At 61.6% G+C, this 903,763-nt stretch carries 875 protein-coding genes, 9 tRNA genes, 19 pseudogenes and 2 riboswitches (2 of these 905 running past the window's edge); of the genes and pseudogenes, 464 read left to right on the forward strand and 439 right to left on the reverse strand.

Annotation, left to right across the window (positions count from 1 at the left end; genetic code table 11):
- Positions 1-378, reverse strand: partial view of a glutathione S-transferase family protein gene (locus NE851_RS11430; protein ID WP_063474833.1) — the 5' portion only. 306 nt of this gene lie to the left of the window's left edge; the window shows 378 of its 684 coding nt (coding positions 1-378); its start codon is at positions 376-378; the stop codon falls past the left edge of the window.
- Positions 379-460: 82 nt separating this feature from the next.
- Here NE851_RS11430 and NE851_RS11435 point away from each other — a divergent pair, with 82 nt between their 5' ends.
- Positions 461-904, forward strand: a complete 444-nt coding sequence (locus tag NE851_RS11435) for a MarR family winged helix-turn-helix transcriptional regulator (protein WP_063474832.1) — start codon at positions 461-463, stop codon at positions 902-904.
- Positions 905-938: 34 nt separating this feature from the next.
- On the opposite strand, the gene ybaK is transcribed toward NE851_RS11435, so the two are convergent.
- The 4 genes from ybaK to NE851_RS11455 form a co-directional block, all read right to left on the reverse strand.
- Entirely contained in the window at positions 939-1,412 is a 474-nt protein-coding gene (gene ybaK / locus NE851_RS11440; protein WP_063474831.1) for a Cys-tRNA(Pro) deacylase, read from the reverse strand.
- 29 nt (positions 1,413-1,441) lie between these two features.
- Positions 1,442-1,792, reverse strand: a complete 351-nt coding sequence (locus NE851_RS11445) for an ArsC family reductase (protein ID WP_063474830.1) — start codon at positions 1,790-1,792, stop codon at positions 1,442-1,444.
- A gap of 113 nt (positions 1,793-1,905) precedes the next feature.
- The gene (locus NE851_RS11450; protein ID WP_063474829.1) at positions 1,906-2,967 is read right to left on the reverse strand and encodes a succinylglutamate desuccinylase/aspartoacylase family protein; all 1,062 of its coding nucleotides are present in this window, start codon (positions 2,965-2,967) and stop codon (positions 1,906-1,908) included.
- 87 nt (positions 2,968-3,054) lie between these two features.
- Complete coding sequence (locus tag NE851_RS11455) at positions 3,055-3,672, reverse strand: 2'-5' RNA ligase family protein (protein ID WP_063474828.1); 618 nt, start codon at positions 3,670-3,672, stop codon at positions 3,055-3,057.
- 249 nt (positions 3,673-3,921) lie between these two features.
- Between NE851_RS11455 and NE851_RS11460 the strand changes: the two genes are divergently transcribed.
- Positions 3,922-4,485 (forward strand): methylated-DNA--[protein]-cysteine S-methyltransferase, encoded by a 564-nt coding sequence (locus tag NE851_RS11460; RefSeq protein WP_063474863.1) that lies wholly within the window; start codon positions 3,922-3,924, stop codon positions 4,483-4,485.
- An 87-nt stretch (positions 4,486-4,572) separates the two neighbouring features.
- Here the strand turns inward: NE851_RS11460 and NE851_RS11465 are convergent, their stop codons facing one another.
- The 3 genes and pseudogenes from NE851_RS11465 to NE851_RS11475 all read right to left on the reverse strand — a co-directional run bounded on the left by NE851_RS11465 (position 4,573) and on the right by NE851_RS11475 (position 6,628).
- The gene (locus NE851_RS11465) at positions 4,573-5,307 is read right to left on the reverse strand and encodes an SDR family oxidoreductase (protein ID WP_047617653.1); all 735 of its coding nucleotides are present in this window, start codon (positions 5,305-5,307) and stop codon (positions 4,573-4,575) included.
- Between the two features lie 36 nt (positions 5,308-5,343).
- Positions 5,344-6,194, reverse strand: a pseudogene (locus NE851_RS11470) (oxidoreductase).
- Positions 6,195-6,253: 59 nt separating this feature from the next.
- The gene (locus NE851_RS11475; protein WP_080759945.1) at positions 6,254-6,628 is read right to left on the reverse strand and encodes an Atu4866 domain-containing protein; all 375 of its coding nucleotides are present in this window, start codon (positions 6,626-6,628) and stop codon (positions 6,254-6,256) included.
- Between the two features lie 106 nt (positions 6,629-6,734).
- Between NE851_RS11475 and NE851_RS11480 the strand changes: the two genes are divergently transcribed.
- Positions 6,735-7,637, forward strand: coding sequence for a LysR family transcriptional regulator (locus NE851_RS11480; RefSeq protein ID WP_168332485.1), 903 nt, complete (start codon positions 6,735-6,737; stop codon positions 7,635-7,637).
- Positions 7,638-7,729: 92 nt separating this feature from the next.
- On the opposite strand, the gene NE851_RS11485 is transcribed toward NE851_RS11480, so the two are convergent.
- Positions 7,730-8,236, reverse strand: coding sequence for a DUF8737 domain-containing protein (locus NE851_RS11485; protein WP_168332484.1), 507 nt, complete (start codon positions 8,234-8,236; stop codon positions 7,730-7,732).
- Between the two features lie 78 nt (positions 8,237-8,314).
- On the opposite strand from NE851_RS11485, the gene NE851_RS11490 reads away from it, so the two are divergent.
- The 3 genes from NE851_RS11490 to NE851_RS11500 all read left to right on the forward strand — a co-directional run bounded on the left by NE851_RS11490 (position 8,315) and on the right by NE851_RS11500 (position 10,945).
- Positions 8,315-9,286, forward strand: coding sequence for a LysR family transcriptional regulator (locus NE851_RS11490; RefSeq protein WP_047617560.1), 972 nt, complete (start codon positions 8,315-8,317; stop codon positions 9,284-9,286).
- Positions 9,287-9,506: 220 nt separating this feature from the next.
- On the forward strand, positions 9,507-10,361 hold the full coding sequence (locus NE851_RS11495; RefSeq protein ID WP_168332505.1) for a helix-turn-helix domain-containing protein: 855 nt from the start codon (positions 9,507-9,509) through the stop codon (positions 10,359-10,361).
- Positions 10,362-10,399: 38 nt separating this feature from the next.
- Complete coding sequence (locus NE851_RS11500) at positions 10,400-10,945, forward strand: YbhB/YbcL family Raf kinase inhibitor-like protein (RefSeq protein WP_168332483.1); 546 nt, start codon at positions 10,400-10,402, stop codon at positions 10,943-10,945.
- Between the two features lie 73 nt (positions 10,946-11,018).
- Here NE851_RS11500 and NE851_RS11505 read toward each other — a convergent pair whose 3' ends face one another.
- On the reverse strand, positions 11,019-11,510 hold the full coding sequence (locus tag NE851_RS11505; protein WP_168332482.1) for a GNAT family N-acetyltransferase: 492 nt from the start codon (positions 11,508-11,510) through the stop codon (positions 11,019-11,021).
- Positions 11,511-11,948: 438 nt separating this feature from the next.
- Here NE851_RS11505 and NE851_RS11510 point away from each other — a divergent pair, with 438 nt between their 5' ends.
- Positions 11,949-12,830 (forward strand): AraC family transcriptional regulator, encoded by an 882-nt coding sequence (locus tag NE851_RS11510; protein WP_168332481.1) that lies wholly within the window; start codon positions 11,949-11,951, stop codon positions 12,828-12,830.
- 53 nt (positions 12,831-12,883) lie between these two features.
- Here the strand turns inward: NE851_RS11510 and rpiB are convergent, their stop codons facing one another.
- From rpiB to NE851_RS11530, 4 genes are all read right to left on the reverse strand, one after another.
- A complete protein-coding gene (gene rpiB / locus NE851_RS11515) occupies positions 12,884-13,333 on the reverse strand; it encodes a ribose 5-phosphate isomerase B (protein WP_168332480.1) in 450 nt (149 codons plus the stop codon).
- Between the two features lie 55 nt (positions 13,334-13,388).
- The gene (gene guaA / locus NE851_RS11520; protein ID WP_183906085.1) at positions 13,389-14,951 is read right to left on the reverse strand and encodes a glutamine-hydrolyzing GMP synthase; all 1,563 of its coding nucleotides are present in this window, start codon (positions 14,949-14,951) and stop codon (positions 13,389-13,391) included.
- A 91-nt stretch (positions 14,952-15,042) separates the two neighbouring features.
- Complete coding sequence (locus NE851_RS11525; protein WP_047617570.1) at positions 15,043-15,681, reverse strand: 5'-methylthioadenosine/S-adenosylhomocysteine nucleosidase; 639 nt, start codon at positions 15,679-15,681, stop codon at positions 15,043-15,045.
- Positions 15,678-16,127, reverse strand: coding sequence for a PaaI family thioesterase (locus NE851_RS11530; protein WP_003544704.1), 450 nt, complete (start codon positions 16,125-16,127; stop codon positions 15,678-15,680). The genes NE851_RS11525 and NE851_RS11530 overlap by 4 nt, the downstream gene beginning before the upstream one ends.
- A 267-nt stretch (positions 16,128-16,394) precedes the next feature.
- Here NE851_RS11530 and NE851_RS11535 point away from each other — a divergent pair, with 267 nt between their 5' ends.
- Positions 16,395-17,471, forward strand: coding sequence for a DUF2252 family protein (locus NE851_RS11535; protein ID WP_097543181.1), 1,077 nt, complete (start codon positions 16,395-16,397; stop codon positions 17,469-17,471).
- A gap of 54 nt (positions 17,472-17,525) precedes the next feature.
- On the opposite strand, the gene NE851_RS11540 is transcribed toward NE851_RS11535, so the two are convergent.
- From NE851_RS11540 to NE851_RS11565, 6 genes are all read right to left on the reverse strand, one after another.
- A complete protein-coding gene (locus NE851_RS11540; protein WP_254960492.1) occupies positions 17,526-18,605 on the reverse strand; it encodes a DUF1513 domain-containing protein in 1,080 nt (359 codons plus the stop codon).
- Positions 18,606-18,609: 4 nt separating this feature from the next.
- Positions 18,610-19,710 carry an imelysin family protein gene (locus NE851_RS11545; RefSeq protein ID WP_183906087.1) on the reverse strand — a complete coding sequence of 367 codons (1,101 nt, stop codon included), beginning with the start codon at positions 19,708-19,710 and terminating at the stop codon, positions 18,610-18,612.
- Positions 19,710-21,248 (reverse strand): di-heme oxidoreductase family protein, encoded by a 1,539-nt coding sequence (locus NE851_RS11550; RefSeq protein WP_097543183.1) that lies wholly within the window; start codon positions 21,246-21,248, stop codon positions 19,710-19,712. Before NE851_RS11550 ends, NE851_RS11545 begins: the two co-directional genes overlap by 1 nt.
- Positions 21,249-21,294: 46 nt before the next feature.
- Entirely contained in the window at positions 21,295-22,572 is a 1,278-nt protein-coding gene (locus NE851_RS11555; protein ID WP_183906088.1) for an imelysin family protein, read from the reverse strand.
- A gap of 239 nt (positions 22,573-22,811) precedes the next feature.
- On the reverse strand, positions 22,812-24,101 hold the full coding sequence (locus tag NE851_RS11560) for an RsmB/NOP family class I SAM-dependent RNA methyltransferase (RefSeq protein ID WP_063474814.1): 1,290 nt from the start codon (positions 24,099-24,101) through the stop codon (positions 22,812-22,814).
- Positions 24,102-24,223: 122 nt separating this feature from the next.
- Positions 24,224-24,529 (reverse strand): septal ring lytic transglycosylase RlpA family protein, encoded by a 306-nt coding sequence (locus tag NE851_RS11565; protein WP_244604868.1) that lies wholly within the window; start codon positions 24,527-24,529, stop codon positions 24,224-24,226.
- On the opposite strand from NE851_RS11565, the gene NE851_RS11570 reads away from it, so the two are divergent.
- On the forward strand, positions 24,429-24,728 hold the full coding sequence (locus NE851_RS11570) for a hypothetical protein (RefSeq protein WP_244604869.1): 300 nt from the start codon (positions 24,429-24,431) through the stop codon (positions 24,726-24,728). The genes NE851_RS11565 and NE851_RS11570 overlap by 101 nt on opposite strands.
- A gap of 536 nt (positions 24,729-25,264) precedes the next feature.
- Here NE851_RS11570 and NE851_RS11575 read toward each other — a convergent pair.
- Genes NE851_RS11575 through NE851_RS11585 form a run of 3 tightly spaced genes read right to left on the reverse strand, consistent with a single transcriptional unit; the run spans position 25,265 to position 27,996 of the window.
- Positions 25,265-26,134 carry an SDR family oxidoreductase gene (locus tag NE851_RS11575; protein ID WP_063474813.1) on the reverse strand — a complete coding sequence of 290 codons (870 nt, stop codon included), beginning with the start codon at positions 26,132-26,134 and terminating at the stop codon, positions 25,265-25,267.
- Positions 26,134-27,291 carry a tRNA epoxyqueuosine(34) reductase QueG gene (gene queG / locus NE851_RS11580; protein ID WP_063474812.1) on the reverse strand — a complete coding sequence of 386 codons (1,158 nt, stop codon included), beginning with the start codon at positions 27,289-27,291 and terminating at the stop codon, positions 26,134-26,136. The genes NE851_RS11575 and queG overlap by 1 nt, the downstream gene beginning before the upstream one ends.
- Before the next feature lie 12 nt (positions 27,292-27,303).
- Entirely contained in the window at positions 27,304-27,996 is a 693-nt protein-coding gene (locus tag NE851_RS11585) for a glutathione S-transferase family protein (protein WP_028758378.1), read from the reverse strand.
- A 230-nt stretch (positions 27,997-28,226) separates the two neighbouring features.
- Here NE851_RS11585 and NE851_RS11590 point away from each other — a divergent pair, with 230 nt between their 5' ends.
- Positions 28,227-29,024: an undecaprenyl-diphosphate phosphatase gene (locus tag NE851_RS11590; protein WP_097543185.1), complete on the forward strand. Its 798-nt coding sequence runs from the start codon at positions 28,227-28,229 to the stop codon at positions 29,022-29,024.
- Between the two features lie 675 nt (positions 29,025-29,699).
- Here the strand turns inward: NE851_RS11590 and NE851_RS11595 are convergent.
- From NE851_RS11595 to dnaN, 7 genes are all read right to left on the reverse strand, one after another.
- A complete protein-coding gene (locus NE851_RS11595) occupies positions 29,700-30,680 on the reverse strand; it encodes a complex I NDUFA9 subunit family protein (protein ID WP_028758381.1) in 981 nt (326 codons plus the stop codon).
- Between the two features lie 113 nt (positions 30,681-30,793).
- Positions 30,794-31,081 carry a DUF1330 domain-containing protein gene (locus NE851_RS11600; RefSeq protein WP_028758382.1) on the reverse strand — a complete coding sequence of 96 codons (288 nt, stop codon included), beginning with the start codon at positions 31,079-31,081 and terminating at the stop codon, positions 30,794-30,796.
- Positions 31,082-31,109: 28 nt separating this feature from the next.
- The gene (pyrF, locus tag NE851_RS11605) at positions 31,110-31,817 is read right to left on the reverse strand and encodes an orotidine-5'-phosphate decarboxylase (protein ID WP_028758383.1); all 708 of its coding nucleotides are present in this window, start codon (positions 31,815-31,817) and stop codon (positions 31,110-31,112) included.
- A 6-nt stretch (positions 31,818-31,823) separates the two neighbouring features.
- Positions 31,824-32,405, reverse strand: a complete 582-nt coding sequence (locus tag NE851_RS11610) for a histidine phosphatase family protein (protein ID WP_183906089.1) — start codon at positions 32,403-32,405, stop codon at positions 31,824-31,826.
- Position 32,406: 1 nt separating this feature from the next.
- Positions 32,407-33,006: a phospholipid N-methyltransferase PmtA gene (pmtA, locus tag NE851_RS11615; protein WP_028758385.1), complete on the reverse strand. Its 600-nt coding sequence runs from the start codon at positions 33,004-33,006 to the stop codon at positions 32,407-32,409.
- Positions 33,007-33,102: 96 nt separating this feature from the next.
- Complete coding sequence (locus NE851_RS11620) at positions 33,103-34,014, reverse strand: DUF72 domain-containing protein (protein WP_097543186.1); 912 nt, start codon at positions 34,012-34,014, stop codon at positions 33,103-33,105.
- A gap of 54 nt (positions 34,015-34,068) precedes the next feature.
- On the reverse strand, positions 34,069-35,187 hold the full coding sequence (gene dnaN / locus NE851_RS11625) for a DNA polymerase III subunit beta (protein ID WP_028757665.1): 1,119 nt from the start codon (positions 35,185-35,187) through the stop codon (positions 34,069-34,071).
- Positions 35,188-35,280: 93 nt separating this feature from the next.
- On the opposite strand from dnaN, the gene NE851_RS11630 reads away from it, so the two are divergent.
- The 4 genes from NE851_RS11630 (at position 35,281) to NE851_RS11645 (ending at position 37,332) form a co-directional block, all read left to right on the forward strand.
- On the forward strand, positions 35,281-35,439 hold the full coding sequence (locus NE851_RS11630; RefSeq protein WP_164735984.1) for a hypothetical protein: 159 nt from the start codon (positions 35,281-35,283) through the stop codon (positions 35,437-35,439).
- Positions 35,436-36,353 (forward strand): 16S rRNA (cytidine(1402)-2'-O)-methyltransferase, encoded by a 918-nt coding sequence (gene rsmI / locus NE851_RS11635; RefSeq protein WP_097543188.1) that lies wholly within the window; start codon positions 35,436-35,438, stop codon positions 36,351-36,353. The genes NE851_RS11630 and rsmI overlap by 4 nt, the downstream gene beginning before the upstream one ends.
- Positions 36,343-36,711, forward strand: coding sequence for a YraN family protein (locus NE851_RS11640; protein WP_097543189.1), 369 nt, complete (start codon positions 36,343-36,345; stop codon positions 36,709-36,711). The genes rsmI and NE851_RS11640 overlap by 11 nt, the downstream gene beginning before the upstream one ends.
- Before the next feature lie 117 nt (positions 36,712-36,828).
- Positions 36,829-37,332: a cupin domain-containing protein gene (locus tag NE851_RS11645; protein WP_254960496.1), complete on the forward strand. Its 504-nt coding sequence runs from the start codon at positions 36,829-36,831 to the stop codon at positions 37,330-37,332.
- 22 nt (positions 37,333-37,354) lie between these two features.
- On the opposite strand, the gene NE851_RS11650 is transcribed toward NE851_RS11645, so the two are convergent.
- Positions 37,355-38,395, reverse strand: coding sequence for a LacI family DNA-binding transcriptional regulator (locus NE851_RS11650; protein WP_097543191.1), 1,041 nt, complete (start codon positions 38,393-38,395; stop codon positions 37,355-37,357).
- A gap of 333 nt (positions 38,396-38,728) precedes the next feature.
- Between NE851_RS11650 and NE851_RS11655 the strand changes: the two genes are divergently transcribed.
- The 5 genes from NE851_RS11655 (at position 38,729) to NE851_RS11675 (ending at position 45,148) form a co-directional block, all read left to right on the forward strand.
- Positions 38,729-39,715, forward strand: a complete 987-nt coding sequence (locus NE851_RS11655) for a sugar ABC transporter substrate-binding protein (RefSeq protein WP_028757440.1) — start codon at positions 38,729-38,731, stop codon at positions 39,713-39,715.
- Between the two features lie 140 nt (positions 39,716-39,855).
- Positions 39,856-41,391: a sugar ABC transporter ATP-binding protein gene (locus NE851_RS11660; RefSeq protein ID WP_183906090.1), complete on the forward strand. Its 1,536-nt coding sequence runs from the start codon at positions 39,856-39,858 to the stop codon at positions 41,389-41,391.
- Positions 41,375-42,409 (forward strand): ABC transporter permease, encoded by a 1,035-nt coding sequence (locus NE851_RS11665; protein WP_028757442.1) that lies wholly within the window; start codon positions 41,375-41,377, stop codon positions 42,407-42,409. Before NE851_RS11660 ends, NE851_RS11665 begins: the two co-directional genes overlap by 17 nt.
- Before the next feature lie 86 nt (positions 42,410-42,495).
- Complete coding sequence (gene gshB / locus NE851_RS11670) at positions 42,496-43,443, forward strand: glutathione synthase (protein WP_183906091.1); 948 nt, start codon at positions 42,496-42,498, stop codon at positions 43,441-43,443.
- 172 nt (positions 43,444-43,615) lie between these two features.
- The gene (locus tag NE851_RS11675) at positions 43,616-45,148 is read left to right on the forward strand and encodes a YifB family Mg chelatase-like AAA ATPase (RefSeq protein WP_183906092.1); all 1,533 of its coding nucleotides are present in this window, start codon (positions 43,616-43,618) and stop codon (positions 45,146-45,148) included.
- A gap of 288 nt (positions 45,149-45,436) precedes the next feature.
- Here the strand turns inward: NE851_RS11675 and NE851_RS11680 are convergent, their stop codons facing one another.
- The 3 genes from NE851_RS11680 to NE851_RS11690 all read right to left on the reverse strand — a co-directional run bounded on the left by NE851_RS11680 (position 45,437) and on the right by NE851_RS11690 (position 48,437).
- Positions 45,437-46,324, reverse strand: coding sequence for a DUF4037 domain-containing protein (locus NE851_RS11680; protein WP_246780757.1), 888 nt, complete (start codon positions 46,322-46,324; stop codon positions 45,437-45,439).
- 388 nt (positions 46,325-46,712) lie between these two features.
- Complete coding sequence (gene cysK / locus NE851_RS11685) at positions 46,713-47,675, reverse strand: cysteine synthase A (RefSeq protein WP_125841891.1); 963 nt, start codon at positions 47,673-47,675, stop codon at positions 46,713-46,715.
- A gap of 144 nt (positions 47,676-47,819) precedes the next feature.
- Positions 47,820-48,437 carry a LysE family translocator gene (locus tag NE851_RS11690; RefSeq protein ID WP_183906093.1) on the reverse strand — a complete coding sequence of 206 codons (618 nt, stop codon included), beginning with the start codon at positions 48,435-48,437 and terminating at the stop codon, positions 47,820-47,822.
- A 234-nt stretch (positions 48,438-48,671) separates the two neighbouring features.
- On the opposite strand from NE851_RS11690, the gene NE851_RS11695 reads away from it, so the two are divergent.
- Positions 48,672-49,190: a Dps family protein gene (locus NE851_RS11695; RefSeq protein ID WP_028757396.1), complete on the forward strand. Its 519-nt coding sequence runs from the start codon at positions 48,672-48,674 to the stop codon at positions 49,188-49,190.
- A 47-nt stretch (positions 49,191-49,237) separates the two neighbouring features.
- Here the strand turns inward: NE851_RS11695 and NE851_RS11700 are convergent, their stop codons facing one another.
- Positions 49,238-50,140: a DMT family transporter gene (locus NE851_RS11700; RefSeq protein WP_254960500.1), complete on the reverse strand. Its 903-nt coding sequence runs from the start codon at positions 50,138-50,140 to the stop codon at positions 49,238-49,240.
- Between the two features lie 112 nt (positions 50,141-50,252).
- Here NE851_RS11700 and NE851_RS11705 point away from each other — a divergent pair, with 112 nt between their 5' ends.
- Positions 50,253-50,717, forward strand: a complete 465-nt coding sequence (locus tag NE851_RS11705; protein ID WP_028757687.1) for an Lrp/AsnC family transcriptional regulator — start codon at positions 50,253-50,255, stop codon at positions 50,715-50,717.
- A gap of 116 nt (positions 50,718-50,833) precedes the next feature.
- Here the strand turns inward: NE851_RS11705 and NE851_RS11710 are convergent, their stop codons facing one another.
- Complete coding sequence (locus NE851_RS11710; RefSeq protein WP_254960502.1) at positions 50,834-51,733, reverse strand: GNAT family N-acetyltransferase; 900 nt, start codon at positions 51,731-51,733, stop codon at positions 50,834-50,836.
- Positions 51,733-52,203 (reverse strand): dUTP diphosphatase, encoded by a 471-nt coding sequence (gene dut, locus NE851_RS11715; protein WP_184390073.1) that lies wholly within the window; start codon positions 52,201-52,203, stop codon positions 51,733-51,735. The genes NE851_RS11710 and dut overlap by 1 nt, the downstream gene beginning before the upstream one ends.
- 91 nt (positions 52,204-52,294) lie before the next feature.
- Between dut and NE851_RS11720 the strand changes: the two genes are divergently transcribed.
- Entirely contained in the window at positions 52,295-53,878 is a 1,584-nt protein-coding gene (locus NE851_RS11720) for a peptide chain release factor 3 (protein ID WP_132573759.1), read from the forward strand.
- Positions 53,879-53,965: 87 nt separating this feature from the next.
- On the opposite strand, the gene NE851_RS11725 is transcribed toward NE851_RS11720, so the two are convergent.
- Positions 53,966-54,352, reverse strand: coding sequence for a RidA family protein (locus NE851_RS11725; RefSeq protein WP_097594971.1), 387 nt, complete (start codon positions 54,350-54,352; stop codon positions 53,966-53,968).
- 25 nt (positions 54,353-54,377) lie between these two features.
- Between NE851_RS11725 and NE851_RS11730 the strand changes: the two genes are divergently transcribed.
- On the forward strand, positions 54,378-54,959 hold the full coding sequence (locus tag NE851_RS11730) for an Lrp/AsnC family transcriptional regulator (RefSeq protein ID WP_097543263.1): 582 nt from the start codon (positions 54,378-54,380) through the stop codon (positions 54,957-54,959).
- A 38-nt stretch (positions 54,960-54,997) separates the two neighbouring features.
- Here NE851_RS11730 and NE851_RS11735 read toward each other — a convergent pair whose 3' ends face one another.
- From NE851_RS11735 to NE851_RS11750, 4 genes are all read right to left on the reverse strand, one after another.
- The gene (locus NE851_RS11735; RefSeq protein ID WP_132573757.1) at positions 54,998-55,399 is read right to left on the reverse strand and encodes a GFA family protein; all 402 of its coding nucleotides are present in this window, start codon (positions 55,397-55,399) and stop codon (positions 54,998-55,000) included.
- A 114-nt stretch (positions 55,400-55,513) separates the two neighbouring features.
- Positions 55,514-57,046 carry a S10 family peptidase gene (locus tag NE851_RS11740; protein ID WP_132573755.1) on the reverse strand — a complete coding sequence of 511 codons (1,533 nt, stop codon included), beginning with the start codon at positions 57,044-57,046 and terminating at the stop codon, positions 55,514-55,516.
- A 125-nt stretch (positions 57,047-57,171) separates the two neighbouring features.
- Entirely contained in the window at positions 57,172-58,464 is a 1,293-nt protein-coding gene (locus NE851_RS11745; protein WP_132573753.1) for a CynX/NimT family MFS transporter, read from the reverse strand.
- Positions 58,461-59,138: a FadR/GntR family transcriptional regulator gene (locus NE851_RS11750; RefSeq protein ID WP_254962428.1), complete on the reverse strand. Its 678-nt coding sequence runs from the start codon at positions 59,136-59,138 to the stop codon at positions 58,461-58,463. The genes NE851_RS11745 and NE851_RS11750 overlap by 4 nt, the downstream gene beginning before the upstream one ends.
- 508 nt (positions 59,139-59,646) lie before the next feature.
- Here NE851_RS11750 and NE851_RS11755 point away from each other — a divergent pair.
- Complete coding sequence (locus NE851_RS11755; RefSeq protein ID WP_132573751.1) at positions 59,647-60,459, forward strand: class II glutamine amidotransferase; 813 nt, start codon at positions 59,647-59,649, stop codon at positions 60,457-60,459.
- A gap of 30 nt (positions 60,460-60,489) precedes the next feature.
- Here NE851_RS11755 and coaBC read toward each other — a convergent pair whose 3' ends face one another.
- The 3 genes from coaBC to NE851_RS11770 all read right to left on the reverse strand — a co-directional run bounded on the left by coaBC (position 60,490) and on the right by NE851_RS11770 (position 63,460).
- Positions 60,490-61,695, reverse strand: a complete 1,206-nt coding sequence (coaBC, locus tag NE851_RS11760) for a bifunctional phosphopantothenoylcysteine decarboxylase/phosphopantothenate--cysteine ligase CoaBC (RefSeq protein WP_132573749.1) — start codon at positions 61,693-61,695, stop codon at positions 60,490-60,492.
- 142 nt (positions 61,696-61,837) lie between these two features.
- Positions 61,838-62,587, reverse strand: coding sequence for an SDR family oxidoreductase (locus NE851_RS11765; RefSeq protein ID WP_025570543.1), 750 nt, complete (start codon positions 62,585-62,587; stop codon positions 61,838-61,840).
- 108 nt (positions 62,588-62,695) lie between these two features.
- On the reverse strand, positions 62,696-63,460 hold the full coding sequence (locus NE851_RS11770; RefSeq protein ID WP_025570545.1) for an SDR family oxidoreductase: 765 nt from the start codon (positions 63,458-63,460) through the stop codon (positions 62,696-62,698).
- 126 nt (positions 63,461-63,586) lie between these two features.
- Between NE851_RS11770 and NE851_RS11775 the strand changes: the two genes are divergently transcribed.
- On the forward strand, positions 63,587-64,492 hold the full coding sequence (locus NE851_RS11775) for a LysR family transcriptional regulator (RefSeq protein ID WP_047617239.1): 906 nt from the start codon (positions 63,587-63,589) through the stop codon (positions 64,490-64,492).
- A 369-nt stretch (positions 64,493-64,861) separates the two neighbouring features.
- Here the strand turns inward: NE851_RS11775 and NE851_RS11780 are convergent, their stop codons facing one another.
- On the reverse strand, positions 64,862-65,737 hold the full coding sequence (locus NE851_RS11780; protein WP_047617293.1) for a LysR family transcriptional regulator: 876 nt from the start codon (positions 65,735-65,737) through the stop codon (positions 64,862-64,864).
- Between the two features lie 91 nt (positions 65,738-65,828).
- Between NE851_RS11780 and NE851_RS11785 the strand changes: the two genes are divergently transcribed.
- Positions 65,829-67,079, forward strand: a complete 1,251-nt coding sequence (locus tag NE851_RS11785; protein ID WP_047617237.1) for an MFS transporter — start codon at positions 65,829-65,831, stop codon at positions 67,077-67,079.
- Positions 67,076-67,462, forward strand: coding sequence for a VOC family protein (locus NE851_RS11790; protein WP_025570552.1), 387 nt, complete (start codon positions 67,076-67,078; stop codon positions 67,460-67,462). Before NE851_RS11785 ends, NE851_RS11790 begins: the two co-directional genes overlap by 4 nt.
- A 44-nt stretch (positions 67,463-67,506) precedes the next feature.
- On the opposite strand, the gene ertB is transcribed toward NE851_RS11790, so the two are convergent.
- The 8 genes from ertB to ubiE all read right to left on the reverse strand — a co-directional run bounded on the left by ertB (position 67,507) and on the right by ubiE (position 77,382).
- Positions 67,507-69,168 carry a thiourocanate hydratase gene (gene ertB / locus NE851_RS11795; RefSeq protein WP_132573747.1) on the reverse strand — a complete coding sequence of 554 codons (1,662 nt, stop codon included), beginning with the start codon at positions 69,166-69,168 and terminating at the stop codon, positions 67,507-67,509.
- Positions 69,169-69,201: 33 nt separating this feature from the next.
- Positions 69,202-69,531: a TfoX/Sxy family protein gene (locus tag NE851_RS11800; protein WP_047617233.1), complete on the reverse strand. Its 330-nt coding sequence runs from the start codon at positions 69,529-69,531 to the stop codon at positions 69,202-69,204.
- Positions 69,532-69,534: 3 nt separating this feature from the next.
- Positions 69,535-70,632 carry a thiohydantoin desulfurase gene (ertC, locus tag NE851_RS11805; protein WP_132573745.1) on the reverse strand — a complete coding sequence of 366 codons (1,098 nt, stop codon included), beginning with the start codon at positions 70,630-70,632 and terminating at the stop codon, positions 69,535-69,537.
- The gene (locus NE851_RS11810; protein WP_183844894.1) at positions 70,613-71,893 is read right to left on the reverse strand and encodes a Zn-dependent hydrolase; all 1,281 of its coding nucleotides are present in this window, start codon (positions 71,891-71,893) and stop codon (positions 70,613-70,615) included. The genes ertC and NE851_RS11810 overlap by 20 nt, the downstream gene beginning before the upstream one ends.
- Positions 71,890-73,269: a hydantoin-5-propionate amidohydrolase gene (ertD, locus tag NE851_RS11815; protein WP_132573741.1), complete on the reverse strand. Its 1,380-nt coding sequence runs from the start codon at positions 73,267-73,269 to the stop codon at positions 71,890-71,892. The genes NE851_RS11810 and ertD overlap by 4 nt, the downstream gene beginning before the upstream one ends.
- Positions 73,270-73,292: 23 nt before the next feature.
- Positions 73,293-74,879 (reverse strand): aromatic amino acid lyase, encoded by a 1,587-nt coding sequence (locus NE851_RS11820; RefSeq protein WP_097543222.1) that lies wholly within the window; start codon positions 74,877-74,879, stop codon positions 73,293-73,295.
- A gap of 89 nt (positions 74,880-74,968) precedes the next feature.
- Positions 74,969-76,543 (reverse strand): 2-polyprenylphenol 6-hydroxylase, encoded by a 1,575-nt coding sequence (ubiB, locus tag NE851_RS11825; RefSeq protein WP_063474781.1) that lies wholly within the window; start codon positions 76,541-76,543, stop codon positions 74,969-74,971.
- A 62-nt stretch (positions 76,544-76,605) separates the two neighbouring features.
- Complete coding sequence (ubiE, locus tag NE851_RS11830; protein WP_063474780.1) at positions 76,606-77,382, reverse strand: bifunctional demethylmenaquinone methyltransferase/2-methoxy-6-polyprenyl-1,4-benzoquinol methylase UbiE; 777 nt, start codon at positions 77,380-77,382, stop codon at positions 76,606-76,608.
- 149 nt (positions 77,383-77,531) lie between these two features.
- Here ubiE and mutM point away from each other — a divergent pair, with 149 nt between their 5' ends.
- The 5 genes from mutM (at position 77,532) to NE851_RS11855 (ending at position 83,335) form a co-directional block, all read left to right on the forward strand.
- On the forward strand, positions 77,532-78,437 hold the full coding sequence (gene mutM, locus NE851_RS11835) for a bifunctional DNA-formamidopyrimidine glycosylase/DNA-(apurinic or apyrimidinic site) lyase (RefSeq protein ID WP_132573739.1): 906 nt from the start codon (positions 77,532-77,534) through the stop codon (positions 78,435-78,437).
- Positions 78,438-78,461: 24 nt separating this feature from the next.
- Positions 78,462-79,235: an enoyl-CoA hydratase gene (locus NE851_RS11840; RefSeq protein ID WP_132573737.1), complete on the forward strand. Its 774-nt coding sequence runs from the start codon at positions 78,462-78,464 to the stop codon at positions 79,233-79,235.
- Positions 79,236-79,427: 192 nt separating this feature from the next.
- A complete protein-coding gene (gene rpsT, locus NE851_RS11845) occupies positions 79,428-79,706 on the forward strand; it encodes a 30S ribosomal protein S20 (RefSeq protein ID WP_003544819.1) in 279 nt (92 codons plus the stop codon).
- 858 nt (positions 79,707-80,564) lie between these two features.
- Positions 80,565-82,115: a chromosomal replication initiator protein DnaA gene (dnaA, locus tag NE851_RS11850; protein ID WP_047617290.1), complete on the forward strand. Its 1,551-nt coding sequence runs from the start codon at positions 80,565-80,567 to the stop codon at positions 82,113-82,115.
- Positions 82,116-82,252: 137 nt separating this feature from the next.
- A complete protein-coding gene (locus tag NE851_RS11855) occupies positions 82,253-83,335 on the forward strand; it encodes a saccharopine dehydrogenase family protein (RefSeq protein ID WP_047617221.1) in 1,083 nt (360 codons plus the stop codon).
- A 67-nt stretch (positions 83,336-83,402) separates the two neighbouring features.
- Here the strand turns inward: NE851_RS11855 and hemW are convergent, their stop codons facing one another.
- The 4 genes from hemW to rph are packed head-to-tail and all read right to left on the reverse strand — an operon-like array spanning position 83,403 to position 86,401.
- Positions 83,403-84,605 (reverse strand): radical SAM family heme chaperone HemW, encoded by a 1,203-nt coding sequence (gene hemW / locus NE851_RS11860; RefSeq protein WP_047617219.1) that lies wholly within the window; start codon positions 84,603-84,605, stop codon positions 83,403-83,405.
- 9 nt (positions 84,606-84,614) lie between these two features.
- Positions 84,615-85,259, reverse strand: coding sequence for an RdgB/HAM1 family non-canonical purine NTP pyrophosphatase (gene rdgB / locus NE851_RS11865; protein WP_254960535.1), 645 nt, complete (start codon positions 85,257-85,259; stop codon positions 84,615-84,617).
- Positions 85,260-85,685, reverse strand: coding sequence for a VOC family protein (locus tag NE851_RS11870; protein ID WP_254960538.1), 426 nt, complete (start codon positions 85,683-85,685; stop codon positions 85,260-85,262).
- Positions 85,682-86,401 (reverse strand): ribonuclease PH, encoded by a 720-nt coding sequence (gene rph, locus NE851_RS11875; RefSeq protein ID WP_011650181.1) that lies wholly within the window; start codon positions 86,399-86,401, stop codon positions 85,682-85,684. Before rph ends, NE851_RS11870 begins: the two co-directional genes overlap by 4 nt.
- 127 nt (positions 86,402-86,528) lie before the next feature.
- On the opposite strand from rph, the gene hrcA reads away from it, so the two are divergent.
- Entirely contained in the window at positions 86,529-87,617 is a 1,089-nt protein-coding gene (gene hrcA / locus NE851_RS11880) for a heat-inducible transcriptional repressor HrcA (RefSeq protein ID WP_047617213.1), read from the forward strand.
- A gap of 111 nt (positions 87,618-87,728) precedes the next feature.
- Positions 87,729-88,361 (forward strand): nucleotide exchange factor GrpE, encoded by a 633-nt coding sequence (grpE, locus tag NE851_RS11885; protein ID WP_047617212.1) that lies wholly within the window; start codon positions 87,729-87,731, stop codon positions 88,359-88,361.
- 38 nt (positions 88,362-88,399) lie between these two features.
- Here the strand turns inward: grpE and NE851_RS11890 are convergent, their stop codons facing one another.
- Positions 88,400-89,344, reverse strand: coding sequence for a nucleoside hydrolase (locus NE851_RS11890; RefSeq protein ID WP_063474859.1), 945 nt, complete (start codon positions 89,342-89,344; stop codon positions 88,400-88,402).
- Between the two features lie 278 nt (positions 89,345-89,622).
- Here NE851_RS11890 and NE851_RS11895 point away from each other — a divergent pair, with 278 nt between their 5' ends.
- Together NE851_RS11895 and NE851_RS11900 are read left to right on the forward strand one after the other, a co-directional pair.
- Complete coding sequence (locus NE851_RS11895; RefSeq protein WP_047617210.1) at positions 89,623-90,048, forward strand: Hsp20 family protein; 426 nt, start codon at positions 89,623-89,625, stop codon at positions 90,046-90,048.
- Between the two features lie 47 nt (positions 90,049-90,095).
- Positions 90,096-90,353: a BQ00720 family protein gene (locus tag NE851_RS11900; protein WP_008524631.1), complete on the forward strand. Its 258-nt coding sequence runs from the start codon at positions 90,096-90,098 to the stop codon at positions 90,351-90,353.
- A 723-nt stretch (positions 90,354-91,076) separates the two neighbouring features.
- Here NE851_RS11900 and NE851_RS11905 read toward each other — a convergent pair.
- Entirely contained in the window at positions 91,077-92,000 is a 924-nt protein-coding gene (locus tag NE851_RS11905) for a LysR family transcriptional regulator (protein WP_368411037.1), read from the reverse strand.
- A 260-nt stretch (positions 92,001-92,260) separates the two neighbouring features.
- On the opposite strand from NE851_RS11905, the gene NE851_RS11910 reads away from it, so the two are divergent.
- Positions 92,261-93,079, forward strand: a complete 819-nt coding sequence (locus NE851_RS11910; protein ID WP_047617206.1) for an alpha/beta fold hydrolase — start codon at positions 92,261-92,263, stop codon at positions 93,077-93,079.
- 532 nt (positions 93,080-93,611) lie between these two features.
- Here NE851_RS11910 and trmB read toward each other — a convergent pair.
- The 16 genes from trmB to NE851_RS11990 form a co-directional block, all read right to left on the reverse strand.
- The gene (gene trmB, locus NE851_RS11915) at positions 93,612-94,313 is read right to left on the reverse strand and encodes a tRNA (guanine(46)-N(7))-methyltransferase TrmB (RefSeq protein WP_047617202.1); all 702 of its coding nucleotides are present in this window, start codon (positions 94,311-94,313) and stop codon (positions 93,612-93,614) included.
- Between the two features lie 8 nt (positions 94,314-94,321).
- Positions 94,322-95,560 (reverse strand): methionine adenosyltransferase, encoded by a 1,239-nt coding sequence (metK, locus tag NE851_RS11920; protein WP_018485328.1) that lies wholly within the window; start codon positions 95,558-95,560, stop codon positions 94,322-94,324.
- Positions 95,561-95,738: 178 nt separating this feature from the next.
- On the reverse strand, positions 95,739-96,158 hold the full coding sequence (locus NE851_RS11925; RefSeq protein ID WP_028757650.1) for a helix-turn-helix domain-containing protein: 420 nt from the start codon (positions 96,156-96,158) through the stop codon (positions 95,739-95,741).
- A gap of 150 nt (positions 96,159-96,308) precedes the next feature.
- Entirely contained in the window at positions 96,309-97,913 is a 1,605-nt protein-coding gene (gene lnt / locus NE851_RS11930; protein WP_254960583.1) for an apolipoprotein N-acyltransferase, read from the reverse strand.
- A 234-nt stretch (positions 97,914-98,147) separates the two neighbouring features.
- Positions 98,148-99,293, reverse strand: a complete 1,146-nt coding sequence (locus NE851_RS11935; RefSeq protein WP_047617198.1) for a hemolysin family protein — start codon at positions 99,291-99,293, stop codon at positions 98,148-98,150.
- A complete protein-coding gene (ybeY, locus tag NE851_RS11940; RefSeq protein WP_028757285.1) occupies positions 99,290-99,805 on the reverse strand; it encodes an rRNA maturation RNase YbeY in 516 nt (171 codons plus the stop codon). The genes NE851_RS11935 and ybeY overlap by 4 nt, the downstream gene beginning before the upstream one ends.
- The gene (locus tag NE851_RS11945; RefSeq protein WP_028757284.1) at positions 99,805-100,857 is read right to left on the reverse strand and encodes a PhoH family protein; all 1,053 of its coding nucleotides are present in this window, start codon (positions 100,855-100,857) and stop codon (positions 99,805-99,807) included. The genes ybeY and NE851_RS11945 overlap by 1 nt, the downstream gene beginning before the upstream one ends.
- Positions 100,858-100,875: 18 nt before the next feature.
- The gene (miaB, locus tag NE851_RS11950) at positions 100,876-102,282 is read right to left on the reverse strand and encodes a tRNA (N6-isopentenyl adenosine(37)-C2)-methylthiotransferase MiaB (protein WP_047617196.1); all 1,407 of its coding nucleotides are present in this window, start codon (positions 102,280-102,282) and stop codon (positions 100,876-100,878) included.
- 49 nt (positions 102,283-102,331) lie between these two features.
- Positions 102,332-103,129 carry a lyso-ornithine lipid O-acyltransferase gene (gene olsA / locus NE851_RS11955; RefSeq protein ID WP_047617195.1) on the reverse strand — a complete coding sequence of 266 codons (798 nt, stop codon included), beginning with the start codon at positions 103,127-103,129 and terminating at the stop codon, positions 102,332-102,334.
- A gap of 27 nt (positions 103,130-103,156) precedes the next feature.
- Positions 103,157-103,585: a Fur family transcriptional regulator gene (locus tag NE851_RS11960; protein ID WP_007633774.1), complete on the reverse strand. Its 429-nt coding sequence runs from the start codon at positions 103,583-103,585 to the stop codon at positions 103,157-103,159.
- 82 nt (positions 103,586-103,667) lie between these two features.
- Positions 103,668-104,168: a GNAT family N-acetyltransferase gene (locus NE851_RS11965; RefSeq protein ID WP_174824480.1), complete on the reverse strand. Its 501-nt coding sequence runs from the start codon at positions 104,166-104,168 to the stop codon at positions 103,668-103,670.
- On the reverse strand, positions 104,165-104,827 hold the full coding sequence (tsaB, locus tag NE851_RS11970; protein WP_063474773.1) for a tRNA (adenosine(37)-N6)-threonylcarbamoyltransferase complex dimerization subunit type 1 TsaB: 663 nt from the start codon (positions 104,825-104,827) through the stop codon (positions 104,165-104,167). Before tsaB ends, NE851_RS11965 begins: the two co-directional genes overlap by 4 nt.
- A gap of 89 nt (positions 104,828-104,916) precedes the next feature.
- On the reverse strand, positions 104,917-105,483 hold the full coding sequence (locus tag NE851_RS11975) for a NifU family protein (protein ID WP_028755485.1): 567 nt from the start codon (positions 105,481-105,483) through the stop codon (positions 104,917-104,919).
- Between the two features lie 106 nt (positions 105,484-105,589).
- Positions 105,590-106,081, reverse strand: a complete 492-nt coding sequence (locus NE851_RS11980; RefSeq protein ID WP_028755484.1) for a universal stress protein — start codon at positions 106,079-106,081, stop codon at positions 105,590-105,592.
- Between the two features lie 108 nt (positions 106,082-106,189).
- Positions 106,190-107,254 carry a tryptophan--tRNA ligase gene (gene trpS, locus NE851_RS11985; protein ID WP_028755483.1) on the reverse strand — a complete coding sequence of 355 codons (1,065 nt, stop codon included), beginning with the start codon at positions 107,252-107,254 and terminating at the stop codon, positions 106,190-106,192.
- A 162-nt stretch (positions 107,255-107,416) separates the two neighbouring features.
- Entirely contained in the window at positions 107,417-107,815 is a 399-nt protein-coding gene (locus NE851_RS11990; protein ID WP_028755482.1) for a VOC family protein, read from the reverse strand.
- A 186-nt stretch (positions 107,816-108,001) separates the two neighbouring features.
- Between NE851_RS11990 and NE851_RS11995 the strand changes: the two genes are divergently transcribed.
- Entirely contained in the window at positions 108,002-108,430 is a 429-nt protein-coding gene (locus tag NE851_RS11995; protein WP_047617189.1) for a YcbK family protein, read from the forward strand.
- A 110-nt stretch (positions 108,431-108,540) separates the two neighbouring features.
- Here the strand turns inward: NE851_RS11995 and murJ are convergent, their stop codons facing one another.
- The 4 genes from murJ to mutS form a co-directional block, all read right to left on the reverse strand.
- Positions 108,541-110,121, reverse strand: a complete 1,581-nt coding sequence (murJ, locus tag NE851_RS12000; protein WP_254960598.1) for a murein biosynthesis integral membrane protein MurJ — start codon at positions 110,119-110,121, stop codon at positions 108,541-108,543.
- Positions 110,122-110,137: 16 nt separating this feature from the next.
- Positions 110,138-113,044 carry a [protein-PII] uridylyltransferase gene (locus tag NE851_RS12005; protein ID WP_254960600.1) on the reverse strand — a complete coding sequence of 969 codons (2,907 nt, stop codon included), beginning with the start codon at positions 113,042-113,044 and terminating at the stop codon, positions 110,138-110,140.
- Positions 113,045-113,179: 135 nt separating this feature from the next.
- Entirely contained in the window at positions 113,180-113,455 is a 276-nt protein-coding gene (locus NE851_RS12010; RefSeq protein WP_047617185.1) for a hypothetical protein, read from the reverse strand.
- A 12-nt stretch (positions 113,456-113,467) separates the two neighbouring features.
- Entirely contained in the window at positions 113,468-116,194 is a 2,727-nt protein-coding gene (mutS, locus tag NE851_RS12015) for a DNA mismatch repair protein MutS (RefSeq protein ID WP_254960603.1), read from the reverse strand.
- Positions 116,195-116,307: 113 nt separating this feature from the next.
- Between mutS and NE851_RS12020 the strand changes: the two genes are divergently transcribed.
- Together NE851_RS12020 and NE851_RS12025 are read left to right on the forward strand one after the other, a co-directional pair.
- Positions 116,308-118,593: an NADP-dependent malic enzyme gene (locus NE851_RS12020; RefSeq protein ID WP_028755476.1), complete on the forward strand. Its 2,286-nt coding sequence runs from the start codon at positions 116,308-116,310 to the stop codon at positions 118,591-118,593.
- A 229-nt stretch (positions 118,594-118,822) separates the two neighbouring features.
- The gene (locus NE851_RS12025; RefSeq protein ID WP_254960605.1) at positions 118,823-119,812 is read left to right on the forward strand and encodes a helix-turn-helix transcriptional regulator; all 990 of its coding nucleotides are present in this window, start codon (positions 118,823-118,825) and stop codon (positions 119,810-119,812) included.
- A 29-nt stretch (positions 119,813-119,841) separates the two neighbouring features.
- Here NE851_RS12025 and olsB read toward each other — a convergent pair whose 3' ends face one another.
- The 6 genes from olsB to NE851_RS12055 all read right to left on the reverse strand — a co-directional run bounded on the left by olsB (position 119,842) and on the right by NE851_RS12055 (position 126,334).
- On the reverse strand, positions 119,842-120,720 hold the full coding sequence (gene olsB / locus NE851_RS12030) for a l-ornithine N(alpha)-acyltransferase (RefSeq protein ID WP_097543230.1): 879 nt from the start codon (positions 120,718-120,720) through the stop codon (positions 119,842-119,844).
- Positions 120,721-120,829: 109 nt separating this feature from the next.
- Positions 120,830-123,112 (reverse strand): PAS domain-containing hybrid sensor histidine kinase/response regulator, encoded by a 2,283-nt coding sequence (locus NE851_RS12035; protein WP_254960606.1) that lies wholly within the window; start codon positions 123,110-123,112, stop codon positions 120,830-120,832.
- A 55-nt stretch (positions 123,113-123,167) separates the two neighbouring features.
- Positions 123,168-123,671, reverse strand: a complete 504-nt coding sequence (gene lspA, locus NE851_RS12040; RefSeq protein ID WP_028755472.1) for a signal peptidase II — start codon at positions 123,669-123,671, stop codon at positions 123,168-123,170.
- Entirely contained in the window at positions 123,668-124,528 is an 861-nt protein-coding gene (locus NE851_RS12045) for a TrmH family RNA methyltransferase (protein WP_254960607.1), read from the reverse strand. The genes lspA and NE851_RS12045 overlap by 4 nt, the downstream gene beginning before the upstream one ends.
- Positions 124,525-125,610 (reverse strand): class I SAM-dependent methyltransferase, encoded by a 1,086-nt coding sequence (locus tag NE851_RS12050; RefSeq protein WP_254960608.1) that lies wholly within the window; start codon positions 125,608-125,610, stop codon positions 124,525-124,527. Before NE851_RS12050 ends, NE851_RS12045 begins: the two co-directional genes overlap by 4 nt.
- 121 nt (positions 125,611-125,731) lie before the next feature.
- On the reverse strand, positions 125,732-126,334 hold the full coding sequence (locus tag NE851_RS12055; RefSeq protein WP_254960610.1) for an NUDIX hydrolase: 603 nt from the start codon (positions 126,332-126,334) through the stop codon (positions 125,732-125,734).
- A 106-nt stretch (positions 126,335-126,440) separates the two neighbouring features.
- On the opposite strand from NE851_RS12055, the gene NE851_RS12060 reads away from it, so the two are divergent.
- Both NE851_RS12060 and NE851_RS12065 read left to right on the forward strand, forming a co-directional pair.
- Positions 126,441-126,896: an SRPBCC family protein gene (locus tag NE851_RS12060; protein ID WP_127431040.1), complete on the forward strand. Its 456-nt coding sequence runs from the start codon at positions 126,441-126,443 to the stop codon at positions 126,894-126,896.
- A 37-nt stretch (positions 126,897-126,933) separates the two neighbouring features.
- Positions 126,934-127,368, forward strand: a complete 435-nt coding sequence (locus tag NE851_RS12065; RefSeq protein ID WP_028755467.1) for a GNAT family N-acetyltransferase — start codon at positions 126,934-126,936, stop codon at positions 127,366-127,368.
- Positions 127,369-127,400: 32 nt separating this feature from the next.
- Here the strand turns inward: NE851_RS12065 and NE851_RS12070 are convergent, their stop codons facing one another.
- From NE851_RS12070 to sppA, 3 genes are all read right to left on the reverse strand, one after another.
- Positions 127,401-127,733, reverse strand: coding sequence for a LapA family protein (locus NE851_RS12070; protein WP_028755466.1), 333 nt, complete (start codon positions 127,731-127,733; stop codon positions 127,401-127,403).
- A gap of 119 nt (positions 127,734-127,852) precedes the next feature.
- Complete coding sequence (locus tag NE851_RS12075) at positions 127,853-128,152, reverse strand: integration host factor subunit beta (protein ID WP_003544934.1); 300 nt, start codon at positions 128,150-128,152, stop codon at positions 127,853-127,855.
- 29 nt (positions 128,153-128,181) lie between these two features.
- A complete protein-coding gene (gene sppA / locus NE851_RS12080; RefSeq protein WP_028755465.1) occupies positions 128,182-129,132 on the reverse strand; it encodes a signal peptide peptidase SppA in 951 nt (316 codons plus the stop codon).
- 224 nt (positions 129,133-129,356) lie between these two features.
- Here sppA and lptC point away from each other — a divergent pair, with 224 nt between their 5' ends.
- From lptC to ptsN, 7 genes are all read left to right on the forward strand, one after another.
- Positions 129,357-130,022 carry an LPS export ABC transporter periplasmic protein LptC gene (gene lptC, locus NE851_RS12085; RefSeq protein WP_025554407.1) on the forward strand — a complete coding sequence of 222 codons (666 nt, stop codon included), beginning with the start codon at positions 129,357-129,359 and terminating at the stop codon, positions 130,020-130,022.
- A gap of 14 nt (positions 130,023-130,036) precedes the next feature.
- Complete coding sequence (locus NE851_RS12090; protein WP_047617172.1) at positions 130,037-130,672, forward strand: LptA/OstA family protein; 636 nt, start codon at positions 130,037-130,039, stop codon at positions 130,670-130,672.
- A 40-nt stretch (positions 130,673-130,712) separates the two neighbouring features.
- Entirely contained in the window at positions 130,713-131,489 is a 777-nt protein-coding gene (lptB, locus tag NE851_RS12095; protein ID WP_003556077.1) for an LPS export ABC transporter ATP-binding protein, read from the forward strand.
- Between the two features lie 315 nt (positions 131,490-131,804).
- The gene (gene rpoN, locus NE851_RS12100) at positions 131,805-133,364 is read left to right on the forward strand and encodes an RNA polymerase factor sigma-54 (protein WP_047617170.1); all 1,560 of its coding nucleotides are present in this window, start codon (positions 131,805-131,807) and stop codon (positions 133,362-133,364) included.
- Between the two features lie 78 nt (positions 133,365-133,442).
- The gene (locus tag NE851_RS12105) at positions 133,443-134,366 is read left to right on the forward strand and encodes a DMT family transporter (RefSeq protein ID WP_254960648.1); all 924 of its coding nucleotides are present in this window, start codon (positions 133,443-133,445) and stop codon (positions 134,364-134,366) included.
- Between the two features lie 291 nt (positions 134,367-134,657).
- Complete coding sequence (hpf, locus tag NE851_RS12110) at positions 134,658-135,233, forward strand: ribosome hibernation-promoting factor, HPF/YfiA family (RefSeq protein WP_025554397.1); 576 nt, start codon at positions 134,658-134,660, stop codon at positions 135,231-135,233.
- A 73-nt stretch (positions 135,234-135,306) separates the two neighbouring features.
- Entirely contained in the window at positions 135,307-135,771 is a 465-nt protein-coding gene (gene ptsN / locus NE851_RS12115) for a PTS IIA-like nitrogen regulatory protein PtsN (protein ID WP_003570770.1), read from the forward strand.
- Between the two features lie 79 nt (positions 135,772-135,850).
- On the opposite strand, the gene NE851_RS12120 is transcribed toward ptsN, so the two are convergent.
- The 3 genes from NE851_RS12120 to NE851_RS12130 form a co-directional block, all read right to left on the reverse strand.
- Positions 135,851-138,187 carry a methyl-accepting chemotaxis protein gene (locus tag NE851_RS12120; protein WP_183906109.1) on the reverse strand — a complete coding sequence of 779 codons (2,337 nt, stop codon included), beginning with the start codon at positions 138,185-138,187 and terminating at the stop codon, positions 135,851-135,853.
- A 242-nt stretch (positions 138,188-138,429) separates the two neighbouring features.
- Complete coding sequence (locus NE851_RS12125) at positions 138,430-139,329, reverse strand: ribokinase (protein ID WP_025554389.1); 900 nt, start codon at positions 139,327-139,329, stop codon at positions 138,430-138,432.
- Between the two features lie 115 nt (positions 139,330-139,444).
- Positions 139,445-140,671, reverse strand: a complete 1,227-nt coding sequence (locus tag NE851_RS12130) for a DNA recombination protein RmuC (RefSeq protein ID WP_183906110.1) — start codon at positions 140,669-140,671, stop codon at positions 139,445-139,447.
- A 205-nt stretch (positions 140,672-140,876) separates the two neighbouring features.
- On the opposite strand from NE851_RS12130, the gene NE851_RS12135 reads away from it, so the two are divergent.
- From NE851_RS12135 to truA, 6 genes are all read left to right on the forward strand, one after another.
- On the forward strand, positions 140,877-142,373 hold the full coding sequence (locus tag NE851_RS12135) for a globin-coupled sensor protein (protein ID WP_127431034.1): 1,497 nt from the start codon (positions 140,877-140,879) through the stop codon (positions 142,371-142,373).
- A 97-nt stretch (positions 142,374-142,470) separates the two neighbouring features.
- Positions 142,471-142,986, forward strand: a complete 516-nt coding sequence (gene def / locus NE851_RS12140; protein WP_025554647.1) for a peptide deformylase — start codon at positions 142,471-142,473, stop codon at positions 142,984-142,986.
- 65 nt (positions 142,987-143,051) lie between these two features.
- Positions 143,052-143,336 (forward strand): FitA-like ribbon-helix-helix domain-containing protein, encoded by a 285-nt coding sequence (locus NE851_RS12145; RefSeq protein WP_025554648.1) that lies wholly within the window; start codon positions 143,052-143,054, stop codon positions 143,334-143,336.
- The gene (locus NE851_RS12150; RefSeq protein ID WP_254960659.1) at positions 143,333-143,755 is read left to right on the forward strand and encodes a type II toxin-antitoxin system VapC family toxin; all 423 of its coding nucleotides are present in this window, start codon (positions 143,333-143,335) and stop codon (positions 143,753-143,755) included. The genes NE851_RS12145 and NE851_RS12150 overlap by 4 nt, the downstream gene beginning before the upstream one ends.
- A gap of 20 nt (positions 143,756-143,775) precedes the next feature.
- Positions 143,776-144,711 (forward strand): methionyl-tRNA formyltransferase, encoded by a 936-nt coding sequence (gene fmt / locus NE851_RS12155; RefSeq protein WP_254960661.1) that lies wholly within the window; start codon positions 143,776-143,778, stop codon positions 144,709-144,711.
- The gene (truA, locus tag NE851_RS12160) at positions 144,711-145,517 is read left to right on the forward strand and encodes a tRNA pseudouridine(38-40) synthase TruA (protein WP_254960663.1); all 807 of its coding nucleotides are present in this window, start codon (positions 144,711-144,713) and stop codon (positions 145,515-145,517) included. Before fmt ends, truA begins: the two co-directional genes overlap by 1 nt.
- Before the next feature lie 6 nt (positions 145,518-145,523).
- Here truA and NE851_RS12165 read toward each other — a convergent pair whose 3' ends face one another.
- From NE851_RS12165 to dapD, 3 genes are all read right to left on the reverse strand, one after another.
- The gene (locus NE851_RS12165; protein WP_025554655.1) at positions 145,524-146,120 is read right to left on the reverse strand and encodes a hypothetical protein; all 597 of its coding nucleotides are present in this window, start codon (positions 146,118-146,120) and stop codon (positions 145,524-145,526) included.
- Entirely contained in the window at positions 146,107-147,300 is a 1,194-nt protein-coding gene (gene dapE, locus NE851_RS12170; RefSeq protein ID WP_254960666.1) for a succinyl-diaminopimelate desuccinylase, read from the reverse strand. The genes NE851_RS12165 and dapE overlap by 14 nt, the downstream gene beginning before the upstream one ends.
- Before the next feature lie 101 nt (positions 147,301-147,401).
- The gene (gene dapD / locus NE851_RS12175) at positions 147,402-148,262 is read right to left on the reverse strand and encodes a 2,3,4,5-tetrahydropyridine-2,6-dicarboxylate N-succinyltransferase (RefSeq protein ID WP_254960668.1); all 861 of its coding nucleotides are present in this window, start codon (positions 148,260-148,262) and stop codon (positions 147,402-147,404) included.
- Positions 148,263-148,456: 194 nt separating this feature from the next.
- On the opposite strand from dapD, the gene NE851_RS12180 reads away from it, so the two are divergent.
- On the forward strand, positions 148,457-149,323 hold the full coding sequence (locus NE851_RS12180) for an LOG family protein (protein ID WP_025603433.1): 867 nt from the start codon (positions 148,457-148,459) through the stop codon (positions 149,321-149,323).
- A gap of 78 nt (positions 149,324-149,401) precedes the next feature.
- Here the strand turns inward: NE851_RS12180 and NE851_RS12185 are convergent, their stop codons facing one another.
- Positions 149,402-150,040, reverse strand: coding sequence for an EF-hand domain-containing protein (locus NE851_RS12185; protein WP_025554967.1), 639 nt, complete (start codon positions 150,038-150,040; stop codon positions 149,402-149,404).
- A 169-nt stretch (positions 150,041-150,209) separates the two neighbouring features.
- Positions 150,210-150,917, reverse strand: coding sequence for a pyrimidine 5'-nucleotidase (locus tag NE851_RS12190; protein ID WP_047617147.1), 708 nt, complete (start codon positions 150,915-150,917; stop codon positions 150,210-150,212).
- 102 nt (positions 150,918-151,019) lie between these two features.
- Between NE851_RS12190 and NE851_RS12195 the strand changes: the two genes are divergently transcribed.
- On the forward strand, positions 151,020-152,069 hold the full coding sequence (locus NE851_RS12195; protein ID WP_254960673.1) for a bifunctional transcriptional activator/DNA repair enzyme AdaA: 1,050 nt from the start codon (positions 151,020-151,022) through the stop codon (positions 152,067-152,069).
- Between the two features lie 21 nt (positions 152,070-152,090).
- Positions 152,091-152,861 (forward strand): isocitrate lyase/PEP mutase family protein, encoded by a 771-nt coding sequence (locus tag NE851_RS12200; protein ID WP_047617144.1) that lies wholly within the window; start codon positions 152,091-152,093, stop codon positions 152,859-152,861.
- A 71-nt stretch (positions 152,862-152,932) separates the two neighbouring features.
- Here NE851_RS12200 and argB read toward each other — a convergent pair whose 3' ends face one another.
- Positions 152,933-153,820 (reverse strand): acetylglutamate kinase, encoded by an 888-nt coding sequence (gene argB / locus NE851_RS12205; protein ID WP_025554810.1) that lies wholly within the window; start codon positions 153,818-153,820, stop codon positions 152,933-152,935.
- A 143-nt stretch (positions 153,821-153,963) separates the two neighbouring features.
- Here argB and NE851_RS12210 point away from each other — a divergent pair, with 143 nt between their 5' ends.
- The 3 genes from NE851_RS12210 (at position 153,964) to NE851_RS12220 (ending at position 155,901) form a co-directional block, all read left to right on the forward strand.
- The gene (locus NE851_RS12210; RefSeq protein ID WP_183906162.1) at positions 153,964-154,503 is read left to right on the forward strand and encodes a sigma-70 family RNA polymerase sigma factor; all 540 of its coding nucleotides are present in this window, start codon (positions 153,964-153,966) and stop codon (positions 154,501-154,503) included.
- Positions 154,500-155,219, forward strand: coding sequence for an anti-sigma factor (locus tag NE851_RS12215; protein ID WP_028755462.1), 720 nt, complete (start codon positions 154,500-154,502; stop codon positions 155,217-155,219). Before NE851_RS12210 ends, NE851_RS12215 begins: the two co-directional genes overlap by 4 nt.
- A 127-nt stretch (positions 155,220-155,346) precedes the next feature.
- Positions 155,347-155,901, forward strand: coding sequence for a fasciclin domain-containing protein (locus NE851_RS12220; protein WP_254960677.1), 555 nt, complete (start codon positions 155,347-155,349; stop codon positions 155,899-155,901).
- 63 nt (positions 155,902-155,964) lie between these two features.
- Here NE851_RS12220 and NE851_RS12225 read toward each other — a convergent pair whose 3' ends face one another.
- The 8 genes from NE851_RS12225 to rpmH form a co-directional block, all read right to left on the reverse strand.
- Positions 155,965-157,041 carry a sensor histidine kinase gene (locus tag NE851_RS12225; protein ID WP_254960679.1) on the reverse strand — a complete coding sequence of 359 codons (1,077 nt, stop codon included), beginning with the start codon at positions 157,039-157,041 and terminating at the stop codon, positions 155,965-155,967.
- A gap of 121 nt (positions 157,042-157,162) precedes the next feature.
- Entirely contained in the window at positions 157,163-157,438 is a 276-nt protein-coding gene (locus tag NE851_RS12230; RefSeq protein ID WP_024323874.1) for a hypothetical protein, read from the reverse strand.
- A 115-nt stretch (positions 157,439-157,553) separates the two neighbouring features.
- Complete coding sequence (locus NE851_RS12235; protein WP_003556111.1) at positions 157,554-157,778, reverse strand: hypothetical protein; 225 nt, start codon at positions 157,776-157,778, stop codon at positions 157,554-157,556.
- A gap of 133 nt (positions 157,779-157,911) precedes the next feature.
- Positions 157,912-158,121 carry a cold-shock protein gene (locus NE851_RS12240; protein ID WP_003545000.1) on the reverse strand — a complete coding sequence of 70 codons (210 nt, stop codon included), beginning with the start codon at positions 158,119-158,121 and terminating at the stop codon, positions 157,912-157,914.
- 267 nt (positions 158,122-158,388) lie between these two features.
- Positions 158,389-159,042, reverse strand: coding sequence for a ribosome biogenesis GTP-binding protein YihA/YsxC (yihA, locus tag NE851_RS12245; protein WP_028755459.1), 654 nt, complete (start codon positions 159,040-159,042; stop codon positions 158,389-158,391).
- Positions 159,043-159,196: 154 nt separating this feature from the next.
- Positions 159,197-160,990 (reverse strand): membrane protein insertase YidC, encoded by a 1,794-nt coding sequence (gene yidC / locus NE851_RS12250; RefSeq protein WP_132573679.1) that lies wholly within the window; start codon positions 160,988-160,990, stop codon positions 159,197-159,199.
- Positions 160,990-161,391 carry a ribonuclease P protein component gene (gene rnpA, locus NE851_RS12255; RefSeq protein WP_028755457.1) on the reverse strand — a complete coding sequence of 134 codons (402 nt, stop codon included), beginning with the start codon at positions 161,389-161,391 and terminating at the stop codon, positions 160,990-160,992. Before rnpA ends, yidC begins: the two co-directional genes overlap by 1 nt.
- A 21-nt stretch (positions 161,392-161,412) precedes the next feature.
- The gene (gene rpmH / locus NE851_RS12260) at positions 161,413-161,547 is read right to left on the reverse strand and encodes a 50S ribosomal protein L34 (protein WP_008524438.1); all 135 of its coding nucleotides are present in this window, start codon (positions 161,545-161,547) and stop codon (positions 161,413-161,415) included.
- Between the two features lie 417 nt (positions 161,548-161,964).
- Between rpmH and NE851_RS12265 the strand changes: the two genes are divergently transcribed.
- The 3 genes from NE851_RS12265 to NE851_RS12275 all read left to right on the forward strand — a co-directional run bounded on the left by NE851_RS12265 (position 161,965) and on the right by NE851_RS12275 (position 166,030).
- Positions 161,965-163,962, forward strand: coding sequence for a methyl-accepting chemotaxis protein (locus tag NE851_RS12265; RefSeq protein WP_254960689.1), 1,998 nt, complete (start codon positions 161,965-161,967; stop codon positions 163,960-163,962).
- Between the two features lie 348 nt (positions 163,963-164,310).
- On the forward strand, positions 164,311-165,831 hold the full coding sequence (locus NE851_RS12270) for an ATP-binding protein (protein WP_028755455.1): 1,521 nt from the start codon (positions 164,311-164,313) through the stop codon (positions 165,829-165,831).
- 122 nt (positions 165,832-165,953) lie between these two features.
- Positions 165,954-166,030 (forward strand) — tRNA-Arg (locus tag NE851_RS12275).
- A gap of 331 nt (positions 166,031-166,361) precedes the next feature.
- Here the strand turns inward: NE851_RS12275 and NE851_RS12285 are convergent.
- Positions 166,362-166,883, reverse strand: a complete 522-nt coding sequence (locus NE851_RS12285; RefSeq protein ID WP_047617132.1) for a hypothetical protein — start codon at positions 166,881-166,883, stop codon at positions 166,362-166,364.
- Positions 166,884-167,084: 201 nt separating this feature from the next.
- Between NE851_RS12285 and NE851_RS12290 the strand changes: the two genes are divergently transcribed.
- Both NE851_RS12290 and NE851_RS12295 read left to right on the forward strand, forming a co-directional pair.
- A complete protein-coding gene (locus tag NE851_RS12290) occupies positions 167,085-167,267 on the forward strand; it encodes a hypothetical protein (protein ID WP_047617130.1) in 183 nt (60 codons plus the stop codon).
- A gap of 11 nt (positions 167,268-167,278) precedes the next feature.
- On the forward strand, positions 167,279-167,575 hold the full coding sequence (locus tag NE851_RS12295) for a hypothetical protein (RefSeq protein WP_132573673.1): 297 nt from the start codon (positions 167,279-167,281) through the stop codon (positions 167,573-167,575).
- A gap of 124 nt (positions 167,576-167,699) precedes the next feature.
- Here NE851_RS12295 and NE851_RS12300 read toward each other — a convergent pair whose 3' ends face one another.
- Positions 167,700-169,184, reverse strand: coding sequence for a SecDF P1 head subdomain-containing protein (locus tag NE851_RS12300; RefSeq protein WP_254960693.1), 1,485 nt, complete (start codon positions 169,182-169,184; stop codon positions 167,700-167,702).
- Positions 169,185-169,415: 231 nt separating this feature from the next.
- Positions 169,416-169,800 (reverse strand): annotated as a pseudogene (locus NE851_RS12305) (hypothetical protein).
- 341 nt (positions 169,801-170,141) lie between these two features.
- On the opposite strand from NE851_RS12305, the pseudogene NE851_RS35345 reads away from it, so the two are divergent.
- Positions 170,142-170,335, forward strand: a pseudogene (locus NE851_RS35345) (hypothetical protein); the annotation flags it as partial.
- Between the two features lie 85 nt (positions 170,336-170,420).
- On the opposite strand, the gene NE851_RS12315 reads toward NE851_RS35345, so the two are convergent.
- Positions 170,421-171,122, reverse strand: coding sequence for a class I SAM-dependent methyltransferase (locus NE851_RS12315; protein WP_183903714.1), 702 nt, complete (start codon positions 171,120-171,122; stop codon positions 170,421-170,423).
- A 218-nt stretch (positions 171,123-171,340) separates the two neighbouring features.
- Here NE851_RS12315 and NE851_RS12320 point away from each other — a divergent pair, with 218 nt between their 5' ends.
- The 6 genes and pseudogenes from NE851_RS12320 to NE851_RS12345 all read left to right on the forward strand — a co-directional run bounded on the left by NE851_RS12320 (position 171,341) and on the right by NE851_RS12345 (position 175,566).
- Complete coding sequence (locus NE851_RS12320; protein WP_028755442.1) at positions 171,341-171,661, forward strand: hypothetical protein; 321 nt, start codon at positions 171,341-171,343, stop codon at positions 171,659-171,661.
- Between the two features lie 190 nt (positions 171,662-171,851).
- Positions 171,852-172,223: a cell surface protein gene (locus tag NE851_RS12325; protein WP_254960697.1), complete on the forward strand. Its 372-nt coding sequence runs from the start codon at positions 171,852-171,854 to the stop codon at positions 172,221-172,223.
- A gap of 154 nt (positions 172,224-172,377) precedes the next feature.
- A pseudogene (locus tag NE851_RS12330) lies at positions 172,378-172,660 on the forward strand (hypothetical protein).
- A 425-nt stretch (positions 172,661-173,085) separates the two neighbouring features.
- Positions 173,086-173,757 carry a class I SAM-dependent methyltransferase gene (locus tag NE851_RS12335; protein WP_254960698.1) on the forward strand — a complete coding sequence of 224 codons (672 nt, stop codon included), beginning with the start codon at positions 173,086-173,088 and terminating at the stop codon, positions 173,755-173,757.
- A gap of 19 nt (positions 173,758-173,776) precedes the next feature.
- Positions 173,777-174,412, forward strand: a complete 636-nt coding sequence (locus NE851_RS12340) for a TetR family transcriptional regulator (RefSeq protein WP_127431016.1) — start codon at positions 173,777-173,779, stop codon at positions 174,410-174,412.
- A gap of 272 nt (positions 174,413-174,684) precedes the next feature.
- Positions 174,685-175,566 (forward strand): aldo/keto reductase, encoded by an 882-nt coding sequence (locus NE851_RS12345; RefSeq protein ID WP_048338230.1) that lies wholly within the window; start codon positions 174,685-174,687, stop codon positions 175,564-175,566.
- Between the two features lie 504 nt (positions 175,567-176,070).
- Here NE851_RS12345 and NE851_RS12350 read toward each other — a convergent pair.
- Positions 176,071-176,454: a hypothetical protein gene (locus tag NE851_RS12350; protein WP_254962430.1), complete on the reverse strand. Its 384-nt coding sequence runs from the start codon at positions 176,452-176,454 to the stop codon at positions 176,071-176,073.
- Here NE851_RS12350 and NE851_RS12355 point away from each other — a divergent pair.
- The 4 genes from NE851_RS12355 (at position 176,435) to NE851_RS12370 (ending at position 180,368) form a co-directional block, all read left to right on the forward strand.
- Positions 176,435-176,644: a hypothetical protein gene (locus tag NE851_RS12355; protein ID WP_168332448.1), complete on the forward strand. Its 210-nt coding sequence runs from the start codon at positions 176,435-176,437 to the stop codon at positions 176,642-176,644. The two genes, NE851_RS12350 and NE851_RS12355, sit on opposite strands and share 20 nt — an antisense overlap.
- An 18-nt stretch (positions 176,645-176,662) precedes the next feature.
- Positions 176,663-177,940, forward strand: coding sequence for an alpha/beta hydrolase (locus tag NE851_RS12360; RefSeq protein ID WP_028755436.1), 1,278 nt, complete (start codon positions 176,663-176,665; stop codon positions 177,938-177,940).
- 79 nt (positions 177,941-178,019) lie between these two features.
- Positions 178,020-179,270 carry an NAD(P)/FAD-dependent oxidoreductase gene (locus NE851_RS12365; RefSeq protein ID WP_127431014.1) on the forward strand — a complete coding sequence of 417 codons (1,251 nt, stop codon included), beginning with the start codon at positions 178,020-178,022 and terminating at the stop codon, positions 179,268-179,270.
- 60 nt (positions 179,271-179,330) lie between these two features.
- The gene (locus tag NE851_RS12370) at positions 179,331-180,368 is read left to right on the forward strand and encodes a 4-hydroxyproline epimerase (RefSeq protein ID WP_254960703.1); all 1,038 of its coding nucleotides are present in this window, start codon (positions 179,331-179,333) and stop codon (positions 180,366-180,368) included.
- A gap of 42 nt (positions 180,369-180,410) precedes the next feature.
- Here the strand turns inward: NE851_RS12370 and NE851_RS12375 are convergent, their stop codons facing one another.
- The 4 genes from NE851_RS12375 to NE851_RS12390 form a co-directional block, all read right to left on the reverse strand.
- Entirely contained in the window at positions 180,411-180,791 is a 381-nt protein-coding gene (locus tag NE851_RS12375; protein ID WP_254960705.1) for a TfoX/Sxy family protein, read from the reverse strand.
- Positions 180,784-181,146: a nuclear transport factor 2 family protein gene (locus tag NE851_RS12380; RefSeq protein ID WP_254960707.1), complete on the reverse strand. Its 363-nt coding sequence runs from the start codon at positions 181,144-181,146 to the stop codon at positions 180,784-180,786. The genes NE851_RS12375 and NE851_RS12380 overlap by 8 nt, the downstream gene beginning before the upstream one ends.
- Complete coding sequence (locus tag NE851_RS12385; protein WP_132573651.1) at positions 181,143-181,724, reverse strand: TetR/AcrR family transcriptional regulator; 582 nt, start codon at positions 181,722-181,724, stop codon at positions 181,143-181,145. The genes NE851_RS12380 and NE851_RS12385 overlap by 4 nt, the downstream gene beginning before the upstream one ends.
- Positions 181,725-182,113: 389 nt before the next feature.
- On the reverse strand, positions 182,114-182,782 hold the full coding sequence (locus NE851_RS12390; RefSeq protein WP_254960709.1) for a TetR/AcrR family transcriptional regulator: 669 nt from the start codon (positions 182,780-182,782) through the stop codon (positions 182,114-182,116).
- An 81-nt stretch (positions 182,783-182,863) separates the two neighbouring features.
- On the opposite strand from NE851_RS12390, the gene NE851_RS12395 reads away from it, so the two are divergent.
- Positions 182,864-183,604 (forward strand): SDR family NAD(P)-dependent oxidoreductase, encoded by a 741-nt coding sequence (locus tag NE851_RS12395; RefSeq protein WP_028756132.1) that lies wholly within the window; start codon positions 182,864-182,866, stop codon positions 183,602-183,604.
- 290 nt (positions 183,605-183,894) lie between these two features.
- Positions 183,895-184,311 (forward strand): GFA family protein, encoded by a 417-nt coding sequence (locus NE851_RS12400; protein WP_254960711.1) that lies wholly within the window; start codon positions 183,895-183,897, stop codon positions 184,309-184,311.
- A gap of 14 nt (positions 184,312-184,325) precedes the next feature.
- Here the strand turns inward: NE851_RS12400 and NE851_RS12405 are convergent, their stop codons facing one another.
- The 3 genes from NE851_RS12405 to NE851_RS12415 form a co-directional block, all read right to left on the reverse strand.
- Complete coding sequence (locus tag NE851_RS12405) at positions 184,326-185,873, reverse strand: putative bifunctional diguanylate cyclase/phosphodiesterase (protein WP_254960713.1); 1,548 nt, start codon at positions 185,871-185,873, stop codon at positions 184,326-184,328.
- Positions 185,874-186,334: 461 nt separating this feature from the next.
- Entirely contained in the window at positions 186,335-187,768 is a 1,434-nt protein-coding gene (locus NE851_RS12410; protein ID WP_254960715.1) for a hypothetical protein, read from the reverse strand.
- Between the two features lie 348 nt (positions 187,769-188,116).
- Positions 188,117-189,649, reverse strand: coding sequence for a winged helix-turn-helix domain-containing protein (locus NE851_RS12415; RefSeq protein WP_028756135.1), 1,533 nt, complete (start codon positions 189,647-189,649; stop codon positions 188,117-188,119).
- A 117-nt stretch (positions 189,650-189,766) separates the two neighbouring features.
- Between NE851_RS12415 and NE851_RS12420 the strand changes: the two genes are divergently transcribed.
- Both NE851_RS12420 and NE851_RS12425 read left to right on the forward strand, forming a co-directional pair.
- Positions 189,767-190,201 (forward strand): cupin domain-containing protein, encoded by a 435-nt coding sequence (locus tag NE851_RS12420; RefSeq protein WP_254960718.1) that lies wholly within the window; start codon positions 189,767-189,769, stop codon positions 190,199-190,201.
- Positions 190,202-190,220: 19 nt separating this feature from the next.
- On the forward strand, positions 190,221-190,703 hold the full coding sequence (locus tag NE851_RS12425) for a RidA family protein (protein WP_254960720.1): 483 nt from the start codon (positions 190,221-190,223) through the stop codon (positions 190,701-190,703).
- A 3-nt stretch (positions 190,704-190,706) separates the two neighbouring features.
- On the opposite strand, the gene NE851_RS12430 is transcribed toward NE851_RS12425, so the two are convergent.
- A complete protein-coding gene (locus tag NE851_RS12430; protein ID WP_028756138.1) occupies positions 190,707-191,183 on the reverse strand; it encodes an RbsD/FucU family protein in 477 nt (158 codons plus the stop codon).
- Positions 191,167-192,414, reverse strand: coding sequence for an ROK family transcriptional regulator (locus NE851_RS12435; RefSeq protein WP_063474768.1), 1,248 nt, complete (start codon positions 192,412-192,414; stop codon positions 191,167-191,169). The genes NE851_RS12430 and NE851_RS12435 overlap by 17 nt, the downstream gene beginning before the upstream one ends.
- A gap of 228 nt (positions 192,415-192,642) precedes the next feature.
- Here NE851_RS12435 and NE851_RS12440 point away from each other — a divergent pair, with 228 nt between their 5' ends.
- The 7 genes from NE851_RS12440 (at position 192,643) to NE851_RS12470 (ending at position 199,639) form a co-directional block, all read left to right on the forward strand.
- Positions 192,643-193,662 (forward strand): sugar ABC transporter substrate-binding protein, encoded by a 1,020-nt coding sequence (locus tag NE851_RS12440; protein ID WP_028756641.1) that lies wholly within the window; start codon positions 192,643-192,645, stop codon positions 193,660-193,662.
- Between the two features lie 155 nt (positions 193,663-193,817).
- Positions 193,818-194,882: an ABC transporter permease gene (locus NE851_RS12445; RefSeq protein ID WP_028756640.1), complete on the forward strand. Its 1,065-nt coding sequence runs from the start codon at positions 193,818-193,820 to the stop codon at positions 194,880-194,882.
- A 2-nt stretch (positions 194,883-194,884) separates the two neighbouring features.
- Positions 194,885-195,667, forward strand: coding sequence for an ATP-binding cassette domain-containing protein (locus tag NE851_RS12450; protein WP_254960725.1), 783 nt, complete (start codon positions 194,885-194,887; stop codon positions 195,665-195,667).
- Positions 195,664-196,296, forward strand: a complete 633-nt coding sequence (locus NE851_RS12455) for a nucleoside triphosphate hydrolase (RefSeq protein WP_028756638.1) — start codon at positions 195,664-195,666, stop codon at positions 196,294-196,296. The genes NE851_RS12450 and NE851_RS12455 overlap by 4 nt, the downstream gene beginning before the upstream one ends.
- A gap of 212 nt (positions 196,297-196,508) precedes the next feature.
- Positions 196,509-197,546, forward strand: a complete 1,038-nt coding sequence (gene pyrC / locus NE851_RS12460; RefSeq protein WP_254960727.1) for a dihydroorotase — start codon at positions 196,509-196,511, stop codon at positions 197,544-197,546.
- Between the two features lie 185 nt (positions 197,547-197,731).
- Entirely contained in the window at positions 197,732-198,901 is a 1,170-nt protein-coding gene (locus NE851_RS12465) for a GGDEF domain-containing protein (RefSeq protein WP_028756636.1), read from the forward strand.
- A gap of 204 nt (positions 198,902-199,105) precedes the next feature.
- Positions 199,106-199,639 carry a glyoxalase superfamily protein gene (locus NE851_RS12470; RefSeq protein WP_028756635.1) on the forward strand — a complete coding sequence of 178 codons (534 nt, stop codon included), beginning with the start codon at positions 199,106-199,108 and terminating at the stop codon, positions 199,637-199,639.
- A gap of 235 nt (positions 199,640-199,874) precedes the next feature.
- Here the strand turns inward: NE851_RS12470 and NE851_RS12475 are convergent, their stop codons facing one another.
- Complete coding sequence (locus tag NE851_RS12475) at positions 199,875-200,357, reverse strand: anthrone oxygenase family protein (RefSeq protein ID WP_028756633.1); 483 nt, start codon at positions 200,355-200,357, stop codon at positions 199,875-199,877.
- Between the two features lie 2 nt (positions 200,358-200,359).
- Positions 200,360-201,184 (reverse strand): NmrA family NAD(P)-binding protein, encoded by an 825-nt coding sequence (locus tag NE851_RS12480; RefSeq protein ID WP_254960730.1) that lies wholly within the window; start codon positions 201,182-201,184, stop codon positions 200,360-200,362.
- A gap of 100 nt (positions 201,185-201,284) precedes the next feature.
- Between NE851_RS12480 and NE851_RS12485 the strand changes: the two genes are divergently transcribed.
- From NE851_RS12485 to NE851_RS12495, 3 genes are all read left to right on the forward strand, one after another.
- Entirely contained in the window at positions 201,285-201,938 is a 654-nt protein-coding gene (locus tag NE851_RS12485) for a TetR/AcrR family transcriptional regulator (RefSeq protein WP_028756631.1), read from the forward strand.
- A gap of 75 nt (positions 201,939-202,013) precedes the next feature.
- Positions 202,014-202,703, forward strand: coding sequence for an orotate phosphoribosyltransferase (locus NE851_RS12490; RefSeq protein ID WP_254960733.1), 690 nt, complete (start codon positions 202,014-202,016; stop codon positions 202,701-202,703).
- 62 nt (positions 202,704-202,765) lie between these two features.
- Positions 202,766-203,692: a carbohydrate kinase family protein gene (locus NE851_RS12495; RefSeq protein ID WP_254960735.1), complete on the forward strand. Its 927-nt coding sequence runs from the start codon at positions 202,766-202,768 to the stop codon at positions 203,690-203,692.
- A gap of 56 nt (positions 203,693-203,748) precedes the next feature.
- On the opposite strand, the gene otsA is transcribed toward NE851_RS12495, so the two are convergent.
- The 3 genes from otsA to NE851_RS12510 all read right to left on the reverse strand — a co-directional run bounded on the left by otsA (position 203,749) and on the right by NE851_RS12510 (position 209,180).
- Entirely contained in the window at positions 203,749-205,149 is a 1,401-nt protein-coding gene (otsA, locus tag NE851_RS12500) for an alpha,alpha-trehalose-phosphate synthase (UDP-forming) (protein ID WP_254960737.1), read from the reverse strand.
- 517 nt (positions 205,150-205,666) lie between these two features.
- Complete coding sequence (gene pgi, locus NE851_RS12505) at positions 205,667-207,292, reverse strand: glucose-6-phosphate isomerase (RefSeq protein ID WP_028756627.1); 1,626 nt, start codon at positions 207,290-207,292, stop codon at positions 205,667-205,669.
- A 187-nt stretch (positions 207,293-207,479) separates the two neighbouring features.
- Positions 207,480-209,180: a long-chain fatty acid--CoA ligase gene (locus tag NE851_RS12510; protein ID WP_254960740.1), complete on the reverse strand. Its 1,701-nt coding sequence runs from the start codon at positions 209,178-209,180 to the stop codon at positions 207,480-207,482.
- Positions 209,181-209,436: 256 nt separating this feature from the next.
- On the opposite strand from NE851_RS12510, the gene NE851_RS12515 reads away from it, so the two are divergent.
- Complete coding sequence (locus tag NE851_RS12515) at positions 209,437-209,829, forward strand: PRC-barrel domain-containing protein (RefSeq protein WP_028756625.1); 393 nt, start codon at positions 209,437-209,439, stop codon at positions 209,827-209,829.
- A gap of 200 nt (positions 209,830-210,029) precedes the next feature.
- Here the strand turns inward: NE851_RS12515 and NE851_RS12520 are convergent, their stop codons facing one another.
- From NE851_RS12520 to osmF, 6 genes are all read right to left on the reverse strand, one after another.
- Entirely contained in the window at positions 210,030-212,486 is a 2,457-nt protein-coding gene (locus NE851_RS12520) for a glycoside hydrolase family 2 protein (RefSeq protein WP_254960743.1), read from the reverse strand.
- Positions 212,487-212,561: 75 nt separating this feature from the next.
- Complete coding sequence (locus NE851_RS12525; protein ID WP_063474759.1) at positions 212,562-212,957, reverse strand: VOC family protein; 396 nt, start codon at positions 212,955-212,957, stop codon at positions 212,562-212,564.
- Between the two features lie 79 nt (positions 212,958-213,036).
- Complete coding sequence (locus NE851_RS12530; RefSeq protein ID WP_028756622.1) at positions 213,037-213,786, reverse strand: ABC transporter permease; 750 nt, start codon at positions 213,784-213,786, stop codon at positions 213,037-213,039.
- Entirely contained in the window at positions 213,783-214,727 is a 945-nt protein-coding gene (locus NE851_RS12535; RefSeq protein WP_168332436.1) for an ABC transporter ATP-binding protein, read from the reverse strand. Before NE851_RS12535 ends, NE851_RS12530 begins: the two co-directional genes overlap by 4 nt.
- The gene (locus NE851_RS12540) at positions 214,724-215,890 is read right to left on the reverse strand and encodes an ABC transporter permease (RefSeq protein ID WP_063474757.1); all 1,167 of its coding nucleotides are present in this window, start codon (positions 215,888-215,890) and stop codon (positions 214,724-214,726) included. Before NE851_RS12540 ends, NE851_RS12535 begins: the two co-directional genes overlap by 4 nt.
- A gap of 86 nt (positions 215,891-215,976) precedes the next feature.
- On the reverse strand, positions 215,977-216,885 hold the full coding sequence (osmF, locus tag NE851_RS12545) for a glycine betaine ABC transporter substrate-binding protein OsmF (protein ID WP_028756619.1): 909 nt from the start codon (positions 216,883-216,885) through the stop codon (positions 215,977-215,979).
- Positions 216,886-217,305: 420 nt separating this feature from the next.
- Between osmF and NE851_RS12550 the strand changes: the two genes are divergently transcribed.
- Both NE851_RS12550 and NE851_RS12555 read left to right on the forward strand, forming a co-directional pair.
- Positions 217,306-218,550 (forward strand): LysR family transcriptional regulator, encoded by a 1,245-nt coding sequence (locus NE851_RS12550; protein ID WP_047617085.1) that lies wholly within the window; start codon positions 217,306-217,308, stop codon positions 218,548-218,550.
- Positions 218,547-219,272 (forward strand): copper homeostasis protein CutC, encoded by a 726-nt coding sequence (locus tag NE851_RS12555; protein ID WP_127430995.1) that lies wholly within the window; start codon positions 218,547-218,549, stop codon positions 219,270-219,272. The genes NE851_RS12550 and NE851_RS12555 overlap by 4 nt, the downstream gene beginning before the upstream one ends.
- Before the next feature lie 71 nt (positions 219,273-219,343).
- Here NE851_RS12555 and NE851_RS12560 read toward each other — a convergent pair whose 3' ends face one another.
- Positions 219,344-219,721 (reverse strand): hypothetical protein, encoded by a 378-nt coding sequence (locus NE851_RS12560; RefSeq protein ID WP_047617082.1) that lies wholly within the window; start codon positions 219,719-219,721, stop codon positions 219,344-219,346.
- Between the two features lie 126 nt (positions 219,722-219,847).
- Here NE851_RS12560 and NE851_RS35350 point away from each other — a divergent pair.
- A pseudogene (locus NE851_RS35350) lies at positions 219,848-219,931 on the forward strand (copper homeostasis protein CutC); the annotation flags it as partial.
- Between the two features lie 159 nt (positions 219,932-220,090).
- Here NE851_RS35350 and NE851_RS12565 read toward each other — a convergent pair.
- The 7 genes from NE851_RS12565 to NE851_RS12595 all read right to left on the reverse strand — a co-directional run bounded on the left by NE851_RS12565 (position 220,091) and on the right by NE851_RS12595 (position 228,104).
- The gene (locus tag NE851_RS12565; RefSeq protein WP_183903734.1) at positions 220,091-221,110 is read right to left on the reverse strand and encodes a zinc-binding alcohol dehydrogenase family protein; all 1,020 of its coding nucleotides are present in this window, start codon (positions 221,108-221,110) and stop codon (positions 220,091-220,093) included.
- A gap of 63 nt (positions 221,111-221,173) precedes the next feature.
- Complete coding sequence (locus NE851_RS12570) at positions 221,174-222,148, reverse strand: ABC transporter permease (protein ID WP_028757718.1); 975 nt, start codon at positions 222,146-222,148, stop codon at positions 221,174-221,176.
- 27 nt (positions 222,149-222,175) lie between these two features.
- The gene (locus tag NE851_RS12575) at positions 222,176-223,729 is read right to left on the reverse strand and encodes a sugar ABC transporter ATP-binding protein (protein WP_254960751.1); all 1,554 of its coding nucleotides are present in this window, start codon (positions 223,727-223,729) and stop codon (positions 222,176-222,178) included.
- Between the two features lie 104 nt (positions 223,730-223,833).
- Positions 223,834-224,823: an ABC transporter substrate-binding protein gene (locus NE851_RS12580; RefSeq protein WP_048338243.1), complete on the reverse strand. Its 990-nt coding sequence runs from the start codon at positions 224,821-224,823 to the stop codon at positions 223,834-223,836.
- Between the two features lie 208 nt (positions 224,824-225,031).
- Positions 225,032-225,478, reverse strand: a complete 447-nt coding sequence (locus NE851_RS12585) for an RbsD/FucU family protein (RefSeq protein WP_048338244.1) — start codon at positions 225,476-225,478, stop codon at positions 225,032-225,034.
- Between the two features lie 9 nt (positions 225,479-225,487).
- Positions 225,488-226,507 (reverse strand): aldo/keto reductase, encoded by a 1,020-nt coding sequence (locus tag NE851_RS12590; protein ID WP_063474858.1) that lies wholly within the window; start codon positions 226,505-226,507, stop codon positions 225,488-225,490.
- A gap of 94 nt (positions 226,508-226,601) precedes the next feature.
- Entirely contained in the window at positions 226,602-228,104 is a 1,503-nt protein-coding gene (locus tag NE851_RS12595; protein ID WP_048338246.1) for a UxaA family hydrolase, read from the reverse strand.
- 340 nt (positions 228,105-228,444) lie between these two features.
- Between NE851_RS12595 and NE851_RS12600 the strand changes: the two genes are divergently transcribed.
- Positions 228,445-229,344: a GntR family transcriptional regulator gene (locus tag NE851_RS12600; protein ID WP_047617273.1), complete on the forward strand. Its 900-nt coding sequence runs from the start codon at positions 228,445-228,447 to the stop codon at positions 229,342-229,344.
- An 82-nt stretch (positions 229,345-229,426) separates the two neighbouring features.
- Here the strand turns inward: NE851_RS12600 and NE851_RS12605 are convergent, their stop codons facing one another.
- Positions 229,427-230,104: a DJ-1/PfpI family protein gene (locus NE851_RS12605; protein ID WP_254960756.1), complete on the reverse strand. Its 678-nt coding sequence runs from the start codon at positions 230,102-230,104 to the stop codon at positions 229,427-229,429.
- A 74-nt stretch (positions 230,105-230,178) separates the two neighbouring features.
- Here NE851_RS12605 and NE851_RS12610 point away from each other — a divergent pair, with 74 nt between their 5' ends.
- Together NE851_RS12610 and NE851_RS12615 are read left to right on the forward strand one after the other, a co-directional pair.
- Positions 230,179-231,144: a GlxA family transcriptional regulator gene (locus NE851_RS12610; protein WP_097543248.1), complete on the forward strand. Its 966-nt coding sequence runs from the start codon at positions 230,179-230,181 to the stop codon at positions 231,142-231,144.
- Positions 231,145-231,210: 66 nt separating this feature from the next.
- The gene (locus NE851_RS12615; RefSeq protein WP_254960758.1) at positions 231,211-233,208 is read left to right on the forward strand and encodes an ABC transporter ATP-binding protein/permease; all 1,998 of its coding nucleotides are present in this window, start codon (positions 231,211-231,213) and stop codon (positions 233,206-233,208) included.
- Positions 233,209-233,230: 22 nt separating this feature from the next.
- Here the strand turns inward: NE851_RS12615 and NE851_RS12620 are convergent, their stop codons facing one another.
- Entirely contained in the window at positions 233,231-233,692 is a 462-nt protein-coding gene (locus NE851_RS12620) for a MarR family winged helix-turn-helix transcriptional regulator (RefSeq protein ID WP_254960760.1), read from the reverse strand.
- Positions 233,693-233,819: 127 nt separating this feature from the next.
- Here NE851_RS12620 and NE851_RS12625 point away from each other — a divergent pair, with 127 nt between their 5' ends.
- Entirely contained in the window at positions 233,820-234,197 is a 378-nt protein-coding gene (locus tag NE851_RS12625) for a nuclear transport factor 2 family protein (RefSeq protein ID WP_097543251.1), read from the forward strand.
- 153 nt (positions 234,198-234,350) lie between these two features.
- On the opposite strand, the gene NE851_RS12630 is transcribed toward NE851_RS12625, so the two are convergent.
- From NE851_RS12630 to NE851_RS12645, 4 genes are all read right to left on the reverse strand, one after another.
- Positions 234,351-235,841, reverse strand: coding sequence for an MDR family MFS transporter (locus NE851_RS12630; protein ID WP_254960762.1), 1,491 nt, complete (start codon positions 235,839-235,841; stop codon positions 234,351-234,353).
- Positions 235,842-236,229: 388 nt separating this feature from the next.
- Positions 236,230-236,703, reverse strand: a complete 474-nt coding sequence (locus NE851_RS12635; protein WP_028757466.1) for a hypothetical protein — start codon at positions 236,701-236,703, stop codon at positions 236,230-236,232.
- A gap of 176 nt (positions 236,704-236,879) precedes the next feature.
- Positions 236,880-236,955: transfer RNA gene (locus NE851_RS12640), tRNA-Thr, on the reverse strand.
- Between the two features lie 121 nt (positions 236,956-237,076).
- Positions 237,077-238,036 carry an NAD(P)H-dependent flavin oxidoreductase gene (locus NE851_RS12645; RefSeq protein ID WP_028757465.1) on the reverse strand — a complete coding sequence of 320 codons (960 nt, stop codon included), beginning with the start codon at positions 238,034-238,036 and terminating at the stop codon, positions 237,077-237,079.
- A 287-nt stretch (positions 238,037-238,323) separates the two neighbouring features.
- Between NE851_RS12645 and NE851_RS12650 the strand changes: the two genes are divergently transcribed.
- The gene (locus NE851_RS12650) at positions 238,324-239,511 is read left to right on the forward strand and encodes a regulator (protein ID WP_183906135.1); all 1,188 of its coding nucleotides are present in this window, start codon (positions 238,324-238,326) and stop codon (positions 239,509-239,511) included.
- A 19-nt stretch (positions 239,512-239,530) separates the two neighbouring features.
- Here NE851_RS12650 and ppk2 read toward each other — a convergent pair whose 3' ends face one another.
- Positions 239,531-240,412, reverse strand: a complete 882-nt coding sequence (ppk2, locus tag NE851_RS12655) for a polyphosphate kinase 2 (protein WP_028756992.1) — start codon at positions 240,410-240,412, stop codon at positions 239,531-239,533.
- A 242-nt stretch (positions 240,413-240,654) separates the two neighbouring features.
- Here ppk2 and phoR point away from each other — a divergent pair, with 242 nt between their 5' ends.
- The 7 genes from phoR to phoB all read left to right on the forward strand — a co-directional run bounded on the left by phoR (position 240,655) and on the right by phoB (position 248,654).
- Positions 240,655-241,878 (forward strand): phosphate regulon sensor histidine kinase PhoR, encoded by a 1,224-nt coding sequence (gene phoR / locus NE851_RS12660; protein ID WP_254960765.1) that lies wholly within the window; start codon positions 240,655-240,657, stop codon positions 241,876-241,878.
- Positions 241,879-242,239: 361 nt separating this feature from the next.
- Positions 242,240-243,274 (forward strand): substrate-binding domain-containing protein, encoded by a 1,035-nt coding sequence (locus tag NE851_RS12665; RefSeq protein WP_097544945.1) that lies wholly within the window; start codon positions 242,240-242,242, stop codon positions 243,272-243,274.
- A 162-nt stretch (positions 243,275-243,436) separates the two neighbouring features.
- Positions 243,437-244,918, forward strand: a complete 1,482-nt coding sequence (gene pstC, locus NE851_RS12670; RefSeq protein ID WP_097544946.1) for a phosphate ABC transporter permease subunit PstC — start codon at positions 243,437-243,439, stop codon at positions 244,916-244,918.
- The gene (gene pstA, locus NE851_RS12675) at positions 244,915-246,234 is read left to right on the forward strand and encodes a phosphate ABC transporter permease PstA (protein WP_028756988.1); all 1,320 of its coding nucleotides are present in this window, start codon (positions 244,915-244,917) and stop codon (positions 246,232-246,234) included. Before pstC ends, pstA begins: the two co-directional genes overlap by 4 nt.
- A 15-nt stretch (positions 246,235-246,249) precedes the next feature.
- Complete coding sequence (pstB, locus tag NE851_RS12680) at positions 246,250-247,065, forward strand: phosphate ABC transporter ATP-binding protein PstB (RefSeq protein ID WP_003556197.1); 816 nt, start codon at positions 246,250-246,252, stop codon at positions 247,063-247,065.
- 44 nt (positions 247,066-247,109) lie between these two features.
- Positions 247,110-247,823, forward strand: a complete 714-nt coding sequence (gene phoU, locus NE851_RS12685; protein WP_028756987.1) for a phosphate signaling complex protein PhoU — start codon at positions 247,110-247,112, stop codon at positions 247,821-247,823.
- A 147-nt stretch (positions 247,824-247,970) separates the two neighbouring features.
- Positions 247,971-248,654 (forward strand): phosphate regulon transcriptional regulator PhoB, encoded by a 684-nt coding sequence (phoB, locus tag NE851_RS12690; protein WP_003545181.1) that lies wholly within the window; start codon positions 247,971-247,973, stop codon positions 248,652-248,654.
- Between the two features lie 260 nt (positions 248,655-248,914).
- Here the strand turns inward: phoB and NE851_RS12695 are convergent, their stop codons facing one another.
- Complete coding sequence (locus NE851_RS12695; protein WP_028756986.1) at positions 248,915-249,448, reverse strand: GcrA family cell cycle regulator; 534 nt, start codon at positions 249,446-249,448, stop codon at positions 248,915-248,917.
- Positions 249,449-249,871: 423 nt separating this feature from the next.
- Between NE851_RS12695 and NE851_RS12700 the strand changes: the two genes are divergently transcribed.
- The 3 genes from NE851_RS12700 to NE851_RS12710 all read left to right on the forward strand — a co-directional run bounded on the left by NE851_RS12700 (position 249,872) and on the right by NE851_RS12710 (position 253,108).
- Positions 249,872-251,071 (forward strand): aspartate aminotransferase family protein, encoded by a 1,200-nt coding sequence (locus NE851_RS12700; RefSeq protein WP_048338255.1) that lies wholly within the window; start codon positions 249,872-249,874, stop codon positions 251,069-251,071.
- 40 nt (positions 251,072-251,111) lie between these two features.
- On the forward strand, positions 251,112-252,026 hold the full coding sequence (argF, locus tag NE851_RS12705; protein ID WP_028756221.1) for an ornithine carbamoyltransferase: 915 nt from the start codon (positions 251,112-251,114) through the stop codon (positions 252,024-252,026).
- Between the two features lie 89 nt (positions 252,027-252,115).
- Positions 252,116-253,108, forward strand: a complete 993-nt coding sequence (locus NE851_RS12710) for an Hsp33 family molecular chaperone (RefSeq protein WP_028756984.1) — start codon at positions 252,116-252,118, stop codon at positions 253,106-253,108.
- A 155-nt stretch (positions 253,109-253,263) separates the two neighbouring features.
- Here NE851_RS12710 and apaG read toward each other — a convergent pair whose 3' ends face one another.
- On the reverse strand, positions 253,264-253,656 hold the full coding sequence (gene apaG / locus NE851_RS12715) for a Co2+/Mg2+ efflux facilitator ApaG/CorD (protein WP_028756223.1): 393 nt from the start codon (positions 253,654-253,656) through the stop codon (positions 253,264-253,266).
- A gap of 240 nt (positions 253,657-253,896) precedes the next feature.
- Positions 253,897-255,081, reverse strand: a complete 1,185-nt coding sequence (locus tag NE851_RS12720; protein ID WP_097544949.1) for an O-succinylhomoserine sulfhydrylase — start codon at positions 255,079-255,081, stop codon at positions 253,897-253,899.
- A 42-nt stretch (positions 255,082-255,123) separates the two neighbouring features.
- A riboswitch (SAM riboswitch) is annotated at positions 255,124-255,202 on the reverse strand.
- 73 nt (positions 255,203-255,275) lie between these two features.
- Here NE851_RS12720 and NE851_RS12725 point away from each other — a divergent pair.
- Together NE851_RS12725 and NE851_RS12730 are read left to right on the forward strand one after the other, a co-directional pair.
- Positions 255,276-256,370, forward strand: coding sequence for a 2'-deoxycytidine 5'-triphosphate deaminase (locus NE851_RS12725; RefSeq protein ID WP_179874680.1), 1,095 nt, complete (start codon positions 255,276-255,278; stop codon positions 256,368-256,370).
- A gap of 59 nt (positions 256,371-256,429) precedes the next feature.
- Positions 256,430-256,503: transfer RNA gene (locus NE851_RS12730), tRNA-Gly, on the forward strand.
- Between the two features lie 52 nt (positions 256,504-256,555).
- Here the strand turns inward: NE851_RS12730 and NE851_RS12735 are convergent.
- Together NE851_RS12735 and NE851_RS12740 are read right to left on the reverse strand one after the other, a co-directional pair.
- Entirely contained in the window at positions 256,556-257,584 is a 1,029-nt protein-coding gene (locus NE851_RS12735; protein ID WP_028757371.1) for a helix-turn-helix domain-containing protein, read from the reverse strand.
- A gap of 165 nt (positions 257,585-257,749) precedes the next feature.
- The gene (locus tag NE851_RS12740; protein ID WP_254960805.1) at positions 257,750-258,337 is read right to left on the reverse strand and encodes a TetR/AcrR family transcriptional regulator; all 588 of its coding nucleotides are present in this window, start codon (positions 258,335-258,337) and stop codon (positions 257,750-257,752) included.
- Positions 258,338-258,435: 98 nt separating this feature from the next.
- On the opposite strand from NE851_RS12740, the gene NE851_RS12745 reads away from it, so the two are divergent.
- From NE851_RS12745 to NE851_RS12770, 6 genes are all read left to right on the forward strand, one after another.
- Complete coding sequence (locus NE851_RS12745) at positions 258,436-259,551, forward strand: efflux RND transporter periplasmic adaptor subunit (RefSeq protein ID WP_097594936.1); 1,116 nt, start codon at positions 258,436-258,438, stop codon at positions 259,549-259,551.
- Positions 259,551-262,679: an efflux RND transporter permease subunit gene (locus NE851_RS12750; RefSeq protein ID WP_254960808.1), complete on the forward strand. Its 3,129-nt coding sequence runs from the start codon at positions 259,551-259,553 to the stop codon at positions 262,677-262,679. The genes NE851_RS12745 and NE851_RS12750 overlap by 1 nt, the downstream gene beginning before the upstream one ends.
- Positions 262,679-263,338: a TetR/AcrR family transcriptional regulator gene (locus tag NE851_RS12755; RefSeq protein ID WP_097594935.1), complete on the forward strand. Its 660-nt coding sequence runs from the start codon at positions 262,679-262,681 to the stop codon at positions 263,336-263,338. The genes NE851_RS12750 and NE851_RS12755 overlap by 1 nt, the downstream gene beginning before the upstream one ends.
- Before the next feature lie 76 nt (positions 263,339-263,414).
- The gene (locus tag NE851_RS12760; protein WP_254960811.1) at positions 263,415-263,858 is read left to right on the forward strand and encodes a MarR family winged helix-turn-helix transcriptional regulator; all 444 of its coding nucleotides are present in this window, start codon (positions 263,415-263,417) and stop codon (positions 263,856-263,858) included.
- Between the two features lie 36 nt (positions 263,859-263,894).
- Positions 263,895-264,641 (forward strand): NADPH-dependent F420 reductase, encoded by a 747-nt coding sequence (locus NE851_RS12765; RefSeq protein ID WP_254960812.1) that lies wholly within the window; start codon positions 263,895-263,897, stop codon positions 264,639-264,641.
- A 257-nt stretch (positions 264,642-264,898) separates the two neighbouring features.
- Positions 264,899-265,720, forward strand: coding sequence for an oxidoreductase (locus NE851_RS12770; RefSeq protein ID WP_097594932.1), 822 nt, complete (start codon positions 264,899-264,901; stop codon positions 265,718-265,720).
- Between the two features lie 232 nt (positions 265,721-265,952).
- On the opposite strand, the gene NE851_RS12775 is transcribed toward NE851_RS12770, so the two are convergent.
- Genes NE851_RS12775 through NE851_RS12795 form a run of 5 tightly spaced genes read right to left on the reverse strand, consistent with a single transcriptional unit; the run spans position 265,953 to position 271,374 of the window.
- Entirely contained in the window at positions 265,953-266,462 is a 510-nt protein-coding gene (locus NE851_RS12775) for a DUF995 domain-containing protein (RefSeq protein ID WP_254960813.1), read from the reverse strand.
- Between the two features lie 17 nt (positions 266,463-266,479).
- The gene (locus NE851_RS12780) at positions 266,480-267,418 is read right to left on the reverse strand and encodes a glycoside hydrolase family 26 protein (RefSeq protein WP_254962431.1); all 939 of its coding nucleotides are present in this window, start codon (positions 267,416-267,418) and stop codon (positions 266,480-266,482) included.
- Between the two features lie 19 nt (positions 267,419-267,437).
- A complete protein-coding gene (locus tag NE851_RS12785) occupies positions 267,438-269,345 on the reverse strand; it encodes a glycosyltransferase family 2 protein (protein WP_254960814.1) in 1,908 nt (635 codons plus the stop codon).
- A complete protein-coding gene (gene galE, locus NE851_RS12790) occupies positions 269,342-270,328 on the reverse strand; it encodes a UDP-glucose 4-epimerase GalE (RefSeq protein WP_047617040.1) in 987 nt (328 codons plus the stop codon). Before galE (NE851_RS12790) ends, NE851_RS12785 begins: the two co-directional genes overlap by 4 nt.
- On the reverse strand, positions 270,328-271,374 hold the full coding sequence (locus tag NE851_RS12795) for a UDP-glucuronic acid decarboxylase family protein (RefSeq protein ID WP_028756300.1): 1,047 nt from the start codon (positions 271,372-271,374) through the stop codon (positions 270,328-270,330). The genes galE (NE851_RS12790) and NE851_RS12795 overlap by 1 nt, the downstream gene beginning before the upstream one ends.
- Positions 271,375-271,728: 354 nt before the next feature.
- Between NE851_RS12795 and NE851_RS12800 the strand changes: the two genes are divergently transcribed.
- Positions 271,729-272,877: a helix-turn-helix domain-containing protein gene (locus NE851_RS12800; RefSeq protein ID WP_097544952.1), complete on the forward strand. Its 1,149-nt coding sequence runs from the start codon at positions 271,729-271,731 to the stop codon at positions 272,875-272,877.
- Between the two features lie 137 nt (positions 272,878-273,014).
- On the opposite strand, the gene NE851_RS12805 is transcribed toward NE851_RS12800, so the two are convergent.
- A complete protein-coding gene (locus NE851_RS12805; protein WP_130792351.1) occupies positions 273,015-273,293 on the reverse strand; it encodes a hypothetical protein in 279 nt (92 codons plus the stop codon).
- Between the two features lie 419 nt (positions 273,294-273,712).
- Here NE851_RS12805 and NE851_RS12810 point away from each other — a divergent pair, with 419 nt between their 5' ends.
- The gene (locus NE851_RS12810; RefSeq protein ID WP_097594929.1) at positions 273,713-274,093 is read left to right on the forward strand and encodes a VOC family protein; all 381 of its coding nucleotides are present in this window, start codon (positions 273,713-273,715) and stop codon (positions 274,091-274,093) included.
- Between the two features lie 60 nt (positions 274,094-274,153).
- Here the strand turns inward: NE851_RS12810 and NE851_RS12815 are convergent, their stop codons facing one another.
- Positions 274,154-276,151 (reverse strand): methyl-accepting chemotaxis protein, encoded by a 1,998-nt coding sequence (locus NE851_RS12815; protein WP_097594928.1) that lies wholly within the window; start codon positions 276,149-276,151, stop codon positions 274,154-274,156.
- Between the two features lie 437 nt (positions 276,152-276,588).
- Between NE851_RS12815 and NE851_RS12820 the strand changes: the two genes are divergently transcribed.
- Positions 276,589-277,464: a transporter substrate-binding domain-containing protein gene (locus NE851_RS12820; RefSeq protein ID WP_254960816.1), complete on the forward strand. Its 876-nt coding sequence runs from the start codon at positions 276,589-276,591 to the stop codon at positions 277,462-277,464.
- 24 nt (positions 277,465-277,488) lie between these two features.
- On the opposite strand, the gene NE851_RS12825 is transcribed toward NE851_RS12820, so the two are convergent.
- The 5 genes from NE851_RS12825 to NE851_RS12845 form a co-directional block, all read right to left on the reverse strand.
- Positions 277,489-277,902: a tellurite resistance TerB family protein gene (locus NE851_RS12825; RefSeq protein ID WP_025570278.1), complete on the reverse strand. Its 414-nt coding sequence runs from the start codon at positions 277,900-277,902 to the stop codon at positions 277,489-277,491.
- 100 nt (positions 277,903-278,002) lie between these two features.
- Entirely contained in the window at positions 278,003-278,710 is a 708-nt protein-coding gene (locus tag NE851_RS12830) for a thermonuclease family protein (protein WP_254960820.1), read from the reverse strand.
- A gap of 11 nt (positions 278,711-278,721) precedes the next feature.
- Positions 278,722-279,396 (reverse strand): LexA family transcriptional regulator, encoded by a 675-nt coding sequence (locus NE851_RS12835; protein WP_183844911.1) that lies wholly within the window; start codon positions 279,394-279,396, stop codon positions 278,722-278,724.
- A 123-nt stretch (positions 279,397-279,519) separates the two neighbouring features.
- The gene (locus NE851_RS12840; protein WP_028756106.1) at positions 279,520-280,167 is read right to left on the reverse strand and encodes a response regulator; all 648 of its coding nucleotides are present in this window, start codon (positions 280,165-280,167) and stop codon (positions 279,520-279,522) included.
- A 91-nt stretch (positions 280,168-280,258) separates the two neighbouring features.
- Positions 280,259-280,657, reverse strand: coding sequence for a hypothetical protein (locus NE851_RS12845; protein WP_025570286.1), 399 nt, complete (start codon positions 280,655-280,657; stop codon positions 280,259-280,261).
- Between the two features lie 177 nt (positions 280,658-280,834).
- On the opposite strand from NE851_RS12845, the gene NE851_RS12850 reads away from it, so the two are divergent.
- Positions 280,835-281,188, forward strand: a complete 354-nt coding sequence (locus tag NE851_RS12850) for a DUF952 domain-containing protein (protein WP_025570287.1) — start codon at positions 280,835-280,837, stop codon at positions 281,186-281,188.
- On the forward strand, positions 281,185-282,273 hold the full coding sequence (locus NE851_RS12855; RefSeq protein WP_028756105.1) for a quinone-dependent dihydroorotate dehydrogenase: 1,089 nt from the start codon (positions 281,185-281,187) through the stop codon (positions 282,271-282,273). Before NE851_RS12850 ends, NE851_RS12855 begins: the two co-directional genes overlap by 4 nt.
- On the opposite strand, the gene NE851_RS12860 is transcribed toward NE851_RS12855, so the two are convergent.
- From NE851_RS12860 to NE851_RS12870, 3 genes are all read right to left on the reverse strand, one after another.
- Positions 282,249-283,595: an MATE family efflux transporter gene (locus tag NE851_RS12860; protein WP_183908489.1), complete on the reverse strand. Its 1,347-nt coding sequence runs from the start codon at positions 283,593-283,595 to the stop codon at positions 282,249-282,251. The genes NE851_RS12855 and NE851_RS12860 overlap by 25 nt on opposite strands.
- Before the next feature lie 87 nt (positions 283,596-283,682).
- On the reverse strand, positions 283,683-284,180 hold the full coding sequence (locus tag NE851_RS12865) for a CAP domain-containing protein (RefSeq protein WP_097594923.1): 498 nt from the start codon (positions 284,178-284,180) through the stop codon (positions 283,683-283,685).
- A 1-nt stretch (position 284,181) separates the two neighbouring features.
- Entirely contained in the window at positions 284,182-284,448 is a 267-nt protein-coding gene (locus NE851_RS12870) for a DUF6460 domain-containing protein (protein ID WP_028756102.1), read from the reverse strand.
- A 140-nt stretch (positions 284,449-284,588) separates the two neighbouring features.
- Between NE851_RS12870 and NE851_RS12875 the strand changes: the two genes are divergently transcribed.
- The 3 genes from NE851_RS12875 (at position 284,589) to NE851_RS12885 (ending at position 286,634) form a co-directional block, all read left to right on the forward strand.
- Positions 284,589-285,521, forward strand: coding sequence for a class I SAM-dependent DNA methyltransferase (locus tag NE851_RS12875; RefSeq protein ID WP_183908491.1), 933 nt, complete (start codon positions 284,589-284,591; stop codon positions 285,519-285,521).
- A 212-nt stretch (positions 285,522-285,733) separates the two neighbouring features.
- Complete coding sequence (locus NE851_RS12880; RefSeq protein ID WP_047617264.1) at positions 285,734-286,369, forward strand: YitT family protein; 636 nt, start codon at positions 285,734-285,736, stop codon at positions 286,367-286,369.
- A gap of 97 nt (positions 286,370-286,466) precedes the next feature.
- Positions 286,467-286,634, forward strand: coding sequence for a hypothetical protein (locus NE851_RS12885; RefSeq protein WP_155295742.1), 168 nt, complete (start codon positions 286,467-286,469; stop codon positions 286,632-286,634).
- Between the two features lie 67 nt (positions 286,635-286,701).
- On the opposite strand, the gene NE851_RS12890 is transcribed toward NE851_RS12885, so the two are convergent.
- Both NE851_RS12890 and NE851_RS12895 read right to left on the reverse strand, forming a co-directional pair.
- Positions 286,702-287,163: a carboxymuconolactone decarboxylase family protein gene (locus NE851_RS12890; RefSeq protein WP_025570298.1), complete on the reverse strand. Its 462-nt coding sequence runs from the start codon at positions 287,161-287,163 to the stop codon at positions 286,702-286,704.
- Positions 287,164-287,186: 23 nt separating this feature from the next.
- Positions 287,187-287,687: an RrF2 family transcriptional regulator gene (locus NE851_RS12895; RefSeq protein ID WP_025570300.1), complete on the reverse strand. Its 501-nt coding sequence runs from the start codon at positions 287,685-287,687 to the stop codon at positions 287,187-287,189.
- Between the two features lie 133 nt (positions 287,688-287,820).
- On the opposite strand from NE851_RS12895, the gene NE851_RS12900 reads away from it, so the two are divergent.
- The 3 genes from NE851_RS12900 to pdeM are packed head-to-tail and all read left to right on the forward strand — an operon-like array spanning position 287,821 to position 291,780.
- On the forward strand, positions 287,821-288,453 hold the full coding sequence (locus tag NE851_RS12900; protein WP_025570301.1) for a YitT family protein: 633 nt from the start codon (positions 287,821-287,823) through the stop codon (positions 288,451-288,453).
- A gap of 47 nt (positions 288,454-288,500) precedes the next feature.
- Positions 288,501-291,011 carry a ligase-associated DNA damage response DEXH box helicase gene (locus NE851_RS12905; RefSeq protein ID WP_183908493.1) on the forward strand — a complete coding sequence of 837 codons (2,511 nt, stop codon included), beginning with the start codon at positions 288,501-288,503 and terminating at the stop codon, positions 291,009-291,011.
- 43 nt (positions 291,012-291,054) lie between these two features.
- On the forward strand, positions 291,055-291,780 hold the full coding sequence (pdeM, locus tag NE851_RS12910; RefSeq protein ID WP_047617017.1) for a ligase-associated DNA damage response endonuclease PdeM: 726 nt from the start codon (positions 291,055-291,057) through the stop codon (positions 291,778-291,780).
- Between the two features lie 44 nt (positions 291,781-291,824).
- Here pdeM and NE851_RS12915 read toward each other — a convergent pair whose 3' ends face one another.
- The 8 genes from NE851_RS12915 to NE851_RS12950 all read right to left on the reverse strand — a co-directional run bounded on the left by NE851_RS12915 (position 291,825) and on the right by NE851_RS12950 (position 301,345).
- A complete protein-coding gene (locus NE851_RS12915) occupies positions 291,825-292,406 on the reverse strand; it encodes a transglycosylase SLT domain-containing protein (protein WP_047617016.1) in 582 nt (193 codons plus the stop codon).
- Positions 292,407-292,551: 145 nt separating this feature from the next.
- Complete coding sequence (locus NE851_RS12920; RefSeq protein ID WP_097544961.1) at positions 292,552-293,109, reverse strand: dihydrofolate reductase family protein; 558 nt, start codon at positions 293,107-293,109, stop codon at positions 292,552-292,554.
- Between the two features lie 193 nt (positions 293,110-293,302).
- Positions 293,303-294,103 (reverse strand): TIGR02186 family protein, encoded by an 801-nt coding sequence (locus NE851_RS12925; protein ID WP_047617015.1) that lies wholly within the window; start codon positions 294,101-294,103, stop codon positions 293,303-293,305.
- Complete coding sequence (locus tag NE851_RS12930) at positions 294,103-295,026, reverse strand: sulfite exporter TauE/SafE family protein (protein ID WP_047617014.1); 924 nt, start codon at positions 295,024-295,026, stop codon at positions 294,103-294,105. The genes NE851_RS12925 and NE851_RS12930 overlap by 1 nt, the downstream gene beginning before the upstream one ends.
- A gap of 297 nt (positions 295,027-295,323) precedes the next feature.
- A complete protein-coding gene (locus tag NE851_RS12935) occupies positions 295,324-299,097 on the reverse strand; it encodes a peptidoglycan-binding protein (protein ID WP_097594920.1) in 3,774 nt (1,257 codons plus the stop codon).
- A gap of 330 nt (positions 299,098-299,427) precedes the next feature.
- Positions 299,428-299,793, reverse strand: coding sequence for a VOC family protein (locus NE851_RS12940; protein ID WP_063473923.1), 366 nt, complete (start codon positions 299,791-299,793; stop codon positions 299,428-299,430).
- Between the two features lie 93 nt (positions 299,794-299,886).
- Positions 299,887-300,588, reverse strand: a complete 702-nt coding sequence (locus tag NE851_RS12945) for an SDR family NAD(P)-dependent oxidoreductase (RefSeq protein ID WP_097594919.1) — start codon at positions 300,586-300,588, stop codon at positions 299,887-299,889.
- A gap of 73 nt (positions 300,589-300,661) precedes the next feature.
- Positions 300,662-301,345, reverse strand: coding sequence for a DNA-3-methyladenine glycosylase I (locus NE851_RS12950; protein ID WP_097544981.1), 684 nt, complete (start codon positions 301,343-301,345; stop codon positions 300,662-300,664).
- Positions 301,346-301,597: 252 nt separating this feature from the next.
- Between NE851_RS12950 and NE851_RS12955 the strand changes: the two genes are divergently transcribed.
- The 4 genes from NE851_RS12955 (at position 301,598) to NE851_RS12970 (ending at position 307,583) form a co-directional block, all read left to right on the forward strand.
- A complete protein-coding gene (locus tag NE851_RS12955) occupies positions 301,598-303,394 on the forward strand; it encodes an acyl-CoA dehydrogenase C-terminal domain-containing protein (protein WP_028756808.1) in 1,797 nt (598 codons plus the stop codon).
- Between the two features lie 212 nt (positions 303,395-303,606).
- Entirely contained in the window at positions 303,607-304,815 is a 1,209-nt protein-coding gene (locus tag NE851_RS12960; protein ID WP_028756809.1) for an acetyl-CoA C-acetyltransferase, read from the forward strand.
- Positions 304,816-304,883: 68 nt separating this feature from the next.
- Positions 304,884-307,100 (forward strand): 3-hydroxyacyl-CoA dehydrogenase NAD-binding domain-containing protein, encoded by a 2,217-nt coding sequence (locus tag NE851_RS12965; RefSeq protein WP_028756810.1) that lies wholly within the window; start codon positions 304,884-304,886, stop codon positions 307,098-307,100.
- A gap of 273 nt (positions 307,101-307,373) precedes the next feature.
- On the forward strand, positions 307,374-307,583 hold the full coding sequence (locus tag NE851_RS12970) for a cold-shock protein (protein ID WP_003545273.1): 210 nt from the start codon (positions 307,374-307,376) through the stop codon (positions 307,581-307,583).
- 249 nt (positions 307,584-307,832) lie between these two features.
- Here NE851_RS12970 and NE851_RS12975 read toward each other — a convergent pair whose 3' ends face one another.
- On the reverse strand, positions 307,833-308,333 hold the full coding sequence (locus NE851_RS12975; RefSeq protein ID WP_028756811.1) for a MarR family winged helix-turn-helix transcriptional regulator: 501 nt from the start codon (positions 308,331-308,333) through the stop codon (positions 307,833-307,835).
- Between the two features lie 58 nt (positions 308,334-308,391).
- Between NE851_RS12975 and NE851_RS12980 the strand changes: the two genes are divergently transcribed.
- Both NE851_RS12980 and NE851_RS12985 read left to right on the forward strand, forming a co-directional pair.
- A complete protein-coding gene (locus NE851_RS12980; protein ID WP_028756812.1) occupies positions 308,392-308,796 on the forward strand; it encodes a GFA family protein in 405 nt (134 codons plus the stop codon).
- 118 nt (positions 308,797-308,914) lie between these two features.
- Positions 308,915-309,358, forward strand: coding sequence for a nuclear transport factor 2 family protein (locus NE851_RS12985; RefSeq protein WP_028756813.1), 444 nt, complete (start codon positions 308,915-308,917; stop codon positions 309,356-309,358).
- Between the two features lie 9 nt (positions 309,359-309,367).
- Here the strand turns inward: NE851_RS12985 and NE851_RS12990 are convergent, their stop codons facing one another.
- On the reverse strand, positions 309,368-310,570 hold the full coding sequence (locus NE851_RS12990) for an MFS transporter (protein ID WP_183908496.1): 1,203 nt from the start codon (positions 310,568-310,570) through the stop codon (positions 309,368-309,370).
- 132 nt (positions 310,571-310,702) lie between these two features.
- Between NE851_RS12990 and NE851_RS12995 the strand changes: the two genes are divergently transcribed.
- The gene (locus NE851_RS12995) at positions 310,703-311,260 is read left to right on the forward strand and encodes a TetR/AcrR family transcriptional regulator (protein WP_097594915.1); all 558 of its coding nucleotides are present in this window, start codon (positions 310,703-310,705) and stop codon (positions 311,258-311,260) included.
- An 8-nt stretch (positions 311,261-311,268) separates the two neighbouring features.
- On the opposite strand, the gene NE851_RS13000 is transcribed toward NE851_RS12995, so the two are convergent.
- A complete protein-coding gene (locus NE851_RS13000) occupies positions 311,269-314,787 on the reverse strand; it encodes a PAS domain-containing hybrid sensor histidine kinase/response regulator (protein WP_028756816.1) in 3,519 nt (1,172 codons plus the stop codon).
- Between the two features lie 319 nt (positions 314,788-315,106).
- Between NE851_RS13000 and mscL the strand changes: the two genes are divergently transcribed.
- The 5 genes from mscL (at position 315,107) to NE851_RS13025 (ending at position 321,394) form a co-directional block, all read left to right on the forward strand.
- Positions 315,107-315,544 (forward strand): large conductance mechanosensitive channel protein MscL, encoded by a 438-nt coding sequence (gene mscL / locus NE851_RS13005; RefSeq protein ID WP_028756817.1) that lies wholly within the window; start codon positions 315,107-315,109, stop codon positions 315,542-315,544.
- A gap of 120 nt (positions 315,545-315,664) precedes the next feature.
- Positions 315,665-316,831, forward strand: a complete 1,167-nt coding sequence (locus tag NE851_RS13010; RefSeq protein ID WP_028756818.1) for a pyridoxal phosphate-dependent aminotransferase — start codon at positions 315,665-315,667, stop codon at positions 316,829-316,831.
- Positions 316,832-317,052: 221 nt separating this feature from the next.
- Positions 317,053-318,087: a UDP-glucose 4-epimerase GalE gene (galE, locus tag NE851_RS13015; RefSeq protein WP_183908498.1), complete on the forward strand. Its 1,035-nt coding sequence runs from the start codon at positions 317,053-317,055 to the stop codon at positions 318,085-318,087.
- A gap of 207 nt (positions 318,088-318,294) precedes the next feature.
- Entirely contained in the window at positions 318,295-320,256 is a 1,962-nt protein-coding gene (locus NE851_RS13020; protein WP_047616995.1) for a putative bifunctional diguanylate cyclase/phosphodiesterase, read from the forward strand.
- Between the two features lie 85 nt (positions 320,257-320,341).
- The gene (locus tag NE851_RS13025) at positions 320,342-321,394 is read left to right on the forward strand and encodes an enoyl-CoA hydratase/isomerase family protein (RefSeq protein ID WP_097594913.1); all 1,053 of its coding nucleotides are present in this window, start codon (positions 320,342-320,344) and stop codon (positions 321,392-321,394) included.
- A gap of 12 nt (positions 321,395-321,406) precedes the next feature.
- On the opposite strand, the gene NE851_RS13030 is transcribed toward NE851_RS13025, so the two are convergent.
- Both NE851_RS13030 and NE851_RS13035 read right to left on the reverse strand, forming a co-directional pair.
- A complete protein-coding gene (locus NE851_RS13030; RefSeq protein WP_097594912.1) occupies positions 321,407-323,467 on the reverse strand; it encodes an ATP-dependent helicase in 2,061 nt (686 codons plus the stop codon).
- Positions 323,468-323,572: 105 nt separating this feature from the next.
- Positions 323,573-323,839 carry a hypothetical protein gene (locus NE851_RS13035; RefSeq protein ID WP_409527192.1) on the reverse strand — a complete coding sequence of 89 codons (267 nt, stop codon included), beginning with the start codon at positions 323,837-323,839 and terminating at the stop codon, positions 323,573-323,575.
- Between the two features lie 135 nt (positions 323,840-323,974).
- Between NE851_RS13035 and NE851_RS13040 the strand changes: the two genes are divergently transcribed.
- Both NE851_RS13040 and NE851_RS13045 read left to right on the forward strand, forming a co-directional pair.
- On the forward strand, positions 323,975-324,235 hold the full coding sequence (locus NE851_RS13040; RefSeq protein WP_183908502.1) for a BON domain-containing protein: 261 nt from the start codon (positions 323,975-323,977) through the stop codon (positions 324,233-324,235).
- Between the two features lie 94 nt (positions 324,236-324,329).
- Positions 324,330-324,590 (forward strand): hypothetical protein, encoded by a 261-nt coding sequence (locus NE851_RS13045; protein ID WP_028756825.1) that lies wholly within the window; start codon positions 324,330-324,332, stop codon positions 324,588-324,590.
- Between the two features lie 293 nt (positions 324,591-324,883).
- Here the strand turns inward: NE851_RS13045 and NE851_RS13050 are convergent, their stop codons facing one another.
- The gene (locus NE851_RS13050) at positions 324,884-325,126 is read right to left on the reverse strand and encodes a DUF982 domain-containing protein (RefSeq protein WP_011650393.1); all 243 of its coding nucleotides are present in this window, start codon (positions 325,124-325,126) and stop codon (positions 324,884-324,886) included.
- 314 nt (positions 325,127-325,440) lie between these two features.
- A tRNA-Thr gene (locus NE851_RS13055) sits at positions 325,441-325,515 on the reverse strand.
- Between the two features lie 156 nt (positions 325,516-325,671).
- Between NE851_RS13055 and NE851_RS13060 the strand changes: the two genes are divergently transcribed.
- The 12 genes from NE851_RS13060 to NE851_RS13115 all read left to right on the forward strand — a co-directional run bounded on the left by NE851_RS13060 (position 325,672) and on the right by NE851_RS13115 (position 334,887).
- Positions 325,672-325,866 (forward strand): hypothetical protein, encoded by a 195-nt coding sequence (locus NE851_RS13060; RefSeq protein WP_097544972.1) that lies wholly within the window; start codon positions 325,672-325,674, stop codon positions 325,864-325,866.
- A 107-nt stretch (positions 325,867-325,973) separates the two neighbouring features.
- Positions 325,974-327,266, forward strand: a complete 1,293-nt coding sequence (gene murA / locus NE851_RS13065; RefSeq protein ID WP_028757476.1) for a UDP-N-acetylglucosamine 1-carboxyvinyltransferase — start codon at positions 325,974-325,976, stop codon at positions 327,264-327,266.
- 95 nt (positions 327,267-327,361) lie between these two features.
- Positions 327,362-327,793, forward strand: a complete 432-nt coding sequence (locus NE851_RS13070) for a DUF2948 family protein (RefSeq protein WP_028757475.1) — start codon at positions 327,362-327,364, stop codon at positions 327,791-327,793.
- A 118-nt stretch (positions 327,794-327,911) separates the two neighbouring features.
- Positions 327,912-329,210, forward strand: a complete 1,299-nt coding sequence (gene hisD / locus NE851_RS13075) for a histidinol dehydrogenase (protein ID WP_097544976.1) — start codon at positions 327,912-327,914, stop codon at positions 329,208-329,210.
- A gap of 4 nt (positions 329,211-329,214) precedes the next feature.
- Entirely contained in the window at positions 329,215-329,688 is a 474-nt protein-coding gene (locus NE851_RS13080; protein ID WP_097544977.1) for a UPF0262 family protein, read from the forward strand.
- Complete coding sequence (locus NE851_RS13085; protein ID WP_028757472.1) at positions 329,685-330,170, forward strand: arsenate-mycothiol transferase ArsC; 486 nt, start codon at positions 329,685-329,687, stop codon at positions 330,168-330,170. Before NE851_RS13080 ends, NE851_RS13085 begins: the two co-directional genes overlap by 4 nt.
- A 123-nt stretch (positions 330,171-330,293) precedes the next feature.
- Positions 330,294-330,512: a translation initiation factor IF-1 gene (infA, locus tag NE851_RS13090; protein ID WP_003545338.1), complete on the forward strand. Its 219-nt coding sequence runs from the start codon at positions 330,294-330,296 to the stop codon at positions 330,510-330,512.
- A 55-nt stretch (positions 330,513-330,567) separates the two neighbouring features.
- Positions 330,568-331,188, forward strand: a complete 621-nt coding sequence (locus tag NE851_RS13095; protein ID WP_028757471.1) for a Maf-like protein — start codon at positions 330,568-330,570, stop codon at positions 331,186-331,188.
- A gap of 32 nt (positions 331,189-331,220) precedes the next feature.
- A complete protein-coding gene (gene yacG / locus NE851_RS13100) occupies positions 331,221-331,433 on the forward strand; it encodes a DNA gyrase inhibitor YacG (RefSeq protein WP_028757470.1) in 213 nt (70 codons plus the stop codon).
- A 281-nt stretch (positions 331,434-331,714) separates the two neighbouring features.
- A tRNA-Phe gene (locus NE851_RS13105) sits at positions 331,715-331,790 on the forward strand.
- A gap of 760 nt (positions 331,791-332,550) precedes the next feature.
- Positions 332,551-333,480 (forward strand): sugar ABC transporter substrate-binding protein, encoded by a 930-nt coding sequence (locus tag NE851_RS13110; protein WP_028756155.1) that lies wholly within the window; start codon positions 332,551-332,553, stop codon positions 333,478-333,480.
- A gap of 564 nt (positions 333,481-334,044) precedes the next feature.
- Positions 334,045-334,887: a DUF6030 family protein gene (locus NE851_RS13115; protein WP_183908874.1), complete on the forward strand. Its 843-nt coding sequence runs from the start codon at positions 334,045-334,047 to the stop codon at positions 334,885-334,887.
- A gap of 44 nt (positions 334,888-334,931) precedes the next feature.
- On the opposite strand, the pseudogene NE851_RS13120 reads toward NE851_RS13115, so the two are convergent.
- The 4 genes and pseudogenes from NE851_RS13120 to NE851_RS13135 form a co-directional block, all read right to left on the reverse strand.
- Positions 334,932-335,189 (reverse strand): annotated as a pseudogene (locus NE851_RS13120) (transposase); the annotation flags it as partial.
- A gap of 7 nt (positions 335,190-335,196) precedes the next feature.
- Complete coding sequence (locus NE851_RS13125; protein WP_097544505.1) at positions 335,197-336,642, reverse strand: HlyD family type I secretion periplasmic adaptor subunit; 1,446 nt, start codon at positions 336,640-336,642, stop codon at positions 335,197-335,199.
- Between the two features lie 12 nt (positions 336,643-336,654).
- Positions 336,655-338,370: a type I secretion system permease/ATPase gene (locus NE851_RS13130; protein ID WP_183908743.1), complete on the reverse strand. Its 1,716-nt coding sequence runs from the start codon at positions 338,368-338,370 to the stop codon at positions 336,655-336,657.
- A gap of 103 nt (positions 338,371-338,473) precedes the next feature.
- A complete protein-coding gene (locus NE851_RS13135; protein WP_028756841.1) occupies positions 338,474-339,049 on the reverse strand; it encodes a hypothetical protein in 576 nt (191 codons plus the stop codon).
- Positions 339,050-339,644: 595 nt separating this feature from the next.
- Here NE851_RS13135 and NE851_RS13140 point away from each other — a divergent pair.
- The 6 genes from NE851_RS13140 (at position 339,645) to NE851_RS13165 (ending at position 352,571) form a co-directional block, all read left to right on the forward strand.
- Positions 339,645-340,733 (forward strand): hypothetical protein, encoded by a 1,089-nt coding sequence (locus tag NE851_RS13140; RefSeq protein ID WP_183908745.1) that lies wholly within the window; start codon positions 339,645-339,647, stop codon positions 340,731-340,733.
- A gap of 712 nt (positions 340,734-341,445) precedes the next feature.
- Positions 341,446-342,153: a helix-turn-helix transcriptional regulator gene (locus NE851_RS13145; RefSeq protein WP_183908876.1), complete on the forward strand. Its 708-nt coding sequence runs from the start codon at positions 341,446-341,448 to the stop codon at positions 342,151-342,153.
- Positions 342,154-342,460: 307 nt separating this feature from the next.
- The gene (locus NE851_RS13150) at positions 342,461-344,608 is read left to right on the forward strand and encodes a type I secretion system permease/ATPase (RefSeq protein ID WP_183908747.1); all 2,148 of its coding nucleotides are present in this window, start codon (positions 342,461-342,463) and stop codon (positions 344,606-344,608) included.
- Entirely contained in the window at positions 344,605-346,062 is a 1,458-nt protein-coding gene (locus NE851_RS13155) for an HlyD family type I secretion periplasmic adaptor subunit (protein ID WP_097596432.1), read from the forward strand. Before NE851_RS13150 ends, NE851_RS13155 begins: the two co-directional genes overlap by 4 nt.
- A 119-nt stretch (positions 346,063-346,181) precedes the next feature.
- Positions 346,182-351,974: a M10 family metallopeptidase gene (locus NE851_RS13160; RefSeq protein WP_254960926.1), complete on the forward strand. Its 5,793-nt coding sequence runs from the start codon at positions 346,182-346,184 to the stop codon at positions 351,972-351,974.
- Positions 351,975-352,319: 345 nt separating this feature from the next.
- Entirely contained in the window at positions 352,320-352,571 is a 252-nt protein-coding gene (locus NE851_RS13165) for a hypothetical protein (protein ID WP_097544580.1), read from the forward strand.
- Between the two features lie 3 nt (positions 352,572-352,574).
- On the opposite strand, the gene NE851_RS13170 is transcribed toward NE851_RS13165, so the two are convergent.
- The 6 genes from NE851_RS13170 to NE851_RS13195 all read right to left on the reverse strand — a co-directional run bounded on the left by NE851_RS13170 (position 352,575) and on the right by NE851_RS13195 (position 357,942).
- A complete protein-coding gene (locus NE851_RS13170; RefSeq protein WP_097596017.1) occupies positions 352,575-353,300 on the reverse strand; it encodes an SDR family oxidoreductase in 726 nt (241 codons plus the stop codon).
- A gap of 12 nt (positions 353,301-353,312) precedes the next feature.
- Positions 353,313-354,374: an ABC transporter ATP-binding protein gene (locus NE851_RS13175; RefSeq protein ID WP_028756846.1), complete on the reverse strand. Its 1,062-nt coding sequence runs from the start codon at positions 354,372-354,374 to the stop codon at positions 353,313-353,315.
- A gap of 109 nt (positions 354,375-354,483) precedes the next feature.
- Positions 354,484-354,690 (reverse strand): DUF2160 family membrane protein, encoded by a 207-nt coding sequence (locus NE851_RS13180; RefSeq protein WP_028756847.1) that lies wholly within the window; start codon positions 354,688-354,690, stop codon positions 354,484-354,486.
- A 4-nt stretch (positions 354,691-354,694) separates the two neighbouring features.
- Positions 354,695-355,531: a carbohydrate ABC transporter permease gene (locus tag NE851_RS13185; protein WP_028756848.1), complete on the reverse strand. Its 837-nt coding sequence runs from the start codon at positions 355,529-355,531 to the stop codon at positions 354,695-354,697.
- Positions 355,532-355,535: 4 nt separating this feature from the next.
- Positions 355,536-356,411 carry a carbohydrate ABC transporter permease gene (locus NE851_RS13190; protein WP_047613532.1) on the reverse strand — a complete coding sequence of 292 codons (876 nt, stop codon included), beginning with the start codon at positions 356,409-356,411 and terminating at the stop codon, positions 355,536-355,538.
- Positions 356,412-356,508: 97 nt separating this feature from the next.
- Entirely contained in the window at positions 356,509-357,942 is a 1,434-nt protein-coding gene (locus NE851_RS13195) for an extracellular solute-binding protein (protein WP_028756850.1), read from the reverse strand.
- 297 nt (positions 357,943-358,239) lie between these two features.
- Here NE851_RS13195 and NE851_RS13200 point away from each other — a divergent pair, with 297 nt between their 5' ends.
- From NE851_RS13200 to NE851_RS13255, 12 genes are all read left to right on the forward strand, one after another.
- Positions 358,240-359,124: a sugar phosphate isomerase/epimerase family protein gene (locus NE851_RS13200; RefSeq protein WP_183908752.1), complete on the forward strand. Its 885-nt coding sequence runs from the start codon at positions 358,240-358,242 to the stop codon at positions 359,122-359,124.
- 62 nt (positions 359,125-359,186) lie between these two features.
- A complete protein-coding gene (locus NE851_RS13205; protein WP_183908753.1) occupies positions 359,187-360,413 on the forward strand; it encodes an ROK family transcriptional regulator in 1,227 nt (408 codons plus the stop codon).
- A gap of 30 nt (positions 360,414-360,443) precedes the next feature.
- Positions 360,444-361,421 (forward strand): tagatose kinase, encoded by a 978-nt coding sequence (locus NE851_RS13210; protein ID WP_183908755.1) that lies wholly within the window; start codon positions 360,444-360,446, stop codon positions 361,419-361,421.
- Positions 361,421-362,716: a D-tagatose-bisphosphate aldolase, class II, non-catalytic subunit gene (locus NE851_RS13215; RefSeq protein ID WP_183908878.1), complete on the forward strand. Its 1,296-nt coding sequence runs from the start codon at positions 361,421-361,423 to the stop codon at positions 362,714-362,716. The genes NE851_RS13210 and NE851_RS13215 overlap by 1 nt, the downstream gene beginning before the upstream one ends.
- Before the next feature lie 12 nt (positions 362,717-362,728).
- Complete coding sequence (locus NE851_RS13220; RefSeq protein ID WP_097544512.1) at positions 362,729-363,454, forward strand: SDR family oxidoreductase; 726 nt, start codon at positions 362,729-362,731, stop codon at positions 363,452-363,454.
- Positions 363,455-363,465: 11 nt separating this feature from the next.
- The gene (locus NE851_RS13225) at positions 363,466-364,239 is read left to right on the forward strand and encodes an SDR family NAD(P)-dependent oxidoreductase (RefSeq protein ID WP_047613545.1); all 774 of its coding nucleotides are present in this window, start codon (positions 363,466-363,468) and stop codon (positions 364,237-364,239) included.
- Between the two features lie 155 nt (positions 364,240-364,394).
- Positions 364,395-365,219: a class I fructose-bisphosphate aldolase gene (locus NE851_RS13230; protein WP_097596011.1), complete on the forward strand. Its 825-nt coding sequence runs from the start codon at positions 364,395-364,397 to the stop codon at positions 365,217-365,219.
- Between the two features lie 22 nt (positions 365,220-365,241).
- Entirely contained in the window at positions 365,242-366,396 is a 1,155-nt protein-coding gene (locus NE851_RS13235) for a Gfo/Idh/MocA family protein (RefSeq protein ID WP_183908757.1), read from the forward strand.
- On the forward strand, positions 366,396-367,067 hold the full coding sequence (locus NE851_RS13240; protein ID WP_183908759.1) for a D-lyxose/D-mannose family sugar isomerase: 672 nt from the start codon (positions 366,396-366,398) through the stop codon (positions 367,065-367,067). Before NE851_RS13235 ends, NE851_RS13240 begins: the two co-directional genes overlap by 1 nt.
- On the forward strand, positions 367,067-368,125 hold the full coding sequence (locus NE851_RS13245; RefSeq protein ID WP_183908761.1) for a carbohydrate kinase family protein: 1,059 nt from the start codon (positions 367,067-367,069) through the stop codon (positions 368,123-368,125). Before NE851_RS13240 ends, NE851_RS13245 begins: the two co-directional genes overlap by 1 nt.
- Positions 368,126-368,261: 136 nt before the next feature.
- Positions 368,262-369,050, forward strand: a complete 789-nt coding sequence (locus tag NE851_RS13250) for an L-iditol 2-dehydrogenase (RefSeq protein ID WP_183908763.1) — start codon at positions 368,262-368,264, stop codon at positions 369,048-369,050.
- A 56-nt stretch (positions 369,051-369,106) separates the two neighbouring features.
- The gene (locus tag NE851_RS13255) at positions 369,107-370,117 is read left to right on the forward strand and encodes a zinc-dependent alcohol dehydrogenase family protein (protein ID WP_063476326.1); all 1,011 of its coding nucleotides are present in this window, start codon (positions 369,107-369,109) and stop codon (positions 370,115-370,117) included.
- Positions 370,118-370,139: 22 nt separating this feature from the next.
- Here NE851_RS13255 and NE851_RS13260 read toward each other — a convergent pair whose 3' ends face one another.
- From NE851_RS13260 to NE851_RS13305, 10 genes are all read right to left on the reverse strand, one after another.
- Complete coding sequence (locus tag NE851_RS13260; RefSeq protein ID WP_183908765.1) at positions 370,140-371,159, reverse strand: LacI family DNA-binding transcriptional regulator; 1,020 nt, start codon at positions 371,157-371,159, stop codon at positions 370,140-370,142.
- Between the two features lie 170 nt (positions 371,160-371,329).
- Positions 371,330-372,190, reverse strand: a complete 861-nt coding sequence (locus tag NE851_RS13265; protein WP_183908880.1) for a Pnap_2097 family protein — start codon at positions 372,188-372,190, stop codon at positions 371,330-371,332.
- Positions 372,191-372,192: 2 nt separating this feature from the next.
- Positions 372,193-373,467 carry an MSMEG_0569 family flavin-dependent oxidoreductase gene (locus NE851_RS13270; RefSeq protein WP_183908766.1) on the reverse strand — a complete coding sequence of 425 codons (1,275 nt, stop codon included), beginning with the start codon at positions 373,465-373,467 and terminating at the stop codon, positions 372,193-372,195.
- A gap of 11 nt (positions 373,468-373,478) precedes the next feature.
- Positions 373,479-373,766, reverse strand: coding sequence for an MSMEG_0570 family nitrogen starvation response protein (locus NE851_RS13275; RefSeq protein ID WP_028757314.1), 288 nt, complete (start codon positions 373,764-373,766; stop codon positions 373,479-373,481).
- On the reverse strand, positions 373,759-374,928 hold the full coding sequence (locus NE851_RS13280; RefSeq protein WP_028757315.1) for an MSMEG_0565 family glycosyltransferase: 1,170 nt from the start codon (positions 374,926-374,928) through the stop codon (positions 373,759-373,761). Before NE851_RS13280 ends, NE851_RS13275 begins: the two co-directional genes overlap by 8 nt.
- Positions 374,925-375,899 (reverse strand): sll0787 family AIR synthase-like protein, encoded by a 975-nt coding sequence (locus NE851_RS13285; protein ID WP_183908882.1) that lies wholly within the window; start codon positions 375,897-375,899, stop codon positions 374,925-374,927. The genes NE851_RS13280 and NE851_RS13285 overlap by 4 nt, the downstream gene beginning before the upstream one ends.
- A 2-nt stretch (positions 375,900-375,901) precedes the next feature.
- Positions 375,902-376,444 carry an MSMEG_0567/Sll0786 family nitrogen starvation N-acetyltransferase gene (locus NE851_RS13290; protein ID WP_097596001.1) on the reverse strand — a complete coding sequence of 181 codons (543 nt, stop codon included), beginning with the start codon at positions 376,442-376,444 and terminating at the stop codon, positions 375,902-375,904.
- A complete protein-coding gene (locus NE851_RS13295) occupies positions 376,441-377,559 on the reverse strand; it encodes an MSMEG_0568 family radical SAM protein (protein WP_097544525.1) in 1,119 nt (372 codons plus the stop codon). Before NE851_RS13295 ends, NE851_RS13290 begins: the two co-directional genes overlap by 4 nt.
- Positions 377,486-378,532 carry a Nit6803 family nitrilase gene (locus tag NE851_RS13300; RefSeq protein WP_097544526.1) on the reverse strand — a complete coding sequence of 349 codons (1,047 nt, stop codon included), beginning with the start codon at positions 378,530-378,532 and terminating at the stop codon, positions 377,486-377,488. Before NE851_RS13300 ends, NE851_RS13295 begins: the two co-directional genes overlap by 74 nt.
- A 74-nt stretch (positions 378,533-378,606) precedes the next feature.
- Complete coding sequence (locus tag NE851_RS13305; RefSeq protein WP_003521909.1) at positions 378,607-379,089, reverse strand: MSMEG_0572/Sll0783 family nitrogen starvation response protein; 483 nt, start codon at positions 379,087-379,089, stop codon at positions 378,607-378,609.
- A gap of 584 nt (positions 379,090-379,673) precedes the next feature.
- Here NE851_RS13305 and NE851_RS13310 point away from each other — a divergent pair.
- Both NE851_RS13310 and NE851_RS13315 read left to right on the forward strand, forming a co-directional pair.
- Complete coding sequence (locus tag NE851_RS13310) at positions 379,674-380,369, forward strand: alpha/beta hydrolase (RefSeq protein WP_183908768.1); 696 nt, start codon at positions 379,674-379,676, stop codon at positions 380,367-380,369.
- 196 nt (positions 380,370-380,565) lie between these two features.
- On the forward strand, positions 380,566-381,216 hold the full coding sequence (locus tag NE851_RS13315) for an esterase/lipase family protein (protein ID WP_183904552.1): 651 nt from the start codon (positions 380,566-380,568) through the stop codon (positions 381,214-381,216).
- Between the two features lie 101 nt (positions 381,217-381,317).
- Here the strand turns inward: NE851_RS13315 and NE851_RS13320 are convergent, their stop codons facing one another.
- Positions 381,318-383,162, reverse strand: a complete 1,845-nt coding sequence (locus NE851_RS13320; RefSeq protein WP_028755595.1) for an acyltransferase family protein — start codon at positions 383,160-383,162, stop codon at positions 381,318-381,320.
- A gap of 596 nt (positions 383,163-383,758) precedes the next feature.
- Here NE851_RS13320 and NE851_RS13325 point away from each other — a divergent pair.
- Positions 383,759-384,904 carry a right-handed parallel beta-helix repeat-containing protein gene (locus NE851_RS13325; protein WP_183908884.1) on the forward strand — a complete coding sequence of 382 codons (1,146 nt, stop codon included), beginning with the start codon at positions 383,759-383,761 and terminating at the stop codon, positions 384,902-384,904.
- 50 nt (positions 384,905-384,954) lie between these two features.
- Here NE851_RS13325 and NE851_RS13330 read toward each other — a convergent pair whose 3' ends face one another.
- The gene (locus tag NE851_RS13330; RefSeq protein ID WP_047613565.1) at positions 384,955-386,289 is read right to left on the reverse strand and encodes an O-antigen ligase family protein; all 1,335 of its coding nucleotides are present in this window, start codon (positions 386,287-386,289) and stop codon (positions 384,955-384,957) included.
- Between the two features lie 481 nt (positions 386,290-386,770).
- Between NE851_RS13330 and ku (NE851_RS13335) the strand changes: the two genes are divergently transcribed.
- Entirely contained in the window at positions 386,771-387,574 is an 804-nt protein-coding gene (gene ku / locus NE851_RS13335; RefSeq protein ID WP_028757623.1) for a non-homologous end joining protein Ku, read from the forward strand.
- A 22-nt stretch (positions 387,575-387,596) separates the two neighbouring features.
- On the opposite strand, the gene ligD is transcribed toward ku (NE851_RS13335), so the two are convergent.
- Genes ligD through NE851_RS13355 form a run of 4 tightly spaced genes read right to left on the reverse strand, consistent with a single transcriptional unit; the run spans position 387,597 to position 391,531 of the window.
- On the reverse strand, positions 387,597-390,107 hold the full coding sequence (gene ligD, locus NE851_RS13340; RefSeq protein WP_183908770.1) for a DNA ligase D: 2,511 nt from the start codon (positions 390,105-390,107) through the stop codon (positions 387,597-387,599).
- A 1-nt stretch (position 390,108) separates the two neighbouring features.
- Positions 390,109-390,963, reverse strand: a complete 855-nt coding sequence (gene ku, locus NE851_RS13345; RefSeq protein ID WP_047613568.1) for a non-homologous end joining protein Ku — start codon at positions 390,961-390,963, stop codon at positions 390,109-390,111.
- Between the two features lie 18 nt (positions 390,964-390,981).
- Positions 390,982-391,215 carry a DUF2188 domain-containing protein gene (locus NE851_RS13350; RefSeq protein ID WP_028755588.1) on the reverse strand — a complete coding sequence of 78 codons (234 nt, stop codon included), beginning with the start codon at positions 391,213-391,215 and terminating at the stop codon, positions 390,982-390,984.
- Positions 391,216-391,270: 55 nt separating this feature from the next.
- A complete protein-coding gene (locus NE851_RS13355; protein WP_028757520.1) occupies positions 391,271-391,531 on the reverse strand; it encodes a hypothetical protein in 261 nt (86 codons plus the stop codon).
- A gap of 143 nt (positions 391,532-391,674) precedes the next feature.
- On the opposite strand from NE851_RS13355, the gene NE851_RS13360 reads away from it, so the two are divergent.
- From NE851_RS13360 to NE851_RS13370, 3 genes are all read left to right on the forward strand, one after another.
- Complete coding sequence (locus tag NE851_RS13360) at positions 391,675-392,103, forward strand: OsmC family protein (RefSeq protein ID WP_183906335.1); 429 nt, start codon at positions 391,675-391,677, stop codon at positions 392,101-392,103.
- Positions 392,104-392,196: 93 nt separating this feature from the next.
- On the forward strand, positions 392,197-393,633 hold the full coding sequence (locus NE851_RS13365; protein ID WP_183904534.1) for an FAD/NAD(P)-binding protein: 1,437 nt from the start codon (positions 392,197-392,199) through the stop codon (positions 393,631-393,633).
- An 89-nt stretch (positions 393,634-393,722) separates the two neighbouring features.
- Positions 393,723-394,616, forward strand: a complete 894-nt coding sequence (locus tag NE851_RS13370) for a DMT family transporter (RefSeq protein ID WP_097596020.1) — start codon at positions 393,723-393,725, stop codon at positions 394,614-394,616.
- Positions 394,617-394,619: 3 nt separating this feature from the next.
- Here NE851_RS13370 and NE851_RS13375 read toward each other — a convergent pair whose 3' ends face one another.
- Genes NE851_RS13375 through NE851_RS13390 form a run of 4 tightly spaced genes read right to left on the reverse strand, consistent with a single transcriptional unit; the run spans position 394,620 to position 400,411 of the window.
- Positions 394,620-396,239, reverse strand: a complete 1,620-nt coding sequence (locus NE851_RS13375) for a VOC family protein (RefSeq protein ID WP_183906336.1) — start codon at positions 396,237-396,239, stop codon at positions 394,620-394,622.
- A 21-nt stretch (positions 396,240-396,260) separates the two neighbouring features.
- Positions 396,261-397,856 (reverse strand): response regulator, encoded by a 1,596-nt coding sequence (locus tag NE851_RS13380; RefSeq protein WP_028755582.1) that lies wholly within the window; start codon positions 397,854-397,856, stop codon positions 396,261-396,263.
- 4 nt (positions 397,857-397,860) lie between these two features.
- Complete coding sequence (locus tag NE851_RS13385) at positions 397,861-398,286, reverse strand: response regulator (protein WP_028755581.1); 426 nt, start codon at positions 398,284-398,286, stop codon at positions 397,861-397,863.
- Entirely contained in the window at positions 398,273-400,411 is a 2,139-nt protein-coding gene (locus NE851_RS13390; RefSeq protein WP_028755580.1) for a sensor histidine kinase, read from the reverse strand. Before NE851_RS13390 ends, NE851_RS13385 begins: the two co-directional genes overlap by 14 nt.
- A 192-nt stretch (positions 400,412-400,603) precedes the next feature.
- Here NE851_RS13390 and NE851_RS13395 point away from each other — a divergent pair, with 192 nt between their 5' ends.
- From NE851_RS13395 to NE851_RS13405, 3 genes are all read left to right on the forward strand, one after another.
- A complete protein-coding gene (locus tag NE851_RS13395; protein ID WP_047615205.1) occupies positions 400,604-400,981 on the forward strand; it encodes a response regulator in 378 nt (125 codons plus the stop codon).
- A 482-nt stretch (positions 400,982-401,463) separates the two neighbouring features.
- Positions 401,464-402,168, forward strand: coding sequence for a helix-turn-helix transcriptional regulator (locus tag NE851_RS13400; protein WP_028755578.1), 705 nt, complete (start codon positions 401,464-401,466; stop codon positions 402,166-402,168).
- Positions 402,169-402,198: 30 nt separating this feature from the next.
- Positions 402,199-402,636 (forward strand): response regulator, encoded by a 438-nt coding sequence (locus NE851_RS13405; RefSeq protein WP_028755577.1) that lies wholly within the window; start codon positions 402,199-402,201, stop codon positions 402,634-402,636.
- A gap of 148 nt (positions 402,637-402,784) precedes the next feature.
- Here the strand turns inward: NE851_RS13405 and NE851_RS13410 are convergent, their stop codons facing one another.
- The 4 genes from NE851_RS13410 to ybaL all read right to left on the reverse strand — a co-directional run bounded on the left by NE851_RS13410 (position 402,785) and on the right by ybaL (position 408,555).
- The gene (locus NE851_RS13410) at positions 402,785-403,501 is read right to left on the reverse strand and encodes a sensor histidine kinase (RefSeq protein ID WP_168332640.1); all 717 of its coding nucleotides are present in this window, start codon (positions 403,499-403,501) and stop codon (positions 402,785-402,787) included.
- A 162-nt stretch (positions 403,502-403,663) separates the two neighbouring features.
- On the reverse strand, positions 403,664-406,213 hold the full coding sequence (secD, locus tag NE851_RS13415) for a protein translocase subunit SecD (RefSeq protein ID WP_047613572.1): 2,550 nt from the start codon (positions 406,211-406,213) through the stop codon (positions 403,664-403,666).
- A gap of 86 nt (positions 406,214-406,299) precedes the next feature.
- Complete coding sequence (locus NE851_RS13420; RefSeq protein WP_047613573.1) at positions 406,300-406,680, reverse strand: hypothetical protein; 381 nt, start codon at positions 406,678-406,680, stop codon at positions 406,300-406,302.
- Between the two features lie 54 nt (positions 406,681-406,734).
- Positions 406,735-408,555: a YbaL family putative K(+) efflux transporter gene (gene ybaL / locus NE851_RS13425; protein WP_183908772.1), complete on the reverse strand. Its 1,821-nt coding sequence runs from the start codon at positions 408,553-408,555 to the stop codon at positions 406,735-406,737.
- Between the two features lie 34 nt (positions 408,556-408,589).
- Here ybaL and NE851_RS13430 point away from each other — a divergent pair, with 34 nt between their 5' ends.
- A complete protein-coding gene (locus tag NE851_RS13430; RefSeq protein WP_028755572.1) occupies positions 408,590-408,895 on the forward strand; it encodes a helix-turn-helix transcriptional regulator in 306 nt (101 codons plus the stop codon).
- Between the two features lie 6 nt (positions 408,896-408,901).
- Here the strand turns inward: NE851_RS13430 and NE851_RS13435 are convergent, their stop codons facing one another.
- Positions 408,902-410,323 carry an ArnT family glycosyltransferase gene (locus NE851_RS13435; protein ID WP_183908774.1) on the reverse strand — a complete coding sequence of 474 codons (1,422 nt, stop codon included), beginning with the start codon at positions 410,321-410,323 and terminating at the stop codon, positions 408,902-408,904.
- A 726-nt stretch (positions 410,324-411,049) separates the two neighbouring features.
- On the opposite strand from NE851_RS13435, the gene NE851_RS13440 reads away from it, so the two are divergent.
- The 13 genes from NE851_RS13440 to visR all read left to right on the forward strand — a co-directional run bounded on the left by NE851_RS13440 (position 411,050) and on the right by visR (position 423,299).
- The gene (locus tag NE851_RS13440) at positions 411,050-412,678 is read left to right on the forward strand and encodes a globin-coupled sensor protein (RefSeq protein ID WP_183904529.1); all 1,629 of its coding nucleotides are present in this window, start codon (positions 411,050-411,052) and stop codon (positions 412,676-412,678) included.
- A gap of 63 nt (positions 412,679-412,741) precedes the next feature.
- A complete protein-coding gene (locus NE851_RS13445; RefSeq protein ID WP_003545491.1) occupies positions 412,742-413,038 on the forward strand; it encodes an STAS domain-containing protein in 297 nt (98 codons plus the stop codon).
- The gene (gene cheY1 / locus NE851_RS13450) at positions 413,035-413,400 is read left to right on the forward strand and encodes a chemotaxis response regulator CheY1 (RefSeq protein WP_003570362.1); all 366 of its coding nucleotides are present in this window, start codon (positions 413,035-413,037) and stop codon (positions 413,398-413,400) included. The genes NE851_RS13445 and cheY1 overlap by 4 nt, the downstream gene beginning before the upstream one ends.
- Positions 413,401-413,417: 17 nt before the next feature.
- The gene (locus NE851_RS13455; RefSeq protein WP_047615218.1) at positions 413,418-415,712 is read left to right on the forward strand and encodes a chemotaxis protein CheA; all 2,295 of its coding nucleotides are present in this window, start codon (positions 413,418-413,420) and stop codon (positions 415,710-415,712) included.
- Between the two features lie 4 nt (positions 415,713-415,716).
- Positions 415,717-416,184: a chemotaxis protein CheW gene (locus NE851_RS13460; protein WP_028755568.1), complete on the forward strand. Its 468-nt coding sequence runs from the start codon at positions 415,717-415,719 to the stop codon at positions 416,182-416,184.
- A complete protein-coding gene (gene cheR / locus NE851_RS13465) occupies positions 416,181-417,089 on the forward strand; it encodes a protein-glutamate O-methyltransferase CheR (protein WP_028755567.1) in 909 nt (302 codons plus the stop codon). The genes NE851_RS13460 and cheR overlap by 4 nt, the downstream gene beginning before the upstream one ends.
- Positions 417,086-418,129, forward strand: a complete 1,044-nt coding sequence (cheB, locus tag NE851_RS13470) for a protein-glutamate O-methylesterase CheB (protein ID WP_047613585.1) — start codon at positions 417,086-417,088, stop codon at positions 418,127-418,129. The genes cheR and cheB overlap by 4 nt, the downstream gene beginning before the upstream one ends.
- Positions 418,130-418,519, forward strand: coding sequence for a response regulator (locus tag NE851_RS13475; protein ID WP_003556488.1), 390 nt, complete (start codon positions 418,130-418,132; stop codon positions 418,517-418,519).
- The gene (gene cheD, locus NE851_RS13480; protein ID WP_028755565.1) at positions 418,516-419,070 is read left to right on the forward strand and encodes a chemoreceptor glutamine deamidase CheD; all 555 of its coding nucleotides are present in this window, start codon (positions 418,516-418,518) and stop codon (positions 419,068-419,070) included. The genes NE851_RS13475 and cheD overlap by 4 nt, the downstream gene beginning before the upstream one ends.
- A gap of 16 nt (positions 419,071-419,086) precedes the next feature.
- Positions 419,087-419,476: a chemotaxis protein CheT gene (gene cheT / locus NE851_RS13485; protein ID WP_028755564.1), complete on the forward strand. Its 390-nt coding sequence runs from the start codon at positions 419,087-419,089 to the stop codon at positions 419,474-419,476.
- A gap of 198 nt (positions 419,477-419,674) precedes the next feature.
- Positions 419,675-421,366 carry a flagellar basal-body MS-ring/collar protein FliF gene (gene fliF / locus NE851_RS13490; protein ID WP_028755563.1) on the forward strand — a complete coding sequence of 564 codons (1,692 nt, stop codon included), beginning with the start codon at positions 419,675-419,677 and terminating at the stop codon, positions 421,364-421,366.
- A gap of 430 nt (positions 421,367-421,796) precedes the next feature.
- Positions 421,797-422,543, forward strand: coding sequence for a transcriptional regulator VisN (gene visN / locus NE851_RS13495; RefSeq protein WP_028755562.1), 747 nt, complete (start codon positions 421,797-421,799; stop codon positions 422,541-422,543).
- A gap of 9 nt (positions 422,544-422,552) precedes the next feature.
- The gene (gene visR, locus NE851_RS13500; protein WP_097595985.1) at positions 422,553-423,299 is read left to right on the forward strand and encodes a transcriptional regulator VisR; all 747 of its coding nucleotides are present in this window, start codon (positions 422,553-422,555) and stop codon (positions 423,297-423,299) included.
- 56 nt (positions 423,300-423,355) lie between these two features.
- Here the strand turns inward: visR and NE851_RS13505 are convergent, their stop codons facing one another.
- The 6 genes from NE851_RS13505 to motA form a co-directional block, all read right to left on the reverse strand.
- Entirely contained in the window at positions 423,356-423,799 is a 444-nt protein-coding gene (locus NE851_RS13505; RefSeq protein WP_028755560.1) for a BspJ family T4SS effector nucleomodulin, read from the reverse strand.
- Positions 423,800-423,804: 5 nt separating this feature from the next.
- Positions 423,805-424,884, reverse strand: coding sequence for a flagellar biosynthesis protein FlhB (gene flhB, locus NE851_RS13510; RefSeq protein WP_097544543.1), 1,080 nt, complete (start codon positions 424,882-424,884; stop codon positions 423,805-423,807).
- A 314-nt stretch (positions 424,885-425,198) separates the two neighbouring features.
- Positions 425,199-426,239 (reverse strand): flagellar motor switch protein FliG, encoded by a 1,041-nt coding sequence (gene fliG, locus NE851_RS13515; protein ID WP_097595984.1) that lies wholly within the window; start codon positions 426,237-426,239, stop codon positions 425,199-425,201.
- A 28-nt stretch (positions 426,240-426,267) separates the two neighbouring features.
- Complete coding sequence (gene fliN, locus NE851_RS13520) at positions 426,268-426,855, reverse strand: flagellar motor switch protein FliN (protein WP_028755557.1); 588 nt, start codon at positions 426,853-426,855, stop codon at positions 426,268-426,270.
- 65 nt (positions 426,856-426,920) lie between these two features.
- Positions 426,921-427,871, reverse strand: a complete 951-nt coding sequence (locus NE851_RS13525; RefSeq protein ID WP_097544544.1) for a FliM/FliN family flagellar motor switch protein — start codon at positions 427,869-427,871, stop codon at positions 426,921-426,923.
- On the reverse strand, positions 427,872-428,744 hold the full coding sequence (gene motA, locus NE851_RS13530) for a flagellar motor stator protein MotA (protein ID WP_097544545.1): 873 nt from the start codon (positions 428,742-428,744) through the stop codon (positions 427,872-427,874).
- Positions 428,745-428,999: 255 nt separating this feature from the next.
- Here motA and flgF point away from each other — a divergent pair, with 255 nt between their 5' ends.
- From flgF to fliP, 13 genes are all read left to right on the forward strand, one after another.
- A complete protein-coding gene (flgF, locus tag NE851_RS13535) occupies positions 429,000-429,734 on the forward strand; it encodes a flagellar basal-body rod protein FlgF (protein WP_028755554.1) in 735 nt (244 codons plus the stop codon).
- 118 nt (positions 429,735-429,852) lie between these two features.
- Positions 429,853-431,250, forward strand: a complete 1,398-nt coding sequence (gene fliI / locus NE851_RS13540; RefSeq protein WP_047615224.1) for a flagellar protein export ATPase FliI — start codon at positions 429,853-429,855, stop codon at positions 431,248-431,250.
- 2 nt (positions 431,251-431,252) lie between these two features.
- Positions 431,253-431,795 (forward strand): flagellar protein, encoded by a 543-nt coding sequence (locus tag NE851_RS13545; protein WP_097544546.1) that lies wholly within the window; start codon positions 431,253-431,255, stop codon positions 431,793-431,795.
- A gap of 185 nt (positions 431,796-431,980) precedes the next feature.
- Positions 431,981-432,373, forward strand: a complete 393-nt coding sequence (gene flgB / locus NE851_RS13550) for a flagellar basal body rod protein FlgB (RefSeq protein WP_097544547.1) — start codon at positions 431,981-431,983, stop codon at positions 432,371-432,373.
- Between the two features lie 4 nt (positions 432,374-432,377).
- Entirely contained in the window at positions 432,378-432,794 is a 417-nt protein-coding gene (gene flgC, locus NE851_RS13555; protein ID WP_028755550.1) for a flagellar basal body rod protein FlgC, read from the forward strand.
- 2 nt (positions 432,795-432,796) lie between these two features.
- On the forward strand, positions 432,797-433,141 hold the full coding sequence (gene fliE / locus NE851_RS13560) for a flagellar hook-basal body complex protein FliE (protein WP_168332635.1): 345 nt from the start codon (positions 432,797-432,799) through the stop codon (positions 433,139-433,141).
- A gap of 19 nt (positions 433,142-433,160) precedes the next feature.
- Entirely contained in the window at positions 433,161-433,949 is a 789-nt protein-coding gene (gene flgG / locus NE851_RS13565; RefSeq protein WP_028755548.1) for a flagellar basal-body rod protein FlgG, read from the forward strand.
- Positions 433,950-433,965: 16 nt separating this feature from the next.
- Positions 433,966-434,448: a flagellar basal body P-ring formation chaperone FlgA gene (flgA, locus tag NE851_RS13570; protein WP_183908776.1), complete on the forward strand. Its 483-nt coding sequence runs from the start codon at positions 433,966-433,968 to the stop codon at positions 434,446-434,448.
- Positions 434,445-435,566, forward strand: a complete 1,122-nt coding sequence (locus tag NE851_RS13575; RefSeq protein ID WP_183908778.1) for a flagellar basal body P-ring protein FlgI — start codon at positions 434,445-434,447, stop codon at positions 435,564-435,566. Before flgA ends, NE851_RS13575 begins: the two co-directional genes overlap by 4 nt.
- Complete coding sequence (locus NE851_RS13580; protein ID WP_028755545.1) at positions 435,563-436,105, forward strand: MotE family protein; 543 nt, start codon at positions 435,563-435,565, stop codon at positions 436,103-436,105. The genes NE851_RS13575 and NE851_RS13580 overlap by 4 nt, the downstream gene beginning before the upstream one ends.
- Positions 436,102-436,818, forward strand: coding sequence for a flagellar basal body L-ring protein FlgH (gene flgH / locus NE851_RS13585; RefSeq protein WP_028755544.1), 717 nt, complete (start codon positions 436,102-436,104; stop codon positions 436,816-436,818). Before NE851_RS13580 ends, flgH begins: the two co-directional genes overlap by 4 nt.
- Before the next feature lie 12 nt (positions 436,819-436,830).
- Positions 436,831-437,337: a flagellar basal body-associated FliL family protein gene (locus tag NE851_RS13590; protein WP_028755543.1), complete on the forward strand. Its 507-nt coding sequence runs from the start codon at positions 436,831-436,833 to the stop codon at positions 437,335-437,337.
- Positions 437,334-438,071: a flagellar type III secretion system pore protein FliP gene (fliP, locus tag NE851_RS13595; protein ID WP_003556541.1), complete on the forward strand. Its 738-nt coding sequence runs from the start codon at positions 437,334-437,336 to the stop codon at positions 438,069-438,071. Before NE851_RS13590 ends, fliP begins: the two co-directional genes overlap by 4 nt.
- Positions 438,072-438,253: 182 nt before the next feature.
- Here the strand turns inward: fliP and NE851_RS13600 are convergent, their stop codons facing one another.
- The gene (locus tag NE851_RS13600; RefSeq protein ID WP_183908780.1) at positions 438,254-440,170 is read right to left on the reverse strand and encodes an O-linked N-acetylglucosamine transferase, SPINDLY family protein; all 1,917 of its coding nucleotides are present in this window, start codon (positions 440,168-440,170) and stop codon (positions 438,254-438,256) included.
- Positions 440,171-440,615: 445 nt separating this feature from the next.
- Here NE851_RS13600 and NE851_RS13605 point away from each other — a divergent pair, with 445 nt between their 5' ends.
- The 26 genes from NE851_RS13605 to folD all read left to right on the forward strand — a co-directional run bounded on the left by NE851_RS13605 (position 440,616) and on the right by folD (position 466,176).
- Complete coding sequence (locus tag NE851_RS13605; protein ID WP_183908782.1) at positions 440,616-441,521, forward strand: flagellin N-terminal helical domain-containing protein; 906 nt, start codon at positions 440,616-440,618, stop codon at positions 441,519-441,521.
- Between the two features lie 282 nt (positions 441,522-441,803).
- Complete coding sequence (locus NE851_RS13610) at positions 441,804-442,712, forward strand: flagellin N-terminal helical domain-containing protein (RefSeq protein ID WP_183908784.1); 909 nt, start codon at positions 441,804-441,806, stop codon at positions 442,710-442,712.
- A 245-nt stretch (positions 442,713-442,957) separates the two neighbouring features.
- Entirely contained in the window at positions 442,958-443,869 is a 912-nt protein-coding gene (locus tag NE851_RS13615; RefSeq protein ID WP_047613597.1) for a flagellin N-terminal helical domain-containing protein, read from the forward strand.
- A gap of 299 nt (positions 443,870-444,168) precedes the next feature.
- Positions 444,169-445,131 carry a flagellin N-terminal helical domain-containing protein gene (locus NE851_RS13620; protein ID WP_063476331.1) on the forward strand — a complete coding sequence of 321 codons (963 nt, stop codon included), beginning with the start codon at positions 444,169-444,171 and terminating at the stop codon, positions 445,129-445,131.
- Positions 445,132-445,335: 204 nt separating this feature from the next.
- Positions 445,336-445,965, forward strand: coding sequence for a hypothetical protein (locus NE851_RS13625; RefSeq protein WP_097596019.1), 630 nt, complete (start codon positions 445,336-445,338; stop codon positions 445,963-445,965).
- Positions 445,962-447,302, forward strand: a complete 1,341-nt coding sequence (locus NE851_RS13630; RefSeq protein ID WP_183908786.1) for a MotB family protein — start codon at positions 445,962-445,964, stop codon at positions 447,300-447,302. Before NE851_RS13625 ends, NE851_RS13630 begins: the two co-directional genes overlap by 4 nt.
- Positions 447,303-447,306: 4 nt before the next feature.
- Positions 447,307-448,596, forward strand: coding sequence for a chemotaxis protein MotC (motC, locus tag NE851_RS13635; protein ID WP_183908788.1), 1,290 nt, complete (start codon positions 447,307-447,309; stop codon positions 448,594-448,596).
- A gap of 2 nt (positions 448,597-448,598) precedes the next feature.
- Positions 448,599-450,038 carry a flagellar hook-length control protein FliK gene (gene fliK, locus NE851_RS13640; protein WP_168332628.1) on the forward strand — a complete coding sequence of 480 codons (1,440 nt, stop codon included), beginning with the start codon at positions 448,599-448,601 and terminating at the stop codon, positions 450,036-450,038.
- Positions 449,986-450,543 carry a lytic transglycosylase domain-containing protein gene (locus NE851_RS13645; protein WP_029868224.1) on the forward strand — a complete coding sequence of 186 codons (558 nt, stop codon included), beginning with the start codon at positions 449,986-449,988 and terminating at the stop codon, positions 450,541-450,543. The genes fliK and NE851_RS13645 overlap by 53 nt, the downstream gene beginning before the upstream one ends.
- 280 nt (positions 450,544-450,823) lie before the next feature.
- On the forward strand, positions 450,824-451,495 hold the full coding sequence (rem, locus tag NE851_RS13650) for a transcriptional activator Rem (protein WP_029868223.1): 672 nt from the start codon (positions 450,824-450,826) through the stop codon (positions 451,493-451,495).
- A gap of 126 nt (positions 451,496-451,621) precedes the next feature.
- Positions 451,622-452,923: a flagellar hook protein FlgE gene (locus NE851_RS13655; protein WP_047613606.1), complete on the forward strand. Its 1,302-nt coding sequence runs from the start codon at positions 451,622-451,624 to the stop codon at positions 452,921-452,923.
- 36 nt (positions 452,924-452,959) lie between these two features.
- Entirely contained in the window at positions 452,960-454,447 is a 1,488-nt protein-coding gene (gene flgK, locus NE851_RS13660) for a flagellar hook-associated protein FlgK (protein ID WP_047613609.1), read from the forward strand.
- Positions 454,448-454,450: 3 nt separating this feature from the next.
- Complete coding sequence (locus tag NE851_RS13665) at positions 454,451-455,497, forward strand: flagellar hook-associated family protein (protein ID WP_097622994.1); 1,047 nt, start codon at positions 454,451-454,453, stop codon at positions 455,495-455,497.
- A gap of 31 nt (positions 455,498-455,528) precedes the next feature.
- Positions 455,529-455,876, forward strand: coding sequence for a flagellar biosynthesis regulator FlaF (gene flaF, locus NE851_RS13670; RefSeq protein ID WP_029868219.1), 348 nt, complete (start codon positions 455,529-455,531; stop codon positions 455,874-455,876).
- Positions 455,873-456,322 (forward strand): flagellar biosynthesis repressor FlbT, encoded by a 450-nt coding sequence (flbT, locus tag NE851_RS13675; protein ID WP_029868218.1) that lies wholly within the window; start codon positions 455,873-455,875, stop codon positions 456,320-456,322. Before flaF ends, flbT begins: the two co-directional genes overlap by 4 nt.
- Positions 456,313-456,744, forward strand: a complete 432-nt coding sequence (flgD, locus tag NE851_RS13680; protein ID WP_047613610.1) for a flagellar hook assembly protein FlgD — start codon at positions 456,313-456,315, stop codon at positions 456,742-456,744. Before flbT ends, flgD begins: the two co-directional genes overlap by 10 nt.
- Before the next feature lie 91 nt (positions 456,745-456,835).
- Entirely contained in the window at positions 456,836-457,102 is a 267-nt protein-coding gene (gene fliQ / locus NE851_RS13685) for a flagellar biosynthesis protein FliQ (RefSeq protein WP_009992823.1), read from the forward strand.
- An 89-nt stretch (positions 457,103-457,191) separates the two neighbouring features.
- Positions 457,192-459,279, forward strand: coding sequence for a flagellar biosynthesis protein FlhA (gene flhA / locus NE851_RS13690; RefSeq protein WP_047613614.1), 2,088 nt, complete (start codon positions 457,192-457,194; stop codon positions 459,277-459,279).
- On the forward strand, positions 459,276-460,028 hold the full coding sequence (gene fliR, locus NE851_RS13695; RefSeq protein WP_047613616.1) for a flagellar biosynthetic protein FliR: 753 nt from the start codon (positions 459,276-459,278) through the stop codon (positions 460,026-460,028). Before flhA ends, fliR begins: the two co-directional genes overlap by 4 nt.
- 4 nt (positions 460,029-460,032) lie before the next feature.
- Positions 460,033-460,446: a hypothetical protein gene (locus NE851_RS13700; protein ID WP_047613619.1), complete on the forward strand. Its 414-nt coding sequence runs from the start codon at positions 460,033-460,035 to the stop codon at positions 460,444-460,446.
- A 31-nt stretch (positions 460,447-460,477) separates the two neighbouring features.
- Positions 460,478-461,041: a rod-binding protein gene (locus NE851_RS13705; RefSeq protein ID WP_047613620.1), complete on the forward strand. Its 564-nt coding sequence runs from the start codon at positions 460,478-460,480 to the stop codon at positions 461,039-461,041.
- A 122-nt stretch (positions 461,042-461,163) separates the two neighbouring features.
- Positions 461,164-461,529: a hypothetical protein gene (locus NE851_RS13710; RefSeq protein WP_047613621.1), complete on the forward strand. Its 366-nt coding sequence runs from the start codon at positions 461,164-461,166 to the stop codon at positions 461,527-461,529.
- On the forward strand, positions 461,529-462,068 hold the full coding sequence (locus NE851_RS13715; protein WP_047613623.1) for a membrane protein: 540 nt from the start codon (positions 461,529-461,531) through the stop codon (positions 462,066-462,068). Before NE851_RS13710 ends, NE851_RS13715 begins: the two co-directional genes overlap by 1 nt.
- A gap of 290 nt (positions 462,069-462,358) precedes the next feature.
- Positions 462,359-463,198: a WecB/TagA/CpsF family glycosyltransferase gene (locus NE851_RS13720; RefSeq protein ID WP_097595979.1), complete on the forward strand. Its 840-nt coding sequence runs from the start codon at positions 462,359-462,361 to the stop codon at positions 463,196-463,198.
- 186 nt (positions 463,199-463,384) lie between these two features.
- Complete coding sequence (locus NE851_RS13725) at positions 463,385-465,157, forward strand: GumC domain-containing protein (protein ID WP_183908790.1); 1,773 nt, start codon at positions 463,385-463,387, stop codon at positions 465,155-465,157.
- A gap of 119 nt (positions 465,158-465,276) precedes the next feature.
- Positions 465,277-466,176: a bifunctional methylenetetrahydrofolate dehydrogenase/methenyltetrahydrofolate cyclohydrolase FolD gene (folD, locus tag NE851_RS13730; RefSeq protein ID WP_029868027.1), complete on the forward strand. Its 900-nt coding sequence runs from the start codon at positions 465,277-465,279 to the stop codon at positions 466,174-466,176.
- Positions 466,177-466,189: 13 nt separating this feature from the next.
- On the opposite strand, the gene NE851_RS13735 is transcribed toward folD, so the two are convergent.
- Positions 466,190-467,215: a LacI family DNA-binding transcriptional regulator gene (locus NE851_RS13735; protein WP_063476339.1), complete on the reverse strand. Its 1,026-nt coding sequence runs from the start codon at positions 467,213-467,215 to the stop codon at positions 466,190-466,192.
- A 297-nt stretch (positions 467,216-467,512) separates the two neighbouring features.
- On the opposite strand from NE851_RS13735, the gene NE851_RS13740 reads away from it, so the two are divergent.
- The 6 genes from NE851_RS13740 (at position 467,513) to NE851_RS13765 (ending at position 474,569) form a co-directional block, all read left to right on the forward strand.
- Positions 467,513-468,874, forward strand: a complete 1,362-nt coding sequence (locus NE851_RS13740) for an ABC transporter substrate-binding protein (protein WP_029868024.1) — start codon at positions 467,513-467,515, stop codon at positions 468,872-468,874.
- Between the two features lie 185 nt (positions 468,875-469,059).
- A complete protein-coding gene (locus NE851_RS13745; protein ID WP_183908792.1) occupies positions 469,060-470,073 on the forward strand; it encodes a carbohydrate ABC transporter permease in 1,014 nt (337 codons plus the stop codon).
- A 1-nt stretch (position 470,074) separates the two neighbouring features.
- On the forward strand, positions 470,075-471,238 hold the full coding sequence (locus NE851_RS13750; RefSeq protein ID WP_047613627.1) for a carbohydrate ABC transporter permease: 1,164 nt from the start codon (positions 470,075-470,077) through the stop codon (positions 471,236-471,238).
- Between the two features lie 34 nt (positions 471,239-471,272).
- Positions 471,273-472,925: a beta-galactosidase BglA gene (gene bglA / locus NE851_RS13755; RefSeq protein WP_183908794.1), complete on the forward strand. Its 1,653-nt coding sequence runs from the start codon at positions 471,273-471,275 to the stop codon at positions 472,923-472,925.
- A gap of 25 nt (positions 472,926-472,950) precedes the next feature.
- Positions 472,951-474,039 (forward strand): ABC transporter ATP-binding protein, encoded by a 1,089-nt coding sequence (locus NE851_RS13760; RefSeq protein WP_029868020.1) that lies wholly within the window; start codon positions 472,951-472,953, stop codon positions 474,037-474,039.
- A 176-nt stretch (positions 474,040-474,215) separates the two neighbouring features.
- Complete coding sequence (locus NE851_RS13765; protein WP_047613630.1) at positions 474,216-474,569, forward strand: hypothetical protein; 354 nt, start codon at positions 474,216-474,218, stop codon at positions 474,567-474,569.
- An 82-nt stretch (positions 474,570-474,651) separates the two neighbouring features.
- Here NE851_RS13765 and edd read toward each other — a convergent pair whose 3' ends face one another.
- The 5 genes from edd to NE851_RS13790 form a co-directional block, all read right to left on the reverse strand.
- Positions 474,652-476,475, reverse strand: coding sequence for a phosphogluconate dehydratase (gene edd / locus NE851_RS13770; protein WP_097595976.1), 1,824 nt, complete (start codon positions 476,473-476,475; stop codon positions 474,652-474,654).
- 78 nt (positions 476,476-476,553) lie between these two features.
- Positions 476,554-477,252: a 6-phosphogluconolactonase gene (gene pgl / locus NE851_RS13775; protein ID WP_183908796.1), complete on the reverse strand. Its 699-nt coding sequence runs from the start codon at positions 477,250-477,252 to the stop codon at positions 476,554-476,556.
- A gap of 10 nt (positions 477,253-477,262) precedes the next feature.
- A complete protein-coding gene (zwf, locus tag NE851_RS13780) occupies positions 477,263-478,738 on the reverse strand; it encodes a glucose-6-phosphate dehydrogenase (protein ID WP_029868016.1) in 1,476 nt (491 codons plus the stop codon).
- Positions 478,739-478,872: 134 nt separating this feature from the next.
- Positions 478,873-480,171, reverse strand: coding sequence for an NAD(P)/FAD-dependent oxidoreductase (locus NE851_RS13785; RefSeq protein WP_097595974.1), 1,299 nt, complete (start codon positions 480,169-480,171; stop codon positions 478,873-478,875).
- A gap of 12 nt (positions 480,172-480,183) precedes the next feature.
- Complete coding sequence (locus NE851_RS13790) at positions 480,184-481,620, reverse strand: glutamine synthetase family protein (protein ID WP_047613636.1); 1,437 nt, start codon at positions 481,618-481,620, stop codon at positions 480,184-480,186.
- A gap of 108 nt (positions 481,621-481,728) precedes the next feature.
- Between NE851_RS13790 and NE851_RS13795 the strand changes: the two genes are divergently transcribed.
- The 4 genes from NE851_RS13795 to NE851_RS13810 all read left to right on the forward strand — a co-directional run bounded on the left by NE851_RS13795 (position 481,729) and on the right by NE851_RS13810 (position 488,221).
- The gene (locus NE851_RS13795) at positions 481,729-482,928 is read left to right on the forward strand and encodes a BaiN/RdsA family NAD(P)/FAD-dependent oxidoreductase (protein WP_183908798.1); all 1,200 of its coding nucleotides are present in this window, start codon (positions 481,729-481,731) and stop codon (positions 482,926-482,928) included.
- A gap of 197 nt (positions 482,929-483,125) precedes the next feature.
- On the forward strand, positions 483,126-483,269 hold the full coding sequence (locus NE851_RS13800) for a hypothetical protein (RefSeq protein ID WP_168332621.1): 144 nt from the start codon (positions 483,126-483,128) through the stop codon (positions 483,267-483,269).
- Positions 483,270-483,582: 313 nt separating this feature from the next.
- The gene (locus tag NE851_RS13805; RefSeq protein ID WP_047613639.1) at positions 483,583-486,114 is read left to right on the forward strand and encodes a methyl-accepting chemotaxis protein; all 2,532 of its coding nucleotides are present in this window, start codon (positions 483,583-483,585) and stop codon (positions 486,112-486,114) included.
- Between the two features lie 259 nt (positions 486,115-486,373).
- Positions 486,374-488,221: a methyl-accepting chemotaxis protein gene (locus tag NE851_RS13810; protein WP_183908800.1), complete on the forward strand. Its 1,848-nt coding sequence runs from the start codon at positions 486,374-486,376 to the stop codon at positions 488,219-488,221.
- Here the strand turns inward: NE851_RS13810 and NE851_RS13815 are convergent.
- The gene (locus NE851_RS13815) at positions 488,194-488,430 is read right to left on the reverse strand and encodes a hypothetical protein (protein ID WP_127431276.1); all 237 of its coding nucleotides are present in this window, start codon (positions 488,428-488,430) and stop codon (positions 488,194-488,196) included. The two genes, NE851_RS13810 and NE851_RS13815, sit on opposite strands and share 28 nt — an antisense overlap.
- Before the next feature lie 90 nt (positions 488,431-488,520).
- Between NE851_RS13815 and NE851_RS13820 the strand changes: the two genes are divergently transcribed.
- On the forward strand, positions 488,521-489,390 hold the full coding sequence (locus tag NE851_RS13820; RefSeq protein WP_183908802.1) for a LysR family transcriptional regulator: 870 nt from the start codon (positions 488,521-488,523) through the stop codon (positions 489,388-489,390).
- A 111-nt stretch (positions 489,391-489,501) separates the two neighbouring features.
- On the opposite strand, the gene NE851_RS13825 is transcribed toward NE851_RS13820, so the two are convergent.
- From NE851_RS13825 to aceA, 3 genes are all read right to left on the reverse strand, one after another.
- Positions 489,502-490,608, reverse strand: coding sequence for a helix-turn-helix transcriptional regulator (locus tag NE851_RS13825; RefSeq protein WP_183908804.1), 1,107 nt, complete (start codon positions 490,606-490,608; stop codon positions 489,502-489,504).
- A gap of 222 nt (positions 490,609-490,830) precedes the next feature.
- The gene (locus NE851_RS13830; RefSeq protein WP_029868006.1) at positions 490,831-491,067 is read right to left on the reverse strand and encodes an SMc00767 family acetate metabolism repressor; all 237 of its coding nucleotides are present in this window, start codon (positions 491,065-491,067) and stop codon (positions 490,831-490,833) included.
- Positions 491,068-491,088: 21 nt separating this feature from the next.
- Positions 491,089-492,378, reverse strand: coding sequence for an isocitrate lyase (gene aceA / locus NE851_RS13835; protein WP_168332618.1), 1,290 nt, complete (start codon positions 492,376-492,378; stop codon positions 491,089-491,091).
- 188 nt (positions 492,379-492,566) lie between these two features.
- On the opposite strand from aceA, the gene NE851_RS13840 reads away from it, so the two are divergent.
- The 5 genes from NE851_RS13840 (at position 492,567) to NE851_RS13860 (ending at position 498,193) form a co-directional block, all read left to right on the forward strand.
- Positions 492,567-493,976 carry a helix-turn-helix domain-containing protein gene (locus tag NE851_RS13840; RefSeq protein WP_097544572.1) on the forward strand — a complete coding sequence of 470 codons (1,410 nt, stop codon included), beginning with the start codon at positions 492,567-492,569 and terminating at the stop codon, positions 493,974-493,976.
- Positions 493,977-494,101: 125 nt separating this feature from the next.
- Positions 494,102-495,199, forward strand: a complete 1,098-nt coding sequence (locus NE851_RS13845; RefSeq protein ID WP_029868003.1) for a polyamine ABC transporter substrate-binding protein — start codon at positions 494,102-494,104, stop codon at positions 495,197-495,199.
- 113 nt (positions 495,200-495,312) lie between these two features.
- Positions 495,313-496,455: an ABC transporter ATP-binding protein gene (locus tag NE851_RS13850; protein ID WP_029868002.1), complete on the forward strand. Its 1,143-nt coding sequence runs from the start codon at positions 495,313-495,315 to the stop codon at positions 496,453-496,455.
- 4 nt (positions 496,456-496,459) lie between these two features.
- Entirely contained in the window at positions 496,460-497,371 is a 912-nt protein-coding gene (locus tag NE851_RS13855) for an ABC transporter permease subunit (protein WP_029868001.1), read from the forward strand.
- A gap of 3 nt (positions 497,372-497,374) precedes the next feature.
- Positions 497,375-498,193, forward strand: coding sequence for an ABC transporter permease (locus NE851_RS13860; protein ID WP_018244860.1), 819 nt, complete (start codon positions 497,375-497,377; stop codon positions 498,191-498,193).
- A gap of 61 nt (positions 498,194-498,254) precedes the next feature.
- Here the strand turns inward: NE851_RS13860 and NE851_RS13865 are convergent, their stop codons facing one another.
- Complete coding sequence (locus NE851_RS13865; RefSeq protein ID WP_127431248.1) at positions 498,255-500,147, reverse strand: AsmA family protein; 1,893 nt, start codon at positions 500,145-500,147, stop codon at positions 498,255-498,257.
- A 208-nt stretch (positions 500,148-500,355) separates the two neighbouring features.
- Between NE851_RS13865 and NE851_RS13870 the strand changes: the two genes are divergently transcribed.
- Positions 500,356-502,308 (forward strand): acetoacetate--CoA ligase, encoded by a 1,953-nt coding sequence (locus tag NE851_RS13870; protein WP_183904516.1) that lies wholly within the window; start codon positions 500,356-500,358, stop codon positions 502,306-502,308.
- A gap of 242 nt (positions 502,309-502,550) precedes the next feature.
- Here NE851_RS13870 and NE851_RS13875 read toward each other — a convergent pair whose 3' ends face one another.
- Positions 502,551-506,435, reverse strand: a complete 3,885-nt coding sequence (locus NE851_RS13875) for an ATP-binding protein (RefSeq protein ID WP_254961037.1) — start codon at positions 506,433-506,435, stop codon at positions 502,551-502,553.
- 214 nt (positions 506,436-506,649) lie between these two features.
- On the opposite strand from NE851_RS13875, the gene NE851_RS13880 reads away from it, so the two are divergent.
- A complete protein-coding gene (locus NE851_RS13880; protein WP_127431251.1) occupies positions 506,650-507,099 on the forward strand; it encodes a phasin in 450 nt (149 codons plus the stop codon).
- Positions 507,100-507,229: 130 nt separating this feature from the next.
- Positions 507,230-507,306, forward strand: a tRNA-His gene (locus tag NE851_RS13885).
- A 331-nt stretch (positions 507,307-507,637) separates the two neighbouring features.
- Here the strand turns inward: NE851_RS13885 and NE851_RS13890 are convergent.
- Positions 507,638-508,582: a nucleotidyltransferase and HEPN domain-containing protein gene (locus NE851_RS13890; protein WP_254961040.1), complete on the reverse strand. Its 945-nt coding sequence runs from the start codon at positions 508,580-508,582 to the stop codon at positions 507,638-507,640.
- Positions 508,583-508,958: 376 nt separating this feature from the next.
- Here NE851_RS13890 and traA point away from each other — a divergent pair, with 376 nt between their 5' ends.
- The 3 genes from traA to NE851_RS13905 all read left to right on the forward strand — a co-directional run bounded on the left by traA (position 508,959) and on the right by NE851_RS13905 (position 514,713).
- Positions 508,959-513,581 (forward strand): Ti-type conjugative transfer relaxase TraA, encoded by a 4,623-nt coding sequence (traA, locus tag NE851_RS13895; protein WP_254961042.1) that lies wholly within the window; start codon positions 508,959-508,961, stop codon positions 513,579-513,581.
- A 483-nt stretch (positions 513,582-514,064) separates the two neighbouring features.
- Complete coding sequence (locus NE851_RS13900) at positions 514,065-514,502, forward strand: DUF4174 domain-containing protein (protein WP_254961044.1); 438 nt, start codon at positions 514,065-514,067, stop codon at positions 514,500-514,502.
- A gap of 43 nt (positions 514,503-514,545) precedes the next feature.
- Complete coding sequence (locus tag NE851_RS13905; protein ID WP_097631730.1) at positions 514,546-514,713, forward strand: hypothetical protein; 168 nt, start codon at positions 514,546-514,548, stop codon at positions 514,711-514,713.
- On the opposite strand, the gene NE851_RS13910 is transcribed toward NE851_RS13905, so the two are convergent.
- On the reverse strand, positions 514,710-515,591 hold the full coding sequence (locus NE851_RS13910; protein ID WP_127431253.1) for a LysR family transcriptional regulator: 882 nt from the start codon (positions 515,589-515,591) through the stop codon (positions 514,710-514,712). The genes NE851_RS13905 and NE851_RS13910 overlap by 4 nt on opposite strands.
- A complete protein-coding gene (locus NE851_RS13915) occupies positions 515,588-515,902 on the reverse strand; it encodes a putative quinol monooxygenase (protein ID WP_254961047.1) in 315 nt (104 codons plus the stop codon). Before NE851_RS13915 ends, NE851_RS13910 begins: the two co-directional genes overlap by 4 nt.
- A 175-nt stretch (positions 515,903-516,077) precedes the next feature.
- Here NE851_RS13915 and NE851_RS13920 point away from each other — a divergent pair, with 175 nt between their 5' ends.
- The 8 genes from NE851_RS13920 to NE851_RS13955 all read left to right on the forward strand — a co-directional run bounded on the left by NE851_RS13920 (position 516,078) and on the right by NE851_RS13955 (position 524,796).
- Complete coding sequence (locus NE851_RS13920; RefSeq protein ID WP_028758281.1) at positions 516,078-517,574, forward strand: CoA-acylating methylmalonate-semialdehyde dehydrogenase; 1,497 nt, start codon at positions 516,078-516,080, stop codon at positions 517,572-517,574.
- Between the two features lie 252 nt (positions 517,575-517,826).
- A complete protein-coding gene (gene rirA / locus NE851_RS13925; protein ID WP_028758280.1) occupies positions 517,827-518,309 on the forward strand; it encodes an iron-responsive transcriptional regulator RirA in 483 nt (160 codons plus the stop codon).
- A 370-nt stretch (positions 518,310-518,679) separates the two neighbouring features.
- Positions 518,680-520,275, forward strand: coding sequence for an ABC transporter substrate-binding protein (locus tag NE851_RS13930; RefSeq protein WP_097595578.1), 1,596 nt, complete (start codon positions 518,680-518,682; stop codon positions 520,273-520,275).
- Positions 520,276-520,362: 87 nt separating this feature from the next.
- A complete protein-coding gene (locus NE851_RS13935; protein WP_018244875.1) occupies positions 520,363-521,367 on the forward strand; it encodes an ABC transporter permease subunit in 1,005 nt (334 codons plus the stop codon).
- 9 nt (positions 521,368-521,376) lie between these two features.
- Complete coding sequence (locus NE851_RS13940) at positions 521,377-522,267, forward strand: ABC transporter permease subunit (protein ID WP_183904509.1); 891 nt, start codon at positions 521,377-521,379, stop codon at positions 522,265-522,267.
- On the forward strand, positions 522,267-523,283 hold the full coding sequence (locus tag NE851_RS13945) for an ABC transporter ATP-binding protein (protein WP_063476361.1): 1,017 nt from the start codon (positions 522,267-522,269) through the stop codon (positions 523,281-523,283). The genes NE851_RS13940 and NE851_RS13945 overlap by 1 nt, the downstream gene beginning before the upstream one ends.
- Positions 523,280-524,233: a peptide ABC transporter ATP-binding protein gene (locus tag NE851_RS13950; protein WP_063476362.1), complete on the forward strand. Its 954-nt coding sequence runs from the start codon at positions 523,280-523,282 to the stop codon at positions 524,231-524,233. Before NE851_RS13945 ends, NE851_RS13950 begins: the two co-directional genes overlap by 4 nt.
- 26 nt (positions 524,234-524,259) lie before the next feature.
- Complete coding sequence (locus NE851_RS13955; protein WP_425350915.1) at positions 524,260-524,796, forward strand: gluconokinase; 537 nt, start codon at positions 524,260-524,262, stop codon at positions 524,794-524,796.
- Here NE851_RS13955 and NE851_RS13960 read toward each other — a convergent pair.
- From NE851_RS13960 to NE851_RS13970, 3 genes are all read right to left on the reverse strand, one after another.
- A complete protein-coding gene (locus NE851_RS13960) occupies positions 524,786-526,033 on the reverse strand; it encodes an NAD(P)/FAD-dependent oxidoreductase (RefSeq protein WP_254961053.1) in 1,248 nt (415 codons plus the stop codon). The two genes, NE851_RS13955 and NE851_RS13960, sit on opposite strands and share 11 nt — an antisense overlap.
- 75 nt (positions 526,034-526,108) lie before the next feature.
- Positions 526,109-526,612 carry an isoprenylcysteine carboxyl methyltransferase family protein gene (locus tag NE851_RS13965; RefSeq protein WP_097595582.1) on the reverse strand — a complete coding sequence of 168 codons (504 nt, stop codon included), beginning with the start codon at positions 526,610-526,612 and terminating at the stop codon, positions 526,109-526,111.
- Positions 526,609-527,661, reverse strand: coding sequence for a type III polyketide synthase (locus NE851_RS13970; protein WP_097595584.1), 1,053 nt, complete (start codon positions 527,659-527,661; stop codon positions 526,609-526,611). Before NE851_RS13970 ends, NE851_RS13965 begins: the two co-directional genes overlap by 4 nt.
- 168 nt (positions 527,662-527,829) lie before the next feature.
- Between NE851_RS13970 and NE851_RS13975 the strand changes: the two genes are divergently transcribed.
- From NE851_RS13975 to NE851_RS13985, 3 genes are read left to right on the forward strand one after another with little or no spacing between them, the layout of a single operon-like run.
- Complete coding sequence (locus NE851_RS13975; RefSeq protein ID WP_097595586.1) at positions 527,830-528,366, forward strand: tetratricopeptide repeat protein; 537 nt, start codon at positions 527,830-527,832, stop codon at positions 528,364-528,366.
- A 47-nt stretch (positions 528,367-528,413) separates the two neighbouring features.
- The gene (locus NE851_RS13980; RefSeq protein WP_097595587.1) at positions 528,414-529,019 is read left to right on the forward strand and encodes an RNA polymerase sigma factor; all 606 of its coding nucleotides are present in this window, start codon (positions 528,414-528,416) and stop codon (positions 529,017-529,019) included.
- Complete coding sequence (locus NE851_RS13985) at positions 529,016-529,819, forward strand: anti-sigma factor family protein (protein ID WP_254961056.1); 804 nt, start codon at positions 529,016-529,018, stop codon at positions 529,817-529,819. The genes NE851_RS13980 and NE851_RS13985 overlap by 4 nt, the downstream gene beginning before the upstream one ends.
- Before the next feature lie 112 nt (positions 529,820-529,931).
- On the opposite strand, the gene NE851_RS13990 is transcribed toward NE851_RS13985, so the two are convergent.
- The 6 genes from NE851_RS13990 to rfbC form a co-directional block, all read right to left on the reverse strand.
- Positions 529,932-531,359, reverse strand: a complete 1,428-nt coding sequence (locus tag NE851_RS13990; RefSeq protein WP_047611554.1) for a mannose-1-phosphate guanylyltransferase/mannose-6-phosphate isomerase — start codon at positions 531,357-531,359, stop codon at positions 529,932-529,934.
- A 39-nt stretch (positions 531,360-531,398) separates the two neighbouring features.
- The gene (locus tag NE851_RS13995; RefSeq protein ID WP_254961058.1) at positions 531,399-532,823 is read right to left on the reverse strand and encodes a phosphomannomutase; all 1,425 of its coding nucleotides are present in this window, start codon (positions 532,821-532,823) and stop codon (positions 531,399-531,401) included.
- A 205-nt stretch (positions 532,824-533,028) separates the two neighbouring features.
- Positions 533,029-533,892, reverse strand: coding sequence for a glucose-1-phosphate thymidylyltransferase RfbA (gene rfbA, locus NE851_RS14000; protein ID WP_097595346.1), 864 nt, complete (start codon positions 533,890-533,892; stop codon positions 533,029-533,031).
- Entirely contained in the window at positions 533,889-534,782 is an 894-nt protein-coding gene (rfbD, locus tag NE851_RS14005) for a dTDP-4-dehydrorhamnose reductase (protein ID WP_097595344.1), read from the reverse strand. The genes rfbA and rfbD overlap by 4 nt, the downstream gene beginning before the upstream one ends.
- Before the next feature lies 1 nt (position 534,783).
- Positions 534,784-535,839 carry a dTDP-glucose 4,6-dehydratase gene (rfbB, locus tag NE851_RS14010; RefSeq protein WP_254961060.1) on the reverse strand — a complete coding sequence of 352 codons (1,056 nt, stop codon included), beginning with the start codon at positions 535,837-535,839 and terminating at the stop codon, positions 534,784-534,786.
- Positions 535,840-535,852: 13 nt separating this feature from the next.
- Positions 535,853-536,419, reverse strand: coding sequence for a dTDP-4-dehydrorhamnose 3,5-epimerase (gene rfbC, locus NE851_RS14015; protein WP_097595342.1), 567 nt, complete (start codon positions 536,417-536,419; stop codon positions 535,853-535,855).
- Between the two features lie 381 nt (positions 536,420-536,800).
- On the opposite strand from rfbC, the gene NE851_RS14020 reads away from it, so the two are divergent.
- Positions 536,801-537,712, forward strand: coding sequence for a glycosyltransferase family 2 protein (locus NE851_RS14020; RefSeq protein WP_097595369.1), 912 nt, complete (start codon positions 536,801-536,803; stop codon positions 537,710-537,712).
- A 145-nt stretch (positions 537,713-537,857) separates the two neighbouring features.
- Here the strand turns inward: NE851_RS14020 and NE851_RS14025 are convergent, their stop codons facing one another.
- Both NE851_RS14025 and NE851_RS14030 read right to left on the reverse strand, forming a co-directional pair.
- Positions 537,858-539,156, reverse strand: coding sequence for an O-antigen ligase family protein (locus NE851_RS14025; RefSeq protein ID WP_254961063.1), 1,299 nt, complete (start codon positions 539,154-539,156; stop codon positions 537,858-537,860).
- Between the two features lie 459 nt (positions 539,157-539,615).
- Positions 539,616-540,509, reverse strand: a complete 894-nt coding sequence (locus tag NE851_RS14030; protein ID WP_245434937.1) for a glycosyltransferase family 2 protein — start codon at positions 540,507-540,509, stop codon at positions 539,616-539,618.
- A 246-nt stretch (positions 540,510-540,755) separates the two neighbouring features.
- Here NE851_RS14030 and NE851_RS14035 point away from each other — a divergent pair, with 246 nt between their 5' ends.
- The 13 genes from NE851_RS14035 (at position 540,756) to rffA (ending at position 554,076) form a co-directional block, all read left to right on the forward strand.
- On the forward strand, positions 540,756-542,084 hold the full coding sequence (locus tag NE851_RS14035; protein ID WP_245450282.1) for a glycosyltransferase family 4 protein: 1,329 nt from the start codon (positions 540,756-540,758) through the stop codon (positions 542,082-542,084).
- Positions 542,084-543,016: an NAD-dependent epimerase/dehydratase family protein gene (locus NE851_RS14040; protein ID WP_097595340.1), complete on the forward strand. Its 933-nt coding sequence runs from the start codon at positions 542,084-542,086 to the stop codon at positions 543,014-543,016. The genes NE851_RS14035 and NE851_RS14040 overlap by 1 nt, the downstream gene beginning before the upstream one ends.
- Complete coding sequence (locus NE851_RS14045; protein ID WP_097595339.1) at positions 543,013-545,709, forward strand: rhamnan synthesis F family protein; 2,697 nt, start codon at positions 543,013-543,015, stop codon at positions 545,707-545,709. The genes NE851_RS14040 and NE851_RS14045 overlap by 4 nt, the downstream gene beginning before the upstream one ends.
- A gap of 220 nt (positions 545,710-545,929) precedes the next feature.
- Positions 545,930-546,640, forward strand: a complete 711-nt coding sequence (locus NE851_RS14050; protein WP_097595338.1) for a WbqC family protein — start codon at positions 545,930-545,932, stop codon at positions 546,638-546,640.
- A 2-nt stretch (positions 546,641-546,642) separates the two neighbouring features.
- A complete protein-coding gene (locus NE851_RS14055; RefSeq protein WP_097595337.1) occupies positions 546,643-547,464 on the forward strand; it encodes a phytanoyl-CoA dioxygenase family protein in 822 nt (273 codons plus the stop codon).
- A complete protein-coding gene (locus NE851_RS14060) occupies positions 547,461-548,417 on the forward strand; it encodes a glycosyltransferase family 2 protein (RefSeq protein WP_097595336.1) in 957 nt (318 codons plus the stop codon). The genes NE851_RS14055 and NE851_RS14060 overlap by 4 nt, the downstream gene beginning before the upstream one ends.
- The gene (locus NE851_RS14065) at positions 548,414-549,187 is read left to right on the forward strand and encodes a class I SAM-dependent methyltransferase (protein WP_254961069.1); all 774 of its coding nucleotides are present in this window, start codon (positions 548,414-548,416) and stop codon (positions 549,185-549,187) included. Before NE851_RS14060 ends, NE851_RS14065 begins: the two co-directional genes overlap by 4 nt.
- 26 nt (positions 549,188-549,213) lie before the next feature.
- Positions 549,214-549,849 (forward strand): class I SAM-dependent methyltransferase, encoded by a 636-nt coding sequence (locus NE851_RS14070; RefSeq protein WP_097595334.1) that lies wholly within the window; start codon positions 549,214-549,216, stop codon positions 549,847-549,849.
- Positions 549,846-550,511 (forward strand): acetyltransferase, encoded by a 666-nt coding sequence (locus NE851_RS14075; protein ID WP_097595333.1) that lies wholly within the window; start codon positions 549,846-549,848, stop codon positions 550,509-550,511. The genes NE851_RS14070 and NE851_RS14075 overlap by 4 nt, the downstream gene beginning before the upstream one ends.
- Before the next feature lie 5 nt (positions 550,512-550,516).
- Positions 550,517-551,422: a glycoside hydrolase family protein gene (locus tag NE851_RS14080; protein WP_245434933.1), complete on the forward strand. Its 906-nt coding sequence runs from the start codon at positions 550,517-550,519 to the stop codon at positions 551,420-551,422.
- Between the two features lie 10 nt (positions 551,423-551,432).
- On the forward strand, positions 551,433-551,852 hold the full coding sequence (locus NE851_RS14085; RefSeq protein ID WP_245434931.1) for a GtrA family protein: 420 nt from the start codon (positions 551,433-551,435) through the stop codon (positions 551,850-551,852).
- Positions 551,849-552,736: a class I SAM-dependent methyltransferase gene (locus NE851_RS14090; RefSeq protein ID WP_245434930.1), complete on the forward strand. Its 888-nt coding sequence runs from the start codon at positions 551,849-551,851 to the stop codon at positions 552,734-552,736. Before NE851_RS14085 ends, NE851_RS14090 begins: the two co-directional genes overlap by 4 nt.
- A gap of 197 nt (positions 552,737-552,933) precedes the next feature.
- Positions 552,934-554,076 carry a dTDP-4-amino-4,6-dideoxygalactose transaminase gene (rffA, locus tag NE851_RS14095; protein ID WP_254961070.1) on the forward strand — a complete coding sequence of 381 codons (1,143 nt, stop codon included), beginning with the start codon at positions 552,934-552,936 and terminating at the stop codon, positions 554,074-554,076.
- Positions 554,077-554,121: 45 nt separating this feature from the next.
- Here the strand turns inward: rffA and NE851_RS14100 are convergent, their stop codons facing one another.
- From NE851_RS14100 to NE851_RS14145, 11 genes and pseudogenes are all read right to left on the reverse strand, one after another.
- Positions 554,122-556,089, reverse strand: coding sequence for a hypothetical protein (locus NE851_RS14100; RefSeq protein ID WP_245450284.1), 1,968 nt, complete (start codon positions 556,087-556,089; stop codon positions 554,122-554,124).
- Positions 556,090-556,230: 141 nt separating this feature from the next.
- Positions 556,231-556,685, reverse strand: a pseudogene (locus tag NE851_RS14105) (IS66 family transposase zinc-finger binding domain-containing protein); the annotation flags it as partial.
- A 15-nt stretch (positions 556,686-556,700) separates the two neighbouring features.
- Positions 556,701-556,853 (reverse strand): annotated as a pseudogene (locus tag NE851_RS14110) (IS21 family transposase); the annotation flags it as partial.
- 360 nt (positions 556,854-557,213) lie between these two features.
- Positions 557,214-557,288, reverse strand: coding sequence for a hypothetical protein (locus NE851_RS35355; protein ID WP_097595362.1), 75 nt, complete (start codon positions 557,286-557,288; stop codon positions 557,214-557,216).
- A gap of 237 nt (positions 557,289-557,525) precedes the next feature.
- Positions 557,526-559,580, reverse strand: a complete 2,055-nt coding sequence (locus tag NE851_RS14115; RefSeq protein WP_097595329.1) for a DCC1-like thiol-disulfide oxidoreductase family protein — start codon at positions 559,578-559,580, stop codon at positions 557,526-557,528.
- A gap of 534 nt (positions 559,581-560,114) precedes the next feature.
- A complete protein-coding gene (locus NE851_RS14120; RefSeq protein WP_097595328.1) occupies positions 560,115-561,314 on the reverse strand; it encodes a class I SAM-dependent methyltransferase in 1,200 nt (399 codons plus the stop codon).
- Between the two features lie 53 nt (positions 561,315-561,367).
- Entirely contained in the window at positions 561,368-562,057 is a 690-nt protein-coding gene (locus tag NE851_RS14125; protein WP_097595327.1) for a class I SAM-dependent methyltransferase, read from the reverse strand.
- 3 nt (positions 562,058-562,060) lie between these two features.
- Positions 562,061-563,380 carry an ABC transporter ATP-binding protein gene (locus NE851_RS14130; RefSeq protein ID WP_245434924.1) on the reverse strand — a complete coding sequence of 440 codons (1,320 nt, stop codon included), beginning with the start codon at positions 563,378-563,380 and terminating at the stop codon, positions 562,061-562,063.
- Complete coding sequence (locus NE851_RS14135; protein ID WP_097595325.1) at positions 563,370-564,176, reverse strand: ABC transporter permease; 807 nt, start codon at positions 564,174-564,176, stop codon at positions 563,370-563,372. Before NE851_RS14135 ends, NE851_RS14130 begins: the two co-directional genes overlap by 11 nt.
- A gap of 226 nt (positions 564,177-564,402) precedes the next feature.
- Positions 564,403-565,545 carry a glycosyltransferase gene (locus NE851_RS14140; protein ID WP_254961076.1) on the reverse strand — a complete coding sequence of 381 codons (1,143 nt, stop codon included), beginning with the start codon at positions 565,543-565,545 and terminating at the stop codon, positions 564,403-564,405.
- A gap of 263 nt (positions 565,546-565,808) precedes the next feature.
- Positions 565,809-567,524 (reverse strand): ArnT family glycosyltransferase, encoded by a 1,716-nt coding sequence (locus NE851_RS14145; RefSeq protein WP_254961078.1) that lies wholly within the window; start codon positions 567,522-567,524, stop codon positions 565,809-565,811.
- 982 nt (positions 567,525-568,506) lie between these two features.
- Between NE851_RS14145 and NE851_RS35360 the strand changes: the two are divergent.
- Positions 568,507-568,644, forward strand: a pseudogene (locus NE851_RS35360) (transposase); the annotation flags it as partial.
- A 194-nt stretch (positions 568,645-568,838) separates the two neighbouring features.
- Here NE851_RS35360 and NE851_RS14155 read toward each other — a convergent pair.
- Positions 568,839-568,912, reverse strand: a tRNA-Gln gene (locus NE851_RS14155).
- Positions 568,913-569,156: 244 nt separating this feature from the next.
- On the opposite strand from NE851_RS14155, the gene NE851_RS14160 reads away from it, so the two are divergent.
- The 3 genes from NE851_RS14160 to NE851_RS14170 are packed head-to-tail and all read left to right on the forward strand — an operon-like array spanning position 569,157 to position 571,890.
- Positions 569,157-570,722, forward strand: coding sequence for a Ppx/GppA phosphatase family protein (locus tag NE851_RS14160; protein WP_254961080.1), 1,566 nt, complete (start codon positions 569,157-569,159; stop codon positions 570,720-570,722).
- 8 nt (positions 570,723-570,730) lie between these two features.
- Positions 570,731-571,450 carry an RlmE family RNA methyltransferase gene (locus tag NE851_RS14165; RefSeq protein ID WP_132574215.1) on the forward strand — a complete coding sequence of 240 codons (720 nt, stop codon included), beginning with the start codon at positions 570,731-570,733 and terminating at the stop codon, positions 571,448-571,450.
- A gap of 56 nt (positions 571,451-571,506) precedes the next feature.
- Positions 571,507-571,890 carry a VOC family protein gene (locus NE851_RS14170; RefSeq protein WP_028759083.1) on the forward strand — a complete coding sequence of 128 codons (384 nt, stop codon included), beginning with the start codon at positions 571,507-571,509 and terminating at the stop codon, positions 571,888-571,890.
- A gap of 110 nt (positions 571,891-572,000) precedes the next feature.
- Here NE851_RS14170 and NE851_RS14175 read toward each other — a convergent pair whose 3' ends face one another.
- Positions 572,001-573,425 carry a DHA2 family efflux MFS transporter permease subunit gene (locus NE851_RS14175; protein WP_254961082.1) on the reverse strand — a complete coding sequence of 475 codons (1,425 nt, stop codon included), beginning with the start codon at positions 573,423-573,425 and terminating at the stop codon, positions 572,001-572,003.
- Between the two features lie 251 nt (positions 573,426-573,676).
- On the opposite strand from NE851_RS14175, the gene NE851_RS14180 reads away from it, so the two are divergent.
- The 3 genes from NE851_RS14180 to NE851_RS14190 all read left to right on the forward strand — a co-directional run bounded on the left by NE851_RS14180 (position 573,677) and on the right by NE851_RS14190 (position 576,989).
- Positions 573,677-574,669 carry an MBL fold metallo-hydrolase gene (locus NE851_RS14180; RefSeq protein ID WP_254961083.1) on the forward strand — a complete coding sequence of 331 codons (993 nt, stop codon included), beginning with the start codon at positions 573,677-573,679 and terminating at the stop codon, positions 574,667-574,669.
- 278 nt (positions 574,670-574,947) lie between these two features.
- The gene (guaB, locus tag NE851_RS14185; protein WP_047613763.1) at positions 574,948-576,432 is read left to right on the forward strand and encodes an IMP dehydrogenase; all 1,485 of its coding nucleotides are present in this window, start codon (positions 574,948-574,950) and stop codon (positions 576,430-576,432) included.
- 2 nt (positions 576,433-576,434) lie between these two features.
- Positions 576,435-576,989: a hypothetical protein gene (locus tag NE851_RS14190; RefSeq protein WP_254961084.1), complete on the forward strand. Its 555-nt coding sequence runs from the start codon at positions 576,435-576,437 to the stop codon at positions 576,987-576,989.
- A gap of 8 nt (positions 576,990-576,997) precedes the next feature.
- Here NE851_RS14190 and NE851_RS14195 read toward each other — a convergent pair whose 3' ends face one another.
- The gene (locus NE851_RS14195; protein ID WP_097630492.1) at positions 576,998-577,915 is read right to left on the reverse strand and encodes a LysR family transcriptional regulator; all 918 of its coding nucleotides are present in this window, start codon (positions 577,913-577,915) and stop codon (positions 576,998-577,000) included.
- Between the two features lie 92 nt (positions 577,916-578,007).
- Here NE851_RS14195 and NE851_RS14200 point away from each other — a divergent pair, with 92 nt between their 5' ends.
- The 4 genes from NE851_RS14200 (at position 578,008) to NE851_RS14215 (ending at position 583,587) form a co-directional block, all read left to right on the forward strand.
- Entirely contained in the window at positions 578,008-578,763 is a 756-nt protein-coding gene (locus NE851_RS14200; RefSeq protein WP_254961087.1) for an SDR family oxidoreductase, read from the forward strand.
- Between the two features lie 118 nt (positions 578,764-578,881).
- Complete coding sequence (locus NE851_RS14205; RefSeq protein WP_097542894.1) at positions 578,882-579,298, forward strand: MAPEG family protein; 417 nt, start codon at positions 578,882-578,884, stop codon at positions 579,296-579,298.
- A 336-nt stretch (positions 579,299-579,634) separates the two neighbouring features.
- Positions 579,635-582,730: an autotransporter outer membrane beta-barrel domain-containing protein gene (locus NE851_RS14210; RefSeq protein ID WP_254961091.1), complete on the forward strand. Its 3,096-nt coding sequence runs from the start codon at positions 579,635-579,637 to the stop codon at positions 582,728-582,730.
- Between the two features lie 215 nt (positions 582,731-582,945).
- Complete coding sequence (locus NE851_RS14215; protein ID WP_168332583.1) at positions 582,946-583,587, forward strand: TetR/AcrR family transcriptional regulator; 642 nt, start codon at positions 582,946-582,948, stop codon at positions 583,585-583,587.
- Positions 583,588-583,593: 6 nt separating this feature from the next.
- Here the strand turns inward: NE851_RS14215 and NE851_RS14220 are convergent, their stop codons facing one another.
- On the reverse strand, positions 583,594-584,550 hold the full coding sequence (locus NE851_RS14220; RefSeq protein ID WP_003588350.1) for a LysR substrate-binding domain-containing protein: 957 nt from the start codon (positions 584,548-584,550) through the stop codon (positions 583,594-583,596).
- Positions 584,551-584,806: 256 nt separating this feature from the next.
- Between NE851_RS14220 and NE851_RS14225 the strand changes: the two genes are divergently transcribed.
- A complete protein-coding gene (locus NE851_RS14225) occupies positions 584,807-585,106 on the forward strand; it encodes a YjiS-like domain-containing protein (RefSeq protein ID WP_254961098.1) in 300 nt (99 codons plus the stop codon).
- Between the two features lie 90 nt (positions 585,107-585,196).
- On the opposite strand, the gene NE851_RS14230 is transcribed toward NE851_RS14225, so the two are convergent.
- Positions 585,197-586,048, reverse strand: a complete 852-nt coding sequence (locus NE851_RS14230) for a DUF937 domain-containing protein (protein ID WP_254961099.1) — start codon at positions 586,046-586,048, stop codon at positions 585,197-585,199.
- Between the two features lie 243 nt (positions 586,049-586,291).
- Between NE851_RS14230 and NE851_RS14235 the strand changes: the two genes are divergently transcribed.
- Positions 586,292-587,176 (forward strand): hypothetical protein, encoded by an 885-nt coding sequence (locus NE851_RS14235; protein ID WP_254961100.1) that lies wholly within the window; start codon positions 586,292-586,294, stop codon positions 587,174-587,176.
- A gap of 31 nt (positions 587,177-587,207) precedes the next feature.
- Here NE851_RS14235 and NE851_RS14240 read toward each other — a convergent pair whose 3' ends face one another.
- From NE851_RS14240 to NE851_RS14255, 4 genes are all read right to left on the reverse strand, one after another.
- The gene (locus NE851_RS14240) at positions 587,208-588,581 is read right to left on the reverse strand and encodes a glutamate--cysteine ligase (RefSeq protein WP_028757086.1); all 1,374 of its coding nucleotides are present in this window, start codon (positions 588,579-588,581) and stop codon (positions 587,208-587,210) included.
- 146 nt (positions 588,582-588,727) lie between these two features.
- Positions 588,728-589,465 carry a 16S rRNA (uracil(1498)-N(3))-methyltransferase gene (locus NE851_RS14245; protein WP_097542889.1) on the reverse strand — a complete coding sequence of 246 codons (738 nt, stop codon included), beginning with the start codon at positions 589,463-589,465 and terminating at the stop codon, positions 588,728-588,730.
- A gap of 16 nt (positions 589,466-589,481) precedes the next feature.
- The gene (locus NE851_RS14250; protein ID WP_254961101.1) at positions 589,482-590,975 is read right to left on the reverse strand and encodes an inorganic phosphate transporter; all 1,494 of its coding nucleotides are present in this window, start codon (positions 590,973-590,975) and stop codon (positions 589,482-589,484) included.
- Between the two features lie 62 nt (positions 590,976-591,037).
- Complete coding sequence (locus NE851_RS14255; RefSeq protein ID WP_047613768.1) at positions 591,038-591,586, reverse strand: NUDIX hydrolase; 549 nt, start codon at positions 591,584-591,586, stop codon at positions 591,038-591,040.
- Between the two features lie 264 nt (positions 591,587-591,850).
- Here NE851_RS14255 and NE851_RS14260 point away from each other — a divergent pair, with 264 nt between their 5' ends.
- Both NE851_RS14260 and NE851_RS14265 read left to right on the forward strand, forming a co-directional pair.
- Positions 591,851-592,729, forward strand: a complete 879-nt coding sequence (locus NE851_RS14260) for a LysR substrate-binding domain-containing protein (protein WP_254961103.1) — start codon at positions 591,851-591,853, stop codon at positions 592,727-592,729.
- Positions 592,730-592,826: 97 nt separating this feature from the next.
- Entirely contained in the window at positions 592,827-593,984 is a 1,158-nt protein-coding gene (locus NE851_RS14265) for an adenosylhomocysteinase (RefSeq protein WP_183905870.1), read from the forward strand.
- A 14-nt stretch (positions 593,985-593,998) separates the two neighbouring features.
- Here the strand turns inward: NE851_RS14265 and NE851_RS14270 are convergent, their stop codons facing one another.
- A complete protein-coding gene (locus NE851_RS14270; protein WP_254961105.1) occupies positions 593,999-594,994 on the reverse strand; it encodes a zinc-dependent alcohol dehydrogenase family protein in 996 nt (331 codons plus the stop codon).
- 142 nt (positions 594,995-595,136) lie between these two features.
- Here NE851_RS14270 and NE851_RS14275 point away from each other — a divergent pair, with 142 nt between their 5' ends.
- On the forward strand, positions 595,137-595,988 hold the full coding sequence (locus NE851_RS14275; RefSeq protein WP_254961107.1) for a LysR family transcriptional regulator: 852 nt from the start codon (positions 595,137-595,139) through the stop codon (positions 595,986-595,988).
- A gap of 13 nt (positions 595,989-596,001) precedes the next feature.
- On the opposite strand, the gene NE851_RS14280 is transcribed toward NE851_RS14275, so the two are convergent.
- Entirely contained in the window at positions 596,002-596,898 is an 897-nt protein-coding gene (locus NE851_RS14280) for a LysR family transcriptional regulator (RefSeq protein ID WP_132574197.1), read from the reverse strand.
- Positions 596,899-597,059: 161 nt separating this feature from the next.
- Between NE851_RS14280 and NE851_RS14285 the strand changes: the two genes are divergently transcribed.
- From NE851_RS14285 to NE851_RS14300, 4 genes are all read left to right on the forward strand, one after another.
- A complete protein-coding gene (locus tag NE851_RS14285) occupies positions 597,060-598,499 on the forward strand; it encodes an FAD-linked oxidase C-terminal domain-containing protein (protein WP_097595311.1) in 1,440 nt (479 codons plus the stop codon).
- Positions 598,496-599,695, forward strand: coding sequence for a glycolate oxidase subunit GlcE (gene glcE / locus NE851_RS14290; RefSeq protein ID WP_254961111.1), 1,200 nt, complete (start codon positions 598,496-598,498; stop codon positions 599,693-599,695). The genes NE851_RS14285 and glcE overlap by 4 nt, the downstream gene beginning before the upstream one ends.
- Positions 599,696-599,748: 53 nt before the next feature.
- Complete coding sequence (gene glcF, locus NE851_RS14295; RefSeq protein ID WP_254961113.1) at positions 599,749-601,059, forward strand: glycolate oxidase subunit GlcF; 1,311 nt, start codon at positions 599,749-599,751, stop codon at positions 601,057-601,059.
- Positions 601,060-601,166: 107 nt separating this feature from the next.
- Entirely contained in the window at positions 601,167-601,607 is a 441-nt protein-coding gene (locus NE851_RS14300; protein ID WP_047613775.1) for a hypothetical protein, read from the forward strand.
- 142 nt (positions 601,608-601,749) lie between these two features.
- Here the strand turns inward: NE851_RS14300 and NE851_RS14305 are convergent, their stop codons facing one another.
- The 3 genes from NE851_RS14305 to NE851_RS14315 form a co-directional block, all read right to left on the reverse strand.
- Entirely contained in the window at positions 601,750-602,424 is a 675-nt protein-coding gene (locus NE851_RS14305; protein ID WP_047613776.1) for an outer membrane protein, read from the reverse strand.
- A gap of 123 nt (positions 602,425-602,547) precedes the next feature.
- Positions 602,548-603,240, reverse strand: coding sequence for a L,D-transpeptidase (locus NE851_RS14310; protein WP_254961116.1), 693 nt, complete (start codon positions 603,238-603,240; stop codon positions 602,548-602,550).
- A gap of 136 nt (positions 603,241-603,376) precedes the next feature.
- On the reverse strand, positions 603,377-604,126 hold the full coding sequence (locus NE851_RS14315; protein WP_183904219.1) for a L,D-transpeptidase: 750 nt from the start codon (positions 604,124-604,126) through the stop codon (positions 603,377-603,379).
- A 249-nt stretch (positions 604,127-604,375) separates the two neighbouring features.
- On the opposite strand from NE851_RS14315, the gene NE851_RS14320 reads away from it, so the two are divergent.
- Both NE851_RS14320 and NE851_RS14325 read left to right on the forward strand, forming a co-directional pair.
- Positions 604,376-605,005, forward strand: coding sequence for a DNA-3-methyladenine glycosylase I (locus NE851_RS14320; protein WP_047615316.1), 630 nt, complete (start codon positions 604,376-604,378; stop codon positions 605,003-605,005).
- The gene (locus NE851_RS14325) at positions 605,002-605,505 is read left to right on the forward strand and encodes a hypothetical protein (protein ID WP_047615319.1); all 504 of its coding nucleotides are present in this window, start codon (positions 605,002-605,004) and stop codon (positions 605,503-605,505) included. The genes NE851_RS14320 and NE851_RS14325 overlap by 4 nt, the downstream gene beginning before the upstream one ends.
- Before the next feature lie 4 nt (positions 605,506-605,509).
- On the opposite strand, the gene NE851_RS14330 is transcribed toward NE851_RS14325, so the two are convergent.
- Complete coding sequence (locus NE851_RS14330; RefSeq protein WP_047613781.1) at positions 605,510-606,214, reverse strand: HAD family hydrolase; 705 nt, start codon at positions 606,212-606,214, stop codon at positions 605,510-605,512.
- A 236-nt stretch (positions 606,215-606,450) separates the two neighbouring features.
- Here NE851_RS14330 and NE851_RS14335 point away from each other — a divergent pair, with 236 nt between their 5' ends.
- The gene (locus NE851_RS14335; protein WP_097542932.1) at positions 606,451-607,500 is read left to right on the forward strand and encodes an aldo/keto reductase; all 1,050 of its coding nucleotides are present in this window, start codon (positions 606,451-606,453) and stop codon (positions 607,498-607,500) included.
- Between the two features lie 65 nt (positions 607,501-607,565).
- Here NE851_RS14335 and copM read toward each other — a convergent pair whose 3' ends face one another.
- From copM to NE851_RS14350, 3 genes and pseudogenes are all read right to left on the reverse strand, one after another.
- A complete protein-coding gene (gene copM / locus NE851_RS14340; RefSeq protein WP_047613783.1) occupies positions 607,566-607,925 on the reverse strand; it encodes a CopM family metallochaperone in 360 nt (119 codons plus the stop codon).
- Between the two features lie 75 nt (positions 607,926-608,000).
- Positions 608,001-608,366, reverse strand: a complete 366-nt coding sequence (locus tag NE851_RS14345) for a hypothetical protein (protein ID WP_254961123.1) — start codon at positions 608,364-608,366, stop codon at positions 608,001-608,003.
- A 57-nt stretch (positions 608,367-608,423) separates the two neighbouring features.
- A pseudogene (locus NE851_RS14350) lies at positions 608,424-609,185 on the reverse strand (hypothetical protein).
- Between the two features lie 129 nt (positions 609,186-609,314).
- Between NE851_RS14350 and hisS the strand changes: the two are divergent.
- Genes hisS through hisG form a run of 3 tightly spaced genes read left to right on the forward strand, consistent with a single transcriptional unit; the run spans position 609,315 to position 612,697 of the window.
- A complete protein-coding gene (gene hisS / locus NE851_RS14355; RefSeq protein ID WP_047613785.1) occupies positions 609,315-610,838 on the forward strand; it encodes a histidine--tRNA ligase in 1,524 nt (507 codons plus the stop codon).
- Positions 610,839-610,883: 45 nt separating this feature from the next.
- Complete coding sequence (locus NE851_RS14360; RefSeq protein WP_047613786.1) at positions 610,884-612,005, forward strand: ATP phosphoribosyltransferase regulatory subunit; 1,122 nt, start codon at positions 610,884-610,886, stop codon at positions 612,003-612,005.
- Positions 612,002-612,697, forward strand: coding sequence for an ATP phosphoribosyltransferase (hisG, locus tag NE851_RS14365; protein ID WP_047613787.1), 696 nt, complete (start codon positions 612,002-612,004; stop codon positions 612,695-612,697). Before NE851_RS14360 ends, hisG begins: the two co-directional genes overlap by 4 nt.
- 81 nt (positions 612,698-612,778) lie before the next feature.
- Here the strand turns inward: hisG and NE851_RS14370 are convergent, their stop codons facing one another.
- Entirely contained in the window at positions 612,779-613,216 is a 438-nt protein-coding gene (locus NE851_RS14370) for a DoxX family protein (protein ID WP_047613788.1), read from the reverse strand.
- 211 nt (positions 613,217-613,427) lie between these two features.
- Here NE851_RS14370 and NE851_RS14375 point away from each other — a divergent pair, with 211 nt between their 5' ends.
- Positions 613,428-614,138 (forward strand): glutathione binding-like protein, encoded by a 711-nt coding sequence (locus NE851_RS14375; protein ID WP_254961126.1) that lies wholly within the window; start codon positions 613,428-613,430, stop codon positions 614,136-614,138.
- A 67-nt stretch (positions 614,139-614,205) separates the two neighbouring features.
- On the opposite strand, the gene NE851_RS14380 is transcribed toward NE851_RS14375, so the two are convergent.
- The 4 genes from NE851_RS14380 to NE851_RS14395 form a co-directional block, all read right to left on the reverse strand.
- Positions 614,206-614,652, reverse strand: a complete 447-nt coding sequence (locus NE851_RS14380) for a hypothetical protein (protein WP_183905868.1) — start codon at positions 614,650-614,652, stop codon at positions 614,206-614,208.
- A 680-nt stretch (positions 614,653-615,332) separates the two neighbouring features.
- Complete coding sequence (gene groL / locus NE851_RS14385) at positions 615,333-616,970, reverse strand: chaperonin GroEL (protein ID WP_008529514.1); 1,638 nt, start codon at positions 616,968-616,970, stop codon at positions 615,333-615,335.
- Positions 616,971-617,042: 72 nt separating this feature from the next.
- On the reverse strand, positions 617,043-617,339 hold the full coding sequence (groES, locus tag NE851_RS14390) for a co-chaperone GroES (protein ID WP_004675403.1): 297 nt from the start codon (positions 617,337-617,339) through the stop codon (positions 617,043-617,045).
- Between the two features lie 95 nt (positions 617,340-617,434).
- Complete coding sequence (locus NE851_RS14395) at positions 617,435-617,743, reverse strand: hypothetical protein (RefSeq protein WP_254961158.1); 309 nt, start codon at positions 617,741-617,743, stop codon at positions 617,435-617,437.
- Here NE851_RS14395 and NE851_RS14400 point away from each other — a divergent pair.
- Together NE851_RS14400 and NE851_RS14405 are read left to right on the forward strand one after the other, a co-directional pair.
- Complete coding sequence (locus tag NE851_RS14400; protein ID WP_047615329.1) at positions 617,736-618,584, forward strand: TIGR01459 family HAD-type hydrolase; 849 nt, start codon at positions 617,736-617,738, stop codon at positions 618,582-618,584. The genes NE851_RS14395 and NE851_RS14400 overlap by 8 nt on opposite strands.
- 14 nt (positions 618,585-618,598) lie before the next feature.
- Positions 618,599-619,591 carry a bifunctional riboflavin kinase/FAD synthetase gene (locus NE851_RS14405; protein ID WP_047615543.1) on the forward strand — a complete coding sequence of 331 codons (993 nt, stop codon included), beginning with the start codon at positions 618,599-618,601 and terminating at the stop codon, positions 619,589-619,591.
- Here the strand turns inward: NE851_RS14405 and NE851_RS14410 are convergent.
- Both NE851_RS14410 and NE851_RS14415 read right to left on the reverse strand, forming a co-directional pair.
- Positions 619,580-620,014, reverse strand: a complete 435-nt coding sequence (locus NE851_RS14410) for an RES family NAD+ phosphorylase (protein ID WP_047615331.1) — start codon at positions 620,012-620,014, stop codon at positions 619,580-619,582. The genes NE851_RS14405 and NE851_RS14410 overlap by 12 nt on opposite strands.
- Positions 620,015-620,017: 3 nt before the next feature.
- Positions 620,018-620,398, reverse strand: coding sequence for an Xre family toxin-antitoxin system antitoxin (locus NE851_RS14415; protein WP_245445258.1), 381 nt, complete (start codon positions 620,396-620,398; stop codon positions 620,018-620,020).
- Between the two features lie 324 nt (positions 620,399-620,722).
- Between NE851_RS14415 and ileS the strand changes: the two genes are divergently transcribed.
- Both ileS and NE851_RS14425 read left to right on the forward strand, forming a co-directional pair.
- On the forward strand, positions 620,723-623,614 hold the full coding sequence (gene ileS / locus NE851_RS14420) for an isoleucine--tRNA ligase (RefSeq protein ID WP_097595302.1): 2,892 nt from the start codon (positions 620,723-620,725) through the stop codon (positions 623,612-623,614).
- A 129-nt stretch (positions 623,615-623,743) separates the two neighbouring features.
- Positions 623,744-624,373: a hypothetical protein gene (locus tag NE851_RS14425; protein WP_047613796.1), complete on the forward strand. Its 630-nt coding sequence runs from the start codon at positions 623,744-623,746 to the stop codon at positions 624,371-624,373.
- A 49-nt stretch (positions 624,374-624,422) separates the two neighbouring features.
- Here the strand turns inward: NE851_RS14425 and NE851_RS14430 are convergent, their stop codons facing one another.
- Positions 624,423-624,860, reverse strand: coding sequence for a nucleoside deaminase (locus NE851_RS14430; protein ID WP_254962432.1), 438 nt, complete (start codon positions 624,858-624,860; stop codon positions 624,423-624,425).
- Between the two features lie 90 nt (positions 624,861-624,950).
- Between NE851_RS14430 and NE851_RS14435 the strand changes: the two genes are divergently transcribed.
- The 3 genes from NE851_RS14435 to NE851_RS14445 are packed head-to-tail and all read left to right on the forward strand — an operon-like array spanning position 624,951 to position 628,426.
- On the forward strand, positions 624,951-626,990 hold the full coding sequence (locus NE851_RS14435) for a pseudouridine synthase (protein ID WP_097595300.1): 2,040 nt from the start codon (positions 624,951-624,953) through the stop codon (positions 626,988-626,990).
- Positions 626,971-627,531 carry a 16S rRNA (guanine(966)-N(2))-methyltransferase RsmD gene (gene rsmD / locus NE851_RS14440; protein ID WP_047613800.1) on the forward strand — a complete coding sequence of 187 codons (561 nt, stop codon included), beginning with the start codon at positions 626,971-626,973 and terminating at the stop codon, positions 627,529-627,531. The genes NE851_RS14435 and rsmD overlap by 20 nt, the downstream gene beginning before the upstream one ends.
- A gap of 13 nt (positions 627,532-627,544) precedes the next feature.
- A complete protein-coding gene (locus NE851_RS14445) occupies positions 627,545-628,426 on the forward strand; it encodes a patatin-like phospholipase family protein (RefSeq protein ID WP_047613802.1) in 882 nt (293 codons plus the stop codon).
- Here NE851_RS14445 and NE851_RS14450 read toward each other — a convergent pair.
- The 3 genes from NE851_RS14450 to NE851_RS14460 form a co-directional block, all read right to left on the reverse strand.
- Positions 628,415-628,894, reverse strand: a complete 480-nt coding sequence (locus tag NE851_RS14450) for an EVE domain-containing protein (RefSeq protein ID WP_254961165.1) — start codon at positions 628,892-628,894, stop codon at positions 628,415-628,417. The two genes, NE851_RS14445 and NE851_RS14450, sit on opposite strands and share 12 nt — an antisense overlap.
- A 3-nt stretch (positions 628,895-628,897) precedes the next feature.
- Complete coding sequence (locus NE851_RS14455) at positions 628,898-629,269, reverse strand: VOC family protein (RefSeq protein ID WP_097595298.1); 372 nt, start codon at positions 629,267-629,269, stop codon at positions 628,898-628,900.
- 120 nt (positions 629,270-629,389) lie between these two features.
- A complete protein-coding gene (locus tag NE851_RS14460) occupies positions 629,390-631,204 on the reverse strand; it encodes a monovalent cation:proton antiporter-2 (CPA2) family protein (RefSeq protein ID WP_254961167.1) in 1,815 nt (604 codons plus the stop codon).
- Between the two features lie 119 nt (positions 631,205-631,323).
- On the opposite strand from NE851_RS14460, the gene NE851_RS14465 reads away from it, so the two are divergent.
- The 6 genes from NE851_RS14465 to lpxK all read left to right on the forward strand — a co-directional run bounded on the left by NE851_RS14465 (position 631,324) and on the right by lpxK (position 637,399).
- Positions 631,324-632,670: a TldD/PmbA family protein gene (locus tag NE851_RS14465; RefSeq protein ID WP_254961170.1), complete on the forward strand. Its 1,347-nt coding sequence runs from the start codon at positions 631,324-631,326 to the stop codon at positions 632,668-632,670.
- Positions 632,671-632,746: 76 nt separating this feature from the next.
- Positions 632,747-633,556, forward strand: a complete 810-nt coding sequence (locus NE851_RS14470; protein ID WP_254961171.1) for a 3'(2'),5'-bisphosphate nucleotidase CysQ — start codon at positions 632,747-632,749, stop codon at positions 633,554-633,556.
- Positions 633,557-633,618: 62 nt separating this feature from the next.
- On the forward strand, positions 633,619-633,867 hold the full coding sequence (locus NE851_RS14475) for a DUF4170 domain-containing protein (RefSeq protein WP_047613812.1): 249 nt from the start codon (positions 633,619-633,621) through the stop codon (positions 633,865-633,867).
- Positions 633,868-634,089: 222 nt separating this feature from the next.
- Positions 634,090-635,409, forward strand: a complete 1,320-nt coding sequence (gene waaA / locus NE851_RS14480) for a lipid IV(A) 3-deoxy-D-manno-octulosonic acid transferase (protein WP_047613814.1) — start codon at positions 634,090-634,092, stop codon at positions 635,407-635,409.
- Positions 635,410-635,418: 9 nt separating this feature from the next.
- Positions 635,419-636,141 (forward strand): HAD family hydrolase, encoded by a 723-nt coding sequence (locus NE851_RS14485; protein ID WP_063476418.1) that lies wholly within the window; start codon positions 635,419-635,421, stop codon positions 636,139-636,141.
- 181 nt (positions 636,142-636,322) lie between these two features.
- The gene (gene lpxK / locus NE851_RS14490; RefSeq protein ID WP_097542868.1) at positions 636,323-637,399 is read left to right on the forward strand and encodes a tetraacyldisaccharide 4'-kinase; all 1,077 of its coding nucleotides are present in this window, start codon (positions 636,323-636,325) and stop codon (positions 637,397-637,399) included.
- Positions 637,400-637,412: 13 nt separating this feature from the next.
- Here lpxK and NE851_RS14495 read toward each other — a convergent pair whose 3' ends face one another.
- Together NE851_RS14495 and mutL are read right to left on the reverse strand one after the other, a co-directional pair.
- Positions 637,413-637,643, reverse strand: coding sequence for a DUF2093 domain-containing protein (locus NE851_RS14495; protein WP_003545832.1), 231 nt, complete (start codon positions 637,641-637,643; stop codon positions 637,413-637,415).
- Between the two features lie 172 nt (positions 637,644-637,815).
- Positions 637,816-639,618, reverse strand: a complete 1,803-nt coding sequence (gene mutL / locus NE851_RS14500) for a DNA mismatch repair endonuclease MutL (protein ID WP_097630524.1) — start codon at positions 639,616-639,618, stop codon at positions 637,816-637,818.
- A 290-nt stretch (positions 639,619-639,908) separates the two neighbouring features.
- On the opposite strand from mutL, the gene NE851_RS14505 reads away from it, so the two are divergent.
- On the forward strand, positions 639,909-641,630 hold the full coding sequence (locus tag NE851_RS14505) for a response regulator (protein ID WP_047613824.1): 1,722 nt from the start codon (positions 639,909-639,911) through the stop codon (positions 641,628-641,630).
- Positions 641,631-641,757: 127 nt separating this feature from the next.
- Positions 641,758-643,122 carry a putative bifunctional diguanylate cyclase/phosphodiesterase gene (locus tag NE851_RS14510; protein WP_097595294.1) on the forward strand — a complete coding sequence of 455 codons (1,365 nt, stop codon included), beginning with the start codon at positions 641,758-641,760 and terminating at the stop codon, positions 643,120-643,122.
- Between the two features lie 68 nt (positions 643,123-643,190).
- Here the strand turns inward: NE851_RS14510 and NE851_RS14515 are convergent, their stop codons facing one another.
- From NE851_RS14515 to NE851_RS14535, 5 genes are all read right to left on the reverse strand, one after another.
- The gene (locus NE851_RS14515; RefSeq protein ID WP_097595293.1) at positions 643,191-643,808 is read right to left on the reverse strand and encodes a PRC-barrel domain-containing protein; all 618 of its coding nucleotides are present in this window, start codon (positions 643,806-643,808) and stop codon (positions 643,191-643,193) included.
- 223 nt (positions 643,809-644,031) lie between these two features.
- Complete coding sequence (locus NE851_RS14520; protein WP_097542864.1) at positions 644,032-644,919, reverse strand: SMP-30/gluconolactonase/LRE family protein; 888 nt, start codon at positions 644,917-644,919, stop codon at positions 644,032-644,034.
- Entirely contained in the window at positions 644,916-645,557 is a 642-nt protein-coding gene (locus NE851_RS14525) for a 2-dehydro-3-deoxy-6-phosphogalactonate aldolase (RefSeq protein WP_028757735.1), read from the reverse strand. The genes NE851_RS14520 and NE851_RS14525 overlap by 4 nt, the downstream gene beginning before the upstream one ends.
- A gap of 13 nt (positions 645,558-645,570) precedes the next feature.
- The gene (locus tag NE851_RS14530; RefSeq protein WP_097542863.1) at positions 645,571-646,485 is read right to left on the reverse strand and encodes a 2-dehydro-3-deoxygalactonokinase; all 915 of its coding nucleotides are present in this window, start codon (positions 646,483-646,485) and stop codon (positions 645,571-645,573) included.
- Entirely contained in the window at positions 646,485-647,252 is a 768-nt protein-coding gene (locus NE851_RS14535) for an SDR family NAD(P)-dependent oxidoreductase (protein WP_179867802.1), read from the reverse strand. Before NE851_RS14535 ends, NE851_RS14530 begins: the two co-directional genes overlap by 1 nt.
- A 120-nt stretch (positions 647,253-647,372) precedes the next feature.
- On the opposite strand from NE851_RS14535, the gene NE851_RS14540 reads away from it, so the two are divergent.
- The 11 genes from NE851_RS14540 to NE851_RS14590 all read left to right on the forward strand — a co-directional run bounded on the left by NE851_RS14540 (position 647,373) and on the right by NE851_RS14590 (position 658,680).
- Positions 647,373-648,170: an IclR family transcriptional regulator gene (locus NE851_RS14540; RefSeq protein ID WP_097595290.1), complete on the forward strand. Its 798-nt coding sequence runs from the start codon at positions 647,373-647,375 to the stop codon at positions 648,168-648,170.
- Between the two features lie 261 nt (positions 648,171-648,431).
- Complete coding sequence (locus tag NE851_RS14545; RefSeq protein ID WP_047613834.1) at positions 648,432-649,166, forward strand: LuxR family transcriptional regulator; 735 nt, start codon at positions 648,432-648,434, stop codon at positions 649,164-649,166.
- Between the two features lie 639 nt (positions 649,167-649,805).
- A complete protein-coding gene (locus NE851_RS14550) occupies positions 649,806-650,966 on the forward strand; it encodes an Mrp/NBP35 family ATP-binding protein (RefSeq protein WP_028756719.1) in 1,161 nt (386 codons plus the stop codon).
- Positions 650,967-651,420: 454 nt separating this feature from the next.
- Complete coding sequence (locus tag NE851_RS14555) at positions 651,421-652,398, forward strand: magnesium transporter CorA family protein (RefSeq protein WP_028756718.1); 978 nt, start codon at positions 651,421-651,423, stop codon at positions 652,396-652,398.
- Positions 652,399-652,416: 18 nt separating this feature from the next.
- Positions 652,417-654,315, forward strand: coding sequence for a potassium transporter Kup (locus NE851_RS14560; protein ID WP_047613836.1), 1,899 nt, complete (start codon positions 652,417-652,419; stop codon positions 654,313-654,315).
- A gap of 237 nt (positions 654,316-654,552) precedes the next feature.
- Positions 654,553-655,764, forward strand: coding sequence for a cell wall hydrolase (locus NE851_RS14565; protein ID WP_183905863.1), 1,212 nt, complete (start codon positions 654,553-654,555; stop codon positions 655,762-655,764).
- 271 nt (positions 655,765-656,035) lie between these two features.
- Positions 656,036-656,374: an AtpZ/AtpI family protein gene (locus NE851_RS14570; protein ID WP_028756715.1), complete on the forward strand. Its 339-nt coding sequence runs from the start codon at positions 656,036-656,038 to the stop codon at positions 656,372-656,374.
- Positions 656,375-656,436: 62 nt separating this feature from the next.
- Positions 656,437-657,189, forward strand: a complete 753-nt coding sequence (locus NE851_RS14575) for a F0F1 ATP synthase subunit A (protein WP_018245007.1) — start codon at positions 656,437-656,439, stop codon at positions 657,187-657,189.
- Between the two features lie 67 nt (positions 657,190-657,256).
- Positions 657,257-657,484 (forward strand): F0F1 ATP synthase subunit C, encoded by a 228-nt coding sequence (locus NE851_RS14580; RefSeq protein ID WP_003545854.1) that lies wholly within the window; start codon positions 657,257-657,259, stop codon positions 657,482-657,484.
- Between the two features lie 77 nt (positions 657,485-657,561).
- The gene (locus NE851_RS14585; RefSeq protein ID WP_028756714.1) at positions 657,562-658,185 is read left to right on the forward strand and encodes a F0F1 ATP synthase subunit B; all 624 of its coding nucleotides are present in this window, start codon (positions 657,562-657,564) and stop codon (positions 658,183-658,185) included.
- 3 nt (positions 658,186-658,188) lie between these two features.
- Positions 658,189-658,680, forward strand: a complete 492-nt coding sequence (locus tag NE851_RS14590; RefSeq protein WP_028756713.1) for a F0F1 ATP synthase subunit B — start codon at positions 658,189-658,191, stop codon at positions 658,678-658,680.
- A gap of 156 nt (positions 658,681-658,836) precedes the next feature.
- Here the strand turns inward: NE851_RS14590 and rnhB are convergent, their stop codons facing one another.
- Both rnhB and NE851_RS14600 read right to left on the reverse strand, forming a co-directional pair.
- On the reverse strand, positions 658,837-659,526 hold the full coding sequence (gene rnhB, locus NE851_RS14595) for a ribonuclease HII (protein WP_028756712.1): 690 nt from the start codon (positions 659,524-659,526) through the stop codon (positions 658,837-658,839).
- A gap of 276 nt (positions 659,527-659,802) precedes the next feature.
- Positions 659,803-660,960: a PA0069 family radical SAM protein gene (locus tag NE851_RS14600; protein WP_028756711.1), complete on the reverse strand. Its 1,158-nt coding sequence runs from the start codon at positions 660,958-660,960 to the stop codon at positions 659,803-659,805.
- A gap of 139 nt (positions 660,961-661,099) precedes the next feature.
- Here NE851_RS14600 and NE851_RS14605 point away from each other — a divergent pair, with 139 nt between their 5' ends.
- On the forward strand, positions 661,100-661,618 hold the full coding sequence (locus tag NE851_RS14605; RefSeq protein WP_254961209.1) for a glycosyltransferase family A protein: 519 nt from the start codon (positions 661,100-661,102) through the stop codon (positions 661,616-661,618).
- A 188-nt stretch (positions 661,619-661,806) separates the two neighbouring features.
- Positions 661,807-662,121, forward strand: a complete 315-nt coding sequence (locus NE851_RS14610) for a hypothetical protein (protein ID WP_028756709.1) — start codon at positions 661,807-661,809, stop codon at positions 662,119-662,121.
- 22 nt (positions 662,122-662,143) lie between these two features.
- On the opposite strand, the gene moaB is transcribed toward NE851_RS14610, so the two are convergent.
- The 4 genes from moaB to NE851_RS14630 all read right to left on the reverse strand — a co-directional run bounded on the left by moaB (position 662,144) and on the right by NE851_RS14630 (position 666,589).
- Positions 662,144-662,695 carry a molybdenum cofactor biosynthesis protein B gene (gene moaB / locus NE851_RS14615; protein WP_028756708.1) on the reverse strand — a complete coding sequence of 184 codons (552 nt, stop codon included), beginning with the start codon at positions 662,693-662,695 and terminating at the stop codon, positions 662,144-662,146.
- Positions 662,695-663,591 carry a 4-(cytidine 5'-diphospho)-2-C-methyl-D-erythritol kinase gene (locus NE851_RS14620; RefSeq protein WP_254961210.1) on the reverse strand — a complete coding sequence of 299 codons (897 nt, stop codon included), beginning with the start codon at positions 663,589-663,591 and terminating at the stop codon, positions 662,695-662,697. The genes moaB and NE851_RS14620 overlap by 1 nt, the downstream gene beginning before the upstream one ends.
- A 12-nt stretch (positions 663,592-663,603) precedes the next feature.
- Positions 663,604-665,439, reverse strand: coding sequence for a tetratricopeptide repeat protein (locus tag NE851_RS14625; RefSeq protein WP_028756706.1), 1,836 nt, complete (start codon positions 665,437-665,439; stop codon positions 663,604-663,606).
- A gap of 133 nt (positions 665,440-665,572) precedes the next feature.
- Positions 665,573-666,589, reverse strand: coding sequence for a polyprenyl synthetase family protein (locus tag NE851_RS14630; RefSeq protein ID WP_028756705.1), 1,017 nt, complete (start codon positions 666,587-666,589; stop codon positions 665,573-665,575).
- A 108-nt stretch (positions 666,590-666,697) separates the two neighbouring features.
- Here NE851_RS14630 and NE851_RS14635 point away from each other — a divergent pair, with 108 nt between their 5' ends.
- Positions 666,698-666,925: a putative signal transducing protein gene (locus NE851_RS14635; protein ID WP_024321294.1), complete on the forward strand. Its 228-nt coding sequence runs from the start codon at positions 666,698-666,700 to the stop codon at positions 666,923-666,925.
- 6 nt (positions 666,926-666,931) lie between these two features.
- Positions 666,932-667,708, forward strand: coding sequence for a tRNA1(Val) (adenine(37)-N6)-methyltransferase (locus NE851_RS14640; protein ID WP_028756704.1), 777 nt, complete (start codon positions 666,932-666,934; stop codon positions 667,706-667,708).
- Here the strand turns inward: NE851_RS14640 and NE851_RS14645 are convergent.
- Positions 667,705-669,045 carry an Nramp family divalent metal transporter gene (locus NE851_RS14645; protein WP_063476432.1) on the reverse strand — a complete coding sequence of 447 codons (1,341 nt, stop codon included), beginning with the start codon at positions 669,043-669,045 and terminating at the stop codon, positions 667,705-667,707. The genes NE851_RS14640 and NE851_RS14645 overlap by 4 nt on opposite strands.
- A gap of 196 nt (positions 669,046-669,241) precedes the next feature.
- Here NE851_RS14645 and NE851_RS14650 point away from each other — a divergent pair, with 196 nt between their 5' ends.
- From NE851_RS14650 to NE851_RS14695, 10 genes are all read left to right on the forward strand, one after another.
- Positions 669,242-670,102 (forward strand): S49 family peptidase, encoded by an 861-nt coding sequence (locus NE851_RS14650; RefSeq protein ID WP_047614425.1) that lies wholly within the window; start codon positions 669,242-669,244, stop codon positions 670,100-670,102.
- An 18-nt stretch (positions 670,103-670,120) separates the two neighbouring features.
- Positions 670,121-670,312, forward strand: a complete 192-nt coding sequence (locus tag NE851_RS14655) for a membrane protein (protein ID WP_047613848.1) — start codon at positions 670,121-670,123, stop codon at positions 670,310-670,312.
- 292 nt (positions 670,313-670,604) lie between these two features.
- Positions 670,605-671,561 (forward strand): glycine--tRNA ligase subunit alpha, encoded by a 957-nt coding sequence (locus NE851_RS14660; protein WP_254961213.1) that lies wholly within the window; start codon positions 670,605-670,607, stop codon positions 671,559-671,561.
- The gene (locus NE851_RS14665; protein WP_047613850.1) at positions 671,558-672,109 is read left to right on the forward strand and encodes an adenylate kinase family protein; all 552 of its coding nucleotides are present in this window, start codon (positions 671,558-671,560) and stop codon (positions 672,107-672,109) included. The genes NE851_RS14660 and NE851_RS14665 overlap by 4 nt, the downstream gene beginning before the upstream one ends.
- A gap of 62 nt (positions 672,110-672,171) precedes the next feature.
- Positions 672,172-672,723 (forward strand): LemA family protein, encoded by a 552-nt coding sequence (locus tag NE851_RS14670; protein ID WP_047613851.1) that lies wholly within the window; start codon positions 672,172-672,174, stop codon positions 672,721-672,723.
- 161 nt (positions 672,724-672,884) lie between these two features.
- On the forward strand, positions 672,885-674,147 hold the full coding sequence (locus NE851_RS14675; RefSeq protein ID WP_254961217.1) for a 3-phosphoshikimate 1-carboxyvinyltransferase: 1,263 nt from the start codon (positions 672,885-672,887) through the stop codon (positions 674,145-674,147).
- Between the two features lie 37 nt (positions 674,148-674,184).
- Positions 674,185-676,119 carry a DUF2207 domain-containing protein gene (locus NE851_RS14680; protein WP_254961219.1) on the forward strand — a complete coding sequence of 645 codons (1,935 nt, stop codon included), beginning with the start codon at positions 674,185-674,187 and terminating at the stop codon, positions 676,117-676,119.
- Between the two features lie 64 nt (positions 676,120-676,183).
- On the forward strand, positions 676,184-677,455 hold the full coding sequence (gene purD / locus NE851_RS14685; RefSeq protein WP_254961221.1) for a phosphoribosylamine--glycine ligase: 1,272 nt from the start codon (positions 676,184-676,186) through the stop codon (positions 677,453-677,455).
- A 105-nt stretch (positions 677,456-677,560) separates the two neighbouring features.
- Positions 677,561-678,022, forward strand: a complete 462-nt coding sequence (locus tag NE851_RS14690; protein WP_254961222.1) for a plant virulence effector HPE1-like domain-containing protein — start codon at positions 677,561-677,563, stop codon at positions 678,020-678,022.
- A 432-nt stretch (positions 678,023-678,454) separates the two neighbouring features.
- Complete coding sequence (locus NE851_RS14695; protein WP_028756690.1) at positions 678,455-680,278, forward strand: methyl-accepting chemotaxis protein; 1,824 nt, start codon at positions 678,455-678,457, stop codon at positions 680,276-680,278.
- 79 nt (positions 680,279-680,357) lie between these two features.
- Here NE851_RS14695 and NE851_RS14700 read toward each other — a convergent pair whose 3' ends face one another.
- Positions 680,358-680,846 carry a 2-thiouracil desulfurase family protein gene (locus tag NE851_RS14700; protein ID WP_254961224.1) on the reverse strand — a complete coding sequence of 163 codons (489 nt, stop codon included), beginning with the start codon at positions 680,844-680,846 and terminating at the stop codon, positions 680,358-680,360.
- Between the two features lie 54 nt (positions 680,847-680,900).
- Positions 680,901-683,015 carry a glycine--tRNA ligase subunit beta gene (glyS, locus tag NE851_RS14705; RefSeq protein WP_254961225.1) on the reverse strand — a complete coding sequence of 705 codons (2,115 nt, stop codon included), beginning with the start codon at positions 683,013-683,015 and terminating at the stop codon, positions 680,901-680,903.
- Positions 683,016-683,243: 228 nt separating this feature from the next.
- On the opposite strand from glyS, the gene NE851_RS14710 reads away from it, so the two are divergent.
- The 5 genes from NE851_RS14710 (at position 683,244) to ubiA (ending at position 689,635) form a co-directional block, all read left to right on the forward strand.
- Entirely contained in the window at positions 683,244-685,553 is a 2,310-nt protein-coding gene (locus NE851_RS14710) for a Tex family protein (RefSeq protein ID WP_254961226.1), read from the forward strand.
- 133 nt (positions 685,554-685,686) lie between these two features.
- A complete protein-coding gene (locus NE851_RS14715; RefSeq protein WP_028756694.1) occupies positions 685,687-686,946 on the forward strand; it encodes a cyclopropane fatty acid synthase in 1,260 nt (419 codons plus the stop codon).
- Positions 686,947-687,010: 64 nt separating this feature from the next.
- Positions 687,011-687,592 carry a histidine phosphatase family protein gene (locus NE851_RS14720; RefSeq protein WP_028756695.1) on the forward strand — a complete coding sequence of 194 codons (582 nt, stop codon included), beginning with the start codon at positions 687,011-687,013 and terminating at the stop codon, positions 687,590-687,592.
- 111 nt (positions 687,593-687,703) lie between these two features.
- Positions 687,704-688,516: a MipA/OmpV family protein gene (locus tag NE851_RS14725; protein WP_254961227.1), complete on the forward strand. Its 813-nt coding sequence runs from the start codon at positions 687,704-687,706 to the stop codon at positions 688,514-688,516.
- Positions 688,517-688,675: 159 nt separating this feature from the next.
- Complete coding sequence (gene ubiA / locus NE851_RS14730; RefSeq protein WP_028756697.1) at positions 688,676-689,635, forward strand: 4-hydroxybenzoate octaprenyltransferase; 960 nt, start codon at positions 688,676-688,678, stop codon at positions 689,633-689,635.
- 95 nt (positions 689,636-689,730) lie between these two features.
- Here ubiA and NE851_RS14735 read toward each other — a convergent pair whose 3' ends face one another.
- Complete coding sequence (locus NE851_RS14735; protein ID WP_028756683.1) at positions 689,731-690,297, reverse strand: DUF6101 family protein; 567 nt, start codon at positions 690,295-690,297, stop codon at positions 689,731-689,733.
- A gap of 301 nt (positions 690,298-690,598) precedes the next feature.
- Here NE851_RS14735 and NE851_RS14740 point away from each other — a divergent pair, with 301 nt between their 5' ends.
- Entirely contained in the window at positions 690,599-693,928 is a 3,330-nt protein-coding gene (locus tag NE851_RS14740) for a DUF1217 domain-containing protein (RefSeq protein ID WP_047613871.1), read from the forward strand.
- A gap of 117 nt (positions 693,929-694,045) precedes the next feature.
- Here NE851_RS14740 and NE851_RS14745 read toward each other — a convergent pair whose 3' ends face one another.
- The 3 genes from NE851_RS14745 to NE851_RS14755 form a co-directional block, all read right to left on the reverse strand.
- Positions 694,046-695,482, reverse strand: a complete 1,437-nt coding sequence (locus NE851_RS14745) for an FAD-binding oxidoreductase (RefSeq protein WP_097595276.1) — start codon at positions 695,480-695,482, stop codon at positions 694,046-694,048.
- 62 nt (positions 695,483-695,544) lie between these two features.
- The gene (locus NE851_RS14750; RefSeq protein WP_097595275.1) at positions 695,545-696,519 is read right to left on the reverse strand and encodes an L-threonylcarbamoyladenylate synthase; all 975 of its coding nucleotides are present in this window, start codon (positions 696,517-696,519) and stop codon (positions 695,545-695,547) included.
- 62 nt (positions 696,520-696,581) lie between these two features.
- Complete coding sequence (locus tag NE851_RS14755) at positions 696,582-697,190, reverse strand: DUF6656 family protein (RefSeq protein WP_028756679.1); 609 nt, start codon at positions 697,188-697,190, stop codon at positions 696,582-696,584.
- A 440-nt stretch (positions 697,191-697,630) separates the two neighbouring features.
- Between NE851_RS14755 and NE851_RS14760 the strand changes: the two genes are divergently transcribed.
- The gene (locus tag NE851_RS14760) at positions 697,631-698,875 is read left to right on the forward strand and encodes an aromatic ring-hydroxylating oxygenase subunit alpha (protein WP_028756678.1); all 1,245 of its coding nucleotides are present in this window, start codon (positions 697,631-697,633) and stop codon (positions 698,873-698,875) included.
- Positions 698,876-699,021: 146 nt separating this feature from the next.
- On the forward strand, positions 699,022-699,492 hold the full coding sequence (locus NE851_RS14765; RefSeq protein WP_028757704.1) for a BA14K family protein: 471 nt from the start codon (positions 699,022-699,024) through the stop codon (positions 699,490-699,492).
- A 295-nt stretch (positions 699,493-699,787) separates the two neighbouring features.
- Here NE851_RS14765 and NE851_RS14770 read toward each other — a convergent pair whose 3' ends face one another.
- Positions 699,788-700,783: a transporter gene (locus NE851_RS14770; RefSeq protein WP_047613877.1), complete on the reverse strand. Its 996-nt coding sequence runs from the start codon at positions 700,781-700,783 to the stop codon at positions 699,788-699,790.
- 211 nt (positions 700,784-700,994) lie between these two features.
- Here NE851_RS14770 and NE851_RS14775 point away from each other — a divergent pair, with 211 nt between their 5' ends.
- Positions 700,995-702,773: an acyl-CoA dehydrogenase family protein gene (locus NE851_RS14775; RefSeq protein ID WP_097595274.1), complete on the forward strand. Its 1,779-nt coding sequence runs from the start codon at positions 700,995-700,997 to the stop codon at positions 702,771-702,773.
- 9 nt (positions 702,774-702,782) lie between these two features.
- Positions 702,783-703,538, forward strand: a complete 756-nt coding sequence (locus tag NE851_RS14780; protein WP_097595273.1) for a crotonase/enoyl-CoA hydratase family protein — start codon at positions 702,783-702,785, stop codon at positions 703,536-703,538.
- 20 nt (positions 703,539-703,558) lie between these two features.
- Here NE851_RS14780 and NE851_RS14785 read toward each other — a convergent pair whose 3' ends face one another.
- From NE851_RS14785 to NE851_RS14795, 3 genes are read right to left on the reverse strand one after another with little or no spacing between them, the layout of a single operon-like run.
- Positions 703,559-704,569, reverse strand: coding sequence for an MBL fold metallo-hydrolase (locus tag NE851_RS14785; protein ID WP_097595272.1), 1,011 nt, complete (start codon positions 704,567-704,569; stop codon positions 703,559-703,561).
- Between the two features lie 2 nt (positions 704,570-704,571).
- Positions 704,572-705,822, reverse strand: coding sequence for a class I SAM-dependent RNA methyltransferase (locus NE851_RS14790; RefSeq protein ID WP_254961237.1), 1,251 nt, complete (start codon positions 705,820-705,822; stop codon positions 704,572-704,574).
- Positions 705,819-706,604: a TlyA family RNA methyltransferase gene (locus tag NE851_RS14795; RefSeq protein ID WP_244604797.1), complete on the reverse strand. Its 786-nt coding sequence runs from the start codon at positions 706,602-706,604 to the stop codon at positions 705,819-705,821. Before NE851_RS14795 ends, NE851_RS14790 begins: the two co-directional genes overlap by 4 nt.
- Before the next feature lie 93 nt (positions 706,605-706,697).
- Here NE851_RS14795 and NE851_RS14800 point away from each other — a divergent pair, with 93 nt between their 5' ends.
- A complete protein-coding gene (locus NE851_RS14800) occupies positions 706,698-707,735 on the forward strand; it encodes a DUF4424 domain-containing protein (RefSeq protein ID WP_254961240.1) in 1,038 nt (345 codons plus the stop codon).
- 218 nt (positions 707,736-707,953) lie between these two features.
- A complete protein-coding gene (locus NE851_RS14805) occupies positions 707,954-709,891 on the forward strand; it encodes a methyl-accepting chemotaxis protein (protein WP_254961242.1) in 1,938 nt (645 codons plus the stop codon).
- Positions 709,892-710,121: 230 nt separating this feature from the next.
- Here the strand turns inward: NE851_RS14805 and dxs are convergent, their stop codons facing one another.
- A complete protein-coding gene (dxs, locus tag NE851_RS14810) occupies positions 710,122-712,038 on the reverse strand; it encodes a 1-deoxy-D-xylulose-5-phosphate synthase (RefSeq protein WP_063476447.1) in 1,917 nt (638 codons plus the stop codon).
- Between the two features lie 317 nt (positions 712,039-712,355).
- Here dxs and NE851_RS14815 point away from each other — a divergent pair, with 317 nt between their 5' ends.
- Positions 712,356-714,344, forward strand: a complete 1,989-nt coding sequence (locus NE851_RS14815) for a phospholipase D-like domain-containing protein (RefSeq protein WP_254961245.1) — start codon at positions 712,356-712,358, stop codon at positions 714,342-714,344.
- Between the two features lie 39 nt (positions 714,345-714,383).
- Here NE851_RS14815 and NE851_RS14820 read toward each other — a convergent pair whose 3' ends face one another.
- The 4 genes from NE851_RS14820 to NE851_RS14835 form a co-directional block, all read right to left on the reverse strand.
- Positions 714,384-715,307, reverse strand: coding sequence for a pirin family protein (locus NE851_RS14820; RefSeq protein ID WP_047613896.1), 924 nt, complete (start codon positions 715,305-715,307; stop codon positions 714,384-714,386).
- Between the two features lie 176 nt (positions 715,308-715,483).
- Entirely contained in the window at positions 715,484-716,251 is a 768-nt protein-coding gene (locus NE851_RS14825; protein ID WP_097595268.1) for an SDR family NAD(P)-dependent oxidoreductase, read from the reverse strand.
- Between the two features lie 86 nt (positions 716,252-716,337).
- Positions 716,338-716,589 (reverse strand): exodeoxyribonuclease VII small subunit, encoded by a 252-nt coding sequence (locus NE851_RS14830; protein WP_047613900.1) that lies wholly within the window; start codon positions 716,587-716,589, stop codon positions 716,338-716,340.
- A 2-nt stretch (positions 716,590-716,591) separates the two neighbouring features.
- Positions 716,592-717,527 (reverse strand): histone deacetylase family protein, encoded by a 936-nt coding sequence (locus NE851_RS14835; RefSeq protein ID WP_047613902.1) that lies wholly within the window; start codon positions 717,525-717,527, stop codon positions 716,592-716,594.
- A gap of 243 nt (positions 717,528-717,770) precedes the next feature.
- On the opposite strand from NE851_RS14835, the gene NE851_RS14840 reads away from it, so the two are divergent.
- Positions 717,771-718,172 carry an acyl-CoA thioesterase gene (locus NE851_RS14840; RefSeq protein ID WP_047615391.1) on the forward strand — a complete coding sequence of 134 codons (402 nt, stop codon included), beginning with the start codon at positions 717,771-717,773 and terminating at the stop codon, positions 718,170-718,172.
- Positions 718,173-718,222: 50 nt separating this feature from the next.
- On the opposite strand, the gene NE851_RS14845 is transcribed toward NE851_RS14840, so the two are convergent.
- Positions 718,223-718,873: a GntR family transcriptional regulator gene (locus NE851_RS14845; protein ID WP_047614433.1), complete on the reverse strand. Its 651-nt coding sequence runs from the start codon at positions 718,871-718,873 to the stop codon at positions 718,223-718,225.
- A 175-nt stretch (positions 718,874-719,048) separates the two neighbouring features.
- On the opposite strand from NE851_RS14845, the gene NE851_RS14850 reads away from it, so the two are divergent.
- From NE851_RS14850 to NE851_RS14860, 3 genes are all read left to right on the forward strand, one after another.
- The gene (locus NE851_RS14850) at positions 719,049-720,437 is read left to right on the forward strand and encodes a malonyl-CoA decarboxylase (protein WP_254961250.1); all 1,389 of its coding nucleotides are present in this window, start codon (positions 719,049-719,051) and stop codon (positions 720,435-720,437) included.
- A complete protein-coding gene (locus tag NE851_RS14855; RefSeq protein WP_097595266.1) occupies positions 720,434-721,948 on the forward strand; it encodes a malonate--CoA ligase in 1,515 nt (504 codons plus the stop codon). The genes NE851_RS14850 and NE851_RS14855 overlap by 4 nt, the downstream gene beginning before the upstream one ends.
- Before the next feature lie 198 nt (positions 721,949-722,146).
- Positions 722,147-723,493: an SLC13 family permease gene (locus tag NE851_RS14860; RefSeq protein ID WP_097542837.1), complete on the forward strand. Its 1,347-nt coding sequence runs from the start codon at positions 722,147-722,149 to the stop codon at positions 723,491-723,493.
- A gap of 66 nt (positions 723,494-723,559) precedes the next feature.
- On the opposite strand, the gene NE851_RS14865 is transcribed toward NE851_RS14860, so the two are convergent.
- The 3 genes from NE851_RS14865 to NE851_RS14875 are packed head-to-tail and all read right to left on the reverse strand — an operon-like array spanning position 723,560 to position 727,255.
- Positions 723,560-724,843: a glycerate kinase type-2 family protein gene (locus NE851_RS14865; protein WP_097542836.1), complete on the reverse strand. Its 1,284-nt coding sequence runs from the start codon at positions 724,841-724,843 to the stop codon at positions 723,560-723,562.
- Between the two features lie 11 nt (positions 724,844-724,854).
- Positions 724,855-725,928 (reverse strand): tartrate dehydrogenase, encoded by a 1,074-nt coding sequence (locus tag NE851_RS14870; protein ID WP_047613913.1) that lies wholly within the window; start codon positions 725,926-725,928, stop codon positions 724,855-724,857.
- A 28-nt stretch (positions 725,929-725,956) separates the two neighbouring features.
- The gene (locus NE851_RS14875) at positions 725,957-727,255 is read right to left on the reverse strand and encodes an MFS transporter (RefSeq protein ID WP_174824451.1); all 1,299 of its coding nucleotides are present in this window, start codon (positions 727,253-727,255) and stop codon (positions 725,957-725,959) included.
- A gap of 139 nt (positions 727,256-727,394) precedes the next feature.
- Between NE851_RS14875 and NE851_RS14880 the strand changes: the two genes are divergently transcribed.
- From NE851_RS14880 to NE851_RS14890, 3 genes and pseudogenes are all read left to right on the forward strand, one after another.
- On the forward strand, positions 727,395-728,309 hold the full coding sequence (locus NE851_RS14880) for a LysR family transcriptional regulator (protein ID WP_028757527.1): 915 nt from the start codon (positions 727,395-727,397) through the stop codon (positions 728,307-728,309).
- A 248-nt stretch (positions 728,310-728,557) separates the two neighbouring features.
- Positions 728,558-730,244 (forward strand): annotated as a pseudogene (locus tag NE851_RS14885) (methionine--tRNA ligase).
- A 149-nt stretch (positions 730,245-730,393) separates the two neighbouring features.
- Positions 730,394-730,759 carry a hypothetical protein gene (locus NE851_RS14890; RefSeq protein WP_097595263.1) on the forward strand — a complete coding sequence of 122 codons (366 nt, stop codon included), beginning with the start codon at positions 730,394-730,396 and terminating at the stop codon, positions 730,757-730,759.
- A 665-nt stretch (positions 730,760-731,424) separates the two neighbouring features.
- Here the strand turns inward: NE851_RS14890 and NE851_RS14895 are convergent.
- The 6 genes from NE851_RS14895 to NE851_RS14920 form a co-directional block, all read right to left on the reverse strand.
- Positions 731,425-732,564 (reverse strand): PAS domain-containing sensor histidine kinase, encoded by a 1,140-nt coding sequence (locus NE851_RS14895; RefSeq protein ID WP_097595261.1) that lies wholly within the window; start codon positions 732,562-732,564, stop codon positions 731,425-731,427.
- Positions 732,564-733,352, reverse strand: a complete 789-nt coding sequence (locus NE851_RS14900) for an alpha/beta fold hydrolase (RefSeq protein WP_028757524.1) — start codon at positions 733,350-733,352, stop codon at positions 732,564-732,566. The genes NE851_RS14895 and NE851_RS14900 overlap by 1 nt, the downstream gene beginning before the upstream one ends.
- Before the next feature lie 87 nt (positions 733,353-733,439).
- Positions 733,440-733,976, reverse strand: coding sequence for a GXWXG domain-containing protein (locus NE851_RS14905; protein WP_097595260.1), 537 nt, complete (start codon positions 733,974-733,976; stop codon positions 733,440-733,442).
- Between the two features lie 153 nt (positions 733,977-734,129).
- On the reverse strand, positions 734,130-734,693 hold the full coding sequence (locus tag NE851_RS14910) for a biotin transporter BioY (protein ID WP_047614436.1): 564 nt from the start codon (positions 734,691-734,693) through the stop codon (positions 734,130-734,132).
- 24 nt (positions 734,694-734,717) lie between these two features.
- Entirely contained in the window at positions 734,718-735,326 is a 609-nt protein-coding gene (locus NE851_RS14915) for an energy-coupling factor transporter transmembrane component T family protein (protein WP_097542830.1), read from the reverse strand.
- On the reverse strand, positions 735,326-736,000 hold the full coding sequence (locus NE851_RS14920) for an energy-coupling factor ABC transporter ATP-binding protein (RefSeq protein WP_127430512.1): 675 nt from the start codon (positions 735,998-736,000) through the stop codon (positions 735,326-735,328). Before NE851_RS14920 ends, NE851_RS14915 begins: the two co-directional genes overlap by 1 nt.
- A gap of 451 nt (positions 736,001-736,451) precedes the next feature.
- Between NE851_RS14920 and NE851_RS14925 the strand changes: the two genes are divergently transcribed.
- Positions 736,452-737,642: a winged helix-turn-helix domain-containing protein gene (locus NE851_RS14925; RefSeq protein ID WP_047615408.1), complete on the forward strand. Its 1,191-nt coding sequence runs from the start codon at positions 736,452-736,454 to the stop codon at positions 737,640-737,642.
- Between the two features lie 198 nt (positions 737,643-737,840).
- Here NE851_RS14925 and ribB read toward each other — a convergent pair whose 3' ends face one another.
- The 3 genes from ribB to NE851_RS14940 form a co-directional block, all read right to left on the reverse strand.
- Positions 737,841-738,944: a 3,4-dihydroxy-2-butanone-4-phosphate synthase gene (gene ribB, locus NE851_RS14930; RefSeq protein WP_029867871.1), complete on the reverse strand. Its 1,104-nt coding sequence runs from the start codon at positions 738,942-738,944 to the stop codon at positions 737,841-737,843.
- A 12-nt stretch (positions 738,945-738,956) separates the two neighbouring features.
- Entirely contained in the window at positions 738,957-740,054 is a 1,098-nt protein-coding gene (aroC, locus tag NE851_RS14935) for a chorismate synthase (protein ID WP_097595257.1), read from the reverse strand.
- 201 nt (positions 740,055-740,255) lie between these two features.
- On the reverse strand, positions 740,256-743,429 hold the full coding sequence (locus NE851_RS14940) for a bifunctional diguanylate cyclase/phosphodiesterase (protein ID WP_097595256.1): 3,174 nt from the start codon (positions 743,427-743,429) through the stop codon (positions 740,256-740,258).
- A 255-nt stretch (positions 743,430-743,684) separates the two neighbouring features.
- On the opposite strand from NE851_RS14940, the gene NE851_RS14945 reads away from it, so the two are divergent.
- Positions 743,685-743,945 (forward strand): DUF1344 domain-containing protein, encoded by a 261-nt coding sequence (locus tag NE851_RS14945; protein ID WP_003569889.1) that lies wholly within the window; start codon positions 743,685-743,687, stop codon positions 743,943-743,945.
- Between the two features lie 289 nt (positions 743,946-744,234).
- Here NE851_RS14945 and NE851_RS14950 read toward each other — a convergent pair whose 3' ends face one another.
- The 4 genes from NE851_RS14950 to NE851_RS14965 all read right to left on the reverse strand — a co-directional run bounded on the left by NE851_RS14950 (position 744,235) and on the right by NE851_RS14965 (position 747,691).
- Positions 744,235-744,825 carry a histidine phosphatase family protein gene (locus tag NE851_RS14950; protein WP_097595254.1) on the reverse strand — a complete coding sequence of 197 codons (591 nt, stop codon included), beginning with the start codon at positions 744,823-744,825 and terminating at the stop codon, positions 744,235-744,237.
- Between the two features lie 24 nt (positions 744,826-744,849).
- Positions 744,850-745,668 carry an enoyl-ACP reductase FabI gene (gene fabI / locus NE851_RS14955; protein ID WP_003588115.1) on the reverse strand — a complete coding sequence of 273 codons (819 nt, stop codon included), beginning with the start codon at positions 745,666-745,668 and terminating at the stop codon, positions 744,850-744,852.
- Positions 745,669-745,790: 122 nt separating this feature from the next.
- The gene (locus NE851_RS14960) at positions 745,791-746,966 is read right to left on the reverse strand and encodes a DnaJ C-terminal domain-containing protein (protein ID WP_097595253.1); all 1,176 of its coding nucleotides are present in this window, start codon (positions 746,964-746,966) and stop codon (positions 745,791-745,793) included.
- 266 nt (positions 746,967-747,232) lie between these two features.
- Complete coding sequence (locus NE851_RS14965; protein ID WP_029867866.1) at positions 747,233-747,691, reverse strand: RT0821/Lpp0805 family surface protein; 459 nt, start codon at positions 747,689-747,691, stop codon at positions 747,233-747,235.
- 65 nt (positions 747,692-747,756) lie between these two features.
- On the opposite strand from NE851_RS14965, the gene pdxH reads away from it, so the two are divergent.
- Positions 747,757-748,377, forward strand: a complete 621-nt coding sequence (gene pdxH, locus NE851_RS14970) for a pyridoxamine 5'-phosphate oxidase (RefSeq protein WP_017963103.1) — start codon at positions 747,757-747,759, stop codon at positions 748,375-748,377.
- A 5-nt stretch (positions 748,378-748,382) separates the two neighbouring features.
- Here the strand turns inward: pdxH and NE851_RS14975 are convergent, their stop codons facing one another.
- A complete protein-coding gene (locus tag NE851_RS14975) occupies positions 748,383-749,420 on the reverse strand; it encodes a polysaccharide deacetylase family protein (RefSeq protein WP_028756243.1) in 1,038 nt (345 codons plus the stop codon).
- A 262-nt stretch (positions 749,421-749,682) separates the two neighbouring features.
- Here NE851_RS14975 and NE851_RS14980 point away from each other — a divergent pair, with 262 nt between their 5' ends.
- Both NE851_RS14980 and NE851_RS14985 read left to right on the forward strand, forming a co-directional pair.
- Positions 749,683-750,966 carry a D-alanyl-D-alanine carboxypeptidase family protein gene (locus NE851_RS14980; protein WP_028756244.1) on the forward strand — a complete coding sequence of 428 codons (1,284 nt, stop codon included), beginning with the start codon at positions 749,683-749,685 and terminating at the stop codon, positions 750,964-750,966.
- An 82-nt stretch (positions 750,967-751,048) separates the two neighbouring features.
- Positions 751,049-751,360 (forward strand): nucleoside triphosphate pyrophosphohydrolase family protein, encoded by a 312-nt coding sequence (locus NE851_RS14985; protein WP_028756245.1) that lies wholly within the window; start codon positions 751,049-751,051, stop codon positions 751,358-751,360.
- Here the strand turns inward: NE851_RS14985 and maiA are convergent.
- The 4 genes from maiA to NE851_RS15005 form a co-directional block, all read right to left on the reverse strand.
- Positions 751,357-752,004: a maleylacetoacetate isomerase gene (gene maiA, locus NE851_RS14990; protein ID WP_028756246.1), complete on the reverse strand. Its 648-nt coding sequence runs from the start codon at positions 752,002-752,004 to the stop codon at positions 751,357-751,359. The two genes, NE851_RS14985 and maiA, sit on opposite strands and share 4 nt — an antisense overlap.
- 22 nt (positions 752,005-752,026) lie before the next feature.
- Positions 752,027-752,518 (reverse strand): GNAT family N-acetyltransferase, encoded by a 492-nt coding sequence (locus NE851_RS14995; protein ID WP_028756247.1) that lies wholly within the window; start codon positions 752,516-752,518, stop codon positions 752,027-752,029.
- Positions 752,519-752,535: 17 nt separating this feature from the next.
- Positions 752,536-753,951: a metalloprotease TldD gene (tldD, locus tag NE851_RS15000; protein ID WP_028756248.1), complete on the reverse strand. Its 1,416-nt coding sequence runs from the start codon at positions 753,949-753,951 to the stop codon at positions 752,536-752,538.
- Between the two features lie 76 nt (positions 753,952-754,027).
- Positions 754,028-754,687: an invasion associated locus B family protein gene (locus NE851_RS15005; RefSeq protein WP_028756249.1), complete on the reverse strand. Its 660-nt coding sequence runs from the start codon at positions 754,685-754,687 to the stop codon at positions 754,028-754,030.
- A 316-nt stretch (positions 754,688-755,003) separates the two neighbouring features.
- Here NE851_RS15005 and coxB point away from each other — a divergent pair, with 316 nt between their 5' ends.
- The 6 genes from coxB to NE851_RS15035 all read left to right on the forward strand — a co-directional run bounded on the left by coxB (position 755,004) and on the right by NE851_RS15035 (position 760,313).
- Positions 755,004-755,888 carry a cytochrome c oxidase subunit II gene (coxB, locus tag NE851_RS15010; RefSeq protein WP_029867860.1) on the forward strand — a complete coding sequence of 295 codons (885 nt, stop codon included), beginning with the start codon at positions 755,004-755,006 and terminating at the stop codon, positions 755,886-755,888.
- A gap of 18 nt (positions 755,889-755,906) precedes the next feature.
- The gene (gene ctaD, locus NE851_RS15015) at positions 755,907-757,613 is read left to right on the forward strand and encodes a cytochrome c oxidase subunit I (protein WP_028755767.1); all 1,707 of its coding nucleotides are present in this window, start codon (positions 755,907-755,909) and stop codon (positions 757,611-757,613) included.
- 67 nt (positions 757,614-757,680) lie between these two features.
- Positions 757,681-758,631 carry a heme o synthase gene (locus tag NE851_RS15020; protein ID WP_028755766.1) on the forward strand — a complete coding sequence of 317 codons (951 nt, stop codon included), beginning with the start codon at positions 757,681-757,683 and terminating at the stop codon, positions 758,629-758,631.
- Positions 758,631-758,771: a cytochrome c oxidase system small membrane protein gene (locus tag NE851_RS15025; RefSeq protein WP_028755765.1), complete on the forward strand. Its 141-nt coding sequence runs from the start codon at positions 758,631-758,633 to the stop codon at positions 758,769-758,771. Before NE851_RS15020 ends, NE851_RS15025 begins: the two co-directional genes overlap by 1 nt.
- On the forward strand, positions 758,768-759,376 hold the full coding sequence (locus tag NE851_RS15030) for a cytochrome c oxidase assembly protein (RefSeq protein WP_028755764.1): 609 nt from the start codon (positions 758,768-758,770) through the stop codon (positions 759,374-759,376). Before NE851_RS15025 ends, NE851_RS15030 begins: the two co-directional genes overlap by 4 nt.
- Before the next feature lie 61 nt (positions 759,377-759,437).
- The gene (locus tag NE851_RS15035) at positions 759,438-760,313 is read left to right on the forward strand and encodes a cytochrome c oxidase subunit 3 (protein WP_254961277.1); all 876 of its coding nucleotides are present in this window, start codon (positions 759,438-759,440) and stop codon (positions 760,311-760,313) included.
- Positions 760,314-760,609: 296 nt separating this feature from the next.
- Here the strand turns inward: NE851_RS15035 and NE851_RS15040 are convergent, their stop codons facing one another.
- A complete protein-coding gene (locus NE851_RS15040) occupies positions 760,610-761,251 on the reverse strand; it encodes a chloramphenicol phosphotransferase CPT family protein (RefSeq protein ID WP_028755762.1) in 642 nt (213 codons plus the stop codon).
- A 134-nt stretch (positions 761,252-761,385) separates the two neighbouring features.
- Here NE851_RS15040 and NE851_RS15045 point away from each other — a divergent pair, with 134 nt between their 5' ends.
- The 5 genes from NE851_RS15045 to rnhA all read left to right on the forward strand — a co-directional run bounded on the left by NE851_RS15045 (position 761,386) and on the right by rnhA (position 765,082).
- Positions 761,386-761,766: a DUF983 domain-containing protein gene (locus NE851_RS15045; protein WP_028755761.1), complete on the forward strand. Its 381-nt coding sequence runs from the start codon at positions 761,386-761,388 to the stop codon at positions 761,764-761,766.
- Positions 761,759-762,514 (forward strand): SURF1 family protein, encoded by a 756-nt coding sequence (locus NE851_RS15050; RefSeq protein WP_028755760.1) that lies wholly within the window; start codon positions 761,759-761,761, stop codon positions 762,512-762,514. Before NE851_RS15045 ends, NE851_RS15050 begins: the two co-directional genes overlap by 8 nt.
- 77 nt (positions 762,515-762,591) lie before the next feature.
- On the forward strand, positions 762,592-763,593 hold the full coding sequence (gene ispH, locus NE851_RS15055) for a 4-hydroxy-3-methylbut-2-enyl diphosphate reductase (RefSeq protein WP_028755759.1): 1,002 nt from the start codon (positions 762,592-762,594) through the stop codon (positions 763,591-763,593).
- Positions 763,594-763,664: 71 nt separating this feature from the next.
- Positions 763,665-764,630 (forward strand): homoserine kinase, encoded by a 966-nt coding sequence (locus tag NE851_RS15060; RefSeq protein ID WP_028755758.1) that lies wholly within the window; start codon positions 763,665-763,667, stop codon positions 764,628-764,630.
- Complete coding sequence (gene rnhA, locus NE851_RS15065) at positions 764,627-765,082, forward strand: ribonuclease HI (RefSeq protein ID WP_028755757.1); 456 nt, start codon at positions 764,627-764,629, stop codon at positions 765,080-765,082. Before NE851_RS15060 ends, rnhA begins: the two co-directional genes overlap by 4 nt.
- A 248-nt stretch (positions 765,083-765,330) precedes the next feature.
- Here rnhA and NE851_RS15070 read toward each other — a convergent pair whose 3' ends face one another.
- The 3 genes from NE851_RS15070 to NE851_RS15080 all read right to left on the reverse strand — a co-directional run bounded on the left by NE851_RS15070 (position 765,331) and on the right by NE851_RS15080 (position 767,475).
- On the reverse strand, positions 765,331-766,401 hold the full coding sequence (locus tag NE851_RS15070; RefSeq protein WP_254961282.1) for a zinc-binding metallopeptidase family protein: 1,071 nt from the start codon (positions 766,399-766,401) through the stop codon (positions 765,331-765,333).
- Positions 766,402-766,495: 94 nt separating this feature from the next.
- A complete protein-coding gene (locus NE851_RS15075; RefSeq protein WP_003546001.1) occupies positions 766,496-766,687 on the reverse strand; it encodes a CsbD family protein in 192 nt (63 codons plus the stop codon).
- Between the two features lie 182 nt (positions 766,688-766,869).
- Positions 766,870-767,475, reverse strand: coding sequence for a YqgE/AlgH family protein (locus NE851_RS15080; protein ID WP_028755755.1), 606 nt, complete (start codon positions 767,473-767,475; stop codon positions 766,870-766,872).
- 141 nt (positions 767,476-767,616) lie between these two features.
- Here NE851_RS15080 and NE851_RS15085 point away from each other — a divergent pair, with 141 nt between their 5' ends.
- Positions 767,617-768,468: a protein-disulfide reductase DsbD domain-containing protein gene (locus NE851_RS15085; RefSeq protein ID WP_254961305.1), complete on the forward strand. Its 852-nt coding sequence runs from the start codon at positions 767,617-767,619 to the stop codon at positions 768,466-768,468.
- Between the two features lie 105 nt (positions 768,469-768,573).
- Positions 768,574-769,059 (forward strand): peroxiredoxin, encoded by a 486-nt coding sequence (locus NE851_RS15090; protein ID WP_011650769.1) that lies wholly within the window; start codon positions 768,574-768,576, stop codon positions 769,057-769,059.
- Between the two features lie 247 nt (positions 769,060-769,306).
- On the opposite strand, the gene NE851_RS15095 is transcribed toward NE851_RS15090, so the two are convergent.
- The 4 genes from NE851_RS15095 to NE851_RS15110 all read right to left on the reverse strand — a co-directional run bounded on the left by NE851_RS15095 (position 769,307) and on the right by NE851_RS15110 (position 771,645).
- Positions 769,307-769,672, reverse strand: a complete 366-nt coding sequence (locus tag NE851_RS15095) for a DoxX family protein (protein WP_254961307.1) — start codon at positions 769,670-769,672, stop codon at positions 769,307-769,309.
- A gap of 10 nt (positions 769,673-769,682) precedes the next feature.
- Positions 769,683-770,069, reverse strand: coding sequence for a nuclear transport factor 2 family protein (locus NE851_RS15100; RefSeq protein WP_254961309.1), 387 nt, complete (start codon positions 770,067-770,069; stop codon positions 769,683-769,685).
- Between the two features lie 143 nt (positions 770,070-770,212).
- Positions 770,213-770,947 (reverse strand): SDR family oxidoreductase, encoded by a 735-nt coding sequence (locus NE851_RS15105; protein WP_254961310.1) that lies wholly within the window; start codon positions 770,945-770,947, stop codon positions 770,213-770,215.
- A 122-nt stretch (positions 770,948-771,069) separates the two neighbouring features.
- Positions 771,070-771,645, reverse strand: a complete 576-nt coding sequence (locus NE851_RS15110; protein WP_254961311.1) for a TetR/AcrR family transcriptional regulator — start codon at positions 771,643-771,645, stop codon at positions 771,070-771,072.
- 281 nt (positions 771,646-771,926) lie between these two features.
- On the opposite strand from NE851_RS15110, the gene NE851_RS15115 reads away from it, so the two are divergent.
- From NE851_RS15115 to NE851_RS15130, 4 genes are read left to right on the forward strand one after another with little or no spacing between them, the layout of a single operon-like run.
- Complete coding sequence (locus NE851_RS15115; protein ID WP_254961312.1) at positions 771,927-772,055, forward strand: hypothetical protein; 129 nt, start codon at positions 771,927-771,929, stop codon at positions 772,053-772,055.
- Complete coding sequence (locus tag NE851_RS15120) at positions 772,052-772,801, forward strand: metal ABC transporter ATP-binding protein (protein ID WP_254961313.1); 750 nt, start codon at positions 772,052-772,054, stop codon at positions 772,799-772,801. The genes NE851_RS15115 and NE851_RS15120 overlap by 4 nt, the downstream gene beginning before the upstream one ends.
- A complete protein-coding gene (locus NE851_RS15125; protein WP_047613966.1) occupies positions 772,798-773,670 on the forward strand; it encodes a metal ABC transporter permease in 873 nt (290 codons plus the stop codon). Before NE851_RS15120 ends, NE851_RS15125 begins: the two co-directional genes overlap by 4 nt.
- A 16-nt stretch (positions 773,671-773,686) precedes the next feature.
- A complete protein-coding gene (locus NE851_RS15130; protein WP_254961314.1) occupies positions 773,687-774,586 on the forward strand; it encodes a metal ABC transporter solute-binding protein, Zn/Mn family in 900 nt (299 codons plus the stop codon).
- Positions 774,587-774,622: 36 nt separating this feature from the next.
- Here the strand turns inward: NE851_RS15130 and NE851_RS15135 are convergent, their stop codons facing one another.
- Positions 774,623-774,931 carry a Dabb family protein gene (locus NE851_RS15135; RefSeq protein ID WP_028755746.1) on the reverse strand — a complete coding sequence of 103 codons (309 nt, stop codon included), beginning with the start codon at positions 774,929-774,931 and terminating at the stop codon, positions 774,623-774,625.
- A gap of 107 nt (positions 774,932-775,038) precedes the next feature.
- Positions 775,039-775,464 (reverse strand): hypothetical protein, encoded by a 426-nt coding sequence (locus NE851_RS15140; RefSeq protein WP_254961316.1) that lies wholly within the window; start codon positions 775,462-775,464, stop codon positions 775,039-775,041.
- Positions 775,465-775,543: 79 nt separating this feature from the next.
- Here NE851_RS15140 and NE851_RS15145 point away from each other — a divergent pair.
- Positions 775,544-775,672: pseudogene (locus tag NE851_RS15145) on the forward strand (TetR family transcriptional regulator); the annotation flags it as partial.
- Positions 775,673-775,759: 87 nt separating this feature from the next.
- On the opposite strand, the gene NE851_RS15150 reads toward NE851_RS15145, so the two are convergent.
- Positions 775,760-776,110 carry a DUF2200 domain-containing protein gene (locus NE851_RS15150; RefSeq protein ID WP_254961317.1) on the reverse strand — a complete coding sequence of 117 codons (351 nt, stop codon included), beginning with the start codon at positions 776,108-776,110 and terminating at the stop codon, positions 775,760-775,762.
- Positions 776,111-776,499: 389 nt separating this feature from the next.
- Here NE851_RS15150 and NE851_RS15155 point away from each other — a divergent pair, with 389 nt between their 5' ends.
- Positions 776,500-777,126: a class I SAM-dependent methyltransferase gene (locus tag NE851_RS15155; RefSeq protein WP_254961318.1), complete on the forward strand. Its 627-nt coding sequence runs from the start codon at positions 776,500-776,502 to the stop codon at positions 777,124-777,126.
- Between the two features lie 33 nt (positions 777,127-777,159).
- Here NE851_RS15155 and NE851_RS15160 read toward each other — a convergent pair whose 3' ends face one another.
- The 4 genes from NE851_RS15160 to thrC are packed head-to-tail and all read right to left on the reverse strand — an operon-like array spanning position 777,160 to position 783,435.
- Positions 777,160-780,072 carry a sensor domain-containing phosphodiesterase gene (locus NE851_RS15160; protein ID WP_028755742.1) on the reverse strand — a complete coding sequence of 971 codons (2,913 nt, stop codon included), beginning with the start codon at positions 780,070-780,072 and terminating at the stop codon, positions 777,160-777,162.
- Positions 780,069-780,683, reverse strand: coding sequence for a GNAT family N-acetyltransferase (locus tag NE851_RS15165; protein WP_028755741.1), 615 nt, complete (start codon positions 780,681-780,683; stop codon positions 780,069-780,071). Before NE851_RS15165 ends, NE851_RS15160 begins: the two co-directional genes overlap by 4 nt.
- Positions 780,684-780,711: 28 nt before the next feature.
- A complete protein-coding gene (locus tag NE851_RS15170) occupies positions 780,712-782,007 on the reverse strand; it encodes a M16 family metallopeptidase (protein ID WP_028755740.1) in 1,296 nt (431 codons plus the stop codon).
- 3 nt (positions 782,008-782,010) lie between these two features.
- The gene (gene thrC, locus NE851_RS15175) at positions 782,011-783,435 is read right to left on the reverse strand and encodes a threonine synthase (RefSeq protein WP_047613972.1); all 1,425 of its coding nucleotides are present in this window, start codon (positions 783,433-783,435) and stop codon (positions 782,011-782,013) included.
- Between the two features lie 263 nt (positions 783,436-783,698).
- Here thrC and NE851_RS15180 point away from each other — a divergent pair, with 263 nt between their 5' ends.
- Positions 783,699-784,346: a hypothetical protein gene (locus NE851_RS15180; RefSeq protein ID WP_097542827.1), complete on the forward strand. Its 648-nt coding sequence runs from the start codon at positions 783,699-783,701 to the stop codon at positions 784,344-784,346.
- A gap of 135 nt (positions 784,347-784,481) precedes the next feature.
- Here NE851_RS15180 and NE851_RS15185 read toward each other — a convergent pair whose 3' ends face one another.
- From NE851_RS15185 to NE851_RS15205, 5 genes and pseudogenes are all read right to left on the reverse strand, one after another.
- Complete coding sequence (locus NE851_RS15185; protein WP_028755737.1) at positions 784,482-785,171, reverse strand: HAD family hydrolase; 690 nt, start codon at positions 785,169-785,171, stop codon at positions 784,482-784,484.
- A gap of 4 nt (positions 785,172-785,175) precedes the next feature.
- Complete coding sequence (locus NE851_RS15190; protein ID WP_179867798.1) at positions 785,176-785,340, reverse strand: hypothetical protein; 165 nt, start codon at positions 785,338-785,340, stop codon at positions 785,176-785,178.
- A 176-nt stretch (positions 785,341-785,516) separates the two neighbouring features.
- Positions 785,517-786,926, reverse strand: a complete 1,410-nt coding sequence (locus NE851_RS15195; protein ID WP_254961327.1) for a Dyp-type peroxidase — start codon at positions 786,924-786,926, stop codon at positions 785,517-785,519.
- A gap of 203 nt (positions 786,927-787,129) precedes the next feature.
- Positions 787,130-787,334 (reverse strand): annotated as a pseudogene (locus NE851_RS15200) (hypothetical protein); the annotation flags it as partial.
- A gap of 55 nt (positions 787,335-787,389) precedes the next feature.
- Positions 787,390-789,222 carry a methyl-accepting chemotaxis protein gene (locus NE851_RS15205; protein WP_254961328.1) on the reverse strand — a complete coding sequence of 611 codons (1,833 nt, stop codon included), beginning with the start codon at positions 789,220-789,222 and terminating at the stop codon, positions 787,390-787,392.
- 201 nt (positions 789,223-789,423) lie between these two features.
- Between NE851_RS15205 and NE851_RS15210 the strand changes: the two genes are divergently transcribed.
- Both NE851_RS15210 and NE851_RS15215 read left to right on the forward strand, forming a co-directional pair.
- Positions 789,424-789,639 (forward strand): hypothetical protein, encoded by a 216-nt coding sequence (locus tag NE851_RS15210; RefSeq protein WP_047613975.1) that lies wholly within the window; start codon positions 789,424-789,426, stop codon positions 789,637-789,639.
- Between the two features lie 251 nt (positions 789,640-789,890).
- Entirely contained in the window at positions 789,891-790,322 is a 432-nt protein-coding gene (locus NE851_RS15215) for a hypothetical protein (protein ID WP_028755732.1), read from the forward strand.
- 45 nt (positions 790,323-790,367) lie between these two features.
- On the opposite strand, the gene NE851_RS15220 is transcribed toward NE851_RS15215, so the two are convergent.
- Positions 790,368-791,054 (reverse strand): ArsR/SmtB family transcription factor, encoded by a 687-nt coding sequence (locus tag NE851_RS15220; RefSeq protein WP_254961330.1) that lies wholly within the window; start codon positions 791,052-791,054, stop codon positions 790,368-790,370.
- 84 nt (positions 791,055-791,138) lie between these two features.
- Between NE851_RS15220 and NE851_RS15225 the strand changes: the two genes are divergently transcribed.
- The 3 genes from NE851_RS15225 to NE851_RS15235 all read left to right on the forward strand — a co-directional run bounded on the left by NE851_RS15225 (position 791,139) and on the right by NE851_RS15235 (position 793,112).
- On the forward strand, positions 791,139-791,468 hold the full coding sequence (locus tag NE851_RS15225; RefSeq protein ID WP_028755730.1) for an NIPSNAP family protein: 330 nt from the start codon (positions 791,139-791,141) through the stop codon (positions 791,466-791,468).
- A complete protein-coding gene (locus tag NE851_RS15230) occupies positions 791,465-791,815 on the forward strand; it encodes an antibiotic biosynthesis monooxygenase family protein (RefSeq protein WP_028755729.1) in 351 nt (116 codons plus the stop codon). Before NE851_RS15225 ends, NE851_RS15230 begins: the two co-directional genes overlap by 4 nt.
- A 142-nt stretch (positions 791,816-791,957) precedes the next feature.
- On the forward strand, positions 791,958-793,112 hold the full coding sequence (locus NE851_RS15235) for a site-specific DNA-methyltransferase (RefSeq protein ID WP_047613981.1): 1,155 nt from the start codon (positions 791,958-791,960) through the stop codon (positions 793,110-793,112).
- Positions 793,113-793,259: 147 nt separating this feature from the next.
- Here NE851_RS15235 and NE851_RS15240 read toward each other — a convergent pair whose 3' ends face one another.
- Genes NE851_RS15240 through mutY form a run of 3 tightly spaced genes read right to left on the reverse strand, consistent with a single transcriptional unit; the run spans position 793,260 to position 795,339 of the window.
- Positions 793,260-793,625, reverse strand: coding sequence for a nuclear transport factor 2 family protein (locus NE851_RS15240; protein ID WP_047613982.1), 366 nt, complete (start codon positions 793,623-793,625; stop codon positions 793,260-793,262).
- Between the two features lie 5 nt (positions 793,626-793,630).
- Positions 793,631-794,245, reverse strand: a complete 615-nt coding sequence (locus tag NE851_RS15245) for an HAD family hydrolase (RefSeq protein WP_097542822.1) — start codon at positions 794,243-794,245, stop codon at positions 793,631-793,633.
- A 2-nt stretch (positions 794,246-794,247) separates the two neighbouring features.
- Complete coding sequence (mutY, locus tag NE851_RS15250; RefSeq protein ID WP_254961336.1) at positions 794,248-795,339, reverse strand: A/G-specific adenine glycosylase; 1,092 nt, start codon at positions 795,337-795,339, stop codon at positions 794,248-794,250.
- A gap of 108 nt (positions 795,340-795,447) precedes the next feature.
- On the opposite strand from mutY, the gene NE851_RS15255 reads away from it, so the two are divergent.
- Positions 795,448-795,945 (forward strand): DUF721 domain-containing protein, encoded by a 498-nt coding sequence (locus tag NE851_RS15255; protein WP_254961338.1) that lies wholly within the window; start codon positions 795,448-795,450, stop codon positions 795,943-795,945.
- Between the two features lie 15 nt (positions 795,946-795,960).
- Here NE851_RS15255 and NE851_RS15260 read toward each other — a convergent pair whose 3' ends face one another.
- A complete protein-coding gene (locus NE851_RS15260; RefSeq protein ID WP_254961342.1) occupies positions 795,961-796,332 on the reverse strand; it encodes an RbsD/FucU domain-containing protein in 372 nt (123 codons plus the stop codon).
- A gap of 331 nt (positions 796,333-796,663) precedes the next feature.
- Here NE851_RS15260 and NE851_RS15265 point away from each other — a divergent pair, with 331 nt between their 5' ends.
- The 3 genes from NE851_RS15265 to ppdK all read left to right on the forward strand — a co-directional run bounded on the left by NE851_RS15265 (position 796,664) and on the right by ppdK (position 804,678).
- A complete protein-coding gene (locus NE851_RS15265; protein ID WP_373289073.1) occupies positions 796,664-797,434 on the forward strand; it encodes a DsbA family protein in 771 nt (256 codons plus the stop codon).
- Between the two features lie 96 nt (positions 797,435-797,530).
- A complete protein-coding gene (gene smc, locus NE851_RS15270) occupies positions 797,531-800,992 on the forward strand; it encodes a chromosome segregation protein SMC (RefSeq protein ID WP_183908660.1) in 3,462 nt (1,153 codons plus the stop codon).
- Between the two features lie 977 nt (positions 800,993-801,969).
- Positions 801,970-804,678: a pyruvate, phosphate dikinase gene (gene ppdK, locus NE851_RS15275; protein WP_168333470.1), complete on the forward strand. Its 2,709-nt coding sequence runs from the start codon at positions 801,970-801,972 to the stop codon at positions 804,676-804,678.
- An 85-nt stretch (positions 804,679-804,763) separates the two neighbouring features.
- On the opposite strand, the gene NE851_RS15280 is transcribed toward ppdK, so the two are convergent.
- Positions 804,764-805,042 carry a hypothetical protein gene (locus NE851_RS15280; RefSeq protein WP_028757165.1) on the reverse strand — a complete coding sequence of 93 codons (279 nt, stop codon included), beginning with the start codon at positions 805,040-805,042 and terminating at the stop codon, positions 804,764-804,766.
- 117 nt (positions 805,043-805,159) lie between these two features.
- Positions 805,160-805,357: a hypothetical protein gene (locus NE851_RS15285; RefSeq protein WP_012756389.1), complete on the reverse strand. Its 198-nt coding sequence runs from the start codon at positions 805,355-805,357 to the stop codon at positions 805,160-805,162.
- A gap of 104 nt (positions 805,358-805,461) precedes the next feature.
- Between NE851_RS15285 and NE851_RS15290 the strand changes: the two genes are divergently transcribed.
- Positions 805,462-805,707 (forward strand): hypothetical protein, encoded by a 246-nt coding sequence (locus tag NE851_RS15290; protein WP_028757164.1) that lies wholly within the window; start codon positions 805,462-805,464, stop codon positions 805,705-805,707.
- 16 nt (positions 805,708-805,723) lie between these two features.
- Here the strand turns inward: NE851_RS15290 and NE851_RS15295 are convergent, their stop codons facing one another.
- The gene (locus NE851_RS15295; protein ID WP_028757163.1) at positions 805,724-806,116 is read right to left on the reverse strand and encodes a hypothetical protein; all 393 of its coding nucleotides are present in this window, start codon (positions 806,114-806,116) and stop codon (positions 805,724-805,726) included.
- A 342-nt stretch (positions 806,117-806,458) separates the two neighbouring features.
- On the opposite strand from NE851_RS15295, the gene NE851_RS15300 reads away from it, so the two are divergent.
- Positions 806,459-807,370 carry a DUF1499 domain-containing protein gene (locus tag NE851_RS15300; RefSeq protein WP_168333510.1) on the forward strand — a complete coding sequence of 304 codons (912 nt, stop codon included), beginning with the start codon at positions 806,459-806,461 and terminating at the stop codon, positions 807,368-807,370.
- 260 nt (positions 807,371-807,630) lie between these two features.
- On the opposite strand, the gene NE851_RS15305 is transcribed toward NE851_RS15300, so the two are convergent.
- Genes NE851_RS15305 through NE851_RS15315 form a run of 3 tightly spaced genes read right to left on the reverse strand, consistent with a single transcriptional unit; the run spans position 807,631 to position 810,724 of the window.
- Positions 807,631-809,355, reverse strand: coding sequence for a saccharopine dehydrogenase family protein (locus tag NE851_RS15305; RefSeq protein ID WP_168333469.1), 1,725 nt, complete (start codon positions 809,353-809,355; stop codon positions 807,631-807,633).
- On the reverse strand, positions 809,352-809,804 hold the full coding sequence (locus NE851_RS15310; protein ID WP_168333468.1) for a thiol-disulfide oxidoreductase DCC family protein: 453 nt from the start codon (positions 809,802-809,804) through the stop codon (positions 809,352-809,354). Before NE851_RS15310 ends, NE851_RS15305 begins: the two co-directional genes overlap by 4 nt.
- A 2-nt stretch (positions 809,805-809,806) precedes the next feature.
- On the reverse strand, positions 809,807-810,724 hold the full coding sequence (locus tag NE851_RS15315; RefSeq protein WP_168333467.1) for an MBL fold metallo-hydrolase: 918 nt from the start codon (positions 810,722-810,724) through the stop codon (positions 809,807-809,809).
- Positions 810,725-810,886: 162 nt separating this feature from the next.
- Here NE851_RS15315 and NE851_RS15320 point away from each other — a divergent pair.
- Positions 810,887-810,960 (forward strand) — tRNA-Gln (locus tag NE851_RS15320).
- A gap of 93 nt (positions 810,961-811,053) precedes the next feature.
- On the opposite strand, the gene NE851_RS15325 is transcribed toward NE851_RS15320, so the two are convergent.
- From NE851_RS15325 to NE851_RS15355, 7 genes are all read right to left on the reverse strand, one after another.
- Positions 811,054-811,302, reverse strand: a complete 249-nt coding sequence (locus tag NE851_RS15325) for a hypothetical protein (RefSeq protein ID WP_343227621.1) — start codon at positions 811,300-811,302, stop codon at positions 811,054-811,056.
- Between the two features lie 220 nt (positions 811,303-811,522).
- The gene (locus NE851_RS15330; RefSeq protein ID WP_184390546.1) at positions 811,523-811,759 is read right to left on the reverse strand and encodes a hypothetical protein; all 237 of its coding nucleotides are present in this window, start codon (positions 811,757-811,759) and stop codon (positions 811,523-811,525) included.
- Between the two features lie 522 nt (positions 811,760-812,281).
- A complete protein-coding gene (locus tag NE851_RS15335; protein ID WP_168334174.1) occupies positions 812,282-812,593 on the reverse strand; it encodes a hypothetical protein in 312 nt (103 codons plus the stop codon).
- Entirely contained in the window at positions 812,590-813,228 is a 639-nt protein-coding gene (locus tag NE851_RS15340) for a hypothetical protein (RefSeq protein WP_168334173.1), read from the reverse strand. Before NE851_RS15340 ends, NE851_RS15335 begins: the two co-directional genes overlap by 4 nt.
- A 106-nt stretch (positions 813,229-813,334) precedes the next feature.
- The gene (locus NE851_RS15345) at positions 813,335-814,000 is read right to left on the reverse strand and encodes a hypothetical protein (RefSeq protein WP_184390549.1); all 666 of its coding nucleotides are present in this window, start codon (positions 813,998-814,000) and stop codon (positions 813,335-813,337) included.
- 220 nt (positions 814,001-814,220) lie between these two features.
- Positions 814,221-815,000 carry an SDR family NAD(P)-dependent oxidoreductase gene (locus NE851_RS15350; protein ID WP_028757105.1) on the reverse strand — a complete coding sequence of 260 codons (780 nt, stop codon included), beginning with the start codon at positions 814,998-815,000 and terminating at the stop codon, positions 814,221-814,223.
- 408 nt (positions 815,001-815,408) lie between these two features.
- Positions 815,409-816,023 carry a TetR/AcrR family transcriptional regulator gene (locus tag NE851_RS15355; RefSeq protein ID WP_028757104.1) on the reverse strand — a complete coding sequence of 205 codons (615 nt, stop codon included), beginning with the start codon at positions 816,021-816,023 and terminating at the stop codon, positions 815,409-815,411.
- Positions 816,024-816,134: 111 nt separating this feature from the next.
- Between NE851_RS15355 and NE851_RS15360 the strand changes: the two genes are divergently transcribed.
- From NE851_RS15360 to NE851_RS15370, 3 genes are all read left to right on the forward strand, one after another.
- A complete protein-coding gene (locus NE851_RS15360) occupies positions 816,135-816,821 on the forward strand; it encodes a PspA/IM30 family protein (RefSeq protein WP_028757103.1) in 687 nt (228 codons plus the stop codon).
- 49 nt (positions 816,822-816,870) lie between these two features.
- Complete coding sequence (locus tag NE851_RS15365; RefSeq protein WP_003546080.1) at positions 816,871-817,152, forward strand: YiaA/YiaB family inner membrane protein; 282 nt, start codon at positions 816,871-816,873, stop codon at positions 817,150-817,152.
- 92 nt (positions 817,153-817,244) lie between these two features.
- Positions 817,245-820,640 carry an acyl-[ACP]--phospholipid O-acyltransferase gene (locus tag NE851_RS15370; protein ID WP_028757102.1) on the forward strand — a complete coding sequence of 1,132 codons (3,396 nt, stop codon included), beginning with the start codon at positions 817,245-817,247 and terminating at the stop codon, positions 820,638-820,640.
- Positions 820,641-821,083: 443 nt separating this feature from the next.
- Here the strand turns inward: NE851_RS15370 and NE851_RS15375 are convergent, their stop codons facing one another.
- The 3 genes from NE851_RS15375 to NE851_RS15385 form a co-directional block, all read right to left on the reverse strand.
- Positions 821,084-821,368: a GIY-YIG nuclease family protein gene (locus tag NE851_RS15375; RefSeq protein WP_028757101.1), complete on the reverse strand. Its 285-nt coding sequence runs from the start codon at positions 821,366-821,368 to the stop codon at positions 821,084-821,086.
- 253 nt (positions 821,369-821,621) lie between these two features.
- Positions 821,622-822,827 (reverse strand): TCR/Tet family MFS transporter, encoded by a 1,206-nt coding sequence (locus tag NE851_RS15380; RefSeq protein WP_028757100.1) that lies wholly within the window; start codon positions 822,825-822,827, stop codon positions 821,622-821,624.
- Positions 822,828-823,273: 446 nt separating this feature from the next.
- The gene (locus NE851_RS15385) at positions 823,274-823,681 is read right to left on the reverse strand and encodes a hypothetical protein (protein ID WP_028757099.1); all 408 of its coding nucleotides are present in this window, start codon (positions 823,679-823,681) and stop codon (positions 823,274-823,276) included.
- A gap of 262 nt (positions 823,682-823,943) precedes the next feature.
- Between NE851_RS15385 and NE851_RS15390 the strand changes: the two genes are divergently transcribed.
- Positions 823,944-824,020, forward strand: a tRNA-Pro gene (locus tag NE851_RS15390).
- 294 nt (positions 824,021-824,314) lie between these two features.
- Positions 824,315-824,392: riboswitch (ZMP/ZTP riboswitch) on the forward strand.
- 21 nt (positions 824,393-824,413) lie between these two features.
- Positions 824,414-825,706, forward strand: coding sequence for a bifunctional folylpolyglutamate synthase/dihydrofolate synthase (locus NE851_RS15395; protein WP_254961378.1), 1,293 nt, complete (start codon positions 824,414-824,416; stop codon positions 825,704-825,706).
- Between the two features lie 85 nt (positions 825,707-825,791).
- Here NE851_RS15395 and NE851_RS15400 read toward each other — a convergent pair whose 3' ends face one another.
- The 3 genes from NE851_RS15400 to NE851_RS15410 form a co-directional block, all read right to left on the reverse strand.
- A complete protein-coding gene (locus NE851_RS15400; RefSeq protein ID WP_028757097.1) occupies positions 825,792-827,378 on the reverse strand; it encodes a hypothetical protein in 1,587 nt (528 codons plus the stop codon).
- A 224-nt stretch (positions 827,379-827,602) separates the two neighbouring features.
- Positions 827,603-828,622, reverse strand: a complete 1,020-nt coding sequence (locus NE851_RS15405; RefSeq protein ID WP_047614024.1) for a LuxR family transcriptional regulator — start codon at positions 828,620-828,622, stop codon at positions 827,603-827,605.
- Between the two features lie 9 nt (positions 828,623-828,631).
- Positions 828,632-828,820 (reverse strand): hypothetical protein, encoded by a 189-nt coding sequence (locus NE851_RS15410; protein WP_184390552.1) that lies wholly within the window; start codon positions 828,818-828,820, stop codon positions 828,632-828,634.
- 182 nt (positions 828,821-829,002) lie between these two features.
- On the opposite strand from NE851_RS15410, the gene NE851_RS15415 reads away from it, so the two are divergent.
- Complete coding sequence (locus NE851_RS15415) at positions 829,003-829,242, forward strand: DUF982 domain-containing protein (RefSeq protein WP_184390555.1); 240 nt, start codon at positions 829,003-829,005, stop codon at positions 829,240-829,242.
- Positions 829,243-829,268: 26 nt separating this feature from the next.
- On the opposite strand, the gene NE851_RS15420 is transcribed toward NE851_RS15415, so the two are convergent.
- The 3 genes from NE851_RS15420 to NE851_RS15430 are packed head-to-tail and all read right to left on the reverse strand — an operon-like array spanning position 829,269 to position 830,004.
- Positions 829,269-829,493, reverse strand: coding sequence for a hypothetical protein (locus tag NE851_RS15420; RefSeq protein WP_184390557.1), 225 nt, complete (start codon positions 829,491-829,493; stop codon positions 829,269-829,271).
- A complete protein-coding gene (locus NE851_RS15425; RefSeq protein WP_184390559.1) occupies positions 829,490-829,729 on the reverse strand; it encodes a hypothetical protein in 240 nt (79 codons plus the stop codon). The genes NE851_RS15420 and NE851_RS15425 overlap by 4 nt, the downstream gene beginning before the upstream one ends.
- Before the next feature lie 11 nt (positions 829,730-829,740).
- A complete protein-coding gene (locus tag NE851_RS15430; protein ID WP_184390562.1) occupies positions 829,741-830,004 on the reverse strand; it encodes a hypothetical protein in 264 nt (87 codons plus the stop codon).
- A gap of 416 nt (positions 830,005-830,420) precedes the next feature.
- On the opposite strand from NE851_RS15430, the gene NE851_RS15435 reads away from it, so the two are divergent.
- Positions 830,421-830,672: a hypothetical protein gene (locus NE851_RS15435; RefSeq protein WP_246781259.1), complete on the forward strand. Its 252-nt coding sequence runs from the start codon at positions 830,421-830,423 to the stop codon at positions 830,670-830,672.
- Positions 830,673-830,876: 204 nt separating this feature from the next.
- On the opposite strand, the gene NE851_RS15440 is transcribed toward NE851_RS15435, so the two are convergent.
- On the reverse strand, positions 830,877-831,524 hold the full coding sequence (locus NE851_RS15440; RefSeq protein ID WP_007627142.1) for a S24 family peptidase: 648 nt from the start codon (positions 831,522-831,524) through the stop codon (positions 830,877-830,879).
- A gap of 140 nt (positions 831,525-831,664) precedes the next feature.
- On the opposite strand from NE851_RS15440, the gene NE851_RS15445 reads away from it, so the two are divergent.
- The 9 genes and pseudogenes from NE851_RS15445 to NE851_RS15485 all read left to right on the forward strand — a co-directional run.
- Positions 831,665-831,856 (forward strand): hypothetical protein, encoded by a 192-nt coding sequence (locus NE851_RS15445; protein WP_047614454.1) that lies wholly within the window; start codon positions 831,665-831,667, stop codon positions 831,854-831,856.
- A complete protein-coding gene (locus NE851_RS15450) occupies positions 831,853-832,038 on the forward strand; it encodes a hypothetical protein (protein WP_047614037.1) in 186 nt (61 codons plus the stop codon). The genes NE851_RS15445 and NE851_RS15450 overlap by 4 nt, the downstream gene beginning before the upstream one ends.
- Positions 832,039-832,274: 236 nt before the next feature.
- Positions 832,275-832,553, forward strand: coding sequence for a sigma-70 family RNA polymerase sigma factor (locus tag NE851_RS15455; RefSeq protein WP_184390564.1), 279 nt, complete (start codon positions 832,275-832,277; stop codon positions 832,551-832,553).
- A 33-nt stretch (positions 832,554-832,586) separates the two neighbouring features.
- On the forward strand, positions 832,587-832,952 hold the full coding sequence (locus NE851_RS15460; RefSeq protein WP_184390567.1) for a hypothetical protein: 366 nt from the start codon (positions 832,587-832,589) through the stop codon (positions 832,950-832,952).
- On the forward strand, positions 832,918-833,313 hold the full coding sequence (locus NE851_RS15465) for a hypothetical protein (protein WP_063476534.1): 396 nt from the start codon (positions 832,918-832,920) through the stop codon (positions 833,311-833,313). Before NE851_RS15460 ends, NE851_RS15465 begins: the two co-directional genes overlap by 35 nt.
- Complete coding sequence (locus NE851_RS15470) at positions 833,310-833,609, forward strand: GcrA cell cycle regulator (protein ID WP_127430456.1); 300 nt, start codon at positions 833,310-833,312, stop codon at positions 833,607-833,609. The genes NE851_RS15465 and NE851_RS15470 overlap by 4 nt, the downstream gene beginning before the upstream one ends.
- Complete coding sequence (locus NE851_RS15475; protein ID WP_047614045.1) at positions 833,606-833,803, forward strand: response regulator transcription factor; 198 nt, start codon at positions 833,606-833,608, stop codon at positions 833,801-833,803. The genes NE851_RS15470 and NE851_RS15475 overlap by 4 nt, the downstream gene beginning before the upstream one ends.
- Before the next feature lie 13 nt (positions 833,804-833,816).
- Entirely contained in the window at positions 833,817-834,410 is a 594-nt protein-coding gene (locus NE851_RS15480) for a hypothetical protein (RefSeq protein ID WP_184390570.1), read from the forward strand.
- A 147-nt stretch (positions 834,411-834,557) separates the two neighbouring features.
- A pseudogene (locus NE851_RS15485) lies at positions 834,558-834,845 on the forward strand (IS66 family transposase); the annotation flags it as partial.
- Positions 834,846-835,033: 188 nt separating this feature from the next.
- Here the strand turns inward: NE851_RS15485 and NE851_RS15490 are convergent.
- The gene (locus NE851_RS15490; RefSeq protein WP_125850297.1) at positions 835,034-835,420 is read right to left on the reverse strand and encodes a limonene-1,2-epoxide hydrolase; all 387 of its coding nucleotides are present in this window, start codon (positions 835,418-835,420) and stop codon (positions 835,034-835,036) included.
- A 157-nt stretch (positions 835,421-835,577) separates the two neighbouring features.
- Here NE851_RS15490 and NE851_RS15495 point away from each other — a divergent pair, with 157 nt between their 5' ends.
- The 3 genes from NE851_RS15495 to NE851_RS15505 all read left to right on the forward strand — a co-directional run bounded on the left by NE851_RS15495 (position 835,578) and on the right by NE851_RS15505 (position 837,412).
- Positions 835,578-836,498 carry an AraC family transcriptional regulator gene (locus NE851_RS15495; protein WP_184390573.1) on the forward strand — a complete coding sequence of 307 codons (921 nt, stop codon included), beginning with the start codon at positions 835,578-835,580 and terminating at the stop codon, positions 836,496-836,498.
- Between the two features lie 149 nt (positions 836,499-836,647).
- Positions 836,648-837,088: a class I SAM-dependent methyltransferase gene (locus tag NE851_RS15500; protein WP_184390576.1), complete on the forward strand. Its 441-nt coding sequence runs from the start codon at positions 836,648-836,650 to the stop codon at positions 837,086-837,088.
- Between the two features lie 60 nt (positions 837,089-837,148).
- Positions 837,149-837,412 carry a hypothetical protein gene (locus NE851_RS15505; RefSeq protein WP_184390579.1) on the forward strand — a complete coding sequence of 88 codons (264 nt, stop codon included), beginning with the start codon at positions 837,149-837,151 and terminating at the stop codon, positions 837,410-837,412.
- Positions 837,413-837,826: 414 nt separating this feature from the next.
- On the opposite strand, the gene NE851_RS15510 is transcribed toward NE851_RS15505, so the two are convergent.
- The 7 genes from NE851_RS15510 to NE851_RS15540 all read right to left on the reverse strand — a co-directional run bounded on the left by NE851_RS15510 (position 837,827) and on the right by NE851_RS15540 (position 842,765).
- Complete coding sequence (locus tag NE851_RS15510) at positions 837,827-838,063, reverse strand: hypothetical protein (protein WP_127430454.1); 237 nt, start codon at positions 838,061-838,063, stop codon at positions 837,827-837,829.
- A 193-nt stretch (positions 838,064-838,256) separates the two neighbouring features.
- Positions 838,257-839,366 carry a sulfite oxidase gene (locus tag NE851_RS15515; protein WP_254961403.1) on the reverse strand — a complete coding sequence of 370 codons (1,110 nt, stop codon included), beginning with the start codon at positions 839,364-839,366 and terminating at the stop codon, positions 838,257-838,259.
- Positions 839,367-839,650: 284 nt separating this feature from the next.
- Positions 839,651-840,346, reverse strand: coding sequence for a class I SAM-dependent methyltransferase (locus tag NE851_RS15520; RefSeq protein ID WP_168333923.1), 696 nt, complete (start codon positions 840,344-840,346; stop codon positions 839,651-839,653).
- Between the two features lie 122 nt (positions 840,347-840,468).
- Positions 840,469-840,819 (reverse strand): hypothetical protein, encoded by a 351-nt coding sequence (locus tag NE851_RS15525; protein WP_168333922.1) that lies wholly within the window; start codon positions 840,817-840,819, stop codon positions 840,469-840,471.
- Entirely contained in the window at positions 840,806-841,444 is a 639-nt protein-coding gene (gene nthB, locus NE851_RS15530; protein WP_097542789.1) for a nitrile hydratase subunit beta, read from the reverse strand. The genes NE851_RS15525 and nthB overlap by 14 nt, the downstream gene beginning before the upstream one ends.
- Positions 841,444-842,085, reverse strand: coding sequence for a nitrile hydratase subunit alpha (gene nthA, locus NE851_RS15535; protein ID WP_097542788.1), 642 nt, complete (start codon positions 842,083-842,085; stop codon positions 841,444-841,446). The genes nthB and nthA overlap by 1 nt, the downstream gene beginning before the upstream one ends.
- A gap of 242 nt (positions 842,086-842,327) precedes the next feature.
- Positions 842,328-842,765 (reverse strand): copper resistance protein, encoded by a 438-nt coding sequence (locus NE851_RS15540; RefSeq protein ID WP_047614059.1) that lies wholly within the window; start codon positions 842,763-842,765, stop codon positions 842,328-842,330.
- Between the two features lie 329 nt (positions 842,766-843,094).
- On the opposite strand from NE851_RS15540, the gene NE851_RS15545 reads away from it, so the two are divergent.
- Positions 843,095-843,898 carry a glycosyltransferase family 25 protein gene (locus NE851_RS15545; RefSeq protein WP_168333921.1) on the forward strand — a complete coding sequence of 268 codons (804 nt, stop codon included), beginning with the start codon at positions 843,095-843,097 and terminating at the stop codon, positions 843,896-843,898.
- Between the two features lie 108 nt (positions 843,899-844,006).
- On the opposite strand, the gene NE851_RS15550 is transcribed toward NE851_RS15545, so the two are convergent.
- Together NE851_RS15550 and NE851_RS15555 are read right to left on the reverse strand one after the other, a co-directional pair.
- Positions 844,007-845,407, reverse strand: coding sequence for a HAMP domain-containing sensor histidine kinase (locus NE851_RS15550; RefSeq protein ID WP_168333920.1), 1,401 nt, complete (start codon positions 845,405-845,407; stop codon positions 844,007-844,009).
- Positions 845,408-845,446: 39 nt separating this feature from the next.
- Positions 845,447-846,130, reverse strand: coding sequence for a winged helix-turn-helix domain-containing protein (locus NE851_RS15555; RefSeq protein ID WP_047614064.1), 684 nt, complete (start codon positions 846,128-846,130; stop codon positions 845,447-845,449).
- Positions 846,131-846,455: 325 nt separating this feature from the next.
- On the opposite strand from NE851_RS15555, the gene NE851_RS15560 reads away from it, so the two are divergent.
- Together NE851_RS15560 and NE851_RS15565 are read left to right on the forward strand one after the other, a co-directional pair.
- Positions 846,456-846,668, forward strand: coding sequence for a hypothetical protein (locus tag NE851_RS15560; RefSeq protein WP_168333919.1), 213 nt, complete (start codon positions 846,456-846,458; stop codon positions 846,666-846,668).
- Between the two features lie 154 nt (positions 846,669-846,822).
- Positions 846,823-847,080 (forward strand): GlsB/YeaQ/YmgE family stress response membrane protein, encoded by a 258-nt coding sequence (locus NE851_RS15565; RefSeq protein WP_047614066.1) that lies wholly within the window; start codon positions 846,823-846,825, stop codon positions 847,078-847,080.
- 132 nt (positions 847,081-847,212) lie between these two features.
- Here the strand turns inward: NE851_RS15565 and NE851_RS15570 are convergent, their stop codons facing one another.
- Positions 847,213-848,196 (reverse strand): phosphotransferase enzyme family protein, encoded by a 984-nt coding sequence (locus NE851_RS15570; protein WP_168333918.1) that lies wholly within the window; start codon positions 848,194-848,196, stop codon positions 847,213-847,215.
- 163 nt (positions 848,197-848,359) lie between these two features.
- Between NE851_RS15570 and NE851_RS15575 the strand changes: the two genes are divergently transcribed.
- Entirely contained in the window at positions 848,360-848,809 is a 450-nt protein-coding gene (locus NE851_RS15575; RefSeq protein ID WP_373289072.1) for a hypothetical protein, read from the forward strand.
- A gap of 218 nt (positions 848,810-849,027) precedes the next feature.
- Here the strand turns inward: NE851_RS15575 and NE851_RS15580 are convergent, their stop codons facing one another.
- The 3 genes and pseudogenes from NE851_RS15580 to NE851_RS15590 form a co-directional block, all read right to left on the reverse strand.
- Complete coding sequence (locus tag NE851_RS15580; protein WP_168333917.1) at positions 849,028-849,417, reverse strand: response regulator; 390 nt, start codon at positions 849,415-849,417, stop codon at positions 849,028-849,030.
- Positions 849,418-849,491: 74 nt separating this feature from the next.
- Positions 849,492-849,723, reverse strand: a pseudogene (locus NE851_RS15585) (histidine kinase); the annotation flags it as partial.
- Between the two features lie 17 nt (positions 849,724-849,740).
- Positions 849,741-850,439, reverse strand: a complete 699-nt coding sequence (locus NE851_RS15590; protein ID WP_168333916.1) for a TetR/AcrR family transcriptional regulator — start codon at positions 850,437-850,439, stop codon at positions 849,741-849,743.
- Positions 850,440-850,613: 174 nt separating this feature from the next.
- Between NE851_RS15590 and NE851_RS15595 the strand changes: the two genes are divergently transcribed.
- Positions 850,614-851,102 (forward strand): RidA family protein, encoded by a 489-nt coding sequence (locus tag NE851_RS15595; RefSeq protein WP_168333915.1) that lies wholly within the window; start codon positions 850,614-850,616, stop codon positions 851,100-851,102.
- A 107-nt stretch (positions 851,103-851,209) separates the two neighbouring features.
- On the opposite strand, the gene NE851_RS15600 is transcribed toward NE851_RS15595, so the two are convergent.
- On the reverse strand, positions 851,210-851,803 hold the full coding sequence (locus NE851_RS15600; protein WP_097542783.1) for a DUF308 domain-containing protein: 594 nt from the start codon (positions 851,801-851,803) through the stop codon (positions 851,210-851,212).
- Positions 851,804-851,872: 69 nt separating this feature from the next.
- A complete protein-coding gene (locus tag NE851_RS15605) occupies positions 851,873-852,463 on the reverse strand; it encodes a TetR/AcrR family transcriptional regulator (protein ID WP_047614076.1) in 591 nt (196 codons plus the stop codon).
- Positions 852,464-852,661: 198 nt separating this feature from the next.
- On the opposite strand from NE851_RS15605, the gene NE851_RS15610 reads away from it, so the two are divergent.
- The 3 genes from NE851_RS15610 to NE851_RS15620 all read left to right on the forward strand — a co-directional run bounded on the left by NE851_RS15610 (position 852,662) and on the right by NE851_RS15620 (position 854,007).
- Positions 852,662-853,381: an SOS response-associated peptidase gene (locus NE851_RS15610; protein ID WP_063476549.1), complete on the forward strand. Its 720-nt coding sequence runs from the start codon at positions 852,662-852,664 to the stop codon at positions 853,379-853,381.
- A 75-nt stretch (positions 853,382-853,456) separates the two neighbouring features.
- A complete protein-coding gene (locus NE851_RS15615; RefSeq protein WP_097542782.1) occupies positions 853,457-853,777 on the forward strand; it encodes a hypothetical protein in 321 nt (106 codons plus the stop codon).
- Positions 853,774-854,007 (forward strand): hypothetical protein, encoded by a 234-nt coding sequence (locus tag NE851_RS15620; protein ID WP_097542781.1) that lies wholly within the window; start codon positions 853,774-853,776, stop codon positions 854,005-854,007. Before NE851_RS15615 ends, NE851_RS15620 begins: the two co-directional genes overlap by 4 nt.
- 47 nt (positions 854,008-854,054) lie before the next feature.
- On the opposite strand, the gene NE851_RS15625 is transcribed toward NE851_RS15620, so the two are convergent.
- Positions 854,055-854,882, reverse strand: coding sequence for an oxidoreductase (locus tag NE851_RS15625; RefSeq protein ID WP_047614081.1), 828 nt, complete (start codon positions 854,880-854,882; stop codon positions 854,055-854,057).
- A gap of 80 nt (positions 854,883-854,962) precedes the next feature.
- Here NE851_RS15625 and NE851_RS15630 point away from each other — a divergent pair, with 80 nt between their 5' ends.
- Entirely contained in the window at positions 854,963-855,901 is a 939-nt protein-coding gene (locus tag NE851_RS15630; RefSeq protein ID WP_168333913.1) for an AraC family transcriptional regulator, read from the forward strand.
- Positions 855,902-855,979: 78 nt separating this feature from the next.
- Here the strand turns inward: NE851_RS15630 and NE851_RS15635 are convergent, their stop codons facing one another.
- A complete protein-coding gene (locus NE851_RS15635) occupies positions 855,980-856,582 on the reverse strand; it encodes a TetR/AcrR family transcriptional regulator (protein ID WP_168333912.1) in 603 nt (200 codons plus the stop codon).
- Positions 856,583-856,633: 51 nt separating this feature from the next.
- Between NE851_RS15635 and NE851_RS15640 the strand changes: the two genes are divergently transcribed.
- The 3 genes from NE851_RS15640 to NE851_RS15650 all read left to right on the forward strand — a co-directional run bounded on the left by NE851_RS15640 (position 856,634) and on the right by NE851_RS15650 (position 858,044).
- Positions 856,634-857,083, forward strand: coding sequence for a VOC family protein (locus tag NE851_RS15640; RefSeq protein ID WP_047614085.1), 450 nt, complete (start codon positions 856,634-856,636; stop codon positions 857,081-857,083).
- 131 nt (positions 857,084-857,214) lie between these two features.
- The gene (locus NE851_RS15645) at positions 857,215-857,688 is read left to right on the forward strand and encodes a nucleoside deaminase (RefSeq protein WP_047614464.1); all 474 of its coding nucleotides are present in this window, start codon (positions 857,215-857,217) and stop codon (positions 857,686-857,688) included.
- Positions 857,689-857,840: 152 nt separating this feature from the next.
- Positions 857,841-858,044 carry a cold-shock protein gene (locus tag NE851_RS15650; protein ID WP_047614086.1) on the forward strand — a complete coding sequence of 68 codons (204 nt, stop codon included), beginning with the start codon at positions 857,841-857,843 and terminating at the stop codon, positions 858,042-858,044.
- A gap of 17 nt (positions 858,045-858,061) precedes the next feature.
- Here NE851_RS15650 and NE851_RS15655 read toward each other — a convergent pair whose 3' ends face one another.
- Entirely contained in the window at positions 858,062-858,418 is a 357-nt protein-coding gene (locus tag NE851_RS15655; RefSeq protein ID WP_047614087.1) for an ArsR/SmtB family transcription factor, read from the reverse strand.
- Between the two features lie 107 nt (positions 858,419-858,525).
- Between NE851_RS15655 and NE851_RS15660 the strand changes: the two genes are divergently transcribed.
- Entirely contained in the window at positions 858,526-859,272 is a 747-nt protein-coding gene (locus NE851_RS15660) for a glucose 1-dehydrogenase (protein ID WP_168333911.1), read from the forward strand.
- Between the two features lie 86 nt (positions 859,273-859,358).
- Here NE851_RS15660 and NE851_RS15665 read toward each other — a convergent pair whose 3' ends face one another.
- Positions 859,359-861,149, reverse strand: a complete 1,791-nt coding sequence (locus NE851_RS15665) for an ABC transporter ATP-binding protein (protein ID WP_168333910.1) — start codon at positions 861,147-861,149, stop codon at positions 859,359-859,361.
- A 362-nt stretch (positions 861,150-861,511) separates the two neighbouring features.
- Positions 861,512-862,222 (reverse strand): helix-turn-helix transcriptional regulator, encoded by a 711-nt coding sequence (locus NE851_RS15670; RefSeq protein WP_168333909.1) that lies wholly within the window; start codon positions 862,220-862,222, stop codon positions 861,512-861,514.
- Positions 862,223-862,311: 89 nt separating this feature from the next.
- Here NE851_RS15670 and NE851_RS15675 point away from each other — a divergent pair.
- Positions 862,312-862,710: pseudogene (locus NE851_RS15675) on the forward strand (VOC family protein).
- Positions 862,711-862,951: 241 nt separating this feature from the next.
- On the opposite strand, the gene aac(6') reads toward NE851_RS15675, so the two are convergent.
- Positions 862,952-863,404: an aminoglycoside 6'-N-acetyltransferase gene (gene aac(6') / locus NE851_RS15680; protein ID WP_097623303.1), complete on the reverse strand. Its 453-nt coding sequence runs from the start codon at positions 863,402-863,404 to the stop codon at positions 862,952-862,954.
- A gap of 299 nt (positions 863,405-863,703) precedes the next feature.
- Between aac(6') and NE851_RS15685 the strand changes: the two genes are divergently transcribed.
- The 3 genes from NE851_RS15685 (at position 863,704) to NE851_RS15695 (ending at position 865,675) form a co-directional block, all read left to right on the forward strand.
- Positions 863,704-864,084, forward strand: a complete 381-nt coding sequence (locus NE851_RS15685) for a hypothetical protein (protein ID WP_047614095.1) — start codon at positions 863,704-863,706, stop codon at positions 864,082-864,084.
- Between the two features lie 280 nt (positions 864,085-864,364).
- A complete protein-coding gene (locus NE851_RS15690; RefSeq protein ID WP_097623269.1) occupies positions 864,365-864,742 on the forward strand; it encodes a hypothetical protein in 378 nt (125 codons plus the stop codon).
- Between the two features lie 402 nt (positions 864,743-865,144).
- Positions 865,145-865,675 (forward strand): dihydrofolate reductase family protein, encoded by a 531-nt coding sequence (locus tag NE851_RS15695; RefSeq protein WP_063476557.1) that lies wholly within the window; start codon positions 865,145-865,147, stop codon positions 865,673-865,675.
- A 33-nt stretch (positions 865,676-865,708) separates the two neighbouring features.
- Here NE851_RS15695 and NE851_RS15700 read toward each other — a convergent pair whose 3' ends face one another.
- Positions 865,709-866,278 (reverse strand): pyridoxamine 5'-phosphate oxidase family protein, encoded by a 570-nt coding sequence (locus NE851_RS15700; RefSeq protein ID WP_168333907.1) that lies wholly within the window; start codon positions 866,276-866,278, stop codon positions 865,709-865,711.
- 93 nt (positions 866,279-866,371) lie between these two features.
- Positions 866,372-867,076, reverse strand: a complete 705-nt coding sequence (locus NE851_RS15705; protein ID WP_063476699.1) for an SDR family oxidoreductase — start codon at positions 867,074-867,076, stop codon at positions 866,372-866,374.
- 117 nt (positions 867,077-867,193) lie between these two features.
- Here NE851_RS15705 and NE851_RS15710 point away from each other — a divergent pair, with 117 nt between their 5' ends.
- Entirely contained in the window at positions 867,194-868,075 is an 882-nt protein-coding gene (locus NE851_RS15710) for a LysR substrate-binding domain-containing protein (protein WP_168333906.1), read from the forward strand.
- An 88-nt stretch (positions 868,076-868,163) separates the two neighbouring features.
- On the opposite strand, the gene NE851_RS15715 is transcribed toward NE851_RS15710, so the two are convergent.
- From NE851_RS15715 to NE851_RS15730, 4 genes are all read right to left on the reverse strand, one after another.
- Positions 868,164-869,738: a carboxylesterase/lipase family protein gene (locus NE851_RS15715; RefSeq protein ID WP_168333905.1), complete on the reverse strand. Its 1,575-nt coding sequence runs from the start codon at positions 869,736-869,738 to the stop codon at positions 868,164-868,166.
- A gap of 139 nt (positions 869,739-869,877) precedes the next feature.
- Positions 869,878-871,791, reverse strand: a complete 1,914-nt coding sequence (locus tag NE851_RS15720; protein ID WP_028757031.1) for an adenylate/guanylate cyclase domain-containing protein — start codon at positions 871,789-871,791, stop codon at positions 869,878-869,880.
- 146 nt (positions 871,792-871,937) lie between these two features.
- Positions 871,938-872,729 (reverse strand): aldolase, encoded by a 792-nt coding sequence (locus NE851_RS15725; protein ID WP_028757030.1) that lies wholly within the window; start codon positions 872,727-872,729, stop codon positions 871,938-871,940.
- A 129-nt stretch (positions 872,730-872,858) separates the two neighbouring features.
- Positions 872,859-874,022, reverse strand: coding sequence for a mandelate racemase/muconate lactonizing enzyme family protein (locus tag NE851_RS15730; protein WP_028757029.1), 1,164 nt, complete (start codon positions 874,020-874,022; stop codon positions 872,859-872,861).
- Positions 874,023-874,244: 222 nt separating this feature from the next.
- On the opposite strand from NE851_RS15730, the gene NE851_RS15735 reads away from it, so the two are divergent.
- From NE851_RS15735 to NE851_RS15745, 3 genes are all read left to right on the forward strand, one after another.
- On the forward strand, positions 874,245-875,141 hold the full coding sequence (locus NE851_RS15735) for a LysR family transcriptional regulator (protein ID WP_028757028.1): 897 nt from the start codon (positions 874,245-874,247) through the stop codon (positions 875,139-875,141).
- A 52-nt stretch (positions 875,142-875,193) separates the two neighbouring features.
- Entirely contained in the window at positions 875,194-875,538 is a 345-nt protein-coding gene (locus NE851_RS15740) for an antibiotic biosynthesis monooxygenase family protein (protein WP_028757027.1), read from the forward strand.
- 364 nt (positions 875,539-875,902) lie between these two features.
- Positions 875,903-876,163, forward strand: coding sequence for a hypothetical protein (locus NE851_RS15745; protein ID WP_245433270.1), 261 nt, complete (start codon positions 875,903-875,905; stop codon positions 876,161-876,163).
- Positions 876,164-876,269: 106 nt separating this feature from the next.
- Here NE851_RS15745 and NE851_RS15750 read toward each other — a convergent pair whose 3' ends face one another.
- Complete coding sequence (locus NE851_RS15750) at positions 876,270-876,716, reverse strand: hypothetical protein (protein ID WP_245433268.1); 447 nt, start codon at positions 876,714-876,716, stop codon at positions 876,270-876,272.
- Positions 876,717-876,817: 101 nt separating this feature from the next.
- Positions 876,818-877,414, reverse strand: a complete 597-nt coding sequence (locus NE851_RS15755) for a P-loop NTPase family protein (protein ID WP_028757026.1) — start codon at positions 877,412-877,414, stop codon at positions 876,818-876,820.
- Between the two features lie 354 nt (positions 877,415-877,768).
- Here NE851_RS15755 and NE851_RS15760 point away from each other — a divergent pair, with 354 nt between their 5' ends.
- Entirely contained in the window at positions 877,769-878,224 is a 456-nt protein-coding gene (locus NE851_RS15760; protein WP_028757025.1) for a hypothetical protein, read from the forward strand.
- A 74-nt stretch (positions 878,225-878,298) separates the two neighbouring features.
- Here the strand turns inward: NE851_RS15760 and NE851_RS15765 are convergent, their stop codons facing one another.
- The 3 genes from NE851_RS15765 to NE851_RS35365 all read right to left on the reverse strand — a co-directional run bounded on the left by NE851_RS15765 (position 878,299) and on the right by NE851_RS35365 (position 879,878).
- Positions 878,299-879,144, reverse strand: coding sequence for a dienelactone hydrolase family protein (locus NE851_RS15765; protein WP_028757024.1), 846 nt, complete (start codon positions 879,142-879,144; stop codon positions 878,299-878,301).
- Between the two features lie 264 nt (positions 879,145-879,408).
- Positions 879,409-879,732, reverse strand: coding sequence for a BrnA antitoxin family protein (locus NE851_RS15770; protein ID WP_028757023.1), 324 nt, complete (start codon positions 879,730-879,732; stop codon positions 879,409-879,411).
- Positions 879,729-879,878, reverse strand: coding sequence for a hypothetical protein (locus tag NE851_RS35365; protein ID WP_245433267.1), 150 nt, complete (start codon positions 879,876-879,878; stop codon positions 879,729-879,731). Before NE851_RS35365 ends, NE851_RS15770 begins: the two co-directional genes overlap by 4 nt.
- A 124-nt stretch (positions 879,879-880,002) precedes the next feature.
- Between NE851_RS35365 and NE851_RS15780 the strand changes: the two genes are divergently transcribed.
- From NE851_RS15780 to NE851_RS15800, 5 genes and pseudogenes are all read left to right on the forward strand, one after another.
- Positions 880,003-880,140 carry a hypothetical protein gene (locus tag NE851_RS15780; protein ID WP_254962474.1) on the forward strand — a complete coding sequence of 46 codons (138 nt, stop codon included), beginning with the start codon at positions 880,003-880,005 and terminating at the stop codon, positions 880,138-880,140.
- Positions 880,141-880,199: 59 nt separating this feature from the next.
- Positions 880,200-880,671, forward strand: a pseudogene (locus NE851_RS15785) (terminase small subunit-like protein).
- Between the two features lie 323 nt (positions 880,672-880,994).
- A pseudogene (locus NE851_RS15790) lies at positions 880,995-881,791 on the forward strand (hypothetical protein); the annotation flags it as partial.
- 16 nt (positions 881,792-881,807) lie between these two features.
- Positions 881,808-882,236, forward strand: a complete 429-nt coding sequence (locus NE851_RS15795; RefSeq protein ID WP_028757021.1) for a hypothetical protein — start codon at positions 881,808-881,810, stop codon at positions 882,234-882,236.
- Between the two features lie 180 nt (positions 882,237-882,416).
- On the forward strand, positions 882,417-882,602 hold the full coding sequence (locus tag NE851_RS15800; RefSeq protein WP_018241117.1) for a hypothetical protein: 186 nt from the start codon (positions 882,417-882,419) through the stop codon (positions 882,600-882,602).
- A 712-nt stretch (positions 882,603-883,314) separates the two neighbouring features.
- Here the strand turns inward: NE851_RS15800 and NE851_RS15805 are convergent.
- The 7 genes from NE851_RS15805 to NE851_RS15835 form a co-directional block, all read right to left on the reverse strand.
- A complete protein-coding gene (locus tag NE851_RS15805) occupies positions 883,315-883,515 on the reverse strand; it encodes a hypothetical protein (RefSeq protein WP_047614138.1) in 201 nt (66 codons plus the stop codon).
- A 270-nt stretch (positions 883,516-883,785) separates the two neighbouring features.
- Positions 883,786-883,968, reverse strand: coding sequence for a hypothetical protein (locus tag NE851_RS15810; protein ID WP_047614140.1), 183 nt, complete (start codon positions 883,966-883,968; stop codon positions 883,786-883,788).
- 137 nt (positions 883,969-884,105) lie between these two features.
- Positions 884,106-884,342 carry a hypothetical protein gene (locus NE851_RS15815; RefSeq protein WP_018241121.1) on the reverse strand — a complete coding sequence of 79 codons (237 nt, stop codon included), beginning with the start codon at positions 884,340-884,342 and terminating at the stop codon, positions 884,106-884,108.
- 324 nt (positions 884,343-884,666) lie between these two features.
- On the reverse strand, positions 884,667-884,813 hold the full coding sequence (locus NE851_RS15820; RefSeq protein WP_168333904.1) for a hypothetical protein: 147 nt from the start codon (positions 884,811-884,813) through the stop codon (positions 884,667-884,669).
- A 102-nt stretch (positions 884,814-884,915) separates the two neighbouring features.
- Positions 884,916-885,245, reverse strand: coding sequence for a hypothetical protein (locus tag NE851_RS15825; RefSeq protein ID WP_244604793.1), 330 nt, complete (start codon positions 885,243-885,245; stop codon positions 884,916-884,918).
- Between the two features lie 78 nt (positions 885,246-885,323).
- Complete coding sequence (locus NE851_RS15830; protein WP_047614145.1) at positions 885,324-885,587, reverse strand: DUF1488 family protein; 264 nt, start codon at positions 885,585-885,587, stop codon at positions 885,324-885,326.
- 112 nt (positions 885,588-885,699) lie between these two features.
- On the reverse strand, positions 885,700-885,999 hold the full coding sequence (locus NE851_RS15835; RefSeq protein ID WP_028757657.1) for a hypothetical protein: 300 nt from the start codon (positions 885,997-885,999) through the stop codon (positions 885,700-885,702).
- 203 nt (positions 886,000-886,202) lie between these two features.
- Here NE851_RS15835 and NE851_RS15840 point away from each other — a divergent pair, with 203 nt between their 5' ends.
- Together NE851_RS15840 and NE851_RS15845 are read left to right on the forward strand one after the other, a co-directional pair.
- On the forward strand, positions 886,203-886,607 hold the full coding sequence (locus NE851_RS15840) for a hypothetical protein (RefSeq protein WP_028757658.1): 405 nt from the start codon (positions 886,203-886,205) through the stop codon (positions 886,605-886,607).
- A gap of 52 nt (positions 886,608-886,659) precedes the next feature.
- Positions 886,660-887,052 carry a hypothetical protein gene (locus tag NE851_RS15845; protein WP_097630590.1) on the forward strand — a complete coding sequence of 131 codons (393 nt, stop codon included), beginning with the start codon at positions 886,660-886,662 and terminating at the stop codon, positions 887,050-887,052.
- 140 nt (positions 887,053-887,192) lie between these two features.
- On the opposite strand, the gene NE851_RS15850 is transcribed toward NE851_RS15845, so the two are convergent.
- Entirely contained in the window at positions 887,193-888,698 is a 1,506-nt protein-coding gene (locus NE851_RS15850; protein WP_168333903.1) for a DegQ family serine endoprotease, read from the reverse strand.
- Positions 888,699-889,259: 561 nt separating this feature from the next.
- Here NE851_RS15850 and NE851_RS15855 point away from each other — a divergent pair.
- Both NE851_RS15855 and NE851_RS15860 read left to right on the forward strand, forming a co-directional pair.
- Entirely contained in the window at positions 889,260-890,297 is a 1,038-nt protein-coding gene (locus NE851_RS15855; RefSeq protein ID WP_048338313.1) for a LacI family DNA-binding transcriptional regulator, read from the forward strand.
- 108 nt (positions 890,298-890,405) lie between these two features.
- Positions 890,406-891,326 carry a LysR family transcriptional regulator gene (locus tag NE851_RS15860; protein WP_097595776.1) on the forward strand — a complete coding sequence of 307 codons (921 nt, stop codon included), beginning with the start codon at positions 890,406-890,408 and terminating at the stop codon, positions 891,324-891,326.
- Between the two features lie 60 nt (positions 891,327-891,386).
- Here the strand turns inward: NE851_RS15860 and NE851_RS15865 are convergent, their stop codons facing one another.
- Both NE851_RS15865 and NE851_RS15870 read right to left on the reverse strand, forming a co-directional pair.
- The gene (locus NE851_RS15865; RefSeq protein WP_168333902.1) at positions 891,387-892,340 is read right to left on the reverse strand and encodes an NmrA/HSCARG family protein; all 954 of its coding nucleotides are present in this window, start codon (positions 892,338-892,340) and stop codon (positions 891,387-891,389) included.
- Positions 892,341-892,605: 265 nt separating this feature from the next.
- Positions 892,606-893,577 carry a quinone oxidoreductase family protein gene (locus tag NE851_RS15870; RefSeq protein WP_168333926.1) on the reverse strand — a complete coding sequence of 324 codons (972 nt, stop codon included), beginning with the start codon at positions 893,575-893,577 and terminating at the stop codon, positions 892,606-892,608.
- A gap of 67 nt (positions 893,578-893,644) precedes the next feature.
- Between NE851_RS15870 and NE851_RS15875 the strand changes: the two genes are divergently transcribed.
- Both NE851_RS15875 and NE851_RS15880 read left to right on the forward strand, forming a co-directional pair.
- Positions 893,645-894,511, forward strand: a complete 867-nt coding sequence (locus tag NE851_RS15875) for a LysR family transcriptional regulator (RefSeq protein ID WP_063476600.1) — start codon at positions 893,645-893,647, stop codon at positions 894,509-894,511.
- A gap of 358 nt (positions 894,512-894,869) precedes the next feature.
- The gene (locus tag NE851_RS15880) at positions 894,870-895,337 is read left to right on the forward strand and encodes a HEPN domain-containing protein (RefSeq protein ID WP_168333900.1); all 468 of its coding nucleotides are present in this window, start codon (positions 894,870-894,872) and stop codon (positions 895,335-895,337) included.
- 111 nt (positions 895,338-895,448) lie between these two features.
- Here the strand turns inward: NE851_RS15880 and NE851_RS15885 are convergent.
- The 5 genes and pseudogenes from NE851_RS15885 to NE851_RS15905 all read right to left on the reverse strand — a co-directional run.
- Positions 895,449-895,604: pseudogene (locus NE851_RS15885) on the reverse strand (elongation factor 1-alpha C-terminal domain-related protein); the annotation flags it as partial.
- A 7-nt stretch (positions 895,605-895,611) separates the two neighbouring features.
- Positions 895,612-896,253: a peroxiredoxin-like family protein gene (locus tag NE851_RS15890; RefSeq protein WP_063476602.1), complete on the reverse strand. Its 642-nt coding sequence runs from the start codon at positions 896,251-896,253 to the stop codon at positions 895,612-895,614.
- Positions 896,254-896,621: 368 nt separating this feature from the next.
- On the reverse strand, positions 896,622-898,118 hold the full coding sequence (gene cysN / locus NE851_RS15895) for a sulfate adenylyltransferase subunit CysN (protein ID WP_168333899.1): 1,497 nt from the start codon (positions 898,116-898,118) through the stop codon (positions 896,622-896,624).
- A 1-nt stretch (position 898,119) separates the two neighbouring features.
- On the reverse strand, positions 898,120-899,073 hold the full coding sequence (cysD, locus tag NE851_RS15900) for a sulfate adenylyltransferase subunit CysD (RefSeq protein WP_047614166.1): 954 nt from the start codon (positions 899,071-899,073) through the stop codon (positions 898,120-898,122).
- Positions 899,074-899,228: 155 nt separating this feature from the next.
- Positions 899,229-899,987 (reverse strand): phosphoadenylyl-sulfate reductase, encoded by a 759-nt coding sequence (locus NE851_RS15905; protein WP_047614167.1) that lies wholly within the window; start codon positions 899,985-899,987, stop codon positions 899,229-899,231.
- A gap of 420 nt (positions 899,988-900,407) precedes the next feature.
- Between NE851_RS15905 and NE851_RS15910 the strand changes: the two genes are divergently transcribed.
- From NE851_RS15910 to NE851_RS15930, 5 genes are all read left to right on the forward strand, one after another.
- Entirely contained in the window at positions 900,408-900,854 is a 447-nt protein-coding gene (locus NE851_RS15910; RefSeq protein WP_047614168.1) for an RrF2 family transcriptional regulator, read from the forward strand.
- Between the two features lie 91 nt (positions 900,855-900,945).
- Entirely contained in the window at positions 900,946-901,332 is a 387-nt protein-coding gene (locus tag NE851_RS15915) for a DUF6152 family protein (RefSeq protein WP_168333897.1), read from the forward strand.
- A 17-nt stretch (positions 901,333-901,349) separates the two neighbouring features.
- The gene (locus NE851_RS15920; protein ID WP_047614170.1) at positions 901,350-901,823 is read left to right on the forward strand and encodes a DUF6644 family protein; all 474 of its coding nucleotides are present in this window, start codon (positions 901,350-901,352) and stop codon (positions 901,821-901,823) included.
- A gap of 118 nt (positions 901,824-901,941) precedes the next feature.
- On the forward strand, positions 901,942-902,223 hold the full coding sequence (locus NE851_RS15925) for a YlcI/YnfO family protein (protein WP_168333925.1): 282 nt from the start codon (positions 901,942-901,944) through the stop codon (positions 902,221-902,223).
- Positions 902,220-902,519, forward strand: a complete 300-nt coding sequence (locus tag NE851_RS15930; protein WP_168333896.1) for a type II toxin-antitoxin system RelE/ParE family toxin — start codon at positions 902,220-902,222, stop codon at positions 902,517-902,519. The genes NE851_RS15925 and NE851_RS15930 overlap by 4 nt, the downstream gene beginning before the upstream one ends.
- On the opposite strand, the gene betA is transcribed toward NE851_RS15930, so the two are convergent.
- Positions 902,520-903,763: the 3' portion of a choline dehydrogenase gene (betA, locus tag NE851_RS15935; RefSeq protein ID WP_168333895.1), read on the reverse strand. 409 nt of this gene lie beyond the right edge of the window; the window shows 1,244 of its 1,653 coding nt (coding positions 410-1,653); its start codon lies off the right edge, out of view; the stop codon is at positions 902,520-902,522.

A 903,763-nucleotide genomic window follows, 5' to 3' on the forward strand; every position in this document is an offset into this window, starting at 1 on the left:
TTTGATTTCCAGCTGCGAGGCATCCTCGGCCGTTTCATAGCCCCAGAGATCGGAAAGCACGGACGAGCCGAATTCCATCCAGCCGCGATGGCGGGCACGCGTCAGCGCGTCTTTGGGATGCAAGGCGACGCCAATCTGCGTTTCCTCGAGATATTCGCAGATGACGCTGCTTTCGAACAGCACGGCCTCGCTGCCGTCCTCCTCTTCGATCCTGAGCAGCGGTACCTTTCCGAGCGGAGAGATCTTCAGGAACCAGTCCGGCTTGTCGGCAAGATCGATGTTGATGCGTTCGAAGGGCACGCCCTTTTCGAGAAGCGCGATCGCGGAACGCTGCACATAGGGGCAGAGGTGATGGCTGACGAGAGTAAGCTTGCTCATGGCGGTCTCCACGGGATGATAATAGATGTAATTGCATGTAATATCACTTGCGGCTGAATTCAAGGTAGATGTAATTGCATTTATGTCCGAAAAAACGCCGAATCCGAGCGAAGCTGTCACTTCTGCCTGGACGAGCATCATGCGCGCCCGCGAGCGCTTGCTTGGCGCGATTGAAGCCGACCTGAAAGCGGCAGGCCTCCCGCCGCTTGCTTGGTACGACGTGCTGTGGGAATTGGCGCGCTCGGAAGACGGCAGGCTGCGCCCCTACGAGATCGAGGAGCGGACCTTGCTGGCGCAGTATAATCTTTCCCGGCTGATCGACCGGCTGGAAAGCGAGGGCCTGGTCCGGCGCGAAACCTTCGCCAGCGATGGCCGCGGCCGCTGGGTGGTGATGACGGATGCCGGCCGAAAGCTTCGCGAGCGCATGTGGGCCGTCTATGCCAGATCGATCGAGACCCATATCGGCTGCAGGCTTGCCGAAAGCGAGGCGAAGACGATCGCCGGCCTGCTCGACCGCTTCTTATAGTTTCAATCGCCAGAGCATCGGCATCCTGTTCTGATCAGGCAATCAGCGGCGCGGCGACGGCCTTGAGCACCGTCAACGCATCCTTCGGATCGATCCGCACCTGCAGCCCGCGCTGCCCGCCATTGATGAAGACCAGCGGCTCGGCAAGGGCGGCTTCCTCGATCGCCGTCGGCACCGTCTTCTTCTGGCCGAACGGGCTGATGCCGCCGACATGATAACCTGTCAACCGCTCGGCATCGGCGGGCTTCATCATGTTGGCCGATTTGCCGTGAAAGGCGTTGGCGAGCTTCTTCATGCTGACCTCGCGGTCCGACGGTACGACGACGCAGACCGGTTTGCCGTCCACCTCCGCCATCAGCGTCTTCAGCACCCGGTGCGGCGCCTCGCCGAGCGCTTCGGCCGCCTGCAGCCCGACGCGCTCGGCATTGGGATCGTAATCATAGGCATGGACCGTGAAGGCGATACCTGCCTGCGAAAGAAGCTGTGTCGCGCGCGTGGTCTTGGACATCTCTCCCCCTGAGCTCAGCGAGCCGTCTGTCAGCCGCCGAACGTACCGGCGTAAATCTCCGGCTTGAAGCCGACCAGCAGCTTGCCTCTAGCCTCCAGCACCGGCCGCTTGATCATCGACGGCTGGTCGAGCATCAGGGCGATCGCCTTTTCCCGGGTCAGGTTCTCACGCTCGGCATCGGGCAGTTTGCGGAAGGTGGTGCCGGCGCGGTTGAGCACGGTATCGAGGCCGGCCTTGTCGATCCAGGCTTCGAGATGGGCACGGTCGATACCGAGCGCCTTATAATCGTGAAACTCATAGGCGACGCTATGTTCTTCCAGCCAGCTGCGGGCCTTCTTCATCGTGTCGCAATTCTTGATGCCATAGATGGTGACGGCCATGCCCGATCGATCTCCCTGTGATGACAGCGAGATAACATGCAGGCCGGCCGGCGCAAACGCCGTGCGACGTTTTATCCCCTGCGCGCCGATGGTCACCGCAGGCAAAACCCCGCTCAATTTTCCAGCGTCCCGGCCTTGCGCGACGCCTGGCTTGGGTTCTCGCAGGCGATCTTCATCAGGTCGCCGCGCCGCCGCACCAGCCGGTCGGAGGTTCGGGTCAGGATCAGCCCGTCCTGCGGCGCGGTGAGCTCGATGCTGCCGCCCGGCTGCCCCGGCCGGGTGAGGATCGTCGCAAGACGATCGCCTTCCGCAACCCTCTCGCCGATATTGCGATGGAAGAGCACGGCGCCACCTTCTCCAGCGCGAATGATCTCGACATTGTCGAGCGGCACGGCCGGCCCGTAAAACGTCGTTGACGCTTGCTTCCTGTCGCCGACGATCCCCCGTGCCTCCAGGAAGCGCCAGAGCCCGTCCGCATCCTTTTTCGCCAGCACCGGATCGACGTCGCGCTTGCCGCGCAGTTCGACGGTGACGGAGAGTTTGCCGGGCAATCGGGAGCGGCGCTCGCCGGGGACTTCATATTTCCATGCAAAGCCGACGGCCTCCTCGAAGGCCGAGCTTTCGCCATCCGAAAGCAGCACGGCCTCCATGTCGAGCGCGCTGGCGAGATCGGCCGCCTCAGGCCAGAAGGCCTCGTCGATGTAGGCATATTGCAGGGATTCGTCGTCGCAATGCAGGTCGAGCACGAGGTCGGCACCGAGCGCCATATGCAGCAGTTGCCGCTTCAATCTGTCGGTAGCCGGGGTGTCATCGAGGTCCTCGATCAGTGAGGCCCGATCGACAAGGGAGATCAGCGGGAAATCCCGGTTGAAATTGGTGCGCGAGCCCAGGTCGAAACGGCCCTGCAATTCGCCGAAATGCGACTGCGCCGCACCGATCGGATTGGCCTGCGGCACGATGGTGACATCGCCGGCGATCCCGCCCTGGCTTTCCGCCTGCCGCAGCCGCTCGCAGAGGAAATGCAGCAACACCGTTCCAGGCAGCTCGCCGGCATGCAGGGCCGCCTGGATATAGGTCTTGGGCGCCTCCGGATCGTGGCCCGTAAAGCGCAGCACCGGCAGCCGCCACTCCGTTCCCGGCGTATCGCCCGGGATGATGATCTCTGAAATGTCCATGCCGCTTTCGCTCCCGTTTGCGTCAATGCCGGAACAGGCCTTCAGAGCTTTATGCGCGGAAATCAGGCAAGCGCAAGCCGCGATCCATCATTGCCCGCAGCCGAGCAGCGGCCAGCGATCGATGACCCGATGTTCGGTCTTTCCGAGAACACTGTGGACGAGCAGGAATTCGGCGGCCGTCCATGAAACCGGTCTGTCGAGGCTTGTCGGCGGCACGGCCTTGCGGTCGTAGAGCAGCGTCATATGTGGCGTGAAATGCCGGCTTATATTGTGCCGCAATCCGGCATTGTGCATGCCGACACCGAGTTGGACATGCAGCCGTGTGAGCGGCTTTCGTCCGCCTTCACCGCAAAGCACGAGTGGCCGCGCCTTGCCCTCCCGCTTGAAACTCATGATCCTGTCGAAGGTGATCGTGATCGGTGCGCTCTCCACCGTCGCGCCGGCCTGGCGCGCCGCAAAGACCGCGTCCTCCGGTAATTCTTCATAGTCATCGATGCCGATGATCGTCACGTGCAGCGTCGTCAGGCGTGGTCTTGCGGAAAGAGAGAAAGCTTTGCCATGGTCATCGGCGATCGCGGCCGCCTGCCGTTCGACGGCATCGGGAGGGCAGAGAGCGAAGAAAAGCCGGTGTCTGCCGGTGTAACTTTCGTTCGGCCGCTCGCGACGATTCTTGTCACACTCGAAATCGAGGGAAATCTGGTTCATAGGCCCTCACGGTCGTCATGACCTGACGCGTCGTTTCCAAAACGCGACGGAGGATATTCTCAACAGGACCGCACCTCAAGAACAAAAAGAGAACATAATGTCCCGATATGCTTGGCGTTAAATTCATCCGAACCCTTGCCCGGCGCCGGATGAAGTGGACTTTCGAAAAGCCCGGTACGCGCAAGAAACGGGTTGAAACAGCGGCCGTCTCATACGATTTTGAAGGCAATCGAACATGCGGAGGCTGTCATGGCTGAGACAACGCACCACTATCTCATCTTCGAAACCGCGGGCGGTTTCTGCGGCATCGCCTGGAGCGATGCCGGCATCACCCGTTTCCAACTGCCGACCAAATCAGCGGAAGCGACCGAACGGCTGCTGCTGCGCCGCCTACCGGATGCCGAACCCGGCGCGCCGACGCCAGCTGTGCTAGAGACGGTTGCCGCCGTGAAGCGCTATTTCCAGGGCGAGGAGACGGATTTTTCCGGAGTCGAACTCGATCTTGCCGGCCAGGATGCCTTCTTCCGGGATATTTATGCGGCGGCACGGCGTGTCGGCTGGGGCCGCACGACCACTTACGGCGCGCTGGCGAAGGAGCTTGGCGCCGGGCCCGAGGCCGCCCGCGACGTCGGCCAGGCGATGGCGAAAAACCCGGTCGCTCTGATCATCCCCTGTCACCGGGTGCTTGCGGCCGGCGGCAAGATCGGCGGCTTCTCCGCGCCCGGCGGTTCGACATCGAAGGCCCGCATGCTGGAACTCGAAGGCGTCAATCTCGCACCGCCGCCGCCCGCCCAGCAGTCCCTGGGTTTTTAGGCGGCGGAGGCTTTTCGTTTCCGCAATTCCGGACGCGAAACCGCGCTACACTTTTGCGGGAATTGCTTTGGCAGCAATCTCAGCCGCTCAATGCGGGCTGGCTGTCGGCCGGATGATGATCTCGCTGACATCGACGTCATCAGGCTGGCTGACGGCGTAGAGGATCGAATTGGCGATCGCCTCGGGGCTGATCGTGATCGCCCTGAAAGCCTTCATCGCATCCCGCGCGGTCGGATCGGTGATCGTCTCGGCCAGTTCCGATGTCGTTGTGCCGGGAGAGATGACGGTCACCCGGATGCGGTCGGTCTCCTGTCGCAATCCGTCCGAGATCGCCCGCACCGCGAATTTCGTCGCGCAATAGACGGCAGCCGTCGGAGAGACGCTGTGGCCCCCGATCGAAGACAGGTTGATGATCTGCCCCGACCCCTGCGCTTTCATGATCGGAAGCGCTGCGGCAATGCCGTAGAGAACGCCCTTGATGTTGACGTCGACCATCCGGTCCCATTCGTCGACCTTGAGGGCATCGAGCGGCGAGAGCGGCATGACGCCGGCATTGTTGACGATCACGTCCAGCCGTCCGAATTCGGATCTGGCAAAGCCTGCGAAGGCTTCCACCTGCGAGCGGTCGGTGACGTCAAGCTGTCGCAGGCGCACCGTCCCGCCCTTTGCGGCGATGTCGTCGGCAAGTTCCTTCAGCCGATCGGTGCGACGTGCGCCGATCACGATATGCGCGCCGGCCGCAGCCAGCACCCTGGCCGTAGCCTCTCCGATGCCGCTGCTGGCCCCGGTGATGGCAATGACTTTTCCTTTGATATCAGACATTTCAAGCTCCATTGCAGGTTGAGGTTTTCGTGGCGGTCAGCTTGGGAAATCGGCGCTGAGCGTCGTCTCCGCCCAGGTGTCGAAATTTGCGCGCAGCGCATCGAGCCGTTCGCGGGCGATTTTCAGGGCGGGTGCACCGAGCAGGAGGCGAAGCGGCGGCTCGTCCGCCTCGAATGCCGATAGGATTGCCGTTGCGGCTCGGGTGGGATCACCCGGCTGCTTGCCGGAGACCGAACGGGTGGCCTGGCGCCGCTTGCCTGCGGTCTCGGCGTAATCGTCGATGATCGTGGCGGATTCGACCATCGACCGGCCGGCCCAATCCGTTCGGAAGGCGCCGGGTTCGAGGATCGTCACATCGATGCCAAGCGGTTTGACCTCATGCGAAAGCGATTCCGACAGGGCTTCGACCGCAAACTTGGTGGCGTGGTAGTAGCCGGTCGCCGCAAACGCGACGAGCCCGCCAAGCGAGGAGACATTGAAGATATGCCCTTGCCGGCGTGCACGCATGCCCGGCAGAACCTGCTTGGTGACATCGATCAATCCGAAGACATTGGTTTCGAACTGGGCGCGTATTTCGGCATCCTCGCCCTCTTCGATCGCCGAGAGGTAGCCGTAGCCGGCATTGTTGACCAGGACGTCGATCGCCCCGAAATGCGTTTCGGCGTTACGAACCGCGCCGGCGACGGAGTTGCTGTCCGTCACATCGAGGGCAAGGGCAAGCGCACGGTCCCGTATTCTGTCGTGAGATCTGCCAGGGTCTCGGGTCTGCGCGCCGTCATGGCGGCGCGCCAGCCTCGGGCGAGGACGGCTTCGGCGAGTGCCCGGCCGAGGCCGGACGATGCGCCTGTTATGAACCAGATGGGTGTTGGGGAAGACATGATCGTCATCCTTTCCGGCCTGTAAATGCGGCCTTACTCCTTGTGATGTTTCCTTGTCAGACGGCGCGTCATTTGCGGCGAAGCACCATGCCGGCGTGATGGAGGGTATTGCCGTCCACGAAATCGCCGTCGGCCGTAAAGCCCGTGTCATCCCAGTATTCGATGTGCCTTCCGGTGACTTCGTAACGTCCTCGGTAGGCGCTTTCACGGTTTCCGCGGGCTTCGTCGTAACGGCCATTGGGCAGAAGTTCGTGGCGGATACGGCCGTCATCCGTCACCCACATGCCGACATAGGGATGCTGCTGCATTCTGTTCTCGCTTGTTTGTTGCTGCTGAGGGGCTCGGTCATTCACGGCATCGGCGGCAGACGAACCGATCGCCGTGCCGGCTAAGGTGGTTGCGGCGAAAAAATGCAGAACAGGACTGTTGGAAATGTTGCGCATCGATTTTCCTCTCGAAACCTCCGTTGACCTCGACTTGAAAGATAGCGTGGCCATCCGCGGTGATTAAGTTGCCAATCCAGGATGCCTTGGTTAGATATGCTAACCAATGGCCGATGATCTCGAAGGCATTTCAGTCTTTCTTGCGGTGGCGGAGGCGCGGAACTTCCGGCTCGCCGGCGAGCGGCTTGGCGTCACCCGCTCCGCCGTCAGCCAGGCCCTGCAGCGCCTGGAGGATCGGGTCGGCGTTGCCCTGGTCCAGCGCACGACGCGCAGCGTCAGCCTGACGGAGGCCGGCGAGGTGTTTTTCGACGCGGTTCGTCCATCGGTCCGCCAGGTCAGGGATGCGATGCAAACGGTCAGGGAAATGCAGGCGCGCCCGAGCGGCTTGCTGAGGATCACCGTTTCCTCGATCGCCGAGAACTTCCTGTCCGGCACGTTGCTGGCCGGCTTCATGGAAGCCTGCCCCGACATCAAACTCGATATCACCATCACCGATGACGAATTCGATATCGTCGAGGCCGGCTTCGACGCCGGCGTCCGGCTCGGCGAAGTGATCGAACAGGATATGATCGCAATCTCCGTCTCCGAAGAGCAGCGACAATGTGCGGCCGCATCCCCCAGCTATCTCGAGCGCCGCGGCCATCCCCGCCATCCCCGCGAACTGCAGGACCACGCCTGCATCGGCTGGCGGCCACGCCCGGATACCGCACCCTATCGCTGGGAGTTCACCGAGAATGATCGCGACTTCGACGTCTCCGTCGATCCCACAGTCACCACCAACGACATGGGAATGATGATCCGCATGGCCTGCGCCGGAACCGGCATCACCTTCGGCATGGTGGAAACCTTCCAGCCCTATGTGGAACGCGGCGAACTCCTGCCGCTGCTGGAAGATTTCAGTCCGCCCTTCCCGGGCTTCTATCTCTACTATCCCAGGCGTCAGAGGCAGCCGCTGAAGCTGCGCGCATTGGTCGATTATGTGCGCAGATTTGACGGGCGCCAGATTTGATCCGTGCCCCGGGAAGCGTCGGAGAACTAGTTCAAGCTTTTTGCCGGGTGCGAGACACCTGATATAGGGGAATTTAAGACACCGCCGCCATCTCAGGCGAGGGCCTGAGCCGCCTTAAGCTGAGGACGCATCAGCAAATAGAATGCGAAGACGTGGGTGATCATCAACAAGGGCACATAGATGATCGGGATCGCGTATGCGGCGCCCAATTCCCCCGCCCGCGCCGGCAGACCGGCCCGGATCGCGTGATAGTAGTCGAGGACGAGGTCGCCCATTCCCACGAGATTGAAGGCGACGACGAACAGCCAGAAGACCTGGCGTATTCTGATTGTGACGAGCGCCAGCATGGCGAGCAGCCCGGCCGCGAGGTCGCCATAGGCAGCGAAGGTAGCGAAGCTGGCGGGCAGGTTGGGACCGACGACGTCGCTCAGAATGAAGACGAGCCCGAAGAAGCGGAAGCTGTGTAGAGTGGCGATGGCGCGGTGCGCCTTGATCCTTTCCATCGATTTGAGCCAGGGCAGAATATATGCGCCGAAGCAAAGCAGCCAGGCGACATAGCCGAGCACGAGATGAGTTTGAAAGATGGATTCGGTCGACATCGGGGCACTCCTGCTTTGTGGGGTCCAGATGTACCGCCGCTTCCCGTGATCGACTATTGGCGATAATATCGATGCGGTATGAAGCAGAACTTCACAGTCAGGCAAGGCGCGCTCGACGGCGTTGAGGCGTTTCTGAGCGTTGCCCGGCACCGCAGTTTTCGCAGGGCAGCCGCGGAACTCGGGGTGACCCCATCGGCGATCAGCCAGGCCGTACGCGCTCTTGAGGAGCGTGTCGGCGCGGTACTCTTCATCCGCACGACGCGCAGTGTCGGCCTGACAGAAGCCGGCGAGCGGTTCGTTACGCGCGCAAAGCCTGCTTTCGAGGAACTGATCGCCGCAAGCGAACTTGCGCGTGAGCTCGGGCAAAGACCGGCTGGACTGTTGCGTCTCACGGTGCCGCCTGCCGTGGTGCCGATCCTGCTGGAGCCACTGATCGCATCCTTCTGCCGGGCCTTTCCCGAGATCGAGGTGGAGGTCGCCGTGAATGAGGAACTGGTCGACATCGCGGCCGAGGGATTTGATGCCGGTATCCGGCTCGGCCAGTTCATCGCAGCCGACATGGTCGCCATCCGGCTGACGCCGTCCTTCCCGCTGGTGGTCGTCGGCAGCCCCGACTATCTGCATCGGAGAGGGCGGCCCGAGCGTATCGACGATCTGCGTCAACATGCCTGCATCCGCATGCGTCGCTCGAACGGCTCAATCGCGCCGTGGTCGTTTGTCAGCGGCAAAAAACCGATCGAGGCTGTTGTCTCCGGGCCGCTGATCGCCCGCGACTTTCCCACCATGCTGGGGGCCGCCGTCGAAGACATGGGGCTTGCTCAGGTGCCGGAGCCAATCGCCGCCGGACCGGTGAAGGCGGGAAAACTCATCCGCGTCCTGGAGGCGTTCGCGCCGATGGCGCCGGGTGTGTTCCTCTACTATCCGAGCCGTCATCAAGTGATGCCGAAGCTGCGGGCCTTCATCGATCACGTGACAAGCCGGGCGGACACTGCCGACAAAAGCCGAATTCACATCGGTGGTGAGCAAACACCGGCCACGAAAATACGCTGAGGCGGCAAGCGCGGACTGGATGGATCCAAGCCACTTTGTGATGTCGAACATCTAAATGACGCTCAAGATTGCCCAGGACACGCGGTTTTGCTATTCCCGACCCCAAGGGATCGGTGGTGGCGAGGCGGGCGCCTTCATATCGGTTCTACCGGTCATGGCACCAGTCTCCCGACATGGCAGCCCAGACTTCACGATCATCCATCCTGTTGTCGGAGAACATATGTTGGACGCGGTCTTTCCCATTCCGACCAGGGCCCTGATCCGCCAGGGTGGGCGGGCCTGCTTTTTTCGCCTCGTCAATACCAGCCCCTTGTTGATACAGGTGCAATCGGGAACGAAGATCGTCATGGCCGATGATAAGGCTCTGCGCCTCGAGGCGGGCGCCTATGGCTTGCTGCCCGACTATCGTCCCCTGACGATGGAGAACATTCCCAAGGCGCCGCAGAAGTATCAGACCCTGGCGCTGCCCGTTCCGCGCCAGCTCTTCGAGGAAGCCTATAGCAGGATGGGATCGATCGCCGTTCCATCGAGGCCTGTACCGGCAGGCACCTCGAAGCTGCCGGAGGAAGCCGCGGCATTGTTTGACTATTGCTGTCAGCCCGGCAATCTGACGAGGCTTCCCGGCGCGATTGCCAAGGCTCGTTTGATGGAGCTGATCACCTGGTTTGCGCTCTGTGGAGCGGTGCTCGGCCAGAACCAAAGTCCTCGGATCGAGGATCGGCTGCGGCAGATGATCGAAAGCGATACCGCCTTTGCTTGGACGCTGGGGCAGGCGGCGCGCTCGTTCAACATGAGCGAAGCGACGCTGAGGCGCAAACTGGCCGCCGAGAACACCGGCTTCAGTGAGATCCTGAGCGATACAAGGATGAACCGCGCCTTGGGCCTCATTCAAACCACAACCCTGCCGATGGCGCAGATTGCCTTTGAGGTCGGTTACGATTCGCCGTCTCAATTCGCGGCGCGGTTCAAGGAGCGGTTTGGCGTCAATCCACGCCATGTGCGCGGCGGCTCCGAGCGTTTTGAGCGGATTGGGGCAGAAGTTGAGCATACCGGGGCAGATATGGTCGCACGCTGACGGTAATTCTCCTGCATCATCAACCGCAGGAAAACAGCATGCGTTTCATCACAGCAGCACTTCTCGCCGCGTCCGTCTTCGGCGCGACGGCCGCACAGGCCGAAATGAAGCTCACCTCGAAGGACTTGACCCCCGGCAAGGCGATGGCCGATGCACAGGTCTTCAACAGCTTCGGCTGCTCGGGCAAAAACGTCTCGCCGGAACTGACCTGGTCGGGCGCTCCTCAGGGAACCAAGAGCTTCGCCATCATGGCTTACGATCCGGATGCGCCGACCGGCTCGGGCTGGTGGCATTGGTCGGTGTTCAACATTCCCGCAAATGCGTCCGAGATCGCCACCGGCGCCAGCGGTGACAAAAAGCTTCCCGTCGGCACTATCGAAGGTCACACCGACTTTGGGACATCAGGCTATGGCGGCGCATGCCCGCCGGCCGGCGACAAGCCGCACCACTACCAGTTCACCGTCTACGCGCTCTCGGTCGACAAGCTCCCGCTTCCCGATACTGCGCCGGCCGCCATGGTTGGCTTCTATGTCCGGGCAAACACGCTCGACAAGGCTTCCGTCGAGGTCACCTACGGCCGCTGAGGCCGGCTCAGGATCGCCGGCCGAGGTAACTGAACCTCGGCCGGTCGTTCCTATGCGGGCTTATTCTGCAAACCTAGGCCGTCACTGCTTCCCAACAAATCAACGGACCGTCTTCGGCATCGATACGCTCGCCGGTGCGGATGAATCCATTGCGTTGGAGGACACGCTGTGAGGCGATATTCTCCAACCCGGTCTCTGCAGAGATCAGCGCCACGCGAGGGTCGTTCCACGCCCACTCCAGCAATTGCGCAATGGCCCGCGTGGTGGATCCAAGACCCTGGCGGGACGGCGCAACCCCATAGCCGATATGGATGTTTCCATCTTGCGGAACCCGAACGATGGAGCAGAGGCCGACGATCTCGCCATCCTCGACGATCATCCAGGCCGACGGCGAAAATTCAGCGTTTATCTCCGTCGCGAGGCGGTTCAACATCCCCAGTATCTCCGGAGGCGCAATCGCACTGTCCGGGACAAGGCGCAGATGACGGGGCGCAATGCCCTTCAGCAGCGCTTCGAAGTCATGAGTGGTTAGTTCGATGATCATGGTCTTCTCGACATTAGACATGCGCCAGCATTGGGCGCGCTAAGGCCGAGCGGTAGAGTGAGGATCAGCTCTCGGTCACGATGCCGAGCGCCTTCATCCCTGCCGCCACAGCCGGTGAGTTCTGGATCGTTGCGACGGCAAACAAAGGCATTCTCCTCTAAGACTTAAATGCGAATAGCAGTCCGATGCGAGGACCGCAAGATATTCGGCGACCTCTCAAGCCGGCCGATAGATCTGTGCCACCGTGCCACCTGGAAAGGCCTTCGTGGCCGCGCTCGCACAAGAACGCGCCAGATCGACAAGGTCCGACAGCTCATGATCATTATTGCCGTCTGCCCTAGATAAGACTTGCGTGTAAGCGGTCGTTGGAAGTTTTCGCTAGTCCATGCCAAACCGCAAGATCGGTCGAGCACCTCCTGGCCGTCAGCGGCTAGATGGAGCCGCCACGGAGGAGGGACGATGAAGGCGACGCTTCAAACCTATCAGGCCCGGATGCGGCGGGTGCTGGACTATATCGACCGGCATCTCGACTGTGATCTGGACCTGGAAACGGTGAGCCGTGTTGCGGCCTTTTCGAAGTTTCATTTCCACCGGCAGTTTGCGGCGACCTTCGGATTGTCAGTGCATCGCTATGTCCAGCTTGCCCGGCTGAAGCGCGCTTCGCACCGGCTGGCCTACAGGGACGCCCAAAGCGTCACCGAGATAGCGATGGATGCCGGTTACAACGCACCGGATGCCTTCGCCCGCGCCTTTCGGCAACGGTTCGGGCAATCGCCTTCATCGTTCCGGAAGTCTCCCGACTGGGAGCCGTGGCTTGCGGCCTTCGGGCCTCTCGACAACGCAAGGAGCAAGCTCATGCAGAAGACTTTTACTACAGACGATGTGAAAATTCGCGATGTGCCTCCCACGCCGGTGGCGATCATGGAGCACCGGGGCGACCCGGCGACGCTCGGCGCCACCATCCAGCGGTTCATCGCCTGGCGCACGGCCGCTGGCCTGCATCCCAGAACAAGTCCAACGTTCAATGTCTGGCGTTCCGAGCGGCGCCCTGCGTCGCCTGCCGATTACAGCGTGGATCTTTGTGTCGGGACCGGCCAACCGATCGAGGCGGACGGCGGAGAGGTCAAAGCCGGCGTGATTCCTGGCGGACGCTGCGCGGTGCTGCGTGTCGTCGGCAACACCGACAATCTGGAGCCTGCCGCGCTCTATCTTTATCGCAACTGGCTTCCGGCCAGCGGCGAAGAAGCACGCGACTTCCCGATCTATTGCCAGCGGCTGAGCTTCTTCCCCGAAGTGTCGGAGCATGAGGCGGTGGCGGACCTGTTTCTGCCGCTGAAATAGCACCGGGGGTGGGTCCTGAAAGCATCTTCTTCCAAGGAAGAAGCAAAAAAGCGCTACCCTTCCAGTGCCCCGATCATCTCCACCCGCGTCGCATGCCGGCCGCCCTCGAACTGGGCGGTCAGGAACGCATCGACGATATCGAGCGCCAGCCCTTCGCCCACTACGCGCACGCCGATCGACAGCATGTTGGCATCGTTGTGCTGGCGGATCATGCGGGCTGAGAATGTGTCGGCGCAGACGCCGCAACGGATGCCCTTTACCTTGTTCGCCGCCATCATGATGCCCTGGCCGGTGCCGCATAGGATGACGCCAAACCGGCAATCGCCGGAGGCGACGAGCCGCGCCGCTGCCTCGCCGTGCTCAGGATAGTGTGTGCTCTCCGGCGTCGTCGGTCCGATGTCGACCACCACCCAGCCCTGCGCCGCGATATGAGCGGCAATGGCCTGTCGGAGCTGAATGGCGGCGTGATCGCTGGAAAGCACGATGCGATTGCCGGCTGTCATGGAGAAGTCGTTCCGTTTCCTGAGGCAATTGGGCGGCGGTCGGATCGGCTCGGCATCACTCCCACTCGATCGTACCGGGCGGCTTCGACGTGACGTCGTAGACCACGCGGTTGATGCCGCGCACCTCGTTGATGATGCGGGTGGCGGCGCGGCCGAGGAATTCCATGTCGTAGTGGTAGAAATCCGCCGTCATGCCGTCGACCGAGGTGACGGCGCGCAGCGCGCAGACGAATTCATAGGTGCGGCCGTCACCCATGACACCGACCGTCTGGACCGGCAGCAGCACGGCGAAGGCCTGCCAGATGGCGTCGTAGAGGCCGGCCTTGTGGATTTCGTCGAGGTAGATCGCATCAGCTTCGCGCAGGATCTCCAGCTTTTCGCGGGTGATGCCGCCGGGGCAGCGGATCGCCAGGCCGGGGCCCGGGAAAGGGTGGCGGCCGATGAAGCTGTCGGGCAGGCCGAGCTCGCGGCCGAGCGCGCGCACCTCGTCCTTGAAGAGCTCGCGCAACGGCTCCACGAGCTGCATCTTCATGCGCTCCGGCAGGCCGCCGACATTGTGGTGCGATTTGATCGTCACCGACGGGCCGCCGGTGAAGGAGACGCTCTCGATCACGTCGGGATAAAGCGTGCCCTGGCCGAGGAAATCGGCGCCGCCGAGCTTCTTGGCCTCTTCCTCGAAGGTCTCGATGAACAGCCGGCCGATGATCTTGCGCTTGGTTTCCGGGTCGCTGACGCCTTCGAGCTCGCCGATGAAGCGGTCGGAAGCATCGACGTGCAGCAGATGCAGATTGTAGTGCTCGCGGAACATGGCGACGACGTTGGCCGCCTCGTCCTTGCGCATCAGCCCGTGGTCGACGAGGATGCAGGTCAATTGGTCGCCGACGGCCTCATGGATCAACAGGGCTGCGACCGAACTGTCGACGCCGCCCGAAAGCGCGCAGATGACGCGCTTGTCGCCCACCTGCTCGCGGATCTGCTCGACCGCTTTCTGGCGATAGGCCGACATCGACCAGTCACCCCTAATGCCGGCAATGTTGTGAATGAAGTTGCCGATCAGCTTGGCCCCATCGGGCGTATGCACAACCTCGGGATGGAACTGCACGCCGTAATATTTGCGCTTCTCGTCGGCGATGAAGGCGTAGGGCGCGTTGGAGGAGGTGGCGACCACCTCGAAACCATCCGGCAGCGCCGTGACGCGGTCGCCATGGCTCATCCAGACCTGATGACGAGACCCGGAGGACCAGAGGCCCTCGAACAGCTGGCAATCCTTGTCGACATCGAGGAAGGCGCGGCCGAATTCGCGGTGATGGCCGCTCTCGACCTTGCCGCCGAGCTGCATGCACATCGTCTGCTGGCCGTAGCAGATGCCGAAGACCGGCAAGCCGCTGTCGAAGATGATGTCAGGCGCTCGCGGCGATCCCTCGTCCACCGTCGAAGCCGGGCTGCCGGACAGGATCACGGCCTTGGGCTGCAGGCGCTGGAAGCCCTCTTCGGCCGATTGAAAGGGAACGATCTCGCAATAGACGCCAGCCTCGCGCACACGCCGTGCGATGAGCTGGGTCACCTGGCTGCCGAAATCGACGATGAGAACGGAGTCGGGATGTGCTGTCTGGGTCATGGCGAGGCTTTAATGAAAAGCGCTTCGCCTTGCAATGCGGGAAATCGGCGGCATCGGGTTTTTATTGTTCCGATTGTCCCAGAATTTAAGCCTAGAACCAGAAAACGCCGTCCTCCAGCGCCGTGAACAGGCTGTCGACGCCGTAGGAGAGCTTGCGGTCGACGATATGCAGATATTCGGTCCAGCCGGAAATATGCTGCAGTTCGACTGCGCCGTCGGAAATGCCGCGAAGGCCGATCAGCGGCAGCTTGTAGCCCTGGCAGGCGCGCAGCACCGCAAACGTCTCCATGTCGACCATGTCGGCGTCGATATTGGTATAGGCGGCGCCCGAGATGACGTTGCCGCCGGTGGAAAGGCTTGCTTCCGGAATGCCGGGAATGCGCAACGGCAGCTCGAGCACCGCGGGCAGGTCGAGAAAGGGGGTCTTGCCCTTTTCGAAGCCGAGCGGCGAGGCGTCCATATCGCGGTAGGAAACCGAGGTCACCTGATAGATTTCGGTCTGCTCCAGTTTCGCCGAGCCGGCTGAGCCGAGCGAAACGACGAGATCGGGCAGGTCGTCGGCGGCATCCAGCCGCCCCAGCGCCTTGGTCAGCGCCACCGCCGCCTCGACCGGGCCGACGCCGGTCATCAAAGGTTCGATGCGCGAACGCAGGAAGGGACCGTATTCGGCCTCGGCCGCCATGACGAACAGGATGGATTTCCCCGCGACCGATTTCAGTTCGAACTTCATCCCGTTATTCCTTCCCTACCGCGGATCACCATCATCGTTCCGGTCATGGAGGCGATGAGTTTGGCCGGCCCGTCGCTGATTGCGTAGCCTCGCCCGTCGGCGACGATGATGGTGGAGCCGGGTTTGGTGATTTCCCCGCGAAACAGGAAACGATCGCCACGCCCCGGCGACATGAGATTGACCTTGAACTCGATCGTCAGGATCGAGGCTTCGGGGTCGATGACGCTGTAGGCCGCAAAGCCGCAGGCCGAATCGAGCGCCGCGGAAATGATGCCCGCATGCAGGATGCCGTGCTGCTGTGTCAGTTTGACGTCGAAGGGAAGCTCGATCTCGACGACGCCGTGCTCGACGCGCGTCAACTCCGCGCCGATCGTCTCCATCGCCGCCTGCCGCGCAAAATTGCGGCGAATTCGCGCGCGGAAATCGCCCCTGTCAGTCTCGCTCATGTCTGCCCCTCTTGCAGCCGCGAAAGTGGCATGGTGCGCCGGATTCGACAAGCTGGACATTGCTGAAATCGGTCCGGGCGGCGATGGAAAGCTGCGTCCGTGTCGCCGGGGCAACCTTTCACCTTTCCCTTGCCGTGCAAGTCGGTACGGCTGGCCAGTACCGCTGGCCAGTACCGCTGGATTGTGGCGATCCGATGCGAAGACGATTGCAGCTTCGCGCGGTGCGCGTATTCTCCGCATCGGATCGCGAAATGATGGAGCGCCGGCATGACGACGATATCGCAATCGGTCCGGAATTTCGAGACCTGGCTGGCCGGCGAACTCGGCGACGATCTCGTCAAGGACGATCTGCGCGAGAAGCACGAGAAGATGCGAAGCGGGGATTTCGTCTTCCTGCGCGCCACCTATTGGCGCTGGTGCGAGATCATCCTCGATATCTGCCCGGAACTGTCAGGCGCGCCTGAGGTGCTGGCGATCGGCGATACGCATCTGGAGAATTTCGGCACCTGGCGAGATGTCGAAGGCCGGCTCGTCTGGGGCGTCAATGATTTCGACGACGCGGCGGTGATGCCCTATGCATTTGATCTCGTTCGTCTTGCGGCAAGCGCCATCCTGGCCCGCGGCGACGACGGTCCCTCGGCTCGCATGATCGGCGAATTGATCTTGAGCGGCTATCGCAGGGGCCTTGAAAATCCATTGCCCGTCATCCTCGAGCGCGACCACAAATGGCTGCGCAAGGCGCTGATGCTGCCGAATTCCGAACGCCGGGAATTCTGGGAGAAATATGAAATGTTGCGTCCCGGCAGCAAGCCGCCGCCATCAGCCTATGTCATGGCGCTCACCGGCGCGCTGCCGTCCGGGACAGGGCCCTTCGTGCCGAAGCCGCGCAGCGGCGGCACCGGCAGTCTCGGCCGGCCGCGTTTCGTCGCTTATGCCGAGTGGCAGGGTGGGCCGGTGCTGCGCGAGGCAAAGGCGCTGCTGCCGTCCGTCTGGTCGCTTCGCCACAGGAAGCAGGACGTGGCGATCCATGCGGACGAGATCGCCAATGGACGGGCGCGCTCAGCCGATCCTCACTACCGGGTCTCCGGCCGCATCCTCGTGCGCAGGCTCTCGCCGAACAGCTGCAAAATCGAAATCGACCGGCATCCCGAGATCCTGCTGTCGCCGACGATGCTGGAACTGATGGGCTTCGAGATCGCCAATTGCCATTCCAACGATGCGGCGGCGGTTGCGGCGATCCTGAAGGACTTGGCGGTGCGGGGAAACGAATGGCTGCACGAGGCGGCCAGGGCCGCGGCATCGAGCGTCAGCGCCGAGCAGAAAGCCTATTCCCGCGCCGGCTAGCAATTCCTGCAAAAGTGTGCAGCGGTTTCGCGTCCGGAATTGCGCTTCTCTGATTTAGATCCGCACGATGTGCTGATCCCAGGCGACGTCGCTGCGGGTCGACAGGAAATCGCCATCATAGGAAGAAACGGCAAAGCCGCTTCTTGCCGGGGCGATGCCCGCCGCATCGGGAACGACGGTCTCGGCCAGCACCTTGCCCGACTTTGCGTCAAGGGTCACCGAGGCGCCGCCCTTCGGCGAGGTGATGCCGACGAGGCCCTCGCTGCGATTGACGGCGATCGCCCCGACGTAGTTGGCAAGCCGGCGCGTCGTCTCCTCCGGCAGATCGATGAAGGAGAGATCTTCGCCTTTGGCGAAATGGCCGACAAGCGGCGGCAAATCCTTGCGGTGGCCTTCATACTGGCAGGCGAACCAGATGCGGCCGTCGCCGTCGAGATCGACGTGGCGGGTGGAGAGTTCGGCCCATTCCGCCGGCAGCACATGTTTTTCGACCAAGGCCCCGGTCGCCGCATCGATCAGTGTCAGCGACGGCTGCATCTCGCCGAGATTGAGCTTGGTGCGGCCGAAATCCGGGTGTGTCTCGATGCCGCCATTGGCGACGATCAGAAGGCGTCCGTCGTCGGACACGGTCATGTCGTGCGGACCGATGCCGTAGCTCTCGAATTCGCCGATGCGGGTGAAGCGGTCGGTGGCGTCGTAGAGGCCGATCATGCCGCGATTGCCGTCGAAGTCGTTCTCGCTGGCATAGAGCAGGCGGCCATCGGGCGAGAAGGCGCCGTGGCCGTAGAAATGCCGGCCTTCCCTGGAGGTGATGACAACAGGCTCGCCTTTGTTCCACGGATCGAAAACCATCGCAAAGGTGCCGGGCCGGCGCGCGAAGGCGACGGTCTTGCCGGTGGCAGCGCTGAAGGCCATGCCGTGGGCGCGGGCGGGAAGCGCCACCTGATCGACGATCTCGCCGCGCTCGGTCACGGTCGCAACGGCAAAGGCGCCGTCGGCTGTACGAATGCCCGATGCATAGACCGCGTCAGTCCGCTCCAGCGCCATCAGCGCCCTTGGCGTCAAGGCCGCAAGGAAGCCGAGGCCGGCTGCCTTGACGAAACTGCGTCGGTTGATCGCGGCACTTCGTATCATCGTCTCAATCTCCGTCCGAAAAGGAAAAGCCGGCCGAAAGGCCGATCGCTGCGCCATATTCGTCGCTGATCCGGGTGATCAGGTCACGGCTCTCGGCAAGCAGCGTATCGAGCTTGGCTTTCTCCGCATCGCTTGTCGCGACGTCGATGTCGGGATTGAGCTTAGGCACGCTGTCGAGCAGCGATTTGAAGTCCTCGTCGATCGCGGCGGCGATCGGCTGTTTGTCCGGCGGCAGAAGCTCGGCCATGCCGGCCTTCTGCCAGAGCGTGCGCAGGCCCTCCAGATTGGCGGCCATCGATTTCCAGGTATTTTTGGAACGCCAGTAGATTGCCATGCGCGGGCGCGGCGCAGTGTCCTTGCCCTTGTAGAACTGCTCCAGCCGCTGGTCGCGGACATTCTCGGCGCCATGGACGAGAATGCCGAGCAGCGCCGTCACCGCTTCCTTGTTGTCCATGAAATCGTCGCTCTGCGGTCCGGGATGTTTCCAGCTCGCCTGCACGCCGTCGGGCTTTTCCCAGGCGGCGACGACTTCGCCGGCCTCACGCTGGATATTGCCGGCAACCGCCTGGCCGTAAAGGCAGCGGAATCCATTTTTCTGGCCGACGAGATCGTTGGAGCCGTTGCCGTAGAGCACATATTCCAGCGCCGTCAGGCCCTGCAAAGCGACGCTCTTGCCGGCGATCGCATCGACTGTCGCATCCTTCGGATCGGCCTTGGCGATCAGCGCCTGCACCTGCTTGAGGCCGACACCCTTGCGGTCGGGATAAAACAGGATGTGCTCGAAGAGATTGTCCTGGATGACGGGTCCCGTCTGGACGATCTCGACGATCGACCAGTAGCGGATCGTATCGTCGAAGGCGGATTTCGCCTTGTCGAGCGTCTGTTGCGTGCCGTCGGCGCAAAGATCCTTCATCGCCGTCGTCAGCCGGGCGGCAGATTGCTGCATGTTGCGATAGCCCGGGCGGATCACCTCGTCGACGGCGCGCTGCATGACGGCGGGAACGGCATCCTCGTTCAGCCCCGCCGGGGGAGCCGCGGTCTGGGCGGCCGCCGATGTGGCGAGGCCGATCAGAGTGAGGCAGAGCAGGGGGTGCCAAAGGCGCATCAAAGTGACTCCAGGAATGTAATCAGGGCCACCCTGTCGTCTTTAGACAGGGAGGAGAAAGCGTTGCGGGCCTTTTCAGCTTCGCCGCCATGCCAGAGGATCGCTTCGGTGAGGCTCCGCGCACGGCCGTCATGCAGGAAAAAGCTGTGTCCGCTGACAGTCCGGGTCAGTCCTATACCCCATAGCGGCGGCGTGCGCCATTCACGTCCGCTTGCAAGACCGACCTGCTGTCCGTCGGCAAGGCCGTCGCCCATATCGTGCAGAAGGAAGTCGGAATAGGGCCAGATCAGCTGGAAGGATTGGGCCTTTTCGGGCGTATCGCGGCGGGTGACGAACTTCGGCACATGGCAGGAAATGCAGCCGCTTTCGTAGAAGATCCGCTTGCCCTGCAGCGTCTCGGGAAAGCTCGCCTTGCGGCGCGCCGGGACGGCGAGATTTTCGGAATAGAAGGTCACGAGGTCGAGAATGGAACCCGGCGCCTCTTCTTTGCCCAGACGTTTCTGCACACCGGTCGGCATAGCAAGGCATTTTTCTTCCGCCTTGGTGCAGTCGCCCTGCGCATTCGGCTGATCGGGTGTCGAGATGCCGATATCGTTGGCGAAGGCATCCGCACTCTGGTCGCGCACCGTGGCGTTCTGCGCCTTCCAGCCGAACCGGCCGAGCGCAATCTTGCCGCTGCGATGATCGCGCACGATCGCCGCCTTTCCCGAAATGCCGTCGCCGTCGGCATCGTCGGGATCGGCATGGGTCAGGATGTCAGCCTCCGGAATGGCCTCGATCAGCCCGAGGCCGATCATCGCCGAGGCGACACGCGGCGAAATCGTCGTCGCCGGATCAAGCGGCCCGTAGGCGGGATTGACGACCGCATAGCTCGGCCGGCGCAGCGACACGATCTCGCCGTCGCTCAGCGTCACCGGTTCTTCCTGGTAGCTGATCGCCATCTTTCCTTCGGCGGCTAGGCCGGGAACAGCGAGGTCCTGCAGCTGGTGGCCGTAGACCGGATCGGGGAAATTGACGACATCAGATTGGACAATCGCCTTTTCTTCCGCCGGCGTCCTGGCCGCGCGGGAAAGCCGCAGCAGCATCGAAGTGGCGCTCGGGCCTCCTTCCGGCGGTTTGCCGCGGCCATCATTGACATGGCAGCTCATGCAGGAGCGGGCATTGAACAGCGGCCCGAGACCATCGGAGGCTTGCGTCGAGGAGGGAGCGGAAACCCAGAGCTTGCGGAAGAGCGCGTTGCCGAGCTTGAAATTCTGCTCTTCCTCGAAAGGGATGTTGGCCGAAATATGCGAGAAGCTGTCCTCGGTGACAGGGTCGATCGAGGTGGTCGCACCCGCCTGCATCGCTTCGTATTGTTCTGCCTTGGAAAAATCCGTCGTCGGTCGGGTCACGTCGGCGACACGTTTCAGATCGGTTTCGGAAAGATCGGTGCGTTGCGCCGGCAGATCGAAACCGGCGGCGATGGCTGCGGAAAAACCGGCAAGCGTGGCGCAGAGGGCTGCGCTGGCGATCAATCGGCGGGCCGGGGCATGCGACATTTCAGGGTCCGGGCCGCTCCGGCTTCGAAGCGGCCCGCCTTTTTGCTTATTTGAAGACGGCGTTAGGATTATCCAAGCTGTCGGAACCTTCAAGCTGAACCGTACCGAGATCGAGTGCGGCAATAACGCGCTGCACCGATTTCGTCTGGTCGATCAGCCCGTCGATGGCAGCCTGGACGACGGCGTTGCCTTCCTTGTTGCCTTCACCGATCATCTGGTCGTACTTCTCGACCGTCTCGCCGCGCTTAGCCATGGCGTTCATCGCGTCGAGCGTCTTGTTGAGCTTGCCTTCCACTTCGGCATCGAGCGCCTTGTCCTTGGCGGCCACCAGATCGTGCAGCGACGGGCCGCTGAGCTTGGTGCCGTCGACGCGGGTATAGTTGCCGGTATAGGCGGCGGCGATGCCGATCGCGTCATTGAGATGCGAGTTGTAGGTATTGTCGGAGAAGCAATCATGTTCTTCTTCCGGATCGTGCAGCAGCAGGCCGAGCTTCATGCGCTCGCCGGCAAGCTCGCCGTAGGACAGCGAACCCATGCCCGTCAGGATCGCCACCAGGCCGGCCTTCGGATCGGCTTCGACGTTCTTCGTCGCAGCGCCGTCCGGCTTCCAATTGTCGGTCATTTCCTGCAGGTCGGAGACGAGCAGGGTGGAGGCGGATTTCAGATATTCGGCGCGGCGGTCGCAATTGCCGTGCGTGCAGTTCTTGAGATCGTAATCCGTTGCCGGGCGGTCGCCGGCGCCGGGGCCTGTGCCGTTCAGATCCTGGCCCCAGAGCAGGAATTCGATGGCGTGATAGCCGGTCGCGACATTGGCTTCGATGCCGCCGGCCTCGGCCAGCGTGCCGGAGAGGAATTCCGGCGTCAGCTTGGAAGCGTCGACATCCTTGCCGTCGATCTTGATCGTCTTGTTGGCGATGACATTGGCCACATAGAGAGAATTTTCGTCGCTCTCGCTGCCGTAGGAGGCAGCGACATAGTCGATCAGGCCTTCATCGAGGGGCCATGCGTTGACCTTGCCTTCCCAGTCGTCGACGATCGGATTGCCGAAGCGATAGACTTCGGTCTGCTGATAGGGAACGCGCGCCTTGATCCAGGCGTCCCTGGCGGCTTTCAGCGTCGCGTCATCAGGCGCCTTCAGGAAGGCGTCGATGGCGGCGTCGAGCGTCTTAGCCGTCGTCAGCGAATCCTCGTATTTCGCATGCGCCACGTCGGCATAGTGTTTCACCACGGCGGCAGCATCGGTCTCGGCATGTGCGGGAAGGGCGAGCAGGGCGGCGGGGGCAATCGCCAGTACGGCTGCGCGGAATGTGCGGTTGAGCTTCATGATCCTCTCCTGTGACGGGATCTTCCGTCTAATCGGGCTTCGTCTCTTCGCGCAAAAGTAAACTGGTGTCAAACGCTCTAGTTTGGAATGGTTTTAAGGATGGGCAGGTGTTGGCAAAGCTGCCCGTCTTGAACGGCATCTGTTTGAAAAGTCGGCAGCATCTGCGCCGTCTCGCCGTGCTGGGCAGCGTCATTCCGCCGCGGGCGTCACGATCCGCTATTGGCCTTGGCCGAGCCGCCTCAGCCCTTGCGCTGCATGCGGCAGAAGAAGAAGCCGTCCGTATCGGTGGAGGCCGGCGTCAGCGTCACTGTCAGGCCGTCGGAAGAATGCGGACGCTGGGCGTCTTTTCCAAAGAGCTGATCCCAGGCGGGCAGGGCGCTGACGATCTGAAAATCGGGATTGTCGGCCGTGAAGCGGCGCACCTGTTCCTCGTTCTCCTGCGGCAGGACCGAGCAGGTGACGTAGATCAGCTCGCCGCCCGATTTGACGAAGCCGCTCGCCTGCGTCAGCGCATCCTGCTGCTGGGCAGTGCGCTCGTCGAGGTTCTTTGCCGTCAGCCGCCATTTCGTATCGGGACGGCGGCGCCACGTGCCGGTGCCGGTGCAGGGCGCGTCGACCAGCACCTTGTCGCAGCGCCCGGCAAGGCCGGAAAGCGCCCTGGCGTCGTCATGCACCTGGACATTGCGCGTGCCCGCCCGCTTCAGCCGTTCGATGATCGGCGCCAGCCGTTTGCGGTCGGCGTCATAGGCGTGAACCTGTCCCTTGTTCTGCATGGCCGCCGCCATGGCGAGCGTCTTGCCGCCGCCGCCGGCGCAATAGTCGAGAACCTGTTCGCCGTCGCTGGCCAGCACCAGATCGGCGACGATTTGCGATCCCTCGTCCTGCACTTCGAACCAGCCTTTCTGGAACGAAAGCTCGGCTGTGACGTTAGGAAGACGCGAGGCGCCTTCGCCGGCGGCAATCCGGATGCCGTAGCGGGCGATCCTGGCTGCATGCGCGCCGGCCCTGTCGAGCGCCTTGACGACCTTGTCGCGGGACGCCTTGAGGCTGTTGGCGCGCAGATCGAGCGTCGGGCGGGCGGCAAGCGCCTGTGCCTCGGCCAGCCAGTCGGCGCCGAAGGCCTGTTCGAAGGAGGATTGGACCCATTCGGGAATATCGCCGCGGATATGCGGCGGCGCATCGCTAAGCGAGCGGCTTTCAAAGGCCGAGACGGCCTCGGCCGAAAGCGGCGGCGGCGCAAATTTGTCATCCGCCAGCTCGGTGGCAAGACTGTCGGGGGTAAAACCCCATTGGCGGAACATGACGGCATGGGCAATGGCCTGAGCACTGTCGTCGTCCATCAGCCAGGCATGGGAAAGCCGCATGCGCAGGGCGTCATAGACGATGTTGCCGATCGCAGCACGATCGCCGGAGCCGGCGAAGCGGTGCGCAAGGCCCCAGTCCTTCAGCGCGTCGGCGACAGGGCGCTTGCGGGCATCGATGTCCGCGAGCACAGAAATCGCCCCTTCGAGGCGGCCGCCCAAACGCATTCACATGTCTCCTGTTGCCGTGGCGTGCGATGATCCGCAACAGGCGCGACAGTCGCGGGCGGATTGTTCACAAGTCTCAACCGCGTGGTAGCCGCGATTGACGGCAAGAGCAAGGGTTGGGCTCAGCTGATGACCTGGTAGCAGACTTTCGCAGTGCCGGAGCTCACCATGCCGATATTCTGGGCGGCGGCGCGCGACAGATCGAGCACGCGGCCGCGGATGAACGGACCGCGATCGTTGATGCGAACGACGACGGTGCGGCCATTGTTGCGGTTGGTGACTTTCACCTTGGTGCCGAAGGCAAGCGAACGATGTGCGGCAGTCAAGATGGCAGGATTCATACGTTCCCCGGAAGCAGTTTTGGAGCGAAGTGCGTACCATGAAGCACCGCCGCAACCATTGCCAGCAAAACCTTCCGCCGGAAGCATGGAAGAACAGGCTGCAATAGTTGCCGCGGCGATAATAGAACGACGTATTTTCTTCAAAACAGAGTATCCCTCAACTATTGAACTCACGCCCTTGCAGGCGGCGGGGCTTAAATCTGTTAAAAAGTGGCGAAAAAGTGCCGCCATCGTTCACGGAATATTACAATCTGTAACATTCGTGAGTGTTTCGGCGAAATTTTAGAAATCGACGGCAATCGTCAATGTGGAAAAAACATAATGAAATCAGTTAAAATACGAACGAATTTTCCGAAGAAGTAGTTAACGCCCTGGCGTTCACGAAAATCGCAAAAATATTTTTCCGATTTCGCCATATTTGTTGCCACATTTGGGCAAATTCAAAGGCCGTTAACCATAGTATGCGGCGAAAATTGTCCCACCAAAGCGCGAAAGTAGGAATTTCCTACTCATTTTGGGTGAGTAACCCCTGTTTGCAAACAGCAGCCTGATCTAGAGCCTTTCCGGATTAGATTGAAGCATTCTGCCGGAGCAGGTTTTCGTCAGGACAGAGGCGATTGGCGAAGGGCATACCTCTTGGTACGGTCGAGCCGATCGCCTTTGTCCTGGCGCAAAGATGCCCGGCCCTTCGGGTTGGCTGAAACGGGCCGGCTGATCGACCGGCCGGCTTGGCCGTAGAGCTGGGCTACGACGCGCGCCGGCCGGTCGACCATCCGACTCCGTTTGAGCCAACAGAATGCTGCAATCTAACCCGGAAAGGCTCTAGCCGCGCCAGCGTCCGTCCTGCCACAATTGCGCAAGCGACATGGGATAGTTCGGGAAGGAGAATTGGAAGCCGGTGGCCTTGAGTTTCGCATTCGAGATGCGTTTGTTCTCGCCGTAGAAGGAGCGTGCCATCGGTGATAGTTCGGCGGTCTCAAAAGCCTGCTCCGGTGGCGGTTCGACACCCATCAGGCGGGCTGCCTCGACGATCACGTCTTGCGGCGGGGCGGGCCGGTCGTCGGTGACATTATATATACCGCCGAGCCCGCGCTCCGACAGGAAGCGGGTCGCCGCGCCGATATCTTCGACGCGGATGCGGTTGAATACCTGGTCCTTCTTGATCAGCCGGCGCGCCGTGCCCTTTTCCAGATTGCAGAAGGCGTTGCGGCCCGGCCCATAAATGCCGGAAAGGCGCAGCACGGCCGCCGGCACACCGCGCTCCCGGCCCATCGCCAGCCAGCCCTCTTCCGCCTCGAGCCGCTCCTTCGAGCGCCCGGAAACGGGCAGGCAGGGCGTTTCCTCGTTCACCCAGGCGCCCTTATGATCGCCATAGACGCCGACGGTGGAGAGATAACCGATCCATTTGAGACGAGGCAGCAGGCTTGCGCCATCTTTGCCAAGCAGCCGCAGCAGCGGGTCGGCCTGCCCGGGCGAGATCGACTGCACGAGGTGCGTGACATCGGCCAAAGCCCGGCGCAGCCCTTCTTCCATGGTCTCGCCGTCGAAAAGGAATGCGTCGATGCCGTTCTGGCGGAGCACGTCCATCTTGTCTGGCGAACGCGTCGTGCCGGAAATACGCACGCCGTCGCCTGATAAGGCCTTGGCGATCGCCGTGCCGGAATAACCGCAGCCAAAAATCATCACATGCATCAGCCCACTCCCGCCAATCGCCATTCGTTCAAGACGTCGTCATCTCTCTCGTGAGCCCTTTGTGCGGCAAAGGCAGAGAATTCGCCAGCCTCCATCAGCCGTGAAAGCGCCCAGACCGCCATGCCGCGCACGACAGGCGAGGGATCGCTCGCGAGCATGCGACATTGCCCGATCAGCGCCGTCTCGCCGGAATTGCCGGCGGCGATCAGCACGTTGCGGACGAAGCGGTCGCGGCCGATCCGCTTCACCGGCGAGCCGCTGAAGAAGGTGCGGAAGGCGGCATCGTCAAGCGTCAGCAGAAAGGCGATCGACGGTTCCTTCAGCTCTTCCCGCGCCTGCAGCTTCATCTCGGAGGCGGAGCTTGCGAACTTGTTCCAGGGACAGGCGGCAAGACAGTCGTCGCAGCCATAGATGCGATTGCCGATCAGCACGCGCAGATCGGCGTCGATCGGTCCCTTGTGCTCGATGGTGAGATAGGAGATGCAGCGCCGCGCGTCGATCTGGTAAGGCGCCGGGAAGGCAGCCGTCGGACAGATGTCGAGGCAGGCGCGGCAGGAGCCGCAATGATCGTTCTCCGCCGCGTCGACGGCAAGATCGGCAGTGGTGAACATCGTGCCGAGGAACAGCCAGGAACCGTGCGTGCGGCTGACGAGATTGGTATGTTTGCCCTGCCAGCCGAGCCCGGCGGCCGCCGCCAGCGGTTTCTCCATGACAGGCGCCGTATCGACGAAGACTTTCACATCGGCGCCGGCGCGCGCCGCAAAGCGCGTGGCGATCTCCTTCAGCCGGCCCTTGATGACGTCGTGATAATCGCGGTTGCGGGCATAGACTGAGATAGCTGCCTTATCAGACTTGTCGAGGATACCGCGCGGATCTTCCTCCGGAGCGTAATTCAGGCCGAAGACGACGACGGAGCGCACCTCGCTCCACAGTGTGCGCGGATCGCCGCGCCGGTCGCGCGTCTCCGCCATCCAGTCCATCGTCCCGTGGCGCCCGGCATCGATGAACTGGCCGAGCCGTTCCTTGGCTTCGGGGATCGCGTCCGGGCGCGTGATGCGGCAGAGATCGAAGCCCTTGGCGGCAGATTCCGCCCGAACGAACTCGGTCAAATTGTCGCGGCGGCGGCGCTCTTTGTCGTCATTCTTCGGTTCGGGCATGAAGAGCCCTCGTCAGAAATCCAGATCGGCATAGTGTGAAACCGGTGTCAGGCCGCGCACGCGCTCGGTCAGCATCGGCCGGAAAGAGGGACGCGACTTCAGCCGCTGGTACCAGTCCTTGACGACGGGCGCGTCCGCCCACTCGATTTCGCCGAGATAGTCGAGGATTGAGATCGACGCCGCAGCGGCAAGATCGGCATAACTCATCCGCTCGCCCGCCAGCCACTGACGCGAGCCGGCAAGCCAGGTGAGATAACGCATATGCTGGCGGATATTCGCGCGGGCCGTGCGCAAAATCTTCGAATCCGGGGCTCCGCCGCCCTGATCGGCGGTCATCTGCAACTTGTAGACACGCTCGCGGGCGAGCGGCTTGGTCACGTCGTTTTCCATCTTCTGCATGAACCATTCGGTCAGCCGGCGGATTTCCGCCCGCTGAAAGGGGTCTTCGGCGAGCAGCCGCCGGTCGCGTTTCAACACGCCGTGGGTCTCGTCCAGATATTCGGAAATAACGCTCGCGCCGCAGAGCGCGCGCATGCTGTCGTCGACATAGACCGGCAGCGTGCCGGCCGGATTGAGCGCCAGGAAATCCCGGCGCTTCTCCCATGTCTGCTCCTCGATCAGATCCGCCTGATAGCCGTATTCCGCCAGGATCAGCCGGACGAAGCGAGATGCGGATGACATGGGATGATGATAAAGCGTGGGCATCGATACTCGGGCTTTGTGATTGTTGTTACAGGACTGTGTGGCAGCTCAATTATAGCGCCCTAGTCATGACTCATTGGTTGAAGCTATAGGAGCTTGGCCCCGCCAATACAAGCGAATCGGATTTTACCCCATCTGACGATGGCGAAACACGGTCTAACGAACGAATGGAAGCGGCAGCCTGATCGACCCAAGCGCTCAGGCCCGGCCGAACTTTAAACCGGAGACGATGTATGGATTATATAAATGCTGCAATTCTCGGTATCATAGAGGGGATCACCGAATTTCTGCCGATCTCGAGCACCGGCCACCTGATCATCGCCGAGCAATGGCTCGGACACCGGTCGGACATGTTCAATATCGTCATTCAGGCGGGCGCCATCCTCGCCGTCACCATCATCTATTGGCGTCGTCTGCTGGATCTGGTGCTCGGCTGGCGCGAGCCTGAGAATCGCGATTATGCCGCCAAGCTGATCGTCGCATTTCTCATCACCGCAATTCTCGGCCTTGTGGTCAAGAAGCTCGGCTTCGAACTTCCCGAGACTGCAACGCCGATCGCCTGGGCGCTGATCATCGGCGGTATCTGGATGATCTTTGCCGAATGGGCGGCCGCACGCAGGCCACCGCACAAGGAGATCACCTGGCTTGTCGCCATCCTGGTCGGCATCGCCCAGATCGTTGCGGGCGTGTTCCCGGGAACGTCGCGCTCCGGCGCCACCATCTTCGTCGCCATGCTGGCCGGCACGGGCAATCGTGCTGCGGCAACCGAATTCGCCTTTCTCGTCGGCATCCCCACAATGTATGCCGCAAGCGGCTATGAATTGCTGAAGACGTTCAAGGATGGCGGCGCGGCTGGCGAAGACTGGACGGCGCTCGGCATCGCCTTCGTCGTTTCCACCATCGTCGCCTTCGTCGCGGTCAAATGGCTGCTTGCCTATATCAGAAGCAACCGGTTCACGCTGTTTGCCGTCTACCGCATCATTCTCGGTGTCTTGCTGCTCGGCATGGCTGCGACCGGCTTGATCGGTTGAGGCTTCCTTACGAGTCTGCATTCGCGCAAGTCCCGGCGCGAATGCAGTGCCTGTCGGAAGGTGGCGAACGAATACCCGCGCCCCGCCAAGCGTCGATTTTTCAGATAGCTATATTGAGAATAGGCGTCTGCCGCTGCTTTTGAAGCAGGCAATACCGAGCGTTCATTGTGGAGCGCCCTTGTTCGGCGTTCCCGACGGCTTGTCGTTATGAGATGCCGGCGCAGAGGGCCGACCTTTTCGTCAATGGCTGATCGAAGCCGTCGAGCAAGGATCGACGCCATAGGCCGGCGAGCAGTCACCCTTTACCGCCGCGACCGAACCGGGCGCAACGAAGGAGCCTGCCAGGATAATTAGCGCCGCACACGCAAAAAGGAGCGCGATTGACTTGCCCATCGAGAAATGCCTTTCACAGTGATTGCCGCACGCTATCGCAGGCGTTGAAACCGTCCGAAGACGCGCGGGTTTGGTAGTCAGTGGAATGACAAATAGCAATAAACGTTCCTGCTAAATTTGGCGTTAATTCCACAAAATTTCCGATGCGTCTTTTATGCAACGCCGCGTAATATGACCGGCAAACAATCATTTCAAACTTGCGCCAGCTTTGCGTGAAGCCACGACGGCAAAACGCCGTCCGCATTGTCTGCGAACGGCGTTGTCAGAAGGCTGTAAAATTGGTCAGGCGGCCTTGCCGGTGCCGGTGTACTGGCCGTGCGGGCGATAGTGGACGAGGTAGGAGCCGAGCACCGATGCCACCATGGTGGGCGTAATACCGAGGCCCTTCAGAGTGCGGCCTTGCGCCTCGGCTTCCCCGGAGACGACATTGTCGCGCTTCAGCATGCGCACCTGATCCGGCGTGATCGGTGGCGTCACAAAGGGGACCAGCGAGGCGATGCTGCCGATCATTGAAGCGATGCCGAAAGGCAGGGATACCAGTGGGTTCTTGCGGCACGTCACCTTCAGCATCGTCTCGAGACATTCGCGGAAGCTCAGCACCTCGGGCCCGCCAAGCTCATAGATCTTGCCGCCGGCGACCTTGCCGTCGACGGCGCGGGCGACGGCCTCGGCGACATCCTCGACATAGACAGGCTGGAATTTCGTCTTGCCGCCGCCGACCAGCGGCAGGATCGGCGACATGCGCGCCATCTCGGCGAATTTGTTGAAGAAGCTGTCCTCCGGTCCGAAGACGATCGACGGACGGAAGATCACTGCATCGGGCTTGACCGAGAGGATGGCCGTTTCGGCGCGACCCTTGGTGCGGCCATAGTCCGAATCGGATTTCGCGTCGGCGCCGATCGCCGAAATATGGGTCAGCGTCGCGCCTGCCCCGCGCGCAGCTTCGGCGACCGCACGGCCGCCGAATTCCTGCACGGCGTCGAAAGTGTTGCGGCCGGCCTCGTGCAGAATGCCGACGCAGTTGACGACATGGCTCGCACCGTCGACGGCGCGGTCGATCGAGTTGCGATAGCGCAGGTTCGCCTGCACGAAGGAGATCTGGCCGACATTGCCGAGCGGCTGCAGGAAGCCGGCGAGATCGGGACGGCGCACGGCGACGCGGATGTTGTAGCCGCGCTTGGCCAGCGCCCGGACCACGTGCCTGCCCACGAAGCCGGACCCTCCGAACACGGTGACGAGCGGCGGCAGGTTGGCAAGGGTCATGGCAGGCTCCTCGAGAGGCTTGGCGGGATGCTTAATTGGCTCTCGTCTTAGCCCAATCCCGACGCGACGGGAAGGCCCATCGTACCGTCAGTTTTGCGGGATGCGAAGCTGCTCTAGACGCCTTCGACGACGACCATTTCCGCATCGGCCACTTCCTGGCGGATTTTCGCGGCGATCTGGTATTCCGGCGAATTATAGCAGTCGACCGCATGCTGCAGCGAGGGAAATTCGATCACCACGTTGCGCACGCGCGCCTTTCCCTCGAGTTCGGTGAAGGCGCCGCCCCGCGCCAAGAAATTCGCCCCATATTTTTCGAAGGCCGGCTTGGCGGCCGCCACATAATCCTTGTAGCGCTCGGCATCGCGAACGTCGACGCGGGCGATCCAGTATCCCTTGGCCATGGTCTTCTCCCTTTTGTCGTTGAAACGATTAGCGGTTTGCCGGCCAGAGCGCACTCACCATCTCGCTGAGGATGGCGCGGGCGGCCTCTTTCGGATCGGGCGCCTTGACGATCGGCCGGCTGACGACGAGATGCGTCGCCCCCGCCTTCAGTGCGTCGAAAGGCGTCATCACCCGCTTCTGGTCGCCCTTGTCGCTGCCGGCCGGGCGAATGCCGGGGGTGACGATCGCCATGTCGGGGCCGACGATCTCGCGCACCTCGGCCGCTTCCGCCGCCGAACAGACGATACCGCCCATGCCGGCTGCGCGCGCCTGTTCGGCGCGGCGCAGCACCAGGCTGTGCGGATCTTGGCTGTAGCCGGCCTCGGCAAGGTCGTCGGCGTCCATCGAGGTCAGCACGGTGACGCCAAGCAGGCAGAGGCCGGAGCCGGCGGCCGCCTCGACCGCCGCCCTCATCGCTTTCGGATAGGCATGCAGCGTCAGCATCGACATGCCCATCTTGGCGATGTTCTCGACGCCGGAGGCAACCGTGTTGTCGATGTCGAGCAGCTTCATGTCGAGGAAGATCTTCTTGCCGCTTGCGGCAAGATCGCGGGCGAATTCCAGGCCGCCGGCAAAGACCAGCTGATAGCCGATCTTGTAGAAGAGAATGTCGTCGCCGAGCGTCGAAACCAGTCTTTCCGCCTCGCCGATCGTTGGAACATCCAGGCCGACGATCAATCGCTCGCGTGCGTCCATGTGAAGTCACCCCCGCCAGTCTTCGATGGGCGTCCAGTCGCATGTTAGGCCGAGATCCGCAAGGCCGAAAGCATAGAGATTGCCGCCGCCGCCCGGCTGGTCGCGGTCGCGCGAAATCGGTCGGCCGGCCAGATGGCATTTGAGCAGCGTGCCAACGCCGCCATGGCCGACAAAGGCGATGGGTGCAGCCGCATCATGCGTGGCAAGAACGGCGTCGAATGCCTCGACGATGCGGGCCTGCGCATCGACGGCGCGCTCCCAGCCCTTGAAGCTCTGTTCCGGATGGGCGAAGAACCAGTCGGCCGCCTCTTCGAATTGCGGCGGCGGCAGGAAGCCGGTGGCCGAGCGGTCGTTCTCGTGCATGGCGGGCACGACCTCGATGCTTAGACCGGAGGCGACTGCCAGGATCTCAGCCGTCTCGATCGCCTTCGTCTCGTCGCTGGAAATGATGCGGGTCAGCCGCTTGGCCCAATCGCTCGACGCAGCCTTACGAGTGCGTTCGACGCCGACATCGGAAAGCCCCCATTTCGGCACAGGCACGTTCGCGTCGATCTTGACCTGCGGATGGGTGACATAGATCCCGAACATCTCAGCCTCGCTTGTAGATCCACAGCTGCGCCGGCGGAATGTTGCGGACGACGAAGTCGAAATGCTGAATGTGATAGCGGTCGGGATTGGCGGCGATTGGCGAGATCGCGCCGTAGGAGATTTGCACCACCGGCCGTCCGGCCGGTAGGCGGTCGAGCAGGCTTTCGAGCAGCGACACCCGCATCGCCATCGGGAAGTTCAGCAGCGGAATGCAGGAGATGACGCAATCGAAGGTCCGGTCGCCGTAGTCGCCGAGCGTGGCCTGAAGATCGAAGGCATCGCCATTGATGAAGTGCACGCCGGGATAGGTCCGCAGCAGATGTTTGTGGAAATCCGTCGAATATTCGATTGCGACGAGATTTTCCGGCCGGACGCCGCGGCCGAGGATGGCCTTGGTGATGGCGCCTGTGCCCGGTCCGAGTTCGAGCACCGGCAGCCCGGAATGGATGTCGACAACGCTTGCCATGCGCTTGGCGGTGATCGAGGAGGTCGGCACGATCGAGCCCACCGTTTTCGGCCCCTGCATCATGCCCCGGAAGAAGCGGATTTCGTCATCGAACTTCTTGCCCAGCCGTTCCTTCACCTTGACCCGTAAGCTCATTCTCCACCCATCCGCATGTTGATCGAATGCCCTTAATATGCCGCTTGTCGCTGAAGGGACAAGGATTTTCGCAACAAGGACATCGGCATCAACAACTCATGCCGCTTTTGGGTGGGAGCGAGGCATGAGATCGGCGAGCCTCTGGCTTAAGTGATCGGCGTCGACGGGCGCGCGCAGTTTCTTGTCGGTATTGTCGAAATAGAGATAGACGTCGCGGCCCTTGCTGCGCGCCGCAAGCGGCGCCAGCACCCGCGTCGCATTCTCCGGTTCTCCGCCGGTTGCCCAGGCGCGGATGCGTTGCGCCCAGATGTCGAGGGCTTCGTCCTCATAGCCGCTGACATAGAGCTGTTCGGAACCATGCAGGCGGCAATAGATGAAATCGGCGGTGATATCCATCAGCAGCGGCCATTTCACCGTATCGGCGCAGACGAGGGCGATCTGTTGGCGCCTCAGCATGTCGATGAAGGCGGGTGATCGGAAGCTCTCGTGGCGAATCTCCAGGGCATGGCGGATCGGCTGTCGTCCGTCGATTTCAAGCCAGGCTCGCCCCTTGACGTGTCCGTCGTGCCGCCGGGCCAGGTTTGCCGCCGCTTCGCCGTTATGCGGCAGCAACGCCAGGAAATTTTCGAAAAGATCGGGATCGAAAGCCATGTTCGGCGGGAATTGCCAGAGGATCGGCCCGAGCTTGGGGCCAAGCCGCAGCAGACCCGAGGCGAGGAAATTGGCGAGCGCCGTCTCGATATTCTGCAGCCGCAGCATATGGGTGATGAAGCGCGGTCCCTTGACCGCAAAGACGAAATCATCCGGCGTTTCGTCGCGCCAGCGGCCGAAGCTTTCAGGCCGCTGCAAGCTGTAGAATGTGCCGTTGATCTCGATCGAACGGAAATGCCGGGCGGCGTAGGAAAGCTCCTGCTTCTGCGGCAGGTCTTCCGGGTAGAATTGGCCGCGCCAGGGCGCATAGGTCCAGCCGGATATGCCGATACGCACCGTTCCCGTCTTTTTCGTCATCGGATCCTCCGCTTTGACAGGAGGAAAAACGGAGGCGGGCGGCCTTCGTTCCGGTCAGACGCGCATCGGCATCAGCACGTAGAGCGCATCGTCGCCTGCCGTGTCGCGGATCAGCGTCGGCGAGCCGGCATCGGCCAGCAGGAAGATCGCTTCTTCGCCGGAAAGCTGCGCGGTGATGTCGAGCAGGTATTTGGCGTTGAAACCGATTTCCATCGCATCGGTGTCGTAACCGACGGCGACTTCCTCGGTCGCACTGCCGGAATCGGGATTGTTGACGGTCAGCATCAACTGGCCCTCGGAAAGCGCCAGCTTCACGGCGCGGCCGCGTTCGGAGGAGATGGTGGAGACGCGGTCGACGGCCTGGGCGAAGCTCGTGCAATCGACGCGCATTTCCTTGTCGTTGCCTGTGGGGATGACGCGCTGGTAATCCGGGAAAGTGCCGTCGATCAGTTTCGAGGTCATGACGATCGAGCCGATCGTCAGCCGGATCTTGGCGTCGGAGACCTCGACCGTCACGACAGCCTCGGGATTGTCGACCAGCTTCTGCAATTCGCCGACCGTCTTGCGCGGAATGATGATGCCGGGCATGCCTTCGGAGCCGGAGGGCGCGTCGACATCGGCGCGCGCCAGCCGGTGGCCGTCGGTGGCGACCGCCCGAAGTTTCAGCTCGCCCTTGCTCTCGATCGTGTGGAAGAAGATGCCGTTGAGATAGTAGCGCGTCTCTTCCGTCGAGATCGCGAACTGGGTGCGGTCGATCAGCATCTTCAGGTCGGCCGCCTTCAGCTTGAAGCTATGCGTGAAGGTGCCGGCGGTGAGATCAGGGAAGTCCGATTCCGGCAGGCACTGCAGCGAGAATTTCGAGCGGCCGGACTGCACGGTCATTGCGCCGCCATCGGTGCTGGTGGCAAGCAGCACTTCCGAACCGTCGGGAAGCTTGCGGACGATGTCGTAGAGCAGGTGGGCCGGAACGGTGGTGGCGCCGGGCTGCTCGACGCTTGCCGGCGTCGCCTCGGTGATTTCGAGGTCGAGGTCGGTCGCCTTCATGTCGAGGTTCTGGCCATCGGCCTTGAGCAATACGTTGGACAGGATCGGGATCGTGTTGCGACGTTCGACCACGCGGTGGACGTGGTTCAGCGATTTCAACAGGTTTGACCGCTCAATAGTAATACGCATGGGATGCTACCGCTTTCGACCGTGACTGTCCGGGCGCATCGAGCACCCGAAGAATGCTGTCCCGACTTGAGGTCGGGGGAGTGGACGGGCAAAATGGCAGACTTCAGCATGGCTTTGCAAGAGGCATGCACGGTCGGGCGCCTGCATTTGCGGTTTTCCAGAGCAATGCTCACAGAAATCCGAACCCTTGCCGAAGTGGTGCCGCTCGCCCATAAGGGTTCGATGACGGCGGGACGAAAGCAAATGGCATGAATGAGGAAACCACAGCGGATGCCGCCACCCGGCGAAGCTTCCGCCTGCACAATGCGACGGTGCCGGCGCGGCCGCTGGAGCCGGCGCTCTATCTCGTCGCCACCCCGATCGGCAACCTCGGCGACATCACGCTGCGTGCGCTGGAAACGCTGGCCGGCGCCGATGTGCTCGCCTGCGAGGATACGCGCGTCACCCGCGTGCTGCTCGACCGCTACGGCATCCAGAACCGCCCTTTCGCCTATCATGAGCACAATGCCGACGAGGCCGGCCCGCGGCTGCTGCAGGCGCTCGAAGCCGGCCGGTCGGTGGCGCTGGTGTCCGATGCCGGCACGCCGCTGGTGTCCGATCCCGGTTACCGACTGGCGCAGCAGGCGATAGCGGCAGGTTACCGCGTCATTCCCATTCCTGGCGCCTCCGCGCCGCTCGCAGCCCTTGTCGGCTCCGGCCTGCCGAACGATGCGTTTCTTTTCGCCGGTTTCCTGCCGGCAAAGGACAAGGCCCGCCGCGATCGTCTGGGTGAGCTTGCCGCAGCCCCCGCGACGCTGATCTTCTTTGAATCGCCGCATCGCATCGGCGCTACGCTTGTCGCCGCTGCAGACGTGCTCGGAGCCACGCGATCCGCCTCCGTCTGCCGCGAACTGACCAAGACCTATGAGGAGTTCCGCCGCGGCACGCTTGCCGACCTTGCCGCCCATTATCAGCAGGTGGAAAACGTCAAGGGCGAGATCGTTCTCGTCATCGGTCCGCCGGAGCCGGTCGAGACGGATGAGGCCGACGTCGACGCCGTGCTCGCCGACCTGTCGAAATCAATGCCGACGGCAGGCGCCGCGACCGAGGCGGCCCGCCTCACCGGCTTGCCGCGCAAGGTGCTCTATCAGCGCCTGCTGGAGATCAAGAACGCCGATGGCCGATAGCGACCTCACCGCCATCAGGAGGAAGGCGCTGCGCCGGGGCCGCATGTCAGAATATGTCGCGGCCGCCTTCCTGATGCTGAAGGGTTACCGCATCCTGGCGCTGCGCCACCGCACCCGGCTCGGCGAGATCGACATCATTGCCCGCAAGGGCGATCTCGCCGTCTTCGTCGAGGTCAAGGCCCGGCGGGGCGAAGCTGCGGCGGTCGACGCCGTCTCCATCGCCGCGCAGAAGCGGATAAGGGCGGCAAGCGATCTCTGGCTCGCCCGCCAGGCGGATCAGGCCCGCCTTTCCCTGCGCTACGATATCGTGGCGATCATGCCGGGCCGGCTGCCGCGGCACTTCATTGACGCCTTCTGACCTCTTTCGACCCATCGGATTTCCGGATCGTTAAACTTTTAGTTCCCGCGTGAACCAGCTTCTTACGACTCTCTGCTACCCCAAATCTCGGTAGGGATAACAATTGGGGATTGTTTCATGGCCTGGAAGCTGATGCTTGCGAGTGCGGTCGCCATGGCCGCGCGCTCGGTGCCTTATGCCGTGGCGAAGCCGGCCGGGAAATCCTTCGTTGCCCATGCGAGCGGCCTGCTGCCGCTGAAGTCCACGCCGATCAACCCGGACTGGATCGTCAGCGGCAACCCGCAGGCCCGCACCGCCGAACATTCCCGCGGTCATGACGAGGCGTCGCTGACGGCGATCTGGGATTGCACGGCGGGCGAATTCCGTTGGTATTTCGGCTGGGACGAGACGGTAATGATCCTCGAGGGCGAGGTCCATATCACCGCCGAGGACGGCACCGAACGAACCCTCAGCACCGGCGACGTCGCCTTTTTCGCCGGTGGAACCTGGGCGAGCTGGCGGGTCGACGACTACGTCCGCAAAGTCGCCTTCCTGCGCAAGCCTTTCCCAAAGCCCTTGGCGATCGCCTACCGCCTCCGCAACATGCTGCGCAATGGCGGCAACCAGGGCATCGCCGCCTGAAGATCGATTTCGATTTTCGAGGTTAGTGCTTATCGGGCTGGGGCGGGGCGGTCGTCTCCCCCTTGAGAATCTCGCACGCAAACAGGATCGGATTGTCGAGATCAGGCGCAGTCTGCTTGTTCAACAGAACGGCGACCGCCGCTGCAGCCATGTCTTGAATCGGCTGCTTCACGGTCGTCAGGCGCGGCGTGGTCATGCTGGCGAGCGGGATGCCGTCGAAGCCCATGACGGAAAGGGCTGCCGGTATCGGGATTCCCAGATCATGCGCCGCCCGCATGCAGCCGATCGCCTGCTGGTCGGAACTTGCAAAAATCGCCGTCGGCCGCTCGTTGCGCGCCCGCGCCAGAAGATAATTTCCTGCCGAACGGCCGCTCTCATAGTCGAAAGCCGCCTCGGCAATCAGCGGTGATCCCGCCATTGCCGCGCGGCCGTCCGCCTGCTCGCCAGCCTGCTCGCCAGTCCGCTCGATCGCATCGAGGTAGCCTCTGAGGCGATCATTGGCGGGGACGGAGTGGCTGGGCCCGGAAATGAAGCCGATGCGGCGATGGCCGAGCTGCAGAAGGTGCTCGACGCCAAGGCGAACGCCATTGCGGTGATCGGCGGCAATGCCGGAATATCCTGGCATGAGACGGTCGATGACGACGATCGGCAATCCTTTCGGCAGCTTGATCGTATGGAAATCGATGCTCGGAACCAGAATGATCCCGTCGACCTTTCGGCTTGTCAGCTGCTTGATGCGATCAGCCTCTTTGGCCGCATGATCGAGCGACGTCATGACGATGATATTATAGCCGTGATTGGCCGCTGCCTGTTCCACGGATTGGACAAGTTCCGAGAAGAACGGATTGGTCAGATCCGGAATGATGATGCCGATGAGGCGGCTGACCTTGCTGCGCATGCTTCGCGCCGACGGGTCCGGCATATAGCCGAGCTCTTTGATGATCCCGGTAACGCGCGCCCGCAATTCCTTCGTCACCGAGGGATGATCGTTCAAAACCCTGGAAACGGTCCCGGTGGAAACGCCCGCAAGCTTGGCAACGTCTCTAATTCCGACCTTTGACATAACGGAAACAGTGGCCCTTCATCTTCGCCTTCACAACACGCCCGGGGCGTCTGATCGAGGCTTCCAGCTAATGGTCTTTGCGGCTCTCGTCAAAGGGCCGAATTTCATTGGGACGGCCCATCATCCATAGCATGAGCACCGCCACGCGCAATGGAAACGGTTCATCATTCACGCTTTTAGATGTTTTCGACGGGGTCATCTTTGAGGTCATCCGGCCCGAATTCGGCAGCTTGACAATTTTTTGGAGCGTGTTACCCAGATGGCGTTGGAAACGGTTCATTGCCGCGGGCAACTCAGATGGAGCTGAGCCCAGAACCGTTCGGGAGGAGAAAAATGTCCCATTCTATGAAGCGTGAATCCGTCTTGATCAGTGCGCCGCGCCGTACGGCGTTGAAGGTCGGACTTGCCGGCGCCCTGGCGCTGGCGCTGTCCTGCGGCGTGTCGCCCGCCTTTGCCGCCGGCAAGCCGAAGGTCGGCCTGATCATGAAGTCCTTGTCCAATGAGTTCTTCAAGCAGATGAAGGCCGGCGCCGACAAATATGCGGCCGAGAACAAGGACAAGTTCGACTTCAAGGCCGTCGGCATGAAGGACGAGCGCGATTTCGCCTCGCAGGTCGATGCCGTCGAAAACTTCGTCACGCAGAAATACGATATCATCGTCGTGGCGCCCGCCGATTCCAAGGCGATGGCGACCCCGCTGGCAAAGGCTGTGAAGGCCGGCGTCAAGGTCATCAACATCGACGTGCCGCTCGATGCCGATGCCAAGAAGAAGGCGGGGATCGATCTCGCTTTCTTCGGCCCCGACAATCAGGAAGGGGCAAAGCTTGCTGGCGATGCACTGGCCAAGGATCTGGGGCCGGGCGCCAAGGTCGTCATCCTCGAGGGCAATCCCGAGGCCGACAATGCCAAGGAGCGCAAGGAAGGCTTCATGGATTCCGTCAAGTCGGGAAAGCTTGAGCTTCTCGACAGCAAGACGGCCCATTGGGAGACCGAGGAAGCCAATACCGTCATGACGAATTTCCTGACGAAATATAAGGATATTCAGGGCGTGATGGCGGCCAATGACTCCATGGCCCTCGGCGTCGTCAAGGCGCTCGATGCGGCCGGCCAGGCCGGCAAGATCAAGGTTGTCGGCTTCGACAACATCCCGCCGGTTCAGCCGCTGATCAAGGACGGCAAGATGCTTGCCACCGTCGAGCAGTATGGCGCGCAGATGGCGGTCATGGGCATCGACTATGGCATGCGGGAACTGGCCGGCGAAAAATTCACCGGCTGGGTCAAGACCGACGTCAAGCTGGTCACGGCAGCCGATCTGAAATAGTCGGATTGCCGGCCCCAAAAGCGAATGTGGCGCCGGCTGCGGCCGACGCCATTTCCACCAATCGATTGACGCGTTGATCGCTCCGGGTGAGGCTCGTTCGGGCCTCTCCGATGCGCGTTGCGCCGAGGTTTGAAGAGACCATGCATGAGGTCGACGTGTCAGACACAGCAGATGACGACATTCTGAGGCTGGAGGGCATCGGCAAGCGCTTCCCCGGCGTTGTGGCGCTCAAGGATGTCTCCATGCGGATCGGCCGCGGCAAGGGGCACGTTCTTCTGGGCGAGAACGGGGCTGGAAAGTCGACCCTGATCAATCTGCTCGGCGGCGTCTTCAGGCCGGATGACGGCCACATCCTGTTTGACGGCAAGCCATACCATCCTGCCTCGCCGTTGGAGGCGTTCAAGGCGGGCATCCGGGTCATTCACCAGGAGCTGCATCCGCTTTCCAACCTGACGGTTGCCGAAAACCTGCTCTTCGAGCATCTGCCGCGCCGCTACGGCCTGGTGAACTACAAGGAAATGAATAAGAGGGCAGCCGAACTCCTGGAGGAGGTCGGCCTCGATGTGGCCCCGACCACGCTGGCGAGCCGCCTCAGCGTCGCGCAGCTTCAGCTGGTCGAGATCGCCAAGGCGCTTTGTTACGAAAGCAAGCTTCTCGTTCTCGATGAACCGACGGCAACCCTGACCTCCAAGGAGGTCGATCGCCTCTTTGAAATTCTGAAACGCCTGAAGCAGCGAGGCGTCACCACGCTCTATATCTCGCACCGGCTGGAGGAGATCTTCGAAGTCGGTGACGATGTGACGGTGCTGCGCGACGGCCAACACGTGATCACCCGGCCGCTGGCAGGGCTGGCTATTCCCGACATCGTCGAGCTCATGGTCGGGCGCAAGCTTTCGGATCACGGCATTTTCCGCGGCGACAGCGTGGTCTCAGGCGAGGCGCTCGGCGTCTCCGGCCTGAAGGTGACGCGCCATAGCCCGGAACTGTCATTTTCCGTGGCAAAGGGCGAGATTGTCGGTATTGCCGGTCTCGTCGGCAGCGGCCGGACGGAGGCGGTTCGCGCCATATTCGGCGCCGACGCCAAGGCGGCCGGCGAAATTCGCCTGAATGGCGAGCCGGTCGAGATCCACTCGCCGCAGGATGCCGTTGCGGCCGGGCTCTGCCTGGCGACCGAAGATCGCAAGATGCAGGGCTTGATGCTCGATATGAGCTGCGCCGAAAATACCACCATCACCGATCTCGCCAAGATCTCCCGCAACGGCCTGATCAGGCGAAGGGCCGAGGAGGATCACGCGCAGCGCCTCGTGCGTGAGCTGCGGATCAAGACCCCGTCCATCCGTCAGGCCGTCAGGACCTTTTCCGGCGGCAATCAGCAAAAGGTCGTCATTGCCAAATGGCTGTTCCGCGGTCCCAAGGTGCTGATTTTCGATGAGCCGACCCGCGGGATCGACGTCGGTGCCAAGGCCGAGATTTATGAGCTCCTGTGGAAGTTTGCGGCCGAGCAAAAAGGTGTCCTGGTCGTGTCTTCCGATCTGCCGGAACTGATCGGCATCTGCCATCGCATCATCGTCTTTTCCGACGGCAAGATCGCAGGGGAAATAGCCCGGGACCAATTCGACGAGAGCAGGATCCTTTCGCTCGCCTACAAGGAGTACAGCCGTGTCCGCCAACATTGAAGAACAGACCGAGGCGAAAACTGGGGCGAAAGAGGTGAGCGTCTGGGACAAGCTGATCCGGATCTCGATGAAGGAAGCGGGCGTCGCCATCGCCCTCATCCTGATCCTGGCGTTTTTCTCGGCGACGGCGCCCTATTTCGCGACGCCGGAGAATTTTCTGAAGATCTTCGTGCAGATCGCCATCAACACCGTGCTGGCCGCGGGCATGACCTTCGTCATCCTCGTCGGTGGCATCGATCTCTCCGTCGGCTCGCTGCTTGCCCTTTGCACGGTCATCGGTGCGACGATCATGATCAATCCGGCGTTTTCGCCATGGCAGGCGATTGTTCTCGCCTGTCTGGCGTCGATGGGCACCGGCGCCATCCTTGGCGCGGTCAATGGCTGGATCTGCGAGAAGTGGAAGCTTCCGTCCTTCATCGTCACCCTCGGCATGCTGAACGTCGCCAGCGGCCTGGCCCGCGTGGTCAGCGACAACTCCACGATAACAGGCCTGCCGCAGCCTTTCGTCGATTTCGGCAACCTGATCTTCTGGGGCATCTTTCCGTCGATCTTCCTGATTGCGATCGTCGTCGTCCTGATCGGCTGGTTCGTGCTGCGCTATACCGTCTTCGGGCGCTTCGTCTTTGCCATCGGCACCAATGAAGAGGCTGTGCGGCTGTCGGGGCATCAGCCGAAAAGATACAAGATCGCGGTCTTCACGATCTCCGGGCTGACCGCCGGCATTGCCGCCATGGTCTATCTGCTCCGCCTCAATGTCGGCAGCCCGGTTGCCGGCATCGGCTATGAGTTGAACGCCATCGCCGCCGTCATCATCGGCGGCACCAGCCTCTCCGGCGGCAAAGGCTCGATCATCGGCACGCTGGTCGGCGCCTGCATTCTGCAGGTGCTGTCGACGGGATTGCAGCTGCTCGGCGCCGACGACAATATCAAGCCGATCGTCATCGGCGCCGTCATCGTGCTCGCCGTTATTCTCGACAGCTATCGCGGCCGGCTGATGCGGATCCTTGAGACGCGATGATCAGGGTGCCCCGGAAGGCCTTGATTGGCCGTTGCGTTTGAAATCTGGCCGACCTACATCTGTCCGGCAGTCAGGAAGGGACGGAAATGGCCAAGATCACCAATGTAGCGGTCCAGATGGATCATGTCGCCGGCATCAATATCGCAGGTGATTCCACCTTCGCCATGAGCCTGGAAGCCCAGGCGCGCGGCTACCGGCTCTTCCATTATACGCCCGACCGCCTGAGCTTCCGCGACGGCAAGCTCTTTGCCAGCGTCGAGCCGATGCTGCTGCGCGACGTCAAGGGCGATCACGTCGAGCTTGGTGCGCCGGAGCGCGTCGATCTCGCCACCATGGATGTCGTGCTGCTGCGCCAGGACCCGCCCTTCGACATGGCCTATATCACCTCGACGCATCTGCTCGAGCGCATTCACCCGAAGACGCTGGTCGTCAACGATCCGGCCTGGGTGCGCAATTCGCCGGAGAAGATCTTCGTCACCGAATTTTCCGACCTGATGCCGAAGACGCTGATCACCAAGGACCCGGCCGAGATCCGCCGTTTCCGCGACGAGATGGGCGATATCATCCTGAAGCCGCTCTACGGCAATGGCGGCGCCGGCGTCTTTCATTCAACCCGCGACGACCGCAACCTCTCCTCGCTGCTGGAGATGTTCGGCCAGCTGTTCCGCGAACCCTTCATCGCCCAGCAATATCTGCCCGATGTGCGCAAGGGCGACAAACGCATCATCCTGGTCGACGGTGAATTTGCCGGCGCCATCAACCGCGTCCCGGCCGAGCACGACAGCCGCTCCAATATGCATGTCGGCGGCCGCGCCGAGGCGACCGAACTAACGTCGCGCGAGCAGGAAATCTGCGCCCGCATCGGCCCGGCGCTGAGAGAACGCGGCTTCCTGCTCGTCGGCATCGACGTGATCGGCGATTACATGACCGAGATCAACGTCACCTCGCCCACGGGCATCCGCGAGGTCAAGAAGTTCGGCGGCGCCGATATATCAAGCCTGCTCTGGGATGCGATCGAACGCAAACGCGGCTGACCGGCAAATCATGCCCGTTTTGATCCCGCGGCCGGGTACAACCCGGTCGCCGCGGATATCCAGATACGTTCCTTGATTGTTCTTGTTTTATTCCCGATTCCATGCCAGATTGCAACCGCTGGCTTTCAAGGGCCGGGGGCGGTATAAGAGTTTGCGGCAAGGGGATGGGTTTATGGTCGCGCGTGTCAGCACGGTGGCATTCCAGGGCATCGAAGGCGTGCCGGTCGAGGTTCAGGTCATGGTCGCGCCCGGCAAGGTCGGCATGCAGATCGTCGGCCTGCCCGACAAGGCGGTTGCCGAAAGCCGCGAGCGGGTGCAGGCCGCCCTCCATGCCTCCGGCCTGGCGCTGCCGGCCAGGCGGGTAACCGTCAATCTGGCGCCCGCCGATTTGCCGAAGGAAGGCTCGCATTTCGATCTGCCGATCGCCCTTGCGCTGATGGCCGCCCTCGGCGCTATTCCCGCCGATGCGCTGTCGGATTTTGTCGTTGTCGGCGAGCTCAACCTCGATGGCACGATCGCCGCCATCGCAGGTGCGCTGCCGGCCGCGATCGGCGCCAATGCGCTCGGCAAGGGGCTGATCTGCCCGGCCGAAAGCGGCGCCGAAGCTGCCTGGGCGGGCGCCGATGTCGATATCCTCGCGCCCCGGAGCCTGATCGCTCTTGCCAATCATTTCCGCGGCACGCAGGTCCTCTCCAGGCCGGAGGCATCGATCCGCGCCAATGCCGCCAACCTGCCGGACCTTGCCGAGATCAAGGGCCAGGAAAGCGCCAAGCGGGCGCTGGAGGTCGCAGCCGCCGGCGGCCATAATCTCCTGATGGTCGGGCCTCCAGGCTCCGGCAAGTCGATGCTGGCGGCCAGGCTGCCGTCGATCCTGCCGCCGCTTTCGGCCGCCGAACTGCTGGAGGTGTCGATGGTCCACTCGATCGCCGGCCAGCTCTCCGGCGGCAAGCTTTCCGACCGCCGGCCCTTCCGCACCCCGCATCATTCCGCCACCATGGCCGCCCTCGTCGGCGGCGGCCTGCGCGCCCGTCCGGGCGAAGCCTCGCTTGCCCATCACGGCGTGCTGTTTCTCGACGAATTTCCAGAGTTCACGCCGCAGGCGCTCGATGCGCTGCGCCAGCCGCTCGAAGGCGGCGAGTGCGTCATCGCGCGTGCCAATCACCGCGTTTCCTATCCGGCGAAATTCCAGCTGATCGCGGCAATGAACCCCTGCCGCTGCGGCATGGCCGGCGAGCCCGGTCATAGCTGCGCCCGCGGCCCGCGCTGCATGAGCGACTACCAGGCCCGCATCTCCGGCCCGCTGATGGACCGCATCGATATCCGCATCGACGTGCCGGCCGTCTCCGCCGCCGATCTCATCCGGCCGATGGCGGCCGAAAGCAGCGCCGACGTCGCCCGCCGCGTCGCCCGCGCCCGCGAGATCCAGCAGGAGCGCTTCGAAAGCGCCGGCGCAAAAGGCATCGGTACCAATGCCCGCTGCTCCACCGCCATGATCGAGAAACTGGCCGAGCCCGATGCTGGCGGCCTGCAGCTGCTGCGCGACGCCGCCGAGAAAATGAAATTCTCCGCCCGCGGCTACCACCGCGTCCTCAAGGTCGCCCGCACCCTGGCCGATCTCGACGGCAAACCGACGGTCGGCCGCATCCATCTCGCCGAAGCGATCTCCTACAGGATCGCCGGGGAGAGGCTGACGGCGGCGGCGTAGGAAAAGGGGCGCCGAAGCACTCAAATACTCTGTAAAATGAATTTCAATTCGTCATGCGCAGGATAGTAACACACGCTGTGCAACGGCCCGCTTTCGGAATGACAGAGCGATCAACTGCGTAACTGGCTCATCATCCTTTGAGAGAGCTTGGCGTCTTCAAGCAAGGGCGTAAGGTCGCTGACCTGATCCAAAGAGCCGACAATCGGCAACTGTCTGATCGACGCGTCCGCTATCGCTGAACACGTGGTCTCTACCGCATCGTCAGCGTTGATGGTCGTAAATGGCCGGTCATGGTATGGACCCACGATTGGCTCGAAGGAGGCGATGCCGATCGCATTTTGCCTGTGCGCCAATTCCAGGTAAGCCCAAGCGAGCGCGTCCTCTCGCTGTCCATGCATTCGAATGTAAGGCCCGCTTCAGGTGGGGTGAGAGCGCCTCTGCGATCGGGAGCCTGGCAAAGCCGCTGCCGAGCCATTTCGAATAGGGGGCGTACCGGCGCTCGAGCAGGAACCCCATTCTCATCACGTCCCGCACCAGCCGCGCGGCGATGACCCGCGAACCCAGGTCGTCTCCGACTTGCCCCGCGCGACCGACAAATGCCTGCTCTTCAGAGATGCGCCGCCACTGACACGCAATCTTGTAGAGCCACACGTCTTCTGGGAAATATCCCAGGCGATCACGGGCCTGGCTCAAGCGGCTGTCGTCATCATGAAAGACGGCGCCTGATGTGAAGGCGAGAAGCTTTTGCTCTGCGAAGCCCAGCCATTGAAGAGCGTTGAGGTTTCCCACCGACCGAACGGCGAAGTGGCCTTCCAGTAGCGCTTCGAGCGTATGAAATTCCAGTCCGTGTTCAAGCGCTCCGGCTGCCTCGACGCTATTTGACGCCGGATGTGGTCGGCTGCGCCAGCCGATAGGTTCTCCAAGATAGTCAGCCGGCGCAAATTTGGAAAATTCATCGACCAATCGCCGTGCACAATTGCCGAAATCATCTCGGCTCAGGAGGATGTGGACGCGTGGCCCCCAATTGTGGTCCTTGGAAACCTCGTCGTCAAAACCGATGAGCTCCGAACCATAGCCGATCAGTGCGGCGGAATAGCGGAGCTCTGGCGCAGCCTCGCTCAACCAGGGCCGAACGATATCAGTATAGAAACCGCGTGATAATTCGATCCCTTGCATGACTTCTCGCCGTGGTCTTGATGCCATTACGATTGGAACGCAGCCGCCTCAGAGGGCCAACCGAAAATGATCGGTGTGGTCATCTTCGACACCTCGGTCAAGGAGATTGCCGAGGCCAGCCCCTCATCCGGTTGCCGCCACCTTCTCCCCGCTCGCGGGGCGAAGGGGGATAGCCGTAACCTCTCCGTTCCTCTCCCGCCTCTCAGGGCACGTCCCCTCGCCCCGTTTACGGGGAGAGGGTTAGGGTGAGGGGCAGTCATTCGGCGCAAACCGGACTGCCGTAGCCTGATGCGAGGATCCGCTGGATATCAACCGGCTGCAGAACAAGCCCGAGCATGACCGAAGCGCCGCGCCACGTACGAAGATGAATGCCCGGCCAAGCTCTGCCTCAGCTCCCCAGCCCCTCAAACAGCGCCGTCGAGAGATAACGCTCTGCGAAGGAGGGGATGATGATGACGATGTTCTTGCCGGCGTTTTCGGGACGGCTGCCGACCTTGATGGCGGCGGTCAGCGCTGCCCCCGAGGAGATGCCGACCGGTACGCCTTCGAGCCGGGCGACGAGGCGCGCCTGTTCGAAGGCTTCGTCATTGGTGACGGTGACGACCTCGTCATAGATGCCGGTATCGAGGATCTTCGGCGCAAAGCCGGCGCCGATGCCCTGGATCTTGTGCGGGCCTGGGTTGCCGCCCGACAGGATCGGCGAATCCGCGGGTTCGACGGCGATGATCTTGATCTCGGGCTTGCGGCTCTTCAGCACCTGGCCGACGCCGGTGATCGTGCCGCCGGTGCCGATGCCGGAGACGACGATATCGACCGTGCCGTCGGTATCGTTCCAGATTTCCTCGGCCGTCGTCTTGCGGTGGATCTCCGGATTGGCCGGGTTTTCGAACTGCTGTGGAATGACGGCATCGGGCAGCGACGACGCCAGTTCCTCGGCCTTGGCGATGGCGCCCTTCATGCCCTTCGGGCCCTCGGTCAGCACCAGCTCGGCGCCGAGCAGCGCCAGCATCTTGCGGCGCTCGACCGACATCGTTTCCGGCATGGTGAGGATCAGCCGGTAGCCCTTGGCGGCGGCGGCAAAGGCAAGCGCGATGCCTGTGTTGCCGGAGGTCGGCTCGATCAGCACCGTCTTGCCGGGAGTAATCTTGCCCTGCGCTTCGAGGCTCTCGATCATCGCGACGCCGATGCGGTCCTTGACCGAGGCGATCGGGTTGAAGAATTCGAGCTTGCCGATCAGGTTCGCCACGACGCCCTTTTCCCGCGCCAGCTTGTCGAAGCGCACGAGCGGCGTATCGCCGATGGTTTCGGTGATCGAGGAATAGATGCGGCCGCGGCCGGGTTTGTGCGACATGGGTGCTCTCCCTTTGAAATCCTGCCCCTGGAATCGAGGGGAGAATAGGGTCAAAGGCCGGTCTAGGCCAGAGCGCGTTCGGCCCGGAGATGCGGTCCGCGGAGAAAAAAACCTTTGAAAACCGTTTCTTGTCGAATGTTTATTTCAGGCAGCCCGCGTGGCGATGAAGGCCGCCGTGCCCGCCAGGATACCGGCCGCAACCCGGTTCAGCGCCTGCAAGGCCCGCGGCTCTCTCAGCATCGTCCGGGCTCGCGAGGCAAGCAGCATATAGGGCACCAGCACGACGATCAGCACCACGAAGGTAACAGTGAGCAGGAGCGCATAGTCTGACAAGCCGATATGGCCGATATCGATCAGCGTCGGCACCAGGGCGACATAGAACAGCATCGTCTTCGGATTGCCGAGCGTCACCAGCAGGCCGGAGAGGAAGGACAGGCCGATATTGCTCGATTTGCGCGCCGCGATATCCTGCGGCAGCAATCCCGCCGTCCAGAGCTTCCAGGCGATGTAGCCGAGATAGAGGGCGCCGGCGATCTTGATGGCGATGAACACCTCGGTGAAGCTCTGCGCCACGAAGGCGAGGCCGAGAATGACCGCGGTGAGATAGGTCATGTCGCCGAGCACCAGGCCGAGGCCCATGAAGAAGGTCTCGCGGAAATTCGAGCCGAGCGCCCGTGCGACGATCGCGGTGATCCCAGGTCCGGGAATGGCCGCGGCGATCAACAGCGCTCCGGCATAGGTGATCAGGACGGTGAGGCTCATCTTCTTAACCCACAGGGCTTCTGCCGCCCTCTATAGGCAAGCCTTGCTGCCGCATCAATGCTTTGGCGCTGATCCGTCCATAACCATAAAGAATAGGTCTGCTGAACCATGATCTACTTGGAAAGCGACCCCGCCTTGCTATCTCTCCCTCTGCAAATGCGCGATCAGCGTCCTCCGCGTCTCCCGAAAGGGAGCGCAACGCCGCGGAGATTTTCATCACCAAGGAGAAAATGAATGTCCCCCAGCTCAGCCGAAACCCGCAGGCTTTCGCCGCTCAAGACGCCGTCCAGCCTGTCGACCAACGCCATTACCGATATCTCGGCGGCGCTGACCGCCCTGCTTGCCGATGTCTTCACGCTTTATCTGAAGACCAAGAATTTCCACTGGCACATGTCCGGCCCGCATTTTCGCGACTATCATCTGCTGCTCGACGAACAGGCCGAGCAGATCTTCGCCATGACCGACGACATTGCCGAACGTGCCCGCAAGATCGGCGGCACGACGCTGCGCTCCATTGGCCAGATCGCCCGCCAGCAGCGCCTTTCGGACAATGACGCCGATTTCGTTACGCCCGAAGACATGTTGTCGGAATTGCGCGAGGACAATGCGCAGCTCGTTTCGCTGCTGCGCGAGGTGCATGGCCTTTGCGACGAGCATAATGACGTCGCGACCGCCAGCCTGATCGAGAACTGGATCGACGAGGGCGAGCGCCGCACCTGGTTCCTGTTCGAAACGACACGCCCGCAGAGGTAACATCGGCAACCGGACGTCTCAGCCGTCGCTGTCGGGACGCCCAGCTCTCAGCCCTCGAGCGCCCGCGGCCGCAGCCAGCGCGGCGTCCAGCCGAGATTCATGCCGGCGGCGGCAAGCAGGATGATCGCCGCACCGGCGATCTGCATCGGCTGCAGCGCGTGGCCGAAAGCCAGCCGGTCGACGAGGATTGCGGCGATCGGATAGATGAAGGACAGCGCGCCGGTGAGATGCGTCGGCAGCCTCTGGATCGCGCCGTAGAGCAGCACATACATCAGCCCGGTATGGACGACGCCGACGGTGACGAGGATCGCCCAGCCGCCGACATCCTGCGGCGGATTTGAAAAGTCGGTCACCGGCGCCAGCATCAGCATGCCGGTGGCGACCTGGATAAGCGCGATCAGATGCGGCGGCGTGCCTTTGAGCCATTTCGCGGCCAGCGCTGCCAGCGCGTAGAAGAAGGCGGCGCCGAGCGCCATCAGGATGCCGAGGCCGTAGCCCTCCGATATCGCTCCGCCCGCCTCCGGTTTTGCCTCGACGATGGCAATCATGCCGGCGAAGGCGAGCGTCAGCCAGAACAGCTTGGTGGCGGTGATCTTCTCGCCGAGGAAGAGCGCACCGAGCACCAGCAGCATGAAAGGCTGGGTGTTATAAACAGTCGTCGCGATCGAGATCGTCGCATGCGAATAGGAGGCAAACAGCAACAGCCAATTCAAAACGATGGCGACGCCGCCGAAAATGGCGATGCCGAAGGCGCGCAGCGTGATGATACCGGGCCGCAGCAGCCCGAGAGCGCCGCAGATGACAAGCAAGGTGAGCGCGCCGAACAGGCAGCGCCAGAAGACCACGCCGCTGACGGGCTGTCCCGACATGACGACGAACCAGCCGATCGTCCCCGAGATCAGCATCGCTGCCGTCATTTCCACCGTGCCCCGTCTGATGTCGCTACCCATGATAACCTCCGCCTTTGATGGCATGATAATATTGCGGCCGGAGGCGATTTTATATAAGAATAAAAAGGAAGATGATCGATATCGCCTAATCATCATAGGAAAGTGGATCGCCATGGCTAATGATGTGCAATCGCTCGACGAGGTCGATCAGGCCATCCTCGAAGCGCTGGCCGGCAATGCTCGAATCTCGCTGAAGGAGCTGGCGCAGCAGGTCGGCCTGTCCTCGCCGAGTGCCGCCGAGCGCCTGCGCCGGCTGGAGGAGCGCGGCGTCATCAAGGCTTTCACCATCGATCTCGATCCCGCCGCCGTCGGTTATCCCCTGCAGGCGATCGTGCGCGTGCGTCCGTTGCCGGGGCAGCTGCACATCGTCGAGCGCATCATCCAGGACATTCCGGAAATCGTCGAATGCGACAAGGTGACCGGTGAGGATTGCTTCATCGCCCGCCTGGTCATCCGCTCGATGGCGGAGCTCGACGGCCTGCTCGACCGGGTTGCCGAAAGGGCAGAAACCAACACCTCGATGATCAAGGCCTCACCGGTCAAACGCCGCCTGCCGCCGCTTTCCCGGAAAAAGTAAAGTCGACGAAACGGGCTAGAGCAATTCCAGGAAAAGTGCGAAGCGGTTTTCCGTCCGGAATTGCGTAAAACAAAAGGATAGAGCGGTTCTGCGCTTCAGTTAAAAGCTGAACCGCTCTAGAAATCCGCCATCGGCGACAGCATCGCCGGGAAATTCGGGATAGTATCGCCAAGCCCGCGCAGCATCAGCCTCGTGCCGCTTTCCAACGGTTGCGGGACGCCTGCCCAGCCGAGCCTGTCGGGACAGAAAAGCACCTCGACGGCGGCAGGCGCGATCTCCAGCCCGCCGAGGATTGCTGCAAGCGAGGGCATCTCCGCCGCCACCACGTCGAGAAGACGGAAGCGGCCCGTCTCGTCGATCTTCCAGGCGATGGCCGCCTGCCGGTCTTCCAGGAAGCTGAGGCGGATATCGGGATCGAGCTGGGTATTGATCAGAAACATCGCCGCATTGACAGTGACACCAAGCGATGTCGAAACCGGGCTTCGTCTTTTCAGCAGCGATTGCAGCACTTCAAGATCATCCGCATGCATCGGCGCAAGCAGCCGGGCGGGTGCGGCTGATGCCAAAGGGGCGGGCGCCGCTCCCTCGTATCGGTGCAGCGGTATCGCGCGGAAACCATAAGGTTCGTAGAGAGACGGCTTGTCGGTATAGAGGATGACGGCTTCAAAGCCCTGCCGCTCGCACCAGTCGAGCGCCTTTACCGTCACGTCGCGATAGAGCCCGCGGCCACGCCATCGTGGCCGCACGGCGCCCGATTGCAGCCCGGCGGCATGGACGATCCTGCCATTGATGACGAAGGGCAGCGCAAAGGCTGAGATATTCGCCGCAAGTTCGCCATCGCCGTCAAACCAGCCGAAAGGCATGCTGGAGGGATCGGGTCCGCCGAGCTGTTGCAGCGGCCCGATATCGATGCCGAAAATATCCTGAAGCAGGTTGACCAGCGCCGCCCAGCCGGCGGGATCGCCGAAATAATCCTGCCGGAAGGTCAGGCCAGCGCTGTCGAAGCGCCTGGTCATCACACCCCGGTGGAGCCGAAGCCGCCTGCGCCGCGCAACGTTTCGCTGGCCTCGGTGATCTCCACCACCCGCGCCTGCGTCACCGGCGCGATCACCATCTGGGCGATGCGCATACCGCGCTCGATAACGAAGGGCTCTTCGCCGAGATTGGCGAGCAGCACTTTCACCTCGCCGCGATAATCGCTGTCGACGGTACCCGGCGAATTCAGGCAGGTGATGCCGTTTTTGAAGGCGAGGCCGGAGCGCGGCCGCACCTGTCCCTCGAAATGCTCGGGGATTTCGAAGATGAAGCCGGTCGGCACCAGCGCCCGTTTGCCCGGCAGAAGCGTCAGTGGTGTCGCCTCGTCGATGGCGGCGCGCAGGTCCATGCCGGCCGCCCCCTTGCTTTCATAGGCGGGCAGGTCGAGGCCTTCGCCATTCGGCAGGCGGATGAGGTTCAGCGTCGGGCTGAGATCGTGATGAATGGTCATGGGCCATTACTTTGCGCGTGGAAGGGCAAGGTCAATTGCATTGCCGGGCTTTAATCGCTAGATACGCGGCAATTCCACAGGATTCACAAGTATGGCCGAAAGTCTCGCCGAGGCGGTCTCCCGCCGCCGCACATTCGCTATTATCGCCCACCCGGACGCGGGTAAGACGACGCTCACCGAAAAGCTGCTGCTGTTCGGCGGCGCCATTCAGCTTGCCGGCGAAGTCAAGGCGAAGAAGGATCGCATGCAGACGCGCTCCGACTGGATGAAGATCGAGCGCGAACGCGGCATCTCGGTCGTCACCTCGGTGATGACCTTCGAATATAACGATAATGTCTTCAACATCCTCGACACGCCGGGTCACGAGGATTTCGCCGACGACACCTATCGCACGCTGACGGCCGTGGATGCCGCCGTCATGGTCATCGACGCCGCCAAGGGCATCGAGCCGCGCACGCTGAAGCTCTTCGAAGTCTGCCGCATGCGCGATATTCCGATCATCACCTTCATCAACAAGATGGACCGCGAAAGCCGCGATCCCTTCGAGATCCTCGACGAGGTGGAAGAGAAGCTGGCGCTGGATACGGCGCCGATCACCTGGCCGGTCGGCCGCTCGAAGACCTTCTGCGGTTCCTACAATATTGCCGCCAACACGGTGCGCGGGTCGGATACCGAAATCGAGGGAACGCCGGTCAACGGCCCGCAGAGCGTTGCCGGCCGGTTGCCGGAAAACGAGCGCCAGGCATTCGTCGAGGAGACGGAGCTCGCGATCGAGGCCTGCCGTCCCTTCGACCGCCAGGCCTTCCTGGAAGGCCATATGACGCCGGTTTTCTTCGGTTCGGCGTTGCGCAATTACGGCGTTCGTGACCTCATCAACGCGCTCGGCGATTTCGCGCCGCCGCCGCGTGACCAGGTCGCTGATACCAGGACCGTGCATGCGACCGACGACAAGATGACGGCGTTCGTCTTCAAGATCCAGGCCAACATGGACCCCAACCATCGCGACCGCATCGCCTTTGCCCGCATCTGCTCCGGCAAGCTCGAGCGCGGCATGAAGGCCAGGCTCGCCCGCACCGGCAAGCAGCTCGGCTTGACGGCGCCGCAATTCTTCTTCGCCTCGCAGCGCCAGCTCGCCGACACCGCCTATGCCGGCGACGTCGTCGGCATTCCCAACCACGGCACGCTCCGGATCGGCGATACGCTGACCGAAGGCGAATCCCTGGTCTTCCAGGGCGTGCCGAACTTCTCGCCGGAAATCCTGCGCCGCGTGCGCCTGGAAGACGCGATGAAGGCAAAGAAGCTCAAGGAAGCCCTGCAGCAGATGGCCGAGGAAGGCGTCGTCCAGCTGTTTTCGCCGGAAGACGGCTCGCCGGCGATCGTCGGCGTCGTCGGCGCCCTGCAGCTCGACGTGCTGAAGGAGCGGCTGATGGCCGAATACGGCCTGCCGGTCTCCTTTGAAATGTCGCGTTTCTCCGTCTGCCGCTGGATCTCGGCCGAGCAGCCGGCCGATCTCGACAAGTTCCTCACCGTCAAGCGCGGCGACATCGCCCGCGATCTCGACGGCGACCCGGTCTTCCTCGCCCAGGACGGTTTCTCGCTGCGTTATGAGTCCGAGCGTTATCCCGCGATCAAGATGGTCGCCATCAAGGAATATCACGCCGCCAAGGCGGCGTGAGACCGGGCAATCGTCCGCCAAGCGATTGGGCAAAAACGGCTTGAACGCATGGCTGTCGCACCCCCGTGCTGCGATGGCCATTTGCCGTCAGCCGGCGGCGACGATCTCGATTTCGACCAGCCAGTCGTCGCTGAGCGTTTCGACGATGATGGCTGTGGTCGGTACGGCGCGGCCGCCAAGTGCCCGAAGGCGGGCATCCTGGTTCGCCTCCACAAAGGCACCGTCGCGCAGATAGCTCGTCAGCCGCACGATATTGTCGACGGTCATATCAGCCGAGGCGAGGATGGTGCGCAGATTGGACCAGATGAGCTCCAATTGCCCGTCCAGGTCGACGCCCGCCATTCCCTCTTGATCGAGACCCATCGTGCCGCTGACGAAGAGCAGCCGCGTGGGATGCCTGACCTCCAGCGCATGGATATAGTCGGGGCTCGCCGGATAGATCCCGCTTGCCGGATTGCGTTCGATCATCTCCATGCGATTTGCCTCCCCGAATATTCTGTTGAAGAATGCCAGTATCGGCGATTATTTTTCGGCAAGAAGGGGATTTTACCGAATGACGAAAAATACAGAGGATCTTCGGCAAAGACGTGCGCAGCAGCCGGCCATCGATGTCTTCGACCGAAAAATATTAGCCGCACTCGCCGCCGACAGCAGCCAGAGTTATGCCAGGCTTGGCGAAGCGGTCGGCCTGTCGGCGCCGGCCGTGCATGAGCGCGTGCGCCGTCTCCGGCAATCCGGCGCGATAAAAGGCGTGCATGCCGCGCTGGATGGCGCCGCGCTTGGCAAACCGTTGCTTGCTTTCGTGCATGTGGAGGCGGCCGGCTGGGGCAAGAGCGAGCGGCTGATGCAGGTCCTGCGGTTTCCCGAGGTCGAGGAGATGCATTCGGTCGCCGGCGATGCCAGCGTTCTCTTCAAGGTCCGCACGGCGAGCCCGCAGGACTTGGAGGCTTTTCTGGCGCAGATCCATGCCGTTCCCGGTGTCACCGGCACCCGCAGCTATATCGCCCTTTCCACCTATCTGGAGCGTCCGGTCCAGGCCGGCGTCACCGATAGCTGGCCTGATATGCCGCGGCCGGAATAGACAGGCGCTCTGGTTTCCCGGCTAAGCGTCCTGCCGCTTTAATCCTCGCCCTCGAAGCGCGGCAGGTGCTCGATATTCTCCACCCCTGCCAGGGCCGAGCGGCACCATATCTGTTTCTTGGGCGTCAGGTCCCGCCGCTGGTCGATGCTGCCGACGCGGATGCCGATCGCGCCGCCTTCGCCGTCGGTGCGGTAAAGCGGCGATCCGCAATTCGGGCAGAAGAATTGCCGGCTGAGACCGCCGCTGTCGCCATATTTTGCGTAGCCTCTCGGCTCGCCCGACAGGAGCGTCAAACTGTCCGGCCGCGCCGGTGCGGTGACGCGATAGGCCGAGCCGGTCAGCCGCTGGCAATCGGTGCAATGGCAGATCGAAATCCGCTCTGGATCGATCTCCGCCTGATAGCGGATTGCGCCGCAATGGCATCCCCCGGTGATATGCATCGGTTACTTCCTCAAAGCATGTCGCGCAAAAATGTACTGCGGTGTTGCGATCATGAGATGCGATAAACAAAGAACCAAAGCGTGGCAGGCGAACCTGAAAGATCGCCCCACGCCTCAGTCCGCCGGCTGCGCGCCTGGCCGTGTGGCGTAGAAGGCCTTGGCATCGGCCGTGAAGGCGGCCCGCTGATCGGCTTTGGTATAGAACATATGGCCGCCGCGATAAAGTTTCAGCCCGACGCGGCCGCCGGCGAGCGACGGCGGCAGATGATCGACGACATAGCGGCTGACGCTATAGGGCGTCACCAGATCGCTGTAGCCATGCGCGATCAGCAGATGGAATGCCGGGTTCGAGGCGAGCAGCTGCCGGATGTCGTCGGTGGCGCTGGCCTGGAGGCGGGATCCGCCGCCGCGTCCTCCGCCCCATTCCCAGCGCCGGCTGATATCGCCTTCGAGCAGCGTATAGGTCATCTCCGTCCTGAAGCCGAGTTGGTTGCGGGCGTAATCGGCAAAGGCGCCGCCATAGGCGCGGGTGAAGCCATCGAGGATGGCGTCGTCGCCGCGATCGTAGTCCGATTCCGGGTAGGGATCGGGGGCTGCAAAGGAGGCGTCGTAGGCGCTCATCACCTCGCCGCTGCCCGCGTCGGAATGTTTGACGAAGGAATTGCCGAGGAAGCCGCGGTTGCGGGTGACGATATCCTCGGGAATGCCTGTCAGCTTGGCGACCCTGCCATAGAAGGCGGCGGCCTCGGCACCCGTCGGCGGCGGTCCGGCCAGCGTCGTCAGATAGTCGCCGAGCGCGAAGGTCTCGGCCTGCTTCTGCGTCTCTTCGTCGAAAGCCTTATGCCGGTCGAGTTCGGCGGCCGCCAAAGACGGCAGTTCGAGGGCTGCGCCGAGCGCGAACTGGTCGGCATTGAACATCAGCTGGCCTTCGAGCAAGGGAGAAAGCATCACCGCGCCGGCGACGATGATGCCCTGGCTTTCCTGCAGCGCCGAGGCGACCTTGGCGGCGCGGAAGCCGCCATAGCTTTCACCGAGAAGATATTTCGGCGAGTTGGAGCGGTTGTTGTGCGCGACATAGAGCGCGATCGCCTTGGCGATGCTCTCAGCATCGGCATTGACGTTGTAATAGTTGGAGGCGTCGTCCGCCTTGACCGTCCGGCTCCAGCCCGTGCCGATCGGATCGATCAGCACGAGATCGGTGAAATCGAGCCAGCTCTGCTTGTTGTCGACGAGTTTCGCATTGGCGCCGTCGCGTCCATCCGGCCCGAAATCGAGCACCTCAGGCCCGACCAACCCAAGATGCAGGAAGGCGGAAGCCGCACCCGGGCCGCCGTTGAAGGCAAAGGTCAGAGGCCGGTTCGCCCCGCCATCCCCAGCGACATAGGCAGTGTAGAAGATCGCGCCGGTCTGCGCGCCGTCCTGGCCGAAGAGTTCAAGCGTGCCGGCGGTGGCGGTGTAGGCGAGTTTCCGGCCGCCGATCGTCAGCTCGTGCTCGGTGACGGAATCGGCCGGCAGCAGCTTCAGCACGCCCTCGCGCGCGCCGCTCTGAATATTGGCCCTCGGCTGACCGCTTTCCTGCGCATGAGACAGGGCAGGGGCCAGCATTGCCGCAAGCGCGGCAAGCAGAAACAGGGTTCGGATGCGCAAGATGTCTCCTCCGGCGATGGGAATGAGAGGCTGAGATAGCGTAGCATCCGCGGCCGGCGACGGGCATCAAGAGATGGTGATGGGCCAGTGAATGAACCAGTGAACGAGTGAGCTGAGCGTGCGGCTCAGCCTGTCTTCTCGACCGCATGGACGTTCACTTCGATTGCCCGGCCGGCCTTCCAGCCGTTGATCGCCGCGCCGAGCCCAAGCGCGACGAAGAGGGCGGCGCACCAGGAAAAACTTCCGGTCCAGCCGCGGATGAGACCGACGATGAGTGGGCCGATGGCGGCAAGCAGGTAACCGACGCATTGCGCCATGCCGGAAAGATGGGCGGCGACATCGGGATCGCGCGAGCGCAGCACGATCGTCGTCATGGCCGCGGCGATCAGCCCGCCCTGACCGATGCCCTGCAGCACCGCCCACAGCCAGACTGTCGACAGCGGCGCAAAGAGCAGGCCGAGCAGGGCGGTGACGGCGACGCCGCAGAGGCTCGCATTGATCAGCCGCTGATCGCGGCCGCGCACCGCGATATGCGGCACGATCAGGCAGGAGGCGGCCTGCACCATCACCGACAGGGAAACGATCGCCCCGGCGGTGACGCCGTCGAGCCCACGTTCGCGCAAGATAGGAACCAGCCAGCCGAAGACGCAATAGGCAAGTGCCGATTGCAGCCCCATGAACAGCGTGACCTGCCAGGCGAGCCGGTCGCGCCAGAGGCCTTTGACGTGGAAGCCATTTCGTCTTGCCTGCCGGCCGCTGCGAAGAACCTCAGGCAGCCAGAGCAGGCTGACGATCAGGGCGGGCAGCGCCCAGATGGCGAGCGCGCCCGCGAGAGACCCGCCCAATCCATGCTCGATCGGCAGCGTCAGCCCGGCCGCACTTGCCGCACCGGCGCAAAGCGCCATCGTGTAGAAACCGGTCATCAGCGCGGCGCGCCCGGCGAAATCCCGCTTCACCAGCCCCGGCAGCAGCACGTTGCCGACAGCGATAGAGGCGCCCGCAAGGGCCGTGCCGATGAAGAGCAGCGGCACGGAGGAAAGCCCGCGCAATGCAGTGCCGAGCGCGAGAAGCAGCAGAACGCCGAGCAGCGTGCGCTCAGTCCCGAGGCGCTGGGCAAGACGAGGCGCAAGCGGCGAAAAGGCGCCGAGGCAGACGACCGGAAGCGTCGTCAGCAGGCTTGCGCCCAGCGCGCTGAGGCCGAGCTCCGAGCGGATTTCCGGCAGCAGCGCCGAGGCGCTCGAAAAGACCGGGCGCAGGTTGAAGGCGATCAGCACCAGGCATGCGCCGAGCAGGAAACGACCCGCAGCTCCCCGCTTCGACGTTGCCTGCGGCGGCGGAAGGCTGCCGGTCTCGGCGTCGATCAGCAGTTCGTCGGCCGCCTCGAGCGTGCTGGCAGCGTGATTGAAAGGCGTGTTCATGACAGGATCATCCGGTCGAGTGCGGCAAGAACCGGCGCCATGAAACGGCGCACCGCCGCGTCCGCCTTGTCGGCATCGCCGGTCTCGATGGCGTCGACGATATCGGCATGCGCCTGCATATCGGGTTCCGGAATATCCTTGCCGAGCGTTGCGGCGATGGTGTCGGCGATCGAGGCCGAGAAGAAATCATAGATCTCGATCATCGCCCGGTTGCCGGGAGCGGCGATGACGGCCTTGTGGAAGGCGAGATCGCGTTCGATGAAGGCGGCCTGGTTGCCGCCATCGTAATTGCCGCGTTCGGCAAGCAGCCTGCGCAACTCGGCCACCGTCTCCGGGGTCTTGCGGATAGCCGTCAGACGCGCTGCCTCGACGTCGAGTGCGCATCGCGCCTCGAACTGGTCACGCAAGCTGGCGCGCCGCGCCATCGTCAGCGGCCGGCCGGCATCGCGGGTCGAACGGACATAAGTTCCCGAACCCTGGCGGGTTTCGAGATAACCCTGCGAGACGAGAACGCGCACTGCCTCGCGCACCGTGCCGCGGCTGACGGACAGCATGGCTGACAGCGAGGCTTCATTCGGCAGTTTCTCGCCGACCGCCCAGCGTTTGCCGAGAATGTCGCCGCGAATCGCCTCGATCGCCTCATCGGCGAGATTGGTCTTGCTGAGTGCCCGCATTCCATTACTCATAAAGTCATCCGATGACTTTATGAGTAATGGAATTTCGAAATTCCGTCAATTTGAAATCCGGGCATTAAAAAAGGGTCGCCTCAGCGACCCTTTCCATGAGTTTGGCCTCGAACTGGCCTGGACTGTCTATGCAGCCCCAGGAAGGCGGGGATTAGAGCGAGGGCTGCCTCGCCTTCTTCACCTCTTCCATGCCCATTACGAGGTCCGAAATCTCATTAGACATTGGATCACCTTCCTTTCGTTCTGTTGCTGATGACTTAAAGTTAGGCTGATTCTTCACAGATGCAAGAAGAAATTCCACAGAGGACGCAACCCTGGGCAATGCGGATGTTCACGAGAGAACACAGTGTTTCGCAGAATTTGAAGATGCCGGACGCCACGAAACTGTCATCTTGCGCTTGCAAACCGGCGGCGCGTTAAGCTGTTATTAGCCGCGAGATCAGACAATTTAGAGTATTCCCGTCGGTGCGGCGGCGGGTTCCGGAGCAAGAAAGCCATGTGTCGCTGGGCAGCCTATCGTGGAGACCCTCTCTATCTCGAGGAACTGGTATCCTCGCCTGCCCATTCCCTGATCGAGCAGTCCCATTGCGCCACCCGCGCCAAGACGGCGACCAATGGCGATGGCTTCGGCATCGCCTGGTATGGTGACCGGCCCGAGCCCGGCCGTTACCGTGATATCCTGCCGGCCTGGTCGGATTGCAATCTGAAGAGCCTGGCGCGGCAGATCCGTTCGCCGCTCTTCCTCGCCCATGTCCGCGCTGCGACCGGCGGCGGCACGCGGCGTGACAATTGCCACCCCTTCACCCATGACACCTGGTCCTTCATGCATAACGGCCAGATCTCCGGCTTCGAGCGCCTGCGCCGGCCGATGGAGGCGATGCTCGATGATGAGCTGTTCAATGCCCGCGGCGGCACGACCGATTCCGAGCTGATGTTCCTGCTGGCGCTGCAGTTCGGTCTGCGCGAGGCGCCGATCGCCGCGATGGCTCACATGATCGGTGTCGTCGAGGATCTGGCCGAAAGTGTCATCGGCTCGATCCTGCTGCGCTTTACCGCTGCCTTCTCCGATGGCAGCACGCTCTATGCGATCCGTTATGCCACCGATCGCAAGGCGCCGACGCTCTATGCCTCACCCGTCAGCGCCGGTTATTGCCTCGTCTCCGAGCCGTTGAACGATGATGTCGACGCTTGGGCGGAAATTCCGGACGGTAGCGCCGTCACCATCGGCAAAGACGGCATCGACGTCGCCGACTTCCGGCCGGAGAAGCGCAATGCGGTCAAGCCGCAGCGCCTGGCTATTCCTGCCTGAGCCGCTCTCGGCTAGCTGAGCCGCTCGCGATCAGCGGAGCCGCTGGGCGATCAGCGCTGCGAGCCTTTCGGCAACCTCTTCCTTCGCCAGGTCGGGCCATTGCTCGACGCCGTCGCGGCGGACGAGTTTGACGCTGTTGCGGCTGCCGCCCATGATCCCGGTGGCGGGAGAGACGTCATTGGCGACGATCATGTCGGCGCCCTTCCTCTCGAGCTTCGCCTTGGCATTGCTTTCCACGTCCTGCGTCTCGGCGGCAAAGCCGATGACCAGCTTCGGCCGCATCGTATGATGGCCGACGGTTTTCAGGATGTCCGGATTTTCGGTCAACGCCAGCGTCGGAATGGATTCGCCGGGATGTTTCTTCAGCTTCTGGTCGGCCGCCGAGGCGACGCGCCAGTCCGCTACCGCCGCCACCATCACGGCGACGTCGGCCGGCAGTGCTGCAAGCACCGCATCACGCATTTCCTCGGCCCGTTCCACGTGGATGACGTTGACGCCGACCGGATCGGCGATCGTCACCGGTCCCGATACCAGCGTCACCTCCGCCCCGAGCTTTGCAAGGGCTGCGGCGATCGCATGTCCCTGCCGGCCGGAGGAGCGGTTGGCGATGTAACGCACCGGATCGATCGGCTCATGCGTCGGTCCTGAGGTGACGATTGCCTTGCGCCCCTTGAGCGGCTTTTCTCCGTCGTCGAGCAGGGTTTCGGCGGCCGCCACGATCTCCAGCGGCTCCGCCATCCGGCCGAGCCCTGTCTCCCGGCTTTCCGCCATCTCGCCGGCCATCGGCCCGACGAAGCGGATGCCGTCGGCCCTGAGCATCGCGGCATTCCGCCGGGTCGCCGGATGCGCCCACATGGACGGATTCATTGCCGGTGCGGCAAGCACCGGCCTGTTGGTTGCCAGCAGCACGGTCGAGGCAAGATCGTCGGCAAGCCCGTTCGCCATCTTCGCCATCAGATCGGCCGTGGCAGGGGCGATCAGCACGAGATCGCAGTCGCGCGCCAGCCTGATATGGCCGATATCCTGTTCGTCCTGCCGCGAAAACAGATCGAGGAACACATGGTCCGCCGCCAGAGCACCGACGGCCAGCGGCGTGACGAATTCCTGCGCCCCGCGGGTCATCACCGGGCGCACGCTGGCGCCGCGCTCGCGCAGCCGGCGGATCAGATCCAGGCTCTTATAGGCGGCGATGCCGCCCGAGATGATGATGAGGATGCGTTTTCCGCTGAGAGCCATGGCTTTTTCTACCCGTCGCCTTTTCTGACCGGCCCCGACCCTAAGCCTTTGGCGGAGAACATGCAATCGCGCGGCGAAAGGCATCGGCCGCAGTCGGCGGATGCCGCCCCGTTCATGGACGTCAGCCGCCATTTTCGTGGGGTCAGAGGTTGCTCATCCCGCCGTCGATGACGAGTTCGCTGCCGACGATATAGGCGGCCTCATCGGAGGCGAGAAAGATGATCGTCTTCGCGACTTCGCTGGGGCTCCCGAAGCGGCCGACAGGGATTTGGGACTGGATCTGCGCGGTCATCGCCTTGGAATCGGCTTCCGACGCCCCGAGCTTGCTGTAGAGCGGCGTGGCGATCGGCCCCGGGCTGACGGCGTTGACCCGGATGCCGCGGCCGATCAGTTCGCCCGACAGGGTCTTGGCAAGCGTCAGCAATGCCCCCTTCGTCAGTGAATAGACGCTGGAGTTCGGCATGCCGATATGGGCGTTGATCGAGGTATTGAGCACGATCGCGGCCTGTTTCGAAAAGATCGGCAGTAGCGACTGGATCAGGAAGAACGGCCCCTTGACATTGATCGCTACCGACCTGTCGAAGGCGGCTTCGCTCCACTGTTCCAGCGGCCCGAATTCGGCGACACCGGCATTGACGAAGAGGATGTCGAGCGTGCCGAAAGCCTCTTTCACGGTATCGGCGACGGCCTTTTGGCCGGCCGCATCGCCGGCATCGGCCTGGATGACGATCGCTTTGTCGCCGAGTTCGCGACGGGCGGCTTCGACGCTTGCGGCACTGCTGCCGGTAACGACGACACGGGCGCCTTCGGCAATGAATTGACGGGCGGTTTCGATGCCGATGCCGCTGGTGCCGCCGGTGATGAGGGCTGTCTTGTTCTGCAGACGTGACATGATGCGTTCCTTCAATCGGATGTGGGGCCGCGGCCCCGGGGTCAGTGGGAGAATGTTCCGGAAAAGGCGGCGCGACAATCCGGAGCGGGTCATCGCGCTTGGCTTTCGTCAGGTGCGGGTGATCGAGGCGCCGCCGTCGACCAGCGAAGCCGTGCCGGTGACGAAGCTCGCATCGTCGGAGGCGAGGTAGAGAACCGAGCGGGCAAGTTCTTCGGGAGTTGCGACGCGCTTCAGCGCATGCAGGTTGGTGACGAAGGCCTGTTTGTCGGGCGTATCGTTCATGTCCCGATACATGTCGGTATCGACAGCACCCGGCAGGATGGCATTGACCCGCACGCCCTGCTGGCCGAACTCGGCGGCAAGCGCCTGCGTCAGCCCGATCAGGCCGGATTTGCTGGCGGCATAGGCGGCAACGCCCGGGAAGGCGAAGCTGTAGCCGACGAAGGTCGAGGTGAAGATCACCGAGCCGCCGCCATTTTCCACCATCGCGCCGATCTGGTGTTTGGCGGCGAGGAAGGAGGCCGTCAGGTTGATCGCCAGCGCCTCGCTGAAGCCTGCTTCGGAAACGGCGGTGCTCGGGCCGGCTTCGCCGAGCGTGCCGGCATTGTTGAAGGCGATGTCGAGCTTGCCGTAATGCGTCACGGCGGCCGCGACCAGCGCCTTGTGATAATCTTCCGAGCGCACGTCGCCGGCAATGGCGATGGCCTCGCCGCCCTCTGCCTTGATCTCCGCGACCAGGCTGTCGAGTTCACGCTCGCGGCGGGCGCCGACGACGATCCTGGCGCCTTCGGCGGCGAAGAGCTTTGCCGTGGCGCGGCCGATGCCGGAGCTTGCGCCGGTGACGATCGCGACCTTGTTGTTCAAGCGGTTCATGGTTCCATCTCCTGATCTTGAGGTGAGGCGGCCCCTGCCGTCCCTTTCGATGAAGGGAAGATGGCATTTTCCTTTCGTTCGGATTAGTCTCCAGATTGGGGAACTCGAATTCGGAAAAGCCGAACGATGATCAGGATCGAAGGTATTACGGCTTTCGTCGCCGTCGTCGAGGCGGGCTCGGTCAGCGAGGCGGCTCGGCGCCTGCGGCTGTCAAAATCCGTCGTCAGCGAAAGGCTGGCCGAGCTGGAGAAGTCGCTCGGCGGCATGCTGCTGCACCGAACGACGCGCAAGCTGAGTTTGACGGAGGATGGCGCGGTCTTCCTGGAGCGTGCCGCGCGCATCGTGCGCGAGATCGAGGCGGCTGCGGCCGATATGGCGGAGCGGCGCGGAAGCCTGTCCGGCCCGATCCGCATCGCCGCTCCGGTCACCTTCGGCCGCATGCATCTCGGCCCGGCGCTCTATCCCTTCCTTGCCGAACATCCCGAGATCGAACTCACCCTCGATATTGACGACCGACGCGTCGATGCCGCTTCGGACGGCTATGACGCCATCATCCGCAACGGTCCGATCGCCGATAACAGGCTGGTCGCCTGGAAGCTCGCGCGCAGCCGCCGTCTTGTCTGCGCCTCGCCGGATTATCTCGCGCGCCAGGGAGTGCCGTCGTCGCTTGATGATCTCAACAGCCATCGCGGAATCTTCTATACCAATCGCGGCGTTGCCGACTGGCGCTTCCAAACGCCGGAGGGCGCGGTCGTCGTCCGTGCGAAAATGGCGCTCGGCATCAACAATGGCGACATGCTCCGCGACGCCGCCATTGCCGGTCTCGGCATCGCGCTGCTGCCCGCCTTCATCGCCGGCCCCGCCATTCGCGAAGGCCGGCTTGCCGAAATCGATGTCGGTCACAAGCCGGAGGCCGAATTCATCTACATGGCCCATCCCGAGGGCCGAAACCCCTCCGCCAAGCTCCGCGCCATCGCCGATCACCTGAAGAAGAGTTTTGGCGATCCGCCCTATTGGGATCCGGCGGGCTAGAGCATGTCGCGCAAAGGTGTGCAGCGCTTTTGCAAAACGACATGAGCAAGAACAAAGACCAGAGCCTTTCCGGGTTAGATTGCAGCATTCCTGTTGGCTCAAATGGAGTCGGATGGTCGACCGGCCGGCGCGCGTCGTAGCCCAGCTCTACGGCCAAGCCGGCCGGTCGATCAGCCGGCCCGTTTCAGCCAACCCGAAGGGCCGGGCATCTTTCCGCCAGGGCAAAGGCGATCGGCTCGACCGTACCAAGAGGTATGCCCTTCGCCAATCGCCTCTGCCCTGACGAAAACCTGCTCCGGCAGAATGCTGCAATCTAACCCGGAAAGGCTCTAAAGCGCGAAGAGCGAATCTGAAGGATCGCGACGCGCTTTAGCTCAGCAGGCTCATCAGGTTCTCGGTGACCGGCGAGCGACGTGTCTTCAACATTGCCAGCGCCAGGCGCGCCACAGCCGGCGGCCCCTCGATCGGCCGGTAGGCGACGCCTTCGAGCCTGATCTGCGAAATCGAGGCCGGCACGATCGAGACGCCGAGCTCTGCCGCCACCAGATTGACGACGGAGGAAATCTGCGGCGCCTCCTGGGCCACGGTCAGCTCGAATCCCGCCTTGCGGCAGGCCAGCACGACATCGTCGTAGAGGCTCAAGCCGACGAGCCGGGGAAAGAGGATGAAAGGTTCGTCCGCCAGTGCCGCAAGCGGCAGTTTGCTGCGCCGTGCCAGAGGATGGCTGGCGGGCAGGGCGATCACCATCGGCTCATCCGGCAATCGCCGCAGCCGGACGCCGGCGGGGTCGTCGAGGCTGGGGCGCATGAAGGCGGCGTCGAGCTCGCCGCCTTCCAGCTTCTGCATCAGCGCCAGCGTATTCATTTCCGTCAGCGCCAGCCGGACATCGGGCCAGCGGGCACGAAATCGTCGGATCGTCGCGCTGACCACGGGGTTGAAGGCGGAGGATGCGGTGAAGCCGAGCGACAGCCGGCCGGTCTCGCCGCGATTGGCGCTTTGCGCCGCAAGCTTTGCCTTTTCCGCAGCCGCCAGCGACGCCTTTGCCTCGCCGAGGAAGGCAGCGCCCGCCGCCGTCAATTCGGCGCCGTGCGGCACGCGGTGAAATAGCGCCGCACCCACTTCCCTCTCCAGATCGCGGATCTGCTGGCTGAGCGGCGGCTGCCCGATGCCGAGCTTGGCGGCCGCACGGGTGAAATTGCCTTCCTCCGCCACCGCCAGGAAATATCGCAAGTGCCGCAACTCCATCGTCATCTCCAAAACCTATCGAAATCGCCAGTTTCATATATTGGACAAATGGAGCGGCGTTGACTAGATCGGAGACCGGAAGGATGAAGAGATGCCGACGTCAGCGCATGTATTAAAGACCTCCGAGATATCAGCGACCCCAGGGCAGAAGCACTATCTCGCGCGTGGAACCGGCGCCTATCGCCGCGCCAGCCTGGCGCTCTTCCTTTCCGGTTTCTCCACCTTCTCGCTGCTCTATTGCGTCCAGCCGCTGCTGCCGATCTTCTCGCAGGAGTTCTCCGTCAGCCCGGCCGAAAGCTCGCTGTCCCTCTCGCTCTCCACCGGTTTCCTGGCACTTGCCATCGTCTGTGCTGCCGCCGTCTCGGAAGGCCTTGGCCGCCGCAGCCTGATGTCGATATCGCTGGTCGGCGCGGCATTGCTGACCATTGCCACCGCTTTTGCCCCGAACTGGCACCTGCTGCTTGTCATCCGCGCCTTGCAGGGCCTCGTTCTCGGCGGCGTGCCGGCCGTCGCCATGGCCTATCTCGCCGAGGAAATCGATCCGCGCGGCCTCGGCACCACCATGGGCCTCTATGTCGCCGGCACGGCCTTCGGCGGCATGTCCGGCCGCGTGCTGACAGGTATCTTCGCCGAATATTTCAGCTGGCGTCCGGCGCTCTTTCTGATCGGCGCCATCGGCCTTGCCGCTGCGATCGGCTTCATCGCCCTGCTGCCGCCGTCACGCAATTTCGTCCGCCGGCCGGGCTTCGATCCGCGCTTTCATCTCAACGCGTGGCGCGGCCATCTCAGCAGTCCGGCGCTGCCCTTCCTCTTCGCCATCGCCTTCCTGGCGATGGGCTCCTTCGTTACGATCTATAATTATGCCGGCTTCCGCCTCGTGGCGCCGCCTTACGGCCTCAACCAGACCGAACTCGGCCTGATCTTCACCGTCTATCTCTTCGGCATCGGCGCCTCCTCGATCGGCGGCCTCCTCGGAGACCGGATCGGCCATTTTTCCGTGCTTCTCTTCGGTCTGGCACTCACCGCCGCCGGCAGCGCGCTGACGCTCTTTGCCTCGCTCCCGGTCATCATCCTCGGCATCATCGTGCTCACCACCGGCTTCTTCATGAGCCATTCCATCGCCAGCGGCCTTGTCGGCAGGCTGGCGCATGGCACCAAAGGCCACGCCTCATCGCTCTATATGCTTGCCTATTATGTCGGCTCCAGCTTGATGGGTTCGGCGGGCGGCTGGTTCTTCGCGGTTGAAGGCTGGACCGCCGTCGTTATCTTCACGCTTGCCATGCTGGCGCTGGCCTTTGTCTCCGCCTGTCTTGCAAAGCACCTCGCGAGGAGAACAGCATGATCCGCATAGACCGCCTCGACCATCTGGTGCTGACCGTCGCCGATATTGCCATCACCTGCGATTTCTATGCCCGCATCCTCGGCATGTCGGTCGAAACCTTCGCGGAAGGCCGCAAGGCGCTGAAATTCGGCCGGCAGAAGATCAACCTGCACCAGGCCGGCCGCGAATTCGATCCCAAGGCGAGTCATCCCACAGCCGGCTCCGGCGACCTCTGCTTCATCGCCGAGACGACGCTCGCCGATGTCATCACGCATCTGCAGGCCTCAGGCGTTGCGATCGAAGAGGGTCCGGTCGAACGCACCGGCGCGACCGGACGTCTGCGCTCGGTCTATTTCCGGGACCCCGACGGCAATCTCCTCGAGGTCTCCAATCTGATTGCCTGATGCCTGATAATTCTGGAAAGGGTCTGGATGTCTGCTCCCGCACATCAGCCAAGCCGGAGATAGGGCACGTCTTTCTTCGCCACTTCATCCAGCGCCTCCTCGTAACCGGCATCGGCATACCGCATGACGCCGAGTGCGGTATCGTTGGTCAGCGCATGGTCGAGCCGTTCGTCGGCGGCATCCGTGCCATCGGCGATGACGGTGGCGCCGCAGCTCGTCATATAGCCGGCATAGCCGCCGCCGCCGGAATGAATGACGACGAGATCGGCCATCGACGAGCAGAGCATCATCGCATCGATCAGCGGCCAGTCGGCGATCGCGTCGGAGCCGTCCTTCATCCGCTCGGTCATGATGTTCGGGTGCGCCATGGCGCCGGCATCGAGATGGTCGCGGGAGAAGGCGACCGGGCCTCTCAGTTCGCCGCTCGCAACCAGCGTGTTGACGCGCCTCGCGAGTGCCGTGCGTTCGCCGTGGCCGAGCCAGGCGATGCGGGCCGGCAGCCCTTCGAAGGGAACATGCTCGCGCGCCAGCCGGATCCAGTTGGTGATGATCTTGTTGTCGGGGAACATCTCGAGCAGCAGGTCATCGATCCGGGCGATATCGCTCTCCTCACCCGATAGCGCCATCCAGCGGAAGGGGCCGATCGCCCGGGCAAACAGCGGCCTGAGATAGGCTTCGGTGAAGATCGGAATGTCGAAGGCATTGGCAACGCCGCCCTCCTTGGCCTGCGTGCGGATCAGGTTGCCGTTGTCGAAGACTTCAGAACCCTTCTTCTGGAATTCCAGCATCGCCGTCACATGTTCGACGATCGAGGCGCGGCTTGCCGCCATCAATTGCCCCTGGCCATCGTCGCGCAGGCCCTTGACCTGATCGAGGCTCATGCCTTTCGGCACGTAGCCATAGACGAGGTCATGCGCCGAGGTCTGGTCGGTGACGATGTCGGGCACGATGCCGCGCCGGGCGATTTCGGGATAGACCTCCGCCGCATTGCCGACCAGCCCGACGGACAGCGCCCGTTTCTCCCTCACTGCCGCATCGATCATCTGCAGGGCGGTATCGAGATCGGGTGCGATTTCCTGGAGATAACCGATCTGCTGGCGTTTGCGGGCGCGCTCCGGATCGATGTCGACGCAGAGGATTGCCGCCCCCGCCATGCGGCCGGCCAGCGGCTGCGCCCCGCCCATGCCGCCGAGGCCGGCGGTCAGCACGAAGCGGCCGAGGAGATCGCCGCCGAAGCGCCGCTCGGCAATGCGCATGAAGATCTCGTAGGTGCCCTGGATGACCCCCTGGCTGCCGATATATTGCCAGGCGCCGGCCGTCAGCCCGCCCCAGCAGATCAGCCCCTTGCGCTGCAGCTCGTAGAACACCTCGGCCTTTGCCCATTGCCCGACGATATTGCAGTTCGCCATGATGACGAGCGGCGCCTTGGCATGCGTCCGAACGAGCCCGATCGGCTTGCCGGACTGGATGAGCAGCGTCTGGTCCTCGTCCATTTCGGTCAGCGCCTTGACGATGCCTTTGTGGGCCGCCCAGTTGCGGGCCGCCTTGCCGAGCGCGGCATAGACGATGAGGTTGTCGGGATCCTCGCCGACGGAGAGCACGTTTTCGAGCAGCCGCAGCAGCGCCTCCTGCCGCCAGCCCTTGGCGCGCAGCTCCGGCCCGCCGGGAATCGGAAATTTCGGATGACGTGGATTGGCCTTCGGCATCGTGGGTTCCTCGTTTTGCTCTGCCTTCGATCGTCACTTACTCGGCAGCGATTCCACATAGGCAAGTGCCGCATCGAGCAAACGCCGTCTCAGGGCATCGTCGCCGTAAACCTCGGCACCACCGCGCACCCAGCCATGCATCACCCGCTCGCCCGACAGCATCTGGATCACGCCTGGCAATGCCAGCGCCCAGCCGTCATTGCCCTTGCCGAGACGGATCAGCATGCCGTCATGGCGCGCGCAGCAGAGGAGATTGCCGTTCAGGATGAAGGCCCAGCCGCCGAACATGGATTTTTCGGTAAGGCCCGGCCGATCGCCGAGTTCCTCGCGCATCAGTTCTTCGAGACCGGGATCGCGCGCCATGGCTCAGGCTTTCGTTGCCAGCGCATAACGTGCGATCTCGATCCCCATCGCCTTTTCGACGACGGGATAGACGGTTGGATCGAGCACGCTTGCCGAGAGCGGAATGATGTCCATCGGCACATGCAGGATGAAGACGTGCATGCCGTCCTGAAGCTGGCCGACGCTGAGCGGTTCGCCCTCCGGCGAAAGCGTGGTGATGACGGCCGGGAAAGTGGCAAGCCGCCCGCCATCCGCATCGTCCACGGCCATATATTCGTTCATCACATGCAGCGTCACCGATTTTTCGCCCGTGCCGACGGTGATCGTGCCGATGTCGAAGGCTTCCTTGGTGTAGACGACGTCCTTGCGAGTGATGATCCCCTCGGCAAGGATATGTCCGCCCGTCGTCTTGCAGATCGCGTCGATGACAGCTGATCCGCCGCGTTTCTCCGCCGCGATGATCGCCTCGCCGAGCGCCAGCGCCATCGAGATGCCGCCGAGTGCAGCATGGCTCCTGACATAGGAAGCCCTCAGCGGATTGCGGCAGCTGGCGATGAAGCCGCCGGATTGATCGGCGGCGGCGCGCAGCACCGGCGAGATCTTCGCCGTCGCGCCCTTCACCACCAATTCGATATAGCGATTCTCCGCCCGATTGCCGCCGACGGCGGTCTGGATCATCTGCTCGGGCGAACCGGCCATGCCGATCGAGCCCATGTCGCCCGTGGGATGCGCCCGGATGTCGCCGACCGCATCGACCACCTTGGTGCCGAGGATGGCCGACGGCAGCCAGCCGTTCAGCGTCGAGGATTTGCCGTTCTGGCCGATGATCAGCCCGGAAAGCTTTTCCCCAAGCGCCTCCTGCAGCAACTGCACTGCTTTCACATAGTCGATGCCCTGCATTTCCCAGGGGGTGGTGGAGGCCGGCGCGCCGATTGCGGCCGCGGTGGCGATCCAGTCCTCATCCTGCAACTCGTCGATCGAGACCAGCTCCGGCTTGCCGACATTGACGGCGGCAAGCCCAAGCATCCGTCCATGATCGGCCCAGCCGCCGCCGCCGGCGGCATAGACGGAGCCGCCCTTGACGGCTGCTTCCACGTCCTTCTCAACGAGTATGCGTCCCATCGGTCCTCTCCTGCCTCAAGCTCGTGTCCATCTCGCGCACCGCTTCGAACAGCACGGCGGCGCCAAGCGCGATATCGTCATTCTCGGCCCATTCGTCGGCCGAATGGCTGCGGCCTTCCCGGCAGGGCACGAAGATCATCGCCGCCGGCGCCACCTTGGCGATCCAGGCCGTATCGTGTCCCGCGCCTGAGGCGATGCGCCGGCTTTTTGCGCCGACCCGCTCGCAGGCCGCCTCCAGTGTCGACAGCAGCCCGGCATCGCCTGGCGTCGGCAGATTGTCGGAAACCCGGTTCGGCGTCTTGATCGTCACGCCGTAGGCTCCTGCCAGCTTTTCGACATGGCCGTCGAGCCAGCGGCAGAAAGCCTCCATGTCGGCGCGGATCTCCGCGCGCCCATCGATCAGCAGCGTGACCTTCGACGGCACGACATTGGCGGCATTTGGCTCGATGCGGAATTCCCCGACCGTCGCTGCAAAATGCCCCGGCGTTTTGGCAAGCTCTGCGGCGGCATTGCGGATGTCGAGCACCAGCTGCGATGCCGCCACCAGCGCATCCGCCCGTCGGTCCATCGGCGTCGTGCCGGCATGGTCGGCCCGCCCTTCGACGGTAATCTCGATCCGGGTGATGCCCGAGATCGCGGTGACGATGCCGATATCCTGCCTCTCGGCTTCGAGCACCGGACCCTGCTCGATATGGAGCTCGAGAAAGCCTGCTATATCGGGCCTGTTCTGCTGCATCAGCACATCGGGCCTGCCGCCGACCTCAGCGATGCCCTCGGCCAGGTCGCGCCCGTCGCTGACGCGCGAAAGCCAGGCCTCCGGCAGTTGGCCGGTCATGCCGCGGCTGCCGATGCAGGACACGCCGAAGATGCTGACCTCCTCGGCCAGGAAATCGACGATTTCGAGATCGTGATCGAGCTTGATATCCTGCTCAGCAAGCGCCCGCGCCACCTCCAGCGCCGAGATCACCCCGGCGATGCCGTCGAAGCGGCCGCCGTCCGGCACGGTGTCGGAATGCGAGCCGATCATGATCGTGCCGAGCCATGGTTTCTGGCCTGTCCGCCGGCCGACCAGATTGCCTGCGGCATCGATCCGCGTTTCCAGTCCCGCCGCCTTCATCCGCGCTTCGATATAGGCCCGGCCATCGAGGAAGAGCGGCGAGAAGGCCCGCCGCGTCCAGGGACGCCCCGGCTCGGTCATTGCGGCCAGCGCCTCGATATCGCCAGCGATCCGGCCGGCATTGACGGGAAGATTGCGGCTCATGCGGCAGTTCCTGCCATGACCTGGCGCGGCAGCGGCCGCACGAACCGGCCGGTGCCGGGCTCGGCCAGCACCTTTCCGCCCTCGGCGATCTTTTCGCCGCGCAGATAGGTGGCCGAGACGGTCCAGGGCAGGCGGATGCCGTTATAGGGGCTCCAGCCGACGACGTTGTTGCCGCTCGCGGCGGCATCATAGACGCTGTCGTGCGGCTCCAGCACGGTGATATCGGCGTCCTTGCCCGGTGCCAGCGCGCCCTTGATATGCTCGAGCCGGAAATGCTTCGCCGGGTTCTCCGCCATCAGCTTGGCCGCCCATGTCAGGGGAATGCCGCGCTCGGTGGCGCCTTTGACGAACAGCGGCACCATCACCTCCAGGCCGGGAACGCCGGATGCGTTGGCGAGCATGTCGGGATTGATCTTGCGGTTTTCCGACCAGCTGACGTGATCGGTCGAGACCAGCCAGACATTGCCCTCGGCCACCTTCCGCCAGAGCGTCTCCACCTCGGCGCGCGCCCGTAGCGGCGGATTGATCTTCGCCTTGCCGCCCAAGCGCTTCACGTCGTTTTCCTCGTCGAGCGTCAGGTAGTGGATGCAGCATTCGACCGTTGCCGCAAATCCGTCGCGGCGATAGGCGCGGGCGATATCGTAGCCGCGCCCGAGCGAGCAGTGCACCACATGCGCCGGGCAGCCGGTGGCCGCACCCGTCTCGAAGATCGTGTGCATCGCCAACAGCTCGGTAATCGCAGGCCGCGACAGGCCGTGCGCCCGCCAGTCGGTGATGCCGCTCGCCTTCACCTGCTCCATATAGGTTCGCACCGCCTCGTCGTCTTCATTGTGCACGCCCGCCGTCAGCCCTGTCGGCGCGATCGCCGCAAAGCAGGCGTCGAGCAGGGCCGGCGGAATGCGCGGAAAGCGCTTGGGATCGGTGCCGAAGGTCGAAAACTTGAAGGCGGCAACGCCTGCCTCCACCATCTCGCGGATCCGAGCCGGGCCTTCTTCCGGATCGATGGTGCCGTAAAGCGCGAAGTCGACGCGCGCCTGCGGGCCGGCATGGTCGATCTTCCGCTGTAGCGCCGCAGCCGAGCAGACGAGATTGCCCTCGTCATAGGGCATGTCGACGATTGTTGTCACGCCGCCGGCCGCCGCCGAGCGCGTCGACCAGATGAAATCCTCCTGGTCTTTCTGCGAGAGTGAATGCACCTGCGCGTCGATCGCGCCGGGCAGGATCAGCGCTTTTCCGAGCAAATGCCGTTCGCGGCCCGCCGGCGGCACGCCGAGGCCGACCTCGGCGATCTTGCCGTCGCGCACGGCGACATAGCCCTGTTCAAGAATGCGGTCCGGCAGCACCACCGTGCCCTGCAGAACGAGATCGAAGTCCATGCCGCTTCCTCCCTAAACTGAAATCAGAGTGCTGCCGGCTCGTGATGGGTCAGCCGCTCTTCGACACGCTCCAGCGAGCCGAGGGCGAAGAAGTCGTCGAAGGAGGCGATCGGAACCTGCTCGGTCAGCTTCGAGACGAAGTCGTCCGAACCGAGCTCCTCCTCGATCGCCTCCACTTCCGCCGAAAGCGGCCGGTCGACAACATAGAAATCCGCATGTTTGCGCACGACCTCGTAGAGCATGGCGGCAACACCCTTCGGTTCATCGCCGAGTATGTCGATCGCCTGAGCCGACAGCAGCGCCTCGAGGGCTGCGAGGCGTTTCAGCGCCCGCATCTGCCGGTCGAAGCGCTCGATGACGAGCGGCAGGAAGGCCGCCTCGTCCTCCAACCCGGCTGCGACGACCAGCGACTGGGCCGAAACAGGATTGGACATCGACAGCACGCGCGAGAAGATCTCGCCGGCAAGCTTGATGATCGGCCCGAAACCTGTGGCGATCCGCCCCGGCGGCACGAGATTGACCGGCAGGTCGCGCCGCTGGCCGTTGCCAAGAATGACGCAGCGATTGAAGGCGTTGCGCGCCGCATGCGCCATGCAGAGCGCGGCCGATTCGAGCAGGATCGTTACATCGAGCGGCAGCGAACCGCCCGACGTCATCACCCGGCCCTCGACGACGACGGGATTGTCGTCCGAGCGGCCGGTGGCGGCAAGGATCTTGTGGCCGGTCGACAAAAGGTTTTCGATCACCGCGCCGAACACCTGGGCGATCATGCGCAGGCTGAGCGGATCCTGCACATGGGTTGCGACCGGCCAGTTCCATTCCTCGGAGGCATTGCAGAGCCAGGCGCCGATCAGCGCTTCGCGCGCCGTGCCGACATGGCGGACCGCCTTCCAGGGATCGCGGGAAGCGCCGAGCGCGCCGGCCGCCATCATCGCCGTCGCCAGCAGGATGCGGATCGAGGCCGCGGCATTGCGCGTTGTTTCCGCCGCCGAGGCAAAGCTCACTGCATTGATGCTGAGCGAGGCGAGGCTGTCGCGCGGCGCCATCCGCATCGGTTCCAGCCCGGCCGCCCGGAAGGCCTCGGCCGCCTGCATCCGGTTGCCGCGGTAGATCGCTTCGCCGACGCCGGTCAGCACCGCGCCGATCTGTCCCATCAGCCCGATATCCGCACAGCCGATGGAGCCGGTGCGGCGCACGACCGGGATGAGATCGGCCTCGAGCATCCGGATATAGGCCTCGATCAGCTCCGGCGTGCAGCCGACCTGGCCGGTCAGCGCCGTATTGATGCGGATCGCCATGGCATTGCGCACGATGTTGCAGGAAAAGGGTGTGCCGGTGCCGAAATGATGGGCCCGCACCAGGCCGAGATTGAAAGTGTCGAGTTCGTCGGCCGACCACTCCACATCCTTCATGGCGCCGACGCCTGTCGTCGAGCCGTAGACGGGCATGCCGGAGGCAATCGCATCCTCGACGATCTCGCGGGCGATCGCGATGCGGGCCATGCCTGTCGCCGAAGCCGAAATCGCAGCCTTGCCCGCACCAATCGTCACCATCTCGGCAAAACCGAGCGGTCGTCCGGAAAGTTCGATGCCAAGGCGTTCGTGCTTCATGTGCCTATCTCCTTGAAAATGAGACTAAGCGAGCCCTCCGTCACATGGGATATCCCAAATGCCGAACACAGCATGTTTTTGGCAGACGGTCAGCTCAGCATCCAGGCAATATAGAGAAGCGTCAATGCGATGATCCACAGCGCGATCCTGGCCGAGCGATTGTGGCGCGCCTCGGCCTTGCCGATCGCATCCGCCGTCTGCGCATCGAAACGCAGCCCGTGCTCGCTCATATGCAGAAGCTGGTGGTGGAATTTTTCGGTCTTCGCCGCAATTTCCGGCACGGCTTCGGCGAGCTTGACCGCCGCCTTCAGCCCGTCCTTGATATCGGTGGCGATCCGCTTCGGCCCGAGATTGGTGCGGATCCAGTCGCCGACGACGGGCTCGGAGGCCTTCCACATGTTGAAGCGCGGATTGAGCATGCGCGACACGCCCTCGACCACGACCATGGTCTTCTGCAGCATCACCAGTTCCGGCCGCGTCGCCATGTCGAACAGTTCGGTCACTTCGAACAGCAGCGTCAGCAGCTTGCCCATCGAGATCGTCTCGGCCGGCTGCCCGTGGATCGGCTCGCCGATCGCCCGGATCGCCTGGGCAAAGCTCTCGACATTGTGATGGCCGGGCACATAGCCCGCCTCGAAATGCACCTCGGCGACGCGGATATAGTCGCGGGTGATGAAGCCGTAGAGGATTTCGGCGAGGAACCGCCGCTCCTTCTTGCCCAGCCGCCCGACGATGCCCATGTCGACGGCGACGATCATGCCGTCGGCATCGACGAAGAGATTGCCCGGATGCATGTCGGCATGGAAGAAGCCGTCGCGCAGCGTGTGGCGCAGGAACGACTGGATCAGTGTATCGGCAAGCAGGTTGAGATCGTGGCCGGCCGCCCGCAGGCCCTCGACGTCGGACATTCTCGTGCCGTCGATCCACTCCATGGTGATGACGTCGCGCCCGGTGCGCTCCCAGTCGACCTTCGGCACCCGGAAGCCCGGGTCTTTTTCGGTATTCTCGGCGATCTCGGAAAGGGCGGCCGCCTCCAGGCGAAGATCCATCTCCACCTTGGTCGTCTGCTCCAGCGTCTTCGTCACCTCGACCGGCCGCAGCCGTCGGCTGAACGGCAGGAAACGCTCCTGCATATGGGCGACGAGATACATCGCCTCGATGTCATGGGCGAAGCGCTGGCGCACGCCCGGCCGCACGATCTTGACGGCTACCTTCTTGCGGCCCGCCGATGTCTCGACCTCGGCCGGATGCACCTGGGCGATCGAGGCGGCGGCGATCGGCTCGCCGAAGCTCGCATAGAGCTCGCCGATCGGCCGTCCAAGCGAGCCTTCGATATTGGCCTTGGCGGCGGCCGAGGGAAAGAAGGCCATCCGGTCCTGAAGCTGCGACAGGTCGTTGGCAAATTCGACGCCAACGACATCCGGCCGCGTCGCCAGGAACTGCCCGATCTTCACATAGGAGGGGCCGAGCCGCTCGACCGCCTGCGCCAGCCGGTCGCTGCGGGCAATCGCCTTGGCGCGGTTGCGCGCAAACACGCCGACGAAGGATTTGGCAAGGCTGATCGGGGGCGGTAGGCCCTCCGACGGCAGCGCCGAGATCACGCCTTCGCGCACAAGAATCCAGCCGACCCGAATGAGCCTGAAATATGCCCCGAAAGTGCTCATGTCCTGTGTGATTCTCGCGCGACGCTATCCGAAAACCGCTCTACATTTTTCGCCGTCATGCGTCAGAGCTTCCAGCCGGAATGGAGAGCGGCGATGCCGCCGGTATAATTGGTGTAGGTGACGCGCGAAAAGCCGGCCTGGCGGATCATGGCCGCAAAATTCTCCTGGTTCGGGAACTTGCGGATCGATTCCACCAGATATTGGTAGGGTTCGGCATCGCCGGTAATCGCCTTGCCGAATTGCGGAATGGCATTGAACGACCAGGCGTCGTAGATCTTGTCGAGAAGCGGCATATCGACTTCGGAAAATTCCAGCACCAGCAGCCGTCCGCCGCGTTTCAAGACGCGATAGGCTTCCGACAGCGCGACGTCGATCCTCGGCACGTTGCGGATGCCGAAGGCGATCGTATAAGCATCGAAGCTGCCGGCCTCGAAAGGCAGTTCCTCGGCATTCGCCTCGACGAAGGTGAGATTGCCGGAAAGCTTCTTCTTTTCCGCCCGCTCGGCACCGACGCCGAGCATCGAGCCGTTGATGTCGAGCACGGTGGCATGCGCCTGCCGGCCCGAAGCCTCGACGATGCGGAAGGCGATATCACCCGTGCCGCCGGCGACGTCGAGCACCTTGTAACCCGGCTCCTTGCGCGGGTTCAGCGCCGAAATCATCGCATCCTTCCAGGCGCGGTGCATGCCCATCGACATGACGTCGTTCATGATGTCGTAGCGCTTGGCGACCTTGTGGAACACCTGGTTGACCAGGCCCTGCTTCTCGCCGTCAGGCACCTCGCGGAAGCCGTAGGAGGTCTCCATGCCGCCATCGGCGGAAGTGCGGCTTTCTGACATCAGACTGCTCCATTCCTGAAGATTCAGGCGCGGCGGCCATAGCGAAAGACCGTGCGCGACGTTATCTATGGACCGCGTTCTCCGCGGCACACTGGCGCTATAGCGCACATCGTCGTCGGTTGAAACACGTTAGATATAGATGGGTTAAGATGCCGGAATTGCCAGAAGTCGAAACGGTGAAACGCGGCCTGACGCCGGCGATGGAAGGCACGCGCATCACCAGGCTGGAACTGCGGCGCGGCGATCTGCGCTTCCCCTTTCCCGACGCTTTCGCCGACAGGGTTTCCGGCCGCACTATTGTCGGCCTTGGCCGCCGCGCCAAATATCTGCTGGTCGACCTCGACGACGGCAACACGCTGATTTCCCACCTCGGCATGTCCGGTTCCTTTCGCATCGAGGAGGGCCGCATCGAGGAGGGGGTTGCCTCCGCTGCGCCAGGCGAATTCCATCATGCCCGCTCGAAGGACGAGAAGCACGATCACGTCGTCTTCCATTTGCAGGGTGCAAGCGGCCCGCGCCGCGTCGTCTATAACGATCCGCGCCGGTTCGGCTTCATGGATATGGTGGGGCGGGCCGATCTTGCCGCCCATCCCTTCTTCCGCGAACTTGGCCCGGAGCCGACGGGAAACGAACTCGGCGCCGCCTATCTCGCCGACCGCTTCCGCGACAAGGCGCAGCCGCTGAAGAGCGCGCTGCTCGACCAGAAGAACATTGCCGGTCTCGGCAATATATATGTCTGCGAGGCGCTGTGGCGCTCGCATCTTTCGCCGGTCCGCGCGGCCGGCTCGCTGGTGACGGCGGCCGGCCGGCCGAAGGCGCAGCTCGACCTGCTTGTCGCCTCGATCCGCGACGTCATCGCCGATGCGATCGCGGCCGGCGGATCGTCGCTGCGTGACCATATCCAGACCGACGGATCGCTCGGCTATTTCCAGCATTCCTTCTCCGTCTACGATCGCGAAGGTCAGGCTTGCCGCATGCCCGGCTGCGGCGGTACGGTCGCCCGCATCGTCCAGGCGGGTCGCTCCACCTTCTATTGCGCCACCTGCCAGAAGTAAGAGTGAGAAAACCGGGAGAACAGCATGACCTACGAGACCCTGATCGTCGAAACCCGAGGCAATGTCGGCCTCGTCACGCTGAACCGTCCGCAGGCGCTGAATGCCCTGAACTCCACCGTGCTGAAGGAGCTGAAGGTGGCCTATGCCGGCTTCCACGCCGATGAGACGGTCGGCGCGATCGTGCTCACCGGTTCCGAGCGCGCCTTTGCCGCCGGCGCCGATATCAAGGAAATGCAGGCGCTTCAGTTTGCCGACATCTATAAGAGTGATTTCATCAGCGGCTGGGATGATGTCGCCAAGGCGCGCAAGCCTGTCATCGCTGCCGTCAGCGGTTTTGCGCTCGGCGGCGGCTGCGAGCTCGCCATGATGTGCGATTTCATCATCGCCTCGGAGACCGCGAAGTTCGGCCAGCCGGAAATCACCCTCGGCGTCATTCCCGGCATGGGCGGCTCGCAGCGGCTGACGCGCGCCGTCGGCAAGGCGAAGGCGATGGATCTGATCCTGACCGGCCGGATGATGGATGCGGCGGAAGCCGAACGATCGGGACTCGTTTCGCGTGTGGTGGCGCCCGAGCGTCTGCTCGACGAGGCTCTTGCCGCGGCCGAAAAGATCGCCTCGCTGTCGCGTCCCTCGGTCCTGATGGCCAAGGAGGCAGTCAACCGCGCATTCGAGACGACGCTGGAGGAGGGCTTGCGTTTCGAGCGCCGGCTGTTTCACAGTCTCTTTGCCACCGACGACCAGAAAGAAGGCATGGCGGCCTTCGTCGAGAAGCGCAAACCGGCTTTTACGCACCGTTGAATGTTTTTCGGCGCTTGCCGGTGGTAAAGCTTGAAAATCCGCGTTGACGTGGGCCGGCTTTAGAGTTATATGCCCGCCCACGGTTCGGAAAGCCGGTTTGGTTTTCCGCGATTGCTCCCGCATTGCTGGATTTTGTGGCCGCAGGGCCCGCGGTAATGGCGGAGTTTGTTCGAATTCTTGAGAGAGGCATCCATGGCCAATACAACTTCGGCGAAAAAAGCGACCCGCAAGATCGCCCGCCGTACCGACGTCAATAAGGCTCGTCGCTCGCGCGTTCGTACTTTCGTTCGCCAGGTCGAAGAGGCCATCGCATCCGGTGACGCCGCCAAGGCGAAGGAAGCTTTCCTGGCGGCTCAGCCCGAGCTTGCCCGCGCCGCCAGCAAGGGTGTGCTGCACTCCAATACGGCATCGCGCAAGGTCTCGCGCCTGGCTGCTCGTGTGAAGGCTCTTTCGGTCACCACGACCGCATAATCTTCCTTTAACGACTTCCTCTTTATGATTAGCCCGGTAATTTTACCGGGCTTTTTCGATTCCGCCAATCAGCCCCTGCATGGTTAATCTCACGACTGTTTCGTGTCAGTGCCATGACAGGAAAAATTGTTTAAAAACAATGGCTTGCGCTAGGATGCTTTCACGCCGCGCGACTCTACCCCACGCTTTCGGGGTCAGGGGTGAGTCAAGAAGATTTTTATTTTTTTTCTTTCCATGCGTGTCAAAATAGCCCGAACGGGGAATCTCCTTGATTCAAAAGCGATTCTTTTTTGACGCTGGTGTGACGCCCGAAAAGGGCAGGCGGAGTCAATGGCCGCTTCTTAATTTTGCGTAAAATTCATCGTTGATATTGCCTTTTGATCCTGCCTAAATGGCTTTCAACAAAGGGCGCGGACATCACCTGCAGAGGCTCGGTCTTAACTGCCACGTCGGCAGGGCGATAAGTTTGTGCCCCTTGTTACGGAGCATTGCGTTTCCGTTTTTTCAAGCACTTGACGGATTTGGGCCGTAACGTGGCTGTTACGGAGCGGGGATGTTTTGTGCCTTCAGCGGCCACACGTTTAAGGCGAGGCCGCCGGAGAGGGTTAAAGTGATATTGCGTTCGGGCTGGTCGGCCGAAAACGAGGATCGACCGCCAGCCTGGCACGGAAAGCCGCTGAAGGTTCCGCATGAATGCGGTCCCTGCAACGTAATTCTGTTGCCGGTCCCTTCGGGGGCAGTGTTTGAGTGAACCGGCAGGTGAGCGGCTTCATGAGGATGCCGTCAGCCCGCCAAAGCGGGGAATGATCGGGCGGCTATTTTAGCGGAAGCCGCCCGGTGGAATTGAAAGGCGGCATTATGCACATGAATACGATGACGACGGGCGGGCTCGACAATGGGGATGCGGCACCGCAGACGTTCGGCACCATTCGCCTGGAAGTGGGGGAAGCAAAGGCGGACATGAAGCACAGCATCTTGTTTGAGCGCGTCAGCGCGCGCTTGAAGGCCCAGGTCGGTCCTGACGTCTATGCCAGCTGGTTCGCCAGGCTGAAGCTGCATTCGGTATCGAAGAGCGTCGTTCGTCTCTCGGTTCCCACGACCTTCCTGAAGTCGTGGATCAACAATCGTTATCTCGATCTCATCACCGGTCTGTTCCAGGCCGAGGACCCGGAAATTCTCAAGATCGAAGTCCTGGTGCGCACGGCAACGCGCAGCGGCACCAAGGCGCTCGACGAGGCGGTTCAGCCCGAGCCGGTCGTTGCCCCCCAGATGCGCCGCCCGACGAGCGCCCAGCCGGCCGGTCAGGCCGTCCAGCAGGCGGTGTCGGCTGTTGCTGCGGCAAGGCCCGCAAGCTTCGGTTCGCCGCTCTTTGGCTCGCCGCTCGATAGCCGCTTCACCTTCGATACCTTCGTGGAAGGCAGCTCGAACCGGGTCGCGCTTGCGGCTGCCAAGACGATCGCGGAAGCCGGTTCCGGCGCCGTGCGCTTCAATCCGCTCTTCATCCATTCGACGGTCGGCCTCGGCAAGACCCATCTGCTGCAGGCGGTCGCCAATGCGGCGGTTCAGAACCCGAGGGCGCTGCGCGTCGTCTATCTGACGGCCGAATATTTCATGTGGCGCTTCGCCACCGCAATCCGCGACAATGATGCGCTGACGTTGAAGGATTCGCTGCGCAACATCGATCTCCTGATCATCGACGACATGCAGTTCCTGCAGGGCAAGATGATCCAGCATGAATTCTGTCATCTCCTCAACATGCTGCTCGACAGCGCCAAGCAGGTCGTCGTTGCTGCCGATCGTGCGCCCTGGGAGTTGGAGTCGCTCGATCCCCGCGTCCGTTCGCGCCTGCAAGGCGGTGTCGCGATCGAATTCGACGCGCCGGATTACGAGATGCGTCTCGAAATCCTCAGGCGTCGCCTTGCTGCAGCCCGGCTCGAAGATCCATCACTCGAAATTCCGGCCGAACTGCTCCAGCATGTCGCCCGCAACGTCACGGCCAGCGGCCGCGAACTCGAAGGCGCCTTCAACCAGCTGGTCTTCCGCCGCTCCTTCGAGCCGAACCTGTCGATCGAGCGCGTGGACGAACTGCTCGCCCATCTGGTCGGCTCCGGCGAGCCCCGCCGGGTGCGCATCGAGGATATCCAGCGCATCGTCGCCAGGCACTACAACGTCTCGCGCCAGGAACTGGTCTCGAACCGCCGCACCCGCGTCATCGTCAAGCCGCGCCAGATCGCCATGTATCTGTCGAAGACGCTGACGCCGCGCTCCTTCCCGGAGATCGGCCGCCGTTTCGGCGGTCGTGATCACACGACCGTGCTGCATGCCGTACGCAAGATCGAGGAACTGATTTCGGGAGACACCAAGCTTTCGCACGAAGTCGAGCTTCTGAAGCGGTTGATCAACGAATAATCGACGATTCTCTTCTGAATTCGACGGCCGGAAGCGATTCCGGCCGTTTTCCTTTATAAGTTTTTTATTCTATACCTCCGGCGCATCCAGTGCATGTCAAAGACTGAAGCGCTGAAATGAGCGCGTGGGAGGAATGAATGAGTTTCGAAAAGATCGCCGTTCTCGGCCTGGGCAAGGTCGGACGGCTGGCGGCGACGCTGTTGCATGAAGGCGGCTTCGAGGTGATCGGCGTCGATGCGCAGCTGCCGCTGAGCGACGTCCCCTTCAAGTGCCGCACCGGCGATATTTCAGATCCCGCGGTGATCGGCGAACTGCTCTCCAGTGTCGAGGCGGTGCTCTCCTGCCTGCCTTATCATTTGAACATCGAGTTGGCGCGCGCCGCCCATCTTGCCGGCATTCATTATTTCGATCTGACCGAAGATGTTCCCACGACCAATTTCATCATCGAACTGTCGAAGACCGCCCGCGGCCTGATGGCGCCGCAATGCGGCCTGGCGCCGGGTTTCGTCGGTATCGTCGGCGCGAGCCTGGCCGACGGCTTCGATCGCTGCCGTTCGATCCGCATGCGCGTCGGCGCCCTGCCGCAGCATCCGACCGGGCTGCTCGGCTACGCCTTCAACTGGTCGCCCGAGGGCGTCGTCAACGAATATCTGAACGACTGCGAGGTGATCGAGGGCGGTGTCCGCAAGCTGGTCTCGCCGATGGAATGGCACGAGACCGTCTATGTCGGCGGCGTCAAGCTCGAAGCCTTCACCACCTCGGGCGGTCTTGGCACCATGTGCGACACCATGCTCGGCAAGATCGACAATCTCGATTACAAGACGATGCGTTATCCCGGCCATATGGAGCTGATGAACTTCTTCTTCCACGAACTGCTGATGCGCGACAAGCGCAAGCTCGCCGGCGAGATCCTGACCAACGCCAAGCCGCCGGTTGAAGACGATGTCGTCTATGTCCATGTCGCCGCCGAAGGGACGGAGAATGGCAGCCTGCGCCGCAAGGAATTCGTGCGCGCCTATTACCCGATCGAGATTGCCGGTGCCCGCCGCACCGCAATTGCCTGGACGACCTCGGCCTCGGTCGTGGCCGTCATCGAAATGGTCCGCGACGGCCTGCTGCCGGCGACCGGCTTCCTGCACCAGGAGCATATTCCGCTGGAGATGTTCTTGAAGACGCCGACCGGCAGCCTGTTCAAATCAGGCGCGACCAGCCACGGCTGATAAATGCGCTCCAGCGCGGCGGCGATATCGATGCCGCCGCGTTGTAAATTCGCACGTCGTATTGATGTCAGCAGGCGAGATCGGCGACGACGGAGTCGAGGATCAGCATGCCGGACGGCGTGCAGCGCAGGCGTGAATTGCCGATCCGCTCGATGAATTTGTGTTCCAGCAGGAATTCCTCGCGTTTCGGGTCGAGGTCGCGGCCCGAAAGCTGCTGCCAGCGGGCAAGATCGACACCTTCCCGGAGCCGCAGCCCCATCAGCAAGAGCTCGTCGGACTGTTCCTCGAAGCCGAGCCGCTCCTCGTCGAGAATGCCGTGGCCGTCGCGCTCGACCATGTCGAGCCAGGCTTCCGGCTTGCGCTCGGTCGCCGTGGCGATCTTCTCCGGGCCGCGTGTCAGCCGGCCATGGGCGCCGGGGCCGATGCCGGCATAATCGCCGTAACGCCAGTAGGTCAGGTTATGCCGGCTTTCGGCACCCGGCCGGGCGTGATTGGAAACCTCATAGGCCGGCATGCCCTCGCGCGCGGTGATCTCCTGCGTCGCCTCGTAGAGCAATGCCGATTGCTCGCCGTCCGGCACGACCAGCTTGCCCGCCTTGTGCAGGCCGTAGAAGGGCGTGCCTTCCTCGATGGTCAGCTGATAGAGGGAGAGATGGTCGACCGCATAGGAGATAGCCTCCTTCAGCTCTTTCTCCCATTCCTCGACCGTCTGCTGCGGCCGGGCATAGATCAGATCGAAGGACATGCGGGGAAAAATGTCGCGCGCCAGCCGGATTGCTTTCAGCGCGTCGGCGACATCATGCAGACGGCCGAGGAATTTCAGGTCCCGATCATTCAGCGCTTGCACGCCGAGCGAGACACGATTGACGCCGGCGGCCCGATAGCCGCGGAAGCGGTCGGCCTCGACGCTCGAAGGGTTGGCCTCCATGGTGATTTCGATGCCGGCAGGCACGTGCCAGTGCCGGGCAATGCCGTCGAGAATGGCCGAGACCGTTTCCGGCTTCATCAGCGAGGGCGTGCCGCCGCCGAGGAAGATGCTGGTCACCGTCTTCGGCCCGCTCATCGCCCGAACGGTTGCCATCTCCTTCAAGAAGGCAGCGGTGAAGCGCTCCTGATCCACCGGCTGGTGGCGCACATGGCTGTTGAAATCGCAATAGGGACACTTCGCCGCACAGAAGGGCCAATGCACATAGACGCCGAAGCCCGGCTCACCGGTATCGGGCAAAAGTGCTGCATCGCGCGAGCTGCTTGGCGTGTCTGATGTGCCCACGTACCGACCTTATGCCTCCAGGCAGGTTTCGACGAAGAGTTTGAAGGCGCGGGCCCGGTGCGACAGCGCTTGCGGCTTGCCGACGTTCCAGCCGTGTTTTTCCTCGCCGCTCATTTCGCCGAAGGTGATGTCGTAACCCTCAGGCTGGAAGACCGGATCGTAGCCGAAGCCCTGGGTGCCGCGCGGCGGCCAGACGACGCTGCCTTCCACCTCGCCACGGAACAGCTCCGTGTGCCCGTCCGGCCAGGCGAGGCAGAGCACGCTGATGAAACGTGCGGTGCGCTGTTCCGGCTTCGTCGCGCCGGCATCCTGCAGCGCCTTTTCCACCTTGGCCATCGCCATGTCGAAATCACGCGTGCCGTCGGCCCTCTCCGCCCAGTTGGCGGTGTAGACGCCGGGATCGCCGCCGAGCGCGTCGACCATCAGTCCGGAATCGTCCGAAAGCGCCGGCATGCCTGCGGCATTGGCCGAGGCGACCGCCTTGATCGTCGCATTCTCCTCGAAACTCGTGCCGGTCTCGTCAGGCTCGACGAAATTCAGCTCCGCCGCCGATTTGGCGGTGAAGCCGAGCGGCCCGATCAATTCCTGGATCTCGCGGATCTTGCCGGCATTGTGGCTGGCGACGACGATGGTCTTCGTTTCAAGCTTGCGCATTCAGATATCCTGTTCGATGCCCCAGATTTTAGCCTCTGCGCATTCCAGGCTGTTGCCGGCCGGATCGCGGAAATAGATCGAGCGGCCGCCGTTCGGCCAGCGCACCTCGGATTCGATCGCCACGCCCGCCGCCGTCAGCTTCTCGGCCATGGCGTCGATATTGCGGCCGGATACCCGGAAACAGGCATGGCCCTGGCCGGTCGTGCCGTGCGGCGGCACCTGCAGGGCATCAGGCGCCGGCGGCTTCACCGTTTCCTCGGGGTTGAAGATCAACAGAACGCCGGGCCCGCAGCGGAAGAAGACATGCCGGTTGGCGGCGCGGGCGATCTTCTCCAGTCCGAGGACGTCTTCGTAAAACGCCTCGGCCTGATCGAGATCCCGCGCATAGAGCGCCGTCTCCAACATGCCTTCCAGCATGGGCTTCATCCTTCGACGGCTTGCTTCTGCAGCGCCACCAGTTCGCCGATGCCGTTTCTGGCAAGCTGCATCAGCGAGGTGAATTCGCCCTCGCTGAACGGCGTGCCCTCGGCCGTGCCCTGGATCTCGACGATCCCGCCGGTGCCGGTCATGACGAAGTTCGCATCGGTCTCGGCCGAGGAATCCTCGAGGTAATCGAGATCGATCACCGGCTGGCTGGCGAAGATACCGCAGGAGATGGCGGCGACATGATCCTTCAGGACCCGGTCAACCTTGATCATGTTGCGGCTTTCCATCCATTTCAGGCAATCGTAAAGCGCAATCCAGCCGCCGGTGATCGAGGCGGTCCGCGTGCCGCCATCGGCCTGGATGACGTCGCAGTCGAGCGTGATCTGCCGTTCGCCGAGCGCCTGCAGGTCGACGACGGCGCGCAACGACCGGCCGATCAGCCGCTGAATTTCCTGGGTGCGGCCGCCCTGCTTGCCGGCGGCGGCCTCGCGCTTCATCCGTTCGCCGGTCGCCCGCGGCAGCATGCCGTATTCGGCGGTGACCCAGCCCTTGCCGGTATTGCGCAGCCAGGGCGGCGTCTTTTCTTCAAGGCTGGCCGTGCAGAGCACATGCGTATCGCCGAACTTGACCAGGCAGGAGCCTTCCGCATGCTTGGAAAAATTGCGCTCGAACGAGACCTTGCGCATCTGGTCGATTTTTCTGCCTGAAGGCCGCATTCTTATCTCCTGGGGTTTGTTGACCGCTTCTACGATTGGCGGCGCCTATTTGCAAATTCCCTTTTGCCACGGGTGCGAGTTTGACTTACTTTTCGGGAAGTATCATCAGCGCGGGTTCTTAAGCTTCATGGGCATCAGGTCGACGTCGGTTTCGGATGCTGTTGCCGCACTGGACGAGCGCTCCAGGGAAATTTTTCGGCGCATCGTCGAAGGCTATCTGGAAAGTGGCGAGCCGCTCGGTTCGCGCAACCTGTCCCGTCTTCTGCCGATGTCGCTGTCGCCGGCCTCGGTGCGCAACGTCATGAGCGATCTCGAAGAACTCGGCCTGATCTATTCGCCGCACGTCAGCGCCGGACGGCTGCCGACCCAGATCGGCCTGCGTTTCTTCGTCGATGCCTTCATGCAGGTCGGCGACCTCTCTGCCGAGGAGCGCGCCAACATCGACCGGCAGGTGCGGGCCGAAAGCGGCGGCAATCCGGTGGAATCGATGATGAACGAGGCAAGCCGCATGCTGTCCGGCATTTCGCGCGGCGCCGGCCTCGTCATCACCTCGAAAAGCGATCCGGTGCTGAAACATGTCGAGTTCATCCGGCTCGAACCGACCAAGGCGCTGGCCGTGCTCGTCGGCGATCACGATCAGGTGGAAAACCGCATCATCGAGCTGCCGGCGGGCGTCACCTCCTCGCAACTGACCGAGGCGGCGAATTTTCTCAATGCCCATATGTCCGGCCAGACGCTGCCGGAACTCCGCAAGCAGTTGAGCCGGCTGAAGGATGACGTCCGCCACGAGCTCGATGCCCTGTCGCGCGATCTCGTCGAGCGCGGCATCGCTGTCTGGGCCGGCAGCCCGGACGAGGGCAAGCCCGCGCAACTGATCATCCGCGGCCGCGCCAACTTGCTCGAGGGGCTGGCCGGCGCCGAGGATCTCGACCGGCTGCGCTTGCTGTTCGACGATCTCGAGAAGAAGGACAGCCTGATCGAGATTCTCAATCTCGCCGAAACCGGTTCCGGCGTGCGCATCTTCATCGGTTCGGAAAACAAGCTCTTCTCGCTGTCCGGCTCGTCGCTGATCGTCGCGCCCTATCGTGACGATGACGATCGCATCGTCGGTGCCGTCGGCGTCATCGGCCCGACGCGGCTCAATTATTCCCGCATCGTGCCGATGGTGGATTACACCGCCCAGCTCGTCTCCCGCCTTTCGCGCAATCAGCTTTGACGCCGCAACTGGCGAACGTGCGGAATTTTCGCTTCTTTGTCACGCAGACTTGATTTTTTTCGGTCAAACCTCGATATCGGGCGCATCTGAAGACACCAACCGGAGACCGTCATGACCGATGACACGACGAAAAACGGACCTGACGCAACTGCGGCCGATGCCGCAGCCGACGCTGCCGCCTACGTCGAGAACGATATTGCGCAGGAAGAGGCTGCCCAGCCGGACCCGCTCGAGCTTCTGAAAGCCGAAAACGGTGAGCTGCGCGACCGCTATCTGCGCCTTGCCGCCGAGATGGACAATCTGCGCCGGCGCACCGAGCGCGAAGTGAAGGACGCCAAGTCCTATTCCGTCGCGGGTTTTGCGCGCGACATGCTCGCCGTCTCGGACAATCTGCGCCGCGCGCTTGATGCCATCTCTCCGGAGACCAAGGCCGCGGCCGATGCCGGCCTCAGCACCCTGATCGAAGGTGTCGAGATGACCGAGCGCGCCATGCTGTCGGCTCTTGAGCGCCACGGCGTTCGCAAGCTGGAGCCGGTCGGCCAGAAGTTCGATCCGAATTTCCATCAGGCGATGTTCGAGGTGCCCAACCCCGACGTGCCGAACAATACGGTCGTCCAGGTCGTGCAGGCAGGCTTCACCATCGGCGAACGCGTGCTGCGCCCGGCCATGGTCGGCGTCGCCAAGGGCGGCCCCAAGCCGGCCGAAGCCGAAACCAATTCCGTCTTCGACGAGAAGGACGCTTAAGGACGTTTCCCTTCCGCTCAGGAAGGGAAACCAAAGCTTCAGATGCGGGCGAAACGTTCGATCAGCAGATCGAAGAAGCCGTCCGCATCGACATGGCGCATGACCTTGGCATTGCGCTTGCGCTCGGTCACATGCCACCAGTCGACGACGGTCATGCCGACGGTGAGTTCGGACCGGACCTCGATCTCGACATTGCAGTCCCGACCCCTGAAGAGCTCCGGCTTCAGCAGATAGGCGATCACGGTCGGGTCGTGCAGCGGCCCGCCGTCGGAGCCGTATTTCTCGATATCGAACCGCTCGAAGAATTCCAGCATCTCGACCATGGCCTTAACAGGCGCCGTGCCGATTTCGGCCATGCGCTTCACCCGGTCCTTGCGGGTCAGCAATTGGTGAGTGACGTCAAGCGGCATCATCACGATCGGCACGCCTGAGCGAAAGACGATATCGGCGGCCTCGGGATCGACATAGATGTTGAATTCGGCGGCCGGCGTGATGTTGCCGCCCTCGAAGAAGCCGCCGCCCATCATCACCAGTTCGCGGATGCGGGGAACGATGTCGGGCGCCTTCTGGAAGGCCAGGCCGATATTGGTGAGCGGCCCGAGCGTGCAGAGCGTCACCGTGCCTGTCGGCTCGCGGCGCAGCGTCTCGATGATGAAATCGACCGAATGGTCGGGCTGCAGCGCCATCGTCGGCTCGCTGAGGTCGGGCCCGTCGAGGCCGGTCTTGCCGTGCACATGTTCGGCCGTCACCAGATTGCGGGCGATCGGCGCGTCGGCGCCGGCGAAAACCTTTGTCTCCCGCCGGCCGCAGAGCTCGCAGACGATGCGCGCATTGCGGCTGGTGAAGGAAAGCGGCACGTTGCCGGCGACCGTCGTGATCCCCAGCACCTCCAGCTCCTCGGGACTGCCGAAGGCCAGCATGATGGCGGCCGCATCGTCCTGGCCGGGATCCGTGTCGATGATGATCTTTCTTGCGCTTGCCATTCCGATCGTTCCATCCTCGCGGGTGCGCTTTGCCTCGGCATGCACCGATTTGTTCATTTCCCGTCACAAATCAGCACAGTCCGTGCGGGCATGTTTTGATGCGAGGCAGCCGCCGCTTTGTCAAGCAAGCAGCCGGCGGCACCGCTTTAAAATTGTGAGGTGGCGCCGGCACGTCGCACCGTGCCTTGCAGCACTGGACTGCTCTCCCCATATTAGCGGCATCCGGACGCTGCGTTTAAGGTCCGGGATGGTCGCTTGCATCAAGGACTTGAAAAGAGATGAGCCGCATTACCCCTTTCGCCAGCCCGCTGCTTCTGGGCTTCGATGCCATGGAAAAGACGCTGGAGCGCATTTCCAAGGCGAGCGACGGATATCCGCCCTACAATATCGAGCGCATCGCCGCCGACAACGGCGCCCCGGAACGTCTGCGCATCACCCTTGCCGTCGCCGGTTTCAGCGAGGAGGAACTCGATGTCTCCATTGAGGAGAACCAGCTTCTGATCCGCGGCCGCCAAGTGGAACAGGGCGAACGGGACTATCTCTACCGCGGCATCGCCGCCCGCCAGTTCCAGCGCACCTTCGTTCTTGCCGACGGCATGCAGGTGCTCGGCGCCGGCCTGAAGAACGGTCTGCTCTCCGTCGATCTAATTCGTCCGGAACCCGCGCGCATGGTCAAGAAAATTAACATTTCGGTTTCACAGTAGCACAACGGTTTGTCGAACCGTTGGTCCCTTCTTCCGGAGGAACAGGAATGTTGATGAAAGAAGCCACGTCTCACTTGACCAAATCCGAGCTTGCCCACATCGGCAACGGCGAGGTCGCCTACATCAGAAAAATGCGCACCGAAGAGGTCGCCAAGTGCTTTCCCGAGGCGCCGGATATCGATCCGAACGTCGATCTCTGGGCACTCTTCGGCGCCGACGGCACGCCGATCCTCTTGACGGACAACCGCTCCAGCACCTTTTTCAAGGCTGCCGAGGACGAACTGAAGACGGTCAGCCTGCACTGACCGTCAGATGGTGTCCGTCGCGTTTCACCGCTCTTGCAGTGCGCGGTCGCTTATCCGATTTTGCTGCGGTCGGGGCTGATGTCACGATATATGCGCGTAGCCTGCTTTCGACGTTTTCCGTGCGATGATGTTGGAAGCTCCAGGATTCGGTATCAAATCCCACCAGACTGACAGGGTTATGGCAACTGTGCGCCAGTAGGAGAGATTGGCGTCGGGTTGGATTAGTGACCGCATTGGGGCCGTAAGCCGACCGGCAGCTTTTTGGCGCTCACACGCGATAACAGACATCCAGCGAGGAAAGATCAGCGCCATCCCTGACCGATGCGGACGCTTGATCACTATGAGCGTTTCTTCCGCTTTGCGGCCAAAAGCGGTGAGCAAGCGGTAACTATGCGACCAAACACCAACTGTTCGAGTAAGATCTTCAGCTTCGACGGATTTGGGTCTAGAGAGCATTTCCCCGACATCTGAGTTAGTATTGCGACTGAGGAACCGAATTCAGCCACAGGAGAGCTGGTGTGGACGTTGCCGCTTGGTTGCGAGGAATCGGTGTCACAGCCCTTGAATAGCGTCGACCTCTGATAGTGGTGAAGCCTGCCGTCCACTTTTGCCTCGCGCTCCTTGATCGGAAAAGTCGAGATGGGTCGATACCCGAAATTCGAGAATGCTGAACAAGATTCGGGAGCACGCCAACAAGCAGAAATCGCATGAGCTTGATCTCTGCTATGGAATTTCAGCATAGCGGATGATGCTCTGATTTTGGACGTTGGCGACTAATTCATCAGAGCGAGACAAAAATCGGCGGAGCAAAGGTGAGGAATTTGAATCGTTGTATCCTAAGGTGAGATCAATTGTCGGAGGCACACCCTCAAGTGCTCTAGCAACGACATTTGGCGTCAGCATATTTTGCGCATAAAGCGGAATAAGCGTTATTCCACCTGTAGACACGACGAGCGACATTGCTGACGGCAGGCCTTCGCCTTCGTACTCTGCCTTGAGGGTGATCTCAACGTTCGACGCGTAATCTTGGATCACGGATTGCAATACGGGAGAAATTCTAGCCGAACTGACGTAAGTTTCGCGGGCAAGGTCCTGCGGCCGGATCTTTTTGCGCGACGTCAAGCGATGGTCCGCCGGCAGTACGGCGATCAGTGGCTCCTTGGCTAAAAACTTGAAGGACACACCAACACTCTGCGTCTCGGGGCGAAGGAACGCGACGTCCAGCTTGCCTCGCATCAGTGCCAGAGCAAGGTCCGGGGAAGACTGACTGGACAATATGATTTCAACCTCCGGCGCTTCCTCACGAATAATGCGCAATGCATGGGGTAGCCACACGACCTCTTGCCCTGCGAGAAAACCGATAGTGAACGACTGCTTTTCTGGCCGTTCTGCCCGCCGGGCCCCTTCCGCAGCCGCCTCGACTTGCAATAACGCCAGCCGCGCGTGATCAAGAAACACTTTACCGGCGGCGGTGAGCGTCACGCCGCGCGACTGCCGTTCCAGCAGCTTTACACCGACTTCGGTTTCCAGATCGCGAATTTGCCTGCTGAGTGAGGGCTGGGACGTGTGAAGCCGCCGCTCTGCTGCGGTCAGTAAGCTTCCCTCCTCCGCAACAGCAACAAAATAGCGCAAATGCCTCAGCTCCATCGGATCCTCGCTATACCTTTAAGGCATAGCTCGAACGTACAAGGTATTTGTCTTCGATAGAAGGGGGATTTAATTAACGTCGCAATTTCGGGATACAATCGAACGCGCCTCACCGGAGTATTTCGCCTGCGCTTCGAAAAGAAAGATGAGGCATGCGTGGCAATATTGCGTTGATTATTGCAGTGGCGCGTGGATGAATGGCTCTAATTGATTATTTTGACCTTCAAAGGAATGTTTAACAGCGCAGAGGGAGAGACTCGATGCCTACAATCACTACCACGGACGGCGTAAACATCTTCTACAAGGACTGGGGCTCAGGCCAGCCGATCGTTTTCAGCCACGGCTGGCCGCTGTCGGCGGACGATTGGGACGCCCAGATGACCTTCTTCCTTCGCCAGGGCTACCGGGTGATCGCCCACGACCGGCGCGGCCACGGCCGATCCGACCAGCCCGGCACCGGCAACGACATGGACCACTGGGTTGCCGACCTCGCGGCCCTGACCGAGCACCTCAACCTGCGCGACGCGATCCACATCGGCCACTCCACAGGTGGCGGTGAGGTGGCTCGCTATGTCGCTCGCCACCCGGAGCGCGTCTCGAAGGCGGTACTGGTCGCTTCCCTGACGCCGAACATGTACCGGAGCGAGGAAAACCCGTCCGGTCAGCCGCCGGAGTGGTTCGATGCGATCCGAGCGGGCGTGCTGGGCAACCGGTCGCAGTTCTTCCGGTTCGTCCCTGAGAACCCGTTCTACGGTTACAACCTCGACGGGGCCGAGCCTTCGGAGGCGATCATTGCGAACTGGTGGCGCCAGGGCATGGCCGGTGGTGCCCTGGCTCACTACGCGACTGTCGACTCTTGGCTGGAAGATTATACCGAAGACCTCAAGAAGATCACCGTGCCGGTGCTGGTGATGCATGGCGAGGCCGATCAAGTCGTCCCCTTCGCAAGTTCCGTGCCGCGTGCGGTCGACCTGCTCAAGAACGGGTCGCTGAAGACCTACCCGGGCTACCCCCATGGCATGCTGACCACACATGCAGATGTCCTCAACCCCGACCTGCTCTCGTTCATCAGGTCTTGACGACATCGACCGGACCGCGGCCTTCATCCAACGTCGGCCGGACGATCTGTCACCCGGCAGTGCCGGGTGACACCTGTTGGTGCTGGTACGTGGAGCGTCCCCGGAGGGTGCTTCCGACAGTGGCAATTTGCTTGGCGCGTAGTGAAAGATGCAACTTGTCGCGCTTAAATTTTTCGTTGCGGTGGCCGATTACTCCACCGGCCGAAATGGCTCGGCGTCTCGGCTTCGACATCTGGGAATTAAGAGCGGGGGGATGTCCGTCGATTTAATGTCGGAAGTACCACCGGCTTCCGAAGTGCTCATTATAGGCGCTCAGCTCGATGGCAGCTTTTGGAACACTGACCATAGTGTCTGAACGGCTGAAATGAGGCGCAAAGCGGTCATGAATGCAGAGAGCGCCAACGGCAGCTGAGAGCCATCAGCAGTCATTGGTGCCACTTGTGACGTGACGGAATACCAGAAAGTTCCAGCAGCCCCGGGCAATCCTTCGCGCCGCCGAACATTGCGTCTGTCCGCCGACTTTCCTTGAGCCTCAGATCTTCCTGAACGTCAGATAGGCCGAAGAGCGGCCCTCGCGCCGGGCCTTGGTCTCGTAGCGCGTGCTCGGCCAGCCCGCATAGGGGGTGAGCCAATCCGCTGCATTCTCGGCCACCCAGTCGAAGCCGCCATGGTCGCGGCATTTGAGCAGCGTCCAGTTCACATAGGTGTCGATGTCGGAGGCGAAGCAGAACAGGCCGCCGGGCTTCAGCACGCGATGAAAGCGGTCGAGATTGGTCTTCGAGACGAAGCGCCGCTTCCAGTGCTTCCGCTTCGGCCAGGGATCGGGATAGAGCAGATCGATCTGATCGAGCGAGGCGTCCGGCAGCCAGTCGAGCAGCTGTGTCGCGTCGTCATTATAAACGCGGATATTGGACGTGCCGGTCTCGCCGATGCGCGACAGCAGCTTCTGCATGGAATTGACGAAGGGCTCGACGCCGATGAAGCCGGTCGACGGCGTCTCCAGGGCGCGGTGGATCAGATGTTCGCCGCCGCCGAAACCGATTTCCAGCCGCAAGCGCTCGACCGGAACCGGGAAGAGGGACGTCAGCGGCGCCGGGGGCGCCGCCGAGAGATCGATCAGGAATGCCGGCAGCAGGCTGTTCAGCGTCTCGGCCTGCTGTTCGCGCAGAGCCTTGCCTTTGCGGCGACCGAAAAAGGCTTCGGTCGCCCGGCCGCGACGTTCCATATCCGTCATGCTTTATCTCAGGCCTTTACGCTTTCCTTGAGCGCCTTCACGAGGTCGGTGCGCTCCCAGGAGAACGAGCCGTCGCGGCCGGCCTTGCGGCCGAAATGGCCGTAAGCGGAGGTCTTGGCGTAGATCGGCTTGTTGAGGTCGAGATGGCGGCGGATACCGGTCGGCGAAAGGTCCATGTTCTTGCGGATCGCTGCCTCGATCTGATCCTCGGTAACCTTGCCGGTGCCGTGCAGGTCGACATAGATCGACAGCGGCTGGGCGACGCCGATCGCGTAGGAGATCTGGATCGTGCAGCGGTCGGCAAGGCCGGCGGCGACGACGTTCTTGGCAAGGTAACGGGCGGCATAGGCGGCCGAACGGTCGACCTTCGTCGTGTCCTTGCCGGAGAATGCGCCGCCGCCATGCGGAGCGGCACCGCCGTAGGTGTCGACGATGATCTTGCGGCCGGTGAGGCCCGCATCGCCGTCCGGTCCGCCGATGACGAACTTGCCGGTCGGATTGATGTACCACTTGCAATCGTCAGCGATCTTCAGCTCGCCCAGCGCTTCGCGGATATAGGGCTCGACGACGGCGCGAACCTTGTTCGAATCCCAGCTCTCGTCAAGATGCTGGGTCGACAGCACGATCGAGGTTGCTTCCGACGGCTTGCCGTCGACGTAGCGCACGGTCACCTGGCTCTTGGCGTCGGGGCCGAGCTTGGCGACTTCGCCGTCGCCCTTCTTGCGGGCGACTGCCAGCAGCTGCAGGATCTTGTGGGAATAATAGATCGGGGCCGGCATCAGGTCCGGCGTTTCGCGGCAGGCGTAACCGAACATGATGCCCTGGTCGCCGGCGCCCTCGTCGCCCTGCTGGTCGGCGGCGCTGTCGACGCCCTGCGCGATGTCGGCCGACTGCGAATGCAGCAGCACGTCGATCTTGGCCTTCTTCCAATGGAAGCCGTCCTGCTCGTAGCCGATATCCTTGATGGCGCGGCGCGCGGCGGCCTTGAACTTCGACGGGTTGATGACGTCCTTGCCGTCCTTGTCCTTCTTCATCAGGCTCGGCGGCAGGCGGACTTCGCCGGCGATGACGACGCGGTTGGTCGTCGCCAGCGTTTCGCAGGCAATGCGCACGCCCCACGGATTGACGCCGGTCTTGGCCGCTTCGCGGTAGACCAGATCGACGATCTCGTCGGAGATGCGGTCACAGACTTTGTCCGGATGACCCTCGGCAACAGATTCGCTGGTAAAGAGATAATTCGCGCGCATTTCGGGATTCCCCTCAAAGAATAAAAGCCAGCTAGTAGGTACTCAGTTCGAGGCTTGATGACAAGCGCAGAAGGACATAAATATATCTTTATATCTGCGGCAAAGTGACAAATTTTGCCCCAAAAACGCAGAAAAGGCGGCCTTTCGACCGCCTTTCGAATTCCACGCCTGATGTGGTTCAGTCGGCGTCGGCTTCAGCCGCAAGCGCCTTCACCAGCTCCACGACCTTGCGGCGAACCTTGGGATCGGAAATCTTGACGAAGGCGCGGTTGAGCTGCAGGCCTTCCGAGGAAGACAGGAAATCGACGACGTAATTCGAGCTGGAGGCCTCGGCCATGCCGCCCATGGAGCCGGTATGTTCGCCGGGCGCGTCCTCGAAGAAAAAGGAAACCGGAACATTGAGAATGTTCGAGATGTTCTGCAGGCGGCTTGCGCCGACGCGGTTGGTTCCCTTCTCGTATTTCTGGATCTGCTGGAATGTAATGCCGAGACTTTCGCCCAGTTTCTCCTGGCTCATGCCAAGCATCGTTCGGCGGAGACGAATACGGCTGCCAACGTGGATGTCGATGGGATTTGGCTTCTTCTTGTTTTCAATCATGGTCGTGCCCTAGCTAAGAATTTCAACTGTTTCTAACCGGCATGCCCCTGATCCATCCCAAAACGCCACGTTGCAGGCGGTAAGAACCCACCTTCAAACATACGCTAAGAACGCCGATTGTCATCACTATGCAATTTTAGGGGTTTTTGGTCAATTCAACCCGGAAATAAAACCTCTACGAGAAATTAGCGCAATCAAAATGAGCAGCGACTCGGTCAACCAGAAGTATGTTTGCCGGGGGATTGGCGTTCCGTCCCCTTCGCCGAGCCTATCAAGAGTTGCATCGATAAAGCCGGTTTGCTCGAGATCGAGACCGGCGATAATTTCCCCATGTGCGTTCACCAGCGCCGAAATGCCGCTATTGGCATCACGAATCAACGGCAGGCCGGTTTCGACAGCCCGGACCCGCGCCTGCTGGAAATGCTGATAGGGTCCGGGTGTCGCGCCGAACCAGGCATCATTGGTGATATTGAGGATCGCATTGGCGTCTTTGATGTCGCCGGTCATTTCATCGGGGAAAATAATCTCGTAGCAGATCAGCGGATAGAGATTGAGCCCGCCGGGCAGCGCCAGCAGGTGCCGGCTTGCCGCGGCCGAAAATCCTCCCGGTATCTCGACGACATTCTGGATGCCGAATTCGGTGAGCACGTCCTCGAACGGCAGATATTCGCCGAAGGGCACCAGATGCACCTTGTCGGAGGCGGCGATGATCTGGCCGCGGCCGTCGATCACGTAGATGGAATTATAGTAGCGCGCAGGCGTGCCCGGTCCCATCTCCTCGGCGCGGACGGCGCCGGCGATCAGGATCTGGTTGTCGTCGAGCGTATCGGCGATCCGCGTCAGCGCATCCTGATTGTCTGTCAGGATGAAGGGGATCGAGGTTTCCGGCCAGACGATGATGTCGGGCTTGCGTCCGCCATTCCTCGGCGCTTCGGCCGACAGCTTCAGATGCGTCTCGAAGATCGCATTGCGGTCGGCGTCGTTGTCCATCTTCGCCGCCTGATCGATATCAGGCTGCACCAGCCGCACCACCGGCCGCTTGTCCTCGGGCAAGGCTTCCGGCCGCGGCGCGAGATGGAGGGCATAGGCCCCGTAACCGAGATGGGCGGCAAACAGCGCCACGGCGAGCGCGATGCCGCCGCGTGCATCTTGGCGTGTCCCGGCAAGCGCCGGGGCGGAAAAGATGAAGACGGCAAGCGCCGTCACCCCCATCGCCCCGATCACATGCGCCGACTGCATCATCAGCGGAACGGGCATCATGCCGTAGCCGATGGCGTTCCAGGGAAAGCCGGTGAGGATCACGCTTCGCAGCCATTCCATCAGCCCGAAGCCGGCCGCCAGCGCGGCGATCCGCCCCATGCCATCCGACCAGAAGATGCGGGCAAGGGCGGTCGCCAGCCCGTAGAAGATCGCCAGACAGGCCGGCAGCCCGAGGATGGCTAAGGGCAGCGCCCAGGCGAATTCCTCCTGATCGACCAGCAGCGCATGGCCGAGCCACCACAGGCCCGCGACGAAATAGCCGAAGCCGAACAGCCAGCCGGTTGCAAATGCCGGCCACAGCCTGCCGACCAAGCCGCTTTCAGGCGAAGCCGCCACCCCGTCGATCAGCCAGACGAGCAGCGTGAAGGAGATGAACATTGCCGCGAAAAAGCCGATGGGCGGCAGCGCCAGAACCGCAAATGCTCCGGCGGCGATGGCCAGCAGCGACCGTTTGAAACCCCAGACGAGGATAACCCTGTCCGCAAGCCGCTCCATGCGCACTCCCATCAAACCGCGAATCAACCCGTTCGCAGTCTTTCAAAAAAGCGGCTCTTTGTCCTGTTAATGGATGTTAATGCATGTCGCCCGGAGATGTGCGGCGGTGCCGGGACAACGACAGGCACAAAAACCAACAACTGAAGGGCATCGCATCAATCAAATGGAATGCGACGCTCCAACCTTCACGCATCGTGCTTTCCGAAAATCGATTCCAATTTTCGGGCCGAAGCGCTAGTTGGCAGCCGATTCCGCCGGCCGGTCGTCGCCGGTCTCGGAGCCGGGAGTGGAGTCGCCATCCGCCTTGGCGCGGCGGCGCATCGCATGGCGCTTGCGGGTGATACGCAGCCGCTTGATGCGGCGCGGATCGGCGTCGAGAATATGGAATTCGAAGCCGGGCAATGCCTGGACGACCTCGCCGCGCACCGGGATGCGGCCGAGCGCCGAGAAGATCAGCCCGCCCAGCGTATCGACCTCGTCGACCTGCTCGCTGATGTCGAAATCCGGCCCGATCGCTTCGGCGATCTCTTCCAGTTCGACACGAGCATCGGCGATGAAGACGTCTTCGGCGACGCGCTTGAACATCACCTCTTCGTCGTCATGTTCGTCGTCGATGTCGCCGACCACCATTTCGACGATGTCCTCGTGCGAGGCGAGCCCGTCGGTGCCGCCATATTCGTCGATGACCAGCGCCATCTGGGTGCGGTTCACCTGCATGCGGCGCAACAGGTCGGACGCCAGCATCGACGGCGGCACGAACAGGATCTTGCGGATGATGCCGGCCTCGGCCAGCGTCTTCTGCAGGTCGACGCGGGCGAGATCGAAATTTGGCTTGGCCGAACGCGTGGGCTTCTGGATGTTCTCAGGCGCAACCTCGATCGCCGGTACGCCAGCGGCCGGTTTCGCCGGGCCGCGGCGCTTGTTGCGCGCCTGCTTGGCGACATAGGAGAGCAGGTCGCGGATATGCACCATGCCGCGCGGATCGTCGAGCGTATCGGCATAGACGGGCATGCGCGAGCGGCCGGATTCCTCGAACAGGATCATCAATTCGCCGATGGTGATGTTCTGGTCGACCGCCTCGATATCGGCGCGCGGCACCATCACGTCGGCGACGCGCACCTCGCGGAAGCGCAGGATATTGTGCAGCATCGCCCGTTCGTCGGGCGAAAAGGCGTCGTCGCCGGCCGCATCGGTCATCAGCGCGTCGGCGAGATCCTCGCGCAGTCGCGAGCCCTGCTGCGGGCGGAGGATGCGCGCGGCGCGCGACCAGAAGGATTGGGATCGGCCGGATGGCCGACTACTACTGCCCGCCTCGTCCGAAGAGGAGGATGGCTCGGAGTCCTTGGCGTCTGCCGCCGGCTTCGTCGTAAAGTCGCTCATGGTTCCATTTTAAGGTCTTGACCCTCGTAGGGATCAGATAGGCCGAGCTGCGCCAAAATGCGAGTCTCCAGCCCCTCCATAATTTCGGCTTCAGCACTATTCATATGGTCGTAGCCGAGAAGATGCAAGAAACCGTGCACCAGAAGATGGGTCAGGTGGTCGTCGAAACTCTTTTCGAGCTCGTGGGCTTCCCGCTCCACCGTCTCCCGGGCGATGATGATGTCGCCGAGCATCGGACCGGGCATTTTGCCGGGCTGCACCGGAAAGGCCGGAAACGACAGCACATTGGTCGCCTTGTCCTTGCCGCGCCATTCGGCGTTGATGTCCTGGATCGAGGCATCGTCGGTAAAGACGAGCGAAACCTCGGGCGGCATCTTGGGGAAGGGCTGCTTCTCGCTGTCGCGGAGATAGATTGCCGCGGCGCTGAGCACGCGTTCGCAAAACGACAGCAGCGTCTCCTCGCCCGGCCAGCCGATATCCTCGACGCTGATCTGGATGTCGAGTTCGGCCATCAGTCCTGCCGGCTGACGTCTTCGGCTTCGACGGCATAGGTGGAATCATAGGCCCTGACGATGCGCCCGACCAGCGGATGGCGCACGACATCGGTATCCTTGAAGCGCACGATCGAGATGCCCTCGACGCCGTTCAGAAGCTGCAGCGCCTCGACGAGGCCGGATTTGACACCGCGCGGCAGGTCGATCTGGCTCGGGTCGCCGGTGACGATCATGCGCGCATTTTCGCCGAGACGCGTCAGGAACATCTTCATCTGCATCGATGTCGTGTTCTGCGCTTCGTCGAGGATGATGGCGGCGTTGGCCAGCGTCCGGCCGCGCATGAAAGCGAGCGGCGCGATTTCGATGACGCCGGCGGTGATCGCCCGATCGACCTTGTCGGCCGGGATCATGTCATAGAGCGCATCATAGAGCGGGCGAAGATAGGGATCGACCTTTTCCTTCATGTCGCCGGGCAGGAAGCCGAGGCGCTCGCCGGCTTCGACCGCCGGACGCGACAGGATGATCTTTTCGACCGCCCCGCGCTCCAGGAGCTGGGCGGCATGGGCGACGGCGAGATAGGTCTTGCCGGTGCCGGCCGGGCCGACGCCGAAGACCAGCTCGGCACGCTCCAGCGCCCTGATATAGGCGTCCTGGGTCGGGGTGCGGGCGATGATCGTTTTCTTGCGGGTGGAAACCTGTGCCATCGTCAGCTTTGCCTTGCGCTCCATTGTGGGCAGGCTGAGCTGATCGTCGGCGGCGACCGCCATGCGGATTGCGCCCTCGACGTCGGATCTTTCCACGCTGCCCCCTTTCTGAAGCTTTTCATAGAGATAGTCGAGCGTGCGCCGCGCCTGGTTGGTGGTCACGATATCGCCTGTGATGACGACCGAATTGCCCCGCGCCCGCGCATCGATATTGAGCCGTTCCTCGAGCAGCTTGAGGTTCTGGTCGAATTGACCGAAGAGCTCGCTAGCGAAGCGGTTGTTCTCGAACGTCAGGACGAAGTGATTGGTATCGCTCGGCGTGCGGGGGTGGCGCGGTGAAGAAGAAACCAATTCTTGTCCGTTCAAGCGGTCGGGCTCCTTGGGTTAAACCGCAGCCTCTGCGCGTTCGGCAAACAGGCTGTTCGTTCCGGTTCCGGTGATTCGCACTTTAATAATGTCACCGATTTGCGATGCTTTTGCATCAACATTCACGGATTGAAGCCAGGGAGAACGTCCGATCAGTTGTTCCGGCATGCGACCGGGCTTTTCGAGCAACAGGTCGATCTCTTTGCCGATGCAGGATTCGGCAAATTCCTGCTGCTGCTTCAGGAGAAGCGTTTGCAGGCGTTCCAGCCGTTCTGCCTTGATCTCTTCCGGCACCTGGTCCTTCAGTTCCGCGCCGGGAGTGCCCGGCCGTGTCGAGTATTTGAACGAGAAGGCCTGTGCATAACGAACCTCCTCCACAAGCCTGAGTGTATCCTCAAAATCCTTGTCTGTCTCCCCCGGAAAGCCGGTGATGAAATCGCCAGACAGCGCGATGTCGGGCCGCACCGTGCGGATGCGCTCGATCAGCGTCAGATATTCGGCCGCCGTGTGGCGTCGGTTCATCGCTTTCAGGATGCGATCCGAGCCCGATTGCACCGGCAGGTGCAGATAGGGCATCAGCGCTCTCAAGTCGCGATGGGCGTCGATCAGCCGGTCGTCCATGTCGCGCGGATGGCTGGTGGTATAGCGCAGCCGCGCCAGGCCGGGGATCTCGGCAAGGCGGTAGAGCAGGTCGCCGAGGCTCCACGCCTCGCCACGCGGCCCGGCGCCGTGCCAGGCATTGACGTTCTGCCCGAGCAGGGTGATCTCGCGCACCCCGCCCTCAACGAGCTTTTCGGCTTCCTCGACGATCTGGGAAACCGGCCGCGATACTTCCGAGCCGCGCGTATAGGGCACGACGCAGAACGTGCAGAACTTGTCGCAGCCCTCCTGCACCGTCAGGAAAGCGGTGACGCCGCGGGCGCGGATCTTTCGGCTCTCGGGGATCGGCAGATGCTCGAACTTGTCCTCGATCGCATATTCCGTATCGACGACGCGTTGACCCTGCTTGGCCCGGCGCAGCGCCTCCGGCAGGCGGTGATAGGTCTGCGGGCCGATGACGACGTCGACGGCAGGCGCCCGGCGCAGGATCTCCTCGCCTTCGGCCTGGGCGACGCAGCCGGCAACGCCGATCATCATCTCCCGGCCATCCGCCGCCTTCTTCTTTTTCATCTCGCGCAGCCGCCCGAGCGCCGAATAGACCTTCTCGGCCGCCTTCTCTCTGATGTGACAGGTGTTGAGCAGAACGAGGTCCGCCTCTTCCATGTCTTCGGTCGGCTCATAGCCGTCGCGGGCGAGCGCATCGCTCATGCGCGTCGAATCGTAGACGTTCATCTGGCAGCCATAGGTCTTGATGAAGACCTTGCGGCTGTTGCTGCCGTCGGGGATTGCCTCCGGGGCCTGGAGAAGGGCGCTGTCCTGTGTCATGGCGCGCTATTTAGTGGTTTTTGCCGCCCGAGAAAATCGAAATCTTGTTTCAGGAGATTTCCCTCCCGCGCAGGCGGCTGTTCAGGAGGTTGCGGATGCGCAAGGCGATCGTCGCGCTCACCTCCTTGCGATTGGTCTCGGTGCGGTAATCCACCGCCTCGCCGAAGGAAACCTCGGCGTCGATGGCGCCGCATCGGACGATATCGAGGAGATGCGGCAGGAGTTCGATATCACCCGGCCAGGCGGCGAGCGGCCTGTGATAGCGGCCCATGGCGATACCGTGCACGCGGGTATAGGCAACCGCCACCGGCTGCACCACGACGGTTCCCGTTGGCGAATAGGGCACGGCCATCGCGGCGGCGCCGAACAGCGAAGACTTGACCTCCAGCAGCCGGTTGCCGTCCGAGGTCGTGCCCTCGGGGAAGAGCACGACGATCTCGCCGTCGGCCATGCGCCCGGCGATCTCGTTTGCCTGGTGACCGGTCTTGCGCCTCTCCTCGCGCACGACGAAGACGCTCTTCTGCAGCTTGGCGAGCGTGCCGAAGATCGGCCAGTCGCGCACCTCGATCTTGGCGATGAAGGCGACGTCGGCAACGGCCGACATCACCATGATATCCATCCAGGACGAATGGTTGGAACAGAGCATCAGCGGCCGGCGGTCTTCCAGCCTGCCGGTCACGCGGACGCGGATGCCGAGGCAATAGCAGACGATGCGGTGCCAGATGCGCGGGAGCCTGCGGCGCAGCCGCCAGTCGAAATAGAGCGCCAGCAGCTGCAGCGGCATCAGCACGATGCTGGCCGCGAGAATGACGACAGCGGCCAAGGCGATGCGCAGCCAGGCGATCAAATGCTGGTCTCCCGGGCTGCCATTGCTTCAGAGGTCTTCCTTCTTCAACGGAACGCCGTAGAGCTCCAGACGATGGTCGACCAGCCGGAACCCATGCTCGCGGGCAATACGCTCCTGCAGCGCCTCGATCTCGGGCGAACGGAATTCGATCACCGTGCCGGTCTTCAGGTCGATCAGGTGGTCGTGATGTTCTTCCGGCACCGTTTCGTAGCGCGAGCGCCCGTCGCGGAAATCGTGGCGGGCGATGATGCCCGCGTCCTCGAACAGTTTCACGGTGCGGTAGACGGTCGAGATCGAGATCTTCGCATCGACCTTCACCGAGCGGCGGTAGAGCTCTTCGACGTCGGGATGGTCTTCCGAGTCTTCCAGGATGCGCGCGATCACGCGGCGCTGCTCGGTCATGCGCATGCCGCGTTCGGTGCAAAGCTCCTCAAGGGTCTTGGCTACATCAGACATGGCCCGCCTTTAAAGAAATTCGTGTTTCGACAACGCCGCACGGCGTTCGCGCCGGCCTGCATGTCATCTCGCTGACAGGGAACTACCGAAGAACGCGCTTCATGACAAGCGCCGTGGAGAGGGCGCCGTTTTCCTGCTTGTAGTAACCCTGGCGCTCGCCGACTTTTTCGAAGCCGAGCTTGCGGTAGAGGCCAAGCGCTGCGGTATTGCCGTTGTCGACCTCGAGAAACATGCTCTCGCCGCCGCGGGCGCGCGCCTCGCGCATCGCCGCCTGCATCAGCCGCCAGCCAAGCCCGGCGCGGGCGACCTTCGCCTGCACGGCGATCGTCAGGATCTCCGCCTCGCCGGCGACATGGCGGGCAAGAATGAACCCCGGAAGCGGCTTTTTCAGGATGGCGTTGGTCTGGCGCGCGACGAAGCCGAACACGGTGTCCTGCATCAGCAGGCCGTGAAATTCACCGTCGCCCCAGGGCCGGGCGAAGCGCTCGCCGTGCAGGATGGCGACATCGCGGCAATCCTCGCGCTCCATGGCGATGATTTCGAATTCCGGTTTCAGCGTCAGATAGGCTTCCAGCATCGTCATACTCGTCGGGCAATCGCATACCCGGCCTGCGGCTTGGCATCGGGTCCGCGCAGATAAAGGGGCTTCGGCTTTCCGGAATCGGGGGAGGCGGCAGCACCGAGGCGCGCCACCACGGAGATCGGGAATCGGTTGGCGTGATCGCCGCCGGCATCCGCCTTCAGCAGCGGTGTTGCCGAACCGGTGATCTCGCCGTCGAAGCCGGCGGCAAAAGCCTGGGCCTCCCCAATGCTGACCGCCCGGGGGGCGTCGAGCGGAGAACCGTCGGCTGCAAAGGATTGGAGATAGATTTCGTCCCGCTTGGCGTCCATTGCCGCGAGCACCGCGCGATCAGGCGTCTTGTCGCGCTGGGCAGCGGCCATGACTTCGAGCGTGGTAACGCCGACGGCCGGCACATTGAGGGAAAGCGCAAAACCGCGGGCTGCGGCAACACCGACGCGGATACCGGTAAAGGAGCCGGGACCGATGGTGACGGCAAGCCGGTCGATATCAGAAAGGGCAAGTCCCGCCTGATCCAGCGCGCGATCGACGATACCAATCAGATGTTCAGCATGCCCCTTGCCGATCATGTCCGATGCCTCCCCCAGCATCGTATTCCTGCCGCTGTCGTAGACGCCGGCAGCGCAATCTACACCTGCCGTGTCGAGCGCCAGAATGATCATGCCATCAATTTCCGAATAAACCAGTGTCGCCTATCGATAAATTCGCCTGGCCGAACCTGAGATGAACGACAGGGACGAATTCAAGATTTTTAAGCGGCAATCACTTCCTGCACTTCCGGAACGAAATGGCGCAGCAGGTTCTGCACGCCGTGCTTCAGCGTTGCCGTCGAGGATGGGCAGCCGGCGCAAGAACCCTTCATGTTCAAATAGACCTTGCCGTCCTTGAAGCCGCGGAAGGTGATGTCGCCGCCGTCCTGGGCAACGGCCGGGCGCACGCGGGTCTCCAGAAGCTCCTTGATGGTCAGCACGATCGATTCATCGCCTTCGTCGAAGAATTCGTCGCCGGCATCGGCGTCTTCGGAGAGGATGGAGGCATCGCCCATAACCGGCTTGCCGGACATGAAGTGCTCCATGATCGAGCCCAATATAGCCGGCTTAAGATGCTGCCATTCGGCATTGTCCTTGGAGACGGATATGAAATCATAGCCGAAATAGACGCCGGTGACGCCGGGGATTTCGAACAGGCGGGCGGCGAGCGGCGACGCTTCAGCTTCTTGCGCGCTGCGGAACTCGGCCGTGCCGTTTTCCATCACCACCTTGCCCGGCAGGAACTTCTGCGTGGCGGGGTTCGGCGTGGCTTCGGTCTGAATGAACATCTGGTTCTCCATGCGGACGGCCCGTCGGCTCCGCCGTCTTTAGAATTCTTCAAAAGAAGATAAGCCCATTGCCTGAGCTAATCAAGAGACTTGTACTCAAGAAAAGCTAGCAGAGGGCGTCGATTTCCTCGTTGGTCAGCGTATCCGGCAGCACGGTGACCGGGATCGGAAAGGCGGCGGCGCGGCCGGCGACCGACGAGACCAGCGGCCCCGGGCCTTCCTTGGCCGAACCGGCGGCCAGGACCAGGATCGCCACGTCGCGGTCTTCCTCGATCACGGTATTGATCTGTTCGGCCGCACTGCCCTCACGGATGACGATCTCGGGCTCGATACCGATCGTTTCGCGCACGATCTGGGCGATCTTGGCAACGACCGCCTCGGCCTCCTCGCGCGCTTCCGCCCGCATGATCTCCTCGACTCCAAGCCATTGCTGGAAATCCCCGTCGGGGATGACGTAGAGCAGCACCAGCCCGCCATTGGAATTCTTCGCGCGCCGGCCGGCATAATGAACGGCGCGTTGGCATTCGGGTGTACCGTCGATCACCGCCATGAATTTGCGGCGATGACCTTCGAGCCGTGAGAGTCGTTTCGATACCATGGCGCGGACTCTGACACCCGAAGCGGGAAATTTGCAAGCCCAGTTTTTGCCCTGATGTCCGAGAAGAAAATCCTCTTCTCCCGCGGCGGGGAGAAGAGGAGATCTATCTCAGTAGAGGAAGCCGATGACGTCGCGCACCTGGCGCATCGTCACCTCGGCGCGTGCCCTGGCGCGCTCGCCGCCCTGGCGCAGGATCGCGTCGATATGGCTGGTGTCGTCCATCAGCCGGCGCATTTCGCCGGTGATCGGCGCCAGCACCTGGATGGCGAGGTCGACCAGCGCCGGCTTGAAGACGGAGAATTGCTGGCCGCCGAATTCGGCGAGCACATCCGCCTTCGACTTGTCGGCAAGTGCTGCATAGATCGCCACCAGATTGTCGGCTTCCGGACGGCCCTGCAGCCCGTCGACCTCGCTCGGCAAACCGTCCGGATCGGTCTTTGCCTTGCGGATCTTCTTCGAGATCGCGTCCTCGTCGTCCATCAGGTTGATGCGCGACAGGTCGGAAGGATCGGATTTCGACATTTTCTTGGTGCCGTCGCGCAGCGACATGACCCGCGGCGCCGGTCCGCCGATCAGCGGCTCGACCATCGGGAAATAGGCGTGCACCGGCTCGTTGCCGACGGTGATGTCGATGCCGTAGTCGGTCCTGCCGATATGCTCGGCATAATCGAGGTTGAACTTCATCGCGATGTCGCGGGCAAGCTCCAGATGCTGCTTCTGGTCCTCACCGACTGGCACATGGGTGGCGCGATAGACGAGAATGTCGGCCGCCATCAGGCTCGGATAGGCGTAAAGCCCGAGCGAGGCCTGCTCGCGGTCCTTGCCGGCCTTATCCTTGAACTGCGTCATGCGGTTCATCCAGCCGATGCGGGCGACGCAGTTGAAGATCCAGGCGAGTTCGGCATGCTGCGGCACGGCCGACTGGTTGAAGACGATATGTTTTTCCGGATCGATGCCGGCGGCGATGAAGGCGGCGGCGATCGAGCGCGTCTGGCTCGGCATGTCCTCATGCACGAGCTGGGCGGTGAGCGCATGCATGTCGACGACGCAATAGATGCAGTCATTGCCTTCCTGCAGCGCCACGAACCGGCGGATCGCGCCGAGATAATTGCCGAGATGCAGATTGCCGGTCGGCTGCACGCCGGAGAATACGAGTTTCTTGAATTCGCTCATGTCGTCCTCAATAGGCTGGTGGAGGGCCCACAGCGCCGCGCGTCTTTTCAGGCGCGCAAAGGACGCTGTAACAGTTCAAATTGCTGCGTTATGCGGCAGGGTTTTCACCCATGTTGCTAACGCCGCGGCTTATGCACGGCCGCCCGGTCGCAATCAAGGGGTTCAGGCCGCGTGATGCTGGATCAGATCGAAGGTGTTGCCGTAGGGATCCGCAAAGACCGCGACCGTGCCGTAGAGCTCATGGCGCGGCGCCTCCAGAAAACGCACGCCGGCGGCCAGCATCGCGGCATGGTCGCGCATGAAATCGTCGGTCTTCAGAAAGAAGCCGACACGCCCGCCCGTTTGATTGCCGATTGCCGCCCGCTGCGCCGCATTTGCCGCCTGCGCCAGCAGAAACGCCGCTCCGTCTTCGCCCTTGGGCTTCACCACCACCCAACGTTTGCCCTCTGGCTGTCGCTCATCCTGCAGGCAGTCGAAGCCGAGGGCATCGCAATAAAAGGTCTTGGCGCGGTCGTAGTCGTCGACCACGAGGGTGACGAGGAAAAGCGACTGGATCGTCATGTCTATCTCCCGATTGAGACGTTTATTCCATTTTGGATCGGAAATATCCGTTATTTTAAGCCGAATTGATCAAGCTATTTACTCACAATTGAGTATAAAATTTCACAGAAAAGCTTTTTTTGAACTGAAAATCCTCCGCCTGATGCCGGTGCCGTTGGGGTCGCCGGATAGCCGATCGGAGCGACCATGCAGAACGCAACTTTGCTCGCCATGGCAGGCCTTTTCGCCCTACAATCAGCAACGGGTGCTGTCGGTCAAGAGATCAAAAGGCACGCCGTCCATCTTCCCAAACATGAGGCGCGCACCGCCTACACAGTGCAGACCGTCAGCGTCCGGGCCGGCTGCTTTCCCGAACGGCTGCGGGCGATCTTGTCGCATATTGCCGCAAAGACCGGGCGACGCCCGGTAATAACCTCTGGCCACAGACCGCATCCCCGCCGCCATGGCTCCCTACATGGGAAATGCCTGGCGGCCGATATCAGGATGCCCGGTCTCTCGGAACGCACCATCATCGCGGCGGCAAGAAGTGCGCCCGGCATCGGCGGCATCGGCACCTATTGCAATGGCATCGTCCATGTCGACGTCGGACCGCAAAGGCGCTGGGTCGACTGCTAGAGCGCCGTGCGTCCTTTCGGACGCACAAAGGACGCTCTAACACTTTCAATCTTCGCATCGCGCTTTCCGAAAATCGATTCCGATTTTCGGGCCGATGCGCTACAGCGCGATTACGCGTCTTCTGCCGGGGCCGGCTTGCGGTTCAGATTGCGCCTTATCATGCCGAGATCCGCCCCGCCGATCAGGAAGGCGGCGGCGAAATAGACCAGCATGGCGATCGCAATCAGCAGTCCGAGGGCGCCGATCTTGGTGAGAAGCGGCGCGCCGGAGGCGAGCCACGGCGCCCAATATTGCTTGAGGAAGACGATGGCCGCCCCCATGACGGCTGCGGCGACGACCAACAGGGCGGCGCGTTTTGCCAGCGCCCATTCCCATGTCAGATGGCCGCGGCGCAACAGCGTGGTGAACAGCAGCACGGTGCTGATCCAGCCGGCGGTGGCTTCGGCAACGGCGATGCCGGGCGCGCCCATATAGGGGAAGAGGGTCAGCGCCGTGGCGCAGTTGGTGGCGACTGCGATGGCCGAAAAGCGCATCGGCGTCTTGGTGTCCTCGCGGGCATAAAACCCCGGCTGCAGCGCCTTGATCAGCACGAAGGCCGGCAGGCCGATGCCGTAAATCGCCAGGATCGCGCCGACGACGGCGGTGTTTTCCCGATGGAAGGCGCCGCGCTCATAGAGCACGCGGATGATCTCGTCGGAGAGGATCCAGAGCGCGAAGGCGGCGGGAATCGTCAGGAACAGCACGAATTCGATCGAGCGGTTCTGCAGGTTTCCAGCCTCGCGCAAATTGCCGCCCTTCAGCGCCCGGGCAAGCTCCGGCAGAAGCACGACGCCGACGGCCACACCGACGACGCCGAGCGGCAGCTGGTAGATGCGGTCGGCATATTGCAGCGCTGCGATGGCGCCGTCGCGCGAGGAGGCGATCGCCTGGCCGATCAGCTGGTTGATCTGGGTGATGCCGCCGGTCACCGCGGCCGGCACCGCCAGGATCAGCAGCCGCTTGACGTTGGGCGTCATCTTCGGGAAGCGGAAGCCGATGCTCATGCCGGCCGCAAGCACGCCGACATAGACGACGGCGAGCTGCAGCACGCCGGCGGCAAGAACGCCCCAGGAGAGATACCAGGCCGTCGCCAGCGGATCGGCGCCGGTATAGAGCGCATAAAACAGCGCCCCGATCATCACCACGTTGAGGAAAACCGGCGCGATGGCGGCGGCGAAGAAATGATGCAGCGAATTCAGCATGCCGCTCATCATCGCCGTCAGCGACATGCACATCAGATAGGGAAACATCACCGCAGCCATGCGGATGGTGATCGAGAATTTGTCGGGATCGTCGGCAAAACCCGGCGCGATGACGAAGCGCACCAAGAGCGGCATGGCAAGCTCCATCACGATGGTGATGAGCAGCAGCACCGAAAACAACACGCCGAAGACTTCTTCCGAAAAGCGCTTGGCGCCCTCCGTGCCGTTCGCCTCGATCTCCTTGGCAAAGAGCGGCACGAAGGCGGCGTTGAAAGCGCCCTCGGCAAACAGCCGGCGGAAGAGGTTCGGAAAGCGGAAGGCGGCGTAGAAGACGTCGGCCATCGGTCCGGTGCCCAGCGCCGCCGCCATCAGCGTTTCACGGGCGAAGCCGAAGATGCGGCTGCCGAGGGTGGCGCCGCCGACGGTCGCGAATTTCTTGACGAGGCTCATGCGTTGGGGCTCATGCTCATATGGGGGAACCGGCTTTCTTTTCGGCGGAAGTCGGGGTCCGGGCGGTGGCGGCCGGCGCGATGATGCCGGAAGGCATGCGCTCGCGCAGCTCGTCTTCCTCCTCGGCCATGACCGCCTTCATCCGGGCGGTGATGTTGGCGCGCTTGCTGTCGCCGGAGATTTTCTGGCCGACCAGATCGGTGACGTAGAAGGTGTCGATCACCTTCTCGCCGAAGGTGGTGATGCGGGCCGACTGGATGTCGAGCGACAGATCGGAGAGCACGGCGGTGATTTCCGACAGCAATCCCGGCCGGTCGAGGCATTCGACCTCGATGACCGTGAACTTGTTCGACAGGCTGTTGGTGATGTTGACCGACGGCGGAATGACGAAGGCCTTGCTTTTCTTGCGGTTGCGCGTGCGCGTGGCGATGACCTCGGGCAGCCGCTTGCGGCCGGAAAGCACATCCTCGATCATCCGGCCGATCGTCGCGGCCCGGCGCAGCTCGTCGGCATCGTCGGGAAATTCGCGGCTGACATGGATGGTGTCGAGCGCCCGCCCGTCCGATGTCGTGAAGATCTGCGCGTCGACGATGTTGGCGCCGGCCGCGGCACAGGCGCCCGCGATGACGGCGAGCAGCCGCGGATGGTCGGGCGACAGCACGGTGATCTCGGTGATCGCATGGAAACTGTCGGTCCGCACCGTGGTGGCGAGCGCCTGGCCCGCTTTGTCGGCCTGACGGATGAAATTCGCGTGGCGAATCTGGTCTTCCAGCGGCACGGAGAGCAGATAGGGCTGGTAGTGCAGCTTCGTATAGGTGTTGCGGTCCTTCTGGCTCCAGTCGGCAAGGGCCGCATGCAGCGCCTCGGCGGCGGCATTGGCCCGCTCCTTGCGGGAAACCTCGGAAAAGCCGCCGGCGAGCAGCAATTCAGTTTCATAATAGAGGGTGCGCAGCAGCTGGCCCTTCCAGCCGTTCCAGACGCCCGGACCGACGGCGCGGATATCGCAGATCGTCAGGATCAACAGCATCTTCAGCCGCTCGAGCGACTGCACCCGGTCGGCGAAATCGGTGATCGTCTTGCGGTCGGTGAGGTCGCGGGTCTGCGCCACCATCGACATCGTCAGATGTTCCTCGATCAGCCAGACGACGATTTCGGTCTGCTTCTGCGACAGGGCGAAGCGGGCGCAGAGTTTGCGGGCGACGCGGGCGCCGGCGATCGAATGATCCTCCTGGCGGCCCTTGGCGATGTCGTGGAGAAGAACGGCGAGATAAAGCGCCTCGCGGTCCTCGATGCCCGAGATCAGCTTGTTGGCAAGCGGATGCAGCTCCTCGGCGCGCCCCTTGTCGATCTCGGAGAGAATGTCGACGGTGCGGATCAGATGTTCGTCGACCGTATAGTGGTGATACATGTTGAACTGCATCATCGCGACGATCTTGCCGAATTCGGGGATGAAGCGGCCGAGCACGCCGGCCTCGTTCATGCGGCGCAGGATGAGCGCCGGATCGCGCTTCGACGTCAGGATCGACATGAACAGGCGGTTCGCCTCGTCGTTTTCCCGCAGGCTGTTGTCGATCAGGGCAAGCGAACGGGTGACGCGTTTCAGCGCGTCCGGATGGAATTCCAGCCCGTTGATGTCGGCGACGTGGAAGAGCCGGATGATGTTGACCGGATCGCGCTTGAAGACTTCCGGCTCGGCGAGCGTAATGCGGCCGCGGTCTTCGACGAATTCGACGCTGCCGGCGATCTTGCGGTTGCGATGGGTGAAGCGGCTGATGACGCCGGTCAGGCCGGGGATCGTCTTCGCCTGCTGGTCTTCGAGCGCGGCGCAGAGGATGCGCGTGAGATCGCCGACATCCTTGGCGACCAGGAAATAGTGCTTCATGAAGCGCTCGACGGCCGAAAGGCCCGGGCGGGTGTGGTAGCCGAAGGCTTCGGCGATCTCGCGCTGGATGTCGAAGGACAGGCGTTCCTCGGCCTTGCCGGTCAGGAAGTGCATATGGCAACGCACCGCCCAGAGAAAATCGTCGGCTTTCTCGAGCAGGCGGTATTCGTGTTTGGACAGCACGCCGAGCTTGACCAACTCCGCCTGGTCGCGCACGTGATAATAATATTTCGAGATCCAGAACAGCGTGTGCAGGTCGCGAAGCCCGCCCTTGCCTTCCTTGACATTCGGTTCGACGAGATAACGTGTGTCGCCGGCCTTGCGGTGGCGCTCGTCGCGCTCGGCAAGCTTGGCGGCGATGAATTCCGGGCCGGTGCCGGTGACGATCTCCTTGTCGAAGCGGGTCTCGAGCTCGGTTTCCAGCCGCTGCAGGCCGCAGATGTAGCGCATCTCGAGGATGGCGGTGCGGATCGTCATGTCGGATTTGGAAAGCGCGATGCATTCCTCCACCGTGCGGGTGGCGTGGCCGACCTTGAAGCCCATGTCCCAGAGCACGTAGAGCATGAACTCGACCGCCTTGTGCGTCTCTTCGGCCGGTCTCGGCAGGAAGAGGAAGAGCAGGTCGATATCCGAACCCGGCGCCAGCGTGTCGCGGCCATAGCCGCCAACGGCGGTGACCGCGAATTTGTCCTTCTGCCGCGGAAAGATATGGGCGGTGGCAAAATTGTAGAGGACGGTGATGATCTGGTCCTGCAGCCAGGAAATCCGGTAGGCGCAATTGAGCCCGCCGCCGTCGGCCAAGAGGGCGGCGCGCGCCTTCTGCCGGCCTTCCGCGCTCGCCTTTTTCAGCACCGCCAGAAGATCGGCGCGCAGGAGGTCGGGCCGGTTGCTGTTGGCCTCGGCAACGGCGTCGCACTGCTTCTGCAGCAATTCGACATCGAGGATATTGGAGAAATCGAGGTCGCGCATCGCTGTCGCCGGGGCGGTTTCCTGTTCATGCCGGACTGCCGGTTCACGGCCTGCCGCTTGTTTCGTCTGCATGCGCTATAGCCCCTTTGCCCGGCGATTGACACGGGCTTTCATACTGCAAGAACCTTTAAATTTGGCGAAATGGTGTTGGCTCGCGGCAAGAGGCGAGGGCGCTTTGACGCAAGGCGCGGGCTTTTTGCGAAAACTTCAGCCGGCGGCCCGCGCATTCAGCAAATGCAGCACCTGGCGCGTCTCGCCCATGATCTCCTCGATCGTCTGCCTGTCGCATTCGCGATAACCCGCCTTGGCGATCGCGGAGCCGAGCTCGCAGATCACGGCGCAGCAGCGGGTGATTTTCAGCATGCCGATCGGTGAGGTCCAGCCACGCGCATTGCGGTCCTTATCGGCGCGCCGCATCGTGTCGAGCATGGAGCAGATGAGCGAGAGGCGCTCGGTTTCGCGAACCAGTTTTTCCATGAACATGGCGCGCCGCTCCTATTTCAGCTTCTTCTTGAGGTCGTAAAGTGCGTCCATTGCCTCGCGCGGCGTCATATCGTCAAGGCTCATCGCCTTCAGCGCCTCCTCGACCTTGGACGAGCCGCGGGCCGTGTCCTCGCGGCGCACCGCCACCTGGAAGAGCGGCAGGTCGTCGATCAGCTGGCTCGCCGGGTTCTTGCGGTCGGCATCTTCCAGACGGGTAAGCACGTCGCGGGCCCGCGCCACGACCGAGGCCGGCAGCCCGGCAAGGCGCGCGACCTGGATGCCATAGGAGCGGTCCGCCGCCCCCGGTCCGACCTCGTGCAGGAAGATGACGTCGCCGTCCCATTCCTTGACGCGCATCGTGGCGTTCGACAGCCGGCCAAGCTTTTCCGAAAGCACGGTCAGCTCATGGAAATGCGTGGCGAAGAGGCCGCGGCAGCGATTGGCCTCATGCAGGTGTTCGACGGCCGCCCAGGCGATCGACAGGCCGTCAAAGGTGGCGGTGCCGCGGCCGATCTCGTCGAGGATGACGAGCGAACGGTCGCTCGCCTGGTTGAGGATCGCAGCCGTTTCCACCATCTCGACCATGAAGGTGGAGCGCCCGCGCGCCAGATCGTCGGAGGCGCCGACACGGGAGAAAAGCCGGTCGACGATGCCGATATGGGCTGATGTCGCCGGCACGAAGGAGCCCATCTGCGCCAGGATAGCGATCAGCGCGTTCTGGCGCAGAAAGGTCGACTTGCCGCCCATATTCGGGCCGGTCAAGAGCCAGATCGCCCCGTCCCGGTCGCCGGTCTTCGGCGACAGATCGCAATGATTGGCGACGAAGGGGCCGCCCGCCTGCCGCCGCAGCGCCTGCTCGACGACCGGATGGCGCCCGCCCTCGATGGCAAACATCTTCGAGCCGTCGACCTGCGGGCGGCAATAGGCCTGCTCCTCGGCAAGAAGCGCCAGGCCGGCGGCGACATCGATGACGGCCAGCGCCCTTGCGCCCGATTTGATCGCCTCGGCTTCCGCAACCACGGCCGCCGTCATCCTGTCGAAGGCTGCAAGTTCGATCGAAAGCGCCCGGTCGGCGGCATTGGCGATGCGGCTTTCGAGATCGGCAAGCTCGGTGGTGGTGAAGCGCATCGCGCTCGCCATTGTCTGGCGGTGGATGAAGCGCGCCTTGGCCTCCGCCGTATCGGTCATCGGCGCAGCATTGCCGGCGGTGACCTCGATGAAATAGCCGAGGATATTGTTGTGCTTGATCTTCAGCGACCGGATGCCGGTTTCCTCGGCATATTGCAATTGCAGGCCGGCGATGACCCGGCGCGACTGGTCGCGCAGCGCCCGGACCTCGTCGAGTTCGGCGCTGGCGCCGTCGCGCAGAAAACCGCCGTCGCGTTTCAACAGCGGCAATTCATCGGCAAGCGTTTCGGCAAGCAGCTTTTCCAAGGCTGCGGGAAGCGCCTGCAGCCCGGACAATGCCTGGCCGAGCTCTTCGGGCAGCATCGCCTTGTCGAGCAGGCCTGCAAGTCCCGCCGCCGCTTCCAGGCCCTGGCGGATCGCCCAGAGATCGCGCGGGCCGCCGCGGTCGAGTGCGAGGCGCGACAGCGCACGCGGCATGTCGGGCACATGTTTCAGCGTGTCGCGCAGATTGCCGCAGAACAGGGGTTCGTCGATCAGGAAACCGATCGAATCGAGCCGCGCATTGATACGGGCAGGGTCGGTCAGCGGCGACATTAGCCGCTCGGCGAGAAGCCTGGCGCCGCCGCCGGTGACGGTGCGGTCGATCGCTTTCAAGAGCGAACCATTGCGATCACCCGAAAGCGTGCGGGCAAGTTCCAGATTGGCGCGCGTGGCGGGGTCGATGAACAGCGTCGAAGCCGCACTTTCCCGCTCCGGTTTTCCAAGCGGCGGGCGCTCGGCGATCTGCGTCTTCTCGACATAGGCGACGGCAGCTGCCGCTGCCGCGAGTTCGGCGCGCGAGAAGGTGCCGAAGCCGTCGAGCGTCGCGACGCCGAAATAACGGGCAATCCGGCCCTCGGCGCTGGCGCTGTCGAAGAGCACGGAGGGCTGCGGTACGGCTGTCCGGCCGAGCACGTCGAAGACCGGCTTGAGCTCTGGATCGTGGAAGATCGTGTCGGGCAGGATGAGTTCGCGCGGATCGATGCGCAGGATATCGGCCAGCAGCCGAGAGGCTTCGGTTTCGGCAAGCCGGAAGACGCCCGTGGAAATATCGATCCAGGCAAGCGCCAGCAAGGGCTCGGCCCCGCCGCGAATGCGGGTCAGCGCCATCAGATAGTTGGACTCCGAGGGCGAAAGCAGCTTTTCCTCGGTGATCGTGCCGGGGGTGACGAGGCGGATGACGTCGCGCTTGACGACGGATTTCGCGCCGCGTTTTTTCGCTTCGGCCGGATCCTCGATCTGCTCGCAGACGGCGACGCGGAAGCCGAGCGAGATCAGCTTCTGCAGATAATCGTCGGCCGCATGCACCGGAACGCCGCACATCGGGATATCCTGGCCCATGTGCTGGCCGCGCTTCGTCAGCGTGATGCCGAGCGCGCGCGACGCTTCCAGCGCGTCCTCGAAGAACAGCTCGTAGAAATCGCCCATCCGGTAGAAGAGCAGCGAACCCGGATTGTTCGCCTTGATCTCGATATATTGCTCCATCATCGGCGTCGCCGAGGCACGGCTTTCCGCCGTGGCGAGCTCGGCAGCCGAAAAGGCTTCATTCCCTGTGTCTATTCGTGCGTTCACGGAGGTGGAGTTTTTCCCAAAAAAACAGGTGCCAACCCTATCCGCCCGCCGCTATAGATGACAACAGCATTTGAGGAAGAGCAAAGCGTCGCCCACAGGACGTTGGAGGATTTATGCCCGATATCGATAAGAAGGACCGGCCGGTGACCTCTGTTACCGACCAGGAGGCGCTCGAATTTCACGCCATGGGCCGGCCCGGCAAGCTGGAGATCAACCCGACCAAGCCGATGGCGACGCAACGCGATCTCTCGCTGGCCTATTCGCCGGGTGTTGCCGTGCCGGTGAAGGCGATCGCCGCCGATCCGCAGACGGCCTATGATTACACGGCGCGCGGCAATATGGTCGCCGTCATATCCAACGGCACGGCAATCCTCGGTCTCGGCAATCTCGGCGCGCTGGCTTCCAAGCCCGTCATGGAAGGCAAGGCGGTGCTCTTCAAGCGCTTCGCCGACGTCGATTCCATCGACCTCGAGATCGATACGGAAAATGTCGACGAGTTCATCAACTGCGTGCGCTTCCTCGGTCCTTCCTTCGGCGGCATCAACCTCGAGGATATCAAGGCACCGGATTGTTTCGTCATCGAAAGCCGGCTGCGCGAGCTGATGGACATTCCCGTCTTCCATGACGACCAGCATGGAACGGCCATCATCGCCGCTGCCGGCCTGATCAACGCGCTGGAGCTGACCGGCCGCGACCTGAAGACGACAAAGCTCGTCTGCAATGGTGCCGGTGCTGCGGCGATCGCCTGCGTCGAACTCATCAAGGCGATGGGGTTTGCCCCTGACAATGTCATCCTCTGCGACACCAAGGGCGTCATCTACCAGGGTCGCACCGAGGGTATGAACCAGTGGAAATCGGCGCATGCGGCAAAGACCGACGCACGCACGCTGGAAGAGGCGATGCAGGGCGCGGACGTCGTTTTCGGCCTGTCGCAGAAAGGTGCGTTTTCGGCCGAGATGATCCGCTCGATGGCCGAGCGGCCGATCATCTTCGCCATGGCCAATCCCGATCCCGAGATCACGCCGGAAGAGGTCGCCCGCATCCGCGACGACGCCATCATGGCGACGGGCCGGTCGGACTATCCGAACCAGGTCAACAACGTCCTCGGCTTTCCCTATATCTTCCGCGGCGCTCTCGATGTCCGTGCCTCGACAATCAACGATGCGATGAAGATCGCCGCTGTCAATGCGCTGGCAAACCTGGCCCGCGAGGACGTGCCCGATGACGTTGTCGCCGCCTATCAGGGCAACCGGCCGCGTTTCGGGTCGCAATACATCATTCCCGTTCCCTTCGATCCCCGCCTGATCTCGGCGATCCCGGTGGCAGTCGCGCAGGCTGCGATCGAAAGCGGCGTCGCCCGCAAGGTCATCACCGACATGGCGGGTTATGCCCGCGAGCTGTCGGCACGCCGCGATCCGATCGCCTCGACGCTCGCCAGCCTCTACGAGCGTGTCCGCCGCCGCCCGAAGCGGATCGTCTTTGCCGAGGCCGAGGAAGAACAGGTCCTGCGCGCAGCTCTTTCCTATGCCAACCAGCAGCTCGGCACCGCCATCCTGCTCGGCCGTGAGGATCTGATCCGGGCGACGGCGGAACGCGCCGGCATCGATCTCAACCGGCCCGGCCTCGAGATCGTCAATGCCCGTATCTCCACCCGCATTGAGGCCTATGTCGATTATCTCTATGCGAGGCTGCAGCGGCACGGTTATCTCTATCGCGATGCCCAGCGGTTGATCCACAACGACCGCAACCACTTCGCCGCCACCATGGTGGCGCTCGGCGACGCCGACGGCATGGTGACGGGCATCACCCGCAATTATTCGACGGCGCTCGAGGATGTACGCCGCTGCATCGACGAGAAGCCCGGCCACCGCATCATCGGCGTGTCGCTGGCGCTCTGCCGCGGCCGCACGGTCTTCGTGGCCGATACGGCGGTGCACGACATGCCGACGGCCGAGCAGCTTGCCGATATTGCCGAGGAGGCCGCGGGTCTGGCGCGGCGCATGGGTTATTCGCCACGCGTCGCCCTGCTTGCCTATTCCACCTTCGGCCATCCCTCGGGCGAACGCTCCGAGCGGGTGCGCGAGGCTGTGAAGATCCTCGACAAGCGTCGCGTCGATTTCGAATATGACGGCGAGATGGCGGCCGACGTCGCTCTGAACCGCAAGGTGATGGAGCAATATCCTTTCTGCCGCCTGTCCGGCCCGGCCAACGTGCTCGTCATGCCGGCTTTCCACTCGGCCTCGATCTCGACCAAGATGCTGCAAGAACTTGGCGGCTCCACGGTGATCGGTCCGATCCTCGTCGGCGTCGACAAGCCGGTGCAGATCACCGCGATGGGCGCCAAGGATTCCGACATCGTCAACATGGCGGCGATCGCCGCCTATGGGGCGGGTTCGTAAACGCGCCTCTTGCGACATATGAGACGGCATTCCGTGCCCGGCCGACTGCCCGTCGGCCGGGCACAAGTTTTCGTGGCAGCTGATGAAGTCTGCTCTTCCGATAAGTCATACTTTTGATACAATAGGCCTGTAGGGGGCGGCATAATTTGCCCGCAGGGACATTGAAAGACCGCGGGCAATCGATGCGGTTTTGCAGCTCAGTTGTTTGATATCAGCCGGTTGGTGTCCCATGCCAGAAAACGCATCCGCCAATTTCATCGCCCGATTTCAGGGGGCAACCTTCGACGATATGGTCGAGGCTCTGACCAGGGGGTTCGGTTCGTTCGATGCATGGCGCAATGGTCGGGAGAAACCGCTCGACTGGAAGGTTGGCTTCTGGGGTGATGAAAGATTGTCGCTGGTCAGCAACCAGGATTCCGGCGGCTGGGGTGCAAGAACGGCCCATGGAACGCCGGAAACGCTGGCAATCATCATGCCGCGGAGGGGCGCTCTGGATGTAACGCTGGGTCGGAACGTGATCCAAGGGACACCTGGGCGGCTCTTGTTGATGAACAATCTCGAGCCGGAACGGGTTTCCGTACGGGCAGCGCCTCACCGGTCGGATACACTGAGCCTGAACTGGACGATCATCGCTCAAACCGTCGCCTCCATACTGGAGACACCCCTGACCGGGCCAATGGACCTGGCGCCGCTCGTCGATCTTTCCACCGCAGCCGGACAGTTGATCGGCAGCCTCGCCCAAACGATCATCATCGGCATGCGCAACAATGGGCCGCTCCTTCACTCGCCAATCGCCATGTTGAACCTGACCCAGGGGTTTGCCGATCTGTTGGTGCGCTCGGTTCCTCATCGGCTCTCGCACCTTCTCGACAGGAAAATCCACCTGATCGCACCCCGGCATGTCCGTCGGGCAGTTGAATTCATGCATGGGAACATCGCACAGCCGTTGACGATGCAGAGCGTCGCGGAGGCGGCCGGCATTTCTATTCGCGCGCTTGAAAGCGGTTTTCGTGCCTTCAAGGGAACCACACCGGCTGCCTACCTCAGGACGATCCGCTTGCAGGCGGTGCGAGAGGATCTGCGCGATCCTTCAAACCGGCAGCCATTGCGGGACATCTGCTTGAAGTGGGGATTCTTTCACTTTGGCCGCTTTGCGGCAACCTATCGGGCGGCCTATGGAGAGAACCCGTCGGACACCAGAAGGCGAGCCGATCTGTGACGGACGATCGTCACTCGAAGTAGACCAAGTTAGCTCGCGAAGCGGCCGGCGTCGGCGCCGTAATAATTCAGGTAGCGGTCGGAAATGCTGGCGATCGGCAGCACGATCAGCACGTCGGTCGTGTTGAAGGCATGGTCGATGACCGCGCTGGAGCCGACCATGGCGCCGAGGCGCAGATAGCCCTTGATCAGCGGCGGCAGGGCCATCAGCGCCCGCTTCGGGTTGATGGCTTCGACCGGCATCAGGTCCATGTTGCGGGCGAGGTCCGGTAGGGCGCCGACGGCCCATTCGTTCTTCGCCAGCACATTGTGGTAGAGGAAGGACAGTGCCAGCGCATGGCTTTCCAGATAGACGCCGGGGAAGGAAGCGCAGCCGAACATGGCGCTCACGCCGTGCTTCAGCGCATAGGCCCAGTTGCCCTGCCACAGAAGTTCGACGGTGCGCTTGGTGCGGTATTCCGGCAGCACGCAGGAACGGCCGAGTTCCATGAAGCGCTTATCCGGATGTTTGGCAATGAGGCCCTCGATCTCGAATTCGGAAGCCGAGTAAAAACCGCCATTGGCGATGGCGACATCCTGGCGCAACAGCCGGTAGGTGCCGACGATCTGGTCTTCCGGGTCGCCCTCGATTGCACGGTCGAGAACGAGAAGATGGTCGCAGAAAGCGTCATAGGCGTCGACGTCGCGCTGGCGGCGCATGGCCTCCAGCGGCAGCTGCGCCTTCATTTCGTCGACGAAGACGCGGTAGCGCACAGCCTGGGCGGCATCGATCTCGCGTGCCGTGCGGGCCAGGCGGGTTTCCAGATTGCCGATGCGGCCGAGAATGTCGCCGTCCTTCTGCACAGCAGCCGTCGAAGGCCGCGCAGCCTCCGCCGTGGTGTCACGATTCAGGATGTCGATGGCGGACATGGCGATTCTCCCGTTGCCGGCTTATCGACGCCATAAAACACTTCTATACGACAGGAAAGTGACATTTTGAATTTCCCAAACGCAAGGAGCGTACCGGTTTCGACGCGCCTTACCGCGCCTCAGCGCGGCGGGCGGAAAGTGCGGCGACCGCCTGAACTTCGGTCAGCAGCCGCACCGGGTCGACCGGCTTAACCATGACGCGGTTGGCGCCGTTGAGCAAGACCTGCCGGCGTGATTCGTCGCTCTTGTCGGCGGTGAGAACGATCACCGGCACCGGGGCAAGATCGAGCCGTCTTTCATGGCCGCGCAGGCGCCCCAGCATGTCGATGCCGTTCCCGCCCGGCATCGACAGGTCGCTGATGATGATGTCGGGCCGGGCATTCGCTTCGCAGAGCGCATAGTCGAGCAGCGACTCGAAATCCTCGACATGGCGCACCTTGTGCCCGCCCTTTTCCAGGACGACGCGCACCAGCATGGCATTGATCGGATCATCCTCGCCGAGCAGGATGCTGAGCCCGCTCGCCGCAACCAGCGTCTCCGTCACCGAAAGGCCGAAGCCCGGCTGGTTGTCGTTCAGCGCGTCGCGTTTCTCCATGCCGCGCATGCGCCCGCGCAGCACGTCGATCAGCGACTGCTCGCGCAGCGGCCGGATCAGCCAGGCGTCGAAGAGGTCGAGCGGATGGGCGCTGCGCTCTTCCGGATTGACGAGCAGGACCTTGCGCAGGCCAAGAGCGGCGATGTCGGCGCGGTCGGCAAGATGGGCGGAAAATTCCGCCGACATCCGGTGGTCGATGATGATATCCGTCGGCCGCTTTCCGCTCTTTGCCAAGCCGAGCAGCGTTGCCCGCGCCGTTTCGCCGTCGCCGACGAGATGGCAGAAGCCACCGAGTGTGCTGATCGTCTCGGCAATGGCGGTGCGGGCCGCACCTGCCGGCGCCAGCAGCACGACGCTGTTGCCGGCAAGCAGCGTGTTTCGCCGGTCGGGGCGCTCGCTGCCGATGTCGACGGGGAAGCGGATGGTGAATTCGCTGCCTCTGCCCTTTTCGCTGGCAACCGTCAGCGCGCCGTTGAATTCGCGCATGATGCGAGCGGAGATGGCAAGGCCGAGCCCGGTGCCGCTGCTCTTGTCGGCAAAGGTCCCGCCCTGCTCGAATTCGCCGAAGACGCGCGCCTGTTCCTCGGCCGTCATGCCGGGACCGCTGTCGGTCACGGTGATCAGCAGATCGCCGGCGTCGAGCGACACGCGGATGAAAACGCCGCCGAGCTGGGTGAATTTCACGGCATTGCCGATGACGTTGAAGAGAACCTGGCGCAGCCGCGCCGGATCGAAGCTCATATTCTCCGGCACGTCGGACGATACGGTGGCGCCGATCTCGATACCCTTTTCATGCGCCCGGTGGGCGAGCATCTCGACGACGCTTTCCAGAAGCTTGCGCAGCGATTCCGAGCGCGGGTGCAGCGCGAAGCGGCCGACTTCGATGGTGGAGAAATCGAGCAGGTCCTCGACCAGCTGGGTCAGCGCGTGGCCAGACTGGCGGATGTTCGCCAGATAGTCCTGCTGCTCCTGCGTCAGCCGCGTCTCGGCGATCAGATGCGTCATGCCGAGAATGCCGGAAAGCGGGGTGCGCACCTCATGGCTGACGGTGGCAAGCAGCCTGGATTTGGCGGCGCTGTTATATTCGGCCTTCTGCCGCGCCTCCTCGCGGCCCTGCGCGATCAGCCGCTCATCGGTGACGTCGCGGGCAACGCTCTGCAGCAGCAGGCGACCGTTTGCCGGGTCGCGGGTGACGACGTCGCGCCACAGGAAGATGCGCTGGCCCTCCGGCGTCGAGATCTCGACGTCGTAGCAGTGCGGTATCGGGCCGGGGCGGAAGGCAAGCCCGATCTCCTCGCAGGTTTTGCCCTCCGGACGCAGCCGCCCGGTCAGGCGCCGAAACGTGTCGTTGGCGGAGATGATGCGCCGGTCCATGGTGCGGCCGAGGGTGATGTCGCCGAGCACGTCGTGGACGTCGGCAAACAGCTTTGCGCCATCGTTCGAATCCGGCGTGGATTTGCCGTTGCGCTGCCCGGCCGTGCGCGACCGTACCATCAGCAGGGCGTAACTGGCGATGACGGCAAGGCCAAGAACGACGAGACCGCCCGAAAGCAGCAGCGGATCGCCGGCATGGGCAAGCAGCATCAGGATCGTTGCGGCAAGCAGGCCGGCGCCGCCCAGCCAGTAGAACAGCAGGCGCCGCGTCGCGGCAGGCCCGTTCTGGCGGTCTTCGGTTCCCCGGGGTGCCGATGCTTTCGGTCGTGAAAAGATGGCCCCGATCCGCTCTTCATGCGGCTTGGCGGCGGGTCCACCGAAGGCGGCGGACAATCTTTCGTGCAACTGTCCCAGGTTGTGCATGGTACCTGGATAACATGAGGCCTCTTCCGAATGCCTTCAGGAATTCGATAAGATTTTAGCGGCCGGTCTTTTTCGGCAGCAGCAACTCGTCGAGAATGACACAACCGGCGCCGATGGTGATGAAACTGTCGGCGAGATTGAACACCGCGAAGGACCAGCTTTCGGTGTAAAAAAGAATGTAATCGATCACATGCCCATAGGCGAAGCGGTCGACGAGATTGCCGATTGCCCCGGCGATGATCAGCGCATAACCGAGATGGGCGAGCCAGCGGTCCTTCGCCGTGCGGTACCACAGCCAGATGACGAAGGCGACGATGACGAGCCGCATGCCGACGATGAACCAGCCGTCCATGCCCGACAGCATCGAAAAGGCGACGCCGAGATTGTAGGTGCGGTAGAGCGCCAGCATCGGAACGACCGGCACGACCTCCTGCAGCGGCAGGTAGTGATCGACGGCGATCTTGACGATCTGGTCGATAAGAACGGCGACGACGATGAAGAAAAGAATCGGCGCCGGGCGTGAAAACAGCGCGGGGCGTGCAAGCGTCTGTTCGGTCATTTGCCCTCGGCAAGTGAGAGGAGATGGCGGCGCGCCTCGAAAAGCATGACGGCGGTGGCGACGGCGAGGTTCAGGGAATCGGCGCGGCCCTGCTGCGGAATGCGGGCAAGCGCATCGGCTTCGCTCGCCAGCTGGTCCGGCAGGCCGGATTGTTCATTGCCCATCAGGAGCACGACGGGCTTTTTCCGGTAGTCGATCGTGCGGTAATCGACCGCGCCGGCCAGATGCGTCGCGACGATGGAAACGCCGGCCGATTTCCGCCAGGCGATGAATTCCTCGGGGGTCGCCCGCGCAACCGGAACGGCAAAGACCGAGCCCATGGTGGCCCGCACCGTTTCGAGCGAGAAGGGATCGGTCGTTTCTCCCAGCAGAATGATGCCGGAAGCACCGGCCGCATCCGCTGTCCGGATGATCGTGCCGAGATTGCCGGGGTCGCGCACCCGGTCGAGCGCCACCCAGGTCTCGCCATCCCTTGGCCGAATATCCCGCAGCGGCTTCCAGCGCTGCTCGAAAATGCCGACGACCATTTGCGGATTGTCGCGGCGGGTGATCGAGGCGATCACCTTTTCGCTGACTTCGAGCACCAGCCCGCCCGAGGCGACGGTCCTGGCCGCCATCTGCTCGACCAGCGGCTTGCCCTTGGCGGCCTTGGCATAGACCAGCGTGCGGATCGTCCAGCCGAGTTCGATCGCATCGATGACGAGCTTCAGTCCTTCGGCGAGGAAAGTACCGCTTTCCTCGCGCGACTTCTTGTTCGTCAGCGCCTTGATGTCCTTGATGATCGGATTGGCGAGCGAGGTGACTTCCTTCACTTGTCCGACCCTGCGCGGTCCCTGATCGTGGAAGTCCTTGCTCATTTCGGCACCCAGCGGGAAAAGAGGGAAGTGGAAAGGGCGCGGCCCTCAGTCTTGCCGTCAGTGCCGGCTTCGCGAATCACCAGCTCGCCGGATTCGACCACGCCGCCGGCGCCGCGCATCGTCTCGCGCATCAGCTCGTGGATCGAATAGAAGCTGGCGCGGATCGAATAGGCCGTCAGCACCAGGCCCACCGCCTTCGGCGACAGGATTTCGCGGCAGATGTCGAGCATCAATGGCAGATGCTCGAACAGATGCCAGACCTCGCCATTCGGGCCGCGGCCGAATTTCGGCGGATCGGTGAGGATGATGTCGTATTGGCTGCCGCGGCGTTCCTCGCGCAGGATGAATTTCATCGCATCCTCGCAGATCCAGCGGATCGGCAGCTTCTCCATCCGCCCGAGCGCCTGGTTTTCGCGCGCCCAGCCGATCGCCTTCTTCGAGGCGTCGACATGGGTGACCTCGGCGCCGGCGGCGGCGGCAACCAGCGAGGCGACGCCGGTATAACCGAAGAGATTCAGCACCTTCAACGGCCGGCCCGCCTTTTCGACCTGCTCCTTCATCCAGCTCCAGTGCACGATCTGCTCGGGGAAGACGCCGACATGACGGAAGGAGGTGAAGCGGCCGAGAAAATCGACGCCGAGCAGATTGAGCGGCCAGGTCTCGCCGAGCGCTTCTTTCGGAAAGCGCCAGCGGCCGGTGCCTTCCTCGTCGGTATCGCCGGTGAAGACGGCATCGACCTTTTCCCAGACATGGGCCGGCAACGATGGCCGCCACAGCGCTTGGGCCTCGGGACGGATGATGCGGTAAGGGCCGTATTGCTCCAGCTTTTCGCCATTGCCGCTGTCGATCAGGTGAAAGTCGCCGGCGCCGAGCGATTCGAGGATGACAGGCACGCGCTCAGCCGGACGCTCGCCGCTGCGCGTCATCAGGGGGCGCATGACGGCAGCCTGCGCGGCAGCCTCGCGGGTCGCCGGTGGCCGCGCGACCGGCTTTGCCGGCCGGCCGGCCCGATCGTCCCTGCGGCTTTCACCGGAGGGACCGGATGTCTTCTTCTGGCCCGGCCGGCGTTCTCTTTGTTTCAACGTGCTCTTCCGCGTCTCTGTCGGGGTGTCTTATAGGCTATGCAGTAGCCCAGAAGACCGTGCCGGATCAACTGCGCGCTGGCCGGCCCCCGCGAGAGGGCGGGTTCTGCGGGCACAGCGCCTATTTCAAGCCCTCGGACGCCTCTCTTCGAAGCCAGCTTTCCGCCGCATAAAGTGCAGCGACATGCATCGACTGCATGATGACGGCGCCGGATTGCAGGTCGCTGAGGATGGCGGCAAGATCGGCAAACAGCAGCTCGACCTTCTCGCCAGGGTCGAAACGCGGTTCGCCGGCCCGGCTCAGACCGAGCGCCAGCCAGCTCGTCACCGCGTTGCTGTGGCTGGCCGCATTCGGATAGGAGGTGAGCAGCTTGACGAAGGTCGAGGCTTCATAGCCGGTCTCTTCCCGCAGTTCGCGCTGTGCCGCCGCCAACGCCGCGTCGCCGGTCTCGCCGTGGCCAGTCTTGCCATCGTCTGGTTCGACGCCGCCGGCGACGAGGCCGAGCACGATCTCGCCGCGGCCGTGCCGGTATTCCCGCGTCAGCAGCACCCGCCCGTCGGGCATGACAGGGATGACGTTGATCCAGTCGGGATAATCGAGCACATGGAATGGCGCGATGACGTTTCCGTCGGCGGTGACACAATCGTCGCTCCGCACCCGGATCCAGCGGTCCTCATAGGTGATGCGGCTTGCCGTCACGCTCCAGGGCTTCAGTTCGTTCATCGGCCAATTCCTCGCTCGGTATGGTCACGCAGATAACATTCCCCTCCGCCTTGGCAAAGCGCTTTCCCGCTGGATAAGTTGAGCGAATCGAAGATGGGGCTGCCGAATGGATTTCACCGGCGAAGAACGCATCGCCGCACCGCGGGACGTCGTCTGGGCAGCGCTCAACGATCCCGAGATCATGCGCGGCTGCATTCCAGGCTGCCAGGGCATCGAGCGGCTGTCGCCTGATGTCTTCGAGGCGACGATCAAGGTCAAGTTCAGCCTGCTGTCGGCCACCTTCCACGGCTTGCTGACGCTTTCCAATGTCGATGCGCCGAGGAGCTATACGCTGTCGGCCGAAGGCAAGGGCGGTCTTGCCGGTTTCGCCAGGGGCAGCGCCGATGTCGTACTCGAGCAAAGCGGCGTCGAGACCATCCTGCACTATCGGGCGAGGGCCGAGCTCGGCGGAAGGCTTGCCCAGTTCGGTGCCCGCCTGCTCGATTCGACCTCGCAGAAGCTCGCCGAAGGGTTCTTTTCGGATTTCAACGCCGCTGTCGTCGCGAAGATGACGGCGGGGTAGGCTTGGCGCGAGCACAGGGTTTGTTTAAATCGACGTCATGACGTGGACCATCAGGCCGCCGCGGGCGGAAGACCAGGAAATGCTCGCGGAGATCTATCTTTCCGTGCGCCGCGAAACATTTGTCTGGGTCGATCCCGGCAAGTTCCATCGCGAGGATTTCGCCGCCCATACCAACGGCGAGACGGTCTTGGTCTGCGAGCATGCGGATGGCAGTGTCGCCGGCTTCCTGTCGCTCTGGCCGGAGGACGATTTCATCCACATGCTCTACCTGAGACCGGAATTCCAAGGGAAGGGCGCCGGCACGGCGCTGCTGCAGGCGCTGCCGGAATGGCCGCAGCACCGGTACCGGCTGAAATGCCTGGTGAAGAACCGGCGGGCGAAGGCGTTCTACCTCTCCCACGGCTTCCAGGTGACCGGCAATGGCGCCTCGCCGGAAGGCGACTATGAGGAACTGAGTTTTTTTCCGGTTTGACGGCGCCCAAAGCCGTTGAAATCGAGCCGATCTTACCGCGACGGCAGCTGCCCGGCGATTTCTTCGGCGCGGTTCTTGTGACGATCGGCCTCACCCTGCCAGCGGATGGCTTCCTTGGCCTCGGTGCGGGCGCGCTTGCGGTGTTTGCCCTGGCTGAACCAGGTGGCGGCCGAGCCGATCAGCATGCCTGATATCAGCGCGATGAACAGGAAGACGAAGAAGGGCGCGGAAACCGCAAGCACCTGGTCCTCCGGCCGGAACGGATTGAAGGCGAGCGTGACGCTCTGCCGGTTGGCGACGCAGAAGACGATGAGGATGACGCCGAGCGGCAGCAGAATCAGCAGGTTGACGATCTTCTTGGCCATTTGAGGTCTCCACGCGGCATATTGCGCCGGTTTTTTTGAAGGGCGCGTTTGATGCTTGGCAGGATAGGAAAACGGCTCTCGAATTCAAGTGCGGTTTCGCCGCAGGCGGCAGCCGCTGCTCAATCCTCTTCGTCGGCCTGGCCGGGATTGAGCCGCTCACGCAGCTCCTTGCCGGTCTTGAAGAAGGGAACCCACTTCTCCTCGACGAACACCGTATCACCGGTCCGCGGATTGCGGCCGGAGCGGGAAGGGCGATTCTTGACCGAAAAGGCCCCAAAGCCGCGCAATTCGACTCGGTTACCCGCAGCCAGTGCATCCGTGATCTCGTCGAGAACCGCGTTGACGATATTTTCGACGTCGCGATGATAGAGATGCGGGTTGCGTGCCGCAACTATCTGCACCAATTCGGACTTGATCACAGTCGCCCCCTTAAATTATTGATTTCTTATCAATCGCGGCCAACCTGCCAAACTGAAAGCAGCCCGTCAAGAAGCAACTTTGGGGGCAGGATTCCATTAATATCCTGGGTTTTCATGAGATCATCATAACCGAAGATCGTAATCAACCGCGAAACAGCCCCAGCGAGCAGAAAGGGCGTATTGCTCTTCTTGTCCCAGTCGACCATCGGCAGGTCGGCATCGACGCCGCGCGATTTGAGATAGGCGCGGATTTCGGGCTCGCCGCCGATCGTATCGACGAGTTTCACCTTCAGCGCCTGGCGGCCGGTATAGATTGTGCCGTCGGCGAGTTTCAGCACCTCGTCGCGCGGCAGCTTGCGCCGGTCGGCGACCAGGTCGACGAACCAGTTATAGCTGTCGACCACCATGTTGCGGATCATCGCCTTGGCCTCTTCGCTCGCCTCATGGAAGGGCGAGGGCTCGGCCTTCAGCGGCGAGGACTTGATCTCCTGCAGCGAGACGCCGATCTTGTCGAGCAGCGGCTGGATCTGCGGATACTGGAAGATGACGCCGATCGAGCCGGTGATCGAGCTGTCGCCGGCAATGATCGTATCGCCGGCGGTGGCGATCATGTAGCCGGCGGAGGCGGCAAGCGTGCGCACGTCGGAGACCACAGGCTTCTTGGCTGATATTGCCCGGATGGCGTTGAAGATTTTTTCGCCGCCATAGGTCGTGCCGCCGGGCGAGGAGATCGAAATCACCGCCGCCTTCACCTGGTCGCTGGTCTCGACCTTCTTCAGCCGCTCCAGAAGCTCGTCGTCGTCGACGATCAGTCCCGATATCGTCACATGGGCAATATGTGGGCGCTGCGTCCCGGCATCGCCGACGGCGAAGTGGTAGAAGGCGAAACCAAGCGCCACGATGAGGGCAACGGCAATGAGGCGCCAGAAGCCGAGCTTGCGGCGCAACCGCCGGCGATCCGCGATGATCGAACTGTCCATAGAAACCTCCAGCGCTGGCCCGGCTTCGGCATGCCGCCGAGAGGTCCGGTAAAATAAGGCGGCCGCGGCGCGTACGAATGCCACTTTTTGATGTTTTTCCGTTTTGTTGCTTGTTGCAGAAAAAATTCCATATTGGCAAGCCAATGTAATAATGCGAAACGAACTGTGATTGGCGGCCGGCTTTGTTAGAGAGGCGCGGCGATCACCGCACATGGACGAGGCCTATGCTCGACACCCTGAAGAACAACGGAAATGCCGCCTTTACAGGGTCCGGCAGAAGCGCCTATGGCGACGCGTTGTTCCATTCTGCCCGCGTGCGCCGGCTGAAGATATTGCTGCCGGTGGCCGCCCTCATCGTCGCCGCAGGCCTCACCGCGGTGGCGTTGATCAGCATCTATCTGCCCGAGAACATCAAGATGGAAGGCGCCAAGATCGAAAACGGCAAGGTCGTGATGGAGAAGCCGGCGATATCAGGACGCAATTCAGACGGCATCAACTATTCGATGTTGGCCGAAAGGGCGCTGCAGGATATCCGCAATCCCGATCTAATCACGCTCGAGACCATCAAGGCCGCCGTGCCGATGAATGACGGGCTGATCGCGCGCGTCGTCGCCTCGACCGCCGATTACAATCGCGCCACCGACAATCTGCATATGACGGCCCCCTTCACCCTCGTGCTGAGCAGTGGCCTCAATGCGCAGTTCCAGTCCGCCCGGCTCGACATCAAGGGCGGAAACATGCGGAGCGACGATCCCGTCACCATCACCAAGGACAATGCCTCCATTGTTGCGCGGACGATGGAGATAACCGATAAGGGGCGGGTGATCACATTCGAGGGGAATGTTCGCATGAATGTCGATCCATCCACCATCCATAAACAGGGCACTTAACCAGCCGGGTCACCATGACAAAAGATTGTCGCATATCCACTTGCAAGACTGGCATGGCATTCATTGCCGGCGCATTTGCCCTTATCCTGACGGCTTCGGGCGCGCCCGCGCAGCAGGCGGCCACGATGTCGGGCATGAAGCTTTCCAACGACCAGCCGATCCAGATCGAAAGCGACAAGCTGGAGATCCACGACCAGGAGCACACCGCGCTCTTCACCGGCAAGGTCAAGGTCGTCCAGGGCACGACGACGATGCAGTCCGGCAAGATGACCGTCTATTACAAGGACAAGGCGGCAAAGCCGGCCGCTGACGGGGCGCAACCTGCGGCCCAGCCGCAGCAGTCGGGCTCGCTTGCATCGGGAAGTGCTGATATCGACAAGATCCTGGTGACCGACAAGGTCCTCCTGACCTCGGGCACGCAGACGGCGACTGCCGATGACGGCAATTTCGACATGGCCTCGCAGACCTTCATCCTCACCGCGGATGAGGGGAATAAGGTCATTCTGTCGGATGGACCGAACGTCTTTACCGGCTGCAAACTGACGGTTCACATGCAAACCGGCCAGGCGGAGCTTGAAAGCTGCGGCGGGCGTGTCCAGATTCAGCTCGATCCGAAGTCGCAGCCGAGTACGCAGCAGAAGCAGAACTGAGAAGCCGGCCTCCCACGTGAAATTATCATCGCTATCCACCATGTTCGGCAAGCCCGGGCCACAAGCTGCGGGTGCCGCCGACAAGAGCCGCTATCAGGGAACGCTGATCGCGCGCGGTCTGACGAAGACCTATGCGACGCGACGCGTCGTCAACGGCGTCTCGCTGGTGGTGCGCCGCGGCGAGGCCGTCGGCCTGCTCGGCCCGAACGGCGCCGGCAAGACCACCTGTTTTTACATGATCACCGGCCTAGTGCCGGTGGATGAAGGCACGATCGAGATCGACGGCAACGATGTCACGACCATGCCGATGTATCGCCGCTCGCGCCTCGGCGTCGGTTACTTGCCGCAGGAAGCCTCGATCTTCCGCGGCCTGACGGTGGAGGAGAATATCCGCGCCGTCCTCGAAGTGCATGTGAAGGACAAGGCCGAGCGCGAGCAGAAGCTGAACGAGCTTCTGGAGGAATTCCATATCCAGAAGCTGCGCAAGAGTGCCGCCGTCGCCCTGTCGGGCGGTGAGCGCCGCCGCCTTGAAATCGCGCGTGCGCTTGCGACCGATCCGACCTTCATGCTGCTCGACGAACCTTTCGCCGGCGTCGACCCGATCTCTGTCGCCGACATCCAGAACCTCGTTCACCACCTGACGGCGCGCGGCATCGGCGTTCTCATCACCGACCACAATGTGCGCGAGACGCTGGGCCTCATCGACCGGGCGTATATCATCCATGCCGGTGAGGTGCTGACCCATGGCCGGGCCAACGACATCGTCAACAATCCGGAAGTGCGCCGGCTTTACCTCGGCGACAATTTCAGCCTCTGACGCCAGATCCGGATGATTTTGGCCCGGATCGGCCTGAAATCTGGATCTGGATCGAAATCCAGGAATGAGAGTATGATGTCGTTCGAAAACGGCTCACACGCCCCGGCCGCTCGCCCATGCGACTCGGTTTGAGCCAACAGATTGCTTCAATCTGACCAGGAAAGTCTCCAGCCGCAGAAATTCACCTTGTTGGCATAGTTCCGCTTGACCAAATAGAATAAAAAAGCAATTTTTGGGCCAACTTGGATTTCCGTGGCCTGAGGCCTTGATCAGACGCGGTTTCCCGGAGGAATTGAGGGGAGTTTCGCGTCCGTCATGGCGCTGTCCGCCAATCTTTTCCTGCGCCAGACCCAGTCCCTGGTGATGACACCGCAACTGATGCAATCCATCCAGTTGCTGCAGATGACGCATTTTGAACTCAACCAGTTCATTGCCCAGGAAGTGGAGAAGAATCCGCTGCTCGAATTCCCGTCGAATGACGGCGAGGCGGGCGGCGAACGCGGCGAAAGCGAAGATGAGCAGTATGCTCATCAGCCGGAGGATGCCGGTTCCGACGACGGCTACGACAACCGCACCGACGCGCTCTCCAGCGACTGGTACGACAATGGCGGCAGCGCCAGCACCAGCCGGCTGAACGACGAACTCGACGCCAACTACACCAATGTCTTTCCCGATGACGGTGCCCCGCAGCGCCTCGATGCGCCGGAGCTCGTCAGCCAGTGGAAATCGATGCCGGGCAGCGGCGAGGGCGCCGATTACGATCTCGACGATTTCGTCGCCGGCCAGGTGTCGCTGCGCGATCATCTCGGCCAGCAGATCCCCTTCGTCCTGCCTGACATGGCCGACCGGCTGATCGCGCAGAATTTCGTCGACCAGCTCGACGACGCCGGTTACCTGCACGCCGATATCGTCGAGGCGGGCGAGAGGCTGGGCACCAGCGTCACGCAGGCCGAGCGCGTGCTTGCCGCCCTGCAGACACTCGATCCGCCGGGTGTTTTCGCCCGCAGCCTTGCCGAATGCCTGGCGATCCAGCTCAGACAGAAGGACCGGTACGATCCCGCCATGCAGGCGCTGGTCGAAAACCTCGAACTTCTGGCGCGGCGCGATTTCGCCACGCTGAAGCGGATATGCGGCGTCGACGAGGAAGATCTTCTCGACATGCTCGGCGAGATCCGCCAGCTCAATCCCAAGCCCGGCAGCGGTTTCGAGGCGGGTGTTTCCGAAGCGATCATGCCGGATGTGGTCGTCAGGTCCTCCTCGGAGGGCGGCTGGCTGGTCGAGCTCAATCCGGATACGCTGCCGCGCGTTCTGGTCAACCAGTCCTATTTTTCCCGCGTGACAAAGAACGGCGAGGATCACGCCTTTCTCGCCGATTGCCTGCAGAGCGCCAATTGGCTGACGCGCAGCCTCGACCAGCGGGCAAAAACCATCATGAAGGTGGCAAGCGAAATCGTTCGCCAGCAGGACGCCTTCCTGCTGCACGGCGTCGACCACCTGCGGCCGCTGAACCTGAAGACGGTCGCCGAGGCGATCAAGATGCATGAATCCACCGTCAGCCGCGTCACATCGAACAAATATATGCTGACGCCGCGCGGCCTCTTCGAACTCAAATATTTCTTCACCGTCTCGATCAGCGCCGTCGAGGGCGGCGACAGCCATTCGGCCGAGGCCGTCCGCCACAAGATCCGCGCGCTGATCATGCAGGAGAGCCCGGACGCGGTGCTTTCCGACGACGATATCGTCGACATGCTGAAGAAGGGCGGCGTCGATCTCGCCCGCCGCACGGTTGCCAAATACCGGGAAGCGATGAACATCGCCTCCTCGGTCCAGCGTCGCCGCGAGAAGCGGGCGCTTGCCAAGGTCGCTGGCTTCTGAGGCGGCATACTTCGAGCTTGATCGAAGCATCCATCTCCAAATCCCCGCTATTACGCTGATGTCTTGAACCAACATCGAATGCCGACCATGCAGCCGCAAAATGCCAGCTTTGCCAGAGAGCTTGTCCTGCTGCTGGTGCTGGCGACCCTCTGGGGTTCCTCCTATACCTTCATCAAGATCGGCGTCGAGACGATCCCGCCCGTGACGTTGATCGCCGCACGCACGCTGATTGCCGGCGGTCTTCTGCTGGCCGTCCTCCGCTACCGGCGTGTCCGCCTGCCGCGCGATCACGCGACATGGCGCCGGTTCCTGCTTCAGGCCTGCCTGAACAGCGTCGTCCCCTTCACGCTGATCGCCTGGGCGGAACAATCCGTCGATGCCGGATTGGCGGTGATCCTGAATTCGGCAACGCCGATCTTCACCTTCCTGTTGACCGTGCTGATTACCCGCCATGAGCAGGTGACGTCGCGAAAACTTTGCGGGGTCATGGCCGGGCTCGCCGGCATCTGCCTGGTCATCGGCATCGAAGCGCTCGGCGGTCTCGGCGAAAACCTGATGGCGCAGCTTGCCATCATCCTGGCGACCATTTGTTATGCAGGTGCCGCGATATTCGGCAGAAACTTCAAGGGGCTCGATCCCGCCGTGCCGGCCGCCGGCTCGTTGATCTCAGGCGCGGTCATCCTCTTGGCCGTCAGCCTCGTCGTCGACCGGCCGTGGGAACTCGATCCGTCGGCGGCATCGATGCTGGCGCTGCTTGGCCTCTCCGCCTTTTCGACGGCGCTGGCTTTTGTGATCTATTTCCGCCTCGTCCAGACGCTGGGTTCGGTCGGCACCACCGCGCAAGCCTATCTCAGAGTGCCGATCGGCGTTGCGATCGGCCTGGTCTTCCTCGGCGAAAGCCTCAGCCCGACAGCCTGGATCGGCCTCGTCTGCGTCATGTCCGGTGTGGCCGCCATGACGGTCCCCGCAAAGGCGGGCACAACGAAAGCGCGAAGTGCTTAAAGCCGATCAGATGGCGATTCGCGATGGACCTGCCTCACCGCGCCTTCCATGCACGTTTATCGAGCATCACTTATCGGGAATTTCCACGCTATTGACTTTTTGGTAACCTCTGGCTAGAAGCGCGCCGCAATCGATGCCGTGAACGGCGTCTGGAGTTATCCCCATCATCCCCAAGGCACCAAGGACCCGCAGGCCTAAGCCGATCTTGCTTGAGATTGCGCGAAGTGCTTGGATGAACCTGAGGCTTGGCGTAAACTGATACCCGCAAACGACCATAAGAAGGGAAACTCCATGAGTGTGCGTGTATCCGGGAAACATATGGAAATTGGTGAATCCTTCCGTCAAAAGATCGAGGACCAAATTGGTATGGCCATCACGAAATACTTCGACGGGGGGTATTCCGGCCAAGTGACCGTGGAAAAAGCGAGTTCTCGTTTCTCCGCAGACTGCAAGCTTCATCTCGACAGCGGGGTGGTGCTGCATGCAGCCGGCGAGGCGACCGATCCGCAGCTTGCTTTCGACGCCGCTTCGGAGCGCATCGAAAAGCGCCTGCGCCGCTACAAGCGCAAACTGAAGGACCATCACGCCGGAAACCACCTGAATGGTTTTGCAGAAGTCGCCTACACGGTCATGGATTCTGTTCCTGATCACGAAGATGAAATTGCCGACGATTTCGCTCCGGCGATCGTCGCCGAAAGCACGAAGCAGCTGAAGACCATGTCGGTCGCCACCGCCGTAATGGCGCTCGACATGACCGATGAGCCGCTTCTCCTGTTCCGCAGCCCCGGCAAGGAACATCTGAACATCGTTTACCGTCGGCACGACGGAAATATTGGCTGGATCGATTCAGCCAATATCAAAGGCTGAGATCAGGGTGATGAGCGGCGGTGTTGCCGCCGCTCCTTGCATCATCTGATCCCGGCGACAGAAGGAAAAAGAAATGGCATTGGCAGATTTGCTCCATCAGGATGCGATCATTCCCGCCCTCAGAGTAAATTCCAAGAAACAGTTGCTTCAGGAATTGGCTGCAAGAGCCGCCAGGATCACCGGGCTTTCCGAGCGGGAGATCTTCGACGTCATCCTGCAGCGCGAACGCCTGGGCTCCACCGGCGTCGGCAACGGTATCGCCATTCCCCACGGCAAGCTGGTCAACATCCATTCGATCGTCGGCATCTTCGCCCGGCTGGAGCAGCCGGTCGATTTCGAGGCGCTGGATGACCAGCCTGTCGATCTCGTATTCCTGCTGCTGGCGCCGGAGGGCGCGGGCGCCGACCATCTCAAGGCTCTGTCGCGTATCGCCCGCGTCCTGCGCGATCACGATCTGGTCGCCAAGCTCCGCGCAACCGATTCCGCCTCGGCGATCTATGCCTTCCTCAACGAAGAGCAGACGTCGAACGCCGCTTAACGCCGTATCGATGAACGCTGACATGTGAAAAGGCGCCGGGTTCCCCAGGCGCCTTTTTCAGGATGAGCGGCTGAAACGATCAGAATTCTTCCCAGCTGTCCTGGGCAACGGCCGCCGAACCGCGCGACGGGGCGGCTGCGTGGCGAACCGCAGGCGCGGCCACCCGATGCGAAGAGACCGCGGCAACAGGGGCACGCATCCTTTGCGCGACGGAGGCGAGTGCGGCGGAGTTACCCCCCGAGACGCTGAAGCGGGTGGCGAGCGTCTTCAGCGTCTGCGCTTCGTCATTGAGGACCATGCTGGCGGCGGTCGCTTCCTCCACCATGGCCGCATTCTGCTGCGTCACCTGGTCCATCTGGTTCATGGCCTGGTTGATTTCCTTCAGGCCGACAGCCTGTTCGCTGGCCGATGCCGAGATTTGCCGGATGAGGTCGTTGATGCCCATCACCTGTTCGGCGATCTTGTGCAGCGTGCCGCCGGCGCGCCCGACGAGATCGACGCCTTCCTTGACCTGGACAGCCGAGGTGTTGATCAGCGTCTTGATTTCCTTGGCGGCATTGGCCGACCGTTGCGCGAGTTCGCGCACCTCCTGGGCGACGACGGCAAAACCCTTGCCGGCCTCTCCGGCACGCGCGGCCTCGACGCCGGCGTTGAGTGCCAGGAGGTTGGTCTGGAAGGCGATCTCGTCGATGACGCCGATGATCCGCGAAACCTCCGTCGAAGACTGTTCGATCCCTTGCATCGAGGCAATCGCCTTCTGCACCACTTCGCCGGATTTTTCCGCATCCTGGCAGGCGAGGTTGACGTTGTCGGCAGCCGTGCGCGCATTCTCGGCGCTGGAATCGACCTGCGCGGTGAGCTCGTTGAGCGCGGCCGCCGTCTCTTCCAGGCTTGCCGCCTGCTGTTCGGTGCGCTTGGCGAGGTCGGAAGCGCTGCTGCTGATCTCACCGGTGCCGGAGCCGATATTGGCGACGCTGAGGTTCATCGTGTTGATGGTCTCTTCCAGGCTCGCCAGGGCGGCGTTGAAATCCTGTTTCAGCTTGCCGTATTCGCCGGGGAAGTCGTCGGTGATGCGGTGAGCGAGATTGCCCTGCGACAGCTCGGAAAGGCCGGCGCCGACGATCGAAACGATATGGCGCTGCAGCGATAACGATTCCTGGCGTTCCGATTCCGAGCGGCCGCGCTCGGCTTCCGCAGCCTGACGCTCTCGGGCCGCCTCGTCCTCAAGGCGCCGGCTGTCGGCGAGCTTGAAGCGGAAACCTTCGAGCGCCTTGGCGACCGAGCCGATTTCGTCGCTGCGCTCCTGGGCGGCGACCGGTTCGGCATATTGGCCGTCGCTGAGCGCCTTGACGCTGGCGACGAGACCGCCGAGCGGCCGCTGCACGAAAGAGCGGACGGCGAAATAGAGCGCCAGCATGACCGCGCCGAGCACGATCAGGCCATTGACGATCATCATGTAGGTCTGGTCCTGCACCGGGGCGTTGATCGCCGTGTGCGGGACGTCGACGAGCACGACCCAGGTGGCGTTGACGCCGGGAACCGCGAAGGGATAGACGACGCGGTCGAAGGGAGCGAGGCCGTCATAGGTGAGGTTGCTGACGAGGCCGGGCTGCTTGCTCGACAGCGCCGTCTTGACGATGTCGGCGCCTTCGCCGCTATATTCCTTGGTCATCAGGTCGGGGATCGGCGCGACGATCCAGTTGCCGGCCTGCGACAGCAGCGTGACGCGGCCCGAGCCGAAAGGATGCAGCGCCTGCAGCTTGTCGGTGAGCGACTTCAGCGAAATGTCGACGCCGGCGACGCCGATCATCTTGCCACCCGACATGACCGGATAGGCGATCGAGGTCAGCAGCGTCGGAACATCCGTTCCTTCGGCCATATAGGGCGTCGTGATCGCGCCCTTGCCGCTGTCGGCGGCGAGCTTCCACCATTCGGCGGTATAGTCATTGTCGAAGGTCGAATACTGGATGCCGCCATCCTTGGTCTTCGACCAGTAGGGCGTGAAGGCGCCGTTCTTGCTCGTGCCTTCGTCATTATTGTTGGCGATCTCGGTGGTCTTGCCATCCAGCGCGCCGAGCTGCTCGCAGAACCAGCTGCCGAAGGCGAAGGCGTTCTGTTCGAGATTGGCCTTCAGCACGTTGATCATGCCCTTGCGATCGAGCGACTTGCCTTCATGGCCGCGGCCGACGACGCCCGACATGGTGCGCGCGGCGCTGGCGAGTTCGCCGACATTGGCGGCGATTTCATTGGCGATCGATTTTGCCTCGAGGTTGGCCTGATCCATCGTCAGGATCTGGACCCGATCCCGGGTCTGACCGATGAGGAAAAAATTCGAAACGATGAGAACAAGCGCGATGGCGATGCCGGTGATGACGATGAGTTTCGCCGCAAGCGATTTCATTCGAAAAATGAACATGAGGTCCTCGGACAAGGATGCGCCGAACGGGCATTCTCCGGCGCAGGAGCGAAGGCATCGCCCCGTCATGGAGCCGCCGCGTGGTTGCCGATTCCTGAAAGCGCGAGGAACCTGCGACCGCGGGCAACATCGCCAGAGATCTCTTAAATTTGAATGAAACTTGCTTGATCAAGGCAAGGAAAACCGCCGGAACACCCTGAATTACCGGGGGTTTTGCCGGCGGCTTCGCAAAGGGACGCTTCCTATATTCTGTCTGCGACTTCCTCGCTCCAGGGGATCGAAGGTTGCGCGCCGGCCTTCAGGCAGGCGAGCGAACCGGCGACGGCCGCACGGCGCAGCGCCGAGGCAAAATCGAGGCCGTCGTCGAGGCTGGCAGTGAAATAGCCGCAGAAGGTATCTCCCGCGCCGACCGTATCGACGGGTTCGATCTTGAGGCCCTGTGCCCGTGAAATTGCCCCGTCGCGAATGGCGATGACGCCATCGCCGCCGAGCGTCACGATCAGCGTCTGGCCCGTCTCCGCATGCAGGCGGGTAAGGGCGGCCTCGCGCGCTTCAGCGTCCATGCCCTCCTGGCCGGCCAGCCGCTCGAACTCGGTCTCGTTGGCAATGACGATATCGGCGAGCCGGCCGAGTTGGGCCGCATCGGGGATGAGCGGCGCAAGGTTGAGGATGCTGGTGACGCCCTTGGCGCGGGCTGCCGACAGCGCGCGTTCGACGGCGGCCGCCGGCACTTCGAGCTGCAGCATCAGGAGATCGCCTTCGTTCATGCGGCCGACCGCTTTCTCGGCATCGGCAGGCGTGACCAGGCCGTTGGCGCCGGGAACGACGGCAATCATGTTTTCGCCGTCGCCGCCGACAAGGATCAGCGCCGTGCCCGTGGGGCCGTCGACATGCTTGACGAGAGAAAGGTCGGTGCCGGCATCATCGAGCAGGGCCAGCGCATCCGCGGCGAAGCCATCCTTGCCGACGGCGCCGGCCATATGCACATAGCGGCCGGCGCGGCGCGCTGCCAGCGCCTGGTTGGCGCCCTTGCCGCCGGCGGCCGTGGCAAAGCCGTTGCCGGCCACCGTCTCGCCGGGCTTCGGCAGGCGCTCGGTCGTGGCGATGAGATCCATGTTGATGGACCCGAAAACTGTGATCATCAGGGTGTCCCGTCTTTTGGAGCCTGCAAGCGACGTCATGGCGAAAACTAGGCGCGGTTTTCGGACGGCGTCATGCTCCTGCTGTTTCATGCGGGCGAGACACTGCCCGAAGCGGTCACTCCTCGTCAACCACCCGGAGCTTCAGAAGACCGGTGCGGCTTTCCATCGATTTGGCCGCGGCTTCGCTGTCGCGGGCAGGCTTTGCCTCGCCGCCGCCCGCCTCGAATTCCAGCGCTTCGATCCTGGCGCCGCGCTTGGTGAGCTTGTCGGCTGACGTGACCACCATGTCGATATCCTTCTGCGCCATGGCGAAATGGCCCTGCAGCTTGCGCACCCGCTCGTCGAGCCGGCCGAGATCGTCCATCAGTATTGCCACCTCGCCCTGGATCAGATGCGCCTGCGCCCGCATGCGCTGGTCCTTGAGCACGGCCTGGATGACCTGGATCGACAGCATCAGCAGCGACGGCGAGACAATGACGATGCGCGCCCGGTGCGCCTTCTGCACCACGGCCTCGAAGTGCTCGTGGATCTCGGCGAAGATCGATTCCGAGGGCACGAAGAGAAAGGCCGTATCCTGGGTTTCGCCCTGGATCAGATATTTCTCGGAAATGTCCCGGATATGGATCTCCATGTCGCGGCGGAACTGCTGGCCGGCGATCTTGCCGGCCTCGGGGCTGCCGGCGTCGCGGATCGCGTTCCAGGCTTCGAGCGGAAATTTCGCGTCGATGACAAGCGGCGGCGCGTCGTTCGGCATGCGGATCGTGCAGTCCGGCCGTGAGCCGTTGGAGAGCGTCTGCTGGAAGGTGTAGGCGCCCATAGGCAGGCCGTCGGCGACGATCGTTTCCATCCTCGACTGCCCGAAGGCGCCGCGCGTCTGCTTGTTGGACAGAATGGCCTGCAGCCCGACGACATCCTTGGCGAGGCTCTGGATATTGTTCTGCGCCGCATCGATGACCGCCAGCCGCTCCTGCAGCCGCCGCAGGTTCTCATGCGTCGATTTCGTCTGTTCGGTGATCGTCGAGCTGACGCGCTGCGACATGCCGTCGAGGCGTTGGCTGATCGTCTGGTTGAGTTCGCTCTGCCGCGCGCCGAAGACCTCGGTCATCGCCGCGATGCGGCCCTGCATCTCCGCCTGGATCTTCAAAAGCTCGGCCATGCGCGCTTCGGTTTCCCCGGCGCGGAAGCTCGCCTCCTCGGCCTGTTCGCGGCGAAGGCTGGCGCCGCGCAGCAGAAGCACGATCACCAGCAGGACGAGGGCGGCGAGAACCCCGCCGCCAAGCGCCAGCATGGCCGGACTGATCGAGGCAAGGGAAAGGGCGAGCGATTCGGAATGGACGGTCATACCGCGAGCATAACAGAAGACACGGCAATATATAGATCAAAACGTGAACAGAATTGCCGGCCCTTACGATCTTCACAGGCTGCTGCTCTTCCCAGCTGATGAAGAAGAAATCGCCGGCCGATTTAACGATTGCTCAACCATATTCGCCAAAACCTGTGGCGCAGAAATTCCTTCCCGCGCCTTGCGCCAAGTACAGAGACCCTCCATGACATCCCAGCAGACCGACAGTGCCCTCAGGCAGCGCCTCGATTTCATCGAACTGGATGAGGCGGCGCGCAGGTCGATGCGGGATCTGCGCCCCGTCATATCGGAACTGATCGGCGGCGCCCTCGATAAATTCTACGCCAAGATCGCCAGGACCCCTGCGGTCGCAGGCTTTTTCGCCGATAAGAACCACGTCGGCCATGCCAAGAAGCGCCAGCAGGATCATTGGGCCAATCTTGCCGGCGGTGCATTCGACGAGAGCTATGTCGACGGGGTCACGGCGGTCGGCCGGACGCATGCCCGCATCGGGCTGGAGCCGCGCTGGTATATTGGCGGTTACGCCATCGTCATGTCCGAACTCGTCAAGGGCATCATGGAGAAACAGTGGCCGTCGGTCTTCGCGCGCCGGCAAGGCAAGCAGCTGGCCGAGAAGCTGTCGGCCGTCATCAAGGCCGGCATGCTCGACATGGATTATTCCATCTCGGTCTATCTCGAGACGCTCGAAGCCAAGCGCCGGGCCCTGGAAGAGGAGCGCACCCGGGCCGAATCCGACCAGGCAGTCGCGCTGGAACAGCTGCGCCGCGGCTTGGAAGCGCTGTCGCGCGGCGATCTCGAAGCCACCCTGCCGTCCGACCTGCCGGGCAATTTCAGGCAGATGGCCGAGGATTACAACCGCGCCGTCAGGGCGCTAAGCCAGTCCTTCGCCTCCGTGCGCGAGACCTCGGGTCATATCATGAGCGGCGCCGACGTCATTGCCAATGCGACCAACGATCTGGCGCTGCGCACCGCCCAGCAGGCGGCCGGTGTCGAGGAGAGCTCGGCGGCGCTGCAGCAGCTTTCCGTCAGCGTCGGCCAGACGGCCGCCAATGCCGAGAAGGCTTCGGCCGCCGTACGCGAGACGCAAGAGAAGGCGAAGAATTCCGGTGAGCTCGTCACCAGCGCCGTTTCGGCGATGGCCGGCATCGAGAAATCCTCGACCGGGATCTCCAAGATCATCGGCGTCATCGACGAGATCGCCTTCCAGACCAACCTCTTGGCGCTGAACGCCGGTGTCGAGGCAGCCCGTGCCGGTGATGCCGGCAAGGGTTTTGCCGTCGTCGCCCAGGAGGTCCGCCAGCTCGCCCAGCGCACGGCGGATGCGGCCAAGGAGGTCAAGAACCTGATCTCGCAGAGCTCGACCCAGGTCAATCAGGGCGTCGGCATCGTCTCCAGCACCGGCGAGGCGCTGAACGACATGATCAGTCGTATCGACATCATCAACCGTTTCGTCGCCGATATCGCCGCCGCCGCCCGCGATCAGGCGACCGGCGTCAACGAGGTCAGCGTGGCGGTCCGCAACATGGGGGCGATCACCCAGCAGAATTCGGACATGGTCGAGCACTCCTCAGCCGAAACCCGCCGCCTCAAGGACGAGGTGGAGAAGCTGATCGAGCTGCTGCGGCGCTTCCGCGCCCGGCCGGAGGGGCATTCCGCCCTCGCTGCCCGCCGGGCGGCCTGAGGAGAATATGGCAAAATTCCAGGCGGGGATGGAAAAAAGCGTATTCCCCGCCTGCCGGATAATTCCATAGTCGGAAAAGATGGGTTATGGGAACGCCATGACCATCAAGCCACTCATCATTCTTCCCGATCCTATTCTCCGCCAGCTGTCCAAGCCGATCGAGCGGGTGGATGCCGACCTGCAGCGTCTCGCCGACGACATGCTGGAAACCATGTATGACGCACCGGGCATCGGCCTTGCCGCAGTCCAGATCGGCGTGCCGCGCCGCATGCTCGTCATCGACGTCTCGCGCGAGGGCGAGGAAAAGCAGCCGCAGGTCTTCATCAATCCGGAGATCGTCACATCGTCCGACGAGCGCTCCGTCTATGAGGAAGGCTGCCTGTCGATTCCGGATTATTATGCCGAGGTCGAGCGCCCGGCCGTGGTCTCGGTCAAATATCTCGACCGCAACGGCAAGGAACAGACGGTCGAAGCCGATGGCCTGCTCGCCACCTGCCTGCAGCACGAGATCGACCACCTGAACGGCGTGCTCTTCATCGATCACATCTCACGTCTGAAGCGGGAGATGGTCATCAAGAAGTTCACCAAGGCGGCGAAGTCCAAGGCGCTCTGAGCAGCACGTTGAAAACTTATCGGCAAAGCGCTATGATATCAGTGATATCATGATGGAGGCGCCGCATGGGTGATTTTCTGATCAGGAATATTTCCGAGGCGATGAAGCGAGACATTGCGGAATCGGCGCAGCGGAGCGGAAACAGCCTTTCTGACGAGGCCAAGGAACTTTTGCGGGAAGCGCTGAAAAGGAAAAACGAAGCAAAGCCCGAGACTTTGTCGGCCTATGAAGCAATACGCGCCGCTTTTGTCAGCGAAAACGCAGTGGACGATGAATTTGCTGCAATCATGGACGAAATCGAGGCCGCGCGGAAAAAGGATTTCGGCCGGCCGTTCGAGGATTTCGAATGATCGTTCTCGATACCAATGTGGTTTCCGAGTTCGCCAGGCCATATCCAAGTGAAAAGGTGAAGGCTTGGATATTGCGGCAGGATACCTCGCGAATCTGGTTTTGCACGGTCGGCTTGATGGAGCAGATTTATGGAGCCGAAAGGGTTTTCTTGAAGACCGGATCGGACCGCTTCTTCCGGGCTATCCAGAATTTGGTAAAAGGCCAATTTCGTGACCGCATCGTTGGCTGGGATTTGGAAACGGCTATAGTGACTGGTCGCTTGCGGGCGAAACGCGAAAGCATCGGGCGGCCGATTTCGGTCCAGGACGCCATGATCGCCGCTATCTGCCTTGCCAACGGTGCGACGCTCGCCACCCGCAATGTCAAAGATTTCGAGGGGCTTGATCTCAAGCTCGTAAACCCGTTTGAAGACGGCTGATCCTCAATTGGCGAGATAGAATGTCTCTTCGCATCATCTTCATGGGAACCCCCGAGTTCTCGGTTCCGACCCTGCGCCTGCTCGTCGATGCCGGCCACCGGATCGTTGCGGTCTATACCCAGCCGCCGCGGCCGGGCGGGCGGCGCGGGCTCGATCTGCAGAAATCGCCGGTGCATCAGGCAGCCGAATTGCTCGGTCTGCCGGTTTTCACCCCGGTCAATTTCAAGGACCCAGAGGAGCGCGAGAGGTTTCGCGCCCTCAATGCCGATGTCGGCGTCGTCGTTGCCTACGGATTGTTGCTGCCGGAGGCGATTCTGAACGGCACGAGGGATGGCTGCTACAACGGCCATGCCTCGCTGCTGCCGCGCTGGCGGGGTGCCGCACCCATCCAGCGGGCGATCATGGCGGGCGATGCAAAGACCGGCATGATGGTGATGAAGATGGACAAGGGTCTCGATACCGGCGCCGTGGCGCTGACCCGCGAAGTCGAGATCGGCCCGAACATGACGGCTGGCGAGCTGCACGACCGGCTGATGCTCGTAGGCGCCAAGGCGATGGCGGAAGCCATGGTGAAGTTGGAGATGAACGATCTGCCGCTGACGCCGCAGCCGGAAGAGGGCGTGCTCTATGCCGCCAAGATCGACAAGGCCGAGACCCGCATCGATTTCGCCAAAAACGCCAGGGACGTGCACAATCACATCCGCGGCCTGGCGCCGTTTCCGGGCGCCTGGTTCGAGCTCGCGATCGGCGGCAAGCCGGAGCGGGTGAAGGTGCTGGCCTCCGAGCTGGCCGAAGGGCAAGGCGCATCGGGCGAATTGCTGACGGACGATCTCGTCGTCGCCTGCGGTTCGGGCGCGGTGCGGCTGACCAGGCTGCAGAAGGCCGGCGGCAAGCCGCTGGCCGCGGCCGATTTCTTGAGAGGCACGCCGCTTGCGGCCGGCACGAGGCTTAGCTGATGCCGCGTTTCCGCATGACCGTCGAATATGACGGCGGCCCCTATGTCGGCTGGCAGCGCCAGGAAAATGGTCCCTCGGTGCAGGGCGCGATCGAGGCGGCGGTGCTGTCGCTGACCGGCGAGACGGTGTCGGTGCGCGGCGCCGGCCGCACCGATTCCGGCGTCCATGCCATGGGCCAGGTCATCCATGCCGATCTTTCGAAGGACTGGTCGCCCTACAAGCTGCAGAATGCCTTGAACGCGCATCTGCGGCTGGCCGGCGAGCGCGTCTCCATTCTCGACGTCGAGGCGGTTCCCGAATTCTTCGATGCTCGGTTCTCGGCGCTGCGGCGCCATTATCTCTACCGCATCGTCAGCCGCCGGGCGCCGCTGGCGCTCGAAGCCGGCAAGGCCTGGTGGGTGCCGAAGGGGCTCGACCACGAGGTCATGCACGCCGCCGCTCAGAGGCTGGTCGGCCGGCACGATTTCTCCACCTTCCGCTCGGCCCATTGCCAGGCAAACAGCCCGGTGCGCACGCTCGACCGGCTGGATGTGACCCGCAATGGCGAATGGATCGAGATCCGCGCCACGGCGCAGAGTTTCCTCCACAACCAGATCCGTTCCTTCGCCGGCACGCTGAAGCTTGCCGGCGAAGGCAAATGGACGCCCGACGATGTCGAGGCGGCGCTTCAGGCGCGCGACCGCAAGGCCTGCGGTCCGGTGGCGCCGCCCGACGGGCTCTATTTCATGCAGGTGGATTATCCCGGCGTCATCATCGACCGCCGCCGGCCGCTCAGCGATACCGATGATGATGCCGATCTTTCGTAGGCCTGATCAGGCGGGATAGATGCCGAGGAAGTGCTGCAGATATTCCGAAAGGATCATCGATGGCACCAGCAGCACCAGCGTCATCGCCCCGACCATCAGCGCGTGACCGTGGCAGATCATCCGCAGAATGCGCGCCAGTGCGAAGACCTGCGCCAGCATGAAGGCCAGCAGCAGCAGCGAGACGAGGCCGACGGAGCCGGGCAGGAAGACCACCATCGCCAGCAGCAGCCCGTTGATGTAGGAGAGCGGCACGCCGAGCCAGTTGACGCTGACGACGACGGGGGCAAAACGCTCGCCCATGCGGAAAGCAAGCAAGAGCAGCCCGGCAAAGACCAGCGGCACGAACCAGTTGGCGATCTCGACGAGGCCGAGCCTGAGATAGAAGGCAACATCGACATCGGCTTCCGGCGGCATCGACCGCAGGAAGGCCTGCCGCCACCAGAGCCAGGAAATCCCCATCGGCGGCAGGCACCAGGCCATTGCCCAGAACGAGCGGTTGACGCCGCGCTCGGACATGTCGAGGTAGCGGAAGCCGCGCGGATCCAGCCGGATCAGCAGCCAGAGGCCGGCCAGATAATATTGAACTTCCCTAAAGCCCGGCATTGGCGAACCAGCGGGCGATGAAGGTCTCGTAGATCGCCGTCAGCATCTCCAGATCGGCGACCGCGACGCGCTCGTCGACCATGTGCATCGTCTGGCCGACAAGGCCGAATTCGACGACCGGGCAATAATCCTTGATGAAGCGCGCATCCGATGTGCCGCCGGTGGTCGAAAGCTTCGGCGACTGACCGGCAACACTTTCGACGGCCGAGGACAGCGAGGCGATCAGCGCATTGTTGCGCGTCAGGAAGACATGGCTCGGCCGGTCGGCCCAGACGATGTCGTATTTCACCGGTTGGCGGCCCGGTCGCAGCGCCCCGTCCCCGGCGGCGGCTTCCAGCCGGCGCAGGATTTCGGCCCGCAGCGTCTCGACCGTCCAGCCGTCGTTGAAGCGGATATTGAAGCTCGCCGACGCCTTGGCGGGAATGACGTTGGTCGCCGGATTGCCGACATCGACCGTGGTCACCTCGAGGTTCGACGGCTGGAAGTCGTCGGTGCCGCCATCGAAGGCCGGATCCATCAGCGCCTGCGTCAGCTGCAGCATGCCGCGCACCGGATTGTCGGCAAGATGCGGATAGGCGGCATGGCCCTGGACGCCATGCACGGTGATCTTGCCCGACAGCGAGCCGCGCCGGCCGATCTTGATCATGTCGCCGAGCCTGTCCGGATTGGTCGGCTCGCCGACCAGGCAGGCATCCCAGCGCTCGCCGCGTTCGGCCGCCCATTGCAGCAGCTTGATCGTGCCGTTGATCGCCGGACCTTCTTCGTCGCCGGTGATCAGGAAGGAGATCGAGCCGGCCGGCGGCCCGTTTTTCTCGATATGTCGGGCGACGGCGGCGACGAAACAGGCGATGCCGCCCTTCATGTCGACGGCGCCGCGGCCGAAAAGCTCGCCTTTCGAAATCTCGGCGGCAAAGGGCGGATGCGTCCAGGCGGCTTCGTCGCCGACCGGCACGACATCGGTATGGCCGGCAAACATCAGATGCGGGCCGTCCTTGCCGAGGCGGGCATAGAGGTTTTCGATATCGGCTGTTCCCTCTTCGCTCGCCTTCACCTTGTCGACGGCAAAGCCGAGCGGCGCAAGCATAGCCTCCAGCGCCGTGAGCGCGCCGCCTTCGGCGGGCGTCACGGAAGGGCAGCGAATCAGCGTCTGGAGATTGGCGACGGGATCGGTAGCGGTCATGGCGGTCGAACTATCCGGCGGGAATGGCAAAGACATGGCAAGGCAGGGCTGCCTCGCGTAAAAAGACGCCGACTGTTTACCGGATCAATGTCCCGGTGTCATCAATCTCTGAGCAGCTCGTTGATGCCGGTCTTCGAGCGGGTCTGTTCATCGACGCGCTTGACGATGACGGCGCAGTAGAGATGCGGCGCCGGCTTGCCGTTGCCCATCGTCGCATTGCCTGACGGCATCGAGCCGGCGACGACGACGGAATAGGGCGGCACTTCGCCGTAGGTCACCTCGCCGGTGGCGCGATCGACGATCTTGGTCGACTTGCCGATATAGACACCCATGCCGAGCACCGAGCCTTCGCGGATGATGCAGCCTTCGACCACTTCCGAACGGGCGCCGATGAAGCAATTGTCCTCGATGATCGTCGGGCCGGCCTGCATCGGTTCCAGGACGCCGCCGATGCCGACGCCGCCGGAGAGATGCACATGCTTGCCGATCTGCGCGCAGGAACCGACCGTCGCCCAGGTGTCGACCATCGTGCCTTCGCCGACATAGGCGCCGAGATTGACGAAGGAGGGCATCAGGATCGCATTCGGGGCGATATAGGCCGAGCGGCGCACGACGCAGTTCGGCACGGCGCGGAAGCCGGCGGCGCGGAAATGGTTCTCGCCCCAGCCTTCGAATTTCGAAGGAACCTTGTCCCACCAGGTGGAATTGCCCGAGCCGCCATTGACCACTTCCATGTCGTTGAGGCGGAAGGACAAGAGCACGGCCTTCTTCAGCCACTGATTGACCGTCCAGGCGCCGTCGGCACCGCGCGTCGCGACACGGACCGTGCCGGCATCGAGCAGATTGAGTGCTGTCTCGACCGCATCGCGAACCTCGCCCTTCGTCGACATGTTCACATTGTCGCGATTGTCGAAGGCGGCTTCGATGGTCTTTTCGAGGGATGCGAGGTCGGTGGCGCTCATGAGAATTCCTTAAACTTCGATCTTTATCGTGGAGACGGCGAAGTCTCCGGAATTGCGGTTGGCGGGGGTCAATCCTGCTCTACAGCATGAACCCGTAGAACGGAATGATTTTTCCGACAAGATCATATCTGGATTCAAGGCGTTATAGCGACATATCCGGCTTCTTGGCCGGCAATACTGAAAGGCATTACGATATGGCGAAGGGACGAAACGGCGGTTCGCGGCGCAAGGATGGCGTATGGGACCCGCTGAAGAGCAGCTCGACCGACAGGCAGCGTGCCGAAGCCGTGCCGAAGACGCCGCAGACGATGTCGCCGGCCTACCGCCTTGCCTATGTCGACGAGGATTTCCTTTGCCGCGAGGAATTGCGGCCGATCCGCCTGCAGCTGGAGCTGCTGAAGACGGAGATGATGCTGACCGAACGCGGCATCAAGTCGACGGTCGTCATGTTCGGCGGCGCCCGCATTCCCGCCCCCGGCCAGAGCGCCTGGGCAGCCCGCAACGATATCCAGCGCGTCAACCTGGAGGCGGCCTCCGTCTATTATGACGAGGCGCGCAAATTCGCCCGGCTCTGCTCGAAATATTCTGCCACCTTGAATTTCCACGAATATGTCATCGTCACCGGCGGCGGCCCCGGCGTGATGGAGGCCGGCAATCGCGGCGCCGCCGACGAAGGCGCCCCGTCGATCGGCCTCAACATCGTGCTGCCGCACGAGCAGGCGCCGAACGTCTATGTGACGCCGGAGCTCAGTTTCAACTTCCACTATTTCGCCATCCGCAAGATGCATTTCATGGTGCGCGCCAAGGCGATCGCGGTCTTTCCCGGCGGCTTCGGCACGCTCGACGAATTCTTCGAATGCCTGACACTGATCCAGACCGGCCGCATGGAGCGCCTGCCGCTGATCCTCTTCGGCGAGACCTTCTGGCGAAGCATCATCAATTTCGATGCTTTGGCCGAATTCGGCACGATCGCGCCCGACGACGTCAAGCTGATCAGCTTCGTCGATACGGCCGAAGCCGCATGGAAGATCATCCAGGATTTCTACGAACACCGCGAATAAGGACAAGAAACGCGGCGTTTCGCCGAACCTCCCACTCTTTCCCCGCCGGAGCGGGGAAAGATATCGGTTTGTCCGGCCTTACAGAAGCGGCCGGTCCGGCATGTCGTCGATCGAGATGACGCCGTCCTTGTTGCGGTCCATCCGGGTGAACAGCTTGTCGATGGCGGCTTCGGCTTCCTGTTTGGAGATCTGGCCGTTCTGATCGGTGTCGACCCGGTGCATCATGATCGAGGCACGCATGATGTTGCCGCCATGGCGCATCCAGCGATGTCCGTCGCGACCCTCGTGGCCTTCGCGAGGCGGCCGTCCCTGGTCGTCATTGTCCGCCGTCTCGGCTGCGGCGTTCGCATCCTTGTTTTCCCCAGCCTCCTGCTTGCGCTGATCTCTCATCGCCTGCATCTGCGCTTTCTGGTACGCTTGGATTTCGCCCGGGGTCAGCGAGCCGTCATTATTGGTGTCGATCGCAGCGAAGACCTTGTCGATGCCGGCGGTCGCCTCGTCCTTGGAGATCTGTCCGTCCTTGTTGGTGTCGAACTGCTTGAGCATGCGGACATAGGTGATTTCGCGGAAGGCGGCAGGTCCCCCACCGTGCATGGGACCGTGCCTGCCGGGATGCTGACGCGGCCCGTCACCGGGTGCGGCATAGCCTGCTCCGGCGGCTGCGCCGAAGATGAGGGTGGAGGAAAGCGCTGCCAGTATCAGCTTGTTGCGGTACATCGTGTTTGCCTTTCGTAAGGTGTCCCCTCACGAAAGAAGCTACGGCAGCAGCCCCGAAAGACCCAGTTAAACATCGGTAAGCTAAGTGAAAACTTCGTAATCAATGCATGTCGCCCAAAACTGTGCAGCGGTTTTGGGACAACGACATGCATCAAATAAAGACTGGCTGTCAGCCGGTAATCTTGCCGAGGAAGGCGGCGAGGTCGTCGGTGACGAAATCGATATGATCCTCTTCGCCGCTGGTCTTTTCCCACCATTCGACGACCGTCTCTTCGAGATTGCGCGGCACCAGCAGCACGGTCTGCATGCCGAGCGCTTTGGGCACCGTCAGGTTGCGCGGCAGATCCTCGAACATGGCCGCCTTGCCGGTTTCGACGCGCTTCAACGCCGTGAACTTGTCGTAGGTCGCCTGCGCCGGCTTCGGCACGTAGTCGGCGGCGACGATGTCGAAGATATCGTCGAAATGCTCGAGAATGCCGAGCGCCTCCGCCGTCATTTCGGCATGCCTGACGCTGCCATTGGTGAAGATGAACTTGCGCCCCGGCAGCGCCTTGATCGCCTCGCCGAGTTCCGGCTGCGGCGTCAGCGCCGAATAGTCGATCGCATGCGCCTTTTCGAGGAAGTCGTTCGGGTCGATGCCGTGATGGATCATCAGGCCCTGCAGCGTCGTGCCGTGGTCGAGATAATATTGCTTCTGCAGCTTGCGCGCCTCTTCCCGCTCCATCTGCAGGAGCGCCGCGACATAGGCCGTCATGTTCTTGTCGATCTGCGCGAACAGATTGACATGATGCGGATAGAGCGTGTTGTCGAGGTCGAAGACCCAATCTGTGACGTGCGCGAAATCGGCTTTATCAGGTTTGCGGTCGATCTTTGTCATGGCGGTCTTATGGCACGGCTGTTCGCCCAAGGAAATCGACAAGAAGAAATAGACGCCCGATTTTCGGCGGACGGCCGCGGCCGAGGATGCTAGAAAGCCGGCATGCTTTTCGAACGCCCCGATGACGATACGCTTTATGACGCCCTGATCGCGCGCAGCGCCGATTATGAGGGCCAGGCCTATGTCTGCGTGAAGACGACGGGCATCTTCTGCCGGCTGACCTGCCCGGCACGCAAGCCGAAGCGGGAAAATACCATCTTTTTCGACACGATCGCCGCCTGCATGCATTCCGGCTTCCGCCCCTGCCGTCGTTGCAGGCCGCTGGAGCAGCCGGGCAGGGAGCCGATCGTCGACGCACTGCTGGCAGAGCTCGATCGCGCGCCGCAACTGCGCTGGAGCGAGGATGAACTCGTGCGCCGGGGTCACGATCCCTCGACCGTGCGCCGCGCCTTCAAACGGGCGCTCGGCATGACCTTCCACGATATCGTCCGCTATATCAGGCTCGGCGAGGCGGCGCGGCAACTGGCCGACGGCGCGCGTGTCATCGATGCGCAGCTCGATGCGGGATATCAATCCCCAAGTGGTTTTCGAGCGGCTTTTCAGCGGCTCATCGGCAAGGCGCCGGCGCTGTCGCAGAACCGCGAACTGCTTTTTGCCGACTGGTTCGACACGCCGCTCGGCCCGATGATCGCGGTTGCCGACAAGACGCACCTGCATCTCCTCGAATTTCATGACCGTAACGCGCTGCCGACCGAGCTCGAGGCGTTGCAAAAGCGCGTCCGCTCCTCGGTCGCAATCGGCCGCACGCCGGCGATCGACCAGATCGAGGCTGAGATCAGGGACTATTTCGAGGGGCGGCTGACGGTCTTCAAGACGCCGTTGGCGCTTGGCGGCACGGCCTTCGAAAAACATGTCTGGGCAAAGCTCATCGATATCCCTGCCGGCCAGACGCGCGCCTATGGCGATCTCGCAAGAGAGATGGAACGGCCGGAAGTGGTGCGCGCCGTCGGCCGTGCCAATGGCGCCAACCAGCTCGCCATCATCGTGCCATGCCATCGCGTCCTCGGCGCGGACGGATCGCTGACGGGATATGGCGGCGGACTATGGCGCAAGCAATGGCTTCTGCGGCATGAAGAGAAGATCAGAGTATAAGGGTGAGATGGAGGAGACAGCATGAACCAGAACGAAAAGGCCAAGGCATTCGGCGCATTGCATCGGAAGGGCGATCCGGTCGTTCTCTACAATATCTGGGATGCCGGGACGGCCAAGGCCGTTGCCGATGCCGGCGCCAAGGCGCTGGCGACGGGAAGCTGGTCGGTCGCCGCTGCCCATGGTTATGCCGATGGCGAGAAGTTGCCGATGTCGGTGCTGGTCGAGACCGCGAAATCCATCACCTCGGTCATCGACCTGCCGCTTTCGGTCGATTTCGAGGGCGCCTATTCGGCCGAGCCTGAGGGGGCTGCGGCCAATGTGGCAAAACTGGTGGAGGTCGGTGCGGTCGGCATCAATTTCGAGGATCAGGTGGTCGCCGGCAGCGGGCTCTATCCCATCGACAGGCAGGCGGCCCGCATCCGCGCCATTCGCGCCATGGCCGAAGCCAAAGGCATCGCTTTCTTCATCAACGCCCGCACCGACCTCTTCCTCGCCGAGAGCGATCTTGCCAAACATGCCGGTCTGGTGGATGAGGCGATCGAGCGCGGCAGGGCCTATGCGGCGGCCGGCGGCAGCGGCTTCTTCGTGCCGGGCCTGATCGATCCCGCCTTGATCGACAAGATCTGCGCGGCATCGCCGCTGCCGGTCAACGTCATGATGAGGACGGGCGCCCCTGACGTGAAAACGTTGGCTGGGCTCGGCGTCGGCCGCATCAGCTATGGTCCGGGGCCTTACCGGTCGATGATGGACAAGCTGAAGCAAGAAGCGGCGGCGATTTATAGCCAGCTTTGACGCCGATATCCCTGGCGATAGTCGCGAGATCAGGACGATGCGCCCTTCGCAGCGAAGGGCGCAAGCCTCGATCAGGGAACGATCAGCGTTCCGATGCCGTGCTCCGTGAAGATTTCGAGCAGCACGGAATGCGCGGTCTTGCCGTTCAGGATGACGACGCCCTGGACGCCGGCCTTGATCGCATCGATGCAGGTCTCGACCTTCGGGATCATGCCGCCTGAAATCGTGCCGTCGGCGATCAGCGCATGCGCCTCGGCGACGGAAAGCTCCTTGATGAGCTGGCCGTTCTTGTCGAGCACGCCGGGCACATCGGTCAGGAAAAGCAGCCGGGTGGCGTTCAGCGCGCCAGCGATGGCGCCGGCAAAAGTATCGGCATTGATATTGTAGGTCGCGCCGTCACGGCCGGGCGCCACCGGCGCGATGACCGGGATCATCTCGGAGCGGGCGAGCAGATCGAGCAGTGTGCGGTCGACCTCGACCACTTCGCCGACGAAGCCGAGATCGAGCACGCGCTCGATGTTCGAATCCGGATCCTTCACGGTCTTGCGTGCCTTTTCGGCGAAGACCATGTTGCCGTCCTTGCCGCAAAGGCCGATCGCCCATTCGCCGGTCTGGTTGATCAGCGCGACGATTTCCTTGTTGATCGAGCCGGCGAGCACCATCTCGACGATCTCGACCGTCTTCTGGTCGGTGACGCGAAGCCCGCCTTCGAATTTCGATTCGATGCCCATCTTGTTCAGCATGGCGCCGATCTGCGGGCCGCCGCCGTGAACGACGATCGGGTTGACGCCCGATTGCTTCAAGAGCGCGATGTCGCTGGCAAAGGCCTTGCCGAGCTCGGGATTGCCCATGGCGTGGCCGCCATATTTCACGACAATCGTCTTGTTCTCGTAACGCTGCATGAAGGGCAGCGCCTTGGCCAGAAGCCGTGCCTGCAGTTCGCTTTCGGTTTCGTTCATGGGAACCCCGCGGAATTGATCGCGGCCTTTTATCGCAAGTTTCTGACAGAGGGAATAATCCAGAGGGTAATAGTTTTTCGTATCTGGCGCGGAGCCGGAGCACTTCGCCGCCCGGCGCACGCAAGCTTGAGATGAGGAACGCCATGCAAGGCGATGAGATCGCAGACCTGATCGGCCGCGTCGCACTCGGCGACCGCAGGGCTTTCGTGGCCCTCTACAACCAGACCGGACCGAAACTTTTTGCGGTCTGCCTGCGTATCTTGAAGGATCGCACGGAAGCCGAAGAAGCCCTGCAGGAAGTCTATATCAGCATCTGGCAACGCGCTCGGAGCTTCCAGCCAGCCACGGGTTCGTCGTCGGCGTGGCTGGCCGCAATCGCCCGCAACCGGTCGATCGATGCGATGCGGGCGCGCAAGCCTGTCGCCGACGAACTCGACAGTGCCTACGATCTTGCCGATGCCGGACCCGACCCGGAAATGCAGACGGTGACGAAGGATGAAGGAAGGCGGATTGACACCTGCATGGAAGAGTTGGAAGCTGATCGTGCGGTCGCGGTGAAACGGGCTTATGTCGAAGGGCTGAGCTATCAGGAACTGGCCGATCAGTTTGGTGTCCCGCTGAACACGATGCGGACCTGGCTCAGGCGCAGCCTCTTGAAACTGAGAGAGTGCATGGAACGATGACATCGCCCGACAAAAGCAAGGGAGACCGCTCCCGCGACGAGGTTCTCGCCGGCGAATATGTGCTTGGCGTCCTGTCGCTGCAGGACCGCCGGGTGGTGGAAGAGCGCATGCGCCACGATCGGCCTTTCGCGGCGATCGTCAGCCGCTGGGAAACCAATCTTTCCGCCTTCAATGACGAGTATGAAGGTGTTGCTCCGAACCGGGAAACCTTCAAGCAGATCGAGGCGCGGCTTTTCGGCGATAGCCAAAAGGCCGCATCCTTTTCGCATGGGCTCTGGAATTCCGCCGTTTTCTGGCGCTCGCTGAGCTTTGCTTGCGTCATCGTCGCCGTCAGTGCCGTCATCTTCGCCTCCGGCGTGGTGCCGCAGCCGCAGGGACCGGCGCCTTTGGTGGCGTCGCTTTCGGGCCAGAACAGCACCATCAATCTTCTTGCCTCCTATGAGCTGCAGAGCGGCCGGCTGAAGATCGTGCCGGTCGCCGCCGGCAAGCCGGAAGAGAAGTCGCTGGAACTCTGGCTGGTGCCGGGCAGCGGCCTGCCGAAATCGCTCGGCGTCTTCCAGCCGGGCGAAAGCGGCGAACTGGTCATTCCCGCCGATCTGCGCAGCCATATCGCCGATGGTGCAACGCTCGCCGTCAGCCTCGAACCCTTCGGCGGCTCGCCGACCGGCCAGGCGACCGGCCCGGTGATCGCAAGCGGACCCCTGCACCGGCCGTAAAATCACGCCGGCCGTAAAAATCATTTTCTCCTGTCTGAAACTCTTCGGCGCGGACCGTCGTAGTTCGAAATGTCCGGACGACGCTCAGGCATAAAGCCGGCGGATGGGGTCCGGTGAGGAGAAAATCATGATCAAGTCCGTATTGTGCGGCTTCGCGCTCGCCACCGCCATGTCGGCTGTCGCCTTTGCTGCCGCCAAGAACCCGATGGTCGGCGGTGCTGCAATGTTCGACAGCAAGAACATCATCGAGAACGCCGTAAATTCCAAGGATCACACGACGCTGGTCGCAGCCGTCAAGGCCGCCGGCCTCGTCGGCACGCTCGAGGGCAAGGGTCCCTTCACCGTCTTCGCGCCGACCAACGAAGCTTTCGCCGCCCTGCCGAAGGGTACCGTCGAAACGCTGCTGAAGCCGGAAAACAAGGCGACGCTCACCAAGGTTCTGACCTGCCACGTCGTTGCCGCCGATGCGATGGCCAAGACCGTTGCCAAGATGATCAAGGATGACGGCGGCGAGCACGACATCAAGACCGTCGGCGGCTGCGTGCTGAAAGCCCGCGAAAGCAAGGGCAAGATCACGCTGACCGATGAAAACGGCGGCGTTTCCCATGTGACCATCGCCGACGTCAAACAGTCGAACGGCGTTATCCACGTCGTCGACAAGGTGCTGCTGCCGAAGATGTAAGTCTCGTATCGGCGAAGGCATGGGGCGCTGTTGAGGCGCCCCTAACGCAAATTGACGAGGTGGCTATTGGGCCGCTTTCGCTCTCGGGAAGACGAGGGAGACACTCATGCCGGTGCCAGGGGACGAGCTTACTTCAACCTCGGCGCGGGCATTCTGTTTCAGCGACTGTACGATCATCGCGCTCAGTTTTCCCGCCTGCGGCCAGGTCACATCTTGGGGAAGGCCGACGCCGTTATCAGCAACGGTGATCCTGCACCCGGTATCGCTGACGACACAGCGGAGCGTGATTTCGCCGCCATCACGCCCCACGAAGGCATGCTTCAGCGTATTGGTGAGGAGTTCGTTGATGACGAGGCCGGCCGGCATGGCGACATCGACCGAAACCGGCCAGGTATCGACCTTCATGTCCAGCCGGATCCCTTCCACCGCGTGGGCCGCCATCACCGAGGCGGCAATCTGGCTGACATAGGTGCCAAGATCGACAGTGGCGCCTTTCTCTTCGTCTGACAGCGAGCGATAGAGCAGGGCCAAGGCTTCAATCCGCCCGGCAAGCCGCGCAAACCTCTCGCTTTCCTCATTCTGTTGAGCATTGCGCGCCTCCATTCGGATGAGTGCCGTGATCATCTGAAGATTGTTCTTCACGCGATGCTGAAGTTCCCGCAGAAGGACATCTTTCTCCGTCAGCAGTTCGCTGAAGCTCTCAGCGGCCGTCGCCTCATTGCGGGCAGCAAAGGCCACCAATCGGAAGAGTGGCGTGTCATCATCGTCGACGATCGTATTCGACCAGACATCGACAATGACGGTGCTCTCGGGTTCGGCCACCAGCGAGAAGGCGCCAATATAATCCTCCGCAGTTGTCACAGCGGCCGTGAGCGACGCCTCTCCGGAGACAGCGGTGGAGTTCAGTTTAATTTCCGGCCAAGGTTTTCCCTGGACCTCGATTGCCTCAAGCGCCGTCAGCCGTTCGAATTCGAGGTTGACGTAAATCAGCGGCTCGTCGCCACTGAGTTCTGAGACAGCCACGGCGAATGGCACATGATCGAGAAAGTGTCGAAACCGGTCGTCATCAAGGGCTTCGGCAAGATGGGGCAAGTTGCCGACACCTTCCGGCGAAATCGGCTGGTCTTTGCTATCGGTCATCAAATCTTACTCTTGGACGCGGCTGCTCCCGCACAACAGGAGAACTAGGGTTGCTTTAAAACCTGCGGGGACGCAAGCGTTGATCGGCGGCACGTCCGCCGATTGCCGGCCACAGGGTGATTTAAGCCCGGTCATAGGTAAATGACGTCAGCAGGGTCGTGACGAAATTGCTCGCCCTTTCCTTGACCAGCACTTCCGTCCATTCATCTGTCCCGCGCAGCCGCAAATCCGTGTAGATGCTGTCGACGGCCGCTTCTTCGATACGCTTGATATGGGTCCTGAACGACGCTTCGCCGCCGCCGTGATACATGTCTCTGATCACCATGCGCAGGATCTCCTGAATGGCGATCTGCCAGGCGGTATTGATCGATTGAAGTTCGTTCGCAGTCTCTGCCATTGACGCTTCCTTGGTGCGAGTGAATGCCAGCACGCCTTCGGCCATGCTGCAGCGCGCGATCTGCAAGCCCGTCATTTCAGACGCAATCGCGAGCCTTGTCGATCGGGTTGTGATCTCAGCGGGCCCTGGCGCGTTTGGCAATGAGGGCCGAGGTTGCTGACACCCGGTCACTCTGTTCCCTCGCAAGCCGGGCTTCCCGAAGCCGCAACGTCTTCGCCTGTTGCGATTGGGCGTCGGATTCAAGCTCTTCGGCCGCCTGGTTCTTCGCGAAGAATTGGGTCTGGACGTTGCCGAAGGCAATCTCCGCCCGCTGGCGAGATTTGCTGTATGTCTCAGTCATGTTGGCTCCGATATTGGAGGGCTCGACGCGCGAGCGAAAACAAAAAAGGCCAGGCAAATCGCCTGGCCTTGGATTGATAACGTGCTTCCGGCAGTGCCAGTACATCCGTGGTCACAGGGAAGCAGATACCGATTTAAGCGTTCTGGAGATTGCAGGCGGACATCTTGCCCGACTTGTTGTCTCGCTCGAGATCGAAGCCGATCTTCTGGCCTTCGACGAGTTCGCGCATTCCGGCGCGCTCGACGGCGGAGATGTGAACGAAGGCGTCATCGCCGCCATTGTCAGGCTGAATGAAGCCGAAGCCTTTGGTGGAGTTGAACCATTTAACTGTGCCAGTGGCCATGATGATGAACCCTTTCATAGCAATATTGAAGAACCGCAACGCCAAGGCGATGCGGATGATGATAGCGATTTTTGAAAGGAAGTTCGTTCAGAGCGCGGTGCCAATCGCGCGATAACCAAGCCAGCAAGCAAAATTCGATGCTCGCTATCTAGCTCATCACGCTTGCGTCGTCAACCGTTAGTTTTCCTACTGCGCCGCCTTCAACTTATGGGTGCCGCGGAGACCTTTACACCAAACAGGGCTCCGCGTCCGGGGCGCGTGCGCCTTCTACTTCCAGCGGGCGATGCCGACGGTTTCGCCAATCGCCTGGCGCAGATCGTCCAACCCATCGCCCTTTTCCGAGGAGGTGGAGAGCACGCCGGGATAGGCGGCCGGGCGCTTGCGGATCTTGTCGGCTGTTTCGGCCAGCAGCTTCGGCACGCCGGCCGCCTTGATCTTGTCGGTCTTGGTCAGCACGATCTGGTAGGAGACGGCAGCCTTGTCGAGCAGGTCGAGCACGTCGTCGTCGTTCTTCTTGATGCCGTGGCGGCTGTCGATCAGCACGTAGACGCGCTTCAGCGTCGCGCGGCCGCGCAGATAATCGAAAACCAGCTTGGTCCACTTGTCGACCTGCTCCTTCGGCGCCTGCGCATAACCATAGCCCGGCATGTCGACGATCGCCATCGGCGGCAGGTCGCCGCCTTCGCCGGAATAGCCGTCGGGAACGAAATAGTTGAGTTCCTGCGTGCGTCCCGGCGTGTTCGAGGTGCGCGCCAGGCCCTTCTGGCCGACCAGTGCGTTGATCAGCGAGGATTTGCCGACATTCGAGCGCCCGGCGAAGGCTACCTCCAGCGGCCCTTCCGGCGGCAGGAAGTTCAGGGACGGCACGCCGCGGATGAAGATCCATGGGTGGCCGAAGAGCGGCTTTTCGGTGTCGGGCATGCGGGCTCTGCAATCTCTGGGTTGGGTGTCTTACCGGGCTTCATGGTTTTGCGGGCAGATGTCAAGCTTTAGAGGCGGCTTGCAGGGTCTTACCTGCGCCCGTCCACCGACGCCCGGAAAAGAAAAGCCCCGCCGGAGCGGGGCTTGGCAGGCGTCATTTCGACGGCGCTTCTTTTCGTCGGAACAGACCCTTCAGATTGTCGAAGAGCTCGACCTTGACGCCGTGGCGCCTCATGATCACCGACTGCTGCAGCACCGAGAGCGTGTTGTTCCAGGCCCAGTAGATGACGAGGCCGGCCGGGAAGCTTGCCAGCATGAACATGAACACCAGCGGCATCCAGTTGAAGATCATCGCCTGGGTCGGATCGGGCGGGGTCGGATTCATGCGCATCTGCACGAACATGGTGATGCCCATGATCAGCGGCCAGACGCCGAGATGCAGCAAGGTCGGGGCCTCGAAGGGCAGCAGGCCGAACAGATTGACGATCGTCGTCGGATCGGGCGCCGAAAGATCCTTGATCCAGCCGAAGAAGGGCGCATGCCGCATCTCGATGGTGATGTAGATCACCTTGTAGAGCGAGAAGAAGATCGGGATCTGCAGCGCCACCGGCCAGCAGCCGGCGATCGGATTGATCTTCTCGTCCTTGTAGAGCTGCATCGTCGCCTGCTGCAGCCCCATGCGGTCGTCGGCGAATTTCGCCTTCAACTCCTCCATCTTCGGCTGCATGCGCTTCATGTTGGCCATCGAAGCATATTGCTTGCTGGCGAGCGGGAAGAACAGGAGCTTGACGACGATGGTGGTGCACAGGATCGCCACGCCGAAATTGCCGAAGTAGCGGAAGAAGAAGTCCATCAGCTTGAACATCGGCTTGGTGATGAAATAGAACCAGCCCCAGTCGATCAGACGGTCAAACTTCGGGATCGAGTAGCTCGCCTCATAGCCGTCGATGACGGGCACTTCCTTGGCACCGGCAAAGACGAGGTTCTTCAGCTCGATCGATTGGCCCGGCGCAACGGTGAAGGCATCTTCCTTGTAGTCGGCCTGATAGCGCGGCTGACCGTCGGGAAAATGCGAGAAGCTTGCCTCATAGGGGCTGGTCTGCGGCGGAACGATCGTCGCGGCCCAGTATTTGTCGGTGATGCCGAGCCAGCCGCCGGTGGATTTGGCCGGCTTCACGGCTTCCTTCTCGGCGGCGGTATATTTGGTTTCCACCAGGCCGTCGTCGCCGATGACGCCGATGAAGCCTTCATGCAGGACGTAGACCGACGGCGTCGTCGGCTTGTTGTAGCGCGTGACGCGGCCGTAGGAATTGAGCGAGGCGGGCGCCTGGCCGGCATTCTGGATCTTGTCGGCGACGGTGAACATGTAGCGTTCGTCGACGGAGATGGTGCGGGTGAAGGTCAGGCCCTTGTCGTTCGTATAGGTCAGCGTCACCGGCGTCTTTTCGGTGAGCTTGGCGCCCTCAGGTGCGGTCCAGAGCGTCGAGGGGCCGGGAACGCTGCCCGTCGCATCGCTGCCGATATAGCCGAGTTCGGTGAAATAGCCGTCCTTGGTTTCGGCCGGGCTGAACAGCGTGATGATCGGGCTCGAGTCGTCGACGGTCTCGTGATAGCCCTTGAGCTTCAGATCGTCGAGGCGGGCGCCGGCAAGGTTGATCGAACCGGAAAGTGCCGGGGTATCGATGACAATGCGCGGCGACTTCTGCAGCGCTTGCTCGAGCGTCGCCGTCGCGGCCGCCTGGCTGGAAGGGGCCGCACCGCTCGGCTGGGCCGGCGCCTGACCGCTTGCTGCGGGCTGCTGCGCCTGCTCGGTCTGCTGCTGCGCCTTCTGGGCTTCCTGCGCCTTGCGCTGGGTCTCGATGCGCGGATTCATATAGAGAAACTGCCAGCCGAGGACGATCAGCACCGAGAGAGCGATCGCAATGAAGTAATTGCGGTTGTTTTCCATCATACGTTCCTGGGGCGTCCGTCTCCGGAGCGCCGGTGTTTCGGCCTGGTTTCCACGCGGGATTTCAGTTCCGCGGCCAATTCTTTGAAGGACGCCTGAAGCACGTCCCTGCGCGCGACAACCACATAGTCGTGTCCGGGCTGCATTGCAAACCCCGCATGAAGCCGCACCGCCTCTTTCAGGCGGCGGCGCATACGGTTCCGTTCGACCGCGTTGCCATGTTTTTTGGTGACTGTAAAACCGACACGGGCTTGGCTGTCGGGTTCCTTCCGGTCGAGGACTTCGAGAAGGAAGAGGCCGCCCCGGCGTTTTTCGCCCTCGCGCGCGGCAAGAAACTGCGGGCGGCTCTTCAGCCGCCCGACAGTGTGTTTCTTCTCACTGGTCGTCAATTCGCCCGCCATCTCTTACCGGGCAATCCGGCCTTAAGCCGAAAGACGCTTGCGGCCCTGCGCGCGGCGGGCAGCGATGACCTTGCGGCCACCCTTCGTGGACATGCGCGCACGGAAGCCGTGGCGACGCTTGCGAACAAGCTTGGATGGTTGGTAGGTACGCTTCATTTATTTGAATACCGCGGAGTGCGGCCCTTCTTGAATTTGCATAATGCAAGGAGCGTTGTTTTTCGAACGGGCGAGCCAAAAAGGCTGAGTGACCGGACGTGCGGCGGCTTATACGGATGAAGCCTCAGAAAGTCAATTATACCCGATAATTTCACTTTGCGCCGTCGGCCCGAAGTAATTTTCGCACTCTGGTGTTAAGAATTTCCGCTTGCTCCGAGCGGTTGTAATTTGGTGCCGCAAGCGATCGATAAGCCTGGTTTGCAGGGGGTTACGTCCCGCGACCGCGTCCAACAGGGATAATTTTCCCTCGGCATAATCGTAAATATTGGAAATCTAACTTTAATAAATGTCGCCGATATTCAGCGCATGGGCTGGAATTTGCTTTCCAGGCAGTGGCGTAGCTAGGAGGGCATTGCATTGAAGATCCGTGGCAAAATTAATCTGCTGGTGTGCGTGATGGGCGCGGTCGCGCTTCTGATCGGCGCAACGGCATTGTCCGCGATGCACGAATACAGTCGCAACCTGACGGCTTACGAACAGGCCGCCACCCGCGCCTATGCCGGCGAACGTCTCAACCGTTTCGTGACGGCCGTGGTGATGGAATCGCGCGGCATTTATGCCGCCAAGACGATCAAGGATACGCCGAATTTTGCCAAGGGCCTGCTGGCCGGCCTCGACGAGATCGACAAGGTCATCGCGGGCTGGGCGCCGCTCGTTCCCGAGGATGAGAAGGACAGTTTTGCCAAGCTTGTCGCCCGCGCTGCGGAATTCCGCACCTTCCGCGCGGAAACGGCCCGCCTCGGTACCGAGGTCGGCCCCGAGGCCGCCAGCCAACAGGGCAACAATGAGGCCAACCGCGCCAACCGCAAGGCGTTCCAGGCGGAAATCGACGCGGTCGTCGCCATCGACAAGGCCGCGCTGCAGACCGTCAACGCCGAGATCGAAAGCTTCCGCTCCTGGGTGCTGATGCTCGTCCTCAGCATCACCGGCATCGGCATTTCGGCCGGCATCGGCATGGGCTTCTACATCGGCACCAGCCATCTGAGCCGCCCGATCAAGCGCGTCACCCATGCGATCAAGGAGGTTGCCGACGGCAATTTCGAGGCCGAGGTTCCTTTCGCCGGACGCCAGGATGAAATCGGCGAGATGGCCGCAGCGGTCGCCGTCTTCAAGGCGAACGGCCTTGCCATCAAGCGCCTGAACGCTCAGGAGGCGGCGATGCGCGCCAAGAGCGACGACCTGCAGTCGAGCATGTCCGTCGTCGTGGCTGCGGCCGCGGCCGGCGATTTCGGCCACCGCATCGATAAGGACTACGAGGACGAGAACCTCAACCAGTTCGCCGGCAACATCAACACGCTGCTGGCGAGCGTCGATGCCGGCATCGGCGAGACCCGCCGCGTCATCGCAAGCCTTGCCGAAGGCGACCTCACCCAGACGATGCGCGGCAGCTTCCAGGGCGCCTTCGCCGAATTGCAGCAGAACGTCAACAATACCTTCGTCACCCTGCAGGCGACGATGCGCGAAGTGCGCGAGACGACGGAAGCGATGAACAGCAACACCGCCGAACTGCGCAATGCCAGCGACGACCTGTCGAAGCGCACCGAGCAGCAGGCGGCTGCCCTCGAACAGACTTCGGCCGCCCTCGATGAGATCACCGCTGTCGTCCAGAATTCCACCGAGCGGGCGCATGAAGCAACCATCATGGTGTCCGAAGCCAAGGAGAATGCCGGCCGCTCCGGCGTCGTCGTGCGCAATGCCGTCGAGGCCATGGGCCGCATCGAGCAGGCGTCGCGCGAAATCAGCCAGATCATCAACGTCATCGACGAGATCGCCTTCCAGACCAACCTGCTGGCGCTGAATGCCGGCGTCGAGGCCGCCCGCGCCGGCGAGGCCGGAAAGGGCTTCGCGGTGGTCGCCCAGGAAGTGCGCGAACTGGCCCAGCGTTCGGCAACCGCGGCCAAGGACATCAAGGCGCTGATCACCAAGTCGGGCGATGAGGTGCAGGTCGGCGTCAAGCTGGTGCAGGCGACCGGCGAGGCGCTCGCCGAAATTGGCACCCGCGTCATCGCCATCAACGACCATATCCATTCGATCGCGACAGCCGCGACCGAACAGTCGACCGGCCTCAAGGAAGTCAATACCGCCGTCAATCAGATGGACCAGGTAACCCAGCAGAATGCCGCGATGGTCGAAGAGACCTCCGCCGCCACGCACAGGCTGTCGGCCGAAGCCGATGGGCTGGTGAGCCTCATTGCCCGCTTCAAACTGTCGGACGGTGCGCCGGCGCCTGTGGCGCTCGTCCGCAACGAGCCGCACCGGCCCGTCGCCTCGCCTGCCCGCCGGGCGATCGCCAAGGTCGCCCGCGCTTTCGGCGGCAACGCGGCGCCCGCCGAACAGAGCTGGGAAGAGTTCTAAGCTTTACTGATCACGCGCCTTTCAACGCCGCCTCCGGGCGGCGTTGGTTTTTTCTGCCCGGCCCGCGCCGGGCAAAGACCCCGCCCCAAACCCCTCCCCACAAGGGGGAGGGGCTTAACCTGTCGCACCGCGCTTCCCACTTCGTCGTTTCACCCGCGGAAAGGCTGATATTTGCCGCGTGGGCGCCGCAAATTAGTCCCCCCCTTTTGTGGGGAGGGGTTGGGGGGCCTTCCTTCTCCAAGCTGGACGTGACGCTGCTCGCAAAGATTTGAAAGCGGAGCATCTTGGTCTAATATAAAGCTCCAGCGGTAAGGGCGGCGCAAATGCTGCCGATCGGGCGAGACACGAATGCCGATGAAAGACCAGGGTGACAATCCTTCGGCGGAGACCCCGGCGGCCGGCGAGGCTGCGAGGGCGCCGTGCCCGTCTGCCCGCATGTTCGGCGGGCTCTCCGGCAAGCTGCTCTGGCTCACCGTCTTCTTCATCATGCTCGCCGAAATCCTGATCTTCTTCCCCTCGGTTGCCAGCATGCGCATACGCTGGCTGGAAGACAGGCTGAACACGGCCGCCGCCGCCGCCATCGTCATCGACGGGCTGCAGCCGGTCGAGCTGCCGCGGGCACTGCAGAAGGAAACGCTGGAGGCAACCGGCACCAAGGCGATCGTGCTGCGCAAGGACGGCACCTCGCGGCTGCTGGCGACCACCGATATGCCGACCTCCGTCGATGAAGCCTATGATCTCACCGACGTGCCGCCAATGACGGCGATACGCGATGCGCTCGACACGCTGATCTTCGGCGGCAGCAGGATGATCCGCGTCTATGGCCCCGTCGGCGACACCAACACCGGCGTCGAGGTGGTGATGAGGGACAGGCAGTTGCGCACGGCGATGTTCGCCTATTCCCGCAACGTCCTCCTTCTGTCGGTGCTGATCTCCGTCTTCACTGCGACGCTGATCTTCTTTGCGATCAACCGCATCCTGATCGGCCCGATCCGCCGGCTGACCGGCAGCATGCAGCAATTCTCCTCCGATCCGGAAAACCCGGCCCATATCTATATCGGCGACGGCGGCCGCGACGAACTGGCGGTCGCCGGCCGCAACCTCACCTCGATGCAGATGGAGCTGCAGAAGACGCTGAAGCAGCAGAAGAACCTTGCCGCTCTCGGCCTTGCCGTCTCCAAGATCAATCACGACATGCGCAATATCCTGGCGTCGGCGCAGCTTATGTCGGACCGTCTCGTCGATGTCGACGATCCGATGGTCAAGAGCTTCGCTCCGAAGCTGCTGCGCACCATCGACCGCGCCGTCGGCTATACCACCGAGGTGCTGTCTTACGGCAAGGCGAGCGAATCGGCGCCGCGCCGCCGCCATATCCTGCTTTTGGAACTGACCCAGGAGGTCAAGGACATACTGGCGATCGATCCGCAGAGCGGCATCGAATTCGTCGAGCAGATCGGCGCCGAGCTCAAGGTCGATGCCGATGGTGAACAGCTCTTCCGCGTCATCCACAATCTCTGCCGCAACGCGCTGCAGGCGCTGACCGCGCCGGGCGAGGGCGCCCCGGGTACCTTGAGGCGCATCACCGTCGCCGCCCAGCGCGTCGGCAGCGTCGTCAGCATCACGGTCGACGATACCGGTCCGGGCATGCCGCTGAAGGCCCGCCAAAACCTCTTTGCCGCCTTCCGCGGTTCCGCCCGCTCCGGCGGCACGGGCCTCGGCCTCACCATCGCCCGCGAGCTGGTGCTGGCCCATGGCGGCACGATCGCGCTGGTGGAAAAGCCGACGGTCGGCACCCAGTTCCGCATCGAGATCCCCGATCGCCCGGTTTCGCTGGAGGATTACCGCAGCCGGACGCATTTGGAAAAGTGACCTCGCCCGGCAAGGCGCTGCTGCGAACAGGCAAAGACGCGATTTTTTCAGAAATGCTCTTGCATTGTCCCGAAGGACGTTTTAGAGGATCGCCACGCAAGCGGCACCGCCGCATTTTGCACGCACCCGTAGCTCAGCTGGATAGAGCACCAGACTACGAATCTGGGGGTCAGGAGTTCGAATCTCTTCGGGTGCGCCATTCTTCCCAATTACTTAGCCCAGAGCCGCAGGCTCCCAGTATGACTGGGTGCACACGGGCGGCATCATGTGCCAGAACCCTTGGCTTCATTCCTCCGGCTTCGATCGCAGCGTCGACGAACGCCTGCCGCGCCCCGGTCGGCCAGTCTTTGACCAACGCTCATGTTGCGGCCTGGGTCGCCTGAATAACCACCCACTGATCCGGGCCCTCAAGGGCGATTCATCCGGCGTGGCGTGCGGCATGGCCGAGATGCTCTTCTCGATCAGCGAACTGTTGGTATGTGCATTTCGAAAGGGGGTTGGTGCCGCTGTTTTACGCGCTTATGCGCTTCTTAAAATTCCTGAACGAATTCACACGCCAGCAAGGTTTTGCCTGGCAGGGCGTTGCCTTGGCGGGCAATGATGGAGACCTTTCCGGGTCCGGCCATTCCCGGTTCCGGCTGCAGATCTGCCGGCAGCTCGCGCGAATAGCCCTTGGTGGATGTCCCCAGCAGGTCCGAGGTCTCGCGCTTCAAGCCGTATTTTGCGGCCAGATCGTCGGCGCGTTCACCTTCGACCAATATTCCAACCGCGTTGCTTGCAAAGAAAACCTCGGTCGACTTAAAGCCGTCGCGGACTATCTGGTTCGGGAGTTTGTAGATCGCCGCACCCAGAGACGACGTGTCCGGCTTGGCCAAAGCTTCCACGACATCATAGATCTTCATTGCCGATGTCATCGTATAGGGTGGATTGCAAAGGGCTGCGTCAAAGAACTTGTCATTGGCCGACTCGGCCAGAGCCTCGCCGGCGTGGAATGCCGCAAAAGCGACGCATGCGGAGAAGCCAGCGTGGCGAATAAATTTGGCGTTGTGCATGGATCATTCCCGAGAAAGTGGCTGTAGCGGATTCGTGTGTTGCGAGTTCGAATGCCTAGGGGATTCGAAGCAACTATGCTACCCCAAGTTTAATCTCTGGGCTCCACTCTTCTCTTCCGTCTGGCCGTTCGCATGGGTAGGATGAGTGGCATCGGGCGTGGAGACGGAAATCGCAGCGCCGATCCAGAGGCAAGAGAGGCAATGATCGCAGCCTATATCGATGAAATCATCATGTTTTGCGCCGGCCTGTGGATGGCGTCCGTCGGCTTTGGTTATCTGCCCTTTCCCGGCAATCCGGCCAGCCGGCCGCCGGTGGTCCGCCACTTCAAGTGGATGGGTCCCCTGCTGCTTGCCATCGCCATCATTCTGGCCGCCGCCTCATAGGCTCATCCGCAATGAACGATATGTTGGCCTGCCCGTCCTGCGGATCGGATAAAACCGAATCGATCGTCCATGGCGGTTCGTACATTCTTCGATGCGCCGCCTGCGGCGAAGCAATCGTCGCCACATCATTCATGGCGATGCTCGACTCGGATCACCGGTGTTCAGCCTTTATCGATCCGGGTCCCGGAAAACGTCCTGCGCTAGATATGTTCATCGCCAGTGGACCGCTCCGGTTGATCGCAACGGCAATCAATGCCGCGGCGAGGGATGGGACTCTGATACGCCTGATCCCCGAAGCACAGGATTGAAGTCCCTCGCCGGTTCCCCCGTTTCTTTGCCGTTAGCGACCGACCCAGCGGCTGAGATGAAGGGCAGCTGATCAGGGCGCGGCCGATGATGCCGCTGGCAAGGCGGACGACACAGGCGGCACCCTCATGGGCGTACCCGGACAAGAATCTTGGCCCCGGGAACCTTCAACTGCTCCGCCAGCGCTTCCAAATCTTTCCTATCTGTTCCTGTCAGGACAATGCGGCCATCCATGATCGGCTCCCTCATCCAGGGTTCCATGACGACCTTGTCGTTGATCAGCATCTGCGTTTGTCGCCCCAATGCCGCCTGGGTGAAATCGCGGAATTCGGCAGCGCCTTCCGGGGTGAGCTCGATATTCAGTCCGTGGTCGTAGGACCCGGGGGACAGGGTTACCTCTGCGCTCTTCACCTCAAGCGAGACAGGCGCAATCGCCTTGGCCCCGTCATCATCTGCGGCAACGGTCGTATCTTGTGATGCCGTTGGCGGGGCAGGAGGTGTCGAAAGTTCATCCAGGATGCCCGGCCCGGTCTTGGCCGATGGCAGCGGCTCGATGCCCAAATCAGGCGTCTGCAAGTCTTTTGCCGTGAGCACGGCAGGCAGCGGCAGCTTGGCCGGCATGTCCTCGCGTTGGATATGGGTATATGTGCGAAACGTTGCCCCTCCTGTCGTAACGGTCACGATCTCCGATGCTTCGAGCGTCGAGCCATCGTTCAGGGACACCACGAACTCGACGCTTCGGTTCTTGCTGGCGCGTTTTACGGAAGCCAGTTGATCGGCGGTCAGGCTCTTTGCCCGCTCGGCAAAGCTGCTCATCAAATTTGCGATCACCGGCTGCTGCGATTGGCTGAGCGCTGCGGCGTCGGCTTCCTCCGAGAGGGAAAGGGTTGCCGTGCCTGCGGTTGCGTCTGTGGATTTCAGGGTCCAGGTCGAGGTCACCGGGACGTTGATGCCGCCATAGTCCTCGTCTCGGGATACCACTGAGGCCCGTCCCATTTCCATCGTCTCCGCCTGATAGGATTGCCCTGTGGCAAGCAGTTGCGCCTCCGGCACCAGGGCGGCAACAATCAGCAGAGGGTTCGCCTCTATCTTGTTGATGATGTCATAGCCCCCGCTTTCCCGTGCCGCGGAGCCGCCGGCTGCGGGAGCGCCGCCGGCGGCCATCTCCCGCATATGCGCCACGATCTGATCGGCATCGGAGAGAGTGCGCGGGTTGCCGTTCAGGTCGGTTTCGAATTCGAGCGTGGCGGTGCCATAGGCTGTGAGGGAAGTCCGATAGAGCAGGTTCATCTGATAACTATCGGCAAGGCCAGCGGTGCCTTCCGGCAAATCGGCGCTGAGGGACCAGCGGACCCGCATGCCGTCTTCATCCCGCGACAGCATCGTCATACGCTGGCGAAACGCGCCGCGCATCGTCATGGCCGAGGCGCCTGGCTTGTCGAACCAGAACGACATATCGGTCTCAGTTGCTTTTTGAACGCGGTAGCTGCGCTCGACGCCCGTCGCCGGCGCGTAGCCCGGGATCTCGATGCCGTCGGCGGACCATGCTGGATGGGAGAGTGTGAGGCACAGGAAAAACCAGACAAAACTCTTCCTGTACAATGACGTCATGCTGGCAAGGCCTCTGAACATTGAAGGTTGCGGCATCTTCCGGCTGCCGGTAGCGAGCATATTTGCCGATGAAGAGGATGGGTAGTACCCCTGTCGCAATAATCGTTTTGCGCGAAGCCGCTTCAGGTTTTCAACATCGAGATCGGGAGATTAAGGTTATTTCTCAGCGGCCGCTCCGGTCTCTGCCCCAAGACAGCGAAGCGAAAAGCCTCAAGACAGCGAAGCGAAAAACTATTGCTCGTCCGGATGGTCTTTCATATAGGCTTCCCTTTCTTCCTTCCCGAACAAGGATGAGTAATAGCCGCTGCAAACCAGGTATGAGCACTCATCCGGGTTGCCCGTTTGCCATCCCGGCTGGCAGAGGACGACGCGACGGAATTTGGCGTTGCAAAGCCCGTGGTTTGCCAGGGTGAGTCCATGCGGGAACGATTTTCCAATCAGCGGCGCCGCCCTCAGCGCTCACATTGCCGGTCGCACAGAACGACCAATTCGAGATCACGACCAGCTGATCGCAGGGAAAGGCCTGGACGGCGCTTGCCAGCAAGATCGAAAACAAGACCAGCAATCGCTTGCCGCAAACCACCACGCTCTTTTCCCCCATGCCGATCATTCGCATCGCGCTCCTACCCCTCGAGATTCAGTGCATTGATCCTAGCAGACACAACCGAACAATGTAAGATCCAAACTAAGAATATTTTCCTAGTTCATGGATTGTTCTTGCGCTAAGGTTGCCCGCAATTGCAACCATGGAATGCCGAATGTCGAGCAAATTTTTCCTTATCGGCGAGTTGGTCGCCGGGACGAGCCTGGGCCGCCGCCCGCTTTATGAACAGAATTCCCGGTCTCGCAGGGTGAGTAGATTGCCGAAGGATCGGCCGGCAACACGGGCGAGGGGCTGATGGCGGAATTCAACCCTCGCGACAAAAGCCGAACCAGTCAGGGAAAGACGCGGGCGATGTCGGTGATCATGAAGGCGCGCCGCCCACCGACGAGTGGAAGCGATGCACGGCCGAAAGATGCCGGAAATGGTCCGAGACCGACCGCAAGATTGCCGCTGACAAACGCGGTCGCGTCGGCAGGAAGAAAAAACGCCACTTCGGGATCCCGAAATTCCCCCGCTTCGGGAATCCGAAATTCGCCGCGCTTCGTGAGCTGTCGGCATCGGAAATATGGAATGATTTCAATAGCGCAGCCAATTTCGGGATTCCGAACTGCTATATAGATTTTGGTGGGGAGTTACTGTCGAAGGCACTTGGCGACGATCAGGAACTCCGTCTCCCGTCCCCCGATCCTTCCGGCCGACACTGTGCGCAGCAGAAGGCCGAAAGCCTCATAGAGCCAATAAAGCGGGGGAATTCTGTCTTTGAGCGCATGCACCTGGGTCGACACATATTCGCCGACGAAGACGATATCCATGCCGAGTTCCTTCAATGTCTGGGCAATCTCCGAATGGGATGCCTCGGCGGCGTGCTCGACGCGAAACGGCGCATAGCCCGGCTTCCCCGCGTTTTTCTGCCGCAGCACGTAGCGATAGAACAGGACATGGCTCCACCAGGGTGTGAGATCGGTGAAGATCCCCTTGGCGGAACTGAGGATCGGACCTTTGACGAACACCAGGCCGCCGGGAGACAGGGTATCATGGGCCCTCAACAAGGCGGAGCGCGGGCTCTCCAGATGTTCGAGAACGTCCCAGAAGACGCAGGCGTCGAAGTGGCGATCTCCATAGTCAATGGTTTGAGCATCGCCGAGGATTCTTTCCGCGGCGTCCTTGTTCTTCTCGAGCTGCTCCTTAGAAATGTCGAGGACCGTATATCGCGCGCCTTTTAGTGGGATATGCGTGCGAGAGCCGCCTCCAACCTCAAGGATATCCGTGTTGATCTTGCTGGAAAACGCTGATTGTGCATGCGACAGCGCGTCGTTTACCCACGGCGAAGCCATAATCTTCCTCCCCCGGAGAGATTAGTGTCTACTATTGTAAGTAAGCATCAATGTAATAATTTAGCAATATTTTAAACATATTCGGGGCGCCCGCCACTCTTGGCCCGCGTGCCCGAAATAGACAAGCGGCGGCTTTTGTCTGAAAGGGTGATTTGCCTAGTTTCGCGCAACCTTCCTGATGTATCCGCAGCTCAGAGGCGCTTCGGCCGGAGGAATGCATGATGGTGGGAATTTTTCGGGCTCTGGCTGCCCTGGCGATGATGACGGCGCTTGCCGGCTGTGTCGACCATGCCAATGATCCCGTGCTCCTGGCAGTCGGCGTGCCGGTCAATCCGCCTTCTGTTGCGCACGGCATTTGCATGACCGACGGCAACGCCATGTATGACGAGGCGCGGAAGCAGTATCAGCTGCGCGCCCAGCTGACCGGTTATGCCGGGGCCGATGAGCTGGAGGCGGAAACCACGGCGCGCGCCGCCGCCCATCGTCAATATGTCGCCTGCCTCTCCGGCCAGGGCTACCGGACATTATACGCGAATTGAGAACAGAGAATTCGCGTTTCAGCCCGGCTGCTCTTTGAGCCTTCTTCTGATCGCGACTTTTCACGTTTTTCGGCGATTTAGTCACGCCGGATCGCCTGCAATCACGAGTTTTGGAATTGCATGTGAGCCACGGAACTCCGCCGGTGGGGAAGGCATTCTCCCGAGATAAATCCAGTAAGGAGGGTTTATCATGAAGATGCTCAGACTTGCCCCTTCCACCGCCGCGCTCGCCGCCCTTCTCGCCTTCGCGTCGATTGCATCGGTGCAGGCGGCTCCCGCCCCGACGGCTTTCCCGCCCGGTATTTCGGAGGTAAAAACGGTGCAATATAAACCACATGCCGGATCCTGGCATGGTTATCAGGGCTTCCGCACCGAACGCCCCGGCACACGCCGCCATTCCGATGGCTATTGGTATCCGCTGGCCGCCTTCGGCGTCGAAGCCGGCACTACGGGCTCCATTATCCGCGAGCCGGTGAACAGGCCGGCAGCACCGGAAATGTGCAACCCTAAGTTTTCTGGATCGATCGGCCCCGGCAGCATGCCGTGTGATAACGGCTATTGAGCCGGCACAGGAAAGAGGCGGCGACGAGCCGCCTTTTTCTTGCTCGGCGTGCCGCTCACATATCCGTGACCTCTGTTTCGGCGCCGTAGTATGTGACAAATCGCCTTCCTAACTCCGGGGCGCAAATTCCCTGAATCCTCCCAAGGAGACGATGATGACCACCACGTTCAACAACGGCCTGATGGCCGCTGCCTTCGGCGCAATGCTCGGCCTTTCCGCTTTCTCGGTCACGGCAGCTCCCCTCCAGTCGAGCGCGACGGAGCAGGGTGCAGCCACGCGTCCGGTTGCCGGCCAGGAAACCAGGGTTGAGCGCGACCGGCGCGCGCGCCTCGGACACCACGGGCTCGACCCATTATATGATGAACCCGAAGAAGCCGTTGAACATGGATTGCAAGCTCGGCTTCAACCCGACGAGCAGTTCCAGTTGCAACTACTGAGGCCAGTGCGGTAGTCCTCCTGTTCGCGCTTGTGGCTGCCCCTCACCCCAACCCTCTCGCCGCTCGCGGGGCGAGGGGACGTGCCCCGCGAAAGGTTAGTGGGAACGGAGAGGTCGCGGCATGGTCCCTTCGCCCCGTTTGCTGGGGTCCGAAGGACGGGTCGAGACCCGTGGCTCGACCCCGGTCGGCGCCGGCAGGCGGATGAGGGGCGGGACCCCAGCCCACGACATGGCCTTCCGCAACGGTCACGCCCATATCTTGCATCAAATGCAAAAATGCAATAAGTACAGAATCAAACAATATTGGATGCCGGCGCTGCAATAAGCCGCATCGAAGAGCGATTGACCTGTCTGCCTTGGAATTGCCATGCTCGCCGCGATGGTCGCTTTTCATAATCAATCGAATTTCAGACAGGTGGGATAGTCATGACCGCAAAGGCCGCAGGCTCCGATTTCCTGCATTTTTTCCGCTCCTGGATCAGCAACCCGCTTCGCGTCGCGGCCATCGCGCCGTCGGGCGATTCGCTGGCCAGGATCATGACCAGTGAAATTGCCGCACTTGACGGGCCGATCATCGAGCTCGGCCCGGGCACCGGCGTCTTCACCCGCGCGCTTTTGGCGCGCGGCGTCAGTGAGGCGGATCTGACGCTGATCGAATACGGTCCGGAGTTCATAAACTCTCTGCAGGCGCGTTTCCCCACGGCGCGTGTGTTGCAGATGGACGCGGCCCAGCTCGCTCATGCCGATATTTTCGACGGCGAACCGGTTGGCGCTGTCGTCAGCGGCCTGCCGCTGCTTTCCATGTCGCCGCGCAAGATCGCCTCGATCATGGCCGGCGCCTTCGCCTATATGCGGCCGGGCGGGGCGGTCTATCAATTTACCTACGGTCCGCGCTGCCCGGTGCCGCGGCCGATCCTCGACCGTCTCGGCCTGAAGGCGGTGCGCATCGGCGGCACGGTGCGCAACCTGCCGCCGGCCTCCGTTTACAGGATTTCGCGCCGTAAGCCGCTGGAACTGTCGCGCGAGCGCTTCAGCTATCGCAACAGCGAGACCGAAATCGACGATGTCGCCGCTTTTTGCAACGAAACCGGCGGCTGAACTGTGATGCCGGGCAGGAATGGCTGAGAGCAAGCGTACGGAGACAGGGGAGGGCCGGCGGGAACGCAAGCGGCGGCAGACGCGCGAGCGCATCGAAAACGCGGCGATGGCCCTCTTTCTCCAGCGCGGCTTCGACGCCACGACGATCGAAGACATCACCGAGGCGGCTGATGTCTCCAAGCGCAGTTTCTTCGATTATTTCCCCTCCAAGGAAGAGGTGGTTTTCGCCTGGCAGGATAGCTTTGCCGATCGGCTGATGGCGGAAATCGCCGCAAGGCCTGCAGAGGAATCCTCCGTTGAGGCGGTCGAGGCCGCGATCACCACAACCGTCATCGCTTCCGTCGACGAGCGGGGCCTGGCGCTCGGCGAACTCATCCGTTGCACGCCGGCGCTGAAAGCCCGCGACCAGCTGAAATACGCCAAGCTCGAACAGAAGCTCGCCGAGGCGCTGCTGCTGCGCAGGGGAAATGACTCGGAGCAGCGGTCGCGGATGCGCGTCCTGGCGGCAATCGTCATCGGCGCGCTGCGCGTCGGCGGCGAACTCTGGCAGCAGCGCCCGGCAGGCGCCTCGCCGCAGGATTTCGCGCATGAGATCTTCGCCGAGCTTTGGAAAATGCTGGCGGAGTTCGGCGACCAGGCGAAGACCAGGCTTTGACGTAGGGCGCCTCGCAGTCGCCTGTACGCGCTGCGCGTCCGTCCGACGGCAATGTTTTCATCGCCGTCACTGTTATCCCTGCAGTGCCATCCTATATGTGCAAGCGTCGCAGCGACCACATTCTCATTCATCATCTCGATGGGCGGGTCATCACCATGCCGGCATTCCTTTCGATCAGGGCGCATTCGCGCTCGAAGGCATCCCAAAAGCCCAGGCATCTCCGACCGTTTCATCGACTTTCAGTGATCTATTGACTCAAGAGAGGAAAGACCATGTCCAGTTACAACGCAGCCAAGTCAGGCACCTTCAAGATCGGCGGCGAGATCGAGGTCAACCGTCTCGGATACGGCGCCATGCGCGTGACCGGTGACGGAATCTGGGGCGAGCCCGCCGATCATGCCGAATCCATCCGCACGCTGAAGCGGCTGCCGGAGCTTGGCGTCAACTTCATCGATACGGCCGATTCCTACGGCCCCGATATTTCCGAATGGCTGATCAAGGAGGCACTGCATCCCTATGCCGCCAAGTCCGTCGTCGCCACCAAGGGCGGGCTCACCCGCCACGGCCCGAACATCTGGCTGCCCGTCGGACGTCCGGAATATCTGATCCAGCAGGCGCATAAGAGCCTGCGTAATCTCGGTGTCGAGCAGATCGATCTCTGGCAGTTGCACCGCATCGATCCGAAAGTGCCGGCCAAGGAACAGTTCGACGCGATCAAATCGCTGCTCGATGCCGGCCTCATCCGCCATGCGGGGCTGAGCGAAGTGTCGGTTGCCGACATCGAAGCGGCGTCGAAGCACTTCAAGGTCGCGACCGTCCAGAACCGCTACAATCTCGTCGACCGCACCAGCGAGGACGTGCTCGATTATTGCGCCAAGCACAATATCGGTTTCATCCCGTGGTATCCGCTCGCCGCCGGCGATCTCGCCAAGCCGGGTTCGCTGCTCGATACGATCGCCAGAAAGCACAATGCCGCCCCCAGCCAGATCGCGCTCGCCTGGGTGCTGAAGCGCAGCCCGGTCATGCTGCCGATCCCCGGCACCTCAAAGGTCAAGCATCTCGAGGAAAACGTTGCGGCGGTTGATATCACGCTGTCGGACGAGGAATTCTCGGCTCTCGATGCCGAGGGTCGGAGGGTGTTCAAGGCGGCTTGATTTGCACCCGGTGGCTGCCACTCACCGTAACCCTCTCCCCGTAAAAACGGGGCGAGGGGACCTGCCATGCGAGAGCCGAGGTGGGAATGGAGAGGGCGCGGTATATCCCCTTCGCCCCGTTTGCGGGGGGTCCGAAGGACGGGTCGAGACCAGTGGCTCGACCCCGGTCGGTGCCGGCAGGCGGATGAGGGTCCAGCCTCGCCGATCTCCCAGGCCGCAATTTTCGGCAGAATTTTGACCACATGGTCAAACATGCCGTAAAATGAGGCGCTGGCCTGTTATTTTAGAGGCAAGCCATGCGCTGATTGCATTGCTGCATTGCGGTATTTTCGCTATTCCCGATCAAAAGAATTGGGTATTACTATCTTCGTAAGCAGCGCACTCCTCCTCCCAGCGCTCTTACATCGGACTGACAACACTCCTCCTCCCAGTTGTCAGTCAGGATCAAGAGCCCGGCGCACCTCCTCCCGCGTCGGGCTTTTTTCGTTTCCCCATCGAAATCGATCAATTGCCGATCCGTGCCCCGCCGGTCCTGCCGTTATCCCGGGTCCATTTGACCTTGTTGGCGCCAGTGCGTTCGAGTGCGAAGCACATCGGCCGGCCCTTGTTCCAGCTCTGGAATTTCTGGCAGAGGCGGTTGGCGTCGATCCACCATCTGCCGCTATCGCTGGGCTTGAAATAGCGGCCGAGACCGATCGCCTTGCCGTTGCCGTCGACCTTGCCGGAGGAGCGGAAGATCAGCGGCAGTTCGCCGCCGAGCGGGGTGGAGAGGTAGACCGTCCTGCCGATGATATCGCGGCGGATCTCGGCCTCGCCGAGCGTCTCGGTCGAGCCGAGCGAAGGCATCAGCACCAACGTCGATAAGCATGTGATCCCGAGCAATTTCATCACCGTGATCCATCGATTGAATGCGATCGGGAAAAACGCCGTGGACGGCAGAAAGTTCAAGAGCAAGCCCGCAAAACTGCGCCGCGGTCCGGGTCCGGGATTGCGCAAACAAAAGGCTTCCAGCCCGCGCGGTTTGACTCGGCAAGCCTCGTCGGACTATTTGAACGGGCGCCGCCTGTCCGGTGCGTGAACCGATTGGAGTTTGGTCATGATCGGCAAAAGGCGCGGCTCGCGTGCGGCTCTGACAGGTCTTCTGGTGGCAATCATGGCGCTTTCCGGCTGCGGCGGCAGGCCGGTCGGTGTCATGCAGGCGGCCGGCAGCGTGCCGCCGGGCACCTCGAAGGTCGATCTGCTCGTCGCGACGACGCGGGCTGCCGATGACAATCCCGCCGTGCTGTTCTCCGGCGAACGCGGCACCGGGCTCGCCGTCAATGCCGTCGACGTCTCCATTCCGCCGGACGCCAATCGCAAGGTCGGCCAGGTGCAATGGCCAAATCGGCTGCCGGCCGATCCGCTGCGCGATTTCGTCACCGTTTCCGTCGATCCGCTGGAAGGCGAGCGGGCAGGCGAGACCTGGCTGAAGAGCCACATGCCGAAGAGCCGGCGGGTGCTGGTCTTCGTCCACGGCTTCAACAATCGTTATGAGGACGCCGTCTACCGCTTCGCACAGATCGTCCATGATTCGCATGCCGACGTCGCGCCGGTCGTCTTCACCTGGCCGTCACGCGCCAGCATCTTCGATTATAATTACGACAAGGAAAGCACCAATTATTCCCGCGACGCGCTGGAGGAGCTGCTGACCCGCACCGCCGCCAATCCCGCCGTCAGCGACGTCACCATCATGGCCCATTCGATGGGCACGTGGCTCACCGTCGAGGCGCTCAGGCAGATGGCGATCCGCAACGGTCACGTCGCTTCGAAGATCAACAACGTCATCCTCGCTTCGCCCGATCTCGATGTCGACGTCTTCGGCCGCCAGTTCGCAAGTCTCGGCAAGGACAAGCCGCACTTCACCATCTTCGTCTCGCAGGACGACCGGGCTCTGGCGCTGTCGCGGCGCATCTCCGGCAATGTCGATCGCCTCGGCCAGATCGATCCCTCCGCCGAGCCCTATCGCAGCAAGCTCGAGGCGGCCGGCATCACCGTGCTCGACCTCACGAAGCTCAAGGGCGGCGACCGGCTGAACCACGGCAAGTTCGCCGAAAGCCCCGAAGTGGTAAAGCTGATCGGCGACCGGCTGATTGCCGGCCAGACGATCACCGATTCCAATGTCGGGCTCGGCGAAGCCGTCGGCGCGGTGGCGATGGGCGCTGCCCAGACCGCCGGAAGTGCCGTCAGCGTCGCCGTCAGCACGCCGATCGCGATCTTCGATCCGCGCACCCGGCGCAACTACGACGCCCAGCTGAAACGTCTCGGCCAGTCGATGAACAATACCGTCGGTTCGGTCGGCGACAGCGTCGGTGCCGGTCTCCCCGAAAGCCAGTAAAAATTCCATAGGCATCATCGAAGATCTGATATATCAGAGTCGCGACGGCAATCCTGTCTGCCGTGCGATGGGTTGATTCATGGCGGATGAGACGAAGAAGAGCGTGGTTGTCGTCGGCGCGGGCGTGATCGGCGCCTCGATCGCCTTCGAGCTGCAGCGGCGGGGCCTGGCGGTGACGCTGATCGACAAGGGCGAGCCGGGACGCGGCACCTCTTTCGGCAATATGGCGAGCATCGCGCTGGATTTTGCCGCCGGTTCCGGCCCCTCGACCTGGAAGAAGATCCCCGGCTGGCTGCTCGATCCGGAAGGCCCGGTCTGGCTGCGGCCCTCCTATGCGGCAAAAATGCTGCCCTGGTTCCTGCGCTTCCTCGCCGCCGGCCGGCCCTCGCGGCTGAGAGCGATCGAGGATGCCGGCATGAGCCTGTCGAACCGTGCGCTCGGCGATTTCAGGCAGATGTTGCAGGCGATCGGCGCGCCTGAATTGATGACCGAGGAAGGATGCCTGGCGATCTACGAGACCGAGGCGGAATTTGCAGCCGATCGCGGCCACCTCGCCATGATGCAGCGCTACGGCCTCGAATACGAGGTCTTGAGCAACGGCGCCATCCAATATTACGAACCCGCACTATCACCGGCGATCGCCAAAGCCGTGCTGCTCCCCGACAATAAGTCGATCCGCGATCCCTACAGGCTGGTGGTCAAATTGACCGAGGCCGCCCTGGCCGCCGGTGCTGCCTTCGTTTCCGGCGGGGTGAGGAATATCGAGCGCCGGGGCGATGGCACATCAGTCATTCTCCTCGAGGATGGCAGGCGCATCGAGGCCGGTTCGGTTGTGCTTGCCGCCGGCGTCCACACCCGTTTCCTCGCCGAAAACCTCGGCGAGCCGATCCCGCTCGAAACCGAACGCGGCTATCACACCCAGATCATGAAGCCCGGCATCTCCATGCGCTATTCGGTGATCTGGCCGCATCGCGCCTTCATGGTGACGCCGACGGCGGGCGGCATCCGGGTCGGCGGCAATGTCGAACTCGCCGGTCTCGACGCGGCTCCGGATTTCCGCCGCCCCCGGGTGCTGGTGCGCCATGCCCAGCGTGCGCTGCCCGGCCTGAAGGTCGAGGAGGCGACGGAATGGATGGGTCATCGCCCGGCGCTGCCCGATACGATCCCGATCATTTCGCCGTCCTCGAAGATGCCGGGTGTTTTCTATGCGACCGGCCACGGCCATCTCGGCCTGACCCTTTCGGCAACGACAGCGCTTGTGATCGCCGATATGGTGACCGGGGCGAAACCATCCGTCGATTTGACCCCGTTCCGCATAGACCGGTATTAACTTGGAACGATCCGCGTCGATGGCGGCGTCACCCGTCACGTCCGAACTGGAGTTTTCGATATGAGATGGAAGCGCACGATCCAGCTGCTGGATGTCCATGCCGAGGGCGAAATCGGCCGCGTGGCGATCGGCGGCGTGCCGAAGATCCCGGGCGACACCATCGCCGCCCAGCTGCATTGGCTGAACACCGATCCGAAGGGCGATGAGCTTCGCCGCTTCCTCTGCCTGGAGCCGCGCGGCGCGCCGATCGGCTCGGTCAATCTGCTGCTGCCGGCGCGGCATCCTGACGCGGATGCCGCCTTCGTCATCCTGCAGCCCGACCAGGCGCATGCGAGCTCCGGCTCGAATTCGATCTGCGTCACCACCGCCCTGCTCGAATCCGGCATCGTCGAGATGCAGGAGCCGGAAACGATCGTCGCGCTCGAAACCGCCGCCGGCCTCGTCAAGGCGACGGCAACCTGCCGCGACGGGCGCTGCGAGAAGGTCAAGCTCACCATGGTGCCCTCCTTCGTGCATGAGCTCGATGTCGGCGTCGACACGCCGCATTGGGGAAGGATCAAGGCCGATATCTGCTATGGCGGCATTTTCTATGCCCTTGTTGATGTCGGCCAGATCGGCCTGACGATCGAGAAGGCCAATGCCGCCGGCCTCGTCCAGGCCGGCATGATCCTCAAGGAGCTGATCAACCGCGACATCAAGGTCGTCCATCCCGAGATCCCGGCGATATCAGGCGTCGCCTATGTCATGTTCCGCGATACCGAAGCCGACGGCACGGTGCGCACCTGCACCACCATGTGGCCCGGCCGGGCCGACCGTTCGCCTTGCGGCACCGGCAATTCCGCCAATCTTGCCACCCTTTATGCCCGCGGCAAGGCCAAGGTCGGCGACACCTTCACCTCGAAATCGATCATCGGCTCGGAATTCGAGGTCGGGCTACAGGCGGTGACCGAGGTGGCCGGCCGCCCGGCGGTCATCCCCACCATCACCGGCCGCGGCTTCACCTTCGGCCTGACCCAGGTGGCCCTCGACCCCTTCGACCCGCATCCGAACGGCTTCGCCCTGACGGATGTCTGGGGACCCTCGGCGGGAGAGATTTGACGCTCAGGCTCGATCCGGCGAAGGCCGGGCCTGGCATCGGCATTAGTCAGATGGGTTGAAAGCGAGCATCGTGTCGGAGAGTTTGTGGCCGGCCGTGGGCGTAGCGTGCAATGCCCGCTGCGAGTACGCGTGCAGCAATGCGGGATCATCGATCACATGGGCCGGGACTGCGTAGTAGCGGCGAACCGTCACCTCCCGGCCGGCCGCTCGGTAGCTGAACGGTTCGGAACCATCGGCCTCGAACTCCGCGCGCATCGCATCGTCGACGCGGAGATACAACATGCCCTTCATGACGAATCCGAATTGCGCGCCGTTTCGGACCAGAGCGGATCCGCCGAAGAAGCGTCGGACATCGATGGAGCCGGCTGGAGCGATCTGGCCCGCAAAGTCGAGCGCCAGCCTGCGTGTCGCCTCGCTACTCATGCGGCTGTTGCGCCAGAGGATCGAAGAAGCCGGTGATCGCGCCGAGCCGGCCATCGGAAATCACTCCGAAGCTGGTGCCCGTCTGCAAGACCATGTCGTCTTCCCGGCGCAGTGCCCAGCGTGCCAGCGAACGTTCATTATGATGGAGAACGCTCAATATCTTGAACCGGCCTCCCGGTACGCTCTCCTGAAATCCGGCCATGTAAGCCGAGAGACCGGTTCGTCCCGCGATCGTTCCATTCGGATCGCAATAGGTCACATCGTCAGCGAGACAAGCCAACATTTCCGGCTCGCGAGCGGCAGCATCCAGCGACCAGATGGCTGCATATCGATTCCATAGCGCCTCAGGTGTCATGACAGCGTCTCCAGTTGATTGAATTCGTCTTCTATTGCCTGCCGCAGGCCGGTCTTGTCTTCGCCGCCGCGAATGAGCACGAGGAGGCCCTGATAGAGGGCAAGAAGGCGGATGGCTGTCCTCGTCGCCTTGGCGCCATCGGCATCCCGAGCGAAGGTCGACGCCTCGGTAAGCCTCGAGCCGAATGTGGTGCGGAGGAGACCGAGCGCGGCCTCGACACGGGGATGCGGTTGGACACCACCGCCGAATTCCACCGCCGTGTTTGTGATCAGGCAGCCGAGGGAGCCGTCGTCGGGCTCATGCAGGAGTGAAAGGAACAGTTGCCGCAAGCCTTGAAGTCCGCTCCCTGGCGGCGCATATCGCGCGATCCGCCCTTCCAGGACAATCCGGTGGTAGTGTCCGAACGCGGCGTCGAAGAGGCCGGCCTTGTCGCCGAAGGAGTGATAGATGCTGCCGCCTTTGAGGCCCGTCGCCTCCTCGAGGTCCCGGATTGATGCGCCTTGATAGCCCTGCTTGCGAAAGATGTGCATCGCCCCCGTCAGCACCGCCTCCTCATCGAATTCCCGCGTACGGCCCATAGTCGCTCCGATTCTTTATCATTCATTCTAGAATGACTGATAAAGAATGCAAAAGCAACCGCCTCCCGTGACTTTCCGGAAAATCCCGCCAGATCGACCTCGGTCGAGCCAGGCGATTCCGCGGGATTGGAATGTGCCGGGGAGCGGCTGAGGACTTCGTACGAAATTTGGCGTGAGAAGAGACTGCCTCGTCTCAGCCTAGAGCAATTCCGGGAAAAGTGCGAAGCGGTTTTCCGTCCGGAATTGTGTAGAAACAAAAAGTTAGAGCGGTTCTGCGTTTCCATGAGAAGGTGAACCGCTCTAGCGCCGATGAAGCGGTCGCCCGAGGCTTCCGAGACGATTGACCGAGGCGGCACATGAGCATCCACGCAGCGATGCCTGAAACGCGATCAGCCTTGCCCGCGTTCGACATCCGCGGTCCGAGTGTCCCAACCCAGCATGGCCAACTCGGCGACTGCCTCCAGTTCGCTACGGCTCGCTCCGTCACGGGCCAGGATCGACATGCCGTTCTGAACGGTCTGGATGAAGCGGGCGAGCGCATGGACGTCGGTCGAGACCGGAATTTCGCCTCCTGATATCGCCTGGTTCAGGCGCAGCTTCAGGCGGTCGAGCGTCACCGTGCGGGCGGCTCGCACGAGTTCGCCGAGTTCCACATAGCCCTCACTGCCGACCGAAGACAGCGTCACCATGCAGCCGCGGGGAATATCCACGACACAGCCGGTCAGCACAGCGGCCGAATCCATCAGAAGCGACTTGACCGCTTCGCGGGCCGTGCCCGCCGAAAAGAAGCCTGCCCAGACCAGCGCCTCGTTGTCCTCGCGATAATGGCGCAACGCTTCGGCATAGAGCGCCTCCTTCGAGCCGAATGCGGCGTAGAGACTCGGCGATCCGATCCCCATCGCCTCGGTGAGGTCGGCGATCGAGGTCGCCTCGAAGCCCTTGATCCAGAACAGCCGGGTTGCCTGGGCGAGGGCTGCTTCCCGATCGAACGCCCGCGGCCGTCCGCGGCTGCGGGCAGGGCTGTCATCGACTTTCCGGTTCTCATCCGATTTTTGCATCGATCATTATATAAACCCGTTGACACCCCGCGGCAATGCGCCTAGCTATTTATGTATCGATCATTACAGAAAGAGAAGATCATGACAGAACTGGCTGGTAAGCGTGCCCTCGTCACCGGTGGCTCGCGTGGGATCGGCGCCGCCATCGCATTGGCGCTTGCCGACAAAGGCGCTGATGTCGCCATCACCTATGAGCGTTCGGCCGATCGCGCCGCCGAAGTCGTCCGGGCGATCGAGCACAAGGGCCGCAAGGCGCTTGCCATCCAGGCCGACAGTGCCGATCCGGCGGCCGTGAAGCGTTCGGTCGACGAGGCCGCCCAGGCGCTTGGCGGTCTCGACATTCTCGTCAACAATGCCGCAATCGCGCTTTACGGTGCGATTGCCGACGTCAGCGTCGAGCACATCGATGCGCTGCTGGATGTCAATGTGCGATCGCCTTTGCTCGCTTCGCAGGCCGCCATTCCCTATCTGCAGGCGGGAGGCCGAGTCATCACGATCGGCTCGGCCGGTGCCGAACGCATCGTCGGTGACACCGGTACGGTCTATTTCATGACAAAATCCGCGCTTCATTCGTTTACCCGCGGCCTCGCTCGGGAACTCGGATCTCGCGATATCACCGTAAACCTGGTCCAGCCGGGCTCGACCGACACCGATATGAATCCCGCCGATGGCGACTTCGCCGACTTCCAGCGTGCGCTGATCCCACTTGGTCGTTACGGCAAGCCGCAAGATGTGGCGGCGGCTGTGGCTTTCCTCGCGAGCCCGGCTGCAAGGCACATCACGGGAACCATTCTCACGGTGGACGGCGGCTTGAACACCTGACCTTGTCGCGGCACTCCAATTGTCTTCATCCTGCGGCGCGCAGCCCGCAGGGCGAAGCCTCGAAGGACACGCCGCAACACCGCTCCTTGCATAGATTCAACGACGGAATGCCCGACCTCGCATCCGCCAAGAATAGGCACGCGCTTGAAAACTCCCAGGGCTTGTCATAACCTGTTTGAGCAAAGCTTGCTGTATTGATCGGCCACATCAGTGGCGACTGCAGCACTGCCAGGCGTATTGTCCTGGTGCCAAGCTTTGCCGATTATCCCAAAATATCCGGAGATTTCCGAATGACCCGTGCGCAATGTAGTTGCGGTGGACTCACCGTTACACTCTCGCAGCAGGCAAGATTGGTCGTTGCATGTCATTGTTTCGATTGCCAGCGCAGAACTGGCAGTCCATTCGGCGTCGGTGTGTTTTATCCCTCGGACTCCGTCGCCGTTTCGGGAAGCCAGCGTGAATTTAACCGGTCAGCCGCAAGCGGTGGAAAGATCCGCAACTATTTTTGCCCGAACTGCGGGTCTACGGTCTTTTGGAGGGCCGACAACCTGCCAGGTTTTACCGGTGTTGCCATCGGTGCGTTGGCAGACCCGCGATCTCCGGCTCCTGCCCTGTCCATCTTTGAACAATCAAAACATCACTGGCTTCATATCGACGGCGCCGTTGAGCATTTCCAACAAAGCAGCGCGACAAAGAATTCCAAGTAAGACCCGTCGAACCGTCAGCGCCGTTGCGAAAGTCTGGCGCTGACATGGTCTGCGGCGAGCATCTCGGCCGGGGCCGGCCTGCCGAGCAGATAACCCTGGCCGATGTCGCAGCCCAAATCCTGAAGCCGCTGAAGCTGGCTCTCCTCTTCGATGCCTTCGGCCGTGATCGTCACGCCAAGTCCGGCGCCGAGAGCGATGATGGCCTTGATCACCTTGTCCTGCTTGTCGTTGGTTTCGAATGAAGCGACGAAACTCCTGTCGATCTTGATCTTGTCGAACCGGTAGTTGGAGAGTTGCGAGAGGCTGGAATAGCCCGTTCCAAAGTCGTCGAGGGCAATCCTGACACCGGCGTTCACCAGATCGTCGAGCACGATACGTGCCGTGACGGCGTCCTGGATGATGGCGCTTTCGGTCACTTCGAGCTCGACCCTGTGCGCGGGCAGACCGACATCGCCCAATATCTTGAGAATTCTGAGGCCCAGCAACCGGTCGCTCAACTGGATCGGGGAAAGGTTGAATGACAGGACGAGCTCACTTGGCCAGGAAAGCGCATCGGTGCAGGCGTGGCGAAGCAGTTGGTCGGTCAATTCGACGATCAGTCCGGCTTCCTCCGCCACGGGAATGAATTCGTTCGGCGGGATGAATTCGCCGGAAGCGGTCTTCCAGCGTGCCAGTGCCTCGAAGCCGATAATCTTGTTCGTCTTCAGGTCCACGAGCGGTTGATAGTAGGGAACGATCTCAGCCTTCCTGATGGCGGCTCTCAGATCGGCTTCCACCCGAATCCGTTTCGCCAACTCTTCCTGCATCGAAGGCACGAAGGGCTTCACCAGATCGCGCCCCTGCTTCTTGGCGACATACATCGCGCAGTCCGAATGTCGGATGACCTGGCTGAGGTCACCACCGTTCTCCGGATAAAGCGCGAAGCCGACACTGGCGCCGAGGTCGACGGCGACGCCATTGAAGGTGAAGGGCTTGCCGATCACGCTCACGATGCGGTTCCCCAAGGCGGCCAGATCGGGATTTCCCGTGCGTCGCGCCAGAACGACAAACTCGTCTCCACCAAGGCGGAAGACATGCTCACGCGGAAAGAGGGAGGAGAGCCGTTGCGCAACGGCCTTCAGCACCGCATCACCGTGATCGTGCCCCAAGAGGTCATTGATCTTCTTGAAGCCGTCGAGATCGATGCTGAACACGGCATAGGCCTCTTGGCCCCTCTGATCGCTCATCGACTGCGCGCAGACGGATTCCAGAAATCTGCGGTTCGGCAGTTCGGTCAGCGTGTCGTGACAGGCAATCCAGTCCACGTTCTTTTCGGCCTGCAGCCTGCGATGAACCTCCCTCGAGAGATCACGGATCCGCAGTGCGGAATAGATCAGCCCGAGAAACCCCGAGATATTCAGGGCAAGGAGCGCGTGGTCCAGCGGATAGTCATGATGCTTCTCGATGAACGCATCCAGCCCCTCATGCCAGTGGAAGAACCACGACAGGCAGAAGAGAAGCAGGAAGACCGCGAGCCAGACAAGGATCTCCACCTGGGGTCTGGTCGGTTGGACGCGAGGCATATGAACAGGCTCCTGTTGTGCGAAGAGCCCTCATGGCCAGTTTGGAGAACCGCATCGTCCCCGACATGTTTCAATCAACAGCCGGCACGGCTGCTGCTCGTGTCACCGGATGCCGGCGACCAATGGGCAACTTCACGGCATCGGCGTCCTAGGCCGTGATCGAAGACCGCCACAACTCATTCGGGCGGAATTAAGAAAGTCGGGCATTACCGTCGTCGATAAAGCCGCGCAGGTCCGTAAGTCGTTTGTGACCCTTGAAGGTTAATGGCGGGTTGCATTGAAGAACGGGCGGGCGTTTCGATGCGTGAAACGGATATTTCTCCCGCAAATCGGATGAGGCTTTACCAGGCCGGGAAAATCCCGCTTGACGACTTTGATTAATCAGCCGCTTCCACGATGCATTACCTCGCTTCAACGGAAACCATGAATTAGACATCGGCGCCTTTTCATAGGCCGGATTGTCAAGGCAATTTCGATTGGTGGAGCGAGGTGAGTTGGGCTTTTGCTTCAGCGAGGACGTTGTTCGTCATTCGAAGGTAGAGTGATGTGCCCGTCTGTTCGAATAGCGGCTTGACGCCTTCAGCTAAATTGACCGCCTCGTCCAACATCGCGATCCTCTCGTTTTTCGGAATCGAAGGAAGCTCTGCCTTTGCATAGTGCTGCAGGGTCCGCGCAAGTTTCATATTCATATAGGCGGAAGCGTCTTGCGAATTCTGCTTTTCCGTTATCGCGTATGCGTCACGATGAAGCTTCAACGCTTTCTGAAATCCAGCTTCCTGCTGGCTCAGTTCGGCTAGGAGTAGCGTGTCATCGCCAAGGTTCGCCATGTTTTCCCAGCTGGGGCCGTCCTTGTCTAATTTTCTGGCTATTTCAAATGCCTGACTATTGAATTTTACAGCCTTTTCAGCGTCTGTGCGCTGCTGGGTATCCGATGCGATGCGTCCGTATGCTGTGCCAAGTTTGCTATAGATGTATCGCAATTCACGTTCATCGGTGCTGTTTTCAAATTTGCTCAGCCACTCCTCCAGCGGCTTCACACCCCGCCTAGCGTGAGCGCTTCCGTTTCCTGGATTGAGCTCATTGGCATAGCCCAGCGTTGCAGAAAAGTCCTCAGCAAAGTCGAGCTCCGCTTCTTTGTCTGGATCTTTGATGCCTTTGTGTTCACGTTCCAATAGTTCTGCAGAACGCAACAGCAGGGTCTCGTTGGATTTCCAGCGCCCAAGCTCTTCCAGAGCCTTGGGCATTCCGCTTGGTACGAACCTATCGCAGTCGGTCCGACCGGCAAGCGGGCACAGGGCCAACAGCGCTTCACCAGATTCAGCTTTCATGGCAGAGCCAAACAGGAAGGGTGGATAATAACCGGTAGAGGCACCGCTCGCATTATTTGCGATCCAAAGGCTATCGAGAGCAGAGAAGGCTTCTTTCGCAGCATCCGGCGCAGCCGCATCCAGTGCGGCTCTCAGCATCGAGATTGCCAGGACCGCGCGCCTGTTTCGATCGGTTTCGTTGTCGGAAAGAGAATAAGTATACTCCTCGTCCGCGTCGCCAAGGATCATGGCCAACCAGATACGTTTTTGGCTTATCTCAGCTGCGCTGCCCGTTGAAATGTTGCCGCAGGCGTCTAGAAGCTCTTCTGCGGCATCCGCATTGGATTTTGTCATTTCCCGTAGTTCGATGCAGAGGTCGGCATCTCCGGCATAGGAGAATTTGTCTAGCAAGGGCGTCGCAATATGCGCCTCGCGCCCTGAAGCATCCTTGTAGATCCTGGAAGGCGGCGTTTCGCTCGCCGGTGGGATGCCGTCTGGCTTGATAGGGGTAGACAATCGAGTTTCTGTCGGGAGCGCCATGTAGGCGGCGGCAACGAGCACGCAAGCAATCACCAGGCGCTCCTTCATTTGATTTTCCCAAACCAGTTCGACGCACACAGATGATCGATCAATCGACACTCCCGGATTCCACATGTCTTACGGCGTTGAGCGCTTGACACCCAACCGCTTCATCACCCGGTAGATCGTCGTCCGCGATAGGGCGCGAGGCGCTGCACGGAAAGAGATCAGACAACACTATTGCAGATCCAGGTTGTGAAAGTCTAACTTTTGTTTGAGGTTTTGCGACTGAGCGACGGCTAATGAAGCCGATCCCGACTGGAATTTCCCATCACCGAACGGCGGTTTTCACCCGACCGTAGAAATCCTCAGGCTTCTTCGGCGCCGATCCTGAGCGGCCTTTGCCAACCGGTCGTTCTAAAGTTCCGCCTCTCGCAGCAGCTCGTCCAGGCGGGTGGCCCATTCCTTGTTGCCATCTCTGAAAGGACCAAGCGCATCGCCGGCAGCTTCGGGAAAGTCGCTGGCCGCCGTAGCAAAGCGGCGAGCCTGCTCACGATGTCCCGCGGCCGCATGGCAACACGCCTGAATGCGCAGAAGCGCCGGCCAGTCAGGCCGCGCCTTTAACGCCGTACGCCCCGTTTCGAGCGCGCTCTCCACGTCGCCCGAAAACAACAATGCAAGCATCAAGAGGCCGAACCAAACCCCATTCTGCGGATCATGGGGGTTGAGTTCGAGGCCGCGAGCCAGGGGCTTGCGCGCACCGGCGGCATCACCCGAAAAAAGACGGGCCATGCCGAGGACGAGATAGCCCAACGCGAAACTCGAACCGAGTTCGATGGACCGTTCCGCTGCGAGGATCGCCTGGTCAGCCCTGCCTGTATAGGCCGACACAATCGCCAGCGCATAGTGCGAATACGGGTTTCGCGCGTCGAGATAGATCGCGCGCAGCGCCGCATCCAAACCCTCCTTCCCGTCCGCGGCGGGGTTATCGGTCCAGCCGTAGGCAATGAGGCCCGCATTGACCCGCGCCCGCCAGATCTGCGCCTCCGGCAGCAGGGGATCGAGCTCCGTGGCCTCGCGGAAAAATCGCCGGGCCATGAGGTGGGTGGACTGCGTGACCTTGTGGAAATGGAATGTGCCTTGCCGGACAAGATCCCAGGCAGTGATGTTGCCGGTGTGCGGAGCGACCTGAAGCCCATGGCGCAACAGCAGCTCGGGCTCGACCGCCGCTGCAATCCGTTCGGCGATGGCGTCTTGCACCGCAAATACCTCGGCCACCTGAAGATCGTAATGTTCGGACCAGACGGTGGCGCCTTTCGCGACGTCGGCGAGGTGCACCGATATTCGTATCCGATCGCCGGCATGCCGAACAGCTCCATCCACCAGAAAATCGACGCCAAGTTCGTGCGCGATAGATTGCTGATCGCTCGAGCCATTCCTCCTTGTGAAACTCGCCCCACGTGACGCGACGCGGAACCATCTGAACCGGACGAGCGCCATGATCAGGTCGTCGGTGATGCCGTCGGCCAGATACTGTCTTTCAGCATCGCCGCCGAGATTCTCGAACGGCAGTACCGCAATCGCCGGGATCGAACTGGTCTGCGCATGCCATCCGCTATCGGCTGCATCGGTCCGGCTCTCCACCGGACCGGAGAATCTGTAGCCGACCCGCGGAACCGTGACGATCCATCCGCTGCCGTCTGATGCGGGGCCGAGCAGCTTGCGAAGGGCGGCAATCTGAACGGAAAGATTGCTTTCCTCGACGGCCAATCCCGGCCACGCGGCATCCATCAAGGCCGACTTGGAGACGACACCCCCCTGTGCCGAAAGCAGAACGGCAAGCAGCGAAGCACCTCGGGCGCCGATAGCGACAGGCCTATTGTCGCGAAACAGGCATCCGTTCTCGGCAATGAACTCGAAGTGGCCGAAGGCAAGGTGCTGGGTGTTCATGGCCGGGAATGATACCGCGATTTCGCAGCTTTTCGGAAACTTTTCGGCCCCGCTTCAGGACTTGCGCCGGCTGAACGCGCAGTCTGCTCCAGTGCAGCGGTTGAAGTGGTGAAAGCGATGAAGAACGAAGCAACGCAACCGAAAAATCCGCATCTGTTAGCCGCGAAAGTCGTACGCGGGAGCGGCAGCCATGTCGCCGAGCAGGGGTCTGTCTATCGCTCGGGCGTCTCGGCGGAAAGCGTCGGATCAACCATGCTGTGGCTCGGGACGATTTCGCTACCCGCAGGCGGACGAACCAGGGCCCATCGCCATGAGGGACACGAGACGGCCCTTCTCATGACCGCGGGTCACGAGATCGAGATCTGGTCGGGGTCGAGGCTCGAACAGTGCGAATTGGTCCACGCCGGCGACTATCTTTTCATTCCGTCCGGCGTTCCCCATGTGGCCGTCAATCGCTGCACCGAAAACGCCGAGTTCCTCGGTGCCCGCAATGACCCCGCCGCCAACGAGAGCGTCGTTCTGATGCCGGAGCTCGATGACATCCTACCTTGATCATGCCGGGAGGTGCACCATGGCCATCATCGAACACCGTCTGGCCGACATGGGTCTGGAATTGCCCGAGCCTTTGAAAGTTCGCGAAGGGCTGCGAATGCCCTTCGTCTGGGTTCGGGTGCGCGGCAACCGCGCCTACATTTCCGGTCACGTCGCGTGCAACCGCGATGGGACATTGGCAGCCCCGCTTGGCAAGGTCGGAGCGGAGGTCTCGCCAGAGCAGGGTTACGCGTCGGCCCGGCTCGTTGCCCTGGCCCACCTCGCCAGCCTCAAACGTGCTATCGGAGACCTTGATCGGGTCACGGCTTGGCTGCGCGTCTTCGCCATGGTGAATGTTGCTCCGAGTTTTAATGAGACGCCGCTGGTCACAAACGGCTATTCCGATCTGATACTGGAGCTGTACGGGCCAAACATTGGCGCCCACGCCCGCTCGTCCATCGGCATGGCCATCCCTTTAAATGCGCCCGTAAACTGTGAAGCGGAAGTCGAAATTGACGGGTGACCGCTAGAAGACGAACGGATCCACCCCGGCCGCCGCCTTGGCACCCGCCTCCCTCGGATAAATCACCCCCTTGCGCAAGATGATATTGGCATAGAGCCTCGGCTCGCCGGTCTGGATCACCGCATGAGCGGTTTTCACCCGACCGTAGAAATCCTGGCCGATCAGCGGCACCACCTGCCGGTGCGGCTCGTGGTGGGCGCAGCAGTCGATCATCTCCTCATGCACGGGGTCGAGCTTGTCGCGCTCGGCCTTGACGGTCGAGCGGAAGATCGCCTCGGGAACGAAATCGTCGATCGGCAGCACGCTGAGCACGGCGTTGAGCACCGGGATGAGGTGGTGGCCGTCGAGCCGGATCAGCCGGCGTGCATGTTCGACGCCCGGATAATTGCCGTCGACGATGGCGATCTCGTCGCCGTGACCCATGGCACGAAGCGTAAAAAGCAGCTCCGGGCTCAACAGCGGATCAAGTCCTTTCAGCATGGTCTACCTCCTTGAAGAGTACGTTCTGGTCGGTGAGGTAACGCGCGAAGATCGGCAGGCTGGCGCCGCCGATGGCGCGCGCCTGGGCGCCGACCGCGCCCTCGATGATTTCGGGCATGACGACGCCCTGCAGGTCGAGCTTGGCGGCTTCGTCGATGGTGGCCTGCACCACGCGGCTGCGCACCCAGCCGGGAAAGCCGCCGTCGATGACGGCCGCGCTGAAATCGAGAATCGAGGCGGCCGCGACGATCGCCTGTGCCAGCGCCTTGGCGCTATCCTGGATCCAGCTTTCCATCGGCTCGCCGAAATCCACCCAGTCGTCGGCCGAATACCAGAGCGGCTCGGGATCGATGCCGCGCTCGCGCAGCATGTTTTCGAGCACGAAGATCGAGGCGATCTCGAGCAGCTGCTTGGTCTCGCCATTCTTGCCGCGCACGGGCAGCGGCCCGATCGCGCCCGCCGTGCCGGTGCGGCCGGAAAAGATCGCCGAGTTCAGGACGATGCCGCCGCCGATGAAGGAGCCGATGAAGAAATAGACGAAATCGGGATAGGACGGCCCGACGCCGAAGACGAGTTCGGCGCCGCAGGCGCTGGTCGCATCGTTCTGCATGAAGACAGGGTGGGCGACGCGTTCGGCGATGTCGGCCTGCAGGTCGATATCCCGCCAGACCTCCATGGCACCCGGCGGCGCCCCCACCTCTTCGGCCCAGTTCCAGAGCTCGAAAGGCGCGGCGATGCCGAGGCCGGCAATGCGGCCGCGCTGCTTGTCCTCGAGCCGGTCTTCGAGTTCGCGGATGCCCGATGTGACGAAGGCGAGGATTTCATGCGGCAGCGGATAGGCATAGGTCCTATGCAACTGCATGCGAATGCGGCCGACGAAATCCATCAGCACCAGATCGGCGCTGCGCCGGCCCATCTTCAGGCCGAAGGAATAGACGGCGTCGGGATTGAGATGCATCGGGATCGACGGCTGGCCGACACGGCCGCGCACCGGTTCCCCGCGCGACAGCAGCCCTTCCTTCTCCAGGACCCGCATGATGACGGAGACGGTCTGCGCCGACAGGCCGCTGCGGCGTGCGATATCGGCCTTCGACAGCGCGCCGTAGAGACGCACCAGCGACAGCACGAGCCGTTCGTTATAGGCCCGCACCCTGACCTGGTTCGCACCTCCGGCCGGATTCAGAATTGGTGGCGGGACCGGTATATTCGCCGGTCCATCCAAGGACGACATGGCCGCTCCTCCCGATTGTTGGCCTATGCCCTAATTCGATTGAGCATGCCACATCGAATTAATAATTCAATTGGATTTATTTATTGACAAGCCGATTTCTTTTCGCTCTTAATTGCCGTCGTCAAGGGCACGGGACCGCTGGGAGGCATTAGCGATCCACGGCGAAGTGTCATATCTTAAGATTCCGGCCCCGCAGGGGCGGCGCCGGCAAACTCTGGGAGGAGTTCCATGAAGAAATCTGTTCTCGCTTTCGGCGCGCTCGCGCTTGGTGTCACTTTTTCCGCTCCTGTCATGGCGGCTGACGTTGCTGCCTGCCTGATCACCAAGACCGACACCAACCCCTTCTTCGTCAAGATGAAGGAAGGTGCGACGGCCAAGGCCAAGGAACTCGGCGTGTCGCTGAAGTCCTATGCCGGCAAGATCGACGGTGACAGCGAAAGCCAGGTCGCCGCCATCGAAAGCTGCATCGCCGACGGCGCCAAGGGCATCCTGCTCACCGCTTCCGACACCAAGGGCATCGTCTCGTCGGTCAAGAAGGCGCGTGATGCCGGCCTGCTGGTCATCGCGCTCGACACGCCGCTCGAGCCGGCCGATGCCGCCGACGCCACCTTCGCCACCGACAATCTGCTCGCCGGCAAGCTGATCGGCCAGTGGGCCAAGGAAACGCTGGGCGACAAGGCCAAGGACGCCAAGGTCGGCTTCCTCGACCTGACCCCGTCGCAGCCGACGGTCGACGTTCTGCGCGACCAGGGCTTCATGATCGGCTTCGGCATCGACCCGAAGAACCCGGACAAGATCGGCGACGAAGATGACAAGCGCATCGTCGGCCATGACGTGACCAACGGCAATGAAGAAGGCGGCCGCAAGGCCATGGAAAACCTTCTCCAGAAGGATCCTGGCATCAACGTCATCCACACGATCAACGAACCGGCCGCTGTCGGCGCCTATCAGGCGCTGAAGGCTGTCGGCATGGAAAAGAACGTGCTGATCGTATCGGTCGACGGCGGTTGCCCGGGTGTGAAGTCGGTCAAGGAAGGCGTCATCGGCGCCACCTCGCAGCAATATCCGCTGCTGATGGCGTCGCTCGGTATCGAGGCGATCAAGAAGTTCGCCGATAGCGGTGAAAAGCCGAAGCCGACCGAAGGCAAGTCCTTCTTCGACACCGGCGTTTCGCTCGTCACCGACAAGCCGGTCTCCGGCGTCAAGTCGATCGACACCAAGGAAGGCACCGACAAGTGCTGGGGCTGAGCCCGCTTTATTGAAAGCAGACCGGCCGGGGCTTGATCCCCGGCCGTTTTCGACGGACGATGTGCCGTCGCCTCACGAACCGGCTAAGCAAAGACCGGAAGGATATCGGTGACGGCCCCCGCGCGAGTTCGGCGCGCGGATGCGGAGGAGGAACCATGACCGGAACACAGGAATTCGAACGCGTTCTCGACGGCAGCGACAAGAGCGTTGCCTCCTTCGAGCACCAGGACGTCTCGCTGATCAAGCGCGCCCAGCATTTTCTGCACTCGACGCCGGCCGCCGTGCCGCTGATCGTGCTGGTGCTGGCAATCATCATCTTCGGCATCGCCATCGGCGGACGGTTCTTCTCGTCCTACACGCTGACGCTGATCCTGCAGCAGATCGCCATCGTCGGTATTCTCGGCGCCGCCCAGACGCTGGTGATCCTGACTGCCGGTATCGATCTTTCGATCGGCGTCATCATGGTGATCTCGGCCGTCATCATGGGCAATGTCGCCATCACCTACGGCATACCGACACCGATCGCGGTCGCAGCCGGCATGCTTGTCGGCGGCCTGTGCGGATTGCTGAACGGCTTCCTCGTCGCCTACATGAAACTGCCGCCGTTCATCGTCACGCTCGGCACCTGGAATATCGTCATGGCGACGAATTTCATCTATTCCGCCAATGAGACGATCCGCGACACCGACGTCGACGAACAGGCGCCGCTGCTGCATCTTTTCGCCATGAGCTTCAAAGCCGGCACCGCCGTGCTGACGCTGGGCGTCATCGCCATGGTGCTGCTCGTCCTGCTGCTCTGGTATGTGCTCAATCACACCGCCTGGGGCCGGCATGTCTATGCGGTCGGCGACGATCCGGAAGCGGCCAAGCTCTCCGGCATCCAGACCAAGAAGGTGCTGCTTACCGTCTATACGATTTCGGGCGTCATCGCCGCCTTCGCCGCCTGGGTCTCGATCGGCCGCAACGGCTCGATCTCGCCGTCCTCGGCGGTCACCGACTATAACCTCCAGGCGATCACCGCGACCGTGATCGGCGGCATCTCGCTCTTCGGCGGCCGCGGCTCCATTCTCGGCACGCTGTTCGGCGCGATGATCGTCGGCGTCGTGTCGATGGGCCTCAATATGCTCGGCGCCGACCCGCAATGGAAAGTCCTCTTGACGGGCGTGCTGATCATCGCCGCCGTCGCCATCGATCAGTGGATCAGAAAGGTTTCGGTGTAATCATGGCTCGCGAACCCCTTCTCACCGCCCGCGGTCTCGTCAAGCGCTACGGCCGCGTGACCGCCCTCGACAATGCCGATTTCGACCTCTATCCGGGTGAAATCCTCGCCGTCATCGGCGATAACGGCGCCGGCAAGTCCTCGCTGATCAAGGCGATCTCGGGCGCCGTCACCCCGGACGAGGGGGTGATCACGCTCGAAGGCCGGCAGGTGCAGTTCCGCTCGCCGATGGAAGCGCGCGAGGCCGGCATCGAGACCGTCTATCAGAACCTCGCTCTGTCGCCGGCGCTGTCGATCGCCGACAACATGTTTCTCGGCCGCGAGATCCGCAAACCGGGCGTGCTCGGCTCGATGTTCCGCATGCTCGACCGGCCGGCCATGGAGAAGCTCGCGCGCAACAAGCTCTCCGAACTCGGCCTGATGACCATCCAGAACATCAACCAGGCGGTGGAAACGCTCTCCGGCGGCCAGCGCCAGGGTGTCGCGGTCGCCCGCGCTGCGGCCTTCGGCTCGAAGGTCATCATCATGGACGAACCGACGGCAGCCCTTGGCGTCAAGGAAAGCCGCCGCGTGCTGGAACTGATCCTCGACGTCAGAGCCCGCGGCCTGCCGATCGTGCTGATCTCCCACAACATGCCGCATGTGTTCGAGGTGGCCGACCGGATCCATATCCACCGCCTCGGCCGGCGTCTCACGGTGATCGATCCGAAGGAATACACCATGTCCGACGCCGTCGCCTTCATGACCGGCGCCAAGGCGGTGCCGACGGAGACCGTCGCGGCATGACGGCACGCATCGACGAAATCGCCGGCGCAGTTCTTGACCGCGCCGGCAACTCCAGGCGTTTCCTGGTCGCCATCGCCGGGCCGCCGGGTGCCGGCAAATCGACCATGGCCGACAATCTGGCCAACGCCCTGAAGGCGAAAGGCGAGCGTGTCGCGGTGCTGCCCATGGATGGTTTCCACATGGACAATGCCATTCTCATCGAACGCGGCCTGCTTGCCCGCAAGGGCATTCCGGAAACCTTCGATGTGCGCGGCTTCCTGGATATCGTCCGCGCGGTTCGCCCCGCAGATCAGGAAGTCCTCGTCCCGGTCTTCGATCGCTCGCGCGAGCTTGCGATTGCCTCTGCCCGCCCGATCTCTCCCGAGGATCGTTTCATCATCATCGAGGGCAATTATCTGCTCTTCACGCAGGGCAAATGGGCTGAACTCGACGGCATCTTCGACTACACGATCATGCTCGCCCCGCCGATCGAGGTGCTGGAAGAGCGCCTTTGGGATCGCTGGCGCGGTTATAAGCTGACCGAGGAAGCCGCCAGCGCCAAGGTCTACGGCAACGACCTGCCGAACGGCCGGCTGATCCTCGAAAACCGCCGCCCGGCCGATGTGACGCTGGAGATCGCGCTGGCGTGATCCCGTGCGGCACGCATGGAAAAAGAGCGAAAGCGCGTCGCATGAATCAATTTCAATGCGAGGCGCTAATGCATGTCGCCCGGAAGTGTGCTGCGGTTCAGGGGTAACGACATGCATGAAAAAAAGAGCGAAAGCGCGTCGCATGATTCAATTTCAATGCGACGCGCTTTAGTGCTATCGAGGCCGCAGACGCATCGCTTCGGAGGCCTGCCATGCAATCGATCACCATCCGCCGTCCTGACGACTGGCACCTGCATCTGCGCGATGGCGCCATGCTGGAAGGCGTGATCGCCGATACGAGCCGCACCTTCGCCCGCGCCATCATCATGCCCAATCTCGTGCCGCCCGTTGTCACCACCACTGACGCCAGGGCCTATCGCGAGCGTATCCTCAAGGCGCTGCCGGACGGCCATCGCTTCCAGCCGCTGATGACACTTTACCTCACCGAGCATACCAGTCCCGATGACGTGGAGGAGGGGGCTGCGAGCGGCCTCATCACCGCCGTCAAGCTTTATCCCGCCGGCGCCACGACCAATTCGCATGGCGGCGTGCGCGATATGGAAAAGGCGATGCCGGTGCTGGAACGCATGGCGAAGATCGGCCTGCCGCTCTGCGTCCATGGCGAGGTGACGACGCCTGAGGTCGATATCTTCGATCGTGAGGCCGTCTTCATCGACACCGTGCTCGATCCGCTGCGGAAGCGTCTGCCGGAACTGAAGGTGACGATGGAGCATGTCACGACAGCAGATGGCGTCGATTACATCAAGGCCGCCAAATTAAATCTCGCCGGCTCGATCACCACCCATCACCTGATCATCAACCGCAACGCCATCCTGGTCGGCGGCATCCGCCCGCATTATTACTGCCTGCCGGTCGCCAAGCGCGAGAACCACCGGCTGGCCTTGCGTGCGGCCGCCGCAAGCGGTGACGGCCGCTTCTTCCTCGGCACCGATTCCGCCCCGCATGTCGATCCGCTGAAGGAATGCGCCTGCGGCTGCGCCGGCATTTACACCTCGGTCAATACGATGAGCTGCCTTGCCCATGTCTTCGAGCAGGAGGGCGCGCTGGAGCGGCTCGAAGCCTTCACCTCGCTGAACGGGCCGGCCTGGTACGGGCTTCCGCCGAACGAGGAGCGCATTACGCTCACACGGCAGGCCGAGCCGGTCGTCTTTCCCGCGAAGATTGAAACCGGCGCCGGTTCGGTGACGGTGTTCGATCCGATGTTTCCCCTGCATTGGCAGGTGGTGTAGTAGGTATAGGTTTTCAGAATTCAATTTTAAATGGAATATTCATCTTAAGTTTCGGCGTGACGTTAAACGCGTAACATTTGCATTGTGCAGTGCATCATTTGTTAACGGATGCATAAGACATTCCTCGCTGCGAACCCCAGAAGCTGCCACATCCGGCACTGGAATAGCTGCGGAGACTGAAGAGCATGATGCTTGACTACAACTCCCTTTTGCTAGCGCTCGGCGTCTCCGCGGCGTGCCTTGCCGTGACACTGATGGGCAGCTGGATTGTCCGCCGGGCGGAAACGGTGCTGCTCACCGCCACCGTCGGCCTGGTCCTCGTCGTTAGCGGCATTTTTGTCTACAGCGCCTATGTCAATACCCCGGAGACATGGTTGGGCGTCGCCAACTTCGTGCTGTTTCATGCCGGTTTTGCTACCATCTGGGGGGCCGGCCGGCAGTTCCTCACCGGCCGTCCGTCCGTTCCGGCCATCGCGATCCGCGCCCTTGCGGCGATGGTCTTCTCCGTCGTGCCGATGCTGTTGGGTTATGACGGCCTCGCCTTCATCGCCGACAATATCGCCATTGCTCTTTTGCTCTTTGCCACCGCCCGGCAATATTGGCTCGCGCGCGCCGAGGCGCCGGCCCCGCTCCTCGGCATCACCGCGCTTTACACGCTGACCGCAATCTCCTTCGTCCTCTGCGCCGCCGTGCTGATCTCCGACGGAAAGCTGGTGCTCGGCAAGGCCCCCAGCAACTGGGCCGAAGATCTGAGTCTCGCCGTCTGCATCGCCGGCATGACCGGGATCGGCGCGCTGTCGCTGGCGCTGCATCAGTGGCGGCTCGCCGCTCGCCATCGCCTCGAGGCGATCACCGATCCGCTGACCGGCCTGCTCAACCGCCGCGCCCTGTTCGACGAGTACGGCACGCGCCCGATGGGCAACACCACCGCCGTCATCGTCTTCGATATCGATCATTTCAAATCCGTCAACGATCGCTTCGGCCATGCCGTGGGCGACAGCGTGATCAGGGCCTTCGCCGCCGAACTCGCCGCCCATTGCCGCGCCGGAGATATTGCCGCCCGGCTCGGCGGCGAGGAATTCGCGCTGGTACTGAAGGAGATCATGCCCGGCCGGGCGGAATTGGCGGCCGAGCGCATCCGCCGCGCCTTCGAAGCGCGCGAGATCCAGATCGACAACGAAGTGCTGACATGCACGGTCAGCGTCGGCGTTGCGCCCGGCCGCTCGAACAGCCTGGATTTCGACGCCATGCTGAGTGCCGCCGACAAGGCGCTCTACGTCGCCAAGCGCGGCGGCCGCAACCGGGTCGAGCTTGCCGGCCACCTGCAGGCGATTCCATCGCGCACCGCGTCTTGATTCCTGACCGGTGCTTTCATAACATCGACCTCGGCCGGATGCGGCCAGCCGCCCCGCGACGCTCGACGTTTGACACTTTGGCGTTATGGTGAATGCATCCAGAAAACATCCTTCACATCCCTTGCCGTTTGGCGATCGATGGCGAACGGGTCAGCAGACGCGGGCACTGATCTTCCTGTTTGCCGCCAACGGAAGGATGACATCATGCGCGATTTTCGCGACGCCAAGCTCATGGCAAAAACCTTGCGGCAGGCTCTCGCCGACCGCGACATTTCGCTGACCCACAGCGAGACTCTCGAAATCGTCGCCCGCCAGTTCGGGCTCGACCAATGGAACATCCTCTCGGCCAAGATCGATGCGGCGGGCGCTTCCTCCGCCATCGGCATCGAGCCGCCGATGCCGATCTTCCGGATCTTCTCGGTCGAGAAAGCGATGGAATTCTATTGCGGATTCCTCGGCTTTCATCTCGATTGGGAGCACCGTTTCGGCGAGAACTTCCCGCTCTATTGCCAGGTCTCGCGCGACGGCATGGCGCTGCATTTGAGCGAACATTCCGGCGACGCCAGCCCCGGCGCCAAAGCCTTCGTCCGTGTCGCCAATATCCGGGCCTACCACGCCGAACTCGCCGGCAAGGACTACCGCTACATGAAGCCCGGCGTCGAGGAAGCGCCGTGGGGATTGGAGATGACGGTCATCGATCCTTTCAGCAACCGCATTGCCTTTTGCGAGCAGAAGTAGACGAGGGGCGGCTTGGCTCCCTCCTCTCCCCAGCGGTGAGAAGGTGGCCCGAAGGGTCGGATGAGGGGGCGCACGGCACACCCTATATGTTGCCCTTCGCTTACGCTCCGTGCATTCGCGGCCTTGCCGCTCACCCCCTCAACCGCCTGCCGGCACCGACCGGGGTCGAGCCGCGGGTCTCGACCCGTCCTTCGGACCCCCGCCGGGGAGAAGGGACGTGTGGCAGACGCGCCGCCTAGACAATCATCAGCGCCCGCACGAATGCCACCGAGGCGAGCAGCGAGGCGATCGTCCGCACATGGTTCCACCATGTCCAGTCCCTGAGATAGGTGGTCCAGAGCTGAACCGCCTCCGCCCCGCTGCCGCCGACCTTATCAAGCGCATCGTTCATCGGCACGTTGAAGATGATGGTCGAGAGGAATGAGGCGACGACATAGAGGGTCGCACCTGCGAGCATCAACACGGATGCCCCGCCGCGCCAGTCGATCACCGCCAGCACCGCGATGACGATGCAGAGGATTGCCGTCGGCACGAAAAGGCCCATGAAGGGCGAGCGGACGATCGTGGCGTTGATCGAGTTCATCGCCGCGATGCCCTGTTCCGCCGGGATGCGCGAGAAGGCGGTCATGATGAAGGTCGAGAAGGCGAAGAAGATGCCAGCGACGAGGCCGCTGCCGATTGCCGCGGCGGCGAGGGAGAGGGTGAGAACGATCTGCATGGTCAGGCGCTCCATATTCCGCTTGTCGCCGCTCGGCGGGCATATTGGCTGAAATCGGTGGCAGGGCGGCCGAGGATCTCGGCGACACCGCCCATCACCTTGGAATTGCGCCCGTCGAGCACCTGGCCGAACAGTTCCTCCAGAAGATCGATCAGGCCTTGGGGCAGGCCGGCTGCCGCAAGCCCGCCGGTGAAATCCGCCATCGACACCTGCTTATATTCGATCGGCTGCCCAGTGGCCGCGGCGATCTCGGCGACCGCCTGTCGGAAGGTCAGTGCCCGCGGGCCGGTCAGTTCGTAAACCTTGTTGCGATGGCGGGGATCGGTCAAGGCGGCGACGGCGGCATCGGCGATGTCGTCGGCATCGATGAACGGTTCGCTGATCTCGCCTGCCGGCAATTGCAGCCGGCTGCCGATGATCTGCTCGACAAAGGCGCCCTCACTGAAGTTCTGGCAGAACCAGGAGGCGCGCAGGATGGTGGTGTCAATGCCGGACGCCTTCAGCGCTGCCTCGCTGCGTTGCGCGCCCTCTTCGCCGCGGCCGGAAAGCAGCACGATATGCGCAAGGCCACAGTCGACCGCGACCTTGGCGAGTGCGCCGATCGCCTCTGCCGCCCAGGCGACGGAAAGATCCGGCTGGAAGGCGACATAGGCGCTCGATGCGCCATCAAGCGCCTCGCGCCAGGTCGACCTGTCCTCCCAATCGAAGGGACGGGCGCTGGAGCGTGACGCCGCGCGAACGTTGAGCCCGCGCGCTTCCAGGCGCTTGGTGATGCGGCCGCCGGTCTTTCCCGATCCACCGACGAGGACGATTTCGGAATTCTGCATGTCGAAGCTCCTTCCTTGATCAAAACAAGAGAAACTCTCTCATTTGCAAAATGAGATAAACTCTCTTATTTTCTTTGTCAACTTGGAAAGGGAGCAGACGATGTCGGAGCAGCCGGTCGCAACGCGCAGGCGCCAGCAGGAGCATAGCGGCCAGCTGCGCCGGATCCCCAGCCAGCAGCGCGGCCGTGAGCGCTTCGAAAAGATCCTCGCCGTCGCCTCCGAGCTGATCGAAAGCCATGGCAGCGACGGCTTGAAAATGAGCGAGATCGTCGAAAAGGCCGGCCTTTCCTTTGGCGCCCTCTACCAATATTTCCCCGACAAGAGCTCGATCATCCGGACATTGGCCGAGCGTTTCAACGAAGAGGGCAGGCGGTGCGTCGAGGCGGAATTGGCGAAGGTCACCGATGCTGCCGGGCTGCAAGGCGCGCTCGCCACGATCGTTGACGAATATTACGGCTTCTTTCGCCGCGAGCCCGTCATGCGCGACATCTGGCATGCGACCCATACCGACAAGCTGCTGCAGCAGGTCGATGCCGAGGACATGGAATTTCATGCCCAGGCATTTCTCGCCGTGCTCGTCCGCCTATGGCCGGATCGCGACCGCAAGGAACTGCTGGCGATCGCCCGGCTGACGATGCAGCTGCTTGCCGCCGGCGTGCGATATGCGGTTTCGCTCGATGCGGAGGAGGGCGCCCAGGCGATCGCCCTGTTCAAGAAGATGCAGATCGCCGATATCGGTCGTCTGCTGCGGTAATTGGCTCGCCTTTCGTCTGGAAACGTCGGGCTCTTGCTGCTATTCCCGCAAGGACCCAAGCCGAAGGAGAGCCGCATGATCCAGACCACATTTCCCGACCGCGCCGTGATGGCCGAACTGGTGGCCAAGATGCTCTGGGAAATCAAGGCGGTGCATTTCAATGCCGCCCAGCCTTACAAACTCGCCTCCGGCATGGCGAGCCCGGTTTATATCGATTGCCGCAAGCTGCTTTCCTTCCCGCGCATCCGCTCGACGGTGATGGATTTCGCCGCCAGCACCCTGCTGCGCGATGCCGGCTTCGAGCAGTTCGATTGTATCGCCGGCGGCGAGACCGCCGGCATCCCCTTTGCCGCGTTGCTGGCTGACCGCCTCGGCCTGCCGATGATCTATGTCCGCAAGCAGCCGAAGGGCCATGGCCGCAATGCCCAGATCGAAGGCAACATGCCGGAAGGCTCGCGCGTGCTCGTCATCGAAGATCTGACGACAGCCGGCGGCAGCATGTTCAAGTTCATCGACGCGGTTCGTGCCGCCGGCGGCATGGTCGATCACGGCATTGCGCTGTTCTTCTACGGCATCTTCGGCGAACAGCGCTTTACCGACGGCAAGGTCCGGCTGCATCACATCGCCAGCTGGCGCAATGTTCTGGCCGTCGCCAAGGCGCAGAAGCTCTTCGACGACAAGACGCTGACGGAGGTCGAGGCCTTCCTTGATGCGCCGCTGGCCTGGTCGGGCAGGAATGGTGGGGTTAGTGAGCTTTCGCTCTAGCCAGTTGACAAAAGCTCACTTAATCGATTGATGGACATATCAGTGCTGTTGGGAGGAATACGATGATTTTGTGCTGCGGCGAAGCCTTGATCGACATGCTGCCGAGGGACACGACGCTCGGCGAAAAGGGCTTTGCGCCCTATGCCGGCGGCGCGATTTTCAACACCGCGATCGCGCTCGGCCGCCTCGGCATCCCCACCGCCTTCTTCACCGGCATTGCCGATGACATGATGGGCGAAATCCTGCTCGAGACGCTGAAGGCGAGCAATGTCGATTACAGCCCGTGCGCCATCACGCCGCGTCCCTCGACCATCGCCTTCGTCAAGCTGGTCAATGGCCAGGCGACCTATGCCTTTTACGACGAGGGCACGGCCGGCCGGATGATCACCACGGCCGACCTGCCTGTTCTGGGCGATGATTGCGAAGCCTTGCATTTCGGCGCCATCAGCTTGATCCCCAGCCCCTGCGGCGAAACCTACGAGGCGCTTCTCGACCGCGAAGCCGCAAGCCGCGTCATCTCGCTCGATCCGAATATCCGTCCCGGTTTCATCAAGGACAAGCCGTCGCATATGGCCCGCATCAAGCGCATGGCCGCCAAATCAGACATCGTCAAATTCTCCGACGAGGACCTCGAATGGTTCGGCTTGGAAGGCGACCACGATACGCTCGCCGCCCACTGGCTTGCCCACGGCGCCAAGCTCGTCGTCATCACCAAGGGTGCGGAAGGTGCTTCCGGTTATACCAAGGAGCGTAAAGTCACGGTCCCGAGCCAACGCGTCACCGTCGTCGACACGGTCGGCGCCGGCGACACCTTCGATGCCGGCATCCTGGCTTCCTTGAAGATGGATGGTCTGCTGACCAAGCCTCAGGTCGCCTCGCTCGACGAAAAGGCACTCCACAACGCCCTGACCCTCGGCGCCAAAGCCGCCGCCGTCACCGTCTCCCGCGCCGGCGCCAATCCGCCCTGGGCGCATGAGATCGGGCTTTAACCCTCGCGCCGGGGACGGTGCGAGGCTTTTTGCGATGACGGCTGGACGCTGATCGATCAGGCGATTGTCCGGGGAAGTTCGGGAGCGGTCACCAGGTCCCGCAAGAAGTTTTCGCACCAAAGCGAGACGTCGTGAGAGAGCAGATGCTCCATCATCACGCTCCAGCGTTCGCGGCGCTCCCCAAGCGACATGGCAAGGCCCTTGGCAATCGCATTGGCAGTGCCTTCGACATCGTAGGGATTGACCAGCAGCGCACCCTTCAGCTCCCGAGCCGCGCCGGCGAAGCGCGATAACACCAGGACGCCCGGGCGATCCGGGTTCTGGGCGGCGACATATTCCTTGGCGACGAGATTCATGCCGTCGCGCAACGGCGTGACCAGCCCGATCGTCGCCAGGCGATAGAGGCCGGCGAGCACGGTGCGGTTGATCGAACGGTTGACATAGCGGATCGGCACCCAGTCGACCGTCCCGATGGCGCCGTTGACGCGGCCAGCCTGCTCGGCGACCATCTTCTGCATATGCTCGTATTCGGGAACTTCCGATCGCGACTTCGGCGTGATCTGCAGATAGGTGACCTTGTTCTGATAGGCGGGATTGCCGGTGAGGAAGCGTTCGAACGCTTCCAGCCGCTGAATGATGCCCTTGGAATAATCGAGCCGATCGACCCCGATGATCATGTCGCGGCCCTCGATGCTGCGCCGGGTCTTCTGCACCATGACATTGTCTGCGGCGCTCTCGGCGAAGTCGGCGAAGCCCGCGGTTTCGATCCCGATCGGATAGGCGCCCGCCTTGAATATCCGCCCATGTGAATCGAACGATCCATTTCCGAGGTCGTCGCCAATGCCTTCCCTTCGGAGATACCCGGCGAAGTTCTGGAGGTCGTAGTCCGTCTGGAAGCCGACGAGATCGTAATGCGAGAGCCCGCGCATGATTTCTTCATGGACCGGCATCGTGACGAGAATGTCGGCCGGCGGCCAGGGAATGTGCAGGAAGAAGCCGATCCGGTTCTTCAGCCCCATTTGGCGCAGTTCGGCGGCCAGCGGAATGAGGTGGTAGTCATGAACCCAGATGATGTCGTCCGGCTCGATCATCGGCGCCAGCCGGTGCGCGAAAAACCGGTTGACGCGGAAATAGCCGGCCATTTCCTTTCGGCCATATTCGGCGAGGTCGAGGCGGTAGTGACAGATGGGCCAGAGAACACGGTTTGCAAATCCGCGATAATATTCCTCGACGTCGGTGTCGGTGAGATCGGTCAGCGCATAGGTGATGTTACCCTTCTGCAGTTGCGACAGCGGGCCAGGCTCCCTGTCTCCGCTCGATTCTCCCGACCATCCCATCCAGATGCCGCCGCGCGCCTGCAGGGCTGCCTGCAGCGCGACGGCCAGGCCGCCGGCCGCGGCGCTCCCATCCTTGGCCGGCATGGGAACACGATTGGAAACGACGATAAGACGGCTCATGAATTTCCTTTGGTGAAGATGGATCGTGAAAACGCTCTATGGTGAGCGTCGAGGGCAATCTCCCGAGCTGGGCGCGAAAGAGCCGATCCGGACGCGAGTGGCCCGGCGCATACGCCAGCGGAAACAATAAAACGGGGCATCGCCCCCGGCTTGTAGGCCATGTCGTCGGAAGTACCCTGCGCACATATTTTGCTTGAATCTAGGGCGATGGCGGCAGATTGAAAGAATTCTTTCTAAAATTTTCTATTAGAAGAAAGTTCAATCCGGTTTTGCGCCACAGGCCCCATCGACAGGGATGCTTCAGGCAGGCCGTCATCAATTCACCATTTGCGGGCCGCAATGACCATGCTGGCGCCAATCCGCTCTGGGTGCATGAGATTGGTATGTAAGGCTAAAGCCCGCTTCGCCCCTCATCCGGCTGCGGCCACCTCCCCATCCCCATTGACGCTGCGTTTGGCAGGTCCCCTCGCCCCGTCAGAACGGGGAGAGGGTCAGGGTGAGGGGCAATCTCGCCCGCTTACTTCGCCAGCTTCGCCAGCGCCGCAACCAGGCCCTGCGTCGAGGAATCATGGCCTGCTGCACTTTCCTTGCCTTCGACGACCGGCAGCAGGCCGGTTGCCAGTTCCTTGCCGAGCTCGACGCCCCACTGGTCGAAGGAGTTGATGCGGAAAAGCACGCCCTCGACGAAGACGCGGTGTTCGTAAAGCGCGATCAGGCGGCCGAGGGCGTAGGGGGTCAGCTTGTCGTAGACAAAGGTGATCGATGGGCGGTTGCCGTTAAAGACGCGGTGCGGGGCGATGAAGTCGGCCTTCTTGTCGTCCATACCCTTGTCGGTCAGCTGCTTCTTGGCCTCCGCGAAGGTGCGGCCCTTCATCAGGGCTTCCGACTGGGCGAGAACGTTGGAGATGAGCAGCTGGTGCTGGTGACGCAGCTCCGGCTCGAAGGCATTGGCGGCGATCATGAATTCGGCCGGGATGATGCTCGTGCCCTGGTGGATGAGCTGGTAGAAGGCGTGCTGGCCGTTGGTGCCGGGTTCGCCCCAGACGACCGGGCCGGAATTGCCCTCGACCGGCGTGCCGTCGATGGTGACGCCCTTGCCGTTCGATTCCATGTCGAGCTGCTGCAGATAGGCCGGGAAGCGCGACAGGCGCTGGTCGTAGGGCAGGATGGCGCGGGTGGGGTAGCCCAGCACATTGCGGTGGTAGAAGCCGATCAGGCCGAGCAGCATCGGCAGGTTTTCGGTAATCGGCGCCTTACGGAAGTGATTGTCGACGGCATGGGCGCCATCGAGGAATTTGCCGAAATTCTCCGGCCCGACGGCGATCATCAGCGGCAGGCCGATCGCCGACCAGATGGAGTAGCGGCCGCCGACCCAGTCCCAGAAGCCGAAGACGCGGGCGCTGTCGATGCCGAAGGCAGCGACCTTGTCGAGCGCCGTCGAGACGGCGGCGAAATGGTGCTGCACGGCCGCTTCGCCGAGCGCCCTGGCGATGAAATTGCGCGCCGTCTGCGCATTGGTCATCGTCTCGACGGTAGTGAAGGTCTTCGAAGCGACGATGAACAGCGTCGTTTCCGGCTGCACCAGCTTCAGGATATCGGCGATATGGGCGCCGTCGATGTTGGAGACGAAATGCGCGCGCGGGCCGTCATGAAAGGGGGCAAGCGCCAGCGTCGCCATCACAGGGCCGAGGTCCGAGCCGCCGATACCGATATTGACGACGTCGGTGATCGCCTTGCCGGTGGCGCCCTTCAGCGCGCCGGAGCGGATCTCGTCGGCGAACTTGCCCATGGCGACAAGCACGGCATTGACGTCGGGCATGACGTCCTTGCCGTCGACCAGAACCGGCGTGTTGGAGCGGTTGCGCAGCGCGGTGTGCAGAACGGCGCGGTCCTCGGTGAAATTGATCGCCTTGCCCGAGAACATTTCCTCGCGCTTCTTTTCGACGCCGCCGTCTTCGGCAAGCTTCACCAGCAGCTTGAGGATATCGTCATTCACCGCCGTCTTGGAAAAATCCATCAGCAGGTCGTCAAGCGAAACGGAAAAACGCGAAAAGCGCTGCTGATCGGCGGCGAAGGCGGCACGAATATCGGTCGCCTTGGTGGCGTCAGCGGTGCTTTTCAGCTGTTCGACGATGGCGTTCATGGGAGGCTCCTTTGGAGGCGGAAAGGGTTGCGGAAACTATTCGCTTTATCACTCGCAAATCAAGTTCAGCCACCTGCCGAAATAGAAAAAAGCCACCCGCGGCGAGCGGATGGCCCTCAATTTCATTAGAGCGCCGCGCGTCCGAAAGACGTGCAAAGGACGCTGTAACACTTTGAATTCGTCAAATTCAGCCGCGCAGGTCCTTGCGCAGGATCTTGCCAACCGGCGACTTCGGCAGTTCGGTGCGGAACTCGATGAAGCGTGGCCGTTTGTAGTTGGTAAGATTGGCGATGCAATGGGCTTTCACCTCTGCCTCGGTCAGGTTCGGATCCTTCCTGACGACGAAGAGTTTGACCGCCTCGCCCGAATGTCCGTCCGGCACGCCGATGGCCGCGGCCTCGAGAATGCCGGCATGCATGGCGGCGACCTCCTCGATCTCGTTCGGATAGACATTGAAGCCGGAGACCAGGATCATGTCCTTCTTGCGGTCGACGATCTTGGTATAGCCGCGTTCGTCCATGAAACCCATGTCGCCCGAGCGGAAATAGCCGTCATCGGTCATCACCCGCGCCGTTTCCTCCGACTTCTGCCAGTAGCCGGCCATCACCTGCGGCCCGCGGATGCAGATCTCGCCGACCTGGCCGAGTGGTAACGAATTGCCTTCCTCGTCGCGGATGTCGAGGTCGGTGGAGGGCAGCGGCAGGCCGATCGTACCGGTGAACTCGGCCGAATCGAAACGGTTGGCGGTGGCGACAGGCGAGGTTTCGGAAAGGCCGTAGCCCTCCGTCACCGGCGTGCCCGTCATCTTGAGCCAGCGGTCGGCGACCGGCCGCTGGACGGCCATGCCGCCGCCGAGCGACATGATCAGCGGGGAGAAGTCGAGCTTGGCGAAATCGGCATTGTTCATCAGCGCATTGAACAGCGTGTTGAGGCCGGGGAAGATATGCACGTCGGATTTGCCGAATTCCTTGACGAGACCGGGAATGTCGCGCGGATTGGCGATCAGGATATTGTGGGCGCCGAGCGACATGCCCATCAGCGAATTCACCGTCAGCGCGAAGATGTGGTAGAGCGGCAGGGCGCAGAGGAAATTCAGCACCTCCGGCTGCTTCTTGCGCTCGAAGGCCGAGCGGAGCCAGAGTGACAGCTGCTGCTTGTTGGCGAGCAGGTTCGCATGCGTCAGCACCGCGCCCTTGGCAACGCCCGTCGTGCCGCCGGTATATTGCAGGAAGGCGATATCGCCGCCGGCAAGCGTCACCGGCGCAAGCGTCTTTCCCGCCCCTTCGCGCAGCACCTGGCCGAAGCTCTTGTGCTGCGGGATCGACCAGGAGGGAACGAGCTTCTTCACCTTGCGCACGACGAAATTGACGATCAGCCCCTTGGGTCCCAGCATTTCGCCGAGCGAGGTGACGACGACATGGCGCAGATCCGTCTTGTTGAGCACCTGCTCCACCGTGCGGGCGAAATTCTCCAGCACGAAGATCGCCTTGGCGCCGGAATCCCGCAGCTGATGTTCGAGTTCGCGCGGCGTGTAGAGCGGGTTGACGTTCACCACGACGAGGCCGGCGCGCAGGATGGCGTAGGTGGCGATCGGGTTCTGCAGCACGTTCGGCATCATCACGGCGACGCGATCGCCCTTCTCGAGGCCGATGCTCTGCAGCCAGGCGGCGAGTTTGCGCGTCTTGCTCTCCAGTTCACGATAGCGCATCGCCTTGCCCATGCTGGAAAACACCGTCCGGTCGGCGTAACGGGCGCAGGATTTTTCCAGCATTTCGGCAAGCGAGGCATATTCCAGAGGTGGGAGTTCGGCCGGAACGACATCGGGATAGCTGGCAAGCCAGGGCTTCTCGGGTTTGGCTCCGTTCGGATGGACGGAAATGCTGTTCATCGTATCCTCTCTCCCTTGCGGCCGCCGCAGAGCCAGCAATCGTCTGGCCCATATTGACCGGAAAGATCCTCCGTCTTCCAGTCCGGCAGCTTATGCCATTGCCTGAACGGTTCAAGCCGAATGAAGCTATACTAACCTTGACGTAAACGTCAACATTCGGCCATCGCCGGATCGTGGGAAGGCTGGGGAACTTTGAGTCGGCCATGACGTTGATCCTGCAGACTCACTATGAGGAAACACCAAAAGGAGGTGCACAATGTTGAACCAGGATACTGACGCCACCCGCCGCGACCCGAACGTCGAGGGCACGCATGCGATGATCGCCAGCGACCGTGTCGAAGGCACCCGTGTTTATGGTTCGGATGGCAGGCATATCGGCTCGATCGAACGCCTGATCATCGGGAAACTCGACGGCCGCGTCGCCTATGCCGTGCTGAGCTTCGGCGGCTTCCTGGGCATCGGCCACGATCACTATCCGCTTCCCTGGGAAAAGCTGAACTACGACACCCAACTGGACGGCTATCGCATCGACCTGACCAAGGAGCAGATCGAAGGCGCCCCGAGCTATTCGGACGATGACGACACCTGGTACAACGATAATGGCCGCCGGGTCTATGATTACTACGGCGTGCCGCCCTACTGGATGTAACGTCGTCCGATAGGCCGAGCTGGAAGGGCCCCGCGGCATGCGGGGCCTTTTTGGTGTTTGGTGACAAATGTCGTGGCTCGGCAGCCCCTCATCCGGCTGCCGCTACCTTCTCCCCGTAAACGGGGCGAAGGGGATGTACGCGACCGCTCTCGGCTCGTCCCTCTACCCGTTTACGGGCAGAGGGTTAGGGTGAGGGGCAGCTAGCGCGAACCGACAACAAGATCATTGGCCGATCGCAGCACGGTGCCGATGACAATATCCTCTGCCCTGATCGCCTTCGCCGTCTTGACCGCAAAGACATGGCTCTCGCCCGGCAACAGCGTCATCAGCATAGAATCCACGACGGCATCCGGATCCAGCCGATCCGCCATCAGGCAGAGATCCTTGAGGAAATTTTGCGCCGTCACCTTGACCTGATACCCGCCCTCAATGCTGGTGACATCGACCGCCAGCCGCGGTGCCGGCAAGGCAAGCTCGATATCCTCGACGAAATAATGGAAGGCGCGCCTGTCCAGCATCTGCACGACGATGAGCTCGTCCTTCGGTAAGCCGGGAGTGACGATATCCTCGGGCAGCGGAAATTCCCTGGCCTCGAAGCGGTCGCAGAGCAGCCGCCAGAATTCGAATTCGGCAAGCACGGTGCCATCGAGCTTCAGGCGTTTGCCGCTGATCTTCGCCCGCCAGAACAGGGTGCGTTCGTTGACCGCCACCGCCGCAAGCCCGTCGCCGCGCGGCTGGATCGTCAGCAGGCGCGGATCATAGGCTGCCTTCAGCGCATACCAGAGCGGCTTGCGGCGGCCGGCCGAATCGAGCGCCGCCCATGAGGTCACCGGCCAGCAATCGTTGAACTGCCAGACCACCGCGCCCTTGCAGACATTCCGGTGCGAGCGCATGTGCTCGACGCCGAAGCGGATGGCGCGCGCCTGGTTGAGCTGGGTGGCGAAATGCCAGTCGTCCATCGTCTGCGGTTCCGGCAGATGGCCGGCAAGGCCACGGATCAGCTTGTCATTACCCTCGGTCGCCTTCTGATGGTGGAAGACGCCGTTCGATTGCGGCGTCAGCGGCTGGTCGTGCACGCTCTCTTCGATCGTCGCCCAGGCGGCCGGCGCCTGCCAGCCGAATTCGGAGCAGAAACGCGGGATGTAATTGCGGTAGACCTCGTAGCCGACATCGTTCCACACGTCCCAGATGTGTTTGCAGCCATGGCCGTCGGCATTGGGTTCGATCTCCATCGAGCCGGAGTAAGGACTGCCGGGATAATAGGGCCGGTCCGGATCGAGTTCGCCGCAGAGCTTCGGCAGCAGGTCGAGATAATAGCCGAGCCCCCAGCTCTCGCCCGCCTTGATGATCGGCCGCCAGCCCCATTCGTCGAAGCCCCAGATGTTCTCGTTATTGCCGTTCCAGAGGACCAGCGAGGCATGCGGCATCAGCCGCACGACATTGTCGCGCACCTCCGCCTCGATCTCGCTTCTGAGCGGCTCCTCCTCCGGATAGGCTGCGCAGGCAAAGAGGAAATCCTGCCAGACCAGCATGCCTTCACGGTCGCAGGCCTGATAGAATTCGTCGGCCTCGAAAATGCCGCCGCCCCAGACGCGCAGAAGATGGATGTTGGCGGCCTTTGCCTCCTCGATCCGCGCGGCATAACGCTCGGCCGCCACCCGCGGGGGGAAACAATCGTCCGGAATCCAGTTCGCCCCGCAGATGAACAGCGGCACGTCGTTGATGACGAAGGTGAAGGCCGAGCCGTGTTCGTCGGCCGCGGTGTCGAGCCGCAGCGAGCGGAAGCCGAGTTCGCGTTCAAAGCTGTCGAGCAGATCGCCGCTGGCCTCGTCGACCAGCCTCAGCGTCATCGGATAGAGCGGCTGCGCGCCGAGATGGTGCGGCCACCACAGCTGCGGCGAGGGGAGGGCAAGCTCGAAGGCGCTCTCGTCTTCGTCAGCATTGATTGCCACCGTCTGGGTCACGCCGCCGATTGCGGCGACGAGCTTGCACGGCGCCTTGTCGCCATGCCGCGCCAGCCTGGCATGCACCTTGATCAACCCATCGCCGCCGGCAAGCGTTGCGGATACGCGCGTTTCGGCAAGCCGCACCCGATCCCAGCTTTCCAGCCGGACCGGCTTCCAGAGACCTGCCGTCACCAGCGTCGGTCCCCAGTCCCAGCCGAAATTGCAGGCCATCTTGCGCATCAGATTGCCCGGTCCCGGATAGTTGTTGGGGCGGTAGCCGTAATGCCTCTCCATCTGCGCGCCATAGGCGTAGGCCGAGCGGAAGGTGACCGTGAGTTCGTTGCTCCCGGCCTTCAGCAGCTCCGACACATCGAAGCGATAGGTGCGGTGCATGTTGAAGGTGCGGCCGATCTCTTGGCCGTTGAGGGATATCACCGCGATCGTATCGAGCCCGTCGAAGACGAGTTCCCATACCCTGCCATCATCAGGCATTGCCTCGAAGCTGCAGCGATAGGTCCAGTCGGTTTTGCCGATCCAGTCATTGGTGATCTCGTTGACGTCGATATAGGGATCGGGGATCAGCCGGTTGGCGAGCAGGTCGAGATGCACGCAGCCCGGCACCGTTGCGGGTATCGCGGCCGGCAGGCCGGATCTTCCTGTATCGTTACAGGTAAGCGTCCAGCCGGAATTGAGCGCGGTCTTCTCGATCATGGGCGGGCTCCTGATTCATGCCGCTCGAAGCTGTGGGATTAGGTGTGGAGTAGAACTATGTCGCCGCAAGAAGCGTCAGAGAAACCGGCCGTGGCGCTGCAGCACTTCGATCTTGTAGCCGTCGGGATCGCTGATGAAGAAGAACAGGCCGAAGAGCTTGCCGTCACGGTTGAGCTCCACCAGTTCGCCGGGATGAAGCCCGAGCTTCGACAGCCGCTTGCGTTCGACCGACACCTCTTCGACCGAGACGGCGAGATGACCATAGGCATTGCCGAGCTCGTAAGGCGCGGTCCGGCCCTTGTTGACGGTCAGCTCCAGCTCGAAGCCGGTCTCGGCATTGCTCAGATAGATCAGCGTGAAGGTTTCGAAATCGACGCGGTCGGCGACCGAAAGGCCGAAGGCCTTGCTGTAGAAGTCGACGGAGCGCGCCTCGTCGAGAACGCGGATCATCGAGTGGATCATCTTCGCCAATTCTGCCTCCCATTCCACGACAGCGCCGCGCGTCTTTTCAGACGCGCAAAGGACGCTGTGGCACTTGGTACCCGTCCTTTTACGCCGGGCGCAAGCCGATTCTTCGGGTGATCGCCGCTTCGACGAGGCCCATGGCGTCATAGATCAGCACCGCCATCAGGCCGACGATCAGGCCGCCCTGCAGAATGAAGGCGGTATTGTCGGAAATCAGCCCGGCGATGATCACCTCGCCGAGACCCTTTGCCGCAACCGTCGAGCCGATCGTCGCCGTGCCGATATTGATCACGGTCGCCACCTTCAGCCCTTCGAGGATCAGCGGCAGGGCAAGCGGCAGCTCGACGCGAAACAGCCGCTGCGTGCCGTTCATGCCCATGCCGTCGGCGGCATCGAGCACCTGCGGCGAAACCTGCTTCAAGCCGGCGACGGTGTTTTCGAAGATCGGCAGCAGGCCGTAGAGAAAGAGCGCAATCAGCGTCGGCATGGCGCCGAAGCCGGTGGCGGGAACGGCGAGCGCCAGCACCGCGACCGGCGGAAAGGTCTGCCCCGCATTGGCGATGGCGCGCGACAGCGGCAGGAAGTCAGCCCCGCTTTCCCGCGTCACGAAAATGCCGCCGACAACGGCAAGCACGGCGCTGCAGACAATCGAGCCGATCACCAGCTGCAGATGGCCGACGGCCAGCGAGGCAAGGCTGTTCTGCGTGTAGACGGCGGGCGCATTGTTGTTGGTCAACGGCGTGAGCAGGAAGGAAAGCCACTCCGTCCTGAACAGCAGGATCAAGAGCAGGGCGAGCGCCGCCAGGCGGAAGAGATTGGCGACGAGGAGTTTCATGCCTTGCGGCCCAGTTCGAGAAGCCGGCTCATCGAAATCGACCCGACAGGCGCCTTCTCGCCGTTCTCAACGGCCGCCTCGTCGACCCCCTGCCAGATCATTTCGGCCAGCGCATCGCGCAGGCTGAGCGACTGCGGCAGGGCATAGGCGAGACCGCTTTTCGCCGGCGCCATGCTTTCCTTGAGCGGCAGCAGCGACATCAGCTTCAGCGCCCGGTCGGAGGTGCCGGTCAATTGCTGCACGAAGGGATCGGCCGGCTCGGTGAGGATCTTTTCCGGGGTCGAGCATTGCAGCAGTCGGCCCTGGCTCATGACAGCGATCTGGTTGCCGAGATGGAAGGCCTCGTCCATGTCGTGGGTGACGAGAATGATCGTCGTGCCGAACTGCTTCTGGATCGCCAGCAGATCGTCCTGCGCCTTGCCGCGGATGACCGGGTCGAGCGCCCCGAAGGGTTCGTCCATCAACAGCAGTTCCGGCTCGGCCGCCAGCGCCCGGGCGACGCCGACACGCTGCTGCTGGCCGCCGGAAAGCTGGTGCGGGTATTTGTCGGCAAAGGTCGCCGGATCGAGGTTGAAAAGCCCGAGCAGTTCCTCGACCCGTTTGGCGATGCGGGCGGAATCCCAATCGAGAAGCTGCGGGACGGTGGCGATATTCTGCGCCACGGTGCGGTGCGGAAACAGGCCGTGGCCCTGGATGGCATAGCCGATCTTGCGGCGCAGCTCGGTCACCTCAACGTCCATGACATTCTGCCCGCCGACGAAGATCTGACCTTCGGTGATCGGCACCAACCGGTTGATCATCCGCATCAGCGTCGATTTGCCCGAGCCCGAGGTGCCGACGATGACGGTGATCTCACCCTTCTCGACCTTCATCGAGACGTCGTCGACGACGGTGGCCGTGCCGTAGCGCTTGGTGACGTTCCTGATCTCGATCATGCTCATGCGGCGGATCCCCGGATGCTGTCGATGACCGCATCGAGGATGACGGCCGATGAGAAAGCGAAGAAGACGGTCGGCACGGCGCCGAGCAGGACGAGGTCCATGGCCGTCTGGCCGAGCCCCTGGAAGATGAAGATGCCGAAGCCGCCGCCGCCGATCAGCGCGGCGATCGTCACCATGCCGATCGCCTGCACCAGCACGATGCGGATGCCGGTGAGGATGACGGGGAAGGCGAGCGGCATGTCGATGCGGGTCAGGATCTGCAAGCGCGTAAGTCCCATGCCGGCGGCCGCGTCGCGTACCGCGGGGTCGACGCCCTGCAGGCCGACGACGGTGTTGGCGACGATCGGCAGCAGCGAATAGAGCACCAGTGCGATCAATGCCGGCGCCGTGCCGATGCCGCGGATGCCGACGGCAGCGGCCAGCGGCACATGGGTGGCGAGATAACCGAGCGGCAGCATCAGCAGGCCGAAGAGCGCCAGACTCGGGATCGTCTGGATGAGGCTCAGCCCCTGCAGCACGATGGCCCGCAGCTTCGGCACCCAGAAGCAGAGGATGCCGAGCGGCAGGCCGAGAATGATGGCGATGGCGAGCGAGCCGAAGGCCAGCAGCAGATGCGAAATCGCCTCGGTCTCGAATTGCGCAGCCCGTGTGGAAAATTCCTTCATGATCGAAAGGCTGTCGAGCAGGCCTGACGTGAGCGAGAGGAACAGCAGCGCCGTATAGGCCGCAAGGGCTGCGACCCGCATCCACGGCGCCAGCCGGATTTTGACAAGCGCATCTGATATCACGAGCCCGATCACGGCAAACAGCACCCAGAAACCGCCGCCGGGCGTCATCCGCGCCACCGTGCTGCCGGGCGGCGTCGCCGCTGCCGAGACGAGGCCGATCGCAACGATCAGCGCCGCAAGGCAGAGCGTCGCGACCATAAGCCGGGCCAGCGCGTTGGTGAGCAGCAGCGCGGCGAAAGCGGTGAGAAGGAGAAGCGCGGTCAGGATGATGACGGAAGGCTGGGGAAGAAGCTGCGTGAGCAGCATCGGCTTGCCGGCGGCGATACGGTTGGCCTTCACATAGATGAAGGGCATCAGGGCCGTCGCCGCAATGCCGCCGGCCACCAGAACCACGCCGAGCCGGTCCAGCCTGCGGACCGCTGAGGTTTCTTCCATCAATTCAACCCTGTCTGCCAACCTGTCCGCTCAATCCTATCAGCAAAGGGAGGCTCCGCCCGAAAGTCGGGCGGAGCGAGCGATGACTATTTCAGGAAGCCTTTTTCCTTCAGATAGGCTTCGGCGACGGACTTTGCCGGCTCGCCGTCGACCTGGATCTTGGCGTTGAGCTTGCGCAATTCGTCGGCGGTCAGGCTCTTGAAGATCGGCGAAAGCACCTCTTCGATCTTCGGATTGGCCTTCAGCACCTCTTCGCGGATGATCGGCGTCGGCGCATAGACCTGCTGCACGTTCTTGTCGTCTTCGAGAACGGTGAGTTCGGCCGCTTCGATCGCGCCGTCGGTGCCGTAGACCATGGCGGTGTTGACGCCGTTCGTCTGGTCGGCGGCCGCCTTGATCGTCGCCGCCGTATCGCCGCCGGAGAGAACGACCGTTTGGTCGGGCTTCAGCTGGAAGCCGTAGGTCGTCTGGAAGGCGGGAAGCGCACCGGCCGAATTGACGAATTCGGCGGAGGCGGCAAGTTTGGCGGCACCGCCGCCGGCAACCCATTTGCCGAAGTCCGTCAGGCTCTTCAGCTTGTTCGGTTGGGCGACATCATTGCGCACGGCGAGCGCCCAGGTATTGTTGGCAGGCGACGGCGTCAGCCAGACGATCTTGTTGGCGTCGTAATCGAGCTTCTTCGCCAGCTCATAGCCCTGGTCGATGTTCTTCCAGGCGGCGTCATCCGCCTTATTGAAGAAGAAGCCGGCATTGCCGGTATATTCCGGATAGATGTCGATTTCGCCGGCGGTGATCGCCTTGCGCACGACCGGTGTCGCGCCGAGCGCGATGCGGTCCTGCGTCTTGATGCCGTTGGCTTCGAGCGCGAGCGCGATGACGTTGCCGAGCAGCGTGCCTTCGGTGTCGATCTTCGACGAGACGACGACGTCGGCGGCCTGGGCCGCACCCACCGCGAAGGCGGAGAGCGAGACGGCAAGTGCGAGTTTCTTCAGCATGGAATATCCCCTGTGTTAACACCGTTGAATGGGGCTCAAGCCCTTGGCGGAAGGCTTGTGCGCAGAAAATCCGCCGGCGAGGGCGACAAGGCCGCCATCATGCCGGAATTGCGTGCGTCATGGAAATAGCGTGCCCACCCGAAAAATCGATGCAAGCCCCCTCCAGTATTTGCGGTCGCGGCACGATTATGGCGGCGAATGCACCTCCACGCGCGGAAACGCATTCCCTTTTCCAAGGCCGGCGCGATTTGTTTTTGTCCCCTTGCGTGTTTCCACGATGCTCCGGTGCTCTTTCACGGTTTCCCGGCGCCCGGATTTATTATGACGGAAACGATAGCCCGCCTATTCTGAGGCAGGGATATCTTTTTTCATGAACACATCATATCGTCCGGTTTTTCCAGCGCTTTCCGGAGGTGGCCATTGCATCTTGGTGCCCTGTTCATTGCAAGCCATGTCCTGACATCCGGCTCGGTGCGCGAGACCGCGCGCCGCTTCCAGCTGTCACCCTCCACTGTCTCCACCGCAATCCATAATCTCGAGACCGAACTGGCGATAAAACTGACCGAGCGCGCCTCTGGCGAGCTGGTGACGCTGATTGCGAGCGGCAGGGTGCTGGAAGGGCTGGAGCCGATCATGGCTGCGATTGCCGAGCTCGGCCAACTGACCGGCCATGACGGCGCCGCCGAGGCCTGCGAGACCTGGGCATCCCGCATCCCCGTCAAGATCGTCACCATGGAGCGTTTTTTGGAAGTGGCCGACCAGGGCAGCATCAACCGGGCCGCCCGCCGGCTTCGCTTGGGTCAGCCGCAGCTTTCGCTGCAGCTTGCCAATCTTGAGAAATTTCTGGGTGCTCGGCTGTTCGAGCGGCAGGCGCAGGGCTCGGTGCTGACGGAAGAGGGCAGGCGCGCCTATCAGATTTTCATGGCGATCAGCCAGGCATGGAACGACCTGAAATCGTCCGCCGACGAGCGTTACCGACGCACAGCCCGATCGCTGCGCATCGGCTCGATCATCCCGACCGGCTCGGAAAGCTGGGTGGCGCGCTGCCTGGGCGTGCTGGTCTCCGAATGGAATGCCCGTCGCAACAACAATACGATCTCGCTGGTGTCGATGACCGCCGACGATCTGCGCGAGGCGCTGAAGAACGGTCGCATCGACGTGGCGATCCTGGACTCGGTCTTCGGCCTCGAAAGTTTCCGGCATCGCGAATTGCTGCAGACCGACATGGTGGTGATCGCGCCACCTGACAGCACCGAGATGAGCGTCGCCGATCTCGTCGCCGGCCATGCGATCTGCATGCCGAGCCCACGCACCGGTCTCGGCCATGCGGCCATGGCCTTCAGCTACGAGCGCGCGCCCAACCGGCGCCTGCGCGGCCAGGATATTACCGCGGCGGATTCGCTGCCTGTGATCGTCGACCTCGTCGCCAATCACGGCTATGTCTCCTTCCTCGGCCGGGTCAGCGCCCTGCCGATCGCCGACAAGGTGCGCATCGTCGATCTCGACGTGCACCTGCCGATGTCCTATCACGTCGCTTTCAACCATCGCAAAGCCGCCGCCGATGCCTGCACCGTCATCATCGAGGCGGCGGCGAGAATTACGTCGGAAACCGTCGCGCAAACCAAAAGGCAGGCGGACGCCGGAGCCAGGGAGACTGTAGCGTGACCATCTTGCTCGAAGTGTGCGTCGACAGCGCCGAAGGCCTTGCCAGCGCGATCGAAGGCGGCGCCGGCCGCATCGAACTCTGCTCGGCGCTGGAGCTCGGCGGGCTGACGCCGCTGCCGAGCCTGATGCGGATCGCCGCCCGCGCGCCCATTCCGGTCTATGCGATGATCCGCCCGCATGCCGGTCCCTTCATCTTCGACAAGGCGGACGAAGAAGCGATGATGATCGATATCGATGCGGTGCGCACAGCGGGCCTCGCCGGCGTCGTCATCGGCGCCAACCGGCCGGACGGGACGCTCGACATGCCGCTGATCCACCGCTTGAAGGCACATGCGGCCGGCCTCGGCTCGACGCTGCACCGCGCTTTCGATCTGGTGCCGGATGCCGATCAGGCGTTGGAGCAGGCGGTCGAACTCGGCTGCGAACGCATCCTGACCTCCGGCTGCGCGCTGAAGGCCACCGACGGCCTCGAGACGCTGAAGCGCATTTCGGCCAAGGCTGCCGGCCGCATCTCGATCATGCCCGGCAGCGGCATCCGCCCGGCAAATGTCGGGGAGATCCTGCAGGCGACCGGCGCCCGCGAGGTCCACGGCTCCTGCAGTTCACCGGTCGAAAGCGCCGATCCGCGCGCGGTGGCCTTCGGGTTTGAGGCGAAAAGCACGAACAAGACGGATGTCGCGGTTGTGAGGGAGATGCGCAGGGCGATCGAGGCGGTAGGTTAGAATTTGTAGCCCGCGCCAGCATCGAGACAGCCCTTCATCCCATCGGCGTGAGGGACAGCAAAGACGGCCCATCACTCGCGATCGTGCACGACGCCCATGATATCGCCCCTGCGGGAGACGCTCACCAGGAGATCGTCCCCGTCTCGCCATGCTCGGATCAGATATCGTTCACCCACGTCCTTCACATCTCTGACGCGGTAACCACGTCTCTCAAGGAGGCGAACCGCATCGTCCGGCCCGAAATTGTCCCGACCCGAGCGCCATCCGCTTCGCTGGTCGTGGTGGCGATTCCATCGCTGCAGAAAATCCGTTTCCGTCTGGTTATCGTCGGGATCGGAATAGAACTCCGATCCTTGGCCTTCCTGGATGACCACCTGCGCGCGGGCCGGCACCGTAAGTGGCATTGTCAGCGCCGCAGCCATTGCCAAGGAAGCAATTCGCATTTTCATCGCTCGACCCTTTCCATCACTCAATCGACGAAGATCTGCCGGCTATCCGGCGGCCCCACTTATGGACACTTCCGTATTCGTCTGTGTGCTTTTTGATTGAGAAATGTTGCGCGACATCTTGCGCGCCGGTTGGAGGCGAAGAGTACCAACAAAACGGATGTCGCCGTTGTGAGGGAGATGCGCAGGGCGATCGAGGCGGCCGCGGGATAACGGCGCATGGGGACAGGGGCCCCCATTTTGTCGATTGCACCCCGTTTCGTCATCCTCCGCTCAAGGCCGAGGATGACGAGTGTGGGGGGAACCTAAGCAGCAAGTACGGCGAACATGACAAAATAATCGCCTAATTCTGCAGGACTTTTCCGACGCTGCCTAACCCCCGATACTGATCACCGCCTTGATCAACCCATTCTTCTCATGCGCCCAGCGGGCGAGATCGCGCGGCGCGTCGGCAAGCGTCGTGCGGTGGGTGATGAGTTTCTCCACCGGCACCAGGCCTTTGGCGATCGAATCCGCGACATGCTCGAAATCGACGCGGGTGGCGTTGCGGCTGCCGATCACCATCATCTCGCGCTTGTGGAATTCGGGATCGGAGAAGCGGATATCGTCCTTGACGACGCTGACCAGCACCAGCGCGCCGCCATGAGCGACGAAGGAGAAGGCCTTTTCCATCGAAGGGCCGTAACCCGTCGCATCGAAGACCACGTCGAAACCGTCGCCGTTGGTTTTGGCGCGAACGCTCTCCGCTGCCGCCTCGTTGGCAACGATGCCGGAGGTGAAGCCGAAGCGCTCCGAGGCCATCTGCAGCCGCTCGGTGCTGGTATCGAGCAGCGTCACCTCATGCCCTGCGATGCGCGAGAAGATCGCCGCCCCGAGCCCGATCGGCCCGGCGCCGATGACGAGCGCCCGCGCACCGGGGCCGGTCATCGAACGGCGCACCGCATGGGCGCCGATTGCCAGGAACTCGGTCGTTGCCGCCGCCTCGAGGCTCAGGCCCTTGGCGGGATAGAGATTGCCCGATGGAACCGAAATCTCCTCGCAGAAGGCGCCGTCGGTATGGACTCCGAGCACTTTGATGTTGGTGCAGCAATTTGGCTTGCCCTGACGGCAGGCGATACATTGCCCGCAGGAGAGATAGGGATTGACGATGACGGGCGTGCCGACCGCGATCGCCACGCCGTCGCCGGCTTCCAGCACCGTCGCCGAGATCTCATGCCCCATCACCCGGGGATATTCGAGGAAGGGATGTTTGCCCTCGAAAATATGGTAGTCGGTGCCGCAGATGCCGACATGGCTGACGGCAAGCCGCACCCAGCCGGCGGCGGGAGCCGCTGGCGAAGGACGCTCGACGATATCGAGCACGCCGGGCTCCCGGCAAAGAACTGCTTTCATGACGGGTCTCGCATTCCTTGAATGGAAGAAGCCGGCTCGTTCAAGCCGGCTGTCTCATGTCGCTCAATTGCTCCGGCGGCGGCGCAGCTGGTCGAAGAACACGATCACGATGATCAGCAGACCGGTGATGATGCGCTGCCAGAAGGAATTGACGTTCAGAAGGTTCGCGCCGTTGTTGATGGTGGCGAGAATGAAAGCGCCGATCAGCGGGCCGTGCACCGAGCCGACCGCGCCGAACAGGCTGGTGCCGCCGATGACGGAGGAGGCAATCGCCTGCAGTTCCCAGCCGTCGGCCTGTGTCGCATTGCCGATGGCGATGCGCGAGGCGAGCAGCACGCCGACGAAGGCGGCGAAGGAGGCCGAGAGGATATAGGCAAGATAGATCATGCCCTTGACGTTGACGCCGGAAAGGCGCGCCGCCTCGGCGTTCGAACCGACCGCGAAGAGATAGCGGCCCCAACGGCTGAGATGCAGGAAGATGAAGGAGGGGACCGCCACCAGGATGACCATCCAGAACAGGCTCGGAATACTGAGCAGATCGGCGCGGGCGAAATTGCTGAAGCCCTCATTGGTGATGTTGATCGTCGAACCGTTGGTGATCAGCAGGCCGATGCCGCGCAGCGATGTCAGGGTTGCCAGCGTGATGATGAACGGCGGCAGGCCCATATGGACGATGCCGAAGCCATGGAAGGCGCCGATCGCCACGCCGATGGCGAGCGTCAGCGCGATCGCCCCCCAGAGCGGCACGCCGGCCTGCAGCAGCCAGGCGATGATGACGGTGCAGAAGCCGACGATGGCGCCGACGGAAAGGTCGATGCCGGCGGTGATGATGACGAAGGTCTGTCCGAGTGCGAGGATCGCCGTCATCGCGCCCTGACGCAGCAGGTTCGAAATGTTGAGCGGCGTCCAGAAGCTCGGGGTGACGACGCCGAGCACGATCCAGAGGAAGATCAGCAGGCCGATCAGCGTCAGGCCGAACAGGATGTTCATTTTCCGGCGCGGCGGCGGTGCGACGATCTCAGTGGGGGTGGCAGTCATGAATTTTCTCCCTCTTATTCTTTTGGCTCAGACGCCGATCGCTTCGCTGAGCACTTCTTCATGCGTCGCCGCGTGGAAATCATGGCTGGCGACGATCTTGCCGGCGCGGAAGACGTGCAGCCGGTCGGCCAGTTCGTAGACTTCGGGCAGGTAGGAGGAGATCAGGATGATGCCCGCGCCGTCCTTCAGAAGCTTGGCGAAGAGCCGGTAGATTTCCGCCTTGGTGCCGACGTCGACGCCGACAGTCGGTTCGTCGAAGATGAAGAGCCGGGCGCCATGGCTCAGCCATTTGCCGATGACGATCTTCTGCTGGTTGCCGCCCGACATGCTGGAGGCCGGAACGCGCCGGCTCGGCGTCTTGATGCTGAGATCGCGGATCTGCTTGTCGGCATTGGCCGACTCGCGCGCATGGTTGATCACAGGTCCGTGGCTCAGCCGTCCGAACACCGGCAGGTTGATGTTGAGGCCGATCGGCAGGTTGAGGCAGAGCCCTTGGTCGCGCCGGCTTTCCGGCGCCAGCGCAATGCCGAGCTCCATGGCGGTGCGTTCGTTCTTGATGTCGACGCGCTTGCCCATCCACTGGATTTCGCCTGAAGTCGTCGGCTGGCGTCCATAGAGTCCGAGCGCGAATTCGCTGCGCCCGGCGCCGATCAGGCCGTAGAGCCCGACGATCTGGCCCGCCTTGACGCTGAGCGACACGTCTTCGAAACCCGGACCGGAAAGGCCGTTGACGGCAAGGATCGTCTCGCCGATCGCAATCTCTTCCTTGTGGTAGATCTGTTCGATCGAGCGGTTGATCATCAGCGCGATCAGCTCGGCATCGTTGGTCTCGCCGATCAGGCGCGTGCCGACATGCGTGCCGTCGCGCAGCACCGAGACACGGTCGGCAAGTTCGAAGACTTCCTCCATGCGGTGGCTGATATAGACGATGGTGACGCCTTCGCCCTGCAGGCGGCGGATCAGCTTGAAGAGCTGCGCCGATTCCTGGCGGGTGAGATAGGCGGTGGGTTCGTCGAAGATCAGGAACTGCGTGCCGCGCATCGCCGCGCGCGCCGTTGCCACCAGCTGCTGCTGGCCGATCGTCAGCGAGCTCAGCAGCGCACCGGCCGGCAGGCCGAAGCCGAGATCGTCGAGCACGGCCTGCGCCATCTTCTCCATCTGCTTCTTGCGCATCAGGCCGTAGCGGTTGACCTCGTCGCCGAGGAAGAGATTGGCGGCGACCGTCAGGTGCCGGCAGAGCACGACTTCCTGATGGACGGCGTTGATGCCGCGGGCGATCGCCTCGTTCGGCGTCGACAGCCCCACCGGCTGGCCGCACCACAGCACTTCGCCGGCCGTGCGGGTGATGACGCCGGTCAGCAATTTGATCAGGGTGGATTTGCCGGCGCCGTTTTCGCCGACGATGGCGTGGATTTCACCGGCGAGGAAGGTCAGCGTCGCTGGCTTCAGCGCCTGCACATGACCGTAATTCTTCTGCAGGCCCTTGAGTTCGAGGATAGGCGATCCGGCGGGAATTCGATTGGCTTCTTTCAGCGTCGCGCTGTCATCATGGCGATGACTGACCTCTTCCAGTCCGATCATGGACCTCTCCTCCTTGTGTCACGTCTGCTCCACCCCCGGTAACCATACCATGGATGGAAAAGGCCGCGCCGGTTTTTGAAGCCGGCGCGGCCTGTCTGTCTTTGTTACTTGATCTTCGGGTTCAGCAGCGCGTCGATCTTCGGATCGGCCATATTCGCCTTGGTGACGAGGTTTGCGCCGGTGTCGACATTGGCTTCGACCTTCTCGCCCTTGGAGACGGCAAGAGCGGTCTTCACGCCGTCATAACCCATGCGGTAGGGGTCCTGAACGACGAGGCCGGCAATCGCACCATCCTTGAGGAAGCCGACCGTCTTGTCGTCGCTGTCGAAGCCGATGACCTTGATCTTGTCGCCGAGCTTGTTTTCAGCAATCGCCTGGCCGACGCCCTGCGCCATGATCAGGTTCGAGGCGAAGATGCCGACGAGGTTCGGGTTTGCCGTGATCAGGTCGGTCATCATGTTGAGGCCGGTCGTTGCCTGGCCGTCGCCGTACTTGTCGGCAATCACCTTCAGGCCGGGATACTTGGTCTTCACCTGATCCAGGAAGCCTTCGCGGCGCTGTTCCAGCGAGCCGACGCCCGGAAGATTGGTGAGGATGACGATTTCGCCCTCTTCCTTGCCGGTGGCGCCCTTGATGGCGGCGGCAAGACCGTCGGCGGCGATGCGGCCGCCCTGAACGTTGTCGGTCGTCAGGAACGACTTGAACGCCTTGGAGTCGGCAGCGGAGTCAATGCCGATGATCGGAACCGACTTGGCGGCTTCATCGATCGGCTTGCCGAGCGCCTTGAATTCGGTCGGCGAAATGACGACGGCGGCCGGCTTGCCGGCAACAGCATTCTCCAGAATGCTGATCTGGCCGTTGACGTCGGATTCGGCCTGTGCGCCGAGTTCCGGCACGTTGACGCCGAGATCCTTGCCAGCCTTGCGCGCGCCGGCCAGAACGATCTGCCAGTAGAAGGACGTCGTGTCCTTGACGATGATCGGGATCGTCACGTCGGCGGCAAACGACGTTGCCGGCATCGCCGTGGCGATGACCGCGGCACCCGCAAGCGCCGTAAAGGCGCGACGGGACAGAAGGGATTTCACGATACTCATAAGGGTTCTCCTCTCAGGGTGCGTTCTCCTCCGAATAAATCGGCCGCTGAACGCAGGCGGACGATTTTTATCGATAAAAAACATTTGCAGGGAGAAGCTAGCCGAGGCGCAATCAAATTGCAAGTGCGTCAATCTGGCTTTTTTGCTTTGCTAAACTCCGCCCAAGCAACTGATTTTATTCCAATAGTACGATACCCTAAAATAGGGTTCAGGCCAGATCAACCTCATGCGGATGGACGACACCCTTTTTCAAAATCAGGTTACCGTACAGCCGGAATTCCGTCGTCGCGACGATATAGGTGGCCTTGCGGGCCATCGCGTAGAAGGCAAAGCGCTCCACCGGCACGATGCGGAAATCGCCGGCACGCCTGGACACGATCTGCTGGAACTCGGCGCAGACTTCGGGCATCGCATCGGGATCGCCCACCACTTCCATCCGCCACGCCGTTTCCGGCACGAAAGTATCGAGCGGCATGTGGGTGAGGATCGCCTCGGCCATGTCAGTGGCGCTGACGCCGTCGGCGCGAATGACGGGCGGGCCCATCGAGCCCGAGGGAAAATTGGCGTCCGCTATGACGATGTCGTCACCATGTCCCATCGTCTTCAGCGCATGAAGCAGGTCGGGGCCGAGCAATGGATGAATACCCTTGAGCATAATGTCTCCTCAGACCCGCACCGCTTCGGCGCCGAGCGGCGGCGCGACCAGCGTATAGGGCTCGAATTCCCCGTAGATCTCGTCGGCAAGCCGCGGCTCGACGATCTCCATGTTGCGCGTCAGGCTCGAAGCCTTGGCCGTGCCGATCAGCACCGATGCGACGACCGGATCGCGCAGCGGAAACTGCAGGGCGGGAGCCGCGAGCGGCACCCCATGGCTTTTGGCGATCGCCTCCATGGCGCCGACCTTGGCAAGCACATCGTCGGTTGCCGGCATATAATCGAAATGCGAGCCCGGCACCGGGCCGGTGGCGAGAATGCCGGAATTGAAGACGCCGCCGACGACGAGCGACGTGCCCTTCTGCCGGCAGAGCGGCAGGAGTTCGGCAACGGCCGAACGGTCGAGCAGCGTATAGCGGCCGGCAAGCAGGATGCAGTCGAGATCGGCATGGCGCATGACGTCGAGGCAGACGGGCACTTCGTTGACGCCGAGGCCGAAGGCGGAGATCGCGCCCGAGGATTTGAGTTCCTCCAGCGCCTTCACGCCGGAATCGAGAAACTGCTTCTGGTGGACCGCATTCTTCGCCGCACCATGCGTATAGACGCCGATATCGTGCACATAGAGAATGTCGATGCGGTTGAGGCCGAGGCGCGCATAGCTGAATTCGACCGAGCGCATGATGCCGTCATAGGAATAGTCGTAATCGGCATCGAAGGAGAGCGGATCGACATAGCTGTAATCAGGCACGGTGCCGGTCGGCACCGGCCGCAGCAGCCGGCCGACCTTGGTGGAAAGCACGTAGCTGCCATCCGGCTGGTCGCGCAGGAAATCGCCGACACGCCGTTCGGCGAGACCCAGCCCATACCAGGGCGCGACGTCGAAATAGCGGATGCCGCTATCCCAGGCCGCCTGCAGCGTCTCCATCGCCTGCTCGCGCGGGCAGGCACGGTAGAGACCGCCGAGAGCTGCCGCGCCGAAACTGATTTCGGTCACCTCCAGCTTGGTCTTGCCGATCTTTCTCGTCTTCATCATTCCTCCTCGCGAAGAAGCTGAAACTGTCTATCCGGAGCAATCCCGGGAAAAGTGTGAAGCGGTTTTCCAAGGGTTTGCGTAAAACAAAAAGCTAGAGCGTTGCGCCCAGATGCCAGGGCACGAATTCGTTATCGCCGTAGCCGAAGAGCTCGCTCTTGGTCTTCTTGCCCGAAGCCGTATCGACGATAAGGTCGAAGATTTCGCGGCCCTTGCCGCTGATCGTCGCGTCGCCGGTGGCGATGGTGCCGCAATCGATGTCCATGTCCTCTTCCATCGACGCATAGAGCGCCGAATTGCTGGAAAGCTTCAGGGACGGTGCCGGCCGGCAGCCGAAGCAGCTGCCGCGGCCCGTGGTAAAGGCGATCATATTCGCCCCGCCGGCCACCTGGCCGGTCGCCGAGACCGGGTCGTAGCCGGGGGTGTCCATGAAGACGAGCCCGGGGGCCGTGACCCGCTCGGCATAACCATAGACCGCCGTCAGCGGCGAGCGCCCACCCTTGGCAACCGCGCCGAGTGACTTCTCCAGAATGGTGGTCAACCCGCCGCGCTTGTTGCCGGGCGACGGGTTGTTGTCGAGCGAGGCGCCGTGCAGAGCGACATAATCCTCCCACCAGGCGATTTTCTCGTCCAGCTTCTTTGCCACCTCGTCGCTGACGGCGCGGCTGCGCAAAAGGTGCTCCGCACCATAGATTTCCGAAGTCTCCGACAGGATCGCCGTGCCGCCGGCCGCCGCCAGCAGATCGGCTGCGACACCGAGCGCCGGATTGGCGGTGATGCCGGAAAAGCCGTCCGAGCCGCCGCATTGCAGGCCGATGATGATCTCGCTCACCGACATCGGCACGCGCTTTTCCTTGCCGACATCGGCAGCGATCTCGCGCAGCATGCCCATGGCCCGCTCGACCGCGCGGCGGGAACCGCCGGCATCCTGAATGTTGAAATGCCGCTTCGAAGCGCCCGCACCGCTCTGGCCGTACAGCGTCAGCTGGTTGACCTCGCAGCCGAGGCCGATCATCAGCACGCCGCCGAAATTCACATGCCTGGTATAGCCGGCGAGCGTCCGGTGCAGCACGTTCATGCCGTCGCCGGTCGAACTCATGCCGCAGCCCTGGTCATGCACGATCGGCACGAAACCGTCGATGCCCTCATAATGCGGCAAGATCGTCCGGTTCGCCTCGTCGGCGATCGCCCGGCAGACCGTGGTGGAACAGTTCACGCTGGCGATGATGCCGATATAGTTGCGGGTCGCCGCCCGCCCGTCGGCGCGGCGGTAACCCATGAAGGTGCGCGCCTTGTCGTCGGCCGTCGCCGTCTCCGGCGCCGAATTGGCGGTCGCCGCCAGCCGGTCGTTTTCGAAATGCAGGTTGTGGCTGTGCACATGGTCGCCGGCCCTGACCTCTTCAGTGGTGCGGCCGATCGCCTGTCCGTATTTCACCACGGGCGACCCGAGCGGAATATCCGCTATCGCCACCTTGTGGCCGGGGTCGATCTTCTGACGGGCTTCGATGCCGGCAACCGTCGAACCCGGCGCGATTGCCGCCGTTGCGACCGCGACATTGTCTCCGGCCGAAAGGATGATCCAAGGCAGTTTGTCCAATTTATTCTCCCCAGAGCATGATGCCGAAAACTGTGAGCGGTTTTCGGACGACATCATGCTCTAACTCTTTAATTTAGAATAGGATTCAGATTTTTGGCCGACCCGGCCTAAAATCATCCTGTTCTAAGGAAACACTCGCTGCATCGGCGAATGCGCATTGATTTTGTTTTTTATCTACAATAAACATTTTCAAGTCAACGGGAATATTGATCCTGTGGACGAGGGAGGCAATGAGCCGCAGGCGACCGGAAATAAGCTAAAGGTCGTTTGAACAAGCCCCGGTCCGCTCTGTCCTGCTGTGAAGCGGGAAGGCGCTCACGAGGGCGGAAAGCGGGGTCTGGTGGCACGGCAGAATACGGTCTTCAAGGAAGCCTACAACAGGTATGCTGCAGCCTTGCGCACGGATACCGCACTGCCCTCGGAGCCGGAGATCGCCGCCCAGCTCGGCGTCAGCCGCTCGACGGCGCGCGCCATCCTGACGCGGCTCAGCGAAGAAGGCATCATCCGCTGGAACAAGCGCCAGAAGATCGTGCTGCGCCAGCCGACGGACCGCGACCTCTTTCCCTCGGAAGAAACCGATTCCCTGCACGACATCATCGAGCGCAGCTTCATGCAGCGCATCCTTGCCGATGATGCAGCACCCGGCATGCAGATCAACGAATTGGAGCTAGCCCGGGAGATCGGCACCGGCACAACAAGCGTGCGCGAATTCCTGATCCGCTTCTCCCGCTTCGGCCTCATCGAGAAACGGCCGAACAGCCACTGGACGCTCAAGGGCTTCACCCGCGAATTCGCCCTCGAACTCGCAGATGTGCGCGAGATGTTCGAGCTGCACTCCGCCGCCGAATTCGGCCGGCTTCCGCGCGACCACCAGGCCTGGATCGATCTCGCCGCCATGCGCGACGAACATCACGCCATGCTGGCCGACATCAACCAGCGTTTCAAGGACTTCTCCGTCCTCGACGAGCGCTTCCACCTGTTGATCCATCGCGCCTCGAAAAACCGCTTCATCGCCGATTTCTACGACGCGATCGCCATCGTTTTCCACTATCACTACCAGTGGAACAAGACCGCCGCCCGCCAGCGCAACGAACGCGCCATCCACGAACATCTGGATTATATCGCAGCCCTGGAATCCGGCGACCAGGCGGCAATCGAAACCGCCTGCCGCGCGCATCTGCACTCCGCCCGCCAGACCCTGCTGCAATCCCTGCCGCAGATTGCCAGTGAAACTGCGTGAGGTGGGGAGAGTTATTCCGGGAAAAGTGCCGCATTGGGTGCCTGCAAAAACCGGCCGGCGCCTTCAGCTGCTCAATTCCCTTTCAAATATCTCCCGGCAATTGCGACAATATCTTCTCGCGCGCGGCGCGCGATGCGGAAAGGCGCTGCCTCGTATCTCCCAGCACTTTTGCTGAGGCTTCCTTCGGCGTGCCGGAAGAAAATGGTGGTGCGGGAGCATATTCCAGAGCGAGCTGGACCGTTTCGGCTTCTGTCTGCCCCAGAAGCTCGCCAATCACGGATAGTCCGAAATCGATGCCCGAGGTGACACCGCCTGCGGTGATCAGGTTGCCATCCTGTACCACTCGCTCCTCGACGGGCGTGGCGCCAAAGCGCGGCAGGAAATCGAGCGCATTCCAGTGGGTCGTCGCGCGTTTTCCCTTGAGCAACCCCGCCGCCCCCAGCACCAGCGCGCCCGTGCAGACAGACGTGACGTAGCGCGCCTTCGCCGCCCGCTCCCGAACAAAAGCGAGCACCATCTCGTCGAGCAACAATGCGTTGATACCGCTTCCGCCCGGAATGCAGAGAACGTCGAGTGGCGGGCATTCCGCAAAGGTCGTGGTCGGCGTCAAAGACAGCCGGGTAGAGGCCAGAACGGGCCGCAAATCCTTCCAGATCAGATGAACCTCTGTGCCTTCAGCCGAGGCGAAAACCTCGTAAGGGCCGGTGAGGTCGAGTTGCTGAACATCGGGGAAGACGAGGATTCCGAAAGAAAGAGGCATGGGGAAACTCCTGATTGACTTTCCCAATCCTAGTGGAGCAATGATTGGCGTGTTTGCCAATCATCCCTCCGTTCATGCCAAATAACCCTCGCCGTATCGAAATCCTGACCTTCCCCGACAGCCAGCTTCTTGATGTGGCAGGCCCTTTGCAGGTCTTTGCAACGGCAAACGATCTGGCTGCGCTTGCTGACAAAGCGAGGCCCTATGAGACTGTCGTGGTGGCGCAATGCGCTCAGGTGAGAACATCGTCGGGTCTCGCCTTGGCAGCCTCCCCGTTGCCGTCGCCGGATGCGCCGCTGGACACGCTCGTCGTGGCGGGAGGCTGGGGTGTCAATGCGGCTTGTGAAAACCGCGATCTGGTGGAATGGGTCAGAGGCCGCTCAAAGGCGGCGCGGCGCACCGCTTCCGTTTGCAGCGGTGCATTTTTGCTGGCGACAGCAGGATTGCTCGACGGACGGCGTGTCGTCACGCACTGGCAGCGTTGCGCTGAATTCACAAAACGCTTTCCGTTGGTGCGCCTCGATCCTGACCCCATTTTTGTTAGTGATGGCGACATGTGGACATCCGCCGGCGTGACAGCGGGCATCGACCTTGCCTTGGCGCTCATCGAGATCGACCTGGGTCGGAAGGCGGCGCTCGCTGTCGGGAGGCAGTTGGTGGTTTTTCTGAAGCGGCCGGGCGGACAGTCGCAATTCAGCACGGCCCTCTCACTGCAGGAAAATGACGGGCGTTTCGACCAACTGCACGCATGGATCATGGAAAACTTGAGCCGCCCATTGCCGCTGGCGGCTCTTGCCGCGCGGGTCAACATGAGCTCGCGCAGTTTTTCGCGGCATTATCGGCAGGTAACAGGGCTGACGCCGGCCCGGGCGATCGAAGACATCAGGATCGAAACCGCCCGACGCTTGCTGGATGAAGGCCAGTCTGTTGCCCGGGTCTCCAGGCGTTGTGGCTTCGGATCGGAGGAAACCATGAGAAGGGCCTTCCTGCGCCACTTTGGTACCAGTCCGAAAGCCTACCGCGAGCGTTTTGCCGGGTAGACGCCGGATGCCATCCTCGGTGCCGGCATCATGAAACCTTTTGATTTGTAAGCCGTTATCGCTGACATGACCGACGCTAAATTGAAACCGAAATCGGTCGACGGCACCGAGCCGGACGGTGCCGAGAAGTCGGGCCAGGAGAAGGCATCGACTGTCGAAGTTGCGCTGCCGCCAGATGCCATCCAACCCGATCCGGAGCTAACGCCTGAAGAGACCGAGCAGGCGCGCAAGCGCTATTTGCTGAAACGTTTCTGGATCAGCGCGCGCCGTTACTGGAGCCGCGATGGCGACAAGTTCGCTTGGCCCTTCTCGATCGGGCTATTGGCCCTGATCGGCATGAATGTCGGCTTCCAGTACGGAATCAATCTGTGGAACCGCGGGATATTCGACGCCATAGAGCGGCACGATGCCGGCACCGTCTATTTCCTGAGCGCTGTATTCGTGCCGCTCGTGCTTGGAACTGTGGCTATTGTCACTGTACAAGTCGCCGTTCGCATGATGATCCAGCGTCGGTGGCGTTCCTGGCTGACAAGCGCAGTCATCGCGCGCTGGCTCGCAAACGGCCGTTATTATCAGTTGAATCTCATCGGTGGCGACCACAAGAACCCCGAAGCGCGCATTTCCGAGGATTTGCGGATTGCCACCGAAGCACCCGTCGATTTCATCGCCGGTGTCATTTCCGCATTTCTGGCGGCCTCGACCTTCATCGTCGTGCTCTGGACGATCGGCGGGGCTCTCACTCTGCCGATCGCGGGTTGGACCGTCACCATTCCCGGCTTTCTCGTCATCACTGCGGTCCTTTACGCCGCGATCACCTCCAGCTCGATGGCGGTCATCGGCCGCTATTTCGTCCACGTCTCCGAGGCGAAAAATCAAGCAGAAGCCGAGTTTCGCTACACGCTGACCCATGTGCGGGAAAACGGCGAGAGCATCGCCTTGCTCGGCGGCGAAGAGGAGGAGCGTAATGACCTCGATAAGACCTTCGCCAATGTGCTCAGGCAATGGGCGCTCCTTGCCCGCCAGCACATGCGCACGACGCTTGTGTCGCATGGATCCATGCTGATTGCGCCAGTCGTCCCGGTCCTGCTGTGCGCGCCAAAATTTCTCGAAGGCAGCATGACGCTGGGACAGGTCATGCAGGCCGCCTCTGCCTTCGCCATCGTTCAGGGCGCGTTCGGTTGGCTTGTTGATAACTATCCGCGTCTTGCCGATTGGAACGCCTGTGCACGGCGCATCGCCTCGCTGATGATGTCGCTCGACGGGCTGGAGCGCGCCGAACAGAGCGACTCGCTCGGGCGCATCAAGCATGGTGAAACCGAAGGCGAGGTGATGCTCAGCCTCAACGATCTCTCCGTATCGCTTGACGATGGCACCGCCGTGGTCACGGAAACGCGCGTCGAGATCGAGCCCGGCGAACGGGTGCTTGTGGCCGGCGAATCCGGGTCCGGCAAGAGCACGCTGGTGCGGGCGATCTCAGGTCTCTGGCCGTGGGGAAGCGGCAGCGTCAATTTCCATGCCGACAGACGATTGTTCATGCTGCCGCAACGACCCTATATCCCGTCCGGCACGCTTCGCCGCGCCGTCGCCTATCCCGGCGCCGCCGACAGCTGGACGCTGGATCAGGTCAAGGCGGCCCTCGAAAAGGTCGGGCTCGATTATCTCAACGACAAGATCGAGGAAGAGGCGCCCTGGGACCAGACGCTGTCGGGCGGCGAAAAGCAGCGTCTCGCCTTTGCGCGCCTGCTGCTCCACCATCCCGATATCATCGTGCTGGATGAAGCAACCTCGGCACTCGATGAGAAGAGCCAGGATAAGATGATGCATATGGTGATCGATGAATTGCCCGACGTGACCATCATCAGCGTCGCGCATCGGGCTGAGCTGGAAGCCTTCCATAGCCGCAAGATCACGCTCGAGCGGCGCAAGGGCGGCGCAAAGCTTGTCAGCGATATCGATCTCATCCCGCGCAGGCGAAAACCGAATCTGCTTGTGCGGGTTTTGAAGAACCCCTCCGTGCTGAAAGACGGCACGAGTTCGAATAAGGACGGCACCGTCCCAGAATAGAAATTCTCCGCCTGGCCAAAACTCAGCAATCGCCTGACGCGGACTCTGCGTTGGCAATCTGATCCAGATTGTCGATCAGCCGCTTGAGCAGACTGACAAGTTGTCCTGCTTCCGCGTCGGTGAACCCGGCCAATGCCTCTTCATTCCCCTGGAACAAGGCCGCAATCGCCTCCGGCATGCCGTCCCGCGCAGCCTTGGCCAGCACGATGCGGCTGCTGCGGCCATCAGCCGGGTCGCGTGTCCGCTCGATCAAGCCATCCCGCTCCATGCGGGCGAGCATCTGCGCCATCGGCGGTTGCTCGACCCTGGCAAAGCGGGCGAGATCGCGCTGCGTGCTTGCTGTGCCATCTTGCAGCGCCACCAGCACAGGCAATTGGCCGACACCGAATCCGAGCGGTTTGAGGCGTGTTTCGCTCAAGCGCGCAAATCCGCGCGCCGCAAGACTGATGAGATGCCCCGGCGTCGAAAGCACGTCTTCATCCATTCCGCTTGACCTCTTGCCTGCGCTTGACCATAAGATATATACGTACATATGTATATTGATGCGCGGCATTCGGCAATATCGTTTGATGCCGCCGAGCTGATCTTTCAATCTCCATTGAGGAAATGACATGTCCAACAATGACGTCGAAATGCTCAAGCGCGTCTATGCCGGCTTCAACGCCAGGGACATCGACGCTGTCCTCGCCGTCCTTTCCGACGATGTCGCCTGGGCGAACGGCATGGATGGCGGCCATGTTCATGGCCGTGAGGCCGTGCGCGACTATTGGACACGTCAATGGGCTGTCATCAGTCCACATGTCGAGCCGGTCGCATTTGCGGAAACGGACGATGGCACTGTGGCTGTCGAGGTGATCCAGTCGGTCTTTGACCTCGATGGCCGGCCGCTGGAAGGGCAAAGCCATGGCCTGAAGGACAAGACCGTCACGCATATCTTCCGCATCGAAGGCGACAAGATCGTCCGCTTCGATATCCGGGATGCCCTGTAAGGAACTATGCCGGAGGTGGTGACCGCTCCGGGCGCGGTGCGGCCGACATGTCCGGAAGATCACCTCTGCATTTCGAGATAATCTCGTCGACAACGAGATTCAGGAGACGTGCGAAGCGGTTTTACCGGAGCCCTTCCGTGAAAGCCGAACCGCTCAATGCGAAGCCGCCTCGCTTGCGACGGCCGCCCCCTCGCGCTTCCGGCCGGGCCCGACCGGGATCAGCCAGGTGGTGAAGAAGGTCAGCACCGCGACGACGACCACGCCCCAGAAGCTCCAGTGTAGCGCCGCATTGAAGACGGCGCGGATGGCCGGATCGGCGGCGAGCGCCGAAAGCCCGGTCGGCTGGTTCAGCGCCTCGTGCAGGCCCGCCGCCGCCTCGCCGCTCGCATAATGGTTGATGCCGGCATTGAGGATGGCGCCGAGCACGGTGGCGCCGAGCGTATTGCCGAGACTGCGGGCAAAGATGATCGAGGCCGTGGCGCTGCCGCGCATCGACCATTCGACGCTGTCCTGCACCAGCACGATGCTGGTGAGGCTGATGAGACCCATGCCGAAGCCCATGAAGAAGGAACCGGCGCCGGCAATAACAGGCGAACTCTCCGGTGTCAGGAACAGAAGAAAACAGGCGCCGAACGGAAACAGCAGGCTGCCGACACGCAAGGTGCGGCGGATGCCGAAGGCCTTGTAGAAGCGGCTGGAGAGCATCACCGACAGGGGCCAGCCGACAACCAGCATGGTGAGTGTGAAGCCTGCAACGATCGGCGAGCGGCCGAGGACGCCCTGCACATAGATCGGCAGGATGGTCGAAAGCCCGATCAGCGCCATGCCGGCCAGCAGCGTCGCCGCATTGCTGGTTGCGATCAGCCTTCGGCTCCAGAGCGGGATCGAAATGATCGGCTCTGGCGCCCGCTTCTCCTGGGCGAGAAAGAGAAGGCCCGTGACCACGAAGACGGAAAAAAGCGAAATCAGAATCCAGGCGCTGGCATCGGTTTCCGTCAGCATGACGAGCAGTGCGACAATCGATATCGAAAACAGCACCGATCCGAGGTAATCGATTTTTGCCTGCTTGTGCGCCACATCCTCCTTCAGGAAGATCATGAAGGCGATGATCGAGATGACGCCGATCGGCAGGTTGATCCAGAAGATCCAGGCCCAGGAGATGTTGTCGACGATAATGCCGCCGGCCAGCGGCCCGACGACGGCCGAGGTCGCCCAGACGGTCGCCATCGCGCCCTGCACGCGGCCGCGTTCCTCGAGCTTGAAGAGATCGCCGATGATCGTCATCGTCACCGGCTGGATGGCGCCGGCGCCGAGCCCCTGCAGCAGCCGGAACAGCACCAGCGACATCATCGACCAGGCAAACCCGCAAAGCAGCGAGCCGACGAGGAAGATCAGGATGCCGCCGATCAGCACCGGCTTGCGCCCGAAAATGTCGGAAAGCTTGCCGTAGATAACAGTGGTCGTCGACTGCGCCAGCAGGAAGGCCGAAAACACCCAGCTGTAATAGGAAAAGCCGCCGAGCTGCCCGACGATGCGCGGCATCGCGGTCGCCACAATCGTCGCCTCGATCGCCACCATGAAGGTCGCGAGCATGATGGTGGCGACGATAAGCACGCGGTTCGAGCGTTGCGCTGCATTCGACATGACGATCCTCTTCGGGTGCTCCGCATGGCCGGAAATGTCGGCGGGCTGGCTGGGTGTGGGGCGATGTGCCAAGTGCGGAGTGACGGGTAGTTTTACGTCCGCAGTCGCGAGTCGTAAAGCCGTTCCCGCGGCAGCTGTTGTTTTCGTCCGAGGTGGGAGCGGCCGAAGCGAAGCCCCCGGTGCCACTTCGATCGGAGTGCCACCTCGCCCGGAGCCCTTCATTCCATCAGGCAGTCAGGCGGCAATCGGCCCGATCTTCATTGCGGGCAGGCCTCGCCGGTCGTCCCGCTCTCCGCGGAACCGGCGGTGCAACCCGGCGTCGGCTGTCCGGATTTTGGCGCCCGCCCGATAGCTGACCAGTCTGTTGGCGGTTGAAACAGCCATCCTCTCATTCGTCATCCATCAAATGAAACTCCCGCGCCGCCTGAGGGCAGAGAAGCCTGAACTGCTCGATCAGCGGCGGCATACCAGAAGCACACGATACGTCTGAATTCTCTCGCAATGGGAAAGTGACGCGCAGCGGTTCTCCCGCAGAAGGTTCGAACGATAGGGTGCCTTCGCTGCAATTGGCGGTGGAACGGAAAGTGTCTTTTCCATTCGTTTTTGTGTACTCCGCCACGCACTGCTTTACAGTCAGTTTGCCGCCATGAGCTGTTGTCTCATGCCCTGGGTCTCGCTTGCAATATTCCTGGAAGTCGGCCCGAGTGACCTTTCCTTCCATAACTGCAGTGCTTGAATCGGTACCGGTCTTACTGACCAGCGTTCCGTTCCATCCGGCACATGAGGCGAGAGGGAAGTCTGCTGCCTGCGCAGCGGACAAGCTAAATGTGAAAAGCGCGATACTTAAAAGCGAAGTTCTCATAGGTCCTCCTAATCGCTAACCTGCCCTCGTACGATCGATATCGGTCGCGCATATGTAGATGAAGGGCAGCCCAGCCGCCATGAGTGAAGAGGCTCTAATTGCTGAAATTTTGCCTGCAGAGCGGCCAAATGCAGCTCAAGGCAAACGCAGGATTTTAAGAGAGGCTTATAAAGAAATGGTGCCGCTTGCAGGACTCGAACCTGCGACCCCATCATTACGAATGATGTGCTCTACCACCTGAGCTAAAGCGGCATTTCACGGCCGAAGCATGCGGCCCGCGATTTGCATGGCGCTGATACAGCCATTGTTCGAAGATTTCAAGCGCCCTGTCATGGCTTTGGCAAAAAAGAGGGGAGGGCCGAGAAGGCGCGGCTCAGAGCGCCAGCCGGGCGCGCGCCGCCTTGTATTCGGCCTCCAGCCGGTCGACGAGGTTTGCCACCGGCTCGACGGCCTTGATGGCGCTGATGCCCTGGCCGCTGCCCCAGATGTCCTTCCAGGCCTTGGCGCCGCCGGTCGCCTGCTCGAAATCCATCTTCGAGGGATCGGCCAGCGGCAGGTTGTCGGGGTCCATGCCGGCCGCCACGATCGAGGGCTTGAGGTAGTTGCCGTGTATGCCGGTGAAATAGTTGGAATAGACGATGTCGCCAGCGGCGCCTTCGACGATCGCCTGTTTGTAGGCGTCGGCGGCGCGCGCCTCTTGCGTGGCGATGAAGGGCGAGCCGATATAGGCCATGTCGGCGCCCATCGCTTCTGCGGCGAGGATCGCGCCGCCGGTGGAAATCGCGCCGGCGAGCAGCAGCGGCCCGTCGAACCATTCGCGGATTTCCTGGATCAGCGCAAAGGGCGACAGCGTGCCGGCATGGCCGCCGGCGCCGGCCGCAACCGCGATCAAGCCGTCCGCCCCCTTGCGGATTGCCGAATGGGCGTGGCGGTTGTTGATGATGTCATGCAGCACGATGCCGCCATAGGAATGGACGGCGGCGTTGACCTCGGGCACGGCGCCGAGCGAGGAGATGACGATCGGCACCTTGTATTTGACGCAGAGCGAGAGGTCATGCTCCAGCCGCTTGTTCGACATGTGGACGATCTGGTTGACGGCAAAGGGGGCGGCCGGCCGCTCGGGATGGGCGGCGTCGTGGCGGGCAAGCTCCTCGGTGATCTCGGCCAGCCATTCGTCGAGCTGGCTTTCCGGCCGAGCGTTCAACGCCGGAAAGGCGCCGACGACGCCCGCCTTGCATTGCGCCAGCGTCAGCGCCGGATGCGAGATGATGAACAGCGGCGAGCCGATGACCGGCAGTCTCAGTTTATCCCTCAGGATCGCGGGCAGGGCCATGGTTCATCACTTCCATTGACGTTTACGAAAACGTCAATCTCATAACAGAGATGAAAAGGCGATAAAAGAGCGGCTGCCATGCCTTCGTCGATTTCACCCCGAATATATAGGTCTGAGAAGGCTGATAGAATAAGGTCCGCATGTGCTGAAAGCTGCCGATTATCCCCGCCGATCAACCGCGGCCAGGCCTGCAAGGCTTGCGGTTTGCCGCACTTGACGCTACCGAATTTTGAGAGAGAACGGCGGGGATTGCAGTCCGATGCCGAGTTCATGGTGAAGGACTGGATGTGAGCGGATTAGAAACGGCCATCAGAACAGCGCTCGAAAACTCCGATCGCGACAATCCGGAGGTTCGAGCGAGGATCTACCAGTCGGCCCGCCAGGCGCTCGAAGCCGGTCTGCGCAAGCAGGATATCACCGACACCGAGGTTGTTGCCCATCATCGCCATCGCCTGGAAAGCACCATTCACGCCATCGAAAGCGAGGAGCGTGACCGCCTGCATCCCCGCCAGAGGCCGCCTGAGGTGCCCGTGCCGCCGGTCGTGGAAATGCCGGCACCTCCGGTCCACCGCGACGAGGTGGATGATATCGACAGTCCCGCCGTGTCGGGCGAGACCCGCGCCCCCGAAGTGAGCTTCGGCCGTCGCGATGAAGCGAGCCTCGACGACGTGCATGCCGGCAGCGCCGATCATCTGGCCGCCGCGCCGGTCGGCGAGGAGCGCCTTGCCCGCGGCCAGCGCGCCACCAACATGGATTTCCGCCCGGAGCGGGCGGCCGGCCGCCGCAAGCCGCGCAAATTCTTTTCGCGGCTGCTCGTCTGGTGCGTGCTGCTGGCCTTTATCGGCATCGGCGCCTGGTGGGCGCATACGTCGGGCCTGCTGTTGACCGCAGCCGAGCGCGACACCAGCGTTGCCAATCCGCCGGCAAGCACCCAGCCCGAGGATTTCACCGGCAATGACGACAGCGCCGGCAATACGGCCTCCCCCGCCGATCAGCCGGTGACCATCGATCCGCAGAACAGCTTTTCGGCCGATTGGATCCCGCTGTTCAAGCCTGAGGACGCCGACAAGATTAAGAGCGGTCCCAGGGCGCGCACCGAAAAGATCGCCGAGAATGACGGCCCCGCCATCCGCCTGATTTCCGAGAGCGGCACGGCCGACGGCAATATTTCGATCAGCGTGCCGCCATCGGTGCTGCAGCAGCTTGCCGGCAAATCCTCGACGATCGCGCTGACGCTGCAGTCGACCACCGACGAACCGACCCAGGTCACCGTCGAATGCGATTTCCAGTCGCTCGGCAATTGCGCCCGCCATCGCTTCAACGTCACCCGGGAAAAGTCGGATGCGCTGCTGCAGGTGAAGTTCGATCGCTCGCTGGCGCCGAATGCGCCGGGCACGCTGACGATCAACAGCGATCTCGACGGCAAGGCGCGCGGCATCAACCTCTTTGCCATCCGCATCCTGCCGGGGCAGTGAACTCCTATTTCCGAAAGCCTTATTTCAGAAACCCAGACCCCGAGCCGATGATCTCTTCGTCGACTGTGCCGAGCGCCTTTTTATCCTTGCCGTCATAATCCATCGCGTTCAGCATGTGGCGGATCAATTCGAGGCGGGCGCGCCGCTTGTCGTTGGCGCGGATCACCGTCCAGGGCGCAAAATCCGTATGGGTTTCCTTCAGCATCCGGTTGCGCTTATCGCTGTAATCGCCCCATTTGGTCAGCGCCGCGATGTCCATCGACGACAGTTTCCAGACTTTCAGCGGATCATGGCGGCGGTCGTGGAAGCGCTTGAGCTGCATCTCGCGGCCGATATCGAGATAGAATTTGAAGAAGAAGATGCCCTCATGGGCGATGATCTTTTCGAGCTGCGGCGTCTGCTTGAGAAAATCCTCATATTGCTGCGGCGTGCAGAAACCCATGACTGGCTCGACGCCGGCCCGGTTGTACCAGGAGCGGTCGAACAGCACGAATTCGCCAGCCGTCGGAAACTGCGCGACATAACGCTGGAAATACCATTGCCCCTGCTCGCGCTCGGTGGGCTTGGTCAGCGCCACGACGCGCGCAAGGCGCGGATTCATATGCGCCGAAGAGGCCGAGATCGCACCGCCCTTGCCGGCAGCATCGCGTCCCTCGAACAGCGCCATCACCCGCTTGCCGGTCGCCTGCAGCCAGAACTGCACCTTGACCAGTTCGATCTGCAGCTTTTCCAACTGCTCCAGATAGTCCTCTTCCTTGAGCTTCTTCTTGTAGGGAAAATCGCCGGATTCCAGTGCGTTTTCCTCCACCCAGTCCGGCAGGACGGGATCGTCGACATCGAAGATGCGTTTCTTTCCGCGGATCTCCAGCTCCACGGCCCTGTTTTCGACGTCCTCGTCCATATGTTCCTCCTCAGCCTGATTGTTCTCTTCCCGCAGGCGAACATAGTTGCCGTTGAAAATCAAATCTTTCGCGGATGGCCGGCACTTTTTCGTCGGTTTCGGTGGCGGCCTTTCGCTTCGGGGCGGCAGCCCGAAAACTTCTGTCATGAATTGCCGCTATCAGGCAGAGTTCCAATATAAAGAAAAACGAATCGACGCCGCGAGGGCACTTGCCAGACGAAACTCCATGGAGAAAAAGCCTGTTGGCGCGCATAAGGCGCGAACGGCCGGTGCTGCTTGCGGCCATCCTCAGCGCGCTGATCGCGCTTGCCGCCGGCATGAACAAGTGGGTTGTGCTTGTCCTTCTGCTGGTGATGATCCTCACCGCGCTTTTCAACGAGGCGCCCATCATCGGGGCCGAACCCGCCCCGCCGGTGGAGATGAAGCCGGAGCTGCCGCCAAGCCGCCTGCCGGAGGTTTCCGCCACGCTCTCCGGCCTCGATTTCCCCGTCATGCTGCTGTCGGACGATGCCTCGGTGCTCTTCCAGAACCGCGCCGCCGAAAAGGCCTTCGGCGAGGTGGCGCTCGGAGCCCATATATCGGCCCGCCTGCGCTCGCCCGGTGTGCTCGACATGGTGCGTGAGACGATCGCCACCAACGCGCCGAACCAGATCGAGCATTCCGAGCGGCTGCCCTCCGAGCGCGTCTATATCGTCCGCAGCGCGCCCATTGAATTCGCGGCCGGGGACGGGCCGCATGAGCGCTATTTCATCCTCTCCTTCCGCGATATTTCCGAGGTCCGCCGCATCGACCGCATGCGCTCGGATTTCGTCGCCAATGCCAGCCATGAGCTGCGCACGCCGCTTGCCTCGCTGCGCGGCTTCATCGAGACCATCCAGGGGCCGGCGAAGAACGATCTGAAGGCGCAGGCGCGCTTCCTCAACATCATGCTCGACCAGGCGACGCGGATGAGCAGGCTGGTCGACGACCTGCTGTCGCTCTCCCGCCTGGAGCTGAAATCGCACATCGCGCCGGACGAGAAGATCGACCTGGTGCCGCTGCTCGGCCATGTCAGGGATTCCCTGGCGCCACTGGCAAGGGATGTCGGCGTCGACATCAACCTGCATCTGCCCGAGGGCAAGGTCGAGGTGCTGGGAGACCGCGACGAGCTTGTCCAGGTCTTCGAGAACCTGATGGAAAACGCCTGCAAATACGGCCAGGAGGGCGAGATCGTCGACGTCTGGTTGAAGAACGGCACCGGCCAGCCGGTCGAGGTCAGTATCGTCGACAAGGGTCCGGGCATTCCGGCCGAGCATGTGCCGCGCCTGACCGAGCGCTTCTATCGCGTCAGCATCGAGGATAGCCGCTCGAAGAAGGGCACCGGCCTCGGCCTGGCCATCGTCAAACACATCCTCACCCGCCACCGCGCACGGCTGATCGTCAAATCCGAAGTCGGCAAGGGCACCGATTTCACCGTGCGGTTTTGATAAGGCATGTCCCCTCGCCACGTTTACGGGGAGAGGGTTAGGGTGAGGGGCAAATCACACGGAACAACCTTAGTGAAAGGATGTAGTGCGGAAAGCCGCCGTCTCCCCTTCAGGATATGAAGCCGATTTCTACAACGTAAGGTGGATTGGTCGCCGGACTTTGCCGTTCGCCGACACGGTTGATCGGTGTCTTCAAAATTTTCCCTTATAAAACAGCAGCTTAATCTGTCACAAATGTTTCATCGCTTTGACATAAAAGGACGGTGCTTAAACCGCTAAGAGAGTCTCGCCGATGAAAAAAGGCACTGCGAGGGCCTCTCTACAGGCCGCACTCACACAAGCCCAATGCCGGGAGATTTACATGAACACCTTCAAGCTCACCGTTGCCGCGCTCGCTGCAACTGCTGCTTTCGCTGGCGCTGCCGTCGCCCGCGACCAGATTCAGGTTGCTGGTTCGTCCACCGTCCTGCCTTACGCAAAGATCGTTGCCGAGTCCTTCGGCGAAACCTTCACCAACTTCAAGACGCCGGTCGTTGAATCCGGCGGCACGGGCGCTGGCCTGAAGGAATTCTGCAAGGGCGTTGGCGAAGACACCATCGACATTGCAAACGCCTCGCGTCCGATCAACAAGAACGAAGCCGAAGCCTGCAAGGCTGCCGGCGTGACGGATATCCAGGAAGTCAAGATCGGCTACGACGGCATCGTCTTCGCAACCGACGCTTCCAACCCTGACGTCGCCTACGTTCCTGCCGACATCTACAAGGCCCTCGCAGCCCAGGTCGTCGTCGACGGCAAGCTCGTCGCCAACCCCTATAAGAAGTGGTCGGAAGTCAACCCGAAGCTTCCCGCTGTTGATATCGCTGCCTATATCCCGGGCGAAAAGCACGGCACGCGCGAAGTCTTCGAACAGAACGTTCTCGCCGCCGGCTGCAAGGCCTCTGGCGCAATCGACGTCATCGCCAAGGAAATCTCCGATAAGGCTGCCCAGGGCAAGGCCTGCGTCGCAGTCCGCAAGGACGGCGTTGCTGTCGACATCGACGGTGACTATCCGGAAACCCTGGCACGCATCGCCGCCAACAAGACCGGCGTCGGCGTATTCGGCCTTTCCTTCTATGAAAACAACGCCGACAAGCTCAAGGTTGCCAGCGTAAACGGCATCGTTCCCTCGACGGAAACGATCGCTAACGGCACCTACCCGGTTTCCCGCCCGCTGTTCTTCTACGTCAAGAAGGCACATCTCGGCGCCGTTCCGGGCCTGAAGGAATACGTCAACTTCTTCGTATCCGACCAGATGATCGGCCCTGACGGCCCGCTCGTCGAATACGGCCTGGTTGCCGCTCCGGATGCCGAGCGCGAAGCGATCCGCAAGGACGTCGAAGCCGGCAAGTCCATGTAATCACTTTGCCGGCGCGGTGACTTCAAACCCGCGCCGGCATTGCCTTATCCCTCGCGCCGGTATTTCCGGGCCGCAGGGTTGAATTCATTCCGCATGATTGGAAGCTGAAGGCAGGCTGTGAAGCTGCCGGGCTTTGGGGCCACGGGCTTGGGGACGTAACGAATGAGCACATCCATCATACTTTTGTGCCTTGTGGTGATCGGTGCCGCCGCCTATCTGGTCGCGCGAAGCCGGGCCACGGCGCTTGCCGGAGGCAGATCCTCCGCATTGCATTCACGGCCGGCCTATTACGGCGCCTATGCCGCGATCTGGGCTGTTCTTCCCGCCCTCATCGTCCTCTGCGTCTGGCTCTCCGTCAGCCCCGGCATCATCCAGTCCTCGGTTCGCAGCGCCTTCCCTGCTGACGTCAAGGCTCAGGCCTCGGTCGAGCAGGATCTTGGTTATTCGATGGTGGCGACGGTCGCCCGCGGCCTGACGATGCTGACTTCGGATGAAGCCGCGGCAGTCGCCAACGATCCGGCCGCCCTGCAGGCCAAGCTCCTCGAAAAGGGCGTGCCGCTCGCCGGCCAGCCGCAGCCCTACATGGTCGATGCCGCCAAGACGCTGAACGCCAAGAGCATGACGAGCCGCCTCGCCATGACCGCGATCGTCTTCATTCTGGCTGTATCAGGCGCCTTCTATGCGCTGCGTTCCATCGCCCCGCGCTTCCGCGCCCGCAACCGGGTCGAGCGCGTCATGCTCTGGGGCCTGCTGCTGGCCTCCTCGATCGCCATCCTGACGACGATCGGCATCGTGCTTTCGATGCTGTCGGAAGCCGCCCGCTTCTTTGCCGTGGTTCCCGCCGCCGACTTCTTCTTCGGTACCGTCTGGGATCCGCGCTTTGCCGGCGCCGGCAGCTCGTCCTTCGGTCAGTTCGGCCTGATCCCGCTGCTGCTCGGCACGGTTTACATCGGCCTGGTCGCTATGCTGGTCGCCGTGCCGGTCGGCCTCTTTGCCGCCATCTACATGGCCGAATACGCCTCGCCGAAGGTGCGCGGGGTCGCCAAGCCGCTTCTCGAAGTGCTCGCCGGCATTCCGACGATCGTCTACGGCTTCTTCGCGCTCGTCACCGTCGGCCCATTCCTGCGCGATTTCTCCGCCCAGATCAGCGGTCTTCTGTCCGGCAGCTATTCGAATTTCATCCAGGCGCAGAGCGTTCTGACGGCCGGCATCGTCATGGGCATCATGCTGATCCCCTACGTCTCCTCGCTGTCGGACGACATCATCACCGCCGTGCCGCGAGCCCTGCGTGACGGTTCGCTCGGTCTCGGCGCCACCCGCTCCGAAACCATCAAGAAAGTCGTCTTGCCCGCAGCCCTTCCCGGCATCGTCGGCGCATTGCTGATGACCGCCTCACGCGCCATCGGCGAAACCATGATCGTCGTGCTGGCCGCCGGTGTTGCCGCCCGCATCCAGATCAACCCCTTCGAGCCGATGACGACGGTGACCGTCAAGATCGTCAACCAGCTGACCGGTGACCTCGAGTTCACCTCGCCGCAGACCCTGGTTGCCTTTGCCCTTGGCATCACGCTGTTCTGCATCACGCTTTGCCTCAACATCTATGCGCTCTACATCGTGCGCAAATACCGGGAGCAGTACGAATGACGGATATTGTTTCTCCCGCCGGCGTCACCGTTTCCAAGGCGCCACCGCGCCGCGATATCGGCATCAAGCGCCGCTATGCCGCCGAGCGCCGGTTCCAGGCCTATGGCATCGCCGCCATCACCTTCGGTCTCGTCTTCCTCTTCATCCTGCTGTGGACGGTGATCGGCAAGGGCTACACCGCCTTCCAGCAGACGGCGATCACCCTGCCGATCGAATTCTCGGAGAAGACGATCGACCCGAACAACAAGCGTGCGACCGACCCTTCGGTGCTGATCGCCGCCAACTATCCGGTTCTCCTGCGCGACGCGATCGTCAAGCAACTGAACATCAATGCCGCAAGCCGCCCTGATGTGCGCGATGCCTCGGCCATGCTGTCGAAGAGCGCCCCGATCCAGCTGCGCGACATGGTCATGTCAGACCCGTCGATCATCGGCAAGACGGTCAATGTCACGGTGCTTGCCGACGCCAATGTCGACAGCGCCAACAAGGGCCAGATCGATCTTTCGGTCGATGAGAAGAACCGCAAGGTCAACGACAAGCAGGTTGGCTGGATGAACGAGCTGAAGGCGAGCGGCGCTCTTCACAAGCAGTTCAACACCGGCCTCTTCGTCAACGGCAACTCCAGCCGTCCGGAGGCCGCAGGCCTTGGCGTCGCCCTCATCGGCTCGCTCTACCTGATGCTGATCGTGCTGGTGCTGTCGCTGCCGATCGGCGTCGCCGCCTCGATCTATCTCGAGGAGTTTGCGCCGAAGAACAAGCTGACGGACCTGATCGAGGTCAACATCAACAACCTCGCCGCGGTTCCCTCGATCGTCTACGGTCTGCTCGGTCTGTCCGTCTTCATCAACTTCATCGGCCTGCCGCGCTCGGCGTCGCTGGTCGGCGGCCTGGTGCTGACGCTGATGACCCTGCCGACGATCATCATCGCCACGCGTGCCGCTCTTCGCGCCGTGCCGCCGTCGATCCGCGCCGCAGCCCTCGGCCTCGGGGCTTCCAAGATGCAGATGGTGTTCCACCACGTTCTGCCGCTCGCCATGCCCGGCATCCTCACCGGCACGATCATCGGCCTGGCGCATGCGCTCGGCGAAACCGCGCCGCTGCTCCTGATCGGCATGGTCGCCTTCGTCGCCAACGCGCCGACGACGCCGCTCGATCCCTCGACGGCTCTGCCCGTACAGGTCTATATGTGGGCCAACGAGGCCGAACGTGCCTTCGTCGAGCGTACTTCGGGTGCCATCATCGTTCTGCTCCTGTTCCTGATCGTCATGAACATGGGCGCCATCCTCTTGCGTCGTCGCTTCGAGCGCCGCTGGTAAACGGAGTTAAACATCATGAACATGTTGACGGAAGCTGCAGTTGAAAAGGCGCTGGATCACAAGATGAGCAACGTCCCGTATAAGATGATCGGAAAGGATGTCTCGGTTTACTACGGCGAAAAGCGCGCGCTTTTCGATGTGAACCTGAACATCCGCGAAAACACCGTAACCGCCCTGATCGGCCCGTCCGGCTGCGGCAAGTCGACCTTCCTGCGGAGCCTCAACCGCATGAACGACACGATCGACGGATGCCGCGTCACCGGCAAGATCACGCTCGATACCGACGATATCTATGATCCGGATATCGACGTCGTCGAACTTCGCGCCCGCGTCGGCATGGTCTTCCAGAAGCCGAACCCGTTTCCGAAGACGATCTACGAAAACGTCTCCTACGGCCCGCGCATCCATGGCCTGGCCAAGTCGAAGGCCGATCTCGACCAGATCGTCGAGACCAGCCTGCAGCGCGCCGGCCTCTGGAACGAGGTCAAGGACCGCGTGCATGAATCCGGCACCGGCCTGTCCGGCGGTCAGCAGCAGCGCCTCTGCATTGCCCGTGCCGTCGCCGTCAGCCCTGAGGTCATCCTGATGGACGAGCCCTGCTCGGCGCTCGACCCGATCGCCACCGCCAAGGTCGAGGAACTGATCCACGAGCTGCGCGAGAACTACACGATCGTCATCGTTACCCACTCCATGCAGCAGGCCGCGCGCGTCTCGCAGCGCACCGCCATGTTCCACCTCGGCAATCTCGTCGAGGAGAACGACACCGACAAGATGTTCACCAATCCGGACGATCCGCGCACCCAGGATTACATCATGGGTCGCTTCGGCTGATCCTGGCGTCACCAAGCCTTTCCGTTATTCGAGGATAAAGCCCCATGGCATCGACACATATTTATTCTGCCTATGATGATGATCTGAAGTTCCTGTCCAGGCGGATTTCCGAAATGGGCGGCCTGGCCGAGCAGATGGTCGCCGAAGCCGTGCGGGCGCTGGTCAACGGCGATACCGCGCTGGCGCAGAAGGTCATCTCCGACGATGTGATCCTCGATCACGCCGAACGCGAAATCGGCGACAAGGCGATCGTCACCATCGCCCGCCGTCAGCCGATGGCCGCGGACCTGCGCGAAATCATGGGCTCGATCCGCATCGCCGCCGATCTCGAACGCGTCGGCGACCTCGGCAAGAACACCGCCAAACGCGTCATCGCCGTCCAAAGCACCGGCGTTCCCCGCAAGCTCGCCCGCGGCCTCGAGCATCTCTCCGAACTGGCGCTCGTCCAGCTCAAGGAAGTGCTCGATGTCTACACCAATCGCTCCGCCGACAAGGCGAACGCGATCCGCGAACGCGACAACGAGATCGACGCGATGTACACCTCGCTGTTTCGCGAGCTCCTGACCTACATGATGGAAGATCCGCGCAACATCACCAGCTGCACGCATCTTCTCTTCTGCGCCAAGAACATCGAGCGCATCGGCGACCACGCCACCAACATCGCCGAGACGATCTTTTACATGGCGACAGGTGCGCAGCCGGAAGGCGATCGTCCGAAAGACGACAGCGCCAACACCGTCGGCGCGGTAACCGAATAACCGCCCGGGCCGGACGGCCGGGCTAGAAGCTTGCGTGCGCGCCCATCCGGGGCGCGCAAAGAGGTCGCAGCCAATTCTGAATTTGCGCAGGGTGCATTGCTTGAACCATCCCCGGTTCAAGGATCATGCGCGAGGAGACCGACACGCATGATCCCGAGAGTTGCAGTTGTTGAAGACGAGGAAGCCCTGAGCGTGCTTCTTCGCTACAATCTCGAAGCGGAAGGCTTCGAGGTCGATACCATCCTTCGTGGCGACGAAGCCGAAATGCGGCTTCAGGAGCGCACGCCCGATCTGCTCATCCTCGATTGGATGCTGCCTGGCGTCTCCGGCATCGAACTCTGCCGGCGCCTGCGCATGCGGCCGGAAACCGAGCGCCTGCCGATCATCATGCTGACGGCGCGCGGCGAAGAGAGCGAGCGCGTCCGCGGGCTTTCGACGGGGGCCGACGATTATGTCGTCAAGCCCTTCTCGACCCCCGAGCTCGTTGCCCGCGTCAAGGCGATGCTGCGCCGCGCCCGTCCCGAGGTGCTGTCGACGGTGCTGAAATGCGGCGATATCGAACTCGACCGCGAAACCCACCGGGTCCATCGCAAGACCCGCGAAGTCCGCCTCGGCCCCACCGAATTCCGCCTGCTGGAATTCCTGATGTCGTCGCCGGGCCGGGTCTTCTCCCGCTCGCAGCTTCTCGACGGTGTCTGGGGCCACGATATCTATGTCGACGAACGCACCGTCGACGTCCATGTCGGCCGCCTGCGCAAGGCGCTGAATTTCTCCAACATGCAGGACGTCATCCGCACCGTCCGCGGCGCCGGTTATTCGATGGAAGCCTGAGGGCCTCCATTCTGATTGCTGACAACGTCGCTCGAGCTAGCGTCTGCCCCTCACCCTAACCCTCTCCCCGTAAAACGGGGCGAGGGGACGTGCCCTGCGACAGGTTAGCGGGGAACGGAGAGGTCGCGGCATATCCCCTTCGCCCCGCAAGCGGGGAGAAGGTGCCGGCAGGCGGATGAGGGGCAGCCATCCGCGCGAACCAATAACCACAAAAAAACGGGCCAGTCGGCCCGTTTCTCATGTGCGGCGATGTTACCCGCTCAGCTGGCCCGCGCTGCTGCCCGGCGGCGTTCGTTGACCGGCTGGTAGGCAAGCTTCTGGTGATAGCTGCAATAGGGCGAATTGTCGGGGGATTCGCAGCCGCAGAAGTGGAAGTCGTCCTTCAGCGGATCGCCGACCGGCCACTTGCAGGTGCGTTCGGTCAGTTCCGTCAGGCCGAGGCGTCGGGAAATCGGAACGACCACGTTGCCTCTCGGCACGTATTCCATTTCCTCGATCGTTTCGATCTCGATCTCTTCCTTCAGCATCGTCGCGCCCTGCTGGCGGGTAACGGTGCGAGTGGCGACCCGTGAGGCGTAGTTCGGCGCGCGCGGCGCAGAAGTATTGCGTTTCGGCGTTCGGGCGGCATTGGCGGTACCGCCGGCCTTGGCACGGCCGGGGAGGCTCAGCCGATGCACCTTGCCGATGACCGCGTTTCTGCTGACGCCACCAAGTTGTGCCGCGATCTGGCTGGCGCTCAGTCCTTCGGCCCAGAGCTTCTTGAGTTTCTCGACCCGCTCGTCTGTCCAGTTCATGCCCTGTCTCCACCTTTTGCGTTGGTGATGGCAGAATCCCTCACCGTTGTCCCGGAAGGCTCCGAAACAAGAAACGCTTGATCAATTTTGGTGACTAGTTCCGCCGCATGCAGTCTAGTAATTGAACTTTAACCTAGTGTGAGGCTGACTCCGTGACAAGAGTCGCATGAATCCGGATGAATCGAATTTCAAGTTTTCCCCAACTTGCTGCCCCGGCGTGGCATTTCTGCAATAATGCCTGTTGAGGACGGATAATGCTGCTGTACAAGCTTGCTGCATGCGCTAAGGGCGCAGTTTTGTTGACATTGCAGCGCGAAAAGGAAATAGTGCCAGTCGCCGCCGCAAGGCGGCATTTTTGATTTTTCGGGCCTGGTTTTCTTAGCCGGAGTCCGGAGCTTGATAACATCGATGGGAGATCGCGCTATGGCTGAAGCCGCGCCGCTTTATGACACCTATTCTCGTGCCCCGTTGCGGTTCGAGCGAGGCGAGGGCGTGTGGCTGATCACCGAAAGCGGCGAGCGATATCTCGATTTCGGCGCCGGCGTCGCCGTCACTTCGGTCGGCCACAGCAATCCGCATGTGGTCGGCGCGCTGAAGGAGCAGGCCGACAAGGTCTGGCATCTCTCCAACATCTATGAGATCCCCGGCCAGGAGCGTCTGGCCAAACGGCTGACCGACGCCACCTTCGCCGACAAGGTGTTCTTCACCAATTCGGGCGCCGAGGCGCTCGAATGCGCGATCAAGACGGCGCGCCGTTATCAGTATTCCAAGGGTCATCCCGAGCGCTTCCATATCATCACCTTCGAGGGCGCCTTTCACGGCCGGACGCTGGCGACGATCGCCGCCGGCGGCCAGGAGAAATATCTTGAGGGCTTCGGCCCCAAGGCGCCGGGTTTCGATCAGGTGGCTTTCGGCGACATCGAAGCGGTGCGCGCCGCGATCACCGATGCCACCGCCGGAATTCTCATCGAGCCGGTGCAGGGCGAGGGCGGCGTGCGTCCGGCCACCCCCGAATTCATGAAGGCGCTTCGCCAGATCTGCGACGAAAATGGCCTGCTGCTGATCCTCGACGAGGTCCAGACCGGGGTCGGGCGCACCGGCAGGCTCTTCGCCCATGAATGGTCGGGCGTCACCCCCGACATCATGGCGGTCGCCAAGGGAATCGGCGGCGGTTTCCCGCTCGGCGCCTGCCTTGCCACAGCAGAGGCTGCCTCCGGCATGAAGGCCGGCACGCACGGCTCGACCTATGGCGGCAATCCGCTCGCCATGGCCGTCGGCAGCGCCGTGCTCGACATCATTCTCGCCGATGGCTTCCTCCAGCAGGTGCGCGACGTCGCGCTTGTCTTCCGCCAGGGCCTCGCCTCGCTGAAGGACCGTTATCCCGATGTGATCGAGGATATCAGAGGTGAGGGGCTGTTGCTCGGCGTCAAGGCCGCCATTCCCTCAGCCGAACTGCTGCAGGCGATCCGCGCCGCCCATCTGCTCGGCGTGCCCGCCGGCGACAATGTCATCCGTCTTCTTCCGCCCCTCGTGGTCACCGCCGAGGAAGCCCGCGAGGGCCTTGCCCGCATCGAGCGCGCTGCCGAGAGCATTCGCGCCTCCAAGGTCAAGAAGACGGCTTGAAGGGATTGCCGCCTGCGGGCGCAGCACAGGTAAGAAGACTATGGCTCCTAAACATTTCCTCGATCTTTCGGCGGTCACGTCAGCCGATCTCAGAACCATCATGAACGATGCGCTCGCCCGCAAGCAGGCCTTCAAGGCCGGCACGGGCGACAAGCCGCTCGCCGGCAAGATGCTGGCGATGATCTTCGAGAAGCCGTCGACGCGCACCCGCGTCTCCTTCGATGTCGGCATGCGCCAGCTCGGCGGCGAAACGCTGTTCCTGTCCGGCACCGAGATGCAGCTCGGCCGCGCCGAGACGATCGGCGACACGGCCAAGGTGCTATCGCGTTATGTCGATGCGATCATGATCCGCACCACCGAGCATTCCAGGCTGCTGGAGCTTGCCGAGCACGCGACCGTGCCCGTGATCAATGCGCTGACGGATGACACCCATCCCTGCCAGATCATGGCCGATATCATGACCTTCGAAGAGCATCGCGGCCCGATCAAGGGCAAGACCATCGCCTGGACCGGCGACGGCAACAATGTGCTGCATTCGCTGGTCGAAGGGGCGGCGCGCTTCGGCTATCGCATGAACATGGCCGTGCCCCTTGGCTCGGAGCCCAAGGATCACTATCTGAACTGGGCCCGCAATGAGGGCGCCGAAATCATGCTCTGCCATGATGCCGACCGTGCGGTCGCCGGCGTCGATTGCGTGGTGACCGATACCTGGGTCTCCATGAATCAGGAACATCGGGCCCGGGGTCACAATGTCTTCCAGCCTTATCAGGTCAACGCGGCTTTGATGGCGAAGGCCGGCAATGATGCATTGTTCATGCATTGCCTGCCTGCTCATCGCGGTGAGGAAGTGACGGACGAAGTGATCGACGGTCCGCAATCCGTAGTCTTCGATGAGGCGGAAAACCGCCTTCATGCGCAGAAGTCGATTCTTGCTTGGTGCCTGGGCGCGATCTGAACCATAATCTGGTGTCGCGAGTCACACACTCGCGACCGCGCGAGCGAAGGCCACGCTGGGCTGTCGCTTGAAAACTAGGAGTGAAAGCCATGGCAGAAGCTGCAGCCGCCCTCGGCCAGTTTGATTTCGCCGGCGATGATCATGTCGTCCCTTTTCAGGTGGAGGGTCTGGATGTGCGCGGCCGTGCCGTCCAGCTCGGCCCGATGCTCGATGCGATCCTCGAGCGCCATCATTACCCCGCTCCCGTCGCCCGGCTGCTTGCCGAAGTCGTCGTGCTGACGGTGCTGCTCGGCACCTCGCTGAAATTCGACGGCAAGTTCACGGTGCAGACCAAGGGCGATGGCCCGGTCGATCTTCTCGTCGCCGATTTCTCGACGCCGGAAAATGTCCGCGCCTATGCCCGTTTCGATCAGGCGCTGCTCAACAAGGCGATTGAAGCAGGTGAAACCGAGCCGGAGCAATTGCTCGGCAAGGGCGTGCTCGCCTTCACCATCGACCAGGGCAAGTTCGGCCAGCCCTATCAGGGCATCGTCGCGCTCGACGGCACCTCGCTGGAGGAGATCGCCGGCGTCTATTTCCGCCAGTCGGAGCAGATCCCGACGCGCGTGCGCCTGGCCGCGGCCGAACTCTTCGATCGTGACGAGGCGGGCAAGCCGCGCCACCGCTGGCGGGCAGGCGGCCTTGTCGCCCAGTTCCTGCCGGAGGCGCCGGAGCGCATGCGCCAGCCGGATCTCCACGGCGGCGACGGCGACACCGGCAACCGCCCGCACGGCGAGGACGATGCCTGGGTCGAAGCCCGTTCGCTGGTCGAGACCATCGATGCGGATGAACTGACGGATCCGCTGGTCGGGACCGAACGGCTGCTGTTCCGCCTGTTCCATGAGCGCGGCGTGCGCGTCTACGAACCGCGCGCCGTCTTCGACCGCTGCAGCTGCTCGCGGGAGAAGATCAAGGGCGTGCTGAAGGGCTTTTCGGCCGAGGAGATCGAAGCCAGCCAGGAAAACGGCGAGATCGCCGTGACCTGCGAATTCTGCTCGACCACCTACCGCTTCGAGCCGGCCGAGCTTCAGCCAGCTGAATAGTAGAGTGTTTGCCAAGGCTGTCCCGCTTGCGCGGATAGCTGCCCCTCACCCTAACCTTACCGGGGTCGAACCACTCGTCTCGACCCCGGTTGGTGCCGGCAGGCGGATGAGGGGCAGGCCTCGGCAATCTCCCAAGGGCGGGACATCGTTACACGTCAGTTAAGCACCCGCAGCAGTCCCGGTGAATCCAGCGAGAAGGCGGGGATCTCGACATCGAACATCTCGCCTTCGTCCGTTTCCATCTGGTAATGGCCGAACATCAGCCCTGAGGGGGTGTCGAGCGGGCAGCCGGAGGAATATTCGTAGGTGTCGCCGGGGCTGAGCCGTGGCTGTTCGCCGACGACGCCCGGGCCCGTCACCTCGTCCACCAGTCCGTTCTGGTCGGTGATATTCCAGTAACGGTTGACCAGGCGAACGGCTATGCCGGAATTGTTGCTGATGACAATCCGGTAACCCCAGACATAGCGGTCGTCTTCCGGATCGGATTGCTCCTCCAGATAGAATGGTTCGACCACAACTTCGATCTCTCTTGTGAGGGCGCGATACATGCCTTGCACCTTAGTCAAGATATGTTACCCGTATCTTATAAGAGGCCCTGTCCGTCAAGAAACGGAACGTTGATCGTCACTGATACAGTCATGATCGAAGGGTTTTCGATCGTTAAGCCTAATTGTCAGTGTTAATTCCAGATCGGAACGCCGGCACGACCGTAGTTGTTCCCCCGGCCGAACCCCAGTGAGATCAGGCGAGCCGAACCCCGAGTGAGATCCGGCTGCCATTGTCGTCGATCAGGCCGAAACCTTGGCAAGCGCCCGCGCGAAATCCTCGATCAGATCGTCGGTATCCTCGATGCCGGCCGAAAGGCGCACCGTGCCCGGAGAAATGCCGAGTTCGGCGCGCGCCTCCTCCGTCAGGTTCTTGTGCGTCGTCGTTGCCGGATGGGTGATCAGGCTCTTGCTGTCGCCGAGATTGTTGGAGATCTTGACGATATCCAACGCGTTCTGCAGGGCAAAGGCCGCTTCCTTGCCGCCCTTGAGCTCGAAGGCGACCAGCGTCGAGCCGCCGGTCATCTGCTTGGCGATGATATCGGCCTGCGGATGGTCCTTGCGGCCGGGATAGATCACCTTGGCGACCTTGCCCTGCTCGGCGAGGAAATCGGCGATCTTTGCGGCATTCTGCGTCTGCTGGCGCACGCGCAGCGGCAGCGTTTCGATGCCCTTCAGCAAAGTCCAGGCGTTGAACGGCGACATGGCCGGGCCGGTATGGCGGAAATAATCGTGCAGGTTCTCGTCGATCCATTCCTTGTCGGCAAGTACGACGCCGCCGAGGCAGCGGCCCTGGCCGTCAATATGCTTGGTGGCGGAATAGACGACGATATGGGCGCCGAGCTCCAGCGGCTTCTGGAAGAGCGGCGTGGCGAAGACATTGTCGACGACGACCTTGGCGCCGATCTGGTTGGCGAGCTTGGCCACGCCTGCGATATCGATCACTTCGAGCGTCGGGTTGGTCGGGCTTTCCAGGAAGAACACCTTGGTCTTCGCAGTGATCGCCTTTTCCCAGTTGGCCAGATCCCGGCCGTCGATCAGCGTGCAGTCGATGCCGTATTTCGGCGCCAGCGTCTCGACCACCCACCGGCAGGAGCCGAACAGGGCGCGCGCGGCGACGATATGATCGCCGGCCTTCAGCTGGCAGAGGATCGCCGCGGTGACGGCCGCCATGCCGGAAGCGGTGGCGCGGGCATCCTCCGCGCCTTCGAGCATGCACATGCGCTTTTCGAACATGTCGTTGGTGGGGCTGCCGTAGCGGGCGTAGATGAAGCCCTCCGTCTCGCCCTTGAAGCGGGCTTCGGCCGCTTCCGAGGTCTCATAGACGAAACCCTGCGTGAGATAGATTGCCTCGGACGTTTCGCCATATTGCGAACGCAGCGTGCCGCCGTGAACGAGTTGGGTTGCGGGGCGCCAGGACTTGCTCATGCCATCACCTTCACATAACAAAAAAACCGGTCGCAAAAGCAGACCGGTTTCAACCCGGTCTTTTTAGCCACTTGTTTAACGTGGCTGCAAGCCGACCGGCCAAATCACCACGGGATAATTCTGCAATACTGCTGTTAGCTGCTTGCGTCAATTCCCCGAGTTTGGTTTTGTCGGCGGCAAATGATGGATGAGGCATGATGGCTCGTGAAACGGGAATTCTGGCGGATCGCGCGATCTCCGCGCTGTTCGAAACGGAGCGTCTGATCTCCGAACGGGAGCTGGACCGTGACCAGATCCAGCCGGCAAGTCTCGACCTGCGCTTGGGCGCCAAGGCCTTTCGCGTGCGCGCCAGCTTCATGCCCGGCCCCTCGCATCTGGTGTCGGACAAGCTCGACCGGCTGAGCCTGCATGTGATCGACCTCTCCGAGGGCGCGGTGCTCGAGACCGGCTGCGTCTACATCGTGCCGCTGATGGAGAGCCTGGCGCTGCCGGCCGGCATGTCGGCCTCGGCCAACCCGAAGAGCTCGACCGGCAGGCTCGATATCTTCACCCGCGTCATCACCGATTATGCCCAGGAGTTCGACAAGATCCCGGCCGGTTATTCCGGCCCGCTCTATCTCGAAATCAGCCCGCGCACCTTCCCGATCGTGGTGCGCCGCGGCTCGCGCCTGTCGCAGATCCGCTTCCGCGTTGGCCATTCCCTGCTCGGCGAGCCGGAACTCTTGAAGCTGCATGAAAGCGAGACGCTGGTCGCCAGCAAGCAGCCGAACGTATCAGGCGGCGGCATCGCGCTGTCGATCGATCTGGCCGGCGACAAGGACGGCCTGATCGGCTATCGCGGCAAACATCACACCGCCGTCGTCGATGTCGACAAGAAAGCCCAGCACGACATCTATGATTTCTGGGAACCGCTCTATAGCCGCGGCCGCAACGAACTGATCCTCGATCCGGACGAGTTCTATATCCTCGTCTCGCGCGAGGCGGTGCATGTGCCGCCGGATTATGCCGCCGAGATGACCCCCTTCGATCCGCTGGTCGGCGAATTCCGCGTCCATTATGCCGGTTTCTTCGATCCGGGCTTCGGCCATGCCCCTGCCGGCGGGCGCGGCAGCCGCGCCGTGCTCGAAGTGCGCAGCCACGAGGTGCCCTTCATCCTCGAAGACGGCCAGATCGTCGGCCGCCTCGTCTACGAGCACATGCAGGAAAAGCCGGCCAGCCTCTACGGCTCCGGCCTCGGCTCCAACTACCAGGCCCAGGGCCTCAAACTCTCGAAACACTTCCGCATCTGAGGCGTTACACCAGGCGCGACTTGACAGCCGCCCCCATCTGTTGGAAATCTCAGCTCATCGCGGGTGTAGCTCAATGGTAGAGCAGCAGCTTCCCAAGCTGAATACGAGGGTTCGATTCCCTTCACCCGCTCCAGCTACATCCATCTCACCGTCATCGATAGAAATGCGAAGACCCAGAAGTCGGCTTAGAGCCTGCCTCGCCTTATATCGGCTGCTGCGGAGCGAGATGAGACGACCTCAGATTTCCGCCTGAGGGTTTCCCGAGGACTTTCCCCGTAAACGGACCCGTACAGCGCAGAAAAACGGCCGGCGTGCAAGAATCCCCACTTCAGGCAGATATCCCGGATGCTCTGTTGGTTCGACCGATCCAGAAGGTCCAATCGAGCGGCGCGTAGTCGTAGAGTTCTCAAGTAACTTGCTGGTGTAGCTTCCTTGAAGGTCCGGAAGCCGTTTTCCAAGGTGCGAACTGAGACGTTGGCAGATTGAGCGATCATCGAGATGGTGATCGGCTTAGCGATATTCGCCTGCATGAAATCTATAGCCCGACGAACGTGCCGTGGAGCGGGCATAAACGGACTCCGTTCCAGTCGCTGAGAGTAACGATGGGGTATCAATCGAATGAGCAAATGAGTGAGTGCTTGATTGAGATTGACCATTGCTATCGGCGAATGAAGCAAGATGGCGTCTCCAAGCATACCATCCATTATAGTCTCGACGAGATTCTTGATGAGATGTGCGGAGGCGCTTGATCCATCAACGAGGGGGGACAGGTCTAACGATCCGACAAGAGGGGCTTCAAACAGCTCCCCGAACGCTTGGCAGATCTGGCCCCAATGTAAAAAGAGTTTCTGCGATCGATGGAGCGTTCCCCGCACGAGGAAGCGATCCGCCTCGCGGCTTTGCCCAAGTAGCATCTGGCCCGGTGACGCTGTTGTCGTGGTTTGCCGTCGCGTCATGCCGGAAATGCCGTCTCGCGGCACATGGATGGTAAGCCATTCCGGTGTGTCCGAGGTAGCCCAAAGGTTCCACTCTCCATTGCATGCGAGATCGACAACCGTCATCGCACCGTGAGAACGTGCATCAGCGGACCAATTAAAGCCTAGAAGCGTATGAACCGGCGATGCGTCAAAGGGAGCAGATCCGAGGAATGTTTCTAACATTCCGTCGAAGTCTGCGCCGGTCCATCGTGAGGTCAATGCGGAATTATGAATCATGCGAGCCTGCTGAATTCGCGGGTGGCAGTGTGATGACGATGCGACGCACGCGTTCTCCGGCGGTGAATCGTTCCATACGCCCGAGCGAGGGTGAGGCTAATGGTCAACTCGAGGATGCGGCGATCTGCGAGGTGGAAGAGACATCCCACCGACGGAGCCGAGATCTCATTCTTCGTCTGTGCCGCTCGCAATGTGCTTGACCGCATCGGACGCGGCTTCGAGGAGGCGCTCCGACATGCCCCGGTCAGTCATGATGCGGGAGATCGTCACCGCGCCTACCATGAGGGAGAGGATGACCATGGCCCTGTCACAAGGTTCCGTGCCGTCCGATGCCGGGATCAATTCGTCGAGAATCTGGAGGTGAGCCTCTATGCCGTGCTGGAATGGAGCCCGCACCTCCTCGCTCTGACGCGCCGCGTCGGCCCCAAGTGCGGCGAGGGGGCAACCATCGCCTTTCTCTTCCCGGTGCCCGGCCGAGAGATACATGCCGACAACCGCGTCGAAGGGATCGGCGCTTCCGGCGGCAACCCTAGACCATCTGCGGATGGCGTTCTCCATCGCTCGCCCGGATGCCAGTGCCACAAGATCATCCTTCGATTCGAACTGCTTGTAGAACCCGCCTTGGGTGAGACCGGCGCCTTTCATCAAATCCTTCAGCCCGATGCCGTCGAAGCCATGCTCCCGGAAGAGCCGGCTTGCGACATTGATCACCGTTTCACGATTGGCCTCGGCCTGAGCGCGACTGACTCTCATAGCGATCTCCAGTTAGATTTCATTTGACATCTATATCAGAATTAGAGTTAGATCGCAATCTAATTTAAATGCTGCGCCCGTCAAGAAGGCTTACTGACATGAACCGCAAAATCCTCCTCGCCTCATTCGGCCTCCTGGCAGCCGCCGGCGCCACGGCATTCTTCTTTGTCGGGGTGTCCTCGGAAGGAAGCGCACAAGCCGCCGATCCCCGCACTACACCGCCATTCGTCAAACTGGTTGAGGCAAAGAGGCCGGAGACCGCCGAGCGCAGCTTCACCGGCACCATCGCCGCCCGGGTGCAAAGCAATCTCGGTTTTCGTGTGCCCGGCAAGATCGTGCAGCGTTATGTCGACGTCGGCGTGCAGGTCAAGGCCGGTCAGCCGCTGATGCGCATCGACGAAACCGATCTGCGTCTCGCCCTGACGGCGAAACGAAACGCCGTCGCCGCAGCCGAGGCTGTGCTGACCCAGGCGCAAGCAGACGAGACACGCTACGCCGCTCTGGTGAAAAACGGATTGGCCGCGACGCCGCAGCGCTATGAGCAGGCAAAGGCAGCGCTTGACACCGCTACCGCGCAGCTTGCCGCGGCGCAAGCGGACGCCAAGGTCGCGGAAAACGAAGCCGCCTATTCCGTCCTGGTTGCCGACACCGATGGAACGGTTGTCGAAACGCTGGGCGAGCCGGGGCAGGTCGTGACCGCGGGACAAACCGTGGTCCGGCTCGCACAGGCCGGCCCGCGTGAAGCGCTGGTCTGGCTTCCGGAATTTCTCAGGCCGCAGCTCGGCGAGATCGCCGATGCCAGCATCTACGGCAACGAAAGCCGGCAGGACAAGGCCCGGCTTCGCCAGATCTCCGACGCTGCCGATCCGCAAACCCGCACCTATGAGGCACGCTGGGTTCTGGATGGCGCCGCAGCGTCGGCGCCGCTGGGCGCGACGGTGACGATCAGAATCGCCAACGGCGGTAGTCAATCGCATGCCGCGGTGCCGGTCGGCGCCGTATTGGACGATGGCAGCCGCACCGGCGTCTGGGTCTTCGACCAGGCATCGTCGATCGTCCACTTCCGGCAAGTGAAAATCGAACAGATGGGTGAGGAGGTTGCGGTGGTTTCCAGCGTCAATGCAGGCGAGCCGGTCGTCGCTCTCGGCGCCCATCTGCTGCAGGACGGCGCCAGCGTGCGCGCCACGGTAGAACAGGCAGAGGCGGCAAACTGATGAACTTCAATCTATCCGCGCTCGCCGTTCGCGAGCGGGCCGTCACCCTGTTCTTCATCGTTCTGCTGGCCGCCGCCGGCGCCTATGCCTTCGTCAAGCTCGGGCGCGCCGAGGACCCGTCCTTCACCATCAAGACCCTGACCGTGACAACGGTGTGGCCGGGCGCGACAGCGCGCGAAATGCAGGATCTGGTCGCCGAGCCGCTCGAAAAGCGCCTCCAGGAACTCACCTGGTACGATCGTGTCGAGACGACGACGCGGCCCGGTTATGCCTTTTTGACCGTCACCTTGAAGGACAGCACGCCGGCCACGGCCGTCGAGGAGGAATTCTATCAGGCTCGAAAGAAGCTTGGAGACGAGGCCCGCAACCTGCCCGGGGGCGTGCTCGGTCCCTTTGTCAACGACGAGTACTCCGATGTCAGCTTCGGGCTTTATGCGCTGAAGGCCAAGGGCATGCCGATGCGCGAGCTTGTGCGCCAGGCCGAGGTGATCCGCCAGGATCTTCTGCATGTGCCCGGCGTCAAGAAGATCAACATCCTCGGAGAGCGGCCCGAACAGATCTTCGTCGAATTCTCCTATGCCAAGCTCGCCACCCTCGGCATTTCGTCACAGGACATCGCGGCCGCCTTGCAGCGGCAAAACACCGTGACGCCGGCCGGATCGATCGATACGCGTGGGCCCCAGGTGTTCATTCGCTTCGATGGCGCCTACGACAGCATCCAGGCGATCGCCGACACGCCGATCGTCGCCGCCGGACGCACCTTGAAGCTCTCGGATTTTGCCGAAGTGCGGCGCGGTTATCAAGATCCGGCCACCTATCTCATTCGCCATGACGGCGAGCCCGCCATCATGCTTGCCGCGGTGATGCAACAGGGCTGGAACGGTCTGGAACTCGGCAAGGCGCTGGAAGAAAGATCCGCCGCGATCGCAAAGACCTTGCCGCTCGGCATGACCCTCGCCAAGGTCAGCGACCAGGCCGTCAACATCGACGAAGCCGTCGGCGAGTTCATGCTGAAATTCGCCATGGCGCTCGGCGTCGTGTTGTTCGTCAGTCTCGTCAGCCTCGGTTGGCGTGTCGGCATCGTCGTGGCTCTGGCCGTTCCGCTTACCCTTGCCGTCGTCTTCCTCATCATGCTGGAAACCGGCCGGTTCTTCGATCGCATCACCCTTGGTGCGCTCATCCTGGCGCTCGGCCTTCTGGTCGACGACGCCATCATCGCCATCGAGGTGATGGTGGTGAAGATGGAAGAGGGGATGGATCGCATCAAGGCGGCCGCCTATGCCTGGAGCCACACGGCAGCACCGATGCTGTCGGGCACCCTCGTGACGATCATCGGGCTGATGCCGGTCGGCTTTGCCCGGTCGACCGCCGGCGAATATGCCGGCAACATCTTCTGGGTCGTCGGCTTTGCCCTGATCGTCTCGTGGATTGTCGCGGTGATCTTCACGCCCTATCTCGGCGTCAAGATGCTGCCGGCGATCAAGCCGGTCGAAGGTGGCCATCACGCCATTTACAACACCCCGAACTACCGGCGCCTGCGGCGGGTTATCGAATTCACAGTGCGCCACAAGTTCGTCACCTGTGCGGTGGTCGCCATCGTCATGGGGATCTCCGTCGTTGGAATGGGCGGGGTGAAAAAGCAGTTCTTCCCGACGTCGGACCGTCCCGAAGTCCTCGTCGAAGTCCGCCTGCCCGAAGGCACCAGCATCGAGACGACGACGGCAACGGTCGAGAAGCTCGAAGGTTGGCTGCAGAAACAGCCGGAGGCAAAGACCGTCACCAGCTATGTCGGGCAGGGCGCTCCCCGCTTCTTCTTTGCCATGGCGCCGGAATTGCCGGACCCGTCTTTGGCCAAGATCGTCGTGCTGACCCCTGACGCTCACACACGCGAGGTACTGAAGCTTCGGCTGCGCGCGGCCATTTCGGATGGGCTCGCCCCTGAAGCCTATGTCCGCGTCACCCAGCTCGTCTTCGGTCCTTACACGCCGTTTCCGGTCGAGTTCCGGATCACGGGCCCGGATCAGGAGCAACTGTACCAGATTTCCGACAAAGCTCTCGCTATCATGAAGAGCGTGCCGGATGTTCGCCAGGCTAACCGCGATTGGGGCAACCGCACGCCCGTGCTGCGTTTCGTTCCCGACCAGGATCGGCTGAACCTGATCGGTCTGTCGCCGGCCGAGGCAGCCCAGCAGATGCAATTGCTGCTGAGCGGAATTCCGATCACCGAGGTTCGCGAAAATATCCGCAACGTGCCTGTCGTTGCACGCAGTGCCGGCGGCAACCGGCTTGATCCCTCACGATTGGCAGATTTCTCGCTGATGAGCCGGGATGGGCGACAGGTTCCGCTCGATCAGATCGGCCACTCGGAAATCCGGTTTGAAGAGCCGATCCTGAAACGCCGCGATCGAATGCCTGTCATTACGATCCGGTCCGATATCAACGAAGCGACACAGCCGCCGGAGGTCTCAGCGCAGGTTATGAAGGCGCTTCAGCCGCTGATTGCCTCGCTTCCCCTGGGATATCGCATCGAGATGGGCGGAAACATCGAGGAATCACTGAAGGCCAACAACGCCCTCGTCAAGATCTTCCCGGCGATGATTGCCGCCATGCTGATCGTAATCGTTTTGCAGGTCCGTAGCCTGTCGACGATGACCATGGTCATGCTGACAGGGCCGCTCGGTCTTGCCGGGGCGGTTCCGGTCTTGCTGCTCTTCGATAAGCCTTTCGGCTTCAATGCCATTCTCGGATTGATCGGGCTGGCGGGAATTCTGATGCGCAACACTTTGATTCTGACGGAACAGATCAAGGAGAATAAGGCAGCCGGACTCGACGATTATCATGCCGTCATCGAGGCGACGGTGCAGCGGACGCGTCCGGTTATTCTGACAGCCCTTGCCGCTGTGCTTGCCTTCATTCCTCTCACGCACTCGGTGTTCTGGGGGTCGATGGCTTACACGCTGATCGGCGGAACGGCGGTCGGCACGGTGATGATCCTGCTCTTCCTTCCGGCCCTCTACGCTACCTGGTTCCGCATCAAGCCGACGAAAAACGAAAGCCATGAAAATTCTCCGAAGGAGGTAGAGTTACCCAAGGAGGTGGAGTTGCCGACGTCAATGGCTGCCGAGTGATGTTCTCCGGCGGCGGCGACGACTTTTGCGGGTCCGGAAGTGACCTTGAGCAGGCGCGGACGCGGATACTCGAGGTGGCGGAAAGGTATTTTCGGCGGATCGGCTATCATAAGACGTCGGTCGCCGACATCGCCTCCGAACTCGGCATGAGCCGCGCCAATATCTATCGCTTCTTTCCCTCGAGGACGGCGATCAACAGTTCGGTCTGCGGACTGGTTGTCAAAGACGTTGCTGAAATCGCTCTGGCGATCGCGCGAACGGATGCGCCGGCGAGCAAAAAGCTGGCGGATCTTTTGACCGCCATCCACCGGCACAGCACGAGAATGCTGGTGGAGGACAGACCGATGCACCAGTTGCTCGTCGCCGCCACGGACGGAAGTTGGGCGACCATCAACGCGCATAATGAGCAGATCCTGGCAATCCTCAAAGCGCTTGTCCGCGAGGGTCTGCAGACAGGCGAGTTCAAGGTCGAAGACGCCGATGAAGCCGCGCGCGGTATCATCACTGCGTTCCTGCCGTTCTTCCATCCGGTTCTGGTCGAGCAGCGGGTTCAGGAGGGAGGGGCCACCGCAGTCGGCCTCCATGCCCAAATCCGCTTCATCATGAAAGCGCTCGGCACGTCGGACAGCGAGACCTCCCTGAACGCGATAAGCGCCTAATTTAGCGCTGCCGACCTTGTTCTCTTCGACAAAGGCATTATCTAGTGAACTAGATAAAAGCACACTAGATGAAACCATGTCGAACAACGAAATCGCATCCCGCCGCGCGGTCGGCACCCAACTTTCGTTTGCGCTCTATGGCGCGGCCAACCGGATGGCGCGCCTTCACAAGCCATTTTTGCAGCCGCTCGGTCTAACATTCCCGCAATACCTGGTGATGCTTGAACTTTACGGCGGTACGCCCCGCGCCGTTGGAGAGTTGGGTTTGAAGCTCGATATGGACACCGGCACGATCACGCCGCTGCTGAAGCGCCTGGAATCGGCCGGCATGGTGACCCGGACGCGCGATCGTAACGACGAGCGGCGGGTGCTCATCCATCTTACCAAAGCCGGTGAATCCCTGCGTGAGGCGCTTTGGGCCGTCACCGACAAAATCAAAACCGCCTGTCAGCTCACGGACGAGGGGCTGGTCGATCTGCGCGACACGCTGCACGCATTCGCGCGTCCCGCCCGCGATTGAGGCGGGCTTAGTTCCACATCAGAGAAAGGACATCCCATGAAGATCGGAATCATCGGCGCCGGAAATATCGGCGCGACGCTGGCGAGAAAACTTGCCGCCGGCGGCCATGAGGTCAAGCTTGCCAATTCGAAGGGGCCGGACACCATCCACGATCTTGCCGGCGATATCGGAGCGACCGCCGTTTCGAAAGAGGAAGCCGTCCGGGTCGTCGAGGCGATCGTTCTTTCGATCCCGTTCGCAAACTGTCGCGATCTCGGTCGGCTCTTCAATGGCGTGCCTGAAGACGTCGTGGTGATCGATACGTCGAATTATTATCCGTTTCGCGACGGCGCGATCGCCGACGTCGATGGCGGCATGCCCGAAAGCGTTTGGGTGAGCGGGCAGATCGGCCGACCCGTCGTCAAGGCGTGGAATGCCGTGCTGGCGGCAACGCTGGCGGAGAAGGGGCGGCCTGACGACACGGATGGACGCATCGCCGTCCCGGTTGCAGGCGATGCTCCGCAAGCAAAGGCGATTGCCATAGATCTGGTCGAGGCCACCGGTTTTGATGCTCTGGATGCAGGAGGGCTGGCGGCGTCCTGGCGTCAGCAGCCCGGCACCCCGGCCTATTGCACCGAGCTTGCAGCAGATGAGCTGGAAGAAGCGCTGCGATCGGCGGATCGATCCCGCGCAGCCGATAATCGCGACGCGCTGATCAAGGAATTCTTCGCGGCAGGCACCAGCCTGACCCACGACGAAATCGTCGCTCGAAACCGAGCGGGGACTGTCGCTCCGAAATCCTGAACCCGTTGAGGCTCATGCCGCTCCCTGCCGACATGCCCCGGCACGTTTGCAGGCGCGATCATCGAAAAAATCGCCGTAAAGCAAAAAGTGCTTGATTTTATATTTCGATTGACATCTAAAGCAAGGATAGATGTTGATCGAAATCTTACGTGCTTGGATGCCAGGTTCTGAGACACTGTCCTTTGGCGACAGGGTGAAAAGTCTGACCCTATAATTGAAGCACGTATTCAACCACTCGCGCCCAGCCAGGAGCCTCCATGTCTCAAAATAAAGTCGTCGTCATCACCGGAGCATCCTCCGGAATCGGCGAAGCGTCGGCCCGCCTTCTTGCACAAAACGGTTTTCAGGTCTTTGGCGGCGTGCGTAGCCCGCAGCGTGTCAATGCCATTCCCGGCGTGCGCTATGGGACTGCCGACGTCACCGATGACGCCTCGGTCTCCGATTTTGTTCAATGGGTTTTGTCCGAGGCAGGCAGAATCGACATCCTGATCAACAATGCCGGCGTTTCGCTGGTCGGCCCGGTCGAGAACACGTCGCCTGCCGAAGCCCAGGCGGTCTTCGATACCAATGTTTTCGGCCCTCTGCGCATGATCCGCGCTGCCTTGCCCTCCATGCGCGCCGCTCGCAGCGGTCTGATCATCAATATCAGCTCGGTCCTCGGCTTCCTGCCGGCGCCGTTCATGGGAATATATGCCAGCAGCAAGCATGCACTCGAAGGACTGTCGGAGTCGCTGGACCATGAGATTCGTGAGTTCAACGTGCGCGTCGTGCTGGTTGAGCCGACCTTCACCAATACCAAGCTCGATGTGAACGCGGCCCAAACCGACGCGCCCCTCGGCGCTTACGCAGCACAGGCAGATGCGACCATCAAGACGGTACAGGCCCAGATCAAAACCGCGCCGTCGCCGCTGGTTGTCGCGGAGAAAATCCTGGCTGCAATCAACGGTCCATACAAAATGCGTCAACCGACCGGTGGCCAGGCGACGCTTCTAAGCCGGTTACGCAGGTTTATGCCGGCAAGCGCGGTCGACAGCAGTCTGCGCAAGACATTCGGCTTCGGAAAGCGTAGCGCAACCTGAGTTTGCCTAAATTTCCAAACGTCGTCGGTTTCACAGCTTCGTTTCCGCGAATCTCGCTGTCGCATTCGTGCCGGCGCATTGCAGAGCATCAGTCGGGATCCTGGCTCGGCGACGTGCTGCTGCCGGCGCCGAAGGCGCTTCGCGATCTTTTATGAAAAGGGTTGCGCGCAGGCACCGGCTCCTACAAGGAAACAGATGGCGCCTCGGCCGCGCGCAACCCCTAGCTTCGCCTTTATTTGGTCTTACTGACGCTCGTCTCAATTCTCCCCAATTGAGACCTCACGTAGTCGCCGTGGCGAAGCTTTGCGAATTCGTCGGTGGCTTGTGTCCGTCTGCTCTTGAACACGTACCATTGACCGTCCGGTTCGCGTTTCTGATAGATCAGGCCGCCCTTCTTGCGGTGGCTGAAGCAAGTGATTGCCGTCGCCGTTCCGGTCTTGGCGTGCCAGTCGGCGTTGAAGCAGAGTTTGCCCGACTCCGTGACGAACCAGCGGCCCATGCCGAAGGATGGCGAGCCATTTTCCCGCGACCAGGCGGTAAAGCGACGCGCCTTCGCGGAGAAGTAGCCGGCGCCGGCTTTCCACATCCAGGAATTCTGGTTGTAGAGCTGAAAGATTTCCGCGCTGCTCATCGGCTTTGCCGTCTCGATCCCCGCAGGCTCATCGGTTGCGGCAGCGGACGCAGCCGTAGCGATACCGCTGGTCAGGGCGACGGCCAGGAACATTTTTTGAAGCATGGACATGTTCAGGTTCCCTCTGTTCAATTGATGCTTTCGTGGACGAGCCGCCAGTCGGGGCGGCCATAACCGTCCGGCCACGGATAGACTTCACGGTCGTTGAAGTAGATGACGGCGCTGAGGGCCGGGAACTGCGGATAGCGTTTCGTTACGCTCTCGGCCCAGTTTCGCACGAAGGAATCGTGGCCTTCGTAGCCGAGTTCGGCAACCATGATGGGCTTGCCGTAACCCGCGACACGGGCGTATCCGGGCGCAAGGTGCTCGGCAAACGTCTGGTCACGGCCAGTCTTGTCCCTGTCGTATTGCTCGAGGCCAAAGACCGAGAGGCCGATGATATCGACGACATCACTGCCGGGATAAAAGGCCTGAAGCCCCTCATTGCCCTTCGGTGACCACATGTATTTGGCCGTCTTCAGGTGGACCTTGCAGACCTCCACCATCCGGCGATAGGCCTTGGCGTAATCGGCGCCCTGCCAATGCGACCAGGAGAACTGGCTGTCGGTTTCGTCCATTTCCTGTCCCCAGCGAATGATGACCGGACTTTTCAGCGTGGCAGCGGTCGAGCAGACGGCGGCCATGTTCGCATCGCGCGAACCGTCCAGGATGCTGTGCAGCAGTTCCTGCGAGGTTTGGCGCCAATCGCGTGACCAGGTCCAGGGCTCGACCGAGATCAGCAGGGTGCGACCACGCGCTTGCGCATAATTGTCGGCGAGGACGAGCGTGCCCAGATCGACATCTTCCCAGGGCAGGAAGAGGTGTTCGATCTTCGAATCGGGCGAGGCGCCCAAATCTCCGTGCGGATCATAGGCGCCGAACGTGATCGACTCCTTCGTGACAACCGGCATTTTGGTCGGCGGCGCGATGGACGATGTCGTCATGGCAAGCGGCTGCCCTTCGGCAGAACCGCCCAGAGCGGTCGGCAGCACCGCGACTCCCGATAGCAACAGGCCGGTTAACGACAACAGGGCTATTTTGGATGGGCTATGCATTGTGTAGTTCCTCCACGCTCGGCCGCACGTCCGGGTGAGCGGCATCGGTTCTCAGTTGGATCTCCTCCGGATCGGAAATCCATCGTGGTTTGAAAAAGATCGTGCGCAGCGCGGTCCCGCCCCGGCCTGCACCGGAGACGGCATAGCGCTCTTCGAACAGCTGAAGGCGGCCGCTGCCCCAGGCGAGTGCCTCGGTCGCATCCTTTCCGCGCATGATGGTGGCAGCTCCCGGCAGCGCGACGAGCGCAACAAGCGCGGTCGCCATCGCCGGACGGTAGAAACGCGGGGCCGCCGCAACCGTATTTTCCTTCGAATGGCGCCCGACGATGACCAACAGCAGCGCGCAGTAGATTGCCGCGTTCAGGACGGTGAAGAAGTACCCCCCCTTGGAGGCGCCGGCATCGTCGATTGCCAGGGCGGGCAATACCGCCATGAGCGCCAGCAAAGCGTAGGGCGCCAGGACACGCACCGGCAGCAGATCGACTTCGGACCGCCCTTTCGGCGTGACGCGGAAATCGACGAAGGAGCCTGTCACAAAATCGTGCACCGCAGCCAGCGTGCCGGCGAGCGCCCAGGGCCAGCGCGCGAAGAGAAAGAGCATGCATTCCCAGCTCAGGATCTTGGCGTCGTAGGGGCGGAACGAGTTGCTGGCGCGCCAGCGGTAAGCCATCACCACCAGAACGATGGAAAGCGGTGCGAAATGCGCCAGGAAATCGGGGTAGGTCACCGTCACGAAGTTCTGGCCGCGCACGAGCGCGATGATCGGCAGCGCAAACATGAGCAACATGAAGAACGCAAAAAGCGGATACCAGAGTTGCGAAAAGAGGAACTGGAACTGGAGCCGCCGCGGCAGCCGGCCGACCAGGCTCGGCGAGTACCGCAACAGCACCATGACCAGGCTGCGCGACCACTGGAATTCCTGCGTCACGAGATCGCTGAAGGTTCTGGGGCCGTCACCATGGGCGATGGCATCCAGCGCATGCACACCCCGCCAGCCGCCGGCATTCATCATCAATGTGGTCGAATGGTCTTCAGCCAACTCCGGACCGAGGCCGCCGATCTGTTTGAGGGCGACGGTACGCACCGCGTAGTGCGAGCCTATGCACAGGGGCGCCAGGCCGCCATTGTAACCGGCTTGGAGCGAGCCATGCATGCTGGCCTCGGCATAGAGCCTTCCACGTGCCGACCAGCTTTCGGAAGCGTTCTTGTCGCAAATGCTGGGGGCCGAGACATAGCCGACTTTTGGATCGGCGAACGGACGCAGCATGTGGAAGAGATAGTCGGGCGCGGGAACATGATCCGCATCGAGTTGCGCCACGAAATCGTAGCGGTTGTAGCCGTAGTGGTCGTAGAAGAAGGCGAGGTTGCCCTCCTTGCACCGCGTGCGTCGGGGCCACGACGTCCGATGATAATCGGATCGCCCCTTGCGGGTCGAGACGAAGACCCCGTGCCTGGAGCACCAGTCGAGAGTCTCGGGGGAAGGGTCTTCGTCGGCAAGCCAGGTGTCGTGTTCCACCTCCTGGGCAAGCATTGCCAGCAGGGTTTCACTGACGACCGAGAAGGGTTCCGCCGGCGCCTTGGTCACGACCATGGCCACTCGGCTGCCCGCCGGCAGGCGCAAGGGGCCGTTCGGTCTTGCCGCCCGATAGAACACGACGATGAAATAGGCCGGCAGAGCGGTCACCCAGGCAAGAACGAGGCTCACCGTAATTGTCCCGAAAGCATCGACGTGATGGCGCGGCTCCAGCCACCAGATCCAGAAATAGGCGAAGGCGCAGAGCCATACGGCCGCCGAGAACAGATATTCGGCCCGCCGATGTCCGGTCAGAACCGGGACAAGAAGCGGCTCGTGGGAGAGTTCCGGAGCATGCGTCGCTTGGGTAATCGCAAGTTCGGTCACGCGCGCGCCTCCAGTCCGAAGAACGGAGCCGCTGTCCGCACGATGGTTTGGAGGTCGGAATAACGAGGCTGGAAGCGGAGCGTCTCGCGGGCCAGGCTGGCGTCGGCGTAGAGGCTGGGTGGATCGCCCGGCCGGCGCGGATGGATGACGACCGGGACTGCGCATCCGGTCGTTTCCTGGATCACGCGCAGGACTTCCCTGATGGAAAAACCCCGCCCGGTGCCGAGGTTGACAGCGAGGTTTGCTCCGCCTTTGGCGAGATGGGTGAAGGCCTGAACATGGGCGCGCGCGAGATCTGCGACGTGAATATAGTCCCTTATGCAGGTCCCATCGGGAGTATCGTAATCATCGCCGAATATCTCCAGATGCGGAATCCGGCCGGCCGCGGCCAGCAGCGCCCGCGGAATGAGATGAGTTTCCGGAACGTGCCATTCGCCAAGATCGCCGTCCGGATCGGCGCCACAGGCATTGAAGTAACGCAGGGCAACATACCGCAGGCCGTAGGCCGCCGCATAATCGGCGAGCATATGCTCGCCGATAAGCTTGGTCTTGCCGTAGGGATTGATCGGAGCCTTCGGCAACGTCTCATCGATCGGCAGCACCGAGGGGACGCCGTAGACCGCGCAACTCGATGAGAAGATGACGTTCCGAAGCCCGGTCTGCCGGCAGGCATCGATAAGCGACAACGCACCGCCGACATTGTTGTTGTAATATTTCGCTGGGTTTTGCACGGACTCGCCCACGTAGGCCGAGGCGGCAAAGTGGATGACGGCATCGGGAGCATATTTCTCGATGACCTCGATCAGGCATGACGAGTCGAGGACGTCACCTTCGACGAAAGGGCCCCAGCGCACGGAGGAACGGTTTCCGGTCGTGAGATTGTCGTAGACGACAGGCTCAATCCCCTCCGAGCGGAGGAGCTTGGCGGTGTGGCTGCCGATATAGCCGGCACCGCCCGTGACAAGGACCCGGGGCGCATCCATCAGACCGCCTCCAGTTCGCGTGCCGGACGGGTGAGAAGGCCATCGAAATAGTCGATCGTCTGACGCAGGCCGCTCGACAGCTCGATCTTCGGCCGCCAGTCGAGTTCCTGCATGGCAAGCGAAATATCGGGGCGACGTTGACGCGGATCGTCAACCGGCAGAGCGCGATGGATGATTTGCGACCGCGAGCCGGTCAATCCGATCACCTGCTCGGCCAGCTCCCGGATCGTGAATTCGCCCGGATTGCCGAGATTGACAGGCCCCGTCAGCGACGACGGTGAGGCCATCATGCGGACCATGCCGCCGATGAGATCATCGACGAAACAGAACGAGCGGGTCTGCGAACCGTCGCCATAGATCGTGATGTCTTGCCCCGTCAGGGCCTGAACGATGAAATTCGAGACGACGCGGCCGTCGTCCGGACGCATCCGCGGGCCGTAGGTGTTGAAGATGCGGATGATCTTGATCTCGACGCCGTGCGTGTTGTGGAAGTCGAAGAACAGCGTCTCGGCGCACCGCTTGCCCTCGTCATAGCAGGAGCGCGGCCCGAACGAATTGACGTTGCCCCAGTAGCTTTCGACTTGCGGGTGGACGTTCGGGTCGCCGTAGACTTCGGAGGTCGATGCCTGAAGGATGCGTGCGCCGGTGCGCGCGGCCAGCTCCAGAAGGTTGAGGGAGCCCAGCACGCAGGTCTTTGTCGTATGGATCGGATCGGCCTGATAATGCGGCGGCGAAGCCGGGCAGGCAAGGTTATAGATCTCGTCGACTTCCAGATCGAGCGGGTGGACGATATCGTGGGCAATGACGTTGAAGCGATCGACCCCCTTCAGATGGGCGATATTGCGCCGCATGCCGGTGGAAAAGTTGTCGAGGCAGATCACCTGGTGTCCGGCGGCCAAAAGCGTCTCGCACAGATGGGATCCGAGGAAACCTGCACCACCGGTGACAAGAATTCTCTTGAGAGTACCAGATGTTCCGGATGGATACTTTGCATCACGAGCCGCAGTTAGAACAGAGCGCGCACGAATCTTACCAAGATAGTTCACGACCACCTCCCGTGTTTTCAGATTTTGCTATGAAATCTTCGATCTTTACTTCGACATACCGCGACACTAAGTCGTTCGATCATGCGAATATTTTATTCATCCGGCTTTTCTTTTGGAAAGAACCGATGTCTATTTAGATACAGCTAAGGGAGGCAATTGTCGTTATCCTCACGTCCTGGAAATTATCGCTCCGTACATTTCAGAGCGAAAAGGAATATGGTAAACAACTTATGGAGGATACTTTTCGAGCACTTCCGCGTTTTCAGACGTAGTTCTGCGGAGATTTCAGCCGCAAAAACAATTGCTTTTCTCAATTTTCATGGCTCGGGTCGGGTTATGCGCTGGAGGAATTGGATGGCTACAGGGTCTGAATCCGACGATGATGCTGCCGCCGAACAGGAACGGCCGGCGCATATGGAGCGGCGGCGATGGCCGCGTGAACCGGCCATGCGCAAGGAACGCCCACTCCATGCCTCCCCAGCGCTCGTGCCGCTGCGATTCTCGACGCAGGACCTGCCACCGGCAGAACAATTCGAGGCCTGGCGGGCACATATGGCGCCGCTCGTGGATGTTCATCTGCCGGAGGGAAAGTCACCGGAAGACGGGTTCCTCGCGGAGCAGATCGGCTGGCATCTCGGCGATATCCTCGTCGTCCAGCAGCGTGCGCATGCCCACAGATATATCCGCGATCAGGCCATGCTTCGATCGAGCCCCATCGACCATTGGAACGTCGGCCTGCAGCGCAGCGGCCAAGCCTGGACCGAGGTCAACCGTCGTGTCACCGAGACCGGTGCCGGCGAGATTTTTTTCATGTCTCTCGGCAGCCCCTATCGCGGACGGATGACCGATACCGAAGCTTTGCTCGTGTTCCTGCCGTATGAGCTGCTGGCTCGCGATGCGGGCCTTCTCCAAAGCGCCGGCAACACGGTTCTTTCGGGCAGCCACGCCGAGTTGCTCACGGGCTATCTCACGGGCCTCGAAACGAACCTCGGCAATCTGACGATAGAGGAAGTGCCCCGGATCATCCAAACCATCGGCGATATGGTCGTTGCGGGCGCCGCATCGTCCACAAGGACTGATACCGGTCAAAACCAGACCAACATGGGACTGATGGAGCGGGCGCACCGCTACATCCACGTCAATCTCCATTCGGAAAACTTGACACCGGACATGATGTGCCGCGCGTTGGGGATTTCGCGTACGCGGCTTTACCAGCTGTTTGAGGCGAACGGAGGCGTGCTCAATTATATTCGCAAGCGGCGATTGCTGCAGGCCTATGCGGATCTCAGCAATCCGGCCGACCACAGGCCGATTTCAGAAATCGCGGAAGCCGCCGGTTTCGAGGTCGCGGCCAATTTTACGCGCGCCTTCATCCACGAATTCAAGCTGAGCCCGCGTGAAATCCGAAGGACGGTGGCAACCCAACAGCGGCCGGCTCCGGCCATCCGCTCCACGCGGCGTTACGGAAAAACGATCGGTGATTGGCTGGCCCTGACGGGTTGATCCGGCTCGGACTGAAATCCGGACTCGAAGTCCGTCAAGCGGCGGTCGGTGCGCTTGCCGAAGACACCCCGGACTTGATCCAGAGCCATGGCCTCTAAACCGTCTGGGCGATGTATCTAGACCACGCCGACCAAGGCCTAATCCCCGAAAAAGCGGATCGGCTTATATTGCCGGTGCGCGATGATCAGGCTCCGGTCGGGCTGGATGATGTAGGTTTCCTCCACCTGCTGGCCGTACTGATCGATGAAATCATGCGGAAAGGCGGAACCAACCGGCGATTTGGTGAGTTTGGTCCGCGGCTGGCCGCTATAGGTAATGCTGCCGGGGATGGGTTCGAGGCCCGGTCCGCTGTAGCTGACGGTGTTGCATCCTGCCAGAACGAGCGTGCCGACAAGGCCGATGATTGCAGGTTTCATGTCCATCCCTCCCAATGCCGTGAATAGTGTCACTCTACCCCTTGCCGGAGAGAGTTCCCGACACGAATGCCCATGCCGCTCTTCAATCCTTTGGGAAGCACCCCGGGGGACGTCGTGATCGAGCGGCCGGACGCGACATCCACCTATGGATAATAGGGTGAGAATCCCGTTCCTCCAGACGCGCCGACCCATCCATTGCCGAAACCGGTGCTGTCTGCTAGATCGGTATCGTCGAAAAAGGCAGGATCGGTTGAGGTAAGCCCGGTCCCTTCCGTTGGCGCGTTAATCGCTCTGGGGAAGCTCTGCTCCGTGCCATGGCACGAGAACCCGCGACGTGATCCGCATCAAGATGCGGGATCCCGGCGGCGTGCGGAGACGGCAAAAAGGCAGTCCCGGGATTTTTTCGAACGGAGACTGTCATGCGCTTGAACCATCTCGATTTCCACGTTCCCGATGTCGCTGCCACGGCGGATTTCTTCATCCGCCATTTCGGTCTGAAGCTTGAGGATATGCGCGGTCAGAACGGCCTCGCGATCCTGGAAGACGATACCGGCCTCGAAATCGTCCTCAGCCACGCAATCGCAAAATTCGGCACCGCCGATCAGGTGGAAATGGGGCGCCACACCTATCACATCGGCTTCATTCTGCCCGCGAGGGCGGATGTCGATGCGGTCCATGCCGGGCTTGCGGCTGCCGGTGCTGATCTGTCCGGCCCGCCGGCCGCCATGCGCGGCGGCTGGCTGTTTTACTGCACGGCGCCCGGAAACATCCTCGTCGAGATCGGCTGGCGGCCGGCTTAGACGATACCTAAAAGGAAAGGGCGGCCGCAGCCGCCCTTTCCAATGCCTGTTTTGACCGGCTCAGAATTCCGTCCAGTCGGCATCTGGGCTTGACGATGGTGTGCTGCTGCCGGCGCCGAAGGCGTTGGCGATTTTCTGGCCGAGCGCGCGGGCCGGCGAGGCGGCCGGACGGGCGGTGCCTTCTTTGGCGACGCGGATCGGGGCTGCCCTGACTGCCGGGCGCGGGGCCACGCGCGGTGCTGCGGCCGGGATCGGCGCGCTGGCGGTGAAGCCGCCTGTGCCGGTCAGCCTGAACTGGCCGAGCAGGTTGTTCAGCGCCGCCGCTTCCGTGGCGAGGCTGTGGCTGGCGGCGGTGGATTCCTCGACCATCGCCGCATTCTGCTGGGTGCCCTGATCCATGGTGTTGACGGCGGTGTTGATCTCCTGCAGCCCGATCGATTGTTCGCGGGAGGCTTCGGCGATCGCGTGGACATGCTGGTTGATTTCCTGCACTTCGGCAACGATCGCATCGAGCGCCTTGCCTGTCTCGCCGACCAGCGAGACGCCGGTCTGCACATGCGTGCCGGAATTGGTGATCAGCCCCTTGATCTCCTTGGCGGCATTGGCCGAGCGCTGGGCGAGTTCACGCACTTCCTGGGCGACGACCGCAAAGCCCTTGCCGGCTTCGCCGGCGCGCGCCGCTTCGACGCCGGCGTTCAGGGCCAGCAGGTTGGTCTGGAAGGCGATGTCGTCGATGACGCCGATGATGTTGGAGATTTCGCCCGAGGACTTCTCGATCTGCTGCATGGCGGAGACCGCCTTGCGGACGACCTCGCCGGATTTCTCGGCGCCGAGGCGGGTGCGGGCGACGAGCTGGCTCGCCTCCTCGGCACGCTTGGCGGCGTCGCGCACCGTCGTGGTGATCTCTTCGAGGGCCGCTGCCGTCTCTTCGACCGAGGCCGACTGCTGTTCCGTCCGGTGGGAAAGTTCGTCGGCGGACGAGCGGATCTCGTTGGCGCCGGCGCCGATCGCCCGGGCATTGGCGCCGACCGTGTGCATGGTTTCGTTGAGCTTCTCGACCGAATTGTTGAAATCCTCACGCAGCGCATCGAGATGCGCGACGAAGGGCTCGTCGATATGCGAGGCGAGATCGCCGGCGGCAAGGCGGCGTAGGCCGTCGCCGAGTGCGGCAACGGCGCGTTCGAGTTCGGATGCTTCGCGGGCCTTCTGCGCCTCGCGTTCGCGCCGCTCGCTATCGCTGACATTACGGTCGGTTTCGGCGCGCGCCTCGATCTCCGCCCGTTCGATCGCGTTGTCGCGGAAGATCGAGACGGCCTTTGCCATCTGGCCGACTTCGTCGCGGCGGTCGAGGCCGCTGACTTCGCTTGTCGTATCGCCTTCGGCAAGCCGCGTCATGCGCTGGCGCAGCTGCGTCATCGGGCCGGCGATGCCCATCTGGGCGACGACCACGCTGACGCCGACGGCAATGAGAACGGCGATGCCGATCAGCACGAGGCAGAGGACGATCCGCCCGTTGACGGAAGCCGAGAGCGCATCGCCGCCATCATTGAGCATCGCCATCATCGCATCATTGTTGGCGATCATTTTCGGCGTCAGGGCATCGAGCTTGGCATTGATCAGCGCAACATTCGAAAGCGCGCCGGCGCTGTCCTTGGCCTTGCTCTGTTCGATGATCTTGTTTGCCAGGATTTCGATTTCGTCGATGCCGGCCTGGATCTCATCGATCGCCGCCTTGCGGCTGGGCACCAGCGCCAGCGCCTGCTTCATCCGGTCACGCGCCTGCGGCAGCTTGCTCGGCGTAGCGAGCGCCGTCTGGAATGCCGGCGTATCGGGCTTCATGTCGGCAATCAGGGTTACCTGCAGCACCGAGGCCACCGCCGATGCGCTGGCGCGCGCGCTCAGCATCGAGGCCTGCGCTTCATGATCGATGAAGGCGCTGTAGGCGGCGTCCGCACGGCGGAACTCGGAGATGACGTAGATCAGCCCGGCCATCGTGATCAGCCCGAGCAGCGCCACGACCGAGATGATTTTTGTGCGGATTTTCAGATGCTTCAGCATGGAAATGTCACCCGATTGACGGGGCGTGTCGCGCGCCCGGTGCTTTTGAAATCAATTGTTGCAGAAAGGACTGCTTCAATATTGCGGTTCAAGGATAGGTTTGGACTGACGCGTGCATCATGCGATCGGCTGGCGGGGTCCGATGTCGTCGCAACAAATAAAAGGCGATATTCTTTAATTCCGCGCTAACACGGCGGCGCGGATGCCCGCAATTTTTAGGGGCAAAAGCTGCGCGCCATGGCATCCAGGATCAAGCCTCGGAACCGGCATGCAACAGAGCCTCATTCTGAGGTGCTCCGCCGGCCTCGAAGGGCGAGGCGGGTGTGCCGACGCGACTGTCATTCTGCTCCCCCACTCCCACACATATTCCCCGCCACGCATGACTCTGATACATCTCGCCGCAACGCTTCCCACTGAGCCCCGAGATCAAGATCACGATGACGCAATCCAAGCTGGCATCCCTGACTCTGAAGGTTTTCTTCGCGTTCGGCCTGTTTTTGTCAGCGCTCTTTTCGAGCCTTGCCGCATCCGCCCAGCAGGCGTCGCCCTCGCTGCCGCTGCTTTTCGATGCGCGCGAACGTCTTGCGAGACCCGATCTCTCCTCGCTGGTGCGCCTGCGCTTCCTGACGTCGGTCGATTTCCCGCCCTTCAATTTCACCGATCAGAACGGCAAGCTCTCCGGCTTCAATGTCGACCTCGCCCGCGAAATCTGCAGCGAGCTGGAGATCTCGGACAAGTGTCAGATCCAGGCGATCCCCTTCGCCGACCTCAAGGATGCGCTCGCCGCCTCGCAGGGCGATGCCGTCATTGCCGGCCTTGCGGTGACGCCGGAGCTGCGCCGGCAATTCGTCTTCTCCCGACCCTATCTGATGCTGCCGGCGCGCTTCGTGCGCAATCTCGCCGTGCCGCTCGACGGCAAGACGGCTGCCGCCCTTTCCAGCCATCCGGTCGGTGTCGTCCGGGGGACGGTGCATGAGGCGATGCTGGCCGCCTTTTTCCCGGCGATCAAGGCGCAAGCCTTCGACACCAAGGACGCCCTGCTGGCGGCGCTCAAGGACAGCAAGGTCGATGCCGCTTTCGCCGATGCGCTGCAGCTTTCCTTCTGGGTTTCTTCGCCGGCTTCGGCCAAATGCTGCGCGCTTTTCGACGGTCCCTATCTCTCCGAACATTTCCTCGGCGAGGGCATGACGATCATGCTGCGGCAGAAGGATGGCGTGCTGACGGCGGCCATCGACCACGCGCTCGCCACGCTGTCGCGCAACGGCCGTCTTCAGGAAATCTATCTGCGGTATTTCCCCTACGGGCTCTATTGACGCCGCGGTCCGAACTGCGCGCGCTCAGCCCTTGCGGAAGCGCGCAATCGCGCTGCGCTCGATCGCCGCGCAGGTGAGCTTGTCGAGACCGAGCCGGTCGCGCAGCAGGCTGAGCAGCCGCAATTCTTCCGCCTTGACCGAAAGATCGGCGGAGGCCACTTCGACGGCCAGCGCATAGGCCGTGTCGTAAAGCTTTACCGGCAGGGTGTCGCGCACGGTTTCGAGCACGACGTCGAGGCCTTCCGGCCCGGCCAGCAGCGCGGCGCAGTCGCGCGCCACCGAAATCAGCTTGTCGTCGTCGAAATCCCGGAAAACCGGCAGGAACCCGATCAACTGGCCGATCCTTGTCATCTCCCTGTCGTTCATCGTGCTGTCGACGGCGGATGCCATGACCATCACGTAGATCAGCGCATCATGGGCGGAAAGCGGCTTGTTCATCTCTGATTCCTTTTTCGATCTGCCCAGATTAGGAATTGGCTGCAGTCATTACAAGAGATCGGCCATATCCGCGGCTGTTCGCGCTTGTCATGGCGGCCGGTCATTTGCGGCGCGGATCGGCGCCATAGACGCCTTTTCCCGCCTGCTTGGCCGTCTCGGCGATCCCCGCAAGCGGCGACCCCGCCGCAGCTTCCGCCCAGCCATTTTCGGCAAGCCATGAGCCGAGATCCTGGGTGCCGAGCCGGCAGGCGGCCGTCACCGTTTCCTTCCATTCCGCTGTCTCGACATCGCAGCTGAGGCTGCGGTTGCGCAGCAGCTGACGCAGCGCCGTCTTCGCCATCATGCCGCAGGGCCATTGCCGGCCCGCCGGCCCGCATATTCTGTCGGCCGGCGTCGGCACGATGCCGGCAAGTTGGAGCCTGCGTTCGCCAAAGGAAAGCATGCCGGCATTTTCGACCATCGGCCGCGCCAGTTCCATCGGTTTTTTCGCGGCCGGGCCGGCCGCCTGCCCGGCCGCCGTCTCCGCTCTTTGCGCTATATTGGCGGGTTTGGGTGCGACATCGCCGCCTGGATCCGGAGCGGGCGGAACCGCCGGTTCCGCTGACCGGGCGATCATTTCGGCTTGATCATCCGAAATCGCAGCGGCTTTGCCGGCTGCGGGGGCAGCCTCCGCCGCGGTCGCCGTTTCCTCTGCGGACGTCGTCTCTTCCCCGACTGCGCCGTCGCGAAGTCTTGCTTCGCCCGCCATCAGCAGGCCGGCCACCACCACCATCCCTGTGAGACCTGTGAAGATGGCGGCTGGGCGCATGGAATATCTTCCTATTGGCTGGCCCAGATGATGCGGGCGATCCAATCGACGTCGGAAAGCTCGAGGGTGCGGTTGGGATGTTCGGGATTGAGTGACATCAGTTCGATCGACCGCGGGCTCTGCCGCAGCAGCACCTTGGCCATCACCTCGCCCTCGTTTGTGCGCACGACGATGCGGTCGTTGCGGCGCACCTGGGCGCCCGGCTCGACGATCAGCACGTCGCCGTCGCGGTAAAGCGGCATCATGCTCTCGCCCTGCACCTCCAGCGCATAGACGCCCGCCTTCTGTGCCGGGGCTGCCGGAAATTCCACCACGTCCCAGCCCTGGCCGGCCGGAAAACCGCCATCGTCGAAGAAGCCGCCGGCGCCGGCCTGCGCGAAGCCGAGCAGTGGAATGGAGCTGCCTTGCGGCGGAAACGCGCCGTCAGACTGTCCGGCCGGCTGTCCCGGCCCGGCGTCCGGCCGCATGAAGGCAAGAAACTCCTCCATGCTCGCCCCTGTCGCGTCGAGCACCTTGGCGATCGATTCCGTCGAAGGCCAGCGCAAGCGCCCGTCGGCGGAAAGCCGTTTCGACTTGTTGAACGAGGTCGGGTCGAGCCCGGCGCGGCGCGCAAGACCGGATGGCGTCAGCTCGCGCCGTTCGGCAAGCCTGTCGATCGCTTCCCAAATCTGGTCGTGTGACAGCATATGCGCCCGATCCCTGCGCGGCTGATTCAGCGGCGCGCTTCAACCGGGCGGAATGTTAACCGACCGGCCGGCCCGAGTAAAGATCAGGAGGAATAAAATCCTGTCACATCAGGCGTGCCACGTTCAGGCAACCATCGCCATATTGATCTTGCCGAGCTGAATCACGGCCTGCGTCCGGCTGTCGACATCGAGTTTCAGCAGGATCGCCGAGACATGCGCCTTGATCGTCGCCTCGGAGACGCCGAGTTCATAGGCGATCTGCTTGTTCAGCAGCCCTTCGCCGAGCATGGTCAGCACCCGGCTCTGCTGCGGCGTCAGCGTATGCAGACGGTGGATCAGGTCGGCGACATCGGGATCCTGCTCCTGCCCGTCGCGGTAGCTTTCCGGCGTGGCGATGTCGCCGGCAAGCACCGTCTGGATGCTGCGGCGGATATCGTCGATGCCGGAGGATTTCGAAATGAAGCCGGAAGCCCCGAGCTCCAGCGCCCGGCGGATCGTCGTCGCATCGTCGGTGGCCGAGACGATGACGATCGGCAGGCTGGCGAATTCCGAGCGCAATGCCATCAGCCCGGAAAAGCCGCTGACGCCGGGCATGGCGAGGTCGAGCAGCATCAGGTCGGCATCCGCGTGGGCGCCGGCGGCCCGGCGTGCGGCCGCGAAATCGCCGGCTTCGACGATCGACTGCCGGCCTTCCATGCCGATCACCGCCTGGCGTAGCGCGTCGCGGAAAAGCGGATGATCGTCGGCAATGATGATGGTCTGTTCCTGCATCGAAAACTCCCTCCCAAGAGCCCGATCATGCCTGCATGCGACGCCGTCCCTCCGCGTTGCATGCTGGCTTGCTGGCATAGGACTATATCAATCAGGTCTTCTGCGGAAGGGGATTGGTGTTTTCCTCAGCCTGGAACTCCTTCACCATCCCCATGAAACTCTTCATCATCCGCTCCATGATGCTGATCGAGCGCTCGACCTCGGCGTCGCTCGGCAGCGCGCGCTGGGCGACATTGCCCTGTTCAAGCGCCGTCACCCGCTTTGCCAGCCGGTCGAGTTCGTCCTCATAGGCCGCCCGCTCGTCGGCCGCCATCCGGCAGACCAGGGCGCCGTCCTTGTCCTGGCAGATCGACATGGCCCCGGTCTGCCGGTCGAGCCGGACAAAATGATCGCCGCTCTTCTCCAGCTGGAAGCGGCCGGCATCGGTTTCAGCCGCCGAGGCCGCCAACGGCAGGAGAAAAACGCCAAGTGTCAGAACCAAAACCTTCATCGTCTCATCCTCCGGATTTTGCTACTGGAGCATGATGCCGAAAAGTGTGCGCGGTTTTCGGACGACATCATGCTCTAATTCTGTTCCAGCGGTCCCGTTTTTCGCGCCGGGGCGTGGACATCGCCGCCTCTTTCCGGCAAAGCCTCGTGACCAAGGACCAGCAGTCGCGAGGCCATGATGACCCTGACACCGACCCTTTACAAGATCGTGACGGAAACGCTCTGGCAGCAAGCCAGACAAACCGGCACTTTTCATGGCGCCGGCATCGATCTCACGGATGGCTTCATCCATTTCTCGACGGCAGCCCAGGTGAAGCAGACCGCCGCCCTGCATTTTGCCGGCCAGTCCGGCCTGCTGCTGATTGCGGTCGATGGCAGCGGCTTCGGTGACAAGCTGGTCTTCGAGCCTTCGCGCGGCGGCGATCTCTTCCCGCACCTCTTCGCCGATCTGCCGCTGGCGGCCGTGCTCTGGGAGGCGCCGCTGCCGCTCGACGAAGCCGGCGCCCATATTTTCCCGGAGCTTAGGCCATGATCGATCCTTTCAAGCGTCTCGCCCGCAAGGGTCTCTTCCTGTTCGATCCGGAAACGGCACACGGCATGTCGATCGCCGCGCTGAAATCCGGCCTCGTGCCCGCCTGCCAGCTCAAGCCCGATCCGCGCCTGCGCCAGACCGTCGCCGGCCTTACCTTCGACAACCCGCTCGGCATGGCCGCGGGTTACGACAAGAATGCCGAGGTGCCGGAGGCGCTGCTGAAGCTCGGCTTCGGCTTTACCGAGATCGGCACGGTGACGCCGAAGCCGCAATCCGGCAATCCGCGGCCGCGCATCTTCCGCCTGGTGGAGGATGAAGGCGTCATCAACCGTCTCGGTTTCAACAATGAAGGCCATGATGCCGCCTTCGGGCGCCTCGCCGCGCTAACGGGCGGTGGCATGATCGGCGTCAATATCGGCGCCAACAAGGACAGCGAGGATCGCGTCGCCGATTATGTCGCCGGCATCCGCCGTTTCTATTCCGTCGCCCGCTATTTCACCGCCAACATCTCCTCGCCGAACACGCCCGGCCTGCGCGACCTGCAGGGGCGCGAAAGCCTGGCGGTGCTGCTGTCATCCGTGCTTGCGGCACGCGACGAGATGGCGGCGACAACAGGCCGGAAGATCCCGGTCTTTCTGAAGATCGCCCCCGATCTGACCGAGGAAGGCATGGACGATATCGCCGCCGAAGCACTCTCGCATGCGCTGGATGGCCTGATCGTCTCCAACACCACGCTGTCGCGCGACGGGCTGAAGGATCAGCGCCAGGCGAAGGAGGCGGGCGGCCTTTCCGGCGTGCCGCTGTTCGAAAAGTCGACGGCGGTGCTCGCCAGGATGCGCAAGCGCGTCGGCCCTGATCTGCCGATCATCGGCGTCGGCGGCGTCTCCTCGGCCGAAACCGCGCTGGAAAAGATCAGGGCCGGCGCCGATCTCGTCCAGCTCTATTCCTGCATGGTCTATGAAGGCCCGGGCCTCGCCGGCGATATCGTCCGCGGCCTGTCGAAACTCCTGGACCGCGAAAAGGCCGGCTCGATCCGCGACCTGCGCGATACCAGGCGGGATTATTGGGCGGCGCGGAAGGTCTGATCGGCGCGCCGCTTGACCAGCATCGCCAGGAAGACGCCGCGGAAGAGCAGGAAGGCGTTCATCGCCAGCCACAGGCCATGATTGCCGAAGAGCGGCACGAAGACCGCGAGCATCAGCAGATAGCCGGCAAAGGACATCAGCATCCGGTTGCGCATCTCGGCCGACCATGTCGCGCCGATGAAGACCCCGTCCATCAGGAAGGCGAGCGCGCCGGTCAGCCCCGTCACCGCCGCCCAGGGCAGATAGGTTTCGGCGGCCTGCCGGACCTCGGGTGAAGTCGTCAGCACCGAGATCAGCCAGGGTCCGGCGAGGAAGAAGAAGGCGGAGCCGATCGCCGCCAGCCCGAAGGACCACAAGATCGTCAGCCTCAGCCCGCGGTCGAAGGCCGGCCGGTAACGCGCGCCGATCGCCCGGCCGATAATCTGTTCGGCGGCATTGGCAAGCCCGTCGAGATAGTAGCCTGATAGCAGGAAGAAATTCATCACCACGGCGTTGGCGGCAAGCGTCACCGCGCCGAAGCTGGTGCCGATCCGCGTCATGATGGTGAAGGCGCCGATCAGCACGAAGGTGCGGATCAGGATGTCGCGGTTGAGCGCGAAAAGCTCGGCCAGCCGATGCCGCGAAACGATCTCCGCCCATGCCGGCCGCTCTGCCTTGTTAAAGCCGCGCAGCACGATGACAAGCCCGGCAAGCGCGCCGACGGTTTCGCCCGCCATCGTTCCCCAGGCGGCCCCCGCCACGCCCCAATCGAGGGTCAGGCCGAGATAGATGGAAAGCAGGATGTTGATGCCGTTGATGATCGCCTGCAGCAGCAGTCCGATATTGCCCTGTCCGCGTCCGAGCACGAAGCCGAGGATGGCGTAATTCGCCAGCGCCGCCGGTGCCGCCAGCATGCGGATGGAGAAATAGGTGCTGGTCGCCTCTGCGATCGCACCCTCCGCGCCCATCAGCGTCAAGCCCGCCGCCATCAGCAGCGGCGAAAGACAGAGCAGCGCCAGCCCGCAGCCGAGCGCCGAGATCATCGCCCTGGAGAAAACCGCCTGCTGTTCGTGCTGATCCCGGCGGCCATAGGCCTGCGCCGTCAGCCCTGTTGTCGAAGCGCGCAGGAAGTTGAAGCTGCCGAGAATGAGATCGAAGAGCATCGCGCCGATCGCCAGCCCCGCCAGCGCCTCCGCATTGCCCATGCGGCCGACCACGGCGGTGTTGGTCAGCCCGAGCAGCGGCGTCGTCATGAAGCCGAGCGTCATCGGAAGGGCGATCGACAGCACCAGCCGGTGGGTCACGTCGAAAGCGAGCCTGTTGTCGTCGATCCTGCTATCCATGCCTGCCTCGCCGCGACAGCGCCGCGCGTCCTGGTGAGAGGCGCTAGGGACGCTGTAACATTCTGAATTGCTGCAGGCGGAATCGCCTCAGCTGGAAAGCACCATGGCCCAATAGGGCAGGTTCCGGGAAGAGGGATTATGGGCGACGGCGACCCCGAGGCCGTCATAACGTCCGAGCATGTTTTCCAGATGATGCGGCGAGTTGATCCAGGCCGTCACCACGGCATCGACGCTCTGCTGGCCGGAGGCGATATTCTCTGCCGCCGGCAGCCGGACACCACTTGCTTTTACACGTGCGCCAAAACTGTCGGTCATGCCCATGAGGTGCGACATCTTGCCGGCGCTCGCCATGCGCTTCGCCTGGAAGAGAGCAGCCGTACTCGCTGCCGGGTCGACGGCCAGCGGCGGCAGGCCGTTTTTGGCTCTGAGCTGGTTGACGAGCGGCAGCACCCGCGCCGTCTCGTCCTCGCCGTCGGACGGCGTCCCGGCGATCCGCGGGGTCGTGGTGCAGCCGGCGATGCCGGCGGCGAGCGCAAGTCCGGAAAGGCGCAGCAGGCCGCGCCGGGAAAGATCGATGGATGTCATGTTACCGGCGGTAGCTGAAAAGACGAAGGATGACGAAGAGCGGGATGACGATCGTCGCGCCGAGGATCAGATAGTCGCCGACGCGCCCGAGTGCCGAAAAGCCCCGGTGCCAGACTTCCAGGATGAAGTCGCGCACGCCGTCGATGATGCTCCACGGCGTCAGGCCGAAGACGGTCATGACGAAACCGACGATCAGCGACACGACGATAAGCTTTATCACTGTGCGGCCGATTGAATCGCCGAGGAACCTGTTCGCCTGATCGGACATAAGCCATCTCCTGTTTGCCCTTGGAATAAGGTCGCGGCCTTCAGCCCGCAAGCCCTTTCCGGAATTGGCCGCTTCGCCTCTGAAATAGGACTTGAGTTTTTTTGTGGCCGCCGCCAAATGCGGGCCAACCAATAGGTCCGTTGATGCACCACCAGCTTTCCTCCGGCGATGTCATCGCCGACCGCCGCGCCGACTATGCCAGGATGCTCGAAGAAGGCGGTGAGCCGGACGCGGCGGCCGAACTGATGGAACAGGCGCTCGAACTCGTGCCGGCCTGGGCCGCCGGCTGGTATCGCCTCGCCACCTATCTGGAAAAGGCGGGCAGGGCGGATGCCGCGATCGAGGCCTACCGCAGGACGCTTGCCTTCGATCCCGACGATATTTTCGGCGCAACCCTCAAGCTCGCTCTTCTCGGCGACGTAGCCACGCCCGACCGGCCGCCAAGCCGCTATGTCGAGCGCCTTTTCGACGACTATGCCGATCGTTTCGAATCAGCCCTTGTTGAAAAACTCGACTACAGCGTCCCGCAGAAGCTCGCAGCGCTGATCGCCTCCACCGGCAGGCGTTACGAACGCGCCGTCGATCTCGGCTGCGGCACCGGCCTGCTCGGCCCGGAGATCCGCGGCCGTGTCGACCGCCTGGAAGGCTTCGACCTCTCGCAGAACATGCTGGTGAAGGCGGCCGAGAAACAGGTGTATGACAGTCTCGCCCAGGCCGACCTCTCGCTCGCACCCGATCTCTCCGGTCTCTTTGGCGATGCCGCCCGCCATCGCGCCGATCTGGTGACGGCGGCCGATGTGCTGATGTATCTCGGCAATCTCGAAAGCGTCTTTGCCATCATCGGAGAACTCGCGGCATCAGGCGCCGATATCGCCTTTTCCGTCGAGGATGCGGGAGACGGCGAGGGCTTCCATCTCGCCCCGTCGCTGCGTTACGCCCATTCGGAAAGCTATGTCAGGGCGCTTCTTGCCGGTCACGGCTTGCAAATCCTTGCGACCGTCAAGTCGGTCATTCGCAAAGATGGCGGAAAACCGGTATCCGGCATTCTGTTCCTTACGCGCAAACCAGCGTGAGCGAACATTTCTTGCGATTTTTTAATAGGTCAGCATTGCTTACCTATTTTGCTTGATCAAAAGACCGAAAAACCCGATACTGCGCTGCATCATCAGAGATGCCCGGCAATTATCGCCGAGGCGCTCCGGCTTCTTTCATTATGCAAAATTCCGTCGCGCCCGGGTCTCCCCCAGCGCGTTTTTTAACATCGTCTGCCGTGGAGATTGGCGACATGACACAGCTCATCAATGCTCTTGGCGTCTGGAACACCAGCGCGACGCGCCACACCCCGATCGAGGATGTGCAGGGCATATTCTCCGGCAGCCTGGTTGCCGCGCTCGGCCTCTACGTGCTTGCCAGCGCCGGCCTTCTCACCGGCAGCACCGCCGGTGTGGCCTTCCTTCTGCACTATGCCTTCGACGTCAATTTCGGCCTCGCCTTCTTCCTGCTCAACCTGCCGTTCTTCTATCTCTCGTGGAAGCGCCTCGGCATGGCCTTCACCATCAAGACCTTCGTCGCCATCGGCCTGACCTCGGTGATTGCCGATGTGCAGTCGCGCTTCTTTTCGATTTCGAGCATTCATCCGGCCTGGGCCGCCCTGCTCGGCGGCCTGCTGCTTGGCTTCGGCCTGCTGGCGCTTTATCGCCACCGCGCCAGTCTCGGCGGCGTCGGCATTCTCGGCATCTATCTGCAAGAGCGTTTCGGCATCCGCGCCGGCCTCGTCCAGCTCGCCATCGACATGTGCGTGCTCGCCGCCGCCTTCTTCGTCACCACCCCGCCGGTCGTCTTCTATTCGGTGCTCGGCGCCGTCGTCCTCAACCTCTTCGTCGCCATCAATCACCGCGCCGATCGCTACATCGCGCTGTAACCTTACAAAACGGTAAGCCATTCTAAACAAATCGTAACTTGCCTCAGATCGGCCCCGGCGCGACACTCCTCCCGCGCCGGATTTGATGAGGTGAACTATGTCAGATTTGGAAAAGCTTGTGAGACGCCGTATGCAGGAAGAATACGCCAAGGGCACTTCCGCAGAGGAAATTGCGAAAGTCGTCCGAGACCTGTTCAACAGCATCGACCTCTCGGACAATCGGTTTGACGCCGTTGCCGTACGGGCCACCCGGGATCACGAGTGACCCGATATTCGACCGACCCGAGTTTTCGGGTCGGTTGCCAGAGGATGTTTCCCCTCCAGCAAATATCTCAGGCAGCCTTCGTTGCCGCATCAATCGGATGCTGCGAGCGGAAGCCGACGGCAAGCCGGTTCCAGATGTTGATCGCGCCGATCGCCACCGTAATCTCAGTCATCTCCTTCTCGGAGAAATGCGCCTTCAGCGTCTCGTAGTCGGCATCCGGGGCGCCTGTTTTGGCGATGTTGGTCACGGAATCCACCCAGCCGAGCAGCGCCCGTTCACGGGCGTCATAGACCGGCGATTCCCGCCAGACGCACATCAGATTGATCCATTGTTCGGAGAGCCCGTCATGGCGGGCTTCCTTCACATGCATGTCGACGCAATAGGCGCAACCGTTGATCTGCGAGGCGCGCAGCTTGATCAGGTGGATGAAGCGGCGCTGCAGCCCGGAGGACTGGACATATTGCTCGAGTGCGGCGACCGCCTTGTAGGCATCGGGAGCGGCTTTGGCGAAGTTGAAACGTGGTTGCATGGTCTTTCTCCTGTGTGAGTGGCTCAGCGAGCCGTCTTGCGTTCATGGATTTCGAGGAAAGCGCAGCCTCTGGCTGCGATCGATCCGTCGTCGAGGGCATTCAGTTCGATGCCGAGATCGGCAATGCTGGTCTTGGCAAGTTCGGCCCGATAGACCCGTTCGGCTCTGAGCATCGCCGCACTGATGGTGCAGGGTTGGGCAAAGAACCGATCGGAGACCGGGTTCGGTCCGCGCTGGCGGATTTCGGCGCAGCGGAAGGCCGGCGCCGGTCCTTCGACGGCAAGCAGGATGTCGAGCAGCGAAATCTCGCTTGCCGCCTTTGCCAGCCTGTATCCGCCTTTCGGCCCCGGCACGGTATCGAGGATGCCAGCGCCCGACAGCGCCTGCAGATGCTTCAACAGATAACTCGTCGAGACGCCGTGGAATTCCGCCAACGCGGCCGCCGAAAGCACGCCGCCTTCGGAGAGGCCGGAAAGCATCGCCACGCTGTGAATGGCCTGCTCGACCCCGTCGCTCATCTTCATGCAGGATGTCTCCTCAATTCGTGGATAAAAAATATCCACGATTATATGGGATGTCAAGAGGCGCGCTTGCTGCTTGCCACTTGCCTTTATCCTGACCCCGGATAGAAGACGGAAAAGCCGACAGGGGAACAACATGGCATCCAACGCTTTCGCAGGCCTTCTGAATTCCAGCGCCGATCGTCATTCGCTCTTCGACGACGCCCAGGGCATCGTCGCCGGCAGCATGCTCGCCGTGCTCGGCGTAACGCTTCTCTCCGGCGCCGGGCTGCTTGCCGGCGGCACGGCGGGCATGGCCTTCCTCGCCCATTATGCGACCGGCTTCAGCTTCGGCCTCTGCTTCTTTGTCGTGAACCTGCCCTTCTATTATCTTGCTTTCCGCCGTTTGGGTCTCGCTTTCACCATCAAGACCTTTGCCGCCATCGCGCTGACCTCGGTCCTGTCTGAATTCGTCTCGGGCTTCATCACCATTGCCCATGTCGATCCGATAGCCGGCGCGCTCTTCGGCGGCCTCGTCATCGGCGCCGGCATGCTGGCGCTCTTCCGCCACCGCGCCAGCCTCGGCGGCATCGGCATTCTCGCCCTCTACCTCCAGGATCGCTTCGGCTGGCGCGCCGGCTTCGTTCAGCTCGGCTTCGACGGCATCATCCTGGCGCTTTCCTTCTTCGTCGCCACCCCCTTCATCATCGCCTGCTCCGTGCTTGGTGCGATCGTTCTCAACCTCACGATTGCCATCAACCACCGCAAGGACCGCTATATCGCCATGTGAAGGCCTGCGGCTCTTCTTTTTCCCTGGCATTTCACTAGTTTCCAGGCGTGGACCAGATCGATTCCGAAGCCCGTGCCCTGCTGCCTGCCGCCTTTACCCGCTGGTTTGCGGAAAAGGGCTGGCGACCGCGCGCCCATCAGCTGGAATTGCTCGCGCGCGCCGAGGCCGGTGAAAGCACGCTGCTGATTGCGCCGACCGGCGCCGGCAAGACGCTCGCCGGTTTTCTGCCCTCGCTCACCGATCTCACCCGCCGCGGCAAGATCCCGCCCGGCTTCGCCTTCACCGGCATCCACACGCTCTATGTCTCGCCGCTGAAGGCGCTCGCCATCGATATCGAGCGCAACCTGATGAAGCCGGTCGCGGAGATGGGCCTGCCGGTCACGATAGAAAACCGCACCGGCGACACGCCGAACGCCAAGCGCCAGCGCCAGAAACTCAACCCGCCGGATATTCTGCTGACCACGCCGGAACAGGTCGCCCTGCTGCTGGCCAACCGCGAGGCCGAACGCTTCTTCAAGGACCTGAAATATATCATCCTCGACGAGTTGCATTCGCTCGTTACCTCCAAGCGCGGCCATATGCTCTCGCTCGGCCTGGCTCGTCTCCGCCGCCTTGCCCCCGACCTCAAGACCATCGGCCTCTCGGCCACCGTCGCCGAGCCCATGGACCTGCAGAAATGGCTGGTCGGCCAGGAGGAGGGCAGGGAGCATCATGCCGGCCTCGTCGTCGTCGAAGGCGGCGCCAAGCCCGATATCTCGATCCTGTCGACCGAGGAGCGCATTCCCTGGGCCGGCCATTCCGCCCGGTATGCCATTCCCGACGTCTACAACAAGCTCCTCGAACACAAGACGACGCTGCTTTTCGTCAACACCCGCAGCCAGGCCGAAATGCTGTTTCAGGCGCTCTGGACGATCAATGACGACAACCTGCCGATCGCGCTCCATCACGGCTCGCTCGATGTCGGCCAGCGCCGCAAGGTCGAGGCGGCGATGGCCGAAAACCGGCTGCGCGCCGTCGTTGCCACCTCCACCCTCGATCTCGGCATTGACTGGGGCGATGTCGATCTGGTCATCCATGTCGGCGCGCCGAAGGGCGCCTCGCGTCTTGCCCAGCGCATCGGCCGCGCCAATCACCGCATGGACGAACCCTCGAAGGCGATCCTGGTGCCGGCCAACCGGTTCGAGGTCATGGAGTGCCAGGCCGCCCTCGACGCCAATTATATCGGCGCCCAGGACACCCCGCCCGTCGGCCGCGGCGCGCTCGACGTGCTCGCCCAGCACGTGCTCGGCATGGCCTGCGCCGAACCCTTCGACATGCTGGAACTCTACGACGAGGTCACCAGCGCCTCGCCCTATGCCGATCTCAGCTGGGAGACCTTCGAGCGCATCGTCGATTTCGTCGCGACCGGCGGTTATGCGCTCCGGACCTACGAGCGTTATGCCCGCATCCGCAAGACCAAGGAGGGCCGCTGGCGCGTCTCCAATCCTGCGGTCGCCCAGCAATACCGCCTCAACCTCGGCACCATCGTCGAAAGCCCGATGCTGAATATCCGCATGGTCAAGCGCGGCGAGGGCGGCAGGATCGGCCGTAGCGGCGCCACGCTCGGCAAGGTCGAGGAATATTTCCTCGAGCAGATGTCGCCGGGCGATACGTTTGTCTTCTCCGGCAAGGTGCTGCGATTCGAGGGCATCCGTGAAAACGAGTGCCTGGCGTCGCAGGCCTTTTCGCTCGATCCGAAGATCCCCTCCTACAATGGCGGCAAGTTTCCGCTGTCGACCTATCTCGCCGAGCAGGTGCGGGCGATGATCGCCGATCCCGACCGATGGCAGCGCCTGCCTGATCAGGTGCGCGACTGGCTGTCCTTACAGAACGACAAGTCGATGCTGCCGAAGCGCGACGAGTTCCTGATCGAAACCTTCCCGCGCGGCAGCCGCGGCTACATGGTCGCCTATCCCTTCGAAGGCCGTCTCGCCCACCAGACGCTCGGCATGCTGCTCACCCGCCGGCTGGAGCGGGCCGGCGCCAAGCCGCTCGGCTTCGTCGCCACCGATTATTCGCTGGCGATCTGGGGGCTCGAGGATATGGGACTGATGATCGGCAATGGCCGGCTCAGCCTCTCCGACCTCTTCGACGAGGATATGCTCGGCGACGATCTCGAAGCCTGGCTCGACGAATCCTTCCTGTTGAAACGCACTTTCCGCAATTGCGCCGTGATTGCGGGCTTGATCGAACGCCGCCATCCGGGCAAGGAAAAGAGCGGCCGCCAGATCACCGTCTCCGCCGATCTGATCTATGACGTGCTGCGCAGCCACGAGCCGGATCACATCCTCTTGCAGGCGACGCGGCAGGATGCGGCGACGGGACTTTTGGATATTGGCCGTCTTGGCGATATGCTGAGGCGAATCAGGGGCCACATCACCCACCGCGCCCTCGACCATATTTCCCCGCTCGCCGTGCCGGTGATGCTGGAAATCGGACGCGAGGCGGTGCCGGGCGAGGCCCATGATGTGCTGCTCGCCGAAGCGGCGGACGATCTGATCGCCGAAGCGCTTGCTTGACGAGGCTTGGGCCTGACGACGGTATTTGGGAATAACAGAAGTGATGAACCGCCTGGCGCTGGCGCGCGACATATCGGGATTGGCCACGGTGCCGGGCGTCGAGACGTCGGTCCATGGCATTGCCGCCGTCTGCGATCCGCTCGGCGCTCTCTATCTGCCGGATGCCGGCCTGCTCGTCGTCTCCGACCTGCATCTGGAAAAGGGTGCGGCCTTTGCCCGCCGCGGCATGATGCTGCCGCCTTATGATACGCTGGCGACGCTGACCGTCCTTGCCGCCGTCATCTCGCGTTACGATCCGAAGCTCGTGGTCTCGCTCGGCGATAATTTCCACGACCGTATCGGCTCAAAGCATCTGCCGGCGAATTTCCGGGCGCTGATCGTCGAAATGGCGCGCGGCCGCGAATGGATCTGGATCAACGGCAACCATGATCCGGATGGCATCGTCGATCTGCCGGGCGCTTCCACCGACGAGATGCATTATGCCGGCCTGACCTTCCGCCACGAGCCGAGGAACGGCTTGCAGAAGGGCGAAATATCGGGCCACCTGCACCCGTCGGCCACGGTCCGCCGCCGCGACAAATCCGTCCGCCGCCCCTGCTTTGCCACCGACGGCGCCCGCCTCCTCATGCCGGCCTTCGGCGTCATGAGCGGCGGCCTCGACCTCGGCCATCAGGCGATGCACGGTCTTTTCGACAGGGGATCGCTGATCGCCCATCTGCTCGGCAGGGACCGGATCTACTCGGTGCGGTATGGGAATTTGCGGGGATAGCGCTACGACCCGATGTGCCGCGTACCCCTCTGCACACCCTTAAATCAATCACACTCCCGCAGCTGCTGCTGATACGTCCCCGCCATCCGCGCGAACCTCTGCGCCGTCTGCTGTAGTTGCCCGTTCGAGCGCCAGTCGCCGCGCTTAAATCCGGTCGGACCGGAATAATAGGCGAGATAGAGATTATAGGCATCGTTCAGCGGAATGCCGGTCTCCACGCTGTTCTGGTAGTGATACCAGCCGATGAAATCGATCGCGTCGGAAAAGTTTGTCCGGCGCGCGGCCCAGTTCCCCGTCTGCGACTGATAGTGATCCCAGGTCCCGTCGAGCGCCTGCGAATAACCGTAGGCCGTCGACGGCCGGGTCCAGGGAATGAAGCCGAACAGCTTGGTGCGCGGCGGCCGCGCATAGGGTTGGAAGCCGGATTCGGTATACATCGTCGCCATCAGGATCGGCACCGGCACGCCGTATTTCTTCTCCGTCCGCTCGGCGGCACGCTGCCAGCTGGTGAAGAGCCCGTCGCGCTCGTCGAAGACGGCGCAGATGTTCCGCGTCTGTTTGGGCGCCGTCGCGCAGCCGGCAAGCAGCGCCAGCCCGACGGCTGTCAGAACGATACGAGTACGCATAACAAAACCTCTCGTTTCCGAGAGATTACTAACTCGTAAATGTTAAAGACCGGTTTTTAGTCGAATACGAAGTTTCCCGGATGCTTTCCCGGGCGGCCAGGGGGATGCTGGCCTGATCGCCGGGAGGCCTAAGGAGAGACGCCCGCTACGCTTTGACGGGCTCGTAGCGCAGGATCATCGCGCCGCCTTCCGTCGTCGAGGATTCGATCAGCTTCAGCGGCACCTGGCTTTCCGCAGATTTGAAAAGCGGGTTGCCGCTGCCGAGGATAACCGGCACGACGCAGAGCCTGATTTCATCGATGAGGCCGGCTTTCAGCAGGCTGTCGGCAAGCTCGGCGCTGCCGAAGATGAAGATCGTCTTGCCGTCCTCCTGCTTCAGCTTCGTCAATTCCGGGATTGGGTCGCTGACGATGCGGGCATTGGTCCAGCCGGGTTCGGTCATCGTCCGCGATACGGCGATTTTGGCGATGCCGTTCATATAGGCTTTGATCTCACCTTCGCCCTCGGCGGTCGGCCAGTAGGAAGCCATGCCCTCATAGGTCTTGCGGCCAAAGATCAGCAGATCGCCCTCCCTGCCGAACTGTTCGGCATAGCGCTGCAGCTCAGGTCCCCAGGCGAGATTGTGGAAGTCGATATCCCAAGGCTTCGTGCCTTCGAAATAACCGTCGAGCGTCATCAGGTTCCAGACAACAAGCTTTCTCATTTCCATCCTCCTCCTGGATTGCTCAAAACCAGTTGCGTTTAACAACTGGTTGAAAACTAAGCTGACTGATAGCGAAATGCAAGCGGTTTTTGGAGTGGACTATCCGGGCAGGCTGCTGCTGCCCGCAGGCCGTCGTGCTCGGCGCCTTGCCGAGCCTGTTTTCGGGGAGAAATCTTGAACGCCCTGCGGCGGATCAGTCCTTACGGAAGATCAGGCTGGCGCCCCAGCCGGTGATGACGGCGAGAGCCACGGCCGCGCAGCCGTAAAGGATCGGCTGATTGTGCGCCGCATCTGTGATCGTCTGTTCGATACCGGTCTTGATCACCCTGAGCGGCAGCGATTTGTCGGTGACGAAAAGGCCGCTCTTGAACAGATAGGCGCGCACCGTGTGCACCCCGTTCGGAATGTTGGCCGGCAGGCGCAGGCTCGCCTTGAAGAGGTTGGAGGAAACGAACCGCACGCCGCTGGTGTTCCGGTCATAGAGGCCGCCGCCCTGTTGCAGCCGCCGGAAGGCATCGCGGAATTCGCCGAGATTGCTGCCGTCGCCGACGAAGCCGACCGGCGTCAGCGGAATATGATCGATGCCGATCCCCTGATCGGTCAGCTCGAGCGGCGTCGTCAGATCGTCGGTCATGCGCGAGCTCGACATCGAATAGGAATGCGGCACCGCCTCGAAGGTCATCGAGCGTGTATTCACCCAGATGCCGAAGACCCGTTCCTTCCTGCGCACCGTCGCATCCTCGCGCGGGCCTTCCAGCACCACGACCACGTCATATTGGCCGATGGCGAGCAGCAGCTGGTCGGTGTTCGAGAGCGCCCCGAAGATTGTCAGATCGGCGCCGTGGAAATCCGAAGTGATGGCGATTTCGCTGGTCGAGGTGCCGATTTCCAACCCTTCACGCACCGCTTCCGTCGCCTGGCCCGGCAGCCATTGCGCTCCGGCAGTCGCCGGCAGCAGGCAAAACAGTGCGATGATGAAGGCCAGCAGGCGCATCAGTTGCCCGCTCCCATGACCACCGAATAGACGTCGGCCGGTGTCACCACCAGCGCGACCGCAAGACGCAGGCCGACGGCGAGCACCAGCAGTCCGAGCAGGGCGCGCAGCTGTTCGCCGCGCAGCTTCTGGCCGACCCGCACGCCGTATTGCGCGCCGATGACACCCGCCACCATCAGGATGAAGGCGAGCACGATGTCGACGGAGAAGTTCGTCGCCGCCTGCACGATCGTCGTATAGGCAGTGACGAAGATGATCTGGAACAGCGAGGTGCCGACGACGACATTGGTCGGGATGCGCAGCAGGTAGATCATCGCCGGCACCATGATGAAGCCGCCGCCGACACCCATGATCGAGGTGAGGATGCCGATGGCAAAGCCGAGGGCGACGACCGGGATGACGCTGAGATAGATCTTCGATTTCTTGAAACGCACTTTGAGCGGCAGTTTGTGCACCCAGTGCTGGTGGCCGGGTTTGCGCGGCGCCGGCGGCTCGTTGCGCGCTGCCCGCCGCATCGCATTGATGCTTTCGAGCAGCATCAGTCCGCCGACGGTGCCGAGGAAGATGACGTACATCAGCGAGATGATGAGATCGAGCTGGCCGACCCGGCGCAAAAGCGAAAAGATCCAGATGCCGACCGTGGCGCCCGATAGGCCGCCCAGCAGCAGCACCGTGCCGAGCTTGACGTCGAGCGTGCCGCGCCGGAAATGGGTGATCGCGCCCGAGATCGACGACGCCACCACTTGGTTGGCGCCGGTCGCGACCGCGACGACAGGGGGAATGTTGTAGAAGATCAGCAGCGGCGTGATGAGAAAGCCGCCGCCGACGCCGAACATTCCAGACAGGAATCCGACGGCCGCCCCCATGCCGAGAATGATGAAGATGTTCACCGACAATTCTGCGATGGGCAGATAGATTGTCACAGCTGACCCCGAATGATGACCGCTCCTGCCGGGCGGTTTCTGTCACGTCCCCGTTCGAATGCGCACCATACTGTGAAATCGTTGCCAGAGGCTTTCGATCGGGCCTGATTGGCGAAGAGATCGGCGGCAGAGGATTCGCCGGATGCGCGGATCGATATGTCCGGGCATAATCCGGCTTTTTTCAGGTTTTGTGACAGGCGGCGGAAAAATTGGAAGAAGCCTTGCGGCATAGTCCGCCAGGCCCTTCAGATTGCCCAAAGCTGAGATATGAGACGATCCCGCGTCGATGCGACGCGCTTAGATTGCCTTGCTGCCCTGCTTGTTGCGTTCGAGCAGCGCCTTCACGGTTGCGTCGGTCACCTTGCCGTCCGGCTCCTGGCCGACCGACTTCTGGAAGTTCTTGATCGCGGTCACGGTCTTCGCGCCCATTTCGCCGTCCGGCGCGCCGGCGTCGAAGCCGTTATTGTTGAGGATCGCCTGGATGTTGCGGATTGCCTTCTTCATGTCGACGGTCGCCGTCTTGGCGCCGGTGCCGGCCCATTCGTCGGGGATGTCGATGGCGTTGGTGCGGTGGTCGAGCGGCTCCGGCTTCCACAGATCGGCCTTGGCGCGCGCCCGTTCGAGCTGATCGGGCTTCATGGCGTTGGCCACTTCGTCGCGCTTCTGCGCCGCATCCTTGTCGCCGGCCTTGGCGGCAATCGCAAACCACTTGTAGGATTCTTCGAGATCCGCCGGCACCCCGTTGCCCCTGGCGCAGAGGATCGCCAGGTTGAACTGGCTGTCGGTGATGCCGAGATTCGCAGCCTTGGTGAACCACGAGGCGGCCGTCGCATAATCCTGCTGGCCGAGTGCGCCGGAGGCGTAGAGGACGGCGAGATTGTGCATGGCGCTGGCATTGCCCTGGTTTGCCGCCTGCTCGTAGAAGCCCTTCGCCTTGGCGATGTCGCGCTCGACGCCGTTGCCCTTCTCGTACATGCTGCCGAGCCGGTACTCAGCAGGCGCAAAGCCCTTGTCGGCCGAAAGCTGATACCAGCTTGCCGCCTGCTTCTGATCGACCGTCATGCCGTTGCGGCCGTCCGAATAACGCGCGCCGATCTCGAACAGCGCCAGCGCATCGCCGCCGCTTGCCGCATCGGCCAGCGATTTCGGCTGGACGGTGTCGGGAATGGTGATGGCGGCCTGCGGTGCAGGTGCGGGAACGAAGCCCGATGTCTCCTGTGCCGCGCCGGATGGAGCAGGGGGGGCAAACGTCGCAGCCCCTTCGCCGTCGAGCGGTGCTGCGTCGGTCAGATGCTCGCCGGCAACCGGCGGGGCTGCTTCCGGCTGCGCCTGTTCGCCAGCCGGAGGCGTAGCCTCCGCTGCCGGCGCGGTCGTTCCGATGGCTGCGGCGTCCGGCTGGGCGGGGATCGCTTCCGGCACAGCAGGCGACGGGTTTTCCGTCGCCCCGCTCAGCGCCGAGACTTCGGCTGGCGCCTGCGGTGCGCTCTCGCCGCTCGTCAGCGTCCGGGCAAGCGGAAAGGCCATGATGGCGAGCAGCACCGCGCCGACCGCCAGCAGGATCGGCCGCCGGTAGCGCGAAAAGGCGCTGGTCTTGCCCGTCTTGTCAGACGTCTTGCCAGCCTTGCCGGCGGTCGCGCCTTTCTTCTCGGGCTTGACGGCGGCCTGCTTCGGATTGGCGTCCACCTCCATCGCGGCCGCCTGCGCCGCACGGCGGGCGGCGGCGATGTAATCGGCCCGGTCGGTTTCGCCGGCAGGTTTGCCGCGCGCCGCACTCTGGCTGGCGCGAACCCGTTCCAGGATCTTCTTCACGTCAGGTGTGCCCGAGCCCGGCTCGAGCAGTTCGTTTGCGGCATCCGTCGGCACCACGTCGGCGGGGTCGATCGACGGCGCGGGGTCGATCATCGGGCGTTCGCTCGCCCGGCTCTCGGTTTTCTTGGCCGGCAGCAGCCGCTTGCCGAGGCTGGCGAGCAGGCTGACCTTTGACGGCGCCGGAGCCGCTGCCGCAGCCTCCGTCGTCCGGGTCGCGGCTTCGATGGCGATCACGCTCGTTCCGCTCATGGCGCTGGTTTGAGCCGGGGCGGCAGGTTCGGCTGCGACCTCGGCCGTACGGATCACCGGAGAGGCCTTCAGCGTTGCGGCTGTCTCCGCCGCCCTGTTCATCTCCGCTTCGGCCACCATCAGCGCGTAGGGATCGACATCGAAATCGACCTCGGCCACCGGCATCTGGGCGAGCGGCCGCCCGCGCTCTTCCATGCCGTCGAGGCGGTCGGCGATATGGACCAGCGTCTCGTGCAAAGCCTTGAAAGTCTTGTGCGTGCGCTCCTCGCTGTCGCGGCTGAGATCTTCGAGGTGGCGCAGATCTTCGGCAAGTGCCGTCAGCGCCGACATGTCGGCGGGTGCCACGGCGCCCTGCGGGCCGCCATGGCGCGAATAGGCTTCGACGACGGCTTCGGCCGCCTGGCGTGCGGCTTCGATGATATATTCGTCGCTCGTCGCCATATAGTCTTCGATCGCGCCCATGCGACGGTCGAATTCGGCAGGCATCGCAGCGCTTTCGCGCGGCTCGCTCATCAGCGCCGAAAGATGGGCGATCTGGTCTTCGAGGTTCTTCAGCGCCCGCGGATCGGTCGGCGCTGCGGATGTGCTCTCTTCCAGCCGGGCGGCGATGTCGCTCAGTCGTCCTTCGAGGCGCCGGAAGGCGCCGTCGTCGACCGCAGCGGCCGGCACCGGCACTTGCTGCTGATGCGCCATCTCGTCGATACGCCGGGCGAGATAGTCGAGCCGCTGCGCCAGCACATCGTTGACGGCGCCGTTCTCAAGCGCGTCGATCTTGCGGGAAATGTCCGACAGCGTACCGGTGAGGTCGGGCTGGGGCGCAGCCTTCTGCGTGCGCTCCAGCAGATAGGAAAGATGTTCCAGCCGTTCGTCGAGCCGCGACGTCGCTTCCGCATTCGCCAACTCCTCGACGCGTCCGGTCAGCGCCTCCAGCCGCATCGCCAGCTCGTCGGCCGGCGTTGCACGGCTGGCCGCATCATGGCTCATCAGGTCGATCTGATCGGCGAGCGCCGAAAGCCGGCTTTCCAGCCGCTGCATCAGCGCCGGATCATTCGCGGCAGCCGCGCGTCCGCTGGCTGCGATCGCCCGGCTGATCTCGTCGAGCCGCATGTCCATGGCGGCGAACTGTTCGGACATGACCCGGTCGTGCGGCTGGATCATGTTGCCGAAATGCTCCATCGCCGTGGCGATGGAGATGAGCTTGTCTTCCAGCGCCCGCACGGCCGGGCTTTCGCCCATGCCGCCGATGTGGCGCTTGATGTCGTCGAGGCGATAGGCCAGCGAAACCAGCTCTTCCTGCAGCCCCTCGGTATCGAGTGCCGCAAGCCGGCTCTCGACGCCGTCCCAGCGGTTTTCCATATGGCGCAGCGAATCCTCGCGCGCCAGCCCGTCCATCAGCGAGCGCAGCTCCTCGAAATCCTCGCGCAGGCCGGCGGCCTCCGGGCCGCTCGAGCGGCCGGTCAGCTGGGTGATGCTCTGGGCAAGGCGGCCCATATCGGCGCGCATGTCGTCGGCGAAACGGCTGTCCCCGGCATTTTCCTTGATCTCGCGCAGCTCGGCGCGCAGCGTATTCATCTCGCGGGTGACACCCTCGGAAATGTCGCGCTTCAGGTCCTGCCGCAGATTGACGAGCGCCTGGGCGATCTCCGTCATCGTGTCGTCACCGGCGCGGAAGGCGGGCGCCGGCACTGGGGCGGCGCGTGGGGCGGGTTCACGTGAGAGCGGGGCCTGCTCACGTGTGTAGGGCCGCTCGCGGCCGGCTTCGAGGGCGCGCTGGCGCTGGCGGATTTCGGCGAGCGGATCTGGCCGCGGCTCGGGCGGGGCCTTTGCGGGCCGCGGAGCATAGGAGCCGGCATAGGGATCGCGCTCGGGCGTTGCCGTGCGCGGCCGCTGTTCGCGCCCGGTGCTGCCCATCAGCCCCTCGATGCGCGCCTCCAGCCCTTCGATCGTGCGGTTCAGCGCATCGAGCGAGGTCCTGTCGGACTGTCGGGAAGGATTTGATCGCGATCCGTTCATCTTCTTGCTCGCTTCGACTGCTCGACCCCTCGTCAGAGCTCGATCTTTGGCTTTTCCGTCTGCTGCCCGCGCCTTTGCGCGAACCGGAGCGCACCATTCATAAGAAGTTAGTCAATTAGACTTTCCTCAAGCTGAACGATGTAGCGGCATCCTTAAGGAACGCGAGACTGGGGCAAGGAATGCGGATCGCTACTGCTCAATCCGCACCTTTCACGAAACGTGGTAAACAAGCCGTTAATGTCGCTGAGAATTTTTTAACGTTTGCGGCCCAAACGCCGTTTTTGACGGCAATTGCCGTTCAATTCGTCAGATCGGATGGCGCCGCCACGATCAGGCCGGACGCGGATATTGCAGCTCGATCTTCACGCCCTCGGGGCCGTAGACGAAGACCTGACCGAGATCGGTGTCGGGAATATCGTAATATTCGTAGCGATAGCCGCTCGCCTTGATGCGTTCCAGCGCCGGCCCGAATTCGTAAAGGCTGAAGGCGACATGGTTGAAGATGCCGGGCGGAAAATCGGTGCTGCGCGATGTCAGGCTGAGATGGATGACCGGGCGTTCGTCCAGATAGAGCCAATGGCCGGGCGAGGCGAAGGGCGGCCGATAGCCTTCCCTGACACCGAGCAAGGTTTCGAGAAAACTGATCATGACAGGCGCATCGCGGGTTTCGATGGTGACGTGGTCCAGGCGCGGCATCGGTTTCCTCCCAGCCAGCTCAGAGGACGAAACATAGTGCGTTTGATGCCGCCGCGAAAGTTGCCTTCTCCGGCGGCGGCGCGCTGATCTAGCTCAGAAGCTCTCCGTCCACGGCCGGACTTCCACCTCCAGCGACCACGCGCTGCGGTGCTGGCGAAGCACGTCGACATAGGTCTGGGCGATCGCCTCCGGCAGCAGCGTGCCGTCGGGCTTCTCCGCCCGATCCGGCCGGATCTGCGAGCGCACTGCGCCGTCGATGACGAAATGCGCGACATGGATGCCCATCGGCCCCAGTTCGCGGGCAGCACTCTGGGCAAGGCCGCGCAGCGCGAACTTGCCCATCGCGAAGGGCGCCGATTGCGCAAAGCCCTTCACGCTTGCCGAGGCGCCGGTGATGAGGATGGCGCCGCGGCCGCGCGGGATCATCCGCTGTGCTGCCTGCTGCACCACCAGGAAACCGCCGAAAGCGGTGGTCGCGATCGCCTTCTCGACTTCGGCGGGATCGAGTTCGGCGAGCGGCCCGCGCAGGCGGGCGCTGGCATTGAAAATCACCACGTCAGGCCCGCCGATGGCGGCGGCAGCCTCTTCGAACAGGGCTGCGACGCTCGCCGGCTGCGAGACGTCGGCGCTAAAGGCGCTGGCGCGGGTCTCCTCGATGAGCCCTTGCAGCTTTTCGATATTGCGGGCCGCGAGCCCGACCTTGACGCCCTGCGCCGACAATTGCCGGGCGAGCGAGGCGCTGATGCCGGAGCCCGCGCCGACGATGAGGGCACTCTCATAGGGAAAATCGGTCATGATGTCGTCCTCGATGGATCGTCGCAATCACGTAGGAAGTTCGAACGGCCGGCGCCACCGCTCGACCGGAATTTCAGTGCGCCGAATCGATCGAATAGGCGCTGATGCGTGAGAGATGGATGAGGGAAAGACCGGTTTCCCCGGCCCAGTCGTTGAAGGTCTGCTGGATCAGTTGCTGGTCCTTCTTCGTCGTGCCGGAGGAGGAGAGCGGCACCCCGGCCGATCGGAGGCAGGTGAGCACATCCATCGTTCCGATGAAGCTGTCGCGGCCGATGCCACGCAGGAAATATTGTCCGGTCATGCCGCCGAGCCGGCTGCCGCGTTTGCTCAAGAGGTCGAGAAGGCCGATCTGGTCATCCCGTGGCCAGTCGGCGAAGAAGACGCCGGCGCTGCCATATTCCTTCGCCAACGCCCTGACGAAGGCGGCATTGGCGCGAACCGACATGATCTTGGCGCCGTTGCGGATGATCCGCTCATCCGAGGTCAGGGCATGCCAATAATCGTCGGGTGCGATATTCAGCGTCGCCGGATCGAAACCGGAAAATGCCGCCTCGAAACCCGGCCACTTCGCATCGATCACCTTCTGGACGAAACCGCTGTAGAAGACCCGCCGGGTCATATCCGCCAGGATGCGATCGTCGGGCATGGCGCGCAGCCGCTCGTGATCCGGCCGGTGATTCTGCAGCAGGGCCTGCAACGCGGCCGCTCCGCCCTTTCGTTCCTCGGCACGCTGCCTTATCGCCTCGAAACTGATCATGCAGCCCTCCTGAAGCATTGCCCGATTGCGGCTTGAACGACGCCTCCGCTTATACGCCTTTCCCAGATGGACAACGAAGATGAGATGGCGTCTCCTCCGCGCACGTCATGGCCCACGGATTCGTGCTCGTGAATTTTTTCACGAAAAGACGGCCAAGGTGCAAAATTTGACGTTTACGCAAACGTCAATATTTTGTAAGACAGTGCCCGAGGCCGGGGCGATCCGGTCAGCCGAATGGGAGGAATTCGAGAGATGCCAGTCTACAAGGCCCCGGTGAACGATACGCTCTTCGTCCTGAACGACGTGCTGGGCCTCGAACGCTACAACAATCTGCCGGGTTTTGCCGACGCGACCCCCGATATGATCGAGGCGATCCTCGGCGAGGCCGGAAGGGTTGCCGAGGAAGCGCTCTTCCCGCTGAATTATTCCGGCGATCAGGAAGGCTGCACGCGCCACGACGATGCCAGCGTCTCGACACCGAAGGGTTTCAAGGAAGCCTATAAAGCCTATCGCGAGGGCGGCTGGATCGGCCTTGCGGTGCCGGAGGAATTCGGCGGGCAGGGACTTCCCTACACGCTGCATACCGCCGTTGGCGAATATACCTCCGCCGCCAACATGTCGTTGATGATGTATCCCGGCCTGACGCAGGGCGCGATCGCCGCGATCCTCGTCCACGGCAGCGACGAGCAGAAGGCCACCTATCTGCCGAAGATGGTGGACGGCTCCTGGTCCGGCACCATGAACCTCACCGAGCCGCATTGCGGCACCGATCTCGGCATGCTGCGCACCAAGGCGGTGCCGCAGGCTGACGGCAGCTACAAAATATCCGGCCAGAAAATCTTCATCTCTGCCGGCGAGCACGACCTGACCGACAATATCGTCCATCTGGTGCTGGCCCGCATCGAGGGTGCGCCGGAGGGTACCAAGGGCATCTCGCTCTTCATCGTTCCGAAATTCCTCGTCGGCAAGGACGGCGCGCCGGGCGCCCGCAACGCCGTCTCCTGCGGCGCGATCGAGCACAAGATGGGCATTCACGCCAACGCCACCTGCGTGATGAATTACGACGAGGCGACCGGCTTCCTGATCGGCGCCGAAAACCGCGGCCTCAACGCCATGTTCGTGATGATGAACGAGGCCCGCCTGATGGTCGGCCTGCAGGGCATAGCCATTTCCGAGATCGCCTATCAGAATGCCGCCAGCTACGCCCGCGACCGCATCCAGGGCCGCTCGCTGTCCGGCCCCAAGGCGCCGGATAAGAAGGCCGACCCGATCATCGTCCATCCGGATATTCGCCGGACGCTGATGACCATCCGCGCCTTCAACGAGGCCGGCCGCGCCTTCCTGCTCTGGACGGCGCTGAAGTCCGATATCGCCCACCGCGCCACCGATGAGAAGGAGCGCCAGACGGCCGACGATATTCTCGGCCTCGTCACCCCGATCCTCAAGGGCGTGATGACCGACAAGGGCTTCGATCATGCCGTCATGGCCCAGCAGGTCTTCGGCGGCCACGGCTATATCGAAGAACACGGCATGAGCCAGTATGTGCGCGATGCCCGTATCGCCATGATCTATGAAGGCGCCAACGGCATCCAGGCGCTCGATCTCGTCGGCCGCAAGCTCGCCTTGAACGGCGGCCGCGCCGCCATGGCCCTCTTCAAGGAGATCGGCGATTTCTGCGAGGAAAACCGCAGCAACGAAAAGCTCTCCTTCTTCACCAAGCATCTGAAGAAGGGCTTGAACGACGTCCAGGGCGCGACCATGTGGTTCATGCAGAACGCCATGGCCAAGCCCGACAATGCCGGCGCCGGCTCGACCGACTACATGCACCTCTTCGGCCTGGTCGTTCTCGGCTATATGTGGGCGAAGATGGCGAAAGCCGCCGAGGATGGCCTTGCATCGGGCGATGCGGCCCGCGAGGATTTCCTGAAGAACAAGCTGGTCACCGCCCGTTTCTTCATGGAACGCCTGATGCCGGAAACCGCCCTTCGCAAGGCCCGCATCGAAGCCGGCGCCGACACGATGATGGAACTGGCCGCCGAAGCGTTTTAAGACGAATTCCCTCTTCTCCCCAGCGGGGAGAAGATGCCCGGTAGGGCAGATGAGGGGGTGAGCGACAAAGGAGCGAGCAGCCGCGCGCAAGCAAGCTCGAGTTTGTCGCTCCGGCCCTCACATCCGACCTCTTCGAGGCTACCTTCTTCCGCCGGGGAGAAGAGAAAAGACACGAATTCACCGGCGCCGCCGCGCCGTCAGGGAGATGAGATATGACCGAGGTTTTCATTTACGACCACGTGCGTACGCCGCGCGGCCGCGGCAAGAAGGACGGCGCCCTGCATGAGGTGCCATCCGTCCGCCTCGCGGCAAAGACGCTGGAAGCAATCCGCGACCGCAACGGGCTTGATACATCGACGGTCGACGACATCATCATGGGCTGCGTCGATCCGGTCATGGATGCCGGCGCCGTCATCCCCAAGGCCGCCGCCTTCGAAGCCGGTTATTCCACCAAGGCGCCCGGCATGCAGATCTCCCGCTTCTGCGCTTCCGGCCTCGATGCCGTCAATTTCGGTGCCGGCAAGATCGCCCAAGGGGCCGACGACATCGTCATCGCCGGCGGCGTCGAAAGCATGTCGCGCGTCGGCCTCGGCATGTCCGGCGGCGCCTGGTTCATGGACCCTTCGGTGAATTTCCCGGCCTATTTCATGCCGCAGGGCGTCTCGGCCGATCTCATCGCCACCAAATACGGTTTCAACAGGACCGATGTCGACGCCTATGCGGTCGAGAGCCAGAAGCGCGCCGCCCATGCCTGGGAAAAGGGCTGGTTCGACAAGTCGGTCGTTCCGGTCAAGGACCAGAACGGACTGACGATCCTTGATAAGGACGAGCATATGCGCCCCGGCACCGACATGCAGGCGCTCGCCTCGCTCAATCCATCCTTCCAGATGCCCGGCGAGATGGGCGGCTTCGAGGCCGTCGGCATCCAGGCCCATCCGGAGATCGAGCGCATCAATTATGTCCATCATGCCGGCAATTCCTCCGGCATCGTCGATGGCGCCGGCGTCGTGCTGCTCGGCTCCAAGGCCGGCGGCCAGAGCATGGGGATCAAGCCGCGCGCCCGCATCAAGGCTTTCGCCAATATCGGCTCCGATCCGGCCCTGATGCTGACCGGACCCGTCGACGTCACCGAGAAGCTGCTGAAGCGGACAGGCATGAGCCTTGCCGACATCGACCTCTTCGAACTGAACGAGGCCTTCGCCGCCGTGGTGCTGCGCTACATGCAGGCCTTCGAGATCGATCACGACAAGATCAACGTCAATGGCGGAGCCATCGCCATGGGCCATCCGCTCGGCGCCACCGGCGCAATGATCCTCGGCACCGTGCTGGACGAACTCGAGCGCCGCGACCTCAACACCGCGCTGGTGACGCTCTGCATCGGCGCCGGCATGGGCACGGCAACTGTCATCGAACGCGTTTGATGGGATAGCCCTCTCCACAAGGGGAGAGGGCTCCACGGCAAAAGAATTCAGGGAGAGGAATTCCCAAGATGAGCACCTACACCAATTTCACGCTCGAAACCGACGCCGACGGCATCGCTCTCGTCACCTGGGACATGCCCGGCAAATCGATGAACGTCTTCACCGCCGAGGCGATGGCCGAACTCGACGCCATCATCGACGCCACGACCGCCGATGCCGCCGTCAAGGGTGTCGTCTTTACCTCGGGCAAGTCCTCCTTCTCCGGCGGTGCTGACCTCTCGATGATCAAGTCGATGTTCAGTTCCTATCAGGAGGAGAAGGCAAAGAGCCCGGAGACGGCGGTGCAGAACCTCTTCGGCCTGGTCGGCCGCATGAGCGGCCTGTTCCGCAAGCTCGAAACATCGGGCAAGCCCTGGGTGTCCGCCATCAACGGCACCTGCATGGGCGGCGCCTTTGAATTGTCGCTCGCTTGCCACGGCCGCGTTGCCTCCAATGCCAAGAGCGTCAAGATCGCGCTGCCCGAAGTGAAGGTCGGCATCTTCCCCGGCGCCGGCGGCACCCAGCGTGTGCCGCGGCTGGCGAACGCCCAGGATGCGCTGCAGATGATGACGACGGGCCAGTCGCTGACCGGCTCCCGCGCCAAGGCGATGAACCTCGTGCATCAGGTGGTCGAGCCGGATCAGCTTATCCCCGCCGCCAAGCAGATGATCAAGGATGGCCTGAAGCCGGTCGCCCCCTGGGACGAGAAGGGCTTCAAGGCGCCCGGCGGCGGCATCTGGACGCCAGCCTCCGCCCAGCTCTGGCCGGCGGCGCCGGCGATCCTGCGCCGGGAAACATCGGGCAATTATCCGGCAGCGCTTGCCATCCTGAAATGCGTCTATGAAGGCCTGCAGGTGCCGTTCGACACCGGCCTGAAGATCGAGCAGCGTTATTTCACCGAGGTGCTGCAGACCCGCGAAGCCTTCTCGATGATCCGTTCGCTGTTTATCTCCATGCAGGAGCTCGGCAAGGGCGCCCGCCGCCCGGCAGGCATCCCGAAGACCGAGCTGAAACATGTCGGCGTCGTCGGCGCCGGCTTCATGGGCGCCTCGATCGCTTACGTCACTGCCGCCGCCGGCATTCCCGTGACGCTGATCGACCGCGACATCGAAGCGGCGACCAAGGGCAAGACCGTCTCCGAAGGATTGGTCAAGGATTCTGTCGGTAAGGGACGTCTTACGCAAGACGAGGCAGCCGCACTGCTCTCCCGCATCACGCCGTCGGCCGATTATGCCGACCTCGCCAATGCAGATCTCGTCATCGAGGCGGTGTTCGAGGATCGCGAAGTGAAAAAAGCCGTCATCGAGGCCGTGGAAGCCGTGCTGCCGGAGGGCGCGATTTTCGCCTCCAATACCTCGACCCTGCCGATCTCGGGTCTTGCGAAGAATTCGAAACGGCCTACCGATTTCATCGGCATCCACTTCTTCTCGCCTGTCGAAAAGATGATGCTGACGGAGGTCATCCTCGGAAGCGAAACCGGCGACAAGGCGCTGACCGTTGCTTTGGATTATGTCGCCGCCATCAAGAAGACGCCGATCGTCGTCAACGACACCCGCGGCTTCTTCGTCAATCGCTGCGTGCTGCGCTACATGTCGGAAAGCTACGACATGCTGATCGAGGGCGTGCCGCCTGTGATGATCGAAAACGCCGCCAAGATGGCCGGCATGCCGGTCGGTCCCTTGGCGCTGAACGACGAGGTCGCCATCGACCTTTCGCTGAAGATCCTCAAGGCGACGGTCGCCGATCTCGGTGAAAGGGCCATCGACCCCAGGCATATGGACCTCATCTCCCGCATGGTGGAGAAGGAGGGCCGTTTCGGCCGCAAGAATTCCAAGGGCTTTTACGACTATCCGCCGAAGCCGGCGAAGAAGTCGCTCTGGCCTGATCTCAAGACGCTCTACCCGCAGAAGCCGGCGGATGAAGTTGATGTCAACGTCCTGAAGCAGCGCTTCCTCGTCACCATCGCGCTGGAAGCCGCCCGCACCGTCGAGGAAGGCATCGTCACCGATCCGCGCGAGGCGGATGTCGGTTCGATCCTCGGCTTCGGCTTCGCGCCCTATACCGGCGGGGCGCTGAGCTATATCGACGGCATGGGTGCCAAGACCTTCGTGGAGCTGGCCGAAAAGTTAGCTGGTGCTTACGGAAATCACTTCCAACCGACGCCGCTGTTGAAGGACATGGCCGCCAAGGGCGAGACCTTCTACGGGCGGTTCGATCCCTATGCGAAGGTCGGGCAAGCGGCGTAAGCCGTCCTTTCCCCTTGTGCCGCGGCGCCCGCTCTGGCCTGCCGCGGCACAACGTTAGAGAACGCTTGACCCGCTGAACTCGACTTTTCCTTGTTGCGGCCTTGCCACGGACACAATTCCCGATTAAACGTTCACGCATCGATCTTGCTAGATGAACTTTGAAACGGCGCTAGCGTCGTTCCTGGCGAACTTCCTCCAAAATCGGTTTTCATCGCCGCTTGGGCATCTGTCCGGGCTGCATTCTTCTATGAACGATTCGAAAAGGATATCGTCATGAGCACTGGTACCGTAAAGTGGTTCAACGCAACCAAGGGCTTCGGCTTCATTCAGCCGGATGACGGCGCAGCCGACGTTTTCGTCCACATCTCCGCCGTTGAACGCGCTGGCATGCGTGATCTCAAGGATGGCCAGAAGCTGTCTTACGAGCTCGTCCGCGACAACAAGTCCGGCAAGATGTCGGCAGACCGCCTCCAGGCGGCCTGAGCCTTTAAGGCTTTGAATATCATCTCCGGATCGTGACCACGGATGTACTGGCACGGTTCGTTGAGATAGCAGGGAAGGTCGGGTTAGCCCGGCCTTTTTTTGTTTGTGGCTGGGGGATGCTGTACCCTTTCCCAAGAAATACATCCGCGACACCCCCTCTGCGGCCACAGCACGACCTCAAAGAATTTTTCGCACCACCAACTGAATTCGCCGCCAGCGACAACAAGCCTCGCAAGGCAGCTAAACCACTCAACCTCCACCCGTCTCACCACCTTCCAGCAGCTCCATCACCCGCGCCATCACCGCCCGCGCCGCATCGAGCTCGGCTGCCGTAAACGCGGCACCCAGCCCGTCCGCCCATCCGGCCTGCGCGATCTCGATGACGCCGAGCCGTGCGGCCCCTTCCGCCGTCAGTCGCACCAGTTTGGCGCGCTGGTGCTGCGGGTTGTCGGCATAGGCGATCAGCCCTTCGCCCTCCAGCACATCGGCAAGCCGTTGCACGCCCTGGCGGGCGAGGCCGAGGGCGCGGGCGATCTGCGCCACCGACATGTCGCCGCGCCGCGCTGCGGCCAGCACCTGCCAACGTGCGCTGGTTTGTCCCGCCGGCTTTGCCAGCTGGTCGCCGGCCGCCGTCAGATGGCCGGCGAGGCGAAGGGCGGTGATCGCGAAAGCGGAAAAGGCATCCCCTTCCATCGTTCGCTCCGGTCGATTTTGTTTGACAACATGTTGTCTATTTTGTATCTCATCCATAATGACAACATATTGTCATATTGGAATGGCAAAGGCAACGCCGAGGGAGGAGAGCGCCATGAAGAAAACCTACAGAGGAAGCTGCCATTGCGGCAAAGTGCACTACGAGGTGGACATCGACCTTGAGGAAGGCACCGGCCGCTGCAATTGCTCGATCTGCACCAAGCGCCGCTATTGGGGCGCCAACGTCAAGCCGGAGGATTTCCGGCTGATGTGCGATCCGGTGGAAACGACCGATTACCAGTTCAACACCATGAGCGGTCATCACCGCTTCTGCCGCACCTGCGGTGTGTCAGCTTTTGGCGACGGTTATGTCGAAGCGATCGGCGGCGCCTATGTCTCGATCAACATCGCCTGCCTCGACGATGTCACCCCTGAGGAACTGGCAGCACTGCCGGTCCGTTATTACGACGGCAGGCACGATGCCTGGTGGAACGAACCTGAAGTGACGCGTTATCTCTGAAGCAATTCCAGCAAGACTGCGCAGCAGTTTTGCCGGAGTTGCGCAAACCGAGAACCATCTCTGTCGGATCGTCGTCCTCCCCTTCGTCCTCTGTCCATAACGGAGAAGGAGAACTGATGTGAAAGACGAAGCGAGTGCCAGGATCGAGGAAGAGGCGATCATCGCCATGCTGATGATGCGCGCCAAGGCGCTGGGCGAAAAGAATGCCAAGGACGCGCTTTCTTACGAGGTGGAGGATTCCGTCGAGTTTTCGCTGGCGCCGCCGCTTGCCTATTACGGCCAGGACGAGGCGGGTCTGCAGGCCTGGTTCGATACCTGGGAAGGCCCGATCGGCGGCGAGGTGCGCGATGCCAAGCTGACGGCCGGCGAAGATGTCGCTTTCTGGAGCGGCCTCATGCGCATGACGGGAACCAAGACCGATGGCGCTGAAGTCGATCTCTGGTTTCGCCAGACGCTGGGCCTCGTCAAGCGGGATGGCCGCTGGCTGGTCGCCCACCAGCACGCCTCGGTGCCCTTCGCCATGGATGGCAGCGGCCGGGCGCTGCTCGATCTCAAGCCCTGAACTGCGTCCTCAGGCGGCGCTCTCCGCCACCCTGCGCCGGTCGGCGCGAATGCTCAACAGTCCGGCGCCCATCAGCAGCAGGATTGCCGTCGCATAAATGTCGGTTGTCAGCGCGTAACCGGCTGATTTCGCCAGGAACCCGGCAAGGATCGCCGGCAGGCTGAAGGCGAGGTAGCTCTGCACGTAGAAGGCCGACAGCAGCCCGGCCCGCTCGTCCGGTTTGGCGAGGGGCATGATCGTGCCGATCGAGCCGAGGAAATTGGTGCCGAAACCGGCGCCGGTAAAAATCGTGCCGATGAGCAGCAGCGGCACATTGGCGAGATGCACGCCGGCAACGACGGTCAGGATGCCAAGCGTCTTGGCCGACACGCCGAAGCCGAGATTGGCCGAGGCCGTCTTGCTGCGCCTGAGATAGACGGCGATCGCCCCGCTCACCATCAATGCGGTGACGACGGCCCCGCCCGTCAGCGGCGCCCGGCTGCCGGTGGTGGTGGCGACCAACGACGGCACCAGGGAGAGATAGAAGCCGGCAAGCGTCCAGTTGGCGATGTTGATCGGCGTCACCAGGGAGAGCGGCCGTTTCACCTGCAGCGGAACGGTGACCCGTGGGATCAGCGAGCCGAGCGCGCCGGGTCGCGTTGCCCCGCTCTCGCGCGTCAGCCAGATGGCGGCCGCCTGCAGCGTGAAGGCGACAAGCAGCAGCGCATAGACCAGATGCATCGGGAAGGGGCCGTATTGGATCAGGGCGCTGGTGCCGACCGCGCCCACCGCCATGCCGGAAAGCGGCGCAATCGAGTTGACGATCTGGCCCTTGGCCCGGTCGACATCGACGAGCGCCGCTCCGAGCGAAGCGCCGGCGATCCCGGTCGCCAGCCCCTGGACGATCCGCGCCGCAATCAGCCAGCCGGGGCCGCTGGCGACGACGAAGAGGCCCATGGCGATGATTTCGAGCACCAGGGCGAAAAAGATCACCGGCTTGCGGCCGAGATGATCCGAGATCGAACCGGCAGTCAGCAATGCCGCCAGCAGCGCGAAGGCGTAGACCGCGAAGATCACCGTGATCAGCACCGGCGAGACGGAGAAGTTTTCCTGGTAGATCCGGTAGAGCGGCGTCGGCGCCGCGGAGGCGCCGAAGAAGGTGGCGAGCGTCAGCGCATGAAAACCGATCGAGGGGCGCGGCGAATTCTCTGTGGATTTGGCGACGGCGACCATATATAAGCCCCTTAAAGCTAAACCATTGCTTTAGCCTATGTAGAGCCGGCATTTTGTAAAAGCAAATTATTTGCATTAATAGGTCTGTCAAAGATTTTGAACCATCGGCGTAAAAGGGGGAAAGTTGCGCGCATGACAGTGAAAGAGAATCTCCGTCCGGGCGGCCGAAGCGCGAGGGTCCAGGCATCGGTGCACAAGGCGGTGCGTGAGCTGATGGCCGAGATGAGCCGTGCCGATGTGACGATCCCGCTGATCGCCGGCAAGGCGGGGGTGACGCCGTCGACCATCTATCGCCGCTGGGGCGACCTGCAGGAACTTCTCGCCGATGTCGCCGTCGATCGGCTGCGGCCGGATATGCAGCCGGTCGATGCCGGCAGCGGCAGAGCCGATCTTCAGGCCTGGGCCGAGCAATATGCCGAGGAAATGTCCTCCGGGCCGGGCCGCGAGATGATCCGCGACGTGCTGGCGGCGCAGGCCGGCGCAAATGCCTGTAAATGCGCCGAGTTTACCCGCCAGCAGATCGGTCTCATCGCCGAGAGGGCGAAGGCTCGCGGCGACGCCTTTCCGGATGTCGACCGGGTCATGGACCAGGTGGTGGCGCCGATCATGTACCGCATCCTGTTCGGCGATGTGCCGGATGCAGCACGCGTGCGCGATCTCGTCGCCCGTGTCATGGGCGCGGCGCTGTAAGCGGTCTCTTACTCAGCGGCGGCGCGCTTGAGGCCTGATATCTGGGTGATATAGGCGCGCAGCGCCGCCGGCCGCACGGGTTTGTGCTGAACGGCGATGCCGTATCGCTCGGCCTCGCTGCGCACCTCCGGCGTCCGGTCGGCGGTGATCATCAGGGCAGGGATATCGGCGCCGAACTGCCGGCGCAGATGCAGGATGGCGGCTATGCCGGTGCCGTCGCCGAGATGATAATCGGCGATGACGATGTCAGGCGGTCCTCCCTGGCCGTCGCTTGATATCACGTCGGCGAGGCAATCCAGCGCCTCCACCTCGCAGCCCCAGCCGCTGATCAACAGCCGCATGCCTTCGAGGATTTTCGGCTCGTTGTCGATGCAGAGGATCTTCAGTCCGCTCAGCGGCTGCCCCGGACGGTCGGCGGGCGTGACGGCCGCTGCGGCCGCGGCCGGGCGCGAGACGTCGAGCGGCATGGCGATGCGGAATTCCGTGCCCTTGCCATGGGTCGACTGCAGTTCGACCGGATGGTTGAGCACCCGGGCGATGCGGTCGACGATCGATAGGCCGAGCCCCAGGCCCGAGGCGGTTTTGGCGCCTTCGTCCAGCCGCGCGAATTCCTTGAACACCGTGCGGAATTTCGACGGCGGAATGCCGATGCCGGAATCGATCACCTGGATGATCACCTGGTTGCCGCGCCGCCGCGCGCCGACCAGCACCTTGCCGGTGATCGTGTATTTGATGGCGTTGGAGACGAGGTTCTGCACCAGCCGGCGCAAGAGGTTGGGGTCGGAGCGGACGCGCAGCGACGTCGGCATGACCACCAGTTTCAGCTGTTTTTCCCGCGCGATCGGCGCAAAATCGGTCTCGATCCGCTTGAGCAGGTCGGAGAGCGCGACGGCGGCGAGCCGCGGCCGCATGGCGCCGGTGTCGAGCCTTGAAATATCGAGCACCGCGCCGAGAATGGTCTCGACCGATTCCAGCGCCGAATCGATGTTGCGCACGATCGGGCTGTTGTCGGATTGCGCCATGCGCTCGACCAGCGCCGAGGAATAAAGCCGGGCGGCATTCAGTGGCTGCAGGATGTCGTGGCCGGCGGCCGCAAAGAAGCGTGTCTTGCCGATATTCGCCTCGTCGGCGGCGGCGCGTGCCTCGCCGAGTTCGCGGTTGACGCGGGTCAGCTCGGCCGTGCGTTCGGCGACGCGCTGCTCCAGCGTCTCGTTCGCCTGTTTCAGCGCCTGGTCGGCAGTGACGCGCTGAGTAATGTCGGTAAAGGTGGCGACGATGCCCTTGTCCGGCATGGCGTTGGAGCGCACCTCGATGATCCGCTCGCCGCCGTCAAGCACCAGCGAAAAGGGTTTGTCGAGCGTCAGGAAATGCCGCACCGTCTGGCTGAGATCGCCGGGCGCGATATCGCCGCGCTGGCTGAGCGTGGTGACGATCTCGGACAGGGGAAAGCCGACCTGCCCGGCGCTTTCCGGCAGATCCAGCAATTGCCGGAAGCGCCGGTTCCAGATCGTCAGCCGGTTGGAACTGTCGAAGACCGCAATGCCCTGGTCCATCTGCGACAGCGCCGTCTGCAGCATGTCCTGGTTATATTGCAGCGCCTCGCTCGCCTGGTCGAGCAACCAGGCGGTATCGGAAGAAGCATCTTCGATCTTCTGCAGGATCAAGGACAGCACCAGCCGGGCCGAGGACGAGCCGATGGCGCTGCCGAGCAGCTGTTCGCTGAAATGGATGAGCGCCATATCGGCCGGCTGCTCGTCCTCCAGCTTGCGGCCGGAGCTTTGTTCATAGGTGGTGAACGAGCGCTGCATGCGCTCTTCGCCGAGATAGCGCGAAATCGCCGCTTTGAGGTCGCCGACGCTGATACGGGTCTTCCAGCCGCGCGTGGCAAATTGCGAGCGCGAATGCCGCTTGACGAAGATGCCGGCCTGAATGCGCTCCAGCGGCCTGGCATTGCGGGTGAGCGAACCGACGATGAAGAAGGCGGTGTTGACGAGCAGGCTCATGACAGTCGCATTGACGAGCGGATCGGCATCGGCTGCGGTGAACAAGGTGGTCCCGGGAAAGATGAAGCCGAGCACGGCGCTCGCCACATAGGAATAATCGGGCCCGCCGAGCGAGGGCAGGAACAACAGGTACACCCAGATGATGAAGCCGGAGGAAAGCCCCAGGATCGCGCCGCGCGCATTCGCCCGCCGCCAGATCAGCCCGCCGAACAGCGCTGGGGCGATTTGCGCGATCGCGGCAAAGGAAAGCAGGCCGATCGAGGCAAGGCCGGCGGTGCTGTCGGTCGAACGGTAATAGGCATAGCCGAATAACAGCACCGCGAAGATGGCGCTGCGTCGGATATTGAGCAGCGTCTTGGCGAAATTGTCGCGCAGACTGGCGCGGCCGGCGAGTTTGCGCCGGAGGAAAATCGGCATGATGATGTCGTTCGACACCATGATCGACAGCGCCACGGAATCGACGATGACCATCGCGGTTGCGGCCGAAAAGCCGCCGATGAAGATGATCAGCGAAATGACGGGCATCTGACCGGCAAGCGGTAGCGACAGCATGTAGAAATCGGCATTGCCGGCGCCGCCGAAGGTCAAGAGCCCACCGATCGCCACCGGCAGGACGAAGAGATTGATGGCGATAAGATAGGTGGGAAACAGGAATCCGGCGAGTTTCAGCTGTTTCGGCGTCCGGTTTTCGACAACGGTCACATGGAATTGCCGCGGCAGCAGGATGATCGCGAAGGCCGACAACAGGATCAGGGTGATCCAGCGGCTGATCGGCGTATGGTAGCTGAGCGCCGACATGACCAGTTCGTTGTCGACGGTCTTCTGCCAGAGATCGGTCGGGCCGTCGAAGAGAAACCAGATGACGCAGACGCCGGCCGTCAGGAAGGCGACGAGCTTGACGACGGATTCCATCGAGACGGCGAGGATCAAGCCGTCCTGGTGTTCGGTCGCATCCGTATGCCGCGTGCCGAACATGATGGCGAAGCAGGCAAGCACCAGCGTCGCGAGGAGCGGCAGGTCGAGGAAGTAGAGATTGCCGCTGCCGATGCCGTAATCGGACGGATTGACCATGGCGCTGACGGTGCTCGAAATCGCTTTCAGCTGCAGCGCGATATAGGGAATGGCGCCGATCAGCGAGATCAGCGCGACGATCGTGGCGACCGTCGGGTTCTTGCCGTAGCGCGCGGCGACGAAGTCGGCCACGGAGGTGAGCTTTTCCGCCTTGGCGAGCTCGATGATGCGGCGAAGCAGCGGCATGCCGAGCGTGAAGACCAGGATCGGGCCGATATAGATACCGGCAAATTCCAGCCCCCGCTGCGCCGCAAGCCCGACACTGCCGAAATAGGTCCAGGAGGTGCAGTAGATCGCAAGGCTCAGCGCATAGACCACCGGCCATCCGCCTTCCAGCGTGCCCGGGCCGAGCATGCCTGGGCTGCGGTTCTTGCGGTCGCCATAGCTTGCCACGGCAAAAAGCAGGAGCAGATAGCCGAAGGCAGACGCGAATATGACCCAGCCTGGAAGCATTGACCCTCCGCCGGCGGAAACCCGCCGGGACCTCCCGCAACATTGGTCAGCTTAAGTTATTTCAGACGCTTTGAAAATTCCCGGCCATCTAGGCCTTAAGTCATAGGCCGCGAAGGGTATCGGCGAATAATTGCGATTGCCGATTGATGAATTGCAATGAAGGTGCAGCTACTGCATAATTCCTCAAATCGAAATTGATTAAGAATAAATTGTGCGTCAATTCAAAGCGTTGCAGCCTCCTTCACGAGGCTGAAGAGAGGCGTGACGCTGTAATAGACAGTTGCATATCTTTGAGTTGCATCGAAGGGAGACGGATCCGATGCTCAATGAGTTCAAGGCCTTTATCGCCCGCGGCAATGTCATGGATCTTGCCGTCGGCGTCATCATCGGCGGCGCCTTCGGCGGCATCGTCAAATCGCTGGTCGACGACCTTATCATGCCGATCGTCGGCGCCATTTTCGGCGGCTTCGATTTTTCGAATTATTTCCTGCCGCTGTCGTCGGCCGTCAACGCGCCGTCGCTTGCGGCCGCCCGTGCGCAGGGAGCGGTGTTTGCCTATGGCAGTTTCCTCACCGTCCTCATCAATTTCCTGATCCTCGCCTGGATCATCTTCCTGATGGTCAAGGGCGTGAACATCCTGCGTGCCCAGGTCGAGCGCCAGGAAAAGGCCGCACCGGAAGAGTTGCCCCCGCCGCCCGCAGACGTGCAGCTGCTGACCGAAATCCGCGATCTGTTGGCCAAGCGCCCGACGGCTTGATCGGCTGGAGCCCGTCCGTTCCGGCCGGGCTCATTCATCACCAAAATCGATATGCCATCACTGGATATCATGGGATTTGCCGACGCAAATCCTCTATGAAGGCGAAAACCGGAGATATGCATGTCGATCTTGAGCAGCCTTAGCCCGCGCGCCGTGGCGGCGCCCGAAAGCGGGATCGTCGAAGTCGTCAATTATGCCCGTGGCCGTGAGGGCCTGTTGCCGCTCTGGGTGGGGGAAGGTGACCTGCCGACGCCGGATTTCATCAGCAAGGCGGCGATGGATGCGCTGGCGGCCGGCGAGACCTTCTACACCTGGCAGCGCGGCATTCCGGAGCTTCGCCAGGCGCTTTCGGATTATTACAGCAGACATTTCGGAATCCGGCTTCCGGTCGAGCATTTCTATGTCGCCGGCTCCGGCATGCAGGCGATCCAGATCAGCGTGCAGGCTCTGACCTCGCCGGGCGACGAAATGATTTACCTCACCCCCGCCTGGCCGAATATCGCCGCCGCCCTCGAGATCGCGGGCGCACGCTCGGTCGGCGTTCAGCTGCAGTTCGAAGGCGGCAAATGGGCGGTCGATCTTGACCGCATCGAAGCCGCGATCACGCCGAAGACCAGGGGGCTGTTCATCAACACGCCGTCGAACCCGACAGGCTGGACGGCAACCAGGAAGGATCTTGGTGATCTCCTGGCGCTGGCCCGCAAGCACGACCTCTGGATCATGGCGGATGAGATCTATGCCCTCTATTATTTTCCAGGCGGCCGTGCGCCCTCTTTCCTCGACGTGATGGAGCCTGATGACAAGGTCATCTTCGTCAATTCCTTCTCGAAGAACTGGTCGATGACCGGCTGGCGCGTCGGCTGGATCGTCGCACCCCCAGAGATGGGCCAGGTGCTCGAAAACCTGATCCAGTATTCGACATCGGGCGTGGCGCAGTTCATGCAGAAGGGCGCGGTCGCAGCCCTCAATGAAGGCGACGATTTCGTGCTCGCCAATATCGCCAAGGCGGCCCGTTCCCGCGATATTCTCTGCGATGCGCTCGTTGCCACCAACCGCGTCGAGACGCTGAAGCCGGATGGTGCGCTTTACGCCTTCCTGAAGATCGACGGCGTCACTGACAGCCGCAGGGCTGCGCTCGATATCGTCGACAAGACAGGCGTCGGCCTTGCCCCCGGCACCGCTTTCGGCCCCGGCGGCGAACTCTTTCTGCGCGCCTGTTTCCTGCGTGACCCAGCCCAGGTGGCGGTCGCCGCCGAGCGTCTCTGCGACTATATCCTCAAGCTCTGACCAACATTGGCCACGAGACCCCATCTGGTGACCGGCCAAGTCGATTTTGTGCCGGAATCGCCGGATCGATAAAACTCTAGCAATGCCCGAAATCGACCTCTAACCACGACTCCAAACATACCGGTTCAAAGGCCCTCGAACGGCCATTCGATAAGAAAATTGGAAAGAAAAACCGGCGCCTGATGCCCCTGCTTATAAAAACGAAAGCAGGGATGCGGGACATGGCGGTTTTGGTGACGGGCGGGGCCGGATATATCGGCAGTCACATGGTTTGGGCGCTGCTCGATGCGGACGAGGATGTGGTCGTGCTCGACCGCCTCTCGACGGGCTTTCGCTGGGCCGTGGCGCCGGCGGCGCGTTTCTATCTCGGCGACATTGCCGATCCCGACATATTGAAGAAGATCTTCATCGAAAACGACATCGAGGCGATCATCCATTTCGCCGGCTCCGCCGTCGTCCCGGTCTCCGTCGCCGATCCGCTTTCCTATTACGACAACAATTCCGGCAAGACCCGGGCGCTGCTGAGCGCTTCGGTCAAGGCCGGTATCCGCAATTTCGTCTTCTCCTCGACGGCGGCCGTCTACGGTCAGCAAAAGTCGAACCTGCCGGTGAAGGAGACTGCCTCCCTCAATCCGGAAAATCCTTACGGCCAGTCGAAGCTGATGACCGAATTCATGCTGCGCGATGCCGCCGCCGCCTATGATTTCAACTATGTCGCGCTTCGCTATTTCAACGTCGCCGGCGCCGATCCGCACCACCGTGCCGGCCAGTCGACCTCAGGCGCCACGCATCTCATCAAGGTCGCCTGCGAGGCAGCGCTCGGCAAGCGCGACAGCGTCCATGTCTACGGCATCGACTATCCCACGCATGACGGCACCGGCGTGCGCGACTACATCCATGTCAGCGATCTCACGGATGCTCATCTGAAAGCGCTGCAGCATCTGCGCAAGGACAGGGGCTCGCTCGTCGCCAATTGCGGTTATGGCAGCGGCTATTCCGTGCTCGACGTGCTGAACATGGTCACCCGCCTGCACGGGCATTCCTTCAAGATCCACATGGCGCCGCGGCGCGCCGGCGATTCCGCCAGCGTCGTCGCAGACGCGTCGCTCGCAAGGCAGGTGCTCGATTGGAAGCCCAGATACGATTCGCTGGAAACCATCGTCCAGAGCTCGCTTGATTGGGAACTGTTCCTGTCGAACAAGGGTGTCGACGATCTGCAGAGTATCCACCGGGCACTCGCGGCCGCGTCGTTCTGAGCGGCGCACGACAGCGCCGCGCGTCTTTTCAGACGCGCAGGACGCTGTAGCACTTTGAACTGCTGCATCACTCCTTCAATCGATCTCGATTAAAGGAGTGATGCAATAGCCTGTTTATATCCCCCCGCCTGCGGGGGCGCATGCCGTTACGTGAATAAGGAAAAATCAGGCTTTCTCTGGCTGGCTCGGGCCAACGGAAAAGAGAAGATGAAGAAATTTCTGGCCGCATTGCAACTGCAAAAGGACAATCCGACGCTTCTGACGGCGCAGTTTCGGGCCCTGTCGTCACAGATCCCCATTCTCTACGTCCTCCTGATCATCAACGCCCTTGCGGTGGCGATCACTCACCTCAAATCCGCACCCCTCTGGCTTTCGCTCTACATTCCGGTCGGCTTGAGTGTCCTCTGCGTCTTCCGTCTCTGCTGGTGGGAGATCCGGGGCAAGGAAAACGTCACCGCCGAACGGGCCTATAAGCTGATGAAGGTGACAATGGTCGGGGCCGGCGTCCTGACTTTCGCCTTCGGCGGTTGGGCGATCGCGCTTTATCAATATGGCGACGCCTCCCAGCAGGGCCAGATCGCCTATTTCCTCGTCGTCACCGGCATCTCCTGCATCTTTTGCCTGATGCACCTGCCGATGGCGGCGGCACTGACCACGGTGATCACCTTCTCGGCCATGATTGCGACCTTCATGTTCTCGGGCAATCCCGTTTTCGTCGCCACCGCCGTCAGCGGCCTGTTCCTGATCTTGCCCTTCCTCAGGGTGATCAACAGCTATTTCCAGAATTTCGTCGGCCTCGTGCAATTGACCGAGGAGCTGAAGCAGAAGCAGGCGGAGGCCGAGGAACTGAACCTCGTCAACAGCCGCAACGCGCTGCATGACCAGCTGACCGGCCTTGCCAACCGCCGCAGCTTCTTTCTCTCGCTGGAGAAACGGCTGCAGAAGGACCCGTCCGCGCCGCCCGTCCTCGGCATTCTCGATCTCGACGGCTTCAAGCCCGTCAATGACGTCTTCGGCCATGCTGCGGGCGATCTCGTGCTCAAGGAGACGGCCCGCCGCTTCGTCGCGCTGGTCGGCGAAGAGGGCATCGTCTCCCGTCTCGGCGGCGATGAGTTCGGCATCATCTTCCCCTGTTCAATGACGCGCCAGGCGATCGCCGATCTCGGCCAGGCGCTCTGCGCCGCCGTCCGCGAACCTTACGAAATCCCCGACGGCTCGGTCCGCGTCTTCGGTTCCTGCGGCATCGTCTATCCCGATATCGGCGAGTACACGGCCGAGGATCTCTACGAGAAAGCGGACTTCGCTCTTTACCAGGTCAAGAGCAAGCGCAGCAGCGGCGTCGAATTCTTCTCGCCCGACCACGAGAAGATCCTGACGCAGCGCCACCTGATCGAACTCGAACTGCAGGCGAACGACTTCGCCAAGGAATTGAAACTGGACTATCAGCCGATCGTCGAATTGAGGAGCGGCCGCGTCGTCGGCTACGAGGCGCTCGCCCGCTGGGACAGTGCCCGCTTCGGCCGCATCAGTCCGGAAGCCTTCATTCCCGCTGCCGAGCGCACAGCGGTCATCGGCCGCATGACCCGCATCCTCTTCGCCAAGGCGCTCGAAGCGCTGGCGATCATTCCCAGGCATCTCAGGCTGTCCTTCAATCTCTCGGCGCGCGATATCTGCGACCACGAGACCTCGATGGCGCTGCTTGCCATGATCACTCGCTCCGGCATCGATCCGAAGCGCATCGAATTCGAGATCACCGAGACCGCACTGCTCTCCGATTTCGACACCGCCGATCAGGTGATCACGATGCTGCGCGCCGCCGGCATCTCGATCGCGCTCGACGATTTCGGCACCGGCTATTCGAGCCTCAGCCATATCCACCGTCTCGGCTTCGACAAGCTGAAGATCGACAAGGCCTTCGTGATGAATTTCGATCGCGACGCTCGTTGCATGAACATCACCCGCTCGGTCGCCAATCTCTGCCAGAACCTCGGCATTGCCTCCGTCGCCGAAGGCGTCGAAAGCGAAGAGATCGCCGAAGGGTTGAAGGCGATGGGCGTTCGCCTGGCGCAGGGCTATCATTTCTCGCGGCCGCTGCCGCTGGAACTTGCCATCGACTACGCCGCAAGGTGCGATGCCGCGGCCTCCGCCCGCAATTCACTGTCTGCCTGAACAATCAAATCCGCGACCGGTCGCAAAGCGACTGGAGCGAAGCTGGATCGTCGTTTATTCATGGTCGTAACCGAGGAGGTGAACCATGCAGGACGGCGAAGTCATCATTGAACGGCGGGGCACCGCAGGCGTGATCCGGCTCAACCGGCCGCGGGCACTGAACAGCCTGACGCTGCCGATGATCCGCGCGATCACCGAGGCGTTGCACGCTTTTGCCGGGGATTCCGAGGTGGCAAGCGTCGTGGCCATGGGCGAGGGCGAACGCGGCTTCTGCGCCGGCGGCGATATCCGCGCCCTGCATGAGAGCGCCCGCGCCGGCGATGGCCTGGCGGCAAGCTTCTGGCGCGAGGAATTCCGCCTCAACCATCTGATCGCCTCCTACCCCAAACCCTATGTCGCGCTGATGGACGGCATCACCATGGGCGGCGGCGTCGGCCTGTCGTCGCACGGCCGCCACCGCATCGTTACCGAGCGCACGCGGCTTGCCATGCCCGAAACCGGCATCGGCTATGTCCCCGATGTCGGCGCCACCTGGCTGCTGCCGCGTAGCCCCGGCGAAGCCGGAACATGGCTCGGCCTGACCGGCCTCGATATCGGTGCCGCCGATGCCATCCATGCCCGCCTCGCCGACCTGCAGATCGCCTCGTCGCGGCTCGGCGCGGTGATCGATGCTCTGTCGACCCTGCCGCGCGGCAGTTCGTCCGGCGATGTCGATGCCGTCTTGCAGGCGCTTTCCGAGTCTCCGGGAGAAAGCCGGCTCAGGCAGAACGCGGAGACGATCGATCGCGCCTTCCGTTTCAACAGCGTCGAGGAGATCCTGGCCGCACTTGCCGGAGAGGAGGGCGACTTCGCCGCCGAGACGCGTCGGGTGCTGCTGACGCGGTCACCGACCAGCCTGAAGCTCGCTTTGCGGCTGCTCAGGGCCGGTCGTGGCAGCGCCTCGCTCGCCGAATGCCTCGGCCGCGAACTCGGCGCCTGCCTGCAGATGCTGGATAATCCGGACTTCTTCGAGGGCATCCGCGCCGCCGTCATCGACAAGGACCGCAATCCGAAATGGTCGCCCGCGTCAGTCGAGGCCGTGCAGGTCGCAACAATCGAGCATTTCCTGAAACCGGCCGAGCCGCCGCTTTCGCTCTGAACTGTCCTGGGCCTATCGCCACATGCCGCGCATGCGGGCGCCGACATCGATGCGCACCTGCCGCGCCTGCGCTTGAGCGGCGGTCTGCGATTTCACCTGCGGCCAGCTGCAGGCCTCGAAGAACTGCAGCAGTGTCGCGGGAATGAAGCGGCTGCGTGAGGCATAGACATGCCGGTCGCCCTGCGAATTCTGCCCATAGGTGAAGAAGCGTTGCGGCACGACGAGGTCGAGGCCATCCCGGGCGCGCGTCATCGCCACATAGAGCAGCCGGCGCTCCTCCTCGATTTCGGCGCTGGCGCCGACGGCGAGATCGCTCGGAATGCAGCCGTCGACGACGTTCAGCATGAAGACCCGCGTCCATTCCTGGCCCTTGGCGGAATGGATTGTGGACAGGATGAGGTAGTCGTCGTCGAGGAGCGGCACGCCCGCCTGGTCGCTGGTCGCATCCGGCGGGTCGAGGGTGAGTTCGGTGAGGAAACGCTCGCGCGAGGCATAACCGCCGGCGATCTGCTCGAGCTGCAGCAGATCGGCCTGCCGCGTCGCGGCGTCCTCGTGCAGCCGTTCCAGATGCGGCACGTACCATTGCCGCGCCAAGCCGATTTCCGCCGGCCAGCCGGCCTTGCCGGTCTTCAGCTCCTGCAGCATCGAAACGAAATCAGTCCAGTCCTCGCCGGAGCGCGGCGGGGCCGGCATGGCGGCAAGCGCGGATAACGGGCTGGCATCCTCGGCCATCAGGTCGAGCGCCTTCTGCGCCGTCGATGGCCCGACGCCCGGCAGGATCTGCATCAGCCGGAAGCCCGCCACCCGGTCGCGCGGGTTCTGGGCGAAGCGCAGCGCAGCCAGCATGTCCTTGACATGCGCGCTGTCGAGAAATTTCAGCCCTCCGAACTTGACGAAGGGAATGTTGCGCCGGGTCAACTCGACCTCAAGCGGCCCGCTGTGATGCGAGGCGCGGAACAGCACGGCCTGCTGCTTGAGCTTGAGACCTTCTTCGCGGTTGTCGAGCACCATATCGGCAACGTAGCGCGCCTGCTCGGCCTCGTCGCGCACCGTCACCAGGCGCGGCCGCTCGGACGATTGCCGCTCGGTCCAGAGATTCTTGGTAAAGCGCTCCGAGGCAAGATCGATGACGGCGTTGGCGGCCGCAAGGATCGGCTGCGTCGAGCGGTAGTTGCGGTCGAGCGTGACGATATCGGCGGCCGGGCTGAAGGCGGCGGGAAAATCGAGGATATTGCGCACCGTCGCGGCACGGAAGGAATAGATCGACTGCGCATCGTCGCCGACGACGGTCAACCCCTGGCCGCCGGGCTTCAGCGCCATGAGGATCGAGGCCTGCAGCCGGTTGGTGTCCTGATATTCGTCGACGAGCACATGGTCGAAACGATCGCCGATATCCTCGGCAATGACAGTCTCGCCGACCATCTGCGCCCAGTAGAGCAGCAGGTCGTCGTAGTCGAGCACGTTCTGGCTCTGCTTGGACTCGACGTAACAGGCGAAAAGTTCGCGCAGCTGTTTGTCCCACGCCGCGCACCAGGGAAAGGCGTCGCGCAGCACGAGATCGAGCGCGGTTTCCGAATTCACCGCTCGGGAATAGATGGCAAGACAGGTGCCCTTCGTGGGAAAGCGGCTTTCCGTCTTGGAGAAGCCGAGGTCGTGCCGGATGAGGTTCATCAGGTCGGCACTATCTTCGCGGTCGTGGATGGTGAAATCCGGATCGAGGCCGATCTGCTGGGCGTAATCGCGCAACAGCCGCGCGCCGATGCCGTGGAAGGTGCCCGACCAGGAAAGCGCGTCGGCCATGACGCCGGCATTGGCACCAAGCACATCGCGGCAGATGCGCTCGACGCGCCGCGCCATCTCGGCGGCTGCCCGGCGCGAGAAGGTCATCAGCAGGATGCGGCGGGGATCGGCGCCCTTGACGATCAGATGGGCGACCCGATGCGCCAGCGTATTCGTCTTGCCGGAGCCGGCGCCGGCAATGACCAGCAGCGGCCCGGCAATATGGCTGCCGTCGGTGAGCGTGCCGTGCTCGACGGCCATGCGCTGCTGCGGATTGAGCTTTTCGAGGTACATCCAGCCGTCCGGTCGGGCTCCCGCAGAATCACTGGGGAAAGATTAGATGTTCCTTGAATGTTCGCGATTGCCCTCGCTGTCAAGCGTTGTGGCGTGACGGCAGCCTCAGTCGGGGAAATCCGGACCGACGACACGCCGCACCAGTTTCAGGCTGCGGTCCGGCTGAAGAATATAGGTTTCCTCCACGCGCTGGCCCGTCTCGTTGTAGAACTGGTTGTAGACGGCGCTGCCGACCGGCGACTTGGTGAGCTTCGTTCGCGGCTGGCCGCCATAGGTAATGCTGCCCGGAATGGGCTCCAGCGCCGGGCTATCGACCGAGGAGCAGCCGGCAAGCAAGGCCGCGGTTAACAAGGCTGATAGAAGCGCTTTCATCGTCTTCATCCCTCTTTCGACTGCAGCCAGATATGGAAATCGCCGCGTCTTTCGCCAAGGGCTGTCCACCCGGCCGCAACGAAATGCCTCGCCGCGGCGTTAACCGATATCTACCAACATCAGGAGACGGCCACGGTGCTCGGATTTCCAGCATTCACTGACCATGAGCAGTCCGGCCGGCAGGGCCACAGCGATGCGGCGACGCGCGCTTCGGTGGAAAGCGCCCTTCATGCGGCCGGCGATATCGAAGCGGCGGACATCATCGTCAGCATATCGGGCGCCTATGTCGTCCTGGAAGGTTTCGTGCGCCGGCGCGGTGATGTCGAGCGGGCCGTCGAGATTGCCGAGAGCATCGTCGGGCGAGGTTATGTGCGCGGTCGCCTGCTGCGACGCTAGCCGGCCCGCGCGCCCTCATGTCTTGCGACGCATGAAGGGAACCAAAATGCCCTCCCGCGGGTTGAAAGGCCGGACCCAAACGCTGGAGACCCTCATGCAGTCGCTTCTTCGCATCTCTGCAATGACCTTGATAACAGGCGGTGTCCTTGCCGGCTCCGCCCATGCCTCGCTGGAAACCGGCACGAATTATTCCGCTCTGCCGAAGGACCAGATCGCCCTCAACGAATATACCGGGGCCGTCGCCTGCCAGCCGGTAGAGCCCCACTATCTCCCCTCCTTCATCCGCGCGGCGGACGGTACGATCATCGGCGTCGGTTATGTCGAGGTCGAGGACGAGGGCGGCGCGGACTGCTGAAAACATGAGGACTTGCTCGGACGAGGCTCGCCTGCGTCTCCGCAGAGGGTACGAGCCTCTAACCATCATCATGATGGCTGGGTATCTTCTATGAAGACACCTGTACCAGGCGCAACGCCTGTTGCACCAAAACCCGGCGCGAGTTCGATGCAGGGTTAAGCAAAATTAAAACATTGTTCCGTTCCGGCACGTTCCGTTTACGAACGACCTGAAGTGACCTGGAAATCCCGACCGAAGTCCAGCGCATAACCCCGAAAATCTGAATCGATTTTCGGAAAGGATTATGCGCCAGTTCAATGCAGCTTCAGCTTCGCCTCTTCGGCCGCCGCCAGGAACTCGGCTCTTGCTTCTTCCACGCTCTTGCGCCCGTCGAGCGCTGCCCGGCAGGCGCTGCGGGCCTTGATGTAACGAAGCCCGCGCATACTCGGCCAGAGATCCGCCAGGCACTTCAGCGCATCGAACGGACCATTGACCGTTCGCGCATCGGCACCTTCGAAACCGACCTTGACCGGGCTGTTCCATCTTTCAGTTGCCATCGATACTCCTCCACGATTGTCGACAGAAACGACGTGCAGTATCTCCCAGTTCCTCCGGGAGACTCCGCCATGATAGGCATTCTAGCGCGATTTTTGCGGTCAACAATGGTGAATCGATTATTGCTGATGAGACGAAATGTCAGCCTGCATGGCCTTCCCGGCTCTCGTCAGATGGCTGCCCTGCGAGAGGTTGGTGAAACGGAGAGCGTGCGGCCGGGTCCCTTCGCCCCGTTTACGGGGAGAAGGTGGCGGCAGTCGGATGAGGGGCCGGCCTCACCGAGTGAGCAAAATGATTCCTAATACTGAAAGAAAACTGGTGCTGCCGAGTGGGATTGAACCACCGACCTCACCCTTACCAAGGGTGTGCTCTACCACTGAGCTACGGCAGCAGGACCAGTACCCGTGCGAGCCGGGTGGCTCAATCGCGGGAACGGGGCGGCTATTGCCACAGCTTGACGGCAAGCGCAAGCAGCAAATTCCAACTTCGCGTGGATTGCCATGCAAGGGCCTTTTGGATCGGCGCGAATTCGGCTAATCCTTTTGGCATGAACGACAAGACCGAAACCGGCCAGCAGAGCCGCAAAGAGGCAATCGAGGCACAGGCGAAACTGCGTCGCGAGCGCGCCGCTGAAAAGCTCAGGGAAAATCTGGGGCGACGCAAACAGCAGGTGCGCGCCCGCCGTTCGGGCCAGGCCGACGAAACAAATGGACTGCCCGCCGCAAAAATGGACGAATCGTAATGTTCCGTCCCGGACAAATTGAAGCGTCGTCAGAAATCCCCTAAACACTCCACTCCTTATTCCAAGGCAGAACTTTCAGGAAAGGCGGGCGCTGCCCGTAAGCGCACATGGATCGTATCAGAATCGTCGGCGGTAATGAGCTGAATGGCATCATTCCGATTTCCGGCGCCAAGAATGCCGCACTGCCGCTGATGATCGCCTCGCTTCTGACCAGCGATACGCTGACGCTCGAAAACGTGCCGCATCTGGCCGATGTCGAACTCTTGATGCGCATCCTCGGCAATCATGGCGTCGATGTCGCCGTCAACGGCCGCCGCGAGCGCCAGGAAGATTCCTACGCCCGTACGATCCATTTCACCTGCCGCACCATCGTCGATACGACAGCCTCTTATGAGCTGGTCTCGAAGATGCGCGCCTCCTTCTGGGTCATCGGCCCGCTGCTCGCGCGCGAAGGCCATTGCCGCGTCTCGCTGCCGGGCGGCTGCGCCATCGGCACCCGCCCCGTCGATCTCTTCATCGAGGGTCTGACGGCGCTCGGCGCGACGATGGACATCGATGCCGGTTATATCAACGCCAAGGCACCGGCCGGCGGCCTGATCGGCGCGCGCTACACCTTCCCGAAGGTCTCCGTCGGCGCCACCCATGTGATGATGATGGCGGCAACGCTTGCCCGCGGCACGACGGTTATCGGCAATGCCGCCCGCGAGCCCGAAGTGGCCGATCTCGCCAACTGCCTGAACGCCATGGGCGCCAAGATCACGGGCGCGGGGACTGCGACGATCACCATCGAAGGCGTCACCTCGCTCTCCGGCGCCCGTCACCGCGTGTTGCCGGACCGCATCGAGACCGGCACCTATGCCATGGCCGTCGCCATGACCGGCGGCGACGTCGTGCTCGAAAATACCGATGTGGCGCTGCTCGAGACCGCGGTGGAAACGCTGCGCCGGGCCGGCGCGGAGATCTCGTCGACCAACAACGGCATGCGCATCAAGCGCAACGGCGCCGGCATCAAGCCGGTCGATATCGTCACCGATCCCTTCCCCGGCTTCCCCACCGATCTGCAGGCGCAGTTCATGGCGCTGATGACGCGTTCTTCCGGCGTCTCGCACGTCACCGAGACCATCTTCGAAAACCGCTTCATGCATGTGCAGGAGCTTGCCCGCCTCGGCGCCAGGATTTCGCTCTCCGGCCAGACGGCGAAGATCGAAGGTGTCCAGCGCCTGCGCGGCGCGCCCGTCATGGCGACCGACCTGCGTGCCTCGGTTTCGCTCGTCATCGCCGGCCTTGCCGCCGAGGGCGAAACCACGGTGTCGCGCGTCTACCACCTCGATCGCGGTTTCGAGCGGCTCGAGGAGAAACTGACCCGCTGCGGCGCCATCGTCGAGCGCATCAGCGAGTAAACGCGCCCTTATCCCGGTTGCGTAATCCGCTGCGGCATCTTATTTCCCTTCTGACGCATCGCCATTCCGGCGGTGCCCGCGGGGGATGAGGCTGAATGACCGACCTGAAGCTTATTGCGCTCGATGACGAGGACCTTGCGGTCGTTTCCGCGCATATGCAGGACAGTGTCTTCAAGGTCGGAGACATCGACTGGTCGCCGCGCGACGCGCAGTTCGCCCTTGCCGTCAATCGTTTCGTCTGGGAAGGTGCCGAGCGCAAGCGCCGGGGTTTCGAGCGCCGCCGTGCCGCCCTGGTCTTCAAGCGTGTGCTGGCCGTCCGGTCGCTCGGCATCGATCGTGGCAAACGCGACGAGGTGCTGTCACTGCTGGCGCTGCGCTTCGAACCGAAAGGCGAGGGGCCGGATGGCACCGTCGAGCTGTCGCTGTCCGGCACGGCCTCGATCGCGCTCGATGTCGAATGCATCGAGGTCCAGATGGCCGATATCGGCGGCGCCTGGGAGGCCTCTTCCAAGCCGCGTCACCGCTAGTGCATGTCGCCCGGAAGTGTGCAGCGGTTCCGGGATAGCGGCATGCAGAAAAAGAGCTTCAGTGCTTGACGCCTGAAGTTTGAATATCGCAGTTTCGAGTTGAGAGGGAATATCGGCCTTGGCAATCTGGCTGGATCAGGCATCGGAAGGTTTCGAGCAACATTTTGCCGCCTTTCTGACGACGAAGCGTGAAATCTCCGAGGATGTGAACACCGTCGTTCGCGCCATCATCGATGATGTCAGAGCCCGCGGCGACGTGGCGCTCGCCGAATATTCGCTGAAATTCGACGGCATCGATTTCGCCACCGTGCCGATGCGCGTCACACCAGAGGAGATCGACGCCGCCGTCGAGGCGGTGCCTTCGGAAGTGCTGGGCGCGCTGAAGCTTGCGGCACTGCGCATCGAATCCCATCATCGCCGGCAGCTGCCGAAGGACGATATCTACGAGGACGACATGGGCGTCGGCCTCGGCTCGCGCTGGACGGCGATCGAAGCGGTCGGGCTCTATGTCCCGGGCGGCACGGCGAGTTATCCGAGTTCGGTGCTGATGAACGCCGTGCCGGCCAAGGTCGCCGGCGTCGATCGCATCGTCATCGCCGTTCCCGCCACCGGCGGCGCCGTCAATCCGGCGGTGCTTGCCGCCGCCAAGCTCGTCGGCGTCACCGAGATTTATCGTGTCGGCGGCGCCCAGGCGATCGCGGCTCTTGCCTATGGCACCGAGACGATCGCCCCGGTCGCCAAGATCACCGGCCCCGGCAATGCCTATGTCGCCGCCGCCAAGCGCCATGTCTTCGGCACCGTCGGCATCGATATGATCGCCGGCCCCTCCGAGGTGCTGGTCATTGCCGATAAGGACAACAATCCGGATTGGATTGCCGCCGACCTCCTGGCACAGGCCGAACACGACGTCAGCGCCCAGGCGATCCTGATCACCGACGATGCCGCGTTCGGCAAGGCGGTGGAACAGGCGGTCGAACGCCAGCTGAAGACGCTGAACCGCGCCGAGACGGCTGCGGCGAGCTGGCGCGATTTCGGCGCGGTCATCCTGGTTGCCGATCTGAAGGATTCCATTCCGCTGGCCAACCGTATCGCCGCCGAGCATCTGGAGCTCGCCGTCGCCGATCCGGACCGGCTGCTCGATGGCATCCGCAATGCCGGCGCGATCTTCATCGGCGCCCATACGCCGGAAGTGATCGGCGATTATGTCGGCGGTTCGAACCATGTGCTGCCGACGGCGCGTTCGGCGCGCTTCTCGTCCGGTCTTTCGGTGCTCGATTTCGTCAAGCGCACCTCGATCCTGCGCCTCGGCCCGCAGCAGCTGCGCAGCCTCGGCCCGGCGGCGATCGCGCTTGCGGTTTCCGAAGGCCTCGATGCCCATGCGCGGTCGGTCGCGATCCGCCTCAACCTCGAAAGGTGAGGGCATGGCGAAGGGCGAATTCCGGCTTTGCGACGTCGTCCTTGACGATACGATCGGCCGTTCGACGCCTGATGTCGAGCATGAACGCGCTGTCGCCATCTTCGACCTGATCGAGGAAAACAGCTTCGAGCCGCTCGGCCATGCCGGCGGGCCTTACCGGCTGAACATCTCGCTGGTCGATTCGAAGCTGGTCTTCGCCATCACCACCGAAGAGGGCGGCGGCGTCGCCACCCATATCCTGTCGCTCACCCCTTTCCGGCGGATCGTCAAGGATTACTTCATGATCTGCGAGAGCTATTACGAAGCGATCCGTTCGGCGACGCCGAGCCGCATCGAGGCGATCGACATGGGCCGGCGCGGCATCCACAATGAAGGTTCGCAGACGCTGAAGGACAGGCTGGCCGGCAAGATAGAGATCGATTTCGACACCGCCCGGCGCCTTTTCACGCTGGTCTGCGTGCTCTACTGGCGCGGATGACGGCAATGGATCGTGCCGCCGACATCGACGAGGGAAAGCGGCCGGGTGCCATCCTCTTCATGTGCGGGATGAATGCCATCCGCTCGCCGATGGCCGAAGCGATCGCCCGTAGCATTCTGCCGGCCAATACCTATATACGATCGGCCGGCGTTCGCGCCGGCGAGCGCGATCCCTTCGTGGATGCGGTGCTGGAGGAGATCGGGCTTTCCCTCGGCCGCCGCCAGCCGCAGACGCTGGAAGAGCTCGAGGACGATTATTTCGATCTGATCATCACCCTGTCGCCGCAGGCCCATCACGCGGCGCTCGAGTTGACCCGGTCGAATGCGATCGATGTCGTCTACTGGCCGACGATGGATCCCACGGTTGCAAGCGGAACGCGCGAGCAGATTCTGACAAGCTACCGCGAGGTTCGCGATCACCTGGCCGGCCTCATAGAAAGCCGGCTACTCAAGCGAAATGGCATCGCCGCGCAATCGGCATGAAAACAAATAAAGGAAAGCCTGATCAACAAGGTTCACAAACCATCGTTGATTGTGTAGTTTCCGCCCAAATTTTCAAGGCGCGCCCTGCGCTGCCTATTCAACCCACAGGAAGAAAACACTTATATGCCTAAAGAAGAAGTCCTCGAATTCCCGGGAATCGTCACCGAACTTCTGCCGAATGCGACGTTCCGCGTGAAGCTCGAAAACGAACACGAGATCATCGCCCATACCGCAGGCCGCATGCGCAAGAACCGCATCCGCGTTCTCGCCGGCGACAAGGTGCTGGTGGAAATGACGCCCTACGATCTGACCAAGGGCCGCATCACCTACCGTTTCAAGTAAGCTTGCCCAAGGCCCTGCAAGGGTTTTTCTCCCGTCTGCCGATGGTCGAGGTTCCATGACGCTGAAATACAAGCTCATTCTGGCCTCGGGTTCGCCCCGTCGCGTTGACCTGCTCAACCAGGCCGGCATTGAGCCTTCGCGCCTGATGCCGATGGATATCGACGAGGCGCCGAAGAAGTCGGAGCATCCGCGTTCGCTGGCCCGCCGGCTTTCGGCTGAGAAAGCCGAAGCCGCCCTTGCCGCCATCAAGGGCGATATCACCTGGAAGGGCAGCTATATCCTGTCTGCTGATACGGTGGTCGCCGTCGGCCGGCGCATTCTCGGCAAAGCCGAGTTCGCCGACGAGGCGTTGAGCTCGCTGCATCTGCTGTCGGGGCGCAACCATATGGTCTACACCGGCGTTTGCCTGGTGACCCCGGATCGCAAGATCCGCCAGAAGATCGTCGAGACCAAGGTCCGCTTCAAGCGGCTCTCCGGCTTTGAGATCGAGAACTATCTGGCCTCCGGCCAGTGGCGCGGCAAGGCAGGCGCCTACGGCATTCAGGGCCTCGCCGGCACCTTCGTACAGAAGATGGTGGGCTCCTACACCAATGTCGTCGGCCTGCCGCTTTATGAAACCATTCTGCTTTTGACCGGCGAAGGCTTCGATGTGCATAGCCGGTGGCCCGAGGGCTGAGCCCGACGGCCGATCCTATAGGACAGACCGATATGCCTGAAGACAAGAAAGCGGCCGCCAAGGTCGAACCGCTGCGCAAAGCGCGCCCTTGCCCCGAATGCGGCAAACCTTCCCACCGCGAACACTACCCCTTCTGCTCCAACCGCTGCCGCGAGGCCGATCTCTCCCGCTGGCTGACCGGCGCCTATGCCATCCCGGTTGCCGACGATGAGGCCAAGGCCGATTATCCCGATGAGGAAAACTAATGCATGTCGCCCAAAAGTGCGCAGCGGTTTTGGGAGAACGACATGCATAGAAATAAAGGTCAAAGCGCGAGGAGCAGTCTGAAGGATTGCGACGCGCTTTAGAGCACTGCACCCGCGAAGCTCTTATATTTCCTCATGAATCCGCAAAGCCGGCAAGACCGTCAAAAAAGAGTCATTTGACGCTTGCCATGGCCGAACAAGATGCTATAACCCCGCTCGCTTCCGGGGCGAACCAAGGCCCCGCGGTTCTTTTCCTGAAAGGGGCCATCGGAAGCAGGTTAGCCCAGGTAGCTCAGTTGGTAGAGCAGCGGATTGAAAATCCGCGTGTCACTGGTTCGATTCCGGTCCTGGGCACCATTCAGTCTCTTAAAGCCAGTCTCATATGTTTGGTCTCGGAATAGCGGCGAGATTTTAATGGCTTAGCCCATATGTGCGTCCGTCTTTTCCACCTTTCTCAGCCTTCTGCATGTCATTCTCCACCTTTTGCCGGCCCGTCTCAGGTGGCTGTCGCCAGTAGCCAATAGCTCGCATCAGTTGACTTGCGCTTTCTTGAGACAGGTTCGCCTGTCTCGATCGACTCTGCTGCACCTGCGGAGAGCGCAAAAGGGCGTCTGCCGTGATGCCCTCCTCGATCAGCCAGCACGGCGCGGTTGAACGCCACCGGCGCCACCCGATTTCGCCGACGTAGCGCGTCCGCTGTTGCGCCGGTGATGGAGTTCTCTCATCGCCGCGGCGATTCTTTCAGGAATGAGAGGGTTTGCAAGCAACGATGAATGGACCGCAAAACGAAATCAATAGAAGCTTGCCGAACTTCGTGACGTCGCCTCGTGATCGCGCGAAAACTGGGAGGAGATCAGGTGAAAGTAGCTCGGCATTGACGCCGTCTATGAAGTTCGCGGACTTAAGTCATCAAATAAGGCACTGAAAAAGCATGCATTTCGTGCGAGGCAGTGCAGCGGGGAACGACAGGCAAATTGCCAGCGTCGAGATCGCCGCGACAGCTTTACGATGATTTTCGACCTTTTTTGCTGGCACCCTGACGCCTCTTTTTGGCCAGGGCGCTGGAGCTCCGGCGTGAGGAGGGTGCAGCCGGGCACCGCTTTGTGGAGGAAGTGAAATGAAAAAGTTTATCCTGGGCACTGCGATGGCGCTCGTCATGTCGACGGCGGCTCACGCAGAAACCGTCGGCGTCTCGATGGCGAAGTTCGACGATAATTTCCTGACAGTTCTGCGCAACGGCATGACCGATTATGCAAAGACACTCAGCGGTGTGACGCTGCAGGTCGAAGACGCACAGAACGACGTGTCCAAGCAGCAGAGCCAGATCCAGAATTTCATCGCCTCCAAGGTCGATGCGATCATCGTCAACCCTGTCGATACCGATGCGACGACGGCGATGTCGAAGCTTGCGGCCGATGCCGGCATTCCGCTGGTTTACGTCAACCGTCAGCCGGTCAATGTCGACACGCTGCCGGAGAAGCAGGCTTTCGTCGCCTCCAACGAGCAGGAATCCGGCACGCTGGAAACCAAGGAAATCTGCCGCATTCTCGGCGGCAAGGGCAAGGCCGTGGTGATCATGGGCGAGCTCTCCAATCAGGCTGCGCGCATGCGCACCCAGGACATTCATGACGTCATCAAGACGGATGAATGCAAGGGGCTGGAGATCGTCGAAGAGCAGACGGCCAACTGGGACCGCACCCAGGGCGCCGACCTGATGACCAACTGGCTCTCCAGCGGCATCGAATTCGACGCCGTCATCTCCAACAATGACGAAATGGCGATCGGCGCCATCCAGGCGCTGAAGGCAGCCGGCAAGGATATGACCAAGGTCGTCGTCGGCGGCGTCGACGCCACCCAGGACGCGCTTGCCGCCATGCAGGCGGGTGATCTTGACGTCACCGTGTTCCAGGATGCCGCCGGCCAGGGCAAGGGCTCGCTCGACGCGGCGCTCAAGCTTGCCAAGGGCGAAAAGGTCGACAAGAAGGTCTATATTCCCTTCCAGCTCGTCACGCCTGAGAACGTCAAGGACTTCGTCACCAAGAACTGAGGCGAATGCCAAGCAGGATGCGGGCCTTGCCCGCATCTTTTTTTGAGTGCGCAAAGTCCCGTGGCTGATTGAGGATGAGACTGTCCGGCATCCCGACCTCGTGCCCGTAAAGAAGAGGCAGGGGCGAAACGTCAAGGAGTGAACCTTTGTCGAAGACGCTTTGCGCGCCGCGACAGAGGCCACCATTGTCGGCAAATATAGCTAAGCTAGGTTGCTCGACGGAACCTTGTTTTCGACATATGTGGGTCCGCGCGTTACTAGCGCATCGCCCCGAAAATCGCGGCCCCGAGGTTCCTGCTTGACGATTTATACAGTCGGCATCAGAATCGCAGCGTCGAAGGTGAGTCGACCGTGCCCGCTTTCACATCGTTGCTCGCCTCGGAAGAGACTAGCCGCAGCGGCCGTTTGGCCACGCGCCGACCGACGCCGCTGGTCGTAAGCTTGCGGGGGATCGCCGTGGATAAAGTGTCGTCGGCAGTTGGTCCTCCTCGCGACAGCCAGCCGCGGCACTGGAGGTTCCTCTTACGGAGCAACCGCCGCTGGCTGCTTTGGTCGGCGCTTTTGATGCCCGTTTTGTTTCTTGTCGGCATCGCTGTTTTTTACCATGAAATCCGTCACGTCGAAGATCCGGCTGGTCGCTTTGAGTATCAAGCGCTCGATAAGGCCGCCCGATCATCACGCATATCAGTCCGCCCTGATACGGCGGCTCCTTCTCCTCTTCCGCCGACGTCTATATCGCTGAAGCTGATCGAGGTTCCGAAACCGGAGCTGGCAAGTCAGTTTCTGCGGACGTGGCGCTTCGCGGGGCCAAATATCTGCGGCGCTCTTCGAGAGGCCGGCATCGAAATGAGCGAATGGAAAGCCGCATCGATGCGCAATCGCAGCTATGAATGTTATTTTCAGCGCATCCACGAACGGGACGAGGTGCGACCGCTCAGTTCGACCTTCGTTAGGGTTCGGGGAAATGAAAGGGGCGATATTGTTGAGATCCGCGCCAAGATCGTCGGGCCGCAGACAGATGCCCAGGGGCGTCTCGCTCCGGCTGTCCTGCGCATTTTCGAGATCATTGTGAAGCAGGCCTGCTGGCGTGATTTCGAAGATGCGCTTGCGTCGATCCAAAGCCTTCGCAATGTCGAATACGAACAATTCGGCGCCTATCTCAGCTTTACGCGCGAAGCCGGCAGCGAAAATAGCTTCAATTTCATTCTTGGCCTTAAGGCGACGTCAAGTTCGCAGGTGAGGACCAAGGCGTATTTTTCGGCAGACAGCTGGCTGGCCACGACAAAACCCCGCATTCCGCAAACTTTATCCTCATCGACGGCATCGTCACATCCACAGCCGCCACTTGCGCTCAATGACGGAGTGAGTAGCGGCCACAATTCAAGATCAATCTGGAACTGTGGCTGAACATCCACAAGTCCATCGTGACCTTAGTTTCGCCCCTTCGAGGTCTTCGCCAGCATCTCGCTCAGCGTTGCCGCCGAGAGCATGGATTCGGCCAAAAGCTTCTTGAGCTTCTGGTTTTCCTCCTCCAGTGCTCTCAGCCTTTTGGCATAGAGACCGACATTTCCGTACTGCAAGGATTGCCACCGATAGAAGGTCGGCTCGCTGATACCGTGCTTGTGGCAAACATCCGCCACCGTCACCCCGGCTTGGTGCTCCTTCAGAATACCCGTAATCTGGTCGTCGTCGAATTTTCTCTTGCCCATCACGGTCTCAGTCCTCGCGAAATGCTCTGTTGAAACTGTCGAGGAGTGGTCTGACGGCATAGAGCGCCACGCTGCTTTCGCCTGTTTCGATCAGTGTCTGTGCGGGCATGCCCGCGACCAGTTCGACATTACTCATTTTTGCCAACCGCTCGTCCGTTACACGGATAGTCGCGGCAAAGTAGGGCTGGCCGCTCTGCGGGTCGGTGAGACGATCCGCTGATACGTACTCGACCCGACCTTTCAGCAGTGGAACGCGCCGCTGATTGTAGGGAAGGAGGTGGACCTGTGCCTCGAGCCCCGGACGGACGAGATTGATGTCTTCCGGTCTGACGTGGGCAGACACGACAAGGCGATCGGTGCGTGGCAGAAGATCGACGAGCGGTTCACCCGCGCCGATCACGCCACCTGATGTGTGGATGCGCAGGTTCATGATTGTCCCATCGTCGGGAGCACGAATATCGGTCCTTGACAGTTGGTCGTCGATCGCCCGCAAGCGCTCGCGCAGCTGCATGATCTGGCTTTCCGTGTTGCGCATGCCCTGGGCGACTTCGCTCAACCGGTCGCTCTCAAGTTTTGCGAGATCGGCCTGCGAGCCGCTGATCGCCTGATAGGCGCGAGAGATCTGCGCCTCTACTGCACCGTGCTGGCCATCAAGGTCTGCTTTTTCCCGCTGGAGGTTGAGAAGCCTGCTCCGTCTTTCCAGTCCTTTGGCGGTGAGGACCGTAACCTGATCCAGTTCTTGGCTCGAGATTGCGGCTCTGTCGGCCAGTGCTGCCTTCTGCGCGCCAAGCCCGACGATTTCCTGCCGCACCTGCGCGATTTTTTCATTTGTGATCTGAATTTCCGCCTGCATGACCCGGCGACGGGCGTCGAAGATTTTCTGTTGCCCGATCAGAATGGCGCTGACCGAAGGATATTTGTCCATTGCTGCCCTGAGATCCTCAGGATAGGCGACATGGTCGCCGCCTGTCTGCTCCGCAAGCAGGCGGGCACGGCTTCCTTCGGCGTCCCAAAGTTGCCCTTGAACGCTGTCGCGCTCCGAGCGAGACTTCGTATCGTCGAGTTCTATGACGATCTGCCCGGCCGTGACCGCATCGCCGTTTTTAACGAGGATCCGTCGGACAATTCCACCTTCTAGATGCTGAATGGTCTTGCGGCTGGATTCCGGTTCGACAACGCCCGAAGCAATTGCAGCGCTTTTCAGCGGCGCCAGAACCGACCAGATTCCCAATCCGACGATGAAGGTCAGGATCAACAGGTTCCCCGTCCAGACAACGCCTCTGAGCCGCGGCATGGGAGAAGGGGCGGCGGGTCCGCGCTGTTTCGACTCGATCACCGGCCAATAGGCCGACTGTTGCTTGGCTGTCGCTGTCGGTCGTTCGACCAGCTCCCGACCCGTCCTCGACGAATTTGAAAATCTCGCCGGCGTTGTCTCCAGTTGAACAAGGGCCATGGCAGCGTTTCCCTATGTTCCTGTTCGAGACGGTGGTTGAAGATAGGTTTCGTAAATCCGCTCACTGTCGCCGAAGGCAGTCACCGTCCCGTTGCGCATGATGGCAATCTTGTTGGTGACCGGCAGGATCCCCATCCGGTGCGTTATGATAACGACGATCATCCCCCTGGATCTCATGCGCTCGATTGCCGCAAAGAGCATGCGTTCGCCGTCATAATCCAGGCTCGAATTCGGATCGTCGAGAACGATAAGAGACGGATTTCCATAGGCAGCCCGTGCCAGTCCCAGCTGTTGGCGCTGAGCCCGAAGGAGCAGGTTTCCACCTTCACCGATATCGGTCTCGTAGCCCTGCGGCAGTCGCATGATCGCTTCGTGCAACCCAACGAGCTTTGCGGCGTCGATCGCTTTGCCGGGGTCTCCTCCGTCCAGCCGGCCGATCACATCCTTGATTGCTCCGCCGAAGAGTTCGATGTCCTGCGGCAGGTATCCGACATGGCAGGTCCCGCCGCAAAGGCGCAGAGCCGAGATATCGACCCCGCCGAGAAGGGCACATCCGCTCGTTGCTTGCACAACGCCTGCCATGATGCGGCCAAGTGTCGATTTTCCCGATCCCGACGGACCGATGAGCGCTATGCAATCGCCTGGCGCCAGCCGCAATGTGATATCCGTCAGTATCGGCCGATTGGCGAATGGCTTGAAATAGCTGACATTATCGAGAACGAGGCCATTGGGTTCCGGTCGCGACACCATTCGGGCATCGCCGTCCGATGCAACTGCTATCAGCATTCTGTTCAAGCGATTGAAGGCATTGCGCGCAAACGTAAAGGAGCGCCAAGCACCTATTGCGCCCTCGATTGGTGCGAGCCCGCGCCCGAGCAGCAGGCTCGCAACGAAGATGATCCCGGGACTGCCGTCGTTTGCGAGCACCAGCCATGTCGCGGATCCCATCATCAGGATCTGCGCGAGTGTGCGGATCGATTTGGAGAAACCAAGAATGATCTCGGTGCGATGCATCGCGATGTCCTGCGCCCGTCTTGCCATTTCTGCATCGCGATAGACGATCAGCGCCGCGCCATCCTGCATGCCCATTGCCCGGATCACCTCGATGTTTTTGAGGGCGGTCGCAAATCGCAGATAACTCCTCGAAAGGGCAAGATTGGCGTGGGCAAGCGGCTCCCGCGTCGCCAGTTCCGTCATGAACGCAAACAGCAGAAGTGCAACTGCGCTCAGAAGACCGATGGTCCCAAGCAGCGGATGAACAAGAAAGAGCAGGAGCAGGAATAACGGCGCCCAGGGAACGTCAAAAAGCAGCGAGCTGGCCGGTGAATCGAGGAACTGGCGTAGGGCGGCCAGGTCCCTGTAGCATTCCGTAGCAGCTCCCGTATCGGCGCGAGCGGCATATTCGAACGATGCGGTCAACACCATGGGCCGTAGCCTGTGATCCAGCCAGCTGCCGAGGCGCGAAAGCGCAGCCCTGCGCACGATATCGAGCGTCGACCCGACCAGCACAGCGACGGCGATGATCATCGTCAGCATCAGGAGCGTGTCAGCGCTTCGGCTCGACAGGACCCTGTCATAGATCTGCAGGAGATAGATGGACGGCGCCAGAAGAAAGAGATTGTAGCCGCAGCTATAGAGGAAGACCAACCCGAAGGCTCCGGCACAGGCCCTGAGCGCGACAACAAGCTGTGTCGGCGGGCGCGGTGGCTTGATGGAAATCGTTGTCATTACCAGATCTCGCTGCATTTGATACTGACGAGAAAAGACTGCGTGCTGGTTCAGCAATTCAGGAGGGTCGCCAGCCGAAACCGGCGACCCTCAGAGTCTGAGTTCATGAGCCGAGATGGTCGACGTCGATATGGCCGAAGGCGTTTATGAAGTGATCGAGAGAATTGTTCACCGTCGTCGTCTCGGGATCCGTGTGCACCAGAGCTGACGAGATATCGCCGCCCAGAGCGTTGTTTCCGTTGCCGCCGTTGCCGCCGACGCCTGCGAGGATGGTGGCATGCTGATCGGCCACAAGCTGCGTATATTGTGTCGCGGTCGTAGCTGCAGCCACCGCAGCCGTGTCGCCGCCGCTCGAGTTCCCTTGGCTGCCGTTGGAGTTGGAATCTCCCCCCGCGCCGCCGTCGCCGCTGTTCGTGACCGCCGCCAGGAAGCCGTTCTTGGCCTGAGCAAAGCCACCGTCTCCACCATGGCCGGCGTCCCAACTTGCCTTCTGCCAAACGTGATCGCCGTTGTGCAGATCGGTCGTTGCCCCGTAGACCTTTTGCACGGGGTCTACATATGCAACTGGGTTGTAGTTGATGTTCCCATCGTTGTGGCCATCACCGCCGTTGCCGGCTTTCGCGTCACCAGCATCCGGGTTATTGAGTTGAATCGTGTCGGATATTTGTGGAATAGGCATTGATGTCACTCCTTCTACTTCGTTTCGTCCATGTTACTTTTACGGCGTGGGTATCCAGCATGTCACCGCTAGCCAATACAACCGCGGACGAATATTGCCTGCGATTTAATCTACGAACTACCTAGATATTCGGCGGCATTCCTTCGGATGTATACTTGAAGGTGATGGAGCGTTATTTGGATTAGTACCTAGTGATTTGACCCCGGCTGGTATGGGCAGGATCATTTCTGCGGCCTCGTCGAAGCGATGCCGTTTTTCGAAGCAACGGCCGCCCAAGCGAACCGGCTGCATCCCCGGGGCTGATCAGGCCGCGCCTGGCGGAGGCCCCGCTTGGAGCTGAAAAACTGTCATGACCCGCCGCGAGAACGGGGCGGAAGATGGGGGCCTCTAACCCAAACGGGCGTTGAGTGCTCGCAGACTCGCACAAGGAGCACTGCGGCCCTGACAGCCAAATGGCTATAGAACTAGCCGACGGGATGTAGACGAATTGCAGGCTCTGCTTTTGTTGCGTTCAGATGCACAATGCCTGAACAATTCAGGCTGCATAGCGTCGCACGCTCGGTGGCCGTGCGGTTGACCGGAAATGGAGACGGTAATGGCGGAAACTCGTTCCTTATCGGAAGACTTGCCCAAGGCGGGCACCGATCAAAACCTCGCCCCTAATGTGGCCGCGGGGCATCTGGCACTGGTGCCGACCTGGCTTCCATTGGAGGTCGCTTCCAATCCGAGCTATAATTCTGCCGGCAGCGGTGGTGACGGGATAAGCGAAGGCGTGATCAGCAGCAACGCCTTGGCCGTCTTCATGCCGTCGAATGCCGCGATGGCCGGGCCTCATTCGGGCGCCGACGCTTTCCAGGGCAATGATGCGCTTATCAATCAGCATCCTACCGAAATGGCCGGGATCGGCGGGAATGGCGGAAGCGGCAATGTTGCCATCGGCAGCGGCGACGGCGGCAATCATGCCGGCACCGGCGGCAATGGCCTCTTCTACGGTGGACTGGTCAGCACCGAAGTCGCAGTGTTTGCGCCGGTGAATACGGCCGTGGCTGCTGGCCCCGGCGCGGAGGCTCACGCTGAGCAATCGAACAATGCATTGTTTCTGCAGGGCGCAACCCAGATGGGCGGCATCGGCGGCTCGGGCGGAGACCACAACGCCGCGGGCCACGGTGCGTCGCTGAGCCCGGGAACGTCGCTCACATTGACCGGCGACAATTATGCGGGCCACGGCGGCGATGGATATTTTATCGGCAGCATGGTCGACGTAAGCGTGGCCATATTCTCACCGATCAACATCGCCGTCGGCGCCGCGGGCGGCTCGGCGGTCGCTCATCAGACAAACAATGCAATTTTCGATCAGGGCACTGTGCAGATCGCCGGCATCGGCGGCAATGGCGGTGGCTTCAACATGTCGTCGGATACGATTTTCACCGGCAACCATGCGGGGGGCGGTGGCGGGACCGGATCGTCAACCGGCAGCATGGTAGACGTCAATTTCGCCTATTTCCATCCCATCAACATTGCCGTTCCCGCTGGCGGGACGGCGGACGCCCAACAGATCGATCATGTTCTCTATGATCAGCAAGCGCTTCAGTTGGCGGGCATCGCGGGCCACGGCGGAGAGGGTAATCTCACGGACGCCCATTCGGCTCTCGTCGACGACATTCTGAGCTTCATGCATAGCTAGCGGATAGACTCCGCGCTTGCATTGCGGAGGCTCGACTGCACGAAACCGCTTTCGTGCCGACGGGCTCGCGCAATGCCGAACATTTCACCACGACCTCATCCGTATTGTCGCCGATTTCGGCCGCCAGAGGCCGTGACCGCCGCCCGGCATCTGGGAGCGTCGGCGCAGTGCTGCCTGCGTGAGACAACGGGTATTCACGCCTCATCAGGGTGTAGTTTCACTAATCATAATGGGTAATCAGCGATCTTGTGGTTTTGTCGCTTTTTTCGGTTGTCGTTTTGCTGTCTGGGTCTGCGGCTGTTTTGAACCGACATATGGAAACAAAGCCGAGCCGATCGGCAGCTGGTTATCTCCACTGGTTCCTTCCGAAATGGGTCTGTAGCAGATCGGTTGCTTTTTCAGTGCCTTTGAAAGCTTTGTTGACCCGCTTGCCGTACGTGAATTCGGCGAAGGGATGGAAAGTCTGTAGCGACAAGTCGAACCAGCAGACCCTCATGAACAATCTCTTAAATACGCCCTGCGGGCCTAGTCATCTCTCACTCAAATCTTATAGACTATAAGAATTATCGTGAGAGATCAGACTATTGATATCTGAAATACACTCACTTTTTATCATGACATGTAATGAGAACAGGAATAATATGAACAGCTGTTGCGTTGCAAATATCTGGGGAGCGCGCAAGTGTCCGACATTGCTAAAATCAAGCGCCGTATGGGGCGCAATGCACCAACTGTGATCATCATTGAGCATTCTACTTTGGCGCGCACCACCGTGGTGAAGCTTCTTGAGCGTGAACTCGCCGGGTGGAACTTTATAGATTTGATCTCGACCGAGAGTCTCGATCGGGCTCTTGGAGCCGAGGTGCGTTTGATTGCATTGGATCTGGCTGGCAGAGATGTCGAGAGCGCCAGCCTGCGGGAAGATCTCGCGGCAATTGCTGCACGTTTTCCTGAGGCTCCTATCACGTTGCTCTCAAGTACGGATGACGTCATCATAGTCCGTCAGGCGCTCGAGATAGGCATCCGCGGCTTTTTCTCGACGTCACTTCCCGTTGATATTGCCCTTGCCGGTCTTCGCCTCGTTCTGGCAGGAGGAACATTTTTCCCGCAGCTATTGGGAGCTGTTGCAAACAGCTCAAGCGAGCATAGCCCGGCCAGAAATGAGGCCGAAAAATGCTTGGATGATAGGACGCAGTACTTGGCGATTGCTGATTTCACTCCCCGGGAGGCGGATGTCCTCGCAGAGCTGCAATCCGGCTGTTCAAATAAGGTAATTGCAGGAAAACTCAATTTGTCGGGGCATACGGTCAAGATGCATTTGCAACACATTATGCGCAAGTTGCAGGCGCAGAACCGCACTGAAGTGGTTGCCCGCTTAATTCAAAGAGCCGCCGGTGGGCCTGACGCCTCGCCGAGTTAGGCGGTGTCGGCCAGTACCGGGGCGCTGTCTCAACGTTTGAGTGGGTGTCGGAGCGCGGTTTGATCCCATCATAGGCGCCGAAGATTGCTCCCTGACTCGAGCCGTTGCCACCCCCGGCGAAGCTAGACTGTGCTACCGTCGGTGCGTTGTTGCTTCTTCGCCACAACCGGCTCGAAATCAGGCTAGCTCCAATATCCCCCCGTGGCGCAGTATTTCCGAGTGAGTTACATCATCAGCAAGCAGCCGCAGCAGGCGGTTGGGCCGGTGGAGCGCGGTAATCTGTAGCTTCAGGGGAATAGTTCCGCGCATGGATGGCAGCCTTTCGCAGCATCTGGACTCCGGTCTTCGTGCGCTCTGCGGCATCGCTGCATTCTATCGCATTGCTGCCGACCCGGTTCAGCTGCAGCACGATCTGGCGTTGAAGGGGCGCACGTCCCAGGCCATCGACATTCAGCGAGCAGCCAAGATCATCGGGCTTAAGGCGCGTGTCGTGGAGAAGGTCACGGAGCAACGTCTTCGAGCCATGCCTGTCCCCGCCATTGTCCAGGTGCGCAGCGGCTCCTTTCAGGTGCTCGGCGGCTTGAACCCATCGGGAAAGTACAGACTCGTCGATCCGATAACGCGCGTCGATCGTGAAATCGCTTCTGCGGATATACTAGCCGAAATCGACGCGCGCGTTATTCTTGTGGGGCGGCGCATAAGAGGCGAAGGGTCCGACCCGCGAGAATTCGGCTTCAAGTGGTTTCTGCCATCGATCTGGCGTTATCGAAAGCCGCTTGCCCATGTATTGCTTGCCTCGCTGTTTGTGCAGATCTTCGCGCTCATCACACCTTTGTTCTTCCAGGTCGTGGTCGACAAGGTCCTGACGCACAAAGCCTATTCGACGTTGTTCGTGCTTGTTGCAGGCATCGCGATCATTGGTCTCTTCGATGTCATGCTTCAATATCTGAGGGCCTATGCGCTGGCTCACACGACGAACCGGATCGATGTCGAGCTCGGCCAACGATTGTTCCATCATCTCCTGCGGCTACCGCTGGAGTACTTCGAGACGCGATCAGCCGGCCAGACCGTCGCCCGCGTTCGAGAACTTGAAACGATCCGCGCATTTCTGACCGGGCAGGGGTTGTTTTCGGCGCTCGACGTCATTTTCACTTTTGTCTTCATCGCGGTTCTTTTCGCCTATTCCTGGAGCTTGACCCTGATTGTCGTTGCGGCGATCCCGATCTACCTCCTGATCGGAATCGTGGTTCGACCGCCGCTGCGCGAATTCGTCAAAGAGAAGTTCAATCGGGGAGCGGCAAGCCAGCAGTTCCTGGTCGAAGCGATCGTCGGTGTCCACACGGTTAAATCCGCCGCGGTGGAGCCGGTGATGCAGGCGCAGTGGGAGGAAAAGCTCGCAGCTTACGTGCGAACAGCCTTCGATACGACACTGCTGAGCGCTGGCGGACAAAATGCCATTCAATATGTGAGCAAGCTCTCGACGGCGGTCCTTCTTCTTTTCGGTGCAAGGGCCGTGATGAACGGCGAGCTTTCCGTTGGTTCGCTTGTTGCCTTCAACATGATCGCAGGGCAGGTCACCCAGCCGGTTTTGAGGTTGTCCCAACTCTGGCAAGATTTCCAGCAGGTGCAGATCTCGGTCGATCGGCTCGGCGACATTCTGAACACGCCGATGGAGCGTCAGCCAAGCTCCCGTTTGTCGTTGCCTGCCCCACGGGGGAACATTGAACTTCGAAATGTCACCTTCCGTTATCGGCCCGGCTCTCCGGAAGTCTTGAAAAACGTATCGCTGGACATCAAACCCGGAGAAATCATCGGTATCGTCGGCGCATCGGGTTCCGGAAAGTCCACGCTTGCCAAACTGGTGCAGCGTCTCTACGTCCCCGAAGAGGGTCAGGTCCTGCTGGATGGCATGGATCTATCACAACTCGACCCCGCTTGGCTTCGAAGCCACATAGGAGTCGTTCTCCAAGAGAATCTGCTGTTCAACCGCACGATCCACGACAATATCGCTTTCTCAAACCCGGCGATGCACCGCGCTCAGGTTATTGCGGTTGCCAAGCTCGCCGGGGCGGATGAATTCATTTTGCGGTTGCCGCAAGGCTACGACACGATGATCGAAGAACGTGGCGCGAACCTGTCCGGCGGCCAGCGTCAGAGGATCGCCATTGCCCGTGCGCTTGCCACAGCCCCGCCGATCTTGATTTTCGATGAGGCGACCAGCGCCCTCGACTATGAAAGCGAACGGGTCGTACAGACCAATATGCGCCAGATCGCCGCCGGCCGAACGGTTATCATCATCGCGCACCGGCTCGCAGCTGTGCGGCCCTGCAATCGGATCATCGGTATGGCAGACGGGCGCATAGCGGAAATTGGCAGCCATGACGAGCTGCTTAAGCGCCCGGACGGGCTCTATGCGCGGCTTTGGGCCTTGCAGAATGACAGAGGCGCCGCATGAAAAGTGGACCTGTCCAAGCTGTTCGATATGCCGGTCCTGCGCCGCGCCCGGCCAAGCGATCCGATCATGAGTTTCTGGCACCGGCGATCGAAATCCTCGAGACCCCACCCTCGCCGGTGCGCCTGGCGCTGATCTTGATCATTTGCGCCTTCGTCACAACGGCATTGATCTGGTCCTATATCGGCCACATCGACATCATCGCAGCCGCACAGGGCAAGATTCAGCCGGCCGGCCGCGTCAAGGTTGTTCAGCCGCTGTTGACGGGTAAGGTGAAGGCGCTTCCGCCATCAAATGGCACACAGGTCAAGACCGGTGATATCCTCCTCGAGCTTGATCCGACGGATGCTATTGCCGATGAGACGGATGCGGCAAAAGGCCTGGCGTCTGTGAGCGCCGAGGTCCGGCGCCGAACAGCTGCGGTAAACTATGTTCGTTCTCAGGAGAGCGGCCAGCTGCCGCCAACGATCTCATGGGATGCGGACGCGTCCGATGAATTGCGTCGACGTGAAGAAGGCATCCTGCGGGGCGACCTCGAACAATACCAGGCCGCAGTTGCGTCGCTTGATGCTCAGAAGCACCAGAAGGAAGTCGAGCGCGATCGTCTGACGGTGACGGTTGCGGCTCAGAACTCGCTGGTTGAAACGCTGAAAGAGCGTGTGGCGATGCGCAATATGCTGGCTTCGAAGGAAGCCGGCACCATGGCAAGCGTGATCGATGCGACGCAAACATTGAAGGAGCAGGCGACGCAACTGGCTATGCAGGAAGGTCAGCTCGCTGACGCCGCCGCTGGTATCGAGGTCCTTGCGCGGGAAAAGGACAAGCTAAAACGAGCATTCCTAGGCGATCAGCTCGAGCGGCTGGGTAATGCGGAACGTCGGGTCGAAGAGCTGGAGCAGCGACTGGCGAAAGCCATAAATGTTCGTGAGCAGATGACTTTGCGCAGTCCAATAGACGGCACGGTGCAAGCATCCTCGATTACCAGTGTGGGCCAAGTGGTGACCGTCGGCGAGGATGTGATGCGTGTCGTGCCTGAGGGAAGCACACTGGAACTCGAAGTTTACGCTTTGAACAAGGACATCGGTTTCATCAAAGTCGGCCAGGATGCGGTCGTCAAGCTCGAAGCCTTTCCCTTTACGCGCTACGGAACGATCCCGGCCCGCGTCATCAAGATTGCGGCCGATGCGATTCCGGAGCCCGATGCCGCGCGTCGTGAAGGCGACCCTGCGGCAAGACAGGCGGAGACAACGTTCGGCGGCGCCGAAAGGATGCAGAACCTCGTTTTTCCCGTGACATTGAGTTTGGAGGCCGATCAAATTCTAGCAGACGGCCGTAGCGTTCAGCTCAGTGCGGGCATGGCAGCAGTTGCGGAGGTTCGAACGGGCGAGCGCAGGATCCTGGAATATGTCTTCTCGCCTTTGATCGAGGTCGCGGAGGAAGCGCTTCATGAGCGTTAGTGATTTAGGTCAAAACCTTACTGAAGCGAGATAAGACTTGTAGTTGAAGTTTACCCTCATGCGGAGCAGAGGGAACCGGCATTTGGCACGGCAGAGTTGATTAGGCAAACGGGGATTTTATGACGAACCTTATTACTTCGACGAAGAACGTCAGCTTGACTGGGGATCAGAAGGTTGACGGGCTTTTCGCCGGCGCTGCCTGGGACGGAACGATAACCTATGCGTTTCCCACGACCTCGGCGTCATATGCCTATAGCGGCGAGAAAGACAATGCTTTCTCTTCGATTTCCTCACAACAGCAGTCTTTTGCCTTGTTCTTTATGGAGCAATCCTACGGAAATGCGGCAAATGACGGCTTCTCCGTAGAGGGGTTTACAAACGCCAGCTTTGTGGCCGGGAACGAGAGCAATGCAACGGTGCGGTTCGCTCAATCGTCCCTACCTTCGACGGCATGGGCCTATACTCCAGTTGTTGGCGGCGTCGGCGGCGATGTCTGGTTCGGAACGGCATACGCCGGCACTCAATATGATCTTCGCTTTCCGGGGTTCGGCAACTATGCGGGCCATACCGTGGCGCATGAGCTGGGTCACGCTCTCGGGCTGAAACATGCTCAGGAAGCGTATGGTTCCAATATGACAGTTGTTCCGGCTGCATACGACTCGCTCGAATACACGATCATGACCTACCGCACATATGTCGGAGATGATCTGTACGGGTACAAATATGAAAATGACAGCGCGCCTCAAACCTTCATGATGCTCGACATCGCCGCCCTGCAGGAAATGTATGGGGCGGACTACACGACCAACAGTGGCAATACCGTCTATACGTGGAACCCGAACCAAGGCATCACATATGTCAACGGCGTTGCGGCCATCACGCCCGATGCCAACAGGATCTTCGCAACCGTCTGGGACGGCGGCGGTATCGACACCTATGATCTCAGCGCCTATTCCACCGCCCTTAACATCGACCTGCAACCCGGGAGTTACTCGGTCTTTTCCCAAGGTCAGTTGGCCGATTTGAACGGTGGCCCGAATGGTGGTTATGCCCGCGGCAACATTTTCAATGCCCTTCTTTATCATGGCAATCTTGCCTCGTTGATCGAGAATGTTCAGGCCGGTTCCGGCAACGATACGATTGTCGGCAACGAAGCGAACAATACGTTTTGGGGCAATGCCGGAAATGATTGGCTTATCGGTGGTGCTGGCAACGACACGCTGGACGGCGGTACTGGCACCGACACATTGATCGGCGGTACTGGCACCGACACCTACATCGTCGACAATGCCGCCGACGTCGTCACCGAAAATGCCAGCGAGGGGACCGACACGGTTCTCGCCACGATAAGCTACACGCTTGGCGCCAATGTCGAAAACCTGACCTACACCGGCACCGGGGCCTTCAGCGGTATCGGAAATGGGCTCGACAACACGATCATCGGTGGCGCTGCCAGCGATACGCTTTCTGGCGGTACCGGCAATGACCTGCTGAATGGCAGCGCCGGCGCCGACACGATGATCGGCGGGGCGGGGGACGACATCTATGCCGCCGACAATGCCGGCGACGTTGTCACCGAGAACGCCGGCCAGGGGACCGACACGGTCCGCACGAACCTGGCGAGCTATACGCTTGGCGCCAATCTCGAGAACCTCACCTATAATGGAACGGCAACCTTTGCCGGCATTGGAAACTCGCTGGACAACGTGATCATCGGTGGCGCTGGCAGCGATACGCTTTCCGGCGGCGTCGGCAATGACCTGCTGAATGGCAGCGCTGGCGCCGACACGATGATCGGCGGTGCGGGAGATGACATCTATGCCGCCGACAATGCCGGCGACGTTGTCACCGAGAACGCCGGCCAGGGGACCGACACGGTCCGCACGAACCTGGCGAGCTATACGCTTGGCGCCAATCTCGAGAACCTTACCTATAATGGAACGGCAACCTTTGCCGGAACCGGAAACTCGCTGGACAACGTGATCATCGGTGGCGCTGGCAGCGATACGCTTTCCGGCGGCGTCGGCAATGACCTGCTGAATGGCAGCGCCGGCGGCGACACGATGATCGGCGGGGCGGGAGATGACATCTATGCCGCCGACAATGCCGGCGACGTTGTCACCGAGAACGCCGGCCAGGGGACCGACACGGTCCGCACGAACCTGGCGAGCTATACGCTTGGCGCCAATCTCGAGAACCTCACCTATAATGGAACGGCAACCTTTGCCGGCATTGGAAACTCGCTGGACAACGTGATCATCGGTGGCGCTGGCAGCGATACGCTTTCCGGCGGCGTCGGCAATGACCTGCTGAATGGCAGCGCTGGCGCCGACACGATGATCGGCGGTGCGGGAGATGACATCTATGCCGCCGACAATGCCGGCGACGTTGTCACCGAGAACGCCGGCCAGGGGACCGACACGGTCCGCACGAACCTGGCGAGCTATACGCTTGGCGCCAATCTCGAGAACCTTACCTATAATGGAACGGCAACCTTTGCCGGAACCGGAAACTCGCTGGACAACGTGATCATCGGTGGCGCTGGCAGCGATACGCTTTCCGGCGGCGTCGGCAATGACCTGCTGAATGGCAGCGCCGGCGGCGACACGATGATCGGTGGGGCGGGAGATGACATCTATGCCGCCGACAATGCCGGCGACATTGTCACCGAGAACGCCGGCCAGGGGACCGACACGGTCCGCACGAACCTGGCGACCTATACGCTTGGCGCCAATCTCGAGAATCTCACCTACAACGGAACGGCATTCTTTGCCGGAACGGGCAATGCCCTTGCCAACACGATCAGGGGTGCGGCAGGTGCCGACACTCTGGACGGGAAGGCGGGAGCCGACACACTGATCGGCGGAGCAGGCAACGACACCTATATTGTCGATGACATCGCCGACGTGGTCACCGAAGGGTCGAATGAAGGAACCGATCTGATCAGGACGGTACTTTCTTCCTATGCCTTGACCAATATTGCCAATGTCGAAAACCTGACCTTCATCGGCACCGGCGATTTTATCGGGACTGGCAACAGCCTGGTCAACGCGATCGCCGGCGGCGTCGGCAACGACACGCTTGACGGTGGCGCCGGCAATGACACGCTGATCGGCGGTGCCGGCAACGACATCTATATGGTCGACAGTGCGAGCGATGTGATCGACGAGGCGGCCGGTGCCGGCACCGATGAAATCCGGACGTCGCTTGCGACCTACTCGATCGCAGCACTGACCAATGTCGAGACCCTGACCTACACCGGATCCGCCAGCTTCACCGGCATCGGCAATGCACTTGATAACACGATCACCGGCGGCGACGGCAATGACACGCTGAATGGTAGCGCCGGTGCCGACACGCTGATCGGCGGGGCGGGGGACGACATCTATGCCGTCGACAATGTCGGCGACAGCGTCACAGAGAGCGCCGCTGCGGGGACCGACATGGTCCGCACGAACCTGGCAAGCTATACGCTCGGCGCCAATGTCGAGAACCTCACCTATAACGGAACGGCAACCTTTACCGGAACAGGCAATGACCTTGCCAACACGATCCGGGGTGCGGCAGGTGCCGACGTCCTGGACGGAAAGGTGGGAGCGGACATACTGATCGGCGCTGCTGGCAATGACATCTATGTGGTCGATGACCTGGGTGACCTGGTCACCGAAGGGCTGAATGAAGGAACCGATCTGATCAGGACGGTACTTTCCTCCTATGCCTTGACCAATATTGCCAATGTCGAAAACCTGACCTTCATCGGCACCGGCGATTTTATCGGGACTGGCAACAGCCTGGTCAACGCGATCGCCGGCGGCGTCGGCAACGACACGCTTGACGGTGGCGCCGGCAATGACACGCTGATCGGCGGTGCCGGCAACGACATCTATATGGTCGACAGTGCGAGCGATGTGATCGACGAGGCGGCCGGTGCCGGCACCGATGAAATCCGGACGTCGCTTGCGACCTACTCGATCGCAGCACTGACCAATGTCGAGACCCTGACCTACACCGGATCCGCCAGCTTCACCGGCATCGGCAATGCACTTGATAACACGATCACCGGCGGCGACGGCAATGACACGCTGAATGGTAGCGCCGGTGCCGACACGCTGATCGGCGGGGCGGGGGACGACATCTATGCCGTCGACAATGTCGGCGACAGCGTCACCGAGAACGCCAGCGAGGGGACCGACATGGTCCGCACGAACCTGGCGAGCTATACGCTCGGCGCCAATGTCGAGAACCTCACCTATAACGGAACGGCAACCTTTGCCGGAACGGGAAACTCGCTGGACAACCTTATCATCGGGGGTGCTGCCAGTGATACGCTTTCCGGCGGCGACGGCAATGACACGCTGAATGGTAGCGCCGGTGCCGACACGCTGATCGGCGGGGCGGGGGACGACATCTATGCTGTCGAAAATGCCGGCGACAGCGTCACAGAGAGCGCCGCTGCGGGGACCGACATGGTCCGCACGAACCTGGCAAGCTATACGCTCGGCGCCAATGTCGAGAACCTCACCTATAACGGAACGGCAACCTTTACCGGAACAGGCAATGACCTTGCCAACACGATCCGGGGTGCGGCAGGTGCCGACGTCCTGGACGGAAAGGTGGGAGCGGACATACTGATCGGCGCTGCTGGCAATGACATCTATGTGGTCGATGACCTGGGTGACCTGGTCACCGAAGGGCTGAATGAAGGAACCGATCTGATCAGGACGGTACTTTCTTCCTATGCCTTGACCAATATTGCCAATGTCGAAAACCTGACCTTCATCGGCACCGGCGATTTTATCGGGACTGGCAACAGCCTGGTCAACGCGATCGCCGGCGGCGTCGGCAACGACACGCTTGACGGTGGCGCCGGCAATGACACGCTGATCGGCGGTGCCGGCAACGACATCTATATGGTCGACAGTGCGAGCGATGTGATCGACGAGGCGGCCGGTGCCGGCACCGATGAAATCCGGACGTCGCTTGCGACCTACTCGATCGCAGCACTGACCAATGTCGAGACCCTGACCTACACCGGATCCGCCAGCTTCACCGGCATCGGCAATGCACTTGATAACACGATCACCGGCGGCGACGGCAATGACACGCTGAATGGTAGCGCCGGTGCCGACACGCTGATCGGCGGGGCGGGGGACGACATCTATGCCGTCGACAATGTCGGCGACAGCGTCACCGAGAACGCCAGCGAGGGGACCGACATGGTCCGCACGAACCTGGCGAGCTATACGCTCGGCGCCAATGTCGAGAACCTCACCTATAACGGAACGGCAACCTTTGCCGGAACGGGAAACTCGCTGGACAACCTTATCATCGGGGGTGCTGCCAGTGATACGCTTTCCGGCGGCGACGGCAATGACACGCTGAATGGTAGCGCCGGTGCCGACACGCTGATCGGCGGGGCGGGGGACGACATCTATGCTGTCGAAAATGCCGGCGACAGCGTCACAGAGAGCGCCGCTGCGGGGACCGACATGGTCCGCACGAACCTGGCAAGCTATACGCTCGGCGCCAATGTCGAGAACCTCACCTATAACGGAACGGCAACCTTTACCGGAACAGGCAATGACCTTGCCAACACGATCACCGGCGGTAACGGGGGCAACACGCTTACCGGTGGTGCCGGCGACGATATTCTCATCGGTGGGGCGGCAGCGGACTTTTTCATCTATTCGCCGAACTGGGGCCACGATACGATCACGAATTTCGTGGCGACCGGCACAGCGCATGACACGATCAGGATCGATCACAGCGTTTTTGCCGATTGGGCGTCGCTTCTTGCCGCATCCAGTCAGTCTGGCAGCGATACAATCGTTACCGCGGATATCAACAACACCATAACGTTGAAGAATGTCGCCGTATCGAGCCTGGAGTCGACGGATTTCCAGTTTGCGTGACCTTCGCTCGGACTTCCCCGGAGAAACCTTCTGCCGAGGAGGAGCGGGCCGAGATTATTGCGGCTGCGTGCCGCAACCTGGGTCCTTGGTTGGAGGCCGTCGGTCATCAGGATTGAGGTGCTCAAGATGCCTCGCAGAGTTAGGCGGCATCGCCAGTACCGGGGAGCTGTTTCAACGTTGGTGGGAGCGCCAAACGTGGTAGCGAGAGCCAAAAACAGGGCGGCCCGCGCATGGCGGGCCGTGTATCGGCGAGGCTTTCGTTTCAACGGGTCTCATATCGTGATGCCCTGATCGGAACCGCGACTCCGGCCGTCCGTTACCCTTTGAGGAACGGAGGACATCCACATGCCCAAGAAAAAAGCCATCGTCGAGGCGGCGCTCGAGTCCGGGTACGAGCGCCAGGCACTGGGGATCATGAATACGGAGCAAGCTCTGAAGCTTGAGGATTCCGACGGTCTTGTTTTCAGTCATCCAGATAAAGAGGCCGGCGTAACGGATCATTTTGTTGATCAGGATGAACTGCGCCGCTTGGTGCGGCGGTCAACGTCGCCGCTTCCCCCATTGCAATCGCAGGCTCGTACGACGCGTTCGTCCTGAACTTCAGGCAATCATGTAGCCGCCGTCCACCGGCATCGATATCCCGTTCACCATGGCAGCCTGATCGGAGAGCAGGAAAAGAACGACCTCGGCGATGTCTGCCGGTTCGGCGAAGCGACCGACGGGGATTCGCTTCATCATTCCCGCGGCTTTCTCGGGATCGCTCCATGCCTTCACCGCCATCGGGGTCAGCGTCACCGTTGGGTGGACGCCGTTGGCGCGGATGCCGTGCGGTGCAAGCTCCTTTGCCATGACCCGCGTCAAGCCATCCAACCCGCCCTTCGACGCACAATAGGCAGCGTGATCGGGGATGCCGACGAAGGACGCGACCGACGAGACGTTGACGATGGCGCCCTTGCGGCCCGCCTTGATCAGCGAACGGGCATATTCCTGGGCCACGATCATCGGAGCACGGGTGTTGACCGCAACAAGTCGGTCGAATGCTTCGACTGTCGTATCCAGGAACGGCTGGAGTTCGGTCGTGCCGGCGCAGTTGACGAGGAAATCGGCGGGAAGGGCAGCGATGACAGCCTCTCTGGTCGCATCGGCATCGGCGAGATCGACCTGTATGGCCCGGCAGCCGGATTTCTGTTGCAGCGCTTCGACATCGGCAGCACTCCGGGTCAGCGCGACGACCTGCGCACCCCGTTCGATGAGCATCCTCACAATTTCGCGTCCGATGCCTTTTCCGGCACCGGTCACGATGACCGTCTTTCCTTTGAACTCCATGGATCGCCTCCCTTACAGTCTCTGGCCTGTTTCCCGATCGAAGATATGCGCACGCCGGGGATCGATATGGAAGTACATCGTCCGTCCGGGATCGACTTCGATGCGCTCGCGGATCAGGGCGTCGATCGGCACGCCTCCCGTGCGGCCGAAGATCAATGTCTCCGAACCCGTGGGCTCGAACACCGAGACCTCGACCGGAACGCCTTCATCGCCGATGGTGATATGCTCCGGCCGGATGCCGTAGGTAACGGCTCTTCCTTCATCCGCATTTGTACTTCCCATGGGAAGGGCGATACCTTGGTCGGTGACGACGACCTTCCTGCCGTCGCGGGTCGCGATGCGGCCCTGCAGGAAGTTCATCGATGGGCTGCCGATGAAGCCTGCGACGAAGAGGTTGACCGGGAAGTCGTAGAGATCGAGAGGCTTGCCGATCTGCTCGACCCTGCCGTCACGCATCACCACGATCTTATTGGCCATTGTCATGGCCTCGATCTGATCATGCGTGACGTAGACGGTGGTGGTCTTCAGCCGCTGGTGAAGCTCCTTTATCTCGACGCGCATGGTGACGCGAAGCTTGGCGTCTAGGTTCGACAACGGCTCGTCGAACAGGAAGACCTTCGGATCGCGCACGATCGCGCGGCCCATCGCCACACGCTGACGCTGTCCGCCTGACAATTGCTTCGGATAGCGGTCGAGATAACGCGTCAGGTCGAGGATCTCGGCCGCTCTGCCGACCTTCTCGTCGATCTCCGCCTTGGGGCGCTTGGCCATCTTCAGCGGAAAGCCCATGTTCTCGGCGACCGTCTTGTGCGGATAGAGCGCATAGCTCTGGAAGACCATCGCGATGTCGCGCTCCTTCGGCGGCGCGTTGGTGACGACACGGCCGCCGATCCGGATGTCGCCGCCGCTGACGGTCTCAAGACCGGCGATCATCCGCAGCAGGGTGGACTTGCCGCATCCGGATGGGCCGACCAGCACGACGAATTCGCCGTCCTCTATGTCGACACTGACGCCGTGCATGACCTGGAGTGCGCCATACCTTTTGGTGACGTCGCTCACCTGTACATTTGCCAAAGTCGTTCCTCCCTAAAGCAGCAATTTAAAGTGCTGCAGCATCCTTTGCGCGTCTGATGAGACGCGCGGCGCTGTCGTGTCTTGATGGTGTGGACGGAAATTCATCGGCTCATCCCTTCCAGACGAGATAGGCGCCGAGGACTGCCGAGATTGCTGCCGCAAACCATACCGAAAGCCCGAACGGCTCGATGAACCGCATCCAGAACAGCGAGAGCGCGACCCAGATCACAATCGAGATGAACAGCCGGTCGAACCAGTTCGTTTCGATCGGCAGAAAGCCCGGCTTGCGTTCACCATTTCCTGACGGAGATGTCATGGCTTCATCCTTTCACGGCGCCGAAGGTCAGGCCCGCAACGATGTGACGCTGGACCACCGAAAACACGATGAGCGCCGGAACCAATGTCAGCATTGAGATCGCGGCCATGATGCCCCAGGCCGTTCCCGTGGTCGTCACATATTCCGACAGGCCGGTGGTCAGCGTCCGCGCATTGAAATTGGTGAGCGTCGCCGCCAACAGATATTCGTTCCACGCAAACACCCACGTCAGGATCAGCGTCACCGCAAGTCCGGGCCGTGCCAGGGGGAAGACGATGTCGTAGAGGACGACCCATGGGCTGGCGCCATCCATATAGGCCGCCTCGTCCAACTCCTTCGGAATGGCTTCCACGGTCGGTCGCAGCGTCCAGATTGCGAAGGGAAGGTTGAAGGAGCAGTAGACCAGGATCATGCCGAGCCGGGAATCGGCGAGCGAGAAGTCGCCGATCCTGTAGACCTGCGTCAGCAGCAGGAAGAGCGGCAGCAGGAAGACTGCCGGCGGCGCCATGCGGTTGGTGATCGTCCAGAAGAAGATACTTTCCTTGCCGGCAAGCTCGAAACGCGTCAGGGCGTAGCAGGCAAAAAAGCCGAGCGTCGTCACGAGCAGCGCGTTGCCTGACGAGATGATCAGCGAATTGAGCATGTAGCCGCGCAAGGTCGGATTGGTCAGCACGTCCTGATAGTTCTTCCAGAAGAAGCTCCGGAGAATGACGTCGGGCGTCGAGAACAGGTCGAAGGGCTGTTTCACCGATATGACGAACAGCCAGTAAATCGGGAAAAGCGTCGCGAGGCTTATCAGCGTCCACAGGACGACCGGAAGCCAGGGGGTCTGGTTCTTCATCGCGTCAACCTCTCTTCACGCGGGGCGCAATCAAGCCGACATAGAGCAGCCAGCAGACGACGATGGTGAGGTAAAGGACGATGACGGAGATCGCCGAACCGTAGCCGTAATTCGTCTTGGGAAAGACTTCCCTGAAGATATGGACGCCGATGTAGCGCGTCGATGAACCCGGACCGCCGCCGGTCAGCATCAGCACTTCATCGACGGTGCGCAGCGCATCCATCAGCCGGATGAACACCGTGGCGAGCAGGGCCGGGCGGATCAAAGGGAGTGTTATGTGCCAGAAGATCTGGCTCTTGCCGGCGCCGTCGATCTGCGCCTGCTCGAAGGGGTCTGACGGAAGCGAGACGAGGGCGGCGATCAGCGAGAGGGTGACGAGCGGCGTCCAGTGCCAGATATCCATGATGACCGTCACGGTGAAGGCCGCGACGGCACTCTGGCCGATATTCAGATCGTAGCCGAACCAGCTTCGGAGGAGATAGGGAATGATGCCGATCGACGGCGTGGTCATCAGCTTCCAGACAGAGCCGACGATGATCGGCGCCATGATCAGCGGCAGGGTATGGATCGTGCGAAACACCGCTTTTCCGGGAAAGTCCTTGAGCAGCGCCTGGGCGAGGATGTAGCCGAGGACCAGCTCCGACACGACCGCGAAGAAGACGAATGCCAGGGTTATGCCGAGCGATGCCAGGAACTGCTGGTCGAAGACCAGTCGCCGATAGTTCTCAGCCCAGTTGAAGATCATGCCCGGATTGGCCGCGAACGGGTTCCATGAATGGAAAGAGACCCAGAGGACGTAGACGAAAGGAAAGATCCCGAACAGTCCGAGGATCACTATGGTCGGTGACAGCAACAGCCACCCGAGCTTCTGCGAATGCATCGCCTATCCCCCATTGAACGTTATGTGGACGTCCGCTCCACCTGGAGCGCAAAGATGACGGGTCGCAGGAAACGACCCGTCAGTTGGGGAGGATGTTTTATTTGCGATAGCCGAGCGAGGTGAGCTCCTCTTCGGCCTTGGCTGCCATCTGGTCGAGGCCTTCATCGGGGCCGATCTTGCCGGTCAGGATGTCGTAGAAGATCGGAGCGGTCGCTTCACGTACCTGCGCATGGAAGGGGTAGGGAGGAGCGCCGGCGAAGAGCTTGCCCTCGTCCTTCAGCATTGTGTAGAAGCCACCGAGCTTGGCGTCCATCTCCTTCACCTTCGGATCGTCGAACGTCGCCGTGTTGGTGATGCGCGGTGCGGCGATGGCCCAATCGGGCTGAACTTCGTTCTGACCGATGAATTCGAGGAAGAGCAGCGACGCTTCCTTGTTCTTGGACGTGACCGGCACGCCGAAGGCGCCGCCATCATAGTAGCCGATATAGCCCTTTCCGGCTTTCGCATCATCCAATACGCCCGGCTCGAGCGGCGGCAGAGCGAAGCCGACCTGGCCGACCACCTTCGACTGCGCCGGATCGCTGGCGATCCACGCGGCATTCTCACCATAGATCAGCCCCTGGGCGACACGGCCCGCGGCAAACGTCGTTGCGGTTTCCGTCCAGGTTGACTGAGTCGATTCCGGAGGAGCGATGTCGCGCAGGTGCAGCCAATATTTCAGCGCGGCCTTCGCCTTGTCACCGTTCATCGAGCCGCCGTGTTCGACCGTCGCCGCATAATTGTTCTTGGCGTCGATGCCCCAATTGTAGACGCCGAAGGTCGGCACGATGGACTCGAAGAATTCATACCACGAGGCCGGATGGCCGGTATGGGCCTGAGCGGTCGTGCCCCAGAGCTCCAGACCGTTGTCCTTGCCGTATTTCGTGAAGAATTCGGCAATCTGGGTGTACTCCTCGTGGGTCGTCGCCGGCTTCAGGTCCTTGCCGGTTTCCTTCTTGAAGGCTTCCTTGATCTTCGCATCGTCGAAGAGGTCCTTGCGATAGAGATAGGTCTTCAGGAAGGCTTCCATCGGAACGCCGAAGAGATCGCCGCTCGTGTCCTTGAAGTAGTCGGCAAAGCTGGTGAAGTTCGCATCGTCGTAGGTCGGCGCTTTCAGATCCGGCTGGTCTTTCAGCGTCTTCGTGATGTCGACGAGGAAATTCCTGGCGAGATAGGAGTAGATGATGTCCTGCTCGATGTAGACCATGTCATAGATGCCGGTCTTGGCTTCCATGTCCTTGATGGCCTTGTCGTACATCTGATCCCAGGACGTCGTCTCGATGTCGACCTTGATGCCGGTCTTCTTTTCGAATTCCGGAGCAAGCACGTTCTTGATGTAGTTCGACGGCGGGGTGCTTTCGGTGACGCCGTGCAGGGTCACGCCCTTGAATTTAGCCCCGGCGTCGGACCAGAAGTCGGCCCAGGCCGGTGAAGCGGTGGCGGCGAGGCCGAGCGTCAGCGCAAGCGCGCTAGCCTTCAAAGCATAGTTCATTTCCAATCCTCCCAGAGTGCAGCGAGATCATTTCGCCGGTGCTTTGTGTAGGCCAAAAAAACCGGCGGCGCAACATTTGTTGTCTAAACATGCAAATCATGAGCCTATCCCATTGATTTCTGCAGAAACTAATTTCTGCTGGGAAGTAGGGTAAGCGCGAAAACGGCATAATATATTGCATTGCAAAGAAATTTTGCGAAGCAGCAAAAAGCTAGCCGCTGAAATTATTTGTTGCCTCACCAAACTAAATGGCATAGCACTGTCCGCGATCAAGAGCATCTCGCGGAGGAAAAGGCTATGCGTCGATTGGGTATCCATTCATTTGTATGGACAGGTGGCCAAACGCAGGAGGGGCTGGAGATGGCCCTCAACAAGACGGCCGAACACGGATATCGCACCATCGAATTTGCCTATCTGCGCCCCGAGAAATTCAACCTCGATCGACTGGCGAAGCTTGCCCAATCCCTTGACGTCGAGATTGGCGTGACGATGGGTCTGCCGCTCGACAAGGACGTATCGAGCGAGGACATGTCTGCTGTCTCCGCCGGCAAGCAGACGCTGGCCGACGCCGTTCGGGCGGTCCGCGATATCGGCGGCAACAAGCTCGGCGGGATTCTCTATTCCGCCCACACCAAATACAATCGCCAGCCGACGAGGAAGGGCTGGGACAACAGCGTCGCCGCGATCGCCGCGACCGGCGAGGTCGCCAGGCAGGCAAACGTCGACCTCGTCCTGGAGGTCGTCAACCGGTTCGAGACGAACCTGCTGAATACCACGGCGCAGGGGTTGAAGTTCATCGCCGAGACGGGATCGGAGCATGTCCGTCTCCATCTCGACACGTTCCATATGAACATCGAGGAAGCCAATCCGGCCGCGGCGATCCGTCTCGCCGGCGACAAGATCGGTTATTTCCACATCGGCGAGAGCAATCGCGGCTACCTCGGCGACGGCGTCATCAACTTCGATCTGATCTTCGACGCGCTGCTCGACATCGACTACAACAGTGACATCGTATTCGAAAGTTTCTCGACGACGGTCGTCGACGAGGGCCTGTCGCTCGCCTGCGCGATCTGGCGCGACACCTGGGAGGATAATGATCCGCTTGCAGCACACGCGAAGCGCTACATCGAGCTGAAATATGACGAGGCCAAGCGCCGCCGCGCCACAAACGCGCGGCCCTAATTATCCTTCTGACAGCCTGTTCCAGTCGTGTAAGGGTTGGGCGACTTGAAGGGAATTGAAATATGAACGACACCGTCTCCATCGGAAGTTCGCCGCGCAGGATCCGACAGAACAATATCGTCGCCGCCTTGCAGACGATCTACGCTCACCGAAGCCTCAGCAGGGCGGATCTCGCCCGCAAGCTCGGGATGAACCGTTCATCCTCGGGAGAGATCGTCGCCGAACTGACGGAAGGCGGGTTCGTTCAGGAATCGGACGAGAGCGGCAAGCAGCGCTCGGAGCCCTCCCGTGCCGGGCGGCCGGGCATCATGCTCGAACTGGTTCCCGATGCCGCGTTCTTCGTCGGAATCGAGATCGGCGTCGAGCATATATCGGCAGCCGTCATCGATCTCTCCGCAGAAGTCCGGGCATGTCGAAAAATGGCGTTCGATACACCGTCTTCGACGGTGGAAGAGGCGGTGGCGCAGGGTGTCGAGCTCATTGTCGGCGTGATGGCGAAGAGGATGATCGGCAAGTGCAAGGGTCTCGGCATATCGACGCCGGCCCATATCCGGCCGGATGGATTTGTCACCCTGGCACCGATCATCGGCTGGCGGGACGTGCCGTTGAAGGAGATTGGCCGATCCGCTTTCCTGGCCGTTGTCCCGGCCGCCGTCCCGATCACGGTCGAAAACGACGCCAACGCCTTCGCGATCGGTGACAGCTATCGCCACGGCGCCGCGGGAGTGACCCTGTTCCTGCTCATGGAAACCGGCGTCGGCGGCGGCATCATGATCGATGGCAAACTGTTTCGTGGCGGCCACGGTCTGGCGGGAGAAATCGGCCACACCCTCGTGCCGGGAAGCGGTGGTCAGAAGTTTGAACAGCTGATCGGTCGCGAGGTGCTCATCAGGCAGTATCGCGAGGCTGTCGGCCGCGAGAACGCCGATCTGCAGGATTTCCTCGGCGACGTTCGTGACCGTGTCCCGGCTGCCGTCAACATCGCCGAAACCTGGTCGCGCCATCTCGCCTACGCATTGCTGCAAGCCTGTCGCCTGCTCGACCCGGACAGGATCGTGCTGGGCGGCTCCGTGGCATCCCTCTATCCGATGGTCGCTGCCCGCGTGGCGGTCCACATGTCGGAGAGCCAGAACATCCCTTTCCCCACGCCTGAGATCGTCGTCGACAGTGATGCGGAGTTCGGTTCCGCCTTCGGGGCGGCATGCATGTTGCACCAGCGCTTTCTGTCACTGGAGAGCGAGGAGTTCGGCAGCGAGGATGGTGGGCCGGTCCAATCGGCGACGAGTTGACGACAAGAACTATCGAAAGCAGGGTTGCAAATGGCTTCAATACTGTCTCCGGACGCGCTTGGTCCCACGGTTTGCGTAGGCGAGATCCTCGTGGAGATCGTCGCCACGACGGTTGGAGACGGATTTCTCGAAGCCCAGCCGCTGGTCGGTCCGTTTGCGAGCGGCGCGCCGGCGATCTTCATCTCGCAATGCGGCCGGCTCGGCGGCAAGTCGGCCATGGTCGGCGCTGTCGGCGATGACGATTTCGGCCGGGTCAATACCGATCGCCTCAAACGCGACGGCGTCGACGTTTCGGCGATCTCGATCGATCCGGACTATCCGACGGGAAGCGCGTTTGTCCGCTACCGCAAGGATGGCTCCAGAGATTTCGTCTACAACATCGCCACATCGGCAGCCGCGCGCTTCGGCTGGTCTCAAACGGTCGGCGATCTCATCGATCGGAGCGGGCATCTTCACGTGATGGGCTCGGCTCTGTCGGTCCCCAGCGCGCGCGAGGTGATCGACAAGGCGGTCGATATCGTCAAGGCGCGCGGGGGAACGCTCTCGGTGGATCCGAACATTCGCAAGGAGTTGAAGCTGGACGAGGACACCGAGCGCCGGTTTTCCAAGCTTGTTGCCATGGCTGATCTGCTTCTGCCGTCCGGAGAGGAGCTTGAACGTGCCGCAGGTGTCGAAGGCGAGGCGGAAGCAATCCGCCGCTTATTCGAGATGGGCGTCAAGGAAATCGTGCTGAAGCGCGGCGCCGACGGCGCGACCTATTTCGGCAGGCAAGGAGACCGCATCGAGGCTCCGGCATTCGTCGTTCGTGAGGTCGATCCGACCGGCGCCGGCGACTGCTTCGGCGGAGCCTATCTCACCTCCCGGCGGCTCGGAATGTCTCAGAAGCAAGCGCTGACCTATGCCTCCGCCGCCGGCGCCCGCAATGTGACGGTGCTGGGTCCGATGGAAGGCGCCGGCACTCGGCAGGAACTCGATGCATTTATTGCTTCAACGGAAAGGCGGCCGTGATGCAGGTGCACCTCGACGAACTGGCCAGACTGAGGATCGAAGGCCGCCCGAAAGGCGTGACCTCCGTATGCTCCGCCCATCCGATCGTGCTTCGGGCAGCACTCCGGCACGGGCGGCAACAGGAAAGCACCATCCTGATCGAAGCGACCTGTAACCAGGTCAATCACCTCGGCGGATACACCGGAATGACGCCAAGCGACTTCGCGTCTCTCGTCATGAAGACCGCGGCCGAAGAGGCGTGCCCCGAAGAACTGATCGTTCTCGGCGGCGATCACCTCGGCCCCAATCCCTGGCGCGACCTCCCGGCGGAAGAGGCCATGGCCGAAGCGGAGAAGATGGTTGCCGCCTATGTCGAGGCCGGTTTCCGCAAGATCCACCTCGACGCCTCGATGGGCTGCAAGGGCGAGCCGGTGGCGCTCGACGACAAAACCACCGCCCGTCGCGCCGCCCGGCTGGCTGTTGTCGCCGAGGTCTCGGCGAAGAAGGCCGGCGGCGCGATGCCGGTTTACGTCATCGGCACCGAAGTGCCGCCGCCGGGTGGAGCCGACCATGCCCTCACGACGATCGAGCCGACGGCCGCAGCGGCGGCGCTGAAGACGATCGATGTCCACCGCCGGGTCTTTGCCGAGGAGGGCCTAACGGAGGCGTTCGGACGCGCTATCGGGCTGGTCGTTCAGCCGGGTGTCGAGTTCGGCAATCACAATGTCATCCTTTATAACCGCAGCAAGATCGAGGCGCTGCAATCGGTGCTCACCGAGGAGCCGCAATTCGTGTTCGAGGCTCACTCGACGGATTATCAGGGCACCCGGCCGTTGGCCGCGCTGGTGGAGGACGGGTTTCCCATTCTGAAAGTCGGTCCGGAGCTGACCTTCGTCCTGCGCGAGGCGCTCTATGCGCTGGATGCGATCGCGTCCGATCTGTTGCCCGACTACGGCGAGCGCCCGCTTCATGCGGCGATGGAAACGCTGATGCTCGATCAGCCCGGCAATTGGAGCCGCCACTACCACGGAACCGATGGCGAGAAGCGGTGGCTGCGGCACTATTCGCTCTCCGACCGTATCCGCTACTACTGGGCGTCGGCTGAAGCGCAAGATGCCGTCCGGCGCCTGTGCGGGGCCCTTCGAGGTCAATCCGTACCGCTGCCATTGCTTTGGCAGCATATGCCGGCCGCGCAGCACTTCGCGGATGCGCCGCTCGATCCGGAACAGGTTTTGGTCTGGAGAGTGACAAGGAGTCTTTCGGACTATCACGCCGCCTGCGGCGTCGGAAAGAATGAGCAATCAGCATCAAGATAGGAGGAGAAATCGATGACGGAACTGAATGGGAAGATCGCAGCGGTCACGGGTGCAGCATCCGGTATTGGCCTTGCTTCGACGGAGGCGATGCTCGCCGCAGGCGCGACGGTCGTGCTGGTGGACCGCGATCAGAGGGCGCTTGAGACGGTTTGCGAACGGCTTGGCGAGCGCGCCATTCCGCTGGTGATCAACTTGCTGGATCCGGACCAGTGCGCGGGACTGCTCGAGGGCGTCCTGTCGAAGACGGGCAAACTCGACATTCTGCATGCCAATGCGGGCACTTATATCGGCGGCGACCTGATGGAAACCGACCTCGATACCATCGATCGGATGCTCAATCTCAACGTGAACGTCGTCATCAAGAACGTTCGAAATGTCATTCCTCACATGATCGAACGCGGCACTGGCGACATTGTCGTCACCAGCTCGGTCGCCGGACATTCGGCGATTCCGTGGGAACCGGTCTATTCGTCATCGAAGTGGGCGATGACGTGCTTCGTCCAGACGATGCGACGCCAGCTTCTGAAAAATGGCATTCGCGTGGGGTCGGTTTCACCAGGGCCGGTGATCAGCGCTCTGCTGGCGGATTGGCCGGAAGAAAACCTTCGTAAGGCCAAGGAGGCCGGCGCTTTGATCGAGCCCAAGGAAGTCGCCGACGCGATCATCTTCATGCTGACCCGGCCGCGCAACGTCACCATCCGCGATATCGTGGTGCTTCCAAGCGCATTCGACATCTGAAGGAGCCGAACATGAGCTACCAGGAGAAATTTCGCCTTGTCGGCGAACGCGCGGTGGTCACCGGCGGAGGGCGCGCGATCGGCCTTTGCTGCACCGAGGCGCTGGCGGAGGCGGGTGCTGCCGTCGTCGTCATCGAACGCAGCGAGGCCGACGCTGCGCAAGCGCTTGCGTTGCGCGACAAAGGCTACGACATCGAAGTCCGGGTCGGCGACGTCACCGACGCGGCCCGCATGGAAGCGATCGCGACCGAGCTTGCCGATGCAGGCCGGCCGGCGACGATCCTCGTCAACAATGCCGGCATCGGCCAGAGCGGCATCCCGGCGGAGGATCTCACCGACGCCGACTGGTTGCGCATGATGGACGTCAATCTCAACGGCGTCTTCTGGTGCTCGCGCGCCTTCGGTCGTCCCATGATTTCGCTGAAACGCGGCGCCATCGTGAACCTCGGCTCGATGTCGGGGACGATCTGCAACCGGCCTCAGCCTCAGACGGCCTATAACGTCTCCAAGGCGGCGGTCCATCACCTCACGCGCTCGTTGGCGGCCGAGTGGGCGCATCACGGCATCAGGGTCAATGCCGTCGCGCCCACCTATATCGAGACACCGATGGTGGTCGCCGTCGAAGCCAATCGCGAGCGGATTCCGCTCTGGCTCGCCGACACGCCGATGGGGAGGATGGGAACGCCGGAGGAGGTTGCAAGTGCTGTCCTCTTCCTCGCATCGGGCGCCGCCAGCCTGATGACCGGGGCGATCGTCAATGTCGATGCAGGTTTCACCTGCTGGTAATACTTGCGGGACAGGCGCGAGGGGCGCCTCGTCCGCACTGGAAGGTCGGCAGCCGACAAATCAACCAATGTGGAAACGTTACCACGTTTTCTTGACTCGCAATTCCGCTCCATTTATTCGAATGTGGAAACGTTGCCATATCTGGGAGGAGCTTCATGAAGTTCGCACGGTTGAACCGACTTTTCGGCGTGTCTGGAAATTGTTTTGACGTTGCCATCGATCACGGCATGTTCAATGAACGGACGTTCCTCGCCGGCATCGAGAACATGAAGACGGCCATCGAGGTGATCGCGCAAGCCGCACCCGACGCCATCCAGCTTCCGCCGGGAACAGCACCCATTCTGCAGGCGATCCCCGGCAAACATCGTCCGGCACTGGTGCTGCGCACCGATATCGCCAACATCTATGGCAATCCGCTGCCGTCGCAGCTGTTTTCCGAAATGATCGACAGGGCGGTGGAGCAGGGCGTTGCCTTGGACGCGGCCTGTGTCGTCGTCAATCTTTTGATGCTGCCGGACCAGCCGGAGGTCTACCGCGCCTGCGTGCGCAATGTGAACAGCCTGAAGCGCGAATGCGAGATCTACGGCATGCCGCTGATGGTCGAGCCGCTGGTCATGCAGGACAATTCCAAGGGCGCCTATATGGTCGATGGTGCGATCGACAAGATCCTGCCGCTCGTGCGCCAGGCGGCCGAACTCGGCGCCGATATCATCAAGGCCGACCCCTGCGACAATGTCGAGGAATATCACCGGGTGGTCGAGATCGCCCAGGGCCTGCCGGTGCTGGTGCGCGGCGGCGGCCGGGTTTCGGATCGGGAAATCCTGGTCCGTACCAAGCAGTTGATGGAGCAGGGCGCCCGTGGCATCGTCTATGGCCGCAACGTCATTCAACACAACAATCCCGGCGGCATGACGCGGGCCTTGATGGCGATCGTCCATGACAAGGCTTCGGTCGAGCAAGCCTCGCTGCATATCGGCTGACGCGCGTCTGGGAGGAGATGTCATGACGAAAACATTCCGCTTCGGCGTCATCGGCTGCGGTCTGATGGGACGCGAATTCGCCAGTGCCGCGGCGCGCTGGCTACACCTGGCCGATGTGAAGGCGCGACCGGAAATCGTCGCCGTCTGCGACACCAACACGACGCTGCTCGACTGGTTCAGGGATCATGTGCCGAGCGTTCGGCAAGTAACCGCCGACTATAAAGAGCTCCTGGCCAATCCCGAGGTTGATGCGGTCTATTGCGCCGTCCCGCATGTGCTGCACCAGCAATTCTATATCGACGTTCTGAAGGCCGGAAAACATCTTCTCGGTGAAAAGCCCTTCGGCATGGACGCCGCTCAGAACCGGGAGATCATGGCGGTTCTAGCCGAGCATCCCGACCTCCTGGTCCGCTGCTCGTCGGAAATGCCGTTCTTCCCCGGTGCACAGAAGGTCATCGCGCTCGCAAAAAGCGGCGAGATGGGAGATATCCTCGAAGTCGAGGCGGGGTTCCTGCATTCTTCGGATATCGACCGGCAGAAGCCGATCAACTGGAAGCGGATGGCCGAGATCAACGGCGATTATGGCTGCATGGGTGATCTCGGCATGCATGTGCTGCACGTGCCGCTGCGTCTCGGCTGGCGCCCGACCACACTGCATGCGCAATTGGTGAAAAAGGTCACCGAACGTCCCGACGGCAAGGGCGGTATGCTGCCCTGCACCACCTGGGACAATGCCACGATCAGCAGCCGCGTGCGCACTGCAGATCAGGATTTTCCGATGGTGCTGAAAACCTGGCGCATCGCGCCCGGCGAATCCAACAGCTGGTACATCCGCGTTCTCGGCATGAAGAAGAGCGCATTCTTCAGCACGAAGTCGCCGCGCCAGTGGCAATGGATGGATTATAATGGCGGTGCGCAGGCCTGGAGCACCGAGGATCTCGGCTATGGCTCGCTGTTTCCAGCCATTACAGGCAAGATCTTCGAATTCGGTTTTGCCGACGCCATACAGCAGATGTGGGCGGCCTTTGTCGACGAGCTCGCCGGCGGCGATGCCAACGGTTTCAGTTGCGCGACGCCGGCGGAGGCGCAGGCGCATCATGCGGTCCTGACGGCTGCCCTCAAAGCCGGCCGCGAAGACGTCGTGGTGCCGGTCGAATATGACGGGGCGTCAGCCTGATGCAGCGCTCCGAGATCAACGCCGCGTTGCGGCGGGCAACCGAAACCCTCGAGCGCTGGCACTGGTCCCTGCCGGCATGGGGCTATTGGACGGCGGCGGATTTTGCCGCTCACCCGGAGGCATCGGCCTATTTGCGCGCCCATCAGCTGGGTTGGGACGTCACCGATTTCGGCTCGAACCGGTTTGCCGAATGCGGCCTCGTGCTGTTCTGCCTGCGCAATGGCATTGTTGATGTCGAGGGGGAGCGGACCTATGCCGAAAAGCTGCTCTTCGTTGGGGAAGACCAGGTCACGCCGACGCACCGGCATGCGGCGAAGATGGAAGACATCATCAATCGCGCCGGCGGCGATCTCGTCATCGAATTCGCCGCAACCGATACCGATGGCAATGTGCTGAAGGAGGATGTGACGGTTCCGGTCGACGGGCTGCCGCACCGGCTCGCCGCATGGGAGCCGCTGGTTCTCCAGCCCGGCCAGAGCGTGACGATCCGCACCGGGCTTTACCACCGCTTCTACGGCAGGAAAGGCGGCGGACCCATCCTTGCCGGCGAGGTCAGCCAGGTCAACGACGACAACAGCGATAATGTCTTCCTGGAGCCGATCGGGCGCTTTGCCGCGATTGAGGAGGACGAACCGCCGCTCAGACCCTTGTGGAACGAGGGAGCCAGCTGATGCGAAGCCGGGAGGAGGTTCAACATCGCGACAGTCGGAAGCAGGGCGGCATCGTCTGCGCGGGAAACTTCATCGTCGATCGCGTCCACACCCTGTCCTATTGGCCCGAACAGGGCAATCTTGCGCATATCCTGCACCAGGATCTGGGTGTGGGGGGCGGGGCGGCTAATGTCGTCACCGATCTGGCCTCGCTCGGATTTCCCGGACAGCTGGCAGCGGCCGGATGCATCGGCGCTGATCAGGACGGGGAGATCGTCAAGGCCCGCCTTACGGCCGCCGGCGTCGATGTCGGTGGGTTGACGGCGCTGGCCGACCGCGTCACGGCGCATACGCATGTCATGAATGTGCCCGGTCAAAACCGCACCTTCTTCTATCATGGCGGCGCCAACGATGCGGTCACCGACAAACATGTCTCACCCGCGACCTTCGCTGAGGCCGGCTATCGGCTGTTCTATCTCGGTTATCTCCTGCTGTTGCCGGGTCTCGACCGCATCGGCCCCGATGGCCGTTCGGGAGCATCGCGCCTGCTGGAGGCCGCGCGCCGCGCCGGGCTGACGACCTGCGTGGACTTCGTATCGAGCGAGGACCCGGAATTTGCAGCCAAGGTCGGCGTCGCTCTGCCCTTCTGCGATTACCTGATCATCAACGAGATGGAGGCGGGCCGGGCAACCGGCGTTGTCGTTCGCGATGCAAAGGGAGACTTGGTCGAGGCGGGGCTTTTGACAGCGGGCGAGCGCCTGCTTGCCGCCGGCGTCGCGAAGGGTGCGATCATCCATGCGCCGGAAATCTGCTTCTGGTTTGCGCCGGGCGCTTCCCCGGTCATGACGCGGTCACGACCCGTTGATCCCCATGATATCGTCAGCACGGTCGGCGCGGGAGACGCCTTCTGTGCCGCCGTGCTCTACGGCCTGCATGAGAACTGGCCTGTCGAGCATATCTGCGCCGTCGCCCATGCTGCGGCTGCGCGTTGCCTCGCGGGTGCGACGGCCACCGATGGCATCCCCGACATGTCTGTCCTCCTTCGCGAGGCGAAGGAGACGCACCCGCAATCCGCTTAGCCCATCGGCGTCGGCTCACGAGAGCGCGGCGCCGATCACCATCCAGTCAGAATGGAGGAGCAGAGATGAAGCTATTCGATATGGCAGCCGTGCACGGCACCTTTGCCGATTTGGCCGCGACCAGGGAGGCAGGGCGATGAGCTATACGGAAACGGGACGGCTCTCCGGCAAGGTGGCATTGGTCACGGGAGGCGCGAGCGGCATCGGCAAAGCGGTCTGCGAACGTTTCGCCGCCGAAGGCGCCAGGGTTGTCGTGGCGGATCTCGACGGCGAACGCTGCGCACGGGTGGCGCAGGCGATCGGTCCTCATGCCTGGGGTATGGCGCTTGACGTGACCAGCCAGGACAGCATCGAAGAAGCCGTTCGCTTCACTATATCAACCGCCGGTCAGATCGACATCCTGGTCAATGCCGCCGGTATTTATGACGTCGAGTCGATTCTGGACATATCCCGGGAGCGGACCGCGAGGGTATTTCAAGTCAATATCGAAGGCCTGATCTTCATGACGCAGGCCGTCGCCCGGCACATGGTGGAGAGAGGGGGAGGTGGACGCATCATCAACTTCTCGTCCCAGGCTGGACGTCGTGGCGAAGGAGCTGCCGTGGCTTACTGCGCTTCCAAGGCGGCGGTCATCAGCATCACGCAAAGCTGCGCTCTGGAACTGATCCGCTACGGGATCAATGTCAATGCCATCGCTCCCGGCGTCGTCGATACGCCGATGTGGGATGTCGTCGATGCAAAACTCGGCAGCCGCGAAGGTTTGAAACCCGGCGACGTCAAGCGCCGCGTGGCTGCCGCCGTTCCCGCCGGACGATTTGGCGCCCCCCAGGAACAAGCGGCCATGGCAGCCTTCCTGGCCGGCCCCGATGCAGCATACATCGTGGCGCAGTGCTACAATATCGATGGCGGCAATGTCATGAGCTGACGCTTCGCTTCATCTGCAGCAATAGGCAATCGAACTTGGGGTTCTGGAGGAGTGGAATGAAGGCTGTACGCTTGGAGTCGATCGGGTCTTTGACCATGCGCAGTGTCGAAAAACCGGTCGCCGGGCCGGGCGAGCTGCTTGTCCGGGTCGCAGCCGCGGGCATCTGCGGTTCCGATCGCCACATGTACAAGGGCGAATATCCGACGGCGATCCCCGTCACGCTGGGCCACGAATTCTGCGGCATCGTCGAAGAGATCGGCGATGGTGTGACACGGTTTACCGGCGGCGAGTTGGTGACGGTCGACCCGAATATCGCCTGCGGCACCTGTCCGGCTTGCACGCGGGCGCGGCCGAACCTGTGCGAGCGCCTGACCGCCATCGGTGTGACACGGGATGGCGGCTTCGCCGAATATGTGGCAGTGCCGCACGCGCAGGCCTTCGTGCTGCCGACCGACCTCGATCCCGTTCACGGCGCCTTCAGCGAACCGCTGGCCTGTTGTCTCCACGCCATCGACAAGGCAGGGATCCGTCCTGGCGACAGCGTCGCCATCCTTGGCGGCGGCGTGATTGGCCTGCTCATGGTGCAGCTGGCCCGCCTGGCGGGGGCGAGCGAGATCATTTTGATCACGCGGCAGCAATCAAGACGCCAAACGGCTCTGCGCCTGGGGGCGACGCACGCCTTCGACCCGGCCTCTTCTGACACGATCGCGTCCGTTCGAGAGGTCACCAAAGGCGGCGCCGACGTGGTCATCGAATGCGCCGGCGTCAGCGACACGCTTCAAAGCGGTCTGAAAATGGCGCGGCGCGGTGGCGCCTTCGTGCTTTTCGGGGTGACGCCGGCGGGTGTCGAGGTGCCGGTTCTGCCCTTCGATCTGCTGATAAACGAAGTCGATATCAGGCCGGCCTACCTCAATCCCTTCACCCATTCGCGCGCTGCGGCAATGGTGGCCAGCGGAGTGTTGGAGCTGGATGCATTGGTCACCAGAACCATCGGCCTAGAGCAGGTCGCCGAGGTGGTGGGCAACGCGCCATTGCCGGGCGAGATCAAGGTCATCGTCCGGCCTTAGAGTTGCCTCGAGACCCCCCTGCTCAGCTGCGGACGGGGCCGGTGGAATCACGCTCGATCAGCGTGACCGGCACCTTTACGATCGTACCCTGTCGGGATTCGTCCCCGGTCTGGTGCTCGTCGATCAGCGCTTCCAGCAGCCGTGCTGCCTGCTGCCCGACATCGCGGATCGGTTGGGAGACCGTTGTCAGCCGCGGAAAGACATAGGCCGCCTCCGGCAGGTCGTCGAAGCCGACAACCGAATAGTCGTTCGGAACAGAAAATCCGCGATCCTGGATGGCATGGATGGCGGCAATCGCCGAAACGTCGGTCGTGCCGATGATCGCGGTGATATCAGGACGAGACGCCAGCAATTCTCGCGCCAGCCGGTAGGTCTCGGCAAAGCTGTGCTCTTCCGCCATCGCCACGACGGCAGGCGTAATGCCGTCTTTCGCCATTTCCGCCGTGATGCCCTGAAGGCGAAGCTGGATGGGCTGGCTGTGCGCCGGCGCGCCGACGATGGCGATCGCCCGGTGGCCGATGCCGATCAGATGGCGCGCCATCAGCCGCCCGCCTTCCTCGTGATCGGCCATGACAGCATCGTCAGCGATGCCGTTCAGCTCGCGGTCAATGGCGATGATCGGAATGCGAGCGTCCCGCAGCACCCCGAAGTGCTCGATGCTGCCGAAGGCGCTGGCGACGATGACGCCGTCGACGCGCTGAGCGAGCAGCATGGAGATATAACGCGCCTCGTGCTCCATATTTTCCGCCGTGCTGCAGATCAGCGTCTGATAGCCGTGCTGAAACAATTCCTGTTCGATGGCATGGGCCAGGATGCCGAAGAAGGGCACCTCGATCGACGGCAGCATCAGTCCGATCATCCGGCTTGGCGCACCGCGCAACATGCGTGCGCCCTTGCTGGGCGTGTAGTTCAGTGCACGGATCGCCGCCTCGACGCGGTCTCGGAGCTCAGGCGAGGCATAACCGCTGTTGTTGAGCACGCGCGAAACTGAAGAGACCGACGTTCCTGCAAGTTTGGCGATATGTCTGATGCTGGTCGTCACGTGCTCGTTTTTCTTTTTCTAGCGGTCGAATGAACCGAACTGCTGAAGTTCACCTCCATTTGTCATCCACTAGATCACTAGCGGCACGCCGCATCAAGCGCGCTCCGCTCGCCATCCCATTGTCCTTCTCCGTTTCAAACGACACAAAGCAGGCATTGCGGGACGATGCCTCAGCGAAGATATGTCCACGCGCTGAATATTTTGGCGATCACTTTCCCATTCTCGCGTCGTAGCTGCCCATGGACAGTTTTTTGCTCGTCGGAAAAATCGATAAGGTCGAAGAAAACACTTTCATTTCGTTCGATATTTCCAAGGAAGAAAACGTCCCTGCGGACGACCGGTCCCTTGCAGGGAAACCAGTTTTCCAGGGCGCGGTCGGCGAGTGCCTGATACTCGGCAAAATAAAACAATCCTGCGCCGTTGAACTCCTGCGAAGCGCTGGGATCAAACTTAAAGGTTCGGAGCGCCCTGTGAGCGAGGACGGAAAACCCGAAATGCGTGCCTAACCGTCCATTCCGGATGTCCACAGCGTTCTGGGCCAGAGGACTGGGCTGGAAGCGCCGTCCCTGCCACTCAGGCAACGTCACACGCGCGATCGAGTGATTGTTGTCTTTGATCGTTCTGTGAACGAAGGTAGAGATGAGCTCCACCGCGCCGACGCTTCGTCCGTGCAGAGACAACTCGTGTCGGGTCGACGTTCGGGTTCGCGAGACTGTGGACAGCTTCGAGTGGATCGTCAAAATGTCGTTTGCCTGCACGATGGCGAAATGGGCATCCGTCAGGGACGTTGCACAGATCGCAGCATAGGCCTCTTCTCCGTCGGCCGTTCTGAAATCCGCATTGTCGAGCCCGAGGTGACAGGCGAGCATCAGCCAGTGACGATGGCCGAGTTCCTTCATCAGCCAGGTCTCCGACAGCCCGTTTCCATTCAAATGCGGCATGCCGAGAAGCACATGCGGGTCAAGGGCACGTTCCATCAAGTCGCGTGCCGAAGGTCCTGCGGGCGGAAAATCGAGAAGGGCTGCGCGCATCATCAGGCGCTGACCGCTTGCTTGAGAGAGGATGCCTGTGCCGAAAGCCGAGCTGCGAGATGCCCGACCACATGTTCGGCATCCCTTCCGACGCCGAGGAACCGCCCTGAACCCCAGGTCCAGAGCCAGGGAAGTCCGAGCACGTAGACGCCATCGACGACGGTAACGCCGCGGCGATGAACGGGGTAGGCGTTGCCGTCGAAAATCGGCAGGCCGACGAAGGACCAATCCGGACTGAACCCCGTGGCCCAGATGACCGAGGTGATTCCCTCCGCCTTCAGATCGAGTTCGACAATCTCCGCCTCAGGCTCCCAGACAGGGACATAGGGGGATCCAGCCGGAGCCTCGATGCCTTTTTCGGCGATATGCCGGTCAATCAGGGCATTGATGCCGTTATAGACACGGTCGGCGCCGTCGAGATTGGCCTTCAGGTTCGGCTCGAACAGCATCCGGCCGGCGGCGACGCCGGACATGCGGCCATAAAGCGCCATGCCCTCCAGCGCGAACTTGCGCAGATCGATATCGCGTCCGCCGTCGCGTCCTGTCAGGTAATGGTTGGTATCGTGCTTCTTCTTCGTCATGCCATCATGTTCGACGGTGATGTCGTACTGGCCGATATCGGAAAGCCAGTCGACCACATCGCGACCGCGATAGAAACGGGCGCAACGCGGCGCGTTGCCGGTGACGAGATGCACCTTGCGGCCGGCAAGATACAGATCCTCGGCAATCTGGCAGCCGGACTGGCCGGAGCCGACCACGATGACGCCGCCCTCCGGCAGTTGGTCGGCATTGCGGTAGGCGGCGGTGTGGATCTGCATGATGTCCTCCGGCAGGCGCTCGGCCGCACGCGGAATGGCCGGATCTGCATAGAGGCTGGTGGCGATCACCACGGCATCGGCTGTCACCGCGCCAGCTGAGGTCTCGAGCCGGAAGAGGCCGCCATGATTTTCGAGCGACGTCACGCTGGTTTGCTCGAAGACCGGCGCCTCGACCTTCTTCACGAAGCGATCGACATAGGCGAGTATCTCGTCCTTGACCATAAAACCGTGCGGATCCGTGCCGTCATAGGGATGGTCCGGAAGCTGGCATTGCCAGTTCGGCGTCACCAGGCAGAAGGCGTCCCAGCGTTCGTTCTTCCATTTATGCGCAACGGTCTTCTTCTCGAAAACCACGTGATCAATGCCGTGCCTCTTCAGATAGTGAGAGGCCGAGAGCCCGGCCTGGCCGCCGCCGATGACAACCGCGCTGTAATGGCTCTTGAGGGATGGTGTGGTCATGGTGGGTCCTTTCAAAGGATGAAGCTTTCGCAGCGGACTTCGGCCTCTGCGTCGGTGAGATAGGGAGTGGCGGCCTGTTCGATGCGCGACAGCTGGCCGAGCGCCAACGCGCAGGGATAGCCGTATTTCGCCTTGACCCTGTCGCTGGCGATGGTCAGTGCCGTGCGGCTGCGATCGAGAAAGTCGGCCAGCGGATAGTTTTGGCCTTCGGCGAAATAGTCCTTGATCACCAGGGAGGGCGAGTAACAGGTCTCCTTGCGGCCATCCGGCCAGGCAATGACGAACCGCATTTCAGGCATGGTCGGCCTCCAGCAGCGTGTGATAGCGGGCAAGATGGGCTGTTGCTGTTTGGTGCCAGCCATGGCGGGCGGCAACCTCGAGACCACGGGGGATGATCTGCTCGCGGATCGGTGCGACCAGCGCCAGCGCCATGCCTTCGGCAATGGAGACCGGATGATGCGGATCGCACCAGATCGCATCGCCGGGACCCAGATATTCGGTGAAGGGCGCAATCGAGGATGTCACGACCGGAATACCGCTGGCCATGGCTTCCAGAACGACGAGGCCGAAGCCCTCTTTGAGCGAGGGGAACACCAGCGCATCCGCCAACCGGTAGAGGCTCGGCATGTCGGCATCCGCGATCGCACCGGTGATATGCACAGCTGCTGCGTCCCGACCGAGGCAGGCGAGGTGAGAACGGAACTCCTCCTGATAGTCGCCATGGTCCAGGAGAGAGGCGCCGCCGGCAATGACAAGCTGGGCATCCGGCCGGATGGCGCGGACCTGACGAAAGGCTTCGAGAATGCCGAGGGTGTTCTTTCGCGCCTCGATGCCGCCGACACTGAGGAAGATCGGCCCGCTTCCGAGCTGCAGCCTGTCGCGCAGAGCGACCTGCTCGCCGTTCCAGGCAGGCGAGAAGCGGTTGGTATCGACGCCATTGCCGACTATTGTCGCCTCGATGCCGCGATCCTCTCTGAGCTTGTCTCGCCAGAGGCGGCTGACGGCGAAGAAGATATCGGCCACATCGATCGCGCGATCCTGCAGAGCCATCAGGCGCGGATCGGCGAACTGGTCGATGTGGTGGACGGTGCGGGCAAAACTCGGGATCAGGCCCTCCAGCTTGAGGGTCGCCAGCGCATTGCCGGAAATGCCGTCATGGGCGTGGAACAGGTCGAAGCCATTGGCTCCGGTTTTCCGGAAATAGCCGACATAATCGGCGATCCGCTGCTCGACCATTTCCGTCATGTTCGGGGATGCCGGCGCCGCGGCAATGCAGGCGGTGCCGCAGGAGGGCTGACGAAAAAAGCCCGCCCCCTTGGCATCGGGCGCATGCAGGACCACCTCATGACCAAGCGAGGTCAGCGCTTCCGAAAGCTGCATGGCATGAACCACGCCGCCACGCGGGTTGGTGGAATGGGTCAGCATCGCAATGCGCAAGGTTCGGTGCGACGGAAGGTTCATGCGGCGGCATCCTGTCGACCGAGCTGCAGCAGCGGTGTCTCGGCATGATTGCGCACCACTGCGCGGCTCTCGCCATCGACCAGTGCGACCTCGGCACCGGCCACGACCGCGCCGATGACCGCGGCGCTGATGCCACGTGCGGTGAAGCGGGTGACGACATCGGCCGCATGTTCCGGCGCGACGGCGAGCAGGTAGCCGAAGCTCGGAAAGGTGACGAGCCAGCGATCGAGGGCGACACCGGCCGGCAAAGGAATGGCGGCGACGTCGATATCGATGCCGACATGCGAACATTCGGCCAGCATGATGGCGGTGCCGATGATGCCGCCCTGGCTGATATCCTTCGCAGACAGCGCGAGCCCCGCCTCGGCGATCTCGGGCAGCAGCTCGAGGTCGCCGCGCAGGCGCGCCGGCGCGGCATCGGTGGCGGCCTCCCAGTTGTTGAAGGGTTCGCGGTAACGGCCGCGATGGTCGATCGCCGCAACCAGCACATCGCCCGGCCTTGCATCGAAGCTCGTCAGCAGTGTCTTGGCGCGACCGAGAATGGCGACCGACAATTGGCCGCGTTCGGTGCGGATATTGGTGTGGCCGCCGACGATCGGCACGCCAAAGGCGCTGGATGCCGCCCGCATGCCATCCAGAACGAGTGTCGCGCCAGCTTCGCCATCGGCCCAGACGGCATCAACCACGGCGATCGGCCGGCCGCCCATGGCAACGACGTCGGAGATATTGACCATGACGCCGCACCAGCCGGCAAACCAGGGGTCGGCGGCGACGAACTCGTTCATGAACCCTTCGATGGCAAAAAGCAGATGACCGTCGCCCTCGGGCAGCGCGGCGCAATCGTCGCCGACGGCAATCTGCTGCCCCTGCAGGCCGAGCCTTGCGGCGATCGTGCCGATATCCTGCTTGGCGGCGATGCCGCCGCTCGTCGAGAGTTTGGCCGCCAGGGCCTTGATGTCGATCGCGACCATCTTCACGCCGCCTTTCTGGAAAGGGCGGTGAAGCCTGCCTCGGGTGTGACGCAAGGCGGATAATAGGCAAGGTCGGCCTTCATCCTGAGATGCGGCTTGCCATAGACCTCGAACTCCTCCATGACATCCCAGTGCAGCCTCCGAAACAGCAGGCCGTTCTGAACCTGCACATTGGCGAGGAACGTGTGGCATCCGATCGCATTGGCGGAGGACACGGCGAGCTTGATCAGCGTCGCCCCCAAGGCGCCGATCTTGCGAAAATCCGGATGGACCGCCAGTCTTGATCCCCACCAGATGCCGGGTTCGGCCTGATGGATGCGCACCGTTCCGACCAGCTGGTCGGCGGCAATGCCCAGCATGGAGAGAGCCACGATCGGGATGGCGTAATCGTCGATCGCGTCGCGGTCATCGCTTTCGAAGATCCGCTGTTCCTCGCAGAAGACGGCACGGCGCAGCGCATGCGCCTGGCTGCGCTCCCAGGCGGAGGTCGCGAATTTCACCTGGAATTCGCTCGAGCGATAGGGAGCAAAGGCTTCGAGCATCATTTGGTGAGCATCCTTTCATAGGTGGAAAGGGCAGAGCAGGCGCCGCATTTGCCGCAGCCGGCCTTGATGTCGACGGCCTTCAAGCCGCTGTCGACCAGCATCCTGGACAAGGGGCCGAGGATCGAGTGCATGAAGTCAGGCCTGGGCGCCGGGTGGCTTTCGAGCGGCGTGCCGGAAATCGGCACGAAGGGCACGACGAAGGGATAGACGCCAAGCGCAACCAGCTTTTCGCAGATATCCAGAATGGCCTCACGGCTGTCGCCGAGCCCCGCCAGGATATAGGTCGAGACCTGGCCGCGCCCGAAGACCTCCACCGCGGCCCTGAACGAGGCCATGTATTTGGCGATCGAGACCTGCGCCTTGCCCGGCATGATGCGGGCACGGACCTCCGGCGTCACGGCCTCCAGATGCATCCCGAGGGCATCGACGCCGGCCTCCTTCATGCGGGTGAACCAGATATCGTCCTCCGGCGGCTCGCATTGCGCCTGGATGGGAATATCGACGGCCGCCTTGATGGCGCGGGCGCTGTCGGCGAGGATCGCAGCGCCGCGGTCGTCGCCCTTCGGCGTGCCGGTGGTCATCACCATATGTTTGACGCCGTCCAGTTCGACGGCGGCCTTGGCGACTTCCGCGAGCTGCTCCGGCGTCTTGTGGGCGATGGTGCGGCCGGCTGCCAGCGATTGGCCGATGGCGCAGAACTGACAGGTCTTGCTGCGGCTCTGATAGCGGATGCAGGTCTGTAGCACGGTCGTGGCGAGCACGTCCTTGCCGTGCAGAACCGCGATCTGCGAATAGGGAATGCCGTCGGCGGTCGAGCGCTCGTAGAAGCGTGGGCGCAAGGGAAAGGAAACCTCACCCAGCACCCTGCCATCCCGGCTGATACGGCTGCGGCCCATATCATCCGGCTTTTCCACCAGATAGGGACTCTCGAATGCAGGTGCGGTGTGAACCGGCACCATCACCGTCATGCCGTCAATGGTCAGCGCCTTGTGGTCGGAAGGTCCGGCACCACCGCGGCGGCTTTCATGTCCGGCCTTGGGGTCAACGAGCCGGGCTCCGTAGGACTGCAATTCGTTGATCAGAATCTCGGTCGGCAGATGTGTCGTATTCTCCATCGGAAAGGGTCCTTGCTTCGGCTGTTGGGAGGGATGGCTGGGTGGTGGTGACCATCGGCGCGGTGGCGCGGCCGTCCATGACAAGATGCAGCAGCTCGGGCCGGGCATAATGGCCGACCGAATCCATCATCCGCTTGCGCTTCACGATCAGGCTCATGTCGAGATCGGCGATCAGGATGCCTTCGCCTTCCGTCAGCGGCGGCACGACGTGTTTGCCTTCGGGCGAGATGATTGCAGTCATGCAGCCGCCGCGCAGGGCCTTCTGCAGGCCCGCGTCGGGAGCAATGGAAGCGATCTGCTCGTCGGTCAGCCAGCCCGTGGCATTGACCACGAAGCAGCCGCTTTCCAGCGCGTGGTGGCGGATGGTGACTTCCATCTGGTCGGCAAAAATCGGCCCGACCATCGAGCCCGGAAACTGGGCGATATGGATGTCCTCGTGCTGCGCCATCAGGGCGTAGCGGGCCAGAGGGTTGTAGTGCTCCCAGCAGGCCAGCGCGCCAAGGCGTCCGACGGCGCTGTCGACCACCTTCAGGCCGGAGGCGTCGCCCTGGCCCCAGATCATCCGCTCGTGAAAAGTCGGGGTGATCTTGCGACGCTTGAGGAGGAGTGTGCCATCGGCATCAAACAGCAGCTGGGCATTATAGAGCGATCCGTGGTCGCGCTCGTTGACTCCAAGCGCTACGACGATGCCATGCTCGCGGGCGGCTGCCGAGACGGCATCGGTGGCGGCACTCGGCACCGTGACGGCTTCCTCGTAAAGTCGCACATGCTCCTTGCCGGAGAGAACGGGAGGCAGCACGAAAGAAAAATAGGGGTACCAGGGGACGAAGGTTTCGGGAAAGACGATCAGCTCGGCGGCTTTGGTCGCGGCTTCACGAATTGCATCCAGCACGCGGGCCAAGGTTTTCTCGCGCGAGGTCAGATCCGGCGCGATCTGCGCGGCGGCAACCCGGACGCTCATTTTTTTCTCCATGACGAAATCCTCGATTGACGGGCGGGGAGGCGGAGCGCCAGGACTCCGCCCCTATTCTTTGGGGCGGTTGCTGCTCAGAGCGTCCAGGTGTCGAGGATGAAGGCGCCGTCGCGGCGATGGATCAGGATCAAGTCGAGAACGTCGAGCGGACTGATCGGCGTGATGCCGGGGATCAATGCGCCTTCGCCATGGCCGTAAAGCGCCTGAAGGGCAAAACGGCACGCATAGACCTTGCCACCTTCTTCCATGAACTTGACGATCTGGTTGTTGAAATTCAGATGGCCGGGAAAGGCCTCCGCGCCGAGCGTCGGAAAACCGCGCTGGACGCCGAGCGTGACGCCCGGGCCGTAGAGAAGGACCGAGGTCTCGAACCCCTTCCGCTTCAGGCGCGTCGCCTGCAGCAGGTTGACGAATCCGATCGATCCTTCGAACGCCACGGTATGGAAGGTGACGAGGGCTTTTTCCCCTTCGCCGGCCTGTACGTCCTCAAAAACCTTTTCCTCGTAATTGACAAGAAAGTCGCCTTTTTGATTGGCGGGCTTGGTCACTGCGGGCATGGATGGCTCCTTGGTTTGAAATCCGATCCCCATCCGGGGAGCATCCATCCAATTGCAAGCCACATGCCAGATTGATTATGCATAAATAGCAATCAAATTGACAAATAATACATTCAATTATGCTATCAATTTTGAAGGAGAGAGTTTTAAAGCCGATTTTATAGGCGATCGAGTGCAAAAATCGAATGCACGAAAGCTCAAAACAGATGCATTCAATTGCGCGTCAATCAGCATGAGGGAGCATAATACTTGTGGCGTCAGCCCCGGCAACCCGTTTACGCCGGGCTTTTGGGATGGGTGCTCAGACTCGCACCCGCCTTCTGGTGCTGGCAGCGCCTGGCAACGGAAGCGGCTCGCTTCCGAGGGAGGTCTGCGTCAAGATGCCTTATCGCATCAATCGGAACGGCTTAGCTATATTGAATGCAATCAATTAGAGCACTTGGATGTATATATAGGGCCGCTCGTTGGTCAGCGGAATAAGTCGCCAACTCCGTCGACGGTGGAGGAAGGAGGCGAAAAAGATGCTCGGATTCCGTTGTCGCCGATCAGGCCGCGTCGCTCTTTCCACGAAATAGGAGAAAACTATGAGTAATAAACCTACGATCATTCTGGTGCATGGCTTTTGGGGTGGAGCCGCACATTGGGGCAAGGTCATACTCGAACTGGCGCGGAGGGGTTATCAATCCGTTCGCGCCGTCGAACTGCCGTTGACGTCGCTTGCTGAGGACGCTGAACGGACACGCAAGATGGTGGCCCAGCAGAAAGGACCGGTTCTGCTCGTCGGTCATTCCTACGGTGGCGCGGTCATCACCGAAGCGGGAGATCAACCGAATGTCGCGGGGCTTGTCTATATCGCCGCATTCGCTCCCGACGAAGGTGAAAGTCCAGGCGCTATCACGCAACGGCATCCGCCTGCGGCAATGGCCAATATCGAGCCGGACAGCGACAGCTACCTATGGCTCAAGGCCGACAAATTTCACGAAAGCTTCTGCCAGGATATATCCCTCGAAGATGCTTTCGTTTTGGCGGCCACCCAAAAAGCGCCGCTTGCAGGCACCTTTGGCGACGTCATCACCGCTCCAGCCTGGAGGAAGAAGCCGTCCTGGTATCAAATAGCAAGCGAAGACAGAATGATTGCTCCTGGAAACCAGGCAGCAATGTCGACTCGTCTCAATGCTCGGAAAGTCGTGACCTTGGAGGCAAGTCATGCCTTGCCGCATTCAAAGCCTCTGGAGGTCGCAGCCTTGATCGATGAGGCAGTGGTAGCCATCTCGAAGTAAGAACAAAGATGCTTGTGGGGGCGTGAGAATAAGCGCCCCCGCTCGATCATCTGCTTGATCGCTTCCGCCCTCCATGCTCCGGCGTTGGAGAAGGCGCACGGCACGACGAAACCCTCCGGCATCAATCGACAAGCTTCACGCTTGCACGCTACAGGATAGGGGCTTGATCGATAGCGGCGCGTTGAGCGGACAGATGATGAACGACACAGTCATTCTTTTTCACGGCATTGCTCGGACGAAGAAGAGCATGGAGAAGCTCGCCGGCTTCCTGTCCGGCCACGGTTATCGGGTTGTGAATGTCGGTTACCCCTCCACCAGGTTTTCGATCAGTGACCTCATCGACATCGTTCGACCGGAGATCGACGGCGCTGCGACGGCGGCAGGAGACGGCCGTCTCCATTTCGTCGGTTATTCGATGGGCGGGCTGATCATCCGGGCGTTTCTCACGCGTTATCGCCCAGCCAACCTCGGTAGAGTGGTCATGGTCGGAACGCCGAACAACGGCAGCCAGATCGCCGATTTCCTCAAGGGCTGGTCCTTATACAGGAAGGTCTATGGACCGGCAGGCCAGCAGCTGATTACCGATCAGACCGCAATGGCGAAGCTGTTCGGCACGGTCGATTACGAACTTGGCATCATCGCCGGCAATCGGACCATTGACCCGGTCTCTTCCCTTGTCATCGGCCTCGGGGTTCCGAATGATGGAAAGGTTTCGGTGGAGAGCACACGTCTCGACGGCGCGGCGGCGCATATCGTCATTCCCGCCAACCACACTTTCCTACCCGTCAACAGGACGATGTGGCGCCAAACCCTGTCGTTTCTGAAAGATGGGCGTTTTACAATCTGAATGTCCGAATATTCAAACATCCGCACATGCCCTCGCCTTAATCCCTGCTGCACCGCTATCGAAGGATAAGTTCAACAAAAAGCGCGATGATGGGCATGCGCTTATCGCTGAACGACGAGGGCCTGCTTAACTCTTGAAATCAGAATGCGGGAGCCGTCGGCGGTGAAGTGCCCATAGTCGAATTGGACTGGGTCTCCGCTTTTTGTCCACACCACACAATCTGGGTTGCACATCGTCTTATAGGTAGAGATGTATGTTGCCCCGCTTCCGGCCAACGCGTCTTGAATGTCCAGACCGATGTGTTGTCGAGGCACCAGATGATCGGCGGCTTTAAATGGTTGCTTGTCGTAGAGACTGTGTGCGAGCAACCGCGGCAGGGATGATTTATACTCTGCCACTGGTCCGAAGACGACGATCTTTTTGGCAAACGGTGATAGGTAATCCACCGTCTTCCTGATGAGTTTCGCGTCATCTTTTGTCCAGCGTCCAGCCAATACGAGAACATCGACTTTATGGCTCGGCAAGAAATCCTTGAACATGTAGTTCATGAGTTCGATGCAGCGTTCTTCGCCTTCGGCGTCGAGAGTGGGACGACATCCTGATGCGTTCGCTTGAATGACATTGGCCCCCGAAAGCGCCCTTAGTCCGGGATATAGATGAGCGGCGTGACTATCACCGACAAGCGCTATGTTTTGCTGATTGTCTGATAGCGCCAGGCAGGCATCACGATCATATTTTTCGATGCCGTCGTTTGACGTGAGGAAGCATTGTCCACTGCGAAAGGCCTTCGAAGGGTCGTAGTCAGCAAATTCCGCCACCCGTTCAACGGCCGTGTTGTCCTCTTTCATTTGATCGGCCGCGAGTTGCCCGACAAATGCCAGCATTGCTACCGATGCGATTGAAGCAGCCCCGGCGGCTACCGACACGGCAGGTCGGTATCTCATTGTTCGGAACGGCGTTTCGACAAATCGCCACGAAACATATGCGACGACGAGACTCAAAGCGATCGGCACCAATTGCCAGCCATGCTCCCATGCCCCGTACTGGTTCGAAAACACCCAAATCGGCCAATGCCACAGATAGAGGGAGTATGAGATCAAGCCTATGGCAGTGGCGACCCTCAATGAGAGTAGCTTGCTGACAAGTGTGCCTGGGCCGGTCCAGATGATCAGCGCCGTGCCTGCGGTCGCGGGCAACGCCGTCAATCCGGGAAACTCGGACGTCTTCGACAGCAGCAATGCGCTGAGACAGATGAGCAAAGCACCGATTGCCGAAAGCACATCGTTGATCCGCGCATCAGCGAATTTCGGCAGTGCCGGTCCTGCGATGAGAGCGCCGACGAGCAGTTCCCAGGCGCGATACTGTACAAGATAAAAGGCTGCGGAGCGGTTGATTGGAACAGTGATAATGGAAGCAATGATACTGACCGCAAAAAGCCCGGCTATGGCCATCCCGGTTGCCCTGCGCCCATATCGGCTTGCCAGCATGACGATCAGGGGAAAAAAGACGTAGAACTGCTCTTCGACCGACAACGACCATGTGTGCAGGACTGGATTGAATTCCGAGGAATCATCGAAATATCCAGTTGTAAAATAGAAATAAGCATTTGAGGCAAAAAGCGCTGAGGAAGTGACAGACTTAAAGACCCGCAAGCTTTCGTCGGGCAGCATCGTAAAATAAGAAGCCGCCATCACAACGGCATACATGACCACGACAGCGGGAAGAATTCGTTTTGCGCGGCGACTATAAAAGTTGCCAATCGAGAATCGGCCATCCCCAACGTCAGCAAGAATGATTTTGGTAATCAGGTAGCCCGAGATCACGAAAAAAATGTCCACCCCGATAAATCCACCGGGGAGAATGCGGTCAAATCCACAGTGATAAAGAATCACAAAAATTACGGCTACGGCACGCAGGCCGTCGATATCTTGACGATGCGTAATCATTTGGGCCTCGATATTTGGCCTCCCAGGATTTCGTACCGTGAGACCGGTCAATATGCAACCAGCATCAGGGTGAAATGAAAACTACTCGCCTTAGACGGGCTTCTGTCCACAGCGAGAGACGACCTGAAGAGCAGCGGAGGGGCCGCAAGGTTCATCGGGTGTTTTAGGGTTATTGCTTATTTTACCATTCGTCCGATGAAGCCGGCGAGAACGAGAGCGATGTCCATCCGCTTCTCATTTCGACGGTGATTCAACTAAAGGGCACATTTTACAGCTGCCTTTCAACGGTTCCACAACTCAGGCCATAAGACTGACGGGCGATTTAACATTGACTGCTGGAACGCAGCGCGGCATTGCCAGGATGGCTTGCAGGCCAAATTGGGCGAACGTGTGACCAACAGAGTGCCGGACGGCGATCCCAGCGCAGAGCACGCAACTGGCCAGACACAGTTTCAGCCCATGTGGCCGGGACGTCAGGGGTCAATTTACATGGATTTCTCAGCGGTCGTTCAGGTCAAGATAATTTCCAGATATTCAAACATCCGCCACACGACCCCTCATTATTACGAGCTGTAACCGTATCGAATGGAGATCCGATGCCCGCCATCTTGCGAAAGAAAATTCACGGTGCATCCACACGGGGACAGGTCATCGACGGCGCTCCGGACATCGGCGTCGCCTATCAGGTGTTTTCCGATACGGTGGTCGAAGACGTTGTCGTCAAGAATTCTCCCCGCGGCTTCAAATTTCACAATGGCAAGAATCTCGTCATACGGCGCTGTGAGACCGAGAATGTGAAGGGCGACGGCATTTACCTTACAATGACGTCGGACGTGTTGCTGGAGAACAACCGCGTCGGCCCGGCGCCCGGCGAGGGAGCGGATTGCTGCCAATTCGCCTACGAAAACGACGACCGCAATGTGAGCTCCAATGTGGTGGTTCGGGGCAACCTTTTTCTTCAGTCGCCGACCAGCACATCCAACAAGGGGGCGCTGGTTTGCGGCAGAACGCGACAATACCATGTTGAATACAATTTCATCGGGGGGAAGAATTTCTCCTTTTCATCGATCGGCGACGATGCCGTCGTGCGCAGTAACGTCATGCGTGACGGCAAGATGAATGATTATTCCTTCGGGTATGGGGTTGGCGATCAAGTCGACCATGCTGGCCACCATGTTTATGACAACCGGATCGAGAACAGCAATCGTGGCGTGAGTTTGAGCGGTTACTCGGACCAGAGCCTGGCATTTCGCAAGGACATGAATATCCACGATAACGTGATCAGCGACTGTGAGATCGGGTTTTTCGCCAATCGGCCGTGGTCTGGAAGTTTTCGACGCAACATATTCTTGCGGTGCAAGCAGGACATCTTTCTGAAAGGAAACGGCAAAGCGACCGCAGGGGAAGTCGAAGGCAACTATCTCAACGACGGCAGCTTTCTGAACGTCACGCCGCCGCCGCTTCGCATCAAGCCGGACGGAAAGGCTTCCGTTTCCTCCGGCGAATGGACATCCGAGCCCGACGAAATCCGCATCCAGTGGCGGAACAAGGGGATCGATATATCAGGCGCCAACCGGCCCTCCATTGCGATCGAGCCTGGCATGGAATTGTCATGCGTCTTGCTGGCCCGCAAGAGGCAGAATTGGATGTTGGCGATTGCCGAGACGGCCTATGACGATTTCACGCCGCGCGCATGGCAAGAAAACATGCTGCCTTGGCAGAAGCGCTATCTCTCGACTTAATCGCCACACTGAGACCAGGCGGAGCGGAGCCCCCGTGAAGCCTCCGTGTCTCAAGCCTCACGCGGTCTCCGGTTTGCCAACAGCCTCGGACGCAGCTCGGAGAGTGCAATCACAGTGTGTGGCCAGAGAATAAAAGGTGCGAGCATCATCCCTGCCTCTGTCATGGAGCCAAGCATGATCAGGATGATAATCACGATCTCCTTCCGTCTGGCGCCCGATCGCTCTTGATCGGCTTCGACGATTGTCATCTTTCGGAACAGACGAGTCACCAAAAACAAGACCCATGCGCCTATACCGGGAATGCCGATATTGAGGGCAAGTTCGAGATAGGTGTTGTGCGTCGACCGCGCGTCGAACGTCACCTTGACGTATTCCTCCATGACATCAGGCTGACGGAACATCGCAAAGCCATAGCCGGTTAAAGGCCTATCCCATATCAGCGGAAACAGCTGTTCCCAGATGTTGGTGCGCCCCGAGAAAGTAAGGTCTTTGCCGAAAGCTTCAGCAACGGCAGAGGCCACACCCAAATAAATGAAACTGGCGGCAAAACCCACCAGAAGAAACAGCAGAGCGACGACAAATGAGCGAAAAAGGCGATTTGGATAGACGTGGATAATCCGGATCGCATACAGCATGACACTGCCGAACATCGTCAATACAACCGCGGTCGACGACTTTGTCGCTACAATCAAAGCGAGGAGGCAAAGCATCGCAGCCCACCGTACAAGCGTGCTGTAACGAAGTCGGCCTAGCTTCTGCGTCGACAACAGACACACAAAGCTGACCGAGCAAAATTGTCCCAACGTATTCTTGTGGTAAAACGCCCCCTTTACCATGCCGGCATAGCTGCCACGCATGATGGCAAATTGCGGGAAAGCGGCAGTATAGAGAACATTGATAAATGCGGCCGCGATCGCAAAACGCCCCAGGATGCGAAACGCTTCCACGTTGCCATACCGCGCGCGATAAAGCAGCGGCGGGAGCGCAAGAACAATGACGGCGGCCAATCCCTTTAAAGACGCCCCTCTGTCAATCGAGAACACGATTGATGTCAGACAGGAAATGGCAACGACCCCGATGAGGGGCGAAATTCTTGAAAAGGTCCGTATGAATTGCCGTTGTTCCAACAGAAAATACAAACCGGACAACGGGATAAGGCTGTAAAGCATCAGCTTCATCGGAAGCGGGTCTACCGACGCGCCGTCATCGAAATTTGCCGGCAGTCCGTACCACATGCCGGTCGCCCGCCAAAGTGCGGCGTAAAATGCGACAGTAAGCACCAGCTTCGCCAGCACGTCCCGTCTGACGCGCCATCTGGAAGCAGTCCGCCGACGGTGGCTGCCTTGATAATAGTCTCGTGCTATAGACGCGTCTTGTATCGCCATTAAGAGCTCTTCTATCTCATGTTCGGGGATGTTCCTATTCGAAATAGGACTGAGCCAAAATTACAATTTACCTCTGCTGGACTCTGTATGCGACATTGAAATCATCGACACTGGTTTCTGTCTACGACCCATCACAAATCGATAGATTTCGATCGGTTGACCACTCCCACAATCCAAAACAGCCGACACGTCGCTCTTCCTGCAGTATATGGTTGGCGCGAAATTCATGAGCCAGACCAACGAGTTATTGCTGCAGTTCCTGCTTTAACCCGCCATGTGGCGCCACTTTAAGCCATATCATTCCTCGAATCCAGTTTGCTAAACCTTCCAATATGTCGCGCCCAACTGGTTCGAGCCACCCGCTGCCGCGCGCCGGGACGCTGGCTGTCGTCGTCAATCGAAACCTCATCAGCTCCCGGAACCAAAGACCGAACAGGCCGTTAATAACGATGCCCAACCATGTCCGGGAGGCAGGACAGACATGGCACGTCAGACATTCTGGAAAGGCTATCTCAAGCTCTCGCTCGTCACCGCCGCCGTCTCGCTGACGCCGGCCACGACCGAAAGCAACAAGGTTCGTTTCCATGTCCTCAATCGCCAGACGAAGAACCGCGTCGAAAGCCGTTATGTCGACAGCGTCACTCACAAACCTGTGGCCGAGCGGGACCAGGTGAAGGGTTATCCGCGCGGCGAGGACGATTATGTTCTGCTCGAAGACGAGGAAATCGAGGAGGTCGGGCTCGAAAGCACCCGCACCATCGACATCGACAGTTTCGTGCCGCGCGGCTCGATCGACTGGATCTGGTACGACAAGCCGCATTTTCTGGCGCCCGAGGACAAGGTCGGGGTGGAAGCCTTCTGCGTCATCCGCGAGGCGATGAAGGCGAATGATGTCGTCGGCATCGCCCGTCTGGTTCTCTATCGTCGGGAGCGTGCCGTGCTCTTGGAGCCGCAAGGCAAAGGCATCGTTCTCTGGACCCTGCGTTATGGCGACGAGGTGCGTGATCCCATAGCCGAACTCGATAGCAACACCGAGATCGACAGCAAGCTGCTGACGCTGATGAAGCAACTGGTGAAGGAAGAGACCAAGGATTGGAGCCCCACCATGGTGCAGGATCCGATTCAGAAACGCCTGAAGGCGATGATCCGCGGCAAGCAGAAGAGCCTGAAGAAGACCGCGCCCGCGAAAAAGCCCGCTCCGGTGAAGTCGACCGGTAACGTCATCAACATCATGGATGCATTGAAAAAGAGCCTGGCTGCTGAGAGCGGGCGCAAACCGCATTAGGCGAAAGGGTATTGCCGATCCGCTATCGCTTTTTCTTTTCCAGCGGTTTCGCTGCTGCGAAAAACCCGTCCCAAGGATCTCTCGGCAAGGCGTCCAGCCGCGTCGGCGTGTTGTCCACCGTGAAATAGGCCGGCCCGATGTCGGCGGTGAGCTCATCCCATTCCAGTGGCATCGACACCGCAGCCCCCGGCCTTGCCCGCGTCGAATAGGGTGCGACCGCCGTATTGCCGCGGCCGTTGCGGAGATAGTCGATGAAGATCCTTCCCTGGCGCTTGGCTTTGGTCGCCGTCGCGAGATAGCGCTGGGGATCATCGGCCGACATGCTGTCGGCAAGCCATTTGGCAAAGCCCTTCACCTCCAGCCAGCCGGCTTTCGGTGCAAGCGGCGTCACCACATGCAGCCCCTTGCCGCCTGTGGTCTTGACGAAAGCGGCGAGACCCTCGGCCTCCAGCCGTTCCTTCAATTCGTAAGCCGCGGCGATCACATTCTCCCACGCCACCTCCTCGCCGGGGTCGAGGTCCATGGTTATCATGTCGGGCTTTTCCCAATTGTCGGTCGTCGCACCCCAGGGGTGGATTTCCAGCACGGCCGATTGCACCAGCGCCACGACGCCATCGAAATCGGTAATGCGCAGCAGCTTCTCGCCCTGCTTGTCCTTCGGATCGGTTATCTCGCCGATATGCGGGTTCATGCCCTTCCAGGCATGTTTCTGGAAGAACCGCTGCCGGCCCTCGATCCCGTCGGGCAGACGCAGCAGCGCCAGGGGCCGGTTGACGACATAGGGCGCCATGAAGCGCCACACCTGGGCGTAGTAATTCGCCAGGCCCTCCTTGGTAACGCCCTCGTCCGGCCAGTAGATGCGGTCGGGATGGGTGAGCGCCACCGCCGATTTCGGCAAAGCGCGGGCTGTGGTCTTTTCCGTTTCGCGCGTCACGTCCTTTGCCGGCTTGTCCTCGCGCAGGCCGCGGAAGGCGGCATGGCGCAGATTGCCGTCGGCCGACCAGGCGCGGAATTCCACTTCGCCGACCAGTTGCGGTTTCACATAGATCAGCCCGCGCCGTTCCTCCGATGTCAGTTTGTCGTCGAAGGAATTCTCGCTCTGCGTCAGCCGCGACAGCTTCTCATGGAGCATCTGCGCCGTTACCACCGTATAGCCGGTGCCGACACGGCCGACATGTCTGAGTTCGCCGTTTTGGTAATACCCCATCGCCAGCGAGCCGATCGCATTCTTCATCGATGTCGACGGAACGTAGCCGCCGATGACGAATTCCTGGCGATGCGAGCATTTCGACTTGATCCACTCGCCCTTCCGCCCCGACGTATATTTGCTGTCGCGCAGCTTGGAGATCACGCCTTCGAGGCTGAGCCGGCAGGCATGGTCGAGTACCAGTCCGCCGCTTTCGTTGAAATGCGCGCTGTAGCGCAGCTTGTCGTCGTCGCCGGGTATCAGGGTTTCGAGCAGATGTTTGCGATCGAGGAGCGTCGCGTTGAGCAGGCTGTGGCCGTCGAGATACAGAAGATCGAAGGCATAGAAGACGAAGCGGTCATCGCGGCCTTGGCTCAGATCCTGCTGCAGCGCCGAGAAATCCGAGGCGCCGGTATCGCGCTCGACGACGATCTCGCCGTCGATCACCGCCGATCGCACCGGCAGGGCGGCGAAGGCATCGAGCACGTCCTTGCCGAATTTTGGTGTCCAGTCGAGCCCGCTGCGGGTCAGCATCCTGACCTCGCCGTCCCGGATCCTGACCTGCAGGCGATAGCCGTCGAACTTGATCTCATGGATCCAGCGATCGTCCGCCGGCGGCTTCGGCTTCAGCTTGGCAAGGGCCGGTTCGATGAAATCCGGCATCGCGGTCTTGCGCGCGCCCTTCGGCCAGTCGCGTTCCCGGGGTGCGGCGGCTTTTGCCTTCGGAGCCGGTCTTTTGACGGCAATCCCTTTGCCGTTCTTCGCTTTGGAATTCCAGGTCGCTTCGGGATTATCCGCCACCTCTTCGAGCTGCCGGCCCGTTTTGGCTGATTCCGGCCGTTCGTCGAGGATGTCGCCGTCATGGCGCGCCTCGGCGTCGTCGCCCTTGATCAAGAGCCAGTTCTCACGCTTTTCACCGGGCCGGCCGTGCATGCGCACGAGATGCCAGCGGCCTTTCAGCTTCTCGCCGTCGAGTTCGAATTCCATATGGCCTTTGCGGTAGGCCTTGTGCGCATCGCCATGCGGCGTCCAGGTGCCGCGATCCCAGACGATGACGGTGCCGCCGCCATATTGCCCCTTCGGGATAATGCCCTCGAAATCGCCATAGGAGAGCGGGTGATCTTCGACATGCACGGCGAGCCGCTTATCCTCCGGGTTGAGGCTTGGTCCTTTCGTCACCGCCCAGCTCTTCAGCACCCCATCCATCTCCAGCCGGAAATCATAGTGCAGCCGGGTCGCATCGTGCTTCTGAATGACGAAGCTGTTGCCGCTGCTGCGGCCCTTTTGTCCGCGTGGCTCGGGGGTGAGCTTGAAATTGCGTTTCGCCTGATAGGTTTCGAGAGCCATCTCAGCTTGCCTTCTTGCTGTGGCTGTCGCTGCGGGCCGGCGCCTTCTTCTTTGCCGGATCCTTCGTTGCTGGGGCCTTGCCGCTCATCTTCGCGCTCTGGCGCAGCGCCTCCATCAGGTCGACGACCTTGCGCTCCGGCTGCTTCTTTTTCTTCGGCGGTGCCCGGCCCTCGATCTTCGCCTTCACCAGTTCGACGAGGGCAGCCTCGTAACGATCCTCATATTCGCTTGGTTCGAAGCTGCCCTGCTTGGTGCCGATGATATGGCCGGCAAGCTCGATCATCTCCTTGTCGAATTTGATGTCGGGAATGTCTTTGAAGACCGTATCGGCCGAGCGCACCTCGTAATCGAAGTTCAGCATCGTCGCGACGATGTAGTCGTCATGAGGGCGGATCAGCAGCGTCCGGTTGCGCCGGAAAAGCACGGCTTCGGCGAGTGCTGCGACCTTGCCGTCGCGCATGCCCCTGGCGATCAGCGACAACGCCTCCTCGTCATGCTCGTCCACGGGGGCGAGATAGTAAGGGCGGTCGAAATAAAGCTTGTCGATCCCGTCGAGGGCGATGAAAGCCTTGATATTCAACACCTTGTCGCTCTCCGGCATGATCTCGGCAATCTCGTCGCCCTCGATGACGATGTAGTCGCCGCTCTCAATCTGGTAGCCCTTGACCTGGTCGTCCCGCTCGACCGGTTTGCCGGTCTCGCTGTCGACGAATTGCCGTTCCACCCGATGGCCGGTCCTGCGGTTGATGATGTTGAAGGAGACGCGGTCGGAGGAGGAAACGGCGGTGTAGAGCCCGACGGCGCAGGCAAGGTCGCCCACCTTCAGATGACCCTTCCAGCTTGCCCGAGCGGCCATTCCATCCTCCGTCGCAAATCAGAGCCGGCTGCCGCTCTTGTCGGTTTCGAGTTCCTGAAATGCCCAGCCGCGGCCGTCAGGCGCGGGATAGGCGAGCAGCGCATCGCCATCGCCGATCTTCTGGCGCGACGCGGCGTCCTTGGCATGGAAGATCGCTTCATCAGCCGTCGCATAGGTTTCCGAAAGCGTGTCGCCGAGCTTATAGGCCCAGCCATTGTCATGCGGGACGACCTGATAGGTGATATCGGCCATTTCGGATCTCCTCTTCTCAATCAAATAGGGAGCATGATGGCGTTGGCATCCTGCTCTAGTTCCGATTTGTTTTGCGCCGTTCATCGAGGGCGATGATTTTCTCCAGCGATGCGATATCCTCGCTGGTGACGACGGGAACCGGATCGGCCGCGATCGCCTCCAGCACCTCCTTCGAAACGGCGCCGTTGCGGATCGCCCATTCCAGCGTTTCGCGCGTCTCCCGCTCGGCCTTCAGCTGCGCATAGAGCGCAACGATCAGCCGATCACGAGCATCCATCCGCCGGCCTTGGTTATCCACGCTGCGGACGTGCACCATCGCAATCCACCTTTGTCACTGATTTCGCTCAGGTGTATTCAACTGATGAGGGATGGAAAGGTTCCGAAACCGGTGGGCGGGCTTTGCCATCGCCGCATCAGGCGGAATCGCCATCCGCAGGATATTCGCGAGAGGATTTCAATATGGCCGATCTCAAGATTCGCTCCCGCCCGACCGGCGCCACCGCCGTGGTCGGCCGCACCGGTTTCCCACATGTCACCTCCGCCACCAAGGGCGAGATCGATATCGTCACCGCGCCGTCGCAGCCGGGCTTCAATCCGCTCGACCTGCTCTATTCCTCGCTCTCGGCCTGCCTGGTGCTCAGCGCCCGCATCGTCGCCAGCCAGATGGGCGTTCTCGACAAGATCAGCGAGATCACTGCCGACGTCACCGGCGAGAAGGCGACGGAAGGCCTTTCGCGCGTTGCCAAGTTCAACATCGCCTTCTCGATCAAGGGTGATATCGACGAGGAGACCCGGCAGAAGATCGCCCACGCCGCCGAGAACGAGATCTGCACGGTGAGCAACACCATCCGCGGCAATCCCGAATTCTCGACGACAATATCGGGATAAGCCTATAAAAATTATAGACAATAGCGGCGGAAGGATTGCGCGACCGCTGCCCCGCTTCTATGCTCGGATATCGAAGCAACGATCCCGGCCACCATGCAGCCCAAGCCTCTCCCGACGTCCGCACAACCCGTCGTTGCCATCATTGGCGGCGGTATCTCCGGCGCCGGCGTCGCCTATCATCTCGCTAAGGCCGACTGCGGCGAGCGTCCTGCCATCGTGGTCTTCGAGCCGCGCGCCGAACTCGGCCGCGGCCTTGCCTATGACACGGATGATCCGGCTCATCGCATCAATGTGCCGGCCGCCAAGATGAGCCTGCAGCCGGGCGACTTGAGTGAATTCCAGGCCTGGATCGAAGCCCGCGATGCCGTCGCCGACGATCCCGAGGCCAGGCAGCCCGATGGCTCATTCTTCCCCCGGCGTCGGCTCTTCGGCGAGTATGTCGCCTCCCTGCTGAAACCGCTGCTGGAAGACGGGAGCGTGCGTCATTGCCGCGCCGCGGTGACGGGTGTCGAACGCCGTGCCGGCCGCTGGTCGATCCTCGACGACAAGGGCGGCGTGACGGAGGCCGATATCGTCGCGATCGCCACCAGCCATCCGCCGCCGGCGGCTCCCGGCCGGCTTGCAATCCGGCTTGCTGCCCATCCCCGTTTCGTCGCCGATACCACCAAGCCCGGAGCGCTCGACGCTATCCGCCCGCATGACCGGGTGCTGGTCATCGGCAACGGTCTGACGGCCGCCGATGTGATTGCCTCGCTGGCGCAGCGCGGACATGACGGTCCGGTGACCGCGATCTCGCGGCGCGGTCTGCGGTCTCGCGGCCATGCGCCGGTGCCGCAGCCGCTCTTCGGCGATTTCGTCTCCGATGCGACCCATTCCGCCGTGTCGCTGCTGGCGGAGATCCGCACCGCCATCGATGCGGCGAAGGCTGACGGCATCAGCTGGCATGGCGTGATCGATCAGGTGCGGGCGCAGGGATACGAACTCTGGCAGGCGCTGCCGGTTGCCGAACGGCGCCGTCTCGTCCGTCATCTGCGTCCCTATTGGGACGTGCACCGTTTCCGGATCGCCCCGCAGGTCGAGGCCGTGCTCGACGCGGCGGTTGCTGCGGGCCGCCTCGATATCCTCGCCGGCTCGGTCGCCGATGCGCGCATCGAGGGCGAGTTGATCCTTTGCACCCTGCAGCCGCGTCATCAGCGCCAGCCGCTGGAGAGACCTTATGACGCTGTCGTCGTCACCACCGGCCCGGCGCATGGCGGTATTCTCGAAACCCAGCCCTGGCTTGCAGCACTTGCGGCAGACGGTCACCTGGCGCTCGACCCGACCGGCCTCGGCCTTGCCTGTACCGAGCGTTCGGAGGCGATCGGCCCATCCGGACGGGCCGACCCCTCGCTGCTGATCTCCGGCCCGCTGGCGCGCGGCACGTTCGGCGAGCTGATGGGACTGCCGCAGGTGACCGAGCATGCCTTCTTCGTCGCCGGCGAGATCGCCGAAAAGCTGAGGACGCGCGCGACGAATAGGCATCCTGCCTGATTTTCGATCAATATGTCGCTCTTCGGCTGTCGCCGGTGATCGACTTCTGATACGCACCCGGCATCCGGGTGACCAAGAATATCGAGATCATGTCGCAGCCTGCCTCCACCCTATCCGAAGCTCCGCCTTCCAATCGTTTTGCCCTTGCGGCCCTCCTTCTCGGCGGAGCGGCGATCGGCGGCTCGCCGATCTTCGTCAGGCTGTCCGAGGTCGGGCCGATGGCGACCGCCTTCTGGCGCGTGGCGCTGGCACTGATCCCGATCTTCATCGTCTCGTTGATGAAGAAGGAGAGGGGTCCGAAGCCGCAAAATCTTTCCGACTACGGCATGCTGGTTCTCCCGGGCGTCATGCTGGCGCTCGATCTCGGCGCCTGGCACCTGTCGCTCACCATGACGTCGGTCGCCAATGCGACGCTGCTTGCCAATCTTGCGCCGGTTTTCGTCACGCTGATCGCCTTCCTCTTTTTCAGCGCGCAGATCAGCCGCATCTTCATCCTCGGACTTGCCGTGGCGCTCTGCGGCGTCGTCATTCTGAAGGGCGGGCCGGCAGCCGTCGGCAATGGCGATCTCAGCGGCGACGGCATGGCGATGATCGCCGCCTTCTTCTATGCCTGCTACATCCTGGCGATCGGCAGGCTGCGCAGCCGGTTCGATACGATCCGCATCATGTTGTGGAGCACGGCCTGCGCCGCCGTCTGCATCTTTCCGATCGGCCTCATCTATGAGGGCCATATGCTGCCCGCGACCGTCTATGGCTGGTCGATCGTTTTCGGCCTGGCTTTTATCAGCCATGCCGGCGGGCAGGTGGCGATCACCTATGCGCTCGCCTATCTGCCGCCGGCGTTTTCCTCGCTGACGCTGCTGCTGCAGCCGGTCGTCGCGGCCATCCTCGCCTGGGCGTTGCTGAGCGAGGCGATCGGGGCGATGCAGGCGCTCGGCGGCGCCATCGTGCTTGCCGGCATCATGGTTGCCCGCCGCGGCTGATCGTCAGCGATTTTCCTGCAGCAGCCATTTCTGGATGATCGGAATGTCGGCATCGCCGAGATCGTGGCCGCCGGGGATGACGTCGGAATCGACGGTGGCGCCCGAACTCTTCAGCCTCTCTTCCAGCTCGCTCGCATATTTGCCGTAGGCATCGGTCTTGCCGCTGATGACGAGCAGGTCCGTGCCTTTGAGATCGGCATGCGGATAGTCGCTGAGCACCGGCATGGAGCGCAGCAGCACCGCCTTGTGAACCAGGTTCGGGTGCAGGTAGAGCAGCGAGTTCAACAGGTTGGCGCCATTGGAATATCCGACATAGACGACCTTCTGAGGATCGAGCCCGTAGGATTTGACGGCGCCCTCAATGAAGGCCGCGAAGGCTTCGGCCTCGGTCTTGATGTCGTTCTGGTCGAAGGAGAAGGGGGTGATGCGCTTGTACCAGCGCGGAAAACCTTCTTCCGTTGCCCGGCCGCGCACGCCGAGCAGCGTCGCCCGCGGCGCCGCCTTGTTCAGGAGCGGCATCAGCGTCGTCTCATTGCCGCCGGAACCGTGCAGCAGCACGAAGACGCTGCCATCGGGATCGGGGGGCGTATAGAAGCGATGGACGAATGGCAGCTCGCGATAGTTGACGCGCGGCTGGCCGGGCATCGAAAACTGCGGCAGCACCACCTTCAGGTCATGGAGATTGGTGATGGCTTCGGGCGGGGAGAACAGCTTCGTCCCCAGAGCGGCCTGTTCTTCGTCCACGGTCATGCCGGGCTTGTCGGTGGCAAGCTCCACCAGCGTGCCGCCGGGTTCGCGGGCATAAAGCGATCGGAAATATTTGCGGTCGTGCATGTTGGTCGGCGACGCATGGGTCGCTTCCAATGCCTTGCGCACCGAAAGCAGCGTGTCCTCGTTCGCGGCGCGGAAGGCGACGTGATCGACCGTGCCGGTGCCCGGCGCGCCGGACCAGAAGCCGCGCGCATCGCGCACGTCGATGACGTCGCCGGATTGCGACACCAGCCTGTCGATCGTGCCACGATTGGCCTGGAAGCGATAACCGAAATGGGTCTCGAGGAAGCTGCGGCTTTCGGCAGGCTTCTCCGTCAGCATGGTGGCGCCGCGCACGCGCTGGACGGCATGCTCGACCGGGATCGAGGCGCCGTCCCAGGCGGCCGGCGATGCCAGGGTCTTCGTGCCTGCGAGCTTGAGGATGATGTTGTCGGGGTCCTTCAGCCGCAGCACAGGCTCGCCGAATTCGTCAGCCGGCCCCTCCGAGCGCAGGCCGAAGCTCATGGCGCGCGTCAGCCAGTAGCCGATGCTGGCGGGATCGATCGACAGCGATATTTCGCTGATCTGGCCGAAGCCCACCCGGCCGGGGGCGCCATCTTCCCAGGCGAGAAAGGTGAGGAGGGAACCCGGCGTCCCCGCCGCATCGCCATAGAAGAGATGAAGCTGCGTCGCGTCCTCGTAACCGGCTGTCTGCTTGACGAGCCGCATGCCGAGAAACCCGGCGTAAAAGTCCACGTTCGCCTGCACCTTTCGGGTTACGGCCGTGACGTGATGAATGCCTGATACCATCGAGAGCAGTCCTGATTGAAGCGGCGTCGTCAGGAGCGCGAGTATGAGAGCTGCGAAGGTCATACCGTTGCCAATGACCGTCGCTTAGTTTTGTTCCGCACAAAGTGCAAGCGAATCGCCGCGCTGCAGCAATTCCAAATGTTCGACATCTTCGAGTGCCTCTTCCAGTTGCTGCAGGGTCGGCGGCTTGACCATATAGGCGCGCGCGCCGAGATTTCTGGCCCGCCGCATGTCGGTCTCATCACTTGAGGTGCTGAGGATGCAGACGGGAATTCGCTTGAGGCGGACATCGGCGGAAAGCGCATGCAGCACCTCGAAGCCGTCCATGATCGGCATGTTGATGTCGAGCAGCATCAGGTCGATCTGCGGCACATCGGCGATGCCGGCACGCTCTTCGAGCAGCCGCATCGCCTCGCGTCCATTGGTGGCGACATGCAGGTTGAAATTCACCTTCTCCCGGCGCATCAGCTTGATCTTCAGAATCTGGATGTCGGCCGGGCTGTCTTCCACCAGCAGCACTTCGGCGAGCCTGCCCGAACCTTCGCCTGGCTGCTCCGCCGGCCTGGCGCTGTGCGGGATGGCCGATGCGGCCGGCGGCGCGGGCCTTGCCTCGGCGAGCGGCACTTCGACAACGAAGGTGGCGCCCGGCCCATTTTCCGGCTCGCACCAGATCGAGCCGCCATGCAACTGCGCGATGCGGCGGCAGATGGCAAGGCCGAGCCCGGTGCCTTCGATGCCACGGCCGACGAGGCGCTTGAACGGCTGGAAGATCAGTTCGCGGTGCTCGGGATCAATGCCGGGTCCGTTGTCGCGCACTGTGAGACGGCAGATATCGCGCTGCGCTTGCCCGGTGATGCTGACCTCCGGAACCTTCTGGTCGCAATAGCGGATGGCATTCGACACGAGGTTCTGCAAAAGCTGGGTCAGCAGCGTCGCATCGCCCATCACCTCAGGCAGTGCGCCGCGGATGATGACGGCTCCTCGGCTCTCGGTCTGCTGGCGCAGATTGTCCTCCACCTGGTCGAGCACAGCGGAGAGCGAGACCGGCCTGAGCTCCGGTCCGCCGGAGGCCTCGAGCCTGGTGAAGCCCGAGACCTTGACGATCAGATCTTCCATATGGTCGGCGGCGCTGAGCACGTAATCGAGCAGTTCGCGGTCTTCGGCCGGAAGCGCCGACGACCCGTGCAGGATGCGGCTGAAGGATTTGATCGTCCGCAGCGGCTCCTTCAGATCATGGGCCATGGCGCGCGTGAAGATCTCGAGCGATTGCCGCTTCTGCTCCAGCTTTGCTTCCAGCATGCCGTGCATGATGGCGTTCTGGATGCAGCGATGCAGTGTTTCCGGCGACAGGGAATCCTTTGTCAGATAGTCGCGCGCCCCGCTCTTCATCACCTCGACGGCCACGGTTTCGCTGCCCTGGCCGGTCAGCATGATGACGTTGGCGGCGGGATCGGCCTCCAGGATATCGGCAAGAACGCCGAGACCGTCGCGCCCCGGAAGCGAATAGTCGAGCAGGATGCAGTTCGGCCGTTTCCGGCCGTTCAGCGCCAGGCCCTCTTCACCTGTCTCCGCCTCCACGACCGTATAGGCGGTGCTGGAGACGCGGCCCAATATGCGGCGATAGACCTCGCGATCGTCGATATTGTCGTCGATGATGAGAATGCTGCAGACTTCCGCCAATCTGTCAGTCCTCGAGCGGCAGGATCGCGATTTCGAACCAGTATTCCTTCAGCCGCTGGATCGCAGCGAAGAGCCCGTCCAGATCGACCGGCTTCTGCACATAGGTATTGGCGCCGAGCGCATAGCAGCCTTCGATATCGCGCTCGTCGTCGGAGGTCGTGAGGATCACCACCGGGATCTTGCGCCAGCCGGCGTTCGATTTGATCGCCTCCAGCGTCTTGCGGCCGTCAAGGCCCGGCATGTTGAGATCGAGCAGGATCAGCCCCGGTTTCGGTGCCATCACGCCGAGCATGTCGAGCGCTTCCTGCCCCGAGGCCGCCCAGCGGATCGAGTTGCGCAGGTTGGTGCGTTTGAAGGCGCGCATCGTTGCTTCGAAATCGTCTTCGCTGTCCTCGACGATCAGGATTGGTTGCGTGTCACGCTGCTGCATTCTGCCCCTCGCGCTTTCTTCCCAGGGTGAAATAGAACGTCGTGCCGGCGCCGACCTCGGATTCCAGCCAGATATCGCCATTGTGTCGCGCGATGATCTTGCGAACGAAGGTGAGGCCTGCTCCGGTACCATCTTCGGAATCCTGCGACTTTTCCAGCCTTTTGAAAATGCGGAAAATGTCCTCATGGAATTCCTGGGGTATGCCCTTGCCGTTATCTCTAACGAAAAACACGTTGCGGGCAACCGTGCCGTCCTGGCCGACGAACCGGTCGAGGTAACCGATCGAGACGAGCGGCGCCGGCTTGTCGTTGTATTTGATCGCATTGGTGATGAGATTGCGGAACACTTCGGTCAATCGCGGCGCGTCGCAGACCACGTCCGGCAGCCGGCCGTCGATGATGACCTTGGCATGCCGTTCCTCGAGCAGCAGCTCCATCGTCGCGACGACATCCTTGACGATCAGGCTGATGTCGGTGCGTTTGACTGCCAGTTGCTGCCGCCCGAGCCGGGAGAAATACAGAAGGTCGTTGACGAGTTTCTCCATGCGCTGGCTGAGACGTACGAGCCGGTTCAGCCGGCGTACGCCGTCGACGTCGAGCTTGTCTTCGTAGTCCTCCAGGAGGAAGCGGGAGTGGTTGTGCAGGCCGCGCAGCGGTTCCTTCAGATCATGCGAGGCGATATAGGCGAATTCATCGAGGTCGTGGTTGCTGCGCTCGAGTTCGGCTGTATAGGCCTCGAGCTGGGCAAGCGTCGCCTTCATCCGTTCTTCCTGCCGGACGCGCTCGCTGATATCACGCACGATGCCGACGAAGATCTTCGTATCGCCGGTGACGACGGTGCTGATGGAAACATCGATCGGAAAGACGATGCCGTTCTTGCGGCGTCCGGAGACCATGCGCGTCGTGCCGATGATCCGTTCCTCGCCGGTCTGCCGGTAATGGGCGAGATAGCCGTCGTGCTCGGAATGGTAGGGTTCGGGCATCAGCATCTTGATGTTCCGGCCGATCGTGTCCTGCGGGGAGTAGCCGAACATGCTTTCCGCCGCCGGATTGAAGCTCCTGATCGTTCCACGATCGTCGATGACGACGACGGCATCAGGCGTGCCGCGCAACAACGCGCCGAAGCGGACGCGCTCGGTTTCGAGGTTATAGTTGTTGCGCATGAAATAGAAGACGAGGATCGCGATCAGCCAGAGCGTGGCGGCCGTAATCGTACGGTTGGCGATCTCCTGCCAGAATGTCGCCTCATCGTGCCTGACGGCGAAGAAGCCGAGCATCAGCAGCACGGTGCAGGCAAAGGCGAAGAAAAGCGGCGCGTTCCTGTTGCCGAACCAGAGCGCCGTCAGCACCAGCGGCACGTAGAGAATGCCGTTGGCGACACCCAGCGGCGTATAGAGATCGACGAGAAGGCCGGTGAAGCACACGGCAGCCGGGATCCAGAGCGGGATCTGCGCCCGGTTTGCCGGCTGCATCCACCAGGAGCGGGCGAGAAGCCCCGCGCCGAAGATCACCATGCCGACCGCCGTATGCAGCGCCATCGCTGCATAGGGCCCCCAACGGTAGCCCTGTTCGGCATCGGTGACGTAGCTCGCCAGCGCGATCATGCCGAGCGTCATGACGACGTAGCTCGTCAGCTCCTGCACCACCTGGCTTTTCCTCTCCACCGGAAGCGAAAGCAGCAGCGAAAGATTGGCGATCAGGAAGATCAACGCCGTATTCGGCCCCATGCCGCCGCCGATCTGCACAATGAAAGCGGGGGGAACCAGGAAGCGCGAGATCAACACGTCGACATTGTGGAAAGTCCGGCCGATCGTGACGATTTCCACGAGCCGGGCTGCGGCAAACGCCGCTGCAAGTCCCGCCGTCATCGTAGCCGTTATTCGAAAACGGCGGCCGGTCAGTGTCGAGGCGGCAAGCCCCGTCCCGGAAAGCACGAAGCAGAGCGCAGTGTTGAAGGCCATCGACGGAAAGCCGGGAACCAGCGAAATGATGATCTCGACCTGCAGCAGCCAGCCGGCAAGGGCGGTCACGCCGAGAAGGACCATCAGGCAGCCGACGGCAATCGCAAAGGCACGGTAGTGCCGCCTTCGCTGGTCCTGCAGGTCCACGTCGCTGCTATCCTGCACCCGCCTATTCTCCTTGGTTTGCGCGGTCATTTTTTCCGAAATCAACGAATACTCAATAGGCAAAGGGAAGGCGATGCCGCGCTTTTTGCGAAATGCCTTGCGGTAATATATATCGAATTTTCGTGAAACCGCGGTATCGTGATTTCTAAGGACAGCGACGTTCGTTCGAACAATATCCAATCACGGTGATGGATGCCGACCCTATTTTACGTCGATGACAGCAGGGATGACCTCTTTTATCTCGACTATATCAGCCGGAAGCAGCAGATAGACGTCGATCTATTCTGCTTTTCGACAGCCGATATGGCGCTGGAGGCGTTGGAGGCGCGCGCGGCGGAAGGCAAGGCCGTGCCCGATCTGTTGATCACCGATCTCTACATGCCGCTCGATAGCGGCACTGGCCTGGTGCTGAGCCTGCGCCGGGATGTTCGGTTCAAGTCGATGCGGCTTGCGATCTGCAGCGGATCGGATGCCGATGAGGATCGCGCGCGTGCGCTTGAGGCCGGCGCCGATTTCTATCTCGAAAAACCCCTTGACCTTGCCGCACTCATTCTCAATCTTGAAGTGTAGGAAACGACGTCAGTCCGGCGGCCTGTTTTCTGCCGCTTGCCTGGAGCATCCGACAAACCGCAATTGACAAGGTCGGGGGCGCAACACAAGATGCAACCGAAGCGAAGGAAATGGAACGCAAAATAAGCGCTGAGAGAACCGATGAACCCGCGTTCGCCGCCACGAACATCAGCCAACCCCTTAGCTGAATGGGTCTATCGGTTCTCTCGCGCTTACGTCTGGCACTGCCTTCTCGCATTCATGGATGTTGAACACGAGAAGATTTACGATACCCAGGTAAGAACTACTGCCCCTCAGTAAAATCTGCCCGTGCATCACCTGTAGTTGAGATAATTGATGATTTCCGCCTTAAATATCGAAAGTCCCCGTTTTCGATATCTCTCATCAAGTTGTCTCGCAATTTTTGTAGCTCTTCGCGTCTAAGACGTATATCCCAAGATTTCGGGATCGGAGGCATCGGCGGGAGGAGAGGAAGAGTGGGAATGAACAATGCCCCGGCAATTCCCTTTCACGCCGGACCGGAACTGAGCCGGGCGATCAACCGCACCGATTTTTTCCGTCTGCTGAAGTCGGCGGCGCAGCATTACAACTTCGACAATTTCGCGCTTGCCCGCATTTCCGAGGCTTCAGCTCCTTTCGGTGAACGCGATATTGTCATCACCAATGTTGCCGAGCGGCGTGTCGGCCTTTTCATCACCACATTGAAGGAAGCGCTCGGGACCGTCCGGGCAAAGTCCGCCCAGTTCCTGGCAACGCCGGTCCATGGCCGGAGCGCGCAGCCGGAAGATCATCCCTCCGAGCTGGTTTTCAACGAGTTCCTGAGCGGCGTCTTTCTGTTCATCCCGCTGTTCACGCCGGAAGGGCGGCGCTATTGCCTCGTGCTCAGCGGCGAGCGTCAGGAGCCCGATCAGAGTGAGATCGCCGACATGCTTCTCGATGCCATGCGCATTTTCGACAAGCTCTACGAGGAAATCCTGACGCCGGAAATGTCCGGACGGCTGACGCAGCGCGAATCGGAAATCGTCAAATGGACGAGCGAAGGCAAGACGTCGGCGGAGATCGCCATCATTCTCGGTCTCTCCGAACATACGGTCAATTCGCACATCACCGCGGCCGCGCGCAAACTCGACGCCGTCAACCGCGTTCATATGGTGGCGATCGCCTTGAGGAATGGTTTGGTGTCGTGAAGTTGGTTTCGGGATTGGGGAAATGAGACGATGATCACCGAAACGGGCCGAAGGAACGCCGTCAAGGTTCTGTTTGTCGACGACGAATTCATCGAATTCCGCGCGCTCAAGAAGAAGATCGCCGATCTCTCCGAGCCGGCCGTCGAGGTCGAATATTCGCCTTCGATCGGTGACGCGCTGGAAAAGATCCGCTTGGAGCGATTCGATCTCATCCTGCTCGACAACCGCCTTCTGCCGAACGCCGATTTCCGCGAAACGGTGCCGGAACTGCGCGGCATCGGCTACACCGGACCGATCGGCGTCGTCTCGACCGATATATCGGGTGGCTATTTCCAGGAATTCCCGGATTACGGCGTCGATTTCCGTATCGGCAAGGACGAAATCGATGCGCAGACGCTGCAGCACATCATCCGCGAATATGTGACCTATGACGTCCCGGATTTCTGGAAGGACGACTACAGCATCTAGAGCAATTCCAGGAAAAGTGCGAAGCGGTTTTGCCGGGAATTGCGTAAAAACAAAAGGATAGAGCGGTTCGGCGCTCCCTTAAAAGCTGAACTGCTTTAGAGCAATTTCCAGCAAAACCACTGCACGCTTCTGCTGGAAGTTGCTGATTTCAAGCAATAGGAAGGCGGACGATGAAGCGGCTGCCGCTTTCATCCGAATGCTCGAGGCTGATATCGCCGCCCAGCGCCGTCAGAAACTCCCGCGCCGTCGTCAATCCGAGACCGGCGCCCTGAACCGCTCCCGCTTTCGGCAATTTCCAGAAGGGCTCGAATATCCGCTCCCGATAGGCCGAATCGATGCCCGTGCCATTGTCGGAGATGCGGATAAACCAATCGGTGCCCTCTCGCACTGCCGCAATCGTCACATGCGGTGGCGCTTCGCTGCGATAGGTGAGGGCGTTGGTCAGCAGATGCCGCAGCACCAGCCCGAGCAGGGCAGGATCGGTCCGGATGGAGGGCAGGCCTACGCTTTCAAGCGTCGCGCCGCGAACCTCTGTCTCGTCGGTCAACTCGCCCCAGATATTGTCGGCCAGCGCCTGCAGATCCACCTCTTCAGGCGTCACCTGGGGCGTTCCGCCGGCAAGGCTCATCAATGCCTTGGTGAGGCGCTGCGCGGCTTGCGCTTTCTCCAGGATCATCCTGAGGCTCTGCAACTGTTCGCCGTCGAGCGTCTCCTCGAGATCGTCGAGCAACAGCTCGGCATACATGGCGATGTGGCGCAGCGGCGATTGCAGGTCATGCGAGGCGGTCGCGAGAAAACGCTTGATGCGCTCCTCGCTGTCGCCGGCGACAGCGGTTTCCGGCGGTCTTGTCGGGTTGGATGACATCTGGCGGCTTCCCCGATCTCAATGACAGCGCCGCGTCTCTTCAGGTGCGCAAAGGACGCGGTAACACTTTGAATTGGCACATAATGCAGTCGCCGACAATAGAAAGAGGGCGCCGGCTCTGCAACCGGCGCCCTCTTCAAGGATACGTTAACAACGAGATTCTCAGGTCGCCGATTTGCGCGGGCGGCCCTGTTCTGGCGGGATGATTTCGACTGCCGCATCGGTTGCCGGTGCCGCCTTGGCATGGCGGCGGCGCCAGTCGCCGAGGAAGAGCAGGATCGGCGCCGCGATGAAGATCGAAGAGGCGCCGGCCACGAGAATGCCGAAGACCATCGGGATCGCGAAGCTCGAGACCGCGCTGCCGCCCCAGATCGCCATCGGCACCAGGGCGAGGAAGGCCGTCGCATTGGTATAGAGGCTTCGTGCCAGGGTCTCGTTGATCGACTTGTCGATGATCTCGCGCAGCGGCATCGACTTATAGAGCCGCATGTTTTCGCGCATGCGGTCATAGACGACGACCTTGTCGTTCACCGAGTAGCCGACGAGCGTCAGGATGGCGGCGATGGCCGTCAAATTGAAGTCGAGGCCGGTGATTGCGAAGAAGCCGATCGCCTTGGTGACATCGAGCACCAGCGTGACGATGGCGCCGACGGCAAACGGCCATTCGAACCGCACCCAGATGTAGATCAGCATCGCAAAGCTTGCGATGACGACCGACAGGATGCCGGCCCAGGCAAGCTCGCCGCTGACCTTCGGACCGATGACATCGGTGCCTTCGACGGTGGCCTTCGGGTCGAGCTTGATGACTTCGGCCTTCAGCTTGGTCACGGCAGCCGTCTGTGCCTCTTCGCCGCCTTCCTGCCGTTGGGCGCGCACGAGAATGCTGTTGTTGTCGCCGAAGGACTGCAGCGAGATTTCGCCGAGGCCGAGGCTGTTCAGCCCCTCGCGGAAGGTTCCGAGATCGGCCGGGGCACTGGTCCTGACCGACATCTGGATGCCGCCGCGGAAATCGACGCCGTAGTTGAGGCCGGGGTGAATGAACAGCACGACCGAGGCAATCGACAGGAGCGCCGAAACGGTGACGCCGAAGAAGCGCGCCTTCATGAACTGGATATGCTTGTCATAGGGGCTGAACGGGATCAGCGGCCTGATGTTCAGCACCTTCAGCCTCTGGCGGCGGGTGATCTCGATCATCGCGACGCGCACGAAGGCGACCGAGGTGAACATCGAGATGATCAGGCCGAGCGCCATGGTCACGGCAAAGCCGCGAACCGGTCCGGAGCCGAAGTAGAACAGGATGGCCGCAGCGATCAGGGCCGTCATGTTGCCGTCGATGATGGTCGAATAGGCACGGCGGAAGCCGGTGTCGATGGCGGCGAAGGCGCTCTTGCCCTTGCGCGTTTCTTCGCGGATGCGCTCGTTGATCAGAACGTTGGCGTCAACAGCAAGGCCGATGCCGAGAACGACACCGGCGATGCCCGGCAGCGTCAGCGTCGCACCGACCAGCGTCAGGGCGGAGAAGGTCAGGATCGTGTGAATCAACAGGGCGACATTCGCCAGCACGCCCCAGGTGCCATAGAGAATGAAGATGAAGAGTGCGACGAGAGCAAAACCGACGATGCCGGAATAAATACCCATCTTGATCGCATCGGCGCCGAGGTCGGCGCCGACGGTGCGTTCCTCGATGACGGTCAGTTTGGCGGGCAGGGCGCCGGCGCGCAGCATGGCGGCAAGCGTCGTGGCGCTGTCGGCCGAGAAGTTGCCGGAGATCTGGCCGGAACCGCCGGTGATCGGCTCGCGGATGACGGGGGCGCTCAGCACCTTGTCGTCGAGGACGATGGCGAAGGGATTGCCGACGTTCTGGCGGGTGATGTCGGCAAAGCGGGTGGCGCCGGCGCTGTCGAAGCGGAAGCTGACGATCGGCTCATGCGTGTTGGGGTCGAAGCTGACGCGAGCATCCGAAAGGCGGTCGCCGGAGATTTCGACGCGATCGAGGACCGGATAGGACCGGCCTTCATCGTCCTTCAGCATGGTCACGCCAGGTCCCGGCTGGTTGTTCGGCGCCAGCATGTGGAACGACATCTTGGCCGTGGAGCCGAGAAGTTCGCGCAGGCGCGACGGATCCTGTGCACCCGGAAGCTGGACGAGCACGCGGTTGGCGCCGATGCGCTGGATCGTCGGCTCGGAGACGCCGACCTGGTCGACGCGCTGTCGGATGACTTCGAGGCTCTGCTGAACGGCGTTGTCGACATTGGCGGAAATGCCGGCCGGCGAGAAGCCGACGGTGATCGTGGCGCCGCTTGCGGCGACATCAAGATCGGCCTGGCCGGCGCTGAGACCGGTGCTGATCGGGTTGGCGAGCGTCTTGAGTTCGGTGACGGCGGCATCGCTCTGCGCGGCGTCGGCGAGTGTTACGACGATCTGGTTCTGGCTGCGGACCACGGCTTTCGGCTGGATGCCCTTTTCGCGCAGCACGCGGCGCGCGTCCTGAAGCAGCGATTGCAGCCGCTCCTTCGTCAGGTCGGCTTCGTCGACTTCGAGAACGAGGTGCGAGCCGCCGCGAAGGTCGAGGCCAAGCGACACCTGCTCATGCGGCAGCCATGCCGGAATACGCTGGAGGGTGGATTGCGGCAGGACGTTCGGCAGGGCGATCAATAGGCCGAGAAGGATGATCACCGTATAGGTGAACACCAGCCATGGTGAAGTACGCATGTTGTATTCCTTGATATCGAGGGCCGGCGCTCGGGCGCTGGCGGCATGTCGTCAATGGTCGGTCGGAGCGCCGATCGGCGCAAACCTCAGGCAGCGGCGGGCGGTGCGCGCGGCTGATGGGTCCTGGAGACTGCGGCGCGAAGCGAGGCTTCGAATGCCGGAAAAGCGGCTGGCATGGTCCAGCCGGCGAAATCGAGAGCCGGGGCGACGGCAAGGGCAGGCGATCCGGCGTCATGCGCCGCCTGCTTCGGCGCAAGCCTGCGCTCGGTGGCAAGCAATCCGCGCACGGCATCGCGCGCGGTCAGCTGCGGCGGCTGCGGATCCCGCTCGGAAGAGGAGAGTGTGTTGACGGTGACAACAGGCGAGATGATCAGGTTGCCGCCGAGAAGCAGGCCGAGATAGGCAAGAATGGCGACGAGGAGGGAGGCGGCGATACGGCCCGTCAGACGGCGCTGCTCCAGCTCCATCTTCTCCGTCCCGGCGATGTCACTCCCGTATCGGCTCAAAAGCGCGCCAATCTCTCATTCTTTTTCCGGCGGAGGCTCATCCGCAGGCATAATTGTATCAGGCCCAAGTCCGTCTTCATAGGGCACACTCTCATGATGCACTTGGGCGAGCCGGTCAACCATGCCAAGCGCGATTTCGCGCTCGCCCATGATGACGGTGTCGGCGCCATATTGCTTCAATTCATCGACCTCTGCATCGGAATGGGCGCGGGCGACGATGAGGATCGATGGATTGACGCTGCGCGCCTGCTCGGCGATGCGGCAGGCCTCGAAAGCATTCGGGATGGCGATGGCAATGCTGCGGGCGCCGGAGAGATTGGCAAGGTCGAGCGTCTCCCGCATCACCGCATTGCCCGCCAGGGTTTCGATACCCTGCACCTTCAGCTCGCAGATGCGCTTATCGGAGTCCTCAATGACGAGAAAAGGTGTGGCTGACGACTTGAGATTCTGTCCGACGATGCTGCCAACCCGTCCGTAGCCAACGAGAATGGCGTGGCCGCTGAGAGCAGTCGGGTGCACCTCGTCGTCTTCAGACGGCATCTCCTCCTGGGCTGCTATCGCATCTGCAGCGGGAGCAGGGTCGGCCACGACGTCTTCGCGCTTTGCACCATCCAGCAGCGGCCGCATGCGGTCGCAGAGGAAGAACAGCAGCGGATTGAGGATGATCGAAATGATGGCGCCGGCCAGGATCAGGTCGCGGCCTTCCTCCGGCAGCAGCCCGAGTTCGACGCCGAGAGCGGCGAGGATGAAGGAGAACTCGCCGATCTGGCCGAGGCTGGCCGAGATCGTCAACGCCGTGCCGAGCGGCTTCTTGAAGGCGAGCACGATCAGCAGGGCGGCGACGGACTTGCCGATGACGATGATGAAGATGGTGGCCAGAATCGGCAGCGGCTTGTCGATCAGGATATTCGGATCGAACAGCATGCCGACCGAGACGAAGAACAACACGGCGAAGGCATCGCGCAGCGGCAGGCTTTCCTGCGCGGCGCGATGGCTGAGTTCGCTTTCGGCCAGCACCATGCCGGCAAAGAAGGCGCCGAGCGCCAGCGACACGCCGAAGAGCTTCGCCGCGCCGAAGGCGACGCCGAGCGCGATCGCCAGCACGCCGAGCCGGAAGAGCTCGCGCGAACCGGTATGGGCGATGCGGTGCATCGTCCAGGGAATGAGCTTGCGGCCGAAGACCAGCATCAGCGCCACGAACAACGCCACCTTCACCAGCGTCATGGCGATCATGCCGCCGATGCCGAGATCGAGGTCGAACAGGCGGCTGAGTGCGGCCGAGAGCGGCTCGACAGGAGCGTGGCCCTCGCCGCCGATGCTGGCGGCGGCCGGGATCAGCACCAGCGCCAGCACCATGGCGAGATCCTCGACGATCAGCCAGCCGACGGCGATCCTGCCGCGCTCCGTCTCGACCAGCCGCCGCTCCTGCAGCGCCTTCAACAGCACGACGGTGGAGGCGACCGAAAGCGCCAGGCCGAAGACCAGGCTGCCGCCGGTCGGCCAGCCCATGAAGGCGCCGAGTCCCCAACCGAGCAGTGTCGCAAAGGCGATCTGCACGATCGCGCCGGGCACGGCGATGCCGCGCACCGACAGCAGGTCTTTCAGGGAGAAATGCAGCCCGACGCCGAACATCAGCAGGATGACGCCGATTTCGGCCAACTCCGGCGCAAGGTTCTGATCCGCCACATAACCCGGCGTATGTGGCCCCACAAGCACGCCGGCGATGAGATAACCGACGAGCGGCGGCATCCGCAGCCGATGGGCGAAGGCGCCGAAGATGAAAGCCAGCACGAGGCCGCCGACGATTGTCGAAATCAAGGGCGTATCGTGTGGCATCGTCGTCTCCCGATCTGGAAATCCCGTTCGTAATATGACATATATGGTCTATATCGACCAATATGGGCAACTTAAAATCATGGGTCAAGGCGCACGGGAAACAATTCTTACTCCCGCTCTCTGCCGCGCGGCACGCGGCCTGCTCGACTGGACCCAGACCGATCTTGCCGAAAGGGCCGCGGTCTCGCGCAGCACCATTCGCGACTACGAGGGAAGGCACCACGACATCCACCGCGCGACGGAGGCGCAGCTGCGCCTCGCCTTCGAGGAGGGCGGCGTCAAATTCGTCGAGATCGAGGGAGCGGGCACCGGTCTCTGCCTGCCCAATCCAGCCGGCTGAATCGGTTCAGGGCGCCAGGCAGGCGGCAGAGACCTTGTAGGCGGAGAGCGTCTTGCCCTTGTAGTTGCCTTGCGTCGGCTGCCAGCTCTTCAGCACCTCGGGCGCCTCGGTGGCGCAGTTGAGGCCCCCGTCCGTCAGGAAAAGCACTTTGCCGGTAATCTCGGCCGGGAGCGCGAATTCCTGCTCGTAATAGCTCTCCGGAAGGCCCGCCGGCGCTCGCGCATAGATCCTGTAGGATGCGTCGCGGAGCGTATAGAAAAGATCGGCGACCATGTCGCGATTGTCGGTGACGATGATGTCGGTGCCGGCCTGACCGGCGAGTGCGGCAGCCTCGCGGCTGACCTCGGCGCGGCCGAGATAGCGCTTCATCAATTCGTCGCCGTTCGGCAGCAGCAACTGCTGCGGAAAGATCGTCGCCAGCGGAAAGAGCAGGCTGGCGATGCCGTTGATGGTGAGCGACAGTTTCAGCCCCTTCGGCCACATCCGGTAAAGCAGCCAGACGGCAAGGATGGTCCCGGCGACATAGGCGGTCACCGCCCAGTTGGCATAGGCCTTGGCGACCGTCGCCTGCAGCGTGATCAGCACCACCACCGGCATCGACAGCCAGACCAGCATCTTTTCCCGGTCGTCGCTCCTGCCCTTGATCATGCGATAGACCGCCCAGAGCATCGCAAAGAAGATGATCGGCCCGACGACGCCGAACTGGGCGGAGAAGAATTCAAGCCCGCGACGGAGATTGATGCCGAGTTCGCTCCAGTGGGCGATGTCCTGCGTATGCCGCACCGTCGTGTTGTCGTGCTGCAGGTTCCACCAGAGATTCGGCAAGGCGACGACCGCCGCGACGGCGACCGCGATGATGAAATCCCGAATGGCGATGCGCGCCGCCGGAATGAGCAGGAGGGCAATCGCGCCGCCCGGAACGACGAACAGCACGGCATATTTCGACAGGAAGGCGAGGCCGACCCCAAGGCCCATGAGGAGCGCCAGCCCGACCGAGCGTCGCTGCGTCAGGCCGAAATAGGCAAGCAGGGCGATCGCGATGAAGAACAGCAGGATAACGTCGGTCGAGAAGAACACCGAAGAAAGCGCCACACCGGGAAGGGTGATGTAGGTGGCGCCCGTCCAGCCTTCGATCTCCGGCCCGACGAAACGCTTTGCTATCTTCATCAGCACCAATGCTGCCGCCATGTGGATCAGCGGTCCGAGCAGCCTGATCCAATAGATGGCGTTGGAGCCGGAAAACTCGGTCATCGCCCGGATCACCCAGGCGATCATCGGCGGCTTGGAATAATAGCCGAGATCGAGATTCTGCGACCAGAACCAGTACTGCGCCTCATCGACGAAAAGGTCCGTCGCATCAAAATTGAGCAGGACGACGCGCCAGAGCGTGAAGCTGAGAACGATGAGGAGACCAGATCTGGGGGACATGAACGAATAGTTCCGCTGACATGAAAGGCGCGAGTGCGATACACCAAAGGTGCCGGACTGCCAACGGGGAAGGGGCGGTCTACAGCCTGTCGCACAAAACTGTGTAGCGGTTTTGCGATAACGACATGCGTTGGAAATAAGGAGCCGGAGCGCGAGGAGCGTATCTGAAAGCGCGACGCGCTTAGAACACCCGAAGCGTGCGGGTATCGCGGTGTGCAGCGAGAAAATCGAGGAGGGCGACGGCTGCAAGCAGCGTCATTGCTATCAAGCAGGAACCCAATCCGAGAACAATCATTGCCCTGTCCTTGTCGACGTCATGTCTTGGTTATCGACCGGCATATACCACGGAGCTTGCGTGTGCCTTGTAGCAGCCATGCAACTCCGCAACAGTATTTGCAGCCAACTGCCTTGAATTGCTTCAAAAGCCTGTCCTGCGAAAGGCTTATTAACCTTCAGGCAAGGAATTAACCATAAACATTGGTTTACACGTCGGAATGGGAAGATGCACTCGTTCCCACCAGGCATGACGCCGTCCCGCCGTACCGGGTTGATCCGGTATCCATCTCTTCAGACAGCTCCGAAACATAGCTGATCAGGGGGCTTCGATCCGCCGGTTGTAACCGGTGGTGAGAACCGTCTCCACGCTTCGCGTTCAACGGATGCTGCGCAGGTTTTTCGCCGGGCCGTCGCCCGGAATGTGGTTGGGGACAGGCATTGAGGCAGGACATGCCATCAGATCAGGCTCGTGGAGCGCAGGCAGGCAGCTTGCGCGACCGCCTGCGCTTTGCTGGTCTCGATGCCGACCAGTGCGAGCTGGTGCGCCGCAACCGGCCGGCCCTCGAAGCCCATTTGAAGGCGGGGCTCAGGGATCTCTTCCATCGATTCCAGTCGTTCCCCGACGCCTCGCGCAATTTCGAGAGCGAGCGTCAGGTCGAGCGCCTGCATGATCTGCAGTCCTCGCATTGGGACGTGCTGACGGATGCGCGGTTCGACAGTCTCTATGCCGAGCGCGTCAAGGTGCTCTCCGATACCGAAAACAAGATGGGCCTCGACCCGCGCTGGCACGTCGCCGGCCATGGCGTCATGCTGGAGCATGTCGTTTCCGGTCTTGCCCAGGAGATTGCCGGCCGTCCGCTGTTGCCGTCGGCCAAGCGCCGCGGCCGTGAAATCTCCGATCTGATGACGGCGATCATCCGAATCGTCATGGTCGATGTGGAAATTGCCGTCTCGCTGCGCTTCAACGCGCTGCGCGCCGCCCAGAGCCGCGCGCTCGCCGATCAGCGCGCCGACAACGAGGCTGAGATCGCCCGGATCTTCGGCGATGTCATCGAAGGTCTTTCTGCCCGCGACCTGACACGCCGCGCGCCCGTCGACGGCGACCATGCCGGGATCGCCGCCGCGCTGAATGGCGCGTTGGACGGACTTCAGGCGGAATTTGCCGCGATCACAGAGCGCACGCTCAAAGCCGAAGCGGCGACAGGCTCGCTTGCCGGCCTGTCCAGGCAATTCGCCGGCACGGCTTCCGGCCAGGCCGACCGGCTGCAGCTTTCCGCCGCCGCCCTTGCCGGCATTGCCGGCAGTGTTCGCGACGGTGCGGCCGACAGCCGCGCCGCCGAACAGGCAGCCGCCTCGACGCGCGCCGCGGTCGAGGAAAGCGGTGAGGTCGTCGGTCGCGCGATCAGCGCCATGGCCGATATCGAACAGTCGGCGGAAAAGATCGGCCAGATCATCGGCGCGATCGACGAGATCGCCTTCCAGACCAATCTTCTGGCGCTGAACGCCGGCATCGAAGCCGCGCGCGCTGGCGATTCCGGCCGGGGCTTTGCCGTCGTCGCCCAGGAAGTCCGCGCCCTTGCCCAGCGTTCGGCCGAAGCCGCCCGCGAGATCAAGACGCTGGTGACGACGACCAAGGCGCAGGTCGACGCCGGCGTGCAGATGGTCGGCCGCACACAGGATTCGATCGGCAGCATCGTGCGTCAGGTCACCGACATCAACGCCGCCATCGCCGGCATCGCAACGAGAACCGGCGAACATGCCGCAAGCCTCGACAGCGTCACATCAGACGTCAAGGGTCTGGGCGGCGAGGTGGCGGAGAGTGCCGGCCTGGCGGAGCGCTCGGCTGAGGGCGCCGACCACCTCCACACCGTCATTCTCGAGCTCGGCCAGACGGTTCGCGAGTTCCGCATCGCTCGGGAAAACGCCAATGCCGGGCGCCCGGCGCCGGTTCGCGCCGCACCGCCGCGCGCCATCGAAGCCTCTGCCCGTCCGGCACCGGTCGAAGACGCCTATGAAAATGATGATTTTGGCGTTCCGAAGCCCTTCGCAAGCGTCGGAGGTGGGCGGAATGTTTACTAACCTATCGGATGATTGCCTCAGCTCGTCTTCTCGAGCCGGGGACAAGGGGACAAGGAAAAGCTGATGGCAGCAAAGAAGAGTGGCAAGACGCTGGATTTGACAGCGGTGCTCGACCTCAACGAGGCTTCCGCCTTGCGCGACAAACTCCTCTCCCTCAGGGGCAGCGGCCTTTCGATCGACGCATCGGGCGTCGAACGGATCGGTGCTCTTTGCGCCCAGGTTCTGATGTCCGCCGAGAAGACCTGGGAACAGGACAAGCAGCCGTTCACCTTCTCCAAGGTGTCCGACGCATTTCAGAAAACCATGCAGCTGGTTGGCGTCAATATTGACCACCTGCTTGCCAAGGAGATTCGGCAATGAAGAAAAAAGTTCTTACCGTGGATGATTCCCGCACCATCCGAAACATGCTGCTCGTGACGCTGAACAATGCCGGCTTCGAGACGATCCAGGCGGAAGACGGCGTCGAAGGCCTCGAGGTTCTCGAAGAGTCCAATCCTGACGTCATCGTGACCGACATCAACATGCCGCGTCTCGACGGTTTCGGCTTCATCGAAGGTGTTCGCCGCAACGAGAAATATCGGGCCATCCCGATCCTGGTCCTGACCACCGAAAGCGACGCGGAAAAGAAGAACCGCGCCCGCCAGGCCGGTGCCACGGGCTGGATCGTCAAGCCTTTTGACCCGGCCAAGCTGATCGATGCCATTGAGCGTGTAACCGCTTAAACCCAGGATTTGCTCCTATGGATATGAACGAAATCAAAGAGATCTTTTTCCAGGAGTGCGAGGAACAGCTCGCCGAGCTGGAATCCGGTCTTCTGAAAATGAATGATGGCGATCGCGATCCGGAAACCGTCAATGCGGTGTTCCGTGCCGTGCATTCGATCAAGGGTGGCGCCGGCGCCTTCGGCCTTGATGATCTGGTAGCCTTCGCCCATGTTTTCGAGACCACTCTCGATTGCGTTCGATCCAACAAGCTTGAGCCGACCCAGGACGTCCTGAAGGTGATGCTGAAGTCGGCCGACGTGCTGGCCGACCTGACGAATGCTGCGCGCGACGGCGGCAGTGTCGATGAAAGCCGCAGCCGCGGCCTCGTCAAGGAGCTCGAGGCGCTGGCCAACGGCGAGTTGCCGTCTCCTTCGGCATCGGCCGAGGCGCCCGCGCCGAAGGCTGCCGCAAAGCCCGCGGCCAAGGCCGCTCCAGCGCCGGCCGTCAAGCCGACGGATGACAGCGGCTTCCAGCCGATCCCCTTTTCCTTCGACGATTTTGGCGGCGAAGGCGATGCGGGCTCCGACCTGCCGACCTATGAAGTCATCTTCAAGCCGCGCTACGAACTCTATTCCAAGGGCAACGACGCGACCCTGCTGCTGCGCGATCTCTCGCGCCTCGGCGAAATGACCATCTATTGCAACACGGATGAGCTGCCGGGCCTCGAGGAACTCGATCCGGAAGGCGCTTATTTCTTCTGGAACGTCACGATCAAGACGGACAAGGGCGAGGACGCCATTCGCACCGTCTTCGAATTCGCCGAATGGGATTGCGAACTGACGGTGAAGCCGCTCGAGGAAGCAAGGGCTGACGCGACCAGCAACGACGAACTGCCGATGGTGCCGGTTCCCTTCGATCTGTCGATCCTGGATGAAACGGGCGCAACCGAAGAGGTTGCCGCCGACGCGCGCGCCGAAGAGACGGCCGCCGCCGTTGCCGCCGCCGAGACCGCCTCCAACGTTACGCAGATGGCCGCAGCCGCAGCCCGTGTCGAGAAGAAGGAATCGGCCGCCGCCGCAGCCGCCGCCGCAAGCGCTGCCGCCCAGAACAATGCCGCCGGCGCCGGCCAGACGATCCGCGTCGATCTCGACCGTGTCGACCGCCTCATCAACCTCGTCGGCGAATTGGTCATCAACCAGGCGATGCTGTCGCAGAGCGTCATCGAGAATGACACGACCGGCACCTCCTCGATCAATATGGGCCTCGAGGAGCTGCAGCAGCTCACCCGCGAGATCCAGGACTCGGTCATGGCGATCCGCGCGCAGCCGGTGAAGCCGGTGTTCCAGCGCATGTCGCGTATCGTCCGCGAAATCGCCGACATGACCGGCAAGTCGATCCGCCTGATCACCGAAGGTGAAAACACCGAAGTCGACAAGACGGTCATCGACAAGCTGGCCGAGCCGCTGACCCACATGATCCGCAATGCCGTCGACCACGGCATCGAAACGCCCGAAAAGCGCGCAGCCGCCGGCAAGAACACCGAAGGCACGGTTCGCCTGACCGCCAAGCATCGTTCGGGACGCATCCTGATCGAGCTTGCCGACGACGGCGCCGGCATCAACCGCGAGAAGGTCCGCCAGAAGGCGATCGACAACGATCTCATTCCGGCCGATGCCAACCTTTCGGACGAGGAAATCGACAACCTGATCTTCCTGCCGGGCTTCTCGACGGCCGACAAGATCTCCGACATCTCCGGCCGCGGCGTCGGCATGGACGTCGTCAAACGTTCGATCCAGGCGCTCGGCGGCCGCATCAACATCACCTCGAAGCCGGGTCACGGCTCGGTCTTCACCATGAGCCTGCCGCTGACGCTCGCCGTTCTCGACGGCATGGTGGTCACCGTTGCCGGCCAGACGCTGGTCGTGCCGCTGACGGCGATCGTCGAAACCCTGCAGCCGGAAGCGGCCGCGATCCACTCCTTCGGTGCCAACCACCGGCTGATCTCGATCCGCAACTCGTTCTGCCCGCTGGTCGATGTCGGCCGCATCCTGAACTTCCGTGCGACCCAGGCCAATCCTGTCGAGGGCGTGGCGCTTCTGGTGGAATCCGAAGGCGGCGGCCAGCGCGCCCTGATGGTCGATGCCATCCAGGGTCAGCGCCAAGTGGTCATCAAGAGCCTGGAGGCCAACTACACCCACGTGCCGGGCATTGCCGCCGCCACCATTCTCGGTGACGGGCGCGTGGCTCTCATCCTCGATGTCGACGCGGTTGTCGGCGCCTCGCGCGGCCAGTCGCTCAAAGCGGAAATGTCGTTAGCAGCGGTAGGGTAAGGGAATGTCGTACACTGTAAAAAATCTGAACGAGGGGGATCGCGAACTGATCGCGTTCCGCATCGGGGATCAGGAATTTTGCGTGAACATCATGTCGGTTCGCGAAATCCGGGGCTGGACCCCGGCGACCGCGATGCCGCACTCGCCTGCCTATATGCTTGGTGTCATCAACCTGCGCGGCGCGGTGCTGCCGATCATCGACCTGGCCGCCCGGCTGGGGATGAAGCCGGCCGATCCGACTGCCCGTCATGTCATCATCGTCGCCCAGGTCCGGCGCAAGGTCGTCGGCCTCCTGGTCGACGCCGTCTCCGATATCCTGACGGTGACCGACGAAACCATCCAGCCGACGCCCGAGATCTCCTCCGAACTCGAGCGTCAATTTGCCCGCGGTATTCTCGCCATCGAGAAGCGCATGATCTGCCTGATCGAACTCGAATCCCTCTTTTCAGAGACCGAAAGCGAAGCCGCATGAGTGTAATGGGCGCAAAAGATCAAAGGCAGGGATCCGACGAGGTCCTGGCGAGCGGAGAATATCCGCTGACGCGCCGCGACCTCACGGAGATCGCCGCGATGATCTATTCGGATGCCGGCATCTTCCTCAATGAGACGAAGGCGTCGCTCGTCTATTCGCGCCTGTCGAAACATATCCGCAATCTCGGCCTGTCCGGCTTCCGGGAATATTGCGACCTCGTCGCTTCGCCGGCCGGCGCCCCGGCGCGCCGCGAGATGCTGTCGCATCTGACCACCAATTTCACCCGCTTCTTCCGCGAAAACCACCATTTCGACCATCTGCGCGACCATGTCCTGCCGGAGCTGCTGCAGCGGGCGAGATCGGGTGGCAGGGTGCGCATCTGGTCGGCCGCCTCCTCCGACGGCCAGGAACCCTATTCGATCGCGCTGACCGTGCTGTCGCTGATGCCGAATGTCGCCGATTACGATTTCAAGATTCTGGCAACCGACATCGACCCGAAGATCCTGGCGATCGCCCGGGCCGGCGCCTATGACGAGAACGCGCTCGAAACCGTTTCGCCGGCCATGCGCAAGCAATGGTTCAGCGAAGTCGAGGTGCAGGGCCGCAGGAAGTTCCAGGTCGACGACCGCGTCAAGCGGCTGATCACCTACAACGAGCTGAACCTGATGGCGCAATGGCCGTTCAAGGGCAAGTTCGACGTCATCTTCTGCCGCAACGTCGTCATCTATTTCGATGAGCCGACGCAGATGAAGATCTGGCAGCGTTTCGCCGGCCTGCTGCCGGAAGGCGGTCATCTCTATATCGGCCATTCCGAGCGTGTTTCAGGCGAGGCAAAACACGTCTTCGACAATATCGGCATCACGACCTATCGCTATACGACCAAAGGTCTCGGGAGGAAGGCATGAGCGCTCCGGCAAGGGTTCTCGTTGTTGACGACTCGCCGACGATGCGCGGGTTGATCACTGCCGTCCTGAGTTCCGATCCCGAGGTCAACGTCATCGGCCAGGCCGGCGACGCGCTGGAAGCGCGCGAGGCGATCAAGCGGCTGAACCCGGACGTCGTGACGCTCGACATCGAGATGCCGAACATGAACGGTCTCGATTTCCTCGAGAAGATCATGACGCTGCGCCCGATGCCGGTGATCATGGTCTCCACCATGACCCATCGCGGCGCCGAGGCGACGCTTGCGGCGCTGGAGATCGGTGCGTTCGACTGTGTCGGCAAGCCGGGTCCGGGCGAACTCAGGCCCTTCGGCGACCTCGCCGAGAAGGTCAAGGCCGCCGCGCGCACACAGCGCCAGTTCTCGCAGCCCACCGCCGCGCCAACGCCACCGCCCTCCGTCGCCGATTTCCGCGTCGGCCGCAAGATCGTGGCCATCGGCTCGTCGACCGGTGGCGTCGAAGCGCTGATCGCCGTGTTGCAGAAATTTCCGGCAAATTGCCCGCCGACCGTCATCACCCAGCATATGCCGCCGACCTTCACCAAGAGCTTCGCCGAACGGCTGAACCGCCTCTGTGCCCCGGTGGTGCAGGAAGCGACCGATGGTGCCCGCCTCGAAATCGGCAAGATCTATCTGGCGCCCGGCGGCGAGCGTCACCTTCAGGTCAGCGGCGCCTCGGCGCCGTCCTGCCGCCTCGTCGACCGTGCTCCGGTCAATGGCCACCGCCCATCCGTGGACGTACTGTTCGATTCGGTCGCGGAACTGGCGGGCCGCAACGCCGTCGGCGTGATTTTGACCGGAATGGGCCGCGATGGCGCCGCCGGATTGTTGAAAATGCGCCACGCCGGCGCCAGAACGCTCGGCCAGAACGAAAAAACCTGTGTCGTTTACGGAATGCCAAGGGTTGCCCACGAACTTGGCGCCGTTGAGCAGCAGCTGCCGCTGTCTGCCATCGGTGAAGAAATATTGAAAATGACAGCCGCCCGAAAGGAAGGGACCGAATAAATGTCGATCGCGGAGAAAATCAAAGTTCTGATCGTCGATGATCAGGTAACGAGCCGATTGCTGCTCAGCGACGCGCTGACCCAGCTCGGTTTCAAACAGATCACGTCGGCCGGCGACGGCGAGCAGGGCATGAAGATCATGGCCGAGCAGCCGCACCACCTGGTGATCTCGGACTTCAACATGCCGAAGATGGATGGCATCGGCTTCCTGCAGGCCGTGCGCACCAACCCGAACACCAAGAAGGCGGCCTTCATCATCCTCACCGCTCAGGGTGACCGCGCACTGGTACAGAAGGCGGCCCAGCTCGGCGCCAACAACGTGCTCGCCAAGCCGTTCACGATCGAGAAGATGAAAGCGGCCATCGAAGCCGTGTTTGGAGCCCTGAAATGATCACTGAGGGGGCAGCCCGCCGCGTGCACATCATTCAGGGCGAGTACAAGGTTCTGAGCGATCCGAATGCGGTCCTCTCGACCATTCTCGGTTCGTGCGTGGCTGCGTGTCTCAGAGACCCCATCGCCGGCGTCGGCGGCATGAACCACTTCCTGCTGCCCGGTTCGGCGACCTCGCCGACATCAGGCGGCGATGCCACGCGCTACGGCGTGCATCTGATGGAACTGCTGATCAACGGTCTCCTGAAGCAGGGCGCCCGGCGCGACCGGCTGGAGGCAAAGATCTTCGGCGGCGCGAAGACGATCTCGACATTCTCCAATGTCGGTGAGCAGAACGCGGCCTTCGCCGTGCAGTTCCTGAGGGATGAAGGCATTCCGGTGGTCGGTTCCTCCACCGGCGGAGAACATGGACGCAAGCTTGAATATTGGCCGGTCTCCGGTCGTGCGCGGCAATACCCCCTGACCGGCGCCGAAACGCAGAGAACCGTCGCTCTCGAGCAGCGTCCCGCCGCTCCGCAGAAGCCCGTCGAAACCAGTATCGAATTTTTTTGATGGCGAGGATTTTCATATGACATTTAACCCGGTGATGGAGCCGCCTGCGCCCGTCGAAGCGCTGAGCGACATCCTGATGCGCATCGTTTCGGAACTGCACGACGTCGCCTATCTGATCGAGCGCATCGAGCCACAGCTTCTCGAACTCGGCGGCGCGGAAATCCTGAATTCGCCGGATGCCATGAAGGTCATGCAGGGCATTGATCTCGCCGTGCAGAAATCGCGCGGCCTTGCCGAATTCATCGACACCATCACCGGCGAAATCCCGCACGGCTGGTCGGTCGACGTCGCAACCGCGCTCAGCCTCGTCAAGCTGGCCGAGATGCAGAAGGCATTGGGCGGCGCCACCCGCCACGGCCATTCCCAGCCATTGAGCAAGGCAGCCGGCGACTTCGATTTCTTCTAAAGCACCTCGCGCCAAACCGGATTCATGCGACATGCTTGTGGATGTCGTTATCCCAAAATCACTATTTTCTTCCGGGCGGCGGCATTAGGCCTTTTCGCTCCCGCAGCGCTTCACGAAACGCTCGCACAAGTTTCGCCGACTATTCGTCTGATGAGGCAATAAGCCTGCTTTGTCTTTGACGGATCGTGCGAGAACAGAATGAATCTGTTAAATCAATTAGTTCAGATCTTTAAGAACTTCGGCTCCCTGGGCCGAACGCGCCTGATGATTCTTGGAGGCGTCGGTGCCGTTTCCATCGCAATCGTCCTTGCGGCCGCGCTTTTCGTCAACAAGCCGGCACAGGAAACGCTCTATGTCGGTCTGGATTCGCCGGATCTCAATCAGATCAGCATGGCGCTTGCCGAAGCCAACATCGATTTCCAGGTCGGCACGGACGGTTCCAGCATCAGCGTCCCCGCGGGGTTGACGGGCAAGGCCCGCCTGATGCTTGCCGAGCGCGGCCTGCCGAACAGCGCCAATGCCGGTTACGAACTTTTCGACAACGTCGGCTCCCTCGGCCTGACCTCCTTCATGCAGGAGGTGACGCGGGTTCGAGCGCTGGAAGGCGAAATCGCCCGTACCATCCAATCGATCTCGGGTATAACAGCCGCGCGAGTCCATATCGTCATGCCGGAGGTCGGAAACTTCCGGAAGGCCGAGCAGAAGCCGACCGCCTCCGTCATGATTCGCGCCAGCGCCACCGCCGGGCGCAGCGCGGCGACCTCGATCCGCCACCTCGTCGCCTCGGCCGTGCCGGGGCTTGACATCGATGACGTGACGATCCTCGATTCCGCCGGCCAGCTGCTTGCATCCGGCGACGAGGCGAGCAACAGCTCGCTGAACCGCTCGCTCAACATCGTCCAGAACGTCCAGCAGGAAGTCGAATCCAACATCGACAAGGCGCTGGCGCCCTTCCTCGGAATGGACAACTTCCGCTCCAGCGTTACCGCCGACCTCAACACCGACGCCCAGCAGATCCAGGAAACGACCTACGATCCCGAATCCAAGGTCGAACGCTCGGTGCGCTCGACGAAGGAAGCCCAGCAGTCGCAGCAGAAGACATCCGATAGCGCGACGACGGTCGAGCAGAACATCCCGCAGGCGGCTCCCGAGGCCGGCGGTTCCGCCGGGCCGGAATCGCAGGACAAGTCCGACAAGCGCGAAGAGCAGACGAACTACGAAATCAACAGCAGGACGACGGCGACGACCCGCAACAGCTACAAGGTCGAGAAGCTGTCGATCGCCGTGGTGGTCAACAAGGGCCGCATCGCCAAGATGGTTGGCGAACCTGCCGATCAGGCCAAGATCGACGCCTATCTTGCCGAGATGCAGAAGATTGTCACTTCGGCGGCCGGCATCGACGCCAAGCGCGGCGACGTCGTCACCGTCACGGCCATGGACTTCCTCGAGAATCAGCTGCTCGAAGACGCCACCGGTGGTGTCCGTGTCATGGACATGCTGAGCCGCAACCTTGCCGGCATCATCAACTCGCTCGCCTTCGTCGCGGTCGCCTTCGTGGTGGTCTGGATGGGCCTGCGGCCTCTGGTGCGCAGCGTCAGCGGCAACGGCGGCGGCTCGGTTCTCGGCGACGCCACGCCGGAAGCGGCCGGCCTCGAGCTTCCCGACTTCGCGCCCGCGGCAGGAGCCTCCGGAGGTGCTCTCATGGACGGCTTCGGGTCCGACTTCGGCTTCGACAGCACCGAGGACCTGCTCAGCCTCGGCGACGACGACGGAAACTTCAACCGTCGCGTCAAGGAAGGCCCGGAACGCAAACTCTCTCGCATGGTCGAAATCAACGAGGAGCGCGCCGCGAAAATCCTCCGGAAATGGGCGATCGACGACGCAGCGTAAGGGAAAGGCCGGGCAACCGGCCTTTTTTTATGTCGGTAGCAGGCACTATGTCCTGCAGCGGGATGTATCGGTTCCCGCAAAGCAAATGACGGCCGGCGCCAGCAATTCGAATAGGATATAGGCTTGACTGCAGTGAATGCCGCTTTAGAGAAATTTGTTGAGGCATACTCGCGTAAAACGCGAATCAAGTTGCGGTACAGCCAGAATCACCTTAGCCTCCCCTATATCTTGAAGGGCGCGAATGGTGCTCGAATCAGTGCATGGACGGCAGCTGATGTAAATCCCTAGAAGTCGGAGATGGTGATTTACATCGGCTGGCTTACCCTTAGGTGATTCGAAATGGGATTCGAGCGGGACTTGAATTGAATCCTTTACAGAAAAATTGCTGTTGCACCGAGTTTGATCGTTTCTCAGCCGCAGGACGTTGCCAATGGATATGAACATACTTCAGGCGAGCAAGGGCGAGAGGCAGATGGCGAATTTCGCGAGCGCGGTGGCGCCGGGTCTATTACCCCGCGATGAAGTGATCCAGCGCCTGCACGGTGTCGCCGACACTGGAAGGTTGCAGTCCGGTCTGCGCGCGCTGACGGAGTATGTAGGTGCTTCGCACTATCTTCTGGCGCGCTGCGATCTCATTCAGGAAAGCGGCCTCGATTTCATCGTTTCGTCCGATTGGCCTTTCGATCTCGTCAAGGACATCGCCAATGATCTGGTCAGCGGCTATGCCCGTTCGACCGAGCTGGAAAAATGCATGCAGGTCTTCCAGCCGAATTTTGCTCTTCTGCCGGATAGTGCCGATGTGCCGGACGGCGCCAGCCGCCAATATTGTTCATTGACCTTCAATGTCGGCCGGTCGCGGCTGGCCTTGATGTTCCTGTTCGGCGAAGGGTTCATCCTTTCGCCGGAGCGCCTGCGCGATGTGGGCCTGCTTGCAGGTTATGTCGCGAGCTTCCTCCGCTGCGGTGGCACGAAGGTCGATCGCGATTTTGAATTGACGGACCGCGAGCTCGAATGCCTGTTCTGGATCGCCGAGGGCAAGACCAGCGACGAGATCGCGATGATCCTTGGAATCTCCCGCAATACCATCAACAACTACATCACCAGCGTGATGCGCAAGACGGCGACCAAGACCCGCTCCGAGGCCATTGCCTTCGCCGTCCGCAATAATCTCGTATAGGGGGGATCCATGGCACATTCACCAGGCAGGACGATGAGCAGCGCCGAGCAGCTGCGCATGGTGCGTGTGAACAGGATTTCCAGCCGGTCCGATCTTTTTCCGCGGCTGATCGCCATGCAGAAGCTCGCCGATGCGCAAGGCTTTGCGATCTTCCGCGTCAGCGGCTCGGGCCTTCCGGCAAAGCAGCGCCTGGTCTGCGAGCTGGAGAACTGGGGCTCTTCCAATGCCGGTTTCGGCAAGGCTTTCATTGATGCCTACGGCGATATCCTTCTCGACCATATCGACAAGTCGCTGCTGCCGCTCTCATGGGCCGGCGGTCACGACCGCGCGGCGCCTGGCCCGGCCGACTTCTCGCCGTTCATGACGCGGCTGCAGAACGGTATTCTGCCTTTCTCCGGCCTTGCCTTTCCGGTGCGGCTCGGCGCCGTCGGCAATGGTTTCATCCTCTTCACCGGCGATGAGATCGATCCGTCGAGCGATACCATCGTCGAGCTGCACGGTCGCTGCTGCCATATCATGATGGATCTGCTCTCGCTCGATGAACGCCGCACGGCTGCCGCCGAGGCCTTGAGCGAACGCGAGATCGCCTGTCTGCAGCTTGCCGGCGACGGCCGCATCAGCGAAGAGATCGCCGACAAGCTCGGCCTGTCGGTGCACACAGTCAACGCCTATCTCGGCTCGGCGACCATCAAGCTCGATTCCGTCAATCGCATACAGGCGATCGCCAAGGCGATCCGGCTCGGCTACATCAGCTGAACCAGCGCCGTTCTTCTATCCAATATGGATGAATGCTCGATTGTCTTGAGAGGACGTCAGCCGGCCAGCGCCCGAGGCGGTTGGTTGACGTTGTAACGGGCTTCCCGGAGGCTCTTTTCGAGAAAGACGGTATTCTCGTCAGGATCGGCCGATGGATCCTGGAAAGCGATATGATTGATCTCGATGCCGGCGTGATCTTCGGCAAGGGTGAGCTGGGCATAGACGGTGACGCCGCGTGGCTTGATTTCCAGATCGAGAACGACCTCGGGCTTACCGCCCCACTCCAGCGTATAGTTGCCGCCCAGGCCGAAATTCACCGTGCCCGGATGAAAGAAAAGCTCCGCCGCCGACGCGACGAGATCGGAAAGGTTGCCGTAATACTCGAAGCGCAGCAGTGAAATAAGGTCAGAGGCATCCAGAAGGCGCAGTTCCGTGGCGACCGGGCTGATCGCAACGGCGAGGATCTTTTCACGCTGGGTAGAGTGGGGGCATTTTTTCATTCGGCTTATCTTACCCGTTTGTTCTTGGCGTCTGCGGCGTAGACCCGGTGGATCAGCTCCGCAACGGCCTTGTAGAAGACTGACGGTATGACACTATCGATCGAGACTTGCGCAAACATGGAGCGCGCAAGCGGAGGATCCTCGAACACCGGTATGCCGTTCTGCTCGGCGATCTCCCTGATTTTGAGCGCGACGAGGTCCTGGCCCTTGGCCAGCACCACCGGTGCGTCGTTTTCTTCACGCGCGTAACGCAGCGCCACGGCATAGTGCGTCGGGTTGGCGATGACGAGCGTCGCCCGGTGCACGTTGTTGATCATGCGCCGGCGCGCGCGGTCGCGCATCAGCGAGCGCTGCCGGCCCTTGACGAAGGGGTCGCCCTGCGCCTGCTTGTTTTCTTCCTTCACCTCGTGGCGTGTCATCTTCAGTTCGGTGAACCAGTGATGGCGCGTCCAGAAAAGATCGGCGATCGCCACGATCGCGGTGGCGATCAGCATGACGATGATGATCTTGCGCATCGCCGTCGTCGTCCGCACGAGGATGGTCTGCGGATCGGAGAACATCGCGTCGATCGAGCTGAAATATTCGCTTCTCATCACGAAGAACAGGATGATCCCGACGATGACGACCTTGAACAGCGACTTTCCGAATTCGATGAGGCCAGGCAGGCTGAACAGCCGCGTCCAGCCTTTGACCGGGGAGATGCGCGAGAACTGCGGCCGGATACGTTCGAGCACCGGTGTCGGCAGGTTCTGGAAGACGGCGGAGGCGATGCCGAACACCATGAACAGGATGAAGGCAGGCGCCACCAGCGCCGCACTTGCCCAGCCGATCCGCACGAACAGCGATAGGATATCCGGCCCCGTCTCGATTTTCCATTGGTCGGGCTGCTCGAAGATGTCGCGCAGCGTTTCCGTCATGCGCCCGACGCTGTCGGGGAGGAAGAACACCAAATAGATGTAGGTGGCGAGAATGGTCGCGAAGATCGACAGCTCGCGCGAAAACGGCACGTTGCCTTTTTCCGCGGCATCGGTTTGCTTTTTCGCGGTCGGGGCTTCTGTTTTGCTGTCCTTGTCATCGTCTGCCAAGTCGCGGCCCTCCGTCAAAGAAATAGGCTGCAGCTAATGCATGTCGCCCAAAAATGTGCAGCGGTTTTGGGATGACGACATGCATCAAAACAAAGACCCAAAGCGCGTCGCAGGAACCGGGTTCTCTGCGACGCGCTTTGGAGCGCAGCCTATCACTGGAAGGGTAGTCGCCTGTGGCACGGCGATCAACAGCTGCCGTACGGCATGCCGGATTTGTCAACAGTCTCGAAGTGCCGATGCAGGTCGCGGGAAAACGACGCGCATAATAGACGGAGTGAAAACGAGTTGCATGAAGCAGCGCACTGCGACGCGTTTTAGGCGGCTGCCGAAGCGTCGCCTTCCTTCTCCTTGAGTTCGATCTGGCCGGAATTGGCCAGGCGAATCGCTTCCTGCGCCACGGCGCGGCGGGCAATCGCGATCTCGCGCGGATTGACGCCGCCCATGCCGCTCTGCAGATCCGATTCGATCATGCGGCGCTGGCGTGGGCTGATGGCCGAGAGAACCGATTCGCGGATCTCGGGGGGCGACCCGCGCAGCGCGACGGTGAGCACATCCGTCGAAATGTCGTTGAGCAGCAAGACGCGGCTGCGCTGCGGCATGTACATGAGGTCTTCGAAGAGGAAGATCTTCGGGCGGACCTTGTTGACCGATTCGCGGCTGATCGATTCGAGCGAGGTGAGCAGCGTGTCGACCTGCGGCTTGTCGAGTTCGTTCATGAGATCGGCGACCTTCGTCGAGCCGGCCGCATTGCGCTCTGCCTCAACCTCGGCAAGCAGCGTCATGACCTGGTTCTCGATGATCTGCGCGGCCTTCGGGCTGACCGCCTTCATGTTGACCGTTCTGTTCATGATGTCGGCGCGACGATTGTCGGGAAGCTGCAGCAGCACCTTGGCGCCGAAGTTGGAAGGCATCATCGAAAGAATATAGGCGACGGTCTGCGGATGTTCGCGCAGCAGGAACTGTGCGACGAATGTCGGCTCCGCTTCGCTGAGGCGATCCCAGATCGAGGTTTCATAGGCTTGGAATGCGGTGCGACGGCCAAGCAGGCTGTCGACCTCGTCGGGCGTCAGGCCTTCTTCGAGAATGGCCTCGATCGCCTTGGCGTTGTCCATCAGTCCGGCGCCCTCGGTGAAGAGGTCCTCGAACTCGGCGACGAGCAGCAGCAGCTCATCCGGCGGAATGGCACGGAGCGACTGGGCGGATGAGATAATGGTCTGAAGTTCGGCCTGGGTGAAATACTTCAGCAGCCGTCCGGCGACGCCCTTTCCCATAGCGAGAAGAACAGCCGCCGCCTTTTCAGCCTGGGTCAACGGTTTCCCGGCTAGCGCGCCGCCGAAATCGTCAAAGTCCATCATGGTCTAACCTCTCCGTCCCACACAGGGATCAGGCTTTTTTCGTACTCAAAACTTCTATCAGTTTCACACCGAATCGCGTGTCGTCGTGATCAAGCACCGTAATTTCGCCGCGTGCAATCCTGCGGCCGTTCACCATGATCTCGACGGGTTCGCCGATCTTCTTGTCGAGGGCGATGGTCGCCCCTTCATTGAGGTTCATCAGGCCGGAGACCTGCATGCGGCTGGTGCCGAGCATGATCTGGACATCGATCGGAATGTCCATGATCAGATCGAAATTGGAATTCAAAGCGCTGCCGAGCGGAGCCGGCGAACCCTCGAAAGAGGCGCTGCTGCCGAAATCCATGCCGGCAGCCTGGCTGGCATTGCCAGCGCCGAAATCGCCGCCGAAGTCGTCGCTGCCGAAGGGGCTTTCCGAAGCCTCGCCGCCGAAGGCCGCCAGGTCCGTTCCTGTCGCGAAAGGGTCGCTCTGCAGGTCGTCGCCAAACTGCGGCAGGTCGCCATCGGCATCCTGCTTCAGCACGCCGCGCAGATCGTCGATCGCCTGGTCGAGATCCGCTTCGCTGCCCGGAATATCCAGGGAGAGGTCGCTGTTCTGCTGTGTTTTCTTCGTAGCCATGAAATCACTATTCCAGTTGAAACTTGCCTCAAACTGCCTTTGCAGCCCAAAAGCCAGAGAACCGATTAATTCATTAAATGACGGATGAGCTCGTCATCCGAGTTCATCGTATCCTTGACGCGGACCATGTAGTTTTCGCCTGAACGCCCGAACTCGCACACATACAATTCCTTGCTGTTGGCGCTGACCTCGACGCGCACGTCGCCGCTGTCGTGGAACGGAATGACGTCGCCGACCATCAGCTTCGATATCGTGCGCAGCGTCAGGTCCTGCAGCCTGATCTTGGCCTCGAGCGTGACATGCGAGCGGCGGACCTGGTCGCCGAGCTGTTCGGTCCATTCCGCCGAGCTGCTGCCAGCCTGGCGCTTCGGCTTCGGCGGCGTCACCTTGGTCTTGAGCAGCGCCGTCTGCGGAACGATCAATGCGAATTCCGAAACGATGCCGGCAAGGGTGATTGACATGTTGATGGCGGCGGCGAACTCGTCCGGGCGATCCTCGGCCGGGCGGGCGCGTGTGTCATGGGAGTGCGGAGCCGAAAGGCTCGGTTCGAAGCCGCCCGGCGCGTTGACGGCCGAGCGCAGCACCTTGGCGATCTTGTCGAAGACCATGACCGCCAGATCGAGTTCGATGATCGAAAGCACCCGATCGGCCGGTTCTTCGATCGTATCGGCGGTGGCGCCGAGCAGGTGCTCCATCAGCGTGATGACGAACCCGTTGCCGCAGGCCAGCGTAATGTTCTGCGACCAGTTGCGCAGCGTCGCGTCGACGAGCGTGACGTTCGCACTCAGGTCGTCGACCAGATGGTTCTTGTAGCCGATCTCGCAGCCGAGATAGTTGACCGTCACGTCGAGCCCGGTCTCGCTTTTGATGACGTCGGGAAAGAATTCGCTGTAGATTTCCCCAAAGGAGCTGCAGATCTTGGCGACCCTGCCTTTGTCGCCAAGCCCGCCTGTCAGTTTGGCGAGAAGGGCAGGATCCATAGCCGGTTTGTCATGCGAAGCATTGCTCATGGTCATTTAAGCCGCCTTGTTTTCGCCGCCTGGATTCATCATTTCCTGTTCGACCGCATCGATGGACGGACGCTCGTAGGCCGAAATCGTCTTGCGGCCGTATTCGAGAGCGACCTGCGGCACCGACCCGTTCATATAGGCAAGCAGTGTCTGCTTGACGATGACGTAGAGGCGGTGCTGCTTGTTGCGTACCACCTTGATCTGCGAGACCAGCGGCGAGCAGACGCAGTAAGACAAGAGAATGCCGAGGAAGGTGCCGACAAGCGCCGAGCCGATCAAATGGCCGAGCACTTCAGGCGAATCATTGATGTGGGCCATCGCCTTGATGACGCCGAGAACGGCCGCGACGATGCCGATCGCCGGGAAGGAATCGCCCATGATCTGGATCGAGTGGTAGGGCTTCATCTTGTCGTGCATGATGGTGTTGAGCTCTTCATCCATCAGCGCTTCGATCTCGTGGCTGCGCGCGTTGCCGATGATGATCAGGCGCACGTAGTCGCAGATGAACGCTGTCAGTTCCTTGTTCTTTAGAACAGTCGGAGCCTGCTGGAAGATCGTCGATTCGGCCGGATTGTCGATATGGGCTTCGATTTCGTTGCGCGACTTGGTGCGCAGGTCGCGCATCAGCGAATAGAGCACGCCGAGCGTGTCGAGATAATTGCGTTCCTTCGGCACGGCGTGCTTGAAGGCTTCGCCGAGCGCCTTGCCGGAATCCTTCACCACCTTCATCGGGTTCGCCATGATGAAGCTGCCGAGACCGGCGCCACCGATGATGACGAATTCGAAGGGCTGGAACAGGGCGTCCACGTGGCCGCCCATCGCCATGAAGCTGCCGATGACACAGCCGCAAGTCACTATAAATCCGATAATGATATTCATCGTCAGCCCAATCTGAACGTTACTTTTCTCTAAGACGGATAGGATTTCTGCCTTGCGTGAGGCTGATGAAAAGGCCGCTCGCAAGGCATTTCCACGTGCCAGCTTCGCGCAAGCATCTGCCGTCAGTCTAAAGGAGACGAATGGGTGTCCGCACCCGTTTTCTGAGATGCCGCCTCAGCGAAATCCCGGCCGAACCACTCAAGACGACGCCCGGCTTTTCGTTCCGTTCATCGCCAATGCTTGGAGCTTACCGACATGCAATCCGGTCTTTATGTTTCTCTGTCGTCGCAGATGGCCCTCGAAAAGCGCCTGAACACCATCGCGGACAACATGGCGAACGTGAACACGACCGGTTTTCGCGCCACCGAGGTGAAGTTCGACGAGATGGTGGCGAACACCAAGAACAAGCTGAATACCAAGGTCGCCTTCGTTTCCCAGGGCAACGACTACCTGAACGAAGGAAATGGCGAACTGCAGCATACCGGCAACATGCTCGATTTCGCCATCAAGGGCGATGCCTGGTTTGCGCTCGATACGCCGGCCGGCCGCGTGCTGACGAGGGACGGGCGCTTCACGATCAAGGATACCGGCGAACTCGTGTCGATCAGGGGATATCCCGTTCTCGACGCCGGCGGCGCGCCGATCCAGCTCAACACCAAGGGCGGCGAGCCGGCCGTCGGCACCGACGGCATCATCTATCAGGCCGACCGCCAGGTCGCTTCGCTCGGTCTGTTCGAAGCCGATATCAGCAAGGGTTACCTGCGCTACGAAAACAGCGGCATCATGACGACCGACCAGCCGCGCGCCGTTGTCGACCGCTTCAATATCGGTGTCGAGCAGGGATATCTCGAAAACTCCAATGTCAACGCCATGCGCGAGATCACCCAGCTGATCGAAGTCAACCGCGCCTTCGAAAGCGTTTCGTCGCTGATGCGTGACAGCGAGGATTCCTTCAAGGAAGCCGTCCAGACGCTTGGGGGCAGCCGCTGATGCACGTCGCCAGAAATGTCCGGCGGTTTTGGGAGGACGGCATGCATACGAGCAAAGGCCGAAAATGCGGCGCATGCTGCATGCTGCACGCGACGTGTTTTAGGGCGGGACTTGAAGCATGAGCACCAGGCTACTGTCCGAGGACGGCCTTTCCCCGAAGCTGGCGCATCTGGCAGGCCTCGTCGAGCGCTATGCATCGCCGGAGTTCGCCGTTGCCCATGGCGGTCGCGTGCAGACCATCGCCGCCGGCCATTACACGGTGCGCGGTCTCTCCCGCCATGTTCGTCTCGGGGAGTTCGTCGCCCATAAATCGGCCACCGGTATCCATCTCGGCGAAGTCGTGCGCGTCGAGCCGGACCTGATCTATGTCTGCCCGATCGAACCCGGCGAACCGATCGGCATCCACGATACGGTCATTCGCAAGGGCGCCTTCCGCATTTCGCCGTCGGACAGCTGGTGCGGGCGCACCGTCAACTCGCTTTGCGAGCCGATCGACGGGCTGGGTCCGATCACCGAGGGCCTCGATCGCCGCTCGATCTCCAACACCGCGCCGCCTTCGATGACCCGCAAGCGTGTCCAGACCGGCTTCAAGACCGGGGTGCGCGCCATCGACATCTTCTCGCCGCTCTGCCTCGGACAGCGCCTCGGCATCTTCGCCGGTTCCGGCGTCGGCAAGTCGACGCTTCTGTCCATGCTCGCCCGCGCCGATGCCTTCGACAAGGTTGTCATTGCTCTCGTCGGCGAACGCGGCCGCGAGGTGCGCGAATTCATCGAGGATACGCTCGGCAGCAATATGAAGAAGGCGATCGCCGTCGTCGCCACCAGCGACGAGAGCCCGATGCTGCGCAAGATGGCACCGCTGACGGCGGTCACCATCGCCGAGCATTTCCGCGACAAGGGGGAGAACGTCCTCTTCATCGTCGACAGCGTCACGCGTTTCGCCCATGCGATCCGCGAAGTGGCGACCGCCTCCGGCGAGCCGCCGATCGCGCGCGGTTATCCCGCGTCCGTCTTCACCGAGCTGCCGCGCCTGCTGGAACGCGCCGGTCCCGGCCCCGAGGGCGCCGGCACCATCACGGCGATCATCTCGATCCTCGTCGACGGCGACAACCACAACGACCCGATCGCCGACTCGACGCGCGGCATTCTCGACGGTCACATCGTCCTGCAGCGCAGTCTCGCCGAAGAAGGGCGTTATCCGCCGATCGATCCGCTGGCCTCGATCTCGCGTCTCGCCCGCAAGGCCTGGACGCCGGACCAGGAAAAGCTGGTGTCGCGGCTGAAAGTGCTGATCCACCGTTTCGAGGAGACGCGCGACCTGCGCCTGATCGGCGGTTATCGCCAGGGCGCCGATCCCGATCTCGACATGGCGGTCAAGCAGGTGCCCATCATTTACGACGTCCTGAAGCAGTCGCCGGGCGACCGTGACTCGCCCGATGCCTTTGCCGATCTCGCCGGCGCGCTCAAGGCCGCAGCCGGTATGGGCAATCAGGGCGGACAGATTCAGAGGAGATAGACGTGGCTGAATTCGACGACGAACGCATCGCTTCCTTGAAGCAGCGCAGGAAGACCGCCATGCTGGATCGGCTTCTGACCTTCACCGGCCTGGCGCTGGCCGGCGCCGCCGCTTTCTTCCCCTGGTATGTGTTCTTCAACGAGGACAAGTTCGGCATCAACGTCGCCGCCAGCGGCAATTCCCGCGACCTGCCGGATTGGCCGGCCCGCAACGTCTTCAGCGTCTCGCCGCTTGCCATGGTCAACAAGAACGAGGGAGAGAAGAAAGCTCCGCCGATCGATCCGCTGACGACGGCGACGGTCTCCGATCTCGGCAAGGAGCGCGATGGTGGCCCGATACTGGAAGATCAACCCTTTCCCGGCAAATCTTCCTTCCGCCTGCTGCACGTCTCCAACGGCCGGGCGCTGATCGAGGATACCTCGGGCATGTATGTGGTGCGCATCGGCTCGATCCTGCCCGACGAAAGCCGCCTTGCGGCCCTCGAGCAGCGCGACGGAAAATGGGTGATCGTCACCTCCAAGGGCGAGACCTACCAGAACAATTGAACCTGCCCGCAGGTGCCGAACACGAAAGGGCTCCGCCGCGAACCGGCCGGAGCCCGGTTTCCTTTTGGAGCTCCGCTTTCCTTTAGCCGTGGCCTTCTCCGAAAAGCGGCTCGAAGCCTGAATTCCCGTAAGTCCCACGCAAGATTACCGCACTAGGTTCGGGGCAGTAAAAACGGAGAGTTCTCATGCAACCGATCCAACTTTTCGACTTGGCTTCGCGACAGGCGGAATGGCTGACGGTCCGTCAGCAGGTTGTTGCCAGCAACATCGCGAATGCCAATACCCCGAAGTTCCATGCCAAGGATGTCACGCCTTTTGACGCCGTGCTCGACAAGTCCGATATCACCATGGCGCGCACCAATCCGGCGCATCTGAGCGGCAATGATTTCAGCGACAGCGGCGATATCGACGTCAAGGAAGCGGCACTCGACCAGGAAATCGGCATCCAGGAATCCGGCAATACGGTCGGTTTGGCCGAAGAGCTCTCCAAGTCGGGCGATATCAAGCGCCAGTACGATCTGAACACCTCGTTGGTCAGTTCCTTCAACCGTATGATGTTGATGACCGTCAGGAAGTAAAATCATGGATCCGCTTTCAGCAGCAATGAAAATCGCCGGTTCGGGACTCGAGGCGCAGTCGACGCGCCTGCGCATCGTCTCGGAGAACATCGCCAACGCCCGCTCGACCGGTGATACGCCCGGTGCTGACCCCTATCGCCGCAAGACAATCACCTTCGGCCAGCAGATGGATCGCACCAGCGGCGTCGAGACGGTCAACGTCAAGAAGGTCGGTGTCGACGAAGGCGATTTCAGCACGGAATTCGACCCCAGCAATCCGGCTGCGGACCAGAAGGGCGTCGTCAAGCTGCCGAACGTCAACATCCTCGTCGAGATGGCCGACATGCGCGAAGCCAACCGCTCCTATGACGCCAATCTGCAGACGATCAAGCAGACCCGCGATCTCATCTCCTCCACGATCGATCTCCTGAAGAGCCAATAATAATGATCAGCAGCGTCCAGAATGTCAGCAATCTTTCGATGACCCGCGCGCTTGGCGCCGTCGACACCGAAAATTCCGCCTCATCGTCTGCCGCCGCCACCATGCCGGGCACCGCCGGTGCGGCCAACGGCATGAGCTTCGCATCTGTCATGGGCAACATGGCGAGCGATGCGGTCAGCAGCCTGAAGGGTGCGGAAAGCATGTCTTTTGCCGGGATCAAGGGTACGGCGACGACGCGTGAAGTCGTTGATTCCATGCTCCAGGCCGAGCAGACGCTGCAGACCGCAATTGCCATCCGCGACAAGGTCGTCTCGGCCTTTCTCGAAGTCACCAAGATGCAGATGTAACTGATTTGAGGACGAACACATGAGAGCGCTCGCCATTGCAGCAACGGGCATGGATGCCCAGCAGACCAATCTGGAAGTCATCGCGAACAACATCGCGAACATCAACACGACGGGTTTCAAGCGCGCCCGCGCTGAATTCTCCGATCTTCTCTACCAGACAGAACGCGCCAAGGGTGTCGCCAACCGCGCCAACCAGGCCGTAGTGCCGGAAGGCGCCAATATCGGCCTCGGCGTCCAGACCTCGGCGGTCCGCAACCTGCATCTCCAGGGCGAACTGACGCAGACCGGCAACGACCTCGACGTGGCGCTGATCGGCAAGGGCTTCTTCCAGATCCAGTCGACCGACGGCACGACGCTTTATACCCGCGCCGGCGCCTTCAACAAGAACGACCAGGGCCAGCTCGTCACCATCGACGGCTACGAGGTTCTTCCCGGCATCACCATTCCGACGGGCTCGACCGAGCTGACCATCAGCCGCTCCGGCGAAGTCTCGGCGAAGCTGCCGGGTGCGACGGATGCGACCGTGCTCGGTCAGCTGACGCTTGCCGACTTCGTCAACGAGGCGGGCCTCCAGCCGCTCGGCGACAATCTCTTCCAGGAAACGGCCGCCTCCGGCGAAGCCGTCATCGGCAATCCCGATGAGGAAGGTTTCGCTTACATGAAGCAGGGTTATCTGGAATCGTCGAACGTCGATCCGGTGAAGGAAATCACCGAGCTGATCTCGGCCCAGCGCGCTTACGAAATGAATTCCAAGGTGATCACCACCGCTGATGAAATGGCCTCCATCGTCAGCAAGAACCTGAAGTAAAGGGAAGGGCCGAAACATGATGTTTTGCCGGGTAGGACACATCTCAGGATGGGTGGCGGCCGCCACGATCGCAGTCGCGGGCATTTTCTTGCCCGCGGAGGCGGATGCCGGCATGGGTTATGCCGTTGTCCCGACAACGATCATCTACCCCGGCGATACATTGTCGGCCAGCCAGCTTCAGGAGGTCGAGGTCACCAACCCCAACCTCGCCGGCGACTATGCCAAATCCCTTTCACAGGTCGAAGGCCTGGTTTCCAAACGCACGCTCTTGCCGGGTCGTACGATTTCTGTCTCGGCGCTGCGCGACCCCTATACAGTGACGCGCGGCTCTACGATCCGCCTGGTCTTTTCGCTTGGCCCAATGACCATCTCCGCCGCCGGCACGCCGCTTGAAGACGGCGCGACGGGGCAGCTCATCCGCGCGCGCAATATGGATTCCGGCGTCATCGTCAGCGGCACGGTGCTTGCGGACGGCACGGTCCATGTGAGGGCAAAATGAAATTGTTCTTCCGTTTCTTAACCCTTGTCGCGGTTCTCGCCATGAGTTTGGCCGATGTCGCGCCCGCTTGGGCGCTGACCTCCCGCATCAAGGACATCGCCTCGCTTCAGGCCGGCCGCGACAACCAGTTGATCGGTTACGGCCTGATCGTCGGCCTGCAGGGAACCGGCGACGGCTTCCGTTCCTCACCCTTCACCGAGCAGTCGATGCGGGCGATGTTGCAGAACCTCGGCATCTCGACCCAGGGCAGCCAGTCCAGCGCCAAGAACACCGCGGCGGTGATGGTCACCGCCAACCTGCCGCCCTTTGCAAGTCCGGGCAGCCGTATCGACGTCACGGTCAGCTCGCTCGGAGACGCCACGTCGCTGCGCGGCGGCACGCTCGTCATGACCTCGCTGTCCGGCGCCGACGGCCAGATCTACGCGGTCGCGCAGGGCGCCGCCATCGTTTCCGGCTTTCAGGCGCAGGGCCAGGCGGCGACCGTGACCGAAGGCGTCACCACTGCCGGCCGCGTGCCCGGCGGCGCCATCATCGAACGCGAACTGCCGTCCCGCTTCAAGGATTCGGTCAATCTCGTCCTGCAGCTGCGCAACCCCGACTTCTCGACGGCGATCCGTATTGCCGACATCGTCAACGGTTATGCCTCGGCGCGGTTCGGCGGCCCGGTCGCCGAAGCCAAGGATTCGCAGGAAGTGGTGATCCAGAAGCCGCGCACGGCCGATCTCACCCGGCTGATGGCCGACATCGAAAATCTCATCGTCGAAACCGACACGCCGGCCAAGGTTGTTATCAACGAGCGCACGGGCACGATCGTCATCGGCTCGGACGTCCGTGTCTCGCCGGTCGCCGTCAGCTACGGCACGCTGACGGTTCAGGTCACAGAGACGCCTCAGATCATCCAGCCCGAACCCTTCTCGCGCGGCCAGACCGCCGTCCAGCCGCAGACCGATATCACGGCCGAGCAGACCGGCGGACGCGTCGCCATCATCGATGGCCCCGACCTCAGGACCCTCGTCGCCGGTCTTAACAATATCGGCGTGAAACCGGATGGCATCATCGCCATTCTCCAGGGCATCAAGTCGGCAGGCGCCCTGCAGGCGGAGCTTGTGCTGCAATGATAAAGATCATCAACCCTGACATGACGGTCCTGCAACTGCTGCGCCGGCTGGCGCTGCCGGCCGCGGGCCTCGTCCTTCTGTCGATCCCCGGCGCATTCGCACAGGAACATGCGCCCGCTGGCGACATCACCTCCCAGGACGAGATCAAGCAGTTCTGCACCAACATCGCCGATCCCGCCCGCGACCAGCGTTACCTCTTGCAGAAGCAGGAACTGGAAAAGCTTCGCGCCGACATCGATGCCCGCATGGCGGAGATGGACAAGCGCAAGGCCGAATACCAGGACTGGCTGAAGCGGCGCGACGATTTTCTGAAGCAGGCGGAAGCCGGACTCACCGAAATCTACAAGAAGATGAAGCCTGATGCGGCCGCACTCCAGTTGCAGGACATGAAGATTGAGGTCGCCTCCGCCGTGATCATGCGGCTCGGTCCGCGTCAGTCGAGCCTCATCCTCAACGAGATGGACCCGCAAAAGGCCGCGGTTATCGCCAGCGTCATCGCCAGTGCGTCCGATCCCAATACCTCGAAGGATCCTTCATGAATATGCGTTTCCCGGCCGCGATCGCCGCCCTCGCGCTCCTTGCAGGCTGCCAGTCTCCGACGGCGGTTAGCGAGATCGGCCGTGCGCCCGCCATGAGCCCGATCGGCAGCGGCCTTGCCTACGGCCAGACGCCGCAGATGGCGCTTTATCCGAAGCAGCCGCGCGCCGTGGCGCAGGGCTATTCGCTGTGGAGCGATTCGCAGGCCGCCCTGTTCAAGGATGCGCGCGCGCTCAACGTCGGCGACATCCTGACCGTCGACATCCAGATCAACGACAAGGCCTCCTTCGACAACGAGACCAACCGCAGTCGCACGAATTCGAGCGGGATGAACTGGGACGTCAACGCCCAGATCTTCGGTTGGACCCCCGAGTCCAAGACGGACCTTACCTATGGCTCCGACACCAGCACTGACGGTAAGGGCAAGATCGAGCGCACCGACAAGATCACCCTGCTTGTCGCTGCCGTCGTCACCGGCATTCTCGAAAACGGCAACCTCGTCATATCGGGCTCGCAGGAAGTCCGTCTGAACCAGGAACTGCGCATCCTGAACGTCGCCGGTATCGTTCGTCCGCAGGACGTCAATTCCGACAACCAGATCTCCTACGACAAGATCGCCGAAGCCCGCATCTCCTACGGTGGCCGCGGCCGCCTGATGGAAGTGCAGCAGCCTCCGCGCGGCCAGCAGGCCGTCGATCTTTTCTCGCCGCTTTGAGGCTGAACGACGATGGCAGAGCCAGACGCAAGCGCAGGTCAAGCGAAGAAGAAATCCGGCGCGCTGATGACGATCATCGGCATCGCCGTCCTGACCCTGCTCGGCGCCGGCGGCGGCTGGGCGGTCGGCACGATTGTCGCGCCCAACGTCAAGGGCGCCAAGGAGGCCGAGCAGGCCAAGGAAGCCGAGGCCAAGAAGAAGGCCGAGGAAGGTCTGGCGCGGATTTCGACCGAGGCCAACAACATCGTTCAGCTCGAGCCGATCACGTCGAACCTTGCCTACCCCTCGGAAAACTGGGTGCGACTCGAAGTCGCGCTGCTGTTCAACGGGCCGCCGGATGTCAAGGTTTCCGAGGATATTCATCAGGATATCCTCGCCTATATCAGAACCGTTTCCCTCCAGCAGATCGAGGGGCCGCGGGGCTTTCAATATCTCAAGGATGACATACAGGAACGTGTTGACCTTCGCTCGCAAGGGCGGGTATCGAAGGTCATGTTCAGGACATTTGTCATCGAATGATTCGTCTCATAGTTTTCCTTGCCGCCATGATGGCGGTACCGGAACTGGCGGTGGCACAGCAGCTGCCGACTGACTTATTGAACGTGCCGGTCGATGGCTCGGTTGCCGCCTGGATCATCCGCACTTTCGGCCTGCTGACCATTCTTTCGGTCGCGCCGGGCATCCTGATCATGGTGACGAGCTTTCCGCGCTTCATCATCGCCTTCTCGATCCTGCGTTCAGGCATGGGTCTCTCCTCGACGCCCTCCAATATGATCCTCCTGTCGCTGTCGCTGTTCATGACCTTCTACGTCATGTCGCCGACCTTCGATCAGGCCTGGCAGAACGGCGTGCAGCCGCTGCTTGCCAATCAGATCAACGAGACCGAGGCGGTCCAGCGTATCGCCGAACCCTTCCGCACCTTCATGGCGGCCAATACCCGCGACAAGGATCTGGCGCTCTTCGTCGATCTGGCGCGCGAACGCGGGCAGAATATCCAGACGACCGATCCGATCGACTACCGAGTGCTGATCCCGGCCTTCATGATTTCCGAGATTCGCCGTGGCTTCGAGATCGGCTTCCTCGTCGTGCTGCCGTTCCTCGTCATCGACCTGATCGTCGCCACCATCACCATGGCGATGGGCATGATGATGCTGCCGCCGACCTCGATCTCGCTGCCGTTCAAGATTCTCTTCTTCGTACTGATCGACGGCTGGAACCTGCTCGTCGGCAGCCTGGTGCGCTCGTTCAGCTGAGCGGCTGCCGCTAAAACGTGCTGCGCAAAGCGCGCAGCGGTGCTGCGATCACAACATGCGTAAAAGCCAGGACCGGAGTGCGGGAGCGAATCTGAAAGATTGCGACGCGGCTTTAGCCTTCACCAATGAAAAACCCGCCGGAGCGATCGCCTCGGCGGGTTTTTCGTAGCGGTTGAAAAGCCTCACTCGGCCGCGAATGGCGCCGTACGCGGCGGCAGCGCCGGAATGTCCATGTGATCGGGTGCAAGACCCTGCTTGGCACGCTCGGCCATGATTTCATAGGCCTGCTCCAGATGGTTGCAGAACCGTTCGGCATCGAAGAGCGGCGCAATGTAACGCTTCTCCTTGAGATGCGCCTTGTATGCGGCGATCCGTCCGGGATTCTGCGCCAGCTCGACGGCCATATCCTCATAGGCCTGCAGGTTGTCTGCGACGAGGTCGGGCAGGTCGATGGCCCTGAGCAGGCTCTCGCTGACGCGTGAGGCGAAGTTGGTGCCCTTGACGGTCAGGACCGGCAGGCCGCCCCAGAGCTGCTCCGAGGTGGTCGTGTGGCCGTTGACGGGGAAGGTATCGATGCCAATGTCGGCCGCCTGCTGACGGTCGATGTGTTCTTCGTAGGGTGCGCGCGGGCAGAAGATGATCCGCTTGGCGGAGATCCCCGCCGCCTGGAATTGCTTCAAGAGATTCGCCTGGTTGCGCGGCGTGTTCGCCATCAGCCAGAGCACGCTGTTAGGCGCACGCTTCAGAATGCGGCACCAGCTGTTGATCGTCTCCGGCGTAATCTTGCGGTTACCGTTGAAGGACGCAAAGATGAAGGCGTCTTCCGGCAGGCCAAGCTGCTCGCGGGTGACAGGGCGCGGCTTCGGGCGATGCATCGGGTCGTTCGGCTGATAGCTTTCCGGCAGCCGGCAGAATTTCTCATGGTAGAAGGGCTTGGCCACCTCGGGCAGCACCGAATGGTCGCCGATGACGTAGTCGAGGTCGATATTGACCGTGCTGCCGGGGAAGCCGAGCCAGCCGACATGAACCGGTGCGAGCGGCAGGTTGAAGGCCGGCGCGCGGCTGCCCGAAGTGTGGCCCTTCAGGTCGACCATGATGTCGATATTGTGCTCGCGCACCACTTCCAGCACCGCCTGATCGGAGAAGCCGTGAATGGTGACGACCCGGCCCCAGCGGCTGCGGTCGGTCGTGTTGTGCTTGAGGTACTCCGGGCCTGTGTGGCAGAAGAGCGTCACCTCGAACCGGTCCTTGTCATGCAGTTCGAGGATGCGCTGCAAGAGCTTCATCGTCGCATGGCGATCCCAGAAGTCCGATGACATGTAGCCGATCCGGATCTTGTCCGACCAGCTGTGCGGCCGGCTGCGACGGAAGGCCACCCGTTCCGGATTGAGGGGGGTGGTGCCGATCGTCGCATACCGGTTGAAGTCCTCATTGCCGCACCAGTGCAGATGATAGAACGGGTTGTCCTTGCGCAGGATCTCGATATCGCCCTTTGCAAGGGCCGCGTCGATTACTGCCTGATGCTTGCTCGCCTCTTCGAACTCGTTGAATTCGCGGGCGAAAACAAGGTGAAGGAAGCGGAATGCCAGATTCCCGGGAAAACGCTTGAAGATGTTGCGCGCCAGGTTCTGGTTGGTTGCGTCGTTCAGATCGTCGCTCAGCAGCAGCGCCGCCAGGCGCATATGCTCTGGATTGGAGCTTTGCGACAGCACCGTCTTGAACGGGCGGATGATATCCCGCTGCTGGCGCTTCAGATAGATAGCGGTGATGATGAACGCGAGCTCCGGGTCTTCCTGCGCCTTGGCGAGGTTTCGCATGGCGATCAGCAGGGCATCGTCCTCGTTGCCGGTCTCGTAGTGCAGCTTGGCAGCCTGTTTCTGGTATTCGTAGGAATTCGGTCCTTCGCAGTTGCCGGCCAGGCCATAGGCTTTCGCGGCATCGGCCTTGAAGCCGAGCTGCACGAGGTTCTTGGCCAGCAGCGCATAGGTCTTGGCGTCCTGCTGGATATCCATCAGCTGGTTGAGCGTTGCCAAGGACTGTGTGTAGCGGCCCATCTGGTAATCCTTGGATGCCGCAGAGAACGAAACTTTGCTGTTCAAAACCCAACTCCGTGAAGGAAATGTTCTGGCGTCGATCGCCGCGGCACGGACAGGCCGTCCTCCGCAAAACGAGCGGATCGGTCCGATGGTGCTATCCCGGCGCCTGCCACATTGGCATTCGAAGCTTGCTTGAAACCGGTGCGCTTGGTGAACCTCTGTTTTCGCGGGGAAATGCCGACTTTTGCCCAGGGAAAACGCTTGGTTTTCAAGAGAACTAGAATGCAAAGGAATATATTCAGCAAGCATTAACTATGGCCCGCGAGGAGCCGGCCTGGAGCCTGTATTTTTAAGGAGTTGGCAAGCATTGGCTGCGAGATTGCCCTGGACATGACGGGTTTGGGCCAAACAAAAAAGGCGCCGAGTAGCATGAAGCTGGTCCGTCATCGCCGGTACTATAGTCCGGTATGTCCTCCTTTTTGTATCTAGTTTTCCAGGGGACAGACTTATGACAAGCATTAACACGAATACTTCCGCGCAGGCCGCTCTCCAGACGCTGCGTAACGTTAACCAGAACCTCAACAGCACGCAGAACCACGTTTCCTCTGGTTACCGCGTTGAAAAGGCTTCGGATAACGCTGCTTACTGGTCGATCGCAACGACCATGCGTTCTGACAACAAGGCCCTCTCGGCTGTCTCCGACGCTCTCGGCGTAGGCGCTGCAAAGGTCGACACCGCTTACACCGCCATGGACAGCGCCATTGACGTCGTCGGCGAGATCAAGGCGAAGCTCGTTGCCGCGACTGAAAATGGCGTCGACAAGGCCAAGGTCCAGGAAGAAATCAGCCAGCTGCAGCAGCAGCTCCTGAGCGTCGCGCAGTCGGCTTCCTTCAACGGCGAAAACTGGGTTGCCGGCGCCTCCGGCACCAAGAGCGTTGTTTCTTCGTTCGTCCGCGACGGCTCCAACGCCGTTTCGATCACGACGACCGACTACGTACTCGACAGCGGCTCTGCGGGCAACGTTCTGTTCGGCATGAGCGGCGGCTCGGTCGAAACCTCCACGGGTATCCTCGGTAGCTCGGTTGGTGGGGTTGGCTCTATCTACGCGATGGACATCACCAGCTACACTTCCGGCCAGATTTCGACGGCTCTGACCAACGTTGAATCGGCTCTGAAGGCCATGACCAGCGCCGGCGCTGCTCTCGGCTCGCTCTCCAGCCGTATCGATGCCCAGGACAACTTCGTGTCCGCTCTGAGCGACTCGATCGACTCCGGTATCGGCCGTCTCGTCGACGCCAACATGGAAGAAGAATCCTCCAGGCTCAGCGCACTGCAGACCCAGCAGCAGCTGGCAATCCAGTCGCTGTCGATTGCGAACTCCTCTTCGCAGAACATCCTGTCGCTCTTCCGCTAAGACCGGTCGGCACAAGGTTTCCAAGTTTCGCGGCCGGGTCATCCCCGGCCGCGAAATGTTTTAATATAAGGTTAATAAGAATCCTTCTAAGCCTCAGATATTTTTAAGTAATTTCCAATTCGAATTCAGCTTTCCTTAACCATCTTGCTGTTTTCTAGGCCCATCGAAACGGCGAGTTAACCTTAACAAGAATGGTTAACAGGCATGATGCTGATCGCTGTGGGCCGGCCCAAAATCCGGAATGTCCCTTCTTAAAATCTGCCAACAAGGGGCAAGCAAACTATGACGAGCATCAACACCAATAACGCTGCAATGGCAGCCCTCCAGACTCTCCGTGGCATCAACCAGGGTCTCCAGGAAACCCAGGCTCACGTTTCGTCTGGCTATCGCGTCGGCAAGGCTTCCGACAACGCTGCTTACTGGTCGATCGCAACGACCATGCGTTCTGACAACAAGGCTCTCTCGGCTGTTTCCGACGCTCTCGGCCTCGGCGCTGCAAAGGTCGACACCGCTTACTCCGCCATGGACAGCGCCATTGACGTCGTCGGCGACATCAAGGCGAAGCTCGTTGCCGCCACTGAAAACGGCGTCGACAAGGCCAAGGTCCAGGAAGAAATCAGCCAGCTGCAGCAGCAGCTCCTGAGCGTCGCGCAGTCGGCTTCCTTCTCCGGCGAAAACTGGGTTGCCGGCGCTGACGGCACCAAGAACGTCGTTGCCTCCTTCGTCCGTGACGGCTCCAACGCCGTTTCGGTCGTGATGACCGACTATGTTCTCGACAGCGGCTCCATGGGCAACGTTCTGTTCGGCATGAGCGGCGGCTCGGTCGAAACCTCCACGGGTATCCTCGGTAGTGCGAATGGTTCGACCGGTTCTGTCTACGCAATGGACATCACCAACTTCACCCTCGGCGAAATCCAGTCGGCTCTGACCAACGTTGAATCGGCTCTGAAGGCCATGACCAGCGCCGGCGCTCAGCTCGGCTCGATCTCCAAGCGCATCGAACTGCAGGAAAACTTCGTGTCCGCTCTCAGCGACTCGATCGACTCCGGTGTCGGCCGTCTCGTCGACGCCAACATGGAAGAAGAATCCTCCAAGCTCAGCGCACTGCAGACCCAGCAGCAGCTGGCCGTCCAGTCGCTGTCGATTGCGAACTCCTCTTCGCAGACCATCCTCACGCTGTTCCGCGGCTAATAACCCTCGGAAACATCAGCCCGCCGGTCTCCGGCGGGCACTGGTATCGAGCCGCGCTTCGATGGAGCGCGGCTTTTTTAATGTCTGTTAACGATCCATTAACCATAATGCTGTTTTCTGCCACCAACGAGACGGTGAGTTAACCAAATTTAAGAACCGGTTAACAGGCATGAAGCTGATCCCCGTTCCCGGTGGCCTTCCGGAATGTCCCTTTTTTCCTTTTGCCGACGAGGGGCAATCATTTCATGACCAGCATTTTGACGAACGTCGCGGCGATGGCCGCTCTCCAGACACTCCGCGGCATCAACGACAACCTTGAGGACACGCAGAACCGCGTATCATCGGGTTACCGCGTCGAAAAGGCTGCTGACAACGCCGCCTACTGGTCGATCGCAACGACCATGCGTTCGGATAACAAGGCACTTTCCGCCGTTTCCGACGCTCTCGGCCTCGGCGCCGCCAAGGTCGACACCGCTTACTCCGCCATGGACAGTGCCATCGACGTCATCACCGAAATCAAGGCGAAGATCGTCGCTGCAACCGAAAAGGGTGTCGACAAGGCTAAAGTTCAGGAAGAAATCAGCCAGCTGCAGCAACAGCTCCTGAGCATCGCGCAGTCGGCTTCCTTCTCCGGTGAAAACTGGGTTGCCGGCGCTGACGGCACCAAGAGCGTCGTTTCCACTTTCGTCCGCGATGGCAACGGCAATGTCTCGGTCAAGACGACGGATTACATTCTGGACACGAGCTCGGCGGGCAACGTTCTCTTCGGCATGGACTCGACCGGCGCGATCGAGACCAGCTCCGGCATTATCGGCACATCATCCGGGACGATCGGCTCGATCTACTCGATGGACATCACCAACTTCGATTCGCCTGAGATTTCCATGGCCCTGACGTCGATCGAGGCAGGCCTTGAGGCGATGACCAAGGCTGCATCGCAGCTCGGCTCGATTTCCACTCGCATCGAGCTGCAGGAAGGCTTCGTCAGCGCGCTCAGCGATTCGATCGACTCCGGTGTCGGCCGCCTCGTCGACGCCAATATGGAAGAAGAATCCTCCAAGCTCAGCGCCCTGCAAACCCAGCAGCAGCTGGCTATCCAGTCGCTGTCGATCGCCAACTCCAGCGCTCAGAACATCCTTACGCTGTTCCGCAGCTAAGTCAGGCGCTGAAGCTGGACCGAATCTTGCGCCATCGTCTGGCCGCACACATAAAGCCTCCCGGACCGCGCCCGAAATGGCGCGGTTTTGTCTTTTATATCAATGGCTTGATCAAGGCTTCGATCGACGCGCCAGGCTCGGCGCCGCGCTCTTGCCCAACGGGTTGATATCGAGTTAACTACGCCTTGAGTTGATTTGCTTTTGCGACACGCCGGTAGAAACCCTGCCGGAGGCATGATGCCACTTCAGTCGCCGCCGGCAATCCGGCCTGCCCTTTCACCTTAATCCGAGACCTGTCGATGACCGTTAAGATTACCAGCGCGGCCGCGGTGAATGCGCTTTCGGTGCTGCGCAGCATCAACAAAGAAGCCAGCCAGACCCAGCAGCAAGTGTCCTCGGGATATCGTATCGAGACGGCCGCCGACGATGCGTCCTATTGGTCGGTCGCAACCGTCATGCGTTCGGACAGCACCAATCTCGGAACGGTCGGAGATGCGCTCGGTCTTGGCGCTGCCAAGGTGGATGCGACCTATACGGCGATGAACTCGGCGATCGATCTCATGAGCCAGATCCGCGCCAAGCTGGTTTCGGCAAGAGAACCTGGTGTCGATAAGGACAAGATCAACGCCGAGATCAGCGAATACAAAGAGCAGTTGCAGACGGTCGTCGAATCGACGTCGTTTGCGGGGGAAAACTGGCTGCTGAACGGCGACACTGCTGCACCGCCGACATGGTCGGTCATCTCGGGTTTCGTGCGCGCTTCGACCGGCGAATATCAGGCCCAGACCATCGATTTCCCATCGTCGCAGACCATCCTCATCGACAAGAACAGTGCGAGCGGCGGCCTGCTGACCAAGGCGGTCGATGCCAACGCGATCAATAACTCCGGCACGACGTCGCGGAATTATTATCTGCTGGATGCCGGCTCGACGACGCCGGCGACGGGTACGGAAATTGCGATCGACGGCAACACGACCGATGCGCAGCTCACCGACATGCTCGACGTGACCGAGTCGCTGCTCTCCTCGCTGACGACCACGGCGGCATCCATCGGCGTGATGAAGACACGCATCGACGATCAGATAGACTATACCGCCGATCTGTCCGATTCGATCGACAAGAGCGTCGGTGCGCTCGTCGATACCGACATGGACGAGGCTTCGATCCGGCAGAAGGCAATCGAAACCCAGAAGCAGATGGCCGTCGAAGCGATCTCGATCCTCAATACGGCCGCAAGCAAGATTCTGATTCTGCTGGAATAAGGAATGGGCGCGATCACGGGTGGCGACCGCGCCATTCATCCTCGCGCAAGTTTGACTTCCTAGTTTCCGGCATGAAGGCATCGTCCGAATCCGTGCCGGCGCAAGGTCAGGCCCTTGCCCGTTTCGAAGGGAGATGTCGGCGCGCAAGGACATTTTGAGCGGGAGCGGGCATGTTGCATGCCTCCCGAATGCTGGATGGTTTTTATGAGCATTTCGCTTTCCCGGTATTTGAAGGATTTCGGCGAACCGGAACCGTCACCGCCGGTCCTCGATATGGATGATTTCGGTGGCGACATGTTCCCCGAAACACCGAGCGAACCGGCGATCGACGTCGAGGCGGAGCGCCGCGAAGCCTATGCGGAAGGTCATGCCGCGGCCACCGCGGAACTGACCGAGAAACACGCGCTGGAGGCGCGGACGCTGGCTGAAGTCCATGCGCGTCAACTCGAGGAGCTGAAGCTTCGCTACGAAGTCGAGGCGGCAGCAGTCATTGCATCCCGCATCCGCGATATTGCCGAAGAACTCGCTCAGCTGGTCAGCGCCGGCGCCGCCGCCGCCATCGCGCCAGTGATGACGGAAGCGCTTGCCGCCGAAGCTGCCGAAAACCTCGCCACACTGCTGCGCGACGCGATCCTTGAAGGCGCCGCTGGAACGATCGTCGTCAAGGGACCGACCCGGCTTTTCGACATATTGAAGGCCGAGCTCGGCGAACATGCCGAGGCGGTTCGCCATTTTGAGACCGACGATATCGATCTTGCCGTCGAAATCGGTGATTCCGTCATCGTCACCCGTATGTCCGCCTGGGCGGCCAGCTTGAAGAAAGTTCTCGAATGAGCGAAGGCGAAAACCACCACCACGGCAAAAACGAGATCATCATCGTCAAGAGACATGGCGGCGGCGATCACGATGGCGCCCATGGCGGTGCGTGGAAAATTGCCTATGCCGACTTCATGACGGCGATGATGGCGTTCTTCCTGGTCATGTGGCTGGTCAATGCCGCCAACGAGGAGACCAAGGCCTCGGTCGCGACCTATTTCAATCCGATCAAGCTCTCCGACGAAAAGCCGACCGAGAAGGGTCTGAAGAAGCCTGTCGATAACGCCGAAGGCGAGGAGAAGCAGGAGAAGTCGAAGCAGAAGGAAGAAGATCCGAACGACGGCAAGGCCGCGGCGGATGGTGACGACCAGACATCGACATCAGGCGACCAAACCAATTATTCCGAGGCCGATTTCTTCGAAAATCCCTATTCGGTTCTCGCCGAGATCGCCCAGGAAGTCGGCCAGCAGGCCAATGTCAGCGCCAAGGGCGACGGCGGCGCCGCCGATTCCGGTCCGGCCACCGGCGCCGATGGCGGCGAGGCCTATCGTGATCCTTTCGATCCGGATTTCTGGACGAAGCAGGTCGAGGTCACCACGGCCGGCAAGTCGGCGCCTCCCGGCAAGAGCGACCAGCAGGCGGTCGAGAGCGGGACGACCGAGATCGCCAAGCTCGAAGACACCAAGCCGATACCGCTGACCACCGATCAGAAGGCTGCCCCGGAAACCAAGGAAACGAAGGAAGCCAAGGAAACGAAGGGCGCGGTCGAAGCCAAGGACGGCAAGGCGCCGGCCGGCAAGTCTGCCAACGACAAGAAGGCGGAAGCTCAGAAAGACGCCGAACATCAGAAGGATGCGGATAAGAGCGCTGATGAGGCCGAGCAGCAGCAGCAGAAGGAAGCAGAGCAGCTGCAGGAGCAGATCGCCCAGCAGATCGGCGGCGTTGCCGGCAAGCTCGCCGAAGGCCTGACCGTGACGGCGTCCGAAGGCGGATTGCTGGTCAGCATCTCCGACCAGAGCGACGATTCGATGTTCAATATCGGTTCTGCTGTTCCGCGCCAGGAGATGGTGCTCGCCATGGAAAAGATCGGTGCGATCCTGAAGGAGAGGGGTGGCGCGGTCGCCATCCGCGGCCACACGGACGGGCGCCAGTATAAGGGCACCCAGAACGAGAACTGGCGGCTTTCGATGGACCGCGCCCAGAGCGCCTACTACATGCTCGTGCGCGGTGGGCTCGACGAGAAACGTATCTCCCAGGTCTCCGGCTTCGCCGACCGTCGGCTGAAGTTGCCGACCGACCCGTTCAACGCGACCAACCGCCGGATCGAGATCCTGGTGCAGGCGGATAAGGGATAGTCGGATGGCGCGTCGGCAGCATCGCTATATCGGATGTGTGGCCCTCGGCCTGGCGATGCTTTCGCCGGCCGCAGGCAAGGCGCAGGATCCGGACGATCTTGCGCCGTACAAGATGCTGCGGTCGTTGCAGTTCGTGCAGGACTCCGTCGTCACCGGCGATCATTCGGCCGGCGAGATGCAGCGCTTCATGCTGGGGACGATCGACGAGCGGCTGCGCACCGTCGATACTTCGGTCTTCGATGACGACCGCAATGTCGATGCAGCGCTGATCTATGCGATGAGCGGCGGCAATCCCCAGACGCTCGAATATCTGATCGCCCACGACGTCAACGGCTATTTCGACAATCGCGTCACCGATGTGCTGCGCAAATATCTAAGCGGCAAAGGGTTGCTCGTCGCCAAGACGCTGGAGGAGACGGCCCGGGAATATCGCGACAAGAAGATCGGCCCCTATCTTGCGCTGATCGGCGGCAACGTGCTGATCGCGACGAAACCGGCAGACGCGCTGGATCTCTACGACCAGGCGCGTCTTGCAGCACCCGGGACGATCGTCGAGGAGGCGGCGTTGCGCCGCTCGGTCGCCATCTGCGTCGACAAGGGGATGCTCGATAAGGGAATAGCCTATTCGCAGCGTTATGTCAGACGCTTTCTGCATTCGCCCTATGCCAGCCAGTTCGCCGATCTTTTCGTCACGCTCGTCGTCAGTCACGATCACGACGTGAAGCCGCAGGATGTCGTCGATATCCTGTCTTTCATGGATGCGCCGCGCCAGCGCGAGGTCTATCTGCGCATCGCCCGTGCTGCGGCGATATCAGGTAAGCCGGAGCTGACGCATATGGCGGTCGAACGGGTGCAGTCGCTTGGCGCCGACACCGACAATGCCTTCGGGCCGCTTGCGAATTTCTATGGCGGCATGGCCGGCCTTCCCACGGAGGATGTCGACCGGGCGGCAAAGAATGTCCGCGGCATTGACGGCAATACGCTCTCGCCGCGGGATCAGGCGCTGCAGGAGGCGGCGCGATCGGTCGCCGACCAGATCCTGCGCGCTCCCGATCCGGCAAGCTTGAGGCAAGCATCCACTCCTAACACTGATCATCAAGAAATCACTTCTGAAAAGGCTGCGGCGATAGCGACGCAACCGGAAGCGCCAGGCGCGCTTCCCGAGCCTGTTCCGGGAGGTGTGGCATCGACTGGCCAGAGCCAGGATACCGACCCCTCATTCAACGCATTTGTGACGACCAATCGATCCAAGCTCGACGAGATCGACGGTCTTCTGGCGCAGGAAGGCAATTAATTATGATGGATATCAGCGTCTCGGGCGGAGCCTCCGGTGCGGAGTCGGCTGCGGTTGCGAAATCCGCGCGGCCGGCCGGAAAAGATGATGCCGCCGGCCAGAAGAACGGCTTCTTCGACGTGCTTGCCAAGGCAGGCAGCAATGCCGTCAATGACGACACCGACGATGCGCAACCGGATCAAGGGACGGCTGCCGATGGCGCCGCGGAGAAAGTGGCGCGGACGATCCGCGGCCGCAGCAGCGCAAAGCCTTTGGTCGATCTCAGTGACGCCGCGCTGAAGGCGCAGGCGGAGGTGCCGCCGGAAACGATCGCCAATGTCGAAAAGGTTGCGGCAAAGCCCGCAAAGGCCGGGGTCAAAATGCCGGCCGATCTCGCCTTCGGCACGCTCGATCCGAAAGACAGTCCCGCAGATGAGGTGGTGCAGACGGCCAAGAGTGGCAAGCACGCCAAGGCCGACGCATTGGAAACCGATACGGACCAGGACAGCGACGAGGATGACGGCGGCATTTCCGACGTCCTCGGCCTGCTGAAGCAGGAACCTGCCGACGGCGCCGTCGCCTTGCCGGCGGCAACAGCCGCCCACCATCTGTCCGCCAAGGCCGGTGAGGCCGGACCGGCCGACAAGAAACTCGATGGGGTCGACGCCAAGGCGGGCGGCCATGCATCCGATGCTCTGGCGGCCGTCAGCAGCAACGTCGAGAGCGGCAAGGCGGATGACGTTAAGCTTCCCGGAGCGGAGAGTGCCGAAGCAACAGATGGCAGGACATTCAGGATCAGTCGTGCCGATGGCCGCGGCGTATCGATGGATGTCCACATCGGCACTGATCAGGCCGGGGCGAAGGATGGCGCGAAGAAGGCCGATGTCGAAAATGTTTCGGTGCTCGAATCGCGCCGCTATATCGGCCTGATGCAGAATTCGAATTCCGCCGCCGTGACCGCTGCTCTCTCCGGCGATTCCGAATGGGCGCGCGCCATGGAACCGAGCTCGGCGCTCTCCAACGCGGCGGAATGGACGAGCACCGGCAAGGTGGTCAATACGCTGAAGATCCAGATGAACCCGCTCGATCTCGGCCTGGTGACGGCGACCATGCGCCTGTCCGGCGACGCCCTGAATGTCGACCTCAAGGTCGAAACGGGGGCGGCCTATCGTCAGATGAAGGAAGACCACGGCAAGATTCTCGAAGCTCTGCGCAGCCAGGGCTACGCCGTCGACAACGTCACCATCAGCATGGCGCCGGTCGAGCGTGCCGATACCGGCAACCAGGCGGGCAGCCAGGCCTCCCAGCAGCAGTCGCTCCCCCAGCAGGGGCAGGGCGGCGAGGCGCGCGAGCGTCACAATCAGACGGCACGGACGGATGGAGGCTTCAATGGCGCAGGCGAGACTGGTATTGAAGACGCTCGTACTGGCGGCAGCAGCGGCACTGGCGGCGTTTACCTCTGAGGCATCAGCCTCCACCGGCGCCTGCGAACGCGAGATCCAGTCGGCCGCTGCCAAATATGGTATCCCGGAAGGCATCCTCTATTCAGTCGGTCTGACGGAGACCGGCCGCAAGGGCTCGCTCTATCCCTATGCCATGAACGTCGAAGGCAAGGCGATCTTTCCGCCCTCGGAGCAGGATGCGATGCGGCAATTCGACGTCGCCCGCAGCAGCGGCGCGAAGCTCATCGACATCGGCTGCATGCAGATCAACCACTATTATCACGGTGAAAATTTCGGCTCCGCCGAGGATATGTTCGACCCACACCGCAACGTAGAGTACGCGGCAAAATTCCTCCGCAACCTTCATGACCGGCACGAGACATGGACGATGGCGGTAGCCAGATACCATGCCGGACCCAACAACGATCCGGCGCAGAAGCAATATGTCTGTCGCGTCATCGCCAATCTGGTTGCCACGGGCTACGGCAAGTGGACTCCCAATGCGAGTAACTTTTGCCGAAATTAGTGCAACCAAAAATGGAAGAGGCATATTGTGACGAAACTGTGTCACAATATGGCGGGAATCCGGCACGAAACCCGTGTGCAAGCCATAATTAACCGGGCGTTAACTTTTCCACGAAATTTTGGTGTGCATATTCAATCATACCCACTAGATATAGATCAAATCGGACCCGAGATCTTAATCAATTATTAATTTCTGCCATTAACTTTAACGAGTTGTCGCCGATTCGTGCGATTCGTACCCATAGATCATCGAAGTGCCACACTGATTCGGAGGCGGACGAATGATCGTAGTGGTTGATGAGCGTGAGCTCGTGAAAGATGGATACACATCTCTGTTCGGCCGTGAGGGCATTCCCTCCACCGGCTTTGATCCAACGGAGTTCGGCGAGTGGGTACAGACCGCTGCCGATTCCGATATAGCGGCAGTCGAGGCTTTCCTGATCGGGCAGGGCCAGCGCAACCATGAACTGCCCCGGGCGATCCGGGATCGGTCGATGGCGCCGGTGATTGCGGTCAGCGACCAGCCCTCGCTCGAAAACACCCTTGCGCTTTTCGATTGCGGCGTCGACGACGTGGTGCGCAAACCGGTGCATCCCCGCGAAATCCTCGCAAGAGCGGCTGCGATCCGGCGCCGGCTGAAGGCGATCGCCAACTACACCGAGATCGGCGGGATCCGCGTCTTCTCGGATGGCCGCGACCCCGAGATCAACGGCGAGGTCTTTGCGCTTCCCCGGCGCGAGCGCCGTATCCTCGAATATTTGATCGCCAATCGCGGTCGCCGGGTCACCAAGACCCAGATCTTCAACGCCATCTACGGCATCTTCGATGAAGAGGTCGAGGAGAACGTCGTCGAAAGCCACATCTCGAAGCTGCGCAAGAAGCTGCGCAAGAAGCTCGGCGTCGATCCGGTCGATTCCAAGCGTTTCCTTGGCTACTGCATCGATTGGGCCTGATTTTGCCGGCCGGGTGGCGGCGCCCGGCTGAACCTCGATATTCGGCCTCGCTGCGAGCATGACAGACAGCTTCACGCAAGGCCCGACAAATACTCTCGAGTTTAACAGGTAAAACGAGGTTTTCAGATGAGCATTTTTGGCAGCATGAAGACGGCAGTATCGGGGATGAACGCGCAGGCGAACCGCCTCAGCACCGTCGCCGACAACATCGCCAACGTTAACACCAGCGGTTACAAGGCAGTGTCGACGAGCTTCTCGTCGCTCGTTCTGCCTTCCTCGGGCGGCAATTACAATTCCGGCGGCGTTCAGACCTCCGTGCGCCAGGCCGTTTCCGACCAGGGCGATATTTCCTACACCACCTCGGGCACCGACCTCGCGATTTCGGGCGACGGCTTCTTCATCGTCCAGGGTGCGGACGGCACGCCGGTTCTGACCCGTGCCGGCGATTTCACCAAGGACGACGAAGGCAACCTCGTCAATTCCGCCGGCTTCCAGCTGATGGGCTATTCCTACGACTCCGGCTCTCCCGCCGTCGTCGTCAACGGTTTCGACGGCCTCGTTCCGGTCAACGTCAACCAGGAAGGGCTGACCGCCATCGCCTCGACCTCAGGCGTCTTCACGGGCAACCTCAATTCCAACGCCACTGTCGAGTCGACCGCGGCGAATCTCCCGAGCGCCAACGGTACCACCACGACGACTGACACCAAGAAGTTCTCGATGGTTGCCTATGACACTCTCGGCAACAAGGTGATGTACGACTTCTACTTCACCAAGACCTCGGCCACGACGCCGCCGCCGTCTACAGGTACCGCCAGCACCTGGGAGGTTGCGGTCTTCCGCAACGCCGATGCGACGACGGGCAGCACGACCTCCTTCCCCTACAGCACCACCGGCGGCACTGTGGGTTCGACCACGCTCGACTTCGACTCCACTGGCGCGATCACCAACTCGACCGGCACCTTCACAATCACTGATCCGGTGACTGGTCTGGACATCGACATGGATCTCACGGGCTTCACCCAGCTCGCCTCCGAGTTTGCCGGCACCGGCACACCGAACGGCCAGGCCGCCAGCCCGGTCAAGGACGTCACGATCGACGGCGACGGCATCGTCTACGCCAAATACGAGGATGGCAGCACCAAGCCGCTCTACCGCATTCCGCTGGCGAATGTGGCGAGCCCCGACAAGCTGACGCTGATGAGCGGCAACGTCTACAGCGCCAACGGCCAGTCGGGCGTCACCGTCACCGGCTTCCCGCAGACCAACGGCCTCGGCACGATCAAATCGGGCGCTCTCGAAGGTTCGAACGTCGACCTCGCCGGCGAGCTGACCGAAATGATCGAGTCGCAACGCAGCTATACCGCCAATTCCAAGGTGTTCCAGACGGGGTCCGACATCATGGACGTCCTCGTCAACCTCAAGAGATAATCAGGCTCAAGAGATAATCAGGGTAACGGGTAAGCCATGTCGCTCACGTCAGCACTTAATACCGCGCAGAGCATATTCAACAATACCGGCACGCAGAGCAGTGTCGTATCGAACAATATCTCGAATGCCGGCAACAAAGATTACGTGCGCCGGCAGGCGATGCTTACCACGTCCCTGAACGGCGCCCAGGTCGTCAAGATAGACCGGGCGCAGGAAGATGCCCTGCTGCGCCAGTACCTGAAGTCATCCTCTCAGGACAGCGCCCAGCAGGCATTGCTCGGCGGTCTCGAGGACCTCAAGTCGATCATGGGTGGCAACGACTACGAAACGTCGCCATCCACCTATCTCGGTGTTTTCCAGCAGAAGCTTCAGGCTTTCCGCACGACGCCGGGCAGCACCGTCGCCGCCCAGGGCGCCATCACCGCCGCCCAGGATGTCGCCAACTCGCTGAACAACGCCTCGCAATCCGTTCAGGACGTCCGCGCCACCGCCGACAAGCAGATTGCCACCGACGTCGAAACGCTAAATACGCTGCTGAGCCAGTTCGAGGAGGCCAACAATGCGGTGAAGACCGCCACGGCCTCGGGTGCCGATGCTTCCGGCGCTCTCGATGAACGCGAGAAGGCTCTCAAGCAGATTTCGAAGATCGTCGGCGTCAGCGCGACGACGCGCGACAACAACGACATGGTGCTGAGCACGCCCGACGGGACGATCCTCTTCGAGACGGTTCCGCGCACCGTGACCGTCAAGTCTCAGGACATCTATACCGCCACCACCGTCGGCAATTCCGTCTATATCGACGGTGTCGCGCTGCCGCTCGGCAGCGGATCGACCACGACGGGGATGGGAAGCCTTCAGTCGCTCCTGCAGGTCCGCGACGAGATCGCCCCCAACTTCCAGAAGCAGCTCGACGAAATCGCCCGCGGCCTGGTCTCGATCTTCAAGGAGGACAACTCGTCAGGCACCCCGGCCTACGTGCCCGGCCTCTTCACCTGGAGCGGCGGCACGGTCGAGGACGGCTCCACCGCCGTTGACGGCATGGCCTCGACCATCGCCGTCAGCACCCGTGTGATCACCTCACAGGGCGGCGACCCGATGCGCCTGCGCGATGGCGGCATCAATGCCACCGGCGTCGTTGTGAACACGTCGGGCGAAAGCGGCTATACGGATGAACTCGATCGCCTCTATACGGCGTTGGGCTCCGATATGGATTTCGACCCGGCAACGGGAACGACCGTCGGCTTCGACGCCACGACGGGCATCGATTCGAACGTCAGCATCATGGAATACGCCACGAATTCCCTCGGCTGGCTCGAGCAGTATCGCAGCAACGCCACGACGGCGGCGGAAAATACCTCGGCGGCGCTTTCACGCTCCGACGAAGCCTATTCCAACGAGACGGGCGTCAACCTCGACGAGGAGCTGACGCTGCTCCTCGACATAGAGCAGTCCTACAAGGCGGCGACGAAGATCCTGAACGCCGTTGACGAAATGTTGAAGTCATTGCTGGATATTGCGAGTTAAGCCATGAAGAGCTCATTTATTTCAAGTTCAGCCATTCAGAACGCGATGCGCCTGACGATCCGTCAGGGGCAGAACCAGATGACCAAGGCAACGATGGAAGCGACGACGGGTGTCTATGCGGATATCGGTGTCTCTCTCGGCGGCAACGCCGCCAGGAGCGTGGACTTCACCCGCGAGACCGACAGGATAGCCTCGATCAAATCAAGCAATTCGCTTGTCGCCGCGCGCATGGAATCCTCGCAGCTCGGCCTTTCCAAGATGAAGGACGTCGGCGACGGCCTGGTTTCGAAGCTGACAGCACTCCAGGGCAGCCACGATCCCGGCAGCATCACCGTCGCCATCCAGTCGGCGACCAGTGCGCTCTCCACGATGATGGACACCGCCAACACCATGGTGAACGGCGAATATCTGTTCTCCGGCATCAATACCGATGTGCAGCCGCTGACCGATATGACCGCAACGACGAGCGCCACCATCGTCACGGAGCTGAACACTTATGCGACCGGCCTCGGCAAGGCGGTCAGCGATTTGACCGGCGCTGAAATGGAGACCTTCATAACGTCGACGGTCGAGCCGATGTTCAGCGAAGCGAACTGGACCGATGCGACGACCGGCTGGTCGCAAGCGTCGAGCCAGAACATGACGAGCCGTATCAGCAACTCGGAAGTGATCGAATCCTCGACCAACGCCAATTCCGAAGGCATGCGCTACTTCGCGCTCGCCTCGGTGATGACCTCGGCGCTCCTCGACCAGGGCCTCAGCAGCGATGCAATGAGCACGGTGTCCAAGCAGGCGATCAGCTATACGACGAAGGCGACCAGCGGCCTCGTGACCCAGGCAAGCCAGCTCGGTCTTTCCCAGGAGCGCGTCAAGAAATCCAACGACGCCCTCGACGCCCAGTCGAACATCATCAAGAACAAGCTCGTCGATCTGCAGGGCGTCGATCCCTACGAGGCCTCGACGCTCGTCAAGACTTTGGAAACGCAGCTTGAAACCGCTTACACGATCGTCTCGAAGATCCAGCAGTTGAGTCTCGTAAACTACCTTTGATGATCAAAGGCGCGCAAAGAAGGATGCATGAATGTATCAGTTCTCATATGCCGAAGTCATGCAGGACTCGGTGGCCGACGCGAAAGAGCGGGAATGGCAGGTTCTTGACCGGTCCATAGATCTGCTTTCGCAGGCGCGCGAAAAGGAAAAATACGGCCGGGAAGCCATTGAAGCCCTGTTTTATACGCGCCGGGTGTGGATCAGCTTCATCGAAGATCTGAAACATCCCGACAACCAGCTGGAGATCGAGCTCAGGGCCAACCTCATCTCGATTGCGATCTGGATATTGAAGGAATGCGACAGGATCAGAAAACGTCAGTCTAATAACTACCAGGGCATCATCGACGTTACCACCATCATCAGGGATGGACTTAAATGAAAAGTACACTTCGCATTTCTCTGAAAGCCGGAGAAAGAATCTTCATCAACGGCGCTGTCCTGCGCGTCGACCGCAAGGTCGCGCTGGAATTCCTGAATGATGTGACGTTCCTTCTCGAAAACCACGTCCTGCAGCCGGAAGGCGCCACCACGCCCCTGCGTCAGCTCTATTTCATCGCGCAGATGATCCTCATCAATCCCGAGGGCAAGGACCACTCGACGGCGATGTTCCGCAAGTCGATCACCATGCTGCTCACCTGCTTCAAGAACGAGGAAATCCTCGCCGAACTGAAGCGCATCGACGCGCTGGTGTCGACCGGCCGTGCCTTCGATGCATTGAAGGCGATCCGCGGCCTCTACGCGATCGAAGACAGCATCCTCAACAACCACGAAATGCCGCCAACGATGGTCGAGCAGATTCGCAGGGAGATTGCACCATGGCGGTAGATGCAACAACAAGCGCGACCTCAACGACCTCGACGACCTCCTCGACGAGTTCGAGCTCGAAGTCGGCGACACTGAACTACGACAACTTCCTGCAGCTGCTCATCGCGCAGATGAAGAACCAGGATCCGACCGATCCGATGGATGCCAGCGAGCAGGTGGCGCAGCTGGCAACCTTCTCGCAGGTCGAGCAGACGATCCAGACCAACACCAAGCTGGACACGCTTCTGGCAAGCTCGAGCCTCACCCAGGCCAGCAGCTACGTCGGCAAATACATGGAAAGCGCCGACGGCACCGTCAAAGGCATCATCGATTCCGTCAAGGTTTATTCCGATGGTATCATTGCGACGACCGAAGATGGCGATAAGATACTCGTGCAGACGGGAATCACTGTTGCCGACGAGGCGCCGAGCAGCAGCTCCTGATGCGAACGGCGCCAACGCGCCTGTTTGACGCCAACCAAGCGCGGTCCGGCCAAGGCGGGGCCGCTTCAAGGCGATATGAGGTTGCCTTCGGATGAATGAAGCTGATGCATTGGATCTGTTCCAGGCCGCGATCTGGACCGTGCTGATTGCCGCCGGTCCCGCGGTCATCGCCGCGATGGTGGTGGGTCTCGTGATCGCCCTGATCCAGGCGCTGACCCAGGTGCAGGAAGCGACGCTGACCTTCGTTCCGAAGATCGTCGCGGTGCTGATCACGGTCGGCGTCACCGCGCCTTTCGTCGGCTCGCAGATCTCGATTTTCACTAATCTGGTCTTCTCGCGCATCCAGTCTGGTTTCTGAGCCACCTTCGCGCAAGCTTCGCCATTTAAGTCTCGATTCGAATTGGGCGGACTCATATCCGCCTCCTCTCATGAAGAGACGGAATCGTCATGGCGCAACCACCTGCACTCCCCATTCCAAAAGTCGCCCCGAGCCTGCGCGACGTCGGTTTTGCCCTCGGCATCGTCGGCATCATCTGCATTCTCTTCCTGCCGATCCCGCCATTTCTGATCGATATGGGCCTGGCCTTCTCGATCGCCTTCTCGGTTCTGATCCTGATGGTCGCGCTGTGGATTCAGAAGCCGCTCGATTTCTCGTCCTTCCCGACCATTCTGCTGATCGCGACGATGACCCGGCTGGCGCTGAACATCGCGACGACGCGCGTCATCCTGTCCCACGGCAATGAAGGCCACGACGCGGCCGGCGGCGTCATCGCCGGTTTCGCAAGCCTGGTCATGTCGGGCGACTTCGTCATCGGTCTGATTGTCTTCCTCATCCTCATCACCATCAACTTCATCGTCATCACCAAAGGTGCCACGCGTATCGCCGAAGTCGGCGCGCGTTTCACCCTGGACGCCATCCCCGGCAAGCAGATGTCGATCGACGCCGATCTTTCGGCCGGCATCATCGACGAAAAGGAAGCCCAGCGTCGGCGCCGGGAACTCGAGGAGGAAAGTTCCTTCTTCGGTGCGATGGACGGTGCCTCGAAGTTCGTGCGCGGCGATGCCGTCGCCGGCCTCATCATCACCGCCATCAACGTCTTCGGCGGCATCATCATCGGCTACTTCCGCCACGGCATGCCGATCGGCGAAGCGGCCGACGTCTTCGTCAAGCTCTCCGTCGGCGACGGCCTCGTCTCGCAGATGCCGGCGCTCATCGTCTCGCTCGCCGCCGGCCTTCTCGTCTCGCGCGGCGGCACCACCGGCTCCACCGACCAGGCTGTTGTCAACCAGTTGAGCGGCTATCCCCGCGCGCTCTCGGTCTCGGCCGTGCTGATGTTCGTCCTGGCCTTGATGCCCGGTCTGCCGTTTGTCCCCTTCGTGATCCTCGGCAGTCTTCTTGCCTTCGGCGCCTGGTTCATCCCGCGGCAGGTCGAGGCGGAAAACAAGCTTCGCCGCGAGCAGGAGGAAAAGAAGGTCGTCCAGAGCAAGGAGCTGGAAAAGGATTCGGTCAAGTCGGTGCTGCGCACCTCCGAGATCGAGCTCGCACTCGGCAAGATGGTCTCGACGCGCCTGCTCGGCGCCCACCAGGAGCTCGCCTTCCGCGTCGGCAAGATGCGCAAGAAGTTCGCCACGCAATACGGCTTCGTCGTGCCCGAGATCAAGGTCACGGACGATATCGCTATCGCCGAGAAGTCTTACCAGATCCGCATCCACGGCACGACGGTCGCCTCCAATCTCTTGCGCGTCGGCGAAGTCCTCGTCGTCACCGGCGCCGGCCGCCGGCCGAGCATTCCGGGCGACGAAATCCGCGAACCCGCTTTCGGCATGCCGGCGGTCTCGATCCTCGAAAACTTCGCCGACGATCTGAAACGCGAGGGCTTCCAGCCGATCGACAACGTCTCGGTCGTGCTCACCCATATGAGCGAGGTCATTCGCAACAACCTGCCGCAGCTTCTGTCCTACAAGGACGTCAAGGTGCTGATCGATCGGCTCGACCCCGAATACAAGAAGCTCGCCGACGAGATCTGCTCGTCGCACATGTCCTATTCGGGCCTGCAGGCGGTGCTCAAGCTCCTGCTTGCCGAACGCGTCTCGATCCGCAACCTGCACCTCATTCTCGAAGCGGTGGCCGAGCTTGCCCCGCATGTCAGGAAGACCGAGCAGATCGTCGAGCACGTCCGCATCCGCATGGCCCAGCAGCTTTGCGGCGATCTTGCCGACAATGGCGTGCTGCGCGTGCTCAGGCTGGGCAGCAAATGGGATCTGGCCTTCCACCAGGCGCTGAAGCGCGACGCCAAGGGCGAGGTGATCGAATTCGACATCGATCCGCGCAGCCTGGAAGAGTTCAGCGAGCAGGCCACCAAAGTTATCCGTGAGTTCATGGATCGCGGCCTGCCATTCGCCCTTGTCACATCGCCGGAAACACGCTCCTATGTGCGCATGATCATCGAACGGCTGTTCGCCACGCTCCCGGTCCTGTCGCATGTCGAACTGGCCAAGGGCATCGAGATAAAGATTTTGGGCTCTATTTCATGATAACAGACCCGCAAGGGACCGTTCTGGCGCTGTTTCTGGTTTTCTGCCGGATCGGTGGCTGTGTGCTGGCTCTTCCGGGTTTCTCCTCGGCGCGCGTGCCCGAACAACTGCGCGTCTTCATTGCCGGCGCGCTGTCTATCGCCGTCATGCCGCTGCTTTGGGATACTGTCTATCCGGCCGTTCACACCGGTTCTGCAACCTATATCGGCCTGATATTCAGCGAATCGCTGATCGGTGTGATGTATGGCATGCTGGCGAGGATCTATACGCTCGGCATGCAGTTCGCCGCCTCGATCATGGCCATGATGGTCGGTTATACCCAGCCGGGGTCCACCGACATCATCGAGGACACGTCGGAAAACAGCCTGTCGGCCTTTGTCACCTTTGCCGGCATCATGATTCTCTTCATCATGGATTTCCATCACATCGTCTTCCGCGCGCTGATCGATTCCTACACGACCATGCCATTCGGCGGCCTGATGCAGATGCGCGCGACGCTGATCTCCTTCACCGACACGCTGGAGCAGACCACCTACATCATGCTGCGGCTGTCGAGCCCGTTTTTGATCTATGGCATGATCTTCAACGTCTCGATCGGCTTCATCAACAAGCTGGCGCCGCAGATCCCGGTTTACTTCATCTCCACACCTTATCTGCTGATGGGCGGCCTCTTCCTGATCTATTTCTCGATTGCGGCGATGGTCAGCCAGTTCGGCCAGTCCTTCGGCTCGATCTATATCGGGCGATGAGGCGATGACCGAAAAGACGCGCTCCCAGAAACTCAAGCGACTGCTCTCGGTGCAGCGGCATATCGAACGGGTAGCCGAGAACGACCTGGCCGAAACCAGCCGCCAGCGCGTCGAGGTCAATGCGGCGATGGACGACGTCATCCTCGCGCTCGGCTCGATGGACCCGGTCCACCACGCCTTCTCGCAGAGCTACGCCGATCGATTCGGCAGGCTCACCATCAAGGACAAGCAACTGACCGGCATGCAGGAGGTCCACGAGATGCGGCTGGCGCGCGAGCGCGCCAAGGGCGATCGTTTCGAAGAGGGCATGAAGGAAGCCCTCGAGGCCGAGCGCCGCGAGGCCGACGACAATGCCGTCTACGATGTCATCGATCAGCAATTCGCAACGCCAGCCTCCAGCAAGCTTCAAAAACCATAGTCGTTACGATCTTAATTCAGAGGATTCTAACGTGGCTATTTCGCCCCCCAGTGATCTGGTCCTGGACGTTGTCAAAGCTGCCGACCCCATGGAGGTTCAGGCGGCCCAGGAAAAATTGAAGGCAAATCGTGCGGCCTTTGCCGCAACGAGCCTCGCCGAAAACGGCAAGGGCTTCTCCAATACGGTCGATGTTCTCGATCATATCGGCCAGAAGAGCGGCCTCGCCGACATCCAGAACCGCACCAAGGCCGAGGAAGTTCCGGAAAGCTACCGGAAGTTCGAGGCCATGGTTCTGCAGAATTTCGTCAAGTCCATGCTGCCGAGCGAAAGCGAAGACGTCTACGGCAAGGGCGCGACCGGCGATATCTGGAAAGGCATGATGGCCGAACAGCTCGGCAACACCATGGCCAAGGGTGACGGCATCGGCATCGCCAAGCAGATGTACAGCGAACAACTGCGCCGGCAGGAAGGCAAGATCGTCAATGCCTCGACCGACAACGATGACCGCAACACAGCGATCAGCATGATCGACGACTTCCAGCGTAAGACCTTTGGCACACCGACCGCCGAAGCCAAGACCGATCGAACAGGATGATTTTAGGCCCGTTGGCCTGAAATCTGAATCCTGTTCTCAATTAAAGTCAGAGCATGGTGTCGTCCGAAAACCGCGCACACTTTTCGGCGCCATGCTCTAAGCGACGCATAACCGAGGGTACAATGGAAATAGTTTCGAACGAATACAGGATCAAATCCGTTCTCGGACGCCTCGAAATGATAATCGACAATGAGAACACCCGGATCGGCAGCGATCCGCAATTCGATCTCAAGGTCTCCAATGCGCATAAGAGCCGCTGCCTCTACGAGCTGTCGATGCTTTTCCGCGATACCGATCCGGCCGAGCTTGCCGCTGCCCATCTCGATCAGCTGCATGGCTTGAAGAAGAAGCTGGTTCTCAATGCCCGCCGCGTCGAGGCGCATCTCGAAGCGGTGCGTGCCGTCGCCGACCTCCTGAAGAACGCCGTTCAGGATGCCGATGCCGACGGCACCTATTCCCAGGAACAATTCGCCATGCGTGGAAACTGATGATCAAGCTCGTCCTCACCGGTGTCTGGGTTTGCGCCATCACCTTGGCATCGGTCTATTTCTCGGTGTACCTGGCGACCGCGCCGGCGCCTGCGGCAACCGATTCCAAGCAGAGCGCACTCGAACTGGTGAAGGGCGAAACGATCACGGTACCGATCATCGGCAACGGCGCAGTCACCGGCTACTTCCTCGGCCGCGTTTCGTTCATGATGAACAAGGAGATGCTGAAGGGCGTGACGCTGCCGTTGTCCGAGATGACGACGGATGAGCTTTTCAGCCTGCTCGTCGGCAACAAGATGGTCGATATCGCCCACATCAAATCTTTCGATCCGAAGGCCTTCCGCGAAGAGATCAAGAAGGGCATGAACGAGCGCCTGGGTGGCGAATACGTCGCCGAAGTGATGCTGGAGCAGCTCGACTATCTCTCCAAGGAAGATGTCAAGGAAAGCTCCGCCGGCCAGCCGAAGAAGGTGGGCACACCCGTCAAGATCGTCGAGACCGCACCGGCCGGCGAAACGCCGGCGCCTCCTGCGCATTAGGCGACATCCGATCATCGACGACAAACGGCGCCGCAGGGCGCCTTTTTTCATTGGTGCACATGGTTAATAAACCACTTATGCGAGCATTGAAATTCAAGGAATTTTCCTAAGGGTTGTTTGAAACCATCCTGTTATATCAGGTCTCACAGCTTGGCTTGCGCCGCCTTCCGGGATCGGGGTGACGCCGTCCCGGCGTCACGCGACCGGTTCTTTCGAGACCTCCGGTGCGGAAATATGGGCTTGTTTTCCGGGATGTCGGGCGCATGCAGCACCCTCGGCAGGAGGTAGGAATGAATCTGATTGCAAACTTCGCGGTGCTCGCATCGCGGCGGACGATTTTCGATCTGCCGGTCTGCGATCTCGGCTGGGACGACGCCCTCGTTTTCATCAACGAGCTGGCCTCCATTCCCGTCGGCCAGACCGTGGTTTGCTTCGTCAACGCCCACAACATGCTGACGGCGCTGCGCGACGACGAATATTACCGGATCATGTCGCATAATCTGGTGCTGCCGGACGGCATCGGTCTCAACATCGCATCGCAGATCGCCCATGGCGCGCCATTTCCCGCCAATCTGAACGGCACCGATTTCGTGCCGGCCTTCCTCACCTTCATGGAGGCCCCGCGCCGCATCGGTCTGATCGGCGGCACGCGCTCGGTCGTCGAGGCGGCGGCGGAAAATTTCCGCAGGCATACGCCCTGGCATGAATTCGTCGTCATTTCCGACGGTTATTTCGATAAGGTCGATTCCTCCGTCGTCACCGAGGAGCTGGAGCGCCAGAAAGTCGATATCCTGATCGTCGGCATGGGAACGCCGCTGCAGGAGAAATGGGTCCACGACAATATCCGCGCCGATCATGCGCGCCTGGTGCTGACGGTGGGCGCTCTCTTCGACTTCGTTTCCGGCGCCGTCCCGCGTGCGCCGAGGACGGTGAGGATGATGCGCCTGGAATGGGCCTATCGCCTGCTGCAGGAGCCGACGCGCCTCTGGCGCCGTTACGTCATCGGCATCCCGGTCTTCCTCTTCCATGTCCTGCGCTACCGCTTCCGCCGGCGCGAAAGGATCCTCAGCTACCCGGAAGAGCACGGCACCGCTCTGCAGCCGCGGTCGGAGCATAAGAAAGCGAGCTAGAGCGCGTCGCGCAAAGGGCCGCGGTTTTGCCTAAAAACCAAGAGCTTGCGAAGCGCTTTAGCTCACCCCAGTTTTTTACACGCTGCGGTTAACCATTTCTTTGCCATGAATATTTAGATTGGTTTAATCATCGGCCTCCGTGCGGATGAACGAAGCCGGCCATCAAGTGCATGAGATGTGGCGCAAATGTACGATATCAGGGCCAGAAGCAGTTTTCACGATCGCGCAGCCGCTGAGCCGCGTGCCCATGACGATTCGTATCGATCGCCCCGATCGAAGCGGGCCGGTATCGCGCCGCCCGAGGCCGAACTGCTGCGCGCCATCGGCCGCGCGCTGGAAGAGCAGCGCGCCATGGCGGCGCACGCAGCACCGCTGGTCGACCGCATCGAAACCATCCTCGGCAACCGCCTCCGGGCCGCCAATGATGTCGGCCATCTGCTTTCTGAGGAGCCGGCGCGCCACGAGGAACTGGCTGCTCCGGCCGGCGAGCCGGTGCGCTCACCCGAACTGCTGGCCGTTATCCGTGAAGAACCCGCGGCGCCTCGGCCGGCCAGGCCGCGCCGTCGTCTGAGCGGCATTGGTCTTGCAATGACGATCGCCGTCCCGACGGTCGTCGGAGCGGGCCTGCCGGCGCTGATGCCGGCGTCGCCAACCCTCTACCGTGCCGAAGCGACGCTTGCGGTGAAGACAGATGCTGCAAGCCGCGCTGCCTTTACCCAGGCCGCGGCAAAGGGGCTGCTGACGGCGCGCATGGTTGCTTCGACGGTCGCCGCCCTGAAACTCGATCGCGATCCCGAATTTGCCGGCCCCGGCGCCAATGCGCTTGGCGTTGCGCTCGATCTCCTCTCGGCGACCGGTGCGGCTGCCGATCCGGCCTCGCGCGCCGAGGCGACACTGAAGCATGCGGTCGAGATCCTGCCCGATGCCGCCGCCGGCACGATCCTCCTGAGGGTGACAACAGGCGATGGCGGCAAATCCATGCGCATCGCTGCAAGGCTTGCCGAAACGGTTTCCGCAGCAGACCGACCCGGCGGCAACGGCGAAACCGACACCGCTTTGCGCAAGGCCTATGACGAGGCGAAGGCGGAGCTTGCCGCCTTCACGGCCAAGAGCGGCGAGGGCAACGTCAAGGTGGCGATCGACCTTCGCCGCCAGATCGACCGGCTCGATGCCGATCTGAAACAGGCCGACCAAAACATCCTTTCCGCCAAGGCGCAGGCCGACCGGCTCAAGGCGGCGAAACTTCCCGAGGTGCTCGACGGTTCATTGCCCTCCGATATGCTCTCGCCGGCGCTGCAGGACTGGCGCGACAAATATGCCGTCGCCAGAACCGCGCTTGCCCAGCTTTCTGCCGAGCTTGGCCCGCGCCATCCGCGCCTCCTGCAGCAGCAGGCTGAAACCGATGGTCTGAAGGAGAATATGGGCAAGGAACTGACCCGTCTTGCCCAGACCGCCAATGTCGCCGCCAAGGCCGCCGTCGATGCGCGCAAGGGCCTGAATGACCGCCGCAACACGCTGATCGCCCAGAGCCGGGATACCGGCGTCGATCTTTCCCGGCTGACCGAACTCGGCGAGAAGGCCAATGCCGCGCGTTCGCGCCTGGAAGATGCGGATTCCGCATCGGCGGCAACGGCTGCCGACGGTCATATCACGCTGATGAAGCCGGCGCTGGCAACAGCGGTGTCGGCGAGGGATGGCTGGATTGGCCGCTTGCTGGCCGGCGCTGCCATGGGTCTGGCGGTCGGTCTTGCCGCGGCTTTCCTGCTGCGCCTGCGCCGGCCCATCGCTGCTGCCGCGCATGCGGAAATGCCGCTATCCCGGCCGCAGGCCTCGCCGCCGCCGGTACTTCCGCCCGTTCCCGCACCGGTCGACGAGATGGAGGTGTTGCGCTCCGAGATCTCCGGGCTGCGCGACCGGCTTCGTGTTCATGCGCTCGAAGCGCGGCAGCCGCTGCGCTGACGAACATTTCCTTGCATTTTTGATATTGCCTTGCTGCTTTCCGACAGGATAGGGCGTTAGCGGGCATTTGACGCTCGCCGACTATCCATAGATTGACGCGAAACAGGGCGGAGAGACGTGTGACGACAGTAATCGACGGCAAGAACGTAGCTGCATCGGTAATTCAGACGGTCAAGAGTGCGACGGCAGCGCTGGAAAAGAGCAGCGGCGTCACCACCGGCCTTGCGGTCGTCATCGTCGGCGACGATCCGGCAAGCCACGCCTATGTCAGCTCCAAGAGCCGCATGGCCAAGGAATGCGGCTTCAAGTCCGTCCAGCACACGCTGCCGGCCGAAACCAGGCAGGAGGAGCTGGCAGCCCTCGTCGCCACCCTCAATGCCGATCCCTCGATCCACGGCATCCTGGTGCAGCTGCCGCTGCCGAAGCCGCTCGACAGCGAGCCGATCATCCAGTCGATCCTGCCCGAAAAGGATGTCGACGGCTTGAGCGTCGTCAATGCCGGCAAGCTCGCCACCGGCGACCTGAAGACCGGCCTGGTCTCCTGCACGCCGGCCGGTGCCATGGTCTTCGTCCGCCGCACCCATGGCGAGGATCTCTCCGGCCTCAACGCCGTCGTCATCGGCCGCTCCAACCTGTTCGGCAAGCCGATGGCGCAATTGCTGCTCAACGCCAATGCGACGGTGACGATCGCGCATTCCAGAACGAAGAACCTTTCCGAGGTCTGCCGCAATGCCGATATCCTGGTCGCCGCCGTCGGCCGGCCGGAAATGGTCAGGGCCGATTGGGTAAAGCCAGGTGCGACGGTCATAGACGTCGGGATCAACCGTATTCCGGCACCCGAAAGAGGTGAGGGCAAGACCCGGCTGGTCGGCGACGTCGCCTTCCAGGAAGTCTCGGCGGTCGCCAGCACCATCACCCCGGTTCCCGGCGGTGTCGGGCCGATGACCATCGCCATGCTGATGGCCAACACCGTCATCGCCGCTCATCGTACCGCGGGACAGACGCCGCCGCAGTTTTGAAGTTCGGGATGCTCTAAACCTGGGGAACAGGGCCGGTCGAGGCCCTGACGATCAGTTCGGTCTTCCAGAGCTCCTGGTCGGGGAAGGGGCCGGCTTGCTTTACCGTGCCGATCAGCCGCTGGGCGATACGGACGCCCGCCGCCCGCAACGAAGAGCGTGTCGTCGTCAGCGGCACCGAGAAGTTTTCCGGTTTCAGCAGCGGCAGCACGTCGTCATGGGCGATCAGCGAGATATCCTCCCCGAGCCGCAATCCCGCCTGGTTGACCGCGCGGATCGCGCCGAGCGCCAGCACCGTGCTGGAGCAGAGGATTGCCGTCGGGCGCTCCGGCAATTGCAGGAAATGTTCCATCGCCAGCAGGCCTTGTTCGTCCGTCATCAGCGTATGGCTCATGCTGCCCTCGTCGAGCACGAGTCCGCGTTCGGCAAGGGCTGATATGACGCCGTTCTTCCTGCGGATGGCGAAATCGAGATGCATCGGTCCGTTCATCAGCGCAAAGCGCGTATGGCCGAGCTGCAGCAACAGCCGCGTCGCATCGTAGAAGGCCGCTTCATTGTCGATATCGAGATAGGGATAGTCGGGCTCGGAACCGAAGGAGCGGCCGTGCACGACATAGGGCATGGAGAGCGATTTCAGCATGGCAAGCCGCGGGTCGTGCCCGCGCATATAGGCGACGAACATTGCATCGACATTGCCGCTGATCGCCAGGCGCCGGAGCGCGCCCACCTCGTCATCCGGATCGGCCGGCATGATGACGAAGTGGAAATCGTGGCGCACGGCCTCTTCGCCGAGCCCGGCCAGGAATTCGCCGAAATGCACGTCGGACTGGTGGCCGGGCGCCGTCGGCATGACGAGGCCGATCGAGCCTGCCTTGCCGGTCGCAAGCCGCTGCGCCGCCTTGTTCGGCCGGTATCCGGTTTCCTTGACAGCCTGGAGCACGCGCTCCCGGGTCGCCTCGTTGACCTCGGGATAACCATTGAGCGCTCGGCTCACCGTCGTCTGCGACAGCCCCAGCAATTCCGATAGCTGTTTGAGATTCACCTGTTATGCTTCCTCCGGGCCCGCCCTGCGGCCGTCTTGAAAAGGCCTGCCGCCTCCCAGCGACATTCAAAGCGCTTTCAAATATGTAGCATTTGGCGCGCTTGACTCAAGAAAAATCGCTCCATATTTCCCGAGAGGCGTCGCTGCGCTGCGATATCCCGCGTGTTCACGGCGGGTTTTCGCGAAATGACTTGACTCCATTCCACCGAAAGTGAAATGAGTTGGGTGTCAAAGCGCTTTGAAATTTCCATTTAAGGGAGTTCGGCGCAGTTGGGATTGTGATGGGAGGTTGATCACATGAAAAAGTCATTTTTGATGGGCGTTGCCGTGGCAGCGCTTTTTGCCGGTACTGCGTCTGCAGCCGATCTGAAATTTGCGCCGGGGCAGGATTCCAAGTTCAACTGGAAGAGCTATGACGAATTCAAGGCCGCTCACGCCGATCTGAAGGGCCAGCCGCTGACGATCTTCGGGCCGTGGCGCGGCGAGGACGAGGCGTTCTTCCAGAGCGTTCTTGCCTATTTCGTCGAAGCCACCGGCATCGATGTCAAATACTCCTCTTCCGAAAATTACGAACAGCAGATCGTCATCGATACGCAGGCAGGCTCGCCGCCGAACATTGCGGTTCTGCCGCAGCCTGGCCTCCTGGCCGATCTCGCCAGCAAGGGCTTCCTGACACCGCTCGGCGATGACAACTCCAAGTGGATCAAGGACAATTACGGCGCCGGCGACAGCTGGGTCGGTTACGGCACCTACAAGGGCAAGGACGGCAAGGAAGCCTTCTACGCCTTCCCTTATAAGGCCGACGTGAAATCGCTCGTCTGGTATGTTCCGGAGAATTTCGAGGAAGCCGGCTACAAGATCCCGACGACTATGGAAGAGCTGCATGCCCTGACCGACCAGATCGTCAAGGATGGCGGCGTTCCCTGGTGCATCGGTCTCGGTTCCGGCGGCGCCACCGGCTGGCCGGCGACCGACTGGGTCGAAGACCTGATGCTGCGCATGCAGCCGCCCGAAGCCTACGACAAGTGGACGACCAACGAGCTGAAGTTCACCGATCCGGCCGTCGTTGCTGCGATCGACGAATTCGGCAAGTTCGCCAAGAACGAGAAATACGTCGATGGCGGCGTCGCCGCGGTGGCCTCGACCGATTTCCGCGACAGCCCGAAGGGCCTCTTCGCCGTTCCGCCGAAGTGCTACATGCACCATCAGGCCTCGTTCATCCCGTCCTTCTTCCCTGAGGGCACGAAGCTCGGCCAGGATGCCGACTTCTTCTACATGCCGACCTATGCGTCGCATCCCGAGCTCGGCAAGCCGGTTCTCGGCGCCGGCACGCTCGTCTCGATCGCCAAGGACTCGAAGACGGCCCGCGCCTTCATCGACTTCCTGAAGACCCCGATCGCGCATGAGGTCTGGATGGCGCAGTCGAGCTTCCTGACGCCGTACAAGGGTGTCAGCACCGAGGCCTATGCCAATCCGCAGATGAAGAAGGAAGGCGAGATCCTGACCTCGGCCACTACCTTCCGCTTCGACGGTTCCGACCTGATGCCGGGCAAGATCGGCGCCGGCGCCTTCTGGACGGGCATGGTCGATTTCGTCGGCGGCAAGTCCGCCGAAGAGGCCGCTGGCGAAATCCAGAGCGCCTGGGACGGCATCAAGTAATCTTCAAATTATGCCGCCGGCTTGCCGGCGGCATGGCTTGCATGACTGGCCGGGCTCGAAAAGAGCCCGGCCATCGCAGGATATATTGTGATTGGGCAATACAAAGAGATTGACCATGACCGGCGTTGACCCGTCAGCATAAAAACCGGTTGGGATAAGATCAGGGGAAGCAGGGGAGGGACGAAATGCTGTCGCAGATAGTGTCCGCTTTGGGCGTCGTGGTCGTCGCCGTTTTCGCGTGCTCGGCCTATTTCTATTTTTCGAACAAGATTCTGGATCTCGCTCTGCCGGTGAAGGATGGCGACATCCGCGCCGCATCGCGCAATCTCAACCGCCGCGCGCTGATCCGGCCGTGGTTGTTCATCGGCCCGGCGCTCTTCCTGCTCATCGTCTATCTCGTCTATCCCGTCGTTGCGACCTTCATCCTCTCCTTTTACGACCGTGCCGGTCTGCACTTCGTCGGCCTCGCCAATTACAAATGGGCGATCGGCGACCGCGAATTCCGCCAGTCGATCTTCAACAACATCCTCTGGCTCGCCGTCGTGCCGGCCGCCTGCACCTTCTTCGGCCTCGTCATCGCGGTGATGACCGATCGCATCTGGTGGGGCAATATCGCGAAAAGCATCGTCTTCATGCCGATGGCGATCTCCTTCGTCGGCGCCTCGGTCATCTGGAAATTCATCTATGAATATCGCGGCGGCAACGACGTTCAGATCGGCCTGCTGAACGCCATCGTCCAGACTTTCGGCGGCACGCCCGAGGTGTGGATCTCCATTCCCTTCTGGAACAACTTCTTCCTGATGGTCATCCTGATCTGGATCCAGACCGGTTTCGCCATGGTCATCCTGTCGGCCGCTCTGCGCGGCATCCCCGAGGAGACGATCGAGGCCGCCGTCATCGACGGCGCCAATGGCTGGCAGATCTTCTGGCGCATCATGGTGCCGCAGGTCTGGGGCTCGATCGCCGTCGTCTGGACGACGATCACCATCCTCGTCCTCAAGGTCTTCGACATCGTGCTGACCATGACCAACGGCCAGTGGCAGACGATGGTGCTGGCGAACCTGATGTTCGACTGGATGTTCCGCGGCGGCGGCGATTCCGGCCGAAGTGCGGTTATCGCCATCATCATCATGCTCGCCGTCACGCCGATCATGGTGTGGAACGTGCGCCGCGCCAATCGCGAACTGAAGGGGCACTGAGATGACCGCTGCCGGAAGCTACTTCAAGATCGGCCCCGCCCGTCTCTTCGTTCACGCCGCCGTTCTGCTGATCGTCATCATCTGGCTGATCCCGACGCTCGGCATCTTCGTCAGCGCGCTGCGCGACAAGGACCAGATCGTCGTCTCCGGCTGGTGGACGGCCTTCGTCGGCTCGACGCAGACCGTCGCCGTCCGCTTGGGCACGCCGGACCAGCAGCAGCAGGAAGGTGCGGCCTACGTCATCTCCGGCAATGTGCTGGAAGGCCAGACCGGCCGCTCGGTGAAGGCCTTCGGCAACCGTGTGCAGCAGCCCGCCGCCTACAAGGCCGGCGAGACCGCCGATCTCGGCGACGGCGAAACCCTGCAGATCAACAGCGACGGCAGCTATCGCTATATGAAGAACGCCGCCTTTTCGCCCGACCAACGTCCGCGGCGCATCTATGCGTCCGTCTCGGCGCCGCCGGAATTCACCATGCAGAACTACAACACGGTTCTGACAGGCGAGGGCATCGGCCAGTCCTTCATCAACTCGCTGACGGTGACGATCCCGGCGACGATCATCCCGATCCTGATTGCCGCTTTCGCCGCCTACGCCCTGAGCTGGATGGAGTTTCCCGGCCGCGGCCTGCTGATTGCGCTCGTCGTCGGCCTCATCGTCGTGCCGCTGCAGATGTCGCTGATCCCGCTCTTGCGTCTTTACAACGAGATCGGCGGCATGCTCGGCCAGCCGTCGAAGACCTATCCCGGCATCTGGCTGGCCCACACCGCCTTCGGCATGCCGCTCGCCATCTATCTCCTGCGGGCCTATATCGCCGGCCTGCCGAAGGAGATCATCGAATCCGCCCGCGTCGACGGCGCCAGCGACTTCGAGATCTTCGTCCGCATCGTATTGCCTCTGTCCTTCCCGGCACTCGCCTCCTTCGCCATCTTCCAGTTCCTGTGGGTGTGGAACGACCTGCTCGTCGCCATGGTCTTCCTCGGCACCGACAAGGACCACCTCGTGCTCACCGGCAGCCTGAACGCGCTGCTCGGCTCGCGCGGCGGCAACTGGGAGATTTTGACGGCGTCGGCTTTCGTCACCATCATCGTGCCGCTGCTCGTCTTCTTCGGGCTGCAGCGCTACCTGGTGCGCGGTCTGCTGGCTGGCTCGGTCAAGGGAGGCTGACCATTCCCGAACGTGACTTCAAACAGGATATTCCATGAACGTGGCTTCCCAATCGATCTCGACCCCCGACAAGGACTGGTGGCGTGGGGCGGTGATCTACCAGATCTACCCGCGCTCCTACCAGGATTCGAACGGTGACGGCATCGGCGACCTGAAGGGCATCACCGCCCGCTTGCCGCATGTGGCAAGCCTCGGCGTCGATGCGATCTGGATCTCGCCCTTCTTCACCTCGCCGATGCGCGATTTCGGTTATGACGTTTCCGACTACGAGAATGTCGATTCGATCTTCGGGACGCTGGTGGATTTCGACACGATGATCGCTGAGGCCCATCGCCTCGGCATCCGCGTGATGATCGACCTCGTCATCTCCCACAGCTCGGATCAGCATCCCTGGTTCGTCCAGAGCCGCTCCAGCAAGACCAATGCCAAGGCCGACTGGTATGTCTGGGCCGACGCCAAGCCGGACGGTACGCCGCCGAACAACTGGCTGTCGATCTTCGGCGGCTCCGCATGGGCGTGGGATCCGACGCGCATGCAGTATTACCTGCACAATTTCCTGACCTCGCAGCCGGATATGAACTTGCATAATCCCGAAGTTCAGGATCGTCTGCTCGATGTCGTGCGCTTCTGGCTCAATCGCGGCGTCGACGGCTTCCGCCTCGACACCATCAATTTCTATTTCCACGACACGCAACTGCGCGACAATCCCGCGCTCGCTCCCGAGCGCCGCAACGCTTCGACGGCGCCGGCGGTCAATCCCTATAATTTCCAGGAGCATCTCTACGACAAGAATCGCCCGGAGAACCTTGCCTTCCTGAAGCGCTTCCGCGCCGTTCTCGAGGAGTTCCCGGCAATTGCCGCCGTCGGCGAAGTCGGCGACAGCCAGCGCGGCCTCGAGATCGTCGGCGAATACACTTCCGGCAACGACAAGATGCATATGTGCTACGCCTTCGAGTTCCTGGCGCCCGATCCGCTGACCCCGGAGCGCGTCGAGGAGGTGATGGAGGATTTCGAAGCTGCCGCGCCTGATGGCTGGGCCTGCTGGGCCTTCTCCAATCACGACGTCATGCGCCATGTCAGCCGTTGGGGCGGGCTGGTCGCCGATCACGACGCCTTCGCCAAGCTTTATGCCTCGTTGCTGATGACGTTGCGCGGTTCCGTCTGCCTCTATCAGGGCGAGGAACTGGCCCTGACCGAGGCCGATCTTGCCTACCAGGATCTGCAGGACCCCTATGGCATCCAGTTCTGGCCGGAATTCAAGGGCCGTGACGGCTGCCGCACGCCGATGGTCTGGGACAGCCAGGTCGCCCAGGGCGGCTTCTCCAGCGTCAAGCCTTGGCTGCCGGTGCCGGTCGAGCATATCCTGCGCGCCGTCAGCGTCCAGCAGGGCGACGAGGCTTCGGTGCTGGAGCACTATCGCCGCTTCATCGCCTTCCGCAAGCTGCACCCGGCTTTTGCCAAGGGCGAGATCGAATTCGAGGAGCAGCAGGGCGATGCCCTGGTCTTTACGCGCGAATACGGCAATGAGAAGCTGCTCTGCATCTTCAACATGAGCCCGGCTGAGGCCGCCGTCACTCTGCCGGCGGGAGAATGGCAGGCATTGACGGGCCATGGCTTTACCAGCAACAACTATGGCGACAAGATCGATATTCCGGCCTGGGGGGCGTATTTCGCCCGTCTGGCCTAAGGAACCGAACATAGGGGAGAGAAAAATGACTGGACTGACGCTGAAGGATATTCGCAAATCCTACGGTTCCGTGGACGTTCTCCACGGGATCGACCTCGATATCAAACAGGGCGAATTCATCGTCTTCGTCGGTCCGTCCGGCTGCGGAAAATCCACGCTTCTGCGCATGATCGCCGGTCTCGAGGCGATCACGGGCGGCGAGATGTATATCGACGGCCATCTCGTCAATGACGTGCCGCCCTCCAAGCGCGGCATCGCCATGGTCTTCCAGTCCTACGCGCTCTACCCGCACATGACCGTCTTCGACAACATGGCTTTCGGCATGAAGATCGCCGGCGAAAGCAAGCAGGAAATCGACCGCCGTGTCCGGGCGGCGGCCGAGAGCCTGCAGCTCACCAAATATCTCGATCGCCTGCCGAAGGCGCTTTCCGGCGGCCAGCGCCAGCGCGTGGCGATCGGCCGCGCCATCTGCCGCGATCCGAAGGTCTTCCTGTTCGACGAGCCGCTGTCCAACCTCGATGCCGCGCTGCGTGTCGCCACCCGCATCGAGATCGCCCGCCTGAACGAACAGATGGCCGATACGACGATGATCTACGTGACCCACGACCAGGTCGAGGCGATGACGCTCGCCGATCGCATCGTCGTTCTCTCCGCCGGCAATATCGAGCAGGTCGGTGCGCCGCTGGAGCTCTATGAGCGCCCGGCCAACCTCTTCGTCGCGAAATTCATCGGCTCGCCGGCGATGAACATCATCCCGGCGACGGTGGCCGGAACCGGAAGCCAGACGACGGTGACGCTGACCGGCGGCATGTCCGTGACGCTCGATGTGGCGACCGACGCGTCGGAAGCAGGCAAGCAGGCAAGCTTCGGCGTTCGTCCGGAGGATCTGAGGATCGCCGACGGCGCCGACTACCTTTTCGAAGGCGAGGTGTCGATCGTCGAAGCGCTCGGCGAAGTGACGTTGCTCTATATCGAAGGCCTGGTCCCGGGCGAACCGATCGTTGTCAAGTTGCCCGGCATTTACGATGTGAAGAAGGGCCAGCGGATGCGGTTTGCCGCCGACAGGCAGAAGTTGCATCTCTTTGACGCAACCGGTCATACCTACCGGAAATGAGGCGGCCATTTTTGGGGTAGTCATCCCAAGAATTGTACGGGACGGGCCAAATTCTCACTTTCTGTTAAAGATCGGCTGCTACCTTTTCCTCGTTAATTTATGAGGGGGATAAGCACGTGGCCGCTTCCAATCCGTCACAGCCAAAATCTCATTTCCTGAGCAAGGAAGAATCCTTCATGTACGACCGCGAGGCGCGGTTCAAGATGGAGGACACCATGAATGCCGCGCGCATCGAATATACGGAAAAGGGCGTCATGCACGCGGCGTCTCGCCGCTGCGACATTGTCCGGATCTCGATGAGCAGCGCGACACTCGCGATTCTGACCCAGTTCAACCTGCCGAAGCAGTTCTATCTGGATATTCCGGATGCCCGCATCACCAAGGTCGGTTGCCTGCTGATGAAGGTCAATGCCAACAATACGATCGAGGTCCGCTTCCTGCGCCTGCTGACGCAGAAGGAGCTGAACAAGATCTTCGTCTACAGCACCCATCCGGCGCACCGCGACTATGTTCTCGATATTCGCGCCTGACGGGTAGCGCTGGGACTGATACAGAAAACCCGCGGGGTGCTTCGTGCGCTCCGCGGGTTTTGTCGTCTGTGATCGGCCACGCTCAGTGGTGGAAGAGCACGCTCGCGCCCTGGTCCGAAGCGCCGACGGCGCGGCGGAACGGTGCGAAGAGCTCGCGGCCCATGCCGAATTCATTGTCGGAGAGATCGACGGTCACCGGCTCGCGCTCGGCCAAATCGGCGGCATCGACGAGCAGTTCCAGCGTGCCCTTGATCGCGTCCAGGCGAATGATGTCGCCTTCGCGGATGCGGGCAATCGGGCCGCCGTCGACCGCTTCCGGGGTGACGTGGATGGCTGCCGGCACCTTGCCGGATGCGCCGGACATGCGCCCGTCGGTCAGGAGCGCCACGCGGAAGCCGCGGTCCTGCAGCACGCCGAGCGGCGGCGTCAGCTTGTGCAGCTCCGGCATGCCGTTCGCCTTCGGGCCCTGGAAGCGCACGACGGCGATGAAATCGCGGTTGAGCTTGCCTTCCTTGAAGGCGTCCTGCAGTTCCTGCTGGCTGTGGAAGATGATCGCCGGCGCTTCGATGATGTGACGCTCCGGCTTGACGGCCGATATCTTGATGACCGCCTTGCCGAGATTGCCGCGCAGCATCTTCAGCCCGCCATTCGCCTGGAACGGCGTTTCGATGCTGGAGAGAACCTTGGGATCGACGCTCTTGTCAGGCGAGGGTTCGCGCAGAACGCCGCCGTTTTCGCCGAGGCGGGCATCGACCGTATAGGCTGCGAGACCCTGGCCGAAGACGGTGCGCACGTCGTCATGCACCAGCCCGTGCTTCAGGAGTTCCTTGATGAGGAAGCCCATGCCGCCGGCCGCCTGGAAATGGTTCACGTCGGCAAGCCCGTTCGGGTAGACGCGGGCAAGCAGCGGCACGATTTCCGAAAGCTCGGCGATGTCCTGCCAGGTGAGATGGATGCCGCCCGCCCGCGCCATGGCGACGAGGTGCAGCGTGTGGTTGGTCGAGCCGCCCGTCGCATGCAGGCCGACGACGCCGTTGACGATCGAGCGCTCGTCGATCATCTCGCCCGCCGGCGTGAATTCGTTGCCGAGCGCGGTAATCGCCAGCGCCCGCTTGGCGGCTTCGCGCGTCAGCGCTTCGCGCAGCGGCGTGCCGGGATTGATGAAGGAGGAGCCGGGCATGTGGAAGCCCATGATCTCCATCAGCATCTGGTTGGAATTGGCGGTCCCGTAGAAGGTGCAGGTGCCCGGGCCATGATAGGATTTCGATTCCGCCTCGAGCAGCTCGGCGCGTCCGACTTTGCCCTCGGCGAAGAGCTGGCGCACGCGCGACTTCTCGTCGTTCGGCAGGCCTGTCGTCATCGGACCGGCCGGAACGAAGATCGACGGCAGGTGCCCGAAGGACAGGGCTGCGATGACGAGGCCTGGCACGATCTTGTCGCAGACGCCGAGGAAGAGGGCGGCATCGAACATGTTGTGCGACAGGCCGACGCCCGCCGACATGGCGATCAGGTCGCGCGAGAAAAGCGAGAGCTCCATGCCCGGCTGTCCCTGGGTGACGCCGTCGCACATCGCCGGCACGCCGCCGGCCACCTGCGCCACGCCGCCCGCCTCGGCGGCCGCCTCGCGGATGATCGCCGGATAGGTCTCGAACGGCTGGTGGGCCGAGAGCATGTCGTTATAGGCGGTGATGATGCCGAGATTGGCGATGCGGTCGCCGGCGAGCGCATCTTTCTCGGCGGGGGAACAGACCGCAAAGCCGTGGGCAAGGTTGGCGCAGCCGAGCACGGAGCGGGCGACACCCTTGGAAGCGGCGGCGCGCAGGCGTTCCAGGTAGCGCTCGCGGCTTGGCTTCGAGCGTTCGACAATGCGATCGGTGATCGCGGAAATGCGTGCGTGAGCGGACATGGAATATCCCTGCCTTGTTCGTTGTCTCTATCTGTTTCGGCGGCTCTGGCCTGAATCTCGGTCCGGATTGACGGCCGATCAGGGAGCCCAGTAGATCTCGACCGGGGAAGTGGCCCGGCGCAGAACGGCGCGGATCGGCATTTCTGCTTCGTCACCGCTGCCTTCCGCCTTGGCGAGAACGTCTTTTTTGCCTTCGCCCTCAATATGGAGAACCAGGAGTGCGGCATCCTCAAGACTGGAGAAGGTGAAGGTCAGGCGCGGCTCGCCGGCTCCTTCCGCTTCCATGGTGATGATGCCGCGCGGCGTCGATGGATCGAGCGCCGTGGCAAGATTGCTGCCGCCGGGAAAGAACGAGGCCGTGTGGCCGTCGCCGCCCATGCCGAGGATGACGATGTCGAAGGGTGAGCTGATCGCCCTGGTCTTCTCGGTTGCGAGCGAGGCTGCCTCCTCCACGGAGGCTGTATCCTGATAGAGCGGCAGGAAGCGTGCCGCCTTTGCCTTGTTCTGCAGCAGATTGGCATCGACCAGCAGATGGTTCGAGCGCGGATTGTCGGCCGGCACGAAACGTTCGTCGACGAGGGTGATCGTCACCTTGTTCCAGGCGATGTCGCGCGTCGACAGCGCCTGAAAGAAGGCCTTCGGGGTGGAACCGCCGGAAACGGCGATGGACGCCGTTCCACGGGCGGCAATCGCCGCCGAAAGCGTGCTCGCGACCTTGTCGGCGAGGCTGCCGGCAAGGTCTGCGGCGCTGGCGAAGGAATGCAGGGTCGATGCCATCGATGTCGTCCTAGATCTCGTCGTGCCAGGTGCGGCCGTCGCGCTCGATCAGCGCGATGGCCTGGCTCGGACCCCAAGTGCCGGCCGTATAGCCCTGCACCTGCTGGCCGGTCGTTTCCCAACCCTTGAGGATCGGATCGACCCATCTCCATGCGGCTTCGACTTCGTCGCGGCGCATGAACAATGTCTGGTTGGAGCGGACCACATCCATCAGCAGACGCTCGTAGGCGTCGGGATTGCGGACGTTGAAGGCCTGGGCGAAGCTCATGTCGAGCGACACGTTACGCAGGCGCATGCCGCCCGGACCCGGATCCTTGATCATCAGCGACTGCTTGACGCCCTCGTCCGGCTGCAGGCGGATGATCAGCTGGTTGGCGACGATGCGCCCGGCCGCCTGGTCGAAGATCGCATGCGGGATCGGCTTGAAAGTGATGACGATCTCGGACATGCGTCCGGTCAGGCGCTTGCCGGTTCTGATGTAAAAGGGAACGCCGGCCCAGCGCCAGTTGTTGATCTCGGCCTTGATGGCGACGAAGGTTTCGGTGTTCGAAACGCCGCCTTCGAGTTCTTCAAGGTAGCCCTTGACCGGGCCGCTGCCCGATGCGCCGGCGCGGTACTGGCCGCGCACCGTCGCCTGCTCGACATTCGAGGCATTGAGCGGCTTCAGCGCTCGCAGCACCTTCAGCTTCTCGTCGCGAACGGCTTCCGAATCCATCGACGAGGGCACTTCCATCGCCGTCAGGCAGAGCAGCTGCAGAATGTGGTTCTGCACCATGTCGCGCAGCGCGCCGGCCGTATCGTAATAGCCGGCGCGGCCTTCGAGGCCGACCGATTCAGCCACGGTGATCTGCACGTGGTCGATGTAGTTGGCGTTCCACAGCGGCTCATAAAGCGCGTTGGCGAAGCGCAGCGCCATCAGGTTCTGCACCGTCTCCTTGCCGAGATAGTGGTCGATACGGAAGATCTGCTCTTCCTTGAAGGCGCGGCCGATCGTGTCGTTGAGCTGCAGTGCCGAGGCGAGGTCGCGGCCGATCGGCTTCTCGACGACGATGCGGGTCGACTTGGTGATCAGCTTGTGGTCGTGGATCTTCTGCGAAATGTCGCCGAAGATGCCGGGCGCGACCGCCAGATAGAAGGCGCGCACGCGTTCCTTGCCTTCGTCGAGCAGCTTCTTCAGCTGATCCCAGCCGGCATCGGTGCGGGCGTCGACCGAGACGTAGTAGAGGCGGGCGCAGAATTTCTCGACCTCCGCCTCGTCATATTCTCCCTTCTTCAGGTGCTCCTTCAGCGCGTCCCTGGCGAATTTGCGGTATTCCTCGTGCGTCAATGGGCTGCGCGAGGCGCCGATCACGCGGGTCGGTTCGGTAAATTGGCCTTCGATTTGGCGATGATAGAGGGCGGGCAACAATTTGCGTTCGGCAAGGTCGCCGCTGCCGCCGAAGACGACGTAATCAAAGGGCTCAACGGGAATGATCTGGCTGCTCATGAGCTTGTCTCTCAATCAGGCTGGTTGGCGGCCCTTTTAATCTAATCGATTTAAAAAAGCCAGTGTGCAGTGCAATGAATCTGTCAGGCACCGGTTTTAGAGCGAATTTCCGGAAGAGGAAATCCGCAATCGGACTAAAACTTGTCGCGAAGCGCAAACCACGACAAGGCGAGGAAAAGCAACGGCGCGCGCATGCGGGCTCCGCCGGGAAAGGCGGGAATATCGAGCGATGTGAACAGGTCGAGATCGCCGGATTTCCCAAGCACCGTTTCCGCATAGAGCTTGCCACAGTAGTTTGACAGCATGACGCCATGGCCGGAATAACCGCCGATCGAGATGACCCCGGGCATGACCTCGGCCACGAAGGGCTGGCGCGGCATGGTGATGCCGACGCTGCCGCCCCAGGCATGGGTGATGTCGATGTTTTTCAGGTCAGGATAGATCTCGGCGATCTGCCGGCGAATATGCTGCGAAATGTCCCGCGGATTGTCCGCCGTATAGGCTTCGCGCCCGCCGAAGAGCAGACGGCCGTCGCCGAATTTGCGGAAGTAGCGCACGACGAAGCGCGAATCGGCCACCGCCTCGCCGCCCGGCAGCACGCTGGGATGCCCGTCGAGCGGGGCCGTGGCGCCGATGAAGGAGCGGATCGGCATGATATGGCTTGCGGTCACCGGTTCGAGGCCGTCGATATAGGCGTCGCAGGCGATCAGCGCGCGCTCGGCGGTGATCGTCCCCCTTTCGGTTTCGATCGTCACCTTGCCGCCGCCCTGGCGGATCGCCTTTGCCCTGGTCATCTCGAAAACCGCGGCACCGGCATTGGCGGCGACCCGCGCCAACCCCACCAGCAGCTTCAGCGGATGGATATGGCCGGTGCCGACATCGCGCACGCCGCAATGGAACCGCTTCGAGCCAAGCCGCTCCTGGGTTTCCTTCTCGTCCATGAAGCTGATATGCGGATAGTCGTAACGCAGTGCGGCAATCTCGGCATTTTCGTAATAGGCGCGTTTGTAGCTCGCCTTATGTGCGACGTTGAGCTGGCCGGGCACATAGTCGATCTCGATCTGATGCTCGCGGGCGAAATCGAGGAGATGGCGCTTGGCCGCCTCGGCAAGATTAAACAGCGCCTTCGAGCGTTCGTAGCCGATCGTCTCTTCGAGTTCTTCCGGCCACCAGCGCTGGCCGGTGCCGAGCTGACCGCCATTACGCCCGGATGCCCCGTCACCGAAGCGGCAGGCCTCGATCAGGACCACCGAAACGCCCGATTTGGCAAGATGGTAGGCGGCCTGCAGGCCGGTATAGCCGCCGCCGATGATGGCGACGTCCGATGTTATCGAACCGTCGAGCGCGGCATAGGTCGGCCGTTCCCCGACAGTTGCCTGATACCACGATAGCCCGGGCGCGATCGGGCTCTGCCACATCTCCTGCGATGCCATGGATGCTTTCCCTCACACGTTGAGCAGAAGGAATTCCCGCTCCCAGGGGCTAATCACCTGCATGAAGGTCTCGAACTCGCCGCGCTTGACGCCGGCATAAAGGCCGATGAACTGCTTGCCGAATATCTCCTCGAAAGCGGGCTCGTCCTCGAGCAGCGCCACGGCTTCGAGCAGGCCGCGCGGCAGGTCGATCGAACCCTCATTGGCCGAATCCTCGGTCGGCGCCGTCGGCTCGATTTCTTTCATGATGCCGAGCAGGCCGGCGGCCAGCGAGGCGGCGAGTGCCAGATAGGGATTGGCGTCCGAACTCGGCAACCGGTTTTCCACGCGCCGCGCCTGCGGATCTGAAACCGGAACGCGGAAGGCGGTCGTCCGGTTGTCGTATCCCCAGGCATTGTTGACAGGGCAGGACATATCGGGCTGCAGGCGCCGGTAGGAATTCACGTAGGGCGCCAGCATCGCCATCGCGCTCGGCACGAATTTCTGCATGCCGCCGATGAAATGGAAGAACTCCTTCGAGGCCGATCCGTCCGCATTGGAGAAGATGTTCTGGCCGGTCTCGATATTGACCACCGATTGGTGGATATGCATCGCCGAACCCGGCTGGCCCTGCATCGGCTTGGCCATGAAGGTCGCATAGATGTCGTGTTTCAGCGCCGCCTCGCGGATCGTGCGCTTGAACAGGAACACCTGGTCGGCAAGCTCGATCGGATTGCCGTGGCGCAGATTGATCTCGAGCTGCGCCGGTCCCTCCTCGTGGATCAGCGTATCGATCTCCAGCCCCTGCTTCTCCGAGAAATGGTAGACATCGTCGATCAGTTCGTCGAATTCGTTGATGCCGGCGATCGAATAACCCTGGCCGCCGAGGATCGAACGGCCGGACCGGCCTTTGGGCGGGTGCAGCGGATAATCGGGATCGTCATTCTTGGCGACGAGATAGAATTCGATCTCGGGCGCCACGATCGGCTTCCAGCCGCGGTCATGATAGAGGCTCATGATGCGCTTCAGCACGTTGCGCGGCGTATAGGGCACTTCGCCGCCGTCCGAATCGACGATGTCGCAGATCACCTGCGCCGTCGGGTCGGTTTCCCAGGGCACGACGGACAGCGTCGAAAGGTCGGGCATCAGCTTCAGGTCGCTGTCGCGCGGCTCGTAGCGGAAGCTCTCCGTCTCGTCGGGATATTCGCCCGAAATCGTGTGCCGGTAGATCGCCGATGGCAGGGCCAACGAGGTGTTCGAGGTGAATTTCGAGCTTGGCATCATCTTGCCGCGCGCAACGCCGGCAAGGTCCGGCGTGATGCATTCGATGTCTTCGATGCCCCTGTCCCGCAGCCACCGCGCTGCTTCCTTCCAGTTCGCAACGCCGCGCAGGGATCCGGGGTCCGGGGGAGCTTTCGTCGAGGCGGGTACGTTTCTGGCAGGCTTCAGCGTCGTCTTTTTTGGGGACATGACACACCGGTTTGCGTTGATCGTGGCGCCATCATAACCAGACTTTGCCAATTGGCGAGGGGTGCCAAACGTTGACTTTCGCCCTTTGATGGAAAAGAAGACGCTGTCTTGATCGGGGAAACGGGTTTGCAGCGCAAAAGCGACGTCATCGTCATCGGCGCCGGGGCGGCGGGCATGATGGCGGCCATCCGCGCGGGAAAACGCGGCCGGTCGGCCGTGGTTCTCGATCACGCAAGGGCGCCTGGTGAGAAGATCCGCATATCGGGCGGCGGCCGCTGCAATTTCACCAATATCCATGCCGGGCCGAAGAATTTCCTCTCCGCCAATCCGCATTTCTGCAAGTCGGCGCTCGCCCGTTTCACCCCCGTCGATTTCATCGCCATGGTCGACCGCCACGGCATTGCCTGGCATGAAAAGACGCTGGGCCAGCTTTTCTGCGACGACAGCGCCAAGGACATCATCCGCATGCTGCTGGATGAGATGCGCATGGCAGGCGCAGCGCTGCATCTCGGCGCCGAGATAGCAGGCGTCGAAAGGACGGACGCGGGCTTTCGCGTCTCGACCGGCGAGGGCGCCTATGAAGCATCGTCGCTGATCGTCGCGACCGGCGGCAAGTCGATCCCGAAGATGGGCGCCACCGGCTTTGCCTATCGCCTCGCCGAACAGTTCGGCTTGGCCGTGCTCGAAACCCGACCCGGCCTGGTGCCGCTGACGCTCGATCCCGGCCTGCTCGAGAGCATTGCGCCGCTCGCCGGCATTGCCGCCCCGGCCGAAATCCGCCACGGCAGGACCGCCTTCCGCGAAGCACTGCTGTTCACCCATCGAGGCTTAAGCGGCCCCGCCATCCTGCAGATCTCTTCCTATTGGCGCGAAGGCGACGAAATCGTCGTTGCGATCGAACCGGATATCGACATTGCGGCGCATCTGAAGCGGGCAAAGCAGCTCAATGGCCGCCAGTCGCCGCAGACGGCACTCGGCGACATCCTGCCGAAGCGGCTGGCGCAATTTCTCGTCGAGCGCGAAAAGATCTCCGGCAACATGGCCGACCTGCCTGACAAGGCGCTGCTGCGCCTGGCCGCCGGCGCCCAGAGCTTGGCCGTCAAACCGTCCGGCTCGGAAGGTTACCGCACCGCCGAAGTGACGCTCGGCGGCATCGACACGGCAGCGTTGGATTCCCGCAGCATGGAGGCAAAGGCCGTGCCCGGGCTTTATTTCATCGGCGAATGTGTCGACGTCACCGGCTGGCTCGGCGGCTATAATTTCCAATGGGCCTGGGCCTCCGGATTTGCCGCCGGTGAATGCGCTTAATACATGTCGCCCAAAAGTGCCCAGCGGCTTTGGGAGAACGACTTGCATAAGACAAAGACCAAAGCCGATTCAAGACTTCTTAAGAGAGGTGCGCCATCCTGTCTCAATTGGCGGTTTGCAAAATCGTTCCTAGATAATGCTTTACCGGCAAGCCGTTTTGTTGGATTGTTGTGTCAGAGAGAAGTGAGGTTTCGCGCATGACCAGAAACACACGACGCGCCCGCGCCATCGCAATTGCCGAGGCAAAGCCGAACGCCCGGATGGTGACCCTGCGTTATCTGATGCTTGCCGCCGGCGCCACTGCCGCCAGCCTCGCGCTGCTGCTCTCGCACTTCATCTGATCCTGTCGGTAGACCTGGAAAGAACATAGCGGCATGCTGATCGCCGCGCTGCGGCGTTGCGGCTTACAATCTGCAACTATTTCACCGCCTTGGCTTAACCCGCCATAACCGCTTATCCGAAAATTAATATCTAATCTGACACAATTGCCCGCGATTATTTGGGCATCTCCAAGTTGTTTGGACATGAACTGGCAATGACTGCCGCCTGGCCTCCGGGTTCCCCAATGTAAATTTAAGAACGGCTTGATGTGTACCCGGCTGGCGCCATGTGGCTGCCTGCGGGAGGAGTGGTGTATGAAAGGCCCGGAACGCCATGTTGATTGACAAGATTCTTTCCCGCTTCAGGATCAAGACGAAGGTTCTGATCTTCGTTCTGCCCTTCGTCGTCACCATTTCGGCGGTAGGCCTGACGGGCCTCTACGCTTCCGGACTTCTGCAGGGCCGCATGGAAATATCCAACAGCGTGCTGCAGTCGCTGAGCGGCTTCAAGGATCTCTACGGTTCGATGGACGATTTCCTGCGCGTCACCAGCCCGGAGGCACGCGACAAGCTGACCGCGGAACTGAAGACCCAGCAGGGCGTGCTCGACCGGACGCTGAACCAGGTCGGTGAAGAGGCCGCCGGCCGCGACAGCCTTGCCGAGGCATCGCGCCGCACCAAGGACATATCGGGCGTCGTCGACAAGCTCTGGGCCCTGCATGAGCAGGAACAGGCTTTGCATGAGCAGATCGATGCCGCACAGAAGAGCCTGATCAGCACCCGTTTCACGGTCTCCTACCAGGCCGAGGAATTGCAGACCGCGCTCCAGAACGACGAGGGCGCCGCCACCATCACGCTGCGCACCGCCGACCGCCTGCTGAAGGGCGGCGACTTCCTCGGCACCGTCGCCAGCGGCTACAGCAAGCCGCAAACGCCGCAGGACAAGATCGCCTTCATCAACGGACAGATGCCTGCGATCATCAAAGCCCAGCGGCAGATCGCCATTTCGGTTCCGACCAACCAGAAGAACGTCATCGACGCGCTGACCGCAACCATCGACAGCATCAAGGCGATCGCTCAGCTGCCCGCTCCGACCGACGAGGACATCGCCGAACTCGGCCGCCTCGTGTCGCGCTTCCGCCAGACCTCGACCTATACGCAGCTGACGGCAACGCAGAAGATGCGCGAGGCGACCCAGCGTTTCGCCGAGCTCGAGGGCCGCATCGCCCAGACCAACTCCGTCCTTCAGGATACGCGGCGGCTGGAAAACTCCGTCTATGCGCTGCAGATCGTCCTTTCCGATTTCCTCTCCAACTCCAGCAAGGATAATCTCGTACGCCTGCAGCAGCAGGCCGGCACGCTTGGCAAGGATATGCAGGTGCTGACCACCAGCGCCAAGGGCATGGGCTTTGCCGAAGGCATATCGGGCGCGATCCAGCCGGCGCTCGACGCCATTTCCGGCGGCGGCTCGAAGATCGTCGATACGATCAGCGAGCGCGTCACCGCCTATGCCGCCGCCCGCCAGGAGCTCGACCAGATCTGGACGAAGCTGACCGATTTCGCCGAGCTGCAGAAGCAGACGGCCGGCACCGAGCGCACCCAGGCAAACAGCATCTCGGTCATGACCACCGGTCTCGGCATCCTCCTGTCGATCCTCGGCGGCATCGCCCTGGTGCTGACGCTGCAGCGCCCGATCAGCCAGATCACCGCCGCCATGCGCCGCATTGCCGAAGGGGCGCTGGAAACCAGCATCTCGGGCGAGCAGCGTCACGATGAAATCGGCGACATGGCTCGCGCGCTCGGCATCTTCAAGGAAAACGCCATCTCGAAGATCCGCATCGAGGAGCAGAGCGACGAGGAGCGTGCCGCCGCCGAACATGAGCGCCAGCGCAACGACGCCGAAAAGCACGAGATGGATCGTCAGATCGAATTTGCGGTCAATGCACTTGCCGCCGGCCTCGAACGCATGTCGCAGGGCGATATCTCGACGACGATCGAAACGCCGTTCATCGGCCGTCTCGAACAGCTGCGCCAGGATTTCAACGGTTCGATGATGCGCCTGCAGGCGACGATGAGCCAGATCCGCGACAATGTCGAACTGATCCAGGGCAACGGCAACCAGATGGCCCAGTCGGCCGAGGATCTGTCCAAGCGCACCGAGCAGCAGGCTGCCTCGCTCGAAGAGACCGCGGCCGCCGTCGACGAGATCACCGTCACGGTCCGTTCGTCGGCCGAACGCGCCAAGGATGCCGACCAGATCGTCCGCCAGGCCAAGCGCAGCGCCGACGATTCCGCCGTCGTCGTCAGCAATGCGATCGACGCGATGGGCCGCATCGAGGATGCCTCGCGCCAGATCGAGCAGATCATCGGCGTCATCGACGAGATCGCCTTCCAGACCAATCTCCTGGCGCTCAACGCCGGCATCGAGGCGGCGCGCGCCGGTGAAGCCGGCAAGGGCTTCGCGGTGGTGGCGATGGAAGTCCGCGAACTGGCCCAGCGCTCCGCAGCCGCGGCGCAGGAGATCAAGGGGCTGATCAACAAGTCGACCAACGAGGTCAATTCCGGCTCGCAGTTCGTGCAGGAGACCGGCACGGTGCTTGCCAAGATCAGCGCCCAGATCGTCACGATCAGCCAGCATGTCGAGATGATCGCCCGCGCCAGCCACGACCAGTCCAACGCGTTGCAGAGCGTCAACGCGACCGTCAACCAGATGGATCAGATGACGCAGCAGAACGCCGCCATGGTGGAAGAGACGACCGCCGCCAGCCGCGAACTGGCCGACGAGGCCGATTCGCTGCGCCGGCTCATCCAGCAGTTCAAGATCGACGGCGAGGCAGCCGCCACGCCGGTCTACCGCGCCGCCTGATCGCCGGCCGACCCCGTCTTCATGCGAACGGCCCCGGACTTTCCGGGGCCGTTGCTGTTTATGCCGAGAAATCGCGCTTCGATTGAAGAGATTTGAACGGTAGGAGAATAGCCTTGAATGTCCGCCAGTCTGTCGAGCCGCCATGGTCAGAAGACGTCTAAAAACGAGACAGGTGAATATCTCCCGCAGCCCTGATTTACGGAAAATTTTCCTTAACGCTTTTGGCTTAATCTAGCCTTGGTTTATCCCGGGGGTTTTGATGCTGCGCCTTTTCTCGACGTCGATCGTACGCCAGATCGTTGCGATCACATTGTTTCTGCTGGCGATCAGCACGGCCGCTATCGTCGGCGTGACCTATTATAATTTGAGCAATCATGTCATGGGCGGGGCGATCTCCGACGCGAAAGAGGCCGCCCGCGCGATGGCCGTCCTCTACGGCGCGGCCGATCAGGGCGCAAAGATCGAGCTCAAGGACAATCAGCTCTCTGCCGTGACGGAAGACGCCATTCCGGCACTTGCCGATCATTCGCTGGTCGACCGCACGGCGCAGTCGATTGCCGGTGTCGCGACCATCTTCCAAAAGCAGGGCAGCGACTACGTCCGCATATCCACGAACGTCAAGAAGGAAAACGGCGATCGTGCCGTCGGCACCAAGCTCGCAGCCGAGCACCCTGCCCAGCCGGTTCTCGCCAAGGGCGAGGCCTATTACGGCCCGGCGGTGCTTTTCGGCCGCCAGTTCATCACCGGTTACTTTCCCATCAAGAATGCATCGAACGCCAATGTCGGCATTCTCTTCATCGGCATTCCGATGGAGGTTTATTACCAGCGCCTGAATGAGCTGCAGATCCTGGTTCTCGGCATCGGCGCCATCGTCATGCTGATCGTCGGCGTTGTCGCCTTCTACGCGATCCGCCTGTCGGTGAAGCCTTTGCAGGCGTTGACCGCGAGCGTCCATTCGATCTCCGCGGGCGATCTTGAGGGCACCATCCCTTGCGTCGCCAAGAAGAACGAGTTCGGCGACATCGGCCGGGCCCTGGCGCTTTTCCGCGACAGTGCCCGGGCGCGGCGCGATCTGGAAACCCAGGCTGCCGAACAGCGCGCTCTGAGCGATGCCGAACGCGCCAGGAACGATGCCGACAAGCGCTCCCTTGACGGCCAGATCGACTTTGCCGTCAACCAGCTTGCCGCCGGCCTGGGGCGCCTGTCGCAGGGCGATGTCTCGCAGACGATCGGCACGCCCTTCGTCGGCCGGCTGGAGCAGCTGCGCGTCGATTTCAACGCCTCACTCCTGCGGCTTCAGGATACGCTCTCCGGTATCCGCGACAGCGCCTCGACGATCCAGCGCAACAGCAGCGCCGTCTCCGTCTCTGCCAGCGAGCTCTCGAAGCGCACCGAGGCGCAGGCGGCAAACCTCGAAGAGACCGCGGCCGCGGTGGAAGAAATCACCGTCACGGTTCGGTCTTCCGCCGAGCGTGCCCGTGAAGCCAACAATGTCGTGGCTGCGACCAAGAGGACGGCCGACAATTCCGGCGCCGTGGTCGGCGATGCCGTCGCCGCGATGGAGCGCATCGAAGAGGCCTCGCAGCGCATCGAGCAGATCATCGAGGTGATCGACGACATCGCCTTCCAGACCAATCTTCTGGCGTTGAATGCCGGCATCGAGGCGGCGCGCGCCGGCGAGGCGGGCAAGGGTTTTGCCGTCGTCGCCCAGGAGGTCCGCGAACTCGCCCAACGTTCGGCCGATGCGGCGCGCGAGATCAAGTCGCTGATCGAGACATCGAGCCGGGAAGTCACGGCAGGTTCCGAACTGGTCCAGAAGACCGGCAGCGTCCTTGCCTCGATCAGCCAGGAAATTATCGCCATCAGCGGCCATGTCGAGACCATCGCCACTGCGAGCCGGGATCAGTCGGCGGCGCTGCAGGAGGTCAACGGTTCCGTCAACGCCATGGACCAGATGACCCAGAAGAACGCGTCGATGGTGGCCGAGACGACGCAGGCAAGCCGCCTGCTCGCCGGCGAGGCCGATACGCTGATGGCGCTGATCGAGCGGTTCCGCATCGTCGCAGAAACCGCACCTGCTCATCTCGGGGCAAGAAGGGTCGCCTGAACCGTACGGTCGCAGCTGCCGCAGGATTGCACTGCGGCCTTGCGGGGCTTTCTCAGATAGAGATCAAGCGACGTCAGCCAACCGCCGAAACGAATGAGGCTGTTGTCTCCGAACTCGGCATAGAATCTGTCCTCGTCTGCCCTGGAGTCGCATCGTCTGCCGGAATGTCGGTATCCGATAGTGCCTGCGATGGTCATCATGTCGATCATGGCAATGTCCTTTCCTATGTCAGACATCACCTGATCTAGGCATCGAATTTCTCTTTATAAACGGGGAAAATTCCGCTATGTTTTTCACCAATGAAAAACGCAAGTTGGGATTCCTATCAGCTTTTCCTGCAGGTCGCCCGGCTCGGCGGCTTGACCGGGGCAAGCACCGCAAGTGGACTGAGCCCGGCAACCGTCGGCCGTCGCATGCTCGATCTCGAACAGGAGATCGGCCGCGCATTGTTTTCGCGCAGCCAGACCGGATATCGTCTGACACACGATGGCCAGGCGCTGCTCGATCACCTTCAGGAGATGGAGGCCGCCGCCCGCAAGGTGGCGGCGTGGCGGCAATCCGGCGACGGCGGCACGACCGTCAGGGTCGCCGCCGGCACCTGGCTCGCTTGGCTGCTGACCGAGAATTTTACCGCAATCCGCATGCCGGGCGACGCCTTCGCCATTTCGCTGACCATCGGCGAGGCGCGGGCAAGCCTTGCCTATCGCGAGAGCGATATCGGTATTCGCGCCTTTGAGCCCGAGGAGGCCAATCTCGCCGCACGTCAGCTCGGGGAGGTGGCCTATGCCGTCTATATCAGACGCAACACTGCCGAGACCGACGAGCGCTGGATTGCGGTTGCCGAGGAGGAGGCGATATCGGCCTATCTGCGCTGGCCGCACGCCCATGCCGCGACAGGGATCGTCGCCACCGTCAATCGGCCGCGTTCGCTGCCGGATCTGGTGCGCGCCGGCGCCGGCAAGACCGTACTTCCCTGTTTCGTCGGCGATCTCCATCCTGAATTGCAGCGGCAGGGCGGCGAATTGCCGGAATTGCGCCATCGGCAATGGATCGTCATGAATGCCGAGGACCGCCATCGCCCGGAGATCCGCACGGTCGCCGACCGCATGACCAAGCTCATCAGAAGTTATGCCGATCTCTTCGCCGGAAAACGGCCGAGCCGAGGTTAGAACATGTCGCGCCAAAGTGTGCAGCGGTTTTACGATAACGACATGTGTAAAAACAAAGACTTAAAGCGCGGCAAGCGCATCTGAACGATCGCGACGCGCTCGAGCAAAAAGCTACGGCATCAACCGGCGCACCAGCGCCACCTGGCTGTTCACCCCGAGTTTGGAATAGATGCTCTTGAGATGCGAGCGGGCCGTCTCATAGCTGACATCATGCGTCGTGGCGGCTTCACGCAGTGAAAGCCCGCCGGCAATCGCCGAGGCGATCCGCATCTCGGCCGCCGTCAACTGGTTGCTGCGCGCCAGCGCCTCGTTGATATCGCTCCTCAGCGCCATGCCTGTGCGCTCGATGATCAGTGCGATCGTCGGACCTTCCAGGAAGGCGGTGATGAAATCCGATTGCAGCCTGACGAGCGTACATCTGACGCTGCCGGCTTTCGTCTTGACGAGCGTCGTCGATGGTGGCGGGCTTACGGCTGAATGATGATGACGGCTCAGCATATCGAGCCGGGCGCCCAGCGCCGGATCATGGATGACGAGGTGTCCGGATGGGCCGGTGCCGATGCAGTTGCCCTCGGCGAGCATCCGCTCCGCCACCCTGTTGAGCGAACGGATCTGCTGGTTCTCGCCGAGATAGACGACGCCGGCGCCGATCGCATCGAAGAGCGCCAGCCCGTTTTCATCATTCTCGGGATCGCGGCGATCGCGTCGTATGAAATCGAAGGCGCGTCTGAGATGCGGGGCGAGATCGCTCAGCAGGTCGGCATTCACCCGGTTGTTGTCGGGATCGGCCGAAGAGGTCAGCGTCGACAAATTGAAGGAGCGACCATTCTCCCGCATGATGGTGACGCCGACACTGCTTTCGCAGCCGATGCTGCGGACGAAGTCATTGTAGAATTCGGTCTTGATGAGATCGCTTCTCGGCAGCATCTGCTCGGCGATGACGCCGAGGCCGACCGGCCGGACAGCGGCCTTGGGCATCCACGGATTGATCCTCGCATAATAGTGGTTATAGGCTTCGGCTTCCGTATCCTGAATGCCTGAAGCAAGCGACAGGCCGCCGGTGCGGGCGATGGCATCGTGGAAGAACAGCGTGGATTTCGCATCCGGCATCGTCCCGTTCAAAGCGTCGAGAAACGTCTGCCACGTCGTCTCGCCGAACAGGGCGGCGTAGATCAGATCGGTCAAGGCTTCGAGTTTGGGGTGCGGCGCGCCGGGCATGGGCAATTCCGTTCGAAGATGCGCCATTATGGCCCGACCAGGCGGCGGTGACAATTGCATCAAATTGTAAAGGGCGTGCAGGCGCATCGCGCCACCCGGCGCCCAAGCCCCAAATCGGGACGGGTTTTCGAAAGGAATGAGCGCCCGCGCGTCTCTCCGATGCGCAGGCGCTCCGATTGGGAAATGCGGGCCGACACGGCAGCCCGCCGCTGGTCGTCTTCGTCAATGCCGGTTGGTGACGACGACCGGAATCAGCAGGTCGCCCCAGTTGCCGTCGCCGCCGTGATGACGGGCCGAGCGCACCAGTTCGACCGAGACGCCGGCCTCGACGGCTTTCATGACCGATTGGTTCAGCCGATGCAGGTCGTTGGCGAGCATGCGGATCGTCGTCTGCTGATCCTCGCTCATGCTGGTCGTCTGCTCTTCGGCCCGTTCCCGGACGCGTGTGATGGATGCCATGATATTCTCCTCCTCTTCGGGTTATTCCGCAGCCGGCTTGAACTGCGCATGTTCAGTTGAATCGTGCATCGCGGTTGTCGAAGACCGACCGCCGGTGATGGCGAGCGACACGGCGTCGAAATAGCCGGTGCCGACCTCGCGCTGATGTTTGGTGGCGGTATAGCCGTTGACCTCGGCGGCGAATTCCGCCTGTTGCAGTTCGGAATAGGCCGACATCTGCCGCTGCCGGTAGCCGCGCGCCAGTTCGTACATGCCGAAGTTCAGCTGGTGGAAGCCGGCGAGCGTGATGAACTGGAACTTGTAGCCCATTGCGCCGAGTTCGCGCTGGAACCGTGCGATCGTCGCCTCGTCGAGGTTCTTCTTCCAGTTGAAGGAGGGCGAGCAATTATAGGCGAGCAGCTTGCCGGGGTAGACCTTGTGCACGCCTTCGGCAAAGCGCCGCGCCTGCTCGAGGTCCGGCTTCGAGGTTTCGCACCAGATGAGATCGCAATGCGGCGCATAGGCGACGGCGCGCGCGATGCAGGGCTCGATGCCGTTTCTGACCTGATAGAAACCTTCCACCGTGCGGCCGGCATCATAGTCGACGAAGGGCTGGTCGCGCTCGTCGATGTCTGAGGTCAGCAGCTTTGCCGCCTCCGCGTCGGTGCGAGCGATGACCAGCGTCGCAACGCCCATGACGTCGGCGGCAAGCCGAGCGGCATCGAGATTGCGGATATGAGCGGCCGTCGGGATCAGCACCTTGCCGCCGAGATGGCCGCATTTCTTCTCCGAAGCGAGCTGGTCCTCGAAGTGAACGCCGGCGGCACCCGCCTCGATATAGGCCTTCATGATTTCGAAGGCGTTGAGCGGTCCGCCGAAGCCTGCTTCCGCATCGGCAACGATCGGCGCGAACCAGGTCTCGACGGAAAGCCCCTGGCCTTCCGCGGTCTCGATCTGATCGGCGCGCTGCAGCGTGCGGTTGATGCGCTTGGCCAGTTCCGGACCGGCATTGGCCGGATAGAGGGACTGGTCGGGATACATCGCCGATGCCGTATTGGCGTCGGCCGCCACCTGCCAGCCGGAGAGATAGATCGCCTTCAGCCCGGCGCGCACCATCTGCATGGCCTGATTGCCGGAAAGTGCGCCGAGCGCATTGACGAAATCCTCCTGGTGAATGAGCCGCCACAACCGGTCCGCCCCCATTTCGGCCAGCGTATGGCGCAGCGCCACCGAGCCCCTGAGCCGCTGCACGTCGTCGGCCGAGTAGGGTCTCTCAATGCCGTCGAAACGATTAGCTGATGCGTTTGGGACAAGTTTGTAAAAATCGGTCATGCTGCTCTCCTCACTAAAAGCCGATAAAGGGTGGTCATGACAAGATTGACAATATCAGCCGTCATGACCAGAAAAACCTTTGATTTCCTGCTCGGAAAGAGGTTAAGATGACGAGGATTGACAGATTGGCGCTGTGAATTTGTAAAATTTTGTAAATACAGCGCTTGGAGCTTGTCAAAGGGTGTGACATGGCGGAACGGAAGATATTCGCAGGCCCGAAAGTCAGGCGCATCCGCAATGCGCTGGCGCTGACGCAGACCGCCATGGCCGAGGCGCTGGAAATATCGCCGTCCTACCTGAACCTGATCGAGCGCAACCAGCGGCCGTTGACGGTGCAACTCCTTCTCAAGCTTGCAAGCGTCTACAGGGTCGATCTGGAGGAATTGCGGGGGCAGACCGGCGGCAGTCTCGACCAGCTCAAGGAGATTTTTGCCGATCCGCTGCTGTCGGGCGAGCTGCCGGGTGATCAGGAATTGGTGGAGGTGGCCGAGGCAGCACCCAATGCCGCGAGCGGCATGATCAAGCTCTACCGCGCCTATCGCGAGCAGGCGGCAAGGCTATCCGATCTGACGGCGCTGATGGCCGCCGAGGGGCATGCGCCGGTCGCCACCGGCCGGTTGCCGCTAGACGAGGTGCGCGAGACGCTGGAGCGCAGGTCCGGCTATTTCGGACGGATCGAGACGGCGGCAGAAGCCTTTGCCGCAACGCTCCCCGGTGGCCTCGATCTTGCCGCCGGGCTGAAGGATTGGTTGCGTTCCGAGCGCGGCATCGCGGTGCGCGTCCTGCCCGTCCACGTCATGCCCGATCTGCGCCGCCGTTTCGATCGCCATTCGATGCGGCTTTTCATCTCCGAGCGGCTGTCGCCGGCTGACCGGGCGCATGAGATATCAATCGAGGCGGCAACTCTGGCACTGCTGCCGGCAATCGATGCCGAGCTCGGCGATATCCCGCTCTCCTCCGCCGAGGCGCGCCGCATCGCCCGCTTCGAGCTTGCCCGCATCGCAGCCTTAGCGCTGGCAATGCCCTACGAGGCTTTCCTTTCGGCGGCGAAGGCGACGCGTTACGATATCGATATTCTGCGCGCGCGCTTCGGCGTCTCCTTCGGTCATGCCGCCGCGCGCCTTGCCATGCTGCAGCGCCCCGGGGCGGCGGCCATTCCCTTCTTCCTGATCGAGATCGATGCCGCAGGCCACCGGCTGCGCCGGGCGGGCGCCCAGGGCTTTCCGCAGGCCCGGTTCGGCGGCGGCTGTCCGAAGCTCAATATCCACGCCGCCTTCCTGCAGCCGGGCCAGATCCTCGCCGAAACCGTGGTCATGCCGGATGGCGCATCCTTCTTGACGGTCGCCCGCACCCTGGAGGGACCGAGTGTCGAATTCGGCGAAAGGCTAAGGCGCACCGCGATCCTGATCGGCTGCGACGCTGCCCTTGGCGGAGGTGTGGTCTACGGGCAGGCGATGGCGCTCGATCCGGTCGAAATCGGTCCGGCCTGTCGCCTTTGCGAGCGACGCGGCTGCCTTTCCCGGGCTGAGCCGCCGGTGACCAGACCGCTCGGGCTCGACGAGATGGTGGCAGGGCTCAGCGCCTTCGACTTCCAGTGACGTGAAATCGTTGAGGGCGCTGGATTTTGCGCTTGTGGGCTGTGAAATTCCTTCTTAGTCTGCGTGGAAAACCAGAGGGAAAAGATGTCCGGGGGTGCGGAATCTTTGAACAAACAGGAGAAGTTATGAGGTCAACCATCCTATGCGTGACGGCCGCCGCCGTTACCGCACTCCTTGCTGCCGCTCCGGCCTTTTCGCAGGAGCGCGTGGTCAACGTCTACAACTGGTCGGATTATATCGACAGTTCCATCCTCGAGGATTTCACCAAGGAAACCGGCATCAAGGTCGTCTACGACACTTTCGATTCTAACGAGACGCTGGAAACCAAGCTCTTGGCTGGTGGTTCGGGTTATGACGTCGTCGTCCCCACCGTATCCTTCATGCAGCGCCAGATCGCCGCCGGCGTTTACCAGAAGCTCGACAAGTCGAAGCTGCCGAACCTGGTCAACATGTGGGACGTCATCATGAAGGGCGTGGCGTCCTTCGACCCCGGCAATGAATACAGCGTCGACTACATGTGGGGTACGACGGGCATCGGCTATAATGTCGACAAGGTCAAAGCCGCCCTCGGCACCGACGAAAAGCCCAATTGGGACGCGTTGTTCGATCCGGCGAAAGCAGCTAAACTCAAGGATTGCGGCATCTATATGCTGGATTCCCCAACCGACGTCGTGCCCTCGGCGCTCGCCTATCTCGGGCTCAATCCGAACAGCACCGATCCCGCCGATCTCAAGAAGGCGCAGGAGGTTCTCACGGCCGTCCGCCCGTTCGTCCGCAAGTTCCATTCTTCCGAATATATCAGCGCGCTGGCGAACGGCGATATCTGCATTGCGCTCGGTTATTCCGGCGATATGTTCCAGGCCCGCGACCGTGCTAAGGAAGCCAATGCCGGCGTGAAGGTCGACTACTCGGTCCCGTCGCAAGGCGCCCAGATCTTCTTCGACGTCTTCGGCATTCCGAAGGATGCGCCGCATGTCGCCGAAGCCCATGAATTCATCAACTACATGATGAAGCCGGAGGTGATCGCCAAGGCCTCGAACTTCGTCTTCTACGCCAACGGCAACAAGGCGTCGCAGCAGTTCCTCGACAAGGAGGTCCTCGACGATACGGCGATCTACCCGACGCCGGAGGTAATGGCGAAACTCTTCACCGTTCCGCCGCTCGATCCGAAGACGCAGCGGATCGTGACGCGGCTATGGACCACCGTGGTCACCGGCCAATGATAGAATAACGGCCCGGACGGAAACGTCCGGGCCTTTTTTTGACGATCCCGGCCGGGTGAAACCGGGAGCAAAAGCCAAGAATAAAAGCAAAGAATGCATTTTCGGGGAACAATATGAAGTCTCTAGGCAATATTCGCCGCTCGTTCGCACCTTGGACCGATCCGTCCGCCAAGCCCTTCATATCCATCAAGAACGTCACCAAGCGTTTCGGTGATTTCACCGCCGTCGATAACCTGTCGCTCGATATTTATCACCGCGAGTTCTTCGCGCTGCTCGGCGCTTCCGGCTGCGGCAAGTCGACGCTTCTGCGCATGCTCGCCGGCTTCGAGCAGCCGACCTCGGGCGAAATCGTCCTCGATGGCACCGATATGGCCGGTACGCCGCCCTATCGGCGCCCCGTCAATATGATGTTCCAGTCCTATGCGCTTTTCCCGCACATGACGGTCGAGAAGAACATCGCCTTCGGCCTGAAACAGGATGGCATGGCGAAGGACGAGATGACTGACCGCGTCTTGCAGATGTTGAAGCTCGTCAAGCTGGAGCAGTTTGCCTCCCGCAAACCGAACCAGCTTTCCGGTGGCCAGCGCCAGCGCGTGGCGCTGGCCCGCTCGCTCGCCAAGCGTCCCAAGGTGCTGCTGCTCGACGAACCGCTCGGCGCGCTCGACAAGAAGCTGCGCGAGGAAACCCAGTTCGAGCTGATGGACCTGCAGCAGAATCTTGGACTTACCTTCGTCGTCGTCACCCACGACCAGGAAGAGGCGATGACCATGGCAGACCGTATCGCCGTCATGAGCCACGGCAAGGTGGTGCAGGTGGCGACGCCGGCCGAGATCTACGAAGCGCCGAATTGCCGTTTCGTCGCGGATTTCATCGGCGACGTGAACATTTTCGACGGCAAGGTCGCCTCATCGGGCAACGGCACCGTCGAGATATCAGTCGACAGCGGCTTCAGCGTGCGTGTCGCCGCTTCCGAAACACCTTCTGCAGGCAGCGCCGTCGGCTTCGCCATCCGGCCGGAGAAGATGCGGGTCGGGCGCACGGCTCCCGCCAACGCGTCCGTCAACGCCGCCAAAGGCGAACTCTGGGATATCGCCTATCTCGGCGACATGACCGTCTTCCATGTGAAATTGCAGAGCGGCAATATCGTCAAGGCCTCGTCCCTCAATGCGCAGCGCTCCGTCGACGACCCCTTCACCTACGATCAGGAAGTCTGGGTCTCCTTCGACGAGAATGCCGGCGTCCTGCTGAAGGATTGACGTCATGGGCAAGCTCACCTCCGGCCTCTACAATCGCCTCGTCATCGTCATCCCTTACGCCTGGCTGCTGCTCTTCTTCCTGGCGCCCTTCTTCATCGTCTTCCGCATTTCGATGTCGACGACGGCGATCGCCATGCCGCCCTATGAGCCTGTCTTCTCCTTCGCCGACGGCTGGGCCGGCCTCTTAAGTAAGATCGGCGAATTCTCCTTCGACAATTACACCTACCTGACCGACGACCCGCTCTATTTCAACGCCTATGTGTCGAGTGTGGTGATCGCCGCGATCTCCACCCTCCTGACGCTGCTGATCGCCTATCCGATCGCCTACGGCATGGCGCAGGCGCCACGTGGCCTGCGGCCGACGCTGGTCATGCTTGTCATCCTGCCCTTCTGGACGAGCTTCCTGATCCGCGTCTACGCCTGGATCGCCATCCTCAAGCCGGAGGGCCTGTTCAACCAGCTGCTGCTGTCGCTGCACCTGATCGATGCGCCGCTGATCATCCTCAACACCAATACCGCCGTCTATATCGGCATCGTCTATTCGTATCTCCCCTTCATGGTACTGCCGCTTTATTCGGCGCTCGAGAAGATGGACGGCACGCTGATCGAGGCAGCGCAGGATCTCGGCTGCCCGCCGATCACCGCCTTCTGGCGCGTCACCTTCCCGCTGTCGATCCCCGGCGTGGTGGCCGGCTGCATGCTGGTCTTCATCCCCGCCGTCGGCGAATTCGTCATCCCCGATCTGCTCGGCGGGTCGCAGACGCTGATGATCGGCAAGACGCTGTGGAACGAGTTCAATTCCAATCGCGACTGGCCGGTCTCCTCGGCGGTGGCGACCATCCTGTTGCTGATCCTGGTCATCCCGATCGTCTTCTTCCAGAATGTCCAGGCCAAAGCCGAAGAGCGGGGGAAATAAACCATGCTGAAATGGACCCGTTTCAATATCGTCTCCGTCACGCTCGGCTTCGCCTTCCTCTATCTGCCGATCGTGCTTCTCGTCATTTTCTCCTTCAACGAATCCAAACTCGTAACCGTCTGGGGCGGCTTCTCGACGAAATGGTATGTCTCGTTGATGAGCAATCAGGCCTTGCTCGACGCTGCCTGGGTGACGCTGCGCGTCGGACTGCTGTCGGCAACATTTGCAACCATCCTCGGCACGATGGCGGCGCTGACATTGGTGCGTTACACCCGCTTTCGCGGCCGCATGCTGTTTTCGGGCATGGTCTATGCACCGCTCGTCATGCCGGAGGTCATCACCGGCCTGTCATTGCTGCTGCTCTTTGTGGCGATCGGTCTCGACCGTGGCTTCTGGACGATCACGCTCGCGCATACGACGCTGACCATGTGCTTTGTCGCCGTCGTCGTCCAGTCGCGCCTGCTGAGTTTCGATCATTCGATCGAGGAAGCGGCGCAGGATCTCGGCGCGCCGCCGGTGCGCACTTTCTTCGAGATCACCCTGCCGATCATCGCGCCAGCCGTGCTCTCCGGCTGGATCCTTGCCTTCACCCTCTCACTCGACGATCTGGTGATTGCGAGCTTCACCTCGGGGCCGGGCGCCACCACGCTGCCGATGAGGATTTACAGCCAGGTCCGCCTCGGTGTGACGCCCGAGATCAATGCGGTGTGCACGATCCTGATCGGCGTCGTCGCCTTCGGCGTCATCTGCGCCTCGATCATCACCAAGCGCCGCGAAACACAGCGCCAGAGGGATGAGCGTGCCGCTGCGGCCGGCGCGTGAGCTGAAATTGCATGAAACAAAAGATGAAGCGCTTCCGTTTTTCGACGAAAACGGAAATGCTCTATTGCGCGTGCGGCGTATTGCCGAAAAGCGGCACTGGCGAGATCACCGGGTTGGGCCATGAACCGCCGACGAAGAACGGCAGAAGCGGCAGCTCTGCCGCCTTGGCCGGATCGGTTGCCTCCAGCGATCCGGAAAGCGCCAGCCCGTTCGACTGGTAGGTAATGACGCCGGAAAGCGTCAGCGTCTCCGTGGCGCCGGCAATATGGGCGTCGTGCATCTCGGCGGTGCCGTTGGCGAAATCGGCCTGCAGGTTCAGCTGGTTGAAGGTGAAGGCGCCGCCTGCCGCCGCGCTCAGCGGAAAGAACGGCTTTTCGGCTGCCTGCGTGCGGAGCGCTGCGGCATCGATGCCGGGGATCGTGCCTTGCTTCGTCCAGAAGCGCAGCTTGCCGGTGACGTCGGCAAGGCCGGTCGTCCATATCGCCTTCGGCGACCGGAGGTCGAGATCGAGCGATCCTGTCGCCAGCGGCAGCGGACCTTTCAGCTGCAGGCGCTCGGCAAGAGCTGCGAAGTCGGCATCGCGGATCGATAGCTGCAACTTGCCGCCACCGTCGAAGTCACGCTGCGTCGCTTCCAGATGCGCGGTCATCTCGCCGCCTTCGAACTGGCTGTCGCCAATATCGAATTTCGCCTCGCCGCCGGCCACGATCATGCTGGCGCCGACATCGGAAAGCTCGAAGAGACCCATTTGCGCGCGCCGTGCCGAAAGCCTGACGTCGACATCGAGCATCTGCAGCGGCCCAGTGATGCCGGCGGAGATTTCTTCTGCCTCTCCGGCTGCGAGCCTGAGCGCGAAGGCATCGAGGAAGGGCTTGAGGTTCATCTGGTCGAAAGCGAGCGTGCCGCCGATCTTCGGCCGTTTGCCGGGCTGGGTAAAGAGATCCATCACCCCGGTGGCGCTCGCTTCGTTCAGGGAGAGGCTGAGATTGTTGAAGCGCAGCCCGCTGCCCGACGACATGATGTCGGATTCCAGCGAGGCGCTCTTCAGCGTCCCGATGCCCGGGACAGATTCGCCCGACCATGCCAGAAGGGCCGGCACATCGGGGATGCTGGCGGTGACATTGCCGGAAAGGGCCGAAAGGTTGGCGATGCTGGCAACGCCCTGGAAATGCGCCGTCAGCAGGTTTGACGTGAGCGACGTCCGTGCCTCGGCATTCCGGCCGGCAAAGGCGAGCAGCGGCTGGCGCGAGGCGAAATCGATCTTCAGGTCCTGGCCGTTGATGCGGGCGATGATGACCGCCGAGATCGCGCCGGACAGTCTCGGCCAAGCGATATCTGCGGTGACGCTGTCGAAATGAAAGGCCTTGGCGCTCTTGATGTCGGTGACCACAAGCGTGCCATCCTCGACGGTCAACGCGCCGATCTCGGCATCGAGATCGGGATCGAGCACCTCCGCTCCGTTTTCGTAGCGCACGCCGCTGATCGCGCGTGCGAGCAGGCCGGCATAACTCCAGTCGATCAGCCCCTTCTCGTCGCGCGTCAGCGCCAGGCTGGGGCGCAGCAGGTGGAATTCGTGGAAACTCGTCCGCCCGCGGAGCGCGTCGATGAGGCTGAAATCGGCCGACAGGCTTTCAATGCTGCCGAGCAGCTTGTCGCCGCTTTCGCGCGGCTGGCGGATGGTGACCTGGTTCAGCGTGATGCGCGGCGTCGGCCAGAATTCGAGAACCGGACTGCCCTTGATCTCGGCATGGTAGCCCGTCCATTTCGACAGCGCGTCCTCGATGCCGGAGCGCACGAAGCCGGTGGAAATGAGATAGGGGGCGGCGACCCGCAGCGCCACGAAAAGCGCCAGCGCAATCAGCAGGAATACCGTCGATACACGGGCGAAGGCCGGAAGCCAGCGCGAAACGGGTCCGATCTTCCTGCGCCACCTGCGATGTCTTGACGTGCTCATGATCTCCGCCGGCAATGCAGCCGGTCATCCCGTTATGCGCTGGTTTCGGCCGATATAGGAAATATCGGGCATATGCAAATCCCATGCAATGCCGCGCGTCTTTTCAAGAGGCGCAAAAGACGATGCGATAGGCGACGGATCGCGTCGGTTCCGCACTTTATAATGCAATGCAGCATGATATAAAGACGGCATTGGGGAGGAGGATTGAATGCAGGATAACAGACCACTTTGGGTACCTTCGGACGCCGCCGTTGCCAGAAGCCCGATCCATGCCTTCATGGAGCGCTGCAATACCGATTTCGGGCTTTCTCTTTCGGGCTTTGAGGATCTGCATGCATGGTCGGTGGCCGAGCGGGAGAATTTCTGGTCGACCGTCTGGGATTTCTGCGGCGTGAAGGGAGAACGCGGCGCAGAGGTGCTTGCCAATGGCGATCGCATGCTGGAGGCCCGCTTCTTTCCCGATGCGACGCTGAACTTCGCCGAAAATCTGTTGTCGTGCCGCGGTGAAGGCGAGGCCATCATCTTCCGCGGCGAGGACAAGGCTGAGGATCGCTGGTCGTGGGACCGGCTGCGCGCGCTGGTCTCGAAGCTGCAGCAGGCCTTCGCGGCCCGCGGCATCGGCAAGGGCGACCGCATCGCCGCGATGATGCCGAACATGCCCGAGACCGTCGCCGCCATGCTCGCTGCCGCCTCGATCGGCGCCATATGGTCGTCCTGCTCTCCCGATTTCGGCGAGCAGGGCGTGCTCGACCGCTTCGGCCAGATCGGCCCCAAGCTCTTCATCGCCTGCGATGCCTATTGGTATTCCGGCAAGCTGCAGGATGTCGGCGCCAAGGTCGCCACGGTTGCCAAAAGCCTGGATGTCCCGACGGTCATCGTCCACTACGCCGGCGATGCGGAGGCGGTGGCGGGCAAGACGCCGGGGGCTTCGACGCTCGAGGCCTTTGTCGCGCCCTATGAGGCAAGGGAGGTCGAGTTTACGCCGCTTGCCTTCGCGCATCCGCTCTACATCCTGTTTTCTTCAGGCACGACAGGCGTGCCGAAATGCATCGTGCATTCGGCCGGCGGCACGCTGCTGCAGCACCTCAAGGAGCAGCGGCTGCATTGCGGCCTGGAGGCGGGGGAGAAGCTGTTCTACTTCACCACCTGCGGCTGGATGATGTGGAACTGGCTGGTCAGCGGCCTTGCCAGCGGCGCAACGCTCTGCCTGTTCGACGGCTCGCCCTTCGCGCCCGATGGCAACGTGCTGTTCGACTATGCCGAGGCCGAAAAATTCGCGATCTTCGGCACCTCGGCGAAATATATCGATGCGGTGCGCAAGGGCGGGCTGACGCCGCGCGCAAACCACGATCTCTCCAGCCTGCGGCTGATGACCTCCACCGGCTCGCCGCTCTCGCCTGAGGGGTTCACCTTCGTCTATGAGGGCATCAAGGCGGATGTCCAGCTCGCCTCGATTTCTGGCGGCACCGACATCGTCTCCTGCTTCGTGCTCGGCAATCCGCTGCAGCCGGTCTGGCGCGGCGAGATCCAGGGGGCCGGCCTCGGTCTTGCAGTCGATGTCTGGAACGATGACGGCAAGCCGGTGCGCGGGGAGAAGGGTGAACTCGTCTGCACCAAGGCCTTCCCTTCGATGCCGGTGATGTTCTGGAACGATCCCGATGGCGCCAAGTATCGCGCCGCCTATTTTGACCGGTTCGACAATGTCTGGTGCCACGGCGATTTCGCCGAATGGACGGAGCATGGCGGCCTGATCATCCACGGCCGTTCGGATGCGACGCTCAATCCCGGCGGCGTGCGCATCGGCACGGCCGAGATCTACAATCAGGTGGAGCAGATGGAGGAGGTGGCCGAGGCGCTGTGCATCGGCCAGGAGTGGGATGACGACGTGCGCGTCATCCTCTTCGTGCGCCTTGCTTCCGGTGTGACGTTGACCGAGGATCTCGTCAAGGCGATCAAGACGCGGGTCCGCACCGGCGCCTCGCCGCGGCATGTGCCGGCAAAGATCATCGCGGTTGCCGATATTCCCCGCACCAAATCCGGCAAGATCGTCGAACTTGCGGTGCGCGAGGTCGTGCACAACAGGCCGGTCAAAAACCAGGAAGCGCTCGCCAATCCCGAGGCGCTGCGGCTCTTCGCCGGTTTGAGCGAACTGAAGGATTGATGGCGATCGCAAGCTACAAGCTTTCACCCTCCATCAATCGCCTGTCATGGAAACCTTTCGTTAAGAAAGGTTTGTCAAATGTAAAGCTAACTTAGGGGTCGCACATGAACGAGGCGGCCTGAAGCCCCAGGGCTTACAACAACATGACGTTGATCGACTGAGCTCTTGTTGAACAGCACCAATTTTCGAGGCAGCCTCCGGGCTGCCTTTTCTTTATGGTGATCGCTTTCCTTTTGCGCTGATCAGCCGGCCAGCACCCGCTGCGACGGGAAGGTGATCTCGACGAGGGTGCCCTCGTTCGGCGCCGAATTGATCGAGAACACCGCCCGGTTGGCATCGACCATCGCCTTGGTCAGCGGCAGACCGAGCCCGGTGCCGTCGCCGCGGTGACGCGACTGGGTCGAGGAGACCTGCCGGAACGGCTTCATCGCCTGGTCGAGTTCACTGCGCGTCATGCCGATGCCGGTATCGCGGACCCTCAAGACAACGCTGCCATTGGCCTCGTAGGAGGTGGAAACGACGATCTGCCCGCCCGACGGGGTGAAGCGGATGGCGTTCGACAGGATGTTGAGTGCGATCTGCTTGATCGAGCGCAGATCCGCCACGACTTCGGGCACCGCATGCGACAGCGCCGTGCGGATGATGACGCGCTGGCCGTTCGCCTGCGGCTGCACCAGTGCCACAGCTTCGGAAACCGCCTCGTTGAGGCCGACAGCGGCAAAATCGAGGTCCATCTCGCCCGCCTCGATCTTCGAAATGTCGAGCAGATCGTTGACGATATCGAGGACGTGCCGGCCGGAGCGGCCGATGTCGTTGGCATATTCGATATAACGGGGATGGCCGATCGGCCCGAAGCGCTCGCCCGCCATCATGTCGGAAAAGCCGATAATCGCATTGAGCGGCGTGCGGATCTCGTGGCTGACGCGGGCGAGGAAATCGGTCTTGTGGGCGTTGGCGGTTTCGGCCGCACCCTTGGCGTTGCGCAACTCGTCTTCGGTGCGCTTCCACTGGGTGATATCGCGGATGACGGCGCAGTAGCCATTGGAGGAGGTGAGCTGGCCCATGGTCATGAACAGCGGCACGAAGCCGCCGGCCGCCTCGCGGCCGATCACTTCGCGTCCGTCGTTCAGCACGCTGGCCACACCATGGCCGGAGAGGCCGTTCAGATAGTCGAGGACCGCCTTCTGGCTCTCATGGGCAAACAGCATGACGAAGGGTTTGCCGCGCGTCTCCTGCTCGTCGTAATTGAAAAGCGCGCTCGCCGACCGGTTCATCGAGCGGATGTCGCCCTCCGTGCCGATGACGACGACGCCGTCGGTCGCCGTTTCCAGGATCGAGCGCAATTCCTCCACTTCGACCTGAAGCTTGGCGACCTTCTCGACCATCCGCTCGGGACGGGCTTCGAAACGGCCCTCGGAGCGGCCCTCGGAACGGCTTGCTTCACTGCGGCTGTCATCCTTGCCTTCGACCGGCATCAGCGCCAGCATCAACGCGTTGGCGTCTTCCCAGCGCACCGATTGCAGCCGGGCGGTCACCGGCGCCAGCGTGTCATCGGCCTTGACGAGCATCATGGTGCTGGAGCCGGCCGCCTTCTCCTCGAGTTCGCGGCGCTGCAGCAGGGCCTCGATGCCGCCCACCTCGCGCAATGCGTCGAGCGAAGCATAGCCCGTCAGTCGCATGAATTCCGGATTGGCATGGATCAGCGCATCGCCGATATGGATGAGCACGGCGACAGGCAGTTGGTCGACCGTTCCCACCGAAAGCCCGTCGGTCATCTTGACGCGCGGCGGGATGAAGCTTGTGAGAACCTCGATCTGGCTGACCGTCTCCTCAAGTCCTTCCGTCGCCTCGTCTTCGGCGATAACAGCCGGCTCCTCGGCGACGACCTCGTCTTCGCGCTCGGCCTCGACGGCATTCTCGAAGATCGCCTCTTGCGGCGCGATGTCCTCGGGCGAGGCGATGTCAGCCTTGTCGCCGGGAGTTTCGGCCTCGGACTCGTCATGTCCAGAGGCCCCTTCGAAGCTCGCCATTTCCGCGACGGCGGATTCCACCGCCGCCGTCACGGTAGGTGCCGCCGACGCCGGGGCTGCGGGTTCCATCGGCGCTGGAGCGGCGGGCTCTTCCTTGCGCGTGCCGAAGGCTTCCAGGCGCTTGGCAATCTCACGGAAATTCGCCTGTTCGGCGGCCGTCAGCCCGGCGCTGGTATTGTGGAGCTGAACGATCTTATCGGAGAAACGGCGATTGGGCGTCTCGGCAATGCGAAGCGCCGGCGGCTCGTCCGAAAGATCCGCTGCCGGCCCGGCGGCAGGTCCTTCGTCGGCGCCCGTCGCCTGTTCTTCTGCTGTATTCTCCGGCGCTGACGTCACGGCGATCGCCTCTTCGGCCGTGATCTTTTCCGATCCCGTCTCTTCGGTCTCCGGGGTCTCTGGCTCGGCTGCCGCAAACGCCTGGACGTCGATCTCTTCCGACACGATGGTTTCGGCCGGGACCTCCTCGGACGCGGCTTCCGCTTCATCGGCCACGTCGGCAACCGGCTCGAGGCTTGCTGCATCATGGCCGATACCATCGGGGCCAAGCGTCAGGCCGAGCGCCAGCGGATCTTCCTGCGCATCCGAAAGCCGGACGACGCCGAAGCCGCGAAAGCCGTCGAAGTCGCGGTTGCGGGTATAGGTCGGCAGTGCTGCCAGATCGACCGGAACGACGAGGCTGGTGCCTTCGACCGGCCAGAGGATCGTCTTGCCCGACCATGTGTCGCGGCGGGCGAGCGCCTCGGAAAGCTTGCCGTCCGGATCGAGATTGAAAAGGGCGGCGACATCGCCGAAGGCCGAACCGATGATGTGGGATGCATGTGGACCGACGGCCTCGGCAAATTCGTGGCTGACCTCGGTGAAGCAGCCATCGGCGTCGATCTTCCAGACGAAGCGCGTGGCGCGGCTGTTCGGCCTGAAGACGAAGCCGGGCTCAGCCGCAAGCTCAGGGGCAGGGGCAGCGTCGGGGACCACAGGCATTGCGATGGCGAACTCTTCATGAACCGCTTCCGGCGCATCTTCGATAGGCGTTTCGCGGGTTTCGGCAGACGGCTCCGCCACGGCCGTTTCCACCGTCTCGGTGAGGGAGGCAAGGTCGTCCTCGATGGTCGCGGCAGGCTTATCGGCCCCATCCGCGCTGCTGTCGATCACACTGCCGTCACTCTCCACCTCGTCATGTCCGGCGAGACCTGCCTCCTCGACTGCCTCGTCTTCGGATGCGGCTGCCGTCTCGGCCGGCTGTTCGTTTTCGCCGGTGATGTCCTCGAGCGTCTCCTCGACCTCTTCGATCCCCGAGACCGCATCAATAATCTCGGTGAAGCCGGTGGCGACGGCAGGCTCGTCCTGAAGCAGTTCGGCGGGCGGCGCGCTTTCCTCCTGCGCGGGCGCATCGACCGGGTCGAGCACGGGGGCATCGATCGGGTCGAGATCGCCGATCGCGGCTTCCACGGCAAAAAGCAGATGGAGCGCCGGCTCGTCGCTGAGCTTGCCGAAGGCGGCCGGAAGATTGCCTCTGGTGGTGGCGACGGGACGCTTCACCAGCCGGTCGGGATGCGCGCCGGCAAGATTGATCAAGGTCTTTGCGGTCTGCTCTGATATGCCGAGCGACGCAAAGCCCGGCGAAGCGGCGATGACTTCGCCATTGGCGCCGATCACCGCCATATGCGTATCGGGATCATCAAGCCCTTGCAGCATCTGCGCCGCCGAGGCGACGGCCGCCATTGGCTTGGCCGAGACCGGCACCGAAAACAGGATGGCCTTTTCGCCTGAGGAGAGCCGGATCAGTTCGGCCGCCGCCTGCACCTGGGCGCGCTGGAAGCCCTTGGCGACGCGGATCATCAGGCTTCTGTTGTCACCGATATCGGAAAGCTGGCGCGCGGCCGTTTCCAGCTGGCGGAAGGTAATGTCGCCCCGGTCGACGCCCTGGTCGAGCAGGTCATAGACCGCCGAATGGCCGAAAAGCTCCGCACCTGCGCCGTTTGCCCAGAGCAGGCGGGCAAGATCGGCCGAAAACAGCACCATCGCCTCGCCGCGTGAAAAGCGTTCCCGCACCCGTGCATGCACGGCGATATCGATGAACGGATATTGGACTGCGGGCATGTTCGAACCTTGTCGCTGTCGGCCTTCTTAAATTAACGGCTTATTAATAACTGCGGGTGGCATGCCGGTCCAGAAGAGCAGGGTGTTTTCGGCCGGAAAGGTTAACGTCTTGTGCATCGCACAATAATTGTTGCAATGCACAATCATATGTCTTATATAAGCATCATCCCAACTATCGAAGGCAGCGACTGCCTCAGCCCAAAGGATGCGACCCATGGCTACCATAAAGACCGATGACGTTTTTTCAATTGCTTCTTTCGACCCGTCCAAGTTCGCCGAATCCTTCCGTGATTTCGCCGAGAAGGGCGCCCAGCAGTCGAAGGATGCCTATGCCAAGCTGAAGACCGCTGGCGAGGAAGCCGGCAAGACGCTCGAAGCCACCGTCCAGACGGCTCAGGCCGGCAGCGTTGAGATCGGCCTGAAGGCGATCGACATCCTGCGCGTCAATTCCGAGAACTCGCTGTCGCACTTCGAAGCGCTCCTCGGCGTCAAGTCCGCCGCCGAATTCTTCGAACTGCAGACCTCCTTCATCCGCAAGCAGGCCGAGCTCACCGTCGAGCAGGCGAAGTCGATCCAGGAAACCACCAAGCAGGTGGCTGAAAAGCTCGCAAAGCCGTCCAAGGACGCCGCCGAAAAGGCCATGGCTTCCTTCAAGGTTGCCTGATCGGTCTTGACCGATCGCAGACAAAAGGCTGGACCTCGCGTCCAGCCTTTTTGTATATTGACGAGGAATGGGGCTTGAATTCATCGCCAAGTCCTCGTATGTGACCCCCGTCGCGCCAAGCGTGATTTATGCGGTTGTAGCTCAGTTGGTTAGAGCGCAGGTTTGTGGCACCTGAGGTCGGAGGTTCGAGACCCCCCAACCGTACCATCTTCCCTTTTATCCATACTGGAGACATGGGAATAGATCGTCCCAAGATTTGCCTGACAACGTCGTGCCGAACGGGCCGTTGATTGTTCCGAAAGTCCTTTGATTGAGGGCACGCTCGCATTGCCGGCAAGCGCTTTACCAGCGGTTCACTGATCTTCCTGGCACTCAATGCGGCGTTCTTTGCAAGATGGTCATCGCCTCGACCACCTCCGGTGGTTGGCGCAACGAATCGACCGTCGCGACCAACCCGTCAGGACCTCGAGGCCGTCACCTCCGTAACAATTGACGATTTTTTGCCGGTCGTGCCCGAGATGCCGACATCCACAGCCGTTCAATCGCATGACAGCGAATCTCGCTTGATTATGTCGCTGCCAGTCATTCCTTTAAGGATGTCCAGGTGCCCGTTGCAAACCGTCTCGACCTGTTCGAGAAGTAACGCAGTTTTTCCTACGAGCCAGCCAAGCGCCTCCTCGCTGATTTCGAAATGTTTCGAATAGCGCGCCTTAACATAGGCCTCATTCAACGTATTGAACCAAGCGCGTTCCTTGTGCTGATCACGCGGAAAGGCATCAGCCAAACGGCGGTCCTGCTCCTCGGCGAGCGAGCGCAGAAACTTGATGTTGTGGGAAGGTGGACCGTAGTTGGTAAGGGTTAGCAGGACACAGGAATAGGTCTGCTCCAATGTTTGATGGATGAGAAAGGCGGCTCGTTTTCTATAGTGTCTACTACGAGCATGTTCGGCCAATTCGAAAAACTCTTTAGCGGCCTCTTGTCGCTCCTTAAAATGCTCCTTTGCGACGCGGAGCTGATCCTCGATCGAAAGTGGTTTGGGCTCAGCCAGCGGCTCATCGTCCAGTTCGTAGAGAACGATGCCTTCCTTGCGAATGTCGGAGAAGAAGTATTGCCCCTCCTTCAGGTAGGTGTTCACCTCGCGCCTGGAATGGACAATGAAGCTCACCGGCGTTTCGATCGAGGCTTCGTGGATCAGCCGGTCGGCGGCCTTGTACCAGTACTCAGCGAACTCGCAGAGCTTGCGGTTATTGACGATGATCAAGAGATCGAAATCGGAGCGATACCCTTTCATGGTGAAGGGTTCATCGACCCACCCGCCTTTGGCATAGGAGCCGAAGAGGATAATCTTAAGAATCCGGCCGCGCTTCTTGAAATCGGCCGTGCCTTCTTTCAGCGCATCCTCGAATTCCTCGTGGAGGATTTCAAGGACCCGGCCGAGTTCTCGTTGCTTGCGAAGCGGCATATGATCGAGCGACGATTTCATAAGCCATCGATAGGCGAAAGATCCAATATCGTCTACTGGCAAATTTAGCACCGCTCAACTGCCGTTTTGCCCTTATCTTCCATCAAGTTGCCAAGCCGCGTTGGCGATTGATAAAAAAACTCAATCATTTAGGAACAAGCATCGTCTGAATGTGGCGTAGTTGGAACACCGTGCGCCAGGGCGAACAAAGCGGGAAACAATTTCTGATTTTACTATCTTGTATAAGTCAGTTAAATCGCTTATTTGTCGCGGTGATATGGACCCGCGCGAAAGAGACCGGAGACACGCGCGGAGGGCGTTTGTCGTTCGGTATAACTGTCTGTGACAGAGCGATGTCGCTCGTTGGTGCAACTGCTCCGAATATGCGAGGACAATCATGGCGATCATGTTCGTCAGAGCGCAGGTCATCAGCAGGGGAGCGGGACGCAACATCGTCTCGGCCGCCGCCTATCGTCATCGCACTAGGATGATGGACGAACAGGCCGGCACGTCGTTCAGCTATCGGGGCGGCGCGTCGGAGCTGGTGCACGAGGAACTGGCGCTGCCGGATCAAACGCCGGATTGGCTGCAGTCCGCGGTCGAGGGGTATTCCGTTGCCGGCGCCAGCGAAGTGCTGTGGAATGCGGTTGAAGCTTTCGAGAAACTGGCAAACGCGCGGCTGGCGCGCGAGCTGATCATCGCGCTGCCGGAGGAACTGACGCGGGCCGAGAACATCGCGCTGGTGCGCGAATTCGTGCGGGATAATTTCACAAGAGCGGGAATGGTCGCCGACTGGGTCTACCACGATAAAGACGGCAATCCGCATATCCATCTGCTGACGCCCGTGAGACCGCTGACGGAGGAGGGCTTCGGGGCAAAACATGCTCCGATTTTGGGAGAAAATGGAGAGCCATTGCGATTTGTCACGCCTGGACGGCTAACGGGTCGGATTGTGTATAAGTCCTGGGGCGGCGATAAGGAAACCTTGCAGGCGTGGAAGATCGCCTGGGCGGAGACGGCCAGCCGGCATCTGGCGCTCGCCGGCCATGACATCCGTCTTGACGGCCGCTCTTATGCCGAGCAGGGCCTCGATGGCATCGCACAAAGACATCTGGGCCCCGAGAAGGCAGCACTCTCCCGCGGGGGTGCCGAGATGTATTTTGCACCGGCCGGTCTTGCCCGTCGCCAGGAGATGGCCGACCGGCTGCTCGCCGAGCCGGAGCTCCTGCTGAAGCAGTTGAGCAATGAACGCTCCACCTTCGACGAGCGCGATATCGCCAAGGGGCTGCATCGCTATGTCGACGATCCCGCAGACTTCGCCAATATCCGGGCGCGGCTGATGGCGTCGGACGATCTCATCATGCTGAAGCCACAGCAGGTCGATGCCGAAACGGGCAAGGCGAGCGAACCCGCCGTTTTCACCACGCGCGAGATCCTTCGCATCGAATATGACATGGCGCAGTCGGCGCAGGTTCTGGTGGAACGTCGCGGTTTTGCCGTTTCCGACCGGGCGGTCGCCGCTGCGATCAGAAACGTCGAAACTCAAGATCCGGAAAAGTCCTTCCGGCTCGACCCGGAGCAGGTGGACGCCGTCCATCATGTCACGCGGGACAATGGCATTGCCGCCGTGGTCGGTCTTGCCGGCGCCGGTAAGTCGACCTTGCTTGCCGCGGCCCGTCTCGCCTGGGAAAGCCAAGACCGCCAGGTGATTGGTGCGGCCCTTGCGGGCAAAGCCGCCGAGGGTCTGGAAGACAGCTCCGGCATCAGATCACGAACACTCGCCGCCTGGGAACTGGCCTGGGCCAATGGACAGGAGACGCTTCACCGCGGCCATGTGGTGGTTGTCGACGAGGCCGGCATGGTGTCGTCGCAGCAGATGGCCCGCGTGCTGAAGCTCGTCGAGGAAGCGGGAGCGAAACTCGTGCTGGTCGGCGATGCGATGCAATTGCAGCCGATCCAGGCGGGGGCGGCGTTCCGGGCGATTACCGAGCGGATCGGTTTTGCCGAACTTGGCGGCGTGCGCCGCCAGCGCGAGGCGTGGGCGCGCGAGGCGTCGCGGCATTTTGCGCGTGGCGAGATTGGGAAAGGTCTTGATGCCTATGCGCAGCAGGGTCATTTGGTGGAGGCAGAGACGCGGGACGACGTCATCGGCCGCATTGTCCGCGACTGGACGGCGGCGCGCAAACAGGCGGTCCAGGACTCAACAGCTGCCGGCAATGATGGCCGTCTTCGCGGTGATGAGCTTCTCGTGCTCGCCCACACCAATCAGGACGTCAAACGTCTGAACGAGGAACTGCGATCTGTGATGGCGGGCGAGGGGGCGCTGGGTGAGAGCCGCGCATTCCAGACCGAACGCGGCGCGCGGGAATTCGCCACCGGCGACCGCATCATCTTTCTGGCAAATGCCCGCTTCGTCGAAGCGCGCGCAATGCGTCTCGGTCCGCAATACGTCAAGAACGGCATGCTCGGGACGGTCGTATCCACCGGCGACAAACGTGGTGATACGTTGCTTTCGGTGCGTCTCGACAATGGCCGGGATGTCGTCATCAGCGAGAACAGTTATCGCAATGTCGATCACGGCTACGCCGCGACCATCCACAAATCCCAAGGCTCGACCGTCGACCGGACCTTCGTTCTTGCCACCGGCATGATGGACCAGCATCTGACCTATGTGTCGATGACCCGGCATCGCCATCGTGCCGATCTCTATGCCGCGAAGGAAGATTTTGAAGCGAAGCCCGAATGGAGCCGCAAGCTGCGTCCCGATCATGCTGCCGGCGTCACCGGCGAACTCGTGGAAACCGGACAAGCCAAATTCCGGCCGAATGACGAGGATGCCGACGATAGCCCCTATGCCGATGTGAAGACGGATGACGGAGCCGTCCATCGTCTTTGGGGCGTGAGCCTGCCGAAGGCGTTGGAGGATGCCGGTATCTTAGTGGGCGACACGGTGACCCTGCGCAAGGACGGGGTGGAGCGGGTCAAAGTTCAGGTTCCCATCATCGATGAGCAGACCGGGCAGAAGCACTTCGAGGAAAGAGAAGTCGATCGCAATATCTGGACAGCCAAACGGGTCGAAACCGCCGAAGCGCGCCGGGAGCGTATCGAGCAGGAAAGCCATCGGCCGGAACTGTTCAAACAACTCGTTGAACGCCTGTCGCGCTCCGGCGCCAAGACGACGACGCTCGATTTCGAGAGCGAGGCTGGGTATCGGGCGCATGCCGACGATTTTGCCCGCCGCCGCGGGCTCGACCATCTCTCTCTCGTCGCGGCGGGGATGGAGGAGGACGCCTCGCGGCGGCTCGCGTGGATTGCCGATAAGCGCCGGCAGGTGGCGAAGCTTTGGGAAAGGGCAAGCGTTGCGCTGGGATTTGCGATCGAGCGGGAACGACGTGTCTCGTACAACGAGGAGCGCACTGAGACACACACCGTCTCGGAGACAGATGTTGGCCGCGGCCGATATCTGATGCCGCCCGACACTGCTTTTGCCAGAAGCGTGGAGGAGGATGCGCGGTGGGCGCAGCTTTCCTCGCCGGCCTGGAAGGAACGGGACGCAATCCTGCGGCCGCTGCTGGAGAAGATCTATCGTGAGCCGGAGGCGGCACTGGTCGCCCTGAACGCCCTGGCATCGGATACGAGCAACGAACCCCGCAGGCTCGCCGACGATCTTGCTATTGCACCGGATCGGATCGGCCGCCTGCGTGGTTCCGACCTTATGATAGACGGCCGTGCCGCACGCGACGAGCGCAGCATCGCGACCGCGGCATTGACGGAACTACTGCCGCTGGCCCGCGCCCACGCGACGGAGTTCCGCAGAAACGCCGAGCGGTTCGAAAGCCGCGAGCACCAGCGCCGCGCGCATATGTCAGTGTCGATCCCAGCGCTCTCCAGAAAGGCGGTGGCACGTCTCGTCGAGATCGAGGCGGTGCGCAAGCAGGGAGGGGACGATGCCTACAAGACGGCCTTTGCATTCGCCGCCGAAGACCCCTCGATCGTGCAGGAGATCAAGGCCGTCAGCGAGGCGCTCAGCGCCCGCTTCGGTTGGAGCGCCTTCACATCCAAGGCCGATACGGTTGCCGAACGCAACATCGTCGAGCGTATGCCGGAAGACTTCACAGGCACCAGGGGCGAGAAGCTGACCCGGCTGTTCGAGGCCGTGAAGCGTTTTGCCGAGGAGCAGCATCTCGCCGAACGGCGGGATCGTTCGAAGATCGTCGCCAGCGCCAGTGCTGATCCGCAGAAGGAGAATATCCCCATGCTTGCCGCCGTCACCGAGTTCAAGACTCCGATCGAGGAAGAGGCGAGATCGCGTGCTCTGGCCGGCCCTCTCTATCGCCAGCAGCGAGCAGCGCTGGCCGACGTGGCGTCAACGATCTGGCGCGATCCGGCTGGCGCTGTCGAGAAGATCGAAGAGCTGCTTGTCAAAGGTTTTGCCGCCGACCGCATCTCTGCTGCAGTGACCAATGACCCGGCCGCCTATGGTGCGCTGCGTGGCTCCGATCGCCTCATGGATCGGATGCTGGCCGCCGGCCGGGAGCGCAGAGACGCTGCGCAGGCCGTGCCCGAAGCCGCCGCTTGGCTACGATCGCTCGGTGCGGCCTATGCCGGCGCCCTTGATGCCGAGCGCCAGGCGATCGCCGAAGAGCGGCGGCGCATGGCGGTTGCCATTCCCGGCCTGTCGAAGGCGGCGGAAGAAGCGCTCATGCGGCTGACTGCCGAGGCGAAGAACGACGGCCGCAAGCGGAATGCATCGGCTGCTGTTCTTGATCCCAGCATTCGCCGGGAGTTCGCCGCAGTCAGCGTGGCGCTCGACGAGCGCTTCGGCCGCAATGCCATCGTCCGAGGAGAGAGGGATCTCATCAACCGTGTGCCGCCGACGCAGCGCCGCGCCTTCGAGGCGATGCAGGACAGGCTGAAGGTCCTGCAGCAGACCGTTCGCAGGGAGAGCAGCGAGAAGATCATGTCGGAACGGCGCCAGCGCACTGTCAACCGCGGCCGCGGCGTTGATATGAATGGCTAAACAAAACAACAGAGGCCATTATTCGTTGATCTGATTCCACAGAAGAGATCGGTCTTGGCCGGGATTGTTCCGTTGTATTGCCCTGAGAGGGAAACGGACGACAAAGAAGGCATCGCAAGCCAGGCGAGCAAAATGCACTAATCAGACGCCTAGCAGATGGGGGCGTGCCGGCGAAAGTTTCAAACGACTAGTCCCGATTGGAGCCGGCATGTCGCTGCTGGAAATGAAGAAGACCGTCGCCGACCTGAACAAGCCAAACCCCTCTGGTGAGTTCCGGCCTTGCATTCGTTGAAGGAGATTCCTACGCTCGAAAGTCCCCTTAGTGCCAAACGTAGTTGACCATCAGGCTCCGCGGCGAGCTCGGTGAGACTGGCAATCGCAGGATCTCACCGATGAATTCGGGAGGCGAAACCTAAGCAAGATTCCGTTTTGATGGAACCCACGTCGTCCTGAGCGGTTCTCTAAGTTGACGGGAGAATATGCATGTCGAAAACCCTTCTCTACGGTGCGACCAAGATCGACGAGACCAACAGCGCTTATGCGCCGGCCGAAAGCCTCGCGGCGTTCCAGTGGAAGAACCGCGTTTTCGTTGTTTTCGCCGACAGGGACAATTCCCGCGCCGCCCGCCAGGAGAACCAGTTGTTGGCCGATCGCTCGGCCCTCGATGAGCGTGACCTGGTGGTGCTGAAGATTTCCGGCGCCGGCGTTCGGCCACTCTTCGGTGCCGCCGACGGCCTCGACGGTGAAGCGATCCGCCGCGATCTCCAGGCGCCCGATCTGGGCGAGTTCGCGGCCTTTCTTGTTGGCAAGGACGGCACCGTCAAGCTGAAGGCCAGCGAGCCGATCACCGATGGCGAGCTCTTCGCCATCATCGACAGCATGCCGATGCGCGCTGCCGAATCGCTGAAGCTGGACAAATAGTCCCGAACATCGCGTCAAACCAAGATCATGAAAGGAGGCGGTCATGTCCGTGCCCAACGAACCCATTCCCGACCAGCCGCCGATGCCGGCACCCGGCTGGAAGCCGGTGCCTCCGATCACGGAACCGGAGCCGGACAGGCGGCCCGACGAGGCGCCGGTTCCGAACCCGGACGAGAACGACGAGCCAGCAAAACACGTGCGGGACGTTTAAAGAAAAATATGGCGCTCGGCGCTGACGAGTTCCTGCAGGAAATCGGCAACGCTCCTGACGCGCACGAGATCGCGCGCCGTTTCGTGATAGGTCGTCCAATAGGCCCGCCGGATCGAAATTTCAGGCAGGATGCGCTGGAGTTCCGGATACTGCCGGGCGATATAATCGTGCAGAATGCCGATGCCGGCGCCTGATCGCACCGCCTCCGTCTGCCCGATCGCCGTCGATATCTCGAAGCTCGCATCCCAGCTGCGCATCACCTCGCCGGAGAAATTCAGCGAGGCGGTGAAGATCAGGTCTTCGACATAGCCGATGCGCGGATGCGCCTTCAGCGCCTCGATATCGCCGGGCGTGCCCTGGGCGGCGAGGTAGTCGCGTGAGGCATAGAGGCCGAGCGTGTAGTCGGTGAGTTTGGAAGAGACGAGCCGGCCTTGTACCGGCCGCTCCAGCGTGATGGCGATATCGGCCTCGCGTTGCGACAGCGAGAAAGAGCGCGGCACGGGTACGAGCTGGATCTTCAGTTCCGGATGGCGCTCGATCAGTCTGCCTATGCGCGGCGCCAGGAAGGATACACCGAACCCATCGGGCGCGCCGACGCGCACGGTCCCGGCAATAGCCGTATCGGTGTGGCCGAGGCTGGCCTGTACTGCGAGCATTTCGGTTTCCATCCGCTCTGCGGATGCCAGGAACACTTCGCCTTCGGCCGTCAGCTCGCAGCCATTCGTGCGGCGGATGAAAAGCCGTGTCTTCAGCGCCTCTTCCAGCGACGTCAGCCGGCGCGAGAGCGTGGCGTGATTGAGCCCCAGCCGCTTCGAGGCGGCAAGGATCTGCCCGGTGCGGGCGACGGCCAGGAAAATACGCACATCGTCCCAGTTCATGGCTTGGCACGCATGGCGATCGGATCGACCTCGATCAGCGCCAGCGATGTCACCATGCCCGCCGTCTGGTTCTTGTATTTCAGGAAATGCGGTGCCTGCAGATGGGCCTTATATGCCGCCTGGTCGGTGTAGACCTCCAGAATACGGATGCGGTTTGGGTGGTCCCTGATGGAAACGGCGCAGAGGGAAAGGACGCCGTCTTCCAGCGCCACCGATGCCTCGATTTCCTCTGCGAGCAATGCGCTATAGGTTTCCAGCGTCTCCGGAGCGATCTCCAGCTCCGCCATTCTGACGACGGGTTTCCGGCTCAACGGTTTGACCTCCCCTTGGGATTTGACTTGTCGACGTGCCGTGCCAAGTTTGTAAGCAGCAGGCCCGATGCAACGACAGGACTACAATCTACGCACAACAGTTCCTTATATCAGCGCATTGATTTGTGCAAATTGAAGTGCGATTGTCGGTCATCCAAAAACAGGAGGAACACCCATGCATGAGATCGGTCATTTCATCGGCGGCAAGCATGTTGCCGGCACCAGCGGCCGCGTGAGCAACGTCTACAATCCGGCAACTGGCGAAGTGCAGGCGACGGTCGCGCTTGCAAGCGTCGAGGAACTGCGCGCCGCAGTCGAAAACGCCAAGGCCGCGCAGCCGAAATGGGCTGCCACCAATCCGCAGCGCCGCGCCCGCGTCTTCTTCAAGTTTGTCGAACTCCTGAACAAGCACATGGATGAACTTGCCGAATTGATTTCCAAGGAACACGGCAAGACGATCGAGGATGCCAAGGGCGACGTCATCCGCGGCCTCGAAGTCTGCGAATTCGTCTGCGGCATTCCGCATCTCGCCAAGGGTGAATTCACCGAGGGCGCGGGCCCGGCGATCGACATGTATTCGATCCGTCAGCCAGTCGGCATCGGCGCCGGCATCACTCCTTTCAACTTTCCCGGCATGATCCCGATGTGGATGTTTGCGCCGGCGATCGCCTGCGGCAACGCCTTCATCCTGAAGCCCTCCGAGCGTGATCCCTCCCTGCCGATCCGTCTCGCCGAACTGATGATCGAGGCCGGTCTGCCTGCCGGCATTCTCAACGTCGTCAACGGCGACAAGGGTGCCGTCGATGCGATCCTCACCGATCCCGATATCGGCGCCGTCTCCTTCGTCGGCTCGACGCCGATCGCTCGCTACGTCTATGGCACGGCGGCGATGAACGGTAAGCGCGCCCAGTGCTTCGGCGGTGCCAAGAACCACATGATCATCATGCCGGATGCCGATATGGACCAGGCCGTCAACGCGCTGATGGGCGCAGGCTATGGTTCGGCCGGCGAGCGCTGCATGGCGATCTCGGTTGCCGTTCCGGTCGGGGAAGAAACCGCCAATCGCCTCGTCGAGAAACTGACGCCGAAGATCGAATCGCTGCGCATCGGCCCCTACACCGATGACAAGGCCGACATGGGCCCGCTCGTCACCAAGGATGCCTATAACCGCGTCCGCGGCCTGATCGACCGCGGCATCGAGGAAGGCGCCAAGCTCGTCGTCGACGGCCGCGATTTCAAGCTCCAGGGCTATGAAGACGGCTATTTCGTCGGCGGCTGCCTGTTCGACCACGTCACGCCTGAGATGGACATCTACAAGACCGAGATCTTCGGACCCGTCCTCTCCGTCGTCCGCGCCGCGAACTATGAGGAAGCGCTGTCGCTGCCGATGAAGCACGAATACGGCAACGGTGTCGCCATCTACACCCGCGACGGCGATGCCGCCCGCGATTTCGCCTCGCGCATCAATATCGGCATGATCGGCATCAACGTTCCGATCCCGGTTCCGCTCGCCTACCACTCCTTTGGCGGCTGGAAGGCCTCGAGCTTCGGCGACCTCAACCAGCACGGCACGGATTCGATCAAGTTCTGGACGAAGACCAAGACCGTCACCGCCCGCTGGCCCTCGGGCATCAAGAGCGGCGCCGAGTTCGTCATGCCGACGATGAAGTGATCTTCACGACATTCCAATCTGCAGTCTGCAATTCGGGGGCCTTTCGGCCCCCGAACTTTTAGATTCTAAGTTGTCGATTTTTGGTGGCGTTGTTTTCAGATGATTTGCCGGTCGCGTGATTCCCGTCATGTGGCCGGATTGACGTCGCGGCAAATGGCCTCATAAGCTGAATGCGAATTTCATATTTTGGAATTGTTCAAAACTAGCAAACCGCCTATATAGGTCTGAACAGGCACGAGTCAGGAGAATGGCATGCGGTTGACGAAGCAGACCAACTATGCGGTTCGCATGTTGATGTATTGTGCTGCCAACGACGGGCACTTGAGCCGGATTCCGGAAATCGCCAAGGCCTATGGTGTTTCGGAGCTCTTTCTTTTCAAGATTCTCCAGCCGCTCAACAAGGCGGGTCTGGTCGAGACCGTGCGCGGTCGCAACGGCGGCGTGCGCTTGGGCAAGCCGGCGGCCGACATCACCCTCTTCGACGTCGTTCGGGTCACGGAAGACAGTTTCGCCATGGCCGAATGCTTCGAGGATGACGGTGAGGTCGAATGCCCGCTGGTCGACAGCTGCGGCCTGAATTCGGCGCTGCGCAAGGCGCTCAACGCCTTCTTCGCCGTGCTTTCGGAATATTCCATCGACGACCTCGTCAAGGCCCGTCCGCAGATCAATTTCCTTCTCGGAATCACCGGTGAGCAGCAATATCGCAAACCCGCGATCGTTGTCCCCGCCGCCTGAACTATCCTTTGTGCGTCCGAAAGGACGCACGGGGCCCTAAGCGCAGATTATGCTTCTGAACCGCGGTTGCTCCGGCAGCCGCGGTTTTTGTTTTTGCGGCGTCTACCGCTCTCGGAAATGTCGGGGGATGGCAGCCGCGTGTCTGATGGCGGCGTTTTTATACCAAACGCGACAAAATTTCGGTCACTTTTATCCGAATATTTCCAAATGCGGCTGATTTTTGACTGAAAATTTCTAAAATTGTCCAGCTGGAAAATTTTTCTGCGTAGCCCGTTGCTTTCAGTAGATAAATATCGTTCCATCAACCGTCGATCGTGATGCCATTCTACGATCTCCAAACATCAAAAAAGAACAACCGGGAAACAATATTATGAAAAAGATCTCTGTCCTCCTGGCAGCGACGGCCCTGATTTCCGTCATGGCGACGTCGGCCTGGTCCAAGACCCTTGTCTATTGCTCCGAGGGCTCGCCGGAAGGCTTCGACCCGAGCCTCTACACGGCAGGCACGACCTTCGACGCGTCGTCGCGCACGGTCTATAGCCGTCTCGTCGAATTCAAGCATGGCGGCACCGAGATCGAGCCGGGCCTGGCCGACAGCTGGAGCGTTTCGGCCGACGGCAAGGAATACACCTTCAAGCTGCATCCGGGCGTCAAGTACCAGACCACCGACTTCTTCACGCCGACGCGTGACTTCAATGCTGACGATGTCATCTTCTCGTTCGAGCGCCAGCTCAAGGCTGACAATCCCTGGAACAAGTATGTCGAGGGCGGCTCTTACGAATATGCTGCCGGCATGGGCTTCCCGGAGCTGATCAAGTCGGTCGAGAAGGTCGATGACCTCACCGTCAAGTTCACGCTCAACCATCCCGAAGCGCCGTTCCTCGCCGACCTCGCCATGGACTTCGCCTCGATCGTCTCCAAGGAATACGCCGACAAACTCGCCGCCGACGGCAAGATGGCGCAGCTCAACCAGCAGCCGCTCGGTACCGGTCCGTTCACCTTCGTCGCCTACCAGCCGGATGCCGTCATCCGCTACAAGGCGAACGAGACCTATTTCAAGGGCAAGGAAAAGATCGACGATCTGGTTTTCGCCATCACCTCTGACGCCGCCGTCCGCGCGCAGAAGCTGAAAGCCGGTGAATGCCACCTCATTCCTTATCCGAATGCGGCTGACGTCGCCGAACTCAAGAAGGACGAGAACCTGACCGTGCTCGAGCAGGCCGGCCTGAACGTTTCGTATCTCGCCTACAACACCTTGATTGCTCCATTCGACAAGGCCGAAGTCCGCAAGGCGCTGAACATGGCGATCAACAAGCAGGCGATCGTCGATGCCGTCTTCCAGGGTGCCGCGGCCGTTGCCAAGAACCCGATCCCGCCGACGATGTGGTCCTATAACGATGCCGTCGTAGACGACAAGTACGATCCCGATGCGTCGAAGAAGATGCTGGCAGATGCCGGCGTCAAGGATCTGAAGATGAAGATCTGGGCAATGCCGGTTTCGCGTCCGTACATGTTGAACGCGCGTCGCGCCGCCGAATTGATGCAGGCCGACCTGGCCAAGGTGGGAGTCGATGCGGAAATCGTCACCCATGAATGGGCCGAATATCTGAAGCTCTCGTCCGACAAGAATCGCGACGGTGCCGTCATCCTCGGCTGGACCGGCGACAACGGTGATCCCGACAACTTCATGGATACGTTGCTTGGCTGCGACGCTGTCGGCGGCAACAACCGCGCGCAGTGGTGCAACAAGGAGTTCGACGATCTGATGACGAAGGCCAAGCAGACGGCCGACGTCGCCGAGCGCACCAAGGCTTATGAGCAGGCTCAGCTGATCTTCAAGAAGGAAGCTCCCTGGAATACGCTCGACCACTCGTTGGTCTTCGTTCCGATGAGCAAGAAGGTCTCGGGCTTCTTCATGGATCCGCTCGGCATCCACCGTTTCGACGGCGTGGACATTTCCGAATAATAAAAAATCTGTAAACTACCCGGTCAACGCCGGGTGCGGCCGGCGGTCAGGTTGCCCTGACCGCCGGAAACTATTGGAAAACCTGCTATGTTGCGTTTTTTCATCGGCCGCCTCGCGGTGCTGATCCCGACGTTTCTCGGTGTTTCGCTCATTGCCTTCTCGTTCATCCGCCTGATTCCCGGTGATCCGGTCATGCTTCTGTCGGGTGAACGTGTCATGGCGCCGGAACGTCACGCCCAGATCATGCACGATCTCGGCTTCGACCGGCCCATATATGTGCAGTATTTCGATTATATCGTAAAAGTGCTGCACGGCGATCTCGGCACCTCGATCGTCACCAAGCGGCCCGTTCTCGGCGAGTTCTTCACGTTGTTCCCGGCAACTCTGGAACTTTCGCTCTGTGCCATCATCATCGCGGTCTGTCTTGGCGTGCCCGCCGGCGTCTTTGCGGCCGTCAAGCGTGGCACCTGGTTCGATCAGAGCGTGATGGGTGTTGCCCTCATCGGTTATTCCATGCCGATCTTCTGGTGGGGTTTGCTGCTGATCATCTTCTTCTCCGGCTATCTCGGCTGGACGCCGGTTTCCGGTCGCATCTCACTGATGTATTTCTTCAAGCCGGTCACCGGCTTCATGCTGATCGACAGCCTGCTGTCAGGCCAGAAGGGCGCTTTCGCCTCGGCGGTCAGCTATCTCATTCTGCCGACCATCGTGCTGGCGACCATCCCGCTCGCCGTTATCGCCCGCCAGACGCGTTCGGCGATGCTCGAGGTTCTGGGCGAGGATTATGTCCGCACGGCGCGCTCGAAGGGCCTGAAGCCGCTGCGCGTCGTCGGCGTGCATGCGCTGCGCAATGCGATGATCCCCGTCATTACCACGATCGGCTTGCAGATCGGCGTCCTTCTTGCCGGCGCCATCCTCACCGAGACGATCTTCTCCTGGCCGGGCATCGGCAAATGGATGGTCGATTCGGTATTCAAGCGCGACTACGCGGTGGTCCAGGGCGGCCTGCTCCTGATCGCCGGCGTCATCATGCTGGTCAATCTGATTGTTGATGTTCTCTACGGCTTCATCAATCCGCGCATTCGTCATTAGGAGCGGTTCATGAGCACCGTCACCGTCAAAACCGGTCAGCCATCCGCTGTTGCGGAGTTCTGGCATTATTTCTCCCGCAACAAGGGCGCCGTCATCGGCCTCGTGGTGTTCACCATCATCCTGGTCGTCGCAGTCTTCGCGCCGCTCTTTGCGCCGCATGCGCCGAACGAGCAGAACCGCCAGGTGCTGCTCGCCGTGCCGGCCTGGATGGAGGGCGGTAGCGCCTCCTTCCCGCTCGGAACGGATGCCGTCGGCCGCGATATTCTCTCGCGCCTGATCTATGGCGCGCGCTTTTCGCTCTTCATCGGCGTCGTCGTCGTCACACTTTCGGTCATCTGCGGGGTGCTGATCGGCCTCATCGCCGGATATTTCCGCGGCAAGGTCGACACCGCGATCATGCGCCTGATGGACATCATCCTGGCCTTCCCGTCGCTGCTGCTCGCGCTCGTGCTGGTGGCCGTCCTGGGGCCTGGCCTCACCAACGCGATGATCGCGATTTCGCTGGTCAATCAGCCGCATTTCGTGCGCCTGACGCGCGCCTCGGTCATTTCAGAGCGTGAGAAGGAATATGTGATTGCCTCGCGTGTGGCCGGTGCCGGCACCTTCCGGCTGATGTTCAAGACAATCCTGCCGAACTGTCTTGGGCCGCTGATCGTTCAGGCGACGCTCGCCTTCTCGGCGGCGATTCTCGATGCCGCCGCCCTCGGCTTTCTCGGCATGGGCGCCCAGCCACCGACACCGGAATGGGGTACGATGCTGGCCGAATCCCGTGAGTTCATCTCGCGCGCCTGGTGGGTGGTGACATTTCCGGGTCTTGCCATTCTCATCACCGTTCTCGCCATCAACCTGATGGGCGACGGCCTGCGCGATGCGCTCGATCCCAAACTGAAGAGGTCGTGATGTCGCTCCTCGAGATTGAAAATCTAACTGTCGAATTCCAGACCTCTTCCGGTCTGTTCCGCGCCGTCGACGGCGTGTCGCTTGCCTGCGACAAGGGCGAAATCCTGTCGGTCGTCGGTGAATCCGGCTCGGGCAAATCCGTTGCCATGCTGGCGCTGATGGGGCTTCTGCCCTGGACAGCGAAGATCACCGCCGACCGTCTGCAGTTCGACGGCAAGGATCTGCGCGGCATCTCCGCCCGGCAGCGCCGCAGGATCGTCGGCAAGGATATGGCGATGATCTTCCAGGAGCCGATGTCGAGCCTCAATCCGTGCTTCACGGTCGGCTTCCAGCTCGGTGAGACCCTGCGCTTTCATATGGGCCTCAACCGCAAGGAGCGCCGCCAACGCTCGATCGAGCTCTTGAATCTCGTCGGCATTCCGGCGCCGGAAGACCGCCTGTCGAACTTCCCGCATCAGATGTCCGGCGGCATGAGCCAGCGCGTCATGATCGCCATGGCGCTCGCCTGCAATCCGAAGCTGCTCATCGCCGATGAGCCGACGACCGCGCTCGACGTGACGATCCAGGCCCAGATCCTCGATCTGCTCGTTCGCCTGCAGAAGGAGCAGGGCATGGCGCTGGTGCTGATCACCCACGACATGGGTGTCGTCGCCGAAACCGCCGAGCGCGTGCAGGTGCAATATGCCGGCCAGAAGGTCGAGGAGCAGCCGGTGAGGGCGTTGTTCCGCGATCCGCATCATCCCTATACCGCAGCCCTGCTTGCGGCCCTGCCGGAACGCGCCAAAGTCGGCCAGCGCCTTCCCTCGATCGCCGGTGTCGTGCCCGGTCAGCACGGTCGCCCGACAGGCTGTCTTTTCGCGCCGCGCTGCGGCTTCGCCACGGTCGAATGCGATCGCGGCGTCGTTCGTCAGGGGCCGGAGTTGGGCCTGGCGCTCTGCAACTATCCTTTGAAGGACGGCAAGCCGCTCGGCCATCCGGGCGTGATGGCCGTTGAAACTGCGGGAGACCTCGTATGACGGATGCTGTTCTCGAGGGCAGGGATCTCGCCCGCTTCTACACCGTCAACCGTGGTTTCTTCAAAGCCGACGCCACCGTCAAGGCGCTGAACGGCGTCAGCTTCAGCCTCCATTCCGGCAAGACGCTCGCCGTCGTCGGCGAATCCGGCTGCGGCAAGTCGACGCTCGCCCGCCTGGTCACCATGATCGAGGATCCGACGTCAGGGCAGTTGCTGATCGACGGCAAGCCCGCCAATGTCGGCGACCGCAGCCTGCGCAGCCAGGTGCAGATCGTCTTCCAGAATCCGTACGGCTCGCTCAACCCGCGCCAGAAGGTCGGCTCGATCCTCGAAGAGCCACTGAAGATCAACACCGATCTCAACGCCGCCGCCCGCCGCCGCAAGGTGGAGGAGATGATGGCGCGCGTCGGCCTGCGTTCGGAGCATTATGGCCGTTATCCCCACATGTTCTCAGGCGGCCAGCGTCAGCGCATCGCCATTGCCCGCGCCCTGATGCTGCGGCCGAAGGTGCTGGTGCTCGACGAACCGGTCTCGGCGCTCGATCTGTCGATCCAGGCGCAGGTGCTGAACCTCTTGATGGACCTGCAGAAGGAGATGGGTCTTGCCTATCTCTTCATCTCGCATGGCCTGTCCGTCGTCCATCATATCGCCGACGAGGTGATGGTGATGTATCTCGGCCGCCCGGTCGAAACCGGTCCCGCCGCCGAGGTCTTCGCCAGGCCACGCCATCCCTATACGGCCGCCTTGCTGTCGGCCACGCCGATTGCCGATCCCGACCGCGAGAAGAGCCGCATCCGCCTGCAGGGTGAGCTGCCGTCGCCGTTGAAGCCGCCGTCGGGCTGCCACTTCAATCCGCGCTGCTGGAAGGCGCAGGACCATTGCCGCCAGGTTTCTCCCGAATTAAGGGGAGAGGGCGCACAACAATATGCCTGTCACTTCCCGCTCGATTGAGCGGGAAACATCGATTAGGAGGAATCATGTCGGAGCAGATGAACAAACCCCATGCGATCATCGTCATGGGGGTCAGCGGCTGCGGCAAATCCTCCGTCGGCGAAAAGCTCGCCGAGGCCCTGCACCTGGCCTTCGTCGAAGGCGATGCGCTTCATCCGGCCGCCAATGTCGAAAAGATGTCGAAGGGCATTCCGCTGACGGATGAGGACCGGATGCCCTGGCTCGACCTAATCGGCGAGGACATGCAGGCCCCGCTTGACAAGAGCGAGGGCATCATCGTCTCCTGCTCGGCGCTGAAGCGCGTCTATCGCGACCGGCTGCGGGCGGCTGTCGGCGGCAATCTGTTCTTCGTCTATCTCGAAGGCTCCAAGGCGCTGCTGACGAAGCGGATGGGCGAGCGCAAGGGCCATTTCATGCCGGTCTCGCTGCTCGAAAGCCAGCTGGCGACGCTTGAGGTGCCCACGGGCGAGCCGGGCGTCGTCACCGTCGATATCGACGACACGGTGGACGGCATCGCGGCGACCGCTCTCAAAGGTCTCGCTGCTCTCGGCATCACGGCTTGAAACGCTGCGGCGAATAGGCCGCAATATCGATGAACGGCGTCTCGCCGGTGATGAGTTCGGCAAGCACGCGGCCCGTCACCGGCCCGAGCGTCAGCCCGTGATGGGCATGGCCGAAGGCAAACCACAGGCCCTGATGGCGGGGCGCCTTGCCGATAACCGGCATCATATCGGGCGTGCAGGGGCGAGCACCCATCCAAGGCTCGGGATCGAGCCGCCTGCCGAGCGGGAAGATGGTGCGCGCGACGGCTTCGGCGCGGTCGAGCTGGACCGGCGTCTTCGGCGCGTCGAGCGTTGCAAACTCCGCCCCGGTCGTCAGGCGGATGCCGCGGTTCATCGGCGCCAGCAAGTAGCCGCGTTCGGCATCGAGCATCCAGTTGTTGAGCACGGCATCGCCCTCGGCGGCATAATGCATGTGATAGCCGCGTTTGACCCCGAGTGGGAGGGAATAGCCGAGCCGGCGCGTCGCAACGGCCGCCCAGGGGCCGAGCGCTATGACGGTATCCTCGGCTTCGAGCGGACCCTCTGTCGTCATGATCTTCCAGCCGGAGCCGAACGGACCGAGCGAGGCGGCATCCCCGGTGACGAAACGGCCGCCGAGGCTTTCGAAATAGCGGCGATAGGCCGATGTCAGCGCATGCGGGTCGAGCACCGACCAGGGGTCGCGCCAGCGGATAGCACCGGCGAAATCGCCGGAAAGATCAGGCTCCATGCGGGCGATATCGGCCGGAGCCAGGCCGTCGTACTCCACCCCGAATTCATTCTGCCAAAGTGCTGCCTCCGCAAGAGCCGCGTCGCGCTTGGCCTGCGTGCGGAAAAGCTTGATCCAGCCATCCTTGCGGATCAGCGCTTCAGCCTGCGACGCTTCGATCAGGTCCTTGTGTTCGGCAATCGAATTTTCGATCAGCGGCGCATAGGCCCGGGTGATGAGCGCGTGGCGGCGCGCATTGGAGTTCCACCAGTAGCGGGCGAGAAAGGCGATCTGGCTCGGCAGCGTGCGCAGGTGATAATGCGCATCGATGCGGTTATTCAGCGCATAACGCAGCAAAAGCCCGAGCTGTTGGGGAAAGCCGTAAGGCGCGACACCTTCGCGCTGGATCAGGCCGGCATTGCCGAAGGAGGTTTCGTTGCCCGGATCCTTGCGGTCGATCAGCGTCACCTGCCGACCGCGCCGCTGAAGATGGATGGCCGTGGAAACCCCGACGATGCCGGCGCCGAGCACGATTGCGTTCTTCGTCATTTCCCCTGCATTCCGCTTTGTTTATCGGGCTGAAAATGCCCGTGCCGATGATGCGGCGCAAACGAAAAATCGCATTCATTTCAAAATCATTGCGCTTTTCAGTGCGGCATTTTCAGCCTTCACGCGGACATGGAGGATAAGCGCGTTGAGCAGGGAAAAGACAGCCGCGTAAAACGGCAGGTCGAAGGCGAGGGGAAGGACGGCGATCTCGCCGACGACGATCGCATAGTTCGGATGGCTGAGGAAGCGATAGGGCCCGGATCGGACGAGCGGTGCGCCGGGCAGGATAATGATGCGTGTCGTCCAGCGGCCCTTGAGCGTCGCCAGCACCCAGAGCCGCAGCACCTGCAGCCCCATGAACACGACAAACCAGAAGAACTCGACGGGCCTGCCCGGTGCGAGCAGCCACAGGCCGATGATCCAGCCAGCATGCAGCGCCACCATGGCGGGATAATGCTCTGCTGCCACCTCTCTGGCGCCTCTGGCGAGAAGGGCTGCGGTGTTGCGCTGGGCGAGCACGAGCTCGCCTAGCCGCTGTAGCGTCACGAAGGCCAGAAGCGTGATCGACGGCCAAATCATGCCACTCTCCGCAGCGTTACGCAGCTCGCCGAAAATCCCGGCCCCATGGCGATCATCGCGGCGCGCTCCGGCAATCCGGCGCGGATCGCCCGCTCCAGCACGAACAGGATGGTCGGCGACGACATGTTGCCATATTCGGCAAGCACGGCGCGCTCGTGATCGAGTGTGCCCGGCACCAGCGACAGTGCGCTCTCCATCGCGGACAGCACTTTCATGCCCCCGGGATGGCAGATGAAGCGGCCGATATCCTCCGGCCTCAGCCCATTGCGCGCCAGAATGGCCGTCACCGTCGGGCCGAGCTCTCTCTCCGCAAAGGGCGGCAGCGATTGCGCCAGCACGATGCCGAAGCCGCCATCGTCGATCTTCCAGCCCATGATATCGAGCGTGTCGGGAAAGAGATGTTCGCCGGTCGATTCCACTTCCGCTAGCCCGCCTCCTCCCGCACGCAGCACGCAGGCGGCCGCGCCGTCGCCGAAAAGCGCTGTCGCGATGATGTTCGGCCGCGTCAGCTCGTCCAGCCGGAAGGCCAGCGTGCAAAGCTCGATCGAGATGAATAGCACGACGGCGCCCGGCCGGTTGCGCGCCAGCCGCGCGGCGATCGCAAAACCCGACACGCCGGCCGCACAACCGAGCCCGAAGACCGGCACGCGCTCGATATCGGCACGGAAACCCATCCTGCGGGCAAGCTGCGCATCGAGGCTCGGCGTCGTAAAACCGGTGGAGGACACGGTCACGACACAGTCGACATCCCCGGCCTCAAGCCCTGCCTGGCGAAGAGCCGAGCTGGCAGCCTCGACGAAAAGCCCGCCCGCCACCTCTGCATAGGCCTGCATCCGGTCCTGCCAGCCATGCGGCTCGTCGAACCAGGCAAGCGGCCGCGCCGCATGGCGCTTTATGATGCCGGCGCTGTCGAAGACGCGAGCAAGATGGCGGAAATCCTCGAAACGGTCGGCAAACAGCCGGGCAGAGGATTCGAGCGCCTGTTTTTGGAGAATGACATGTTCGGGTGCGGCGACGGCGAGGCTGACGAGTTTCACGGTATCGGTCACGGAATTCTCCTTGTCGTTCCCGGCGGAACGGAAAACACGCGGCCCGACGATTTATTCGGCCTCGTCGGCTTCACGAAGCAGTGATGGAGAAAATGGAGACGTTGGCGAATAAAGCCAGATGCAGCGGTGTTCTCTCCTCGCAACGTCACTTCTAGAGGAATTTCCCCCATGACGATCATGACAGCCCGTATCGCTTCCATCCTTGTCGGCGGCTGCCTTGCCGCTTCTGTTCTCTCCGGTCCGGTCTTTGCCGTCGGCGATGACAATAGCACCACGCCCACCTGCAAGAAGGGCGAGATCTACGACCAGAAGGCCAAGAAATGCGTCAAGCAGCAGAGCGCCAACGTCTCAGACGAGAACCGTGCCGACTATGCCTATTCGCTGGCCAAGGCCGGCCGCTATGAGGAGGCGCTTGCCGTGCTCGACACGGTCAAGGATCAGAAGACGGCCGAAGTGCTGAATTATCGCGGTTATGCCACCCGCAAGCTCGGCCGTACCGACGAAGGCATCTCCTACTACCTGCAGTCGGTGAAGATGGACCCGCAATATGCCAAGGTCCGCGAATATCTTGGCGAAGCCTATGTGATCAAGGGCCAGCTCGATCTCGCCAAGGAGCAGTTGAAGTCAATCAAGGCGATCTGCGGCACCACTTGCGAGGAATATCAGGATCTGAACGCCGCGATCCTCAACCCCTCGAAGATCTGATTGGGAAGCCAGGGGCAGGAAGATGGAAGCACGGAAGGGATGGAAGAATGTCGGTCGCGCGCACACACTTTCCTGCCTATAGTCGCGCGAGAATGGAATCGCCGGTTCATCCGGCGGTTCCGAAAGATGTTGGATCGGCGGAGGCGGCCATCGCGAGTGAAGCGGATATCAGGAGCGGCCTGACGGAAAATCTGGCAAGGCTCTGGCGTTATGGTCTCGTTCTCTCGCATCAGCGCGATGTCGCCGACGATCTGGTGCAGGCGACCTGCCTTCGCGCACTGGAGCGCGCCGACCAGTTCATCCCCGGCACCCGGCTTGACCGCTGGCTGTTTTCGATCCTGCATTCGATCTGGCTGAACGAGATCCGCTCTCGCCGGGTGCGCCAAGGCCAGGGTTTCGTCGATGCCGGGGAGACGCTGACCTTCGACGGCGCCCACGACACCGAAACGCATGTGATGGCGGGTCAGGTGTTGAGACAGGTGAACGCACTGCCCGAGGCGCAGCGGACGGTGGTTTTCCTCGCTTATGTGGAAGGACTTTCCTATCGCGAGGTTGCAGGCATATTGGATATCCCGATCGGAACCGTGATGAGCCGGCTGGCGGCTGCCCGCGCCAAGCTCTCCGGCGCCGGATCGGAAGGGGGACGGCAATGAACACCAAACACACCATTCCCTCCGACGAGGACCTGACCGCCTTCATCGACGGCGAACTGACGGCCGAAGAGGCTGCGCGCATCGAAGCCCTCGTCAGCGAAGATGAACACGTCGCCGAACGGCTGGAATTCCTGGCGCGCGCCAGCCTGCCGTTCAAGCAGGCCTTCGCCCCGCAGCTCGCCGAAGCCCCGCGTCAGAAGCTGGAGACGATGCTCGCCGCCATCCCGGCGCAGCAGCGCGCAAAATCCGCTTCTGCACTGACATTCGCCAGCCGTCGCCGGTTCCTCGGCGCGCTCGCCGCCTCGATCATTGCCGGCATCGCGATCGACCGCGCCGTCATCGGCATCGGCGCACGCCTTTCGGTAAAGGATGAAAACAGCGAATGGCGCAGCGTGGTCGCCGACTATATCTCGCTCTATACCCCGGAAACCCTGGCCGGCCCGGTGCCTGCCAAGGAGGCCCAAGCCGCCCAGCTCGGCCCGCTTGACGAGAAACTTGGCCTCTCGCTCTCCCCCGAAGCCGTCGCGCTTCCGGGCATCGATTTCAAACGCGCTCTGCTCCTGCAATATGACGGCAAACCGCTCGCCCAGATCGCCTATCTCGACCCTGAAACCGGCCCGATGGCGCTGTGCATCGTCACGTCGGATGCCGGGCCGAAGGCGCCGGATCTCGAAAGCCGCAAGGGGATGAATGTGATCTATTGGTCGAATGCGACGCACGCCTTCATGCTGATCGGCCGCATTCCGGCCGACCGCATGAAGGAGTTAGGAGAGGACGTCAGGCGGAGACTTTCAGCCTGACCTCTATGTGGAAGCCCGTCCTGTGGATTGTGCGGGCCGGTTCGCCGTGCGCGGTCATGTCTTTCGGGCGCCCATTCTACGAGAACTCCGACCAGCGGCTGCGGCTGCGATTTCACGTTCTTCCGAACTCATCGACGATACGGATGATGTCGTCTTCGCCGAGATAGGAGCCGGTCTGCACCTCGATGAGTTCGAGGACGATCTTGCCGGGATTGGCGAGACGATGAACTTCGCCGAGCGGAATATAGACGCTCTCGTTCTCGCGCAGCATCCGCACGGTCTCGCCGACTGTCACCTCGGCCGTTCCCTTGACGACGACCCAGTGTTCGGAGCGATGGTGGTGTTTTTGCAGCGAGAGCTTCTTGCCCGGCGTGACGAAGATGCGCTTCACCTGGAAACGATCGCCGTTGAAGATGGAGGTATAGCCGCCCCAGGGACGGTAGGATGTCGGATGGGTTTCGGCGAATTTCGCCGTGGCGGACTTAGAGGCCAGCATCTTGACCAATTGCCCGACATTCTGGCTGTCTTTGAGCGGCCCGACATAGACGGCGTCTTCGCTGGCGATGACGGCGACATCATCCATGCCCTGGACGGCAAGATGCACGCCATGGGTCATGACGAGCGAGTTGCGGGTATTGACGACGGTGGTGTTGGCGGCGGCGACGTTGCCGTTGTCGTCGCGTGCGCCTGATTTCCAGACGGCATCCCAGCTACCCATGTCCGACCATTTGAACGGTGAGGGGACGACAGCCGCCTTGGACGTTTTTTCCATGATCGCATAGTCTATGGAGATATCGGGGCTCTTGGCGAAATGGTCGGCGTCGAGGCGGGTGAAATCGAGGTCGCGGCTTGCTTTCGAAACGGCCTTGCTGGCCGCCTTCAGCACATCGGGCGCATATTCCTGCAGTTCGGCGATGAGCTCCGCCACCGGGAACATGAAGATGCCTGAATTCCAGTAGAAGCCGCCGTCGGCGAGCATCCGTTCGGCCGTTTCCAATGCCGGCTTCTCCACGAAGCGGACGACCTTGTGCGCGCCGTTTTCGAGGGCATCGCCGATCTCGATATAGCCGTAACCCGTCGCTGGCTCCGTCGGCGTGATGCCGAAGGTTACGAGCTTGCCGTCGGCAGCGGCGTCGCGGGCGATGCGGATGCAATCGAAATAGCTCTTGTCGGCGAGGATCTCGTGATCCGAGGCGAGCATCTGGATGATGGTGTGCTTGCCAAAGAGGTCAGCTGCAAGCGTTGCGGCCGCGGCCACCGCTGCGGCTGTGTTGCGGGCGACCGGTTCGAGCAGGATCGCTGCGAGCGGGATGGCGCGCTCGCGAGCCTGTTCGGCGACCAGGAAGCGGAATTCCTCATTGGTGACGACGATCGGGGCTTCATAGAGTTCGGGATCGGAAACGCGTTCGAGAGTTTCCTGAAACAACGTCTTGTCGCCGACGAACTGGATGAATTGTTTCGGTGCGGTGGCACGGGAAAGCGGCCAGAGCCGCGTGCCTTTGCCGCCGGCCATGATCACGGGAACGATTTTCTGCGTCATAGGCGGGTTCCTTGAGATAAACGGCTTGTTCGTCACATGTTACCGGGCGCCTGCCCAGTCTCTTATTCGATTGAGCCCTGTCTTCAGCAAGTCCAGGGCTGCAGCTTCGCTGCCGGCCTCCACGTAGCAGCGCATCTCAGGCGCATTGCCGGATGGGCGGAAGTGAATGATCCCGCCGTCTCCTAGCGTCACCCGAAGTCCGTCGATATCGGATTTCGCGGCCACCTCGCCGATCGGCTGCAGGAAAGCCCGGAGATTTTCTTCCGAGGCGCGCAGATGCTCCATCAGTGCCGCGCTCGTCTCCACCGGAAAATTCTCCAGCCGATCGGCTGCGGCAAAGGGCAGGTGATAGGAGGCGGCAATGGCTGAGAGCGGCTGCCGGCGGATAGCGGCGAGCGACAGGATTGCGAGCATCGGGACAAAACAATCACGCGTCGGCAAGGCGCGCACGGCTCTGCCGTTGATATCGAAAGGGGTTGCTGTCAGCAGCCCGCCATTGGCTTCAAAGCCCATGACATGATCTTCGCCGGCCGCTACGGCCTCTTCCATACCGGATATGACGAAGGGCGAGCCGACGCGGGTGCGCCTGACGGCGAAAGAGCCTGCGGCCTCGATGCCGGAATTTGACGTAACCGGTGTCACCACCGTCCCGGCGCGCAAGAAATTGGCTGCCACAAGGCCGAGAAGGTCGCCGCGCAAGGGGGCGCCGGTTTCGTCAGCGACCAGCGGACGATCGCCGTCGCCATCGGTCGAGACGATTGCATCGAACTTGTGCTCGGACACCCAGCGCTTCATCAGCGTGATCGTCTCGTCGGAAACAGCCTCGGTATCGACGGGGATGAAACTCTCCGAACGTCCGAGAGCGGTAATCTCAGCGCCGTAATGAGCGAGAACGTCAACCAGCAGATCGCGGGCGACGGTGCTGTGCTGGTAGACGCCGATCTTCAGGCCGGACAGCGCGCCTTGCGGAAGCAGGGCGGCATTGCGTTCAAAAAAGAGCTGCCGACATATCGCTTCATGATCCTCCGTCTCGGCCGGCGCCTGCGTCACCGCTTCACCGCTTCGCTCGATCTCGGCCGCCGATGCGGTAATTGCCGTCTCGTCCGATTTGTCGATCTCGCCATCGGGACGATAGAACTTGATGCCGTTGCGGTCCGCCGGAATATGCGAGCCCGTAACCATCAGGCATGCGGCGTTGCTCTCGAGGCCATAGAGGGCAAGAGCGGGTGTGGGGACATTGCCGCAGTCGAATATCCGGAAGCCGAGCGCGGCGAGCGCACCTGCACAATTTCCCGAAATTTCGGGGCTTGAATCGCGAAAATCACGGCCGATCAGAATGACGTCGCCGGCCTGCGCCTTGCCGGTCTGCAACAGATATTTGGCGAACGCGGTGGCGTAGAGAGCAGAGGCGCGTCCCTTGAGATCGACTGAAAGTCCGCGAAGGCCGCTCGTGCCGAATTTCATAGGAAGACATGGCTCCGATTGCACGATCAAGTTTCTACTCAGGCCGCCTGCCGACGTGTGGCTAAGGCAATTGTCCACGCCACATACAGCGCGTTGCAATCTTCCAGATTCGCTCTTCGCGCCCTCATTGTTTTCCGCATGGCGTTATCGCAAAACCGCCGCGCACTTTTGTGCGGCATGCTTTATTTCGCCGGATCGCAGCTATTTAATCGACCAAGCCACGCAAATATTGGCCATAATCGCCTTTGCCCGCTTTGGCGGCAATCTGGGCAAAGTGCTCCTTGGTGATGAAGCCTTTGGCCAGCGCAATTTCCTCCGGGCAAGCGATCTTGAAGCCCTGGCGTTTTTCAAGCGTGCGGACGAACTCGCCGGCCTCGAGCAGGCTTTCGGGCGTGCCGGTGTCAAGCCAGGCATAACCACGGCCCATCATCGAGACGCGCAGCTTCCCCCGCTCCAGATATGTCCTGTTGACGTCGGTAATCTCGTATTCGCCGCGCGCCGAAGGCTTCAAATTGGCTGCGATATCAACGACGTCGGCATCGTAAAAATAAAGGCCGGTGACAGCCCAGTGCGATTTCGGCTTCGCTGGCTTTTCTTCAATCGAAATTGCAGTCATATCACTGCCGAATTCGACGACACCATAACGCTCGGGATCGTGCACGTGATAGGCAAATACCGTCGCGCCATCACCCTTGGATACACCCTCTTCAAGCAGCTCTGGCAGCCCGTGGCCGAAGTAGATATTGTCTCCGAGGATGAGACAGGATGGTCCGCCCGCGACGAAATCCGCACCGATAATATAGGCTTGCGCCAGTCCATCGGGGCTCGGCTGCACGGCATAGCTCAGCGACATGCCCCAGTCGCTCCCATCACCCAGTAACCGCTGAAAAAGCGGCATATCGTGCGGGGTGGAGATGATCAGAACCTCCCTTATACCAGCCAGCATCAAGGTGGTCAGCGGGTAGTAGATCATCGGCTTGTCATAGATCGGAAGCAACTGCTTCGAGACCGAATGGGTCATCGGGTGCAGGCGAGTACCGCTGCCCCCCGCAAGCACAATACCTTTCATACGGCCTCCTTCGGCTCTTCCAAGAGCTTTATCACAACAGCTCGCGTTGATACCTGCCACGCCGGCATGCTGACACCATAAAGGCGCTTCAACTTATCGCAGCACAATCGGGAATTGGCGGGCCGTTTCGCGGCTGTGGGGTAGTCGGCGGTCGCAATGTCCCTCACGGTGACACGCCTGCCGGTCTTTTCCTCGAGAATGGATAGTATATATCGTGCAAACTCGGCCCAGTTCGTTTCGCCGCTGCCTGCCAAATGAAAAACGCCCCTCAAGTCCGGGCTGGAGTCGCTTGATAATCTGGCCGCTATCTTGACGATAGCCTGAGCGATGTCGTTGGCGGAGGTCGGGCAACCCAGTTGGTCGCTCACGACGCTCAGCTCGTCTCGCGTCTCCGCAAGCCTGAGCATGGTTTTCACGAAGTTATGGCCAAATGTCGAATAGACCCAGGCCGTCCGCAGGATCACATGGTTCTCATTGGCTGCGGCAACCGCATATTCGCCTTCGAGCTTCGATCTTCCGTAGACGGATACCGGTCCGACCGGGTCGCTCTCGACATAGCGTTCGGGCTTGTCTCCATCGAACACATAATCGGTCGAGAGATGGATGACGGGAACGGACAGCTCGGCAGCTGCGGCAGCGATGGCTCCTGCGCCGTCTCGATTGATGGCGAACGCCGCCGCCTCGTCGCTTTCGGCTTTGTCGACGGCAGTGTAGGCGGCCGACGAGACGACGACGTCGGGTTTGAGCTTCGCAATGGTTTCACGCACCATAGAAGGCGCGAGCAAATCCAACTCGGGCCTGCCGATGGCGATGACCTCGATGTCAGGCGCATTCAGCGCTTGCAACGCAGACGTGACCTGGCCGCTCTTGCCTGTTACCGCGATGCGCATCTCACACCTTTTTCAACACGCCAAGGCGTTCACCCGAATACACACCCTCGCGCAGCGGCTGCCACCACCATGCATTTTCCAGATACCAGTCGACGGTCTTGCGGATGCCGCTGTCGAAATTCTCCAGTGCTTTCCAGCCGAGTTCAGTCTCGAGTTTGGTCGCGTCGATAGCGTAGCGGGCATCGTGGCCCGGCCGATCGGTAACGTAGCTTATAAGATCGCTATGCGGCGCGCGTCCTGGCCGGACTTCATCCATGATCGCGCAGACACGCTGGACAACGTCGATGTTCCGCCGCTCGTTGCGCCCGCCGACATTGTATTTTTCGCCAAGACGGCCCCGTTGCACGATCAGCCAGAGCGCTCGTGCGTGATCGTCGACATAAAGCCAGTCGCGGATGTTGGAGCCGCTTCCGTAGACGGGCAACGGCTTCCGCTCCAGCGCATTCAAGATGATGAGGGGGATGAGCTTTTCCGGGAAATGAAAAGGACCGTAATTGTTCGAACAGTTGGAAATGATCACGGGCAGGCCGTAAGTCCGCTCCCACGCCGTTGCGAGGTGATCGCTGGCTGCCTTGGACGCGGAGTAGGGAGAGGAGGGATCGTAAGGTGTCGTCTCGGCAAAAAGCCCGTCTTCACCCAGCGAACCATAGACTTCGTCGGTGGACACATGGAGCATCCTGAATGCCGCCTTTTCATCCGCCGGAAGGCCTTGCCAATATTGCCGCGCCGCCTCCAACATGCTGAAGGTGCCGTTTATATTCGTTTCGATAAAATCCGCCGCCCCGGTGATCGAGCGGTCAACGTGGCTTTCGGCCGCCAGATGCATGACGTAATCTGGACGAAACTCCTCGAAAGCGCTGCTGACCTTGCTTCTGTCGCAAATGTCGGCTTTGAGAAACCTGTAGTTCGGAGCATTCTCGATCGCTTTCAGCGAGGCGAGATTGCCGGCATAGGTCAGCTTGTCGATATTGAGGACGTCGGCGCCGATCTCGCTGACGAGATAGCGCACCAATGCCGAACCGATGAAGCCAGCGCCACCTGTTATAAGAACACGCATGAGACCCTCCGTTTTACGAAAATTGAAAATATGCGGGGAGTTCGGAAAGCAACGGCTGTTTGTTGTCCTTATCCGAGAGAACGTAGGCCTCCATCTGCGGCCATTCGATCCCGATCTCGGCATCGTTCCACAGCACGCCGCGATCATGCTCGGCGCTGTAGGGAGCGGTTACCTTATAACTGATGATCGTATCAGGTTGCAAAGTTACGAACCCATGCGCAAATCCCGCCGGCACCCAAAGCTGTGAGCCATTCTCCGGCGACAGCTCTGCGGAAACCCATTTTCCGTATGTCGGAGAGCCATGCCTGATATCGACCGTCACATCCAGGAGCGCGCCGCGTAGGCACCGCACGAGTTTGCCTTGTGCGAAGGGAGACAGCTGAAAATGTAATCCCCGGACCGTGCCCGGTTGCGCTGAAAGGGATTCGTTATCTTGCACGAAAGAAACATCGGCCACGTTCGCGCGGAACCAGGAATCTTTGAAGACTTCGCTGAAATAGCCCCTCGAGTCACCGAATCTGGCAGGAGTGATCCGTTTAACGTCCCCGATCCCCAGTTGTTCTACATTCAATGCATACATCCTTGCATTAGGCTCGATCGCTGAATTGTGACAGCAACCAACGCCGGCAATATAGCCAATCGTGCTGCTGAGCACATACCGCGCCGGGGCCTGGACAGCAAGATGAGAATCCGGTTCTGCCAAAGGATGCGTGAAAGGTGCCGGCTCGCCTCTATCCGAGACGGCAAGGTGCCTTTGGAGTGGCATAACCGCTGCTGCCAGCGAGAATTCACTCCCGACATGCTTTGAATTTCAATTGGCGCTTGGCAGAGGTGACGATCATGCTTTATGGCGCACGCTGGCACAGGCATCGGCCGCATGGGATTGCGATATGTGTGGTGAAACAGCGGATCGACAAATCGCCGGGCGCCCCGTTATAAGAGCTGGATCGGAGTTATTCAGTTGATAGAAATTCTTTGCGCGACCTATAATGGAATGCGCTATCTTCGGGAGCAGATTGCATCCATTGAGGCGCAGACGCTCACCGACTGGCATGTGACGTTCTTCGACGACGGCTCAACGGATGGTACCGTCGAAATGCTCGAAGCTCTGGTTGCAAAGGATGCGCGCTTCCGCTTGATACGAAATCCCGTCAATCTCGGCTTTTGCGGTAACTTCCTCAACAACCTTTCGAATCTCAAAAGTGCTGACGCTTATGCGTTCTGCGACCAGGATGACATTTGGTATCCGGACAAACTCGAACGTGCGTTCGACTGGCTGTCGCGGATCGACCCTGGCACACCGGCAGTTTATTTCGCTCGGACCGAAATTGTCGATGAACAACTCAATCATGCAGGCATGTCGCCCGAGTTCAAACTCGAACCAAGTTTTCGCAACGCCCTAGTCCAGAGCATCGGTGGAGGCAACACCATGATGTTCAATCAGGCGGCAAGGGATCTTGTGGTCAACACATTGCCGAAAACACGTCTCATTTCCCACGACTGGTGGTTCTATATTGTTGTGGCAGGCTGCGGCGGCGTGGTCAGATACGATTCGGAACCGGGGTTGAAATACCGTCAGCACGCCACCAACCTGGTTGGTGCCAACAACGGTATCTCAATGCAAGTCGCTAGATTGTGGATGGCTTTCCGGGGGCAATGGCGTGCGTGGAACACGGCTCACGAAGAGGCGATCAAGACCTTCGAGGATCGTCTTACCCCCGAAAATCGCACCGCTTTCCAGGCTTTTCAGCGGGCTCGCAACGGTGGTTGGCCCTTTGAGAGATTGTCGGTGCTCAAGCGAACCGGGATAAAGCGCCAAAGCACGCTCCAGACCAAATTTCTTCCCATCCTCGCTCTCCTGAACAGATTGTAGGCGTAGCCTCCTTATCTTCGGCTTCCAAGGAAACAGGCCTCTTGAGGCAGGTAAACGCAACATCGCGTTCAAGTTACAAGGCACAGCGATATCGGCCTTGTTGTCTCTGAGCGAGAGACGTCGATAGCAGTCACTGGATCGAGATTTAGCCCCGAACGACGGGCGCAAAGCCTGTGCTGCCGCGATCCGCACAAATGAGGGCGACGAGGTAGGCGAAGATCGGATCCAGAGCCTTCTGATTGAACATGATGCCAAAGCTGCCCGTGATGACGTAGCTGCTGACGAGCAGAAGAGCGAGCGCGATGGAGATGTCCCGGCCCGGCCCCGCGTCTTTTCTCCAGGCGCCTATCACGGGCGTCATGAGCATGAGGCAAAGCGCTGCAATGCCGAAAACGCCGGCGTCGATCCCCGCGGTCAGAAAGCCGTTGTGGACATGCGAGAAGGGCAGCTGCGGCCTTATGCTATCGGGAAGTTCCGCCAGGACCGAAGCCATCCGGTTTTGCGGGCCATAACCCGTCAACGGGTCCTTACGGATTGCTGATAGCGCGCCTTTGTACAAAGCCATCCGCGCGCTGAGCGATGTGATCTCGCCGTCGCTGTTTTCGAGTGTTGTCAGATCTCCCTGGAGCGCCTGGATGCGATCGAGGATTTGGCCGCTGCCCAAGGCGACAAGTCCCGCCAAAAGAAGGGAGCCGGTAATGGCTAGGCTGCGCAAACTCAGATGGAAGCTGTGTTTGCGAAAATACCAGAGAAAGATGACGAGATGAACGGGAATCACCAGCCAGGCTGAGCGCGTTCCCGAAAGCAGCACGCAGCCTAGACCCGCAGCGTATCCCAATATCGCAATTCTTTGCTCTACGCTTCTGGGAGATTGAACGTTGAGAAGCGCAATGCCGCCGAAAAGAACGCCTATGATACCCAGGAGAGCAGCGTTCGAAGTTCCCGCCTCTGCCCTCGGCATCAGAAACATGATCTGCAGCAGACTGAAAAGAAAGGTAACGATCATGCCGATACCGGCGCCGAGAATAAAGAGCGGCACGAGACGGCCATCGAGTGAGTGGCGCATCCGTGGCAAGATGAGCCAGACCGAAAAGAACGGCAGGAGCCGGAATATCCAGTCCAGTTCCTCGGAGTAAGGCGGATTGATGAATATGCTTGCGATCATTGCCAATGGGTAGATCGACATGCCGATGGTAACCAGCCGGTCGGATCTCGACAGGTTCAATCGAAGGCGGCCTGTCGCTAGACAGTAGAGTCCCCACACCATGGACGCGAGGAGGATGAAGGAGTTAAAGTTCGGCGAAAGTCCCGGAAGGAGTGCAAAGAGAAAGACCACAATGCGGTTGTTTCGGTCGAGGGCACCTGACGGCCCATTCCCGGGATCAAAAACCGCTATCTTGAGTTGTCTGAAGTAATTCAGTTTGCCGGGCCTGGTCATGTCCATGCTACCTCGCTAAGGATCAGGCGCATGGCTGTCAAGCCGTGGATGTGGGTGCAATCTATGGCTTTATTCAACGTTGTATTCCGGCAACAGGACGCCTGGAAGGACGTAGTTCTGTTCAACGATGGGCGGCAAGCGTGTGCGACGATTAGTCCAGCCTTGCCAGAGGACAGGCCTGAGGTGCGCTTGATTTGAATATTTGATTATGGCCGATGCCCTACCAGCGGTAGGCCGCTGTCCTCCGAAAACCTTCAGATTGAAGGAGCCCGGTCACCGACCGAGAGCGTCGACGGCTCCGGCTTTTCGCTGATGCGTCTTGAGCTTTGCGCCGGGCCCAATGAGCATCCATAACATCGAGCGCATATCGCATTGCGCCAACATCCACATCAATGCTGGATTGACATGATACGGACAGAGCTATTCGACTCTAGCGCAGGTCCGCTTGGCCGTTTACACTTCACGTTATCTTCTTCCCATTCGATTGACCATGCCATGAAGCAACCCGAGTGCCATCATTTTTGCGTGCTCCAGCCTTGGTGAGGTCATCAAGGAGAAGAATGCAAACTGACGCGCGACTCTCCACATCAGTACGAACTTCCATTGAGATGGGATCCATTTTTGGCGACAAAGCCAGATCGCATTGCGGATATGATAATAGTGGCGCAATGGACTGTGAACAGGGACATGGCGCGTTCCAAACGCAATCGATTCATCGCCCAATGCGTGTACCATCGTGGCAGCGCAAACGCCATAGGATCGATATCCCATTTGCTGAGCTCGCAATCCCCACTCGATATCGACGTAGTCGATGAACATATCCTCGACCATCATGCCGACTGCATCGATGGTGGGCATGGGGATGAGGCATCCGGAAGCTATCAGAAAATCGACATCGATGAGCGTATTTGATGCGGGACACATTTGGCGCTTGAGCTTGAGCCCCTCAAGCCTGATAAAGGGAGCGGTATCTCGCTGGCGGCTGTCGGTATAATGAGGTCCGACGCAAGCTACTTGGTACCCTTGTTCCTGCTTGGCGAAAACAGCTGCAAGAAGCTTTGCGACCATATCAGAGGCGGGAATGCTATCCTGATCCAACAGCAAAACGAAATTTGAGCCACTCGAGCGGGCGCGCTCGATGCCGATATTCTGCGCCCGTGCGATTCCATAGTTGTCGCCAAGCTCAATGATCGCGGTACACATCGAATGGTCAATGCTTCTGCCGACATTGAAATTGGAGCCATTGTCGATAATAAACAGCTGGTCCAATTGCGGAGCAACTGCCGCCACTAGATGCCTTAATGCGTCTATATCGGGATTGTAACTCACGATCACGCCGCTGATTTTGGCTGAGGTCAACGAAGTTTGCATCTGGCCACGGGGTTAAAAACACGTCGGCCGTCGGTAGCATATTGATCCGGGTCCTGAAACCAATTATGTGCTCTGGCGTGCGTGCGCGGGTATCTTTTCCTTGTTGCATTGAGGGCAAGCGTGGCTGAATGCATTGCTTGCCTAATCTCGCCTGAAGATGAGGCCTAGCGTCGAGCGGCTCTCGCATATTTGCGTGCTTTGCCATGCGCACAGAAAAGGTGATCTAAAACGAGAATGAATGCGATATTCGCGCTTATTAATCGGCATCCACTGCTGTCTTCCGCAGCGCGCAAGCTGGCGCGGCGACTACCGGCTGTAAAAAATATTGCTTTGCAATTGTCCTATACCGCAGAGCTATGGCGCTTGAAGCCCCTGACGGCAGGCGGGAAGACTTATGACCCAACGCGCAAGACGATTATTCTGTGTGTTCATGAAGGGAGTTTCACCGGCGCCCCCATTTTGGGTTGGAATCTAGCACGTCAACTCAGCCAAAGCCATAATGTGGTTTGTGTCTTGCTCTGCGGGGGCAAACTGGCGGCTGAGTTTGTTCGCTATAGTGTGGGACTTGTAGTCCCCGTTGCCGGCTCCATCGGCAACGCCAACCCCGAAGCCTTCGCACGCCGTGTGATAGGACCCCTTCGGGAGAAGTTTGAAGCGGATTTTATCCTTGCCAATAGCGTAGAGTCAGAGATCGCCATCAGCGCAGCGGCCATTCTGGGGATTCCATCGATGGCGCTCATTCACGAATTCGCTGAATACACCTCCCCCCCCCGTCTGCTTAAGGTACTTAATTCCGCAGGCACCATCGTATTTTCCTCAGAACTGCTCGCAAAGTCTGCACGCGATGCATCGGGGATGACTCTTCCGAATGCGATCATAGTTCCTCAGGGGAAGTGCGAGGTACCGGTAAGCGGCGGTGAGCCACATTCCCCGGTGCTGGACAGTCTCCTTAATGAGTTGGCAGACGGAAGTTCATTTTTATGTATAGGATGTGGCCACGTCCAGATGCGTAAAGGCGTAGATCTGTTTATCGCAGCTGCAACCCAAGTTCTGGCTCGCGGCGTTCGGGCGAAATTCGTCTGGGTGGGCGACGGATATGATCCGGAACGCGATTATTTTCTGAGCGTCTGGCTCAAGGACCAGATTGAACGTGGTGGACATGGTGTGGATATTAGCATCGTCCCCGCACTCTCCGCGGAAGACCTCGCGAAGCTGTATAGGCGGGCGGACGCAATGTTCCTGAGTTCACGCCTCGATCCGCTACCCAATGTTGCTATTGATGCCTTGAGCGCGGGTGTTCCAGTCATCTGCTTTGCGGCGGCCAGCGGATTCCCTGGTTATTTTGAAGAGGATGAAATCCTCAAGCGACTCGTTGTACCCTATTTTGATTTTGGCACAGCGGCGGAGCGAATTTTCGAGATTGCCAACGATCATGAGTTGCGGAACCAACTGTCGTTGCGCGCAGTAAGCCTAGCTCGCAGGCGTTTTGATATGGAGACGTATGTCGAGCTCCTCGTCGAAGAACTGGCCAAGACCTCTGCAAATTTCGCGGGGAAACAATAATGGCGAGGTATCTCATTACCGGAGGCACGGGCTTCGTGGGGAGGAGCCTCGCGCGCATCCTGCAAGCCGCTGGAGACGAAGTTATCCTAGCAACCCGCGGGCGTCATCAAGACGGTGATTTGCATCATTGGATTGAATATGATTTGAGAGACCGGTCGACGATTGCCAATATCATTGAGGCGCGGCCAGATGGCGTGTTTCACTTGGCATGGTCGACGACGCCCGGCTCTGCCGAAAGTGATCCGGCTTCTGATGTACAGATTAACCTCGCAGGTACTCTGGCTCTGTTCCAGGAGCTATCGAAGAGTATGCCTGTCCCCGTCGTCTTTGTTTCTTCCGGTGGTACGGTGTACGGTGTTGCTGACACGCTGCCTATTCCCGAAGAACACCCCCTGCGGCCGATTGGCATTTACGGAATTACCAAAGCGACGGCGGAGCAATATGCACAGAATTTCCGCGCGCGCACGAATCTTGACATAAGGATCGCGCGCCTCAGCAATCCCTTCGGGGCCTATCAATCCGCGGCGAAGCTACAAGGAGCCGCGTCGATATTTACCCGAAAGATAATCCATCGAGAACCCATTACGATATGGGGCGACGGAAGCATCGTCAGAGACTATATCGACGTCGACGACGCCTCTTCCGCGCTGGTGGCGATCATGCGAATGGCCCCCGCACCGCAGGGTATCAAACCGATTTACAATGTTGGTTCGGGAGAGGGTCTTTCACTTCGAAAGCTCCTAGAAACCATTAGTCAGGTTTCGTCTATTTTGCCGACTGTTAATTACACGTCGCAAAGATCGTTTGATATACCCGAAAACGTACTCTCTATTGACCGGATTTGCCGAGACAGTGACTGGAGGCCTCGATCCGTTAGGCAGGCCTTGGAAGACATGACAATTACCATGCTGAGATCGGGGAATGTCGAGTGAGAAGGTACATCGTTCGCCTCCAAAGAGATGAGAAAAAAAGGCAGGCGGTAAAAGCGCTACTTTCACGCTCAAACCTTCTGATGAAGATATCGCGACGGTTTCTCGAAAGCTACCGACAGGGACGATGGTCAGCAATTGCAGGATTGGCGCCAGCGTTTGATGTCGCTATACTTAATGACATCGCCGCAAGCGGTTACTTCGATGTGCGTTACTATCAAAACTCCGCAGGTAAGGTGTTTGACTCTGCGCATGCCGCCTTCTCCGATTATCTTCAGCACGGTGAAAAAAACAATCTGCGTCCGAGCTCGTTGTTTGATCCGCTCGTCTATCGACACGGCTACCAAGACCTTGCCGATCTAAAATCTTCGCTTTTGATGCACTATTTTCGGCATGGAAGAGGCGAGAAGCGCTTGGCAACTCTGGATTTTGACGATCTCTCATTGGCGGGAAAGCGTGCATTCGTTTCAGGCCGTCCGACTGTCGTATTGGTATCACACGAAGCTTCCATGACAGGTGCGCCCATTCTTGGCTGTAATATATCGGCGCAGCTGGCCGAAACCTGCAATGTCGTGAGCGTTATTTTAAAAGGTGGAGTTCTTGTTGAAAGCTTCCGTGAGCATGCGTCGCTCTTGCTCGTCACTCCGGAGGGGGCATCAGGTCTCGATAGTCGCGTGTTACTGGAGCGCGTCCTAAGACCGGTCAAAGAAAGGTTTGGCTTGGATTACGTGCTGGCAAACAGCATCGAGGCCGCCAATGTTGCCAGCGCTGCGCAGGAACTTGGTGTTCCAGCGGTGACCCTTATGCACGAGTTTGCGGAATATGTCGTCCCGCAGATGCGTGTTCGTGATATGGTGACCGGCTCACAGACCGTTGTTTTCTCTTCGATTTTGACGGCGAATTCTGCTCGGAAGTCCGCAGCGTTCAATGATTTTAGGAACTATATGGTTCTGCCGCAGGGCAAATCGAAGATTCCGGAAAACGGAGAAGTCCTGGTTTCTGCGCAACTTGAGCAGCTACTCGAGAAGCAGAGGTCGGAAAAGCGTTTTCTGGTGATCGGCTGCGGTTTTGTACAAATTAGGAAAGGGATCGACCTCTTCATATCAGTCGCTCATCGACTAGCACAGAAACTCGGCCCAGAGAATACACGATTCGTTTGGGTGGGCGACGGCTACAATCCTGATAAGGATCTTTCATACAGCGTTTGGTTGCGAGACCAGATTGCGCGTAGTGGCCTGGAAGATGTCGTAACGATCATACCGGGAGTGGACGCGAAAAGCCTGGACAACCTCTATGCGAACGCCGACGCGATGATGATGAGTTCGAGGCTGGATCCCTTTCCCAATGTCACCATAGATGCCATGCAGCACGGAATGCCCGTTGTCTGCTTCGAAGGCGCTTCGGGCACCGCCGAGTTTCTTCAGAATATCCCTCAATTCAAGCCTCTTGTCGCACCTTATCTGGATATCGATGCCGCAGCAGGGATTCTCGCCAGACTTGCTACTGAACCTGATTTTTCACGGGATATCGGTGATTCCTTGAGAGCAGTATCTATCGAGGCCTTCGACATGCGCAGTTATGTCAGCAGACTGATTGAGATCCTGAAAGACGCCCGCTCAATGACTGATCAGGAAAAACAGGACTTCGAAACACTGAAAAAGGCGGATGTTCTTTCGGAGTTTTCCCTGGGGAACGCCTTGGGAAAGATCTCGTCGAAGGACGAGCGGGTGCGCAAATATCTGCGATTTGCTGCCAGTGGGGTTCAGGGTGTGGATCGCATCTACCGCCGGCCGCTGCTGGGTTTCTCGCCGCATATTTACCTTGAGCATCATCCGGAATTGAACCGGCCTCCATTTCAGAATCCATTGGCGCACTGGATTGATACAGGCCGCCCAGAGGGACCGTGGTTCAGGCAGGTGCTCCGGTTTGGGCAGTCCGGTAGCTCAAGGCTACCGCCGAACGATCTGAAAATTGGCCTACATATCCACCTTCACTATCCCGACGTTCTTGATAATATTCTGGAACGCATTGAGCACAATTCGGCCAGACCGGACTTGCTCATCAGCGTTACTTCGCGGGAAGGCCTAAATTATGTATCCGCGAGGCTCGCACACTATAAGCGCGGTAAGACGATCATCAAGCAGGTTCCCAATAGGGGCCGCGATTTCGGACCGATGATCACTGAGTTCGGTCATATGTTGGCAGACTACGATATTGTCGGGCATATACACGGAAAGAAAAGTCTTGAGATTTCTGCGGGGCGCGCGGTATCGCCATTTGGCGATGTCTGGCGAGAGTTCTTGTTTGAGAACCTAGTCGGGGGCGCGACCGCAGCAATCGACGAGACACTGTTCGCCTTTGAGAAGGACAAGAACATCGGCTTGATTTTTCCGGAAGACCCGAATGTCGTCGGTTGGACTGAAAACTACCTGCCCGCGCAGGAACTCTGTGTAAAGCTCGGCGTATCCGAAGCGCTGCCGGCCTCGGTAGAATTTCCTGTCGGCAATATGTTCTACGCACGGCCTCAGGCACTTGCGCCAATCTTCAATTCCGGTTTGACCTGGGACGACTACCCGGCCGAGCCCGTCGGGTATGATGGAACAATCCTCCACGCCATGGAGCGCATAACACCTTTTATTTGCGAACACCAGGGCTTCAAATGGCTGACTACTGAGGTCGACGGTTTCTACAGGTAGGCGCGCGCCGAACCATGCCGATTGGCGGACGCCACGCCACCGTGACGAGCGCAGTATCGAATTTAGGGCAACAAGACAGGCAGAAATCCCAATGCCTCACGGAATCATCGGCTAATGAACCCTAACCCAGATTCACCGCAGTGGTGTCAGTTGGAGGAGGCTTGCCTTCTAATAGGCATTTACGATAACCGTCGCCCGGTAAATTTGAGGACGTACAGAAATGAAAAAAGTCGCGATTCTGCAGTCTAACTATATCCCGTGGAAGGGCTATTTTGATTTGATCGCTGCTGTGGACGAATTCATCCTCTATGACGATATGCAATATACACGACGTGACTGGCGCAATCGCAATCAGATCAAGACACCGCAAGGCGTCGTCTGGCTAACGGTACCTGTAAAAGTAAAAGGGAAGTACCACCAGACGATCCGGGAAACGGAGATAGACGGTTGGGATTGGGCCGCCGCACATTGGAAGTCCATTGTTCTGAACTACAAGAAGGCGCCCTTCTTCGACGATATTGCCAACTTTCTAGAACCCATTTACCAACGTGAAAATCACCGAAATCTATCGGCACTCAATCGCGAACTCCTCGAAATCGTCTGCCGCTATCTTGGTATCACGACACCAATAACTAATTCCTGGGATTACCTTCTCGTTGATGGCAAATCCGAACGGTTGGCCGATCTTTGCCTCCAGGCGGGGGGTACTGAATACATCTCCGGCCCAGCCGCCAAGGATTACATTGAGGAGAGAGCCTTTAGCGACCGTGGTCTAAAGCTCAGTTGGTTTGACTACCAGGGATATCCAGAATACTCCCAGCTTTGGGGCGAATTCGTGCATGGGGTCACCGTTCTGGACTTGTTGTTCAATTGCGGTAAGGACAGCCCGGCATTCATGCGGTATGTAGCAACGAGACCAAAGGGCAACTGACAATGCAGCAAAAATCGTATGGTGTAGTCGCGAGATCCGCAGCTGCCAGCGACCACGAGGCTCATGTCGAGGAGATCAGGAACCGCGGCTACACTGTCTTGCCTGACGTGCTCTCGTACGACGAGCTGTCCGGTTGGCGAAAGAGGATCGATCTCACTTATGCCAAGCAGGAGCAGGAGTTCGGCAGAGATCGTCTTGTTGCGATCAAGGAACTAGACCTTTGCCGCGCGCCGCTCTTGTATGATCGTGATTTTCTCGGTCTTGCGGAACACCCGAAGATTATGGAAATCGTCAGGGCTCTTCTTGGCGAGTGGTTCATTCTTAATCTTCAGAATGCAATCATTAATCGCCCGAACATCGAGCACCACCAAAGTTCCTGGCACCGGGATCTGCCTTATCAGAACTTCGTCATCTCGCGACCGCTTTCGGTGAACGCACTATTCGCAATCGACGACTTTTCCGCGCAAACCGGCGGAACCCAGTTCCTGCCGTTCTCCCACAAAATCGAGTATCTGCCATCTGAGCAATATGTAGCGGCCAATCGGGTGCATGGCGAGGCACGAGCAGGTTCTGTGATTCTATTCGACTCAATGGTCTTTCATCGCGCGGGTGCAAATTCCTCGCCCAATATTCGCCGCGCTATCAATCAGATGTACACGGTTCCGATACTGAAGCAGCAGTATGATTTTGCGAAGGCGTTGGCAAGTGAACGGTCCGCGCTTTCCGAAGGCACCTTGAGGCTATTGGGCTTCACCTCGGAAGTCCCGTTGAACGACCGTGAATGGCGCGCTGCGCGCGCGGCGAAACTCGGTATCGCAGGATGAAGTCCGGGAGAGATCCAGACGGCAGCGTTGTTATCAGCGTTGTCGTTCCAGTGTATGGGTGCGACGGTTGTATTGAAGAGCTTTGTGCCCGGGTGCGGCTTGCTCTGATGGACATTCACGTCCCCTTTGAAATCCTATTGGTGGATGACCGCAGCCCTGACCAGTCCTGGGCAAAAATTGTCGCAGCACACGAGCATTTCCCGGAGGTAACGGGCATTCGCCTCAGCCGGAATTTCGGACAGCATATTGCGATATCTGCGGGCCTTGCGGCAGCGAAGGGAGAATATGCGGTTGTCATGGACTGCGACCTGCAAGATCCGCCTGAGCGGATCCCCGATCTATACGCCAAGATAAAGGAAGGTTACGATTTCGTGCTCGCCAAACGAGTGAGCCGCAGCCATTCTGCCGGCCGTCTCATTGGCGCCAAAGCCTATTTTTTTCTAATGGGGCGTTTGCAGAAAGCATCCTTCGATAGCTCTTTCGGCACGTTTTCGATCCTGTCACGCAAGGTGATTAATGCGTTTCTGCGCTTCAGCGAGAGGGAGCGGCACTATCTATTCATCCTTGGTTGGCTCGGTTTCAATGCTGGAACTGTTGAATACGATCATAACCAACGTTTCGCCGGAAAGAGTTCCTATTCTTTGTCAAAACTCATACGGCATGCCATGGATGGAATTTTCTTCCAGTCTACCGACCTACTCAAGTGGATCGTAACAACCGGGTTGACATTTTCTCTTGTTGGGCTCATTTCGAGCGTATACTTTGTATGTAGCTATTTTTTCTACGGATCATCCCCGGGGTGGACGAGTCTCTTTGTGGCAATGCTGACGTGCACCGGAGCAATTCTGATTTCTCTTGGCGTTCTGGGACTCTATGTTGGTAAGATCTTCGATCAGGTGAAAGAGCGTCCCCTTTATGAGGTGGACCTTGTTCTGGAGCATGTCGAGAAATGAAGGCGCTTCCGCCCGGTACGATCCTCCAGCTAATGTATCTTTCGGAGCGTCTGGGAAGGTTGCAGCCGGGGCGCTTTATTGAGATCGGCGCGGGGAACGGTGAAATTACGAGCCTCTTGCTTTCCCGGGGATGGATCGGATCGGTCTACGAGTTCGACGCGGATACTACGGCAAGGCTGAAAGAGCGTTTCGCGGACCCAATTGTTGAGGGTCGCCTAGCGCTGATGAATTCCGATTACGTCCGATCGGAGACAGCAGACGTCGATATCGTCATATCATCGATGGTCATGGAGCATTTGAGCGACGAGGACGAAGCGCTCTTCATGCAGAAGTCACGCGCCAATCTAGAGCACAAGGCCGGAACTCTTATCGGCATCGTTCCGGCCGGCCCTCGTTATTGGGGGATTGAGGACGATATTGCAGGCCATTTCCGCCGATATACGCCAGATCGGATCGAAGCTATCACACGAACATGCGGCTGGTCGCTACAGGACCTCAAAGGCCTAACATTCCCCGTTTCAAACCTGTTGCTGCCGGTCTCCAACTACCTCGTGACGAAGCAGGAAGGGGCAAAAGTCAGCCTATCGAAACTGGAGCAGACCAAAGAATCTGGTCGGCGAAATGTCAAATTTAAGACTACTTTTCCGTCGATTTTCTCGTTGATTCTCAATCAGTACACCATGTATCCATTGCACCTCCTTCAGAAGGTGCTGGGCCCCACCGACAGGTCGCTTGTTCTCTATTTTGAGGCGAGGCCAATCTCGCGTTGAGTACGGTGTCAGGAAAGGACGGAATTTTGGCAGATGCGAGCAAGCAGGACGTGCTGAAGGCCGTCGCGCAATACTACTCCAGTAAGCTCGCTGAACACGGGCAATCACCGCGCGGCGTTGATTGGAACGGTGAAGAAAGCCAGTTTCTGAGATTTGCCCAGCTAAGCAAGGTCATCGTTAACTCCGACGACTTCTCTGTCAACGATCTGGGATGCGGCTACGGCAGCTATTTTGATTACATCCGCAATAATTGCGAACATGTCCGCTATACTGGTATCGATCTTTCGGCCGACATGATCGCCGCCGCTACGCAACGGTTCGCCGGTTTCGATAACGGGCGGTTCGTCGTCGCAAGCGAGCCTGACACTATTGCAGACTATGGCATAGCAAGCGGGATCTTCAACGTGCGACTCGACGGGGGGGAAGAAGTCTGGCACACCCATATTCTCAAGACTCTGGATGTGCTCGACAGGACCAGCCGCCGTGGCTTCGCCTTTAATTGCCTAACTTCCTATTCCGATGCGGATAGGATGCGCGACTACCTGTACTATGCGAATCCGGGCGCAATGTTCGATCACTGCAAGCGAAACTATTCCCGCGAGGTGGCGCTGCTGCACGACTACGGGCTTTACGAATTCACGATACTGGTGAGGAAATCATGAGGAAAAGGCTAATCATATTTGGAACCGGAGAAATCGCCCAAATCGCCCATGCCTACTTTTCCAACGATTCCGATTACCAAATCGTCGCGTTCACCGTCGACAGCGCTTACCTGGGCGAGACGGAGTTCTGCTCTCTACCTGTCGAACCGTTCGAAACGGTAGCCGAAACCTATCCGCCTTCCGAGTATTCGATGTTTGTCGCCCTGAGCTACACGAAACTAAATGCTTTGCGACGCAGCAAATACGAGGCCGCAAAGGCGCTGGGATACCCAATTGCAAGCTATATCAGTTCACGCGCGAGCGTCCTCAACAATGGTCGCATCGGCCAAAACTGCTTCATTTTTGAGGACAACACGATCCAGCCATTTTCCGTCATTGGCGACAATGTCACCTTATGGAGCGGCAACCACATCGGCCATCATTCGACGATCGGCGACCATACGTTCATCGCCTCGCACGTGGTCGTCTCCGGTGGCGTCGAGGTCGGTGAACAATGTTTCATCGGCGTAAACGTCACTTTGCGGGATCATATCAAGATCGGAGACCGGTGTGTGATCGGAGCGGGCGCGCTACTACTGGCCGATGCCGAGCCTGACGGCGTGTATGTCGCGCAGGCGACGGAGCGGTCGAAAGTGCCCAGCACCAAATTGCGGCGGATATGACCGCCATGAAACGTTGGCATAAGCTTGGCCAACTTTATATTCCCTCTGGAACGCACCCGAAACTTCGGACCCACGCGGCGAATCCTTTACCGGTTCACCTCGAAAACGACGTCTATCGGGTGTTTTTCAGCGGGCGTGACGCCGATAATCGTTCTTCCGTCGGCGCCGTCGATATTGACATCGTGAAAAAGGTCGTTGTCAAGGAGCATGTGGCGCCGTTCATCGAGCATGGCCCTGCGGGCAGCTTCTATGAAGCCGGGATCAGTATCGGTAACTGCTACACCGCCGACGGTTGCCTCTACATGCTTTTTATGGGATGGCAAAATCCTCCTAATGGACATTGGCGCGGCGATATCGGACGCTTGCGGGTAACGCCGTCGCTGGAACTTGAACTCGATCGGCATGGGCCGTTCATCGGAACCAACGCCGAGGATCCAATCAGCCTCTCCTATCCGTGGGTCGAACAGCGCGAAGACGGCGCCTTTCTGATGTGGTATGGCTCAACCCTTAACTGGGATGCCGGCAACGGCGAAATGCTGCACGTGATTAAGTCGGCGATATCGAAAGATGGACACGCCTGGCAGCGGCGAGGCGACGCAGTGCCACATCAGATCGGGGTGGCGCAGGCTTTCTCACGACCTACGGTCATACGCCACTTCGGATCCTATCACATGTGGTTTTCATATCGCAGCGGGCTGGGCGAAAACTACCGCATCGGCTACGCAGCCAGCGATGACGGCGAGGCATGGGAGTTGAAGTTGTCGGAGGCCGGCATTGATGTATCACCTTCCGGCTGGGACAGCGAAATGATCGAGTATCCGTTCGTATTCGCTCACGGAGATCGTTGGTACCTGATGTACAATGGGAATCGCTTTGGAAAGACCGGGTTTGGCCTTGCAGTTTACGACTAGAGTTGACCATTTGAAATCGATCGCCAATTGGCAATCGCTGACGCAGTTTGTGCGCTACGGTACATTGGGCGCTCTCACAAATATTTCGGGGTATGTGCTTTACCTCGGTATCACCTATCTCGGCGTCGGCGCGAAGCTGGCGATGACCGTGCTCTACTGCGTTGGCGTCTGCATAAGCTTCGTGGGTAACCGACGGTGGGTCTTTGGTAGCAATGATGGAATGTTTGCCACAACTTTGCGGTTCTTGCTGGCCTATGCGATAGGCTATCTCGTGAATTATTCAATCCTGGCCGTATTCGTTGATCGTATGGGCTACAATCACGCCTATGTTCAGGCAGTATCCATTATTGTTGTTGCTCTTTTTCTATTTGCCACATTCAAGTTTTTCGTGTTTCCCCGTGCCGGCAAAATGAATGGATGCGTAGGATGATCCGCTGTCTTCACTGCGATACCGTCTTTTCTTCCTCCGAAAACAGTGAGATATGTCCGGCTTGCGGCTGGACTCCCGCAAGGATCGATGGATTGCCGGCATATGCGCCCGAGTTGGCCCAGGCCGGAGGTGGATTCGAACCCGGGTATTTCGATGACCTTGCTGGGCTGGAAGCGAACAATTTTTGGTTTCAGTCTCGCAACAAGTTGTTGCAGTGGGTGCTGAGGCGGTTCCGCCCGAATTTCAGTTCCTTTTTGGAGGTTGGCTGCGGCACCGGCTTTGTTATCACAGGCATAGCCCGTCTCAATCCGCATGCTCGCATTGCAGGGAGCGAAATCTTTACCGCTGGCCTGAGCTTCGCCCGCGAACGCGTGCCGACGGCATCCCTGATGCAAATGGATGCACGAAACATTCCATTCATTGAGGAATTCGAAGTAGTTGGCGCCTTCGATGTGCTCGAGCATATCGAGGAAGATGAGTTAGTCCTATTACAACTGCATGCCGCGCTGAAAGAAGGCGGTCTGCTCATGATCACGGTGCCTCAACATCCTTGGCTCTGGAGCACCCTCGACGAATACTCGCGCCACTTCAGGCGCTACACGGAAGCGGAACTTCGTCGAAAGGTGGAAGCAGCTGGATTTGAGATCCTTAGAAACACGTCCTTCGTGACGCTGCTCCTGCCGGCAATGGCGTTGTCGCGATTAGTGAGGCGCGACAAGCCGTTAGGGGAAATCGATGTGCGCGCCGAACTGCAATTGCCGCCCGTCGTAAATATGATCTTTAAGTTTTTGTTGTCTTGCGAGATTTTCCTCATCAAGGCCGGTATCAGCGCGCCTGTGGGCGGCTCTCGACTGGTCGTGGCTCGCAAGCCCGAGGGCTCCTAAAGGTTGCCCATCTGCTTTTCGCCGGCAGCATATTGCCCTCTCGCGATAGTCAAACCTTGAGCGCGGCCCGAAATACTGCCGGTATATGAATACGTCGCCGCCGCTCAATGATGGCGGATACCGGACATTGCCTCAACATGTAAGGCCGTATATCGATGGCATCCTCCGGAGCGCCCACGCAATCGAGATGAAATGATATGAGTGATCAGAAAATTCCCTTCAACTGGCCTCACATGACCGGTAAGGAGCTGTACTACATAGCCGAATCTCATTTCAACGGCGCCCTTGCGGGTGACGGCCCGTTTACGAAGCGATGCCACGAATGGCTTGAGACTCAAACAGGTACTGTCAAGGCACTGTTGACACACTCGTGCACCGCAGCTTTGGAGATGGCGGCCTTGTTGCTGAACATCTCCCCCGGCGACGAGATCATCATGCCTTCCTATACGTTCGTGTCGACGGCCAATGCATTCGTTCTGCGTGGTGGTGTCCCTGTGTTCATCGACATCCGCGAAGACACGTTGAACATCGACGAGACTCTGATCGAAGCCGCGATCACACCGCGAACAAAGGCAATCGCTGTCGTGCACTACGCCGGTGTCGGGTGTGAGATGGATGCCATCATGGAAATCGCACGACGTCACGGCTTGAAAGTTATCGAAGATGCGGCCCAAGGCGTGCTAGCTACGTACAAAGGCCGCCCGTTGGGAAGTATTGGTGATATTGGCGCCTACAGCTTTCATGAGACGAAGAACGTTATTTCGGGAGAGGGCGGCGCGCTTCTGGTCAATGACCCCATTTTTGTTCAGCGTGCAGAGATAATCAGAGAAAAGGGTACTGATCGCAGTCGGTTTTTTAGAGGCCAGGTCGACAAGTACACATGGCAAGAAGCGGGTTCATCATTCCTTCCCGGAGAGATCGTCGCCGCATTCCTTTGGGCGCAACTAGAGGACGCAACGAGGATCACGAATCGGCGTTTGGCCAGTTGGAATTGGTACCATGAAGCGCTAGCGCCCCAGGAATTCAGAGGTACTCTGCGACGTCCTTTTGTGCCGCACAACTGCAGTCACAACGCCCATATGTACTATGTTCTTCTGGATCCGGCAGTTGAGCGCGACGTAGTCCTGCAACAACTAAGGCAACGCAACATCGGCGCAGTATTCCACTATGTTCCGTTGCATTCGGCGCCAGCGGGCCGGCGCTACGGACGAGTTTGCGGTAGCATGGAAGTGACGGATGCAGCATCCAGCCGCTTAGTTCGGTTGCCTCTCTGGGCTGGCCTAACCGAGCAGCAGCAGCAGTTGATCGTGACCTCGTTGGAAAGCGCGATAGGACGTTAGAAGATTCCTGAGGTAGTAAGAAGGATTTCTAGTTAGCTCAGCACCCTATCGGTCTGTGTATATGGCATATTGACCGCTCTTCCATGTTGCGCCAGTGCGCTCACTATCAAACGCCATCTGCGTAGTGTTTGTGACTAGGTAGTGAGTAATATGTTCAGACGCCATTAGTTGCTTGAGCGCCGAAACCGTTGGAGCAGCGTCAAGCCGTTTAACGACTTCGATCCTCCGTCTTGCTTCGTTCCCGACATTATCGCTGCGCAGTTCGAAAAGGCGTGGCCGGGAAATATAAGCGGGGATACCGCTTAGAGCCACCAATGCAGATGCATCGTCAATGTCTCGGGACGCCTCAGGCTGACCGGCAACAACGAATCGGGGAGTATCTTCGACATTTTTCTCGAGCTCCGAGGCGACCGCAAAAAGCGCGGGAGGGAATTGGACATCATAAAAATTCTTTGCCCAATCCATTTGTGGACGTCGCAATTCAGAAATATTGGTCGCCATCAATGCAAGCGAGATCGTTGCGGCGAACACTAGCAGTTTCCATGAGGCCGTTGCGGTCGCGCCGGGAAGAAGCGCCGGAGCCGCCATGGCGATAAATCTGACCGACCAGACGCATGTGACAACCACAAGAAGTGGGCCTGCGCGATGCCGAAATTCTGTAATGTCCCCATTAGGCGGCATGGGTGCCAAAATCACCATAATCGAAGCCACCGCCAACAGCAAAAATGGTATCGCGTCGAACTCAACCAGCTTTTTTTGAGTGCCGCATACCGCTGCGGCTCCGAAAAAGATTGCAATCCAGGGGCCTAATATTCCCGTAAATACAAGTCCTATGCCGATCACGGCCGCGCCCTCACGTCCTAACGTTTGGGTGAGGCGGGGGTAGAGCGCCTGATAGCCGGTCGGTGGCTGGCCTAGATGTACCGTTTCCACGTACGAGAAGAGGAAATCTGCCGCATTTGTGCGGATTTCCGACCAGGAGATCGCGATCAACAAAAGGCAAAGCAGGGCCAATCCGCAGATAACACTCAGTATTTTTTGGCTCCTTGAAAGCTTTGTCGTTCCCACAACTAAACTGAGGACTAGGCAGGGCGCCAACCACGCAAATGTATTTGCTCGGACTAAGAGGCAAGCGGCGCATAGGAACGAGCCAACGACGAGTGCAGCGCGACTTTTCGTTTTCATCCAGTAAATAAGCATGGCGATCGAACCGCAGGCCACGCCCAGGCTATATGCTGTTCCCGGAGCTGCATCCAGGAGCCAAGGGAAGCTCAGAAGACCGTTGCCAAGTATAATTCGATCTGGGCTTGGGACGAGCGCTATCGCTGTCAGCGCAACCAGGGCAATTCCTCTCCCTCCAAGTGCTATGCCTAGCGCAACGATACCAGTCGCCATAGTAAGAGTGCCTAAAGGTATCCACACCAAGACTGCGGCATTTAAAGCCGATATCTCAGATAATCGAGCAACGAGTGCTGTCGGCATATAACTGGCAACGTGGTAGAGCGGAAGTTGGACATCTGCCATGGATGTCATTCCACGATGTAGGGAGCTAGAAGCGCTGAATTGCGCGATCGTCCCAGCATGCAGGAGAATGTCTGACCAGAACTGGAGCTTGCCAGTTTCTTTGAATTCCTGCAGTCGGGTGACTAAGTCGTAAGACCAAATGAAGGTAAATAAGGCGACGACTATTCCTAAAACTAGATCATTTCTCGATCTGCTTGTGGTGCTGCACCGAAAATATGCGCAAATCAAAATAAAAAAAATAAATGAAATTATAGAGCATTGTAAAAATAAGCTAAAATATTGAGATATCAATAATAAATACGATATGATTGAAAATCCAGCAATAAATTCTAAAAACGGTTCGTTAATTCCGGAAATTATACCCGTAACCCGACCCGAAAGAAAAATTGCGACAACTATAAGAGCCAAGGTTAGCTGCGCTTCTAGTCCCAAGATGCGGGCTGAAGCCCACAAGGAAATCGTAAATAGGAAGGCGATACCGAAGTTCATTCTACGATCAGCCGTGCTAGCCATCGAGCATAGTCATCCATATTGTGTTTTCTTCTTTAAAGGAGGCAGCATCCATTTAGGTCATAACAATCCATCCTCGTATGGCAAGCACTAAAATGAAGTCCTCAACGTTTTCAAATGCACCCCCGCGGCGCATGCTTCGACTTGGTTGGCCAGCCTCGATAGCCTGAGGTCAATACCCTCGCGAGCATAGCGTTCGCTCTCGCGGTTGAGTGGCTGGTGCGGGGCGAACTTCTCAAACAGAACCATCGCCAAGAGGTTCGGTCCTGCAAACCCGCGCGGTCTTACATGGAAGGATGCCGGTGGTCGGCTGATCTTCTCGCATTCGCGGCAGATAAACTTCTCCCGCACCGTCTGGATGACCTTCCATCGAGGGGATGATCTCCAAGGTGTCGGTAATGTCTTCGCCGAGCTTTGACAGCTTGCCGAAGCCGCAGCAGGGCAACTCGTCGGGGCGGCGGTTGAGGTCTTGGCTGCGAAGTCCGCCGCCAGTTCGTCTTCGCGGGAGTCAACTTCAAGTTCCCCAAGCTGTAGTTCCATCAGCTCGAGAAGCGCGCCTTACGCTCAGACCCGCTCCCGCAGGATGAAGCGAAGGGATCGATGACCGTCGCCCGAGGCTTTCTTGGACCATAGGCCGGAGCCTCGAGGCCGCGCTCGGTGTATTTACGCACCGTCTTGCGATCGGTGCCAGTTTCTCTGGAAATAGCCGACACCGTCAGCCCCAGCTGATGCAGATCCAGGATCTCGTCTCCCTCAGTTTGATCACCAACATCCCCCTTCCGACCATCGGAAGGAGTATCGGCGATGACACGCCGCCGGTCTTCCGGGGCGCGCCCCGGAAGACCGGCGGCCGCAACACCTAGGGAAGATTCAAACGGCACTATTGGGGAGTATTGCTCCGATACTGACACCTTCAGCGTTTCCGGCGCAATCGAGGCATCGACCTTCAAGACGCGGCCACCTTTGCAGCCGATCTCAATGCGCGATGATTTTGCCGGCCGTTTGCCGTGACGTTCTCTGCTGCCGCGGCGCGAATCTGGTTCGCTTTCCGCATCCACCCCCATCAGCGCCACCGACAACAGCCTCATGCCTGCTCCACCCGGCTACCTGATGACGCGACCAAGTTTTTTCCGCCAGGTGTAAATCTGCTGCGGGAGAATATCGTGCCGGCGGGCAATTTCGGCTACGCTAGAACACTCGTCTCAACCTCCTCCAGGATCCGAAGCTTGTCCTCCTCGGTCCAGACACGGTCGCACTGGAAGCCTGTCAGAATCTCAACCCTCCCCATAAGTTCACCCTTAACTACGTCGCTAACTACGGAATTAGTGACGTAACTTCAGTGCATCGGGCTAATATGTGCGGACTGGGAGACGGGGCTCCGCTTTGGTTGGCCGTGGGGGAGGCTTCAGGCGGCCTCACTTGAGGGCGAAATTGATATCGCAAACCACGCTGATAGGCTGTGCTTCGTATATTCCGCTAATTAGCTTTGAAGAGTCAGGCAGAGTCTGGTGGTACTGCCTGTAGATATAGTTACCGTGATGTCCCCCGGCACTTTCGGCCAAGTAGTTGATAATTTCAGCATGGCTGTCGTACTGGCAGCCCTTTGTGTCTATCACGGACCTCCTGAAAGTTAGGGTACCGCCGAAATAGTTCCGATCAGAACGATGCGCGGCGAGCCTCTTTCCGTGCTCGTCGAGGACTGGGAGGAGAGAGGCCTTGCCATCCGAATCAATCTTACTCAGCGTGAACCAATTCTCCGCGAGCCCTAGGTCATAGTGGTTGAACACGTTGATAGGTGTGATCCCATAGACGTGGGCGGCATCGCCGAACGGGCCCAAAAGGGAAAGGGAAGATTGTATAGGCGACTTCGGAGCTGACAGAAAGATCCATGGAGTTGGGATTGTCGTCACATAGCAAATTGTTAGAAACGCCACGTGAAGAAAAAATGGGGTTATAGGATCTCTGAAAGACATCTTAGCTTCTACCGTCTGGCCTTCAGGAAGCAGGACATACTCCTTCTTCGGAGTAGGAAGGTGGCAAACCCCAAATAGCTTCGTGCGGCGGTCTGCGATGAAACGATAGATGGCCCGCCCACCCACGAAACTTGCCGCAAGTAAAATAGGGTAGAAGGGGGTGAGCAACGCAACCTTCTTGGTCAGCAACAGATAAAAGTCATACCCCTTCGCAGCTACCGTCTGGCTACTGGCATCGATACCGTATAGGTCCTTTTGAGCTTCACTCGGGTCGATACCATGCGCTGTGAGCCATTTAGTATTCTTCGAAAGCGGCCTTAGCTGCACCCGGTTGAATATATCCGTCGCTTTAATGAAATTCACCGTCCGGTCGCAGAGGTTGCATCGGTCGTCGTAGGCGACATTCAAGGTTTTGGCTCCGGAGATGAAAGCCCGCTGCCAAAAAAGACCTGCAAAGAACAGAAACTCGAATTCAGCCAGCATGCCTAGGCTCAAGACGAACTTGCTGAGACAGAAGAATAAGAATGCCCAGATGAGCGCGTAGGTCCTTGGCCATCCGCCCCACACTACGCATGCTACGACGAGAAGGTACCAAGGCAACATCCCCCACAATGCGATGCGGGCGAGCATTACGAATACACTGGAGTAAGTGAATAACTGGGCGAACTCATCGCCGAAAATCGACATGAAGTTGTTTGTCAGAAGTTGTGGCCCAGCATAACCCTGCATCCAAGCAGGCTCCCCAAGATGCATTGCAAGTGAATAGAGACAGACAGCACCATATCCCAGAAGCGCAAGGAACTTTGCCGCCTGCAAGGTGGCTGTGGGCGCGAGGCCGTTGCGGTAATAGCCAGCGGCAACGAGGCGTCCGAAGAGGTGCGGCTGGCGTCGCAACCTTGCATCAACCGAAAAATGAGCGCCGGCATTGGCAAATATCAGCAATAACCCGAAGAGCGCAGCGATATCATTTCCGAGCGTCGAAGTTCTAAGCGAGGTGTCGCCAACCTGCCATTGGAAGACAATCAGGACTACCAAGGCGAGCTGTGTGAACATGCCAGAAGCCACCATCAAACCGCCAACGATGCTTACCAACGCCGGAACGAAAACGCGATAGTCGCTCCAATCTGAAGAGGTGAGGTAGTGCAGCAGCCAGTAGGCGCGATAAATCATGATGAGCCCGAAGCCCATCCGGAGAAGCGCGAATTTGGGCGCCTCGTTCACTGGATTTGATTCAAACGCACCACGTCGTTCGAGAAAAGCAGAAAACGAATTTAGGCGTTCGTAAACCCGCGCAGCCGGTCCATATCTTACGGCAATAATTATGACCGCCAATGACCCAAAAAAGGCACTGAACCTCGTGATGTATCCTTCGGTTTCGAAGGCCCAGCACATCAACAGCGTGAACGCATAGAAAACACTAAGCAACACCAGCCTTCGGCCTGTGCTGGACAGGTGAAACGCTGATTTATCATTCGTAGAAACGTCGAATGTGCTCATAAATGGGGCTCCGGCTGCGCGGCGACGGTCTTTAGCTCGTGCAACTAGCAAAAATCAGGGAAGCGGGACAGGCCCAATTGGCTAGACGCACTCCTTTTTTGGTGAACGCTAGACGTTCTACCATGTTCTGGGACGCAAAATATGCTGTTCCCGCTCCATGACGATAAGGGCCGGCGAGCTTCCAGATGATCTGAACGTGCTGAAAGCGATAAAGAGTTCAACTGCTGCTCGACGTGTGCTCAAGACAATGTTTGCACAAAAGATGAGGAAATACGGTGAATTTTGGAGAAATCATCTCCGGGGTAGAGCATGCTATGCAAAGCGCGACGTCAGGTCCGTGGTATGGACGCGGTCCCAAAGGCTCCGAAAGTTTTGGTGGCGGGTGCGTTGCGACCACGGGAATTATCGCGGTATGCAATCTGGAAGACATTGCTGCTCTCAGCCGATGCCCAGCTCACGGGCTGGATGGATAAGCGGCTACGCCTGTAGCTAGGAGCGCTCGGAACGCCGCGTATTGAGAAGTCGGCGAGCTGCTCAGTCAGGCGCCTTCGGTAACCGCCCCTCTTTTTTTCCGGCAACTATAAAGTGCATAAGAAGCCCCATTCCGCTTTCCACCACGTCCGGGTAGCTTGCGGCATAGAAAGATGGGTCAAATAATGGGGATGGCGCCAATCCTGCCTGCTCACCGCGAACGACATAATCCTTTAAGAGTTGCGATTTCCACAATCCCATTTTGCCGGATTGAGATCCGTAGAACTTCGCGTCGAACAGCCCGCTCTTCGCGATGACATTCAAGTGCTTGAGTTGGTTAGCCAAGCCGTGCTCTGTCCGCAACTTCACCACTTCGCTCTTGAGGGGCGCAAATTCGGCAAGAACCGCTTCCAGGTGCCCTTGAATCCGTTCCATCTCCTTCCTAGTCCCGGTCAGTTCGTCTTTCAGCTGCTCCATCGTCTTTCCAGTGGCGGTCAGCTCATCTTTCATCTGCCAATAGACGTCATAGCGTTCGCTTAGAAGAAAAGATGCCTGTTTCAGTGTTAAGGTGCCTTCACTATGGGCAGCGATAGCAATGAAATACATACTCTGTGGTGCTTCACGAGTAACCCTCCTTATTTCTCCGTCATCCACCAGCACCTCCGCTTCTGATGTAGATGCATCTGCCGGCAAAATGGTCGAAGATACTAGCAAGCGCTGACCGAATATTCGAACCGCACCGAAGTGATCTTTTAGGAGATCGATAAAATCCTTACGGTTTAGCTCTTTCGTATGAAACGGATTGTCGTATGCCTGCCTGGTGGAGTAAATATCTACGTTCGGCGAGGAGATGACCAGAAGCCCGTTCGGACGCAAGAGGCGGGAGAATTCAGCGATCGCACTCTGCTGATTTGAGACGTGCTCGATTGTTTCAAACGATACAACCAAATCGGCGCTTTCGTCCGGCAATGGGATCGCTGCAGCGTCGCCTTGCTTAAACGTTAGGTTCTCGCGCGTGTAACGACACGATGCATGCGCGACGGCCTCGCCGGAAACATCAACACCAATGACCGACACCGCGTGCTCAGCCAACATGGCCGAGCCAAACCCCTCTCCTGACGCAACGTCAATAACGTCTTTGCCTTCTGCTAGCTCCCGGCACCACGCATAACGATGCATATGCTCCTGCCGGATTTCGCCGTTGAGTTCGGGGTGAAAGCGCTCACCGGTGAACTCTAGCGAGCTCATTGCCTCTTCTTGCATTTTGTGCGATCCCCTATTCCGAACTGTCTAACTTGCTGCATGCAGTACCGTCATCAACGAATCGCTACAAACGACATCGCTGCGGGATACTCAACCGCAAAAATACGGAGCTGTGAAAATCCGGCCTGCATAATGTAGGCCCAAGCATCTGCCCCGAATTCGGTGTGGACGAGATAGTCGCTTGCGCTGAGAGTTGGATCGCCATGATAGGACGGTTTAAGACCGTCGCGCGAACGCGACATTCGACCGACAATGATAGGGACGGTGAAGCAAAGGGCTCCGCCAGCTTTTAACACTCTGCGACATTCCTGCAAGGCATGTACAGGATTTTCAATATGCTCCAGCGTATCAGAATGGACAACGACATCGAAACTCTCCGCATCGAAGGGGATTGCGTGCATATCTACACGGGGGTATTCGGCAAACACATGCCCCGGCAATTTCATAAGCAGGGAATGCAATGTTCCTGCTTCGTTAATTTCGAGAATGGAAGCCTTCGAACTGGCGGACGCAACAAAATCCGAGAGAGTTTTATCTGTCGAAAATACATTTCGCAGCCCATCGGCGAGTGCTATCGACCGGAGGTTTGATCCGCAACTGGTGCATTGCTCACCTTGCTGCCTGTCGATATAGCGACGTTCTTCCGCAGACATCTGCCACTCGTCCGCCAGCCCATCCCACAGTACCTCACTAAATTTAAATTCCGTTGATCCGCAAACCGAGCAGCAGAGCCCTGTGGCCATTTCCTAATTCCCGTAAATTAAGTTAATCTCGGACATCGGCAGCCCTATCAAGCCATGCGTTACGTGACTACTCTCGCAATGAAAAATCAGAGCCTCGTCTACCCAGTGATGTTGGCGATGATCCGCCTGTGTCCCTTCTGCCAAGGCCGTTGCTATCGCGTAATCGCCACTTGGCAAATAAGGCATCTGGAACGCAAACCGAGCTCGAAATTCGCCGCCAGCTGGAATATGAAGTGGTGAAGCCGCCTGCGTCAAAAACGTGTTGTCACCGAATATGCTCTGACCCAGCCGGTCTCGAACCAGGAATCCAACTATCGGCCCATGGAGCGCATTATCGGCTCTACAGCTGACTTCGATAACTAGGTCCTCTCCACCTTCAATAACGGAAAGCAATTTTCCTTCGTTATCCAGGATGCGTACACTCGTGATTTTTCCGCCGCCTGCGCCAAAAGACGGCGCTGCCGGATCGAACTCAAAAACATGTATCTCGTTGCGTTTGTCGGAGTTGCGGATCAAATCGCGGCGCGTATCCCTTTTAATGTTGGCCACGTCTCTCCGGCGGCCTTCTATTGACAGCGTTTGCCCGTCCGCTTCCTCCTGAAGCGAAGCTTGGTACCGAAGACTGACATCTTTAGCCGAGCCCTCGGCACGTATTCGACCCTTGTCCATCCATATCGCGCGATCACAAAGCGCAGTCACAGCGGAGGTGTCGTGCGAGACAAAGAGGATCGTACCATGTTCACGGAATTTCCTGATGTAGCGCATACACTTTTGCGCAAAGGCCGCATCCCCGACAGCAAGGATTTCGTCGACAATGAGAATGTCGGCATCCACATGGGCTGCAACAGCAAACGCAAGTCTTGCATACATACCGGACGAATAGGTCTTGACCGGCTGATCGACAAAATCGCTGATCCCCGAGAATTCGATAATGGACTCTTCCCGTTCTCTGATCTCTCGATCAGTAAGGCCGAGAATGAAGGCTGAAAGACGAATGTTCTCTCTTCCCGTGAATTCAGGGTTGAACCCTGCGCCAAGTTCAAGAAGCGGAGCCACACGACCGTGAACACGCAGCGACCCTCCATTTGGTTGCAAGGTTCCCGCGATCATCTGCAGCAGCGTGGATTTACCCGAGCCGTTTCTACCCACAATCGCGACCGTCTCCCCTCTTCTAATTGAGAGATCTACATTTTGAACGGCCCAGTACTCCTGGTAGTACTTGCGCCACCGGAGAAACATTTGCTTCAAACGATCTTGCGGCTTACTATAGATCAAGTATGCTTTGCTCAACGATGTGGCTTCAATCACAATTTCAGATAACATCAGCAAAGGCCTTATGGGTTCGTTGGAACCATGCGGAGCCAAGCGCATAAATCAGCAAGGCCACCACCATATATGCACCCCATTCCAACGGGCTCGGTGCTCTACCCCAGAAAATAACGTCCCGTGCCTGTATCACTACCGGCGTCACTGGGTTCAGATAAAGCAATTGCCTGTAATTCTCTGGTAGATTGTCGGGGGCGTAAAAAACTGGCGAAAGAAACATAAGCGCGGTCGTAACAGGGCCTGTAACGTGTTTCATGTCTCTCAGAAAGACTCCCAGAGAAGCTAGGAAGTAGGAAGCTCCTAGACAGAGCAGAACAAAAGGAAAAATGACAGCAGGTAAATATAGAACGCTTTCATTCGGTAGGCCGTACATGAATAGATAAAATATAAAAAATATTGCCAATGATACTGCTGCGTTAATCAGAGTTGAAAGCAATGCTACAACCGGCAATATCTGAAGAGGAAACGTCACTTTCTTAACATAAGACGGATTCTCCAAGATAAGTGATGGAGATCGGTTTATGGTTTCTGCGAGCACCCCGAAAAGGGTTAGGCCAATGAAAATTAGCATGGAAAAGCTGAATTCTTGGGCCTGCCCAGCCGTGGGAGAGTGCCAACCCGCATTCAGAATAGATCCAAAAACCAAGCTGTACACAGCAAGCATTATGAGTGGCACGAGTGCCACCCAAATTATTCCCAACAATGACCCACGGAAGCGGGCTTCAGTTTCACGCTGTGCCAGCCTCCAAATGAGAGTTCTGTGGCGCCATATGACGCGCAACGTTTCGATCATGGGATCGGCCTTATACTTTCAATGGGGTGCATCAATTGCACAACAATCTGCGCCCGTAAAAACGGGCAATGGCGTTGAATTCGGGAGGTTAAGCTCATCACACGCTTCATCCCAACCACGCATGTTAAGGCAAATGCACGCGCATGCCGATCTACCCCTTCACCTGTCGAAAAGCAGCCTGCTCGCAACTGAACCCTTCGCCCTGGCAGGGTCGGGTCCGCTGGCGTTAGCGCCAAGTAAAGACTCGCGTGACGGCGTAGTTGAACACTGAACTCATCAATGCCCCAGCAAGTCCGGCGATGGATGCCTGTTGGCGGAATTCATATATCGCGGTTGCTACAGAAATATTCGCTATCCCTCCGAGAGAGCAGATTGCGCAGAAGCCGGCAAGGCCGATCCACAACTTACGACCTTTCAGTTTTTTGTCTGAATAGGTCAGCGTGTTGTTAAGTAAAAAGTTCCAGGTCATAGCTACGAGGGTCGCTGCAACCTGGCTTATAACGAATCCCTCGGCCAAGAGCGCTGTGAATATTGCAAGTACAGTCATATGGACGACGACGCCGCTTGCACCAACCATCGCAAACAACAGGAAACTCGTAGGCAGCAAGCCACCGGTCAACTGAGAAAACCAAAGGCCCAAGAACTGCACGACAACGAGAGAACTCATTTTGCTCTCACCCGAGTGACGCGAACGAAATGTGTATGGCACTTCTGCGATTTCAAGCTCCCTTCCTTGGCGCCTCGAAACAACAACCATGTCAAGCAGGATCTTGAAACCTTCTTTGCTCAGCTTGGGCGCGACAGCGTCGAAGAGGTCTCTTCGCACCATAAAAAAGCCACTCATCGGGTCGGAGATCGCTTGTCCAGTTACCATCGAAGACAGATGTGTCGCAAGCTGGCTACCCTTTAGTCGAGCCCCAGAGAACCCGTCCCCGGCTGACCCCGCGGCTACATAGCGCGAACCTATCGCTAGGTCTGCTCCCCCAATGATTTCCTGGAGCATTTGGGGAATAATGCGTTCGTCATGTTGATGATCCGCATCCATCACTGCAACGTAGGGCGTAGATGCCGATGCTATTCCCTCTACACACGCGGACGAAAGCCCTCTGCGGCCAAAACGGCGCAAGCATCGTATATTGCTATGCTTTCCTGCCAATTCCTTCGTAAACTCAGCAGTCCCATCGGGGCTATTATCATCTACCACAATCATTTCGAAGGGTGTGCCGCGCAGAGCTAATGAGAGTTTATTGTACAAAAGCTCGATATTATCTCGCTCGTTGAAGCTCGGCACCACTATCGACAAGACCGGAGCCAGCCACTCCTGATAAGGCGCATCGTTCGCAGCGAACTTAGGATCGTTGGAAAGCATTGAATACTCCATTTTGGACGCTCCCATATCTCAAAGAGTGCCCACCATTCAAGCGGAAGTAGGCACGCACGAGATAGAGGGCATTAATTTGGTTTGGCTCGCACGCCATTTATCAAAGGCGTGTTGCTGCTACGTCGCAAATAGCCCCTGTGTGCGTTTTGTATGACGGACGAGCAGCAATGCTACCAGCTCGTCATACGCGCTCACAAATGCAAGATCTGCTCAATCCGCGCGAAAACGAAGGCTGCTACCACCGGCGTGTTTCAACAAGGTCGCTTCCAAATTGTCACAGCCCTCCCGTTTGGCATACTTAAAGTTTGAGCCGCCACAAACCCGGTTTGTTTTGCTGCAAACTCAACTAGCGCTGTATTAACGTAGGGGGGGAACTCGCCTTTTTCACCAGGCGACGATAGAAGCACACATGCACGTCCTGCGGGTCCAGACACAAACCAGGCGAGGTATCCTTCAGCGCTTTCGCCCGTTATCAATGGCTCTATTTGAGATAAGTTGAGGGGCGCTTGGCCGCGAAGGCTATTGGTCAAGCCGAGCGTGTTAACATTATACACCGCGTTTCTGAAGCCGAATGCGACAGTTCTCGTTGCCCCCATAAGGGGCGTAATCGCATCAAGCGTGTCCTGATTTATTTGATTCCACGCTTCCGCCATCTCCGGGGGCAATGCTTTGCCCGGTTCCGTCGTGTTTATTCCGAAGGCTGCCTCGTACCCCTGCATGGTTCCACTGCCGTCCGAATAAACGACCTTTCCATAGAAGGGGAGCCAATGCGTCGTACGGTTAGATGTCTCGGAGTTCAGGTCTACCATCGGTATAAATGCATACATGGATATGAAAGTCAGCGCGCTAGCTACTGCGATTCCATATAGGCGATTGGGACTAAGTCTGAAAATCGCCCACGTCGAAAGAAAAATCGTTGGCGGGAGGAGCGGTGCAATAAATGCCGTGCCTTTATTTTGCGAGGACGACAAAATTAGAAAAGAAAATATTACAAAGATTGATATGGGAGTTATTGGAGAGCTGGCGTATTTTAAAAGCCATTCGTTCCTGTCGGAGCACAGGAGATTTTTGAAAAACAGAAGAATGGATATTGTGATGCCAATTGAAATTACGATGAAGTGTGGAGCGTAAACTTGATCAAGAAATATTTGGATCATGTAAATGACGCTGTGGATAAATGACAACTTGGGGCCGAACTCCGCTGCCCTTGCTCCGTATCCGAAGTTGAATAAGTATTCGGCTACGTACTTTCCGTTTAAAAACAACCAGGTAAGGGCGGTCGCGAAAGCGACTGCGCCAGCCATAACTAGCCGTCCAATTCGTGCAAGTCGTTCACCTGGAGGAGCAGCCACGTATACAAACGCAGCCAAGCCCAAGCACGGGATGAATGCGATCGTCATTGTTCGAGCAAGCGGCATTAGGCCAACAAAAAAACCAAAAGCGATGATCCAGGGCCAACGTTTAGCCTGCTGAGATCTTATTAAGCAAAGCAACGCCAGAGTTGTGCAGGCTGTTGCCGGGATTGCGAAGTGAAAGCTGCGTGAATAATTCACCAGAAGCGGTGTCGTGGCTACGACTAACGCGCTTATCTCTGGAACCCGTTGGATGCTACTTTGTTTGGCAATATAATATATTGCGACTACCGTTGCTAAGCACGCGAGCAGCGGTACGTATATACCGAATGCAAGACGCGGGCCTGTGAATATGAACAAAAGCGATGCAAGGGCCGATGTCAAAGGCGAAGCCGCATTGGGTGCTTCTACTGAAGAAAGCCACAACCGCAATCCGCCTTGGACGTAAGAATAATAGTTCTTGACCGCCATCATAAGGTATGCGGACTCGTCTATGTCGAACAGGCCCTCATTTCTATAAACAAATATCCATCTCAAATTTATCGAAATGTAAATTATCAAAAAAAGCAAAAGCACTGTCTTCAATAAGTTCTTTGGCATCGTCGCAGCAATCAACGTTAGTCCCTCTAGTTTGCGCTTTGAGTTCAGGGTTTTTGCTAGTGCGTCGTTCTTAAATTTCCTGGGTTCAGATGGCAATCCCGGACACAGGGCCTAATAGATTGAAAGCTTTGATTTTTCGTCTCCATGTTTGCGGCCTTGTCGCGCAGCCCTCCACCGGCACAGCAAAAAAGCGCGCGCTCTGCCGCCGCCATCTCTTCGCCGTCGCCGGCCGCCGGAGACCGGTGGCCGTAAGTGTCGAACGTCACCTGGATGGAGCTGTGGCCCATTCGTGTCTGCACTGCCTTCGCTGTCAGCTCGAGGCCGCCGTCAACTTTCCTGCTGAGCAGCCAGTAGGCGTACCAATCCCGCAACGCATGGAAGCCGGGGTATTTCGGCGCCAGTATCGGATTGCCTTCCTCATCGACCTTCTCGGTTCTGATCGTGACGCCGGCGGCCTGTAGCGCCGGCCAGCCCTAGCTGGACCAGGTTCGCACGATAGTCGATCTTTCCGGCCTCATTAGGGAAGGCGAGGCTGGCCTCGCTATCTGGGCAAATCCTTTTCCAGGTCTTCAAGGCGATCACTGCCAGCGGTGGAAGGGGCACGCTGCGCTGCCCCGCTTCGCTCTTTGGCATCCTGACATCACCATAGCGGTCGGCGCGCTGGCGCACGTAAAAGACACCCTTCTTGAGGTCGATATCTTCCCACCAGGCCTGCTATCTTGGCCGCCTCCATCGGGCGCAAGGTGTCAAACCAAGGTATCGGCGGGGGCATCAACTCAGATCGCCACACGGGCGAACGCTGAAAAAAGCTACAGCCGCATCCGCATCATCTGGGCAGGCACCAACGGTCCAACTGGCGGCTCTACGGCCCTCGTGATGGGAGTCCATTGAACTACCAACCGACCACCAAGTTCATCAACCTACCGTCGATCAGCCCCTCTACGCACCCTTCTGGCAGCGCCGTCTGCATCAAGGAGACGCCGAACAACGCGGCGCTGTGCCAACCCTTGCCAAAGGCGACGTCGTCATCCTCGACAATCTCGGCAGCCACAAGGGACAGGCTATCCGCCGGGCAATCAGGGCTGCCGGCGCGCATCTCATCTTCCTGTCGCCTTACAGTCCCGACTCAATCCATTGAGCAGATTTTGCCAAGCTCAACATCTCATCAGAAAGGCCGAGCCAGGAAGTGTCGAAACAAATTGGCGCACCGCGGGTCACATGCTCAAAGCATTCTCGCCAGACGAATGCGCAAACTATCTCAGAAACTCGGGATATGCTGCCGTCTAAAAACAGTGCGCCCTAAGTAATTAAAATAGCGTAAGAAAATTTTGGCTGGGGAACCTGGATTCGAACCAAGATCGACGGAGTCAGAGTCCGCTGTTCTACCATTGAACTATTCCCCAGCATAAGCGAACCGGCAGGCGGTTCGGCTGGTGTGCGGCGCTTATAAACAAAAGCCGGGGGATTGCAAATACCTGTTTTGAAAAAAATCGGTGCGGTTGGAGAGCGGTGAAACCGCTGCAAATCCCCTGTCCAAAAAAGAATTTGGCGATTTCGGCGGGCGCTGATATTCTTGCGGCAACGCAAAAATCGAATGAGCGCCTGCTGCATACCTCAGGGACTTGCGCGGCGCGATGGAAAAAGAACGTGGAAGACCCCGAAGGCGGCGCCAAGCCGCAATTAGACGGGGCGTCGGCGGCAGGGCGCAAGGACGGCAAGAAGTCCAGGCGCCGCAAGGGCAAACGTGGCGGGCAATCCCGCAACGCTGCTCATCCCGCTTCGCATGAGCATTCCGGCGGTGCCGGACAGCCTGCGCGCCCGATGGAAGATGCAGCCGGCAATCCGGCCCGCAAGCGCAAGCGCCGCCGTCGTGGCGGCCATGGTGTTGCGCAGAACGGTTCACCTCAACCTCCTGTGATGGAACAGGCCGCAGCGGCAGAGCATGCCGCCCGGTCCGACGGTGATTCGGCGCCGAGCCGGCGCAATCGCCGCAAGCATCGCGGCAAGCGCGGTCTGCAGGGCCGGCCGCTGACATCGGCAAAGCCTTCCAGTGCTCCGCAACAGGAAAGCCGCGTGGAAGAGACGGCGCGCATATCGGTTCCGCGCGAAACGCAGAACGGCGCGGCCGCCAACCGCAAGGGCCGCCAGGATGGCCCTATCAATCCCGGTTTTCAGGGGGATCGCCAGGCCGGCGACCATGCCTGGCCGGAGGAACTCTATGCCGCTCTCGATCTCGGCACCAACAATTGCCGTCTCCTCATTGCCCAGCCGACCCGCCCGGGTCAGTTCCGCGTCGTCGATGCCTTTTCCCGCATCGTGCGCCTCGGCGAAGGCCTTGCGGCAAGCGGCCGTCTCTCCGATGAGGCGATGGAGCGGGCGATCGAGGCGCTGCGGATCTGCGCCTCCAAGCTCAGGAACCGGGAGATCCGCCGCATGCGGCTGATCGCCACCGAAGCCTGCCGCCAGGCGGTCAACGGTGAGGAATTCCTCAGCCGGGTCGTTGCCGAAACCGGCCTGACCCTCGAGATCATCGATCGCGAAACCGAAGCGCGGCTTGCCGTCTCCGGCTGCTCCTCGCTGGTCGGTCGCGAAACGCGCTCCGTCGTGCTGTTCGATATCGGCGGCGGCTCGTCGGAGATTGCCGTCATTCGCATCGGCGACAATCGCTTCAGCCGCCTCGCCAATCACATCACCCACTGGACCTCGCTGCCGGTCGGCGTCGTGACACTGTCGGAGCGCCATGGCGGGCACGACGTCACGCCGGAGGCTTTCGAGGGCATGGTGCGCGAAGTCGAAGGCATGCTCGGAAGTTTCGATTGCCCGGAGATCGAGGTCGCCCAGACCGGCGACTTCCATCTGATCGGCACATCGGGCACGGTGACGACGCTTGCCGGCGTCCATCTCGACCTGCCGCGTTATGACCGGCGCAAGGTCGATGGCATCTGGCTGTCCGATGACGAGGTTTCCGCCATGCAGGCAAAGCTTCTCTCCTGGGATTTCGAAAGCCGCGCCGCCAATCCCTGCATCGGGCCGGATCGGGCCGATCTGGTGCTGGCCGGCTGCGCCATCCTCGAGGCGATCCGCCGCCGCTGGCCGAGCCCGCGCATGCGCGTTGCCGATCGCGGCTTGAGGGAAGGCCTGCTGACAGACATGATGGCCGATGATGGCGTGTGGCGGCGCCACCGCAACCGACGCGGCCAGAGAGCGAGATAGAGGAAGGCATGACCAAGGCACCGATCGCGGGAAACCGCACCGGCCGCAAGCTCGGCCAGCGCGTCAAGAACAAGAAGATGAAGGCCTCCTCGCGCCAATGGCTGGAGCGCCATATCAACGATCCCTATGTGCAGCGCGCCCAGCTCGAAGGTTATCGCGCCCGTGCCGCCTTCAAGCTGCTGGAGATCGACGAGAAACACCATATCCTGCGCGGCGCCAGGCGCATCATCGATCTCGGCGCTGCACCGGGCAGTTGGTCGCAGATCGCCGCCAAGGTCACCGGCTCGACGGATGAGGATATCCGCGTGGCCGCGATCGATTTCCTCGAAATGACCCAGCTGCCCGGCGTGAAGATCCTGCAGCTCGACTTTCTCGATCCCACTGCACCGGAAAAGCTGCTGGAGGCGGTCGGCGGCACGCCCGATCTCGTCATATCGGACATGGCCGCACCCACCACCGGCCATCACCGCACCGATCATCTGCGCACCATGCATCTCTGCGAAGTGGCGGCCCATTTCGCCGTCGAGGTGCTTCAGGAAGGCGGGCACTTCCTGACCAAGACCTTCCAGGGCGGCACCGAGCGTGATCTGCTCGCCATGCTGAAGCAGAACTTCCGCCAGGTCGTGCATGTCAAGCCGAACTCGTCGCGCGCCGAATCGGTCGAGATGTTCCTGCTCGCCAAGGGCTTCAAGGGGCGCAAGGCGGAAGGTGAAGCAGAGCAAGCTTGATCTTGGGGCCGGTCCTGTCCGATGATGCGGCCCTAAGATTGGAACCGCTGATCCCCATGCTTCTTTACGTCACGCTCGGAACCAACGACCTTTATCGCGCAGGGCATTTTTATGATGCCGTGCTGCCCGTGCTCGGCTATCGCCGCCAGCGCGATTCGGAGGAGGAAATCGGCTATGCCGCCGATGGCGATACGCGCTGCCGCTTCTGGGTGGTGACGCCCTTCAATCGCCGTCGGGCGACGTCGGGCAATGGCGTCATGGTGGCCTTTGCGGCCGAGCGCCGGGCGGATGTCGATGCCTTCCATGCGGCGGCGATCGCGGCGGGCGCCGTCGATGAGGGCGGGCCGGGCCTGCGCTCCTACCATGCCCATTTCTATGCCGCCTATGTGCGCGATCTCGACGGCAACAAGCTCTGTGCCGTCTGCGAAAGTCCCGAATAGAGCATGTCGCGCAAAAGTGTGCAGCGGTTTTGCGCTATAGACATGCGAAAAACTAAAGATCTAAAGCGTGGCAAGCGAATCTGAATGATCGCGACACGCTTTAGGCTGCCTTATTTCACCGCGTGCTGCTCGGCTTCAACAGTTGCTGCCGCCATCGCCTTCGAGCGGTGGCCGGAAACGAGCGCGCCGGCATTGCGGTCCATCCGGATGAAGGGAATGGTCGCAATAACAGTCAGCCCGGCGATGATGTAGAAGGCGAGGTGGAAGTCGGCGACCTGCAATTCCTCGCCGCTGAGATAGATCGAGCTCTCCAGGATCGCGGCGGCGACCGCGACGCCGAGCGCCAGGCTGATCTGCTGCATCACCGAGCTCATCGAGGTCGCCTGGCTGGCTTCGGCATCATTGATGTCGGCAAAGGCGAGCGCATTGACGCCGGTGAACATGAAGGAGCGGGAGAAGCCGCCGAGTAGCAGCACGCCGATGATGACGAGGTGCGGTGTCGACGGCGTGAACAGGCCGGTGACGACAGTCACCAGCGTTGTCACCATGGCGGCGGCAAGCAGCGTCGTGCGGAAGCCGGCGGCGGCGAAGACGCGCTTGGCCATGAATTTGGTGGTGATCGCCCCGATGGCCCCCGCAAAGGTGATGAGGCCGGATTGGAACGGCGTCAGCCCGAATCCGAGCTGCAGCATCAGCGGCGTCAGGAAGGGCATGGCGCCGACGCAGATGCGAAACAGCGTGCCGCCCAAGGTGGAGGCCCGGAAGGTCGGGTTCTTGAACAGGTTGAGGTTGAGGATCGGCGCCGGATGGCGCTTGGCGTGGCGCACATAGAGAAAGCCGCAGGCAAGGCCGATCAGAGTGGCGGTGACGCCGATGACGGGGGGCAGGGCCGGCAGGCTGACCACCGACAGGCCGAAGACGACGCCCGCGGCCGAAAGCGAGGTGAGCACGAAACCGGTGAAATCGAGCTTCGGCGGCGCTGTCGCCTCCACTTCCGGCAGGAAGATCGTCGCCAGCCAGATGCCGATGATGCCGACCGGCACGTTGATCAGGAAGATCCAGTGCCAGCTGAAATAGGTGGTGATGAAGCCGCCGAGCGGCGGTCCGGTGAGCGGGCCGACGAGCGCCGGGATGGTCAGCAGCGCCATGGCCGAGACCAGATCGCTGCGCTTCGTCGTGCGCACCAGCACCAGGCGACCGACCGGGGTCATCATCGCGCCGCCCATGCCCTGCAGGAAGCGGGCGAAAACGAATTCGACGAGGTTGGAGGAGATGGCGCAGAAGATCGAGCCGATGACGAAGACTGATATGGCAAGCCGGAAGATCTTCTTGGCGCCGAACCGGTCGGCCATCCAACCGCTCACCGGGATGAACACCGCAAGCGCTACCATGTAGGAGGTCAGCGCTAGCTTCAGCGTGATCGGCCCGACATGCAAATCACTAGCGATCGCCGGCAGCGCCGTCGCAATGACAGTCGAATCCATCTGTTCCATGAAGAGGGCGACGGCGAGGATCAGCGGGACGATGCGGTTCATAGGCGGGAGCCTTGATGGGGCAGCGGACTGGAGCTGGGAAGGCCAGTGCTGTTTAGTCCCAGTTCCCAGCCGTGCCAATCCCCAAATCCGGGTCCACGAGACGTTTGCTTCACGTCTGCGTGAGACGACTTGCGCATCAACGTCGGCAGTCAAGATTGACATATGTTTACTTGGCCGGAGCAATAAATCCGGCCGGGATCGACACTGCGGGCCGTGCGGCGACGCATCGCACGTCATAAGAGGATGGACATATGGCAATTTCATCGGGAATAAAGCGGCGCACCCTTTTTGCCGCAGGCCTTGGCATGCTCGCGGCGCCGGCAATTTTTAAAGAGAGGGCCGAAGCGGCCGCAACTGGAGAAAGCAATCATATGGATGGAACGCTTTTGCCCGAGATCAATCAATTCAAGCTCGGTTCCTATAAGTTCACCGTCGTCCGTGACGGCACCAGCATCGTCGAAAAGCCCTATGAAACCTTCGGCACCAATCAGAACCCCGAAACGGTCCAGGCGTTGCTGACCGCAAACTTCCTGCCGGCCGACAGGTTCATGAGCTTCTACACGCCGGCTCTCATCGATACCGGTTCGGATGTCATCCTCGTCGATACCGGCTTCGGCGCTGCCGGCCGCGCTCGCGGCGCCGGCCAACTGACCGAAGGCCTGAAAGCGGCAGGCTATTCGGCCGACGACGTCACGCTGGTGGCGCTGACCCATCTGCACGGCGATCATATCGGCGGCCTGATGGAAAACGGCACGGCTGCCTTCAAGAATGCCCGCTATGTCGTCGGCCAGGCGGAATATGATTTCTGGTCGGACAAGGCACGCGAGGGCACGCCTGCCGAAGGTAGCCACAAGGCGGTGCTCGCCAATGTCGCACCGCTCGCCGAAAAGACCACCTTCATCAAGGACGGCGATAGTGTCGCGCCCGGCATGACGGCGATGCTGGCGGCCGGCCACTCGCCAGGGCATATGGTGTTCCACGTCGAATCCGAGGGCAAGCGCCTGGTGCTGACCGGCGATACGGCGAACCACTATATCCTGTCGCTGCTGCGGCCGGATTGGGAGGTGCGCTTCGACATGGACAAGGCGCAGGCGGCGGCCACGCGCCGCAAGGTTTTCGAGATGATCGCGACCGACAAGATCGCCTTCCTCGGCTACCACATGCCGTTCCCGGCGGGCGGCTTCGTCGAGAGGCAGGATGGCGGTTATCGCTTCGTGCCGAAGACCTACCAGTTCGACATCTGATCTGGAGCAATTCCAGCAAAAACGCGCAGCGACTTTCCCGGGAATGCGTAAAAAGAAGGATCTGAAGCGCGAGCGGCGAATCTGAAAGATCGCGATGCGCTTTGGACGCATGGCACCCATGACGAGCCCGGCGGACGCGCCGGGCTTTTTGCTATTTCCTTCCTGTCATAGACGTGTTACCAGCCCTCGCCAACTTCCAAGCAACTCATGCACACCGCCGGGGCGGACGATTCGTTTCCGGGCCGGGTTGCATTTTTCTTAAATGAAGGAATTTGGCCATGGCACGCATCATAGAAACGGCAACCGGCGCAGACGCGCTTACCTTTGACGACGTGCTGCTGCAGCCGGGACATTCCGAGGTCATGCCCGGCCAGACGAATATCTCCACGCGCATCGCTCGGGATTTCGAACTCAACATCCCTATCATCTCATCCGCCATGGATACGGTCACCGAGAGCCGCCTGGCGATCGCCATGGCCCAGGCCGGCGGCCTCGGCGTCATTCACCGCAACCTGACGCCGATCGAGCAGGCAGAGCAGGTCCGGCAAGTGAAGAAGTTTGAAAGCGGCATGGTCGTCAATCCGGTGACGATCGGCCCCGATGCGACGCTTGCCGATGCACTCGGGCTGATGAAATCCTACAGCATTTCCGGCATCCCTGTCGTGGAGAAGTCCGGCCGCCTCGTCGGCATCCTGACCAACCGCGACGTCCGCTTCGCTACCGATCAGGAACAGAAGATCCATGAACTGATGACCAAGGACAAACTGGTCACCGTGAAGGAAAACGTCGATCAGCAGGAGGCCAAGCGCCTGCTGCATTCGCATCGCATCGAGAAGCTGCTGGTGGTCGATGCCGAAGGCCGCTGCGTTGGCCTCATCACCGTCAAGGATATCGAGAAGTCGCAGTTGAACCCGAACGCTTCCAAGGATGCGCAGGGCAGACTTCGGGCTGCGGCCGCCATCAGCGTCGGCGATGACGGCTTCGAGCGCGCCGAACGGCTGATCGAGGCCGGCGTCGATCTTCTGGTCGTCGACACCGCCCATGGTCATTCGCAACGCGTCCTCGATGCCGTCACCCGGGTCAAGAAGCTTTCCAACTCGGTGCGCATCATGGCCGGCAACGTCGCCACCTATGACGGCACCAGGGCGCTGATCGATGCCGGAGCGGATGCGGTCAAGGTCGGTATCGGTCCCGGTTCGATCTGCACGACGCGCATCGTCGCCGGCGTCGGCGTGCCGCAGCTCGCCGCCATCATGTCGGCGGTGCAGGCCGCGAATGATCAGGACGTGCCCGTCATCGCCGATGGCGGCATCAAGTTCTCCGGCGATCTGGCCAAGGCGATCGCCGCCGGCGCTTCCGCCGTCATGATCGGCTCGCTGCTGGCCGGCACCGATGAGAGCCCGGGCGAGGTCTATCTCTACCAGGGACGCTCCTTCAAGGCCTATCGCGGCATGGGCTCCGTCGGCGCCATGGCCCGCGGCTCGGCCGACCGCTACTTCCAGGCCGAGGTGCGCGACACGCTGAAGCTCGTGCCGGAGGGCATTGAGGGCCAGGTGCCTTACAAGGGGCCGGTCTCGGGCGTCATCCACCAGCTCGCCGGTGGCCTCAAGGCGGCCATGGGTTATGTCGGCGGCAAGGACCTCAAGGATTTCCAGGAGCGGGCCACCTTCGTGCGCATCTCCGGTGCCGGTCTTCGCGAAAGCCATGCCCATGACGTGACGATCACCCGCGAGAGCCCGAATTATCCGGGCGCCGGCCTCTGATCATGAAGGCGGGCAGCGGGATTCCTCTCTGGATCGTCGCGCTGCTCGCAGCCCTCTGCCTTGCCGTGCTCGCCTGGACGACCTTCGGTTTCGTCGTTCCGTTCAAGCACGAAACCGGGCAGGCGGTGCTCGATACCTATTTCGCCGGTTACGATGAGTCGGCGGTCTTCCACATGCAAAAGCTGCTCGATGAGAACGAGACGGCGACCAGGTTGCTGCGCGCCATGTATTTCGGGCCGGAGCTGATCTTTCCGGCACTGCTGACGGCGCTGCTGTTCCTCGCCTTCCTCAAGCTCGGTCCTGCCGGTGCGTGGTTTGGCCGATCGGTGCATCTGCTTGTCGGCAGGGCGATTTATCTGCTGCCGTTCATCTACGGCATCGCCGATTATGGCGAGAACATCTCGAGCCTCATCGCCTTCGGTAATGGTGCGCCCTCAACGCTTGCAACGCAGCTGCTGCCGTGGATGACGCGGCTGAAATTCGCAAGCCTCGCCATCTGCTTCATCCTCATTGTCCGGCTTGCCATCGGCCGCTGGCTTGCGCCGCGTGAAGATTGAGGGTGCCATCAGCCTGTCCACCGCCACGTCGGATTTGAAAGCCGCGCCACCATGAAATCCGAGAGCACCTCCACCTTCGCAGGTCGAGCCCGGGCAGAGGGCGTGACGAAATAGAGCGCTCCGCTCGGCAGCGTCCAGTCGGGTAGGATCGCTTTCAACCTGCCATCGGCGAGATATTCGTGCGCCATGAATTCCGGCAGCTCTACAACCCCAAGGCCGTGCAACGCCATTGGAATCAAGGCTTGCGAATTGGTGGAGCGCAACGGACCGGCCGGCACGACAACTTCCTCTTCGCCTGCCTTATTGCGAAAGCGCCAGACGTCCTGGCGCGGGCGATAGGCGTATCCTAGACAATGATCGGCCTTAAGCTCGCGCGGATGTCGCGGCGTGCCGTATCGATCGAGGTACGCAGGTGCAGCGAGAATGAAGGGAGCGACCGCTGCCAGCCTCCGGGCGACCAATGAGGAATCCGGCAGAACGGCAATTCTCAGGGCAGCATCGAATCCGTCTCCCACAAGGTCGACGACGGCGTCGCTCATATGCAGGTCGATAGAAATATCGGGATAGAGGTCGAAAAAATCGGGCAGGATCGGCGCCAGCCAGCGTGTGCCGAAGGCCATCGGCGCGGCAAGCCGGATAAGCCCTCGCGGTCGGCTGGACAGCTCGCGCGCTGCATTTTCCGCAGCCTCTGCCTCCGCATAGAGCCGCGAGGCACTGTCGACCAATCGCAAGCCGAAATCGGTCAGCGCCAGTTGCCGCGAGGTGCGGTTGAAAAGCCGTGCGCCAAGTCTCTCCTCCAGCCGGCTCACGGCCCGCGAAACGGTAGGCACCGATACACCGAGCGTCCTAGCGGCGCGAGCGAAAGAACGCTCTTCGGCCACCTTGGCGAACATGGCTAGGCCCTCGAAATCCGGAAAGTTCGTCATTTCAATCCTGTAACGATAGCTTTCATTTCTTTCTATTTCGAAACGTTTCCCGCGTCCATATCTCAGTCTCGGTCGAACAACAGGAGACGACAATGACACAGAGATTGAGTGGAAAGATCGCAGTGATTACCGGCGCGACATCGGGCATTGGCCTTGCCACTGCCAAGCGTTTCGCCGCCGAAGGCGCCCAGCTTTTCGTGACCGGCCGGCGCAAGGACGTGCTCGACGCGGCCGTTGCGGAAATAGGGGGTAAGGTTGTCGGCATCCAGGCGGACTCGGCAGAGCTTGCAGACCTTGATCGGCTCTATGAACGCGTGAAAGCCGAACCCGGCCGGATAGATGTGCTGTTCGTCAATGCCGGCGGTGGTTCGATGCTGCCGCTCGGCGAAATTACCGAAGAGCAGTATGACGACACGTTCGACAGAAATGTGAAAGGCGTTCTTTTCACCGTGCAAAAGGCGCTGCCGCTGCTCGGTCCGGGCTCATCGGTTATCCTGACGGGATCGACGGCAGGCTCGACCGGCACTCCGGCCTTCAGCGTTTACGCCGCCTCGAAGGCCGCGTTACGAAGCTTCGCTCGCAACTGGATCCTTGATCTCAAGGATCGCGGCATTCGTATCAATACGCTGAGCCCCGGTCCTACAAAGACAACTGGTCTCGTCGAACTCGCCGGCAAAGATGAGGCGCAACAGCAGGGCTTGCTCGATTATCTCGCAACCCAGGTGCCAATGGGGCGCGTCGGCCGCGCCGAAGAGATCGCCGCCGCCGCACTCTTCCTCGCTTCCGACGATTCGAGCTTCGTCACCGGTATCGAACTCTTCGCCGACGGCGGCGCCGCGCAGGTGTGATGAAATCCGGCGGCCTGCCAATGTTGGATGGCGGGCCGCCGACGCTGGTATCCCGATCGTCTTTCGACTAATGCTCGCGTTGAAAGCGGAAGCAGAAGCGGAAAGGAAACGGCCACATATGACCGGCTATCAAATCTTCTGGCCACTCCTCGCCCATGTGGCCCTGGTCTACGGTCTTTATGCGCTGCTCGGCATGCGGCGCGCGAAAATGGTCCGCGCCGGCAGCATCGCCAAATCGGATTATCGCGAAAACCGGGGCGAGCCGGCCGAAAGCCTCATCGTCAAGAACTGCCTCGCCAATCAGTTCGAACTGCCCGTGCTGTTCTACGCCTGCTCAATTCTTCTCTATATCACCGAGGCCGACAATCTCATCTCTGTCGTCCTCGCCTGGGCCTTCGTCGCCCTGCGCTACGCCCATGCCGCCATTCACGTCACCAGCAACGATATGCGCTATCGCAGCCCGATCTTCGCCGCAGGTTACATCATACTCGCCGCCATGTGGGTGTGGCTCGCCGCATGGATGGCGATGAGTTGAGGCGGCCTGCGAGTTCGCCCCAGCGGCGTGGATCTCAGGATCAAATGATGCAGCAATTCAAAGTGATACAGTGTCCTTTGCGCGTCTGAAAAGACGCGCGGCCGGTGACGCAGGACGCCGGTATTGGCGGCGATATAGTTGCCAGACGATGCAGTCATTCCCGACGATATTGTTTTCACCAAAGTGAAGCGATCGAGGAGCCAGTCAAAGCGCATGGTGCTATGGCCGTTGCTCCCGTCGCCGATAAATAATTTCAGTAACATGATTACTAAAATTTAAATTGATTGGTCTATTTCTACGCGAGCGAATAGTGGCGGGGACGATTTGCGAGCGAATATGGGCGAAAGGATATGCGAAGCGGCAATCCATGGGACGGCCATGCTGCGACTGGCGGGATCGGCGAGTACGGCGGTGCTGGCGCTGTTTCTGGCCGCGGGGCCGGGATGGGCGCAGGTCATCAGCGGCAATGATACCGAGATTGTCGATGGTAACGACCCTAGCGGAACCGGCCCCGGCACGCAGCCGAGCCCGTGGACAATCAACAACGACCTCATCGTCGGCGACCAGAATGGCGACGATGCGGCCCTTATCATCCGCAATGGTGGCGACGTCAGCAATGACATCGGCGTGCTCGGCGTCGACCCGGGTGCGAGCGGCACGGTAACGGTCACGGGAGCAGGCTCGACCTGGAGCAATTCAGACGACCTCTATATCGGCCATCAAGGCACCGGCACGCTCACCATCGAAGACGGAGCTGCGGTCGACAATGTATACGGTTATATCGGCTATTTCGGCGGCGCGAGCGGCACGGTGACGGTCACCGGGAGTGGCTCGACCTGGACCAATGCCCAGGATCTCTACGTCGGCGACAGCGGCGCCGGCACGCTCATCATTTCGAATGGCGCGACGGTCAGCAGCGCTGCCGGCCTTATCAGCAACGACACAGCCGCTATTGGCGAGGTCGTCGTCACAGGCGCGAATTCGATCTGGAGCAATTCCAGCTATATCTCGGTCGGCGAGGCGGGTGCGGGAACGCTGACCATTTCGAATGGCGGCTCGGTCACCGCGAGTGAAGGCTATATCGGCTTTAGTACGGACGGCAACGGCGTGGTGAGCGTGACCGGTTCGGGGTCGAGCTGGATCAATTCCGGCGCGCTGTTCGTGGGCGAATTCGGTTCGGGCACTGTGACGATCGACGATGGCGGCGTGGTTTCCGCTTCCGAGGTCGTCATCGCCGATGATGCGGGCGCCACGGGAACGGTGGAAATTGCAGGCAGCGCCGCAAACGGGCGCGGCGTCCTGGAGACCGGCTATGTCGAGAGAGGCGCCGGCAATGCGGACCTCGTTTTCGACGGCGGCATTCTGCGGGCAACCGGCAATGAAGCGAATTTCCTGCGCGGCTTCAGTGCTGGCGAGATCACGATCGACACCGGCGGCGCCCTTATCGACACGAACGGCTTTGCCGTCGGCATTGCTACGGATCTGCAAGGCGCAGGCGGCTTAACGAAGCAGGGCGCCGGCACGCTGACCCTGTCGGGCACCAACAGCTACGCCGGTGTGACGACGGTCGAGGCCGGCTCGTTGCAGGCGGGCAGCGCCGGCGCTTTCGTGCAGAACGGCGCCTATGCGGTCAATGGCGGCACACTCGATCTCGGCGGCTTCGACCTGACCATGGGAGAGCTTTCGGGAAGCGGCGGTGAGATCGCGATCGGCAGCGCCGACCTGACGCTCGATCAGGCAAACAGCACGACCTATGACGGCATATTCTCCGGCAGCGGCGACTTCACGATGCTGGGCAGCGGCACCCTGCGCCTGACCGGCAACAGTTCGGGCTTTGCCGGGACAACCACGGTTTCAGGTGGCCGGCTGATCGTCAATGGCAGCCTTGGCGGCGTCCTGGAGATGACGGGCGGCAGGCTGGCCGGATCGGGTCATGTCGGTGTGCTGAACGCTGGTGCCGGCGTCACCATCGCACCGGGCAACTCCATTGGAACATTGACTGTCGGCGGCGATCTCACTCTCGATCCTGATAGCACCTATGAGGTTGAGGTCGATGCGGCTGGCACCGCCAGCGATTTGATCTCGGTCTCGGGGACCGCGTTCCTCAACGGCGCTAGCGTTGCCCATGTGGGGATGGATGGCCACTACAAGCCTTTCGCCACCTATACGATCCTCACCGCCACCGGCGGGATCAACGGGACATTCGGCGCCGTCACCTCCAATTATGCCTTCCTGGCGGCTGATCTCTCCTATGATCTGAACAACGTCTATCTGGAGGTCGAGCGCAACGACGTGAGTTTCAGCGAAATGGCCCTGACGCGCAACCAGATTGCCTCGGCCGACGCTGCCGAGAATCTTGGCGCTGGCAATGACGTCTATGATGCCATCGTCACATTGCCCGACGACGAGTCACTGATCCAGGCAAGTTTCGACACGCTGTCCGGTGAAATCCATGCCTCGATCAAAACGGCGCTGATCACCCAGAGCCTCTTTGTCCGCGAGGCCGCCAACGCGCGCCTGCGTTCCGCATTCGGCGACGCCGATGCCGGCGTGATCCCGATACAGGCGTTCTGGCCGGGCGGCCCGGAACTCATCGCCGCCGATCCTTCAGACGCGCCGGTCTTCTGGAGCACGACTTTTGGAGGCGCAAGCGAGACGCGCACGGACGGCAATGCCGCCACACTCAACCATCAGGTGGGCGGGTTTCTTGCCGGCGTCGACGCCACGTTCGATGATGTCAGGTTCGGCCTGATGGCCGGTTACAGCAATTCCGGCTTCGATCCGCGGCACCGGAGCTCATCGGGATCGAGCGACGATTATCACCTCGGCCTTTACGCCGGCACGCAGTGGGACGGTCTCGCCTTCCGTTCCGGCATCGCTCACACGTGGCACGAGATCGAGACCAGCCGCAGGGTCACCGTCGGAAGCTTCGAGGATAGATTGGAAGCAAGCTATGGGGCCGGCACGCTGCAGGCCTTTGCGGAATTGGGCTATCGGTTCGAGATGGAGGCCGCCTCTTTCGAGCCCTTCGTCAATCTCGCCCATGTCGGCATTCGAACGGCAGGCTTCACAGAAGAGGGCGGGGCGGCGGCACTCGACAGCGCCCGCCGCATGACCAACACCACCATCACCACGCTTGGCCTGCATGCTGAGATGCAGATCCGCCTGGGCGAGACGAAGGCCACCCTGCGCGGCATGTCGGGCTGGCGGCACGCCGCCGGCGACATCGCGCCCTTGTCGACGCATGCTTTTGCCGGAGGCGACGCCTTTATCGTTGCCGGCGTGCCGGTGGCGGAGAATGCTTTCGTTCTCGACGCCGGGCTCGATTTCGACCTCACCCCAAGCTCCATCGTCGGCATCGCTTATTCCGGCCAGATTGCAGACAATGCGCAGCAGCATGGGGCCAAAGCGACGCTGTCGGTGAAATTCTAAAAACAGCCCGATTTAAAAACGATATGCGTTGCAGCGCTCCCGCGTCTTTCAGACGCGCAAGGGGCATTGTAACACTTTTGGTTGCAGCATAATGCCGTAGAGCCCGGTTTTTCATACGCTTTTCCCAACCGTTAAAATGCGAGCATTTCCATTTACCGCCGATGAACACCCTGCATGTCATGCCTTCCGCCGCGAACAATAAAAATGGGAACGACATGGGCGCGGAAAGCATGGATCGGATCGGCTTGCGCAGGAAGCCGAAGCAGGAACGCAGCATCCAGAGGCTGGATCTCATTCTTGCCGCGGCCGCCAGGATCATTGCCGAAAAGGGCGTCAGCGCCATGCGGATGACGGAACTCGCCGTCGCCGCCAAAGTGCCGATCGGTTCGGTTTACCAGTATTTTCCCGAGAAGGCGGCGATCGTCAAAGCCCTGTTCGACCAGCACGCTTCGGCGATCCAGGCGAAGACGGCGGCGATGTTTGCCGATGTCAGGTCGCTCGACCAGGCGCTCGACCGCGTCTGCGCCATCATCGACTGGTATTACGATTCCTACCATGACGATCCCGTCTATCTCGGCGTCTGGATGGGCACGGAGACCGATCAGGATCTGCTGCAGCTGAACATCGAGCATAGCGGCCGTGTCGCCGGTATCTTCCATGACGCCGTGCGCGATCTCACTCCCGACCTTTGCGACGAGGATATGTACGCGCGCACTTACCTGTTCAGCCACCTGATCGGCGCCGTCATCCGGCTTGCCGCCGTCAGCGACAAGGAGTTGGCGCGGCGCATGCTCGACCAATGGAAGCGCGTCATCCGCGCCTCCCTTTTCACCACGACCGTGCCTGCCGCTGCTTGAGTCGGCTTACCAGCTCGGCACCATATTGGCGGCCTTCAGCCGCGGATAAAGGCGTGCCTGGGCGGATTTGACATCGGCCTCGAGGGTATCGTCGACGACGGCAGGGGTGATGTTGTCGAGGCAGGCGGTGATATGCGCCGTGATCGCGTTCATCAGCGAGAGCGAAACGCCCGGCCGCTTCATGATGCCGATCTGCACCGGCGGCAGCGCCGGAAAACCGTCGGCCTGGCTCAGTACTTTCATGCCTGTTCGCAATGCCGATTCCGGCATGACCGAAACCGCCATGCCGGCAAGCACGGCAGCGGCAACGACGGTGCAGGACCAGCTGGTGAACAGGATCTGGTGCTCGCGTCCCACAGCATCGAGCGCCGAGCAGGCGAGCTGGCGCCACTGGCAGTCGCGCCGGCCGACGGCAAGCGGCACCGGCGCGTCGTCGCGGATCGGATGGTTGGCCGAGCCCACCCAGCAGAGCGGCTCGGTTCTCACCACATCGGACATGCGCTCGCGCGGATTGTGGGTGACGAGGGCGATGTCGAGCTCGCCTTTGTGCATGCGCTCGGCGAGATCCACCGAAGGCTCGCAGACGATGTAGAGTTCGACATTCGGATGCGTCTTGGCGAAGCGGCCGATGATTTCGGGCATGTAGCGGTCGGCATAATCGTCCGGCGTGCCGATCCGCAGCGTCCCCTCCAGCCTGTTGTCGTCGAAGGCGGCGATCGCCTCATTGTTGAGGCGGATGATGCGCCGGGCATAGTTGAGCAGCTTTTCACCCTCGACCGTCAGCCGGTTGCCGCGCCCATCCTTGATGAACAGCTGCTTGCCGATGCGCTCTTCGAGGCGGCGCATCTGCATGGAGACGGCCGATTGGGTCTTGTAGACCCTGTCGGCCGCCTTGGTGAAGCTGCCGGAATCGACGATGGCGATGAAAGTCTGCAGTTGGTCGAGATCAAGAGGTGCGGACATGGTTTCACCCATAAAGATAGCTGATGATAATCATTAGAAACATTCGTTGGACTGATCAATAGGTCTTTGGCATCTTCGGGATGCAAATCAAAGCAAAGTGAAGGACAGACACCCTGCCTGTCCAAGCGGAATTCAGCTTGCTCCTTCCCGCACGACCTCGCGGGAGGGGTGGGTTGCGTTGCGCGCCGATCTAAAACGTTACAGCGCCCTTTATGCGTCTAAAAGACGTGCGGCACTGTACAGAAAGGAGAGTTCAATGCGCATGACAGACCGGACACTCGAACTCGACTGCGGCAATCCGACCCCGACGTTTTTCCAGCGTCTGGCGGCAGGCCTCGCACCGTTGGCCTCTCTCTTTCGCGTGTTCCGCAATCGCATGGAGATCAACGCGCTGCATGATCTGAACGACACGCAGCTGAGGGATATCGGCCTTACCCGGGCCGATCTGACCTCCGCGTTCCTGGCGTCGACCTTTTTCGAGGACCCGTCGGAACATCTGACGCGTTCGGCGCGCAATCGCTGGCGCCTCTCGTCTCTTTTGCGCTCCTACGAATAGTAGGAGCGTCGAGTTTCCCCGCAGGGTGATAGCCAATAGCCCTGCCGCTTGACCCGGTGATAGGCTTTCCCAAGCCATCTCCGGGTTTTTTTATTCGGAGGAGGGTTTCGGCCGGTAGGTTTCGAAGATCGCTTCCAGATTCTTCTGGTAGCTCTTCTGCACTTCCAGTCCACTGTCGAACATGGCGTTCAGCATCTGGGTATAGCTGTCGGCATTGACCTTCGCCTCTTCCTTGGGCGCCTCCGGTGTCTTGGCCTTGGCCGGGGCCGCCGGCTGCTGGCCGAGCCCGCCCATCATCTCCTGGAAGGCCTTGGCGAAGGGATTGTCGAGGAAGGGGTTGGGCGTCTGCGTCGGCGCAGGCTTCGGCACCGAAAACATCTGCTGCATCGCCTGGGTGAACGGATTGTCGAAGATGCTGGGCTCCGGAGCCGGTTTCGGCGCGAAGCCGGTACTCTCAAGCCATTTCTGGATGGTCTCGCCCATCGCCGTGTTGAAGAAGGGGTTGACCGGCGAGGCCATCTGTCCGGTCGTCTGCTTGAAGAGCCCGCCCATCAGCGTATCGGCCAGCACGGGCAGCATCCGCTTGTAGATATCCTGGCCGATCCCGGTCATCTGTGCGGCCTGGGCGGCGACTGCGCGCGAAACCTCCTTCGAGCCGAAAAGCTGGGCAAGGATGTTGTTGCCGTCTGAAATGCCCTCCGGTGTGAAGGCCCGGCTCATATCCTCGAAATAGCGCCCATAGTTGCCGGAGGAGACCGCCTGCATCAGCCCGACGAAATCGTAAGGATTGCTGGTGCTGCGCTTCAGTCCGGCGGAAAAGGCCGGCATCAGCGCCGCCATCGCCTTCGTCGCCTGTTCCTGCGCGAGGTTGAACTGCCGGGCGACCGCTTCCATCGCCGCGCCATTCTGCGCCTGCATCATCATGTCGAAGAGTGGCAGCATGGAGGTCCCTTTCCCCGAGTCGTGACGCGTTGTAACGCCACTATAACCTGAAATGCTCATGCGCAAACGGCTTTTTGCCATAAGAACTTAGGGAAGAATTTGGCCGGTGTTACCCGGCCGAGGCCCCAGCGAACCGAGCTCACGAGCGAAAGCGGCCACAACGACGGCAGGCTGTCACGCCTTAACCAGCATCTATGCTATCCTCACCGGAAACCGATCCCTGCGCGCCGGCGTTTTCCTTCCATGGCCGAGACGAAATCCCCCGCTGGTCACGACGAGGCGCCGCCCGGTGAAGACGGTGAAAAGCCCGGCGCGGATATTTCCTTTCCCTATGACAGGATGACCGTCGAGCAATTCCGAAGACGCTTTCCCCGTGCCCGCTGGAGCGATGCCCGCAAGGCTTGGTTTGTTCCCGGCCGGACGGCGTCCCGCCGCATCGGACGATGGCTTGCCGAGATGGAGGCCGAAGCCGACGCCCACGCCGATGCGAAGGGACGCGACGCCTTCGTCTTCGATCCGATCGACAGTCCCTACCTCGAATTCGGCAAGGCAGGTTTCCGAATTCGCACACCCTATTCGAAAACTGTCGTCGACAAACTGCGCGAGGTGCCGTTTTCACGGTGGGACGGTGATCTCAGAATATGGCACGTTCCCTTCCGGTCCTATGAGGAACTCCGACGACGGTGGCCTGATATCGAGACTGCGGCGCGCAGAAACGAACCGGAGGAGAGACGGCGTCGCGCCGAGGAGCGCAAGGGAACCGAACAGGATATACGCAGCAAGCGCCGTTCCGCGGAACGCAAGCGTCATCGGTACCCGCTTCAGAGCGATGACTTGCCGCCGATCGAGCGTCCGGTGGCCACTGCCTATGGAATCGTCGTCTTTATCGACATCTCAGGCGAACTGGTCGAGCCGGACGTCATTGCGGACTTCTATCCCGGCGTAACCGAAGATCACGTCTGGGGACATTGGCGGGTTCCCACACTCGAAGAACTCGTCCGCACCTGGCCGGCGAAAGTTCCTCCGGTTGAGGACGCCGAGTGGTGGCTGCCGACGATTGAGGAACTGAGACCGGCTCGCCGTACGGCACGATCGCGTGAAGCCAGGAAGCGCGAGAAGGCGCCGTGAACCAACTTGAATTCCTTGAAACAGTCTCGCCTCAGTACTGATAGTCCTCGAAGACGGGTTCCACGGAACCGTTCCAGCGGCCGTGATAGAGCGACAGCAGATCCTCGGCGAGCGTTGCTTTCTTGGCCAGCACTTCGTCGAGCGGCGCAAGGAAGATGGTCTCGTCCTGGCCTTCGCCGTTGAGCTTGCCGCGCGCCTTGAGGCCGGCCTTTGAAATGCCGATCACCTCGCGCGCCATGTCGAAGAGCGGATGGCCGCGGAATTGCGCCTTCAAGCCTTCGGCGGGAACGGCATTGCGCAGGGCGCTGATCTCGGCAAAGCTCCAATCCTTCGTCAGCTCGTCGGCGGCCTCGAGGGCCGTATCGTCGTAGAGCAGGCCGACCCAGAAGGCCGGCAGCGCACAGATGCGCCGCCAGGGGCCGCCGTCGGCGCCGCGCATTTCCAGGAAACGCTTCAGCCGCACGTCGGGGAAGAGTGTCGAAAGATGGTTCGTCCAGTCCCCCATCGTCGGCGCCGGATCGGCGACCTCGCCCTTCAACGCGCCGTTCATGAACTGGCGGAAGGTGACATGGGTACAGTCGTGATAGTGGCCGTCGCGGACGATGAAATACATCGGCGCGTCGAGCGCCCATTCGGCATAATCGCGGAAGCCGAAATCGTCGCGGAAGGTGAAGTCGAGCAGGCCGGCGCGTTGGTTATCGACATCGCGCCAGATATCGCCGCGCCAGGAAAGCAGCCCGTTCGGCTTGCCTTCAGTGAAGGGCGAAGATGCGAAGAGGGCGGTCGCCAGTGACTGCAGCTTCATCGAGACGCGCATCTTCTTGCGCATGTCGGCTTCCGAGGAGAAATCGAGATTCACCTGGATCGTGCAGGTGCGGTACATCATGTCGAGACCCTGGGTGCCGACCTTCGGCATATAGCGGGTCATGATCTCGTAGCGTGATTTCGGCATTTGCGGGGTTTCCGCATAGGTCCATTTCGGACTGCCGCCGATACCGAGGAAGCGGATGCCCATCGGCTCGGCGATTTCGCGCAGCGTCGCCAGATGCTGGTTCGATTCCTTGCAGGTCTCGTGGATCGTCTCCAGCGGTGCGCCGGAGAGTTCGAACTGGCCGCCGGGCTCGATCGAGATCGCGCCCATGCCGTTCTGCTCGGCAAGGCCGATGATGTTGCCGCCGTCGGTGATCGGCTCCCAGCCGCTTTTCTTCTGCAAGCCGGTCAAAAGGGCCGAAATGCTGGCGTCGCCGAAATAGGGAACCGGACTGTTGTCGGCGCGGAAGAAGGCGAACTTCTCGTGTTCGGTGCCGATCCGGAAGCGCTCCCGCGGCTTGTTGCCGGCGGCAATGTAATCGGTCAGATCCTGGACCGAAGAGAGCGGTGTCTGGTCGGTAGTGTCGCGGGCCATGCGGGATACCTGTATTCAAAAAGGCGCCCAGGGGGCCGGGCAGTTGGAAGGGTGATTAGGACCCAAGCCACCCATGTTGCAAGTGAAATTGTTTCAAAGACGCATCAAAAAAATAGCAGCGATTTCCATGTCAACCCGTTTTCGACCTAATTCCAGTCGCCGATCGCCGCCTGGACCACCGCCAGCGCCGCAACGGCCGCCGTATCGGCCCTGAGGATGCGCGGTCCGAGCGGAATGGCGGTGACGAAATCGAGGCTTCGAAGCCGCGCCCGTTCCTCTTCCGAAAAGCCGCCTTCCGGCCCGACGAGCAGAGCAAGATGCTTTTCGCGGATCGCCGACAGCACCGGCAGCGGGTTCTGCCCGGCGTCGCCCTCGTCGCAATAGATGATGCGGCGCTCGCTCGGCCAGCGGTCGAGCAGGTCGAGAAGCCTCACCGGCTCGGTCACATCGGGGATGCCGAGAATGCCGCATTGTTCCGCCGCCTCGACGACATTGGCGCGCAGCTTGTCGAGATTGGTGATCTTGCCCTGGACGTGCTGGGTCATGACCGGCTGCAGCAGGCCGGCTCCCATTTCCACAGCCTTCTGCACGAGATAATCCATGCGGCCGACCTTGAGCGGCGCAAACAGATAATGCAGGTCGCAAGGCTGCGGCTGCGGCCGGGTCTCTTCGGTTGCCGTCAAGACGATGCGTTTGCGCGTAGGAAAAGTGAGGCTCGCCTTCCACTCGCCGTCGCGGCCGTTGAAGAGCAGGATCTCCGCCCCTTCCTCCATCCTCAGCACATTGGCGAGATAGTTGAACTGGTCGGTATTTGCCTCGAGGACGGCGCCGCGGGAAAGCGGCGCGTCGACGAAAAGCCGTTGCATACGGAAATTGGCGCGCATTCGAAAACTCGGGGTTTCACACGAAGAGCGCGAACATAGCCCAATAAATCATTGCCGCAAGCGCCCCCGAAACCGGCACGGTGACGATCCAGGCAGCGACGATCGTCATGAAATGCGACCGTCGCACGAGATAGCGCCGCCGCGTCTCGTGAATGTTCGGCTCCTCCGGCTCGTCGATATCAAAGCTCTCGGCCTTGCGCCTGATATAGGCGATGCGGCGCTTCGAATGACGCGTGTACCATTCGCGGAAGAATCCGACGCCGAAGACCGAGCCGACGGCGATATGCGTGGTGCTGACCGGCAGACCGAGCCAGGAGGCGACGATGACGGTAAAGGCGGTCGACAGCGCGACGCAATAGGCCCGCATCGGATTGAGCTTGGTGATCTCCTCGCCGACGAGGCGGATGAGGCGCGGCCCGAAGAGCAGCAGGCCGACCGAGATGCCGAAGGCGCCGATCAGCATCACCCAGAGCGGCGGATGGCCGATGGCGTCGCCGCCGACGCCGACCGAATGGACGATCGCCGACAGCGGCCCGACCGCGTTCGAAACGTCGTTGGCGCCATGCGCGAAGGACAGCAACGCCGCAGAGCCGATCAGCGGCAGGCGGAACAGCACCCGCAGCGAACTGTTGCGGTTTTCGAGATCCCGCGCCTGGGCGAGAACGAGCGGCCGGGCGGCAAGCCAGCTTAGCAGCCCGGTGACAATTCCGATGAGGATGATGGTGAAGGACTGAAATTTGCCGGCTGGCGACAGTTGCAGCACCATATAGGCCATGAAGCCGCCGGCCATTGCCGCCACCAGCACCGGCACCCAGCGCTTGGCCGCCGCGATCTTATCGTCGCGATAGATGATCAGCGTCTTGACGAGATAAAGCAGCCCGGCTGCGATCAGCCCCCCGATCAGCGGCGAGGTGATCCAGCTCGAAGTGATTTCCAGCAGCACCCGCCAGTTCACCGGCTCCGGCCCGACGGCTGAGATGCCGGCTCCGATCACTGCTCCGACGATCGTATGGGTGGTGGAAACCGGCGCATTCATCCAGGTCGCGAGATTGATCCAGAGGGCCGCCGCCATCAGTGCCGCTATCATGATCCAGCCGAGTATTGCCGGCGGCACCTGGACGGCGTCGACTAAGTTCGAGGAAATTGTCTTGACGACCTCGCCGCCGGCGATGGTGGCGCCAAGGATTTCAAAAATCGCCGCGATGACCAGGGCCTGGCCCATCGTCATGGCGCGCGCGCCGACCGCGGCACCGACATTGTTGGTCACATCATTGGCGCCGATGTTCATCGCCATGTAGCCGGCAAGCGCCGCCGCCGCCACCAGCATCGCTCCCGGCCGGTCGAACACGTAGACGCCGGCAAAAAGCATGGCCAGACCGAGAAAGATCAGTCCGAGACCGGGCGCCACCAGCCGCCGCAAAACATGCTTCGCCACGTCCTCGGCATGGGTGATCTTGTCGAGGTCCTTGTCGAGCGTGCGTTTCGTGAGAACTGCGGGACGTGGCGGCATTCTTGTTCCTGAGAATGAATCTGCTTCTACGCTGCTTTTCTAGCAGTGCAAGATGGCAGGAATCATTCCGCCGGAATTTGCTTGGCCGCCGGAATTTCGTTGTCCGTTGAAATTTGCGTCGCCGCGTTGGCCGAAAGCCTGTCGGTCATCTTTTTCTTGAAAGCAAGGAAGAGGTGACGGAGCTCCGGTTCGCGCACCCGCCCGGCCGCCTCGTCGAACGACACCCATTCGATGCGGCGCTCGCCTTTTTCCTTGAAGTTCTTCATCATATTGGTGACTTCGAGCGCATAGACCTGCACCTTGCAGACCACCTGCACGCCATCGCGCAGCACTTTGGGATAGGTATAGGCGCCAAGCGTCTCCGGCTCGACCACGCCGCGCACGCCGGCTTCCTCGAAGGCCTCCTGCATCGCGACCTCATGGGCGCATTTGCGCGTCATCGGCCAACCCTTGGGAATGACCCAGCGGCCGGTGTCGCGACTCGTCATCAACAGCACCTCGACCTCGCCGCTCTTCTTCTTAACCCGGTAGCAGAGCGCACCATATTGCTGTCGCGGCGGGCGCCGGAACATCAGTTGCACATCGGAAGCCAGTCGGGCGAAAAGAGTCAATTGTCGGGTCACCTTCACAGTCGTCGTTAGGAATCACTCATATACGTATATCACGGAAAGCTTACGCAATCCAAAATGGCATGACGATTCGAAACGCCATTTGATCGTCGTTCATAGGGAAAATCGAGGTAGGACAGGTTCGGAGAATCCGTCACGCCCTGTCTCGAATGCGTCACATTGCACAGCTGTACAATATGGCGTGATCTTGCCTTTCGTTCAATGGCAAGATCAAGTGATGCACTATGATTTTCGAATGTGGTAATCATGAGTCTACCCCCTCTCAACGCCGTCCGCGCCTTCGAGGCCGTCTGCCGTCACGGCAGCATTCTGAAAGCTGCCGAAGAGCTGAATGTGGTGCGTGGCGCCGTGCGTCAGCAGATCGCCACGTTGGAGAATCACCTCGGCCGCAAGCTCTTCACGCGTGACGGCCGCCGGCTGGTTCCGACGGTGCAGGCGAGCGCTTTCGCCGCCGCAGCGGGCGTGGCTTTCGACATCCTGCAACGCGCCGTTTTGGAGCTCGAAGACGCCGAGCAGAATCGCATTCGGCTCGGCGTGCCCTCCGCCTTCGCGGTCTGGTGGCTGATGCCGCGCGTCGCGGATATGCAGGCAAGTCTCGGCGATACGGCGGTCGAGATCGTGCCGATGACCGTGGTCGAACCGCTGCAGATGCACCCGGAGTTGGACGCTGTGATCATGGGCGGTGAATACCGGCCGGCCCCGGGGATCACCGCTCTGCGATTCATGGAGGACGAGTTCGGCCCGGTCTCCACACCTTCGCTCGCCGCGACACTATCCAAGGACCCTGCAGCGATGGGTGCACTGACGATGCTCGCCAGCCGCAGCGTTCCGAAGCTCTGGGACGAATGGTTCGCCGAAAGCGGCACGCCGCCGGTCGTCTTTTCCCGCGTCCAGGAATTCGAGGATCTGCTGCTGGCGCTGGGGGCTGCCCGCTCCGGGCTTGGCATCGCGCTTGCGCCGCGTGCTTCGATCGAAGACGATCTCGAACGCCGGCATCTGGTCGCGCCCTACGGCTTCATATCCCGCCCGTCGGGCTACAGCCTCTGCTGCCGCACGCCGGATGCGAAACGGCCGGCCTTTGTGGCTTTGTCCGGCTGGCTGCTTCGTTGCGGGACGTCGGCCTGAAAGGGCAGATTTTCTGCCCCTTCGCCAGAATTACTTCCATATTCGCAGCCCTGTTGCTCCGCTAAAACAGCACCAAGGCGCAAATAGGAAAGAGATGATGGAAAAGACCGCAACCCGTATCGATTGGATCGGCGGCAGCTGCCGGCTGCTCACGGCGACGGCGGCCGAATTCGAGCGGACGCGTCCTTTCGAGGGTCTATCGATCGGTACCGGCATCCATCTCGAGCCGAAGACGGTGGCGCTGTTGATGACGCTGCGCGCCGGTGGCGCGCGTCTCGTCTGCACCGGCAATCTCAACAGTACCCAGCCGTCGACGGTCGAGTTCCTGCGTTCACAAGGAATCACCGTCTTTGCCACGCAGACGACCGATCCCGCTGCCCATCATCAGAGCCTCGAAGCGGTCATCGCCGAGAAGCCGGATCTGCTGCTCGACAATGGCGGCGATCTCTTCGCCATCGCGGCGGAAAAGCCCTATGCCAATCTCCTGGGCGGCACCGAGGAGACCACTTCGGGGCGCACCCGTCTGCTGCCGCTGCGCGAGCGGCTGGAGATGCCGATCCTCGTCATCAACGACAGCCCGATCAAGCAGTTCGCCGAAAACAGGCATGCCGTCGGCCAGAGCCTGTTCGAAAGCTACCTGCGCTTCACCAACCGCTCCACCAACGGCAAACGCGTGACCGTCTTCGGCTACGGCGCCTGCGGCAAGGGCACGGCCGCCTGTTTCCGCAATGCCTTTTCAACCGTCAGCGTCGTCGACATCGATCCGGTGACGACGCTCGAAGCCCATCTCGACGGTTTCGTCACGCCGCTACGCGACCAGGCGATCCGCTCGGCCGATATCATCGTCACCGTCACCGGTTTTGCCGGCATCGTCACGGCAGCCGACCTGCCGCTTGTCAAGGACGGCGCGATCCTGATGAATGGCGGCCATTTCCCGCATGAGATCGATGTCGAGGCCCTTCGCCGCCATCCCGATGTCACCGGCATCGATCGCTACGAGGCCGACCATATCGAGACCTTCCATCTCGCCGACGGCCGTTCCTTCCATGTACTCGGCGGCGGTCACATGGCCAATCTCGCCGGTCCGCGGCCGCTCGGCAATACGGTCGAGTCGATGGATCTCGGCTTCACCCTCCAGGCCCGCTGCCTGGAACGCATCGCCCGGGGCGAGGCCGGTCCCCAATCCTGCGTCGTCCCCGTACCCCGCGATATCGACGCGATGGTGGCGAACGCCTATCTCGATCTGGCGCGCTAATTCTCTCGTCGAGGTTAGTCGATCTCGACGACGAGCTTTCCATCCGCCTGCCGGCTTTTGATCAGCCGATGCGCCTCATCGGCATCGGCAAGGGCGAACCGGCGCCTGTCGAGCTTGGGCATCACCTTGCCGGCTTCGACGAGCTTCGTCATCTCCCGCATGATCTGACCGTGATGGGCGCGTCCCTCGCCGGTCAGAAGCGGCAGCAGCGTGAAGACGCCGGAATAGGTGGCGGCCTTGAAGGAGAGTGGCGCCAGCGCGTGGCTTCCCCAGCCAAGACAGCTCACGACATGGCCGAACCGACTGACGGCACGGAATGCCGTATCGAGCCCCTGGCCGCCGACCGTATCGTAGACCAGATCGAAACCCTTGCCGCCGGTGTGTCTTGCGACATAGGTTTCCACCGTTTCCACGTCACGATCGATCGGTGTTGCGCCAAGGCCGGCGAGATAATCCGCTTTCGAAGCGCCGTCGACCACATAGACCTCGGTTCCGGCAGCCTTGGCGATCTGCGCCACGATATGGCCGACACCGCCGCCGCCGAGTACGAGAACCTTCTGGCCGGCCTTGACCCCGGCGCGGTCGACAAGCCCTTCCCAGGCGGTGATCGAGATCAACGGCAGGGCGGCTGCCTCGCGCATCGACAGATTCTGTGGCTTTGGCGCCAGCAGCGCGGCGTCGATGGCTGCAAATTCGGCAAGCGATCCCTGAATGCCGCCGACCCCGCCGGTCATGCCGTAGACCGCGTCGCCGCGGCGGAAACCACTGACGCCAGTTCCGATCTCTTCGACGATGCCGGCCATATCGATGCCGAGTATGGCGGGAAGCGGATGGCGGGCATGGACCGCATTACCGGCCCGGATCTTGAGGTCGAGCGGGTTGACGCCACTTGCCTTGATGCGCACCAGAACCTGGCCCTCGCCGGGGGGCGATTTTGCGATATCGGCGATCCGCTGCGGCGAATTCGGCGTCTCCGCCAGCAGTGCTTTCATCGTTGATTGGACAGGCATGGAACTCTCCTTCGTTCGCAGCGCGGCGTCTGCTGGGGCGTCGGCAATGGCTTGTGCTGGAAGAAGATGGTGCATTGAAGCGCGAATGAAAATGAAAGATAATGACTGAAATCCATGCATTTTTGTTTGACGGATGCGGGCGATGGAATGGAGCGACCTCAAGCTGTTTCTGGCGATCGCGCGGTTCGGCACGCTGGGGGCAGCAGCCCGCAGCCTCGGGCTGACGCAGCCGACGATGGGCAGGCGGCTGCGTGCTCTTGAAGCCTCGCTCGGCCAGACGCTTTTTCAGCGCACGACGGATGGCTTCGTGCTGACCGACGAGGGCACCGCCGTGTTCGCCGGCGCTGAACGCATCGAAGAGGAAGCGCTCGCCATGGAGCGCGTCCTTGCCGGTGGCAGTCGTCAGCTCGATGGTTTTCTCAGGCTGTCCTCATCCGATTGGTTCGGCGTACATGTGCTTTCGCCGGTACTGGCGGAATTCTCGCAAGTCCATCCAAAGGTAGAGATCGAATTGCTGACCGACAGCCGGCTTCTCAACCTGTCGCGACGCGAAGCCGACCTCGTCTTCCGCATCCGGCCTTTCACGGAGGCGGAGGTCATATCGCGCAAGCTCATCCATATCGAATACGGCCTTTACATCAGACGCGGCGCACCGCACCCCGAAGCTGGCGATGGCACGGGCGCCCGCCTCATCAGCATGGACGAGGCTTTCAGCGACATGCCGGATGTCGGCTGGCTGCAGCGCCTGTTGCCGCGGGCCAATACCGTCATGCGGAGCAACAGCCGCGACGTGCAGGCAGCGCTCTGTGCCAACGGTGCCGGGCTCGCCGTTCTGCCGCGGCCGCTCGGCGATTCCCTTGCGGTCGTCGAACTGGTCGATCTCGGTGAACCGCCACCCGGCCGCGACACCTGGGTCGGCTATCACCGCGACATGAAGCGGCTGGCGCGGCTGCGCGCCCTGCTGGACCTCGTCATCGAGAGGCTGGCGCGCTGAACCGGCACTGCCATCAGCGCTCCCAATAGGGGACGGGGCCATAAAGCTCTGCCAGATAATCGATGAACAGCCGCACCTTGGCCGGCAGGAACTGCCGGCTGGGATAGACGACCGACAGCGCGACATTGTGCGAGCCTTCATAGGCCGGCAGCACCTGCACCAGCCGGCCGGCCTTGAGCTCTTCGCCGATATCCCAGGTGGAGCGCAGCGCGATTCCGAGACCGGCGATGACAGCCTCGCGGATCACCTCGCTGGAATTGGTGATCAGCATGCCTTCCGGCCTGAGACTCAGCGCTCCGTCCGGTCCGTTCAGCCGCCAGGTGTCGTTATTGTGCGCCGGCAGGCAGCGGTGGTGTTTCAGCTCGTCGATATGCTGAGGCGCGCCATGCGCCGCCAGGTAATCCGGCGAGGCGCAGAGCAGCCGGCGCACCGGCGCCAGCCTTCGGGCGACGAGGCTCGAATCGGTGAGTTCGGCGATGCGGATCGCCAGATCGAAGCCGCCGCCGACGATGTCGCTGAATTCGTCCGTCAGCACCAGGTTGATCGCAAGCTCCGGATGCGCCTCCATGAAACCCTTCAGATGCGGCGCAATATGCATGCGCCCGAAGGAGGTCGGCGCCGAGATCTTCAGCGTGCCGTGCATCTGTGCCGAGCGGCCGGAGATATAGAATTCCGCTTCCTCAAGCCCGGCGAGAATGCCGAGGACGCGGTCGTAGAAACCCTGTCCGGCTTCCGTCAGCGAGATCTGCCGCGTCGTGCGTTGCAAAAGCCGGGTGCCGAGCCGGTCCTCCAGCCGCTTGATCCGCTTGGAGACGACGGCCGGGGAAAAGCCGAGCGCGCGCCCGGCGAGAGACATGCTGCCTGTCGAAACGACCTTGGCAAAGATTTCGAGATCACCCAGATTGGTCATAAGGTTTTGCGACTTTTTCCCCTTTTGGCATAAGTGCTTAGCATTTGCGCCGCTTTCGGGAAAGTGCTAAGCCGGTCTATCGGCGGCAGGGAGGTTCGCGGCCGGTTCCGCTACCCTCTTCCCGCTGTTATTTCCCCGTCGTCAGGGCCAGGGAGAACGCCATGTCCGACGCCATTTCGTTTCTCAGCCCCCGCGCCGATGTCCTGGCGCGCAGACCCCAGATCGTCGCCGATCTGACCGATCTTCTGCCGCCGGAATGCCTGGTGCATGAGGCGCGCGAGCTGGTGCCGTTCGAGACCGACGCCTTCGTCTCCTACCGCCGTCTGCCGCTCGCCGTGGCCCTGCCGCGCACGACAGCCGAGGTTTCGGCCGTCATGCGCTATTGCCACCGCTACGGCATTCCCGTGGTGCCGCGCGGCGCCGGCACCTCGCTTTCCGGCGGCGCCATTCCGCAGGAGGATGCGGTTGTGCTCGGCCTGTCGAAGATGAACAGCATCCTCGAAATCGATCTGCCGAACCGCGTCGCCGTGGTTCAGGCCGGCGTCACCAATCTCAACATCTCCGAATCCGTCTCTGCGGACGGCTTTTTCTATGCGCCCGATCCAAGTTCGCAGCTTGCCTGCACCATCGGCGGCAATATCGGCATGAATTCCGGCGGCGCCCACTGCCTGAAATATGGCGTCACCACCAACAACCTGCTCGGCGTCAGAATGGTGCTGGTCGACGGCACGGTGATCGAACTCGGCGGCAAGGCGCTGGATGCGGCGGGGTATGATCTGCTCGGCCTCGTCTGCGGCCATGAAGGCCAGCTCGGCATCGTCACCGAGGCGACGGTGCGGCTGATCGCCAAGCCGGAAGGCGCCCGCCCGGTGCTCTTCGGTTTCGAGAGCTCGGAGGAGGCCGGCGCCTGCGTTGCCGATGTCATCGCCGCCGGCATCGTCCCGGTTGCGATCGAATTCATGGACAAGCCGGCAATCGAGATCTGCGAAGCCTTCGCCCATGCCGGTTATCCCCTCGATGTCGGCGCGCTTTTGATCGTCGAAGTCGAGGGGTCGGAAGCGGAGATGGACGCCACGCTGAAGGACATCGTCGCGATCGCCCGCCGGCACGCGGTGAAGACCGTGCGCGAATGCCAGTCGGCGACCGAGGCGGCATTGATCTGGAAGGGCCGCAAATCCGCCTTCGGCGCCACCGGCCGCATCGCCGACTACATCTGCATGGACGGCACGGTGCCGCTCAGCCAGCTTTCCCATGTGCTGAAGCGGACCGCCGAAATCGTCGATCATTACGGCCTGCGCGTCGCCAATGTCTTCCACGCCGGCGACGGCAACATGCACCCGCTGATCCTCTTCAACGCCAACGATCCCGAGGATGCCGCTCGCGCGGAAGCCGCCGGCAACGACATCCTGAAGCTCTGCGTCGATGCCGGCGGCTGCCTGACCGGCGAACATGGCGTCGGCATCGAGAAACGCGACCTGATGCGCCACCAATATTCCGAGGCTGACCTTGCCCAGCAGATGGCGGCGCGCGCCGCCTTCGATCCCGGCTGGCTCCTCAACCCGTCGAAGGTCTTCCCGCTCGAAGGGCGCCCCGCCGCATGATCGATCTGATGCCGACGAGTGAGGAAGAGGCGGCGGCAATCGTCCGCGCCCACGCGGAAAGCGGCCAGCCGCTCGCGATTTGCGGCGGCGATAGCCGCTCGGGCTTCGGCAATGCCGTTGTCGCCGAAGGCCGGCTGCGCTCGACCGGGCTTTCCGGCATCGTCGCCTATAATCCCGGCGAAATGGTCATGACCGTTCGAGCGGGCACGCCGCTCGCCGAGGTCGAGGCGGCGCTGTCTGAGAGCGGCCAGATGCTCGCCTTCGAGCCGATGGATCATCGCCCTGTGATGGGGACATCCGGCGAGCCGACCATCGGCGGCGTGTTTGCCGCCAATGTCTCAGGCCCGCGCCGGCTGATCGCGGGTGCCGCCCGCGACAGCCTGCTCGGTGTGCGCTTCGTCAATGGCAAGGGCGAGATCATCAAGGCCGGCGGCCGGGTGATGAAGAATGTCACCGGCCTCGATCTCGTCAAGCTGGTGGCCGGCTCGCATGGCACGCTGGCTTTCCTCACCGAAGTTACTTTCCGCGTGCCGCCGCGCCCGAAGACGGAACAGACGGTGGTTCTATCGGGCCTCAACGATGCCGAGGCGGCCAACGCCATGGCGGCGGCGATGGCGCTGCCGGTCGAAGTCTCGGGTGCCGCCCATCTGCCGTTGACGGTGACCTGGAAATTCCTCGCCGGCACATTGCCCGAGGGCGAGGCGACGGTTCTGCGCATTGAGGGCCTGGCCGGTTCGGTCGACGTGCGCATTGAAAAGCTTGTCGCGGCAATGTCGGCCTTCGCCACGGTCACCAGGCTGGAGCAGCCCGACAGCCGCAGGCTCTGGCAAGAAATCCGCGACGTGCTGCCCTATGCCGACGGCACCGCGCGGCCGGTCTGGCGCGTCTCGGTCGCCCCCGGCACCGGCCATCAGCTGGTCGCCGCGCTGCGCCTCGAGGCCGGCGTCGACGCTTTCTATGACTGGCAGGGCGGTCTTGTCTGGATGCGCATGGAGGCCGGTCCTGAAGCCGAGCTGGTCCGCCGCTTCATCAAGGCGCTCGGTGGTGGCCATGCGACGCTGATCCGCGCATCGGCCGAGGCGAGGGCAGTCACCGCGGCCTTCCACCCCGAGCCTGAGGCGGTGGCGATGCTGTCACGGCGGGTGAAGGAGAAATTCGATCCGGCCGGCATATTCAATCCGGGGAAGATGGGGTGAGGGAGAAGATGAGCACAACCCCCGATATCCTCCAAAAGCGGAGGTCCCTCTAAATGCAAACCAACTTCACCCCGAGCCAGCTGCTCGATCCCGCTGTCGCCGAATCCGAGCAGATTCTGCGCAAATGTGTCCATTGCGGTTTCTGCACCGCCACCTGTCCCACCTATGTGACGCTCGGCAACGAGCTCGACAGCCCGCGCGGTCGCATCTACCTGATCAAGGACATGCTGGAAAACGGCCGGCCCGCCGATGCCGAGGTCGTCACCCATATCGACCGCTGTCTTTCCTGCCTTGCCTGCGTCACCACCTGCCCCTCCGGCGTCGACTACATGCACCTGGTCGATCACGCCCGCGCCCATATCGAAAAGACCTATAAGCGCCCGTTGATGAACCGGCTGACGCGTGCCATCCTTGCCGCCGTGCTGCCCTATCCCGGCCGTTTCCGCCTGGCGCTCAATCTCGCCCGTCTCGGCCGGCCCTTCGCCGGCCTGATGCGGGGTGGCGCACTGAAACCTTTCGCCGCCATGCTGGCGCTTGCGCCGCGCCGCATCCCGGCCGCTTCAGCCTTCGCAAAACCCGGCAGCTACTTGCCCGAGGCGGAACGGCGCGGCCGGGTGGCGATCCTTTCCGGCTGCGCCCAGCCGGTGCTCGATCCCGGCATCAACGCGGCGGCGATCCGGCTGCTGACGCGGCTCGGCGTCGAGGTCGTACTGCCGGAGGGCGAGGTCTGCTGCGGCTCGCTGGTCCATCACATGGGCCGCGCCGAACAGGCGCTTGCGAGCGCGCGCGCCAATGTCGATGTCTGGACACGCGAGATCGACGGGCAGGGCCTCGACGCGATCATCATCACCGCCTCGGGCTGCGGCACGACGATCAAGGATTACGGCCACATGCTGCGCCTCGATCCCGCCTATGCCGCAAAGGCGGCCAGGGTCTCGGCGCTCGCCAAGGATATCACCGAATATCTCGCCACCCTCGAGCTGCCGGCCCACATGCCGAAGGGCATCACGGTCGCCTATCATTCCGCCTGTTCCATGCAGCACGGCCAGCGCATCACGCTCGCGCCGAAGCAATTGCTGAAAGCGGCGGGCTTTACGGTGCGCGATCCGGCGGAAGGTCATCTCTGCTGCGGCTCTGCCGGCACCTATAACATCATGCAACCGGAGATCTCGGCTGCGCTGAAGGCACGCAAGGTCAAAAACATCGAGGCCACCAAGGCCGATATCATTGCCACCGGCAATATCGGCTGCATCACCCAGATCGCCACCGGCACCGGCATGCCGATCCTGCATACGGTCGAACTGCTCGATTGGGCTTATGGCGGCGCTGTGCCGGAAAAATTAACAGGTTTGCCGCTAGGCTGAAGCTACTACAGCGCCGCGCGTCTTTTCAGATGCGCAAAGGACGCTGTAGCACTTTAAATTGCTGCATATGCAGCGGGCCCGTCGGGCCGGTCTCGGGAGGTTGGGCGATGTGGCGGGGAATGATCGTGCTTGCGGGACTGCTCGGAGCGGCAGGCGCCGCCCATGCCGACAGTCGTTTGTTCTGTTCCGCCGACGACAAGGAAGCGCGTTTCACGCTCGAAAGCGGTTTCGAAAGCGATGCCGGCCACAAGCTCAACCATTTCCGCGGTGCACTTGTTGTCAAGGACCAGGCGCAATCGACGGTATTCGGAAAACGTGTTTTCGAATCGCAGCATCTGACCAATCACTGGTCGCGTGACGGCGAACTGCTCCTGGAGGTTCTCGACGGTGGTGATGACGACACCGGCGGAGCAACGCTGGATCTCGTCGTGGTTGCCGGCGAACGCGGCAAGCCGTCGGCAAATTTCAGCGGCACCTATTCCCTGACGATCGCAGGCGGTGAAAAGCCCTATGCCGTCCAGGGCAAGGTCAGCTGCGGCACGAAATAGAGCAATTTCAGGAAGTACGAAGCGGTTTTCCCAGGCAAAGCGCAAGGCGGTTTTGCCTGGGAATTGCATAACGATAAAAGGTTAGAGCGGTTTTGCGCTTTTATGCGCTGAACCGCTCTCACGTCGCAGCCGAAATTTGTTCTTACCAGTGGAATGAAACGCCGACGTTGACGGCATTCGTGAAGATGTTGGTCTTCAGGTCCACGCCGTTGTCGATCGGCACGTCGATGCGCGAATAGGTGCCCTTGTATTCGACGAAGGTCGACCAGCGCTCGGTCACCTTGAAGTCGACGCCGGCCTGGGCCTGCAGCGTCACGCCGCCGAATTCATATGCCCAGGTCTTGCCCTCGGGGCGAATCACTTCGACATGCGGAATGTTCACGCCGATACCGGCGCCGAGATAGGGCGTCCAGCGGCGGGTCGGATCCTGGAAGCGGTAGAGACCGTTCACCGTAAGCAAGTTCAGGCCGTCGGTGAATTCGAAGTGCGACCAGCCGGTCTTGGCCAGCGTATCGTCGTCGGCATAGACCTTGTCATGGGTATAATCGAGCGAAATACCCCAGTTCGGCTTGTTGAAGTTCTCGAGCCACCAGGTGACGCGGCCGCCGTAATAAGGCGGGCTGCCGAAGGACTTGCCTTCCCAGCCGGCGGTGAAATGCGTGCCGTCGGAGAGATCGACGCCGCTGTGCGGTGCGGTCTGATAACCGCCATAGACAGAGAATTGCAGATCTTCCGCCGAGGCGGAAACTGCTGAACAGATTGTCAAAAACGCGATGCCCGCAAGTAGCGAAGCGGAGGAACGCAGCGCATATGTCATTGAATAGCCCCGATATTGCAAATATGTCGACTCTTAGGCAGGTGTGCCAGCTTTCGGCCGCAAAGTCTAAGCAAAACAAAAGGCGCGTCGAAATGCGCCTTTCGTTTTTTTCGTCAGTGTTGCTCAGCCGCCAAACATCGTGCGCAGCACGTCGATGCCTCGGTCCTCGAAAGCCACCTTGCCCTGCCGGTTGCCGGGGCCGATGACGATCACCTTGGTGCCGACAGGCGCGCGGTCGTAGAGGTGCGTCACATCCTCGTTCATCATCCGGATGCAGCCGGAAGACATGTTGAGGCCGATCGTCCAGGGCTGGTTGGTGCCGTGGATGCGGAAGATCGTGTCGCGGCCGCCCTGGTAGAGATACATGGCGCGGGCGCCGAGCGGATTGTCCTCGCCGCCTTCCTGGAAAGCAGGGATGATGTGGCCCTTGGCGGCTTCGCGGCGGCGCATCTCGGCCGGCGGCGTCCAACTCGGCCATTCGGCCTTGCGGCCGATCTTGACGATCCCCGACCAGCCGAAGCCGTCGCGGCCGACGCCGATGCCGTAGCGGGTGGCGCGGTTGTTGCCTTCGACGAGATAGAGATATTTGTTGTTGGTATCGATGATGACGGTGCCGGCCGCTTCCGTCGTCACCAGGCGCACTTTCTTGCGCTTGAACTGCGGCTTCACGTATTTCGGCATCTGCGCCACGCGCACGATCTGCGCCGGGGCTCGTGTATTGTCCAGCGCGGAGCCGGCGGGTGCAGCAAAGGCGGATGTGGACATCAAGGACAGGACAAGTCCGGCGGCAGCCAGACCCGGCATCAATTTGATCATGATCGATTCCCCTCAAGCAAATTCGCTCGAAGCTACATGAACTTCTCCCCGATTCAAGATCGGCGTGGCCGGATAAAGCTCTTTTGGAGAAGGGAGCCGGCTATTCTCTACGGCTCCCCAGGTATTTGCCCGGTCGTTACATGACGATGACGCGGGTTCCGACGTTGACGCGGTCATAGAGATCGACGACGTCTTCGTTGCGCAGGCGGATGCAGCCCGAGGAGACGGCACTGCCGATCGACCAGGGCGCGTTGGTGCCGTGGATGCGGTAAAGCGTCGAGCCGAGATACATGGCGCGGGCGCCGAGCGGGTTTTCCGGTCCGCCGTCCATGCGCGCCGGCAGGTAATGGCCCTTGGCGGCTTCGCGGCTGATCATTTCGGAAGGCGGCGTCCAGTCCGGCCATTCCGTTTTGCGGGTGATCTTGTGGGCGCCGGCCCATTCGAAGCCGGGCTTGCCGACGCCGACGCCGTAGCGCCTTGCCTTGCCGCCTTCCATCACCAGATAGAGGAAGCGGTTGTTGGTATCGATGACGATCGTGCCGGGCTTTTCCGTGGTATCGTAATCGACCATCTGCGGCAGGAATTGCGGCTCGATCGGACGGCGGATCGACGGGATGCCGGGATTGATCGCCGAAACGGTCTGCGGTGCGGCCTGCGGCGCCTGGCGCAGCGCGCGGCGCTGGAAGATTCCGCGCTGCGGCTGCCGGATGACCGGCCGCTGATAGACGACGGGTCGAACCGCGCCGCCGCCGAGCTGGTTGATCCAGGGCGCCGTCAGATCCGGGCTGAGCACGACCGGCGGACGGGTGGCGTAGCGGTCGTCTGCAAGGGCGGCCGTGGAGACAATGCCGAAGAGGGCTGCGGCAAGAATAAGCTGTTTCATCATCGGACGAACTCTCTACAAATGACCGAAAATGGCTGGCGGGACTACTTCTCCGCCCGGGCGGACATGTTCCGCCCGCAAAGACGCTGCCACCCTATCCGCCAGCGAATGGTAAAGATCGATTCATGAAAAGCCGACCGACCGGATAAACTTTTCGTCAGGGTTACCGTTCGGTTTGGAAAGACGGTTTGCAAATGGTAAAGCCGGAATCATCAGCGGAGAACGAAGCGGACCCCCGCAGAATGAAGGATCATGAGCGCGACAGGCATCATCATCGGCGAGGACGGCAGGAGCCGCTGCCACTGGCACGCAAATCTGCCCGACTACCTCCGCTATCATGACGAGGAGTGGGGCCGCCCCGTCACCGACGACATCCGCCTCTTCGAGAAGATCTGCCTCGAAGGCTTCCAGTCCGGCCTTTCCTGGCTGACGATCCTGCGCAAGCGCGAGAATTTCCGCGCCGCCTTTTCAGGCTTCGATTTCGACAAGGTCGCTCTCTTCGGCGACGAGGATGTCGCTCGCTGCCTTGGCGATGCCGGCATCATCCGCCATCGCGGCAAGATCGTCTCGACCATCAACAATGCCAAGCGCGCGATCGCCCTCAGGGACGAGTTCGGCTCGCTCGCCCGTTATTTCTGGCGCTACGAGCCGGGCCATAACGAGCGGCCTGTTGTGGTCGACCGCGAGCATATCGTCGCCAATCCGACGACGCCGACATCGGTCATCATTTCGAAGGATCTGAAGAAACGCGGCTGGACCTTTGTCGGCCCGACCACAGTTTATGCTTTCATGCAGGCGATGGGTCTCGTCAACGATCATCTGGAAGGCTGCTTCTGCCGGCCCGAGGTCGAGGCGATGCGCAGCGCCCTGGTCCGTCCATGAAAGATCTGTCCGTGAGAATATTGATAACAGCCGCTGCCCTGTTTTTCCTGCCGGTCTCCGCCATGGCGCAGACACCGCAGCTCGATCCCGGCGAGAAGCTGGAGAAGCTGCAATTCCCGGCCGTCACCATGCAGCTGAAGGGCTGGACGAAGTTCGGCAATAGCCATGTCTATACGCTGCCGGTGCGCACCGGCCAGCACGTGAAGGTCAGTTTTTCCACCAAGAGCAAATTTGCCTTCCTGGCGATCTTCGACCTGTCGAAGCCGGATGACGAGGCGTTCTTCGGCACCGACGAGGATGGCATGAGCTTCGAGACGACGGTCAAGGAAGACGCCACCTGGCTGCTGCGTCCCTATTATTCCAAGGTCTCGCCGCGCCGCGGCCTCGGCGCTCCGTTCAGCATCCTGATCGAGCCCTTGGCGGCGGCCCCACAACCGCCGCAACCGCCGGCCGAGCCCGAACGCCCGTCGCTGTTTCCGAAGGCGCCTGCCAAGCAATGAGGCTCTAGCCGAGCCGGTCGATCAGTTCGCGCAATTCCCCGAGATGGCCGATCTTGCGGAAACGCGGCGCTTCTTTCGGTTCATCGACATGTTCCAGCACCCAGGTGAGCTCGTGCGGCACGAAGACGCCATAGCTGCCGGCGGCGATTGCCGGCACGATGTCCGATTTCAGCGAATTGCCGACCATCATCGCCCGCTCCGGCCCGTCGCCGACCTTGGCGAAGATGCGCCGATAGGTGACGGCGGTCTTGTCGGAGACGATCTCGACGGCATCGAAGAAATCGCCGAGCCCGGATTGGGCAAGCTTGCGTTCCTGATCGAAGAGATCGCCCTTCGTGATCATGACAAGCAGGTACTTGCCGGCAAGCCCCTCCAGCGTATCGCGCACATGCGGCATGGTCTCGACCGGATGGGAGAGGAGCTCGCGGCCGATATCGAGGATCTTGGCGATCACGCCCGAGGGAACCTTGCCCTCGGTGATCTCGATCGCCGTCTCGATCATCGACAGCGTGAAACCCTTGATGCCGAAGCCATAATGGCGAAGATTGCGTTTCTCGGCCTCCAGCAGCCGCTCGGAAATCTTCGGTCCTTCGGCGAAATCGGCAAGAAGCCTGGTGAAATGCGCTTCCGTCAGTCGGTAATATTGTTCGTTTTGCCAGAGTGTATCGTCGGCATCGAAGCCGATCGTCGTCAGTGGTCGCGTCGTCATATGCGCACCTCTTAAAATATGGCCGGCAATCTATCGGCTGCCTGTGTCGAGACAAGGGCGTCATCTTGGGCACGGTTGGGCGCAGCGTTGAAAAGCGCCGCTGCCGCACTAAATGCACTTTGCCTCACCCTGCAGCCAGCCACGGCTGTGCCTGTCGCGCGCAGGCCAATAATCAAAAAATGAAGTTCAGCGGTTCGCAAGCCCTCTTGCGGCAGACACAAAGGAATTTTTCCACCATGCGTTACAACCAGCTCGGAAATACGGGACTTTTCGTCTCGGAAATCTGCTTGGGCACCATGACCTTCGGTGAAGCCAAGCAAGGCAGCATGTGGGGCGCCATCGCCGATGTCGACCAGAATGCCGCCGACCGGATCGTCGAACGCTCGCTTGCTTCGGGCGTCAATTTCATCGACACGGCCGATGTCTATTCGGCCGGCGAGTCCGAAAGGCTGCTCGGCCAGGCGCTGAAGAACCTCGACATCCCACGCAAGGACGTCGTCATCGCCACCAAGGTCTATGGTGTGATGGGCGACAAGCCGAACGACCGCGGCGCCTCGCGCGGCCACATCATGGATTCCGTCGAGGCGAGCCTCGAGCGCCTGCAGACCGATCACATCGACCTCTATCAGATCCACGCGACCGATACGGTGACGCCGATCGATGAGACGCTACGCGCCTTCGACGATCTCGTCTCTCGTGGCCTGGTGCGCTACATCGGCGTCTCCAACTGGCAGGCCTGGCGCATCTCCAAGGCGCTCGGCCTGTCCGAACGCCGCGGTTTTGCCCGTTTCGAAACCGTGCAGGCCTATTATTCCATCGCCGGCCGTGATCTCGAACGCGACATCGTGCCGATGATGCAGGAGGAGAAGCTCGGCCTGATGGTCTGGTCGCCGCTCGCCGGCGGACTGCTCTCCGGCAAGTATGGTCCCGGCGCGCCCGGCAACGGCGAGGGCCGCCGCGCCAGTTTCGATTTCCCGCCGGTCGACAAGGACAAGGCCTGGGCCTGCGTCGCCGTCATGCGCGAAGTCGCCGAAAAGCACGGCGTCGGCGTCGCAACCGTGGCGCTCGCCTATATCCTCGCCAAGCCCTTCGTCACCACAGTCATCATCGGCGCCAAGCGTGTCGACCAGCTCGACCAGAACCTTGCCGCCGTCAAGCTGAAGCTCGATGAAGACGATATGAAGAAGCTCGACGAGGTGAGCGCGCTTGCGCCCGAATATCCCGGCTGGATGCTGGCCCGACAGGGCGCCGGCCGCCGCCCGGCCGATTTCGAGCCGAAGGACTGACCTCGCCAACATAAGTCTTGGGGAACGCCTGACATCCCGGCGTTCCCCTTTTCATCCACGATCGATTATTTGCCGTGGGCCTTGAGCCAGGCGGTCATCTCAGCGATCTCGGCTTCCTGTGCCTTGATGACGGCTTCGGCGAGCTTTCGGATATCGGGATCTTTTCCATATTGAAGCTCGATCCTGGCCATATCGATCGCGCCCTGATGGTGCGGGATCATGCCGCGGACGAAATCCGCATCGGCATCGCCGCTATACTCGATCATCATATCCTTGTGCATCTTGGCATTGGCCTCGCTGAAGGCGTGGCTTGCCGCATCGTGATTGCCCATCGGCTTGCTCATATCCATCGGTTTGTCTTCGGCAAGGACGGGAGCGGCAATGATGGCGAGCATGGCGGTGAGGGCTATGATTTTCAAAGACATGAGAGTTCCTTCCTCTGTCTGACAATAGGTTTGCCGGGCGGCTGAGCCACCCGATTGGCATGGATTGCTATGGTGTCAGGACAGTCGCGGAGGCGGCGACTGTGGTGTCGGTTTGTCGTCGTCGAGGGCGCGGGCAAGCGCGGGGTAGGGATAACCGAAAATGGACTTACCGCTAGCCATGACCGTCACCGCCGGTGGCAACAGCAGCCAGGCGGCGCAAAGCGGCATATGCGCGGAATTGCCGCCGGCGCAGGGGCCTTTCGAGGGTTCAGTCTTGCCCGCCGCCTCGGACATAGCCACACCGTGCATTTCGTGATGCATACCGGTTTCGACGGCAACCGGCGCATTCATCGATGCGCAGGTCGGACAGCCTGCCCATGCGGACATGGCGCTGTAGACCAGCCAGCCGAGAAACATCGCGATGAGGGCGAGCATGCGCATGCTGTTTTATAGGCGAATGACTGATGCAAGCCAAGCCGACCGGCGATCACATCCTGATCACCAGCTGGCAATGACCTTGTGCTCGATCCGGTAATCCTTGCTCTCTTCGCCGAGCGGCGCCACCGGCCATGTCCAGGTAGCCTTTGCCGGCGGCGGTAAAACGCCGTGCAGCAGGTCGGCATCCTCATGCGTCCTGCCGTTGCGGTCGATGACGGCATAGGCAATGTCGGTCACCAGGCAGCCGCGGCAGGAAAGCCCGGAAAGCCCGGTCAGATGCGCCGCGATCAGCCTTCCCACCGTGTCTTCAGGCATTCGCCCGGCCTCGGCCTCCGAGCGCCGTTTCACACCGCGACCGATCTGCGACAAGAGGTTGGCCGAAACCACCAGATCGAGATAGGGCACGCTCCTGAGGAAGCCGAGCGGTTCGGGCTGCCGGCCGGCGGCAAGGTCGTCATAGCCGGAGAGGTCGCGCTCGATCAGCCGGACATTGCGCTAGCCCTTGGCCGACAGCCACAGGCGCACCGATGCGAGGTGAACGAGATCGACCAGCACGACGGTATCGAAATCGCGCGCCAGTTCCTCGATCGGCACGTCCCGCAACAGACCGGAACCGAGCACGACGGCGGTCCGCTTCTGCCTGAGACCGGCCGCAGCCGCGCGGATCGCAGTCCGGCTCTTCTCCTCATGTTCGGCCCAATCCGCCGCACAGCGCCCGGCCCGCGACCACAGATTGACGGAATAGCGGATGAACTTTCGATGCGGCTTGCCGGTCAGCGGCAAGGTCGCGGCATAGAGAAGCGCTTCAGCGATCATGAGCATATCCGCATTTCTGATGGATGCCTCTGGTTCAATCGATTCTCCCTGCGGCATCAAGACCCTTCGCCCTTGCCGCTCCCCGCCCGATCGGTTAGGAAACCGCCACTGTCACAGTCAGCGGAATTCCCGGAAATGAACGACAAGCAGAAGAAACCGCAAAAGCTCAAGGCCCGCCTGCCGCGCGGCTTCGTCGACCGCACGGCCGCCGACATCCGCGCCGTCAACGAGATGACGGCAAAGATCCGGGAAGTCTATGAGCATTATGGTTTCGATCCGCTCGAAACGCCGCTGTTCGAATATACCGATGCGCTCGGCAAGTTTCTGCCCGACAGCGACCGGCCGAACGAGGGTGTCTTCTCCCTGCAGGATGACGACGAGCAATGGATGTCGCTGCGTTACGACCTGACGGCGCCGCTCGCCCGTCATGTCGCCGAGAACTTCAACGAGATCCAGCTTCCCTACCGCACCTATCGCGCCGGTTACGTCTTCCGCAACGAGAAGCCGGGCCCCGGCCGCTTCCGCCAGTTCATGCAGTTCGATGCCGATACGGTCGGCGCGCCGGGTGTTCAGGCCGATGCCGAAATGTGCATGATGATGGCCGACACGCTTGAGGCCCTCGGCATCAAGCGCGGCGACTATGTCATCCGCGTCAACAACCGCAAGGTCCTGGATGGCGTGCTCGAGGCGATCGGCCTCGGCGGCGACGACAAGGCCGGCCAGCGGCTCAACGTGCTGCGCGCCATCGACAAGCTCGACAAGTTCGGCCCGGAAGGCGTGGCATTGCTGCTCGGCCCCGGCCGCAAGGATGAATCCGGCGATTTCACCAAGGGCGCCGGGCTTGACCAGGAGCAGATCGACAAGGTGCTGTTTTTCGTCGGCATCAAGGATTATGCCGAAAGCGCTCAACGCCTCGCCGAGCTCGTTGCGGGAACCTCGAGGGGTGGCGAAGGCGTCGAGGAGCTGAATTTCATCGCAGCGCTCGTCACCAGCGCCGGCTATCAAGCCGACCGGATCAAGATCGATCCCTCGGTCGTGCGCGGTCTCGAATATTATACCGGCCCGGTCTATGAGGCCGAACTCAGCTTCGACGTCACCAATGAAAAGGGCGAGAAGGTCGTCTTCGGTTCGGTCGGCGGCGGCGGCCGTTATGACGGTCTCGTCTCTCGTTTCATGGGCCAGCCGGTTCCGGCGACGGGCTTTTCGATCGGCGTCTCTCGCCTGATGACGGCGCTGAAGAACCTCGGCAAGCTCGGCGCCAGCGAGGTGATCGAGCCGGTGCTGGTCACCGTCATGGACGGCGATGTCGAGGCGATGGGCCGTTATCAGAAAATGACGCAGCAACTGCGCGCCGCCGGCATCCGCGCCGAGATGTTCCAGGGCAACTGGAAGAAATTCGGCAACCAGCTGAAATACGCCGATCGCCGCGGCTGCCCTGTCGCCATCATCCAGGGCGGCGACGAGCGCGCCGAAGGCGTCGTGCAGATCAAGGATCTGATCGAAGGCAAGCGGCTTTCCGGCGAGATCGAAGACAATGCCAGCTGGCGCGAAGCACGCGTGGCGCAGGAGACGGTGCCGGAAGCCGACCTTGTGGCCAAGGTGAAGGAAATCCTTGCTGCGCAGGCTGAGGATCGGAAGAGGGCAGCATCGAATGTCTGAGGCGTACCTTCAGGCACGCCCTTCGCCTACTATTTGGAGCTCGGCATGCCCCTGATCAACCTCCCCGAATTCTCCAACGACCTGCTGGCCGAATTTACCGCGCGCAACGCCGAGCGCATCGATACGCCTGTCATTCAGCCGGCCGAACCTTTCCTGGACATCGCCGGTGAGGACCTGCGCCGCCGCATCTTCATGACGGAGAGTGAAACCGGCGCCAGCCTTTGCCTGCGTCCCGAATTCACCATTCCCGTCTGTCTGCGCCACATCGAGACGGCGACCGGTACGCCGAAGCGTTATGCCTATCTCGGGGAGGTTTTCCGCCAGCGCCGTGACGGCGCCAATGAATTCTACCAGGCCGGCATCGAGGATCTCGGCGATATCGACCTGTCAAACGCCGACGCCCGCGCCATCGGCGATGCCACCGGCATCCTCGCTCGCCTGCTGCCGGGCCGGCGACTGTCGGTGACATTGGGCGACCAGGCAGTGTTCGAGGCCGTCGTCCAGGCGCTCGGCCTGCCGCTCGGCTGGCAGAAGCGCCTGATCCATGCCTTCGGCAACATGACGCAGCTGGAAGCGCTGCTGGCCAGCCTCGTCAGCCCGCAATTCGTCACCGGCCTGGACGACGATATTGCCAGGCTGGTCGCATCCGGCGACGAGCAGGCGCTGGTCGTCCATCTCGAGCGGGAGATGCAGAAGACCGGCTATTCGACGAATGCCAGCCGCTCGCCCCTGGAGATCGCCCGGCGCCTCAAGGAAAAGCTGATCCTCTCCGAAACCCGCCTCGACGATGCGGCCTTCCAGGTGCTGGAAGAGTTCCTGTCGCTCGACGTGCCGCTCATCAACGCGTCCGCGGCCCTTGCCGGTTTCGCCGATGCTGCCGGCCTGAAACTCGGCAACGCGCTCGCCCGCTTCAATGGCCGGGTCGCAGCCCTTGCCAATGCCGGCGTCGATCTTTCCTGCCTCGACTACCGCGCCGCCTTCGGACGGCCGCTCGACTATTACACCGGCCTCGTCTTCGAGGTGACGGTGGAAGGCTCGAGCGCGGTGCTCGCCGGCGGCGGTCGCTTCGATCGGCTGCTGACCTTCCTCGGCGCCACGGACCGCATTCCTGCCGTCGGCTTCTCCTTCTGGCTCGACCGTATCGAAACCGAAAGGGCAGCCGCATGACCATCACCATTGCGCTTCCTTCCAAGGGCCGGATGAAGGACGACGCTTCGGCGATCTTCGAACGTGCCGGCATGCCGATCTCGGCTGTTGGTAACGACCGCTCCTATCGCGGCCGCGTCGAAGGCTGGGACGATGTGGAAGTCGCCTTCCTGTCGGCTTCCGAAATCTCTCGCGAAATCGGCAACGGCAGCGTCGATTTCGGCGTCACCGGCGAGGATCTGATGCGGGAGGGTTTTGCCGAGATCGACAAGCGCGTCGAATTCTGCGCCCGGCTCGGTTTCGGCCATGCCGATGTCGTCGTCGCCGTGCCGGAGATCTGGTTGGATGTCGACACCATGGCCGATCTCGTCGATGTCGCCGCCGATTTCCGCGCCCGCCACTCCAGGCGGCTTGCTATCGCCACCAAATACTGGCGGCTGACCCAGCAGTTCTTTTCGAGCCAGCACGGCATCCAGCTTTATCGCATCGTCGAAAGCCTGGGGGCCACCGAGGGCGCTCCCGCCGCAGGCTCGGCTGACATCATCGTCGATATCACCTCCACCGGCTCGACATTGCGCGCCAACCACCTGAAGGTGCTCCAGGACGGCGTCATCCTGCATTCGCAGGCCTGCCTCGTGCGCGCCCGCAAGGAGAGCCATGCCGACGAACCGGCGGTGCAGGCGATCATCGATGCGGTGCGCGCCGCCCTCTGATCTCGGCTACATAACGGCACAAGAAAAACCCGCCGTCGGATGACGGCGGGTTTTCTGTTTCTGGGAGGATGTCTGCTGGTGTCAGGCCGTTGCGTAGGCGCCGCGGCGGGCGTCGAGCGAGTAGGCGCCTGCGCCATTGGTGGCGAGCATGATATAGGCGCCGGCGAGCGTGATGTTCTTCATGAAGTTGACGAAGTTCAGGCCGCTCAGCCAGGCGTTAGCGGCGGCCGGGAAATCAGGAACGTTGATCGGCGAGAAGTGGAAGACGAAGCCGGTAAAGACGCAGAAGACGGCAAGCAGCCAGCCGACGATGCGGACCTGGAAGCCGACGAGCACGGCAAGGCCGGTTGCAAGCTCGAACAGGCCGGCGAGATAGGTGAGCGCGGTGGAAGCCGGCAGGCCGGCGCCGGCGATCATGCCGGCGGTCGATGCCGGATCGGTCAGCTTGCCGAAGCCGGCGAAGATGAACATGAAGGAAAGAAGGATACGGGCGATCAGGATGATGACGTTGTTTGACATGGACGTTGTCTCCGGGTGATTGGCTCTGGAGATCTTGGTGCCCCGGCACCGGTTGGACCTCGGATGCTTCTATGTCGCTCTTTTCCTTCGTTGTGGAAAGATAAACGGAAGCGGACAGATCGTTCAACAATATGGAACGATCTCCTGGTCGCCGCTGCTTGCCTTTACCGAGCCCGGTCTTTTATGGTCGGCGCCCAACATGGAGATTCCGATGGCAGATCTTTCCGCATTTCCGATCACGACGCGCTGGCCGGCGAAAAATCCCGACATCATCCAGCTCTATTCGCTGCAGACGCCGAACGGGGTGAAGGTTTCCGTCGCCCTCGAAGAACTCGGTCTCGCCTACGAGCCGCATTATGTTTCCTTCGCCGCCAACGAGCAGAAGTCGCCGGAATTCGAATCTCTCAACCCGAACGGCCGCATCCCGGCGATCATCGATCCGAATGGCCCGGACGGGAAGCCGATCGGCCTTTTCGAATCCGGCGCCATCCTGCTTTATCTCGCGGAAAAGACCGGCAAGCTCATCCCTGCCGACGCCGCGGGCCGCTACGAAACCATCCAATGGGTGTTTTTCCAGATGGCGGGCATCGGTCCGATGTTCGGCCAGTTCGGGCATTTCTACAAATTCGCCGCCGACAAGATCGCCAACAATTCCTACCCGGTGGAGCGTTATCGCGACGAGTCCAAACGTCTGCTCGGCGTGCTCGAAGACCGGCTGAAGGGCCGCCAGTGGATCATGGGCGATCTCTATACGATCGCCGACATCACCACCTTCACCTGGGTTCGCGGCGCCGATATCTTCTATGGCGGCCGCGAGGTTCTGGAATATGCGAAATTCCCCGCAGTCTCGGATTGGCTGGAGCGCTGCATCGCCCGTCCGGCAAGTGCGAAGGGCCTCAACATACCCGTCAAGCCGGAATAACGGAGAGGCCGACCGGAAATGCCGAAGGCCGCCCTTGAGAGCGGCCTTTTCTTTGCGCTGGCGGCTTTTATCGGCGGCTTGTGATCTGCCTTGCGCCTTCAAGCTTGAAGCGCGGGAAGATGAAGACGCCGGACATGCCGCCGCTGTATTTCTCTTCGAGCCCGTTCGACTCGCCCATGCAGAACAGCGGCTGGCGGAAGCCATTCGGCATGATGATCGTCGTCGAAAAACAGAAGGAGGAGTTGAGCGTCGCCGCCTGTTCGAACAGCTCCAATATGTGGCTGCGGTCTTTGGTATCGTAGCAGCGGATCAGGCTTAACAGCCCGCATTCCTGTGCGGAGAGGCCGTGTAGCATGCCGCTCCATTCGCCGAGGCGGAGCATGCCGCTCGACAAATCTCCGATCCAGCTTTCGGAGATGGAAAACTGCGCCAGCATCTCGTGATTGCGATTGGCGTCCTCAAGCGAGCCGGGCATCAGGGGCAGGGCTGCATTGGCTTTGGCGATCTTAAACAAGGCGTTCTCCCGTTCGCATGCGGCTTCTCCGCCGCACGCTCGGCAAACACAAAGAAACAGGATCATGTCGCTGCGGACATGATGTCCGCCCATCCGGCAATCGCCATGGCGTTCAGGGGCTCCGGAAGCGGAGCCGTTGAAGCCGAACATTCGCGTATCGCCGTTTCGCGCTCCGACCTCGTCTATTAGCGAAAAATTATCGCCGGGCGCACTTTAATTGCAGCGCGGATTTATAGGAGCTTTTGGACAAACGGCAACGGCTTTTTAAGGGGTATTCGGATCGGGATCATTTCTCGTGAGGCCGCGCTTCCGGGACATTTCAGGAGAATCGGCGGTGGAGGATCATCTTTGAGGGCATTGGAAGCGTTTTCACCTGATGCGGAGGCCGGAAACGGCACGGCAACCCTGCGACCCCGCGCCGATGTTGGCATACTGCAGAGGCGCAGCAGCGCAAGCTTCACACAAGCTTCGGCCCGGGGGCGGGCAATAGACGGCTGGTTAGATGGGTTGATCAGCTGAATCGGGCGTGCCACGTGGTCGAATCGCCGCTGCATCATTCCTGAAATCGGAAGCGGTTGAAAAGACATCGGCGGTGCTATCGAGACAAAAGAAAAGGGCGACCCGAGGGCCGCCCTTCCTGTTCCGGATGCCGGAATGGTGTCAGTGCAGGCTTTCGCCTATCACATCATGTCCATACCGCCCATGCCGCCCATGCCGCCCGGCATAGCCGGAGCGTCCTTCTTCGGCAGCTCGGCGATCATGGCTTCGGTGGTGATCAGCAGCGATGCAACGGAAGCTGCATCCTGCAGGGCCGTGCGAACGACCTTGACCGGGTCGATGATGCCCATGCCGATCATGTCGCCATATTCGCCGGTCTGGGCGTTGTAACCCCAGTTGTCCTGATCCTTGTCGAGGATCTTGCCGATGACGATCGAAGCTTCGTCGCCAGCGTTTTCAGCGATCTGGCGAGCCGGAGCCTGCAGAGCGCGACGAACGATGTTGATGCCGGCTTCCTGGTCGTCGTTGATACCCTTGGAGGTGATCTTGACGGAAGAACGCAGCAGGGCAACGCCGCCGCCCGGTACGATGCCTTCCTGAACGGCAGCGCGCGTCGCGTTCAGAGCGTCGTCGATGCGGTCCTTCTTTTCCTTCACTTCGACTTCCGTCGAGCCGCCGACGCGGATAACGGCAACACCGCCGGCCAGCTTGGCAAGACGTTCCTGCAGCTTCTCGCGGTCGTAGTCGGAGGTGGTTTCTTCGATCTGGGCCTTGATCTGGGCAACACGGCCTTCGATGTCGGACTTGGCGCCCGAACCGTCGACGATCGTGGTGTTTTCCTTGGAGATCGAAACCTTCTTGGCACGGCCGAGCATGTCGAGCGTGACGGATTCGAGCTTGATGCCGAGGTCTTCGGAGATGACGGTGCCGCCGGTCAGGATAGCGATGTCTTCGAGCATGGCCTTGCGGCGGTCGCCGAAGCCGGGCGCCTTGACGGCAGCGATCTTGAGGCCGCCGCGCAGCTTGTTGACGACGAGCGTTGCAAGAGCTTCGCCTTCGACGTCTTCAGCGATGATCAGGAGCGGCTTGCCGGTCTGGACGACGGCTTCGAGAACCGGCAGCATCGACTGCAGGTTCGACAGCTTCTTCTCGTGGAGGAGAATGAAGACGTCTTCGAGGTCGGCGATCATCTTTTCCGGGTTGGTCACGAAGTAGGGGCTGAGGTAGCCGCGGTCGAACTGCATGCCTTCGACGACTTCGAGTTCGGTTTCGGCGGTCTTGGCTTCTTCAACCGTGATGACGCCTTCGTTACCGACCTTCTGCATGGCCTCGGCAATGTCGAGACCGACCTGACGTTCGCCGTTGGCGGAGATCGTGCCGACCTGGGCGACTTCTTCCGAGGTGTTGATCTTCTTGGCCTTGGCCTGGAGATCCTTGACGACTTCGGCGACGGCGAGATCGATGCCGCGCTTCAGGTCCATCGGGTTCATGCCGGCAGCAACGGCCTTGGCGCCTTCGCGAACGATCGCCTGGGCAAGAACGGTTGCAGTCGTGGTGCCGTCGCCGGCGATGTCGTTGGTCTTCGAAGCAACTTCGCGGACCATCTGGGCGCCCATGTTTTCGAACTTGTCTTCGAGTTCGATTTCCTTGGCGACGGAAACGCCGTCCTTGGTGATGCGCGGTGCGCCGAAGGACTTGTCGATGATGACGTTACGACCCTTCGGGCCGAGCGTGACCTTGACTGCATCGGCGAGAATGTCGACGCCGCGCAGCATCTTTTCGCGCGCGGTGCGGCCAAACTTGATTTCTTTAGCTGCCATGTTAGTGACTCCTGAATTCGAGTTGTTCGGGCAAAAGGCCCGTCAGCCATTTCGGGAAAGCAGGTCGGCCGATCAGCCGATGATGCCCATGATGTCGGCTTCCTTCATGATCAGAAGGTCTTCGCCGTTGATCTTGACTTCGGTGCCGGACCACTTGCCGAACAGAACGCGGTCGCCAGCCTTGACGTCGAGTGCAACGACCTTGCCGGACTCGTCACGAGCGCCGGAACCGACGGCGACGATTTCGCCTTCCTGCGGCTTTTCCTTGGCGGTATCGGGAATGATGATGCCGCCCTTGGTCTTTTCTTCGGACTCGACGCGACGAACGACGACGCGGTCGTGAAGCGGACGGAAATTGGTGCTTGCCATTGTCTAATCCCTCGATCGAATGACATTCGCGGACCGGAGCGGCCCACATGGATAGGTGTTAGCACTCCCTTGCGGTGAGTGCTAGCGACGAGCATTTAGGGATGGCTCCGAAAGGAGTCAATGAGAGCAATCACGAATTTTTGTGCCGGAATTGTGAAGAGACCGGAGAATAGTCGGAGATTGCAGGCGAAACCATGGCGCGACCGGGCTTTGGCGAAGTCCGTCTGCCCTTGACGATCTGCCGCTTCGGGATGGGGTCGGCAAAACCTTTTGCCCATCCGCGCCATCGGATTGCCGGTCAGGATCTTCGCATTGGCCCGGCAGCGAAGAAAATGCCTTGCCATCGACTTGCGCCTTTGCAATGTCACCGTGACTAAAGCAAATCGGGAAATCGGAATGGCCAAGCGGATAGAAAACTTCTCTAACATAACAGGTCACTATGATGTGGTGCTCTGCGATGTCTGGGGCGTCGTTCATAATGGCGTCGATCCGTTTCCGAAGGCGGCTGCCGCCCTTGAAGCGGCCCGCGCAAGCGGCGCCGCCGTCGTCCTCATCACCAATTCGCCGCGCCTTTCCTGGCAGGTGGTCGAGCAGCTGCGCCAGATCGGCGTTCCCGACAGCGCCTATGACCGGATCGTTACCTCGGGCGACGTCACGCGCCGGCTGATCTCCGAAGGGCCGAAGACGGTCTTCCTGCTCGGCCCCGAGCGCGACAAGGCGCTTCTCGAAGGCATTGGCGTCGAGCGCCGGCCGGCTGGCGAAGCGCAATCGCTGGTCTGCACCGGCTTTTTCGACGACGAGACGGAAAAGCCGGAGGATTACACCGACATGCTTCTCGACTTCAAAGCCCGCGACGTGCCGATGATCTGCGCCAATCCCGACCTCATCGTCGAGCGCGGCCATCGCATGATCCCCTGCGCCGGCGCCATGGCCGCCTACTACGAGCAGCTGGGCGGCAGCACCCGCATCGCCGGCAAGCCGCACCAGCCGATCTACGAGGCGACGATGGCCGCTGCTCGCGAGCTTCGCGGCGATTTCCCGGTCGAGCGCGTGCTGGCAATCGGCGACGGCATGCCGACCGATGTGCGCGGCGCCTTGAATTACGGCCTCGACCTTCTCTACATCAGCGGCGGTATCCACGCCAAGGAATACACCCTGAACGGCGAGACCGACGAAGCGATCCTCCACGCCTATCTCGAACGGGAAAATGCCGCGCCGAAGTGGTGGATGCCCCGCCTTGCATGAAGAGAAGCCAGCCGATGACCGTCTTCCACCGCAATGAAACCCGCGAACCCTTGCCTGCCCATCTGAAGGGCGGCGTCATTGCCATCGGCAATTTCGACGGCGTGCATCGCGGCCACCAATCGGTGCTGAACCGCGCGCTCGAAATCTCCAAGGCCCGCGGTATCCCCGCTTTGGTGCTGACCTTCGAGCCGCATCCGCGCACGGTCTTCCGGCCGCAGACGCCGGTCTTCCGCCTGACGCCGGCGCCGCTGAAGGCCCGCATCCTGGAAACGCTGGGGTTCAGCGCCGTCATCGAATATCCCTTCGACTACGAATTCTCGCAGCGCTCGGCCGATGATTTCATCCATTCGATCCTGAAAGATTGGCTCGGCGCCTCCGAAGTCGTCACCGGCTTCGATTTCCATTTCGGCCGCGGCCGCGAGGGCGGTCCCGCCTTCCTGATGAATGCCGGCCATACCTACGGCTTCGGCGTCACCCTGATCGATGCTTTTCGCGATGAAAACGCCGATGTCGTCTCGTCGAGCCATATCCGCGCGCTGCTTAAGGAGGGCAATGTCAGCGAAGTCGCCGGCATGCTCGGTTACCGTTATACGGTCGAAGCCGAAGTGATCGACGGCGAAAAGCTCGGCCGGCAGCTCGGTTTTCCCACAGCCAATATGCGCCTGCCGCCGGAGGTCGATCTTGCCGCCGGCATCTATGCCGTGCGCTTCCGCCTCGAAGACGGCACGCTCCACGATGCCGTCGCCAGCTACGGTCGCCGCCCGACGGTGACGGAAAACGGCGCACCGCTGCTCGAAACCTATCTTTTCGATTTCAGCGGCGATCTCTACGGTCAGCTCTGCTCCGTCTCCTTCTTCGGCTATCTGAGACCCGAACTGAAATTCGACGGCCTCGATCCGCTCGTCGCCCAGATCAAACGCGACGAGGAGGAGGCGAGGGCGCTGCTATCGGGCGTCAGGCCGCTCGGTGCGCTTGATGGGAAATTGTGCTTTTCCTCAGCGCAATAGCCGGCTGTCGAAAGGATAGCGGATCGTTTTTTCGATTGTCAGCCGCGACGCGTCCGGATGACGCGGATTGATGAGAATATTCGCGGCCTCCGGCATGATTGCCGATGGGACGCGCAGCAGACAGAAATCATTGTCTTCCAGCAATTTGCTGCCACGGTCGCGCGTCAGGCTGGTCTGATTGACCGCAGCAGGGTCGATCCCGATATCGAAGGCTTCAATGTCGTCCGGGCAACGGATTTTCAGGAGCTGAAAATCTCTCGGAATTTGATGCAGATCGACCTGTACCAGAATTTCGAGGAGCGCAGTCGACGGGTGATCGCAGCAATAGACGACGGGAATTCCCTGATGATGCCATCGTCCCGGTGCAAGCAGCCCGCCGCGTCCGGAAAGATCGGCATAATTCGAGATACGCCATAAGATCATCGCCTAGACGTAAATCCCGTGGTCGATCTGCTGCAGGGCCTGCTCGACGAGGCGCGCGCCGGTTTCCGATTCCAGGAGATCGATTGGCGTGATGCCGTCCATGCCGCGATTGGGCTTGCGCAGCCAATCGAACGCGATGGCTCTGTCGCCGAAAATGCGCTTAGCCATGTCCGCGATCCGCACGATACGTAAGGCGCCGTCGTTTTCCTCGACCGTCAGCGGCTCGCCGTTCGCATTACGTCTCGCCAGAGTTCGGCGCGGTGCGACGAAACGATATATTTCCTCCACGGAAAAGCCGAACTCTGTCAATTTCAATGCCATCGCTCCGTCATAAACCTGGACGGAGCCGTGCGAAGCGATCTCGAGGCGCTCGCGTATGGTCATCGGATCGGACGTCTGAAGAGAACTGAGCATTACCGTGAACACCTTCTTGCCAATTGCCCCTATATATATGCGCATTTGGCTCAGTCTTCAATTGCTTCCGTTGTGGCAGCCGGCCTCTTCCTTTTCCCGGCAAAAACGCCTATGAACCGGCGCGATGATGAAATTTCGGCTGGCGATGACGATGCGAATTATCGGCCCGGCCTTCCGCGCGCGCTAAGCGGCCGGAAGGTCCGGGTTTTTGGCGCTTGGATACGAGCGCTGCCGTCACCAGCTATTTCACGCCCGTTGCGCCCTTCCTGGGCTGCCAGAAAACGATTGTCAGACATGACCGACACAGCCGAAAAGATCGACTATTCGAAGACCCTCTATTTGCCCGAGACCGATTTCCCCATGCGCGCCGGCCTGCCGCAGAAGGAGCCCGAACTCGTCAAGCGCTGGCAGGAGATGGGTCTCTACAAGAAGCTGCGCGCTTCTGCCGCCGGCCGCGAGAAGTTCGTCCTTCACGACGGCCCGCCCTATGCCAATGGCAACATCCATATCGGCCACGCGCTGAACAAGATCCTCAAGGACGTCATCAACCGCTCATTCCAGATGCGCGGCTACGACGCCAATTACGTGCCTGGCTGGGATTGCCACGGCCTGCCGATCGAATGGAAGATCGAGGAGAAGTACCGCGAGAAGGGCAAGAACAAGGACGAGGTCCCGGTCAACGAATTCCGCCGGGAATGCCGTGAGTTCGCCACCGGCTGGATCAAGGTCCAGGCGGAAGAGTTCAAGCGTCTCGGCATCGAGGGCGACTTCGACAATCCCTATACGACGATGAACTTCCACGCGGAATCGCGCATCGCCGGCGAGCTTCTGAAGATCGCCGCGAGCGGCCAGCTCTATCGCGGTTCCAAGCCGATCATGTGGTCGGTCGTCGAGCGCACGGCGCTGGCCGAGGCCGAGGTCGAATACCAGGATTATGAGAGCGACACGATCTGGGTGAAATTCCCGGTCGTCGAAGGCCCGGCCGCGCTCAAGGACGCGTTCGTGGTCATCTGGACGACCACGCCCTGGACGATCCCCGGCAACCGCGCGGTCTCCTTTTCCGCGCGCGTCTCTTATGGCCTTTACGAAGTGACGGCGGCCGAGAACGACTTTGGTCCGCGTCCCGGCGAAAGGCTGATCTTTGCCGATAAGCTGGCCGAGGAATCCTTCGCCAAGGCCAAGTTGCAGTACAAGCGCTTGAGCGATGTCTCTGCGGCCGACTTCGCAGCGATGACCTGCGCCCATCCCTTCAAGGGTCTCGACGGCGGCTATGAATTCCATGTGCCGCTACTCGATGGCGATCACGTCACCGACGATGCCGGCACCGGCTTCGTGCACACCGCACCCAGCCACGGCCGCGAGGACTTCGATGCCTGGATGTCGGCTGTCCGCACGCTCGAGGCGCGCGGCATCGAGACCAAGATCCCGTTCCCGGTCGACGATGGCGGCTTCTACACATCGGATGCCCCCGGCTTCGAAGGCGCCCGCGTCATCGACGACAACGGCAAGAAGGGCGATGCCAATGACCGCGTCATCAAGGAGCTGATCGCCCGCGGCGCGCTCTTTGCCCGCGGCCGGCTGAAGCACCAGTATCCGCATTCCTGGCGTTCGAAGAAGCCGGTGATCTTCCGCAACACGCCGCAATGGTTCGTCTATATGGACAAGACCCTTGCCGACGGCACGACGCTGCGGTCGCGCGCGCTGAGCGCGATCGACGACACCCGTTTCGTGCCCGCCGCCGGCCAGAACCGCCTGCGCGCCATGATCGAAGGTCGCCCGGACTGGGTGCTCTCGCGTCAGCGCGCCTGGGGCGTGCCGATCGCCGTCTTTGCCGACGAGCATGGCGAGGTCCTGGTCGATGACGCCGTCAACGCCCGCATCCTCGAAGCCTTCGAACATGAAGGCGCCGACGCCTGGTTTGCCGAAGGCGCCAAGGAACGCTTCCTCGGCAATGACCACGACCATTCCCGCTGGAAGCAGGTCATGGATATCCTCGACGTCTGGTTCGATTCCGGCTCGACGCACACCTTCACGCTCGAGGACCGCCCGGACCTGAAGTGGCCGGCCGACCTTTATCTCGAAGGTTCCGACCAGCATCGTGGCTGGTTCCATTCGTCGCTCTTGGAATCGGCCGCCACCCGCGGCCGTGCGCCTTACAACGCCGTCCTCACCCATGGTTTCACCATGGACGAGAAGGGCGAGAAGATGTCGAAGTCGAAGGGCAACGTCACCGCACCCCAGGAAGTGATGAAGGATGCCGGCGCCGATATCCTGCGCCTCTGGGTGATGACCTCGGATTATGCCGACGACCTGCGCGTCGGCAAGACGATCATCCAGACCAATGTCGACGCCTATCGCAAGCTGCGCAACACCATCCGCTGGATGCTCGGCACGCTCGCCCACGACAAGGGCGAGGAGATCGCGCTCGCCGATCTGCCGGAGCTGGAGCAGCTGATGCTGCATCGGCTTGCCGAACTCGACGAGCTGGTGCGCGAGAACTATGACAGCTTCGACTTCAAGAAGATCGCCCGGGCGCTGATCGATTTCGCCAATGTCGAGCTTTCGGCCTTCTATTTCGATGTCCGCAAGGATGCGCTTTATTGCGACGCGCCGTCGAGCCTGCGCCGGCGCGCCAGCCTGCATGTCATCCGGCAGATCTTCGATTGCATGGTGACCTGGCTCGCTCCGATGCTGCCCTTCACCACCGAGGAGGCCTGGCTGTCGCGCAACCCGTCCGCCGTGTCAGTGCATCTGGAGCAGTTTGCCCCGGTCGCCAAGGAATGGCGCAACGATGCCCTGGCCGAGAAGTGGAAGAAGATCCGCGCGGTGCGTTCGGTTGTGACCGGCGCGCTGGAAATCGAGCGCAAGGACAAGCGCATCGGCTCCTCGCTGGAAGCGGCTCCCGTCGTCCACATCGCCGATCCGGACCTGCTGAAGGCGCTCGAAGGTCAGGACTTCACCGAAGTCTGCATCACCTCGGCGATCGAGATCAAGACCGGCGAAGGCCCGGCGGATGCCTTCCGCCTTGCCGAGGTGCCTGAGGTCAGCGTCGTGCCGAAGCTGGCCGAGGGTGAAAAATGCGCCCGCTCCTGGCGCATCACCCGGGATGTCGGTTCCGATCCTGAATATCCCGATGTCTCGGCCCGCGACGCCGCCGCCCTTCGCGAACTCGCCGCGCTCGCGTGAAGAATATTACCGGGTGAATTGCGCTTTCGCGGTTCATCCGGTAAAAGCTGCCTGAAAATGGCCGGATTTTTGCGTCAGGGGGACGGTTGTCCGGTTGGGCGACGATTGCACCGGGGTGGAAGGGTTTTCATGTTAACATCGCATTGGTTCCGTATGGGCGCCTGCCTGTCTGTCGTCATGGCGGGATGCTCGATGGTGTCCGGTTGCGCCAGCAGCCCGACCTACGGCACCGACAAGACCGCCATGGAACAGCTGACCGACGATCTCGGCCAGTCCGTGTCGTTGACCGGACCGGACCCGAAGAACAAGGGCGTCAAGTACACGCCGCGTCCGACGCTGGTGCTGCCGGCCGAGGCGCAGAAGGAAAACCTGGTTGCGCCGCAGCCGACGGTCGCCAACAAGGACAATCCGCAATGGCTTGAATCGCCGGAGGAGACCCGCGCCCGCCTCGTTTCCGAGGCCGACGCGAACTCGGACAATCCGAATTACCGCTCGCCTCTCGCCAGCTCGGCGATCGAAGGCGGCCGGCGCACGACGGAAGCCCAGACCAAGGCCTATCGTGAAGCCCGCGCCCTGCAGAAGGGCTCCTATGTCGATCAGCGCCGCTATATATCCGATCCGCCGCCCGGTTACCGCACTGTCGACGATCCGGCAAAGCTCGATGATCTCGGCGAGCCAGAGCTCAAGAAGCAGAAGAAGCGCAAGAAGGATGCAGCGGTCGCCAACACCGGCAAGCAGTGGTGGAACCTCCTGCAATAGCTTTTTCGGCGCCGACAGGAATGACGGCGCCGCGCACAGACGCCGCTGATTACGGCGCCTCTCTCCGTTGCGAAAAGAATCTCCGCAAGATCTCGGCCGATTGCACCTCGTTGAAGCCGGAATAGACCTCCGGGGCGTGGTGGCAGGTCGGCTGCGCATAGAATCGCACGCCATTGTCGACGGCGCCGCCCTTCGGATCCTCGGCGCCGTAATAGAGCCTGCGGATACGCGCAAACGAGATGGCTGCCGCGCACATGGTGCAAGGCTCGAGCGTCACATAGAGATCGGCGCCGACAAGACGTTCCTGCCCAAGCGCGTCGCAGGCGAGCCGGATTGCGGCGATTTCGGCATGCGCGGTCACGTCATTGAGCTCGCGCGTGCGGTTTCCCGAGCGTGACACGGCAATGTCGTCGATAACGACGACGGCGCCGATCGGTACCTCGCCGCGTTCTCCGGCGGCGCGCGCTTCTTCAAGCGCCATCTCCATGAAACGATTTGTCTTCACGATCGCACGAATTTCCACTTAACCGCAGATGCGTGACCTGATAGACAGGCCCAAAAGGCAGGCAAACAACAAATGACACCCAAAGACAAGCCAAAACGCCCGGGCGCAAAGCCGTTTTCACGGGACACCGAGCCGAAGACCGGCGCCAAGCCGGGCGGTGGCAAGCCGGCAAAGGCTGCGATCGCCGCCGAGGCCGATGGCGAGGCCAAGGCCGAACGCATTTCCAAGGTGATGGCGCGCGCCGGCGTCGCCTCCCGCCGCGACATCGAACGCATGATCATGGACGGCCGGGTAACGCTGAACGGCAGGGTTCTCGAAACCCCCGTCGTCAACGTCACGCTCGCCGACCGCATCGAGGTCGACGGCGTGCCGATCCGCGGCATCGAGCGCACCAGGCTCTGGCTCTATCATAAGCCGGCTGGCCTCGTGACCACCAATGCCGATCCGGAAGGCCGGCCGACCGTCTTCGACAACCTGCCGGAAGAATTGCCGCGCGTCATGTCGATCGGCCGTCTCGACATCAATACCGAAGGCCTGCTCTTGCTGACCAATGACGGCGGTCTTGCCCGCGCGCTGGAACTGCCGGCGACCGGCTGGTTGCGGCGCTACCGCGTCCGCGCCCATGGCGAGATCGATCAGGACGCGCTCGACAAGCTGAAGGACGGCATCGCCGTCGACGGTGTGCTCTATGGCTCGATCGAGGCGACGCTCGACCGCACCCAGGGCTCGAACGTCTGGATCACCATGGGCCTTCGTGAAGGCAAAAACCGCGAAATCAAGAACGTGCTCGGCGCGCTCGGCCTCGACGTCAACCGCCTGATCCGTATTTCCTATGGCCCGTTCCAGCTCGGCGACTTGCCGGAAGGCCATGTCGTCGAAGTGCGCGGCCGCACGCTGCGCGACCAGCTCGGCCCGCGCCTCATCGAAGAAGCCAAGGCGAATTTCGACGCGCCGATCTACAATGCGCCAGCTGTCGCTGCCGAGGAAGAGGCAGAGCCTGCAGTGCCGGAAAAGCGCGAGCGACCGCGCCGCGACGAGGACAAGCGCGAACGGGCGCTGAGCCGCCTCGACACCAAGCGCGACGACCGCCACGGCGGTGGGCGCAGAGATGACGATCGCCGCGACAGCGGCCGCAGGGACGACGACAAGCCGAAGCGTCCCCAGCCGCTCGGCCAGCGCCGCAGCGCCAATGTCTGGATGGCGCCAGGCGCCCGGCCGCTCGGCGAAAAGGCCGCGGCGAAAGCCGCCAAGAATGCACAGACAGCGCGCAAGCGCGGCGAGCAGGCGCCGGCAAAGAACGCGTTCGACCGTACCGAGGATCGCCCGCGCACGCAGGTGAACCGTGTGCGCGAAGAGGATGGCGAATGGATTCGCTCGAGCGAGCAGCCCCGCCGCAAGGATGAGGCGGAAGGTTCCGGCCGCAAGCGTTCCTTCGGGGACCGCCCCGCCCGTGAAGATCGCGGTTTTGGCGACCGCCCGGCGCGCGGCGACCGTCGCCCGCGCGAAGCGGGTGACGAACGTCCGCGCACCAGAAGCTCCGCCGGCGAAGGCCGCTCGGAGCGTCCGCGCGGCGACCGGCCTTTCGGTGACCGTCCCTCGCGTGGCGATCGACCCTTCGGCGACAAACCGCGTGGGGATCGCAGGCCGCGTGCCGATGGTGACGAGCGTCCTCGGGCTGCCAGAGCCTCCACCGAGGAGGCCCGTTCGGAGCGTCCGCGCGGCGAGCGGCCCTTCGGTGACCGTCCCTCGCGTGGCGATCGTCCCTTCGGCGACAAGCCGCGTGGGGATCGCAAGCCGCGTGCGGATGGTGACGAACGTCCGCGGGCAGCCAGAAGCTTTACCGGCGAGGGCCGCTCGGAGCGTCCGCGCGGTGAAAGATCGTTTGGCGACAAGCCGTCGAGTGCCAGGCCTTCAAGCGACAGGCCTTCGGGTGACAAGCCGCGCGGCAAGGGTTTTGCCGGCAAGCCCGGCGGGGCCAAGAATTTTTCCGGCAAGCCGAAAGGCGCCAAGTCGAGCAGTGACAGGCCGGGCGGCGACAGGCCTGCGGGCGGGCCGTCCAAAGGTGGTGCGAGAGGAAAGGGAATGACGCGCGGTGCGGATCGTCGGCGGTGAGTTTCGCGGACGGCCTCTCGCCGTGCCAAAATCCAACGATATCCGGCCGACTGCCGACCGGACGCGCGAGAGCCTGTTCAATATATTGAGCCATGCCTATCCGGAATGTGTCGACGGCACCCGGATCCTCGACCTTTTTGCCGGAACCGGCGCTGTCGGCCTCGAAGCCGTTTCGCGCGGCTGTCGCCACGCGCTCTTCGTCGAAAACAGCGTCGAGGGCCGGGCGTTGCTCTGGGAGAACATCGATGCGCTCGGCCTGCACGGCCGCACCCGCATCCTGCGCCGGGATGCGACCGATCTCGGCAGCGTCGGCAATCTCGAGCCCTTCGACATGCTCTTTGCCGACCCGCCCTACGGCAAGGGGCTCGGCGAAAAGGCGATGGCGGCGGCGGCCGAGGGCGGTTGGCTGCGGCCGGGCGCGATTGCGGTGCTCGAAGAACGCGCCGATATTGTCGTTTCCGTCCACCCTTCCTATGTTTTCCTCGAAAACCGCATCTTTGGCGATACGAGGGTGCATTTCTTCCGATATCAGCCGCAATAAGCGGGGGCGGGGCGTGCAGCAGGCAGAGATCATCAGTCCGAAACTGCCTGCGATCAGCGATTTGCCGACGGTTGCGGTTGCCTTCGGCGGCGGCGGCGCGCGCGGGCTTTCCCATATCCACATCATCGAGACGCTGGATGAACTCGGTATCCGCCCGGTGGCGATATCGGGTTCCTCGATGGGCGCGATCATGGGCGCCGGCATGGCGGCCGGCATGTCCGGCGCTGAAATCCGCGAACATGCGCTGGCGACCGTCGGCAACAAGACGGCCGTCATCGCCCGCATCTGGGGCCTGCGGCCGGCGACGGTGCGCGATGCGGTGGCCAAGGGCGTCCGCATCGGCCAGTTCAATCTGGAGCGGATCCTCAAGGCCTTCCTGCCATCCGAGCTGCCGGCCCGTTTCGAGAACCTGCTGGTGCCGATGAAGGTGATCACCACCGATTATTACGGGCAGTGCGAGGTGATCATCGAACAGGGCGAGCTGTTCCCGGCGCTCGCCGCCTCTTCCGCCATTCCCGCCGTCTTCATGCCGGTGCGCCTGCGCGACCGCGTGATGATCGACGGCGGCATCAGCAATCCCGTGCCCTATGAATGCCTGATGGATCTTGCCGACATCGTCATCGGCATCGATGTCGTCGGCGCGCCGGAAGGCGATGGCACCCATATTCCGAACCGCATGGAAAGCATCTTCGGTTCCGGCCAGCTGATGATGCAGACGGCGATCACGCTGAAACTGAAGCTCCGCGCGCCGCATATCTTCCTGCGCCCGACGGTCGGCCGCACCGGCGTCATGGATTTCCTCAAGGCCCGCGAAGTCCTCGCCATGTCCGTCGGCGTCAAGGACGACCTCAAGTTCGCCCTCGACCGCGAGATCGAAGCGCGGCTAAAGCGCTAAAGTGCACTGCACGGGAACCGTTGCTTGTTTCCGGGCGACATCCATGCGCGGTTCAGTGAGCATCGCTTCGGCTATGAGTTCGGCATCGTCATTGTCGATTTCGAAGAGACCAAAGCGCAATCGATAGCCCCAGCCTCCCCGGTCGCTTGTGAAAGACAGCCGGCCGAGCAACGGCCGGATCGGCGTTTCCACGGCCCGCCACCAGGCGACATCGCGCCTCCAGGGGCGGAAACCGGGGTCAACGTCCACCTGATATGCCGCCGTCTCCTCGACCACGCCAATTGCCGTGAACGCCTGCAGGCGATCCTTGCAGCCAAATGTTTCGGTCGGCGAATAATAGATCACCCGGTCGCCAGGCGCGCTTCGCTTAAGCGGTGCGGCCTTGCCATGACAGACCTGCATGAACCCGGCTTCGCGCCCGACGCGGACATGATTTGCTGATGCGACAGCGATCCAGCTGCGGGACATGTTTCAGTCCTCCGCAACGTTGTAGACGCGCAGGCGATGCCCGTCGGGGTCGGCTGCAACAAAGGTGCGGCCGAAATCCAGGTTGGTCGGCGGCAACAGGATGGTCGCGCCCTTGACTTGCCATTCGGCGTGAAGCGTATCGACCTTATCAGCTGTCGCGACCTTGAAACCGACGTCGCAGCCGCCGCCCGCGGCAGCCGGCGCCGGCTTCACGCCCGCTCTGCCCCAGAGTCCCAGGGCCAGACCCGAAGGCAGGATGAACATGGCGAAGGTCGGGCTGAACTCAACTGGATCCTGCCCGAGCAGTTGGCCATAAAAGCCGGCGCTTTTTGGCACGTCGGCTACGAAAAGTAGAATGCTGTTGCTGTCGATCATTGGTGGCCTCCTGGTTGGGTCAGGAGGATCGTCTACAGAGACATGCTGACAGATTCTGGCAGTAGCATTCGCCTCTGCCGCCGTTCAATCCGCTCAAGCTTCGCACGTCCCGGAGTGGATTTATGCGTCCGCCGTCGCATCCGCGGTGCCCGCCAGCAGATCGTCCTCGAAGGGATCGACGGCGCGCTTCGGCTTGACCAGCGGTTCGGGACGGACCGGGTGGGAAAACAGCATGTCGCGCCCGGCCTGCAGCCCTTCGGAAACCTGCAGCGCCAGGCGGGCCTCGTCGCGCTTGCGGATATCCTCGCCGATTTCGTAGGCGTCGACCTCGGAAACGCCGAGCGCCTCCAGCGTCCGCCGCCCGAAGAGCAGGCCGGATTCCAGCGTTTCACGCAACTCGTAGTCGACGCCCTTGTTGCGCAGTTCGATGGAATGGATGCGGTCGTAGGAGCGCACATAGAGCCTTGTGTGCGGATAATCCGCCTGCACCAGCTCGACCACCTTGTCGGTGACTTCCTTCTTCTGGGTGCAGACGAGCACGATCTTTGCCCGGTCGATGCCGGCCGAGCGCAGCACGTCCTTGCGGGTGCCGTCGCCGAAATAGATGCGGAAGCCGAAGGAGGAGGCCTGGCGGATGCGGTCGGCCGAAAATTCGATGACGGTGACGCTGCGCCCGCCGGCAAGCAGGATCTGGGCGGCGATCTGGCCGAAACGCGAGAAGCCGACCATCAGCACGTCGGCGCCCGCGCCCTCGAAATCCTCGTCCAGCTCCTCCCGTTCGTCGCCGTTGAGCAGCCGTTTCGAAAGCGCCGCCCCGATCGGCGTCAGCGCCATCGACAGCGTCACGATCGCGACCAGCAGCGATGCCGTGCTGGTCGACATCAGTCCGGTCGTACCCGCGGCGGTGAACAGCACGAAACCGAATTCGCCGCCCTGCGGCAGCAGGAAGGCGATGCGGATCGCATCGTCGTGCGGCGAGCCCGAGACCCGGCAGAGCCCGTAGATGATGATCGCCTTGACCGCCATGACGATCGGCACGACGACGATGACGAAGAGCCCGTTGTCGAAGAGAACGTCGAGCTGCAGCGACAGGCCGACGGCGATGAAGAAGATGGCGAGCAGCACGCCGCGGAACGGCTCGATATCCGCCTCCAGCTCGTGCCGGTAGGAGGATTCGGCCAGCATCACGCCGGAGAGGAAGGCGCCCATCGCCATCGAAAGTCCGGCAAGCTGCATCAGGCTCGCCGATCCCATGACGACGAAGAGGGCCGCGGCGATCATCGCCTCGCGCGCGCCGGTCCGGGCGATGATCTGAAAGAGCGGCGTCAGCAGGTAGCGCCCCGCAACGACCATCGCCGCGACCGCGCCGACGGCCACGGTGAAATCCAGGAGCGGCGCATTGCTGCCTTTGCCACCGCCGTCGAGAATGGTGATCAGCGCCAAGAGCGGCACGATCGCCAGGTCCTGGAACAGAAGCATCGAGAAGGAGCGCTGCCCGTATCGCGTATTGACGTCGCCGTCACCTTCGAGGATCTGCATGGCAAAGGCCGTCGAAGACAGCGCCAGGCCAAATCCGGCAACGATGCTGCCGCGCCAGTCGAGAACGCCTGAAAGCCACGCCAGCGCGGTCAGCGCCAGCCCGCTCACCACCACCTGCGCCGTGCCGAGGCCGAAGATGTCGCGCCGCATCTGCCAGAGGCGGGAGGGTTTCAGCTCCAGTCCGATGATGAAAAGCAGGAAGACGACGCCGAGCTCGGCGACGGCGAGGATCTGTTCGCCATCGGTGATCCCGTGGAAGACAGGGCCGATGACGATGCCGGCGGCGAGATAGCCGAGCACCGTGCCGAGCCCCAGCTTCTTGAAGATCGGCGCGGCGACCACGGCTCCGCCGAGCAGCAGGATCGTTTCGGAAAAAAGGGCATTGGGCGCTGACATGCTGGCAATTTCTTTCAACGGCGGGAAGCGAGCAAGCAGCCCCGATAAAGAATCGGTGGCGGCGGCCTTGATGCTTGGGAGAGTGCACAATAAATGGAAGCCGAAGGAAAGGCCAAATCATGTCCTCTGAAATTGATTCCTCGACACTTCTTTCCCGCGCAAGTCAACTGATCGATCTGGCAAGGAAGGCAGGGGCCGATGCCGCCGACGCCGTCGTCGTCCGGTCGCGCTCGCAATCGGTGAGCGTCCGCCTCGGCAAGGTCGAGGGCACGGAATCTTCCGAAAGCGACGACTTTTCCCTGCGCGTCTTCATCGGCAAGCGCGTCGCCAGCGTTTCGGCCAATCCGGGCTTCGATCTCCAGGCGCTGGCCGAGCGCGCCGTCGCCATGGCCAAGGTTTCGCCGGAAGATCCCTTCGCCTGCCTGGCCGATGAGGCGAGCCTGTCGAAATCCTATCCCGACCTGCAATTGCTCGACACCACCGAGATCTCCTCCGAGATGCTGCGCGAGGCGGCTCTTGCCGCCGAAGCCGCAGCCCTTGCGGTCAAGGGCGTCACCAATTCCTCCGGCGCCGGTGCGTCGGCCGGCATGGGCGGCCTCGTTCTTGCCACTTCGCACGGTTTCGAGGGCAGTTACATGGCCTCGCGTTTCGGCCGTTCCGTCAGCGTCATCGCCGGCGAAGGCACTGGCATGGAGCGCGACTATGATTACGACAGCCGCCTTTATTACGCCGAGCTCGACGATCCCGCCGAAATCGGCCGTCGGGCCGGCGAGCGGGTGATCAAGCGGATCAATCCGCGTCAGGTGCCGACCGGCAAGGACGTCACCGTCATCTTCGACCCGCGTGTCGCCCGCGGCTTCGTCGGCCATATCGCCGGTGCGATCAACGGTGCTGCCGTCGCCCGCAAATCGAGCTTCCTGCGCGACAGGATGGGTCAGCAGGTGTTGAAGTCAGGCCTGTCGATCACCGACGATCCCTTGATCGTGCGGGGGCCTTCCTCGCGGCCCTTCGACGGCGAGGGCGTGTCCGGCGAGCGGCTTGTCATGATCGAGGACGGCGTGTTGAAACACTGGTTCCTCTCGACCTCCACGGCGCGTGAATTGGGTCTTACGACCAACGGCCGCGGCGTGCGCGGCGGCACATCAGTCTCGCCTTCCTCCAGCAACCTTGCCTTGGAACCCGGCGACATCTCGCCGGAGGAGCTGATCCGCAGCGTCGGCAACGGTTTTTATGTCACCGAATTGATCGGCCACGGTGTCAACATGATCACCGGCGAATACAGCCGCGGCGCCACCGGCTTCTGGATCGAGAACGGCGAACTGACTTTCCCGGTTTCCGAGGTGACGATCGCCTCGAACCTCAAGGACATGTTCATGCGCCTGACGCCGGCAAACGACATCGATCGCAAGTTCGGCGTCGCGGCCCCCACCTTTGCCATCGAAGGCATGACGCTTGCAGGGCGCTAGAGCATGATGCCGAAAAGTGTGCGCGGTTTTCGGACGACATCATGCTCTCATGATAGTTCAGAAACGGATTGATCTGATGAGCGACATGGAGAAAGCCCGCTGGCAGAGCGATCTCACGCTGATCGTCGATGCTGCGAAGGAGGCGGGTGCCGTCGCTTTCGGCTTCTTCAACCAGTCTCCGGAAGTCTGGTGGAAGAATGATGACCGCTCGCCCGTCAGCGCCGCCGATTTCGCCGCCAACAAGACGCTCGAGACCATTCTGCGCAAGGCCCGGCCGGATTATGGCTGGCTGTCTGAGGAAACCGACGACGATGCCGACCGTCTCTCACGCGAGACCTTGTTCATCATCGATCCGATCGACGGCACGCGCGCCTTCCTCGGCGGCCAGAAGGTCTGGTGCGTCAGCGTCGCGGTGGTTCATCGCGGCCGGCCGGTCGCCGGCGTGCTCTATGCCCCGGCGCTCGAAGAGCTCTATGAGGCGGTCGAGGGCGGCGTGGCGCTGAAGAACGGCGTGCCCTTCACCGTCTCTGTCGCCGACCCGGAGGAAATGAGCCGTCTTGCGATCGGCGAAGACTTGCTGAAGACCTTGCCGTCGGAATTCCAGGAGCGGGTGACGCGCGAGAAATACATCCCTTCGCTGGCCTATCGCATTGCCATGGTGGCGGACGGTCGTCTCGAAGGCACCTTCGTCAAGGCCAATTCACATGATTGGGACCTTGCCGCCGCCGATCTGATCCTCGCCTGCGCCGGCGGCGGTCTCGTCGATCTCGAAGGCCGGACGGTCGTCTACAACAGCGTCGAAGTCACCCACAAGGTCCTCTGTGCGGGTCCGACGCCCCGCCTCGGCGAATTCCTCGCGGCCTTTGCAGGACGACGAGACAGTTGACGTTTCCGTCAAAATCCCGCAGATGGGATGGCGGAGGAGAATAGGCAGAAAGAGAAGAAAAAATGACTGAATCCGGTGACAAGAAGCAGCTTTTGCATCTCGTTTTTGGCGGCGAACTGGAAAGCCTCGATGACGTCCAGTTCCGTGATCTGAAGGGTCTCGATATCGTCGGCATTTTCCCGGATTATGCCACGGCGCTGACGGCCTGGAAGTCGAAGGCGCAGCAGACGGTCGACAATGCGCATATGCGCTACTTCATCGTCCACATGCATCGTTTGCTCGATCCGCAGGAAAAGGCCAAGGGTAACTGACCTCGGCCACGAAGCTGAGTCAGAGACCTCGGCCAGGAGCTTCGGCCGGGCACCTCGGGATGTGCCGCCGGCGCGACCGCTCGTCGAGCGGGCTTTCGTGCATCGGGCGCCGTCGATCCGGATTGTTTGACGCATTCTGAACAAATTGATCGGCCATTGCGGCCGCAACGATAATTAGGGAATGGGTGTGATGTCGATCGGTTTTGATCGGAGGCTGGCGCAATGAGCTCCCGGATGGCGCGGTTCGGTCTGAGCGCATACCGTCTGGCGGGAACCGTGGCCTCTCCGGTCGTCGGCCTCTATATCACCTACCGCACCGCCAAGGGTAAGGAAGACCGGGCGCGCCGCCTGGAGCGCTTCGGTTATCCGAGCGCCAACCGGCCGCAGGGTCCGCTCGTCTGGTTCCATGCCGCAAGCGTCGGGGAAACCAATGCCGTCATCCCGCTGATCCGTGAAATCCGCCGCCGCGATATCCATGTCATCCTGACGACCGGCACCATCACCTCCGCCAAGCTCGCCGCCGAGCGCCTCGGCCAGGAGGCGATCCATCAATATGTGCCGCTCGACCTGAAACCCTCCGTCAGCCGCTTCCTCGATTATTGGCAGCCCGACTGCGCCATCATCGCCGAATCCGAGATCTGGCCGGCAACAGTGCTGGAGCTTGGCCGCCGCCGCATTCCGCAGATCCTGATCAATGCCCGCATGTCGGATCGCTCCTTTGCCCGCTGGCGCCGCCGCCCGGCGATCGCCGAAGCCTTGTTCGAGAATCTTGCCCTCGTCATTGCCCAGTCGGATGTCGATGCCGAACGTTTTCGCGATCTCGGCGCTGTCCCGGTCATCACCTCGGGCAATCTGAAGGTCGATACCGACGCACCGCCTTATGACAGCGCCGTCCTGGCCCGCTATAAGAAGCAGATTGGCGACCGCAAGACCTGGGCGGCGATCTCGACCTTCGACGGCGAGGAGAATGCCGCCGCCATCGTTCATCGGGCGCTCAAGGAGCGTGATCATCAATTGACGATCATCGTGCCGCGTCATCCCGAGCGCAGCGACGAGATCGAGGCGGCTCTGGTCAAGCAGGGGCTGAAGGTCGCCCGCCGCACCCGCGACGATGTCTTGTCCGCCGATGTCGATATCTTCCTCGGCGATACGATCGGCGAAATGGGCCTCTATTTGCGACTGACGGAAATCGCTTTCGTCGGCCGCTCGCTCTTTGCCGAAGGCGGCCAGAATCCGCTAGAGCCTGCCATGCTCGGCTGCGCCATTCTTTCCGGCGGCCATGTGCAGAACTTCCGCGATGCCTATCAGAAGCTTGCCCGCAGCGGCAGCGCCCGCATGGTGCGCGATACCGAAATGCTGGCCAAGGGCGTGCACTACCTGCTGATCAACGACGAAGCCCGCCGCAATATGATCGAGGCCGGCATCACCGCCGTGCACGAGATGCGCGGTGCGCTGACGGCGACAGTGAAGGGGCTGGAGCCCTATATCAACCCGTTGACGGTGAAGGCGCGGCTGCTGCCCAAGGCCGTGGCCCAGCTCTGAGGAACGAAGATGTCGGCAGCCGCCCCCATCAAAGGCATTCTTTTCGACAAGGACGGCACGCTGCTCGACTATGACGAGAGCTGGCTGCCGGTAAACCGCGAGCTGGCTCGCATCGCCGCGGAAGGGGATCCGCTTCTCGCCGACCGGCTGCTTGCCGCCTGCGGCATGGATCCGGTGACCGGTCATATCGTTCCCGACAGCCTGCTTGCCGCCGGCAATACTCGCCAGATCGCCGAGGGCCTCGTGGCCGCCGGCTCGATGGTCGATGTCGGCGAACTGACGGTGCGCCTCGACGCGCTCTTTTCCAGCGCCGCCGAATTTTCCGTGCCGGTAACCGACCTTGCCGGCTTCTTTTCCCGGCTGCATCGGCGCGGCTTCAAGCTCGGCGTCGCCTCCAGCGACAATGAGCGGTCGATCCGCCAGACGGCGGAGCGCTTCGGTTTTGCCGGCTATATCGACTACATCGCCGGCTATGACAGCGGTTTCGGCGTCAAGCCGGAACCGGGCATGGTGCTCGGCTTCTGCGCCGCGACCGGTCTTTCGCCTGAAGAGGTCGCCATGGTCGGCGACAACAATCACGATCTGCACATGGGCCTGAATGCCGGGACGGGGCTGAGGATCGCGGTGCTGACCGGCACCGGTTCGCGGGATTCGCTTGCCGCCGCCGCCCATCACGTGCTCGACGATATCACCGCCATCGAGACGCTTTTGCCGGACCTGCAGCCGGCCTGACCGGTAAGGGCTTGCATTTTTTCAGGTTTTGGCTTCTCAATCCAGCCGATCGAAAAGCAGGGGACCGGCTGCGGCTGGAGCAATTCCAGCAAAAGTGCACAGCGGTTTTGCCGGGAAGAGCGCGTAGCGACTTCCCAGGAATGGCGTGAGAACAAGGCCGGCAGGGGAGCGGGACGGCAAGATGATATCCGAAGCGCCGCCGTTCTGGTGGAGGAAAGCCGATTGGCGAGCCTGGCTGCTGCTGCCGCTTTCTTTTGTCTATGGCCGCATCGCCGGCCACCGCATGGCCCATGCGCGCCGCGCCTCCGTTCCAGTTCCGGTCATCTGCGTCGGCAATTTCACCGTCGGCGGCGCCGGCAAGACGCCGACGGCGCTGACGATCGCCCGTGCCGCCAAGGCGAAGGGGCTGAAGCCCGGTTTTCTCAGCAGGGGTTACGGCGGTTCGCTCGATGTGACCACCGTCGTCGATCCCGATCATCACCGGGCGGTTGCCGTCGGCGACGAGCCTTTGCTGCTTGCCCAGGAGGCGCTGACGGTGATTTCCCGAAGGCGTGTCGAGGGTGCTGCGCGCCTGGTGGCGGAGGGCGCCGATCTCATCATCATGGATGACGGGTTCCAGAGTGCCCGGCTGGCGATCGACTATGCCCTGCTCGTCATCGATGCGACCCGCGGCCTCGGCAACGGCCATATCGTGCCGGGCGGCCCTGTGCGAGCGCCGATCCGCCAGCAGCTGCGTCATGCGACGGCGCTGCTGAAGGTCGGCGGAGGCAATGCGGCCGACAGGATCGTCCGCATGGCGGCGCGGGCGGCAAAGCCCTATTTCACCGCATCGCTGAAAGTGCGGGGCGACAATACGCTCGCCGGCACGAAGGTGCTCGCCTTCGCCGGCATCGCCGATCCTTCGAAATTCTTCCGCACAGTGGAATCACGCGGCGCCGAAATCACGGTCGCCAAATCCTTCGGCGACCACGAGCACCTGACCGAGGAAGAGATCGACGACATCCTGACGACCGCCGAGCACCAGGGCCTTCTGATCGTCACCACCTCCAAGGATTTCGTCCGCCTCTCCGGCCATCCTGGCAAGGCAGCCCGGCTCGCCGAAAAGAGCCGGGTGATAGAGGTCGACATGGTGTTCGACGATCACCTCGCGCCCAGTCTCATCATCGACCGGGCGATCATTGCCTGTCGCGAGCGGCGCCTGCGGGAAATGAAGCCTGCCAGCCAGGGCAATCCAGGAAAAGCTGAGCCGCAGTTTTAAAGTGATAGAGGGCTTAACGCCGTTGGTTCGGCAGCACGCCGGCGCGTTTGTCGGCATCGATGGCCGAGATCACGTCGGCATAGGGCTCCTGCCGGGCGACGCTCCAGTAGCGCAACTCGTCGAGCGGGATCTGTTTCCCCGTCATCGCGCAGACGACATAGGAGCCGGGCGAGAGAATCTGGAAATCGCCATCGAGATACCGGATCTTCGCCTCGCGGTTTCCGTGCCCTTCGAACAAATTCATGCGCTCCGTTCCCTGCAGTCTGTCATTAGAGCATGTCGCACAAAAGTGTGCCGCGGTTTTGCGATCACGACATGCGGAACACCAAAGATCCGAAGCGTGGCAAGCGAATCTGAAAGATTCGCGACACGCTTTAGTCTGCCATACTCTCGAAAGGGCTGCTTTTCCAGCTTTTTTAGCTTCTGCCGAAAAGCCGCTCGATATCGCTGAGCTTCAATTCGATATAGGTCGGCCGGCCGTGATTGCACTGGCCGGAGCCGGGCGTCACTTCCATTTCCCGCAGCAGCGCGTTCATTTCCTCCGGCCGCAGCCGCCGTCCGGAGCGCACCGATCCGTGGCAGGCCATGGTCGCCGCCACATATTCGAGCTTGGCCGACAGGCCCGATGCCGTATCCCATTCGGCAATCTCATCGGCAAGCTGGCGGATCAGGCCATGCGCATCGACCTCGCCGAGCATCGCCGGCGTCTCGCGCACGGCGATCGCCCCGGGGCCGAAACGCTCGATCGCCAGGCCGAGTTCGGAAAGCTCCGCCGCATGCTGCATCAGCCGGTCGCAATCCTCTTCGGGAATGTCGATGATCTCGGGGATGAGCAGCACCTGCGAAGCGAGCCGCTTCGAATGCAGCGCCTTGCGCATCGCCTCGAAGACCAGCCGCTCGTGCGCGGCATGCTGGTCAACGATCACCAGCCCGTCCTCGGTCTGGGCGACGATGTAATTTGCGTGGATCTGCGCCCGCGCCGCGCCGAGCGGATAGCGCGCGGTTGCTTCGGGGGCGGCCGGCTGCGGCGAAAACTGCGACTCGGCCCGCGCCGTCGGCATCGACAGCCCGTCGAAGGACGCCTGCGGCCGTTCGCTGAGACCCGTTGCCGGCTGATAAGGCCGGAAGGGCGAGGTCTCAGCCGACCATGGCGCCTGCGGCCGCTGCGCCTGCGGCTGGAAGCCGGGGCGGAAGGAGCGCAGCATGTCGCTCGCCCCGGTCGTTGCCGCCCGACTGCCGTCGCGGGCCAAGGCCTCACGGATGGCGCCGACGATCAGGCCGCGCACCAGGCCCGGGTCGCGGAACCGCACGTCGGATTTTGCCGGATGCACGTTGACGTCGACGAGAGCGGGATCGAGCGTGATCGACAGCACCGCCACCGGATGGCGTCCGGAAGGGATCGTCTCTGCATAGGCGCCGCGGATCGCCGAGAGGATCAGCTTATCCTGCACCGGCCGACCATTGACGAAGGCGTACTGATGGGCGGAATTGCCGCGATTGAAGGTCGGCACGCCGGCAAAACCGGTGAGCGAGATCTCCTCGCGCACGGCGTCGAGCGCAATGGCGTTGTCGCGGAATTCCTTGCCGAGCACCTGCGCCATGCGCGCCAGGTGATCGTCGCCGGTCGCCGGAAATTCCAGCGTCGTGCGGTCCGAGCCCGACAGCACGAAGCGTACGGCGGGAAAGGCGATCGCCATGCGCTTGACGATCTCGGTGATGGCGCCGGCCTCGGCCTTCTCCGTCTTCAGGAATTTGAGCCGGGCCGGTGTGGCGAAGAACAGGTCGCGCACTTCGACGATCGTGCCGGGATTGGCGGCGGCCGGCCTGATATGCGCGATTTTGCCGCCGGCGACAGCGATCTCGTGGCCGCCGGCGCTGTCGCGCCTGCGGCTGGCGATGCTGAGCCTGGCGACAGAGCCGATCGAGGGCAGCGCCTCGCCGCGGAAGCCGAGTGTGCGGATGTCCTCGAGCGTCTCCGATATCTTCGAGGTGCAGTGGCGCCTGACCGCCAGTTCCAGATCGGCCGCGTCCATGCCCGAGCCGTTGTCGCTGACGCGCAGCAGCGCCTTGCCGCCGCCTGATGTGGCGATCTCGATGCGGGTCGCGCCCGCGTCGAGCGCGTTTTCGATCAGTTCCTTGGCAGCGCTCGCCGGCCGTTCGATGACTTCGCCGGCGGCAATCTGGTTGATGAGCGTTTCGGAGAGCTGTCTGATGGCCATGGGCTATTTTCGGGGATTCGCGGGCTGGAGGGAAGGGGTTGGCGCAAGCTTTCCCTAGGCGTGATCGGGGCCTCCCTCAAGATCGGGGTCGCCGCTGCATGATTTCATCCTTAAATCGGAACCGATCTAAGGATGAAATTATGCAGCAGTTCAAAGTGTTACAGCGTCCTCTGCGCGGCTGGAAAAGACGCGCGGCGCTGTAATGTTAAGCCGGTTTTAACATAAAAATGGCATTTCTATTCATATACCTCCGGAAGCTGCGAAATCGAACAGATGTGGGACGCAAGAGCATGAGTGCCGGCTTCGAAAAGGCGGACACATCATCAGAAATCGATGGGACCTCCGTCGAGGCCGATCTGCAGACGGCGCTTTTCGATGTGGTGTGCGACAGCCTTTCCGCAGCTTTCATCATCTACGACAAAAACGATCATCTGATCTTTGCAAGCCGCCAGACGCTGGAGTTCTTCCCGCTGCCGCCGGAGATGCTGAAACCGGGCACCCGGCTTCGCGATTTTCTGGGGGCGATGTATGACACCGGCATTCGTCAGCAATATGCTGCGAAGCAGGGCGGCTCGCTCAGCCGCGAGGACTGGCTGTCGCAGAAAATCGCCTCGCATTGGCGCGAGCGATTCGAATCCGTCGAGCGCCATGGCGCCGACAGCTGGGTCCGCTTCGTCAAGCGCAGGCTGCCGGGCGGTTACGGTGTCACCATCATCTCCGACATTTCCGAGGACAAGAAGCGCGAGGAGCAATGGCGTTCGGATCTGGAGCGCGTACAGCTGACCGAGGACATTCTCGACAATCTGCCGTTCCCGCTCTTCGTCAAGGACCGCAATCTCACCTATGTCGCCGTCAATCTCGCCTTCTGCGAAAAATATCAGACGACCGCCGACGAGGTGCTCGGGCGCAAGAGTGGCGATCTCTTCTCACCGGAGATCGCCAAGCGCTTTGAGGAAAGCGATCGTCATGTGCTGGAGACCGGCGAAATGTCGGTCTCGCGCCAACGACAGATCTCCCGCGACGGCATCGAGCGCGACATCGTCAGCCGCAAGCACCGTATCGGCAAGCCCGGCCGCTATTTCCTGGTGTCGACCACGCAGGACCTGCCGCGCGACGGCGCCGATCTCGACGAGTTCGGCCGGGCCTCGGCGATCACCACGTCAAGCAATCAAAGCTATCGCCGGGCCTATGTGCCGGTGCCGAGCGCCGTCGAGCGCCGCGAACCGGCGGCAATGGAAGCGATCGTTCCGGAGAATTTCTCGGGCCGCAAGGTCCTCGTCGTCACGGCCGACCTCGCCGCCGAGACCGCTGCGCTGCGGACCCTTTCGAAATACGGCTTCGAATCCTGCTCGGTCCGCGGCGAGGACGAAGAGGAGCGCTTCCTGGAAATCGCCACCTCCTCCGGCATCTCGCTCGATCTCCTGATCATCGACAATCAGATGGGCATGCGCTGCCTCGAACTCGCCGAGCAATACGGCATCCCGTCGCTGGTCATGGACGGTTTCCAGATCGCCAACGAACTCACCTTCCAGATCGCCCGCCATTTCAATCGCAACAGCCGCAGTGCTGCCGGTTCGGATACGGATTGGGAAATCAGCATCTCCGACGACGTGGTCGGCCTGCAGGTTCTCGTCGCCGAGGATAATGATATCAACCAGATCGTTTTTTCGCAGATCCTCGAAGGCCTGGGCTACAGCCATATGATCGCGGCGACCGGCGACGAGGTCGTGCGCATGTGGGCCGAACACCGGCCGCAGATCGTGCTGATGGATATTTCCCTGCCGGGCTTCAACGGCTTCGAGGCAGCGCGTCTCATCCGGCAGATGGAGGAAACCGGCGGCGGAGCCCGCACCCCGATCATCGGCGTGCTCACCCAGGCGTTCGAGCGCGACCGCGCCGAATGCGTCAAATCAGGCATGGACGATGTCATCATGAAACCCGTCAGCCCCGACATGCTGGAGACCGTATTTCAGAAGTACCTGATGGATGAGGCCGTGCGGGCGCGAGGCTAGGCGGAGAGACCCGTCAATTCCCTAAATTTGGGGGCGGTTCAGGCGGCAGAAGCCGTTGATTTACTATCGAATTGTTAAGACATGCCGGTCATTCTTTGCATGGCTCCGGAGGAAAGCTCGGGTTTGGATGATAAAATCGGCGGACATAGCCTTCTTGACCGTCGGTCAGAACGAGCTTCAGGCGATGGCCTATACCGATCCGCTGACCGGATTGGGAAACCGCAATCGCATGCGCGACAAGGTCTTGCAGATCTCTTCCGAGCGTGCCAGCGACCCGGCCCCCTTCACCATCGGCATCGCCAATCTCGACAGTTTCAAACCGATCAACGATCTCTTCGGCTCGGCAGCCGGCGATGAAATCCTTTGCCAGGTCGCCCACCGCCTCAAGGCCTGTATTCCCGATGGTGCATTGGTCACCCGTCATGATGGTGACGAATTCGCTTTCGTGCTGCCGCTGATTTTCGAGCGGGCGAGTGCCGAGAAATTCGGTCAGATGATCCGCGAGGTTCTGTCGGCTCCCTATGACCTCGGTGACCGCAACGTCCGTCTCTCCGCTTCCCTCGGCTTCTCCATCTATCCCTTCGCCGGAGAGGATTGCGATGAACTGCTGAAGAGCGCCGAAACCGCCCTCTACCGTTCCAAGCGCCGCGGTCGCGGCCAGATCACCGTCTACTCGCGCGAGATCGCCCAGGAGATGAAGCGCGCGACGCAGCTGGAGCAGGCGCTCAGAAACGCCATCATCTCCGATGCGATCGATGTGCATTTCCAGCCGATCGTCTCGCTGTCCAACAATCAGGTCGTCGGTTTCGAGGCGCTCGCCCGCTGGAACGATCCCGATCTCGGCTTCGTCGCGCCCGGCGTCTTCGTGCCGCTCGCCGAAGAGCGCGGCTTCATCGACGCGCTGTCGGAAGCACTGCTGCGCAAAGCCGCCGAAGCCGCCCTTTCCTGGCCACGCGACCTCTTCCTGTCGTTCAATCTCTCCTCGGCCCAGCTGATGGATCCGGGCACCAGCGGCAGCATCCTGTCGATCCTCGGCCGCGTCGGCTTCGATCCCCATCGCCTGGAGCTGGAGATCACTGAGACCGCGGTGATGAGCTCGGCCGATACCGCCCACCGCATCATCGCCGATCTGCGCGCCGCCGGCGTGCGCATCTCTCTCGACGATTTCGGCACCGGCCAGTCGAGCCTCGGGCGCCTGCGCGACTTCATCTTCGACAAGATCAAGATCGACCGGGCCTTCGTCTCACGCATCAATTCCGATCGCGCCTCCGAACATATCATCAAGGCGATCTTGACTATGTGCGAGGGTCTGGAGCTGGAGGTCGTGGCGGAAGGCATCGAGGATTATGCCGAGGCGGTAAAGTTGCGCACGCTCGGCTGCGGCATGGGCCAGGGCTATCACTTCGGCCGTCCGGCCGACGGGATCGCCACGCTGCGCTTCCTGCACGAGAACTATTACGATCCGACCATGGTGGAGCGGGTCAGCGCATAAAGCGATGGCGCCCCTAGGAGCGCCATCGCCTACGCTATACTACCGCGCGTGGTTTACTTGACCCCGGTCTACTTGGCCGTGGTCGAGCCTGTCGACGTGGCGTCGGTCGGCAGGGCGGTACCGGTGGCCGGTGCCTTTTCAGCCGACTGCATGGCCAGCGTCTTGAACTCAGGTGCGGCCTTCAGCGATTCAGCCGTTTCGCTTGTCGTCAGCTTGACGCTGCCGTCCTGGGTATTCTGGGCTACGGTGATCTTGTCCATCGGCACGGCGACGTTCTTTTCGCCGATACCGAGGAAGCCGCCGACGCCGACGATCGCGGCAACCAAGCCGCCATCCTTCTTCATGATCAGGTCGTTGACGCTGCCGATACTTTCATTGTTGCCGTTATAGACCGACTGGCCGATATAAGTATTGGCGCTGATCTGATCCGGAGCCTGTTCGGTGATATAACCGGCCTCAGCCGTGTCTGTCGTCGCGGCCGGGGCGGGAGCCTGTGCGGCATCGCCTGCGGGCTTGGTGACGTCAGGAGTGATCGGCGGCTTCGGGGCTGCCGGATCGGCAGGCGCCGCTTGGGTCGGAGCGGCGGGATCCGCCGGCTGCGGGGCCGTCTGTGAGAATGCCGCCGGTGCGAAAGCCGTGGCAAACAGCGCGCCAGCGGCAACGGTCGTCAAGAGTTTGCGTGTCATTTCGAACCTACCTTCAGTTCCCTAGAGTGATCGCTGACCCGGCAATATCTGTGTGATTGCCGCGCCGGTTCGAAGGGAGAATGACTGGTGGGTCGATTGGTTCCGGTTGAAAACACGGAAAATTTCTCGATTCTCACGGAACATTTATCGAAAAACCGCTGCAGAAACGAGAAAGAGCGCCCCGGTCCGAGGGCGCCCTTGAGGGTCGTTGGCAAAGCCGGATTTAGATCACATAGACGGGATCGAACGCGCCTTTGACCTCGATGCCGAGTTCCAGAAGCGCGCCGGCGCTCGGCTGGGCCGAACGGGCATTTTCATCCAGCCCTTCCCAGGCGGTGGTGACCGCCAGCCGGTCGGCATTGACGCCGATGAAGGCGGGGCAGGAGGGCTGGACGGCAGGAACCTTGTAGCGGGAGATGCGCAGGCCATCGGGATTGTAGCGGTCGACGACCCCCGCACCCCAGCGTGCATTCCAGATATAACCATCGGCATCGACCACCGAGCCGTCGATGTCGCCGGGCTCGTTCATGCTGTCGACGAGCACGATCGGTTCGCCCGAGGGCAGGCCGGTCTGCGGATCGACCATGACCCGCATCAGCCGGTTGATGCGGGAATCCGTATAATAGCCGACCGTGCCGTCCGGCGAGAAGCAGATCGAATTCGGGATGCTGATGCCGTTGAAGATCTTCGTCACCTTGCCGCTGGCGACATGATAGATGGCGCCGGCCTGGTTTTCCGCCCGCTTGCTCATCGTGCCGATCCAGAGTGCACCGGAAGGATGGGTGCGGCCGTCGTTCGAACGGTTTTCCGGCCTGTCGTTTTCGAGCGCGGCGTAGAAGGTGAGGTTGCCGCTGGCCACGTCGCGCACGAAAAGCCCTTCCTCCGTCGCGATCAGCTGCCGTCCGGCGTCGATGCGGGCAAGTACGCTCGCCATCACAGGCAGCGGATGCACCTTTTTCGCGCCTGTCGAAAGATTGAGCTCATGCAGTTCCTTGCCCAGGATGTTGAACCACCAGACGGTATTGCTGTCCGGATCATAGGTCGGGCCTTCGCCGAGGACGGAATTGGTGTTGCAAAGGGTTTTGCCCTCGAACTCATAAATATCGGTCATACGCTCACGCTCCCAATGGCTGCATCATAGGCGTAAATGGTCGCCTTGGCGCGCTCGGCAACCTCTGACGCGGTCATTCCGGGTTTGTAGATGCTGGTGCCGAGGCCGAAGGCGAAGATGCCGGCCTTGGTATAATCGCCGAAGTTCTTGTCCGATACGCCGCCGACGGCGGCAATCGTGAGTTCCGGCGGCAGGATGGCCCGGATCGCCGTGATGCCGGAAGGACCAAGCACGCTTGCCGGAAAGAATTTGAGACCGGTGGCGCCGGCGCGTGCCGCCGCCAGCGCCTCGGTCGGGGTAAAGACACCCGGCATCGTCACCATGCCGTATCCGCGCGCCCGGATGATTACCTCAGGCTCGACATTCGGCGTGACGAGCAGTTTGCCGCCGGCAGCATGCAGGCTGTCGACCGCCTCGACCGTCAGCACAGTGCCGGCGCCGATCAGCACGTCTGCCGGCGCCATCTTCGCGGCGATCTCGATGGATTTGAACGGTTCGGGCGAGTTGAGTGGGATCTCGATCGCCGTCAGGCCGTTTTCGATCAAGGCGCCGACGACGCTTTCGGTCTCTTCAGGCCTGATGCCGCGAAGGATGGCGATCAGCGGACGCTTCATGTCGGGGAAGGGGATACGGGTCATTGTGTCAGCTTTCTCAATTCGGCCAGATGGCTTCGGCGGCAGCCGAAAGCCCGCGGCGCACGGCGGCGTCGGCGTCGATGGCGGTGAAGGCAAGGGAGAGGGTTTTGAAAGCCTGTTCATAGAGCGCCTGCAGGCGCCCGGAGGCAACGAGGGTGATGTCTGAGTTGGCCGCATCCTGCAGTGCCCCGGCGATTTCGAGGCCGATCAGCGTGCCGGAAAGCCGGGCTTGCGCGGCAGCGGCTGAAATGCCGTGCAGGAGCTGGCCCGAGCGGGCCGTGAACAGCAGATTGGAGGCAAGGGCCGGGCGCGCGAAAGCCGCCGAGACCGCCGCCTCGAAGGCCGCCGCATCCGCCGGCTGCTCTTCCGCCCCCGCAACCGCATGCGACAGGATCGTGTGTTTGCTGATGACGTCGAAAAGCTCGCCGGTCATGAAGGTCGAAAAGCCGGTAACTTTGCCGTCCGTCACATGCACCCATTTCGAATGCGTGCCGGGCATGCAGACCGCCTGCGCTCCGGAGCTTGCGCGGCCGAGCGCGCCGAGCAGCTGGGTTTCCTCGCCGCGCATGACGTCGGGTGTGGCGATATCCCGCTGGGCAAGGCCCGGCAGGATGCGGATGTCGCGGCTTTCGCCGGGCACGGAGACCGCCCCGGTGAGGATCGCGGCGAGCGGCGTCGGCACGTCGATATAACCGGCCTCGACCCAACCTTGCCTGGCGCCGGCCATGCCGCAGACGATCACCGGCAGGTTTTCCGGCGCTTCGATGGCAGCGAGATGGCTGGCAAGCACGGTGGAAAAGCCGGTCTTTGCGGCGCTCGTCATCCCTTCGCCGCTGCGGCGTTCGGCAAGGACGGTGCCGTCCCGGTCGATCAGCCAGAGCCGGAAGCTGCTGGTGCCCCAGTCCACCGCGACATAAGCGGGATTTGCCATTACAGAACGCCTCCATCGACAATCAGGGACTGGGCGGTCATCGCCGCCGCGCAGTCGGATGCAAGAAACAGGCAGGGGCCGACGATCGCATCGGGCTTGAGTGCGACTTTCAGGCACTGGTCCTCGACCGAACTCGCAATGCTCTCCTCGGTGAGCCAGAGCTGCATCTGCCGCTCGGTGACGACCATGCCGGGCAGGATGCAGTTGACGCGGATATTCTCCGGCCCGAGCCTGCCCGCCATGCTCTTCGTCAGCCCGACGACCGCAGCCTTCGCCGCCGCATAGGCGGGAAAGCCGCCCATGTTCAGCTTGAAGGCGATCGACGACATATTGATGATCGCCCCGCCGCCGGCCGTCCGCATCGACGGCACGACTGCCTGCGAGGTAAAGAACACATGCCTGAGGTTCACTGCCTGGTTGTTGTCCCAATAGACCTCGGTCACCGCGTCGAATTCATGGCGGTCGTCCCAGGCGGCATTGTTGACCAGCACGCGGATCGGTCCGGACCGCGCAATGACGGTATCGACCGTGCTCCGGATCGCCTCGATATCGCGCAGGTCGGCATGGTGAAAGGAAACCGGATGCGCCGTCTCGCGCGACAGCCTTTCGGCGAGCTCGCGGCCTGCGGTCTCGGCGATATCGATGAACGACACCTTGGCGCCCTGGCGCGCGAAACCTTCGACGATCGCAGCGCCGATGCCCGATCCGCCGCCGGTCACGAGCACGGCTCGGTCCTTGAACTCGGGAAATTGTGCTGTTGGCATCATGGTCACTGTCATCGTCAGCGGCGCCTCCCAATTTTATCATTGTTCCATTATCTGGAACTTAATTTGACTATATGGAATTATCGAATTACACTGGCCTTTCTGTCAAGGGTGAGTGAGGCGATGAATTCAAACGGCGACGGGCCAGCACAGTCACGCGAAACCGGCACGCTCGGCAAACTGATGGTTCTGCTCGATCTCGTCACCCATGCCGATGCGCCGCTGCGTTTCACCGATATCCTGGCTCTTGCCGGCCAGCCGCGCGGCACGCTGCATCGCCAACTGAGTCACCTGGTGGAGGAAGGCCTGCTCGAACTCGATGGCGACGGCCGTTATGCGCCGGGCCTGCGCCTGCTCGATTTCGCCGCGCGCAGCTGGGCGCGCAACGAATTTCGCCTGATTGCCGAGCCGCACCTCGCCGATCTGCAGCAGGCGACCGGCGAGACGGTGCATCTCGGCGTTCTGAGAGGCCAGTCGATCATCTATCTCGACAAGGTCGAAGGCCGGCAGCCGGTGCGCATGTATTCGCAGATCGGCAATGCCTCGCCCTGTTATTGCACCGGCGTCGGCAAGGCGGCCCTGTCGCTGCTCCCGGCCGAGAGCCTCGGCGATCTCGTCGCCGGCCTGAGCTTCACCAGCTTTACCGCCTCGACCCATGTCTCGGCCGAAACGCTGCTGGAAGAAATCCGCGAAATTGCCGATCAGGGCTTTGCCTTCGACCGTGAGGAGCACGAGGCCGGCATCCGTTGCGTTGCCGCACCCGTCTGGTCGGAGGATCGGACTTTTATTGGGGGCGTTTCGATCACCGGCCCGGCCTATCGCCTGTCGATGGAACTTCTGCGCCAATGGGCCGTTCCAGTTCAGCTGGCAGCTGGGAGGATCATGGAAGGCATGCGCGTCCGTCTGGGGCCGCGCCGCTGACGGAAAAAATCGCAGTCCGCCCGCCGCTGGACGCGATTGCAGAGCATGCTTATGGTGAGTGCGATATTGAGATTTGCTGGCGAATCACCACAACTAGAACGGTCAGCGAAATCTACAACCATTCAACGGCCGAACGCTAAACGCCAAAGCCGATCCCATGTGATCCCAAGCGATCATCATTCCCTATGCAATCGAAACACCCATGGCGGGCAGGTTTCGCAAACGGTTTGCCGGCCGCTGTGCCGAAGATGAAGAAATGTGATGGCACCCTTGTCGCAAGCATCCCCGGAAGAAGACGATCATGTTCAGGAAATAGCCGGACTGAAGACCCAGTTCGATATTTTCCGTTTCATGAAGCGTGTGACCGAAGCCTATCGCAGCCGGGCCTTCATGGTTCTCAACCTGCCGCCCGTCACTTCCTTCGATCTTCAGGGCAGCACGGTCATCACCAGTTGGCCGGCCGAGCTTCTGGCGCTTTACGACCAGGAAGGCCTGATGGTGAACAGCCCGGTTCTGAGGCGCTTGAGAACATCGGCGCGACCCTTCTTCTACGACATGTCGCGCCAGAACTGGTCGCGGGACGACGGCAAGTCCATCCTCGTCGTCTCCCTGTTCGAGCGTTTCAAGATGATGCGCGGCGCCTATTTTCCGACGCATGAGCCCTCCGGCCTGCGCGGCGCCGTCTCTTTCGCCGGCGACCGCGAACCCTTCAGCCCGGCCGAGATGCGCGAACTCTGCTATATCGCCATCCATGTCTTCGACAGGCTCGCCGAGATCCGCAACCTCGATACGCGCATCACCGACACGCTGACCGACCGCGAGATCGATTGCCTCAACTGGACGGCGGCCGGCAAGACCAGCGCCGAAATCGCCGAAATCCTCACGCTGTCCGAGCACACGGTCAATCACTACCTCAACCGCGCCACCAAGAAGCTCGACACTGTTAATCGCACCCAGGCGGTCGCCAAGGCGCTGCGCATCGGCCTGATCAAATAAGTTGCAAAAAACAACCACGTGCTTTCGCAGCCGCCCAGCGCTTAGGCATATCTATCCCGTTGAGCGCCTGCCGCAGGCGCTTTGGCGCTGCTTTTCGCCGATTTTGGATCTGGCACGCTTTCTGCTTCTCTTTTGTCAAAGGTCCAGAGGGGACTGAGCCAGCGCCAGGAAATGGCGCGGCCGACACACCGCTGCCCGACGCCGATGCCGCTTTCTCCCGGCCCTTCGGTGTCGGCGGCGGTTGTTGCGTTTTGGCACCGCTTCTTTCGCAGCTGCTGGTGACCTGGCCTGTCTTCGGCATTTTTTGCTGGCCTTTTTTCCGGCTTGCTCTAGTTCGCCCCGCATTGCGCCGGTTCTCGGGGAGACCGTTGCGGCCATCAGGGCGAAAGCCCGGCGGACTTGATGGCCGCAACGGATTGACAATTCTCCGGCCCCTTTGGGCGCGCCGGCCATCGATTGTCCTCCCGATGATTTTGTTTGGCGAAGGCCTCCGTCTCCACTATCTCTACTGCATGATGTCAGCCTTAAATCGGCATGGATTTAGGCTGACATCATGCAATTCAAAGTGCGACAGCGTTCCTTGCGCGTCTTGAAAGACGTGCGGCGCTGCCGTCTGCAAGAAGCAGCAATGAGGGTGGAATGACCGACGTCACCAAGGAACAGGTTCTCGAAACGCTGAAGACCGTGCGCGGACCGGATCTCGAGCACGATATTGTCGAGCTCGGCATGGTCTCCGACGTCTTCATCTCCGACGGCAAGGTTTATTTCTCCATCACCGTTCCGGCCGATCGCGCCCAGGAGCTGGAGCCGATGCGGCTCGCCGCCGAGCGCGTCATCAAGGAAATGCCCGGCGTCAAGGGCGCCCTCGTCGCCCTGACCGCGGACAAGAAGGCGGCCACCGCTGCTCCCGCTGCCCGCCCTGCGCCCAACCCGCCGCACGGTCATGCTGGCCACGATCACCATGCGCATGCGCCGCAACAGCCGCCGCGCGCCGGCAAGATCGGTGTGCCGGGCATCGGCGCCATCATCGCCGTCGCCTCGGGCAAGGGTGGGGTCGGCAAGTCGACCACCGCCGTCAACCTGGCGCTCGGGCTGCTGGCCAACGGTCTTCGCGTCGGCATTCTCGATGCCGACATCTATGGTCCCTCGATGCCGCGGCTCTTGAAGATATCCGGCCGCCCGACACAGATCGACGGCCGCATCATCAATCCGATGGAGAATTATGGCCTCAAGGTCATGTCGATGGGCTTCCTCGTCGACGAGGAGACGGCGATGATCTGGCGCGGGCCGATGGTCCAGTCGGCGCTGCTGCAGATGCTGCGTGAAGTCGCCTGGGGTGAGCTCGACGTGCTCGTCGTCGACATGCCGCCCGGCACCGGCGACGCGCAGCTGACCATGGCCCAGCAGGTGCCGCTTGCCGGCGCCGTCATCGTCTCGACGCCGCAGGATCTCGCGCTGATCGATGCCCGCAAGGGCCTCAACATGTTCCGCAAGGTCGAAGTGCCGGTGCTCGGCATCGTCGAGAATATGAGCTATTTTATCGCCCCGGACACCGGCACCCGCTACGACATCTTCGGCCATGGCGGCGCCCGCAAGGAGGCCGAACGCATCGGCGTGCCCTTCCTCGGTGAAGTGCCGTTGACGATGAACATCCGCGAGACCTCCGACGCCGGCACGCCGCTCGTCGCCTCCGAGCCGAACGGCGTCGTCGCCGGCATCTATCGCGGCATCGCCGCCAAGGTCTGGGAGCAGCTCGGCGGCCAGCCGCAGCGCCCGGCGCCGGCGATCGTCTTCGAATAAAGCATTGCATGATTTAAATTCGATGCGATGCGCTTTCGGGTGCCGAATCACCGTCGCGAATACCCCAAATTGTGGGTGAAACGTGGTGAAAAGCCGCGCTTCACGGAAGATGTCTTGATTATTTCATGGCTTTGCTTCATATGCCGCGGCGCCATGATGGCGTTTGCTGCAGATGCTCAATGACGGCCGTCTTCATTCCGAAGGATGTGGCCCGCCTGCGAGTTCGGAGTTGTCTTGTCGATCGAAGGATTGGTAACTGCGATGCGGTGGAGCACAATGCGCATGCCGGCCTTTGAGGTCGGATGCAGCCGGAGTCGTATGAACTTTCTTGATCCGCTTCCGCTTCGACCGAGGACAAGCGACCGTCGCGTTGCCGCGCTGGCGATCGCATGGAAAGGCTTTCGATGAAAAGTGCATTGGCCGCGAAGCGCCGTGAGCATCGGAGAGGCTGCCGGTGATCACCGCTTACTGTTCCAATTGCAGGTCGGTCGAGATCCGCGATCTGTCGCATGCCGCATCCTTTCCCGAGGATGTCGTGTGGATCGACATGATCGAGCCGACCCGCGACGAGGAGCTCTATGTCGAGAAGATTCTCGGCATCGAGGTCCCGACCCGCGACGATCTCAAGGATATCGAGCCTTCCGCCCGGCTCTATGTCGAAAACGACGCCGTCTTCATGACCGCTTCGCTGCTCTGGAAGGCTGATACCGACGCGCCGACGCTGACCGATGTCGCCTTCATCCTGGCCGGAAACCGCCTGGTCACCATCCGTTACGCCCATCCCAAATCCTTTGCGCTGTTCATTGCCGCCCTTCACCGGCTGCCGGAAAACTGGCGCAGTGGCGCTGCCCTTCTCGCCAAGCTCCTGGAGACGATCGTCGACCGCACCGCCGAGATCCTCGAGATCTCCGTCTCGCGCATCGACATCCTGTCGATGCATGTCTTCGGTGATCGGGCAAGGAAGGTGCGCAAACCTTCGAACTATCTCGAGGAGAAGCTCAGGGATATCGCCGGCCATCACCGGATGATCAGCAAGGTGCGCGACAGCCTCGGTTCGCTGTCCCGCCTGCTGACCTTCTTTCACACGATCCCGGCAATCCAGCAGGATCGCGAGACAAAGGAGCTCTGCCGCACCGTTTCGCGCGATATCCAGTCGCTATCGGAGCATGCTTCCTTCGTCGCCGCCAACATCACTTTCCTGCTCGACGCCTCGCTCGGGCTGATCAACATCGAGCAGAACTCGATCATCAAGATTTTCTCGATTGCCTCGGTGGTGTTCTTGCCGCCGACATTGGTCGCCTCCATCTATGGCATGAATTTTCAGGTCATGCCGGAGCTGACCTGGGTCGCGGGTTATCCCTATTCGCTGGCCCTGATGGTGATCTCAGCCGTCATCCCCTTTTTCTTTTTCCGCTGGAAAGGCTGGCTCTGAGGAGCCTGTTGCAACTTCATGTCCGAAGAGAGCCATCCGAACGAATCCCATATGACGCCGCGAAAGCTGTTCTATCTGGCGCTGGGTTCCGTCGGCGTCGTCTACGGCGATATCGGCACCAGTCCGCTCTATGCCTTTCGTGAGGCGCTGAAGCCGGTGGCCCATGACGGCGTCACCCGTTTCGAGGTCATCAGCCTGATTTCGCTAATGATCTGGGCGCTGACGATCATCGTCACCATCAAATATGTGCTCTTCCTGCTGCGCGCCGACAATGACGGCGAGGGCGGCACGCTGTCGCTGCTCGCCCTTCTGATGAAGACCGCCAACGGCCATACCGCCATCCTGATGCTGCTCGGCCTGATGGGGGCTGCCCTCTTCCTCGGCGATGCGATGATCACGCCGGCTCTGTCCGTGCTGTCGGCCGTCGAGGGCCTGAAGCTCGTCACCCCCAGCCTTGCGGAATATATCGTGCCGATCTCGGTGGTGATCCTGGCGCTGCTCTTCGTCGTGCAATCGCGCGGCACCGGCGCGGTCGCCAGGTTCTTCGGGCCGATTACCGCCGTCTGGTTCCTCGTCATGGCTGCCGCCGGCATTTCCCATATCTCGGATGATTACGGCATCCTTGCCGCCTTCAATCCCTATTATGCCGTCAGCTTCCTGCTGCATGAAGGCTTCTACGGCGTCGTCGTGCTCGGCGCCGTCTTCCTGACGGTGACAGGCGCCGAGGCGCTCTATGCCGATCTCGGCCATTTCGGCCGCCGCCCGATCCAGTGGGCCTGGTTCCTGCTGGTCTTCCCGGCGCTGACGCTGAATTATCTCGGGCAGGGGGCGCTCGTTCTCGGCAATCCGGCGACGATGTCCGATCCCTTCTACCTGATGTACCCGAAATGGGCGCTGTTGCCGGTCGTCATCCTGGCGACCGCCGCGACGATCATCGCCAGCCAGGCGGTCATCACAGGCGCTTTCTCGATGGTGCGCCAGGGCATCAACCTCGGCTTTCTGCCGCGCATGGAAATTCTCTTCACCTCGGAAACCAATACCGGGCAGATCTTCGTGCCTTCGGTCAATGCCGTGCTGTTCATCGGCGTCATCTTCCTGGTCCTGAGTTTCAAGACGTCGGACGCGCTGGCGACCGCCTACGGCATCTCCGTTACCGGCGCCATGGTCGTGACCTCGATCATGGCCTTCGAATTCGTCCGCGCCCGCTGGAACTGGTCGCTGCCGGTTGCGGTGATCGCGCTCGCGCCGCTGGTCGTGCTCGAATTGATCTTCCTCGGCGCCAACCTCTTGAAGATCCATGACGGCGGCTACATCCCGATCATGATCGCCACCGCCTTTACCGTCGTCATGTGGACCTGGCGCCGCGGCACCGCGATCCTGATGGAAAAGACCCGCCACACCGATATCCCGCTTGCCTCCTTCGTCAGCTCGATCGAGCGCAAGAGCGAACATTCGCCGGCCCAGGTGCCGGGCACCGCGATCTTCCTGACCAGCGATCCGGAATCAGCCCCCGCCGCCCTGCTGCACAATCTCAAGCACAATCATGTGCTTCACGACCGCAACGTCATCCTGACGATCCGCACCGTCAACAAGCCGCGTGTGCCGAGCCAGGACCGCTATAAGGTCGAGCAGATTTCTCCGCGCTTCTCCCGCGTCGAACTGCTCTTCGGCTTCATGGAATCGCAGAACGTCTCGCAGGCCTTGGCGACGCTGCGCAAGACCGGGCTGAAGTTCGACATCATGTCGACCTCCTTCTATCTCGGCCGCCGCAAGCTGGTGCCGGACGCCAAGTCGGGCATGCCCTACTGGCAGGACCGGCTCTACATCGCGCTCGCCAATGCCGCCGCCAACCCCTCGGACTACTTCCGCCTGCCGGCCAACCGCGTGGTGGAACTGGGCTCGCACGTCATTATTTGACACGGGGGGCAAAGACCCCGCCTCACGAGGGGGAGGGGCTTAACCTGTTGCTCCGCATCTCCCAAAACTCCAGCTCGGCAAACGACGAGATGATGGCGGGCAAAGCGGTGATGCTGGCTAGTCCCCCGCCCTTGTGGGGAGGGGACCTTTCCAACACATTAGAACATCCAAACGTGCTCACAGTCACATTCCGGCACGGTCCGTTAACCGGACGTCAAGGTTAATGCGGGATTTTTAATGGAATGTTCCCGCGTTCCATGCCCGGAGTTCGTGTTGCGTCGAAAGAGCCCTTCCCGTAGCAAGCTGCGTCTTTTTCCCGAGAACTGGGTGTCTCCGGTCATCTTCGGTCTTGCCGGCTGGCTGATTTTCCCGAGCGTCGCATCCCATGCCGATCTCGCCGCCATGCTGGCCGGCCTCGATCATCAAGGCGAGAACTGGCGCATGGTGCTGACCAATTCGCCGGCCGGCTCCATCCACCAGGCCGAACTCGCTTTCGCCGAGCCGATGGTGACCGGTTCGATTTCCGCCGGCGCCGGCATGGTGCTGCCCGATGGTCGCAAGGTCGCCTTTACCGCCAAAGACAAGGGTCACGAGGACACGCCGGACGAAGATCGCGTCAACCGCTCCACCAAGAAGGGCCGTGTCGTTGCCGTCGAGAAGATGCAGCCGCCGAAGGACTTTTCCGCCGGCTCCATTCTCGAGCGCACCAGGATGCTCTTCACCCCGAGCTTCGACCTCAAGGACAGGTCTGCCTTCGTCAAGCCGAAGATCCAGGGCAAGGAAATCGAGATCGCCACTTCTTTCTATAAGAAGCAGCCTGTCGTGACCGACAATGGCGTGCCGGCAATGCTCGCAAGCCTCGTCACCAGCAACAAGGCCGATGTGCTCGCCACCGCCTATGCACCGCCTGCACCCGACTATTCCCGCCAGTCGCCGTTCGATTCCATCCTGACCGAGAAGGATAGCGGCCGCTTCGTTCCGGAGATTGGCCCGCGCGATCATGCCTGGGCCGCAAGCGTGCTGGCGCCGAGCGTCTTTTCCGCCCGCGAACAGCAATGCCTTGCCTCCGGCATCTATTTCGAGGCGCGGGGGGAATCGGTGAAGGGCCAGGCGGCCGTCGCCCAGGTCATCCTCAACCGCGTCCGCAATCCTTCCTATCCCAAGACCATCTGCGGCGTCGTCTATCAGAACGAGGATTGGCGCAACCGCTGCCAGTTTTCCTTCGCCTGCGACGCCATCAAGGACAGGGTGAACTCGGAATATCATTGGCGAGTCGCCCGCGATGTGGCGATGGCGGTGACGGCAGGCAAGATCTGGCTGCCGCAAGTGGGCTCGGCGACGCACTACCATGCCGTCTATGTCAGGCCGAAATGGGCAAGGACCATGGAAAAGGTCGGTCGCATCGGTCTTCATGTCTTCTATCGCACCTATGGCGGCGGCTGGAGCTGAGATAAATCGCCTGGGCAAGGCGATTTGCGGGGCTTTAAAGCGGATTCTTTCCATCGAATTTAAGCGATCGGCCTTAAATTGGCCTATCTCTTTGATTTGACGAATTTATTTTCTCGCTGGACAGAAGCTGTCTACGCCTTGACTATACCAATCCCTAAAACTATGTTGCGCGCGACTTCAGAACGGGCCGGAAGGGTCTCAACCTTCGTGTCCGGGGTCCGAATGACCGGGGTAGCGGGAGTGCGGGCGACGGGCAGACGAGGAGAGATCCATGGCGGACGACCGCGAGGAAAGTCTTGAAAAGCGCCGTGCGCAATTGGGAGCGAAACTCGCGACCAAGGGCGTCGAGACGGGAGAAGACGAGGCTAGGGAAGCCCGCGCCGAGGTAAGCCGCAAAGGTTATGCCCAGGCGATGAAGCTTTCCAGCGAGTTCATTTCCGCAATCGTCGTCGGTGCTCTGCTTGGCTATCTCCTCGACCGTTTTGTTGGCACGGCGCCTTGGGGTTTGATTGTTCTTCTGCTTCTCGGATTTTGTGCCGGCGTTCTGAACGTGCTGCGTTCTGCGGGGGTGGTGGCCCATCCCCTGGACGACAAGGGCGACAAGAAATAAGGACCGGTTCCGGTCCAGTGCAATGACCCCGCGTTCTGCGGGCCAAAGAGAGAGAACAAGCGGTGTCTAACGATCCGACTCATCAGTTCCTGATCCAGAAGATTGTGCCGATCGAAATCGGCGGAATTGATTTTTCGTTCACCAATGCATCGCTCTTCATGGCCGCTTCTGCTGCCGTTGCCGTAGGCTTCCTCTACTTCGCGACCTCGAACCGCGCCATCGTGCCGGGCCGCTCGCAGTCGGTCGCGGAAATGTCCTATGAGTTCATCGCCAACATGCTGAAGGAAGGCGCGGGCAAGCAGGGAATGAAGTTCTTCCCGCTGGTCTTTTCGCTCTTCACCTTCGTCCTGACGGCGAACCTGCTCGGCATGTTCCCGTATTTCTTCACGGTCACTAGCCAGATCATCGTCACCTTCGCGCTCGCGCTCCTGGTTATCGGCACGGTGCTCGTCTACGGCTTCTATAAGCACGGCTTCCACTTCCTGAATGTCTTCGTGCCGTCGGGCGTGCCGGGCGTTCTGCTGCCGCTTGTTGTCACGATCGAAATCATTTCGTTCCTGTCCCGTCCGATTTCACTCTCTGTTCGTCTTTTTGCGAACATGCTCGCCGGTCACATCACGCTGAAGGTGTTCGCAGGCTTCGTCGCCTCGCTTGGAGCCCTCGGTGCTGTCGGTGTCGGCGGAGCCGTTCTTCCCCTCATCATGACCGTCGCCCTGACCGGTCTCGAGTTCCTCGTCGCCTTCCTCCAGGCTTACGTCTTTGCGGTACTGACTTGCATGTACCTCAACGACGCAATCCATCCGGGCGGGCACTAAGGATAACGACATCGACGTCAAAGGGCGTCAGTCATTCGCCGCAACAACCATTTCAAAGGAGTTCAACATGGAAGCGGAAGCAGCAAAGTACATCGGTGCAGGCCTGGCTTGCTTTGGTATGGCCGGTACGGCTCTCGGCCTCGGCAATATCTTCGGCAGCTACCTCTCCGGCGCACTGCGCAATCCGTCTGCCGCTGACAGCCAGTTCGGCCGTCTGGTATTCGGCTTCGCCGTTACGGAAGCTCTGGGCATCTTCTCGTTGCTCGTCGCTCTCCTCCTCCTCTTCGCCGTCTGATATCGGCGAATAGATGGATCACGGCCTGCGACCGCAAGCCGTGATCCTTTGCATTTGCAGTCCACCTGGAGGTGAGCATGTTTTTTGTGACCCCGGCTTACGCTGAGGAAGCACCGGCGGCAGCGACGGGTACGGATGCGCATGCCGCTCCGGCCGCAGGCGAGGTCCATACCGAGACTGGTGTTGCCGAAGGCGAACACGCCCGCGGCCCTTTCCCGCCTTTCGATTCGACGACCTTCGCATCCCAGCTGCTCTGGCTGGTGATCACGTTCGGCGTCTTCTATTTGCTCATGCAAAAGGTCATCGCGCCGCGCATCGGGGCCATCCTCGATCAGCGTCACACGCGCATTTCCCAGGATCTGGAAGAAGCTGGCCGCCTGAAGGCGGAAGCCGACGCCGCCGTCCGGACCTATGAAGGTGAACTGGCCGCTGCGCGCGCCAAGTCCAACGCGATCGGCTCTGCCGCACGCGACGCCGCCAAGGCCAAAGCCGAAGAGGATCGCCGCGCTGTCGAGGCGAGCCTGTCGGAAAAGATCAAGGCTGCCGAAGTTCGTATTGGCGAGATCAAGGCCAAGGCCTTCGCCGACGTCGGCACCATTGCCGAGGAAACCGCGGCTGCCGTGGTCGATCAGTTGATCGGCGGCACCGTCGCCAAGGCCGATGTCGCTGCTGCCGTCGCAGCTGCCAAGAAGGAGGCTTGATCGATGGAATTTGCTTTTGACGCGACTTTCTTCGCCTTTGTCGGCCTCGTCCTCTTCCTGGCGCTGGTCGTTTACCTGAAGGTTCCGGGCATGATGGCACGGTCGCTCGACGACCGCGCCGACCAGATCCGCAACGAATTGGCCGAAGCCAAGCGTCTGCGCGAAGAGGCCCAGCACCTGCTCGCCGAATACCAGCGCAAGCGCAAGGAAGCGGAAGCCGAAGCGGCCCACATCGTTGCCGCCGCTGAGCGCGAAGCCGAAATGCTGACCACTGAGGCGAAGAAGAAGACGGAAGAATTCGTCGCCAACCGCACGGCGCTTTCCGAGCAGAAGATCAAGCAGGCCGAGGCCGAGGCGATGAAGGCGGTGCGTTCCGCTGCCGTCGATCTCGCAATCGCGGCCGCCGAAACCGTGCTTGCCAAGCAGGCCGATGCCAAGGTTCAGTCCGAGCTCTTCGGCAATGCCGTCAGCCAGGTTAAGACGCGGCTCAACTGAGCTGTATCGGAAAGATTGAGAGCGAAGGCCGGGCATGTCCCGGCCTTTTCTTTTGTTGACGACTCGGCCTCGTGCTGGGGGCGAGCCGCTGGTCTCGACCCCTCCTTCGGACCGCCGTAAACGGGGCGAAGGGACCATGCCGCGACCTCTCCGTTCCTACTCGGAAATAAGCTGATCCATCTCGGGACCATCCTCGACCTTGCGCAACGGCCGGAAGCTCATCCGGTGCAGGGAGCAGGGGCCGTGTTTTTCGATGCCGGCGCGGTGCTGTGCGGTGCCGTAGCCCACATGCGCGGCAAAGCCGTAATCCGGAAACACATGATGCGCGCGTGCCATCATCCGGTCGCGCGTCACCTTGGCGACGATCGAGGCCGCGGCGATCGAGACCGAGCGAGCATCGCCCTTGACCACCGCCTGTCCGGGGCAATCGAGGCCGGGCGGCACGTCGAGCCCATCGGTCAGCACGTAGCTTGCCGGAATGGCGAGACTGCAGATGGCGCGGCGCATGGCGTCGAGGCTAGCCTTGCGGATATCGGTCTCGTCGATGCGCGTCGAGCTGGAGGAGGCGATGGAGACGGTCGCGGTCGCCAGAATCTGCGCGAACAGTTCCTCGCGCCGTTGCGCCGAAAGCTGCTTGGAATCGTTCAGACCCTCGGGGATGCGTTTGGGATCGAGGATGACGGCAGCGGCGACCACAGGCCCGGCCAGTGGCCCGCGGCCTGCCTCGTCGGCGCCGGCAACCGGCCAGTGGCCGGCCCTGCGGGCTTTGAGCTCGAGTTTGAAATCCGGCACGAGCGGAACCGTGTCGAAAAGCAGGGGAGAATCGGGTGGCGTGCGAGGTTTCATGCGGCTGAACCTCGCACGCCAACCCGATTTCCCGCAAGTCCCCGGATCAGGGCGGCGGCCGGGGACCGGTCCGGCGGATGGTGGCGGTCAAGGCCATCCGCGGGAATTGCGCTCGGGGCTCGAAGACAGGGCGGTTCTATCGAGAAGCCGATGCGCAAGCTACAAGCAATTCCAGGAAAAGTGCGAAGCGGTTTTCCGTTCGGAATTGCGTAAAGGCCAGAGAGCAGTTCCCGGCAAAGCGCGAAGCGGTTTGCCTGAACTGCGTAAAACAAAAGGTCAAAGAAGCGACAGCTGGACGCCGCTGCCGTCGGGCGGCACGAACAGGTCGTCGCGCAGCGGCACGCTGCGTCGCGTCAGGCCGAAACGCCGGGCTGCCATCTCAAATCGCCTGGCGATCTGCCAGGCATAGGGACCGGCGCCCTTCATGCGCTTGCCGAATTCGGCATCGTAATCCTTGCCGCCGCGCATCGAGCGCACCAGCGACATCACATGCCGGTAACGATCGGGGTAATGTTGCAGCAGCCAATCACGAAACAGCGGGCTGACCTCGAGCGGCAGCCTGAGGATGACATAGCTCGCCTCGGCGGCGCCGGCAGCCTTGGCCGATTCGAGAATGCGCTCCAACTCGTGATCGTTCAGCGCCGGGATCAGCGGGGCGGCCATCACAGCCGTCTGGATGCCAGCTTCGGCAAGGGTGTGGATCGTCTCCAGCCGCCGCGGCGGTGTTGCGGCCCGCGGCTCCATCGTCCGGGCGAGCTTGCGATCCAGCGTGGTCACGGAGATGCCAACGCGCACCAGGTTCTTGCTTGCCATCTCCCGCAGAATGTCGAGATCACGCAGGATCATCGCCGATTTGGTGACGATCGAGACCGGATGGTTTGCCTTGTTCAAGACCTCGAGGATGCCGCGCATGATGCGCCATTCCTTTTCGATCGGCTGATAGGGGTCGGTATTGGTACCGATGGCGATCACCCGCACCTTGTAGCCGGGTTTGGCGAGCTCCCGCTCCAGCAACTTTGCCGCATCGGGCTTGGCAAACAGCTTCGTCTCGAAATCGAGCCCTGCGGAAAGCCCCATATAGGCATGCGTCGGCCGGGCGAAACAATAGATGCAGCCATGTTCGCAGCCGCGATAGGGATTGATCGAACGGTCGAAGGAAATATCCGGCGATTCGTTGCGGGTGATGGCCGTGCGCGGCTTCTCGACCTGCACTTCCGTCTTGAACGGCGGCAGTTCTTCCCATGTCTGCCAGCCATCGTCGAAGGTCTCCCGCTGCAGCGCTTCGAACCGCCCCGTCGGGTTCAATCCCGCCCCACGCCCGCGCCGCCGATCGACCTCGACCCTTAGACCCGAGGAAACGATCATCGCATCGGCAATATCTGCCGTATTGGCAGGCGCGAATGCGGCCTGCCCTGCCAGGGACTGCTCTCTCATCGGATTCTCCCGTGGCGGAAAGCCATCGCCTCCGCCCGTTTTGCTGATTAAATTCCTATCGGCAAAATGAGAACAATGCAAGAACAAAATGAGGAAAACGGCGCTGGCAAAAATTTGTGCGGCGCATTATAAACAGTCAATGTTGACGGTTGTTCTCGAATGTCAGGATCAGGAATCTGAACTGGCGCAGACTTTATCGGTCTTGGTGGCAGGCGCAGTGGAGGGGCTGGTGAGCGATGTGATCGTGCTCGATCGCGGCTCTCGCGACGGCACCTCACGGGTGGCCGACGCTGCCGGCTGCCGCTTCCATTCGCAATGGGATATCAAGGACATCGTCCGCTCGGCGCGCGGCGAATGGCTGCTCTTCGTCGAGCCGGGCGCCAGACCGCAGGCGGGCTGGATCGATGAGATCGCCGAATATGTGGCGCTGAACAAGCTGCCGGCGCGCTTCACTGCGTCGAGGGGCTATCGCCGCCCGTTCTTCCAGCGTGTCGGCCGGGCCGTACCGCCGCTGGAACTCGGTTTCCTGGTGCCGAAAAAGCTGGCACTCGCCACCGCCAAAAGCGGCATGCGGCTTGCCGAATTCGTCAAGGGCCAGAAACCGCGGCGGCTGGCGAGCGAGCTCATTCCGTCCTGGGTCGCCCGCGCCGCACGGTAGCTGCCGCGATCCCCTCCCACCGCTCGCGCAAAAGATGGCGCCCAATAGGATTTCGCGCTATAATTCAAACATGGCGCCGTCGAAGCGCCGCGCTTCGCAACGGAATGGCCATGGAATGCCGGTGAACGGCAGAACAGGTCAGCGACAATCTCCTCTTCTGCCGGGTACCCGGCGAAAGGAGGTGCGTCATGACACGCGGTATGATCTACGGCCTGCTGGCCGTCATATTGCCGATATTGGTGATCGCGCATCCGCATTCGGCAGCATCGCAGATGATGCGCAGTTGCGCAGGCCGACCCGAAATCGTCAATTTCCTGGACAAGAACTTCGCCGAAAAGCTCACGGCAGTCGGACTGATCAACCAGAACGCCATTCTTGAGGTCTATGCCGCCGAAAGCGGCACCTGGACCCTCATCGTCACGGATGTTCACGGCGTAAGCTGCATTCTGCTGTCGGGTGATAGCTGGGATACCATGCCCGTCCTGCCGGGCCTGGCCACATAGGAATGCCGCTCTTGCAGGCAGTCTACTTCGTCGCGCCGCGTTTCAGGTGCTCGTCCAGCCGCGGCATGATCTCGACGAAATTGCACGGCACGCTGCGGTAGTCGAGTTGGCCTTTCAGAATGCCGTCCCAGGCATCCCGGCAGGCGCCGGGCGAACCCGGCAGCGCGAAGATGAAGGTGGCATTGGCAACGCCTGCCGTGGCGCGCGATTGGATCGTCGCCGTGCCGATCTTCTCGTAGGAGATCCGGTGGAAGATGGCGGAAAAGCCGTCCATCCGCTTTTCGAACAAAGGCTCCAGCGCCTCGGGCGTCACGTCGCGGCCGGTAAAGCCGGTACCACCCGTGGTGATGACGACGTCTATGTCTTTGCTGTCAATCCAGGCCTTTACCCGGGAGGCAATCTCCGTGCGATCATCGGGTACGATGCCACGGTCGACCAGCCGGTGGCCCGCTTCGGTGATCCGCGCCGCCAGCGTGTCGCCTGACTTGTCCGTCTCCGGCGTGCGCGTGTCCGAGATCGTGAGAACCGCAATACCGACCGCGATGAAGGGTCGCTTTTCGTCCAGAGCTGCCATCACGTGCCTCCCGAAACCGTTTCCGTCGCCTGGAAATACCAGTCGGGCCGCGCGTCGTGAAGAGCCGCCGCCGCATCTTCGGCGGCGGTCATGGTGGCAAAGATGCCGAAGCAGGTGGCGCCGGAACCGGACATGCGGGTCAACAGCGCGCCGCTGGCCTGCAGCATCGCCGAGATCGCCGATATCTCCGCCACAAGCTCGCGCGCCGGCGGTTCCAGATCGTTGCGGGCGGCACCGATCGCCGCGAGCCAGTCGGCAGTGTTGGGCACACGCGGAGCCAGGCTCAAGGCCGGATTGTCCTTTGTCGCCAGCCGGCGGAAAACCTCGGGCGTCGACACGCCCTTCAGCGGATTGGCGAGCACCATGGCAAAGGCCGGCAGATCAGGCACCGCTTCGATCTTTTCGCCGATGCCGCGGGCAATCAGCGGCCGGCTTTCCATGCACATCGGCACGTCGGCGCCGAGCTTCAGCGCCAGCATAGCAAGCGCGTCCTCGGGCAACCTAGTGCCCCAGAGGCGCATCAGCCCCCGCAAGGTCGCAGCTGCGTCGGCCGAGCCGCCGCCGATACCGGAGGCGATCGGCAAATTCTTCTGGAGGTGGATATGCACAGGGAAGGCGAGAGCTCCGACCGCCTCGCGCAGGAGATCACGCGCCCTCAGCACGAGGTTGGTGCCGCCATCTTCGGCAAGCGCGCCGCCGAAACGGCCTGACAGGGTGAAGGCGTCGGCCTGTGCGGGCAGGAAACCCAGCCGGTCGCCATGCTCTGCGAAGGTCACCAGCATATCGAGCAGATGATAACCGTCCGGCCGCTGGCCCGTCACATGCAGGGCCAGGTTGATCTTCGCGCGCGCCTCTTCGGTGACGCCGAAAGCGTCGGCCAGGCCCTCTTCAGGCATGCGTCCCGCCCGTCAGGATTTCTTGTCGACCGGCGGCGGCGTGACGGGGGCCGGATCCGGCTGCTTCTTGTCGGCCGCCTTGGCATCGTCGCTGACGGGAGGCAGGCCGTTGGCGACCTTGTCCTTGATCTTCGGGATCTCGGCAGCCTCAGGCTCGGAGCTGAGCGCCCGGTTCCACTGGTAGACGGCTTCGAGCTTGCGCCCGACGCGCCAATAGGCATCGCCGAGATGGTCGTTGATCGTCGCGTCGCCGGCCTTGATCTGGGCAGCCCGCTCCAGCTCGTCGACGGCATCGTCGAAACGGTTGAGGCGGAAATAAGCCCAGCCGAGCGAATCGATGATGTAACCGTCGTCAGGGCGAAGATCGACGGCCTTCTTGATCATCCCGAGACCTTCGTCGAGGTTACGGTTCATGTCGATCCAGGAATAGCCGAGATAGTTCAGCACCTGCGGCTGGTCGGGGTTGAGCTCCAACGCCTTGCGGAAATTCGGCTCCGCCTGGTCCCACTTCTTCAACCGTTCATAGGCGATGCCGCGCTGGAAGAAGACGCTCCAGTTGGCGCGGCCGGGAATGGGGCCGATCGCTTCGACGGCCTTGTCGTAATTGGCGGCCATCGCCTCGTAGTCCTTGGCATCGGAGAGCACGCTGCCATAGGCGAGGTAGCTGCGGATGTCCTTCGGGTCGGAGGTGATCAGCGCCTGCAGATGCTTGCGCGCCTCGTCCACCTTGCCGCCCTGGGCAAGGGCAAGGCCGAGCTGCAGCTCGGAGATGCGCCGCATCGGCGAATTCTCCGGCACTTTCTTGTAGAGCGCGATGGCGCGGTCCATCTGGTTCTGCTTCTCGGCGATGCCGCCGAGCAGCACCAGCGTATCGGCGCTGTTCGGATCGAGCGCATTGGCCGTCTGCAGGTAAAGCGAAACGATGTCCTCGGCGCCGTCGCGGTTCAGTGCGCCGCCGACCGAAAACAGCACGCCGGCAGCCCCTTCTTCGGCTGTCTTGACCTGCTGTTCCTGCTTCTCGTCCTTTTCGATGCTGTCGCGCAGCGCGTTCAGCGGCGCATAATTCGGCAGCAGGTTGTCACCGACGGAAACGGCGTCGAGCGCCTTCTGCTTATTGCCCTGCGTTGCTTCGAGGCGGGCAAGCGCCATCACCGCGCGCATGAAGGTGTCGGGCGCCGTCGCACCGCCTTCCTTGTCGAGCACGGCATCGTTCAGATGCTTGCGGGCGGACTTCACATCGCCGGTGGCGATGGCGATCGCCCCGGCATTGTAATTCTGGAAGATTCGGAACCAGTCCGGTCCCTTCATCTTCTCGACCATGGTGAGCGCTTCCTTGCCGCGGCCGGCTCCGACGCGGGCCCAGGCAAGCAGCAGGTCGTTCATCATCCGGTCGAGATCGTTCGGCCCTTTATATTTCAGGATGGCCTCGGCGGTCTTGTAGTCGTCGCGGCGCACGGCATCCATGCCGCGCACGATCGTGGTGATGCGCTCGACGGAAGGATCGCCCTTCAGGTCGTTGGCATATTTGACGCCCTCCTTGATGTCGCCATTGAGCAGCAGCGAGATCATCAGCCGCTGGCGAATCTCGGGATTGCCGGGTTCGATCTGCAGCGCCTTCTTGTAGAGTTCGATCGCGGTTTCGTAGTCATGATCCACATCGGCCGTGCGGGCGGCGAGGAAGGCGCCGGAGAAACTGGTGACGCTATCGGCATCGAAGAAACTGTCGGTCTTTGCGGCATCGCCCGTCTTGGCCGCATCCTCGGCGTTGACGCCGCCGACGCCGCCCAGCGAAAGGACAGCGGCCAGCGCTGCGCTCGTAAGAAGACGGATGGCAAATCTCTGCCGCATTAGGAAACCTTTCTTCGACAGCGTCCCGGCAATGGGGCCGGCCGCAAAACAAGTTGCGATCACTGATTCATAACAGGATGGCTTTTTTGAAGCGGCGCTGCAAGAAAATCAGCCTGCGATCAAGGACGATTGATCAATTGACGCGCTCGATGCAGAAGTCGATCACTTCCATCAGGGAGGATTTCCAGACGGTATCGGGAAGCGGCGCAAGCGCATCCCGTGCGATCGTGCCGTAATGGATCGCGCGGCCGATCGTGTCGCTGAGCGTGCCATATTTGGTGATCAGCCCCAGCGCTTTTTCGAGGTTGGCGTCGGTGCTGTTGCCGGCTTCGATCGCATCGCGCCAGAACGCGCGCTCGTCCTCGGTGCCGCGGCGATAGGCGAGAATGACCGGCAGAGTGATCTTGCCCTCGCGGAAATCGTCGCCGACATTCTTGCCGAGATCGGCAGCCTTGCCGCCATAGTCGAGCGCGTCGTCGACGAGCTGGAAGGCGAGCCCGAGATTCATGCCATAGGATTTCAGGGCGTTGCGGCCGGACCGGCCGGCCTCGGCGACGATCGGCCCGACTTCGGCGGCGGCGGCAAAGAGAGCGGCCGTCTTGGCGCGGATGACGGAGAGATAATCGTCTTCCGTCGTCTCCATGTTCTTGGCGACGGAAAGCTGCAGCACTTCACCTTCGGCGATCACGCAGGCGGCCGAGGACAGGACGTCGAGCGCATCGAGCGAGCCGACATCGACCATCATGCGGAAGGCTTGGCCGAGCAGGAAGTCGCCGACCAGCACGCTTGCCTGGTTGCCCCAGATCATCCGTGCCGTCGATTTGCCGCGGCGCAGATCGCTCTCGTCGACGACGTCGTCATGCAGCAGCGTCGCCGTGTGCATGAACTCGACCGATGTGGCGAGCTTGACGTGGTTTTCGCCCCTGTAGTCGAACAGCGAGGCGGAAGCCAGCGTCAGCATCGGCCGCAGCCGCTTGCCGCCGGATGAGATCAGATGGTTCGCCACTTCGGGGATCATCTGCACGTCGGAGCCGGCCTTGGACAGAATGAGCTGGTTTACTCGCTCCATATCCGCCCTGGTGAGATCGACCAGCGGCTTTATGGATGCCAGTTTGTTTTTGCTTTCTTCAAGCGGTATGACCACGCCCAACGACCCGGACTCCTATTCATTCATTGCACCTGACAATAGAAAGGGGCGATGGACGCGGCAAGGGGTGAATTGTCGCGCTGAGCGAAATTGGAAGGAAAACGACGGCAAATGCATGAGCTTATCCGCGCCAACGACCCCGTTCTTCTCTCCTATGCCGAGAGTTTGATGAAGGATGCCGGAATTCACTGCTTCATCGCCGATCAGGGCATGAGCGTGCTGGAGGGCTCGCTCGGCATGCTGTCGCGCCGCCTGCTGGTGGACGAGGAGATGGCCGATCAGGCGCGCCGCATCCTCATCGATGCCGGTCTCGGCGGCGAGCTGCGCGAGCGGAAGTGAGCTCCGATGGCAGGCGAAACCACTGACACCATCGATGCCTTCCACCGCGGCGCCTTCCATGTGGTGCAGCCAAAGGGCAGGGGCCATCGCGCCGGCATGGATGCGATGCTGCTTGCGGCTCTCGTCGCCGACGATCGCCCGGTCAGGGTTGCCGATCTCGGCGCCGGCGCCGGTGCCGCCGGCCTTGCCGTCGCCTCGCGGCTTGCCGATGCAGAGGTGGTGCTCTTCGAGCGCTCGGCCGAGATGGCCGATTATGCCCGCCGCAGCATCCTCTTGCCCGGCAATGCCCATGTCGCGGACCGCGTCAGCGTCGTCGAGGCCGATGTGACCCTGACCGCCAAGGCGCGCAACGATGCCGGCCTTACCGATGAGAGCTTCCACCATGTCATCATGAACCCGCCCTTCAATGATGCCGGCGACCGGCGCACGCCGGATGCGCTGAAGGCCGAAGCCCATGCGATGACCGACGGCCTGTTCGAAAGCTGGATCCGCACGGCCGGCGCCATCATGATCCCCGGCGGCCAATTGTCGCTGATCGCCAGGCCTCAGTCGATCGCCGAAATCATCCTCGCCTGCGGCCGTCGCTTCGGCGGCCTCGAAATGACAGCCATCCACCCGCGTCCGGGTGAAAATGCCGTCCGTATCCTGGTGACCGCAATCAAGGGATCGCGGGCGCGGCTGTCGCTGCGCGCGCCTCTGATCATGCACGAAGAGGGGAGCCACAAGTTCTCCCCTCTCGTCGATGATTTCAACAATGGCCGGGCGGCTTACACCAGAATCTAGCCGGTGACGAAGTCGAAGAGCAGCTTGACGTTCAATCCGGCGATGACGACCGCGATCACATAGGCGATGCCGCTCAGCCAGCGCGGCGCCACCAGCTCGCCCATCTTGGCCTTGCTGGCGGTGAACATGACAAGCGGGAAGACGGCGAAGGAAAGCTGCAGGCTGAGCACCACCTGCGTCAGGATCAAAAGCTCGGCCGTGCCTTGATCGCCATACCAGATGGTGACGATTGCCGCCGGCACGATGGCGATGGCGCGGGTGATCAGGCGGCGCATCCATGGCTTCAGCCGGATCTTCAGGAAGCCTTCCATGACGATCTGACCGGCAAGCGTTGCCGTCACCGTCGAATTGAGGCCGCAGCAGAGAAGCGCGATGCCGAACAGCGTCGGCGCGATGGCGAGGCCGAGCAGCGGCGACAACAGCGAATGCGCCTCGCCGAGTTCGACGACGTCCGTCTTCCCATGCGCGTTGAAGGCGGCAGCCGCCAGGATCAGGATCGAGGCGTTGATCAGCAACGCGAAGCACAATGCGACCGTCGAGTCGATCGTCGCAAAGGTCAGCGCCTCCTTCTTCTCAGGGATAGTATGGCCATAGGCCCGCGTCTGCACGATGCCGGAGTGGAGGTAGAGATTGTGCGGCATGACGGTGGCGCCGAGAATGCCGAGCGCCAGGTAGAGCATCTCGGGATTGGTGACGATCTCGGTGGTCGGGAAGAAGCCGGTGAGGACGGCGCCCCATTGCGGGTCGGCAAGCAATATCTGCACGCCGAAGCAGATCGCGATGACGCCGAGCAGCGCGATGATGAAGGCTTCCACCCAGCGGAAGCCGAGCTTCTGCAGGAAGAGGATCACGAAGACGTCGAGCGCGGTGATCAGCACGCCGAGTTCGAGCGGGATGCCCATCAAGAGGTTGAGGCCGATCGCCGTGCCGATCACCTCGGCGATATCGGTGGCGATGATGGCGATTTCGGCAAACGCCCAGAGCGGCACCGAGACATATTTCGGAAAAGCGTCGCGGCAAGCCTGCGCAAGATCGCGGCCGGAGGCGATCGCCAGGCGGGCGCAGAGCGATTGCAGCACGATCGCCATCAGGTTGGAAAGCAGTGCGACGGTGAGCAGCGCATAGCCGAATTTCGAGCCGCCGGCGAGCGAGGTCGCCCAGTTGCCGGGGTCCATGTAGCCGACGGCGACCATATAGCCCGGCCCGGCGAAAGCCGCCGCCCTACGCCACATCGAGCTGTGACGCCCGGTTCCGACGGTGCGGTAGACATCGGACAGCGACGCCTCGCCGCGTTCGTGCCGCCAGCCGCTCTTTGCATTCGGATTGAGGACGTCCATGCGATTTCCACCTGTTTTAGCGTCGGTGCACTATGACGGATTAGAATGATAATGCAATTCATTCGCAACAAGAAAATCAATCCCGATGCTTCGGGCCGATGTTTTCAGGAACGCGGCCATTGCGTTTGGCGTTCCAGCGCATACATGGATGCCGATCGCAAATTGCGAGCGTGCGACCCGAAGCAAAGGATGGGAAATGGCCGGATTCTTGAGAAAGCTGCTGCCGAAACGGTTCCGCAAGGACGGCATCACCATCCCGGTCGTCCGGTTGCAGGGGGCGATCATCAGCGGCGGCGGCCAGTTCCGGCCAACCCTCAATCTCGCCAATGTCTCCCCGGTCCTGGAAAAGGCCTTCGCCATGAAGGACGCGCCGGCGGTTGCCATCTCCATCAATTCGCCGGGCGGCTCGCCCGTGCAGTCGCGGCTGATCTTCACCCGCATTCGCGAGCTCGCCCGCGAGAAGCAGAAGAAGGTTCTGGTCTTCGTCGAGGATGTCGCCGCCTCCGGTGGTTACATGATCGCGCTCGCCGGCGACGAGATCATTGCCGATGCCACCTCCATCGTCGGCTCGATCGGCGTCGTCTCCGGCGGGTTCGGCTTTCCCGAACTGTTGAAGAAGATCGGCGTCGAGCGCCGCGTCTATACGGCGGGCGAAAACAAGGTGATCCTCGATCCGTTCCAGCCGGAAAAGGAAAAGGATATCGAGTATCTGAAGAGCTTGCAGCTCGAAATCCACCAGGTCTTCATCTCGATGGTGCGCGAGCGTCGCGCCGGCAAGCTGCAGGACGATGCGGCGGTCTTCTCGGGCCTGTTCTGGAGCGGTACGCGCGGCCTTGAACTCGGCCTCATCGATGGCCTCGGCGACATGCGCCAGGAATTGAGGCGGCGCTACGGCCAGAAGACCAAGCTGGAGCTCGTCACCGCCGGCCGCGGCCTGTTCGGCCGCCGGATTCCCGGCGTATCGCCGGTCTCGCTCGAAGGGGCTGCATCCGGTCTCGCAACAGGGCTTGTCGAAGCGGCGGAAGAGAGAGCATTGTGGAGCCGTTTCGGGCTTTGAAGGGAGCAAGAGAGGGGCATGCCGCAGTTAATTACCATCCTCATCCTGGTTTTCTCAGCCTGGTGGCTCTACCGCCGCTTCGTCTCCGATGCCCGCAAGCTCGCCGAAAAATCGCGCCAAGCTGAAAAGGAGCGTCAGACCGGCGCGATCGGCACGCTGGTCAAGGACCCGGCGACGGGCGAATACCGGCTGAAGCGCGAGGGAGAATAAGGGGCCCGACTGTACCGGCCTCTCACCCGGCGCTTGCCCCTCATCCGCCTGCCGGCACCTTCGCCCCGCTCGCAAGGAGAAGGGAAATATGCCGCACCGGCAGCCTCAATCTCGCCGCAGCGTTTGGCACGTCCCCTCGATCCGCGAGCGGGGAGAGGGTTAGGGTGAGCGGTAACCGAATTCCTCTTCCATATCGCCGCAGCCGTCTCTCCACCGCTGTAAAAGTCTTGACCCCCGTCGCCCTCCATGGCACCTGTCGCGCCGATAATTCCCAAGCAATCGGTGCCGTTCGATGTCAGCTATCCCAGACCATATGAACCCGAAGCGCTCCTTCCAGGCGCTGATCCTGACCCTGCATAGCTACTGGGCGGACAAGGGTTGCGCGGTGCTGCAGCCCTACGACATGGAAGTCGGCGCCGGCACCTTCCACCCTGCCACAACGTTGCGCGCCCTCGGCCCCAAGCCGTGGAAGGCGGCTTACGTGCAGCCGTCACGGCGCCCGTCCGACGGCCGCTATGGCGAGAACCCGAACCGGCTGCAGCATTATTACCAGTACCAGGTCATCCTGAAGCCGAACCCGCCCAATCTGCAGGAGCTCTATCTCGGTTCGCTGGCGGCGATCGGCCTCGATCCGCTGCTGCACGACATCCGTTTCGTCGAGGACGACTGGGAAAGCCCGACGCTCGGCGCCTGGGGCCTCGGCTGGGAATGCTGGTGCGATGGCATGGAAGTCTCGCAGTTTACCTATTTCCAGCAGGTCTGCGGCATCGAATGCTCGCCGGTCGCAGGCGAACTGACCTATGGTCTCGAACGTCTCGCCATGTATGTCCAGGGCGTCGACAATGTCTACGACCTGAACTTCAACGGCCGCGAAGGCAACGAGAAGATCAGCTATGGCGACGTCTTCCTGCAGGCCGAGCAGGAATATTCGCGCCATAATTTCGAATTCGCCAATACCGAGATGCTGCATCGCCACTTCGTCGACGCCGAGAAGGAATGCCGCGCACTGCTTGATGCCGGCGCGCCGGGGGATAACGCCAACCAGCGCCTGCACAAATGCGTCTTCCCGGCCTATGACCAGTGCATCAAGGCCAGCCACGTCTTCAACCTGCTCGATGCCCGCGGCGTCATCTCGGTCACCGAGCGTCAGAGCTACATCCTGCGCGTACGCACCCTTGCCAAGGCCTGCGGCGAAGCCTTCCTGCTGACCGACGCCGGCGGCGTCAATCTGGCCAAAGAGGCGGCGTGACGCAAAACCCTGTCGGCCGTATCATCCATATCAACGGCTGGCCGGGCACTGGAAAGCTGACTGTCGGTCGCTTGCTGGCAAAAAGGCTCGGCGCGCGGCTCATCGACAACCATACACTGCTCAATCCTGCCGAGGCTCTGTTCTCCCGCAGCGATCCGCTGCACGCCTCGCTGAGAGGGCAGATTCGTCACGCGGTTTTCGACCATGCCGCGCGGGCGGACCCTGCCGAAAGCTTCGTCTTTACCGATGCCCTGTCGGACGACGCAGATGACGCTGCGACCTTCTCCTGGTACAGCGATCTGGCCGCCGCGAGAGGCGCCGACCTCGTGGCGATCCTGTTCGATTGCGCCCCGGAGGAGAATGCCAGGCGTCTTGTTGCTCCCGGCCGGGCTGAGGCGCTCAAGCTGACGGATACGGCGACGTTACAACGGCTGCGGGCAAACCATAAACTGCTGCGTGGGCTGGCTGAACGCACCGTCGAAATCGACACGACAGGCTTTTCACCGGAGCAGACGACGGCCCGGATCCTCGCCGATATCGGCGTTTGACGGCAGCCGGCAAACCCGCGTAGTCTCCGCCCCGACATTACTTCGCTGCGGGGGGATTCGCGATGTATATTGCGCTTGGCGTCATCGTTCTGGTCGCGCTCTATCTCGTCTTCATCTACAACGGCCTGGTTCGTGCGCGGCAGATGGCGGAAGAGGCCTGGTCGGGCATCGACGTCCAGCTCAAGCGTCGCGCCGACCTGATCCCGAACCTGATCGAGACGGTCAAGGGTTATGCCGCCCATGAAAAGTCGACACTCGAAGAGGTGGTTGAGCTCCGCAACAAGGCGCAGGCCGTGCCATCGGGCGATGTCGCGGGCAGGGCGCAGGCGGAAGGGCTGCTCGGCCAGGCGCTCGGTCGGCTCATCGCGCTCGCCGAAGCCTATCCCGATCTCAAGGCCAACCAGAACTTTGCCGAGCTGCAGGCTTCGCTGGAAACCATGGAAGGCGAACTGCAGATGGCGCGCCGTTATTACAATGGCGCGGCCCGCGACCTGAACGTCAAGGTCGAAAGCTTCCCGTCCAATCTGGTCGCCGGCCAGTTCGGTTTTGCCAAGCGGGACTATTTCGAAATCACCAATGAGGCCGATCGCGCCGTCCCCAGCGTGAAATTCTGACGATCCGGCATTTTGCCTTTGCAAGAAAGCGATTAAGAGCAAGGGCAGATTTGCGGCCGGCTAGAGCATGTCGCGCAAAACCAAAGACCTGAAGCGTGGCCCAAGCGAATCTGAAAGATCGCGACGCGCTTCAAGGTTGCCCCATGGACGGAAGAAACAGCATGACACGCACAGCCAAACTCACGATCATCCCGCCGGGCGAGCCGCTTTCGGGCCGCGCCATGCCGCCGGGCTCCAAGTCGATCACCAACCGCGCGCTTCTGCTCGCCGGCCTTGCCAAGGGCACCAGCCGGCTGACGGGCGCGCTGAAGAGCGACGATACGCGATATATGGCCGAAGCGCTGCGGGCCATGGGGGTTTCGATCGACGAGCCCGATGACACCACCTTCGTCGTCACCGGCAGCGGCAGGCTGCAGCCGCCGAAGGCGCCGCTCTTCCTCGGCAATGCCGGCACGGCGACACGCTTCCTGACGGCCGCCGCCGCCCTGGTCGACGGCACCGTCATCGTCGACGGCGACGAACATATGCGCAAGCGCCCGATCGGCCCGCTGGTCGAGGCGATGCGCACGCTCGGCATCGACGTGAGCGCCGAAACCGGCTGCCCGCCGGTCACGGTCAAGGGCACCGGCCGCTTCCAGGCCGACCGCATCCGCATCGATGGCGGCCTGTCCAGCCAGTATGTCTCGGCGCTGCTGATGATGGCGGCCGGTGGTGACCGGCCCGTCGACATCGAACTCGTCGGTGAGGATATCGGCGCGCTCGGCTATATCGATCTGACCACCGCGGCGATGAAGGCCTTCGGCGCCAAGGTCGACAAGACCAGTCCGGTGACCTGGCGCGTCGAGCCGACCGGCTACCGCGCCGCCGACTTCATCGTCGAGCCCGATGCTTCGGCTGCAACCTACCTCTGGGCCGCCGAGGTTCTCACCGGCGGCGCGATCGATCTCGGTGTTCCCTCCGATACCTTCTCGCAGCCGGATGCCCGCGCCTATGACATCATCGCCAAATTCCCACACCTGCCGGCGGAGATCGACGGCTCGCAGATGCAGGATGCCGTTCCGACGCTTGCCGTGCTTGCCGCCTTCAACGAGACGCCGGTTCGCTTCGTCGGCATCGCCAATCTGCGCGTCAAGGAATGCGACCGCATTCGGGCCCTGTCCACGGGGCTCAACAATATCCGCGAAGGTCTGGCTGTCGAGGAGGGCGACGATCTGATCGTTCATTCCGATCCTGCTCTCGCCGGTCAAACGCTGCCGGCCGAGATCGATACCTTTGCCGATCACCGTATCGCCATGAGTTTCGCGCTCGCCGGGCTGAAGATCGACGGCATCACCATTCTCGATCCCGATTGCGTCGGCAAGACTTTCCCTGCCTATTGGCGGACACTGGCGGCACTCGGCGTGACATATCGGGACAAGGATTGACGAAAACGCAGCCGAGGCTGCCGACGGAGAGACAGGGATGGGGCGTCGGTTTTTCGGATTTTGTTTTGCACTGCTGTTGATGCTCGCCGCCCCGGTCGCCTTTGCCGCCGAGGTGATCGACAATTTTGCCTCCGACATCGTGCTGGAAAAGAGCGGCGCGATGACGGTGACGGAAACGGTCACCGTCAATGCCGAGGGCGACCGGATCAATCACGGCATCTTCCGCGATTTTCCGCTCTATTTCACCGATGCCTCGGGCCGTCGCCGCAGCGTCGATTTCGATATGGTGTCGGTCCAGCGCGATGGCGCGGATGAGCCCTGGCACACTGAATCGATATCGGGCGGCATCCGCATCTATGCCGGTTCTGCCGATGTGACTGTGACACCGGGCCGTCATCGATATGCCTTTACCTACAGGACCAACCGGCAGATCCGCTATTTCGACGATCATGACGAACTTTATTGGAACGTCACCGGCAATGGCTGGATCTTCCCGATCCGCTCGGCGACGGCGACGGTGACGCTGCCGCCGGGTGTCACTGCCACCGAGACGACCTTCTTCACCGGCCGGCAGGGCGCAACTGGAAAGAACGCCCGCGCCAGCGAAACCGGCGCCGGCATCGTTTTTTCCACCACCGCGCCTCTCGGTCCCAGCGAAGGTCTGACTTTCGCCATCCGCATGCCGAAGGGCTCGATCGATCCGCCGAGCACGGATATGGAAAGCACATGGTGGCTAAAGGACAACCGTGATTATTTCATCGGCTTCGGCGGCCTGATCCTGGTGTTCGCCTATTATCTCAGATCATGGCTGAAGGTCGGTCGTGATCCTGCCCGCGGCGTCGTCGTGCCTCGCTGGGACGCGCCTGATGGTATCTCGCCGGCACTGGTGAACTACATCGACAATAAGGGCTTTTCCGGCGAGGGCTGGACCGCCCTTTCCGCCACCGCCCTCAATCTTGCGGTTCGCGGTTACGTCAAGCTCGAAGATCTGAAGAATTCGATTGTCATCCGCGGCACCGGCAAGGCGCTCGGCAAAGAGAAATTCCAGGCCGGCGAGATCGAACTGCTGAAGGCCGCTGGCGGCGCCGGCAAGACGCTGACGATCGACAAGGCCAATGGCGAGCGGGTGAAGTCCGTCGGCCAGGCTTTCCGCTCGGCGATCGAGAAAGAGCACCGCGGCAAATATTACAATTCCAACCTCGGTTATACCACGGGCGGCATTGCGCTCAGCGCCGCCGCCCTGGTGGCGCTGTTCGTCTTTGGGTCGCTGCAGCCCGACACCATCGCGCTGATGCTGATCCCGATCGCCATCTCGGTCTTTGTCGCGGTGTTCGTCGCCGGCTTCATGCGGTCGCTGCATCGCGGCAGGTCGCTGTTCGGCAAGATCATCGCCATCATTGCCACGGCGATCGGCGTTTTCGTCGGCATCAGCATCCTGGCGACCGTGGTCCTGGCGCTTGCCTCGTCGCTGGTGGAACTGCATGAAACGCCGATGCTGTTTGCCGTCGGCGGCATAGTACTGCTCAACATCCTCTATTTCTTCATCATGGGCGCGCCGACCCCGCTCGGCGCCAAGATGATGGATGGCATAGACGGCTTGCGCCAATATCTGACGCTGGCCGAGAAAGACCGGATGAACACGGCAGGCGCGCCGGAAATGTCGCCGCAGCATTTCGAGACGCTGCTGCCCTATGCGGTGGCGCTCGGCGTCGAAAAGCCCTGGTCGCGCACCTTCGAAACCTGGCTTGCGGCAGCCGCTGCCGGTGCGGCTGCCACCTATGCGCCCGCCTGGTATTCCGGCAATTTCAACAGCGGCAGCTTTTCCGATCGTATCGGCGGCTTTTCCTCGTCGATGGCCTCGACCATCGCTTCGACGATTCCGGCACCGCCGCCATCGAGCTCATCCTCCGGTTTTTCCGGCGGCGGTTCGTCGGGCGGCGGCGGCGGAGGCGGTGGAGGCGGGGGCTGGTAGCTTTCCCGCTTGACCTTTGGGCCCTTGGCCCTTAACCGCCAGGGGCAAAAGGAAAGGGTCGCGCATGAAGGTTCTGTTGATCGGATCGGGCGGACGCGAGCATGCGCTCGCCTGGAAGCTGGCGCAATCGCCGTTGATGACCGATTTCTACGCCGCACCCGGCAATCCCGGCATCGGCGAACACGCCGTCCTCGTGCCCATCGACATCGCGGATCATGAAGCGGTCGCGGCCTTCTGCAAGGACAAGGCGATCGATTTCGTCGTCGTCGGCCCGGAGGCGCCGCTGGTTGCCGGCCTCGCCGACCGCTTGCGTGCCGATGGCCTTGTGGTTTTCGGTCCGTCCGCCGCTGCGGCCCAGCTCGAGGGCTCCAAGGGCTTCACCAAGGATATCTGTGCCCGCTACGGCATTCCCACAGGCGCCTATCAGCGTTTCAACAATGCGCCGAAGGCCAAAGCCTATATCCGCGCCCAAGGCGCGCCGATCGTCGTCAAGGCCGATGGCCTTGCCGCCGGCAAGGGCGTGACGGTCGCGATGACGCTGGATGAAGCCCTGGCCGCGGTCGACGACTGTTTCGAAGGCGCCTTCGGCGCTGCCGGCGCCGAAGTGGTCGTCGAAGCCTATCTCGACGGCGAGGAGGCGAGCTTCTTCTGCCTCTGCGATGGCAAACATGCGCTGCCACTTGCAACCGCCCAAGATCACAAACGGGTGGGCGAGGGCGATACCGGCGTCAATACCGGCGGCATGGGCGCCTATTCGCCGGCGCCTGTGATGACCGCGGAGATGGTCGAGCGCACCATGAAGGAGATCATCGAGCCGACGATGCGCGGCATGGCCGAGAGCGGTCATCCCTTCTCGGGCGTGTTTTTCGCCGGGCTAATGATCACCCGGAAGGGACCGGAGCTGATCGAATACAATGTCCGCTTCGGCGATCCCGAATGCCAGGTGATGATGATGCGGCTGAAGAGCGATCTGCTGCCGCTGCTGCTTGCCACCGCCAACGGCACGCTCGACCAGGTCAAGGCCGAATGGAGCGACGATCCGGCGCTGACGGTGGTCATGGCCTCCAAGGGTTATCCGGCCGCTTACGAGAAGAACACGCCGATCCTCTCCCTGCCGGATGCAGGTAAGGGCGAGAAGGTGTTTCATGCCGGCACGGCTCTGAAGGACGGCGCGCTGGTTGCGACCGGCGGCCGCGTGCTGAACGTCACCGCCACCGGCGGCACGGTTGCCGAGGCCAAGGACCGCGCCTATGCGCTGCTCGACAGGGTGACCTGGGAAAACGGCTTCTGCCGGCGCGACATCGGCTGGCGGGCGATCGAGCGCGAAAAAGCCTGAGATACGGTGTAAACGACCGCATTCTTTAAATTTTTACCCTTTCCCCTGACGGGATGGAAACAAAGCTGCGCTATACCGCTCCCATAGTGAGACGGAGGTGCGTTGATGCGTCAGATTTTCCTCGGTGCGGCAATCCTGCTGATGGCAGGTTCTGCGATGGCGTCCTCGATAGAGGTGGTAGGCAAGACCGCGCCGCGCGCTGACGGCAGCATCGTCACCGAAAGCTGTGCCAATTGTCCGCCGCTCCAGGCCGAAGTGAGCAAGAAGGACTACACGGTGCCGGCGCTGAAGCCCGGCGTCCTCCAGGCGAGTGAAATCCGCGACGTCGGCGGCGAAAAAAAGATCTATCGCACCGAAGGCTGGATGGGCGGCTCGCCCGTCGTCTTCGTCAGTAAGGCGACCCCGGAAGCGATGCTTGCCGCAGCACCGTCCGCCCAACCGGCCGACGGCATCGACATGAGCGCAACGACCGCCGCCGTCATCGGCGGCGACGCCAAGCCTGTTGCCGCCGGCATGGCGGAACAACCGGCAGCCCTCAACGTTTCCGAATTCGAACTGCGCTTTTAGAGCAACTTCCAGGAAAAGTGCGAAGCGGTTTTCCGTCCGGAATTGCGTAAAGGCAAAAACTTCCCTGCCCCACCTGATCAAGGTTTCGATCGTTTGGGGGTCCACCACTGGTGGACCGAATGCACCCTCGATGAGCAGCGGGGGTGCATTCCTGTTTTGATGCGCCGGGCAAGCTGAGAGTTCGACATGATATTAGGCCGGCGGATGAAAATCCGGCGTCTACCTTGTAACTCGACCCCCTGATTTTGAGGGAAGTTCGCGCCGCGTCCAATAAAATTAAAGCTTTTTTATAGGGTAAGCATCAATTGTTACTTACCCGGTCGCAGCATGTTTGTTTTAGCAGCGGTAGACGCGCTCTCTTTTTCGGCGCGCTCGCACAGGCGGTAGAAAACCGCACCGGAATGCAGCCATTCATTCCCGTTGCGAGGCGTCATGAAAAATTTGAAGATATCGAAGCAGCTCATATTGCTGGTCGTCGGCCTGATGATCGCCTTTGCGATCGCCACCTCCCTGCAGATCCGCTCTTCGGTCGATGCGATCTACAAGGAGCGCTATGACATGCTCCGCGCCGAGGTTCAGTCGGCGGTCTCCGTTCTCAAGCTTTACCAGGCCAAGGTAACCGCGGGCGAAATGACGCTGGAGGAGGCCCAGAAGCAGGCCTATGCCACCGTCAACGGGATGAAATACGATCCGGACGGCTATTTCTTCGGTTATAGCTACGACGTCCAGATGGTGTTCCACTACGATGCGTCGAAAGTTGGGCAGATCAACAAGGGCCAGCCGGACAGCAAGGGCAAGCTCTATCGCGATGAGCTGGTCAAGCTCGGGCAGCAGGGCGGCGGTCTCGTCGAATATTATTCCACGGTCAAACCGGGCCAACCCGTCGGCGATTATCGCAAGACCGCCTATGGACAGGCCTTCGAACCCTGGAAGATTGTCGTCGTCACCGGCGTCTACATGGACGATCTCGATGCGCAGATAAACAGCACGATCCTGACCGCGCTCTCCGGCAGCATCGTTCTGTTCTTCCTCGCCATGGCGGCCGCCTACCTCGTCATCCGCGGCATATCGGGACCTCTCAACAACGTCCATGCCGCCCTGAAGGCCGTCGCCGAAGAGGACGTTTCCATCGCCATCCCGCATATCGGCATGAACAATGAAGTCGGCATGATGGCCAAGGCGACGCAGTCGCTGCAGGAAAAGATCAGGGAGCGCCATGCGATGTCGGATCGCGAGGCGGCCCAGCAGCTGGCGCTGGAAAGCGAGCGCGAGAACAATCAGCGCCAGCAGCAGGATGAGGCAGCGCTCCAGGCGCGTGTGGTGGCGACCATCGGCCAGGCGCTGGAGATGATCGCCCGTGGCGACCTCACCGTGCGCTGCGCCGATCTCGGCCAGAAATACGCCGCCCTGCGCGACAACTTCAATGATGCGCTGTCGCATCTCGAAGCTGCCATGGCCAAAGTCAGCGCCAAGGGCACCGATATCGGCACCAGCAAGGAAGAGATCCGCCGCGCCTCCAACGAGCTGTCGCAGCGCACCGAGCGCCAGGCGGCCAGCCTGGAAGAAACCTCCGCGGCCCTCGACGAACTCACCGTTGCCGTCCGTCAGACGGCTGATGGCGCCCATGAGGCGAGCAAGCGGGTCCACTCGGTCAGCACCGAAGCCAACCATAGCGATGCGATCGTCACCCAGGCGATCGAGGCGATGAGCGGCATCGAGAAGTCGTCGTCGGAGATTACCAAGATCATCGGCGTCATCGACGAGATCGCCTTCCAGACCAACCTCTTGGCGCTGAATGCCGGCGTCGAGGCCGCGCGTGCCGGTGAATCCGGCAAGGGTTTTGCGGTCGTCGCCCAGGAAGTGCGCGAACTTGCCCAGCGTTCCGCCGCGGCCGCCAAAGAGATCAAGGACCAGATCGCCCGCTCCTCCAGCCAGGTCGACCATGGCGTCCGTCTGGTCGGCGAGGCCGGCGAGGCGCTGAAACGCATCTCCGACCAGATCAAGGCCGCCAACGAGATCGTCGCCAAGATCGCCCACAGCGCTTCCGAACAGGACACGACGCTGCGCTCGATCTCGTCGTCGATGAACCAGCTCGATGCCGCCACCCAGCAGAATGCCGCCATGGCCGAAGAGACCACGGCATCGGCCGAGACGCTCGCCAGCGACACCGACGAGCTGATCGACCTCATCCGCGGCTTCCGCGTCAGTGTCGAAAGCGCTGCCCCGGCCATGCATCAAGGTCGCCGCGCCGCTTAAACGGCGCGGAGGCAACAAGCCTTTTCATCACCAAATTCTTAGCGGCCGTCGGTTCTCCGGCGGCCGTGCCGTTTGAAGCTCATTGCGTGATACGTTCGATCAGCCGTTCGATCTCCCGATCGGAAAACACCTCGATCCCTTCAGCTTTCAGCGCTGCCGCCGTCACGCCGTTGCCGGCCTGCTTGCGGCCGGAAAAGGTGCCGTCATAGATGAAACCGGATCCGCAGGACGGACTGCCGTCGATGAGCAGCGCATAACGGCAGCCGGCCTGCCTGGCGAGCGCCACGGCATTTTCTGCCGCCAGCCGGAACTCTTCCGTCACATCGGCGCCCGTCAGTTCGACAACCCGCGCCTTACCGGCCAGCACCTCTTCGCCGGTTGCTGCCTCTGCGATCTCCGCCGGCGACCGCGGCACCGTCATGCCCGCCGACATCTCCGGACAGATCGTCACCAGCCGGCCCTCGGCCCGCCATGTCTCGATCACCGGATGAAGCAACGGCTTCGCCCGCCCGTCATGGCGGACGGCGTGCCCCATGAGACAGGCGCTGACGAGAATCTTGCTTTGCATGTCTGCTTGAATAGCGCCGTAATGGCGGCAACGCCATCCGGCCGAAGCAGAACATCACCCCGAAATCTTCGAGAAATCCGCAACCGTTCCGGTCGCCTCGCGGATTAGCCGCAGCAGGGCGAGACGGTTGGCGCGGATGGCGGCGTCCTCGTCGTTGACGAGCACGTCTTCGAAGAAGCGGTCGACCGGGCCACGCAGCTTGGAAAGCGCTTCCATCGCCGAGCGGAAATCTTCCCGGGCGACCGCGTCCGAGGCATCCTTCGAGGCGCCTGATATTGCGGCGAACAGCTCTTTCTCGGCATCGAGCGTCAGAAGCGCCGGCGACACGCCATCGGCAATCACAGTGCCCTTCTTTTCCTCGGCGGCGAGCAACTGCGTCGCGCGCTTGGTGCCGGCAAGCAGGTTCTTGCCGTCTTCCGAGGTGATGAAGGCCGTCAGCGCTTCGACGCGGCGCGCCACCATCAACAGGTCGTCGGCATCTGAAGTCAGCACGGCATCGATGAGATCGTGACGGGCGCCCTGATCGCGCAGATAGACCTTGAGACGGTCGTGGAAGAAGGAGAGGAGATCGATATCCTTCGTCGTCGCCAGCAGCGGCAGGCGGATCCTTCGCTCCAAGAGGATCCTGACGACGCCGAGGGCCGCCCGCCGCAGCGCGAACGGGTCCTTCGAACCGGTCGGCTTTTCATCGATCGCCCAGAAGCCGATCAGCGTATCGAGCTTGTCGGCAAGCGCGACCGTGATCGCCACTCTGTCCTCCGGCAAGCGGTCCGACGGACCCTGCGGCTTGTAATGGTCCTCGATCGCTGCGGCAACGGAGGCATCCTCGCCCTGCAGCGCCGCATATTTGCGGCCCATCAAGCCCTGCAGTTCCGGGAATTCGCCGACGGCTTCGGTGCGCAGATCGGCCTTGGCCAGCACGGCGGCGCGATCGACGAGGCCCGGGTCGGCGCCGGTGATATCGGCCAATTGCTTGGCGAGCGCGCGGATGCGGGCGACACGCGCGCCCTGTGTGCCGAGCTTGGTATGGAAGGTCACGTCAAGCGCATCGAGCTTGGCCATGCGCTGGTCGAGCGGCTTCTTGATGTCGAGGCCGAACTTTGCCGCCGAAGCTGTCAGCGTTTCGAGATCCGGCAGGTTGCCCTGATCGCGTTTCCAGAAATGCAGCGCATCCGAAAGCCGGGCCCGCACGACCTTGCCGTTGCCGTGGACGATTTCCTTGCCGCCGTCGCTTGCCTGGATATTGGAGACGAGGATGAACTTGTTCGAAAGCGTCTCTTCACCCTGTTTGCGGGTGACAAAACACTTCTGGTTGGTCTTGATCGTCAGCCGGATGATTTCCGAGGGGATCGAGAGATAATCCTCCTCGAAGCTGCCCATCAGCACCTGCGGCCATTCGACGAGGCCGGAGACTTCCTCCAGCAGGCCTTCGTCTTCCACTAGCTCCAGCCCGTTGGCAAAGGCGATGTCGCGGGCGTCGTGCAGGATGATGTCCTTGCGGCGTTCGGCATCGAGGATGACCTTGGCCTTTTCCAGGTGCGCCGCATAATCCTCGAAGCGCCGGACGGTGATCGCCTCGGGCGCATGGAAACGATGGCCATAGGTGATGTTGGAAGCGGTGATGCCGTCGATCTCGAAGGGGATGACGGTGGTTTCTTCATGCTCCGGGCCGAAGGTGCAGACGATCGATTGCAGCGGCCGCACCCAGCGCAGCGCGCCGGGCTTGGAGGAAGCCTTGCCCCAGCGCATCGATTTCGGCCAGGGAAAATCGCGGATGATGCCGGGCATGATATCGGTGACGATCTCTTCGGTCGCGCGGCCGGGCCTGGAGATGACCGCGACGTAGAAATCGCCCTTCTTCGGATCGCTCACCACCTGCGCCTCGGAGACCGAGGAAAGGCCGGCGCCGCGCAGAAAACCTTCGATCGCCTTCTCGTTGGCGTCGGTGCGCGGTCCCTTGCGCTCCTCGCGCACATCGGCCGAGCGCGCCGTCAGGCCGTGAATGTCGAGCGCCAGTCGCCGCGGCGTCCAGTATTCGCGCGCGCCCTCATAGGACAGGCCCGCTTCGACAAGCGCATCGGTGACGAGCTTCTTCAGGTCGCCGGCAGCCTTGCGCTGCATGCGGGCCGGAATCTCTTCGGAGCGGAGTTCGAGAAGAAGGTTTGGCATGTCGAATTTCCTTGCCTCCCGCGACCGGGGAGGGATGGCGTGGGCGCCGGGTCAAAACGTTGCTTCTGCTAGCAAAGAATGGCGCATCTGCACAACCGCAAAATCGCCGTCTTTCCGGCATGCTTATCCTGTGGATCGGCGTCTGCCTGATAACTCCAACATTGCCTTGCCGCTTTTCGCCGCTATGGTCCCGCCACCTCAGTCGAAACAGGAAATCCCAGGAACCCCATGGCCGCAGACCTCCGTTTCCTCGCAGCCCGCATCTCCGCCGAAATCAACGCCCGGCCCGACCAGGCCAAAGCCGCCATCGAGCTGCTCGACGAAGGCGCCACCGTGCCCTTCATCGCCCGCTACCGCAAGGAAGTGACGGGCGGGCTCGACGATACGCAGTTGCGCAATCTCGCCGAGCGGCTGGTCTATCTGCGCGAACTCGAAGCCCGGCGCGACGCGATCGTCGAATCGATCACCGGCCAGGGCAAGATGACCGACGAGCTGATGGCCAAGGTCTCAGGCGCCGTAACCAAGGCCGAGCTCGAGGATCTCTATCTCCCCTATAAGCCGAAGCGCCGTACCCGCGCCGAAATCGCCCGCGAACGCGGCCTCGGCCCGCTTGCCGAGGCAATCCTCACTGAGCGCACCAGCGAGCCGGCGGTCCTGGCCGAAGGCTTCCTCACAGCAGACGTGGCGGATGTGAAGACGGCGCTCGAAGGCGCGCGCGACATCATCGCCGAAGGCATTGCCGAAAATGCCGACCTGCTCGGCAGATTGCGCGCCCACATGCGCCAGGCCTCGCTGCTGAAGGCGAGGGTCGTCGACGGCAAGCAGGCGACCGGCGAGAAGTTTTCCGATTATTTCGATCATTCCGAACGCTGGGCGACCGCGCCGGGACACCGCGCGCTCGCCATGCTGCGCGGCTGGAACGAGGAGGTGCTGACGCTGACGATCGAGGCCGACGCCGAGACCGCCTCGCCGAACAAGCCGGTCGAACGCATGATCGCGGCCGCCTATGAGATCGGTGCGAGCCGCCCCGGCGATCGCTGGCTGATGGAGGTCGCAAGCTGGACCTGGCGCGTCAAGCTCTCCATGTCGCTGTCGCTCGACCTGATGCGGGAATTGCGCGAAAGAGCCGAAGAGGAGGCGATCCATGTCTTCGCCCGCAATCTCAAGGATCTGCTTTTGGCAGCACCCGCCGGCTCGCGCGCGACGATGGGCCTCGATCCTGGCATCCGCACCGGCGTCAAGGTCGCCGTCGTCGACGGCACCGGCAAGGTGGTGGCGACATCGACCGTCTATCCCTTCCAGCCGAGGAACGACGTGCGCGGCGCTCAGGTCGAGCTCGCATCGCTGATCCGCAAGCACAATGTCGAACTGATCTCGATCGGCAACGGCACCGGCAGCCGCGAAACGGAAAAACTGGTGGCCGATATGCTGGCCGAGTTGCCGGCGCCGAAGCCGACCAAGGTCATCGTCTCGGAAGCCGGCGCCTCGGTCTACTCCGCCTCGGCGACCGCGGCGGCCGAGTTTCCCGATCTCGACGTGTCGCTGCGCGGCGCCGTCTCCATCGCGCGGCGCCTGCAGGATCCGCTGGCCGAACTCGTCAAGATCGAGCCGAAGTCGATCGGCGTCGGCCAGTATCAGCACGACGTCGACCAGCAGAAGCTGTCACGTTCGCTCGATGCCGTGGTGGAAGACGCGGTGAACGCCGTCGGTGTCGATCTCAACACCGCGTCTGCACCGCTGCTGTCGCGCGTTTCCGGCCTCGGCCCGTCGATCGCCGATGCCATCGTTCGCCACCGCGACAGCGAAGGCCGTTTCGAGACGCGAAAGGATCTCCTGAAGGTCGCCCGCCTCGGCGGCCGCACCTTCGAGCAATGCGCCGGCTTCCTGCGCATTCCCAACGGCAAGGAGCCGCTCGATTCCTCCTCGGTGCACCCGGAGGCCTATGGCGTCGCCAAGAAGATCGTCGCCGCCTGTGGCCGCGACCTGCGTGCGCTGATGGGCGACAGCGCCGTGTTGAAATCGGTCGATCCGCGCCAGTTCATCGATGAGAAATTCGGTCTGCCGACGGTCAAAGACATCATCGCCGAGCTGGAAAAACCCGGCCGCGACCCTCGTCCGAGCTTCAAGACCGCGACCTTTGCCGAGGGCGTCAACGAAATCTCCGACCTGAAGCCCGGCATGGTGCTGGAAGGCACGGTGACCAATGTCGCCGCCTTCGGCGCCTTCGTCGATATCGGCGTGCACCAGGATGGTCTGGTGCATGTGTCCCAGCTTGCCGATCGCTTCGTCAAGAATCCCCACGAGGTCGTCAAGGCGGGCGATGTCGTCAAGGTGCGGGTCGTCGAAGTCGACGCGAAGCGCAAGCGCATCGCTCTGTCGATGAAACGCGATGACGGTTCTGCCGCACCGCCGCCGCGTGGTGATTCTCGCGGCAACCAGGGCTCCCGGCCGCAGAACGAGCGCCGGCCGGCGCCTGCCAAGCCGGAGAGCCAGGGCGCCTTCGGCGCGGCACTTGCCGAAGCCATGAAGAGAAAATAAGGGTTTAGCCGGTGTTTCGGCAAAAATGCAACAGTTTGGCAGCGTTCTGAACGGAGTGCTAAATCCGGCGCTTGTAAGGCGAAAGAGAGCTACTAAGTTGATGTGACCATCCTGTCACATTTGCGAGGCGTCCATGGCGTCGGCTTTCCTTTCGATCGTCCAGCAAATCATCCGCAAGGGTTCATTGAAGCTTACCCTTGCCAATGGCGAGACCCACACTATCGGCGACGGCACGGGTGAAACCGTTGTCGCCCGCCTTGCCGATCAGGAGGCCGAGGACGCCATCCGGCGCGACCCGACCATGAAGCTCGGCGAAATGTACATGCAAGGCCGGTTCATTCTCGAACAGGGCAACATCTACGATTTCCTGTCGCTGGTGAAACAGAACACCACCAACGAAATCTTCGATTTCAAGATGGCGGCACTGCTCCTCGGCCGCATCGCCTGGCAGCAGCTGAAGAGCCGCGTGCCGGTCAATCGCAACAAGCACAACGTCGCCCATCACTACGACCTGTCGGCCAAGCTCTTCGATCTTTTCCTCGACGAGGACTGGCAATATTCCTGCGCCTATTTCGAACCGCCGGGCATCGGTCTCGACGAGGCGCAACTCGCCAAGAAACGCCATATCGCCGCCAAGCTTCTGCTTGAACCGAACCAGCGCATCCTGGAGATCGGCTCCGGCTGGGGCGGCATGGGCATGTATCTGACGGAGGCGACCGAAGGCGCCGATTTCACCGGCATTACGCTGAGCGAAGAACAGCTCAAGGTCTCGCGCGCCCGCGCCGAAAAGCGCGGTCTTTCCGATCGCGTGCGTTTCGAGCTGCAGGACTACCGCACCATGACGGGCAGGAAGTTCGACCGCATCGTCTCGGTCGGCATGTTCGAACATGTCGGCATCGGCAATTACGGCAATTTCTTCCGCAAGGTATCAGATCTCCTCGACGATAACGGCGTCATGGTGCTGCATTCGATCGCCCGCCCGAAGCCGAGCTTCGGCACCAATGCCTTCATCGAGAAATATATCTTCCCGGGCGGCTACATCCCTTCGGTCGGCGAGGTGGTGCCGCCGCTCGAAAAGGCCGGGCTGCTGGTCAAGGATATCGAAATCCTGCCGATGCATTATGCCTATACGCTGCGCCATTGGCGCGAGCGTTTCGTGGCGCGCAAGGCCGAAGCGGTGGCGCTTTACGACGAGCAGTTCTTCCGCATGTGGGAATTCTACCTGGCGGGTTCCGAAATGGGTTTCCGCTGGGACGAGCTCTTCATTCTGCAGATCCAGCTCGCCAAGAACCAGTTCGCCGTTCCCGACAACCGCAGTTACATCGCGCGCAACGAGGCCAAGCTGAAGGAATTCGAGGCGAGGCGTGCGCCGCTTGAGAAGGTGGCGTTCTGATCCCGAAGTGCCGTGGCCCGCAGGACCTTCGTCGAGGGACCGGCTATCATGAAAGGACGTGCGGATGAGCAGTGCGTTTCCCGAGATCTACCTGGTCCGCCACGGTGAAACCGAATGGAGCCTGTCCGGGCGCCATACCGGACGCAGCGATATTCCCCTGACGGCGAATGGCGAGGAGGCTGCCCGCAAACTCGCCGGCCGGCTGGCGGGCCTCTCCTTCTCCGCCGTCTGGTCGAGCCCGTCCGCGCGGGCCCGCAAGACCTGCATGCTCGCCGGATTCGGCTCGGGCGCGGTGATCAAGGAGGAACTCGCCGAATGGGACTACGGCGCCTATGAAGGCATCACGACCAAGGCGATCCTTGCCGACCGCCCCGGCTGGCAACTGTTTCGCGACGGTTGCCCGAATGGCGAATTCGCCGCCGATGTCGGCGCCCGCGCAGACGCCGTCATCCATGCGCTTCGCGAAGCGGCAAGCACCATCCTGATCTTCTCGAGCTCGCATTTCCTGCGCGTGCTCGCCGCCCGCTGGCTCGGCCTGCCGCCGGAAGGCGGGGCGTATTTCTCTCTCGATACGACCAGCATCAGCGTGCTCGGCTATGAGCACGACCTGACGGAACCGGTCATCCGCCGCTGGAACCAGCGCTAGTGTACGATCGCCTCCCTCGTTGCCGTGGTTAACATTGGGGTAACGAGATCCGGATAAATGGAGTGAGCGCCGCCTCCGCGGCTTTTGTTTTGCGTTTTCTGGAGTGCGGACGTGTTTCATCGATCAGTCGTATCGATCTCTTTGGCCATTGCCCTTTTTTCTTATGGTTCGGCAGCCGCGCAGGAAAGCGGCCAGCACTTCTGGTCCGGCGACTGGTATCTGAGCGTCGGCGTTGCCGGCTTCTCCGCGCCGAAATTCGAAGGCTCGTCGCATAATGAATTCAAATTCAGCCCGCTGATCTCGGTCGGCCGCCAGGGCGCCGGGCCGCGCTTTTCCTCGCGCAACGACAATCCTTCCTTCGCCCTCATCGACAAAGGCGCCTTCCGCGCCGGTATCGTCGGCAGGTTCGTCCCGTCGCGCGATGACGGCGACGGCAACGAGCTGAAGGGCATGAAGAAGGTCAAATGGGGCGCCGAAGCCGGTGGTTTTGTCGAAGTCTACCCGACCGATTTCCTGCGCGCCCGTGCCGAAGTCCGTCAGGGCATCCGCGCGCATGACGGCGTCGTCGCCGATCTCGCCGTCGATGCCTTCACCGATATCGCGCCCGCCCTGCAGCTATCAGGCGGCCCGCGCGCGACCTTCGCCACCAGCGGCTATTACGACGCCTATTACGGCGTCAACGCCAGGCAGGCGGCGGCAAGCGGGCTTGATCCCTATAAGCCCTCGTCGGGCATCCAGTCCTATGGCGCCGGCACGGCGCTCACCTGGAAGGCGACGGAAAACCTCCAGGCAAGTTCCTTCCTCGAATATAAGCGGCTGGCCGGTCCCGCCGCCGACAGCAGCCTCGTGCGCGAACGCGGCTCGAAGAACCAGCTGCTGATCGGCGTTTCAGCGACCTACAAGTTCAATTTCTCTCTGCAGTGAAGGACGGCACTGCGCGTCGTTCAGGCGCGCAACGACGCCGTAACGCTTTGAATCGCCGGATAATTTCACCCCCGGATCGATTCCGGTCGAGGGAATGGCGAGCAGCAGCGCAATGATCGCTTCTTGACCGGATCGGCGGCCCGCCGCTAGATGAGCGGCATGCACGATACTGGCGACTTCCACGACCGCGTTTCCGACGCACCTTCCGATAACTGGGTCTACCGGATCCTGCCGGCATGGCTCTGGCCCTATGCGCAGCTTGCGCGCTGGGATCGCCCGATCGGCTGGCAGCTCTTGATGTGGCCGTGCTTCTGGTCGGCGACCCTTGCCGCCAATGCGGCGATCGGCGAGGGGATCTACTCCGGCAGCGTGCTGGTGTCTCACCTGTTTCTCTATTTCATCGGCGCGGTCGCCATGCGCGGCGCCGGCTGCACCTATAATGATCTCGTCGACCACGAGATCGACATGGAAGTGGCGCGCACGCGGTCGCGTCCGCTCCCCTCCGGCCGCGTCACCCGCCGCCGGGCGAAGATCTTCATCGGCCTGCAGGCGCTGGTCGGCCTCTTCGTGCTCTTGCAGTTCAACTGGTTTACCGTTTTTCTCGGCGTGCTCTCGCTCGGCATCGTGGCGCTTTATCCCTTCGCCAAACGTTTCACCGACTGGCCGCAATTCTACCTGGGACTTGCCTTTTCCTGGGGCGCATTGATGGGCTGGGCCGGCATTTTCGGCGGTCTCTCCTTCGCTGCCGTCCTGCTTTATGCCGCCTCCGTCGCCTGGACGATCGGTTACGACACGATCTATGCGCATCAGGATAAGGAGGATGACGAGCTGATCGGCGTCCGCTCCACCGCGCGGCTGTTCGGCGACAGGACGCGGCAATGGCTGATCGGCCTTTATGGGCTGACGCTGGTGCTGATGTTCATCGCTTTTCTGCTCGCCGACGCCAATCTCATCGCGTTTCTGGCTTTGCTCGGCGCCGCCGGCATGTTCGCCTGGCAGATCGTCCGGCTCGATATCGACGATGCCGCCCAATGCCTGGCGCTCTTCAAATCGAACAACCGCGTCGGCCTGATCATCTTCTTCGGCCTCTTCGTCTCGCTGCTCTTCGCCATTCCCTGAATGGGACGATGCATGAAACGATAAACCCGGCGCGGGCGCCGGGTTTCAAAATGGTTCCGAAGCGACGTTCCCGAATGGAATTGTCGCGTTTTTGTTCAGTTGCGGGCGATGATTTCCTTACCTTCGATCTTCATCGCGACACCCAGCCGGCCGGTGGTGCGGCGCACGAGGAAGCGCGGGCGGCGATTGGCGAAGTAGGAATGACGGCGGCGGGGCTTGATGTCGCTGGTGCGCAAGGCGCCGATATGCTCTTCGAGCGGACGCGCGACGCCGTCGGCTTCGACCATCAGCATCGGGATGCGGAAGGCTTCGGACCAGTTGCGCCAGTCGGCGGCGATGTCGCTGAGATCATGGGCGACGAGCAGCGGAATGCAGAGCTCCGGATCGGCGTGGTGAAGCTCGAGCGTCACGGTGACTTCGCCGTCGCCATGGTCGATGGCGCGGGCGGCGACACCTTGGAAGACGCGCTTTGGCAGCGCAATCGAGAGCGGCAGGCCGCTGGAGGGCAGGACCTTGCGCAGGACCGCGCCGCGTTCGTCTATCGTGATACTGACGTCATCCGAACAATCATGGATGGCATAGCTGACCTGCTGGGGAAAGCGGGACGGATCGAGGCGTAACGTCGTGCCAGCCCAAGCGGGCTTCATAACGGGATTGTTCATTTCATTCTACCCTTGTCTTACCTGAGAGCCGATTTCCGGTCTTCTCCTTGGGACTTTTCGTCCTCTATGGCCGACAATAGGCACCCGCCCTTCCGTACAGCTTAAAAATTGCGGTTAAGAAAACTTTGCCTCCTCTGATGGTTATCAAAACCGAATCCGGCAAGGTTTCCGGAAGGTGAACGGTGCGATGTCCTGAAACGATGCATCCAGAGGTAAGCCTCAGGTAAGCTTTCCATGGCAAAATGTGCTCACCAGCAGTTCGTCGTTCTTTTAGAAATTTTGGGTGAAAAGGGCGCTTTTCATGATCTCGGCTTCCCTCGCATATACGATCCTGTCGCGGGATATGACGTCCAGCCTCAACAAGGTTGCGTCGCAGGCGACGGTCAAGAAGGATGCTCAGTACTACGCCGACCATATCAACAAGGTCGAAAACGTCGACGACTTCCTCGGCGACTACAAGCTCTACAGCTATGCGATGAAGGCCTATGGTCTCGAGGACATGACCTATGCCAAGGCCTTCATGAAGAAGGTGCTCGAAAGCGATCTCACCGACCCCGACAGCTACGCCAACAAGCTTTCCGATACGCGTTACCGCGAGTTCGCCGCCGCCTTCAATTTCAACGCGCCGGCCAAGGATGTGCAGACGGACGCACAGGAAGACGACCTGATCGGCCTCTACAAGCAGTCCTTCATCGATGCCGACAAGGCCGCGGCCGCCGAGAGCACCTATTACAGCAACAATATCGATAGCGTGCAGAGCGTCGACGACCTTGTTAACAACACCCGGCTGCGCACCTATGTGCTGAAGACGTTCAACATCGATCCGACCTACGCGTCGACGACTTTTCTGCGGCAGGTGCTGACGAGCGATCTCAGCGACCCCACGAGCGTCGTCAACACCCAAGGCGGCGACAAGTACAAGGCGCTTGCCGCCCAGTTCAGCTTCAATGCCGACGGCACCGTCAACGGCACGGCGCAGACCGCCGCGCAAAAGGCCTCGGTCATCGAGTCCTACACCCTGAATTCCCAATCCGTCATCATCGACAATTCGGTCGGCTCGGACGTCTATTACGTCGGTCAGACGGCGGCGGACTACAACAAGGCCTATTACACGGCGAAGATCGGCACGATCACCAATGTCGACGATCTGGTCGCCGACAAGCGCCTGACTTCCTACATCACGACGGCCTACAGCATGGGCGCCGACTTCACCGCGGCCGCGCTGCGCACGGTGCTGACCGATCCCAGTTATGCACAGCTGATGGGCTTTACCAATGTCTACAATGCTTTCAACTTCAAGGCTGACGGGTCGGCCTCGAGCACGGCGCGCGTCCAGTCGGTCGATCAGTCAAACAATCTGAAGGCGGCCGCATCGAGCACGACCAACTATTATTCCGTCACATCGCAGTCGAGCAGCATCACCAATGTCGACGCCCTGCTGGCCGATAGTGTGCTGGCGCGCTACATCAAGGATGCCTACGGTCTCGGCACGAGTTTCAGCAATGCCGACCTGAAGAACATCCTGACCGATTCCACCTATGCCGCGGCCCAGGGCCATGCCGATCTCAATGCCGACTTCAACTTCCAGGCGGACGGCTCAATCAACGGTTCCGTGATCCAGACTGCGGCGCAGCGGAAATCGACCACCGACAAGTCGGCGGCGAATGCAGCGCACTTCAACAGCATGATCGGCAGCGTCACCAATGTCGACGACATCATGTCGGATGCGGTTTCGGTCAGCTATCTCAGAAACAGCATGCAGATCGCAGACAGCGTCTCCGACGCGACGTTGAGGACTTTCCTCGTCGACCGCACGGCTGCCAGCGCCCAGGGCTACAGCGACGTTCACGACCTCTTCAATTTCAAATCGGACGGTTCGATCGCGACCCTTTACGCCTCGCAGACGGCGACGCAAAGCGCCAGCACCACCAGCAAGGCCGACAATGCGGCAGTCTACTACCAGTCGACCATCGCCGGCATCTCGAACGTCGACCAGTTGCTGACCGACCAGAAGCTGAACAATTTCGTGCGCAACGCCTACGGCATCCCGTCGACGGTCAACGATGTCGCTCTTCGCGCTATCCTGACCGATCAGAGCGGCACCGGCACCTATGCCGACGTTGCCGCCGCCTTCAATTTCAAGGCGGACGGCACGCTCGAGGACGGCATGGCTGCGCAGACGGCGTCCCAGATCAGCAGCACGAAATTTGCCGCCTCGGCGCGCACGGATGATTATTCCGCCAGGATGTCGACGATCAGCAATGTCGATGAGCTGCTTGCCGACAGCGCCATTACCAATTTCCTGAAGAGCACCTACAATCTGCCGTTCAATATTTCGGACGCCGATCTGAAGAGCATCCTGACCGATGCGACGGCCGCTGCCGCAGCCGGCCATGCCGATCTCAATGCCGACTTCAATTTCGCCGCCGACGGCTCGCTTCCCGTCGCCACCTCGGCCCAGACGGCCGATCAGGCGCAGACCACCAACGACAATTATGCGGCGCGCTACGATGACGAACGTGACGAGGCGATCGACGAGGTCCTATCCAACTACCAGAAGCTTATGGCCGACAGCAGCAGCCTGCTGAATTTCTCCGACGTCACCAGCGTCAATGATTTCCTGCGCAGCAATTCGTCGGCCGATTTCAGCAAGGGCAACGACAACCTGCCGGATCTCTTCCATGTGGCGCTGCAGGCCTTCGGTCTGACCGACCAGGAGGTCTCGCGCTCGATGATGCGCAAGATCCTGACGAGCGATGCCTACGACCCGAATGGCTATGTCGCCTCGCTCAAGGATGAACGCATCACCAACCTTGCCCGCGCCTTCAATTTTGGCCCCGACGGCAAGGCGGCATCACCCTTCCAGGCACTGCCCGACGCGACCATGGCCAAATACGCCACCGACTACAGATCGCATATCACCATGCTGATGAAGGACGGTCCGGTGAAGGACAAGGCGGCGAAGGACGCGACGGCTGAGGTCGACTATTTCGCCAAGGGCATGGCGAAGGTGAAGTCGCTCGACGATTTCCTCGACGACAGCCGCCTGACCGACCTGGTGCTGAAAGCGAACAATCTTGACCCGAAGGATTACGACAAGGCGACGCTGAAGAAGATTTTCACCTCCGATCCCGACGACAAGAAGAGCTATCTCAACGCCACCGCCGATGCTCGTTTCAAGGACATCGTCGCCGCCTTCAACTTCGACAAGGACGGCAATCTGACCCGTGCCAAGATGGGCACCATCCAGAACAAGGCGGCCGAGGAGCACACCCAGGAGCTCTATGTCCAGCAGACGATGGAAACCCAGGAGGGCGAATCCAACGACGGCGTTCGCCTGGCGCTCTATTTCAGCCGCAAGGCCCCGAGCATCACCTCGATCTATTCGATCCTCGGCGACAAGGCGCTCTATCAGGTCATCACCACGGCCTACAGCCTGCCGTCGCAGATTTCGGGCATGGACGTCACCAAGCAGGCCGATCTCATCAACCGCTTCGTCAAGCTCGAGGATCTCCAGGATCCGAAGAAGGTCGACAAGCTGCTGCGGCGGTTCACCGCGATGTACGACGTCCAGAACGCCACCCAGCAGTCGCCGGCACTGCAGATCCTGACCGGCGGCGGCACGCAGTAAATCTAAGGTAATTTCAGGAAAGCGGGCAGTGGCGCAAATGGCTGCCCCTCACCCTAACCTTACCGGGGTCGACCCCGGTCGATGGCGGCAGCCGGATGAGGGCCGGTCTCGTCGACCTCACGGCTCGAGGCTGACGACCTTGTCCGGGTTCATGATATTGGCGGGGTCGAAGGCGCGCTTGATGCGGCGCATCAGCTCGATTTCGATCACTGGGCGGATTGCCGCCAGTTCGTCGCGCTTCAGCTGACCGATGCCGTGCTCGGCCGAGATCGAGCCGCCATGGGCGAGCACCAGCCCATGCACGATATGGTTCATTTCGCGCCAGCGGGCGATGAAGGCGGCCTTGTCGGCGCCGACCGGCTGGGAAATATTGTAATGGATATTGCCGTCGCCCATATGGCCGAAGGCGCAGATGCGGGCGCCCGGCATCGCCGCCATCACCGCTTCTGCGGCCTCGGCCATGAAATGCGGGATCCTCGACACCGGCACGGAGACATCGTGCTTGATCGACCCGCCTTCCGGCTTCTGGGCATCCGACATGCTCTCGCGCATGTGCCAGATCGCCTTCTGCTGCGCCAGGGAGGCGGCGATTGCGGCATCCAGCACCAGCCCGGCCCCAAACCCCTGTTCCAGCACGCCGTTCATCATCCGCTCCGCCGTCTCGGCCGAGTCCGAGGTCGAAATGTCGATGAGCACGTACCAGGGATAGGCGGCATCCAGCGGATCGCGCACGCCCTCGATATGGCGCGTGGTGATCTCGACGCCGAAACGCGGCATCAGCTCGAAACCGGTGAGCGAGGTGCCGCAGAGGCTGGAGGCCAGGTTGAAGAGGGCAAGCGCATCCTCGACCGAATTCAGGCCGGCAAACGCCACCTGATGGCCGAGCGGCTGCGGGAAGAGCTTCAGCACGGCGCCGGTGATGATGCCGAGCGTGCCTTCGGCGCCGATGAAGAGATCGCGCAGATCGTAGCCGGTATTATCCTTCTTCAGGCGGCGCAAGCCGTCCCAGATTTCGCCGGTCGGCAGCACCACTTCGAGGCCGAGGCAGAGCTGCCGCATATTGCCATAGGCAAGCACGGCCGTGCCGCCGGCATTGGTGGATAGATTGCCGCCGATGCGGCAGGAGCCCTCGGAGCCGAGCGACAGCGGAAACAGCCGCCCATGCGCCTCGGCTGCCTTCTGCACCTCGGCCAGGATGGCGCCGCCATCGGCGACCAGCACGTTCGCCACCGGATCGACATCGCGGATCCTGTTCATGCGCTCGAGCGACAGAATGATATCGCACTTGCCGGCACGCGGCGTCTGGCCGCCGACGAGGCCGGTATTGCCGGTCTGCGGCACGATCGCCGTTCCGGTCGCGGTCGCAAGCTTCATGATATCAGAGACTTCCTCGACCGAGCCGGGCTTCAGGAGGAGAGGGGAGGAGCCGCGATAGAGCCCGCGGTTTTCGATCAGATGCGGCGCCAGGTCGGCCTCGCCGCGAAGCGCGTATTTTTCGCCGACGATGGCGACGAAGCGGTCGAGCAGTTCGGTGGAAATGCTGGGGCTGCTCATCGGGCTCGATCCTCCATTCTCAAGGCGACCGCAAAGCGATCGTCCGGGCCAATCCAGGTCTTTCAGTCGCGGGGTGCGGCTGCCCGCTGCAGGCGGTCGTTGATCGCTTCGCCGAGCCCCTCTTCGGGAATCGGCGAAAAGGCGATGCTCGATGCTCCGGTGGCATCGGCCCGCTTCATGTAGTCGAAAAGATTGGCCGCCGCCTCGGCGAGATCGCCGCGCGGGCTGAGGTCAAGGACGATCCGCGCGCCGTTGGCGCCGGAGACCGCCGCGCTGCCGAAGGCGATCAGCGCTTCGCCGGGTTCCACCGCCGTCGCATTGAGGCGCACCGAAGCGCCCGGCGCGTAATGCGAGGCGAGCATGCCCGGCGCCTCGATCGCCGCCGAGGCCGCTTTCGCACGCAGCAGCGGCTGGCCCGCGACGCGCTCGATCTCGCGCGCCGCCAGTCCACCCGGGCGAAGCAGCCGCAGCCGGCCGCCCTCTGCCTTGACGATCGTCGATTCGACGCCGACGGCACTTGGGCCCGCATCGAGGATCAACGGGATCCGCGCGCCGAGATCGGCGTCGACATGGGCCGCACTCGTGGCGCTGATCCCGCCCGACGTATTGGCGCTGGGGGCTGCGAGCGGCCGTCCGAAGGCGGCGATCAACGCGCCGGCAAACCCTTCCGGCACACGGACGCCGACGCTGTCGAGCCCGGCGGTCGCCAGCGAATGGATCGGACTATCAGGCTTCAGCGGCAGCACCAGCGTCAGCGGCCCGGGCCAGAAGGCCGCAGCGAGCGCCCGCGAGAGCGGGTCGAATTCGGCATGTTTTTCGGCCATCGCCAGATCGGCCATATGGCAGATCAGCGGGTTGAAACGCGGCCGTCCCTTTGTCTCGTAGATGCGGGTGATGGCGACAGGATTGGTGGCATCGGCTGCAAGGCCGTAGACGGTCTCGGTCGGGATGGCGATGGCAAAGCCGTCGGCAAGAGCGGCTGAGGCCGCTTCGATCGCTGCCTGCCTGTCTGCCTTTATGTCGATTATGCGCGCCATGTCCTGCCCGATAAATTAGCCCCGGCAGTCATTAGGCTTTCCGTCGGCGGCGATCAATCGCCTTATAGCTGCCGGATGATTTCGCGCAGCTGTTCGTTGCGGGCGCCGAGCAGGAGGATGTTGCGGATCGCTGCCTGCGGATCATGGGTGCGGAAGAGCAAGCCGTTGCCGCGCACCGACCGGTCGATGGTCATCTTTTCCGTGGAGTTCTCGCCCGGTTTGATGGCGACGGCGAAATACATGCGGGAATAGCCGACATCGATGCGCTCGAAGAAATTGTCGTTCTCGCCGATGTCGGAATAGAAATTGGCGATGTAGAAAGCCCAGCTCACGTCCTCGTAATGGGCGAATTTCGTCCGCGAGGCGGTGACGTGGCAATAGCCGAGATGCGGGCTGTCCTCCAGCGTCCGGTGGAAGATCATCTTCGGAAACTGGATCGAGTGGTGAAAGCCGTTGATGTGCTGATGCGTCTTCTCGCCGGCCACCTGCAGCTTGCGCGCGGTCTTTGCGGCGACCTCATCATGGGTGAGATAGCGCTTTTCCTCTGCCAGCCAGTGGCGCCGGTCGCGGGGGATGCGGCCGGTGCGCAAGAATTCGGAATGCGCGGCAATCAGCTGCGGCTCCTGCGATCTGCTCGCATCTTTCGCGTCGAAATAACGGAGTTTGGCCATGGTTCGCGTTCTTCGGTCGGTCGGTAATCGTTAGAAGGATAGGACGGTATGCTTAAGGCGATGTTAAAAATGACCCGGTGGCCGGCTGACCGGCAGGCGCCGGCAGATGTCGCAAATGCGACGGCGATCGATGTCAGGCAGCCGACCTCTTGCGTGACGGCTCTTTACGCCATGTCGCAATTGAGGATAATTGCCCGGAGAGTCGGACGATGAGAGTCGGGCGATGAGAGTCGGGCGATGTGATCGACCGGGATGAGCCGCTTCAAGCCTTGCCGCATCCTGTCGTCAATTTCGAAGCCGATGTCGCATTACAACCAAGCGGCAACCATGCTCGGTGATTAAATGGCGCCATGAACAATTCTCCCGAAGGAGAAGGAAGCGGGCGCGCTTCCGCCAGCCCTCTGTTCGAGGGTGGCAACCGGGTGCACGAGGACATGAAGATGGATATTCGCAGCAACGTTTTGCGTCAGCTCAAGAGCCGCCGTGAGGGCTTCAGCCTCGAACAGCCGTTCTACATAGACGAGGATTATTTCCAGCTCGACATGGAGATGATCTATTATCGCGACTGGCTGTTCATCGGCCATGATTGCGAACTGCCGAAGCCGGGCGCCTATTTCACCGTCCAGATCGGCAGCTATCCCGTCGTCATCGTCCGCGGCAAAGACAATGTCATCCGCGCCTTCCACAACAGCTGTCGCCATCGCGGCTCGCGCGTCTGCACCAAGGAGCACGGCTCCTCCGTGCGGCTCGTCTGCCCCTACCATCAGTGGACCTATGATCTCGAAGGCAAGCTCGCCTTCGCCCGCCACATGGGCGATGATTTCGACAAGACCGGCTTCAATCTGAAACCCGTCCATTGCGAAGTCGTCGCAGGCTATGTCTTCATCTGCCTTGCCAACACCGCCCCGGATTTCCAGCCGGTGCGCGACAAGATCGAACCCTATGTCGCGCCGCACCGGATCAGCGAGAGCAAGGTCGCCTTCCAGAGCACGATCATCGAGAAGGGCAACTGGAAGCTCGTCTGGGAAAACAACCGCGAGTGCTATCACTGCGCCGCCAATCATCCCGAACTCTGCCGCACCTATCCCGAAGCCCCGAGTGTCACCGGCACGGATGGCGGCGCCGACGATCCGGAGATCGCCGGCCATTGGGCGCGCTGCGAGGCTGCCGGCCTGCCGAGCAAGTTCCAGATTTCGCCGGACGGCCAGTTCCGCACCGCCCGCATGCCGCTGATCGAAGATGCCGAAAGCTACACCATGTCGGGCAAGCGCGCCGTCAAGCGCCCGCTCGCCGACGATATCTCGATCAGCCATATCGGCACCATGCTGCTCTTCCACTACCCGACGACCTGGAACCACCTGCTCGGTGACCACGCCATCTCCTTCCGCGTGCTGCCGCTCAGCGCCAACGAGACGGCGGTGACGACCAAGTGGCTCGTCCACAAGGACGCCGTCGAAGGCGTGGATTACAATCTCGAGGAACTGACCCACGTCTGGACCGAGACCAACGACCAGGATCGCCGGATCGTCGAGGAAAACGCCTTCGGCATTCACTCGCCCGCCTATGAGCCCGGCCCCTATTCGTCGCTGCATGAAGGCGGCGTCATGCAGTTCCTCGAATGGTATTCGAACTTCATGGTGAACCGCCTGCAGGGCGACCAGGCGAAAATCTCGGCCGTTGCCTGAACGCACACTGGCTGAGCCGGGCGGTTAATGTCCGGTTCAGTTCGGATTCTCTAAAAGGAAGCTGCCGGTCCCGGCGGCTTTTGGAACCATTCAGGGGCAAAAGCGTTGCTAGGCAGGCGGTGCTCGCTGTTGAATGGGAGAAAACAATGATCGGGCTGAGAAACAAGATTGCAACCGCAGTTCTGGCCGCCGCCGTCGTTCTGACGGGCTTTGCGCCGTCGCAGGCCATCCAGATGCCGACCGCTCCGCAGGTGGAAAAATCCTCGGCGGTCGAGGACGTCCAGTACCGCCGTTATTATCGCCGCGATTATTACCGGCCCGGCTATCGCCCCGGCGCCTATTACCGGCCCGGCTACTACGGCGGCTATCGCGGATATTCCTATTATCGCCCGGGCTATCGCCATTATAACGGCTACTGGTATCCGCTCGCCGCCTTCGGCGCCGGCGCAGTCATCGGCGGCGCCATCGTCGCCCAGCCGCGTTACGTCGAGCCCGCGCCCCGCATGGGTTCAAGCCACGTCGCCTGGTGCGCCAACCGCTATAGGTCCTATCGCGCCTACGACAATACGTTCCAGCCCTATAACGGCCCGCGCCAGCAGTGCTATTCGCCGTATTGAGGCAGGAAGCGCGCCGCGCTTTCGATCGCTCCGTGTCAATGCGGTGTGATGTGGTAGTCGTAACACCGCGCCATTCGCTGCATCGGCGGCGAGTTTGGCTGGAGCGTTCCCCCACCCTCCGTCATCCTCGGCCTTGAGCCGAGGATCCGTGCCCGCTGCTGATGGAGGCCCACATGGATCCTCGGGTGAGGCCCGAGGATGACGGAGGGTGGGGCGAGCTCTGTGGCAAGTTCCGCGACGTGTGATGGATAGCGAACCCAAGCTTCCCCCGCCAGTCACGCCAAACGCTTCCGCCTCAAAGAATATCCACCCGCCGCAGCAGCCACCAGGCAAACGCAATGGACGCGACGATCAGGGCGACGGCGTATTCGGTGCCGTAGTCGCCGACGGCGAAGGGCAGGTTGGCGGTGTTCATGCCGAAGAAACCGGTCACCAGGGTCGGCGGCAGCAGGAAGGCCGTCATGATCGACAGCAGATAGAGGTGGCGATTGGTTTCGGAGGATTGTTTCGAATCGATTTCTTCGTGCAGCAGGCGCGCCCGGTCCTGCAGCGCATAGATATCGTGGTCGACCGTTTCCAGCCGGCTGGTCAGGCGCCGCGCCACATCGTCGAAGCCGAAGGGCATCTCGTCGTCGTCGGCCGCCGCCGCACGGCGCATCAGCGCCAGCACCGTGCGCAGATGCCGATGCAGCCTGACCACGGTTCGCCGCACAGGCGCTAAGCGCCGGCGTTCGTCGCGCGGCGCGTTGTCGTAGACGATATCCTCGATCTGGTTCAGCTCTTCGGTGAGTTCGATGACGATCGTAATCAGCGTGCGCTGGAATTCGATCACCAGCAGTTCGAACAGATCGACCGGCCGCGAAAATTTGCCCGGGTTCTTCTCGATCAGCGCCCGCGCCCGTTCGACGCTGCGCAGCGGCTGCAGCCGCGTGGTGACGATGAAGCGATCGGACATGGCGAAATGCAGCCAGCCGAGATTGTTGGTGTCCTGGGCGAAATCGCGCTGGCAATCGACGAGCGTGCCATAGAGCATCTGCTCGTCGACGGTGATGGCCGCATGCGTATCCCGCGTCGTCAGCGCCGATTTCGCATCCTCCGTCAACCCGTCCAGGGTTTCGAGCAAGGCCGGCACCCGGGCGTCGACGAGGTTGAGGTGCAGCCAGTAGAAGCAGTTGTCGGCGGTCAGTTCCGCCACCGTCGCACTGTTGTTCAGTCGCACCGCGGTCTTTTCGTCGGGCGAGAAACGATAGGCCCAGACGAAACCGGGTATGGTGACGGGCAATGTATCCATTGGTCGCCGATCCTTTGCGAAGGCGATATCGTTCTTTAAAGTGTCTTCATGACGTTCATTTGCGCAAGGGTGCAAGAGCCAAGCGCCATGTTCGGGCAAACTATCACATGGCAGCCAAAGAAATCGAAATTGACGTTTACGTAAAAATCAATTAGCCCTTGCCTCGGAGGGGCTTTGCTGGGGTGCGAGGCCGTCTGCGGAGGAAAAGAGCATGTACAAGGCGCCCGTCGAGGAAATCGCGTTCACGTTGAAGCACGTAGCGAGCATGGGCGAGGCGATGTCGCAAGGGCTGCTCGGTGATCTCGGCGAGGATCTCGTCGACGCCATCCTGGCCGAGGCGGGACGTTTTGCCACAGAGGAAGTGGCGCCCCTTGCCGACATCGGAGACCGCCAGGGCGCCCGTCTGGAGGGCGGCGAAGTCCGGCTGCCGGATGGCTGGCGCGATCTCTATCGCAATTGGATCGCCGGCGGCTGGAACGGACTGACCGCCCCCGAGGCGTTTGGCGGCCAGGCGCTGCCGCATATGCTGAATGTCGCGGCGCTGGAAATGTGGAACTCCGGCTCCATGGCCTTTGCGCTCGCCCCGACGCTGACGATGGGCGCCATCGAGGCGGTCAGCACCCATGGCAGCGCTGCGCTGAAAGACAAATATCTGGAGAAGATGGTGTCAGGTGAATGGACCGGCACCATGAACCTGACCGAGCCGCATGCCGGCTCCGATCTCGGCGTGCTGAAGGCCCGCGCCGAGCGCCGCGATGACGGCAGCTACCGTCTATTCGGCCAGAAGATCTTCATCACCTGGGGCGAACATGACGCGGCCGACAACATCATCCATCTGGTGCTGGCCCGGTTGCCGGACGCGCCGGCCGGCACGCGCGGCATCTCGCTCTTCCTGGTGCCGAAATTCCTGGTCAACGACGACGGATCGCTTGGGCCCCGCAACGATCTCTTCTGCCATTCGCTGGAGCACAAGCTCGGCATCCATGGTTCGCCGACCTGCACGATGATCTACGGCGACGGAAAATTCGGCAGTGAAAAAGGCGCTGTCGGATGGCTGGTCGGCGAGGAGAACAAGGGACTGGCCTGCATGTTCACGATGATGAACAACGCCCGCCTTGCCGTCGGCATGCAGGGCGTGGCGATCTCGGAGGCCGCCACCCAGAAAGCAGTCGCCTATGCCAGGGAACGCACCCAGGGCAGGGCGCCGGGTTCAACCAGCGCCGGCATGAGCCCGATCGTCGAACATCCCGATGTCGCCCGCATGCTTCTGACCATGAAGGCGCTGACCCAAGGGGCACGCGCCATCTCCTATGCCTGCGCTCACGCGATCGACATGTCCCATCGCGCCGGTGACGATCGTCGCCACTGGCAGGAGCGCGCCGCTTTGCTGACGCCGATCGCCAAATCCTTTTCGACCGATGCCGGCGTCGACGTCGCCTCGCTCGGCATTCAGGTGCATGGCGGCATGGGCTTCATCGAGGAGACAGGCGCGGCGCGGTATCTCCGCGATGCCCGCATCGCCCCGATCTATGAGGGCACCAACGGCATCCAGGCGATCGACCTCGTCACCCGCAAGCTGCCGCTCTCCGGCGGCGAGCAGGTGAAGGGCTTCGTCGCCGAACTTCAGCAGATCGCCGATACCGTCCGCGGCTCCAATCTCGATGGTTTCGGCGAGACTGCCGTAAGGCTCGATGCCGCGATCGTCGATCTCGAACAGACGACCGCCTGGCTGATGAAGGCGCTTGCCGAGGAGAGGGCCGCCGAGGCGCTCTCGGGCGCGACGCCCTATCAGCGCCTCTTCGGCCTCGTGCTGACCGGCTGTTACCTCGCCAAGGGCGCTCTCGCCGAGGCCGCCGATGGTGCAGGTGAGGGCCGCATCGCGCTCTGCCGCTTCGCCGCCGAAAACCTGCTCGCCGAGACCGCAGCCCTTCGCGACCGGGTCGTCAATGGCGCGGCAAGCCTTGCCGCTGCCCGCATCCTGCTTGCCTGAGGAGACCCCATGACCGACCACATCATCGTCGAGCAGCCTTCCGCCTATCCCGGCGTTCAGTCCATCCGCTTCAACCGGCCGGAAAAGAAGAACGCCATCACCCGCCCCATGTACCGCATCATGGCCGATGCTTTGAATGCGGCCAATGCCGATCCCGGCATCCGCGCCACCGCCTTGCTCGGCACCGAAGGCTGCTTCTCGGCCGGCAACGACCTGAACGATTTTCTCGCTGCCGCAATGGGCGGCCGCGGCCTGGAGCAGGAGATCCTCGATTTCCTCTATGCGCTGGTGAATGCCGAAAAACCCGTCGTTTCCGGCGTCGATGGTCTGGCGGTCGGCATCGGCATGACGATCCATCTCCATTGCGACCTGACCGTCGCCTCCAGCCGCAGCCAGTTCCGCACGCCCTTCGTCGATCTGGCGCTGGTGCCGGAGGCCGGTTCCAGCCTCGTCGCGCCGCGGCTGATGGGACATCAGCGCGCCTTCGCCATGCTGGCCGCCGGGGAAGCATTTTCGGCCGAGGAGGCAAGGCAAGCCGGTCTGGTCTGGAAGGTTGTCGAGCCAGGCGAGGTCGATTCACTGACGCTTGGCCTGGCTGCCAAACTCGCGGCCAAGCCGCCGGAGGCGTTGCGCATCGCCCGCGATCTTATTCGCGGCGATCGTGGCGAGATCATCGCCCGGATTGACGAAGAGGCCCGCTATTTCTCCGCGCGGCTGAAAAGCGCCGAGGCCCGGGCGGCCTTCGAAGCCTTCATGCGCCGCTAAGCGTCGCCTGACATCGTTTCTCAGGCAGCCGGCACGTTGAATACTTCGCCGGCCCTGAGCGGCCGAAACCGTTCCGGGGGAATATCATGCTCGCTCATTGCGTCTTGCAACGCTCTTGCCGGCGCGTCGACCGATTCATTTGTCAGTTGGAACGTGGCGAAGTGATGCCCGGCCACATAGGCCGCATTTGCCAACTTCATCCCGATCACCGCCTCCTGCGGATTCTGGTGCTGCCCTTTCATGAACCAGCGCGGCTCATATGCGCCGAAGGGTAAAATGGCCAAGCGAAAGCCGCCATGTTTCCGCTGTGCCGCTTTGTAATTGATGCCGTGGTGAAAGCCCGTATCTCCGACGTGATAAATTTTTCCGGCTGGAGTCGACAAAACGAACGACGCCCAGAGTGCCATCCGGCGATCGGCGGTTCCGCGCGCGGACCAATGGTGTGCCGGCTCTGCATCAATGCTTATTCCGGCGTGGGAAATGCGCTCGCCCCAGTCCATCGATGTCGTCTGTATATCGGGCACGGCACGGCGAATGATCGTGTCATTGCCGAGTGGCGTCACGACACGCGGCCGATGCTTCGCAGCCAACCGCCTGAGCGTTGCGATATCGAGATGATCATAGTGATTGTGCGATACCAGCACGAGATCGATTGGCGGCAAATCATCGAACGCGATGCCTGGTGGGACGACGCGCTTGGGCCCAGCAAAAGCGAAGGGACTTGCGCGTTCCGACCACACCGGGTCGGTGAGGATATTGAGCCCGGCGACCTGCACGAGCAGTGTTGCATGACCAACCATGGTCACCCTTAGATCCTCGCCGTCCACGCATGGATCCGGCTTGGCCGCCGGGTACGGACTTGGGACCGATTGCGGCCAACGCTGACGGCCACCGCCGAATTGCCAGCGCAGCAGATCGCGGAAACCAAGGGGCTCGATGCCGTCGGGATTGAAGAAATGCGCGCCGTCGAAATGATCGGACACCGGGCCGTTATAGTAGGGGTTGCGCCTTTTGGTCTTTCCGACAGGCACGCCTATTTCTCCAGTGTCGCCACCACCTCGACATGCGAGGTCCAGAGGAACTGGTCGATCGGCGTTACGCCAGTGATCCGGTAGCCGCCCTCGACGAGGATCGCGAGGTCGCGCGCCAGCGTCAGCGGATTGCAGCTGACGGCCGCGATCTTCTTCACGCCTGAGCGGGCAAGCTCCTTGCACTGGAACTCGGCGCCGGCGCGCGGCGGATCGAAGACGACGGCGTCAAAGGGCTTGAACTCCTGCGTCATCAGGGGACGGCGGAAGAGATCGCGCTTTTCGACGCTGACCGGCTTCAGCCCCTGCGTATTGCGGGCGGCGTGATCAAGGGCTGCGAGCGCCTTTGCCTCGGCTTCGACGGCATGCACGCGGCCGATCCACGCCAGCTGCAGCGAAAACGTGCCGGCGCCGGCAAACAGATCGGCGATCCGTTTCGCCTTGCCGACATGGGCGAGCACCAGCTCCGCCATCGCCTGTTCCGCCGGCTTCGTCGCCTGGGTGAAGCCGCCCGGCGGCGGCGAAACCTGGATGCCGCCGAAATCGACCAGCGGCTTCGACGGCTCGATGAGGATTTCGCCGTTCAGCGAAACGCGGGCGATGCCGCGCAGGCTGAGCACCGTCTCGACCGCCTTGCGCCGCTGCGGGTCGGAAAGTTTCTTCACCTCGTCGACCGAGATATCGAGGCCGGAAAGCGTTTCGAGCACGGAGATCCGGAAGGGCTCGGCATTGGTCGCCAGCGATGCGGCAATCGCCCTGATCGCCGGCAGCCGGGCGATGATCCCTGCCGACGAGATCGGACACTCCTCGATCGCGACGATATGATGGCTTTCGGCCTGGTTGAAGCCGATCAGCATGTCCTTCTCGGTCTTGCGTGCCGCAAACACCACGCGCCGCCGTTCGCCAGGGCGGGCCGGAACGATCTCGCCGACCGCGGGTGTCAGCCCTTTCGATTTCAGCGCGTCGATGACCAGCTGGCGCTTGAAGGCGCGGTAAGGGGCATCTGCCAGGTGCTGTAGCGTGCAGCCGCCGCAGGTGCCGCTCAGGCCATCCGGGCCGAAATGCCGGCAGGGCGGCTCCTGCCGGTCGGGCGAGGGCGTGGTGATCGACATGATCGTGCCCTGGCTCTTGACGCGGGCGATCGCCACCGTTTCCCCGGGCAGGGAGAAGGGCACATAGACAGGTCCGCCGGCATTGCTGGCGATGCCGTCGCCCTGGGCGCCGAGTTTTTCGATCGTGACGGTTTCGGTGCTCACGGTTTCAATCCTGCCAGAAGGAATTCCTGATTGCCGTCGCCGCCGGAAATCGGGGAGGGGATGAGGCCGAGGCTGTTCCAGCCCATGTCCTCGATGAACCAGCGCTGCAGTTCGGCCGCGACGGCGGGCGCCGAGGCGGGATCCTTCAGCAGTCCGCCCTTGCCGATCGCCTCGCGCCCGGCCTCGAACTGCGGCTTGACGAGCAGCACGGCGATAGCACCCGGCTCGGCGATCTCCAGCGCCGGCGCCAGCGCCAGCTTCAGCGAGATGAAGGAGACGTCGGAAACGATGAAGGTGGCGGGATGGCCGATATCATCTGCCGTCAGGTTGCGGGCGTTGAGGCCTTCCTTGCTGGTCACGCGCGGGTCGCCTGATATGCGCGGATGCATCTGCCCATGGCCGACATCGATCGCGGTGACATGGACGGCGCCCCGTTGCAGCAGCACCTCGGTGAAGCCGCCGGTGGAAGCGCCGATATCGAGACAGTGATGACCGGCGGGATCGAGCCGGAAATGCTCGAGCGCGGCGGCAAGCTTCAGCGCGGCGCGCGAGACATAGTCCTGCGCCGGATCGTCGATCTCGATGACGGCATGCTCGCCGAACAGCGCGCCGGCTTTGGTTACCACCTGGCCGCCGATCCTGACGGTGCCGCGCTGGACGGCGTCGCGGGCGCGCGAGCGGCTGGCGAAAAGGCCGCGGGAGACGAGAAGCTGGTCGAGACGTTGACTGTTTTGATCGGACATCGGCTGTGAATGACCGGCAAAGCCGCCGGTTGCAAGCATTTTGTTCCCAAGAGCGTCATTGACCCTCAAAAGCTTTCGGCGATAATCCTGCCGCGGCGATCGCGGGGCGGGCCGCAGACACGGGGGTGTTTTATGCTGAAGCTCTTCACTCTGCCTGTCGTGGGGCCTGTCGCGGTGGGGCCTATCGCTGCGGGGCTTGTCGCGGCGGGGATAGCATCGCCCGCATTTGCGAACGATACGATGGCCGAGGTCAAGACCGGCGGGCTGATCTTCGCCCAATCCGACGATGTCAGCATGGCGCAAGAGGATCTTTTCATCTCCGCTTCGGAAGTGCGGGTCGACTATGTCTTCGAGAACAGCTCCGACAAGGATGTCGAAAGCCTGGTCGCCTTCCCGATGCCTGACATCACGGGCCAGATCGACAACATCTCCGCCATCTCGGATTATGACAGCGATAATTTCCTGCATTTCTCCACCGTGCAGGATGGCAAGCCGATCAGTGCCAAGCTGCAGCAGCGCGTCGTCTCGCTCGGCATCGACGTCACCGACGAGTTCGCCAAACACGGCATTCCCGTCCTGCCCTACAGCCAGAAGACCGCCGAGGCGCTCGCCAAGCTTCCCGAAACCGTCCGCAAGGACTGGATCGCCCGCGGCCTGATCTATTCCATGGGTTCGGGCGATGCCGGGGGCGATCTCGTGCCGCTCTGGACGCTGCGCTCGACCTATTGGTGGCGCACCACCTTTCCGGCGAAGAAGAAGGTCAGCGTCGAGCATCGTTACAAGCCGGCCGTCGGCGGCACCGTCGCCATCAGCTTTCTCGAAAATGGCGAGCCGAAGGGTGAACGCTTCGAGGAATATTCCCGCAAATACTGTCTGGACGGAGATTTCGTCAGGGTTGCCCAGCAGCGGGCCAGGGAAGCCGAGGCCGGAGGGGCGAACTATACCGAAAGCTGGATCTCCTATGTGCTGTCGACCGGCGCCAACTGGGCGGGGCCGATCCGGCGCTTCCAGCTGACGATCGACAAGGGCAAGCCCGCCAGCCTCATCAGCTTCTGCGGCAGCAACGTGCAGAAGATCGGTCCGACGACCTTCCGGATGACGGCTGAGGATTTCGATCCCGCGAAGGATTTCGACATCCTGATCCTCAATCCGCCGGAGGCGGCACAATAATCAGCGGCCCTGACCGCCGCAGCGCACAAATTTAAACAAATTTAAAGCCCGTCCGCATAGGTTTGGCTTGATTGCAGCGGTTCGTCCGAACTGTTTCGTGCCATGACGGCGCCGGCGTCCTATCGCCAATCATGTTCTCAGGTTCAGAAGTCCCTGCGGTTGCGCCTTTCGCGCCACCCGCCTTTCGCTGCGTCGACTGTCGTCAGGAGAAATCACCGATGTCCGCCAAAAACATATCCTTGAACGGTAAGCTTGCGGCCACGTTCGCAGCCCTCATCCTCATTTTTGTCGCCGTTTCCGCTTTCGTTTATTCCAAGGCGACGGCGTCGGCGGCCGCTTCCGCCGAGCAGGAAAAGTCCGAGCTGCTCGTCAACCAGATCGACGATGCGCTGCAGGCGATGCTCGAACAGGCCGTCAATCTGCGCGGCTTCATCCTTTTCCGCAGTGACAGCACCTATGGCGATGTCTTCGCCAATCGCGAGCGCATGCTGAAGGCGATTGCCGCCGCCAAGCAGACGGCCGCCGGCGAGCCGCAGCTGGTCGAGATGATCGACGGCATGCAGAAGGCCGCCGACCTCTATTTCCATGAACTGGCCGAGCCGCAGACCAAGGCGCGCAAGGAAACCGACATGCCGATCGAAGAGGTCGTCAAGATCGGCGTCAACGCCGCCAAGGGCCAGCTCGACGGCTTCCGCCAGGCCTCCGCCAAGATCAAGGCCAGCGCCCGTGAAAAGTCGAATGCGCTCGCCGCGGTCCGCGCCGATGCCAACCGCGATCTGAAGACGACGCTGCTTGCCGGCGGCATCCTCGCCTCGCTGGCCGCTGCCGTGCTCGCCTGGCTGATGTCGCGCACCATCGTCCGCCCGGTCGTCGGCATGACCGCGGCCATGGATCGCCTTGCCGGCGGTCAGAACGACATCGAGGTTCCGGCGGTCGAGCGCGGCGACGAAATCGGCCGCATGGCCCAGTCGGTGCTGGTCTTCAAGCAGGCTGCCATCGAGAAGCTGCGCCTTGCCGGCGAGACCGACCGCATGCGCGATGACGCCGAGCGCCAGCGCCGGGCAAACGACGAGCAGAAGGCGCGCGAGGAAGGCGAGCTTCGCCATGCCATCGACGCTCTGGCGGGCGGCCTTGCCGAGCTTGCCAATGGCGATATGGCCGGTCGTATCCAGACGCCGTTCGCCGCGCAATATGACAGCCTGCGCAATGACTTCAACCAGGCCGTCGAAAAGCTGCAGGCCGCTCTGCAGTCGGTCGGCCGCAACGCCTCGGCGATCAATGCCGGCGCCGGCGAAATCCGCTCGGCTGCCGACGATCTCGCCCACCGCACCGAGCAGCAGGCTGCCGCCGTCGAAGAGACCGCTGCAGCGCTTGAGGAAGTGACGACGACCGTACGCGACAGCGCCAAGCGCGCCGAGGATGTCGGCAATCTCGTCGAGCGCACCCGCCTCGGCGCCGAAAAATCAGGTGAAGTCGTCCGCAAGGCGGTCTCCGCCATGCAGCAGATCGAGAAGTCCTCGGGCGAAATCTCCAACATCATCGGCGTCATCGACGACATCGCCTTCCAGACCAACCTCTTGGCTCTGAACGCAGGCGTCGAGGCAGCGCGCGCCGGCGATGCCGGCAAGGGCTTTGCCGTCGTCGCCCAGGAAGTGCGCGAACTCGCCCAGCGTTCGGCCAAGGCCGCCAAGGAGATCAAGGCTTTGATCACCACCTCGGGCGAACAGGTCGTCGCCGGCGTCTCGCTCGTCGGCGAGACCGGCAAGGCGCTGCAAGCGATCGTTTCCGAGGTGCAGGAGATCAACCACCACGTCAACGCCATCGTCACCGCCACCCGCGAACAGTCGATCGGCCTGCAGGAGATCAACACCGCCGTCAACAACATGGACCAGGGCACGCAGCAGAATGCCGCCATGGTCGAGGAGCAGACCGCGGCAAGCCATGCGCTCGCCCAGGAGGCAAACGCCCTCGACGAACTGCTGCGCCAGTTCAAGCTCGGCGAGGCAGCCCCGGCGCCGCGGGCAACCGTTGCCGGCGCAAACGCCCGCCCGGTCGCCTCTCCGGCCCGCGCTCTCACCCGCACCGTCGCCAAGGCCTTCGGCGGCAGGCAGGCGAGTGCCGCGGCTGCCGTTCAGGAAGAGTGGACGGAGTTCTGAGAAGCGCTTTCTTCGGAAAGGCACGTTGAACAAAGGGGCGGTGCAGTGATGCGCCGCCTTTTTCTATTGAGATGACCTGCTTGGTGGCCCCCTCATCCGCCTGCCGGCACCTTCTCCCCGAGGGGAGAAGAGTTTTGCGGCGACGTTTCGATTCCCTCTTCTCCCCTCGGGGAGAAGGTGCCCGTAGGGCGGATGAGGGGGCCACACGGCACGCCCTCACATAGCCTCGGCTACCCAGCAACCCCAACCGCGACACCGCGCCCCAGCGCCTTGAACACCGTCGAGACGATGCCGGCGCGGTCGAGGCCCGCATGCGCGTTCATCGCTTCGGGCTTGGCCTGCTCCATCCAGATGTCGGGCATGACGAGCGAGCGCAGTTTCAGGCCGTTGTCGAGCAGGCCTTCGTTGGCGAGGAAGTGCATCACATGGCTGCCGAAGCCGCCGATCGAGCCTTCTTCGACGGTGATGACGATCTCGTGGTGGCGGGCAAGCTGGCGGATCAGCTCGTGATCGAGCGGCTTGGCGAAGCGCGCATCGGCGACCGTCGTCGACAGCCCCGCGGCGTCGAGATCCTCGGCGGCGAGCAGACAATCGGCCAGCCTTGTGCCGAAGGAGAGCAGCGCTACCTTGGTGCCTTCCTTGACGATGCGGCCCTTGCCGATCTGCAGGATTTCGCCGCGCGCCGGCATGTCGACGCCGACGCCTTCGCCGCGCGGGTAGCGGAACGAGATCGGCCCGCCATCATAGGCGACAGCCGTGCGCACCATGTGCTTGAGTTCGGCCTCATCGGCGGCCGCCATCACCACGAAGCCGGGCAGGGTGGTGAGGAAGGCGGTGTCGAAGGAGCCGGCATGGGTCGGCCCGTCGGCGCCGACGAAGCCGGCGCGGTCGATCGGAAAACGCACCGGCAGTCCCTGGATCGCCACGTCGTGCACGACCTGGTCGTAGGCGCGCTGCAGGAAGGTGGAGTAGAGGGCGGCGAAGGGCTTGTAGCCTTCCGCCGCAAGGCCGGCGGCGAAGGTCACGGCATGCTGTTCGGCGATGCCGACATCGAAGCAGCGAGACGGAAAGAGCTCGGCGAGCTTGTCGAGGCCGGTACCATTCGGCATGGCGGCGGTGATGCCGACGATCTTGTCGTCGAGCGCAGCCTCCTGCACCAGCGCTTCGGCAAAGACGCTGGTATAGCTCGGCGCATTCGGCTTGACCCTGGCCTGGGCGCCGGTGATGACGTCGAACTTGTTGACGCCGTGATATTTGTCGGCAGCTGCTTCCGCCGGCGGATAGCCCTTGCCCTTCTGGGTGACGACGTGGATCAGCACCGGTCCGCGGCCATTGTCGCGCACATTGCGCAACACGGGCAGCAGGTGGTCGAAGGAATGCCCGTCGATCGGGCCGATATGGTAGAAGCCCATCTCTTCGAACATCGTGCCGCCGGTGACATAGCCGCGCGCATGCTCGACGGCGCGGGTGATCGCCCGGTCGATGTTCTTGCCGAGATAGGCCGTCAGCTTCTTGCCGAGATCGCGGAAGCCCATATAGGTGCGGCCCGAGGCGAGGCGGGCGAGATAGGCGCTCATCGCGCCGGTCGGCGGCGCGATCGACATGTCATTGTCGTTGAGGATGACGATCAGCCGGGCATCGAGCGCGCCGGCATTGTTCAGCGCCTCATAGGCCATGCCGGCCGACATCGCCCCGTCGCCGATGACGGCGATGACCCGGCGATCGGTCTTGTCGAGATCGGCGGCAATCGCCATGCCGAGGCCGGCCGAGATCGAGGTCGAGGAATGCGCCGCGCCGAAGGGATCATATTCGCTCTCGGCCCGGCGGGTGAAGCCGGACAGCCCGTCTTCCTGGCGCAACGTGCGGATGCGGTCGCGCCGGCCGGTGAGGATCTTGTGCGGATAACATTGATGGCCGACATCGAAGATCAGCCGATCATCAGGCGTGTCGAAGACGCTGTGGATGGCGATCGTCAATTCGACGACGCCAAGACCGGCGCCGAGATGGCCGCCGGTACGCGACACCGCATCGATCATCTCGTCCCGGACTTCGCGGGCGAGCTGCGGCAGGTCGCGATCCTCGAGCTTGCGCAGGTCGGCGGGATAGATGACCTGGTCGAGCAGGGGGGTCTTCGGCAGTTGTGTCACGGGCGGGCGCTCTTTCTTGCTTTTCCTTGTTCCGCTTTATTCGATTAGATTGCGGCAAAACAAGTGCATTTCAGGAACCGAAGGTTTTCACCCTAGAGCATGACGCTGAAAAGTGTGAGCGGTTTTGCACGATATCACGCTCTATTTCTGTGGTTAATCGAAGCCGGGTCGGCGAAATCGCCATGAGGTGGGGAGGCCCGATCTTCGCCGGGGCGTGTGCCGCTTCTCCCTGCTGTCGCGGTGGCAACCGAAGGAGAGGCGCTTGAATATGACACGGAATGGTAGCAAAGTCGCCGCACTGGCTGGGGGGACGGGGCATGGGAACGATTGTTGCAGCGCACGCCTATGTGAATAACGAGGTCGCCTATGTGGCCTGGGACATAGACGCCAAGATCGATGGATGTCTCGGGTTTGAAGTCGTCCGCGTCTATCTCGACGAGCAGGGTAACGTCGCGAAAAGACCCGATGGTGCGGATGACCGCGTAACCTGTGCCGCGTGGGTCGCCTTCAAGGGTCAGCGCAATCGACACTGGCTGCCGCAAACGACGTCGCTCTGGCCGGTGCAGAAGCTGTCCTGGCGCGATCTCACGCTGCGCAAGCGGCGCAACGAAATGAGACGGCGGCCGGACGAGGTCCACCTGCGCTACGAAATCCGTCCGCTCGGCGACCTGAAGCCGGGCATGCAGGCGGCATCGGATCCGACGCCGCAGCTCGTCGAAATCAACAAGCGGGACGGGAACGGCAGGCCGATCAAGAAGGCCGACGGCAGCTATGAGAAGATCGCGGTCAAGGCCTATGAGGGGCCGCCGCGGCCGCTCGGTTATCTCGGGCCGGCTGTCGCCAGCAATCCCGTCCATGTGACGCGCAAGCGTGGCGCCTTCGAGTCCACCTTCACCAACGGCATTCTCGCCGCGCAGTGGCTGAGAAACGTCCTGCTGGAGGACGGCGTGAAGCAGCCGAACGAGCTGATCGAGATGATTTCCAACCCGTCGAACGGCATCCGCAAATATCTTGCCGGCGATGTCATTCCGATGCTCAAGGGCTTCATCAATGCGCCCGGCCGCTTCCTTGTCGCCCTCTACGAACTGGAGGACGAGGAACTGCTGGAGCTGCTGCTTGCCAACAAGGACAAGTTGCGCATCATCCTCGCCAACACCGGAAAGGTCGGCGACCCCTGGGATGTGCGCAATGCGCATGCACGCCAGGCGCTGGTCGATGCCGGCGTCGAAATTCACCACCGGATGTTCAACAATTCGAGCCAGATCGGCCACAACAAATTCGTCGTGCATATTCCGTCCCATGGCGCTGCGCGCAGCGTCTTCACCGGCAGCACCAACTGGACGGCGACGGGGCTTGCCGGCCAGTCCAACAACGCGTTGATCGTTCGCAACGATGCGGTTGCCGCCGCCTATGTCACCTATTGGGAGCGGATGCTGGAAGACAATGCGACGCTGGAAGCGCCCATCGAATTTGATGACGGCATGCCCGACAACCAGCAGAGCAAGGAGTTCCGACGCTTCAACGAGACGCCTTCTCTTGTCCCGATCGGCGATGAGGCCTTGGGGGCTTCGGTCGAGGCGTGGTTCTCACCGAACATGCAGAGCCGCAGAAAGGGCAAGGCAACGCCGCCCGATCTTCGTGAAGTCTACCGGCTGATGCGCCGTGCCGAACATGCGGTGCTGTTTCTGGCCTTCTATCCCGGTCAGTCGGGCAGGGATTGCATTGTCGGCGAGGCGATCGATATCGGCCTCAAGGACCAGAAGCTGATCGTCACCGGCGCCGTTTCCAGCGCCCAGGCCATGCCCAACTACGTCGCCGGCAAGAAGAACGATCCCGACGATGAGGACGACGATGTCGACGCCGTCTCGCCCCACACATTCGAGGAGGCCAATGTCTCGATCGTCCGGGCCTCGCGCATCGACGACCGCCAGCTGTTGGCGGATTTCGGCGCGGAGGAACTGACGGCCAAGAAGGTGGGCGCCATCATCCACGACAAGGTGCTGGTGATCGATCCCCTGTCGGAGGATTGCGTCGTCGTGCTCGGCAGCCACAATCTCGGCTTCAAGGCCTCTTACGGCAATGACGAAAACATGCTGATCGTCAAAGGCGACCGTGCGCTTGCCGAGGCCTATGCGGTGCATATTCTCGATGTCTATGACCACTATCGGTTCCGCGCCGTCGAGGCCGAGTTGAAGCGCCAGGGCAAGAAAGGCTGGTCGGGCTTTCTCAATGTCGACGACAGCTGGCAGGACGGCTACGTCAACCGCACGAAGGGTGCGCTGACGCGATATTTCGCCAAGGGTTGAAGGTCCGGAGAGGTCGACAGCCGCGCTCCGCTGCTGCCGTCAGCCCTCCGGCAAAGGCACGAATTCCTCTTCGTCGCCGGGCACGATGTCGAAGCGGCCGGAGCGCCATTCCTCCTTGGCCTTTTCGATCCGCTCCTTCGAGGACGACACGAAATTCCACCAGATATAACGTTTCGAATTCAGGCTGGCACCGCCGAAGAGCATCAGATGACAGCCATCGCGGCCGGCTTCCAGCGTGATTGCATCGCCCGGCCGGAAGACCAGCAGCTGGTCGGCGGCAAAACGGTCGCCCGATATGACGACCTCGCCCGAGAGCACGTAGACGGCGCGCTCTTCATGGGCCGCGCCGAAGGGAAATTTGGCGCCGGGCTGCAGGTCGAGATCGACATAGAGCGTGTCGGAGAAAACGCCGACCGGCGATGTCATGCCTTCGAACGAGCCGATGACCACACGCCCGCGCACGCCTGTTGTCTCGATCAGCGGCATCTCGGTCTTTTCCGTATGGGCGAAGGAGGGATCGATCTCCTCCTTGTCGTCGGGCAGCGCCAGCCAGGTCTGCAACCCCGACATCAGCAGCGGATGGCCGCGCAGATTGTCGGGCGTACGCTCGGAATGCACGATGCCGCGGCCTGCCGTCATCAGGTTGATATCGCCGGGGCGGATGACCTTTTCGGTGCCGAGGCTGTCGCGATGGCGGATCTCGCCGTCGAAGAGATAGGTGACAGTGGACAGGCCGATATGCGGGTGCGGCTTGACGTCGAGCGCCTCATCCGGCTTCAGGATCGCCGGACCCATGCGGTCGAAGAAGATGAACGGGCCGACCAGCCGCCGCTGTCTCGTTGGCAGCGCGCGGCGCACCTGAAACCCGCCGATATCGCTGGTGCGCGGGATGATCAGGTTCTCGATTGCGTCGCAGGCGAAGGCATCGCCGGGCAGGGGATCTTTACCGGGAAAGAAGGACATCAGGGATCTCCGATCGCAAAGGCTTCAGGCACAGATAGTGCCTGGAGCGCCGCACGTCCAATCGGACGCGCTAAGGACGCTCCAGCACCTGAAAGCGCGCCGCGCGTCCAATCCGACGCGCTAAGGACGCTCCAGACGTGAAAGTGCGCCGCGCGTCCAATCGGACGCTGCATGGCTCAGATCGCCGTGAAGCCGTTATCGACGAAGAGATGCGCGCCGTTGACGAAGCTCGACTCGTCGCTGGCGAGATAAAGGGCGGCGCGCGCCACATCCTCCGGCTCGCCGATCCGTCCCTGCTGGGCGGCAATGGCGGCGTCGGAAACATCGACGCCGAGCGCCTGCAGGTCGGCCACCTCGCGCAGGCCGTGCGGCGTGCGGATGAAGCCGGGGCAGACGGCGTTGCAGCGGATGTTGCGATCGCGGAATTCCACGGCGATGGCGCGGGCAAACATATGCACCGCCCCTTTGGTCGTGTCGTAGAGCACTTCCATCGGCGTGGCGGCGACCGCCGAGATCGACGAGGTGCAGACGATCGATCCGCCGCCGCTTTCAATCATCTTCGGCAGCACCGCCTTGGTCATCAGGAACATCGAGCGCACATTGACGGCGTGCAGCCAGTCCCATTCCTCGACGGTCGTTTCCAGGAAAGGTTTGATGACGATCGTGCCGGCATGGTTGAAGAGCACGGTGACGGCGCCATAACGCGCCTCGACACCGGCGACGGCGGCATTGACGGCGGCTTCGTCGGAAACGTCAGCCGTCCAGCATTCGGCCTCGCCGCCGGCATCACGGATCGCTTTGACGGTCTCGGCGGCTGCATCGCCATTGCGGTCGATGATCGCAACGCGCGCGCCTTCGGCTGCAAAAAGCTTCGAGGCGGCACCGCCCATGCCGGTCGCGCCGCCCGAGATAATGGCGACCTTGCCCTTCAATCTGTCCGACATTTTTCCGTCCCCTCATCGTTTGCAAGGGGATCATAGATCGGTCTGAAGCCGATCGCCAAGCGCCTTCAAGAGAGTTCCGGTACGCCTCAGGCGCCGTCGAGCGGCTCGACGGCCTGCGGCTTGCCGGCGCGGTCGAGCCGGATCTTCTCGATGCGGTTTTCCGCTGCCGAAAGCAGGGTCTCGCAATGTTTCTTCAGCGCTTCGCCGCGCTCATAGATCTCGATGGATTCGTCCAGCGCCACATCGCCGCGTTCCAGCCGGGCGACGATGCTTTCGAGTTCGGCAACCGCCTTTTCGAAGGAAAGGCCTGATACCTCGGGCTTGGCGCTGTCAGTCATTCTCAACCCTTCATCATTCTCAGAATATGCATGCCCGCCGATTCGGCGAGTCCCTCCAGATCATAACCGCCTTCGAGCAGGCTGACGACCCGGTTCTTGGCGTGCCGGTCGGCCAGTTCGAGCACGCGCCCGGTCGCCCAGTCGAAATCCTCGCCGGTCAGGTTGATCTGCGCTAAGGGATCGCGGTGATGGGCGTCGAAGCCGGCGGAGATGATGATCAGATCCGGCCGGAAATCGTCAAGAGCCGGCAGCACGCGCGATTTGAACGCCTCGCGGAAATGATCGCTGCCGACATTCGGCGAAAGCGGCGCATTGACGATGGTATTGTGCTTGCCCTTCTCGTCCTTGGCGCCGGTGCCGGGATAGAGCGGCATCTGATGCGTCGAGCAGAACAGCACCGAGGCATCGTCCCAGAAGATATCCTGCGTGCCGTTGCCGTGGTGCACGTCCCAGTCGACGATCGCGACGCGCTCGGCGCCATGCATCTTCTGCGCATGCCGGGCGGCGATCGCCGCATTGTTGAAGAAGCAGAAGCCCATCGCCGTCATCTTCTCGGCATGGTGCCCCGGCGGGCGGGCGGCGACGAAGACATTGTCAGCCCGGCCGGTAAAGACGTCGTCGACTGCGGCCATCGCCCCGCCGATGCCGGTCAGCGCCGCCTGCAGGCTCTTTGGGCTAGCATAAGTATCGGCTTCGATCTGGTTGATCTCATCCTCTTCCTCGGGGATCTCCCGCATCACGGCGATCAGATGTTCTTCGGGATGGGCCAGCAGCACCGCATCCTCGCTCGCCTGCGGCGCCTGCCGGCGCTCCAGCCGCTCGAAATTCGGATGTTCCAGCGCGACATTGATGGCGCGGATCCTGTCCGATCGCTCCGGATGGCCGGCGGGGGTCACGTGTTCCAGGAAGATCGGGTGTTCATAAAGACGGGTGCTCATGGAGACACTCTATCGGTCGCTTATGTCATGTGCCACAGCAGATGGGGCATCGCCCGACGATTTCAACAAGCACCGTTGCCGCGCCGTCCGACCGTCCGCTGTATCATTGCGGCATTGCGGCGGTTACCTCGGAGGCGCTGTAACACTTTGAACTGTTGTATAATTTCATCCCTAAACCGGTTTCAGTTTAAGAAATTATGCAGTACTGTCGTCAACGGGGAATTTTGTAAGGCAGTTGCGTTGATGAGTCAGTCGAAACGTCCTGATGTGACGGACATACGCGTGCCGTTTCGCGATGTCGATATGAACGGCCGAATGTTTCTGGCCTCCTATATTTCCTATGCCGAATCCGTACTTGCAAGCTTCTGGTCGTCGCGGCCCGATGTCGATGACGAACCGGTCTATAGCCCCAGCAAAGTTTCCTGCATGCTCCACCGCCCACTGCACTACGACGAGCCGGTCACCTTCACCACCACCGTCGACAAGATCGGCATGCATTCCATCGGCTTCCTCGTTTCGATCGACACCGGGGAGGAGCGTGCCGCCGAGGTCGAGATCATCTGGCAGGCCCGCACCCGCGAGGACCAGTCGCCGGCCTCGCTGCCGGAGGAAACGCGCGACTGGCTTTATCGGTTTTTGGATTAGGGTGCCGTGGGGACGGCGGGATACGCTTCCGTTTTCAAGCTGGAGTCCAATCACCTGGCCGCCATGCTTGCGACCAGATCGCTGAACCTCTCTCCCTGAATGCCGACATGCGTCCGCAGCAGGCGGCGGGCTTCGTCGCCGTCTCCGGCAAAGATCGCCTCGACGATGGCGCAATGTTCGGAGAAGGAGGTCGACAGGCGGTTGCGCACGCGCAGCTGGAGGCGGCGGTAGGGCCGCAGGCGGCGGTGCAATTGCAGGCATTGCTCCTCGAGGAACTCGCTGCGGCCGGCTGCGTAGATGGCCTTATGGAATTCCTCATTGTCGTAATAATAGGCGTCGCTGTCACCGGCCGCGGCCGATTGTTCGCAGCGGCTGTGGGTGGCGGTGATCGCTTCCCGGGAGGCCTTGTCCAGCCGTCGGGCGGCGAGCGACCCGGCCAGGCCCTCCAGCTCGGCCATCACCTCGAACATTTCATAGACGCGGTGCGGCCCCGGATCGATGACAATGGCGCCTCTGCGCGGCCGGATTTCGATGAGGCCGATCGCATCGAGCTGCATCAGCGCCTCGCGCACCGGTGTGCGGGAAACCCCGAAACGCGTCGCAAGCACCATTTCGTCGAGCCGCTCACCGGGGGAGAACTCGTTGGAAAGAATTGAATTTTCAATCTCATCCCGAAGCCATCGGCCGACATTTTCGGACATACGTTTCACTTCCATCATACATAAACACGATTCTTGTATACACGATTGTTGACCTCGTGTACGAAGAGTGGCATTCTACATACTACCGGTGAAACCCGACGATGGGAAGCAGCCGTCAAAACGATCCGTGCACCCGCGGCCGGCAGAAGAAACCAGCGGAAGAGAGGAGAATGGCATGTCTGAGGCTTCCTTCTTCACCGACATGCTGCAGAGCATCACCGATCGCGGACGCCAGCTTCTGTTTTCCGGCGCGCGCGCCACGCAGGCCGCAGCCAAGGCCGATCTCCAGACGCTCTGTGAAATGCTGCTGTCGAGCCGGGGCGAAGCCTCGGGCATGGCGCTAGCCGCCGAGATTCTCGATCGCTGGGAGGCGCTCGACAGTGAGGGCGCGCAGGCATTTCTCGATATGCTGCATGAAAAGTTCGGGCCCGACACGGTGAGGCTCGACCAGGCGATTGAAAACTACCGCACCGACAAAAGCTCTGCCGCAATCATTGCCCTCCACCAGGCAGCCGAGCCGCGTCGACAGGAGCTTCTGCGCCGATTGAACCATGCCCCGAACGGCACGGCCAAGCTCGTCCGGATGCGCCAGCAGCTGCTTGCGTCCAAAGACCAATCCGAAGGTTATCACGCGCTTGACGCCGACTTCACCCATCTGTTCGGCTCCTGGTTCAATCGCGGTTTCCTGACGCTGCGTCCGATCGACTGGACGACGCCGGCTTACATTCTTGAAAAGATCATCAAATACGAGGCCGTGCATGAGATCGCCGGCTGGGAGGAACTGCGCCGCCGTCTGGCGCCGGCCGACCGTCGATGCTTTGCCTTCTTCCACCCCCGGCTGGCCGACGAGCCGCTGGTGTTCGTCGAGGTGGCGCTGACACGATCGGTGCCGAGCGCGATCGGCGATGTGCTCGTCGAGGGCAGGGAACAGATCAATGCCGACGAGGCGACGACGGCCGTCTTCTATTCGATCTCCAACTGCCAGGACGGCTTGCGCGGCATCTCGTTCGGCAACTTCCTGATCAAGCAGGTCGTGGAAGACCTGCGCAGAGATCTGCCCGGCCTGAAGAATTTCGTCACGCTGTCGCCGGTGCCGGGCTTTGCCCGTTGGCTCGCCAAGGCGCGCCCGGAAACGCTAACGGCGCTCGACGACCCGAAATGGCCGGACAACGAGAAGACGGCGGCCGAAGTGGAGCGCGTGCTGCTGCCGCTTGCGGCGCGCTATTTCCTGACCGAACGGACGCCGGAGGGCCGCCCCGTCGATCCCGTCGCCCGCTTCCATCTCGGCAACGGCGCTCGACTGGAAAGACTGAATTTTCTCGGAGACCGCTCGGCCAAGGCGATGCAGCAGGCCCACGGCCTGATGGTCAACTATCTCTACAAGCTCGACGACATCGTGGCCAACCACGAGGCCTTAGCGCAGCGCGGCGAGGTGATTGCCTCGCTTGCCGTCAAAAGCCTGCTCAGCCAGACCGACGAAAGCCGCCGCAGCGGCAATGGCCAGCAAGGCTCCCGGCCATTCGCACAGATAATGAACACCACGCTTGGAGGAGGGCGAAAGTGAGCAACCATCTTTTCGACGCCATGCGGGCGGCTGCGCCCGGTGACGCACCGTTCATCCGGATCGATGACACCCGTACATGGACCTATGATGACGCCTTCGCTCTTTCCGGCCGGCTTGCCGGCGCGATGGATACGCTCGGCATTCGCCCGGGCGACCGGGTGGCGGTGCAAGTCGAAAAAAGCGCCGAGGCATTGATCCTCTATCTCGCCTGCCTTCGAACCGGCGCGGTCTACCTGCCGCTCAACACCGCCTATACGCTGGCCGAGCTCGATTACTTTATTGGCGATGCGGAGCCGCGTCTGGTGGTCGTGGCGCCGCCTGCCCGGGAAGGCGTGGCGGCGATCGCCAAGTCCCACGGCGCGATCGTCGAAACGCTCGATGCCGATGGCCGCGGCTCGTTGCTGGATCTCGCCCGCGATGAGCCGGCCGACTTTGTCGATGCCTCACGCACTGCTGACGATCTGGCGGCGATCCTCTACACTTCGGGAACGACGGGCCGTTCCAAGGGGGCGATGCTCACCCATGGGAACCTGCTCTCGAACGCCCTGACCTTGCGGGACTATTGGCGCGTCACATCAGACGACCGGCTGATCCACGCCTTGCCGATCTTCCACACCCATGGGCTGTTCGTCGCCACGAATGTCACGCTGCTCGCCGGCGCCTCGATGTTCCTGCTGTCGAAATTCGACGCCGACGAGGTCGTTTCGCTGATGCCTGAGGCAACGATGCTGATGGGCGTGCCGACCTTTTACGTGCGCCTCCTGCAGAGCCCGCGCCTCGACAAGCAGGCGGTCGCCAACATCCGCCTGTTCATCTCCGGTTCGGCGCCACTGCTTGCCGAAACCCATACCGAGTTCCAGGCCCGCACCGGTCACGCCATTCTCGAGCGCTACGGCATGACCGAAACCAACATGAACACGTCGAACCCCTATGAGGGGAAACGCATTGCCGGAACGGTCGGCTTCCCGCTGCCTGACGTGACGGTGCGCGTCACCGATCCCGCCACCGGGCTCGAGCTGCCGCCTGATGAAACCGGCATGATCGAGATCAAGGGGCCGAACGTCTTCAAGGGCTATTGGCGTATGCCGGAAAAGACCGCGGCCGAATTCACATCAGACGGTTTCTTCATCAGCGGCGATCTCGGCAAGATCGACCGGGACGGCTATATCAGCATCGTCGGCCGCGGCAAGGACCTGGTGATTTCGGGCGGATACAACATCTATCCGAAAGAGGTCGAAGGCGAGATCGACCAGATCGAGGGTGTGGTCGAGAGCGCTGTCATCGGCGTGCCGCATCCCGATTTCGGAGAAGGTGTCACCGCCGTCGTCGTGCGCAAGCCCGGCGCCGTCCTCGATGAGAAGACCATCGTCAGCGCCCTCCAGCAACGTCTTGCCCGCTACAAACAACCCAAGCGCATCATCTTCGCCGACGACCTGCCGCGCAACACGATGGGCAAGGTTCAGAAGAACATCCTGCGGCAGCAATACGCCGATCTTTATACAAGGACCTAGAGCAATTCCAGGAAAAGTGTGAAGCGGTTTTCCGCCGGGAATTGCGTAAAAACAAAAACTTAGAGCGGTTCTGCGTTTCCATGAAAAGCTGAACCGCTCTAAGGCGGCCGCGCCCTCTGGGAGGAGGGTGCGCCGGCATCCCGCATCGATCTTGAACACAACAGCTACGGCGCTGGAGGCGTCGGAGGGAGGGGAATCATGGGTATTGAATTACTGGCCATAGGCCTGCTGGTCGCCATGTTCATCATTGCGACGATCCAGCCGATCAACATGGGTGCGCTCGCCTTTGCCGGCGCCTTCGTGCTCGGCTCGATGATCCTCGGCATGAAAACCAACGATATATTTGCCGGTTTTCCGAGCGATCTGTTCCTGACGCTCGTCGCCGTCACCTACCTCTTCGCCATAGCGCAGATCAACGGCACGATCGACTGGCTCGTCGAATGCGCCGTGCGCCTGGTGCGCGGGCGGATCGGCTTGATTCCCTGGGTGATGTTCCTGGTTGCCGCCGTCATTACCGGTTTCGGGGCTCTTGGGCCGGCTGCGGTCGCCATTCTCGCACCCGTCGCCTTGAGCTTTGCCGTGCAGTACCGCATTCACCCGGTCATGATGGGCCTGATGGTGATCCATGGCGCGCAGGCGGGCGGCTTTTCGCCGATCAGCATCTATGGCGGCATCACCAATCAGATTGTCGCCAAGGCCGGCCTGCCTTTCGCGCCGACCTCGTTGTTTCTCTCCAGCTTCTTCTTCAACCTGGCGATCGCGGTGCTGGTCTTCTTCATTTTCGGCGGCGCAAAGGTGATGAAGCAGGACGCCGCATCGCTTGGCCCCTTGCCCGAACTCCATCCCGAGGGCGTGTCGGCGTCGATCAGAGGTCACGGCGGCACGCCGGCAAAACCGATCAGGGAACATGCCTATGGGACGGCGGCCGATACCGCGACGACGCTGCGCCTCAACAATGAGAGAATTACCACCTTGATCGGCCTGACGGCGCTCGGCATCGGCGCCCTGGTCTTCAAGTTCAACGTCGGCCTCGTCGCCATGACCGTGGCGGTCGCCCTGGCGCTCTTGTCGCCGAAGACCCAGAAGGCGGCGATCGACAAGGTCAGCTGGTCGACCGTGCTGCTGATTGCCGGCATCATCACCTATGTCGGCGTCATGGAGAAGGCCGGGACGGTCGATTACGTGGCGAACGGCATATCCAGTCTCGGCATGCCGCTGCTGGTGGCGCTGCTGCTTTGCTTTACCGGTGCTATCGTCTCGGCCTTCGCCTCCTCGACCGCGCTGCTCGGCGCGATCATCCCGCTCGCCGTTCCCTTCCTCCTGCAAGGGCATGTCAGCGCCATCGGCGTGGTCGCGGCGATCGCCATCTCGACGACGATCGTCGATACCAGCCCATTCTCGACCAACGGCGCCCTTGTCGTCGCCAATGCGCCGGACGACCAGCGGGAACAGGTGCTGCGGCAGTTGCTGATCTACAGCGCGCTGATCGCCATCATCGGCCCGATCGTCGCCTGGCTCGTGTTCGTCGTGCCCGGGCTGGTGTGACGGCGCATGTCGGGAGACGCGCTTGCCGGCCTGACGGTCGCCCACTCCTCAGGCTTGATCACCGTGTCAGACGATGAGTATGGCGCGGATATCGTTGACATTGGTCAGGGTCGGCCCGGTTTTGACGAGATCGCCGATCTCGTCAAAGAAGGAATAGCTGTCGTGCGAAGCGAGATGAGCCCGGGCATCGAGTCCCTTCTTGAGGCCGCGCTCCAACGTGTCGGGAGTGACCACTGCACCCGCCGCATCTTCGGTGCCGTCGATGCCGTCGGTATCGCCGGCAATCGCCCATATTCCGGCATGTCCCTTGAGGGTCACCGCAAGTCCGAGGAGGAATTCGGTGTTGCGGCCACCGCGGCCCGCGGCTTCGCGGCCCGCGGCTTCGCGGCCGATCGACACCGTCCCTTCGCCGCCCGACAAAAGAACGGCAGGTCCGCGAACGGGAAGCCCCTTGATCTTTGCCGATAGGGCGATGCCCGCCATGACAGTGCCGAGCTCGCGCGCCTCTCCCTCGATGGCATCGCCGAGGACAAGTGGTTGCAGGCCTGCGCTGGCGGCCGCTTTCGCTGCGCTCTCCAGGGCGAGCGAAGGGGCGGCGATGATGCGGACATCGCTCTCGAGATCGGCGGGCTTCGGTGTCTCGTCACCGCTGTCGAGGACGGCGCGTGCCGTATCGGGCAGGACGATCCTGTAGCGGGATAGGATGCCGCGAACCTCGTCGATCGTGCTTTGATCGGCGATCGTCGGGCCGGATGCGATGGATGCGGGATCATCGCCCGGCACATCGGAGATAACAAGGGTAACGACTTTCGCGGGCCGGGCGGCCAGGCCGAGACGGCCTCCCTTGATCCGCGAGAGGTGTTTGCGAACGGCGTTCATCTCGGTGATCGTCGCGCCGCTCGCCAGAAGCGCACGATTGACGCTCTGCTTGTCCGCCAAAGTCATGCCGCCCGCCGGAGCGACCAGAAGCGCCGACCCGCCGCCCGAGATGAGAGCAATCACCAGATCGTCCGGTGTCAATCCGTGAACGGCCTGCAATAGATCAGCAGCCGCCGTTTGGCTCATCGCATCCGGAACGGGGTGCGATGCCTCGATGATACGGATACGACCGGCAGGCACCGCGTGACCATAGCGTGTGACAACGACGCCGGAGACATCGACATCCGGCCAGGCGCTGTCGAGAGCGGCGGCCATGGCCGCCGACGCTTTTCCGGCGCCAACGACGATGCATCGGCCTCTCGGCTTGTCCGGGAGGTTCTTAAGAATCGCCCGCTGCGGATTGGCGCTTTCGACTGCCGCGCCAAAGATCTGATGCAGCACTGCCCGTGCTTTCTGATCGGTCCAGACCATCGGCGGATCGTTCAGACGTTCGATGCGTGGATCGCATCGACGACCGCGTCGGTGACTTCCTTGGTGTTGGCCGTCCCCCCGACATCAGGCGTCAATATGCCTGCCCCCGTCACCCGTTCGACGGCCCGCATCAGGCGTGCGGATGCATCTGTTTCACCCAGATGGTCGAGCATCTGCGCCGCTGTCCAGAAGGTCGCCACCGGGTTTGCGATGCCCTTGCCGGTGATGTCGAAAGCAGAACCATGGATCGGCTCGAACATCGACGGGAAGCGGCGTTCCGGATCGATGTTGGCGGTCGGCGCGACGCCGAGGCTGCCCGCGAGCGCGCCGGCGAGGTCCGAGAGGATATCGGCATGGAGATTGGTGGCGACGATGGTGTCGAGGCTCCTGGGGTTGAGGGTCATCCGCACGGTCATGGCGTCGACGAGCATCTTGTCCCAGGTGACATCGGGGAATTCCGTGGCCACTTCGGCCGCGATTTCATCCCACATCACCATGCCGTGCCGCTGGGCATTGGACTTGGTGACCACGGTCAGGAACTTGCGCGGCCGGGACTGGGCGAGCTTGAAGGCATAGCGCATGATGCGGGTGACGCCGACACGGGTGAAGATGGCGACCTCAGTGCCGACCTCTTCCGGCAGCCCCCTATGGGCACGGCCGCCATGGCCGGAATATTCGCCTTCGGAGTTTTCGCGGACGATAACCCAGTCCAGATCGCCCGGGCCGCAATTGCGCAGCGGCGGCGTGATCCCGGGCAAAATCTTCGTCGGGCGAACATTCGCATACTGGTCGAAGCCCTGGCAGATCGGCAGCCGCAAACCCCAGAGCGTGATGTGGTCGGGAACATCCGGCGCGCCGACGGCGCCGAAATAGATGGCGTCGAACTTCTTCAGCTGCTTCAGGCCATCGGCCGGCATCATGACGCCGTGTTTTTTGTAGTAGTCGGATCCCCAGTCGAAATTCTCGACGTTGAACTTGATCCCGCCTTCGCGCTTCTCGATGGCAGCCAGGACACGTGTGCCGGCCGCGATGACTTCAGGACCGATACCGTCGGCGGGGATGGTGGCGATTGCATATTCACGCATGGGTATTCTCCGATCGTGTCAGGGGTGATCAGTGTTGACTGGCGGCGCGGGTATCAGCCGCCTTGGGGCCGGACCGCGCCAGGACGAGTGTGAGGATTGCCGAGATCACCAGGAGCCCGGCGACGAAATAGAGGCCACCGGCGAAACTCCCGGTCGTGTCCTTGATCCATCCGATCATCGACGGACCGACGAAGCCGCCGAGATTGCCGATGGAGTTGATGGTGGCGATGCCGGCCGCCGCAGCCGGGCCGGACAGGAACAGGGTCGGCATGCTCCAGAGCGGCGGCTTCGAGCAGCTGATGCCGATGTTGACGAGGGTGAGAGCGATCAGGACCGTGTATACGCTGGTCGCACCGGTTGCGAAGGCCAGTCCTGCGGCCGCCAGCAGGCAGGCGCCGACGACGTGCCATGTCCGTTCGCCCGTCCTGTCGGAATGACGCGCCCAAAGAACCATGGCAACCACGGCGAAAATGCCGGGAACGGCATTGATGAAGCCGACCTGGAACGCTGACAGGCCGAACTGTTTGATGATCTGCGGAGCCCAGATGCCCAAGGTGTAAAGCCCGGCAGAGGTGCCGAAATAAACCAGGGCGAGGGCAATGACGCGGATGTCGGCCAGTCCTGCCAGAATGCTGTGGCTGGCCTGGCTTTTACCCGCCTGTTCGGCATTCATTGTTTTGACGAGCCAGCTGCGCTCTTCGTCGGTCAGCCATTTCGCCTTTTCCGGGCGATCGGTGAGATAGAAGAGGACGATGACACCCAGGATGATGGCTGGGGCTGCTTCGATCAGGAACATCCACTGCCAGCCGGCAAGGCCGAGAAGACCGTGCATTTCCATCAGCGCACCGGAGACCGGCGACCCCAGGACCGTTGAGAGCGGTGCTGCGGCCATGAAGATCGCGGTCACCGCGGCGCGGCGGCGGGCCGGGAACCAGAAGCTGAGATAGAGGATGATGCCGGGGAAAAAGCCTGCTTCGGCGACGCCGAGAAGAAAGCGCAGGATGTAGAAGCTGGTGGTCCCCTGCACGAACGCCATGAGGCCGGAGACGATCCCCCAGCTGATCATCACCCGGGCGATCCAGATGCGGGCGCCGACCTTGTTGAGAATGAGGTTCGAGGGAACCTCGAAGAGGAAATAACCGACGAAGAAGATGCCCGCACCGATGCCGAAGACGGTGGACGAGAAGCCGAGGTCCTGATTCATCGTCAGGGCGGCAAAGCCGATATTCACGCGGTCGAGGAACGCGATGAAATACAGCAGCATGATGAACGGTACGATGCGGAATGTGATTTTGCGCAAGACACGCGTTTCCAAGTCGTGAGTCACGACGGTCTCCTCCCGGAATGGATGATAACAGAGCGCACCTCCTGCGCTTGTGAACATCTATGACCACCGGCGGCTTGATCCTCAAGCGACACAAGAATATATAAAAATTTGATATAATCGAATTCCGGAGCAGACGTTCGTGGACCTGAACCAGCTTCGATGTTTCGTGTCGGTGGCCGATGAGCTTCATTTCGGGCGGGCCGCCCAAAAGCTCGGCCTCCTGCCGGCCTCGCTGTCGCGGCACATACGCCTGCTTGAAGAATCCCTCGGGACGCGGCTGATGGCGCGAACGACACGCAGCGTGTCGCTGACGGAAGACGGCCTCGTCCTCCTGGAAGGCGCGCGGGAGATCCTGGCCAAGACCGAAGCTCTTCAGCAACGGTTCCACACGTCCCGCCAGGCAAGAGCGGATGTTCTGCGGATCGGGGCGATCGACAGCGCGGCAGCAGGGCTCATACCGATGTTGCTGCACGATTTCCGGCAGCAGTGCCCCGACGTCTCGACGCAGTTGTTGGAAGACAAGACGATCAGGCTGATCCCCAAGCTCCTGTCGGGCTCATTGGATTTGGCATTCATCCGCGCCCCCGATATCGTCGACCCCAAGCTGAAGACGATGTTTCTTTTCCATGAGACCGCGGTCGTCGCCATGTCCGAGAGCCATCGGCTGGCGTCGAGAGCCAGCGTGAGAATCGAAGACCTCGCCGACGAACCGTTGATCGTCCCGGAGCGTCGGTCGCGCCCGCATAGCCATGACCTGACGATGAAGCTGTTCATCGAGGCGGGACTGCAGGCACGGGTGGCCCAGCTTGCGGAAGAAAAGCAGACGATCGTCAACCTCGTGGCCGCGCAGATCGGGCTGGCGATCGTACCCCAATGGACATCCCGGCTCGCCGTCAGCGGCGTCCGTTACATCGCTCTGGACATGGAGGGGAGGGCCGCCATGAACAAGCTGCCACTCTCGGTCGCGTGGTTGAAGGGCGTCCGCGATCCTGGACGAGACCGCATTCTGACCATGCTTCAAGACAAGCTGGCCCAATATGCCGAGCTTGCCTGACACTCGAATTCGATTGCCCCGCGTCACAATGACGGCAGGCGCCACCGCGCACGCTTGTTCGAAACGGCTCTCGATGATAAGAAAATCGCATGGACAACATCGTGATCAGCACCTTCGTGATGATGATGCCGCGCTCATAGCGTGGCGGGTTTCGTGCGTCCATAATGCACCAGTGACCGCCCTCGAGGCGGTCTTTTCATGGGTCGATCCGTCTCGCGGGGCAAACAGCCTTTCGAAAGGAAACGCCGATGAACAAGATCTACATCACCACCTCGATCCCCTATGTGAACGCCGCGCCACATGTCGGCTTCGCCCTCGAACTCGTCCAGGCCGATGCCTATGCCCGCCATTTCCGCCTTCTCGGCCACGACATCAGGTTCCAGTGCGGGACCGACGACAACAGCCTGAAGAACGTCCGGTCGGCGGAAGCCGCGGGGCTGCCGGTGAAGGACTTCGTCAATGCCAATGCCGACAGGTTCGAGCGCCTTGGTGGACTGCTCGATATCTCCAACGAGGAATTCGTCCGCACCTCCCGCGATCTGAGGCATATCGCCTGCGTCCACGCCCTGTGGAGGGCATGCGCTTGTAATGGCGACCTCTATCGCAAGGCATATGAGGGCCTCTATTGCGTCGGTTGCGAGCAATTTTACGAGCCGTCCGAACTCGATGACGGGCGCTGCCCGGAACATGGCATTGCCCTTGAGGCCATCCGTGAGGAGAACTGGTTCTTCCGTCTCTCCCGATATGGCGACCGGCTGCTTGAACTCGTCGAGACCGGCACGCTTCGGATCGTTCCAGCCCATCGGCGCAACGAGGTCCTTGCCCTGCTGCGGCGGGGTCTGAGCGATATCAGCGTGTCGCGCAGCGCCGAGCGGGCGCGCGGTTGGGGCGTTCCCGTCCCCGATGGGGATGAGGTCGTCTACGTCTGGTTCGATGCCTTTGGCGAACTACCTCACAGGGCTCAGCCACGGGTCCGATCCAACCCTGCTGCAGCACTATTGGAACGGCGGCCAGCGCATCCACGTCGTCGGCAAGGGTATCTCCAAATTCCACGCCATCTACTGGCCGGCTATCCTGCTTTCCGCTGGTCTGCCGCCGCCATCGTCGATCCTGGTGCACGGCTACGTCACGGTGGACGGCCGGAAGATCGGCAAGTCGGCCGGCAACGGGATCGATCCGGAAGGCATCATCCAATCCTACGAAACGCCGGATGCGCTGCGATATTTCCTGCTCCGGCACATTCGATCGGCAGACGACGGCGACTTCTCGGGCGAGCGTCTTGAAGCCGCCTGGTCGGGAGAGTTGGCAGGGCAACTCGGCAATCTTGCCAACCGGGTGCTTGCGCTGCTGTCCACTTCGTTCAACGGCATCGTGCCGCCCGTGCCGGACAATGACTTCGTCGAGGCGGCGGCCCGCCTTCCGGCGAAGGTGGCCCGGGCCTTCGATGCCTACGAACTCCATGTCGGCCTCGCGGATATTTTCGAATTTGTCGGCGAGGCGAACAGGCGGTTCACACAACGCGCACCATGGGCGGATGCCAAAACGCTACTTGACGATCTCGCGCCGGAGGACCGGAAGGCGACCGCCGCGCGTCTCGGCGCTTGCCTGGCCGAACAGGTCCACGGCCTTGCGATCGTGGCCCGCTGCCTCCTGCCGTTCTTGCCAAGCTCGGCCGCAAAGCTGCATTCCAGGCTGAGGATACCGGCTCCGCGCCTCTACCGGGACCCTTTGATCGTGGCTGGGATCAAAGCCGCTCCGCAGGCCGTGCTCTTTCAGAGCGACGGCTTGAAGGGGAACCAGTCTAGGGATTCTCTGCGCTGCAATTTAGGCAGCGCGGAGTTCGAGCCTGCTAGGAGGAGGCAACGCGGAAAACGCATGACCGGAGATTCCGGTGGTTTTCGCTCGGGTCTTCCCGGCTCGGACACTTGTTCTTGATGACCGATGATACGCTTGCTATGATTCACTTCTGGGGGCCCCTCCAAACCTGCTGCCGGGTTGAAGGGCAGATTTTCCATTGAAGGCGACCGTGTCCATAAAGGTCGAAGTGTAATCGGCAGACTTCGACCAAGACAACGGATCGTCTGATGTTACACGCCACAATTAAGTTTGCTCCCTCCAATATAGCTGCACTGAAAAAGGCACTGAGAAAACAGTACGCGAATGTCAGATCATCGCATGCCGATGAAGCACTGGCTGCCTCGTTTGGGTTCAGATCATACGCAGCAATGCTCAGCGTTTTACATCAAGTCAGTGGCTCGGCTCGGTTGATGATTCAATTGGACGCTGCTCTGCTCCTGGTTCGCCTTGAGCAACTGGGATATAACGGGATCCCTCTACAAGCCTTGCGGCGGCTGACTTGGGAAGTGCCATACCCTGACCGCTGGCAAGACGACGAATTGCAACAGTCTCTCAAGGGCCGCTTCGCACCAATTGCAGCGAATTCGGAATGAAGAGCAGATTCCTTCCGCGTCGCGTCCCCATGCCTGGCGTGGAGACCCATTGCTGAGGTCTGCCATGCGCCGCCGTAAGAGGCGTAGCACGACTATGACGCGGGCGGCCGAACGAGAGCCCATCACGCCCGCCCTTGATGCAGCCGGCGACTTCCTCTGCTCACGGAGCAAATAGCTCTCTTTTTTGACGTGATCCTGAATGTCATGAAAGTTTCATATTCAGGCTATTTCCAGGAGTGGGAAAGTAATCTACTATTTTAGTCAGGAAACGAGATTTCCTGAAACAACGAAAGGATACTGATTGGAGACATTTCTTGTGGCTACCGGAATCGTTGGAGGCTTCGACTGATCTTTGCGCTGATCGCAAGGGCAGAAAGAACCACCCAGACCACCGCAAACACCAAGCGCAGGTGGGGCAATTCGGAAGGCTCCGGCGATGGAGGGGGAGGCTGGTTCGACGCCTCAGGCGACGGCGGCTGTGATGGCGGGGGAGATGGTGGAGGAGGAGACTAAATCAAACTGAAATCGATAGAATGCCCGACCGCCTCAAGGCGGTTTTTTGTTGCCCGGATTCCGGGCTGGGCCGAGATGGCGACCGGCTTCTGTGCCAGGCGCGCACCGACAGCAACGAATAGCCGCACACGCCTGCCGGTTATGTGGCCCTATCAATCCAACGGCATCACAAAGGTGAAGCGTGTCTCCTCGTCATCGGAACTTACCATGATCGTCCCGCCATGGGCGCGGGCGATTTCCGAGGCGATGTGCAGACCGAGCCCCAATCCTCTTTGACTTGTCCCGGCTTCGCCTTTGAAGAAAGGTTGAAAGAGCCCTGTCATCGCATCGCTGGAAATCGGGGCGCCGCCATTGGCGATCCAAAGCTCCAGCCTTTGCTCGTCAGTTGCCGCAGAAAACCGCACCGGTTCATCCGGCGTTCCATGGGTCAGGGCATTTCCCAGAAGATTGGAGACCAGCTGACCGATCCGGCCGCTGTCGCAATTTATCGGTCCGTCGAATTCGATGCTTACCTCGATTGCGCGGTCGGGATGGCTGGAGCGGAGTTCATCGATGACCTGCCGCAAGATCGGCTCGAGATCCTCCACTTGCCTCTTGAGCGTGATGCCGCCGCCCAATTGTCCGCGCGCGAAGTCGAGCACGTTGTCGATCAGGCCGGACATGCGGATGACGCTGCCCTGCATCAAATCGAGAATTTTCGTGGCGCGATCGGTCTGCTCTTCCTTTCGCAGCATGCGCGCCGCGGCCGCGATCGAGGCAAGCGGGTTGCGCAGGTCATGGCCGAGGATGGCGATGAACTGTTCCCGCAGCTCGGCGGTTTCCTGTTCGAGCTCGAGCTGGGATTTGACCATGGCACTGGCCGCGTCCGCGGCGGCGCGCGCGTCGACCAGTTCCCGTTCATACCGGCGACGCTCGGCGGCCTGAAACATCGTCACACGGGTGAAAAGCAAGGCGCCGTCTTCGGCACGCCGTTCCATTGCATTGGCGAGCACGGGCAGCTTTCTGCCATCTGATGTCACAAGATCGAGGGCAACCTCGTTGAAAAACCCCTGCATGCGCAGCAAGGGCGCAAAATGGGTTTCGTAGAATATCCGGCCCGGCATGTTGAGCAGATCATGGAGCCGTTTGCCGAGAAGCTGATCGGCAGGGATGCCGATCCAGGCCGAAAGCGTCCGGTTCACCTTGACGATGCGCCCGTCCGGCTGCAGCGAAAGATAGCCGCAGGGTGCGTTTTCGTAGAGGTCCTCGAGGTCCTCGGTCGGCGGGGAGCCTTGCGTGCCGGCGCCGGTCATCAGACGAACCGCCGGATTGCCGATATGACCTCGCCGGGAGCGCTGAGGTTGGGGCAGTGGCCACTGGCGTTCAGCACGACCAATTGACTATCGGGGATCTGTTGATGGACGAATTCGCCGATCTCTTCGGAGGCGATGATATCGTCGCGGCATTGAAGGATCAGCGTTCTGGCGGTGACGCGCTGGAGGTCGCTGCGATTGTCCGACGTGAAGGTCACCCGTGCGAAGGCCTTGGCGATCTCGGGATCGGTGCGGCAGAAACTGTTTGTCAGCTCTTCGGCGAGTTCCGGTCGATCCGGATTGCCCATGATGACAGGCGCCATGGCGGCAGACCAGCCCATGTGATTGTCGTCCAACGACTGCAGGAGGTCGTCTATATCAGCCGCGCTGAAACCGCCGATATAGTCACCGTCGTTGATATAGCGCGGCGACGGCCCGACAAGGACCAGGCTTTCAAACAGGTCCGGCGCCTCAAGCGACGCGATGACGCCGATCATCGCGCTGACGGAGTGCCCGACGAAGACGGTTTGCGTCAGGCCGAGCGCACGGCAAATTTCCACGAGGTCATCGGCATAACCGGACAGGGAAGAATATTTTCCGGCATCATAAGCCGCAAGATCGGATCGTCCCGCGCCGACGTGATCGAACAGCACCGTCTTGAAGTCACCTTCGAAAGCCGGCGCCACGAAGCGCCACATGTTCTGGTCGCATCCGAATCCATGCGAAAAGATCATCGCACGCTGGTCTTCGCCGCGGACTTGAACATGATTTCGATCGATGACGGTCATTTCGTCCTCTTCCCTGCTTTCGTAGCATGTTCGGGCTGTTTTGGATTGAGGAAAGATTATCCAGCCGCCAGCCGTTTGCTGCACAGCTCAGTCCATCACTTTCCGGAGCTTGAAGAAGAACCGCCGGGAGTCGTCGCGCACGCACATCATTCCGGCAATCTCGTCATCGTCAATCCTCCGGAAGTAGTCCACGATCGGCTGTTTGTCGTAGATCATCGCAGCCGTTTCGATGCCGTCGAGGGCCTGAAGCCGCAACGAAGCGGTCGTGCCTCTCGCTCGAAGCATCTTCTGCAGGTATGAGAACCAGCTGCGGGCGACGAACGTCCGGCCAAAGGGCGCCAACTTGATCGCCAGCCTAACCGGTAAGAAACTTGGCTCGAGCGGCACGAGCCGGCCCGGTCTCCACGTGAAGAGCAGGGCGTCCGCCCGCATGTCGGAATGGAAGCGCTTGCCAAACCAGTTGAGATTCTCGAGCACGCCGTCCAGTGGATGATCCGACGGAATACCGAGGCCGCTCCAAAGGCCGACCATCTCCTTCGGCTGGACAGGATCCAGCGAGCGGAACCAGGCAGCCATCTCCTCCTGCTGGTCGCCTCGCATGGGTTCTCCTTCAGGAACGTTCATTGCGGAAAAATGAAAGGAAGGTTTGGAAGTTCCCGTTCCTGCGGACCGGGCGGAGCGCCCGGTGAAGGCTTTCGCTTTTGGCCATCTGCGTCTTTAAGCCCAACGGCCCCCGAAGGGGCCGTCGGGTATTCGTAGACAATAACGGCTTGTGCGTCAGGCGCGCGACGGCAGCAGGGGATAACCGACCATGACGGCACGGCCAAGCAGGGCTGCGACGAAAGCCTTGATTACATCGCCGGGAATGAAGGCCATCGAGCCGACGAAGGCTTTCGTGAAGCCGAGGCCGGCGACGGTGGCAAGATAGGTGATGCCGAAGGCGTAGAGCACGACGATGCCGCCGGCCATGGCGGTGAGGAAGAAGCTCACCGTCTGCACCAGAGCGGATTGCTGATGGTTGACCAGCCGTTCGCTGAGATAGCCGGTGACGAAGGCGGCAAAGATCCAGCCGATCAGGAAGCCGGCCGTTGGTGACGCGAAGATCGCAAGCCCGCCGCGGCCGCCGGAAAGCACCGGCAGGCCGATGGCGACCAGCACCAGCACGATCAGCACGGCAATCGCCCCGCGCCGGGCTCCGAGCACGACGCCGGCCATCATGACGCCGAGGGATTGGGCGGTGATCGGCACCGGAATGAAGCCGAGCGAGATCGGCGGCAGCAGGCCGAGCGCCACGATGATCGCGGCAAAGAGGGCGGTAAGAACGAGGTCGCGAGTGCTCATCATGAATTCCGTGTTTATTAATCTTTAACTCACATGCCGCCGAATACCGCGCGCGTCAATCGCCGCGGCGATATTATCCGCATCCCTGAGCGTCAGGATGATCAGCGGCGCAAGCAGCGTTATCGGCCGGATTTTCAGCCCGCGCGCCCTGTGCGCCTCGCAAATCGCCTGATAACGGCCGACGATCTCAGGCACGAAACGCAGCACCAGCCCCAGCGCCAAGCCGATATCGTCGGCCTGGACCCAGCCGGTGCGTTCGAGCGGGCGGGCAAGGGCGGTCACCTCGTCGATGAAGGAGGTGATCGACGTCGTCGCCGTCACCGTGGCGGCGAGCAGCATCAGTGCGGTCAGCCGCAGCAGGGGTACCAGCGCCTGCTGCCAGGGATTGAAGATCAGGTTGAAGAGCGCCACGACCGCAATCGTCAGGAAGATCGGCCGCAGCCGCCTGAGGGCATCGGCAAACGGCAGGCCGACCATGCCATAGAGAACCGCCGTCAGCAGCACGGCGATCGAAAGCAGGACGAGGTTCTGGCTGATAAACAGCAGGACGCCGAAGGCCGTCAGCGACAACAGCTTCAGCCGCGGCGAAAGCCGGTGCATCACGCTGTTGCCCTCGACATAAAGCGACTGCATCAGGCGGCGATCTCCCTGTAGCGGGCGATCGCCTCGGCAGCCGGCGCATCGGCGGCAAGCCGGCCCTCATGAAACAGCAGCACCCGCTCGAAATCGGCGATCAGGTCGAGATCATGGGTGATGACGATGGCGCTTTCCGAGAGCCCGGCGATGATCCTTTCGACCAGCGCCCGGTTCTTGAGATCGAGCTGGTTGGTGGGTTCATCGAGGATCAGAATGCCCGGCCCCGTCGCCAGCACCGAGCAGAGAGCGGCCACCTGCAGCTCGCCGCCGGAAAGCTCGTGCGCGCGGCGATCGGCCAGCGCCTCAGCGCCGAAGCGGGCCAGCACCGCCTGGACCTTCGCCTCGATCTCCGCCTTGGTGAAGCCGCGCCGCTTCAGCCCGAAGGCGATGTCGTCTTTGACGATCGGCAGGATGATCTGGTTCTGCGGCGATTGGAAGATGAAGCCGACATCGGCCACCGCAGATTTCTCATCGCCGGTGTCGCGGCCATTGACGGTGACGCGGCCGATCGACGGCTTGGTCAATCCGTTGATCAGCCGCGCGAACGTGGTCTTGCCCGAACCGTTCAGCCCGATGACGCCGATGCGTTTCCCACTGATGCCAAGCGTCAGCGGCTGCAGCGCCACCCGCGCCCCGAAACTGACCCCCGCACCTTCGAAACGAATATCCAAACCCATCCCTCGCACTTTTCATCGGCTGAGATTGCCGATGCCGGCCCCTCATCTGCCTGCCGGCACCTCTGCCTGGGTCGGGCCACGTGTCTCGACCCGTCCTTCCGACCCCCGCTCGCGGGGAGAAGGGATATGCCGCGCCGGCTTCCTTTACCCTCGACGTTGCGTTTGGCACGTCGCCTCGCCCCGTTTGCGGGGACAGGGTTAGGGTGAGGGGCAGCTACAACCATTGCGCCAACCTGACAGCAGTGCTTCTACACGGGGAATCGAGGATGATGAAAGCGCAAATCGCGATGTTGATATTGGCTCGATATCGGGTGGCCGGAGCAACTCCAGCAAAAGTGCGCAGCGGTTTTGCGTCCGGGATTGCGGAAAAACAAAGCTAGCGCATTTCCGTGACTCGAAGAAAAACGGAATGCGCTAGGAAGATTTTCCGGATTATGATGCGGTCATGACGAATCTGCTTTCCAATTCCGACGCCCGCCGTGTCTTTCTTGCCAAGCAGGGCCTCAGCGCTCCGCCGAACCGCGCCTTGACCAAGGACGGCCTGCTGCAGCTCATCCATGAGCTGGGTTTCGTCCAGGTGGACAGCATCCAGACGGTGGAGCGGGCGCATCACCAGATCCTGTTTTCCCGCAACCAGACCTACAGGCGCGAGCATCTCACGGCACTGCTCGAAAAGGATGGCGCGCTGTTCGAGCACTGGACGCATGACGCTTCCATCCTGCCGAGCGCCTTCTTCGTCTATTGGAAACACAAGTTCCGCCATCAGGAGCAGGTCATCATCGAGCGCTGGCGCAAATGGCGCGGCGAGGGTTTCGAGGCGGCTTTCGCCGAGACCTATGAGCGCGTTGAGCGCGATGGCGCGATCCTCGCCCGCGAGATCAAGGCCGACGGTCACGTTTCCGGCGGCTGGTGGAACTGGCATCCGAACAAGACGGCGCTCGAATATTTCTGGCACACCGGCAAGTTCGCCATCGCCGGCCGCTCGAACTTCCAGAAGATCTACGATCTCACCGAGCGCGTCGTCCCGGCCGAGTTCCGCGAACCGGAGGTGAGCCGCGAGGAATTCGTCGACTGGGCCTGCCGCAGCGCGCTTGCCCGGCTCGGCTTTGCCACCCATGGCGAGATATCGGCCTTCTGGAACCTGGTCTCGCCCGATGAGGCCAAGGCCTGGGTCTCAGCCCATCGCGACGAACTGATCGAAGTGCTGATCGAGCCGGCGCTCGGCGGCAAGGCGCGCCCGTCCTGGGCCTTTGCCGATTTCCTCTCGACCCTCGACGATTACCCCGGCGCGCCGCCACGCATCCGCGTGCTCAGCCCCTTCGACCCGATGATCCGCGACCGCAACCGCACCGAACGCCTGTTCGGCTTCTTCTACCGCATCGAGATTTTCGTGCCCGAGCCGAAGCGCGAATATGGCTACTACGTCTTCCCGCTGCTCGAAGGCGACAGGCTGATCGGACGCATCGACATGAAGGCGGATCGGAAAAAATCGACGCTCGACGTCAAACGGCTCTGGCTGGAACCGGGCGTGAAACCTTCGGCCGGGCGATTGGAGCGGCTGGAGGCGGAGTTGGATCGGGTTGCGCGGTTTGCGGGTGTGGAGAAGGTGGTGCTTTTGGATGGGTGGAGAGGGTAGTCGAATTACCCTCTGTGCCTCATCACGCACTCCCTCATCCCTGTGCTTGTCACAGGGATCCAGCGCACCCAAGTCCTTGGGTGCGGGAAACTCTCTTCGTAGAAGCAAATGAGTCATTCACGGCGCGGACGCGCCGTGGCTGGATTCCTGTGACAGGCACAGGAATGAGGGATGGCGAGGGTCGAAGCCCAAGCCTCCTCAGCAGATCTCTGTCTTGCTGATCTTGATCCCGAAACCTTCCAGGCCGACATAGTGGCGCTCGCGGCTGGTGAGCAGCTTGATCGAGCTGACGCCGAGATCCTTGAGGATCTGGGCGCCGAGGCCGATTTCCAGCCATTCGCTGTCGCGTGTCTGGGCTTCGGCATGGGCTTCGCGGCCCTGGTTTCGGGCCTTGCGGCCGTTGTCGTGGTGGCCGACGCCGACCGAGCCTTCGCGCAGATAGACGATGACGCCGCGGCCTTCCTCGGAAATCTTCCGCATGTAGAAATCGACCGGGCTGTTCTTGCCGAAGAGATCTTCGGCGACATTTTCCGGATGCAGGCGCACCGGGATGTCGACGCCGTCGCGGATGTCGCCGAAGACGACGGCGAGATGCTGCATCGGGTCCCAGGGCAGGGAATAGGTATGAGCTTTGGCCTTGCCGAACGGCGTGTCGACGTCGAAGCTGGTGCCGAGCTCGATCAGCGTTTCCTTGCGCTGGCGATAGGCGATGAGATCGGCGACGGAGACGAGTTTCAGCCCGTGCTGTTCGGCGAAGTCGACCACCTGCGGACCGCGCGTCACGGTGCCGTCATCGTTGACGAGTTCGGAGATGACGCCGATCGGCGGCAGACCGGCAAGCTTGCAGAGGTCGACAGCGGCTTCGGTATGGCCGGAGCGCATCAGTACGCCGCCTTCGCGCGACACCAGCGGGAAGATGTGGCCGGGGCGGACGAAATCGGCGGCGCCGACATTCGGATTGGCGAGGTTGCGCACCGTCAGCGTCCGGTCGTCGGCGGAGATGCCCGTCGTCGTGCCATGCTTGAAATCGACCGACACGGTGAAGGCCGTCGTATGGGCCGAATCGTTTTCCGCCACCATGGCGTTGAGGTTGAGGCGCTTGGCCTCTTCCTTCGGCATCGGGGCGCAGACGATGCCGGAGGTGTGGCGCACGATGAAGGCCATCTTCTCCGGCGTGGTATGGACGGCGGCGACGATCAGGTCGCCTTCGTTTTCGCGGTCATTGTCGTCCATGACGACGACGATCTCGCCGGCTTCGAAGGCCCTTATGGCGTCGACGACGCGCTTTTGGTCATAAGACATGGGCGAGCGCTCCTATTTCAGACGGCCGGTCTGGCCGCGGTCGCGAAGATAATGGTCGGCGATCGCGCAGGCGACCATCGCCTCGCCGATCGGCACGGCGCGGATGCCGACGCAGGGGTCGTGCCGGCCCTTCGTTCGGATGTCGACATTCTTGCCATCGGCATCGATCGACTGGCGTTCGGTCAGGATCGACGAGGTCGGCTTGACGGCGAAACGCGCCACCACCGGCTGCCCGGTGGAGATACCGCCGAGAATACCGCCGGCATTGTTGGAAAGGAAGATCGGCGTGCCGTCATTGCCCATGCGCATCTCGTCGGCATTGTCTTCGCCCGAGGTTTCGGCAGCGGCAAAACCATTGCCGATTTCCACGCCCTTGACGGCGTTGATCGACATCAGCAGCGAGGCGATATCCTGGTCGAGCTTGGCATAGATCGGCGCACCGAGACCGGCAGGCACGCCTTCGGCGATCACTTCGATGACCGCGCCGATCGACGAGCCGGTCTTGCGGATGCCGTCGAGATATTCCTCCCAGACCGGCACGATCGCCGCATCCGGCGAGAAGAACGGGTTCTGCCCGACCTGGTCCCAATCCCAGTTGCGGCGGTCGATCTTGTGCTTGCCGATCTGCACCAGCGCGCCGCGCACGGTAACACCTGGTACGATCAGGCGGGCGATGCCGCCGGCGGCAACCCGCGCGGCGGTTTCGCGCGCTGAGGAGCGGCCGCCGCCGCGGTAATCGCGAATGCCGTATTTGAGGTCGTAGGTATAGTCGGCATGGCCGGGGCGGTACTGCCGGGCGATCTCGCCGTAATCCTTGGAGCGCTGGTCGGTATTTTCGATCAGCATGGAGATCGGCGTGCCGGTGGTCGTCATCGTCTCGCCATCGGCGTCGAGCATGACGCCGGACAGCACCTTCACCAGATCGTCCTCGCGCCGCTGCGTCACGAAACGGGATTGCCCTGGCTTGCGCTTGTCGAGCCAGACCTGCAGCTCCTCGAGCTTGAAGCGCAGCCCCGGAGGGCAGCCGTCGACGACGCAGCCGAGCGCCGGACCATGGCTTTCGCCCCAGGTGGTTACGCGGAAGAGGTGACCGAATGTATTGTGCGACATGTGTTCCCACGGTGGCGCGCCAAAGCCGGTTGCGCCATTGCTTGAAAAGGCGCGACACTCATAGGCCAAAAAACCGTCCAGGCAAAAGCCTTTCTTTGCGTCAAACCGGCAGGTGCGGAAATGCTGTTTCGGTCTTCTGGCGCGACCCTCTTTTCGCGGGCTGGGAAGGGGTCAGGCTGAGGTCGATCGGCAGGGCGGCGGTCATGAGGCCAGCCGCCACCCCGTTCCTGTGGCTTCCGCAGAGAAATCGTCGAAGGAGAGGGGCCGCGAGAAGGCAAAGCCCTGCAGGATATCGCAGCCGAGATCGCGCAGCAGTTCGGCATGCGCTGCCGTCTCCACCCCTTCGGCCACCGTCTCGACGCCGAGCGAGCGGGCGATCTCGATGATCGAGCTGACCAGCGCCCGCTCCTGCGAGGCGTTGACGATTGGCTTCACCAGCTGGCGGTCGATCTTCAGCCGCTTGGGCTTCAGCTTCAACAGGCTGACGATCGAGGTATGGCCAGTGCCGAAATCGTCGATCTCGATATCGATGCCGAGCGCCTTGATGCGTTCGAGATTCTGCGAGGCAACATCTTCGCTCTCGTCAAGGAAGATCGATTCCACCAGTTCGAAGGAGAGTTCGCCGGGGCGGATATGCAGATCGGCGAGCGATTCCAGAAGGCTGCCGTCATGCAGCCGCCGCGCCGAGACATTGACCGAGACCTTGGGCACGGTGATGCCGTGCGCCGCCCAGCGCATCTTGTCGCGCAGCGCCGTTTCCAACACGATCCGGTCGAGCATCTGCACGACATTGATCTCGTCGGCGATGCGCAGGAACTTGTCCGGCGTCAGCAACCCCTTGGAAGGATGCTTCCAGCGCACCAGCGCCTCGACGCCGGTCAGTTCCATCGTCCGGGCCGAGAATTGCGGCTGGTACCAGGCGGTGAATTCGCAATTGTCGATGCCGGCGAGGATCTCGTCGGCCGTGCGCTTGGTGTTGATGATATCGGCCTGGAGATTGTGATTGAAGAATTCGAAGCGGTTGCGGCCCATGCTCTTGGCGCGGTAGAGCGCGATATCGGCATTGATCAGCACCTTGCGTGCATCGACATGGATGCCGTTGGCAAGCGCCACCCCGATCGACACGCCGCAGCGGCAGGAGAAACCCTGGAAATCGATCGGCTGGCGCATCTCCTCGATGATCCGCGCCGATAGCTGCGCCATCTCCTTATCCCCGACGTCGAGCGCGAGGATGACGAATTCGTCGCCGCCGATGCGCGCGACGACGTCGCTGCCGCGGACATTCTTGGCGAGCACCTTCGAGGCATGCACCAGCATCGCATCGCCGGCGGCATGGCCGAGCGTGTCGTTGATGTCCTTGAAGCGGTCGAGATCGATGTGCAGGATCGAGAATTTCTGCCGCCGTTGGCGGCCGTCATTCGTCAGGCTTTCCAGGGCGATGTCGAGCTTGCGGCGGTTGGCGAGCGCGGTCAGCGGGTCGTGCAGCGAATTGTGCTCGATCCTGTTCTTGGCAGCCTCGAGCTCGATATTCTTGGCGACCGCCTCGTCCTTGGCGGCCTTCAGCCGGATCGTCATCAGCACGTCTTCGGTGGCGTCGAAGGCGATGCCCATGATCTTCATCTCGCCGGTCCCCGTCTGGTGGACCTTGCCGACCGAGCGCACATAACGCACCGAGCCGTCGTCGACGATCACCCGGCAGACGAGTGTGTGCGTATCTCCGTTCTGCCTGAGGTGGCGGGCGCTTTCGAGTGCGAGAGACCGGTCCTCGGGGTGGATGCAGCCAAGCCAGGTCTCCTCGGTCATGAAGCCGTTGCGCGGCGCAAGCCCATAGAGCTCGTGCATGCGCTCGTTCCAGATCGAGCCGCCCCGGCCCGGCCGCGCCTCCCATATGCCGCACTGATAGGAATTGAGCGCCAGGTCGAGCCGGCTCGAAAGCTCGGCGAGCTGCCCCTCGCGGCTCGACAGCTCTTCAAGCGCCAGCTCCAGCTCGGCATTCTTGACCTCGCTCATATCCTTGGCCTTGCGCAGCGTGTCGGTGGTCACCGCATCGGCGGTCACGTCCCAGACGATGCCGATCGTCTTGCCGACGCCGCCGGCATCCGTATAGAAGGCGCCGACCGAGCGCAGATGCCGGATGCCGCCGTCGCCAAGCAGGATGCGGTATTGCGCCGTGCAGGCAACGCCGGCGACGCTGCAGCTGAAGAAATGCACCTCGGCGGTTTCACGGTCCTCGGGCAGGACCGCCGCCAGCCATTCGTCGAGCGCCCGGCTGCCTTCCTGCGCTGGCTTGCCGTGCAGGGCGGCGGCGCGCGCGTCCCAGAGCAGGCTGCTCGAATCATCCTGCAGCTCCCAGATGCCGATATTCGAAGATTCCAGCGCCAGATTGAGCCGCTGCGACAGTTCCAGCAATTTCGCTTCGCGCGTCTCCAGCTCGGTAATGTTGCGATTGCGCTCGCCGAGCAGGAGGGTCGCGAAGAAGATCGGGATGATGATGATGCAGCCGGCGGCAACGACGATCAGCCGCAGCTCGGTCTGGTTTTCCGGGATCGCGTCCCAGCCGCTGTTCGGCACGACGGAAAGCTCCCACTTGCCGCCGGCAAAGCCGATCTTCTGGCGCATCGGATCCTTGGCGTCGATATCGGACGACCCGAAGAAGGGGGCTGCCGTTGCGCTCGCCGCCGGCAAGCCGATATCGCGGATGGCGATGGAGAGATGGTCGAGATGCGGATAGCGTTCCTGGTTCTCGCGGTCGCGCGCCGGCATCAGCCCGGTCGCCTCGTAGAACATCTTCTGGTCGATGACGAGTTCGACCGCTCCCCAGATCCGCCGCTGGCCGTTCTCCTTGACGAAGACAGGGAAGAATATGGCAAAGGCGCCCCGGCCATCGGTGCTGACCGGACCGTAGAAGCGCGCCGACTGGTCGCCGGTGGCGGGCGTCATCGCCTGGCGGAAGAAGAGGGATTCGCGCACGTCGCGGCCGATCCGCTCAGTGCCCGATTGCGGCGGGTAGACGTTGCTGACGATGAAATCAGGTGCGACGGCGATATGAATGAAAGGCGGATTCTGGATCAGCAGCCAGTTGATCTGGCGCTCCATCTCGTCCCGGTTCGCCGCGCTGACGGAGATCAGGTTGGCAAGGTCGCGGACGATGCTGAGGTCCATGCTGATCTCAGCCATGACCCGGGCGCGGATGAGATTCGCCTCGCTTTCGGTGCGGATATGAAGTTCGCGTTCATAAGCTGCAGTATTGGCCCGGTCGAGGCCGAAGCCGACCATGATGACGACAAGGGCGACGAGCGACGAAACCAGAAACGAGACGCGGGTATTCTTCAACACGCGCCGCAACTGCTTGCTGTCGCTGAGCCTGGATAACAAAATGAAACTCCCCTGTTGGCGAGCAACTGTAGGACGCGCGGGTTAATTTACGATTGCCCGCAGGCAGTGCCGAAAAATCCTGGGAAGGGAAAAACCGCAGTGAATGCGGCATCTTGATTATATTTAAAATCCTATTCATCAATTGGGCGGGAAAAGCCATTCTTACGGGCAATTTTCGCCATATTCAGGAGCTTATCTGTGGCCAGTCATTTTTTCGTGCAGCCTCTCGTGCAGCGTTTCAAAAGGATTGTCGCCATGCGTTTCGTCGTCGCCACGCTTTTGGCAACAGCAAGTTTCCTGTCGCCGATGAGCGGTTTTGCCGAGAGCGCCGATGTCGAGGCGACGATCAAGAAGGTCGACACCGCCAACCTCGTGCTGACGCTCGATGACGGCAAGACCTATCAGGCGCCCGAGGAATTCAATTTCGACGGCCTCGAAGCCGGCGTGAAAGTGATCGTCTTCTATACCGAGGTCGACGGCAAGCGCGTCATCAACGATCTCGATATCGTCAAATAGGCAATTCTCTGGAGAATGACCGGATGAGGTCGCGCTCATGGTTGCCCCTCACCCTAATCCTCTCCCCGCTCGCGGGGCGAGGGGACGTGCCCTACGAGATGTAGATGGGGACGGAGAGGCGCGGCATGTCTCTTCGCCCGGTTTACGGGGGTCCGAAGGACGGGTCGAGACGAGGGGCTCGACCCCGGCTGGTGGCGGCAGCCGGATGAGGGGGCTCATATCGGCAATCTCCCGGGCCAACAAGTCGCTCCTCTCCCCCATCCGACCTAACTGAGCGCCACGCGATGCCCTACAGCCAGACGATCGTCCGCTCGGCGGTGTCGATCCTGGCGATCCGGTCCTGCGGGATTGCGCCTTCCGCAGCACTGCTCTTCGGCAGGTCTGAAATCGTCTGGAAAAGCGTGCGGATGACGCCGCCATGCGTCACGCAGACCGTCGGGCGATCGACGGATTGCAGCCATGAGCCGGTGCGCCAGGAGAGGATTTCATAGCTTTCCGCGTCATCGCCGGGCGGGATGAAATCCCATTTGGAAGCGTTGCGTTCCGCCACCCGCTCGCGCTGCGTCGCCTTCAGCTCCTTGAGCGTCGAGCCCTCCCAGTCGCCGAAGGAAATCTCCACCAGCCGCGGATCGGTGCGATAGGCGAGCGGCGGCAGGCCCATGGCGGCGCGCATGATTTCCATCGTCGCGCGTGTGCGTCCGAGCGGGCTTGCGACGAAATCGAATTCGTCGACTCTGTTGCCGAGAATCTCGGCAAGTGCCACGCCGTTCTGCCGGGCCTGTTCCAGGCCCGTGGCATTCATCGGGATATCTTTTTGACCTTGCAGGCGGCGCTCGGCATTCCAGGCGGTCTGGCCGTGTCTGATCACGTAGATAAGCACGGTCTCAGCCCCACTCGAAATGCTCTAGTCCTTGACGACGGAAATGTCGGGCGCGTCGACCGCCTTCATGCCGATGACATGATAGCCGCTATCGGCATGGTGCACTTCGCCGGTGACGGAGCGCGACAGATCCGACAGGAGATAGAGGCCGACATCGCCGACTTCCTCGATGGTGACGGTGCGGCGCAGCGGCGCGTTATATTCGTTCCACTTTAGAATGTAGCGGAAATCGCCGATGCCCGAGGCGGCAAGTGTCTTGATCGGTCCGGCCGAGACGGCGTTGACGCGGATGTTCTGCGGTCCGAGGTCGACAGCGAGGTACTTGACACTCGCTTCGAGCGCAGCCTTGGCGACGCCCATGACGTTATAGTTCGGCATCACCTTTTCGGCGCCGTAATAGGTCAGCGTCAGCATGGCGCCGCCATCCGTCATCAGCTTCTCGGCGCGGCGTGCGACCGAGGTGAAGGAATAGACGGAGATCTGCATCGTCTTGGCGAAATTGTCGGCCGAGGTGTCGACGTAGCGGCCGGTCAGCTCGTCCTTGTCGGAAAAGCCGATCGCATGCACGAGGAAATCTATCTTGCCCCAGAGCTTTTCGACGTTGCCGAAAACCTCATCGATGGTGGCTTCGTCGGCGACGTCGCAGTGGCCGACGAGCGTCGCGCCGATTTCGGCGGCCAGCGGCTCGACGCGCTTCTTCAGAGCATCGCCCTGATAGGTGAGCGCGACTTCTCCGCCCTGCGCATGAATGGCTTTGGCAATACCCCACGCAATCGAACGATTGTTGGCGACACCCATGATGACGCCGCGTTTGCCTGCCATGAGGCCGGATGCTTGAGCCATATTTCGCTCCCTAGGAATTCTGATCGATCCTGCCTATGGCATAGGCCGTTAATCGGTTCAAGCTTGGCCTGGATCATCAACTGTTAGGTATCGTAACAAAGGGTGCGATTGTCATAAAAATTTCACAGGAACAGGCCTTCGCGCATGCTCCGCATGAGATCGGTGACTTTGTCGTCGGGCTTTTCCCACAGGATAATGCGCAATTCGACGACGAGATCGCCTCTCCCACCCTCTTCGCGGGGCAATCCCTGGTCGGGGATTCTGATCGTCTTGTCCGAGCCCGACCAAGCGGGAATGGTAATGCTGAGCGGCCCGCTCGGCCCCTCGATGCGCGCCTCGGTGCCGAGCACGGCATTTTCGATGCTGAGCGGCAGCACGGCGTGCAGATCGAAACCGTCGACGGTGAAGCGCGGATCGGCTGCGATACGGATGTTGATGACGGCGTCGCCCCGCTGCATGCCCGGCAGCTTGAAGCCTTGACCCTTGAGCCTGATCTCGTGACCGTCCGTCGTGCCTGCCGGCAATGCGAAGCCGATTTCGCGGCCCTCCGGTAGCGACGCGGTGATCCAGCCGCTCTTCAAGACGTCGTCGATCGTCACCGTCGCCGTCGTCACCTCATCCGGTGCCTTTTCCAGGCCGGTATCCTTGGCGCCGGTGAAACGGCGCACCAGGTTTGTCAGGATGCTGAGCGGCAGCGGCAGGTTGGCGCCGGCATTGGCCGCAGCCTCGCCGATCTCCTCGTCGCCCTTGGGCTCGGCCTCGGCGGCGTCGCCGTCTGCGCGCCTGCCGGTCTCGCCCGTCTGCTGATTCTGTGTCTGCTGGTATTGTGCCTGCTGGGCGCGGCCCTGCGCCTGGCCGCCTGCCGCAGCGCGCGCCTGTGCGCCGAAAATGCGCTCCACCATCTCGTCGGCAGGCTCAGCCGCTCCCGCCTGTTGCCTGGCGCCTTCAGCGGCCGACTTCTGGGCGGCGCGTGCAAGCTCTTCCATCACCCGCTCGGCATTGGCCTGCGCCGCCTTGGCGCGGATCGCAGCCTCGCGCGCGGCCTGGCGCTGCTGCATGATCGTCTGTTCTTGTTTCTTGGCTTCCGCCATCCGCACGGCATTGTCGAACAGGCTGCGTTTACGCGGGTCCTTCAGCGTTTCATAGGCGCGGCCGATCTCGGCGAACCGGGCCGTCGCCGTCGGGTCGCCCTGATTGTGGTCGGGATGGGCTGATTTGGCCATGTTGCGCCAAGCCGCCTTGATCTCGTCTGCTGCCGCGTCGCGCTTGACGCCCAGAATTTTGTAAGGATCGCGCATGTCAAAACCGCCGGTGTTGCGATGCGGGAAGCCACGTCCTTGCCCGGCACCCCGAAACTCCAATATCAAGTGCGCGGCGCCACCCGCCGCAAAGGCAGGGAGAGCCACTCTCAACGCCGATCGTGCGTTGGAGTTGCTAATCACTTCTTATTTCTATGGAGAGATGTGGGGTGTTTCGCCCCGAATGGTTAGCTCTTTGCTAAGCATTCGGCGGAAAGGCGTCGGGCGTTAACCTGTCGGCGAGCCGGATCAGCTTTCCCGCGGGATTAACTTTCCGGCTGAAAGCTCAAAAGCTGCCAGTTGCCGCCGCCGACGAGGCAGGTCTTGCCGTAGAATTTGGCGATGCCGACATAGGAATGCCGGGTCGTGCGGAACTGGCGGCAGACCTGGCCTTGCTCGTTGTTCTCGACGATGGTTTCGATGACGCCGGCGCTGCCCGTCGATGCATTCGCCCAGGGAAGCGGTTGGCCCTCGAGCCGCTGCACGTCGGCCGAGGTCACGGCATTGCGCACGGTCATCTCGTCGGAAAGCGTGTCGGTGCTCGGCGGCGTCTGCGGCACGGTGCCGGTGGCAACCGACCGGTCGACCTTGGCCTCGCTCAAGAAATCCATGCCGCTGCCAACGCAGCCGGAAAGCGAAAGCATGGCGACGCCGATGACGAAGAACGCGCTGCTGCGTCGCCGCAGGCTCTTTGTATGGCGATATGACTTTGCTATGACTTCCACCCTGCGTCCTGTCCAGTTACCAAAAGCTGGGCGAGTTTTGAATAATCCGGGGCATTTGAACCAATATGTCGGCAAACGAGTTAACAAGCGGTGACTTTACCGAAAGTGGCGAACCCTTCAAGCTCTTTGCCGAATGGCTGAAAGAAGCGGAGGCTTCCGAACCCAATGACCCGAACGCGGTGGCGCTGGCAACGGTCGATGAGGATGGACTTCCCAATGTCCGCATGGTTCTCCTGAAGGGATTCGATGAAGACGGTTTCGTCTTCTACACCAATTTCGAGAGTCAGAAAGGCCGTGAAATTCTGGGCCAGAAAAAGGCCGCCATGTGCTTTCACTGGAAAAGCCTGCGCCGCCAGGTGAGGCTGCGCGGCCCCGTCGAGATCGTCACCGATGCCGAAGCCGACGCCTATTTCAAGACGCGTGCGCGCGGCAGCCGCATCGGCGCCTGGGCGTCCAAGCAGTCCCGCCCGCTCGAGAGCCGATTCGCGCTGGAGAAAGCCGTGGCCGAATATACCGCCCGTTATGCCATCGGCGAGATTCCGCGCCCGGCCCACTGGTCGGGCTTTCGCATCCGCCCGACCTCGATCGAATTCTGGAAGGACCAGAAATTCCGCCTGCATGACCGTGTCGAATTCCGCCGGCCTTCACCGGAAGGCGAATGGGACAAGGTGCGGATGTATCCCTGACAGGCTTACCTGCCCATCAGCTTCAGCGGGATCCCGGAGGCGAGCGCCGAGACGTAGCGCCGCTTCTGGTAGAAGCCGTTGAGCGAAAGGCGCGGGAGATAGCCGGTCAGCTGTGCTGCCGGCAGCCCGGGTTGCGTGGTGACCGCGAGGGTAAAGCCGAGATTGCGCGCAATGCGCGCCTCGCGGGCGGTCGCAGCCGCCGGCGTGCCGTAGGGATAGGCGATCGTATCGGGACGGATGCCGGCCACCGCCTCGACATAATCCGCCGAAACCTGCATTTCGATTCGCGCTTCGGCTTCCGGCAGGCGGGCGAGCGCGCGATGGCTGATCGTATGGGCGCCGAGGGATGCGAGCGGATGTGTCGCCAGCCATTGCAATTCGTCGGGATCCATCACCAGATCGCGGACGATATCCGTCGGCTCGATGCCGTTTTCCCGTGCCAGCATATCGATGGCGGCGACGGCATGCGCCTCGTTGGAGCCGTGGATGTAAGCGGCGAAACGATCGAAGGCAGTCCATTGCTGCTGCGGGGTGTCGAGCCCCAGCCGCTCGCTGCCGCGGCCGAAATCGAAGCGGATTTCCGGTGCCCGGCGCAGGAGGATGGCGAGCGTCTCCCACCAGATACTATGCGAGCCCTCGGCAAAACCCTTCGCGACGAATACCGTAAACGGCGCCTGATGCCGCTCGAACACCGGCAGCGCATATTCCACATTGTTGCGGTATCCGTCGTCGAGCGTGAAGGCTGCGAACGGCGGCCCGCCCTCGGGTTCTGCCAGCAGCACCGGCACCTGATCGAGCGGCACGAAGCGATAGCCCTTCCGCCGCAACCGGCTGAGCGCCGCGTCGAGAAAACGCGGGGTGATTTCGAGATGCGCATTCGGCGCGAAGGCTTGCGGTACATGCGGGCGGACATGGTGCAGCGTGAAGACGACACCACGTCCGCGCGCTTCGCGCATCAGTCCGGCAGCGGCGAGCAGCCAGGAAAGCTCGAGCCCGGCGCCGATCGCCGCGCGTTTTGCCAACCGCTTGAATTGTCCCGTCATGCGCCGTCCGTCCCTTGCCTATGCGGGAACCTAGCAGCGGCGACTTAAGCCTTGCTGAATCCCGATTCGGCACGGGTCTTTGATTTCTTGTTAACCAAGGCGATGAAAAGACTAGAAAAATGATAGGCGTTGCCTCAAAGTCGCGCCAAACTTACGGCTTCTGTCACATTACGGCACAAATGCCGGTCCTGTCGCGGATCAACGTTTGAAGGGCCAGCGCATCAGGGGCCAGCGTCAGGGGCAAGCAGATGAGGGGAAGTGTATGAGAAAGCTTTTGGCGGCTGTTTTGACCGTAACGCTTGCCGTTTCGGCGCCGCTTGCAGCCCTTGCCGGCAACGCTTCGCTGATCCTCGATGCCCGTACAGGCAAGGTTCTCGCCGCTGAAAACGCCGATACGCTGAACCATCCGGCCTCGCTGACGAAGATGATGACGCTCTATCTCACCTTCGAGGCGCTGAAACGCGGCAAGATCGCCTGGGATACTCCGATCACAATGTCGAAATACGCCGCCGCCCGGCCGCCGACCAAGCTTGGCGTCAAGGCCGGCGGCACGATCACCGTGCGCGAGGCGGTCTATGGCATGATCGTCAAATCCGCCAATGATGCCGCCTCCGCCATGGGCGAGAAGCTCGCCGGCTCTGAAAGCGCTTTTGCCCGGATGATGACGGCCAAGGCCCGCCAGCTCGGCATGAGCCGCACCGTCTTCGTCAACGCCTCCGGCCTGCCGGACGGCCGCCAGGTGACCACGGCGCGCGACATGTCGACGCTCGCCGTCGCGCTGATGAAGAACTATCCGAACGAATACCGCCTGTTTTCGGCGGCAAGCTTCAATTTCCGCGGCCGCACCGTGCGCGGCCACAACAATCTCATGTACCGCTACCAGGGCATGGACGGCATCAAGACGGGCTACACCAACGCTTCCGGCTTCAACCTCGTCAGCGCCGTCAAGGACGGCAACCGCCGCGTGGTCGGCGTCGTGCTCGGCGGCCGCACCGCCCGCAGCCGCGACGCCAAGATGGCTGGTTTGCTCGACCGTTACCTCGGCCGTGCCTCCTCTTCCGGCGGCGCCAAGCTGGTGGCGAGCGTCGGCGCCAAGGAGGCTGTCGAAGTCGCGTCCGCCGCCGACGATTCCGATGTTCCGGTGCCGCTCAACGCACCGCGGCCGGCCGATGATCTCGGGGCCAAGAGCCTGGCTTATGCCGATGACGCCGTCGTGCCGCTGGAGCGTCCGGTCGCGATGGAGGAGATCCTGAACGCCGGCAAGACGCCGAAGACATCGGCAGAGAGGGCCGATGGCGACTGGCAGATCCAGATCTCGGCTGCTCCCAGCGCCGATGCGGCGCGTGCGCTTCTCGCCCAGGCGCAGTCGGAAGGCGGCGCGCCACTCGTTTCCGCCTCGCCCTATACCGAGGCTGTCGGGCAGGGGGCCAACAGGATCTATCGCGCCCGCTTCGTCGGCTTCGCCAGCAAGGATGCCGCCGTCTCGGCCTGCGATGCGCTGAGGCAACGCTCCTATGACTGCATGCTGCTGCCGGACCACAGCTGATCGCCGCGACACCACTGCGACAATTCACCCTGGACAAGCAACGGGAATCAGCGTCTCCTCCGTAAACAAAAGGAGAACATCCATGTTGCGTCGTCTCGCCGACCAGTTCGAAATCTCATCCTCTGTTCACGTCGCTGCCAACAACATCGAGCGCGATGCCGACTGGTTCCTGCTGAAACTGCAGGAGGAAATGGGTGAACTGACCCAGGCATGGAACCGGCTGACTGGCCGCGGCCGTGCGAAAGGCCGCTCTCCTGAAGACATGCAGCGCGACCTGGCCGACGAGACCGCCGACGTTCTCGGCCATCTTCTGCTGTTTTCCCGCCACAACGATCTCGATCTTGCCGCCGCGATCGAACGCAAGTGGCTGTTTCGGCCGGGCAACACGTTTTAAGAGGGATCGTCTATCTTCGGAAAATCCGGCTGCGCCTCCGGCCTTGCCGACCGGAAGGCTTCAAGCGTCACGCAGCGCTGTTCGACCGCAAGCAGCAGCGGATAGGGCGAAAGATCATGGCCGAGACGGCGGGCATTGCTCATCTGCGGAATGAGATGCAGGTCGGCCCAGCCCGGACGATCGCCGAAACAGAAGGGCGACGAGACCTTGCGCTGTCTGAGCGTCTCTTCGAGCGCGGTAAAGCCGAGGCCCAGCCAGCGCGCGAGCCACCGTTTCACCTCGGCTTCGCCAGCGCTGAGTTCATCGCGCAGGAAATGCCGGACGCGCTGAACTGTCAGAGCGTGCATTTCCGCAGCGATATGGGCGGCAAAACCTCTCGCCTCGGCGCGCAGTGCGGGATCCTCGGGCAGGAGGCTCGGGTCGGGATAGGCCTCCTCGATATAGGAGAGGATCGCTGACGACTGCGGCACGACACGGCCGTCGCCGATATCGAGTGCCGGCAGCAGCCCCTGCGGATTGAGTCTGTGATACTCTCCGGGCTCAAGCGAACTCACCGGAACGTAACGATAGGAAATGCCCTTGAGGTTGAGGGCGATCCGCACCCGTTCACCCGCCGAATTCTGCCATCGCGAGATCAGCAGCATCATTACCGTCCCAAAGCTGGAGTCAGCCGACCTTATATCGGTAGAATTTGCTGTCCACCGCCATCAGCGGAAAGGAGCGGGGCAGAGCGCTCTTGGCAATCTCGCTAAAGCCGTTCTTCTCGTAAAAACGATGCGCGGCGACGAACTTGTCCGTCGTGCCGAGGAAGATATCGGTGATGCCGGCATCCCTGGCGTGAGCGATCAGGCGATCGAGGAGCAGCGCCGCCACGCCGTGTTCGCGGCCGCGAACCTCGGCTGAGACGAACATCTTGCGCAGCGCCGCCTGGTTGTTGCCGATATCCTTCAGCCCGACCGTGCCGACGATGGCGCCGTCCTTGACGGCGACCCAGAACTGCCCTTTGCCGGACTGGTAGAAATCCGGGATGACCCTGAGATCCGGCTGCGCATCCGCGGTGATGTCGATGCCGAATTCCTCGCGCTGGATCGGCAGGATCACCGAAAGCACGGCATCGGCGTCATCTGATGTGAAGGTTCTGATTTCGATGTCCGCCATCTGAGAATCCTTTCGCCTCAGGTCTGCGTGCCGCCGACCGTCACCTGATCCATGCGCAGATGCGGCTGGCCGACGCCGACGGGAACCCATTGGCCGGCCTTGCCGCAATTGCCGATACCGGTATCGAGCTTCATGTCGTTGCCGATCATCGACACCCGTTTCATTGCATCCGGTCCGTTGCCGATCAGCATGGCGCCCTTGATCGGCGCGCCGACCTTGCCGTTCTCGATCAGATAGGCCTCGGTGCAGCCGAAGACGAACTTGCCGGAGGTGATATCCACCTGGCCGCCGCCGAAGGAGACGGCATAGATGCCCTTCTTCACCGAGGCGATGATCTCCTCGGGCGTCTTGTCGCCACTGAGCATATAGGTGTTGGTCATGCGCGGCATCGGCACATGCGCATAGCCCTGGCGGCGGCCGTTGCCGGTGGGCGCCATACCCATCAGCCGGGCATTCTGCCGATCCTGCATGTAGCCGACGAGCTTGCCGTTTTCGATCAGCACGTTGTAGGCCGACGGCGTGCCCTCGTCGTCGATGGTGATCGAGCCGCGGCGGTTGTCGATCGTGCCGTCGTCGACGACGGTGACGCCGGGCGCGGCGACCATCTGGCCGAGAAGGCCTGAAAAGGCCGACGTCTTCTTGCGGTTGAAATCGCCTTCCAGCCCGTGACCGACCGCCTCGTGCAGCATGACGCCCGGCCAGCCGGAGCCGAGCACAACGTCCATCGTGCCCGCCGGCGCATCGATCGCCTCGAGATTGACGAGCGCCTGGCGCAGCGCCTCGTCGGCGCCATATTGCCAGCTGCCCTCGGCGATGAAGTCACCGAAGCCGATGCGCCCGCCATGGCCGTAGGAGCCGCTCTCCTGCCGCTCGCCTTCGCCGACCATCACCGAAATGTTGATGCGCGTCATCGGCCTGATGTCGCGCACGCGGTGCCCGTCAGCGCGCAGGATATCGACGACCTGCCAGCTGGCGGCGACCGAGGCCGTCACCTGCCGCACCTTATCGTCCTTGCCCCTGAGATAGGCGTCGATGTCCTGCAGGACCTTGACCTTTTCCTCGAAGCTCGGCTGGCCGATCGGGTTCTCGTCGCTGTAGAATTTCTTGTTGGTGCCCTGGGGTGCGGCGGCATAGGAGCCGGAATAGCCGCGCGTCACCGCGCCGACCGCATCGGCCGCCCGCTTCAGCGCTGCCACCGACAGATCGCCGGCATGCGCGTAACCCACAGCTTCGCCGGCAACGGCGCGCAGGCCGAAACCCTGTTCGGTGTTGAAGCTGCCGCCCTTCAGCCGGCCATTGTCGAAGGTCAGCGCTTCCGCCTGCGCATGCTCAATGAACAGTTCGCCGTCATCGGCGCCGGACAGCGCCTCGGCCACATGCTTGCGCATCGTCGCTTCATCGGCATCGAAAAGCGTCAGGAGATCGGTGGTCATGTCTTGTGCTCCGCTGAAGAGCAGGAGTGCTCATAGCCGATGTAGGTCTGTTGGATAGTCCGAGCAAGCCCCGGCCTCAGGGCAGGGCGTCGAAGCCTTCGGCGAAGCCCTTGAGGTCGACCGGGATGCCGATGCCTTCTTCCGGGGTCTGGAAGACGATGAAGGTTGCCTGGGCGCCGCTGCGGAAGGTCTTGAGCAGTTCGTCCTCGAGCACGACCTCGGCATAACAGCCATCGGCGAAGCAGCGGACGAAATAGGCGCGGCCGATATCCTTGCCGTCGACATTGAGCCCGAGGCCGTTCGGCAGCAGCACGCCGAGCGGCGCGAGCACGCGGAGAATCTTCGACTTGCGGTCGGCCGTCTTCAAGACGACGACGGAAAGCCCGACTTCTGGACGATCCTCGGCGATAACATTCTGCATCAGCGCGCATTGTTCGGTCGCAGCCCCGGCCGGCTTGTCGCAGACGACAGACCATGCGCCGTGATTGGACTTCACCGTGCCCGGCGCCTGCGGCTGCGTCTGGCCGGGCGTCACCTGTTCGATATTCGGCTTGGCGGCATTCGGCTGTTGCGGCGCGGGGGCAGGGGCCGGCGCGGCAGCGGGCGGCTTGGCCTGTGACGGCGTGGGTTGCTGTGCGAAAACGGGCGTCGTCGCTGCGGCCGCGATGCTGGCAGTCACGAGAAGCGACTGCACGAGGGAACGGAAACCCATGGAAACCTCTGGATATCGAATCATTGCGGCTATTGTTGAAGCTGCCCACCAAAAATGAAAAGCCCCACCCCGTGAAAACCGGGGGACTGCGGCGGAAATTGGACCTTTCCGAAATAATGTGCGGCGCGCGGATTGGCCGGAAAGCCGATTTTTCATATGCTGATGAAAAACTTGGGATGTTTTGCCGTTCAGGGCTGCCTACACTTTGAGCAAAAATGCCGCATAGACAATTGCTCTGACCTGTTGCGGCAAATGCCAAACTGTGGTTTGAAGCGCTGAAGATGGCAAGGATTCTGCGTTCTATTTTGCAGGTCAAGCGCTCGAGGGAGATAATAAGGTGATGAAGAAGGCTTATGCAGCCCTGACCACGCTGGTCTGTCTGCTTTTTGCTTCCGGCACATATGCCGACCAGCCAACGCCGTGGCAGGCAACGCTGCAGCCGGCGGCAACGCCGATCATGCGGGAAATCCACTGGTTCGAACAATATACCCTGTGGTTTATCGTTCCGATCACGCTCTTCGTTCTGGTCCTGCTCATCGTCGTCTGCGTCAAGTTCCGCGCCAGCGCGAACCCGGTTCCCTCGAAGACGAGCCACAATACGCTGATCGAGGTTGCCTGGACCGTGGGGCCGGTCCTGGTGCTGCTCCTTCTCGCCATTCCTTCGTTCAACCTGCTGACGGCGCAGCTGACGCTGCCTGAAAATCCCGACGTCACCATCAAGGCGACCGCCACCCAGTGGCAGTGGAACTATGAATATGAAGGCTCGGGCGAAAGCCCGCTCGCTTTCGATTCCTACCTCCTGAAGGATCAGGACCGCGCGAGCGCCGGCAAGGAAGACAAGTCGATCTATCCCAGGCTTCTCGCCGTCGATAACGAGCTGGTCCTGCCGGTCAACAAGACGGTCCGCGTTCTCGTGACCTCGGCGCCGACCGACGTCATCCACGCTTTCGCCATGCCGTCCTTCGGCGTCAAGATCGATGCCGTGCCGGGCCGTCTGAACGAGACCTGGTTCAGGGCCGAGCGCGAAGGCCTGTTCTATGGCCAGTGTTCCGAGCTCTGCGGCAAGGACCATGCGTTCATGCCGATCGCCATCCGCGTCGTCTCCGAGGACAAGTATAAGCAGTGGCTGACCACGGCCGCCAGCGACCTGCCCGGCGCCTACAAGACACTCATGGCCGCAACCGATGGTCCCGCAAAGACCCTCGACGTTGCCGAAGCACAGTAATTAAAGGGGATCGGGACAATGGCTGGACCTTCCGCTCACGACGATCATTCTCATGATCACGCCCATCACGACCACGCGCATGACGATCACGATCACCACGATCACGGGCACAAGCCGAGCTTTGCCAATCGCTGGCTGTTCTCGACCAACCACAAGGACATCGGCACGCTCTACCTGATCTTCGCGATCATTGCCGGCATCATCGGCGGCGCGCTGTCGGTTGCCATGCGCATGGAGCTGCAGGAGCCGGGCATCCAGATCTTCCACGGCCTGGCCTCGATGGTCTACGGCTATGAAGGCGATGCCGCGATCGATGGCGCCAAGCAGATGTTCAACATGTTCACCACAGCGCACGCGCTGATCATGATCTTCTTCATGGTCATGCCGGCGATGATCGGCGGCTTCGCCAACTGGATGGTGCCGATCATGATCGGCGCGCCCGACATGGCCTTCCCGCGCCTGAACAACATCTCCTTCTGGCTGATCGTTCCCGCCTTCGCGCTGCTGCTGCTGTCGATGTTCGTCGAAGGCCCGGCAGGCGCCTATGGCACGGGTGGTGGCTGGACGATGTATCCGCCGCTGGCGACAAGCGGCACGCCGGGACCGGCGGTCGACCTTGCGATCTTTGCGCTCCACATTGCCGGCGCCTCGTCGATCCTCGGTGCGATCAACTTCATCACCACGATCCTCAACATGCGCGCTCCGGGCATGACGCTGCACAAGATGCCGCTGTTTGCCTGGTCCGTGCTGATCACCGCCTTCCTGCTCTTGCTGTCGCTGCCGGTTCTGGCAGGCGGCATCACCATGCTGCTCACCGACCGCAACTTCGGCACCTCCTTCTTCTCTCCGGAAGGCGGCGGCGACCCGATCCTTTACCAGCACCTGTTCTGGTTCTTCGGTCACCCCGAGGTCTACATCCTCATCCTGCCGGGCTTCGGCATGATCAGCCACATCATCTCGACCTTCTCGAAGAAGCCGATCTTCGGCTATCTCGGCATGGCCTACGCCATGGTCGCGATCGGCGCCGTCGGCTTCGTCGTCTGGGCCCACCACATGTACACGGTCGGCCTGTCGCTCGACGCGCAGCGCTACTTCGTCTTCGCCACGATGGTCATCGCCGTTCCGACGGGCGTGAAGATCTTCTCCTGGATCGCGACGATGTGGGGCGGCTCGATCTCGTTCCGCACGCCGATGCTCTGGGCGATCGGCTTCATCTTCCTGTTCACGGTCGGCGGCGTCACCGGCGTCCAGCTCGCCAATGCCGGTCTCGACCGCTCGCTGCATGACACCTATTACGTCGTGGCTCACTTCCACTACGTTCTGTCGCTCGGCGCCGTCTTCGCGATCTTCGCCGGCTGGTACTACTGGTTCCCGAAGATGACCGGCTACATGTACAACGAGTTCGTCGGCAAGCTGCATTTCTGGATCATGTTCATCGGCGTCAACCTGGTGTTCTTCCCGCAGCACTTCCTCGGCCTCGCCGGCATGCCGCGCCGCTACATCGACTATCCGGATGCCTTTGCCGGCTGGAACTATGTGTCCTCCATCGGCTCCTACATCTCGGCCTTCGGTGTGCTGATCTTCCTCTACGGCGTCTTCGAAGCCTTCGCCAAGAAGCGCGTCGCCGGCGACAATCCGTGGGGTGAGGGTGCGACGACGCTCGAATGGCAGCTGCCTTCGCCGCCGCCCTATCACCAGTGGGAACAGCTTCCGCGCATCAAGTAATTTGCGCGGACATCAGGACGCCGCATTCGATACGGCGTCCTGATCTTGAGACATGCAGGACGGAATGATGACGGTCATCGACAATCACGGGGCGCTTGCAAAGGACGGCGAATTGTCGGAAGCGAGTGCGCGCGATTATTTCGAATTGTTGAAGCCACGGGTGATGTCGCTCGTGGTCTTCACTGCCTTTGCCGGTCTCGTGCTGGCGCCGGGCCATATCCATCCCGTCCTCGGCCTGATCGCCATTCTCTGTATCGCCGTCGGCGCCGGCGCCTCCGGGGCGCTGAACATGTGGTATGACGCCGATATCGACGCCGTCATGAGCCGCACCGCCAACCGTCCGATCCCGGCCGGCCGCATCGCGCCGTCGGAGGCGCTCGCCTTCGGCCTGGTGCTCTCGGGCTTTTCGGTGGTGATCCTCGGCCTGGCCGTCAACTGGCTCTCGGCCGGCATCCTCGCCTTCACCATCTTCTTCTACGCCGTCATCTACACCATGTGGCTGAAGCGCTCGACGCCGCAGAACATCGTCATCGGCGGCGCCGCCGGCGCCTTCCCGCCGATGATCGGCTGGGCCTGCGTGACCAACAGCGTGACGATCGAGAGCACCGTGCTGTTCATGATCATCTTCCTGTGGACGCCGGCGCATTTCTGGGCGCTTGCCCTCTTCAAGATGCGCGATTACGAGGCCGTCGGCGTGCCGATGCTGCCGAATGTCGCCGGCGAGCGGGTGACCAAGCATCAGATCGTCGCCTATGCGGTGCTGACCGCCATCTGCGCAGTCTTGCCGACCGTCCTCGGTTTCGCGAGCCTCGGCTACGGCTTCGTCGCTGCGGTGCTCGGCGCGATCTTCATATACTGTTCCATCGCCGTCTGGCGCATGCCCGACGGCGATCTGAAGATGATCCCGGCGAAGAAGCTCTTCGGCTTCTCGATCTTCTATCTCTTCGCCGTGTTCTCCGCCTTGATGATCGACCGGCTGGCTTCGGTGCTGGTCTCGCATGCGGGAGGTTGGTTCTGATGGAAATGGTCAAGCTGACGGAAGCGCAGCGCAAGTCGCGCCGCAACCGCAACGTCGCCCTCGGGCTGGTGCTTGCCGGCCTCGTCATTCTCTTCTACGCGATCACCATCGTGAAGATCGGCGGGGGAATGGCGGGATGAGCGAAAACGCCGGTACACCGAAGAAGCAGGGCCGCAACAACGGCGCCGTCGTGATGATGTGCCTGAGCTTCGTCTTCGGCATGGGGGCGATGAGCTATGCCGCCGTACCGCTCTACCGCATCTTCTGCCAGGTGACCGGTTATAACGGCACGACCCAGCGCGTCGACCAGGTGTCGAGCGTCGTGCTCGACCGCACCATGCGCGTCACCTTCGACGCCAATGTCGCGCCCGGCCTGCAGTGGGACTTCAAACCGGTCGAGCGTGAGGTCAATCCGAAGATCGGCGAGACCATTCAGGTGAATTTCACCGCCGAGAATCGCTCGAACGAAACACAGCGCGGCCAGGCGGTGTTCAACGTCACCCCGGGCGAGGCGGGCGTCTATTTCAACAAGGTGCAATGTTTCTGCTTTACGGAAACGGACCTGAAGCCGGGCGAGAAGCTCGACATGCCGGTGGTGTTCTACATCGATCCTGACATCGTCAAGGCGGTGGAATCCAAGAACATCCATACGGTGACGCTGTCATATACGTTCTACCCGAAAGAGGGTCCGAAGCCGCTGGCTTCGAATGAGGGTGGAGCGGAGAAGATTGAAAAGAAACTTTGATCAAGGCTCGTTTCCGGCTATGCCGGGAGCGGAGTGAAGGAAGACATCCGGGGATAGCTACATGGCCGATGCTCATCAGAAGAATCACGACTATCACATCATCGATCCGAGCCCGTGGCCGATTCTCGCCTCGCTCGGCGCCTTCATCATGGCGATCGGCGGCGTCTGCTACATGCGCTACCTGAACGGCGGTTCGTTCAAGGTCGCCGGCGCGGAGCTTGCCAATCCCTGGCTTTTCTATATCGGCTTCGCTCTGGTCATCTATGTCATGTACGGCTGGTGGGCCGATACGGTGAAGGAAGCCCATGAGGGCGCCCACACCCGCGTCGTCTCGCTGCACCTGCGCTACGGCATGATCATGTTCATCGCTTCGGAAGTGATGTTCTTCGTTGCCTGGTTCTGGGCCTATTTCGACGCCAGCCTCTATCCGAACGAAGCGATCCAGGCCTCGCGCCTGCTTTACACCGGTGGCGTCTGGCCGCCGAAGGGCATCGAGGTCCTCGATCCCTGGCACCTGCCGATCTACAACACGGTCATTCTGCTGCTCTCGGGCACGACGGTCACCTGGGCGCACCATGCGCTGCTGCACAACGACCGCAAGGGCCTGGTCCAGGGCCTGACGCTGACGGTGCTGCTTGGTATCTTCTTCTCCAGCGTCCAGGCTTACGAATATGCCCACGCGCCCTTCGACTTCAAGAATTCGATCTACGGCGCGACCTTCTTCATGGCGACCGGCTTTCATGGTTTCCACGTTCTGGTCGGCACGATCTTCTTGGCTGTCTGCCTGATCCGCGCGCTGCGCGGCGACTTCACCCCGCAGCAGCATTTCGGCTTCGAGGCAGCCGCCTGGTACTGGCACTTCGTCGACGTCGTCTGGCTGTTCCTGTTCTTCTGCATCTACGTCTGGGGCGGCTGGGGCGCACCGGTCGCCGGCTGATCGGAACGATATTTGAGAAAGGGCGGGCCTGGTGCCCGCCTTTTTTGTTGGTGGGTGTCGGTTTACTCGACCTCGGTCACGACTGTTCGCGCCAATGGCGGCCCCTCATCCTAACCCTCTCCCCGTTCTGACGGGGAGAGGGGACGTGCCCCGCGAGAGGGCCTGTGGGAACGGAGAGGGTGCGGCGTATCCCCTTCGCCCCGTTTACGGGGAGAAGGCGCCGGCAGCCGGATGAGGGGCCGCCGCCGGCAATCTCTGCGACCGAGGTAAGGGCTCCGCGCCCGCTCACCATCGCCTCAGCGCGCCCCGGCGATCCGTTCGAAGGCCGAAGGTTCGGGAATGCCGAGATCCAGCTGATGGCGGATCGCCTCGGCGCATTCGAGCGGTGTCAGCACTGACGTATCGACCTCCATATCGTAGATGCCGGGCCGATGCACCTCGTCCTGCCAGCGTTGCACCGGTTCTGGAATGGGCACTTCCTCCGTGGCCCTGAGATAAAGCGTCTCGCGCCCTTCCTGGGCAGTTTCGCGCCGCTGCATGATTGTCTCGATCGGACAGCGCACGCCGACGAACAGCACGGGAAAATCCTCCAGTCGCCGGGCGCAATCGGCAAGAATGCCGAGCGGCTTGGTATAGCTGTCATGGTGGCCGAGATCGGCGATGACATTGAGGCCGAACCCGGCATGGATGGCGATCGACTCGTAAAGGGCGGCATAGAGGAACGGCACCAGCTCTTCGAGGTCCGGCCGTTCGCCGCCCGGCCTGAGGCCGATGCCCGGGAGGTAGCGCTTCGGTGTCATGGCATTGTAGCTGTCAACGCCGAGGTTGATCCACGGCCCGTCGAAATGTTCCTGGACTGCGCGCGCAATGCTGGATTTTCCGCTGCGCGGCGCGCCGTTCAGGATGATGATCTGTGCGGAGTGGCTATCGTTAGTCATCAGTCTTCTTCTGTTTGGCGCGAATCGCTGAGGCGAAAAAGCGCAGGCATTTCCCTTCGTCCTGCGAATAATTTATGGGAGAGTTAAGGCAGCGTCGAAAAAGCCGCGGCCGCAAGGGTACGCAAAGGAATGGCATGAACGAGGACAGCGCCCATTTTCCCCCCGTCGATCCGGTAAAAACCGGCATCAAGGGCTGCTGCCCGCGCTGCGGCGAGGGCAAGCTGTTTGATGGCCTGTTGGCCCTGAAGCCGCGCTGCGCCGCCTGCGGCCTCGATTATTCCTTCGCCGATTCCGGTGACGGCCCGGCCGTCTTCGTCATCCTCATCGTCGGCTTCATCATCATCGGCATGGTGCTGTGGCTGCAGGTGAATTACGGACCGCCGATCTGGGTGCATATCATGCTCTTTGCTCCGCTGACGATCGTCCTGTCGCTCATGACACTGCGCTGGTTCAAGGGCATCCTGATCGCCATGCAATACCGTCATAATGCCCGCGAAGGACGCCTGAGTGATTGATATCGACCATGCCGCCCCGCGCCGCCGGCTGCCTGTGGCAACCGGCATCCTGGTGCTGATCGCGCTTGCCATCCTGATTTCGCTCGGCACCTGGCAGGTGGAACGCCTCCACTGGAAGGAGGGCCTGCTTGCCGATATCGCCGAACGGCAGGTCGCAGCACCCGTGCCGCTGGCCGATATCGAGGCGATGGCGGCTGCAAGTGGCGATATCGAATACCGCAAGGTCACCGCCACCGGTCGCTATGTCAACAACAAGGAGCGGCACTTCTTCGCCACCTGGCGCGGCCAGACCGGCTATTACATCTATACCCCGCTGGAGCTTGCCGACGGGCGCGCGCTCTTCGTCAATCGCGGCTTCGTTCCCTTCGAGAACAAGGAGCCGGAGATGCGCATGCAGGGCCAGCTGACGGACCAGCAGACCGTCACCGGCCTGGCGCGCCAAAAGCTTCCCGGCAAACCGTCCTGGGTGGTGCCCGACAACGACGTCGCCAAGAACATCTTCTACTGGAAGGATCTCGACGTCATGGCGGAGAGCGTCGGGCTGGACAAGGCCCGCGTCATTCCCTTTTTCGTCGATGCCGATTCCACCCCGAATCCGGCCGGCCTGCCGATCGGCGGCGTCACCCAGGTCGACCTGCCGAACGACCATCTGCAATATGCCTTCACCTGGTACGGGCTTGCCGCCGTGCTCATCATCGTGGTGGCGATTTCCTGGTTCCGCAAGGGGAGCAAGGCACCCCCGCAATAGTATTGCTTCAATTCCTGGCCATATTGGGCTAGAGGTCCCTTATTCCCATGCGGGACGGAATTCTTGACGGAACAGACATGAATATTGCGGCGAAACCTCCTTTGACGATCAGGCTCTGCGGCCCGCGCGGCTTCTGCGCCGGCGTCGACCGCGCCATCCAGATCGTCGTGCTGGCGCTGAAATCCTATGGCGCGCCGGTCTATGTGCGTCACGAGATCGTCCACAATCGTTATGTGGTCGAAGGGCTGGAGGCCAAGGGCGCCGTCTTCGTCGAGGAACTGGACGAAATCCCGGCCGAACATCGCGCCCAGCCGGTGGTCTTCTCCGCCCATGGCGTGCCGAAATCCGTGCCCGAGGATGCGACAAGCCGCAACCTCTTCTATCTCGACGCCACCTGCCCGCTGGTCTCCAAGGTCCACAAGCAGGCGATGCGCCACAATCGCCTCGGCCGCCATGTCGTCCTGATCGGCCATGCCGGCCATCCCGAGGTGATCGGCACGATGGGGCAACTGCCGGAGGGCTCGGTGTCGCTGATCGAGACGATCGAGGATGCCGACGCCTATACGCCTGCCGATCCCGACAATCTCGGCTATGTCACCCAGACGACGCTGTCGGTCGACGATACGGCCGGCGTCATCACCCGCCTGCATGAGCGCTTCCCGAACCTGACGGCGCCGGCGGCCGATTCGATCTGTTATGCGACGACCAACCGCCAGGAAGTGGTGAAGCAGGCGGCCCCCGGCTGCGATCTCTTCATCATCGTCGGCGCCCCGAATTCGTCCAATTCCAAACGCCTCGTCGAAGTGGCGCTCAGGGCAGGGGCGAAGAAATCGATCCTCGTGCAGCGCGCCGCCGAGCTCGACTGGGATGAGATCGGCGCGATCTCGACGCTCGGCCTTTCCGCCGGCGCCTCCGCCCCGGAGGTCATCGTCAACGAGATCATCGAGGCCTTCCGCGCCCGCTTCGACGCCCGTGTCGAACTTGCCGAGACGGTGCAGGAAAACGAACATTTCCTCGTCAACCGCGAACTGCGCAGCATCGAGCTGACGACGGCCGACATGGCCTTCGTCAACGGCTAGATCGAGCCTTATCGCAGCCCGGCCAGTCGGTCGGGCAATCCAATATCAACAATGCAAAGACGAGACCTCACTTGGCAGTCTATACCGATATCGCCGAAGACGATCTGAAATGGTTCCTGACGGAATATGACGCAGGCACGCTGCTATCCTACAAGGGCATCGCCGAAGGCGTCGAAAACTCCAACTTCCTGCTTCACACTTCCAAGGACCCGCTGATCCTGACGCTCTATGAAAAGCGCGTGGAAAAGACTGACCTGCCTTTCTTCCTCGGCCTGATGCAGCATCTCTCCGCCCGCGGTCTGTCCTGCCCACTGCCGCTGCCGCGCCGCGACGGCGCGCTGCTCGGCTCGCTGTCCGGCCGTCCGGCGGCGCTGATCTCCTTCCTCGAAGGCATGTGGCTGAGAAAACCGGAGGCCAAGCACTGCCGCGAGGTCGGCCGGGCGCTGGCCGAAATGCACGTGGCGGGCGACGGTTTCGAGCTGAAGCGGGCGAATGCGCTGTCGATCGACGGCTGGCGCGGGCTCTGGGAGAAATCCGAGGCGCGCGCCGACGAGGTCGAGCCCGGCCTGCAGACCGAGATCCGCAGCGAACTCGACTTTCTCTCCGCACACTGGCCGCAGAGCCTGCCTGCCGGCGTCATCCATGCCGACCTCTTTCCCGATAACGTCTTCTTCCTCGGCGATGAGCTCTCCGGCCTGATCGATTTCTATTTCGCCTGCAACGACCTGCTCGCCTATGACGTCTCGATCTGCCTGAATGCCTGGTGCTTCGAGAAGGATGGCGCCTATAACATCACCAAGGGCACGGCGATGCTTGCGGGCTACCAGAGCGTCCGGCCGCTGAGCGAGGCCGAGACAGCTGCCTTGCCGGTGCTGTCGCGCGGCTCGGCGCTGCGCTTCTTCCTGACCAGGCTCTATGACTGGCTGACGACGCCCGAAGGCGCCATGGTCACCAAGAAGGACCCGCTCGAATATCTCCGCAAGCTGCGCTTCCACCGCCAGATCAAGTCGCCGGCCGAATACGGATTGAGCCTATGAAACACGTCGATATCTTCACCGACGGCGCATGCTCCGGCAATCCCGGCCCCGGCGGCTGGGGCGCGGTGCTGCGTTATGGCGATGTCGAAAAGGAGCTTTGCGGCGGCGAGGCGGATACGACCAACAACCGCATGGAGCTGCTGGCGGCAATTTCGGCGCTATCGGCCTTGAAGACGCCTTGCGAGGTCGATCTCTATACCGACAGCGCCTATGTCAAGGACGGCATCTCCAAGTGGATTTTCGGCTGGAAGAAAAACGGCTGGAAGACCGCGGACAAGAAGCCGGTGAAGAATGCCGAGCTCTGGCAGGCGCTTGAGGAAGCCCGCAGCCGCCACAAGGTGACGCTGCACTGGGTCAAGGGCCACGCCGGCCACCCCGAAAACGAACGCGCCGACGAACTCGCCCGCCGCGGCATGGAGCCGTTCAAGAAGGGCAAGGCGGTTTCGTTTTAGGGGTGTAGCCTCACGCATGCGGCCGGAAAAGCCCGCATGCGTGAATTGCCTTCCGCCCACCCCACCCTCCGTCATCCTCGGCCTTGAGCCGAGGATGACGGAGGGTGGGGGCCTGTTTCAGCCAAACTCTCGGTCGGCGGGATAGCAGATCGGGTTCCATCGGGCGGACACTTACCTGACGGCGAGGATATCGCTGCACCTCACGGCAGCGATGCGACGGCTTTTCCAGCTCCTCTCGCCGCCTGCTGCTACTGCGCCGCCCCCGCGCCCTGGATCAGCCGGTGCAGATATTCAAGCTTGGCCACGACAGGTGAAGACAGCACGAAGGGGTAGGAGTCCGGCTGGCCCATGCTGCGCTGGATGGCGTTGATCGCCAGGCTGAGCGGCACCCAGGCGCTGACCAGCTGTTCGGCGCTTCTGGCCCGGTAGGGGATGAAATCCACCTCGCCTGATATCTCCTCATGGCCGCGCGGATCGATCGCGATGCCGAAGGCGCGGGCCGTTTCCAGCGTATCGACGATATGGAGGTAATGGGCGAAGCATTCGGCGAAATCTTCCCAGGGGTGCGACGCCGCATAGGCGCTGATGAAATTGTCCTGCCATCCCAGGGGGGCGCCGCCGGCATAATGGCTCTGTAGGGCTGCGGCATAATCCTGCCGTTCGTCGCCGAAGACGGCGCGGAAATCGGCAAGGCGGCCGCGATCGCGCACCAGCTTGTTCCAGATGAAATGGCCGGCCTCATGGCGGAAATGGCCGAGCAGGGTGCGATAGGGTTCGTTCATCGAGCTGCGCGCCTGTTCGCGCGTCGCATCGTCGGCCTCCGCGGCGCGGATGGTGATCAGGCCTTCCTCGTGGCCGGTCATAGCAGGCACGACATAGCCGTTGCTCTCGATCGAATCCTCGAGGAAATCGAAGACCAGGCCGCCCTGCGGGTCTTGCGCCCGATCGGGATGCGGTAGCCTCCAGCGCAAGAGCGAATAAAACAGATGGCGCTGCGCCTGGCTGATGCGCCGCCAGCGGTCGATGCCGTCCTGGGTGTCGGTGTTCGGCACCAGCCGGTTATGGCGGCAGGCCACGCAGAATTCGCTGTTCCCATCGCCGTCCACCAGCCAGTTGCAGATGTCGAGGCCGGCATTGGCGCAGAAGCGGACCTCACGCTCGGGATCGGAAACGAGCTGCCAGAGGATCTCGTCGCGCGGCTCCAGCGCATGCATGGCGAGATCGCCGGGCAGGAAGCCGAGGCGATGATTGCAGCGCACGCAGTGACGATTGTCGAAGTGGACGACCTGATCGCAATTGTCGCAGGCAAAGAGCTTCATCGTGTCTATCTCTGCAAAGCATTGGGGTGGGGGATTAAAAATGCCTGCCGCGCGAGGGCGCAGCAGGCATGGTGATAAAGGATGAGCGTCTGGCTCAGAGCCGGTCGACGGCGCCCTTGAGCTTGTCCTTGACCTTGCCGGTTGCGACCTGGCCCTTGCCCTTGGCTTCCTGGACGGCGCCCTTGGCCTGCATTTCGCGATCGTCCGTGGCCTTGCCGACCGCCTGCTTGGTCTTGCCGGCAATTTCGTTTGCCTTACCGGAAATCTTGTCGCTGGTGCTACCCATATGTGATGTCTCCTTGGTCGGCATGGGCCTCTTGCCCATGCTTGCCGAAATGAAACGTCACTTGCGGCTATTCGTTCCCACTGGCGCGAACCAGCTATTTTCTCAGGCGGGCTGTTTCCCGAGCCTGCTGCTTCTCAGGCCAACTGCTTCTCAGGCCAAGTGCTTTTCAGGCCAAGTGCTTTTCAGGCATGCCCTGCTTCGGCCGAAAGCATGGCGGCGGTCACGCCCATGCCGGCGAGCGCCCGCTCGTATTTGTCGTCGAGACTGCGGTCGAAGATCAGTTCCTCATTGGCCGGGCAGGTGAGCCAGCCATTGTTGACGACTTCGCTCTCCAGCTGGCCGGCTGCCCAGGAGGAATAGCCGAGCAGCATCGTCGCCCGCGTCGGCCCGTTGCCCTTGGAGATGGCGCGCACGATGTCGAGCGTCGCCGTCAGGCAGATATCGTCGCTGACCGGGATCGAGGAGTCGCTGGCATAATCGTCCGAATGCAGCACAAAGCCGCGGCCGCTCTCCACCGGGCCGCCGGTCTGGATCGGGAAGTCGCGGGCGCGCTTCGGCAGCACGATCGAATCTTCCTGCTTGATCATGTCGAGATGCTGCAGCACATCGGTGAAGGTGAGGCTCTGAGGACGGTTGATGACGAAGCCCATGGCGCCGGCATCCGAATGCGCGCAGATGTAAATCACGGTGCGCGCAAAATTGCGGTCTTCCATGCCGGGCATGGCGATGAGGAACTGGCCATCGAAGAAGCCACGTTCCCGTCTGTTCTTCAGCGTCGATAAGGACATCGTTCCTCCTGCTGCCAGACCGCACCAAGGCCTCGACAAGAGAAACATGGGCCAATGTCACACATCAATCAACTGAAAATGAAGATTTAAATCGCCGCGACTTCTGGCGGTCAAACACCGCTTTCGGTAAACCTTTGTTCCATGATGATTATTTCCTCAGTCCCGCGCGGTTTTTTGATTGCGGTCGTTTCGGCGGTCGCAGCACTTGTGCCGTTTTCTTCGGTTCATGCGGAAATGAGCGGCTGGGCGGAGAACGAAGGCGGCCGCATGCGCCTGGTGGCGCTTGCGCCCGATGCCGGCGGCAAAATCCGCGCAGCGCTTCAGATCGAGCCGAAACCCGGCTGGATCACCTATTGGAAAGAGCCCGGCGGCAACGGCATTCCGCCCCAGCTCACCATCGCGGCGGAAAGCGGCGTCACGCTCGATGCCATCGCCTATCCCGTTCCGAAACATTTTTTCAACGGCGCGATCGAGGATATTGCCTATGATGCGCCGGTGACGCTGCCGCTTTCGCTGAGTGCGGCCGGTAAAGGCCCGGTCGAGATCGATGCCAGTGCCTTCATCGGCATCTGCAAGGATATCTGCATTCCCTTCCAGGCGAATTTTCAGCTGAAGCTCGGCCCGGCCATGCAGTCGCGTCCGCAGGAGGAGGCGATCCTCCAGGCCGCCGATGCGAGCCTGCCGAAGCCGCCATCGGCGGATTTCGACGTGACCGCGCATGCGATGTCGCCGGACAGGAAGACGCTGTCGCTGACGCTGGTTTTGCTGAGTGAGGGGCCGGACGAAGGGAAAGCCGCCCCCGATATCATCGTCACCGGCCCGAGCGGCTATGCCTTCACCAAGCAGATCGGCGGCAAGCGCGACGGCGCCACTTTCAAGGTCGATGTATCCATCGGCAAGCTGCCGAAGGATTACGACATATCGGGCAAGCGCTGGGGCGTGCTGGTGATCGACGGCGCAAGGGCGATGGAGACGACTCTTGCCTTTGAATGACTGGTCTTGCCTTTGAATGACCGGGTCTTATAGTCGCCGCAGAACCCCCGCGGCGCCCGCCGCCGCCAAGGCAGAACCCCAAAGCCACAACTCAAGGAGAAGACCATGACCATCGCGATCGGCGACAAGCTTCCTGCCGCCACCTTCAAGGAAAAGACGGCCGACGGCCCGGTCGAAATCACCACCGATCAGCTCTTCGCCGGCAAGCGCGTCGTGCTCTTTGCCGTGCCGGGCGCCTTTACGCCCACCTGCTCGCTGAACCACCTGCCGGGTTATCTCGAAAACCGCGACACCATCCTCGGCAAGGGCGTCGATGACATCGCGGTTGTCGCCGTCAACGACTGGCACGTGATGGGCGCCTGGGCGCAATCATCAGGCGGTATGGGCAAAATCCATTTCCTCGCCGATTGGGATGCCGGCTTCACCAAGGCCGTCGGCCTCGACGCCGACCTCTCCGCCGGCGGCCTCGGCCTCCGCTCCAAGCGTTATTCGATGCTGGTCGAGGACGGCGTGGTGAAAGCCCTCAACGTCGAGGAAAGCCCCGGCCAGGCAACCGTCTCGGGCGCTGCCGCGATGCTGGAACAGCTGTAAGCGTTTGAACAAGATCTGCCCCTCACCCTCTCCCCGTAAAAACGGGGCGAGGGGACGTGCCCTGCAACAGCGAGGTGGGAACCGAGAGGTTGCGGCTATCCCCCCTTCGCCCCGCCTGCGGGGAGAGGTGGCGGCAGCCGGATGACGGGCACGCGCCGATGGCAGGTTTGGAGAAACGCGCCTCCCGGAGCGTCGCATCCTTAAGCATCATGACAGATGAAGGCGGCCGTTCGGTCGCCCTTTTCGACTATACGAGCGTCACCGGCTTCCGCCGAGCCGTCAGACGAGCGACGAGCCCGCAAAAACCCAGCACCACCAAGGGCGGAACTGCATGCGCATATTCGCCGTGGAACAGAACGGTCGCCGCAGCCGCCAGCATCACGGCACTCCCGAGCAGGGAACCGTAGAGGCGCAATGGTTTGACGATGAGCATGACCGCTGCGGTGAATTCGCAGACGGCGGTGAGGTAATGGAAGCTCTCCGGATAGCCCCACCGGGCGTAGTCCGCGGCAATGTCGGGGCTGACGAAAGTGTTGCCATAGGCGCCGATGAAGAAGAAGGCTGCAAGCAGCCAGGCAATGACGTTTGCCAGAGATAGGTTGACGAGAGACATCGGCGCGATCTCAACGCGGTGCTTGCAGAGCGAGAATGCGGCTCGCCAGGCGCCAGCCTTCCGGCGTCCGCCGCAGCCGGTCGGTATAGGTCACGCTCGCCACCGCCCCATTCGACAACAGGCCAAGCCCCTTCGAGACGGCGGCGATTTCGTCGCCCGCGCCTTCCTGAACATACACATTCGTCGTGTGATGGGCTTTCGCATGACCGTCCTGGCTGGCCATATGGCAGATCGCTGCAATGCCCGTGACCGGCGCAAAGCCGAAAACGCTCGAGTCGAAATATGCATCCTCGGTGAAGACTTCACCGAACCTGTCCCACGCATGGTTGTCGACGAGGTGTGCCCAGAGCGAGAGGATTTGGTTGATCTCGGCGATGTCATCCGTCGTTGGTTTCATGTCTCGTGATCCTTGAAAGGGGATGGGTGCGAATTCGCTATCGCGGCGAAAAGGCGGATGCCCCGTCCTCGGGACGCCACATCCGCCGTGTCGGCTGAACGGTGCTGCGCATGCCGGGCCGTCAAGCGCCCGGCCGCGGGCCGTCACCAGTTGATCGGGCCATTGGTGTTGAAAAACTGGCCGGTCGGTCCGGCGTCATCCAGCAAAGCATATTTGACCGGGGCCCGAACGCCATCTTCGATCGTGATGTAGCCGCCGCCTCTGTTCAATTCGGTCATGACATAGCCGGGGCAGACGGCGTTCACCTTGATCGGCGTATCTTTCAGCTCAAGGGCAAGCTGCACGGTCAGCATGTTGACCGCCGCCTTGGAGGCGGCATAACCAAGCCATTTGACATCGGGGGAGGGATTGTTTGCATCGCCCGTCCACCAGAGCGAACCCACGCTGCTGGAAAGGTTGACGATGCGCCCACTGGCCGCCTTGCGGATCAGCGGCAACAGTTTCTGGGTCACGATCACCATTCCGATGAAATTGACCTCATAGGATTCACGCAGGGTTTCGACGGAGGCGACGCTGGGGAAATCGTCGGTGTCGAGCAGCAGGATGCCCGCATTGTTGATCAGGATGTCGAGCCTGCCGAACCGCTCGCCGATCGACGATGCGGCGGCGTCGATCGTATCAGGCCGATGGAGATCGATTTCGATCGCCTCGACCGCCAAGCCCTCCGCCCGCAATGTTTCGGCCTTTGCCCGCCCGGCGGCAAGATCGCGTGCGCCGAGAAGGACGAACACGCCTTCCCGGCCAAGCTGGCGAACCGTTTCAAAACCAAGGCCGCGGGTCGCGCCGGTGACGAGCGCAATCTTTTGATCTGTGGGCATTTTTTCTCCCAAGCAGGCGCGCTCGCAAGGCGAGGCTGTTTGCAATGACGTTGCTCAGCAACGCATCGTGAATTTGCATGGGAAATTATGTCTGTCAACGACAAATGTCACTAAGTGACATTTTATTCGAAGTGAACGACACCGGCGGCGCGATCGAAGAGATCGGTAAGAGACATGGCCGCTCCGCCATCCACCCAACTGTTTATCGATGCCCGAATGAGCGCGAAAACTGTTCCCGCGATCGTATAGGCGACAACATCCGGCAGCGGAGACCGTCTGTCCGGCGAGGCGAGAATATGGGCGATTTCGTCGATCAGTTCGGCGATCATCTGCTCCTTTCGCGCAGAAATGCTCCTGTTGGAACGAATTGCCGTCTCGATGGCGAGAAAGAAACGCGACTTTTCGTCGAACGCCGCAAGCATCGCCCGCGCGGCAGCAAGCAGTGCGACAACCGGCGGCTCCGAGGCGAGCCGCTCCGTCAGTTCCGCACGGATGATCGTCATGCCATCCTGCACCCAGCTGACGATCACATCCTCCTTTGTCGGGAAGTAGCGAAGCAGGGTGCGGGGCGACACGCTGACGGCGGCAGCGATATCGGCAATGGTCGTTTCCTCGAACCCTCGCTTGTGGATCAGCTCCAACCCGGCCTCGAGCAGCTGCGCGCGCGTGCGATCCTTCTTATCTTCCCGAAGTCCCAAAATTGTCTCCACGCTGACATGCGGCGGGCTTCTTTTGACACATCATGCCATTTGTCGTCCAGCGACAGAAATTTTGGGTGGAGGGTGCCGCCACATCAGCCCCGTCCTTCGGGGTCCCTGCGGGCATCTCAGGATGAGGCCGGAGAGAGGGCGCGTCCTGGAATGGCTCGGCGGCCGTTTGTCGCGCTTTACAATTGTGTGAGCAACTGCGCGCTCCCCGCCTCAATCTCGCCGCAATCGTTATAACATAACAGTAATGTTATTACATTGTAGGATGCGCCATGCCCCCGAGCCCCGACCGCCCCTCCGTCAGCCTGCTGGGACAGTCGGCATTTTCTAGGGTCATCGGCATCACGCTGGTCCTTGCCGTGCTCTGGCTGGCGATCCACTGGGCGGTTCTGCTGCCATGACGCCGCTGATCCGTCTGGAGAATCTGACCGTCGCCTACAACAGGCACCCCGCCGTCCACCACGTCTCCGGCGCCTTCGCCTCCGGCAGCCTGACGGCGATCGCCGGGCCGAACGGGGCGGGCAAGTCGACGTTGCTGAAGGCGATCATGGGTGAGCTTCGCCCGGCCGAGGGCAGGGTCGAGCATCGGTTGGGGTGGGCGGAATTCGGTTATCTCCCGCAGGCGGCCGAGATCGACCGGCGCTTTCCGATCTCGGTGATCGACACCGTCATGCTCGGCGCCTGGAAGAAGGTGGGAGCCTTTGGCCGCATCGCGCCCGGCGAGATGAAAAGGGCAGGCGAGGCGCTCGCCGCCGTTGGCCTCGAAGGTTTCGGCCGGCGCCATGTCGGGTCGCTCTCGGCCGGCCAGTTCCAGCGCGTGCTCTTTGCCCGCCTGCTGCTGCAGGATGCCGGCATCATCCTGCTCGACGAGCCGTTTACTGCAATCGATGCCCGCACCACCAGGGACCTCGTCGAGATCGTCACCCGCTGGCATGGCGAGGGCCGCACGGTGATCGCCGTGTTGCACGATTTCGAACTCGTCCGCACGCATTTCCCGCAAACCCTGCTGCTCGCCCGCGAGCTGGTCGGCTGGGGTCCGACCGCTGAGGTCATGTCATCGGCCAATCTGTTGAAGGCGCGCGCCATGGCCGAGCGCTGGGATGAGGATGCCGCTGCCTGCGACCCTGAACAGGCGCCGGCGGCATGACGGCTTACGATCTCTTCCTCGCGCCCTTCGCCGATTTCGGCTTCATGCGCCGCGCCCTCGTCGCCTGCCTCTGCCTCGGGCTCGGCTCCGGCCCGATCGGCGTCTTCCTGATGCTCAGGCGCATGAGCCTGATGGGCGACGCGATGAGCCATGCCGTGCTGCCGGGAGCGGCGATCGGTTACCTCGTCGCCGGCTCCTTGTCGCTGACGGCGATGGGCCTCGGCGGCCTGATCGCCGGCCTGTCGGTGGCGCTGCTGTCCGGCGCCGTCAGCCGGATGACCGTGCTGCAGGAGGATGCGAGCTTTGCCAGCTTCTATCTCGCGTCGCTGGCGCTCGGCGTGCTGATCGTCTCGCTGCGCGGCTCGAATATCGATCTGCTGCATGTGCTCTTCGGCACCATCCTGGCGATCGATGCCTCCGCCCTTTATCTGATCGGCGCGATCACCTCGCTGACCCTCGTCATCCTCGCCTTCATCTACCGGCCGCTGGTGGCCGAATGCTTCGATCCGGGATTTCTGCGCGCCGTCGGCGGGCGCGGGCCGGTCTATCATGTGCTCTTCCTGCTGCTCGTCGTGCTGAACCTCGTCGCCAGCTTCCAGGCGCTCGGCACGCTGATGGCGGTCGGCCTGATGATGCTGCCGGCAGCGATCGCCCAGCTCTGGTCGCGCAGCCTGGCGGTGATGATGGCGATTGCGGCCGGAAGTGCCGCCGCCTCCGGCTATCTCGGCCTGATCGCCTCCTACCATCTCGAACTCGCCTCCGGCCCGACGATCATCATGACGGCGGCGATCCTCTACGGCTTTTCGATTTTTTTCGCGCCCTCCGGCCTGGCCCGGCGCTTCTTTCCCCGCCCGCATTTGAAGGGCTGATCCCAAGGAGACTTCGATGAATCCGAAAAGACTGCTTCTCTCCGCAGCAATCCCCGTTTTGATGGCGCTGTCGGCCATGCCCGCCTCCGCCGAAACGCTGAAGGTTGTGGCGTCCTTCACCGTGCTTGCCGACGTCGTCAAACAGGTCGGCGGCGAGCATGTGAAGGTGACGAGCCTCGTCGAGCCGAACGGCGATCCCCATGAATTCGAGCCGTCGCCGGCTGACGCCAAGAATTTGAACGCGGCTCAAGTGACCTTCGTCAGCGGCGAGGGGCTGGAGGGGTGGATGGATCGGCTGATCACCGCCTCGGGCTACAAGGGCAAACCGGTCACCGTCTCCGAAGGCATCGACACCCGTACTATGGAAGAGGACGGCGAGAAGATCACCGATCCGCATGTCTGGAACAGCCCCGTCAACGTCAAGATCTGGGTCGCCAATATCGAAAAGGCGCTGTCGGCGGCCGATCCGGCCGATGCGAGCGCCTTCAAGGCCAATGCCGAGAACTACACCAAGAAGCTTGACGCGCTGAACGCCTATGCCCATGCGAAATTCGACAAGGTCGCCGACGACCGCCGCAAGGTGCTGACCAGCCATGATGCCTTCGGCTATTTCGGCCGCGAATATAATATCAGCTTCCTCGCCCCGCTCGGTCTGTCCACGGAGAGCGAGGCCTCTGCCGCCGACGTCGCCAAGCTGATCGAGCAGATCAAGAGCGAGCGGGTGAAGGCCTATTTCTTCGAGAATTCCAACGATCCGCGCCTGGTCAAGCAGGTCGCCAAGGCAACCGGCGCCGAGCCCGGCGGCGAGCTCTATGTCGAATCGCTCTCTGACGCCAAGGGACCGGCGCCGACCTATGAGAAGATGTTCAAATACAATGTCGACCAGCTCGCCGCCGCCATGGCGAAATCGAGCTGATCAGTTGAGGGACTGCGGGGTTTGACCCCGCAGTCTTCACTGATTGAGGTCGAAGACCAGGATGCCGGCAAGGCCTCCGTCCGTCGACGAGACGATGCGCTCGCCCACAGCCACATGTTCGGGATGGATGAGATAGGCGTCGCGGGCTTCGGCGCTTTCGAAGGTCACCGCAAAACCGTCGACGAAGCCGCCATGCAGCCCCTCGGGCGAAACGTTCGGCCCGTATTTGATATCCAATATGCCGGGAATGACCTGTTTCAGGGCAACGATCGCGTCGAACAGCGATTGTTTGTCGTCGGCCGTCATCGCCGTCTTCAGCCGCAGGAATACGCAGTGCAGGATCATCATGGTCCTCCCGATTTTCTTTGGCTGGAGAATAGCGGCGAAAACCGGGAGAGCAATGAGATTTATTTTCACGCAGGCGTTGCGCTGCGGGCCGGGCTCCGGGCAGACTACATCTGGTCGGTCTTGACCAGGGGCCGCTTGTAGATCTGCTGGACCAGATCGCTCGCCAGCGCCCGGGCTTCGTCCTTCTGGGCCGCCGTCATCGGCCGGCAGGTGTTCCTGGTATTTGAACTGTCGAGCACGGTCGTCGAACCGGAATTGGCGATGACCAGATGCCAGCTGCAGGAGGCGACCTTGTCGATGGCGACAGCACCATGGCAACCGGTGGACAGGCAGAAGGCAACGGTGACCTGCGCCCCGTGGTCGCCTTTATAGGCCAGCTCGACGGCTTTCTTGATATCCGTGACCCATCGCTGGCATTGCGCCTGTTTTGCCCCCGGCTCGCAGCTCTTGGTGACGGGAGTGATGTCGCCGGCCTGAAGCGGCGATACGCAAAAAACACCCATCGAGAGGGCGAGCAGAAACTTGAGCATGGGATTTTCCTTGTGCAAGCATTGAGAGGCGCACATCGCAGGCCATTGGTCAATGGCCGTTTACGGGAGGGAAGGGGCGCGACTGACAGCTTTCAGCCAACACCATCCTGTAATCGAACGCTCTCGTCTGCTGCTGGACGATGATTGGGACGGCGCTTTCCGGAAAGGCCTCGGCTTGCTGCTCGATCGCATTGCTGGGAGACAATGAATATTCGTCATTCCCGGACGAGACAGGGCCGGATCCTGAGCGCGTGCCGTGGGTGATCGCGGATGCTTCCGCGACATGGATTCCTGGCTATTTCCGCAGGATTTTCTCCATCGCTTTCCCCTTCGCGAGTTCGTCGATCAATTTGTCCAGATAGCGGATTTCACGCATCGTCGTTTCTTGGATGTCTTCCACGCGAACGCCGCAGATCACGCCGGTAATCAATGATCGGGAGGGGTTCATCTGAGGCGCTTGCGCAAAGAAATCCTCGAAGCTGGTCTTCTCAGCCAACTGATCGTCCAGGCTCTGCTGGCTATGCCCCGTCAGCCAACAGATGATTTCATCGACCTCTGTCTTCGTGCGCCCCTTCTTCTCTGCCTTGGCGACATAGTGAGGGTAGACGCTCGCGACGCTGACTGAATAGATACGATGCTTCGTCATGCCTGCTCCTCAACGTTCCAGATGTTTTCAGGCTTGAGATAGCTGATTTCTAGACCTCAGACGACCGCCACGGGGCCGGCTGCGGACCGGAAGCTTTGAGGTCTTGGCCAAGAAGAGGCAGGCCACCCGCTCTCCACGCCAAAATTTTCCGCCAAGACGCCTTTGATCTGATGTCCGCTTTCGGGCGATGCAAACCTATCGGAACGACAGAAATGAGGGCGAATTGCCGCCCGGCAGCATTGGCTCGGTCGGTGATCTCTGACCGCATTTCTGCTAAAGCTCGGAAGCAAATCGCCCGCGATGTCACCCACTGCCGAAGTGTGAAGGGCGCAACGGACTGACGGGCCTCTCGCTTATCAGGCCCCTTGTCTTGAAGGAGGAACGCCAGGATGAGCACCGACCTGGATACCGTGCGGTCCTATGATGCGGTCGCGGCGGAGTACGCTGCGGAGGCCGCGGCGATGCCCGAATGGGTCGCGACAGAGATCGATGCGTTCGTGACCGGGCTGGGCGGCTCGGGCAGGGTGCTGGAGATCGGAAGCGGTGGCGGGCGAGATGCACTTGCGCTTGAGAAGCGGGGAATTAGCGTCCGGCGCACCGACATTGCAAAGGGTTTCGTCGAACTGCTTCGCGAAAATGGCTTCGAGGCCGACCTGTTGGATCCGCTGACCGAAGACTTGGCCGACCCGCAGCGTCCCGGCACGCCGTACGACGGGATCTGGGCCTGTGCCTGCCTGATTCATGTCGCGCGCGAGGATTTCGGCACGGTGCTCGGACGGCTTGCCGAGGCGACCCGGACCGGTGGCCGATTGCACGCCTCGGTAAGAGAGGGCGAAGGCGAGGATGTGTCCACACATGGCAGTGCTGCAGCGCCCCGGCGCTACGTCGAGACGTACTGGCGCGAGTTTGCCCTGCGGTCCGCACTCACGGACGCCGGCTGGATCGTCAGCGAGGTACGTCTGTGCGTCGGAAAGCCCCATGATCGGTGGCTCAGCGTTCGGGCGAGTCGGGGGTGACGCACATAGAACTTGCGGGAATGGCCGTTCCGCTCAGGCCCGTTTCGTCAGCGGAAAGCGGTCGCGCAGCAGCCGCAGTACCGATTCAGAAGGGATCGGCGGCCCGAACAGGTAGCTCTGGCCGTAGCTGCAGCCCATCTTGGCGAGTTCGATCGCGTCCTCGTTGGATTCGATCCCCTCGGCCACTACCTTCATCTCAAGCTCGCGCGCCATCGATATCACCGACCGGAGCACGGTCGCCTTCTTGTCGCTGCCGTCGCGCACCAGCGCCTTGTCGAGCTTGATCGTGTCGAAGGGGAAGCGGGTGAGATAGGCGAGCGACGAATAGCCGGTGCCGAAATCGTCGAGCGCCAGCCCGATGCCGGCCTCCTTCAGCTTCTGCAGCACGAGGCGGGCCTGTTCCGGATTTTCCATCACCATGGATTCCGTCAGTTCGAGCTTGAGCCGCGAGGGATGGCAATGCGTCTTGGCGAGAACCGAGCGCACGTCGTCATAGAGCTCGTTGTTGAGCAGCTGCACGCTCGACAGATTGATCGAGACGAAGATCGGCAATTCGCCGGTCTGGTGCTGCCAGCTCATCAGATCGTTGGTCGCCTGTTCCAGCGCGAACATGCCGAGCGGGCCGATGAGATCGGAGGACTCGGCGATCGGAATGAATTCGGATGGCGGAATATTGCCGCGTTTGGGATGTTCCCAGCGCATCAGCGCCTCGAAACCGGCAATCTCGACATCCTCCAGCCTGGCGATCGGCTGATAGACCATCGACAATTCCTTGCGCTCGATGGCGCGGCGCAGATCCGTTTCCAGCTGCAGCCGATCGGTCCCGAAATCGCGGAAGGCCGGCTGGAACGGTTCGACGCGGTTGCCGCCCGCCCGTTTTGCCCGGTACATCGCAAGCTCGGCGTCACTGAGCAGGCCGGTGGCGCTTTCCTGCCGGTCGACCCAGGAGGCGAGCCCGACCGAGGCCGTCAGGATGATCTCGCGATTGGCGAAGTTGATCGGCACCATGATCGCCTTGCTGATCGCATCGGCGAAATCGGCGACCTTGGCCGGATTGTGCTCGGACACCAGGATCAGGCCGAACTGGTCGCCGGCAAGCCGGGCCAGCGTGTCCTGCGGCTTCAACAGCCGGCGCAGCCGCCGCGTCAGCGCGATCAGGATGTTGTCGCCGGCGGCAACGCCGAGCGAATCATTGACCAGCTTGTAGCGGTCGATGTCGATCACCATCACCGTCGGCCGCAGCGTGTCGCCGCCCGGTGCCAGCGCCAGCACCGATTGCAGCCGGTCGAGGAAGACCTGGCGGTTCGGCAGGCCGGTCAGATTGTCGTGCAGCGCATCGTGCAGCAGCCGCTCGACGGAATTCTTCTGCTCGGTCACGTCGACGATGGTGCCGACGCAGCGGATGATCTCGCCGTTCGAGCCGAGCACCGGCCGGGCGCGGATCAACAGCCAGTGGAAATGCCCGTCCTCGGCGCGGATGCGGAACTCGTGGTTCAGCCGCCCGCGGCGGTGTTCGAGCAGCACGTCGAGTGTCGCGCGGAAGCGGTCGCGGTCGTCGGGATGCAGCCGCGGCAGCCAGTTGCGCGCCGCGCCATGCATGGTGCCCGGCGATAGGCCGAGCTTGGTCGAGACATCGGGAATGGTGACGACGCGGTCGCGCGCCACATCCCAATCCCAGACCATGTCGCCGGAGCCGGTGAGCGCCAGCGATTGCCGCTCGAGATCGGAAAACAGCCCCTGCTGGAACGCGCCGCCGGCAAAGGCATGCTGCATCACGGTGAAGCCGATCAGAAGCACGATGAGCACCAGGCCGCCGCCGAGGGCGGGCTGGATGATATCGTTGTCGAGCCGCCCGGTCACCGTCAGCCACGCCCCGAACAGCCAGACGAGGATCAGCGCCCAGGCCGGCACCAGCAGGATCGCGCGGTCGTAGCGGTTGAAGCCGAGATAGATGATGAGCAAGAGCCCCATCGTCGCCGTCAGCGCGAAGGAAAGCCTGGCGATACCGGCGGCGATCGACGGATCGTAGATCGCCACGCCGAAGAGCAGGGCAAGGCCGAGCACCCAGGCAAGCGTGGCGTAGCCGAGATGCGCATGCCAGCGGTTGAGGTTCAGATAGGTGAACAGGAAGATGACGAAACTCGACGCCAGCGCCACCTCGGCGCAGGCGCGCCATATTCGCTGGTCCGCCGATGCGACGCTGATGAGCTTGCCGAGAAAGCCGAAGTCGACGCAGATATAGCCGAGCACCGCCCAGGCGAGGGCCGCCGTCGCCGGCAGCATCGAGGTGCCCTTGACGACGAAGAGGATGGTCAGGAACACGGCGAGCAGGCCGGCAATGCCGAGCACGATGCCGCGATAGAGCGTGAAGGCGTTGATCGTATCCTTGTAGGCGTTCGGTTCCCAGAGATAGATCTGCGGCAGCTCCGGCGTCGACAGTTCGGCGACGAAGGTGATGACGGCGCCGGGGTTCAGCGTGATGCGGAAGACGTCGGCCTCGTCGCTCGGCTGCCGGTCGAGCGCGAAGCCTTCGCTCGGGGTGATGGCGCTGATGCGCTGCGAGCCGAGATCCGGCCAGAACAGCTTGGAATTGACCAGGCGGAAATGCGGCGCGACGATGACGCGCTCGAGCTGTTCCTCCGAGACATTGGCGAGCGCAAACACCGCCCAGTCGCCCTGATGGTTCTCCGAGCTTGCCCTGACCTCGATGCGGCGGCGGATGCCGTCCGCGCCCGCGGCCGTCGAAACCTGGAAGGCCTCGCCCTGGTTCACATAGATCTCGGTCGTCGCGGTCAGGTCGAGCGCGGTATCGTCGCGGGAAATCTTCACCGGTTCGGCCGCCTGGGCCGTACCCGCCACGAAGGCGAAGGCCGCCAGGAAAAGGGCTGCGATCACCGCGATCACTCGTCCGGACGGTGACTTGGGCAGCATGCGGTCTCTGGTCATCGGCTGTCGGTTTTCCTGCCTTTATCCGTATCGGTGGCGAGACGTGAAAACATCACATGATCATGCCACTGACCGTTGATCTTCAAATATCCGCGCAGATAGCCTTCTCGCTGAAACCCGGCCTTTTCAAGCAGACGGATGCTGCGCGCGTTATCTGGAATACAGGCTGCTTCGATACGGTGCAACTCAAGCCCGGTGAAGATGTAAGGAATAACCATTTGCAGGGCGGCGAACATGTGCCCCTGGCCGGCATGGCGCTCGCCCATCCAGTAGCCGATCATGCAGCTTTGTGCCGCACCCCGCCTGATGTAGCCGATGGTGATGCCGCCGACGAGCGTCATGTCGCCTTTGAGGAAAATGAACAGCGGGACCGCCTGGCCCGAGGCATATTCCTGCTTGCCGCGGATGACGCGGGCGCGATAGGCGCCCTCGGTCAGCTCGTCGCGCCGCCAGGTCGGCTCCCAGGGTTCGAGGAATTTGCGGCTTTCGGCGCGCAGCCGGTGCCACTGGTTGAAATCCTGGTAGCGCGGCAGGCGCAGGAGATATCTGTCGTTCTCCAGCTCCACCGCTTCCGGCTGCCGCGACAGAAACCGAAAAACGGATTTTGCCATCGATTACTCCCGGCAGACGGACGTCGGATCAGCTTGCCTGCAGCGTCTTCGACGCCGGGACCGAAAGCGAGGCGGTGATGTCTTCCATCGGCGCGAGCTGCTCCAACGGCCCGATCGCCGAAAGCGTCGGCACCGTGTCGTAGAACAGCCGGCCGGCAAGGTCGGTCAGCCGCTCGATGGTGATGCCTTCCAGCCGCTCCATCATCTCCGGATTGGAGATCGGCCGGCCGTAGAGCATCATCTGCCTGGCGATCTGGCCGGCGCGGGCAGCCGGGCTCTCCTGGCCCATCAGCAACTGGGCGCGGATCTGGGCGCGGGCGCGCTCGATTTCCTTCTGGTGGATGGCATCGGTGGACTTGTGCAGCTCGTCGATGATGACCGGCAACAGCTCCGGCAGGTTTTCGCCGCCGGTCGCGGCATGAATGCCGAAGATGCCGGTGTCGGAAAAGCCCCAGTGGAAGGCATAGACGGAATAACAGAGGCCGCGGAACTCGCGCACTTCCTGGAAGAGCCTGGAGGACATGCCGCCGCCAAGAATATTGGCAAGGATCTGCGAGCAGTAGAAATCGCGGGCATGATAGGGCTTGCCCTCGAAGCCGAGCAGGATCTGCGCGTCCATCAGGTCGCGCGGTTCGCGCACGCTGCCGCCGATATAACGCGCCGCTTCCATGACGGGCGGGGCGGAAGGCGAAGTCGGCAGGCTCGCAAAACGATCCTCGACCATGCGGACGAATTCATCATGCTCGACGGCGCCGGTCGCCACCACGAACATGCGGTCGGTCGTGTAGTTGCGGCCGAGATAGCCGCGGATCTGCTGCGGCGTGAAGGAGACGACGGTCTCCGGCGTGCCGAGGATCGCCCGGCCGAGCGTCTGGTCGCGATAGGCGGCTTCGGAGAACCGGTCGAACACCACGTCGTCGGGCGTATCGTTGGCGGCGTTGATCTCCTGCAGGATCACCTGCTTCTCACGCTCCAGCTCCTCCTCCTCGAAAGCCGATTCCGTCAGGATGTCGGCGAGGATATCGACGGCGAGCGGCACATGATCCTTGAGCACGCGGGCATAATAGGAGGTCGTCTCGGTCGAGGTCGCGGCGTTGACTTCGCCGCCGACATCCTCGATCTCCTCGGCAATCTGGCGGGCCGAGCGGCGCGCCGTGCCCTTGAAAGCCATGTGTTCGAGCAGGTGGGCGATGCCGTGCTCGTCTCCCGTCTCGTTACGCGATCCTGATTTGATCCAGACTCCGAGCGCAACGCTTTCAAGGTGCGGCATGGTTTCTGTGACTACTGTCAGCCCGGATTTGAGCCGGGTGCACTCAACTGTCATTGGCTATCTTTCTGCGCCTGCTGTCGTCTCGCCACGGGCATGTTTGCCGATAAAAGTCTCAACGGCTTTCAGCTCCGGCTTGATGATCTGGAAACGCTCCTCCCTGTGCATCACATCAGCAAGCCACGTCGGAAGCGCCGGGTCAATACCGCAAGCGGATTTTACGGCGACGGGGAATTTCGCCGGATGCGCGGTCGAAAGCGTCACCATCGGCGTATTCGGCTTCTCTTTCTTCGCCGCAACGAAGACGCCGATCGCCGAATGCGGATCCAGCAGATAACCGGTCTCGGCATGGGTCTTGCGGATCGTCTCGGCCACCTGTTTCTCGCTGGCGCGGCCGGCGCGGAAGTCGCGGCGGATCGCCTTCAGCGCTTCAGGAGCAATCTCGAAGCCATTGGATTGTTTGAGACTCTCCATCGCCGCGCGCACCTTCGAGGCGTCGCGCCCATAGGCTTCGAACAGCAGCCGTTCGAAGTTCGAGGAGATCTGGATGTCCATCGACGGCGAGCTCGTCGCCTTGACCGCCTTCATGTCGTAGCGGCCGGTCTTCAGCGTCCGCGCCAGAATGTCGTTCTCGTTGGTGGCGATCACCAGCCGATCGATCGGCAGGCCCATGCGCTTGGCGCAGTAACCGGCGAAGATGTCGCCGAAATTGCCGGTGGGCACCGTGAACGAGATCTTCCGGTCCGGTCCGCCGAGGGCGACGGCCGCCGTGAAATAATAGACGATCTGGGCCATGATGCGCGCCCAGTTGATCGAGTTGACGCCGGAGAGACGAACCTTGTCGCGGAAGGCCACGTCGTTGAACATCGCCTTCACCAGGTTCTGGCAATCGTCGAAATTGCCCTCGACGGCAAGCGCATGCACGTTTGGCGAAGACGAGGTCGTCATCTGTCGCTGCTGCACCGGCGAGACCTTGCCGTGCGGGAAGAGAATGAAGATATCGGTGCGCTCGCGGCCCGCAAAGGCGTCGATCGCCGCCCCGCCGGTATCGCCCGAGGTGGCGCCGACGATCGTCGCCCGCTCGCCGCGCTTTTCCAGCGCATAGTCCATCAGCCGGGCGAGCAGCTGCATCGCCACGTCCTTGAAGGCGAGCGTCGTGCCGTGGAAGAGCTCCATGACGAAGCTGTTCGGCCCGGTCTGGACGAGCGGCGCGATCGCCGGGTGGCGGAAGGTGCCGTAGGCCTCGTCGATCATCGCCCGGAACGTGTCGTCGGGGATCTCGCCGTTGGTGAAGGGCGACAGGATGGTGAAGGCCACTTCCTGATAGGTCTTGCCGCGCAGCGCCCGGATCTCCTTCTTCGAGAAGCTCGGCCATTTACGGGGAACGTAGAGCCCGCCGTCGCGCGCCAGCCCGGTCAGCAGGGCGTCGCAAAAGCCGAGGGAAGGGGCCTCGCCGCGGGTCGAGATATAGTCCACGTTCGTCATCCTTGATCTATCGCTGGAAGAAATCCGGCCGGGCGCAGCCGTGGCTTGCTCTGCCGAAAATTGGAGAGGGGCTGCCCCGTAGGCACGCCATCGCGGGTATCCTGTTGAAGTTGCCCGCATCCGGCGGCGAAAAGTGCATCAAAACGGCGCTTACCCAATCGATTTTTGTTTGCGCCGCTGATATAGACCATCGCAAACCGTCATGAAAGGCCTCGCGGAAAAGACATGGGGCCTCCAAGAAACGCTTGTACAAGGGATGGAATATGGTGCTCGGCAAGGTCTCGCGTCTCATCGTCTCCGTATCTTTTCTTGCCCTGCTCGCCGGCTGCAACTCGCTCGGCATAGGCGGAGACAGCAAGTCGTCTGCACCGCCGACCCAGCCGAACGGCACCGCCCAGATCATGCCGCTGGCACCCGCCAATCCCTCGTCGAACAATCCGTCGATCGGCACGGCCACGACCGCGCAGGGCACCGTTGCCCCGGTCGTCCAGGGCGCCTGCCCGCAGATCTTCATGCGTGACCAGGATGCGATCTTCCGCACCTATGCCAAGGGCAAGAAGGACGATCCGCAGCAGATCGTCTACCAGGCCTCCTTCGGCGATTACACCCGCCAGTGCACGCTGAACGACACCAACCTGACGATGACGGTCGTCGCCCAGCTGCGCCTGATCACCGGCCCGGCCGGTGCGCCGGGCCCGCTGACGCTGCCGATCCGCGTCACCATCCTCGACGGCGAGAACGTGCTCTATTCCGAGGTCACCAAGTTCGCGACCGAGATCCCGGCAGGCGCGCCTGGCACGCAGGTGATCTTCCGGAAGGAAGGCATCAAGATGCCGGTCGGCGCCGGCGCCCTGGTGCGCGTCAATGTCGGCTTCGACACCCAGCCGGCGAAGACCAAGAAGAGCAGCTAAGCAATTCGGCCTTCGGCCTACACCGGCCTGGGAACTCATCGATAGCGGCCCCTCATCCGGCTGCCGCCACCCGGTCAGGCTAGGGGGAGGGCAGCCGTACGCTCAAACCAGAGCGGGCTAGCGGCTTCGGGCGCTTCAGAGAACGTTGTCCCAGGCGGCCAAGGCGGCGACGACGCCCGGCAGGTCGTTCATGCGCGAGATCGCCGTTTCGGCGCCGGCATCGGTCAATTTATCGGCATGGGCGGGATAGCTGTGCGAGGCGCCGGTAAAGCCGATGACGCGCATTCCGGCGGCGCGCGCCGCATGCACGCCGTGCACGGAATCCTCGACCACGACAACCTTGTCAGGCGAAACTCCCATCTGGCTTGCGCCGTGCAGGAAGATATCGGGCTTCGGCTTGGCGCGGTCGGGGCCGAGATCCTTGGCGGAGAAGATATTGGGTGCAAACAGCGGCTTCAACCCCACCTTGGTCAGCATCATATCGAGCCGCTTGGTGCTGGAGTTCGAGCAGATGCAACGCTTCATCGGCAGCCGGGAGACGGCGAATTCGACGCCCGCAATGGCCTTGACGTCCTGCGCCAGCCGGAGGTCGAGCATCTTTTCCGACTTGTCGAGCAGCGAGGCCGAAAGCGGGATGCTCGCCTCGCGCTCGATCTGCAGCAGGATGTTGCGCCATGTCATGCCGGCGAAACGCTCGCCCATTTCCTCGACGCCGATCGGGTAGCCGGCCTCCGTCAGCAGCGCGGATTCGACTTCCGCCGCGATGATTTCGGAATCGACGAGAACGCCGTCGCAGTCGAAGATGATGAGGTCGAAGCCGTCCATATGTTCACGCCTTGCTGAAATCTGGGCCGAAAGCCTGGGTCTTGTCCGGGGATGCTGCGGCTTTACACGATGCCCGCCCAAAGCTCAACCGGATCTCAAGCATGGCTGCGATGCGGCAAGCGACCGGCTCCGGCGTTGCTGCCGGATCGACGGCGTAGGCCACCTTCATCCCGGCCTCGACAAGCAGGAACTCGCTCGCCACCGAAGGCGCATGGGAGGGAGCCGGAAGGCACAATCGCACGCCGCATGCTCGCCTAGCATCGTGCGCGGCGCTATCAGGTGAGAGTCCCTGGAGATGACCGTGGAATGACGTCGGCAGGATTGCCCGCCAACGTCATGGCAAGCTTAAAGCGAACTCAGAAATGCGAGGGACGGCATAAAGAAATATTCGCCTCCCTTCATCTTCACCGCTTGAGGAACGGTTGCAACGGTCTTGAGGGAGCCGGGATCACCCCAGATGGCCGCTCCTTCCATATCTGGTCGCGCAGCATCTTGTTTTGTTTGACCGATGACCGGATCGACCCCCGGCGCTGGAAAGCCGGTCGGCACAGCTGGGAAACCGGGATTGTTGGCCCAATTTTTCTGCGTGAATTCGAACTGATTGCCTATATCACTGTTGAACGCCATGAATAACAGGCCGACGTATTTACTCGGTTTGTTCTCGATCCTGCCATCGTTCGGATTATCTGTTCGCACGCCATAGGTTTGGCCGCGTCGGGCCATGAGGTGCTTTCGTTCGCCAGCACTGTTTTCGAACCCGCCCGACCCTCGCGGATTGGTTTTTCGGATATGCCCTGAAAAGGGACACTTCGCGCCGCTCTTGTCGCTGAAGTAGTTGAAGTTGTTCGGGACGGGTGACTCAACGCCGTCTTCTGACTGCATCGTGACCGGCGTTCCGTCCTCAAAGCGCCCGACGACCATGGCGCCGGCCCTTTCGTCATCAGATCCGAACAAGCGATCTGCAAGTTTCTGCTCTTGCCTTTTGAACCGGCGGACGTTTTGTTCCAGCTTCCGGTATACGAAGTAACTTCCGAAATGAACGGCCGGATCGGGCGCTGCTGGATCAGGAACAATAACCTGTTCTAATGGGAAAGCCGGATCCCAGTTCGCAATCCCATCCGTCGCGTTTTCTTCCGCGTCGATGTCTTCCAGCAGAAACAGCGGCTGGCTGCGCCCATCGACATAGCCGAAGTGTTCGATACCTTCTCTATTGTCATTGTGAAGGCCCAGGCCATCTTGCGTCCCCACGATTGTTACCCCATGCGAGGCCTGGATCAAGTTTACCACCTGATGGTGAGCAGTGACCTTGGTGTCATTGAGCATATCTCCCACCAGTACGACCGCATGGATGGGATTGTGAAAATAAGAATCCCACCTGCTGACATCAGGGTCATTCAAGTCGGATTTTTGCATGCCCGCGCGAAATATCGGATCGCTCGGCCTTTGGGCGATTTGGAGGGCTTGATAGCCCTCGTCAGTAAGGCCAAGCCCAATGTACGGCGTTCCCGGCGTCGAAGGTTTGGCTTTGAATGCTTCAATTTCCATTAAATGTTGCTTTGCCGATTTCATCAGCGTCGTGGAAATTGCCCGAAGGAAGTGTTTCGCAGCTTCCTTATCGTCAAACCGCAGAAAAAGCAGAGTCAAAAACTCACGAACATGCGCCTTGATGATGTTCGGCTGAAGGTTGTCAAGCATAGTGCTGTCGTCGGCAGATGGATTTTTCCATGAGATTGGAGAATTTAACGTGACGGACATCTTGCGTTCCTCCGTTAATGACATCGTCATTAAACAACAGGTAGCATATTAGAGTCAACGCAACCATTTATTGTTTGATTTGTATTTCCGATGGCGTGTTGAATCTTTTGCCGTTTTTGATCTGCAAACGACCCTATTGGCATCAGGGTGCGCTAGATGTCCTCGATGCTGCGGGTGAGGGTGGTGGACTTTGATCTGATTTATCACCCGCCCACTTGGATAGGCTCTGCTGCCACTGCTGGAGAGTGCAGGCACTGCCGGTCGCCCTCCGCTGAGAAGATGATCGGGCGACTTTCCGCCGCCCGGCGCCCAGCCTTTGTCCAAGAAACTTGACAGCAGGGCCTCGCCGAGACGGCCGGCAAGATCAGCCCGCCTTTCGTTACAGTCGAGGCAGGAGCGGCAGCCGCAATGATCTGAGGTCCTCGACGTCGCGGGAATGGAAATGGCGAGCAGACAGAAGCCGTCAGGCCGCCAGCTGCCCGCTCCGGCGTCCAGCGGCAGATGGCGTCGAAGCCGTCGCGCGCAGCTTGAACCGGGAAACGAGTTCACGCAACTTGGCGGCTTCCTCGGCGAGATGACCGGATGCCGCGGTTGATTGCTCCACCATCGCCGCGTTCTGCTGGGTCACCTGATCCATGGAATTGACGGCGGTGTTGACTTCGGCAAGGCCGGTCGACTGTTCTCTTGCCGAGACGGCGATGGCATCCATGTGCTGATTGATGCGGGCGATCTGTTCGCTGATCGCCTTCAGAACCTGGCTGGTGTCGAGAACCAGCTTGACGCCGCTTTCCACTTCCACCGACGATTTCTGGATGTGGCCTTTGATTTCCTTTGCCGCCTGGGCCGATCTCTGGGCGAGTTCGCGCACTTCCTGGGCCACCACCGCAAAGCCCTTGCCCGCCTCTCCGGCGCGCGCCGCTTCGACACCGGCGTTCAGCGCCAGCAGGTTGGTCTGGAAGGCGATCTCGTCGATCACGCCGATAATGCTGGAGATCTGCTGCGACGAAGCCTCGATGCGGCGCATCGCCTCTTCGGCATGCGACACGACCTCCGAAGACTTGGCGGCATTGCGGTTCGCATCGGTCGCTTCCGTGCGCGCCTCGTCGGTGCGCTTGCTCGAGTTCGAGACATTGGCGGTGATCTGATCGAGCGCTGCGGCGGTTTCTTCGAGCGAGGCAGCCTGCTGTTCGGTGCGTTTTGACAGATCGCCGGCCCCGGATGCGATTTCCCGGGTGCCTTCGTCGATCGCGGCAATGGCGGCCGCAATGGCGCCGAGCGTTTGGTCGAGCTGGCGGATCGACATGTTGAAATCATGCCGGAGGCCCTCGAAATCAGCTGCGAACGGCTCGTCGATCTGGAAGGCGAGATCGCCGGATGCAAGCCGCTTCAGGCCGGCGGCAAGGCCGGATGTCGCCGCCCGCAGCCGAACGGCTGCATCTTCGTCGGCCTGTTTGCGGGCCGTCAGCCGTTCGGTTTCGCCCTGCAACCGGGCTGCCTCGGCGTCTTGCTCGAGCTGCCTGTTGGCAATTGCCGCCTGGCGGAAGATTTCGACGGCCGATGCCATCGTTCCGATTTCGTCCGAGCGGCCGATCCCGGTGCAGGCAATGGCCGTGTCACCGCCGGCAAGCCTTTGCATATCGTTGGAAAGCGCCAGGATCGGCTTGGTTACGGTCTTGCGCGTCAGGAAATAGAGACCAGTGGCGAACAATGCGGCTGCGGCCAGAAGTGCTTTCAGAGCGATATCGACAGAAGCCTTGACGTCGGCGCTACGCTTGGAGATTTCGTCCGACGCGGCGGTGATTTCGTCGCCGGCCTGTTCCATGGCCGTTTCCAACGTCGAGAATTGCTGCATGAACGCGGGCAGGGCCTTCAAGGCCGCCGAGGGATCCTGGCTCGCCAGATCCACGATTTTCGTGGCGCTCTCGATATAGCTCAGAAGCGGAGGTTCGATGCTGGCAAGCAGCGCTTTGGTCTTGTCGTCGGCGGCAAGCGCCTTGTTGGCGGCAATCATCTCGCGAAACGACGCGTCGTGTTCCACCAGGTCCGCCTTCACCGCGGCCGCTTCTATGACCGCTGCCGGATTGGACGCCAGCATCGATGCCAGCACGTCCGCGCGCATCGCGTCATGCATCATGTCGGCCTGCATATGGTTGCGCAGAATTTGCGCCGACCGGGCAACGTCGGCGTTGTTTTCCGACAGGGTCGAGGCCGACCAGATACCGACCCCCGTGGCGCCACCCGCCAACGCGAAAATCGCGATGCTCGCAATGATGATCTTATGCTGGATCGACGCCATGACAGGGCTCTCTCGTTAATTTAGAACGTGAGAGTACGGGAATATGCTTAATGATTTCTCAGCACCGATCCTTAGTGGCGTGAAAACAATAGGTTGCATTCGATATTTCATTTTCGATGAAAGGTTGATCTGTGCCTTGTGGCCGCTCATTGCTGCTTCACGGTCTTGGGCGTAGCATGCAGCCGCACAAGGAGAGGGACCATGAGGCTTTCAGCTTTCGTCCGACCGGCGGCAGCCGTAGTGCTGCTGTTTGCCTTCACATCCACCGACGTCAACGCCAGGGGCAAGCACCGAAGCTGTGCGCAGCTGCAGGCGATGAAAGATAATGCCCTGACCGGCGGAAAGCATGCCGGGGATGGCACCGACAAGAGAGCCAAGGTCGAAAGGAAGATGAGGAAGAAGGGCTGCCAGAGCTAAGCCGCCGATAGCGTCCGAGTACCGAGAGAACATGGACGGGCAGCAGGCAAGCCTGTTACCGGGACGGCAGAGATGCGCCTTCGTTGAGAACGGCGCGACATCCATCAAATCCGCGTCATGCAGTTCTAACCGCAGCCCCAGGACTACCTTTGGCATTCTCATGCACTAGATGGCGATCGAGGAGGACGTCACCGCCGCTATGGGGAGGAGAACAAGCGGCATGCCAAGGAACGGACGAAGAGGAAGACCGCATGACGATCGAGGACATCATCGAGACCCTGGAAAAGACTGATATGCCCGACAGCCGGATCGACGCCTTCATCACCTGTGCTTTCCTGCTGAAGCAATTCCGGCCGGCCGAACCGGACGATTTCGACGGTCCCCACGACTATATGCCGAGCAGTATCAAGTCGCCGCATGGTTTCCTGATGGCGCGTTCGTTCACGCATGATGTCAATCACGCCATCGATCTGTGCCGGGAGGTGCAGCCGGATGCGGTTTGGCACCTCGCCTGCGGCCGCCAGACATCGGACGAGTCGCTTTACGGTGCGCAGCTGCGCGAGATCGATGAGGGCGAAAGCGTGCTCGGTGAAGCCGAGAGCAACCACGCGGCGCTGGCGCTCACTCTCGCGGCGCTGCGGGCGCATGTGCGGCAGGAAGATGAAAAGAGGGCAGGGGCATGAGGCCGCCGGGTACGGCCTTGGAACCTCCTGCAGATCGGCAATAAGCTACGGATCGACCGGAAAAAGCGTCAGGAACTGCCGGTCGCCTTCCGGCGAAAACAGGATCGAGCGGCTTTCGGCCGTGCGCCGCGCCCAGCCCTTGTCGAGGAAGCTTGACAGCAGCGCCTTGCCGAGGCTGCCGGCGAGGTGGGTGCGTCTTTCGCTCCAGTCGAGGCAGGAGCGGCAGAGCGGCCGGCGCGAGGATCTGAGGTCGCCGACATCGATGCCGATGCATTTGAGGTCGCCTTCGCCCTTTTCCGTCAGCGCCAGGCCGTCGCCGACCGCCTCGATCGAGCCGGAGGCAATCAGGCTGTCGAGCATGCGCACGCCGTAATCACCGGCAAGATGATCGTAGCAGATGCGCGCCTTGCGCAGCGCCGGCTCCTTCGGTCCCGGCTGGTGGCGCAGGTGCCCGCGTCCGGCGGCAAAACCCATCATGCTTTCGATCAGCCGGGCAACGGCCTCGTCGGCGAGGGTGAAATATCGGTGGCGGCCCTGCTTGCGCTGGGCAAGCAGCCCACCGGCTTCGAGCTTGGCGAGATGGGTGCTCGCCGTCTGTACGGTGATGCCGCCGACGCCGGCAAGCTCGGTCGCCGTCAGCGCCCGGCCACCAATCAGCGCCGCCAGCATGTTGGCGCGGGCGGGATCGCCGATCAGCGCGCCGATCTGCGCAATGTCTGGGCCTTCCTTCATAGTTCGATCGTAACCGAAGCATCGCCGTCAGGCAATGTGCGAAAACGGCCCAGGAGAGCACTGAGACAGCAAAGGAGAAACGATATGATCACCTGCTTCATCCGCTATCAGATCGACCCCTTCAAGAAGGAAGCGTTTGCCGAATATGCCCGCAACTGGGGCCAGGCGATTCCGAAGAATGGCGCCGACCTGATCGGCTATTACGGCCCGCACGAGGGATCGGCGACCACGGCTTACGGCGTCTACAATATCGAGAGCCTCGCCGCCTATGAAGCCTATCGCGCCCGGCTGGCGTCCGACCCGCTCGGCCGCGAGAATTACGAATTGGCCCGACGCGAGCGCTTCATCCTGAAGGAAGATCGCATCTTCCTCAAAAATGTCTCCGCCCCTCACGCCAAGCTGGTGCTGCCATGATCGCCGTCATCTTCGAAGTCGTGCCCTATATGGGCGAACGCCACAAATATCTGGATCTTGCCGGCGAGTTGCGCAGCGAACTCGAAAAGATCGACGGCTTCATCTCGATCGAGCGTTTCGAGAGCCTGACGAACCGCGGCAAGCTTTTATCGCTCTCCTTCTTCCGCGACGAGGCGGCCGTCAAGGAGTGGCGCAATCTCGAGGCGCACCGGGCCGCGCAGCAGGCCGGACGCGGCGGCATCTTCGCCGATTATCGCCTGCGGATCGCCAGCGTCGTCCGCGATTACGGCATGTTCGAACGCGACGAAGCGCCGGCCGACAGCCGCAGGGTTCACGACGCCGCCTGATCGCCGGCGTTGGCAAAGTCTGCCGCTCACTCACCGGCCGGCCGAATAAATTCCCGAAATCGGCCACCGCTTCAGGCTTTGGTAACTAAGTTGCGTAACCATAACGGACAGTTAAGCGTAGAGCGTATGAGTGAGTATCAGAATGGCATCAGTTTTTCCGCTTGCCGACCTCAAGGCTTCCGTCAAGTCGGATTCCCGGCCGGGATCCCGGTCGGATTCCTGGGTTGACACGATCATCAAGGGCGATTGCGTCAGCGCCCTCGAAGCTTTGCCCAGCCACTCCGTCGATATCATCTTTGCCGACCCGCCGTATAATCTCCAGCTCGGCGGAACGCTGCATCGTCCCGACCAGTCGCTGGTCGATGCGGTCGACGACGAATGGGATCAGTTCGCCTCCTTCGAGGCCTACGACGCCTTCACCCGCGCCTGGTTGCTGGCCTGCCGGCGGGTGCTGAAGCCGACAGGCTCGATCTGGGTGATCGGCTCCTACCACAATATCTTCCGCGTCGGCGCCACGCTGCAGGATCTGAACTTCTGGATCCTCAACGACATCATCTGGCGCAAGACCAACCCGATGCCGAATTTCAAGGGCCGCCGTTTCCAGAACGCCCATGAGACGATGATCTGGGCGAGCCCCAACGCCAAGGCCAAGGGCTATACCTTCAATTACGATGCGATGAAGGCGGCCAATGACGACGTGCAGATGCGCTCCGACTGGCTGTTCCCGATCTGCAATGGCGGCGAGCGGCTGAAGGGCGAGGATGGCAAGAAGGTGCATCCGACGCAGAAGCCGGAAGCGCTGCTTGCCCGCGTCATCATGGCCTCGACCAAGCCCGGCGATATCGTGCTCGATCCCTTCTTCGGCTCGGGAACGACGGGTGCGGTCGCCAAGCGTCTTGGCCGCCACTTCGTCGGCATCGAGCGCGAACAGGATTATATCGATGCGGCCTCGGCCCGCATCGCCGCCGTCGAGCCGCTCGGCAAGGCGGAACTGACCGTCATGACCGGCAAGAAGGCCGAAGTCCGCGTCGCCTTCAACGTGCTGGTCGAAAGCGGCCTGATCAAGCCCGGCCAGGTGCTGACCGATGCCAAGCGCCGCTACAGCGCCATCGTGCGCGCCGACGGCACCGTGGCCTCGGGCGGCGAGGCCGGCTCCATTCATCGTCTCGGCGCCAAGGTGCAGGGTCTCGATGCATGCAACGGATGGACCTTCTGGCATTTCGAAGACGGGCAGTCCCTGCGCCCGATCGACGATCTCAGGTCCGTCATCCGCAGTGATCTGGCAAAGGTGGAGTGAGCACCACCTTCGCAAGATCGAGATACCTTCTTCCGATTTCCCTCCAGTTGCGGGAGAAGGCCAAGGCGCCCGGAGTTCAAGCTCCGGGCGTCTTCTATTTGCGCTGTACCAGCAAAACTGCGCAGCGGTTTTGCTGGAACGCGGTCATCAGAACTCTTGATAATCGGTGACCTCGACCCGCGTGACGCGCCCTTCCGCATTGAAGGTGATTGTCTCCTCGCCCTCGCGGATCAGCGGCTTGCCCGTCTTGCTGTGGGTGGCGCGCACCGACCAGACCGATCGGCCGGAGAGCGGCGTCAACGTCTCCACCAGCGAATTTTCCGCCGTCTGATCGGGATAGTCGTCGAAATAGCGCCGGAAGGCAGCCATGATCTCAGGCCGGCCGGCAAGACTGCCGACACCGTTCGAGACATAGGTCGCATCCTCGGCGAAATAGGCCTCGATGGCGGGAAAATCGAGGGCGTTGATGGCGGCGTGAAAACGTTCGATTTCTTCTGCGGGGTCGAAAGCCATGGGTTTCAGACCTTCAATCCGTAAGCGGCGAGATCGCTGCGCAGCTTCTCCGCACCCGAAAACAGCACCGCATTCCAGCCATAGGCCTTGGCGCCTTCGACATTGACCGGCGCGTCGTCGATGAAGATCGTGGCCGCGGGATCGAGGCCGAAGCTTTTCGTATGCGTCTCGTAGATGGCGATATCCGGCTTGATCAGGCCGACATCGCCGGAAACGGTGACGCCGCGCGGTCGGTTGAGGAAGGCGAAGCGTTGCTGCGCCTCGCGGAAGGTGTCGGAGGCGAAGTTGGTCAGCATCGTCACGTCGCGCCCTTCGGCGATCAGCCCTTCCATGATGGCGACGCTGTCCTCATAGGCGTGCGGCACCATCTCGTGCCAATATTTGCGGAAGGCGCGGATCTGTTCCTCACGTGCCGGGTGCTGTGCAATCAGCAGCGCTTCGGCCTCCGCCCAGCTGCGGCCGCGGTCCTGCTCGATGTTCCAGTCATGGGTGCAGATATTGGCGAAGAACCAGTTGCGCTCGGCCTCATCCGGGATAAGGCGGCTGAAGGGAAGATGCGGATCGTAATGAATGAGGACTTTGCCGATATCGAAAACAATATGCTTTATGCCGGTGGTCATGGTCATCCCTTGGATGTTTTAAACGCGAGAGGAATAGCCGCTGCGATCGCTTTTTTCATGACGGTCGGCAGCGCCTGCGCTTCAAGATTTGTAACCGGCTCCCACCATCCGTCATTCGTGCCGACCTTGCCGGCGATCACCGCACGCCAGATCGACAGCCTGAGCTCGAAATGGGTGAAGACGTGGATGACGGTGCCACAGGACTGCCATGCCGCCTCGAAGGGCGCGGCCGCAGCCGAGGTCTCGCCGTCGATGCGCGCCGTCCAGGCTGTCGTCGGCACCTCGGTCATGCCGCCAAGCAGGCCGCTGTCGATGCGCCGCCGCAGCAGGATTTCGCCATCGCCAGTCACCGCGATGAAGGCTGCGCCGTAGCGCACCGGTTTCTCTTTCTTCCCCGCCTTGACCGGAAACAGCTCGGGATCGGAAAGTTTGAGCGCCTCGCAGGCACCCCGGAACGGACAGAGCGAACAGGCCGGCCGCTTCGGCGTGCAGATCGTCGCACCGAGATCCATCATCGCCTGGGCGAAATCGCCGGGGCGTTCTGCCGGCGTCAGCAGCGCCACCTTTTCCTTCATCGCGGGCTTGGCGGCCGGCAGCGGTGTTTCGATGGCATAGAGCCTGGAGATCACCCGCTCGACATTGCCGTCCATGACGGCCGCCTGCCGGTTGAAGGCGATGGCCGCGACGGCTGCGGCCGTATAGTCGCCGATGCCGGGGAGCGACTTCAGGCCCTCCTCGGTGTCGGGAAAGACGCCGCCATGCTCTGTCGCCACCGCCTCGGCGCATTTCTTCAGGTTGCGAGCCCGGGCGTAATAGCCGAGCCCCGCCCAGGCGGCCATGACAGCGTCATTCTCCGCAGCGGCAAGATCGGTCACCTCGGGCCAGCGCTTGAGAAACCGCTCGAAATAGGGTTTGACCGCCTGCACCGTCGTCTGCTGCAGCATCACCTCGGAAAGCCAGACGTGATAGGGATCGGCCTTGACGCCGCGGGCCGCCATGCCGGGCGAGACACGCCAGGGCAGGTCGCGGTGGTGGCGATCGTACCAGTCGAGGAGGGGCTTTGCCGAGGGCGTGTCGAGTGTGGTGATCGTCATGATTTGCCGCGATGGGGGGAAGTGCCTATACTTGGCGAAGCAATGCCGCGCGATCAAGTCGGCCGCGCCGATTGCCTGTGCGATTGGCGGCGGCGCCCAAGGGTTTCGATGAGTTATCCACGCAAAGATGTAAAGCAGATTTCCGAGCTGGCGAACGGGTTGATCGATCCCGTCCTGGCGCGGCGCGCCGGCATCAACACGGCGCTGCTCGGCTCGTGGAGCGAAATCGCCGGCGAGGATTTCGCCGATTGCACCCGGCCGGAAAAAATCGCCTGGGCCCGCGGCGGCAACGAGGTCGGCGGCTTCCGCCCCGGCGTGCTCACCATCGCCTGCGAAGGCGCGCGCGCGCTGTTCCTCACCCATGCCCAGGGCGAACTCATCCAGCGCATCAACAGCTTCTTCGGCTTCGCCGCCGTCCACCAGATCCGTATCGTCCAGAAGCCGGTCTCCCAAGCTCCCCGCCGTTCCCGCACCCCGGCGCCGCTGAAAGGCGAAGCCGCCCGCAAGCTCGAAGGCATGATGGAGGGGATCGAGAACGACAAGCTGCGCCAGGCGATCCAGCGCTTAGGGACCGCGGTGATGGGGAAGCGGGGGAATCAACGCTGACGTCCAGGACCGCCGCTAAATGACACCCTTCTTCAAGATGAAGTTGCCATAGGGCCGTATCTCCCCTGTCTGAACCACGGCAAAGCAGGCTTCAGCCAGCGGATAGTAGGCGAAGCGCTCGATGGGCCTGCTCGTGATGCTTCGCTTTTCCGCCATCGAGCAGAGCAATTCCACATCCGCATGAACCGGTAGCATGATGCCGGTCTGATCCGGATCCTCCATATGCATGAGCGGCTGTTCGACGAAATGATCGAGCGGCATGACCGCCAGGATCGCCGCTATGGCGTCTGGCGCGCTGGCCGCGTTCATCGATATGAGCCTGCCGCTGACGGTCTTTTTCGACACGCGGCACGCCGAGAAATTCTTGTCGACAAGCAGGTTTGTCATGGTCTCGAGGACATGCCGGAAGGGGGAGAGCCGCGCGAGGATTTTGCCCCGGGCGTGCGAATTCTGGTTTTCGAGCGGCGTCTGGCGATCGCTTACCGGATCGTGAAGGATCGGGTGCAGGTGTTGAGACTGTTTTATGCCGGCCGAAATACGCCTTCGGCCTTCCGTGAAAACTGAGAACCGCCGATTTCGGACGCAACGTGCGCTTTTGGTCCCATCACGGTCACAATTCTTTGAAGGAAGTTGGTGATCCGTGGCTTGTGAGCGGCCGCAAGCCGTTATATCGCACAATCACGCCGTCAATCTCATTAGTTATGGGGAATCCATGCAGATGTCCGAAATGCAACTGACGAAACGCCGCCTGCTCAGCGGTATCGCCATCGCCGCAGCTGCCGTCGCGCTTGTCGCCTGCAACGACAGCAAGGACGCTGCCGATGCTTCGTCCTCCGGCAAGACCATGGCCGACGGCACCAATGTCGACACCATGCAGACGGCGGCCACAGCGGCGACCGACATGCCGGAGTCTGACGGCGATGTCGATATGGCCGAGGTGCTGAAGCCCGGCGCGCTGCCGGAGATGGCGCTGGGCAAGGCCGACGCCCCGGTCAAGATCGTCGAATATATGTCGATGACCTGCCCGCATTGCGCCCACTTCCACAACACCACCTTCGACACGATCAAGCAGAAGTACGTCGACAGCGGCAAGGTGCAGTTCATCATCCGCGAATTCCCCTTCGACCCGCGCGCCGCCGCAGCCTTCATGCTCGCCCGCTGCAGCTCTTCCAATCCCGAACAGTTGAGCACGCCGGAACAGTATTTCCCGATGGTTTCGATGCTGTTCAAGCAGCAGCAGATCTGGGCCGCCGCCGATGACGGCCGCGCCGCACTGCTGCAGATGTCGAAGCTTGCCGGATTTACTGAGGATAGCTTCACGAAATGCTTGACGAACCAGAAGCTTCTGGATGAAGTGAACGCCACGCGGGAAAGAGGTTCCAAGGATTTCGGCGTCAACGCCACCCCGACTTTCCTCATCAATGGCAAGCGCTACTCTGGAGACATGCCGGTTGACACCATGTCGAAGCTCATCGACAGCCTGCTCTGAACCGGATCGTTTCGATAGAACGGGCGACGGCGAAAGCCGTGCGCCCGTTTTTTTGTGGCTGCGTGACAAGCCCGCCCGGCACGCCGGAGCTTCTGCATGAAGTTCAACAAGCTGCGCCTGGTCGGCTTCAAATCCTTCGTCGAGCCGACGGAATTCATCATCGAAAGGGGGCTGACCGGCGTCGTCGGGCCGAATGGCTGCGGCAAGTCGAACCTCGTCGAAGCGCTGCGCTGGGTGATGGGCGAGAATTCCTACAAGAACATGCGCGCATCCGGCATGGACGACGTGATCTTTTCGGGTTCCGGCAACCGCCCGGCGCGCAACACCGCCGAAGTGGCGCTCTATCTCGACAATGGCGAGCGCACCGCACCGGCCGCCTTCAACGACAGCGACGAGATCCAGGTCACCCGCCGCATCGAGCGTGAGCAGGGCTCGCTCTATCGCATCAACGGCAAGGAAAGCCGCGCCAAGGACGTGCAGCTGCTGTTTGCCGACGCCTCCACCGGCGCGCGTTCGCCCTCGATGGTCGGGCAGGGGCGCATCGGCGAGCTGATCCAGGCCAAGCCGCAGGCCCGCCGCCAGCTGCTGGAAGAGGCGGCCGGCATATCGGGCCTGCATTCCCGCCGCCACGAGGCCGAACTGCGGCTGCGCGCCGCCGAAGGCAATCTCGAGCGTCTCGACGACGTCACCTCGCAGCTCGAAAGCCAGATAGAGAGCCTGAAGCGCCAGGCCCGCCAGGCCAACCGCTTCAAGACGCTGTCTGCCGACATCCGCGCCCGCGAGGCGATGCTCTTGCATATCCGCTGGGTGCAGGCCAAGGAAGCCGAAGCCGAGGCCGACAGCGCGCTGAACCAGGCGACATCAGTCGTCGCCGAAAAGGCGCAGCTGCAGATGGAGGCGGCGAAGAACCAGGGCATCGCCAGCCTGAAGCTGCCGGAACTGCGCGAGGGCGAGGCCCGCGGGGCCGCCGCGCTGCAGCGCCTGCAGATTGCCAGAAGCCAGCTCGAGGAAGATGCCGGCCGCATCCTGCGCCGCCGCGATGAGCTGACCCGCCGTCTTGCCCAGCTTGCCGAGGATATTCGCCGCGAGGAGCGGCTGGTGGCCGACAATGCCGTCATCCTGGCCAAGCTCGATGCCGAAGAGGCGGAGATTGCAGAAATCCTCGCCGATTCCGGCCGTTATGCCGAGGAGACCCGCGAGGCATTCGAGGGCGCGGCGGCCAAACTGGCCGATAGCGAGCGCATCTTCACCCAGCTGACGGCCGAGCGCGCGGAAGCCGCTGCCGGCCGCAACCAGCTGGAACGCGCCATCCGCGATCTCACCGACCGGCGGATGCGCCTCGAACGGCAGATGGATGAGGCAAACCAAGAACTCTCCGCCGTCGGCGAGAAGATATCAGGCCTGCCCGATCCGGACGAAAAACGCGCCATCGTCGAGGCCGGCGAAATGGCCGTTGCCGACGCCGAAGCCGCCGTCCAGGTGGTCGAACAGGCGCTGACATCAGCCCGCCAGACCGAGGCGCTGTCGCGCGCCCCGGTCGAGCAGGCCCGCTCGGCGCTGAATGCGCTGGAGACCGAGGCGCGAACCATTTCCCGCATGCTCGCTGCCGGTGCCGCCGCCGGTAAATTTCCGCCGGTTGCCGACGAGCTGAAGGTCGATCGCGGCTTCGAAACCGCGCTCGGCGCTGCGCTTGGCGACGATCTGGAATCGCCGCTTGATGCCGAGGCCCCGGCCCATTGGTCGGTCAATGGCGACGGCGCCGCCGATCCCGCGCTTCCCACCGGCGTAACACCGCTGCTCGACCATGTCCGCGCGCCCGCCGCGCTGACCCGCCGCCTGCGCCAGATCGGCCTGGTCGCGGGAGCGGAAGCGCAGTTGCTGATGGCGGCGCTGAAAACAGGCCAGCGGCTGGTGACGAAAGAGGGCGCCGTCTATCGTTGGGATGGCCATGTCACCGGTGCCGATGCCCCGAGTGCCGCGGCCCTACGCCTTGCCCAGAAGAACCGCCTGGCCGAACTCGAAGGCGAGGCCGCTCTTGCCCGCGACGTGCTTGCCGAAGCCGAGGAGCGGCAGGCGGCGGCAGCTGAGGCGATCCGCGCCGAGGAGCGCCGGCTTGCCGAGGCGCGCGACATGAGCCGCCTGTCGGCGCGCCATCTCGCCGAAGCCCGCGATGCGCTTGCCGCCGCCGAGCGTGCCTCCGGCGATCTCATCCGCCGCCGCGACGTCGTCAGCGAGGCCGCCAGCCAGCTGCGCGCGCAGCTGGAGGAGATCGCCGTCCAGGAGGAAAATGCCCGCATCGAACTGGAGGACGCGCCCGATCTCACCGCGATCGACGAGCGGCTGCGCTTCCAGCAGGCCGAAGTTGCGACCGATCGCGGCGCGCTCGCCGAAAGCCGAGCCCGCCATGAAAGCCTGGCCAGGGAAAACGACGCCCGCCAGCGCCGCATCATGGCGATCGGCCAGGAGCGCGAGACCTGGCGCCAGCGGGCGGCAAGCGGCGAAGATCATGTCGCCACGCTGCGCGAGCGCGAGGAAGAGGCGCGCGAAGAGGCAGCCGAGCTGGAATTGGCGCCTGATGAATTCGACGACAAGCGCCGTGCCCTGCTCAGCGAATTGCAAAAGGCCGAGGAGGCGCGCCGCCAGGCCAGCGATCTGCTGGCTGAGGCAGAACGCATCCAGCGCGAGGCCGACCAAAAGGCGACGACGGCATTGTCGGAACTTGCCGAATGCCGCGAACGCCGCGGCCGCGCCGAGGAGCGCCTGGTCTCTGCCCGCGAGAAGCGGCAGGAAAGCGAAGGCCGCATCCGCGAGGTCCTGAACGTCGCCCCCCACGAGGCGCTGCAACTGACCGGCCGCCCGGCCATGCAGGCGCTTCCCGATCCGCGCGAGGTCGAGCGCGAGCTGGAGCGTCTGAGGATCGAGCGCGAGCGGCTCGGCGCCGTCAACCTGCGCGCCGATGAGGAGCAGAAGGAACTGAGCGAGAAGCTCGAAGCGCTGATCAAGGAGCGCGACGACGTCATCGATGCGATCCGCAAGCTGCGCGGCGCCATCCAGAGCCTCAACCGAGAGGGCCGCGAGCGGCTGATCGCCGCCTTCGACATCGTCAACGCCCAGTTCCAGCGGCTGTTCACCCATCTGTTCGGCGGCGGCACCGCCGAGCTGCAACTGATCGAATCCGACGATCCGCTCGAAGCCGGCCTGGAAATCCTCGCCCGTCCGCCTGGCAAGAAGCCGCAGACCATGACGCTGCTATCGGGCGGCGAACAGGCGCTGACGGCGATGGCGCTGATCTTCGCCGTCTTCCTCACCAATCCGGCGCCGATCTGCGTGCTCGACGAAGTGGATGCGCCGCTCGACGACCACAATGTCGAGCGCTACTGCAATCTGATGGACGAAATGGCGGCCTCCACCGAGACCCGCTTCGTCATCATCACCCACAATCCGATCACCATGGCCCGCATGAACCGCCTCTTCGGCGTCACCATGGCTGAGCAGGGCGTCTCCCAGCTCGTCTCCGTCGACCTGCAGACGGCCGAGCGCCTGCGCGAGATTGCCTGAAGTTTTGTAGGGGAGAGCCTTGCGGTGTCTCTCTGCCTTGGGGAAGAGTGACATTTCTTATTTGCACAGGCCGGCAGTGCTTGCGGGGTGGATCCTCGGGTCAAGCCCTGGGATGACGGAGTGTGGGGCTGACAAGACAATGCTCCGGGCGTCTCCTCTCTTGCCGTCGCGCCCTCCGTCTCCGTCATGCTCGGGCTTGACCGAGCATCCACATCGGCACCGGCTCTGACGCAATTTCAGCAAAGCTCTGGTGCGGTTTTGCGCCCAGAAATTGCGTAAAATCAAATGGCAGGAAATAAACACCAAAAAAGGTCGGCTTCCCAGCCTCCCGTACCCCATTTGGGTGATGCTCTTTTCGCTGACTTGCATTAGAAGTTGTTTCAACGCAACCTAATTACTTTGCTGCAAAGCGAGCGATCAAAGGTTGTGAGTTGTCGAATTTACGTGCGGTTTTCCGGGCGAGGGCAAGAACCGGAAACCGTTGGAGCAATTCCAGGAGAAGCAGCGATCTGTTTTCCCCGGAATTGCGTAAAACGAAGGTCAGAGCGGTTCTCTTTATAAAGAGCTGAACCGTTCCTGGGTTGAGGGACCCCCCGTCCGGTTTTCCTGGCCGGACGGAAACAAGGCTTTGCGGGACTTTGTTGCAGTCCCGCAAAGCTTTTTTTATGCCTTCTCTTATGTCCGGGCGATGTTTCAATCGTTTCGCCTCTGGCCGCAGCCAAGATTTATTGTGCAACGCAACATTTTGCCGCATTTGTCGATTTTCATTTCAACTCCAAGGCATTAAGCTGATAACTCAGACTGATGACACTGCCTGCCTGCTTCTCTTTCGTCACGCTCGGGCTCGTGCCCCGGCATCTGCAACCGATCTACGCAGCAGATCCTCGGCACAAGGCCTGGGATGACGCCGAGAAAAGAGCGAGCTTTGTCAACAAACTGAGGGATTGAGCTGATCCCGGTTTGGTGTTGGGGGGAAGATGACCAAGTGGGTCTATAGGTTCGGCGACGGGCAGGCTGAGGGCCGGGCGCGCGATCACGAGATTCTGGGCGGCAAGGGCGCCAATCTCGCGGAGATGTGCAGCCTCGGGCTGCCGGTGCCGCCGGGGCTGACGATCGTCAGCGACGCCTGCACCACCTATTACAAGAACGGCCGCCGCATCGAGGAGGCCGTGAAGGCTGAAGTCCGCGCCGGCATTGCCGAGATAGAGGCGATCACCGGCCGCCATTTCGGTTCCGTCAGCCAGCCGCTGCTCTTGTCGGTGCGCTCCGGCGCCCGCGTTTCCATGCCGGGCATGATGGACACGGTGCTCAATCTCGGCCTCAACGACGAGACCGTGCAGGCGCTCGGCCACGATGCCGGCGATGCGCGTTTTGCCTGGGACAGCTACCGCCGCTTCATCCAGATGTATGCCGATGTCGTCATGGGTCTCGGCAACGACGCCTTCGAGGAGATCCTGGAAGACGAGAAGGCCAAGCTCGGCCATGAATTCGATACCGAGCTCAGCGCCTCGGAATGGCAGCATATCGTCTCGCTCTACAAGAAGCTGATCGAGGAGGAGCTGGAGCAGGAATTCCCGCAGGATCCCGAAGTCCAGCTCTGGGGTGCGGTCGGCGCGGTCTTTTCCAGCTGGATGAGTGCGCGCGCCGTCACCTACCGCCAGCTCCACAATATTCCGGAAGGATGGGGCACGGCGATCAACATCCAGGCGATGGTCTTCGGCAATCTCGGCAATTCTTCCGCCACCGGCGTCGCCTTCACCCGCAACCCCTCGACCGGCGAGAAGGCGCTTTACGGCGAATTCCTGGTCAATGCCCAGGGCGAGGATGTCGTGGCCGGCATCCGCACGCCGCAAAGCATCACCGAGGAGGGGCGGATTTCCTCCGGCTCCGAAAAGCCCTCGATGGAAAAGCTGATGCCGGAGGCTTTTCGCGAGCTCTGCCGCATCTGCACCGAGCTCGAGATCCATTACCGCGACATGCAGGATATCGAATTCACCATCGAGCGCGGCAGGCTGTGGATGCTGCAGACCCGTTCAGGCAAGCGCTCGACCCGGGCGGCGATGAAGATCGCCGTCGACATGGTCGATGAGGGCGTGATCACCGAGGACGAGGCGGTGCTGCGCATCGAGCCTTCCAGCCTCGACCAGCTGCTGCATCCAACGATCGATCCGCGCGTCACCCGCCAGGTGATCGGCACCGGGCTGCCGGCCTCGCCCGGCGCTGCCACCGGCGCCATCGTCTTCACCGCGGAAGAGGCCGTCGAGGCGGAATCCGAAGGCCGCAAGGTCATCCTGCTCCGAGTCGAAACCAGCCCCGAGGATATTCACGGCATGCATGCCGCCGAAGGCATCCTGACGACGCGCGGCGGCATGACCAGCCATGCGGCGGTGGTTGCCCGCGGCATGGGCATCCCCTGCGTCGTCGGCGCCGGCACCATGCGCATCGATCAACGCAACGAGCGGCTGCTCGGCGTCGGCGTGACGCTGAAGAAGGGCGATATCATCACCATCGACGGCTCGGCCGGCCAGGTGCTGAAGGGTGAGGTGCCGATGACCCAGCCGGAGCTGTCGGGCGATTTCGGCCGCATCATGGGCTGGGCCGACCGCGCCCGGCGCATGACGGTGCGCACCAATGCCGACACGCCGGCCGATGCGCGCGCCGCCCGCTCTTTCGGCGCCGAGGGCATCGGCCTTTGCCGCACCGAGCACATGTTCTTCGAGGGCGAGCGCATCCATGTGATGCGCGAGATGATCCTGGCCGTCGATGAGAAGGGCAGGCGGGTGGCGCTCGACAAGCTCTTGCCGATGCAGCGGCTGGATTTCACCGGCCTCTTCACCGTCATGCACGGCCTGCCGGTGACGATCCGCCTGCTCGATCCGCCGCTGCACGAATTCCTGCCGAAGACCGATGACGAGGTCGCCGAAGTCGCCTTCGCCATGGGCATGGAGGCGACCGTGCTGCGCCAGCGCGTCGATGCGCTGCACGAGTTCAACCCGATGCTCGGCCATCGCGGCTGCCGGCTGGCGATCTCCTATCCCGAAATCGTCGAGATGCAGGCCCGCGCCATCTTCGAGGCGGCGATTGCCGCGGCCCAGGAGACGGGGGCCGCCGTCGTGCCGGAGATCATGGTGCCGCTGGTCGGCCTGCGCTCCGAACTCGATTACGTCAAGGCGTGTATCGACGCGGTGGCCGGCAATGTGATGAGCGAGGCCGGCATGAAGATCGATTATCTCGTCGGCACGATGATCGAGCTGCCGCGCGCGGCCCTTCGCGCCCATGTGATTGCCGAAGCCGCCGAATTCTTCTCCTTCGGCACCAACGACCTGACGCAGACCACCTTCGGCATCTCGCGCGACGACGCCTCGGCCTTCATCCCCACCTATCAGCGCAAGGGCATCATCGAGCACGATCCCTTCATCTCGCTCGATTTCGACGGTGTCGGCGAATTAATCAGCATCGCCGCCGAACGCGGTCGGCGCACCCGCAACGACATGAAGCTCGGCATCTGCGGCGAACATGGCGGCGACCCGGCCTCGATCCGCTTCTGCGAAACGATCGGCCTCGATTATGTCTCCTGCTCGCCCTTCCGCGTGCCGATCGCCAGACTGGCGGCGGCGCAGGCGGTGATCTCAGGCGGTCTGGAAGAGATCCGGCGGGGTCCGAAAGACCTGCGGGGAAGCTTGTAAGACAGTCGGTGGAGCGTAAAAAAAGATAGTGCGGTTCTGCGCTTCCGTTAAAAGCGGAACCGCGGGGCAGGGGCGTCCATGGCACTCAGTGATGATGCCGCCAGTGATCGCGGTAGATATACGGCCCGTTCAGATCCCAGGCCATGCTCTGCATCAGCTCGGCGCTCTGCGCCCGTGATTCGGCCCGCCGGTCGAGTTCGATGCGCTGCAGGCAGGTGGCAAAACCATCCGTGCCGCGCCGGAAGCCGTAGCCGAGGCACCGCTGCTCATCCGCCGCCCGCCGCTCCTCCGGCGTCATCGTCTGGCAGGCGGAGAGCCCGGCGATGATGGTGGCTAGGGCGGTGACGAGAAGGGGATAGCGCATGGGTTTATTCCTTGGAATGCATTTCCCAGAGGAAAGTCCTTTCAGCCGATGCCGTCAAGCCGCCCTTCATCCGCCTGCCGGCACCGACCGGGGTCGAGACGAGTGGCTCGGCTATGTCTACGCCGCCCCGGCCGGATCCCCGATCGGCAGCAGCGCCGGATTGAGCGGCGGATCCTGCGGGTTCTTCGTATCGGCCGGGTCCTGCGCCGGCGTCAGCGGCGGTTTTTGCTGGATGGGGTCGGGAATGCCGGGGGTCGGCGTCGGGCCGCGCGGCGTGTCGGCATTGGGTGTCGGGATCGGGTCTTTGTTGGGCATGAGTGCCTCCTTTTCGAAAAAGGAACGGCATCGTCCGCATATGGTTCCACTTTCGCCACCGGACATTCCTCTGTATGAGGGGACTGGAAAACACTGGAACGAGCATGGCCATTCGCGATCGATTTTCGAAAAAACTGAGCTGCCCGCAATGCGGCAATGAGGGCTTTGCCGAGGCCTCGGAAGTTGATGATCCCAAGCGCAAGCACCCGGATTTCAAGGTCGATCAGCTGCCGCGCGGTTTTGGCGTGCAACGGCCTGCCAATCAGCAGGAAAATTTCGTGATCAAGTGCGAATGCGGGCGCAAGTTTCCCTTCCGCAGCGTTGCGGAAGCCGCGGCCGAGCGTCGCTAAAATGTTGATCTAGAACCTAGATCCGCTCCAGCAATTCGACGAAGGCATCGGCAAAACGCACCAGCGGCGCGGTGTCTTCATCCGGCGCCTGCATGCGGATCTCCGTGCCGTGATCATCGAGTAGCGCCAGCACGACGCGCATCGCCTGGCCGTCGCCTGGAATGCGCAGCACGGCGATGCGGCGGCAATCCTGCACGAGGCCTGCGGCCGGCAGGTCGAACAGCAGTTCGCCGCCGGAGCGTTCGGCTGCCCGGCGCACCGCCTCGCAGAAGCCAGCCTCGCCGCCGGTATAACCTTCGAGCGAAAGTTCGAGCTCGAGCAGCTCCATCGGCAGCGTCGGCTCGGACTGGTGGTCGATCCCGCCAAGCGCAGACGCCTGCGGCCTTGCTGCTATCTCGGGTGAAATCATCCCGTCTCTCCTGTCTCTCTATCGGAGATGAAACCGCGGCAGAATGGCCTTTTTTTGGCATATCAGCAAGGGCTTATGAAGCAGCCCCCGTCTCGTCATGGCCTTCGCCGTGGATTCAAACGCAATGCTTCAGACAATGGTTTCAATTTAGCCGAATCTTGCCCCAGATCCGGATGATTTTAGGCCGGGCCGGCCAAAAATCTGAATCCGGATCTAAATCAAAGAATAGAGCATGATGTCGTCCGAAAACCGCTTCACACTTTTCGGCATCTTGCTCTAAACAGGGGTGAGGCGATTTGCGTGGTCGAACCCGCGGGCGCTGACGAGCAACCGGTAAGTTTGATGGCCATCCGCTTCGACCGTCCCGTTTCCAGCGCCGCCCGCTTTTCGCGGCTGCTCGGGGCGTTTTCCCTGGTGCTGGCGCTGGCGGTGATCATCGCCCACCGCTTCGGCGGTCTGGCCACACCCTATCTGGTGCTGCTGTTGATTGCCGCCGCCGGCGGCGCGCTGCTCGCCGCCATGCTCGCAGCCCTCGGGCTGCGCAGCCTCTGGATGACGGGGGCCGAAGGCGGGCTGGCGGCGCTGGCAGCACTGATCTATGCCGCCTTTCCGCTTGCTATCGGCGCCTTTGCTACCGAGAACTATCTGACGCTGCCTGATATTTACGACGTCTCCACCGATCCGGTCTCCGCACCCGACTGGCTGTCGCCGCCGCACTCCGACCAGATCTGGCTGAAGCGCAATCCGGAGGTGACACCGGAGGATCGCGAAAAGCAGCTCACCGCCTATCCCGAACTGACCGGCCGGCGTTATGAAGGCGCACTCGACCGCGTGCTGGAAGCAGTGCGCAAGGTCGCCAAGATGAGCGGCATCACGATTACCCACAGCAACGGCGACACCGAGCCCGGCCGCGATCCCGAGGACATGCCGGTCAAGCCGCCGCAGCCGAACGACGATGCCGTGGCCGATGCGCCCGATATCATCCCCGTGCCGACGCCGCGCCCCTATGACGACGACGTCGCCAAGCTGATCCGCGGCGCCAACGGCGTGACGCTGCAGGGCACCACCCGCACGCTGATCCTCGGCCTGCGCTTCGATATCCTCATCCGGCTGCGCGAAGAAGCCGAAACCACCTTCGTCGACATCCGCGTCGCCTCCCGCTACGGCCAGCACGACCTCGGCTTCAGCGCCGAAATCGCCGGCGATTATCTGAAGGCGCTGGATGCCGAGCTCTTGGGGATTGCGGGTGGGTGAGCCGCGGTGGCGCAAAGCGCCAGCAATCGATCCAGTGAATCGATTGCAGTTGCGAACGCCCTGAGCCCAAGCGAAGGGCCGGGATAGGGTGCGGCGGACTCGACGCCCTGCGAGCCGCAGCCTCTCGATTCCCTCTTCTCCCCGAGAGGAGAAGAGATTTGCGGCAATCTCTCCGTTCCTCGCTCGCTCTCGCAGGGTTCGACCTCACTAAGGTTAGGGTGAGGGGCACCTATCCGCGCAAACCGACAGGCACATCACCGTCACCCCTCCACCACCAACCACCCGGTATACCGCACCACCAACCCCGTCAGCCGCCCACCGATTTCCACATGAAAGTGGAACCGCCCATCCTGCTCCTCCTCATAGGTATCGCCACCCGGCGCCAGAAACAGCGGCAGCGGAATCCCGCAAAACCGCCAGCCGCGCACCACGAGCCGCAGCCTGTCCCCATCCGGCACCGGCGCCATCAGCACCCGGAACGGCCCGAACACCTCGGCGAGCAGGTGCCGGTCGCGGCCCTTGCCTTCGGCCTGCCAGCTGCGGAACACCTTGCCGCCGAAATCGCGGGTCCAGATCTCCCTGTCGCCATCACTCACAAAACGCACCGTGACCGGCACATCCTCACCCGCCTTGGGAAAGCCGATGACCCCGGCGACGATCCGCGCCAGCAGCCCGCCGCCGCGCTCGATCCGCGCCCGGCCGGAGGCAACGCGGGCGCCGCCGGCATGCAGGGCTGATAGGGCGGGCGGCAGCCGCTCCCAGGCGCTGCCGAGAATCCTGTGGTAGAGAGGCAGGGGCGCCTCCTCGTTTTCCATCCGGATGCCGGATGTGATCTGAAAACGTCGGAACGCCGCTTCGAAATCCGCAAGCCGCAATTCCCCCGCCGCCGGCCGGGCGCCATTCTCCGGCCGCACGCCGCTGAGCAGCCGGCGCACCAGCGCGTCGACGCCGATGATGGGAATGAACGGCCCGTCATCACCTTCGGCAATCAGATGCCAGCCAGCTGTCAGCTTGCTCCCCGCGTGATCGACGCCGCCGGCGCGGACGAACATGCCGCCGCGATGTTCGCCGATCGCGAAAGCATGGCTGGCGCGCTGCAGCAGTCGAGAAAACGGCAGCAGCGACGGCAATAGCCGGAGGTGGACGAGCCGTGCCGCAAGGCTGAGCAAGTGCTGCAGCGGCTGCGGCTGCGTGCCGACCCCGGTGAAGCTGGATTTAAGATCAGCAAAGCGCCCCGGCAGCAGCGCCAGGTCAGGCGCATCGACCAGCAGGAATTTCCGGCTGCGCAGCGGCGGAACCCCCGGCGGCGCCACCGTCACCCGCATCGCATCGATCAGCCCGCGCCCGGCGGCCGGCTGCCCATTGCGCAGCACCGTGACCTTCCTGCCGGCATAGGTGGCGATTGCTCTCACGACATTGAGCCCGATCCGCACATGCGGCGAGGGGGCAATGCCGGCCGCGACACTGTCGATCCGCGAGAAATGCGGCGCCATCGCATCGAGTGCCGCGAAGGAGAGAGCGGGCAGGCTGCTCAGCCCCGAGAGCGCGAAGGTGCCCTTGGCCTTGGCCGCCGCATCGAGCCCATCGATGCCGGCGACGAAACCGGTGCTGTCGGCGATATCGGCATAATCGATGCTCAGATCGATGCAGGCCTCGACCACCTTATAGGCATCCTCCCCGAAGGTCTGGAACGGCCCCGAGGCATCGACGACGAGATGCGGCCGCAGCCGCGTCAGCTGTTCGGTGAGATCGCCGTCTCGGTCGAAGCTGACGGCCTGCACCATCGCGCCGAGATTGTTGCTGCCCAGGCCCTCGGCTCCATCCTTCGGCGTCCGCAGATCTGCAACGAAATCGTCGGCCTTTTCAAGCGAGCGCCCGGCAACCAAGAGCCTCAGCCTGGGTTGATCGCCAAGCAGCCGGGCAAGCCGCCCGCCGAACGTGCCGTATCCGCCGATGATGAGCAGCGAGAACCGGTCGTCGCTCATGTGATGAAGCGGCTTCGCTGCTCCGGCGTCGGCACCATGCAGCTTTGCCGCCCGGCAATCTTCAGCCGGTTGCGGGCGATGAATTCATAGAGCGCATCGGCCGCCCGCCGCGGCAGCAGCCGGAAGAGCTTGACCAGCGAATAGGGAAAGCCGAGGCCCGCCACCATGCGGATCGAGCCGTCGGATTTGAAGAAGGCGCGGCCGTTTTCGATCAGGATATTGGTCTCGTAGTCGCGCGCGTGCAGCCCGTAATGCCGGTAGAGCGCTTCGCCGAGCGGTGTCTGCGCCGCGAGGAAGCGGTATCGCTGCCGCTTGTCATGTTTCAGCGCGAATTTCACCCAGCCGGAGCAGAATACGCATTGGCCATCGAAAACGATCAACGGCCGGTCATCGGCAAAACCGGGCACATCGGCATCGTCGCGATAGCTGTAATCGGCTCGGGGCGTCATCCCTATCTCCCTGTTGCCGGCCGGTAGAGGGCGGCAAGCGAAGGCGGCCCATCCGCCGCAATCTCGCCGCGCTGCAAAAGGTCCTCGATATGGGCGAGCACGGAAAGGGCCGCCGCCCCATGCAGCTTCGGATCGGTATCGCGATAGATCACCTTCACCATCTCGGCGATCCGCCCGTCGCCGGCCTGGACGCGCGCCAGCACCGCCTGCTCGCGCCTGAGGCGATGCGCCTTCAGCGCCCGGAGGAAACTGGCCGGCTGCGTCACCGGCCCGCCATGGCCGGGCAGCAACAGCCGGTCCTCGCGTTCAATCAGCCGCTCGAGCGAGGCCATGTAATCCGCCATCGAACCATCCGGGGGTGCCACGATCGAGGTCGACCAGGCCATGACGTGATCGCCGGAGAAGAGGATGTCTCGCCCCGCGAGCGCGAAGGCGGCATGATTGGCCGTGTGCCCCGGCGTCAGCACCGCGCTCAGCGCCCAGCCATCGCCCGATACGGTCTGATCGTCACCGAGCACTATATCGGGCACGAAAGATAGATCCGAGCTTTCGGAAAAGGGATTGGTCTCACCCTCGCGCAGCGGCCGCGCCGGCCGGTGCGGCCCTTGCCCCACCGTTACCGCCCCCGTCGCCGTCTGCAGGCGCTTGGCCAGCGGCGAGTGGTCGCGATGTGTGTGGCTGACGAAGATATGCGTCACCGCGCGGCCGGCGAGCGCTGCCATCAGCACCTGAAAATGCGCCTCGTCCTCCGGACCGGGATCGATGACCGCGACGGAGGAAGCGCCGACGATATAGCTGTTGGTGCCGAAAAAGGTGAAAGGCCCGGGATTGTTCGCGGTGATCCGCTCGACCCCTGCAACAACCGGCACGGCTTGCCCATAGGCCGGCTCGAAAGCGAGGTCGAATGCGGGACTGTCCATGAAGGAATGATCTCGGGCCGATGACGTCGCCACTTCCTAGCACGACGGCGGGTGCTGCGCAGCGCATAAATCTGCGTCGGGCTAAACTTAGTCATTGTGACAGTCGAAGAGCTTTGCTAATCAGGCGTCGATTTGAGCAAGCGGTTTCCGCTCAAGCTCTGGTGGGGCGTCGCCAAGCGGTAAGGCAACGGTTTTTGGTACCGTCATCCCTGGTTCGAATCCAGGCGCCCCAGCCAGCTCTCGTGTTTTTCGGGATAAAACAGCCATTTAGATGACATTACAAAGTGCTCACCGTAACAATTCAGCGTAGCAGCTTAGCTTTCGACAGTTCAATCTGGCAACGCGTCGTCTTCGTCTCGCTCGCCAAGCAACGCCATGCGCCAAAATTGTTCTGCCTGCTTGGCTAAAATCCGCTCCCGTTCCTTTAGGCTTGACGCTTCACCGCTCACTGCTAGGCGTGCATCTTCCACAAAGTCGCAGCTGCAATCGGTCAGGCGGAACAGATGATTGTAGATCGGCCTCGTGTCCACTTCCTTCATGAGTGAGTGTGCCATGAACGTGTCGCGGAACGCTTTCAAGGTCCTCAATCCGCCACGCCCGAACTTGCCTCTAAAGGTGTTCGAGTATCCAGCCGACGCCCGACCCAGAGCCGACGCACAATCTTCTTCAATCGTGAGGAAGCCAGTTCCGCGCGCGGGCATTGAGCTCTTTCTGGCATCGCTTCTGACGTAAAAGGCGAACGGCGAGTGGAATGGAGGCAACGTCCCGCGAATTCACGGGCGGTTGCGGTTCCCTACATCATAGAGTCGAGCTAGATGCATAGCGAGATCGAATGCTAAGCTCTGCATGATCGTATTGAAGGCGTCCGCTCCGGGGAGTGTTCGGCATCGCCTGAACGATAGCGTTGCCGGCTTCCATCGTGGCTTCGATGCGGATCGCGTTGACTACGTTCCGATAGAGGATCGGCATCATTTTATCGAGGCGGGCAATAGCGTCCGCTTTGGATAGCCTCACAACCTTCTTTTTCTTTGCCATTATTTCTTCGAAGGGGAGAAAATTTCGACAAGTTTTTTCGCCCGTCGCGTCGTGTCATATAGCAAGAAGTAAAAGCGCTTGTCACCTTGGATAGAGTAATGATTCAATTTATGATATTCTACGTTGTCAGCTGCTAATGACAACTGATAGTAAATATTCGAGAGTTCGTCCTTTAAACCTGACAGATCGACCCTTGCTCGACGCTCGCCAGCAATCTCCACGCTAACGAGGACGCTACCGTTATCCAAGCTCGTCTCTACAAAGAGCAGCCCTAAGCGAATCAGATTGCTGATCGAGGATGACGTGACATGTTCACCGATTGAGGCGCTTTCTGAACTTCATTCCCCATACGCGAATCTCCACCCGTCAAAGTCTAATAGTGGCTCTGTCTTCAACCACAAACAAGGAGCCCGCCGGTGTAGATCGGCAGGCTTTCTTGTTCAGGTCAGTCGCGTCTTCTCCGCTGATATCCTGGTGTTGATTGTAAGGTTGCATACCTGGTCGGGCCTCGCCACGGCTGATCTACTGTGAGCCATCGACGCGCTGCACCTCGTAGTAGCCATCGCCCTCGCTCAGGAAGTATTCTGATTGAGCAGGGAGTATTTTCCGATCCAGTTTCACTGCCGCAAGCGGATTGTGAACGACCGCCATTGGTCGGGTTTCTCCGATCGCCAGAAGCTCATCAACATCCACAGCCCAAATTGCACTGACTGGCGAGAATTCAGGATCAAAAAATGTGTCCGCCGGTACCGCTGCGCCCTTAGGCTTAGCGATATATGTACGATGTTGAAGACCCGAACCGGCTTGCTGAAGAGTTTGACGATCGATAGTCACCTGTAGCGGGCGGCAAAAGTAGCCTCGACGGCGTAAGGCAATTGGCTTATCCCGTGAAGTTCCGGAATTGCACCGCCGAAGCCGCGCAATAGTCGCCCGTTGATGGCGATAACGTAGGCGTCGCTGGGTGTTACGATCCCCTTCTCAATGTAGCCAGGAATCCGCTCTCCCGTTTTACGATCCGCTCTCCCAAGCAGCTTCTCCGCTTTCTCTTTAATGGCAGACGTCCAGCGCAAGAGAATTTCTTCATGAGGAAGCGAGACAACATTTCCGCTAACGTGATTGATCCATTCGTCAGGAAGCCCCCTGGGTTCTGGCGTGACCACCTCTATCCATAGACGGCCTTTTCCTAGATCGATAAGAAAGTCTGGCCCTGGCTCTTGGTGCAGCGGCTTGAGGCCAGCGGTGATAAGTTGGTCGGCGAGAAGGATTTCCGATAATTGCTGCCAGAAAGCATTGGGATTTTCCGAGCAAAGCTTTTTTTCTGCATCTCCGTCAACGAGGTTCGAACCAAGGATGCGCATGCACAGCTCGCAAACGGCTTCCCGAATTTCCGATCCTTTGGCGCTGGTCCAAGGATAGCGCCGCTCAATTGATGCTTTCAGATCCATTGTTTGGAAGGTGGTCCTTGTCAACGCGTGTTTTCCGATAGCCCGGCCGACCATGTCGCGTCGATCGGCGGCGGGCGCATGAGTTTGTGTCCAGCCTGCGGCCGCGAAACATTGGAGCCTGACGAGACGTTCAAGACATCATAACGAGCTCGGCCTCAGCCGTGATTACGCATGGGGTTGTGGTATCACCATGCAGGCGGCCGTGGCATACGATCTTAACATGATACCGTGCGAAACCGTCTGCGTCGTCCGAATCCGGCTCTCCTTCCGGCTCGAAGAAACAAGTTATCACCGCCGTAGATGGCAACCGTCCATCCTCCTTTCCTGGCATTAAACAGTTCACAATTGTGCCGGGTAGCCCAAACGCTTCTTGCGGCCGATCACTCTCACCAATCTTAACGTTATGTGGAAAGAGTTTGACACGGTTAATCGGCACCGCTTCGAGGTAATTGACACTCAGCGGACGCCGGTTGCGGTTCGTAACAGTGATCTGAGCGACAGGCGAAAAATCCTCTCCGACAGTGCACCGTACCATCATATCGGGCTCGACGTTCCCCAACTGATGATCAATTTGCTTCTCCTGGGCCGCGACCTGCCTTCTAAGCGCGAAGAGTGTCACAAACGCAGCGAGCGCCGCCGCCCAGCCACTGGTTGCGGTCAACCATTCGCGCAAGCAAATCTCATCTTCCCTACAGAACAGCGACCGTGTTGGAGTAAAGCCGGAAATCACAACCATGACTACGATGATCATAATCGCCCCGGCGATAGGAGCGGCCCACTTGTCCATGAAATTCATCGCATTGGCTCCCCCAGATCCGGCGCGATTGTATTCATCGTGGATGCTGGGCGGCAAGGGTCGCGGGCGGAAACATTCCGTCGGTCAAAGGGGCCGCATGTGGCGCCGGCGCATATAGATGACCGGGGTCTATTCGTCCGAGCAGCCGGCGGGGGAAGTCGCACAGCGCCTTTCGCAGGTTCGAGTGCGGCAACTCCCGATAGCCCGCCGGTCTTGCGCCTCACCCACGCTCTGCGAACAGACGGACACCCGTCACTTCCGCAAGCTTCGCCACCAGCGCATCCTGAAATCCAGCATCAGCAACTTCCGCCGCCGCCTCCCGCCGCTGCCGATGATACCAATACCCGCCACTCACCTTCGCCGCGCCATCATCGCTCATCGCGAGCCACGTCTGCGTAAGATGCCCCATCTCCAGGTCATCGGGCGCGCCGGCGCCGCCCATCTTGGTCGGCACCCAGCCGGGGTCCACCGCGTTGCTGAGAACATCCGGCCAATGGCGGGCGAGGGCGGCGGCGAGGGTGGCGATGTAGAGCTTGCTTTCCGAATAGGCCTGGCTGGCGTTCCACGGCCGCTTCTTCCAGTCGATATCGTCAAGGGCGCTGCTGCCGCTGCGGTGCATGCCGCTGCTGAGATAGACCAGGCGATCGGGGCGGGTGATCCAGGCGGTGAGCAGATAGGGGGCAAGCACATTCACCGCCAGCGTCTTGGCGTGACCATCCGGCGTTTCGCCGCGGCTCCGCTCGAGGTAGATGCCGGCATTGTGGATGACGGCATCCATGCGGCCGATGGCGTTGACCTGCTCGGCAATCGAGCGCGTTTCGGTGGCGCTGGCGAGATCGCCGATGACAAGCCCAAGTGCCGCAGCCGAAATCTCGGCGAGGGCGGAGGCGCGCTCGCGGGAGCGGGCGTGCAGCACGACGTCATGGCCCTCCTTCATCAGGGTGCGGGCGGCGGCAAGGCCGAGGCCATCGGTGGAACCGGTGATGAAGATGCGGCTCATGGGGTTTCCCTTCGCGGTGGCGTGGAGGGCGCAGAGTGCTTGGGTAGGGGTGCCTGGGTCAAGGTGGGATGGTGGACAAGTCCGCCAGCGAGTGGGTGCGGTTTTGCAGATTGGTTCCCACCTATTCCGTCATCCTCGGGCTTGACCCGAGGATCCATACGCAGCACTCGACGTACGTGAGTTCACGCATAGGAGCCCCCTGCCGCTCCGTCTGTCGACGGCGAGCGCAATGCTCGGGGCATGGGTCCTCGGGTCAAGCCCGAGGATGACGGAGGAGGTGGTGGGGCTCGGCGAAAAACGGCGGCGCCATGGATCCCAGGCTCAAGGCCTGGGATGACGGAGTGTGTGGTGATGCGGCGGCCAAGCCACGGTTTGTTGCCTCCGCCCCTCACTCCACCCAGCGCCACCTCACATACTCTCCCGCCGCCGCTCCGCCCCCGCCGCAATCGTCTGCACCAGCTCATCCACTTCCCGCGCCAGCCGCTCCAGCGGCAAGCCGACGAAGCGGCCTTCCAGGCTGATGCTGACGACGCCGTGGACGGCGCCGAAGAGGGTGCGGGCGCGAATGGCGCGGTCTTCGGGGGGCATGTCGGGCTGCAGTTCGGCCAGCGGTTCGGCGATCACATCCATCAGGAAGAGGTGTTCGTCGAGATGCCATTGCGGCGTCGGGCTGGTTTCCGGCGGGAAGTGCTCGAACAACGCCTTCCAGAGGTTCCGGTGCTCGACGGCGAAGCTCAAGTAACCCTGGGCTAGGTTGCGCAGCCGGTCGGTTGGCGGCCGGTCCTTGGTTTCATCAAGGGTGAGCCTTGCCTCCAGCGCCTTCAGCGTTCCCGAATTGACGTGAATGACGAGCTCGGCGAGATCTGAAAAGACCGTGTAGAGGCCGCCGAGCGCGCAGCCGGCATCCTGGGTGATGTCGCGGGCCCGGAGATTGGTGAGCCCGTCCCTGGCGATCCGCTCGCGCGCCGCCTCGATCAGCCGGGCCTTCAGGTCTTCGCGTTTTTCTTCTCGTCTGCCGGCCATTAACCATTCCACTTCGATTTTTTGAACGACGTTCAAAATTTATCTTGAACGACGTTCATGATTCTGGCATAACACCTCTTGTGAACAACGTTCATAAACCGGAGGAAGCAAATGTTCAAACTGATTTCCATTTTGTTGCGGGGCAGGGCGCATGATGCCGAACAGGCTTTCGCCGACTGCCACGCCGTGCCGCTGCTTTCCCAGCAGATCCGCGATGCCGCCCAATCGATCCAGTCGGCCCGCCGCAGCGTCGCCGTCACCATCGCCCAGAACGAACAGGAGAGGGCGCAGCACGGCACGATCGTTGCCCGCATCGCCGATCTCGAGACCCGCGCCACCGCGGCCCTTGCCAAGGGCAATGAGGGCCTGGCCCGCGAGGCGGCCGAGGCGATCGCTTTTCTCGAGGCCGAGCGCGATGCATCTGAGAAGGCGCAAGCCCAGTTCACCCAAGCGATCGACAAGCTGAAAGGGATCGTGCGGGCCTCCGAGGCGCGGCTGCAGGAGTTGCAGCGCGGCGAGCGGTTGGCGCGGGCGACACAGGAGGCGCAGAAGCTCGATGTGTCAGTCGCCGGCCCGGGCTTTGCCACGCTCGACGATGCCGAGGAGACGCTGGCCCGCCTTCGCCTGCGCCAGAGCCAGAATGAACTGACGGCCGCCGCGCTCAAGGACATGGAAGGCGCCATCCGCCCGGCCGCCATCATCGAAAAGCTTGCCAATGCCGGCTTCGGCGCGCCGCTGCGCTCATCCGCCGATGATGTGCTGGCGCGGCTGAAGAGCCGCATCACGCCTGCTGCCTGAAATTGTATCCATCCAACCATTCATCCATCGAACCATAGGGACCACTGATATGAACGACAGTTTCCAGAAACATTCCGCCAGCTGGGTCAGCTTCTCCTACATCTCCTTCGGCTCGGCCGCCTTCATGCTGGCGCTTGGCCTTTACATGATGCCGCTCGATCTCTGGGGCAAAGGCTATCTCGCCATGGGCATTCTGATGCTGGTGCAGACCACGGTGAACATCACCAAGACGCTGCGCGACAACGCCGAATCCGAGAAGCTGATCCGCAAGGTCGAGGATGCCCGCACCGAGAAACTCCTGGTCAAGTTCAATCGTAACGATGAAGATTGATCTTGGTTAACCACAGCGCAGAGTTGTTATCGCATTCAACTTTTGCGTAACAACTCTGTGGCCTTCTCTGCCAGTCGAAAGAGGGACCCGCCGTGCAAAACAATCTGATGACCTCCAGGAAATTCGCGCCGCTGTTCTGGACCCAGTTCCTGACGGCTTTCAACGACAATTTCCTCAAGAACACCCTGGTGTTCCTCATTCTCTTCAAGATGTCGGCCAGTGAGGGCGCCGCCCTGGTGACGCTCGCCGGCGTCATCCTCATCGTGCCCTTCCTGCTGCTCTCCGCACTCGGCGGCGAACTCGCCGACAAGCACGACAAGGCCAAAATCGCCGAGCTGCTGAAACGCTGCGAGATCGCGGTCGCCGCCCTGGCCGTCGTTGGCCTCGCCTTCTCGTCGATCTTCGTGCTGATGGCGGCGCTGTTCGGCTTCGGCATCGTTTCGGCGCTGTTCGGGCCGATCAAATACGGCATCCTGCCTGATCACCTCGAACGCCGCGACCTGCCGAAGGCCAATGCCTGGATCGAAGGCGGCACCTTCATCGCCATCCTCGCCGGCACGATCATCGCCGCGCTCGCCTTCTCCGGCGGTGAAAACGTGCTGATCTTCGGCACGATGATGATGGGGCTTTCGGTGCTCTGCTGGCTTGCCAGCCGGATGATCCCGCCGACCGGCTCCAAGGCGCCGGATCTGGAGATCGACCGCAATGTCATCCGCTCCAGCTACACCCTCGTCAAGGAAATCCGCGAGGATAAACGGCTGTGGCGTTCGGCGCTGATGAACTGCTGGTTCTGGCTGGTCGGCGCCTTCGTTCTCTCCATCCTGCCGACCATGGTGACCGAGCTGCTCGGCGGCTCCGAGCTCGTCGTGCCGGCCTATCTCACCGTCTTTGCCATCGCCGTTGCCGTCGGTTCGGCCATTGCCGCCTGGATGTCGTCGGGCCGCATCGTGCTGCTGCCGGCCCCGGTCGGCACGGCGCTGCTTGGCCTCTTCAGCCTCGATCTCGCCTGGAACCTCTGGGGCCTGGTTTCCACAAGCCACGCGACGACGATCGCTGGTTTCTTTGCCGGCCAGAATACCATCCGCGTCGCCATCGATCTCGCCGGCATGGCCATATCAGGCGCCTTCATCGCCGTGCCCACCTTCGCCGCCCTGCAGACCTGGGCGCATGAGGACCGCCGCGCCCGCGTCATCGGCGCCGCCAATGTGCTGTCGGCGCTGTTCATCACCGTCGGCCTCGGCCTGGTCGCCGCCATCCAGGCGCTCGGCGCCTCCATTCCGCAGATCCTGATCGGCCTCGGCATCATCAATTTCGCCGTCGCCTGGCTGATGCTGAAGACGCTGCCGACCAATCCCTTCCGCGATTTCATCTCGATCCTGTTCCGCGCCTTCATGCGGCTTGAGGTCGAAGGGCTGGAGAATATCAAGAAGGCCGGCCGCGCGCCGATCATTGCCCTCAACCATGTCAGCCTGCTCGATGGCGCCCTGGCGCTTGCCATCACCGAGGAAGAGCCCACCTTTGCCGTCGACTACAAGATCGCCCAGGCCTGGTGGGTGCGGCCCTTCCTGAAGATGTGCAAATTCCTGCCGCTCGACCCGACCAAGCCGATGGCGACGCGCTCGCTGATCAAGGTGGTGCAGGATGGCAGCCCGATCGGCATCTTCCCCGAAGGCCGCCTGACGGTGACCGGCACGCTGATGAAGGTCTATGATGGCGCCGCCATGGTCGCCGACAAAACAGGCTCGATGGTCGTGCCGGTGAAGATCGACGGGCTGGAGAAGAGCTATCTCTCCTATCTCGACAACGGCAAGATCCGCCGCCGGCTGTTCCCCAAGGTCAAGGTCACCATTCTCGAACCGGTGAAGCTGGAAGTGCCGCCGGAGCTGAAAGGCCGCAAGCGCCGCACGGCGGCGGGTGCCGCCCTCTATCAGGTGATGTCGAACCTGCTGTTCCAGACCGCCGATACCTCGTCGACCGTGCTCGACCGCGTCATTCAGGCCGGCCATGAATTCGGCATGGGCAAGCTCGCCGTCGAAGATCCGGTCACCGGCCGGCTGACCTATGGCAAGCTGCTCACAGGGGCGGCCGTGCTCGGCGCCAAATTCCGCGCCCGCTTCCCGGAAACCAACCTCGGCGTCATGCTGCCGAATGCCAATGGTGCGGCCGCCACGCTGCTCGGCGTCATGACGGCGGGCAAGGTGCCGGCGATGCTGAACTTCACTGCCGGCGCCGCCAATATCCTCTCCGCCTGCAAGGCCGCCGAAGTCAGGCATGTGCTGACCTCGCGCGCCTTCGTCACCCAGGCCAAGCTCGGACCTGTCATCGAGGAGATGGAAAAGCAGGTGACGATCGTCTGGCTCGATGATCTCCGGGCCGAAATCGGCCTCAAGGACAAGATCCTGGGTTATCTCAGGAAGGCGCGGCCGCTGGTGAAGCGTAAGCCGGATGATCCGGCCGTCATCCTCTTCACCTCGGGCTCCGAGGGCACGCCGAAGGGCGTGGTGCTGACCCACCGCAACATCCTGTCGAACGCCGCCCAGGCCGCCGCCCGCATCGATTTCCACAGCGGCGACAAGGTGTTCAACATCCTGCCGGTCTTCCATTCTTTCGGGCTGACGGCGGGCACTGTGCTGCCGCTGATCTCGGGCGTGCCGGTCTATTTCTATCCGTCGCCGCTGCATTACCGCATCGTGCCGGAGCTGATCTATGTCTCCAACGCCACGATCATCTTCGGCACCGATACCTTCCTCAACGGTTATTCCAGGACGGCGCATCCTTACGACTTCCGCTCGATCCGCTACATCTTCTCGGGCGCCGAGCCGGTGAAGGCCGCCACCCGCCAGACCTATATGGAAAAATTCGGCCTGCGCATCCTGGAAGGTTACGGCGTCACCGAGACCGCGCCTGTGATTTCGATCAACACACCGATGTACAACAAGTCAGGCACGGTCGGCAAAATCCTGCCGGGCATGGAATGGAAGCTCGAACCGGTGCCCGGCATCGATGAGGGCGGCCGGCTGCATGTGCGCGGCGCCAATGTCATGGCCGGCTACCTCCGTGCCGAAAAGCCCGGCGTGCTCGAGCCGCTCGCCGACGGCTGGCACGACACCGGCGACATCGTCACCATCGACGAGGACGGTTTCGTCAAGATCCGCGGCCGCGCCAAACGCTTCGCCAAGATCGGCGGCGAAATGATCTCGCTCGCCGCCGTCGAGACGCTGGCCGCCGAGCTCTGGCCGGGCGCGCTGTCGGTCGTCTCCTCGCTGCCCGACGCCAAGAAGGGCGAGCGCCTGGTGCTCCTGACCGACGCCCCCACCGCCACCCGCGCCGAATTCCTCGCCTTCGCCAAATCCAGGGGCGCCATGGACATGATGGTCCCGGCCGAGGTCAATATCGGCAAGGTGCCGGTGCTCGGCTCCGGCAAGGTAGATTTCGTCGCGGCGCGGAAGCTGGCGGAAGCTGCGGTGCAGGCGGGGGAGGCGGCGTGAGGGCGTAGGGTTCGGGGGTCTCGCGTGGCCCCCGCTGGCCTGCCGGCCCCGTGGCTCGACCCTGGGCCTGGTAGGGCAGAGGGGTATTCAAGCACCGCCTCCCTCCGTCATCCCAGGGCTTGACCTGGGATCCATGCGGCTGGCACTGGTGGACTGGGATGGCATCCAACTGGGGTAAATTTTGAAGCCTCGTGCCGGGTTGTGGATCCCAGGGTCAAGCCCTGGGATGACGGAGTTTGGGGAGGGCAATTGGCAAGAGGCGGAACGTCTGGAGGAATTTCAGGGAGATGCACGAGCCGTTTTGCATTTGCATGGCTTAAATCGGCAATCCGATAAATGCTGCACACTTCGCTATTTGTCGCACACGTTTCCCCCACCCTCCGTCATCCCAGGGCTTGACCCTGGGATCCATGCGCAGAGCACCCCAGAAGACGCAGCCGGCATCACCACAACGTAAGATAAAGATCGTCCCACTCGGGATTCATGGTTTCGACCAGGTCGATCTTCCATTGCCGGTACCATCGCTTCAACGACTTCTCGCGCTGGATCGCACTGCCGATGTCCCAGTGCTCCTCATACCAGACGAGACGGGTGCATCCGTATTTCCAGGCAAAGCCCGGCGTCAGCCCCTCGCGATGCTCATAGATGCGGCGCTCCAGATCGGATGTCACGCCGATATAGAGCGTGCCATTTTTCTGATTGGTGACGATGTAAACATATCCCGCCATTCCGGCAGAGTGCGTGGCTGTGGATCCCAGGGTCAAGCCCTGGGATGCCGGAGTTTGGGGAGGGCAATTGGCAAGAGGCGGGACGTCTGGATGAATTTCAGCAAGGTGCACGAGCAGTTTTGCATTGGCATGGCGTAAATCGGCAATCCGATAAACGCTGCACACCTCGCTATTTGTCGCACACGTTTCCACCACCTCCGTCATCCCAGGGCTTGACCCTGGGATCCATGCGGCACGCGCCGAGGGCGGTGGCCTATGGCGTCGGCCCGCTTGCCGCGGTCGGTGTCGGATTCTTCAGCCTGAGAGCAAGAATGAGCGGCACGGCCAGCGCATAGACGGCGACGACCGAGAGCCAGATTGCGCCCGGCCATGCCTGGCGGACGAGGAAATAGACGCTGGAGAAGCCAAGCGGCGCGACGATCGAGGCGAGGCTGACGACCGAGGCGAGCACGCCCTGGAACTGGCCTTGCCTGCTCTCATCCACCTGCCGGCTGGCGAGCGACTGCAGCGCCGGCACGCCGATGCCGCCGAGCGTGAAGACCGGCATGATCGAAAAGATCATCCAGCCCTGGCCGGCAAAGGCCATGACGGTCAGCGCCATCGCGGCGCCGGCGATGCCGGTCAGGATTGCCCCGCGTTCGCCGAGCAATTTGACCGCCGGTCCCGGAAGGAGGGCCTGGGTCAGCGTCTGGCAGATGCCGAAGGCGCCGAGGGAAAGGCCGATCGAAAGCCCGCTCCAATGGAAGGCGTCGCTGCCCCAGAGCGCCCAGCAGGTGCCGTAGGCCTCGCCGGTGGCGCTGAAGATGAAGAAGAGGGTGACGACAGGCAGCAGGCTTTTGACCTCCAGCACCGCGTGCAGCGGCTTCAGCGGATTGAGCGCCGAAAGCGCGATCTTCTCCCGGCTGCCGGGGCGCGATTCCGGCAGGACGAAGAAGGCGAGCAGCAGGTTCAAGCCATTGAGCGCGGCCGCCGCCATGAAGGGCAGCCGCAGCCAGTGATCACCGAGGACGCCGCCGGCGACCGGGCCGATGATGAAGCCGAGGCCGAACATGGCGTTGAAAAGCCCGAAGCGGCGGGCGCGCTTCGCCTCGGGCGAGATGTCGGTGATATAGGCGGTCGCCACCGACACGTTGGCGCTCGTCAGGCCGGCGATGGCGCGGCCGAGAAACAGCATCGGCAGATTGGCCGCAAAGGCGAGGAACAGATAGTTGACGGCAGCGCCGGCGAGCGAAATCAACAGCACCGGCCGGCGGCCGATCCGGTCGCTGAGGGCCCCGAGCACCGGCGCGAAAATGAACTGCATGACCGCATAGAGCGCGGTCAGCGTGCCGATATAGGCCGCGACGTTTTCGGCATGGGTGATATCGCGCAGCAGCGCGGGCAGGATGGGGAAGATCAGGCCGATGCCGACGGCATCGAGGACAATGGCGGTGAAAATGACGATAAGGGATCTGGTCATGGCGCGTTCCGGGTCGACGCAAGCGCACGAGCGCCGTTCGAGCGCCAATGGACTCACGATGAGGCCTGAGCTGATCAGGCGTTTGGTTTCTGGGAGGTGCTGGCCGATCCATGCTGCAAAGGCATGAATGGCGTGTGCTCGACCACCTGGACGACCATTCGTCCACCTGTTTACTCCGCCACTGAGCGGATCAAGGGAGGCAGCCGCTTTTCGCGACGGGCAATAGATACGCCGGAGGGCTGAATGCGACAAGCCCCTTTTTGCGCCGGATTTGGTTGCGGGCTGTCGGGATATTGAGAGCGGGGTCGATGGGCCATCCGCTGCAACGGCGGACCTGGCGGAATCTGCTCTTCGTGCAGAAGCCGGCTTGCGGCAGAAGCAGCAGCCGCGAACGAAAACAGGCGGCACCTGGGGCCGCCTGTGAGCTGCTTCGGACGAAGCGTCCGTTACTTCTGTTCCGGCGCCAGGAACTCGGCGCAATAGGACGGGCCGTTGACGCCAGGGATATCGGCGACGGTGCGGATGTCGCGGATCGTGTAATCGGAGCTGGTGGTGATTTCCGCCTGGCAGCGCAGATAGGCGGTGCGGGCGGACGCGATCTGCTTGCCGCGCTTACCGTCGGCGCCTTCGGCGTATTTCGCCGGAATGCGCACGGTCTTGTAGCCGCCGCGCCAGGTATAGACGGTGGTCGAGCCTTGCTCGCTGTCGCTGATCGGCGGCCCGTAGGCGGCAAAGAAGATGCCGGCCGATTTGCCGACCCAGCGGGCCTCGATCGGATTGCCGGCGGAAGGAATGGTCGTGCATCCGGCAAGCGCAATTGCAAGCCCGGCCGCGGTCATGGTGCGGAAATTCATCGTGTCGTCCTGATCTCTAGCGCATTGGCTGCGAAGCCCGCCCTCGTGAGCGGTTTCGCCTGTCCCGTCTGCCCTTTAGCGCGGAACCCGGCAAAAGAAAATTGCCCGTTTGAGACTTCCGTTCGATTTGCGGGAAGTGTGGCTTTTTGCTGCAGTCGCGTGATCTCGAGCCTGTCACGTCACCGTCAAAAATTCCGCCGGTTTTTTGGAATTTGGTGCTTGTGCAACCAGATAGGCTGTTCTATAGAAGCGCCGCTGGTCACGGAGTGTAGCGCAGTCTGGTAGCGCACCACGTTCGGGACGTGGGGGTCGAGTGTTCGAATCACTCCACTCCGACCAGCTAGAAACCCCGCTCCGGCGGGGTTTTTCGTTTCTGCTGATCTCAGCCCAAAGTCCCCCGGATTCACCGGAGCGAGGTCAACCGCCCGAAAACCCGTCCTTCTCCGGTTATAATTTTTCTGCAGGAAGGTATAACCGAAGCGCGGCTGGCGGAAGCTCGGTGCATCGGCAACGCAAGAATCGAAGTTCGAGCCGATCCCAGGTTTTGAGCTGCGTCTCCATCCAGGTGCCCCAAGCGCAATTTGCGGACCGCACGAGCGCCGCTCTGGATTTCGGACTCATCTATGCTAGCATCGAGGCCTGCGTGACTGGCGATGAAGGTGGATACCACCGGGGAGCGTGGGAATTTGGCCGCTCGCCTGGGCATCTGGATCATTTTTGCGAAGGTGTCCCATGTCGTCCCGCATCGAAAGTGAACGGCTTGCGAATTGTCTAGCCGAACTTGATCAACTCACGAATTGGGAACGCCGCCCGCGCGGCGATATGCGGGTCGATCTGGAGCCGATGCGCGATCTCGCCCGTCGGCTTGGCGATCCCCAGAACAGCTTTCGTATCGTCCATGTGGCCGGCACCAAGGGCAAAGGCTCGACTTGCGCCCTGATCGAGGCGGGTCTTGCGCAGGCGGGCTTCGCCGTCGGGCGATATGCCTCGCCGCATGTCATGCACATCACCGAGCGGGTCAGCATTGATGGCCGTCCGGTCGGCGAGGAGCGCCTGGCGGACGCGCTTGGGGCAGCGCTGGCGGCATTCAAAGACGCAAGGCGAGAGGCGACAGCCGCGCAGGGAGCAACCTGGTTCGATATCCTGACGGTTTCGGCCTTGCTGATCTTCAGCATGGAAGGCGTGGAGTGGGCCGTTCTCGAAACCGGACTTGGAGGGCGGTGGGACTCGACCAATATCGTTCAAAGCGATGTCGCCGTTATCACCAATATCGATCTCGAGCACACCGAAATCCTCGGCAAAACCCGCGCCGCCATTGCTTTCGAGAAGGCGGGAATCATAAAGCCCGGCACAACGGTCGTCACCCTCCTGCCGGAGGCGGACGAGGCAGGCGCCGTCATATCCGCCCCGGCAGCAGAACTCGGCTCTGCCGTGCGACGCCCCATGGTGCCGGCCGACGCAACGATTGAGCAGCGGAATGTTGCCGTGGCGGCAGCGGTTCTGGATGTCCTCGGAAAAATGGGCGTCATGACAAAGGGCGCAGGCGCGGTGTCGGAGCCTCTTGGAGCACAGCTCCTCGATCCCTCGACGATCGAAGCTGCCCGCCTGCCGGGACGGCTCGAAAAAATCGCCGTCGTCACCAGCCACGGCGATAAGGTCAACGTGGTGCTGGACGGCGCGCATGTTCCCTTCAACCTTGCTGCGGTTCTGAGCGACCTCTCGCAGGAAGAAAAGTACCGCGCTCCCTGCATTGCCGTCGTGTCAATCGCGGAAGACAAGGACGCGGCAGGCTTGCTGTCGACGATGACGCGCCACGATATATCGATCATCTTCACCACCGTCGGCGCCAGATCGCGTTCGCCGGAACAGCTGAAGACGATTGCAGACAGCCTCGGGCTGCTGAGCATCGTCGTGCCGGACCCGCTCGAGGCCTATCAGGAAGCACTGGCCGGCGCCGCGGAATCGGGCGCATGGGTTCTCGTGACGGGATCGCTTTATCTCGTCGGCATTATCCGTGCGGCGTGAGCCCGAGCGGGTGTGAATGACTCCGACCGGAACGCGGTGGAGAAGAAGCCGCCGCCGATGGAACGTGCGACGCTGTGCTGCGATCTCAGCCGCCGACTGTGATTTCACCATCCGCAACACGTTTGACAAATATCTTCAGACCTTCATGCCTCAGTTTCTTCCAACCGCCGTCGGAAACCATTGATTTAGCCAGATCGGCAAACCCGGTCGTGAGGTAGGGAACCTGCGATGCCGGTCGTTTGCCGAGCGCTTGAATCAAGCAGTCAGTTCTTGGTGGGGACGAGAATGAGTTTCCTGAACGTTTCATGCCGATCTCCAAATGATCTGTGCCATCTGGAAATCTGATCGTCCCATAGCCGCACTTGGCCGCGGCATTCACTTCGGCCTTGGAGAGATTGTCTTGCAGAAGAAATGACAGCTGGCTGAAAGTGTTGTCGGTGTAGTCGAACTGACCCAGTACGATGAAGTCCAGCTCGTTCTGCCCCTTCTTGGCGCCTTTGATCTTGCCATAGAAGTTGGAATTCACCTTGGTGTCCTTGCCTGTCTTCATGGCAAGCATTTCGCCCAGCTTGATATAGGTCCTCGGTTTTGACGAAACGTTTTCGGTACCAGCCGCGGCGTTGCCTGAAGGCAGACTGGCGGTCTCCGGCTTGGCATAGGCGTCAGCGAAGGCTCGCAGTGTCGTGAGATTGAGCGCTTGGGGAAGCGAACCGCTCTCGAACTTGCGGCAAGAGAGAGCGGCTTGCCGTGTTGCCTTGTCAGGCTTGCCCTCAACATTCCCTGGCTTGCAGCCCAAATGAGCCAGTTGCTGCTGCAACGTCTTGAGCAAAACTGCTTGTTCGGCGGAATAGACGCTGACGCCGCGGGTTACACTGACATTGCGGACATCGATGCCGATACCATCCGGCTGCACCACGTCAAACTGGGACGTATGATGGTCATAGTTCTTCCATTCATTGCCCCAACCCATCATCACCGGGCCGAGAATGAAGTTGAATGATTTTGGGTCGCGGTTTGATTGCGGCTCGCACTCGTTCGATTCCCAGCAATGCGGAGCCTGGTTGGTTGCTTCGCCTTCGGCGGCGTAGATCACCTTGTTGTCGCAGCTTGCCGTAACCCATCCGCTGTCATCGTTTGCCCATCGGATTTTCAGCGAGAATGTCGCCCATTTGCCGAAATCTTCCGGTTTTTGGCACTGACGGGCGAGAAAGTTGACGCCGTTGCGCGTGTCGGCCTTCAGCATGTAGATGAAATTGTGGATTGCCGGTCCTTCCCAGGACGCGAAACGCAAATGGCTGTCCCAGCCGTCGGGATAAAAGCCATTTGCGGAGTTGTTGTGCCAGCCTTTGTAGGCAAAAGTCGGATCGAGCCGGAAATCAAACTTGTATTCGACGCTTTCGCCAACCCTCATGTCTCGCGTATAGCGAATCGTGGAGCGGACGTTGCCATTGCGACAATCATTTTCGCCCCGTCCATCTCCATAGTCGACGTTGGAACACTGACGGTCGAATATTTCAAACCGGGTCACGCCGCCCTTGACCTCAGGTCTGACCGATCCGTTGAACTTGTGGCGCTCAAAACCTTTGGGGAGCGGATCGGCAGTCGCTGCTGCGTGGGTCGCAAAAACCATAAGCGCGCCAACCGCCAGTCCAACGATAGGATTTTTCAGCATAGCCCCCTCTCCAAATTGGACTCCAACCATATCACGATCTCTTTTGGAGGGTCGGGTTTAGATCAGGTTCAGATCGGTGCGGATGCAATTAGCGACGACACCCAAGTCCAACACGGAATTCTGGACGAACAAGTTCGAGAAGACCGTATCGCCTGATCGGCGCATCATGGCCGAGATCGAAAGGTTGGGTTGGTGGGGATGCCACACAGGGCCGGCGGTCGAGGCTATGTGCTCGGAGCCCCAGCGCTCAGCAGCGCCCGTACCAATGCCGCCTGGTTGCGTACGCCGGTTTTGTCGAAGATGCGCTGTAGCTGGGTGCGCAACGTGTTGACACTGACCCCGAGCAGATCGGCGGCGGCTGCGAGATCGTGGCCATCGACGATCAGGCGGGCAAGCCGGGTCTGCGCCGGCGAGAGGCCGAAGACCTCCCGCGCGCTCGCGATCCGGCGCACCACAGTCTCGGCGTCGTCGAAGGAGACCAGCGCCTTGCCGTCCTCGAGCAGAACCCAGCAGTGGAGCGGAATCCCGGCCGCGTCTTCGCCAAGCGCCACCGCCCAGGCCTGCTTCGGCGCGATGTTCAGCGGCCTCTGGCTCTGCAGCTCGCGGAACGCCAGGCGCACCGCCTCCCGCAGTGCTGCGTCGTGTTCGCGCTGCCGGGCACGCAGGCGGCCGGCGGCGGCGACGAGCCCGGGATGGCCGTGCATCCGCTCCCGCGCCAGCCGGTTCGTCCAGAGGATCCTGGCATCCGTGTCGACCTCGATCAGCGGGCAGTTCGCCTCCTCGACGCTGCTCTCCATCATCACCATGCAGCCGATCTTCCAGGCGCCGTCGATCCGCTGGAGGATCCGCAGCTGGCGCTTGCGATCTTCGCCGGTGTCGCTGCCGATCTGATCGAAGGTCATCCAGGCCATGTTGCCGTCGACGACGATGTTGACCTTTTCCCAGCGGACGCGCTCCGAAAAGGCATATTTCTCCGGGAATCGCTCGACGATCTTCCTGATCCGCGCGGCGATCGGGTCCCAGCCTTCGTCCACCCGGACGCCGAGCGAAGCGAAATATTCCATCCGCCGGGTCTGCGGCGACTGCACCCAGTGGCTCGCCAGCGCCTCGAAGTCCCGCTGCAGCCAGGCCTCGGTTTCGGCGCGGATCACGGCCATGATCGCCGCCCGGTCAGCCTCGCTGTCGTCCATCGCGCGGTCCCCCACAACGGATCGCAGCATAGCATGATCGGTCTGTCGGAGCATGACGGCACCTCATGTGTGGATGACGCCGGCCAGCAGCAGCGTCAGGCCGGCGGTCGCGGCAGTCAGCCCGAGTAGCCGAAGCCTCAGGCGCGGCAGGGTGATCTGATTTCGGTAGTATCGGTACTCGGCCGCGGCGCCCATCGGCGTGGGGCGGCGGCGGTTTGGCATGTGCGCGGCGACGAGACTCTGAAGGTCCATTGTGTTGCCTCCCGGTTCGGGCTTCATCTGCCGCATTCTCGCACGCATCCGAGCCGGGCCCTGTCATGCAGACGGAGGACATCGCGCTCGGCGCCCGGCTGGCGAACGAAGAATCATCTCAACCGGAACGAGTCCCGCGGTGATTCGTTGAGTCGCGTATTTCCAGCGTGAGGGGATGCATCATGAGCAAACGACGAAGGTTCAAGCCGGTGAAGATCACCATCAATGGCAAGGTGAGGACGGTCTATAATGTTGTTCAGGCCGGCAACACCTTGCTGAATGATTGGCCCGAGCAGACGCCGGCGGCGAAGGCGGCCGAACGGCTTGTGCTCGACGTGTTCAATGATGTCGCCGGGCCCGAGCAGGTGCGGCGGGCGTTCATTACCGCGGCGAAGGCGAGCGACATCAAGTTCAGTTCCTGACCGGCGGTGTCGGCAAAAGCCCTGGCTCACTTCCATGACACATGCTCCTGGTTTCGCAGATCCCGGGTTTTGAACTGTGTCTCCATCCAGGCGGCCGAGATGATCGCCGCGAGGAAACCGAAGGCGAGACAGGCGATCGCCTGGGTCCGCCACGAGACGAAGGTGACCGGCGCCGGGGTGACGGGCTTTTGCGCGCAGTCACCGGGTGGGCAGGCGCAGCCGGAAAAGGCCTTGATCAGGCAATCGCTCATGATGCGCCGCCTTTCACCGTATCGATGGCGGCGAGGATTTTCTGGTGAAGCGGGCAGCCGTGATCGTCGCTGCCGTGGAAAAAGCGTTCGGCCTCCACCAGCGCCTCCAGGAGATCGGGTGCCCCTGCGGTGAAGCGGGCCGTGGCACGGGTCTTTTCGCTTGCTCCGGCCCACCGGGCGGCGGGACGGGAAGGGCGCTCGGTCGATGGTTCGGATGTGGGATTGGCGGCAGACATCTCCGTTCCCCTCAGGCGTAAAGCTGATCATTGTCGGTGATGCCCATGATCTCGCGGGCATAGCGGTAGTGCTCCTCGACGCTTGCCGCAGCGCCCCGCAGCCAGGACGGGCCGCGGATCGAATGTTCGGGACGGCGCAGGAAGGCAAAGCCGAGGGCGCCCATGCGCTGGGCCTCGTTGGCCATATAGGCGCGGCAGTCGCCCATCGTGCGCGCCGCATTCCAGCGGGCGTCCCGCTTGCTCTCCTCTGTCTCGATCTTGCGAATGTGCTGCATCGCCTGTCCTCTCGCGCCTCTGGTCGGCTTGTGAGGTTAAGGTATTTATTATACCCGATCGCGTCAACGGAAAAAGGTATAAAAAATACCTCTTGGATTGACGAGGTACGAATCGTAGGCGTATGTCTTGATCAAGTGATTGGGCGACCGGGTGCAACTCCCGAGCTGACGAAGCCCAGCGGCGCGGGAAGCGAAAGTCCTTAAGTGCGCTGTCAGAAAATCAGGACGAGGGCGAAGCGAATGGCCCCTCTGGCACGTGTCCCATCCCGGCTCCGGCCTTCAGGACTTGGCCAATGCTCTCCCGGCTTCATGGGCTTTGCTCATGGGGTAGGGGGAAGCTTTGGCCGGAACCCTCCCTCACCAGCCTTCAGGAACCTTCTCCTCCTAAGCTGAAGAGAGAGGAATGAGAACTGAAGTTGGAGTATGAAGCTACGAGAAAAAAAGAGGCCGGCCATGCGCAGCGACATCGAAATCACCGACGAGGTGATCGAGGCGGGCCTGGCATCACCGAGTTCTACGATCCGTGGGAGGAGAAGCTGCCGAAGGATATGTTTCCCGCCGCCATCCGGTCCATCCTGGTGGCGGTGTCGCGAGTGGTGCGCGAACGGCATCCGGAGCTTCCGCAATTTGTGGCTTCAGAGGATGCGTCGTCCCGATATCCCTCGTGATCCCGGCTGGGGATCGGCGAGCTTCGGAGCGAAATCCTACAGGCCGTACATCTCCCGCGCCGCGCTGTATGCCAGGAGAAGCACCGCCGCCGTGACGATGTAGAATCAGATTCTGCCGGCGCGCGATGAAGGGCGGATCATCCTGTTTTTTCTATTGAATTTGATTGATTCGCGGCATCGTTTCCGCGCCTTGCGCTCTCATCCCTACATCTCGATGATCGATCGGCGGACGCGACCGACGATGGTGACGGCGCCCTGGAATTCCGGCGGCGGCACGTCCTCGTAGGAGGCGGGCTGGAAGGGCGGGTTGTCGTTCGGGCGATAGCGCTTGTAGGTCGCGGCGCCCGTTTCGTCGGCGACGACATAGAGCGCGTTCGGCGCCAGGCGCTTGTCGCGCAGATTGACGAAGATGATCGAGCCCGGCGGCGAGATCTTGTTCATCGAATTGCCCTCGACCTCGAGCGCGATCCATTCGCCATCGGGCAGATCGAGGGCGGCGACCGTCGGGAATTCCGAGAAGTCGGTGATCGGCGCCTGCTCGCTGAGCTGGCCGGCGCTGACCCAGGAGATCTTCGGCACATCGGCGACGGAGACCGGCAGCTCATCGGGATCGAGCGCGTTGCCGGTGCCGAACTGCAGCCAGTTGAGATTGACCTTGAAAGCGCGGGCATACTTCTTCGCATCGGCGATGCCGAAGCCGTTACGGCCGGATTCATGCGCCTTGTAGACATTCGCATTCCAGCCGAACCGATCGACGATCGCCTTCGGCCCGGCAAAGCCAGCATTCTTCCTGGCCATGACGAGGCGCTTTGCGCGTTCTTCGCGTTCAAATTGTTCCTGATCTTTCAACATGATATAAAAAATACCCTAAATTAAGGTACATGTCATGCCCTAATGTGCTTGACATATCGGGTATTAATTGTACCCTAATCGCCATGACAAACACCGACATCATCAACAACGGGCCAGCCTTTCGGACTGGAGGAGACGCCATGAGGTTCACCATTTCCTCGGAGGATAGGCTCGCCATGGACGTCGTGCCGACCGGCGTCGTCATTCACCGGCCGCAAGGCCCAAGGGGAGGGCGGATGTCCGCGATACCAGTTCGCAACGAGGATATCCCCTTCCTCGCCAAGGCCCTGCAGCAGGTGCTGAACGCCAACCGGGAGGTGGAGTCGCTGTGACCATCTCCACCCCGCCCGCCCGCTACACCGGCTGCCCGAATTGCGGCAAAGCGCTGTCGATCGCCGAGGTGATCGAGCGCCACTGCGAGACTTGCAGCCGGCCGACCAGCCCGAAAGAGCTGCGGGAGATCGCCCCCGGCGCTCTTCCGATCCCCGATCCCGACAGCCTCACTCCTCCCTGACGGCTATCGGTGGCTGGCGTCGTTGCCCTCCCTCGGCGACGCCGGCATCCCGGGCGCGACGATGTCGTGCCCGCCGGGCGCGCTCGTGCCCGACCCAGGCGGCGGCCTGGCAGACGACCGGAGCTTTTGCTCCGCAACAGAGCCGGGCTCCGGTCGTCATCCGTGAAAAATCAAAGACGTTGGCAGCACCCGCTTCGGCGGGAACGGCGAACCGCGTTCGAAAGAAGGATCAAGCGATGAGCTTCCAGCTCAAGGCCGCCCCGGCGCAGCAAGGCACCCACATGAACGCGCTCGAGCTCTTCCGCTCCGGCCGGGACTATATCGAAATCGCTGCCATCCTCGGCGTGTCGGTGCCGTCCGTCGAAACCGAGATCCACACGCTTCGAAGCGCCGAGAAGGGCGACACCGCCCAGCAGGACCATGCCGGCGCGGAGATTCGCCGCTTTCCCCGCCGCCCCCTCAAGCCGGGCACGCCGGTCAATTTCGCCGGCGGCCGACGGCGGCTGCGGGTTTGAGGCCGGCCATCTCAATCGGGAAAGGAACATCGCATGGCGAAGGAAACAATGAACCAGGAGATCATGGACATCCTCAGCCCGGTGCTGGGGGAGGAGCTGGCAGCGGCGATCATCGAGCATCGCAAACGCACGCTGAAGAAGCCGCTGACGGTTTATGCGGCGAGGATGCAGGCGCGGGAATATCTGGCGACCGGCGACCCGGTCGGCGCCGCCGAGATGCAGATCTTCCGCGGCTGGCAGGCGATCAAATGCGACTGGTACCTCAAGGAGAAGGCGAGGGAGGCCGGGTCGATCAACAGCAGTACGAGAAGGACGACAGTGGATGCCGCAAGAGATTTCCTCTCCGGTGAAGATCATAGCTGGGATGCTTTCGGGTTTCCCGGCATCCGCAGGCACTGATCCCGACATGCAGATCCGCGCCTATCTCGTCGCGATCGAGGGCATTCCGCTGGAGGCGGTCTGGCAGGCGGCCAAACTCTTCATCTGCGGAAAGGTCCGGGATCATAACCGCGCCTTCGCTCCGAGCTGCGCCAGTTTCGCCGAGCAATGCCGCCATCAGCAGGCGGCGATCGAGGCGGAGAGCCGCCCGCGCATGGAGGCCGAGCCGGAGAGGCCGCAGCCGAAGGTCGCCGCCTACAAGATGCAGCTGCTGCGCGACGCCGCCAATGGCAGCCGCAACGCCAAGCGGGAGCTCGCCAGGATGTTCCCCGACAACCCGATCATTGCAAGGGCCGCACGACCTGAGGAGGCATTGAGATGACCATCACATTCTGGACGGAAGACAAGATCGTCAAGGCGGAAAAGCTCTGGAAGGAAGGGCTGTCGGCAAGAGAGATCGCCGTCATGTTCGGATCGAAGAAGAACACCGTCATCAACATGGCATCCCGCAACCGCGACAGGTTTCCCTCGAGGCAGGACGCCTGGCATCCGCAGCCGAAGGCGGGCCCGCCCGTCCAGCCGATCCGCCACCCCGACCGCGTGACGCGGGTGACCATGTCGGGCGCGCATGTGACGATGCCGCGCGTGCCGTGCATCGATGGATATGCAGAGCCATGAGCAACGTCACCCCCCGCGAAACCGAAATCATCCGCTGGATGGCGGCGGGCAAGACGGCCGCCGAGATCGGCACCATTCTCGGCATCTCCCACATCACGGTGAATACGCACATATCAAACGCCAAGGCGCGGCTCGGCGTCTTCAAGGATACGGCGCTGGTCGCCGCGGCACTCAGAAACGGCATCATTCGATAGAAGGACGATCAGCATGGGCGGCAAAGCCACCAAGGTGAAGACAGGACGGGTCAACAAGGGCGCCGGCCGGCCGCGCAAGGAGAATGTCGAGCGCTTTCCCTGCGGCAAGATCAAGCCCTTCGAAACCGAGAAGGAGAATATCAGCGTGGCGATATCAGCCCGCCGCCGCATCCACGGCTTTGACAGGACGGTGGCCGACGAGACGGTCAAGAGCCCCTTTGCCGGCTATACCCTCGGCCGCATCTTCCTCGCCGGCCTGATCACCGCCGAACAGCGCCAGGCCGGCGACGACTATGCCGAGGCGATCGCCCGCTACCACAAGACCACAGGCATTCCGGCCCCGAGCCCGCGGGCGCAATCGCTCTTTGCCGTCAAGGGCCACGAAGGCGAGGTGACCGACACCCACGCCGACCGCGCCCGCAAGGCCAGCAACCGCATGATGGCCCTGCAGGGCATCCTGCTGCGCTGCCCTGATGGACCGCAGGTCAGGAGCACGGTCTATAATGTGACGGTGATGGACTACGACCATTTGCGCCAGATGCCGCCGCAGCAATTGTTGTGGCTGCGGCGGGGGTTGACGGCGTTGCGCGGGGCGAGGGGTGGGTGATAATGGGGCAGAAGCCTCATGTCTCTCAGTCAGATTTGCGGCTAGACGGGTCCAGTAGCCTTCAAAGTCCCTTCACATGCGTTCCGCTACCACGTTGTGTCGTCGGCCAAGCTCTGATCGGCTATTCGTGGACAATCAAAGGTAAACGGCGGCGCACCTCCGGGTGTTGCCTTCACCTACGCGCCCGGCCGCGGCGGGCAAGATGCCGAGCGGATATTGCAGGGGTTTACGGGTATCCTTCAGGTTGACGCCTACGCCGGATATAATCGGCTGATCGCACCGGATCGTGCCGGTCCCAACATCTGGCTAGCCTTTTGTTGGGCGCATGCCCGGCGCAAGCTGGTTGAGATCGCCCGCAACGGCTCGGCACCGATTGCCGAGGAAGGCGTGAAGCGGATCGGCGAACTCTATCGCGTCGAAGGCGAGCTGCGCGGTCTCGGAGCGATTTTGCTGTCAGGCCAAACCGGTGCTTATGTAGTCATAAAAATTTTCCAATGATCCCGATGACATAAGGCTCCACTGGCAGGATCATGGCCTGTCGTCGAGAGCTTCATCAGGCGCGTTGGGCTGACCGCAAAGTCAATAAACTTCGCGTTCAGCCCAATCGTTCGCAAGTCGCTGTCTTAGCCCTTAGCGAACTTCTGGACAGCGAGCACGTCGAAATAGTCCCGCCACTCGACAATCTTGTCGCCTTCGACCTCGAAGATTCCCATAATCATCACGCGCCCGATTTCACTGCCGTCGGCACGCTCGAACCGGTCGAGCCTTTCGGTGAGAACGCGGGGGCCGTCTGCGGCTATTGCGAGCATGTCGATATGGACGGTCGAGATGCCCATCGATTTCTCCAGTTCGTCGATCATGGCGATGGCCTCGTCGACGCCCGTCGTAACTGATACACCTTCGTTGACCCAGCGCGTGTTGGGCGTGAGCCAACGACGGACCGCTGGTCTTCCGCCGTCTTCAACGAACGCCGCGCAAAAGGCCGAAACAGTTTCGATTGGGGTGGGCATGACAGTTTCTCCTGGATCATCAGAAGCCCCAATGGCCTCCGTCTTTAAAGCGACAATAGGATTTGAACCGCGATGCTACGATGCCGGAACTTCCGTCATTCTTGCCCGTTCTTCCGGAGCGCTTGATAGGACTGGGCAATCGGCTTAGTGTCGCTCAATGACAGAACTTGACAAAATACGCGACATAGCAATGCGCCACGCAGGCAGTCCGAGTCTTAAATTGCCGAGGCTGTTCGCTTACACTCTCGACCATACGACCGAGATCGACCCGCTGATCTATGATCCGGCGGCATCCTTGGTGATACAGGGCACTCAGCGCATGTTTATCGGCGACAAGAAGTTCGAGTACGGACCTGGTCAAAGCATGATCGTCGCGGCCGAGATCGCCGCGTTGGGACAGGTATGCGAGGCTTCACAAGATAGACCGTTTGTCGCAGTCGGTCTTTTTTTGGACCCGGCTCTTTTGTCCGACCTCGTCCTTGAGATGGCAGCGATGCCCGAGTTGCCGATTGAATCGGGATACGGTGTCAGCACTGCGAGTGCGTCGCTTCTCGGCGCTTGGGGCAGACTGCTGGAACTGCTCGATCGCCCGACCGAAATCCCGGTCATGGCTAAGCTTCTGGAGCATGAACTCATGTTTCGGCTGCTGATGGGCCCGCACGGAGGCCTCTTGCGCCAGATTGCCGGGTCAGATTCTCGACTGATGCACATTCGAAAGGCCATGACCTGGATACGCGACCATTACACCGAACGTCTCGATTTCAAGGCGGTCGCGGCTCTTGCAGGCATGAGCGTATCCGTTTTTTACGACCGCTTTAAAGCCGTCGCCGCCGTCAGTCCGCTTCAGTATCAGAAATACATTCGGCTCCATGAGGCGCGCCGACGCATGATCGCAAATCAGGCAGGTGCGGCCGAGGTGGGGTTCGCGGTTGGTTACGAGAGCGCCTCGCAGTTCAGCCGTGAGTACAGACGTCTCTTTGGAGCGCCTCCGGGCCAAGACACTAAAAGAGCGAAGGCGGGATTATTGGGAGGCACTACTCCGCCAAGAGTGCTTGGTGCTCGGCCAGATGGTGCCTGAACAGTTGGCCGTATTCCCGAACCACGGCCGCGACGACGCTCTCTCGTGGAGCCAAAGCCTCGGGCCATTGTGTTATGCGCGGGAGACCTGAAATAACATCTGCGCCACGGTCGGGTCGATGAACTCGAAATACCGGAACACAGCCGCGGTTGACCACACTGAACAGGCGGCTCAACGAGCGGTGTATCGATGCCGCGCAGCTCGCCGCCGGTGAACGCGTCGTCGACTTTGGAGCCGGCCTTGGTCAGTATTCGCGGATGATGGCACGGGTCACGGGCGTCCCAGTGCTCGGGCTGGAGCGAAGTCCCGAACAGATCGCCGAGGCGTTGCGCCAAGCGGCGGCCGACGACGATACCGCAATGATCGAGATGAGGCAGGGCGACGTCCTCGATCCGCCCCTTCGTGACGACGAGCTAGGTCGGTTCGACGTCGCTCACGCTCGCTTCGTCCTTGAGCACATACCCGACCCGCTGCAGGTGGTTCGCAACATGGCGCGCGCGGTGCGGCCGGGTGGCCGTGTGATCCTGTCCGATGACGACTACGACGGTCTGCGGCTATGGCGGGAACCCCCGGGGTTCTCGCCGGTCTGAAACGCCTATCAGCGCACCTATGACAGGCATTGCAACGACCCTATCGTCGGGCGCCGCCTCGTGCAGTTGCTTCACCAGGCGGACCTACGTCCACGCCGTAACACGCTTGTCTTTTTCGGCGGTTGCGCGGGTGATGCCGATTTCGAGGATGTGGTTCGCAACATTGCGAGCATCGTCGACGAAGCGATCGACGACATCGTGGCGACCGGGCTTTCACGAGACGCGGTCACGGCAGGTCTCGACACCTTGATCGAGTGGAGCAGGGCGCCAGCTTCGGCGGTGTGGTTCGGCATGTCATGGGCAGAAGGGATTCGGCCCCTCTGACGTCGGCAGCCCGTAGACTGCCGATTTCGGCGATGATCGCATGAAGCCGTCCTCCTGCTTCGCACCATCGATGACGAAGGTGTCGACAAAGTCCCCGAGCCCCAGCGCTGCGTCACGCAGCGATCCTCCGTCCGTGCTGTCCTGCATGCGGCTTGTGGCAGGAACCGATTGTTGCTCACATAAATCCTGGATTCCGGGGTAGGTATTTGACCCACTCACCGAAGCCGGGTGCTGCCCAGCACGTCGGTGGCTGCCAAATCCTGCGCCCGGGCTGGCCTGTAAATGACAGAGATCGAGGACTCCCCACAGCAATATCAAACGGGGTGAACACGCCCCGCAGTGTCGCAAATGCCCCGACGTCACGCTGCTCGGCCCGCTGAGGTGATTACAGCCGTCTGCCTTGATGGGAAGGCTTCACGAGGCTGAGAATGTCACCATGACACCGCGCTGGCGAAAGTAGGCCTGCATTCGCTTCCTGCCGGACCGGTTATTCTGCACGAGCCTGGCCGGGTCGAATACGGCCTCTTTTAAACCCGCCCGCGTCAACGCCGCCTTGAGAGCGGCGATATGCGCGTCGATGTCGGCGTTATCAGCCTGGAGCGACTCATAAATGCGGTTTGTTGCATCGGCTACGGTCGGTTCGCTCACTATTACACTCCTGTTGTCGTCTGGCTGGCCTGACCGTATTGGGGTGAAACCGGTTCACGTCAATGGGTGACAGTGAATTGGAAGATCTCGTCCGCTTTCGAAGATGAAGCACAGAAGCAGCCCTGCCATCGGGGTTTGCCGTCGAAACCTCACGGCAACAAAGCGCCAAAAGCCGCCATTCCGCCCCAGCGGGTGATCAGATCACGAATTCCTCCTGGTACGTCTGTGGCTCGGGAACGACCGTAACCTCCACCGGAATGATCCAATTGGCCGCGTAGCTCTCGCAGTCGGAACGCTGGAGGTCGGGCTGCGCGCTCCCCGCCCCATCGACAGCGCGACATCGCAGTGTATATCGCCCCACTTCTTCAGGGGTCCACATGTACTCCCACAAGCGCCATGCAAAGGGACGTTCTGTTTCGAGGAGCCTTCCCTCGCGCCAGCCCCTGCCATCTCCGGTGCAGACCTGCACCTGCCGGATAGGAGCCTCTCCGCTCCAGGCGGCTCCAAAAATCCGGTACGGTTGGCCGGCGATGAGCTGCGCCCCCTGGACGGGACGCGCGATCTGCGCTTTGACCTCCATCTCCGCAAGGGGGACCAGCCTGGGTTCCCCGAGGTTGCGCTCCCAACGGAAATAGTCGCGCGCCTGCCAGTAGCCAAGGAACGGTTGCTCCACAACCGTGATATCCGTGATCCACTTGACCCAAGCCATGCCGAACCAGCCACCCACGACCGCGCGCAGCGGGTAGCCGTGATCGCGCGTCAACGGCGCCTCGTTCATCGAATAGGCAAGGATCGTGCTGTCAGCGATGGCCTTCTCAAGCGGTAAACTGCGCGCAAAAGCGATGGGACCGGGAGAAGCCGTTTTCTTGTTCGTGTCGACGACGCCGCTGTCGGCGCCTGCGAGCAGAACCTCACATGCGGTTGGCTTAACGCCTGCCATTTCCAAAATCTCGCGCAGAAGAACACCTGTCCACGCGGCATTGCCGACGGCTCCGTTCTGCCACTGCAACCCCTCCTTCGGCGGCTCATAGTAGACGCGCCCGTTCCCTGCACACTCGACGACGGCTGATAAAGTCGTGCTCCGCATCGCCTTGATGCTGTCGAGGTAAAGTTCGATCGGCCGCTCCACCGCCCCGCCGACGCGCAATCTCCAGTCTCGCGCATCGATGTCCGGCGACGCAAAATGGTTTCGCACGAAGAACTGCTCGGTCGGGATCAGCCAATCGGAGAGCGACGCAAACGGAAACTCGATATTCGGTGGGGATTTCTGTCGAACTATCAGACTGGGTTGCTGTGGTGTCGGCATCGTCCTCGTCTCCCCTTTGAACGTCGGCTCTCGGTCGCGCAAATTCGGGTGCGATCACACCGCCCCTCGCAGTGCGTCTGTCGCATTCCGCCTTCGGGCCGCATCCTAACACATAGCACGTTCCTTGGATCGACCTCGAACGGCAGCAAAGGGCGGTAAAGCAGCCTTATCCTTCGATAAGCAAGCCTCCGTCCGGCGGTGCTATTTCAAAGGCAGGAACAGCTCCGCGACCTCGGAACACCACGCCCGAGAGAGTCAACAGACCCCGGTACCAGCGCCCGTCGTCACGCTTTCACCACCGAGAAGAACAGGAACCGCGGCTTGGTCGTCAGGCTCTGATAGGCCTGCGGAAAAAGTGCGCGGGCTTGCGGGTCGGGCTGGGGCTCGCTGACGGTGTCGATCTGAAAGCGGGCCGACTTCAGCGCCTCGAACATGGCGTGCAGCGGCCGATGCCAGAAGCGCATGGCGATCTCCCTTCCGCCGCGCTGCCAGGTCTCATCGAAGCTGTAGGTCTCGAAATAATTGTCGCGGCCGGTCGAGGCGTGATCCATGAAGGGATGGTGCGTGGAAAAAACCAGGCGACCGCCTGCCGCGAGCAGCCGGTTGAATTCCGAAAGCGGCCTCGACCAGTCGGGCAGATAATGCATGACGAGCGAGGCAAGGATCAGGTCGAAAGCCTTGTCCTCGAATGGCAAGGGCTCGTTGAGATCAGCGGTCAGCAGGCGCGCGCGCCCTTCCAGGCGACGCTGCGCGATATCAAGCATGCCGGCACTTGCGTCGATCCCGGTCACGACAGCCCCGCGCTCGATCAGCGCTGCCGCATGCGCCCCGCCGCCGCATCCGGCATCGAGCACGGAAAGCCCGGCGGCGTCGCCAACCAGGGCAAGAATAGCCGGCCGCTCGTAATAGGCATTCCAGGCATTGACCTCGTTATCGGCATCATAAGCCGCCGCGAACGCATCATAATCATTCTCGGCCAAGATTTTCCCCTTTTCAGAGACTGTTCGAGGATGCCTGAGGGGCAGGAGTTTGCCCGATCGAGCTGTATAGTCAGAGTTGGCTGCGTCGGCAAAGTTTGAACTCAGGTCTCGGCCTCGGTGCATTAGCCTGGGAGCGTCACCGGCCTGCCATGAGGCGTGCTGAGATAGGCTTGACGCCATGCGCTCTCGCGCCGATCCACTTCCGAATAAGACGCTATTCCGGTACGATCGAGAACAAGTTCGAGGGCCGCCTTGAACGCCCCGTAATAGGTCGCATCGTCGTCGGTCTCACCAGCGCGTGCGCGCTTTTCGAGCTCCGCGCCCAGGGTTTGCGACCAGTCCTCCGGGTCCAGTTTTCCCGAAGCGAGCAGCAGTTCGACAATCGCGACGACTTGCGCATGCCATTGCTCCTGGAAGGCAGGATTTCGGTCGCGAGATCGAAGACAAGCACGGGAAATCTCAGGCCGGGTCAAGGTAGCTCTCCCACATGTCGATCAGCAGCACGTCGCGGCTGTCAGCCGCTTCGGGCCAAAGCTCCTTCATATCGAAGCGAACCGCGTAGGTCTGCTCGATGGAAATTCTGCCGGTCGCGGAAAGATCCGGCAGAGGCTGCGGCCCTGTCACGCTTTCGACGATACCGCGGCGCCCTCGCACGTAGGATGGCAAACGGGTGTGCATCGAACCGCTGTCTCGCTTGGCGAGGACCTTGTCGCCGGGTTTGAAGGAATCAATGGTTTTCGCGCTCTCTGCCTGCGGCGGCATATGGCGCAACTGCATCGTCGCAGACCTTGCATGCCCGTCCACGAATTCCTGGACATCTGCAATGCCTTCATCGATCGCCGTGACCATCATTGCCAGCATCCACTTTTCGAAATAGTCGAAGCGGAGATAGAGGTCGGGCGGCAACCGTTCCAGAACGTGGCGATACCAGTCGAGCGTCCATCCGGTTTCTTGCTGGCTGAGTTTCGACATCGACATCATCGCAATCGCCCAGACACGTGCTTTCCATTCTTCAGGAAACATGCGCTGGTCATCATCGAACTGGTGTAAAACCGGCCCAAATCCCTGTCTGCCGCCGAGATCGTGGATAGTATCCATCAACTGGCCCTCGGCGCGAGATCCCTGGCCGTGCCGATCATCGAGTTGCGGGTGACGAGCGTGGCAAGCTGCTCTTCCGACCAGCCTTCGGTCCCGTCGGGCCGCTGCGGAATGACCATGTAACGACGATCGGATGTTGAATCCCATACCCTGATCTCTACGGATTCCGGCAACACGATGCCGAACTCCTGCAGGACGCCACGAGGATTGCGGACGGCACGCGCCCTGTACTCGGTCGATTTATACCAGGAAGGCGACATGCCGAGGATGCCGAGCGGATAGCAGGAGCACAGGGTGCAGACGATCAGGTTGTGAACATCCGGCGTGTTGAAGACTGCGCGCAGATTGTAATCCGGCTCGACGCTTGGCACCACCTCTGCAAAAGCAGAGATCGCATTCCCCGCCAGCCGATCGGCGAAGGCTTGATCCGTCCAGGCATGTGCAATCACCTTGGCGCCGTTCATCGGCCCGACATTCTCTGAATAGTTGTCGAGCCACATGTCGACAGCATCGGCACCGAGAAAGCCCTTTTCGGTCAGAACCGTTTCCAGGGCCTTCAGACGCAACGCCGGTGCCGGCGGAAGGTGGCTATGCAATTCGCGATGAAGTTTGGCGGCCTTGTCAGAGTCATACGAGGTCATGGCGCTCCCCCTGGCTGACAATCATTTTCGGCGTCAAGTAGTAGCGCAAAAAGCGCGTTTTGTCATGTCTGCGGCAGGCCGCCCGCCATCAGAGGCCTGCAAATCGGACGGGCCGCGCCAAGAGGGAATCTATGCCGGCGAATGAGGCGGGAGCGGTTCCTTCATCGTCTGGCGCTGGCCTTTCCTGCGGTTCGCTGCTCGGCGGCGAGAGCTGTTCGCCGCCGAGCGGGCAGTCGCACGCCCTACGGCGTAACCGTCAGCCTGGCTTGCATCCCGGCTTCGTAGTGGCCCTTCATGTTGCAGAAGAGCAGGTAGGTCCCCGGCGTCAGCCTGGCGTTCAGCTTGCCGCTGGCGCCTGGTTTCAGATCGGAAACCTCGCCCAGGCTTTTCAGCTTCGATTCATCGATGCGATTCTTTGTGGCGTTGACCGGGATGGGCAGGTCCGGGGATTTCAGGCGAACGACGACCATTTCATGCTGCTCGGTCATCGCATCGTTGTGGACTGCGAAGGTCGCGGGGCCGGCTTTCACCGTTGGCGGGTCGAGCTTCAGCGACATCGCCCCGCCGCCCTCTCCATCTTCCGTGACATTGATCACCGTGGCGGCAAAGCTTGTTCCGGCCGAGCAGGCGAGAATGGCAGCTCCGGCAAGCAGGGGCAGCAATCTGGCACGTGGTTTCATCGTTGGTCTCCGTCTGTGGTGGGTGAGGGCGCTGAGCGGCGTGCTCAAGCCAAGGATCATCCGGTGCGGCACGCAGTGGGTCGCTATCGTCATCGAAGGCGCGTTGGTTGCATTCTGATCGGGGGAAGGGAAGTGCCCGCTGCGTGTCGCAAGAGAGCTGGTAGCGCGGCATTCTTACGCGTCCTTTGCCGGGACTATACCAATCCGTAAGAATGCAGGCCTGGGCACTCTGCCGGCCACTTTACGAAAATGTATAGCTGGGGCGAGGTCCCCGTGAGGTTTGGAGCGCAGGCTTGGCGCCGTCATTGCCAAGTCGAGGTAGCTCTCTCATGAATATGCGCGCCGCGCCTGCCACCCTTATGCCGGCCATTCATCCGGTCAGCCTGCGGGTCAACACCTACCTGATCAATCTCGACCGTGCGCCATTGCGCAGGTTTCGAATGGAGCGCCTGCTGGCAAGCGTCGGCCTTGCCTTCGAGCGTGTGGCGGCGGTCGATGGCGCGGGCCTAAGCCTGCCGCATCCGGGCTTCGACGAAGCGGCCTATCTCAGCCGGCACGGCCGCCGGCCGAACCCTTTCGAGATCGGCTGCTATCTCAGCCATGTCGAATGCGCCAGGCGCTTCCTTGCCGACGATGCCGAGTTCGCGCTCATTCTGGAAGACGATCTCGATTTCGATGACGATCTGGCCGAGCTGATCGACGCCGCCCTCGAGCATCAGGCGCGCTGGGACATCCTGCGTCTGTCCACCGTCAGTTCCGGGAAAAAGCACAAGGTGGAGCCGCTGACCGCGTCGCGCTCGCTTGCCATCGCGCTCACCCGCGAGAAGGGGTCCGGCGCCTATCTGATCAATCGCAAGGCGGCCGGGTGGATTGCCGGTGCGCTTCTGCCCATGTGCCTGCCCTATGATCTCGCCTTCGATCTGGAGTTCGATGAAGGGCTGAGCGCCTGCTTCGTCGACCCGGCGCCGGTGAGCCAAAGGGCGGATCCCTGTTCCCAGATACAGGCAGGGCTGTCGACCTACCGGCTTGGCCGCCGCCGGCCATGGAGCGTCCTGCCCTATCGCACGGCCGCTGAAATGCGCCGGTTTGCGCGCCGCTTGCGCCGTCTCGCGGCTTGGAGGGTGAGCGGTTAGAACCGCTCCCCCGGGGATGAGCGACTAGAACCGCTCCCCCGGGGATGAGCGGCTAGAACCGCTCCCCCGGGGATGAGCGACTAGAACCGCTCCCCCGGGGATGAGCGGTCAGAACCGCTCCCCCGGCATTAGCGGGAAGCCGATCGAAACGATGAGGCCGGGATGATTGTCCGCCATGGTGATATCAGCCGAATGCAGCTCGGCGATGGCCTTGACGAGGCTGAGTCCGAGGCCGCTTCCCGGTGTCGTGCGGCTCTTGTCGAGCCGGTAGAGACGCCGGAAGACCTTGTCCCTTTCGCCAGCGGGAATGCCGGGGCCGCTATCGGCGACCGAGAGGACGGCGCGGCCGCCCTGGCGGCGGAGCGAAACCGTGATGTCGGTTCCGGCCGGGCAGTGGTTGATCGCGTTTTCCACCAGGTTGGCGATCATCTGCGTCAACAGATCGCGGTCGCCCCAAATGAGCGCGGGACAGCGCTCCGCGATCGTCAAGGACTGGCGCGCATCTTCCGCGACATCGACATAGACTTCGGAAATCACGGCCAGCACGGCATCGATGTCGGTCGCCTGGAAACGCTCCTTGCGGGCGCCGGCCTCGATCTGGGAAATGCGCAGCAGCGCCTCGAAGGTGGCGTTGATCCGGTCGCTCTCGTGTCTCGCTTCGTCAAGCAGAGCCGAAACATCCGCCTGCCGGTCATTTCCAGCCACCGCGGCATCCAGCGTCAGGCGCAACCGGTTGAGCGGCGTCTTCAGATCGTGGGCGATATCGGCACTCACCTGCCGCATGCTCTCGACCAATCTCTGCAGCCGCTCCAGCGCCGCGTTGATCTGGAGCGCCACCATATCGAGATCGTCGCCGTTGCCGCTGATGGCAATGCGGGCGTCGAGCGCGCCGTGCGAGACGTCGTTCATCGTAAGGGCGACCCGGTCCAGCCGCGCCTGGGCACGAACGGCAAGAAAGACGCCGCCGCCGATCGCCGTCGCCACGACGATCGCGGCGGCCCATTCGAAGCTCACCAGCACGATCCGCAGCATCTCGTCGACATCGTTGAAGTTTTCCGCCACCACCAGGCTGTAGGGGCCGACGGTCGACACCTGCATCCGATAGCGTTCGTGCCCCTTCAGCCCGACATCCCTGGAGGTGACGGTATAGACGCCGTTCGGGATGCGGGGTGCGGCGAAATTGCCGGCAAGTTTGCGCCCGCCTGCATCGGTTAGCGAATAAAGCCCGTCGGAGGTCGATTGGAAGCTCGCATAATTGTTCAGCGTGTTGACCAGATCCTCGGTGTCATTGGGTTCGTAGGTCGAGACGATCAGCGAATTCATCTCGCCCAGCGACTGTTCGAGATCGCGCGCAAGGCCGAGGCGCAGCATGTGATAGATGATCGTGCCGCTCAAGATGAAGGCGACGACGAACAGCACGCCGAAGGTGACGGCAAGCCGGAACGGCGTGCTCCTGCGCAGGCTGGAGCATGATGCCGAAAAGTGTGCGCGGCTTTCGGACGACATCATGCTCTTACTCTTTAAATTGCGAACAGGATGGGCCTGAAATCATCCTGTTCGAGGCGCATGCAGGCTGTATCCGGTGTTGCGGACGGTGTGCAGAAGCGGGGCCTCAAACGGCTTGTCGACCTTGGCTCTCAGCCGGCTGATATGGGTCTCGACGACGCTGGTCTTCGGATCGAAGTGGAAATCCCAGACCCGTTCCAGCAGCATGGTCTTGGTGATGACCCGGCCTTCGCCGCGCATCAGCACCTCGAGCAGGGTGAATTCGCGCGGCTGCAGCTCGATCATCTGCCCGGCGCGGCGGGCCTCCCGGCGGATCAGATCGAGCTCGAGATCGGCAACCTTCAGCACCGTCCGCTGCTCCTGCACCGGCGGGCGGCGGCCAAGCGCATTGACGCGCGCCAGAAGCTCGGAGAAGGCGAAGGGTTTGACCAGATAATCGTCGCCGCCCGCCTCCAGCCCCTCGACCCGATCGTCGACGCCGCCGATCGACGTCAGGAACAGCGCCGGTGTGCCGACCTTGGCAGCCCTAAGTGAACGCACGATCGCCAACCCGTCGAGGCCCGGAAGCATGCGATCGACCACGATGACGTCATAGGCCTCGCGCTGCGCCTGAAACAGTCCGTCGCGGCCGTCGCCGAACACGTCACAGACATGCCCTGCCTCGGAGAAGCCCTTGGCGATATAATCGGACGTCTTCGTATCGTCCTCGATAAGCAGGATTCGCATCAGCCCGATCGTTCCCGACTTGCCTGGATGGCGAGATTTAGCCGAGAGGACGGCTTGGCCACAACTTACCGATTGGTAAGGTGATGGGGGAGGAGCGGCTTCAGGCGCACCGGGCGCCAATAGTTTCCCGCCGTTCCTTGGACGACGGCGACAAGCCGCGCCACGTCAAAGGCCGAAGCGTCCGCAAGAAAGCGGGATGAATGCGGATCGTCGACGCCGCCGATCGATGTCAGGAACAGCGGCGATGTGCAACGAAACGCCAGGCGGAAGCCGCCGCCCGCCTATCAACGGCGGTGGGAACTGTCGGACAGAGGAGGAGAAGGCCATGAACAAAAGTAACTGGAAAGTCGGGCTTCGCGCCAAGCTGGAGCATCTCGTCGACGACTGCGTTGAGGCCGGGGCCAGGCAGCAGGACGTCTTCGATGCGATCATCAAGGAGATCGGCAATCTGCGCGCAGCCCTCGAGCGCGACCCCGATCCCGCGGACGACGAGGTGATAGAGGAACCTTCCAACGATTGGCCCGCGGCCGACAGGTGACTGAATCAGATCGCGAGGCGCACATGACCTCCTGGGGGCGGGGGCTTATGGAACCAACTGGCGCCGCCGAAGGTTATAGTCTTGTCGCTTGGCAATCGGTTTAGCTCGACCTGCGAGACGCGATAGCCGGCGTATTTCACAATGGGGAATTGCTATGGAAAATGCAGGTATCGGCTGGATCGCCGCAATCATCATCGGCGGCATTGCCGGCTGGCTCGCCGAATTGCTCATGAAGAGCAACATGGGCGTGCTCATGAACATCATACTCGGTATTGTCGGCGCCATCGTCGCCAACTTTATCCTGTCGCTCTTCGGCGTCGCCCTGGGCGGCTGGCTGGGTTATCTGATCGCGGGCTTCATCGGAGCCTGCATCCTGATCGCCGTTGCCAGAATGGTCAGACGTACGGCCTGATGGAGCCGAGGCGGCCCGCCCGGCCGCCTTCATCACGCTCTCGGGTCGCGCTCACGCGCGGCTTGAGGCGCGGCAGTTCCGTGTCATAGCGCGCGCCGCGAATTGCGTCGTAGCGACCAGCCGTGACTGAATTCAGAAGAGACGATCGACAAATTGCTCGGTCTCCCACGTCCTGAGGAAATGCGCTTCCCGCGCAATCCAGCCGACAGTCTCGCTTCCCCATTCCTGCGCCCGGCTTGCATATTCGCCCATCAGCCAGATGTGGCGGACGATCACAAAGCGAAGGGCGGCTTCGAAGTCATCCGGAGTGATCGGCCGGACGGCTCGATAGCCTTCGAGGAATACGTCCCACATGGCGGTCGATTTCCGGCCAAAGGATACTTGCGCCCACAGGAAGACCGACAGGTCGTAAGCGAGGTATCCCCGACCGCCGTCGTCAAAGTCGAAAAATATGGCTTCACCGGCATCGTTGATACGCGCATTGAAGCCGTGGCAATCCCCATGGCAATGAGTCCAGGTCAGATCGGCGAAGGCTTCGATTGCCTTTGCGGTTCGCGCGGCGATGTTCTCAAGATCGCTGCGGACCTCGGCGTCTTCCACGATGCCGCTATCGCGTATTCGGGCGAGTGGGCGATGCAGCAAGTGTTCGAGGTCAAGCCGATAGAGCGCTTCATCCGGCGAAAATGTCTCGGCGGCATTGTGCATCAGGGCAAGCGTCCTGCCGTTGGCCGAGGCATCGCCGGCATCCATTGCAGACGGTTTGCGGCCGTCGATCGCCCGGAAGAGCACGCCGTGGCGGGCACCCTCTGGCGCGTATCCCTGAACGAACATCGCGCCCTCGCGTGTCGGAAGGGACGCTGCGACCGGAACGCCCGATTGCAAAAGGTGCGCCAGAAATGCCGTTTCGGTCTTGACGTCGGCTGGACCGCGCGCGCGGCGGTGGGAAAGCCGGAAGACATAATGCTCGCCGTTGCCGCCGACGACGAGATACACATCGTTCAAGCCGCGTTGAAGCAATCGGCAGGAAATCGGCCCGGCAAGCGGATAGTGCTTGCTGATGAACTGTTCGACAGCCTCGACCTGAGGCGTCGAATAGAGCGGATCAAAGTCGAACATAGGCGCTGTCCGTAGGGCTTTGCGAGAGGGCTGTTTCCGACGTCGCCGGGGGCAGTCTTTCTCGGTGGCGAGGAGACCATGGAGCGGGCGCGGTGTAAGCCCGTACCATTGCAATAAGCTGCTGATTGAATAAGGTGAATGGCGATATTAATAAAACTATGAGATGAAAAACGAAATGCTGGGTGTGCGATTTTTCAAAGAAAATCTTATTTCGATTTCTGTGCTTTCCATAATTTTAGGTCTGTCTGGATGCGTTACCATTAAGAACGGTATCGCTATGTCTGAGGATCATAGCCGAGCTCTGAGTGGGGAGCGGACAAAAATGGGCCAGTCCTACAATTTGAATGCAAACTGCACCGTTGCGACGATTGCCAAGATAAAATTGGTGCAAGCCCCGGCGCATGGCTCGGTTGATTTCGTCAAAGAGAATATTTTTCCCAATTATAGAGACGGCATTCGCGATAAATGCAACTCCAGGAAGTCTCTCGGCGTGTCGGAATACTATACTTCAAAGAGCGGATATTTTGGACGTGACATGTATAAGGTGAGAGTGTCCTACGGGGAGGGAACCATCAAGGACGTTACCGTCAACATCAATGTCATCAAGAACTAGGGTGAAGCGTCCCATCCGTAAACTCGTTGCAATTTTGCTGGCCGTGTGGCTGTTGCCGGGAGTCCTCGCCGGCAAATCTGCTGTCGTCACCGGCCGAGGCACCAGTCCGGGCCTCTTTGTGGAAGTCTGAGCCCGCAGGCCGAGCAAGCTCAACCGCCGCAGCGCTGCTCCTTGCATTCAGCCGGCATCCGAACGCTGGCTTGCGGGGGAGGAAACACTTAATTTATCCACTCATCATTCCCGATCGACAGCAGATGGGCCATTGCGTCGGTAATCACGTGGTTGTCGTAGGGTTTGGAGAAAAACCGGCTGCCGGTGGGGAGGCTGCTTTCTTCGAGGATGGCTTCGCCGGATGCAACAATCAACCTGACGGGCGGCCACCGATCCCTGATGTAATGAGATAGCTTGATGCCATCCATCGTGCCGGGCATCTGAACATCGGTGAAGACCAGATCGACATCGTTTCGCGACTCAAGGATGCGAATTGCCTCGTCCGCATCACGCGCCTCCAGCGCTTCGTATCCCGCAGAGAGCACCAGATCGACGGCACCCATCCGAATGATCGTGCTGTCTTCGACGACCAGGACGACCGCCTTGCCATTTTTCATCGCTCACTCGGCCAAATTGGAGTGTGAACCTCGTGGGGCTCCGCTAGTGTAGCGCTTGGGAAGCCAATCGGTTCCTACGCGGCCGTAGAAATGTCGGTTCGCAAACCGGCGCTTTCCCGGTGGTTGATTGTGACGGCCGTGCCGGGGCCGGTCCCGAGGCCGGCCTTTGGGGTCTGGCAAAGCTGAGCGAAGCCGGCACGAAGTTCGACTTTACCGCCGTAGTGCGTCGACAGTTGCCGTTGCAGGCCCGCAATCGACATGACCCGGTGATGGGTGCCTGCGCGCTTCCGCCGACTGGATCCGGCGGTGATGATGACGAATGCTCATTGTCTCGGAGCCAGGCCGTCGAGCAGGAAATCGAGGCCTTTGCGGAAGGCGCCGTCCCAATCATTGTCGAGCAGCAGGCGGGAACGTTCGATTGTCGGATAGTGTTGGCTGAGATCCGTCAGGCGCTGCTGCGCGGCGGCCCTGTCGTCGTCCGAGAGCTCGAAGTTCGCCCGGGTGATGGTGGCGCCGATCACATAGTTCCAGAGCGACCATATCGCGACGTTCAAATCCGCGTCGGCGACACCGGCTTTGGACAGGGTCTTGCCCAGCAGTTCCAGGCGGCTGAGGATGTTCGGGCCGAGCGCCCGGCGCGGCAAAAGCGATGCCGACCAGGGATGGCGCAGCATGCCGGCGCGCCAGTCTTCGAGCATATGGATGATTTCCCCGCGCCAGTCCTGGGGCGCGACGATTTCAGGCGGCCGGCGATATTCGAGCACCGCGTCGAGCGCCAGATCGAAGACCGCCTCCTTGTTGCCGACGTGCCAATAGAGGCTCATCGCGCCCGCGCCGAGGCGATCGGCGAGCCGGCGCATCTTCAAGCCGTCGAGGCCTTCGGCGTCCAGCAGTTCCACCGCGCTCGCCACGATCCGTTCCAGCGAGAGGGGCGCTTCGCCGCGCGGCTCCGGCCCGGGCCGGGGTGAGGCGACCGTCCGTCGAGACTGTTTGCTCTCAGCGCCGCTGCGTTTGGCTGCCATCCGTTTTCCCCAGTGATCAGAACGCCGATCTAAACCGACAATGCCAGGAATGTCGATCCTGACCGATTGACTCGTACAGCGTACGATGACATTGAATCGTACATTGTACGAGTCATTCAATCCTGCTGGCCGCGAGGGTCGTTCCTCGCAATCCCCAGATCCCGAAAGAAAATCATGTCACGCGCAATCAATCATCTGCTTATCGGAGGGTTCATCATCATGACCATGGCAATTCCCACTGCGACGACAGCCAATGCGAAGGATCTCAAGCTTGAGATCGTCAATCCGAAAAACCTCTACGACCCGACGCCGAATGGCTACAGCACGGCGGTGATCGTGCCCCGCGACGCCAGGCTCGCCTATATCTCCGGGCAGGGCGGCCAGGACGGGACGGGAACCTTATCGCCCGACTTCGCCGTCCAGGTGAAGCAGGCTTACGCAAATCTGCGCACCGCTCTCGAGGGGCTCGGCGCCAGGCCGGATCAGGTCGCCAAGCTCACGGTTTTCGTGGTCGATCATGACATGTCCAAGCTTGAGGTGTTGACCAGGAACGTCAAGGACATGTTCGGCGAAACCCTGCCGGCGCAGACGCTGATCCCCGTTCCCAAGCTGGCGATCGACCCCATGCTCTTCGAGGTCGAAGCTGTCGTCATTCTGGAATAGCGGCGGGGCGCAGGTGTGAACGACACGGACGGTCACCCCGCGCTCCGTCTATCCCGGTCCTGTTCCGAGGATCGACTCTGGCCGCCATCAGCAGCGGGCATGACGGCTCAGGCCCGCTTCCGCCGCATCTGCGTGACGCTCCGCCAGACGGCCGAAACCAGGAAGTATAAGGCGCCGAGGCTGGCATATCCGGCGATATTGGCAATGGACGGCGGTTCCGGCATGCGTGCCTGGGCGATGAAGAAGGCGCCCGCCACCGCGGATTGACCGCCGCTGAGGACCATGGCCCACTGGCCGCCATCGGTCTTCCAGCGCCGGACAGCGGTTGTAAGCTGCAGCAGGCCGGAAAAGATGGCCCACAGGCCAAAGACGCCGAGAACCCAGTTCATGCTCATCGTCAGCGCGACGATCACGGCAGCTGTCGTCACCGCGCTGACGATGACGTTGACCGCCTGGCTGCGGTTGTTTGCCAGGCCGCCATTGCGGGCTGCGTCGACCAGGTTGGCAGCGGCATCCCAGGCCGGATAGAGGATCAGCAAACCCGCCGCGAGGGCAGGCGACTGGCGCCCGACCGTCAAGGCCGCCGCCACCCAGATTGCGGAAAAGGCTGCGCGCGAGACATAGTAGCGCGTCAGCCACTGTTCCCGATCGCCAGATGCGATGGTGGTTTGATCATTGGCGGGGAGAATAGCTCTGGTCATTTTGTCTTCCTACTAGTTGGTAGTTTCACTGGTCATAGGAGTCGCTCCGGGCTTATGTCGCCGGAGATCTTATCGAGTGGCGGTCGGAGACAGGCGCTGCAAGGTGGGCGCCAGAATGGTGGCGAAGATCTCCGGAGCCCCATAAGCCCGGGCTGACAGCATGGCGCCATGGACGGAGGCCATGAAGGCTTCAGCCTCGACGCGCGGTTCGCTCGACAGTCTCAAGCTCCCGTCCTTCAAGCCTCGTTCCATCACCGAGGTCAGCCATGTCGAAGCAAAACGGAAAAACGCCTTGACCTCGGCCGCGACCTCCGGCGGCAGCGCCGGCAGTTCGCTCGCCAGCAGGGCGCAGACGCAAAAAGGCCTGCTGGCGTCCTCGATGCACTGGGCCCAGTGGCCGGCATAGGCCTGGAGAAGCGCCAGCGGATCCCGCACCTGCTGCTCGAGGCCGGCGATACCCGCCTCGGCATCTTCGCGATATCGCACGACAAGCGTGCGCACCAGGTCGGTTTTGCTCGGAAAATGGTGATGGATGCTGGCCTTGCGAATCCCGACGACGGCAGCGATATCGGCATAGCTGAAGCCGTTATAGCCTCCGGTCATGATCAGTGCGCGGGCGGAAGCCAGGATCTCGTCGGACGTCGTCAAAAGGTTGCTCATGGCTTTGATCTACCTTCCAGTAGGAAGGCTGTCAAGCCGAGGGCGGAATTTCTGCCATCACCCTTGGTCGAAACTCGACAGGCTTCGCCTTGATACGGGCGAAAAGCGTTGGCGGCGTCGGTTGTAGCGACCGGTCTTGACTCGCCTCCAACACCCAGAACATAATCAGAACATCTAATATGCGGAATGGAGTTCTGGATGTGCGGCCGCGTCTACATCAAGACATCGCTTGAGGAACTGGTGCGCAATTTCGCCTTCGCAGAGCGAGGCGCGATCGATGCACTCGGAAACCGATTTCCGCGCTATAACGGCGCGCCGACGCTGGATTACCCGATCATCATTCGCGACATGGTCCGCGAGCCGGATGTCATGGGGCCGGTGTTCGCCTCGGCGCGCTGGGGGCTGATGCCGGCATGGATGAAGCCGGGTGGCCGGCCGCCGCCGATCAATGCGCGCTGCGAGGGCATCAGTACCAACGGCCTGTTCCGCTCGGCTTACAGATCGCGGCGATGTCTGGTGCCGATCAACGGTTTCTTCGAATGGAAGGATATCTTCGGCACGGGCAAGAACAAGCAGCCCTATGCGATCGCCATGGCTGACGGCTCGCCCTTCGCGCTCGCCGGCATCTGGGAGATATGGAAAGATCCTGCCGGCATCGAGATCCGGAACTTTGCGATCGTGACCTGTGAGCCGAATGCGATGATGGCGCAGATCCATGACCGCATGCCGGTCGTCCTGCACCGCGAGGATTACGAGCGCTGGCTGTCGCCGGAGCCTGACCCGAACGACCTGATGAAACCGTTCCCGGCGGAGCTGATGACCATGTGGCCGATCGGCCGCAATGTGGGTTCGCCCAAGAATGACACGGCTGACATCATCGATCCGATCGACCCCGATCCGGAACCGACGCTGATCTGAATTCACCGGCTCGGGCGGGAGCCATCCATCAACGATGCGGTCAAAGAGATACCTCGCGAGAGGACAGGACGACGCATGCCAGAACAAATCACATGGAAATCGTGGGAACATGTCAGTGGCCGAGAAATCAAGTACAAATGGCGGCACGCCTGGAAGGAAAAAGCCGGCGACGATTACGTCGCTTTTGACGGCGATACCCAGATCGGAAGGATATTCCGGTCACAGGCAGGCGGAGGGATCGATAATCGCTGGTTCTGGATCGTGGCGGCTGACGGCAGCCATCGATTGGATTGGCCATCGGCCGGATACGAGGACAGCGCCTATGTCGCCTCGAGGCGGCTGGAGATGATCTATGAGAGCATCAAGAGCGGGAAATCAAGGATGGCGCAGCCATGAGCATTGAAGGCCATTCGAGCGCGCCCGGCGCCAATGAGATCGTCGAGCATTATTGCGAGCACCGGCTTGCCGACGGCACACGCTGCAAGGAATGGGGAGGCTGGGGCCACAGCCCATCCCCGGCCGTGCCGACGCGCTGGTGGTGTTGGGAACACTTCCCGCACAAGACACTCGAACAGGAACAGGCGCTCAGGCGGAAGCTGGAGGCGGCCGGGAAAATCATCCACTGAAGTTGGCTGATGATCCCGCGTTGAAGCGGAAAGCAAAGCCTCCGCCATCAGCCGTCGGTCGAGACGGTGAGGGATTTCCACGCCTCGATCTCCTGCTGCAGGCGAGCGATCCTGTCCGACACGTGGCTGAGGGCGTCGCTGCCGAGCAGAAGCTGCGGCGGCGGATTATCGGATTCGACCAGCTCCAGCACCGCCGCCGCCAGTTTGGCGGGGTCGCCGAGCTGCTTGCCGCTGACGGCCTGTCGCGCCTGGCGTATCGGATCGAAAAGGGCGTCATAGTCGGCGATGGACCGCGCTGTGCGCACCATCGATCGTCCGGCCCAGTCCGTCCGGAAGGAACCAGGGCAAAGGGTCGTCACATGGACACCGAACGGAGCCATTTCCGCACGCATCACCTCCGATATGCCTTGAAGCGCAAATTTGCTGCCGCAATAATAAGCGATGCCGGGCATGGTGATCATGCCGCCCATCGAGGTGACGTTGACGATGAACCCGCGGCGTCGCGCGCGGAACCGTGGCAGAAATGCCTTGGCAACGGCGACGGCGCCGAACACGTTCACGTCGAACTGCCGCCGCATCTCTTCGATCGGCGACTCCTCGAGCACGCCCTCATGGCCGTAGCCGGCATTGTTGATCAGCACGTCGACAGGCCCATGCTCCTCCTCCGCCTGCCGGACGACATCATCGATACGGTCGAACGCGGTGACGTCGCAGAGGACCGGCCGCAGGCCAGGCAGGGTTTTGGCGAGCGCTGTGCGCGAGGCTTGCGAGCGCATGGTGCCGATCACCCTGTGGCCGGCCTGAAGAGCCGCAGACGCGATGGCCAGCCCGAAGCCGGAATTCGATCCGGTGATGAAAAAGGTCTTTCGTGACATCGGCAAACATTCCTTGATTGAGGGTGGATTTTGACAAATAGTATGAAGAACCCGGTGCTTCGATGGCGGATTCTCTGAATATGTTGCCAAATCCTATGTCAGGCGATCGCGACCGATCGAAGCGGCGAGAGATGGTCGCGTTGGCCGGAGGCCTCGCGCCGCGTCACGGATACAATCCGACCGCGCTCAATTCCGTCCGCATCTTGCGCACCGAAGCCGTGCTCCACGACATCCCGGTGCTCTATAAGCCCGGCGCGGTTTTCGTCTTGCAGGGCAGCAAGCAGGGCATGCTCGAAGGCGAGGTCTTCCTCTATGACGAGGAGCATTATCTGGCGGTGTCGCTGCCTGTCCCGTTTCGGATGACGTCGACGGCCAGTCCCGAGCGGCCATTGCTGGCGGTCTATGTCGAGTTCGATATGCAGATGGCAGCCGAGATCGCGCTGCAGGTGGAACAGCATGCCGAACTGCCGGGCGACGAGCCGAGAAGCCTGGTGTCGAGCAGGATGGATGGCGATATCGAGGATGTCCTGCTGCGCCTGCTGACGGCGCTACGCAGCAGCGTTGAGATTGCCGTGCTTGGCGCCGGCCTTCTGCGCGAACTGCACTACCGGGTCCTGGTCGGTCCGCAAGGCGGCGCGATGATCGCCGCCCTCCAGCAGAAAGGCAGATCCGGAAAGATTATCCGGAGCCTCGCCTGGTTGCGGGAAAACTATGGCCTGGAGATTGCCGTCACCGATCTGGCAAGAGAGGTGGGCATGAGCGTTCCCTCCTACCATGTCCATTTCAAGGATCTGACCGGCAACAGCCCGATGCAATATGTCAAAGCCATGCGGCTTCACGAAGCAAGATTGATGATCGCGCGCCGGACGAGAACGATCGCCGAGGTCGCGGCTTCGGTCGGCTACGCCAGCCCGGCGCAGTTCAGCCGCGACTTCAAACGGCATTTCGGGCGCACCGCCTCGGAAGAGATCAAGTGGGTCCAGCGCCACCTCGGCGAGCCGGGTGACGATCGCGGCTAGCTCGTTTGGTCGGCCGCCTGCGCAGCGGCGGTCAGCGGGCAGGCGGGATACCGGCGCCGCCGATGGCGACGTGAGGATTCATGCGCCCGACGGTGCAACGGCCCGCAACGCGGTCCTGACGATCGCATCGCCGAACTCCGGCGAGACCGGGCGATGGCCGACCAGCAGCCGGAAGAAGACCGGTCCGTAGATCATGTCGAGCAGCGCCTCCATATCAGGCGGCGCCACGATCTCTCCGCGAGCCAGAGCCTGCTCCAGGATGACACGACCGGCGTTGCGGCTCGACAGGATCACCCGATTGCGGAAGGCCTTGGTGAATTCGCTTTCCGGATCGGCGGCCGCAAGTGCCATGGTGATCTGCCGCCCGCGCGTGCTCGCAAAGGCCGTCACCAGTCCGCTCATCTGCGCGCCGAGAGCCGCCTGCGCAGTGGCCCCTCCAACCTCCGTTTCCGGGAGCCGGTTGACCAGAAGAGCGGCCATCGCCAGTTCCTGCGCATTGGCCCAGGAGCGATAGATCGTCGGCTTGCCGACACCGGACCGCGCCGCCACGGCTTCGATCGTCATGCGGCCGAAACCTTCGGCCATCAGGATTTCATGGGCGGCCTCCAAGGCGCGCCTCTGCGCGGCAGCGCTTGGCGGCCGCCCTCTTTTCCTAGGTGTTGCACTGCGCTCTTGACTCATATCATTACGATACGTAACGTTATTAAAGAAACCAGTCAAGGAGGATCATCCATGCCGAGTTTTGCCCGAAAAGTGAGCGCCTACTTCATCGTCAAGGATGCGGCACGCGCCATCGACTTCTACAAGGAGGCGTTCGGCGCCACGGAAGTCTTCCGCATGACCGATCCTTCGGACGGGCGGATCGGCCATGCCGAGCTGCGTTTCGGAGAGACGCTGATGATGTTGGCGGACGAATATCCGGACTTCGGCGCCCTTTCTCCCGATACCGTCGGAGGCTCGCCGGTAACCTTCCACATGGACACGGCGTCGACCGACGCCGCACTGGCGCAGGCGCTGTCGGCCGGGGCGACGATGTTGCGCCCGGCGACCGACCAGAGTTTTGGCGAGCGGGTGGCCCAGGTGCTTGATCCCTTCGGTCATCGCTGGATGTTGTCGCAAACCATCGAGCAGGTCACACCGGAGGAGATGCAACGCCGCTGGAACGAGGACATGTCGGCGTGAGCGCCGCCGCGACGAGATGAGAAAAAATGACGCTGGTGGCGATACCGATCGCCGACTCGAATCTGATTTGCAGCCCTTGGAAATCCCACCGATTCAAGACAAACTCATCCCGCTCTAGCGGGGGGACCATGATGGAAAACCACGAGCCGTTTTTACGCGAGGCGATCGCGCTCTCGAAATCCGCGATGGAACGTGGCAACGAACCATTTGGCTCGGTGCTGGTGAAGGACGGCGAAGTCATCCTGCGCGCCGAAAACAGCGTCTTCACCGGCCACGATATGACGAACCATGCCGAGATGAACCTGGTTAAACTGGCCGCACAGCACTACGACACGGCGTTTCTCGCTGACTGCACGCTCTACACCAGCACCGAGCCCTGCGCGATGTGCTCCGGGGCGATTTACTGGTCGGGCATCGGGCGCATGGTGTTTGCCTGCTCGGAAACGCGGCTTGGCGAGATCGCCGGGATCGGCTTGAACGTGCCGAGCCGGGCGGTGCTGCAAACCGGCGCGCGCACCGTCACCGTGGTTGGCCCGACGAACCTCGAAGACGAAGCCGCCGACGTCCATCAGCAATTCTGGCCGAAGCATCTGGGCAAGACTTAGAGCGCCTGCGTCCTTTGACGCTCTCTCTCGATAACAATCATGGGCACAATTGAAGCCCAGATAGCAGTGATCTGCATGCTCGCCATTGATAGTCGAGCGCTGGCGCTGTAGCGTCCGCTTCGCAATCCGGACGAACGAAACAGGAGGCTCTTATGCCAACGGGTACGGTTAAATTCTTCAACGACGACAAGGGCTTCGGCTTCATCACGCCTGAGGGCGGCGGACAGGATGTGTTTGTTCACGTCTCTGCCCTGCAACGCGGCGGTTCGCTCCGCGAAGGCGATAAGGTCAGCTTCGAGGTCGGACAGGACCGCAAGACCGGCAAGTCCAAGGCTGAGAACGTCTCGGTCCTCTGACCGGGCGGCAATGCCGACTATTGAGGGGGCGTTCGCCCCTTCAACTGCCCGGGAAACTGGCCGTAAGCGGTCAGAATGGCCTTGATCAGGCCCGGGAAGCGTTCGTCGAGCTCCGCGCAGCGGGTTTGATTGAGCATCTCCACACCCTGGCGCTCGCTGACGATCAGCCCCGACTCCCGCAATACCTTGAAATGATTCGACAGCGACGACTTCGGGATGACGCGCTCCCCGAACTCCGCGAGGGCAGAACACGTCCTGCCGCAGGCAGCACCGGCAAGCTGCGCGAAAATTGCGGCGCGCTCCGGATCGGCAAGCGCATAGAGAATCGCTTCGGGCCGGATGTCCTCTAATGCTGGGTGAAAGAGCGGTCGCATAAATTTTATATAGCCGCACTTGACATCAAGATCAATAGTTCCGAATTTCTGAACTACGGAACAAGGTCGCCACTCCCGACGGCCGTCCGAGTCAAAAGGAATTCGATATGGCTAAGCTCACGGGAAAGGTTGCCGTGGTCACCGGCGCCTCCAAAGGGATCGGCGCTGCGATTGCCAAGGCTTTTGCGGCAGAGGGTGCACAGGTGGTGGTGAATTACGCTTCGAGCAAGGCCGGCGCGGACGCCGTGGTTGAGGCGATCCACGCGGCCGGCGGCAAGGCCATCGCGGTCCAGGGCGATGTTTCGAAAGCCGAACAGGCACAGGGGCTGGTCGATGCTGCGGTCAAGCAGTTCGGCAAGCTCGACGTGCTGGTCAACAACTCCGGCGTCTATGAATTCGCGCCGATCGAAGAGGTGACCGAGGAGCAGTATCGGCGCATCTTCGACGTGAATGTTCTGGGCGTTCTGCTGACAACCCAGGCAGCGGCCAAGCATCTCGGCGAGGGCGGCAGCATCATCAACATCTCGTCGGTGGTCACCAGCCTGGCGCCGCCGGCCTCTTCGGTCTACACGGGCACGAAGGGCGCCGTGGAGGGCATCAACAGCGTGCTTGCCAAGGAGCTCGGCCCGCGCAAGATCCGGGTCAACGCCATCTTGCCCGGGATCGTGGAGACCGAAGGTACGCACACCGCCGGCGTCATCGGCTCGGATTTCGAGCAGACCTTGGTGGCCCAGACGCCGCTCGGCCGCACCGGCCAGCCGGACGATATCGCCGGCGTCGCGGTCTTCCTCGCTTCCGACGATGCCCGCTGGCTGACCGGCGAGCGCTTGGCCGCCAGCGGCGGTTTTCGCTGATCGTCCAGTGCCCGCGTGCGCAGTGATGGCGCACGCCGACGCCAACGCAGAAAGGAAACGCCAGAGCATCGCCCTGGCGTTTCGGTTCAGGCCACCAGGCCCTTGGTCAGTTCCAGCGCCTGCCGTTCGAACAGCCGGCGATAGATGCCGTCCTTGAGCCGGATCAGCGCCTGATGGTCGCCCTCTTCGACAATCTTGCCCTTGTCGAAGACCAGCAGCCGGTCCAGCGCCCTGACCGTCGACAGCCGATGGGCGATGACAAGCGTGGTGCGGCCGTGCATCAGCCGTTCCATCGCCTGCTGGATCTGCACTTCGCTCTCGCTGTCGAGGCTCGAGGTCGCCTCGTCCAGGATCAGCACCGGTGCATCGGCCAGGAAGGCCCGGGCAATGGCGACACGCTGCCGCTCGCCGCCCGACAGTTTGACGCCGCGTTCCCCCACCATCGTCTCATAGCCCTTGGGCAGGTCCATGATGAAGTCGTGGGCGCTCGCCTGTTTCGCCGCCTGCTCGATCTCGCGCCGCGAGGCGTTCGGCCTGGAATAGGCGATGTTTTCCGCCAGCGTGCGGTGGAACAGGATGGGCTCCTGCTGCACGATGGCGATCTGGCCGCGCAGGCTGGATTGCCTGACCCCTGATATATCCTGCCCGTCGATGCGGATCGAACCCGACTTCACGTCGAAGAGGCGCTGGATGAGCTTGACGAAGGTCGTCTTGCCCGAGCCCGAATGCCCCACCAGACCCACGCGCTCACCCGGCTTGATGGTGACCGAAAAGTCCTCATAAAGCGGAGTGGGATGCGCGCCATACTGGAAGGTGACGCGATCGAAGACGATCTCGCCCTCGCCAATCCTGATCGGCGTGGCGTTCGGCCTGTCCTCGATGCCGAGCGGCATCTTGTCGAGCAGCACCAGCTCTTCCATATCGTTGACGGCACGCTGCAGGTTGCGGATGTCCTGGCCGACATTGCGCAGATAGCCTTGCAGAACGAAGAACATCGCCAGCACGAAGGTGATGTCGCCTGGTGTCGCCAGCCCCTTTTGCCACATCACCAGGCCCGTTCCCAAAATGCCGGCCTGCATGGAAACCATCATGAAGCCCTGGATCGTGCCGCTCAATGTGCCGCGCTTCCATGTCCGCCGCGTGCGGCTGTCCCATCTGGCGAGCACATGGCTCAGCCGCCGCTCTTCGCGGCTCTCGGCGCCGAAGGCCTTGACCACCGCATTGCAGCTGATGGCATCGGCCAGCGCACCGCCGAGCTTGGTGTCCCAGGCATTGGCAAGCCTTGCCGCCGGCGACACGAAACCCATGGAAAGCGCCACGGTCACGCCGATATAGACGAGGGACCCGAAAGCGACGATCAGGCCCATCACCGGCCAATAGCTGCCGAGCACGATGCTGGCGCCGACCAGCATGACGATGGACGGCAGCAGGGCGACCAGCAGCAGGTCGTTGAGCGCGTCGAGCGCCCACATGCCGCGGGTGATCTTGCGCACCGTCGAACCGGCAAAGCTGTTGGCGTGCCAGTCGGTGGAGAACCGCTGCACCTTGTGGAAGCCGTCATTGACGACATCCGCCATGGTGCGCAGCGTCAGCCGGATGATGCCGTTGAAGATGAACCAGCGCAGCGCCACGCTGGTCAGGCCGAGCGCCACGACGATGACGAAGGCGCTGAGCGCACCATCCGCCGCATTGCCGCCGGCAATGGCATCGACGATCCGGCCGGAGAAAACCGGCACCATGACTTCGGCCAGCGTGCTTGCAATCACCAGCACGATGATCGCGCCCACCAGGACAGGCCGATGGCGCCAATGATGAAAAACAAAGCCGAGCACATGGCGATAAGCATCGGCGCGGAAATCGAGCTTCTTGCGAGTCATTTTAATCGCTCGGCCCCGTTTCGGCGGCCGGTCCTCAAAATAGAGAGTTGGATGGCACAGCCCAAACGGGAGACAAACTGATCCCGTCAGATCAAATTGGGCTGTGAGGGAAGTGAAACCGCATGGCGCGCGCTTAAGGCGGGCCGCGAATGGAAATGACCTACTGTCGGGACATTCCGCACGGGAAGACTTCGATGATTGCTAGTGTCATGCAACGCCTCCCTTGTGTTCGATCTGAAACGGTGACCATTTTGTAGCGAATGAGATTGCCGTTGCCAAGCGGGTTTTTACAACCTTACGGAAAGTGATGCGCAAACGACACAATTGGGGGACTGGGAAAAGGTCATAGATACGCGCAACGATCACTGCGCCCCACGGGATTTCCGCATTTCGGCATCGCGCCACTGCTGCCATTGTTGCCTCAGCTTGCTCCGGGACATGCCGATGGATTCATCGAGAAGCTCGACTTTGAGAATCCGTTCGGTGCGGAAATGGCGGAAGGCTTGTTTCGATTGGCACCACGCGATCAACAGGCTGTGCGTGTCGTCATAGCCGAGAAGCACAGGCCAGACGATGCGGCGGGTGATCGTTCCATCCGCCGCGCGATAGTCGAGTTCGAGCTTGCGGCCCTCCCTGATCGCCAACCTCAGCGGACGTGTATCGCGTGTCGCATCGCCGCCGCCGACATCATCCGGTTTGATGCCGACGGCGGGTTGGGCAATATGGGGAAGAAGGTCCTGCGGCATGACCGATGTGATCTTCGCCATCACATCGCCGGCGGCATTCCGCATGGCCGCGTCATTCAACCTTGCCACCATTTGAACGCCGAGCACGACGGCCTCGATCTCATCGGGCGTCAGCATCAGCGGCGGCATGTCATATCGCCGATCGAGGACGTAGCCGAACCCCGCTTCACCCTCGATCGGAACACGCTGGGCCATCAGGTGTGCGATATCGCGGTAGACGGTTCGCCGCGCGACCTCGAGTTCCCCCGCAAGCTCGGACGAGGTCACCGGGCGGCTCGACCGTCGAAGAATCTGGATGATCTGAAAAAGCCGATCCGCTTTTCGCATGCCTGATGACTCCTGCTGCCACAACGCTGTCAGCACGGCTATGGCACAAAAGCAAGGAAAGAGACGGCCGCACAGCCAAGGAGAAGATCATGAAGTTCGCATCCACCCGCCTCATTGCCGCGGATATCACAGGCATGATGGCCTTTTATTAGCTGGTGACCGGCTGCCGCGCCGACTGGCTTGCACCCGTCTTCGCCGAGATCGTCACCCCCGGCGCGAGCCTCGCAATCGGCAGCGCGCAAACCGTGGCCTTGTTCAGCGAGGGCAGTGCGGAGCCCGGCGCCAACAGGACAGCCATTCTCGAGTTCATGGTCTCGGACGTCGATGCGGAATTCGCGCGGCTCAAGGACCAGGTCACGGTCGTGCACGCACCCAAGGATTTGCCGTGGGGCAACCGGACGATGCAGATTTCCGATCCCGAAGGCACACGCGTCGCCCTCTATACACCCGTCACCGACGCCGCGAGACGCCGTTTCGCCGGCCGTTGATCGGCCGACGCTGATGGGGCCGGAGCTTTTGTTTGAGGAAGTTCCGCCCGCAGACGACCGCAACCAGCGCGGCGCGTCGGCTGCTTCCGGCCCGAACCGGTCATGGGCCGTCGCAAAAATCCGCCGCGAAACTCCAACTTTTAGAGTTTTGCGGCGAGCATCCTTGAACGCGGGAAAGACCGGAGTATCGCATAAGTCAGGATTTGTGCGGCGAACCATCTCGTGGAAGGGCAACTCCGGCCTATAGTGGCTTTCGGAAGAACACGACGCGTTGGGTCTCCTCAAATCCTAAAGCGGTATGGAGCGCATGGCTGGCTGAATTCTCTATCGGCGCGTCAGAGCCAAACTCAACACACCCAAGCGACTTACCCCAATCGGCAACGGCATCGCAAAGCAACCGTGCGATACCCTTTCGCCTGTCAACGGGCCTGATATAAATCCCTTCGAGGAATAGAACGGGCGAGCTGCTGCATCCATTCACATAATCATGTCGCAAAGTGGCCTCAGCAAACCCGACAGCTTCATTCGCAGCATTTCGAGCGATGAACGCGACGGCGTCTCCACTTTCTGAAAGCAACGCCCGGCCCAACTCAGCGCGATGATATTCGAGCGAGTGATGCGGCCACAGCGCAACGCGAAGTTCCGCCCACGGCTCAACATCTTTTATGGTCCCAATCGCGATAATCGATTCCATAGTGAGGTTCTCTTTTGTCGCGAAATTCCCGATTAAAGCGACAGTTGTTTTCCTGACTTTTGCAACGTCGCAGAATAGACGGTTTTGAAATGCCGGCAATGTCCGGCATTGGCGCATTCCGGCCGGGACGAAGCTCTCGCATAAAAGCACAGCTACGCAGTCATTGATGATCGCGGGGCCGCTATCGGCCCCGAAGCGGTCATCAGTCGCAACCGAAAGTTAAGGTTCAACCGACAAGTTCGGGCACGGGGCGCTGAGCATGTGATATCGATCGCGTCCGGTGTCCGTCGAGAGTCGACATGAAATTTCGGTTGATTGCAGTATTTCTGATTATCTTGCCAACCGTTTCGACCGCGCAAGAACACAAGCGTCGTTTTCCCAAATATCAATTCTTCTATTGTACGGCCGTCCATATGAAACTGGCCGAAACCTACGGGAAAACAGGTGATACGGTCGCCGAAGCCCTTCACACCCTAGAGGCGGACTTTCTGTACCAAAAAGGAAAGAATGACCTTGTTGAGATTGGAAAGTCTCCGGAGGACGCCGATAGGCGAGTCCAAAAACATCGGGATGGCATTGATAATGAATTGCAGAGTACGCCAAACAGGATTCGGATTATGCTGCGCCTCTGTAACTCATTCTTTCCAGAGCGAGCGAACCGGCCCAGAAATCGGGCGTAGAAATCTCTGCGTGAGAGACCCTGGTGGCGGGCCGTCCCTAAAGCATCGAAAGGTCAGGCGGAGCATGATCACATCGATGATAACACCACTATTGTGGCATCGATTATGATGGTTGGTGTCTATGGGCATCGAACGGAGGGCCAGTTGGTCGATACCATTCGCCTCAGGGCGCGTTGTAAACCGTGATTCACTTGCGGCTTCGACGGCAGGGCGGCTGACCGGCCTGCAAACAGACCGTTATCGTTATTGGAATTTTCGAATTTTGTACCGAGGTTCATGAATGCAACTTCTCTCTTTGCTAATCCTTTTCCGTGACGGCTTTGACGATTTGACTGCGCTACAAGCCGCGCTTGCCCAGTACCGTGAACCCCTTAGGCAGGTCGCTCCGGACCACTTGAAATTCGGTGCACCGGTTGAACTGGACGTTCAATTGGCCAGCGAGAGCGACGTGCTGATTGAATCCCAAGAGATTGCGGAATTTTTCCCTCATAAGGACAGCAGCGAAATTGCACTCTGCAATCAGCGTATCGAACTGTCATGGGAGATGAAAGCCGATCCTGGCTTGATCACAAATCTCATCGGTTTTGTGCAGCCTGAGGTACGTCGCCTGGTCGGCAAGTGTTGGACTTTCGACCCCGCCGGGGGCGCGTGGTTTTAACTGCCCCGCAAAATTGACGACGGCTCGAAGCAGTCACGGGCATAGTCCGACTGACTCAGAAAGGTTTTAGGCTCTCGCTGTTACGATCCATATCGAGGCGACCGGTGTTGCGCCAGCCGGGTGGCCAAGGCCCGCGAGTGCTCCGCGCAATTTGGGTTCAGCCGCCAACTTGATCGCGGGGTTCTCACGAGCAATTTTACCAAGCGGGCCAATGCTCAGCAGCATGCGCGTCATTGCGTCAACGTCACCGCTGGTCACTGCTTCGGCCGCTCCCGACCCTAGGCATACCCGCCCTGAGAGCGAGGCGGCCGCTCATGCGTATTGCAAAACCAATTGCAATTTGAAATCAGTCGAGCTATTTTACCACCCGCGCGGATGTGCCCTTTAAGGAAAGGAAGTGGCATGGCTAAGCTCGTGTTCGGAATGAACCAGTCGCTGGACGGCTACGTCGATCATACGGAATTTGGGCCAAGCCCGACGCTCTTTCGCCACTTCATCGAGGGGACCGAGCGGCTGGCGGGCAGTGTCTATGGCCGCCGAATGTATGAGATCATGCGTTACTGGGACGACGATCAGCCTGAATGGGGTGCAGACGAACAAGCCTTCGCGCAAGCGTGGCGGAAGCAGCCAAAATGGGTGGTCTCGCGCTCGCTGACGCCTGTCGGCCCCAACGCCACGCTTGTTACGGGTGATCTCGAGACCGCGATCCGCAAGTTGAAGGCCGAGCGCGACGGGGAGATCGAAGTTGCCGGCCCGAACCTGGCGCGAAGCCTGACCGAACTCGGCTTGATCGATGAGTATCAGATCTACCTGCACCCCGTCGTGCTTGGTCACGGTACGCCCTATTTCGCCGCACCGCGGCCGCCGCTTCGCCTTGTGGCCCATGATCGGATCGACGAGAATGTGATCCGCTTGACCTACGTCCCTGCCTGATCGCCCGGCTTGCCGGATGGAAATCCGATCGGGTCAGGGGTGGACCCAGCGCGAGGAGGTGAGGGCGCCGAGATTGTCATAGGCAAAGACCGCGCGCCGGTTGTCGGCATGGCGCAGCTGGAACCAGTCGAGCGTCTCGGCCCGGAATATCAGCACGCCGAAGAAGGCCCGTCCGTCGGCGTCTGCGACCGTACCCTCGCTCGCAGGCCACTCCTCGATGTCGTCGCCCGGCGGCCCGCCCATATAGGTGCTGCGTGTCGATGGCGGCAGCAGGCTCCAGGCCTCGGCCGCGCGTTGGCTTGCCGGTCCATAGAGTTCGGCCGATCCCTGAAGGCGAAGCTGCACTTTTAACTGCGGGCCGAAGCCGAGGATGGCGACCGAAGGGTTGGCCGATATTTCCTGCCATTTCGGGCTTCTGACATCGGTATGGATTTCCAGGATGCGCCGCGCCGCATCCGCGCGCCGCAGCACGACCATGCGGGCCTGCGGCCGGCCGCCGGCATCGACCGAACACAGGTTCAGGTAGCGGAAGGCCGACTGCGGATCGGCAGTCGCGCCTTCGAGTTCGGCCCAGGCCGATGCATCGACCTCGGCGAGGGTCACCGTGCCGCCTCCACCTTGGCATTCCTTGTCTCGCCGTCTTTGACGATCCAGCAGCACATCGCTGTTCTCCCCCAGCGTTGAAAGCGATCCCGATCAGACAGACCGGGTCAGGCCGCCGTCAATCTTGAGGCTCTGGCCGGTGATATAACCCGCCCCTTCGGAAACGAGGAAGGAAATCGTCGCGGCCACTTCGGCGCTGGTGCCGTAGCGCTTCATCGGCACGCTGTCGCGGCGCTCCTCCGTCGCCGGCAAGCTGTCGATCCAGCCCGGCAACACGTTGTTGATACGAATGCCGTCGCCCGCAAAGGTATCGGCGTAAATCTTGGTGTAGGCGGCAAGCCCGGCGCGGAAGACGGCCGAGGTCGGGAACATTGCCGACGGTTCGGCCACCCAGGCGGTGGAGATATTGACGATCGCGCCCGACTTCTGCGCCTGCATGATCGGCGTGACCAGGCGAACCGAACGGATGACATTCATCAGATAGATGTCGAGGCCGGTATGCCACTGTTCGTCGGTGATCTCGGTGATCGGTGCACGGGGCCCGTGACCGGCGCTGTTGACGAGGGCGTCGATCCGGCCCCACTTTTCCATGCAGGCGTCGACCAACCGCTTCAGGTCGTCGTTGGACTGGTTCGAGCCGGTCACGCCGATGCCGCCAAGTTCGTTGGCCAGCGCCTCGCCCTTGCCGGACGAGGAGAGGATGGCGACCTTGAAGCCGTCGGCCGCCAGCCGCCTTGCCGCCTCCGCACCCATGCCGCTGCCGCCAGCCGTAATGATCGCTACCTTTTCTACTGCCATCGTCGCCATCCCTGCTCGATTTTACGCCCATTGCCGGGCCTTGATCCTTCGAATACCATGCGCCTTCAATGAGAGCGAACCAGTTTTCCTGAAATATCCCTGTAGAAAAACTATCGAATGTCCATCGGCAATCTCCCATCCCTCAACGCTCTCAGGGCCTTCGATGTGGCGGCGCGGCATCTGAACTTCCGGCTCGCCGCCGAAGAACTCGGCGTGACGCAGGGCGCGGTCGCCCAGCATGTGCGCGGGCTGGAGGCGGAACTCGGGGTGACCTTGTTCGAGCGCCTGCCGAAATCCTTGGCGCTGACGGGCGAGGGGCGCAGCTATGTCGCCGACGTCAGGCGCGCCTTCGAACTGCTTGCCAATGCCACCGCCAACCTGAAGCCGCAGCCGGTGAAACTGACCGTCAGCACGACGCCGACCTTCGCCTCGAAATGGCTGATACCGCGCCTGCCGGACTTTACCGCCAAACATCCCGGCCACGACCTGCACATCCTCGCCACCGATCGAATCTCCAGCTTCCAGACGGATGGCGTCGATCTCGCTGTCCGCTACGGCACGCCGCCCTTCGGTCCCGGCCTTGCCGCCGAGCTGCTGTTCGAGCAGGACATCATTGCGGTCTGCAATCCGGGCCTCGTCCCGGCAGGCCGCGAGCCGCGCAATGCCGGTGAACTCACGCGCCACACCCTGCTGCACGACGTGCACAATTTCTGGCCGGAATATATCGACCGCTTCCTCGGCGGCGGCGATCCCACGCTGTTTCGCGGCATCAGCTTCTCGCAGACATCGCACGCGATCGAAGCCGCGATCGCCGGACAAGGCATCGCCATGGCGACCCGGGCTTTCGTCTCGACCGATATCGAGGCAGGCAGGCTGCGGCAGGTCTTCAATGGCGTGCTCAGAGCGCGGGCGGGCTTCTATCTGGTGAAGCCGCGCTACCGGAAGTCGGAAGCGGTGGACAAGCTTCAGGATTGGCTATGGTCGCAGGTGCAGGGCTGACTGTCTGCTCATCTTCCGTCAGTCGCCACATGTTCGGGAAGCGGCCGCATGGGGAAGGCAACACACCAGGCGACAGGCACCAACCCCGTCATTTCTTTTCCTCCCAGTATCTTTGCCAGAGGTCGAGCCTGGGTTTCAGCGTATCGGCTCCGAACGTCGCGCCGCGATTGGTGAAGTCGAAGACCCTGCCGACGGATGGGTCGTGGTGAGGCCATCTTGGCCATGAGCCGCCATTGGGGTCACCGCTCGTTGCAAATTGAACCCAGTAGGCACTCGCCAATGTGGCCATGGCCCAGTCGGCAGGTGTAACCTTGTCTTTCACCAGGGCGTTTGGGATGTTGAGCGTATAGGGAATTTCGAAGCCGTGCAGAGTGCCTTTCCATGTCGGATCGTTGCGGAGAGCCTCGGCGACATAGGAGAAACGATACCACCACGTCAGTTGACCCGCGCGGATCATCTCGTCAGCGAGATGGCGAGACGGTTCGACAAGCGTTTTGTCGGCCAGAACCTGCTGCGTCAACTCATCGAGGGCCTCTTGGCCTGTGGGATCATAGAGCGTCCGGGCTTCGGCCGCATGGTTGCCGAGCAGGGCGAAGAGATCGTCTTTCGTCGCGGCCTCACCGATACCGAGATCACGACTATTTGCCCCGACGATGACCGGAACCGGCGCTTGACGGCCTGCCGCAAAAGCCGCTTCCGGCGTTTCGAGCAAAAACCGTCCGTCAAGAATCGAGCCGGAGATGCCGATGACCGGCTTGCCTGTCGACATTCCCGCCATCACCTCTGGTGCCGATGCGCCTTCGGTCAGTTTTTCCGCAGGCAGCGCCCGAAGGGCCTTGAGAGCGTCGGCATCGCGACCATTGATGCCAAGAGAAGCCGCATAGTCCAAGGCGGTTTTCTCTGCTTCTTTCAACGGTGACAAGGGAGTGCTCTGCGCACGCGCGGTCGGGAGACCCGGTGACTGGAGAATGGCGCCGCGGAAAAGCCCCCGTGATAACGGCGATATCATGTGCGCCATCACCGAGCCGCCACCGGCCGACTCGCCGAAGATCGTCACTTTCTTCGGATCGCCGCCGAAGGCTTCGATATTTTGCTGGACCCATTTCAAGGCTGCAAGCTGATCCATGTAGCCATAGTTGCCGACGGGCTCGTCGGGGGATTCCTTTATCAGCGCCGGATGGGCAAAATAGCCGAGCCGCCCCATGCGGTAGTTCATGCTGACGAACACGACTCTGCGGGCGGCCAGCTGACTACCGGGATATTGAGGGGTGTTTCCATGAACAAGAGCGCCGCCGTAAATCCAGACCATCACCGGGAGCGGTGTTTTGGAGCGCTTGGCGGGTGTCCAGACATTGAGCGTCAAACAATCCTCCGACTTCGGCAGGTCGTCGGTCTGCATGCAGGACGGACCGAAATCGCGGGCATCCCTGGTCCCGCTCCAGGGCTTCATCGGTCGGGGATTTCGCCATCTCAGATCACCGACCGGTGGCGCCGCATAAGGAATGCCTTTGAAGCTGACGACTGAGCCCGACCTCTCACCCTTCAGCGTTCCGCTGTCGATTGTAACGGTGTCGTCCGCCGCACCCAAGCGTGGCGCGAAAGTCATCTGACAGGATGCGACCGCGAAAAAGAGCAGAAACTTGTGACTGCGTTTCACAAACACTGCACCCTCCAACCGCCAGGTTCAGGGTAAAATACTCCGATAGAGCGGCATCGAACAGCGTCCATCCGACGTCGACCAAAGTCCGGAAGCGGCAGGCATCGTCGGTATCGCCTTCAGCCCTGAAGGCTCGCGCCACGCTTCATTCGCCGATACCCCCGACAAGCTCCCATATATCGACCTTCTCGGCCCGTCCCTTGATCTGCACCAGGCCGAGCGGGCGAAGCTCGAAGCGATCGGCCACAGTGTCGTGTATGGCTGCACTCACCAGGATCGAGGTGTTGAAGTCCTTGTTCAATCCTTCCAGGCGTGAGGCGACATTGATCGTATCGCCCATGGCCGTGTACTGCTGACGCGAGATTGCGCCGAAGCTGCCGACGACCGCCGGGCCGGTGTGCAAGCCAAAGCGGGTGAAGAGTTCGGGGCGGCCGTTCAAGCGATTGGCTTCGTTCAGGCCGTCCACCGCCGCTTTCATGGCAAGCGCGCATCGGCAGCCGTTTTCGGCATGTCCGGCATCTGGAACAGGGGCGTTCCACATGACGAAAATGGAATCGCCGAGATATTGCACGACGGTGCCGCCATGGCGCTCGGCGATGGTGTTCAGGAGTTCGAAATAGGCCGACAGCGTATCGACCACATCCTCGGGTGAGTTGAGCTCGGAGATGGTGGTGAAGTCTCTGATGTCGGTGAACAGCACCGTCACATCCTGCCGCTTCGCCTTGACGAGCGTTCTTGCCTCGGGATCGATGATCCGCCGGACGACTTCACGCGGAACATAGAGGGCAAACTGGCTGATGGCATGACGGCTGGCCGCCAGCGCGCTCGCCAGCGTGTTGATCTCCGATATCCAGGAATGCGACATGGGCTTTTCGCCGATGTCGAGATCGCCGATCCTGCGCGCCTCGTCGGCGAGACGATAGAGGGAGCGGCTGACCATGCGCGACAGCAGCACCGATGCGGCGACACCTGCTATCACGAAGGCGCTGGCGATGAGGAGATTGTGCAGGAGCAGCCGATTGGCCTCGGCCACCAGGTCCTCCAGCGGCACGACGATTGCGGCCACGCTTCCCTGGAACAGGCCGGAGACGCTGACGGGGGCGAGCTGCACGAGATGGCTTTCGCCATCGAAATCGACCCGCGCCAGGCCGCCGGCGGCAAAGGCCGGATCCTGCCGCAACCTCGCCACGGTTTTAAGGCTCGCGTCGAAGCTGTTTGCACTCGCGGCAAAGCCCCCCGATGTCCTCGACCACAATCCGATGATCCTTTTCATGATATCGGGGTCGGAATGCGCGACGAGATCACCGCTGCCATCGATGATGTAAGCACGGGCATGCGGCGAAATCTCGCGCGTGTCCAGCAGGCGGCTGATGGTCTGCAGGTGAATGTTGATGCCGACGACCACCTGACCATCGTTCCGCATCGGCGCGGCGATCGTCAGCGTCGGAACATTGAGCGTGCCGGTGATATAGGGGCCGACGGAGACAGGCAAACCGTCCTGGACGACGGATTGATACCACGGGCGTTGCCGAGGATCGAAGGATGCAACTTCGACGTCGCGCTCGCCGATCTCTCTTGCCTGGCTGTCGAGAAAGCGAAGCGTCGAGATGACGTCGGCGCTCTGTCTCCCGGCGATCGTCCGGATCGCGAAAGCCGTGCCATCCGGGGTTGCGAGGGTCCGGCGGACGTCCTGCCTTTCGGTGTTGATGACCTGCAGGTATGAGCCGTCGGCATAGCCGGTGTAGATGCTCGTCGCGTTGGGGACGTTTCGCAGGACCTCCAGAAAGAATTGCTGTTTCGCGTCGATATCCCGAGGCGGCGGGGAGGCGAGCTGCGGCAGGGTCGATGCGAGTGCGACCGCCTCGATGCCTCCCTGCAGCGTATTGCGATATCCCTCGATCAGCCGCAGGCTCATCTCGCGCATCTGCTTCGCGCCGGCGCTGACCGCAGCGTCGCTTCCGTGGCTGAATGCCATCCAGATGATCGGCGTCGACGTGCACAGCAGCGATGCGACGACCAGGACGCCGAGATGCAGTCTTAAGGGTTTGGACCAGCCCACGGGATTTCCCTCGAATGCTCTCCTGCCTTGCCGGGCAGGAACGAGCACTCCCAACGATTTCAAGCTAACTGCTTTTTGAAAGCTTGCACAAGGCGGTGAAGTCAGTGCCGAAAACGATTGGGATCAGCGGGGTTGCGCGGGCGGTGTCAGCGCTTGTATTCGGGCTCGCTGCGATCGAGCGCGCGCTTGACCGACTCCAGATGCAGCCTGGCCGATTCCGGGTCGCCTTCGCGCATCTGCCGATACGCCGCTTGCGCGATCTCCGGCGCGACGGCAAGGACCTGGCGCCCGGTCGAGAGCGCAAGCGTCTGCACCTCGCAGGCGCGCTCGAGATAATAGAGGTCGTCCCAGGCCTCGGCGATATTCGGTGCGCAGACCATCACCCCGTGATGCTTCATGAAGACGATGTCGGCATCGCCGATCGCAGCCGCGATCCGGTCGCCCTCGCGCGCGTCGAGCGCCAGGCCGTTATAGTTGCGGTCGACGGCCGTGCGCCCGTAGAATTTCAAGGCGGTCTGCCCGGCAAAGATCAGCGGATCGCCCTCCGTCATCGAAAGGGCGGTGGCATAAGGCATATGGGTGTGGAACGCCGCCCTGGCACGGGGAACGTTCTTGTGAATCCGGGCGTGGATGTAAAAGGCGGTGGCCTCGGGCTGGCCGCTGCCCGACACGACGTTGCCGTGAAAATCGCAGATCAGCAGCATCGAGGCCGTCAGCTCGGCAAACGCGTAGCCGTAAGGGTTGACGATGAACAGGTCGTCGTAACCGGGAACGACGGCCGAGAAGTGGTTGCAGATCCCTTCCTCCATGCCGAGCTGCGCCGCCATCCGGAAACAGGCGGCAAGATCGACGCGAGCCTGCCAGATGTCATCCGTATCGAGTTTCGGCTGATTGGGGCCGCCGGCGGGCGATGGGGCTGTGTTGAGGGAGTGCGCCATGGGGTCGTCTCGGATTGGTGTCGGAAGGAGAGGGGCTGTGTTCTGGATTACGCCCGGATTGGTCTGGCATCAAGCCGGCTGGGCGCAAAGATGGTTCGCTTCATATCCTGTGGCAGGGCGGGCATATTTTCATTCAGCCAATTCGCGCATGACCTTGATCAGCTCCGACTTGCCTTCGAAGCCGATACCCGGCAGCTCGGGCATCAGGATATGGCCATCGATCACCTCGACGCCATCGGGGAAGCCGCCATAGGGCTGGAACAGATCGGGATAGCTTTCGTTGCCGCCGAGGCCGAGCCCGGCGGCAATGTTGAGCGACATCTGGTGGCCGCCATGCGGGATGCAGCGCGACGGCGACCAGCCGAACTGACGCAGCACGTCGAGTGTGCGCAAATATTCGACCAAGCCGTAGGAAAGGGCGCAGTCGAACTGCAGGTAATCGCGGTCCGGCCGCATGCCGCCGTAACGCAGCAGGTTGCGGGCATCCTGATGGGAGAACAGGTTCTCGCCGGTCGCCATCGGTGCGTCGTAAAATTCGGAGATGGCGGCCTGCAGAGCGTAGTCCAGCGGATCGCCGATCTCCTCGTACCAGAACAGCGGATAGTCGCGCAGCACCTTCGCATAGGCGATGCCGGTCTCCAGATCGAAGCGCCCGTTGGCGTCGACCGCAAGCTGCGCCTGCGAACCGATCTCCTCCAGCACGGCTTCGATGCGGCCCCGGTCCTCGTCGATCGACGCGCCGCCGATCTTCATCTTGACGACGGTATAGCCGCGGTCGAGGTAGCTCCGCATCTCCGCCCGCAGAGCGCTGTTGTCCTTGCCGGGGTAGTAGTATCCGCCGGCGGCATAGACGAAGACCTTCGGGTTGGCCTCCCGGCCTTTCATCTCGGCGAGAAGACGAAACAGCGGCTTGCCCTCGATCTTGGCCACCGCGTCCCAGACCGCCATGTCGATGGTGCCGACGGCGACCGAGCGCTCGCCATGACCGCCGGGCTTCTCGTTGGCCATCATCCTCGCCCAGACCCTGTGCGGATCGAGATTGCTGCCGGCCTCGTTCATCAGGCTTTCCGGCGCCGCTTCGAGGATGCGGTCCCTGAAGCGCTCGCGGATCAAGCCGCCCTGGCCGTAGCGGCCGTTGGAGTTGAAGCCATAACCGACGACGCGGCGCCCATCCCTGACGACATCGGTGACGACGGCAACCAGGCTGGCGGTCATCTTGCTGAAATCGATATAGGCGTTGCGGATCGGTGAAGCGATCGGCTTCGTGACCTCGCAGATGTCGATGATGCGCATGGCAGGTTCCATTCCCTTCGCCGAAGGTGGCTGATGACGATGGTTTCATTTTGATGCGCGGCGGTCGGCGCGTCCAATGCCGATGCGGGTTCTATCAGTGCCGTTTCGGCATCATCACTTTGCGCAAACAGGCAGGGAACCGCAAAGAAACATTGATTTGTCAGGCGCCATGCCGTCTTTTCAGTGTTGACATGGCACTGCAACCGTCAAAGGAAACCTTCCGTGGAGACCGCATGGCTCGCCGACCTCCAGGCTCTTGCCGAAACGCTGAACTTCTCGAGAGCGGCGGAACGGCGCAACATCACCCAGCCCGCCTTCGGACGTCGCATCAAGGCGCTGGAAGAATGGTGCGGGTGGGAATTGGTCGATCGCTCGACACACCGGCTGAAGCTGACGCCGGCGGGAGAGCTGATGCTGGAGGCGGCGAGCGATATTGCCGCAAGGCTTGAACGCGCCGCCCGCGATCTCGCGCAGATCAAGGCGGCGACATCGACCGTCACCTTCGCGGCCACCCACGCGCTCTCCTTCATCTTTTTCCCCTCCTGGATTCAAGGGTTGGGGCACAGCGCCGCCGCCATGCCCATCCGGCTGCTCTCGGACAATATGAACGAATGCGAGAAGATCATGCTGGAAGGGCGGGCCCAGTTCCTGCTGTGTCATTACCAGGAACACAGCGGCATCCGGCTGGACATGCAAAATTATCGCCATGTCGTGCTCGATGCCGACCGGCTCGTCCCGGTCTGCGCCCGAAAGAAGGACGGAGAGCCGCTTTACAGCCTCTCCGGGACGACGGGCGTTCCGCTTCTCGCCTTCGAAGAAAAGTCCGGCATGGGGCGCATCCTGGCTGCAAACCTTGCGTCGCGCATGCAGTCGCTGCGTCTCGACACGGTGTTCACCTCACACCTCGCCATGGCGCTGAAGGCGCTGGCGATCGAGGCAAAGGGCGTTGCCTGGATTCCGCTGAGCCTTGCAAGCGACGAGACAGGCCCCGGCGGCAGGCTCGCCTTCGCCGGGTCTGAGGAGTTGGCCGTCGATGTGCAGATCGTCCTGATGAGGCCGCGGGCGCGCATGACCGAAATCGCAGAGAGCTTCTGGACCCTGGTGTGCACCAGGGATTGACCTGACGGCGCATGGTGCAATGATCCGTGTGGATCAGCAACGAGAGGTTGGCATGTCGATCGCTACCTTGCCCGCGCCACCCTATTACGTCGTCTGCTTCTCATCGCAACGAACCGAGGTCGAAGACGGCTATGGCGACGTCGGCGCTGCGATGGTGGAGCTGGCGAAGCAGCAACCCGGCTTCCTGGGTTTCGAAAGCGCCCGCCGTGCCGACGGTTTCGGCATCATCAACTCTTATTGGCGGGACGAGGAAAGCATCCGGGCCTGGAAAGCGGTTATCGATCACGTCGAGGCGCAACGCCGGGCCCGGACTGACTGGTATAGGCGCTATGAAATCCGCGTCGCCCTCGTTCAAAGAGCTTATGGATTCGAAGCGGATGCCGCCAAGCTGCGATGATCCTTGCCCTGCCATCGGCCGCTGGTATGGATCCCAGGCTCGAGGCCTGGGATGACGGAGGGTGGGGGCGCGAAGGGGCCTGTTGCCTGTATTGCCAACACAGGGTTGTATCGAGTGTCGACGCAGGAGGCACGGGCGCGGATGAACTTCGTGAGGCTTATTGGATTATTAGGTTCGATGGCATGGATTGTTTACGGGCCGTGGGCCAATGCCGGCTCCTTGGGTGATGCGACTTTTAGGAACATCAATTGGCCAAGCAGCGAAGTTGTCGGATCTATCGTCCTTTGATGCTCAGGCGGTTTGCCTGCTTCAGCCTTACCAAGACCGACTGTCTTCCAAAGACGCGTTCGCCGCCAGAGTGAACATGTATCTCGTCGCGAACAACTACGTTGCGGATGAGGGCCATTTTGCATTCGTGCTCGTTGGGAAGGAAACAATCGAGTTCGCCCCGTTCAAACGGTCCCAAAAGCTTGACGTCTTGGCAAGGCACGAGATTTCCTCATCGGCCGAGGAGATGTTGCCGAAGGGTTTTGCGCCGCACGACTGCGCCAGCGGTCAATCTGCAGGCTTTGTGAAGATCGGACTGCGCGCAAGAACCTATGTCGTGCTTGGTGAACTGCCCTAGGCACGCAATCGCTGACGCGATCCGGTATTTTGATCCGATGGGGATGTGACTGAGATGGCCGGCGAGGATCTCCGCGGGAGGCGGGTCGGGGGGCAGGGTCTCGACTTCACCCTGCGTCTTCATCGGGCTTGAGCCGAGGATCCAAGCTGGGCTCCATCAGCCACGGGCATTGTACCGGAAGGTAGCTCATAGGAACGAGGCGGCTATGCAGATTGGGGCCATCTGGTTGCCCAGGATCATAGAAGATGCCGTTATCGGCGTCATAGAGGATGAAGTGGTCTCCTTCGACATGGACTACCGCTACCCCGCAAACATCGTCCCAACTCTCGGCTTTGCGTAATCCGCCAGTCCGCCAGCCCAACGCGCTCAGGACGCCGCGCAGTTCTTTCCATGTTGTGTAATGATTGGTCTGAACGCCCCAATCGATCATGCTGGCAATTTGGTCGTAGGGTTTGCCCGTCAACATCTGCAAGACGAAAACGCCGCAGCCATCATCCCTTGGACATTGCGTAACAAATTCGAAGCGGACCTTATCGGTTGCGGGTTGTGTCAATGTTCAGTTCCTGCGGTTAGGTGTCGGACGGCGCCTTGAGTATCGACTCCCATGACACCCACGTAGCTGGTTGCTTCGAATTGCCTTCCGTGGACATTCAACTAAACGTTTGACGGGGCGGTCTCGATGCTGTTGCCAAGTGACTTTAGAGCGTGCTGCCAAATTGCGGCTGCACTCTCTGGCGGCGGCGTGGATGTGACGTCCAAGACCAGGGTGTTGGGATGCTTCGGATCAAAAACCTTGTCCCGCCGGCTTCTCTCCCTGGAGGCTTGCGCATCGGTCGCTTTCAGATCGTTGCGGCGCGCGGGCATGGAGATACGGCGTGCCAGCTCATCTTCGTCGCAGAGCAGTCTCACGGGTACCAGGACAGCCCCGCAGCGTTGAGCGGCATCGTCGAACTGCTGGTAGGTGCGAAGACTGCGCTGATCACCATCCCGGCCGGCATGCGTGAAGATGAAGTTAGCGGAAGGGCCGGTGTATTCGGCAATTGCATCCAACACGGTTTGCCGAATTCGTCCCGTATAATCCCATATTCCTTCAGGAAGGTGGCCCGTTCCATCATCGTCCAGGAGACGCAGAACCGGGTTGTTGAACCAGTGATTGTCGATGACTTTCGCCGAGGACAGGCTTTGCAACTCCCTTGCGATCGTCAGTTTTCCAACGCCCGGAAAACCGATCAGCAAAATAAAGATACGCATCATCCTATGCCTTCAGATGCCGAGGGATCACGTGGGGCGCAGAATAGGCGATATACCGAATGCTGCAATGAGCACTTATGGCGCAGTGCTGAAGAGTCCGCCTTTCCCAATGGTGAGCAGAGACTGACGCCGGCCCTTGCCTTGCTTTCTCTCGCATCTGAACTACGGTGCCGACAGGGTTGAAGGCGTTGATTGGGGGAGTAGTCGCGTGCGTTTGCAGAGCCCAAGCGCCTGGATGACGGTGGTGGTCGCAGATGGCGGCACGCATAAAGGCCTGTTGAATGTATGGGTCGAGACGTCAGTCCTCAAGCGGCCGTAGGGTATGCCGTGGGAGCAGAAGGCCCAAAGGCGACCATGAGAAACCGTAGCAAACCGCGCTTGGGAAAACGCAGCGCCGACACTCCACCGGTCGACGCGTTCACACGCAATGCACTTGCATCAGATCAGACCTGGCTGCCGGATATGATGGCTGACGGAAAGCCACCCCTTACCGCTGAAGCCTTTGTAGAGGGCTATCTCGCGAATCCTGGCGAATGGTATTGGTCGACGATTTTGCTGCACGATCCGAAAGAGATCGTGCTGAAGCGGGTTCTCGCCATTGTCGATCAAGCCGAATTGCCCGGCCACGAGCAAGCGCTCGGCCAGTTGGGCGCCGGTCCGCTCGAAGACATGATGTCGGATGAATTGCTGGATCATCTACAACATCGGCTGCCGTTCACGCCTGCCATGCGATATGCGCTCAGCCAGGTTCGAATGTCCGGCGAACCTCCTGTCTTGCAACAGCGTCTCAATGCCATGTTTTTACGGTAGCGCCTCGACGATAGCGCGCATGGATCCGAGGCGCGCGGCCTGGGGTGGATGCTACAGCAGACAGACTTCCGGCTTTAGTTCGTCAGGTAGGTTTGAAGGAATGTGCGAACGCTGCGGATGGATTTTCCTGCGGCGTCCGGATTGTATTTTTCGATGTGACCCAACACCCTTTTTCCCACCTTGAACTCCGGGGCGTCAAAATCATGGTAGGTGCCCTTGTAGATATTGAGCTCGATGGGCAGGCTATCGTCACTCATCTTGGCAAGCCTCTTCCGGCATCGCTCGGCCGGGCTCCAATTGTCTCGATCGCCGGTTAAAATCAAGATCGGCACCGTCGCATCGCCCTGCGTTGCCGCACAGAGGGGATAGTAGGCAACCGCCGCGGTGAATTTGCGGTCCATCAGCTGTTCGTTGCCTTCGATTTTCGTTCCCTCCAGCGTCGCCGTGCCGCCAGTTGAAAAGCCCATCAAGGCAACGCGCCTGATATCGACAAAGCTTTGTTTCGATAAAAAATTCAAAGCGCCGTAGGCGTCGAAGACACGATCGGGGAGATGGCTTTGACACGGATCGCTGATATTGCGGGTGGTGAAGCTATCGACAACGAGCACGACGTAGCCCCATGAGACCAGTCGTTTCGGCCAAAGCTCCTTGATGCTCAGACGCATACCCTCGCATCCATGCAGGACGACGACCGCCGGGAAAGGGCCATCACCGCCGGGGCGGGACAGATATCCCCGCAGGGGCGTACCTTGCGGTTGCGAAAGAATTTCTCCCTGTTCTCGCGCCTTGCTTATTCGAAAGGGGCTTAGCTTGACGGGCGCGCTTTCGAAGTGAACCAGTTCGTCGGCATCAGCCGGGTTTGCGGCGAACGTGACGCCGAGAAAAGCGGCAAGGCAAAGAAAAAGTCTCGTGGTTTTCACTGAGCTTCTCTAACGTTGGATCAGCAGCCTGCAGATTATACGCCGGACCTGAAGGCGCGCAAAGCGGGTGGCGTTCGGCTGCCGATTGGGTTGGATTGGCTGGATTAAATTACCGCGCGTGGCGGCCAGAAGCGCTTGATCACCCCCTGGCAGGTCGTTTATGACTACCGTAAATCCAGGCTGCGAGATTTGAATCCAGGGGGATGTCCACCAAATCGGCAACGCTCTCCTGTCGTATGCGCCTGGCTAAGGCTTGCGGACCGGTCATTTTTGAAGTCCGGACAGCTTCCTCAGATCATCGTTGATCCTGCTCTGCCATCCTCTTCCGCCTGACCGGTAGTGTGCGATCACATCAGGATCGAGCCGGATGGTGATGGTCTGCTTCGTCTGTTCGAGCGTCGGTCGGCCTCTGCCTCTGCGTATCTCGTCGACATGGTCGAAAAACGCATCCGGAAGGATCTCTACCGCCGGCCGGGTCGATGCAAGCTCCTCATCGGTGAGTTCGGGACCATCGACTGCATCCCAATCCTCTTTCGAGTAGCCATGGCCGGGCTGAAATTCCTTCTTGACGGGATATTTAGCGGTCACGAAAGCACCTTGCTTTCCTTGTTGCTGGCTGGGCGAAAGCTGATGAGCGAAACGGCCTCGCTGCCAAGCAGCGCATAGACGACGACGGCGGTTCCGTCCTCAATAGCCGATGGCGTTGAAGCGGCCGCCGTGGCTGGCGTAATCACTGCATCTTCCAGTCGAAGAAATACACGTCTCCGAAATCGAGGCCAAGCTTCTGAAGATTGGCGATCCTCTTTGCTTCGTCCCAGGTGATTTTCACCACTTGTATGTACATTAATTCGCGACGTCATGAGAACAGCAATGTTCGCCTCGATTGCTCCGGCCTCGCGGGCCGCCGTGGTGACGCCGAACGATACCGCCATCGTCGGTGCGCGTGCGCTTGATATCGGCACGGCGGGCGACGTTGCCATTGCGTCGTGGCGCTGACCGGGACCACGGCATCCAATATCGTCGCGCTTTTTTAGAGAATTCGGCGGCAGCGCCTCATGGGAAGACCGATCATTCAGTCAGGCGATCGCCGAGAAGATCTGCGAGCGCATCGCCGACAGAGAAAGCCTGCGGTCGATCTGCCGTGACGAGGACATGCCGGCGAAATCGACCGTGCTGTCCTGGCTGGCGGACGAGGAGAAGGCGGCGTTTCGGGCACGCTACGCCCTGGCGCGCGAGCTCCTGGCCGACGATTTCGTCGACGAGATGGTCGAGATCGCCGACGATCGCAGCAATGACTGGATCGAGAAGAAGAATGCCGTCGGCGAGACCACCGGCTGGCAGGAGAATGGCGAGGCGATACGGCGGTCGCAGCTGCGCATCGCCACCCGCCAATGGGTCGCCGAGACGCTGAAGCCGAAGAAATATGGGGCCAAGGTCGAGCTCGATCATGGCGTGACCGGAACATGTCGAAGGGATATCGATGGCGATGGCTGTCTTGCGCGGCACGGCCGCGCCTTGACGGGCTAGAACGTGGTTTCTTGTACTAGCCACCAGACGGGAAAAAATGCCAGTGAGATAGCAGCCAGCCAGACCGAGGCGAACTTGATCAGATACAGTCGTCTCGCTTTGGCTTCGTTCCACTCGTAGTACATCGCCAACTCCAAACTTTAGGCGTCGCTACTGAAACACCGCTCCAGCGATGAGTCGAGTGCGGAACTGCAACACTTGGCAACGGCTCGCTTCGGCGCGCGTTTTTCTTTTCCATCACGATCTGGAGCTTCCCATGCAACTCGTCTCCGACTGGAAGCGGGTGCTTCGCCATGCCCGCTCCGTCCAGTTATGGGCGGCGGCATTCCGGCGTCAAGATCGTTGCCTTCCGCTGCTCGGCCGCACTGTCTCCACCCGCACAGTCCCGCTGACATCAGTCGGCACCGTTGGCCACCGCAACGATCGCCTCCGGCATCAATGGGTTGGCGACGGGGCAGACGGTTTCGATCTCCGGCGCCACGCAGACAGAATGTAACGGCAATGTGATCATCACGGTCACCGGGCCGAACAGTTTCACTTACAATTTCGCGGGATCTGCCACCATGCCGGCAACAGGCACGGTCAGCGCCAACGACCTCTATCTCCGGGCGGAGTATCAAAACTTTCGGCCAACAATACGTGGCCGGCAGATGGCACGGATGCTTCCGGCAAATGGCGCCTTCGTAGCGACATTCTCGCGAAAACGAATGCTTGCTGCGACGAGGCGATCGACACCTACGCGGCATGGGTTTCCGGCTTCCGGGATGGCGTCTGGCCGGGCATGCTGGAGCTGCCGAGCACCGTGGTGACGGTGCAGTCGGGAACGGACGGGGTTGTGACCTACACGACTATCGAAGTGGCGGATGCCAGCATTTTCGCGCCGGAGCAGGAGATCAACACCTATGCCGGGCCGGATGGCATTGCCCGCCTGTCGACCACCTCGATCGGCAGCATCTCCGGCAATGCGATTACCATCTCGATCCCGCGCGCCACGGTGCTACCGGTCGGCTCCATCGTGCGCCCGAGCGTCACGCCGGATGGCGTTCATCCCTACGGCGCTGTGGTCGACGGTGTCGCCAATGGCATTCCCCAGTCCGAAAAGCTGAAATTTTATCCCTAGGTGAGCACCGAGAGCGATGACATCCAATGACGATATCCTCCGCGCTCTCGGGCGTGTCGAGGGCAGGCTGACAGGCATCGAGGACAATGTCGCGCTTCTGCGCAGGGAGGTCAGCGACGAAAAGACCAACGCGCACGACAGCCGCGCCGTGATCCACGCGCGGCTCGATGAGCAAGCCAGACAGATCGCCCATCTCGATACCAGCGTGGCGATCAGCGGCGGCGCGGATGCGCAGATCCGCCAGGAGATCAAGAGCCTTAAAGAGACCGTCGAGAAGAACCAGGAGACGGTCGCGCCGGCGCTTGAAGAGTGGAAACGGATGAAATCGATCGGTTACGGCTTATCCGGGCTGATCGCCTTTGCCGGGCTGACGATCGGCGGCATTATTGCCTATGCGAGCGATGGCGCGGTGGCGGCGTTGCGACATTGGTTGAAGATCAGTTGAGTTGAGGGCGCCGATTGTCCGCGGCTTCGCACTCCATCGCACTCGCAGCACGCCTCAAGCAGCCGTTTTTTGGTCGGCGGAGCTACGTTGCCAAATCGAACCAAGCAAAACCCTTAATTTTAGACATCACTAACGAACAAATCGGCGGCCTGTTGGTTTTCCTCTCAGGAGGAAACGGCCATGAAAACCATGAGCAATCGCCAAGTTCGCATTCCCGGCCCGCGAGAGCACGATGTTGCCGAGCATTGCCGCAAGTTTGGGATCGGCCCGGCGGAGGAGAAGAAGCTGAAGAAACTTCTCGGGTCTCGGGCGCCGCTCCATGAAATCCAGGCCAATGCTCCGCCACGGCAGCCAAGGTGGCGTTAGAGAATTTCGGGAAAACTGCGAAGCGGTTTCCGTCGGGAAGTGCGTAAAACAAAGGTTGGAGCGGTTCGGCTTTCATCAAGGCTGAGCCGCTTTAACGTGAGAAGGGGACGGCGCATCTGATTGTTTCACGCGGCATTACAGCAATGATTCAAAGATTGAGCGGAACAGAGCAGTGCCGCAAACGCTCGCGAAAGAGGTATTGTTGCCTGGGTTTGAAATGGGCGATCTTGCTTGCACATGAGCCGGTTGTTCGGCTCGTTCCGCTTCGCTCCGCTGAAAGCCCCGCTCCGGCGGGGTTTTTGTTGGCGCGGGATGTGGCCGTCGATTTTCGCCCGGCCGGAGCCTGTCCGTATGACGGCTGCCGTCTTGCCCGGACAGGTTGTCTATTATCCCTCTGTCGGTTTTCCCGGGGGGTGTGGTGTCGGATCTCTGCCGGGAACTTCCACCAATATCGGGGGTTTTGCCCGCGGATCGCGCGGTAGGTTTCGTCTCCTGTACCCACTGCTACCCCTGCAGTTGCTGCGCGGTCCACTGATATCAACGGGATGACGGATGAGGCTTTGCATCTCGGCGATCGCCAGCGGGCGAATCCGTCTGTCGTTCGTCATCGGCGTCTGGAGATTCAGCCCTTCGAAGACGCAGGTGTGTGTGTTTGTGTCGACGTCCGCATGTGAAATGGCTCACGACGGCACAGCTGCGCGGGGGTCGCCTATCAGTGCCGCAGTTGGCGCGACAGCATCAGGATGTAATCGTCGGCGATATCGGCAACCACCATGGCGGCTTCCGCGGCCGTGTATCCCCTGCCGACGGCGTCGCTGACGATCTTCATGACGGCGGGTTCAAGTGCTTCCCGGCAGTCGGAAAGGCTTTCGGCATGCGGGCATTTGGCACGAAATTCCAATACGTTGTTCATGGCATACCCTCCATTTGATGTTGCTGCGCCCTATGCGTCAGTTGCCCGATCCCCGGAAGAACCAAGCCTTGGTCCCGGTGGAGCGTCGCTCGCGGGGACCAGAATGACTATCGTAAGAATACGATGGCATAGGCCGCCACGTATTCAAGCGCGCGCTGATATTAAGGTAAGCCAGTAGGGTTAATTCGTCCGCTGATGTTGCATCGTGGCATCGGAGGCTGCCGCAGGCCGGATTGCGATAAGAGGTGGCGCCTCCGAGGTTGTCTTTGGTCAGACGCTGATGCGGCGGCCGGCCTTGTCTGCTTCTTTGCGATTGGCGCCGTGTTTTTCGATGATGGTCCTGGCATCCTCGTTGGAAATGCGGTGTTTTTTCGCGAAGTAGATGACATCGTAGGGGCCGTCAGTCGTAGCCGCTTTGGCGGGCTGGACCTTATTCGCTTTGTCATTGGTCATGATTTTTCCTTCCTTGGAAATGTTGGGCTGGCCATCAGTCCATGTCGGCGCAGACCAGCACCTATCGTCTCCGGATCGGGGATCGGAGAACCGGCAATCTCAACTCGGTGTCCGTCGAAGACTTGGCTTCGTCCGCCCTATCGATGCGCCCGGGCCGTCATATGTTTTTCCCAGATCTGCGTCGCCTGCGCTGCCGTGCCGGTCTTGTGGAAGCGCAGCAGGTGCAGTCCTTCCGCCCGTCGTTTCTCGTTGAAGGCGCTGTTTTCGTAGTCGGTGCCTTCGACAATGCTCTCGCTTTGAAGAACGGCCTTCAATTCCTGCACATAGTGTCCGGTGATGTTGAAAAGCGCTTCATTCTCGGGTGCGTCTGTCATCGTTTTCCCTATGGGTGGTCGCGTGGCATTCAACGCGGTGCCGGTTCAGCAGGCCACGTCGGTAAGATGCATCAAGCAATCCGCGCCCCTATGGGAAAGGCTGGTATCGGACAGCGTTTAGCTGGGGTGTCTGTCTGGAGTTCCATATATCATGCAGCAGCGCCGCCTTACGAATCAAGGATCAAGGCGCGGCGGGTCTGAACGGCCGCATGTTAAACCACTTGCCGCCCCGATACCATCTCAATCGGAATGCCGAAGGATATCGGGGAGAGAGCCGTCTTCAGGCACAACGGCGTGTCTGTCCGTCATTGGTCGTTCCGGTGCCTACAGGAAGACGCCCTTGAAAACGATATAAACGATAAAGGCCAGGCTGATTGCCGGCGTCAATTTCACCAGAAAGTCGAGATATCTGAACTTGCCGATATGCCGGGCCAGGCTTTTCCAGGAATGAATGTTTACCGTGGAAGGCATCATGCCCTCCCTTGGTTGGGGCTGGGGAACTCTGACGACCCCTGGTGGCAGCGCCCGTTCACAAACTGCCGCCATAGCAGATATGGGCTCCAATCGTCGGCGCTACAAGTCGTGGCGAAGTGGCGGTCCGGCTGAGATCGCAAAGAGGCGCACGATCGCACAGCGCGGCGCGGGCATGTCCGGGCGGCTGGGCGCCTCCGGACAGGATTGCGCTTTTACCTCAACCATCGCTTCGATCAGTTTCAGCCGATCGAATTTCCGCCGTTGATCGTCATAGAGCCTGCCCAACAGCGCGTAGGCCGGTCCCGCGGGACTGCCCTTGAGCGACAGTCTCCTGACCACCGTTTCCTGATCGGCAACGCGGCGCGCGGCCTTCACGACATGGCGACGTGCCAGCTTCAGGTCTTTCGGGCGGTATCGGGTCGAGACCATGAGTTTTGCTTCCCCAGTCATCCGGCAACACCAGGACGATGGCCGTTTTCAGCTTGCCGGCGCGATGCTTTCCAGCGATTAGCGAAAATCTTCGGCCCTGAGCGTGAAGTTGTTGCCACGCCGATGCTGATAGACTCTCGATGCGGCTTCCTGAATCGAGGAGCGCGCGGCATCGAAGGCATTGAGGTAGGCGGCCTCGGAGGAGTCTCGCGTGATCGCGCTGCCGAGGGCCGCGTCTTCGACCAGAAATCTGACCTCGAACATGCCGTCATAGCCGGTGAAGCGGACACCTTTTCTGGCTTCGTCGAAGCTACGGCTTCTGTTGGGAAAAATAAGTGCCATTGCGGTTGTCCTTGGAAGTGGGCACGAGCCGATGTGAGGACCTCGGGCCTGGCGATGATAATGGATGCACGATGGCGATCAGCCTGCCGGCCTGTCCGGCCGTCTGCAGGTCTTAATGGATGGTCTGCACGATGACCCGGCTTTCAAGCAAGGCTTCCGATGTCTTGATCAAGCGCATCGTGCCCGTGATGACCTCATCCGAATAGAGAGAATCGGCACGGGAGATTTCGTCCGTCATATCGTGGAGAACTTTGTTGATCTCCAGCAGAGGCGGCACGAATTCGACCAAACCTGCTGCTGCCAGCCCGTGCGTTAGGCGCGCGATCGCTTCTCTCAGGTGATTGACGAGCGCACGTCTTTCCACCGCCATTGCTGACGGCTTTGTGAGGGTCGCTTCATCGTTGAACTGCATGATGCGTATCCTCCTCTATCTAAAATGGGTTCCGCCACGGCTTTATCAATGGCTACATCAATGGCTATTGGCGAATGAGGTTGCGGTCAGGTGGCAAAGAGCGCAAGCTGATCCATCGGCGGGCACGATACGGGCACCGCTGCTTGGGGCGCGCCAGTGAATACTAGCGCCAGTAAACCCTAGCCCCAACGAAGGAGGACGCCATGTCTTCCACATCTGATCAATTCTTCGATATCGACAATTTGAGGATGCTCGATCGCATTCTGCGAAAGGCCGGCTTTCGCGGCGGCGAAACTTACGCGGCCGATGATGCTGAGATCAGCGCGACGAGTTTTCTCATTCATTGTTTCCAGACGGGCATCGTCGATGAGGCCGCGCTGAAATCGGCTCTGAAAATGTATCTGGCAACGCAGCTGAGTTCCGGTCCGCTTCCTCAGGCGATGGAGGATGGCTCTTTTGCAAGATGGCAGGATGACGGCGGCGCCCCGACGAAAGCCTATCGGATCGCGCGCTATACGGCGCCTGGGCCCACGACCGCATCGCTACGGCCATTGGGCTACCGTTTTCCCAAGACCAGACTGCCTGAACGCGTGTTCGAGATCCCCTGAACGGATCTTGCAGCGACGTCCCCCGGCTAGCCCGGTCGATCGTCGCGATGACATGACGAACAAGGAAGAAGACATGCCTCGCAATCACGCCGATCAAAGGGACGGGATCGGGAAACGCAAGATCACCGCCGTGCGCAAAAGCGCATCGGTCAGCCCGACTGCCGACGATCTGATAAGCCAGGCCCGTCACGCCCGGTCACCGTCGGCGGAGCAGGGGATTGATAGCCCTGATGACCAGGCCTATGGCGTGGCCCGCACGCATAAAGGTCCCTTCGACAACGCGACGGCATTCAGCGCTCCCACTTACGAGCATGATCTGCCGACGCGGCAGCAATTGGAGGCCGCGCAACGCAGCCAATCCGATGCGATCAAGCAGCAAGAGGCAAACCGCCAAAAAGGCAAATCCCGCATTCGCGCCAAGGCGACGAAGCTGAAATCTCCCTGAGCGGAAATGGAACGGAGCGGGCTGCCGGTCCGTCGAAAAGCCCGCTCCAGGCAGGCTTCTCATTTCATGGCACAGCTCAGGCGACCTCACGCAGCCCCAAACGGCACGGCGACGAAGGTCTTGTTGCCGTCGCGGCCATCTTAGGCCGCGGTAAAGGGCACGGCGACAAAGGTTTTGTTGCCGTCGCGTTCGACGAGCAGCAGCACCGATTTGCGGCCTGATTTGCCGGCCTCCGCAATCGCGGTCTTGACGTCGCGGGCATTGTGGACCGGTCTGTCGTTCACCGAGACGATGACATCGCCGGACTGAATGCCGGCGGCGGCGGCCGATTTGTCCGGGTTGACGTTGGCGACCACCGCGCCGCTGATCGAGCGCGGCAGGTTGAGCTTCTGGCGCACGTCGGGCGTGAGGTCGGCAAGGCCGATGCCGAGGCTCGGCTGGCCGCTGCTCTGGCCTTGAGTGTCGGGGCTTTCGGCTGCGGCTTGTTTCTGGCCGGCCTCATTGGTGCCGACGGTGACGTCGAGATTGATCGTCTTGCCGTCGCGCCAGATGCTGAGGGCTTCCTTGGCGCCCGGCGAAAGGTCGGCCACCAGCCGCGACAGGTCCTTCGGGGTCTTGACGGTCTCGCTGCCGACCGAAGTGACGATATCGCCGGGCTTCACGCCCGCACGTGCTGCGGGCGTATCGGCGGTGACGGCGGCAACCAGCGCGCCGCCTGCCTTATCGAGGCCGACGGCATCGGCGACATCCTTGGTGACCGGCTGGATCTGCACGCCGAGATAGCCGTGATCGATTGAGCCGTCCTTCTGCAGCTTGGCGACGATTGCCTTGGCCTCGTCGGAAGGAATGGCGAAGCCGACGCCGACGCTGCCGCCGTTCGGCGAATAGATGGCGGTATTGATGCCGACGACATTGCCGCTGCGGTCGACCAGCGGCCCGCCTGAGTTGCCGTGGTTGATCGGCGCGTCGATCTGGATGAAATCGTCATAAGGCCCGCTGTGCAGGTCGCGGCCACGCGCCGAGACGATGCCCGCCGTCACCGTCGTGCCGATGCCGAAGGGGTTGCCGATCGCCAGGATCTGGTCGCCGAGCTTCAACCTGTCGGAATCACCCCAGGCAATGGTCTGCAGCGGCTTGCCCGCCTCTATCTTCAACACGGCGACATCGGATTTCGGGTCGGTGCCGATCAGCTTGGCCGGCAGTTCCGTGCCGTCATCGAGCGTCACCTTGATGTCGACGGCATTGTCGATGACATGGTTGTTGGTGACGATCACGCCGTCGGGGCTGATGATGAAGCCCGAGCCGAGCGCCATCGCCTGCTGCGAGGGCCGGTTTTTCGGCGCCTGGCGCGGCAGCGGGATGCCCTGATCCTCGAAGAACTGACGGAACTGCTCGTCCATCGGCGACTCCTGCTGATCGGCGCTGACATTGGTCGCCTTCATTGTCGTGGTGATGGTGACGACGGCAGGCTTGTCGGCATCGACGATGGAGGCGAAGGAACCGCTGGGGGCGAGAACGCCGCCGGCATCCGAAGGCGCGGCAAAGGCGCTGGACGAATTGATCGTAAAGGGCAGGCATGCGGCGCCGGCGATGATGGCGGCCCCGACAAGAGCTGCGGTGCGATGTTTGTGGAGGATAGGTGACATGGCGGTGATCCCTTGGACGGTGGTCCCTTGCGAGAGCGTTGGTTTTGGATGGCGTCGTGGTTCCATGTCCTGGGACCTGGCGTCGGATGGCGTTTGGCGCCAATTGCTTTCATCGCAGCGCAGTCGTCGGGGGGACGGCGACCGGGCGAATGGAAGAATTCGCGCTCGGGATTCATATGATCGCGGCCAGCGGATTTACAAATTAAATATTGATCATGTTTATATTGCCGATTTGTAAGATATGACGGGGATTTAATCTTCGCTCCGATGCTTTCGGGCTGGCTGACGCTTCCGGAAATTCCGGCCGGTTTTGCCGCGCCCGAGTATCCTCCGCGACATTTTCATTCGAAAATAAATGGACTTATTCCAGGGAGTGGTGATCCGATCGCCGCAGATGCCCGTAATTTGCCGACGGACAATCCTGCTGCTGTTTCTGGACGTTGTTTCCCCGGAACCTGTTGCTCATACAAAATGTTAGTAGACTCTAAATTATTTCTTCTTCAGAAAGTGAAAATCGCGAATCGAAGGCAGGTGAGTCTCGCGTGCAGCATATGAGGGATGATGGGCAAGTCAGTGGGGCCGGGGCGGAAGGCCAGGCGCGGCGCGCATGTGAAGTTGAGCGATGTGGCGAAAAAGGTGGGGGTCAGCCCCATCACCATTTCGCGCGCGCTTCGCAATCCTGAAATCGTCTCGGAGGATCTGCGCGAGACCATCCTGCGTACGGTGAGCGAGATGGGTTATATCCCCAATCTCGCCGCTCGCGCGCTCGCCGGCCGCCATAACGGCGTCGTCGGCGTCATCACGCCCGCTTTGCACCAATACGGCTTCGCCGACCTGATGATCGGTATCGAGACTCGCTTCCGCGACGCCGAGTTCACCGTTCAATATTCCAGTACGCTGCACCATGCCAAGGGCGAGGCCGGCCTGCTGAAATCCTTCCTGACACAGAAGCCGGCCGGGGTGATCATTGCCGGCGCCGAATCCTATAGTGATCTTCTGCCGCTGATCGGCAATGCTGCCTGTCCGATCGCCCATATCACCGATCTCAGCCAGGAGCCGGAAAAGCTGGTCGTCGGCCTCGATCATCATGCCGCCGGCGCCGAACCCACCCGCTTCCTGTTGTCGAGGGGCTATGAAAGGATCGGCTTCATCGGCCGCGGCGGGGATGTCCGCTCGCGCCGCCGCATACAGGGTTATGAGGCTGCGATGCGGGAAGCCGGGCGTTTCAACCCGGATCTCGTCATCGGCGGGGATGCGGCAAGCCGCATCGGCCTCGGCAGGGAGTTGTTTTCCCGGCTGTTGCAGCGCGTGCCCGATATTGATGCCGCCTTTGCCCAGAGCGACGAACTGGCGCTTGGCGTCCTCATCGAATGCAAAGCGCGCGGTATCCGCGTGCCGGAGGATGTCGGCATCTGCGGTTTCAACGATTTGGAATTCTCTTCCTTCACCGAGCCGACGCTGACGACGGTGCACTTACCGCGTTACGATATCGGCTATCGCGTCGCCGACATGCTGCTGCGCGCCATCCGCGACGAACCGCCAGGCGAAGACAAGGTCAACTGCGGCTTCTCGATCATCCCGCGCGGCTCGACGCGCTAAGCCGGTCCGATCTGCCGAATGAAATGCGACGGACCTGTCGTAGGCGCGAACTAGGCACAGATCAGATTATTCCCTATACGGATGGAATGATGATCACTGTGCTGAAAAATGGATAACACAGGACTGTCTCTCGACAGAATGCGCACATTTGTCCGCGTCGCCGAACGCGGCAACCTGTCGATGGTCGCAAGAGAGCTAGGTATCGGTCAATCCACCGTGACGCGACACCTCAATGAACTTGAGGAGGCTGTTGGCGTCCCGCTTCTCAGCCGAACCACGCGTCGCGTGACCCTTACGGACGAAGGTAGTCGCTATTATGCGAACTGCCTTCAGATACTGCGCCTGGTCGAACAGGCCGCTGAAGAAGCGAGAGATGCCCGTCAGGCGCCTGCCGGTGCTGTTCGACTTTCTTGTACGGCTGCGCTCGGTGTGATGCACGTCACGCGCCTCATCTTTGAATTCCAGGACAAGCATCCGGACATCAGAGTCGACCTCAACCTGACGGACGAGCGCATCGACCTGGTTCGCGAAGGTGTTGACGTGGCACTTCGTCTTGGACCTCTCGCGGACAGCGCGATGAAACTTCATGCGCTCGGAGAAAGCCATCGGCTGCTGGTGGGCGCTCCGACTTATTTGTCCGTTCACGGACGGCCGCAGCACCCTGCCGATCTGTCACGCTACGAAACCGTCGTGATGTCCAATGTGGCGGGGAGCGATCGGGTCGTTCTTTCCTCTCCCGATGGCACGAGCCTGATAATCCCGGTCAGTGGAAAGCTGCGCGTCGATCACGGGCTTGCGGCGCGCGAAGCCCTTGCCGCCGGACGCGGCATCGGTCCTACACATCTCTGGCTGGTCCACGATCTTCTGGATGACGGCCGGCTCGAGGTCGTGCTTGGCGACTATCGTCCTTTGCCGGTTCCGGTAAGCTTGCTGATCGTTCCGGAGCGTGCAGCCATTGCCCGCGTTCGGCTTCTCGTCGACTTTCTTGTCGCCGAGATTTCCAAATTGCCGGGAATCAGGCCATCGTAAGTCTTTGTTTTTAAAGATATCGTTATCGCAAAACCGCTGCACAGTTTTGCGCGACATGCCTCAAAGTCCGAAGAATCGCTTATCGCCACGCCACCCCGTCGTCCTGAGATATTGTTCCCAGTTGAGCGTGTCGGGGTTCAGGCGACGGCTCCAATCGAGGTCGTGCGCCTTGCCGAAATAGCCATATTCGACAGCATATTCGACCATTCCCAGAAGCTCTCGAACGAGAAGTTCGTTGGCCGCAAACTCTGGAAAATAGTGCAGCAGGCCATCCCGGGTGAAAGCGTTTCGATATTCGGCCTTGAGGCCGGTCACGCGCTGAAAGGTTTCGACCATCTCGCGCGGAGAAATGATGTCGCCAACGATCGGCAGCGTTTTGCCGTTATAGCGCTCGGGGTTTGAGAAAATTTCGAGGACGACCGGCCCGGTCGCCGTCAGCGGATCGACAAAGGGCGCTCGGAAATCTTCAGGCAGATAAACCGGCAGGAGCAGCGTATCGCCCTCCATGCGCGGCACGTAATATTCGAGAAGATTCGTGTAAAAGAATGCCAGCATGACGAAGGAATGAGAGATCGGCAGGCTGCGAATATAATCTGCGACGCGCGCTTTGTCGGTAAAATGCGGCGCATACTTCGTCCCACCGGTGATCTTGTCGACATCCTCAAGCGTGCTGAAAACAATATGCCCGACGCCGGCCTCGACGGCGGCATCCGCCAGTTGCCGGCCGAGAGCGGCCTCGATGGTTGCTGGCGGGGCGATCGGCGGCGTCATCAGAAATGCGCCATCGGCGCCTTGGAAGGCAGCGACGAGGTTCTTTTGACGGCCAAGTTCGAGAGGGACGGCTACGATCTCGGCGCCGCCTTCTTCCAGACGTAACGCTTCGGGCGAATCCTTCGTCCGGGTCAAAGCACGCACCCGGAAACGCTGGCTCTGAAGGAGTGTCGCGGCGACGCTGCGCCCCTGTTTGCTCGTTGCGCCGGCAATCGCGATAAGTGGCTTTTCATGTGCGGACATAGAGCTTCAAACCTTTCCCTGTCATTTGACGCCGACTGCGGTGCAAGGCGTCATTTTGCGGGAGGGCGGTCGGCCTGTGCCGAGAGCCCACCTCAATGGCGGGCACCCTATCTCAACAGGTTCTATGGCTGTAGATATCTGAAATACATAACATAATGCCATTTTATGGATAAATGGTGCCGTCCAAGCGTCGTCGAAACCCGCCCCGAGGACGGAAGCGCCGACAGCGATCCATAGACTCTGCCGGCGCTCTTTCTCTGAGCAATCAAGGTATCAGCAGAATACTGCCCGCCGAGCGTCCCGATTCCATCTCTTCGTGGGCCTTGGCAACATCGGCCAAACAATACTCAGCACCGATCTGCGAAACGATCCCTGTTTCCATCGCCCCGACGGCAGCCAGAGCCGCCTCGCGATATTGTCCGACGTCGGTGCACCAGGCCATGATGCTCGGATGGCAGAGCGCCTTGCCCGGACGAAGTTCCTCGACAGGTACCGGTGGAATAGCTCCGGCCGCCTGACCGATGGTGACGGCCATGCCGAATGGCCGGACAGAGCGTATGCTTTTGAGAAGTGTGTCGCCGCCGATCCCGTCATAGGCGACGTCGACCCCGAGTCCGTTCGTGAGCCGCTTCACCTCGGCGACGATATCGGCGCCTCGTCCAACAATAAGGTGATCGGCCCCATAAGATGCGGCGAGTGCGGCCTTTTCCGAAGAGCTGACCGTCCCGATCACGGTGGCATCGAGCGATCTCGCCCAGCGAACGAGGACGCTCCCAAGCCCACCCGCAGCCGCATGGATCAGAACCTGAGTGCCTGCGCGCACATTGTAGGTCTTTTTCAACAGCATGTAGGCGGTCATGCCTTTGAGCAGCGAACTCGCTGCCGTTTTCGCTGAAACGGCATCAGGAAGTTTTATCGCCCTTTCAGCAGCAATATTCCTGGTAGAGCGATAGGCGCCAACCGGAGGCCCTGCATAGGCAACGCGGTCACCTTTTTGGAAGATGGAGACGCCAGGACCGACATCGTCGACGATGCCTGCCGCCTCGGCACCGATCACCGCGGGGTAGGAGGGCATGGGGTAGATGCCCTTGCGGTGATAGACGTCGAGAAAGTTGGTTCCGATCGCCTGATGACGGATCGTTATCTCGCCATCACCGGGAGGCTGACAACGGTGATGCTCAACGCGGAACTGGGTGACGTCACCGGGGGCGTCCAGCCATATGATTTGGTCAGTCATCTCGTGCTCCTTCATGGGCACAAATTATCCGGTGGCCTGATGTGTGAAAATTCCCTATTGTTTCACAATGATTGGGAGAGAATTCACAAGGATCGATTGGGACGACCTTCGGCATTTCCTGGCGCTCGCGCAGTCGGGAACGTTGCTTGGCGCCGCAAAGCAGCTCGGCGTCGAACATGCCACGATCAGTCGGCGGGTTTCGTCGCTGGAAGCCAGCCTGGGGCGCAAGCTCGTAGACCGCCGCGGGCGGCGCATCATTTTGACCTCGGACGGAGAGCAGGTCGCCAGGCACGCAGCTCTTGTCGCGGTACAGACTGCGGCAATCGAGCAGCTTGGTCGCAGCAGCGCCACGGAATTGCATGGCCATGTGAGGATCAGCGCGCCTCCCGCTCTCTCAAGCGTGCTCCTGGCAAAGCCGATCGCGGCCGTCAGGCGAGACCATCCGGGTGTTCAGATCACGCTCGTCGGAGAAAAGCGCCTGGCGTCCCTGAACCGACGAGAGGCGGATATCGCCGTGCGCATGTCGCGTCCCGAGGACGGCGATTACGCCATCGTCAAGCTCGGCGAGACAAGCTTCCATCTCTACGCAGCAAAGACCTATCTCGAAACGGTTCCACCGTCGGACTGGACCTTCATCGGTTACGACGAAACCATGAACGCCTCGCCGCAACAGTTGCGGCTGATCGAACTGGCCGCCGGCCGGCCGATCGCTGTGAGGTCGTCCGTTCTGGAGTTTCAGGCCGCAACCGCAAGACTTGGCGCCGGTGTCGTCATGCTACCCGATTTCGCCGTCCCGGAGTCCAGCGGTCTCCAGCGCATTGAGAACGAACAGGCTTTGACTCGAGAGGTCTGGCTGGTTGTCCATTCTGACATCAAAGACGTCCCCTCCGTCCGCGTCGTCGTCGATGCGCTGAAAACCGCTCTCGGGAAATAGTCAGGTCAGTTGGCTGGGTCGCAAAGCGCCAGAAGCGATGGCTGCCCTCTTACGGTCTCACGGGACCGATCAGCCCTCATCCCGAGGTGCGGAGGCCAAGGGCCGAAGCCTCGAAGGACGGGGGCGGGTGCTGAGCAGTCACCGTCATACTGCCGGAGCACATACGTCGTTTTATCAATAGGTTACGGTGTGCCTGGACACCAGATGATAACGCGAAATCATTAGGTTTTCTTGAAAAGTGTCCAGACCTATTTAACTCGCTCAGACAGCCCGGCCTAACCCCTTTTGGCGATATTGACTCCGATCTGCATCCTGCCAATCTGCATCCATACGTTGGAACCAATGGGAGGTTCTTGTCTTGGATGCAGTATACCCTGGGCATGAAGCAAGCGCTCACGATATTCTGGAACTGGCATCGCATTACCGAACGGCCGCGACTTTGCTTGGGGAATGCTCTCCTCGGGGCAAATCGCTGTCGCACGCTCCGCGCCGGTTTCTGGCCCTCCACTCGATCGAGCTCTACCTGAATGCGTTTCTGCTCGCCAAAGGGCGTGACCCTAAGATGATCCGCGGCCTTCACCACGACATTGGCAAGCGATCGCGATGGGCGAAGGAAGCGGGCTTAATCTTCCGAAAGCGAACGGAGGAACACTTGGCGACGCTGTCCTCCAACAGGGAATATCTCGTCACAAGATACGATCCGGCCGCCGCGCTGTCGCAGGTCAACCGAGTGATGGCGACGCTCGAAGAGTTATCGCAGAAGGTGAGGAAGGTCATCGACGTGGATAAGTCGAACAACGGGAAAACTGCCGGTCCAAACCTGTGAGCATCGGCGATTCGTGCCATGACGCCTTGATGGAACCGGGCGTTTCCAACGCTTGAAGCGAACGGCGCAGGGCACCACCCATTACCCCGGAAGAGATGCCGGCGACCGTGTGTTGGTCTCCGGGTCGATCAGGATGAAGGAGCCGTAATTGCGGTTCTGCTCATAGGGGTCGATGATCGCCGCTTCGTCGAAGACGAGCCGGACTTTGCCGATGGCGTTCATGTAGAGCCGCTGGGCGGCGTTCCAGCTGCCGGTCTTCAGCTCCAGATCGTTGTCAATGCACGACTTGGGAAGCTGCCGACATCAATTCCTGGGAATTCAGTGCCTTGAATGTCTGGAGCCCAGCCTCCAGGACTTCAGTGAAGCTCCAGCGTACGATGCCCTCCCGGTCGATGAGGAACTGACCGACAAGCTGCCCGTGGTCGGCAGTCATCATCTGCTGATCGGCTTCCGTAATTTGATATCCTTCCTTCTCGTTGATGAATTCGTCCATTGCCATCACGCTCATAGGCTCGGGCAACTCGCCCGGCAGATCGATCCGTATTGCCATGACCGTGTCGATCCCGACCTCGCGTAGGCCGAAGGCTTGGTGCGAAGCCCTTATCGGGTCGGAAGCGGCAAGAAGATCGGGTATCGGATGGTAGCGGAAATAGAGCCGCGCGCGTTCGACCGGGGTGTTTACCACCGCCAGGGATTGGACGCCTTTCTCACGCAGCATCGGGTTGAGATATGCCATGGCCGCGACATGGCGCCGGCAGAACGGGCAATGCAGGCCCCGAAACAAACCGATCAGCAATGGGCTGCGGCCACGAAAATCATCAAGTGCGATCTTCCCCTCGCTCGAGATCGCATCAAACACAACGTTCGGGACCCGGTCGCCCGGTTGTAGCGGATGGTCGACATGGCTCGTGGACATTGGACAACCTCCTCGCTCGGGGATCAGTCGAGAAAAGGCGCCGAGTTAGTGCATCGAGGTCGAGATTGAGCGCTGCAAGGCCTGACCTCTCGTCTTACCGCACCGCCTGGATCCGATTTAAGAATGGCCCCACATTGGCCCGCGGGCAAGCGGAAAACAGCGAATCGTGAATTGGAAAAGTCCGTTTTCTGCAAACTCTGAATTTTTTAGCGGCCGCAGAGGCCGACACAGAAAATTGAGCTGGGGAAGCCTCTATCGCAAAGTCTCAGGTTCTGATCGGTTCTTCGCCGTTCGGCAGGGAGTCCGCCAGCCGCAGCCAGAGGATTCGGCCTCGGTAAGGGGCCAGTCTTGCTGGCCCCTATCCCTCATCAGATATCGCTTGCGGCGCTCGACCAGAGATCGGCTGCTTCGGCTGCCGTCATGCGCCGTACCTCGGCCTCATGGCTGCGGCTGGCGAAGAGTTCGCTTGCCATGATCTGCTCGGCAAGATCGGCCGGAAGCGAGAGGATGACGCGGGCTTCGCCATTGTGGAGGCCGCCGAGTTCGGTGCGCTTGCCGGTCACCATGCCGCCGGCGACCGTATTGTTGGTCTCCGGATCGATCAGGATGAAGGAACCGGAAAGCCGGTTCTGCTCATAAGGATCGAAGATCGCCGCTTCGTCGAAGACGAGCCGGACCTTGCCGATGGCGTTCATGTAGAGCCGCTGGGCGGCGTTCCAGCTGCCGGTCTTCAGCTCCAGCTGGCTGAGCGGCTGCACCTGCACACGCTGGCGGCGGCTGCCGCTCTTCAGCCAGTAGCGCTTGCCGGGCTCGATGCCCTCGGGCTGGAGTGCGACGATCTGCGCGTCGAAGGCAAGGCCGACCTGCGGCTGGGCGTCGATCGAGACGATCATGTCGCCGCGCGCCACATCCACCTGGCGGTCGAGCACCAGCGTGATCGCGTCGCCGGCAACGGCGGCATTGCGCACGAGATCGAAGGTGACGATCTTGGAGACGTTGGCGACCATGCCCGACGGCAGGATCATGACGCTGTCGCCTGGTTTGACCGAGCCGCCGGCAACCGTGCCCTGATAGCCGCGGAAGCTTTCGCCGGGACGCGAGACGCGCTGCACGGAAAGACGGAAGCCGACCGTCTGCGACGAGCGCACGGTCGCAAGCTCCAGCGTCTCCACCAGCGTCGGGCCGGTATACCAGGGCATCGCGGCCTGGCCGGGATAGACGACGTTTTCGCCCTTCAGCGCAGACATCGGAATGGCGGTGATCTGCTTGACGCCGAGCGACAGGGCAAATTCCCGGAACTCGTGGCTGATCTTGTCGAAGCCGGCGCGGTCGTAGCCCGTCAGATCGATCTTGTTGACGGCGAGCACGAACTGCTTGATCCCGAGCAGCGAGGCGATCGTCGCGTGGCGGCGCGTCTGCTCGAGAATGCCGAAACGCGCATCGACCAGCAGGATGGCGAGATCGGCGGTTGAGGCGCCGGTCGCCATGTTGCGGGTATACTGTTCATGGCCGGGCGTATCGGCGACGATGAAGGAGCGCTTGTCGGTCGAGAAGTAGCGATAGGCGACATCGATGGTGATGCCCTGTTCGCGTTCGGCCTGCAGGCCGTCGAGCAGCAGCGCGAAATCGGGCAGGCCGAGATCGTTCTGCTTGCCGGTGGAATCGCGCTGCAGGGTGGCGGCCTGGTCTTCCTTGACCGCCTTGGTGTCCCAGAGCAGGCGGCCGATCAGGGTCGACTTGCCGTCATCGACGCTGCCGCAGGTAATCAGGCGCAGCGGGCGCGAGTCGCGCAGAGCTTTCTGCTGCTCGGCGGCGGGCAGGTTGACGACGGTGGCGGCCGAGACGGCGGTTTGGGCTGCGGTCATCTCAGAAATATCCTTCACGCTTCTTCTTTTCCATGGAGCCGGACTGGTCGCGATCGATGGCGCGGCCCTGGCGTTCGGACACAGTTGCAATTTCGAGTTCGGCGATCACCTCTTCGAGGGTGGTGGCCTGGGAGCGGATGGCGCCGGTCAGCGGGAAATCGCCGAGGGTGCGGAAACGGATCATGCCTTCCTGGCGGACCTCGCCGGGCAGCAGCTCCAGGCGCGGGTCTTCGGCGAGGATCATCATGCCGTCGCGCTCCACGAACGGACGCTTCTTGGCGTAGTAGAGCGGCACCAGCGGAATGTCCTCGGCCTGGATGTAGCGCCAGATATCGACTTCGGTCCAGTTCGACAGCGGGAAGGCGCGCACGCTCTCGCCCTTGCGGATCATGCCGTTATAGATGTTCCAGAGTTCCGGCCGCTGGTTGCGCGGATCCCAGCGATGGTCGGGCGTGCGGAAGGAATAGATGCGCTCCTTGGCGCGGCTGGCTTCCTCGTCGCGCCGCGCGCCGCCGAAAGCGGCGTCGAACTGGCCGGCATCGAGCGCCTGGCGCAGGCCTTCGGTCTTCATGATGTCGGTGAAGGCCGCCGATCCATGGGTAAAGGGCGTGATGTTTTCGGCAGCACCGCGCGGATTGATGTGCTCGATCAGATCGAGATCGTATTTCTTCGCGGTCTCGTCGCGGAAGGCGATCATCTCCCTGAACTTCCAGCCGGTATTCACATGCAGCAGCGGGAAAGGCACGCGGCCGGGATAGAAGGCCTTGCGCGCCAGATGCAGCAGCACCGAGGAATCCTTGCCGATCGAATAGAGCATGACGGGACGCTCGAATTCGGCTGCAACCTCGCGGAAGATATGGATGGATTCGTTTTCCAGCGCCTTCAGATGCGGGTCGAGCGGCGCCTTGGCGCTCTGGGGATTGCTGAGTTCCGTATCGAGACGGCTATCGGGCATGTCTTACTCCAGACTGTCGGTCGGTCGTTTGCGGCTCACCGCAAACAATTCCTTGATGTGGCTTCCCCAAGAATGTTGCTTTCCCTGGGAATGTTGGCTTTCCCAAGGCTGCGGCGGTCGCCGCGCCTTGATTTTTGGGAAAGCCGTGGGGTGATTTACTGTGCGGCGATCGCCGCGGCCTCTTCGGCGACATGCAGGCCGCATTCGCGCGTTTCGTCCTGCTCCCACCACCAGCGGCCGGCACGTTCCGGCTCGCCGGGCTTGATCGCCCGCGTGCAGGGCTCGCAGCCGATCGAGGGATAGCCGCGCTGATGCAGCGGATTGACCGGCACGCCGTTTGCGGAAACGAAGGCCTTGATCGCCTCCAGGTCCCAATCGGCGAGCGGATTGACCTTCAACAGGTGGCGTTCGGCATCATACTCGGCAAAGGGCGTTTCCGCGCGGTTGGCCGATTGGCCGCGGCGCAGGCCGGTGATCCAGATCGCAGCACCCTCCAGCGCGCGGGCAAGCGGCTTCAGCTTGCGCACGCCGCAACAGGCATGCCGGGCTTCGACGCTCTCGTAGAAACCGTTGAGGCCGTATTGCGCCGCATAGGCGTCAATATCGGCCTTCTCCGGCTCGAAGCGGTGGATGCGGATGTCGTACTGGTTTTCGGTCTCGTCGATCAGCGCCAGCGTTTCGGGAAACAGCCGGCCGGTCTGCAGCGTCGCGACATCGATCGGCAGGCGGTGCGTGCCGATCTCGGCGGTGATCACCTGGTCCTCGATGCCGAGTGACGTCGTGAACACCACGCGGCCGCCGAGGCCGGAGACCAGCGACAGACGTCCGGCAAGGTCGAGGCCCGCCAGCCTGTCATTCAGCGCCTTGGCTTCCGCAATCGGCCCTTCTTCCAAAATTGGATTGATAGCAGTCATGAGAATCCTGTCCTTCGTTGACGGGAGTATCGCAGTTCATACGGGGATCGGACAGAAAAAGGGATTTCGAAAGCTGCGGCCGGAGGAGCAAATATCTCTCCGAAGCTGCCGCGATGCAGAAAAGCAGCCGCATGCGGATGAAAATCCACATCGGCAGCTTGAATGTCTATAGAAATAGTAGAGTTACACGCAGCCTGTCAATCCGAAATCTGAAGTGATGCCGAAAATGGTGCGGAAGGCGCGGTTTTGGCATAGATTAAGAGAGCTTGGCCGAGAGCAAAAAACAAGGCCAAAACGCTTGTCTCTCAAGGCTTTCTCCAGCGCGTTCAAATTCGGTTCATGCTGGTTGTGCCATAGAGGTGAAAGTACTTCCGTAGCAGTGCGGAAATTCGCGCTGCCTGTGTGTGTCGATGGTCAAAAATGATTACGCAAAAGGCGAAATATGCGCTGCGGGCGCTCACGGTCTTGGCTGACGCCGATGCCGGAGAACCGGTGATGATTTCCGATATCGCGGCGCAACAGAAGATCCCGAAGAAGTTTCTCGAACAGATCCTGCTCGACCTGAAACATCACGGCGTCGTCGCCAGCCGCCGCGGCAAGCAGGGCGGTTATCTCCTCCTCAAGCCCGCCCACACGATCACTTTCGGTGAGATCCTGCGCATCATCGACGGCCCGATCGCCCCGCTTCCCTGTCTCTCGATCACCGCCTATCGCCAGTGCGACGATTGCGACGGCGAACAGAACTGCCAGATCCGCCACGTCTTCGCCAAGGTCGCCGACGCCACCCGCAAGGTGCTGTTCTCGACGACCATCGCCGATGCCGTCGCTCCAAAACACAGCGCCGAAGTCACCCGGCTGCTGGCCTGAAGATCGCGCATCTTTCTTCAAGATTTGGTGAAATCCCTTTTCTTCCAGCCGGCATGCTCCACCTGCCTGCCCATAGGGTAGGGAGGACATCATGTTCAGAATCTCAGCACAGCGCATCATCGCTGCGGCCATGCTGTCGACGGCTTTCGCCACCGGCGCCATTGCCCATCATGGCTGGTCCTGGGCCGAGGCGGATCAGATCGAGCTTGCCGGCACCATCGAGAAGATCTCCATGGGCGGGCCGCATCCGACCCTTGACGTCGCCACCGCCAATGACGGCGTCTGGCTGGTCGAGCTCAGCAATCCGCGCCAGACGGAACGCTCCGGCTTCGTCGAAGGTGTCGCTAAGCCCGGCGATAAGGTCGTGGCGCTTGGAAACCGTTCGCAGGATCCAAAGGAGAAGCGGCTGAAGGCGGTGCGCCTCACCATCGGCGAAAAGCGCTACGATATCTATCCCGACCGCATCAAGACGAACTGACCCGGGCCAACCGAGCTGTGATCGACATTCTCGAATGGCTGTCAGCCACGGCACCTGCGGCCGCGCTCCGGCGCTCCGGAACGCTCTACATGTTCGTCAACGCCGCCCATATCCTGGCGATCGGCCTTCTCGTCGGCGCCATCCTGCCGCTTGATCTCAGGCTCGCCGGCTTCTTCCGCAGGGTGCCGGTCGAGATCGTTGCGCTGTTTCTCTCCCGCTGCGCCGGCATCGGCCTTGCCGCGGCTCTTGTCACCGGCTTCTGCCTGTTCAGCGTCCGGGCGGTCGAATATGCCGGCAATCCCGCCTTCCTCGCCAAGCTTTGCCTGATCGCCCTCGGCCTTCTCAACCTGTCGATCGTTCATTTCGGGCGAGGCTGGAAAACGGCGGTGTCGACAGGCATCGTCCGGCCCGGCCTGCGCTTCTCCGCCGCCCTGTCGGCCGCAGTCTGGATCGCCGCCGTGCTCGCCGGCCGATGGATTGGTTTTCTCTGAGGCGATCGCTCCCGATTGTCTCGGCCGCGGCGCGCATGAACCGCGCCGGTCGAAGGGAGTTGAATATAACACGATGATCCGTCATATTGCATTGCAGTTGCAACGCATGAGGAAGGTCATGAAAACGGCATCGCTCCCGTCCCTTCGCGTGGATCCTGAATTGCGCGCTGCCGCCGAAAGCGTTCTGAAAGAAGGCGAGAGCTTGTCGTCGCTGATAAAGGACTCCCTTCGCCGTCAGATCGATTATAGAAAGACCCAAGCGGAGTTCATCGCACGGGGTCTGGCCGGCTTGGCGGAAGCGGAGCGGACCGGTGTGTTCTACACAACGGACGACATCCAGGAATTGATGCGCAAAAAGCTTGAAAAGGCGAAAGCCCGTAAAGCCGCACGGCAGAAATGACCTTCGAGCTTAAGTACACCCAGACCTTCTATGACGATCTCGACCGGCTCGCCGATTTTCTGATCGAACGTGATCCGGATTTGGTGGAACGTGCCCTCAGCGCTATCCAAAAAGCTCTGATGATACTCCAGGATTTCCCGCTTATGGCCAGACGCGCCTCTGCCGATGATCCTTTGCTGCGCGAGCTCGTCGTGCCCTTCGGTTCGGCCGGATATGTCATTCTTTTCAAAGTGGTGAGCGAAACGAGCGTCATCGTCCTCGCCGTCCGTCACCAGCGCGAAGAAGATTACCACTGACTATCGGTCGCTGACCGCCGCGCGCGGATTGATCCACGGTTCCTGGTTCGAGCGTGCCAGCGGCTGTTTGCCGAGGATATGGTCGGCCGCCTTTTCTCCGGTCATGATCGAGGGTCCGTTCAGGTTGCCGTAGGTGACATGCGGGAAGATCGAGCTGTCGGCGACACGCAGGCCATCGACGCCGATCACCCGCGTTTGCGGATCGACCACCGCCATCGGATCGTCCTTGGCGCCCATCCGGCAGGTGCCGCAAGGGTGATAGGCGCTTTCCAGATGTTCGCGCAGGAAGGCGTCGATTTGTTCATCGCTCTGCACGCCTTCGCCCGGCTGGATCTCCGGGCCGCGATAGTCGTTGAAGGCGCTCTGGCCGAAGATCTCGCGGGTGAGGCGCACGCAGTGGCGGAATTTTTCCCAATCCTCGGCATGGCTCATATAGTTGAAGCGCAGCACCGGATCGGCCTTGGGGTCTGCGGAGCGCAAGCTCACGCTGCCGCGCGATTTCGACAGGTTGTAGCCGACATGTACCTGGAAGCCGTGGCTTTTCGCCGCCGCCTTGCCGTCATAGCTGATCGCCACCGGCAGGAAATGGTATTGGATATCGGGCTGCTTCAGCCCCGGTGCCGAGCGCAGGAAGGCGCAGGCTTCGAACTGGTTGGAGGCGCCGAGACCGCCACGCGAGAGCAGCCATTGCGCGCCGGCCACGCCCTGCCAGAACCATGGTAGCCACGAATAGAGCGACACCGGCTTGGTGCTCACCTGCTGGAAGTAGAATTCCATATGGTCCTGCAGGTTGGCGCCGACGCCCGGCCGGTCGGCTTTGACTTCAATGCCCATGTCCTGCAGATGGCCGCCGGGACCGATGCCCGACAGCATCAGGAGCTTCGGCGAATTGAAGGAGGAGGCCGAGACGATCACCTCGCGGTTCGCCTTCACCACCTCGATCTTGCCCTTGCGTTCGATCTCGACGCCGGTGGCGCGTCCGTCCTCGATCACGATCTTCCGCGCCAGGCCGTAGACGATCCCGACATTATCGCGCTTCAGCGCCGGTTTCAGATAGGCATTGGCGGCAGACCAGCGGCGACCGCCGAAGATGGTCTGCTCCATCAGCCCGAAACCTTCCTGCTTGCTGCCGTTGTAATCCTCCGTCGTCTCGAAGCCTGCCTGTTTGCCGGCCTCGATGAAGGCGCGGAACAGCGGATTGGTGAAGCCGCCGCGCTGCACGTGCAGCGGCCCGTCCGTGCCGC

It is taken from the genome of Rhizobium anhuiense bv. trifolii (assembly GCF_024346605.1).
Classification (GTDB): Bacteria; Pseudomonadota; Alphaproteobacteria; order Rhizobiales; family Rhizobiaceae; genus Rhizobium; species Rhizobium anhuiense.

Excerpts from the sequence above, each read along its gene's own strand:
- NE851_RS14835 (WP_047613902.1), bottom strand. The coding sequence starts at position 717,527 with ATGAGCACCCGTCTTTATGAACACCCGATCTTCCTGGAACACGTGACC.
- NE851_RS15105 (WP_254961310.1), bottom strand. The coding sequence starts at position 770,947 with ATGCCCACAGATCAAAAGATTGCGCTCGTCACCGGCGCGACCCGCGGC.
- NE851_RS11570 (WP_244604869.1), top strand. The coding sequence starts at position 24,429 with ATGGCAGGATTCATACGTTCCCCGGAAGCAGTTTTGGAGCGAAGTGCG.
- NE851_RS14900 (WP_028757524.1), bottom strand. The coding sequence starts at position 733,352 with ATGACCGTCATCGATCGAAATCATGTTCAAGTCCGCGGCGAAGACCAG.
- NE851_RS11710 (WP_254960502.1), bottom strand. The coding sequence starts at position 51,733 with ATGACCAGGCGCTTCGACAGCGCTGGCCTGACCTTCCGGCAGGATTAT.
- NE851_RS14780 (WP_097595273.1), top strand. The coding sequence starts at position 702,783 with ATGACCGACCACATCATCGTCGAGCAGCCTTCCGCCTATCCCGGCGTT.
- NE851_RS14545 (WP_047613834.1), top strand. The coding sequence starts at position 648,432 with ATGGCACCCTTGTCGCAAGCATCCCCGGAAGAAGACGATCATGTTCAG.
- edd (WP_097595976.1), bottom strand. The coding sequence starts at position 476,475 with ATGTCCGCTCACGCACGCATTTCCGCGATCACCGATCGCATTGTCGAA.
- NE851_RS12300 (WP_254960693.1), bottom strand. The coding sequence starts at position 169,184 with ATGACGTCATTGTACAGGAAGAGTTTTGTCTGGTTTTTCCTGTGCCTC.
- NE851_RS13145 (WP_183908876.1), top strand. The coding sequence starts at position 341,446 with ATGGGGCGCAATGCACCAACTGTGATCATCATTGAGCATTCTACTTTG.
- dut (WP_184390073.1), bottom strand. The coding sequence starts at position 52,203 with ATGACCATTCATCACGATCTCAGCCCGACGCTGAACCTCATCCGCCTG.
- NE851_RS14180 (WP_254961083.1), top strand. The coding sequence starts at position 573,677 with ATGGCAATTTCATCGGGAATAAAGCGGCGCACCCTTTTTGCCGCAGGC.
- NE851_RS14670 (WP_047613851.1), top strand. The coding sequence starts at position 672,172 with ATGTATATTGCGCTTGGCGTCATCGTTCTGGTCGCGCTCTATCTCGTC.
- pyrF (WP_028758383.1), bottom strand. The coding sequence starts at position 31,817 with ATGGACGCACGCGAGCGATTGATCGTCGGCCTGGATGTTCCAACGATC.
- NE851_RS15780 (WP_254962474.1), top strand. The coding sequence starts at position 880,003 with ATGAGAACAGCAATGTTCGCCTCGATTGCTCCGGCCTCGCGGGCCGCC.
- NE851_RS15265 (WP_373289073.1), top strand. The coding sequence starts at position 796,664 with ATGTCCGAAATGCAACTGACGAAACGCCGCCTGCTCAGCGGTATCGCC.
- NE851_RS14310 (WP_254961116.1), bottom strand. The coding sequence starts at position 603,240 with ATGATCAAATTGATGCCGGGTCTGGCTGCCGCCGGACTTGTCCTGTCC.
- NE851_RS12390 (WP_254960709.1), bottom strand. The coding sequence starts at position 182,782 with ATGCAAAAATCGGATGAGAACCGGAAAGTCGATGACAGCCCTGCCCGC.
- NE851_RS13385 (WP_028755581.1), bottom strand. The coding sequence starts at position 398,286 with ATGCAGCAGCGTGACACGCAACCAATCCTGATCGTCGAGGACAGCGAA.
- NE851_RS14635 (WP_024321294.1), top strand. The coding sequence starts at position 666,698 with ATGCATGAGCTTATCCGCGCCAACGACCCCGTTCTTCTCTCCTATGCC.
- trpS (WP_028755483.1), bottom strand. The coding sequence starts at position 107,254 with ATGAGCGAATTCAAGAAACTCGTATTCTCCGGCGTGCAGCCGACCGGC.
- NE851_RS12145 (WP_025554648.1), top strand. The coding sequence starts at position 143,052 with ATGGGTGATTTTCTGATCAGGAATATTTCCGAGGCGATGAAGCGAGAC.
- NE851_RS13935 (WP_018244875.1), top strand. The coding sequence starts at position 520,363 with ATGTTGCGTTTTTTCATCGGCCGCCTCGCGGTGCTGATCCCGACGTTT.
- flgK (WP_047613609.1), top strand. The coding sequence starts at position 452,960 with ATGTCGCTCACGTCAGCACTTAATACCGCGCAGAGCATATTCAACAAT.
- apaG (WP_028756223.1), bottom strand. The coding sequence starts at position 253,656 with ATGTATCGCGCCCTCACAAGAGAGATCGAAGTTGTGGTCGAACCATTC.
- NE851_RS14270 (WP_254961105.1), bottom strand. The coding sequence starts at position 594,994 with ATGCCTGTCCAATCAACGATGAAAGCACTGCTGGCGGAGACGCCGAAT.
- trmB (WP_047617202.1), bottom strand. The coding sequence starts at position 94,313 with ATGACGGATATGGAACGTCGCGGCCGGGCGACCGAAGCCTTTTTCGGT.
- mscL (WP_028756817.1), top strand. The coding sequence starts at position 315,107 with ATGCTCAATGAGTTCAAGGCCTTTATCGCCCGCGGCAATGTCATGGAT.
- NE851_RS15625 (WP_047614081.1), bottom strand. The coding sequence starts at position 854,882 with ATGTCACGAAAGACCTTTTTCATCACCGGATCGAATTCCGGCTTCGGG.
- NE851_RS11505 (WP_168332482.1), bottom strand. The coding sequence starts at position 11,510 with ATGTCTAATGTCGAGAAGACCATGATCATCGAACTAACCACTCATGAC.
- NE851_RS13900 (WP_254961044.1), top strand. The coding sequence starts at position 514,065 with ATGTCGAAAACCCTTCTCTACGGTGCGACCAAGATCGACGAGACCAAC.
- flbT (WP_029868218.1), top strand. The coding sequence starts at position 455,873 with ATGAAAAGTACACTTCGCATTTCTCTGAAAGCCGGAGAAAGAATCTTC.
- NE851_RS14925 (WP_047615408.1), top strand. The coding sequence starts at position 736,452 with ATGACGAATCTGCTTTCCAATTCCGACGCCCGCCGTGTCTTTCTTGCC.
- NE851_RS15925 (WP_168333925.1), top strand. The coding sequence starts at position 901,942 with ATGAAAACGGCATCGCTCCCGTCCCTTCGCGTGGATCCTGAATTGCGC.
- NE851_RS11535 (WP_097543181.1), top strand. The coding sequence starts at position 16,395 with ATGACGACGATATCGCAATCGGTCCGGAATTTCGAGACCTGGCTGGCC.
- NE851_RS12945 (WP_097594919.1), bottom strand. The coding sequence starts at position 300,588 with ATGACCGATTTTCCCTATGAGAGTGCCCTCATCGTCGGCGCGGGCTCC.
- NE851_RS12880 (WP_047617264.1), top strand. The coding sequence starts at position 285,734 with ATGACACAGCTCATCAATGCTCTTGGCGTCTGGAACACCAGCGCGACG.
- NE851_RS15905 (WP_047614167.1), bottom strand. The coding sequence starts at position 899,987 with ATGACTGCTATCAATCCAATTTTGGAAGAAGGGCCGATTGCGGAAGCC.
- NE851_RS12915 (WP_047617016.1), bottom strand. The coding sequence starts at position 292,406 with ATGCGTACTCGTATCGTTCTGACAGCCGTCGGGCTGGCGCTGCTTGCC.
- NE851_RS13110 (WP_028756155.1), top strand. The coding sequence starts at position 332,551 with ATGAAAAAGTTTATCCTGGGCACTGCGATGGCGCTCGTCATGTCGACG.
- NE851_RS12435 (WP_063474768.1), bottom strand. The coding sequence starts at position 192,414 with ATGTCGTCCTTGGATGGACCGGCGAATATACCGGTCCCGCCACCAATT.
- murJ (WP_254960598.1), bottom strand. The coding sequence starts at position 110,121 with ATGAGCCTCGTCAAGAAATTCGCGACCGTCGGCGGCGCCACCCTCGGC.
- flgF (WP_028755554.1), top strand. The coding sequence starts at position 429,000 with ATGCAATCCGGTCTTTATGTTTCTCTGTCGTCGCAGATGGCCCTCGAA.
- NE851_RS14565 (WP_183905863.1), top strand. The coding sequence starts at position 654,553 with ATGGAATGTTCCCGCGTTCCATGCCCGGAGTTCGTGTTGCGTCGAAAG.
- NE851_RS12225 (WP_254960679.1), bottom strand. The coding sequence starts at position 157,041 with ATGACCGATAGCAAAGACCAGCCGATTTCGCCGGAAGGTGTCGGCAAC.
- NE851_RS15230 (WP_028755729.1), top strand. The coding sequence starts at position 791,465 with ATGATCGCCGTCATCTTCGAAGTCGTGCCCTATATGGGCGAACGCCAC.
- NE851_RS15560 (WP_168333919.1), top strand. The coding sequence starts at position 846,456 with ATGAACAAAAGTAACTGGAAAGTCGGGCTTCGCGCCAAGCTGGAGCAT.
- NE851_RS13865 (WP_127431248.1), bottom strand. The coding sequence starts at position 500,147 with ATGAGCACGTCAAGACATCGCAGGTGGCGCAGGAAGATCGGACCCGTT.
- NE851_RS11895 (WP_047617210.1), top strand. The coding sequence starts at position 89,623 with ATGAGCCGCATTACCCCTTTCGCCAGCCCGCTGCTTCTGGGCTTCGAT.
- hisG (WP_047613787.1), top strand. The coding sequence starts at position 612,002 with ATGACCATCACCATTGCGCTTCCTTCCAAGGGCCGGATGAAGGACGAC.
- NE851_RS11545 (WP_183906087.1), bottom strand. The coding sequence starts at position 19,710 with ATGCGCCTTTGGCACCCCCTGCTCTGCCTCACTCTGATCGGCCTCGCC.
- NE851_RS14750 (WP_097595275.1), bottom strand. The coding sequence starts at position 696,519 with ATGGCGCGCATAATCGACATAAAGGCAGACAGGCAGGCAGCGATCGAA.
- NE851_RS13020 (WP_047616995.1), top strand. The coding sequence starts at position 318,295 with ATGAAGAAATTTCTGGCCGCATTGCAACTGCAAAAGGACAATCCGACG.
- NE851_RS14300 (WP_047613775.1), top strand. The coding sequence starts at position 601,167 with ATGTGGCGGGGAATGATCGTGCTTGCGGGACTGCTCGGAGCGGCAGGC.
- NE851_RS14415 (WP_245445258.1), bottom strand. The coding sequence starts at position 620,398 with ATGACCATACGCGAGCGCCTCGAGATCGCTTCGCACGGCTCCGTCCAG.
- NE851_RS15440 (WP_007627142.1), bottom strand. The coding sequence starts at position 831,524 with ATGTTGAAAGATCAGGAACAATTTGAACGCGAAGAACGCGCAAAGCGC.
- ubiA (WP_028756697.1), top strand. The coding sequence starts at position 688,676 with ATGCACGATACTGGCGACTTCCACGACCGCGTTTCCGACGCACCTTCC.
- NE851_RS15480 (WP_184390570.1), top strand. The coding sequence starts at position 833,817 with ATGGGCGGCAAAGCCACCAAGGTGAAGACAGGACGGGTCAACAAGGGC.
- cysN (WP_168333899.1), bottom strand. The coding sequence starts at position 898,118 with ATGACCGCAGCCCAAACCGCCGTCTCGGCCGCCACCGTCGTCAACCTG.
- NE851_RS14235 (WP_254961100.1), top strand. The coding sequence starts at position 586,292 with ATGGCCGAGACGAAATCCCCCGCTGGTCACGACGAGGCGCCGCCCGGT.
- NE851_RS11485 (WP_168332484.1), bottom strand. The coding sequence starts at position 8,236 with ATGTCGACCGAATCCATCTTTCAAACTCATCTCGTGCTCGGCTATGTC.
- nthA (WP_097542788.1), bottom strand. The coding sequence starts at position 842,085 with ATGACCTCGTATGACTCTGACAAGGCCGCCAAACTTCATCGCGAATTG.
- NE851_RS14170 (WP_028759083.1), top strand. The coding sequence starts at position 571,507 with ATGCTTCTTTACGTCACGCTCGGAACCAACGACCTTTATCGCGCAGGG.
- ertD (WP_132573741.1), bottom strand. The coding sequence starts at position 73,269 with ATGGACTTCGATCTCGTTCTGCAGGGCACGGTGGTGCTGCCGGACCGC.
- coaBC (WP_132573749.1), bottom strand. The coding sequence starts at position 61,695 with ATGGCTCTCAGCGGAAAACGCATCCTCATCATCATCTCGGGCGGCATC.
- bglA (WP_183908794.1), top strand. The coding sequence starts at position 471,273 with ATGAACGTGGCTTCCCAATCGATCTCGACCCCCGACAAGGACTGGTGG.
- NE851_RS13505 (WP_028755560.1), bottom strand. The coding sequence starts at position 423,799 with ATGAAAAAATGCCCCCACTCTACCCAGCGTGAAAAGATCCTCGCCGTT.
- NE851_RS15195 (WP_254961327.1), bottom strand. The coding sequence starts at position 786,926 with ATGTCCGTCACGTTAAATTCTCCAATCTCATGGAAAAATCCATCTGCC.
- NE851_RS15515 (WP_254961403.1), bottom strand. The coding sequence starts at position 839,366 with ATGCCGACACCACAGCAACCCAGTCTGATAGTTCGACAGAAATCCCCA.
- def (WP_025554647.1), top strand. The coding sequence starts at position 142,471 with ATGACCATCAAGCCACTCATCATTCTTCCCGATCCTATTCTCCGCCAG.
- yihA (WP_028755459.1), bottom strand. The coding sequence starts at position 159,042 with ATGCCCGACACCGAAAAGCCGCTCTTCGGCCACCCATGGATCTTCATC.
- NE851_RS13080 (WP_097544977.1), top strand. The coding sequence starts at position 329,215 with ATGGCGAAGGGCGAATTCCGGCTTTGCGACGTCGTCCTTGACGATACG.
- NE851_RS14770 (WP_047613877.1), bottom strand. The coding sequence starts at position 700,783 with ATGGATACATTGCCCGTCACCATACCCGGTTTCGTCTGGGCCTATCGT.
- NE851_RS15730 (WP_028757029.1), bottom strand. The coding sequence starts at position 874,022 with ATGCGCATCATCGACATCTGCGAGGTCACGAAGCCGATCGCTTCACCG.
- NE851_RS15805 (WP_047614138.1), bottom strand. The coding sequence starts at position 883,515 with ATGAACAACGTATTGGAATTTCGTGCCAAATGCCCGCATGCCGAAAGC.
- NE851_RS15030 (WP_028755764.1), top strand. The coding sequence starts at position 758,768 with ATGAGCGAAAACGCCGGTACACCGAAGAAGCAGGGCCGCAACAACGGC.
- NE851_RS12440 (WP_028756641.1), top strand. The coding sequence starts at position 192,643 with ATGAAGAAATCTGTTCTCGCTTTCGGCGCGCTCGCGCTTGGTGTCACT.
- NE851_RS15755 (WP_028757026.1), bottom strand. The coding sequence starts at position 877,414 with ATGCGTATCTTTATTTTGCTGATCGGTTTTCCGGGCGTTGGAAAACTG.
- rpoN (WP_047617170.1), top strand. The coding sequence starts at position 131,805 with ATGGCGCTGTCCGCCAATCTTTTCCTGCGCCAGACCCAGTCCCTGGTG.
- fmt (WP_254960661.1), top strand. The coding sequence starts at position 143,776 with ATGTCTCTTCGCATCATCTTCATGGGAACCCCCGAGTTCTCGGTTCCG.
- NE851_RS11565 (WP_244604868.1), bottom strand. The coding sequence starts at position 24,529 with ATGCTTCCGGCGGAAGGTTTTGCTGGCAATGGTTGCGGCGGTGCTTCA.
- NE851_RS11610 (WP_183906089.1), bottom strand. The coding sequence starts at position 32,405 with ATGTTCGGGATCTATGTCACCCATCCGCAGGTCAAGATCGACGCGAAC.
- NE851_RS13980 (WP_097595587.1), top strand. The coding sequence starts at position 528,414 with ATGTCGGTCGCGCGCACACACTTTCCTGCCTATAGTCGCGCGAGAATG.
- NE851_RS14055 (WP_097595337.1), top strand. The coding sequence starts at position 546,643 with ATGCAGCAAAAATCGTATGGTGTAGTCGCGAGATCCGCAGCTGCCAGC.
- NE851_RS14330 (WP_047613781.1), bottom strand. The coding sequence starts at position 606,214 with ATGACGACGCGACCACTGACGACGATCGGCTTCGATGCCGACGATACA.
- NE851_RS15135 (WP_028755746.1), bottom strand. The coding sequence starts at position 774,931 with ATGATCCTGCACTGCGTATTCCTGCGGCTGAAGACGGCGATGACGGCC.
- rph (WP_011650181.1), bottom strand. The coding sequence starts at position 86,401 with ATGCGGCCTTCAGGCAGAAAAATCGACCAGATGCGCAAGGTCTCGTTC.
- NE851_RS11790 (WP_025570552.1), top strand. The coding sequence starts at position 67,076 with ATGATCCGCATAGACCGCCTCGACCATCTGGTGCTGACCGTCGCCGAT.
- ribB (WP_029867871.1), bottom strand. The coding sequence starts at position 738,944 with ATGTCTTATGACCAAAAGCGCGTCGTCGACGCCATAAGGGCCTTCGAA.
- NE851_RS13405 (WP_028755577.1), top strand. The coding sequence starts at position 402,199 with ATGATCACCGAAACGGGCCGAAGGAACGCCGTCAAGGTTCTGTTTGTC.
- NE851_RS13330 (WP_047613565.1), bottom strand. The coding sequence starts at position 386,289 with ATGGCGATACAAGACGCGTCTATAGCACGAGACTATTATCAAGGCAGC.
- lspA (WP_028755472.1), bottom strand. The coding sequence starts at position 123,671 with ATGACCGAACAGACGCTTGCACGCCCCGCGCTGTTTTCACGCCCGGCG.
- olsB (WP_097543230.1), bottom strand. The coding sequence starts at position 120,720 with ATGTCCGCCATCGACATCCTGAATCGTGACACCACGGCGGAGGCTGCG.
- aroC (WP_097595257.1), bottom strand. The coding sequence starts at position 740,054 with ATGTCGCACAATACATTCGGTCACCTCTTCCGCGTAACCACCTGGGGC.
- NE851_RS12800 (WP_097544952.1), top strand. The coding sequence starts at position 271,729 with ATGGCTACAGGGTCTGAATCCGACGATGATGCTGCCGCCGAACAGGAA.
- NE851_RS12365 (WP_127431014.1), top strand. The coding sequence starts at position 178,020 with ATGGCGGATGAGACGAAGAAGAGCGTGGTTGTCGTCGGCGCGGGCGTG.
- NE851_RS13890 (WP_254961040.1), bottom strand. The coding sequence starts at position 508,582 with ATGAAATCGTCGCTCGATCATATGCCGCTTCGCAAGCAACGAGAACTC.
- NE851_RS14200 (WP_254961087.1), top strand. The coding sequence starts at position 578,008 with ATGACACAGAGATTGAGTGGAAAGATCGCAGTGATTACCGGCGCGACA.
- NE851_RS14100 (WP_245450284.1), bottom strand. The coding sequence starts at position 556,089 with ATGAACTTCGGTATCGCCTTCCTATTTACGATTTCCTTGTGGGCTTCA.
- NE851_RS11560 (WP_063474814.1), bottom strand. The coding sequence starts at position 24,101 with ATGCGTTTGGGCGGCCGCCTCGAAGGGGCGATTTCTGTGCTCGCGGAC.
- NE851_RS12865 (WP_097594923.1), bottom strand. The coding sequence starts at position 284,180 with ATGACATCCATCGATCTTTCCCGGCGCGGCCTGCTGCGCCTTTCCGGA.
- NE851_RS13815 (WP_127431276.1), bottom strand. The coding sequence starts at position 488,430 with ATGATCGACATGATGACCATCGCAGGCACTATCGGATACCGACATTCC.
- flhA (WP_047613614.1), top strand. The coding sequence starts at position 457,192 with ATGGCGCAACCACCTGCACTCCCCATTCCAAAAGTCGCCCCGAGCCTG.
- NE851_RS12480 (WP_254960730.1), bottom strand. The coding sequence starts at position 201,184 with ATGCAGAATTCCGAAATCGTCCTCGTCGGTGGATCGGGAAAGACCGGC.
- NE851_RS13875 (WP_254961037.1), bottom strand. The coding sequence starts at position 506,435 with ATGCCCGCAGTCCAATATCCGTTCATCGATATCGCCGTGCATGCACGG.
- NE851_RS12005 (WP_254960600.1), bottom strand. The coding sequence starts at position 113,044 with ATGCAGACGAAACAAGCGGCAGGCCGTGAACCGGCAGTCCGGCATGAA.
- phoB (WP_003545181.1), top strand. The coding sequence starts at position 247,971 with ATGATCCCGAGAGTTGCAGTTGTTGAAGACGAGGAAGCCCTGAGCGTG.
- NE851_RS15645 (WP_047614464.1), top strand. The coding sequence starts at position 857,215 with ATGGAAAACCACGAGCCGTTTTTACGCGAGGCGATCGCGCTCTCGAAA.
- NE851_RS13320 (WP_028755595.1), bottom strand. The coding sequence starts at position 383,162 with ATGATTACGCATCGTCAAGATATCGACGGCCTGCGTGCCGTAGCCGTA.
- NE851_RS14650 (WP_047614425.1), top strand. The coding sequence starts at position 669,242 with ATGGCCGGATTCTTGAGAAAGCTGCTGCCGAAACGGTTCCGCAAGGAC.
- NE851_RS13365 (WP_183904534.1), top strand. The coding sequence starts at position 392,197 with ATGCAGCCCAAGCCTCTCCCGACGTCCGCACAACCCGTCGTTGCCATC.
- NE851_RS13830 (WP_029868006.1), bottom strand. The coding sequence starts at position 491,067 with ATGGCATCCATCACACGCGTCCGGGAACGGGCCGAAGAGCAGACGACC.
- NE851_RS15820 (WP_168333904.1), bottom strand. The coding sequence starts at position 884,813 with ATGCCTTCCACGGTAAACATTCATTCCTGGAAAAGCCTGGCCCGGCAT.
- NE851_RS12885 (WP_155295742.1), top strand. The coding sequence starts at position 286,467 with ATGTCAGATTTGGAAAAGCTTGTGAGACGCCGTATGCAGGAAGAATAC.
- NE851_RS12125 (WP_025554389.1), bottom strand. The coding sequence starts at position 139,329 with ATGATCACAGTTTTCGGGTCCATCAACATGGATCTCATCGCCACGACC.
- NE851_RS14305 (WP_047613776.1), bottom strand. The coding sequence starts at position 602,424 with ATGACATATGCGCTGCGTTCCTCCGCTTCGCTACTTGCGGGCATCGCG.
- NE851_RS15125 (WP_047613966.1), top strand. The coding sequence starts at position 772,798 with ATGACGGCTTACGATCTCTTCCTCGCGCCCTTCGCCGATTTCGGCTTC.
- NE851_RS13625 (WP_097596019.1), top strand. The coding sequence starts at position 445,336 with ATGAGCATTTCGCTTTCCCGGTATTTGAAGGATTTCGGCGAACCGGAA.
- NE851_RS13575 (WP_183908778.1), top strand. The coding sequence starts at position 434,445 with ATGAAATTGTTCTTCCGTTTCTTAACCCTTGTCGCGGTTCTCGCCATG.
- argB (WP_025554810.1), bottom strand. The coding sequence starts at position 153,820 with ATGAACGAAACCGAAAGCGAACTGCAGGCACGGCTTCTGGCCAAGGCG.
- NE851_RS13265 (WP_183908880.1), bottom strand. The coding sequence starts at position 372,190 with ATGCGCGCAGCCCTTCTCGATTTTCCGCCCGCAGGACCTTCGGCACGC.
- NE851_RS12385 (WP_132573651.1), bottom strand. The coding sequence starts at position 181,724 with ATGGGCCGTACGCGGGAATTCGATGAGGAGGCGGTGCTGACGGGGGCG.
- NE851_RS12960 (WP_028756809.1), top strand. The coding sequence starts at position 303,607 with ATGACCGAGGTTTTCATTTACGACCACGTGCGTACGCCGCGCGGCCGC.
- NE851_RS12940 (WP_063473923.1), bottom strand. The coding sequence starts at position 299,793 with ATGCCGCGCCTGGACCACGTCACCATCGAAACCCGCGATGCGCCTGTC.
- NE851_RS13995 (WP_254961058.1), bottom strand. The coding sequence starts at position 532,823 with ATGAAATTCGGCACGAGCGGCCTTCGCGGACTTTCAGTCGATCTCAAG.
- NE851_RS13710 (WP_047613621.1), top strand. The coding sequence starts at position 461,164 with ATGGAAATAGTTTCGAACGAATACAGGATCAAATCCGTTCTCGGACGC.
- NE851_RS12615 (WP_254960758.1), top strand. The coding sequence starts at position 231,211 with ATGACCGACGCTAAATTGAAACCGAAATCGGTCGACGGCACCGAGCCG.
- NE851_RS12060 (WP_127431040.1), top strand. The coding sequence starts at position 126,441 with ATGGATTTCACCGGCGAAGAACGCATCGCCGCACCGCGGGACGTCGTC.
- NE851_RS15555 (WP_047614064.1), bottom strand. The coding sequence starts at position 846,130 with ATGCGAATCCTGCTTATCGAGGACGATACGAAGACGTCCGATTATATC.
- NE851_RS15445 (WP_047614454.1), top strand. The coding sequence starts at position 831,665 with ATGAGGTTCACCATTTCCTCGGAGGATAGGCTCGCCATGGACGTCGTG.
- NE851_RS14470 (WP_254961171.1), top strand. The coding sequence starts at position 632,747 with ATGAGCGACATGGAGAAAGCCCGCTGGCAGAGCGATCTCACGCTGATC.
- NE851_RS11750 (WP_254962428.1), bottom strand. The coding sequence starts at position 59,138 with ATGCGGGCACTCAGCAAGACCAATCTCGCCGATGAGGCGATCGAGGCG.
- NE851_RS15545 (WP_168333921.1), top strand. The coding sequence starts at position 843,095 with ATGAATATGCGCGCCGCGCCTGCCACCCTTATGCCGGCCATTCATCCG.
- NE851_RS13955 (WP_425350915.1), top strand. The coding sequence starts at position 524,260 with ATGTCGGAGCAGATGAACAAACCCCATGCGATCATCGTCATGGGGGTC.
- pdeM (WP_047617017.1), top strand. The coding sequence starts at position 291,055 with ATGAACCGCCTGGCGCTGGCGCGCGACATATCGGGATTGGCCACGGTG.
- NE851_RS15705 (WP_063476699.1), bottom strand. The coding sequence starts at position 867,076 with ATGGCAGTAGAAAAGGTAGCGATCATTACGGCTGGCGGCAGCGGCATG.
- maiA (WP_028756246.1), bottom strand. The coding sequence starts at position 752,004 with ATGCTGCTGATCTCGCGATGGCAGAATTCGGCGGGTGAACGGGTGCGG.
- NE851_RS15475 (WP_047614045.1), top strand. The coding sequence starts at position 833,606 with ATGAGCAACGTCACCCCCCGCGAAACCGAAATCATCCGCTGGATGGCG.
- NE851_RS13400 (WP_028755578.1), top strand. The coding sequence starts at position 401,464 with ATGAACAATGCCCCGGCAATTCCCTTTCACGCCGGACCGGAACTGAGC.
- NE851_RS15315 (WP_168333467.1), bottom strand. The coding sequence starts at position 810,724 with ATGGACAGTCCCGCATTCGACCTCGCTTTCGAGCCGGCCTATGGGCAA.
- fliK (WP_168332628.1), top strand. The coding sequence starts at position 448,599 with ATGATGGATATCAGCGTCTCGGGCGGAGCCTCCGGTGCGGAGTCGGCT.
- NE851_RS12695 (WP_028756986.1), bottom strand. The coding sequence starts at position 249,448 with ATGAACTGGACAGACGAGCGGGTCGAGAAACTCAAGAAGCTCTGGGCC.
- NE851_RS12375 (WP_254960705.1), bottom strand. The coding sequence starts at position 180,791 with ATGAGTAGCGAGGCGACACGCAGGCTGGCGCTCGACTTTGCGGGCCAG.
- NE851_RS13030 (WP_097594912.1), bottom strand. The coding sequence starts at position 323,467 with ATGTACCTCGAAAAGCTCAATCCGCAGCAGCGCATGGCCGTCGAGCAC.
- NE851_RS13800 (WP_168332621.1), top strand. The coding sequence starts at position 483,126 with ATGACCAGAAACACACGACGCGCCCGCGCCATCGCAATTGCCGAGGCA.
- NE851_RS15210 (WP_047613975.1), top strand. The coding sequence starts at position 789,424 with ATGAGGCTTTCAGCTTTCGTCCGACCGGCGGCAGCCGTAGTGCTGCTG.
- NE851_RS15550 (WP_168333920.1), bottom strand. The coding sequence starts at position 845,407 with ATGATGTCGTCCGAAAGCCGCGCACACTTTTCGGCATCATGCTCCAGC.
- NE851_RS13880 (WP_127431251.1), top strand. The coding sequence starts at position 506,650 with ATGGCTACCATAAAGACCGATGACGTTTTTTCAATTGCTTCTTTCGAC.
- rfbC (WP_097595342.1), bottom strand. The coding sequence starts at position 536,419 with ATGTATGCATTGAATGTAGAACAACTGGGGATCGGGGACGTTAAACGG.
- NE851_RS12870 (WP_028756102.1), bottom strand. The coding sequence starts at position 284,448 with ATGTCCGATCAGGCGAACAGGTTCCTCGGCGATTCAATCGGCCGCACA.
- NE851_RS13355 (WP_028757520.1), bottom strand. The coding sequence starts at position 391,531 with ATGGTGCACGTCCGCAGCGTGGATAACCAAGGCCGGCGGATGGATGCT.
- NE851_RS14755 (WP_028756679.1), bottom strand. The coding sequence starts at position 697,190 with ATGGCCAAACTCCGTTATTTCGACGCGAAAGATGCGAGCAGATCGCAG.
- NE851_RS15165 (WP_028755741.1), bottom strand. The coding sequence starts at position 780,683 with ATGGCAAAATCCGTTTTTCGGTTTCTGTCGCGGCAGCCGGAAGCGGTG.
- NE851_RS14660 (WP_254961213.1), top strand. The coding sequence starts at position 670,605 with ATGTCAGCTATCCCAGACCATATGAACCCGAAGCGCTCCTTCCAGGCG.
- NE851_RS11775 (WP_047617239.1), top strand. The coding sequence starts at position 63,587 with ATGATCAGGATCGAAGGTATTACGGCTTTCGTCGCCGTCGTCGAGGCG.
- NE851_RS13060 (WP_097544972.1), top strand. The coding sequence starts at position 325,672 with ATGAACGACAAGACCGAAACCGGCCAGCAGAGCCGCAAAGAGGCAATC.
- NE851_RS13370 (WP_097596020.1), top strand. The coding sequence starts at position 393,723 with ATGTCGCAGCCTGCCTCCACCCTATCCGAAGCTCCGCCTTCCAATCGT.
- NE851_RS14430 (WP_254962432.1), bottom strand. The coding sequence starts at position 624,860 with ATGGAGATGGCGCTTGAAGAAGCGCGCGCCGCCGGAGAACGCGGCGAG.
- NE851_RS13525 (WP_097544544.1), bottom strand. The coding sequence starts at position 427,871 with ATGACCATGAGCAATGCTTCGCATGACAAACCGGCTATGGATCCTGCC.
- NE851_RS15465 (WP_063476534.1), top strand. The coding sequence starts at position 832,918 with ATGCTTTCGGGTTTCCCGGCATCCGCAGGCACTGATCCCGACATGCAG.
- NE851_RS13455 (WP_047615218.1), top strand. The coding sequence starts at position 413,418 with ATGGATATGAACGAAATCAAAGAGATCTTTTTCCAGGAGTGCGAGGAA.
- NE851_RS13190 (WP_047613532.1), bottom strand. The coding sequence starts at position 356,411 with ATGCATTCGCAGAAGCTCGGGTGGCTGTTGCTGTCACCGACCATAGTG.
- NE851_RS14225 (WP_254961098.1), top strand. The coding sequence starts at position 584,807 with ATGCGCATGACAGACCGGACACTCGAACTCGACTGCGGCAATCCGACC.
- murA (WP_028757476.1), top strand. The coding sequence starts at position 325,974 with ATGGATCGTATCAGAATCGTCGGCGGTAATGAGCTGAATGGCATCATT.
- NE851_RS15255 (WP_254961338.1), top strand. The coding sequence starts at position 795,448 with ATGAGTTATCCACGCAAAGATGTAAAGCAGATTTCCGAGCTGGCGAAC.
- NE851_RS15150 (WP_254961317.1), bottom strand. The coding sequence starts at position 776,110 with ATGACGAAGCATCGTATCTATTCAGTCAGCGTCGCGAGCGTCTACCCT.
- NE851_RS13250 (WP_183908763.1), top strand. The coding sequence starts at position 368,262 with ATGAGCTATACGGAAACGGGACGGCTCTCCGGCAAGGTGGCATTGGTC.
- NE851_RS15795 (WP_028757021.1), top strand. The coding sequence starts at position 881,808 with ATGACATCCAATGACGATATCCTCCGCGCTCTCGGGCGTGTCGAGGGC.
- NE851_RS14710 (WP_254961226.1), top strand. The coding sequence starts at position 683,244 with ATGGCCGCAGACCTCCGTTTCCTCGCAGCCCGCATCTCCGCCGAAATC.
- NE851_RS13910 (WP_127431253.1), bottom strand. The coding sequence starts at position 515,591 with ATGAACTGGGACGATGTGCGTATTTTCCTGGCCGTCGCCCGCACCGGG.
- NE851_RS11680 (WP_246780757.1), bottom strand. The coding sequence starts at position 46,324 with ATGCAAGGGATCGAATTATCACGCGGTTTCTATACTGATATCGTTCGG.
- pgi (WP_028756627.1), bottom strand. The coding sequence starts at position 207,292 with ATGAACGCCATCGTCGAACAGCTGAAAAGCACCGCTGACGCCACCAAG.
- NE851_RS11705 (WP_028757687.1), top strand. The coding sequence starts at position 50,253 with ATGGCTAATGATGTGCAATCGCTCGACGAGGTCGATCAGGCCATCCTC.
- NE851_RS11765 (WP_025570543.1), bottom strand. The coding sequence starts at position 62,587 with ATGTCACGTCTGCAGAACAAGACAGCCCTCATCACCGGCGGCACCAGC.
- NE851_RS13700 (WP_047613619.1), top strand. The coding sequence starts at position 460,033 with ATGACCGAAAAGACGCGCTCCCAGAAACTCAAGCGACTGCTCTCGGTG.
- NE851_RS15845 (WP_097630590.1), top strand. The coding sequence starts at position 886,660 with ATGACGAACAAGGAAGAAGACATGCCTCGCAATCACGCCGATCAAAGG.
- NE851_RS14370 (WP_047613788.1), bottom strand. The coding sequence starts at position 613,216 with ATGTCAAACAACGTCATCATCCTGATCGCCCGTATCCTTCTTTCCTTC.
- NE851_RS12760 (WP_254960811.1), top strand. The coding sequence starts at position 263,415 with ATGTCGAACAACGAAATCGCATCCCGCCGCGCGGTCGGCACCCAACTT.
- NE851_RS13785 (WP_097595974.1), bottom strand. The coding sequence starts at position 480,171 with ATGGCATCGCAGGAGATGTGGCAGAGCCCGATCGCGCCCGGGCTATCG.
- NE851_RS11975 (WP_028755485.1), bottom strand. The coding sequence starts at position 105,483 with ATGTTCATTCAGACCGAAGCCACGCCGAACCCCGCCACGCAGAAGTTC.
- NE851_RS13860 (WP_018244860.1), top strand. The coding sequence starts at position 497,375 with ATGCTGAAATGGACCCGTTTCAATATCGTCTCCGTCACGCTCGGCTTC.
- NE851_RS12235 (WP_003556111.1), bottom strand. The coding sequence starts at position 157,778 with ATGACTGAGACATACAGCAAATCTCGCCAGCGGGCGGAGATTGCCTTC.
- NE851_RS12745 (WP_097594936.1), top strand. The coding sequence starts at position 258,436 with ATGAACCGCAAAATCCTCCTCGCCTCATTCGGCCTCCTGGCAGCCGCC.
- fliP (WP_003556541.1), top strand. The coding sequence starts at position 437,334 with ATGATTCGTCTCATAGTTTTCCTTGCCGCCATGATGGCGGTACCGGAA.
- NE851_RS13990 (WP_047611554.1), bottom strand. The coding sequence starts at position 531,359 with ATGACGCAGAAAATCGTTCCCGTGATCATGGCCGGCGGCAAAGGCACG.
- NE851_RS12360 (WP_028755436.1), top strand. The coding sequence starts at position 176,663 with ATGATCGGCAAAAGGCGCGGCTCGCGTGCGGCTCTGACAGGTCTTCTG.
- NE851_RS12935 (WP_097594920.1), bottom strand. The coding sequence starts at position 299,097 with ATGAACGGATCGCGATCAAATCCTTCCCGACAGTCCGACAGGACCTCG.
- nthB (WP_097542789.1), bottom strand. The coding sequence starts at position 841,444 with ATGGATACTATCCACGATCTCGGCGGCAGACAGGGATTTGGGCCGGTT.
- infA (WP_003545338.1), top strand. The coding sequence starts at position 330,294 with ATGCCTAAAGAAGAAGTCCTCGAATTCCCGGGAATCGTCACCGAACTT.
- NE851_RS12135 (WP_127431034.1), top strand. The coding sequence starts at position 140,877 with ATGACATCCCAGCAGACCGACAGTGCCCTCAGGCAGCGCCTCGATTTC.
- NE851_RS14360 (WP_047613786.1), top strand. The coding sequence starts at position 610,884 with ATGCCCCTGATCAACCTCCCCGAATTCTCCAACGACCTGCTGGCCGAA.
- NE851_RS14680 (WP_254961219.1), top strand. The coding sequence starts at position 674,185 with ATGGGGCGTCGGTTTTTCGGATTTTGTTTTGCACTGCTGTTGATGCTC.
- smc (WP_183908660.1), top strand. The coding sequence starts at position 797,531 with ATGAAGTTCAACAAGCTGCGCCTGGTCGGCTTCAAATCCTTCGTCGAG.
- NE851_RS12620 (WP_254960760.1), bottom strand. The coding sequence starts at position 233,692 with ATGGATGAAGACGTGCTTTCGACGCCGGGGCATCTCATCAGTCTTGCG.
- NE851_RS13655 (WP_047613606.1), top strand. The coding sequence starts at position 451,622 with ATGAGCATTTTTGGCAGCATGAAGACGGCAGTATCGGGGATGAACGCG.
- NE851_RS12195 (WP_254960673.1), top strand. The coding sequence starts at position 151,020 with ATGCTTTTCGAACGCCCCGATGACGATACGCTTTATGACGCCCTGATC.
- NE851_RS13965 (WP_097595582.1), bottom strand. The coding sequence starts at position 526,612 with ATGATTTGGCCGTCGATCACGCTTCTGGCCTTCGTGACGCTACAGCGG.
- NE851_RS12495 (WP_254960735.1), top strand. The coding sequence starts at position 202,766 with ATGATTTTGTGCTGCGGCGAAGCCTTGATCGACATGCTGCCGAGGGAC.
- NE851_RS14465 (WP_254961170.1), top strand. The coding sequence starts at position 631,324 with ATGTCCTCTGAAATTGATTCCTCGACACTTCTTTCCCGCGCAAGTCAA.
- NE851_RS14120 (WP_097595328.1), bottom strand. The coding sequence starts at position 561,314 with ATGCAAGAAGAGGCAATGAGCTCGCTAGAGTTCACCGGTGAGCGCTTT.
- NE851_RS12270 (WP_028755455.1), top strand. The coding sequence starts at position 164,311 with ATGCCGATGAAAGACCAGGGTGACAATCCTTCGGCGGAGACCCCGGCG.
- NE851_RS11620 (WP_097543186.1), bottom strand. The coding sequence starts at position 34,014 with ATGACGAAAAAGACGGGAACGGTGCGTATCGGCATATCCGGCTGGACC.
- ybaK (WP_063474831.1), bottom strand. The coding sequence starts at position 1,412 with ATGTCCAAGACCACGCGCGCGACACAGCTTCTTTCGCAGGCAGGTATC.
- NE851_RS11890 (WP_063474859.1), bottom strand. The coding sequence starts at position 89,344 with ATGGCAAGCGCAAGAAAGATCATCATCGACACGGATCCCGGCCAGGAC.
- NE851_RS13750 (WP_047613627.1), top strand. The coding sequence starts at position 470,075 with ATGACCGCTGCCGGAAGCTACTTCAAGATCGGCCCCGCCCGTCTCTTC.
- pgl (WP_183908796.1), bottom strand. The coding sequence starts at position 477,252 with ATGGCATCGACCCTGCATTCCTTCGCCAGCGCCGCAGACCTTGCCGGC.
- NE851_RS12565 (WP_183903734.1), bottom strand. The coding sequence starts at position 221,110 with ATGAAAGCAGTTCTTTGCCGGGAGCCCGGCGTGCTCGATATCGTCGAG.
- flaF (WP_029868219.1), top strand. The coding sequence starts at position 455,529 with ATGTATCAGTTCTCATATGCCGAAGTCATGCAGGACTCGGTGGCCGAC.
- NE851_RS13220 (WP_097544512.1), top strand. The coding sequence starts at position 362,729 with ATGACGGAACTGAATGGGAAGATCGCAGCGGTCACGGGTGCAGCATCC.
- NE851_RS12445 (WP_028756640.1), top strand. The coding sequence starts at position 193,818 with ATGACCGGAACACAGGAATTCGAACGCGTTCTCGACGGCAGCGACAAG.
- NE851_RS12900 (WP_025570301.1), top strand. The coding sequence starts at position 287,821 with ATGGCATCCAACGCTTTCGCAGGCCTTCTGAATTCCAGCGCCGATCGT.
- NE851_RS13225 (WP_047613545.1), top strand. The coding sequence starts at position 363,466 with ATGAGCTACCAGGAGAAATTTCGCCTTGTCGGCGAACGCGCGGTGGTC.
- NE851_RS14515 (WP_097595293.1), bottom strand. The coding sequence starts at position 643,808 with ATGACACGCAAACTCTTGACGACCGTTGCCGCTGGCGCGCTGTTTGCC.
- NE851_RS14040 (WP_097595340.1), top strand. The coding sequence starts at position 542,084 with ATGGCGAGGTATCTCATTACCGGAGGCACGGGCTTCGTGGGGAGGAGC.
- flgH (WP_028755544.1), top strand. The coding sequence starts at position 436,102 with ATGAATATGCGTTTCCCGGCCGCGATCGCCGCCCTCGCGCTCCTTGCA.
- NE851_RS11455 (WP_063474828.1), bottom strand. The coding sequence starts at position 3,672 with ATGAACCAGATTTCCCTCGATTTCGAGTGTGACAAGAATCGTCGCGAG.
- NE851_RS14220 (WP_003588350.1), bottom strand. The coding sequence starts at position 584,550 with ATGTCCGCACCTCTTGATCTCGACCAACTGCAGACTTTCATCGCCATC.
- NE851_RS12530 (WP_028756622.1), bottom strand. The coding sequence starts at position 213,786 with ATGAAACTCCTCGTCGCCAATCTCTTCCGCCTGGCGGCGCTCGCCCTG.
- NE851_RS11475 (WP_080759945.1), bottom strand. The coding sequence starts at position 6,628 with ATGCGCAACATTTCCAACAGTCCTGTTCTGCATTTTTTCGCCGCAACC.
- NE851_RS15605 (WP_047614076.1), bottom strand. The coding sequence starts at position 852,463 with ATGAGCAACCTTTTGACGACGTCCGACGAGATCCTGGCTTCCGCCCGC.
- NE851_RS11525 (WP_047617570.1), bottom strand. The coding sequence starts at position 15,681 with ATGAAGTTCGAACTGAAATCGGTCGCGGGGAAATCCATCCTGTTCGTC.
- NE851_RS15815 (WP_018241121.1), bottom strand. The coding sequence starts at position 884,342 with ATGACAGACGCACCCGAGAATGAAGCGCTTTTCAACATCACCGGACAC.
- cheT (WP_028755564.1), top strand. The coding sequence starts at position 419,087 with ATGACATTTAACCCGGTGATGGAGCCGCCTGCGCCCGTCGAAGCGCTG.
- NE851_RS15655 (WP_047614087.1), bottom strand. The coding sequence starts at position 858,418 with ATGCGACCGCTCTTTCACCCAGCATTAGAGGACATCCGGCCCGAAGCG.
- NE851_RS14530 (WP_097542863.1), bottom strand. The coding sequence starts at position 646,485 with ATGGCAAATCCCGCTTATGTCGCGGTGGACTGGGGCACCAGCAGCTTC.
- NE851_RS15725 (WP_028757030.1), bottom strand. The coding sequence starts at position 872,729 with ATGGCGCACTCCCTCAACACAGCCCCATCGCCCGCCGGCGGCCCCAAT.
- NE851_RS12590 (WP_063474858.1), bottom strand. The coding sequence starts at position 226,507 with ATGAAGACGAGAAAGATCGGCAAGACCAAGCTGGAGGTGACCGAAATC.
- rfbD (WP_097595344.1), bottom strand. The coding sequence starts at position 534,782 with ATGCGCATCGCGGTAACAGGCAAGAGCGGCCAGGTCACGTCTGCGTTG.
- NE851_RS13960 (WP_254961053.1), bottom strand. The coding sequence starts at position 526,033 with ATGACGAAGAACGCAATCGTGCTCGGCGCCGGCATCGTCGGGGTTTCC.
- NE851_RS12825 (WP_025570278.1), bottom strand. The coding sequence starts at position 277,902 with ATGAACAAGCCGCTTTCCGCCCATGATGCGCTGATCTACGTGATGGTC.
- tsaB (WP_063474773.1), bottom strand. The coding sequence starts at position 104,827 with ATGATCATTCTGGCGCTCGACACGGCAGGTGTAGATTGCGCTGCCGGC.
- NE851_RS15355 (WP_028757104.1), bottom strand. The coding sequence starts at position 816,023 with ATGGCCGGCAGACGAGAAGAAAAACGCGAAGACCTGAAGGCCCGGCTG.
- NE851_RS13870 (WP_183904516.1), top strand. The coding sequence starts at position 500,356 with ATGCAGGATAACAGACCACTTTGGGTACCTTCGGACGCCGCCGTTGCC.
- otsA (WP_254960737.1), bottom strand. The coding sequence starts at position 205,149 with ATGAGCCGTCTTATCGTCGTTTCCAATCGTGTTCCCATGCCGGCCAAG.
- NE851_RS14865 (WP_097542836.1), bottom strand. The coding sequence starts at position 724,843 with ATGGTCTGGACCGATCAGAAAGCACGGGCAGTGCTGCATCAGATCTTT.
- fliE (WP_168332635.1), top strand. The coding sequence starts at position 432,797 with ATGATCAGCAGCGTCCAGAATGTCAGCAATCTTTCGATGACCCGCGCG.
- mutY (WP_254961336.1), bottom strand. The coding sequence starts at position 795,339 with ATGACGATCACCACACTCGACACGCCCTCGGCAAAGCCCCTCCTCGAC.
- ybeY (WP_028757285.1), bottom strand. The coding sequence starts at position 99,805 with ATGGCCGAACTCGACATCCAGATCAGCGTCGAGGATATCGGCTGGCCG.
- NE851_RS15890 (WP_063476602.1), bottom strand. The coding sequence starts at position 896,253 with ATGTCCACGAGCCATGTCGACCATCCGCTACAACCGGGCGACCGGGTC.
- fliI (WP_047615224.1), top strand. The coding sequence starts at position 429,853 with ATGAGCACCAGGCTACTGTCCGAGGACGGCCTTTCCCCGAAGCTGGCG.
- NE851_RS11980 (WP_028755484.1), bottom strand. The coding sequence starts at position 106,081 with ATGGTATCGAAACGACTCTCACGGCTCGAAGGTCATCGCCGCAAATTC.
- NE851_RS13805 (WP_047613639.1), top strand. The coding sequence starts at position 483,583 with ATGTTGATTGACAAGATTCTTTCCCGCTTCAGGATCAAGACGAAGGTT.
- NE851_RS13140 (WP_183908745.1), top strand. The coding sequence starts at position 339,645 with ATGGCGGAAACTCGTTCCTTATCGGAAGACTTGCCCAAGGCGGGCACC.
- NE851_RS15035 (WP_254961277.1), top strand. The coding sequence starts at position 759,438 with ATGGCCGATGCTCATCAGAAGAATCACGACTATCACATCATCGATCCG.
- NE851_RS15855 (WP_048338313.1), top strand. The coding sequence starts at position 889,260 with ATGGGCAAGTCAGTGGGGCCGGGGCGGAAGGCCAGGCGCGGCGCGCAT.
- NE851_RS15800 (WP_018241117.1), top strand. The coding sequence starts at position 882,417 with ATGAAAACCATGAGCAATCGCCAAGTTCGCATTCCCGGCCCGCGAGAG.
- NE851_RS13790 (WP_047613636.1), bottom strand. The coding sequence starts at position 481,620 with ATGTCCCCAAAAAAGACGACGCTGAAGCCTGCCAGAAACGTACCCGCC.
- NE851_RS11990 (WP_028755482.1), bottom strand. The coding sequence starts at position 107,815 with ATGACGATCCAGTCGCTTTTCCTCGTCACCCTCGTGGTCGACGACTAC.
- NE851_RS14260 (WP_254961103.1), top strand. The coding sequence starts at position 591,851 with ATGAGTCTACCCCCTCTCAACGCCGTCCGCGCCTTCGAGGCCGTCTGC.
- visR (WP_097595985.1), top strand. The coding sequence starts at position 422,553 with ATGGCACATTCACCAGGCAGGACGATGAGCAGCGCCGAGCAGCTGCGC.
- NE851_RS14585 (WP_028756714.1), top strand. The coding sequence starts at position 657,562 with ATGTTTTTTGTGACCCCGGCTTACGCTGAGGAAGCACCGGCGGCAGCG.
- NE851_RS15665 (WP_168333910.1), bottom strand. The coding sequence starts at position 861,149 with ATGACTCGCAAGAAGCTCGATTTCCGCGCCGATGCTTATCGCCATGTG.
- NE851_RS15650 (WP_047614086.1), top strand. The coding sequence starts at position 857,841 with ATGCCAACGGGTACGGTTAAATTCTTCAACGACGACAAGGGCTTCGGC.
- NE851_RS12325 (WP_254960697.1), top strand. The coding sequence starts at position 171,852 with ATGAAGATGCTCAGACTTGCCCCTTCCACCGCCGCGCTCGCCGCCCTT.
- NE851_RS13035 (WP_409527192.1), bottom strand. The coding sequence starts at position 323,839 with ATGAAAGCGCTTCTATCAGCCTTGTTAACCGCGGCCTTGCTTGCCGGC.
- NE851_RS14075 (WP_097595333.1), top strand. The coding sequence starts at position 549,846 with ATGAGGAAAAGGCTAATCATATTTGGAACCGGAGAAATCGCCCAAATC.
- NE851_RS13905 (WP_097631730.1), top strand. The coding sequence starts at position 514,546 with ATGTCCGTGCCCAACGAACCCATTCCCGACCAGCCGCCGATGCCGGCA.
- NE851_RS15575 (WP_373289072.1), top strand. The coding sequence starts at position 848,360 with ATGAAAAACGAAATGCTGGGTGTGCGATTTTTCAAAGAAAATCTTATT.
- NE851_RS11530 (WP_003544704.1), bottom strand. The coding sequence starts at position 16,127 with ATGAGCGAGACTGACAGGGGCGATTTCCGCGCGCGAATTCGCCGCAAT.
- NE851_RS12970 (WP_003545273.1), top strand. The coding sequence starts at position 307,374 with ATGAGCACTGGTACCGTAAAGTGGTTCAACGCAACCAAGGGCTTCGGC.
- flgD (WP_047613610.1), top strand. The coding sequence starts at position 456,313 with ATGGCGGTAGATGCAACAACAAGCGCGACCTCAACGACCTCGACGACC.
- rem (WP_029868223.1), top strand. The coding sequence starts at position 450,824 with ATGATCGTAGTGGTTGATGAGCGTGAGCTCGTGAAAGATGGATACACA.
- NE851_RS15420 (WP_184390557.1), bottom strand. The coding sequence starts at position 829,493 with ATGAGCGATTGCCTGATCAAGGCCTTTTCCGGCTGCGCCTGCCCACCC.
- NE851_RS11555 (WP_183906088.1), bottom strand. The coding sequence starts at position 22,572 with ATGAAGCTCAACCGCACATTCCGCGCAGCCGTACTGGCGATTGCCCCC.
- dnaA (WP_047617290.1), top strand. The coding sequence starts at position 80,565 with ATGCACATGAATACGATGACGACGGGCGGGCTCGACAATGGGGATGCG.
- NE851_RS14735 (WP_028756683.1), bottom strand. The coding sequence starts at position 690,297 with ATGAACAATCCCGTTATGAAGCCCGCTTGGGCTGGCACGACGTTACGC.
- NE851_RS13170 (WP_097596017.1), bottom strand. The coding sequence starts at position 353,300 with ATGGAGTTCAAAGGAAAGACGGTCATCGTGACCGGTGCCGGAAAAGGC.
- mutM (WP_132573739.1), top strand. The coding sequence starts at position 77,532 with ATGCCGGAATTGCCAGAAGTCGAAACGGTGAAACGCGGCCTGACGCCG.
- tldD (WP_028756248.1), bottom strand. The coding sequence starts at position 753,951 with ATGACCACCGATCTCCTGACGCTTTTCGATGCCGATGAAGCGACGATG.
- NE851_RS14165 (WP_132574215.1), top strand. The coding sequence starts at position 570,731 with ATGACCAAGGCACCGATCGCGGGAAACCGCACCGGCCGCAAGCTCGGC.
- NE851_RS14605 (WP_254961209.1), top strand. The coding sequence starts at position 661,100 with ATGTTGACGGTTGTTCTCGAATGTCAGGATCAGGAATCTGAACTGGCG.
- NE851_RS12315 (WP_183903714.1), bottom strand. The coding sequence starts at position 171,122 with ATGGCTTCGCCGTGGGTAAACGACGCGCTGTCGCATGCACAATCAGCG.
- NE851_RS15565 (WP_047614066.1), top strand. The coding sequence starts at position 846,823 with ATGGAAAATGCAGGTATCGGCTGGATCGCCGCAATCATCATCGGCGGC.
- NE851_RS11965 (WP_174824480.1), bottom strand. The coding sequence starts at position 104,168 with ATGACGATGCTGGAAGCCTATCTGACGCTGAAACCGGAATTCGAAATC.
- lptC (WP_025554407.1), top strand. The coding sequence starts at position 129,357 with ATGCTCGACACCCTGAAGAACAACGGAAATGCCGCCTTTACAGGGTCC.
- NE851_RS12220 (WP_254960677.1), top strand. The coding sequence starts at position 155,347 with ATGATCAAGTCCGTATTGTGCGGCTTCGCGCTCGCCACCGCCATGTCG.
- NE851_RS13810 (WP_183908800.1), top strand. The coding sequence starts at position 486,374 with ATGCTGCGCCTTTTCTCGACGTCGATCGTACGCCAGATCGTTGCGATC.
- NE851_RS13610 (WP_183908784.1), top strand. The coding sequence starts at position 441,804 with ATGACGAGCATCAACACCAATAACGCTGCAATGGCAGCCCTCCAGACT.
- NE851_RS12890 (WP_025570298.1), bottom strand. The coding sequence starts at position 287,163 with ATGCAACCACGTTTCAACTTCGCCAAAGCCGCTCCCGATGCCTACAAG.
- NE851_RS13350 (WP_028755588.1), bottom strand. The coding sequence starts at position 391,215 with ATGGCCGATATCACCTATCAGGTCGTCCCGCATGACAATGGCTGGGCC.
- NE851_RS14285 (WP_097595311.1), top strand. The coding sequence starts at position 597,060 with ATGTCCGACGCCATTTCGTTTCTCAGCCCCCGCGCCGATGTCCTGGCG.
- rnhA (WP_028755757.1), top strand. The coding sequence starts at position 764,627 with ATGAAACACGTCGATATCTTCACCGACGGCGCATGCTCCGGCAATCCC.
- NE851_RS12990 (WP_183908496.1), bottom strand. The coding sequence starts at position 310,570 with ATGGTCGCCGTCGCCAAATCCACAGAGAATTCGCCGCGCCCCTCGATC.
- NE851_RS12430 (WP_028756138.1), bottom strand. The coding sequence starts at position 191,183 with ATGCTGAAAGGACTTGATCCGCTGTTGAGCCCGGAGCTGCTTTTTACG.
- NE851_RS12920 (WP_097544961.1), bottom strand. The coding sequence starts at position 293,109 with ATGAGAAAGCTTGTTGTCTGGAACCTGATGACGCTCGACGGTTATTTC.
- NE851_RS11460 (WP_063474863.1), top strand. The coding sequence starts at position 3,922 with ATGGCTGAGACAACGCACCACTATCTCATCTTCGAAACCGCGGGCGGT.
- NE851_RS11810 (WP_183844894.1), bottom strand. The coding sequence starts at position 71,893 with ATGAGCCGCAATCTTCCCGTCAATGCCGGCCGGATCGCTGGCGATATC.
- NE851_RS14375 (WP_254961126.1), top strand. The coding sequence starts at position 613,428 with ATGGCAGATCTTTCCGCATTTCCGATCACGACGCGCTGGCCGGCGAAA.
- NE851_RS14240 (WP_028757086.1), bottom strand. The coding sequence starts at position 588,581 with ATGGCCCGCGACACTACCGACCAGACACCGCTCTCTTCGGTCCAGGAT.
- NE851_RS14740 (WP_047613871.1), top strand. The coding sequence starts at position 690,599 with ATGATCTCGGCTTCCCTCGCATATACGATCCTGTCGCGGGATATGACG.
- NE851_RS14485 (WP_063476418.1), top strand. The coding sequence starts at position 635,419 with ATGTCGGCAGCCGCCCCCATCAAAGGCATTCTTTTCGACAAGGACGGC.
- NE851_RS12045 (WP_254960607.1), bottom strand. The coding sequence starts at position 124,528 with ATGAGCAAGGACTTCCACGATCAGGGACCGCGCAGGGTCGGACAAGTG.
- NE851_RS12810 (WP_097594929.1), top strand. The coding sequence starts at position 273,713 with ATGCGCTTGAACCATCTCGATTTCCACGTTCCCGATGTCGCTGCCACG.
- NE851_RS12845 (WP_025570286.1), bottom strand. The coding sequence starts at position 280,657 with ATGAAGGTTTTGGTTCTGACACTTGGCGTTTTTCTCCTGCCGTTGGCG.
- NE851_RS13820 (WP_183908802.1), top strand. The coding sequence starts at position 488,521 with ATGAAAAACGCAAGTTGGGATTCCTATCAGCTTTTCCTGCAGGTCGCC.
- flgB (WP_097544547.1), top strand. The coding sequence starts at position 431,981 with ATGCAACCGATCCAACTTTTCGACTTGGCTTCGCGACAGGCGGAATGG.
- NE851_RS12805 (WP_130792351.1), bottom strand. The coding sequence starts at position 273,293 with ATGAAACCTGCAATCATCGGCCTTGTCGGCACGCTCGTTCTGGCAGGA.
- NE851_RS14760 (WP_028756678.1), top strand. The coding sequence starts at position 697,631 with ATGGATATTCGCAGCAACGTTTTGCGTCAGCTCAAGAGCCGCCGTGAG.
- NE851_RS14765 (WP_028757704.1), top strand. The coding sequence starts at position 699,022 with ATGATCGGGCTGAGAAACAAGATTGCAACCGCAGTTCTGGCCGCCGCC.
- NE851_RS14860 (WP_097542837.1), top strand. The coding sequence starts at position 722,147 with ATGGGTATTGAATTACTGGCCATAGGCCTGCTGGTCGCCATGTTCATC.
- NE851_RS14805 (WP_254961242.1), top strand. The coding sequence starts at position 707,954 with ATGTCCGCCAAAAACATATCCTTGAACGGTAAGCTTGCGGCCACGTTC.
- ppdK (WP_168333470.1), top strand. The coding sequence starts at position 801,970 with ATGACCAAGTGGGTCTATAGGTTCGGCGACGGGCAGGCTGAGGGCCGG.
- NE851_RS15595 (WP_168333915.1), top strand. The coding sequence starts at position 850,614 with ATGTCACGCGCAATCAATCATCTGCTTATCGGAGGGTTCATCATCATG.
- NE851_RS13160 (WP_254960926.1), top strand. The coding sequence starts at position 346,182 with ATGACGAACCTTATTACTTCGACGAAGAACGTCAGCTTGACTGGGGAT.
- NE851_RS12180 (WP_025603433.1), top strand. The coding sequence starts at position 148,457 with ATGGCGAAGGGACGAAACGGCGGTTCGCGGCGCAAGGATGGCGTATGG.
- ku (WP_028757623.1), top strand. The coding sequence starts at position 386,771 with ATGGCACGTCAGACATTCTGGAAAGGCTATCTCAAGCTCTCGCTCGTC.
- NE851_RS12450 (WP_254960725.1), top strand. The coding sequence starts at position 194,885 with ATGGCTCGCGAACCCCTTCTCACCGCCCGCGGTCTCGTCAAGCGCTAC.
- NE851_RS13745 (WP_183908792.1), top strand. The coding sequence starts at position 469,060 with ATGCTGTCGCAGATAGTGTCCGCTTTGGGCGTCGTGGTCGTCGCCGTT.
- NE851_RS12345 (WP_048338230.1), top strand. The coding sequence starts at position 174,685 with ATGTCCAGTTACAACGCAGCCAAGTCAGGCACCTTCAAGATCGGCGGC.
- motC (WP_183908788.1), top strand. The coding sequence starts at position 447,307 with ATGGCGCGTCGGCAGCATCGCTATATCGGATGTGTGGCCCTCGGCCTG.
- NE851_RS12020 (WP_028755476.1), top strand. The coding sequence starts at position 116,308 with ATGCCCGATATCGATAAGAAGGACCGGCCGGTGACCTCTGTTACCGAC.
- NE851_RS14405 (WP_047615543.1), top strand. The coding sequence starts at position 618,599 with ATGACCGTCTTCCACCGCAATGAAACCCGCGAACCCTTGCCTGCCCAT.
- NE851_RS14230 (WP_254961099.1), bottom strand. The coding sequence starts at position 586,048 with ATGCTGCCACTCTTCGACATGATGATGCAGGCGCAGAATGGCGCGGCG.
- NE851_RS14840 (WP_047615391.1), top strand. The coding sequence starts at position 717,771 with ATGAGTCAGTCGAAACGTCCTGATGTGACGGACATACGCGTGCCGTTT.
- NE851_RS12025 (WP_254960605.1), top strand. The coding sequence starts at position 118,823 with ATGCCAGAAAACGCATCCGCCAATTTCATCGCCCGATTTCAGGGGGCA.
- yidC (WP_132573679.1), bottom strand. The coding sequence starts at position 160,990 with ATGGAAAACAACCGCAATTACTTCATTGCGATCGCTCTCTCGGTGCTG.
- NE851_RS13305 (WP_003521909.1), bottom strand. The coding sequence starts at position 379,089 with ATGCCCGCAGTGACCAAGCCCGCCAATCAAAAAGGCGACTTTCTTGTC.
- NE851_RS13115 (WP_183908874.1), top strand. The coding sequence starts at position 334,045 with ATGCCCGTTTTGTTTCTTGTCGGCATCGCTGTTTTTTACCATGAAATC.
- NE851_RS13245 (WP_183908761.1), top strand. The coding sequence starts at position 367,067 with ATGCGAAGCCGGGAGGAGGTTCAACATCGCGACAGTCGGAAGCAGGGC.
- NE851_RS15695 (WP_063476557.1), top strand. The coding sequence starts at position 865,145 with ATGGCTAAGCTCGTGTTCGGAATGAACCAGTCGCTGGACGGCTACGTC.
- rpmH (WP_008524438.1), bottom strand. The coding sequence starts at position 161,547 with ATGAAGCGTACCTACCAACCATCCAAGCTTGTTCGCAAGCGTCGCCAC.
- NE851_RS14130 (WP_245434924.1), bottom strand. The coding sequence starts at position 563,380 with ATGTTATCTGAAATTGTGATTGAAGCCACATCGTTGAGCAAAGCATAC.
- yacG (WP_028757470.1), top strand. The coding sequence starts at position 331,221 with ATGCCTGAAGACAAGAAAGCGGCCGCCAAGGTCGAACCGCTGCGCAAA.
- NE851_RS15280 (WP_028757165.1), bottom strand. The coding sequence starts at position 805,042 with ATGCGCTATCCCCTTCTCGTCACCGCCCTAGCCACCATCATCGCCGGG.
- NE851_RS15385 (WP_028757099.1), bottom strand. The coding sequence starts at position 823,681 with ATGAATTTCCGCACCATGACCGCGGCCGGGCTTGCAATTGCGCTTGCC.
- NE851_RS13300 (WP_097544526.1), bottom strand. The coding sequence starts at position 378,532 with ATGGAGAAAAAAATGAGCGTCCGGGTTGCCGCCGCGCAGATCGCGCCG.
- NE851_RS13280 (WP_028757315.1), bottom strand. The coding sequence starts at position 374,928 with ATGAACCTTCCGTCGCACCGAACCTTGCGCATTGCGATGCTGACCCAT.
- mutL (WP_097630524.1), bottom strand. The coding sequence starts at position 639,618 with ATGGCCATCAGACAGCTCTCCGAAACGCTCATCAACCAGATTGCCGCC.
- NE851_RS15365 (WP_003546080.1), top strand. The coding sequence starts at position 816,871 with ATGAACGACAGTTTCCAGAAACATTCCGCCAGCTGGGTCAGCTTCTCC.
- NE851_RS15100 (WP_254961309.1), bottom strand. The coding sequence starts at position 770,069 with ATGAAACCAACGACGGATGACATCGCCGAGATCAACCAAATCCTCTCG.
- NE851_RS12975 (WP_028756811.1), bottom strand. The coding sequence starts at position 308,333 with ATGGATGAGATACAAAATAGACAACATGTTGTCAAACAAAATCGACCG.
- galE (WP_183908498.1), top strand. The coding sequence starts at position 317,053 with ATGGCGGTTTTGGTGACGGGCGGGGCCGGATATATCGGCAGTCACATG.
- NE851_RS12400 (WP_254960711.1), top strand. The coding sequence starts at position 183,895 with ATGACCCGTGCGCAATGTAGTTGCGGTGGACTCACCGTTACACTCTCG.
- NE851_RS11675 (WP_183906092.1), top strand. The coding sequence starts at position 43,616 with ATGGTCGCGCGTGTCAGCACGGTGGCATTCCAGGGCATCGAAGGCGTG.
- NE851_RS12840 (WP_028756106.1), bottom strand. The coding sequence starts at position 280,167 with ATGCAGGAACAGACCATCATCATTGCCGACGATCATCCGCTTTTCCGC.
- hisS (WP_047613785.1), top strand. The coding sequence starts at position 609,315 with ATGAACGACAAGCAGAAGAAACCGCAAAAGCTCAAGGCCCGCCTGCCG.
- NE851_RS15635 (WP_168333912.1), bottom strand. The coding sequence starts at position 856,582 with ATGAGTCAAGAGCGCAGTGCAACACCTAGGAAAAGAGGGCGGCCGCCA.
- NE851_RS15380 (WP_028757100.1), bottom strand. The coding sequence starts at position 822,827 with ATGACCAGATCCCTTATCGTCATTTTCACCGCCATTGTCCTCGATGCC.
- NE851_RS11490 (WP_047617560.1), top strand. The coding sequence starts at position 8,315 with ATGAAGCAGAACTTCACAGTCAGGCAAGGCGCGCTCGACGGCGTTGAG.
- NE851_RS12755 (WP_097594935.1), top strand. The coding sequence starts at position 262,679 with ATGTTCTCCGGCGGCGGCGACGACTTTTGCGGGTCCGGAAGTGACCTT.
- NE851_RS11495 (WP_168332505.1), top strand. The coding sequence starts at position 9,507 with ATGTTGGACGCGGTCTTTCCCATTCCGACCAGGGCCCTGATCCGCCAG.
- NE851_RS14115 (WP_097595329.1), bottom strand. The coding sequence starts at position 559,580 with ATGAGCACATTCGACGTTTCTACGAATGATAAATCAGCGTTTCACCTG.
- NE851_RS15760 (WP_028757025.1), top strand. The coding sequence starts at position 877,769 with ATGAGAAACCGTAGCAAACCGCGCTTGGGAAAACGCAGCGCCGACACT.
- NE851_RS14815 (WP_254961245.1), top strand. The coding sequence starts at position 712,356 with ATGGGAACGATTGTTGCAGCGCACGCCTATGTGAATAACGAGGTCGCC.
- NE851_RS13135 (WP_028756841.1), bottom strand. The coding sequence starts at position 339,049 with ATGCCTATTCCACAAATATCCGACACGATTCAACTCAATAACCCGGAT.
- NE851_RS13665 (WP_097622994.1), top strand. The coding sequence starts at position 454,451 with ATGAAGAGCTCATTTATTTCAAGTTCAGCCATTCAGAACGCGATGCGC.
- NE851_RS12230 (WP_024323874.1), bottom strand. The coding sequence starts at position 157,438 with ATGGCAGAGACTGCGAACGAACTTCAATCGATCAATACCGCCTGGCAG.
- NE851_RS14915 (WP_097542830.1), bottom strand. The coding sequence starts at position 735,326 with ATGCAGTCGCTTTATGTCGAGGGCAACAGCGTGATGCACCGGCTTTCG.
- NE851_RS14060 (WP_097595336.1), top strand. The coding sequence starts at position 547,461 with ATGAAGTCCGGGAGAGATCCAGACGGCAGCGTTGTTATCAGCGTTGTC.
- NE851_RS13290 (WP_097596001.1), bottom strand. The coding sequence starts at position 376,444 with ATGATGCTCGAAGCCTTTGCTCCCTATCGCTCGAGCGAATTCCAGGTG.
- NE851_RS14980 (WP_028756244.1), top strand. The coding sequence starts at position 749,683 with ATGAGAAAGCTTTTGGCGGCTGTTTTGACCGTAACGCTTGCCGTTTCG.
- NE851_RS14795 (WP_244604797.1), bottom strand. The coding sequence starts at position 706,604 with ATGCTTGCAACCGGCGGCTTTGCCGGTCATTCACAGCCGATGTCCGAT.
- NE851_RS13360 (WP_183906335.1), top strand. The coding sequence starts at position 391,675 with ATGGCCGATCTCAAGATTCGCTCCCGCCCGACCGGCGCCACCGCCGTG.
- NE851_RS15640 (WP_047614085.1), top strand. The coding sequence starts at position 856,634 with ATGCCGAGTTTTGCCCGAAAAGTGAGCGCCTACTTCATCGTCAAGGAT.
- lnt (WP_254960583.1), bottom strand. The coding sequence starts at position 97,913 with ATGGAGCGGCTTGCGGACAGGGTTATCCTCGTCTGGGGTTTCAAACGG.
- NE851_RS14720 (WP_028756695.1), top strand. The coding sequence starts at position 687,011 with ATGAGCAGTGCGTTTCCCGAGATCTACCTGGTCCGCCACGGTGAAACC.
- NE851_RS15540 (WP_047614059.1), bottom strand. The coding sequence starts at position 842,765 with ATGAAACCACGTGCCAGATTGCTGCCCCTGCTTGCCGGAGCTGCCATT.
- NE851_RS15830 (WP_047614145.1), bottom strand. The coding sequence starts at position 885,587 with ATGGCACTTATTTTTCCCAACAGAAGCCGTAGCTTCGACGAAGCCAGA.
- NE851_RS13945 (WP_063476361.1), top strand. The coding sequence starts at position 522,267 with ATGTCGCTCCTCGAGATTGAAAATCTAACTGTCGAATTCCAGACCTCT.
- NE851_RS11480 (WP_168332485.1), top strand. The coding sequence starts at position 6,735 with ATGGCCGATGATCTCGAAGGCATTTCAGTCTTTCTTGCGGTGGCGGAG.
- NE851_RS15350 (WP_028757105.1), bottom strand. The coding sequence starts at position 815,000 with ATGAGCCGCATCTTCATCACCGGTTCCACCGATGGCCTCGGCCTTGCC.
- pstA (WP_028756988.1), top strand. The coding sequence starts at position 244,915 with ATGACGGATATTGTTTCTCCCGCCGGCGTCACCGTTTCCAAGGCGCCA.
- NE851_RS15710 (WP_168333906.1), top strand. The coding sequence starts at position 867,194 with ATGTCCATCGGCAATCTCCCATCCCTCAACGCTCTCAGGGCCTTCGAT.
- NE851_RS13395 (WP_047615205.1), top strand. The coding sequence starts at position 400,604 with ATGCCGACCCTATTTTACGTCGATGACAGCAGGGATGACCTCTTTTAT.
- NE851_RS12410 (WP_254960715.1), bottom strand. The coding sequence starts at position 187,768 with ATGAAGGAGCGCCTGGTGATTGCTTGCGTGCTCGTTGCCGCCGCCTAC.
- NE851_RS13325 (WP_183908884.1), top strand. The coding sequence starts at position 383,759 with ATGCCCGCCATCTTGCGAAAGAAAATTCACGGTGCATCCACACGGGGA.
- NE851_RS15040 (WP_028755762.1), bottom strand. The coding sequence starts at position 761,251 with ATGACTAACGATAGCCACTCCGCACAGATCATCATCCTGAACGGCGCG.
- NE851_RS11655 (WP_028757440.1), top strand. The coding sequence starts at position 38,729 with ATGTCCCATTCTATGAAGCGTGAATCCGTCTTGATCAGTGCGCCGCGC.
- NE851_RS13270 (WP_183908766.1), bottom strand. The coding sequence starts at position 373,467 with ATGACCACACCATCCCTCAAGAGCCATTACAGCGCGGTTGTCATCGGC.
- NE851_RS14505 (WP_047613824.1), top strand. The coding sequence starts at position 639,909 with ATGAGTGCCGGCTTCGAAAAGGCGGACACATCATCAGAAATCGATGGG.
- NE851_RS13070 (WP_028757475.1), top strand. The coding sequence starts at position 327,362 with ATGACCGACCTGAAGCTTATTGCGCTCGATGACGAGGACCTTGCGGTC.
- cheR (WP_028755567.1), top strand. The coding sequence starts at position 416,181 with ATGAGTGTAATGGGCGCAAAAGATCAAAGGCAGGGATCCGACGAGGTC.
- NE851_RS11550 (WP_097543183.1), bottom strand. The coding sequence starts at position 21,248 with ATGTCGCATGCCCCGGCCCGCCGATTGATCGCCAGCGCAGCCCTCTGC.
- NE851_RS11755 (WP_132573751.1), top strand. The coding sequence starts at position 59,647 with ATGTGTCGCTGGGCAGCCTATCGTGGAGACCCTCTCTATCTCGAGGAA.
- NE851_RS14475 (WP_047613812.1), top strand. The coding sequence starts at position 633,619 with ATGACTGAATCCGGTGACAAGAAGCAGCTTTTGCATCTCGTTTTTGGC.
- grpE (WP_047617212.1), top strand. The coding sequence starts at position 87,729 with ATGACCGATGACACGACGAAAAACGGACCTGACGCAACTGCGGCCGAT.
- fliQ (WP_009992823.1), top strand. The coding sequence starts at position 456,836 with ATGAATGAAGCTGATGCATTGGATCTGTTCCAGGCCGCGATCTGGACC.
- NE851_RS14870 (WP_047613913.1), bottom strand. The coding sequence starts at position 725,928 with ATGCGTGAATATGCAATCGCCACCATCCCCGCCGACGGTATCGGTCCT.
- NE851_RS13205 (WP_183908753.1), top strand. The coding sequence starts at position 359,187 with ATGAACGACACCGTCTCCATCGGAAGTTCGCCGCGCAGGATCCGACAG.
- motA (WP_097544545.1), bottom strand. The coding sequence starts at position 428,744 with ATGAATATCATTATCGGATTTATAGTGACTTGCGGCTGTGTCATCGGC.
- ubiE (WP_063474780.1), bottom strand. The coding sequence starts at position 77,382 with ATGTCAGAAAGCCGCACTTCCGCCGATGGCGGCATGGAGACCTCCTAC.
- NE851_RS15215 (WP_028755732.1), top strand. The coding sequence starts at position 789,891 with ATGACGATCGAGGACATCATCGAGACCCTGGAAAAGACTGATATGCCC.
- NE851_RS12540 (WP_063474757.1), bottom strand. The coding sequence starts at position 215,890 with ATGGAAGAAACCTCAGCGGTCCGCAGGCTGGACCGGCTCGGCGTGGTT.
- NE851_RS12925 (WP_047617015.1), bottom strand. The coding sequence starts at position 294,103 with ATGCGCCTGCTGGCCTTCATCATCGCACTGTTTTGCCTGCTGCCGGCG.
- NE851_RS13200 (WP_183908752.1), top strand. The coding sequence starts at position 358,240 with ATGCGTCGATTGGGTATCCATTCATTTGTATGGACAGGTGGCCAAACG.
- flgA (WP_183908776.1), top strand. The coding sequence starts at position 433,966 with ATGATGTTTTGCCGGGTAGGACACATCTCAGGATGGGTGGCGGCCGCC.
- NE851_RS13975 (WP_097595586.1), top strand. The coding sequence starts at position 527,830 with ATGACGATCATGACAGCCCGTATCGCTTCCATCCTTGTCGGCGGCTGC.
- NE851_RS15020 (WP_028755766.1), top strand. The coding sequence starts at position 757,681 with ATGACGGTCATCGACAATCACGGGGCGCTTGCAAAGGACGGCGAATTG.
- NE851_RS14520 (WP_097542864.1), bottom strand. The coding sequence starts at position 644,919 with ATGACCGATATTTATGAGTTCGAGGGCAAAACCCTTTGCAACACCAAT.
- NE851_RS11595 (WP_028758381.1), bottom strand. The coding sequence starts at position 30,680 with ATGACCCTTGCCAACCTGCCGCCGCTCGTCACCGTGTTCGGAGGGTCC.
- NE851_RS11900 (WP_008524631.1), top strand. The coding sequence starts at position 90,096 with ATGTTGATGAAAGAAGCCACGTCTCACTTGACCAAATCCGAGCTTGCC.
- NE851_RS12465 (WP_028756636.1), top strand. The coding sequence starts at position 197,732 with ATGATGCTTGACTACAACTCCCTTTTGCTAGCGCTCGGCGTCTCCGCG.
- NE851_RS14135 (WP_097595325.1), bottom strand. The coding sequence starts at position 564,176 with ATGATCGAAACGTTGCGCGTCATATGGCGCCACAGAACTCTCATTTGG.
- NE851_RS14455 (WP_097595298.1), bottom strand. The coding sequence starts at position 629,269 with ATGATCGACAGCAACAGCATTCTACTTTTCGTAGCCGACGTGCCAAAA.
- NE851_RS12340 (WP_127431016.1), top strand. The coding sequence starts at position 173,777 with ATGGCTGAGAGCAAGCGTACGGAGACAGGGGAGGGCCGGCGGGAACGC.
- NE851_RS15600 (WP_097542783.1), bottom strand. The coding sequence starts at position 851,803 with ATGACCAGAGCTATTCTCCCCGCCAATGATCAAACCACCATCGCATCT.
- NE851_RS14580 (WP_003545854.1), top strand. The coding sequence starts at position 657,257 with ATGGAAGCGGAAGCAGCAAAGTACATCGGTGCAGGCCTGGCTTGCTTT.
- guaB (WP_047613763.1), top strand. The coding sequence starts at position 574,948 with ATGGCACGCATCATAGAAACGGCAACCGGCGCAGACGCGCTTACCTTT.
- NE851_RS15875 (WP_063476600.1), top strand. The coding sequence starts at position 893,645 with ATGATTGGGAGAGAATTCACAAGGATCGATTGGGACGACCTTCGGCAT.
- NE851_RS14450 (WP_254961165.1), bottom strand. The coding sequence starts at position 628,894 with ATGTCCCGCAGCTGGATCGCTGTCGCATCAGCAAATCATGTCCGCGTC.
- NE851_RS15155 (WP_254961318.1), top strand. The coding sequence starts at position 776,500 with ATGAGCACCGACCTGGATACCGTGCGGTCCTATGATGCGGTCGCGGCG.
- NE851_RS14460 (WP_254961167.1), bottom strand. The coding sequence starts at position 631,204 with ATGTCAGCGCCCAATGCCCTTTTTTCCGAAACGATCCTGCTGCTCGGC.
- NE851_RS12515 (WP_028756625.1), top strand. The coding sequence starts at position 209,437 with ATGTTGAACCAGGATACTGACGCCACCCGCCGCGACCCGAACGTCGAG.
- NE851_RS11820 (WP_097543222.1), bottom strand. The coding sequence starts at position 74,879 with ATGAAGCACGAACGCCTTGGCATCGAACTTTCCGGACGACCGCTCGGT.
- NE851_RS14825 (WP_097595268.1), bottom strand. The coding sequence starts at position 716,251 with ATGTCGGACAGATTGAAGGGCAAGGTCGCCATTATCTCGGGCGGCGCG.
- copM (WP_047613783.1), bottom strand. The coding sequence starts at position 607,925 with ATGTCTTTGAAAATCATAGCCCTCACCGCCATGCTCGCCATCATTGCC.
- NE851_RS14675 (WP_254961217.1), top strand. The coding sequence starts at position 672,885 with ATGACACGCACAGCCAAACTCACGATCATCCCGCCGGGCGAGCCGCTT.
- ptsN (WP_003570770.1), top strand. The coding sequence starts at position 135,307 with ATGGCATTGGCAGATTTGCTCCATCAGGATGCGATCATTCCCGCCCTC.
- NE851_RS15180 (WP_097542827.1), top strand. The coding sequence starts at position 783,699 with ATGGTGCTCGGCAAGGTCTCGCGTCTCATCGTCTCCGTATCTTTTCTT.
- NE851_RS14035 (WP_245450282.1), top strand. The coding sequence starts at position 540,756 with ATGAATGCGATATTCGCGCTTATTAATCGGCATCCACTGCTGTCTTCC.
- NE851_RS14190 (WP_254961084.1), top strand. The coding sequence starts at position 576,435 with ATGAAGGCGGGCAGCGGGATTCCTCTCTGGATCGTCGCGCTGCTCGCA.
- NE851_RS14960 (WP_097595253.1), bottom strand. The coding sequence starts at position 746,966 with ATGCGCGATCCTTACAAAATTCTGGGCGTCAAGCGCGACGCGGCAGCA.
- dnaN (WP_028757665.1), bottom strand. The coding sequence starts at position 35,187 with ATGCGTATTACTATTGAGCGGTCAAACCTGTTGAAATCGCTGAACCAC.
- NE851_RS12570 (WP_028757718.1), bottom strand. The coding sequence starts at position 222,148 with ATGACTGCCACCCCCACTGAGATCGTCGCACCGCCGCCGCGCCGGAAA.
- miaB (WP_047617196.1), bottom strand. The coding sequence starts at position 102,282 with ATGACACAGGACAGCGCCCTTCTCCAGGCCCCGGAGGCAATCCCCGAC.
- guaA (WP_183906085.1), bottom strand. The coding sequence starts at position 14,951 with ATGACCCAGACAGCACATCCCGACTCCGTTCTCATCGTCGATTTCGGC.
- NE851_RS15610 (WP_063476549.1), top strand. The coding sequence starts at position 852,662 with ATGTGCGGCCGCGTCTACATCAAGACATCGCTTGAGGAACTGGTGCGC.
- NE851_RS13460 (WP_028755568.1), top strand. The coding sequence starts at position 415,717 with ATGTCGTACACTGTAAAAAATCTGAACGAGGGGGATCGCGAACTGATC.
- NE851_RS15660 (WP_168333911.1), top strand. The coding sequence starts at position 858,526 with ATGGCTAAGCTCACGGGAAAGGTTGCCGTGGTCACCGGCGCCTCCAAA.
- pdxH (WP_017963103.1), top strand. The coding sequence starts at position 747,757 with ATGTCGGCAAACGAGTTAACAAGCGGTGACTTTACCGAAAGTGGCGAA.
- NE851_RS13010 (WP_028756818.1), top strand. The coding sequence starts at position 315,665 with ATGTCGATCTTGAGCAGCCTTAGCCCGCGCGCCGTGGCGGCGCCCGAA.
- NE851_RS12575 (WP_254960751.1), bottom strand. The coding sequence starts at position 223,729 with ATGATCGGACTGGAAGAGGTCAGTCATCGCCATGATGACAGCGCGACG.
- NE851_RS14435 (WP_097595300.1), top strand. The coding sequence starts at position 624,951 with ATGACACCCAAAGACAAGCCAAAACGCCCGGGCGCAAAGCCGTTTTCA.
- NE851_RS15260 (WP_254961342.1), bottom strand. The coding sequence starts at position 796,332 with ATGACAAACCTGCTTGTCGACAAGAATTTCTCGGCGTGCCGCGTGTCG.
- NE851_RS12190 (WP_047617147.1), bottom strand. The coding sequence starts at position 150,917 with ATGACAAAGATCGACCGCAAACCTGATAAAGCCGATTTCGCGCACGTC.
- NE851_RS15615 (WP_097542782.1), top strand. The coding sequence starts at position 853,457 with ATGCCAGAACAAATCACATGGAAATCGTGGGAACATGTCAGTGGCCGA.
- NE851_RS12105 (WP_254960648.1), top strand. The coding sequence starts at position 133,443 with ATGCCGACCATGCAGCCGCAAAATGCCAGCTTTGCCAGAGAGCTTGTC.
- NE851_RS15620 (WP_097542781.1), top strand. The coding sequence starts at position 853,774 with ATGAGCATTGAAGGCCATTCGAGCGCGCCCGGCGCCAATGAGATCGTC.
- NE851_RS14560 (WP_047613836.1), top strand. The coding sequence starts at position 652,417 with ATGTCCGAAGAGAGCCATCCGAACGAATCCCATATGACGCCGCGAAAG.
- NE851_RS14625 (WP_028756706.1), bottom strand. The coding sequence starts at position 665,439 with ATGCGGCAGAGATTTGCCATCCGTCTTCTTACGAGCGCAGCGCTGGCC.
- NE851_RS14905 (WP_097595260.1), bottom strand. The coding sequence starts at position 733,976 with ATGAACGTTCCTGAAGGAGAACCCATGCGAGGCGACCAGCAGGAGGAG.
- NE851_RS13085 (WP_028757472.1), top strand. The coding sequence starts at position 329,685 with ATGACGGCAATGGATCGTGCCGCCGACATCGACGAGGGAAAGCGGCCG.
- NE851_RS14335 (WP_097542932.1), top strand. The coding sequence starts at position 606,451 with ATGCGTTACAACCAGCTCGGAAATACGGGACTTTTCGTCTCGGAAATC.
- NE851_RS12210 (WP_183906162.1), top strand. The coding sequence starts at position 153,964 with ATGCAAGGCGATGAGATCGCAGACCTGATCGGCCGCGTCGCACTCGGC.
- NE851_RS14975 (WP_028756243.1), bottom strand. The coding sequence starts at position 749,420 with ATGACGGGACAATTCAAGCGGTTGGCAAAACGCGCGGCGATCGGCGCC.
- NE851_RS11645 (WP_254960496.1), top strand. The coding sequence starts at position 36,829 with ATGGCCTGGAAGCTGATGCTTGCGAGTGCGGTCGCCATGGCCGCGCGC.
- NE851_RS12420 (WP_254960718.1), top strand. The coding sequence starts at position 189,767 with ATGAAGAACGAAGCAACGCAACCGAAAAATCCGCATCTGTTAGCCGCG.
- NE851_RS11500 (WP_168332483.1), top strand. The coding sequence starts at position 10,400 with ATGCGTTTCATCACAGCAGCACTTCTCGCCGCGTCCGTCTTCGGCGCG.
- NE851_RS15290 (WP_028757164.1), top strand. The coding sequence starts at position 805,462 with ATGGCCATTCGCGATCGATTTTCGAAAAAACTGAGCTGCCCGCAATGC.
- NE851_RS12720 (WP_097544949.1), bottom strand. The coding sequence starts at position 255,081 with ATGAGCAAGTCCTGGCGCCCCGCAACCCAACTCGTTCACGGCGGCACG.
- NE851_RS15090 (WP_011650769.1), top strand. The coding sequence starts at position 768,574 with ATGACCATCGCGATCGGCGACAAGCTTCCTGCCGCCACCTTCAAGGAA.
- NE851_RS14535 (WP_179867802.1), bottom strand. The coding sequence starts at position 647,252 with ATGATGCCAACAGCACAATTTCCCGAGTTCAAGGACCGAGCCGTGCTC.
- NE851_RS14050 (WP_097595338.1), top strand. The coding sequence starts at position 545,930 with ATGAAAAAAGTCGCGATTCTGCAGTCTAACTATATCCCGTGGAAGGGC.
- groL (WP_008529514.1), bottom strand. The coding sequence starts at position 616,970 with ATGGCAGCTAAAGAAATCAAGTTTGGCCGCACCGCGCGCGAAAAGATG.
- NE851_RS12405 (WP_254960713.1), bottom strand. The coding sequence starts at position 185,873 with ATGCCTCGCGTCCAACCGACCAGACCCCAGGTGGAGATCCTTGTCTGG.
- rpiB (WP_168332480.1), bottom strand. The coding sequence starts at position 13,333 with ATGACAGCCGGCAATCGCATCGTGCTTTCCAGCGATCACGCCGCCATT.
- NE851_RS12770 (WP_097594932.1), top strand. The coding sequence starts at position 264,899 with ATGTCTCAAAATAAAGTCGTCGTCATCACCGGAGCATCCTCCGGAATC.
- NE851_RS15400 (WP_028757097.1), bottom strand. The coding sequence starts at position 827,378 with ATGCTGAAAAATCCTATCGTTGGACTGGCGGTTGGCGCGCTTATGGTT.
- ku (WP_047613568.1), bottom strand. The coding sequence starts at position 390,963 with ATGGCCGCTCGGGCAAGCTGGAAGGGTCATCTGAAGGTGGGCGACCTT.
- glyS (WP_254961225.1), bottom strand. The coding sequence starts at position 683,015 with ATGCCAAACCTTCTTCTCGAACTCCGCTCCGAAGAGATTCCGGCCCGC.
- NE851_RS15045 (WP_028755761.1), top strand. The coding sequence starts at position 761,386 with ATGAACGAGGACAGCGCCCATTTTCCCCCCGTCGATCCGGTAAAAACC.
- waaA (WP_047613814.1), top strand. The coding sequence starts at position 634,090 with ATGAGCTCCCGGATGGCGCGGTTCGGTCTGAGCGCATACCGTCTGGCG.
- NE851_RS13255 (WP_063476326.1), top strand. The coding sequence starts at position 369,107 with ATGAAGGCTGTACGCTTGGAGTCGATCGGGTCTTTGACCATGCGCAGT.
- NE851_RS12240 (WP_003545000.1), bottom strand. The coding sequence starts at position 158,121 with ATGGCCACTGGCACAGTTAAATGGTTCAACTCCACCAAAGGCTTCGGC.
- NE851_RS15285 (WP_012756389.1), bottom strand. The coding sequence starts at position 805,357 with ATGCCCAACAAAGACCCGATCCCGACACCCAATGCCGACACGCCGCGC.
- NE851_RS14125 (WP_097595327.1), bottom strand. The coding sequence starts at position 562,057 with ATGGCCACAGGGCTCTGCTGCTCGGTTTGCGGATCAACGGAATTTAAA.
- NE851_RS12485 (WP_028756631.1), top strand. The coding sequence starts at position 201,285 with ATGTCGGAGCAGCCGGTCGCAACGCGCAGGCGCCAGCAGGAGCATAGC.
- NE851_RS13430 (WP_028755572.1), top strand. The coding sequence starts at position 408,590 with ATGACATATATGGTCTATATCGACCAATATGGGCAACTTAAAATCATG.
- fliR (WP_047613616.1), top strand. The coding sequence starts at position 459,276 with ATGATAACAGACCCGCAAGGGACCGTTCTGGCGCTGTTTCTGGTTTTC.
- NE851_RS14800 (WP_254961240.1), top strand. The coding sequence starts at position 706,698 with ATGCTGAAGCTCTTCACTCTGCCTGTCGTGGGGCCTGTCGCGGTGGGG.
- NE851_RS15580 (WP_168333917.1), bottom strand. The coding sequence starts at position 849,417 with ATGAAAAATGGCAAGGCGGTCGTCCTGGTCGTCGAAGACAGCACGATC.
- NE851_RS15185 (WP_028755737.1), bottom strand. The coding sequence starts at position 785,171 with ATGGACGGCTTCGACCTCATCATCTTCGACTGCGACGGCGTTCTCGTC.
- NE851_RS13185 (WP_028756848.1), bottom strand. The coding sequence starts at position 355,531 with ATGAAGAACCAGACCCCCTGGCTTCCGGTCGTCCTGTGGACGCTGATA.
- gshB (WP_183906091.1), top strand. The coding sequence starts at position 42,496 with ATGGCCAAGATCACCAATGTAGCGGTCCAGATGGATCATGTCGCCGGC.
- NE851_RS12320 (WP_028755442.1), top strand. The coding sequence starts at position 171,341 with ATGATGGTGGGAATTTTTCGGGCTCTGGCTGCCCTGGCGATGATGACG.
- NE851_RS11630 (WP_164735984.1), top strand. The coding sequence starts at position 35,281 with ATGGCAGACTTCAGCATGGCTTTGCAAGAGGCATGCACGGTCGGGCGC.
- NE851_RS11935 (WP_047617198.1), bottom strand. The coding sequence starts at position 99,293 with ATGAGCGACTTTACGACGAAGCCGGCGGCAGACGCCAAGGACTCCGAG.
- sppA (WP_028755465.1), bottom strand. The coding sequence starts at position 129,132 with ATGGACAGTTCGATCATCGCGGATCGCCGGCGGTTGCGCCGCAAGCTC.
- rfbB (WP_254961060.1), bottom strand. The coding sequence starts at position 535,839 with ATGCGTGTTCTTATAACAGGTGGCGCTGGCTTCATCGGTTCGGCATTG.
- NE851_RS12630 (WP_254960762.1), bottom strand. The coding sequence starts at position 235,841 with ATGTCGAATGCAGCGCAACGCTCGAACCGCGTGCTTATCGTCGCCACC.
- NE851_RS15415 (WP_184390555.1), top strand. The coding sequence starts at position 829,003 with ATGAGCAAACGACGAAGGTTCAAGCCGGTGAAGATCACCATCAATGGC.
- NE851_RS11510 (WP_168332481.1), top strand. The coding sequence starts at position 11,949 with ATGAAGGCGACGCTTCAAACCTATCAGGCCCGGATGCGGCGGGTGCTG.
- NE851_RS13435 (WP_183908774.1), bottom strand. The coding sequence starts at position 410,323 with ATGTCCCCCAGATCTGGTCTCCTCATCGTTCTCAGCTTCACGCTCTGG.
- NE851_RS11925 (WP_028757650.1), bottom strand. The coding sequence starts at position 96,158 with ATGATTGAAAACAAGAAGAAGCCAAATCCCATCGACATCCACGTTGGC.
- NE851_RS13765 (WP_047613630.1), top strand. The coding sequence starts at position 474,216 with ATGTACGACCGCGAGGCGCGGTTCAAGATGGAGGACACCATGAATGCC.
- NE851_RS14570 (WP_028756715.1), top strand. The coding sequence starts at position 656,036 with ATGGCGGACGACCGCGAGGAAAGTCTTGAAAAGCGCCGTGCGCAATTG.
- rpsT (WP_003544819.1), top strand. The coding sequence starts at position 79,428 with ATGGCCAATACAACTTCGGCGAAAAAAGCGACCCGCAAGATCGCCCGC.
- NE851_RS11780 (WP_047617293.1), bottom strand. The coding sequence starts at position 65,737 with ATGGAGTTGCGGCACTTGCGATATTTCCTGGCGGTGGCGGAGGAAGGC.
- NE851_RS12285 (WP_047617132.1), bottom strand. The coding sequence starts at position 166,883 with ATGCACAACGCCAAATTTATTCGCCACGCTGGCTTCTCCGCATGCGTC.
- secD (WP_047613572.1), bottom strand. The coding sequence starts at position 406,213 with ATGCGTACTTCACCATGGCTGGTGTTCACCTATACGGTGATCATCCTT.
- NE851_RS12510 (WP_254960740.1), bottom strand. The coding sequence starts at position 209,180 with ATGAACAGCATTTCCGTCCATCCGAACGGAGCCAAACCCGAGAAGCCC.
- NE851_RS14985 (WP_028756245.1), top strand. The coding sequence starts at position 751,049 with ATGTTGCGTCGTCTCGCCGACCAGTTCGAAATCTCATCCTCTGTTCAC.
- NE851_RS12185 (WP_025554967.1), bottom strand. The coding sequence starts at position 150,040 with ATGTACCGCAACAAGCTGATACTGGCAGCGCTTTCCTCCACCCTCATC.
- NE851_RS13605 (WP_183908782.1), top strand. The coding sequence starts at position 440,616 with ATGACAAGCATTAACACGAATACTTCCGCGCAGGCCGCTCTCCAGACG.
- rnhB (WP_028756712.1), bottom strand. The coding sequence starts at position 659,526 with ATGAAACCTCGCACGCCACCCGATTCTCCCCTGCTTTTCGACACGGTT.
- cheD (WP_028755565.1), top strand. The coding sequence starts at position 418,516 with ATGATCACTGAGGGGGCAGCCCGCCGCGTGCACATCATTCAGGGCGAG.
- rdgB (WP_254960535.1), bottom strand. The coding sequence starts at position 85,259 with ATGCGCAAGCTTGAAACGAAGACCATCGTCGTCGCCAGCCACAATGCC.
- NE851_RS12035 (WP_254960606.1), bottom strand. The coding sequence starts at position 123,112 with ATGCACAACCTGGGACAGTTGCACGAAAGATTGTCCGCCGCCTTCGGT.
- NE851_RS13930 (WP_097595578.1), top strand. The coding sequence starts at position 518,680 with ATGAAAAAGATCTCTGTCCTCCTGGCAGCGACGGCCCTGATTTCCGTC.
- NE851_RS15240 (WP_047613982.1), bottom strand. The coding sequence starts at position 793,625 with ATGGCTTTCGACCCCGCAGAAGAAATCGAACGTTTTCACGCCGCCATC.
- NE851_RS13440 (WP_183904529.1), top strand. The coding sequence starts at position 411,050 with ATGCCATCAGATCAGGCTCGTGGAGCGCAGGCAGGCAGCTTGCGCGAC.
- NE851_RS12740 (WP_254960805.1), bottom strand. The coding sequence starts at position 258,337 with ATGAGAGTCAGTCGCGCTCAGGCCGAGGCCAATCGTGAAACGGTGATC.
- NE851_RS14345 (WP_254961123.1), bottom strand. The coding sequence starts at position 608,366 with ATGCGCATGCTCGCCCTCATCGCGATGTTTCTCGGCTGGCTGGTCTAC.
- NE851_RS15095 (WP_254961307.1), bottom strand. The coding sequence starts at position 769,672 with ATGTCTCTCGTCAACCTATCTCTGGCAAACGTCATTGCCTGGCTGCTT.
- NE851_RS14600 (WP_028756711.1), bottom strand. The coding sequence starts at position 660,960 with ATGAGAGAGCAGTCCCTGGCAGGGCAGGCCGCATTCGCGCCTGCCAAT.
- NE851_RS13630 (WP_183908786.1), top strand. The coding sequence starts at position 445,962 with ATGAGCGAAGGCGAAAACCACCACCACGGCAAAAACGAGATCATCATC.
- NE851_RS11840 (WP_132573737.1), top strand. The coding sequence starts at position 78,462 with ATGACCTACGAGACCCTGATCGTCGAAACCCGAGGCAATGTCGGCCTC.
- NE851_RS11995 (WP_047617189.1), top strand. The coding sequence starts at position 108,002 with ATGCAGAACGCAACTTTGCTCGCCATGGCAGGCCTTTTCGCCCTACAA.
- NE851_RS11450 (WP_063474829.1), bottom strand. The coding sequence starts at position 2,967 with ATGGACATTTCAGAGATCATCATCCCGGGCGATACGCCGGGAACGGAG.
- pyrC (WP_254960727.1), top strand. The coding sequence starts at position 196,509 with ATGCAATCGATCACCATCCGCCGTCCTGACGACTGGCACCTGCATCTG.
- NE851_RS14315 (WP_183904219.1), bottom strand. The coding sequence starts at position 604,126 with ATGATGAAACAGCTTATTCTTGCCGCAGCCCTCTTCGGCATTGTCTCC.
- NE851_RS13590 (WP_028755543.1), top strand. The coding sequence starts at position 436,831 with ATGGCAGAGCCAGACGCAAGCGCAGGTCAAGCGAAGAAGAAATCCGGC.
- NE851_RS11870 (WP_254960538.1), bottom strand. The coding sequence starts at position 85,685 with ATGAAGCCCATGCTGGAAGGCATGTTGGAGACGGCGCTCTATGCGCGG.
- NE851_RS12710 (WP_028756984.1), top strand. The coding sequence starts at position 252,116 with ATGGCAGAAGCTGCAGCCGCCCTCGGCCAGTTTGATTTCGCCGGCGAT.
- NE851_RS15235 (WP_047613981.1), top strand. The coding sequence starts at position 791,958 with ATGGCATCAGTTTTTCCGCTTGCCGACCTCAAGGCTTCCGTCAAGTCG.
- NE851_RS15070 (WP_254961282.1), bottom strand. The coding sequence starts at position 766,401 with ATGAAGCTCTTTGCCTGCGACAATTGCGATCAGGTCGTCCACTTCGAC.
- NE851_RS15835 (WP_028757657.1), bottom strand. The coding sequence starts at position 885,999 with ATGCAGTTCAACGATGAAGCGACCCTCACAAAGCCGTCAGCAATGGCG.
- visN (WP_028755562.1), top strand. The coding sequence starts at position 421,797 with ATGGATATGAACATACTTCAGGCGAGCAAGGGCGAGAGGCAGATGGCG.
- NE851_RS12290 (WP_047617130.1), top strand. The coding sequence starts at position 167,085 with ATGATCGCAGCCTATATCGATGAAATCATCATGTTTTGCGCCGGCCTG.
- NE851_RS13210 (WP_183908755.1), top strand. The coding sequence starts at position 360,444 with ATGGCTTCAATACTGTCTCCGGACGCGCTTGGTCCCACGGTTTGCGTA.
- coxB (WP_029867860.1), top strand. The coding sequence starts at position 755,004 with ATGAAGAAGGCTTATGCAGCCCTGACCACGCTGGTCTGTCTGCTTTTT.
- NE851_RS14715 (WP_028756694.1), top strand. The coding sequence starts at position 685,687 with ATGGCGTCGGCTTTCCTTTCGATCGTCCAGCAAATCATCCGCAAGGGT.
- NE851_RS15915 (WP_168333897.1), top strand. The coding sequence starts at position 900,946 with ATGTTCAGAATCTCAGCACAGCGCATCATCGCTGCGGCCATGCTGTCG.
- NE851_RS13150 (WP_183908747.1), top strand. The coding sequence starts at position 342,461 with ATGGATGGCAGCCTTTCGCAGCATCTGGACTCCGGTCTTCGTGCGCTC.
- NE851_RS15345 (WP_184390549.1), bottom strand. The coding sequence starts at position 814,000 with ATGAATTTCATGGACAAGTGGGCCGCTCCTATCGCCGGGGCGATTATG.
- NE851_RS14820 (WP_047613896.1), bottom strand. The coding sequence starts at position 715,307 with ATGTCCTTCTTTCCCGGTAAAGATCCCCTGCCCGGCGATGCCTTCGCC.
- NE851_RS12580 (WP_048338243.1), bottom strand. The coding sequence starts at position 224,823 with ATGAGTATCGTGAAATCCCTTCTGTCCCGTCGCGCCTTTACGGCGCTT.
- NE851_RS11575 (WP_063474813.1), bottom strand. The coding sequence starts at position 26,134 with ATGCATGTGATGATTTTTGGCTGCGGTTATTCCGGCACGGCGATCGCC.
- NE851_RS15685 (WP_047614095.1), top strand. The coding sequence starts at position 863,704 with ATGAAATTTCGGTTGATTGCAGTATTTCTGATTATCTTGCCAACCGTT.
- NE851_RS13275 (WP_028757314.1), bottom strand. The coding sequence starts at position 373,766 with ATGCCTGAAATGCGGTTCGTCATTGCCTGGCCGGATGGCCGCAAGGAG.
- thrC (WP_047613972.1), bottom strand. The coding sequence starts at position 783,435 with ATGACGAACGTGGACTATATCTCGACCCGCGGCGAGGCCCCTTCCCTC.
- NE851_RS15930 (WP_168333896.1), top strand. The coding sequence starts at position 902,220 with ATGACCTTCGAGCTTAAGTACACCCAGACCTTCTATGACGATCTCGAC.
- NE851_RS15140 (WP_254961316.1), bottom strand. The coding sequence starts at position 775,464 with ATGCTCAAGTTTCTGCTCGCCCTCTCGATGGGTGTTTTTTGCGTATCG.
- NE851_RS14830 (WP_047613900.1), bottom strand. The coding sequence starts at position 716,589 with ATGACTGACAGCGCCAAGCCCGAGGTATCAGGCCTTTCCTTCGAAAAG.
- galE (WP_047617040.1), bottom strand. The coding sequence starts at position 270,328 with ATGGATGCGCCCCGGGTCCTTGTCACGGGCGGTGCCGGCTATATCGGC.
- NE851_RS11690 (WP_183906093.1), bottom strand. The coding sequence starts at position 48,437 with ATGAGCCTCACCGTCCTGATCACCTATGCCGGAGCGCTGTTGATCGCC.
- traA (WP_254961042.1), top strand. The coding sequence starts at position 508,959 with ATGGCGATCATGTTCGTCAGAGCGCAGGTCATCAGCAGGGGAGCGGGA.
- NE851_RS14655 (WP_047613848.1), top strand. The coding sequence starts at position 670,121 with ATGCCGCAGTTAATTACCATCCTCATCCTGGTTTTCTCAGCCTGGTGG.
- NE851_RS15375 (WP_028757101.1), bottom strand. The coding sequence starts at position 821,368 with ATGGCGGGATATGTTTACATCGTCACCAATCAGAAAAATGGCACGCTC.
- NE851_RS12370 (WP_254960703.1), top strand. The coding sequence starts at position 179,331 with ATGAGATGGAAGCGCACGATCCAGCTGCTGGATGTCCATGCCGAGGGC.
- NE851_RS11660 (WP_183906090.1), top strand. The coding sequence starts at position 39,856 with ATGCATGAGGTCGACGTGTCAGACACAGCAGATGACGACATTCTGAGG.
- NE851_RS12955 (WP_028756808.1), top strand. The coding sequence starts at position 301,598 with ATGCCAGTCTACAAGGCCCCGGTGAACGATACGCTCTTCGTCCTGAAC.
- NE851_RS11640 (WP_097543189.1), top strand. The coding sequence starts at position 36,343 with ATGGCCGATAGCGACCTCACCGCCATCAGGAGGAAGGCGCTGCGCCGG.
- truA (WP_254960663.1), top strand. The coding sequence starts at position 144,711 with ATGCCGCGTTTCCGCATGACCGTCGAATATGACGGCGGCCCCTATGTC.
- NE851_RS15630 (WP_168333913.1), top strand. The coding sequence starts at position 854,963 with ATGTTGCCAAATCCTATGTCAGGCGATCGCGACCGATCGAAGCGGCGA.
- NE851_RS15085 (WP_254961305.1), top strand. The coding sequence starts at position 767,617 with ATGATGATTATTTCCTCAGTCCCGCGCGGTTTTTTGATTGCGGTCGTT.
- rsmI (WP_097543188.1), top strand. The coding sequence starts at position 35,436 with ATGAATGAGGAAACCACAGCGGATGCCGCCACCCGGCGAAGCTTCCGC.
- NE851_RS11855 (WP_047617221.1), top strand. The coding sequence starts at position 82,253 with ATGAGTTTCGAAAAGATCGCCGTTCTCGGCCTGGGCAAGGTCGGACGG.
- NE851_RS13940 (WP_183904509.1), top strand. The coding sequence starts at position 521,377 with ATGAGCACCGTCACCGTCAAAACCGGTCAGCCATCCGCTGTTGCGGAG.
- flgG (WP_028755548.1), top strand. The coding sequence starts at position 433,161 with ATGAGAGCGCTCGCCATTGCAGCAACGGGCATGGATGCCCAGCAGACC.
- NE851_RS11785 (WP_047617237.1), top strand. The coding sequence starts at position 65,829 with ATGCCGACGTCAGCGCATGTATTAAAGACCTCCGAGATATCAGCGACC.
- NE851_RS12835 (WP_183844911.1), bottom strand. The coding sequence starts at position 279,396 with ATGCTGTCACACGACCAGATTTGGGAAGCGATCGACAGGCTTGCCGAA.
- fliN (WP_028755557.1), bottom strand. The coding sequence starts at position 426,855 with ATGGCTACGAAGAAAACACAGCAGAACAGCGACCTCTCCCTGGATATT.
- NE851_RS15495 (WP_184390573.1), top strand. The coding sequence starts at position 835,578 with ATGACAGAACTTGACAAAATACGCGACATAGCAATGCGCCACGCAGGC.
- NE851_RS12055 (WP_254960610.1), bottom strand. The coding sequence starts at position 126,334 with ATGAACGAACTGAAGCCCTGGAGCGTGACGGCAAGCCGCATCACCTAT.
- NE851_RS13315 (WP_183904552.1), top strand. The coding sequence starts at position 380,566 with ATGAACGACACAGTCATTCTTTTTCACGGCATTGCTCGGACGAAGAAG.
- NE851_RS13125 (WP_097544505.1), bottom strand. The coding sequence starts at position 336,642 with ATGGCCCTTGTTCAACTGGAGACAACGCCGGCGAGATTTTCAAATTCG.
- NE851_RS12820 (WP_254960816.1), top strand. The coding sequence starts at position 276,589 with ATGACGCAATCCAAGCTGGCATCCCTGACTCTGAAGGTTTTCTTCGCG.
- phoU (WP_028756987.1), top strand. The coding sequence starts at position 247,110 with ATGGCATCGACACATATTTATTCTGCCTATGATGATGATCTGAAGTTC.
- NE851_RS14250 (WP_254961101.1), bottom strand. The coding sequence starts at position 590,975 with ATGCCGCCACGTCCCGCAGTTCTCACGAAACGCACGCTCGACAAGGAC.
- NE851_RS12415 (WP_028756135.1), bottom strand. The coding sequence starts at position 189,649 with ATGAACACCCAGCACCTTGCCTTCGGCCACTTCGAGTTCATTGCCGAG.
- NE851_RS14700 (WP_254961224.1), bottom strand. The coding sequence starts at position 680,846 with ATGCAAAGCAAGATTCTCGTCAGCGCCTGTCTCATGGGGCACGCCGTC.
- ertC (WP_132573745.1), bottom strand. The coding sequence starts at position 70,632 with ATGGGACGCATACTCGTTGAGAAGGACGTGGAAGCAGCCGTCAAGGGC.
- NE851_RS15220 (WP_254961330.1), bottom strand. The coding sequence starts at position 791,054 with ATGAAGGAAGGCCCAGACATTGCGCAGATCGGCGCGCTGATCGGCGAT.
- NE851_RS15245 (WP_097542822.1), bottom strand. The coding sequence starts at position 794,245 with ATGACCACCGGCATAAAGCATATTGTTTTCGATATCGGCAAAGTCCTC.
- NE851_RS13855 (WP_029868001.1), top strand. The coding sequence starts at position 496,460 with ATGGGCAAGCTCACCTCCGGCCTCTACAATCGCCTCGTCATCGTCATC.
- NE851_RS13295 (WP_097544525.1), bottom strand. The coding sequence starts at position 377,559 with ATGGAGAATACGACACATCTGCCGACCGAGATTCTGATCAACGAATTG.
- NE851_RS13720 (WP_097595979.1), top strand. The coding sequence starts at position 462,359 with ATGAATCTGATTGCAAACTTCGCGGTGCTCGCATCGCGGCGGACGATT.
- NE851_RS14090 (WP_245434930.1), top strand. The coding sequence starts at position 551,849 with ATGATCCGCTGTCTTCACTGCGATACCGTCTTTTCTTCCTCCGAAAAC.
- NE851_RS15360 (WP_028757103.1), top strand. The coding sequence starts at position 816,135 with ATGTTCAAACTGATTTCCATTTTGTTGCGGGGCAGGGCGCATGATGCC.
- NE851_RS13130 (WP_183908743.1), bottom strand. The coding sequence starts at position 338,370 with ATGACAACGATTTCCATCAAGCCACCGCGCCCGCCGACACAGCTTGTT.
- NE851_RS12535 (WP_168332436.1), bottom strand. The coding sequence starts at position 214,727 with ATGAGCATGATCGAGATCAGGAACGTCACCAAGCGCTACGGCACGGCC.
- NE851_RS15490 (WP_125850297.1), bottom strand. The coding sequence starts at position 835,420 with ATGCCCACCCCAATCGAAACTGTTTCGGCCTTTTGCGCGGCGTTCGTT.
- NE851_RS12995 (WP_097594915.1), top strand. The coding sequence starts at position 310,703 with ATGACAGTGAAAGAGAATCTCCGTCCGGGCGGCCGAAGCGCGAGGGTC.
- NE851_RS12070 (WP_028755466.1), bottom strand. The coding sequence starts at position 127,733 with ATGGCCAAGAAGATCGTCAACCTGCTGATTCTGCTGCCGCTCGGCGTC.
- NE851_RS14910 (WP_047614436.1), bottom strand. The coding sequence starts at position 734,693 with ATGAGCACTCGCGACCTCGTTCTTACCGCCCTCTTTGCCGCGATCATC.
- NE851_RS12860 (WP_183908489.1), bottom strand. The coding sequence starts at position 283,595 with ATGGATAGCAGGATCGACGACAACAGGCTCGCTTTCGACGTGACCCAC.
- NE851_RS15825 (WP_244604793.1), bottom strand. The coding sequence starts at position 885,245 with ATGGTCTCGACCCGATACCGCCCGAAAGACCTGAAGCTGGCACGTCGC.
- NE851_RS13715 (WP_047613623.1), top strand. The coding sequence starts at position 461,529 with ATGATCAAGCTCGTCCTCACCGGTGTCTGGGTTTGCGCCATCACCTTG.
- NE851_RS12950 (WP_097544981.1), bottom strand. The coding sequence starts at position 301,345 with ATGATCAGTTTCGAGGCGATAAGGCAGCGTGCCGAGGAACGAAAGGGC.
- ybaL (WP_183908772.1), bottom strand. The coding sequence starts at position 408,555 with ATGCCACACGATACGCCCTTGATTTCGACAATCGTCGGCGGCCTCGTG.
- NE851_RS11435 (WP_063474832.1), top strand. The coding sequence starts at position 461 with ATGTCCGAAAAAACGCCGAATCCGAGCGAAGCTGTCACTTCTGCCTGG.
- NE851_RS13240 (WP_183908759.1), top strand. The coding sequence starts at position 366,396 with ATGCAGCGCTCCGAGATCAACGCCGCGTTGCGGCGGGCAACCGAAACC.
- NE851_RS14745 (WP_097595276.1), bottom strand. The coding sequence starts at position 695,482 with ATGAGCAGCCCCAGCATTTCCACCGAACTGCTCGACCGCTTCGTCGCC.
- NE851_RS14065 (WP_254961069.1), top strand. The coding sequence starts at position 548,414 with ATGAAGGCGCTTCCGCCCGGTACGATCCTCCAGCTAATGTATCTTTCG.
- NE851_RS13760 (WP_029868020.1), top strand. The coding sequence starts at position 472,951 with ATGACTGGACTGACGCTGAAGGATATTCGCAAATCCTACGGTTCCGTG.
- NE851_RS14510 (WP_097595294.1), top strand. The coding sequence starts at position 641,758 with ATGATAAAATCGGCGGACATAGCCTTCTTGACCGTCGGTCAGAACGAG.
- NE851_RS14645 (WP_063476432.1), bottom strand. The coding sequence starts at position 669,045 with ATGGACGTCCTCAATCCGAATGCAAAGAGCGGCTGGCGGCACGAACGC.
- NE851_RS15425 (WP_184390559.1), bottom strand. The coding sequence starts at position 829,729 with ATGTCTGCCGCCAATCCCACATCCGAACCATCGACCGAGCGCCCTTCC.
- NE851_RS13050 (WP_011650393.1), bottom strand. The coding sequence starts at position 325,126 with ATGGCAACTGAAAGATGGAACAGCCCGGTCAAGGTCGGTTTCGAAGGT.
- NE851_RS14550 (WP_028756719.1), top strand. The coding sequence starts at position 649,806 with ATGACCGACGTCACCAAGGAACAGGTTCTCGAAACGCTGAAGACCGTG.
- NE851_RS13985 (WP_254961056.1), top strand. The coding sequence starts at position 529,016 with ATGAACACCAAACACACCATTCCCTCCGACGAGGACCTGACCGCCTTC.
- NE851_RS13095 (WP_028757471.1), top strand. The coding sequence starts at position 330,568 with ATGACGCTGAAATACAAGCTCATTCTGGCCTCGGGTTCGCCCCGTCGC.
- NE851_RS11720 (WP_132573759.1), top strand. The coding sequence starts at position 52,295 with ATGGCCGAAAGTCTCGCCGAGGCGGTCTCCCGCCGCCGCACATTCGCT.
- glcF (WP_254961113.1), top strand. The coding sequence starts at position 599,749 with ATGCAAACCAACTTCACCCCGAGCCAGCTGCTCGATCCCGCTGTCGCC.
- NE851_RS11540 (WP_254960492.1), bottom strand. The coding sequence starts at position 18,605 with ATGATACGAAGTGCCGCGATCAACCGACGCAGTTTCGTCAAGGCAGCC.
- rffA (WP_254961070.1), top strand. The coding sequence starts at position 552,934 with ATGAGTGATCAGAAAATTCCCTTCAACTGGCCTCACATGACCGGTAAG.
- NE851_RS13045 (WP_028756825.1), top strand. The coding sequence starts at position 324,330 with ATGCAGTCGCTTCTTCGCATCTCTGCAATGACCTTGATAACAGGCGGT.
- NE851_RS15075 (WP_003546001.1), bottom strand. The coding sequence starts at position 766,687 with ATGGGTAGCACCAGCGACAAGATTTCCGGTAAGGCAAACGAAATTGCC.
- fliF (WP_028755563.1), top strand. The coding sequence starts at position 419,675 with ATGAATCTGTTAAATCAATTAGTTCAGATCTTTAAGAACTTCGGCTCC.
- NE851_RS12350 (WP_254962430.1), bottom strand. The coding sequence starts at position 176,454 with ATGAAATTGCTCGGGATCACATGCTTATCGACGTTGGTGCTGATGCCT.
- NE851_RS15590 (WP_168333916.1), bottom strand. The coding sequence starts at position 850,439 with ATGGCAGCCAAACGCAGCGGCGCTGAGAGCAAACAGTCTCGACGGACG.
- metK (WP_018485328.1), bottom strand. The coding sequence starts at position 95,560 with ATGCGCGCGAATTATCTCTTTACCAGCGAATCTGTTGCCGAGGGTCAT.
- NE851_RS14525 (WP_028757735.1), bottom strand. The coding sequence starts at position 645,557 with ATGACCCGTATCCCCTTCCCCGACATGAAGCGTCCGCTGATCGCCATC.
- NE851_RS15205 (WP_254961328.1), bottom strand. The coding sequence starts at position 789,222 with ATGGCGTCGATCCAGCATAAGATCATCATTGCGAGCATCGCGATTTTC.
- NE851_RS12700 (WP_048338255.1), top strand. The coding sequence starts at position 249,872 with ATGGCTGAAGCCGCGCCGCTTTATGACACCTATTCTCGTGCCCCGTTG.
- NE851_RS13920 (WP_028758281.1), top strand. The coding sequence starts at position 516,078 with ATGCATGAGATCGGTCATTTCATCGGCGGCAAGCATGTTGCCGGCACC.
- NE851_RS13620 (WP_063476331.1), top strand. The coding sequence starts at position 444,169 with ATGACCGTTAAGATTACCAGCGCGGCCGCGGTGAATGCGCTTTCGGTG.
- NE851_RS15130 (WP_254961314.1), top strand. The coding sequence starts at position 773,687 with ATGAATCCGAAAAGACTGCTTCTCTCCGCAGCAATCCCCGTTTTGATG.
- NE851_RS12455 (WP_028756638.1), top strand. The coding sequence starts at position 195,664 with ATGACGGCACGCATCGACGAAATCGCCGGCGCAGTTCTTGACCGCGCC.
- NE851_RS13950 (WP_063476362.1), top strand. The coding sequence starts at position 523,280 with ATGACGGATGCTGTTCTCGAGGGCAGGGATCTCGCCCGCTTCTACACC.
- ctaD (WP_028755767.1), top strand. The coding sequence starts at position 755,907 with ATGGCTGGACCTTCCGCTCACGACGATCATTCTCATGATCACGCCCAT.
- cheB (WP_047613585.1), top strand. The coding sequence starts at position 417,086 with ATGAGCGCTCCGGCAAGGGTTCTCGTTGTTGACGACTCGCCGACGATG.
- NE851_RS12475 (WP_028756633.1), bottom strand. The coding sequence starts at position 200,357 with ATGCAGATCGTTCTCACCCTCTCCCTCGCCGCCGCGGCAATCGGCAGC.
- NE851_RS12895 (WP_025570300.1), bottom strand. The coding sequence starts at position 287,687 with ATGAAGATGAGCGACGGGGTCGAGCAGGCCATTCACAGCGTGGCGATG.
- moaB (WP_028756708.1), bottom strand. The coding sequence starts at position 662,695 with ATGGCAGCTCTGGACGAAAAGCGACCCTTCATCGCGGTCGGTATTGCG.
- dapE (WP_254960666.1), bottom strand. The coding sequence starts at position 147,300 with ATGACCGCTACCGATCCCGTCGCCAATCTCCAGACGCTGATTCGCTGC.
- ileS (WP_097595302.1), top strand. The coding sequence starts at position 620,723 with ATGACCGACACAGCCGAAAAGATCGACTATTCGAAGACCCTCTATTTG.
- NE851_RS13000 (WP_028756816.1), bottom strand. The coding sequence starts at position 314,787 with ATGCTTCCAGGCTGGGTCATATTCGCGTCTGCCTTCGGCTATCTGCTC.
- NE851_RS15225 (WP_028755730.1), top strand. The coding sequence starts at position 791,139 with ATGATCACCTGCTTCATCCGCTATCAGATCGACCCCTTCAAGAAGGAA.
- NE851_RS15870 (WP_168333926.1), bottom strand. The coding sequence starts at position 893,577 with ATGACTGACCAAATCATATGGCTGGACGCCCCCGGTGACGTCACCCAG.
- NE851_RS15300 (WP_168333510.1), top strand. The coding sequence starts at position 806,459 with ATGGCCATCCGCTTCGACCGTCCCGTTTCCAGCGCCGCCCGCTTTTCG.
- NE851_RS12735 (WP_028757371.1), bottom strand. The coding sequence starts at position 257,584 with ATGATTCATAATTCCGCATTGACCTCACGATGGACCGGCGCAGACTTC.
- ispH (WP_028755759.1), top strand. The coding sequence starts at position 762,592 with ATGAATATTGCGGCGAAACCTCCTTTGACGATCAGGCTCTGCGGCCCG.
- NE851_RS12980 (WP_028756812.1), top strand. The coding sequence starts at position 308,392 with ATGAAGAAAACCTACAGAGGAAGCTGCCATTGCGGCAAAGTGCACTAC.
- NE851_RS11585 (WP_028758378.1), bottom strand. The coding sequence starts at position 27,996 with ATGCCCACGCTTTATCATCATCCCATGTCATCCGCATCTCGCTTCGTC.
- flgC (WP_028755550.1), top strand. The coding sequence starts at position 432,378 with ATGGATCCGCTTTCAGCAGCAATGAAAATCGCCGGTTCGGGACTCGAG.
- NE851_RS12625 (WP_097543251.1), top strand. The coding sequence starts at position 233,820 with ATGTCCAACAATGACGTCGAAATGCTCAAGCGCGTCTATGCCGGCTTC.
- NE851_RS13740 (WP_029868024.1), top strand. The coding sequence starts at position 467,513 with ATGAAAAAGTCATTTTTGATGGGCGTTGCCGTGGCAGCGCTTTTTGCC.
- ubiB (WP_063474781.1), bottom strand. The coding sequence starts at position 76,543 with ATGAGCACTTTCGGGGCATATTTCAGGCTCATTCGGGTCGGCTGGATT.
- NE851_RS15295 (WP_028757163.1), bottom strand. The coding sequence starts at position 806,116 with ATGATTTCACCCGAGATAGCAGCAAGGCCGCAGGCGTCTGCGCTTGGC.
- NE851_RS11445 (WP_063474830.1), bottom strand. The coding sequence starts at position 1,792 with ATGGCCGTCACCATCTATGGCATCAAGAATTGCGACACGATGAAGAAG.
- cheY1 (WP_003570362.1), top strand. The coding sequence starts at position 413,035 with ATGAAGAAAAAAGTTCTTACCGTGGATGATTCCCGCACCATCCGAAAC.
- NE851_RS11800 (WP_047617233.1), bottom strand. The coding sequence starts at position 69,531 with ATGGCGCGCGATCCCGGTCTCGAAGAACTGATGCGCGAGGAACTCGGC.
- pstC (WP_097544946.1), top strand. The coding sequence starts at position 243,437 with ATGAGCACATCCATCATACTTTTGTGCCTTGTGGTGATCGGTGCCGCC.
- NE851_RS14210 (WP_254961091.1), top strand. The coding sequence starts at position 579,635 with ATGGGCGAAAGGATATGCGAAGCGGCAATCCATGGGACGGCCATGCTG.
- lpxK (WP_097542868.1), top strand. The coding sequence starts at position 636,323 with ATGATATCCGAAGCGCCGCCGTTCTGGTGGAGGAAAGCCGATTGGCGA.
- NE851_RS13725 (WP_183908790.1), top strand. The coding sequence starts at position 463,385 with ATGTACGATATCAGGGCCAGAAGCAGTTTTCACGATCGCGCAGCCGCT.
- purD (WP_254961221.1), top strand. The coding sequence starts at position 676,184 with ATGAAGGTTCTGTTGATCGGATCGGGCGGACGCGAGCATGCGCTCGCC.
- NE851_RS12610 (WP_097543248.1), top strand. The coding sequence starts at position 230,179 with ATGCCAAATAACCCTCGCCGTATCGAAATCCTGACCTTCCCCGACAGC.
- NE851_RS15410 (WP_184390552.1), bottom strand. The coding sequence starts at position 828,820 with ATGGACCTTCAGAGTCTCGTCGCCGCGCACATGCCAAACCGCCGCCGC.
- NE851_RS13165 (WP_097544580.1), top strand. The coding sequence starts at position 352,320 with ATGCCCAAGAAAAAAGCCATCGTCGAGGCGGCGCTCGAGTCCGGGTAC.
- NE851_RS14325 (WP_047615319.1), top strand. The coding sequence starts at position 605,002 with ATGAAAGATCTGTCCGTGAGAATATTGATAACAGCCGCTGCCCTGTTT.
- NE851_RS14400 (WP_047615329.1), top strand. The coding sequence starts at position 617,736 with ATGGCCAAGCGGATAGAAAACTTCTCTAACATAACAGGTCACTATGAT.
- NE851_RS14140 (WP_254961076.1), bottom strand. The coding sequence starts at position 565,545 with ATGCTTTCCAACGATCCTAAGTTCGCTGCGAACGATGCGCCTTATCAG.
- NE851_RS13850 (WP_029868002.1), top strand. The coding sequence starts at position 495,313 with ATGAAGTCTCTAGGCAATATTCGCCGCTCGTTCGCACCTTGGACCGAT.
- NE851_RS14025 (WP_254961063.1), bottom strand. The coding sequence starts at position 539,156 with ATGGACATGACCAGGCCCGGCAAACTGAATTACTTCAGACAACTCAAG.
- NE851_RS15745 (WP_245433270.1), top strand. The coding sequence starts at position 875,903 with ATGTATCTCGTCGCGAACAACTACGTTGCGGATGAGGGCCATTTTGCA.
- NE851_RS13825 (WP_183908804.1), bottom strand. The coding sequence starts at position 490,608 with ATGCCCGGCGCGCCGCACCCCAAACTCGAAGCCTTGACCGATCTGATC.
- aceA (WP_168332618.1), bottom strand. The coding sequence starts at position 492,378 with ATGACCGATTTTTACAAACTTGTCCCAAACGCATCAGCTAATCGTTTC.
- NE851_RS14205 (WP_097542894.1), top strand. The coding sequence starts at position 578,882 with ATGACCGGCTATCAAATCTTCTGGCCACTCCTCGCCCATGTGGCCCTG.
- NE851_RS13615 (WP_047613597.1), top strand. The coding sequence starts at position 442,958 with ATGACCAGCATTTTGACGAACGTCGCGGCGATGGCCGCTCTCCAGACA.
- pmtA (WP_028758385.1), bottom strand. The coding sequence starts at position 33,006 with ATGAGCTTACGGGTCAAGGTGAAGGAACGGCTGGGCAAGAAGTTCGAT.
- NE851_RS13840 (WP_097544572.1), top strand. The coding sequence starts at position 492,567 with ATGGCGGAACGGAAGATATTCGCAGGCCCGAAAGTCAGGCGCATCCGC.
- NE851_RS12130 (WP_183906110.1), bottom strand. The coding sequence starts at position 140,671 with ATGACCGTCCATTCCGAATCGCTCGCCCTTTCCCTTGCCTCGATCAGT.
- NE851_RS15305 (WP_168333469.1), bottom strand. The coding sequence starts at position 809,355 with ATGAGCGACGACCGGTTCTCGCTGCTCATCATCGGCGGATACGGCACG.
- NE851_RS14495 (WP_003545832.1), bottom strand. The coding sequence starts at position 637,643 with ATGAATTTGTTCGAAGGGCACGGAAACCGCGAGGCGAAGATCCGGTAT.
- NE851_RS11725 (WP_097594971.1), bottom strand. The coding sequence starts at position 54,352 with ATGGAGATGATCGAACGCAATCCGGCAAGCGGGATCTATCCGGCGAGC.
- NE851_RS11910 (WP_047617206.1), top strand. The coding sequence starts at position 92,261 with ATGCCTACAATCACTACCACGGACGGCGTAAACATCTTCTACAAGGAC.
- NE851_RS14945 (WP_003569889.1), top strand. The coding sequence starts at position 743,685 with ATGCGTTTCGTCGTCGCCACGCTTTTGGCAACAGCAAGTTTCCTGTCG.
- NE851_RS11745 (WP_132573753.1), bottom strand. The coding sequence starts at position 58,464 with ATGAACACGCCTTTCAATCACGCTGCCAGCACGCTCGAGGCGGCCGAC.
- NE851_RS11590 (WP_097543185.1), top strand. The coding sequence starts at position 28,227 with ATGGATTATATAAATGCTGCAATTCTCGGTATCATAGAGGGGATCACC.
- NE851_RS13230 (WP_097596011.1), top strand. The coding sequence starts at position 364,395 with ATGAAGTTCGCACGGTTGAACCGACTTTTCGGCGTGTCTGGAAATTGT.
- NE851_RS14410 (WP_047615331.1), bottom strand. The coding sequence starts at position 620,014 with ATGATCTTATGGCGTATCTCGAATTATGCCGATCTTTCCGGACGCGGC.
- rirA (WP_028758280.1), top strand. The coding sequence starts at position 517,827 with ATGCGGTTGACGAAGCAGACCAACTATGCGGTTCGCATGTTGATGTAT.
- ertB (WP_132573747.1), bottom strand. The coding sequence starts at position 69,168 with ATGCCGAAGGCCAATCCACGTCATCCGAAATTTCCGATTCCCGGCGGG.
- NE851_RS12120 (WP_183906109.1), bottom strand. The coding sequence starts at position 138,187 with ATGTTCATTTTTCGAATGAAATCGCTTGCGGCGAAACTCATCGTCATC.
- NE851_RS15170 (WP_028755740.1), bottom strand. The coding sequence starts at position 782,007 with ATGACAGTTGAGTGCACCCGGCTCAAATCCGGGCTGACAGTAGTCACA.
- NE851_RS12815 (WP_097594928.1), bottom strand. The coding sequence starts at position 276,151 with ATGCTGAAGCATCTGAAAATCCGCACAAAAATCATCTCGGTCGTGGCG.
- NE851_RS11960 (WP_007633774.1), bottom strand. The coding sequence starts at position 103,585 with ATGTCTGATGTAGCCAAGACCCTTGAGGAGCTTTGCACCGAACGCGGC.
- NE851_RS14775 (WP_097595274.1), top strand. The coding sequence starts at position 700,995 with ATGTACAAGGCGCCCGTCGAGGAAATCGCGTTCACGTTGAAGCACGTA.
- fliG (WP_097595984.1), bottom strand. The coding sequence starts at position 426,239 with ATGATGGACTTTGACGATTTCGGCGGCGCGCTAGCCGGGAAACCGTTG.
- NE851_RS12215 (WP_028755462.1), top strand. The coding sequence starts at position 154,500 with ATGACATCGCCCGACAAAAGCAAGGGAGACCGCTCCCGCGACGAGGTT.
- NE851_RS14280 (WP_132574197.1), bottom strand. The coding sequence starts at position 596,898 with ATGACCAATCTGGGTGATCTCGAAATCTTTGCCAAGGTCGTTTCGACA.
- NE851_RS11465 (WP_047617653.1), bottom strand. The coding sequence starts at position 5,307 with ATGTCTGATATCAAAGGAAAAGTCATTGCCATCACCGGGGCCAGCAGC.
- NE851_RS12395 (WP_028756132.1), top strand. The coding sequence starts at position 182,864 with ATGACAGAACTGGCTGGTAAGCGTGCCCTCGTCACCGGTGGCTCGCGT.
- NE851_RS15160 (WP_028755742.1), bottom strand. The coding sequence starts at position 780,072 with ATGACCAGAGACCGCATGCTGCCCAAGTCACCGTCCGGACGAGTGATC.
- cysD (WP_047614166.1), bottom strand. The coding sequence starts at position 899,073 with ATGCCCGATAGCCGTCTCGATACGGAACTCAGCAATCCCCAGAGCGCC.
- NE851_RS15455 (WP_184390564.1), top strand. The coding sequence starts at position 832,275 with ATGAGCTTCCAGCTCAAGGCCGCCCCGGCGCAGCAAGGCACCCACATG.
- hpf (WP_025554397.1), top strand. The coding sequence starts at position 134,658 with ATGAGTGTGCGTGTATCCGGGAAACATATGGAAATTGGTGAATCCTTC.
- NE851_RS12425 (WP_254960720.1), top strand. The coding sequence starts at position 190,221 with ATGGCCATCATCGAACACCGTCTGGCCGACATGGGTCTGGAATTGCCC.
- rnpA (WP_028755457.1), bottom strand. The coding sequence starts at position 161,391 with ATGGCGGGCGAATTGACGACCAGTGAGAAGAAACACACTGTCGGGCGG.
- NE851_RS13420 (WP_047613573.1), bottom strand. The coding sequence starts at position 406,680 with ATGGAGCTGGAGCAGCGCCGTCTGACGGGCCGTATCGCCGCCTCCCTC.
- NE851_RS12635 (WP_028757466.1), bottom strand. The coding sequence starts at position 236,703 with ATGAGAACTTCGCTTTTAAGTATCGCGCTTTTCACATTTAGCTTGTCC.
- NE851_RS13845 (WP_029868003.1), top strand. The coding sequence starts at position 494,102 with ATGAGGTCAACCATCCTATGCGTGACGGCCGCCGCCGTTACCGCACTC.
- NE851_RS12765 (WP_254960812.1), top strand. The coding sequence starts at position 263,895 with ATGAAGATCGGAATCATCGGCGCCGGAAATATCGGCGCGACGCTGGCG.
- NE851_RS14540 (WP_097595290.1), top strand. The coding sequence starts at position 647,373 with ATGAATTCAAACGGCGACGGGCCAGCACAGTCACGCGAAACCGGCACG.
- NE851_RS15395 (WP_254961378.1), top strand. The coding sequence starts at position 824,414 with ATGTCGTCCCGCATCGAAAGTGAACGGCTTGCGAATTGTCTAGCCGAA.
- NE851_RS12725 (WP_179874680.1), top strand. The coding sequence starts at position 255,276 with ATGATGGCTCGTGAAACGGGAATTCTGGCGGATCGCGCGATCTCCGCG.
- NE851_RS14895 (WP_097595261.1), bottom strand. The coding sequence starts at position 732,564 with ATGACCGGCGCCGGCACGCAAGGCTCCCCGCCGACCGAGGACCTCGAG.
- NE851_RS15740 (WP_028757027.1), top strand. The coding sequence starts at position 875,194 with ATGTCGATCGCTACCTTGCCCGCGCCACCCTATTACGTCGTCTGCTTC.
- NE851_RS11905 (WP_368411037.1), bottom strand. The coding sequence starts at position 92,000 with ATGGAGCTGAGGCATTTGCGCTATTTTGTTGCTGTTGCGGAGGAGGGA.
- hrcA (WP_047617213.1), top strand. The coding sequence starts at position 86,529 with ATGGGCATCAGGTCGACGTCGGTTTCGGATGCTGTTGCCGCACTGGAC.
- NE851_RS14215 (WP_168332583.1), top strand. The coding sequence starts at position 582,946 with ATGGGCGCGGAAAGCATGGATCGGATCGGCTTGCGCAGGAAGCCGAAG.
- NE851_RS12065 (WP_028755467.1), top strand. The coding sequence starts at position 126,934 with ATGACGTGGACCATCAGGCCGCCGCGGGCGGAAGACCAGGAAATGCTC.
- NE851_RS14245 (WP_097542889.1), bottom strand. The coding sequence starts at position 589,465 with ATGCGCGCCAATTTCCGTATGCAACGGCTTTTCGTCGACGCGCCGCTT.
- ppk2 (WP_028756992.1), bottom strand. The coding sequence starts at position 240,412 with ATGGACGAGGACGTCGAAAACAGGGCCGTGGAGCTGGAGATCCGCGGA.
- NE851_RS14175 (WP_254961082.1), bottom strand. The coding sequence starts at position 573,425 with ATGAACCGCATCGTCCCGCTGATCCTCGCCGTCGCCCTCTTCATGGAA.
- NE851_RS15840 (WP_028757658.1), top strand. The coding sequence starts at position 886,203 with ATGTCTTCCACATCTGATCAATTCTTCGATATCGACAATTTGAGGATG.
- NE851_RS15860 (WP_097595776.1), top strand. The coding sequence starts at position 890,406 with ATGGATAACACAGGACTGTCTCTCGACAGAATGCGCACATTTGTCCGC.
- NE851_RS15470 (WP_127430456.1), top strand. The coding sequence starts at position 833,310 with ATGACCATCACATTCTGGACGGAAGACAAGATCGTCAAGGCGGAAAAG.
- NE851_RS13285 (WP_183908882.1), bottom strand. The coding sequence starts at position 375,899 with ATGGTCGCGATCGACATCAAGGCCCTGGCGGCCAAACTCTCGACGAGC.
- NE851_RS11735 (WP_132573757.1), bottom strand. The coding sequence starts at position 55,399 with ATGCATATCACCGGGGGATGCCATTGCGGCGCAATCCGCTATCAGGCG.
- NE851_RS15430 (WP_184390562.1), bottom strand. The coding sequence starts at position 830,004 with ATGCAGCACATTCGCAAGATCGAGACAGAGGAGAGCAAGCGGGACGCC.
- cysK (WP_125841891.1), bottom strand. The coding sequence starts at position 47,675 with ATGTCGCACAAACCCGGCCGCGGCCGCATCTATTCCTCGATCACCGAA.
- NE851_RS15460 (WP_184390567.1), top strand. The coding sequence starts at position 832,587 with ATGGCGAAGGAAACAATGAACCAGGAGATCATGGACATCCTCAGCCCG.
- NE851_RS11650 (WP_097543191.1), bottom strand. The coding sequence starts at position 38,395 with ATGTCAAAGGTCGGAATTAGAGACGTTGCCAAGCTTGCGGGCGTTTCC.
- NE851_RS12295 (WP_132573673.1), top strand. The coding sequence starts at position 167,279 with ATGAACGATATGTTGGCCTGCCCGTCCTGCGGATCGGATAAAACCGAA.
- groES (WP_004675403.1), bottom strand. The coding sequence starts at position 617,339 with ATGGCAAGCACCAATTTCCGTCCGCTTCACGACCGCGTCGTCGTTCGT.
- NE851_RS13410 (WP_168332640.1), bottom strand. The coding sequence starts at position 403,501 with ATGTCATCCAACCCGACAAGACCGCCGGAAACCGCTGTCGCCGGCGAC.
- glcE (WP_254961111.1), top strand. The coding sequence starts at position 598,496 with ATGATCGATCTGATGCCGACGAGTGAGGAAGAGGCGGCGGCAATCGTC.
- osmF (WP_028756619.1), bottom strand. The coding sequence starts at position 216,885 with ATGCTGAAGAAACTCGCACTTGCCGTCTCGCTCTCCGCCTTCGCGGTG.
- NE851_RS15025 (WP_028755765.1), top strand. The coding sequence starts at position 758,631 with ATGGAAATGGTCAAGCTGACGGAAGCGCAGCGCAAGTCGCGCCGCAAC.
- NE851_RS15080 (WP_028755755.1), bottom strand. The coding sequence starts at position 767,475 with ATGTCCTTATCGACGCTGAAGAACAGACGGGAACGTGGCTTCTTCGAT.
- NE851_RS15405 (WP_047614024.1), bottom strand. The coding sequence starts at position 828,622 with ATGCTCCGACAGACCGATCATGCTATGCTGCGATCCGTTGTGGGGGAC.
- NE851_RS12150 (WP_254960659.1), top strand. The coding sequence starts at position 143,333 with ATGATCGTTCTCGATACCAATGTGGTTTCCGAGTTCGCCAGGCCATAT.
- pstB (WP_003556197.1), top strand. The coding sequence starts at position 246,250 with ATGAACATGTTGACGGAAGCTGCAGTTGAAAAGGCGCTGGATCACAAG.
- NE851_RS14995 (WP_028756247.1), bottom strand. The coding sequence starts at position 752,518 with ATGGCGGACATCGAAATCAGAACCTTCACATCAGATGACGCCGATGCC.
- NE851_RS12850 (WP_025570287.1), top strand. The coding sequence starts at position 280,835 with ATGACCCTGACACCGACCCTTTACAAGATCGTGACGGAAACGCTCTGG.
- NE851_RS15005 (WP_028756249.1), bottom strand. The coding sequence starts at position 754,687 with ATGATTCGATATCCAGAGGTTTCCATGGGTTTCCGTTCCCTCGTGCAG.
- NE851_RS15670 (WP_168333909.1), bottom strand. The coding sequence starts at position 862,222 with ATGCGAAAAGCGGATCGGCTTTTTCAGATCATCCAGATTCTTCGACGG.
- NE851_RS13195 (WP_028756850.1), bottom strand. The coding sequence starts at position 357,942 with ATGAACTATGCTTTGAAGGCTAGCGCGCTTGCGCTGACGCTCGGCCTC.
- NE851_RS14265 (WP_183905870.1), top strand. The coding sequence starts at position 592,827 with ATGGAAAAGACCGCAACCCGTATCGATTGGATCGGCGGCAGCTGCCGG.
- NE851_RS14850 (WP_254961250.1), top strand. The coding sequence starts at position 719,049 with ATGTCTGAGGCTTCCTTCTTCACCGACATGCTGCAGAGCATCACCGAT.
- NE851_RS15850 (WP_168333903.1), bottom strand. The coding sequence starts at position 888,698 with ATGTCACCTATCCTCCACAAACATCGCACCGCAGCTCTTGTCGGGGCC.
- NE851_RS12605 (WP_254960756.1), bottom strand. The coding sequence starts at position 230,104 with ATGCCTCTTTCTTTCGGAATCCTCGTCTTCCCCGATGTTCAGCAACTC.
- NE851_RS12520 (WP_254960743.1), bottom strand. The coding sequence starts at position 212,486 with ATGATCGAGAAGACCGCGCTCAATTCCGGCTGGACGCTTACCTGTAAC.
- NE851_RS12335 (WP_254960698.1), top strand. The coding sequence starts at position 173,086 with ATGACCGCAAAGGCCGCAGGCTCCGATTTCCTGCATTTTTTCCGCTCC.
- NE851_RS11695 (WP_028757396.1), top strand. The coding sequence starts at position 48,672 with ATGTCCCCCAGCTCAGCCGAAACCCGCAGGCTTTCGCCGCTCAAGACG.
- NE851_RS12775 (WP_254960813.1), bottom strand. The coding sequence starts at position 266,462 with ATGTCCATGCTTCAAAAAATGTTCCTGGCCGTCGCCCTGACCAGCGGT.
- NE851_RS12560 (WP_047617082.1), bottom strand. The coding sequence starts at position 219,721 with ATGAAAATGCGAATTGCTTCCTTGGCAATGGCTGCGGCGCTGACAATG.
- NE851_RS14080 (WP_245434933.1), top strand. The coding sequence starts at position 550,517 with ATGAAACGTTGGCATAAGCTTGGCCAACTTTATATTCCCTCTGGAACG.
- NE851_RS15810 (WP_047614140.1), bottom strand. The coding sequence starts at position 883,968 with ATGACCAATGACAAAGCGAATAAGGTCCAGCCCGCCAAAGCGGCTACG.
- NE851_RS14890 (WP_097595263.1), top strand. The coding sequence starts at position 730,394 with ATGTTACACGCCACAATTAAGTTTGCTCCCTCCAATATAGCTGCACTG.
- NE851_RS12830 (WP_254960820.1), bottom strand. The coding sequence starts at position 278,710 with ATGCGCCCAGCCGCCATCTTCACAGGTCTCACAGGGATGGTGGTGGTG.
- NE851_RS13215 (WP_183908878.1), top strand. The coding sequence starts at position 361,421 with ATGCAGGTGCACCTCGACGAACTGGCCAGACTGAGGATCGAAGGCCGC.
- NE851_RS13310 (WP_183908768.1), top strand. The coding sequence starts at position 379,674 with ATGAGTAATAAACCTACGATCATTCTGGTGCATGGCTTTTGGGGTGGA.
- NE851_RS12165 (WP_025554655.1), bottom strand. The coding sequence starts at position 146,120 with ATGCCGGGCTTTAGGGAAGTTCAATATTATCTGGCCGGCCTCTGGCTG.
- NE851_RS11600 (WP_028758382.1), bottom strand. The coding sequence starts at position 31,081 with ATGGCCAAGGGATACTGGATCGCCCGCGTCGACGTTCGCGATGCCGAG.
- NE851_RS13155 (WP_097596432.1), top strand. The coding sequence starts at position 344,605 with ATGAAAAGTGGACCTGTCCAAGCTGTTCGATATGCCGGTCCTGCGCCG.
- NE851_RS12750 (WP_254960808.1), top strand. The coding sequence starts at position 259,551 with ATGAACTTCAATCTATCCGCGCTCGCCGTTCGCGAGCGGGCCGTCACC.
- NE851_RS14590 (WP_028756713.1), top strand. The coding sequence starts at position 658,189 with ATGGAATTTGCTTTTGACGCGACTTTCTTCGCCTTTGTCGGCCTCGTC.
- NE851_RS12965 (WP_028756810.1), top strand. The coding sequence starts at position 304,884 with ATGAGCACCTACACCAATTTCACGCTCGAAACCGACGCCGACGGCATC.
- NE851_RS14845 (WP_047614433.1), bottom strand. The coding sequence starts at position 718,873 with ATGTCCGAAAATGTCGGCCGATGGCTTCGGGATGAGATTGAAAATTCA.
- NE851_RS12470 (WP_028756635.1), top strand. The coding sequence starts at position 199,106 with ATGCGCGATTTTCGCGACGCCAAGCTCATGGCAAAAACCTTGCGGCAG.
- NE851_RS14690 (WP_254961222.1), top strand. The coding sequence starts at position 677,561 with ATGCGTCAGATTTTCCTCGGTGCGGCAATCCTGCTGATGGCAGGTTCT.
- ligD (WP_183908770.1), bottom strand. The coding sequence starts at position 390,107 with ATGGCTCTCGAAACCTATCAGGCGAAACGCAATTTCAAGCTCACCCCC.
- NE851_RS11700 (WP_254960500.1), bottom strand. The coding sequence starts at position 50,140 with ATGGGTAGCGACATCAGACGGGGCACGGTGGAAATGACGGCAGCGATG.
- NE851_RS13025 (WP_097594913.1), top strand. The coding sequence starts at position 320,342 with ATGCAGGACGGCGAAGTCATCATTGAACGGCGGGGCACCGCAGGCGTG.
- NE851_RS14695 (WP_028756690.1), top strand. The coding sequence starts at position 678,455 with ATGAAAAATTTGAAGATATCGAAGCAGCTCATATTGCTGGTCGTCGGC.
- NE851_RS12200 (WP_047617144.1), top strand. The coding sequence starts at position 152,091 with ATGAACCAGAACGAAAAGGCCAAGGCATTCGGCGCATTGCATCGGAAG.
- NE851_RS14610 (WP_028756709.1), top strand. The coding sequence starts at position 661,807 with ATGACACGCGGTATGATCTACGGCCTGCTGGCCGTCATATTGCCGATA.
- NE851_RS13580 (WP_028755545.1), top strand. The coding sequence starts at position 435,563 with ATGATAAAGATCATCAACCCTGACATGACGGTCCTGCAACTGCTGCGC.
- NE851_RS12010 (WP_047617185.1), bottom strand. The coding sequence starts at position 113,455 with ATGTTCATGGAAAAACTGGTTCGCGAAACCGAGCGCCTCTCGCTCATC.
- NE851_RS15190 (WP_179867798.1), bottom strand. The coding sequence starts at position 785,340 with ATGAAGGTGGCCTACGCCGTCGATCCGGCAGCAACGCCGGAGCCGGTC.
- fabI (WP_003588115.1), bottom strand. The coding sequence starts at position 745,668 with ATGGCTCAAGCATCCGGCCTCATGGCAGGCAAACGCGGCGTCATCATG.
- zwf (WP_029868016.1), bottom strand. The coding sequence starts at position 478,738 with ATGAGCAGCCAGATCATTCCCGTTGAGCCCTTTGATTACGTCGTCTTC.
- NE851_RS12585 (WP_048338244.1), bottom strand. The coding sequence starts at position 225,478 with ATGCTCAAGGGTATTCATCCATTGCTCGGCCCCGACCTGCTTCATGCG.
- NE851_RS14620 (WP_254961210.1), bottom strand. The coding sequence starts at position 663,591 with ATGCCTGAAGAGGGCCTGGCCGACGCTTTCGGCGTCACCGAAGAGGCG.
- NE851_RS15690 (WP_097623269.1), top strand. The coding sequence starts at position 864,365 with ATGCAACTTCTCTCTTTGCTAATCCTTTTCCGTGACGGCTTTGACGAT.
- NE851_RS15115 (WP_254961312.1), top strand. The coding sequence starts at position 771,927 with ATGCCCCCGAGCCCCGACCGCCCCTCCGTCAGCCTGCTGGGACAGTCG.
- lptB (WP_003556077.1), top strand. The coding sequence starts at position 130,713 with ATGTTCGGCAAGCCCGGGCCACAAGCTGCGGGTGCCGCCGACAAGAGC.
- NE851_RS12855 (WP_028756105.1), top strand. The coding sequence starts at position 281,185 with ATGATCGATCCTTTCAAGCGTCTCGCCCGCAAGGGTCTCTTCCTGTTC.
- NE851_RS13235 (WP_183908757.1), top strand. The coding sequence starts at position 365,242 with ATGACGAAAACATTCCGCTTCGGCGTCATCGGCTGCGGTCTGATGGGA.
- NE851_RS12380 (WP_254960707.1), bottom strand. The coding sequence starts at position 181,146 with ATGACACCTGAGGCGCTATGGAATCGATATGCAGCCATCTGGTCGCTG.
- NE851_RS13475 (WP_003556488.1), top strand. The coding sequence starts at position 418,130 with ATGTCGATCGCGGAGAAAATCAAAGTTCTGATCGTCGATGATCAGGTA.
- NE851_RS11770 (WP_025570545.1), bottom strand. The coding sequence starts at position 63,460 with ATGAACCGCTTGAACAACAAGGTCGCGATCGTCACCGGCGCAAGCTCC.
- queG (WP_063474812.1), bottom strand. The coding sequence starts at position 27,291 with ATGCCCGAACCGAAGAATGACGACAAAGAGCGCCGCCGCCGCGACAAT.
- NE851_RS14195 (WP_097630492.1), bottom strand. The coding sequence starts at position 577,915 with ATGACGAACTTTCCGGATTTCGAGGGCCTAGCCATGTTCGCCAAGGTG.
- NE851_RS12490 (WP_254960733.1), top strand. The coding sequence starts at position 202,014 with ATGATCCAGACCACATTTCCCGACCGCGCCGTGATGGCCGAACTGGTG.
- NE851_RS15865 (WP_168333902.1), bottom strand. The coding sequence starts at position 892,340 with ATGTCCGCACATGAAAAGCCACTTATCGCGATTGCCGGCGCAACGAGC.
- NE851_RS12090 (WP_047617172.1), top strand. The coding sequence starts at position 130,037 with ATGACAAAAGATTGTCGCATATCCACTTGCAAGACTGGCATGGCATTC.
- NE851_RS14425 (WP_047613796.1), top strand. The coding sequence starts at position 623,744 with ATGTTAACATCGCATTGGTTCCGTATGGGCGCCTGCCTGTCTGTCGTC.
- NE851_RS13375 (WP_183906336.1), bottom strand. The coding sequence starts at position 396,239 with ATGACCTTCGCAGCTCTCATACTCGCGCTCCTGACGACGCCGCTTCAA.
- NE851_RS15120 (WP_254961313.1), top strand. The coding sequence starts at position 772,052 with ATGACGCCGCTGATCCGTCTGGAGAATCTGACCGTCGCCTACAACAGG.
- NE851_RS15330 (WP_184390546.1), bottom strand. The coding sequence starts at position 811,759 with ATGGCAAAGAAAAAGAAGGTTGTGAGGCTATCCAAAGCGGACGCTATT.
- NE851_RS14320 (WP_047615316.1), top strand. The coding sequence starts at position 604,376 with ATGAGCGCGACAGGCATCATCATCGGCGAGGACGGCAGGAGCCGCTGC.
- argF (WP_028756221.1), top strand. The coding sequence starts at position 251,112 with ATGGCTCCTAAACATTTCCTCGATCTTTCGGCGGTCACGTCAGCCGAT.
- NE851_RS14640 (WP_028756704.1), top strand. The coding sequence starts at position 666,932 with ATGGCAGGCGAAACCACTGACACCATCGATGCCTTCCACCGCGGCGCC.
- NE851_RS15570 (WP_168333918.1), bottom strand. The coding sequence starts at position 848,196 with ATGTTCGACTTTGATCCGCTCTATTCGACGCCTCAGGTCGAGGCTGTC.
- NE851_RS14275 (WP_254961107.1), top strand. The coding sequence starts at position 595,137 with ATGGAATGGAGCGACCTCAAGCTGTTTCTGGCGATCGCGCGGTTCGGC.
- NE851_RS15910 (WP_047614168.1), top strand. The coding sequence starts at position 900,408 with ATGATTACGCAAAAGGCGAAATATGCGCTGCGGGCGCTCACGGTCTTG.
- NE851_RS12665 (WP_097544945.1), top strand. The coding sequence starts at position 242,240 with ATGAACACCTTCAAGCTCACCGTTGCCGCGCTCGCTGCAACTGCTGCT.
- NE851_RS13445 (WP_003545491.1), top strand. The coding sequence starts at position 412,742 with ATGGCAGCAAAGAAGAGTGGCAAGACGCTGGATTTGACAGCGGTGCTC.
- NE851_RS12645 (WP_028757465.1), bottom strand. The coding sequence starts at position 238,036 with ATGGCCCTGCCCGCGATCCTGAGGGATAAACTGAGACTGCCGGTCATC.
- rfbA (WP_097595346.1), bottom strand. The coding sequence starts at position 533,892 with ATGAAAGGTATTGTGCTTGCGGGGGGCAGCGGTACTCGCCTGCACCCG.
- NE851_RS13180 (WP_028756847.1), bottom strand. The coding sequence starts at position 354,690 with ATGACATCTCCGTCAGGAAATGGTGAACGCAAGCCGGGCTTTCTGCCG.
- NE851_RS15310 (WP_168333468.1), bottom strand. The coding sequence starts at position 809,804 with ATGACGCCCCGAGCCGATTACAGCTATCGCGACGATGCCGATGTGCCC.
- dapD (WP_254960668.1), bottom strand. The coding sequence starts at position 148,262 with ATGAGCGCCACCGACCTCGCATCCCTCGAAAAGACCATCGAAGCCGCC.